The sequence below is a fragment of the Gardnerella sp. DNF00354 genome, from assembly GCF_049262755.1.
GTDB lineage: Bacteria > Actinomycetota > Actinomycetes > Actinomycetales > Bifidobacteriaceae > Bifidobacterium > Bifidobacterium vaginale.
In genome coordinates this window covers 230,687-1,153,432 of the sequence record NZ_CP058402.1, presented here as the reverse complement: position 1 = coordinate 1,153,432, position 922,746 = coordinate 230,687, and the positions used below count along the sequence as shown (strand labels likewise).

Annotated in this window: 698 protein-coding genes, 33 tRNA genes, 3 rRNA genes, 2 other RNA genes, 7 pseudogenes, 1 CRISPR repeat array and 7 riboswitches (2 of these 751 only partly in view); of the genes and pseudogenes, 257 read left to right on the top strand and 486 right to left on the bottom strand. The window is 41.3% G+C overall.

Going from position 1 to position 922,746, the window contains the following annotated elements; genetic code table 11:
• The 32 genes from whiA to leuS form a co-directional block, all read right to left on the bottom strand.
• Positions 1–26, bottom strand: the 5' portion of a protein-coding gene (gene whiA, locus HXT24_RS04585; protein ID WP_004111755.1) for a DNA-binding protein WhiA. Its footprint begins 913 nt before the window's first position; only the first 26 of its 939 coding nucleotides appear in the window; it begins with the start codon at positions 24–26; its stop codon lies off the left edge, out of view.
• 175 nt (positions 27–201) lie between these two features.
• Positions 202–1,101, bottom strand: coding sequence for an RNase adapter RapZ (rapZ, locus tag HXT24_RS04580; protein WP_116437149.1), 900 nt, complete (start codon positions 1,099–1,101; stop codon positions 202–204).
• Positions 1,098–2,222, bottom strand: coding sequence for a shikimate dehydrogenase (locus HXT24_RS04575; RefSeq protein WP_422119247.1), 1,125 nt, complete (start codon positions 2,220–2,222; stop codon positions 1,098–1,100). The genes rapZ and HXT24_RS04575 overlap by 4 nt, the downstream gene beginning before the upstream one ends.
• Positions 2,223–2,268: 46 nt before the next feature.
• Positions 2,269–4,713 carry a primosomal protein N' gene (locus HXT24_RS04570; protein WP_422119246.1) on the bottom strand — a complete coding sequence of 815 codons (2,445 nt, stop codon included), beginning with the start codon at positions 4,711–4,713 and terminating at the stop codon, positions 2,269–2,271.
• A gap of 25 nt (positions 4,714–4,738) precedes the next feature.
• Positions 4,739–5,965: a methionine adenosyltransferase gene (gene metK / locus HXT24_RS04565; RefSeq protein WP_422119245.1), complete on the bottom strand. Its 1,227-nt coding sequence runs from the start codon at positions 5,963–5,965 to the stop codon at positions 4,739–4,741.
• Positions 5,966–6,078: 113 nt separating this feature from the next.
• On the bottom strand, positions 6,079–6,363 hold the full coding sequence (gene rpoZ, locus HXT24_RS04560) for a DNA-directed RNA polymerase subunit omega (protein WP_004111763.1): 285 nt from the start codon (positions 6,361–6,363) through the stop codon (positions 6,079–6,081).
• Positions 6,364–6,472: 109 nt separating this feature from the next.
• Entirely contained in the window at positions 6,473–7,090 is a 618-nt protein-coding gene (gene gmk / locus HXT24_RS04555; protein ID WP_004111764.1) for a guanylate kinase, read from the bottom strand.
• Positions 7,091–7,112: 22 nt separating this feature from the next.
• Complete coding sequence (gene pyrF, locus HXT24_RS04550) at positions 7,113–8,012, bottom strand: orotidine-5'-phosphate decarboxylase (protein ID WP_004115188.1); 900 nt, start codon at positions 8,010–8,012, stop codon at positions 7,113–7,115.
• A gap of 3 nt (positions 8,013–8,015) precedes the next feature.
• On the bottom strand, positions 8,016–11,411 hold the full coding sequence (gene carB, locus HXT24_RS04545) for a carbamoyl-phosphate synthase large subunit (protein WP_065189662.1): 3,396 nt from the start codon (positions 11,409–11,411) through the stop codon (positions 8,016–8,018).
• Between the two features lie 29 nt (positions 11,412–11,440).
• Positions 11,441–12,655, bottom strand: coding sequence for a glutamine-hydrolyzing carbamoyl-phosphate synthase small subunit (gene carA / locus HXT24_RS04540; RefSeq protein WP_014554606.1), 1,215 nt, complete (start codon positions 12,653–12,655; stop codon positions 11,441–11,443).
• A 176-nt stretch (positions 12,656–12,831) separates the two neighbouring features.
• Positions 12,832–13,362 (bottom strand): transcription antitermination factor NusB, encoded by a 531-nt coding sequence (gene nusB / locus HXT24_RS04535; protein WP_004111768.1) that lies wholly within the window; start codon positions 13,360–13,362, stop codon positions 12,832–12,834.
• Positions 13,363–13,525: 163 nt separating this feature from the next.
• On the bottom strand, positions 13,526–14,089 hold the full coding sequence (gene efp, locus HXT24_RS04530; protein ID WP_004115197.1) for an elongation factor P: 564 nt from the start codon (positions 14,087–14,089) through the stop codon (positions 13,526–13,528).
• Positions 14,090–14,224: 135 nt separating this feature from the next.
• The gene (locus HXT24_RS04525) at positions 14,225–15,169 is read right to left on the bottom strand and encodes a hypothetical protein (protein ID WP_422119244.1); all 945 of its coding nucleotides are present in this window, start codon (positions 15,167–15,169) and stop codon (positions 14,225–14,227) included.
• 127 nt (positions 15,170–15,296) lie between these two features.
• Positions 15,297–15,989 (bottom strand): orotate phosphoribosyltransferase, encoded by a 693-nt coding sequence (gene pyrE / locus HXT24_RS04520; RefSeq protein WP_004115202.1) that lies wholly within the window; start codon positions 15,987–15,989, stop codon positions 15,297–15,299.
• A gap of 62 nt (positions 15,990–16,051) precedes the next feature.
• Positions 16,052–17,047: a dihydroorotate dehydrogenase gene (locus HXT24_RS04515; protein ID WP_174191084.1), complete on the bottom strand. Its 996-nt coding sequence runs from the start codon at positions 17,045–17,047 to the stop codon at positions 16,052–16,054.
• Positions 17,048–17,053: 6 nt separating this feature from the next.
• The gene (locus HXT24_RS04510) at positions 17,054–17,962 is read right to left on the bottom strand and encodes a dihydroorotate dehydrogenase electron transfer subunit (protein ID WP_415685416.1); all 909 of its coding nucleotides are present in this window, start codon (positions 17,960–17,962) and stop codon (positions 17,054–17,056) included.
• A gap of 188 nt (positions 17,963–18,150) precedes the next feature.
• Positions 18,151–19,185 (bottom strand): orotidine-5'-phosphate decarboxylase, encoded by a 1,035-nt coding sequence (gene pyrF, locus HXT24_RS04505; protein ID WP_410312537.1) that lies wholly within the window; start codon positions 19,183–19,185, stop codon positions 18,151–18,153.
• An 84-nt stretch (positions 19,186–19,269) separates the two neighbouring features.
• Positions 19,270–20,682 carry a dihydroorotase gene (locus HXT24_RS04500; RefSeq protein ID WP_422119243.1) on the bottom strand — a complete coding sequence of 471 codons (1,413 nt, stop codon included), beginning with the start codon at positions 20,680–20,682 and terminating at the stop codon, positions 19,270–19,272.
• An 87-nt stretch (positions 20,683–20,769) separates the two neighbouring features.
• Complete coding sequence (gene pyrB / locus HXT24_RS04495) at positions 20,770–21,999, bottom strand: aspartate carbamoyltransferase (RefSeq protein ID WP_116692111.1); 1,230 nt, start codon at positions 21,997–21,999, stop codon at positions 20,770–20,772.
• Positions 22,000–22,110: 111 nt separating this feature from the next.
• Positions 22,111–25,383 carry a bifunctional [glutamine synthetase] adenylyltransferase/[glutamine synthetase]-adenylyl-L-tyrosine phosphorylase gene (locus HXT24_RS04490; protein ID WP_422119606.1) on the bottom strand — a complete coding sequence of 1,091 codons (3,273 nt, stop codon included), beginning with the start codon at positions 25,381–25,383 and terminating at the stop codon, positions 22,111–22,113.
• Between the two features lie 49 nt (positions 25,384–25,432).
• The gene (gene metF / locus HXT24_RS04485; RefSeq protein ID WP_004111779.1) at positions 25,433–26,287 is read right to left on the bottom strand and encodes a methylenetetrahydrofolate reductase [NAD(P)H]; all 855 of its coding nucleotides are present in this window, start codon (positions 26,285–26,287) and stop codon (positions 25,433–25,435) included.
• Entirely contained in the window at positions 26,284–28,629 is a 2,346-nt protein-coding gene (gene metE / locus HXT24_RS04480) for a 5-methyltetrahydropteroyltriglutamate--homocysteine S-methyltransferase (protein ID WP_422119242.1), read from the bottom strand. The genes metF and metE overlap by 4 nt, the downstream gene beginning before the upstream one ends.
• Before the next feature lie 176 nt (positions 28,630–28,805).
• Positions 28,806–29,363: a SixA phosphatase family protein gene (locus HXT24_RS04475; RefSeq protein ID WP_004117220.1), complete on the bottom strand. Its 558-nt coding sequence runs from the start codon at positions 29,361–29,363 to the stop codon at positions 28,806–28,808.
• A gap of 21 nt (positions 29,364–29,384) precedes the next feature.
• Positions 29,385–30,485 (bottom strand): tRNA (adenine-N1)-methyltransferase, encoded by a 1,101-nt coding sequence (locus HXT24_RS04470; protein ID WP_004111782.1) that lies wholly within the window; start codon positions 30,483–30,485, stop codon positions 29,385–29,387.
• A 36-nt stretch (positions 30,486–30,521) separates the two neighbouring features.
• The gene (tsaD, locus tag HXT24_RS04465; protein ID WP_013399577.1) at positions 30,522–31,586 is read right to left on the bottom strand and encodes a tRNA (adenosine(37)-N6)-threonylcarbamoyltransferase complex transferase subunit TsaD; all 1,065 of its coding nucleotides are present in this window, start codon (positions 31,584–31,586) and stop codon (positions 30,522–30,524) included.
• Complete coding sequence (gene rimI, locus HXT24_RS04460; protein WP_422119241.1) at positions 31,567–32,169, bottom strand: ribosomal protein S18-alanine N-acetyltransferase; 603 nt, start codon at positions 32,167–32,169, stop codon at positions 31,567–31,569. The genes tsaD and rimI overlap by 20 nt, the downstream gene beginning before the upstream one ends.
• A gap of 20 nt (positions 32,170–32,189) precedes the next feature.
• Complete coding sequence (gene tsaB, locus HXT24_RS04455; protein WP_422119240.1) at positions 32,190–32,984, bottom strand: tRNA (adenosine(37)-N6)-threonylcarbamoyltransferase complex dimerization subunit type 1 TsaB; 795 nt, start codon at positions 32,982–32,984, stop codon at positions 32,190–32,192.
• 38 nt (positions 32,985–33,022) lie between these two features.
• Entirely contained in the window at positions 33,023–33,592 is a 570-nt protein-coding gene (tsaE, locus tag HXT24_RS04450; protein ID WP_422119239.1) for a tRNA (adenosine(37)-N6)-threonylcarbamoyltransferase complex ATPase subunit type 1 TsaE, read from the bottom strand.
• A gap of 64 nt (positions 33,593–33,656) precedes the next feature.
• Positions 33,657–34,628: a DNA polymerase III subunit delta gene (gene holA / locus HXT24_RS04445; protein WP_422119238.1), complete on the bottom strand. Its 972-nt coding sequence runs from the start codon at positions 34,626–34,628 to the stop codon at positions 33,657–33,659.
• A 126-nt stretch (positions 34,629–34,754) separates the two neighbouring features.
• A complete protein-coding gene (locus tag HXT24_RS04440; RefSeq protein ID WP_422119237.1) occupies positions 34,755–36,578 on the bottom strand; it encodes a ComEC/Rec2 family competence protein in 1,824 nt (607 codons plus the stop codon).
• A 26-nt stretch (positions 36,579–36,604) separates the two neighbouring features.
• Positions 36,605–37,396, bottom strand: a complete 792-nt coding sequence (locus HXT24_RS04435) for a ComEA family DNA-binding protein (protein WP_422119236.1) — start codon at positions 37,394–37,396, stop codon at positions 36,605–36,607.
• A gap of 150 nt (positions 37,397–37,546) precedes the next feature.
• Positions 37,547–40,531, bottom strand: coding sequence for a leucine--tRNA ligase (gene leuS / locus HXT24_RS04430; protein WP_422119235.1), 2,985 nt, complete (start codon positions 40,529–40,531; stop codon positions 37,547–37,549).
• Positions 40,532–40,736: 205 nt separating this feature from the next.
• Here leuS and HXT24_RS04425 point away from each other — a divergent pair, with 205 nt between their 5' ends.
• The 3 genes from HXT24_RS04425 (at position 40,737) to HXT24_RS04415 (ending at position 43,863) form a co-directional block, all read left to right on the top strand.
• Positions 40,737–41,165 carry a hypothetical protein gene (locus HXT24_RS04425; RefSeq protein WP_020761039.1) on the top strand — a complete coding sequence of 143 codons (429 nt, stop codon included), beginning with the start codon at positions 40,737–40,739 and terminating at the stop codon, positions 41,163–41,165.
• An 82-nt stretch (positions 41,166–41,247) separates the two neighbouring features.
• On the top strand, positions 41,248–42,054 hold the full coding sequence (locus HXT24_RS04420) for a fructosamine kinase family protein (protein WP_415685405.1): 807 nt from the start codon (positions 41,248–41,250) through the stop codon (positions 42,052–42,054).
• 87 nt (positions 42,055–42,141) lie between these two features.
• Positions 42,142–43,863: a hypothetical protein gene (locus HXT24_RS04415; RefSeq protein ID WP_422119234.1), complete on the top strand. Its 1,722-nt coding sequence runs from the start codon at positions 42,142–42,144 to the stop codon at positions 43,861–43,863.
• Positions 43,864–43,869: 6 nt separating this feature from the next.
• Here the strand turns inward: HXT24_RS04415 and HXT24_RS04410 are convergent, their stop codons facing one another.
• Together HXT24_RS04410 and HXT24_RS04405 are read right to left on the bottom strand one after the other, a co-directional pair.
• Complete coding sequence (locus HXT24_RS04410) at positions 43,870–45,684, bottom strand: AMP-dependent synthetase/ligase (protein WP_116692124.1); 1,815 nt, start codon at positions 45,682–45,684, stop codon at positions 43,870–43,872.
• A 94-nt stretch (positions 45,685–45,778) separates the two neighbouring features.
• Complete coding sequence (locus HXT24_RS04405) at positions 45,779–46,540, bottom strand: M23 family metallopeptidase (RefSeq protein ID WP_116692125.1); 762 nt, start codon at positions 46,538–46,540, stop codon at positions 45,779–45,781.
• Positions 46,541–46,816: 276 nt separating this feature from the next.
• Between HXT24_RS04405 and HXT24_RS04400 the strand changes: the two genes are divergently transcribed.
• Both HXT24_RS04400 and HXT24_RS04395 read left to right on the top strand, forming a co-directional pair.
• A tRNA-Asn gene (locus HXT24_RS04400) sits at positions 46,817–46,892 on the top strand.
• A 210-nt stretch (positions 46,893–47,102) separates the two neighbouring features.
• Positions 47,103–48,095 carry a hypothetical protein gene (locus HXT24_RS04395; protein WP_020761044.1) on the top strand — a complete coding sequence of 331 codons (993 nt, stop codon included), beginning with the start codon at positions 47,103–47,105 and terminating at the stop codon, positions 48,093–48,095.
• Positions 48,096–48,164: 69 nt separating this feature from the next.
• On the opposite strand, the gene HXT24_RS04390 is transcribed toward HXT24_RS04395, so the two are convergent.
• From HXT24_RS04390 to eno, 8 genes are all read right to left on the bottom strand, one after another.
• Positions 48,165–49,613, bottom strand: a complete 1,449-nt coding sequence (locus HXT24_RS04390; RefSeq protein WP_032812259.1) for an amino acid permease — start codon at positions 49,611–49,613, stop codon at positions 48,165–48,167.
• Between the two features lie 51 nt (positions 49,614–49,664).
• A riboswitch (Lysine riboswitch) is annotated at positions 49,665–49,856 on the bottom strand.
• Between the two features lie 71 nt (positions 49,857–49,927).
• The gene (locus HXT24_RS04385; RefSeq protein ID WP_410312522.1) at positions 49,928–50,683 is read right to left on the bottom strand and encodes a trimeric intracellular cation channel family protein; all 756 of its coding nucleotides are present in this window, start codon (positions 50,681–50,683) and stop codon (positions 49,928–49,930) included.
• Between the two features lie 181 nt (positions 50,684–50,864).
• Complete coding sequence (locus HXT24_RS04380; RefSeq protein ID WP_422119233.1) at positions 50,865–52,034, bottom strand: branched-chain amino acid aminotransferase; 1,170 nt, start codon at positions 52,032–52,034, stop codon at positions 50,865–50,867.
• 211 nt (positions 52,035–52,245) lie between these two features.
• Positions 52,246–52,329: transfer RNA gene (locus HXT24_RS04375), tRNA-Leu, on the bottom strand.
• A 41-nt stretch (positions 52,330–52,370) separates the two neighbouring features.
• A complete protein-coding gene (locus HXT24_RS04370; RefSeq protein ID WP_422119232.1) occupies positions 52,371–53,999 on the bottom strand; it encodes a DUF501 domain-containing protein in 1,629 nt (542 codons plus the stop codon).
• Positions 54,000–54,059: 60 nt separating this feature from the next.
• A complete protein-coding gene (locus tag HXT24_RS04365; protein WP_116437154.1) occupies positions 54,060–54,680 on the bottom strand; it encodes an FtsB family cell division protein in 621 nt (206 codons plus the stop codon).
• A gap of 182 nt (positions 54,681–54,862) precedes the next feature.
• Entirely contained in the window at positions 54,863–55,777 is a 915-nt protein-coding gene (locus tag HXT24_RS04360) for an L-lactate dehydrogenase (protein ID WP_004111821.1), read from the bottom strand.
• A 221-nt stretch (positions 55,778–55,998) separates the two neighbouring features.
• Positions 55,999–57,294: a phosphopyruvate hydratase gene (gene eno / locus HXT24_RS04355; RefSeq protein ID WP_004121502.1), complete on the bottom strand. Its 1,296-nt coding sequence runs from the start codon at positions 57,292–57,294 to the stop codon at positions 55,999–56,001.
• 148 nt (positions 57,295–57,442) lie between these two features.
• A riboswitch (TPP riboswitch) is annotated at positions 57,443–57,545 on the top strand.
• Between eno and HXT24_RS04350 the strand changes: the two genes are divergently transcribed.
• The 3 genes from HXT24_RS04350 (at position 57,536) to HXT24_RS04340 (ending at position 60,324) form a co-directional block, all read left to right on the top strand.
• A complete protein-coding gene (locus tag HXT24_RS04350; protein WP_415681166.1) occupies positions 57,536–58,333 on the top strand; it encodes an ABC transporter permease in 798 nt (265 codons plus the stop codon). It overlaps the preceding riboswitch by 10 nt.
• Before the next feature lie 187 nt (positions 58,334–58,520).
• On the top strand, positions 58,521–59,525 hold the full coding sequence (locus tag HXT24_RS04345) for an ABC transporter substrate-binding protein (RefSeq protein WP_415681167.1): 1,005 nt from the start codon (positions 58,521–58,523) through the stop codon (positions 59,523–59,525).
• A gap of 58 nt (positions 59,526–59,583) precedes the next feature.
• Positions 59,584–60,324 carry an ABC transporter ATP-binding protein gene (locus HXT24_RS04340; RefSeq protein WP_422119231.1) on the top strand — a complete coding sequence of 247 codons (741 nt, stop codon included), beginning with the start codon at positions 59,584–59,586 and terminating at the stop codon, positions 60,322–60,324.
• A 33-nt stretch (positions 60,325–60,357) separates the two neighbouring features.
• Here the strand turns inward: HXT24_RS04340 and mfd are convergent, their stop codons facing one another.
• The 3 genes from mfd to HXT24_RS04325 all read right to left on the bottom strand — a co-directional run bounded on the left by mfd (position 60,358) and on the right by HXT24_RS04325 (position 65,766).
• The gene (gene mfd / locus HXT24_RS04335) at positions 60,358–63,960 is read right to left on the bottom strand and encodes a transcription-repair coupling factor (protein WP_422119230.1); all 3,603 of its coding nucleotides are present in this window, start codon (positions 63,958–63,960) and stop codon (positions 60,358–60,360) included.
• The gene (gene pth / locus HXT24_RS04330) at positions 63,950–64,549 is read right to left on the bottom strand and encodes an aminoacyl-tRNA hydrolase (RefSeq protein ID WP_004111835.1); all 600 of its coding nucleotides are present in this window, start codon (positions 64,547–64,549) and stop codon (positions 63,950–63,952) included. The genes mfd and pth overlap by 11 nt, the downstream gene beginning before the upstream one ends.
• A gap of 164 nt (positions 64,550–64,713) precedes the next feature.
• Positions 64,714–65,766, bottom strand: a complete 1,053-nt coding sequence (locus tag HXT24_RS04325; protein ID WP_016811592.1) for an ABC transporter substrate-binding protein — start codon at positions 65,764–65,766, stop codon at positions 64,714–64,716.
• Positions 65,767–66,082: 316 nt separating this feature from the next.
• Here HXT24_RS04325 and HXT24_RS04320 point away from each other — a divergent pair, with 316 nt between their 5' ends.
• The gene (locus HXT24_RS04320; RefSeq protein ID WP_004121512.1) at positions 66,083–66,874 is read left to right on the top strand and encodes an ABC transporter permease; all 792 of its coding nucleotides are present in this window, start codon (positions 66,083–66,085) and stop codon (positions 66,872–66,874) included.
• Positions 66,875–66,960: 86 nt separating this feature from the next.
• Here the strand turns inward: HXT24_RS04320 and HXT24_RS04315 are convergent, their stop codons facing one another.
• From HXT24_RS04315 to HXT24_RS04305, 3 genes are all read right to left on the bottom strand, one after another.
• Positions 66,961–70,599: a UPF0182 family protein gene (locus HXT24_RS04315; RefSeq protein WP_422119229.1), complete on the bottom strand. Its 3,639-nt coding sequence runs from the start codon at positions 70,597–70,599 to the stop codon at positions 66,961–66,963.
• Between the two features lie 148 nt (positions 70,600–70,747).
• Positions 70,748–72,037: a uracil-xanthine permease family protein gene (locus tag HXT24_RS04310; RefSeq protein ID WP_004121515.1), complete on the bottom strand. Its 1,290-nt coding sequence runs from the start codon at positions 72,035–72,037 to the stop codon at positions 70,748–70,750.
• A 347-nt stretch (positions 72,038–72,384) separates the two neighbouring features.
• Positions 72,385–72,753, bottom strand: coding sequence for a DUF488 domain-containing protein (locus HXT24_RS04305; RefSeq protein ID WP_415703452.1), 369 nt, complete (start codon positions 72,751–72,753; stop codon positions 72,385–72,387).
• 239 nt (positions 72,754–72,992) lie between these two features.
• Here HXT24_RS04305 and HXT24_RS04300 point away from each other — a divergent pair, with 239 nt between their 5' ends.
• Positions 72,993–74,054, top strand: a complete 1,062-nt coding sequence (locus HXT24_RS04300) for a YeiH family protein (RefSeq protein WP_410309135.1) — start codon at positions 72,993–72,995, stop codon at positions 74,052–74,054.
• An 83-nt stretch (positions 74,055–74,137) separates the two neighbouring features.
• Here the strand turns inward: HXT24_RS04300 and HXT24_RS04295 are convergent, their stop codons facing one another.
• The 4 genes from HXT24_RS04295 to HXT24_RS04280 all read right to left on the bottom strand — a co-directional run bounded on the left by HXT24_RS04295 (position 74,138) and on the right by HXT24_RS04280 (position 78,487).
• On the bottom strand, positions 74,138–74,893 hold the full coding sequence (locus HXT24_RS04295) for a L,D-transpeptidase (RefSeq protein WP_415703451.1): 756 nt from the start codon (positions 74,891–74,893) through the stop codon (positions 74,138–74,140).
• Positions 74,894–75,006: 113 nt separating this feature from the next.
• Complete coding sequence (ychF, locus tag HXT24_RS04290; RefSeq protein WP_004111854.1) at positions 75,007–76,095, bottom strand: redox-regulated ATPase YchF; 1,089 nt, start codon at positions 76,093–76,095, stop codon at positions 75,007–75,009.
• A 57-nt stretch (positions 76,096–76,152) separates the two neighbouring features.
• Positions 76,153–76,956: a pyrroline-5-carboxylate reductase gene (gene proC / locus HXT24_RS04285; protein WP_415703450.1), complete on the bottom strand. Its 804-nt coding sequence runs from the start codon at positions 76,954–76,956 to the stop codon at positions 76,153–76,155.
• Between the two features lie 151 nt (positions 76,957–77,107).
• Complete coding sequence (locus HXT24_RS04280; RefSeq protein ID WP_415703449.1) at positions 77,108–78,487, bottom strand: alpha/beta fold hydrolase; 1,380 nt, start codon at positions 78,485–78,487, stop codon at positions 77,108–77,110.
• A 129-nt stretch (positions 78,488–78,616) separates the two neighbouring features.
• On the opposite strand from HXT24_RS04280, the gene HXT24_RS04275 reads away from it, so the two are divergent.
• Both HXT24_RS04275 and HXT24_RS04270 read left to right on the top strand, forming a co-directional pair.
• Complete coding sequence (locus tag HXT24_RS04275) at positions 78,617–81,145, top strand: sensor histidine kinase (protein WP_415703448.1); 2,529 nt, start codon at positions 78,617–78,619, stop codon at positions 81,143–81,145.
• 9 nt (positions 81,146–81,154) lie between these two features.
• Positions 81,155–81,859 carry a response regulator gene (locus tag HXT24_RS04270; protein WP_415703447.1) on the top strand — a complete coding sequence of 235 codons (705 nt, stop codon included), beginning with the start codon at positions 81,155–81,157 and terminating at the stop codon, positions 81,857–81,859.
• Positions 81,860–82,015: 156 nt separating this feature from the next.
• Here the strand turns inward: HXT24_RS04270 and HXT24_RS04265 are convergent, their stop codons facing one another.
• From HXT24_RS04265 to HXT24_RS04255, 3 genes are all read right to left on the bottom strand, one after another.
• A complete protein-coding gene (locus HXT24_RS04265) occupies positions 82,016–83,527 on the bottom strand; it encodes a conjugal transfer protein (protein WP_422119228.1) in 1,512 nt (503 codons plus the stop codon).
• Between the two features lie 371 nt (positions 83,528–83,898).
• Positions 83,899–86,592 carry an ABC transporter permease gene (locus HXT24_RS04260; RefSeq protein WP_422119227.1) on the bottom strand — a complete coding sequence of 898 codons (2,694 nt, stop codon included), beginning with the start codon at positions 86,590–86,592 and terminating at the stop codon, positions 83,899–83,901.
• A gap of 17 nt (positions 86,593–86,609) precedes the next feature.
• Entirely contained in the window at positions 86,610–87,437 is an 828-nt protein-coding gene (locus HXT24_RS04255; protein WP_415681177.1) for an ABC transporter ATP-binding protein, read from the bottom strand.
• Positions 87,438–88,018: 581 nt separating this feature from the next.
• Between HXT24_RS04255 and fucO the strand changes: the two genes are divergently transcribed.
• A complete protein-coding gene (gene fucO, locus HXT24_RS04250) occupies positions 88,019–89,170 on the top strand; it encodes a lactaldehyde reductase (protein ID WP_415681178.1) in 1,152 nt (383 codons plus the stop codon).
• Between the two features lie 134 nt (positions 89,171–89,304).
• Here fucO and HXT24_RS04245 read toward each other — a convergent pair whose 3' ends face one another.
• Positions 89,305–90,348: a LacI family DNA-binding transcriptional regulator gene (locus tag HXT24_RS04245; RefSeq protein ID WP_415703443.1), complete on the bottom strand. Its 1,044-nt coding sequence runs from the start codon at positions 90,346–90,348 to the stop codon at positions 89,305–89,307.
• A gap of 496 nt (positions 90,349–90,844) precedes the next feature.
• Here HXT24_RS04245 and HXT24_RS04240 point away from each other — a divergent pair, with 496 nt between their 5' ends.
• The 5 genes from HXT24_RS04240 (at position 90,845) to HXT24_RS04220 (ending at position 96,419) form a co-directional block, all read left to right on the top strand.
• Positions 90,845–92,128, top strand: coding sequence for an enolase C-terminal domain-like protein (locus tag HXT24_RS04240; RefSeq protein ID WP_004111883.1), 1,284 nt, complete (start codon positions 90,845–90,847; stop codon positions 92,126–92,128).
• A 135-nt stretch (positions 92,129–92,263) separates the two neighbouring features.
• Complete coding sequence (locus HXT24_RS04235) at positions 92,264–93,055, top strand: SDR family oxidoreductase (RefSeq protein WP_004121557.1); 792 nt, start codon at positions 92,264–92,266, stop codon at positions 93,053–93,055.
• A gap of 168 nt (positions 93,056–93,223) precedes the next feature.
• A complete protein-coding gene (locus HXT24_RS04230; RefSeq protein ID WP_004121560.1) occupies positions 93,224–94,510 on the top strand; it encodes an MFS transporter in 1,287 nt (428 codons plus the stop codon).
• 66 nt (positions 94,511–94,576) lie between these two features.
• Positions 94,577–95,350, top strand: coding sequence for an amidohydrolase family protein (locus tag HXT24_RS04225; protein WP_004121563.1), 774 nt, complete (start codon positions 94,577–94,579; stop codon positions 95,348–95,350).
• Between the two features lie 154 nt (positions 95,351–95,504).
• Entirely contained in the window at positions 95,505–96,419 is a 915-nt protein-coding gene (locus HXT24_RS04220) for a dihydrodipicolinate synthase family protein (RefSeq protein WP_422119226.1), read from the top strand.
• 119 nt (positions 96,420–96,538) lie between these two features.
• On the opposite strand, the gene thrS is transcribed toward HXT24_RS04220, so the two are convergent.
• The 5 genes from thrS to HXT24_RS04195 all read right to left on the bottom strand — a co-directional run bounded on the left by thrS (position 96,539) and on the right by HXT24_RS04195 (position 102,608).
• Positions 96,539–98,569, bottom strand: a complete 2,031-nt coding sequence (thrS, locus tag HXT24_RS04215; RefSeq protein WP_103013143.1) for a threonine--tRNA ligase — start codon at positions 98,567–98,569, stop codon at positions 96,539–96,541.
• Positions 98,570–98,713: 144 nt separating this feature from the next.
• On the bottom strand, positions 98,714–99,613 hold the full coding sequence (locus HXT24_RS04210; protein ID WP_004111893.1) for a metal ABC transporter permease: 900 nt from the start codon (positions 99,611–99,613) through the stop codon (positions 98,714–98,716).
• A 2-nt stretch (positions 99,614–99,615) separates the two neighbouring features.
• Positions 99,616–100,548 (bottom strand): metal ABC transporter permease, encoded by a 933-nt coding sequence (locus HXT24_RS04205; RefSeq protein ID WP_246979127.1) that lies wholly within the window; start codon positions 100,546–100,548, stop codon positions 99,616–99,618.
• A complete protein-coding gene (locus tag HXT24_RS04200) occupies positions 100,538–101,329 on the bottom strand; it encodes a metal ABC transporter ATP-binding protein (protein ID WP_116692159.1) in 792 nt (263 codons plus the stop codon). The genes HXT24_RS04205 and HXT24_RS04200 overlap by 11 nt, the downstream gene beginning before the upstream one ends.
• Positions 101,330–101,423: 94 nt before the next feature.
• The gene (locus HXT24_RS04195; RefSeq protein WP_020761066.1) at positions 101,424–102,608 is read right to left on the bottom strand and encodes a metal ABC transporter solute-binding protein, Zn/Mn family; all 1,185 of its coding nucleotides are present in this window, start codon (positions 102,606–102,608) and stop codon (positions 101,424–101,426) included.
• A 341-nt stretch (positions 102,609–102,949) separates the two neighbouring features.
• On the opposite strand from HXT24_RS04195, the gene HXT24_RS04190 reads away from it, so the two are divergent.
• From HXT24_RS04190 to HXT24_RS04180, 3 genes are all read left to right on the top strand, one after another.
• A complete protein-coding gene (locus HXT24_RS04190; protein ID WP_020761067.1) occupies positions 102,950–103,993 on the top strand; it encodes an ADP-dependent NAD(P)H-hydrate dehydratase in 1,044 nt (347 codons plus the stop codon).
• Positions 103,993–104,706 carry an HAD family hydrolase gene (locus HXT24_RS04185; RefSeq protein ID WP_422119225.1) on the top strand — a complete coding sequence of 238 codons (714 nt, stop codon included), beginning with the start codon at positions 103,993–103,995 and terminating at the stop codon, positions 104,704–104,706. The genes HXT24_RS04190 and HXT24_RS04185 overlap by 1 nt, the downstream gene beginning before the upstream one ends.
• A 106-nt stretch (positions 104,707–104,812) precedes the next feature.
• Positions 104,813–105,745 (top strand): LysR family transcriptional regulator, encoded by a 933-nt coding sequence (locus HXT24_RS04180; RefSeq protein WP_004115343.1) that lies wholly within the window; start codon positions 104,813–104,815, stop codon positions 105,743–105,745.
• Between the two features lie 284 nt (positions 105,746–106,029).
• On the opposite strand, the gene HXT24_RS04175 is transcribed toward HXT24_RS04180, so the two are convergent.
• The 4 genes from HXT24_RS04175 to HXT24_RS04160 all read right to left on the bottom strand — a co-directional run bounded on the left by HXT24_RS04175 (position 106,030) and on the right by HXT24_RS04160 (position 106,418).
• Positions 106,030–106,102, bottom strand: a tRNA-Val gene (locus HXT24_RS04175).
• A 40-nt stretch (positions 106,103–106,142) separates the two neighbouring features.
• Positions 106,143–106,214, bottom strand: a tRNA-Val gene (locus HXT24_RS04170).
• A 32-nt stretch (positions 106,215–106,246) separates the two neighbouring features.
• A tRNA-Cys gene (locus HXT24_RS04165) sits at positions 106,247–106,317 on the bottom strand.
• A gap of 28 nt (positions 106,318–106,345) precedes the next feature.
• Positions 106,346–106,418, bottom strand: a tRNA-Gly gene (locus HXT24_RS04160).
• A 163-nt stretch (positions 106,419–106,581) separates the two neighbouring features.
• On the opposite strand from HXT24_RS04160, the gene HXT24_RS04155 reads away from it, so the two are divergent.
• The 4 genes from HXT24_RS04155 (at position 106,582) to HXT24_RS04140 (ending at position 108,762) form a co-directional block, all read left to right on the top strand.
• On the top strand, positions 106,582–106,872 hold the full coding sequence (locus tag HXT24_RS04155; RefSeq protein ID WP_422119224.1) for a hypothetical protein: 291 nt from the start codon (positions 106,582–106,584) through the stop codon (positions 106,870–106,872).
• Positions 106,873–106,969: 97 nt separating this feature from the next.
• Positions 106,970–107,137: a hypothetical protein gene (locus HXT24_RS04150; RefSeq protein ID WP_422119613.1), complete on the top strand. Its 168-nt coding sequence runs from the start codon at positions 106,970–106,972 to the stop codon at positions 107,135–107,137.
• Between the two features lie 10 nt (positions 107,138–107,147).
• On the top strand, positions 107,148–107,456 hold the full coding sequence (locus HXT24_RS04145) for a hypothetical protein (protein WP_422119223.1): 309 nt from the start codon (positions 107,148–107,150) through the stop codon (positions 107,454–107,456).
• 175 nt (positions 107,457–107,631) lie between these two features.
• Positions 107,632–108,762: an IS256-like element ISGva2 family transposase gene (locus HXT24_RS04140; protein ID WP_029600594.1), complete on the top strand. Its 1,131-nt coding sequence runs from the start codon at positions 107,632–107,634 to the stop codon at positions 108,760–108,762.
• 334 nt (positions 108,763–109,096) lie between these two features.
• A CRISPR array of direct repeats spans positions 109,097–109,673; the repeat unit is 28 nt; unit sequence GGATCACCCCCGCGTATGCGGGAAAGAC.
• 107 nt (positions 109,674–109,780) lie between these two features.
• Here HXT24_RS04140 and cas2e read toward each other — a convergent pair.
• The 10 genes from cas2e to HXT24_RS04090 form a co-directional block, all read right to left on the bottom strand.
• Positions 109,781–110,860 (bottom strand): type I-E CRISPR-associated endoribonuclease Cas2e, encoded by a 1,080-nt coding sequence (gene cas2e / locus HXT24_RS04135; RefSeq protein ID WP_422119222.1) that lies wholly within the window; start codon positions 110,858–110,860, stop codon positions 109,781–109,783.
• A gap of 1 nt (position 110,861) precedes the next feature.
• A complete protein-coding gene (gene cas1e, locus HXT24_RS04130) occupies positions 110,862–111,803 on the bottom strand; it encodes a type I-E CRISPR-associated endonuclease Cas1e (protein ID WP_422119221.1) in 942 nt (313 codons plus the stop codon).
• A 25-nt stretch (positions 111,804–111,828) separates the two neighbouring features.
• The gene (gene cas6e / locus HXT24_RS04125) at positions 111,829–112,476 is read right to left on the bottom strand and encodes a type I-E CRISPR-associated protein Cas6/Cse3/CasE (protein WP_020761302.1); all 648 of its coding nucleotides are present in this window, start codon (positions 112,474–112,476) and stop codon (positions 111,829–111,831) included.
• Positions 112,477–113,352 carry a type I-E CRISPR-associated protein Cas5/CasD gene (gene cas5e, locus HXT24_RS04120; RefSeq protein WP_020761303.1) on the bottom strand — a complete coding sequence of 292 codons (876 nt, stop codon included), beginning with the start codon at positions 113,350–113,352 and terminating at the stop codon, positions 112,477–112,479.
• Between the two features lie 58 nt (positions 113,353–113,410).
• On the bottom strand, positions 113,411–114,499 hold the full coding sequence (gene cas7e / locus HXT24_RS04115; protein WP_422119220.1) for a type I-E CRISPR-associated protein Cas7/Cse4/CasC: 1,089 nt from the start codon (positions 114,497–114,499) through the stop codon (positions 113,411–113,413).
• Between the two features lie 88 nt (positions 114,500–114,587).
• Positions 114,588–115,208 carry a type I-E CRISPR-associated protein Cse2/CasB gene (gene casB, locus HXT24_RS04110; RefSeq protein ID WP_032836563.1) on the bottom strand — a complete coding sequence of 207 codons (621 nt, stop codon included), beginning with the start codon at positions 115,206–115,208 and terminating at the stop codon, positions 114,588–114,590.
• Between the two features lie 23 nt (positions 115,209–115,231).
• Positions 115,232–116,893, bottom strand: a complete 1,662-nt coding sequence (gene casA / locus HXT24_RS04105; protein WP_020761306.1) for a type I-E CRISPR-associated protein Cse1/CasA — start codon at positions 116,891–116,893, stop codon at positions 115,232–115,234.
• A complete protein-coding gene (gene cas3 / locus HXT24_RS04100) occupies positions 116,880–119,735 on the bottom strand; it encodes a CRISPR-associated helicase Cas3' (RefSeq protein ID WP_422119219.1) in 2,856 nt (951 codons plus the stop codon). Before cas3 ends, casA begins: the two co-directional genes overlap by 14 nt.
• 876 nt (positions 119,736–120,611) lie before the next feature.
• Positions 120,612–120,908 carry a hypothetical protein gene (locus HXT24_RS04095; protein ID WP_422119218.1) on the bottom strand — a complete coding sequence of 99 codons (297 nt, stop codon included), beginning with the start codon at positions 120,906–120,908 and terminating at the stop codon, positions 120,612–120,614.
• A gap of 141 nt (positions 120,909–121,049) precedes the next feature.
• Entirely contained in the window at positions 121,050–121,337 is a 288-nt protein-coding gene (locus HXT24_RS04090) for a hypothetical protein (RefSeq protein WP_422119217.1), read from the bottom strand.
• A gap of 870 nt (positions 121,338–122,207) precedes the next feature.
• Here HXT24_RS04090 and HXT24_RS04085 point away from each other — a divergent pair.
• Positions 122,208–124,388 (top strand): DNA/RNA helicase domain-containing protein, encoded by a 2,181-nt coding sequence (locus tag HXT24_RS04085; protein ID WP_422119216.1) that lies wholly within the window; start codon positions 122,208–122,210, stop codon positions 124,386–124,388.
• 126 nt (positions 124,389–124,514) lie between these two features.
• Here HXT24_RS04085 and HXT24_RS04080 read toward each other — a convergent pair whose 3' ends face one another.
• From HXT24_RS04080 to HXT24_RS04055, 6 genes are all read right to left on the bottom strand, one after another.
• Positions 124,515–127,004, bottom strand: a complete 2,490-nt coding sequence (locus HXT24_RS04080; protein WP_004112655.1) for an ATP-dependent Clp protease ATP-binding subunit — start codon at positions 127,002–127,004, stop codon at positions 124,515–124,517.
• A gap of 83 nt (positions 127,005–127,087) precedes the next feature.
• Complete coding sequence (locus HXT24_RS04075; RefSeq protein ID WP_422119215.1) at positions 127,088–128,338, bottom strand: DUF3027 domain-containing protein; 1,251 nt, start codon at positions 128,336–128,338, stop codon at positions 127,088–127,090.
• Positions 128,339–128,356: 18 nt separating this feature from the next.
• The gene (locus tag HXT24_RS04070) at positions 128,357–128,746 is read right to left on the bottom strand and encodes a cold-shock protein (protein WP_004112652.1); all 390 of its coding nucleotides are present in this window, start codon (positions 128,744–128,746) and stop codon (positions 128,357–128,359) included.
• 189 nt (positions 128,747–128,935) lie between these two features.
• Positions 128,936–130,969, bottom strand: a complete 2,034-nt coding sequence (locus tag HXT24_RS04065) for a sensor histidine kinase (protein WP_422119214.1) — start codon at positions 130,967–130,969, stop codon at positions 128,936–128,938.
• A gap of 2 nt (positions 130,970–130,971) precedes the next feature.
• Positions 130,972–131,712, bottom strand: coding sequence for a response regulator transcription factor (locus HXT24_RS04060; protein WP_032836567.1), 741 nt, complete (start codon positions 131,710–131,712; stop codon positions 130,972–130,974).
• 60 nt (positions 131,713–131,772) lie between these two features.
• Positions 131,773–132,507: a hypothetical protein gene (locus HXT24_RS04055; protein ID WP_004112647.1), complete on the bottom strand. Its 735-nt coding sequence runs from the start codon at positions 132,505–132,507 to the stop codon at positions 131,773–131,775.
• 170 nt (positions 132,508–132,677) lie between these two features.
• Here HXT24_RS04055 and HXT24_RS04050 point away from each other — a divergent pair, with 170 nt between their 5' ends.
• The gene (locus HXT24_RS04050; protein ID WP_004121657.1) at positions 132,678–132,971 is read left to right on the top strand and encodes a WXG100 family type VII secretion target; all 294 of its coding nucleotides are present in this window, start codon (positions 132,678–132,680) and stop codon (positions 132,969–132,971) included.
• Positions 132,972–133,089: 118 nt separating this feature from the next.
• Here the strand turns inward: HXT24_RS04050 and groL are convergent, their stop codons facing one another.
• Positions 133,090–134,715 carry a chaperonin GroEL gene (groL, locus tag HXT24_RS04045; RefSeq protein ID WP_004115364.1) on the bottom strand — a complete coding sequence of 542 codons (1,626 nt, stop codon included), beginning with the start codon at positions 134,713–134,715 and terminating at the stop codon, positions 133,090–133,092.
• A 273-nt stretch (positions 134,716–134,988) separates the two neighbouring features.
• The gene (locus tag HXT24_RS04040; RefSeq protein ID WP_020761320.1) at positions 134,989–135,672 is read right to left on the bottom strand and encodes a LytR C-terminal domain-containing protein; all 684 of its coding nucleotides are present in this window, start codon (positions 135,670–135,672) and stop codon (positions 134,989–134,991) included.
• A gap of 146 nt (positions 135,673–135,818) precedes the next feature.
• Between HXT24_RS04040 and HXT24_RS04035 the strand changes: the two genes are divergently transcribed.
• From HXT24_RS04035 to HXT24_RS03975, 13 genes are all read left to right on the top strand, one after another.
• Positions 135,819–136,529: a uracil-DNA glycosylase gene (locus tag HXT24_RS04035; RefSeq protein ID WP_004118032.1), complete on the top strand. Its 711-nt coding sequence runs from the start codon at positions 135,819–135,821 to the stop codon at positions 136,527–136,529.
• Between the two features lie 61 nt (positions 136,530–136,590).
• Positions 136,591–137,745 carry an AAA family ATPase gene (locus HXT24_RS04030; RefSeq protein WP_422119213.1) on the top strand — a complete coding sequence of 385 codons (1,155 nt, stop codon included), beginning with the start codon at positions 136,591–136,593 and terminating at the stop codon, positions 137,743–137,745.
• Positions 137,742–138,776, top strand: coding sequence for a DUF58 domain-containing protein (locus HXT24_RS04025; RefSeq protein ID WP_422119212.1), 1,035 nt, complete (start codon positions 137,742–137,744; stop codon positions 138,774–138,776). Before HXT24_RS04030 ends, HXT24_RS04025 begins: the two co-directional genes overlap by 4 nt.
• A 12-nt stretch (positions 138,777–138,788) precedes the next feature.
• Positions 138,789–139,322 (top strand): hypothetical protein, encoded by a 534-nt coding sequence (locus tag HXT24_RS04020; protein ID WP_020761322.1) that lies wholly within the window; start codon positions 138,789–138,791, stop codon positions 139,320–139,322.
• Entirely contained in the window at positions 139,319–140,509 is a 1,191-nt protein-coding gene (locus HXT24_RS04015) for a vWA domain-containing protein (RefSeq protein WP_032836568.1), read from the top strand. The genes HXT24_RS04020 and HXT24_RS04015 overlap by 4 nt, the downstream gene beginning before the upstream one ends.
• Complete coding sequence (locus tag HXT24_RS04010; protein ID WP_014554650.1) at positions 140,506–141,543, top strand: vWA domain-containing protein; 1,038 nt, start codon at positions 140,506–140,508, stop codon at positions 141,541–141,543. Before HXT24_RS04015 ends, HXT24_RS04010 begins: the two co-directional genes overlap by 4 nt.
• A complete protein-coding gene (locus HXT24_RS04005; RefSeq protein WP_014554651.1) occupies positions 141,540–142,154 on the top strand; it encodes a DUF6466 family protein in 615 nt (204 codons plus the stop codon). Before HXT24_RS04010 ends, HXT24_RS04005 begins: the two co-directional genes overlap by 4 nt.
• Positions 142,155–142,274: 120 nt before the next feature.
• Entirely contained in the window at positions 142,275–142,475 is a 201-nt protein-coding gene (locus tag HXT24_RS04000) for a hypothetical protein (RefSeq protein ID WP_422114188.1), read from the top strand.
• Between the two features lie 7 nt (positions 142,476–142,482).
• Entirely contained in the window at positions 142,483–144,153 is a 1,671-nt protein-coding gene (locus tag HXT24_RS03995) for an alpha/beta hydrolase (protein ID WP_422119211.1), read from the top strand.
• 69 nt (positions 144,154–144,222) lie between these two features.
• On the top strand, positions 144,223–145,665 hold the full coding sequence (gene purB, locus HXT24_RS03990) for an adenylosuccinate lyase (protein WP_422119210.1): 1,443 nt from the start codon (positions 144,223–144,225) through the stop codon (positions 145,663–145,665).
• A gap of 28 nt (positions 145,666–145,693) precedes the next feature.
• Positions 145,694–148,129 (top strand): lysylphosphatidylglycerol synthase transmembrane domain-containing protein, encoded by a 2,436-nt coding sequence (locus HXT24_RS03985; protein WP_116692182.1) that lies wholly within the window; start codon positions 145,694–145,696, stop codon positions 148,127–148,129.
• 289 nt (positions 148,130–148,418) lie between these two features.
• The gene (locus HXT24_RS03980) at positions 148,419–148,700 is read left to right on the top strand and encodes an HU family DNA-binding protein (RefSeq protein WP_004112617.1); all 282 of its coding nucleotides are present in this window, start codon (positions 148,419–148,421) and stop codon (positions 148,698–148,700) included.
• 271 nt (positions 148,701–148,971) lie between these two features.
• Complete coding sequence (locus tag HXT24_RS03975) at positions 148,972–150,102, top strand: IS256-like element ISGva2 family transposase (RefSeq protein WP_029600594.1); 1,131 nt, start codon at positions 148,972–148,974, stop codon at positions 150,100–150,102.
• A gap of 152 nt (positions 150,103–150,254) precedes the next feature.
• On the opposite strand, the gene HXT24_RS03970 is transcribed toward HXT24_RS03975, so the two are convergent.
• The 10 genes from HXT24_RS03970 to HXT24_RS03925 all read right to left on the bottom strand — a co-directional run bounded on the left by HXT24_RS03970 (position 150,255) and on the right by HXT24_RS03925 (position 162,125).
• Positions 150,255–150,328, bottom strand: a tRNA-Arg gene (locus tag HXT24_RS03970).
• A 139-nt stretch (positions 150,329–150,467) separates the two neighbouring features.
• Positions 150,468–151,136, bottom strand: coding sequence for an ATP-dependent Clp protease proteolytic subunit (locus HXT24_RS03965; RefSeq protein WP_004121692.1), 669 nt, complete (start codon positions 151,134–151,136; stop codon positions 150,468–150,470).
• A gap of 6 nt (positions 151,137–151,142) precedes the next feature.
• On the bottom strand, positions 151,143–151,754 hold the full coding sequence (locus HXT24_RS03960) for an ATP-dependent Clp protease proteolytic subunit (protein WP_004125107.1): 612 nt from the start codon (positions 151,752–151,754) through the stop codon (positions 151,143–151,145).
• A gap of 35 nt (positions 151,755–151,789) precedes the next feature.
• On the bottom strand, positions 151,790–153,238 hold the full coding sequence (locus HXT24_RS03955; RefSeq protein WP_422119209.1) for a chloride channel protein: 1,449 nt from the start codon (positions 153,236–153,238) through the stop codon (positions 151,790–151,792).
• 115 nt (positions 153,239–153,353) lie between these two features.
• Complete coding sequence (gene tig / locus HXT24_RS03950; protein ID WP_422119208.1) at positions 153,354–154,712, bottom strand: trigger factor; 1,359 nt, start codon at positions 154,710–154,712, stop codon at positions 153,354–153,356.
• Positions 154,713–154,764: 52 nt separating this feature from the next.
• The gene (locus tag HXT24_RS03945) at positions 154,765–156,120 is read right to left on the bottom strand and encodes an HRDC domain-containing protein (RefSeq protein WP_422119207.1); all 1,356 of its coding nucleotides are present in this window, start codon (positions 156,118–156,120) and stop codon (positions 154,765–154,767) included.
• Positions 156,121–156,300: 180 nt separating this feature from the next.
• Complete coding sequence (locus HXT24_RS03940) at positions 156,301–156,681, bottom strand: hypothetical protein (RefSeq protein WP_004121704.1); 381 nt, start codon at positions 156,679–156,681, stop codon at positions 156,301–156,303.
• Between the two features lie 124 nt (positions 156,682–156,805).
• Positions 156,806–157,687: a pyruvate formate-lyase-activating protein gene (gene pflA, locus HXT24_RS03935; RefSeq protein WP_004112608.1), complete on the bottom strand. Its 882-nt coding sequence runs from the start codon at positions 157,685–157,687 to the stop codon at positions 156,806–156,808.
• Positions 157,688–157,810: 123 nt separating this feature from the next.
• The gene (gene pflB, locus HXT24_RS03930) at positions 157,811–160,186 is read right to left on the bottom strand and encodes a formate C-acetyltransferase (RefSeq protein WP_422119206.1); all 2,376 of its coding nucleotides are present in this window, start codon (positions 160,184–160,186) and stop codon (positions 157,811–157,813) included.
• Between the two features lie 241 nt (positions 160,187–160,427).
• Positions 160,428–162,125, bottom strand: a complete 1,698-nt coding sequence (locus tag HXT24_RS03925) for an NAD+ synthase (protein WP_422119205.1) — start codon at positions 162,123–162,125, stop codon at positions 160,428–160,430.
• Between the two features lie 316 nt (positions 162,126–162,441).
• Here HXT24_RS03925 and HXT24_RS03920 point away from each other — a divergent pair, with 316 nt between their 5' ends.
• The 5 genes from HXT24_RS03920 (at position 162,442) to HXT24_RS03900 (ending at position 168,516) form a co-directional block, all read left to right on the top strand.
• Positions 162,442–163,290, top strand: coding sequence for a MetQ/NlpA family ABC transporter substrate-binding protein (locus HXT24_RS03920; protein ID WP_004125099.1), 849 nt, complete (start codon positions 162,442–162,444; stop codon positions 163,288–163,290).
• Positions 163,291–163,394: 104 nt separating this feature from the next.
• Positions 163,395–164,219 (top strand): methionine ABC transporter ATP-binding protein, encoded by an 825-nt coding sequence (locus HXT24_RS03915; RefSeq protein ID WP_004125098.1) that lies wholly within the window; start codon positions 163,395–163,397, stop codon positions 164,217–164,219.
• Between the two features lie 2 nt (positions 164,220–164,221).
• A complete protein-coding gene (locus HXT24_RS03910; protein WP_419397764.1) occupies positions 164,222–164,905 on the top strand; it encodes a methionine ABC transporter permease in 684 nt (227 codons plus the stop codon).
• 174 nt (positions 164,906–165,079) lie between these two features.
• A riboswitch (TPP riboswitch) is annotated at positions 165,080–165,187 on the top strand.
• On the top strand, positions 165,184–167,829 hold the full coding sequence (thiC, locus tag HXT24_RS03905; protein WP_410310554.1) for a phosphomethylpyrimidine synthase ThiC: 2,646 nt from the start codon (positions 165,184–165,186) through the stop codon (positions 167,827–167,829). Its footprint overlaps the riboswitch before it by 4 nt.
• Positions 167,830–167,976: 147 nt before the next feature.
• Positions 167,977–168,516, top strand: coding sequence for a peptidylprolyl isomerase (locus HXT24_RS03900; RefSeq protein ID WP_020760232.1), 540 nt, complete (start codon positions 167,977–167,979; stop codon positions 168,514–168,516).
• Between the two features lie 103 nt (positions 168,517–168,619).
• Here HXT24_RS03900 and HXT24_RS03895 read toward each other — a convergent pair whose 3' ends face one another.
• The 3 genes from HXT24_RS03895 to HXT24_RS03885 form a co-directional block, all read right to left on the bottom strand.
• Entirely contained in the window at positions 168,620–170,959 is a 2,340-nt protein-coding gene (locus tag HXT24_RS03895) for a RelA/SpoT family protein (RefSeq protein ID WP_116438015.1), read from the bottom strand.
• Between the two features lie 139 nt (positions 170,960–171,098).
• Complete coding sequence (gene dut, locus HXT24_RS03890) at positions 171,099–171,596, bottom strand: dUTP diphosphatase (RefSeq protein ID WP_020761335.1); 498 nt, start codon at positions 171,594–171,596, stop codon at positions 171,099–171,101.
• A complete protein-coding gene (locus tag HXT24_RS03885; protein WP_020761336.1) occupies positions 171,596–171,889 on the bottom strand; it encodes a DUF4193 domain-containing protein in 294 nt (97 codons plus the stop codon). The genes dut and HXT24_RS03885 overlap by 1 nt, the downstream gene beginning before the upstream one ends.
• Before the next feature lie 205 nt (positions 171,890–172,094).
• On the opposite strand from HXT24_RS03885, the gene sepH reads away from it, so the two are divergent.
• On the top strand, positions 172,095–173,426 hold the full coding sequence (gene sepH, locus HXT24_RS03880; RefSeq protein ID WP_422119204.1) for a septation protein SepH: 1,332 nt from the start codon (positions 172,095–172,097) through the stop codon (positions 173,424–173,426).
• A gap of 11 nt (positions 173,427–173,437) precedes the next feature.
• Here the strand turns inward: sepH and HXT24_RS03875 are convergent, their stop codons facing one another.
• On the bottom strand, positions 173,438–174,631 hold the full coding sequence (locus tag HXT24_RS03875) for an alkaline phosphatase family protein (protein ID WP_422119203.1): 1,194 nt from the start codon (positions 174,629–174,631) through the stop codon (positions 173,438–173,440).
• A 157-nt stretch (positions 174,632–174,788) separates the two neighbouring features.
• On the opposite strand from HXT24_RS03875, the gene HXT24_RS03870 reads away from it, so the two are divergent.
• Positions 174,789–177,476 (top strand): DNA gyrase/topoisomerase IV subunit A, encoded by a 2,688-nt coding sequence (locus tag HXT24_RS03870; RefSeq protein ID WP_422119202.1) that lies wholly within the window; start codon positions 174,789–174,791, stop codon positions 177,474–177,476.
• A 123-nt stretch (positions 177,477–177,599) separates the two neighbouring features.
• Here the strand turns inward: HXT24_RS03870 and HXT24_RS03865 are convergent, their stop codons facing one another.
• Together HXT24_RS03865 and HXT24_RS03860 are read right to left on the bottom strand one after the other, a co-directional pair.
• Complete coding sequence (locus tag HXT24_RS03865; protein WP_422119201.1) at positions 177,600–178,778, bottom strand: MFS transporter; 1,179 nt, start codon at positions 178,776–178,778, stop codon at positions 177,600–177,602.
• Positions 178,771–178,947 carry a hypothetical protein gene (locus tag HXT24_RS03860; protein WP_004112568.1) on the bottom strand — a complete coding sequence of 59 codons (177 nt, stop codon included), beginning with the start codon at positions 178,945–178,947 and terminating at the stop codon, positions 178,771–178,773. Before HXT24_RS03860 ends, HXT24_RS03865 begins: the two co-directional genes overlap by 8 nt.
• A gap of 342 nt (positions 178,948–179,289) precedes the next feature.
• Between HXT24_RS03860 and HXT24_RS03855 the strand changes: the two genes are divergently transcribed.
• Entirely contained in the window at positions 179,290–180,399 is a 1,110-nt protein-coding gene (locus HXT24_RS03855) for a type II TA system antitoxin MqsA family protein (RefSeq protein WP_422119200.1), read from the top strand.
• A gap of 143 nt (positions 180,400–180,542) precedes the next feature.
• Here the strand turns inward: HXT24_RS03855 and HXT24_RS03850 are convergent, their stop codons facing one another.
• The 13 genes and pseudogenes from HXT24_RS03850 to HXT24_RS03790 all read right to left on the bottom strand — a co-directional run bounded on the left by HXT24_RS03850 (position 180,543) and on the right by HXT24_RS03790 (position 196,294).
• Positions 180,543–182,999, bottom strand: a complete 2,457-nt coding sequence (locus tag HXT24_RS03850) for a cell surface protein (RefSeq protein ID WP_415681345.1) — start codon at positions 182,997–182,999, stop codon at positions 180,543–180,545.
• Positions 183,000–183,119: 120 nt separating this feature from the next.
• Positions 183,120–183,347 (bottom strand): DUF3791 domain-containing protein, encoded by a 228-nt coding sequence (locus HXT24_RS03845; RefSeq protein ID WP_415681344.1) that lies wholly within the window; start codon positions 183,345–183,347, stop codon positions 183,120–183,122.
• Positions 183,348–183,353: 6 nt separating this feature from the next.
• On the bottom strand, positions 183,354–183,848 hold the full coding sequence (locus tag HXT24_RS03840; RefSeq protein WP_004125069.1) for a DUF3990 domain-containing protein: 495 nt from the start codon (positions 183,846–183,848) through the stop codon (positions 183,354–183,356).
• The gene (locus tag HXT24_RS03835) at positions 183,845–184,087 is read right to left on the bottom strand and encodes a DUF3791 domain-containing protein (protein ID WP_019261981.1); all 243 of its coding nucleotides are present in this window, start codon (positions 184,085–184,087) and stop codon (positions 183,845–183,847) included. Before HXT24_RS03835 ends, HXT24_RS03840 begins: the two co-directional genes overlap by 4 nt.
• A 208-nt stretch (positions 184,088–184,295) precedes the next feature.
• Entirely contained in the window at positions 184,296–186,089 is a 1,794-nt protein-coding gene (locus HXT24_RS03830; protein WP_422119199.1) for an InlB B-repeat-containing protein, read from the bottom strand.
• Between the two features lie 130 nt (positions 186,090–186,219).
• A pseudogene (locus HXT24_RS03825) lies at positions 186,220–187,062 on the bottom strand (IS3 family transposase); the annotation flags it as partial.
• A gap of 5 nt (positions 187,063–187,067) precedes the next feature.
• On the bottom strand, positions 187,068–187,619 hold the full coding sequence (locus tag HXT24_RS03820; RefSeq protein ID WP_422119198.1) for a transposase: 552 nt from the start codon (positions 187,617–187,619) through the stop codon (positions 187,068–187,070).
• 45 nt (positions 187,620–187,664) lie between these two features.
• Complete coding sequence (locus tag HXT24_RS03815; protein ID WP_422119197.1) at positions 187,665–188,552, bottom strand: hypothetical protein; 888 nt, start codon at positions 188,550–188,552, stop codon at positions 187,665–187,667.
• 35 nt (positions 188,553–188,587) lie between these two features.
• The gene (locus tag HXT24_RS03810; protein ID WP_415681341.1) at positions 188,588–188,767 is read right to left on the bottom strand and encodes a primosome assembly protein PriA; all 180 of its coding nucleotides are present in this window, start codon (positions 188,765–188,767) and stop codon (positions 188,588–188,590) included.
• Between the two features lie 245 nt (positions 188,768–189,012).
• Positions 189,013–191,219, bottom strand: a pseudogene (locus tag HXT24_RS03805) (InlB B-repeat-containing protein).
• Between the two features lie 220 nt (positions 191,220–191,439).
• Positions 191,440–193,800, bottom strand: coding sequence for a DNA gyrase/topoisomerase IV subunit B (locus tag HXT24_RS03800; RefSeq protein WP_116692191.1), 2,361 nt, complete (start codon positions 193,798–193,800; stop codon positions 191,440–191,442).
• A gap of 108 nt (positions 193,801–193,908) precedes the next feature.
• The gene (locus tag HXT24_RS03795; protein ID WP_019261983.1) at positions 193,909–195,213 is read right to left on the bottom strand and encodes an RNA polymerase sigma factor; all 1,305 of its coding nucleotides are present in this window, start codon (positions 195,211–195,213) and stop codon (positions 193,909–193,911) included.
• Positions 195,214–195,343: 130 nt separating this feature from the next.
• Complete coding sequence (locus tag HXT24_RS03790) at positions 195,344–196,294, bottom strand: hypothetical protein (protein WP_410311610.1); 951 nt, start codon at positions 196,292–196,294, stop codon at positions 195,344–195,346.
• A gap of 178 nt (positions 196,295–196,472) precedes the next feature.
• Here HXT24_RS03790 and HXT24_RS03785 point away from each other — a divergent pair, with 178 nt between their 5' ends.
• Both HXT24_RS03785 and HXT24_RS03780 read left to right on the top strand, forming a co-directional pair.
• Entirely contained in the window at positions 196,473–197,555 is a 1,083-nt protein-coding gene (locus HXT24_RS03785; RefSeq protein WP_032812374.1) for a polyprenyl synthetase family protein, read from the top strand.
• 90 nt (positions 197,556–197,645) lie between these two features.
• Complete coding sequence (locus HXT24_RS03780; RefSeq protein ID WP_016814173.1) at positions 197,646–199,967, top strand: Stk1 family PASTA domain-containing Ser/Thr kinase; 2,322 nt, start codon at positions 197,646–197,648, stop codon at positions 199,965–199,967.
• Between the two features lie 132 nt (positions 199,968–200,099).
• Here HXT24_RS03780 and HXT24_RS03775 read toward each other — a convergent pair whose 3' ends face one another.
• Positions 200,100–200,789: a lysophospholipid acyltransferase family protein gene (locus HXT24_RS03775; RefSeq protein ID WP_004112549.1), complete on the bottom strand. Its 690-nt coding sequence runs from the start codon at positions 200,787–200,789 to the stop codon at positions 200,100–200,102.
• Between the two features lie 76 nt (positions 200,790–200,865).
• Between HXT24_RS03775 and HXT24_RS03770 the strand changes: the two genes are divergently transcribed.
• A complete protein-coding gene (locus tag HXT24_RS03770) occupies positions 200,866–201,408 on the top strand; it encodes a hypothetical protein (RefSeq protein ID WP_016814170.1) in 543 nt (180 codons plus the stop codon).
• 72 nt (positions 201,409–201,480) lie between these two features.
• Here the strand turns inward: HXT24_RS03770 and secA are convergent, their stop codons facing one another.
• Together secA and hpf are read right to left on the bottom strand one after the other, a co-directional pair.
• The gene (gene secA / locus HXT24_RS03765; RefSeq protein ID WP_415686185.1) at positions 201,481–204,279 is read right to left on the bottom strand and encodes a preprotein translocase subunit SecA; all 2,799 of its coding nucleotides are present in this window, start codon (positions 204,277–204,279) and stop codon (positions 201,481–201,483) included.
• Positions 204,280–204,494: 215 nt separating this feature from the next.
• A complete protein-coding gene (gene hpf / locus HXT24_RS03760; RefSeq protein ID WP_004125011.1) occupies positions 204,495–205,169 on the bottom strand; it encodes a ribosome hibernation-promoting factor, HPF/YfiA family in 675 nt (224 codons plus the stop codon).
• Between the two features lie 160 nt (positions 205,170–205,329).
• On the opposite strand from hpf, the gene rnpB reads away from it, so the two are divergent.
• An RNA gene (gene rnpB, locus HXT24_RS03755) (RNase P RNA component class A) lies at positions 205,330–205,702 on the top strand.
• On the opposite strand, the gene HXT24_RS03750 is transcribed toward rnpB, so the two are convergent.
• From HXT24_RS03750 to miaA, 15 genes are all read right to left on the bottom strand, one after another.
• Positions 205,701–206,399: an HAD family hydrolase gene (locus HXT24_RS03750; protein WP_016814167.1), complete on the bottom strand. Its 699-nt coding sequence runs from the start codon at positions 206,397–206,399 to the stop codon at positions 205,701–205,703. The genes rnpB and HXT24_RS03750 overlap by 2 nt on opposite strands.
• 64 nt (positions 206,400–206,463) lie before the next feature.
• Entirely contained in the window at positions 206,464–208,242 is a 1,779-nt protein-coding gene (recN, locus tag HXT24_RS03745; RefSeq protein WP_422119196.1) for a DNA repair protein RecN, read from the bottom strand.
• A 9-nt stretch (positions 208,243–208,251) separates the two neighbouring features.
• Positions 208,252–209,280: an NAD kinase gene (locus HXT24_RS03740; RefSeq protein ID WP_410312218.1), complete on the bottom strand. Its 1,029-nt coding sequence runs from the start codon at positions 209,278–209,280 to the stop codon at positions 208,252–208,254.
• 108 nt (positions 209,281–209,388) lie between these two features.
• A complete protein-coding gene (locus HXT24_RS03735) occupies positions 209,389–210,168 on the bottom strand; it encodes a TlyA family RNA methyltransferase (protein ID WP_020761808.1) in 780 nt (259 codons plus the stop codon).
• A gap of 38 nt (positions 210,169–210,206) precedes the next feature.
• Positions 210,207–211,304, bottom strand: coding sequence for an HAD-IIA family hydrolase (locus HXT24_RS03730; RefSeq protein ID WP_020761807.1), 1,098 nt, complete (start codon positions 211,302–211,304; stop codon positions 210,207–210,209).
• Positions 211,305–211,402: 98 nt separating this feature from the next.
• Positions 211,403–212,965 carry a hypothetical protein gene (locus HXT24_RS03725; RefSeq protein WP_422119605.1) on the bottom strand — a complete coding sequence of 521 codons (1,563 nt, stop codon included), beginning with the start codon at positions 212,963–212,965 and terminating at the stop codon, positions 211,403–211,405.
• An 84-nt stretch (positions 212,966–213,049) separates the two neighbouring features.
• Positions 213,050–214,369, bottom strand: coding sequence for a tyrosine--tRNA ligase (tyrS, locus tag HXT24_RS03720; protein ID WP_014554673.1), 1,320 nt, complete (start codon positions 214,367–214,369; stop codon positions 213,050–213,052).
• A 66-nt stretch (positions 214,370–214,435) separates the two neighbouring features.
• The gene (gene argH / locus HXT24_RS03715) at positions 214,436–215,941 is read right to left on the bottom strand and encodes an argininosuccinate lyase (RefSeq protein ID WP_410311604.1); all 1,506 of its coding nucleotides are present in this window, start codon (positions 215,939–215,941) and stop codon (positions 214,436–214,438) included.
• Positions 215,942–215,971: 30 nt separating this feature from the next.
• Positions 215,972–217,186 (bottom strand): argininosuccinate synthase, encoded by a 1,215-nt coding sequence (locus tag HXT24_RS03710; protein ID WP_410311603.1) that lies wholly within the window; start codon positions 217,184–217,186, stop codon positions 215,972–215,974.
• 287 nt (positions 217,187–217,473) lie between these two features.
• The gene (locus HXT24_RS03705) at positions 217,474–218,097 is read right to left on the bottom strand and encodes an arginine repressor (protein ID WP_004121816.1); all 624 of its coding nucleotides are present in this window, start codon (positions 218,095–218,097) and stop codon (positions 217,474–217,476) included.
• Positions 218,098–218,291: 194 nt separating this feature from the next.
• Complete coding sequence (pheT, locus tag HXT24_RS03700) at positions 218,292–220,916, bottom strand: phenylalanine--tRNA ligase subunit beta (protein ID WP_422119195.1); 2,625 nt, start codon at positions 220,914–220,916, stop codon at positions 218,292–218,294.
• Between the two features lie 5 nt (positions 220,917–220,921).
• Entirely contained in the window at positions 220,922–221,989 is a 1,068-nt protein-coding gene (gene pheS / locus HXT24_RS03695) for a phenylalanine--tRNA ligase subunit alpha (RefSeq protein ID WP_004121821.1), read from the bottom strand.
• Positions 221,990–222,049: 60 nt separating this feature from the next.
• The gene (locus HXT24_RS03690) at positions 222,050–223,015 is read right to left on the bottom strand and encodes a TrmH family RNA methyltransferase (RefSeq protein WP_004137863.1); all 966 of its coding nucleotides are present in this window, start codon (positions 223,013–223,015) and stop codon (positions 222,050–222,052) included.
• 84 nt (positions 223,016–223,099) lie between these two features.
• Positions 223,100–224,101: a cation diffusion facilitator family transporter gene (locus HXT24_RS03685; RefSeq protein WP_116692197.1), complete on the bottom strand. Its 1,002-nt coding sequence runs from the start codon at positions 224,099–224,101 to the stop codon at positions 223,100–223,102.
• 151 nt (positions 224,102–224,252) lie between these two features.
• Positions 224,253–225,242, bottom strand: a complete 990-nt coding sequence (gene miaA, locus HXT24_RS03680; protein ID WP_116692198.1) for a tRNA (adenosine(37)-N6)-dimethylallyltransferase MiaA — start codon at positions 225,240–225,242, stop codon at positions 224,253–224,255.
• 370 nt (positions 225,243–225,612) lie between these two features.
• On the opposite strand from miaA, the gene HXT24_RS03675 reads away from it, so the two are divergent.
• Positions 225,613–226,359 carry a Panacea domain-containing protein gene (locus HXT24_RS03675; protein WP_116692199.1) on the top strand — a complete coding sequence of 249 codons (747 nt, stop codon included), beginning with the start codon at positions 225,613–225,615 and terminating at the stop codon, positions 226,357–226,359.
• A 238-nt stretch (positions 226,360–226,597) separates the two neighbouring features.
• Here HXT24_RS03675 and ssrA read toward each other — a convergent pair.
• The 3 genes from ssrA to guaA form a co-directional block, all read right to left on the bottom strand.
• Positions 226,598–226,994: a transfer-messenger RNA gene (gene ssrA / locus HXT24_RS03670) on the bottom strand.
• A 134-nt stretch (positions 226,995–227,128) separates the two neighbouring features.
• Positions 227,129–228,811, bottom strand: a complete 1,683-nt coding sequence (locus tag HXT24_RS03665) for an alpha-amylase (RefSeq protein WP_410311601.1) — start codon at positions 228,809–228,811, stop codon at positions 227,129–227,131.
• A gap of 90 nt (positions 228,812–228,901) precedes the next feature.
• Positions 228,902–230,464 (bottom strand): glutamine-hydrolyzing GMP synthase, encoded by a 1,563-nt coding sequence (gene guaA / locus HXT24_RS03660; protein ID WP_013399520.1) that lies wholly within the window; start codon positions 230,462–230,464, stop codon positions 228,902–228,904.
• Positions 230,465–230,879: 415 nt separating this feature from the next.
• Here guaA and HXT24_RS03655 point away from each other — a divergent pair, with 415 nt between their 5' ends.
• The 3 genes from HXT24_RS03655 to HXT24_RS03645 all read left to right on the top strand — a co-directional run bounded on the left by HXT24_RS03655 (position 230,880) and on the right by HXT24_RS03645 (position 236,654).
• On the top strand, positions 230,880–233,357 hold the full coding sequence (locus HXT24_RS03655; RefSeq protein ID WP_004112522.1) for a phosphoketolase: 2,478 nt from the start codon (positions 230,880–230,882) through the stop codon (positions 233,355–233,357).
• 269 nt (positions 233,358–233,626) lie between these two features.
• Entirely contained in the window at positions 233,627–235,285 is a 1,659-nt protein-coding gene (pta, locus tag HXT24_RS03650; protein WP_410311600.1) for a phosphate acetyltransferase, read from the top strand.
• Positions 235,286–235,424: 139 nt separating this feature from the next.
• The gene (locus HXT24_RS03645; protein WP_004121844.1) at positions 235,425–236,654 is read left to right on the top strand and encodes an acetate/propionate family kinase; all 1,230 of its coding nucleotides are present in this window, start codon (positions 235,425–235,427) and stop codon (positions 236,652–236,654) included.
• Between the two features lie 105 nt (positions 236,655–236,759).
• Here HXT24_RS03645 and aroA read toward each other — a convergent pair whose 3' ends face one another.
• The 5 genes from aroA to HXT24_RS03620 form a co-directional block, all read right to left on the bottom strand.
• Positions 236,760–238,136 (bottom strand): 3-phosphoshikimate 1-carboxyvinyltransferase, encoded by a 1,377-nt coding sequence (aroA, locus tag HXT24_RS03640; RefSeq protein WP_422119604.1) that lies wholly within the window; start codon positions 238,134–238,136, stop codon positions 236,760–236,762.
• Between the two features lie 62 nt (positions 238,137–238,198).
• Positions 238,199–239,092, bottom strand: a complete 894-nt coding sequence (locus HXT24_RS03635; protein WP_004112518.1) for an energy-coupling factor transporter transmembrane component T family protein — start codon at positions 239,090–239,092, stop codon at positions 238,199–238,201.
• 2 nt (positions 239,093–239,094) lie between these two features.
• Positions 239,095–240,672: an ABC transporter ATP-binding protein gene (locus HXT24_RS03630; RefSeq protein ID WP_422119194.1), complete on the bottom strand. Its 1,578-nt coding sequence runs from the start codon at positions 240,670–240,672 to the stop codon at positions 239,095–239,097.
• 197 nt (positions 240,673–240,869) lie between these two features.
• Positions 240,870–241,472, bottom strand: coding sequence for an ECF transporter S component (locus tag HXT24_RS03625; protein WP_004112516.1), 603 nt, complete (start codon positions 241,470–241,472; stop codon positions 240,870–240,872).
• Between the two features lie 340 nt (positions 241,473–241,812).
• A tRNA-Pro gene (locus HXT24_RS03620) sits at positions 241,813–241,886 on the bottom strand.
• 134 nt (positions 241,887–242,020) lie between these two features.
• Here HXT24_RS03620 and HXT24_RS03615 point away from each other — a divergent pair.
• Positions 242,021–243,118, top strand: coding sequence for a hypothetical protein (locus tag HXT24_RS03615; RefSeq protein ID WP_004121854.1), 1,098 nt, complete (start codon positions 242,021–242,023; stop codon positions 243,116–243,118).
• A gap of 72 nt (positions 243,119–243,190) precedes the next feature.
• Here HXT24_RS03615 and glgX read toward each other — a convergent pair whose 3' ends face one another.
• Positions 243,191–245,329 (bottom strand): glycogen debranching protein GlgX, encoded by a 2,139-nt coding sequence (gene glgX, locus HXT24_RS03610; RefSeq protein WP_004118272.1) that lies wholly within the window; start codon positions 245,327–245,329, stop codon positions 243,191–243,193.
• Between the two features lie 232 nt (positions 245,330–245,561).
• Between glgX and HXT24_RS03605 the strand changes: the two genes are divergently transcribed.
• The 5 genes from HXT24_RS03605 (at position 245,562) to HXT24_RS03585 (ending at position 251,393) form a co-directional block, all read left to right on the top strand.
• On the top strand, positions 245,562–246,023 hold the full coding sequence (locus HXT24_RS03605) for a YraN family protein (protein ID WP_019262010.1): 462 nt from the start codon (positions 245,562–245,564) through the stop codon (positions 246,021–246,023).
• Entirely contained in the window at positions 246,023–247,708 is a 1,686-nt protein-coding gene (locus HXT24_RS03600) for a YifB family Mg chelatase-like AAA ATPase (RefSeq protein WP_422119193.1), read from the top strand. Before HXT24_RS03605 ends, HXT24_RS03600 begins: the two co-directional genes overlap by 1 nt.
• Positions 247,705–249,219, top strand: a complete 1,515-nt coding sequence (gene dprA / locus HXT24_RS03595; RefSeq protein WP_422119192.1) for a DNA-processing protein DprA — start codon at positions 247,705–247,707, stop codon at positions 249,217–249,219. The genes HXT24_RS03600 and dprA overlap by 4 nt, the downstream gene beginning before the upstream one ends.
• Positions 249,220–249,248: 29 nt before the next feature.
• Positions 249,249–251,240, top strand: a complete 1,992-nt coding sequence (locus HXT24_RS03590) for an FAD-binding protein (RefSeq protein ID WP_422119191.1) — start codon at positions 249,249–249,251, stop codon at positions 251,238–251,240.
• A gap of 66 nt (positions 251,241–251,306) precedes the next feature.
• Positions 251,307–251,393: transfer RNA gene (locus HXT24_RS03585), tRNA-Leu, on the top strand.
• 82 nt (positions 251,394–251,475) lie between these two features.
• Here HXT24_RS03585 and HXT24_RS03580 read toward each other — a convergent pair.
• The 9 genes from HXT24_RS03580 to HXT24_RS03540 all read right to left on the bottom strand — a co-directional run bounded on the left by HXT24_RS03580 (position 251,476) and on the right by HXT24_RS03540 (position 262,243).
• The gene (locus HXT24_RS03580) at positions 251,476–252,333 is read right to left on the bottom strand and encodes a Nif3-like dinuclear metal center hexameric protein (protein WP_101886377.1); all 858 of its coding nucleotides are present in this window, start codon (positions 252,331–252,333) and stop codon (positions 251,476–251,478) included.
• 69 nt (positions 252,334–252,402) lie between these two features.
• A complete protein-coding gene (polA, locus tag HXT24_RS03575) occupies positions 252,403–255,504 on the bottom strand; it encodes a DNA polymerase I (RefSeq protein ID WP_410311592.1) in 3,102 nt (1,033 codons plus the stop codon).
• A gap of 122 nt (positions 255,505–255,626) precedes the next feature.
• Positions 255,627–256,415 carry an ANTAR domain-containing response regulator gene (locus HXT24_RS03570; RefSeq protein ID WP_415681319.1) on the bottom strand — a complete coding sequence of 263 codons (789 nt, stop codon included), beginning with the start codon at positions 256,413–256,415 and terminating at the stop codon, positions 255,627–255,629.
• 227 nt (positions 256,416–256,642) lie between these two features.
• Positions 256,643–257,725, bottom strand: coding sequence for a 1,4-dihydroxy-2-naphthoate octaprenyltransferase (gene menA, locus HXT24_RS03565; protein WP_422119190.1), 1,083 nt, complete (start codon positions 257,723–257,725; stop codon positions 256,643–256,645).
• A 57-nt stretch (positions 257,726–257,782) separates the two neighbouring features.
• Complete coding sequence (locus HXT24_RS03560; protein WP_004112504.1) at positions 257,783–258,556, bottom strand: energy-coupling factor transporter transmembrane component T family protein; 774 nt, start codon at positions 258,554–258,556, stop codon at positions 257,783–257,785.
• Positions 258,557–258,574: 18 nt separating this feature from the next.
• The gene (locus HXT24_RS03555) at positions 258,575–260,392 is read right to left on the bottom strand and encodes an ABC transporter ATP-binding protein (RefSeq protein WP_422119189.1); all 1,818 of its coding nucleotides are present in this window, start codon (positions 260,390–260,392) and stop codon (positions 258,575–258,577) included.
• A gap of 122 nt (positions 260,393–260,514) precedes the next feature.
• A complete protein-coding gene (locus HXT24_RS03550; protein ID WP_004115564.1) occupies positions 260,515–261,096 on the bottom strand; it encodes a tryptophan transporter in 582 nt (193 codons plus the stop codon).
• 121 nt (positions 261,097–261,217) lie between these two features.
• A complete protein-coding gene (locus HXT24_RS03545; protein ID WP_019262020.1) occupies positions 261,218–261,844 on the bottom strand; it encodes a hypothetical protein in 627 nt (208 codons plus the stop codon).
• A 189-nt stretch (positions 261,845–262,033) separates the two neighbouring features.
• Complete coding sequence (locus HXT24_RS03540) at positions 262,034–262,243, bottom strand: hypothetical protein (protein ID WP_013399513.1); 210 nt, start codon at positions 262,241–262,243, stop codon at positions 262,034–262,036.
• 161 nt (positions 262,244–262,404) lie between these two features.
• Positions 262,405–262,497, top strand: a riboswitch (TPP riboswitch).
• Here HXT24_RS03540 and thiM (HXT24_RS03535) point away from each other — a divergent pair.
• On the top strand, positions 262,485–264,014 hold the full coding sequence (thiM, locus tag HXT24_RS03535) for a hydroxyethylthiazole kinase (RefSeq protein ID WP_422119188.1): 1,530 nt from the start codon (positions 262,485–262,487) through the stop codon (positions 264,012–264,014). It overlaps the preceding riboswitch by 13 nt.
• Positions 264,015–264,093: 79 nt before the next feature.
• Positions 264,094–264,166 (top strand) — tRNA-Arg (locus HXT24_RS03530).
• A gap of 15 nt (positions 264,167–264,181) precedes the next feature.
• Here HXT24_RS03530 and HXT24_RS03525 read toward each other — a convergent pair.
• On the bottom strand, positions 264,182–266,794 hold the full coding sequence (locus tag HXT24_RS03525; RefSeq protein WP_410312956.1) for an ATP-binding cassette domain-containing protein: 2,613 nt from the start codon (positions 266,792–266,794) through the stop codon (positions 264,182–264,184).
• A 467-nt stretch (positions 266,795–267,261) separates the two neighbouring features.
• The gene (locus HXT24_RS03520; protein ID WP_422119187.1) at positions 267,262–268,629 is read right to left on the bottom strand and encodes a dipeptidase; all 1,368 of its coding nucleotides are present in this window, start codon (positions 268,627–268,629) and stop codon (positions 267,262–267,264) included.
• A 116-nt stretch (positions 268,630–268,745) separates the two neighbouring features.
• On the opposite strand from HXT24_RS03520, the gene HXT24_RS03515 reads away from it, so the two are divergent.
• Positions 268,746–269,402, top strand: coding sequence for a DUF3043 domain-containing protein (locus tag HXT24_RS03515; protein WP_422119186.1), 657 nt, complete (start codon positions 268,746–268,748; stop codon positions 269,400–269,402).
• A 127-nt stretch (positions 269,403–269,529) separates the two neighbouring features.
• Complete coding sequence (locus HXT24_RS03510; protein WP_101891869.1) at positions 269,530–270,315, top strand: DUF4191 domain-containing protein; 786 nt, start codon at positions 269,530–269,532, stop codon at positions 270,313–270,315.
• 107 nt (positions 270,316–270,422) lie between these two features.
• On the opposite strand, the gene HXT24_RS03505 is transcribed toward HXT24_RS03510, so the two are convergent.
• The 3 genes from HXT24_RS03505 to HXT24_RS03495 are packed head-to-tail and all read right to left on the bottom strand — an operon-like array spanning position 270,423 to position 272,530.
• Positions 270,423–270,968 carry a low molecular weight protein-tyrosine-phosphatase gene (locus HXT24_RS03505; protein ID WP_004112487.1) on the bottom strand — a complete coding sequence of 182 codons (546 nt, stop codon included), beginning with the start codon at positions 270,966–270,968 and terminating at the stop codon, positions 270,423–270,425.
• An 18-nt stretch (positions 270,969–270,986) separates the two neighbouring features.
• Complete coding sequence (locus HXT24_RS03500; protein ID WP_415686167.1) at positions 270,987–271,610, bottom strand: dihydrofolate reductase; 624 nt, start codon at positions 271,608–271,610, stop codon at positions 270,987–270,989.
• Positions 271,611–271,657: 47 nt separating this feature from the next.
• Positions 271,658–272,530, bottom strand: coding sequence for a thymidylate synthase (locus HXT24_RS03495; protein WP_019262028.1), 873 nt, complete (start codon positions 272,528–272,530; stop codon positions 271,658–271,660).
• A gap of 194 nt (positions 272,531–272,724) precedes the next feature.
• Between HXT24_RS03495 and HXT24_RS03490 the strand changes: the two genes are divergently transcribed.
• Complete coding sequence (locus HXT24_RS03490; RefSeq protein WP_004116790.1) at positions 272,725–273,144, top strand: OsmC family protein; 420 nt, start codon at positions 272,725–272,727, stop codon at positions 273,142–273,144.
• A 91-nt stretch (positions 273,145–273,235) separates the two neighbouring features.
• On the top strand, positions 273,236–274,474 hold the full coding sequence (locus HXT24_RS03485; RefSeq protein WP_422119185.1) for a glycosyltransferase: 1,239 nt from the start codon (positions 273,236–273,238) through the stop codon (positions 274,472–274,474).
• 144 nt (positions 274,475–274,618) lie between these two features.
• Here HXT24_RS03485 and HXT24_RS03480 read toward each other — a convergent pair whose 3' ends face one another.
• From HXT24_RS03480 to HXT24_RS03470, 3 genes are all read right to left on the bottom strand, one after another.
• A complete protein-coding gene (locus tag HXT24_RS03480; protein WP_422119184.1) occupies positions 274,619–275,662 on the bottom strand; it encodes a universal stress protein in 1,044 nt (347 codons plus the stop codon).
• 212 nt (positions 275,663–275,874) lie between these two features.
• Complete coding sequence (locus HXT24_RS03475; RefSeq protein WP_019262029.1) at positions 275,875–276,630, bottom strand: C40 family peptidase; 756 nt, start codon at positions 276,628–276,630, stop codon at positions 275,875–275,877.
• Between the two features lie 161 nt (positions 276,631–276,791).
• The gene (locus tag HXT24_RS03470) at positions 276,792–277,796 is read right to left on the bottom strand and encodes a CHAP domain-containing protein (protein ID WP_019262030.1); all 1,005 of its coding nucleotides are present in this window, start codon (positions 277,794–277,796) and stop codon (positions 276,792–276,794) included.
• Between the two features lie 198 nt (positions 277,797–277,994).
• Between HXT24_RS03470 and HXT24_RS03465 the strand changes: the two genes are divergently transcribed.
• A complete protein-coding gene (locus HXT24_RS03465; protein ID WP_029600549.1) occupies positions 277,995–278,249 on the top strand; it encodes a hypothetical protein in 255 nt (84 codons plus the stop codon).
• A 23-nt stretch (positions 278,250–278,272) separates the two neighbouring features.
• Here HXT24_RS03465 and HXT24_RS03460 read toward each other — a convergent pair whose 3' ends face one another.
• On the bottom strand, positions 278,273–279,700 hold the full coding sequence (locus HXT24_RS03460; RefSeq protein WP_422119183.1) for a sensor histidine kinase: 1,428 nt from the start codon (positions 279,698–279,700) through the stop codon (positions 278,273–278,275).
• A gap of 167 nt (positions 279,701–279,867) precedes the next feature.
• On the opposite strand from HXT24_RS03460, the gene phoU reads away from it, so the two are divergent.
• Entirely contained in the window at positions 279,868–280,548 is a 681-nt protein-coding gene (phoU, locus tag HXT24_RS03455; RefSeq protein WP_029600550.1) for a phosphate signaling complex protein PhoU, read from the top strand.
• 145 nt (positions 280,549–280,693) lie between these two features.
• Here the strand turns inward: phoU and HXT24_RS03450 are convergent, their stop codons facing one another.
• Both HXT24_RS03450 and lysS read right to left on the bottom strand, forming a co-directional pair.
• Positions 280,694–281,434, bottom strand: coding sequence for a phosphoglyceromutase (locus tag HXT24_RS03450; protein ID WP_004112459.1), 741 nt, complete (start codon positions 281,432–281,434; stop codon positions 280,694–280,696).
• A 129-nt stretch (positions 281,435–281,563) separates the two neighbouring features.
• Positions 281,564–283,237 (bottom strand): lysine--tRNA ligase, encoded by a 1,674-nt coding sequence (gene lysS, locus HXT24_RS03445; RefSeq protein ID WP_422119182.1) that lies wholly within the window; start codon positions 283,235–283,237, stop codon positions 281,564–281,566.
• A gap of 448 nt (positions 283,238–283,685) precedes the next feature.
• Between lysS and HXT24_RS03440 the strand changes: the two genes are divergently transcribed.
• From HXT24_RS03440 to HXT24_RS03430, 3 genes and pseudogenes are all read left to right on the top strand, one after another.
• A tRNA-Pro gene (locus tag HXT24_RS03440) sits at positions 283,686–283,759 on the top strand.
• Between the two features lie 113 nt (positions 283,760–283,872).
• Positions 283,873–285,950: pseudogene (locus tag HXT24_RS03435) on the top strand (DUF4037 domain-containing protein).
• Positions 285,950–286,597 (top strand): DUF4125 family protein, encoded by a 648-nt coding sequence (locus HXT24_RS03430; RefSeq protein WP_422119181.1) that lies wholly within the window; start codon positions 285,950–285,952, stop codon positions 286,595–286,597. Before HXT24_RS03435 ends, HXT24_RS03430 begins: the two are co-directional and overlap by 1 nt.
• 116 nt (positions 286,598–286,713) lie before the next feature.
• Here the strand turns inward: HXT24_RS03430 and HXT24_RS03425 are convergent, their stop codons facing one another.
• From HXT24_RS03425 to hflX, 8 genes are all read right to left on the bottom strand, one after another.
• Positions 286,714–287,652, bottom strand: a complete 939-nt coding sequence (locus tag HXT24_RS03425) for a nucleotidyl transferase AbiEii/AbiGii toxin family protein (protein WP_004122125.1) — start codon at positions 287,650–287,652, stop codon at positions 286,714–286,716.
• On the bottom strand, positions 287,645–288,271 hold the full coding sequence (locus HXT24_RS03420) for a type IV toxin-antitoxin system AbiEi family antitoxin domain-containing protein (protein WP_019262037.1): 627 nt from the start codon (positions 288,269–288,271) through the stop codon (positions 287,645–287,647). Before HXT24_RS03420 ends, HXT24_RS03425 begins: the two co-directional genes overlap by 8 nt.
• A 280-nt stretch (positions 288,272–288,551) precedes the next feature.
• On the bottom strand, positions 288,552–289,214 hold the full coding sequence (locus HXT24_RS03415; RefSeq protein ID WP_410312283.1) for an HAD family hydrolase: 663 nt from the start codon (positions 289,212–289,214) through the stop codon (positions 288,552–288,554).
• A 13-nt stretch (positions 289,215–289,227) separates the two neighbouring features.
• The gene (locus tag HXT24_RS03410; protein WP_019261424.1) at positions 289,228–289,668 is read right to left on the bottom strand and encodes a metal-sulfur cluster assembly factor; all 441 of its coding nucleotides are present in this window, start codon (positions 289,666–289,668) and stop codon (positions 289,228–289,230) included.
• A 53-nt stretch (positions 289,669–289,721) separates the two neighbouring features.
• A complete protein-coding gene (gene sufU, locus HXT24_RS03405; RefSeq protein WP_422119180.1) occupies positions 289,722–290,369 on the bottom strand; it encodes a Fe-S cluster assembly sulfur transfer protein SufU in 648 nt (215 codons plus the stop codon).
• Positions 290,370–290,435: 66 nt separating this feature from the next.
• Positions 290,436–291,782: a SufS family cysteine desulfurase gene (locus tag HXT24_RS03400; protein ID WP_422119179.1), complete on the bottom strand. Its 1,347-nt coding sequence runs from the start codon at positions 291,780–291,782 to the stop codon at positions 290,436–290,438.
• A 158-nt stretch (positions 291,783–291,940) separates the two neighbouring features.
• A complete protein-coding gene (locus HXT24_RS03395) occupies positions 291,941–292,903 on the bottom strand; it encodes an L-lactate dehydrogenase (RefSeq protein WP_004112440.1) in 963 nt (320 codons plus the stop codon).
• Positions 292,904–293,036: 133 nt separating this feature from the next.
• A complete protein-coding gene (gene hflX / locus HXT24_RS03390) occupies positions 293,037–294,506 on the bottom strand; it encodes a GTPase HflX (protein ID WP_415703298.1) in 1,470 nt (489 codons plus the stop codon).
• 169 nt (positions 294,507–294,675) lie between these two features.
• On the opposite strand from hflX, the gene HXT24_RS03385 reads away from it, so the two are divergent.
• A complete protein-coding gene (locus tag HXT24_RS03385) occupies positions 294,676–295,377 on the top strand; it encodes a class I SAM-dependent methyltransferase (RefSeq protein ID WP_422119178.1) in 702 nt (233 codons plus the stop codon).
• Positions 295,378–295,405: 28 nt separating this feature from the next.
• On the top strand, positions 295,406–299,473 hold the full coding sequence (gene hrpA / locus HXT24_RS03380; RefSeq protein ID WP_422119177.1) for an ATP-dependent RNA helicase HrpA: 4,068 nt from the start codon (positions 295,406–295,408) through the stop codon (positions 299,471–299,473).
• A 117-nt stretch (positions 299,474–299,590) separates the two neighbouring features.
• Here hrpA and HXT24_RS03375 read toward each other — a convergent pair whose 3' ends face one another.
• The 13 genes from HXT24_RS03375 to HXT24_RS03315 form a co-directional block, all read right to left on the bottom strand.
• Positions 299,591–300,994: an MFS transporter gene (locus tag HXT24_RS03375; RefSeq protein WP_004112416.1), complete on the bottom strand. Its 1,404-nt coding sequence runs from the start codon at positions 300,992–300,994 to the stop codon at positions 299,591–299,593.
• A gap of 110 nt (positions 300,995–301,104) precedes the next feature.
• Positions 301,105–302,061, bottom strand: a complete 957-nt coding sequence (locus HXT24_RS03370; RefSeq protein ID WP_422119176.1) for a nucleoside hydrolase — start codon at positions 302,059–302,061, stop codon at positions 301,105–301,107.
• Positions 302,062–302,460: 399 nt separating this feature from the next.
• The gene (glnA, locus tag HXT24_RS03365; protein ID WP_004112411.1) at positions 302,461–303,798 is read right to left on the bottom strand and encodes a type I glutamate--ammonia ligase; all 1,338 of its coding nucleotides are present in this window, start codon (positions 303,796–303,798) and stop codon (positions 302,461–302,463) included.
• A gap of 153 nt (positions 303,799–303,951) precedes the next feature.
• Complete coding sequence (locus tag HXT24_RS03360; protein WP_019261428.1) at positions 303,952–304,647, bottom strand: hypothetical protein; 696 nt, start codon at positions 304,645–304,647, stop codon at positions 303,952–303,954.
• A 61-nt stretch (positions 304,648–304,708) separates the two neighbouring features.
• Entirely contained in the window at positions 304,709–308,260 is a 3,552-nt protein-coding gene (gene dnaE, locus HXT24_RS03355; RefSeq protein WP_004137938.1) for a DNA polymerase III subunit alpha, read from the bottom strand.
• Positions 308,261–308,312: 52 nt separating this feature from the next.
• Positions 308,313–309,245, bottom strand: a complete 933-nt coding sequence (locus HXT24_RS03350) for an RluA family pseudouridine synthase (RefSeq protein ID WP_422119175.1) — start codon at positions 309,243–309,245, stop codon at positions 308,313–308,315.
• Entirely contained in the window at positions 309,238–309,732 is a 495-nt protein-coding gene (locus HXT24_RS03345; protein ID WP_116692235.1) for a signal peptidase II, read from the bottom strand. The genes HXT24_RS03350 and HXT24_RS03345 overlap by 8 nt, the downstream gene beginning before the upstream one ends.
• Positions 309,733–309,780: 48 nt before the next feature.
• Positions 309,781–311,097 carry a DivIVA domain-containing protein gene (locus tag HXT24_RS03340; protein ID WP_004116826.1) on the bottom strand — a complete coding sequence of 439 codons (1,317 nt, stop codon included), beginning with the start codon at positions 311,095–311,097 and terminating at the stop codon, positions 309,781–309,783.
• Between the two features lie 173 nt (positions 311,098–311,270).
• Positions 311,271–311,567 carry a YggT family protein gene (locus HXT24_RS03335; RefSeq protein ID WP_422119174.1) on the bottom strand — a complete coding sequence of 99 codons (297 nt, stop codon included), beginning with the start codon at positions 311,565–311,567 and terminating at the stop codon, positions 311,271–311,273.
• Positions 311,568–311,752: 185 nt separating this feature from the next.
• Positions 311,753–312,223: a cell division protein SepF gene (locus HXT24_RS03330; RefSeq protein ID WP_422119173.1), complete on the bottom strand. Its 471-nt coding sequence runs from the start codon at positions 312,221–312,223 to the stop codon at positions 311,753–311,755.
• Between the two features lie 24 nt (positions 312,224–312,247).
• Entirely contained in the window at positions 312,248–313,450 is a 1,203-nt protein-coding gene (gene ftsZ / locus HXT24_RS03325; protein ID WP_004124823.1) for a cell division protein FtsZ, read from the bottom strand.
• 226 nt (positions 313,451–313,676) lie between these two features.
• Entirely contained in the window at positions 313,677–314,831 is a 1,155-nt protein-coding gene (gene dusB / locus HXT24_RS03320; RefSeq protein WP_422119172.1) for a tRNA dihydrouridine synthase DusB, read from the bottom strand.
• 69 nt (positions 314,832–314,900) lie between these two features.
• Positions 314,901–316,421, bottom strand: coding sequence for a glycine--tRNA ligase (locus HXT24_RS03315; RefSeq protein WP_422119171.1), 1,521 nt, complete (start codon positions 316,419–316,421; stop codon positions 314,901–314,903).
• 170 nt (positions 316,422–316,591) lie between these two features.
• Between HXT24_RS03315 and HXT24_RS03310 the strand changes: the two genes are divergently transcribed.
• Entirely contained in the window at positions 316,592–316,981 is a 390-nt protein-coding gene (locus HXT24_RS03310; RefSeq protein WP_422119170.1) for an MTH1187 family thiamine-binding protein, read from the top strand.
• 27 nt (positions 316,982–317,008) lie between these two features.
• Here the strand turns inward: HXT24_RS03310 and HXT24_RS03305 are convergent, their stop codons facing one another.
• The 6 genes from HXT24_RS03305 to HXT24_RS03280 form a co-directional block, all read right to left on the bottom strand.
• Positions 317,009–317,803, bottom strand: coding sequence for an isoprenyl transferase (locus HXT24_RS03305; RefSeq protein ID WP_004112377.1), 795 nt, complete (start codon positions 317,801–317,803; stop codon positions 317,009–317,011).
• Between the two features lie 104 nt (positions 317,804–317,907).
• Complete coding sequence (locus HXT24_RS03300; protein WP_422119169.1) at positions 317,908–319,137, bottom strand: phosphotransferase enzyme family protein; 1,230 nt, start codon at positions 319,135–319,137, stop codon at positions 317,908–317,910.
• Positions 319,138–319,278: 141 nt separating this feature from the next.
• Positions 319,279–320,202 (bottom strand): ABC transporter substrate-binding protein, encoded by a 924-nt coding sequence (locus HXT24_RS03295; protein WP_422119168.1) that lies wholly within the window; start codon positions 320,200–320,202, stop codon positions 319,279–319,281.
• A 178-nt stretch (positions 320,203–320,380) separates the two neighbouring features.
• Positions 320,381–321,001, bottom strand: a complete 621-nt coding sequence (locus HXT24_RS03290) for an ECF transporter S component (protein WP_004112368.1) — start codon at positions 320,999–321,001, stop codon at positions 320,381–320,383.
• Positions 321,002–321,036: 35 nt separating this feature from the next.
• Positions 321,037–321,139, bottom strand: a riboswitch (TPP riboswitch).
• 110 nt (positions 321,140–321,249) lie between these two features.
• Positions 321,250–321,984, bottom strand: coding sequence for a DNA repair protein RecO (gene recO, locus HXT24_RS03285; RefSeq protein WP_004115648.1), 735 nt, complete (start codon positions 321,982–321,984; stop codon positions 321,250–321,252).
• A 46-nt stretch (positions 321,985–322,030) separates the two neighbouring features.
• Positions 322,031–323,557, bottom strand: a complete 1,527-nt coding sequence (locus HXT24_RS03280; RefSeq protein WP_422119167.1) for a DivIVA domain-containing protein — start codon at positions 323,555–323,557, stop codon at positions 322,031–322,033.
• A 148-nt stretch (positions 323,558–323,705) separates the two neighbouring features.
• Here HXT24_RS03280 and HXT24_RS03275 point away from each other — a divergent pair.
• A tRNA-Val gene (locus HXT24_RS03275) sits at positions 323,706–323,779 on the top strand.
• Positions 323,780–324,345: 566 nt separating this feature from the next.
• On the opposite strand, the gene HXT24_RS03270 is transcribed toward HXT24_RS03275, so the two are convergent.
• The 4 genes from HXT24_RS03270 to HXT24_RS03255 all read right to left on the bottom strand — a co-directional run bounded on the left by HXT24_RS03270 (position 324,346) and on the right by HXT24_RS03255 (position 334,406).
• Positions 324,346–325,482 (bottom strand): class C sortase, encoded by a 1,137-nt coding sequence (locus HXT24_RS03270; RefSeq protein WP_422119166.1) that lies wholly within the window; start codon positions 325,480–325,482, stop codon positions 324,346–324,348.
• Between the two features lie 451 nt (positions 325,483–325,933).
• Complete coding sequence (locus HXT24_RS03265) at positions 325,934–327,652, bottom strand: SpaH/EbpB family LPXTG-anchored major pilin (RefSeq protein WP_422119165.1); 1,719 nt, start codon at positions 327,650–327,652, stop codon at positions 325,934–325,936.
• 262 nt (positions 327,653–327,914) lie between these two features.
• Positions 327,915–332,969, bottom strand: a complete 5,055-nt coding sequence (locus tag HXT24_RS03260) for a Rib/alpha-like domain-containing protein (protein WP_422119164.1) — start codon at positions 332,967–332,969, stop codon at positions 327,915–327,917.
• A 513-nt stretch (positions 332,970–333,482) separates the two neighbouring features.
• Positions 333,483–334,406: a PDZ domain-containing protein gene (locus HXT24_RS03255; protein ID WP_422119163.1), complete on the bottom strand. Its 924-nt coding sequence runs from the start codon at positions 334,404–334,406 to the stop codon at positions 333,483–333,485.
• A gap of 219 nt (positions 334,407–334,625) precedes the next feature.
• Here HXT24_RS03255 and HXT24_RS03250 point away from each other — a divergent pair, with 219 nt between their 5' ends.
• A complete protein-coding gene (locus HXT24_RS03250; protein WP_422119162.1) occupies positions 334,626–336,452 on the top strand; it encodes a zinc-dependent metalloprotease in 1,827 nt (608 codons plus the stop codon).
• A 135-nt stretch (positions 336,453–336,587) separates the two neighbouring features.
• Here HXT24_RS03250 and HXT24_RS03245 read toward each other — a convergent pair whose 3' ends face one another.
• Positions 336,588–338,171 carry an ATP-dependent helicase gene (locus HXT24_RS03245; protein ID WP_422119161.1) on the bottom strand — a complete coding sequence of 528 codons (1,584 nt, stop codon included), beginning with the start codon at positions 338,169–338,171 and terminating at the stop codon, positions 336,588–336,590.
• Positions 338,172–338,322: 151 nt separating this feature from the next.
• Here HXT24_RS03245 and HXT24_RS03240 point away from each other — a divergent pair, with 151 nt between their 5' ends.
• Positions 338,323–339,867 carry a phosphotransferase gene (locus tag HXT24_RS03240; protein ID WP_422119160.1) on the top strand — a complete coding sequence of 515 codons (1,545 nt, stop codon included), beginning with the start codon at positions 338,323–338,325 and terminating at the stop codon, positions 339,865–339,867.
• Positions 339,868–339,966: 99 nt separating this feature from the next.
• Complete coding sequence (locus tag HXT24_RS03235; protein ID WP_004112344.1) at positions 339,967–340,191, top strand: DUF3107 domain-containing protein; 225 nt, start codon at positions 339,967–339,969, stop codon at positions 340,189–340,191.
• An 8-nt stretch (positions 340,192–340,199) separates the two neighbouring features.
• On the opposite strand, the gene HXT24_RS03230 is transcribed toward HXT24_RS03235, so the two are convergent.
• Positions 340,200–341,087 (bottom strand): PHP domain-containing protein, encoded by an 888-nt coding sequence (locus HXT24_RS03230; RefSeq protein ID WP_004122250.1) that lies wholly within the window; start codon positions 341,085–341,087, stop codon positions 340,200–340,202.
• A gap of 81 nt (positions 341,088–341,168) precedes the next feature.
• On the opposite strand from HXT24_RS03230, the gene HXT24_RS03225 reads away from it, so the two are divergent.
• The gene (locus HXT24_RS03225) at positions 341,169–341,894 is read left to right on the top strand and encodes a vitamin K epoxide reductase family protein (RefSeq protein WP_422119597.1); all 726 of its coding nucleotides are present in this window, start codon (positions 341,169–341,171) and stop codon (positions 341,892–341,894) included.
• A 56-nt stretch (positions 341,895–341,950) separates the two neighbouring features.
• Here the strand turns inward: HXT24_RS03225 and murI are convergent, their stop codons facing one another.
• The 5 genes from murI to HXT24_RS03200 form a co-directional block, all read right to left on the bottom strand.
• On the bottom strand, positions 341,951–342,733 hold the full coding sequence (murI, locus tag HXT24_RS03220) for a glutamate racemase (RefSeq protein WP_415683963.1): 783 nt from the start codon (positions 342,731–342,733) through the stop codon (positions 341,951–341,953).
• A 50-nt stretch (positions 342,734–342,783) separates the two neighbouring features.
• Entirely contained in the window at positions 342,784–344,409 is a 1,626-nt protein-coding gene (locus HXT24_RS03215; protein WP_422119596.1) for an ATP-binding cassette domain-containing protein, read from the bottom strand.
• 16 nt (positions 344,410–344,425) lie between these two features.
• Complete coding sequence (locus HXT24_RS03210) at positions 344,426–346,165, bottom strand: ABC transporter substrate-binding protein (RefSeq protein ID WP_422119595.1); 1,740 nt, start codon at positions 346,163–346,165, stop codon at positions 344,426–344,428.
• 142 nt (positions 346,166–346,307) lie between these two features.
• On the bottom strand, positions 346,308–347,315 hold the full coding sequence (locus HXT24_RS03205) for an ABC transporter permease (protein ID WP_004124746.1): 1,008 nt from the start codon (positions 347,313–347,315) through the stop codon (positions 346,308–346,310).
• A complete protein-coding gene (locus HXT24_RS03200) occupies positions 347,312–348,199 on the bottom strand; it encodes an ABC transporter permease (RefSeq protein WP_422119603.1) in 888 nt (295 codons plus the stop codon). The genes HXT24_RS03205 and HXT24_RS03200 overlap by 4 nt, the downstream gene beginning before the upstream one ends.
• A 286-nt stretch (positions 348,200–348,485) precedes the next feature.
• On the opposite strand from HXT24_RS03200, the gene HXT24_RS03195 reads away from it, so the two are divergent.
• Complete coding sequence (locus tag HXT24_RS03195; RefSeq protein ID WP_004124743.1) at positions 348,486–348,761, top strand: BrnT family toxin; 276 nt, start codon at positions 348,486–348,488, stop codon at positions 348,759–348,761.
• Positions 348,739–348,942, top strand: coding sequence for a hypothetical protein (locus HXT24_RS03190; RefSeq protein WP_004124740.1), 204 nt, complete (start codon positions 348,739–348,741; stop codon positions 348,940–348,942). Before HXT24_RS03195 ends, HXT24_RS03190 begins: the two co-directional genes overlap by 23 nt.
• Before the next feature lie 105 nt (positions 348,943–349,047).
• On the opposite strand, the pseudogene ileS reads toward HXT24_RS03190, so the two are convergent.
• The 6 genes and pseudogenes from ileS to xseA form a co-directional block, all read right to left on the bottom strand.
• A pseudogene (gene ileS / locus HXT24_RS03185) lies at positions 349,048–352,457 on the bottom strand (mupirocin-resistant isoleucine--tRNA ligase).
• 263 nt (positions 352,458–352,720) lie between these two features.
• Complete coding sequence (locus HXT24_RS03180; protein ID WP_004124725.1) at positions 352,721–353,026, bottom strand: type II toxin-antitoxin system YafQ family toxin; 306 nt, start codon at positions 353,024–353,026, stop codon at positions 352,721–352,723.
• Positions 353,023–353,325, bottom strand: coding sequence for a type II toxin-antitoxin system RelB/DinJ family antitoxin (locus HXT24_RS03175; protein WP_032836992.1), 303 nt, complete (start codon positions 353,323–353,325; stop codon positions 353,023–353,025). The genes HXT24_RS03180 and HXT24_RS03175 overlap by 4 nt, the downstream gene beginning before the upstream one ends.
• Before the next feature lie 82 nt (positions 353,326–353,407).
• Positions 353,408–353,480 (bottom strand) — tRNA-Arg (locus tag HXT24_RS03170).
• A 49-nt stretch (positions 353,481–353,529) separates the two neighbouring features.
• Positions 353,530–353,838 (bottom strand): exodeoxyribonuclease VII small subunit, encoded by a 309-nt coding sequence (locus tag HXT24_RS03165; protein WP_004112318.1) that lies wholly within the window; start codon positions 353,836–353,838, stop codon positions 353,530–353,532.
• An 86-nt stretch (positions 353,839–353,924) separates the two neighbouring features.
• Complete coding sequence (gene xseA, locus HXT24_RS03160; RefSeq protein ID WP_422119594.1) at positions 353,925–355,271, bottom strand: exodeoxyribonuclease VII large subunit; 1,347 nt, start codon at positions 355,269–355,271, stop codon at positions 353,925–353,927.
• A 146-nt stretch (positions 355,272–355,417) separates the two neighbouring features.
• Between xseA and HXT24_RS03155 the strand changes: the two genes are divergently transcribed.
• A tRNA-Lys gene (locus HXT24_RS03155) sits at positions 355,418–355,491 on the top strand.
• A 338-nt stretch (positions 355,492–355,829) separates the two neighbouring features.
• Here HXT24_RS03155 and tuf read toward each other — a convergent pair.
• The 16 genes from tuf to mraZ form a co-directional block, all read right to left on the bottom strand.
• Positions 355,830–357,029 carry an elongation factor Tu gene (tuf, locus tag HXT24_RS03150; RefSeq protein ID WP_004112314.1) on the bottom strand — a complete coding sequence of 400 codons (1,200 nt, stop codon included), beginning with the start codon at positions 357,027–357,029 and terminating at the stop codon, positions 355,830–355,832.
• 170 nt (positions 357,030–357,199) lie between these two features.
• Positions 357,200–359,329, bottom strand: a complete 2,130-nt coding sequence (gene fusA / locus HXT24_RS03145; protein WP_004112311.1) for an elongation factor G — start codon at positions 359,327–359,329, stop codon at positions 357,200–357,202.
• Positions 359,330–359,371: 42 nt separating this feature from the next.
• A complete protein-coding gene (rpsG, locus tag HXT24_RS03140; RefSeq protein WP_004112309.1) occupies positions 359,372–359,842 on the bottom strand; it encodes a 30S ribosomal protein S7 in 471 nt (156 codons plus the stop codon).
• 3 nt (positions 359,843–359,845) lie between these two features.
• Positions 359,846–360,217, bottom strand: coding sequence for a 30S ribosomal protein S12 (rpsL, locus tag HXT24_RS03135; RefSeq protein ID WP_003813881.1), 372 nt, complete (start codon positions 360,215–360,217; stop codon positions 359,846–359,848).
• Positions 360,218–360,496: 279 nt separating this feature from the next.
• A complete protein-coding gene (locus HXT24_RS03130) occupies positions 360,497–361,630 on the bottom strand; it encodes a cell division protein FtsQ/DivIB (protein ID WP_020761691.1) in 1,134 nt (377 codons plus the stop codon).
• A gap of 64 nt (positions 361,631–361,694) precedes the next feature.
• Positions 361,695–363,206 (bottom strand): UDP-N-acetylmuramate--L-alanine ligase, encoded by a 1,512-nt coding sequence (gene murC, locus HXT24_RS03125; protein ID WP_422119593.1) that lies wholly within the window; start codon positions 363,204–363,206, stop codon positions 361,695–361,697.
• Between the two features lie 2 nt (positions 363,207–363,208).
• The gene (locus HXT24_RS03120) at positions 363,209–364,435 is read right to left on the bottom strand and encodes a UDP-N-acetylglucosamine--N-acetylmuramyl-(pentapeptide) pyrophosphoryl-undecaprenol N-acetylglucosamine transferase (RefSeq protein WP_020761693.1); all 1,227 of its coding nucleotides are present in this window, start codon (positions 364,433–364,435) and stop codon (positions 363,209–363,211) included.
• A gap of 132 nt (positions 364,436–364,567) precedes the next feature.
• The gene (locus HXT24_RS03115; RefSeq protein WP_019261452.1) at positions 364,568–365,896 is read right to left on the bottom strand and encodes an FtsW/RodA/SpoVE family cell cycle protein; all 1,329 of its coding nucleotides are present in this window, start codon (positions 365,894–365,896) and stop codon (positions 364,568–364,570) included.
• On the bottom strand, positions 365,883–367,460 hold the full coding sequence (murD, locus tag HXT24_RS03110) for a UDP-N-acetylmuramoyl-L-alanine--D-glutamate ligase (RefSeq protein WP_019261453.1): 1,578 nt from the start codon (positions 367,458–367,460) through the stop codon (positions 365,883–365,885). Before murD ends, HXT24_RS03115 begins: the two co-directional genes overlap by 14 nt.
• Positions 367,461–367,537: 77 nt before the next feature.
• Positions 367,538–368,641 (bottom strand): phospho-N-acetylmuramoyl-pentapeptide-transferase, encoded by a 1,104-nt coding sequence (mraY, locus tag HXT24_RS03105; protein ID WP_004116897.1) that lies wholly within the window; start codon positions 368,639–368,641, stop codon positions 367,538–367,540.
• Positions 368,638–370,368 carry a UDP-N-acetylmuramoyl-tripeptide--D-alanyl-D-alanine ligase gene (locus HXT24_RS03100; RefSeq protein ID WP_180946762.1) on the bottom strand — a complete coding sequence of 577 codons (1,731 nt, stop codon included), beginning with the start codon at positions 370,366–370,368 and terminating at the stop codon, positions 368,638–368,640. Before HXT24_RS03100 ends, mraY begins: the two co-directional genes overlap by 4 nt.
• A gap of 93 nt (positions 370,369–370,461) precedes the next feature.
• Positions 370,462–371,715, bottom strand: coding sequence for a UDP-N-acetylmuramyl peptide synthase (locus HXT24_RS03095; protein WP_101888599.1), 1,254 nt, complete (start codon positions 371,713–371,715; stop codon positions 370,462–370,464).
• A 28-nt stretch (positions 371,716–371,743) separates the two neighbouring features.
• Entirely contained in the window at positions 371,744–373,837 is a 2,094-nt protein-coding gene (locus tag HXT24_RS03090) for a peptidoglycan D,D-transpeptidase FtsI family protein (protein ID WP_004112286.1), read from the bottom strand.
• Positions 373,837–374,469, bottom strand: coding sequence for a hypothetical protein (locus HXT24_RS03085; protein ID WP_004112281.1), 633 nt, complete (start codon positions 374,467–374,469; stop codon positions 373,837–373,839). The genes HXT24_RS03090 and HXT24_RS03085 overlap by 1 nt, the downstream gene beginning before the upstream one ends.
• Positions 374,469–375,530, bottom strand: a complete 1,062-nt coding sequence (rsmH, locus tag HXT24_RS03080; protein ID WP_004122310.1) for a 16S rRNA (cytosine(1402)-N(4))-methyltransferase RsmH — start codon at positions 375,528–375,530, stop codon at positions 374,469–374,471. Before rsmH ends, HXT24_RS03085 begins: the two co-directional genes overlap by 1 nt.
• Positions 375,531–375,541: 11 nt before the next feature.
• The gene (gene mraZ, locus HXT24_RS03075; protein WP_004122312.1) at positions 375,542–376,315 is read right to left on the bottom strand and encodes a division/cell wall cluster transcriptional repressor MraZ; all 774 of its coding nucleotides are present in this window, start codon (positions 376,313–376,315) and stop codon (positions 375,542–375,544) included.
• 229 nt (positions 376,316–376,544) lie between these two features.
• Between mraZ and HXT24_RS03070 the strand changes: the two genes are divergently transcribed.
• Complete coding sequence (locus HXT24_RS03070) at positions 376,545–378,821, top strand: HelD family protein (RefSeq protein WP_016821300.1); 2,277 nt, start codon at positions 376,545–376,547, stop codon at positions 378,819–378,821.
• 74 nt (positions 378,822–378,895) lie between these two features.
• On the opposite strand, the gene nrdR is transcribed toward HXT24_RS03070, so the two are convergent.
• The 3 genes from nrdR to HXT24_RS03055 are packed head-to-tail and all read right to left on the bottom strand — an operon-like array spanning position 378,896 to position 380,004.
• The gene (gene nrdR, locus HXT24_RS03065) at positions 378,896–379,345 is read right to left on the bottom strand and encodes a transcriptional regulator NrdR (RefSeq protein WP_004116911.1); all 450 of its coding nucleotides are present in this window, start codon (positions 379,343–379,345) and stop codon (positions 378,896–378,898) included.
• A 53-nt stretch (positions 379,346–379,398) separates the two neighbouring features.
• Entirely contained in the window at positions 379,399–379,590 is a 192-nt protein-coding gene (locus HXT24_RS03060) for a hypothetical protein (RefSeq protein WP_032812494.1), read from the bottom strand.
• Between the two features lie 45 nt (positions 379,591–379,635).
• Entirely contained in the window at positions 379,636–380,004 is a 369-nt protein-coding gene (locus HXT24_RS03055; protein ID WP_016821296.1) for a LysM peptidoglycan-binding domain-containing protein, read from the bottom strand.
• A gap of 171 nt (positions 380,005–380,175) precedes the next feature.
• Between HXT24_RS03055 and lexA the strand changes: the two genes are divergently transcribed.
• Entirely contained in the window at positions 380,176–380,895 is a 720-nt protein-coding gene (lexA, locus tag HXT24_RS03050) for a transcriptional repressor LexA (RefSeq protein ID WP_004112267.1), read from the top strand.
• A 161-nt stretch (positions 380,896–381,056) separates the two neighbouring features.
• On the opposite strand, the gene HXT24_RS03045 is transcribed toward lexA, so the two are convergent.
• The 7 genes from HXT24_RS03045 to HXT24_RS03015 all read right to left on the bottom strand — a co-directional run bounded on the left by HXT24_RS03045 (position 381,057) and on the right by HXT24_RS03015 (position 390,309).
• Positions 381,057–381,536, bottom strand: a complete 480-nt coding sequence (locus HXT24_RS03045; RefSeq protein WP_004112265.1) for a GreA/GreB family elongation factor — start codon at positions 381,534–381,536, stop codon at positions 381,057–381,059.
• 66 nt (positions 381,537–381,602) lie between these two features.
• Positions 381,603–382,010 (bottom strand): FKBP-type peptidyl-prolyl cis-trans isomerase, encoded by a 408-nt coding sequence (locus tag HXT24_RS03040; RefSeq protein WP_004112263.1) that lies wholly within the window; start codon positions 382,008–382,010, stop codon positions 381,603–381,605.
• Positions 382,011–382,245: 235 nt separating this feature from the next.
• Positions 382,246–383,748: an L-serine ammonia-lyase gene (locus HXT24_RS03035; RefSeq protein ID WP_004122340.1), complete on the bottom strand. Its 1,503-nt coding sequence runs from the start codon at positions 383,746–383,748 to the stop codon at positions 382,246–382,248.
• A 144-nt stretch (positions 383,749–383,892) separates the two neighbouring features.
• Entirely contained in the window at positions 383,893–386,703 is a 2,811-nt protein-coding gene (locus HXT24_RS03030) for an HAD-IC family P-type ATPase (protein WP_422119592.1), read from the bottom strand.
• On the bottom strand, positions 386,690–387,424 hold the full coding sequence (locus HXT24_RS03025; RefSeq protein ID WP_116692269.1) for a hypothetical protein: 735 nt from the start codon (positions 387,422–387,424) through the stop codon (positions 386,690–386,692). The genes HXT24_RS03030 and HXT24_RS03025 overlap by 14 nt, the downstream gene beginning before the upstream one ends.
• A gap of 46 nt (positions 387,425–387,470) precedes the next feature.
• Complete coding sequence (locus HXT24_RS03020; RefSeq protein ID WP_422119591.1) at positions 387,471–388,583, bottom strand: LacI family DNA-binding transcriptional regulator; 1,113 nt, start codon at positions 388,581–388,583, stop codon at positions 387,471–387,473.
• Positions 388,584–388,677: 94 nt separating this feature from the next.
• A complete protein-coding gene (locus HXT24_RS03015) occupies positions 388,678–390,309 on the bottom strand; it encodes a glycoside hydrolase family 31 protein (protein WP_422119590.1) in 1,632 nt (543 codons plus the stop codon).
• Between the two features lie 311 nt (positions 390,310–390,620).
• On the opposite strand from HXT24_RS03015, the gene HXT24_RS03010 reads away from it, so the two are divergent.
• The 8 genes and pseudogenes from HXT24_RS03010 (at position 390,621) to HXT24_RS02975 (ending at position 400,445) form a co-directional block, all read left to right on the top strand.
• The gene (locus HXT24_RS03010) at positions 390,621–391,874 is read left to right on the top strand and encodes an ABC transporter substrate-binding protein (RefSeq protein ID WP_019261463.1); all 1,254 of its coding nucleotides are present in this window, start codon (positions 390,621–390,623) and stop codon (positions 391,872–391,874) included.
• 143 nt (positions 391,875–392,017) lie between these two features.
• The gene (locus tag HXT24_RS03005; RefSeq protein ID WP_422114104.1) at positions 392,018–392,962 is read left to right on the top strand and encodes a carbohydrate ABC transporter permease; all 945 of its coding nucleotides are present in this window, start codon (positions 392,018–392,020) and stop codon (positions 392,960–392,962) included.
• On the top strand, positions 392,962–393,792 hold the full coding sequence (locus HXT24_RS03000; protein WP_004115716.1) for a carbohydrate ABC transporter permease: 831 nt from the start codon (positions 392,962–392,964) through the stop codon (positions 393,790–393,792). The genes HXT24_RS03005 and HXT24_RS03000 overlap by 1 nt, the downstream gene beginning before the upstream one ends.
• A 106-nt stretch (positions 393,793–393,898) precedes the next feature.
• A complete protein-coding gene (locus HXT24_RS02995) occupies positions 393,899–395,890 on the top strand; it encodes a family 16 glycosylhydrolase (RefSeq protein ID WP_422119589.1) in 1,992 nt (663 codons plus the stop codon).
• A 272-nt stretch (positions 395,891–396,162) separates the two neighbouring features.
• Positions 396,163–396,714: a transposase gene (locus tag HXT24_RS02990; RefSeq protein WP_422119407.1), complete on the top strand. Its 552-nt coding sequence runs from the start codon at positions 396,163–396,165 to the stop codon at positions 396,712–396,714.
• Between the two features lie 5 nt (positions 396,715–396,719).
• Positions 396,720–397,562: pseudogene (locus HXT24_RS02985) on the top strand (IS3 family transposase); the annotation flags it as partial.
• A 416-nt stretch (positions 397,563–397,978) separates the two neighbouring features.
• On the top strand, positions 397,979–398,986 hold the full coding sequence (locus tag HXT24_RS02980; RefSeq protein WP_020761227.1) for a DUF3644 domain-containing protein: 1,008 nt from the start codon (positions 397,979–397,981) through the stop codon (positions 398,984–398,986).
• 328 nt (positions 398,987–399,314) lie between these two features.
• The gene (locus tag HXT24_RS02975) at positions 399,315–400,445 is read left to right on the top strand and encodes an IS256-like element ISGva2 family transposase (RefSeq protein WP_422119588.1); all 1,131 of its coding nucleotides are present in this window, start codon (positions 399,315–399,317) and stop codon (positions 400,443–400,445) included.
• A gap of 342 nt (positions 400,446–400,787) precedes the next feature.
• Here HXT24_RS02975 and HXT24_RS02970 read toward each other — a convergent pair whose 3' ends face one another.
• From HXT24_RS02970 to HXT24_RS02955, 4 genes are all read right to left on the bottom strand, one after another.
• Complete coding sequence (locus HXT24_RS02970; protein WP_422119587.1) at positions 400,788–402,176, bottom strand: hypothetical protein; 1,389 nt, start codon at positions 402,174–402,176, stop codon at positions 400,788–400,790.
• 547 nt (positions 402,177–402,723) lie between these two features.
• Positions 402,724–403,512, bottom strand: a complete 789-nt coding sequence (locus tag HXT24_RS02965) for a zeta toxin family protein (RefSeq protein ID WP_165847584.1) — start codon at positions 403,510–403,512, stop codon at positions 402,724–402,726.
• A 39-nt stretch (positions 403,513–403,551) separates the two neighbouring features.
• Positions 403,552–404,025, bottom strand: a complete 474-nt coding sequence (locus tag HXT24_RS02960) for a helix-turn-helix transcriptional regulator (protein ID WP_116692690.1) — start codon at positions 404,023–404,025, stop codon at positions 403,552–403,554.
• A gap of 513 nt (positions 404,026–404,538) precedes the next feature.
• A complete protein-coding gene (locus HXT24_RS02955; protein WP_422119586.1) occupies positions 404,539–405,798 on the bottom strand; it encodes a hypothetical protein in 1,260 nt (419 codons plus the stop codon).
• 736 nt (positions 405,799–406,534) lie between these two features.
• Here HXT24_RS02955 and galE point away from each other — a divergent pair.
• The gene (gene galE / locus HXT24_RS02950; RefSeq protein ID WP_004113007.1) at positions 406,535–407,545 is read left to right on the top strand and encodes a UDP-glucose 4-epimerase GalE; all 1,011 of its coding nucleotides are present in this window, start codon (positions 406,535–406,537) and stop codon (positions 407,543–407,545) included.
• A 155-nt stretch (positions 407,546–407,700) separates the two neighbouring features.
• Here the strand turns inward: galE and HXT24_RS02945 are convergent, their stop codons facing one another.
• The 4 genes from HXT24_RS02945 to HXT24_RS02930 are packed head-to-tail and all read right to left on the bottom strand — an operon-like array spanning position 407,701 to position 412,005.
• Positions 407,701–408,813, bottom strand: a complete 1,113-nt coding sequence (locus HXT24_RS02945; RefSeq protein ID WP_020761758.1) for an ROK family transcriptional regulator — start codon at positions 408,811–408,813, stop codon at positions 407,701–407,703.
• Between the two features lie 47 nt (positions 408,814–408,860).
• A complete protein-coding gene (locus HXT24_RS02940) occupies positions 408,861–409,718 on the bottom strand; it encodes a carbohydrate ABC transporter permease (protein WP_004113011.1) in 858 nt (285 codons plus the stop codon).
• On the bottom strand, positions 409,715–410,668 hold the full coding sequence (locus tag HXT24_RS02935; protein WP_020760554.1) for a carbohydrate ABC transporter permease: 954 nt from the start codon (positions 410,666–410,668) through the stop codon (positions 409,715–409,717). The genes HXT24_RS02940 and HXT24_RS02935 overlap by 4 nt, the downstream gene beginning before the upstream one ends.
• Positions 410,665–412,005 carry an extracellular solute-binding protein gene (locus HXT24_RS02930; protein WP_016828786.1) on the bottom strand — a complete coding sequence of 447 codons (1,341 nt, stop codon included), beginning with the start codon at positions 412,003–412,005 and terminating at the stop codon, positions 410,665–410,667. Before HXT24_RS02930 ends, HXT24_RS02935 begins: the two co-directional genes overlap by 4 nt.
• Positions 412,006–412,351: 346 nt before the next feature.
• Between HXT24_RS02930 and HXT24_RS02925 the strand changes: the two genes are divergently transcribed.
• Positions 412,352–413,668 (top strand): PTS sugar transporter subunit IIC, encoded by a 1,317-nt coding sequence (locus tag HXT24_RS02925; RefSeq protein ID WP_004124648.1) that lies wholly within the window; start codon positions 412,352–412,354, stop codon positions 413,666–413,668.
• Positions 413,669–413,673: 5 nt separating this feature from the next.
• The gene (locus HXT24_RS02920) at positions 413,674–415,575 is read left to right on the top strand and encodes a DUF4838 domain-containing protein (RefSeq protein ID WP_422119585.1); all 1,902 of its coding nucleotides are present in this window, start codon (positions 413,674–413,676) and stop codon (positions 415,573–415,575) included.
• Between the two features lie 203 nt (positions 415,576–415,778).
• On the opposite strand, the gene galK is transcribed toward HXT24_RS02920, so the two are convergent.
• Together galK and galT are read right to left on the bottom strand one after the other, a co-directional pair.
• A complete protein-coding gene (galK, locus tag HXT24_RS02915) occupies positions 415,779–417,056 on the bottom strand; it encodes a galactokinase (protein ID WP_353582604.1) in 1,278 nt (425 codons plus the stop codon).
• Positions 417,057–417,138: 82 nt separating this feature from the next.
• Complete coding sequence (gene galT / locus HXT24_RS02910; protein WP_422119602.1) at positions 417,139–418,479, bottom strand: galactose-1-phosphate uridylyltransferase; 1,341 nt, start codon at positions 418,477–418,479, stop codon at positions 417,139–417,141.
• 332 nt (positions 418,480–418,811) lie between these two features.
• Between galT and HXT24_RS02905 the strand changes: the two genes are divergently transcribed.
• Positions 418,812–419,582: an exonuclease domain-containing protein gene (locus HXT24_RS02905; protein ID WP_422119584.1), complete on the top strand. Its 771-nt coding sequence runs from the start codon at positions 418,812–418,814 to the stop codon at positions 419,580–419,582.
• 21 nt (positions 419,583–419,603) lie between these two features.
• The gene (locus tag HXT24_RS02900) at positions 419,604–421,397 is read left to right on the top strand and encodes a UDP-N-acetylmuramoyl-L-alanyl-D-glutamate--2,6-diaminopimelate ligase (RefSeq protein ID WP_422119583.1); all 1,794 of its coding nucleotides are present in this window, start codon (positions 419,604–419,606) and stop codon (positions 421,395–421,397) included.
• A gap of 18 nt (positions 421,398–421,415) precedes the next feature.
• On the opposite strand, the gene HXT24_RS02895 is transcribed toward HXT24_RS02900, so the two are convergent.
• A complete protein-coding gene (locus tag HXT24_RS02895) occupies positions 421,416–422,870 on the bottom strand; it encodes a bifunctional folylpolyglutamate synthase/dihydrofolate synthase (RefSeq protein WP_285085234.1) in 1,455 nt (484 codons plus the stop codon).
• A gap of 517 nt (positions 422,871–423,387) precedes the next feature.
• Here HXT24_RS02895 and HXT24_RS02890 point away from each other — a divergent pair.
• Positions 423,388–424,086: an ECF transporter S component gene (locus HXT24_RS02890; RefSeq protein WP_415683925.1), complete on the top strand. Its 699-nt coding sequence runs from the start codon at positions 423,388–423,390 to the stop codon at positions 424,084–424,086.
• 156 nt (positions 424,087–424,242) lie between these two features.
• Positions 424,243–424,319: transfer RNA gene (locus tag HXT24_RS02885), tRNA-Ile, on the top strand.
• Between the two features lie 103 nt (positions 424,320–424,422).
• On the opposite strand, the gene HXT24_RS02880 is transcribed toward HXT24_RS02885, so the two are convergent.
• The 5 genes from HXT24_RS02880 to HXT24_RS02860 all read right to left on the bottom strand — a co-directional run bounded on the left by HXT24_RS02880 (position 424,423) and on the right by HXT24_RS02860 (position 432,185).
• Positions 424,423–425,319 (bottom strand): carbohydrate kinase family protein, encoded by an 897-nt coding sequence (locus HXT24_RS02880; RefSeq protein ID WP_004124626.1) that lies wholly within the window; start codon positions 425,317–425,319, stop codon positions 424,423–424,425.
• A gap of 248 nt (positions 425,320–425,567) precedes the next feature.
• Positions 425,568–427,148 (bottom strand): aminopeptidase P family protein, encoded by a 1,581-nt coding sequence (locus HXT24_RS02875; protein WP_422119601.1) that lies wholly within the window; start codon positions 427,146–427,148, stop codon positions 425,568–425,570.
• 117 nt (positions 427,149–427,265) lie between these two features.
• A complete protein-coding gene (pepN, locus tag HXT24_RS02870) occupies positions 427,266–429,878 on the bottom strand; it encodes an aminopeptidase N (RefSeq protein ID WP_422119582.1) in 2,613 nt (870 codons plus the stop codon).
• A 36-nt stretch (positions 429,879–429,914) separates the two neighbouring features.
• Complete coding sequence (locus HXT24_RS02865) at positions 429,915–431,894, bottom strand: ribonuclease J (protein ID WP_020761868.1); 1,980 nt, start codon at positions 431,892–431,894, stop codon at positions 429,915–429,917.
• A 147-nt stretch (positions 431,895–432,041) separates the two neighbouring features.
• Positions 432,042–432,185: a hypothetical protein gene (locus tag HXT24_RS02860; RefSeq protein ID WP_004113042.1), complete on the bottom strand. Its 144-nt coding sequence runs from the start codon at positions 432,183–432,185 to the stop codon at positions 432,042–432,044.
• A gap of 837 nt (positions 432,186–433,022) precedes the next feature.
• On the opposite strand from HXT24_RS02860, the gene HXT24_RS02855 reads away from it, so the two are divergent.
• Together HXT24_RS02855 and HXT24_RS02850 are read left to right on the top strand one after the other, a co-directional pair.
• The gene (locus tag HXT24_RS02855) at positions 433,023–434,420 is read left to right on the top strand and encodes an MFS transporter (protein ID WP_422119581.1); all 1,398 of its coding nucleotides are present in this window, start codon (positions 433,023–433,025) and stop codon (positions 434,418–434,420) included.
• 175 nt (positions 434,421–434,595) lie between these two features.
• Positions 434,596–439,044, top strand: coding sequence for a Tat pathway signal sequence domain protein (locus HXT24_RS02850; RefSeq protein WP_422119580.1), 4,449 nt, complete (start codon positions 434,596–434,598; stop codon positions 439,042–439,044).
• A 239-nt stretch (positions 439,045–439,283) separates the two neighbouring features.
• On the opposite strand, the gene HXT24_RS02845 is transcribed toward HXT24_RS02850, so the two are convergent.
• The 7 genes from HXT24_RS02845 to HXT24_RS02815 all read right to left on the bottom strand — a co-directional run bounded on the left by HXT24_RS02845 (position 439,284) and on the right by HXT24_RS02815 (position 461,547).
• Positions 439,284–439,964 carry a GNAT family N-acetyltransferase gene (locus tag HXT24_RS02845; RefSeq protein WP_422119579.1) on the bottom strand — a complete coding sequence of 227 codons (681 nt, stop codon included), beginning with the start codon at positions 439,962–439,964 and terminating at the stop codon, positions 439,284–439,286.
• A gap of 86 nt (positions 439,965–440,050) precedes the next feature.
• A complete protein-coding gene (locus tag HXT24_RS02840; RefSeq protein WP_422119578.1) occupies positions 440,051–444,250 on the bottom strand; it encodes a UvrD-helicase domain-containing protein in 4,200 nt (1,399 codons plus the stop codon).
• Positions 444,243–449,144 (bottom strand): PD-(D/E)XK nuclease family protein, encoded by a 4,902-nt coding sequence (locus tag HXT24_RS02835; protein WP_422119577.1) that lies wholly within the window; start codon positions 449,142–449,144, stop codon positions 444,243–444,245. The genes HXT24_RS02840 and HXT24_RS02835 overlap by 8 nt, the downstream gene beginning before the upstream one ends.
• Positions 449,145–449,283: 139 nt before the next feature.
• Positions 449,284–450,072 carry a hypothetical protein gene (locus HXT24_RS02830; RefSeq protein ID WP_422119576.1) on the bottom strand — a complete coding sequence of 263 codons (789 nt, stop codon included), beginning with the start codon at positions 450,070–450,072 and terminating at the stop codon, positions 449,284–449,286.
• Positions 450,073–450,184: 112 nt separating this feature from the next.
• The gene (locus HXT24_RS02825) at positions 450,185–458,155 is read right to left on the bottom strand and encodes a cell wall-binding protein (protein WP_422119575.1); all 7,971 of its coding nucleotides are present in this window, start codon (positions 458,153–458,155) and stop codon (positions 450,185–450,187) included.
• A 189-nt stretch (positions 458,156–458,344) separates the two neighbouring features.
• Complete coding sequence (locus HXT24_RS02820) at positions 458,345–459,514, bottom strand: class C sortase (RefSeq protein WP_422119574.1); 1,170 nt, start codon at positions 459,512–459,514, stop codon at positions 458,345–458,347.
• 194 nt (positions 459,515–459,708) lie between these two features.
• Positions 459,709–461,547 (bottom strand): SpaH/EbpB family LPXTG-anchored major pilin, encoded by a 1,839-nt coding sequence (locus HXT24_RS02815; RefSeq protein WP_422119573.1) that lies wholly within the window; start codon positions 461,545–461,547, stop codon positions 459,709–459,711.
• A gap of 699 nt (positions 461,548–462,246) precedes the next feature.
• On the opposite strand from HXT24_RS02815, the gene HXT24_RS02810 reads away from it, so the two are divergent.
• Positions 462,247–463,692 (top strand): ATP-binding protein, encoded by a 1,446-nt coding sequence (locus tag HXT24_RS02810; RefSeq protein WP_422119572.1) that lies wholly within the window; start codon positions 462,247–462,249, stop codon positions 463,690–463,692.
• Between the two features lie 261 nt (positions 463,693–463,953).
• Here the strand turns inward: HXT24_RS02810 and HXT24_RS02805 are convergent, their stop codons facing one another.
• The 5 genes from HXT24_RS02805 to HXT24_RS02785 form a co-directional block, all read right to left on the bottom strand.
• Positions 463,954–467,973, bottom strand: coding sequence for a DNA-directed RNA polymerase subunit beta' (locus HXT24_RS02805; RefSeq protein ID WP_004122660.1), 4,020 nt, complete (start codon positions 467,971–467,973; stop codon positions 463,954–463,956).
• An 87-nt stretch (positions 467,974–468,060) separates the two neighbouring features.
• On the bottom strand, positions 468,061–471,627 hold the full coding sequence (gene rpoB, locus HXT24_RS02800; RefSeq protein ID WP_116692289.1) for a DNA-directed RNA polymerase subunit beta: 3,567 nt from the start codon (positions 471,625–471,627) through the stop codon (positions 468,061–468,063).
• Positions 471,628–471,826: 199 nt separating this feature from the next.
• A complete protein-coding gene (locus HXT24_RS02795; RefSeq protein ID WP_422114080.1) occupies positions 471,827–472,552 on the bottom strand; it encodes a peptide ABC transporter permease in 726 nt (241 codons plus the stop codon).
• Positions 472,553–472,629: 77 nt separating this feature from the next.
• Positions 472,630–473,283: a tRNA (cytidine(34)-2'-O)-methyltransferase gene (locus tag HXT24_RS02790; RefSeq protein WP_225622766.1), complete on the bottom strand. Its 654-nt coding sequence runs from the start codon at positions 473,281–473,283 to the stop codon at positions 472,630–472,632.
• 56 nt (positions 473,284–473,339) lie between these two features.
• Positions 473,340–474,287 carry a DMT family transporter gene (locus HXT24_RS02785; protein ID WP_020761977.1) on the bottom strand — a complete coding sequence of 316 codons (948 nt, stop codon included), beginning with the start codon at positions 474,285–474,287 and terminating at the stop codon, positions 473,340–473,342.
• 679 nt (positions 474,288–474,966) lie between these two features.
• Between HXT24_RS02785 and HXT24_RS02780 the strand changes: the two genes are divergently transcribed.
• Positions 474,967–475,051 (top strand) — tRNA-Ser (locus HXT24_RS02780).
• Positions 475,052–475,151: 100 nt separating this feature from the next.
• On the opposite strand, the gene HXT24_RS02775 is transcribed toward HXT24_RS02780, so the two are convergent.
• From HXT24_RS02775 to pgi, 9 genes are all read right to left on the bottom strand, one after another.
• Complete coding sequence (locus HXT24_RS02775) at positions 475,152–475,889, bottom strand: HNH endonuclease family protein (protein ID WP_410312132.1); 738 nt, start codon at positions 475,887–475,889, stop codon at positions 475,152–475,154.
• Positions 475,873–478,473: an ABC transporter ATP-binding protein gene (locus tag HXT24_RS02770; protein WP_422114079.1), complete on the bottom strand. Its 2,601-nt coding sequence runs from the start codon at positions 478,471–478,473 to the stop codon at positions 475,873–475,875. Before HXT24_RS02770 ends, HXT24_RS02775 begins: the two co-directional genes overlap by 17 nt.
• A 260-nt stretch (positions 478,474–478,733) precedes the next feature.
• Complete coding sequence (locus tag HXT24_RS02765) at positions 478,734–479,417, bottom strand: ribonuclease HII (RefSeq protein WP_020761877.1); 684 nt, start codon at positions 479,415–479,417, stop codon at positions 478,734–478,736.
• A gap of 39 nt (positions 479,418–479,456) precedes the next feature.
• On the bottom strand, positions 479,457–480,311 hold the full coding sequence (gene lepB / locus HXT24_RS02760) for a signal peptidase I (RefSeq protein ID WP_004114465.1): 855 nt from the start codon (positions 480,309–480,311) through the stop codon (positions 479,457–479,459).
• A 38-nt stretch (positions 480,312–480,349) separates the two neighbouring features.
• Complete coding sequence (gene rplS / locus HXT24_RS02755; protein ID WP_004114457.1) at positions 480,350–480,718, bottom strand: 50S ribosomal protein L19; 369 nt, start codon at positions 480,716–480,718, stop codon at positions 480,350–480,352.
• A 253-nt stretch (positions 480,719–480,971) separates the two neighbouring features.
• Positions 480,972–482,522, bottom strand: coding sequence for a nitrate/sulfonate/bicarbonate ABC transporter ATP-binding protein (locus tag HXT24_RS02750; RefSeq protein WP_422114078.1), 1,551 nt, complete (start codon positions 482,520–482,522; stop codon positions 480,972–480,974).
• A 144-nt stretch (positions 482,523–482,666) separates the two neighbouring features.
• Positions 482,667–484,415, bottom strand: a complete 1,749-nt coding sequence (locus tag HXT24_RS02745) for an ABC transporter permease (protein WP_416451246.1) — start codon at positions 484,413–484,415, stop codon at positions 482,667–482,669.
• A 137-nt stretch (positions 484,416–484,552) separates the two neighbouring features.
• Positions 484,553–484,765, bottom strand: a complete 213-nt coding sequence (locus tag HXT24_RS02740; protein WP_226913173.1) for a hypothetical protein — start codon at positions 484,763–484,765, stop codon at positions 484,553–484,555.
• Positions 484,766–484,878: 113 nt separating this feature from the next.
• Positions 484,879–485,039: riboswitch (M-box (ykoK) riboswitch) on the bottom strand.
• Positions 485,040–485,203: 164 nt separating this feature from the next.
• Positions 485,204–486,898 (bottom strand): glucose-6-phosphate isomerase, encoded by a 1,695-nt coding sequence (gene pgi / locus HXT24_RS02735; RefSeq protein ID WP_004114451.1) that lies wholly within the window; start codon positions 486,896–486,898, stop codon positions 485,204–485,206.
• Positions 486,899–487,213: 315 nt separating this feature from the next.
• On the opposite strand from pgi, the gene HXT24_RS02730 reads away from it, so the two are divergent.
• A tRNA-Thr gene (locus tag HXT24_RS02730) sits at positions 487,214–487,286 on the top strand.
• Positions 487,287–487,323: 37 nt separating this feature from the next.
• A tRNA-Leu gene (locus HXT24_RS02725) sits at positions 487,324–487,404 on the top strand.
• An 86-nt stretch (positions 487,405–487,490) separates the two neighbouring features.
• On the opposite strand, the gene HXT24_RS02720 is transcribed toward HXT24_RS02725, so the two are convergent.
• The 6 genes from HXT24_RS02720 to HXT24_RS02695 form a co-directional block, all read right to left on the bottom strand.
• Positions 487,491–489,410: a glycoside hydrolase family 25 protein gene (locus tag HXT24_RS02720; protein WP_422119571.1), complete on the bottom strand. Its 1,920-nt coding sequence runs from the start codon at positions 489,408–489,410 to the stop codon at positions 487,491–487,493.
• A gap of 175 nt (positions 489,411–489,585) precedes the next feature.
• Positions 489,586–489,659, bottom strand: a tRNA-Gly gene (locus tag HXT24_RS02715).
• 198 nt (positions 489,660–489,857) lie between these two features.
• Positions 489,858–490,376 (bottom strand): holo-ACP synthase, encoded by a 519-nt coding sequence (locus tag HXT24_RS02710; RefSeq protein WP_422119570.1) that lies wholly within the window; start codon positions 490,374–490,376, stop codon positions 489,858–489,860.
• Positions 490,377–490,812: 436 nt separating this feature from the next.
• On the bottom strand, positions 490,813–500,493 hold the full coding sequence (locus HXT24_RS02705) for a fatty acid synthase subunit beta domain-containing protein (RefSeq protein ID WP_422119569.1): 9,681 nt from the start codon (positions 500,491–500,493) through the stop codon (positions 490,813–490,815).
• Positions 500,494–500,664: 171 nt separating this feature from the next.
• Positions 500,665–502,317, bottom strand: a complete 1,653-nt coding sequence (locus tag HXT24_RS02700; RefSeq protein ID WP_422119568.1) for an acyl-CoA carboxylase subunit beta — start codon at positions 502,315–502,317, stop codon at positions 500,665–500,667.
• The gene (locus tag HXT24_RS02695) at positions 502,314–504,161 is read right to left on the bottom strand and encodes a biotin carboxylase N-terminal domain-containing protein (protein WP_422119567.1); all 1,848 of its coding nucleotides are present in this window, start codon (positions 504,159–504,161) and stop codon (positions 502,314–502,316) included. Before HXT24_RS02695 ends, HXT24_RS02700 begins: the two co-directional genes overlap by 4 nt.
• A gap of 150 nt (positions 504,162–504,311) precedes the next feature.
• On the opposite strand from HXT24_RS02695, the gene HXT24_RS02690 reads away from it, so the two are divergent.
• Positions 504,312–504,989: a biotin transporter BioY gene (locus HXT24_RS02690; RefSeq protein ID WP_422119566.1), complete on the top strand. Its 678-nt coding sequence runs from the start codon at positions 504,312–504,314 to the stop codon at positions 504,987–504,989.
• 490 nt (positions 504,990–505,479) lie between these two features.
• Here the strand turns inward: HXT24_RS02690 and HXT24_RS02685 are convergent, their stop codons facing one another.
• From HXT24_RS02685 to HXT24_RS02650, 8 genes are all read right to left on the bottom strand, one after another.
• The gene (locus tag HXT24_RS02685) at positions 505,480–506,808 is read right to left on the bottom strand and encodes an ABC transporter substrate-binding protein (RefSeq protein ID WP_064623451.1); all 1,329 of its coding nucleotides are present in this window, start codon (positions 506,806–506,808) and stop codon (positions 505,480–505,482) included.
• Positions 506,809–506,922: 114 nt separating this feature from the next.
• Positions 506,923–509,058 carry a glycoside hydrolase family 43 protein gene (locus HXT24_RS02680; RefSeq protein ID WP_422119565.1) on the bottom strand — a complete coding sequence of 712 codons (2,136 nt, stop codon included), beginning with the start codon at positions 509,056–509,058 and terminating at the stop codon, positions 506,923–506,925.
• A gap of 22 nt (positions 509,059–509,080) precedes the next feature.
• Positions 509,081–509,851 (bottom strand): carbohydrate ABC transporter permease, encoded by a 771-nt coding sequence (locus HXT24_RS02675; protein WP_225622792.1) that lies wholly within the window; start codon positions 509,849–509,851, stop codon positions 509,081–509,083.
• A gap of 49 nt (positions 509,852–509,900) precedes the next feature.
• A complete protein-coding gene (locus HXT24_RS02670; protein WP_422119564.1) occupies positions 509,901–510,884 on the bottom strand; it encodes a carbohydrate ABC transporter permease in 984 nt (327 codons plus the stop codon).
• Between the two features lie 296 nt (positions 510,885–511,180).
• On the bottom strand, positions 511,181–512,209 hold the full coding sequence (locus tag HXT24_RS02665) for a LacI family DNA-binding transcriptional regulator (RefSeq protein WP_422119563.1): 1,029 nt from the start codon (positions 512,207–512,209) through the stop codon (positions 511,181–511,183).
• Positions 512,210–512,618: 409 nt separating this feature from the next.
• On the bottom strand, positions 512,619–513,641 hold the full coding sequence (locus HXT24_RS02660) for a linear amide C-N hydrolase (protein ID WP_020761534.1): 1,023 nt from the start codon (positions 513,639–513,641) through the stop codon (positions 512,619–512,621).
• A gap of 46 nt (positions 513,642–513,687) precedes the next feature.
• Positions 513,688–514,659, bottom strand: coding sequence for a DMT family transporter (locus HXT24_RS02655; protein WP_020761535.1), 972 nt, complete (start codon positions 514,657–514,659; stop codon positions 513,688–513,690).
• Positions 514,660–514,724: 65 nt separating this feature from the next.
• Positions 514,725–515,468: a glutamine amidotransferase gene (locus HXT24_RS02650; protein WP_004114439.1), complete on the bottom strand. Its 744-nt coding sequence runs from the start codon at positions 515,466–515,468 to the stop codon at positions 514,725–514,727.
• A 275-nt stretch (positions 515,469–515,743) separates the two neighbouring features.
• Here HXT24_RS02650 and HXT24_RS02645 point away from each other — a divergent pair, with 275 nt between their 5' ends.
• Positions 515,744–516,730, top strand: coding sequence for a LacI family DNA-binding transcriptional regulator (locus HXT24_RS02645; protein ID WP_116692303.1), 987 nt, complete (start codon positions 515,744–515,746; stop codon positions 516,728–516,730).
• A gap of 484 nt (positions 516,731–517,214) precedes the next feature.
• Here HXT24_RS02645 and HXT24_RS02640 read toward each other — a convergent pair whose 3' ends face one another.
• The 46 genes from HXT24_RS02640 to HXT24_RS02415 all read right to left on the bottom strand — a co-directional run bounded on the left by HXT24_RS02640 (position 517,215) and on the right by HXT24_RS02415 (position 554,743).
• Positions 517,215–518,207: a hypothetical protein gene (locus HXT24_RS02640; RefSeq protein WP_422119562.1), complete on the bottom strand. Its 993-nt coding sequence runs from the start codon at positions 518,205–518,207 to the stop codon at positions 517,215–517,217.
• 170 nt (positions 518,208–518,377) lie between these two features.
• Positions 518,378–519,790 carry a hypothetical protein gene (locus HXT24_RS02635; RefSeq protein ID WP_422119561.1) on the bottom strand — a complete coding sequence of 471 codons (1,413 nt, stop codon included), beginning with the start codon at positions 519,788–519,790 and terminating at the stop codon, positions 518,378–518,380.
• A 680-nt stretch (positions 519,791–520,470) separates the two neighbouring features.
• Positions 520,471–521,118 (bottom strand): hypothetical protein, encoded by a 648-nt coding sequence (locus HXT24_RS02630; protein ID WP_422119560.1) that lies wholly within the window; start codon positions 521,116–521,118, stop codon positions 520,471–520,473.
• A gap of 399 nt (positions 521,119–521,517) precedes the next feature.
• The gene (locus HXT24_RS02625; protein WP_422119559.1) at positions 521,518–522,948 is read right to left on the bottom strand and encodes a hypothetical protein; all 1,431 of its coding nucleotides are present in this window, start codon (positions 522,946–522,948) and stop codon (positions 521,518–521,520) included.
• Between the two features lie 680 nt (positions 522,949–523,628).
• Positions 523,629–523,714 (bottom strand) — tRNA-Ser (locus HXT24_RS02620).
• A 99-nt stretch (positions 523,715–523,813) separates the two neighbouring features.
• On the bottom strand, positions 523,814–524,746 hold the full coding sequence (gene truA, locus HXT24_RS02615) for a tRNA pseudouridine(38-40) synthase TruA (RefSeq protein WP_416451155.1): 933 nt from the start codon (positions 524,744–524,746) through the stop codon (positions 523,814–523,816).
• A gap of 38 nt (positions 524,747–524,784) precedes the next feature.
• Positions 524,785–526,101, bottom strand: a complete 1,317-nt coding sequence (locus HXT24_RS02610; RefSeq protein WP_422119558.1) for an Mbeg1-like protein — start codon at positions 526,099–526,101, stop codon at positions 524,785–524,787.
• 150 nt (positions 526,102–526,251) lie between these two features.
• Positions 526,252–526,686 (bottom strand): 50S ribosomal protein L17, encoded by a 435-nt coding sequence (gene rplQ, locus HXT24_RS02605; protein ID WP_004114389.1) that lies wholly within the window; start codon positions 526,684–526,686, stop codon positions 526,252–526,254.
• Positions 526,687–526,765: 79 nt separating this feature from the next.
• Positions 526,766–527,761, bottom strand: coding sequence for a DNA-directed RNA polymerase subunit alpha (locus HXT24_RS02600; protein WP_004114387.1), 996 nt, complete (start codon positions 527,759–527,761; stop codon positions 526,766–526,768).
• Positions 527,762–527,840: 79 nt separating this feature from the next.
• Positions 527,841–528,239 (bottom strand): 30S ribosomal protein S11, encoded by a 399-nt coding sequence (gene rpsK, locus HXT24_RS02595; protein WP_004105468.1) that lies wholly within the window; start codon positions 528,237–528,239, stop codon positions 527,841–527,843.
• Positions 528,240–528,322: 83 nt separating this feature from the next.
• Positions 528,323–528,700, bottom strand: coding sequence for a 30S ribosomal protein S13 (gene rpsM, locus HXT24_RS02590; RefSeq protein ID WP_004105472.1), 378 nt, complete (start codon positions 528,698–528,700; stop codon positions 528,323–528,325).
• A gap of 132 nt (positions 528,701–528,832) precedes the next feature.
• Entirely contained in the window at positions 528,833–528,946 is a 114-nt protein-coding gene (gene rpmJ / locus HXT24_RS02585; protein ID WP_003842636.1) for a 50S ribosomal protein L36, read from the bottom strand.
• A 21-nt stretch (positions 528,947–528,967) separates the two neighbouring features.
• Entirely contained in the window at positions 528,968–529,186 is a 219-nt protein-coding gene (gene infA, locus HXT24_RS02580; protein WP_004105485.1) for a translation initiation factor IF-1, read from the bottom strand.
• A gap of 148 nt (positions 529,187–529,334) precedes the next feature.
• Positions 529,335–529,895, bottom strand: a complete 561-nt coding sequence (locus HXT24_RS02575) for an adenylate kinase (RefSeq protein WP_004114385.1) — start codon at positions 529,893–529,895, stop codon at positions 529,335–529,337.
• A 63-nt stretch (positions 529,896–529,958) separates the two neighbouring features.
• Positions 529,959–531,299, bottom strand: a complete 1,341-nt coding sequence (secY, locus tag HXT24_RS02570; protein WP_004116039.1) for a preprotein translocase subunit SecY — start codon at positions 531,297–531,299, stop codon at positions 529,959–529,961.
• Positions 531,300–531,501: 202 nt separating this feature from the next.
• Positions 531,502–531,957 (bottom strand): 50S ribosomal protein L15, encoded by a 456-nt coding sequence (rplO, locus tag HXT24_RS02565; RefSeq protein WP_422119557.1) that lies wholly within the window; start codon positions 531,955–531,957, stop codon positions 531,502–531,504.
• Between the two features lie 2 nt (positions 531,958–531,959).
• Positions 531,960–532,142 (bottom strand): 50S ribosomal protein L30, encoded by a 183-nt coding sequence (gene rpmD, locus HXT24_RS02560; protein ID WP_004114379.1) that lies wholly within the window; start codon positions 532,140–532,142, stop codon positions 531,960–531,962.
• A complete protein-coding gene (gene rpsE, locus HXT24_RS02555) occupies positions 532,142–532,870 on the bottom strand; it encodes a 30S ribosomal protein S5 (protein WP_004114377.1) in 729 nt (242 codons plus the stop codon). Before rpsE ends, rpmD begins: the two co-directional genes overlap by 1 nt.
• Positions 532,867–533,238 carry a 50S ribosomal protein L18 gene (gene rplR / locus HXT24_RS02550; protein WP_004114376.1) on the bottom strand — a complete coding sequence of 124 codons (372 nt, stop codon included), beginning with the start codon at positions 533,236–533,238 and terminating at the stop codon, positions 532,867–532,869. Before rplR ends, rpsE begins: the two co-directional genes overlap by 4 nt.
• Before the next feature lies 1 nt (position 533,239).
• Positions 533,240–533,779 carry a 50S ribosomal protein L6 gene (gene rplF, locus HXT24_RS02545; protein ID WP_004114374.1) on the bottom strand — a complete coding sequence of 180 codons (540 nt, stop codon included), beginning with the start codon at positions 533,777–533,779 and terminating at the stop codon, positions 533,240–533,242.
• A gap of 16 nt (positions 533,780–533,795) precedes the next feature.
• Positions 533,796–534,194 carry a 30S ribosomal protein S8 gene (gene rpsH, locus HXT24_RS02540; RefSeq protein ID WP_004114372.1) on the bottom strand — a complete coding sequence of 133 codons (399 nt, stop codon included), beginning with the start codon at positions 534,192–534,194 and terminating at the stop codon, positions 533,796–533,798.
• A gap of 82 nt (positions 534,195–534,276) precedes the next feature.
• Entirely contained in the window at positions 534,277–534,462 is a 186-nt protein-coding gene (locus tag HXT24_RS02535; RefSeq protein WP_004114370.1) for a type Z 30S ribosomal protein S14, read from the bottom strand.
• 1 nt (position 534,463) lies between these two features.
• Positions 534,464–535,036 (bottom strand): 50S ribosomal protein L5, encoded by a 573-nt coding sequence (gene rplE / locus HXT24_RS02530; protein WP_004114368.1) that lies wholly within the window; start codon positions 535,034–535,036, stop codon positions 534,464–534,466.
• On the bottom strand, positions 535,033–535,368 hold the full coding sequence (gene rplX / locus HXT24_RS02525; RefSeq protein ID WP_004114367.1) for a 50S ribosomal protein L24: 336 nt from the start codon (positions 535,366–535,368) through the stop codon (positions 535,033–535,035). The genes rplE and rplX overlap by 4 nt, the downstream gene beginning before the upstream one ends.
• Position 535,369: 1 nt before the next feature.
• Positions 535,370–535,738, bottom strand: coding sequence for a 50S ribosomal protein L14 (rplN, locus tag HXT24_RS02520; RefSeq protein ID WP_004114366.1), 369 nt, complete (start codon positions 535,736–535,738; stop codon positions 535,370–535,372).
• 90 nt (positions 535,739–535,828) lie between these two features.
• Complete coding sequence (rpsQ, locus tag HXT24_RS02515) at positions 535,829–536,095, bottom strand: 30S ribosomal protein S17 (RefSeq protein WP_004114365.1); 267 nt, start codon at positions 536,093–536,095, stop codon at positions 535,829–535,831.
• 2 nt (positions 536,096–536,097) lie between these two features.
• Positions 536,098–536,349, bottom strand: coding sequence for a 50S ribosomal protein L29 (gene rpmC / locus HXT24_RS02510; protein WP_004105502.1), 252 nt, complete (start codon positions 536,347–536,349; stop codon positions 536,098–536,100).
• Positions 536,349–536,768 carry a 50S ribosomal protein L16 gene (gene rplP / locus HXT24_RS02505; protein WP_004114362.1) on the bottom strand — a complete coding sequence of 140 codons (420 nt, stop codon included), beginning with the start codon at positions 536,766–536,768 and terminating at the stop codon, positions 536,349–536,351. Before rplP ends, rpmC begins: the two co-directional genes overlap by 1 nt.
• 4 nt (positions 536,769–536,772) lie before the next feature.
• Complete coding sequence (rpsC, locus tag HXT24_RS02500; protein WP_004114360.1) at positions 536,773–537,588, bottom strand: 30S ribosomal protein S3; 816 nt, start codon at positions 537,586–537,588, stop codon at positions 536,773–536,775.
• Positions 537,589–537,590: 2 nt separating this feature from the next.
• Entirely contained in the window at positions 537,591–537,950 is a 360-nt protein-coding gene (gene rplV / locus HXT24_RS02495; protein ID WP_004114358.1) for a 50S ribosomal protein L22, read from the bottom strand.
• Positions 537,951–537,966: 16 nt separating this feature from the next.
• The gene (rpsS, locus tag HXT24_RS02490; protein ID WP_004114357.1) at positions 537,967–538,245 is read right to left on the bottom strand and encodes a 30S ribosomal protein S19; all 279 of its coding nucleotides are present in this window, start codon (positions 538,243–538,245) and stop codon (positions 537,967–537,969) included.
• Positions 538,246–538,260: 15 nt separating this feature from the next.
• Positions 538,261–539,091: a 50S ribosomal protein L2 gene (gene rplB, locus HXT24_RS02485; RefSeq protein WP_004114355.1), complete on the bottom strand. Its 831-nt coding sequence runs from the start codon at positions 539,089–539,091 to the stop codon at positions 538,261–538,263.
• A 34-nt stretch (positions 539,092–539,125) separates the two neighbouring features.
• Complete coding sequence (gene rplW / locus HXT24_RS02480) at positions 539,126–539,422, bottom strand: 50S ribosomal protein L23 (RefSeq protein WP_004114354.1); 297 nt, start codon at positions 539,420–539,422, stop codon at positions 539,126–539,128.
• Positions 539,423–539,427: 5 nt separating this feature from the next.
• Positions 539,428–540,093 (bottom strand): 50S ribosomal protein L4, encoded by a 666-nt coding sequence (gene rplD, locus HXT24_RS02475; RefSeq protein ID WP_004114353.1) that lies wholly within the window; start codon positions 540,091–540,093, stop codon positions 539,428–539,430.
• 5 nt (positions 540,094–540,098) lie between these two features.
• On the bottom strand, positions 540,099–540,749 hold the full coding sequence (gene rplC, locus HXT24_RS02470; protein WP_004116043.1) for a 50S ribosomal protein L3: 651 nt from the start codon (positions 540,747–540,749) through the stop codon (positions 540,099–540,101).
• A gap of 15 nt (positions 540,750–540,764) precedes the next feature.
• Complete coding sequence (gene rpsJ, locus HXT24_RS02465) at positions 540,765–541,073, bottom strand: 30S ribosomal protein S10 (protein ID WP_003808013.1); 309 nt, start codon at positions 541,071–541,073, stop codon at positions 540,765–540,767.
• A gap of 342 nt (positions 541,074–541,415) precedes the next feature.
• Positions 541,416–544,121, bottom strand: a complete 2,706-nt coding sequence (gene adhE / locus HXT24_RS02460; protein ID WP_162860822.1) for a bifunctional acetaldehyde-CoA/alcohol dehydrogenase — start codon at positions 544,119–544,121, stop codon at positions 541,416–541,418.
• Between the two features lie 372 nt (positions 544,122–544,493).
• Complete coding sequence (gene rpsI, locus HXT24_RS02455) at positions 544,494–544,982, bottom strand: 30S ribosomal protein S9 (RefSeq protein WP_004114350.1); 489 nt, start codon at positions 544,980–544,982, stop codon at positions 544,494–544,496.
• Between the two features lie 20 nt (positions 544,983–545,002).
• Positions 545,003–545,452, bottom strand: coding sequence for a 50S ribosomal protein L13 (gene rplM / locus HXT24_RS02450; protein ID WP_004114349.1), 450 nt, complete (start codon positions 545,450–545,452; stop codon positions 545,003–545,005).
• A 266-nt stretch (positions 545,453–545,718) separates the two neighbouring features.
• On the bottom strand, positions 545,719–547,887 hold the full coding sequence (malQ, locus tag HXT24_RS02445; protein ID WP_004116056.1) for a 4-alpha-glucanotransferase: 2,169 nt from the start codon (positions 547,885–547,887) through the stop codon (positions 545,719–545,721).
• A gap of 109 nt (positions 547,888–547,996) precedes the next feature.
• Entirely contained in the window at positions 547,997–548,665 is a 669-nt protein-coding gene (locus tag HXT24_RS02440; protein WP_353582564.1) for an AbrB family transcriptional regulator, read from the bottom strand.
• Between the two features lie 94 nt (positions 548,666–548,759).
• On the bottom strand, positions 548,760–549,401 hold the full coding sequence (locus HXT24_RS02435) for an IMPACT family protein (RefSeq protein WP_422119556.1): 642 nt from the start codon (positions 549,399–549,401) through the stop codon (positions 548,760–548,762).
• 78 nt (positions 549,402–549,479) lie between these two features.
• Positions 549,480–549,773, bottom strand: coding sequence for a metal-sensitive transcriptional regulator (locus HXT24_RS02430; RefSeq protein ID WP_004114342.1), 294 nt, complete (start codon positions 549,771–549,773; stop codon positions 549,480–549,482).
• A gap of 180 nt (positions 549,774–549,953) precedes the next feature.
• Positions 549,954–553,277, bottom strand: a complete 3,324-nt coding sequence (locus HXT24_RS02425; protein ID WP_422119555.1) for a hypothetical protein — start codon at positions 553,275–553,277, stop codon at positions 549,954–549,956.
• Positions 553,278–553,598: 321 nt separating this feature from the next.
• Positions 553,599–553,685, bottom strand: a tRNA-Ser gene (locus HXT24_RS02420).
• A gap of 119 nt (positions 553,686–553,804) precedes the next feature.
• On the bottom strand, positions 553,805–554,743 hold the full coding sequence (locus HXT24_RS02415; protein ID WP_004114330.1) for an EamA family transporter: 939 nt from the start codon (positions 554,741–554,743) through the stop codon (positions 553,805–553,807).
• Positions 554,744–554,855: 112 nt separating this feature from the next.
• On the opposite strand from HXT24_RS02415, the gene dinB reads away from it, so the two are divergent.
• The gene (gene dinB, locus HXT24_RS02410; RefSeq protein WP_422119554.1) at positions 554,856–556,190 is read left to right on the top strand and encodes a DNA polymerase IV; all 1,335 of its coding nucleotides are present in this window, start codon (positions 554,856–554,858) and stop codon (positions 556,188–556,190) included.
• Here dinB and fdxA read toward each other — a convergent pair.
• From fdxA to HXT24_RS02360, 10 genes are all read right to left on the bottom strand, one after another.
• Entirely contained in the window at positions 556,187–556,507 is a 321-nt protein-coding gene (gene fdxA, locus HXT24_RS02405; protein ID WP_004114327.1) for a ferredoxin, read from the bottom strand. The two genes, dinB and fdxA, sit on opposite strands and share 4 nt — an antisense overlap.
• Positions 556,508–556,659: 152 nt before the next feature.
• A complete protein-coding gene (locus HXT24_RS02400) occupies positions 556,660–558,291 on the bottom strand; it encodes an APC family permease (protein WP_004124285.1) in 1,632 nt (543 codons plus the stop codon).
• Positions 558,292–558,504: 213 nt separating this feature from the next.
• Complete coding sequence (locus tag HXT24_RS02395) at positions 558,505–559,788, bottom strand: FAD-binding protein (RefSeq protein ID WP_422119553.1); 1,284 nt, start codon at positions 559,786–559,788, stop codon at positions 558,505–558,507.
• Between the two features lie 88 nt (positions 559,789–559,876).
• The gene (rpmG, locus tag HXT24_RS02390; RefSeq protein WP_004114322.1) at positions 559,877–560,047 is read right to left on the bottom strand and encodes a 50S ribosomal protein L33; all 171 of its coding nucleotides are present in this window, start codon (positions 560,045–560,047) and stop codon (positions 559,877–559,879) included.
• 50 nt (positions 560,048–560,097) lie between these two features.
• Positions 560,098–560,171 (bottom strand) — tRNA-Met (locus tag HXT24_RS02385).
• Positions 560,172–560,175: 4 nt separating this feature from the next.
• Positions 560,176–560,247 (bottom strand) — tRNA-Thr (locus HXT24_RS02380).
• Position 560,248: 1 nt separating this feature from the next.
• Positions 560,249–560,330: transfer RNA gene (locus tag HXT24_RS02375), tRNA-Tyr, on the bottom strand.
• Between the two features lie 128 nt (positions 560,331–560,458).
• Complete coding sequence (gene hisC, locus HXT24_RS02370) at positions 560,459–561,553, bottom strand: histidinol-phosphate transaminase (protein WP_422119552.1); 1,095 nt, start codon at positions 561,551–561,553, stop codon at positions 560,459–560,461.
• Positions 561,554–561,701: 148 nt separating this feature from the next.
• Positions 561,702–561,995 (bottom strand): co-chaperone GroES, encoded by a 294-nt coding sequence (gene groES / locus HXT24_RS02365; RefSeq protein ID WP_004114319.1) that lies wholly within the window; start codon positions 561,993–561,995, stop codon positions 561,702–561,704.
• Between the two features lie 192 nt (positions 561,996–562,187).
• Positions 562,188–563,231 carry a hypothetical protein gene (locus HXT24_RS02360; protein ID WP_422119600.1) on the bottom strand — a complete coding sequence of 348 codons (1,044 nt, stop codon included), beginning with the start codon at positions 563,229–563,231 and terminating at the stop codon, positions 562,188–562,190.
• Between the two features lie 240 nt (positions 563,232–563,471).
• Here HXT24_RS02360 and HXT24_RS02355 point away from each other — a divergent pair, with 240 nt between their 5' ends.
• Together HXT24_RS02355 and HXT24_RS02350 are read left to right on the top strand one after the other, a co-directional pair.
• A complete protein-coding gene (locus HXT24_RS02355) occupies positions 563,472–563,648 on the top strand; it encodes an FmdB family zinc ribbon protein (RefSeq protein ID WP_004114314.1) in 177 nt (58 codons plus the stop codon).
• A 171-nt stretch (positions 563,649–563,819) separates the two neighbouring features.
• Entirely contained in the window at positions 563,820–564,491 is a 672-nt protein-coding gene (locus HXT24_RS02350) for a hypothetical protein (protein ID WP_422119551.1), read from the top strand.
• A gap of 7 nt (positions 564,492–564,498) precedes the next feature.
• Here HXT24_RS02350 and HXT24_RS02345 read toward each other — a convergent pair whose 3' ends face one another.
• From HXT24_RS02345 to HXT24_RS02305, 9 genes are all read right to left on the bottom strand, one after another.
• Positions 564,499–564,702: a hypothetical protein gene (locus HXT24_RS02345; RefSeq protein ID WP_004114310.1), complete on the bottom strand. Its 204-nt coding sequence runs from the start codon at positions 564,700–564,702 to the stop codon at positions 564,499–564,501.
• Positions 564,703–564,729: 27 nt separating this feature from the next.
• Positions 564,730–568,548, bottom strand: a complete 3,819-nt coding sequence (locus HXT24_RS02340) for a helicase (protein WP_422119550.1) — start codon at positions 568,546–568,548, stop codon at positions 564,730–564,732.
• A gap of 18 nt (positions 568,549–568,566) precedes the next feature.
• Positions 568,567–570,039: an FHA domain-containing protein gene (locus HXT24_RS02335; RefSeq protein ID WP_422119549.1), complete on the bottom strand. Its 1,473-nt coding sequence runs from the start codon at positions 570,037–570,039 to the stop codon at positions 568,567–568,569.
• 363 nt (positions 570,040–570,402) lie between these two features.
• Positions 570,403–570,474: transfer RNA gene (locus HXT24_RS02330), tRNA-Gln, on the bottom strand.
• Between the two features lie 40 nt (positions 570,475–570,514).
• A tRNA-Glu gene (locus HXT24_RS02325) sits at positions 570,515–570,587 on the bottom strand.
• Positions 570,588–570,772: 185 nt separating this feature from the next.
• Positions 570,773–572,335, bottom strand: a complete 1,563-nt coding sequence (gene gltX, locus HXT24_RS02320) for a glutamate--tRNA ligase (RefSeq protein ID WP_422119548.1) — start codon at positions 572,333–572,335, stop codon at positions 570,773–570,775.
• Between the two features lie 27 nt (positions 572,336–572,362).
• A complete protein-coding gene (locus HXT24_RS02315) occupies positions 572,363–573,310 on the bottom strand; it encodes a hypothetical protein (protein WP_415686011.1) in 948 nt (315 codons plus the stop codon).
• Positions 573,311–573,403: 93 nt separating this feature from the next.
• Entirely contained in the window at positions 573,404–574,036 is a 633-nt protein-coding gene (locus tag HXT24_RS02310) for a histidine phosphatase family protein (protein WP_422114206.1), read from the bottom strand.
• 23 nt (positions 574,037–574,059) lie between these two features.
• Positions 574,060–574,569: a GtrA family protein gene (locus HXT24_RS02305; protein WP_165847556.1), complete on the bottom strand. Its 510-nt coding sequence runs from the start codon at positions 574,567–574,569 to the stop codon at positions 574,060–574,062.
• Positions 574,570–574,685: 116 nt separating this feature from the next.
• On the opposite strand from HXT24_RS02305, the gene HXT24_RS02300 reads away from it, so the two are divergent.
• The gene (locus HXT24_RS02300) at positions 574,686–575,033 is read left to right on the top strand and encodes a phenylpyruvate tautomerase MIF-related protein (RefSeq protein WP_101886618.1); all 348 of its coding nucleotides are present in this window, start codon (positions 574,686–574,688) and stop codon (positions 575,031–575,033) included.
• A gap of 121 nt (positions 575,034–575,154) precedes the next feature.
• Here the strand turns inward: HXT24_RS02300 and brnQ are convergent, their stop codons facing one another.
• The 6 genes from brnQ to HXT24_RS02270 all read right to left on the bottom strand — a co-directional run bounded on the left by brnQ (position 575,155) and on the right by HXT24_RS02270 (position 584,954).
• Complete coding sequence (brnQ, locus tag HXT24_RS02295; protein ID WP_116692324.1) at positions 575,155–576,669, bottom strand: branched-chain amino acid transport system II carrier protein; 1,515 nt, start codon at positions 576,667–576,669, stop codon at positions 575,155–575,157.
• A 216-nt stretch (positions 576,670–576,885) separates the two neighbouring features.
• Complete coding sequence (argS, locus tag HXT24_RS02290; RefSeq protein WP_422119547.1) at positions 576,886–578,682, bottom strand: arginine--tRNA ligase; 1,797 nt, start codon at positions 578,680–578,682, stop codon at positions 576,886–576,888.
• A gap of 106 nt (positions 578,683–578,788) precedes the next feature.
• Positions 578,789–581,551 carry a valine--tRNA ligase gene (gene valS / locus HXT24_RS02285; protein WP_422119546.1) on the bottom strand — a complete coding sequence of 921 codons (2,763 nt, stop codon included), beginning with the start codon at positions 581,549–581,551 and terminating at the stop codon, positions 578,789–578,791.
• 132 nt (positions 581,552–581,683) lie between these two features.
• On the bottom strand, positions 581,684–583,231 hold the full coding sequence (locus HXT24_RS02280; RefSeq protein WP_422119599.1) for an ABC transporter substrate-binding protein: 1,548 nt from the start codon (positions 583,229–583,231) through the stop codon (positions 581,684–581,686).
• 216 nt (positions 583,232–583,447) lie between these two features.
• Positions 583,448–584,149 (bottom strand): endonuclease III, encoded by a 702-nt coding sequence (gene nth / locus HXT24_RS02275; RefSeq protein WP_422114052.1) that lies wholly within the window; start codon positions 584,147–584,149, stop codon positions 583,448–583,450.
• Positions 584,150–584,180: 31 nt separating this feature from the next.
• A complete protein-coding gene (locus tag HXT24_RS02270; protein WP_004114288.1) occupies positions 584,181–584,954 on the bottom strand; it encodes a response regulator transcription factor in 774 nt (257 codons plus the stop codon).
• 189 nt (positions 584,955–585,143) lie between these two features.
• Between HXT24_RS02270 and HXT24_RS02265 the strand changes: the two genes are divergently transcribed.
• Positions 585,144–585,869 carry a hypothetical protein gene (locus HXT24_RS02265; protein WP_004122799.1) on the top strand — a complete coding sequence of 242 codons (726 nt, stop codon included), beginning with the start codon at positions 585,144–585,146 and terminating at the stop codon, positions 585,867–585,869.
• A 100-nt stretch (positions 585,870–585,969) separates the two neighbouring features.
• Here HXT24_RS02265 and HXT24_RS02260 read toward each other — a convergent pair whose 3' ends face one another.
• Positions 585,970–586,464 carry an inorganic diphosphatase gene (locus HXT24_RS02260; protein ID WP_004105658.1) on the bottom strand — a complete coding sequence of 165 codons (495 nt, stop codon included), beginning with the start codon at positions 586,462–586,464 and terminating at the stop codon, positions 585,970–585,972.
• 440 nt (positions 586,465–586,904) lie between these two features.
• Between HXT24_RS02260 and HXT24_RS02255 the strand changes: the two genes are divergently transcribed.
• The 4 genes from HXT24_RS02255 to pgl all read left to right on the top strand — a co-directional run bounded on the left by HXT24_RS02255 (position 586,905) and on the right by pgl (position 592,810).
• A complete protein-coding gene (locus HXT24_RS02255) occupies positions 586,905–589,328 on the top strand; it encodes an acyltransferase family protein (RefSeq protein WP_422119545.1) in 2,424 nt (807 codons plus the stop codon).
• A gap of 96 nt (positions 589,329–589,424) precedes the next feature.
• The gene (zwf, locus tag HXT24_RS02250) at positions 589,425–591,005 is read left to right on the top strand and encodes a glucose-6-phosphate dehydrogenase (RefSeq protein ID WP_422119544.1); all 1,581 of its coding nucleotides are present in this window, start codon (positions 589,425–589,427) and stop codon (positions 591,003–591,005) included.
• Positions 591,002–591,955, top strand: a complete 954-nt coding sequence (locus tag HXT24_RS02245) for a glucose-6-phosphate dehydrogenase assembly protein OpcA (RefSeq protein ID WP_422119543.1) — start codon at positions 591,002–591,004, stop codon at positions 591,953–591,955. Before zwf ends, HXT24_RS02245 begins: the two co-directional genes overlap by 4 nt.
• A 33-nt stretch (positions 591,956–591,988) precedes the next feature.
• Positions 591,989–592,810, top strand: a complete 822-nt coding sequence (pgl, locus tag HXT24_RS02240; RefSeq protein ID WP_422119542.1) for a 6-phosphogluconolactonase — start codon at positions 591,989–591,991, stop codon at positions 592,808–592,810.
• 279 nt (positions 592,811–593,089) lie between these two features.
• Here pgl and gndA read toward each other — a convergent pair whose 3' ends face one another.
• Positions 593,090–594,544, bottom strand: a complete 1,455-nt coding sequence (gene gndA / locus HXT24_RS02235; RefSeq protein WP_422119541.1) for an NADP-dependent phosphogluconate dehydrogenase — start codon at positions 594,542–594,544, stop codon at positions 593,090–593,092.
• Between the two features lie 431 nt (positions 594,545–594,975).
• Between gndA and HXT24_RS02230 the strand changes: the two genes are divergently transcribed.
• The 8 genes from HXT24_RS02230 (at position 594,976) to HXT24_RS02195 (ending at position 601,610) form a co-directional block, all read left to right on the top strand.
• The gene (locus tag HXT24_RS02230) at positions 594,976–595,227 is read left to right on the top strand and encodes a glutaredoxin family protein (RefSeq protein WP_004114274.1); all 252 of its coding nucleotides are present in this window, start codon (positions 594,976–594,978) and stop codon (positions 595,225–595,227) included.
• Between the two features lie 66 nt (positions 595,228–595,293).
• Positions 595,294–595,788: a class Ib ribonucleoside-diphosphate reductase assembly flavoprotein NrdI gene (gene nrdI / locus HXT24_RS02225; protein WP_019261928.1), complete on the top strand. Its 495-nt coding sequence runs from the start codon at positions 595,294–595,296 to the stop codon at positions 595,786–595,788.
• A gap of 87 nt (positions 595,789–595,875) precedes the next feature.
• A complete protein-coding gene (gene nrdE, locus HXT24_RS02220) occupies positions 595,876–598,098 on the top strand; it encodes a class 1b ribonucleoside-diphosphate reductase subunit alpha (protein ID WP_422119540.1) in 2,223 nt (740 codons plus the stop codon).
• 82 nt (positions 598,099–598,180) lie between these two features.
• Positions 598,181–599,290, top strand: a complete 1,110-nt coding sequence (gene nrdF / locus HXT24_RS02215; protein ID WP_422119539.1) for a class 1b ribonucleoside-diphosphate reductase subunit beta — start codon at positions 598,181–598,183, stop codon at positions 599,288–599,290.
• A gap of 261 nt (positions 599,291–599,551) precedes the next feature.
• Positions 599,552–600,142 carry a type IV toxin-antitoxin system AbiEi family antitoxin domain-containing protein gene (locus HXT24_RS02210; protein WP_004124360.1) on the top strand — a complete coding sequence of 197 codons (591 nt, stop codon included), beginning with the start codon at positions 599,552–599,554 and terminating at the stop codon, positions 600,140–600,142.
• 219 nt (positions 600,143–600,361) lie between these two features.
• A complete protein-coding gene (locus HXT24_RS02205) occupies positions 600,362–600,985 on the top strand; it encodes a nucleotidyl transferase AbiEii/AbiGii toxin family protein (protein WP_422119538.1) in 624 nt (207 codons plus the stop codon).
• A gap of 161 nt (positions 600,986–601,146) precedes the next feature.
• Positions 601,147–601,440, top strand: coding sequence for a DUF2089 family protein (locus tag HXT24_RS02200; protein WP_016635756.1), 294 nt, complete (start codon positions 601,147–601,149; stop codon positions 601,438–601,440).
• Complete coding sequence (locus tag HXT24_RS02195; protein ID WP_004110365.1) at positions 601,437–601,610, top strand: hypothetical protein; 174 nt, start codon at positions 601,437–601,439, stop codon at positions 601,608–601,610. The genes HXT24_RS02200 and HXT24_RS02195 overlap by 4 nt, the downstream gene beginning before the upstream one ends.
• A 94-nt stretch (positions 601,611–601,704) precedes the next feature.
• Here the strand turns inward: HXT24_RS02195 and HXT24_RS02190 are convergent, their stop codons facing one another.
• The 8 genes from HXT24_RS02190 to HXT24_RS02155 form a co-directional block, all read right to left on the bottom strand.
• Complete coding sequence (locus HXT24_RS02190) at positions 601,705–602,376, bottom strand: ABC transporter ATP-binding protein (RefSeq protein WP_422114043.1); 672 nt, start codon at positions 602,374–602,376, stop codon at positions 601,705–601,707.
• Positions 602,377–602,382: 6 nt separating this feature from the next.
• Positions 602,383–604,581 carry a hypothetical protein gene (locus tag HXT24_RS02185; RefSeq protein WP_422119537.1) on the bottom strand — a complete coding sequence of 733 codons (2,199 nt, stop codon included), beginning with the start codon at positions 604,579–604,581 and terminating at the stop codon, positions 602,383–602,385.
• Positions 604,582–604,997: 416 nt separating this feature from the next.
• Complete coding sequence (locus HXT24_RS02180; protein ID WP_422119536.1) at positions 604,998–606,449, bottom strand: ATP-binding protein; 1,452 nt, start codon at positions 606,447–606,449, stop codon at positions 604,998–605,000.
• Between the two features lie 332 nt (positions 606,450–606,781).
• Positions 606,782–607,954 (bottom strand): exodeoxyribonuclease V, encoded by a 1,173-nt coding sequence (locus HXT24_RS02175; protein ID WP_422119535.1) that lies wholly within the window; start codon positions 607,952–607,954, stop codon positions 606,782–606,784.
• A 34-nt stretch (positions 607,955–607,988) separates the two neighbouring features.
• Positions 607,989–608,642, bottom strand: coding sequence for a response regulator transcription factor (locus HXT24_RS02170; protein WP_014554329.1), 654 nt, complete (start codon positions 608,640–608,642; stop codon positions 607,989–607,991).
• A gap of 34 nt (positions 608,643–608,676) precedes the next feature.
• On the bottom strand, positions 608,677–609,138 hold the full coding sequence (locus HXT24_RS02165; RefSeq protein ID WP_014554328.1) for a hypothetical protein: 462 nt from the start codon (positions 609,136–609,138) through the stop codon (positions 608,677–608,679).
• Between the two features lie 281 nt (positions 609,139–609,419).
• Positions 609,420–610,652, bottom strand: a complete 1,233-nt coding sequence (locus tag HXT24_RS02160; RefSeq protein WP_422119534.1) for a histidine kinase — start codon at positions 610,650–610,652, stop codon at positions 609,420–609,422.
• Positions 610,646–611,386: a response regulator transcription factor gene (locus tag HXT24_RS02155; RefSeq protein ID WP_422114038.1), complete on the bottom strand. Its 741-nt coding sequence runs from the start codon at positions 611,384–611,386 to the stop codon at positions 610,646–610,648. Before HXT24_RS02155 ends, HXT24_RS02160 begins: the two co-directional genes overlap by 7 nt.
• Before the next feature lie 193 nt (positions 611,387–611,579).
• Here HXT24_RS02155 and HXT24_RS02150 point away from each other — a divergent pair, with 193 nt between their 5' ends.
• The gene (locus tag HXT24_RS02150; RefSeq protein ID WP_410312655.1) at positions 611,580–612,083 is read left to right on the top strand and encodes a hypothetical protein; all 504 of its coding nucleotides are present in this window, start codon (positions 611,580–611,582) and stop codon (positions 612,081–612,083) included.
• Between the two features lie 26 nt (positions 612,084–612,109).
• Here the strand turns inward: HXT24_RS02150 and HXT24_RS02145 are convergent, their stop codons facing one another.
• Positions 612,110–612,457: a hypothetical protein gene (locus HXT24_RS02145; RefSeq protein ID WP_004131572.1), complete on the bottom strand. Its 348-nt coding sequence runs from the start codon at positions 612,455–612,457 to the stop codon at positions 612,110–612,112.
• A 259-nt stretch (positions 612,458–612,716) separates the two neighbouring features.
• On the opposite strand from HXT24_RS02145, the gene HXT24_RS02140 reads away from it, so the two are divergent.
• On the top strand, positions 612,717–612,953 hold the full coding sequence (locus HXT24_RS02140; RefSeq protein ID WP_165847558.1) for a hypothetical protein: 237 nt from the start codon (positions 612,717–612,719) through the stop codon (positions 612,951–612,953).
• Positions 612,954–612,965: 12 nt separating this feature from the next.
• Here the strand turns inward: HXT24_RS02140 and HXT24_RS02135 are convergent, their stop codons facing one another.
• The 11 genes from HXT24_RS02135 to HXT24_RS02085 all read right to left on the bottom strand — a co-directional run bounded on the left by HXT24_RS02135 (position 612,966) and on the right by HXT24_RS02085 (position 624,051).
• On the bottom strand, positions 612,966–613,589 hold the full coding sequence (locus tag HXT24_RS02135) for an FMN-binding protein (RefSeq protein ID WP_422114037.1): 624 nt from the start codon (positions 613,587–613,589) through the stop codon (positions 612,966–612,968).
• 40 nt (positions 613,590–613,629) lie between these two features.
• On the bottom strand, positions 613,630–614,475 hold the full coding sequence (locus tag HXT24_RS02130) for an ABC transporter ATP-binding protein (RefSeq protein WP_419397469.1): 846 nt from the start codon (positions 614,473–614,475) through the stop codon (positions 613,630–613,632).
• Between the two features lie 75 nt (positions 614,476–614,550).
• Complete coding sequence (locus HXT24_RS02125) at positions 614,551–615,828, bottom strand: ABC transporter permease (RefSeq protein ID WP_422114036.1); 1,278 nt, start codon at positions 615,826–615,828, stop codon at positions 614,551–614,553.
• Positions 615,818–617,179 carry an ABC transporter permease gene (locus tag HXT24_RS02120; protein WP_422114035.1) on the bottom strand — a complete coding sequence of 454 codons (1,362 nt, stop codon included), beginning with the start codon at positions 617,177–617,179 and terminating at the stop codon, positions 615,818–615,820. Before HXT24_RS02120 ends, HXT24_RS02125 begins: the two co-directional genes overlap by 11 nt.
• Before the next feature lie 12 nt (positions 617,180–617,191).
• On the bottom strand, positions 617,192–618,463 hold the full coding sequence (locus tag HXT24_RS02115; RefSeq protein WP_422114034.1) for a Fe-S-containing protein: 1,272 nt from the start codon (positions 618,461–618,463) through the stop codon (positions 617,192–617,194).
• 110 nt (positions 618,464–618,573) lie between these two features.
• Positions 618,574–619,206: an iron transporter gene (locus HXT24_RS02110; protein WP_116692348.1), complete on the bottom strand. Its 633-nt coding sequence runs from the start codon at positions 619,204–619,206 to the stop codon at positions 618,574–618,576.
• Between the two features lie 72 nt (positions 619,207–619,278).
• Positions 619,279–621,015 (bottom strand): FTR1 family iron permease, encoded by a 1,737-nt coding sequence (locus HXT24_RS02105; RefSeq protein WP_422119533.1) that lies wholly within the window; start codon positions 621,013–621,015, stop codon positions 619,279–619,281.
• A gap of 246 nt (positions 621,016–621,261) precedes the next feature.
• Positions 621,262–621,489: a hypothetical protein gene (locus tag HXT24_RS02100; RefSeq protein WP_422119532.1), complete on the bottom strand. Its 228-nt coding sequence runs from the start codon at positions 621,487–621,489 to the stop codon at positions 621,262–621,264.
• Between the two features lie 297 nt (positions 621,490–621,786).
• Positions 621,787–622,551 (bottom strand): ABC transporter permease, encoded by a 765-nt coding sequence (locus HXT24_RS02095; protein WP_422119531.1) that lies wholly within the window; start codon positions 622,549–622,551, stop codon positions 621,787–621,789.
• Positions 622,552–622,564: 13 nt separating this feature from the next.
• Positions 622,565–623,290: an ABC transporter permease gene (locus tag HXT24_RS02090; protein ID WP_422119530.1), complete on the bottom strand. Its 726-nt coding sequence runs from the start codon at positions 623,288–623,290 to the stop codon at positions 622,565–622,567.
• Complete coding sequence (locus tag HXT24_RS02085) at positions 623,287–624,051, bottom strand: ABC transporter ATP-binding protein (protein WP_422119529.1); 765 nt, start codon at positions 624,049–624,051, stop codon at positions 623,287–623,289. Before HXT24_RS02085 ends, HXT24_RS02090 begins: the two co-directional genes overlap by 4 nt.
• Before the next feature lie 139 nt (positions 624,052–624,190).
• Between HXT24_RS02085 and HXT24_RS02080 the strand changes: the two genes are divergently transcribed.
• Both HXT24_RS02080 and HXT24_RS02075 read left to right on the top strand, forming a co-directional pair.
• Positions 624,191–624,892: a response regulator transcription factor gene (locus HXT24_RS02080; protein WP_032837054.1), complete on the top strand. Its 702-nt coding sequence runs from the start codon at positions 624,191–624,193 to the stop codon at positions 624,890–624,892.
• A 6-nt stretch (positions 624,893–624,898) separates the two neighbouring features.
• A complete protein-coding gene (locus tag HXT24_RS02075) occupies positions 624,899–626,308 on the top strand; it encodes a sensor histidine kinase (protein ID WP_422119528.1) in 1,410 nt (469 codons plus the stop codon).
• Positions 626,309–626,615: 307 nt separating this feature from the next.
• On the opposite strand, the gene HXT24_RS02070 is transcribed toward HXT24_RS02075, so the two are convergent.
• The 4 genes from HXT24_RS02070 to HXT24_RS02055 form a co-directional block, all read right to left on the bottom strand.
• Positions 626,616–627,659, bottom strand: coding sequence for an FAD:protein FMN transferase (locus HXT24_RS02070; RefSeq protein WP_422119598.1), 1,044 nt, complete (start codon positions 627,657–627,659; stop codon positions 626,616–626,618).
• Positions 627,660–627,973: 314 nt separating this feature from the next.
• On the bottom strand, positions 627,974–628,174 hold the full coding sequence (locus HXT24_RS02065; RefSeq protein WP_285067733.1) for a hypothetical protein: 201 nt from the start codon (positions 628,172–628,174) through the stop codon (positions 627,974–627,976).
• 133 nt (positions 628,175–628,307) lie between these two features.
• On the bottom strand, positions 628,308–629,027 hold the full coding sequence (locus HXT24_RS02060) for a Fic/DOC family protein (RefSeq protein ID WP_020761765.1): 720 nt from the start codon (positions 629,025–629,027) through the stop codon (positions 628,308–628,310).
• A 20-nt stretch (positions 629,028–629,047) separates the two neighbouring features.
• The gene (locus HXT24_RS02055; RefSeq protein WP_246906082.1) at positions 629,048–629,233 is read right to left on the bottom strand and encodes an antitoxin VbhA family protein; all 186 of its coding nucleotides are present in this window, start codon (positions 629,231–629,233) and stop codon (positions 629,048–629,050) included.
• Positions 629,234–629,610: 377 nt separating this feature from the next.
• Between HXT24_RS02055 and HXT24_RS02050 the strand changes: the two genes are divergently transcribed.
• Entirely contained in the window at positions 629,611–630,894 is a 1,284-nt protein-coding gene (locus HXT24_RS02050) for an ATP-binding protein (protein ID WP_020761766.1), read from the top strand.
• 153 nt (positions 630,895–631,047) lie between these two features.
• Here the strand turns inward: HXT24_RS02050 and HXT24_RS02045 are convergent, their stop codons facing one another.
• From HXT24_RS02045 to atpB, 9 genes are all read right to left on the bottom strand, one after another.
• Positions 631,048–633,021 (bottom strand): hypothetical protein, encoded by a 1,974-nt coding sequence (locus tag HXT24_RS02045; RefSeq protein ID WP_422119527.1) that lies wholly within the window; start codon positions 633,019–633,021, stop codon positions 631,048–631,050.
• Positions 633,022–633,313: 292 nt separating this feature from the next.
• Positions 633,314–633,628, bottom strand: coding sequence for a F0F1 ATP synthase subunit epsilon (locus HXT24_RS02040; protein WP_285067910.1), 315 nt, complete (start codon positions 633,626–633,628; stop codon positions 633,314–633,316).
• A 2-nt stretch (positions 633,629–633,630) separates the two neighbouring features.
• Complete coding sequence (gene atpD, locus HXT24_RS02035; RefSeq protein ID WP_004116286.1) at positions 633,631–635,118, bottom strand: F0F1 ATP synthase subunit beta; 1,488 nt, start codon at positions 635,116–635,118, stop codon at positions 633,631–633,633.
• A gap of 6 nt (positions 635,119–635,124) precedes the next feature.
• Positions 635,125–636,129, bottom strand: a complete 1,005-nt coding sequence (locus HXT24_RS02030; RefSeq protein WP_009993535.1) for a F0F1 ATP synthase subunit gamma — start codon at positions 636,127–636,129, stop codon at positions 635,125–635,127.
• Positions 636,130–636,132: 3 nt separating this feature from the next.
• Complete coding sequence (gene atpA, locus HXT24_RS02025) at positions 636,133–637,794, bottom strand: F0F1 ATP synthase subunit alpha (RefSeq protein WP_285067913.1); 1,662 nt, start codon at positions 637,792–637,794, stop codon at positions 636,133–636,135.
• Positions 637,795–637,811: 17 nt separating this feature from the next.
• On the bottom strand, positions 637,812–638,393 hold the full coding sequence (locus tag HXT24_RS02020) for a F0F1 ATP synthase subunit delta (RefSeq protein WP_004114200.1): 582 nt from the start codon (positions 638,391–638,393) through the stop codon (positions 637,812–637,814).
• A 75-nt stretch (positions 638,394–638,468) separates the two neighbouring features.
• Entirely contained in the window at positions 638,469–639,011 is a 543-nt protein-coding gene (locus tag HXT24_RS02015; RefSeq protein ID WP_004120482.1) for a F0F1 ATP synthase subunit B, read from the bottom strand.
• A gap of 64 nt (positions 639,012–639,075) precedes the next feature.
• Entirely contained in the window at positions 639,076–639,309 is a 234-nt protein-coding gene (atpE, locus tag HXT24_RS02010) for an ATP synthase F0 subunit C (protein ID WP_004114197.1), read from the bottom strand.
• A 91-nt stretch (positions 639,310–639,400) separates the two neighbouring features.
• The gene (gene atpB, locus HXT24_RS02005; RefSeq protein ID WP_422119526.1) at positions 639,401–640,255 is read right to left on the bottom strand and encodes a F0F1 ATP synthase subunit A; all 855 of its coding nucleotides are present in this window, start codon (positions 640,253–640,255) and stop codon (positions 639,401–639,403) included.
• Positions 640,256–640,682: 427 nt separating this feature from the next.
• Here atpB and HXT24_RS02000 point away from each other — a divergent pair.
• A tRNA-Met gene (locus HXT24_RS02000) sits at positions 640,683–640,756 on the top strand.
• Here HXT24_RS02000 and HXT24_RS01995 read toward each other — a convergent pair.
• A complete protein-coding gene (locus tag HXT24_RS01995; protein WP_226988350.1) occupies positions 640,716–640,961 on the bottom strand; it encodes a helix-turn-helix domain-containing protein in 246 nt (81 codons plus the stop codon). The two genes, HXT24_RS02000 and HXT24_RS01995, sit on opposite strands and share 41 nt — an antisense overlap.
• A 166-nt stretch (positions 640,962–641,127) precedes the next feature.
• Between HXT24_RS01995 and HXT24_RS01990 the strand changes: the two genes are divergently transcribed.
• From HXT24_RS01990 to HXT24_RS01935, 12 genes are all read left to right on the top strand, one after another.
• The gene (locus tag HXT24_RS01990; protein ID WP_014554304.1) at positions 641,128–641,961 is read left to right on the top strand and encodes a tyrosine-type recombinase/integrase; all 834 of its coding nucleotides are present in this window, start codon (positions 641,128–641,130) and stop codon (positions 641,959–641,961) included.
• A 198-nt stretch (positions 641,962–642,159) separates the two neighbouring features.
• Positions 642,160–643,218, top strand: a complete 1,059-nt coding sequence (locus HXT24_RS01985; protein WP_422119525.1) for a hypothetical protein — start codon at positions 642,160–642,162, stop codon at positions 643,216–643,218.
• Between the two features lie 185 nt (positions 643,219–643,403).
• Positions 643,404–646,805 (top strand): LPXTG cell wall anchor domain-containing protein, encoded by a 3,402-nt coding sequence (locus HXT24_RS01980; protein ID WP_422119524.1) that lies wholly within the window; start codon positions 643,404–643,406, stop codon positions 646,803–646,805.
• 145 nt (positions 646,806–646,950) lie between these two features.
• Positions 646,951–647,280: a hypothetical protein gene (locus HXT24_RS01975; protein WP_009993955.1), complete on the top strand. Its 330-nt coding sequence runs from the start codon at positions 646,951–646,953 to the stop codon at positions 647,278–647,280.
• A gap of 390 nt (positions 647,281–647,670) precedes the next feature.
• On the top strand, positions 647,671–648,159 hold the full coding sequence (locus HXT24_RS01970; RefSeq protein WP_422119523.1) for a hypothetical protein: 489 nt from the start codon (positions 647,671–647,673) through the stop codon (positions 648,157–648,159).
• Complete coding sequence (locus HXT24_RS01965; RefSeq protein ID WP_009993952.1) at positions 648,143–649,435, top strand: MFS transporter; 1,293 nt, start codon at positions 648,143–648,145, stop codon at positions 649,433–649,435. The genes HXT24_RS01970 and HXT24_RS01965 overlap by 17 nt, the downstream gene beginning before the upstream one ends.
• Before the next feature lie 608 nt (positions 649,436–650,043).
• Positions 650,044–650,592 (top strand): hypothetical protein, encoded by a 549-nt coding sequence (locus tag HXT24_RS01960; RefSeq protein ID WP_230454556.1) that lies wholly within the window; start codon positions 650,044–650,046, stop codon positions 650,590–650,592.
• Between the two features lie 1,763 nt (positions 650,593–652,355).
• Positions 652,356–652,688, top strand: coding sequence for a hypothetical protein (locus tag HXT24_RS01955; RefSeq protein WP_009994572.1), 333 nt, complete (start codon positions 652,356–652,358; stop codon positions 652,686–652,688).
• A gap of 11 nt (positions 652,689–652,699) precedes the next feature.
• Positions 652,700–653,167 carry a single-stranded DNA-binding protein gene (locus HXT24_RS01950; RefSeq protein WP_013399328.1) on the top strand — a complete coding sequence of 156 codons (468 nt, stop codon included), beginning with the start codon at positions 652,700–652,702 and terminating at the stop codon, positions 653,165–653,167.
• Positions 653,168–653,282: 115 nt separating this feature from the next.
• Positions 653,283–653,594, top strand: coding sequence for a type II toxin-antitoxin system RelE/ParE family toxin (locus HXT24_RS01945; protein WP_009994575.1), 312 nt, complete (start codon positions 653,283–653,285; stop codon positions 653,592–653,594).
• Positions 653,588–653,944, top strand: coding sequence for an addiction module antidote protein (locus HXT24_RS01940; protein WP_009994576.1), 357 nt, complete (start codon positions 653,588–653,590; stop codon positions 653,942–653,944). Before HXT24_RS01945 ends, HXT24_RS01940 begins: the two co-directional genes overlap by 7 nt.
• 497 nt (positions 653,945–654,441) lie before the next feature.
• Complete coding sequence (locus HXT24_RS01935; RefSeq protein ID WP_009994577.1) at positions 654,442–655,002, top strand: hypothetical protein; 561 nt, start codon at positions 654,442–654,444, stop codon at positions 655,000–655,002.
• Positions 655,003–655,088: 86 nt separating this feature from the next.
• Here HXT24_RS01935 and HXT24_RS01930 read toward each other — a convergent pair whose 3' ends face one another.
• From HXT24_RS01930 to HXT24_RS01915, 4 genes are all read right to left on the bottom strand, one after another.
• Entirely contained in the window at positions 655,089–656,219 is a 1,131-nt protein-coding gene (locus HXT24_RS01930) for an IS256-like element ISGva2 family transposase (RefSeq protein ID WP_029600594.1), read from the bottom strand.
• Positions 656,220–656,420: 201 nt separating this feature from the next.
• The gene (locus HXT24_RS01925; RefSeq protein ID WP_422119522.1) at positions 656,421–657,452 is read right to left on the bottom strand and encodes a tetratricopeptide repeat protein; all 1,032 of its coding nucleotides are present in this window, start codon (positions 657,450–657,452) and stop codon (positions 656,421–656,423) included.
• 66 nt (positions 657,453–657,518) lie between these two features.
• Entirely contained in the window at positions 657,519–658,544 is a 1,026-nt protein-coding gene (locus HXT24_RS01920; RefSeq protein ID WP_422119521.1) for a hypothetical protein, read from the bottom strand.
• Between the two features lie 15 nt (positions 658,545–658,559).
• The gene (locus HXT24_RS01915) at positions 658,560–660,368 is read right to left on the bottom strand and encodes a hypothetical protein (protein WP_422119520.1); all 1,809 of its coding nucleotides are present in this window, start codon (positions 660,366–660,368) and stop codon (positions 658,560–658,562) included.
• Between the two features lie 249 nt (positions 660,369–660,617).
• Between HXT24_RS01915 and HXT24_RS01910 the strand changes: the two genes are divergently transcribed.
• Entirely contained in the window at positions 660,618–661,613 is a 996-nt protein-coding gene (locus HXT24_RS01910; RefSeq protein WP_032836970.1) for an FKBP-type peptidyl-prolyl cis-trans isomerase, read from the top strand.
• Between the two features lie 162 nt (positions 661,614–661,775).
• Here the strand turns inward: HXT24_RS01910 and nucS are convergent, their stop codons facing one another.
• The 31 genes from nucS to gatC all read right to left on the bottom strand — a co-directional run bounded on the left by nucS (position 661,776) and on the right by gatC (position 694,376).
• Positions 661,776–662,564 carry an endonuclease NucS gene (gene nucS / locus HXT24_RS01905; RefSeq protein ID WP_248898551.1) on the bottom strand — a complete coding sequence of 263 codons (789 nt, stop codon included), beginning with the start codon at positions 662,562–662,564 and terminating at the stop codon, positions 661,776–661,778.
• A 42-nt stretch (positions 662,565–662,606) separates the two neighbouring features.
• Positions 662,607–664,079, bottom strand: coding sequence for an amino acid permease (locus HXT24_RS01900; RefSeq protein WP_020761859.1), 1,473 nt, complete (start codon positions 664,077–664,079; stop codon positions 662,607–662,609).
• Positions 664,080–664,157: 78 nt separating this feature from the next.
• Complete coding sequence (locus tag HXT24_RS01895; RefSeq protein ID WP_422119519.1) at positions 664,158–666,932, bottom strand: FtsX-like permease family protein; 2,775 nt, start codon at positions 666,930–666,932, stop codon at positions 664,158–664,160.
• Positions 666,933–666,953: 21 nt separating this feature from the next.
• Positions 666,954–667,655: an ABC transporter ATP-binding protein gene (locus HXT24_RS01890; RefSeq protein ID WP_004114181.1), complete on the bottom strand. Its 702-nt coding sequence runs from the start codon at positions 667,653–667,655 to the stop codon at positions 666,954–666,956.
• Between the two features lie 79 nt (positions 667,656–667,734).
• Positions 667,735–668,355: a DUF5701 family protein gene (locus HXT24_RS01885; RefSeq protein ID WP_004114180.1), complete on the bottom strand. Its 621-nt coding sequence runs from the start codon at positions 668,353–668,355 to the stop codon at positions 667,735–667,737.
• 51 nt (positions 668,356–668,406) lie between these two features.
• Entirely contained in the window at positions 668,407–669,474 is a 1,068-nt protein-coding gene (locus HXT24_RS01880; protein ID WP_422119518.1) for an aspartate-semialdehyde dehydrogenase, read from the bottom strand.
• An 88-nt stretch (positions 669,475–669,562) separates the two neighbouring features.
• Positions 669,563–670,144, bottom strand: a complete 582-nt coding sequence (locus tag HXT24_RS01875) for an ACT domain-containing protein (protein WP_019261694.1) — start codon at positions 670,142–670,144, stop codon at positions 669,563–669,565.
• A 70-nt stretch (positions 670,145–670,214) separates the two neighbouring features.
• On the bottom strand, positions 670,215–670,979 hold the full coding sequence (locus tag HXT24_RS01870; RefSeq protein ID WP_004116323.1) for an aspartate kinase: 765 nt from the start codon (positions 670,977–670,979) through the stop codon (positions 670,215–670,217).
• A 202-nt stretch (positions 670,980–671,181) separates the two neighbouring features.
• The gene (gene recR / locus HXT24_RS01865) at positions 671,182–671,790 is read right to left on the bottom strand and encodes a recombination mediator RecR (protein ID WP_004114171.1); all 609 of its coding nucleotides are present in this window, start codon (positions 671,788–671,790) and stop codon (positions 671,182–671,184) included.
• Positions 671,791–671,796: 6 nt separating this feature from the next.
• Positions 671,797–674,139 (bottom strand): DNA polymerase III subunit gamma/tau, encoded by a 2,343-nt coding sequence (dnaX, locus tag HXT24_RS01860; RefSeq protein WP_422119517.1) that lies wholly within the window; start codon positions 674,137–674,139, stop codon positions 671,797–671,799.
• Between the two features lie 154 nt (positions 674,140–674,293).
• The gene (locus tag HXT24_RS01855; protein ID WP_048730759.1) at positions 674,294–674,704 is read right to left on the bottom strand and encodes an Rv3654c family TadE-like protein; all 411 of its coding nucleotides are present in this window, start codon (positions 674,702–674,704) and stop codon (positions 674,294–674,296) included.
• Positions 674,701–675,105, bottom strand: coding sequence for a TadE/TadG family type IV pilus assembly protein (locus HXT24_RS01850; protein WP_004573653.1), 405 nt, complete (start codon positions 675,103–675,105; stop codon positions 674,701–674,703). The genes HXT24_RS01855 and HXT24_RS01850 overlap by 4 nt, the downstream gene beginning before the upstream one ends.
• A gap of 158 nt (positions 675,106–675,263) precedes the next feature.
• Positions 675,264–675,539, bottom strand: coding sequence for a DUF4244 domain-containing protein (locus HXT24_RS01845; protein ID WP_162860819.1), 276 nt, complete (start codon positions 675,537–675,539; stop codon positions 675,264–675,266).
• A gap of 102 nt (positions 675,540–675,641) precedes the next feature.
• Positions 675,642–676,259, bottom strand: coding sequence for a type II secretion system F family protein (locus HXT24_RS01840; protein ID WP_116692366.1), 618 nt, complete (start codon positions 676,257–676,259; stop codon positions 675,642–675,644).
• A 30-nt stretch (positions 676,260–676,289) separates the two neighbouring features.
• Entirely contained in the window at positions 676,290–676,928 is a 639-nt protein-coding gene (locus HXT24_RS01835) for a type II secretion system F family protein (RefSeq protein WP_020761851.1), read from the bottom strand.
• A gap of 28 nt (positions 676,929–676,956) precedes the next feature.
• Positions 676,957–678,015, bottom strand: a complete 1,059-nt coding sequence (locus tag HXT24_RS01830; RefSeq protein ID WP_004573647.1) for a CpaF family protein — start codon at positions 678,013–678,015, stop codon at positions 676,957–676,959.
• Complete coding sequence (locus HXT24_RS01825) at positions 677,996–679,177, bottom strand: hypothetical protein (RefSeq protein WP_032840653.1); 1,182 nt, start codon at positions 679,175–679,177, stop codon at positions 677,996–677,998. Before HXT24_RS01825 ends, HXT24_RS01830 begins: the two co-directional genes overlap by 20 nt.
• A gap of 117 nt (positions 679,178–679,294) precedes the next feature.
• On the bottom strand, positions 679,295–680,653 hold the full coding sequence (locus HXT24_RS01820) for a ClC family H(+)/Cl(-) exchange transporter (RefSeq protein WP_422119516.1): 1,359 nt from the start codon (positions 680,651–680,653) through the stop codon (positions 679,295–679,297).
• A 131-nt stretch (positions 680,654–680,784) separates the two neighbouring features.
• A complete protein-coding gene (locus HXT24_RS01815; RefSeq protein WP_004573644.1) occupies positions 680,785–681,204 on the bottom strand; it encodes a fluoride efflux transporter FluC in 420 nt (139 codons plus the stop codon).
• Positions 681,201–681,758: a fluoride efflux transporter FluC gene (locus HXT24_RS01810; RefSeq protein WP_410312676.1), complete on the bottom strand. Its 558-nt coding sequence runs from the start codon at positions 681,756–681,758 to the stop codon at positions 681,201–681,203. Before HXT24_RS01810 ends, HXT24_RS01815 begins: the two co-directional genes overlap by 4 nt.
• A gap of 37 nt (positions 681,759–681,795) precedes the next feature.
• A complete protein-coding gene (locus tag HXT24_RS01805) occupies positions 681,796–683,097 on the bottom strand; it encodes an adenylosuccinate synthase (protein WP_353582517.1) in 1,302 nt (433 codons plus the stop codon).
• Between the two features lie 104 nt (positions 683,098–683,201).
• Entirely contained in the window at positions 683,202–684,254 is a 1,053-nt protein-coding gene (gene fbaA, locus HXT24_RS01800; protein ID WP_019261705.1) for a class II fructose-bisphosphate aldolase, read from the bottom strand.
• A 99-nt stretch (positions 684,255–684,353) separates the two neighbouring features.
• A complete protein-coding gene (locus tag HXT24_RS01795; protein WP_410312677.1) occupies positions 684,354–684,713 on the bottom strand; it encodes a chorismate mutase in 360 nt (119 codons plus the stop codon).
• Positions 684,714–684,720: 7 nt separating this feature from the next.
• Positions 684,721–685,218 carry an Lrp/AsnC family transcriptional regulator gene (locus HXT24_RS01790; protein ID WP_004114142.1) on the bottom strand — a complete coding sequence of 166 codons (498 nt, stop codon included), beginning with the start codon at positions 685,216–685,218 and terminating at the stop codon, positions 684,721–684,723.
• 432 nt (positions 685,219–685,650) lie between these two features.
• Positions 685,651–687,645: a transcription termination factor Rho gene (gene rho, locus HXT24_RS01785; RefSeq protein WP_422119515.1), complete on the bottom strand. Its 1,995-nt coding sequence runs from the start codon at positions 687,643–687,645 to the stop codon at positions 685,651–685,653.
• Between the two features lie 179 nt (positions 687,646–687,824).
• Positions 687,825–689,444 (bottom strand): NAD(P)/FAD-dependent oxidoreductase, encoded by a 1,620-nt coding sequence (locus HXT24_RS01780; protein WP_422119514.1) that lies wholly within the window; start codon positions 689,442–689,444, stop codon positions 687,825–687,827.
• 103 nt (positions 689,445–689,547) lie between these two features.
• A complete protein-coding gene (locus HXT24_RS01775; RefSeq protein ID WP_004105898.1) occupies positions 689,548–689,862 on the bottom strand; it encodes a DUF2469 domain-containing protein in 315 nt (104 codons plus the stop codon).
• A complete protein-coding gene (locus HXT24_RS01770; protein WP_422119513.1) occupies positions 689,859–690,782 on the bottom strand; it encodes a GNAT family N-acetyltransferase in 924 nt (307 codons plus the stop codon). The genes HXT24_RS01775 and HXT24_RS01770 overlap by 4 nt, the downstream gene beginning before the upstream one ends.
• A 221-nt stretch (positions 690,783–691,003) precedes the next feature.
• Positions 691,004–692,503, bottom strand: a complete 1,500-nt coding sequence (gene gatB, locus HXT24_RS01765) for an Asp-tRNA(Asn)/Glu-tRNA(Gln) amidotransferase subunit GatB (protein ID WP_004105892.1) — start codon at positions 692,501–692,503, stop codon at positions 691,004–691,006.
• A 32-nt stretch (positions 692,504–692,535) separates the two neighbouring features.
• A complete protein-coding gene (gatA, locus tag HXT24_RS01760; RefSeq protein WP_422119512.1) occupies positions 692,536–694,077 on the bottom strand; it encodes an Asp-tRNA(Asn)/Glu-tRNA(Gln) amidotransferase subunit GatA in 1,542 nt (513 codons plus the stop codon).
• A 2-nt stretch (positions 694,078–694,079) separates the two neighbouring features.
• Complete coding sequence (gatC, locus tag HXT24_RS01755; RefSeq protein WP_004114131.1) at positions 694,080–694,376, bottom strand: Asp-tRNA(Asn)/Glu-tRNA(Gln) amidotransferase subunit GatC; 297 nt, start codon at positions 694,374–694,376, stop codon at positions 694,080–694,082.
• 498 nt (positions 694,377–694,874) lie between these two features.
• On the opposite strand from gatC, the gene vly reads away from it, so the two are divergent.
• Positions 694,875–696,425 (top strand): cholesterol-dependent cytolysin vaginolysin, encoded by a 1,551-nt coding sequence (vly, locus tag HXT24_RS01750; protein ID WP_422119511.1) that lies wholly within the window; start codon positions 694,875–694,877, stop codon positions 696,423–696,425.
• 168 nt (positions 696,426–696,593) lie between these two features.
• Here vly and HXT24_RS01745 read toward each other — a convergent pair whose 3' ends face one another.
• The 6 genes from HXT24_RS01745 to clpB form a co-directional block, all read right to left on the bottom strand.
• Positions 696,594–697,583, bottom strand: coding sequence for an ABC transporter permease subunit (locus HXT24_RS01745; RefSeq protein WP_422119510.1), 990 nt, complete (start codon positions 697,581–697,583; stop codon positions 696,594–696,596).
• Positions 697,580–698,584 (bottom strand): ATP-binding cassette domain-containing protein, encoded by a 1,005-nt coding sequence (locus tag HXT24_RS01740; RefSeq protein WP_422119509.1) that lies wholly within the window; start codon positions 698,582–698,584, stop codon positions 697,580–697,582. Before HXT24_RS01740 ends, HXT24_RS01745 begins: the two co-directional genes overlap by 4 nt.
• A gap of 134 nt (positions 698,585–698,718) precedes the next feature.
• Positions 698,719–699,525, bottom strand: a complete 807-nt coding sequence (locus HXT24_RS01735; protein ID WP_116438129.1) for a TrmH family RNA methyltransferase — start codon at positions 699,523–699,525, stop codon at positions 698,719–698,721.
• Between the two features lie 57 nt (positions 699,526–699,582).
• Positions 699,583–700,431, bottom strand: a complete 849-nt coding sequence (locus HXT24_RS01730) for a hypothetical protein (protein WP_422119508.1) — start codon at positions 700,429–700,431, stop codon at positions 699,583–699,585.
• 58 nt (positions 700,432–700,489) lie between these two features.
• Entirely contained in the window at positions 700,490–701,830 is a 1,341-nt protein-coding gene (gene rmuC / locus HXT24_RS01725) for a DNA recombination protein RmuC (protein ID WP_422119507.1), read from the bottom strand.
• 279 nt (positions 701,831–702,109) lie between these two features.
• A complete protein-coding gene (clpB, locus tag HXT24_RS01720) occupies positions 702,110–704,704 on the bottom strand; it encodes an ATP-dependent chaperone ClpB (protein ID WP_422119506.1) in 2,595 nt (864 codons plus the stop codon).
• Between the two features lie 218 nt (positions 704,705–704,922).
• On the opposite strand from clpB, the gene HXT24_RS01715 reads away from it, so the two are divergent.
• Positions 704,923–705,738, top strand: a complete 816-nt coding sequence (locus HXT24_RS01715; protein WP_422119505.1) for a fumarylacetoacetate hydrolase family protein — start codon at positions 704,923–704,925, stop codon at positions 705,736–705,738.
• 25 nt (positions 705,739–705,763) lie between these two features.
• Here HXT24_RS01715 and HXT24_RS01710 read toward each other — a convergent pair whose 3' ends face one another.
• From HXT24_RS01710 to HXT24_RS01700, 3 genes are all read right to left on the bottom strand, one after another.
• Positions 705,764–706,564 (bottom strand): YggS family pyridoxal phosphate-dependent enzyme, encoded by an 801-nt coding sequence (locus HXT24_RS01710; protein ID WP_422119504.1) that lies wholly within the window; start codon positions 706,562–706,564, stop codon positions 705,764–705,766.
• Between the two features lie 34 nt (positions 706,565–706,598).
• Positions 706,599–707,648, bottom strand: coding sequence for a glutamyl-Q tRNA(Asp) synthetase (locus HXT24_RS01705; RefSeq protein WP_422119503.1), 1,050 nt, complete (start codon positions 707,646–707,648; stop codon positions 706,599–706,601).
• Between the two features lie 174 nt (positions 707,649–707,822).
• The gene (locus HXT24_RS01700) at positions 707,823–708,554 is read right to left on the bottom strand and encodes an MIP/aquaporin family protein (RefSeq protein WP_016828755.1); all 732 of its coding nucleotides are present in this window, start codon (positions 708,552–708,554) and stop codon (positions 707,823–707,825) included.
• A gap of 575 nt (positions 708,555–709,129) precedes the next feature.
• On the opposite strand from HXT24_RS01700, the gene HXT24_RS01695 reads away from it, so the two are divergent.
• The 4 genes from HXT24_RS01695 (at position 709,130) to upp (ending at position 714,457) form a co-directional block, all read left to right on the top strand.
• Positions 709,130–711,367 carry an RNA degradosome polyphosphate kinase gene (locus tag HXT24_RS01695; RefSeq protein ID WP_422119502.1) on the top strand — a complete coding sequence of 746 codons (2,238 nt, stop codon included), beginning with the start codon at positions 709,130–709,132 and terminating at the stop codon, positions 711,365–711,367.
• A 281-nt stretch (positions 711,368–711,648) separates the two neighbouring features.
• Positions 711,649–712,812: an NUDIX hydrolase gene (locus HXT24_RS01690; RefSeq protein ID WP_422119501.1), complete on the top strand. Its 1,164-nt coding sequence runs from the start codon at positions 711,649–711,651 to the stop codon at positions 712,810–712,812.
• Between the two features lie 46 nt (positions 712,813–712,858).
• Positions 712,859–713,521: a hypothetical protein gene (locus tag HXT24_RS01685; protein WP_016828750.1), complete on the top strand. Its 663-nt coding sequence runs from the start codon at positions 712,859–712,861 to the stop codon at positions 713,519–713,521.
• Positions 713,522–713,818: 297 nt separating this feature from the next.
• A complete protein-coding gene (gene upp, locus HXT24_RS01680; protein WP_004114100.1) occupies positions 713,819–714,457 on the top strand; it encodes a uracil phosphoribosyltransferase in 639 nt (212 codons plus the stop codon).
• A 152-nt stretch (positions 714,458–714,609) separates the two neighbouring features.
• On the opposite strand, the gene HXT24_RS01675 is transcribed toward upp, so the two are convergent.
• From HXT24_RS01675 to ftsY, 6 genes are all read right to left on the bottom strand, one after another.
• The gene (locus tag HXT24_RS01675; protein WP_422119500.1) at positions 714,610–715,416 is read right to left on the bottom strand and encodes a type 1 glutamine amidotransferase; all 807 of its coding nucleotides are present in this window, start codon (positions 715,414–715,416) and stop codon (positions 714,610–714,612) included.
• A gap of 16 nt (positions 715,417–715,432) precedes the next feature.
• On the bottom strand, positions 715,433–716,773 hold the full coding sequence (locus tag HXT24_RS01670; protein WP_410311986.1) for a MurT ligase domain-containing protein: 1,341 nt from the start codon (positions 716,771–716,773) through the stop codon (positions 715,433–715,435).
• Positions 716,774–716,838: 65 nt separating this feature from the next.
• A complete protein-coding gene (gene dnaB / locus HXT24_RS01665; protein ID WP_004116417.1) occupies positions 716,839–718,314 on the bottom strand; it encodes a replicative DNA helicase in 1,476 nt (491 codons plus the stop codon).
• Between the two features lie 143 nt (positions 718,315–718,457).
• Complete coding sequence (locus HXT24_RS01660) at positions 718,458–719,849, bottom strand: MATE family efflux transporter (protein ID WP_415686378.1); 1,392 nt, start codon at positions 719,847–719,849, stop codon at positions 718,458–718,460.
• 377 nt (positions 719,850–720,226) lie between these two features.
• Positions 720,227–722,050 (bottom strand): ammonium transporter, encoded by a 1,824-nt coding sequence (locus HXT24_RS01655; RefSeq protein WP_422114001.1) that lies wholly within the window; start codon positions 722,048–722,050, stop codon positions 720,227–720,229.
• 114 nt (positions 722,051–722,164) lie between these two features.
• Positions 722,165–723,286, bottom strand: a complete 1,122-nt coding sequence (gene ftsY / locus HXT24_RS01650; RefSeq protein ID WP_020761208.1) for a signal recognition particle-docking protein FtsY — start codon at positions 723,284–723,286, stop codon at positions 722,165–722,167.
• 151 nt (positions 723,287–723,437) lie between these two features.
• Between ftsY and HXT24_RS01645 the strand changes: the two genes are divergently transcribed.
• Together HXT24_RS01645 and HXT24_RS01640 are read left to right on the top strand one after the other, a co-directional pair.
• Positions 723,438–723,701, top strand: coding sequence for a glutaredoxin domain-containing protein (locus HXT24_RS01645; RefSeq protein WP_004114090.1), 264 nt, complete (start codon positions 723,438–723,440; stop codon positions 723,699–723,701).
• 99 nt (positions 723,702–723,800) lie between these two features.
• Positions 723,801–723,873 (top strand) — tRNA-Lys (locus HXT24_RS01640).
• A gap of 106 nt (positions 723,874–723,979) precedes the next feature.
• Here the strand turns inward: HXT24_RS01640 and HXT24_RS01635 are convergent.
• Positions 723,980–724,681: pseudogene (locus tag HXT24_RS01635) on the bottom strand (ROK family protein); the annotation flags it as partial.
• A gap of 742 nt (positions 724,682–725,423) precedes the next feature.
• On the opposite strand from HXT24_RS01635, the gene HXT24_RS01630 reads away from it, so the two are divergent.
• The 4 genes from HXT24_RS01630 to HXT24_RS01615 all read left to right on the top strand — a co-directional run bounded on the left by HXT24_RS01630 (position 725,424) and on the right by HXT24_RS01615 (position 732,001).
• Positions 725,424–726,743: an ABC transporter substrate-binding protein gene (locus HXT24_RS01630; protein ID WP_004114086.1), complete on the top strand. Its 1,320-nt coding sequence runs from the start codon at positions 725,424–725,426 to the stop codon at positions 726,741–726,743.
• 108 nt (positions 726,744–726,851) lie between these two features.
• Positions 726,852–727,784 (top strand): carbohydrate ABC transporter permease, encoded by a 933-nt coding sequence (locus HXT24_RS01625; RefSeq protein WP_004120282.1) that lies wholly within the window; start codon positions 726,852–726,854, stop codon positions 727,782–727,784.
• 43 nt (positions 727,785–727,827) lie between these two features.
• Positions 727,828–728,745 carry a carbohydrate ABC transporter permease gene (locus HXT24_RS01620; protein WP_004114082.1) on the top strand — a complete coding sequence of 306 codons (918 nt, stop codon included), beginning with the start codon at positions 727,828–727,830 and terminating at the stop codon, positions 728,743–728,745.
• A 103-nt stretch (positions 728,746–728,848) separates the two neighbouring features.
• On the top strand, positions 728,849–732,001 hold the full coding sequence (locus HXT24_RS01615) for a glycoside hydrolase family 2 TIM barrel-domain containing protein (RefSeq protein ID WP_422119499.1): 3,153 nt from the start codon (positions 728,849–728,851) through the stop codon (positions 731,999–732,001).
• A gap of 108 nt (positions 732,002–732,109) precedes the next feature.
• Here the strand turns inward: HXT24_RS01615 and HXT24_RS01610 are convergent, their stop codons facing one another.
• The 4 genes from HXT24_RS01610 to HXT24_RS01595 all read right to left on the bottom strand — a co-directional run bounded on the left by HXT24_RS01610 (position 732,110) and on the right by HXT24_RS01595 (position 737,104).
• Positions 732,110–733,537: an alpha-L-fucosidase gene (locus tag HXT24_RS01610; RefSeq protein WP_422119498.1), complete on the bottom strand. Its 1,428-nt coding sequence runs from the start codon at positions 733,535–733,537 to the stop codon at positions 732,110–732,112.
• Positions 733,538–733,762: 225 nt separating this feature from the next.
• Positions 733,763–734,209, bottom strand: coding sequence for an RbsD/FucU family protein (locus tag HXT24_RS01605; RefSeq protein WP_020761205.1), 447 nt, complete (start codon positions 734,207–734,209; stop codon positions 733,763–733,765).
• A gap of 158 nt (positions 734,210–734,367) precedes the next feature.
• A complete protein-coding gene (locus HXT24_RS01600; RefSeq protein WP_004114068.1) occupies positions 734,368–735,783 on the bottom strand; it encodes a DUF4032 domain-containing protein in 1,416 nt (471 codons plus the stop codon).
• Between the two features lie 193 nt (positions 735,784–735,976).
• Complete coding sequence (locus tag HXT24_RS01595; protein WP_004114066.1) at positions 735,977–737,104, bottom strand: ABC transporter ATP-binding protein; 1,128 nt, start codon at positions 737,102–737,104, stop codon at positions 735,977–735,979.
• A 353-nt stretch (positions 737,105–737,457) separates the two neighbouring features.
• On the opposite strand from HXT24_RS01595, the gene HXT24_RS01590 reads away from it, so the two are divergent.
• The 6 genes from HXT24_RS01590 (at position 737,458) to HXT24_RS01565 (ending at position 744,010) form a co-directional block, all read left to right on the top strand.
• The gene (locus HXT24_RS01590) at positions 737,458–739,179 is read left to right on the top strand and encodes a serine/threonine-protein kinase (protein ID WP_422119497.1); all 1,722 of its coding nucleotides are present in this window, start codon (positions 737,458–737,460) and stop codon (positions 739,177–739,179) included.
• Positions 739,180–739,278: 99 nt separating this feature from the next.
• Positions 739,279–740,220, top strand: a complete 942-nt coding sequence (locus tag HXT24_RS01585; RefSeq protein WP_004114060.1) for a DsbA family protein — start codon at positions 739,279–739,281, stop codon at positions 740,218–740,220.
• A gap of 106 nt (positions 740,221–740,326) precedes the next feature.
• A tRNA-Thr gene (locus HXT24_RS01580) sits at positions 740,327–740,400 on the top strand.
• 424 nt (positions 740,401–740,824) lie between these two features.
• Positions 740,825–742,351 (top strand): G5 domain-containing protein, encoded by a 1,527-nt coding sequence (locus HXT24_RS01575; protein ID WP_415686372.1) that lies wholly within the window; start codon positions 740,825–740,827, stop codon positions 742,349–742,351.
• Positions 742,352–742,354: 3 nt separating this feature from the next.
• The gene (gene rsmA / locus HXT24_RS01570) at positions 742,355–743,245 is read left to right on the top strand and encodes a 16S rRNA (adenine(1518)-N(6)/adenine(1519)-N(6))-dimethyltransferase RsmA (protein WP_422119496.1); all 891 of its coding nucleotides are present in this window, start codon (positions 742,355–742,357) and stop codon (positions 743,243–743,245) included.
• A gap of 141 nt (positions 743,246–743,386) precedes the next feature.
• Positions 743,387–744,010, top strand: coding sequence for a LytR C-terminal domain-containing protein (locus HXT24_RS01565; RefSeq protein ID WP_004574421.1), 624 nt, complete (start codon positions 743,387–743,389; stop codon positions 744,008–744,010).
• An 83-nt stretch (positions 744,011–744,093) separates the two neighbouring features.
• Here HXT24_RS01565 and HXT24_RS01560 read toward each other — a convergent pair whose 3' ends face one another.
• Positions 744,094–745,563, bottom strand: coding sequence for a CCA tRNA nucleotidyltransferase (locus HXT24_RS01560; protein ID WP_004114050.1), 1,470 nt, complete (start codon positions 745,561–745,563; stop codon positions 744,094–744,096).
• 42 nt (positions 745,564–745,605) lie between these two features.
• On the opposite strand from HXT24_RS01560, the gene HXT24_RS01555 reads away from it, so the two are divergent.
• From HXT24_RS01555 to trxB, 5 genes are all read left to right on the top strand, one after another.
• Positions 745,606–746,370 carry an NUDIX domain-containing protein gene (locus tag HXT24_RS01555; protein ID WP_004114048.1) on the top strand — a complete coding sequence of 255 codons (765 nt, stop codon included), beginning with the start codon at positions 745,606–745,608 and terminating at the stop codon, positions 746,368–746,370.
• Entirely contained in the window at positions 746,363–748,786 is a 2,424-nt protein-coding gene (locus HXT24_RS01550) for a DUF6049 family protein (RefSeq protein WP_422119495.1), read from the top strand. The genes HXT24_RS01555 and HXT24_RS01550 overlap by 8 nt, the downstream gene beginning before the upstream one ends.
• A complete protein-coding gene (gene murJ / locus HXT24_RS01545) occupies positions 748,783–750,570 on the top strand; it encodes a murein biosynthesis integral membrane protein MurJ (RefSeq protein ID WP_422119494.1) in 1,788 nt (595 codons plus the stop codon). Before HXT24_RS01550 ends, murJ begins: the two co-directional genes overlap by 4 nt.
• 125 nt (positions 750,571–750,695) lie before the next feature.
• Positions 750,696–753,179, top strand: coding sequence for a kinase (locus HXT24_RS01540; protein ID WP_042904208.1), 2,484 nt, complete (start codon positions 750,696–750,698; stop codon positions 753,177–753,179).
• Positions 753,180–753,216: 37 nt separating this feature from the next.
• Positions 753,217–754,158: a thioredoxin-disulfide reductase gene (gene trxB / locus HXT24_RS01535; protein WP_422119493.1), complete on the top strand. Its 942-nt coding sequence runs from the start codon at positions 753,217–753,219 to the stop codon at positions 754,156–754,158.
• Between the two features lie 88 nt (positions 754,159–754,246).
• On the opposite strand, the gene HXT24_RS01530 is transcribed toward trxB, so the two are convergent.
• From HXT24_RS01530 to rpmH, 8 genes are all read right to left on the bottom strand, one after another.
• Positions 754,247–755,527 carry a ParB/RepB/Spo0J family partition protein gene (locus tag HXT24_RS01530; RefSeq protein ID WP_004574415.1) on the bottom strand — a complete coding sequence of 427 codons (1,281 nt, stop codon included), beginning with the start codon at positions 755,525–755,527 and terminating at the stop codon, positions 754,247–754,249.
• Positions 755,527–756,477, bottom strand: coding sequence for a ParA family protein (locus HXT24_RS01525; RefSeq protein WP_196218603.1), 951 nt, complete (start codon positions 756,475–756,477; stop codon positions 755,527–755,529). The genes HXT24_RS01530 and HXT24_RS01525 overlap by 1 nt, the downstream gene beginning before the upstream one ends.
• A 298-nt stretch (positions 756,478–756,775) precedes the next feature.
• Positions 756,776–757,486: a 16S rRNA (guanine(527)-N(7))-methyltransferase RsmG gene (rsmG, locus tag HXT24_RS01520; protein ID WP_004574413.1), complete on the bottom strand. Its 711-nt coding sequence runs from the start codon at positions 757,484–757,486 to the stop codon at positions 756,776–756,778.
• A gap of 116 nt (positions 757,487–757,602) precedes the next feature.
• Positions 757,603–758,160, bottom strand: a complete 558-nt coding sequence (locus HXT24_RS01515; RefSeq protein WP_004574412.1) for a protein jag — start codon at positions 758,158–758,160, stop codon at positions 757,603–757,605.
• A 106-nt stretch (positions 758,161–758,266) separates the two neighbouring features.
• Positions 758,267–759,274, bottom strand: coding sequence for a membrane protein insertase YidC (yidC, locus tag HXT24_RS01510; protein WP_004574411.1), 1,008 nt, complete (start codon positions 759,272–759,274; stop codon positions 758,267–758,269).
• Positions 759,274–759,594, bottom strand: a complete 321-nt coding sequence (gene yidD / locus HXT24_RS01505; protein ID WP_016827106.1) for a membrane protein insertion efficiency factor YidD — start codon at positions 759,592–759,594, stop codon at positions 759,274–759,276. Before yidD ends, yidC begins: the two co-directional genes overlap by 1 nt.
• Positions 759,595–759,600: 6 nt before the next feature.
• On the bottom strand, positions 759,601–760,128 hold the full coding sequence (gene rnpA, locus HXT24_RS01500; RefSeq protein ID WP_020761195.1) for a ribonuclease P protein component: 528 nt from the start codon (positions 760,126–760,128) through the stop codon (positions 759,601–759,603).
• Positions 760,129–760,148: 20 nt separating this feature from the next.
• Positions 760,149–760,283: a 50S ribosomal protein L34 gene (gene rpmH / locus HXT24_RS01495; protein WP_004114029.1), complete on the bottom strand. Its 135-nt coding sequence runs from the start codon at positions 760,281–760,283 to the stop codon at positions 760,149–760,151.
• Positions 760,284–760,691: 408 nt separating this feature from the next.
• Here rpmH and dnaA point away from each other — a divergent pair, with 408 nt between their 5' ends.
• The 7 genes from dnaA (at position 760,692) to HXT24_RS01460 (ending at position 771,052) form a co-directional block, all read left to right on the top strand.
• Positions 760,692–762,308 (top strand): chromosomal replication initiator protein DnaA, encoded by a 1,617-nt coding sequence (gene dnaA / locus HXT24_RS01490; RefSeq protein ID WP_422119492.1) that lies wholly within the window; start codon positions 760,692–760,694, stop codon positions 762,306–762,308.
• Between the two features lie 425 nt (positions 762,309–762,733).
• Complete coding sequence (gene dnaN / locus HXT24_RS01485) at positions 762,734–763,852, top strand: DNA polymerase III subunit beta (protein ID WP_004114027.1); 1,119 nt, start codon at positions 762,734–762,736, stop codon at positions 763,850–763,852.
• Between the two features lie 10 nt (positions 763,853–763,862).
• Positions 763,863–765,131, top strand: a complete 1,269-nt coding sequence (gene recF / locus HXT24_RS01480) for a DNA replication/repair protein RecF (protein WP_415690530.1) — start codon at positions 763,863–763,865, stop codon at positions 765,129–765,131.
• Between the two features lie 10 nt (positions 765,132–765,141).
• Positions 765,142–765,633 (top strand): DciA family protein, encoded by a 492-nt coding sequence (locus HXT24_RS01475; RefSeq protein WP_016827115.1) that lies wholly within the window; start codon positions 765,142–765,144, stop codon positions 765,631–765,633.
• 150 nt (positions 765,634–765,783) lie between these two features.
• The gene (gene gyrB / locus HXT24_RS01470; RefSeq protein ID WP_285064493.1) at positions 765,784–767,859 is read left to right on the top strand and encodes a DNA topoisomerase (ATP-hydrolyzing) subunit B; all 2,076 of its coding nucleotides are present in this window, start codon (positions 765,784–765,786) and stop codon (positions 767,857–767,859) included.
• A gap of 69 nt (positions 767,860–767,928) precedes the next feature.
• Entirely contained in the window at positions 767,929–770,568 is a 2,640-nt protein-coding gene (gyrA, locus tag HXT24_RS01465; RefSeq protein ID WP_422113991.1) for a DNA gyrase subunit A, read from the top strand.
• Positions 770,561–771,052 (top strand): DUF3566 domain-containing protein, encoded by a 492-nt coding sequence (locus HXT24_RS01460; protein WP_016827120.1) that lies wholly within the window; start codon positions 770,561–770,563, stop codon positions 771,050–771,052. The genes gyrA and HXT24_RS01460 overlap by 8 nt, the downstream gene beginning before the upstream one ends.
• A 91-nt stretch (positions 771,053–771,143) precedes the next feature.
• Here the strand turns inward: HXT24_RS01460 and mscL are convergent, their stop codons facing one another.
• Positions 771,144–771,551, bottom strand: coding sequence for a large conductance mechanosensitive channel protein MscL (mscL, locus tag HXT24_RS01455; RefSeq protein ID WP_020761010.1), 408 nt, complete (start codon positions 771,549–771,551; stop codon positions 771,144–771,146).
• A 13-nt stretch (positions 771,552–771,564) separates the two neighbouring features.
• Positions 771,565–772,245: a phosphatase PAP2 family protein gene (locus HXT24_RS01450; protein ID WP_415698493.1), complete on the bottom strand. Its 681-nt coding sequence runs from the start codon at positions 772,243–772,245 to the stop codon at positions 771,565–771,567.
• Positions 772,246–772,446: 201 nt separating this feature from the next.
• Here HXT24_RS01450 and HXT24_RS01445 point away from each other — a divergent pair, with 201 nt between their 5' ends.
• From HXT24_RS01445 to pknB, 7 genes are read left to right on the top strand one after another with little or no spacing between them, the layout of a single operon-like run.
• Entirely contained in the window at positions 772,447–773,139 is a 693-nt protein-coding gene (locus HXT24_RS01445) for an FhaA domain-containing protein (protein ID WP_004114015.1), read from the top strand.
• A 33-nt stretch (positions 773,140–773,172) separates the two neighbouring features.
• Positions 773,173–773,697: an FHA domain-containing protein FhaB/FipA gene (locus HXT24_RS01440; RefSeq protein WP_004114013.1), complete on the top strand. Its 525-nt coding sequence runs from the start codon at positions 773,173–773,175 to the stop codon at positions 773,695–773,697.
• Between the two features lie 4 nt (positions 773,698–773,701).
• The gene (locus tag HXT24_RS01435; protein ID WP_422119491.1) at positions 773,702–775,381 is read left to right on the top strand and encodes a PP2C family protein-serine/threonine phosphatase; all 1,680 of its coding nucleotides are present in this window, start codon (positions 773,702–773,704) and stop codon (positions 775,379–775,381) included.
• Positions 775,378–776,802 (top strand): FtsW/RodA/SpoVE family cell cycle protein, encoded by a 1,425-nt coding sequence (locus HXT24_RS01430; protein WP_016827129.1) that lies wholly within the window; start codon positions 775,378–775,380, stop codon positions 776,800–776,802. Before HXT24_RS01435 ends, HXT24_RS01430 begins: the two co-directional genes overlap by 4 nt.
• Positions 776,795–778,261 carry a peptidoglycan D,D-transpeptidase FtsI family protein gene (locus HXT24_RS01425; protein WP_014554248.1) on the top strand — a complete coding sequence of 489 codons (1,467 nt, stop codon included), beginning with the start codon at positions 776,795–776,797 and terminating at the stop codon, positions 778,259–778,261. The genes HXT24_RS01430 and HXT24_RS01425 overlap by 8 nt, the downstream gene beginning before the upstream one ends.
• Positions 778,258–779,223, top strand: coding sequence for a serine/threonine-protein kinase (locus HXT24_RS01420; protein ID WP_004114005.1), 966 nt, complete (start codon positions 778,258–778,260; stop codon positions 779,221–779,223). The genes HXT24_RS01425 and HXT24_RS01420 overlap by 4 nt, the downstream gene beginning before the upstream one ends.
• Positions 779,220–781,304 (top strand): Stk1 family PASTA domain-containing Ser/Thr kinase, encoded by a 2,085-nt coding sequence (pknB, locus tag HXT24_RS01415; protein WP_016827134.1) that lies wholly within the window; start codon positions 779,220–779,222, stop codon positions 781,302–781,304. The genes HXT24_RS01420 and pknB overlap by 4 nt, the downstream gene beginning before the upstream one ends.
• Before the next feature lie 237 nt (positions 781,305–781,541).
• Here pknB and HXT24_RS01410 read toward each other — a convergent pair whose 3' ends face one another.
• Together HXT24_RS01410 and HXT24_RS01405 are read right to left on the bottom strand one after the other, a co-directional pair.
• On the bottom strand, positions 781,542–782,657 hold the full coding sequence (locus tag HXT24_RS01410; RefSeq protein ID WP_016827136.1) for a class E sortase: 1,116 nt from the start codon (positions 782,655–782,657) through the stop codon (positions 781,542–781,544).
• Positions 782,658–782,666: 9 nt separating this feature from the next.
• Positions 782,667–783,464 carry a DUF881 domain-containing protein gene (locus HXT24_RS01405; RefSeq protein ID WP_016827138.1) on the bottom strand — a complete coding sequence of 266 codons (798 nt, stop codon included), beginning with the start codon at positions 783,462–783,464 and terminating at the stop codon, positions 782,667–782,669.
• A gap of 76 nt (positions 783,465–783,540) precedes the next feature.
• Here HXT24_RS01405 and crgA point away from each other — a divergent pair, with 76 nt between their 5' ends.
• Positions 783,541–783,942 carry a cell division protein CrgA gene (crgA, locus tag HXT24_RS01400; RefSeq protein ID WP_004113997.1) on the top strand — a complete coding sequence of 134 codons (402 nt, stop codon included), beginning with the start codon at positions 783,541–783,543 and terminating at the stop codon, positions 783,940–783,942.
• 63 nt (positions 783,943–784,005) lie between these two features.
• Here crgA and HXT24_RS01395 read toward each other — a convergent pair whose 3' ends face one another.
• Together HXT24_RS01395 and HXT24_RS01390 are read right to left on the bottom strand one after the other, a co-directional pair.
• Positions 784,006–785,313, bottom strand: a complete 1,308-nt coding sequence (locus tag HXT24_RS01395; protein WP_422119490.1) for a THUMP-like domain-containing protein — start codon at positions 785,311–785,313, stop codon at positions 784,006–784,008.
• A gap of 213 nt (positions 785,314–785,526) precedes the next feature.
• On the bottom strand, positions 785,527–786,228 hold the full coding sequence (locus HXT24_RS01390) for a rhomboid family intramembrane serine protease (protein WP_103013254.1): 702 nt from the start codon (positions 786,226–786,228) through the stop codon (positions 785,527–785,529).
• Between the two features lie 170 nt (positions 786,229–786,398).
• Here HXT24_RS01390 and HXT24_RS01385 point away from each other — a divergent pair, with 170 nt between their 5' ends.
• Positions 786,399–786,608 carry a hypothetical protein gene (locus HXT24_RS01385; protein WP_032812220.1) on the top strand — a complete coding sequence of 70 codons (210 nt, stop codon included), beginning with the start codon at positions 786,399–786,401 and terminating at the stop codon, positions 786,606–786,608.
• Positions 786,609–786,700: 92 nt separating this feature from the next.
• Here the strand turns inward: HXT24_RS01385 and HXT24_RS01380 are convergent, their stop codons facing one another.
• Together HXT24_RS01380 and HXT24_RS01375 are read right to left on the bottom strand one after the other, a co-directional pair.
• A complete protein-coding gene (locus HXT24_RS01380; protein WP_415690535.1) occupies positions 786,701–787,813 on the bottom strand; it encodes a hypothetical protein in 1,113 nt (370 codons plus the stop codon).
• 185 nt (positions 787,814–787,998) lie between these two features.
• Complete coding sequence (locus tag HXT24_RS01375) at positions 787,999–790,482, bottom strand: glycogen/starch/alpha-glucan phosphorylase (RefSeq protein WP_410311933.1); 2,484 nt, start codon at positions 790,480–790,482, stop codon at positions 787,999–788,001.
• 264 nt (positions 790,483–790,746) lie between these two features.
• On the opposite strand from HXT24_RS01375, the gene HXT24_RS01370 reads away from it, so the two are divergent.
• The gene (locus tag HXT24_RS01370) at positions 790,747–791,190 is read left to right on the top strand and encodes a sterol carrier family protein (RefSeq protein ID WP_415684289.1); all 444 of its coding nucleotides are present in this window, start codon (positions 790,747–790,749) and stop codon (positions 791,188–791,190) included.
• A gap of 55 nt (positions 791,191–791,245) precedes the next feature.
• Here HXT24_RS01370 and HXT24_RS01365 read toward each other — a convergent pair whose 3' ends face one another.
• A complete protein-coding gene (locus HXT24_RS01365; RefSeq protein ID WP_016824210.1) occupies positions 791,246–791,653 on the bottom strand; it encodes a DUF3073 domain-containing protein in 408 nt (135 codons plus the stop codon).
• A gap of 156 nt (positions 791,654–791,809) precedes the next feature.
• On the opposite strand from HXT24_RS01365, the gene trpS reads away from it, so the two are divergent.
• Positions 791,810–792,901, top strand: coding sequence for a tryptophan--tRNA ligase (trpS, locus tag HXT24_RS01360; protein ID WP_102990823.1), 1,092 nt, complete (start codon positions 791,810–791,812; stop codon positions 792,899–792,901).
• A 126-nt stretch (positions 792,902–793,027) separates the two neighbouring features.
• Here the strand turns inward: trpS and HXT24_RS01355 are convergent, their stop codons facing one another.
• Complete coding sequence (locus HXT24_RS01355) at positions 793,028–794,800, bottom strand: threonine/serine ThrE exporter family protein (RefSeq protein ID WP_422119489.1); 1,773 nt, start codon at positions 794,798–794,800, stop codon at positions 793,028–793,030.
• A 193-nt stretch (positions 794,801–794,993) separates the two neighbouring features.
• Between HXT24_RS01355 and HXT24_RS01350 the strand changes: the two genes are divergently transcribed.
• From HXT24_RS01350 to HXT24_RS01285, 14 genes are all read left to right on the top strand, one after another.
• Positions 794,994–797,750, top strand: a complete 2,757-nt coding sequence (locus HXT24_RS01350; protein ID WP_004113978.1) for a phosphoenolpyruvate carboxylase — start codon at positions 794,994–794,996, stop codon at positions 797,748–797,750.
• A 188-nt stretch (positions 797,751–797,938) separates the two neighbouring features.
• Complete coding sequence (locus tag HXT24_RS01345) at positions 797,939–798,598, top strand: carbonic anhydrase (protein ID WP_004120133.1); 660 nt, start codon at positions 797,939–797,941, stop codon at positions 798,596–798,598.
• Positions 798,592–799,695, top strand: coding sequence for a permease (locus HXT24_RS01340; RefSeq protein WP_422119488.1), 1,104 nt, complete (start codon positions 798,592–798,594; stop codon positions 799,693–799,695). Before HXT24_RS01345 ends, HXT24_RS01340 begins: the two co-directional genes overlap by 7 nt.
• Complete coding sequence (locus tag HXT24_RS01335; protein ID WP_004123992.1) at positions 799,692–800,522, top strand: TIGR03943 family putative permease subunit; 831 nt, start codon at positions 799,692–799,694, stop codon at positions 800,520–800,522. The genes HXT24_RS01340 and HXT24_RS01335 overlap by 4 nt, the downstream gene beginning before the upstream one ends.
• Before the next feature lie 69 nt (positions 800,523–800,591).
• Positions 800,592–801,893, top strand: coding sequence for a hemolysin family protein (locus HXT24_RS01330; protein WP_004113973.1), 1,302 nt, complete (start codon positions 800,592–800,594; stop codon positions 801,891–801,893).
• 50 nt (positions 801,894–801,943) lie between these two features.
• Positions 801,944–802,423 carry a Dps family protein gene (locus tag HXT24_RS01325; protein ID WP_174190960.1) on the top strand — a complete coding sequence of 160 codons (480 nt, stop codon included), beginning with the start codon at positions 801,944–801,946 and terminating at the stop codon, positions 802,421–802,423.
• Between the two features lie 97 nt (positions 802,424–802,520).
• Positions 802,521–802,594, top strand: a tRNA-Ile gene (locus HXT24_RS01320).
• A 32-nt stretch (positions 802,595–802,626) separates the two neighbouring features.
• Positions 802,627–802,699 (top strand) — tRNA-Ala (locus HXT24_RS01315).
• A gap of 272 nt (positions 802,700–802,971) precedes the next feature.
• The gene (locus tag HXT24_RS01310; protein WP_422119487.1) at positions 802,972–805,353 is read left to right on the top strand and encodes a heavy metal translocating P-type ATPase; all 2,382 of its coding nucleotides are present in this window, start codon (positions 802,972–802,974) and stop codon (positions 805,351–805,353) included.
• A 212-nt stretch (positions 805,354–805,565) separates the two neighbouring features.
• Complete coding sequence (locus HXT24_RS01305; RefSeq protein ID WP_422119486.1) at positions 805,566–807,047, top strand: FAD-dependent oxidoreductase; 1,482 nt, start codon at positions 805,566–805,568, stop codon at positions 807,045–807,047.
• Between the two features lie 175 nt (positions 807,048–807,222).
• Positions 807,223–808,296 (top strand): M48 family metalloprotease, encoded by a 1,074-nt coding sequence (locus HXT24_RS01300; RefSeq protein WP_422119485.1) that lies wholly within the window; start codon positions 807,223–807,225, stop codon positions 808,294–808,296.
• A 74-nt stretch (positions 808,297–808,370) separates the two neighbouring features.
• Positions 808,371–808,444: transfer RNA gene (locus HXT24_RS01295), tRNA-Gly, on the top strand.
• Positions 808,445–808,722: 278 nt separating this feature from the next.
• Positions 808,723–809,652: an Abi family protein gene (locus HXT24_RS01290; RefSeq protein WP_103013246.1), complete on the top strand. Its 930-nt coding sequence runs from the start codon at positions 808,723–808,725 to the stop codon at positions 809,650–809,652.
• 258 nt (positions 809,653–809,910) lie between these two features.
• Positions 809,911–810,222: a peptidase A8 gene (locus HXT24_RS01285; RefSeq protein WP_422119484.1), complete on the top strand. Its 312-nt coding sequence runs from the start codon at positions 809,911–809,913 to the stop codon at positions 810,220–810,222.
• A 329-nt stretch (positions 810,223–810,551) separates the two neighbouring features.
• Here HXT24_RS01285 and HXT24_RS01280 read toward each other — a convergent pair whose 3' ends face one another.
• Both HXT24_RS01280 and HXT24_RS01275 read right to left on the bottom strand, forming a co-directional pair.
• Entirely contained in the window at positions 810,552–811,442 is an 891-nt protein-coding gene (locus HXT24_RS01280; RefSeq protein WP_422119483.1) for a Fic family protein, read from the bottom strand.
• Between the two features lie 740 nt (positions 811,443–812,182).
• The gene (locus HXT24_RS01275) at positions 812,183–813,373 is read right to left on the bottom strand and encodes a lipase family protein (protein ID WP_422119482.1); all 1,191 of its coding nucleotides are present in this window, start codon (positions 813,371–813,373) and stop codon (positions 812,183–812,185) included.
• Between the two features lie 556 nt (positions 813,374–813,929).
• Between HXT24_RS01275 and HXT24_RS01270 the strand changes: the two genes are divergently transcribed.
• The 10 genes from HXT24_RS01270 to nagA all read left to right on the top strand — a co-directional run bounded on the left by HXT24_RS01270 (position 813,930) and on the right by nagA (position 825,918).
• Complete coding sequence (locus HXT24_RS01270; RefSeq protein WP_248912062.1) at positions 813,930–814,862, top strand: DUF4862 family protein; 933 nt, start codon at positions 813,930–813,932, stop codon at positions 814,860–814,862.
• A gap of 43 nt (positions 814,863–814,905) precedes the next feature.
• The gene (locus tag HXT24_RS01265; RefSeq protein ID WP_415698797.1) at positions 814,906–815,913 is read left to right on the top strand and encodes an ROK family protein; all 1,008 of its coding nucleotides are present in this window, start codon (positions 814,906–814,908) and stop codon (positions 815,911–815,913) included.
• A gap of 62 nt (positions 815,914–815,975) precedes the next feature.
• Positions 815,976–816,644, top strand: coding sequence for an N-acetylmannosamine-6-phosphate 2-epimerase (locus tag HXT24_RS01260; protein ID WP_004113937.1), 669 nt, complete (start codon positions 815,976–815,978; stop codon positions 816,642–816,644).
• A 290-nt stretch (positions 816,645–816,934) separates the two neighbouring features.
• The gene (locus HXT24_RS01255) at positions 816,935–818,500 is read left to right on the top strand and encodes an ABC transporter substrate-binding protein (RefSeq protein ID WP_410312370.1); all 1,566 of its coding nucleotides are present in this window, start codon (positions 816,935–816,937) and stop codon (positions 818,498–818,500) included.
• Positions 818,501–818,696: 196 nt separating this feature from the next.
• A complete protein-coding gene (locus tag HXT24_RS01250; protein ID WP_004113928.1) occupies positions 818,697–819,602 on the top strand; it encodes an ABC transporter permease in 906 nt (301 codons plus the stop codon).
• Between the two features lies 1 nt (position 819,603).
• Positions 819,604–821,628: a dipeptide/oligopeptide/nickel ABC transporter permease/ATP-binding protein gene (locus HXT24_RS01245; protein WP_020761192.1), complete on the top strand. Its 2,025-nt coding sequence runs from the start codon at positions 819,604–819,606 to the stop codon at positions 821,626–821,628.
• Entirely contained in the window at positions 821,625–822,485 is an 861-nt protein-coding gene (locus tag HXT24_RS01240; protein ID WP_004120109.1) for an ABC transporter ATP-binding protein, read from the top strand. The genes HXT24_RS01245 and HXT24_RS01240 overlap by 4 nt, the downstream gene beginning before the upstream one ends.
• Positions 822,486–822,639: 154 nt before the next feature.
• Positions 822,640–823,599 (top strand): dihydrodipicolinate synthase family protein, encoded by a 960-nt coding sequence (locus HXT24_RS01235; RefSeq protein WP_004113922.1) that lies wholly within the window; start codon positions 822,640–822,642, stop codon positions 823,597–823,599.
• A 171-nt stretch (positions 823,600–823,770) separates the two neighbouring features.
• On the top strand, positions 823,771–824,583 hold the full coding sequence (nagB, locus tag HXT24_RS01230) for a glucosamine-6-phosphate deaminase (RefSeq protein ID WP_415698795.1): 813 nt from the start codon (positions 823,771–823,773) through the stop codon (positions 824,581–824,583).
• A gap of 75 nt (positions 824,584–824,658) precedes the next feature.
• Complete coding sequence (gene nagA, locus HXT24_RS01225; protein ID WP_004573583.1) at positions 824,659–825,918, top strand: N-acetylglucosamine-6-phosphate deacetylase; 1,260 nt, start codon at positions 824,659–824,661, stop codon at positions 825,916–825,918.
• Positions 825,919–826,430: 512 nt separating this feature from the next.
• Here the strand turns inward: nagA and HXT24_RS01220 are convergent.
• The 4 genes from HXT24_RS01220 to tgt all read right to left on the bottom strand — a co-directional run bounded on the left by HXT24_RS01220 (position 826,431) and on the right by tgt (position 831,886).
• Positions 826,431–827,228: a FadR/GntR family transcriptional regulator gene (locus tag HXT24_RS01220; RefSeq protein ID WP_422119481.1), complete on the bottom strand. Its 798-nt coding sequence runs from the start codon at positions 827,226–827,228 to the stop codon at positions 826,431–826,433.
• A complete protein-coding gene (locus HXT24_RS01215; protein WP_422119480.1) occupies positions 827,212–829,917 on the bottom strand; it encodes an exo-alpha-sialidase in 2,706 nt (901 codons plus the stop codon). The genes HXT24_RS01220 and HXT24_RS01215 overlap by 17 nt, the downstream gene beginning before the upstream one ends.
• A gap of 169 nt (positions 829,918–830,086) precedes the next feature.
• Positions 830,087–830,169, bottom strand: a tRNA-Leu gene (locus HXT24_RS01210).
• A 379-nt stretch (positions 830,170–830,548) separates the two neighbouring features.
• A complete protein-coding gene (gene tgt, locus HXT24_RS01205; RefSeq protein ID WP_422119479.1) occupies positions 830,549–831,886 on the bottom strand; it encodes a tRNA guanosine(34) transglycosylase Tgt in 1,338 nt (445 codons plus the stop codon).
• Positions 831,887–832,227: 341 nt separating this feature from the next.
• On the opposite strand from tgt, the gene HXT24_RS01200 reads away from it, so the two are divergent.
• Together HXT24_RS01200 and HXT24_RS01195 are read left to right on the top strand one after the other, a co-directional pair.
• Positions 832,228–834,066, top strand: coding sequence for a S1C family serine protease (locus HXT24_RS01200; RefSeq protein WP_415686417.1), 1,839 nt, complete (start codon positions 832,228–832,230; stop codon positions 834,064–834,066).
• A 9-nt stretch (positions 834,067–834,075) separates the two neighbouring features.
• Entirely contained in the window at positions 834,076–834,786 is a 711-nt protein-coding gene (locus tag HXT24_RS01195) for a nitroreductase family protein (protein ID WP_422119478.1), read from the top strand.
• Between the two features lie 24 nt (positions 834,787–834,810).
• Here the strand turns inward: HXT24_RS01195 and HXT24_RS01190 are convergent, their stop codons facing one another.
• Both HXT24_RS01190 and rlmB read right to left on the bottom strand, forming a co-directional pair.
• Positions 834,811–836,520 carry an ABC transporter ATP-binding protein gene (locus HXT24_RS01190; RefSeq protein ID WP_422119477.1) on the bottom strand — a complete coding sequence of 570 codons (1,710 nt, stop codon included), beginning with the start codon at positions 836,518–836,520 and terminating at the stop codon, positions 834,811–834,813.
• A gap of 32 nt (positions 836,521–836,552) precedes the next feature.
• A complete protein-coding gene (gene rlmB, locus HXT24_RS01185) occupies positions 836,553–837,548 on the bottom strand; it encodes a 23S rRNA (guanosine(2251)-2'-O)-methyltransferase RlmB (RefSeq protein ID WP_174143110.1) in 996 nt (331 codons plus the stop codon).
• 213 nt (positions 837,549–837,761) lie between these two features.
• Here rlmB and HXT24_RS01180 point away from each other — a divergent pair, with 213 nt between their 5' ends.
• From HXT24_RS01180 to HXT24_RS01155, 6 genes are all read left to right on the top strand, one after another.
• The gene (locus HXT24_RS01180; RefSeq protein ID WP_422119476.1) at positions 837,762–840,719 is read left to right on the top strand and encodes a cation-translocating P-type ATPase; all 2,958 of its coding nucleotides are present in this window, start codon (positions 837,762–837,764) and stop codon (positions 840,717–840,719) included.
• An 88-nt stretch (positions 840,720–840,807) separates the two neighbouring features.
• Positions 840,808–841,389, top strand: coding sequence for a dCTP deaminase (dcd, locus tag HXT24_RS01175; RefSeq protein WP_014554278.1), 582 nt, complete (start codon positions 840,808–840,810; stop codon positions 841,387–841,389).
• Positions 841,390–841,712: 323 nt separating this feature from the next.
• Positions 841,713–842,534, top strand: coding sequence for an alpha/beta hydrolase (locus HXT24_RS01170; RefSeq protein WP_019261475.1), 822 nt, complete (start codon positions 841,713–841,715; stop codon positions 842,532–842,534).
• Between the two features lie 35 nt (positions 842,535–842,569).
• Positions 842,570–843,001: a nucleoside deaminase gene (locus tag HXT24_RS01165; RefSeq protein ID WP_422119475.1), complete on the top strand. Its 432-nt coding sequence runs from the start codon at positions 842,570–842,572 to the stop codon at positions 842,999–843,001.
• A 226-nt stretch (positions 843,002–843,227) separates the two neighbouring features.
• The gene (locus HXT24_RS01160) at positions 843,228–844,196 is read left to right on the top strand and encodes a ketopantoate reductase family protein (RefSeq protein WP_415698820.1); all 969 of its coding nucleotides are present in this window, start codon (positions 843,228–843,230) and stop codon (positions 844,194–844,196) included.
• A gap of 213 nt (positions 844,197–844,409) precedes the next feature.
• On the top strand, positions 844,410–846,362 hold the full coding sequence (locus HXT24_RS01155; RefSeq protein WP_422119474.1) for an alpha-glucosidase: 1,953 nt from the start codon (positions 844,410–844,412) through the stop codon (positions 846,360–846,362).
• A gap of 28 nt (positions 846,363–846,390) precedes the next feature.
• Here the strand turns inward: HXT24_RS01155 and HXT24_RS01150 are convergent, their stop codons facing one another.
• Positions 846,391–847,173 carry an SIR2 family NAD-dependent protein deacylase gene (locus HXT24_RS01150; RefSeq protein ID WP_020761133.1) on the bottom strand — a complete coding sequence of 261 codons (783 nt, stop codon included), beginning with the start codon at positions 847,171–847,173 and terminating at the stop codon, positions 846,391–846,393.
• A 38-nt stretch (positions 847,174–847,211) separates the two neighbouring features.
• On the opposite strand from HXT24_RS01150, the gene HXT24_RS01145 reads away from it, so the two are divergent.
• From HXT24_RS01145 to HXT24_RS01085, 13 genes and pseudogenes are all read left to right on the top strand, one after another.
• Complete coding sequence (locus HXT24_RS01145; protein ID WP_422119473.1) at positions 847,212–847,544, top strand: hypothetical protein; 333 nt, start codon at positions 847,212–847,214, stop codon at positions 847,542–847,544.
• 190 nt (positions 847,545–847,734) lie between these two features.
• A 16S ribosomal RNA gene (locus tag HXT24_RS01140) occupies positions 847,735–849,262 on the top strand.
• A gap of 30 nt (positions 849,263–849,292) precedes the next feature.
• Positions 849,293–849,589: a hypothetical protein gene (locus HXT24_RS01135; RefSeq protein WP_422119432.1), complete on the top strand. Its 297-nt coding sequence runs from the start codon at positions 849,293–849,295 to the stop codon at positions 849,587–849,589.
• A gap of 47 nt (positions 849,590–849,636) precedes the next feature.
• Positions 849,637–852,697 (top strand): 23S ribosomal RNA (locus tag HXT24_RS01130).
• A gap of 166 nt (positions 852,698–852,863) precedes the next feature.
• Positions 852,864–852,980: ribosomal RNA gene (rrf, locus tag HXT24_RS01125) — 5S ribosomal RNA — on the top strand.
• The 16S, 23S and 5S rRNA genes sit together here, the layout of an rRNA operon.
• Positions 852,981–853,200: 220 nt before the next feature.
• Positions 853,201–853,293, top strand: a riboswitch (TPP riboswitch).
• On the top strand, positions 853,281–854,798 hold the full coding sequence (thiM, locus tag HXT24_RS01120; protein ID WP_422119472.1) for a hydroxyethylthiazole kinase: 1,518 nt from the start codon (positions 853,281–853,283) through the stop codon (positions 854,796–854,798). Its footprint overlaps the riboswitch before it by 13 nt.
• Before the next feature lie 5 nt (positions 854,799–854,803).
• Positions 854,804–856,501, top strand: coding sequence for a bifunctional hydroxymethylpyrimidine kinase/phosphomethylpyrimidine kinase (locus HXT24_RS01115; protein ID WP_422119471.1), 1,698 nt, complete (start codon positions 854,804–854,806; stop codon positions 856,499–856,501).
• A gap of 74 nt (positions 856,502–856,575) precedes the next feature.
• A pseudogene (locus HXT24_RS01110) lies at positions 856,576–856,758 on the top strand (XRE family transcriptional regulator); the annotation flags it as partial.
• Positions 856,759–857,069: 311 nt separating this feature from the next.
• Positions 857,070–857,972: an efflux RND transporter periplasmic adaptor subunit gene (locus HXT24_RS01105; protein WP_422119470.1), complete on the top strand. Its 903-nt coding sequence runs from the start codon at positions 857,070–857,072 to the stop codon at positions 857,970–857,972.
• Complete coding sequence (locus tag HXT24_RS01100; RefSeq protein ID WP_422119469.1) at positions 857,969–858,679, top strand: ABC transporter ATP-binding protein; 711 nt, start codon at positions 857,969–857,971, stop codon at positions 858,677–858,679. The genes HXT24_RS01105 and HXT24_RS01100 overlap by 4 nt, the downstream gene beginning before the upstream one ends.
• Positions 858,663–859,874 (top strand): ABC transporter permease, encoded by a 1,212-nt coding sequence (locus HXT24_RS01095; RefSeq protein WP_422119468.1) that lies wholly within the window; start codon positions 858,663–858,665, stop codon positions 859,872–859,874. The genes HXT24_RS01100 and HXT24_RS01095 overlap by 17 nt, the downstream gene beginning before the upstream one ends.
• Positions 859,875–859,901: 27 nt before the next feature.
• Positions 859,902–860,426, top strand: coding sequence for a hypothetical protein (locus HXT24_RS01090; RefSeq protein ID WP_020761634.1), 525 nt, complete (start codon positions 859,902–859,904; stop codon positions 860,424–860,426).
• A 115-nt stretch (positions 860,427–860,541) separates the two neighbouring features.
• The gene (locus HXT24_RS01085; protein WP_415685973.1) at positions 860,542–860,943 is read left to right on the top strand and encodes an XRE family transcriptional regulator; all 402 of its coding nucleotides are present in this window, start codon (positions 860,542–860,544) and stop codon (positions 860,941–860,943) included.
• A 181-nt stretch (positions 860,944–861,124) separates the two neighbouring features.
• Here HXT24_RS01085 and HXT24_RS01080 read toward each other — a convergent pair whose 3' ends face one another.
• From HXT24_RS01080 to HXT24_RS01060, 5 genes are all read right to left on the bottom strand, one after another.
• The gene (locus tag HXT24_RS01080) at positions 861,125–861,496 is read right to left on the bottom strand and encodes a hypothetical protein (RefSeq protein ID WP_004112863.1); all 372 of its coding nucleotides are present in this window, start codon (positions 861,494–861,496) and stop codon (positions 861,125–861,127) included.
• A 161-nt stretch (positions 861,497–861,657) separates the two neighbouring features.
• Complete coding sequence (locus HXT24_RS01075; RefSeq protein WP_422119467.1) at positions 861,658–862,818, bottom strand: histidine kinase; 1,161 nt, start codon at positions 862,816–862,818, stop codon at positions 861,658–861,660.
• A complete protein-coding gene (locus HXT24_RS01070; RefSeq protein ID WP_004124174.1) occupies positions 862,815–863,486 on the bottom strand; it encodes a response regulator transcription factor in 672 nt (223 codons plus the stop codon). The genes HXT24_RS01075 and HXT24_RS01070 overlap by 4 nt, the downstream gene beginning before the upstream one ends.
• A gap of 256 nt (positions 863,487–863,742) precedes the next feature.
• Complete coding sequence (locus HXT24_RS01065; RefSeq protein WP_422119466.1) at positions 863,743–865,005, bottom strand: MFS transporter; 1,263 nt, start codon at positions 865,003–865,005, stop codon at positions 863,743–863,745.
• A 291-nt stretch (positions 865,006–865,296) separates the two neighbouring features.
• A complete protein-coding gene (locus tag HXT24_RS01060) occupies positions 865,297–866,727 on the bottom strand; it encodes an ATP-binding protein (RefSeq protein ID WP_422119465.1) in 1,431 nt (476 codons plus the stop codon).
• A 554-nt stretch (positions 866,728–867,281) separates the two neighbouring features.
• Between HXT24_RS01060 and HXT24_RS01055 the strand changes: the two genes are divergently transcribed.
• The 6 genes from HXT24_RS01055 (at position 867,282) to HXT24_RS01030 (ending at position 873,197) form a co-directional block, all read left to right on the top strand.
• Positions 867,282–867,407: a hypothetical protein gene (locus tag HXT24_RS01055; RefSeq protein ID WP_422119464.1), complete on the top strand. Its 126-nt coding sequence runs from the start codon at positions 867,282–867,284 to the stop codon at positions 867,405–867,407.
• Positions 867,408–867,614: 207 nt separating this feature from the next.
• On the top strand, positions 867,615–868,886 hold the full coding sequence (locus HXT24_RS01050; RefSeq protein WP_004138403.1) for an ABC transporter substrate-binding protein: 1,272 nt from the start codon (positions 867,615–867,617) through the stop codon (positions 868,884–868,886).
• An 84-nt stretch (positions 868,887–868,970) separates the two neighbouring features.
• Positions 868,971–869,876 (top strand): carbohydrate ABC transporter permease, encoded by a 906-nt coding sequence (locus tag HXT24_RS01045; protein ID WP_422119463.1) that lies wholly within the window; start codon positions 868,971–868,973, stop codon positions 869,874–869,876.
• Positions 869,876–870,697, top strand: coding sequence for a carbohydrate ABC transporter permease (locus HXT24_RS01040; protein WP_422119462.1), 822 nt, complete (start codon positions 869,876–869,878; stop codon positions 870,695–870,697). The genes HXT24_RS01045 and HXT24_RS01040 overlap by 1 nt, the downstream gene beginning before the upstream one ends.
• Before the next feature lie 32 nt (positions 870,698–870,729).
• Positions 870,730–872,109, top strand: a complete 1,380-nt coding sequence (locus HXT24_RS01035; RefSeq protein ID WP_422119461.1) for a glycoside hydrolase family 13 protein — start codon at positions 870,730–870,732, stop codon at positions 872,107–872,109.
• Between the two features lie 29 nt (positions 872,110–872,138).
• On the top strand, positions 872,139–873,197 hold the full coding sequence (locus HXT24_RS01030; RefSeq protein WP_048730994.1) for a LacI family DNA-binding transcriptional regulator: 1,059 nt from the start codon (positions 872,139–872,141) through the stop codon (positions 873,195–873,197).
• Between the two features lie 143 nt (positions 873,198–873,340).
• Here HXT24_RS01030 and HXT24_RS01025 read toward each other — a convergent pair whose 3' ends face one another.
• Positions 873,341–874,870 (bottom strand): aminotransferase class I/II-fold pyridoxal phosphate-dependent enzyme, encoded by a 1,530-nt coding sequence (locus HXT24_RS01025; protein WP_422119460.1) that lies wholly within the window; start codon positions 874,868–874,870, stop codon positions 873,341–873,343.
• Between the two features lie 482 nt (positions 874,871–875,352).
• Between HXT24_RS01025 and HXT24_RS01020 the strand changes: the two genes are divergently transcribed.
• Positions 875,353–875,619: a hypothetical protein gene (locus tag HXT24_RS01020; protein ID WP_004138399.1), complete on the top strand. Its 267-nt coding sequence runs from the start codon at positions 875,353–875,355 to the stop codon at positions 875,617–875,619.
• A gap of 47 nt (positions 875,620–875,666) precedes the next feature.
• On the opposite strand, the gene HXT24_RS01015 is transcribed toward HXT24_RS01020, so the two are convergent.
• Together HXT24_RS01015 and HXT24_RS01010 are read right to left on the bottom strand one after the other, a co-directional pair.
• Entirely contained in the window at positions 875,667–876,482 is an 816-nt protein-coding gene (locus HXT24_RS01015; RefSeq protein WP_422119459.1) for a nitroreductase family protein, read from the bottom strand.
• A gap of 73 nt (positions 876,483–876,555) precedes the next feature.
• The gene (locus HXT24_RS01010) at positions 876,556–877,053 is read right to left on the bottom strand and encodes a hypothetical protein (RefSeq protein ID WP_422119458.1); all 498 of its coding nucleotides are present in this window, start codon (positions 877,051–877,053) and stop codon (positions 876,556–876,558) included.
• A gap of 183 nt (positions 877,054–877,236) precedes the next feature.
• Here HXT24_RS01010 and HXT24_RS01005 point away from each other — a divergent pair, with 183 nt between their 5' ends.
• Positions 877,237–877,995, top strand: coding sequence for a histidine phosphatase family protein (locus tag HXT24_RS01005; protein ID WP_020761641.1), 759 nt, complete (start codon positions 877,237–877,239; stop codon positions 877,993–877,995).
• A 154-nt stretch (positions 877,996–878,149) separates the two neighbouring features.
• Entirely contained in the window at positions 878,150–879,493 is a 1,344-nt protein-coding gene (locus HXT24_RS01000) for an ABC transporter substrate-binding protein (RefSeq protein WP_004138370.1), read from the top strand.
• A 245-nt stretch (positions 879,494–879,738) separates the two neighbouring features.
• Here the strand turns inward: HXT24_RS01000 and HXT24_RS00995 are convergent, their stop codons facing one another.
• Positions 879,739–880,758, bottom strand: coding sequence for a LacI family DNA-binding transcriptional regulator (locus HXT24_RS00995; protein WP_410312604.1), 1,020 nt, complete (start codon positions 880,756–880,758; stop codon positions 879,739–879,741).
• A gap of 352 nt (positions 880,759–881,110) precedes the next feature.
• Here HXT24_RS00995 and HXT24_RS00990 point away from each other — a divergent pair, with 352 nt between their 5' ends.
• The 3 genes from HXT24_RS00990 to HXT24_RS00980 all read left to right on the top strand — a co-directional run bounded on the left by HXT24_RS00990 (position 881,111) and on the right by HXT24_RS00980 (position 883,606).
• Positions 881,111–881,965 carry a carbohydrate ABC transporter permease gene (locus tag HXT24_RS00990; RefSeq protein WP_016823999.1) on the top strand — a complete coding sequence of 285 codons (855 nt, stop codon included), beginning with the start codon at positions 881,111–881,113 and terminating at the stop codon, positions 881,963–881,965.
• The gene (locus tag HXT24_RS00985; protein WP_004124145.1) at positions 881,962–882,795 is read left to right on the top strand and encodes a carbohydrate ABC transporter permease; all 834 of its coding nucleotides are present in this window, start codon (positions 881,962–881,964) and stop codon (positions 882,793–882,795) included. Before HXT24_RS00990 ends, HXT24_RS00985 begins: the two co-directional genes overlap by 4 nt.
• A gap of 196 nt (positions 882,796–882,991) precedes the next feature.
• Positions 882,992–883,606 carry a DUF624 domain-containing protein gene (locus HXT24_RS00980; protein WP_422119457.1) on the top strand — a complete coding sequence of 205 codons (615 nt, stop codon included), beginning with the start codon at positions 882,992–882,994 and terminating at the stop codon, positions 883,604–883,606.
• Positions 883,607–883,937: 331 nt separating this feature from the next.
• On the opposite strand, the gene malQ (HXT24_RS00975) is transcribed toward HXT24_RS00980, so the two are convergent.
• The 6 genes from malQ (HXT24_RS00975) to HXT24_RS00950 all read right to left on the bottom strand — a co-directional run bounded on the left by malQ (HXT24_RS00975) (position 883,938) and on the right by HXT24_RS00950 (position 895,661).
• Positions 883,938–886,190, bottom strand: a complete 2,253-nt coding sequence (gene malQ / locus HXT24_RS00975) for a 4-alpha-glucanotransferase (protein ID WP_422119456.1) — start codon at positions 886,188–886,190, stop codon at positions 883,938–883,940.
• A gap of 271 nt (positions 886,191–886,461) precedes the next feature.
• Entirely contained in the window at positions 886,462–889,413 is a 2,952-nt protein-coding gene (locus tag HXT24_RS00970) for a hypothetical protein (RefSeq protein ID WP_422119455.1), read from the bottom strand.
• Between the two features lie 441 nt (positions 889,414–889,854).
• Complete coding sequence (gene pulA / locus HXT24_RS00965) at positions 889,855–891,846, bottom strand: type I pullulanase (protein ID WP_422119454.1); 1,992 nt, start codon at positions 891,844–891,846, stop codon at positions 889,855–889,857.
• A gap of 105 nt (positions 891,847–891,951) precedes the next feature.
• Complete coding sequence (locus tag HXT24_RS00960; RefSeq protein ID WP_004113786.1) at positions 891,952–892,872, bottom strand: sugar ABC transporter permease; 921 nt, start codon at positions 892,870–892,872, stop codon at positions 891,952–891,954.
• Positions 892,869–894,272 carry a carbohydrate ABC transporter permease gene (locus HXT24_RS00955; RefSeq protein WP_004113788.1) on the bottom strand — a complete coding sequence of 468 codons (1,404 nt, stop codon included), beginning with the start codon at positions 894,270–894,272 and terminating at the stop codon, positions 892,869–892,871. The genes HXT24_RS00960 and HXT24_RS00955 overlap by 4 nt, the downstream gene beginning before the upstream one ends.
• A gap of 159 nt (positions 894,273–894,431) precedes the next feature.
• A complete protein-coding gene (locus HXT24_RS00950) occupies positions 894,432–895,661 on the bottom strand; it encodes an extracellular solute-binding protein (RefSeq protein WP_019261224.1) in 1,230 nt (409 codons plus the stop codon).
• A 460-nt stretch (positions 895,662–896,121) separates the two neighbouring features.
• Between HXT24_RS00950 and HXT24_RS00945 the strand changes: the two genes are divergently transcribed.
• From HXT24_RS00945 to HXT24_RS00885, 13 genes are all read left to right on the top strand, one after another.
• Positions 896,122–897,822 carry an alpha-amylase family glycosyl hydrolase gene (locus HXT24_RS00945; protein WP_422119453.1) on the top strand — a complete coding sequence of 567 codons (1,701 nt, stop codon included), beginning with the start codon at positions 896,122–896,124 and terminating at the stop codon, positions 897,820–897,822.
• 125 nt (positions 897,823–897,947) lie between these two features.
• Complete coding sequence (locus HXT24_RS00940) at positions 897,948–898,721, top strand: TraX family protein (protein ID WP_422119452.1); 774 nt, start codon at positions 897,948–897,950, stop codon at positions 898,719–898,721.
• Positions 898,722–898,927: 206 nt separating this feature from the next.
• Entirely contained in the window at positions 898,928–901,702 is a 2,775-nt protein-coding gene (locus HXT24_RS00935; RefSeq protein WP_422119451.1) for a TIM-barrel domain-containing protein, read from the top strand.
• Positions 901,703–902,529: 827 nt separating this feature from the next.
• Positions 902,530–910,275, top strand: coding sequence for a peptidase (locus tag HXT24_RS00930; protein WP_422119450.1), 7,746 nt, complete (start codon positions 902,530–902,532; stop codon positions 910,273–910,275).
• 449 nt (positions 910,276–910,724) lie between these two features.
• A complete protein-coding gene (thiO, locus tag HXT24_RS00925; protein ID WP_004118154.1) occupies positions 910,725–911,795 on the top strand; it encodes a glycine oxidase ThiO in 1,071 nt (356 codons plus the stop codon).
• A gap of 54 nt (positions 911,796–911,849) precedes the next feature.
• Entirely contained in the window at positions 911,850–912,056 is a 207-nt protein-coding gene (gene thiS / locus HXT24_RS00920; RefSeq protein ID WP_004118156.1) for a sulfur carrier protein ThiS, read from the top strand.
• Between the two features lie 86 nt (positions 912,057–912,142).
• Positions 912,143–912,961, top strand: coding sequence for a thiazole synthase (locus HXT24_RS00915; protein WP_422119449.1), 819 nt, complete (start codon positions 912,143–912,145; stop codon positions 912,959–912,961).
• 48 nt (positions 912,962–913,009) lie between these two features.
• A complete protein-coding gene (locus tag HXT24_RS00910; RefSeq protein ID WP_422119448.1) occupies positions 913,010–913,738 on the top strand; it encodes a HesA/MoeB/ThiF family protein in 729 nt (242 codons plus the stop codon).
• Between the two features lie 197 nt (positions 913,739–913,935).
• The gene (dnaK, locus tag HXT24_RS00905; protein ID WP_422119447.1) at positions 913,936–915,834 is read left to right on the top strand and encodes a molecular chaperone DnaK; all 1,899 of its coding nucleotides are present in this window, start codon (positions 913,936–913,938) and stop codon (positions 915,832–915,834) included.
• Positions 915,834–916,604: a nucleotide exchange factor GrpE gene (gene grpE / locus HXT24_RS00900; RefSeq protein ID WP_422119446.1), complete on the top strand. Its 771-nt coding sequence runs from the start codon at positions 915,834–915,836 to the stop codon at positions 916,602–916,604. The genes dnaK and grpE overlap by 1 nt, the downstream gene beginning before the upstream one ends.
• 211 nt (positions 916,605–916,815) lie before the next feature.
• The gene (locus HXT24_RS00895; protein WP_422119445.1) at positions 916,816–917,850 is read left to right on the top strand and encodes a DnaJ C-terminal domain-containing protein; all 1,035 of its coding nucleotides are present in this window, start codon (positions 916,816–916,818) and stop codon (positions 917,848–917,850) included.
• A gap of 40 nt (positions 917,851–917,890) precedes the next feature.
• Positions 917,891–918,505 carry a heat shock protein transcriptional repressor HspR gene (locus tag HXT24_RS00890; protein WP_016827605.1) on the top strand — a complete coding sequence of 205 codons (615 nt, stop codon included), beginning with the start codon at positions 917,891–917,893 and terminating at the stop codon, positions 918,503–918,505.
• A 119-nt stretch (positions 918,506–918,624) separates the two neighbouring features.
• Positions 918,625–919,377 (top strand): HAD family hydrolase, encoded by a 753-nt coding sequence (locus HXT24_RS00885; RefSeq protein WP_422119444.1) that lies wholly within the window; start codon positions 918,625–918,627, stop codon positions 919,375–919,377.
• A 127-nt stretch (positions 919,378–919,504) separates the two neighbouring features.
• Here HXT24_RS00885 and HXT24_RS00880 read toward each other — a convergent pair whose 3' ends face one another.
• Positions 919,505–921,865 (bottom strand): transglycosylase domain-containing protein, encoded by a 2,361-nt coding sequence (locus tag HXT24_RS00880; protein WP_422119443.1) that lies wholly within the window; start codon positions 921,863–921,865, stop codon positions 919,505–919,507.
• Positions 921,866–921,999: 134 nt separating this feature from the next.
• Between HXT24_RS00880 and HXT24_RS00875 the strand changes: the two genes are divergently transcribed.
• Positions 922,000–922,746, top strand: partial view of an inositol-3-phosphate synthase gene (locus HXT24_RS00875; protein ID WP_004124088.1) — the 5' portion only. The gene runs 396 nt beyond the window's last position; only the first 747 of its 1,143 coding nucleotides appear in the window; it begins with the start codon at positions 922,000–922,002; the stop codon falls past the right edge of the window.

The following is a 922,746-nucleotide window of genomic DNA, read 5'->3' as shown; positions in this document are numbered from 1 at the left end:
TTCTTTACGTCGTCAAGAAGAGCCAAGGGAAACCTCCTATTTTGTTCTTCTTAGAGTATGCGTTGGGATTCATACAAGATGCCGTTGCACGATGTGCAAAACACCTACATGCTCGGCTTTCTGTGATACCCAATGACTTGGACATTTTACCTTTTTATAGTTCTGCTTTTTATATTACATAATCCTATAGGAGAAATTAAATCATGTTCTAGATCTCATCTCTCTAGCAGATACTGTAACCTGCAATCCTCTTAATTTTAGTCTTCTTGCAAGCTCTATGCTAATAGCTACAGACCTATGCTGACCCCCAGTGCATCCAACAGCAATTGTTACATAATGCTTATCTTCTTTTGCAAAACCATCAATTGCCGTAAGAAGAGCTTTTTCGTAAGAGTCTAAGAATTCTATTGCCGCTGGATTTTTAAGAACATAATCGCTAACTGCTTTATCTTTTCCAGTTAAATCCCTAAGCTCTGGAACCCAAAATGGATTGGGCAAAAATCGCATATCTGCCACAAAATCGGCGTCCATAGGCATTCCGTACTTGAACCCAAAACTAAAAATGTGAACAGATACTGTAGAAGATCCTTTTCCAAGCAACCCCTCATAAAGTTTAGTGGAAAGCTGATGAATACTAAGATTTGAAGTATCGATAATAATATCCGCGCAATCTTTAAGATGACCTAAAAGCTCACGCTCTTCCAAAATACCATCTATAAGTCTTCCTCCGCGCTGCAAAGGATGTGGCCTGCGCACTGACTCATATCTTTTAATGAGCACAGAATCAGATGCATCTAAAAATAGTATTCGAGTTTTTACGCCTAAATCATCTATATGACCCAAAACAGCAAATAAATCATCAAAATATCCGCGTGATCTTACATCAATAACTGCTGCAAGCTTATGAACTTTAGATCCAGAAGATGTCATCATGTCTACAAGAGGGATGAGTAACTTTGGAGGAAGATTATCAATAACATACCAGCCCATGTCTTCCAAAGCATTTGCTGCATGAGATCTGCCAGCGCCGCTCATGCCAGTAATGAGCATTACTTCAAAATCGCTTGCCACCTGCGAGAATTCACTATTTTCAGTGCTCATAACGCCTCCTGCAATGCTTTTTCCATGCAACTTCTTATGTAATCGTAATCTGTAGCCTTGTCAGATTGGTATTTGTTTGTGCAAGAATCATCACTTGGATCATCACTTGAATGCCTATATTCAAAAGTCATGAGTTTTACTTGATCTAGTGCTTGATATAAAAGCATTTCTTCTCCACCAATACCCATGCCATATTTTCTCCAAACTTTAAGTATCTGGCTTGGTCGAGGATCATATACAACGTCTAGCAAAGCTCCTAAATGTTTTATTGACTTTTCCTTGCAATATTCACACAAAGCGAGCGCTAATCCGTCTGCTATATGAGCTGGAACAGTGCTTATAACAATATCTGCGTTTACAATTGCTTCAATTGCATCCAACGAAGAAATAGATTCTAGAATGTGAGATTTATCACATTTTTCTATATCTTGTGATATTTTTATAAATTCAGGATCAATAGTAGGGAATTCTATACCGCAAACAGGCTCGTAGTCACGTTTGTCTTTAAAATTCAAGTTAGATGGCTCTATTCTTCTGCTATTTGGAAAATCCGAGTCATATTTATCTACTAAATCGTTAAATCTACTAACGCCTTTAACAGTTTTACCATCGCTTTGCAATCTTGCAACAACACTAACTTTACTCAATTTTGAACCTTGAGCAATTTCTATTAAAGCTGCCATTGCAGAAGACGCAGTGTTTCCGCTGCCAATAATAACCGCACTTTTAGCGTTTAATATTTGAGACTTTAAAGAGTGTATTAACGCCATTACAATACCATTTACATCTGTGTTACAAAGCTCAATCGTCTCAGGATTTTCTAAGCATGGCTTTTTACTAAACACAGCAGTATTTGCAACACCAAGCGTTTTAGACCAATAATCGCAAGCTACACCTAGGCTCATAATTGTTTTTTTAAGTGGCATTGTAAGGCTTAAGCCTTTCCAAGAATCGTCAAGATTTGCAATAAAATCTTTTAAGTCTTCCTCGCTAACTTTTTCTTTACCATAATGCCAATTATTTAAGCCCAATGCCTTATATGCAGCATTGTGTAGAACTGGAGATAGAGAGTGCGATATGGGATTCCCCAAAACCGCGCAATTGTAGCATTTTTCAACCATTTTAACCTCTTTATTTATAAGTCTTTATTAATAAGTTTATGCGATTTTACAAATCCTTAGGATCCACACTAAATTTTAATTCACCATTTTTTCGCATTGCAAAATGCTTTGCACATTCTTTTTTCAAACGATTAACTAATTCATCTCTATACTCTAATGGCACTCTTACAACTGCTTTAACTCTGTCGTTTAACTCTTCAAAGCGTTGAGAATTTTGCTCGTGCAATGTTGAAGGAGGCTTCATTGGAACAATTCCAAGTAAAGGTGGAAGATATTCGGATTCATCAGAATCATCGTTAGATTCACTATTTTTAGTTTCGACTTTTAACATTGGAAGATTACTAGAACTATCTAAATCACCATTTTTGCTTACGACTTTTGTAATATCTTCGCTTACATCTACACTCATTGCGCCAATCGCATTAAGCGTATCTACTACAGCCTGCCTAAAACCCCATATTCTTGCGACACATACAGTTGGCGGAAGAAGTGCTTCACTTCTTTCTTGCAACTCTTGTTTAGAAAGAATTGATGAATCCCATTCTTCCAAAGATTTAGCGAGAATATCGTAAGTTTCACCCAAAATAAGAACGCTTCCACCTCTGTTTTTTGACGCACACATTGAAGCTGCTTTCATCCAAGCATTCAAAGTGTCTATTCGAGAATCTAAACCAGTGTTGTAAAGACTCGTCCACGCGTCTAAAATCGCAACAAGACCATATTCTCCGCAAGAATTTTTAGATGAGCTTAAAACTCGAGGTTCTGCTCCTAAAGTACAAATGACAATCATCGGCTTCTGGTCAATCCACTCTATAACGCCACTTTTCTGCTTCGCGGAAGATATAACAATTGGAACATCATTGAAAATCTTAAATATTTCCTTGGCGGTAAAATTGACGCCAACACGAATAGCCTCGATAAAGTTAGATCCACTAGAACAATTCGAGCACTTCCAGCCAATCGCAGCACTTCCACACCATGCGCATTTAGGAGCAGAACCATCTATAGGTAAGTCAAGAGGACCTGTACAGCGCTTACAACGAGCCATACTATGGCATTTTTTGCATGCAGCACGCTGAACAGTATCGTCTTGTGCTGTAACAAGTAAAACAGGCAGATTTGCGTCTAAAGTTTGTCTAATCGACGCTAGTGCAGTATACGGTATTCTAGATCCTGCACTCGGGTCATTTATCTTATTAAGGTTATCAGAATTAAGTAAACGAACCCATGGGCAAGCATTACTAACAATAGTATTAAATGGTTTAATTTCAACTAAAGGTCCACTTACTTTTGCAGCAAGATTTTTTCCTTTTAATTCGTTTTGGCTTATTACGCTTCTAGCAAAAGACATTGTTATGAAAACGCCATTATGATTTTGTGCGCGCAATCGCATAACGCCTCTAGCTTGAGCGTAAGGCATCATACCATCTGCGTACTGATATGCGCCATCTTCTACAATCACAAAAAGCGCTTGCGACTCAACTGGTGCATACATTGCAGATCTTGTTCCTAAAACACATGGAACAATTCCTTTTTCTATAGCTCTCCATGCTCTATACCTGTCTGCTGGAGAATCATATGCGCAAAGACGAGCAACATCTCCACTTAAAGTTCCACTTGGATTCTGCGATTTTTTATAAGGTTTAAGACCATAAACCATAAGGGCACGCATAGCATCGTTTACTTCGCGAATTGTAGGAAGAACAACAGCAACTTGACGACCAGCTCTTATTGCAGTTACAATAATCCACGCTAAATCCTGAGCCCATCTCATTGCTCCTGGTAAGGCATCTATAAGAAAAGCTTTGCAATTATTCTTATAATTATTCGAAGGCGAACTATTTTCATGATGCAAATAATACGGTTTCTGAACATCTTCTAAGGATTGTTTAAGAAGATTCGCATTATGGTAGGATGCAATCATACGAGCATCTGTTGTTTTTCTAAGATTCTCACTTCCATCGTATTGAGATATCGCGCAAGTATCATTAGACCTAAAATTTTTTTGTAATTCATTAATCCATTTTACTCTTTTAGATAAATGAATATCGTCCAGCAAATTTTCTTTATCTACACCAGCAATTCTTCTAGGTAAAGCAAGTCTAATAATATTAGCTCTTGTTCCACCATAAGCATCAGCTATTGAAGAAATATCTTCCATAAAAGATTTAGAAACTACTTCCCCTATTGGAATAATTTTTTCAATAAACTTTAATGAAGATACTGGTGTTTTGCTTGATTCACTCCTACTCCAAATAATTCCATTTACGCGTCTAGCACCAAATTTGACGCGGACCATACACCCTGGCTTAGCGTAATCATCCTGATCTTTGCTAACAATGTAATCGAAAGTTTTACCGAGATGAGATGCTTGAACATCCAGCACAATATGAGCAATAGGGCAATTATCAGCTTGACTCTGGGTTGAATCACTCTTCTTACGCCTACGTGGTTTGCGCGCTAAACCATCAAGTGAAGGCTGCTCAAGCATTAGCACATCCTTTTAAATCCTCAAATCAATTTTTTAAAGATTTTACCTCATTCTTAATCTGATCAACACGATTAAGTCTTTCCCAAGGAAAATCAACATCTGTTCTTCCAAAATGTCCATAAGCAGAAGTTTTCGAGTAGATTGGTCGAAGCAGATCAAGCTCGTCGATAATTGCTGCTGGGCGTAAATCAAAGACTTTTCGAACAATCTTAGAAATATCTGAACGAGTAATTCCATTAGCTTCTGTTCCAAAAGTTTCTACATTTACGCTAACAGGTTCTGCAATTCCAATCGCATATGCAACTTGTACCTCTATTTTATGGGCTAAACCTGCGGCAACAAGATTCTTAGCAACCCAACGCGCAGCATAGGCTGCAGAACGATCCACTTTACTAGGGTCTTTGCCAGAAAAAGCTCCACCACCATGATGAGCAGCCCCTCCATAAGTGTCTACAATAATTTTTCTGCCTGTTAAACCAGAATCTGCTGCAGGACCACCCAAAACAAAAGATCCAGTTGGATTTACAAGCATTCTGTAATCATTATGATTTACGTTTTTCCCTAACACTTTGTTAAGAACAGGCTCTACAACGTTTTGAACAAGTTGATTTCTAAGCCAATCATGACTCACATCTGGGTCATGCTGTGTTGAAATAAGAACAGTATCTAAACGAACAGGGTTCCCACATTCATCATATTCGATTGTAACCTGTGTTTTACCGTCTGGTCTAAGTTTAGATACAATTCCACATTTTCGCACGTAGGATAGGCGCTGGGCAAGCTGATGAGCCAGATATATTGGAAGGGGCATATAAGTGTCTGTCTCATCGCTAGCATATCCAAACATAACGCCTTGATCGCCTGCGCCTTGGCTTTTATAACGATCTTCTTTAGACGCAATACTTTCGGATTCTAAATCTAATCTAGAAACACCTTGATTTATCTCCGCGCTTTGCTCAGTTAAAGATACCATTACTCCACATGAATCAGCATCCAATCCAACAGTTGAACTGTTGTATCCTACTTCGCGTACAACTTTTCTAACAATGCCTGGTATGTCGGTGTATACTTCTCCCCTAACTTCCCCGAAGACTACAAATTGTCCTACGCATGCACAAACTTCAACAGCAACATGCGCATGAGAATCTTGACGAAGCATATCATCTAGAATCGCATCTGCAATCTGATCACAAAGCTTATCAGGATGACCTTCTGTAACAGATTCTGCAGAAATAAGTTTAGCTTCCGACATAACTCCCCTTTAATTAAAAAATTAAAACTTATGCACTAAAACCAATAACAGCCGCATATCCAATACCAACAAGCATAGGATAATACGGCTGCAATTAAAAATGTAAAGAAAACTTAATTTCCCTCATTCATATCATCTTCACCAAGATTCTCCACCAGCAAACCTTTATTAATTTCTCGGAATGCTATAGAAAGAGGCTTCTCTTGGTTTCTATAATCAACAAGAGGACCGACGTTCTGCAACAATCCTTCGTTGAGCTGAGTGAAATAAGAATTAATCTGCCGTGCTCGTTTTGCGGCAAACAAGGCAAGCGCATACTTGGAATCCGCATGCTGCATCAAATCATCAATAGGCGGATTTGCAAGTCCCGTAGGTGTTGGCTTAGTGCCCAATGCCATAATGTTCTCCATATTCTATGGTGCCACAATAGTTTCCAAGTAGACTATTGTAAGCTATTGCAAGGATATTTAGGAATTACTCATTTAGATTAATCTAAATTAATTTAAATTAATCTAAATCGTATTCTTTAGCTATTATCTTCCAAAGTTCATCTGCAGCGCGCTGAGCATCGTCATTAACAATCACAAAATCAAACTCGCTAGACGCAGCCATTTCTACTTTAGCGGTTTGCAAACGCTTAGCCTGCTGCTCAGGAGTTTCAGTACCTCTACCAATAAGTCTACGCTTAAGCTCCTCAAAGCTAGGAGGGGCAATAAATACGTATACGACTTCTAAACCTAATCTAGAAGCTTCCTGCTTAACTCTCCTAGCTCCCTGAAGATCAATTTCTAAAAGAGTTGGAACGTTTTGAGCAAGATGATCTAAAACAGGCTGAATTAAAGTGCCATAATGTGCCATTCCATGAACAAGAGCAGTCTCCAGAAACTCTCCGTTCCTCTTCCTGCGCTCAAACTCTTCTTCATCAATGAACCAATAATGAATTCCATTAAACTCATCATAACGAGGTTTTCTGGTAGTCGCAGAAACAGAAAGCCAAATATTAGGATGTTTTTCGCGCAATACTCCCTCAACAGTGCCCTTACCAGCTGCAGTAGGACCAGTAAGAACAATCAAACGCCTTTTAGTAGCGACTGGCATACTCTGTGTATCGTTTAAACTAACCATATTTGACTCTCTTAGATAATTTTTATGAATCCATTAAAGCTTGACGAATATCCCAAGCTATTCGTTCAGTTGCAGTAGATAATGCACCAATATCTGGACCATGGGAAGCAATAGACCTAGAAACTGTTACTAAAACATTTCCATGCGTACCAGCAAAAACCGTTTTCAAATCGTTAGCTTCCGCTCCCTGCCAACCGTAACCTGGAGAAAGAATAGGACCAGTAAAACTCGTTAAATCGATTCCACCGCCATTCATCCAATCTCCAATAGTGGCTCCAACAATTAAACCAACCGAACCCATGCCCTTTGTATTGTTGTTAAAAATTTGCGCAGTTTGAGCAATACCATGAGCAACAGTTGTGCCGCGGTAGGAACCAGTCTGACGAATAGCAGTTTGCAAGCTAGCGCCTTCGCGATTAGACGTTAGCGAAGCAATGAACACTCCCTTGCCATTATTAAGAGCCTCATTAATCAACCCACCCATTGACCTAGCTCCGTAATACGGAAGAAGTGTAATAGCATCAGTAAGAAGAGGCGCATCTGGCTTAAAGTATGCGTCAGCAAGCGCAGAGATTGTTGTAGACAATCCACCATGACCGCAATCAACAATAGTAATTACGTCCATTTGTCTTGCAGCATACAGCACTCGTTCGAGCGCCGCGAACCCCTTAGACCCGTAACGCTCGAACATGCTCGACTGGAATTTTACGGCAGCAGCTCTGCCGTTCATGGCCTGAAGCATACGCATGGAGAACAATTCTGCTCCTTGAGCATCCATCTTGTATCCCCAATTAAGCAGCATCTTGCGGTGCGGATCTATGCCAACGCATAATGGACCGTATTTTGCCATAGCGTTTTTTAGACGCAATCCAAAATCGGATCTTTGCGCCTGCAATTCCTGCTCTCGTATGCTTTCGGTCATGTATTAAGCCCGACTTTCTTCGTTTTCTGCCTTTTCGATTGCAAACAGTTGCTTGGCATGCTCCTGGATGCTCATCACCTGGTAATCGTTGTTCTTAACAGCTTCTATAGCCATAAGAACTGGTGCAAACTCCGTAATTGTAGTGAATTGCGGAAGGTCTGCTGCAACAGCAGCTGCACGAATAGCATAACCATCCGTACGTGACCCTCTGGAATTCGGCGTGTTCAACACCATATCAATCTTACCATTCTCAATCAGCTCAACCACGTTTTTGCCGATTCTTTCATGCGAAGGCTCAGCATTTCGCACATCCTTCGCCGTGTCGCCAAGGCTAGAAAGCTTATCAACAATAACGGAATCAATGCCGTAGCGTCTAAGAACAGATGCTGTACCTTCGGTGGCCCAAATAGTAAATCCAAGCTCTACTAGGCGCACTGCAAGTAGCGGCAATTGCCTTTTATCTGCATCACTTACAGACACAAACACATTGCCGCTTGTAGGCAAACCGCCCTTGTACGCTGCAAGCTGGCTCTTAGCAAAAGCATGTGGGAAGTCGCGGTCAAAGCCCATAACTTCTCCAGTAGAGCGCATCTCTGGTCCGAGCAAAATATCGACTGTGCGACCAACAGGCGTGCGGAAACGTTTGAAAGGTAAGACGGAAGCTTTAATAGCAACTTGCTGGCCTGGGTGAATATCTCCACCATCTCCCTTAGGAAGAAGAAGACCGCGCTTTCGCTGCTGTGCGATTGTTTCTCCAGACATAATTCGAGCAGCAGCTTTAGCAAGAGCAACTCCCGTAGCTTTAGACGCAAACGGAACAGTACGAGATGCTCGAGGATTCGCCTCAATTACGTACAAGGTGTTTGCCATAAAAGCGTATTGCACATTAATAAGACCACGAACTGAGCACCCGCGAGCAATCGAAAGCGTGCCCTCGCGAAGTCTACGAATTTGATCGTCGGAAAGCGTGCTTGGAGGAAGAGTACAAGCAGCGTCACCAGAGTGTACGCCAGCTTCCTCAACATGCTCCATAATTCCGCCAATATAAAGCTCGTTGCCGTCGTAAAGTGCGTCAACATCAATCTCAATAGCGTCCTGAAGGAACTTATCAATCAAAAGCGGCGAAGGCAAACGACCAGAAACAACAGTGTCTGCTTGAGCTTCCTGTAAAGCACGATCCACATATTTTGCAAGCTGAGCATCATCGTACACGATTTCCATTCCTCGACCGCCAAGCACATAACTTGGTCGCACAAGAACAGGGTAACCAATTGCGTGTGCAGCATCCTTAGCCTCTTCAAGACTTAATGCAGTGCCGTAGCGCGGAGCATTCATGCCTTCTTGACGAAGAACCTCACCGAAAAGCTCACGATTTTCTGCCAAATCAATAGCCTCAGGCGTAGTGCCCAAAATTGGAACTCCTGCAGCTTTAAGGCGCGCTGCAAGCGAAAGTGGCGTCTGACCACCGAGTTGCACAATAACACCTTTAACTGGACCAAGCTTCTTTTCTGCTTGATAAATTTCGAGCACGTCTTCAAAAGTAAGCGGCTCAAAGTAAAGGCGATCCGACATATCGTAGTCTGTAGAAACTGTTTCAGGATTGCAATTGACCATGATTGTGTCGTAATCCTTACCCAGCTCTTGCACAGCATGAACGCAAGTGTAGTCAAACTCAATACCCTGACCTATTCTGTTTGGACCAGAGCCAAGAATGATTACAGCTTCACGATCGCGTGGCTTAAGCTCGCTTTCGTCAGCGTAGCAAGAATAGTAGTAAGGTGTTACAGCGTCAAACTCGGCAGCGCAAGTGTCAACCGTTTTGTAAACAGGATGCAATCCATACGCCCAACGCAGCTCACGAACCATGTTTTCGCCTTCGTCGCCAAGATTACGCAAATGCGCAATTTGAACATCCGAAAGACCAGCAAGCTTAGCATTCTTTAACACTTTTGGCGTCAAATTTTCTGCTTCACGAACCTCTAAAGCTGTTTTATTGATTAACGAAAGCTGCTCAACAAACCATGGGTCTATCTTTGTTGCGTCAAAAATCTGCTCAGGCGTAGCCCCACCCCAGAGCGCGCGCTGAATTTGCAAGTAGCGGTGCTCGGTTGGAGTATGAATTTCTTCAAGAAGCTTAGCAACTTCTTCTTTACTTGGGCGCTCGCCGTCCCAATTAAAGCAAGCGTGACGTTTATCGATTGATCGCATTGCTTTTCCAAGAGATTCCTGGAAATTTCCAGCCAAAGCCATTGCTTCGCCGACTGACTTCATAGAAGTTGTAAGCGTAGTGTCTGCTCCAGGGAACTTTTCAAAAGCAAAGCGCGGAATCTTAGTTACCACATAGTCAATCGTTGGCTCAAAGCTTGCAGGAGTTGAACGCGTAATATCGTTTTGAATTTCGTCCAAAGTGTATCCGAGGGCAAGTTTTGTAGCGATTTTTGCAATCGGGAAACCAGTTGCTTTAGATGCTAGCGCAGAAGAACGCGAAACTCGCGGATTCATTTCGATTACGATAATGCGACCAGTTCGAGGATTGATTGCAAACTGAATATTGCATCCGCCAGTGTCAACGCCAACACCTCGAATAATCGCGATGCCAATATCGCGCATCTTTTGATACTCGCGATCTGTTAGCGTAAAGCATGGAGCAACTGTAATCGAGTCGCCTGTGTGAACGCCTACAGGATCAACATTTTCGATTGGGCACACAACAACAACATTGTCTTTGGAATCTCGCATAAGCTCAAGCTCAAATTCCTTCCAACCTTCAATGCCTTCTTCAATAAGCACTTCGTTTGTTGGAGAATAGTGAATGCCTGCTCCTGCAATGCGGTGTAATTCTTCCTGATTGTGAGCAATTCCAGAGCCTAAACCTCCCATTGTGAAGCTTGGACGCACAACAACTGGGTACCCTAGTGTTTCAACAATTTTGTCTACTTCTTCAATTGAGTGAGCAATAAAGGATTTTGCGCTTTCTGCCCCAGCTTTTTCAACAACTTTTTTGAAAAGCTCACGGTCTTCTCCGCGGTCGATTGCCTCAAGAGATGCACCAATAAGCTCTACATTATACTTTTCTAAGATTCCTGCACGACCCAAGTCCATTGCGGCATTAAGAGCAGTTTGACCACCTAATGTTGGAAGAAGCGCATCTGGCTTCTCTTTAGCAATAATGCGCTCCAAAATTGCCGTGTCTATTGGCTCAATATATGTTGCGTCTGCAAGCTCTGGGTCCGTCATAATAGTAGCAGGATTAGAGTTTACAAGAATTACGCGGATTCCTTCTTCGTGAAGGACTCGGCAAGCTTGCGTTCCAGAGTAGTCGAATTCTGCAGCCTGACCAATTACGATTGGACCAGAACCAATAACCATTACGGATTTAATATCAGCACGTTTTGGCATTATAAATTCCTTTTATCCCTTTATACCTACTATTTTTCGCTTTTATTCTTGTGATTTTGCATAAGTTCTACAAAGCGGTTAAACAAGTACGATGCATCATGAGGTCCTGCGGCTGCTTCTGGATGATATTGCACAGAAAAAGCTGGAATATCAAGGCATTGCAAGCCTTCTACAACATTGTCGTTAAGATCTACATGAGACACTATTACGCGACCAAAATGGCCATTTTCGTAAGGCGATTGGATAGTCTCACCAATAGGAGCGTCTACAGCAAATCCGTGATTATGAGCCGTAACTTCCACTTTTCCAGTAGTCACGTCTTTTACAGGCTGATTTATGCCACGATGACCAAACTTAAGCTTGTACGTTCCAAACCCAAGCGCGCGACCTAAAAGCTGGTTTCCAAAGCATATTCCAAAGAATGGGTATCCTGCGTCTAACACGTTACGCAATAATTCCACTTCTCGATTTGCTTGAGCAGGATCACCTGGTCCATTCGAGAAGAACACGCCATCTGCGTTAAGTGCTTGAAGTGACTCAAAGCTTATTGAGGAGCTTACAACGTGTACACGGCATCCGCGCTGTGCCAAACGATGTGGAGTCATGGCTTTTATACCAAAGTCTACAGCTACAACAGTGTAAAGAGGCTCCTTGCCTTCGTAATCTCCACAAGGCTCAATCGTATAAGCTTCTTGCGTGCTAACTTCGTCAGTTAGTCGCAAGCCTTGCATTTGAGGAGTTTGTTTAATCTCATTCACAAAAGACGCAACTGTGCGAATTGCTCCAGTAGATTTGTCTATCAGTGCTTCATTAGAAAAAATGCCGGCACGCATAACGCCAACTGAGCGTAAATGTCGTACCAGCATTCTCGTATCAATACCACTGATTCCTACTATTCCTTGTTTTTCTAAATCATCTTCCAAGGAACCAGTGGATCTCCAATTGCTAACAATAGGGCTTGGAGCTTTTACCACGTATCCTGCAACCCATATTTTTGAAGATTCTGGGTCTTCATTGTTAATTCCCGTATTTCCTATGTGTGGGAACGTTTGAACAACTATTTGTTGATCATAACTTGGATCAGTAAGCGTTTCTTGGTAACCAGTCATTCCTGTAGAGAACACGATTTCAGCGCGCGTAGAACCTTTTGCGCCAAATGGTTTACCAACGTAAACTTGTCCGTCTTCCAATACTAATACTGCATCATCAGTGCCGAATCCGGCGAAGGTGTCGTTATAGCCCACCTTAACCCCCTTATGGCTTTAGGTTATTCGTGGCAAGTCTACTCAGATTGGCGGACGGCGACGCGCCGATAATAGCTATCAACAATTTCTTAATGCAAATTATTATTACGAATTCATAATAAAAAAAAAATCCGCTTAACGCTACTGCACTAAACGGATTATACGCAATTTTAAATTCACTCAACAGAATCAGTATTAAATTCATTAGAAGATTGTTCAACATCTGAAGAATCAGCTGCTTCAGTTTCATTAACTTCTCCAGCAGTATCTTCCGCAGATGCCTCACCATTAAACTTTGCTAAGCAAGCTTCTTTGTCTGCCATAATCGCGCTTAACAAGCCATGAATAAACGCAATAGCATCATCATCACTATACATTTTTGCGAGAGAAATAGCCTCATCGATAGCTACCTTATCTGGCACTTCGTCGTTTAAGAGAATCTCCCATACGGCTATTCGCAAAATATTACGATCAATCACAGCCATTCTTCCGACTTTCCAGCCAGTAGAATAACGATTCAATGTCTTATCAATCCTATTTCTACGTTCACCAACTCCTCGAATAATATCAACAGCATAATCTGGAAGAGGAGTTTGCGCACCTGGCTCCTTCAAACGTTCTTCAAGCAAAGAAAGAATATTTTGATTCTTTTCATCTGCTTCATACAGCGTATTCAAAGCCCTTTTGCGAGCGGTGGAACGTGCCATAGTATCGTCTTTCTATCAAACTACATAGTCTTATAGATCATTAAAGTCTACAAGAATTAAACTTACATCAATATATATCAAATATTGCACAAAATAGCTATTGCAAAATAAAACGACTCAGCAACAAGAATCGCCGCCGAGTCGCTTTATACAAAAAATTTAATTAGTTTTCACGACCAAGGTAAGATCCGTCACGAGTGTCAACCTTCACCTTTTCGCCTTCGCCAACAAATAGTGGAACCTGAATCTCAGCACCAGTTTCAACAGTTGCAGGCTTTGTGCCAGCGTTAGAACGGTTACCTTGCAAACCAGGTTCAGTGTGAGTGATGGTCAAAATTACAGAAGCTGGAAGTTCAACGCTCAAAGGAGTGCCGTCATGGAAACTTACAATGCAATCAGTGCCTTCAAGCAAATACTTGCTTTGTTCACCAACTAAGTCCTTAGGAATATAAACCTGATCATAAGTGTTCATATCCATAAAGACGAAGTTATCGCCATCTTCATAAGAGTACTGCAACGTGCGATTATCAACGGTCTCGAACTCCATTTTCATGCCGGCGTTAAAAGTCTTGTCGACAATCTTGCCCGAGAGCACGTTCTTAATGGTGGTACGCACAAAAGCAGGACCTTTACCTGGCTTAACATGCTGGAACTTGATGACGGTCCAAAGCTGACCTTCAAGGTTCAAAACCGATCCATTTTTAATATCATTGGTAGTCTGTGCCACGAGTTATCCGTTTCTTTCGTTAATTAAAGCTGCAATTTACGCAGCTAAGAAATAAACCTTGCCTATTATGCCACAAAGCGTCAACTAATTAAAATAACAACTAAAATAACAACACGCATTTAACGCGATTATTCGTCACTCTTGATCGTTTTGTTCCGACGACTCTGAGTTTTGACTACGACCCATTGGGATATAGCCACCTTGATCATCCTGAGGATGTGGAGCATCAAAAGGATACCCATTGCCATCTCTACTTAAAAATCTATCGCTCACTTTTTTAATTCTATCTTCATACTGGCTTATAACAGCTTTTATTTTTTGATAAGACTGTCTTAACTCTTGATAATTATTGCTGCTTTTAGCAAGAGCATTACCAGCATCATTAATAGCATTTTCTAGACTTTTAGAAGCAATAGCTACAATAGGCAAATCCTTCGCTTTTTCTACAAGCTCTTTAGCTTTTTTAACAAGATTTAACAATTGATCACCAAAAGCAGTTCTGCTTGTTTTTAAAAGATTATCAGAAGATTTTTTAAGCGAATCCGCATCTTTATTCAAAGTATCCAACTGGTTGGAAAGCTTATTTTCAACTGATGGGGAATCGTAAGAACTGTCTCCAACTGGACAATCTGAAATATCATTTTTCAAATCATCATTGGCATAATTTAAGGAAGATTGAAAATCGTCAACAGCATCCTTAACTGAATCAAAATCAGCATCAAAATCGGAAGATTTTATTTCAGAAGCATCATGCACGTTTTGGCTTGAAATGATTTTTTTAAGATTGGCTTTAGCTGAAAGAACTTGTGTACGCAACTGCACGCACTTTTTAGATGGCTCGCCCGCGTTTATATTACTCTTAGAACTATTCGCAAACAAAGACAACCATATTCCGATAACAATTGCCACTGCAGTAAGTGAAATAGATATAATCACTGCAATAGCTTTCTTATCGCTTAATAATGATCTGTTTGAATCATTACTAGACCGATCAAAAATGACATCTTGCTCATACTCAGGCGGATTATTAAATGAAGCTATATCATTCAAATCCTGATATTCGTTATTGTCCTCTTTCATAATCCGCCATTCCTGTTTAACAAACCTATGTATGAATAAAATAGCAAGAACACAACTCATACATGACTTATATAATTGCTTGATTATATAGGTCTATAATTGTATAAGTCTATATTGCACAGACAATTTACGCACCATATTCTCGCAAATAATTTTCAGCTCGAGCAGCTAAATTCTCATCCATAACAGCGCTTCCGTCATTATTAGTAAGTTTTTGTGCTGCAGCAAAAATTTCACGCACGTTAGCAATTGGCAACACTGGGAATCCAAACTCCTGCTCTACTGCTTTTACTGCAGAAAGCTCACTATCTTTCGTGCGTTCCATTCTGTCTACTGCCAAAATCAAGCCTACAACTTGCACATTTGCTTCCGCTTTAAGCTTTGGCAAAGTTTCGCGAACTGCGGTTCCAGCGGTCATCACGTCGTCAACTAACAGAACTTTCATGCCGTCTTTTAACGGTTTTCCAACCATAATTCCGCCGTCGCCATGGTCCTTTCGCTCTTTGCGATCGAAAGTAAAACCAACAGGCATATTGTGATTATTCGTCAAAGCCATTGCCGTAGAAACTGCAAGCGGAATGCCCTTATAAGCAGGACCAAAAACAGTATCAATATCTTGCGGAAGTTTGCCATCTTCAATTGCTGCAACAACGCGCTGAGCGTAATATGCTCCTAAGCTCGCGATTTTCATTCCGTCGTCAAAAGCTCCAGCGTTAATAAAATAAGGTGATTGACGACCAGATTTTAGCGTAAAGTCACCAAATTTAAGTGCGCCTGAATCAAGCAAAAACTTTGTAAAACGTTCGTCTAATTCTGCCATAATTAGCTCTCTTTCTTAAAATAATTTTGAATACTTTCCAAATACTTTCTAAATACTTAATTTCAGCGCCAAGTCTTTCCTTCAGCAAGTAAAGACGCAAGCTTTGGACGCGAATCGAGCAAATCGTCAAGCTCGCGAGCAATGCGAATAGGAGCAGTAGGATCCACCAAAGCAGCAGCACCAACTTCTACAGCATTCGCGCCAGCATACAAGTATTCCAAAGCTTTTTCGCCAGAATCAATGCCACCAATGCCAATAATTGGAATATCTGGCATAGCTTGGCGAACTCTCCACACAAACCCAAGTCCAATTGGGAAAATAGCAGGACCGGAAACACCGCCAGTACGGTTTGCAATAATCGGCTCGCCTGTCCGAATATCAATTCGCAAACCAACAAGCGTATTAATCATGCTTAAAGCATCCGCTCCAGCATCAACTGCAGCTTTGCAAATCGAGACTATATCAGTAACGTTTGGAGTCATTTTTACAATCATTGGTTTATCTGTCATTGCGCGAAGTCGCTTAATTAAGCGGTGCAATGCCACTGGATCCGTGCCAACGCTCATTCCGCCGTGAGTCACGTTTGGGCAACTTACGTTAATTTCAAGCATGTCTGCAGAAGAATCTGCAAGCTTTTCAACAACTTGAGCATAATCGTCATCACTGTGGCCAGCAACATTTGTGATTACAAGCGCTCCAAGCTTTTTTAACTTTGGAAGCTCGTCTACTAAATAGTGGTCAACTCCAGGATTTTGCAAACCAACAGCATTCACCATTCCAGAAGGCGATTCTGCAGTGCGCGGAGCAGGATTTCCTTGCCAAGGAACAGGTGAAACACCTTTTGTGCAAATTGCACCAAGCTGACTCACGTCGTAAAAGTGAGCGCAAGCCGCAAGCTGAAACGTGCCAGACGCTGTTCCAACCATGTTTTTCCATTCAACACCAGCAACTTTAGTTGAGTGCTTCCAAACGTGGCTTGTGTCAAATCCAAGAGTTGATGCATTATTTTGCGCGCTATTTTGCGTATTTTCCAAAGCTTTATTCATTTCGTTACTCATATCTTTTTACTCCCAGCCTAATCTTTCGCTGTCAAACACTGGACCCTCGTTACAAACTTTAAGTCTGCCTTCTAAAGTATCTACAACGCAAGCAACACAAGTTCCATATCCGCATCCCATTCTTGCTTCTAGGCTTAATTGACATTTAACATTACGCTCATGCGCCCAATGAGCTACAGCCTTCATCATTGGCATAGGGCCGCAAGAAAGAACAACAATAGGCAAATCGCCATTAAAATCAAAATGATTTTCTTGCTCGAGTTCATTAAGCAAAGTAATAACAGTTCCTTGCGCGTTGCTAATGCTATAAACATTATCAACGTATTCTTTCATAAATGAGTCAGCAAAATGATTATCGCGATATCCAAGAACCGCAGTCACTTTGCAATTCTTGTTTTTTGCAATCGCCTGTGCAGCACAGATCAAAGGAGGAACACCCAATCCCCCGCTTACAAGAACATAGTGCGCTGGCTTAGAAATATCAAAGCCTAGTCCTAATGGTCCTAAAGCGTCAACGGTATCTCCTGCTTTAAGCTGCGCAAACTCGGCAGTGCCCTTACCAATCACAGCAAAAATAAGAGTAAAAGTATCTCCATCAACGCTTGCAACACCAAATGGTCGAGGAAGCATAGTTGTAGAATCTGGAGAATATAAATTAACAAATTGCGCAGGAGTGGCAGTTTTAGCAATAGCATCATCGCGCAAAACTAAGCGATACACACCTTCATCAAGCTTTTGATTATCAAGAACTTCTATAGCACGGCGACCTAAAAGACGAGTGTATTTTAAATCATCAGCGTGCAAACTTTTTGCACTAAAAGAATCTGCGCCCGAAGAATCATAAGCGTCTTCACGTAACGTAAATATGGCGTTTCTCAAAGATTTTCGAGTTTGAATAAACATGCCATCACTCATCTAGTTTTACCCTACCTTATGTAGTCATATCGTTGCGTAATTTAGTTATCTTTAGCTATTTTTAGTTTTAGTTATATTTAGTTATACATGCATAATTGTTTTTACACGCGCATATTCACAATTTTGACACAATGACTTTGAAACATTTCCGAATTGTGATTCGCTTTGCATTAACACTAACACACGATTTATTTATATACTGCTTGTCTTAAATCATCCCTCATGTTTAAAGCAGATTTGCGAGCAGAATCAGATACAATCTCAAGAATATTATTAAGAGAAAGAGAAGACTTGTTTTTAACATAATCTTGCGATTTTCGCCAAGAACCGATAATTCCGCGAGAAGAATTCACTATTGCACCTCGACCATTTTCATCAAACATTCCAGAAACATCTTGTGCCGTTCCACCTTGTGCGCCATAACCTGGAACAAGGAAGAAAGTGTGCGGCATAATCTCGCGCAAACGCTTACCTTCTTCTGGATGAGTTGCTCCCACTACTGCTCCTACTCGCGAATACCCTCTAGTCCCAATATTTGATTCACCCCATTTTTCTATCAAACCTGCCATATGCTCATAAACTGGTTTGCCATCTTCAACAACAAGTTCTTGAAGCTCTTTGCTAGAAGGATTAGATGTGCGTAGAAGAACAAAAATATTTTTATTACGCGCTACTGCCTCATCTATAAATGGCTTAACACCATCTGAACCCATATACGGGTTTACAGTAAGCGAATCCTCGTGCCACACATCTTTTGTACTAGCGCTTTTAAGAAGATTAACTAAAGATTCGTTAAAATCGTAAGAATCATCTTTAAAATACGAATCAAGATCAGCAAATCCTCGCAAATGTGCTGCATACTGAGCTGCCGTAGAACCAATATCGCCTCGTTTTGCGTCACCAATAACAAATAACCCACGTGATTTTGCATAATCACAAGTCATAGCATAAGTGTCTATTCCAGCTGAACCAAGCGCCTCATACATTGCAATTTGCGGCTTAACAGCTGGAACAATGTCATAAATCGCATCAATAATCGCACGATTAAACTCAAAGTACGATGCAGCAAGCAAGGTTGGCAAAGCTTCTTCGCTTTCTACTTCTTGCAAAACTTCATCAGATAATCCACTTAAAATTTGCGCAGGCAAAATCCCAGGCTTTGGATCTAATCCAACAACAGTAGGGTTTTGCTTCGCTGCTATTTCTTCTATCAGTTCGTCCATATTGTTCCTCTACTAGCCGCAAACTATTTTTTAGTTTTTAGTATTTGTCTTTACTTATAAAACACGACTTATAAAATACACAAATTACATACGAGAAAAGGCGATTTCTGAGCCAACAATAGTAGCCACTGGTCTCCCCTGTAACTGCCATCCTTCAAATGGAGTATTACGAGCCTTTGAATGGAATGAATTCGCATCAACGCTCCATTTTTCACGCATATTAATAAGCACTAAATCAATATTTTCTGGATGTTCAGTTTCACTTAATTTTAATGTTCGTCTCACGGCACAACGCGAAGACACGTTAAGCAAAGCTGCAACATCTGTAGGTCTTCTACTCATAAATTGCATAGGATTAATCGACATAAGTTCAATTAAGTGCTTATCATCCGTATATCCTGCGTCAACAAGAACTTTACGGCACACACCATAAGCACATTCCAAACCAATAATCCCATTTGGAGTATTAGCAAAATCGCCAGCTTTATCACCTGTTGCGTGAGGAGCATGATCTGTGGCAATCATATCTATAGTACCATCTGCAATAGCAGCAAGAGTTGCCTGTCGATCCGCTTTAGATCTTAGTGGTGGATTCATCTTTGCCATTGACCCATACTTAAGCACATCCTCATCGCAAAGAGCAACGTAATGTGGGGCTGTTTCGCAAGTAATCGGCAAACCTTCCTTCTTGGCTTTGCGAATAGCTTCAAAAGCGGCAGCCGTACTAACATGCTGGAAGTGCATATGAACACCTGTTTTGCGAACTGCTTCTATATCCCTATTAACAATCGCAAGCTCCGTAGACGCAGGAATTCCGCCAACGCCCAGAATTTTAGCAACTGGTCCTTCGTTGACCGAACCAGAATCATGGTGCTCACAATGCTCAAGAAGCGGCAATCCTGTTTCTTTCGCCATCTTAAGAACATCTAGCAAAATCGAATCTGTAACAGCAGAACCATCATCACTTATGGCAGTAATTGGATGCTTTTTCATAGGCGAAGTTTTTTGATTATCATCAACACCATGAACATATTTTTTCCAAAGTTCAATATTGCTTGGTTTTAACCCTTGCCTACTTATTGAAGCACAAACACTTAAATCGTAGTGGACTGGCAATTTTACGCCATAAATACACCCGTATCTTTGCAAAAAATCTATAACGTTTTCTACATCAAAAGGAGCATCATTCCAAGGCTCACCGTCAACAGCTGGAATTGTGTTTGGCATAATCAACACATTCGTATATCCTCCAGCAGCCGCAGCATTGCCACCAGTCATCATTGTTTCTTTATCAGTTTGACCAGGATCCCTAAAATGCACGTGTGGGTCTGCAAAACCAGGAGCAACAATCCAATCGCTTGCATCAATTTCCCCGTAAATTCGGGCATTTTGCTCAATTAAAGCGTCTTGTCTAACGCCATCTACAACCAAATCGATTCGCTCGCCAGTATCCCAAACGGCAATATTTCGCAAGGTTAACATGCGTGAGTCGTTCATATTGCTCCTAGTTTTGCTTATTTCTATTTTTTATTCAGTTTTATTTTTAATTTTGAATTATATTATTTACGTATATTCTACTTGGATTCACTGCAATTCTTCATCACAATACAAGCAATGATACTCATGTCTATCTGACTCAGCTTTATAGAATCTACGCTTAAGAGTCAACTCACTATTTGTTATGCAACGAGAGTTAGGACATATAAGATTTTCTGGAGCATTCTCGTCAGATATGTGAACGCGAGGATTAGCCAACGAAATTCCATGAGCATCGTAAGCTTCCAACTCATCTTTAGGAACATTGACAAAATCAGTCGGTTCATATCCTGGAAGATCATCTCCAAGAACAGAGCTTTCTAATGCCATTCGCATAAGCATGCCATTCTTAACCTGTTCAAAATATGCCGCACGAGAATCGTCATCAACATCAACAGCAATTTCGTTAATTCTAGGAAGTGGATGAAGCACTGGCATATAAGATTTTGCTTTTTGCAATTTTTCTTCTGTCAAAATGTAAGTGTCGCGAAGTCGCAAGTATTGCTCGCGATCTGTAAAACGCTCTTCTTGCACGCGAGTCATGTAAAGAACGTCTAGACTTCCAATAACTTCCATCAAATTGCGCGTTTCTTCGTAAGAGCACGAAGGTGTATCATTAATGCGGTCGATTACGTACTGAGGAGTTTTAAGCTCATCTGGGCTAATTAGCACAAAGTGAACGTTTCCAAAGCGGCATAAAGTTTCAATAAGCGAGTGAACAGTGCGGCCGTATGTTAAATCTCCACATAAACCAACTGTTAAATTATTCAGCCTGCCAAATCGTGCAAGAATTGTAGCTAAATCTGCAAGAGTTTGAGTAGGGTGCATATGACCACCATCTCCTGCGTTAACAACAGGAACACTTCCTGCATGCGACGCCACAAATGCAGCACCTTCTTTAGGATGACGCATAGCTACAACATCTACATAATTTGACACCACTTTTAAAGTGTCGCTAACCGTTTCGCCTTTGCTTGCACTAGAAAGCTGAGCGCCTGCAAAACCAATCACCTTTCCACCTAAGCGAAGCATTGCTGTTTCAAAGCTTAGTCGCGTTCTCGTGCTCGGCTCATAAAAAAGAGTGGCCAACACTCTGCCATCGCAAGTGTGGGCCACTTCTTTTCTGTGCTCGTCAATATATCGGGCTTTGTCTAAAAGCATTCGTATTTGCGCAGTGGAAATATCGTCTAAAGTAACAACGCTTTTGTTTGCTAACGATTGAGCAATTGCGCAACGAGAAAAAACTTGATTAGAAGAATCAGAAAATACATTCGTCATAATAGAACCGCTTACCTTTCGCTAGTTGGCAAACGACCGCGACCACACGCGACCTTGTAGATTGTACACGATTTGTCAGACTTAGCGACACAATAAAAATGTTTCTAAATATTAGCGACAGTAGAAAATACGAGACATGACTTCGCGGCATTGACGCATAACAGCCATTAAATCGTTTTCAAAAACGCGACCCTGGTTTGGATCGTACCCAAGATAAGTGGCGATTCCACCCAAAGAATAAGAGTCTGTTGGGATAACATCCGCGCGCTCCAAGGAACCAGACCACAAGAAGTTCGCATTTCGCACTGCAGAACACATATGCCAGCATTTTTCTAGCACATTTGCGTCTTCATCTTCAATCAAATTCAATTCTTTAAGCGCTTTCAACGCTTGCATTGTGCCAACTACGCGCAAAGACTCGTGTTTCCCAGCATATTGCAATTGCAAAAGCTGAACAGTCCACTCAACATCGCTTAAACCACCGCGACCAAGCTTCAAATGTCTGTCTCTACTAACGCCTCTTGGTAAGCGTTCTGCTTCCATACGCGCTTTAAGCTTACGAATTTCCGCCAATTGAGATTCGCTAAGAGGATCTGGTGAATATCGCAAGTCGTTTACTACTCCGCTTAACAAATCATCTGCCAAATCTTTCGACCCTGCAGCAAAACGTGCGCGCAAAAGTGCTTGATTTTCCCACGTACTAGCCCACTTTTGGTAATAATGCTCACACGATTCTAGAGAACGCACAAGCGGACCATCTTTACCTTCTGGTCGCAAATCTAAATCGACCATGATTTTTGGTTCTAAAGTAAGAGGACCTTGCAGAATATTGCGCAATATGTCTACAGTAGTCTGCGCGAAACGGTGAGCAAGATCAGATACGGAATCATATTCAATCTTGCAATCATCATCATTCGCCGTCGGCTTATAAACAACCATCATATCCGCATCCGAGCAGAAGTTAACTTCCCTTCCGCCATAACGTCCTAGTGCAATAATGGCAATCGAAGCTTTGCTCTCATCTAAGCCCATTTTTAAAGACGCATCTTTCATAGACCATTGCAGAGCAGCATCAAGTACAGCATCAAACACATCACTCATCGCTTGCATCGAAGTATCATCGTCGATAATCCCGCACATCCAAGCAAGAGCTACTCGCTCAATTTCTTGCCTTCTTAAAGCGCGCAAAAATTGTGCAAAATCCGCAATACTGCTTGAATATCTTGCCACCATTGCTCGCGTTTGCATATCTAGACTTTCTCTGCCTCTAGGTGTAAGAGCCGAATCGTCTCCAAGCCAAGTTATTGACTGTATAGACTTCATCATTGCATCGCCTAAATAACGCGAATCAGACAAAACATGACAAAGCCTGCGAGCCGCACTAGGAGAATCACGCAAAAACCCTAAATACGTGTTTTTTCCACCAAAACGCTCGGAAAGTCTCCTGAAAACAAGCAAACCCATGTCGGGATTTTGCCCTTCTCCAAGCCATTTCAACACTGCTGGGAGCAAAATTCTGTGGATTTTAGCAGCACGTGAAAGTCCATCAGTAAGCGCTTCAACATGCATTTGTGCAGCTTTTGCATCAGCAAAACCGATTGATGCAAAGCGAGCGCGAGCAGCTTCTGCAGACAACACAATAGGATCCGCATCCGTTTGCGCATTGATTGGCAGCATTGGACGGTAGTAAATATCTTTATGCAAGTGCCTAATTTCTCGGCGCGCTTTGTCGAATCGTGCAACAAGCTCTTCTGGCTTAAGTCTAACAGTTCTAGCAAGACGCCTGATTTGTTCGTTATTGTTAAGCTCTTCCGCACTAATGCTTCTAGCGCGATCTAATCCACCATTTCCTTGGGCACCTAAATCTGGGAATAAATGAGTGCGTTGCATACTCCACATTTGCTGGCGATGTTCAAGAACACGCTCAAAACGGTAGTGTTCTGCCAAAATTGCAGCTTGCGACCTAGAAACGTATCCTCCAGCAGATAGTGCGTTAAGCGCGCCTAGAGTATCTCTAACTCGCAAAGACTTATCTTCACTTCCGTGCACAAGCTGCAGCATTTGAACTGTAAACTCAACATCTCGCAATCCTCCGCGCCCAAGCTTCATGTCTAAATCTCGCTGAGACACAGGGATCAAAGACTCTACTCGCTGTCGCATATGTTGGCAATCTGCAACAAAGTGTTCTCTACCAGACGCTTTCCAAATAAGCGAATCTGCCATTTGTCTATAATCTTTACCAAGCTGCGCATCTCCTGCAGCTGGCCTCGACTTCAGTAATGCTTGAAACTCCCAGCTACTTGCCCACTTTTCGTAGTATTCGCGATGTGATTCCAATCTCCTAACAAGAGGTCCATCTTTGCCTTCTGGTCTTAGCGCTGTATCAATTTGCCATAATGGTGGCTCCGCACAACCCATAACAACCGATTGACACACTTTTTGCAAAACAAGTGCAATAGAAGACCCAACTCGCAAAGCTTCATCTTGTTTAACGCCATTAGTTGGTTCTACTACATATATTAAGTCAATGTCTGAAACGTAGTTTATTTCTTGCGCTCCCAATTTTCCCATTGCTATTATTGCAAACCTGCAGCAACAAGATCCAGAAATTTGCCCGCGCGCAATCGCAAGCGCAGCTTCAAGAGCCGCATCCGCGGCATCCGAAAGTTTACGACTTATGTCTGGCTGTAATTCTACAGGGTCTGCGCTCGCCAAATCATATGCCATAATTGCGGCAATATGCTGACGATATCTCGCTCTAAGCACACAAACAGCTTGTGCAAAAGGCATAGAACTTATTGGAACAGTGCACGAATTGCAATTCTTTGCGTCATCTTTTTCTTCGTTTACTACTGTTGCACTATAAGATTGAATAGCTTGAAGTAAATCCGAAACACGTTCTTCTAAAGTCATGTGTAGTAAGTGATTTGGGTCATTTGCTGCAGCGTTTATTAAATCGGTGTGCGTTCTCATTAGCATCGCAAATGATTTAGATGCTCCAAGAACTTGCATTAAAGACGCAAGTGGGCTTGTTATTAATGAATTATTCGAGTTCTCCGCAATATTTTCAACAGTTTTTTTCTGAGATTGATATATATCTTTAAACGCTAAAATTGCGTAATCTGGATCTTCTACTCTATTTATGCTTTCTAAGATTTTGAGCACATTAATTGAGTTATTCTCACAATTTTTGCAAATATCTTCTATGGTTTTACGAGCAGATTCTGGACGAGCAAATCCAGCTTTAACTAGAGTTCTGTATGATAAGTCAGTTTCTTTAGCAAAACTTAAATTAAAATCCGCATGCTGTTTTAAATCAGTGCCTAAATTATGATCTAGATCGCTATTACTGCTTTTTTGACTGCTCATAACGCCACTGTACATTGTGGTGCAGTACAACATGATCCTTGCACTGCACCACAAATCTACAAATTTACACTATCTTAGTAAAAAGTGGCTTAACGTTTGACCAAATGCTTCTGGTAACGCCAGGACGATTCATTGTGTACAAGTGTATTCCATCTACGCCTTCCGCAACTAAATCGTTAATCTGTTGAGACGCAAATATGCTTCCAGCGTCTTGCAAGACTTCTGGGTTACTTCCCCATCGCTCAATCATTGCTAAAACTGGCTCACTTATTTTAGAAGAGCACATTTTTGTCATTCGCTTAACTTGATTAGCGTTTACAACAGGCATAACTCCAGCTTCAATTGGAACGTTAATGCCAGCTTTTCTAGCTAAATCCCTAAAGTGCAAAAAGTCATCATTATTGTAAAAAAGTTGCGAAATCAAGTGAGTTACTCCAGCATCAACTTTTCGCTTTAGATTATCGATGTCTTCTTGCAAAGTAGCAGCTTCTGGATGTTTTTCTGGGTAGCATGCACCCAAAATAGGCAAATCTGGGCGCTTTGAGTGAATATATGATACTAAATCGCTTGCGTGATTAAATACTCCAGCAGCATTCTGATTTTCAATAACGTCTCCGCGCAAAGCTAAAACGCCACTAACGCCTGCTTTATCAAACATATCTAGAGCTTCGTCAACATCGTCATAATCCAAGTATCTTGCTGTTAAGTGAGCAACAGTTTTAATGCCATACTCCGATCGAATAGTGTTGGCTATTCTAGCAGTAGCAGTTCGATCTGAAGATTTTCCAGTTCCATAAGTTACAGATATAAAATCTGGATCCAATCCCCTTAAGCCATCTAAAGTGTCGTAAATCGTACCTATTGGAGATGTTCTTTTAGGCGGAAACACCTCTAGCGAAAACTTTGGTTTGTACGTCATTTTAGACTACCGCCCAATTCGCTTCTAACTTTTTTAGCTGCCGAAACAAGATTTTGCAAGCTAACCCAAGTTTCTGCATTTCCGCGAGTTTTCAAGCCACAATCTGGATTAATCCACAGCTTGTCTGCTGGCATTTTGTTCAAAATCTCGTGAATCCTGTTAACAATCTCATCTTCGCTAGGAACGCGAGGAGAGTGAATGTCATAAACACCAGGGCCAGCTTCTGTTTCAAAGTTCGCGTTATGAATAGCGTCCAAAACAACTAGATCTCCGCGCGAAGCTTCAAACGATATCACGTCCGCATCCATTGCATCAATGTCTCGAATAATGTCGTTGAATTCCGAATAGCACATATGAGTGTGGATTTGCGTAGTAGCAGCTACAGCAGAGTGCACAAGACGGAAAGCTGCAATCGCCCAGTCCAAATACTTCTTATGCCAATCCGAACGTCTAAGCGGAAGCTTTTCTCGTAGCGCTGCCTCATCGATTTGAATTACGCGAATTCCAGCACGCTCCAAGTCCAAGACTTCATCTCGAATAGCAAGAGCAAGCTGCTGAGTTTGCTCTTCGTGCGTAATATCTTCGCGAGGCCAAGACCAGTTAAGAATCGTAACAGGCCCCGTTAGCATGCCTTTCATGACATGGTTTGTGCGGCTTTGAGCATACGCACTCCACTCTACTGTGATTGGCTGCGCTCTAGAAACGTCGCTCCAAACGATTGGAGGCTTTACGCATCGAGTTCCATAAGACTGCACCCAAGCGTTTTTTGTAAACTTAAATCCGTGCAAATGCTGGCCGAAATATTCAACCATGTCGTTTCGCTCAAATTCGCCATGCACAAGAACGTCTAAGCCAATGCGCTCTTGGTGTTCTATGCACTCGTCTATTTGCTTGGCAATAAACGCGTTGTATTCTTCTTTGCTAATTTCGCCTTTTCTATAAAGCGCTCGAATCGATCTTATTTCTTTTGTTTGAGGGAAGGATCCGATAGTTGTTGTAGGCAAATCAGGCAATCCTAATGCTTCTTTTTGTAATTTTTGACGCTCCGCGCGAGATGGCTTTCGCTCAAAATCTTCTGGCTTAAGACTTGCGATTCGCGCTTTAACATTTTCGTCTACTTTTACTCTAGACCCATCGAATAATGCCTGATTTTGCGCTAATTCCTCGCTATTTTTAAGCTCATCATCATTCAAAACGCAAAGCTTAGCGATTTCGCTTACTTCCTTCAACTTTTCTACAGCAAACGCAAAATGCTTTAATACTTCTTCGCCAAGCTCTTCTCCATCCGTACTAAATGGAACATGCAAAAGCGAGCATGCAGTGGAAACAGCTATGCGATTAGTAACATTTTTTTGCAAAGCATCTAGCAAGCCAAGGCTTTGCGCGTAATCATTTTTCCAAATGTTTCTGCCGTTTACAACTCCTGCAAAAATAGTTGTTTTCTCGTTTACTCCATATTTTTGCAAAGCTTCAAGGTTTTCTTCTTTGCCTTCTACAAAATCTAAGCCAATTGCATCAAATGCCAAATCGTTTAGTGTATTGTACGAGTCTAAAATATTGCCAAAATACGTGTTAAGCAAAATTTTAACGTTGTTTGCGTTTTCAGCATTCTCCGCACTTTCAAGTCTGCTTTGAAGAATCGGCTCATATAAATCGCTAAAGATCTTTAAATCGCCATCTTCTTTATCTAAGCACAAGTATGGTTCGTCGAATTGCAACCATTTTGCTCCAAGACTTGCAAATCGTTTTACAATACTGCAATACGCGTTTGCTAATGCTTCAATCGTCTCTTTGTTTGCTTCTAATTCTTGTGCTTGCGGGGTGCGCGCTAGTTTTAAGAAGGTGTATGGTCCAATCAACACTGGTTTTGTTTCAATTCCGAGTGCTTTTGCTTCCTTGAACTCGTCGAATGGTTTTGTGCCAGCTAAATGCAAATCTTGCGGATTTTCTACTTCTGGAACAATGTAGTGGTAGTTGGTTGTGAACCACTTTTTCATTGGAAGCGCTGTTACGTCTCCGCGTTCACCTTGATATCCGCGTGCGATTGCAAAAAGCGTATCTTCTGCATTTTCAAACTCTAGATTCTTGTACCGTTCTGGCACTGCACCAAGCAGGATTGCTGTGTCTAGCATTTGATCGTAATAGCTAAAATCATTACTTGGTATAAGTTCTATTCCAGATTCTGCTTGGATTTTCCAATGCTTTTTGCGCAAATCTTTTGCAACTTGTCTTACTTCTTCTAGAGTTGCGTCTTTTTTCCAATAGCGTTCAATAACTTTTTTAAGCTCGCGATTTGCGCCGATTCGTGGGAATCCCTGTACGGACGTAAGAACAGTATGCATATATCCTCCAAATAATTAACAACCTGATTCAGCCTAGCAAACATTTGGCTTAATGAGGTCATTAGCTATTTTGGGGTGTCGTTATAACCTAAACTTATATGCAGATTTATGCAGATGATTCGTGTGGATTTTATGCAAATTTTATAAGGATTTTATGCAAATTTATGCGTATTTTACTATTCAAAATCCTTTGGGGTTATAATTCCCAACGCTTTAGCTCCTCGCAAACCGCAGGATGCAAAAGGTACGTCGGATACTAAAACAATAATCGAAGCATTAGCTAATCCGAGTCGCATTGTTCCTAATATATCAGGATCTGAATCTGGAGAAGAGAGCCATTGCGCAGCCATCGACATTGTTGGCTCATGACCAATAATCATTGTTATTCTAGAATCGCTTCTAATCGCACAAAGCTCATCCATTACAGACTGCATTCCGCCATCATATAAGCTTTTTCTTGACGCTACTATTGGAGAATCTCCGAACTTTTTAAGCATTTTGTGCATCGTTTGTTCGGTGCGATTTGCGCTTGAACAAATAATGTAGTCTGGAACAAGCTTTAAAGATTGCAAGCCTTTTGCCATGATTTTTGCTTGTTTTAAACCTTTATCGCTAAGGTCCCTCCCCCAATCGTCTCCCATTGTTGGCGGCTGTGCTTTTGCGTGGCGCATTAGTAGCAGCACATATTTTGCGTGCTTTACTTTTTTAACGATTTTTTTGATTGACGCCGCCATTTTAATCTCCTCAGTCTTCAGTTAAGCCTTATCAGGCTTTGGATTTGAGTTAGGTAATTGTGCGATTTGCAAATCTAAATCTCTAAGGACTTTTCTAAGCTTTCTATCGGATATATCTCTAAGAGACAAGTCTTCTAACTGTTCTGCGCGCTCTTCGGGAGTTAAGTCATCAATATCGCTAACAGTATCTTTTGTAGCACGATCGCGCTTTTTTAACGCATTAAATCCTTGCGCCATTGCGCGCGAAATAACCAGAAAACCAGTATGACCTATCATTGCGTGATCTGGTCTAACTGCTAAATCTTGTGCTTTCCAAGTTCTTTCTAACGTTTCTTGAATCTCTGGCTCCGTCCAAACTCCCGAAGCTCGCAAACTTTGTGCCATTCTAGACATTTGCGTTGTGGTTGTTACGTACGCAACTAATACGCCGCCTGGAGCAATAACTCTATAAGCTTGTTCAAGCCTGTTCCAAGGGTCAAGCATATCTAGCATAATGCGATCAAAATAGCCTTCTGGAAGAGACTTTGCTACTGAGTCAAAATCTCCAGTTAAAAGATTCCACCATTCTGGTTTTTCGCCATAGTAAATTGTTGCGTTTAGTTGCGCGATTCTAGCAAAATCAGGCCTAAGCTCTATTGTTGTAAGCTCACCACTTTGACCAACAGCGTCTAAAAGACTTAAGCTCATTGCGCCAGAGCCTGCTCCCGACTCTAAAACGCGCATTCCAGAGCGAATATCTCCTAAAGAAATCACTTGTGCAATATCTTTTGGATACATGATTTGAGCGCCTCTTGGCATAGATAAAACGTAATCCGCCAATCGCGGACGCATAACTACATAATCCCATCCGCCTATTGCGCGTGCTGCCATCCATGGCTTGTTTGATTCTTTAGATGCGTCAAGTTGCTTATTACTACGCTCAAAATCACGTTTTGTGCTAACTGTTGTTACTACAACGCCTTGAGTTTTGCCAATAACATCGTCGTGCAAAATAATGCCGTGTTCGGTTTGTGTAACTCCGCCTTTAGTAAGCTGTGCTGTGATTCGCTTGCCTTTTCTATCGGTGAATTGGATTTTTTCACCAACTTGCAAAACTCCTCTACGTGCATAGCTTTCGTACACAAAACACCTCGCTTATCTTCAGAACAACTTTTACTATTATAAGCTAACGGTTGTAAGTGGCATTGCTGAATCGATTGCAAAATCTGGAGCAGACGGACGAACGCCTGCTTCCACCAAATTCACACCAAGCATTGCCACCATTGCTCCGTTATCAGTGCAAAGCTTAAGCTCTGGCAAACGAACTTCAATTCCATGCTCTTTGCCTTGCTCTAAAAGATGTTCTCTAAGTTGCGAGTTTGCAGAGAATCCGCCACCAATCAACAAAGTTTTTGAACCGTATTGCTCGCAGCCCATCATAGCTTTGCGAGAAAGAACATCCGCAACAGAGTTTGCTAAAGATGCGCAAACGTCGTCAACTGGTATTTCTAAGCCTTGTGCTTGGCGAGCTTCTACCCAGCGCGCAACAGCTGTTTTGACACCCGAAAAACTAAAGTCGTAAGGATGCTCTTTGCCAGAACGACCTTGCGTAAGTCCTTGCGGAACTTTTAACGTATTTGGATTTCCAAGACGCCCATGCCTATCAATATGCGGACCTCCTGGGTAAGGGAATCCAAGCAATCTAGCTACTTTATCAAAGCATTCGCCAGCTGCATCATCTAATGTTGTTCCAACAACATCTATACTGCGCGCAATGTTATTAACATGCAAAAGAGAAGTGTGACCTCCCGAAACTATAAGCGCTAGAACGTCTTTAGGCACATCGCCGAATTGCAATTGCGTTACTGCAATGTGTCCAATAACGTGGTTTATTCCATAAATCGGCTTTTTTGCTGCACTTGCTAGTGCTTTAGCGCCCGAAACACCAACAGCTAAGCATCCTGCTAATCCCGGACCTGCACTTACTGCTATAGCGTCAATATCGCTTAAATCCATATTTGCATCTGCTAATGCTTTTGAAACAACTGGCACGAATGCTTCTGCATGCGCGCGCGATGCGATTTCTGGTATAACACCGCCATATCGTGCGTGTTCTTGCATAGAGGACGCTACAACGTTAGAAACTAATGTTCTTCCTTTAACGATTGCGGCTGCTGTTTCATCGCAAGTTGATTCAATGCCTAAAACTATTGGCTCGCTTGTTTTATTCATTGTTTCGCTCATTATTATCCTCACTTTTAGCGCTGTTATAAGCTTCGCTAGATTCTTCTAAATTTTCTAAATCGTCTAAGTCGTCTATTTGTGCGCACATTGTATATGCGTCTATTCCTTCTGGCATATAGTATCTTTTTCTTAATCCCATTTTTGTAAAACCGAATTTTTCATACAGTTTTAATGCTGGATTATTGTTTACTTTAACCTCTAAAAGCATTCGTTTTGCGCCTATTGATTTTGCATTTTCAATCATAGTTTTTAGAAGATTGCTTGCAATTCCTCGCTTTTGACATTCTTTTGCAACGCCTATTGTCATTATTTGAGCGTCGTCGCCATCAAACCAAAATCCCGCATACCCAGCTACCGTATTTGTGTTTAGATCAACATCTGCATAATACGCGCGCATTGGTGCTTGTAACTCTTGCAAAATCATGTTCTTGTTCCAGCATCCTGGTCCAAACAAGTCTGCTTCGATTTTTGCAATTTGAGAAACTATTGCTTCATATTTTGCATAATCAATTTTCTCTATTGCACAGCTTTGACTATTTGATGCACAAGCTGGATATTTTGAGCGAGTTATGTCTACAATCATATGTGTACTTCGCTTGAATCCTATTTTTCCGCCACTTTTGTAGCAGCGCCAGATCCCAAAACGTGCTTCAACGGGTTTGGAACAGATACGTCTGGTCTTCTTAAATAAAGCGGTTCAATAACGTCTTTTTGACTTGCACACAACTTAAATATCTCTAATCCTTTTACGCCTAAATCAAGAGCGCTCACTTCGGTAATTAAGCATATATTCTCGATTTTCTTCCAATCTTCAGCGTATTTTTTAACACCATGGCCTGCAACGCAAACGCAATAATCGCAAATATTATTTGATTCAAAATATTGATTTACTCTATCAACAATATTTGCAGGATAATCAATATCCATTTTTATTACTTCGCAACCACTATCGTCGTATAAACTCATATAAACTTGGCGTCTTCTAGCGTCATTTAGCGAAAGAACATACGTGTGTTTAGCTACGCAAGATTCATTATTTTCGACTATTTCGCTATTAGAGATAACGCCATTTTTAAGAGATTCTTCAAAAGCTCCAGAACGAATCATTAAACTTTGTGGAAGCAAGCTGTTGCATCCTAGAATCTTTGCATTATTCGCAAAAGCAATCGCCTTAGCAGCAACTAGTCCAGCTCGTAAACCAGTAAAAGGAGCAGGGCCTACTCCAACTACAATCTCGTCTATTTGATTAAGCTCTAGTCCAGCATTTTTTACTGCAAAATCAATGTTTACTTGCAACTTTTCAACATGTGTACGCGAATCCGTTTCCACTATTGGCTTATAACCTACAACTCCAACTGTTGAACCGTATGACGTATCTATAATCAGCGTATTGCTCATTTTTGTTCCTTAAATTGACTAACCAATTTAGCTTACTCTTAATCAAGAATTTTTAAGCGATCGCACCAGTCTCCTCCGACTGGAACAAGCGTTACAACGCGCTTGCCTTCACTTGTAAACTCATTCGACTCACTTTTATCAATTGGTCTATCAATATGAATTTCAAGACGAACATCAGCAAGAACACCAGCCATCTGTTCTCCCCACTCCATAAGCACAACACTTCCCTCTCCTGGTTCTTCCAATGCTTCGTCTAAACCTAAAGATTCAAGCTCATCTAAAAGCCTAGAAACAGTGTCTTGCCCTGGAGCATAATCTTTTCCACCAAGCCTATAAGCATCTACATGAATAAGATTCGCAACTTTTCCATCAGAAAATGTGCCTTTTAGCTCTCTAGCAATAGTAAAAGTCGGGGAAACTATAGGATCTTTTATTCCCAAGCCCTGTCCAAAACCTTGCGCGAACGTTGTTTTTCCAGCGCCAAGTGGACCAGAAAGCAAAATAACATCTGTTTCATGCACTATTTTTGCAATAGTTTTTCCAAGATCTCGCATACACGAATCAGTTGGAATTACGAGCTTTTTGATATTATGATTTTCCAAAATCACACACTTTCATATTAGACTTTTAACGCTCTATGTGTTAACACTTTATGCTTTTAAAATTTTCACATTAACGCCCACGACAAGCAATCATGCTAATGCATTTTTCTAAAGCGTAATCAGCATCACTTGTTCCGCCTTTGCATTGCTCATCTGCCCACGCTAAACATTTAAAACACTTACGAATCCCATCATCATTCCATCCACCTAAATCTCTCATAGTCATTTTTAACGCCCAAGGGTTAACTTTTGCTTGAGCATTAGAAATTTCCCCGTTTTTAACAGCTATAGCCTTTGTAATTATTCGCATTTTTGCAGCCAAAGCCCCAATCAATGCTATAGCATCAACGCCTTGTAAAATCGCTCTTCTTGATGCAAGAATAGCTTGAGCATAGTTACCTTCTGCAGCTTTATCTGCTACAAAAAATCCAGTTACTTGCGGATCTGATATTAAATATTGGTCAACTATTTTTAGTGTGATTGGGTTATCTTCAAAATCAAAGCACAATTGAGAACAAAGAGCAGCTAATTGATCGGTTTTCCCACCTAAGACTTCTGTTATGCGTCCAGCTGCTGCAGGCTCTATACTACGATTTTTCCTTTCAAAAAGACTTAGCACAAAATTCAATCTTGCATCATCTTTTTTAAGATCTGGAACAGTTATTTTACTTGCTCCAGCTTTTTCAAGTTTTGTAACAATTGACTTTCCTTTAACACCTCCTTCGTGGCGCGCAATAACCCAACAATCATTGTTATTAGATTTAGATTCTCTAGTACAAAACCCTATTATTGCTTCGACTAAATCTTCATTAGCTTGTTCAAGATTATTAATAACAACAATTGTTCCACTAGAAAAAAGTGATGGACCTGTAGCAGTTATAAAAGCATATTTATCGGCATTTAATGCGTCTAAATTTATAACATCTGCATCTGGGTAGGAGCCTAATATGCGAGTTTTTAAGTCGCGCGCGTTTAAATCATTTAAATACGCATCACCGCCAACCACAACTGTAAATGGCGCAAATTTTTTTAACGCTTGCATACGTACTCCTTAAGAATATTTATATTCTCACGATTTAACTAACGCGACTATCCTTGTTTTTATTTAATCCGCTTAATTTTGCACGCCTATTAATTGTACAAACTATATAAAACTTAAAACACTTAATCATTCAAAAAGTTTTGTTGAATCATTTATAAGCTGCTTAAAACGATTTGACTTAACTTGTAAAAATATCCTTAAACTATTATATGATTCACTTTTTCTAAAATATTTATTTATGATAAGTGCTAATAAAAAGATAGCGAATTCAGCGCACGCGATTAGCCACGCACCTAAAGATCCATTAATCCAAGGTATTGTTCCAATTTGTAAATCTCCCAAATACCATGCGCAATTTGCCATAATGTTTGTTCCAAAAGATGAAATTGTGGCAAAAATCAGAGAAATAGAATAACTCCAATTAGCGCATATAAGCGAAAGCAGACCAAATATTGTTGCAAAATCAACAAAAGGAGCAACAATTAAATTTGCTATAACAGATATAAAAGATACTTGTGGCTGCATTAATATTTGTACAGGAAGCGTAAAACACTGTGCACACAACGTTATGCTTAATGCGCTTGCAAGACTAAACGGCACATATCTTAAAAAGATTCTTCTTAAAGGCATTCCACAAACAATTATTCCAAAAGTTGCGCAAACAGAAAGAGCAAACGAATAATCCCATGCATATTTTGGACAAATAAAAAGAACACTTATAACAGTTATACTTAAGGCACTAGCAGACTGGTATTGTCTAGAAAACATTAATGCTCCAGCAGAAATTAAACCCATTATAAGCGCTCTAAGAACAGATGCCGACGGATACACAATACACGATAAAAAAATATGACCACAAGCTTCAAATATTGCGCTCACTACTCTTGACAAAAGCAAAAAAGCACATGTCTTACGAATAACGCAAGATAAAAGCAAAAAATGTCCTCCAGAAACCGCCATAAGGTGCATTATTCCAGCTATTTTGAATCTTTGTTTCATAGTGTTCGCATAAGTGCTATCGATACTATCTTTTCGTAAATCTTCTACATCACTTAAATGCTCTTGCCCCAAAAGTCCTACAGTAAGACCAGGAACAAGCATTTGACCCTGTTCATCTAAAGAACTAGTCACATTGTAAAATTCTTTCCACAATGTATTTAGTAATGTCTTAAAAAGATTAGCTTTTTCAATAACTTCTACTTTATATAATTTCGTTTTATCTGTTTTGTTTGCTTTAGGAACTTGAATTTCTATCGCATGAGAGTCAAATTTTGAAATCGAAATTTTTCCAAAACTACTTATCTTGTATCCGTAGTTCATTATTTTGCAATCTGGATTAAAAGCGTAAAGTTTAGCAGACACAAAGCTTTTACTCCTACTAATAACTTTTTCTTTATCCATAATTTCAATCTGTTTTACATTCACGTTTAATACGCAATCCCCCTTAAAGGATTGCGATACTCTTGGAGGAGACGTTATATCCATAAGCAATCTGATGGATTGAACATCGTTTTTTCTATTAAATTTATATTCTGTATCACTTTGCTTTAGATCTTTAATAGCATTAAAAACAGGGTCCATATGTTCTATGTTTAGAATAATTGAACACATTATAAAAGCTGCTAGAAACGCACAAAGACTTGTTAAAAAAGCATGCTTGTATCCTATTATTTTTAATTTTTTAATTAACTCATAAAACTTTAATTTTATGCGACTTTTGTAATCAGTTGTATTCTTTAAGCGGCACGTAAAAATGCAATTTCCCATTGAAAAAATAGTATAAAAGCACAAAAGAGCAAATGATAATATTGCGATTATCATACAGAAAAAATCTTGTTGTGAATCAACTATAAATCGAGCGAATAAGCAACCAAACCATACGCTAAACGCAATAGGAACAAGCCTAAAATCCTTGTTTCCATTTTCAAGATCCCAATATAATTCTTTCATTTTCCAACCTTAAAAATCACATAATTTTACCCAACGCAGGTCGCTGATTTAAGTTTTAAAAAAGTCTTTTGCCCAATTCCTTTAACTTGCATAAGATCTTCAACCCGCTTAAAAACACGCAACTTTTTACGCATATCTAATATTCTTTGAGCCATTTTTGGCCCTATACTTTTTAGAGTTTGTAATTCTTCCAACCCTGCTGTGTTTATATTTATGCAACCGCTTTTATCTTTGTTGACACTATTATTTTTGCTTATATCATTTTCATTAATTTTGTGCGTGCTATCACTAAAATCTTCATTTTTATTTTTAACAGTTAAATCTTTAGTCTCATTTGTATGTAAGTCTTTTTTAGAATCCTCTTTAGAATCATTGCTATATTCATCATCATCTTTATTATTTGATTCAAATTTTTTACTTAAAGATTTAACTTTAGATTCTCTCTGTGCTTGATAAGAATAAATCTTGTTATAAGTTCTAGATTGACATATGAGCATGGTTAAACTTGATGCTAAGAATACTACGAGAATTAGCATAATAGACAAAGCATGTACTGGTTTTATTCGTAATCTAACGAGATTTCTTGTTTCAAAATTATTTCGTTTATTAAGATTATCAATATTTGAAGCAGAATCTTTTGAGCTTATGCAAAAATCAGCAAGCTGATAATCTATAGAATTGTTTTTCTCTTGTGCCAATATGCGATTTTTAGAATCATCATTCAAAGTATTTTGCAAATAATTTGAATTTTCATAATTATTATTTAAAGCATCAATAGCTGCAAATCTTTCTAGAACGTTACTATTGTTTTTGTTCATTTTAACCACCTCCTTCGTTTCAGCCTATTTATCTTTGATTGTTAAATAAAAAAAAAGATGCTTACCTCCACTATTAAATGAAGATAAGCATCTTTCAAGTAAAATTAACCAATGTGGTTAAAGGCTATTTTACCTAGAAAACATTGAGTTTCAGCTTTCATCTGGCACAATAGACACAATCTTTGGTGCTTTCACGATCACCTTGCGCGGCTTCTTTCCACCCAATCGATCAGCTACGGCCTCTAAAGCAAGCTTTTCAAGCTCACTAGCATCAATATTCGGGTCAACTTCAAGCTTTGCGCGAACCTTGCCCTTGATTTGCACAACAGCTGTAACAGTATCCGCACCAACGTAGCGAGAATCTTCAACTGGCCAATTTGCGTGAGCAATCGACTTAGCATGTCCAAGCTTGCTCCACATTTCTTCACAAATATGCGGTGCAATTGGAGAAAGCATAAGAACAAGCGGCTCAACTGCTGCGCGAGGCACGTGAGGCAGAGACGTTAAGTGATTATTCAACACAATCAGCTTAGCAATCGCAGTGTTTGGACGCATTGCTTCCATTTCTACAGTTACTTCTGCAATCGTGTTGTTAAGAAGCTTTAGCGTCTTTTCGTCCAAAGCATCTTCTGTTACTACGCAAGCGCCAGTTTCTTCGTTTACAACGTTACGCCACAAGCGTTGCAAGAATCGCATGCCTCCAACAACGTTACGTGTATTCCATGGGCGAGATTCAGAAAGTGGCCCCATGCTCATTTCATACAAGCGGAACGTGTCTGCACCGTAGTTTTCGTACATGTAGTCTGGAGTCACAATATTCTTTAGGCTCTTGCCCATCTTTCCAAACTCGCGATTCACGGTTTCGCCATGCCAAGTAAATGTTGGCTCACCAGCGCCGTTATTAGCGCCTTCCTCAACCTCATCAGCTGGCACGTACTGCCCGCGCTCATCCGTGTAAGCGTAAGCCTGGATCATACCCTGGTTAAACAAGCGATGGAAAGGCTCAGCAGAATCAACGTAACCCAAGTCGTAAAGCGCCTTATGCCAGAAGCGCGAGTAAAGCAAGTGCAAAACTGCATGCTCTACGCCTCCAACATAAAGGTCAACGCCTCCAGAAACATGTTCCTTGCCTGGTCGATTCGTACCCATCCAATAGTCGTATTCGTCGCTGTCAACCATATGCTCAGCGTCGTTTGGATCCAAGTAACGCATGTAATACCAGCATGAACCAGCCCAGTTTGGCATAGTGTTGGTGTCGCGATAGTAGGTTTTTACGCCGTCGCCAAGGTCGAGCTGAACTTTTACCCAATCCTCGTTTCGGCTCAAAGGTGCTTCAGGCTCAGAATTTGCATCGTCTGGAGCGTAAGTCTTTGGCTGATAATCTGGAACGTCTGGCAATGCAATTGGAAGCTCAGAATCTGGAACCAAGTGAGCAACACCATTCTCGTCGTAAACAATTGGGAAAGGCTCTCCCCAGTAGCGCTGCCTAGAGAACAGCCAATCGCGAAGTCTGTAAGAAACTCTACCAACGCCTACGCCTGCTGCTTCAAGCCAAGTTGTCACTTTTTTAATAGCTTCATCTACGCGCAAACCGTTAATAGATAAAGCGTCACCGAGCTTATAAGTATGCTCCACAGAAGAGTTAATAACAATTCCATCGTGAGAAACAAACGGAGCTTTGCCATCATAATCTTCTAACTTTTCGTCAGAATCAGGCAAAGGCTTAACAGTGTAAATTACAGGCAAGCCGAAAGCTTTAGCAAAATCATAATCGCGCTGATCGCCGCCAGGAACTGCCATAATTGCGCCCGTTCCGTAGCCCATAAGCACATAATCTGCAACAAACAGTGGAAGTTTTGCTCCAGTTACAGGATTAATTGCGTAAAGACCAGTAAACAAGCCAGTTTTTGCACCAGCATCTTCCGTACGATCTTTAGCGGTTTTAGCACGAGCTTGAGCCTGATACTCTGCCAATCCTTCCTTAAGACTTGCGTAGCCACCCTTCCAGCTTTCTGGAACGCTAGCTTCCCACGCTTCTGGAACGTGCTCAAGAATCGGGTGATCTACAGAAACAACAGCAAAAGTTGTACCAAAAAGCGTATCTGGACGAGTAGTGTATACTTCCAAAACGCGCGTTTCACCATCTGCACATTCAACTTCAAAATGCACGGAAGCACCGTGAGATTCGCCAATCCAGTTTCGCTGCATAAGCTTAACTTTTTCTGGCCAATCAATAGTATCCAAATCTTCAACCAAGCGATGAGCATAAGCTGTAATTCGCATGGACCACTGACGAAGATTGCGCTGGAATACTGGGAAGTTTCCGCGCTCAGATTTACCTTCTGCAGTAACTTCCTCGTTTGCGAGCACAGTTCCCAATCCTGGACACCAATTTACAGGAGACTTAGAAATGTAAGCAATGCGGAAGTCATTCAACACATCCGCTTGCTCTACTTTATTGAGTTCTTCCCACTTTTTGTCAGCAAAACCATGAATTTCGCGCTTTGCGCTCTTAAACTCATCAACTAACTCAGCAATTGGTCGAGCAGAACCTTTACCGCCATCTTTGCGTACAAAATCAGGGTCATACCAAGCGTCATAAAGCTTCGAGAAAATCCATTGAGTCCAACGAACGTAGTTTGTATCAATAGTTGCAAAAGATCTACGATCGTCAAAGCTCAATCCCATGCGATGCAACTGCCTGCGCATATTCGCAATATTTGCCTCAGTAGTAATGCGAGGATGCTGACCTGTTTGAACAGCGTACTGTTCTGCAGGAAGTCCAAAAGCGTCGTAGCCCATCGCGTGAAGAACATTCTCACCCTTCATACGGTGATATCGGCTCACAACATCCGTTGCCAAATATCCAAGAGGATGTCCAACATGCAAGCCCTTTCCAGAAGGATAAGGGAACATGTCCATTGCAAAGAAAGAAGGACGGCCACAAGCCAATCTGCCTTCGCCATCCTTCAAATCGCCCTTAACATTAGCAGCCCAGAACGTGCCCTGCTCGTCCCAAGTCTTTTGCCAGCGCTGCTCAATATATTGTGCGAGCTGCGCATTGTAACGAAAAGCTGGCTCAGCAATAGTAGCTTTATTGTCAGCTGTTGAATACTGTTGATCGTTGTCTTCCATAAACAAGCACTATAGCGACTCATATCGTCAATTTGCAACACTTTTTACAACTTTTAATCATATTTTATTGTGTTTTTTGAAAGTTTTAATGCACAATTCACAAAATACTCTTATTTAGCGTTTTTCATAAAAATCATTACTACAATTGTTTTAAACGTTCAACATAAGATTTTATTAAAAATAATGTGATTTAACGAGGTTAGTTATGAAGGTATCAAAGAACACACTTTTATTAATCGCATGTATTGTATGGTGTTTTGCTGGATTCAACATTCTTAGGATTGGTATTATTGCATACTCAAACTTTCTATCTCCTATTAATTTCGCTTTATCTTTAGCTGTTTTTGTAATATTCCAAGTGTTTATTTTTGGAAAACTCGTTAAAAAGCACGTGACTAGAATCAACGAATACAAAGAAAACAAGCAATTTTTCCTTAAATTCTTTGACGTTAAATCTTTTATAATCATGGCTTTTATGATGACTTTTGGAATTGTTCTTCGTGCAACAAATATAGCTCCAGAACAATTTATAGCCGTATTTTATACGGGATTAGGTTCTGCTCTTACTCTAGCAGGATTGCTTTTTGGGTATCAATTTGCTAAAACATTTTGCCCAGTTAAAAGCCAAAAATAAAGAATCAGACACAAAAATAGTTATTGTGCAAAGTCTTAAGTAAAATAATGTGATTGGTATAAATATAAGTGCAGGGGTTGCTATGAGTAATAACGTGTATAAAAAGAGTAGATCATACGCACCAGAACGATTCTTCGAATGCGAAGGTCGTGGCCTTAACTGGCTTCGAGAAGCTTACGACTATGGCGGGCCTAAAGTAGCTAAAGTTTTTGATTGGGGAAAAGACTACCTAAATATTGAGCGCATTGAAACTACGAGCCCCACTCCTTTAGCAGCGTTTGAATTTGGTGCATCTTTGGCTCATATGCACGATTTTGGTGCAAAATATTTTGGGGAGCCACCTGCAAATTATGATGGCACATGCTACTTTGGACCATTAAGTGACCCCGTAAAAATGGATTGTGGTACTTGGAGTAATGTTATTGACTATTTGGCAGAAGGCAGACTTTTGCCGATGGTAAACCTTGGTATTTCTAGAGGAAGCCTTACAAAAAGCGATTTAGATCTTACAAATAAAGTTATTGATGCTCTGCCAGATTTGCTTGGAAAAGCCGCTGAAGATAAACCAGCGCGAGTCCATGGAGACTTGTGGAGTGGAAATGTGCTTTGGACTAAAAGCGAAGATGGCGAACACACAGAAGCTGTTTTAATTGATCCAGCAGCTCACGGAGGTCATCGTGAGGAAGACTTAGCAATGCTGCAACTGTTTGGGATCAGCTATTTTAAGCAGATTTTAGATGGCTATCAATCTGTTCATCCACTAAAATCTGGTTTTGAAAATCGCATGACAATTTGGCAACTCTACCCTATTGCTGGACATTGCGTCTTCTTTGGTGGAGGCTACGTTAGCGAATACCGCGATATGTGCTTTGACTTACTCAACCGTTAAATCACATATAGATAATACATAAAGAATATAAAGAATTAATAATACAAGTAAATTCTATAACTAAAATATTTACGAAAGGTTATAAATATGGTTCGCGTGTGGAAACACTTTTTAAGCAAAGCTATTGCTGCTATAACAGTATTTAGCATGATGCTTTTTGCTGTTTGTGCATGCGGAACCACTACCCAAAACACAGCATCTAATTCTATTAAGACTCGCGTAAATCATGGTAGCGTTATTATTTTTACGCCATCAGACGGTCTTAATCTAAGTAGGAAAACTCCTTTAAGTACGTGGGACAATCTTGTACCAGAGATTATTAAATCGCTAAAAAAACAAGGATTTTCAGAAAATTCTATTACTACTAAATCGTCCAGCAGCTTATACGATCAAAGTCAAGATATTCAAGATTACGTTGTAAGCATGATTACATCTCTAAAAACAAAAAATTCTTCTAAAAATAAAAACAATAAAACAAGTATCAGAGATATTCATAGCAGCGTAAAAAAGCAACTTTCTAATACGACTATTGTTGTTGCTCCTTGGAGTAATAAAAACGGTAATAATAATTATGGTGATTACGTAACTCAACCCACAACACCTAAAGAGCAACTAAAAGAAGAAGATCTAAAATCACAAGAGGAAGCAGAAAATAGACTTACATCGTCATTAGATTTGGCTAAAAAAGCTGGCATGCATGTCGTTATGTTATCTAGGCTTACTAGAGATTTTAAACCAGATGCATTATTCAAACTTTCTTCTGCTCAGAGCATTGGAGAAATTCAAGCGTATACTCTTGTGCAAAAATTAGCATTAAATCAAGCTTCTAAAGATAATCCAAAAAGCGTAGAAGTACTTTTGCCTTGCCACAACCAAAAACAAGATGTTCATGTGCATGTTGGAGTAAATACTCATGGTAATTCAGATTCTGATAATTCAAGTTCCAAACTTCAAGAATTTGATGATGAATTTGCGCGACTTGCTTTTGCTGGAATCTGGAAAATTCTAAAACCTTATTTCGCATCTGGATTAATGATTTCACCTTCTGGAAAACTCAATAAGAATTCAACGGAAAACGACTGGGAAAATGCTGCTTTCGACGCAGATAATTCTGACTCTGTTAAGGCAGAACTTAATTCGAGATTAGTAATAAAGAATGATAACGGAACAACTTCCACAAAACACGTAGATGGCATTATTGCTTTAGATGATCAAATTGTTATGCAAGTAGAAAAGGCTCTTGAAGACCTTGGATATAAGGGAAGCTCTGCAGATATTAACCCTTCCTTTACTCTTCCAGATATAATCGGAAGCTTTATAGGAAAACGAAATTTGACTAAGAAAAAGGTTCCAACGCCTGCTTCTACTGCGAAAAATAATGAATCACAAAAATCTGGCACAAAAAATAATGATTTGAATTCATCTGAATCAAATAAAGAGAATAAAAATACTGAAGATTCTGAGCTTAAAGATTCAGCGAATGAATTGTTAAACGACTCAAAATGGCCTGTTATTACTGGCTACGGCGCTTACAAAGATGCCTTACCAAATCTTGTAAATGGAAAGCAATGGATGACTTCTATCGAAAACATTCAGAAAATCTCTACTGATGTTGCTCAAGAATGTAGTTCACTAAATGTTAATGGAAAATTATCTCAACTCGAAGATATTTCTATTTTTGTAAATAACAGTGGATCAGAAAAAGATATACCTGTAATAACAGAACCAATTCTCGCTGTAAGCGCAACTAATCTTAAAGCTCTTTTGATTGACCCTGGATACGTAACTCTTGCAGATGCAGGACTGTAAAGTACGTTATTTTCTTGGTCTTGGAGCATAAATCTTATTTTCAATAAGATCGTTATAACGTTCTATAACCGCATTGCGCTTTGCTTTAAGGCTTGGTGTAACTAAACCATTTTCTTGAGTAAAAGCATCTGGAACAATCTCAAATTTTCTAATTGACTCTGCTCTAGAAACATTAGAATTTGCTTTAACTATGCTTTGTTCTACGGAACTTATGACGATTGAATTTTTTCTTGCCTCTTCCAGCGAGCGCACTGGGCTTGCTCCTCGAGATTTCAGCCAAGAATTCACTTCTGCAAGATCTAACGCAATAATCGCAGAGATAAAAGGTTTTCTGTCTCCAATAACAACGCATTGAGAAATAATTGAAGAAGTCATAACTGATGCTTCGAGTATGCTAGGTGAAACGTTTTTCCCGCCAGCTGTTATTATCAGATCTTTTTTGCGACCAGTAATTTTTACAAAACCGTCGGAATCTAAAGATCCGAAGTCTCCTGTATGCAACCATCCATTTACTATTTGTTTTTCAGTTATCTCTGGATGATTATGATACCCTTTGCAAACAGCGGGACTTTTAATACAAAGCTCTCCCTCATCATCTATTGCTACAGACACTCCCTGCACTGGCAAACCAACTGTTCCGATTTTATAGCCTTTCGTTGGATTTACCATTGACGGAGCACATGTTTCTGTCATTCCGTACCCTTCGAGAATTGGCAATCCCATGCCATTGAAGAAATGCGAAATCGATTTGTCTAATGGTGCTCCTCCTGAAACACCATATTCAACGTCTCCTCCAAAAACTTGCAAAATTGAGTTGTAAACGAGCTTTTTACATAAGGAGTGGCTTATAGCTAACATTGGCGAAATCATTCTCCCCGATTGTTGAGCTTTTGACCATTCTTTTGCCACTTTTACGCTTTGAGCAAATATAAATCCTTTTACTCCTCTACCAGCTTTTTGAGAGGCAGCATTGTAGATTTTTTCAAATATTCTAGGTACACCAAGTATGAAAGTTGGTTTAAAACTTTTAAAATCACTTAGTATTGTTTTAAGGTTGCTTGACAATCCAAGTGTTACATTTCCCGCAAAGCAGAAGAACTGCATAAATCTTGCAAATACATGTGCTAAAGGAAGGAATAAAAGGAGTCTTGGTTTGCCTTTTAATGCTATATCTGGCATGGAAAGCATTCCAGATTTTGCTATAAACACAAAATTTCCGTGCGAAAGTTCTATACCTTTCGGGTCTCCTGTAGATCCAGATGTGTAAACGATTGTAGCTAGATCATCGCCTTTAACAGCTTTTTCTCTTTCATAAAACTCTGAGTCTGTAACTGTTTTTCCATACTCAATTAGCGCATCTATTGCGTCTCTGCTTAATACATAGACATCGTTAAGGCTTGGACATGACTTCTTTGATATTTCCACAGTTTCACGCATATTTTCATCTTCAACAAAAATCATGCTTACTCTAGAATCGTTAATAATATTTTCTATTTGCACTGCAGAACTTGTTTCATAAATTGGCACTGTTAACGCGCCTATAGACATTATTGCCATATCAAGCACAGTCCACTGCCATGAAGTATGCGCTATTATCGATATAGTATCTCCCGGCATCACACCGTGTGCTATGAATCCTTTTGCTACCGATATAACCAAATCTTTAAAGTCTTTAGCACTGTAGGAATTCCATTTCCCGTCGCGTCCTACATACTCAACCAATGAATCGTTCGGCTTACGTTCTACGCGACTTTCAAGAAGCGAAAAAATGTTTGCATTGTAATCAATTTTCTCATCGAGATTACGAGAATACTTTTGCATATTCGCTCCCTAATATGTTTAAGAAAATCTTATGTAATAATCTTAGGTCAATGTCTTAAGCCCAAGACTCTTATTACACTATACGACACGCATTTTACAGACTATTTTTTTCTTCTTTTGTCTCTTCTTTGGGCTTTAAAATTATTCGTTTTTTCGCTACCATTTTCCTTGGATTTGCATAAGTCCTGTCTCTTCGTTTTAAACCCCATTGAATACACAAATTGTCACAATGATCTGATCCAACTGTTACGTAACCAAAAAATTGACCTTTTCTAACAACTGTTCCAACTGGTAAATCCGTATATGCTGGCTCAAATGTGGAAGACAAAACTCCATGTTTAATTGTTACAACAGATTTTCCAGCCACAAGTCCAGCAAAATTTATTATTCCATCTGATGGAGCATATAGCTCAGTTCCTTCCTCTGCTTGCAAATCAACTCCTCTATGACCTGCGAGCCATGGTTTTGCTGGAGCATCAAAATCTTTAATAATGTTTACATTTTTTACTGGCCATACCATCCTTGATTTACAATTTGTAGTTTCTTTTAGTGTTGAAGCTGTTGAAACTTGACTAACTGTATTCGCGACTATTTTTTGATTTTTACCTACAAAAGATTTTTCTATGCAACCAGCGTCAAATGGAGACACACTATAATCAGTTTGATTCGATTGCAAATATTCATACTCAATACTTTTGTTTATTGTAGGATTTATGCAACTATGAATAATCAACATGATTACAATCAGAATCATAAAAATCAGTATTTTAACAAATTGTGATTTTTGTTTTAATATAAATTTTTTGACTTTTAAGATTCTGGGCTTAATCATTTTTAAATCAAATATTTTTCTCATGATATTTTATTTTTCTCCTTTCATAAATCAAATTTGTTTTATTCTTCAACAGCAAAAATCTGCATTATTTAAAGGTTTTCGCTTATATTTGAAAGTTTTTCACAAAATTCTTTTTTTAGGAACACTTTTTTATCAATGTGGTTAAAGCATGCAAATCATTGGTATTCCAACGATTACGAGTTTTCGACACGCCCAAACACGCTATATTTGCATATCATAAAATTCCGTGTAATATAAATGTCTTGTGCACGGCACACAGCCAAGCACAGAGGATATTCCTGCGTAGCTCAGTTGGCAGAGCGTTCGACTGTTAATCGAATGGTCGCTGGTTCAAGCCCAGCCGCAGGAGCCAAGAAAACCACCAGCAAGTCTGGTGGTTTTTTTTGTTTTGAATTTATTTGAATACTGTATTCTAATGAATCGCAAATGATATTGCTTGTCCTGCAAATCATCAAAAATGCTACAAACTACAAGGGTCACGTACTTAGTTTGGCGTAAACTATAAGTGTTGTTTTGCAAAAAGCAATTCTTGGCGAAGATTGATAAAAACAGAGGATGATACATGTTAGAAAACATCTCCGAAGCCACGAATAATGGCCATAAAAAGAAGATGATAATTCTCATTGCTGGCGTCATTGTATTAGCTTTAGTATTAGGCGTTGGTGGTATTTGCTGGAGCATTCAGCACTCATCTCGTATGAAAGAAGCTAGAAGACAGTGCGAAATTAAGGTTGCACAAGTTAGCAAAGCAAGCAAGTCATGGAAAAAACTTACTAAAAATTCTCTTCTTATCTCTTTTGCTCAAGATAACTCAGAAAATGGCAAATTACTTGCTAAGCTTTTGAAGCAGCGTTTGCCAGAAACGGTTGTATGCAATGCTAATTCTCCAGAAGAGTTAGGCTCTCAGGGAGCTCAAGCTATAGCTGCAACTCAATGGTATTCTGACAATGCTCAGCGTATTCGTGGAGTGACTTCTGCAATGATTGATAAGCTTTCTGCAGCATCTACAGATACTACAGCTAATGCGCAGGAAAAGCAGAAGGCTGAAGAAAGTCAGAAGGAACTGCAGAAGATCACCGCTCCTGTTATTCGTATAGCTCCTAAGGTAAAGCGTAAGCCGAATATTATTATTCAAAATATTCCTCCTACTCAAGAAGAAAAAGTTCAAGCAGATAACGCCATGCAGAAAAAGATTGAAGAAGCAAAGCGTCAAGCTGACGAACAAGCTGCTAAAGCTAAAGCAAAGGCAAAGTCTGACGCAGAAAAGAGACGCTTAGAATTAGAAAGAAGAAAGCGAATTAGGGATGCTGCCGAAAACCTACAGAAGCAGCTAGAAGAACAGGCTAGGAAGCAAGCTGAAGAGGAAAAGAAGAAACAGGAGCAAACTCCTCCTACGCCTCCAACTCCTCCTGCGCCTCCACAAACTAATACTACTGGCGGTAATGGCAGCACTACTGGCGGCTCTACGCCATCACAAAGCGGTACTGGATCACAAGGCTCTAGTAGCCAAGGCAACGCAGGTAATAATAACCAAAATGGCGACGGAAACAAATAATAAACTCTGTTAATTCAATATAAAAAAAATGCGCTCAGCAAATCACTGAGCGCATTTTTTATATTCTAATCACTTTGTTAAATCAACTTGATCTAACGGAATAACCTTAGTGTGGTACTTAATCTTGTATCCAACATAAAGCACAATGAACAGCGGCACAGACATATAAGTTATGCCGATTGCTTGCCAATTAAGCGTGTGGAATGATTCAAGATCTTGACCAACAATAACCAAAATGCACAATACAAGGGCCACAATAGGACCGAATGGATACCACTTAGCTTTATAAACAAGATCGTCCAAAGACTTTCCTTGAGCAATATACGCTTTGCGGAACCTGTAGTGCGCAGCTGCGATTCCTGCCCATGCAATAAATCCAGTCAAACCACTTGCAGCAACTAAGAACATGTAAATTTGAGTTCCAAAAATACTCATCAAGAATGTTAAAAGAGCTACAACAAACGTTGCAACCAAAGATTGCATTGGAACACCTCTTCTATCTACGTTTCCAAACATCTTTGGAGCGTGATTATCTTTTGCGAGGGCGTAAAGCATTCTAGTAGAAGCATACATTCCAGAGTTTGCTGCCGAAATAACAGATGTAAGCACAACTGCATTCATGATTGTTGCTGCAATCGCCAATCCTGCGCGCTGGAACACAAGAGTGAATGGGCTTATAGAGATATCGCTAGCTTCCGATCCAAGCAAACTTGGGCTTGTGTATGGAATGATGCATGCGATTACAAAGATTGCAAGAATGTAGAACAAAACAATACGCCAGAACACTTGCTTTACAGCCTTTGGAATGCTCTTATCTGGTGTTGCAGATTCACCTGCTGTAATGCCAATAAGCTCTGTTCCCTGGAACGAGAATCCAGCAATAGCAAACGCACCTAAAACAGCTGGGATTCCGCCAGCAAATGGAGCATTCTTATGAGTAAAGTTGCTTAACAATGGTGCTTTTCCGCCTAAAATTCCAACAATCGTAAGCAAACCAATAGCAAGGAATATAATAACTGTTACAACTTTAATAATCGAAAGCCAGTACTCTGTTTCTCCAAAGCACTTAACCGTAAGAATGTTAATCAAAAGAATAATAACAAGAACCGTTAGCGAAAATACCCATATTGGCACCTTAGGAAGCCAATATTGCAAAACGATTGCTGCAGTGCTTATATCTACAGCAACCGTGATTGCCCAGTTAAACCAATAATTCCAACCCATTGCAAATCCTAAAGCTGGATCAATAAACTTTCCAGAATAAGATGCAAAAGACCCACTAATTGGCATATATGTTGCCATCTCGCCTAGAGATGTCATAAGAAAATAAACCATGATGCCGATTGCAGCATACGCTAGAAGCGCGCCACCAGGGCCTGCCATGTGGATTGTTGCGCCACTAGCTACAAATAAGCCTGTTCCGATGCTTCCACCCAAAGCAATCATGGAAATATGGCGTGTTTTTAAACCGCGATGCACGGTTTGAGATTCAGTATTTGATGAACTGTCGTTATTCATTGTTTCCTCCTTTTGACAATATTCAAACAGAGGCAAACAAGCAACAGTATGCATGTCGATAGCACTCCGCAGCAAATTGCCAAAATTGCTGCGACAGTCCTTGGCTTATTAAGCCAAGTCCCAGCTTGTAAGCTAGAAAGAATAACCTACAAACTTCGGCGCTCTCCCCTTTTGCAAATCACTTAACGCCTCTTTCTGGCTAATGATTGCTACTCTTGTTGAGCGCGACCTCTGGTCGATGTGTTTCATTATTGAGATAGGCAAAGACAAAGTATAGACACTAATCGATATTTATTCAGATTAGACGAGATTTTCTATTTATTTTGATTATTTTTTTCTGCATTTTTCATAGATTTATCGGAAATTTTACGATTATATGTGTTATGTCTACGATATTTACTTATTTTTATTGGCGATTTGCGGTTCATTGCACCAAAAAGCGTTAAATCAAACTTTACCGACATTAACCGCATAGTTACTACGAGCACAACAATGAGCGTGTCTAAAATCATTTCTGTAATAACATCAAAACACCCTGCACGTTGGGCTTTTACAACAAATACTGTTAAAACACACCCAATGCCAGCAGGAAACGCATACCAATGCTTATCTCGCACAATTACAGGAACTTGATTCAAAACCATATCTCGAATTAAACCACCACCAAGAGCTGTAGCCATACCCAAAAACACGGATGCCATTCCAGACATGTGAAAATCCAAGCCTTTAGCGGTACCATTTACAGCAAAAAGCCCCAATGCTAAAGCGTCAAGAGTTAACATAAGCCATTTCCACTCATCAATTTCTAGATGAGCGAAAGCAACAATAACACCCGAAGCAAGACCAGTAAAAACAAATCCCCTATCCGCAATGCCAACTGGCGGCAAAGCTCCAAGCAGAACGTCTCTAACAATTCCGCCACCCAATGCTGTAAGCCATGACGTTGTGATTATTGCAAAGATATCATAATTCTTGCGAATAGCCCACATTCCGCCAACCATTCCGCAGCAACCCATAGCAATGTATTCAACAACAAGGAAGAAAACGTTATCTCCTAAAGCCCCTTCCACAATATTTCCTTTCCAAGGTTAGTTAAACACTTAAAAAACAAAATCCGCCTAATAAGCCTATAACCAATTAAGCATACAATTAGCGCGCCACCTCTTATAAGATATAAAAAATGACGCGCCAAATACTAAAAACTCTAACGGCTTTAAAACGACTTTTAAATAGCTCTTAAACAGCTTTTAACTAGTCGCACACCTTCCACATCCAGTTGTGAGTATCTTCAACATCTCCAAGCTGAATACCAAGCAATTCATCGCGCAAAGCCTGAGTCAACTCACCAACTCCACCATCAGCAACCTTAAGATCAAAGTCATCTGACTTAAAGCGACCAATAGGCGTAATAATCGCAGCAGTTCCGCAGGCAAAGACTTCAGTGACCTCACCAGAGCGGATATCGTCAAGCAATCCCTGAAGTGGAATCATAGTTTCAACAACCTTATGACCCGCTTCTTCTGCAAGCTGAATAATAGAACGACGTGTAACACCTGGAAGAATGCTACCAGTAAGAGATGGAGTTTCCAAATGACCATCCTTGTGCAAAATAAACACGTTCATTCCGCCAAGCTCTTCCAAATAGGTCTTAGTTGCTGCATCAACGAAGCAAACCTGTTCGCAACCGTGTTCAATACCCTTGTATTCACCGAGCAAGGAAGCCGCATAATTTCCACCACACTTAGCAAAACCAGTACCACCAGGGCCAGTGCGGAACCACTGATCTTCAACCCAAATACTAACTGGCTTCAAGCCACCTTTAAAATATGGTCCCGACGGAGAAGCAATAACACAATATTCAACCTCATGAGCTTCTCGCACACCTAGGAACGGCTCGGAAGCAAACATGAACGGACGCATATAAAGAGTATATTCGCGTCGGCTTGGAACCCACTCTTTATCTCGCTTAACTAAGGCTGCAACAGATCCAATAAAATCGTCGATAGAAAGATCTGGCAAATACAAACGCTTAGCAGAATTCTGGAATCGTGCCGCATTAATATCTGGACGGAAAAGCCAAATGGATTCATCAGTTCGCTTATAGGCCTTCAAACCTTCAAAGCATTCTTGGGCATAATGCAACACAGAAGCACCTGGATCCATTTTTAATGGCCCATAAGGCTCAACACGTCTATCCGACCAGCCTTCTCCCTTGGTCCAAGACATATGGACCATATTGTCGGAGAAAATCTGACCAAAAGCAGGCTTATCAATCAGCTCTGCTCGCTTTGCATCCGAAACAGGATTATCGTTAGGCAAAACAGTAAAATTGCCAGCCAGTTTGTTCAACAGATCAGAATCACTATGATCGTAAGAATCATAGGCATTTTTAAAGTCTGGAGCAACCTCTAAATCAGCCATTATGTCTCTTTTCCTAATTTGCGATATTACTTGTATTTTTATTATTGCTTTTATTGCAATTAATGGTATAGATTAGTACGATTCTCGATTAACGCAAGACTGTAAACAGATATTTTTATAGAAAAAAGACTAATTAAACCAAAATTCTTACGAATTGCAACAAAAAATTAACATTAAATACGTAAAAAATAAACTCGCAGCGTAACATTTGTGCCTCTGGTGGGACTCGAACCCACAAGCCCGTAAGGGCGTCAGATTTTAAGTCTGATGCGTATGCCAATTCCGCCACGGAGGCAACAGACAATTATTATGCCATATAATACAATTAAAAACAACTCAGCGTGTGGCGAGAATTCTACGACCCAAATCTAACGTGATTCCATCTAGTAAACCATGCTCACTAGCAACAAAAGTATCTAGAACTCCACCATGGTCTTCATATGCAGCTTTTGCAAGTCGTTCAAGCACACGACTCAACACAACTGCACCTCCACCAACAACATCAATCCTTCCAGGATGAATAGTGGCATAAGTACGCCTACGTTCTCTTGTCATGTGCAAGAACCTGTCATTAACCGTATATGCCTGATCCAACGCGATTTTTACTCCATCAACAGCCTTATGGTCATAATGCTTTAATCCAATAGCAAGGGCTGCCATAGTTGTAACAGTGCCAGAAACACCAATAATCGTGCGAGCTTTACCAGCGTTAACATGCTTAAAAGCTTCATCTATATTCTTGTCAATATCTTTTATAGCACAAGAAATTTCTTCTTCTGTTGGAGGGTCTGTATGCAAGTGTCTCTCAGTCATTCTAACGGAACCAATATTCATTGAATACGCGGAATCCACTTTATCTTCCGCAATATTCACACCGTCTCCACCAAGAACAATCTCAGTAGACCCACCACCTAAATCGACAACAACATAAGGGGCTTGCAAATCTTTTCTAGAAACCACACTTGTTGCTCCCAAAAAGCTCAAAGCAGCTTCTTCTGTTCCGCTAATAACTTCAGGGCGTACGCCAAGCTCATCAAACATCATCTGTTCAAAAATGTCTCTATTTAGCGCATCCCTAGTTGCAGATGTTGCTACAAAACGAATAGCATCTATTTTGTGTTCGCTAAGCACTTTTGCAAATTCTTTGGCAGCAGATTTAACTCTCTGCAAAGCATCTTCAGCAAACATATGCGTTTCGTCGATTCCCTGACCAAGTCTTACAACTCTAAGCATTCTAGGAACAACATCGCGCATACCATTAGCATTAACTTTTGCAATTTTTAATCTAATCGAATTCGTACCACAGTCAATTGCAGCTACGCAAACCGATTTATTAGTTCCAATGATTGTATTGGTGCTAAAAGATTTTGTATTTAATAATTTCTCAGTCTCAATTTCATCAGCATCATCACTCCAAGGAGTAGTGCACTTACAAACATTAGGATCAAATTCATTTTTTACCTTGCTTAACACCATATCGCCAATAGGATTCACACCTTTGCCCATTACAAGACTTTGCGCAAGCAAGGCGTGCAAACACTTAACACGAACAGGCATACCCCCAGCACTCATATCTTTAATATGTTCTTCACTATCTTCTAATCGAATAGCTAATTCGTGACGAAACTCTAAATAGTATTTATGTGCCTGCTCATATTTTTTAACAATATCATTGTCATTATTCAATAAATTGTTGCATTCCTTCATAAAACCTTGTGCTTCAAGATGCGAAGCCGCTTTAACCGCTTCTGGACTTGTTAAGTAGCATGTAGTTGGAAAAGGAGTTCCATCTTCTAAGCATGGCCTTGTAATAACAGCAAGAGGACGTCCACAAGAGCATCTAGCTCCAACTGCAACCATTCCCCTAGGGAATCTTCCCAATTGACGTTTAACAATGTCTTTATCTGCATCACTTGCAGGGTTCTCCAACAAACTATCCACTAAGGATTGTATATTCAAATCCATGTTTTTAACTCCCCTATGCATTTGCATGATTTTAAAATAAAGTACTTTAATATTTTCTTACTACTGTCTACTTGTATTACTCTGTTTCTTATCTGTAGATTTTGACGATTTATTTTTCTGATGTTTATTTTGCTGGCGACTTTTATCCATTTTATTATGCTTAGAAGTCTTATCCTTATTAGAATCGTTAACGTCATCGTCTTGAGATTTCATACTCATATCATCTGGCTTATCTGCTTTATGAAGAGAATAGAACAAATCACTATACCAAGGAAGAGCTTTTCTTTCCTCATACTCTGATTCATCTTTATTAAATGATTCTGGCACAACTCCTGTAACAGCTTCTGGGTGTTCAACTCTAACAGCCTGCTCTCCAGGGAATATGAATCCTAGCCTATCCCTAGCTTGTGCAGTAACATACGCTTTATCTTTCCAGCGATCAATATTATTATCCAACTCCTGTTTTTTGTCTTTTAGAGCAGCCTCATCTCTTTGCAAAGCGTGTAATTCAGCCAAGCTTAACGCATAATTTCGAATTGTTGAAACAAATTCTATAGAACAAAGAAACGCCACTACTATCATAAAAACAAATACGAACGAACCAGAAAACAGCCTTTTTTTCTTTGGCTGATTTGATTCATCAACTGTACTTGTTGCCGTGCGGCGATTTCTCAAAACCATACCTCTAAGTTACTTTAAATATTCGACGTGTAAATACACCTTATATTTACTTTTAGTCTAAAAAATCATTATTACACAATATGAATAACATACACGCTAAAATACAAAAATTGTGACCAGCTATCCACATAGGAGCTGGTCACAAAATCATACTCAAAATTCTTTAAAACTTAGATTTCCAACTATTCCATTTGAGCCTTGCTCAAAATCGTATCTGCAGAATGCTGCAACTTTTGCAACTCTTCTTCAGTCAAATCAAGCTTGCACTGCTCAATAATGCCATCTCGACCAACAATCGCTGGATAAGAAAGATAAGAATGATATTCTTCACGATAATTGGATACAGGCATCTGTTCTCTAGAATCCGTCATTACAGCATTCACTAAACGAACAGCTGCTGCAGCAATACCGTAGTTGGTATATTTCTTTCCATAGAACACGGTGAAACCGCCTTCGCGAGTTTCATCATCAACAGCATCCAAGTCAATGTTCTTTTCCTCAGCAAGATCAGTAATTGGCTGCTCTAACACTTTTACCGTAGACCATGCAACGAACTGTGAATCGCCGTGCTCGCCTAAACTATAACCCTTAACTGCCTTAGGATGAACTCCGAAGAACTTTCCCACAGCACGATGCAAACGGGCAGAATCAAGAAGAGTGCCAGTACCAATAACTCTTTCGTATGGAAGTCCAGTAGCTTCCTTGTAGAGCTGGCAAATAGCATCACAAGGATTAGTGATATCTATCAAAACGCCATGGAATCCAGAAGCTTTAATTTTTGCACCAACTTCTGCAACCTCTTTACGGTTATACTTAAGCTCCGCAAAACGATCTGGATGAGGAACATCCAAAAGTTTTATATGACCCAAGGCGCTTACGATTACTTCTACGTCTTTTAATGCTTCATAATCATTTACTGTAATATTAACGTTAAAAGGCACATTATCCATTGAATCTTCAAAATCAAGAGCATCAGCCTTAACTTTTGCTTCATTTGAATCATAAAGATACAAATCGTCAACGTGACCACCAATAATGAGCTGATGGGCTACTGCAGCACCAACATTACCCATGCCTATAACAGCGACTTTTCTCATATGAAACATCTCCTTCTGTTTTTAGTTTTTCATAAAAATAGCACTATTTTGGAGATAATGAAAGTAATTTTAGAAAAATTTTTTTAAAATTTTAAGAAATCATTGAAAATATACAAAAACGGTCAGCCGCATTTTATTGCGACTGACCGAAAATAAACTTCAGCTCAAAGCTTAAAAAGCTTAAACAAGTCTTATGAAGAACTTATAAAAGCCCTAGTATATTACTTCATATACTTCTTGCAAGCCTTGAATGCGCTGTAACCAGCGTACTGAGCGGTAGAGCCAAGCTCTTCCTCAATCTCAAGCAAGCGGTTGTACTTAGCGATACGCTCACCACGAGCAGGAGCACCAGTCTTAATCTGACCAGTGTTCTTAGCAACAGCAAGATCAGAAATGGTTGTATCTGGGGTTTCACCAGAGCGGTGGGAAACCATAGAAGTAAAGCCATTCTTGGTTGCAAGCTCAATAGCGTCGAGGGTTTCGGTAACGGAACCAATCTGGTTCAACTTTACGAGCAAGGAATTAGCTGCTCCAAGCTCAATACCCTTAGCCAAACGCTTTGGATTGGTGACGAGCAAGTCATCGCCAACGAACTGCAAACGATCACCAAGACGCTTGGTGATTGCTGCCCAATCATCCCAGCCTTCTTCCTGGAATGGATCTTCGATGGAAACGATTGGATACTCGTTGATGAGCTTCTCGTAGTAATCAAGCATGTAAGCAGAATCACGCTCTTCGCCGTCGAAACGATACTTGCCAGTTTCCTTGTTGTAGAACTCAGAAGAAGCAACGTCGAGGGAAATACCAATCTGCTTGCCTGGCTCGTAACCTGCAGCTTCGATTGCATCCATGATGTACTTCAAGGAATCTTCGTTGGACTTCATCTTTGGAGCGAAGCCACCTTCGTCACCAAGACCAGTAGCCAAGCCTTCCTTCTTCAAAACGTTCTTTAAGGTGTGATAAACCTCAACACCAGCGCGCAAAGCATCGCTGTAAGTTGCGAAACCGTATGGAGAAATCATGTATTCCTGAATATCAGTTGCAAAATCAGCGTGAGCGCCACCGTTCATGATGTTCATGTTTGGAACTGGAAGAATATGTCCGTTAGTTCCGCCGATGTAACGATACAATGGAAGCTCTGCAGATTCAGCAGCTGCATAAAGAGCAGCAAGAGAAACGCCAAGAATAGCATTTGCGCCAAGCTTACCCTTGTTTGGAGTGCCATCAAGCTCAATCATGGTTTCATCAAGAGCACGCTGGTCAGAGGCATCCATGCCAATAACCTTTGGAGCAATTACTTCATTAACAGCCTTAACTGCTTCCAAAGTACCCTTGCCCTGATAACGGGACTTGTCGCCATCACGACGCTCCCAAGCCTCAGCCTCACCAGTCGAAGCACCAGAAGGCACTAAGCCAATGCCCTGAGCGCCATCTTCGGTCTCCAAATAAACCTGAACGGTAGGATTTCCACGAGAATCCAAAATTTCGCGTGCATATACGCTTTCAATAGCTGCCACAACTACTCCTTATTCATTTTGTTGGTTGTGTAACATATTCAAGATTAATGCGTTTTATGGACGTTATTTCGTAGCGTAAGTCGTTAAAGATACAAGCCTATATAATCTAAGCGTTTCGCGATTTGTCCATGCCTTTATATGATAATAACAAACTGACACGGGGTGCAATTATTTAATTGTAATTGCTGAGATTATACCCGTCGAACCTGATATAGCTAAAACTATCGAAGGGAATGTCGTTATGAATAACCTTTTTAGCGCGATTGCAAAACTGCATCGTAAAGCTTTTATTTCTTTAAAAGCTTGGTTTTCTACTATAGCGATTCTTTTTTTATGGTTTTTAACAACCTTAACTCCTGCCGAAAATCGCGCTTTGCCATCTCCAAGCGAGGTAATAAAAGCATTTGTTGACTTAAACAACGAAGGAATATTACTACCGTCTCTTGCAATAAGCATATTTAGAGTTGTAGCTGGTCTTCTTTTAGGAATTGCTTTTGCTTTGCCATCTGGAATCATTTCTGGCGGAAGCAAAATAGGAGAATCAGTAATAAATAAACCAAGTCATATGCTCAGATCCATACCATTCCCAGCATTAGCGCCTTTATTGATCATTTTTCTCGGTGTGGACGAAATGATGAAAATAATGCTTATAGCGCTTGGCGTTTTTGGACCAATGTATGTCAATATTCGAGATGGAGTAAGGAACATTGACCCTAAACTAATAGAACTTGCAAAGGCTTATAACGTTAAAAAATCGACTGTTTTTACAACAATTTTTATGCGAGGAACACTAGCTAATTTTATGACAGGATTGCGATTTTCAATTTCCGTAGCATGGGTTGCTTTAGTTACTTGTGAAACAGTTAATTCTTCAATAGGAATCGGATATATTCTTTCTAGAGCTCAACAATTCTTTAGACCAGATCAAATGATGGCATGCATTATTTTATATGCGATTGCAGGACTTGGATCAGAAGTTACTGCAAACATATTCGAATATTGGCTTATGCCAGAACGCAGAGTAAATAGAGAATCTTAACAAAGAGTTGATTTTAGAAATTCACGTAAATAAAGAATTTATAAAATCCTCTGTGAATTTTAAAGATACTTTTAACGATACTTTTAAAAATAAGTCAATTTTTATAAAAATTTAATCAACAAAATTTAACCAACAACCAAATAAACCAAATAAGAAAAACACAAAATGAAAGTAGAGGAGCCAAATCATGGCTAATTTCAAAATACAAATTGCTAGCAAACGCTCTATTGCAGCAGTATGCGCTTTTTGCGCAACTATCGCTCTCGCATCTTGCGGCGGAGTTCAAAAACCTGCAAATAACTCCCAATCTTCTAGCAAAGATACGGGAATAATGAGGGTTGCTTATCTTTCTACAGCAAACTATTTAACAACGTTAAAAAATGAAAAATTCCTTCAGGAAGAATTTGGAAAAGCAAAAGTCACCTATACTGGACCATACACTCCAGTTGATGGTCTTACCGCAGTTATGAGCGGAAGCGCTGATGCAACAACTACTGGAACTGGACGATTTATTGATTTGATTGCAGAAGGTCAACCTTGGGTTGCATTTGCGCTCGAATATTACAATGGTGATTCTCAAGGAATCGTTGCATCCGCAAAAAGCGGCGTAAAAACACTAAAAGACTTATATGGAAAGAAAGTTGCTATCATTCACAACGGTGACACCGGCGATTACATGCTTCACCGCGCATTCGATAAAAGCGGCTTAGACGTTTCTAAAGTGCATAAAGTAGAGATGAGTCCTAAGAACTTCCAAGCAGCATTTACATCTGGACAGATTGATGCAATTTCCTCATTCGATCAGAATCTTGCTGCAGCGATGACAACTCCTGGGTCAAAATTACTTGTTAACGCTAAAAAGTATGGCAACATGAATGTTACCATTCACATTGTTTCTAGAAAATTTGCTAAGAAACATCCTGAACTCGTTAAAAAAATGTATAACGCTCTTGTTCGCGAAGCTAATAAGTCGCATAAAGAAAAGAATGTTATCGGGAATGCTTATAAGCAACTTGGAGCAAGCGATACAATCATTAAGCAGATTGAAAAATTCGATAATCCAACAATTAAGCCAATCGATAAGAAAGGCTTAGAAATGATGAAGGTTCAGGCAAAAGAATACGTAAAATATGGTTTAATTAAGCAAGCTCCAACAAACTTGGATGATTCCGTAATGGATTGCAGCAAATAACCTAAACCTTTAAAATACGATAAATAATTTTCAAAATCAAAACACAGTAGGAGTTAATATGAACATTCAAAACAATGGAAATAATGCTGATAATGGCAACAATTCCTACTGTGTTTCTTTAACACATATCGAAGTAGCGTTTGACGACACTTATAAGGTTTTGAAAGATATTAATTTAAACATTAAGCAAGGCGAGTTTGTCTCTCTTATTGGCAGATCAGGTTGCGGAAAAACAACTCTTCTTAAAGTAATATCTGGTTTACTAAAACCTACAAGCGGCAGTATAAACGTTACAGATATGCAGGCTATAGGATTCCAAGATGCAAGATTAATCCCATGGCTAAAAATTGGTGAAAATGTTGTTTTTGGTCTTTCGGACAGTAAAAACAATCTTAAAAAACTTGCAAATAATGCTCTTAGCAAAATGCAATTAGAAGAATACGCCGATAAATGGCCTTCTCAACTTTCTGGCGGTCAAGCTCAACGCGTCTCTTTAGCTAGAGCATTAGTAAGAAACCCAGAGCTATTGCTTTTAGACGAACCTTTCGGCGCATTAGATGCTTTAACAAGACTAGACATGCAAGATCTTCTAGCTAAGCTAAGAACACAAAACGGCTGGAGCTCAATCATGGTTACTCACGATATTGCGGAAGCCGTAAGATTATCAGATCGTATTCTAATGCTTCAAAATGGCGTAATATCAAGGCAATGGAATATCGATAGAAGCAGTGTTGATTCGCAAGGAAGACCTACAAATCATGTTTCTATTGAAGATGATTTAAGACTTGCCTTAAAGTGACATGTCTACTATTTAAAACTCACCGATTAATTTTTACCAATCAATGTCTTCTAAAAGTTGTTTAGTCCATTCGACTATCTCTTTTTCACTCATAGACGACGAATCTCCTAGAACAGACGCAAAAGGAGATGGAAAAATCATTGTGTGAGTTACAGGCTTAAACTGTGCTCCCTTGTAAATCCTACTCAAACGCATCCAAACAGATTGAGCTGGATCTACGCCAATAACGCGCACAGTTTTACCTTGCATGCTTATTTGATTAACACCCATTTGTTTAGCTTTAAAACGCAATCTTGCAACATCAAATAATGTTTGTAAGGATTTAGGAGGATTCCCATATCTATCGCTTAACTCATTGAAAATCTCTTTTAAGTCTTCATCATTCTGAGCTTCAGCAAGCTTCCTATAAGCTTCCAAACGTAATTTATCTGAATCAATATAAGATACTGGAATTGAGGCTTCTATTGGCAAATCAATAGAAACAGATATGGACTCTTTATGATCTGGTTCCTTATATTTTTCAACAGCTTCAGATACCATCCGAACATATAAATCGAATCCGACTCCTTCAATATGTCCACTCTGAGCATCGCCAAGCAAATTGCCAGTTCCGCGCAATTCCAAATCCTTCATAGCAACATCAAAACCAGAGCCAAGAGCAGTATATTGAGCGATTGTTGCAAGCCTGTCGTGAGCCTGCTGAGTCATAGGTTTAGTAGGATCGTACAAAAAGTACGCGTATGCGCGCTCACGACCTCTGCCAACTCGTCCTCGTAATTGATGAAGCTGGCTTAAGCCGAATCTGTCAGCGTGATCTACAATAAGCGTATTTGCATTAGAAATATCTAATCCTGTTTCAATAATCGTAGTGCAAACAAGAACATCAATATCCCTATGCCAAAAATCACGAATAATAGTGTCAAGTTGCTTCTCACCCATTTTTCCGTGTGCAATCGCCACTCGAGCATCTGGCACAAGTTTTTGAATATTAGAGGCAATTTTACTAATATCTTCTACTCGATTATGCACGTAAAATACCTGTCCTCCACGCAATAATTCACGTTTCACACAGGCTGCAACTTGTGCATCTTCATATGCTCCAACATAAGTCAAGACTGGTAAACGATCTTCTGGAGGCGTAGCAAGCGTAGACATTTCACGAATACCCGTAACAGCCATTTCAAGCGTTCGAGGAATAGGCGTTGCAGAAAGGCTAAGCACATCTACGTTTGTGCGCAAAGCTTTCAAAGTCTCCTTGTGCTCAACACCAAAACGTTGTTCTTCGTCTATAATCACTAATCCTAAATCTTTAAATTTTATATTTGGGTTTAAAAGTTTATGAGTTCCAACAACAACATCTACTTGTCCAGATTCTATTCCTTGCATTGTAGCGTCTATTTCTTTTGCACTCTGGAATCTGCTCATTGCAGCAACTGTTACAGGAAAGCCAGAAAAACGGTTAGTGAAAGTCTCGTAATGCTGCTGAACCAAAAGAGTGGTTGGCGCCAGAACAACTACTTGTTTACCGTCTTGAACAGCTTTAAATGCAGCTCGAACAGCAATCTCCGTTTTGCCAAACCCAACATCTCCGCAAATCAACCTATCCATTGGAATTGGCTTCTGCATATCTTGTTTAACTTCGTCAATAGTAGTAAGCTGATCTGGCGTTTCTTGATACGGAAACGCATCTTCCAGCTCTTTTTGCCACGGAGTGTCAGAGCTGAAGGCAAAACCTTTAGTAGATGCTCTGGCTGAATATAATTTGATTAAATCTTCTGCAACTTCTTGAACATGCTTTTTAGCTTTTGCCTTTGTAGCAGCCCAATCTGATCCTCCAAGTTTGTTTAACTTTGGAATTTCAGCCCCAATATATTTGCTAACCAAGTCGAGTTGATCGGTTGGAATAAAAAGCTTGTCAGCAGGCGCATTACGTTTACTTGGCGCGTATTCAATTTCCAAGTATTCACGAGTAGCTTCTCCACTTGAAGTTTTTATATTTCGCTGCCTCATGCCTATAAATTTGCCGATTCCATGCTGATCATGAACAACAAAATCGCCTGGTTTAAGATCTAGAAGGTCTATTGATTTTCGTCTTCTCCTAGGGGTTTTAAGCGCGCTTGCAGAAGATGTTTTTCCAGTCAAATCTCTTTCTGTAAGAATAGCGATTTTACTTTGTTCATCTATGAAACCGTCCACTATTTGCGATTGAATCGGTATAAAATCAAAAATTCCAGTTGATTGTATTGCGCGACTTAGTCTTGATAAGGTTCCATATGCGGATGCAATTATGTAAACTTTAAATCCGTTTTCTATAAGACCAGATATTCCACTAGAAATCTTTTCATTGTCTCCTCTAAATTCTTGAGGAGATTTAATGCTCAATTCTAGACGGCTATTTTTTACAATTTTATTTTCGCCAGATTCTTTAAAATCGACGGTTGCTGGCGACTTATCAGATCCGAAACTCGTTAAATTTATTACCTGATGATTCTTATTTTCTAAGCTTGCTAAAGTTTCATCAAAATCAAGAAAACTCGCCTGATCGAATGTGATTGGAGCACCTGCTCCTCTACCAGATGCAGCTACATGCCAACTTGCTGCCAAAAATTCATTAGCAGTTCTACTTAAATCTTGAGCTGCGCGCCTACATTTTTCTGGGTCAGAAATCAATATTATAGAATCTTTTGGAAGCAGATTTTCTACTGGTTCCATTTTATCAACTAATGCTGGAAGCAGAGACTCCATACCTTCTACTGGTATTGCATTCGATATGGATTCCAACATGTCGTCAGCATTTTGAATTTTACCAATCAAAGATTTTGCACGATTTTGAATATCTTTTGTAAGCTGTAATTCTCTACAAGCAGTAGCCCAAATACTATTAATATTCTCACCGTATGTGCGTTGATCAGATGCGTGAAACTGCTTAATCGTGTCGATTTCGTCTCCAAAAAATTCGATTCTAACAGGATGATTCATCGTTGGAGAAAAAACATCTATTATTCCACCTCTAACCGCAAATTCTCCACGATTCATAACCAACTCAACGCGATTATAAGAGTTTTCAACAAGACGTTTTACAGCAGAATCTATAGGAACTTCTTTACCACATTCAAAAACAAGAGGCTCTACGTCTGAAATATTTTCAACAACTGGCTGAATAATAGAACGAACTGGCATAACAAGCACACGAATTGGGCTAAACATTCTATTCTTGCCACTTTGAGGATGTTTTAATCTTCTAAAAACCGACATTCTACTTGCCACAGTGTCTGCTCTAGGAGAAAGACGCTCATGAGGAAGAGTCTCCCAAGCCTCTAGTTCGGCAATATCCTGAGGATCTCCGTCATACCAATCTCGTATTGAAGAAACAGCATCACTAGCATCTCTACCAGATGGAGTAATTAGAACAACAGGACTACTCTTTGATATTGCAGCGGCTATAGCAGGTCTAGAACCTAAAGGAGATGCAACAGTAAGCGGATTTGGAAAATCTAGCACGTTAGAAACTAAAGATTTAAACGCTTCGTTTTTATCTAAAATATCTTTAAGTATATTTTCAAAAGAAACGTTAGAATTTATAAAATCTTTAGAATCTGACATATTGTTAGCAAAAAAATCAGATTTATTTGCCATTGAAATGCTCCTGAGTGGCGCTAAGTCCGCGGAAGATCACACTTTCTACTGCATCAGCGCCATCTGCCAAAAAATTAGGGAGTTCAGATTTTTGCGCACCAGCAAAACCGCCCAAAACCCAATTAACAGTATTATCATGAGCGTGCGCTCCGCGCTGAGCATGCCCCACACCCATTCTCACACGAGCATATTGCGGAGTTCCAAGGCTGCGATCAATAGAACGAATACCATTATGACCTCCAGCAGAACCGCCAGATTTTACTTTAATACGACCAAAATCCAAATCCATATCGTCATGAATAATCACAATATGGTCAGTTTCAATCTGATAATACGAGCTTATTGACGAAACAGCAGCACCAGAATCATTCATAAATGTGAGCGGCTTAGCGAGGAAAAACTTCGCCGACTTACCGTCTAAATTCATTACTCCCTTGCCTAATTTTGACAAGCCCTTATGGTCGGAAAAAGATATTGACCAACGCTCACTTAGCACGTCTGCAACCATAAATCCCATATTATGACGTGTACCTTCATACTTCGATCCAGGATTTCCAAGTCCCACAATCAGCCAAAAATCCGATGCCATAGCGCACACTCCAACTCATAAACTCAACAACGAAATGGGCGTACCGATTGAATACTACTTAAATACGTAGACTCTCGATACGCCCTCATATACTGCGCACTATTCTACCAATAAGGCGGTCATTGTTTAAATAATGCGGTTATTGTTTAAAACTTTAGCAAAAACTACTTTAAGAATTCGTCGGTGGATAATTCTTTAGCTTGAGGAGTTTTATGAGTTACTTTACCTTTTGCATCAGTGTAAGCTCCTCCTTGGCTTAAGAAGTCAAAGTAGTCTTGAGCACCTTTAACATCACTTGTACCAAACACAAACTTGCCACTTTTAATATCTGCATGGTTTCCCCAATACTGCCCATCGACGATCAGTTTCATGCTGCGTTTAACAAATTTTGGATTAAGATTTGCGTCTTTCGCTTCTTTAACCAAAATGTCAGATGCTTCATCTGGGTGCGAATACGCGTATTCATACCCACGCTTTGCAGCTTTAACGAATGCGCGAACAAGCTTAGGATCACGTTTAATTGTTCGCTTATTAGTAATAATACCAATCGTATCTGGCTGACCAGGAACTCCATAATCTCTAGACCTAAAACAACGAAGCTTAGGACCGAACATATCTGCTTGAACACCTTCCCAAGTGCCATAGAATCCGCCAAAATCAGCTTTACCAGATTCAAGAGTACGGAAAGTTGAGGTTCCAACAGTAACTTTATCGAATTTACCCTTGCCGCCATCATGCTGAATCATTCTGTTAATTACAACATCACTTTCTGCAGCACCAAAAGACGCATAAGTTTTTCCATCAAAATCTTTAGGAGAATGAATCTTATTGTTTTTAGCAAGAGCACACCAGATAGCACTTGGTTTTTGCTGCACTTGCATAACCTGCTCAAGATTAGCTCCCTTTGTAGAAGTATCAGCAACATTAGTTAATGTAGTAAGAGCAAAATCAGCTGCACCACTATCTACAGCATGTTCAGAACCAGTTGGAGCAACAGCAAGCATATCTACATCTAATCCTGCATCCTTAAACCAACCTTTATGCTTTGCAACATAGATACCAATATGATTAGTATCTGGTGCCCAAAAAAGCATAAAAGATACTTTACGAAGATTCGAGTTTTGATTATTACCCTCAAATCCACATGCAGAAAGAGATAATGCACAAAATGCAGAAAGAATAAACGCAAGACTACGCTTTAAAACACGCATATTCATGAGTTCCCTACTTTGTTTTTACTTACCATTTTCTGGGAAATGCAGCACAGACTTGGCAGAAAACGGTATCAAGGGCCTAGCCCGCGCCGTTCAATGCCCCCTATCAAGCTCTAAGAGTTTGACTAGGTTTGCCACACATTGACTCACGAAACATTTTGATTATGCACGATTCAATCGACAAATTAGTAATCATGTTACAAACATAAGATTCTGATAGAATACACGTGCTATTCTTATTTCTGAATTTATGCGATTGGGGCAGCAATCGCTATTTTTATGTCACTATTTTAATATTCAAGAAAAGGATTGAAAATAAATGACGCAATCGCGTTTAAAGACTACGCTTGCAAAGTGTCTGCCAACTGTAATATCAATAGCAATTGTGCTGATTCTATGGCAATTTGCTTGCCAATACTATAAGATATCGCCAAATCTTATTCCTGCACCAACTTCTATTGCGCAAGACACAATTGAATCATTCCCTACTCTATTGCCTGCTGCACTAATAACAACTCAAGAAACAGTTATTGGCTTTGCATTAGCAATAATATGCGGAATTCTTCTGGGCGTATTTTTCCACGTTTCTAAGCTAGTTAAGTCTGCTTTATTCCCATTACTGTGCGCGGCTCAAACTATGCCTTTAATTTCCATTGCACCAATTTTCTTGATTTGGTTTGGATTTGAAATGTCTGGGAAAATAGTAATAGTAATGATTTTTAGCATGTTTCCTATTGCTGTTCAAACTGTTCGAGGATTAGACGCAGTTCCTAGTTTTTATACCGATGTTGCATTAACTTGTGGAGCTAATGCAACTTGGACTTTGTGGCATGTTAAGTTGCGCGTAGCAGCTAGGCAAATTTTTGGAGGAATTAAAATTAGCGCAGCATATGTTTTAGGAACAGCTGCTACAGCAGAATATTTAGGAGCTAGAAACGGCTTGGGCATTTGGCTTCAATCCGCATATAACTCTTTTAGAACTCCACTTATTTTTTCAGCAACTATAGCAATAATAATTCTTACAGCTCTTCTAATGCTTGTTATAAATGCAGCCGAAAAACTTCTTCTAGGTCCTGTGGAAGACGATGAAGATCCAGATAATCAACTGTAAAACTGAGATATAAAATTAATGCCGAGCATAATGTAATCGATTATGTTCGGCATTAATTTTTATTGTTCCAAAACTGTCTTCTAATTCTACTTAACAGCTTCTTCACTCATTGCATCATTAATAGCATCGCTAAGCTCTTTTTGAGCCTTTCCATATGCTTGCCAATTCCCTGATCTCATTGCAGAATCAGAATCCTTCAATGCTTGAGCTGCTCGTTTAAGTGCAATCCTAGCTTTTTCACTAATAGAATTAGATTTTGCAGGTGCATTTGCACTATTTTTAGCATCGCCCTTATTGGAATTATTTGCATTATTTTTATTGGAGACATTTTCATTTGAGCCAGAATTATTAGAAGCATCGCCAGCGTTTGCGCCAGAGTTTCCTCCAAACACTTGGTTTAATGCTTCATCCAAAGTGTCAGCAAACCCAACTTGGTCTCCAAAAGCAACAAGCACCTTCTTGAGCAAAGGATAACTTGTAGATCCGCTAGATTGTACATAAACAGGCTCTACGTAAACTAATCCTCCACCAAGTGGCAATGTAAGCAAGTTTCCACGCTTAACTTTAGTTGAACCAGATTCAAGCAAATTCAACTCTTTAGAAACATTTGCATTAGCGTTGAAATTGTTTTGCGCTTGACCAGGACCTGGAACATTGGAAACTTTAGGCAACTCTTGAAGTCTTAGTTTGCCATAATTTTCGCTTACTTTTCCAGCAACATTTCCAGCATCGGAATTTACCGACAAGAATCCAGTTAGGATTTCTCGAGTGATTTTTCCAGCAGGAATGTATGTGGAAACAAGCGAGAATACTGGCTTGTTGGCCCCTCTGGTTTGCAAAGTCAAATAGTATGGAGGCTGCAAAATATCTTCTCGTTGAAGACTTTGAGATTCAGTAGGATCAACTGGAGTCTGCCAGAAGTCTTCTCCCGAGAAGAACTGGCTTGCACTATCAACATGATACTTCGCTAGCAAATGCCTTTGCACTTTGAACAAGCTTTCTGGGTATCTAATATGACTCATCAAATCGCCAGAAATCTTAGAAATATCGTGATAATGACCTGGGAATATTGATCTCCAAGCTTTAATCACAGGGTCTTTTTTATCCCACACATATAAGTCAACTGAACCGTCGTATGCATCAACAGTAGCTTTAACTGAATTGCGAATATAGTTTGCTCGCTGATTCGTTAAGCCTTTAATCGAACGAGATGTTGTTGTTGTAGAATCTTGAGTCACCTGCCCAAAATCAGTCATCTGCGAATATGGGTAGGAGTCGGACGTTGTATATCCGTCAACAATCCACTTAACTCGTCCGTCAACAACCGCTGGGTAAACGCGCCCATCTAAAGTCAAGTACGGAGCGACTTTAGAAACGCGAGTCTTAGGGTCGCGATCATACAAGATTTGAGAATCAGAAGTAACTCTATCCGAGAATAAGATTTGATCTGACTCAAAACGAATAGCATGCAGCAACTTAGAGAAGAAGTTTCCTACACTTGGTCCACCATTTCCCTTAAACGTTGTTAAAGCACCATTTGAACCAGTTGGATAATCAAATTCCCAAGGAGCAGAGCCTTTTGGAGAACCAACAATCGAATACTTTGGAGCGTTTGGAGAGAAGTAGATACGCGGCTCATACTTCTTCAACTTTGTAAGCTTTCCTTGAGTTGGAATTCCATACTCCATAAATTGCGGCTGACCGTCTGCAGTAACCTTATTTCCGTAAGCTGCAACAATGCCATAGCCGTGCGTATAAACAGTGTGGTCATTAACCCAATTTCGATTATCGTTTCCAGCTAAATCAAGCTCTCTTGCAGCAATAACCGTGTCTTGGCTCACGCCATCAATGTCGTACTTATCTACAGAAAGAGTATCTGCAAAAGTGTAGTATTGCTTAGATTGCTGCAATTGGCGGAATGTTGGAGAAGTTACTTGAGGGTCTAAAAGCCTGATTTGTGCAGTAGACTCCGCTTCTTTTGCAAGCGCTCCCGACTTTCCTTCCGAAGTAGCGTTATACGATTCTTTTTTAACATTATTTAAGCCATACGCAAACTTAGTTGCATCTATATTTCGCTGAATATAAGTAGCTTCTAATTCTTGAGCATTAGGCGCTACCTTAAAACGTTGCAAAAGAGCAGGCCAAGCAAAAGACAACACCATAGCGCATACAACTAAAGACGCAACAGCTATAGCAGGCGTGCGCCAAGCTTTAACAGCTACAACAAAACGCGTGCCAATTTTTACATTCCCATTAAGAGCATGAGATTTTAGCAACCACGCTGTTATAACAATTCCAACAATTAGTGTTATTACAGCCATTGCAATGCTGGAAGGAACACCAGCATTCATATCTGTGTAAGATCCGCCAGTAATCTTAGAACCATCCAAATTTACAATCGCAAACACATCTAAGATTTGCAAAATAGACCAGAAAATAACAACTAGCATAAACCATGCAGAAATTTGACGCCTTGCGCTTTTAGTTATGCTAAAAATGCCTTTGCCGCCTACAGGAAGCGTAATCCTTACAGCTCCCATCAAAGCGTTTGTTATAACGCTAAATAGCAAAGAAACACCAAGAAGAACAATAAACGCTCTTGTAAAAAGTCGCAAGCCTGGCAAAGTAAACACGTAAAAACCGTTATCAAATCCAAATTGTGGATCTTTAATACCAAACGATTGGTAATTAAACATAAGCAAAATTTGCACCCAATGACTATAGAATTGCATTCCAAACACAGCACCTACAATCAAAGACACAATTCCTGCAACATGCATTGCAAGCTTAGAGCTTATTCCCTTTTTAGTGTCTAAAATATTGCCTTTTTCTTTAACATATACGCCATCTTCGCTTCCAGGGCGTTTTTTAATCGCAATATATGCAGACAAATACCCGAACGCAGCCATAAGCAGAGCGTACAAAGCCCAAACGCCGATTTTAGCGGCTAGTTGAATCCAGATTACGCTCTCGAATCCAAGTTGCGCATACCACATGCAATCTGTAATAAAAGTAGAAAAACCAAAAATAATTGAGCATATAAACGCTATTGCGACTACTATCGCAACAATAATCCAACGCCATTTTCTTGATTTTCCAACAAACTTATTTACATCAAAATCTATTCTCATATAGCGATTATTCTCCTTACTATTTGAGCTTTTATTATCGCTTTTATTGCTTTCACTATTATCGCTAATATTGCTAGTATTGCTTTCGCTATTTTCGCTATCTTTGCTAGCATCGCTATTTTTTGGCGAATCGCCTTCGTCTTCTAGTTTTTTCTTAGCTTCTAATAGATCACTAAAAATGTCACCGAGGTCATCATCGTCAGTATAATAGTCTGCCCAATCTTTTATTTTTTTTGTAAACTTTGAAAAATTCTTGTCTTTGTTTTTACTATTAGACTCATCTTTAGACTCATCTTTAGACTCATCTTTAGACTCATCTTTAGACTCATCTTTAGCAACAACATTTGCAACAACATTTGCATTGCTATTATCTTCATCAATGCTTTCGATAACTACATCTTGATCGCTGAAATCATCCGTAGAAGTATCGGACGAAGTATCGGCAAAATCATTATTTTGATTGCTCTTTTTCTTTCCATCGCTTGAATAATCAGAACGCTTATGCACTTTAGTGTTTTTAGGTTTTCTAGCCATATACGCGCCAAAAGCAGCCCATGCAACGCCAATGATTATTTCTATGATGACTTTCAACATAAGGTTAATAGTACTATACTAATTATTCCTAATCTACTTGTTGTGTTTGTTGTGTTTGTTGTGTAATCAAAAATAATTACAAAAAAACGCGCTCGCAAAGTAGCGAACGCGCCTAATTTGATTAAATTAAATCATATAAGCATTTAAGCTAGGCAACATCTGGATCGTCTTTAGCGATTGTTCCAGTGAGCTTTCCAATTGCTTTCATTACGTGGTAAACAACCAACACAACAACAGTGCCGATTGCAATACCATTGAACTGAATTCCAGAAACAGCAAATTGGAAGTTAGCAATACCTATAATCATAACGATTGCAGCAATCATAATGTTAACTGGCTTATCGAAGTTCACTTTGTTTTCTACCCAAATGCGCACGCCAATCATGCCAATCATGCCGTAAAGCAAAGTGGTTACACCACCCAAAACGCCTGCTGGAATGGAGTTTACAATTGCACCAAACTTTGGGCAAAGGCTTAACACGAATGCAAAGAATGCAGCGCACCAATAAGCGGCAGTAGAATACACTTTTGTTGCAGCCATAACGCCAATGTTTTCGCCATAAGTTGTAGTACCGCAACCGCCAAAGCAACCAGCTATTGCAGTGCCTAAGCCGTCTGCAAACAAAGCTGTACCAATCTTGGAATCGTAGTCGCGGCCAGTCATTTGAGCTACAGACTTAACGTGACCAACGTTTTCTGCAATAAGAACGAGCACAACTGGCAAGAACATAAGCAAAACAGAGAAGTCAACTTGCGGAGTGTGGAACTTAGGGAAGCCAATCCAAGCTGCTTGCTCAATCTTGCTAAAGTCAACTTGACCCTGGAAGCATGCATACGCGTAGCCAACAAGAACACCAAGCAAGATGTTCAATCGTCCAAGAAGACCGCGGAAAATCACTGCAATAAGCATAACTGCAACCAGAGTTACCAAAGCGGTGTCTGGAGCCTTTTGGAAGTTGCCCCAAACAGCTGGGCCCAAGTTAAAGCCGATGATTGCAACTATTGCACCGTTAACAACAGGAGGCATAATAATGTCAATCCACTTTGCTCCTGCAAAATGCACAAGCACACCGATTAAAGCAAGAAGCAAACCAGTGCACATAATGCCAAAGCTTGCTACAGCAATGCCCTTATGTGCTGCAGTTACAGCCATAACAGGCGCTATAAGACCAAAAGAGCTTCCTAAATAACTAGGAAGCTTATTTGCGTTGATAAGTAAGAACAGTGCCGTGGAAAGAGCCGTGAACATTAAAGTAGTAGACGGATCAAAGCCAGTAAGAATTGGCACTAAGAATGTTGCGCCAAACATAGCAATAACATGCTGAGCGCCAATACCAGCAGTACGAGTCCAAGTTAAACGCTCATCTGGCTCTACTACTTCTCCTGGCTTCAAAGTTTTTCCGTCACCATGAAGCTGCCATGTAAACAACGATTTCATCGTTTTCTCCTTGCATAAAACAAGTTTATATATACGTTTGTGATTGAAAAACAACCACCAAAACAAGCGCCAGCTTAAAAAAAAAAAAACAAGCACTACTCGAGCGCAGGTTTGGCAGCTTCCGCAGAGGTCGCCATCAACCGCCGCCCCTTAGCCAAGTGGACATTCTAATGTACTAATCATAAAGTGTCGAGGCAATTTTAAAAATAACAAACTTACATGTTATTTTCATTGAAATATCAAGGAAAATCGGTGTGTCGAAAACAGATAAAACACAACTAATTATTGCTAATAAAAGTTTATACTTATAAACTTTTGCTTATGGATTAGATCTACTTATTACAATCTTAATTTTGTAAAACATTTTGAATATAATCTTTTAACACAATTGCATGATTTATACGCGTATCTTTCGCTCCATATAAAAATGTTACTTTTTTATTTTTTCTACATATATCTACTATTTGGTTTACACAATCTTGATTCTCGTCTAGCTCTTCAACATAGCGATTAGAAAATTCTTTGAAGCGCTCAGGCTTATGACTAAACCATTTTCGCAAATCACTTGATGGAGCAATATCTTTACACCACAAATCAAGATTTGCCTTTTCTTTACTTATGCCTCTAGGCCACAATCTATCTACTAATATTCGCAAGCCATCATGTTCATCAAATGATTCATAAACACGTTTAATTTGAATATTAATATTGCACATAATTACCTCTTTAACTACATACAATGATTACACAATTATGATTTTTTTCAACACGATTTAATTAAGAACAATATGAATTGAACTAATACAAAACTACGATAGATTTTTATCGAATATGTTTTATTATGTGATTTTTATTTTTAGCGTGTTGCTTGTAATCAAGCCGAAATGCACATAAATGTTTAAATTTTTTGAATTTTTGTTCTCTTTTGTCCGATTATGGGAGAATAATTAGCTAAATGGTTAATTTCTTTGATACTTGGAAAAAGAAAATCTGCACCATCAACATGGCCCTTATAGCAGTGTTGACTCTTCTAGCTTCCTTAATTGGTAGCTGGCTCAAGCAGTTCCCAGGCTTAAGCCTTTTGGGAGCACTTATTATTGCGTTGCTTATTGGTATGGCTCTGCAGCTGCCTTTGCACGTATACAAGTTGAATAATGATTCTAGAAGAGCTGGAGTTAAATCTTCTGCTGGTCTAATTGCAAATAAGCTTCTTCGCCTAGGTATTATTTTGCTAGGCTTTAAGCTAAATTTGCACGTTCTATTCACTCAAGGTTTAAAGTGCCTACCAATCGCAGCTGTACTCGTTGCTGTTATGGTTTGCGTTACTTATAACATTGCAAAACTTCTTAAAGTAAGTCCTCAGCTTGCAATGCTAACAGCAGGTGGAACAAGCATTTGCGGAGCGGCAGCCGTTATGGGTCTTTCTGGCTCCATGCCTGTACCTCCACAAGAAGAGGATGAAAAAGAACAAAACGAAGTTATGGCTGTTGCAACAGTTGCAATAATGGGCACGATTTACGCTTTGGCAGAAATCTTTATTCTTCCCAACTTTGGAATGACTAAGCAGCAACTTGGAATTGCTGCCGGAGCGTCCCTTCACGAAATTGCACACGCTGTTGCAGCAGGCGGAGCTTTTGGAAGCATTGACATTGCAACAATCATGAAGCTTACTCGAGTTCTTATGCTTGTTCCTACATCAATCTTTATTGCAATTTGGTGGAATGCTCGTCACAGCCAAGTAGAAGATAACGGAAAGCGCAAAATCAACTTCCCATGGTTTATGCTCGGTTTTATTGCAGCATCCGTTATTGGTACATATGTGCCTTTTGTTTCGTCTTACGCATCCCTCCTTGTTGACGCAGGATACGTATTCCTAGGAATGGCAATGGCTGCTCTTGGAATCAACGTAAACTTTAGAGTTATATTTAAGCAAGGAAAAGCAGCATTCTTGGCAAGCTTCTTAGCTTCTATAGTTCTAGTTGTGTTAGCCTGTGGTGCAAGTATTTTGTTCTTCTAATAGAACAGTCATCATAAAAGAAACAAGAGGATTCCTTCAGGGGAATCCTCTTTGCATATATAATCAATGAATATTAAAGTCAGTTATTCAATGTGTACAGAAGTTCCATCTGGAATATACGAATAGAACCACTTAGAGTCAGGCACACTTAACCGAACACATCCATGAGACGCAGGAACACCCAGCTTTTGAGCCTCTGGAACAATATAATCACCAAAATTAAACCTAGTTGGCACAGAGTGGAACAAATATTCGGAACCTATAAAGCCAACCCAGTAGTCGCCACCCATCTTTTCTCTATCATTATAAAAATGGTCACCTCGTGCACCAATTTTATAATCACCTTTAGGAGTTGATTCATCCATTCCAGCACTAACAATCATCGTATAAACAAGATTATTATTCGCATAAATATAAACACGTTGTTTTTTAAGATTTACTTTTACGTGTAAATGATTTGCATCAACCCCAGAAAGATTCGGATACTGACCTCCCGTAGGAATTTTCCATAAATCAGAAGATTTAATTAATGGATTATCTAAAGACTTATTTGAGTAATCTATCTTTGTTTTAGATTTTTTATTACTTTTATTACTCTTATTGTTTTTGCGTTTTGAATAATAAGATTTTGTGTTATTAGAGATTCTATTATTTACTTCTTCAATTACGTGAGATACCTGAAAACCAACAAAGCTGAAAAAGATTAAAATAACTAAAACAGTAGAAACGCGCTTATAGAAAATTTTGCGATTTTCTGGAGATTTTAAGTTAATAATATATTTCACTAATCGCGCAATAAGTGACCTTAGAACGCTTTTTAAAGCACAAAATATATTCATAAAATCTCCATAATAAACAAGATAAAAGGCGCTACCTTGATACTATACTACAGTACCTAAGCAGCGCCGTTACACATTAATATGATTATTGTTTAGACGAATTGTTTAGACAATCACACATTAAACTTAAATTCAACAATATCTCCGTCTTGCATAACATAATCGCGTCCTTCAAGACGAAGCTTTCCTTCTTCCTTGATTTTTGCCATTGAGCCTTGAGCCTCAACAAAATCATCGTAAGAAACAACTTCTGCTTTAATAAATCCACGCTCAAAATCAGTGTGGATAACGCCTGCAGCTTGCGGAGCTGTCCAACCCTTATGAATTTGCCATGCATGAACTTCTTTAACGCCAGCCGTCAAATAGGTTTGAAGCCCTAGAATATCAAATCCGACTCGAGCAAGCTGATCCAATCCAGATTCTTGCAAGCCCGCATCAGCCAACATTTCTCGAGCATCTTCTTCATCAAGCTCAGTAAGCTCCGACTCAAATTGCGCATTCAAGAAAATAGCCTTTGCTGGAGCTACAGATGCCGCCAGCTTAGACTTCAAAGAGTCATCCGAAAGCTCCGAATCGTCAACGTTAAACACGTAAATAAAAGGCTTAGCAGTAAGCAAATGCAAATCGTAAACGTCGTCTTTATTAATCAACTTCTCATTATGAGCCTGATCAATCGTCTTACCAGATTCAAGAATTTCCTTAGCCTTATTTACAGCATTTACGTATTCTTGAGTAACTTTTTTGCCACGTAAATCTTTTTCTAACTTCGGCAAAGCATTCTCGATTGTTTGCAAATCCGCAAGAATAAGCTCCGTGTTGATTGTATCAATATCGTCTGCTGGATCTACCTTGCCATTAACGTGAACAATGTCATCATCATTAAATGCGCGAACAACTTCACAAATTGCATCTGCTTCACGAATATTAGCAAGGAATTTGTTTCCCAAACCTTCACCTTCGCTAGCACCCTTAACAATTCCTGCAATATCAACGAATGTAACGGTTGCTGGAACTATTTTCTCGGTTTTAACAAGCTTCGCTAAAACAGGCAAACGTTTATCTGGCAAAGGCACAATACCTGTATTCGGTTCGATTGTTGCAAACGGATAATTTTCCGCTAAAACGTTATTTCTTGTTAGAGCATTAAACATAGTCGATTTACCAACGTTAGGTAAACCTACGATTCCAATTGTTAAAGACATAATTACCTACTTTAGACCAGCTAGAGGAATTGACGACTCCACTATACTCGTATTGTTTTATTTTTGTTGAATTGCATCAACAGCGCTGATAACATCTCCCCTAAAACCACAGGATTCGAGCTTTGCAACACCTCGAATCGTAGTGCCGCCAGGAGAACATACAGCGTCTTTCATAACGCCTGGATGAATGCGAGTATCCATATACAGAGCACCTACTCCCTCAATCATCTTTGCAGCCAAACGATATGCGCAATCTCGCTTTAGACCGTACTTTACTCCAGCATCCGCTAAAGCTTCCATGTACATAGCTGTAAAAGCTGGAGCGCAGCTAGAAACACACATTGCAATATTCATGTGCTCGCTATCTACTCGTTCAACTAAAGATATAGGCTCAAAAATCGCGTTAAAAGCTTCTAGTTGACTATCTGTTAGCGTATTTTCATTTTCTGCTAAAGTGACTCCTTGGCAAACTGCGATTGGCGTGTTTGGAATAATGCATTGCACGTGAACATCTTTTCCAAGTAGATTCTGGTAATGCTTAATAGTCCAGCCTGCTGCAACGGATATAATTGCTATTTTTCTATCCACAATAGTTTTTACGATAGGCTGCAGAACTTCTTCAATCTGATTTGGTTTTACAGCCAGAATTAAAATATCACTAGCATCGCAAACTTCACACGCACTTTTTAAAGCTTTTACACCAAATTTGCTCGTAGTATTAACAAGTTTTTCAAAGTGGGCTGCACATGCAACCATATCTTTTCCTTGCAAAACATTAGCGCGAATCAGACCTTGTGCAATCGCTTGAGCCATGTTTCCAAAGCCAATAAATCCAACGGTTCCAATTGAGTTAGAACTCATTAACCAATCTCCCTAATAAGTAAACAATAAACTAAATACTAACTTTCTATTAAGCATCTAATCGTTTGTACATACAACTTGTATATCTAATCATTTGTTAGGTACTTTAATCAAAAGTTACTTATCACTTATATAACTTAGATTACTTATATCACTTATATATAGACTCTAAATCTCCACGATTTTTTGCTTCTTCTAACAAATGACGGAACACAAAGTCTCCATGAACACCATCATGCTCAAACTCGTTAGTAGTCCAATAATGAGAGTTAGAAATATGAGACAAAGTGTCTAGCTGAAGACCAGAATCAACATACAAGTCATCGAAATAAACCGCTGCTTGCAAAGGAACTTCATTATTTGCAAGTTGATCTAAATCGTAAATCTTGCCAAATTGCATATCGTTCATCATGCAATCAACAGCTGGCAAGAAAGGCTGCAAAGCTTTTTGCTGATCAAACATCCACGGGAACACAGCTTCGCCAGTAAACAAAAGAGGACGCGCGCTGCCAGCAAACTCTGGCATTGTTTCTCGAACTTGCTGAGCTGCCCAACGAATTGGATGATCTAATTCACCATCTGCATAAATGAACTCTTGTAATGGCCAATATAGCGGACTAGAAGACGTTGCATCCATAACACCGTAAAGAAATTCATCGCTTAAATAACCGTCTGCCGTTCCGCCACCATGCTTAAACGCCTTAAGAGAGCCATCTCCATCCGAAAAAGCTGAGTCAATCAACCAATGAACTCTTTCAAAGCTTGGTTTCATACCAAAAGATGATCCAAGAGTCTGGAATCGCTCAACCGTAAGCTTTTCACCATTAGGCAAGAAAACATCTCCTTGAGAAATCCTATCTGCAATAGCAGCAGCGCGCGCAACATCCTGCGGATAACGCTCGTAGAATTGCTCAGTTTTTCTAGCCATACGCGGGAACGTGTGCTCGTAAACTTCTAGAGCATTAGCTGGAACATGAGGAATACCGCCCGTTGTAAAGCTTGCAAGCAAACCCTGCGGGAAAAGAGACAAATACGTAAGTGTTAAGAATCCGCCATAGCTTTGACCCAAAGAAACCCACGGCTTTGCGTTAAACTCAGTTAGGCGCAAATGCTCAAAATCGCGAATAATAGAATCAGCCAGGAAACGCTTCAAATACCAGGCTTGTCGTTCAACACTTACACCGTCGTCTGCCATGCGCTTAATCGTAGAAGCATCTACCCTAGAAGAGCGCCCAACACCACGCTGGTCTGGAAGAACAACACGAAAATGCTTAATTGCCTCTTGAATCCAACCATCGCTAGACGGCGAAAGCGGACGAGGGCACTGACCACCTGGACCCCCTTGCAAAAACACTAGCAAAGGCAAATCGTCATGTACATGTTCTGGAGCACAAATAACTCTGCAAAATAGGCGAATCGTCTCCCCTTTAATAGAATCGCCTGGAGTGTTTTGCTCCCAGTCTAAAGGAACATCAATTGCGCGATCTTCTACATACAATCCCGGTACGTAATATTTTGCTAGTAGTGCCATCTGAACATTCCTTTCCGCACTCGCATGCAACGTTGCAATAACAAATCACATACAAAAAATACACACTCTTATGTAAATCATACTAAAGTTCGATTGTTCTATAAAGTGCCGTGTACTAGCCTAGTAGTTATGAAAATATCTCACACGTTTAACAGAGCTATACAACGCTTACGCACTGAGCTTACGCTAAACGATATATTGTGGGGCATTATTCCACTTATTCTTTTTACATCTTCAAGCAATCGGTATACTATAAACAATGTTGACGGATTCTTGACGCAAAGTTCGCTAATTACAACCTTGCTTATAAATATTGTTGTTGCATCATTACTTTCAGTACGAAGAGTATGGCCCGAACACACAGCTGTTATTTTTATTGTTGCATGCATTTTGCAAGTAATATTTGGCCCTACTCAACTTTTTGCTGATTTCTTTGGTTTTGTGCTGCTTGTTAATGCTATTGCTCGCGGAAATCCAGAACATTCAAAAGCTTTTGTTATTACAGCTTACGTAGCAACCGTATTATTTTGCGCAATAATATCGTGGAATATTGTAATGGGACCAATATATGGCATCAATCATTCAAAAGCTAGTTATACTTGCAGCGTAAAAAATATAAATAGCAGCAACATAAGAAACTGCTTTTCAAATGTACTTAATTTTGCAATTCCTACCATAATTTTTGCAATTATTATTACCACTATTACGGTTATTATTGGCTACTGGCAACGAACACACGTACATACGATTCAACTTTTACAAGATCACAATAATGCTATTCGCGCGTACCGAAAAAAAGCTCAGCATATTGCTATTACTGCAGAGCGTGCAAGAATCGCTAGGGATATGCACGATATTGTTGCTCATACGCTTTCTATTATTATTGTTCAAGCAGACGGTGGCCGTTATGCCGCAACACAAGATATTTCGCTTGCTAAAAAAACAATGCATATTATTAAAAACGAAGCTGAGCGCGCCGTTCACAACATGCGACGCTTGCTAGAAGCTTTAACAGACGCTCCATCTGGTCAATTGGATTTTAATCACATACCTTCGCTTATTGAGCAAGCAAAAATAGCATCTCCTAATAACATTTTTTGGCATACTGTTGATGGCATAAATTCTTCTAATAAACTCAATAAAGATGCACAAATCGCGGCCTACCGCGTTGTTCAGGAATCACTTACTAATATTCGAAAGCACGCAGGAAACGGTATTAAAATAAACATTCACGAACAGTGGAACGAACAAGGAGTAACACTAAAAATCACAAACGAAGTACACAAGCTTGAAACTAATCAAGCACAAAATAGCATTGCGCCACATAAAAACGGTTATGGCTTAATTGGCATGAAAGAGCGAATTGAGAATCTTCACGGAACGCTTGATTATGGAATACAAAACGATGGAACATTTAGTGTTGTTGCTTTTATTCCATATTCTTACAACACGGATCAATCAAACACTACTGCTTCTTTATTAAATAGTATTTCTAACGTTACTTATAAGAATGCAAAAGTTAATAATCAATCAGCAGCGCAAGAAAAACCTGAAAATGCAAGCAATCAAACATCATCAGAAGTGTTGCAAGGAGCAAATACTTCACGAAATAGGATTGAGAAAGTATCACAATGGTTTGAAAAACATTGGCTTATTGGAGACATTATTTATGCTTCACCTTGGGTTGTTATGATGCTTTTTCTGCCAACTTGCGATTTTATGGTTGGAAATGGAATGCATTCACAATATTCCAGCTCACTTTTAGTACAAATACTTTATAGAGTATTTACTCTTACAACCATGGTGCCATTCATGTTTCGCAGAAAATCTCCAACTATGTGCGCAATTGTTGCAGCAGTATTTTCTGCAATACAGCTTATATGCTTGCCGAATATTTTATTCGCTAATTTCTTTATACCAGCCATTGTTTATGCTGCTGTGCTCTATGGCAAAAAGCACGCATGGCAGTGGGTTAGTGCTGTAGTACTCGCCGAATCTGCTATTTTTGCTGTAAAAATTGGTGTTGCATCAAGAAATATTCCGCAAAATGAAACTCCAATACGATTTTTTACTTCTAATGCGTACACAACTAATTTTTATGACATTATGCAAATGGCATCCGTAGGATTAATTTTTGGTTTTATAGTTGCATTAATTTGTTTTGCTGCCATTGCATTTGCTTATTCCCGCAGAAATGATGACAATAATTTGTTGATTCTAAAAGCACGCAAAACAGAACTAGAGCAAGAGCAAAAACAGCTAGAAGTACTTGCAGCAAATGCCGAAAGGCAGCGTATTAGCGCAAACATTCAGCAAAAAGTTGCAGTTACATTGCATAAAGTAATTGATGCTGCAAATAGTGGAATCAATATGCTAAATGAATACGAAAAATCAAATAGCAATGCAGAAAATTCAGAGTCAAAAAATCTTAAGCAATCACAAGAACAAAGTGAAGCAATTAGTAAAGCTTTCAAAAACATTGGAGATGAAGGTCGCTCAGCACTTAGATATATGAGAAAACTACTCGGAATTTTGCGAGAAACGGGTTCAAGTGTTAATTCATCAAACAATAGTGCAAATATAGCTAAGATTGCGGTTCGCCCTGCTCCTTCTCTTGATGAACAAATTCAACACAGACTTGCCAACAAGCACGCATAAATTGATAGTATGGAAAATATGGAAAACAATGAAGTAATTAGAGTCGCTATAGCAGACGATCAGGAGCTTGTGCGCGCAGGATTTGCTATGGTAATCAACTCGCAAAAAGATATGCAAGTTGTTGCTCAAGCTTCAAATGGCAATGAAATTGTAGAAGTTGCGTCGAAAGAGCATCCAGATGTTATTTTGATGGATGTGCGCATGCCGTTAATGGATGGATTGGAAGCTACGCGCAAAATTTTGCAAAAAGAAGATAATAGCAATACGCGTATTATTATTTTAACAACTTTTGATTTAGACGAATATGTTATGGCTGCAATTCATACGGGCGCATCGGGATTTTTGCTTAAAGATACGGAGCCAGAAACATTGCTTAATTCGATACGAACGGTGTATCAAGGAAACGCAATTATTGCTCCGACTGCTACGAAGCGTTTGATTGAGTCAATGATTTCTAAGCCTACCGATGAAGAAAAAGCAAAAGAAGAAATTGCAACTAAAAACGAGAAAAATTCTTGCCTAAATGATTTAACAGATCGCGAGCGCGAAGTTCTTGTAGAAATTGCTCACGGACTGTCTAACCAAGAGATTGCTAATAAACTGTTTATTAGCTTGCCAACAGTTAAAACGCATGTTGCTCATATTTTGGGAAAAATCAAAGCAAGAGACAGAGTTCAAGCTGTTGTGTTCGCTTACGAAAATGGTCTTGTTTAATTATTCTTATAAAACAATGCGGCTGCAAAATTAATCTATTCTTCATTGAACGATCGAATTGCAACCGCATTTTAATTTTTTTATATTATTTGTGCTATTTATATTCGCATTAAGCTATTTTAGCTATCTGTATTTGATTATCCGCAATCCTAAGTTTTATTTAGAAAAGCGAATTTTGCCACCGCGACTCATATAAATACCTGCAGCTGCAGAACCACCTATTGCCATTGTTCCTACAACAGCGCCAGCAATTACAAGATTATTGTTGTTCGATGGTGCTTTTGAGTTATCGCTTTTAGCTTCAGATAACTTATTGGTTTCGTCAACAGTTTTGGAATCTTCTTTTACCTCTTCACTTTCTGCATTTTCGTCTTTTTTATCTTCTTCATTATTTTGAGAATCGCTTTTTTCGCTACTAGAAGCGTTATTTGCTTCGGATTCTGCTGGATGAGATACTGGCGATGCTGGCTGCGCTGCAGCTGGTGCAGCAGATGCAGAATGTGTAACAGGTGCAACCGGTGCAGCAGGTGTGCTCACATTTGCGGAAGCAGCAGAAACAGCAGGAACAGCTGACGCGGGAGAAACAGTAGATGCATTTTGTGAGTTTTCAACAGAAACCGCAGGAGTTTCCTTGGATGTAGCATTCTGTGGAACAACTTTTGGTTCAGAAACTGGAGCAAATGGTGTTACAGAGGATTCTGCTGGGCGTGCTGCTACAGATGAAGAAGTAGTCGATTCAGCTTCAACACTCTTCGCTTTAGATTTCTTAGATTCTAATGATTCTACTTGCGAAGATCTATATTCAGAAGATGCAAATTTATTATCTGAAGACCGCGAATCAACTTTAGAATCCTTCGGCTGAGTCTGCACAGAATCTTTTTCTTGTACAGCTTTTTCTTCAGTAACTTTAGTCTCTGGAGATTTTACTTCTGGAATGGACTTCTCAACTTCTTCCTTCGACTTAGTCGAGTCATTTGGTGTATCAACTGTAGCATCTGACTCTGTACGTGGAGCTGGTGCAGGAGAATCAGGCTTAATTGTTTCTTCTTGAGCCTTATTTTCTTCCTTATCAAGCTCATCAATATTTACGCCAAGTGATTTTAGTTGTTCATTTACACTTGAAATTTGACCTTCTGTATTTTTAACATATCGACCATATTCTTCTTTTTTATTCTCTTCGACTTTTAATTTCTCAGTATCTTCTGTAAGAGTTTTTTCTATGGTCTTACGCTGAATGTCAAGCTTTTCTTTTTCTTGAATTAGTCTATTAAACTCTTTTTCAGACTCAGAATCATCTTTTCCGTTTAAAGCATCTATTTCTTTATCTATTTCATCTATTTGTGTTGTTCGTTGACCTGATTCTTTTATTGCATTATCTACTAATTCTTTAAATTTATTATACTCAGATTCTGCTTTCTTTAAATCTTTATTATACTTTTTAAGATTTTCTTTATACTGCTTACGACTAGCAAGTAAATCTTCCTTCGTAGCAGGAGGTTGATTGGAACCACCCAAATCTAATTGTCCAAGTGACTTGAAATCAGAATCAGATGCTTGTGTTACATCACTATTTACAGCATCACTAGCCCACGCTGGCATTGGGCTTTGCATTAATAACAACACGATTCCTGCAATCACTGCGGCAGATTTTTTATTGACCGTTACCATATTCTTCTACTCCTTGCTCGTAGCGGCCTCATATTTAATTTATGCTTATGTCAGCAGTCAACCAAAGAGCATAACAGAGAAATAAATAAGATTCCAACGTCAAATAATCGAAAAATTTTTCGATTAACTTGTTATAACAAATATTTAATACTTAATTTTTTCGATTTTCCCGATAAAAAATATTAATCAATATTAATAATATCTAAACAATTGTATTTTATGCATAAAATTTATTTATTTTTTGATGTACATCACATTATTTTTTCTGCGTGTCGCACGTTATGTAGAAAAAAATAATGCTGATGCACAACTACACCAGCATTATTTCTGTTTTTATAATTAATTTAATATATGTTATAACAACATACAGTTTATTCTTCTGCGAGCGCAACCACTGGCGAAGACTTCACTGCTCTACGAGCTGGAAGCACGCTGGAAAGAAGAGCTGCAAGTAAAGCGATTAGAGCAAGAACCGCGTAAATAGTCCAATCAATTACAAACGGAACTTTGCCAATTGCGCTAAACACCATGTAGGATCCAATCCATCCAAACGCTGTTCCAACAATCAAGCCAGAAACAGTGCTTGTTAGGGAAATCAACGTTGCTTCCAACGCAAGAGACCTTCTAACCTGTCCCCTTGTCATGCCTATAGCGCGCAAAGTTGCAGATTCTTTAGTGCGCTCAATAACAGACAAGCTTAATGTGTTTGCGACGCCTATTAAAGCAATCACAACAGCTACTGCTATTAAGCCAACAAGCAACATCATCATTATGTCGATAGCACTCTCCCACTGCGCTCGTTGGAACACGCTTCCAGCAGCCATAACCTCCGCATAGCTAGATGTAATATTTCTAATATTTTTAACAATATCTACAAGATTAGCTTTGCTAGAGTCTACCGAAATGAGCAGAATATGCGTTGTAGGCTTAAGGTAGTTATTGAAGTAAGATTTGCTAACAAAAGCAGTATTCCTTGAATATATATTAACATTTCTATACTTCTTAAACTGAACTTGCTTTACAGTAATGCTCTTATCGTTATTACTTGGGTCTGTATTCATGCCAGTAAATGGCGTAATATTATTACTGTCTGTTTCACCAGAACTGTACTTTTCTACGTAAGCTTGCAGATTAAGGTTTCCTTTTTTAAGCTCAAAAGGTTCTCCACCTTCTTCATTAAACTTAGGCAAAAGCACAGAATCTTTGTTTATATTAACGCCATCAAGATTTGTGTGCATTACATTTTTAAGTTGATCTATATTATCAACTCCAGCTGCCATAGCATACTCAGTTTTGCCCTTAGCATTCTTAAAAGTCATAGGAACTGCAGGAAGCAACTCAGTATGCTTTATTCCACTAATCTTTGAAATATCGGCAGCTAGAGATTCATCAACATTCTTGCCTTGAATAATAATGTCAACACTGTAACGGTCATCAACAACACCTTTAAGAGTTGCTTTACCACATATTGCGCCCGTTACTACTGTAGAAACAAGCGTTACGCCAATAAGCAAAGCTGTTCCAGTTGCTGCAACTCTTCTAGGATTTCTTTGCACGTTTGCGTTAGCAACTTTAGAAGCTGGCCCACAAAGTGCCATGATTGCTCCAGTTGCTTTCATAGCAAACGGCATCCAGAATATGGCTGTCATAATAATGCCAATGAACACAAGCGCACAACCAAACATTGCTCCAAGCAAAGTCATCCAAGAGTCAGAACCTGCAGTAGGAGACTTCCCCGCAATCATGCTTGCCAAAGAAGTAGCACTTAAAGCAGTAGCTAAAATACCTACAACAATAAACAGAACGCCAAAAACAGCGCGAATAATGCTTGCACGCTTATCTTTAATCAAATCCATTGGTCGCAGAGCTTCCATAGGCGTTACTTTTGTAGCAGATCGAGCAGCACTCATAGATGCAAGAACTGTTACAATCGCGCCAATTGCTATTGGCCAGACAACCGCTGGAAGCGAAACAATCAAAGGAATCTTAGACAATGGGCCAGAATTAATATTCACGTTACTAATTGCGCCCATAAATCCTATTGCGCAAAGCACGCCAACAGCCGCAGAAATAACTCCAAGTATTGCAGCTTCAAGCAAAACTGCAGCATAAAGCTGATGAGATTGTGCGCCAATTACGCGTAAAAGTGCAAGAGTGCGTCTGCGTTGAGCAACCAAAACTTGGAATGTGTTTGCTATAACAAGCGAAGAAACCAGCAACGCTAGAATACCAAAAGATAGCAAAAACATGGTTACAAAATTAGTGCCGTTGGACACACTTCGAACAGCTCTTACACCAACTTCGTGCCTAGACATAAGAGAGAATCTCGAAGGAAGCAAAGAGTTAATCTTAGGAGATAAATCGTTTATTTTAGATTCATCAATACTCATATATACTTTGCTTTGCACAACTTGATTGTCAAAATTCTTAAGATTTTCGAGTTTTGCACAAAAATCGTTCGTTATGCCACCAAGATACGTGCCGCGATTTGAAAATGGTATTTGAGAATGCTCTCCATCGTCTACAAGACCAACCACACGAACATCGTACGATTTTTCTTTATCTCCGCCAGTGTCATCTACTTTAACCAAGGTTATAGTATCGCCAATATTTGCATGTATTGATTTAGCAATACTTTTAATAAGCGTGATTTCACCTATTTTTTGCGGATCTCTACCTTCTGTTGATTTATACACAGGAAGATTTCCATACAAACCACTAGACCAAGCAATACTCGTAACTGATTTATCACCTTTTTCTACTCTTACAAGCGCAGTCGCATCATCAATACGAATGCCATTAACACCAGGCATCTTCGATATTTCGTCTAAATGAAGATCTTTATAATGAATTTTACTACTCGGAAAACTGTTAGGATTCTTAAATGATATTGCATAATTTGCGCTACCGAATTCATCTGTTGCGTTGCGAACCATCAAGTCGTCAACACTATTTACAAAAAGCAAAGTAGCGCTCATAAACATGCTGCCTATAAGAATTGCAATTCCAGAGGCGATTAGCATGCGCACGCTTTTACGCATAAGTTTTAGTGCGATTTTCCACATTCTAACTTCACCACCTTTTATTGCAATTGGGCAGGCTGATTATTAATACCAGCCTCGCTGCGTTCCATAAGCATCTTGCTCATTCCTTCTGCAGTAGGATTTTGCACGTCTTCAACGATTTGACCATCTGCAAACACGATTGCTCTATCTGCATAAGACGCTGCAACAGCGTCGTGAGTAACCATAATCACAGTTTGACCAAGTTCCGTTACAGACTTCTTCAAAAAATGCAAAACTTCCAAGCTGGAAGCAGAGTCAAGATTTCCAGTAGGCTCATCTGCAAAAACTACGGAAGGCTTAGAGATTAAAGCTCGAGCAATTGCAACGCGTTGGCGCTGACCACCAGAAAGCTCAGCAGGCCTATGCTTTAAGCGATCTTGCAAGCCAAGAGTATTAACCAAAGTATTAAACCATTGCTTATCTGGCTTTTTGCCTGCCAAAGTAAGAGGCATAAGAATATTTTGCTCAGCGCTAAACATTGGAAGAAGATTAAAACTTTGGAAAATAAATCCAACCATTTCGCGGCGCATAAGCGTAAGCTGATTATCGCTCATTCCCGTAATATCTAAACCATCAACCAAAACCTTTCCAGAATTAACGCTGTCAAGACCAGCTAAAGAATGCATTAAAGTTGACTTTCCAGAACCAGAAGGACCCATAATCGCCGTAAACTTGCCGCGCTCAAAACTTACGCTAACGTCTCGCAAAGCGTGAACAATGCCTGCGCCCTTGCCAAAATCTTTAACAACGTGCAAAGCTGCAACCGCAGTCTCACCAATCAAACCTTCTTGAGCGGAATAATTCATTTGCGTAAAACGCGTATCTTCACTATTTTCAACACTCATCTTGCACCTCACATACTTCTGTGATTACCTTACAATTAAAATTTACGTGATTAAAAACGCATTCTCTATAGTGCGTAGGGCTGATATTTTCATTGGAATAATAGGAATTTTGATATTAAATTTTGATAGAAAAATGCTCTTATATAAAATCGTCATACTTTAGTATGAGAGCCAGTATGATAGGCTTAAATTCACAGGCGTAATATCGCAGACCTAAATTTGCATTCCAATTTGCATTCCAATTTGCATTCCAAATAGATTATTTAATTCAAAATAAATCAATTAGATAACTACAACACTAATCAATCAAAGAATTTTTCTTAACATAATTAATATTTTTCTTTCAACATATTCATTGCAAATCACGTGCTCTAATTTTTATAAATGTGCTTATTTATATCTAAAATAAATAAAAATGCATAAAATTAGTTAGTTTATGTTCATTTTAATTGCTTATTTGTTAAGTTTAGTAATAAAAAGCTTATTTAATACACTCGCCAAATGTCATGCAATATTGTAAAATATTAATCGACTACCAAAATTTGGCATGAGCCAACAAGAAACTCAAAGGAGATTTTCGCATGGTCTATAGAATGATTTTCAATCAGACTGCTTACTTTGGTCGCGGAGCAATCAAAGAGATTCCAAACGCTGCTAAAGCACACGGCTTTAAAAAAGCATTTGTAGTAACAGATCCTGTTCTTGTAAAAACTGGAACCGTTAAAAAAGTTACAGACGTTCTAGAATCAGCTGGTCTTCCATACGAAGTATTCGACAATGTAAAGCCAAATCCACCTGTTGAATGCATTCAAGACGGTGTAGAAAAGTTCAAGGTATCTGGCGCAGACTTCCTTATTGGACTCGGCGGCGGCTCTCCACAAGATACATGCAAAGGCATTGGAATTATTGTAGCAAACCCAGAGTTTAGCGATGTTCTTTCTCTTGAAGGCGTTGCAGATACAAAGAATCCTTCTGTTCCAATCTTTGGCGTGCCTACAACAGCAGGAACCGCATCCGAAACAACAATCAACTATGTTGTTACCGATACTGCAAAGCTTCGTAAATTCGTTGCAGTAGACCCTCACGATATTCCAATCGTTGCATTCGTAGACCCAGACTTAACTGATTCCATGCCACGCTCGCTTAAAGTTGCAACTGGTTTGGACGCACTCACCCACGCAATCGAAGGTTTCATTACACCAGGTGCATGGAGCCTTTCGGATTGCCTGTCTTTGCAAACAATTCGCATGATTGCACAAAACCTTGCAAAGAGCGCAGACGGAGATGTTCCAGCAGGCGAACAAATGGCTTACGCAAGCTACATAACTGGCATGGCATACTCCAATGTTGGTTTGGGCTTGGTTCACGGCATGGCACACCCACTCGGTGGTCGCCTTGGCGTTGCTCATGGCGTTGCAAACGGAATTTTGCTTGCTCCTGTTATGGAATACAACAAGGATTACACTGGCGAAAAGTATCGCGATATTGCTGCAGCATTCGACGTTCCAAACGCATACACAGATGACCTCGAAACCGTGCGCAATGCTGCTGTAAAGGCAGTTCACGACTTAACTGTTAAGCTTGGAAATCCTACTAAGATTAGCGAGGTTGGAGCTAGTGAGGCAGATATTGAAGGCTTAAGCCACGACGCTTTGGCAGATGTTTGCACTCCAGGAAACCCACGCAAGGCAACTTTGGAAGACATTCGCAAGATTTACACAAGCTTGATGTAGTCTTCTAAAATAATAAATAAATACGCAATATTTGTGGACGCAACTTATCTTGATTTAGGCTGCGTCCACATTTATTTGATTTATGTCATAAGCCATAAATCATAAGTCAAATTCTATATCTAATAACTCTTCTATCAATAGACAACAGTCTGAGTACTTTCTCGAATAACAATATGCGCAGGAAGAACCAGTTGATTCTCAATCTCCTTACCTTCCCTAATCTCAAGAATCATTCTAATAGCATTCTTTGCTATTGAATCAAAAGGCTGATTAACAGTTGTTAAAGATGGCATCAAATACTGTGCAGGATACACGTCATCAAACCCAGCTACAGAAAGCTCAGATCCTAACTTAATACCGCGCTCGCGAGCAGCGCGATACACATTTACAGCTGTAATATCGTTGCAAGCAAAAATAGCAGTAGGACGCTTTTCCTCAGGCAAATCCAAAATCTTACAAGCCATTTCATAGCCACGTTCAGGAAGATAATCCCCCTCTTTAACCAAATCTTTATCAATCGTCAAGCCAGACTGCTCCATTGCAGCATTATAGCCAGCAAATCGGGCTACACCAGATTGAACATTAAGAGGACCAGTTATAACGCCTATTCTCTTATGCCCCAGATTAATCAGATGTTTTGTAAGCTCATAAGCTCCTGTCCAATTATCGATTGAAATCGTGTGATCTTCCCCATTAGAAAGAGACACGGGATCAATTATAATCAACGGAATATTTCGCATACGCAAAAATTCCTTATCTTTCTGAGTAAGATCAGACATTTGAGATATAACACCAAGAGGATTTCTATCTACAATTCCACGCAAACACTCATCACGTTTCTTACCATTATCGGTTTGAGCGACTGTAAGAGCTAATCCTTCTCTTTGCGCCCAACGAGATGCGTAAGTAATCATCTCAATCGTGCCATTATTTGCCACATAATCTACTAATAATTCAATTGTCGGAGATACCTTAGTGCTTACAAGAGAATACTCGCGACCACTTTTTAAAAGAACTTCTTCTACTTTTTTGCGAGTCTCATCTGAAACGCCAGTTCTACCGTTAATAACCTTCGAAATTGTAGAAGGCGATACCCCCGCCTTTTTAGCCAACTCCGTTATGCGAGGTTTTGAAGATTCATTTTCAGCAATGCTAGTTGCGTGACTACGAGTTGGCATATGCACTCTCCTAATTCCTATATTCCTATGCTCATATGCTTATAAGTCGCAAAATTTTCTTAAGTCGCAAACAAATGCAGAGAAAATTTCTTACTTAATTTTGCATTAATTCTCAGCAATGCGAAAATTCAAAAAATAGAAAAACCGCATTATTGCCTGACATATCAAGCCTAATAGAAATAATATCATATGTTATTTCGCTACAGACTATGCAAAGTCGCGAAATTTTCTTATGACACGCCGAATAATCAGAATTTAACAGATAACATCGATGCCAAAAGTATTCATTTTTTAACAGTTATAAAAGATAAAAGCTCAATTTTTCAATATTCTTAAAATCCGAAATATGACATTTATCACAAAACGTGAGATTAGGAAAAATTCGCAAAAAATTATTTACGAAAATTTCCTAACGATTAGAACATTTTTCTATTATTTTGTTATAAAATATAGGAGTAGGTCACAACGATCTTAAAGCAAAGGAGCACAAATCGTTATGAGTACAATTACATCAGTAAAAACCTATGATTTTAGATTCCCTACGTCGCAAACGCTTTCTGGGTCCGACGCAATGAACAAAGATCCAGATTATTCATCCGCATACGTAGAAATCAAAACAAGCCTAGACGATGGCATTAAAGGTGTTGGATTTGTATTTACGATTGGCCGCGGCAACGATGTTGTTTGCGCAGCAATCGACTCCATGTCTCAAGTGCTTATTGGCAGAAACGTAGAAGAATTACTAGACAACATGCGACTTGCATGGGATCTTTTCGTTCACGACTCACAACTTCGCTGGCTAGGTCCTGAAAAAGGCGTAGAGCACATGGCAATTGGCGCGATTTTAAGCGCGTTGTGGGATATTAAAGCAAAGAGAGCTGGAAAGCCTTTGTGGCGCTTGCTTGCCGAGATGGATCCAAAGGAATTAGTTTCTACCCTTGACTTCCGCTATATGACCGACGCCTTACGTCCAGAAGAAGCAATCGAATTCTTGCAAGATGGCCAAAAAGGCAAGGAAGAGCGAATTGCAGACTTGCTTGTAAATGGCTACCCAGGATACTCCACTGCCGCAGGCTGGCTCGGTTACAGCGATGAGAAAATGGTTGCAATCGCTAAGGAAGAATCGCAAGTTAAAGGCTTTAAGCAAATTAAGCTTAAGGTTGGTCAAAATGTAGACGACGATTTAAGAAGACTCGCACTCGCTCGCGAAGCAATCGGACCAAATGTTCGCCTTGCAGTAGACGCAAACCAAGTGTGGGATGTTCCAACAGCAATTACTTGGATTAATCGCTTCCACGACTTCGACTTAGCTTGGGTAGAAGAACCAACAAGCCCAGACGATGTTATTGGACACGCAACAATCGCCCGCGCAATCAACCCAATACCAGTTGCAACTGGCGAGCAAATGCAAAGCAGAATCATGTTTAAGCAATACTTGCAGGCAAACGCATTTGGAATCATGCAAATAGACGCAACTCGAGTTGCAGGTCCACAAGAAGTTGTTCTCGAATACTTGCTTGCTCGTAAGTTTAACAAGCCAGTTTGCCCACACGCAGGTGGCGTTGGATTGTGCGAAGCCGTATGCCACTTTGCAATGTTTGATTATGTTGCAGTTTCTGGAACAAAGGAGGGTCGCATGATTGAATATGTAGACAATCAGCACGAGCACTTTGTACATCCAACACAAATCAAGAATGGCAATTACGTTGCACCAACTGCCCCAGGTAATGGCACTGAGATGACGCTGGAAACAGCCGAAAAGTACCTTTATCGCGGCTAAAAATAATAAAAAAAAAACAAGTGGCTAGTCGCATAGTGATTAACGGTTAGCCACTTGTAAAAAAATAAATCATAAAATTTTATAATTTAAAAATTAACTAAAAGCAAACCACATCATTTAACAAAGGAGTTCATTATGGATTTGCATTTGGAAGGCAAGGTTTTCATCGTAACAGGTGGATTCAAGGGAATTGGTAAGGGCATTACGCTTCAGCTTGCACAAGAAGGCGCAATTCCAGTAGTTATCAACCGAGCGGACGCTGCAGAAGAAACATTCCGCAAGGATATTGAGCAATACACAAAGAATTACGATGTTTACATTCTCGACTTGAACGACACGGACGAGATTGCCCCAATTGTTGAAGAAACATACAAGAAGTACGGTCATATTGACGGTATTGTGAACAACGCTGGCGTTAATGATAACAAGGATTTGGAGTCCACTTCTTGGCGCGATTTCGAGAAGTCGATTCACGGAAACCTCACTCACTACTACGAGACTGTTCATGCTGCTGTAAAGTACTTGAAGGAAAGCCACGGAGCTGTTGTGAATATTTCTTCTAAGACTGCTCTAACTGGTCAGGGTAAGACTAGTGCATACGCTGCTGCAAAGGGCGGAATCTTAGGTTTGACTCGTGAATGGGCTGCAGCTCTTGTTCATGATCGCGTGCGCGTAAACGCAATTGTTGTTTCTGAATGCTGGACTCCACTATACGCCGATTGGATCAAGACATTTGGCGACGAAGCTGCCCAGCAGGCTCGCTTGAAGGTTATTACCGACAAGATTCCTCTGGAAAATCGCATGACTACCACGGAAGAAATTGGCAACGAAGCTGCATTCCTGCTTTCGGATCGCTCTTCGCACACCACAGGTCAGTGGGTGTTCATCGATGGTGGCTACGTGCATCTTGATCGCGCTTTGTCTTAAGTTCTAAACTTCAGCTTTAAGATTTAAAGATCTAGTGCAATAAATCACCTGTTTAATGGTGCGTAATCTGAATTAATACGCTTACGCACCATTAGCACAACAATATTAAAAAAATTCCATAAGTATTCTATAGACTATTCTCAAAATTATTCTCACATTGGAGTGACGATGATTACAAACGAGAACGACAACGCGGTCGTTAACAATAACAAAAGTAGCTCAAAAGCTATGATTGCCATTGTATTGGTAACATCCTTGTTCTTTGTATGGGGCTTGACCATGAATTTGGTCAATGCACTGAATTCACCATTTGGCAATTATCTTGAACTGAATAACACTCAAAAAGCATTGCTGCAGGTAGCATATTTTGGCGCATACTTTGTTATGGCAATTCCTGCAGGCTTAATCGCAAAGCGTTTTGGATACAAGGGCGGCGTTATAAGCGGTCTTGCACTCTTTGCTCTTGGCGCATTTGCAGTAATCCCTGCTACAGCTACAGCAAGCTACGCAATGTTCCTAGTTGCAATGTTTGTTATAGCGTTGGGCGCAGCAACTTTGGAAACGAATTGCAACCCTTACATTACTAAGCTTGGCGACGAGAAGGGCGAATCCTTTAGAATCAACATGGCACAGAGCTTCAACGGAGTTGGAAACATTGTTGGACCTCTTATTCTTGGTCAAATTTTAGGCAAGACTGTTGCAAAGAATGAGCCAGGCTTCGACGTTGCTAAGCTAAAGTTCCTTGGCGATACTCGCTTGATTTACATTGTTATTGGCATTGTTCTTATTGCGATTATTGCAATCTTCTTCTGCTTCAAGCTCCCTACTCCTCCAGGAGACGTTGAGGCAGACCAAGAAAGCAAGGGTGATTCTTCCTTCATTCATCTTATGAGCAAGCCATACTTTACTCTTGGAATTATTGCAGAGTTCATCTTTATTGGACTTCAGGTTGCTGGAATGGCAATGTTCTCCGACTTTGCTTTAAAGCATTGGGGTACTGGAATCACCACTGGTGTTGCTGCCTCTATGCTTGCAATCGTTTCCTTAATGTTTACGATTGGCCGCTTTATTACAACTCCTTTGATGGCAAAGTTTGATGGTGGAAAGATTCTTGGATTGTACATGACTTTGAGCGCAGTGCTTATGTTTGTGGCATTCCTTGGACTTGGTCAGATTTCTGTAATCGCCTACATTGTAGCGTACTTGTTCATCTCTATCGGCTTCCCAACAATCTTCTCTCTTACTCTTAAGGGAATTCATGGAGCAGCAGCAAAGACTGGTTCTTCTGCACTCGTTATGAGCATTGTTGGCGCTGCAATCATTCCGTTAGTTTTCGGTTTGGTACAAGATTTTGCTGGAATCGAAGCTGCCGTATTGCTCACCGTTCCAGGCTTCTTGTATGTTGCTTGGTACGCTCTTTGGGGCTCCAAGATTGGTCTTGTGGAAGCTAAGTAATTCGCGAATAACTACAAAGTCTTTATTTGAAAGTCTTTAGAAAGACTTTAGAAAGGAAAATTTATTATGTCTCAACTTCGTATTTTAGATTCCCATTTTCATATTTGGGATCCAACAAAGCAAGTCTTACCTTGGCTTGATGGTTTAGACAAATTAAACCACACTTTTACTCTAGAGCAGCTGGAAAAAGAGTATGCAGATTTGGGCGTTGACTTCCTCGGTGGCGTATACGTTGAGGTTGATGCTGCAGACCACGAGCTAGAAGATAGGCTTATTGGCGAAAATCCTAATCCAAAGATTCTGGCTAAAATGCTTAGGGTTACATTGGATCCATTTATGCGCGTGCCAATTCACGCAACTGGCATTCGCGAACCTCTTCACATTCCAAGCGAACCACGCGGACGCTGCCTAGAGCCTTCATTTATTGGTGGTCTTAAGGCAATGGCAAAGAAAGGCATGCCTTTTGAGCTTTGCAATCGTGGCGAAGAGCTTGGAGACATGGCTAAAGCTTTTGAGCAAGTTCCAGAAGTGACTGTTGTTCTAAACCATTTGGGCAATGTTCCAGGATTAGACGATGATTCTTGCAATGCTTTGCGTGCGTTTGCAAAGCTTCCACACAGCTATATTAAGATTTCTGGAGATAATCCAGTAAATCCAGATATTGTTAAGTTTGTACGCGACACGTTTAGCCCTGATCGCCTACTCTTTAGCTCCAATTGGCCAGTTGTTAAGTTGAATTCTTCACTTAAGCAGCATCTTGACTTAATGGTTGAACTTTTCGGCGACGACGAAGATTTCTTCATGAATAATGCAAAGAAGGCGTATGGTATTAAACTGTAATTAATTAAGTTATTTGAATAATCGATTTGAATAATCGATTTGAATAATCATTGCTTATGGGGTGTAAGATTTTGCCAGTTAAAGTCTTATACCCCATAATTCAATACATAGAATAATTAAATACACAAAATAATTAAATAAAAGGACGAATTTTATGACTACTTCTAATGGTGCAGAGCTCGATTTGCATGCTTTTAAAGGCGTTTTTTGCCCATCAATAACTGTAAGCAAAGATGATGGAAGCATTGACTACGACTTATGGGCAAAGTACTTAGACCATCTGATTGATGCTGGGATTAATGGCATATTGATTTTTGGCAGCATTGGCGAGTTTTATGCATATCCGCTTAGCATAAAAAAGGAAGCTGCTAAGTTTGCTATTGAACACGTTAATCACAGAGTTCCAGTTCTTATAGGAGTTGGAAACACGAATCTTAACGAAGTGCTTGACTTTACTAAGTTTGCGGAAAGTTGCGGAGCAGATGCTGTTGTAGCCGTGTCTCCATACTACTTTGGACCAACTGCACCAACCGCAGAACGCTACTTTGGTGCAATTGCTAACGCAACTAGCTTGCCTGTTATTCTATACAACTTCCCTGCTAGAACTGGCAGCGATTTAACACCAAGCTTAGTTGCAAGTCTTGCTGAAAAATACCCGAATATTGTTGGTATTAAAGATACGGTAGATACTATAAGCCATACTCGCGCAATGATTGAAGCCACTAGACGCGTAAACCCAGATTTCGTTGTTTTCTCTGGCTTTGATGAGTATTACACTCCTAACAGGATTGCTGGAGGAAATGGCGTGATTTGTGGACTTACTAATGTAGAGCCAGAGACTTTTGCATCTTTGCATAAAGCGTATGAGGCTGGCGATTTTGCGCATCTTATTGAATGTGCTAAAAGAATCAGCCATTTGATGGCAGTTTACAACACTACCGACTTGTTTATTTCTGCTATTAAAGCTGCTGTAAATCTTAAGGGATTGCCTATTAGTACGCTTGTTCGCGAGCCTGCAAGTCAAGTTAATAGCGATCAAATCGAAGCAATTCGTGCGCTGCTTAAGTAGTAGTCTGCTTACGCAATAAATCAAGAATAAAAGGAATAAACCCGCACAACGTTAAGAAGTGCGGGTTTGTTTTGTATTGACTTACGTTGATTTATGCTACGTAAGTTGCATCGCGGATGCTACTTTGTGTAACGCTCAAAATCTTCTGCAGTATTCACTTGAACGCGCTGCTTAATAATGGACAAAATCCACTCTTTAGCTTGCGAGGTAGGAACGCCATTCAATTGGCTACCATCGCGGAAGCGGAAGCTCACAGCATTGTTGTTCACATCCTCTTCGCCAGCAATCAAAGTGAAAGGCACCTTAGACTTAGAAGCGTTACGAATCTTCTTGCCAAAGCGATCGTCGGAGCTGTCCATTTCGCAACGAACCATATTCTCTTCCAAATCGCTAATAAACTTTTGCAAGTGCGGAGCAAACTCGTCTGCAACAGGAACGCCAGTCACCTGAACTGGAGCCAACCATGCTGGGAATGCGCCTGCATAATGCTCAAGCAAAATAGCGAAGAAACGCTCAATAGAACCGAAGAGTGCGCGGTGAATCATAACCGGGCGCTGGTGGCTACCATCAGCTGCAATGTACTCCAACTTAAAGCGCTCAGGCAAGTTGAAGTCGAGCTGAATAGTAGAAACCTGCCAAGTGCGGCCGATTGCATCGCGAGCTTGCACAGAAATCTTCGGGCCGTAGAATGCAGCTCCACCTGGATCGTCCACGAGTTCCAAACCAGACTCTTTAGCAACCTCTGCCAAAGTGTTAGTTGCTTCTTCCCAAATCTCGTCGGAACCAACGAACTTGTGCTCATCCTTAGTGGAAAGCTCCAAGTAGAAGTCGTTCAAACCGAAGTCTTTAAGAAGACCAAGCACAAAGTTAAGCAAGCTCTTTAGCTCATCGCGCATCTGCTCGCGAGTGCAGTAAATATGCGAATCATCCTGAGTCAATCCGCGAACGCGAGTTAAGCCATGAACAACGCCAGACTTTTCGTAGCGATACACAGTACCAAACTCAAACAATCGCAAAGGAAGTTCGCGGTACGAACGCTGGCGAGACTTGAAGATCAAATTATGCATTGGGCAGTTCATTGGCTTCAAGTAGTAGTCAGCACCTTGACGAGTTACGTTACCGTTTTCGTCGCGCTCTTCGTCAAGCTTCATTGGAGGATACATGCCATCCTTGTACCACTGCAAATGGCCAGAAGTCTCATACAAGCCGCCCTTAGTAATATGCGGAGTTTGTACGAAGCTGTAGTGATGCTTTCTGTGCTGCTCACGCGAATAATCTTCCATCGCGTTAATAATCGCAGCGCCCTTTGGATGGAACACTGCTAAGCCTGGACCAATCTCGTCTGGGAATGAGAACAAATCCATTTCTTGGCCAAGCTTACGATGATCGCGCTTAGCAGCTTCTTCCATGCGAGTTGTATACGCTTTAAGCTCTTCCTTGCTAGGCCAAGCAGTGCCATAAATGCGCTGAAGCATAGGATTATGCTCCGAACCGCGCCAGTAAGCTGCAGCAACACGCTCAAGCTTAAAAGCCTTAATATAGCGCGTATTTGGCAAATGAGGTCCACGGCACAAATCACTCCAGACCTTATTGCCTTCGCGATCCAAATTGTCGTACATGCTAAGCTCATGCTTGCTGATTTCGCCAGCAGCAGCCGGATCAAGAGCCGCTTCCTTATCTCCAATCAACTCCAACTTATAAGGTTGATTTGCTTCTTCTTCGCGCGCTTCATCCTCTGTTACAACGCGGCGGCGGAAGCTTTGAGACTCTTTAATAATGCGCTGCATATGCTTTTCGATTTGCTTCAAATCGTCTGGCGTAAATGGAGTATCAACATCGAAATCATAGTAGAAGCCGTCTTTAATTACAGGACCTACGCCCAACTTTGCGTCTGGTCGAATTTCTTGAACAGCTTGAGCCATCACGTGTGTAGCGGAATGACGCATGATTGCGATGCCATCTTCACTATCAAGTGCTACTGATTCCACGGTATCGCCGTTATGAAGAGACGTGTACAAATCACGCAACTCGCCATTTAAACGCACGGCAATAATATTCTTATCTTCCGCGAAAAGTTCAACGCCAGTGAAGCTTGCATCCACCTCCTTGCGCTCATTGTTTACTGTGATGGAGATGGTATTTTCAGCCATAATTGTCCTTTTCTATCGGGGTCTTGCGTTACTAATGTGCAGACCTGGACTTGTGTGGCGTCGATAAACTTACGCGATTAAAACATAAATAAAACGCGCAAAAAACGACGTCAATCGCGCGCATTTTTCACGCGCAATTCTCTGTTACTCTAGAACAACAGAGCGACTTTTTAACAATGATTTTTTGCAAAAACCAGAATAAATCTCATGTATTTTCAAAAAGATGCTTTCACTAAGCTTTACAACTAAATAGAAGCAGCCAGCGCAAATCGCGATAGTTCCTCCAGCAGAAAGTCTTAAAATCACAGCTAAGGCAAGTCCTAAAAGCGCTATAAAAATAGAAGACAATACGCAAGCAAACACAAATTTGTTAATGGAACGCATCCTGCTCTTTAGTGCTGCTGCAGGAGCTGCGATTAAAGATACCGAAACAACAGTTCCAACAGCTGGAATAATTACCGAAACCGTAATGATTATTAGCGCAAGAACAATTCCTTGCATTAATCCGCTTCTGCCTCCTAAAGCTTTGTAATTAGTGGAGTCAAAAGAGCAATGAATCAAATTAGCACTATTAAAACTCCACAATCCTAGTGCGAGAGCGAATGCAATAATCGCAAAAATCACGTCTGCAGGAGTGCAATTAAGCAAAGATCCTGTTAAAAAACCCTCAATTCGCAATGGAAGAGGAGCAAACCACTTGTTTAAAAAGTAGCCGCTTGCAAAACCAACAGTAAGAGTTATTCCAGCAGATGCTTGAGAAGATATGCCCTTTAGTTTAGAAAGCACATGCATCATAAAAGACAAAACAATACAAGCCAAAGCAGCGCCAATAAAAAGACCAATAGACAAAACGTTTTGGTCAATCGTATAAACAGATGTAACTACAACTCCAATAACAGCTCCTGGAAAAGCAGCGTGAGTTATAGACTCGGTGAAGAAAATACGCTGATTGAGCAAAGCCAAGGATCCAACAAAACCGCATAATGCTCCAACAGCGATTGCCTCTACAATCGGAAGAGCGATAATTTGCCAAATACTTACCATTATTATTTTCCACCACACTCTATTGCGCTAGACTTTTTCTTTTTAGAAAACACTAGTGCGTATGTAACTCTGTATAAGAATCTTAAAATCAAAACGACTACGAACATTGCGCAAATACTTAGTGCCACTGCAGCTTGCGGAGAAACTGGATGATCAAGTTCCAAGTTCATAGCGTACATGCCTAATAAAACGCCAAAAATACCAACCGCAACGCCAACAAACGCCATACGCCCAACAGTGCGAGAAACTAATCTTGCGCTAGCTCCAGGAATAACAAGGTATCCAATAACAAGAAGTACGCCAACAGCCGAAGATGCAGAAACTACAACAGACGCAATTGCAACGTTTAGCACAATATCTACAAGTAAAGTATTAACACCCATTAAAGGAGCACTAGCGCGGTCAAACGCAACAACAATTTGCTTCTTCCAAGTTAGAACAAGTAATGCGATTGCAAATAAACAAATAAGCATTGCTTGAGTCATTCTATCGTCTGTAACATCTAGCAAACGTCCAAACATAAGTGCTTCAAGCTGACCAGACATATCTCCCTTTTTAAGAGATATTACGATTCCAAGCGCAAAAAATGTTGTTAAAACTGTTGCAATTATTGACTCGTTGATTTTTTGAGACCTAGATGCCCACACAAGAGCGGCGACCAAAAAAATTGCGCAAATCGAAGCTCCTGGAATGATTTGCCCAATTCCACCATATAACGCTCCGACTACGATTCCAGGAAAAATCCCGTGAACCAAAGCCTCCGCATTAAACTCGGCGCATCTTAAGTTAACAAACACGCCAACTATTCCGCTAGCAATCGCAAGAACAATAAGAAGACAGAAAGGTCTGAAAATGTAGGGAGCGGACGCAATAAAGTCAAATCCTGGTATTGGCTCGAGGATTTTGCGCAAAGACTCAACCAATTCAGCTAGCATTGGATTCGTCTCCTAAAGCAGAATCTAGCGAATCATTTGACGAAGCATTTAACGAATCATCTTTGTTTGCTAATTGATTCAAAGTAATACCCGCACTTGCAGCTGGCATACTTCCACCATAAGCCAAAGATATGTTTTCTTTAGTCATGACTTTTCTAAGAGGCCCAAAAGCTACTTGACGACCAGCCAAAAGCAAGGCTTTTTCGCAAATCGCGTCCGCGATTACCAAGTCGTGAGTAGAAACAACAAACGAAATCCCATCTTCTTTTGCGGACTTCATAATATTGAGCAGTTCTTTTCGATTCGGCTCGTCTAATCCGTTAAAAGGCTCGTCTAAAAGAATTAACGTAGGGCGCGCAACAATAGCTCTAGCAAGCAATATTCGCTGGCGCTGACCTCCAGAAAGATCACCAAATCGCACATCTGCTCTATTTAGCAAACCAACATGATTAAGAGCGTCCTCAACAGATTTTTTCTGGCTTTTTTTAAGCAAACCGAGGAATCCAGTTTGTCTGCTTAAGCCCATTGCTACAACCTGACGAGCGGTGATTGGAAAAGTCAAATCCAAATCAACTTGTTGAGGAACGTAGCCTATAGAAACCGTTTTTGGCATTGTTAAGCTTCCATGGCTTACTCGCACAATACCAATAATCGCCTGCAAAAACGTTGTTTTTCCAGAACCATTAGGTCCTATTAAAGCTAAAGCCTCTCCAGCTTCTACACTTCCGTTAAGCCCAGTCACAACAGTTTTATAACCATATGCTAGGTCGCAATCTTTCATTGCTAGGACGCTCTTATTCACTATAAATTAACCTTCTTGTAACTACTTTTGTAGTGATTTATTATTTTCAGCTACTTATATAGCCACCTATTAACTACTTTTTCAAAGCAGTTTTTACAGATTCTGGAAGGTCTGGAACTTTGCCATCCCAAGCCTTAACAAGAGTCTGAACATTGTGGACAATGGAACCAATATAGGTCTCGCCAGCAGAGCCAACAGGACCAAGGGAATCGCCATAAAGCGCATCGTCGCCAATAATCGCCTTTACTCCTGCAGCAGCAGCCACAGCCTTAATAGACTTTGAATTGTTGGAATTTTCGGCAAAGATTGCTACGGCACCAGACTTTTTAACAGCTTCTGCAGCCTCCTTAATATGGTCTGCAGTTGCATCCTGCTGACTGTTGAAGTCAGAAAGAGCTGCGCCAATAAACTTAACATTGTAGTCGCGTGAGAAGTATCCGAATGCGTCGTGCGAAGTAAACAGAACGCGATGTTCCTGCGGTACGCTGTTCAAAGCACTAGTTGCCCAAGAGTCCAAATCAGTAAGAGACTTAACGAACTTTTCAACATGCTCATCGAAGATTGACTTGCTTTCTGGAAGAGCTTTGCCAAGGAAGTTACCAATATTCTTGACTTGAATCATAGTATTCTTGGTGCTAGTCCAAATATGTGGATCATACTGGAATTCTGGCTCTTTCTCGCCTTCTTCTGGTGGGAATGGCCATTTTTCAGCATGAACCTTTTCAACACCGCGGTCAATCTTGTAAGGAAGATTCTTTTCTTTAGCAGCTTCTGCCTTTGAATCCTTGATTTCGTCTGCGGTAAGAATGCCCGAAGTTACACCCATTGTGCCCTTAAATCCAGTAGCTTTTACAGCCTGATCTAAGAAGTGCTCAAGATCTACTCCAGAAACAAGCATTAAATCTGCTTTAGAAAGCGCTTTGGATTGCGCTGGAGTCATCTCATGCTCGTGTGCAGACGCGTTTGGAGCGAGTAAGCATGTAAGGTTGATTGTTGACTTTGCTTTGTCTTGAGGCGCGCCAATCACAGACTTTTTGCCTTGAGAATCGGTTTTATTAAGGCTTAATCCAGATTTTGCATCTGCAGTGGATGCGATTTGAGTTACATAATCGCAGATTTGAGTGGTGGTTGCAACTACGTTTACTTGATTACCGTTAGTCTTTTGATCTGCTGTCTTAGCTGTTGATCCACATGCGCACAAGCCAACAGTTAGCAAAGCGGCGGTGGCTGCGGTGGCAAAAATTCGTGCAGTTTTCACTATTTTCCTTTCCGGAATCTATGAATTCACATTATTGCAAGTCTTGTAATCTGTTTAAAAAGCGTTTTCACTTTCTCCATTATTTTTAATTAGGAAAGATTATCGTTAGCAATAACGTTTAAAAGCATAGAAAAAATATGATGGATGGTCAATGAAATTTTGAAAATTTATTATATTTTTTCAAAAGTGGCGTGTCGCAAATTTTTTGTCTGATATAATTGCGATTTTTCTTGCGTTATATAAATAAATGGTGTATATAGCGAATGCAATGTTACAAATAACAAAACCACAAATAACAATCCCACAAATAACAATCCCAGATATTAACTACAATCGTAAGCATGAGTGAACTTCTAAACATAGAAGCAAAAGATGTAAGCAAATGTCTAAAAAAGCCTAAGCCTTTTTACAATAAATACTCTCGTGGGGTTCTGGGATTAGTCACAGGTTCTAATGAGTATCCTGGAGCTGCAATATTAAGCGCGAGTGCTGCGTCACACGCAAATATTGGAATGGTTCGTTATGCCGGTCCTCTTCGTGCACAAAACTTAGTATTACAAACATCTCCAGAAGTAGTAGCCTCGGAACAATTAACTGGAAAAATCGACGCTATAACAGTTGGATCTGGAATACCAGATGCGGATCATTGCAATACTGAAGCTAGCGCAAATCAAAGAAAATACATTGCGAGCATTCTTGCGCAATATGCGAAAGAAAATAATAATTCGAAAGAACAATCAATAAGTCAAAAAGATAATCTTCCACCAATATGCGTAGATGCTGGAGCGTTAGATTTACTGCCAAAACAGGTTTGCACAAAAGTAGTTCTCACTCCACACGCAGGAGAATTAAGCTCACTTTTTACTAGATACGACTTGAATATAAGCGCACAACAAATATCTAGCAATCCAACACACTACGCTCAAAAAGCAGCCGATCTTACTGGAGCAACTGTGCTAGTTAAAGGCGCAACAACAGCAGTTGCATCACCATCAGAACTACACTCTCCCATTTATATTGCAAAATGCGCTCCATCTTGGCTCGCAACCGCAGGTTCAGGAGATGTACTGGCAGGAATTCTAGGAGCATTATTAGCGCAACGCGAAAGAAAAGAAAATAATAAAAATTGTGCAGAAAATTATGCAGAAAACTACGCGAATTACGCAGAAAACGAAAACTATGCTTTTATTGCAGCGAGCGCAGCTGTAATCCACGGAATTTCAGCATCATTAGCATCTAAAATCAACAGCGAAAACAATTACACTCAATTGGCGCAAGACATAGTGGAATCAAATGATGATTCAACTTCAGATCACCCAATTGTAGCAAGCGATATTATTAATGCGCTGCCTTACATTATTGGTCTTTTAATGAATCTTAATTAGTGAAAGAAGAAAAAATGAAAAACACAAATATCAACACAAATATCAACACAAATATCAACACAAATGAAAATGTAGAATCTGTTGAAATTCACGACGTAATGTTTGATTATTGCAAGGTCTTACTCGAGTGGAATTGTAGGAATTGTTTACAAAAACAGTTCCCAGATTTGGTAGACACGATTTGCCCTAATGGCACTTTTGGAAAAGACGATTTGGCTGGATTCTATGAGTTTGAAGACCGCATGGACGGCGGCGAACTACTAAAAGACCTTTTGCCAGAATATGAGAGGCGCTTTGGCAAGGAGCTTAGTAACGCTTTTCAATGGTATTGCGCACACTATGACCAAGTTCTTACGCAAATGATGCCTGGAATGGTTGATTTATTGCACGATTTACGCAAAGCTGGCTACGGAGTTTGGGGATTGACTAACTGGTCTAAAGAAACTTTCCCACTCGCATTGCGTAAATTCCCAGAACTTTCTACTCTTTTACAAGGTACGGTTATTTCTGGCGTTGAAAAATTGCATAAGCCACAGCCCGAGATTTTTGAGCTTGCTATGAACAGATTTGGATTGAAACCGCAAACAACTGTTTTCTTCGACGATAAGCCAGTAAATATTGATGGCGCGCATAATGTTGGTATGCATGGGTTTGTTTTTACTACTACCGAACAAGCTCGCAAAGATTTAGCATCGCTGGGCGTTAGATTATAAGCACTAAGCCAAAGTCGCAAGATTATAGGCGTTAGTTTATAGTTGTTATAGTTGTAATAGTTGGAAATAGTCAAGTATAAATCCCAAAATCGGAAGGCTCTTAATAATGACGCTGCTGCAATTAAAGTACATTGTGAAAATCGTAGAGTGCGGATCTATGAACGAAGCTTCGCATGAACTTTATGTTTCACAACCAGCGTTAAGCTCTTCCGTAAAAGAATTGGAACGAGAGCTTGGAATTGAGATTTTTACAAGGTCTTCTCAAGGAATTGCATTAACTGTTGACGGAGCTGAGTTTTTAACATACGCACGACAAGTTTTAGACCAGGCAGATTTGCTTGAAGAGCGATACAACAGCACTAAGCCTAGAAAACAGCTTTGCAGCGTTGCAACTCAGCACTACATGTTTGCTGTTGAGGCTTTTGTAGACATGATTCGCAGCATTGATTCTAACGAGTACGAGTTTTCACTAAGGGAGACGCGTACAAAAAATATTATTAATCAAGTGACTTCAATGCGCGCAGACCTTGGTTTGCTTTATCTTTCCGACTACAACAAAGACGTTATTGGAAAGATGCTTCGAGAAAAGCATCTTGAATTCCATCCACTTTTCCGCGCTAAATTGCATGTGTTTATTTCTAGAAACAATCCACTTGCGGGTCATAAAAAACTCACTTTGGAGGATTTGCGACCATATCCGTTTATTCAGTATGAGCAGGGTGAGGATGGTAGCTTCTTCTTTACGGAGGAAGCGGTATGGCCTCAACATCCGCCTAAAAAGATTAATGTTACTGATCGCGCAACCATTTTGAACTTTATTATTGGTCTTAATGGTTTTACGATTTGCACTGGAATCGACAATGGCGACTTGAATAACGAGAAAATCGTGACCATTCCGCTGGATTGCGAAGAAACCATGCTTGTTGGGTGGATTAAGAATGAGCGCACGAATCTTTCTCCTGCAGCAATTGCGTATCTTTCTCAACTCGAATCTGTGTTAATTAAACACGGATATCAAGTAATAAGTAGAGCTAAATAGTAGAACTGAGCAGCGTGATTAAGCAGCGTGATTAAGCAGCGTGATTAAGCAGCGTAACCGAACAGCGTAACTGCGAGATTTTGGGAATTACACTATTCAGCACCGTTACACTATCAAATACTATTTTGTGCATAACTCAAAAATAGTGTTTAATTTTGATGCTACGCTTATTCTTAAATCAACCTATACGCAAAAAATGTATTAACAAAATGCTGACTAATACCGAGGAATATCAGTAGATACAAAAAATGCGGTATATCATACCGCGAAACTGAACAATATTGTGGGTGATATAGGAATCGAACCTATGACCCCTTCCGTGTGAAGGAAGTGCGCTAGCCGCTGCGCCAATCACCCAAAATTTTTTTAATTATGCGTGAAAGGCAATCCTTTCGAGTGGGCGATACAAGGTTCGAACTTGTGACCCCTTCCGTGTCAGGGAAGTGCGCTACCACTGCGCCAACCGCCCAGGTTGTTTTATTAAGCTAACCCGCTTAATCGAGGTGGGTACGAGAGTCGAACTCATCTATACGGCTTTGCAGGCCGCTGCCTAACCGCTTGGCTAACCCACCGTAAGGTCGAATAACTCACCGGACCTAGAGCGGACAACGGGACTCGAACCCGCGGTCTCAACCTTGGCAAGGTTGCGCTTTACCAACTAAGCTATGTCCGCAATGCTCTCACACTGACCACCGCCAGCCCGAAGCACGAGTAACTACTATACCCGAAATATTCTCAAATGCAAGCTTTGCGTCTTTTGGCGTGTCGCTTGGCGTGCTCAAGAAGTTTGTATAGTATTCGAGATTTATATATTGTGTTTTGCGCCAATTATTAAAGTGCTCACGTTTTATTACGGTCGCTACGAAACACGCGTTGGAAGTCATACGATTCGCCAGTACTTGGTGATTACTAGGAAAAAGCAGAAAGCAGGCACGCTCACAATTGCGAATTCTCCACTCCCAGACGCGTTGGCAGGCATTGTGCAAGAAGCACCATTGTGGAATTATGAAACAATTCGCATGTATGCTGCTAACCGTTCTCGTAACCCTATCGTTTTGCCTAATAGTGCATCTGACGCGGCTGAGCTTATTCGACTGCTCGTTGCTGAAGGCACTGCTAGACTGTGAGCAAGAAGAGTCATGGTGTTATGCTGGGGTTATGGGCAAAAAACGGGGGTTCCAACCAATACTGCTGGCTAGAACCCCTAGCCCTTAGTCTTTCCACATGATTATGAGTAAAACAAGAGTATTAGGCATTATTTCAGCCATCTGCGCTATTACAGCGGCAACAAACGTTGTTCTACAAGTGCCATTTGCTGGCATTGGATTCACTCTAGCTGCTGGTATTGCTGGACTGTCTGCTGGTTTAACGGGTAGTAGTAAAGAAAAATAAGGAGCATATTATGCTAGATGAGAACGGTCAAACAGTACTCGTATCACTGCATGATATTGCGCGTCTTCTTGGCGTCGGCTACGAGTCTATGCGCCAGTATTTGGTGCACTCTAGGCGTGCAGCCTTAGATGGTCAAGATGCGAGTAGCCTCCGCGGTCTGATCCCACTACCAACGCACTCAGTTGGTGCGCTAACAGCAAAGCCTGCGTGGGATTATGACATTATACGTGATTGGGCTGCGCGCCGCCCGCATCGCCCTGTAGAGATGCCGTCATCATGGCAAGCGCTGCAAGAGGCGGTTAGTAAAGCAGGGTTATAGGCCAAAAAGTGTGTAAGAAATCATGTCTCACGCATTGCAATACAAGCGTTTTGCGGTAATCGAATCTGTTTTCTGCACATTCGCCACCCGGACAAAAAGTGTGTAAAAAATCAGCTCATAACCCTTATGGCAGTAGGGCTCGTTGTATATCGAATGTGGGTTATTCTTCATTTGTATGAATAACCCACTATGCAATAACTGTCATCATAAAATGAGCAAGAATGGTCACACCAATGCTGGCACTACTAGATACCGTTGTACTAACTGTGGGGCTTCTAAAAGTAGAGCGTATGATAAACAATCAAACGATTTAACAGTTAGTTTAAATTGGCTTTTATCTAATAAGACTCAGGATAAGTATTCATACGATTTCTCAGCCCGTACCTTAAGACGTAAGAATAAGCTTTTATGGGACTTATGGCCGCAAGTACCATTCGTGGATGAAGTTTATGATTACATTCATGTTGATGGTATTCATTTAGGACGTAAATCTGTAGTATTAATCGCTTACTCTGGGAAACATGTTTTAGGCTGGTATGTGGCTCGTAGTGAGAATAGTCGCGCGTGGGGTTATCTCATGCAGCGTATTGCGGAACCGCTAGTAGTAGTTTGTGATGGTTCTGGTGGTATTCGTAAAGCAGTAAAAACATATTGGCCTAATACGAAAATACAACGTTGCTTGTTCCATATAGGTCTTAACATTAAAGCTTTAACTGGAGTTAATCCTCGTCTTACTCCTGGTAAGCAATTACTATCATTAGCTAACATTGTTTCTGACATAAAAACAGAAAATCAAGCTCGTCATTGGCTTATTTCTTACAATAATTGGGTGAATACTTGGAGTGATTTTCTTAAAGAGAAAAGCAAGTATTGTGATGGTAGTATTGCTGATACTCATCAAAGACTAGTTCGTGCTAAATCAATGATTGATAGGCGTATTCATGAGGGTTATATGTTTACTTTTCTTAGCCCTCCAGAAGATTGCACTCATCCTATTCCACCAACTAATAATGCTATTGAATCAATGAATAGTAGAATTCGCGCTATGCTACGTAATCATCGTGGATTAAGCTTGTTAAAACGTATACACGCTATATGCTGGTGGTGTTATTTAAACACGAGTAAGCCAAGAGATAAGTCTTGGATAGTCACTCATTCTTTTACTAGTAAACGTATAGAACAACTCTATAGGCAAGCTTGGGAGCGTTCTAATCAAGGATTATCTGAAGTATTTGGAATACCAGCAAGATATGGTACTGGTGTTGATTGGAATGAGTTCCATAAGAGTCGTGAATACTACCAGTAATTATCAAAAAGCTAAGCTGATTACTTCTATTTCCAGAATATTCATCAGCTTAGCCTTACACACTTTTTGGCCTATAACCCGTAAAGCAGCTAAAGCAGAGTCAAACAATCAACAGTAAAAATAAGGGGTAGGCAAGTTTTTATTTGCCTACCCTATTGCAAAAACAATCAGCGCGCGCGATATAATACGCCGCGTAGCATTTTAACCACCACTTGTGCGTACGCTATCATACCCACCATTAGACTACTACAACCACACTTGCCGCACATGTAGGTTTTATCCAGCGTATGCGGGAAAGACTGGAAGCAGTCTTGCATCCTGATAGCGTATCGCAGTATCACCCCCGCGTATGCGGGAAAGACAAATGGTCTCGGCATTAAACCGCTACTTATAAGGGATCACCCCCGCGTATGCGGGAAAGACTTAACGCAATGAAAGACGCGAATGCCATGTATAGGATCACCCCCGCGTATGCAGGAAAGACCTGTTTCACCTTTCATCTGAATCTCCCATAAGGGGATCACCCCCGCGTATGCGGGAAAGACCGGCCGTATTCAAAACGTTTCGACGCAATACGAGGATCACCCCCGCGTATGCGGGAAAGACTTCTGCCATGACTATTTGAAAGTAAATGACACGGGATCACCCCCGCGTATGCGGGAAAGACGCCAATACTTCACAAGGAATACGAGTGTAATAGGGATCACCCCCGCGTATGCGGGAAAGACCGCCATTCGACGACTCGCACAACATAATTCATGGGATCACCCCCGCGTATGCGGGAAAGACCGATCAATGCTATTAATCGCGCAAGCGTGAACAGGATCACCCCCGCGTATGCGGGAAAGACGCAGTTCAGGTGTGTCGTTTGGTGTGTCGTCACGGATCACCCCCGCGTATGCGGGAAAGACACTTAAAAATCCCAATAAAATGACCATTTCTATAACATGAACAGTCAAATCTCATTTACTTTTCAGATTCAACATATCACAGAGCGTAGTACAACAGTATGCTATTTTTATGAAATAAATTTTAGCAATCCTTTCAAATTAAAAACAAGATGCGCTGTTAGTCTAGCATCCAGAAGAGCTCTATGTGGAACAGATTCAGCAATGTTGTATTCGTGCAGCACTGTTTTTAATTGGTAGTTTTTTAAAAATTTCTTTTCTTTCTTTACAAAACGAGAAATATCAATAACTTTATTAACAGAAAAAGCACTGCTGAGTTTCTCATCTAATGAGAATAAAGCCGAATTAAGAAATCCAATATCAAACGATACGTTATATCCTAATAATGGTAATTTTCCCACAAAATCAATAAATTCTCTTAATGCTAAATCTAATCTGACACCATAAGATTCAAGCATGTTGGATGTAATACAAGTTAGCTCAATAATTTCATTAGGAATAAAATTATTTTTGTTAAAATTACTAACGCTATCGCAATTAATATTTATTAATTTCTGGAATTCTTCAATTTTCCCATCAATGAACTTAACGGCTCCGATTTCGATAATTTTATCAACTTTGCTATTTAAACCTGTAGTTTCGCAATCTATTACAACAAAATTCTTACTTGTTTTACCAATAAAATCTTTCCAGTAATCTGTACAAGTTATTTTTTCATTATTTATAGCAAAGTCTGAAGTTCGAGAAACATTATCATAACTTAGATAACTAATATTTTCATTTGTAAGATTATTTTTAATTTTATTAGAAGTAGTATTAATACTTTTATGACTAACATTTGAAAATTTCCTTGCGTTATGAAAATGCGCTGCATCGCTAAATCCATGTTTAATATCGTTTTCTAATGTATCAACTGTTGGAATACGTACCAGAGGTAATCCATCCGAATAAACCACCTCACGATGCGAATGAATAGTTTTAAAATCGTAGCCAATTTCATTTCTGGAAGAAAAGCTCATTGTTACAGCACCATTTCCAACACTGTCTTCTATGCGCCTCCATAATTCTTCTCGAACTCGACTATTAAAATTGCCGACGTAAACGCCTGTAGCTATTTCTTGCATCCACTTGGTTAAATCACCTCTTAAAGATAGTGGACAGTTAGTCATCGTAATCACAGTTAACGGCATATCAATTCACCTCACTGTAATTTATTCCAGAATCTACTAGAAGTTCCTTATCGTCCCAAAGATGTATTACATCAACAGTAATTTGCTCGTCAATTGGTATTTCAAGAAGATTTTGTATATCATTAACAATACGAGACATTATGTTGCAATTTGCGAAGCAATCGCGCATCTTCAAACGCATTAACTGTTCAATGTCATCATCGGATTCATACTTAGAAGCAATTTCAAAAGACGCAGGAATAGTTAATTCAGCTTTATATAAGTCTGCAATATCGTATACGAGAGAAAGATCATGTCCAGTATGTACGAAACCTAATCCAGGTGCTAAACCTAAAGCAGATATTATGCTATGCACTAAACCGTATAAGCATACGTTACCTACAGACAATGCTTGATTAACAACAGTGCCACTTTCAAAATCGTCGATTTTATAATCGCGACCATTCCATTGGACATTGTATTTGTTAGACATTTCCCTATATACATGTCTAACACGAGCGCCCTCTCGACCTCGCAATTGTTGCATAGTATATGACGATACGTTTTCGTTAGGGAAACGCATTTGATACATTTTTCTCGCAACGCTCAGTCTAGACCTATTATTAGTAACAAGTTTTGCTTGTTTTTCCAACAATCTTGAACTTCTTGACAATGCTCTACCATGAGCATAATTTCGAACCCCATGCTCGCCAACCCAAACTATGCTTGCACCAACATCTCCAAGTAATTCCATAGCTCTATGAGTAATCTCAGTGCCAGGGCCTAAAAGTAAAACGCCAATCATTGCAGCAGGAACTCTTATAGTTCCATTTGCATCAAAGACTGTAACAGCACTATCAAGACAATTAATTTTCGCATGCTCTACGTATATAAAACTCACTCTGTCGCTTATACGTGGAAGCTCTGGTATTTCAGCTTTTTTGGCACCGAATTTCTTTTTCATACTGTTACAGCCTTTAATCATTTATTTAATTACCTAAAGGAATTACTGTCATCATTCCAAAGCCATACGCTTTCTTTTTGCCAATTCCTTCTAGCAGTGTTTTACGCATGATGTCTACATCGCTAATTGTTAAAATACCTTGATAAACAACTTTACTTAATCGAATAGGTTTTTCTGACTTGGTAAATAAGCTATATCCGCGTTCAACAATAGCAAATTCATTTTTGTTCAACGAAAAACCTAATTTTTGTGCGCGATTAAGCAAAAAATTCATCTGCTGATCATAAGTAACATGTGGCACTACCCTACCTCTAGTAGTGCGAGTTTCATCAGTATCAGAAATAGAAACAATAGGGTTAAGCGTCACACGAAATTGCATTCTCATGCCATTCATTAGTGAGCCTAAAAACTTATCATAAGTTTTACTTGACGCTGTTCCGGAAACACCATACATCTCTAAACGTTGCAAATCTGGTTCAGAATCACTCACTATAAGCAGGTAATGCTTTCCATGCAAAACATCAACTCTCCATAGTTTTCGGCTTCTTTCATGATTTTCCCATTCGTCAGGGAAACTTTGCTCAACCCAATTATGGAAAGCTCCTACAGATTTAAGATCTCTCAATGATGAGGGCTTTTTATAATCAATTTCAACTCTGCTTAAATAAGACATTTAAGACTCCAATCCAGAAAAAGCATCATGCACAGCAATAAAAGCTCCAATAGATTTCACATGCTTACTATCTGATGAAATACCTTCCGAATCCGAATTATCGTGGAGAATTCTCTTAATAGGTATCTCCATTTTTGACTCGTAACGGAATCCGAATTTTCTTTCCTTGTTAGAGAAAGAATTAACGAAATCCTTGCGCAATCTGCGAACTGATCCCTGAATTTTATAAGTACTAGTACCGTCTTTAACTAATTCTGCTGCAGCTTTATCTACTAAATCAGAATCAGCGTATAAGGATATAAATACTTCATTGTATGATTCATTAGAAGACTCTGCTGTTTCAGATAGTCTAGAAGTATTAAATCTTTTTTCAGACCACTTGTTTGCAAGCCACTCATGCGTTAATAGAGCCTGAATTACTCCACAATCTTCTACTCCTAGGATAAAGTCAGCAGTAGGAGGCAATGATCTTCTGCCTAAACTAGATTGAAAATATGGTGAGCGCAACGCGTCGTTAATACTGTAAATAAGTTGCTCATTATCGGATCCTATTGCAACTAGGAATATGGCATCTTCTAGATAGTAACGATTTGTAACGTAATTCTTTTCAAAATCACCGTTAGGCTTATATTTTGCAGCAATATGATAATCTCTAAGCAAATTTCCTTGCTGATCTATTCGTACTGCAAAATCTAAATCATTAAGCTTTGCAATCTCTTCATCACAATCTGCACTTCTTCTATATCCAAAAGCTGCAGCAATCATACCTATTACCGCACTTTTAGATGGATAGTAATCCGTATGACGAGTCTCAAAATGTGAATCTGTACCCCATGATTGCAGCGGTCCAGAAAACTTCAGTAATAAACTTTTCATAAGCTTCCTAACTCTTAAACACTAAATATCAACTAATAAGTGTTATTTATTAAGGAATTTACTGAAGAAATTCGGAGACTTTAGAAGAAAAGTCATCCAATAATTGCTGCATATTTTGCTCTTCCACTCCTAATTTAATTCCCTCATTTAAAGAATCCATTGTTACATAGAATGATGCAAGTGGCTTATGGACGAATTTTTGAACTTTCTCGTATTCTTGAGATAGCTTATCTATAGACTTTGAAACATATCCATCACTAGATTTTACTGGATCTTCAAATGCACTAACTAAGTTCACTGGCCTGTCATCTCTTAAAGTTACCACCAGCATTTGCGGCAAAGTTTGATTCGCAAAAGTATTTGCTTTTCCAGTAGGCATAGCATTAGCGAAAGCTTCAATAAAAAGCTTAAGAGCATTAATTGTAGATTCTTTGTTATCACTCAACTGATGACTAAATTCATGTACTGCAACATTTGCATAACGATACAGCGTTGAAGAATTATATTCTATTGTGCCCAGCATTCCAGCTCCAGCATTATCATCCGCAGATAAATCATCTACAGCAGTATAGTAATCAAATTCAGTTCGAATAGCATGAGTGGAAATTGCGTGAGCAACTTGAGAAGAAGCATCTTCATTAAGAGATCGATTGTCTGCAAGCATGCGACCGAATAGCGCAATATCAATAGGTGGATTATCTTTCAAAATTTCTTCCAGCTGCTTCTTATCCTTAATATTGTTGACTGCTGCTTGCGCTAGAGAATTCGCTTGATTTTCACCTAAGAAAAATAGAACATTTACTACAGGAGTTATTTTACCCTTATCTGTTTTAGTTTTAATACCAGCATTATTTAACGTTTTTTTTGCTAAATCTAATGCTTCTTGTTCAGATAATTCTGGTTTTAATGCAATAATTTTATCTGCAACGTACTTAACAATGTTTTTACTTCGTATTCCAACATTGGAATCTCCGCTGTGCTCTTTGAAATATTCACGCATTGAATGCTTCCAACATTGAGAGCTTACTCTAGCTCTAGTTACACCACCATATTGAGCAGTTTTCGGGCTTCCTGCATCATCACGATTAATATTGCATGGTGGAACAGTTTGTATTGCTTGAATATCTAAGAACAAATGAGCGTTCATTGTTTTGCCTTTCTAAATTTTAGTTAATTGTTTAATAACGTTGTTTTTGAAATATGTAATTTTTAAAATATGTGATGTTGCTAAAAAGTTATTGCTGCTTGCTTAAGCGATAATATTCTTGTGCCCAGGAAAGTCTTATTTTTTCTGAATCTTCAAACTGAAGCAAATACAAATCGCGTGCTAGTTTAGAATAATCAATCGCTTGTTGATTTTCTTTTGTTCTGCTTTTTAGCAATCGGATTAATTGACGAAGATAGTAGTAAAAACTCTCATAATTGCTTGCAGTAATCATAACACTAAAACGTCTATCCATCGCCCCACGTACACCTTCATCGCTTCTCAGTGCTCTTAAAGCTGTTCCCATATTGTTATAAGATTTTTCATTTTCTGAATCTTCAGATTTGTTCAGATCTTTATAACTTGATTTTTCTACACCACCTTGCTCGTACAATGCGTATATTTGCAAAGTGTTTATAACAGCTTGCATTTGATAGCTCACTTCACCATATTTATTGATGAAGCTTTCCGGAACATTGCTTAATATCCATGGCCATATTTCTACAGACTGACTTAATGGCTTACCAATTGTGTGGCGAAGTTGAGCAAGCATAGCTCTATTTGACGAAGCATCTGCAATTTCTATAAATTGCTTGATAATTTTGCTAACAGCATTAGATACTTCAACAGATTTGCTTTGATTTTCAGCCATAATAGCCTCCTTTCTCATGTATTTTATTTTTCTGATAATTTTTTCAATCGACTAGTAAAAATGCTGTAAGCTATAACTATATTTTTTGCAGGACTTTTTTTACTTTTTTCGCCAACAAGACCTGTAAAATCACGTAATGTAGCATTTTTTAACATGACTTCTGCCTCATTTATGAGTATGTTATACAAAGTATTTCTCCACTGAGTGCAACGCTCATTCTTGGAATCGTTTGGCCTAATATTTGCTAACCATTCTCTAAACGGTTGATCGACTAAGAAATAAGCATGACTAACATACTTAGCAGCATATTTAGTTGTATCATCTTTATTTCTATTGCGTATTTCACATATATCGAGAAGAAATTGCCTGTAAATAAAATCTATGGCAGATTTTGTATACTCAACTTCTTTATTAATTCTGCGTACCCAACCGTCGTTGGTATTATCAGTAAAAACTACCTCATGAAAATGCAAATTATCATATATTTCATCAATAGGAATATCAGATGAACTATTATCACCTTTCATGCTTATAGCGTGTAACGAAATAAAAGAACCCACAATATCTTTACTAATTTTGTTTAACCATTCCATAATTCCTGGTTTGTGATTTTTTACGCTTTCATCATCTGATTCTTGCGATGTAAGTAACCCGAACGACCTCCACATAGATTCTTCTGCACTATGCTTCCTTGGTATATAGGTATCCTCGACTTTATTTTTTTTGTTGTGCAACCAAACTGTCATTGGCTCAATAAATGCATCTTCATTATTTAGCTTTAGAAGAATTACCGTATAAATAGATATTCCTTTATCCATCCTAATACTAGGATTTATATATATTGCTCTACTCCAACGAGTGTAAAGCTGAGAAATATTGTCAATAAATGTGTCATAAAACGAATTTTCAATATTTTCCGCTCCAGAATACTCCCAACACGGTTTTTGCCTCTTCTCAGGAGATTGCACATCGCCAACAAGCACGCAGTTGAGCATAAGAGTTTCAAATAGATTTTCCCCTTCTATGTAAATACCACCAAGATCAAAAAGCCATCCTTTAGAAGAATCATATTTTTCACTACCAAATTTAGTTTTATCTGGAACACTGGAATATGCTTGAAAAGCGATAAGCCATCTAGCTAATTGTGATTCATTAAGAATAGATTTATTTTCACCGCATTTTGGAGAAAATATAGCTACTTTATTTTTACTTTCAGAAATTAAGCGATTAATATTTTTGCCCAATAATTCAGTAGGATTTTTATGACTAAGCTTTTTGCTATAAATATCCTGTTTAGGTACTTGGAAAAATGGATACTTGTCATCAAAAAGATAGAAACGATCATGCCATTGTTCTAAATATTTGAAAACTGCGTCTGGAAACTTTTTTGAATTCCAAACTTCGCGCCAAATATTCATTGTTTCTTTATTGAAATCGTATTCATCATCTTCAGCTGAATCAAATTCACGAGAATTTCCCTGAATATCGTACCTAGAAAAAACAGTATGAAGAACAGCAAGCAAAATGCGAAGCAATGCAAAATCCTGTGTTTTCATATCTCCTGCAAGAGCCTTATATTCAGATGCATGCTTAAACACATCTGTAATTGATACGAGTTTATTGTGGCCTTTTTTGTCTACAATGACGGAAATCCAAGGCTCATCCAATAAATTAAATCTGCTCACCTTTTGATTCCTTTCTATCTTCTTCCGAACTCTTAATACATACAATACCACTTTTTTCAGAATATAGAACTCTATATTTTGAAATCATGCAACTATTATTTTCATCAAACAGAAGTACTAAAGAACCTCGCAACCAAGGATGATTATTCCAGTTTTGGAACTGTTCTTGCTTGCGTATTTTTTCTAACTCTTTAATTATTTCTTCAACGCGATTACTGTTCGACACAAACATCCAAGGCAGTCTTACTGTTTCTTGAGCAAGATTCATTGCAACTTCTGAATCATCGATATTTTGCGATATATCTTCACAATCATGGAAAGTTCCATAGCCCAATCCAACTTTTTTCACAGCAATAACTTCTATAGATTCACCGCTATTACGAACTTGGGCACATGCAAATTCATCAGATTCATTTGTAATTGAACTATACAATAATCCAACAATAGACTTTTCGCCAACTCTTGTCACAGGATTTTCAACGCGATACTTTTTAGCTTTAGCTTCATTACTATTTCTTAATGAATCATGTTCTCTTTTTGCAGAAACGTACGCATATCTCAAATCTCCCTGTAACTCTAAAGGATTATCTCCATAAACTATTTGCACTAATCGAGAAATATCTTGAGGCATGTTTATAACATCTGGCAAATAATATTGAGTTCTCATAAGTAAATATTTGCTGTAAATAGACTCTGAAGCTTTCTCAAATTCATAACGATCACTGGTTCCCAACACATATAAAATTGGTTTTTTAAGAAAATCCGGGCGTTCTATCGTATGCCTGTGTAATCTACCAGCACGTTGAAGTAATAAATCTATAGGAGCAAGATCAGTAAACAAAACATCAAAATCAATATCAAGCGACTGCTCTAATACCTGCGTACCGATAATTATTGCACGAGCAGGTCTATGAGCATTCTTTCCAATCATATTGCAAATTTGTTGTTCTTTTCTAACTCTATCTGTAGCAATAAATTGCGAATGAATAACTATAACTTCTTCGTCAGTAAACTCACCAACGCATGCATTATAAATTTCCTGAGATCTTTTAACAGTGTTTACTATAATCCCAGCAATACCGCCATTATTTAACAAAGATTTAAGCTCATTAACAAGTGATTCATGTAAGTTATCGTCTGTTATTTTTCTTACAGAAACAGATTTATTCTCACTAGTATCATTTTCAATAAATTTTTGTTTTACACAGTTTTTATCACTGTACGTAATTAAAGGATAATTATTTGTTTCAAAATCAACATTAGATTTATCACATTCTCTCCAATTAAACCCAAACAATCCACACATATAGGCTTTTATAAGTTCTTTTCTACGCTTAGCAGGTAAAGTGGCGGAAAGTAACACAACAGGAACGCCGTATGCTGCCATCCAAGTAAGAGATTCTTCAAGATACTTATTCATATAAGCGTCATAAGCGTGTACTTCGTCAATAATTACAACTTTTTTACTTAATCCCAAATGACGAAGCATAAGATGTTTTTGCTTTAACGAAGCTAACAAAAATTGGTCTACTGTACCAACCACAAAGTCATCCAACATTGCGGTTTTTCGTCCAGTAAACCAATCATTAAGTATTACTCCATTATTATTTACATCATTACTATTAGAAGTACTTTCACAACCATCATTCATATTTTGCATTCCATGCGGCAAATGCGCATAATCTGCATTCAGTTCAGCTTTACCATGAACTAAACGTAAACCAATTTCACCCTGAAAATCACGATTCACGCTTTTAATCCAATCCTCAACTCGCTTAAACATTCCGTTAGAAGTTGCTTGAGTAGGAAGACCGAAGAATACTCCGCTTCTTCCGGTTAGATTTGCTAATTGCTCAGCAGCAATTAAAGAGGCTTCTGTTTTCCCCGATCCCATTGCAGATTCAAGAATAAAAATTCCAGGCTCTTTAGACTGAGAAATAGCATCGCACAACGCTATCTGAATATTATTTGGCAAGAAACCAAAACGATGTTTGTATACTTGCGAAACATTTTTACAACAATTTAATGATTCCCATACGTCTTTAGAACCATGCTGCAACCACTTTTCCCAACCTTTTCTATATCTTTCTTCCTGATTTTCAATCAAATCTTTCTCTATTGAAATAAGAGGAAAATAGTGTTCATTACTAGCAATCCAATCAGCCATAATTACTAATCCACACAATAAAACTTGTGCTGGCTCACTTATTTCAGGAAGATCATCTACATTAGAAAAATCATTTCTTTCTAAAGCCCAATCCAAAATATCATTCTGCAATTTTTTCCATAATTTACTATTCTCACTTTCAGTTTCACTTTGATAATAATGGTCAGGATACGCAGATTCGTTACTTTCACAAACAGAATCATTATCTAAAGGTTTACCATGATGAGCTCCAACGATTGCACAAATTCCTTCAGGAACTCCAGCATTAGAAAGAATAGCTTGACCAGTTATAGTGTGATGGCTACTCGAGCGACCCTTTGCATTTTTAATAAAATAATCAATATTTGTAAAACCAACAGTAGCTAACTTATCTTTTAACGCAATATCTAAATCTTCTGAAGGTGAAGACGATTTGCGAAACTGAAAAACGGGAGTAGCTTTACCAATATCATGTATGCATCCTAAAAATTGAGATAATTTTTTTGCATCAACATGTTTACTTAATGAGGATTCAATCAATTTTCGCTGACCATCACTAAGCCAATGATCCCATAATTGGCCAATAACATTTCCAGTATCTTCAAGGTGTTGAGCAAGAGGAAGCCATTGCATAGTACCATTAACTTCTCTCTTTTTACCCCATAATTCAGAATTAACAACGTAATTACAACTCATGATTACCGTCTTCCAATTTTTCCTAATCCACAATGATTATTAAATAATGGTAAATATACTCTCAATAAAAGCTTTAAGAAAGATTGTGTTGAACATTTATTTACTAAAAATTAGTTGAGCTTCAAATACACAATGCAATCTGAAGCTCAACCATTGTACCCCGCTTATGCGGGAAAAACTATATATCGCAAAACATAGAAGGATCACCCCCGCGCATGCGGGAAACTCTATCAAAAGCGATTATACATCAACAGCATTGTTATTGTGATTCCTCGTTATTGTGATTCCTTAATCTAGATCTTCTGCGTATCCAGTTATGTCAGTTTGTAGAACAAATACTAGCTTACTGAGAGCAATATATAACCTTACGCAAGTCAAGAAGATGTAGGTGTTTAACGCGTAAGAAGAGTATCATTCACAAAAAATAGACATAACGCAAGTGTATAAAAATTGTTGCGTTAATGAAACAGCTTTGATACATGCTTATTGCGTATGATAAATCTAGCTAAACAATAACAAAAATATGGGTGATCCTTGCATATAAGGAAGGTGCTCATATGATAGAATCGAATTGAGAGCTGGGGCTCCCCCTTACCCTTGACCCTTCACTGGGTAGGTTTGGGGAATGACCAGCTCTTTTGTAATAGTCAATTTTCCCGTTTTCTATTATGCAAACGCAATTTAGCTTCATATTTTCTCTAGATAAACGTTTTTGAACAATAGTATTTATTGAATCCTTTGGTACATTGAAATATTTTAAAAAATAACGCTATAATGAAAGCAACGCGAGGGCCTCGCAGCTGCCGTTTACGTCAGATTGTTAGTCGAGGGGATCCCTCGCAATTTTCATTATAAGTATATTTTTTAATATACGATTTATTCATCTTCGTCGTAATCTGCAGAATGTTGACGACGTGGAATCCCTAGTTTATCTACCATTTCGTTATATAAATCAAGATAGTCATCGTCAATAAGATTGTATGCTTCAATAATAAGTTTGCGAGGAGTATTTTGGTGTTCCCATGCAAAGCTTAAGTAATCTGCTAACGCTTCATAAGGCTCTCCTGCGCATGTAGCATTACTAACAGCTTCTTTGCAAAGTTTATCCATGTATGGCTCAGCATAAGGCCGGAGTTTCTCAGCCATATCATAATAAATTTTCTGCATGTTCATCAGCTTCTCCCTCCTCTCTTATTTTCTGCAACTGGGAACAAGGCATTAACGCGCATACTTTTAATTGCTTACCACCTTTTGCAAGGTGGCTAAAATCTGATAATTGTTGATTTATTGTTGATTTAATATAAAAATTATTTTTTATTCATCTGGTGAATGAACTTTACGCGGTACACCTAAATCGTCTGCTATATCGTCATAGACATCTCCACATTCATAAGGATCTAGCAAATTATAGGCTTCGATTAACAATTCTTTAGGCGCGCTCTTGTGCATCCATGCTTCTACTAAATAAATATCAATTGCAACTGACGGTTCTCCTGCTCCAATAGCATCATTAGCAAATGCTTTTCCAACTTCACTCATATACGGCTCAGCATAGGAACGAAGTTTTTCAGCCATGTCATAACAAATTTTCATCATGTCCATCAGCTTTTCACCCCTCTATTATTTTCCACAACTAGGAACGCGGTGTTATCACGCCATTTTTTCTTTTTCGATAAATGCACTTTTAGGATTACATCATCGTTGCATGAAAAACTTAAAAACGTGTGGTACTCCTCAGACTAATGTTCCAGTCTTGAAAGCTGGTTGCCGAGGGCCACACGTTGGTTATATCGTATCACAATATTTATAGTATCACCTCTGCGTATGAGGGAAAGACTGTGAATACTTTCATCAGGATAACCGAAAGCAGGTATCTCCTCTGCGTATGAGGGAAAGACTATAGTGGATTGTGAATCCCGGACACTTCGGCTGTTCGGGACTCTTTATTTGCTTAGTGCGCTTTAAGGATTACCACTGCGTATTATGGAAAGACTCATATGGATAGAATCGAAGCAAAAGCTAGGGCTCCTCTTACCCCTTCATCTCGTAATGAGTTGATTTGAGGGTATGACTAGCTTTCGCATATTCCAACTGTTTTATATTCTTTAGTGATTCATGTGTTATAAGCCAAAAAATAAAGGAGCCCGCGCAACGCCTAAGGCGAGTAAATCAACCGACGGAATGAAACCGACTTTCAACGCAGGAAGACTCCTATAAAGGATATTAGTAAATATTGCATTATTACACAACATTAATCTTGTTTGTATACCAAATCTAATTTACAAAGTTAGTGTGAAGATGTATCAAAATTGTTGCGTTAAGGAAATAGCTTTGATACGCGGATTAAATTTTCATAATCGAAAATTTATAATATTAAGTTAAAAATATTCAATTCAAAAACATTTGTAAATTTGTCACTATTAGTAGTTTTTATTAATAGAATATTTCTTATCAAATAGCTATCATTAAATCATGATGAAAGCTATTGTTCCCCCTAAGTCCATAATTGTTAATCTACCTTATAAAGTTTTCAAAGATAATGAATTAGAACATAGCATTAATGAAAATCTAAAGTATAAAAGAAGTGATCTTGATAACCAAACTATTCAAGTTTTGAAGCATTACTTGCTGAAATTTCCAACTGTTTATATTGTTCATAAAAAAGAATATGAGAGATATACGGTTTATGTTGGTGAAACTAATAATATTGAGGAGAGAACAAAACAACATCTGAATGCTGATACCAAAATCAGAGATGATTGGGAAAAACTATCTGAAGGCGAAGTAAAACAATATATTATTGCTAATGAACATTTTAATAAATCACTTACTTTAGATGTTGAAAACCGCTTCATGCAGTACTTGTTAAGTGTTGATTCAATTAATGAAGTTACTAATCGCAGAACCAATCCTCAGGGTGAATATTATCCAGAAGAAGAGTTCGAACGTATTTTTTCTGGAATATGGGTTCAGCTTCATGACATGGATCCAGATTTATTTCCAGAGGAAGGAATTATTCGCGACTCAGCTTTATTCAAGGCGTCACCATTTCATAAATTGACTTCTGAACAGAAGACTATTGAAAGAAAAGTTATAGATATCGTTAATGAAGCTTTAAAATCAAAAAATAAGTGTGACTCTGATTCGTCTACGCTTATTTTGCTAGAAGGTGATGCTGGTACTGGAAAAACAGTTTTACTTAGTGATTTGTTCTATAAAATTTGTAACAAGCTAAGCAAAATAAAAAATCAATTACGCCAGTACAGTTATGATAGTGTTGAAGAAGAAAACGAAGAAGATTCTGATTATGAATATAAACAATTTTCAACTATTAATAATAGGAAAACTGCTTGCATAATTGTAAATCATAAAGAACAAGTGAATGTATACAATCAAATAGCAACAAAATTACGTTTGCAAAAAAATAATGATGAACTTGTTATGCTACCTTCTCAGTTTATTAATCGTTTTAGCGAGCAAACCGAACAAGGTCGTGGTATTATTGACAGACCAAAGCGTTGCTGTGATATAGCTCTTATTGATGAAGCTCACTTGCTGAATACACAGGCTAATCAGGCTTACTCTGGTTCAAATATGTTGTCTGATATCTTATGTAGGTCTCGAGTTGTTATTGCAGCTTTTGATCCTAATCAAATTTTACAAAGTAACCAACGGTGGAATTCAGAAGACTTAGAAAAATTATTGGGTACATATTGCAAGGATAAGAAGTCTTTTGGTAATAGTGCTAATGATTGTGGAGCATTATCCCTAAATGATTCAATAAGTGTGAATGTCCGTCGTTTTATTCTTGAAAATCAGATGCGTATGAGAGCTAATAAAAATGTTCTCGAATGGATTAAAAATTTTATATACAATGGTTGTATTGGCACTCTTCCAGTATGTAGTAATTCTGAAATAAAAAATGCAGATTCGAATACTGCAGATAAACCTTTTGATTTCAAGGTATTTGATTCACCTATTAAACTGTTTAAGGCTATCAAATCTAAATCTGAAGAAAAAGCTTCTGGGTGCGATGGGCACGGATTATCACGTATTGTTGCAACATACGATTGGGAGTATAAGAACAATAAGAATAATCCTACTGCTGTAAATGGTACTTGGAATGTAGATTTACATTGTGATAGTAATGGACAATGGTATATGGGACTTGGAGAATATGCTGATGCTAGTAGTTCCGAGTTAGAAATTTTGGAAAGAGAAGGGAAAATTTTTAGCCATCCATGGAATTATCAATTGCCATCGTTAGATAGCTCGAAGCATTCACGTTCAATAAAGGAAACAAAAAAATCATGGGCAGAACAGCCTCATACTATAAATGAGATTGGATCTACATTTACCGTTCAAGGATTTGATTTAAATTATGCTGGGGTAATAATTGGACCTTCAGTGCAGTATCGTAATGGTAAAGTTGTTTTTTGCCCAGAAAATAGTAGAAACGATAAAGCAACTAATAAAAGGCACACTAAAGATTTATCAGCAAAAAAGAAAATTACGTTAGACTATTCAATTGATAATCTTAAAAATGAGCTTAACGTGTTATTAAAACGAGGAGTTAATGGACTCTACATTTTTGCTGTAGATACGGAATTAGAAAAAGCATTATTAGATGCTCAGCGTAATTCATTTATCTGAATAATACAGTATCGGAATAACATATTTTATTTATCGGAACAATAGTGATTTATAAAACTCAAAAATCCCGATGAGATTTACACACCGGGATTTTCGTTATTTAGAACTCAACATCAAGACTCAAAATCAAGACTCAACATCAAACTTTATGCCGCGGAAAATAAACTCCCCCAGCAAACCTTCGCCTTCCGCATCAACTTCAACGCGCTCGCCATCTGTTAAGTCGCCAAGCAAAATCTTCTCACTTATGGCATCCTCAATATCGCGCTGAATAACTCTGCGCAACGGTCTTGCTCCAAGAAGAGGATCAAAGCCCTTTTGCGCAAGAAGATTCTTAGCTGCATCTGTAAGCTCCAAAGTCATATGACGTTCAAACAGACGGTCATTCAAACGCTTAACGTCCAAATCAACAATCTGACGAACCTCTGGCTCAGTAAGCTGACGGAACACAATCGTATCATCCAAACGGTTTAGGAACTCTGGACGGAACTGACGCTTCAATTCCGAATTAACCTGATCCTTCATCCTCTGGTAAGATGCATCCGCATTATTACCAAGACTAAAACCAGTATTCGCTGACTTAGCAATATCACGAGTACCAAGATTTGTAGTCAAGATAATAATCGTGTTCTTAAAATCAACTTTTCTTCCTTGGCCATCTGTTAAATGACCGTCGTCTAACACTTGCAAAAGCGTGTTGAAAATATCTGGATGAGCCTTTTCAATTTCGTCAAAAAGCACCACCGAGAATGGCTTTCTACGAACCTTCTCTGTAAGCTCGCCACCCTCCTCGTAACCAACATATCCTGGAGGAGCACCGAAAAGACGAGAAGCCGCATACTTTTCTGCAAACTCCGACATATCAACACGAATCAAAGCATCATCATCGTCGAACAGGAATTGAGCCAAGGTTTTAGCAAGCTCTGTCTTACCAACTCCCGTAGGACCAGCGAAAATAAACGATCCAGAAGGACGCTTTGGATCTTTCAGTCCTACTCGTGCACGACGAATAGAACGAGAAAGTGCAGAAACAGCCTCATCTTGACCAATAATACGCTTATGAAGCTCCGCTTCCATACCGAGCAACTTTTTGGATTCCGCTTGAGTTAGCTTAACAACAGGAATACCAGTTGTATTAGAAACAACAGATGCAATAACATCCTCGTCTACAACCATATTCACATTAGACTCGCCCTCACGCCAAGCCTGCTCTTTATTCTTACGTTCTTCCTCAAGCTTTTCCTGCTCATCTCGCAAGTCGGCAGCCTTCTCAAAGTCCTGATTCTTGATAGCTTCATCTTTCTTTTCTGAAAGTTTAGAAATCTTAGAATCAAGTTCCTTAAGCTCTGGTGGCTCTGTCAATCGCTTAATACGTAGGCGAGCTCCAGCTTCATCAATAAGATCAATCGCCTTATCTGGCAAATTCCTATCTTGAATATAGCGAGCAGACATTTCGGCTGCAGACTGCAAAGCAGCATCCGTAATGGTTACGTGATGATGATTCTCGTAGCGTGCACGCAAACCTTTTAGAATCTCAATTGTCTCTGCAATAGAAGGCTCTTGAACTTGAATAGGCTGGAATCTTCGTTCCAAAGCCGCATCCTTTTCAATATACTTTCTATACTCATCGGTAGTTGTGGCACCAATCGTCTGTAGCTCACCACGCGCAAGCATAGGTTTAAGCATGTCAGAAGCACCCAAAGCACCATCTGCAGAACCAGCACCAACAATAGTATGAATCTCATCAATAAATAGAACTATATCTCCACGAGTCTTAATTTCTTTAAGCACCTTCTTTAAGCGCTCTTCAAAATCGCCACGATAACGAGATCCAGCAACCATCGAACCCAAGTCAAGAGAATAAACCTGCTTGCCCTTTAACGTTTCTGGAACATCTCCAGCAACAATCTTTTGCGCAAGACCTTCCACAACAGCTGTTTTACCAACACCAGGTTCACCTATAAGAACAGGATTATTCTTAGTTCTGCGAGAAAGAACAACCATAACGCGCTCAATCTCTTTTGAACGACCAATAACAGGATCAAGCTTCCCTTGCTCAGCTTCTGTAGTAAGATTCCTTCCGAACTGATCTAGCAGCGCAGAACCAGACTGATTCCTTTTATCCTGCACTCCTCCCGCATTAGCCAGATCACCTTTCTGACCGTCTTCTGGTAATCCAGAATTTCCTCGAATCAAATCCATTGCAGTGCTACGAAGATCTCCTAAATCGACCTCCATCTTAATAAGCACCTGCGTTCCAACACCTTCGCCTTCTCTAATAAGACCTAAGAGAATATGCTCGGTACCAATATAGCTGTGCCCCAATTGCAATGCTTCACGCAAACTAAGCTCAAGCACTTGTTTAGCATGCGGAGTAAAAGGTATGTGTCCACTAGGCGAGACAGTACCAGTGCCAATCATTTCTTTTATTTGTTTACGAGTATTGTCTAATTCTACGCCTTTGGCGTTTAAAGCTTTTGCTGCTATTCCTTCGCCTTCTCTAATAAGACCTAAGAGAATATGCTCGGTACCAATATAGTTATGCTGAAGAGAGCGCGCTTCTTCCTGAGCTAGCACAATCACACGCCGAGCGCGGTCAGTGAACCGTTCAAACATAATTGCCTTCCGTTCTTATCCTTCGTTCTATGGTAACGAGTTGCCATGACTCTAACACTATTTTTAGTGTTACTCATTTAGTGTTACTCATTGGTTAATGACGACTTATTTAAATCTTCAGAATTGTCTGCAGAATCCGAGTCATCGCCAGATTCTGCATAATCTGCGCTATCTGCATCATCCGAAACATCACTCTTATCAACATCATCAGAATTATCAGTGCTATCTGCAAAATCTTCTGATTCAATATCTTCATTAGCTTTATTATCTTTATTATTACTTCTATCAATTGAATCAATTTCTGCAGAATCGCTATTTTCGCTATTTTCGCTATTTTCACTGAACTCGTCAGACTCATCCTCAATTATCAACCTGCGATGTCTTTTACGATTTTCCTTACTATCTTCAATCGCTTCTTCGATAAGCTCTACATCTGCTCTCTCGTCTCTAGGAGCTTGAGGAGCTATCTCAATATGATAATCGTCATAAGCTGGAGCCGATTGAATCCAAAGTTGTGATGGCTCTGGTGGCTCTATTTCGGAATGCTCTCCACACCCGTGATCTAATGCCACCACTCTCCCATCGTCTGGGCTCCACATATTTGCGCAAACTCCAAACATGTTTCCTAAGCTACCAGCTAACGGAATCATAAATCCGCAGGATGAACACGCTTTACCATCCGCAATTTTAGTAGAAAGCGATTTAGGACCATGTTGTCCCGAATACCATCGCTTCGCCGTTTGAGCTATTGCCTCAGCAGTCATAACCCTTTTACGAGTTAATCTAAAAGTCTCAACTGCTTCTTCAAAATCTTCTTGAGATTCTTTAGACTCATTATCTTCTTTAGATTCATTATTTTGCTCTGTTTCGCCATCCTGTTCGGTTGCTGGCGACTTTTCCGATTCAGAGCATTCAGTTTCTACAGAATCTTCAGAAACATTTGCTTTAGATTTTTTATAATCTAAATCTTCTGGATTAACTCCAGATTCAAGCCTTTCATCATCTTCGGCTGTACCAATAGAGTCCATAACCGAAAGATCCGTTGGCTTAAGTCTATCTTTCCAAGGAATCCAAGGTGGAGGTAGTAAAGAATCCTCAGTTGGGGCAAGAGTTGACTCATTAACTGTCCAACGATCAACATCAGCATCGTGGTACAGCGTTACTGACCACTGCCAACCTTCATACCCAGGCATATTGCAAACAAATCTAAAATCGGTAACATCACTACCAAGATCTGTAGCACTTACGAAATCTCCAACAGCGTTTTCACGCTCTGAAGTTTCCACAGCAATACTATATGCAAGCTCCTGAGGATTAATTACTTCATCTGCCATAAAAAATCCTGTTAAATATCAGTCCTGCACGTCAAAATTGTCTGCTACAGCACGCAACAAATGCGCAAGTTTCTTACTCTCAGCAGTAGACGGATAATGACGACGTCGTAAACCATTGCCTGCAGAATCCAAAAGCTTAATAAGGTCTTCTACTATTGCAGCCATATCTTCAGCTTTTGGTCTTGTGGCTTTTACCAGCGAAGGCGCAGAAGCCACAACAGTGAGACCCATTGCCTGTGGCCCTTTACGACCTTCAACAACAGAGAATTCAACACGCGTACCTTTACGCAGCTCTTTCACTGATTCTGGCAGCGCAGAAGATGGTAAGAATACATCTTTGCCATCCTCATCGCATATAAAGCCATATCCTTTTTTAGAATCGTACCAACGAACACGCCCGTTGGGCATAACACACCTCACTCGAATTCATTAAATTCTATGCGAATCATCATATTCTACTATAATCCACATAACATTCACTCGGCTCACGCTTTATCAATTGTAGCGCATGAATCCCGAACAATCTAAAACAAAAACTATAAGCAATAAATTATCCGAAAAAACATGTCAAAACAAGCAAAATTATAAATAAAATAATTAATAATTTAAACTATTATCGATTTTTACAATATTATTATCGGCAACCTTGCTAGAAGTATCTGTATTCTTAGCCTTCTTATTATTCTCATCGTCAAATATCACATTCGGCAACACAACCGTAAGAGTTAAACCATGAGGCTTAGATTCAGATGATTCGCTTCCTGCCATTGTATCATCAATAAGCTGATCGCTGCTGGTCCTAGATGCACAAGACGTAGTAGCACATATAAAACCACGATGAGCTTTAACAACAGACTGAGCAATAGACATACCTAAGCCAGTACCACCCTTTTCTCTAGCACGAGATGGATCTGCAATATAGAATCGCTCAAATATGTGAGATAAAGATTCTTCAGGTACGCCAGGCCCATGATCTACCACGCGAATAACTACAAATGAGCTGCCTGTTCCAGTAGATTGGCTCACTTCCGCAGCTTCCAAAAAGTCTTTCAATGAACGAGATACAGATCCCATTTTTTGAAGAGCTTCAGGAGTAATAGAAGCCTTGAGAACACCCATACCTATCTCTACTGGAGAATCGCTTGGAGTATATCGATGAATGTTTCCAACAATATTTGTAAGAACTTGTCGCAATCTAGCTCCGTCACCCTTTAAAGTGACTTTAGGTAACTCACCTGGAGTAAAAATAAACTTTCTATCAAGACTGCAATTTGTTGGCTTAGAGCAATTCATCAACTTCCAGTCATCAGCTAAATGCAAAGTGCCTTGCTGAATAACTCGAACTGGATCTAACGCTCTCAAATCATTTGCCGCATCAGAAAGAATAGGAGTTACTTTAACTGTCTGAGAAACATTTATTCCTCTACCCTCGTCAAATCGCGCCAGCGAAAGCAAATCTTCTACAAGTTCCGTCATTCTTTCACTAGAAGCCTTAATATGAGCAATAGAATCATCAGCTTTTTCTTGCTGACCAGGCACACCTCTCCACATGTAATACAATTCAGCGTATCCATGAATAGCAGCTAATGGAGTACGGAGTTCATGACTTGCATCAGAAACAAATTGTTTCATTTTCTCAGTCATTGCTTCCTGGTCGTTAAATCCTTGTTCAATCTTAGAAAGCATAGAGTTCAACGAAGCAGCTAAAGATCCAACCTCCGTGTTTTCTGGGGCGGAAGGTACTCGCCTACTTAAATCTCCAGAAGCAATCTTCGACGCAGTTTTTTCTATTCTCTTTAGTGGAACAAGAGTAGATTGAATAATAAGAGCGGCTAAAACAGCACCAAGAAGGATAACTGTTATACTAACCATCACACAATAGCGTGTAAGCGTATTAACAGTATCTAATTGGTCACTTAAAGAAAGAGCTATATAAACATAACCTCTAACATGCATTTCGGAATTATATCCGCTTCGCTGACCCCATGTAAGAACAAGAACTCGCCAAGGAGATTCCGCAGCTTTTGCAGTTGTTTCATCAATGCTTTTTACATCTCCATGCACTCGCGCTGGAGCAGTAAAAGGCCTACGTCTTACAACAACATTATTAATTTCGCCATCTTCTGGAAGAGTTGGCATAGAAACAACATCACCTTTAAGTTTTGGAATCAAAGGTGTAGTAATAATCTTGTTATTAGTGTCTCTAATCTGCAAGAAATAATCATTAGGACCTGCAGCCTGTTCTCCAGAATCCTTACTACGAAGTAAATCTATATTGTCGTAAATGAGCTGAGCCTGATCTGTAAGCTGAGCATCGGTTTTATCCAACAGATAACTGCCAACTAATTGCCTAATAGAAAGAGAAATACAAAATGCAGCAATTGTAAGAACAACCAAAGTACACGCCACCAAACGAGTACTCAACGGTATAGCATCAATATGCCTCCGCAACCATTTGGACTTAGATTTATTCTTGGTTTTTTTAGGATTATCACCAGAATAAGTCACCAATTCGGCTTTAACATTTCGATCAGCACTAACTTCGGACTGATTTAATCCGCTGTTATCAGAACCAGATGTTTTGGAACCATTATTGTAAAGCGAACCATCCACAGATTTGCTCTCACGCATAATCAGGCTTGACCTGCTTTCGGAACGCGAATCATATAGCCAATACCACGCTTTGTTTCAATAAGAGGAACAACCTTCTTTAAGCTTCCATCCTCATTTTTAATTTCAATACCATCGATCTTTTTACGAAGATAAGAAATATAGGATTCTACGATTGCCGCATCTCCACCCCAATCATATTGCCAAACATGATTGAGAATCTGACTCTTAGACAATACTCTACCTTCATTGTCCATCAAATAATGAAGCAGCTTATACTCCGTAGGACTTAATTCAATTGGAACACCAGATCTGGAAACATCATGCGAATCCTCATTAATTTCCAAATCAGCAACGCGCACAACAGGAGTATCTTCATCTGGATCTTGAGTTCTACGCAATATTGCACGAATTCTCGCAACTACTTCTTCTAGACTAAAAGGCTTTGTAACATAATCGTCGCCACCAACAGTAAGACCCATAATCTTATCCTGAGTGTCGTCTCTAGCAGTAAGGAATAACACAGGAACAGCAATACCATTCTGGCGAATTCGCCTTGTAACCGTAAATCCGTCTATATCTGGGAGCATAACGTCCATAACAATAAGATCTGGATGTACACGCTCAATAACATCAATAGCTTCTGAACCAGAAGCTGCTGTTTCTACATCAAATCCTGCAAAGTGTAGCGATGCTACCAAAAGCTCACGAATTGAAGGTTCGTCATCGACCACAACAATAGATGCTTCTACATTCTTACCCATACTGATTAGCATCACTTATAAAACTGAATGTTTCCTGAGTGTTTCCTGAAAAAAATCGATTTATTTACGCGCCGCATGGCGTCTCTTAGCTCTTCTCAACCCTAGTGATACTTGTTTTAGAATATAGTTTCTTCTCCACAAAATAAGTGCAACAAGAACAAACAAAGCAACAATAATAACAACCATAACGATTGTTGAAACTACACTTGTTCTGGAAGTTACAGAAGTTTTCTTAGACCGAGCAATCTGCTTCATAAGCATGATTGCAGATTGAGACCAATCAGCACCTTGAGAACTAATAAGAGGACGATACGCCGCATCAGAAAGCAAATCCACGGTTGTTTTTCTTTTAAGCCATTCATCAGAATTAGATGAAACTGCCACTACAAGCTTTCCATCATGAGTAGCAACAGCAAGAAGAACAGTATTACGATCTGGATTAGTGCTTGTAAGTAAATCGCTAGCCCATTTTGACGGATTTTTATTTCCAGTAAAATTAGATAAATAAAGTAATTTAACCGATACACCTGTTTGTTTTTTGGTTATTGAAATCATATCTGAAACTTTTGTAACAGAATCTCCAAGAAGATTTTCTGTATCCGTAATAGAATCCGTTGCCACAATACCCAAATTTTTAGTGCTTTTATTCTGAGAATCCGCTTTTGATAATCCATCATTAGCAAAAGCTGTTGTTGGAAACAAAACACTTTCGCTCAAAAATACAATAATTACAAAAGCAGATAAGCCTTTAACCACATTGATAAAAAAATCTTTTATAAACTTTCTAGACGGCATATATTCATAATACCGTGTTTTTAGATTACAAGAAACAAGCGCAAAATAGAGCAATTTATGCAAAACAAAAGTTAAAAAAATAAATTTAATTTATACAAAAGATAAGTTTGCACGGCAAAAACTAAATGAATAACCATAAGAAAATTAACTACACTAAATGAGGAGAAAAAATGACACAATTTAGAGTTGATTCAGAACAAATTCAGCAATCTGCTGCAGCAGTTGCATCTTCGATTAATGCGATTCGAGACGCCACAAATGGAATGTACGCAAATCTCCAACAATTGCAAAGTGTATGGACTGGTCCTGCAGCTACACAATTTGCATCAACAGCTGGGCAATGGCGTGCAGCACACCAGCAAATGGAACAATCATTGCAATCCATTCAACTCGCTATGCAAAATGCTTCTAACATTTACATGGATACAGAAGCGCAAGCTACATCTTTGTTTGCAATGGGATAAACAAAATAATTAAACAATAGAATAAATAAAAAACGTGAGCGATGACTTGTATTTTATAACAACTCACCGCTCACATATAACAACTAGCTAAAAGCTAAGCAATACGTCTAACTTTTATTTAGTAGCCCATCTCTGCGCCAGCCTGTGGTGCAGCAGCTGGCTTCTCAGGCTTATTAGCAACCACAGCTTCTGTAGTTAAGAACAAGCCAGCGATAGAAGCAGCATTCTGTAGAGCAGAACGAGTTACCTTAACTGGGTCGGTAACGCCTGCAGCCAACAAATCTTCATAAGTATTAGTTGCAGCATTGAAGCCTTCGCCTTCTGGAAGCTCACGGACCTTGTTGAGTACAACGTCTCCAGAAACGCCGGAATTCTGAGCAATCTGCTTGATTGGAGCTTCTACAGCACGGAACACAATTGCAGCACCCGTGGCTTCTTCTCCACTAAGAGCAACAATATCAGCAGACTTCTCAACCTTAGCGGCAGCCTGAACCAAAGCTACACCACCGCCTGGAAGCAAACCTTCCTCAATTGCAGCCTTAGCATTACGAACTGCATCTTCAATGCGATGCTTACGTTCCTTAGCCTCAACTTCCGTAGCAGCACCAACCTTAATAACAGCAACGCCGCCAGCGAGCTTAGCAAGACGCTCCTGAAGCTTTTCGCGATCGTAATCGGAATCAGTGTTCTCAATTTCGGCGCGAATCTGAGCAACACGAGCCTCAACATCTTCCTTAGAGCCAGCGCCAGAAACGATAGTTGTTTCATCCTTAGAAACAATAACCTTTGCAGCATGGCCAAACACAGAAGCGTCGATAGAATCAAGCTTCAAACCAAGGTCATCAGAAACAACCTGAGCACCAGTCAAAATAGCCATATCCTGAAGCATTGCCTTACGGCGATCGCCAAATCCTGGAGCCTTTACTGCAACAGTGTTGAAAGTGCCACGAATCTTGTTAAGAACAAGAGTTGGTAATGCTTCGCCATCAACATCTTCAGCAATAATAAGCAATGGCTTACCAGACTTCATAACAAGTTCAGCAACATGAACAATGTCCTGCTGGCTAGAAACCTTGCCAGAAGTGAGCAAAATGTATGGGTCTTCAAGAACAGCAGTCTGATCTTCTGCATTAGTGACGAAGTAAGGGGAAATATAACCCTTATCAAAACGCATACCTTCAGTGAAGTCCAAATCAAGACCAAACTTGTTGTTGTCTTCAACGGTAACAACACCGTCTTGACCAACCTTATCCAAAGCTTCAGCAATCTTTTCGCCAACTTCAGGATCTGCTGCAGAAATAGTTGCAGTAGCTGCAATCTGATCCTTGGTTTCAACATCCTTAGCAGATGCGAGAAGTTCCTTAACAATTGCTTCTGAAGCCTTTTCAATTCCGCGACGAAGAGCGATTGGGTTGCTACCAGCAACAACGTTCTTTAAGCCTTCGTGCACCAAAGACTGAGCCAACACGGTAGCTGTTGTAGTGCCGTCACCTGCAACGTCGTCAGTCTTCTTAGCAACTTCCTTTACCAATTCGGCGCCAATACGCTCGTATGGATCTTCAAGATCGATCTCCTTAGCGATTGAAACGCCATCATTAGTGATGGTTGGGGCGCCGTAAGACTTATCAAGAACAACGTTACGACCCTTTGGACCAAGAGTCACCTTTACTGTATTTGCAAGCTTATCAAGACCAGCAAGCATACCCTGACGGGCATCTTCTTCATAGGCAATAATCTTTGCCATTATTCCTCCACATAACTTAACTATGGAACACTCACTCAAACCGTCGAAATCTAACCAACCGTCAGCTGTTGATTAAACCTGCAACATTAGAGTGCTAAATGAAGATTAGCACTCTAAGTGCCCGAGTGCCAACTATATTCAAAAATATATAGAAAAAATCTATAAGCAAAATCAAAAATAGCCAAGCAAAAAGCCACTCTAGATAACTTTCTACTCGACTATTTAAGAAATTATTTATTATTGAAATTTATTGCAAAATGAGTAAATCGCAATTTACTTGCACAAAACAACAACTATTGTGGTAGTTATTTCACTAGTTGCCTCAACGTTGCTAATACCCAAAGTTTTAGCAACATCTTGTGCAGCAGCACGATTTTCATCTCCCTTGTACCAAACAACAGAATCCGAAGGAACATTACCTTTAGGATTTGCAGCTTCTACATTTGCATAACCAGCTTGCTTAAGCTTTTCAGCTTCTTGAGCTGCATGACCCTGAATTTTAGTTGCATTAACAACTTTTACTTGAACTGCCTTGTTAATATCTGCTGTCGAAGAGTCATTGTTAGCATTAGAGTCTTTAGAAGAATTCTTATCTTCTTTATCTTGCTTTTTATCTGACTTATCTGTTTCTTCTGGATCCTTATCCTCGTCTGAATCATCGCCATCAGCTTTGTCAGATTTACTCTTGCTCTCATCAATTTTGCCATTTTTATTGCCATTAGAAGACTTGGAAATTGCTGAATTATTTGCACTCCAAGGCATACGAATATTGTTGATTTCTCCAGACATAACCGCCCATGCCAGAAGACCCAACACAACAGCGACAACTAGCACAACAACATATGGGAACAATACAGCATACCACGCGCGATTTCCACGATGTACTCCAACAGGACCTTCTGGTGGATTATCGAAATCATCAGTCGTGAATGACACGTTCTGGCTATTGTTCGCCATAATTGTATCCCTTCCAAAAAATCATTAAAACAGTATGGAATACATACTAGCGAATGCCTCGCACAAAACATAAGATAAATGGAAATATAAAAAATTATTATTATTTGCTGCACATATTTGTCATTTATGTTTTAAAGTTATTAACCATGGAGATTAAACAGCGAAAGTCTTTACACGATTTAATAGACCCAGATTGGGCAGACGCTCTTGAACCAGTAGAACCACAAGTTCACAAAATGGGAGACTTTTTAAGAGATGAACTATCTAACGGGAGGCGATTCCTGCCAGAAAGTCACAATATTCTCAGAGCTTTTACAATACCTTTTAAAGAAATAAAGGTTCTTATTGTTGGTCAAGACCCATATCCTACTCCAGGTCATCCTGTAGGACTTAGTTTCTGCGTTGCTCCAAACGTTAAACCATTACCTAAAAGTCTTATTAATATTTATAAAGAATTAGTTAGTGATTTAAATGTACCAATGCCAAAGAATGGTGACTTAACACCGTGGACTCAAAAAGGCGTTATGCTACTAAACAGGTGCCTTAGCGTTGAAGTAGGTAGACCTAATAGTCATCAGGGAAAGGGCTGGGAAGAAATTACCGATGCAGCTATTACCGCATTGAATAACCGTGTAGATAATAACGGCAAGCATATTCCTCTGGTTGCAATTTTGTGGGGAAGAAATGCTCAAAGTCTTGCTCCTCTTCTTACAAACGCAATCATTATTCAATCCCCTCACCCAAGTCCTCTTTCTGCCTCTAGAGGATTCTTTGGTTCTCGTCCATTTTCAAGAGCAAACCAAGCTTTAATATCGTTAGGATCAACACCAATAGATTGGACTCTCCCTAGCGAATAGTAAAGATTATTTAAAGTAGTAAAATCATCTAAAGTAGTAAACATCAGTTAGAATGAAACGCATGGCATTATTCCCTCCACAACCAAGCAAACAAAACGATAACGCTAATACTGGCGTATTTAATCTTCCTCCACAACCACGTGCAGTTACACCTAACAATACAATGGTCAGCAATACAATAGCTAATCAAATTGTTGACTCTATAAATCAACCAGTATCTGCTGGTGTTTCTAATGAAGATATTAAACGAGCTCAACAGATCGCTGATATTCTTCGTTCTAGGTTTGCACAAACACTTGTTGGACAGGATTCTCTCAGAGAATCACTTATTTTAACTCTTGCTGCTGGAGGACATATTCTTATTGAGTCCGTTCCTGGACTGGCTAAAACCACAGCGGCTCAGACTCTTGCTACAGCAATGTCTGGAAGTTTCAAAAGAGTGCAATGCACCCCTGATTTAATGCCAGCAGATTTGGTTGGAACACAAGTTTTTGACTTCGCTTCTCAAAGATTCACAACACAAATTGGACCTATTCACGCTAACGTAATTCTTCTAGATGAAATTAATCGTTCTAACGCAAAAACACAATCCGCTATGCTTGAAGCAATGGCAGAAGGCGCCACAACTATTGGTGGAGAACGCATTAATCTTCCTCAGCCTTTTATGGTTATCGCTACACAAAACCCTATTGAAGAAGAAGGAACTTTTAATCTTCCAGAAGCACAAATGGATCGCTTTATGATTAAAGCAATTATGTCGTATCCTTCCTTCAACGAAGAAGTTAGTATGCTGAAGCTTTTAACCAATAGAAGTAGTGACGTTTTCAATCCAGAATCTTTAAATAATCAAAAGATTACCCTTCAGGATGTCACTTTCTTAAGATCGGCAACTCGCAGAGTACATGTTTCGGAAGCAGTTATGAAGTATGCAGTAGATATTGTTGCAACTTCTAGAGGAGAAGGTAGTCACCCTCTTAAAACTATTTCTTCTCTAGTTAGAATGGGCGCAAGCCCTAGAGCTTCTATCGCGTTAATCCGTATCGGTCAAGCACAGGCTCTTCTTGCTGGAAGAGATTACGTAATACCGGAAGACGTTAAAAAGTTTGCTCATGATGTTCTTAGACACAGGATTCTTCTTACTTTTGAAGCTTTAGCTGATTCTATTACAAGTGATCAGATTATTGACGCAATAGTGAAAACGGTTCCTGCACCATGATCTTTGCAAATCCGTTTTTTACAAGAATGTTAAAATCTTTTACAAAATCTGATTTTGTGGTACAAGATACTAAAAGAAGCTTATTAGTTTCAAATTCTGCTAAAAAGATTAGGCGAAAGATTGAAGAATTAGATAATCGTCTGAATTTACCTGTAGCCAAAAAATCGTTGGGCGTTTTTGAAGGAGAGCATCCGTCCAATCATAACTTTGGAAATGGTGATTTAGTTGACATTCACTCATGGCAGCCTGGTGATGAAGCTAGAATGATGAACTGGAAAGCTAGCGCTAGACTTGGCGAGCCAATGGTCTCTTCTAGAGAAAGAAACTGTTCTTCTAAGACTTGGATTCTTATAGATTCTAGCGCAAACATGAATGCTTCATGTTCTTGTAATGGACTTAACGAGTATTTGTACGAGGCAGCTTCTAATTCAGCGTGTTTCTTTGCGTCTTTAAGTATAAAACGTAACGATTCATTAAACTGCGTTTTATTTGACGGTGACGATATTATAAAGATTCCTTCATCTAGGAATCTTCCTGATTTTGAACGTAATTTGGATAAAAATATATATAAAACACGTAAAAAACTTAGAGATACAAATACGATCATAAATTTTGCTAATTCAATTAATCAATCACGCGGATTAATAGTAATTATCACGGATGAATATGCAATTTCGTCAAAACATTTTGATGATTTGCAAAAAATTTCAAGACTACACTCATTGATCGTGGTAACAATATGTCCAATTAATCCATTTAATTCATATAAAGTCACGCCAATAATTGACGGTACAACAATGCGAGAAATTCCAGCATTCTTAAAAGATGATTCTTGCGCTAAAGAAGTTAATACACATAGAGCTTTTGTCAATAACGCATTGCACGAAATTCTAAATAACACGGGATCATCGCTTATACGCGGTTCTTCTAGTGAACAAATATTCCATTCTTCGACGAAATTTATATCGAAAGCTACCTTACAGAGTATGTTTTCTGGCGCTAAAAGCAATAAAGATTTACGCTTGAGTTAGTGGGGTAAGTCGATGAGTATTCTTGATGTTAATAAAATTCTAAACGATGATTCAATGCTATTTGCATTTATTGGCTTAAGTCTAATAATCGCATGCGCTGCTTTCGTAGTTCTATATGCTGCAATTTATAAAATGAACACTAAAGGGGATTCTAAGCAAAAAGTTAAAAATGCTGCTCATACATTGAATGCCAATAAGCAAGAATGGCGTAAAAAGATTGATTTAGTGGTAAGCCAATATCATGAAAATAAAATTGAGAAAGATCAGGCTTTTGCAAAATTAGCGCAAATAGCTAGACAATATGTTTCCATAATGAGTGGCGAAAATATTAAATCGCATACACTTGGAGAAATCAGTTCACTTAGAAAATCTTGGAAAAACACTCATGGAGCAGATCTTTTAAGACAAACAATCGCAGCATTATATCCTCCTGAATTTGCAGATAGCACATATAATAATCAAGCTAAAAATACAGATGTGGATCAAGGTGCAAGATGGGTTCTTATTCTGCTAGAAAGTTGGAAAACAAAGGAGAATAAAAGATGACATTCTCCACATTATCATTCTCAACATTATGTAACTGCCAAATATATAATTATTCAACACTCGTTTCATCTATTTTCTCTATGCGACTTAAATGGCCAATAGTCCTATTTTTTGGTGTTTTAGCAAGCGTAATAATTCTTATAACTGTATTAGTGATTAGCGAGGTTAAACGACACAGCTTAAAGAATCATTCGTACAATTCAAAAAACATTTTAGAATCAAGCTTTTTGAGAACATTTACTTTAGACGAGGATTTGCAAGGAAGTTTATGTGCTAGAAAATGGAGACTATGGAATATTCTTCGTAAATTCTCTTTTATAATGCTTATCCTAGCTCTTATATGCACTACAATTCTCAGCTCTAGACCTTCAAGAGTTTTAAACGCAAACGAACAATCAAGCTCTAGAGATATTGTTTTATGCTTAGATGTTTCTGGATCTACTCTGCCGTATGATTTGGAAGTTATTAACGCTTATTTGAAATTTGTTGAGCATTTTCAAGGCGAGCGCATTGGTTTGAGTATTTTTAATTCAACTTCTAGAACTGTTTTTCCTCTTACAGACGATTATTCACTTGTTAAAAAACAGTTGCAATATGCCTCTAAGCTGTTGGATGGAGTTCAAACACAAGACAAAATCGACAATATGCAACAAAAGCAGTATCAGCAGATTTCCACGTGGCTTGATGGTACGCAAAACCGAAAAGAAGCAACATCGTTAATTGGCGACGGTCTTGTTAGTTGCGCTGCAATGATTCCTGGAGTTGTATATGGTTCTTCTAGCAACTCCCAAAAACCTCATAATCGTCTTAATCGTAGTGCATCTATTGTTTTAGCTACAGATAATGTTGTTTCTGGAAAACCAGTTTACTCTCTTAAGCAAGCTTTAGATTTAACAAAGCGAGCTAATATTCAAGTCGATGGATTGTATTCTGGATCTACTCAAAGCGAAAATGAGAACACTACTAATCAGATGCGTGAACTTATTGAAAAAAATGGTGGCATTTTCTTAACTCAGCATAATTCTGATTCTGTTTTAGCTTTGGTACGTAAAATTGAACAGCAGCACACAATTATGCAAAAGGACTCTACACAATCAGCGTTAAGCGATGATCCTAGTATTGTAACAATATTTGCGGTTATTTTTGTAACTCTCTGGCTTATTTCAGCGAGAAGGATAAAACGATGAAAATATCTTTTAGTTGGATTTCGCTAGTTGCTATTGCGATTCTTGGCATTTTGGCATTATATGAAATTTTCCCAATTAATCGCAAAAACCTTAGTTCGGACGAGACAATTTATATGAGGGTTAGAAGAGTGTTAATATGCGTTCTTCTGGCTATTTGTGCATTATGCCCTTGTGTTATGAAAAGCACCTTGCAACGCTCTCTTAATGCTACAAATGTTATATTTGTTTTAGATGTTACTGGCTCTATGAATGTTAATGATTCTAAGGATTTAAACAACAACACAACCACTAGGTTTAATTCTGCAAAACAAATAATAAAACAAATTACAAATAATTACATAAACGCAAGTTTTACTGCTATTAGATTTGGAGCGTCTTCTAGTGTTGATGTTCCACTTACGCCAGATTCTAATGCAATTGAAAATTGGGTTGATACTATCAACACTGAACCTGTTGGAGTTTCAAATGGAACTAGTTTGGATGCTCCCCTAGATAAAACTCTTCTTGAAGCTAAGGCAATTCATGACGCTCATCCGCAAGACGTTACAGTTTTATATTTAATAAGCGATGGAGAAGAAACAACTTCTAGAAAGCGTAGAACATTCTCATCTCTACGCGGATACGTGAATCATGCTTATGTTATTGGCGTAGGTTCTAAAAATGGCGGGAAAATCCCAAATACCACCACTAAGCTAAATGATTTAGATGATATAAATTCTACAGATTCTTCTACAAAACAATCTGGTAAATGGATTATTGACCCATCTACTGGAAAACCTGGAATATCTAAGATGGATCCGCAGAATCTTAAGAATATAGCTGATGAGATTAGTGGAAAATATGTTGACTCTAGCAAAAATCACTCTATTGGATTAGAAGCAAAAAATATTCTTTCTAAACAATGGAGACAGAACAATACTGTTAAGCCGAGACTTAGACCTGAGCCAATCGTTTGGCCTTTTGCTATTCTTGCAAGCATATTGATTCTTTGGGAATTATCATGCTGGATTACAAAATCAAGGAAGCTTATATGATTAGCAGAATCACACCTAAGTCACTCCTAAGATTTTCTCTTGTTACTTTATCTTCTATTGTTATAGCCTTATGCGCTATATCAGCTTATTTGTCTATTACTAATCTTAAAGCAGAATCAACGTATAACTCTGCCACAAAATCACTAATAAATAATATAAAAGCGTCAAAAAAAGTTGATGCAGATAGAGAAATATTGCTCGTATCTCAAAAACAGGTTGATGATCAATTTAGCGAAGCAAAATCGCCATACACTATTCTTTTACCTCATATAAAAAATAGTATTGAGCACAACGCACTAATATCTAAAAGACTTACTAGATTCTTACAAAAACAAATTGATGAAGATAAAAAGAATACTGATTCTAGTACACAATCCAACTATAATGACCGAAACCAAAAAAATAATTTGCAGGACAAATCTGGGAATTCTAGTTTAAGCGATTCTCAAAAAAAGAAGGTCGAAGACTTATTAAAACAAAACAATCAAAAAGATCAAGACCAGAATCAAATAAACCAATCCGAAAAAGATTACAGCAATAATGATTCAAATAGTAAGTCCGGAAAAACAAAGTCTTCTAAACAAGAAGATTCAAGTAACAAGCCGTGGTAAAGGTAATAAAAAAAAATATCTAATAGAATATAAACCCTTATATTTCAATATTTTGGAACCTTTAACCACATTAAAAGATTTTTCGTGACTATTTAAAAAATATTGTGTGTAATACTTTGTATGCATACATTTAATAATTATTACTGGCTGATAACAAGAACAGAACAATGTTCTAACAGCGTGCTTGGCGAAGCACATTCAAATACTCTTAAAGATTGGCATGGAAAAGCCGCAAACGCGTTCAATGAAGAAATGTTTAATGTTGCCAAAAAAGCATGCGAAATTAGCTCTATTAACTCAAAAATCAACTTATGGAGGTGAATTTTTAATGCCTTGGAGAGTTAAATCAACAATAACAGGTGGGAAAACCATTAGCGTAGCTGATGCTAGCGAATACAAAACAAAATCCGCAAAATTACAAGAACTATCCAACGATTTCCACTCGTTAAGCACAAGCTGGATGCAAGCTGCGATGCAGATTGAAAGCCAAAAATCGTCTGTTTTCTCTGAAAATAACAAAAATTTTAATGGTTATTTTAACGACGATTCTTTACAACCGCTATTGGATCCTGCAGAATGCAGAATAAAATCAAGCCAATGTGAATCGTTATCAAATAAACTTGATGAATTATCTTCTCTAATAATCAGAGCAAATAATCTATATGCTAACGCAGAATACAAAAATAGAGAAAACTTAGATAATCTTGTATCGATTGGTACAAGTATCTTTCCTATTACAGCAGTACCATTCTTTGCAAGCGTAGGATTTAGCATACTTTTAGATATGACTCAAAAAAGCGGTATGAAAAACTTTTCTAAATGGAGTCATGAAACTGCACCAATTCAACAAGGCTTTATTAGAGGCTTTTCTAAGCATTTTCTAATAAACCCCGTAACAGGAATCCCTATTCGTCTTTTTTCTAGTATTCAAGAAAAGAACGATGTAGAACATTCAAAAGCACCAGTTTCCACTTTTGCAAGCGCATTAAGCTTGTTTAGCGCAAAAATCAACGATGCAAAACAAGGAAATAATCTTAAAGTAACAAAAATTAGATTACCTCACAGAGAATATTCGAAAATATTGCATTACAGAGGAAGTAATATTAGTCAAGCTCTTGCAAATCTAACAGATCTTTCAAATGGAAACCTTGGCGTAAAGCCGCCTAAAATAAACGCAGATGCAGCAACAATAGCAATACAACGATTTAAGAAAAAAGACGGTAGCATATCTTGGCTTGTTACAATACCTGGAACAGATGGCAAACCAAAATCTCCTTTTGGATGGCCACAAAACGCAGAAGTTATGAGTAGTTCTAAAAACGTAAGACAAAATGCAGACAGCACAAGAATGGTTATAGAAGCCATGAGAAAAAGCGGAATTAAAGCAAAAGACTCAGTTATTCTTGTTGGACATTCACAAGGAGGAATTGTAGCTGCAAGCATAGCTAGCGATTACTCAAAACAATACAACATAAAACACATAGTAACTGCTGGATCTCCAATAGCAAACCATCCAATACCAAATAAAACTTGGGTCACAAGCATAGAAATGGAAGACGAACTAGTTCCTACCTTAGATGGCGCATCTAATCCAAATAGAAATAATTGGGTTACAATACATGGAACTGCAAAGAAAAGCGCTACTGCCCACAATGGCACAATCGCCCCTAAAACAGCTCATAATGCAATATACAATTCACTTGTTGTAAATGGAATAAAATCGCAAAACAAAAATAAAGAAAATAGTAAGAAAAACAATAAACAATACAGAACTAAAAGTTATAAGAATGAAAAACTTTTTGAAAAAGATGGAATCTTAGTAAAAAATGTACCAGAAGAAGGAACGCTCACACATGATTTGAATTATCATAAAGCAGCTTATGAAGACGCTCATCAACTTGGATCTAAAGAGATACGAATGCAAGAAGAGCATTTTAGAAAAACACTAGGTGACGAATTAGAAGAAACAACACTATGGCAAGGAATTATGAGCCATTAACTATGCGCCATTAACTAATAACCGCTCAAAACACCTAGTAGTTTCATGCCATGCTGTAACCTTTAAAGTATGAAGCTTACTGATATTTGCCCTGCTATTGCTTTGACTCCGCTAGACGGAAGATACCACAATCAAACTGTTGATCTTGTAGAATTTCTAAGCGAACCAGCCTTAAACCGCGAGCGCATGCGCGTAGAGGTTGAATGGATGATCCTTTTAGCAAACGGATACAAGGGAAACGGATTCAAAACCATTGTAGACGGCGTAAATCCTTTAATAGATGAAGAATGCGATTATTTGCGTGCAATTCCAGAAAATTTTGGAGCAGAAGGAATAAAACGCCATGCAGCTCACGAAGCTATAACACATCACGACGTTAAAGCTGTTGAATACTACATTGACGACGAGTTAGACAAAGCAGAGCAAGTATTAGGGCATAAAACCCAGCTTAGCAATCTTAAAACATTAGTTCATTTTGCATGCACGAGTGAAGATATAAACAATCTTTCTATAGCGAGGTGCGTAAAAAATGCGGTTGAAAACGTATACACGCCAAATTTGAAAGCTATTGTTGATTACTTAACTCAAAAAGCACAAGAGTATAGAGATATGCCAATGCTATCTCTCACTCACGGTCAGCCTGCCACTCCTACAACTTTAGGTAAAGAGCTTGCAGTGTTTGTTTACAGGCTAAATCGCCAGCTAAAACACCTTAGCTGCCAAGAATATCTTGGAAAAATAAACGGTGCTACTGGAACTTTTGGCGCTCACCTTGCAGCTTTCCCTAATGTCGATTGGCTTAGCGTTTCTAAAGAATTTGTAGAAAATAGAATGGGTCTTTGTTTCAATCCTCTTACAACGCAAATCGAAAGCCACGATTGGCAAGCAGAGCTTTATAGCACAGTAAGTCACATTAATCATATTCTTCACAATCTTGCTGTAGACGTGTGGATGTACATTTCTCGCGGAGTTTTTGTACAAGTTCCAGTTAAAGGAGCTACAGGATCTTCCACAATGCCTCACAAAGTGAATCCTATTCGATTCGAAAACGCGGAAGCAAATCTTGAGATTTCTTGCGCACTTTTCGATACCCTTTGCGCAACACTTACCGAGAGCCGTTGGCAGCGAGACTTAACAGATTCAACTACTCAACGAAACGTTGGTTCCGCATTCGGTTATGCTCTTCTTGCTTTAAACAATCTTCTTGGCGGCCTAAAGTCGATTCATCCAAACACGCAAATGATGAGCGAAGAGCTTAACAGCAACTGGGAAGTTCTTGGAGAACCAATCCAAACTGCTATGAGAGCTCAAGAAATTGCTGGCGTAGAAGGAATGGAACGCCCATATGAGCAGGTTAAAGAATTAATGCGCGGTCATAGTATTTCTAGACAAGATGTTGAAGAGTTTATATCTTCTAGAAACTTTGATACAGAAACAGCAAATAGGTTGAAAGCTCTTACACCAGAATCTTATACTGGTATTGCATCTAGGCTGGTTGATTTTATTCGATAATTTTATTTAATAAATAAACGGTGTGGTTATGCAATCGCAAGTAGAAGAAAATTTGGTTATTAATGACACGAGGCCTAAATTAGTTCGTAATTGGGCTGATTTGATTTACGCGATTATATCTATTGCACTAGGAACTGCGGTTGTACTGTTTACAATGTGTTTTTCTGGCACAACCGCAGGCGTAGAGCACGATGCAAAAAATGCTGGAAAAATTATTGTGTGGATTGTAACTGGATTACCATCTTCTCTTTTCCAGCAAGCAATTACAATCGCCATAGTAGCTAGCGTAGTAATTTCTATGATTAACGCAAGACGTTGGATTGACACAACGATATCTACACTAACCTTGCTATTAACATATCCTCTCGTATGGTATATTTCTTATCTTCTCACTGCTTTAAATAATGCTCCACTATTTACATCATTTAACTCAATTTCCAGCAGTCACGGTACTGAATTATTGCCAGACATATACGCGGTAATAGTTGCTTTTTTAACCGTTAGTGGACCTAGACGAGATAGTAAAGTCGTAAGAATATCTTGGCAAGCATTAATAATTGCTTCACCTATACTAATAGTCACATCATGGCATTCACTAACAGGTGTTTTAACATCTTGGTGTATTGGTCGCGCTATAGGTACAATAATCAGATTTATTAAAGGCACTCGCAGCAAAGGTGCTTGGGGAAAAGATATAGTTGACGCATTAGAAAATATTGGAATTACTCATCTTGTTCAATTAAACAGACGTACACTAACTACAGACCATACTGGTGTTCTGAAATCTAGCCTTGATGACGATCTGATTGAAAATTCAAGGCTATACGATGCGATTGATATTCATGGAACAAGATACGTAATTTCGGTTCTAGATAATCAGGTTCACTTGCCAGGATATCTAAATCAGCTATGGCAATGGATTAAGCTAATAGATATACCAGTTAGACGAGATCGTTCTGCAAGACACTCCATACATCATCATCTTTCAATGCTTCTTGTTCTTAGGAGCTTGCACTTAGCTACAGCAAACGTTTATGGAGTAACAGATTGTGGAAAATCTTCAATAATGGTATTCCACACCGATAATGTACTTGTGCCATGCAATTTAAACACACTTACAATTAAAGATGCGGAAAGACTTATGCGCTACCTCGATATTGCAAACAATCGAGGAATAACACATAGAAGAATAAGCCCAGAAACACTTGCAAGGCTAGAAGATGGAACTCCAGTTATTGCAGGATGGCAAAATGGCGATGTGGCTAGCGACGACACCAATGTTGCTTTAGACAAAGTACAACTTTTATCAATAATCGCAACATGCATTGATACAAGTAGCGCTATAGAAGCTGCTATGAATACTTGGGGCGCAGATAAACTAGCTCAAATAATGCCTTTTATGCAAAAAGCTGCTATTCCTTCATCAACTAGAGCATTAACGTCTTGGAATAAGAAATTGTTTGAAGAACTTAAAACTAAGCTAGGTGAAAAGGTATGTGAGCACACAGATGACGAAGATTATGATACAGTGCGATTAGCCCGTTTTAATATTAGATTCTTCGTTACGCTAATTCTTATTGTTGCAGCTCTGGCTGCTATTGCAACACAGTGGCATCCTCAAGAAATTGTATCTGCTCTTAAACGCGCGGATACATTAATGGTTCTATTATGCTTTGCGTTCAGCTTGCTAGCTTGGGTAGGTTCTGCGATTACAGTTGGATCTTTTATGGACGATTCACGCCCTTCTGCTGGCGTTCTGTTTACATCACAAGCTGCTTCTGGGTTTACAGCTGTTTCCATGCCAGCTGGCGTAGGACCAGCCTTTGTGAACATGCAAATTATAAAAAAGAATGGGTATTCGGCTGCTCAAGCCACAGCCATTACAAGTGCAGTTTGGCTTTTACAAGCACTTGTTACAGCTTTAGTTATGTTCTGCGTAGGCATTTTTACTGGTAAAAATGTGCTTTCTGGAATGATTCCTACACACATGCTCATAACAGTAATAGGAATAGTAACGCTAATCATATGCACTTTTATGATTATTACACCTATTCGAAAATTTATACGTAAAAGATATCTTCCTATTCTTTCAGATTATGGTAAACAGATTAAAGAGCTAATAAGTAGCCCTAAACAGCTCATTAAAGGCACTGTAGGCGGTCTTATTCTTGTTTTTGCAACAGGACTGGGATATTGGGTAGCTCTTCTTGCTTTCGGCTACTATGCAAACCCTTGGGAAACAGTGCTACTGTTCCTAGTTGCCAATACTGCTGGTTCCGCTGTTCCTACACCAGGTGGATTGGGAGCTGTTGAAGCTTCACTTACTTTTGCTTTTACCTCAGTTGGAATTCATCCAACTATCGCATTATCTGCTACCCTACTTTACAGACTCATGTTCTACTGGCTAAGAATACCAATAGGCGCTTTTGCTATGAAAAGTCTTAGTAACCGCGGATTAGTTTAGACCATGTAATATATGCTTAAAAAGCTAGACAGCTTAGTATGGTCTACTTAAAATCTTGAAAACAAACTCTCTTATTTATATAAGATTATTTAGTTGATAATAGTATAAATAATCCTATATAAGGCATTTCTACGATTTTAAAGTATTTTATCAAGCAAAAAATCTAAAAAATCGTAAAAAAATCTCGGAAAAACGGCGAAAAACCGCGCATTTGTAGGGAAAATGTATTAATATCTATGAGTGAAAGTGGTCTTTGGAAGAGAAGGCCCCTAACACAAAGGATGCTTGTATGGCATACAACAAGTCTGATCTCGTTTCGAAGATCGCTCAGAAGTCCAACCTTACCAAGGCACAGGCCGAGGCCGCTGTCAACGCATTCCAGGATGTGTTCGTTGAGGCTTTGCAGTCTGGTGAAGGCTTGAAGCTCACTGGTCTGTTCTCCGCTGAGCGTGTAAAGCGCGCTGAGCGCACTGGCCGCAACCCACGCACTGGCGAAACCATTAAGATTCCTGCATCTTACGGTGTTAGAATCTCCGCTGGTTCTTTGCTCAAGAAGGCAGTTACTGAGTAGGTTTAAACGATAAGCGTAAGACTTACAAGCAAACGAGGAACGCTCCCAATGTTGGATTTGTTCCTCGTTTTTTTATACCTAATATGAGGGTTATAGGCCAAAAAGTGTGTAAGAAATCATGTCTCACGCATTGCAATACAAGCGTTTTGCGGTAATCGAATCTGTTTTCTGCACATTCGCCACCCGGACAAAAAGTGTGTAAAAAATCAGCTCATAACCCTTATGGCAGTAGGGCTCGTTGTATATCGAATGTGGGTTATTCTTCATTTGTATGAATAACCCACTATGCAATAACTGTCATCATAAAATGAGCAAGAATGGTCACACCAATGCTGGCACTACTAGATACCGTTGTACTAACTGTGGGGCTTCTAAAAGTAGAGCGTATGATAAACAATCAAACGATTTAACAGTTAGTTTAAATTGGCTTTTATCTAATAAGACTCAGGATAAGTATTCATACGATTTCTCAGCCCGTACCTTAAGACGTAAGAATAAGCTTTTATGGGACTTATGGCCGCAAGTACCATTCGTGGATGAAGTTTATGATTACATTCATGTTGATGGTATTCATTTAGGACGTAAATCTGTAGTATTAATCGCTTACTCTGGGAAACATGTTTTAGGCTGGTACGTGGCTCGTAGTGAGAATAGTCGCGCGTGGGGTTATCTCATGCAGCGTATTGCGGAACCGCTAGTAGTAGTTTGTGATGGTTCTGGTGGTATTCGTAAAGCAGTAAAAACATATTGGCCTAATACGAAAATACAACGTTGCTTGTTCCATATAGGTCTTAACATTAAAGCTTTAACTGGAGTTAATCCTCGTCTTACTCCTGGTAAGCAATTACTATCATTAGCTAACATTGTTTCTGACATAAAAACAGAAAATCAAGCTCGTCATTGGCTTATTTCTTACAATAATTGGGTGAATACTTGGAGTGATTTTCTTAAAGAGAAAAGCAAGTATTGTGATGGTAGTATTGCTGATACTCATCAAAGACTAGTTCGTGCTAAATCAATGATTGATAGGCGTATTCATGAGGGTTATATGTTTACTTTTCTTAGCCCTCCAGAAGATTGCACTCATCCTATTCCACCAACTAATAATGCTATTGAATCAATGAATAGTAGAATTCGCGCTATGCTACGTAATCATCGTGGATTAAGCTTGTTAAAACGTATACACGCTATATGCTGGTGGTGTTATTTAAACACGAGTAAGCCAAGAGATAAGTCTTGGATAGTCACTCATTCTTTTACTAGTAAACGTATAGAACAACTCTATAGGCAAGCTTGGGAGCGTTCTAATCAAGGATTATCTGAAGTATTTGGAATACCAGCAAGATATGGTACTGGTGTTGATTGGAATGAGTTCCATAAGAGTCGTGAATACTACCAGTAATTATCAAAAAGCTAAGCTGATTACTTCTATTTCCAGAATATTCATCAGCTTAGCCTTACACACTTTTTGGCCTATAACCCTAATATGATTTAGTATGCGTTAAACGGAAAACAGAATAAAAAAAAACGCGGTGAAAATCACCGCGCCACCTGTGCGCCAGACAGGATTCGAACCTGCAACCTTCTGATCCGTAGTCAGATGCTCTAATCCGTTGGGCTACTGGCGCATGTTTCCGAAGCCTTAGGAAATCGTTCCCTTGTTTTCGGCAACTTGACTAATATACAACCATATTCACAAAAACACAACCCCTGGCGTGTCGCCAGGGGTTGCAGCTAAAACATAAAAATCTAAAAAGTAAAAACTACTTAAGATCTATGTTCAAGAACTTCATCTACCATACCGTATTCTTTAGCCTGAGGAGCTGTAAGAATCGTATCCACTTCAATATCTTTACGAATACGCTCAATATCCTGACCAGTATGCTTTGCAAGAGTGGATTCCAACCATTCACGCAAACGCAACATTTCCTTAGCCTGAAGCTCTATCTCAGTAGCCTTACCAAAATCCTGACCCATAGCAGGCTGATGAATAAGAACACGAGCATTTGGCAGAATCATACGCTTACCAGCAGCACCAGCTGCAAGCAAAATCGCAGCAGCCGAAGCAGCTTGCCCTAAGCACACCGTTTGAACATCTGGCTTAATATACTGCATAGTGTCGTAAATTGCCGTCATAGCTGTCATAGAACCGCCTGGAGAGTTAATGTACATCATTACATCCCTGTTTGGATCCATGCTTTCTAGAACCAAAAGCTGAGCCATAATGTCATCAGCGGAAGTGTCATCAACTTGCACACCCATGAAAATAATACGATCTTCAAAAAGCTTAGTGTAAGGATCTTGAGTCTTCATACCATAAGGAGTCTGCTCGCCAAATTGAGGCAAAACATAACGATTCGTAAACACACCACTGGTCTGACCAAATCCACCCAAGCGCTGGGCGCGTGCAACAAACTTTGCTTCTTCACTTGCCATATAAAATCACTCCTCCCCACGCATAGAAGCTGGAGTGGTGACAATCTTATCCACAAAACCATACTCCAAAGCCTGCTGCGCAGTAAACCAATGATCATACTCATTGTCACGGTAAATTTCTTCAACTGTATGACCAGTCTGCTGCGCAGTAAGCTCAGAAAGAGTCTTCTTCATATCCATAATTAACTCAGCATTAATACGCACATCAGTTGCAGTACCGCCAACGCCACCAGAAGGCTGGTGCATAAGAACACGTGCATGAGATGTAATAAAACGCTTACCAGGGGTACCAGAGCTTAGTAAGAACTGACCCATAGAAGCAGCCATTCCTACAGCAATAGTAGCCACATCTGGCTCAATAAGCTGCATAGTATCATAAATCGCCATTCCAGCGGTAATAGAACCTCCAGGCGAATTAATATAAAGCCAAATATCTTTTTTAGGATCTTGCGCAGCTAGCATAAGCATCTGAGCACAGATGATATTAGCATTTTCATCCTTGACTTCAGAACCAAGCCAAATAATACGATCCTTTAAAAGTTGATTAAAAATCGAATCCGTTGGATTTTGTGGCTCCCCTTCTTGCATAGCGGGAGAAGCCGTAAACAGCTCAGTCACCTTATCTCCTTACAAACATTTTGAATACATCTAGACTATCGTGTGCGCGTGACCGCAAAACAAAAATGCGAAATAAAGCGCTCAACACAATTAGCTACGCAATTAGACACAATCACCGCCAATAGCATAAGACAAATTAACGCAAACGGTGCATTTACTAATTCAGCAACTAGAAGCCACGCCATAATCGGAGCTTTTCTAGAAGACGCAAGTAAAGAAGCAGCGCCAATAATAGATACAGAAATTGCGGAAACTTGCGAAATATCAAAAACTTGCAAAAAACCAGACGTTGAAAAAATAGCGTATAAAATCACACCAAAGCAAGCGCCAGTCGAAATACTCGGCTGCAAAACGCCTCCAGAGGCACCGTAACGCAAAACCAGCAAAGTCGCAAGCATTTTCATCATTGCAAGAAGCAACAAAATAATCATAATACGCGAATTTTCTGCCAGATACGGAAAGCTAGATACAGAAAACGCAAGCTGAGAAAGCGACCTACCATTTCCCATAATATGTGGGAACCAGCAAGCTGCAATACCAATAACTAAGCCAGCCACAGGCATAAAACACAGCATTTGTAGGCCGCGCAAAGCATGAGTTCTACACCAAATAATACCCAAGCGAAAAACGTAACCAACTAAGCCGCACACAGCGCCAACAACAACAGCAAAAACGCAGATTTGCCAAGAAATCACGCAAGAAAATTGCGGAATATTGTAGTATCTAGAATGATGCAATAAAAATTCAGCAACAAACGTAGCGACATAATTCATAACAAGAGCAAAAGGCAAGCAATGCAAACGCTCCGAGCGCGCAATATTTTTAAGTGAATTAACTATTACAGAACCATTTTCTCTATTTAGCCACGCATAAAAACCAAAACCTTGAGTTTTACTAAGCAAACCTAACGAAAGCACAGTGCCAGCTAAAGGCGCATGATACACTGCAGCCAAACCAGCACCTGCAGCAGATGCAACAAGTATGCGCTGAGTTTTAGCAGACACATGAAAAATACGGCTGTAGCGCTGAGCAATCATTGCAGCTAATTCTCGCGGAGCTACTTCCCTTCCAATTGAAATTCCAGAACCAACAATGCCGATTTGCAGCAAAACATGTGCAATAGTAGAAAAAATTGGCATTTTACTTCCGCTAACAGCTTGCGGAATGGTAACAATTCTAGGAGGACTCTCCCTTTTTCTCAACAAATACCAAGCTAGTGCAGCAACAGTCATAGCAATTGTGCAAGATAGCACGTAGCGATACCAAGGAAGAGATGAAAATACAGTATTTTTAGCAGATTCAATTGAGCCAAAGGCAAGGTATTGTACTGCATAAAGAATAAACGTAAGAACTGTTGCACCTAAGCCGATAAGAATGCCAAGAACAATAGAGGCTGCAGCAAAACGCGCTACTCGAATTGCAAAACTAAGTAACCTGCCAAATTTGCAACGAGCTTCAGGCTTCGTTTCAGCACTACTATTCATAGCGTCTCACAATTCTTAAAATTTTTCCATTAAATAGTTAATTAAAATATAAGTAAGACCCAGCGGAGTTAAGCTCCACTAGGTCTTAGATTAAAATCTAATAGAAGATACTAACTTACTTTTCAGAGGTAAGCTCATCAGCTACTGCAGCAGCAGCGGAAGCAGCCTTAACACTTTCGTCTTCTGGCTCTTCTTCTTCAGTTAAGAAAGCACTCAAATCTATAGCCTCTCCACCAGCAACGAACTTCACAGCACGCATACCAGCAAGCAAGCCCTTAGAACGAGCAACTTCCTGAACAGCAGAACCAAGCTGACCATTGCGAACAATAGCGTTAATAAACTGGCTTGGATCCATACCATACTGCTGAGCAACAGAAACTAAGAAGTTAGTTACATCTGCCTGAGATACAGAAATATCAAGGTTTTCTGCCAAAGCGTCGAGAACCATTTGGTCACGAAGCTCCTTTTCTGCAGCCTTCTCAGCTTCTTCCTTCTGCTCTTTAGTAGCCTTTTCAGGATCTGGAGTCATACCCTTAAGATGTTCAGCAACAGCCTTTTCTTTAACACCCTTTGGTACAGGAATCTCAACCTCTTCCTGAAGCTTAGCAATAAAGGCATCGCGAGCCATAGTAGCCTGACGACCCTCATTTGCCTGCTCGCAAGACTTACGAACATCAGCTTTAAGCTCTTCGAAAGTATCAAACTCAGAAGCTTCCTGAGCGAAGTCATCATTAAGCTCTGGCAATTCCTGAGTCTTAACAGAGTTAACCTTCACCTTAACCTGAGCCTTCTTGCCCTGGTTCTTTCCAGCTTCGAGAGTACCTTCAAAAGTGGTTTCTTCGCCAGCAGAAAGACCTTCCAAAGCTTCATCCAAACCATCAAGCATGGTGTTGGAACCAAGCTCATAGCTCACGCCATTCTGAGAATCAGCAACCTCATCGTCAAGTCGAGCTTCCAAATCAATGTTAGCAAAATCACCCTTCTTAGCTGGGCGATCAACACCAACAAGAGTACCGAAGCGCTGACGCAAAGCCTCAAGACGAGCATTAACATCTTCGTCTGTAACTTCTGGCTTTTCTACTTCGATTTCCATACCTTTGAACTTGTTAAGCTTGAACTCTGGACGACGCTCAACAGTTGCAACAAACTTAAGCTTAACTTCATCTTTAGCGGATTCTGGAACTTCCTGAACATCAAATTCTGGCTGATCCATTGGGCGAATCTTCTTTTCTTCCAAAGCCTTAGAATAAAGCTCTGGAACAGCAGAATTTACAGCTTCACCGGCAACAGCTCCGAAGCCAACTCGCTGATCTACAATCTTGCCTGGTACGTGTCCCTTACGGAAACCTGGCACATTGATTTGCTTTGCGATCTCTTTACGAGCCTGATCCATAAATGGCTCAAAATCTTCGAGATCTGCGGTAATGGTGAGCTTAACCTTAGTTGGCTCAAGATTCCTGACGCTGATTTTCACGCTTCATGCTCCTGAAATTACGTTTTCTAGCTTCTGCCATATGGCACAACCGTTACATAATAGCGCGAGTTACGGACTCAGCGATTAAATCGCTTTGCCACATTCTTGCACCTTGTTCATCTAAAAACTCTTTAACATTAATATGCTCAACATCATCTTGCCAGCAAAGATTACGTATGATTTGCGGTTTAATAATGATTTCCGTAGGCGTATGCGTATCTTCCGCAATTTTGATTAAAGACTGCTTGACATTTTGTAAACGCTCATATCTTTTTGGATGATGTTCACGCCAATACTTCATAGAACGCGGAGCCGCTTGTGACTCTTGAACATCTTGCGCATTTTTTGCAATTAAACTTGATTCGTTTGGGCAATCACAGTCACCTTCATCATTAGAGGATTGCGTATAGTCAATAATTGCAACTTCCCCACTTTTAGCGCGACTAATCGCGTCTTCTATAACGACTTTCCACACATTTGGCTTGATTTTGCGCTGAATTGGAGCATAGCGTTCAAACATCTTGTCTTGTTCGCTGCCCGTGTGAATCCTAACGCGTTCGTTAAGAATGCGAATCGAGCGAAACTCCCTAGAATTACTTGGTTTTCGCTTGCCTGCTTCAATAATCGCAGCATCCGAAAGCAATAGAGTTGGCGCAATATCGTATTGACGAGCAAGCTCATCTCGCTTTTGCCACAGCTCTTTTGCAATCATTAAGCCGATTTTATCGTGCATAAGAACATTTATATGAGATATTCTAAGCCAAGGATTTGGGTGAGGAGCCTTCTTTTGTGCGCCTTTACTTAATAAGTGTGCAAACTCTTGATTTGCCCATAAAAGCTTGCCCTGCTTTTTAAGTTCCGCACGCATTACTTCTTCTAATTCGATTAGCAATTCAACGTCTAAAGCCGCGTAATTTCGCCAATCTCTAGGAAGTGGGCGGTAAGACCAATCCGCTGCAGAATGTTCTTTTGCAAGAGTAAGACCCAAATAATATTCAGTTACAGAGCTTAAACCAAATCGCTTTCTTCCAAGTAATTTAGCCGCAATCTCGGTATCGAATAAAGCAAGAGGGCGCAAACCGATATCAAAAAATCCTGGCAAATCTTGCATTGAATCGTGAATAATCCAAGGCGCATCTCCTACAGCCTTGTTAAATTCATTCCAATCAGCTCCAAGTTTTGTAAGTTCTATTGGATCCAGTAACCCGATTCCTGCACCTTTGCGTTTAAACTGAATCAGCCAATCTTCATGACCATATCTAAAACCGGAAGCTCGCTCGGCATCTGCAGCTAAAGGACCTGAGCCTGCTGCCAACAAGCTACAATATTCTTTATATGATTCAAGCGTATCAATGACTTCTGGAACTCCTTCTCTAGGCTCTTTTAAAAGCTTTGGTTCCTTATTCAAGAACGCCTCCCGATTGTACGCTTTAGCCAAATTCTTACGTTTTTGCATCTTACTTTGCAATTCTTTGCAAAATATCCGTAAAAAATATTTAAGCCGTGTTATAGATTATGCATCTTTTAACACGGCTTCAACTTTCGCACACAACTACGACTAATCAAAAATAAGTAATCAATCAAATAATCAATCTGCTTTATTGTTTGCTATTTCGTCATTTATGCGCTTAACAAGCCTAGTTTTAAGGAATCTAGTAAGAGTAAATGCGACTGCCGAAGCTAAAACTGTTGGAACAACGTAGCCAGCATGTAAACCTAAATCCGAGAACTTGGATATTGAAAAAGTAACAAGTTCTATAACAAAAGTTATCGCAATAGATATTATTGGCACTTCAATAAGAAGTTTCTCATCAAACGATGCAACAATGTTTATTGGCAACAAAATTATTGGCAAAATAACGAAAACAGTAAGCGCTGTAGCAAAACCAAACTGATCGTTACACCGCACAAAAATAGCTAACGCTAATGTAAAAGCTAATGCAATCCAACAACCTATTCTGCGCTTCATTGCGTATCCTTTCTCTAAAAAGGGTGTTTGTAAAATTGTAACAAACTTTTAAAAAAAAAAAACAAGGAAATACGCAAAATTTTCCTAAATCACAATTACAGCTTTGATGCAATCTAAACGCAGTCTAATACACAACAAAACCGTGGTCTTTGAACTGGTTTACAACGCGCTCTTTAAGTGCTCTAGAAGGCCCTTTTTGATTCTCAAGAGGGTACGGAATCCTAAGCTCATGCCACTTTGGACGGCCTAGCTGATGGAATCCAAGCACGTCAATATGCTCAACAGCATCACCAAACGAATCGCAAATCTCAGCAACTTTTTCAACGTTTTCTTCACTGTCTGTAAGACCTGGAACAAGCACAAAACGTACCCAAATCTTCTTACCAGCCTTCGCCAAGCGCTGACCAAAGTCAATAGTTGGCTGAAGCAAGCCGCCAGTTACTTTTTTATACGTTTCTTCAATACCAGATTTAACGTCTAGCAAGCAGAGGTCAATGTCGTCAATCATTTCGTCTGTATAATTGCGATTCAAAAAGCCCGAAGTATCTAAGCAAGTATGCACGCCCATTTCTTTTGCAGCACGAAACACTCTAGATACAAAAGCTGGTTGCATCATGGATTCGCCGCCAGAAAATGTGATTCCGCCGCCTGTTGCCTTAAAAAGACTTTGATAACGGTCAACTTTTTTAATCATTGCATCTAAGTAGACTGGCTTGCCGTCGCGCATTTTCCAGGTATCAGGATTTTGGCAATATTGACAACGAAGTGGGCAGCCACTCATAAACACTGTCATGCGAGTGCCAGGGCCATCAACAGAAGTGTTAATATCCCACGAATGCACAAACCCAATATCGCCAGTTTTAAGAGCAACTAAGCGGTCTTTTCTGTCTAATCCAATTGGAGATTCAAAACCAGAAAGACCACCCATTAAAGTTTGTCGGGCATACTCTTTTGACTCCTTTAACATGTGCTGAGTCGTGGTACGAAATGCTGTGTTTTCAACCATCTATATGCCCTCCTATAACCGTCTTTGGTTTAATTTATTCGATTTTAAAAACTACGTTTATTTTAAAAGCCGCCAGGAGCAAAACCTGCTCACTCCCGGCGGCACCTCATAAATCAATCAGACTCAGTCAGTAACCGAACCCTGGTGGAATGTACGAGAAATAACGTCGAGCTGCTGCTCCTTAGTGAGCTTTACGAAGTTCACTGCGTAGCCAGAAACTCGAACCGTAAGGTGTGGATACTTTTCTGGGTGCTCAACAGCGTCTTCAAGCTGTTCCTTGCGCAAAACGTTGATGTTTGCGTGGTACAAGCCGTGACCGTTGCCAGCGTCCAAAATACCAACCAAATTCGTTATACGCTCGTCTTCATCTCTTCCCAAACCATCTGGAGTAATGGTGTTGGTCAAAGAAATACCATCGAGAGCATCGTCATAGTCAATCTTGCCAACGGAGAACATGGATGGAAGCATACCGTGAGAATCCATACCATTTTCTGGGTTTGCACCTGGTGCGTAAGGAGTACCCTTCTTGTGTCCAGATGGGAAGGAACCAGTGTTCTTGCCGTACTCAACATTAGAAGTAATAGTCAAGATGGACTGAGTTGGAACAGCATTACGGTACACAGGCAAACGCTTTATCTGACCCATAACAGTGCTTACAACCCACTTTGCCAAGTCATCAGCACGATCGTCATCGTTACCATAGATTGGGAACTCACCAACCGTCTTGTAGCCAACGATTAAGTCGTCGTCTGCGCCTTCGATGTACTCGTACTCATGACCTTCAGTGGTCTTAGCATCCTTGTTGTAGATTGGGTAAACCTTTGCATACTTCAAAGCAGCCAAGGAATCTGCAGCAATAGACAAGCCAGACATACCGCAGCCGAGTGTACGATAGACTTCCCTATCGTGCAAAGCCATCTCAATGGACTCGTACGCGTACTTATCATGCATGTAGTGGATGATGTTCAAAGCCTCAATGTAGGTTTCGGAAAGCCATTCCAAAGCCTTCTCGTAATTGGCCTTAACCTTCTCGTAGTCAAGAGTTCCGTCGGCTTCTGGCTTGATTGGGTCAATAACACCCTTATCAATAACCTGCATGCCAGTCATTTCATCGCGGCCACCGTTGATAGCGTAGAGCAAAGCCTTTGCGGAGTTAACGCGAGCAGCGAAGAACTGCATTTGCTTACCAACGCGCATTGGGGAAACGCAGCAAGCAATAGCAGCGTCATCGCCCCAGTGCTCACGAATATCTTTATCGGACTCGTACTGAATTGCAGAAGTGTCGATAGAGATTTGTGCGCAGAAACGCTTGTAGGCTTCTGGAAGCTTTGGATCCCAGAAAATAGTGATGTTTGGCTCAGGACCTGGCCCAAGATGCTCAAGAGTCAAAGTGTTGAGCAAACGGAACGAAGTCTTAGTAACAAAGGTGCGACCATCATCGCTGAAGCCAGCATCGGACCAAGTTGCCCAGTATGGATCTCCAGAGAAGATTGCGTCGTAATCCTTAGTACGCAAGAAGCGCACAATACGAAGCTTCATAACCAAAGCATCAATGATTTCCTGAGCATCGGTTTCGTTGATTAAGCCAGCCTTCAAATCACGCTCAAAGTAGCAATCGAAGAATGCGGAAACACGGCCGAAGCTCATTGCAGCGCCATCCTGGCTCTTAACAGAAGCAAGATAGCCCATGTAAGTCCACTGAACAGCTTCCTTAGCGGTTTGAGCTGGACGGCTCAAATCCAAGCCATACTCGTTACCCAAGTTAATAAGCTGCTTCAAAGCCTTAATCTGCTCATCATGCTCTTCGCGGAAGCGAATCCAATGCTCAATCTCGGTCTCAGTGAAGTCGTTGCGGTATGGAATCGAATCCTTATCGCGCTTCTTGAACTCAATAAGCATGTTTACGCCGTAAAGAGCCACGCGACGATAATCACCGATAATACGACCACGACCATAAGCGTCTGGCAAACCAGTCAAAATCTTGTTGTGACGAGCAATCTTAATATTCTTGGTGTAAACACCAAACACGCCATCGTTATGAGTCTTGCGATAAACGGTGAAAATCTTCTTAATTTCTGGATCTACTTCCTTGCCGGCTTCCTTAATAGCCTGCTCAACCATTCGCCAACCACCATTTGGCATCATAGCACGCTTGCAAGGTTCGTCAGTTTGCAAACCAACGATTACGTTATCTACTTCTGGGCTTTCAATGTAGCCTGCTGGCATTGCATCGATACCTGCTGGAATATGGGTTTCAACGTCGTATACACGGCGCTCGCGCTCAACTGCCAAGTAGTTGTCGTCGAGGTACTTCCACATATGCTTCGTTTTTTCGGTAGCGTCTGCCAAGAACGTCTCATCACCCTCGTATGGGGTGTAATTCTTTAGGATAAAGTCACGAACGTCAATATCTTTTTCCCAATTGCCGCTTGTAAAACCATCCCACGCTTTTGCACGAAGATCCTCTTCGCTGAGAACGGATGCATCCACTGATGCCATATTTGACTCCTTTCGTATCCACGACGCTTCTTCACGTCGCCTTCTCTACTATGTTAGAGCAACGTTCAAACAGTACACGTCGATTTTTGGCATTTTTAACGTGAGTTACCTCACATTTTACTGTTTTTTAGCTTATTTTTAGTAAAAAACGCTAGTTTGAATACTCAAACTAGCGTATATGCAATATGTAGTTAATCAACGGATGCTTGCGACTTTTCCCAAGACGTATCCAAGATTTCGTCTACTCTCTAAACGCGGTTGTTACTGGAATTCGCCTATCTCTTCCAAACGCAATCGCACTAACTTTTGGACCTAACGGATACTGCCTACGCTTCCATTCTGCGCGGTCTACAAGCCTAATAACCGTATCAACTGTGCGCTCATCAAAACCGTCTGCAAGCAAATCTGCGCGACCGTGAGCAAGTTCAATATGAGCTTCCAACACTTTATCTAGCAAATCGTATTCTGGCAAAGAATCAGAATCCTTTTGCCCTGGTCTTAGCTCTGCGCTTGGAGGCTTAACAATCGAGTTTACAGGTATAAGAATGCCATCTTTTGGAGCATTTTCTTTAGGAAAATCTTCACTTCCTGCAATAGGCAACATTCCAAGACCTACGCCATTTTTAGCAGCACGATTTCGCCATTTAGAAAGCGCCCAAACACGAGTCTTAAACAAATCTTTAATAGGAGCATACCCTCCTACCGCATCTCCATAAATCGTAGAATAACCGCATGCAAGCTCCGACTTATTGCCAGTAGCTAAAGCCAGCAAACCTTTTGAATTAGAGTACGCCATAACAATCACACCTCTAACTCGTGCTTGCAAATTTTCTGCAGCAATGCCTTGCAAATCAAGCTGATTTTGGAACGATTTAAAAAGTGGCTCAATAGGCTGAACATCGTAATGCGCTCCAAGTCGCTGCGCTAAATCGCAAGCATCGTCTTTAGAACCAAGCGAAGAATACATGCTTGGCATTGAAATTCCCCAAACGTTTTGCCCACCGCAAGCATCTGCTGCCATAGTTGCAACTAGCGCAGAGTCGATTCCGCCAGAAAGTCCTAAGCAAACACCCTTAAAGCCGTTTTTACGCATATAATCTCTAAGTCCCAATACACATGCACAATAAACTTCTTCGTCTGGGTCTAATTTTTGAGCAATTGTTGAGCACTTTTGTGCATCTAAATCTGTATCAAAATCAACAAAACTTAAGTCTTGATCAAACATTTTAGAACGCTCAATCAAAGACCCATCTGCGTTTACTACAAAGCTGCCGCCATCAAAAACAAGATCATCTTGAGCACCAACTTGATTTACGTAAACAAGAGGAGCATTAACCTCTTTTGCACGCTTTTGCGCAAGCTTTAAGCGGATATCCGTTTTGCCTTCTTCGTACGGAGAACCGTTGATTGTTACTAAAACATCAATCCCCTCTTTAGAAAGACGCGCAACCGGGCCGCCATCTTGCCAAATATCTTCGCAAATAGCAAATCCTAATTTTGTGCCTTTAACGTTTAGAATTCCGCAATCATTTCCAGACGAGAAAATTCTAAATTCGTCAAAAACGCCATAATTTGGCAAGAAATGCTTGTCATAAACAAGCTCCACTTTTCCGTCATGAATAACAAGCAAGCGATTTCTTGGCTTACCTAACTCATCGTCTACACCGACTGTTCCAACTACAACGTATAAGTCACCTAATCTGCTATCTTTCAAGCTTTTAGCAAGACTATAGGCAGCTTCGTTAGCTGCTTTTCTAAATGTCGCACGCAAAGCAAGGTCTTCGATTGGATACCCTGTTAGTGTCATTTCTGGAAACACAACAATATCGGCGTTACCACTACTTGCATCTTTGCAAAATCGCAATATTTCATCCGTATTTTTGCTTATGTTTCCAACGCAAGTGTCAATTTGAGCTAAAGCTAAACGCAAAGAAGTCATGTTTTTATTATAAGCCATGTTACGTAAGGCGCATTGCATAAGTCATATTGCATAAGTCATATTGCAATAAAAGCGTCCACTAAACAGAGAAATCGCAAAACGCCAATCATAAAAAAAATCACGAAAAACAAAAAATCAATAGCAAATATAAAAAATTAATTGTCACCTATCTGCCTGATTTCATTAGTATTACTAACTCGTCATAAATTATACAAATAGAAAATAGGTAGCGAAGAGGCTACAAAATCGCATATATTGATATTCCGTTGCTAAGAAACGAAAAATTATTAACACATTAAAGGACAAGGGGAAAAATATGAAAATCACAAAAAAGAACACAAAGATTATTGCCGCTTTTACCGCACTAACTGCAATTTTAGGACTGTCTCTAAGCGCATGCGGATCTTCTGCAAATGGAGCAACCAAGGACGATAAAGTGATTAAGGTTGCAGCTTCCCCAACTCCTCACAGCGATATTTTGAACAAAGTAGTTAAGCCGATTTTGCAAAAGCAGGGTTATAAGTTGGTTGTTAAAGAATTTACTGACTACGTGCAACCAAATACTGCTGTAGAAGAAGGCGAAGCAGACGCAAACTACCATCAGCATTTGCCATACTTAGATAACTTCAATAAAGAAAGAGGAACGCATATTATTTCTATTGCTGGAATCCACTTTGAACCATTTGGACTTTACCCAGGAAAGACTAAGACAATTAAAGACTTAAAAGATGGCGCAACAGTTGCGGTTCCTAGCGACCCAACCAACGAAGCTCGCGCACTTCTTCTTTTGCAAGACGCAGGCCTTCTTAAGCTAAAGAATCCAAAGGATGTTAACGCAACAAAGAAAGATATTGTTTCCAACCCAAAGAATCTAAAGTTTAAGGAAATAGACGCCGCTTTGGTTCCAACAGTTGTTAAAGACGTTGATTTAGCTGCTCTAAACGGAAACTACGCTATTCAAGCTGGATTTAACCCAACTAAAGATCCTCTTACAAGCGAAAAAGTTGGAGGCGTAGCTGCTAAAACATACGAAAACATTATTGCTGTTAAGAAGGGATCCGAAAAGCTTGCTAAAATCAAGGCTCTTGTAAAAGCGTTAAAAACAGATACGGTTCGTGATTTTATAAAGAAAAACTACAATGGCGCTGTTTTGCCAGTTTTCTAAGATGATTACAGTGTTCTAACCATAAACAAGTATGAGACATGTGCCTCACAAAAGCATAGAGGCACGTGCCTCATGTTTGTTTTTCAAAATCAGTGAGAGATAATATGATTCAAATTGAGCATCTTTATAAAACTTACTCAAGTGGTAAGCAATCGCATGAAGCACTTAACGATATTAATTTAACTATTGAATCAGGCGAAGTGTTTGGTATTTTGGGATCTTCTGGAGCTGGAAAATCATCATTAGTCAGATGCATGAACTTGTTAGAACGTCCAACATCTGGAAGAGTGATAATAGACGGAAAAGATATTACGGACGCAAAAAATAGAGATTTGTCTAAAATAAGATCGAATATTGGAATGATTTTCCAAAACTTTAGTCTTTTCCAACAAAGAACTGTATTACAAAATGTGACTTTCCCTTTGGAAATAAACAACACTCCTAAAGAAAAAAGAGAAGAACGAGCAAAGTATTTACTTGATTTAGTTGGATTAAAAGATTTAGCAAACCGCTACCCTGTTCAGCTTTCTGGCGGACAACAGCAAAGAGTTGCAATAGCGAGAGCACTTGCTAATAATCCTTCTATAATGCTTTGTGACGAAGCAACAAGCGCCTTGGATTCAACAACTACAGCACAAATACTTGACTTGCTTAGAAGAATCAACCGAGATCTTAACGTAACACTGGTTATTATTACTCACTCGTTAGCAGTAGCAAGAAATATTTGCGATAGGGTTGCTATGATTGACGGCGGAAAAATCGTAGAAATCGGTGACACTTCAACACTTTTCAAAAATCCTCAAAGCAATATTTTAAAAACGCTTATTGCAGACGAACATGTTGAAAACCATAGGGGAACTAAATCCAATAATAGTAATTCCGAAAATGGAATAACCACTAATAGCGCAACAAATAATGGGGTGAAATAAAAATGCAAGAAAATATTTCACAATTTATAGACGAATATGGAGAACTACTCATTGAAGGCACAAGAGATACAATATCTATGACTTCAATATCTACACTATTCGCATACGTAATAGGATTACCAATAGGAGTTCTTCTTATAACAAGCGCAAAACAAGGAATACGCCCTAATTCATGTTTGAATGCGGTTTTAGGTTGGATTGTAAATATTGTTCGCTCAATACCGTTTATAATCCTACTCGTTGCAATAATTCCACTCACTAGGCTTATTGTTGGAACGTCTTTGGGCGTTTCTGGTGCTATTGTTCCTCTTGTTCTAACAGCTGCACCATTCGTAGCACGAATTGTTGAACAATCTCTCGCAGAAGTTGATGGAAGTCTTATAGAAGCTGCACAAAGTTTTGGTGCAAGCAATACGCAAATAGTATTCAAAGTATTGCTTTTTGAAAGCTTGCCTTCATTAATTCGTGGAGCGGCATTGACTTTCATTACACTTTTTGGATTCTCTGCAATGGCTGGAACCGTTGGCGCAGGCGGTCTAGGAGATATTGCAATTCGCTACGGATATCAGCGTTACCAATACGATGTTATGAGTGTTGCTGTTATTTTCTGTATTCTTCTTGTGCAAGTAGTACAAACTGTTGGAGATTTAATATCCAATAAAATCAACCATCATGAACGTCGATAATATTCAATAATAAAAGTAACAAATAAAAAAAGTCACAAATAAAATCCTAGTAGCGTAAGATACAGTAAAATCTATTAATCGCTTCTAGGATTTTCTATTTATCAAATGATCAACCATTCAACATGCCTACGATTTATTAAAAAGCTACCAAATAATGTAGAATGTCTGAGTCACAACATTTTGCAGGGGTGCTTTCTTTTTAAAGAAGGCTGAGATAGGTGAAAAACCTGACCCTTCGAACCTGTTAGTTAATACAACGTAGGGAGCAACGATTAAGTATGACCTCAAACTATCCATACGCATCAATGCGTGACCAGTTCAACCTAAACACATGCTTTATTGCAGATCCTAAACTATGCAAAAGTCGCGCACTCACGGATATAGTTGACGACTCTTTACGCGCAGGATCAACATTTATAAGGCTTAATTGTGCGGATGAAAGCGCAAAAGAAATCACATCAATCGCACGAGATATTGCACAAATCATAGAAGATAACGATAAATGTGATTCCGTAACTTTTGTAATAGACGGAAGAGTTGATGTTGTCTGGCAGGCAAGAAATCAAGGAATTAAAGTCGATGGAGTTCATCTTGCGCAAAGCGACATGGAACCTAAAGAAGCACGAGCACTTTTGGGAGAAGACGCAATAATAGGCTTGTCCGTAGAAACAGAAAGTCTTGTTAAGGTTATTAATGAACTTCCTGATGGCTGCATTGATTATATTTGTGTAACGGCAATGCGTAATCCAGAAGATGGTTGCGAAAACATTACTCCAACTTATGAATTAGAACCAAATCACACTATTTTAGATGGAGCAAAGATTAATACTATTTGCTCAGCAAGCGATTTTCCAGTACTTGTTGGAGGAAGAACATCTTTAGAAGATGTTGACATGATTGCTCGCAGTAAGGCTGCAGGATTGTTTGTATCTGAAGCATTGTACGCAAGCGAAACACCAGAATCCACTATGAGTGAATTCGTGGAACGCTTTACGCACATTCGCGGCAATCAAAAGCACGGTTATGCAAAACGCGTTATAGTTCAGGAAAAAGCTGATGAGAAAGCTAGCAATACGCCAAAGTTCATTAATGCTAAAGAAGCAAAAGATGCTGCAAAATTAGCAAAGCAACAGCGCGTTGATATTGCTTCTCGCGGATGTACTCAGAGGGACAAAGCTCATATTCGTAAAACTACTCCAGTTCACTTTGAATATGAATATGGTTCTTACGATTTGGAAGTTCCTTATACAGAAATTAAGCTTTCTGATACTCCAGGCGTTGGCCCTAACCCACCATTTAAGGATTACAACACAGAGGGACCTAAGTGCGATCCTAAGGAAGGCTTGGCTCCTCTTCGTCTTGATTGGATTAGAGATCGTGGCGATGTTGTTGAATATGAAGGTCGTAGTCGAAATCTTCAAGATGACGGCAAGCGAGCTATTAAGCGCGGTAAAGCTTCAAAAGAGTGGCGTGGTCGCACTCATAAGCCAATGAAGGCTGCAGATCATCCTATTACTCAAATGTGGTACGCGCGTCATGGAATTATCACTCCAGAAATGCAGTATGTTGCAACTCGCGAAAATTGCGATGTGGAACTTGTTCGCTCTGAAGTTGCAGCTGGTCGCGCTGTGATTCCTTGCAATATCAACCACCCTGAAGCAGAACCTATGATTATTGGTTCTCGCTTCCTAACTAAGCTCAACGCAAACATGGGTAATTCTGCTGTCACATCCTCTATTGACGAAGAAGTAGAAAAACTTACGTGGGCTACTAAGTGGGGCGCGGATACCGTTATGGATCTTTCTACCGGTAACGATATTCACACAACTCGCGAGTGGATTTTGCGTAACTCCCCTGTTCCGATTGGTACCGTGCCAATGTATCAAGCTTTGGAAAAAGTTGAGGATGATGCTTCTAAGCTCAGCTGGGAGCTTTTCCGGGACACTGTTATTGAACAGTGCGAGCAAGGCGTTGACTACATGACTATTCACGCAGGCGTACTTCTTCGCTACGTGCCTCTTACTGCAAACCGCGTAACTGGTATTGTTTCTCGAGGCGGATCCATTATGGCTGAATGGTGCTTGCAACACCATCAAGAAAGCTTCTTATACACTCACTTCGAAGAATTATGTGAGATTTTCGCCAAATACGATGTTGCATTCTCTTTGGGAGATGGTTTACGACCAGGAAGCTTGGCTGATGCAAACGATGCTGCTCAGCTTTCCGAGCTTATGACGCTTGGTGAACTTACTAAGATTGCTTGGCAACACGATGTTCAGGTTATGATTGAAGGACCAGGACACGTACCATTTGATACGGTACGCATGAATATTGAAATGGAGAAAGCAATTTGCCAGGATGCTCCATTCTATACTCTTGGTCCTTTAACAACCGATACTGCACCAGGATATGATCACATTACTTCCGCTATCGGCGGCGTTGAAATCGCTCGTTATGGTACGGCAATGCTTTGCTACGTCACTCCTAAAGAGCATTTAGGACTTCCTAATAAGGATGACGTTAAACAAGGTGTTATTGCTTATAAAATTGCTTGTCACGCTGCGGATCTTGCTAAGCATCATCCGCATGCCATGGATAGAGATAACGCTATAAGCAAGGCTCGTTTCGAGTTTCGCTGGCTGGATCAGTTTAATTTAAGCTACGATCCAGATACCGCTATTGCTTTCCATGACGAAACGCTTCCAGCAGAGCCAGCAAAAATGGCTCACTTCTGTTCCATGTGTGGACCAAAATTCTGCTCAATGGCTATTTCGCAGAATATTCGCAAGCGTTTCGGTGGCGCAGCTCAACAAGAACAACTTGTTGAAGAAGCCCGCAGTCAGGCTATTGCCGAGGGTATGAAAGAGATGAGTAAAAAGTTCCAGGAATCTGGTTCAACGTTGTATCAAAGCGCTAAAGCGTAGAGTATCTATGTTTTAAAGCTTTGATATTACGAAAATAAGGCGAGTTTGAGTAGGATTAATCTTGCATTAACTCGCCTTATTTTTTATTTGCAACAGTTTTATTTGCAACAGTTTTGAACAGTCTTTAATATATGGGAAAATCGCATTATGACACTTATCAATATGCATACGTCCGAAGGCGATATAAAGATTAATCTTTTTGACGATAAAGCGCCTATTACAGTAAAAAATTTCGTTGACTTGGCAACTGGTTCAAAAGAGTGGATGAATCCTTTTACGGGAGAAAAATCCAGCGAACCATTCTATGACGGCTTAACATTCCATCGTATTATCAAAGACTTTATGATTCAAGGCGGATGCCCTCTCGGAAACGGAATGGGTGGTCCTGGCTACGAATTTGATGATGAGATTGACCCATCTTTAAAGTTTGATAAACCATATCTTCTTGCAATGGCAAATGCTGGAAAACAGCGCGGACGAGACGGACGCTTACATGGCACGAATGGATCTCAGTTCTTTATAACTACCGTACCAACTCCTTGGCTTGATGGCCATCACACTATTTTTGGAGAAGTAGTAGATGATGAATCTAAAGCTGTTGTAGATAAGCTCGAATCTGTTCCAACAGACAGGTCTGATGCCCCACTAGAGCCAGTTGGAATTATATCTATTGAGGTTATTAAGTAATAACATTAACTAAAATAAAGCATAAATAATATAAAATTGCAATAATAAAACTTCCAGCCAAAACATTATTTGACTGGAAGTTTTATTGTTTAGGTTTTATTGTTTAGTCGCGTTCCATTTTTCTAAGTCGCGGTTCCGCACTATCTTTTGCGCCCGTAATTCTATAAACGTCAAAAACGCCATCAATTTTACGAATTGCAGCAAGAAGAGTGTTCAAATGCTGAGGATCTGCCATTTCAAACGTAAATTGACTTGTAGCAACGCGATCATCTCCAGTAGCAATAGTTCCCGAAAGAATGTTTACACCATGATCCGAAAGAACTCGCGTAACATCCGAAAGCAAATGCTGACGATCCAAAGCTTCTACTTGAACTTTAACAAGGAACAAGCCTTTATCGCTAGTCCATTGAACAGGAATAACACGCTCTGACTGTGACTTTTGCAGATCAATCATATTCTGGCAATCCGTTCTATGAACAGAAACACCCTGATTTCTAGTTATAAAACCAACAATGTCATCTCCAGGAACAGGCATGCAACAGCGAGCAAGTTTAACCCACACATCTCCAACGCCCTTTACGGAAACACCAAGAACACCATTAGATTTGCGATTACGCTCAACTCTCCTAAGCGGAAGTGCTTCTTCCTGAGCTTCTTCAGCTACTTCTTCACTACCAGCATCTTTAACAAGACGAGAAATAACGTTTTGAGTGGAAACTTGACCTTCGCCAATTGCAGCGTAAACAGCTTCTACGTTAGCAGTTATATTAAGCTCTTCTGCAACACCTATTAACGCTTGTGGAGTAAGTAAAGTAGATAAAGGCAAGTTACGTTTACGCATAGCTCGCGTAAGCTCGTCTTTACCCTCTTCAATCGCCTCCGAACGGCGTTCCTTGCTAAACCATTGACGAATCTTATTTCTAGCTCTAGGGCTTTTTACAAAGCTGAGCCAATCTCTGGAAGGTCCAGCAGTATCAGACTTCGATGTAAGAACTTCTACAGTGTCTCCGTTGTTGAGCTTTGTATCAAGCGGCACAAGCTTTCCATTTACGCGAGCGCCCATCATTCTGTGACCAACTTCTGTATGCACAGAATAAGCAAAGTCAACTGGAGTTGCATCTTGCGGAAGAGCAACAATACTTCCTTTTGGAGTAAACACGTAGACTTCCGAGGCTCCAAGATCTTGCTTTAAGGAACCCAAGAATTCGTCGGAATCTGGCGTTTCGCTGGTCCAATCTGCAAGCTGCTGAATCCACTTTAAGTTATCTAATTCGCTAAGCTCTTTGTTTTCTTCTTGCTCGCGCTTAACATCACCTTTATCTGGCTTACTTAAAGCGCGACCAGCTTGTCCGTTTGCCTTATACTTCCAGTGAGCAGCGATACCAAATTCAGCACGCCTATGCATGTCCCATGTGCGAATCTGAATCTCCACAGGCTTTCCACCAGGACCTACAACAGTAGTGTGCAAGCTTTGGTACATATTTAGCTTAGGCGTTGCTATATAGTCCTTAAAACGTCCAGGAACAGGGCTCCAGCGCGCATGCACAGCACCAAGAGCCGCATAACAGTCTCGAATAGAATCAACGATTATTCGCACACCTACAAGATCGTAAATATTTTCAAAATCATGACCGCGAACAATCATCTTTTGATAGATTGAAAAATAATCTTTTGGACGCCCCTTAACAGAAGCTTTTACATGTTGCTGGTTTAAATCTTCATTGATTTCTTCTAGAATTTGACGCAAGTAGACTTCTCGCTGGCCAGCTCTTCGAGCAACTAAAACTACTATTTCGTTATAAATTTTTGGATATAAAACTTTAAAGCTTAGCTCTTCAAGCTCTGTTTTAATTGCGTTCATACCGAGTCGATTTGCAAGAGGAGCGTAAACATCTAGAGTTTCACGAGCCTTTTTATGCGAGCTAGATGGCTTAACGTATCTCCATGTACGAGCGTTATGCAAACGATCTGCAAGTTTTACTACCAACACTCGCACATCTCGGCTCATTGCAACAACCATTTTTCTGATTGTTTCTGCCTGAGCGCTTTCTCCATATTCCATTTTTGATATTTTTGTAACACCGTCAACTAATCCTGCAACAGTATCACCAAAATCAGCCCTACACTCTTCTAGCGTGTAATCCGTATCTTCAACAGTATCGTGTAATAATCCTGCAGCAACAACTATAGGACCCATTCCTAGGTCAGCTAAAATCTGAGCAACAGCAAGAGGATGAATAATATATGGTTCGCCTGATTTACGCCTTTGACCAGTATGCTGTTTTACGGCTCTAGCATAAGCTTTGTGCAATATCTCCATATTCTCATCGGGATGATGCCACCTACACATTCGCAATATTGGGCACAATGGGTCTCGCATATCTTCGCTAATTTCACATCCGAGCATGTTAGCTCCCTTAATGTCGTCTTGATTTTCACCCATCGAATATCACCTCCCGATTTATAGTTACTATCCTACATTGTAAAACAAGCTAAATCATACAATAATCTACATGTCTAATATTAAATACAATAAATCCGACTCAGTCTAATAAACTTAGCTCTGGCCGGATTTATGTAATTTATTGCACTCCAGTAGATCCAAATCCTTTTGTAGATCTATCTGATCCTGGAAGCTGATTTGCCTCAATAAAATTAGCTTCAACATAACGCTGAATAACTAGTTGAGCTATACGATCTCCACGATGGAACTGCACAGTATTGTTCGGATCCATATTTATCAACGGAACCTTAATTTCACCGCGATACCCAGCATCAACGGTTCCTGGCGCGTTAAGAACTGTAACACCTTGTTTTACAGCGAGACCAGAACGCGGATGAACTAGAGCAACGTATCCAGCTGGCAAAGCTATAGCAACACCAGTTGGAACCAGAGCACGTTCAAATGGGCGCAAAGTCACATCTTGCGTAGTTCGTAAATCCGCCCCAGCATCTCCAGCATGAGCGTAAGAAATATGTTCCATAGCAGGCTGATTACTATCAGTATTGTCTAAATTATCTAAATACTTGATAAGAACTTCTACCTGTTCTGGACCAGTGTAGGTCTCGTCATAAGACATTAGGCTGCGCACTCCTTGCAAACTGGCTGACCGTCTTGAGACATTTGCGCAAGCTGACTACGATGCTTTACGAGGAAACACTCTGAGCAAATAAATTCATCACCCTGCATTGGTATTACTGTAACAGACGCGTCTTCATTACTTAAATCTGCACCTGGCAACTCGTAATCTTCTGCAATAGCATTCTCATCATCGTCTATATCGTTAGAAGAGCTTTGTGAACCCTTACTCAACGCTTCCAATGACTCCTCGTCTTCGTCTTTACTACGAGGAGAATCATAATCCTGTGCCATTATGGTCCTTTCGTTTTTAAAACTACTTACTAAATCTACTTTTATACTTTTAGCTATCTAATAAAAGCTACCTACGCGCATAGCATACATGAAAGCTACCCCGCATAGAATACTCGCTTTTTTATTCATAGAAAATGGCAAAGAAGGCAGACTATGGACTAAAGTATGTTATAAGTAGCGTTAAAAGCGAGGAAAGTGGTGCACAATGCTTGAAAATCCGCCAAAAGAGGCGAGTTTCGATCATGTGGATAATAATGGCGATTTAATTTTTATTTTTGAAAACACGCCGTTAAAAATTCATGTTGACGACACGCTGGAGCACGCGATTGCCGAATCAAAAAAACTAACAAATGTTGATGGCGATAATCAAAACACAGTTAATTCTATTGGTAAATCTGATGATTCGCCAACTGCTACCACGGCAACACTACCTATATCTCAGATACAAGCACTGATACGTGCTGGCGTCGATCCAGAACATGTTGCAAAGCGATATAACGTAAGCGAATCTCAAGTTAAAAGATTCTCTAGTGGCGTTGAAACAGAAAAACAGTATGCTATTGAGCAATTCTTAACAGTTCCAGCTCCAAAACAAAGCAATATGAGAACTATTTCAGATTTGATCGAACGAACTCTCGCAAAAGCACACATTGGAATGGAAACTGTAAAATGGCGTGCCACAAGACGCGGACTTGAACCATGGCTTATAACAGCAGAGTTCAACACTGCTACTCGAACAATAAAAGCAGAGTGGACTTGGAATATGCACGACAACTCTATTACGTGCGCAAACCCTTCATCTAAATTGTTGCTTGGCGAAGAAGTCATGAACAATGATTCTTCTTCTAAAAAATCACAATTTGGAGGAGCTTATAGAGACACAGTAAGCATAAACTTCCCATTCGCAAATGATGAGCTTCCAGGAAATTCGATTCGTTCTGCAAGAATAGAACGTGCTGTGAGTCAGTGGGAATCAAGGAATAGCGTTAATCTTGCAAATGTTGCTATTCAAACAGAGGCTGCACAAAAAGAACAAAACAGCAACAATACGAATAATTCTTTAGATGGTTATACAGAAAATCCAATTCTAAGCGATTTGGTATCAAACTCTACTCCATCTAACAATCCAGATAATACAGAACAGTCTTCTGCAAACGTAAAAAACATAGAAGCCGCAGAAACTGCTGCAAATATTGCAAACTCTTCTTCTAATTCTGGAATCTATAAGTCTAAAGAAAATTCAGAAAATGAAGATAGTAGCGAAAATGCGAGCGAAAACATTTCACAAGATAATTCTAGTGAAAATGCGGTAGTCGATTCTTCCAATTCTGCTTCTGCAAAAAGCAAATATGCAAATTCTAAATCCAACACTTTTGGATCAGATTCTGAAGATGCGCATGTTCAAGCAGATAAAACAGTTGCTATAAAAACTCCAAAAACTGAACCAAAACAGCATATGAACGAGCATACTAAGGCTAAGAAGAGCACGAGAGCTGCTGTTCCTAGTTGGGATGAGATTCTTTTTGGAGAGGCTTAATTTATCATAAATCAAGCTATATCAACTAAGCATGGAATATCCATTTCCATGTGACTCATAGAGCCATGAACGCTTGGTAAGTTCATGGCTTTTTCTGTTTCTATCCTGGAATCCACTATAGTTACAGATGACTTTGCTTGAACAAGAACATCACCTATGACGCTTAATGCTAACGGGCTGACTTTCCCAAAAACACCATCTTTAACAGCTTGCTCTTTAGTTCTAACACGCGCTTTATCTTGCAAAACGTTAGACCATCTTAACGCAATGTCATCTGGATTTTCGCCATCTTCCGCGTAAAGCATAACAGACCTAGGCTCACCCCCAACAAGCTTAACTCCTTTAGTAAGACGACTATCTTTTGCAATATCTATTTTCAAATCTGGATTTGATTCAATCATTCCATGGTCTGCAGTAATAACAATCAAAGTGCCTTTTTGACAATTCTTTTTTAAAAGACTCAGTTGCGCGTCTATCTGCTCAAAAACTGAAACCCAATTCTCAGATTTCCAACCGTAATTGTGACCAACTTTATCAATATCTCTAAGGTACAAATATGTTAAACCAGGCGTTTTAGTACTATTGGCAGCATTCATAATTCGCGCTCTAGCAGTTGTTCCACTTATGAATTTAGCTCCCCTAAAAGCTGCTTGAGTTAGAGGAGAATCCTCAAATTTTGAAAGACTTACATGATTCGCTCTAACACCTAAATTAGAAAGCGACTCAAATATTGTAGGCTGGCGTTGCAAATCTAATGGATCTGGAGCATCCCTAAATTGGATTAATTGAGATAATGCACCCGTTTTAGGATTTTTTTGCGTGTATCCCGTCATTGCAGTAAGACCAGGGCATGTTCCTGTGCCAAAAGTTGCCATTGCTGCAACCGTAGTACTCGGAATACAAGTCTTTATTGGACGCTTATTTGCGCAATCGTTAAGAAGATAGCGCAAATAAGGAGCATGACCTTTTCTAATAGCAAGATTCCAATAGCCAAGTCCGTCTACAAGCACAACAACAGCACTCTGTGACTTCGGAAATCCAAGACTAATGCGCGCAGTATCAGGATCATTATAAACAGCTGTACTAATCGAAGCATCAATCGAAGAGCTTACTGCTGGAAGAATCGCAGACAAACGAAGATCGGAGTTACACGAATCATCAACAAAATTCAGCAAATCATCCACAGACGGAATCTCAATACTCATAAGCAACATTGTAGTCAAAACACAAACTATACAAAATCATGAATAATGCATAACAGACTATAAGTAAAATAAGCATAGAATAAGCATTTAACAAAGTTTTTGTGCACATAAATTGGTATTATAAAGGCTTGTAAATCACTTCAAGGAGTTCAAAACCATGCCTTCACGCAGCAAATCAGCAAAACAAACCTTCGACCCTAGAAAGGTTAAGGAAAACATTGTTGAAACGCCGCTTAACGAAGAAATGAGCAAATCGTTCCTCGAATACGCATACTCGGTGATTTACGCGCGCGCATTGCCAGACGCTAGAGACGGAATGAAGCCTGTACAGCGCAGAATCGTGTATCAAATGGGAAACATGAACCTTACCCCAGAACACGCATACATGAAGTCTGCTCGCGTTGTAGGCGAAGTTATGGGAAAACTGCATCCGCATGGAGATTCCGCAATTTACGAGGCAATGGTGCGTTTGGCTCAGCCATTTTCTCTTAGACTCCCCCTGGTTGACGGTCATGGAAACTTTGGTTCCTTAGATGATGGTCCTGCAGCATCTAGGTACACGGAAGCGCGACTAGCTCAAGCAGCACTTGGAATGAATGCAGATATAAACGAAGATACTGTTGACTTTGCTCCAAACTATGACAATAAGCTAAAAGAACCAACTGTTCTGCCTGCAGCTATACCAAACTTGCTTGTAAACGGAGCTTCTGGAATCGCAGTTGGAATGGCCACAAATATGGCTACTCACAATCTTGGCGAAGTCGTAGCTGCAGCGAAATACGTTATGAAGCATACAAATGCTACCCTAGACGATTTAATGCAAATAGTTCCAGGTCCAGACTGGCCAAGCGGAGGCATAATTATTGGGCGAAGTGGAATCCGCGAAGCGTACGAAACTGGAAGAGGCGCTTTTACAACTAGATCGAAAACGCATATTGAAAACGTTACAGCGCGCAAAAAGGCGATTATTGTTACCGAATTACCATTTATGGTTGGCCCGGAGCGAGTGCTCGAACGCATATCTCAAGGCATAAAAGCGCGCAAACTAGACGGAATATCTGGAGCAATCGACTTAACAGATAGGCACAATGGAACGCGAATCGTAATAGAAATAAAAACAGGATTTGATCCAAACGCTGTTCTTGCGCAACTTTTTAAGCACACTCCGCTGCAAGAAAGCTTTACGATTAATAACGTTGCACTAGTTGATGGAAGACCTCACACAATGGGGCTTCGCGAGCTTCTAGACGTGTGGATTGCGCACAGAAGAACCGTTATTAGAAGGCGCAGCGAATTTAGACTAAGCAAAGCCAAAGAGAGATTGCACCTTGTAGAAGGCTTGCTTCTTGCAATGCTGGACATTGACGAAGTAATACAAGTAATTAGGTCTTCCGAAGACGCAGAAACCGCTAAATCAAAGCTTATTAGCGTATTTGATTTAGACGAGATTCAAGCGCAATACATTCTTGACTTAAGACTTAGAAGACTTACAAAAATGAGTCGAATCGAGCTAGAAAGCGAAAAAAACGACTTATTGCAAAAAATAGATGAACTTAACGAGATTCTAAGCTCCGCAAGCCAGCTAGACAAAGTTGTGATTTCAGAAATGGATTACGCTGTAAAACAGTGGGATACTCCGCGCAGAACAATTCTTTTAGACGAACAAGAAGACGGCAGCTTTACGCCTGTTTGTACTAAAAACAGTAAAGAAGTTAATCCTGATTCAGCTATGGACGCAGTTATTGCAGCAAATCAATTGACAAATGCCCAGGCAGATGTTGCAGCAGCCGCAAGCGCCGCTCGTAAGTCTGGAGACACTGACGCAACCTCAGCAGCTTTGCAATTAAGCGACGAACCGTGTGCCGTAGCTTTAAGCACATCTGGTCTTATAGCAAGAACTAGTGTTGAAACATTTAATAGATGGCAAGCACATTCTTCAAATATCTTTGACACTCCATGCTTAAACGTGTTTACTACTACTACGCGAGCAACATACGCTTTAATAACATCCGCAGGGCGATTAGTAATAGCGCATGTTGCAGACTTGCCACTTTTAAATCAAGGAGATGAAAACGTTTCGGAATCTCTTTCCAATGGTGTTAAAGCAAGTGAATTATTAACTTCTACTCAAAGCACAGACCCAATTAGAGGAGAGAAAGTCGTAGCTGCTATTGCATTAAGCGATTCTGATTCTAAAACTCCTATATCTTCTAAAACTCCTCTTGCAATAGGAACAAAGAATGGCGTCGTAAAACGATGGAATTTTGAATCGCCAACAACAATGGATTCTTGGAGCATTATTGACTTAAAAGACAATGATTCAGTTATTAATGCAGCGCTTGCTAATGATGAAGATAGGCTTGTGTTTATAAGCAGCGATTCTTCTCTTCTTACATTCGACGCAAAACAAGTTAGACCTCAGGGGCGAAACTCTGCTGGAATGGCAGGAATTAGGCTTAATGAAGGATGCACTGTTTCTGCTTTTGCTGTAGTTGCTAAAAATGATGTTGAATGGAATTACGAAGAGGGCGAAAATGGTCTATTTTCTGCTTCTGGAAGCGTAGTGTTCACTCTTGCTGGAGATAGCGATGCGCTTGCTGGAACAGAAAACGGAGCTGCAAAGATTACGCCGCTAGAAATGTATCCTACAAAGGGGCGCGGCACAGGAGGCGTGCGATCGCAGCGATTCCTTAAAGGGCAAAACACAATTTTGGCAGCATACGTTGGCAATTATCCGCTTTACGCAACTACACAACGTGGAGCAAACGTAGAGCTGCCTAAGCCAGATATGCGAAGAGATGCTTCTGGAACCGAGCTGGTTTCCCCTATTGCGCATATTGGGTAGATACGTTGTGTAGTTAAGTTGTGTAGTTACGCCATTCATGCAATTATTTCTATAGATGCTATAAGTTGCGATTTTCGTAACTAGTTTTTGCGAGCATGCTTGGAAGCGTTATTGAGCGCTTTTCTAGCTCCTGCAAGTCCGAAGCAATTGCATATGCATAAACGACATTATAGATAGCAAAATAATCAAATATGCTGGAAGCAAAGACATAGACACGTTTTGACCAATAAATCCAAAAATTGCAGGCATCAACATTGATCCAATATACGCGCTAGCCATTTGCATGCCAACAATCGCTTGCGATTTATCAGCTCCAAAATAATGCGGTGTAGAGTGAATAACACATGGATAAATAGGCGCACACCCTAAACCAATAATCACAAATCCTGCAACTAATGCTATATGATTTGGCAATGGCAATAACAACACAAGAATACCTAGAATCATCACTAGTTGTCCAAGACGAATCATGTTTTCGTCATTAAAACGCATTGTTAAAAATCCGCTTATAAATCGTCCTGCTGTAATACCAACATAAAATAAACTTGCCCATCCCGCTGCAACAACACGGCTAACGGACCCATACAAAACCATGTAACTACTAGCCCATAATCCTGCAGTCTGTTCAATAGCACAGTAGCAGAAGAACATTATAAGAATATTTTTAGCTCCAGGAATGCGCAAAACTTCCGCAAAAGATAGCGTTTTAGAATATTCTTTAGATATCTGAATAGATTTCTGTAATTTATGAGCTGTACGATTATTCCACAATGGCAAACTTATAAACAATATTACAGTTAATATCACTTGAACAATCGCAATATACTGATATCCTGCGGACCATCCCAATCCGTGAGAAAGCGCAAAACCCATAACGTAAGGTCCAGCTGAAGCTCCAATACCCCACATGCAGTGAAGCCAGCTCATATGACGGCTTTCGTAGTGCACAGCAACATAGTTATTAAGAGCAGCGTCTACCCCTCCAGCACCTAGCCCGTACGGGATTGCTAACAAAATAAGCACAATATAATTCGGAGCAAAAGAAAAACCCAACAATGCCAATGCAGTTAAAGCAACAGACACAAACGTAACTTTGCCTGCACCAAAACGCTTAGTCATCCTGTCACTCAGTAGAGCAGAAACAATAGTTCCTGCAGAAATAACCATTGATATTCCGCCAGCCCAAGAAATTTGCGCGCCAATATCGTGACTCATAGTCGGCCAAGCAGATCCCAAAAGAGCATCAGGCAAACCCAAACTGATAAATGCTAGATAAATAATTGCAAGAAGAAGATTAATCATATTCACATATTAATTCATTAAACGAGTTATAAGTTTTTGTATTAGGATCATATTTCATTTGCTCAGCTTCTTCAAGTGCAGCAAGCGTATCAGAATTGGGAATATTATATTTCTTGCAAAGAGCACAATCTGTTGTAGAGAGATCAAAAATAGCATCTAAATCAGTCATGCAACACTCCTACTGCAAATATGTGTTACTAGGAAAGACAAAAATTAGCAACAATAAAAATGATACAATATTCAACAGCATAAGCAATACTGTAAGTGACCAAATGAGTTCAACGTCTTATTTAAACTAAATAAAAGTTTCAAATTTACATTTTATTGAAGATAATCTTAAAGGATAAAAACAAGCCAAACACATTAATAAGGCTAATAAATTTTATTCTAGAATGCTTAGAAATTATTTATGCATCAATAGATGCATTTTTCTTGATAAATGCACCTATTTTTTGTATCATAAAACAAATCGTAAATTATAATAATAAACTTTAGAAATGAACTTAAATAAATGAATAAAGATAAGACATTTTGTGAAGAATGCAGGAATGACGTTGAGTACTCAACAAAATCCGTTCCAATGACTGCATCTATCAAAGGAAAACAATATTCCTACACTGGCACAGAAGCACACTGCAAAGAATGCGGCTCTGCTGTATATGTACCCGAAATTATTGACGCGAATCTTCGAGCATTGTATGACGAGTATCGTAAAGAAAACAATATTATTCCGCTTGACAAAATCAACGAAATACCTGCTAAATACTCAATAGGCAAGCGTCCACTTTCACTGCTTCTCGGTTGGGGTGAACAAACGTTTTCTAGATTTGCAGACGGAGACATTCCTTCAAAACAATATTCTGATATTTTGCTACGCATTTATAATGATCCGGAATATTACTTGCAATTATTAATCAGCAATAAGGATAATCTGAAATCTGCAATTAGTTACGAAAAAAGTTATAAAGCAACACAAAAACTAATACGCGAATTACAAAATAACTTTGCAAACAATAACTTTGATGGCAATAAGTCGAGTGACAAAATAAACAATGTAATACAATACTTGCTTATAAAGTGTGAGGATATAACTACCCTAGCCTTGCAAAAATCCTTATACTACATTCAAGGTTTTTATTTCGCTTTTTATAAATCATTCATATTTACCGATGATTGTCAAGCATGGATTCATGGACCTGTATATAAAGACGTCTATTTGCGTTATAAAGACTACACTTTTACTCCAATAGATTCACCAACAACAGAAATATCAGGGATTAAATCATTAGAAAAATTACCGAATAACAAATACACTCAAAAAAGTGATATCACACAACTCACAGCAGAACTAACAACTACACTATCAGCTACAGAAAAAGCAGTATGCGATAGCGTTATCGATAATCTTTGCTGCTACAGCGGTAAAGAACTTGAACGATTCACACATCATGAGGAGCCTTGGATACTTACTCGCGGCAATCTAAAAACTAATGATTCATCAAATAAAATAATCAGCAAAAAGATAATTGGCGAATACTTCACAAAAATAAAAGAAAAATACAATATGATAAATCCAGATGATATTCGCCAGTATGCGAAAGATATGTTTGCCAGTAAATAAAACACAACAGAAACAAAACACAATAAAATCAAATTCCCCCTGCAAACAACCATACAAGTTACACAACAGGGGGAATTCTTGAATCACAATATCAACACAACATAACTAGATTCTTACATAAAATCAACCTACTACATGCATATTTAATGCTTGCCGCGAGACTTGAACATAGACAAACCAAAGCCAGCAAATAAAGACACAAATAAAGCACTTATAGACATAACCAGTGAAACACCAGTATCAGGCAAATGCTTAGCAGGAGCCTTAGCATTATAAGCTTCACCAGCATCAACAGACTTAAGACGCTGCTCAACAGAATGCTCCACTGGCTTATCCGAAGAATGAACAGGATTCAACACAGGCTGCTCAACAACAGAATACTCTGGATTCTCAGGAACAATCTCAGGAAGAGGAATCCACGAATCATCAGGCACATAAGGAACGTCAGGAACGTCAGGAACTGGTATTGGCTCAGGTTCAGGAGTCACATCTGGCTCAGGCTCAGGAGTTGGCTTAGGATTGGGCGTAGGCTCCGATTCTGGCCCTGGAACAGGCTTCGGCTCAGGAGTCGGCGTTGGTGTTGGTGCAGGAGTTGGTGTTGGTGCAGGAGTTGGAGATGGCGTAGGAACAGGAGGAGTTGGCTTCTTCTTCAATACAAAAGTAATAAATTGTAGAGCAGTAGTCTTTCCAGTTTGAAGTCCGATATTAATATCTGCACTAGTTTTGGAATCCTGTTTATTTGAATCTACAACCCACTCGTACCCTTCAGGCGCTTTAACATTTGGCTTTACTGTATATTTTCCAGGTAACAAATACACAGCACCGTTAGATAAGTAGCCAGTAAAACTTTTAAGAAAAGTAGTACTAGACGATTTCATCATAGTAACTAAAGCTTCTTTGTTGCTTGTAGTAACATCACCACTCGTAGCAGCAAATTCATTGCCAATTTTCGCATTACCAGAATCTAAAAGCTCGTACTTTGCATTTGATTCAAATGTTCCATCAGACTTCTTATATTTAACGACCAACTGAGTAGGAATTGCTCTAAAAGTAACATAATAGTGTTTACGTGTAAGACGCTTAACAGGCTTGCCATCCTTCATTTCATAAGCAAAGGAAAGATAGTGATTACCAGGATCTTCCTTAGTATCATTATCGTTCGCAAACTCATGATTCTTGTTCTGAGGCTTATCAATGTCATTATCCCAATACACGTATCCTGGAATATTCTTACCAGTAAGATCAGTAAGTGTAGGACGCTTCGCATATTTTATACCTGGATCTTTATCAAAAGACAAAATAGATGTCTTACCGTCACCACTATCTGTTCGATAGAAGGCTGCTTTATCAGTTATTACAGCAGAAGTACCAGAAATATCCGTCAATCCCGCAATTTCGTAAAATGGAACTGACGATATTAGAGTACCCTTCTTTTTGTCTTCATCAGTTAAAGATGGATGAGTGTCAGAATTTCCTCGTTGCTTTAACTTACCGTCTTTATCTACCCCATTTGGATTCTTAGCTCTATATTGCAAATCATCCACAAAATGGAACTGCGCATCTGCTGCAGAAAAATAACGATTATAACTTGTATTGCACCCAGCATTATGACAATAAACATACACAAATTTAAATTTTTCAAAATTAAACTTATACTTGTACGTGAGTTTTAAATATAAGTAATTTTTGAAAGAATATTCAGAGCGAATATCAATAGACTTTTTACAATTCTTTGCAACAGTATAACCATTTAATTCAAAATCAACTGGTTCAGCAGAAGCTGTAATTGTTTGTTTAGAACCAGCATAAATACTACCATCTTTTGAGATAGATCCATTTACAGACACACCCTGAGATGAAGTAATCTGTGATTCATTTTTACCAGAAACATAATCATTTTTATATACTTTGTAAACAATATATTCTCCATCAACATTCTTTAAGAATCTATTTTTAACAAGCTCACTTTTGGGATTAGGATTATCTGAAGTGGCAGCAGGCTTAAAATAAATTTTTTCTACAGAAGTTTCTTTATTCTTAAACGCTTTTTCAATCTCGTCATTTGAAATTACATCTGGGAATGGATTTGTGATTTTTTTAGTATTATTCACATAAGTATACTTAATTTGGTCATCATCTTCACCAGTCTTTTTGTAATTAGCAGCAGTATCAAAAACAGGCGTTCCCTCATGAACGCTTCTATCTTCACCAATAGATTGAGAAACATTTTGCGTCTTTGCATTGCCATCAAGTGAATTGTTCTTAAGAATACTGCCAGTAGACGCAGTAAGTACAGTGTTATGAATATTTTCACTAGTAGTTTCAGAATACTTACTATTTTGCGCAAGTTTTGTAGGTTTTGAAGTTTTCGATGACTTCTCAAGTTCTGTAGATTCTGTAGATTTTACAGAAGCGCTATCTAGATACCCCCCCCCATCGGCGGAATTAAAACTTACAGCACCTAAATTCTGTGTAACATTGGCAGAAGCAACAGTAGAAGATTCAGAAGCATTCGCAGTCTGTGATACACAAAAAGCACAAGCAGCCGTAGCAATACTCATCATAGTTGTAGTCAATATAAGACCAGTTCTCTTATTCATTTACCCTCTTAAAAAATAGATAACGAGATAATGTAAAAACGTATACACATTGTACGCTTTATAGTCGAAATACTAATGCAAGCATGATATATCACGCAATCGTTTAATTTATTACAAAAGTCATGCATTAACACACATTTTAGAATTATGCATCTCATCAAGCAGATCTTGAACTAAATATCCGTCGCTCATGCAATGCATATCAGAAATACCATTACGCATCAAATCATAAGTGACGGAATGGTAAAACACGTCAAGCGCATGCTCATAACTCAACCCAGCACGCTCAGCTAGCAAACTTACAACCCTAGCATACTTCTTTTGCAACAAAATAGGATTCGCCTTCAAAATCCATCACTCCCCTAAAAACTTACTATTTACACACTCGCTTTTTATGTATGTAAGACACAAATCAATAGCTTTTTGACTTCTAAAACAAATTTGGTTATTGGGCTTCTCATACTTTAGCCTACCCAAAGCTTCAGTTTTAGTAATTAAATTATCAAAAAACAATTCAAGAGTGTTATAAACTTTATCGTTCGCAACACCGCCAATTACCACGTCAAAACTACTCGTATCATTTCCAGAACGAGCATTAAGTATGAAATTAAGCCATTCTTCAGAATATGAATCAAACTTAAGAACAGATAATTCACTAAGCGCATCATCGTCAAAATTATAAGAAGAAACGAAAGCATCTTTGTCTTTGCTAATAAATTTCTTCGCCCAATTATCAGCCTGACTGCGTATTGATGTAACGTAAAATCCTGCGCCAAAATCAACATTGTTACGCGAATGTAATACATCTGGAAATTCCACAGGCATAAAAGAACCGTGATAAACAATCATACTTTTACACCTTTTTCGCGCATAAAGGAAATAATGTCATTTGTAATATACTCTTTGCCTTGAGTATGCAAAACATCATAAGATGGAACAATATAAGACATAAGAATATTACTTTTCTTAGTCAAAGCATCATACGTATCGCGAGGGTTTTGATTAAGCTTCTTAGCAACATTTTCAATACAAAATATTGCAAAATCAAGCTTATCTTTGTCAAAGACTTCTTGCTTACTACCAATCATAAACCCTCCTTTTTAAGATAAAGCACAATAGAACACTGACTTACAAAGTAATAATTCTTAAAACAAACCTTTAATACAGTTTACATCAAAAATCGCATATAGAATAAGGCTTCTGACTTTATGTTATAAAACATTTACTCAGAAGCCTTATTCCAATATTTTTTAATTCTTATACGCGTTTATACGCGATTATATGCGATATTTGCGTTTAATGCTTGCGGCGAGACTTGAACATAGACAAACCAAAACCAGCAAACAACGACACAAACAAAGCACTTATAGACATAACCAGTGAAACACCAGTATCAGGCAAATGCTTAGCAGGAGCCTTAGCATTATAAGCCTCACCAGCATCAACAGCCTTAAAACGCTGCTCAACAGAATACTCCACCAGCTTATCCGAAGAATGAACAGGATCCAACACAGGCTGCTCAACAACAGAATACTCTGGATTCTCAGGAACAATCTCAGGAAGAGGAATCCACGAATCATCAGGCACATAAGAAACATCAGGAACGTCAGGAACTGGTATTGGCTCAGGTTCAGGAGTCACATCTGGCTCTGGCTTAGGCGTAGGCTTAGGCTTCGATTCCGGCTCTGGCTCAGGAATCGGCGTTGGTGTTGGCTCTGGTTTCGGCTCAGGTTCAGGCTCAGGAATCGGAGTAGGTTCAGGAGTTGGTTTCTTAACAACTGTAACAGTAGCAGTCTTAGTTACACTTGCCTTCCCTTTATCAGATAAAGTAAATGTCACTTTATAAACGCCAGGCTTTGTATTATCAAAACCACCATTATTAGTAATCTTAACCTCATTTTTTAGGTCTCCATCTTCAGGATCTGTAGCAGAGACAACAAGACTATTTAAATTAAGAGAATCACCAACGGTAATGGTCTTATCCTGCAATGTAAGAGTTGGAGCAACATTCATAACGGTCGCATTTAAATCATAAATAGCATAGACTGTTATATCACTTTTTATTGTAGTTTTTTCAGTAAATATTCCGCTTCTATCCTTACCTGTAGAGTCTGCATTCCACTCTTTAAAAGTGTAACCTTTCTTAGAAGGATTCTTAGGCATAGACTGATCAGTTAATTCATCTCCACTAATAGATAGACCTTGCTGAACTTTCACAGTAGCATACGGTTTCTTGTCACCATCATTTATAAATTTGACGGTAGCAATCTTTCTTCTCAACACAAAAGTAACAACTTTTTGAGTAGAAACATTATCATCTTTGTGCACTGCAATATTAACATTCGCACTAGTTGGAGCACTATTAATATCTGATGAATCAACAACCCACTCATAGTTTGTAGGCGCTTCAGCAGCAGACTTTACGATGTAGTTTCCAGGAGACAAATAAGCAAAACCATTGGAAAGATAACCAGCAGCTTCACTAAGCAAAGCCGTATTTTTATTTGTTATCATTGATTGTAATGCGTTTAACTCTGGAGCTGCGCTAGAGTCAGATGACTTGAAATCACCCGCAATTTGCTTATCGCCAACGTAAAGTTCAAATGGTTTACCACTCTCAATCTTGTTTTGCAAATCTTTGTATTGCACAACAAGCTGAGTAGGAATCGGTCTAAAAGTCACATAATAATGCTTGACTGTTAACTGGTTATCATCCTTATCGCGAGCGATACCGTAATCGTAGTTGCCAAAATTTTCAGTATTATCCTTGGTAAATTTGCCTCCATTAGGAGTATCAATATCGTTACTGTAATAAAGATAACCAGGGATGTTAGTGTTTTTAAGCTCTTCCATAGTTGGGCGCTTAATAGAATCTTTCTTGGGATCGCCTTCGTAGCTTAGAAGAGGCGTATACATATTTCTGACAACCTGATTATTACCAAACCTAACTTCGGAAATATTTTTCATGTCAGACAAATCGGATAAATCCAACTTGGTAAACGGTTTAGTAGAGAACCTATCAGTTTCACTAGAACTACGTTGTGGAAGCTCATCATTCCCTTTAATGTTTGCTGCCTTGCGATATTGCAAGTCATCAACAAAATGAAATTGCGCGCCACATTCGGGTAAAAAGGCAACATATCCAAAAATTCCAGATGAGTCTTCATGATTAAATCCTGATATGTACCCCTTTTTCTGGACACATATCCCTCTTACTTAATCATATCGCCCGCGTGGATGCTTCCCTGTATTTAACAGGAGGCATCCACCCAGTCTTCTTCTGAATCCTCTCATTATTGTAATAATAAATATATTCTTTTAACGCTCTAGCAAACTCAGTAAACGAAGCAAACTCATGCTCATGCCCGTAATACATCTCGTTCTTAAGCCTACCAAAAAACGATTCCATAATCCCATTATCATAACAATTACCTTTACGACTCATAGACTGAATAATCCCATGTTCCTTCAAAACACTCCTAAAATAAGCATGCCTATACTGCCAACCCTGATCAGAATGAAACACAAGCCCTTCAACCATTCGGAAACGTTTAAAAGCCTTATCTAACATGCGTTTTACCTGACCTAAATTAGGGTGCAACGATAAATCATAAGCAATAATCTCATTCGTATGCATATCAAGTATTGGCGAAAGATAACACTTACCCCACTGGAAAGTAAACTGTGAAACATCAGTAGTCCACTTCTGTAAAGGAGCAGTAGTAGTAAAATCACGGTTAATAACATTAGCTGCGACTCTACCAACCTCACCCAAGTATGAATGATATTTTTCCTTTGGACGTTTCCCAACCAGTCGCATGATGTGCATTAAACGTTGAACACGCTTGTGATTAACGTTAATCCCACGGTTTACTAGCTCACCATATACTCTTCTAACACCATACCTGCCCTTATGGTGAGTAAATATTTCTTGAATAATACTCATTAAGGTTTTATTGCGTAGTTCTACCACATTTATTTTGCTTAACTCGAAATAGTAAGTAGACTTCGACATTCTTATAGCATGAAGAAGATGTTTCAGCTTATATCCTTGACAAACGAGTTCTTTTACTGATTCTGCTTTTTCGCCTTGAGTAGAGCAGCTTTCTTTGCCCTCCTCAAGGCATCTAGTTTTTTTAGTATTGCATTTTCTGCTTTAAGATACTCGTTTTTTTCACGAAGAAACTTAAGTTCTTCACGCTCGCTCACGGTTAAAGGCTGGGAATTTTTTGTGTTTTTACGACTCATACAAGGCTCTTTTACTGGTTTTTTACGAGTATGTTTTACTAAACCACTATAACCTTCCGTTTCATATATTTGTACCCATCTTCTTACTTGACCTTCCAGTAACCCGTTCTTAATTGCTACCTGTCTCATACTGCTCCCAGAGAGAACTTGATTAACCAAGCAAAGCTCTTCCTTGGGATCCCAATACCGATGTTTTTTAACACGTGGTTTAAGTACTTCAAGCCCTTTAGCTTCTACTAAACGCGACCAGTATGAGACAATACCGCGGAAATTATTTCTACTAATAGTATTAGGTGTTGGTAATTCTAGGTTTTGACGGTATAGTTCAACACACTTCTTTTTGAACTCGTAACTATATTTACTAGTTGGCATTAAATACCCCTTTTTTCACTAACAGTCCAGAAAAAGGGGTACATATCATCCTTCATAGCCAAAAATAGCTTCATGAGTGTTGTCACCCTCCATAACAACATGAATAAACGTTTGGTTCTTTCTCATATAAACTTTGATATTAGTCTTTTCAGCCAAATTGGATCCAACAAGCTTCCCATTTACCTCGAGCCTGTATGAGATCTTATTGTCGGGAGCTTTATTAAAGTCAAAATCTGCTGATCCATCTGGATTTTTTAGCTCGCGGGATGATCTGTATGGATAAAATTGACCATCGGCAGTATATACACTATCTTTATCAACCCGCGGGAAAAATATGAATGTATCAACTCTTCCAAGCCTGCCATTATATGTATTGATAGTCTCATTAATACTTCTAGTATCGCCAGATGCTTGACCATTCTCTACAGAAAATTTCTTGCCATAAGGCGTATAAAAAATCTTTTGAATAGAAGGCAGAGGTCTAACAGATTTCGTTTTGTCCTGCAACTCTTTAACCTCGGCCGGTGTAATTACATTAGGGAACGGATTTTTTATATCCTTATCATTACTAAAATCATATACGCCACTTCCATCAGGCTTAACTTCGCTTTGCTTATCGACATTAGCAGGCGACTCTACTACCGCCCTATCATATTTTGCTGCTTTAACTGATCTTTGTGTACTTACTTCATCGTTTTTTGGTTTATCCGCATCAGTAAGATCACTTCTTTTATTAGCTTTGTTATCGGCAACAGAACCACTATAGTCAGAGGAAGATGTCAACCTAGTTTCACCACTAGAAGGATCCGCATTATCAAAGTTAGATTCATGACCTTCAGAATCAGACTTCTGTTTTCTAATAATTTCTTGTGACTGTTTAGAAGCATGTGACTGCGCCAAATCGCGCGACTTTGCAGATATATCATTCTGCACATTTTCTTGTGATTTTACAGATTTTTGTGACTTTGCTAAATCACCAAGGAAAGCCCCCCCCCATTAGAAAAATCAGCACTAGTTACATTCTGCTTCACATCTGATGCAGAATTATTTTCAGCTGCATTCGCAGTTTGAGCAATGCAAAAAGCACAAGCAGCTGTAGCAATACTCATCATCGTCGTTGACAACACGATTGCAGTTTTTTTATTCATTTTCGCCTCTTCACTAAAAACTCATAAAATTACATAAATTGTACAAACAACCATTAAGCAAAGCTTAAATCCACAAAACTTATAAACACTTTTAATTATACAATAAAGATAAACATTAAATATAAGTAGATGCACACAATATTTGTTTGAAATCAGATAAGACGATAGCAACGAATTTCCCCCTGATATATAAAACATCAGAGGGAAATTATCAGCATTCGCTCAAAACATTCATAAATACAATACTAATTTTTGCGTTTAGTTATTCCAGCAAGCAAACTAGAAAAACCAGCGAAAAGGGATACGATTGAAATTGCAAATGTTGAAGTTGCTGAAACACCAGTATCAGGCAAATGCTTAGCAGGAGCCTTAGCATTATAAGCTTCACCAGCATCAACAGCCTTAAAACGCTGCTCAACAGAATGCTCCACTGGCTTATCTACAGGACGAACAGGATTCAACACAGGCTGCTCAACAACAGAATACTCTGGATTCTCAGGAACAATCTCAGGAACAGGAATCCACGAATCATCAGGCACATAAGGAACGTCAGGAACTGGTGTTGGCTCAGGCTCAGGAGTCACATCTGGCTCAGGCTTAGGCGTAGGCTTCGATTCCGGCTCTGGCTCAGGAGTCGGCGTTGGAACAGGAGATGGCTTAGGCTCTGGAATAGGAGTCGGTGCAGGAGTCGGAGACGGAGATGGCGTAGGTGCAGGCGCAGGCTTAACCTTATCCTTAAATTGCGCGTACACTGTCATATTGCTCTTTACAACCGTGTCTTTAGTGAAGGCGTCGCCTTTACCATCTTTCTGAGTGTTCCAACCTGCAAAGTCTTTATTAGCTTGCGTCGGATCAGCCGGCATGGACTCACTTGTCCATTCGTCTCCATCGATCGACTTGTTCTCTTGCACTTTTACTTCTGCAAGCTGGGTGTCGCCATTCATAAATGTAACTTTATAACCCGATTCCACCCACTTTGGAAATACAACAAACGTATGGTTAGTAGAGCAATATTGAGTTCCTAGTTTACTGCCAAACGTATTAACGCCCTTGTTGTCTCGTATGAGGGCAAACAAATACGGATAGTCAATATATGGTTTCGTTCCAAAGGGCGAATATGCAACCGTTGTACTGTTTATTACCTTTTTATCGTCGTCGCTCATACGATCAAATGACGTATATGGCCCACCGTTTGATTTTTGAGCAACATAGAACTGCCAACCATCAAACTTATAGCCCGCTTTCACAGGATTCGTTGAAGGGAACTGAATTTTATTATCTTTTACACGCAGACGCGCAAAAATATTGTCATCATTATACGTGAAATTCCAGTTACCATCTGATCGATAGCTTCCATCACCCTTTTTTGGCTGCTCATACGAGAAGCACTTGTCTGCCACAGACTCATCTTTGGCATAGACGATTTCCAGGACATTCAGGCGGAAATATTTGTTTTGATACGTTTTATTAGACCCTTTAGACGGATTCCACTTAAAGTGGTATATCTCGCCTTTAAATTCGTTTCCCTCATTGGCTGAAACATTATTATACGTCACATAATACGGGCTTGGAATTGTGCTATTTACTACGGATACTTCATATGTATGAGTTGAATCATAACTACCCAAGCTTTTTGTTGCGCTCGTAGCAGTGTTAGGATCATAGGTGCCAGCGGTTGTTGCTACTATTTTATTATCAGTTGTATCTTTTATCTGAAACTCTATATTCTTAAAAGCATTTTTTACATCTTGTCTTGATGAGTCTAGTGTAGAACCAAAATCCCAACTACCAAAATTTAATTGGCCAAAATCGCTATCACTTTTAACAAATGCGTTTTTGCCGCCTGCATATTCCTCATTCATAGTTTCCCAGCATAAACTCACCTTAAGTTCAGTTGTTTGTGTTTGAGGTTTCTGTGATTGATTGGGATCTGGCTTACCACTAGCGAAAAGCGCTTGATTAAAAATTGTTGGAGAAACTGAGTCATCATTAACTTTAGACTTTGAATCAATATTTAATTCAGTCTTTGTATCAGTATTTACAACAGAATCTGCATTAGATTTAGCAGTAGTCTCAATTACAGAATTTACATTAGTATTTGCAGAAAGCTTGATACTAGACTTTACATCACTCTTAGTCTCAAGCTTGGATTCAGAGTTTATATCAGACTTCGTATCAATATTTGTACCAGAATTTGGTTTCACATTCTCTTCAGATTTTGCATTATTTTTTTCAGAAGAATCAGAAGACTTTATTACACTCTTATCAGAAGTATCGGTTTTTTGAGAAGTGCTATTTACAACTGGGGGGGGGTAGTAACTTTTGCAGTGGAAGTGCCAGAATCCACGTAAGTATCAGCAGCATTCGCAGTTTGAGCAATGCAAAAAGCGCAAGCAGCTGTAGCAATACTCATCATCGTAGTCGATAATAAAATCACAGTTTTCTTGTTCATTTTTCCCTCTTATAAAACAAATTCTAAGAAAATCAGCAAATGCAAAATCTCAGACTCACTTCCACTATTGAAGCAAACCTGCATTCGCAATTATATCATAAAATCATTATAACTTAACTAAATGTCATAATGTAATTACAATTCAAAATTTGTCATACACATCATGCAATGCGCAGAAAATTACAAATATTAAGTAACTTAACGCACAAGTAAAACAAAATCAGGTATCGATTTTGGAACGATCAAAGTCGTCAGCGTTATCAACAATAAACTGCTTGCGCGGAGGAACATCATCACCCATAAGCAAATCGAATACTTCGCTCGCCTGCTGAGCATCTTCCATACGAATCCTTCTTAGCATTCGCGTTCTAGGGTCCATAGTGGTGTCTGCAAGCTGATCCGCATCCATCTCACCCAAGCCCTTGTAGCGCTGAATATCGCTGTTAAAATCAATGCCCTTAGTTTGCAAATCATCAAGCTTTCCAGCCAATTCGTCGTCTGAGTAAGTGTAAATGTACTCACCTTTGCGCTTTCCAGCGAGCGCAATTCTGTGAAGAGGCGGCACAGCAGCATAAACATGCCCGTGCTCAATAAGCGGACGCATATAACGGTAGAACAGCGTTAGCAACAAAATACGGATGTGCGCGCCGTCAACATCTGCATCTGTCATCATAACAATCTTGTTATAACGCGCTTGAGAAATATCAAAACTTGCGCCCGATCCTGCTCCAACAACTTGAATAATTGCAGCGCACTCTTTGTTGGATAACATTTGCGCAAGACTTGCTTTTTGCACGTTCAAAATCTTACCGCGTATTGGCAAAAGTGCCTGGAAAGCAGAATTTCGAGCAGCTTTTGCCGTACCAAGTGCAGAATCACCCTCGACGATGAAAAGTTCTGCAACATCGTCATTTCCAGGCTGGCAATCAGAAAGTTTTGGTGGCATTGAAGCAGACTCAAGTGCATTCTTTCTACGAGTAACTTCCTTAGTTTTACGCGCTTGAATACGCGCATGCATTTCGGAAACGATTTTCTCTAAAACTCTGGCAGATTGCTCTTTGAATCCTCGCTTGGACCCGCTAATCATCTCCCCAAATTGAGAGTCAGTCATTTTTGTAACGATTGGCTTAACTTGAGCAGTTCCAAGAACATCCTTAGTTTGACCTTGGAATTGAGGTTCAGCAATGCGAACTGTTACAACAGCAACCATTCCAGCTAGAATATCGTCTCGCTCAATCTTAGTGTTTGAATCTTTAAGATTTACTTTTAGCTTGCGAGCATTATCTTCAACAGCTTTACGAATTTGCTTAGTCAATCCTTGCAAGAATCCGTCTACGTGCATGCCTCCGCCAGGAGTTTCAACAACGTTTACGAAACTAATAATCGTTGAATCGTATCCGTTTACCCAACGCATCGCAATGTCAACGCCACATTTACGCGTCACTTGCTGAGCATGTAAATCTCCAGCAGAATCAACAGCTTGTGTCTCCTCTACATACGTATCTTCGCCAGAAATACGCCAAATATCTGAGACTGCTTGACCCTTTGAAAGAAAATCAACGAAATCTTTTACTCCGCCGTTATGCAAAAATTCAACCACTCGAGGATGATGCTTATTTTGCAATTCTCTAGAAGACTCACTATTTGCAACAGATTGCGCAGTGGTTTCTTCTGATTCGCCATCAGATTCAGATTCTTCTGATTCATATTCAGATTGATTTAGCTCATTAGCTTCATTATCTACGGTTGCTGGCGATTCATCCTTAAAAGCCAAATCATCTGTTAAATCACTAGTATTAGCATTCGCATCATCACTAGCGCTAACATCAATCTCTTGAATATCGCTAAATTCGCCTTCTGGCACATGCTCGTCAATAACAGTAATGCGCAAGCCTGGAACCAAAAAACTAGTTTGACGAACTCGATCAATCAACTGTTCATAACTAAAGCGAGCTGTTGAATTAAAAATCTCAGGATCAGCCCAATAGCGAACTCGAGTACCTGTAGTTTTTGGAGAAACAGTACCAATAATTTCAAGCTCAGTAGGCTTGTTCTTGCGTGTGCGCTTAAACGGAGAAGCTGGAGACGGATTTGCTGGATCTGCGTCACTATAAACACCAGGATGCCCCTGATGGAAAGCCATGTGATGCGTTTTACCATCTCTATCAACTTCAACATCCAGTCGCAAGCTTAAAGCGTTTACAACAGAAGATCCAACACCATGCAAACCACCTGCAGCATTGTACGAAGCATTACCAAACTTAGCTCCAGCGTGAAGCTTAGTTAAAACAACTTCAACACCTGTAAGTTTTGTTTTAGGCTCTACATCTACTGGAATGCCACGTCCATTATCTGCAACTTCAATAGAACCATCGTCGTGAAGAGTGACAATAATATGGTCACAAGCCCCAGCCAAAGCCTCATCAACAGCATTATCAATGATTTCCCAAAGGCAATGCATTAAACCTTGACTATCAGTGGTGCCAATATACATGCCTGGGCGCTTTCGTACAGCATCCAAGCCTTCAAGCACAGTCAAACTGTCGGCATCATACTGTTCTCGATCTTTATTAGAGACCACTTCTACCCCTTGTACAACACGAATATTAAGCAACCACTAAGCAATAAGTGTCGCATCCCTGCTAAACAAAGCAACAATACGACACTTTACTTGTTAATTATTCTAAAATCACTGATCTAAGAAGTCACGCAAAGTTTGCGATCTAGAAGGATGGCGCAACTTAGACATTGTCTTAGACTCAATCTGACGAATACGCTCACGAGTAACACCATAGACTCGACCAATATCGTCTAAAGTCTTTGGCTGACCATCTTCCAAACCGTAGCGCATTTTAATAACGCCAGCTTCCCTAGGAGACAAAGTTTCAAGAACTTGTCTAAATTGTTCCTGAAGAAGCGAGAATGCTACAGCGTCCGATGGAGCGATTGCGTCAGTATCTTCAATCAAATCGCCAAACTCAGAATCACCATCTTCGCCCAAAGGAGTGTGCAAAGAAATTGGCTCACGACCATACTTCTGTACTTCTTGCACCTTTTCAACAGGCATATCAAGCTCGCGTGCAAGCTCATCTGGCGTAGGTTCGCGACCCAAATCTTGAAGCATCTGGCGCTGAACTCTAGAAAGCTTATTAATAACTTCAACCATATGCACTGGAACTCGAATAGTACGAGCCTGATCTGCCATAGCACGAGTAATAGCCTGGCGAATCCACCAAGTAGCATAGGTTGAGAACTTAAAGCCCTTCTTCCAATCGAACTTTTCTACTGCTCGAATTAAACCGAGATTACCTTCCTGAATCAAATCAAGGAAAAGCATGCCTCTACCTGTATAACGCTTTGCAAGAGAAACCACAAGACGCAAGTTTGCTTCAAGAAGATGATCTTTAGCTTTCTTACCGTCTGCTGCAGCCCACTTAAGCTCACGCTTACGCTTAAACTCCATTTGGTCAATTTGCGTATCAAGCAAATGCTGAGCATACAAACCAGCCTCAATACGCTCTGACAAATCAACTTCCTGCTCTGCGTTAAGCAGGCTCACACGACCAATCTGCTTTAAATAATCCTTAACAGGATCCGCTGTAGCACCAGTGGCGATTACTCGACGCTTAGGATTTCCAGAAGGCGTAAGATTATCGTCGTCATCATCATCTCGAACAATAAAAGCACCTTTTGCTTGTGGAACTTGTGGCGCTTCTTCTTTATTATCGTCAGAATCTTCGGAATCTTCATCATCTGGAATGTCATCCAGATTATTCATATCGTCAACGTCATCTAAATTGTCAACATCGTCTACATCAAGATCATCATGGATTTCATCAAAATCTTCTAAATCCATGTGTTCTTCATCTGGATCCATGTCTGCATCAACGTCAACATCTACATCTTGATCATCAACATCTTCTGACATTTTAAATTCCTGATTTTCTTCCTTGCCCATCTTGGAATCGACAATAGATGTATCTTCGCTCGCCAAACTTTTCCTCCTGTAGATTCCCTGCTATGCGCAAAGTAATCCGCCATATTAAGGCATTCACCATACCTTGCTATGCCCTTTAAAGGCATCTCACTATACCACAAAGGCATAGTTATGGCAAGGGCAACTTTTACTTAAGAAGTAAATCATCTTCTAAGGACGATTTTTTCTGCTTCCCTACTTGCGGCGTGGCGAATTTTCTACACCATGCTGGCTCAACATGACTTTTGTATGCATTATCCACAATCATAGCCATAGAACAATCAGGATCGATTTCTAGCGCCATTGAAACGTATCTTTCAACATCTCCTAGCTTAAACCACCAGCTTATATAAGACATTAATGCGTAAACTTGTACTTTTAATTTAGGATTATTATCTACAACATAAGTCATAGCTTTTAGCAAGTTAACAACGTCTAGCGCTTTACAAATATCAGGCAACTCATATTCTTCGTTAAATTTTTCTTCTAGAAAATCTCTTAATTCCTTAGATCTTTCTTTTTCTCGTGGAGCTAAAGCTAGCACGAGCAGATCATTTATGTTGTAATACTCGCCTTTACTGTCTAGTAAAGACACAAGAAGAGTATCTCGAACATTAATGTTATTTAGCATTGCAATCGGCAACATTATTAAGTCATAACCCACAATATTGCCGTCTTTTTTAGAAACCATGTTATGCCAGTTTCGTATAGATTGTGTAACAAAAATATCATAACTTGAAAATACAGCTTCCTCTTTTTTAACATTCAAATTTTTGCTCATATAATCTATGCCTATGTATTTTTCAAAAAGATCTGGCGTTAAATCTCTAAGACATTTAATCCAATAATCTTCATAATTATGATGTTTGTTAATATAATCTTTAGGAATATCTAAAACTGTCATACATTCTTTTGGAACATTACTGATATTCACTTTTTCTATACTATTTCCAGCAACACAAGTCATAGCAAAGTACTCTTCAGATATTCCGCAAAACATACCTGCAGCATATAAATTTGTTAATTCTTTCAAAGTTGAATATTCATGATCATTATCTTCAAAAACTTGCTTGTTTTCCAATTCACTTTTTATTTGCATAATTCCTCCTTATTTTGTTGTGTTTTTATACTGTTTTTAACTTGGTAATAAGAGTTTTGCAGCAGAAACAAATTAGTGCAATAAAAATAACGCAATGTGGTTAAAGGCTATAAAATCCTAGAAAATACTAGAAAAATACTCATTTTGTAATGTCTAAGGCATGTGGATAACTCTTAATATGAGTTTAGATTCGCAAAAGTCATGTATAGAGACGCGTATAAGCGAATTAATTTATGACCAATTTAATTCTTTAGCTTGTAAAAACCTTATTTCCAGTTGTGATAAAACACTTAAAGATGTAGTAAAACAAGCAATTTCTTCTAGTGAAGGCGGCAAAAGACTCAGAGCTTACTTAGCTTTAGAAGCTTTCGATGCAGTACGCGGTAACTGCTCTAAAGACACTGCATATTGCGCAATGCTGGATGTTGCATGCGCTTTAGAAGTTTTTCAAACTGCAGCACTTGTACATGACGATATAATCGACGAATCGGCTTTAAGACGAGGAAGACCAAGCGCATATTGCGCATTGAGCAAAGCATGCAATAGCAAGCATATCGGCATTGGACTTGGATTAATGCTTGGAGATATTTTAGCAACTCAAAGCTTTGACATAACTAGAAAAGCATGTACTAATTTGCGCAATCCTCAAGAAGTTTTAGGCGAGTTTGCAAATATGCAAAGAAATGTTGGTATTGGTCAAGTTTTAGATCTTTCCATAGAAATGATGAGCCTTAAAAATCCAAAGAAACTAGCAGAATCCTCAATAAATGTTTTTCGTTGGAAAACTGCAAGTTATACAACTATAGCTCCACTTGCGCTCGGATTTTTATCTGCTGGACTTAATAAAAATTACGCTATTAAGTTGGCGAATGATATTGGTGAACCATTGGGAATTGCTTTTCAGATTGCAGATGATCTTATTGATATTGTTTCAGATTCTGCTCACACTGGAAAGCCTATTGGAGGCGATATTCGAGAAGGTAAACGCACTGTCCTTTTGGCTGATGCACTAGATCTTTCTTCAAGCGAAGATCGTCTATTTTTGATAGATGCTTATAACTCTAATAATCGCAATGAAGATGATGTTAATAGGATTATTAACATTTTCAATCAGAGTGGTGCTATAAGTAAGTCTAAAAAGCGCATTCACAATCTTTGGGTTGAATCGCAAGAAAAAATAGATAACAGTACATTATCTGAATTTGGAAAATCCATATTGAACGAGGTTTCTAGCAAATTCATTCCTAAAGAATGGCAGTAAAATCACTGATATACTAAATATTTAGTGGATACTGTATTGCCTGTACACTTTTAGGTAGTTGGTTTAATACGCGTATAAGGGATTTACTACATGAGTGAAGTTCAAGCGCAACCAGGAATGTGTATTGAGAATCGCTATCGCATAATGCGGAAGATAGCAGAAGGCGGCATGGCTACCGTTTATCAAGCGCAAGATGAGCGTCTTAATCGCCCAGTTGCGCTTAAAATCATGCATACTCAACTAGCTCAAGGAATACATAGAGAGCAATTTATTGCAAGATTTAGGCGTGAAGCTACATCTGCTGCTGCAATAGCGAATCCTCATATTGTTCAGGTTTACGATACTGGCGAATTTGAAGGGCTTGACTACTTGGTGATGGAATATGTTCATGGAGTAAATCTTAGATACGAAATGAACAAATATGGCACATTTAGCCTAAAAGACACTCTTCGAGTTCTCGCGGAAACTTTAGATGGTCTTGCATCCGCACACCTTGCTGGTGTTGTACACAGAGATATTAAACCAGAAAATATTCTTATTAACGACCGCGGTCACGTGCAAATAACTGATTTTGGTCTTGCTCGTGCTATATCGCAAGCTACACTTTCTTCTACTGGTCTTCTTCTTGGAACCGCCGCATACCTAGCTCCAGAAATGATTGAAAAGAATCTTGCCACTCCTCAAGGAGACTTATACTCTGCTGGAATGATGGCTTGGGAAATGCTTGCTGGGCGTGTTCCCTTTAGCGCAGATAATCCTGTTACGCTTGTTTTTAAGCATGTTCATGAAGACACTCCATCTATAAAAACAATTTGTAGCGATATCAACTCTTCTATAGCTGATTTTCTTGCATCTATTACTGCTCGAGAAATGGAAAAAAGACCGAGTGACGCTTCTAAAGCACTTAGTATACTTAGACAAATTTGCGCTAATATGCCTAAAGAAGATTGGCAATATAAGTTTAATCCAAATTACGATAATGAAGATCAACTTTTAAATACGACTTTAGACGCAATCAAAACTGAAAATAGAATGTCTGATTCAGATAAATTCGATAAAAGAAATTACTCTAACATACCTCTTCCTCCTAATGCGAGCGATGCGAATAATGCTGATAAAGTTAATAAAGAGAATGTAAATCAGAGTAGTTCTAATCCTAACAATATTGGAAATGAGGTATTGTCTAAAACTAAAGACATTGACAAAACAACTGATATTGACAAAACAGCTGATATTGATGCGACTATGACAATAGTTCAAAAAAACAGTAACAGTGATTTTAACTATTCCAATAGTCAAAATTCTTCAAACAGTGTGAATCAACTTGAAGATTTTAATGATAGCAATATGCTAACTATTGCTATGCGTGCGCCTCAATTTAATAAGAATGATTTAAGCACTGACGGTAAAAGTCAAAACTCTAATCATAAAAAATTACACAATAAAGTTGTTATTATAGCTGTTAGCAGCGCGGCAGTTATTGCAGCAGCAATCGCATTTGGTTCTTACTGGTATTATCTAGGACCTGGAAGCTACTGGTCTTTGCCGAAACCAAATACGCAGTCATGCAAAACACAAGAAGCTTGCAAAATCACAAATATTCCATGGTTTGATTACGAGCAAACTCTTAAAATATCCAATATTCCTTATTCTGTTCAAAAAGAATTTAGCGATAATATACCTTCTGGAAACATTATTTCCACTAATCCTGATTTCAGTGGCGGTCATGTATCTAAACACGGAAATAATAAAGTTCATGTTATTGTGTCAAAAGGAATACGACAATCTACAATTCCTGAAGATATTATCGATCCAACATCAACAACTGGTAAGAATCCTATAAAAGCTTTACGCAAGGCTGGTTTTACTTCTATTAATCACAAAGAAAGCAACGACGTTTATTCATTAGATGTTCCTAAAGGCTGTGTTGTAGAAATTTCTCCAACACCAGGAATGCAAATGAATCACAATAAGAACATTACTGTTGTATTATCTAAAGGTCCTATGCCTGTTTCTATGCCAGATGTTGTTAACCGAACAAAAGAAGATGCGGATAAAGCATTTAACGACGCAAAACTTGTTCCAACATACAGTGAAGAGTTCAATGATACCGTTGAAAAAGGCAAAATTATTAGCACATCTGTAGAAAAAGGAGCGCAACTTCATTGGGGAGATAAACTCAATGTCGTTGTTTCTAAAGGTCCAAGAACTGTTACTATGCCAGATGTTCGCAATAAAAATGCTAACGACGCTCGAAAAGCTCTTGAAGCCCTAGGACTAAAAGTAAATGTTTCCGCTCCGCTTGGAGACTTTATGCACACGGTAAGATTCCAGTCTGTAGCTCCTGGTACACAAGTTCGTGTTCTTGATGAAAGCGGAAACCCAACAGTTGTTACATTAACCGTTATTTGATTTATACAAATAACGTAGGTAATGCTACACACACATTGTATGAAATGTTGTATGAAATGTTGTGAGTTATGTTGTAGGTTGTTTGAATCAAAATATTTTACTCAAATAATCTACAACAAACAATTTACCAGCTTATTTCGCTGATTCTGCCATAATACGCTTTTTAACGGTTTGAGCATATTCGTCAACATATTCTTGACCGCTCATTTTTTGAATTGTCTTGGTTACTCTATCGGTAAGCTCACGAAGAATATCGTGCGTAATATCTTCTGGATTCATTTTTTCAACTTCAATAGGCTCGCCATAAATAGCCTTTGTATAGCCCTTTGCAGGCATAACCTGACCATGCCTTTGCAATTCCCTAGTACCAATAATCGCAACCGGAATAATCGGGCATCCTGTTTCTAAAGCTAAGCGAGCGGCACCAGTATGTCCCTTATATAATCTTCCATCAGGACTTCTAGTTCCTTCAATATGAATTCCAAAAAGCTGTCCATTTTCTAATATCGCACGAGCATGATTCAATGCCCCAAGAGATTTAGAACCTCCAGAACGATCTACTGGGAATACGCCAACGGACGTAAACCACCATTTTTTAAAGCGACCCTTTAATCCTTTGCCTTCAAAATACTCGGCTTTACCCATAAAATGAATCATCCTAGGGCATGTGAGAGGCAAAAGTGCATCGTCAATCACAGCAAGATGATTTGCGGCAATAATAGCCCCACCTTTTTTAGGAATGTTGTTAACGCCTTGAGCAGTAGGATTAATCCGTAAACGCGCAATAAATCCAAACCCCTTTACGAAGAACCAATACAACATTCTAAAAACCCCTTCTAGCAAGAGTTACTAAAAGCGAATCATTACGCAATCAAGCAGACTTGCTACAGTATAATTTATGACTCCTTCTAAGAATACCAACTCCCCTCACCCTGAGGACAAAAACTCAAACAACAATAATGATGATTCTTTTGTCGATAATTCTTTTAATGAGAATTGGTCTGATTTTATTAGAGATCATGCAGAAGATTTTAAAGAAATAGAGAAATCTAAAAGTGCGAAAATCTTTAAAAAACGTATTAGTCAGGCGACAAAACCACTTACTAAAATAGCGTCATACAATAATGCTGGTCCAAGAGATAACGTTAAGACCAGTTGGTTAGATGTTGATGAAACAATGGATTCTTACGGAGACGATTTTGTTCCACCAAACCCACATTTTAAGAATATTTCTATTACCCTCATAGTTTTATGGACTATTCTTATTCTGGGCATTTTGGGCGTAATTCTGAGCGTCTTAGTGCCATATTTCGCAGCATACTCAGGTACTATAAGCGCTTTTCTGTTTCTTGTTGGATCTGCAGGCTTACTTATGAGTAGAAAGAAAAATTATACTTCTAGTGAAGATTACAACGACTACGGAAAAGGCGCACGAGTTTAAGTGCATTTATACAAAAGAATGAGGCTGATGTTAAAGCACCAGCCTCATTTTTTAAAGATTACAACTTAAAATTTAATCTTCGTTTAAACTAAAATTATTTTGATCCTCATTCTGACCATGGCATAACTTGTACTTTCTGCCAGAGCCACATGGGCACTCATCATTCTTGTTCGTTCCTGGGAACGTACGACCATCAGCCCAAGGAGTCTTCCATTCTTCAACCTTTGGACGCTTACTCAATGGCACTTCACCATCAGCATGGCTCATAGGAGCAGGACCAACGATTCCAGAATGCTCATCTTCTTCTTGTTCTGCTTGCTCAATATCGGCATCAACATAAGAATCATCTTGGTTTTCAGTTTCCGCAACAATCTGCTCGAGATTCATACGGAACAGAAGCTGAATAGACTCTTCCTTAATTGCCTCAATCATTGAGTTATACATCTGGAAGCCTTCGCGCTGATATTCAACCAGAGGGTCACGCTGACCCATACCGCGCAAACCAATACCATCCTTCAAATAATCCATCTCATAAAGATGTTCACGCCACTTGCGATCAAGAACAGCAAGAACAACTCTACGCTCAAACTGGCGCAAGTTATCAGAACCCATTCTTTCTTCAAACACAGCGTAAATAGTAGTAACGCCATCTACTATAGTGTCTCGCAAAGCTTCAACAGCTTTTTCTCCCTTAAGAGACTCAATTTGCAAGCGCAGCTGATCCCAATCCAAAATAATTGGCATAACAGCATTAACAGCGTCTTTAAGACCTTCCCAATCCCAGTTCTTTGGCTTATCAGAACCGTTCATAGCTCCACGAACATAGCTATCGGCAGTATCTTTAATAAACTTCAAGATATCTTCATGAATATCTTCACCTTTAAGAACAGTCTGACGTTCTGAATAAATAACAGTACGCTGCTTATTCATAACGTCATCGTACTTCAAAACGTTCTTACGCATTTCAAAGTTACGAGCCTCAACAGTCTTTTGAGCCGTACGAACGCCATTAGAAACATACTTGGATTCAATCGGCTCACCTTCTGGCAAACCTTTAGCCATAACGCGCGCAACAAGCTGAGTGTTGAACAAACGCATTAAATCGTCTTCCAAGCTCAAGTAGAAACGAGATTCACCAGGATCTCCCTGACGACCAGAACGACCTCTAAGCTGATTGTCAATACGACGAGATTCGTGACGCTCAGTGCCAAGAACATACAAGCCACCAAGCTTCTTAACCTCTTCATGTTCGTCTTTAACTTGCTCTTTGACTTCTGCCAAAACTCCTGGCCAACGCTTCTCATACTCTTCTGGAGTATCGTCTGGAGAATAACCTTCTGCCTTAAGCTTTGCATCTGCAAGGAACTCAACGTTTCCACCAAGCATAATATCTGTACCACGACCTGCCATGTTTGTAGCAACAGTCACAGCACCCTTACGACCAGCAACAGCAACAACAGCTGCTTCCTTAGCATTCTGCTTAGCATTCAATACCTGATGAGGTATACGAGCAACATCCAAAAGTGAAGAAACAATCTCAGAGGATTCAACCGATGCCGTACCAAGCAAAACAGGCTGACCCTTTGCATGACGCTGAGCAACATCTCGAACAATAGCAGCAAGCTTTTCTTTCTTAGTACGGAAGATTAAATCATCCTTATCCATACGAATAACTGGACGATTAGAAGGAATTGGAAGAACACCAAGCTTATATGTTCCCATAAACTCTGCGGCTTCCGTTTCTGCAGTACCAGTCATACCAGAAAGCTTGTCGTACATACGGAAGTAGTTTTGCAAAGTAATAGTTGCAAAAGTCTGATTTTCCGCCTTTACTTCGACATTCTCCTTGGCTTCAATCGCTTGATGCAAACCATCGCTGTAACGACGACCTGGAAGAACTCGACCAGTATGCTCGTCAACAATAAGAACTTCGCCATTAGTAACAACGTAATCGCGATCAAGAAGGAATAATTCCTTAGCTTTCAAAGCATTATTCAAGTATCCAATTAAAGCAGTGTTACTTGGCTCATAAAGATTCTCTATACCTAAGTAATCTTCAATCTTTGCAATACCTGAATCTAAAATACCAGCAGTCTTACGCTTCTCATCAATCTTGTAGTCAACATCGCGATCAAGCTTTAGAACAAGCTTTGCAAACTCGCGATACCAACGCGTAACATCACCTTCGGCAGGTCCCGAGATAATAAGTGGCGTACGAGCCTCATCGATAAGAATGGAATCAACCTCATCGACTATTGCGTAATGGTGACCACGCTGAACAAGATCACTCTTTTCCCAAGCCATGTTGTCACGCAAATAGTCGAAACCAAACTCGTTATTAGTTCCATAAGTAATATCTGCGTTGTATTGCTTCCTACGCTCTGGAGGCTGCTGATCCGTAATAATGCATCCAACACTCATACCGAGGAACCTGTAAATACGCCCCATAAGCTCGCTCTGATAGCTAGCAAGATAGTCGTTAACGGTAACAACATGAACGCCTTTACCTTCCAAAGCATTTAAATAGCTAGGCAATGTTGCAACAAGTGTTTTACCTTCACCAGTCTTCATTTCTGCAATATTGCCCCAATGCAATGCTGCACCACCCATGAGCTGAACGTCAAAATGACGCTGACCAAGAGTACGCCTTGAAACCTCTCTTACTGTAGCAAATGCTTCTGGCATTAAATCATCAAGTTTTGCACCATTGTCTAACTTCTGCTTGAATTTTGCCGTTTGCCCTTTAAGCTCTTCATCGGAAAGCGCAGAAATCTCATCTTCTAGCGCATTCACAGCCTTTGCAACATTCTCAAGGCGCTTCAATTGACGGCCTTCACCCATGCGCAAGGCTTTATCGACGATATCTACCACGTTTAGCTCCCTTAGGTCGTGTCTATTATTCGGCTAGCCAATATAGACGTAAACTGTGCCTATATTACGCGACGGCTACGATTTTTGCAGCTAGCGAGTCCAAAACAACGCATAAAATGCCCGCCTAGCTAATTACTAGACGGGCATTAAACTCATATGAGTTATTTTATTTACTTTATTTACCCTTATTCTTCTATTGTTTCTTTACTGTTTTATTACTTCTTTTTAGAAACGTTTTCTGGAGTATCAATTTCAAACACACCATAACTCCATCCATGCCTACGATACACAACCGAAGGTCTCATTGTTTCCTTATTTACGAACAGGAAGAAATCATGACCAATAAGTTCCATTTCATACAACGCTTCGTCAATGCTCATTGGCTCAGCAATATGAAGCTTGCGACGAATCACAATAGGAGTATCTCCAACACTCACCTCTACTGATTCACCAGGACCCAAGTCGGAAGCAACCGCAGCATCTGCACTATTCGTTCCATCAACTTGAACAACTTCTTCAACAGTTGTTTCAACTTCTGGCTCTACAACACCCAAGTCAACTGGAACCATTTGCTCATATCCACGACGATGGTCCTTACGACGATCGCGAGTACGACGCAAACGAAGCGTCAACTTATCGAGAGCCATATCCAATGCACTGTATTGGTCTGTGCTAGATGCCTCTGCGCGAATAACCGTACTTCCTGCAACTACAGTAATTTCAACTCTCTTTGCAGTATCTGCCTGCCTTGGATTGCCCTCAGTGTTAAGCACAATCTGAATGCGCTGCGCATCTGGAGCAATGGCGGTCACACGATTCATCTTGCTTTCCACAACGTCACGGAATCTTTGCTTAATCTGCGTATGACGTCCGGTGATGACGATTTCCATGCGAACCTCCTTATGAGTAATCCGAGATAAAACTCGACTTGTATACACGTCAACGGCACCAGCGCCGCTGATACGTCCATTATATCCGCTAAAAGCCGCCATTTTCTAGCGAGTCGCAAAATATGCGCAAAATTAAGACGTCTGCTATAATTGGGAAGGTTGAGGTTTCACGATGACCGCGGCTGCAATGTTCATTCGGAGTAGCTGAGGAACTTCCGGGCTCCGTAGAGCACAATGGCGGATAACGTCCGCCCAGGGCAACCTGAGAGATAGCGCAACAGAGAATAGACCGCCTAAACTTTTGTTTAGGTAAGGGTGAAACGGCGGTGTAAGAGACCACCGGGCTTCTGGTAACAGTTAGCCGCATGGCAAGCCTCATTGGGAGCAAGGTCAAGCAGAAGGTGTTTAAGGGCTGCTCGCCTAAGTCTTCGGGTAGACTGCTAGAGTTTGGCGGTAACGTCAAATCGAGATGGATGGTCATCCGTGTGCATATTTGCACGCGACAAAACCCGGGGTATGTGAAACCTCAACTTAATTTTGATTTTCACTTAGTTTTTTGCATAACACTTTTGGAGCGAAATCAAAATCACAAAAAACTGTACAACAATTATTAAATTCTGGATTTAAATCACTATTATCTAAATCCGCTACCCCACAAGTTTTCATTCCAGCCAAACGAGCCGACTTTAAAGCTATAGCTGAATCCTCAAAAACAGTGCAATACTCTGGTTTTACACCTATTCTATTGGACAAATCTAAATAAGTTTGAGGACTATTTTTCCCATCTGATTGTAAATCTTCACCAAAAATCATCAAATCAAAATATTGCCATAATTCTGTTCGCTTTAAAGATGCTTCGCATAAAGATTTAGAAAGAGTAGTCATAAGAACTAATTTTGCACCTGTTTTATGCAAATAATCAACGTAATTTTTAGCGCCTTTTCTAAGAAGCAGTTGATTAGAATAAGCTTCATTAGCCATATCATTCCATTCCTGCATTAAATCTTCGGGAGAATCCGTAAAACCAAAACGTGCAATAACATAATCAGCCACTTCTCGAGGAGTCATTGTTGCAGTGGAATCAGCAAAATCAGCAGGCACTTTAATACCGCGTTTAGCAAAACTCTTTTCGTCTATATCATCCCAAACATGTAAAGAGTCAAGCAAAGTACCATCAAAATCAAAAATTGCTGCACAATTTGAATTATCAACTAACACATTTTCGCTCATATTATTAATCCTGATATTAATCCTGTTTTATAAAAATTACTTTGAATTAGATTCAGATTTTAGATTAAATTTTGCTTGTTTTTAACAATTCTCTAGCATGCTCTAAAGAAGCTTGCGACTGACTTCCAGAAAGCATTCTAGCTATTTCCTGCTCACGCTGTGAATCATCCAACTTAGTAACAGTAGTATCTACGACTAATGAAGAGTCAAAATCATTAGAAGAATCGCCAGAAACCGATGAATCACTAAAACTTTTTCTAACCACAAATTGAACATCAGCAAAAGAAGCAACTTGAGCCAAATGCGTTACAACAATCACCTGAGAACTTTTAGCAAGTTGAGCTAAGCGTTTGCCTAATTCCACTGCTGCAACTCCTCCAACTCCCGCATCAACCTCGTCGAAAATAAAAGTCATAGAATGAGAGTCGCTGTTATTGAATTTTGCCGCAACCAACTCCATAGCTAACATAAGTCTACTTAACTCTCCACCTGAAGCACTGCTACCCATTGGCAAATAATCAGACGACGGGAAAGGCTTAAAAAGAAACTCAACATTGTCTAAACCATGAGAATCTAAGTCAACTACTCCAGTTTCATCTACTTTACGCCTATTAACTTTGATTAAAAGCTGAGCATCTTGCATAGCCAAAGATTCAAGCTCTTTACTAACTTCAAAACTAAACTTTTCTGCTGCACTTTTGCGCAAATCATAAAGTTTATCTGCTAAATTTTTGGCATTAGAATAATACTTATCACAAGCTTTTTTAGCGCGATCAATAGCCTCAGGTGAATCATCCAAATCTTCAAGCTCAAATTGCGCCTTTTTAGCCCACTCTAAAACATCGTCGATCTGTGGACCCCATCTGCGTGTTAAATCGCTTAAATCGTGAATACGATTGTTAATAGCGTCTAAATCTTCCTGACTCTCATCAACATCTAATTGCTGAGCGAGCTGCATAACAATGTCGGAAATTTGGGAAGAAATATCGTCAAGTTGATTTGCAATCGCGCTATAATCTCCATCAACTCGAATCGAGCGAATTGCCTTAGATGCATTGTCAACCAAATGTAATGCGTCAACGGAATCTATTGCGCCGTAGTCAATTTGACTTGCGTCTAACGAAGAAATTGCTTCGCTAATAGCTCCAACGATTTGAGCAGCGTTTTCTATGCGGTCTCTTTTAGCTTTAAGCTCTTCATCTTCATTCCGTTTTGGATCGATTTGGCGAATTTTTTCTAGCGATTCTCGCAAATAATCTGCACGCTGCCTAGAAGAAGATTCTTGATTTATAAGCCTGTTATAAGATTCAACAGCATCCTGCCATTCTTTAAATGCCACAGAATATTCTTGTAATTCTTTTGAATCACAAGAAATTGAGTCCAAGAACTCACGCTGTTTTGCACTTGTTGCTATACGCAACTGATCACTTTGCCCATGAATTGTTATTGTTTGCGAACAAATTTTATCCAGCAAAGTCTTAGGAACAGAACAACCAGATACTACCGCCCTAGACCTACCGGATTTAGGAACGGTACGAGATACATAAACATCTATTTTAGAATCATCGCTTTCAGATTCTTCAACATCTATCCCAGATTCTTGCAAAAGATTAGAAACAATTCCTGACTTTGGAACAGAAAAAACTCCTTGCGCCCATGATTCTGACGCAAAAGATGTAATTCTAGAAGAATCAGCTTTTCCTCCAGATATAAGTCTTATAGCGCTTAGAAGCATAGATTTTCCAGCACCTGTTTCTCCTGTAATAGCAGTCATTCCATATGATGGAGCAATAACCGCGTGAGAGATTGGTCCTAAATTACGAATTTCTAATTCTTCAAGCAAGGATGCCCCCTACGAGTTTAAGCTATTAGGGTTATGGTAGTTATTTGAGACATTTGGAACATCTTCATAATTCCTATCGGTTTCATTATGCAGATTAGCCTCATATTCCTTAGGTTTGGAAGACTTTTTACGACGATTTTCGCGCCAACCAACTACAGGCAAATCAAACTTAGTAACTAATCTTTGCGTAAATGGAACACCAGAAAGACGCGCTAAAAACAGCTCATCCTTGGACTGACGAATTTGAATCCTAGAGCCTTGCGGTAAAGCCCTTTGACGCCTACCATCACAACAAATCCAACCACCAGAAGCTGAATCTTCCAAAATATCAATAGTAAAAGTTGAACCTGCTCCGATAATCAATGGTCTAGAAAAAAGCGCGTGTGCAGCCAAAGGAACCAGTTGCAAAGCCTCAACGTTTGGCCACATGATTGGACCTCCTGCCGAAAATGCGTAAGCTGTGGATCCAGTAGGAGTAGAAACAATAACACCATCGCAGCCAAAAGACGACATTTCAACATTATCAACGCGAATCGAAAGCTCCACCATTCTACCGCGATCTGCCCTATCTAAAGTAATATCGTTAAGCGCCCAATCACTTAAAGGCTCACTCGCTCCAGGAAGCCAAACGTCTACATGAGCTTCCATTCTATGCTCTAAAAAGTAATCTTTTTGAGCAATTCTTCTAATAGCCTCATCTATTTGGAAGCTTTCAAATTCCGCCAAAAATCCAACATGACCAAGATTTATACCTATGATTGGAACAGGAGTGCAATGCACCAATTCTGCAGCTTGAAGCATTGTGCCATCTCCACCAAGCACAACAACAATCTCTGTGTTTTCATCAATAACATGTGCTGTTTTTTGCGCAAAATCAGATACGGCAGCACTATGAAACACATCTACATGAAAACCAGCACTACTAAGCTGCGTGGTAACTTGATCTACAACGGCACTGTGACTATCAAGACGCGCATGCGTAACTACCAGAGCGCGACGAGCATAAGAAGCATCATCATCTACTAAAAGTTCTGGCATAACACAGCCCCTTTGTGGTTTTGCAAATAACAATAAATATTGTAATTGTTGCACTACATATTGCGCATTGTACTACTTATGTAAAAAATATTTATCAAATAATTATTTTTAACTATTAAATCGCGCATAAAGAAGATATTCAATATTTCCATGAGTTCCTTCTATAGGAGATTCATGAGTTGCAACAACTTTTAAACCACTATTTTTAGCGCATTCTTTAATATTTTCTAATGCTTTAAGTCTTAGGTCTTTATCTGTTACAATTCCGCCTTTTCCAAGATTTCCTTTACCAACTTCAAATTGTGGCTTTACAAGAAGAACAATATTCGCGTTGTTTTGCGCAATACGCGCGATTACTGGAATAACAAAAGTAAGAGATATAAAAGAAACATCTGAGACTATAAGATTAGGCTTGTAAGGCAAATCCTCTAAATAAACATCGCGAATATTGACTCCACTCATTTCGATAACGCGCGGATTGCTTGCGATCTTTGGGTGCAATTGGCCGTGTCCAACGTCTAAAGCAATAACGCGATTAACGCCATTTTGTAACAAATAATCGCAAAAACCGCCAGTTGAAGCACCAATATCTAGCGCTTTAGTATTTGAATAAACTTTTAATCCTAAATCTTCAAATAAAGAGAACGCACCTTCTAATTTGAGTGCTCCTCTAGAAACATATTTAAGACAAGAATTTTCTTTTTTTGATTCATCAAAACTTATTTCTTGCGCTTTTTCCACTAAAAATGATGATTTATAAACAATTCGATTATCTACTTTTACTAACCCAGACTTAATTAAACGCTGAGCTGTAGTTCTACTTTTCACTAATCCGCGATTTACAAGTTCACAATCTAATCGCTGAACTAAATCATCTCCGTCAGACATTGAAAAATCCTCATATACACATATGCAAACTCATATATTCATAAAGAAAACTCTGGAAGAATGTAGTCTTCAAGTGATTTTCCACTGTCTATTAAGCTCCAAGTGAGCGCACAAGCAGCACGCAAAGCGTTGCAATCATTAGGATTGTTTACTTCAATAGAATTACAAACAATTTGTGCTCTAGAAATTCCGCATACAAATGTAACGTCGTCAACACGCTTTGGAGACTCATGAGCCTCGTTTAGTCCTCTTAAATCCTTAGAAACAAAGCTTGGTCGCAAGTGTTTTGGAGCCTCAAGCAACATGTGTGGATTGGTGACACCAGTAAGCACTAGAAGAGACTCATATCCCCCTCTGGTACCTGCTTCGATGTCTGTATCCAATCGGTCTCCTACGGCTAGCGAGCGCGAAATACTTATTACAGGATTCCCAAACTCATCTTTTTCTGCATATTCTTTAACATCTTCATCATTGTGATTTGCATTTGCAGCAACCAACAATCTCGCTTCGTCATACATTGCGCACTCGGGTTTTCCAGCAGAAGCAATAGGCTCAACTCCAGTTGCATTTACTACAGCTTGAATCATAGAACCGCATCCAGGAGCTATACCAAATTCACGTGGAATTGTTAAATCGCGATTAGTAACAAAATACTTAGCTCCATGCTCTACTGCGAAAGCGACTTGTGCCATTTCTTGCCAAGTCATTTGCGGATACCAGCCTTGGATAACAGCTTTTGGATTGTCTTTACAAGACCTTACTGGATTAAGACCAGCACTACGAACCTCTTGTACGAGATGATCGGCTCCAAGCACTAAAACATTAGAATTACTCGGAACGTAGCGAGCAACCATTCTTGCTGCAACAACAGAAGAAGTTATAATCTGCCACGGCTCTACTTTTAAGCCGAAACTTTCTAGTTGACTTGCTACAACTTCTTGAAAACGAGAAGAATTATTAGTCGTATATTCAATAAACATGCCATTTTTTTGAGCATTTTCAATTGATTCAGCAGCATATTCAACGGATTTTCCGCCTCTATACACTACGCCGTCTAAGTCAAGCAAAGCTAAGCGAAAATTCTTGCTTAACGCAGATTTACTATTTGAAAAATTCGTTCGTTCATCAAGTTGCATAGAATATCCCCGCATGATTTTAAAAATATCGAAGTAGCAAACGCCCGGCTTACTATACTCTCATAATACAGAAGCCGGGCTTAGAAAATATGGTTGTACTATTCCTCTTCAGACTTAACTGCACTCATCTCTATAGTTTCAGTATTGTCTGCGATTTGTGAATCTTCGTATGAATCATCCGAATCATCCGAATCGTCTGAATCATCTGAATCATCTGAATCATCTTCCAAATCATCATCTGGAGCAAATTGCGCATCATCTTCACTAATGCCAACTTCGTCCATAATCGCATCATTAAGATGTTCCAAATCGTAGTCAATCACAACATCTTCTGGATTTTCTTCGTCTTCAATATCTGCGTATTGCTCTTCTAAGCGGTCAAGCAAAGAGTCAAGCTCAATAGCCTCATCACTTCGCCCAGCCTCCTCTAGGAAGTACTGTTCCGCCTGAACTGCACGCATTCTATACTCGCCAGGCAAACCCTTAGACCTACCCATTGCGTGAACAAGCTCAATAGCCTTATCTGAATGGTTTGTATCTGCCAAAACACCTGCGTACACAAGGAACATTTCTGCCTTGACTTCGCCAGTAACCCTTCTAGCTTCATCCGACATGCAGATTTCCAAAGCCTTATCAAGGTTGCCCATACCGCGCTCGCAATCGGCAATAAATGGAAGATAATCCATGTAGCCATTCATTCGCATAGCTGTTCTAAACTCGCGCGCAGCAAGCTTGTAATCACCCTGACGGTATGCAATAAATCCTAATGTTTCGCGCGAAAAATCAATACGCGATGCCTGCTTTGCAGCCCACTTTGCATGTTCCAATGCAAGCTCTGGATCTTCTTCTTGCAAAGCATAAGCTGCGAGAATATGCAAACCAATATTTTCAGAATGTTCCTTAGAAAGACCGCGCAAACGCTCACGAGATTCTTTAGAAAGCATGGAATACTCTAAGCCCTTAGGCATCTTAGGTTCGCCTGGACGCCTATCAGTATAAGGGTTTTGAGATGGGTAAGAAACAGTTCCATCCGAGTTTCTACGAGGACCATTTTCAAAGCGGAAAGACGACTTTGAATCGCGCTTTCTAGAATCATTCTTCTTAAAATCACCCTTGCGGAAGCCACCGCGATTATCTTCAAAGCGGCGATCATTGCGCTCGCCACGATTATCACGATCAAACTTCTTGTACCTTGGATTGCCATTTTCTTCCGACTTGACATCAAAACCACGATTTCTGCGAGTTTCGTGATTATCTTTTCTATCGAATCTACGATCACTGCGGTTATCACGATCATCACGGTTGAACCTATGATCATTATCACGATGGTTAAACCTACGATCGTTATCCTTCTTAAAACCGCTCTTATTGAATCCACCTTTGTGGAATCCATTGCGTCTTAAACCTTCTGAACTACCAGAATCACGCTCAAAATCGTCACGACGACCGTTCTTATGATCATCATATCTGCGATCATTGTGCTCAAATCTACGTTCGCCATCACGGTGATTAAACTTTCTGCCACCATCTTTGTGGAATCCACCCTTATGGAATCCGCCACGATGCTCGCCGTTTCCACCATTTTTACCGCCATTTTGACGGCTAAAATGGCCACGATTACCAAACGACTTACCACTACGCGATCCGCGTTCTTCGCCCATTATTGGCATACCTTTCAAATTCTAAAAATATAAAATTATACTAAAAATCTAATATTAAAAACAAATCAAACACGCTTAAAAAAACTAAGCACGCTCAACAGCGCCAATAGCCTTCTTGCCCCTACGAATCAAAGCAAAACGACCATGTAAGAATGAATTATCATTCAAAATGTCATCGACACTGTCTACTCGATTATTGTTAACGTACAAACCACCGGCTTCAATAGCACGACGAGCTTCAGAAATTGTGCGGAACAATCCAGCAGCAACAGCAGCCTCAACAACGCGATCACCACTATTTGCTTTAGCAAATTCTAAACTACCATCCTGCGCCTTAACCTTAACACCATCCAAGGCAGCTTCAAGAGTTTGCTCATCAATAGCGTCTAAATCCCCCTTACCAAACAATGCCGAAGAAGCAGCAATAGCCTGATTCGTAACATCTTCACCATGAACAAAGCTCGTAACTTCCCAAGCGAGAACACGCTGAGCTTCACGACTTCCTGGGTCTTCTTGAATTTGCTTTTCCAAGCGCTCAATCTCACTCTTAGGCAAGAACGTAAAAGCTTTAAGAAGCTTAACAACTTCATCGTCTGGCTGATTAAACCAGAATTGATAGAAGCGATAAGGGCTAAGCATTGTAGGATCAAGCCACATTGCGTTACCCTCAGACTTGCCAAACTTACGACCTTGATTATCCGTAATAATCGGGCTTGTAAACACGTGCACAGAAGCTCCGCGAACCTTACGAATCAAGTCCATGCCAGAAGTCAAATTACCCCACTGATCCGAACCGCCAAGCTGCAAAGTAACATTGTAATTATCAAACAAGTACAAGAAGTCGTTTCCTTGCAAAACCTGATAGCTGAACTCAGCAAAAGAAATGCCTTCGTCGGAGTTTAAGCGGCGAGCCACAATATCCTTAGAAAGCATTGTGCCAACACGGAAATTCTTACCAACATCACGCAAAAAGTCAATAGCAGACATCTTAGAAACCCAGTCGTAATTGCTAACAAAACGAACAGGATTCTCTCCATCAAGAGGCAAAATTCTGCCAATCTGCTTGCGTAAGCGCTCTGCCCAACCAGCCACAATATCTTTAGAATTAAGCGTACGTTCGCCGCTTTGACGAGGGTCACCAATCAAACCAGTAGCACCACCAACTAACGCAATAGGATGATGACCTGCAGCTTGCAAGTGACGCATATTAATAAGCTGAACAAGATTACCAATATGCAATGAAGCAGCAGTAGGATCGTAACCGCAATAATACGTTAATGGTTCTCCGTCAAGCGCTTGAGCAAGCTGCTGCTCATCAGTAGATTGTGAAATTAATCCACGCCACTTTAGCTCTTCAAACAAGGAAGCAAATCCAGCTTCCTTGTAATTCCTGACCTGAGCCATTCGTATCTCCTTATTATTGCCAAAACTTACCTAGGCATCGGGCGCTAAAAGCGCAATCCAAGCCTTTCAATTTTGGCAGCACAGGGCGACACTCTTATAAGCAGTTCCATCACTTACAGATTCAGAAAATTTCTTATACTCATCAATCGCAAGCTGAGCTTGAGTAATTTGTTCTTTTACGCGAACAAAAGCCGTTCCACCTTTTCCACATCTAGAAGCTACTGATCCATCACTAGAAAGAACAAGTTTAAGATTCTCAATATCGGCTCGATCTACAAAATCATTCAGAATATTAGCAAAATCATCATCACTTAAAACGTCTAAATCCCCTCCAAGTTCTTCAGCACGTTTTACGCATAATCCTGATAACTTATGCGCATTTCTAAATGGAACACCTTGTTTTACAAGCCATTCTGCAATATCTGTAGCTAAGGCAAAACCAGTAGCAGACTGTTCACGCAACCTAGCAATATTAAATTGCATTGTTCTAACCATCCCTGCGAATGCTGGAAGCAGAACTTCTAGAGTGTCAATTTGGTCAAAAACTGCCTCTTTATCTTCTTGCAAATCTCTTGCATAAGCAGTAGGAAGACCTTTAAGAGTGGCCATTAATCCAGTTAAATCTCCGATTAATCGTCCTGCTTTACCTCTAGCAAGCTCCGCAATATCTGGATTCTTCTTTTGAGGCATAATAGAAGATCCAGTAGAATAAGCATCGTCTAAAGTTACGAATGCAAATTCTTGAGTATTCCATATAATAATCTCTTCGCTTAAGCGAGAAATATCAACGCCAATCATGGCTGCAATAAATGAAAACTCCGCAACAATATCTCTACTTGCTGTAGCATCAATAGAATTCGCGCAAACAGCAGAAAAACCAAGTTCTTTAGAAACTTCTTCGGGATCTAGCCCAAGAGTGTTGCCAGCCAATGCCCCTGCTCCGTATGGGCTTTCGTTTGCGCGCAAATCCCAATCCGCAAGGCGATTGACATCTCGCAAAAGCGGCCAAACATGAGCCATTAGCTGGTGTGCAAGCAAAATAGGTTGAGCATGCTGCATGTGAGTACGACCAGGCATTACAGAATCTTTTGCAGCTAAAGATTGAGCAACTAAAGCATTACAAACATCTAACACGAGAGTAGCTAACGAGCGAGCGTGTCTGCGCAAAAACATGCGTATTAAAGCTGCAATTTGATCGTTTCTAGAGCGTCCAGCTCTAAGCTTTCCTCCAAGTTCGCTTCCTGCAATCTCAAGCAAACCGCGCTCTAATGCAGTTGCCTCATCCTCGTCTTCTTCAATTGGCGTAAAAGTGCCATTATCCACGCGATTTTGCAACTCGTCTAGAGCTTTTTGAAGATCCTCGTATTCTTGATTTGTTAATAAACCTGCACGATGCAACGCATGCGCATGAGCGCGAGAGCCTGCAATATCGTCATCCGCTAATCGCCAGTCAAATTGAGTTGATTTGCTAAGCTTTGCAAGCTCTGCGGAAGGTCCTGAACTAAAACGTCCGCCCCATAAGGCTATTGGATGATTAGTATTGGTATTTGCATTGGCATTTGCATCGTGCATAGTTATATTCTTCTTTCTGCTTTCCTCTTGTTAGTTGTTCTTTGCAACGCGCATATCTCGAGCCGCTGCAACCTTGCTAGACAATCCGTAGATTTCAATAAATCCGTTGGAAGCGCGCTGGTCGAAAGTATCGGAAGAATCGTAAGTAGCCAAGTTAAAGTCATACAAAGACTCATCCGACTTTCTGCCTGTTACAACAGCCTTTCCAGCGTATAAAGTCATGCGAATATCGCCAGAAACATGCTCTTGCGTTTCGTTTATGAACGCGTTCAAAGAACGCACAACTGGCGAGAACCACTGGCCGTCATACACAAATTCCGCCCACTTTTTATCGAGAGCACGCTTAAGCCTATGCTGTTCACGCTCCAAGCAGCAATTCTCAAGCTCTTGATGAGCCGTAATCAAAGCTTGCGCGCCTGGAACTTCGTACAATTCGCGAGACTTAATGCCAACTAAACGATCTTCAATAATGTCGATTCTGCCGATTCCTTGTGCCCCAGCTCTCTTGTTCATTTCTTCGATTGCTTGCAATGGAGTTACGCTATGACCGTCAATTGCAACTGGAATACCTTTTTCAAACGTGATTGTAACTTCGTCTGGAGTTGTAGCTTCCAAAGGATTCTTTGTGTAAGAGTAGCATTCTTCGGTTGGAGCATTCCACGGATCTTCCAAGAAGCCTGTTTCAATAGCCCTTCCCCAAACATTTTGGTCTATAGAATATGGGCTTTTCTTGCTTTGAGTAATCGGAAGCTTGTGCTCGTTTGCAAAAGCGATTTCCACATCGCGAGTAAGCGACAAATCGCGAATTGGGCTAATTGCCTTTAAATCTGGATCCAAAGACTGAATTGCAACTTCAAAACGAACCTGATCGTTTCCTTTGCCAGTGCAACCATGTGCAATCGTATCTGCGTCGAATTCGTGCGCTGCGTGAACCAAGTGACGAGTAATAAGCGGCCTAGAAAGCGCGGAAACTAAAGGATACACGTCTTCGTACATTGCATTTGTTTTTAATGCGAGCATGCAATAGTTATCCGCAAATTCTTCACGAGCATCAACTACATACGATTCAACAGCACCACAAGCCAAAGCGCGATTTTTAATGACTTCGAGCGCTTCTCCACCTTGACCAACGTTTAGTGACACAGCTACAACGTCTTGACCTGTTTGTTCTTTAAGGTACGGAATAGCTACAGATGTATCGAGGCCACCCGAATACGCTAATACAATACGTTTCTTACTAGTCATAGTGACCTCCCAAGGTCATATATTGAATAAATAAACAATATATAGTATATTATACAACCATAGATAAAATCTCAACACGCTTAGAAATACAACGCTTTTATCATATTTTGAAAAATAATATTTAAAAAAATAAGACAATAGGAATAATACTTATGCAATTGATTATACTATAACAAAGTGCAAAAATCACAACGCTGTGGTCTTTGCAGCAAGTATTATAAATTCAACATCCATCGATGCATATTAGACACAAATATAACTATAAAATGAATAAACTATATACAAAATCACCTAGATGCAACTGAAAGCATCCAATTAGCTCTATCTTCTGCTTCTTCGTTAGAAACACAAACCATAAGCACTGTATCATCGCCAGCAACCGAACCTAAAATACCTTTTAAAGGCTGCCTATCAATAACACTTGCAACATATTGAGCAGCGCCCGAAGGAGTGTGAATCACAACAATATTATTAGCAAATCCAACTTCTGTAATAAGACCAGAAAGAGTTCTTGCAACTTGCTGATCGATCCTAACTGTGTCCATTGCGTGACGATTACCAGTTCCATCTCCTAGAACATAAGCAATTCTGCCGTCTGTAAGACGAATTTTAACAGCATTTATTTCATCCAAATCTCTACTCAAAGTTGCTTGAGTAACCTCAAAACCATGACGGGCCAAAACTTTAGCAAGCTGAGACTGTGAAGTAATAACCTCACTTAAAAGCGCCTGTTCAATCGCATTTAAACGTGCAGCTTTAGTCGTAGGACGCTGCTTTCCAGCGGATTCAATAGAACCAAAATCGTCATTAACATCAAAAGCATCGTCAAAATTATTATCTTCATTCACATAACTATGATTAAGCGCATCATCGCCACTAAAATTATTTGACTTCCTATTAGACTCAACCATAATTGGCAATACCTTTCTAAAGAGCACTCCAATCTAATATACATGAATACATAAATATATTCATGAATATATACATTTTAACAAAGCCATAAATACTATTTTATTTACTAAAAAATACGGCTGAACAACCAGATAATACTAATCATTCAGCCGTATCAATTTAAAAAACGCGACTCTGTAACTTATACTCGAACTTATACTCGCAATGTTGCATGCAATTTTTGAGCAGACTTTGTAATAGCCTCTCGAACCGCTTCCATATCATCGCTAGAAAGCGTTCTATCAGCAGCCCTAAATGTTACAGAATAAGCAAGAGATCTTAGCCCTTCTCCAAGTTGTTCGCCTTCATAAACATCGAACAACTCTACAGACTCAAGCAAATCACCAGAAGCTTTAACAATAGCTTCCTTTAAATCGTGAGCAGTCAAAGAAGAAGGAGCAACAAACGCAAAGTCCTGCTTAACAGGAGGGAATGTAGAAACAGGTTTTGCCTGAACAGGCTTAACTTGCATAGCATCAAACAATGCGCTCAAATCAAGCTCGAATGCTGCAGAGTGCTTTGGCAAACCCAAATTCTCATCAACCTGAGGATGAAGCTCTCCAACAATACCAATTTCAACATCGTCGGCACCATCAACAGGAATATACACCTTCGCGGTACGACCTGGATGCCAAGAAGCAGGAACATCATCAGAATTAATCTGACGAACGTCAAAAGCAACGCCGATTCGCTTTCCTAAACGATTAACAGCTTCTACAGCATCACTCCAATCAACTTCTCTATGAGTTCCAAGCCAACCTGTTTCTTCAGCATTACCAGTTAAAAGAGCTGCAACATGCAAAGGCTGCTCAGGCAAACCTGCATCCAACGCAGCAAGCTGAGCATCCGTAGGACGAACCGAACCAGGCAAAGCAGGAATAGCTGGAGCATTAGGATCCGCAAAATACACGTGACCAAGCTCATAAAGCGAAACATCACTCAAGCCACGACGAATATTTCTACGAACCGTTCCAGCTAAAGTGGTAAGAACATTCCTGCGAAGCCAAGGACGATCGCCAGCCAAAGGATTTGCGATCTTTACGCTGACTTTAGCAACAGAATCAACGTCTTCACGGAAAGCTTTAAAATCTTCCTGACCAACAAACGGGTAGCTCAAAGATTCAATCAAGCCCATTTCAGCAAGTTCATATGCAATAGCTCTACGAGTTGCTTGATCTTGCGTTAAACCAGTTTTGCCAGTAACAGGAACAGCTGGAACCTTAACAGGAATCTCATCGTAGCCAACCAAGCGCGCGATTTCTTCGACCAAATCGCATGGATCATTTAAGTCTGGGCGCCAAGTTGGAGGCAAAACAGAGAACGATCCGTTTCCGCCGCCAGCAACAGAGCAACCAATATCCGTAAGAATATCGCTAATACGATTCAAATCAATGCTTAAGCCAGAAACACGCTCTACTTCGCTAGCTTTGAAAACAATAACACTTCTATCAACAGTATTGTTTACGTCTGTAGGCGTATTAGAAGGCTCCCCAGAACCAAAATTGCTGAGCATTGTAACAGCCATTTGCGCAGCTGATGGCTGCAAAGCAGTATCAACGCCACGCTCAAACCTGCGAGATGCCTCGGTTGGAAGCTTATGTCTACGAGCTGTACGTGCAATAGAAACGGGGTCAAAGTGTGCAGCTTCAACAAGAATATTCTTCGTTTCGCTAGTTACTTCTCCATACATTCCGCCCATTACGCCAGCAAGTCCAAGAACACGCGAACCGTGATTTCCCTTTGGAGAATCGCAAATAAGCAAGTCCTCAACGTTAAGCTCTCTGTCTTTGCCATCTAAAGTTGTTAAATGCTCTCCAGCTTTAGCGCGGCGAACAACAATAGGACCTTCAATCTTATCTAAATCATAAGCGTGAAGAGGCTGACCTAAGTCGAGCATTACGTAATTTGTAACGTCTACTGCAAGAGATATACCACGCATTCCAGCACGAGTTAAACGCCTACGCATCCAATTAGGGCTAGAAGAATCTGGATTAAAGTTTCTAACAACGCGAGCGTAGTAACGGTCGCATCCAACAACACCATGAATAGGATTATTATCTTCAATACTAACTTCTATATCTTTAGAAGCTCCATCAGACATAGAAACTACTTGATCAGCTTGATTATTAAGTTCAATTACTGGATCAGTGTAAGTTGCACCAGTTGAATGGTGATATTCGCGCGCAACACCCCTGTACGAGAACGCGTATCCACGATCAGGAGTGATGTTAATTTCCAGCAAAGGCTTGTTTAAGTGAAGAAGCGACATTGCGTCGTCTCCAGGTTTCAAAGCATCATATTCAGCTTTAGAGAAACCGTATTCGCGAAGCAAAATAATGCCATCGTGGCTATCTCCCAACCCAAGCTCGCGTTCGGATGCGCACATTCCGTTAGAAATGTGGCCGTAAGTTTTGCGAGGCTCAATCTTAAAATCGCCAGGCAAAACTGCCCCAGGAAGAGTTACAACAACTTTTTCTCCCGCAGCCATGTTTGGAGCACCGCAGATAATACCACGAGGAACCTTATTACCATTTTCGTCTACCTCGTTGTATTTATCTCCAACATCAACATGGCACCAATTAATAATTTTGCCATTTTTTTGCGGCTCAGGAGTAGCATCAACAACGTATCCTACAACAATAGGACCTGTAACTTGAGAGTCGTGAATCTCTTCTTCTTCCAAGCCAACTCGCACCAAATCTTTAGCAAGCTGCTCGTAAGTCAAACCTTCTGGCACTTCAACATGATCTTTAAGCCAGTCAATATCTACCATTGGCATGAGTACTACTCTCCCATCACAAACTGTTCACTGAAGCGCTTATCGCCTTCAACCAAATCGTGCATATCGTTAATATCGTGACGAAGCAGCAAAGTGCGCTCCAAGCCAACACCGAAAGCAAATCCCGTATAAACATCTGGGTCTAAGCCTGCAGACTTAAGAACGTTCGGGTTAACCATTCCGCATCCGCCCCATTCAATCCAACCTGGGCCACCCTTCTTATCTGGGAACCAAAGATCCAACTCCGCACTAGGCTCCGTGAACGGGAAGTAGCTTGGGCGCAAACGGCTTTTTGCATCTGGGCCAAACATCGCAACAGCAAGGCGATCAAGAACACCCTTTAAATCAGCCATGCTCAAATGTTTATCTACTGCCAAAGCTTCGCACTGGTGGAAGACTGGCGTATGAGTTGCATCAAGCTCATCAGTACGGAATACTCGGCCTGGGGACGCAATATACAGAGGTACTCCTCGCTCAATTAACGCACGAACCTGATCGGAAGAAGTTTGCGTACGCAAAACCATGTTAGATCCAACAAATCCTGCAGCATCCTTTGCCTGATTACCTTGCACATAAAAAGTATCTTGCATTTGGCGAGCAGGATGATCTGGACCAAAGTTCAACGCGTCAAAATCGAACCACTCTGTTTCTACCTCTGGTCCTGCAGAAATCTGCCAACCCATAGACACAAAGAAGTCTTCAAAGTCTTCAATAATACGCGCAATCGGATGGCGAGCGCCAAGCGGCTTACGATTTATTGGCAAGGTCATATCGACTGTTTCTTTTTGAAGCATATTAGCTTCTTCAATAGCCTTAATACGCTCTTGGGCTGCTGCAAATTCACGACCAAAATCAGCGCGTAAAGCCGACATTATCTTGCCAGCTTCTTTCTTTTCTTCTACTTGAAGACTTCCAATAGACTTGCTGGCAAGGGTCATTGCAGACTGAGCTCCTGCATACTTAGTTTTTGCCGCTTTCAACTCTTCCATTGTTTTAGCGGCTTGAACACAAGCTATACCCTCTTTTACTACCTTTGTAATTGCCTTCGCGTCGAACGGCTTACTACTTGCCACAGCACCCTTCCTATCCGTGTTATGTGTACTTTTGTGAAGCATTCAAAAAACGTCTCAAATCTACATTTTTCGCTCATGACTAGACATAGCCAAGCCCATTAGCATTACTGCAGCGCTGGTTGCCAAGTTCATTGATTCTGCTTTTCCGTAAATAGGTATTACCGATATTTCGTCTACTTTATTTAATATTTCTTCTGGCAATCCTCTGGCTTCGTTTCCAAATAATATTGCATTAGATCCTTCGTTATATCCTTTATTTAAATCATCACTTAGTGGTTTTAGAAGATTTGCAAAAGACTTTGGTTTTTTATTTTCCGTTCCATAAATATCAGCTGCAATAACCCTTATTTTTAATGACTTTATCCAATCAAACCAATCATCCTCACTCATTGTCACTACTGGCAAATGGAATAATGAGCCTGCAGTAGAACGAACAAGCTTTGAATTAAAACGATTCACGCAATCGTCAACAAAAACAACGGCACTACAACCAGCTACATCTGCAACGCGAATAATAGCACCAGCGTTGCCAGGGTCTCTTACCTGCCAGCAGGCTGCAATCAATATAGGATCATAAGCAAAACCAGACTTATATTTGCTTTCTACCCCAATACTATTAAATTCTTTTATAAATTCTTTATCTAAAATAGTAGAATCACAAACGGCAACAATCCCTTGACAATCCGTACTGATCTTATGCATAACTTCTGCTGTTGCAGGGTGCACATAGCACTGATTTTTTAAGGATTCGTCAACAATTTTGCTTATCGTTTCTAAAGATCCATTTTGCAAAATGCCATTTTTAAGATTTTTAAAAGAATTGACATCAATGTAGTCACTATTAACAGCATCTTGCAAAACGTAAATGTCTAAAATAGATTTATGCGCGTACCTTACCGCTTCCCTAACGCTTTGCGGGCCTTCAACTAAAAAGCGCCCATCCACTCGCGATTTTGCGCGACTTATTGCACAAATGCGCTTAACGCGATCGCTATGCGCGTTGTCTATTAACTCTTTTAACGGCATAATATCACTCTACTTTACATGTATTTACATTTACATGTATTTACAACACGCGTAACTGTTGCAATACAAAACTACTCAACGAAACTACTCATGATGTTCCGACGAACTTTGAGTGGTATATCCTTCAGGTTCTAGTTGGAATGTGGTGTGCGAAACAGAAACTGGAAAATGCTCACGCAAACAATCTTGAAGCTGGCTTAAAATATCAGCACACTGATCCATTGTTAAATCGCGCTCTACAACAACATGTGCCATAAAAATAGGCATTCCTGTAGAAACAGTACTTGCATGCAAATCGTGAACAGCAAGAACATGAGGAACGTGTTCAAGATGATCGCGAACTTTTTCTATATCCAATCCTTCTGGCGTTTGCTCAAGCAAAACTTTTACAGCATTTTTAAGCAAATGTAACGCTCTAGGAATCATCAAAATTGCAATAATCCCGCCAGCTAAAGCATCAAATCCATTCCAACTAGTACTCATCATTACTACAGCAGACACTACAACAGCAACGGATCCCAAAGCATCGTTCATTACTTCTAAAAAGGCTGCTCGCATATTCATGTTGTCTTTAGATTGAGAAACAAGAATTACAAGAGAAGCAAGATTTGCAAGCAAACCAAGAATACCAAAGAAAAGAAGCTGATTTACATCATGTATTCCATTATGATTTACACCAAAAAGACGCATACAAGATTCCACAATCGCATAAATGCCAACAAAAAGTAGAACAAGAGCACCAGCAGCAGCAGTAATTACCTCTAGCCTAGCCCAACCCCAAGTGCGCTTTGCATTAGGTCTTTTGCGCATCAAAATCGCAGTAACCGTAGATGCAGCTAAAACAGAAATATCTGTTAACATATGTCCTGCGTCAATTAACAAAGAAAGTGAATTTGTTAAAACAGATCCAATTACTTCTGCCAAGAATACAATAGACGTTAAAGTCAAAGTGATAGTTAGCTTATGCTGATGCGCGTGACTTGCGCTAATAGCATCTTGCAAAGAAGCGGCATTAGTTCCAGAAGTACTTAAATCATTCTTCTCTAAGATTTCACTGGAAGAGTTTGACAAATGATGATTATTCACACAAATCTCCTATGTTCATACAAATAAGTATCTCGATATCGTTTCTCAATATCATTCCCAATATGCCTTATACGCAATGAACCCCAGCCTAAGCTAGGGTTCACGCATAAACATCTAAAGATTAATTATCTAAAAACTTATTCTATTATTACTATTCGACAATTAACGCACCGAGATGATGGGAAGTTGATTCGGCAATCAAATCATCTTTAAAATCGCCATTATCAGCAGCATTAATTATCTTCATTGAGGCATCAACCACATCTGGCTGCAAAGCATTAACCCAATGAATACGCGAATCTCTTCCAAACCAACCCATTTGTTTTCTAGCAAGACGTTTAGTTTTCTGAGCAATATCAGCAAAAGCATCATCTTCGCTGCATAAGCCATCTAAATAGTCCATTATTTGCTTGTATCCCAAAGCTCTACTCGCAGTAACACCAAGCTTTGAGCGAATCTCTTTAACTTCGTTTACAAAACCCTGCTCGCGCATCATTTTTGTGCGAAGCTCCACTCGCGCATCTAAATCTTCTCTGTTTAAGTCCAATCCTATTTGCACACAATCAATCAAATACTTGTATTTTGGCAGAGTAGCAGAATACGGCTTCCCTGTTAATTCAATAACTTCTAGAGCGCGAATTGTTCTGCGCGAATTTCTTGAATCCATATTTTTAGCCGCCACAGGGTCCAGTTTTTGTAACTCTTCAAAAAGAGCCATTGCTCCTTGCGACTTTTCACGATCTTCCAAAGCTTTACGAATATTAGGGTCTGTACCTGGAAAAGTTATATCATCTACAGCCGCACGAGCATATAATCCAGAGCCTCCAACAAGAATTGGGCGAATACCTTTTTCTTGCAAATCGCGTATGCATTGCCTAGCAAGCGTTTGAAATTTTGCAACGCTCATGGATTCTTCTGGATCAATAATATCTATTAAATGATGCTTAATCTCGCTTTGCTCTTCTTTAGTGGCTTTTGCTGTACCAATATCCATATAACGGTACATTTGATATGCGTCTGCGTTTATAATCTCCGCTTTTACACCACGTTCAGCAAATTTCTTTGCAATTGCAATACCAAGACTCGTTTTGCCAGATGCTGTTGGACCTACAATCGAAATCACTTTCGGCGGTTTGCACACAATGCGCTCCTAATAATCATATTAAACGAACTAAAATCAACCTTAAAGAAGAATCTTTTCTACAAATTTACACAATCAAACATACATAAAAGTCAATAAAAGTAGTAAGAGATTTTGCTTCAACACCAAAGCAATAGTTGATTACCACACTGTATTACAATCCCCATTGAGCACGACACGCGCTATTGTTGATGTGTTTTATTTTATATGGTACCGTTTTCGCTAACTTAAAACCGAATGATTTTTATTGTTTACACGTGTTCGTGCATTTTACAACTAAAATTATTCGTTCAACGTGATTTATAAAAGGATTCTATTTGGTTTTACGTTAATCATTTTGTTGTCTTTTCTGCACCGATGGAGAATAGATATGATTACTATTTCTCATGTAGCATATGCGATTTTAAAACGTTATGGGAAAATGAATATTAATCGCTTACAATTACTTTCTTACTATTGCCAAGCTTATAACCTAGCATCCACTAATTCTCCTTTGTTCTATAACAATTTTCAGGCTTGGCGCAACGGTCCAGTATGCCTAGATTTATTTAAAATGCACAGAATTAATGATGTTTTTATAGAATGTAAAGATATTGTTCTAGGACCTTATGAACTTAAAAATCATCTTACTTATTCTAATTTACTCACTATCTATAACGTTTGCGACGCCTTAATTGATTTTAGTATTGAAGAACTAGAAAATCGCGCCCGCAGTGAGATGCCATGGATTGATGCACGCAGAGGGATATTACCAAATAAGGATAATGAAGTAGAAATATCTAAGAAAATTATTCATGATTATTACGTAAAACATCCAGTAATTAATACGAATTCACGAACAACACGAAGCAAAAAATTTAGAAAAGATGATGAAGAACTACAAAAAGACATACAAGATATAATTTCTGAACAAATTGAAAAATTTAATCAATATAATCAAGATGAAAAAGTTAGAAGAATAAGACGGGCTGAAAAAATTTTAAGAGAAAAATTAAGCATATTGAATGGGCTTAAAAATAATAAAATTTATTTTGATGAAAACATTGTTCGTATTACAGCACGACATTTTGTTGACTACATAAACAATGATATTAATGATAAAAATAAAAATAAATAAGTGGTATAGGTCAAAACATACGGCGCAAATAAGTATGCATAGGAAAATCAAAAAGCTCTAGATCTTATACCTAGAGCTTTTGCTCTGATTATTTCCGTTTGTTGTATGTGCTATATCACATATCGTACATACTTGTGTGCAAGCGGTAAACAACGCCCACTGTTTTATACTAAAGGCATTGAAAACATTGGATTTTACTACAAAAAACGCCACTGTGTGAGCAGTGGCGTTATTGTATTTGTGGAGTCGCGGGGAATTGAACCCCGGTCCGGAAACCGTACCCTCGGTCTTCTACGTGCGTAGCCTGCTGGCCATTCGGCAGTTTTTCTGCCCCCATGTTATCGCAGACAATTCATGGCGAGCATATCTACAGTAAAAGTCCCTGAACTACCCTGCAGCTCGGCAATTCAAGCAAGTCTTCTAATGACGTTTAGCACCACTCCGAAGACGTGAGTGGGTAAACGGAGCAGCTGCTCGCTGGTTAATCCTGGCGCGAAGCTCAGGCAGCAAGAGCGAACTCAGTGCGATTAGATTTAGCACTTATTCTTTTGCGAAAGGACGTTTACGAGTGGACTTTCGCATTCTCGGCACGCTTCCCCGCGGCGAACAGATCACCGTCGAAACCGATCGACCCCTTTTGATTTATCAAACTATCAATTAGATACTGGCATAAAGCCAGAATAATCATTATAAATAAACGTTTTAACAGAGTCAACCTGTTTTAGGCTATTGATTTATTTCAGACTAATCCAAAGACTAATCCAATAAATCACTTACCTTTAGTCTCACCTGTTTTAACACCATCACTATTGCCTTTGGCAAGCTTCTTCGATTTTTCAACAAATCTTCTATTAACAACAAACGTACAAATTGACGCAACAAACACGCAAATAAATATTGTAACGTTTCTAGCTCTAGCATTTCCAAGACTTTTTACAGCATTAACATGAAGAGCAACAGCAGATTCCGCATCAACAGTGGTCTTTACTTTTCCGCCACTAACGCTCACAGTTTTAGTGCAATCTTTAGACTCATAAACATTGCAATATTCACCATCTGGCAAGTCAGTCTTATAACTCACTTTTTGCGGCTCTTCCGTATTGTTAATCGCAAGGAAACCCTTGTTTCCTCGGCTAAATGCAACGTTATTATCGTCATCATCTTGCCAATTAGTAACCTTAGTGCCTCTAACAGCGTTGTAGAACCCAATCATTCCGCGAATCGAAGTTAGCCTTTGCGTGCACTGCCACTTAGAATCCTTTGCACAACTCACATCAGGAATCGAAGTTTGCGTAGCTCCAGGTGCTCCCTCATCTCGTTTTGTAAACTCATAACCAGAAAACACATTTGGAGTTCCATATGGATACGCCAACATAAACGCGTTTGCAAGCTCGTATTTTTTACCATCTTTATACGTCAAAACTCTGCTTGCATTATCTCGCTCAGTATCCCAATTTGTAACGAAAATCGCAGCTTTTTTGCTTGGAATCAACTTATCTGTGATATGTTTAAGATTCTCAATAGACCCATAAAAATAGTTTCTAAGCCTATAAGAGTATTCAAATTCATTCACTTCACCAGTTTGCAAATATTGGTCTGGCTGAATTCTAGGGTCTTGCTCAGAAAACCCTATTGTTTCTTGCATCCACCAAATCTTATCTGGTGTTGTTCCAGCAGCATCCGCAGCCGCAGCTTTTATAGCCTTTACATCTTGCGGAGACATGTGTTTTGCTGCATCAACTCTAAACCCAGCCACTCCAAGCTTTAGCATATGCGCAAAGTACTCTCCCAAAGTTTTTTGCACATGAGGATTAGAAGTGTCTAAATCCAACAGTCCAACAAGTCGATGCGTCCAAACGATTTCTGCTTTTCGATACGTGTTGATATTTTCTGTTGACTTATGAAAATCGTCTTTTGTATATCCTGCATCTGGGAACGATTGATTTGCAGCATCATACTTGCTTCCACCAACGCCAACAGTGTCTTTGTTTGCAAAACCAGTTGTGTGGTTTATTACCGCATCTGCAATAATTCCAACACCCGAAGCTTTGCACGTTGTAATCATCTTTTTAAACTCGTCTTCTGTGCCAAGTTTTGAATTTAGCTTATAGCTTACAGGTTGATAGCTTGTCCACCATTGGTCACCTTTAATATGATCTTGCGGAGGTGATACTTGTACATATTTTACGCCTTCTGGGCCGTACGTTTTTTTGCATTCCTTAGCTATACTTCTCCAATTTTGTTGGAACGCTGTTACGATTACACCTTTTTGTGTAGTTTTTTGAGATGATTTTACGCCCTCATCTGCAATCGCTGGGCTGCTTGCGACTACTGCTACCGCCAAAATCGTAGCGACGCAAGATGTTATAGCCGCAACTCTTGCCAACACAAACTTTAACTTTACAAGCGCCTTTTTATTGAAGCTCGTAAATACTTCTATGCCGTGGATCATCGTTGTTCCTTTCTGCAAGAATTGCGGCTTTGCTTTGTTCTTACTTCACTCCTTATATATAGGACTATATTAGGACTATATTAGGCTCATCTATTCCCATTCGATTGTGGCAGGCGGCTTAGATGTAACGTCTAACACAACGCGATTAATCTGGCGACATTCGTTTGTGATTCGAGTAGAAATCTTTGCCAATACATCGTAAGGAACTCGCGACCAATCAGCAGTCATAGCGTCTTCCGAACTTACTGGTCGAAGCACGATTGGAGAACCGTATGTGCGCTCGTCTCCTTGAACTCCAACAGAGTGAACATCTGCCAAAAGAACAACTGGGCATTGCCAAATATCTCGATCTAATCCAGCTGCCGAAAGCTCTTCGCGCGCAATCGCGTCTGCTTCTCTAAGCACAGCTAAACGCTCGCGAGTAATCTCGCCAACAATGCGAATTCCCAATCCTGGCCCTGGGAACGGCTGACGCCACACAATAGCGTCTGGAAGCCCAAGCTCCGTACCAATTGCGCGAACTTCATCCTTAAACAAAGTACGCAAAGGCTCAATAAGCTTAAACTTTAAGTCCTTTGGTAAGCCGCCAACATTGTGATGCGACTTAATATTTGCAGCACCGTCTCCGCCGCCAGACTCAACAACATCTGGGTAAAGCGTGCCTTGTACAAGGAACTTAACTTCTGCTCCAGATTTTCCAGCTTCTTCAATAACTTGACGTTGTGCTTTTTCAAATGTGCGAATAAACTTTTCGCCAATAATCTTGCGCTTGCGTTCTGGCTCGCTCACGCCTTTAAGCGCATCTAAAAAGTCATCTTCTGCATCTACTGCAATAAGCTTGATTCCAGTTGCCTCAACGAAATCGTGCTTAACTTGCTCAACTTCGCCTTTACGAAGAAGGCCATGGTCTACAAAAACGCAAGTGAGCTGATCTCCGATTGCTTTATGTACCAGTGCTGCTGCAACGGCGGAATCGACTCCTCCAGAAAGTCCGCAAATAACTTGTGCATCTCCGACTTCAGCGCGAATCTTTGCAACCTGATCTTCTATAATATTCGAAGGATTCCAATCATTTTCCAATCCTGCGCACTCGTGCAAAAATGTGGAAATAAGCTTTTGACCTAAAGGCGTATGCTTGACTTCTGGATGCCATTGCACTCCGTAAAGCTTGCGGCTTTTGTCTTGCATAGCTGCAACTGGAGCGCCTTGAGTGTGGGCAAGCACCTCGAATCCTTCTGGCACGCTCTTAACTGCCACTCCGTGACTCATCCAAGTATTTTGATCTAATGGAGAATTAGCAAGCAATCCTTCTGCTTCATCAATAGTTGCATGCGTTTTCCCATACTCACCCAGTGCAGCTTTGTCTACGACTCCGCCAAGCTCATGAGCCATAACTTGGAATCCGTAGCAAATTCCGAGCACTGGAACTCCTGCTTCAAAAATCTTTGTGTCAATTTTTGGCGCTCCTGGTTCATAAACGGAAGCAGGCCCGCCAGAGAGAATTATGGCTTTTGGATCTTTTGCCAGCATTTCTTCTACTGGCATAGAGTGTGGAACAAGCTCCGAATAAACGTTTGCTTCCCTCACTCTTCTAGCGATTAGCTGGGCATATTGGGCACCGAAGTCAACTACAAGTACCGGACCTTTTGCCATGATTCTCCTTATTTACACGCTTCTTATATATTCCTTATTTATCACTTTATTTTTTGCAAATGTTTTAAAGGTGATATTTAAGGCTGATTCAATTCATACTAATGGCGCTTTGCGACGTTGCAGCGCTTCGAAACGCCGTGACTTATCTAGTTTTAAAACCAATCAAGCTTTATATAGCAATAAAGTGAACATAAAACATAACATAAATGATAATTTTAAGAAAATTTTTGCGAACACTTTAACACATTTTTTCAACAAAATCGCACGTAGTGAGTAATCAAACGCACAAAAGTCAAAAGCTGTTACTATACTGAGAATGATGGAAAAAGAGGCTAATACATTCGTTTTTCAGCCTCTATAACCAAATGGTAATGATTAAAATTGCACTGAAAAGTGCTTGAGTACAGGAGTACACATGACGAGTCCTGTTATTGGCACCCCTTGGAAGAAGCTAAATGCTCCAGTTTCTGAGGCGGCCATCGAAGGCGTAGACAAGTATTGGCGCGTAGCAAACTATCTCGCAATCGGTCAGATTTATCTTCGCAGCAACCCTCTAATGAAGGAGCCATTTACTCGCGAAGATGTTAAGCATCGTCTGGTAGGTCACTGGGGCACTACTCCAGGCCTTAACTTCCTTATTGGACACATCAACCGCTTTATCGCTGATCACCAGCAGAATACTGTAATCATCATGGGTCCAGGCCACGGCGGCCCAGCTGGTACTGCTCAGTCCTACCTCGACGGCACATACACTGAATATTATCCAAAGATCACTAAGGACGAAGCTGGCTTACAGAAGTTCTTCCGTCAGTTCTCTTACCCAGGCGGTATTCCTTCTCACTTCGCTCCTGAAACACCAGGTTCCATCCACGAAGGTGGTGAGCTTGGTTATGCACTTTCTCACGCTTACGGCGCTGTTATGAACAACCCAAGCTTGTTCGTTCCAGCAATCGTCGGCGATGGCGAAGCTGAAACTGGTCCTTTGGCCACTGGTTGGCAGTCCAACAAGCTTGTGAACCCACGTACCGACGGTATCGTGCTTCCAATCTTGCACTTGAACGGTTATAAGATTGCTAACCCAACTATTCTTTCCCGTATTTCTGATGAAGAGCTTCATGAGTTCTTCCACGGCATGGGTTACGAACCATACGAGTTCGTTGCTGGCTTCGACGATGAGGATCATCTTTCCATCCACCGTCGCTTCGCTGACATGTTCGAAACCATCTTCGATGAGATTTGCGATATTAAGGCTGAAGCTCAGACTAACGATGTAACTCGTCCTTACTACCCAATGATCATCTTCCGCACTCCAAAGGGTTGGACCTGCCCGAAGTTCATCGACGGCAAGAAGACCGAAGGCTCTTGGCGTGCACACCAGGTGCCACTGGCATCTGCACGCGATACCGAAGCTCACTTCGAGGTTTTGAAGAACTGGATGAAGTCCTACAAGCCTGAAGAGCTCTTCGATGAAAAGGGTGCTGTTAAGGAAGACGTTCTTTCCTTCATGCCAAAGGGCGAACTCCGTATTGGTGAAAATCCAAACGCCAACGGTGGTCGTATTCGTGAAGATTTGAAGCTTCCAAAGCTTGAGGATTACGAAGTCAAGGAAGTTAAGGAATTCGGTCACGGCTGGGGTCAGCTCGAAGCTACCCGTCGTCTTGGTGTCTACACTCGCGACATCATTAAGAACAACCCAGATTCCTTCCGTATCTTCGGCCCAGATGAGACCGCTTCCAACCGTTTGCAGGCTGCTTACGAGGTAACCAACAAGCAGTGGGATGCTGGCTACCTTTCTGGCTTAGTCGATGAGCACATGGCTGTTACCGGTCAGGTCACCGAGCAGCTTTCCGAGCATCAGATGGAAGGCTTCCTCGAGGGCTACTTGCTCACTGGTCGTCACGGCATCTGGAGCTCTTATGAGTCCTTCGTACACGTCATCGATTCCATGTTGAACCAGCACGCAAAGTGGCTTGAAGCTACCGTTCGTGAGATCCCATGGCGTAAGCCAATCTCCTCTGTGAACTTGTTGGTATCCTCTCACGTGTGGCGTCAGGATCACAACGGCTTCTCGCACCAGGATCCAGGCGTAACTTCCGTGCTCTTGAACAAGACCTTCAACAACGATCATGTAATCGGCATCTACTTCCCAGTAGATTCCAACATGTTGCTTGCTGTTGCTGAAAAGGCTTACAAGTCCACCAACATGATTAACGCCATCTTCGCTGGTAAGCAGCCAGCTGCTACTTGGTTGACTCTCGACGAAGCTCGCGAAGAGCTCGAGAAGGGTGCTGCTGAGTGGAAGTGGGCTTCCAACGCTAAGAACAATGACGAAGTTCAGGTTGTTCTCGCTGGTGTTGGCGATGTTCCACAGCAGGAATTGATGGCAGCTGCCGACAAGTTGAACAAGCTTGGCGTTAAGTTCAAGGTTGTTAACGTTGTTGACTTGCTCAAGTTGCAGTCCGCTAAGGAAAACAACGAAGCTTTGACTGACGAAGAGTTCACTGATCTCTTCACTGCTGACAAGCCAGTCCTCTTCGCTTATCACTCCTACGCACATGACGTTCGCGGCTTGATTTACGATCGTCCAAACCACGACAACTTCAACGTTCATGGCTACAAGGAGCAGGGCTCCACCACCACGCCATACGATATGGTTCGCGTGAACGACATGGATCGTTACGAGCTTACTGCTGAAGCATTGCGCATGGTTGACGCCGCTAAGTATGCCGACGAAATCAAGAAGCTCGAGGACTTCCGCCTCGAAGCCTTCCAGTATGCAGTCGACAAGGGTCTTGATCACCCAGACTACACCGATTGGGTATGGCCAGGCGTTAAGACCGACAAGCCAGGCGCTGTCACCGCTACCGCTGCAACCGCTGGCGATAACGAGTAGTTTTAAGCTATCAATACTAAAATTGCTTAGCTGATTTTTAGGGAGTCAATCGAAAGGTTGGCTCCCTAAAAAATTAATAAAAAATATGCAAAAAATTAAAAAATCAGCTTGTTGTTCCGCAAATAGCTCTAAAATAACTAGAGGATTCTTCGTTTGATATGTAAATTTTTCAACGTTGAAATACGAAGAATAGTAAAACGAAAATGCAATGCAAAACGAAAATGCAATGCAAAATAGAATAAACACAGACGCATCAAAGGAGAAAAGTCGTGTCGTTAGTTAACGTAACTATTATCAGCGCAGATTGCGCACAAAGTCGCAATGTCGTAGCACTAGGAGTTACAAAGGCTCTTTCAAGTCATTATCCAACAACTGTTTTTAGACCATCCGCAAAGCATGATGACGCGTTTACAAGCGAATTAATAGCATCAAGCAATACAAAACCGACTCTAGAACAAGTAATCGCAGCATGCCCATGCGCAGTTCGTAAAAACAAAGATACACTAAGAGGAGACATTGTAGCTCACTTCAACGAGCTGATTAGCGTGACGAACGCTCAAGGATGCGTTATCGTAGCAAGCGATTCTACTTCTGTATTTGATCCAGATTTATTCCGATTTGATGCAAGTGTGGCAGCTGACTTAGCTTCTCCAGTGTTCCTAAGCATTTGCGCAGAAGGCAGAGATAGCAAGCAAATCTTGCAAACAATCGAAGCACAATGTGCAAGCGTTAGCAAAGAATACACAAAAGTGTTCGGCGTATTTGTAACTGATTGCAAAGAAGACTTAGCAAAAGAAGTAAAAGAAAACTACGCTCAAAACAATAATGGCACTCCACTTTGGACTTTGCCTTCTATAAGCGAATCAGAATCAGATAAATTCAACGATTATGTAGCAGATGAAGAGATTATTAGCGCTTTGAAACAGCCATTTAATGCACCTACTACCCCGTACGCCTTCCAATACAGCTTGCTTGGAAAAGCTAAAGCAAATAAGAAAACAATTGTGCTTCCAGAAGGCGAAGAAGACCGCATTCTAAAAGCAGCTGACTATTTGCTAGAACGAGACATTGTAAACCTTATTATTGTTGGAGAACGCGAATCTATTCTTGCAAGAGGACAAGAGCTTGGATTAGAGTCTCTTAGCAAAGCAAGCTTCCAATCTATGAGCGACGAAGAGGTTCTTAGCAAAATGATTAGCAAGCTTTGCGAATTGCGCGCAAAGAAAGGCATGACCGAAGAACAAGCTAGAGAACAGCTTAAAGACGCAAGCTACTTTGGCACAATGCTAGTGGTACTTGGATTAGCAGACGGACTTGTTTCTGGCTCTGTTAACTCAACAGCAAATACTGTGCGCCCTGCTCTTCAAGTTATTAAAACTAAGCCTGGATCTAAGCTTGTTTCTGGCGCATTCATTATGTGCTTTAAGGATCATGTAGCAGTATTTGCTGATTGCGCTATTAATCTGAACCCAGACGCTGAACAATTGGCTGACATTGCTCTTCAATCTGCACAAACCGCTAAAGCTTTCGGATTAGATCCTAAAGTTGGAATGCTATCTTACTCCACTCTTGGATCTGGAAAAGGCCCAGACGTTGATTTAGTTGAGGAAGCTACAAGGCTTGTGAAAGAAAAAGACCCAGATTTGAAAGTTGTTGGATCTATTCAATTTGACGCTGCATGGTCTGAAACTGTTGCTGCGTCCAAAGCTAAAGGAAATGATGTAGCAGGTCACGTAAATGTGTTTGTGTTCCCAGATTTATGCGCTGGAAACATTGGATATAAAGCTGTTCAGCGTTCTAGCGGCGCTTTAGCTGTTGGACCAATTCTACAAGGATTAAACAAACCTGTTAACGACTTGTCTAGAGGAGCGTTGGTTCAAGATATTATTAACACTGTTGCTCTTACGGCATTGGAAGCACAATTCTAATAATAAATAACAAATTTAACAAATAGGTAAGTTCCTGCAGAGATTCTGACTAATAAAACCTACTCATTGTAGGAACTTACCTGTACACTTAAACGTGGCAATTTACTAGCCTTATCAACACTTTATGGAGGATTCCCTCATGGCAAAAACCGTTCTTGTTATCAATTCTGGTTCTAGCTCGATTAAGTACCAGCTCGTCGATTTGGAAAGCGGCGAAGGTATTGCGTCTGGTATCGTAGAAAAAATTGGCGAACCAGTTGACGGACACTACAAGCACGTATTCAATGGCGAAAAGCATGAGTTTGACGAGCCAGTGCACGATCACGAGCAAGGCTTAAAGCGCGTACTCGGCTTCTTCGAGGAATATGGTCCAAATCTTTCCAAGTCTGGAATCGTAGCTGTTGGACACCGCGTTGTTCAGGGTGGCTTAACATTCCCTAAGCCTGCATTAGTAAACAAAAAGACCATTAATAAGGTGAAGGATTTGGCTGTTTTGGCTCCACTTCACAACGGCCCTGAGGCTGTTGGCGCTGAAGTCATGACTGAACTTTTGCCAGATGTTCCACAGATTATGGTGTTCGATTCTTCGTTCTTCCACGATTTGCCACAAGTTGCTGCAACTTACGCATTGAACAAAGATATTGCAAACCAGTACCACATTCGTCGCTATGGCGCTCACGGCACTTCTCACGAATACATTGGCTCTGTAGTTCCAAGCGTTGTTGGAAAGCCTGCAGAAGGCTTAAAGCAGATTGTTTTGCACATTGGCAATGGCGCTTCTGCTTCTGCTCAGATTTCTGGAAAGCCAGTTGAAACTTCTATGGGCTTGACGCCTCTCGAAGGTTTAATGATGGGCGGCCGCACTGGAGATATTGACCCAGCAGTGGTATTCCACCTTATTCGCAACGCTCACATGAACGTGGATGAGCTTGATACGCTCTTTAACAAGCGTTCTGGCATGATGGGCATGACTGGACACGGCGATTTGCGAGATATTCACAAGCTAATCGCAGAAGGCGACGAAGACGCTAAGCTTGCTCTCGGCGTGTACGTTCACCGCATTGTTGGCTACATTGGCAACTACACAGCTCAAATGGGCGGCGTGGACGTAATCACATTCACCGCTGGCGTTGGCGAAAACGACGAGATTGTTCGCGCTCTTGTGTGCGAAAAGCTTGCTCCATTCGGCGTTAAGCTCGATAAAGAAAAGAACTTGGTTCGTTCTAAGGAGCCACGCGTTATTTCCACTCCAGATAGCTCTGTGATTATTGCTGTAATCCCAACTAACGAAGAGTTGGCAATCGCTCGAAAGTCTGCACAAATTGCAGAAGATGGAGTCGATTCTTACGGCAACAAGTTTGAACGCTAAATCGTAGTGTAAAACAACTTAACGTAAAAACGTAACACATAAATAATCCCGGGTTAAAAAACTCGGGATTATTTGTTATTTAAGCATATTATTTAAGCTCACTATTTAAGCACACTCTTTAAGCATGTTATTCCACATTGTTGGAAAATCAGGAAGCGTTTTGCGCGTAGTGGCAATATTTTTTACACTTATATTAGATATACGAAGCCCTAACATTGATGCAAAAGTTGCCATGCGATGATCCGCATAAGTCTCCATCACTTCCCCATGCATATTTTTACTAGGAATAATACGAATTCCATCTTCTAGCTCTTCTGCGCCTATTCCAACGCGTTTTAATTCCGTAACTATTGCACTCAAGCGATTCGTTTCGTGTCCTCTTAGATGCGCAATACCGTGCAACTCGCTTACATCGTCTGCAAACGCAAGAATCGCAGCAATACTTGGCGCCACCTCGCCAGCAGCAGCCAAATCAAGCGACTTAATAGCACGAATTTTGCCACTTCCAGTTACGCACAACGTTGAAGAATCTGCGCTAGAATGCTCAAAAACAATTTTTGCGCCCATTTGCTCAAGAATCCCAGGCAACAATCCCCCAGGCTGAGTCGTTTTAAGCGGCCAATTAGGTATTTTAACGCATCCGCCAGCAATCAACGCTGCTCCAATAAAAGGCGCTGCGTTAGAAAGATCTGGTTCTACAACAACTTCATGTGGCAAAGTCAAATCATGTTCTTTAACACGCCATACTCCGCTTTCTGGCATATCTACCGCTCCGCCAGCTTTGCGCACATCTTCCATTGTCATTTGAATATGCGGCATACTAGGCAATTTGCTTCCAATATGCTCGATTTGTAGTCCTCCTGGAACGCGAGATGCAATCAGCAGAAGCGCAGATATAAATTGAGACGACGACGAAGAGTCAATGCGAATAACGCGATTATTGCAAGAATTTTGCGCGTCATTTATACCATATGATTCAAGATTTTTGGGCGGTATAACGCTAAATGGTAAGAAACCGACTTTTCCATGATATACGATTTTTGCGCCCAACTGTTCCAATCCATCTAGAACAGGCTTCATTGGACGAGCATACGCTTGCTCATCTCCATCAAATTTCACACAATTATTCGCAAACAGCGCTAAAGCCGTTACAAAACGCATAACCGTTCCAGCTAAGCCGCAATTAACAACCACACAATCATCTACACTAAAAACGCCATTTTTGGGCGGAATAACGCAAATTGTTGTACCATCGCAGCTTAGCGAATCGCATTTAACTCCAAATACGCTTAGAGCGTTAATCATAAGTTCTGTATCTCTTGATCGTAACAATCCCTTTAGAACAACTGGTTTTTTACCTAGAGCTGCCAAAATCAAATAACGATTAGACAATGATTTGCTTCCAGGAATATTCACTGTTGCATTCAAAGGCATATTGCACGATGGAGCTTGCCAAACATCATCATGATTATAAGGATTCATTATTTCGCTCATATTATGAATACTATCTATAAATATGTACTCATTGTAATTTTCACAATGCCTTACATATGAATAAACGCATTATGCCAATATCCTGTTTGTATTGAAGCATATAAAGCAATAGCAGGAACAGCAATGCAAATTACATAAAATATCCAATCGTATGCTGTTAACTTCGATTTTCGTGCTGGAACACGTTTAATACTACTTCCAAAAGCCCTAGCTTCCATAGCTGTAGCAAGTTTCGTACCTCTGCGAATAGATAACACGAGCAAACCAAAAGATTGCGAAAGCATGCGCTGTAACGCTTTACCATCCGATATACCACGAGACCTGCGAGCTAAACCAAAAGCACGCCAATCATTTTGCAATAGACTAAACATTCTCAATCCGGCTAATGCTCCGTACACAAATCGTGGAGAAAAATGCAAAATCTGCACTAAGCCGTCTGCTAAATCAGTTGGATCTAATCCAATAGCTAATATAACGCCTGGAACTGCTACAGATGCAACACGAACAAACGTACAAATTGCCAAATACAATGATCCTTGGCTTATATGCATCCAGCCAAACTTAAATATATCATCTCCAGAACTTTGGCCATATAAAAGCACAGATATAAAGCTACCCGAAGCAGCAATCCAAACTGGCCAAGTATGGCGTAAAACATACCAAGGAGTTACTCCAGCAATTGCAAATAACAGTATATCTAAACCAAATGCAATAGAAGCAGAAACAATATCTAATGTAACAAACATAGGCAAGCAAAGTAATAACGCTCCAATAAAACGACTTATTGGATTAAGCTTACGAATAAACCAAGAAGGCGAAACTAGTCGTTCACTTTCTAAACGTTTAGAAGACGCTGTTACATCAATATGCGAAACTTTTAATAAACTTTCAAAGTCTTTAACTTTAATACTAGACGATTCTTCTGCACTACTAGTTTTATTCACTTCTACTCATTCCCTTCGCTATAGTTATGAGCGGACTCTACGATTTTTTCGTACTCAACTCTTATTACTCTGGCATCTAAAGACTTTACAAGCTCATCATCGTGAGTAACAACAATCACTGCTGAGCCACTATCGCGGATTTGCGCAATAAGTTTTACCATTGCTGTCCAAGTTTTAAAATCTTGTCCAAAAGTAGGCTCATCCATAATAACAACACGCGGAGCAGCAGCTAAAAGCGTAGCTACAGAAAGTCTACGTTTTTCTCCTCCAGATAATGTATAAGGATTAGCAAGAGCAAAACGCTTCAAATCCATACGTTCAAGCATGCTATCGGCAATATCGTAAGATTCCTTTTCGCTTTTTCCTTGCTTTTTAGGCCCTACAGCAACTTCATCTCTTACAGAAGATGTTATGAATTGATGTTCTGGCTCCTGAAACACCATGCCAACTCGCACTAATAATTCTTGACTTTTCCAAGTAAAAAGATTATTTTTACGTCGTTTTGGCACATACTTTTCCATCATGCACACACTGCCAGCAATTGGTTTTAACAAGCCTGCAAGCGTTAACGCTAGCGTAGTTTTACCAGCACCATTAGGTCCCATTAAAGCCGTTACTTCGCCAAAACGAAAAGCTACATTAACATGTTCCGCTAGTGGCAGAGTTCTTCCAAAAGAGCAATCATTCGTATAGAGCGCAACAGATTCTTCCGTATCTTTGATTTCGTCTTTGATCTCATCATCGCAATGTTTAGGAGCAAAAGATTTAACTGTTCTTCCTGGAACCCAAGCACCACCTTTTGCAAGCATATCGCCATATTTTTCAAAAACATCCTCAGGTTTGCCGTCTGCAATAACGCATCCTACATTTGAATCATTATTATTTTCGTTTTTTCCAATAACAATAACTCTATCAATCAAATCCAGCCACACATCAATATGATGTTCAACTACAATCATTGTAGAACCTGTTTTTTTAAGAATATTCGCTACAGCATCATGCACTTGCTGAACACCTTCAGGATCAAGATTAGCTGTAGGCTCATCTAAAAGCAGCAATCCAGGATGCATTGCAAGCACTCCTGCTAAAGCAAGACGTTGCCTTTGGCCTCCAGATAAAGATTGTGTTGAGCGTCTAAGACCCTGACTTCCTTGAGTAATATTGTCTAAACCAACAGCTTTTAGCGAAAGCTTTACGCGATTCCAAGTCTCTTCGCTGTTAACTCCAAGATTCTCACTTCCAAAAGCTACATCGTCGCCTACTCTTTCAAGAATGATTTGTGAATCTGGATCTTGCATAACAAGTCCAACTTTTCCGCGAGCATCCCTAGCATGAACACCACCGACTAGAAGGCTACCTTCTTCCATGCCTTCTGTTTCATCGCCTAAAACACCTGCTAAACCAGCCATAAACGTGCTTTTTCCAGCGCCAGAAGCACCTAAAAGCAACACATGTTCACCAGGCTTAATATCAATATTTACATTCCTCAACACAAAATCTTTGCGAGTAGCGTGTCTCCAACCCCAGTCTTTAGCAACTACGCTAGCTGGAGTCCATTCAGTTTTATTCACAAATTGCATACAAACAAACTTTCATTGCATAGCAAAATTTTCATTGCATAGCAAAATCTAAAATATAAAAATTGCATAACACAATTTCAAAAATATAAAGTAAAACAAATATAAAATATAAGCATCATACGAGTAAACTATCGTGTTTTGTACTTTTTACACAAAACACGATAGTTTACAAGCTGCAATGAGTATTTAGATATAACTCACACTAATGCTTGAGGACGGCCTGATTCAAAACGATCAAGCACGCCCGTTGCAGCTAATGCTTTTTGAACAAACCACACTACAACGCCTGCAACAATAAAACCAGAAATAATAGAAGTAATTAGATTTGCAACAATATACTGAGTGCTCCAGCCTTGACCGCCGCTAACCCAATTATAAATAAAGCAAGCTACGCCTGCTAACGATCCAGATATTGCAGTGGAAAGCAAATTCCATGTTTTATACATAAAGAAAATGAATGCAAGTTCAGCGCCAACACCTTGAATAATGCCGACGATTAACGATCCGCCAACACCCCATTGATTTCCTAACATAAGTTCCACAAAAGCAGCAAGAGTTTCAGCAAACAATGCAGCACCAGGCTTACGCACGATTATTGCAGCTAAAGGTCCAGCAAAAAGCCAAAAACCATTAGATAAACCTTCAGCACCAGGCAACAGGCTTGCAAAAAGATTAGTAGGAGCTGCGCACACAATATCCCAAGCCCAGAATAATACGCCAGATGCAACAGCGATAATAGCAGCTATGACGATATCAAGAATACGCCAGCGATTAGAATGTTCCATTGAAACATTAGTCATAATAAGTGCCTTTCTTCAATATTGAAAGATTTGGGCACGGGAAAAGAGCGACATCCGTTGCTAACATTACTTAGCACACGTTCAATCGGTCGAAGCTTTCGCTTCCTCTCAGCCAGAAACGGCTCCCGAGTCAAATATTTATAATCACAATGTAAGAATCCAACGCAAATAATGCATCAAAAACTCACCTTTACAAGAATACACATAGAGTACTTTTTTGTATAGTAAGTGTTGAAAATGCAAATACGCAATTTTGTATAAGTATATAAGTACACAACTACGTACACAGTTTGATTAAAAATTACACAAAAACAAGCAAATACAAGCAAATACAAAAAAGTCGGGGTGACAGGATTCGAACCTGCGACATCCTGCTCCCAAAGCAGGCGCGCTACCAAACTGCGCTACACCCCGAGGCTTCCAAGCTGACTACCAGCTCCAAGCACAATCAACTACAATAGCGCACATCGCAGACAAACGCAAATTTGCAACACGCGCGATAGAATATAAATAGCATTGAAAATAGGCGATAGATTTTAGAGGTTAGCATGGGGCGTTTTCAGCGTGCAGAGGCGGCTGGATTAATAGCTTTTTTAGCTTGTGCAATATTCAGCATAGTCGTAATGTCTGTATACATGAAAACTATGCCAGCGATTTGGCAAGTTACGCAACGATTATTTACGGTAGCATCTGGAATAGTGGCTATTTGCAGCATGTGTACTTTTGTAGTCGGATATTTAAGAACACACAAAGAAATACTTAAAAAGAATTGGCTGCAAATTGCAAAACATGCTTTTGAAATAATCGCATTATCTACGATTTATGGCGCAACAATGCTGCTTATGTCTTTTGCTCTGCTTTCTATAATCAATAGCATTATTGGAAGAAGCGCAGTAAACAGTTATCTTCCTGTACTTTGTTGTGCTTTAAGTGGAATTGTTGGATACGCAACTCTGGTTCAAGCGGAACTCTTAGAGGCGAAAACCGTTGCATCACTGCTACCACTATTTGTGATTTCTGGTGCAGCAACAGCTGGATTGACATCCGACGACCCGTATTGGTACAACAATAACTTCTCTCAACTAGGAGATAAAACAACATTTGCTGCAAGCATGTTTAATGCTACGCTGATTTTAGCTGGAATATGCATTATTATTACAAGCTACTTTGCTATAACAGAGTTCGTTGCCACTCAGAAAGAAATTTTGCAACATAAAGACGCTAATATTACAAAACACTTTAAAACTAGAACCACCATTATGGCTACATTACTAATTTTGGGGGGAATTGCGTTTATTGGCATAGGAACATTTAGATACACTCCTCACCCAGTTATACATGATTTATGTGCAAGAGGTGTTACTGGTCTTATTTGTACTATGCTTATTTGCCTTCCTTGGCTTGCTCCTAGACTTTCTAAAACATTCTACGTAGCTTCAGATTTAGCAGTAGTCCTTACCGCATGGGTTGGAAACCAATGGGTACATGGTCATAACACATTAACTAACGTAGAAGCATTATCTTGTTTACTCTTTTTAGGATGGATAATAGTATTTTCAAGACAGGTTGCCGCAATGCAAAGCGACCGTTTGCAAATTAAAATAAATGAACATTCTAAAAACAATATTAAATATGATATAGGTTAATCAATAAAAAAGTTGAGGCTTAGAATCTAGTTTTTAGAATCTAAGCCTCAATTAGTTTTAGTATAAATATTTTTATGCGAGATTATTTTCTTCTTGATTTTCACTCATAAGCAGAAGGAAACTTCGCGATTGAGCAACAATATTGAATCCTGATTCATAATGCAATTGCGGTCCTTTTGGATTATGAGTGTCCACAACAAGAGTCCACTTTTCACCATAATTCTTATCTGGCAAAGTAAATGTTATAGGCTCATAATGCGCATTGAAAATAAGAAGGAAGTCATTATCCACCATCCTGCTTCCATACCAATCGGTTTCTGGAATATCTGAACCATTCAAATAAATCATTACCGAAAGAGCATGCGTATTACTCCATGCCTCCATATCCATAACAGAACCAGTATGATCAAACCATTCTACTTGTGGAATCTCTGAAACATCATCCCCTGGTTCTCGACCAGTAAAGAATCTACGCCTGTGAAGAACAGGATGATCTAGTCTTAAATGAATAAGCTTAGAAACAAAATCAAACATATCTTTTTGTGTGGAATTAAAATCCCAATTAATCCAAGAAATAGCGTTATCTTGGCAATATGCGTTGTTGTTTCCATTTTGAGTACGCATAATCTCGTCACCAGCGCAAATCATAGGAATGCCCTGGCTCATCAACAAAGTTGAGAACAGGTTTCGCATTTGACGTTGACGAAGTTCGTTAACATCGTGAATATTAGTAGGACCTTCTACTCCACAATTCCACGAACGATTATCGTTAGCACCGTCGTTATTGCCTTCTTTATTCGCTTCATTATGCTTTTCGTTATAGCTCACCAAATCGTTCATAGTAAAACCATCGTGAGCGGTAATAAAGTTTACAGAAGCTACAGGCTTACGACCATTTTGCTCATATAAATCGGAGCTTCCCATAAGTCGGCTTGCAAACTCAGGCAAAGTCGAAGGCTGCGAGCGCCAAAAATCGCGTACGCAATCTCGGTAGCGACCATTCCACTCGGACCAGCTTGGAGGGAATCCTCCAACTTGATATCCTCCTACGCCAATATCCCAAGGCTCTGCAATAAGCTTTACACTAGAAATAATAGGGTCTTGCTCAATAATGTCGAAGAATGCAGAAAGCTTATCTACTTCTTGGAATTGACGAGCAAGCGTTGCTGCCAAGTCAAATCGGAATCCGTCTACGTGCATTTCAGTTACCCAATAGCGCAAGCTGTCTGTGATTAGTCGCAACGCTTTAGGAGAACGCATAAGAAGCGAATTTCCAGTACCAGTAGTATCGAAATAATGTCTCTGATCGTTATCTACAAGACGATAGTATGCGCGATTGTCGATTCCGCGGAAGCTTAAGGTTGGACCTCTATCGTTTCCTTCAGCAGTATGGTTGTAAACAACGTCTAGAATAACTTCCATTCCTGCAGCATGGTACGCCTTAACCATTGCCTTGAATTCGTTAACTTGCTCGCCGCGTTGTCCAGAACTCGAGTACGAATTCTGAGGAGCAAAGAATCCAATGGTGTTATATCCCCAATAATTGCTTAATCCCTTATTTTGCAAGAAAGAATCATTTACAAACTGGTGGATAGGCATAAGCTCAATAGCAGTAATACCAAGCTTTTTTAAGTAAGATATTACACTTGGATGAGCTAAACCTGCGTATGTTCCACGAATTTCTGGAGGAACATTACGATTTAAATTCGTCATTCCTCTAACATGAGCCTCGTAAATCACGCTATCGTGGTACGGAATCATTGGATGCTGGTCGTTACCCCAATCAAAATATGGGTTAATAACAGCTGCTTTCATAGTGTGATCTGCAGAATCCAAAGTGTTCATTGCGGCTAAATCATCTGGATTAGCAAACCAATACGAAAATAGGCTTTCGTCACCGTCAATATTGCCTTCTATTGCCTTTGCATAAGGATCCAAAAGAAGTTTGTTTGGATTACACCATAATCCATGATTTGGATCATACGGTCCATGCACACGATAACCGTATCTCTGCCCTGGCTGTATTCCAGATATGTAAGTATGCCAAACGTAAGAATTCTGCTCAGTCATATCGATGCGAGTCTCATTGTCTTGCTCATCGAACAAGCATAGCTCAACATGCTTTGCCACCTCAGAGAACAATGCGAAGTTCACGCCTGCACCGTCGTAGGTAGCACCAAGCGGATACATAGAACCTGGTCTAATTTGCATAATTCAAGTATTGCATATATTTATATAGTTTTCATTAATACTGTAGGCGATTCTTTATAAAAGATGAAAAAGATTTGAAAATAATCATAATTAACGCATAATAAAAAAAAAATATGAATTGTATTTATGTGCTAATTCCCCTTTAAAACCAACGCAACACGCCAAAAACATCCTTTAACCACATTGATTGAAAAATCTGGTAATTCGTTTTTAGTGTTGATGAAATAGCAATATGACATATAAACAAAACGAATATTGCACGGATGGCGTGGGATTAAAAGAAGAAATTTTAAATCGCATAGCAGAAATTGAAGTAGAACTATGCGATTTTTCAATCCCTAATAAAACAATAGGAAATCTTGGAGAAGAATACGCATCTCTAAAACTAATTCTTAAAAATTGGATTCTATTAGACCGAAATTGGCATAGTCGTTTTGGAGAGCTTGATGTTGTGATGATGGATCCGTTTGGAAGAATTGTATTCATAGAAGTAAAAACGAGACGAAGCGTAAGATTTGGAACTCCACTAGAAGCAGTAACAAACGAAAAATGCTTAAAAACACATAAAGCTGGATTTAAGTGGTTAGACGAGCACAACTTTTTTAAACATAGAAAAATACGATTCGACGTTGTATCAATACTAATTTCAAAAGATAAAAATATTCAACTACATCACATTTTAGGAGCATTCTAATGGTTATTGGAAACGCATTATCTGTAGGATTACTGGGTTTGAAAGCCTTTACAATACAATTACAGGCATTCATATCTAGTGGATTGCCAGGATTCTCTATTATTGGTCTTCCTGACACCTCTTTAAGCGAGGCGAGAGAACGAGTTAAATCAGCATATACATCTTTACGCTGCGAATGGCCAGAAACAAGGTTAACAGTGAATCTTTCACCTGCATCTATGCCAAAAAGTGGAGCATCTTACGATCTTGCAATTGCAGCAAGCATACTTAGTGCTAGAGGAATTATTCCACTCAACGAGCTAGAAAATACGATTATTTTAGGAGAACTTAACTTAGATGGGTCAGTTCTACCAATTCAAGGCATGCTACCAATTTGTTTATATGCCAAGCAAAAAAATATTACAAAAATGATTATTCCCTACGAAAATCTTTCAGAAGCCAAGCTGATAAATGGAATTGAAGTAATTGGGATTAAACACATTTTAGATTTGGTAGACGGACTAAACGGGAAATTAGAAAACAAGGCTAGACCGATTGCCGAAAAGAACAGAGAACGAGCATTAAAAGCAATTAACCCTTATGATCATCTTCATATTAAAGAAATCGATAATACAAGACGCTATTTCAAATCAGCGCTTAACGATAATACGACTTCAAACATGAATAATACGGATAATGTTGATCCAATAAAAAGCGCCAATCCGCTAGGAGAAATCGGTGATATGTCGGAAGTATTAGGGCAAGAACACACAAAGTGGGCATTGCAAGTAGCTGCAGCTGGCGGACACCACGTTATGATGATTGGACCTCCAGGATCTGGTAAAACTATGCTGGCATCTAGAATGCCAAGCATCATGTGTCCACTAAACGAGCAAGAACAGCTTGAAGTGGCATCTATTAGGTCACTTTGCGGAACACTACCATACTATGGAATAACAGATGTTCCGCCTTTTGAGGCACCTCATCATACATCTTCTGCAGCATCTCTTATAGGAGGAGGCGCAGGTCTAGCCAAGCCTGGAATAATAACTCGTGCGCATTGTGGAGTTTTGTTTATGGATGAAGCTCCAGAATTCTCACCAAGAGTTTTGCAAACTCTTAGAGAACCATTGGAATCTGGTCATATAGCTGTTTCGAGATCTAAAGGAACAACACTATATCCTGCTAAATTTCAACTTGTTATCGCAGCAAATCCATGCCCATGCGGATACGCCTATGGCAATGGCGAACGATGCACATGCAAAGAGAAGGAACGAATACGTTATTTTTCTAGACTTTCTGGACCAATTCTAGACAGGATTGATATTCAAATGGATGTTCCACCTGTAGAAAAAATTATTACTTCAAAAGCGCAATCAGAACATGGATCTAGTCAAATGTCAGAAAAAATTCTAACTAGTGCAATGATGCGAGAAAACGTAAAAAACGCAAGGCTGGTTGCTCAAAATCGTTTTAGAAAACTCGGATGGAGTTGTAACGCTCAAGCGTCTGGAACATGGCTTAGAAAATACACATCTAAATACGCTATTGAGTTGATTAATAAATCACTTGAAAACCACAAGTTGAGTTTACGCGGAGCAGATAGAGCTTTAAGGCTTGCATGGACTTTAGCTGATCTTTATGGGCACACTTCTCCAGATTTAACTGACATGGCTCAGGCAATTAGTTTAAGGACCAGAATATGAACAATATTAGTAGCATAAATGGCAACAACAATACTTACAGAATAGATAACGATACTTTATCGCGCGCAATACTCACATTTTGTATTGATGGCGCAGATGCAATAATGTACACACTTGTAATAGGGTCAGTAAACACTGGCAGTATTGTGGAAGCACTTCACCTTATTTGCGAATCTATAAGTGAATCTATTGGTAAAACAAAAAACAAGCAGCTAGAATTAGATCTGCAAAATAGCTGCTGTCAAGATGATTTTTACATAGACGGATCTTTAGAAAACCAGACTAAACCGAATTTAGATGATTTAGAAAATAATGGAAAAATTCTTAACATTATAAAAAATCACTCAAAAGTTTCTGTTTTAGAAGAATATTTTCTGAAAGGTCTTAAAATATGGGGAAGCAATAATGCTGACAATAAAATTGCTATTAACAATTTTGATATATTACACAGATCCATTAAAAAATGGTGTTTAAGACTAAAACAATTGCCTTCTTGGGATTCAAATCAACTTAAAAGATGGTTTAGTTCTAACGGAACGCAATGGATTATCTCACCAAAAAGTAAATATTGGCCAAAACAGCTACAAGATTTAGCAACCCAATGCCAAGTAGCTCCCCCATTGTGTTTGTGGGGAATTGGAGATCCCAACGCGCTTATTCAATGTAAGCAGCCACTTGCAATTGTTGGCTCTAGAGGTTGCAATGACTACGGATACGAGCTTAGCTTTACATTCGCTAAATCGTGCGCTAAAAAGGGGCACACAGTTATTTCTGGCGGAGCTTATGGTATTGACGCTGCAGCTCATTGGGGAACCTTGGATGCTTTAGACTCTCATGTAGCAAATGTTAATCCTGTTGGCAAAACAATTGTTGTTTTTGCTGGAGGTTTGAACAAAATGGGACCTTCAAGCAATGCTCAACTTTTTGATGCGATTCTTTCTAGCGGCGGAGCATGTATTAGTGAACTATGCCCAGACACTACTCCTGTTGCACGTAGATTCTTACTCAGAAATCGCCTTATTGCGGCTATTGCTAGCAAGGTAATAGTATCTCAAGCACGATTACGATCTGGAGCTTTAAACACAGCAAACTGGGCGAATAGATTAAATCGCGAGATTTATTCTGTTCCAGGAGATGTAACATCACCGAGTAATGCTGGATGCAATATGCTTATTCACGATGGAAAAGCTATGATGATATGTTCACAAAATGATATAGATAGTATCTATCCTAATTCCCACCATTATTTGCCACACTCTTTAAGCAATAACAATATTATTCCAAATACGTGTAATGATTTTCAAAGAATTATATTGAAAGCAATTCAAGAGTGTAAGAGCAAAAAAATATGCGCAAACATTGATAATATACACGCAATCATGCTTCATACAAACTCAAATAATGATTTTTCAATATCTAAGATTTCTGGAGAAATAGCAATTCTTGAATTAAATGGAATAGTCAAAAACCAAAATGGTGTTTTTAGTTTAAATAGGAAAAATCTTAAATAAAAAGCAGAAAATATGAGAAAATAAATGTTATGCAGTCAAACTTGAGTCAGCAAAAAGAAAATACTACTACAGTTAAAGAAAAAACTGTGCAAATACAAGTAGAGCAATCATCATACGATGTTGTGATTATCGGCGCAGGAGCAGCAGGACTTTCTGCAGCACTGGGATTAGTGAAATCTGAAGAATATAAAACGCTAAAATCTCAAGGAAAACAGCCTAAAATATTAGTGATTTGCAAGCTTCAAGCGTTAAGGTCTCATACAGGTTCTGCCGAAGGTGGAATCGCAGCATCATTAGGAAACATAGAAAAAGATTGCTGGCAATGGCACTATTACGACACCGTTCACGGTGGAGACTGGTTAAGCGATCAAGACGCAGCAAAAATGCTAGCAAAAGAAGCTAGAGATACAGTTATTGAACTAGAACACTTTGGAGTTGCCTTTTCTAGAACAGAAGATGGTCATATTAATCAAAGATTTTTTGGTGGGCATACTGCCGACTTCGGTCAGCAGCCAATTAGACGAGCTGCGTACGCTGCAGACAGAATTGGACACCAAATTCTATACAGCCTATGGCAAAAATGCATAGAGGAAAATATTAAAATTGAAGAAGATATTTATGTAACAGACCTTGCTATAAACCACAAATCTAATAGCGTAGAGGGCATAATCGCACTAAACGAAAAAAGTGGAAAAGTAGAAAAAATATGTGCAAGAAATGTTCTTATAGCAACTGGTGGAGCTGGAAGACTATTTTCAACAACATCTAATTCCTGGGATTTAACTGGGGACGGAATGTCTTTAGCACTAAACGCAGGATTGCAACTAGAAGACATAGAGTTCATACAATTCCATCCGACTGGTCTAGCTCATACTGGAATATTGCTTTCGGAAGCAGCTCGAGGAGAAGGCGGAGTTCTTAGGAATTGCAAGAATGAAGCATTTATGAAAAACTACGATGATACGCATGCGGATTTAGCTCCAAGAGATGTAGTAAGCAGGTCGATTGTATCAGAGATAGATGCTTTAAGAGGCGTTGGAGATACTACTAGCAACATTGATAGAAAAGATTGCGTATGGCTAGATATGACTCATATAGAAAAGCAACATATGCTGAGCGCTCTTCCACAGGTTGTAGAAACTATTGAAAAATACGCTCATCTTGATCCATCAAAAGATCTTATACCTATTAGACCTACAGCGCATTACACGATGGGGGGAATACCCATATCGCTTAACGGGCAAGTTTATAAACTAGTTAATAATAAAAAACAGAGAATAATCGGATTATATGCTGCAGGAGAATGCGCATGCTCGGGAGTACATGGAGCTAATCGCCTTGGCGGAAACTCTCTTCTTGATGCATGCCTGTTCGGAAAACTAGCTGGTAAGTCTATTGCAAAAGAATTAAAAGAACAAAGTCAGGAGAAAAGTCAGGAAAAACACGAAGAGCATATAGTAGATACATCAAGAAATGTGTACAATAGCACTTCTAATACTTTTGAAAATCTAGACAAATTATCAGAAAATCGTGTACAAGAGATAATCGGTCTTATTCAAAATACAAGCACATCTAGCAACACAACAAACCCATATAATCTACTAGAAAAACTAGAAAATATTATGGAAAATGCTGCAGCGGTTAGGTGCAGTGAAAATACCCTTAAAGATGCTTTGCAAAAAATCGATACGATTATTATTCCGCAAGCTAAAATTCTTGTTTTACATTCACAAAATCTTGTTTTTAATCAAGAACTAATCGCTATTTGGGAATTACAAAACATGATTACGCTTGCAAAATCGGTTCTGCAAGCATCACTTGCAAGACATGAATCTCGTGGAGCATTCACAAGATTGGACTATCCAAAACGTAATAACAATCAAAATCCACAACATTCTATAGTGGATTCAAACGGCGAAGTACAAAATATTCCAGTAATAATTGTCGATTTTGACCCAAACAAGCCTATTAATCATCAAAATAAGGATGAAATTAACAAAATTATGACAAAAATAGATTAATTTTCAACACGCCGAAGCAAAGAGTTAAAAAAGATGTTATAGTTCTATCTGTTGTCTAAAACACCCGTCCGGGTGGCGGAATGGTAGACGCGCTAGCTTGAGGTGCTAGTGCCTATTTGTACAGGCGTGCGGGTTCAAGTCCCGCTCCGGACACGGAATGAAGTCTTGCTGAGAAATCAGCAAGACTTTTCTGTTTTTTCATATTCATATCCGCTAATCGCGCTGATCAATCACTCTAATTAATCACATAATTCCAAGGGTCAAAAGCTCTACCAATCCAAGAAATATCCAATGATTCACCAAAATTCTTGTATATAGAATCATGAACATCTTGCACAGCATACTTAAACCACAACGACTCAATGGCACTATGAGGAGTGTTTATAAGCATGGGCTTAATAATATTAGAGTTTGCTAATTTCGCTTCATACACAGCCTGCTCGTACGCGTCCGTTGCAGGATGATGCCTTAAATCACTTGTTACATACACATCTGCTCCGCAAGCGCGAACTTCATCAAATAAAGAATCACCTGAACCTGGAAGAACAGCTATTTTGCTAACCATAGCATTAATATCTCCACACACTTGAATGCCTAGATTAGTAGTAGGCAAAGCGTTAAAAACGCGCATAGCAAACTCTTTAAGCGTGATTTTTTGCTCAAGCACTCCAACTCTGCCAAGACCAAGAGAAAGGTCATGATTACTTGCTGGAATAAGAGGATGCAAATCTTTAAGACCAAAAGCATTAGCTGCAGCATCCGCCACTCCCCTAAAAGCCGCGTCCGCATTAGTGTGACCAACCCACAATCCACAACGATTTTCAATAAGCGTCTGAACTATTTTTCCTCGAACAGAAAAACCAGAAACTTCATGAACTGACCTAAAGAATAAAGGATGATGAGAAACAATCAAATTAGCACCCATTTTGCATGATTCTTCAACAGCTTCTAAAGTTGGATCAGATAAACAAACTATCTTATTCACATTATCCATAGGATTTCCAACAATTAGTCCAGGATTATCCCAAGATTCAGCAAGATTTAGAGGATACAAGTCTTCTAAAACCCTAACAACATCAACTAAAGTTGCCATATTCCACACCTTTACAATAAACCTACAATAAACCTACAGCGGGCTTTACAATAATTCTCACAGATAAAATCAGTGAGCAGCAAGCTGCCAGTCAGCTCCCAATCCAGTAGACACGTTAAGCGGAACGTCTAACTCAACAGTATGTTCCATAGCGCCTTTAACAATATTTTCTACGATATCTGCTTCGCCATGTGCTATTTCGAGAACAAGTTCATCGTGTATTTGCAAAATCACACGACTTTTTACTTTAGCTTCGCGCAAATCCTTATCTACTTGAATCATTGCAAGCTTCATAATATCTGCAGCACTTCCTTGAATAGGAGCATTTAAAGCTGCTCGCTCTGCAGCCTCACGAGATGCTCTATTCGTGGAATTTAGCTTAGGAAAATACCTTCTACGACCAAACATCGTTTGAGTATATCCAAGCTTTCTAGCTTTATCTACTAAAGACTCCAAATAATCATGCACGCCACCAAAGGTGTCGAAATACTTTTCTTTAAGAACTTCTGCAGCAGCAGGACTAATAGAAAGCTGTTTTGCTAAACCATAAGTACTAAGCCCATACGCCAATCCGTAACTCATTGCTTTAACATGCGATCTCTGATCCGGGCTAACTTGTTCAACTGGAATCTTATAAACCAAGCTTGCTACAAACTTATGAAAATCAACACCAGACTTAAAAGCTTTAATAAGTGTTTCATCTGCAGAAGCATGAGCCATAATTCTAAGCTCTACTTGAGAATAATCACAACTCATAAGCTGATCGTATTGATTTCCTGGAATAAAAGCAGCTCTAATTTCCCTACCGACCACATTCCTATTCGGTATATTTTGCAAATTTGGGTCCGAAGAACTTAAACGCCCAGTAGCTGCAATAGTTTGTTCAAAAGTGGTATGAATCCTGCCATCTTCATATCTTGCAGAATCAATAAGACTCTGTACAATCTGCTTTAACTTGTTTGTCTCACGATGTTTTAGCAAAGCCCCTAAGAATTGACTAGCTTTTTCATCTGGATCAATTTTTGCATATAATTCTTGCAATGCTTCTGCATTAGTAGTATAAGATCCACTTTTCGTTCTTCTTGTAGGCTTTAAACCCATATCCTCAAATAGCAATTGTTGAAGCTGCTTAGGACTTTGCAAATTTATCGGCTTGTTTGCTACATCCAAAGCCATTTTTTGTGCAAATTGAGCTTCTGCCGCAAAATTATCTCTCATAGATACGAGCCTGTTCATATCTACGGCAGCACCTGCATCTTCCATGCCTCTTAAGACCCTAGAAACAGGCATTTCTACATCGACCATTAAGCCTGTTTGTTTACGTTCATCTAGTTTTATAGCATATTGCTTTGCCAACAATCTTATTGTTACAGCAGTTTCCAAAATACGCTTTTCTTGCTTTTTACGCTTATCCTCTTCTTGATTTAACTCTTCAGGATTATCACTATCTTCTAAAACAAAATCAAGCTCTCCTTGTGCAGGCTCTTCATTAGATTTTTCATTTTCTACATGAATATTTAGAACATGTTCCGCCATATCTTCAATATTTTCATTGCGAAAATCTGGTTCTATCAAATAAGATGCTAAACGAGTGTCAAGTAATGGATTAAAAGAGTAATTATTATCTACAATTTTCAGCGATTTAAGAAGAGCTATATGTTTTTTGTAGTCATGCAAAACAATTGAAGATTCATACATTTTTATGAAATCTTTTAGCTTGTGACAGATTTTATTACAATCTTCGCTAGAATCCCCATTAAGAACATCAGAATATACAATTGCAGCATTATTTTGCGATAGCATTACTAGCACATCTGCATAAATACCAAACTGACTGCTATTATTTGGTTTTTGCAATGCATATATAACTAGTTCTTTGTGATCTTTAATAGTTTTTGCACACTCTAAATCATTTCTTATAAGATTTAAAGAAGGTTTTTCTTGAGAATCAAGTAATTCAAACAAATCTACGGTTGCTTTAGATTTATATTCCGTATTCTCTTTAACTAATTCTGACGATCCCTTTGACTCACTTTTCTCAATGCATGGTGAAACGAGATTAATCCAATTATCTAAATCAGATTCTGAATAAATTTTATGAATATTTATTTTATCTACTATAGTTTTGAAATCCTCTAAATCATCTGAATTATCAGACTCTGTAGAATTAACATCACTGCCAGCATGAGTGCTTCCAGCAGAAATCATCATCTTAATGTTCTCTTCTAAAAGCTCTTTGCTTCCACGCGTAAATTCTTTTAAAATCTTCCTTCTACTGCGAGTACCAAACTCGAGTCTTTCAAACAATTCGCCAACTGACGCGGCATCAACATTTCCAAATTCAAGATCATTAATGCTAACACCAAGATCTAAATCTTTAACAAGAGTATTTACTTTCTTATTTAGACGAATCTGATCTATGCTCTCTCGCAAAGACTCACCCTTTTTGCCAGTCACCTGATCCGCGTGTTCTATAATGCCTTCTAATCCACCGAATTGATTAATCCACTTTGCTGCATAACCATCGCCTACGCCAGGAACACCTGGAATATTATCGGAAGTTTCTCCTCTAAGCGCTGCTAAATCTGAATATTGCTGAGGCGTAACATTATATTTTTCAATAATCGCATCAGTATCCATTTGTTTTAAATCTTTAAAATGCCTGCCTGGATACAAAACATTTATATATTCATCAATAAGTTGGAACGCATCACGATCTCCAGAAAGAACAAGAGTCTTATATTTAGCTTTAGCGCCCATTGTGGCTAAGGTTGCAATAATATCGTCGCCTTCGTAACCCTGTTTTGTAATATATTTAACACCTAATGCATTGAGTAATTCTTGTATAACAGGAAGTTGAGCTAGAAGCTCTTCTGGTGCAGCTTCTCGAGTTCCTTTATATTGCGGCAAAAGTTTATTCCTAAAAGTTCCGCCTTTAACGTCAAAAGCAACAGCAAGCTTATCTGGTTTTTCTTTTTCAATAACCTGAGAAAGCATTGTTGAAAAACCCCATATTGCATTGGTTGCAAAACCAGATTTTGTTGAAAAATTATCCGCAGATATTGCGTAAAAAGCACGAAACGCAAGTGAGTGGCCATCTACCACCAACAACGTTCCATTTTCATCCTCATCATTCAAAGAATCCTCGTTTGCAACGATGCTGGCATTCACTTAACTACCCACCTGCGTTCTCGTAAAATAAATTTTTTATGAAATTATTTGCCATAGCTGGCACAACCATTAATTGTAACAACTACAAAATATTGTTTTTAAATAATGCTTTGAAATACTGTTTACGCTTCTGCAGATGGTTTTTCTTCACCATACTTAGCAATAATAGCCAAAGCAAGACGCTTCTTTGGAATACGCTGATCCATAGAAGTTTTTTGAATCCAGCGGAAAGCACCCTGTTCCGAGAATCCAGCCTTGTCCATAAGCAAACCTTTTGCCCTGTCTACAAGCTTACGCTCTTCAAGAGTATCTTCAGCCTTCTTAAGCTTCTCTTCTGCTTTACGAAGCTGATCTTGCGCATCCTGTAGCTTATTTTCAGTACGCTCAACACTATCCAATAAATCGTTAATTTCACTAAACCTACCCATAGCTACTTCTAGAGCAGGTAAAAGTTTTGACTCCTCATACGGCTTGGTAACATAAGCCATAGCACCGGCGCCAGTAGCTCTCTTAACTAAATCAGATTGAGAAAAAGCAGTGAGCATAACAACTGGAGCAATATTCTCGTCACAAATAGTGGCAGCCGCTTGAATACCATCTACTACTGGCATCTTAACGTCCATGCAAACAACATCTGGACGGAATTGACGAGTAAGATTAACCGCTTCTTCTCCATTAGCTGCTTGTCCTACAACCTTGTAGCCATTATCTTCCAACATTGCTACAAGATCCATACGGTTCACTGCCTCGTCTTCTGCAACTACAACAGTTTTTTCAGCATTTTCTTTTTTGCTTTCACTGTTATCATCGTCTTTTTTAGGACTAGACAACTCAGCCGCATCTCGCAACTCATCATCGGTAAGCACAACTGGCGACTTCCCCATCTCTTCATCGCTGGTTACAGCAGACATTTTACAACCTCATTTCCTTACCCTAAAACACAAGGCAACAGCGCTATGTATTCCACTAACACACATTTTGCACACTCTAATACACGCCAGCTTTGCGGTCATTGCGTGAACCAGCATCATGCATATTCATTGCACAAACACTAAAAGCACACCGTGCGCGTTGCCATACGATTTTACTAGTACGCATGTATAAAACACATTATAAACCGCTTTTTAATGCGGTAAAGCTAGCATGCAAATATTGACAATACAAAAGTCGAAGCACCAAGCATTGCTAAAGATACGCATATTGGAAAAGCATTAGCATAATTCCCACATATAACCGCATATGCTAGCGAATACGCTTTTTTAATAAACATGTAGGTAATCAATAATAACAAAATGCAGCAAACAATAAACACACCCTGATTAGACAAGAAGCAATTTATTCTAAAAGCATTTTTATTCAATCTGGCTACATTCCAAATTATTGTCATAAACTTAGCAAAAAATATATTAAGAAAAACATAAACACACTGCAGAAGCGTAAACATAATTACAACAGAAACGAATATAATTCGCCCTATATTCTCCCCAACAATTGACATTGCTGTAAATTTTGCGTGTTTTGTATCACTTTCTATATCTCTTAAATTGTTAATCATCATAAGACAAGCAGAGAATCCGCCTGGAATAATGGACAATAACACACAAAACACAATTTGTGGAATGCTTGCCGTTGTTATTGATTCTTTAGGAAAACCACTTCCAAAACTAAGAGCACACAATGTTCCTAAAAAAGCAACAGGTCCAAAGAACAAGAACGCACTAAATTCTCCCCAACCACGGTAACCGTAAGGATGCGATCCTCCTGCATAAAACCACGCTCCCATAAGACAAACTAGTCCAAGAAGAATAAATATCCAAATTCCACTTCTAACAGTAATGATTAACCCAAAAACACATGATACTAAGGCAGATATGCAAACAGCATACAAAACTGATTTTGGTTTAATACCAGCGTCTGCAAGTCTCCAAGACACATCACACAATGTTTTATCGCCTAAATCTCTATTAGATCTTTGATCATCTAATCCTCGCAAACCATCACAATAATCATTCGCATAGTTCACTGAAATCTGCATAAAAGCAGCAACACCTATACACAATAGTGATTGAATAACAAAATTTTCAATATTATAAGGTTTTACAAGTATTTGACCACTGAATAAATATCTTGCAAAAATCGAAATCGCCATAATAACTGGCACTATTCCGATTGGAAGAGTATAAAGTCTTGCACCTTTAAGCCAAACCTTTAAATTATTCATCAAAAATCGCCTAGATTCTAGAATTTTTTAACTTATTCTAGATTAGTTTAGACTATTTTAAATAATTTGTGGAGCTAATATAGACACAACTATAGGCAAAGCAATCATAATCGCAGATATTACAATAAGAACAAGCCCACGCCATCCAAAAGTGTACTTTTTATAAGATGACTTACGAGTGCGCAAATAGAATCCACGTTCTTCCGCAGCCAAAGCACAACTATCGGCTTTACGAACAGACAAAACCAAAAGAGGCACAATCAAAGGCATCATCAGCTTAATCTTTTTAAAAGGATTCTTAGTATCGAACTCCACTCCTCTTGCCATTTGAGCTTCAGTAATCTGAGACATTTCGTACGCAAAAATAGGAACAAAACGCACAGCTGTAGTAATCGTAAAAACATAGCAGTAAGGAACATGTAGATATTGAACAACAGCATTAGCTAAATCGTTCAATTTTGTAATGCTAAGAACGCTAACAAGAGGCAAAGCAAAACAGAATAGTCTCAAAGATGCCCTTGCAGCAACAGAAATTCCTCTTGATGTAAACCACAAGAACATATAATTTCCACCCTGAGCAATAATCGTTTGCAAAAAGAACATTACAACGCCGAGAATAAGCATTGCGCGCACAAGAGGAAACAGAGTTTTAAGAATCCCAGCCATAGCCATAGCAACAAGAATCAATACTGCAATAGTTACAAGAACGCTAAATTGTTGAGCTATAAAAGCAGACACAACAACGCTTATAGCTAATATAAGTTTTGCAATAGGATTTGCCTTGTGCAAGAAAGTTGAACCAGCATTATAAGTAAGAATCTTAGTTTGCATAAAAATCACCCATTTGTTTTACAAATTGCAACTCTTTTTAAGAGCATTAACCAACATATCTCTCTTATACAATCCTTTACACTTAGCAAAACCATTTTTAACTAAGCCCTGAGATACAGCGCACAAAAGAGGAGCACATAAAGCAGCTTCATCGCAAATACTCTTATTCTCAAACACATGGCTTATGCTTCCGTCTTCAAGAATATGTCCATCGTTTACTACAATTAAACGCGTTGCAAAATCAAGAACAACTTCCATATCGTGGCAAACCATTATTACGCAACAACCATGGTCTCTAAGGTCTTCTACAACTTGCATGATTCTCAAGCATTCCATGTAATCCAGTCCGCAAGTAGGTTCATCTAATACAAGAATCTTAGGTTTAGTTACAACAGTTGCAGCCAAAGCAACCATCTGACGCTGACCTCTAGAAAGCATAAAAGGGCTAGCATTAGGATCTAAATTAAGCTTTTCAATCACTTGCATAGCATGATCATTAGCTTCTTTAACAGACTCACCTAAAAGAATGCAACTAAACGCTACTTCTTCTAAAATAGTATCTTTACAAAGCTGACGATCTGGATTCTGGAAAAGAGTTGAAACATAGTGAGCAATTTGGCTTATTTTCATGTTGCTAGTATTTTTGCCATCAATAAAAATACTTCCACTACTTGGCTTAAGCAAACCGTTTATTATCTTAGTAACAGTTGTTTTTCCAGCGCCATTTCTTCCAACAAGAGTTACAAGCTCCCCAGGATAAGCGTCAAAAGACACTTTTTCTAAAGCACTAACACCACTCGGATATGAAAAACTAACATTTTGCAAAGAAAGACATGGCGAAGAATTTTGTGCTAAGTTTTGCGATTCATTGGAAAAGTCGAAAGCAACCGCACGCTTATCTTCATCGCATTCACTATGTGAATCATCATGTGAAACTAAAGAATTTCCACTATTAATCGTATTAACAATAGTATTTACTGTATCTTCTACAGACACAGGCAAATCGCTTTTAGAGCAAACACTCTCACGCTGTAAATCATTAACCAAATGCGTAGTGCGCGGATAATTTATTCCAATAGAATAAAGCAAATCCATATTTTTCAACGCTTGTCCAACAGGCAAATCCAGTGATAAAGTGCCATTAGAAAGCACAACCAAACGCTTACAATACTCGCTTAAAAGCGCCACTTTCTGCTCAATTACAACAACCGTTATTCCAAAATTCTTATTCAAATCTTTAAGAATCGAAAAAATCATTTTAGAAGAAACAGGGTCTAAAGCGCACGTAGGCTCATCTAACACCATAACTTTAGGTTTTAGCGCAAGAATAGCAGCAATCGCAACTTTCTGCTTTTGACCTCCAGAAAGAGTGTCTAAATCGCGGTTGCGCAAATCACTAATGCCAACAATTTGTAAAGCTTCATCGATTCGATTCGGTATTTCATTGTGCGCAACACCAAAGTTTTCTAGACCAAAAAGAATCTCATCTTCTACGTTTGCAGCCACCATTTGCGCATCAATATCTTGGATAACTGATCCAATTAAGCAGGCTATATTAGTTAAAGCAAGATTTTTAGTTTCTTGACCTGCAATCTTAACGATTCCAGAAAGTTCTCCAGAATAATGATGAGGAATAGCACCAGAGAAAATAGAGGCAAGAGTTGTTTTACCAGATCCAGATGGTCCAATAATTCCAACAAATTCGCCAGCTTCAATACTAAGGCTTATATTGTTCAAGGCAAAAGTGGAATCTTGTGCCTTTGCAGAGTCTAAAGAATCATCCTTATTATGATTCAAATATTTAAAAGATACTTCCCTAAGCTCAAGCAAAGACACAACAATTCCTAACTCTTAAAAATCCAACAATACTATAAACATTACTTATTGATTATTCTCTGGATTATATTCTCTGACGATTATATGACTTATTGAATATTATCCAACACAAATTCAAATACTTACTTGTGTAGAACGAGTCGAATTGGAGTGTAAAGAACTTCAACAACAACAGCATTAAACACAGCAGTACCCAAAATGATTGGAAGCATAACAAGAATCGTCTTAGGAGAATGAAGAACAAAGAAAGATGCAGTAGATGCAAATATTAAACCAGAAACAACTGTAGTTATAAAAGTTGCTATAAGTGGGAAAATACTGAACTTTCTAGCAGCATCCTTAGGGAAAACGCGGACATAAGCCATAATCATCAAAGTCATAACAATTGCTGCTGGAATATCACAAACATAATTAAGACCAGGAATAGATGCGTTAAATTGCATTAAAGTTGCAGCCAAAGCACCAATAATCGCACCCTGAATAACATTTGGACGAACCAGCAAAATCGCAAGGCAGAATGATGCGATTAAGAAGTTTGGTTTAATATTTCCAATTGAAAGTGCTTTTGCAACTGTAAAGTCAAGAATACATCCTGCTGCAAAAAGAACAGCAACCAACACCAAAGACGTAATATCTAAAGCGTGCTTTTTAATACTTACAGCATTAAGCATATTACCTTCATGTTCGTTAATTTCCTGATTCATAATCTTCTCCTTTAAGTTGCGATAATCAAGTTTTAATTATCGACTTTTGGTATTTATATATGTTTTGATATTTATCTATATTGATTTAAATTAATTTGTTTAATTATTTTTCAATTCTGATTTACTTGTGTAAAACGAGTCGAATTGGAGTGTAAAGAACCTCAACAACAACAGCATTAAACACAGCAGTACCCAAAATGATTGGAAGCATAACAAGAACAGTGTTTGGAGAGTGAAGAATAAAGAAAGATGCGATTGTTGCAAAAATCATTCCAGAAATAACAGTTGCAATAAAGGCAGAAATGAATGGGAAAACACTGAACTTTCTAGCGGCATCCTTAGGAAAAGCCTTTAAATAACCCATCAACATCAAAGTCATAATAATTGCTGCTGGAATATCGCAAGCGTATTCAAGACCAGGAATTGAAGTGTTAAATTGAATTAAAGTCGCAGCCAAAGCACCAATAATCGCACCCTGAATAACATTTGGACGAACCAATAAAATAGCAAGGCAGAATGATGCGATTACAAATTCTGGCTGAATATTTCCGATCGAAAGCGCTTTTGCAACTGTAAAGTCAAGAATACATCCTGCTGCAAAAAGAACAGCCACCAACACCAAAGACGTAATATCTAAAGCATGCTTTTTAACATTTACACCTTTAAGTAAATCCGCAGCCTGATTAACACTAGATTCAGCAGAAGTAAATGAGGTTTCCTGCTTGGTTTCATTAATTTCCTGAGCCATGATTTTCTCCTTTTATGTAGATTTTTATGTTGATTGTTTTAAACAATTTTTTAATTGTTTTTTATGTTTATAGATTTGTTTTAGACGTAAAATTAATCCAAATAGATTTGGCTTTCTGGAGATATAAAAAAGACCTCCAGGTTTACCCTAGAGGTCTTTTACAAGCCTAAACAAGCAGCTTCTAAAACTTTAGAGTAAACTACGCCAAAGAGAAGTCTGCCACCACCACATACGAGCAGCATCAAAAGTATCGCGAGCTTGAGCATTCATGTTACGCATGATAGCCGCCTCCTTAATACTTAGCTGCAAAGCTAAACGCTTAATGTGGTCAATCACAAATCCAAAATCGTAAATCGTAAAATTTACGATATCTGTTTGTGTTGTGTTTGATGCTAACACTATAAAAGTACAAATGCAAACAAAAATAAAAAATTAATGGAAAAATTTTATAAAATCTAAAACAATAATCTTCAATCATCCCCGAAATTTCAAGCGAAACAACGCAAAACGCGCGAAATAAAATATTACATAGCCAAACGTCATACACAAACGATATAGTCAAATTCGGTTCGGGGTGCGTAAAAACGCTGAGATTACACCCGTTAAACCTGATCTAGGTAGTGCTAGCGAAGGGAAAATCATGGAAGAATTAAACGAATCAAATGCAAATATAGATACAAGTTTTAGCGTTCGCGCAAGAAGACGAATGTTTCTAAATGACGTTAGATCATGCATAGAAAGAGTGAGAGCAAAGAAGCCACTAACTCATTGCATAACAAACAATATTGTTCAAGAAATAACAGCAAATGTACTACTTTCCGCAGGAGCTACGCCAATAATGGTGTGCGACCCAGATGAAGCAGCAGGCATTGCAAAAATAGCGTCAGGCGTTCTAGTAAATGTTGGAACATTCGAAGAGATAAAAGGCAAAGCCATACGCAAAGCAATAGAAACTTGCGAAGAAACACAAACTCCTTGGGTACTAGATCCAGTTGGAGTTGGAGTAGACGAATTAAACACTAGAACAAAATTTGTAAGAGAAATAGTAAAACGAAACCCAACAGTAATACGAGCGAACGCAAGCGAAATATTAGCTTTAGCTGGGCAAAACAGTCAGATGAAAGGCGTAGATGCGCAAGATCCAGTAAACTCCGCGCTAGAAGCAGCCAAAAAACTGGCAAAAGAATACGGATCTGTAATATCAATATCTGGAGAAAAAGACGCGGTATACGGTCACGGATGCCTAGTGCGAATAACTGGCGGACACAAGGCTATGACAAAAGTTGTAGGAACTGGGTGCGCTCTTGGATCATTAGTGGCGGCATATGTGGGTGCAAACCCAGAGCGCCCAGTGGCAGCAACAGTGGCTGCACACGTGCACGCTGCAGCAGCTGGAACGTTTGCAGCAAGACAAACAACCGCACCAGGAACATTCAAAACACTGTGGATCGACGCATTGCAAACATTAAGTGTAAACAACATGTTTGAACTAACAAACATTGAGTTCAGCATAGAACCAACAGATTGGACGCTTTACCTAGTCACAGATCCACGAATGGGAAACCGTAGCGAAGAACAAGTTGCAGTAGAATCCATAGATGGCGGAGTGACAGTAGTTCAATTGCGAGATAAATACTCCAACGATACTGAAATATCAAAAAAAGCCATAAAGTTACGCAAAACACTTATAAAAGCAAAACATGGAGATATACCGATTTTCATAGACGATCACGTTGACACCGCAGCAAAACTGGGATTCAACCTGCATATTGGTCAAAAAGACACGCCTTTCGTTACAGCACGTAAATCCATGCCAGCCGAATGGATGATTGGACTTTCTTGCGCAAGAGTAGACCTAATGGAAAAAGCATATAAAGAGTGCAAAGAGAACGATACTCCACTTCCTGATGTTATAGGAATCGGAGCTGCATTTGCCACAAATACTAAGGCGCATGATGTTCCTCCTCTTGGAATTGAAGGCGTAAATGAAGTAGCAAACGTAGCACACAGCATGGGTGTAAAAACTCTAGCGATTGGTGGAATTCACGAAAACACCGTTTTCCCAATCAAAGACCTAAGTATTGACGGAGTATGCACTGTATCTGCGCTCATGTGCGCTGAAGATCCTAAAAAAGTAGCAAGCGACCTTAAAAGCGTAATAACTCGCTAAAGTATGCATTAAAGTCACAAAAATTGGCTAATAGCGTATACTTTCAATCCCTAGCAACGTGTATACTTTCACAAGTTGCGGGCTTGTAGCTCAGTGGATAGAGCGTCTGCCTCCGGAGCAGAAGGTCGTGAGTTCGAATCTCATCAAGCCCACATTTTGTGTTAGTATTAATTTCCTCCAAGAAGAGCAAAAGTACCGTAGTATACAGCAGCGATTAAAGCTATAGCAGGAATAATTAAGCACCCAATCATAAACACATGATCGCGTTTATTCACATGGCTTATACGTGCATGAGATCTTGGGTTTTCTCCGCCAAATCCACGCGCTTCCATAGCCGTAGCCAAAGTTGTAGATCTTCGAATAGACAGCACCAAAAGAGCAAAAGCTTGAGGCATAAAAGCCTTAATCTTACTATCATCGCCAAGTCCGCGAGAACGCCTAGATGCGCTGAGAGCAGCCCAATCATCTTGAAGGACGCTAAACAATCGCATACCAGCTAATCCACCGTAAACAAACCTATCTGGCAATTTCATAACTTGACTAAAGGCATCAGCTAAATCAGTTGCATCAATGCCAATAACAGTAACAATAGCTGGAACACCGATAGCTAAAATTCTGATGAATGTTGCAATTGCAAGAGTTGTGGAATGATCACTTACATGAATAATTCCCCAATCAAACCATGTTGCTCCACCTGATTTACCATACAACCACACTGCTAATGCAGATCCAGGAGCACCAACCCATACAGGCCAAGAAAGTTTAATAACTCGCCAAGGGTTCATTTTAACAACCCAAAGAATCACAAACTCCAAAACCAAAGCTATTGTTGCAGAAAGCCAGTCGAGAGTAAACAAAAGCGGAACCGAAAGTAGGAAAGCTCCAAGCATCCTATACACAGGATTCAAAGATGCCAAGAATGGAGAATAACTTGATGCGCGAGCTGCCTCATCACGATGGTTCACATCGCTAACTTCTATTCGAGATATATTCGTTGCATCTGTTGACGAAGATAATGCTAAAGATTCTTGTGAATTATCTACATTTTCAGACTCATAAGATTCGTTATTAGTGGAATCCACATTAGTTTTAAGTTCCACTAAACGCGCTCCAAGTGCATCTACTAACTCTCTATCATGAGTAACAACAATAACACTAACGCCATCTGCGCGAAGGCTTGCAATGAGTTTTATAATTTGTAACCAAGTTTTACGATCCTGTCCAAAAGTCGGTTCATCTAAAATTAAAACTCTTGGAGCTGCAGCCAAAGATGCGGCAACAGTAAGTCTACGCTTTTCACCTCCAGATAAAGTGTATGGGTTTGCGTTAGCATATCTAGATAGGCGGAATCTATCTAATAAAGACTCTGCTTTAGTTTTAGCGTCTTCTTCACTCATTCCAGTTCTAATAGGACCTAGCATAACTTCTTCAAGAACAGTTCCACACGCAAACTGATGTTCTGGATTCTGGAAAACGTATGAAATTCTTTTAGCAAGATCAGTAGACTTCCACTTCATAGGATCGGTGCCGCCTGCACCTTCGCAAAGATCCTCACTAGCTACAACCTGACCTTCTAAAGCAGGAATTAATCCTGCCAAAGTTAGAGATAAAGTGGATTTTCCAGCACCGTTTGCTCCAACTAATGCTGTGATTTGTCCAGAATTAAATTTCAAATTTATATTTTTTGCTATTGGAGTACTCGTATGACTAATCGCAAGGTTTTCTGTTGATAGAACTACTCTTCCATCACCTTTTGCTGGATCGCAATCTGGTTCACCTTCAACATAAATCCTACCAATTTTGCAATCTTGCGGATCTTTATACTTGTCAGGAAGCCAAATCCCAAGGTTTTCAAAATCAAGATCGCTTCTACTGAACACTTCGTCTGGAGTTCCATCTGCAACAATAACTGTTTGCGCAAACTCGTCTCGCGCAATATCATCATCGTGAACATAATTATTTTCTTCAGTATTGTTCACAGAATTATCAAGACCAAGAACCACTACTCTATCAATCAAATCAATCCAAGGCTGCGCATGATGTTCTACAAGAACCATTGTTGCATTGGTATCGTCTAAAACTTTACCAACAGCTTTTACAATCTGATTAACACCATCTGGATCTAGATTCGCAGTAGGCTCATCTAAAAGAAGCACGCTTGGCTTCATAGCCAATGCTCCAGCCAATGCCAGACGCTGCATTTGACCACCACTTAAATGGGCGGTAGAACGGTGTAACTGTAATCCTTCTAAACCTACTTCTTCAAGACTTTTATTAACAAGATCCCATATTTCTTTACGAGGAACATTCATATTTTCAGGGCCAAAGGCGACGTTATCTCCTAAACGCTGAAAAATAGCTTGAGCTTCTGGATCTTGTAACACTAATCCCACTCGCCCACGCGCTTTATGAACTGGTAAATCATCTACGAATACTGAGCCTTCGCTTACACCGCCATCTTCATCTTCTACTAAAACATTCTTCTTCGAATCAGGCTTTGAATTATTTGAGCTAGATTTAACAATATCACTACCAATCAGCCCAGCAGCACCTTCAAGAATTGTGGATTTGCCTATGCCCGATGCACCAAGCAACAAAACTCTTTGCCCTGCTTCAATTGTTAGGTTCAACCCGCGTACAGCAAAATGTTTGCGAGAAGCATGACGATAACCCCAATTATCAAAACGTAGCTGAGCATTGCAGCTAGCCGATGGAAGGAATGTTTCGGCATCCTGCGTATTAGTTTTGTTCAAAACTGGCGTTTCAAATGCATCAGGCATAGCAAAATCCTTTATGGCAATGATTTTTATTTAATTATTTTCTATATATTTTTTAATTTTTTCTTTTAGAATAATTTAGATCTGCTACGGACTTTTTAACGACCTAAAAATCCTAAAAATGTCTTTATTACAAACACGTTTTTGACTTATCCTAATAAACAAAACGTCATATCAGTGAATTACGTCGCTGATTGCATTGCAATAAAACATTTTCTTTCGACATAGATATGTGCCTTACCGTTCTTCCACTACGACTTATGCGCTGGCTTAAATCGTAGGTCACCATTAAGGCACGGGAAAAACAGATCTCCGTGCGCCAGCATTACCTGGATTCACGTTCAAGCGGTTTCTCTCAGCTTTACAAATTAATGCAAAGCACCCGTGTCGTGTGAAGATTTTACGTCATTGCGTAGACTCGTATACAAACGCTCAAATTTTATATAGCGATTGTATACGAGTTGTTAAGTTTACTTAGCTAGACGATCTAAAAGCAAAGCTTCAGTTACAATATTCGATTTCAAACCAGAAAGAGAAATCGACTCGTTAGGACTATGCGCATTAGACTTTGGATCTTCTGGTCCAGTAACCAAAACCTGAGCTTTAGGGAAAATTCGTTGCAATTCTGGAATAAATGGAATCGAACCACCTTCGCCCTTGTTAATAGGATCCACGCCAAAAGCATCCTTCATAGATGCGAGCGCATCTTTAGTTGCAATTGCATTTGGATCCATAGCCCAACCCATGCCATTATCTAAAGGCTCTACAGTAACCTCTGCCCCAAATGGTGCATTAGATACTAAGAAGTCACTCAATGCTTTTTGCGCTTCTTCTGGACGCTGGCAAGGCGCAGTTCTAAGCGAAAGTCGCAAGCGCGTTTCGTGAGCAATCACATTAAAGCTTTCCTCTACTGGATGAGCATCCATACCAATAACAGTCAAGCTAGGCTTAGTCCACATACGAGCAGCAAGGGAACCAGTACCAGCAAGCTTGTAAGAATCCACTACTGAAGAATCTGCGCGAACTTGAGCCTCATCCAAATCACGTTGCAAACCGCCAACAGGCTCTTGCGATTCAATTCCAGGAACAGCCAAATCACCTTCCTTGTTATAAAGAGAAGCAATAAGCATTGAAGCAAGCGTGTATGCGTCTAAAATTGGTCCGCCAAACTGTCCAGAATGAACCTGATGTCCAAGAACCTTCACTTTAACGTCTACAGTAGTGTTTCCGCGCAAGCTAGTAGTAAGACTTGGAACATCCGCAGACCAATTTCCAGAGTCGGCAACAATAATAACGTCTGATTCAAACTCATCTTTATGAGCTTCGATGAATGGAATGAAACTTGGAGAGCCCATTTCCTCTTCACCTTCAATAAATACCTTAATATTTACGCCTAAATCTTCGCTTAAAGCGCGCAAAGCACCGTAGTGAATTGCAATTCCGCCGCCATCATCAGCACTACCGCGGCCATACAAGCGACCATCTACTTCAGTTCCTTTGAAAGGATCAGTATTCCATTCGCTTGCATCTGGAACAGGCTGAACATCGTGATGAGCGTAAAGCAAAACAGTTGGAGCGCTAGGATCCACAATACGAGATCCAACTACTTCAAAAGCTCCAGGAGTACCATCCGGATTCTGAGACTGCTCAACGCGAGCATCTACACCCACTTCGCGCAAAACTTCAGCCACATACTCAGCCGAAGCACGCATATGATCTCCAGTAATGCCTTTAGCAGAAACAGCTCCTAAAGAGATCTTCTTATTTAATACGCTAATAACGTCTTCCCAAGCGTTTTGCACGCGCGAGCGCACATCAGCAACCTCTAAACCAGCCATAAGTCCTCCAAAAAACAGTAGATTAGTAAAAACATTAGTTGAATTACTACTATCAGACTATTCATAACCAACGAAATTGCTCATAACGCGTCTAGTCTGTTGGGTAATCTGCAAACATGACATGGAATCCATTCGTAAAAAAATCTGCTGATAATGGTGCACAAAATGGCAATCAATCAGCGACTAATGAAAATAGTGAAAATAAAATAGAAAATAAGGCAAAGACTCGCACAAAAAACGCTCCAACGCCGAAGCAAAACGAAGCTACAGCGCAGAATCTTAGACCGTTAGTTCCAACGGATAGAAAAGCAAGCGCAAAGGCTGCGCGAGCCAGATTGCGCGAAAAAGAAAATGCTCAATACGATGCGATGAAAAATGGAGACTTAGCTCATATGCCAAAGTCGGAGCAGCTTCCATGGAGAGTTTATATTAGAGATTATGTAGATGCGCGTTTCAATATTGGCGAATTTTTTGTGCCGTTTGCAATCGTTATTATGCTCTGCATATTCTTAACTCAAAACTTCTTATCCACTAAGTATATTGCTCTATATTTTGCTCTTGCGATTGTTCTTTACGCATATCTTTTTGCTGCAATTATTGACGTTATAATAATGTGGCGTAAGCTTCGTAAAGAGCTTGTTAAACGATACGGCGAAGTTTCTGTTGGCAAAAGCTCTAGATCTGCTATGTATGCTTGCAGTCGAGCAATACAAATGCGCAGATGGAGACTCCCAAAGCCAAGTACACCAAAGCGCGGTAATTGGCCTAAATAAATCGCTAGTATACTAACAAAGCTATGATTTATAGCATAAGCGTGTTTAGGGTATGATTACTAAGCAATAAAGCAACAAAATACAAAGCAATAAAACGCTAATATTATGTATTAGGGGATAAACGCAAATGGCAAACGATAAACCAAAAGGCATTAAGAAGCCAGGCATGATTTCACAAATTATGCGTATCTACAAGTACACGCATACAGACGATAAGCAGCTTCCACTTTGGCTTGGCTTAGCTTTTGTAGCTCCTGTTGTGCTGTGCATTGTAGCTGGTGTTATTCTTAGATGGTCCATTTTGACTTGGATCATGATGGTAATAACAGCACTTATGCTGGGTCTTTTACTGTTTACTGTTGTTCTCACTAAACGCGCAGATAAGGTTGGCTATGCAAGACTAGAAGGAAAGCCTGGAGCTGCGGCTGGCATTGTATCTGCTATTAACAAAGGCGGATTTACTTTCCCTCAACAACCAGTGTGGGTTGATCCTCGCACAAAAGATGCTATTTGGCGAGGAACTGGTTTTAACGGAATCTTCCTTGTTGGCGAAGGTAACTATGAGCGTTTAAGCCAAGCTATGAATCGCCAAGAGCACGCGATTAAAAGTGTTACAGCAGGATCTAATATTCCTGTTTACCGCATTTGCGTCGGTAATGGTGAAAATCAAGTTAAACTTAGGGATTTAAGAAGTAAGGTTTTAAAAGCTAAAACTTTAATGCCTACAAATCACAAGTTTGCTTTGTTTAAGATGATTCACCCTAATCGTCGCTTCTTCCTCACTAAAACTGAGCTTGCAATTTTGAATGATCGTTTGCGTACGCTACAGGGCAAATCTGGGTTCGGTATTCCAAAAGGAATTGACCCAACTCATGCTCCTCGAGTAAGTCGCAGAGCTTTAAGAGGAAAATAAATCGTAGGTTTTATTTAAATAAAAGGCATAAAAATAAACCAGACGTTCCAATTGGTTCGTCTGGTTTTAATATATTTTAAGCGACTTTATATGACTTTACGCAATTATTATTCGCGCGTTATCTGCGACTCTACCCAATCCACAATGTAAGGAGCACACTCCTCCACTTGGTCCATTGCAATCTCAAACTCTTTAGGACCTCCGTACCATGGGTCCGCCAAATCCAAAACAGCTTCGCGACCAACTTGTGGCTTTTCTAAAGACGGATCAAAAGACCTATACATGTGAACAAGACTACGCTTTTGTGGCGGAATAATCCTGAGCAAAGATTGCATATGCGAAGCCGTCATTGGAAGAAAAAGATTCGTCTCTTCTATTTCATCTCGCTCAATCCTATGCGCAAAATGGCTTAACGGCAAAGAATAACCCCTACTTTTAAGCTCTCTTTGCGCACGTCTATCAATCGGATTTCCGTATTCTTCGTCACTTACGCCGCATGATTTTACAGCAACAACATCGCTTAATCCTCTAAGCTTAAACTCGTTACGCAAAACAATTTCTGCCATTGGCGATCTGCAAATATTCCCTGTACAAACCGTCATAACAACATACGGATGCTTAGCATCTACGTGAATTTTGTTTAAAGATTCCATACATATCCTTAATCTAGCTTATTTTTTAGCTTTAATTGGCTTATATACCATAAACTTATATTTTGCATCGAATTGTTTTGCACCAACTTTTATAGGCGATTCCTGCCAATCACCATCACGTGCAACTTTCCACAATCCATCATCTACAAGTTTTTGAATGTTAGGAGCAAACGTATCCGCTTCTACTCTAGTGTCAATTTGAGTTACATAGGCAGCATCAACAATTTGCGACTCAATCACTTCTCTAAAAATTGCTCCGCCACCAATAATCCAAACTGCGCTACCATCTTTAGGCAAATCTGAAGAATCTACATGCTCAATAGGATTATCTTCAATCCATTTTTTTGCGTAACACATTGCTTCTTCAATGCTTGTAAAACTTTTTGCACCATCTGGATTAAAATCTGGATTCCTAGAAACAACAATATTTTCTCGCCCAGGAAGAGGACGGAACTTTTCTGGCATAGAATCCCAAGTTCCCCTACCCATTATTACTGGGCAAGAAATTGTCATGGCCTTAAAATAGCGCAAATCTGGGGAAAGCCTCCAAGGCATACCGCCATTTACACCCATTGCGCCTAGGCGGCCTTCCAAATCGTATGCTTGCCCCCAAATTAAACGCACAGGAATATCGTTTGCCATAAAACTCCTAGTAAAAACTCAAACTAATAAGCAACTAATAAATAAAATCACACAGCTACAGGAGCTTTAATCGTAGGATGATGCTTATAATCAACAACCTTAAAATCGCTATAGTCGTAGCTAAAAATTGAATCAGCTTTACGAATCTCAAGCTGCGGATACGGGTACGGCTCACGCGAAAGCTGCTCAAGCACTTGCTCTACGTGATTATCGTAAATATGGCAATCGCCACCAGTCCACACGAACTCTCCTGGTTCCAATCCTGCTTGCTGAGCCATCATCATTGTTAAAAGCGAGTAAGAAGCAATGTTGAATGGCACGCCGAGGAACATATCGCAAGAACGCTGGTAAAGCTGGCAAGAAAGCTTGCCGTCAGCAACATAGAACTGGAAAAGCGAGTGACAAGGCGGCAAAGCCATATTCTCTACTTCTGCAGGATTCCACGCGCTAACAATCATTCGACGAGAATCTGGATGATTTTTAATAAGATCCATAACGTTCGCAATCTGGTCGATTGTGCGATTAGGATTTTCTTGCGTAGGCGCTGGCCAGCTACGCCACTGAACGCCGTAAACAGGACCTAAATCGCCATTTTCATCTGCCCACTCATCCCAAATATGCACGCCATTTTCTTGCAACCAGCGCACATTACTAGAACCTTTAAGGAACCAAAGAAGCTCGTACGCAAGTCCCTTAAAGAACACTGTTTTTGTGGTTATAAGCGGAAAACTCTTGCTTAAGTCAAATCGAATTTGTTGACCAAAAAGAGATATTGTTCCAGTACCAGTGCGATCCGATTTTAAAGTACCTTCCATAAGTATTTTTCTAACCAAATCCTCATAAGGTGTAGGAATATCGGAAGTAGGTTTCTGTGGTATGCGAGAGCGGATATCCGCAAGTTCTTCTTGAGTTAAAGCCATGAGATTATTTTATCATTAGCTAAATTCAACACCACCAAAAGTAAATATAAGAAATATAAGAACAAGAATCAAACTGAAATCAAAGCATGCTAGTTATAATAGGTTTGTCTTAAAAAATAAAAGTTAAAAACAAATAGACATAAGCACAAACATAATCACAATGTGTGAATGTATAAAAATGCAAAGGAGCAAAAATGACTAGAAGAATATGGGTTGAACGTTTAGAAGACGGGTCTTGGCAAGCACAAAGTGATGATGGTGCAACACTAAAATTTGGTAAAGGAGAAGGACAATTTTCACCTGTGGAACTAATGCAAATAGCTCTAGCTGGTTGCACAGCTTTAAGCAGCCAATACGCTGTTGAACATGCGCTCGGAGAAGGAAAAGGCGCTCGAGTTCTTGTAAATGGAACTTATGATCCAGAAGAAGGAACTTACTTAAGATTCCAAGAGGATGTAACAGTTGATGCTACAAGCGCGAAACCTGCTTTAAACGATGAAAATGCAAAAGAACTAAAAGAACGCATGGAAAGACATATCAACAAGGGTTGCACAGTTAAGCACACTCTTGAACGCGGCGCGCAAGTGCGTGTAACAGTAAATGTAAGACACTAAAAACGCTAAAAATCACAATTTGTGGCGCAATAACTTACACAATGCTACACTTTTAACGTTGTTAGAGCTATTTATGTAACTGGAGGAAACTTTGAAAATCGCGATTTTTACAGAAACATATCCACCATACATAAATGGCGTAGCAACACAATCATACATGCTTAAAAAAATGTACGAGGAACTTGGACACGAGGTTCTTGTTGTTACGGTTGGATCCGAAAGACAGCGAAAAACTAAGCTTGTAGACGGAGTTGTATACGTTCCAGGAATACTTCTTAAAAAGCTATACAAGTATAGAGTTGCAATTCCGATTGGAAACATGCGCAAAAAATTCCCTATCAACTTTAAACCAGATGTTATTCATATACAAAATGAGTTTGGTATTGGTGAAATAGGTCTAGAAGTTGCTAAAAAAGAACATGTTCCTGTTATTTATACTCTTCATACAGAGTACGATAAGTTCCTGTTTTATATTGGTCTAAAGCATTTTACAGAGTTTTCTAGGAATATTTCAGCAAAATATTTTACGCGATTTTCTAAAAATGCAACAATTATTACTAGTATGTCCGCTAAGGCTCAAGCTTATATTGATCGTCAAAAAGTCGATAAAAAAGTTGTTGTTCTTAGCAATGCAGTTGAATATAAAAAGTTCTTGCCTACACCAGAGCGAATTGCTTTTAGAAAAGAATTCCGTAAAAAATACGGTATTGCTGATTCCACGAAACTCTTCGTTTTTGTTGGAAGAATCGGAGCAGAAAAGAATATCTCTGAGCTTATTGACAACTTTATGTATTGCGATTTTCCACGCGAATTAGCTAGACTCGTTGTTATTGGCGGAGGGCCTGATTTAGAAGACTTGCGTAAGAAAGTAACTAGCAAAGGATTTGAAGATAGAATCTACCTACTAGGCCCTATTGAACACACGCAGATCCCTAAGTATTTGCACGCTATGGACTACTACACTACCGCTTCCCTATCGGAAATGCATTCACTTTCTATGCTTGAAGCCATGGCATCTGGATTATTTGCTCTCGTAAAGCACGATATTCCTAATGAGAATCAGATTATTAGTGGCAAAAATGGTTATCAGTGGGATTCTAAAGAAGACTTTAAACAAGTGTTTAGCCGCGTTCTTAACATGAGTGAAGAAGAGCAAGCACAACTAAAAGCAAATGTTCTTGAATACTCAAAGAACAATGACTTTAAAAAGCAAGCTCAAGAGCTAATTAAAATTTATAAACTTGCTATTGAAATGAACAATAACGAACTTGCTAAAAAACGCGCTGCTCGAGAGGCAAGACGCGCACGATTTTTACTTAAAAACAAGTAAAAATCAAACTTAAACAAATAAAAAGCACATAGTATATGCGTATATGCCTATTAGGCTAGCTTTGCAACAAAATAGCGTCCAAAACACTGTTTTAGTGCTCTGGACGCTATTTTCTACTACAAGCTACTTCTCTACTACAAACTACTAGTGAAGCGGATCAATAGTTTGCTCGATTTCTTTAGCAGCTTCAACACCAGCTTTTGGAACATCAACTGTATGAACGCCACTTATAGAATCAATAGCACTAGTATCGTTACTTACCTTAGACTGCTGTGCTACTTGAGCAGCACTTAACTCCACATACTTACGTGGAACCACATACACTGGTCTAGAAGAATGCTGCAACAAACCTTGGCTAATAGAACCAAGAAGCAATCCTGTAAAACCACCACGTCCTCGTGAACCCACAACAACCAAATCATTGTTTAAGCTCGCTTGAGTCAAAGCGTTTACAGCAGAACCTGGAACTACAGAACGATGAATCTTTAGATTTGGCAAACGCTGCAAAATAGGCTTTACTCTCTCATCAAGATCTTCCATATAAGATCCCATAACAGCAGTGTCACCTTCTGCACCCTGAACGCTAGGAACAGCAGAAATCACATCTAATTGTGCGTTCCAACTATCAGCCAAATCTGCAGCAATCTCAAGAGCTTTTAATCCCCACTTAGACTCGTCGGAGCCAACAGCAATATTAGAAATCTTATTATTCAAATGAATTCGTTGACCATCATCATCTGTATATGGAACAACAACGATTGGGCAATAAGCGTAGGCTGGAAGCGAAGAACTTGTCGTACCAAGCAAACGCTCAGCCAATCCACCTTTACCTCGGTTACCAATAACAATAAGCTGATAGTTCCTAGAAAGCTCTACAAACACAGAAGAAGGATCGCCAGTAACGATTAACGTTGTTGCATCCACACCCTGTTCTAAAGCTACAGCTTTTGCTTTAGAAAGAATCTCCTGAGCGTCTTGATGAGCAACATTATCATCGCCAATCGCAGTATAAGTCGCATCAAAAGATACAGCTGCATAACTAGGTAAAGAATATGCACAAACTATTTGAAGCTGTAATCCAGCATGCTTAGCATAATTAGATGCCCACCATACAGCCTTATAGCTCGCATGAGAACCATCAACACCTACAAGAACAGCTTTTTCTTGTGTAATAACACCTTGTGCCATCTAGATCCTCCTAGCATCGCGCGATTTTTTATTTTCTTAAATACTTTAAATACTAGAATAGCGCGTTTAAGGTAGTCGCGTCTATCGCGACACAACAAACCTAAGGATTAATGGCAAAATTAATTAAAAATAACCTAAAAACGTATCAAAACTACTAACAAAAACTAAAAGTGGTATCCATAAAATCATGAATACCACTCAAAATCAAATTGTCAGAAGATTCTACGAATAGAATAAGATCCCGAAAAAACGTATCTAATAGGATCATACTGAGTTCCAGCATACTGAGAATTAATAACCATTCCATTGCCAACATAAATAGATGCATGAGTGCCATTGGCAATTATGTCACCAGGCTGGGCCTGAGCTAAACTCGGAACAGCCGTACCTACAGTGGCCTGAGCTCCAGAAGTTCGAGGTAAAGAAATACCCATATTGGCAAAAACGTACTGCACAAAACCAGAGCAATCCCAGCCAGCAGGAGTTGTACCACCAGAACGATAAGGCACTTTACCTAAAAACTGAGCCGCAAAATTAAGCATCGCCGAAACAGACTGATTATCTGGAGGAGCAACAAAGTACGTCATAGGTCCAACGCCATTACGCGCTCCAGAACGGCTTGCAGCAGCGTCGAAGCCATCAGCAGAATTATTCTGTGCCTGTTGTTGCTGGCGAGCCTGTTCAAGCGCAAGTTCAGCAGCACTCTTAGTCTGCGGAACATTCAAAGACTCAATACCACCCCAATGAGAATTAGCATCAACATCGGTAGAAGTGGATTCTGTAAACAAATCACGCTTAACATCAGTAATCTTAGGGAAAGAACGTGTAGATGTAACTGCTGATTCTTCAGCAGAAGCGGAAGCACAAGCAAGCGGAATCATAGCAGCTACAAGCGCTGCAGATACAAAACCTGCAAATACAGAAGAAAAAATCTTATCTCGCTTAATCATCATTAGCGATGTTAGCATGTTAATACTACAAACTAAGACCACAAACAAAATTTGCACGCACTATTTACAGCACAACAATGCACACCTACACGCATAACAGCCAGAATAGACTAGAAAACCGCAAAACGTAGTAACAGATATCAATATTAAAATGTCAAAATATTAAAATGCCAAATAATCTAGTAATGGATAAATTCAAAAGCTGAAGTTTCATTCGGATTTACAACCCTAGAGAAGGTCCTACCGTGAAGCTCCGCACTAGACTCAGATGTTTCAATAGAACCATCAGGATTAATTTTTTCAACAACAGCAACATGACCATAAGTACGATTAACGCCAGCCTGACCGCGACCAAACACCATAATATCGCCAACATGACGAGGCGTACGATCTACCCAATATCCAAGTTTTCGAGCAGTCAAAGCCCACATCCAGCCGTCTCCCATATTGGAACCAACAGGAAGACCAAGCTGATGCCTACGAACATAAACCCACCAAGTGCACTGGCTAAACTCATACGCATTCCCAGAATCGCCAGAACTATGATTTGGATTAAATCCAGCAGGCAAAGAATTAACGTCTGAATCCATTAAAATAGCAACCTGCGGATTATTCGCAGAAGACTTAGACATTTCAGAAACTTTAAAATCTGAATTAGAACCTAAATCCCACTTAGATTCATGAGACGATCTAGTAGAGAAAGCGTTTAAATCAGCTTCGAGACCAGCAACAGCACTGCTGAACTTCAAATATTTATCAGCACGATCTAACTTTTCACGCTGACTAGAACGAGAAGCAGCTTGATCATTAGAATCATTGGAAAAATTAATCTCAGAAGCATATTGCTTTGAAGCAAAAGAACCCAAACCATCAGTCTTGCTCAAAGCCATAGACGTCAATGCGGCACCAACTATAGCTACTAAAGACGTAGAAACAATAATACAATTCTTACGTTCTCTAGATTCGCGAGCTAAACGAATCTCACGACGAGTACGAGGAGCAGAAGACATTTGCAAACTCTGAGCCACAGATTCGCTCAAACCCACAACTGCACCATTATTCGCACAAACCGCTTCGGCAGAACGCTCAGAAGTAGCACTGGAAGTATGAGAAGACGAAAAAAGCATAAAAGGCGAAACAAAACGCCCCTTTGCTTTCTTAGCACCATGTGCACCATGTCTCATAAAAAACCACTCCCGAATTGTTAAAGTATCACGTCAAAACGGCACCTACAAAGCTCAAGATTACAACGTGGTGCGGATGTGATAAAAATGGTGTCGAAAAAGAAAATAGTAAAATTTAAACGTATATCATAAACGTACATCATCAAAAAATATAACCAAAAATTGATATTAGACATCACTAGATGTATGGTTAATCATATGAAGCTAGCACCGATTATTAACCCAGATGCACGCAAAGAGACACCAAAGCCATTGCGCGTAGACCTGTGCAAAGCATTTATGGTTGGAACATTTCTATGGCTTATAGCATCAATAATCACTGTTGTGCTCGCAATCTTACACTTTCTACTATGGTTTTTTGCTATAGTTTGCCTTAGCGGATTCGTAATAGGTATTTTGCTTTTAATCTGGGAACACTTTGACCGTTGGGATTATAGAAGACTAGGAAAGTAAAACGCTTAATACGATTAAGCGAACTATTTTACATCCGATTTTGCAAGCGGAATCGCAAAATTAACCGTAGTGCCCTGCCCTGGTCTACTCCACAATGTAATGCTACCGTGATGAGTAAGAGCCACGTGCTTAGCAATAGCAAGACCCAAACCAACACCATCCTGACTGCCGTCGTTCTGGTTATCCGAACGATAAAAACGCTCGAAAATACGAGGCTGATCACGCAACGCAATACCAGAGCCACAATCAACAACACGAATCACTGCAAACTGAGAGTCATCAGACTTTAACGCTGAAATCGCCACACTGCTATTTGCTGAAGAATAGATAATGGCATTCTCAACAAGTTTACGCACAGCAGCGCTGATTTGTGAAAAACTTCCTAGAACACTAAGCGAAGAATCAGACTTAACACAAAGACGCACATTTCGACTCAAAGCAAGATCTGAAACTTGATTCTGAACATCTTTTAACACGCTCAAGACGTTCACAGCACTCGCCTTAGACACATCTATAGGCTTCTGAGCACTCATAAGAAGCAGAAGATCTTCCAGCATATGTTCCAGGCGTTTAGAAGACCTCTGAGCTTTTAAAGACACTTCCTTAACACGATTAAGAGTAACATTATTATCCTGCAAAAATTCTGTAAGACTAGAAATCATTCGAGTAGAGCTAATAAGTTGTTGAGAAACATTACTTATAAAATCATCTCTAGTCTGCTCAAAACGATGCGCAGCACTAGTGTCATTTAAAATAACAACAACCTTGCCTGCTCCAACACTTCCAATAGTAACATTAAGCCAATTAGGTCTAGAAACTGTGGAAGCATCAGACGATTTATCAGTTTTATTCGAAGAAAAGTCGCCAGCAACCGTAGCTGATTTTAATAACACAGCACTGTCACCAGCAAAATTACCATTAAAATCAGAGCCTTCACCAATAGTTATATACCGCTCAGGAGTAAAAGTAACTAAATCAAAACTCTCAAAACCGCCAGACTCGCGCACCCTATTTACAGAATCCAAAACTCTCGGTTGAACAATAGAATCATCAACAACAACACCAAGCGTATAACTATCAGAACTAGCTCGTAAAACATCATTATCAGCATCGATAACAATAGTCGCAGCAGACAGCATAGATAAAATCGCACACGCATCTGAACTTATATCATCTGAATTATTATCAACTGAATATTCATCATCTTCATCATCACTAAAACTACGTTTACCTAAAATTTTTAAGATCTTCTTAAAGCTACTACGAAAAATCCTACGCAAACCACCTGCTATAGGATTTACAACAGAACTAAAAAACGGTCTAAAAACACTACGAAATATTGGAAAAAGCGAATCAACAACAAACATAACAATTACGATTGCAACACAAAGCGCAATCAAAGCAAAAACAACAAACACCATTAAAGGCGAATATGGCGAATCTTGAAGCATACTCTTAAAGAATACTCTAACGCGCTCACATTTAAGCGACTAATACAGCGACTAATACATTTAACGCACGTGCGCACAGTAGTCTATACTTGATTAGGGCAATCTAAACAAACGCGAATATGCTCCAAACGCAATTGAGCGCGATTGAACGCAAGAAAGGACGCACCATGCGAGTGATTTTCAACGAAGAGATGAAGGCAGTTGCATTAAACATTGAACGCATGGCAGAGCTTGTTGCAAAAGCCATGAACGATGCTGGAAATGCTTTATTAAATGCTGATTTAGAATCTGCACAAGCAGTTATAGACAATGATACTCAACTAGATTCACTAGAAAATAGCGTTATAGATCAATGCTTAACATTGCTAGCTAGACAAAATCCTGTAGCAACAGATTTGCGAGAAGTAGTAGCAACCATGCGTTTGGCTGCGACTTTTGAGCGCATGGGAGATTTAACAAGTCACGTTGCGCAAATCGCAAGAAGAAATTGGCCTGATTGCGCAATACCAAGTCAAGCAAAAGAAACTGTTGAAAAAATGGTTGACTTTTTGCATGTTCTTGCAGGTCAATTAACAGACATGCTTTCAAATAGAGACGTTAATGTAGCAGATGCAATTATTCACGGCGACGACGTAATGGATAAGTTACACGAACACATTTTTGCGCTTGTAGAAGGCGAAGATTGGAACGGCACTAGAAAACAATTGATTGACTTGGTGCTTCTAAGCAGATTCATGGAGAGAATCGGCGATCATTCAGTTGCTGCAGCAAGGCAAGTTGTATTTATTGTTTCTGGATTTGACCCAACTAAGAAGCCAGAACCAGATAAAGACACGGTTGTGGCATAAATACGGTTGTGGCACAGAACACGATTTTTGAATAGAAACCTAAAAAGTAGCTTGTAAAATAAAAGTAGGCTTGCAATTAATTTTGCAAACCTACTTTTTATTTAAGTTAATTTAAGATAATTAAGCTAACTTAAGCTAATCAAACTCACTTCTGACCTTGAGCAGCCACGGCGGCAGCACCGGCAGCAGCAGCTTCTGGATCCAAATACTCACCGCGAGGCTTGATTGGCTTGAAGTTCTCATCCAACTCGTAAAGAAGCGGAATAGCTGTTGGAATGTTCACCTTGGAAATCTCTTCTTCGCTCAAGTTGTCAAGCATCTTAACGATTGCGCGCAAGCTGTTGCCGTGAGCCGCAATCATCACAGTCTTGCCAGACTTAAGCTCTGGAATAATATCGGACTCCCAGTAAGGAGTTACGCGAGTCACAACGTTCGCCAAAGCTTCAGTTTCTGGAACTGGATCGCCTGCGTAACGAGGATCATTCGTCTGAGAATACTCATCGTTTGGATCAATCTCAGGAGGTGGAGTTGCGTAAGAACGACGCCAAATCATGAACTTCTCATCGCCATATTCCTGACGAATCTCAGACTTGTTCTTACCTTGCAAAGCACCGTAATGACGCTCGTTTAAACGCCAGCTACGACGAACTGGAATCCACAAGCGGTCGGCTGCATCAAGCGCGTAATTCGCGGTGTTGATAGCACGACGAAGCAAAGAAGTGAACACGATGTCTGGAAGAACATTCTTCTCTTTAAGAAGCTCGCCACCATGCTTAGCTTCCTCGACACCCTGCTCAGTCAGCGGTACATCAACCCAACCAGTGAACTGATTGGTCTTATTCCATGCGCTCTGACCATGTCGGAGCAATACTAATTTATATGTCATAATTACCTAGTCTATTCGTTTCGTACGACTACTTGCATAAAAGTAAGCAAACACGAAAAATTTAATAGAAAAAGCCGATGAATGTTTAAACAACATCCAACGGCTTTACAATCTACTAAAATCTATCAGTTAGCGAAGAGGCTTTACGAGTGGGAAGGTAATCGTCTCACGAATGGTTGCGCCCGTAAGCGCAATCAGCAAGCGGTCAATACCCATTCCCATGCCGCCAGCAGGAGGCATACCGACGCCGAGAGCCTCAATGAAGTCCTCGTCAATATCCATTGCCTCAACATCTCCAGCCAAAGCATCCTTAGCTTGAGCCACAAAGCGCTCGCGCTGCACAACTGGGTCGTTAAGCTCGGAGTAGCCGGTTGCAAGCTCAAAGCCACGCACATACAAATCCCACTTTTCAACCATTCCTGGCTTAGTGCGGTGACCCTTAACAAGTGGGCTGGTTTCCACTGGGAAGTCGCGCACAAACGTTGGCTCATAAAGCTTATCCTCGTAGAAGTGCTCCCACAAGTGCTCAACCAACTTGCCGTGATTCTCCACTTCGTCGCGCTCAACGCCAAGCTTGTCTGCGATTGCGCCCAAATGATCAACAGAAGTTTCTGGCGTAATCTCCTCACCCAAAGCCTCAGAAAGCGAGCCGTACATGGTAATCTGCTTCCACTCGCCGCCAAAATCATACTCTTCGCCGTTAAGCAAAGTCACCTTAGTGGAGCCAAAAGCGTCGACAGCAGCCTTTTGAATCAGCTCTTTAGTAAGAGCTCCAATCGTATCGTAAGTGCCATAAGCTTGGTAAGCTTCGAGCATTGTAAACTCTGGAGCGTGAGTTGCATCCACGCCTTCGTTTCTAAAATCACGGTTGATTTCAAACACGCGATCAATGCCACCAACCAAGCAGCGCTTAAGGAAAAGCTCTGGAGCAATACGCAAATAAAGATCAATGTCGAAAGCGTTCATATGAGTTGTAAACGGACGAGCAGCAGCGCCGCCGTGAACCGTTTGCAACATTGGCGTTTCAACTTCCAAGAAGTCGTGGCTGTCGAAAGTGCGGCGAAGAGAAGCTACAGCATGAGAACGCCTGCGAACCATATCGCGAATCTTCTCGTCCGCAATCATGCCAATATAAGGCTTACGCGTACGAGTATCGTCGCTTAATTCCTTATGCAAAGCTGGAAGTGGCTGCAAAGCCTTAGCTGCAATTGCCCACTCAGTTGCGAATACGGAAAGCTCGCCAGTCTTAGAAGAAATCACGCGACCGCGAACATACAAATGGTCGCCCAAATCAACCATCTGTTTAAAGCTCTTAATAGATTCTTCGCCAATTTCCTTCTTGGAAACCATCGCCTGAATCGTAGTGCCGTCACCAGCAGAAAGCTTAACGAAGCACAAACCACCAGCATTACGCAAGAAAAGCACGCGACCTGCAATACCGACCTCGGTATCAGTTTCCTCGCCAGCTTCAAGCTTGCCATCAAAATCAGCACGAACCTTTTCGATAGTATCCGTAACATTAAGATGCACTGGGTATGGCTGCACACCCTCCTTAAGCATCATCGCACGCTTAGCAACGCGCATCTGCACCTGCTCTGGGTGTGCAAGAGGACCAAACTCTTTATTGCTTGGATCAATTGCTTCGTCAAGAGTAGCACCATCATTTACGCGCTTAGCAATAGCCTCATCTTGAGCGAGCAGCATCTCAGCATGCTCAACGGTGTCAATTTCATTGGCGTTATCTGTTACGTCATTTTCTGCGGCGTTTTGTGCGGCAGACATTGCAGTATTCGTGTCAGTCATAAACGCCAATTGTAGCTACTAGGGAATACAGGTAAGCGAGTCGCAAATGCATTTTATTGTGTTACTAGATCGATTACGCTAATCATTTTTGCAACAAATATACATTTTTATAGAAATATTTATATTTTTCTGTTTTCGAAAGAAAAATACATTTACAGTAAAACTTTTTATTATTTTATTAAGATATACAAAATTATTTACGAAAAGTTACATCATTTTGCAAATATTGCGGAGACCATGCAACCAAAAAAGAATACAAGTGAATTTTTAATAAAATCTCAAAAGAATTTATTTGACAGCGACACACACTGTTAATTTGTAGCAAGTTCACGCTATTATAACCACGTTGTCGGAGTGTTGCATGCGCGATTACATCATGTAGCTGCGTCATGTATTCGTAAGATGGATTCACGATGAGCAATCTCTATTGAGTTCGCACAATCGACATCGGGCTGTAGCGCAGTTTGGTAGCGCGCTTCGTTCGGGACGAAGAGGCCGCGGGTTCAAATCCCACCAGCCCGACTTTTGATTTTTTGCACAATCGCGCATATTACAACGCTCGTATAAACAAATAATTCGCTATGATTGAGTAGTGAGCAAAACGGAATTTAATCGCAAAAAGCAAGGTGGCTTAAATGATAAAAGCAGATCAATTATATAAAGAGCTTGACAATATGTTTGCAAGCCACGCAAGCGCGCAAGAAATCGAAAAATACCTGCTAAATGCGCTAAACCAATCGCAAGAAGAAGCACTCAAAGAAACACAAAATAAAGAATCTAAAGAAAAAGCAAATTGCGCATACGATAAATCACAAGAATCAAACGCTCAAGCATTGCAACTATCTGTGTTAAACGAGTTGATGGGATTTTATAGGTCTAGAGGAGAACACGCAAAAAACAAGCCAATCATTGACAATGCGCTAGATTTGGCAAAAAAGATGGATTTAGCAGGCAGCGAAGCTGGCACAACCACTTTGATTAACGCCGCTACTAGCCTACGAGCCGCGGGCAGCTATGAGCGCGCAGCAGAAATATATTCTCAAGCTATTAAAGAATCATCGAAAACACTAAAACCAAACGATAGAAAACTCGCTGCCCTTCACAACAATCTTTCAATGCTTTACAGCGAAACAGGCAACACAAGCGAAGCAATTAATGAACTTAATATTGCGCTTGAAATATTGCAAAAATCGAGTATCGATCCTTCAACAGACATAGATATAGCAGCAACTCACACGAATCTTGCGCTTGCGATTTTGCAAGAGTGTTCGCAGCCTAGCGAAAGCACGAATAGCAAATCTGATAGTCTTAACTCTGCTTTTGAACACGCACAAATGAGTTTAAAAATATACAAAGATGGAAACAACCAAAATCAACCACATTACGCATCTGCTTTAGCTGGATATGCGCAAGTTCAATACGCACGAAAAGAGTATTCCGACGCTGTAAAAGCATACAGCGAAGCTCTAGATTTAATAGCACAATGTTACGGAAAGGATAGCGAGTCATATGCTATAACGTTGGAGAATCTGCAGCAAGCACAGGATGCAGAAGAAAAATTTACGGCGAAAAGCGCGGCAAATACAATTCAATGCGATTCGGAAAAATCGCCAGCAACCGCCCAATTGCAGCCAGAGTCAAATAAAACCATAAAATCAATCAAAACTGTAAAAACAGAAGATAATCCAAAAATAAAAAACGGCATGCAACTTGCAAAATCATATTGGCAAACTTACGGAAAGCCGTTACTTGATCAGCCAAAATTTGCGAAATACAAAAACCGCATAGCTGCAGGATTAGTTGGTCACGGATCGGAATGCTACGGATTTGACGACGAGATTTCGCGCGATCACGATTTTGGCCCAGGATTCTGCATGTGGCTTACAGATGAAGACTATGCGAAAATTGGCGATGATTTGCAAGCAGCTTACGATTCTCTTCCGCAAGAATACGCTGGATTTGGCTCTCGCGAAGAAACTCCACGCGCTAAATCATGCGAAGAAAGCAAGCGAGTTGGAGTATTTAGCATAAGCGAATTTTTGAAAACATAACGGGATTTGCTACTGCACCAAGCAAAAACGAGCCGCATTTATGGCTTTCGTTAAGCGAGCCAACACTTGCTGCAGCTACGAACGGCCAAATTTTTGCAGACCCACTTGGAGAATTTAGCAAAACGCGTCAAAGTTTTAAACTCATGCCAGACGATGTGCGAATCTCACTAATATCCAGAAGACTCGGCATGATGGCTCAAGCAGGTCAATACAATGTTCCACGAATGCTAGCGCGAAAAGACGGAGCTGCAGCATGGCTTTCTATAAACGAGTTTGTGCGCGCAACCGCTTCAATCGTATTTTTGCTAAATAACCCAATAAGTGCAGGATATTTGCCATATTATAAGTGGCAATTTGCAGCTTTACGCAAGCTCAGCGCGCGAATGGCGTCTAGGCTTTCAAACGTGTGTAATAAACTTGAATCGCTTATGCGACTAAGTTCCGCAGCATGCTTTGGTGGAAGCGGATTTGGCGAAGGCGGAAAAGGAAGCAGTGAAGCCGAATCTAAAATAAACGAAATCATTCAAAACGTGTGCAACGAAGTAGTAAAAGAGCTTAAATATCAAGGCTTAAGCAATTGCGGCGAAACGTTTTTAGAATGGCAGCGCCCGTATGTTGAAGCGCATATTAATTCGCGCACAACGTGCTTAAGGAGCTTATGATGTGCGATTCATTATCAAATCCAAAAACGCAAAATCCAAAAACGCAAAATCTTGCAGAAGAAATTACAAAACTAGAATGGCAGCAATTCCAGCTTACGCAAAACGAAGGCGGGCGCGCGAATTGCCAGGAAGATTGGCAAACGTTCCACATTATGCGCATGAGTCAATTTTTAACTTGGCCTCTGGATTTGCAAGAGTCTTATAAGAAAGATCTTGAGCGCGCTGACAGCAATGGCAGAAATTTGATAACAGAAAAATATGCGCGAATGATGGAGTCTACTGCGCCGGAAATTTTTGAACGCACAATTAAGCCTTATATTAAGCCGATTTCAGAACCTAGAAAAAGTGCGCAGGAGCAGATTATTTTAACTCAAGTCGAGTGGGCTGCGGATTTTCGCGAGCGCTACCCTCATTTAGGTCTTGCGATGCGCGTTCTAAAAACAAGCGAAGATACAGAAGAAAACACGTCTTTTGAAACATATTTGCGAGGAGAACTAAGCACGTATTCTGACGATACTTTCGCTAAATACCAGCGTTTTGTAAATAACTTGCGCGCGGAAAATCTAAATCTTACGCAAATGATTATTACGAATACTGTGCATATGTATGGCTACGATTCGCTCGAATCCGCAGAATGCGCACACTAAATCGCAAACGTTTTATCTTTGTTAAATAGTAAACACTTATTAAAAAAACTTGCTTTTGTGCGTTATATTTTAATAAATAGCGCACAAAAACAAGTTACAAAATCAAAGCTAAAAACCTAATCAAGCATAAGATTTATTAGTTTTGAGATAGCGGAAATAACATCTTCAAAATTTACACTTTTCGCATACTGATGCTTCTTAGCATATCTATTCCATCTATCGATTACAGCACTATCGCATGAGATGCATTCAAGTATTTCACATGCTTTTACTTTTGAAAAATACGTATTTCTATGCTTGCAAGTAAGTGACATAGCAATTTTTAATACACTAAAATCAATACTTTCATTAATTTGATTCACAAACTCACAATCGGCTAAATACGCAATAGCAACTCCACTATTCCCGCTATTAGACGCATTCAGTGAATTCATAATTGCGTAAATATCGTAAAAGTCTTTGCTTCTTGTATTACTCTCCGCCTTAGAAAGAATAGTTTGCAATTTTTCAGCCAATACTGATTCAAGTGGATACATTTGCAAATCTATATCATCTCCAAGAACAGTAGAATATTTTCCCACTTTAACTTCTGGATACATTGGATCTCCAGTAGCTATATCAACCGAAAAAGGAAACCTAATTTTATCTAAATGACCGATTATATGAAAACGATATCCACCATATTCATCTTCAGGTCTAATAGAATCAATAGAATCGTTGATTTCAAACCACACACCATCATGGTTTTCATCATAAGCTGTAACACTTTTAATAATATTAAATAAATAAGAATCCTCCATTTTTAAACCATTAATCAAAAAATCAATATCTTGGGTTGATCTATTATCAATTCCAAGCACAAAGCTCAGAAGCATTCCGCCTTTCAAGACGAAATTATTTTTATACTCACTTTTTGCAAGCAACTTCAAAAACTCATCAAAGAAATATCTACTTAACAAAGTGTTGTAATCTAAGCTAAGTTCTTGCGACTTGTTACGCAAACGCTGCGTAACACTATCTCTAATTGCAATACTTTTATTACTACTGTTATTCATCGAGAATCTCCAAAATATCGTCAACTTGCCGAAGAATACCAAATTTTTTGGCATATTCGCGCAATCTATGTACATTTTTCTTAGGATTTCTCACATACGCACGCAAAGCCTTAACAAATATCTCTGAATCCTGACGCCTACGATTCCTAACCAAATCGCAGATAGTGCGCTCCATATCATAAACCATCACATAATTACCAATAACCGTACGCACTTGAGTGATACCAATTTTATACCATTCTTTTTTAATTTGATGCACTTCAACATCATTTTTTATGCGCCACGTGTTATATCCCTGACATACCGTAACTTCGTTTATAAACGGCATGCGATCTGTAAGATTATGCAAATACAAGGCAGTTTGGTAAGAACATATGCAAGCTTTATTACGAAGCTGGAAAAAATAAAGTTCATCATAATTATTTGAATTGCTATCGAGATACACGCCGCGCGCAACTCTTTCCAAATCATTATTTTTGACCATGCTAGTTAGATACCAAGAGTCAATTCCTGCGGAAGAAACTTCTTTTGCCGTGATAATACCGTTATTTTTCTTAACAATTCTTTTAATTTCACTAATATTTGTTCTCTTTTTATCCGACTTTACTTTCACCGTCACATACCAACCTATTAAAGAATTATCAATTTATAGATAATAAACGCTTATAAAAAACTTGCTTTTGTGCTTTATTATTATATAAATAACGCACAATTGCAAGTAAATACAGCTAAAAAGTTGCATATAGGTGATTATTTATGACTGAAAAACGTAAAAAATAACAAATGTTTATAAGTCAAGTATTGACAGTGTTGGCAAACATTGACAAACATTGACAAATTCAGATAACTATTGATAAATATTTACAAATGTTGAGGCAACTATAGCGTGAATAGTTTTATTACAGCATGAATAATTTTGTAGATGCACACTCAATTCTTTGTGCAGTTTTTAAACTACGCAAATCATATTCAACAAAAACAGTAGAAGATGCGCTCAAACCATTTTTGCTCAAAAAATCTCTATAAATCATAATATTCGGCTTGCGCAAATGAGATTCGTAAGATGCACTAACGCCATTTATCTCGCCAAGTATTGGGCAAGTTGTGCGCGCGCAATCAACCCACTCTTGTGAAGCATTTCCCAGCGCCCAAACGCGCACACCTTTTGCAGTTAGATCGCGAGCAACAGCCGCAAAACGCTCTCGCTCCCCTAAAAATCCGTGTGAAAAATTCTCAAAATACAAGCGATAAAGCCAAGTTACGGCAGGACCATGATGCTCGCCAAACGATTCAAGCGCACACTCAATGCCCCATCCTGCTTCACGCAAAGCCTCGTGAAACTCAAAACCCCATTCTGGCTCATAGCTAAACAGCACCTCGCCAATATAATCTGGGTAATGCGATTCCAACGTGCGGCGCGCATCCCAATCAACAAGAAGATGCAAGTCAAAAACAACATCTGTTATGCCGTTTTCAATAATTTTTTGCACGCATAAATCGCAATAATCACCACTATTCTTGCAATCATTGTGATTAGGCGAAAAATCTTCTGTGCAAATCATTACAAATCCTAAATTATTCAGTTGGCGAAATTCCGCCGGCATAGGACGACATTCCAGCACCAGCACCAATTCCAGCACCAAAACTAGCAGGCAAATTGTTCAAATTATAGCCAAGCGCCTCAAGCTGCGCGCGCCCATCTTCCGTAATATTTTCAACGCTCCAACGCGGTTTCCAAGTCCAATCAATACGAAATTCATCAACTAATCCAACAAGCGCACTCGCGCATTCGTCTTCAATCAAATCTGTAAGAGGACAAGCAGGCGTTGTAAGCGTCATCGTAATAATCGCGCGTCCAAGCTCATCAATTTCAATCCCGTAAACTAAACCTAAATCAACTACGTCAATTCCAAGCTCTGGGTCTACAACATCATGCAAAGCATCTTGAATATCTTCCTCAGTTACGCGACCGATGCTATTTACGTCGATTTGAGATTGAGCTTGATTTTCTGCCATAATATTCCTTATTTTTAGTGTTACACTGCGATTTTATAAAGCCACATACGATTTTATATAGCCTCAATAGCCTTTGCAATACCGTCTTTTAAGCCTTCCCATGCAAGCAATGCGCACTTTATTCGCATTGGATATTTAGAAACGCCTTGAAAAACCATTGCATCTTCCAACTCATCTTCGTCTTGCTCGCTTTTTAATCCCACTCCCCTAGATTCCATAAGCTTGTGAAAAAGCGCGGCTAATCGCAAGGCATCCGCAACAGTTTTTCCCTCAACCAAATCAACCATAATCGAAAGACTAGCTTGCGAAATTGAGCAACCATGGCCATCCCACTTAATACTTTTAACAAGCGCATTGCTTGAATTGTCAACGTTTTTAGCGAGTTCCACATGCATCGTAACCTCATCTCCACAAGTTGGGTTAAATTGATGAGATTTTCCTAATGCGTAATTTTTATTAGCTTCTACAGCACAATTTTCATGATGATTTGTAATTGTTATATTAGAATTGTTTTTTAACTCATTGGTTGCTGGCGACTTATCCGAAGCCTCCTCAACTTTCTCTTCCTGCTCTTCTGCTTTAGAAAGACTTTCTGTGTTTGAAAAATGTGTTTTTCCGTGCGGATTTCTAGCAGCATCTAAAATCACTTCTTGATACATGCTTTCTAAGCCGCTACCGTCGTCAACACTCATATCAAACATATGCTCTCCTTATTTGTTATTAAACAGTATTTTATTTGAATTCTATTTGAATTTTATTTGACAATACTATGCACCAAAGTATGCGCGAACATGGGAAACAGCTTCCACAAGCACGCGGACTTCTTCGATTGTGTTATAAACTCCAACAGACGCGCGATTCGAAGCGTACACGCCAAAATGGCGATGAATCGGCTGAGCACAATGATGTCCAACGCGAATCGCAATTCCTTGCGCATCCAAAAACTGGCCAACATCGTGCGGATGCACGCCTTCAACTTCAAAAGAAACCGTTGCAATACGGTTGTTTAAATCAAGCGGCCCAAGCACGCGAACACCTGGAACATCCTGCAATTTCAACAATTCTGCAGCAAGTTCCTGCTCATGCTCTGCAACTCGGTTCATGCCCAACTCGCGAAGCCAATCCGCAGCCACTCCTGCAGCAACCATTTGCGCAACTGGCTGAGTTCCCGCCTCAAAACGGTAAGGCGCATCCATATATTGCGCTGGCTTGTTAAGCCACGCAAGCTCCACCATAGATCCACCAAAATTGGATGGCGGAAGAGCGTTCAAAAGATTGCGGCGTCCATACAAGAACCCAACACCCGTAGGGCCATACATTTTATGCGCGCTAAATGCTGCAAAATCAACATCTAGCGCGTGAAAATCAACTGGAATATGCGGAACAGACTGGCACGCGTCAAGAACAAAAATTGCACCAACCTCATGCGCACGCTTGCAAATCGGCGAAACGTCCGTAATAGCGCCAGTAACATTGCTAATATGCGTAACTGCAACGATTTTCGTGCGCTCGTCAACAATCGTGCTCAAATAATCCGCGTCTGCACGCACGCGACCATCTTCACTTACTTCAATCCATCGAAGCTCTGCACCCGATCGAATCGCAAGCTCTTGGAATGGCAATAAAACGGAATGATGGTCTGCGCGAGAAACAACGATATTATCTCCCTCATTAATCACAAAATGCTGGCGCAAAGTTAAGTTATCTTCCGCAAAACCAGTGCGATTTAATCTAGCGTTAATCGTGGCATTTCCAATAGAAGTGGCAAGAATATTTAGAGCGCCAGTAGCACCAGGCGTAACAATAATCTCTTCGTTTCCTTCTTCACTACAAGCACCAACGAGTTTTGCAACTTTTGCACGCGCTTCTTCAAAGGCAACTGTCGAAAGCGCCGCCAACTCGTGCGCCCCCCTATGCACGCCAGCATTAATAGTCTTATAAAATTCGCTCTCTGCACCGATTACAACCTGCGGCTTTTGAGCAGTAGCTGCAGAATCTAAGTAAATCAAGGGTTTTGAATGTACTTTGCGACTTAAAATTGGAAATTGAGATCTCAAATCTTCAAACTTGTGCATTAACACAGTATCTGTCTCAAGATTTTTATGATTAAACATTCAAAATCCCCTTTTAAGCAAATTTATACAACCTATACAATCAAATTTTATAAATCTTATTCATAATTTAAAAGTCGCTCCCCCAAAACAAAGATTGAAGGAACGACTTTCAAAATTTAAATTTTAATAATTAGCGTTTTATGAACAGCTAATATTAATTAGAATCCAAACTCTGCAGCAGCCTGACGAAGAGTTTCCGCAGAACGCTTCAAAGCAGCAAGCTCGCGATCCGAAACTGGAGTGTTCAAGCGAGAGTTTACGCCATTACGGTTCAACAAAGTTGGAACGGACATGCAGACGTCTGAGATTCCATGGAAATCGTCAAGAAGAGAAGATACTGGCAAAATGCGGTTAGTATCGCGAAGAACGGCTTCAACAATATCAACACCAGACATAGCGATAGCGTAGTTTGTAGCGCCCTTACCGTTAATAATCTTGTAAGCTGCGTTCTTAACTTCTTGATGAATCTCTTCGCGCTTAGCTTCATCCAATGGCTCATGACCTGGAAGAGCGTTCCACTCGCACATTGGAACACCACCAATAGTTGCAGAAGCCCAAAGAGGAACTTCGGAATCGCCATGTTCGCCAGCAATATAAGCGTGAACATTCTTAACATTCACACCAGTTTGCTGCGCAATAAGGAAGCGCAAACGTGCAGAATCAAGGTTTGTACCAGATCCAAACATTTGATTAGCAGGAAGACCAGAAAGCTTCATAGAAACATGCGTAACAACATCCACAGGATTTGTAATAAGCATGTAGATAGCATTTGGAGCGACCTTTACAACATTAGGAATAATCGACTTCATAATGTTGATGGTTGCACCTGCAAGCTCCAAGCGAGTCTGACCAGGCTTTTGACGAGCACCAGCAGTAATAACAACCATGTCTGCGTCACGGCAGATTTCAACGTCATCTGAGCCATCAATAGAAACGGCTGGATAGAAGCTAGAACCATGCTGCATATCGAGCACTTCCGCTTCAACACGTTCCTTAGCGATATCCTCAAGCACAATTTCACGAGCAACACCGCGCTGAGCTGCAGCAAACGCAAGCGTGGAACCTACTGCACCAGCACCAATAATCGCAAGCTTAGTTGGCTTAACCTGAGAACTCACCATTAGAAAAACCCCTTTTCCACAAACCGAGTCGACCCTTATAACTTATAAATAGAAAAATACAAGGGCTGCTCTCACATTAAGAGCTATATGTGTATAAACAGTTTTTACTTTAATCACACCACCGGAATTTTGTTTAAAGTGCAATTTGCATAAGTTTTGCAGCCAAAGAATCGCCAACAAAAGCATCTAATTCTACACCAGAATCCTTATATTCCGCCGATTTTACAATACCGTTTTCCCTAACTCTAGATAGCAAAGATCCAGAATAATCACTATAAGGCAATGTAACTTTAACATGAACATGTGGTGAAGGTAACAAATTTTCTATACGCGTTCTTAAACGGTCAATATTTGTTCCACTTGCAGCAGACACAATTAAAGAATCAGGATACAACGATTGCAAGCGTAAACGCATTGGTTCTTGCATAACATCCGACTTATTAAAAGCAATAATTTGCGCTATATCTTCCACACCGTCAATTTGAGCTAAAACCTCGTTAACTGCCTCAATTTGAGAAACAGGATCTGGGTGAGAACCGTCAACAACGTGCAAAATTACATCTGCATTACCAACTTCTTCCAAAGTTGATTTAAACGCTTCTACTAGCTGAGTCGGCAGCCTTCGAACAAAGCCAACCGTGTCTACAAGCGTATAAGCGCGACCATCTCTAGTTAAAGATTTTCGAACAGCAGTATCCAAAGTTGCAAAAAGCGCGTTTTCTACAAGTTCTTTAGATCCTGTAAGTCTGTTTATAATCGAAGATTTTCCAGCATTTGTATACCCCACTACTGCAACAGTTGGAATATCTTGACGACGCCTAGATCCGCGCTTTGTCTCGCGAGTTGGTGCCATTAGTGCAATGTCGTGACGCAATTTTGAAATTCGATTCCTAATTGCGCGCCTATCCATTTCGATTTTTGTTTCGCCAGGACCTCTAGAGCCTATTCCTGCGTCTCCTGCAGCGCGACCACCAGCCTGCCTAGAAAGAGCAGCACCCCAACCTCTAAGTCGCGGAAGCATGTATTGAAGCTGAGCAAGCTCAACTTGTGCCTTTCCTTCCCTGCTTGTTGCATGCTGAGCGAAAATGTCTAGAATAACAGCCGTTCTGTCTACAACCTTGACTTTAGTGGCATCTTCCAAAGCTCTTCTCTGGCTTGGTGGAAGATCGTCGTCTACCACAATCGTATCCGCATCATTTTGCGCCACAACCGCTGCAAGTTCACGCGCTTTTCCAGAACCAACATACGTTGCTGCATCTGGTCTGTATCTTTGCTGCAACATGCCGTCGCACACTACTGCGCCAGCTGTTTTAGCAAGCGCCGCCAACTCTCTAAGGGACTCTTCTGCTTGGCTTAAAGTTCCGCGAGCGCTAGACCATACTCCTACTAAAACAACGCGCTCTAGTCTTAGTTTTCTGTATTCTACTTCGGTTACGTCTTGTAATTCTCCAAGACCCGCAACTCGTTTTAAGGCGTTTCTTGATTCGCGCTCTTGCCAAGCTTCATCGTTACTCTCTAGGCTTGATCCAGTGTTTGTGGAATCTAGTAGTACTTCGGAATGTCCTGAAAGAACGTCTTTATGCTCATTTTTATGCTCAGGCATACTATTATCACCACTCGCCAAATTGCTGTTTGCTAAAGTACCTACCAAAACTATGCCCTTTGCTATTTTGCTTTAACTACTAACGTTAAATCCCCTGTTAATACACGATTTACAACGTTTGTTTTATTATTGTGAATCTAGAAGACATAATTTTTAACGCAACACTAAAATGGCTATTAACACTTTTAATAAAACTAAAAAGACAAGCAGCATTAATGCTACTAAAACAAACAAAAATACTAAAGAAGCTAAAACTGGCGGCGAACAGTATTTTTCCGCTAACCCAAACTCTTTAGACTTAAGACGAACTTTGCATGTTGATTTGCGCGGTCACGAGGTTAGCGTGCAGGTTTCTAATGGAGTTTTTAGCTCTTCTAAACTTGATTTAGGCACTGCAGTTCTACTTAAACACGCTCCACAGCCTCCAGAAAATGGGCGATTTTTCGACATCGGTTGCGGATGGGGTGCTATTAGTTTGGCTTTAGGTTTTGAATCCCCTAATGCGCAAATTTATGCTGTAGATGTTAATGAACGTGCTCTAGATCTTACTGATATTAATGCCAAGAATGCTGGATTAAACAACATTCACACTTATCTTGTAGAAGATGCATTAAAAGAAGATGCGCTAAAAGACATTGATCTTATTTGGTCTAATCCTCCAATCCGCGTTGGAAAAGACGTTTTGCACAATATTTTGCTCACATGGCTTCCTCGCCTAAAAGTTGGTGGAGCTGCTTATTTAGTTGTTCAAAAAAATCTTGGCTCCGATTCCTTAATCACTTGGCTTTCTAAAACTCTTGGGGAAGATTTTAGCGTTGAAAAATACGCAAGCTCTAAGGGATACAGGATTATAGAAGTCTTAAGAAAATAAGATTTAGCAAAATTTAACAGGATTGAATATGAACTTTGACTATCCTAGTGAACTGCCGATTTGTGCTGCACACGACCAGATTATTGAAGCCATTAAAGAGTCGCAGGTTATAATCGTATCTGGTCAAACTGGTTCTGGCAAAACCACTCAAATCCCAAAAATGGCTTTGGAACTTGGCAGAGGTGGTCGCGGAAAGCAAATTGTTCACACACAACCTCGACGACTTGCTGCACGCACAGTTGCCGAACGAATCGCAAGCGAAATGGGTGTTAAGCTTGGCGAAGAAATCGGCTACCAGGTGCGTTTTAACGACGAAAGCTCATCTAAAACAAAGCTTCGCATAGTTACGGATGGTATTCTACTCGCTCAAATTCAACGCGATCCACTTCTTACGCGCTATGACACTATTATCATTGATGAAGCTCACGAGCGTAGCCTAAATATTGATTTTTTGCTTGGATATTTAACAACTCTTTTGCCAAAGCGCAAAGACTTAAAACTTATTATCACTTCTGCAACAATAGATTCTGCAAAATTTAAAGACCATTTTGAGCAAGCGCTGCACATTAAAGTTCCTGTTATAGAGGTTTCGGGGCGAACATACCCCGTGCGCGTACTTTACGAGCCGCTTGGAAGCGCGCCTTCACTTATGAGGCACGTTCCAGGTTTTGCCGATATTGCTATGGATGATGAAAGCGTTGCGCAAAGCCAAAGTCTTTCGGAAAGCGGCGATATTTGCGACGAAGACATTGCTTCTGCTGTAACTCGCGCATGTGCTCAACTTGTGATTCATTCAAACCACACTCAAGGCGCGCGCGATATTATGGTTTTTGCTTCTGGCGAGCGCGATATTCGCGAGTTTGAAGCATCGTTGCGTTCTTATTTCGGTGCGCGTGCAAGCGACATGAATCGTAGTGACGCCATTGAGATTGTTCCACTTTTTGCACGTCTTTCTTCTAAAGACCAGCATCGCGTTTTTGAACACCACACGCATCAGCGCATTGTAATCGCCACTAATGTTGCAGAAACTTCTCTTACAGTGCCTTCGATTCGCTACGTTGTGGACCCTGGTTTTGCTAGAATTTCGAGATATTCTAAGTCTGCTAAAGTTCAGCGTCTTCCTATAGAACCTATTTCTCAAGCAAGTGCAGATCAGCGCTCTGGTCGTTGTGGGCGAATTGCAGATGGCATTGCTATTCGCTTGTATTCTAGGGAAGATTACGAAACTCGCCCGCGCTTTACCGACCCTGAGATTTTACGCACTTCACTTGGCGCTGTTGTTTTACACATGCTCTCTGTTGGCGTTGCTAAAACTGGCGAAGATATAACGAATTTTGGATTCATTGATCCTCCAGATATTAAGGCTGTAAGCGACGGCTTTAACGAGCTTAGTGAACTTGGTGCAATAAGCAGAAAATCAGGCTTCATCACTTTAACTCATATTGGACGCGAGCTTTCTAAACTACCGATTGACATTCGCCTTGGACGCATGATTATTGAAGCTGCGCGTAAAACCACTCCTAATACTCTTGCTGCTGTTCTGGTAATTGTGGCGTTTTTGAGTTTGCAAGATCCTCGCGAACGTCCGGAAGATAAACGCGATGAAGCAGATAGATTACACAATCGTTATGCAGACGAGTTAAGTGACTTTTTAACGGCATTGAATATTTGGGATCGCATATTCCAAGCGGATGGCGAAATAAGCAATAACGCGCTAAGGCGACTTTGCAAAGAGGAATTTTTCCACTTTTTACGCTTAAAACAGTGGAAAGATTTAGTTAATCAGCTTAAAGATCTATGCAAAGAACTTCATTATAATGTTGGCGAAGCATTGCCACTTAAGCGCGCACCTTTGCAAATCCGCCAATTACCAAATAATCAGCAAGCTGCTCACAGTCTTTGCTGCACTTGGGATTATCAAGGAATCCACGCTTCTATGCTTTCTGGCTTGCTTTCTATGATTGGCATGCAAGTTATTCGCGAGCCTAAAGCTTCGGATTTTGCAGGTCTTCGCGGAACAGCCAAAATTCGCGCTATTAAGCGCGCTCAAAAAATGGCAAAAAACGATTATCAGGGTGCTAGAAGCACAAGGTTTGCAATCTTTCCAGCTTCATCTGTTTCTAAAACAACTCCTTCTTGGATTATGTGTACGGAATTAGTTGAAACTTCTAGACTTTGGGCAAGGTATTGCGCGCAAATCGACCCTGCTTGGGCAGAGTCTTTAGCTAAGAATCTTACTCGCGTAACATATTCAGATGCTCATTGGAGCGCAAGCAAAGGTGCGGCAATCGCCCAATCGAAGGTGCTTTTGTACGGCTTGCCTATTGTGCAAAATCGCACTGTTCAATGGTCTAAAATCAACCCTTACGAATCTCGAATGTTAATGATTCGTCAAGGCTTAGTCGAAGGAAACGTTCAACAGCGTTTTCCATTCAACGATTTTATCTCCTCAAATATTAACATTTTAAACGATGCCGATAATCAAACAAATCGCACTAGACAGGCAAGCGAAACTGTAAACGACGAGGATTTGTTTACTTTTTACGATAATAAACTTCCTCAAGAAGCTACGACTATTGCAGATTTAGCTAAATGGTGGAAAAATTACAGGCTCCGAGACCCGCATTTTCTTGATTTTAACCCAGATTGTGTTGAGCGCTTGCAATACACAAATGACACTGATTTGGCAGACTATCCAGATACTTGGCATACGATTGGAACAGACGGTCAGAAAATCAACTTGCGTTTAAGCTACATTTATGATCCGCATGATCCTTTAGATGGTGTAACTGTGCACGTTCCACTTCATGCACTTTTGCGACTTAAGCCTCAAGAGTTTACTTGGAATGTGCCAGGCTTATTAGACGAGCTTATTATTGGCATGATTAAGTCTCTTCCTAAGACTTTGCGAGTACAATTCGTTCCAGCTCCAGATACTGCTCGTAAAATCCGTGAGTGGATAGATGACAATTATGACTATCTTCCAGGAATAAACGAAAATCCACAAGAAGATTTTATTTGGCAAGATTTTAGCGAAGTCTTTACTAAAGCTGCGATTAGTGTTGTTGGAGCACAAATCCACCCAGAAGTTTTAAGCGATGAACAGTTGCAACGGCTATCTCCTTATTTGCGCATAACTTTTAGCGTTGAGCAGAAGAAAGCTAATCAAAATAAATCAAACAATTCCCATAATCAAAGCAAAAAGCGCATTAAGCCTACTGTTTTAGGAACAGATAAATCGCTAATAAGTCTTCAGCATCGCTTTGCAAAATCAGCTCAAGAGTGTGCATTAAATGTTGTTAATAGCAAAGCAATTAAAGCTGCACAAGCTGGAAATGTTGTTGAGAGAGCAGATTTGTTACACAAGTCTGGTGCAACTAATCTTTCTAGATCTCAAATGGTTTGGCAGGGCGCGCTCAATATGCTTATTTTAGATGATAAACGTATTACATCTAGATGGCTCGGAAGTGAGGCTCTGATACTTGCTTCTGCACCTTATAAGTCTTCTAAAGATTTGGCTCAAGATTTGCAAATGGCAGCTATTAAGCGACTTATACCAGATACACAAAAAATTACTAACGATGTTGAGCTTAAAGAAGCTGTTGGAAATATTGCCGAAGTATACGAAGACACAGTTTATGGTATTGCGCACGATGTGATTGCTATTTTGAAGCGTTTTGCTAAAGTTAGCACTGCTGTTGGCGGCAAAGCCGACTTGCCAATGCTTAGCGTTCTTCAATCGATTAGAGAACACGCAGCCTCACTTGTTTTTCCTGGATTTATTGCAAAAGCAGATTCTAGCGCACTTAGTTCAATAGAACGCTACTTGCATGCTGATTTAATTAGACTTGATAAAGCTAAAACAAATAAGGATAGAGATGTACGATGGGCTTGGCAAGCAGATGAAGCTCATAAGCTTGTGCTAGAAGCTCAAAATAGAGCAGAAAGCTTGCCTGCTGGACCTAATAGAGATGAGGCTCAAGAAAAAGCTCAAAAACTAAAGTGGATGTGTGAAGAATTCTACGTTTCTCTTTGGGCACAAGAACTTGGAACAGCATACCCGATCAGTATTCAGCGTATGAAAAAACTATGTTAGCGTAAAAACTATGTTAGCGTAAAAATGCGCGGCATAAGACTACAAAAAGTGGCCACTATCCACGCAGCCAAAGATGACTGCAAGATAGTGACCACTAATATATTGGGTAAAGATTAATTACTCTTTAACCATAACGCTACGAACTATGTAAACCACCAAACCTATGAAGGCTACAATAGCGCCCATCATAAGCAAGTTTGAGTATCCTGCAGCTAATCCTTGAATATTCGCAAAAGAGAATCCTTTGAACAGATTCCCAGCAAAGAATCCGCTGAAAATAGAAATACCAATAGAAGCTGTAACATTCATAACCAAATCGTTCATACCGCAGCCACGACCAGACTCTTCAACAGGCAATGCGCTAAGAACAGTAGAAACGATTGGCGAATACATAAGTCCGCACCCAGCGTAGTAAACGCATGCGCACAGTGTTAATGTAAGGAACCCAGAATTGATGAATACAGCAGCACCAACCCATCCAAGAATCATAAGAACAGCAGCTGTAATAATACCAGCTTTACGTCCAATGAAACCGATGATTGTTCCAGAGCAAGTGCCAAACACTGCTGCTACGACGAATGCCCATACAAGGTAAGAAGAAACCTGAGAAGTATCCATCTTGTATAAAGCACCGCCAATTACATTGTAAATTGGAGGCATGCAATAGTTAGTAAAGTAGAAGATGAATATCAAAACAATTCCCGAAAGCCAACGCTTATTCTTAAAGAATGCAGGAGTCACAAACGGGTTCTTTGCCTTCATAATGTATCCAGCGAACACAACAAACAGCACGATGGATCCAAGTAACAATCCCCAAACTTTGTAAGAGAAGAACAAAGTCAACAATGTCACAGCAATACCGAATATGGTAAAGCCAAGTTTATCAATCTTTCCACCAATACCATTCTTAGTCGGTAAGCATTTAACGAGTACTGGCAAGAACAGAATGGTAATCGCAGGAATAAGGAACAAATATTGCCAAGCAATAGAGCTAAGAGCACCAGCAGCAAATACGCCGATAGAAGCAGAAAGCTGATATGCGGCAGTAAAGAGTCCAAAGAAAATAACTTTCAAATCATTGCGCAAATACTTAGTTGCAATAACAAGGAAGGAAGAACCTGCTACCTGTTCACCAGCAGTTTGCATAATGCGAGCAATAATAACAGTCCACAAATTTGGAGTAAAGAAGAAGTTTGCAATAAAACCAAACAAGGAACCAACAAACAGTGTTACAAGACCGATTGTTATAAGTCTGCGAAGAGAAACAAAGTCACCTAGAGAACCGTATATAAAGCACACGATACCTAGAACAATAATTGGCAAGCTTGTAATAAGCGAAGCTTGATCAGGGGCACCAACAGCCTTGCCAATCTGGTCGAATACAAGATTAAATCCCTGCAAACATAATGTTCCAAGAATAAAGGTTATAAGCAACAAAATCAGCGAGTAAATCGCCACTTTGTCGCGGGTTTTTGGATCCTCGTATGGATCTACCGCAGTAGATTTTGCAATTTCAGTCATAATAATCCGATCAATAAATATTTTTAATTTTTACATTTACGCATAAAGCATGTTGTGCAACAAGAAGCGTAGAAGGTCGCAAAATGTTGCACAACGCAAACAACATGATCTCAGCCAGCGATTTTTGCCAAGCCAGAAATACGCGTCATAAACTCGTTCAAGAATCGTGGAACGTCTACGCCAACAGCAACTTGCATTGTCTTAACAGGGTCATTCAAGCGCGTAACATCACCGATAGTACGACCGCGAGTTGGACCTTCCACATCAACCTGCATGTTAATTGGAAGCGTTGTAACAAGCGTTGGATCAACTGCAACAGCAACAGCCAAAGGATCATGCAAACCACATCCACCAAGGTGCGGAGCAGTTGTTTCATAAGCTTTGATGTAAAAATCAGTCATATCTGCAAGGAACTTGCCAGACTTGGTGTTAAGATCACGCCATTGCTTTGTCTCCTTGTAAGTAAGCAAAGTCTGTAAGGTAACATCCAAACCAATCATTGTCACTGGAGCACCAGAACGGAATAAAATATCTGCAGCATCTGGATCTTGGGAAATATTCGCCTCAGTCCAAGCGTTTACGTTTCCATGAATGGTGAGTGCTCCACCCATCAAAACAATCTTTCCGATTTCGTCTTTGATTTCTGGAGCTTTCTTCAATGCAGCAGCAATATTGGTCATTGGACCGGTTGGAACATACACTAAGTCCTTGCCATATTTCTTTACGGAATCAATAATGAAATCAACAGCGGATTCATCTTCTGCTTTGCGAGGAGAATCTGGAATTTCAACATCGCCAATTCCATTGTCACCATGAATAAAAGCAGATATTGGAAGCACTTCAAACGAATCTTTTGTGCTTGCGTGTGAAAGACCTTTATAAACTTTTACTTCTGGATGCCCAAGTAAATCTGTAATTGCAAGCGCGTTACGAACACCTTGCTCCATTAAAACATTACCGTATGTGCCAGTTATGCCAATAAGCTCCATTTCAGGGCTTCCAAGAGCATAAGATATAGCGAGAGTATCGTCAACACCAGTATCAAGATCAAGAATTAGCTTCTTCACTTGAGTTACCTTCCTTCTTATATTTAGGCATGGCTTACAGTCGTTGTAAATCATGGGTGTAATTGAATATCTAACTTGATATTTAAGTATCACCAATTTAAAAATTTTATTATTATAATCTCGAAAAGCAATGGCATATCTAAATAGAAGCAAGAAGGCATAATGTTGCTTTAATTGTTAATATTCACGAATTTTGTTATAAAATGTTATAATTTTCAACAAACGTTAATATATATAAACATATGTTTAGATTATAGCTGTGAGCTCAGCCACAAACTAAACATATGAATACAAAAAATTAAAACGCGTGTCAACAATCACAAATAATAACATTTGAAAAATATTCAAAAATATTCAAAAATTTAGATTTGACACGCGCGAAAGCAATGCAAAAGAAAACTAAAGTCTAGGCAAATACTTCTGCAATTCAAAAGGAGTGACCTGACGACGATACTCTTCCCATTCCTGATGCTTATTACGCAAGAAATACTCAAAAGCATGCTCACCAAGTACGCTAGCCACAAAATCAGACTTCTCCATAATCTTCAAAGCCTCATCCAAAGACTCAGGAAGTGGCTGAATGCCCATAGCCTGACGCTCAGCATCCGTAAGCTCCCAAACGTCGTCGCTCGTAGGCTCACATAAAATCATCTGCTTTTCAATACCATCTAAGCCAGCAGCCAACAAAACAGAGTATGCAAGATACGGATTCGCCACAGGGTCGAGCGCGCGAAACTCCATACGGCAAGAATTACCTTTGCCTGGCTTATATTGAGGCACACGCAAAAGCGCAGAACGGTTACTATGACCCCAGCAAACATAGCTAGGAGCCTCAGCTCCACCCCACAAGCGCTTATAAGAGTTCACATACTGATCGGTAACAGCGCAAATTTCCGCAGCATGATGCAAAATGCCAGCCGCAAATTGGCGCGCAATAAGCGACATATTAAACTCTTGCCCAGCCTCGTAGAAAGCGTTGGAATCTCCTTCAAACAAGCTTAAATGCGTGTGCATACCAGAACCAGGCTGATCCGTTAAAGGCTTAGGCATAAAGCTCGCATACATTCCGCGCTCAAGAGAAATCTCCTTAACAACAGTGCGGAAAGTCATAATGTTATCTGCAGTAGTAAGAGCGTCTGCATATCTTAAATCAATCTCGTTTTGACCAGGGCCGCCTTCGTGGTGAGAATACTCAACAGAAATACCCATCTGTTCAAGCATGCTCACAGCACTACGACGAAAGTCCATTGCCGAACTTCTTGGAACGTGGTCGAAATACCCACCTTCATCAATAGGAACAGGTGCTTTAGACCAATCGTCTTGCGTTTCAAATAAGTAAAACTCAATTTCTGGATGAACGTAAAAAGTAAAGCCTTTTTCTTTAGCTTTTGCGAGCGCAGTTTTAAGAACATGACGAGGGTCTCCAAGAGACGGCTCCCCGTCTGGCGTTAGAACGTCGCAAAACATGCGTGCCGTACCCTCTGGGCCGCCATGCCATGGCAAAAGTTGGAAAGTCGAAGGATCTGGCTTAACAATCATGTCGTCTTCTAAAACGCGAGTCATGCCTTCAATCGCAGACCCGTCAAAGCCAATACCCTCTTCAAACGCAGCTTCAAGCTCTGCTGGAGCAATAGCAACCGATTTAAGGGTTCCAAGTACATCCGTGAACCATAGTCTAATAAAACGGACATCACGCTCTTCAACCGTACGCAAAGCGAACTCTTGTTGTCTATCCATATCTACAGTCCAATCAGTATTCAAGTCTTATATTTTTCAACATGTTTTTAGAACAAAACGCAATGACTATATTATCTCTTATATTTAGTTTTTATTTAGAAATATAGCAATGAATTTACTTACTTTTAATTTAGCGTATTTGCAAGATTAAGCTCACATTTTTTTGCCATATTTATAAAAAATCTCTTTAGCTTGCTCATCACTTAAATCATCCGTATAAGTAACCTCAATCCCAGACTCTTTAAGATCTTCAACTGTCGCATAACAAATCATAAGATCTTCCACACATCTAGCAGACATGGTAAGAACCATGGGAGGAATAGCATCCTGTACTTCTTTTTTATATTCGTAGACTTTTGCATCAATTTTATTAGCTCGATTCACCATTAAAATCGCTGGAATACCGCGAAAATACTCTGTGAATCGTTTAACAGATTTTTCTGGATTATCCTCGTCTAAATCGCATAAAACGGCGACTCCACCGTTCTCGTCACTAAAACATTTAGCTCTAATACCAGCCATTTTACAAAAAGCAGCAAGAAGTTCCCCTGGTTCCATAACAGTTAGAAACAGAGCACACTTGGCTTTTTTACCCAGCAAACCTTCCAAATCTTCCTCAAAGTTTGCTTGCTCAATCTTATTTACAACATCATCGACAGAATCATGTTTTTGCTCTTCGCTAAATTCTTTTTCAAATCCAAGTAACGCATCTTCAAGCTCTTTATCAGTAAAAGATGTGCGAACTTCTTTCGACTCTTTGGAATTAGAAGAATTATTGGAATTTTTCCCATTATTCGCAAAGTTTTTGTCGCTACTATCTTCACTCAAACCTTCATGATCTGCACACATTTTGTACCCCTAACTTATTAAACAGCTAGTTAACGCCACTTAAAAATACTTTAAGCATAATCTACGCGCTTGGCAAACAATTAGGACCAAACAATATTTTGATCTCTGCAAAAAGTGACGTATCTCGCTTAACTCTAAATCTATCTCCAAAGGATAACACTTTTGCGCATCCTCTAGAATCAATCAAAGCAAGATTCATTTCGCAACAACCAGGATGTCTTGTAACAATATTTTCAAGCTCTTTTATACGTGACTTTTCTAATGCTTGCAAAGGAAGAACAATTGTAACAGGCTGAGCATCTTCCGCCTCTAAGCTTGGAACTTCAAACTCAGTTGCTCTTAAAGACACTGTTTCGTCTCGAACCTCTACCTGTCCCCTAATTCTCACAACTTGATCAATCGCAAGTTCTGCAGCAGATGACTCATAGACCTTACCAAAGAACATGCATTGTATTGAACTTTCCATGTCTTCAATAGTTACAATCGCCCAAGCATTACCTTTTTTAGATACTCGCCTGTCTACGCTAGTCACAAGGCCTGCAAGAGTTACCTGCTGATTTTCGCCCATAGTTTTAGCGCGATTTAAAAGCTGAGCAATCGACATTTCCCTAAGACCAGCCAACACAGCAGAAAGACCACTCAAAGGATGATCCGAAACGTAAAGCCCAAGCATTTCTCGCTCAAAGTTTAGCTTCGTTTTTTTATCCCATTCTTCAACATCTGGAATGTTGATTTGAGCATCTCCAAGATCACTATCGGAATCATCAAGATCAGCAAAAAGATCAAACTGACCGCCCGCCTGTCTGCGCTTAATAGAAATAACAGAGTCAATTAGTGGTTCACAAATTTCAAAAATAGCTCTTCTACAAGGATTAATTGAATCGAAAGCACCAGATTTAATAAGAGATTCAACAAGTCTACGATTCAAAGCGGCAAAAGATACACGGTTTACAAAATCCTTAAAATCAATAAACTTTCCGCGCTCGCTTTCCCTTTCGCTAATAATATCGTTAACGGCTTTATCACCAACATTCCTAACAGCTCCAAGTCCAAAACGAACTACATCTCCAACTGCAGAATATTCAAGAACAGACTCGTTAATATCTGGCTGCAAAACACGAATACCCATGCGTCGTGCTTCACCCAAGTAAAGCGCTGTCTTATCCTTATTCGTGCGCTCGTTCTGCAATAATGCAGCCATAAACTCCACGGGATAATGCGTTTTCAAATACGCAGTCCAATAAGAAATCAAACCGTATGCGGCTGAATGAGCCTTGTTAAACGCGTAACCAGAAAAAGGAACCAGAACATCCCACACAGCTTGAGCAGCTTCTTCTGAATAACCATGTTCTTTCATGCCTTTAAAGAACGGGATTTTTTCTTTAGCCAACACTTCTGGCTTCTTTTTACCCATTGCTCGACGCAAAACATCTGCTTTACCAAGGCTATACCCAGCTAAAATACGCGCAGCTGACTGCACCTGCTCCTGGTAAACAATCAAACCATATGTTTCGCCAAGAACATCTTTTAGAGGCTCAGCAACTTCAGGATGAATAGGTGTGATCTCTTGCAAACCATTCTTACGCTTAGCGTAGTTAGTGTGAGAATCCATATCCATAGGGCCTGGTCTATAAAGTGCAATCAAAGCCGATATATCGTTAAAGTTATCTGGCTTAAGTGTGCGCAGAAGAGCGCGCATACCGTCGGAATCAAGCTGGAAGACTCCTAAAGTGTCTCCCCTAGCAAGAAGCTGATATGTTTCCTTATCGTCAAGCGGAATTTTAGTGTAATCAATAGGCTCTTTACCATTATGCTCAACATTTTTAAGCGTATCCCTAATAACTGTTAAGTTGGAAAGACCCAAAAAGTCCATTTTCACTAAGCCCAACGTTTCGCAAGTATGATACTCAAACGTTGTTGTTATTGTTCCATCAGTACGCTCCAAAAGAGGCGAAGTATCAGTAATCGGCTCCGAGCCCATGATTGTTGCGCAAGCGTGAACACCAGTTTGGCGAATCAAACCTTCAATACCTTTTGCTTCTTCAGTAATTCGCTTCGTATCTGGATCAGTGTCATACATTTCGCGAAACTCGCGCGCCTCCGCGTATCTCTTTGATTTTTCATCAAAAATATCGTGGAAACTCATATCTTTTCCGTTTTTTGGAGGAGGCAGAATTTTTGTAATTTTTTCTCCAACTGAAAATTCGTAGCCCATTATTCGAGCTGAATCCTTCAATGCTTGCTTTGTTTTAATCGTTCCATAAATCACGCATTGAGCTACTTTATCTCTACCGTATTTTTCACCAACGTATTCCAAAACTTTGGCTCTACCATCTGGGTCAAAGTCAACATCAATATCTGGTAAAGATACTCGCTCTGGGTTTAGGAATCGTTCAAAAATCAGACCATGCTTCATTGGGTCAAGCTCAGTAATTCCCATAGCATACGCAACCATTGCGCCTGCTGCAGAACCACGTCCAGGACCAACCATAACACCATGTGCTTTTGCCCAATTTATGTAGTCTGCAACAACTAGGAAGTATCCGCAGAACTGCATTTGACATATAACACCACACTCGTAGTCTGCTTGTTTTAAGACTTCCATAGGAACATTGTTGTTATATCTACGCTCTAATCCTTCTTCAACTTTTTTAAGGAATAGCGAAGTCTCATCCCAACCTTCAGGGCAATCAAATTGCGGCATAAAAGCGCCATCTTCACCATCGTCGAACATAACGTTACAACGACGGGCAATTTCTAGCGTATTGTCACAAGCCTCTGGAAACTCTTTAAACAATTCACGCATCTGCTCGGCAGATTTTAAATAGTATCCAGAGCCATCAAACTTAAAACGGTCTGGATCATCCAAGCGCGAGCCTGAATTAATGCATAGCATTGCATCTTGCGCTTCACGATCTTCTTCGTGCACGTAATGCAAATCGTTTGTAGCAAGAAGAGGCGCATTAAGACGCTTAGCAATCTCAAGCAAATCTTTAGTAACGCGCGTTTCGATAGAAAGCCCATGATTCATTAATTCTATAAAGAAATTATCGCGCCCAAAAATATCCTGAAACTCGCCTGCAGCGCGTAAAGCCTCATCAAATTGACCTAAACGAAGACGCGTTTGAATAATTCCAGATGGGCATCCAGAAGACGCTATAACCCCTTTAGAATACCTTGATAACACATCTTTATCCATTCGAGGGTATCGCATTACGCGACCTTCTAAATTAGCTATAGAAGACGCTTTTAGTAGATTTGTTAAGCCTTCATCATTTTCAGCCCACATTGTCATGTGCGTAATCAAACCGCCGCCAGAAACATCGTCGCTTCTTTGCGCTTCAGTTCCCCAATGCACTCTGCTCTTGTCTTGTCTGGCTGTTTCAGGGGTCACATAAGCTTCGATTCCAATAATCGGCTTAATTCCAGCTTTTACAGCAGTACTCCACATTTCGTATGCACCATGCATATTTCCGTGGTCTGTAATAGCCACAGCTGGCATACCTAATTCTTTTGCACGTGCAACTAGGTCTGGTATCTTCGAAGCACCATCCAAAAGCGAATAATGTGTGTGATTATGTAAGTGTACGAAGTTTGTTTCCAACCTAGCCATAGTGGCTATTCTATAGATGCAATATGACCTGTTTTACTAAATAACTCTACTTTTACAATTCTTGTATGGCGTGTAAAGCGTGTTGCAAATCTAACGGATACTTCGATTCAACTTTAATAAGTTCTCCCGTTCGAGGATGCTTAAATTTTAAACTCATTGCATGAAGCCACTGTCTAGAAAGCCCTAATTTTTCACTTAATTGAGGATTTGCGCCATACATAGGATCGCCCACTACCGGATGTCCTATTGACGAAAAATGCACACGAATTTGGTGTGTTCTGCCAGTTTCCAGATTGACTTTCACTAAAGTCGCTCCCTTAAAACGCTCTATAACATCCCAATGCGTAATTGCAGGCTTACCTGATTTAGTTATTGTAAAACGAAAATCTGAAACTTTTGCTCGCCCAATTGGTGCATCAATTGTAGCTTTATTTTGTTTAAGATTTCCTTGGACTAAAGCGTGATATATTTTCTTCACACTATGATTTGCGAACTGTTTTTTCATTTCTTCATACGCAAAATCTGTTTTGCAAACCAGCATTAATCCGCTTGTTCCAACGTCTAATCGGCTTACGATTCCTTTTCGTGATTCATCGCACACGGTTGTTTTTATTTCAACACCGCTTGCCTCTAGACATTCTGGCACTGTTGGGCCATCCCAGCCTTTTGCTGAATGCGCTGCGACTCCAACAGGCTTATCTACTACAACAATATCTTCATCGTTATAAACTATTGGAATATCGCATATAGTGGATTTGCTAGTTGACTTTTCTTTTTGATCCTCAACTTCCTCTTGATTTATAACAATCACATCTCCATCTTGCAAAGTTGAGGATTTTTGTGATTTTTTATCTAAGATTTTTGCTTTGCCACTATCGATTAGCGATATTGCGTTTGCACGCGATACTCCCATAAGGTTCGACAAGCATACGTCGAACCTGCATCCAGAAAATTGACTCGTAACCGTAAAACGAATATCACTCATCATCGCGCTCTATAAGAGGAATCCCAATCAAAATAAGGCATATAACTGCGATTCCTGCAAACATAAGCTCAATATCTGCAACATTCCCAACGGACCATCCGTAGTTTATAAAATCTACGACTTTTCCGTTCAAAAAGCCCTGAGCATATTGCGCTCTATCAATAAGATTTCCAAAAGCTCCAGCAAAAGCTAAAGCAAGCGCAATAGTCCAATATAAGGATTTTGTGTGCTTAATAACAGCAGTCATAGCACCGCAAGCAGCGCAAGCTAACACGCTAATAACCCAAGTAAAAGAAGAGCCTAAGCCAAAAGATGCTCCAGGATTCCTAACAAGAGTAAAAGAGAGCAAGTGTGGAAGAATCTCAATGTTTTTTCCACCACTAAGCGCTGCTAAAGCCCAAACTTTTGTTACTCGGTCTAAAACCACGCCAATAAAAGCAATCAGTGCAAAAACGGCTGCGCGATTACGCAGCCGTTCTACACGCACATCACAATGCGTCAATGTATTTTTCCAATCTAACTGGATTTAGTATAACTACTTTTGATCCTGTTGATCCTGATTTTCCATAGAACTGTAAGTGTTCTCATCGGAAACCTGAGCAACAAGCTGACCAAGGAAGTCAGTCAAGCGAGTACGATACTCAGTTTCAAACTGCTTGAGGCTTTGAATGTTTCCTTCAATAACCTTAGTCTGCTTTTCAAGATTCTCACGCACCTGGCGAGCGTAAGCATCTGCAGCAGTACGAGTAGTGGAATCATAATCCGCTGCTCTATGCTGAACTTCAGACTCATATTGATCAGCCTGATCGTGAGTTTGCTTAGAATAATCATCAGCAGCCTGACGAACCTTACCAGAATAAGCATCTGCCTCGTTGTGAGCGCGAGCTGCATAAGCGTCTGCGTCGCTACGAGTACGAACAGAGTAATCATCCGCATCCCCGCGAGTCTGCTTATTGTATTCATCAGCTTCGCTACGAGTACGATTAGAATAATCGTCTGCCTTAGTAACGATCTCGTTGTATCGAGCTTGGCTTTCTTCGACTATCTGATTTGCCTTAGCCTTGCCCTTATCTACATACTGATCGTGCAATTGCATTGCAAGAGTCAACATTGCTGTAGCGCGTTCTGGCTCAGAACCGCCCACTTCTGCACCAGCACCTGCAATCTTTTGCAAGCTACCTGTTTCCGTGCTTGGCTCCATCTTAGCAACCTGCTCACGAAGCTGCTCTTCGCGCTTATGAGATTCTTCAAGTTGACGAGACAAATCCTGAACCTTTGCATTTTCCTGCTGTGTTACAACAAGTTGTTGACGGACTTCTTCCAATTCACGACCCAAATTCTCGCTACTTGCTCTAAAGTCATCGCGTTCGCGAGTAACGTTTTCAAGCTCTTCATGGACTTTCTTATCAGCGTCTGCCTTAGCATTATCAGCATTTGCAGCTTGTGCTGTGAGCTGATCTACTTGAGCACCTAAACCATCCAGCTGCTCTTTGAGCTGCTGATTCTGCTCGCTCAATGCACGATTATTTTCTTCAGCTTCCTTAAGCTTTGCTGCAAGATCATTGTCATTCTTGTTCGCACTGCTGGATGCTTCACGTAAATCATTATTTTCTTTTGTTAAAGATTCAACTTGCTTTGTCAAATCAGAAATCTTATTGTTCAAGCTAGCAACATCGGCGCCAAGAGACTGCGTGGAAGCTCCAAGCCCCTGCACTGCCTGCTGACCAAGTGCTTCTATTGTTTCTGTAACCTGATCCAAAAAGTCATCAACTTCGTCAACATCATAGCCTCCCTTGAATCGAACGATTTGGAAGGTATGCTCGCGAATGTCTTTAGGCGTTAACAGAGCCATAATGCATTACACCTCACTTTTGGGCGCGCAGCCCTTTTGATATATCTATTCGATGCTATCACGTCTATAGAAAAAATTGTGTAAAAAGCGATTATTTTTTTACGAAATCTACCAATATTTTTCTAAATTAATAACTATCGTGTCGCTTCATTAAAAATTGTGATTAATAAGCATCAGTAAAGCATATTCAAAAACATTTGTAAAACTAGTAACAAAAAGTACACTACCATAAAACTCACATCTAAACTTATGCTACCTAATCTTGCTGGTGGTATAAATTTTCGCGCAAATCTTAAAAGTGGTTCTGTCATAAAATATATGATTTGAGTGAATTTTTGCAAAATCGCATTTGGCTTAAAAGAATGGAATATAAACGGAATCCAATCTAAAACTGCGCGAATAAACAGTATTACTAGATAAGCGTTTATGAAAATATTCAAAATTAGTATTAAGCGTATTACAAGATCCATTAAGCTTTTCCTTTAAACTATTTTCAATAATTTTACACAATAGCTAAGTTAATCGTAAACCAAAATATAAGTACAGGATAAGTATAAATTTAAGGCAGATACCTAAAAGATATCTGCCTTAAATACAAGCTAAGCGTAGCAATCTAATGTTCGGTCGCTGGCGACTAGTCTCATGTTATTTAGCTTTAGGAGAATAAGTCGCGAGCAGATCCGCCATTAGGAGCATCTTCAACTTTTATATTTACTTGAGAAGGGCTTAAAAGGAAGACTCTAGGAGTTACTCTTTCTATAGATCCGCGAACACCAAACACAACGCCAGCAGAAAAATCAACTATGCGATATGCAACGGATTCGCTAACACCCGTAAGATTCAAGACTACTGGTGTTCCATCTCTTAAAGCTCTTCCAACTAATTGCGCATCCTCATAAGATTTTGGATGAATCGTAGTAATGCGACTCATACGACCTACATTAGATCGAGTAGAAGCACCATTACCAGATTGTGATGCAGCATCACCATTATGAAGGCTCATAGGAGCAACGCTGTGGTCGTTGTCAAACGAAGTATCCTGTGTCTGAGAATCAACGAAATCATCGTCGTCCTGAACATCACTCATGCCTACATAAGACATCATGTTCTTCATAAAACCAGCCATTAAGATGCCCTCCCCTAGTTATGCTTAACGCAGAAAATCAGGAATATCCAGCTCGTCTGGTTCGTCTTGAGGCTTCACTTGAGTAGCCTGTGTTTGATATTGCTTAACTGAATCAACAGAATCAAACATAGAAGAAACAGGTTCCGCGGTTTCAACAGTGTCCACAGGCTTAGAAGGAGCAGTAGTAGTGGAATGAGCTGGAGCCACAGGATCGACTCCTGCCTGCATATCTACGAAAGCACCTGCTTTGCTGTCTTCAGACTTAGGATGAGAATCGAAACCAGCTGCAATAACAGTAACACGAACCTCGTCTCCATAAGAATCGTCCAAAGAAAGACCCCAAATAATCTGCGCTTCTGGATGTATTGCCTTACGAACAAGCTCTGTTGCAGCACTTGCTTCTTGAAGCTTCAAATCACTTGGACCAGCAATATTGATCAAAGCACCATGAGCACCTTCAATGCTTTCTTCAAGCAATGGAGAGCTAATAGCGATTTCTGCAGCTTGCGTAGCTCTGTCTTCACCCTTCGCTGCACCAATACCAAATAGCGCAGTTCCTGCACCGCGAAGAACAGCGGTAACATCAGAGAAATCAACATGAATATAAGAATTCATGGTAATCAAATCTGTAATACCCTGAACACCTGCAAGCAATGCGGTATCTGCAGTCTTAAAAGCTTCAATAATTCCGATGGTTCGATCTGAAATTTCCAACAAACGATCGTTTGGAATCACAATCAAAGCGTCAACTTCTTTACGAAGATTCTCAATACCAAGTTTTGCTGATGCAGCACGCTGAGGTCCTTCAAAACCGAATGGACGCGTAACTACTGCGATTGTCAAAGCACCTTGCTGGTGTGCGGCGCGCGCAACAATAGGGCTTGCACCCGTACCAGTTCCACCGCCTTCTCCGCAGGTTACGAACACCATATCGGCGCCCTTTAATGCTTCTTCAATGTCAGATTGATGATCTTGAGCAGCCTTAGCGCCTTTTTCTGGGTCAGCACCTGCTCCTAATCCTCGACTCGAAGCGTCAGATAATGAAATCTTCACGTCAGCATCAGAACGCAACAAATCCTTGGCATCAGTGTTAATAGCCACAAATTCTACGTTCTGCAAACCCTCGGTGATCATTCGGTTGACGGCGTTACCACCGGCTCCACCGACGCCGACTACCTTGATTATGGTTTTGTCGTTGAAATTGTCAGTCTGGGCAATCTCGCTCACCGTTGTCTCCTGTCACTCACACGCACGTTTACGCATTACTTTAGCGCAAAACGCTCGATAATGGCGACGTTTTATGAATAAAAACTGAAAAAATGTCACCGATTCGATAATACACCGTGCTATACGCAAATCATTAATGCGTTTTATTAACAAAAGTTTAAAATATTAATTAATAGTTTATATTATGTTTTGTATACTCAAAAACCCTAGAAAACACTAGTAAAACCTAGTAACTTGCATCCATCGGATCATCGCCAAACAACTCCTCACGCTCACTATGAGAAGTTATTCGAGAATCCAACCACCCATATGGCAAATGAACTTTTTTCGCAAAACGAACTCGCCCACGCGGCGTGTCTAAAACTTGCTCAGGAAGCTTTAGTGAAGAATCTAACGCATCAACATTACGCTGAACATCCTCAATAGACTCACATTCCATAAAACTCTTACGAGTTCCACCTCCAACAGGGAAACCCTTTAAATACCAAGCAATATGCTTGCGCAAGTCATGAACAGCCATTCGCTCGTCGCCATCATAAAAATCGACTAAAAGCTCCAGATGTCTTAAAATCACCTTGCAAACTTGCCCAAGACTTGGATTAACGCGATTATCGCTACCATTGCAAGCAGAACGAATATCAGCAAAAATCCAAGGACGCCCCTGGCATCCACGCCCAATAGCAACGCCTGCGCATCCTGTTTCTTTAAACATTGCAAGAGCGTCATCCGCACCCCAAATATCGCCATTACCAAAAACAGGAATATCCAAAGCATCTACAAGCTCAGCAATACGGCTCCAATCAGAATGACCACCATAATATTCTGCAGTGGTACGCGCGTGCAAAGTTACAGCAGCACATCCTTCTTCTTGCGCAATATGACCAGCTTGCATAAAAGTCTCGTGATTTTCGTCAATACCAACGCGGAATTTAGCTGTAACAGGAATTCCTGCTGGATCACAAACAGAAACAACACGATGCAAAATCTCTTGAAGCAAATCTGTTTTCCAAGGAAGAGCAGAACCGCCGCCGCGCCTTGTAACTTTAGGAACTGGGCATCCAAAGTTTAAGTCAACGTGATCCGCCATGTTCTCATCAACAACAATTCGAGCAGCAAGCTCTACAATAGAAGGATCTACTCCGTAAAGTTGCAAAGAACGCACTTTTTCGTTAGGCGCAAAACGGCATAAGCGCAAGGCTTTAGGATTCCTTGCAACTAATGCGCGAGCTGTAATCATTTCTGCTACGTAAAGCCCATCCGGACCATATTCACGGCAAATCACTCGAAAAGGCCAGTTAGTAATACCAGCCATTGGAGATAAAACAACAGGAGTTGCAATATGAATTTTCCCTAAATCTACTGGTTTAATAGAAAAATCCATATTGCTTTAACTCCATTCACTTTAATATATTTTGTTTTCGTTTATTAGCGATTTTTCACTATACGCGTATTAATACAATCCGCCAGCCTGAGCAATCTTTACAGGCTGCGATTCATCAACACCGTTTTCTTTAGAAACATCCACACCACCGTCTGCAGCGCGAGTACCAACAATCTCTACAGGACCTTGCGGATACTTAACACGCTTTTCGTTAATGCGGCTTGCTACGTAATCCGCAACCTTGTCTAAGGAAACGCGCTCTTGTTGCATAGTGTCGCGCTCGCGGATTGTTACAGCATGATCTTCCAAAGTATCAAAATCAACTGTTACGCACAAAGGAGTACCAATTTCGTCCTCACGACGGTAGCGGCGACCAATAGCACCAGCCTCATCATAATCAATAACCCAATCATACTGGCGAAGATCTGCAGCCAGATCTTGAGCAACAGCTTGCAATTCTGGCTTCTTGCTCAATGGCAAAACAGCAGCCTTAACAGGAGCCAAGCGAGGGTCAAGTCTAAGAACAGTACGCTTATCAACTCCGCCCTTAGTGTTTGGAGCTTCGTCAACGTCGTAAGCATCAACCAAGAATGCCATAAGCGAACGCGTAAGGCCAGCAGCAGGCTCAATAACGTAAGGCACATACTTTTCGCCAGTAGCCTGATTGAAATAGCTCAAATCCTCGCCAGAATGCTTAGCGTGAGCAGACAAATCGTAGTCGGTACGGTTTGCAATACCTTCAAGCTCTCCCCAATCCGATCCTTGGAAGCCGAATTTGTATTCAATATCTACAGTGCGCTTGGAATAATGGCTTAACTTCTCTTTAGGATGCTCATACATACGCAAATTTTCAGGCTTTACGCCCAAATCGACATACCAATTTACGCGAGTATCAATCCAATATTGATGCCAAGCTTCGTCTGTTCCAGGCTCTACGAAGAACTCCATTTCCATCTGCTCAAACTCGCGAGTGCGGAAGATGAAGTTTCCAGGAGTGATTTCATTACGGAAAGACTTACCAATATTCGCAATGCCAAATGGTGGCTTTTGGCGTGTAGCAGTCATAACGTTCTTAAAGTCAACAAAAATGCCTTGAGCTGTTTCTGGGCGCAAGTAGTGCAAGCTGTTTTCGTCTTCAACTGGTCCTAAATGCGTGCGAAGCATCATGTTGAAATCGCGAGGCTCCGTCCAGTTTCCGCGAGTGCCGCAATCTGGGCAAGCAATATCTTTCAAGCCATTTTCTGGCATTTTGTCGCCGTGCTTTTCGGCATAAGATTCTTCGAGCTTATCTGCACGATGACGCTTATGGCAATTCAAGCACTCAATCAAAGGATCATTGAACACAGAAACGTGACCAGACGCAACCCAAACTTGGGAAGGCAAAATAACAGAAGTATCCACTCCAACAACATCGCCACGCGTAGTGACCATATAACGCCACCATTCGCGCTTAATATTGTCTTTTAACGCAACGCCCAAAGGACCATAATCCCAAGCAGAACGCGTACCACCATAAATCTCGCCAGCTGGGAACACAAATCCTCGACGCTTAGCCAAGGATACGACTTCATCAAGCTTTGAAACAGCCACAATACACCTTTTTCGTAAATCTAGAAAATTTGGGTGAAAACGGTGTTTATTATAGAAAAACCCTGTGACGCTAAAGCAACATATATAAGCATCATATATAAGCTAAACGAATACAATAAAGTGTAAGCATAATTTTGCAACACATATTTTTCACTTTGAGAGGATTTAAAATGAGCGAAAACACTGATAACAATACTTGCGATAACTGCGATACTTGCGATACTTGCGATAACAAGAATTGCCACAAAACTAATACAGTTGCAGCATTGTGCATTGCTCCTAGCGGAGTTGGCGAAGAACTTAGCGAATATGTAGCGGATTGCGTTAAAGTGATTCGTGATTCTGGCTTAAAAAACGAAACGAACGCAATGTTTACAAACATCGAAGGCGAATTCGACGACGTTATGCGCGTTGTAAAAGACGCAACTATGGTTCTTGTTGAAAAAGGCTATCGCACAGGCGTTATTTTAAAGTTAGACATTCGCCCTGGTTTTAACGATCAAATCGACGCAAAAGCTGCTCTTGTAGACAAGATTCTCGAAGAACGCGAAAACAAGTAAGCTTAAGTATTTAAGCGTTTAGGCAGTTTAAGCGTTTTTTACGCCACCAAACCTGCGGTCGCGATGCGCATAACGGTCAATTGACCTCCAAAGCGCTTCGCGACCATAATCTGGGAAAAGTTCTGGCACAAAATCAAGCTCCGCATAAGACGCTTGCCAAGGCAGAAAGTTGCTAGTGCGTTGCTCTCCCGAAGTGCGAATCACAAGATCGCAATCTGGAATATCTGGGTTATACAAGTGTTCAGCAATCATCTTCTCACTAATGCGATCGCCCTTAATTTTGCCGCTTTTAACTTCTCTAGCAATTGCCGCGCAAGCGTCTGCGATTTCCGCGCGACCACCATAGTTTAAGCAAAAAACAACGTCAATCGTAGTGTTATTTTTCGTTATCTCTTGAGCTTTTTCCAACTCGTCAATAACAGACTTCCACAATTTCGGACGTCTTCCAGCCCATCGCACGCGCACTCCCCACTCGTTCATTTGCGCAACCCTGCGGTGAATAATATCTCTAGAAAATCCCATCAAAAAATGCACTTCTTGAGGAGATCTCTTCCAATTTTCCGTAGAAAACGTGTACAAACTCAAGTAGCGAACACCTGCTTCTATTGCTCCTGCAATAGTGTCAAAAACCACTGGCTCCGCCGCTTTATGCCCTTCGGTACGAATCATTCCGCGCTCTTTAGCCCATCTGCCATTGCCATCCATAATCACACCTACATGGCGAGGAACTTTACCTTTAGGAAAATCTGGCACGCGGCTAGGATCACTAAATGGAGCTGCTGGAATATTTAACGAAGTGTAATCAACGTTTTCAAAACTCATAGTTAAAATCTAACAACCCCATTGAACGAATACTTAAACCCGTTTTGCAAAGCTTAATAAAAGCCTGCAAAATCAGATAAAAAATCCGCCAAAATCCTCTATATTTATATTTCTCGCAAAATCTCTATTAAAGCGTTTAAATATTGCTCTCCGTAGCAAGATTTGTACCATCTAGCATGTTCTAAGAATCCAGTATCGTAACCCCAAATTTTAAAGTCGTAAGATCCATTTGACTTTAAATAATAGTCTACAAATTCTACGCATTGTTCGATTTGACTTACAGATAAAACAAGCGGAAGCAACTCTTTTTCAACATCTGTTAATGGCCGAACGCTAGCATATCCTTGCAAAATTGACTTAACTAAATCCGTTCTAAATGAATCTTTTTTGCCATTCGCAATATCTACCCACTGAATTGTGTTGCGTTCTAAAGTCATTGCTAAATCGTAGATTGCTGTGTTTCTATACGCCATTCCAAAGTCAAATACTGCGCTTGGAGCACTACCTTCCCACATAAAATTAGATATATGCGGATCTCCATGAGTCCACTGCTTTTTTAGATTCGCGTACCCCAAATCGTAAATTTTTTTGCATGTTGGAGCAAATTCGCTTAAATCTTTTACAAAATCACGATTCTGCTCTTTTAAGAATTTCGCTAAATCAGGCCTATTTTTTAACCAAACTTCGGCATCACTTTGCACGTCTTCGCTTGCACAAAGACTAAATCTTGATTGAAAAGCGTTGATTTCCTTAGGATTTGGCTCGTCAAAACTTTGTGAAGCTAAGGCGATTTTTGCCATCATTGCTCCAAGATTTTTGGCTTCTTCGCACGTTTTAGGCGGATCCCAAGTGTACGCGTCTTTGTATCGGTCTTCTCCACTAGCTTTTAAAGTAACTTCGTAAGCGCAATCGCCTATTACAAGAAGAGTGCCGTCTACGTAAATGTCGCCACAAGTATCGCCAGCAGTATTCTTTTCTAAACCTAAAGACTCGCTATTTTTATTAAAATACAAGTACTTTGGCGTGCTTATTTTGTTTTTTAAAAGATGCTCAGCAAAACGATGATACGGCCTAATTGTGCTAGCTTGCCTCACTTTTGTGCTGCATCTTTTAATATAAACGTCCAAACTTTTAGATTGCTTTGATGAATCATCTTTGTAATGCGCGCGAACCAATGAACCTGCAGCCATCGGGCGCAAACTATGGCTTAAAACGCAATCAGCTTCTAGCGGCTCCTCTAAAAGAGAACACACCATATTTGCCTCATCTAAATCAACATTTGCCCATCTTTGAGCAACAATATCTAGCTGAGGGTCGTTGCTTTCGTTTTCCATATTCGCTCCAATTTACAGATATTTGACTACAGGCTCATTGTTTTTCGAGCATTTTTTTGCAGAATTATTTGACGCCAACTAGCTCATGCGCGGCTGCTGGCGACTTTGCTTATGCAAAATTAACGATTGCAAAACTAACGATTATTCTGGCAAATACTCGTTTGTTACGCACCCATTTTCTAGGCTGTTTAGCGCGCAATCAAGAGGCACGCTTAAGTGGCCATTTTCACTCATCCAACGAGTGTAGTTTTCCACCAAAGCCATGTCTGCCGTACCCCAGCGACCATTCTTGTCGTACCAAGATGGAATCACTTCGTCTAGCGAGGCACGCAAAGCCTCTGGGCTAATATGGCAAAGAGCATTCTGCAAAGCATCAACGCCAGCCTGAGGGTCTTTTCCTGCCATCTCATAGCCCTTAACTGTTGCACTTGCAAAGTTGCGTATTAATTGCGGATTCCGCTCAATCATCTCTTGGCGAGCGCAAACATAGTAAGAATGATGCGGTGCTACGCCAATAGAATCGAATGGAAGAACAACAACTTGGTCAAATGGAAGCGAACCCTGGTATGGCTCCCACCAAGCTACGTTAATAAATGCATCGCACATTCCGCGTTCTACGGCTCGAATGTCTGGCTCCCATGGGCCTGGGTCGATTGTAATCAGCTTGCTAAAATCGCCGCCGTCGGCAGCAACAGCCTGCTGAAGCTCCGTATACAAGCGCTTAACACCCATAGGGATTACTACGCGCTTTCCTTCTAGATCTTTAAATCGCGTAATGCCCGTGTTTTTATTTGTTATGATTCCGCCAATTTGCGATTGATTCATTACAGCAAACGACGTCAGCTTATTTGCACCATTTTGATGAGCCAAAAGCTGGTTTAAACGAACAAGAGCTATATCTACTTCTCCACGCTCCAAGCATGCTGGAACATCGCCGCGCTCTGTATCTGTGCTTGTAAACTCTACATCTAATCCGTATTGTGCATACAATCCGCGCTTTCTTGCAAGATACATACCTGCGTGATTCGTCCATGGATGCACATATTCAAGACGTACTCTTAGCATATTAACTCCTTTGTTTTATAGTGATTTGTGATTTTATTATTTGTGATTTTATTTTGACTTTTATTTGCGACTTAACTTGCGATTTAACTTGCGACTTTACAAAAATGGGCGAGGTAATTAATCCCCGCCCACAAATCAAATTTATAAGTTGATTTTACTTGTAATCTTACCCGTAGAATCAGGCGCGCACTTCTTTGCCAGAAGCAAAGCGGCTCAATGCGCCAGTGGCAGCAATACCCTTATACAAGTACCACATCAAAACGCCACCGATTACAGCACCAGAAATCATGCTGCAAATAGTGTGAATCACCATGAATGAACCAAAGATTGGAACACCTGCATAGTAGAACGGGTAGGTTGAAACGATTCCACCCAAACCAGCTAATGCGCCAGAAAGTGCGCTTAAGCCAACATTCCACTTGCGATACATGAAGAACAAGAATGCAAATTCAGCGAACAAGCCCTGAACAAATCCAGGAAGAACGGTACCGATACCGCCCCAGTGGCTTCCAACAGTCAACTCAACCATTGCAGCAATAAACTCACCGAACAATGCTGCACCTGGCTTGCGAACCATAATAGCAGCCAAAGGACCAGCAAAATAGAACAAACCGTAGTACAATGCGCTGACGCCTGGAACTGGAATAAGCTTAAGAGCAGCAGAAATAGGCTCGCTAATCAAACCGATACCCCAGAAGATAATACCAGAAGCTACAGCTACAACAACCGTGAGCGTAATATCAGCTACATTCCATCGCAAAGATGGACGCACGGTTTCTTCTTCAACAGATGCACCCATTAGGGTCTCCTTTCATTATCAGTTATCAAACAAAGGCGACCCTGCAGAAAACTCCGTACGTCGGCATTAACCGAATCACGTTAAACGGTTAGACAGTAATCTTCTCAGCTCTTTGAAAGAGCACCCGTGTCTGATATCAATCATTATTGCATCAGACAGCGAGGACAATTATTATAAAATTCAAACAAAAAATTAACAAAAACGCTCACTAAAACGCTAAAGCAAGACGCTAAAAAAGCTATATTAAATCACATATTATTTTCTAATAAATGCATTGATTTAATTGGACGCTCAAGATAATATTCACACCACTGCTCAACGCATCTATACGTTAAATAATCAATATCTGTTCCGTCTATATTCTTCCAATCGCCATTAATCAAAGAAATCATTTGAAAACGTGCTAAATCATTGCACTTAATTGACTGCAAATCATGATCTTTAGAACACATAACTCCTCCAGAACAAGAGGAAAAATATGATAAATCATCTTTAGTTGCACAAACTACGCATTCATTAAGCATAGGAGACCAGCCGGCTAGTTTTAACGCTCTTAAAACATATGAGAATCCAATTGAATCAGCACTATGCAATCCCCTAGAAAGAGCAGATAAGGCTGCAACAAGCAGATTGTATTGCATACAAGAATCCTGATACTGTGCAGAAGACGAAACCAAATCATCTGCGATTTCCGCAATCATGCTAGCGCGACTATACAAATCATAATCAGCACAAATACTCTCAGCATAAGCAGAAACTAAAACTGCTTGAGAAACAACATCAAAAGTTCTTCCAGTAGCAAAAAGTGCATTCACACGCATAAAAGGTTCTAAACGCGCCCCAAAACGAGATTTTATTTTCCTAACACCTTTTGCAACAGCACGAATCTTACCATGCTTTTTAGTAAGCATAACTACAATTCTATCCGCTTCCCCTAAAGGAAAAGTTTTAAGAACTACAGCCTCATCGTTATACAACGGCATGAAAATCAAAAACTCTTAATCTGCTAATCCAAAGTATTTTTATAGATTAGTTGTGACTTGGATTCACAAAACCACCGAAATTAGATTCGCCAGTATCATCCAAATCATCTGAATCATTATTGCCAGCATTGTTAGCATTAAAATCTTCAGAAGAAGCATTAAAATGATTCATAACTGGGAATGAAAGATCTGGAATATCTAAATTGAGACTTTGCGACGGCTCAAATTTAGGAGATGCAAGAAGAGACAAATTCAAATCACCAACAGGGTTTGAAGCACTACTCTTTGAATCATTCTTATCATCATCTTTAGCATTAACAGCATTAGAATTAGCAGCATTAACATGATTCTGACTATAAGAATCTTGGCTAGGCGCAGCTGGAATAGCACTGTCTCTTGTATAAGTCTGCGGATAGGAATCTTTCGGAGCATACGATGGTGGGAACGTAGGAGGCATAACAGTAGACGCCTGAGACATCTCGTCATCAGTATCATCATTAGGCTCTATATTAGCAGAATGAGGCGTAAAAATAGCCCTATCCCCATGGTGCAAATCGTTAAGAGAAGCACCACTATTGTTATCAACACTGTTGTCTACAGGTGCGAAAATGCTTTGCCTATCTTGAGGCATATCTTCAACATGCTGTGCAGAACTATTATCACTACCTGCCACACGCTCAACGACTGGCACACTATCTGCACTAATATGATGCGAATCTACTTCATCAACTGTAGTTTTAGAAAAAATATCATTTGCAACAGGATTATCTGCTTCAACAATATTTTGAACAGGATTTACTACAGACGAATCCGCATTATGCTCAACAGGAATAGATGGAGGCATAGGATTTGCAGATTGCACAGGCTGTGGCATCGGCTGACTATATGCTGCGTTAACAGAAGATGCGGCAGCACCATTAGAATCAAAATCTAGGTACTTAGAAACACGATCGTAAGATTCAAGCCTACTAAGCAATCGTATGCAAGCGTTCAAATAATAATCCACTTGACGCTCATCGTATCCGTGTTTACCAGAACGCTGTGTAAACAACACGTTGGAAACAAACATTGCGTCAATGCCATCAAGATCGCTTGAAGTATTGCCCCACGTTGGCTTATATCCAAGAAGAATAGAAATCTTATCTAAGGTCTTATTAACAACATTATCGACCTGTTTTTTATCATACGAAGGCTTGCGTGATTGACCAGAATCAAAACGCATCTTGTAATCGCGCTGAGAATGATTAAGCAAAACACGGTATTCACTATCGGCTTGTGCTTTCCAAACGATTCTACCGCGATGAGAAATTTCGTATTCAGTTGTTTTATCTACAACAGCACGTTCCAACCTAGAAAGAGCCGCATCAACTTGAGGTATAGCGTATCCTTCATCTTCTAAATCGAAGGACACGTCTTGAATATCTTTTTGTGTAAGACGAATGTCGTCGGACTCATACAAAGAATGGGCACGCTCAAGAAAATCATTAACTTGCTCTACGCTGTAACCCTTCTTGCGCTTACCTACGCGCTCAATACCAGAAGAATTACGCGCAGTATCGGGTTTACTTGCCATAAACAATAGACCTCCTGAACATATCATTATTGAATATACTCTACGCGATTGTTAAGACGCTTCAAAACGCAAAACGCAAGCGCTAAAAGACACACGCAAATCGCGAATCACGCATCTAGTACACACCATACTGTATCTTGTTTCAAGCGGGCGATTAGCTCAGCTGGCTAGAGCGCCACCTTTACACGGTGGATGTCGGGGGTTCGAGTCCCTCATCGCCCACTTTCCGCTTTTCTTGATTAGCGTATCTCTCGCGTGTTTGTTTATTTTTTCCCGCGTTTGTTTACGTATTTGCTCAAAAAGGGAACAAATGCGGGAATACCTATGCCTCTTACTTCTTGCGTAACTCAATCTCGCCGCGGCTATTAGTGATTTTTGTTAGATTTGCATCATTGATGAGACAAATGTAACGAATCTAGGGCAAAAACCGTTAGATTTGCATCATCCGCGAGACATTTGTAACACTTTTTGACCAAAAAACGTTACAAATGCATCATGAGTGAGACAAATATAACAAATCGTTATGGAGTGTGATAGAATTATTTCACCTGTGTGGGTTGCTCCTACACGTGATTTCATTGAGCTCTTGTTCATTTAGGACAAGAGCTCAGTTGTTTTTATTCACATTCTGAGGCGCGAATCGACGATTTCGAGATTAGATCAAACTCCCGAGTTTGTTTATTTCTGCCCGAGTTTGTTGTCATATTTGCTCAAATGATAAACAAACACGAGCGCGACGACCTGACTGAACACTCAAAGCGTGACGCGCGAAGACATGTCGCCGCTCGTCACTTTGCGCGTAACTTAATCTCGCCGCGTCCAACCCACAGTATGTGTTTGCCGCGAATATCCCACTTGCGCCGCTTCTTACCAGCAACCACAGCGATCATCATGGCAAGAATCGCCGCCGAGAATATCATCGCTATAACAAACAGCGTCATCCAGAGCGGCCACTGCACATGGTCCTCTGGCGCCGCAACCGGGTCAGGCAGCACACGATACCCAGTTACCAAAAGCCTATGCGAGTTCACACCATACGGCGTACACGTAAGCAAAGTCGCTAAATCGCGCCCCTTCTCGCGCTGAAGCAAACTTATATCATGCGGATCCACCACATTTATGCGAAACACCTTGTATCGCAATGTCTCACCTTGCACGTCAAGATAAAAGTAGTCACCCTTTTTAAGGTCGGTTAGCGAGTCGAACATGGTTGCATTCGCCAAACCAGTATGCGCCGTAATCACAGTATGCCTGTTTTTGCCGCCCACTGGCAAATCCGTGCCGTACAAGTGTCCCGCGCCTCGCGCCAGCGTCTCTTCTTTTGTACCGTGGTAAATCGGCAGCTTTACGCCAATCTTCGGTATCTTTACAATGCCAATAATGCCCATCGGCTCCTCAAGCGCTTTAAGATAACGCTTGTATCCAGGCGTGTTAGTTATGTCTTCCTGACCGTCGCCGCCGTACGGGTCTCGCGTGAGCATATCTTTGCGCGTTGCGTTGTAGCGTTTCGCAGCGCGAATGTGTGCGCGTCGCACATCTCCAGCCTGATCGTGATTATATTTATCGTACGCAGTGGAAATCTCCTTAGAAACGTGATTATTCCACAGCGTTGAGCACACAGGGTAGCTAAAGCACAGAATGCCTGCAAGAACCAGCGCAATCGGCTCTAGAATGCGCATCAGTGTGCTTTTCTTTTTAGTTATTTTTTTAGTTTTAAGTGTATTTTGGTTTATATTTTTGCTTGAGTTGGATCGTGGAGTTTGCTCTTCGGTTGCTTGCGATTCTTCCTCTAGCAAATCACTCGCACCAGCCACACTGCTCGTGCCAGCCACACTGGAGGTACGCTTCGCCTTATTCTTAAACAATTTAGCAACCGCGCGCTCGCTCAACGAGTGGCACCAATTGCTAATATCGGCTAGCTTCATAACTCCTCCAAGCTCAAGCTATTGAATTAAATAACTCCGCACTTTGTACCACATTCGGTCTAAATCAGGTACAAAAAGCGGAAAATAATGCGCGCATATTCCACCTACTTGGTGTTGCGCGAGGTTTGAGTATTTCTCTCCTCGCAAGTCCCGTCGCTACGCTCCTCTTTTATTGCTCGTATAGAAATACATCAAACCTTCTGGATATCTGGAACTTTTGCGTAGCTTTCATCACCGAGATTCTCGATTTTTCTTGCTACTTCAGCGAATCACCATCAAAGATGCTGAGGTTCGCTTCATCCGCTGCAAAAAATCTCGAATCTCTACCTCACTTGCGCTCCGACCTGCCTTTTCGCTTAAAGCGTAGCGAGCAAACGCACTACATAGGATTGAGTCTAGGGCAAAAACCCTAGACTCAATCGTTTATGATTTGCTAATCAAACTGAGCAAATCACGCAGCCTGCTCTTCTTCCTTCTTGCGATTCTTAAGGAATACGAACATACCAGAGCCAACAAGACCGAGGCCAATAAGCGCAAAGATAATCACGCCAGCAGCACCAGTCTTTGGAAGGTTAAAGAGCCAGCTCTTACCGTCATTGCCTGAATCTGGAAGGTTCTCGACAGTAATAGTCTCCTCAGCCTTATTTTCATCAACCTTAATAGGATGAACATTAGGGTTACGAATGTATCCAGCTGGAGCAACAGTTTCCACTGCATAGAACTCTTCACCACGCTTAACGGAATAAGCTTCAGTTAAGCCAGTAGCTTCAGCAGTTGTCTTCTCAGCAAAGCCAGTAGAAGATGGAGTTACACAAGCGGCATCATACGCGGTCTTATCATCACCAGTGCTTGCACTAGTTTTACCAGACTTAATCGTATCGGTGCACTTCTGAGCAGCATCCTTAGAAGCGAACAACCTAAACTTTGCATCTTTCAAAGGAGAATTATCCTTAGAAGAAACCTTCTTGATTTTGAATGTAGCGAAATCTACCTTTGGATTATCTTTAGTCTTAACTTCGCTTGGAGTTGTTCCGGTATCATGAGATGGCACAATACCACCCTCGTTGGTAACAGAGTTCGTAGCAAGTGTAGTCGTAGCAGCAAGTTTGAACGTCAACTCAACAGTTACCTTTGCAGCCTTGCCAACACTTGCATTTGCGGCAGCTGCGAGCTTTTTACGACCCTCATCAGTGAACGTGATTTCAATCTTCTTCTTACCACCAGCAACGTCAGTAGGTGTTCCAACTGTGTAATCTGTGTTTGGTGTAAGATCAGCGCTTCCTGCCTTAACCTTCTTTACAACATTATCATAGCTTTCAAAGTACTTATCTGGCGCAAGATCGAAGACACTATAGCCCTTGAATTCATCTGCAACACGATCTGAATCAGTAGCCTTAGCCTTAACCTTATCGAGGTCTGCAGTAATGGTGTAGGAAATTTCATCTCCAGCACCTACAGTCTTCGTTGTATCCTTAGTCTTCTTAACGCTATCAGCGATATTAACGTTCTTAGGATCAACGAACGGAGCATAGTTGTACTTGGTCTCTTTATTGCTACCAGTAGTAATCTGCTGAATCATTGGCAAAGTCATATAGAATGGCCTAGTCTCCGCAGCAGAATAACCTTCAGGAGCCTTGGTTTCCTGAACCTGATACAAACCAAGTGGAAGATCCTTAAACCTTAAAACACCACTATCGTTTGTATTGCCACTTAATTTACCATTTGTACCAAATGCATCATCAGTTACTACGACACCAGTTTTGTTCGTATTAAGATCAGCAGCCGCCTTAGCAACATCTACCCAAGAGTCATACTTGGTCAAATCAAGGTCTTTGCTGTTGACAGACTTAACCTTCTTAATAGTAAATTCAGCATCCTTAACAGGAGTTTCCTTCTTCTGGTTACCATCACCATCGGTTTCAGACTTCCACTTGTAGATGGTGATTGAGCCAGATTTTGGAGCATCAGTCATCCATGGAGCTGATTTGTAGTCACCAGCTTGCGAATCTGTGTTCAAACCAGTTGTACCCTTTGCCACGGTTTTATCAACACTTGGAGTAGTATCAGCCCAAGCGGAGCTGCCAGCAACCACGGCGCCAGCAACGCACAGCGTGCCAGCCATCGCGAGCGAGGCCACCGCGGCCACGCACTGCTTTGTTATCTTATTCATAATTTCTCCTTGTTTGTTTTGTTCTTGCGAACACTTTGAGAGATATATGTTATGTTTTGTGTTGCGCACGGTCGGCGGAGTCATCGCAAAGCCGCATGAACTCTGTCGGCGGCTACGATTTGCGCCGCGCGCAGCAAGATTAAATCCGAACCATGCTTCGGCATAATTGTCGTTACTATGTAACGTCACTATGTAACGCGTAATACCGTTGCCAGCACATGGAACGTTGATACTGCAGTTTTTAAGCTGCAGAAAATTTTCATCAGCATCGCCACCTTTCGCTACGTCGCCTTAAAGCGCAAAGCTTTTTGGCAGTTTTGCAGATAAAATCTTTAATCAGTGTCTTACGCAGCAACGCCTCAAGCATCGCGCGCCCCCACTTGGTCTGATCAAGGAAGAACCCAGCCGCCATAGCGCCCGTGCCAATCACGCACACCACGCTCAGCAGCATATTCCAGTTCACGCAATCTTCCCCGCCCGTCTTCGGCAGCTTAAATGGCTCTACAACATGCACCTTAAACGATATACGCTCCCAATCAATATGTGCCTTAACGCTAGAGAAATCAATACTATTCATATTGTTGGCTGTATAAGCACCATTCTCAATAAGATTGCTAGTGGATGCGGTATTAAAAATCCTCAGAGCTGCTGGCTTCAAAGCAAATGCTATGCAATCATAATCGCCAGTTTTTGCTGGAGCACCTACGATTTTTTCTTCTCTACGCGCAACAGCATTTTCTATGCTTCCATCTGCGGTGCCGTTGTGAGTAAAACCATACAAAACATGATTTGCACTGCACTCGCCGTTTTCTCGGCACTTTCTTTGCTGTTCATCGTTAGCAAAGTTCCATTTAGCAGACCCCTCACCATAATTGTTATCTAAATGAATATTCAGCGTACTATTAAGACCGCGGCTCCACTTGTTTTCGCCAGATTTAGTGCACATCATGCGCAAACTAATTTCACTCTTATCTTTAACACTCCACGCTTGCACAAATGGATTTCTAAGAAGATTTAATCCATTCATTACGTATAGAGAATTGTAATAGTTAAGAGGACTATCAGTATCTTCTGACTTGCGCAATGTCATATGCAAATCATTTCCAGGATTGACCAAGCCAGTAACTTTAACCTTCGCATACACCGGCTTGCCCTGATTTCCAGAATCCTCATCTTCCGACGTTGAACCATCAGGGTAATGAACAATAACTGGCGTTACGTAATCTGTAGCACTAATGGTTACATCTGGATGGAATGTCACTTCGCCAGAAGTATTATGACTATCAGGCTTACTACCTTTCTGCTTCGCCATAAAAGACCAATTAAGAGGATCTTTACTGTCTGTAGCTTTACCATACTTCTTAATCTCAAACCAAGTGCCATCAGGCAAATCCGCAGGATGATCAGAATCACCCTTCACGTCATCCTGATCATCGGTAGCACCGTTAGATCCCTTAACGCTCTTAGGCTTTGCAGCTACTACTTTGTTACCAGCCTTAACACTCACATCCACATACTTCGGATTATATAAGTGAGCTTTAGATAGAATGTGTATTGGTATTACACGATACTCGTAGTCAACACCTTTAACAGCAAAATTCTTGTCATCAAGCTTCCATTGGAATCCATCAAGAGGATCAGTGTCACTTGGTTTTGCTTTTTTATTTTTATCTGGATTAATTGACTTAATAGCATCATCAAAACTAGATAATAATTTGCTTCCCTGCTTAATCGCGTAAACTACGCACTCGTAGTCGCCGGATTTGTTAGCCTTGCCAGTAAGAGAGGCACGCGTACGCTCAGTCGTATCACGGGAATTACCATTAGTCACATAATCGTCATACAAAAGCTTTGCGTCGCACTGTTTTTTATCCCCATAGCACTTATGCTGCTTTTGAGGATCTTCCTGATGATCCCAAATCTTTGGCTTCTCCATAGTAATGCCAGCAATACCATTAAAAGTGTATTCAGACGTAGTATCTTCATTATCCTTGTGAATAATCTTATGGCATATTGTTCTAAGCTCGATTTTGCCAGACTTATGTGTAGACCATAAGTTAAGACGGCGAGGATGACTATTGTTGAGAGAATCGCCCTTATTAATCGTAATAGTCTTATCATCCCAATTACCACTGTTAAAATTGTTCGTTACATCAAAATGTAAATCGCCAGGTTTAAAGTCGTGTGGTACAACGTTTACTTTCGCATACACTGGGTTACCATTATTACCAGAATCTGGGTCTCGCGAAGATGAACCATCTGGGTAATGAACAACTACTGGAGCATTATCACTCCTATTAGTGCTAATCCACCTATGAGGATGGAAAGTCACATTACCAAACTTGCCTTTAGGGCTCTTAGCTGTTTTCTTACCGCTTTCACTCTTTACATTATCGTCATCATTTTCAAAGAAAGCATAGTTAAGAGGTTTAGCTCCATTAGGCTTTCCATTCTTCGTGTACTGCTTAAACTCGAACCAAGTACCGTCTGGCAAAGGCTCATTGTCTTTCACATCATCCTGATTATTCTTTGCACCATTAGCATTCTTAAAACTCTTTGGCAGACCAGAAGTCCCCTCTTCTCCAGCCTGTAGCTTTTTAATATCTTCATACTTTGGGTTGTAGTAATGAGACATAGAGTTTACTTCAAAATTAAAATCTTTATGCGTAACCGTAGGAAGATTCTGCGTAAAAGAGGAATAGACACTTGCTGCGCCAAGAGACGTAACAGCACCATCAAGATTAGCAGCAAAATCAGCGCTTCTATCCTTACGCAACGCGTATACTCTACAACCAAACTTGCCATTTTCGCTTGGAGTGCCACTTATAGCAGCACGTGAACGCTCAGTAGTACTACTAGATTCCCAACTATAAATATATTTATTAAATTGGCAACTACTCCCATTTTTACCAGCGTTTTTGCACTTATTATCATCATCTGTACTGGCGTGAGTGAATTTGAAAGTTTCACCAAGAGATAAACCATTGAAATTATTCTTTTGCGGCTTCAAAAATGTAAAATCACTCTTTTTTCCACCATTCTTTTTGTAACAAATAGCGCGAAAATCAATTTGTCCGACTCCCTTGTTACTCCACGAATCTAGCATAACTTGTGGGTCTATAGGAACAGTTCTAGCAAACTTTAATACTTCATTTGAGCCAAGCGGATTGTATGTAGGTCCGCCATCGTACTTTTGAAGATTATCTGGCTTAGTCCACTTATGAAAATCTAAGTGTAAGTCTTGATTTGTAAGAGAAAGTTTCTTCACTTCAACTGGAGCGTATACAACGTTTTTATCAAGATCTTTTTTATCAAACGTCTTGCTTTTAAAATCAACACTTTTATCAACGTTTCCAGCATCTTCATCTTCGGAAGACGATCCATCTGGGTAAGTTACAACAACAGAAGTTTTATTTTTTTCTCCGTTTTCTGCATAGCCTGGAGTGAAATACACTCTACCTGCTGTTCCTTTATTTCCAGACGTAATTTTTTCATCATCTTTTTTAATTTCAGACCAAGATAATTTGTTACCAGGAGTAATCTTCTGATTATCTTTTCCTTTATAATTCTTGCTCTCATAGTATTTACGTATTTTAAAAGTAGTACCGTTAGGCAGGTCTCCACTTTTAATAAACTCGTAATTCTTCTTGCTGGGATCCTTAACACTTTTAGGAGGATTGCTAATACCAGTCGATGTAGGTTCCACATCCTTCAAAGTCTCGTAATGTGGATTGTAAATGGACGCTTGCGAAACGACCTTTATTTTAGTATCGTGAGTAAATTCTTTTGCATTTTTATGTTTACAGTTATATGACCCAGAATTAGGGTATGAGATTTTTGTGTGGAATGTAATAGTCTTATTTCTATCCTCTTTTCTAGGATTATACGTTAAGTGACCTGTATTAGGATCAATATAGACATAGCCTTCAGAAATATCATTAGGAGAATTTGCAATTTTAATAGTATTATCCGAAATACCAGTAATAGAATATTTTATTCCAAGATCAGAAGGCAAATCAGTGGACGTACGACCATCATATACAAAGCTACCTTCGGAACTATTACCTTTCCAATGACCTGTTTTAATATAAGGCTTCTCAGTTATTTTACGACCATACGTAGTAATTGGAACATTATCCTTACCATAATCTTTGAGCATAGATTCATCAAATTGAGGATAAAGTATATCGTCAGGAGACTTAGGATTCATATTATGATGATGCTCAACAGAGTCAGGAATACCATCACCATCAGTATCAAATGGGCCAGAAACAACAAAACGAGTCTTAAGCTCTTTAGCTGAAATCCAGCCAGCAGCAAATGTAAGCAATAACGGATTTTGATTGCGATCAACTATTGCACTAATAGTCCAACGATGACTAATAGTAGAATCATCTTTCTCTTGAGAAATAAAGACTCGAGAAAACTTATTTTCTCTTTTCCACGCATAAACCTCACACATGTCATAATCATTTGCGTATTTGCCTTCAACACCAGCGCCTACGCCTTCAACTTTAGAGCCTGTGCCTGGACCAAGAGACTTAGCCCAGTCATGCCCTTCAAAGTTACTATCCCCTTTGTAGTAAGTCCAGCGCGATTTGCCTAAATCACCCATAACAAAATTTGCATAATCACCAGGATGATTACCAGGAAATTCTTTAGAAGATCGCGCCTTCTTCCAATCAAAATTCGAGACACCACCCCAAGTTTTTCGCACAGTAACCTCGCGATATATTGTAATCGATGAATCCTCAATTCCAGAAGGAAGCCAAGCATACAAAGTTGGTTGACCGCCATAAGCCGAGCCTTCAGAAGGTTGATTACCTTCAGGAAACTGATTCTGAGAAGCGGATTTCGCACCGATACCCTGGGAATTGAAAGTTACTGTCCAAGTTATCTTTTTTCTAGTTTCGCCATTATAATTTACATCTTCTATTGTTGGATATGGCATATTAATTTGATTTACAGCGTCACCAACCCACGAACCATTTGACGTCACATAACCATTGCCAGCATAATCCCACCAAACCTGTGCCGCATTCGCCTTATTCACCGGCGGCACGATGAGCATGGTTACTATGGTGGCGGCGGATACGAGCATTGCGAAGATCGCGCGGCGAAGAGTGTGAGATGGGCGTGCTGTGCGAGTGGTGGTGCTTTCGGCTACGTTGCTGGAAGTTACTGCGGTACTGGAGGTACTAGCAGTGCTGGAAGTAAGAACGGCTGCATCGCGCTCGCTGGTCTTATGCCAAGCCAAAGCGCGCGACGCAAGACGATCCACGCGTGATGCGAATCCACGGAACTTTGCTGGTAACATTTTCTCGCCTTCCTAATCCTCAACTGCCGCACAAGCCGCAGTATATCTCAAATTCCAACTCTCTAAATGTTAAACTTCAAACACTCAGCCTGCATACGATGCCGATGTACGGCAAATCAAAAACCTTGCTCACTCGCTACTACGAATGCAACTAACGAGGTCAAGCACAGGTAGCCGGTATAACATACCTGTATTCCATATATGCAGGCACGGTTGCCCAAAAAGCCTCTAACATTTATACCCCCCCCCCCATAGGAAAATTCAAGGAAAATTTACACATTTTTTAATATTCGTAAAAATTCCTAGATTCTATAAAGATCACCATAAAATACGTTAAAAATATATTGAAAACTTTATATTTTTCGCTTTTTTAGCATCGAAATTATCACACTCGGCGTGTCTTAAAACACAATATGCAGCACTTTGCATAATAAAACATACTAGATATAGGATTTTCAATAATAGAGATAAAGAGTCAAAGAGTTAAAGAGATAAAAAATGATGCAAAATCTTCTACATCTTCGCATTACACGTTTTAAAAGACTTTATACTTTTACCAGCCTTAATTTTCTCCAACGCTTTATACGCATCATCTAAAGTCTTAACGCTTACTACGTTTAAACCTTGCGGAATATTGCCAACCACCTCATCGCAATTGCTATTTGGCGCTAGAAACCATCTTGCACCATCTCTTTTAGCAGATATCATCTTTAAACGAATTCCGCCGATTGCTCCAACTTTCCCATTATTATCAATGGTTCCCGTGCCTGCTATTGTTTTGCCGCCAGCCAAATCTACGCCAGTTAGCTTGTTTAAAATACCCAAAGCATACATCATTCCTGCAGAAGGACCGCCAATATCGTCTATATGCATCTTAACTTTTACGTTTTTTATATTCACATTAAGATGTTTCTTCGCATAATCCAAAGCCGCCACTTGCGCAGAAGATTGCGAGGAAGTCATCTGCTTATTTGTTTCTTTTTTATAATCACTTGCATTTTGATTTACAGGTACTAACACCTCACGCGGCAAAATCTGCTTTTTTGAATCAAACCAAGATAAAACAGCATAAATATTTGGAATCTCATACCCTGGCACTCCAGACGTATTTACTGTGACTAAAAGCAATTTGCCACTTTTTGAATGCGATTTTAAACCCGAAGCATCTAAAGCAGCTTTTTTATTAGGATTATCTACGTTTATCACATATTTTCCAGAAGATTTTCCTAAAACGTCTTGAGTTGGTCCTGGCTCTTCAACAACATATGCGCTAGGAAGAAAAAGCACAATAATCGCAAGAATACCAATAATTAGTCCAATAAAATACTGCACGGATTTTGAAGAAAAATATTTAACAAAATAATTAAAAACCCTACTCATAAAACTTATAACAGTCATACATCCATTGTTAAAAACAGCAAATATCTTATTAGTCATAAGAAATAATTCTATACTCAAGCCATACGCATAACGGAATTAGGATTCATTTAAAATATTAAATTAAAAAAGTTACTTAAATTATTGATTTATTGAATGAAAATTGCCGTATATCAGGTAGAATCTGTAATAAGCTGCAAAAAGTCACGCTAATAGATGAATACGAAATAACGTAGAAAATATTAGATGACTTTTAACTAAGACTGTAAGGACTTAACTATGAGCGAAGAAGAAATTCACCAGTGGCTCGTCGACTGCTTTGGTTCTGAACAAGGCGAAAGAGCATGGCACAACTTTGAGAATCTTCCTTTTGACATACGCGAACACATCAAGGAAAGGTGTGGAATTGGAGGACTTCCAACACCAGGCGAAGTTCACGCCATGATGCAAGCTTTTTCTACAGGAGGGTTAAACAATCCTCTTGAAATGAGAGTGACACTCGAAGACGGTCCAATAAATAAAAAGCTTGCACAATCTATCGCTATTCAAAGATCAACAAGCGATGGAGGAACCGTAAACGCTGAAGTTGCGGACTGTGCCAGAAGAGCACTTAGCCAAGCAAACTTGTGGCTAGACACAAGTTGCAACTTAAATCCTGCGCCAGGAACACCAGATATTCTTTCTAGATCTGATTGGATTGAAGGAACAATAGATTCGTGGGTTAAGTTTGCAAACCCTGTTGCAAAATCTGTGGGAGAGGCTTTTACAAGCGTAATATCCGCAAAATTCGGCGATTCGCAAGATACAGAAGTAGATGGCATATACGATGGAATCATGCCAATTCCTATGCCAGATGAGGTAAAACAACCTGACCAGTTTATGAGATTGCTCGGAAATACATCTTTTGCGATGCAACTAGGATACGCTGCTGGAGCATTATCTCACGATGTTCATGGAAGCTTCGATCAAGGTATAGCACTACTTAACAATCCAGCTGGAGGTCTTATTCCATACAATTGCATAGATTATGCAAAAACCTGGGGATTAGACGTAACAGAAGTTATGAATTATCTTGCCTTACGCGAACTTGCACACGCTCGCTTGTTTGCGTCTGTACCATGGCTTATGCCACGTTTTGAAGCTCTGATTATAAAGTATGCAGATGGTATTTCTATTGACTTAGATGCTGTAGAAGACCAGCTTAGAGATATTCAAGAAATGGATCCAGAAGCTGTTTCTGGAGCGGTAGATATTTCTAAAGTTGCAGATACAGAAACAGAGGGTCAAAAACAGGCTCTTAGAGGACTGGAAACACTTCTTGCTCTTACAGAAGGCTGGGTCGATTGCGTTATTTGGCGTGCTGGAATGGCACATATTCCACACATCGATCAACTTAGAGAGATGATGAGACGCGAGCGCGCTGCAGGTGGACCTTCGGAAATAACTTTTGAATCCCTTATCGGATTGAGATTAAGACCGCGCAGAATGCGAGAAGCTGCAGCATTATGGGATTCGATCACAAGCGAAAAAGGCATTGAGGAGCGAGACTCTATGTGGAATCATCCTGATCTTTTGCCTGATTTACCAGAGTCTCAGGATGAGGAAAGCGCAAGTGATAAAAAAACGAATACTACAGATGAAAATAGCACAGATAATAATAAGCAAATAGATTCTGCAGATTCTAAAAACAAAGATGAGGCAAGCAAATCCTATGAGGCTGATTCTACAGATAATGAAGAGTCGTCAGCTTCTAAGATTGATAACGACGAGTCTGAACATGAAAATTCTTATGAAAATAAGAAAAATGATAATGTTGAGGCTAATTCTGAAATTAATCCTGAGTCTAATTCTGAATCGGAAACTGAAACAAATAAAAAGTCAAAAGAATCAAGCATGAATATGCCTAATTTAGAAGACTTCAAGAATAGTGAAGATTTAGAAAAGAAACTCAAAGATGTGAATTGGGACGATGAATTAAGCAAATTGTTAGCATCTGATGACACGTCTGACGACGAATCTGATGACGCAAACAACAATGCTGACGAAGATTCAGATAACGGTGAAACTGATTCTGATTCAAATCCCGATTCAGATATAAATAAATAATAAGTGAATAATAAATGAATAATAATAAATAACAATAAATAAATAACAAATGAATAACAACTAAATAATAAATGAATAGAAATAATAAAACAGAGCGGAAAAACTTGCGATTTTCTTAGAATTATTTTAAACAAATTATTCTAAGAAATGACTTACAGTTCTTTGCATACCACTTCCATAATCCTTGCAAAGAGCGTAAGAAATATGCAAGGTTTTTTCCGCTCTTGTTATTGCAACATACATAAGTCTGCGTTCTTCTTCATCCTCATCTTCACTTCTACTAACAGAAGACCCAAAAGGAAGAAGACCTTCAGAACAACCAACCAAAAAAACGTGTTTAAACTCCAAACCTTTAGACGCGTGAATTGTAGATATAGTTACAGGAAGTAAAGATTTCTTAATTAAATCAACATGCTTCTTTTCGGAAACATTATCTACAAACTTATTATCTGTATCAGCAAAGGATAAGTCGCCAGCAACCGACGAATTGGAATTGCTTACTTCTGTATTATCTATATTATTATCAAGCACATCAGGTTGAAGACCAGCATCTTTTTTAACAGAAAAATGTAAGCCCAAGCTACCTAATGTTCTACAAAACATATTCTGCTGAACATTAGTGCGCGTAAGAATAGCAAAATCCGTAGGAAGCGCATCCCCCGATTTAACAGCTTTAGAAATCTGCTGAGCAACAGAAAGAGCCTCATCATAATCAGTATTATAAATACTTTTTGAAACGCGAGCGCCACCCTTAATATTCGATTTTAATTTTAAATAATCACGCCTACACGCAGATTGTGAAAGAACACGATTAGCAAGACCAACAATACGTTCTGTAGACCTATAATCCGTATTCAAACTAATATCCGCGTAGATTGGTGCAAATTCGTTTGGAAACTCAAGTAAATCGTAACTACTAGCGCCAGCAAAAGAATAGATGGTTTGTGCAGGATCTCCAACAACGCAAATATTGCGGTTATCGCCCAACCATAGTACAAGAAGCTCATGTTGCAATGGCGAAACATCCTGATATTCATCAACAGTAACCCAACCTATTAAACTACGAATCTGTTTAGCAGCATTAGGGAAAGATCTTAAAATATGACAGGTTAAAAGGAGCAAATCGTTAAAATCAATAAGATTACGCGTATTTTTTTCAATCTCGTACGCTTTATAAACTTCTACGAATTGTTTAACATCTAAGCCCGCAGGGAGTTCTCTATGAACGCAAGCATATGCTTTCGCATAATCATCTGGTGCAATAAGCGAAACTTTCGCCCAATCAATTTCTGAAATAATATCTCTTATTTGCACAGACGTCATATTTGCAAGATCTGTGTAATGAATCAATGCTTGCTCTGTAACTTCTTTAGGATCATCCATTATTCTTGGAAAAGGAGCTGAGCACACCGAATCCCATACCCTACGTAAATGTTTTAATGCTGCAGAATGAAAAGTTGCAACAGTTGCATTATTAACACCTAATTTTTTAAGACGTTCTTGCATTTCTTTAGCAGCCTTTACAGAGAAAGTCACCGCTAAAACGCGATTTTCATCCCATTCTCCTTTAGCACACGCATACGCTATTCTGCGTGTAATAGTGCGAGTTTTACCAGCACCAGCGCACGCCACAATGCGAACAGGACCATTTAACGCCATGGCTGCTGCACGCTGTGAATCATCTAAATCATTCAATAATGACTCTGGAGAAGAAATCATATTTCTATTGTTACAGCAAACAAAGAGAAAATAAAAGATTAAAACACAAATGTGGTTAAAGGTTATTTGACTATATCTCGCTGCTTTGTATTACTGTTGAACTGTGACACAGATAAGCAGATTCAAGTTGGTAGCGCTGGCCTCATCGGTCATGCCAGAAGTACAATTCGCCGGAACCCGCCAAAGTGAGCAGGCAAACGCCACCGATGCCGCTGCGGGAATATCTCATGCCGTTATTCAAGACGTTTCTGGTAACCTTTATGACATTTTTGTAAGCTCCGAGGAAAAAGGGCAAAAACGCTTACACGACAGAGCGAGAGCAGCATGGGTGCTGCAAAAAACCAAAGGACTTGCAGCTCTTGGATTTGCACACGAAGAAATGCTTAAGTTTGTTCCTGGCTCTCTTTCAAACCAGAACAATCAAAATACGCAAAATACAAAAACTGCGCAATCTGCACGATCTGCACAATCTGCTCAAGAAAATAACCAATCTGATTCAAACAGCTTATATGGCGAAAGACTTGGACAGGCAGATTTTAATAATCCAACAGTATTGATTTGCCCACATTTAAACGGAAGCGCTAGAGAATTAAGCCTTCTTACAACAGACGATTGCGTAAACGCTGGCACAGCCATGGGCGCGATTCACCGACTAAGTCCAGCATTTTTAACAAAAGGCGGCTACCCGACTTTTACTACTGGTCAGATTCGGGCACAATTAACATCTTGGATTAAAAGGCTACGTCAAGCTGGTCACATTCCTACTGAAATCACCGATAACTGGTCCAGAGTGCTTGAAACCGATGGATTGTGGGCATTTGACACTTGCCCTGTTCACGGCGGTTTTAAAGATGGAGATTTTCTATTTTCTGGATCTACGATTACTGCAATAACCAATTGGCAGAGCATGCAAATCAACGATCCTGCGCGAGATTTAGCGTGGATTTTTGCAAAACTTAATGAACAGCATAGGAATGCACTTCTTAGCGCTTACGGAAGAATGCTTGGAGCCAGATTAGACAGCATGATTATGCTTCGCGCAAACCTATGGCTTCAAATGGAACAGGTTGGCGACTTCGTTCAAGCTTTGCAGCGTGCAGATACAACTGGAATAATGCGCTTTAAAGCACAAGTAGAACGTCTTGCTCACGAGCTTACGCGTATAAACAATTCTAGAAACGCAAACGCTAATCAAAACAACAATTCAAGCACAAATCCTGCGTCTTCTCTAACAGTAGGAGATATAGTTAAAGACGATACTATTGAATCTTCTGATGCCACAAATGAGAGCAATATAAGTGCTAAAAGTCAGACAATTGCTTTAAACAGCAATAACGACAGCACGAGTGAAAACCCTACAAAAGTGAACTATTCAAATTCACAAGCGCAAGAAGATTCTTACAAAGAGTCTGATAATACGAATGCTACTAAAACTACATCTGTTGCTGATAATCTAGAAACACAAGTTATAAATAGCATTATCAATAACGCCGATAATAGTAACAAGAATAGTGACGGAAGCGTCGAAAGCAAGATCGAGAGCAATAACAGCATCGAAAGCAAAGATAACAATGTAGAAAATACTGGCGAAAATAATAATGAAGATTTAGATAAGCCAGCAACTATTATTATCCCAATGCTAAAAGATGCAGATCAAGCTATTAAAGATGCTAAAGACAAACTGAGTAATTCGTAAATGCTAAATATTAGATGCTAAATATTAAGTAAAATCAAAGAAACCAAGTATTAAAAGTATTAAGGTATTAAAAGTATCAAAAGTATTAAAGGAAACAAAATGAAGGTAACAATCGGAGTTAAACACGTAAACGACACTATCAGCTTTGAATCAGAACAAAGCGAAGAAGACGTGCAGAATATTATAACCAATGCAATCAAAGACGAAAAATTAATCACCATTACAGATAAAAATAACAGGAAAATTGTTGTACCTAGCAACTCTTTTGCCTATGCAATAATCGGAGATACCCCAACACACACTGTTGGTTTCAACGCATTGTAATTACAAAACTAGCGATTTAGGATTTTACTCACTACTTCGTCGCTAGTTGTTTCTTCACCAAGACTATTTGGTTTCCCGCTTCCGTGCCAATCAGAGCCGCCAGTAACAAGCAAATTCAAGTCTTTTGCTAATCCAAATAGTCTTTGTCTTTGCGTTAAAGAATTACCACGATGATACACTTCTAAACCATCGAGACCTAAACTAGCGTAATAAGCAATTTGAGAGTCTGAAAGAATAACAGGATTCCTACTATAATCCGCAGGATGTGCAATAACGCTCACTCCCCCAGCATGTTTAATGACTTTAATAACTTCATCAACGCTGGGAGAAGGCGTAGGAATGTAATAAGGTCCATGAGGCGCTACTGGCCCTGCAAAAGCCTGAGATCTTGTTTCAAAAACACCTGCAGCAACCAATGCATCGGCAATATGCGGTCTGCCAATAGTAGTCAGATTCCCTTTACCTGCTTGATCAAGAACATCTTGCCAAGTAATCGGAAAATCGTGCGACATAAGCTCCACCATTTTACGCGTACGATTTAAACGACGTTTCCTTGTTAAATCAAACATTTCAATAATGCACTCGTCGTTTGGATTATAACGATAAGCAAGCATATGAACAGATATATTACCTTCTACAGATGTGATTTCGGATCCAAAAATAACTGGAAAATCCGCAATCTTAGCAGCTTCTTTAAAATCACTCCAACCAGCAGTAGTATCGTGATCTGTAATAGCCACACCTTTAAGACCAATAGTTTTAGCTTCATTTACCAAATCTTCTGGCGACTTTGTACCATCGGAATAAAAGGTATGACAATGCAAATCCCAACCAGAATTATTCTCATCAGGGTTTGCAAAAAAATCAATATCAGCGCTAGTGCTAGTTACAGTCATACAATTATCGTAAACTGTGGCATGTAACGTTTATCTTATAAACGATTAATCCCTACATTATTAGCGTTTACAGGAGTACTTATGGATAGCTGTAATTCACAAACAGAACTCACTAATATAAATGAGCTATCTAAAACGGAAAACGATGTAGACGGAAAAACACTTTGCGAAACAAACTCATTAAAAGGCTGGAGACATTCTGCTACTTGGGTTTACGCTATTATGCTAGTTACTTCTGCAATAGCCCTTCTAACATCTCTAATATTATCTTCTGAGACTTTAGCTCTTGCGCGCACACCGCACAAAGCGCTTGGATGCGATATAAACACTCTCGTATCATGCTCTAAAGTAGCTCAAACATGGCAAGCAGAATTCATACGATTTGGCGAGCTAAGCTTCCCTAACGCCTTCTTTGGAATAGCAGCCGAAAGCGTATTTGTAACACTTGCTGTAATTGGAATAGCAAAAGTAAAACTTCCAAAATGGCTAGCGATATTTAGTTGGGTAGGCGGATTATGCGCACTCTTGTACGCGTATTGGCTGTTTTCTCAATCAATGTTCGTAATACAAGTTCTTTGCCCATGGTGCTTAGTACTAATGTTTTGCACTACTCTACAGTTCATGTCACTTAGCCATGCAACAGTTAGCGCGCAAGGAATTGGATTAAAAAATAAAATTCTAAACGCGTACTACAGAATTAACTACGATTTAATCGTAGACTCACTATGGATATTCGTAATCGTGCTATTAATTTTAAGCAAATACGGTCATGCTATATTTAGTTGGATCAAAATCTCATACAACTAAATTCATCACATATTTCATCACATATTTATAAGCTGCAATTTAAATTAAAGTTATAATCAGCAGTCACTATTAAGCAGAGATTGCGATAGCTTAGCAATACGATCGCTTGAATCGGAGTTAGTGAGCACAACACTCCCCTCGTCATCTTTATCCGCAAGAAGATTCATTGAATCTAACACGCTTTTAAGATGATGAATAGTGCCAGCATTACCATCTACAATCTTCACGCAATCAGGCAGAAACTCGCGAAAATAACTTTTATAAAACACAAAATGAGTACAACCTAAAACAACTGAATCAATATTGTTTAAATCATAAGAATCAAAATACTTATGCAAAGCACTCATAACAATATTTTTATTGCCTAAATCACCATTTTCCACAATTTCTACCAAATCTGGACAAGGCCTAGAAAAAATTTGGTGATCTTGCGTAAAACGATTCATAAGTTCCGCAAACTTGCGCTCTTTAAGCGTTAAAGGAGTAGCCGCAACGATCACGCGCTGAGGCTTGCCGCCACCTAAATCGCAAGCAAGCTTAAGAGCAGGCTCCATGCCAATAATCGGCATACTATAATGCTCACGCAAATCTTTAACAGCAGCAGAAGTGGCAGTATTGCAAGCAATCACAATAGCTTTAACATTAAGACTTGCAAAATGCTCAACAATCTTAAAACTAAGTTCACGCACTTCTTGCGGAGTTTTTATGCCATAAGGCGCGTTTGCAGAGTCGCCAAAGTATATAATGCGCTCATTTGGCATTGCTTCTCGAAGCTCACGAACTACAGAAATGCCACCAAGCCCTGAGTCAAACACACCAATTGGAGCGCATGAAGTCATAAAAACCTCCTAATAGACTCTTATTATGTTACTTTTTAGCACAAACATAATCATTGCAAAACAGCATCAATAAGACTGCGCGTGTATGGATTTTTAGGTAAACGCAATACATCTTTAACGCTTCCCTGCTCAACAATCCTTCCGCCTTTTATAACACTAACTTGGCTAGCAATGCGGCTTACTAAAGCCAAATCATGCGTTATAAACAAGCACGAAAAGTTGTACTGCTTTTGCAAGCTACTTAAAAGATTTAGGATTTTCAGGCAATGATTTGCATCTAACGCCGAAGTTGGCTCATCTGCAATAATCAAAGAAGGACGATTTATTAACGCTCGCGCAATGCCAACTCGCTGTTTTTGGCCGCCAGAAAGCTCGTGCGGGAACCTGTTTATTAAGCTTAATGGCAAATGCACTTGATTAAGAACAAGCTCCACGCGCTTTTTGCGCTCTTCTTCACTAAGACTTTTATTGACAATAAGAGGCTCAGCAATGCTCCAACCTACAGTTTTTAAAGGATTTAGCGCCGAGCCAGAATCTTGAAAAATGAACCCAATATTGCTTAAAATCTTGCGATTTGCGCGCTTTTTGCAATCGGAGTATAAATTAAGACCCTCTATGCTTATGCTGCCAGATTCTGGCTTAAGCTGACCAGAAATAAGCTTTGCAATCGTTGTTTTTCCAGCACCAGATTCACCAACCAGCGCATGCGTTTTCCCCCTTAAAATATTAAGGTTCAAATCACTTATTGCGTATTTAGAAGAGTTGAAAATTTTAGAATACTTAGCATATTTAGCAGAAACATTTTGAATGTTTACGCAAAAATCGCCAGCCTCCGAATTAGTTGATTCGCTAGCTAAATTACTAATATCAAAATCAACAATAGAGTCTAAAAGAGAGCGCGTATAGCTGTTTTTAGGATTAGAAAACACATCTTTAACTAGCCCACTTTCAACAATACTGCCACTGTTCATAACATAAACTGTGTTTGCAACAGCCTTAACAACGCTCATATTATGCGTAATAATCAAAACCGCAATATTATGCTTTTTAGCTAAATCGCGCAAAAGCTGCAAAATCTTACGCTGAGTTGTAACATCCAAAGCTGTTGTAGGCTCGTCTGCAATAAGCAAAGAAGGTCGATTAATAATTGCCATTGCAATCATTGCGCGCTGAAGCTGCCCTCCAGAAAGTTCGTGCGGATAAGACCTATAAACGCGATTTACATCCTTTAGGCCAACCTCGCTAAGGGAATCAAGAACTCGCGATTTTTTAGCGCGAGCGCTCGTCTTGCCAAACTTTTCGGGATGATATTTTAATGACTCTTCAATTTGCTTGCCAATACGCATAACTGGATTAAATGCGGTAGATGGCTCTTGGAATACCATTGAAATAAGCCCCGAACGAATATAAGAATACGAAGCATTATTGCTTAGTAAATCCAAACTGTCATTAGCGCTTGTATTAATAACCGCTTTGCCAGAAACACTAAAATCGCCTGGAAGAAGACCCATTAACGCCAACGAAGTTAAGGACTTTCCCGAACCAGATTCGCCAACCAGCGCACTAATTTTGCCCGCATATAAGTTTAAATATACGTTATGCGTAATCTGATTTTTGCCAATCGCAATAGACAAGTTACTAACGCTAAGCACTGGGTTTTCGCGATTTTCCAACATTTTCTTAAATCCTTTTCTAGTTTCTAAGCGAAACTCGCGCATAGTTTGGATAAGCCGGGAAAGACCAAACAAAGAAGTTTTCCACATTGCTTCCGTGAATATAAGTGTTCTTAGAGTAAATAAGCGGAACGATTGGAGAATCGCGCATAATCTCTTTATCAACCTGCTGCCAAAGCAAATCTGCACGCGACTTATCTATAACGCCAACAGCTTGGCGAATCAAGGAATCCACTTTTGGATTCGAATAGCGAGATATATTCCAATTGCCGCCGCCTATTTGCGAAGAGTCAAAAAGCGGGCCAATATTTGCATACGCAGAAGGAAAATCAGGCTGCCATTTAGACAAAGCTAAATCGTAGTCGCCAGAATCGCCAGTAATCATATCGGTAAAAATCTGCGAATCCACAGTTCGTATAGAAACATCAATTCCAACGCGCTTTAAGCTTGCTTGAATAGAAGATGCCACTTGCGCCTGATCTGGGCGAGCAATAAGACTAAACTTTAGTTTAGATTTACCCGATTCCTTCAATAATTGTTTAGCCTTTTCTACGTCCCCACGCGGATTTGCAGAATAGAGATTATAGACTTTGCGCTCGCTTACGCCTGGAGTAATAAGCGTTGTTGCAAAACCGCCAGCAACCGCACCGCCCTTTGCTCGCTGATACGACTGCTTATCTACAGCGTACTGAATCGCCTTTCGGATCTTAACATCTTTAATACGGCGATTGTTCATGGCCAAATATTCCAACGCTCCGTCACCGCTTGTAACTAAAAGATTGCTCGACTTGTAGCTTGCTTTAGCTTGTGCGCGCTGAGCTGGAGGCACAAAATCTGCAAGAATAGCATTGTCTGCGCCAGAATTGCCTTGAATCATAGATTGGGCAGCAACAGAAGGATCAACACCAAGCTTCCAAATTATCTTGTCTGGGTAATTAGCTCGAATTGAATCCGCGCTGGAATCCCAATTAGTGTTTCTAACCATAACAATTTGCTTGCCAACTTCGTTTTCAACAATTTTGTACGGTCCAGAAGCAACTGGGCTTTTACCATAATCCTGCGCATTCCCAGAATTTAACGGAACGGGAGAAAAGGCCGCCAAAGACGCAACCCAAGGCCAATTAGCAAAAGCAGCATTTAGTTTAAAAATGATTGTTTGATTGTCTGGAGTTTCAATCGAATCCAAAGATTTGCCACTAAACGGACCGGCATAGTCTTTAGCGCCTTCCAAAAGCGCTTTGTGGTAACCGAATCCGCCTGTAAGCGAGTTTGCAAAAGAACGCTCAAGACCATATTTAATATCTTTAGACGTTATTGGGCTTCCATCCTGGTATTTAATGCCTTTTTTAAGAGTGTACTTCCAAGTTTTTCCGCCGTCTAAAGCAGTTCCCGTATCTGTTGCTAAATCGGCAACAACACGCGTTTTGCCACTTGGCGTTACTTTCCACGTTGTTAAAGCGCGGAAAACTAGGCTATTAGAGGTTATTGGCAAACCCTGACTTCTTGCAGGATCAAAATCCATTTTTGATTCAGAGCTTAGAATCGTAAGCGTTCCGCCCTTTTTTGGATTGCTATTAAGCACAGAAGCATTTGGTAGTCTTCTTTGTAGGTTTTGACCACTTTGCACAGCAGATCCGCAAGCAGAAAATGCATAAACCAGCGAAAACACTAGAATTACAGCAATTGCTCTTAATGTATTTAGAGCAAAACCGCGATTAAATTTTTTGATGATTTGATAATAATTTTGTGTATTTTGCATGATTTTTCCTTAATTTTTTATAAAGTTATAAAGTTATTAAAAATTTTTATTATTGTGATTTAAAGAAGACTTTAGTAGCGACTTTAGTTGCAACCTTAATGGCGATTTTGTTGGCGATTTTAATCGCTCACTAATCACCACTTTAAAGGGCGACTTTAGCCGCTCTAGGATCAAGCAAACAATAACAGACGTCAACAATAAGATTTGCAATTATTACAAGAGCGGCCGAAAACAGCGTAACTCCAACCAAAACTTGCAAATCAAAAGTCTTAACAGCGTCTAAAAGAAGCGAACCCAACCCGTGCATAGAGAACACACGCTCAGTTATAACCGCTCCACCAAGAAGACCGCCAAGATCTAAACCAAACATTGTAAATATTGGTAAAATCGCATTTCGCAAAGCATGATTTACTACAACATGTGAATCGGGCATGCCCTTTGCTCTTGCAGTTCGCACATAATCTTTACCAAATTCCCTAATCATTGTAGAACGAGTAATGCGCGCATAAAAAGCGCCATTTATCAACGCTAAAACAATCCAAGCGAGTAGCAGATGCCAAGCCCAGTCAAAAGGATTAGCAAAGAAGCTAACATATCCACCCGTAGGAAAAACGGGAATGTAAACCGCAAAAGCAATAATCGCCAGCAAACCAATTAAGTAGGTAGGAGACGAAATACCAATCGAAGATATTGCTACAATTAAGCGGTCAATCCACGAATCACGCTTAACCGCTTGCAAAACGCCTGCAAATACGCCAATTATCATCCACAAAACAGCAGCGCCAATGGCGATTGATGCTGTAACTGGAAAACGACTAAAAATCAAACCAGTAACAGGCTCATTAAGCGCAAAAGACCATCCTAAGCAAGGAGCCGCGCAAACAATTGCGCTGGCAGATGCAGAATCGCCAAAAGTACGACCAACAAAAATACCCTGCAAATAGTTAAAAAGCTGACTATACCAAGGCAAATCAGTTCCCATAAACGCAGAAACTTGTGCTAAACGCTCAGGCGTGCAAGGTTTGCCGCACATAAGCTGAGCAGGATTTGTTGGAGTCATAAAGAAAATCAAAAACATTGCCATTGCAATAACAGCAATAACAGCCAAAGCGCTTGCAACGCGCCTAATAATGTAAAGAAAAACGCTCATGCTGCTATCTCCATTTTTGAAGAAAGCCAATCGCCCAGCATATTAAACCCGAGCGCAAGCAGTGACAAAGATAAACCTGGGAATATTAAATACCACGGGTCTACCAATGCCCACTGCACTGCGTCGGATATTGAGCGTCCCCACGAAGGCGAAGGCGGATTCATGCCAACGCCAAGAAATGAAAGTGCCGCTTCGAGTGCAATACGGCCTGGTATAGAAAGTGTTGTATTAACAATGATTATTGGAAGCATGTTTGGCAAAATCTGATTGCGCAAAACATGAAAAGCACTAGCGCCCATAACTCTAGAAGCCACAGCAAAATGGCGATTTTTAAGGCTAAGTGTTTCGCCGCGAACCAATCGCGCCATACTAGGCCAACCAAAAAAGCCGATTACAAGAGTTAAAAGAAGCGGACGCGGGAAAGTTTGAGGCACAATCGCAGAAAGCGCAATCGCAAAGATTAGGAACGGAAACCCAAAGAACACGTCCATAATGCGAGAAATTGCAAAATCAACAAAACCACCAAAATAACCAGCAATAACGCCAATTACAACGCCTAAAGCAACGGAGATCGCAGTAGAAGCTAAGCCAATTCCAAGAGAGATTCTTGAGCCGTGAGAGATGATTGCAAATAAGTCAATTCCGCGCAATGGCGTTACGCCAAACCAATGTTTTGAGCTTATTCCGCCTATGCCTGTAGGCAACGAAGAATCCGATAAAACATCGGGATTTTCGCTATATGGATCATTACCTGTAATAAGAGTAAAAAGGTCGGCAAAAATCGCCAATAAAACAAACAGTGATATTATTGCAATTCCAACAATTGCGGTAACACTTGATAAGTCGCGCTTACTACGCGAATAAAATACACCGCCCCTTTTCATCGCCACTCATTTCGTTACCTGCACTTTCGTATTGCAATTTTTCTATAAAACTAACAAATACAAACATGAATAAATTTGTATTATTGTCATAACGAATTTATAGGAAGGTGTGGAAGTGAGAAAAATCGGAGTGTCGCATTGCTTCTATATAACCTCTAACCACAATGCGTAAAAAATCTAGGAAAGCTAACTTAAATCACTTACGATACCTAATACAAAACAACAACCATTAAAAATAGTTTCAATTGATGCTATTTTACGTTAAAATAAACGATAGAAGGTGAGTATGAATTTTGAGTACGATCCTGCAAAAAGCTTAAAAAATTTAGCTAAACACGGTATCAGTTTCAAAAGAGCCCAAATACTATGGAACAATGAAACAACTGAAATTAAATCCAAAAATTCAGGCAATGATGACTCTCGCTACTTAGTTTTTGGAAAGATAGACAGCAAACATTGGACTGCAGTAATAACAAAAAGAAATAATCGAATTCGTATTATTTCTGTAAGAAGATCGCGCAAAAAGGAGGAACAATATTATGAAAAACACAACAAAAAATAAAGAAATAAGCGGAAAAGAAATTGATAGAAAATTCGATAACGGTGAAGACGTACTTGAATACTTTGATTTAGAACATCCAATTATAGAGAACCACTCGAACGAACAAAAGCACGTCACTTTTATTATGCCTGAATGGATATTGAGAATAATGAGATTATTTAGAGTAGCTACAACGCGGTAGTCAAATAAAACTAGAAATAAAACTAGAAATAAAACAAAACGTGCCGACGTATGAATCATACAACGGCACGTTTTTTTGTTTAGTTAATTAGCTGTTAGCTGTGTTTTACGCACGCTTAACAGTTACGCTAAGCTCAGTTGCGCTAGAATCAGCCTCAGTAACTTCTAAGCTTGTAGCAAGAGTTTCGTTGGCAATCAAATCACGGAACTGCTCAACTTTAGCAACGTCCGAAGCAGGCACGCTCAAAGTCAAAGCGATTCGGTCGCTAATATCCAAACCGTTCTCCTTGCGCGCATCCTGAACAGCACGAATAGCATCGCGAGCGTAACCTTCAGCAAGCAAATCAGCTGTCAAAGCAGTGTCAAGCATAACGAAACCGCCAGTTGGCATTGCAGAAGAAGCCGTATTCGCAGCCGCTTGAGCATCCGAAGATTCAACGCGATTCACAAGTTCATATTCGCCTTGTTCAAGCGCAACTTCGCCGTTTGGAGTCATAACAACAGGAGCGCCAGACTCGTCAACTCGCCAATCACCACTCTTCGAAGCCTTAATAGCAAACTGAACTTGCTTACCCAAACGAGGACCAGCCGCACGTGCGTTCACCTTAAGCTCGTGAACAATCTTCAAACCATGGCTGCTAGCGTCTTCCAAAGTGCAGAATGTAACATTCTTCACGTTAAGCTCGCGCTCAAGCACCTGCTCGTAAGGCTCTACAGCAGCAGTATTTTCTGCCACAACCGTCAAGTTTGCCAACGGCTGGCGCACACGCAACTGTTCCGCCTTACGCAACGAAAGCGTAGAAGACACAACCTCGCGAACCTTATCCATAGCAGCAACCAAAGCATCGTCGTGCGCAAGAACAGCACCAAGCTCAGTCACTTCGCCAGCCTTAGGATTCTTCTCGCCATCCGAAAGCATTTGCGGCTCAACCAAATAAGGCCAATCAGCCAAATGCACGGATTCGCCGCCGGTAAGACCACGCCACACAGCCTCCGCTTCCATAGGAGCAAGAGGAGAAATCGTGCGCATAAATACTTCCAACACAGTATAAAGCGTGTTGAAAGCAGTCTCGTCTTCATTCCAGAATCGGTCGCGGCTGCCGCGAATATACCAATTCGTAAGCACGTCAATAAAATCGCTTACTGCTGCGCAAGCATCGCTAATCGCAAACTCGTTCAAGCATTTTTCTACGCGCTCAACAAGCAAACGCGTGCGAGCAAGCAAATAACGATCCATGTTGCAAAGTCCTGCAACCTCATCCGCGCGAAGCCTGCGAGCATCGTAACCCTTACCACCGTTTGCAGCGTTCGCATACAGCGTAAAGAAGTAATACGAGCTCCAAACTGGAAGCATAACCTGACGAACTGTATCCCTAATGCCGTCTGCAGTCACAATCAAATTGCCACCGCGCAAAATTGGCGAAGACATAAGGAACCAGCGCATAGCATCTGAACCGTACTCGTTGAAAACACCGTTCACATCTGGGTAATTGCGCAAATGCTTACTCATCTTCTGACCGTCGGAACCAAGCACAATGCCATGGCAAATCACATTCTTAAAAGCTGGACGGTCGAATAGAGCCGTGGCCATAATGTGAAGCGTGTAGAACCATCCGCGAGTCTGACCAATATATTCAACTATGTAATCGCATGGGAAGTGCTCTTCGAAGAAGTCCTTATTTTCAAACGGATAATGGAACTGCGCGAAAGGCATAGAACCAGACTCAAACCAGCAGTCGAGAACATCCGTAATACGGTGCATTTGCGACTTTCCAGTAGGATCGTCTGGATTTGGACGAGTAAGGCGATCGATATACGGGCGGTGCATATTCACATTGCCGTTGTCATCGCGAGGATAATCGCCAAAATCAGCCTTAAGCTCATCCAACGAACCGTAAACGTCTACGCGAGGATACTTTGGATCGTCACTCACCCACACTGGAATTGGCGAGCCCAGAAGCGATTACGGCTAATAGACCAGTCGCGCGCGTTAGAAAGCCACTTACCAAACTGGCCGTCCTTAACATTTCCAGGAATCCAATTAATCTCCTGATTAAGCTCAAGCAAGCGCTTCTTAATCTTCGTAACAGATACAAACCAGCTAGAAACAGGCTTATAAATAAGCGGAGTTGCGCAACGCCAGCAGTGAGGATAGCTGTGCACGTAGCTTTTTTCTTGGAATAGCAACGCGCGCTGATCTTCCGGCATTTGAGCAAGAGGACCGTCTCCTGCACGCAAGTTGCGCAAAATTGGCAAGTTGGCGTCAAAAACGTACAAGCCTTCGTAATCTGGGCAGTCGCTTGTAAACTTGCAGCCTGCGTCGAGCACGTCAACGCTGCGAATTTCGTGCGCGTTAAGCGTGTTCATATCGTCCTCACCGTAAGGAGCCTGGTGAACGAGGCCGGTACCTTCAGCGGTGTCAACATAATCTGCTGTGAAAATCGTAAAAGCGTTAGGACCAGGAGTGCCACCCTCTGCGAGCGCAGATTCGCTTGCGAAGTAAGGGAATACTGGGTAGTAGCGCCAGCCAGCCATCTCAGCGCCCTTAAGTTCGCGCACAACCTCATAGTTTTCGCCAAGTTCCTTAGTGTAGGAACCAAGCAAAGGCTTACCAATGTAGAACTTTTTGCCAGCGAACTTGCCTTCAGTTGGGCGAACTTCCACGTAATCAATATCTGCGCCGACTACGATTGCGAAGTTGGTTGGAACTGTCCAAGGAGTAGTGGTCCAGAATACTGCGTAAGCATCGTCTTCGTCGCGAAGCTTAACAGCCACGGAAACGGTAGTATCCTGACGATTCTGGTACACGTCCGCATCCATGCGAAGCTCGTGGGCACTAAGTGGAGTTTGGTCCTTTGGGCAGTACGGAAGCACGCGGTAACCCTTGTAAGCCAAGCCCTTATCGTAAAGCTGCTTAAATGCCCACATTACGGATTCCATATATGGAATGTTCAGTGTCTTGTAGCCGCGCTCGAAATCAACCCAGCGCGCCTGACGATGTACGTAGTTTTGCCACTCGTTCGTGTACTTCAAAACGCTAGCACGGCAAGCATCGTTGAACTTCGCGATGCCCATTTTTTCGATTTGCTCAACCGACTCGATGCCGAGTTCCTTCTGCGCTTCCAACTCTGCTGGAAGGCCGTGAGTGTCCCAACCAAAAACGCGGTTTACTTTGCGGCCGCGCATAGTCTGATAGCGCGGAACCACGTCTTTTGCATAGCCTGTGAGAAGGTGGCCGTAGTGAGGAAGACCGTTTGCGAATGGAGGGCCGTCGAAGAACACAAACTCGTTCTGGCTTCCTTTTCCGGACGGGCGATATTCGATTGACTTGCGGAAAGTGTTGTTTGCATCCCAGTACTGGAGAACTGATTCTTCAAGCTTTGGGAAAGAAGGATTTGGTGCAACTTGCGCGCCGGCGTTTTCTTGCGTTGATGCAGTTACATTTGCTTTCGGATATACGTGACTTGCAGACGTATTTGCGCACGCGCTAGTTGCTGGATTAGTGGATTCGCTCACTGTGCTCTCCTCGCTCAACAGGGTGAATATTTCCCTGCGAGGACGACAGTTATTGCCGCGGTACCACCTCGCTTGCTACAAGATGCTTACGCAACTCTTGCAGCCTCTCGTGTTTGGCTATACGGGCCAACCCCGTCGGTTCTAATAAGCGAGAATCTTACGAATCCTCGCCGTTCTTCCGAAAACTCCCCGCCGATAACGGATCATCGCTTAAGTTAGAAACAATCTAACACTATCCCCTAACATTGTGAACTTTCAAAATCTCATTTATGCCCATTATGAAATAAATTATTATGAGATCCTATGCGAACAAACCTAATAACAGGAATATTATATCGGTAATTATAAATGAGAATTACATCAAATTTTCCTTCTTGCAAATGCAATTCCCAATATCCGCTGTACATACCACGAGGATGGCTCAATTGGTGAGGATTGTAAGATTCAGGAACTTCTTCAAATTCATAAATACTGTCAATTAAGTCCTCTAATTCGTGTTTAATTGATGGATTCTCTCGAAGCAACTTCCGTAAATCTGCTTGAAATTGAGTATCAAAAATAATTTTCATGACATATTATCCAAAAATGCTTTAGCTTCATTAGCATTGCTAAAAACAATGCCGTCTTCAGAAATTTTGCCATCTATAATTTGATTAGCGTGATTCATAGCTTTAAGCGTTGCTTCGTTGGGAACAGACGTAACGAGCGACGGACTAATAGGTAGAGCTTGTTCACGTACTGCCTGCTTAAGAAACATGTTTAAAGCAGTAGACATATCAAGACCTAAAGCATCAAATAAGGCTTCTGCATCTTGCTTAGTTTTCTCATCTGTTCTGAAATTAATTCTTGCGACCGCTGAAACAACCATAAAAAACACCATCCATTGTCATAATTACATACAATATATGTCTATTATACACACGCATGACACTTGCAATAAATAAGAAAAGTGCCCCGGATCAGAATCGAACTGACGACACCCACTTTAGGAGAGTGGTGCTCTATCCACTGAGCTACCGAGGCAACAAATGGCAATTATACACTATAGCGTGGTTTACACGCTATAACATGCTCAAGATTCAAGATTTGATTGCGTTCCAGCGGTTGCAGCCGTAGCAGACTGCTCCGCTTGAGCCGCGTCCAACTTAGCGCGAACCGATGCAAGCAAGCCCTGCGCACGCTTTGCTAGCGCTTCTCCAAGCTCCCATTGATGCATAGACTGATCCAAAGTCAAGCCGCCAGCCTCAAGTGCTTTAACAGCTTGCACAAGCTTTTCGCGCGCCTCTTCGTAAGGCATTGCGTTAATCGCAGCTCTCTCTTCGCTACTAAGCGTGCTAATAGCATCAACTTTTGCACCTGCGTCTTTTGTTTCGTCGCTCATAATTATCCTTTTCTAATTTTTTATTTAAGATTTTTTTATTTAAGATTTTTGCGTTTTTATTTTTAAGATATTTAGATTTTACAACTTTACGACTTTTCTACAGAAGTAACGCTAGCTGTAATCAAGCCACTTTTAAGAGTAACAGTTATATCATCTCCAGTTTTTACACGACTAGAATCATCGAGTACTTTCCCACCGCTAATTTGCACAACTGCGTAACCTCGATTAAGCGTTGATTGCGGACTAAGAGCCGTAATACTGGCATGTGCTTTTTCAACAGTCAAACTAGCGTCGTCAAGCAGCCGCACCAAACCATGCCTCATGCGTTCAACAGCCTGCTGCACAAACAACTCATGCGGCTCCAGCATAGTGCTCGGTCTAGTAAGGCTAGGACGGTTCGCGTAGCCTTCAACAAGTCGAATCTCATTATCAACTCGCGCAGAAATCCTCATGCGCGCGTGTTGCAAAGCGTTATCAATCAACTGCCATTGCTCGTTAATATCTGGAACAACGCGCTTTGCTGCGTCTGTAGGCGTAGAAGCTCGCATATCTGCAGCCAAATCAATAAGCGTCCAATCATCTTCGTGACCAATCGCAGAAACAATCGGAGTTACGCAAGCAGCCGTAGCGCGAACCACGCCCTCGTCCGAAAATCCAATCAAATCTTCAAAACTACCGCCGCCGCGCGCAACAATAATCACATCAACCTCTGGATCGGCATCTAGCTGCTTAATGGCCGCAATAACGTCCGCTGGGCATTGCACGCCCTGAACATGCGCGTGAACCACCTTAAAACGCGTTACAGGCCAGCGCAAATTCACGTTTGTAATAACATCGCCCTCGGCGCGAGCTTGAGGCGCACACACTAGTCCAATGCACTTTGGGAACTCAGGCAGAGGCACCTTGTTTTCTGCGTCGAACAAGCCTTCGCCTTTAAGCTTTTTGCGCAACTCATCTATTTGCGCTTTTAAGTCGCCAGCGCCAACACGTCTAATTTCGTCTGCAACAAAGCTCAATCGCGTTGCTTTTACCCAAATATCCGCCTTGCCGTGAACTACTACTCTATCGCCCTGCCGCAAATCTTTCGCTTGCTGAACAAACTTGCTAAAGCCCATTATGGAGATTGAAATGTCTTCGCTACTGTCTCTGAGCGTTATGTAGCCAGACGTAGACCTTCTCATGTTGATTTCAACAATCTGACCTTCTACCCAAGCTGCCGGCCACTTTTCTACAGCACCATGGAACTTTTGGCTTATAATGCTTACCGGCCAAGGATTTTCGGCAGTTGTCTCGCTTGCGCGCAAAGGTAGCGTGCGAGTGGCACTACTATTTTGACTGTCATAGCTATTTTGACTAACTTCATTTTGACTAACGTTGTCATTGTGAGGATAGCCAGAATCTTGATTGAAAAGCGTCATATTTAGCAAAGACATACACTAAGTTTCTTTTAGAAGATGGACAACAAGCGTTTAAAATATGCACAACAAACGCCGAAAAAATACGCAAAACACGACACGCCGTGACTTGCAAATAAAGTGATTCTGAGTATAGTTATTACTCGGCTCAAGAAATGACCAACGCCCCTTTAGCTCAGTTGGTTAGAGCAGCTGACTCTTAATCAGCGTGTCCAGGGTTCGAATCCCTGAGGGGGCACTCTTTGAAAACCCAAGCTTTATGGCTTGGGTTTTTTCGTATTTAGATTTTTCATTATTCACATATGATTTATATACGATTTATCCCAATATTCCAACAAAAGACTGAATCTCAGACACACTTTCGTCATTTGCACAATAACATTTAAAACACAATGTTGTGATAATTTTTGTGATAACTATAAAAAAGTAAAAATTCAAAATACACCAAACGACACACCAAACGACACACCAAACGATCTATGTGTAATTCTTCAACAGAAAATACAAAAAGACCCCACGAGTTTCCTCATGGGGTCTTTTCTAAGACTTAACTAATATCTTCAGTTAGAAAAAATACTAGGCAAGAATCTTGGTCACACGACCAGAACCAACGGTACGGCCACCTTCACGAACTGCGAAGGTCAAGCCCTCTTCCATTGCGATAGCCTGGATCAACTCAACAGTGAAGGTTGCGTGATCGCCTGGCTGAACCATTTCGATGCCGTCTGGCAAGGTGATAACGCCAGTAACATCGGTGGTACGGAAGTAGAACTGTGGACGGTAGTTGGAGAAGAATGGCGAGTGACGGCCACCTTCGTCCTTGGTCAAGACGTAAACTTCGCCTTCGAACTTGGTGTGTGGTGTCACAGAACCTGGAGCAGCCACAACCTGACCACGCTCAACGTCGGTACGGTTGATACCACGAAGAAGAAGACCAGTGTTATCGCCAGCCTCTGCCTCATCCATCTGCTTGTGGAAGGTCTCGATAGAGGTGACGGTGGTGGTCTGGGTATCGCGCAAACCAACGATCTCAACTGGGGTGTTGATTGGGAGCTTACCACGCTCAACACGACCAGTGACAACGGTACCACGACCGGAGATGGTGAACACATCTTCGATTGGCATCAAGAATGGCTTGTCAAGATCGTGAGTTGGGGTTGGGATGTACTCGTCAACAGCCTTCATGAGTTCCTTGACGGTCTCTACCCACTTGTCGTGGTCTGGAGCGTCATCATGCAAAGCGCCGTAAGCGGAAGTACGGATGACTGGGCAATCGCGATCGAAGCCGTTTTCTTCGAGGAGGTCACGAACCTCTTCTTCAACGAGATCGATAAGCTCTTCGTCGTCAACCATATCGCACTTGTTCAAAGCAACAAGAATTTTTGGAACGCCGACCTGCTTAGCAAGCAAGACGTGTTCACGGGTCTGAGCCATTGGGCCGTCGGTAGCAGCAACCACGAGGATTGCGCCATCCATCTGAGCGGCACCAGTGATCATGTTCTTAACGTAATCAGCGTGGCCTGGGGCGTCCACGTGAGCATAGTGGCGTGCAGCCGTCTGATACTCGATGTGGGCGATGTTAATGGTAATGCCGCGCTCCTTCTCTTCTGGAGCGGCGTCGATCTGATCGAAGTCATACTGAGGGTTCAGATCTGGATATTCGCCATGAAGCACCTTAGAAATAGCCGCGGTCAAGGTAGTCTTACCGTGATCAACGTGACCGATGGTACCAATGTTAACATGCGGCTTAGTACGCTCGTACTTTTCCTTTGCCATGTGTTTGTCCTCCTGGACGTCTCGTAGTTTGCTTCACAACCTTATGTGAAGCCTCTCGCTACATATTTACTGGGTTTCTGGGTTAGGTGCCACTTCGGTGCCAGAACCCAGTCAACGTACGAAATTCTAGCGTTGACTAGGGACACAAAACACCGAAGTAGCGTGCGCTTTTACTCGCCGCGCTGGGCTTTAATAATCTCGTCCGAAACAGCCTTTGGAACTTCCGCGTAAGAGTCCATCTGCATGGTGAACATTGCACGTCCCTGAGTCTTGGAACGAAGATCACCAATGTAGCCGAACATCTCGCTCAGTGGAACCTTAGCGTCAATAACCTTAACGCCAGTAGCGTCGGTCATAGACTGAATGTTTCCACGACGGGAGTTCAAATCGCCCATAACGTCGCCCATGTACTCTTCTGGAGTACGAACTTCCACTGCCATAATTGGCTCGAGGATTACTGGGTGAGCCTTAGGAGCAGCTTCCTTGAAGCACATGGAACCTGCAATCTTGAAGGCCATTTCCGAAGAATCAACGTCGTGAGTCTGACCGTCGGTAACGGTTGCTTTAACGCCAACCACTGGGAAGCCTGCCAAAACGCCAGATTCCATAGCTTCCTGCACACCTGCGTCGATGGAAGGAATGAATTCCTTAGTAATGTGGCCGCCAGTGACCTCGTTAACAAACTGATAGACTTCGCCAGATTCTGGATCGATTGGCTCGAAGTTCATCAAAACCTTTGCGAACTGACCAGAACCACCAGTCTGCTTCTTGTGGGTGTATTCCTGGTTCATAACAGCCTTACGAATGGTTTCACGATAAGCAACCTGTGGCTTACCAACATTCGCTTCGACCTTGAACTCGCGGCGCATACGATCCACAATAATGTCGAGCTGAAGCTCGCCCATACCAGAAATCAAAGTCTGACCAGACTCTTCATCGGTCTTAACCTGGAAGGTAGGATCCTCATCAGAAAGCTTAGCCAAAGCCAAGCTCATCTTTTCCTGATCTGCCTTCGTCTTTGGCTCCACAGCAACCTCGATAACAGGATCTGGGAAGGTCATGGATTCCAAAGAAATTGGGTTCTTTTCGTCGCACAAAGTATCACCAGTGCTGACATTCTTCAAACCGACAAAGGTGTAAATGTTTCCAGCTTCTGCAGAATCTACAGGATTTTCCTTATCTGCGTGCATCTGGAAGATCTTACCAACACGCTCCTTCTTGGACTTGGTGGAATCGTACACAGAATCGCCTGGCTTAACTTCACCAGAATACACGCGCACGAACACAAGCTTTCCATAGAATGGATGGGTTGAAATCTTGAACACCAAAGCTGCAAATGGATCGGTGTTTACTGGCTTACGATCAATTTCAACAGATTCGTCGCTTGGATCAAAGCCCTTAATAGATGGAACGTCTTCTGGGCTTGGAAGGAAGTCAACAACAGCATCCAGCATTGGCTGAACGCCCTTATCCTTGAATGCAGAACCGCAAGTTACTGGGAAGGCTTCGCGAGCAATAGTAAGCTTGCGAATACCAGCGCGCATTTCTTCTTCAGAAAGCTCTCCAGATTCGAGGTACTTCTCAAGCAACTCTTCGTCAGCTTCTGCAACCTGATCCATAAGCTCGGCACGATATTCTTCTGCACGCTCCTGCAAGTCTGCAGGAATGTCAACGGTGTCGTAGTGGGCACCCATATCGTCCTTAACGTCATTCCAGACGTAAGCCTTCATACGAATCAAGTCAACAACACCAAGGAAGTCGTTTTCAGCACCGATTGGAAGCTGAATAACGAGAGGCTTAGCGCCAAGCTTTTCCTTAATGGTCTTAACAGAATAGTAGAAATCTGCGCCAAGCTTATCCATCTTGTTGATGAAGCAAATACGTGGAACACTATACTTATCAGCCTGACGCCAAACGGTTTCAGACTGAGGCTCCACGCCTTCCTTACCATCAAACACTGCAACAGCACCGTCGAGAACACGCAAAGAACGCTCAACCTCTGCGGTAAAGTCAACGTGTCCTGGTGTATCGATGATGTTGATCTGGTAGCGATCGTCAGTGTCATGAGTCTGACGCTGCCAGAAGCAAGTGGTTGCAGCAGACTGAATAGTAATACCGCGTTCCTGCTCCTGTGCCATGAAGTCCATGGTGGATGCGCCATCGTGAGTTTCACCGATCTTGTAATTCTTACCAGTGTAGTAAAGAATACGCTCGGTGGTAGTAGTCTTACCAGCATCGATGTGCGCCATGATGCCGATGTTACGAACCATATTCAGGTCGTTAAGCACATCTTGTGCCATATTATTATCCTTAGCTCTTTAAGATACCGATTATCTTGTGGATTACCAGCGATAGTGAGCAAAAGCCTTGTTTGCTTCTGCCATCTTGTGGGTATCCTCGCGGCGCTTTACAGAAGCACCCAAGCCATTGGAGGCATCGAGAATTTCGTTAGCCAAACGCTCAGCCATAGTCTTCTCACGACGAAGGCGGGAGAAGTCGGTAAGCCAGCGCAAGGACAAAGTGTTTGCACGAGCAGGCTTAACTTCGACTGGCACCTGGTAGGTTGCACCACCGACGCGGCGGGAACGAACCTCAAGGCTTGGACGAATGTTATCGAGAGCGCGCTTCAAAACAGAAACTGGCTCCTGCTCGGTCTTTGCCTTCACCTGCTCAAGAGCAGTGTAGACGATGTTTTCTGCGATGGACTTCTTGCCATCGAGAAGAATTTTGTTAATCAACTGAGCCACGACGGTCGAGCCGTAGATTGGATCAGGAAGCAGCTGATGCTTTTTTGCAGGTCCTTTACGTGACATGTTTTACTTCGCCTTCTTTGCTCCATACAGGGAACGACCCTGCTTGCGGTCCTTAACACCCTGGGTATCGAGAGCACCACGCACGATGTGGTAACGCACACCTGGGAGATCCTTCACACGGCCACCGCGCACGAGCACAATGGAGTGCTCCTGCAAGTTATGACCTTCGCCTGGAATATAGGCGGTTACTTCAATACCCGAGCTGAGGCGCACACGAGCAACCTTACGAAGCGCAGAGTTTGGCTTCTTAGGAGTGGTGGTGTACACACGAGTGCACACGCCACGACGCAACGGGCTACCTTTCAAGGCCAAAGTCTTTGACTTCTTAGGCTTGGCCTGACGTCCCTTACGGACGAGTTGTTCAATCGTAGGCAACTTAAGTTCTCCGATTCATTGTTATCTTCTATTTGGTGAAAACCGCCACACTGCAGCACACCTTAAACCATGAATCGGTTAAAAGAGTAAAAGCCACAGTCCACCGGCCCGATGGCCCTCATGCCTCCAGCCACGCATTACTGCGCGCTATCCCTGGCACTTGGGATATCCCAACGAGAACACCTATAACATAAGGCGCACCGTTGGCACACACGAATTACTATTATACATCCTTGCTTGACAATTAAAATACGCTTAAATAAGATCCGCTTAAACGAACTACTTTAAAATAGGTCTCGCAGGAGCAGAAACATCAAGACGTTGCCTGTTTCCAATTTTGCTAGGATCATTGATAATCACGTCTACAATCGCCTTTTTAAGATCTAAATCTGAAGAATCACCCCAAACAATTACACGATGAATTTCTACATTAGAAACAGTGGAAGAAATCTCAGTTTCAACAGAATCCTGAGTTCTGGCACTAACTCGCATTACATGTGAACGAAAATCTTCAGACAAAGAACTTACAATTTTCAACGCCTCACGTACAGCCTTACTGCTCAAACTCTTGTGAACGTCTGTAACTTCAATAACTGGAATGCCTGTAGTAGGAACATTTTCAACTGCATTAAGAACTCTACCTTTAACGTCAACAGCTGTTAATTTTTCACTACCGTGAGATTTAAGCATCGCAGCAGGCTTTTGCGCCCTAACCGTTATTTGCAATCCTTGAGGGAATTTTTTTGAAACCTTAGCTTCTGTAACACCAGGTATGTTATTAAGTTGCTCAATTATTTCTTGAGATGACACTAAAAACAGCGATTTATTTACCTGATTAGATGCAATAGACGAAATTTTTTGCTCACTAACCCATTCGTTAGAGCCAAGAATACTAATATTTTCAGACTTAAGTCTAAATATAGGAGAAAAGAATAGAACCCAACATAGCAATGTTATAGATGCAATTATCAGAAAACTATAGAGTAATCTCAACAGAATCGTACGTAAACTAGCGAACTTTTTTTCTTTTTCTCTAGCACTGAAATCTATAACTTTAGGCCTAGAAACAATACCCAATGGTCCAGCGGTTGAACGCAAAGTCTGTTTTACAAAATCAACTACAGAAAGTCTCCTAGCATCTACAAAAGTGTTTTTAGAAGCATTATTTTTTGTAGATTCACCCGATACAGAAAACTCTGCAGTTACAGAAGACGCAGAAGATTTAGATGCAGTTGTAGGCACGGAAGATGTAACAAACTCAATAGAACTATCAGATGTAGTTAAATTCGATTTTGCTGTTCTACCTTTTTTGCGCAATGATTTTTTAGAAATCAGGTTACGATTTTCCGCATCGTTTCCAGTCGTACTAGATACAGTACGACCTTCAGACTTGCTAAAAATCACACGCCCCATACACTACCTCTTAAATCAGCTTACGACTTTTATCTGCTTTAAAGTTTTATAAACTCTTATAAACTCACAAACTTTTGGAACTCAATGCTTCAAGCATAACAGATGTCATAGCTGTGATACTTCCTGCTCCAACAGTAAACAGCACATCGCCATTTTTTGCTCGATTAGCCAATTTTAGAGCACCTTCACGCATATCTTCCACTGCCTCGATATTAGACGTAATATCATCTTTCCTAGCTACATCAACAATAGTTGACGCGTGAATATCTGGGAAATCTTCCTGTTTTTCTCTAGCTGGGAAAATTCCAGTGACGATCACGTCATCTGCAAGAGATAATGCAGATGCAAATTCGTGCGCAAAAGAGCGAGTTCTAGAAAACAGATGCGGCTGGAAAAGAACACGAATACTAGCATTCGGATATCTTCTTCTTGCAGCGCGCAAAAGAGCATCTATCTCCGTAGGATGATGCGCGTAATCGTCTACAACCGTTACTCCATTAACACACCCACGAATATCGAATCGCCTAGAAGCCCCACGGAAACTAGAAGCACCATCTGCCGCATCTTTAGAGCTCATGCCTAAAAGCATCGCAGCAATAATAGCAGCACATGCGTTCCTAGCATTATGCAATCCTGGAATTATAAGATTAACGTCTATAAAATCGCCATTAAATTCAATAACAAACGATTCACTTCCGCTACCCGTTTTTTCACTTTCATGCTCAATAAAAGCAAATTTTACAAAACTTTTCACTCGATCATTCAGCAAAGAAACATTATCTTTATTACTTGCGTAAACGATTGTTTTTTTAAGAGAATCATCGCCTAAATCATCTAAAACGGCACGAGCGCCATCATCATCTGCACAAATCACAATATGCCCAAGAGCATGGCTTAAATGTTCAACAAAAGCCGAGCGATAATTTTGCGCATTCCCATAATGATCCAAATGATCCGCTTCAACATTTGTAACAATTGCAATATACGGATTATATTTTTCAAAGCTGCCGTCGGATTCATCCGCCTCCGCAACCATAACGTTCCCGCTGCCAGCATGCCCTCCGTCTATTTCACCACCATCTTGTGCTTGAATAGATCCACCAATCGCATAACTCGGGTCTGCTAGATCACCTTTACCACAAACTCGCAAAATATGTGCTAAAAGTGAGCTTGTTGTAGTTTTGCCATGCGCTCCAGCAACAGTTACTCCCCTTTTAGCACTTAAAAGCAATGATAAGATGTCGCTTCTGTGTACAAGTTTCACACCATTTTGATAAGCAGCAATAATTTCAGGATTACTCGGCTTAATCGCGCTAGAATACACAAGAATATCTGAATTTTTTACATGACTTGCACTTTGACCTATTTTTACATTTATTCCAAGTTCTTCTAAGCGTCTTGTGTGGTCATTTTCTTGACAATCACATCCACTTACTTCTACCCCTTCTTCGTGTAGCATTTCTGCCAAAACGCTCATTCCAGCTCCGCCTATTCCAATAAAGTGAACAGAGCCTAACGAAGATATAGTCTGGTCTGCTTCAAATGCTGAGCGCATAGGATTCATATTAATATCCATAATTATCTTCTGCTTTCTTTTGCAATATCAAGAATATATTTTGCCATTACGCTTGCAGCATCACGAATGCCATATTTCCAAGATTTTTCACGCATTTGTTCAAGACGATTTGTATTGTCAAGCAATTTCAACACATTGTCACGAATCCAGTCAACAGTAAAATCAGAATCGCTAACCATAATCGCTCCTCCTGCATCCACAACAGGCTGTGCGTTAAAACGCTGCTCACCATTACCAATCGGTAGAGGAACGTAAATTGCAGGAAGACCAATAGCAGATATTTCTGCAACAGTACCAGCGCCAGACCTACAAATCACCAAATCTGCACAGGCAAAAGCCCAGTCGATCCTCTCCAAATATTCACAAATATGATAATCACCTAAACCTGCATGCTCTGGCTTAACGTCGTTTATTTGATTAAGACCAGCCACTCGCGCAACATTATCTTTAACTTCTTTAGACTTTCCAGAACCCGTAAGATGAACTATTTGAGCGCACTTAAGCAAATCGCCAGCAGCAATAGAAACAGAATCGTTCAAGCTTTTAGCACCTAAAGACCCACCTGTAACAAGTACAATAGGTCTACTTGGGTCTAATCCAAGCCTTTTAGCACCTTCTACCCTAGCTAAATCAGAATCTTGTGTAATTTGTGCGCATAAATCAGATATCGCTTTTCTAAGAGGCAAACCGACTCGTAACGCTTTTGTGCACGAACCTAATTTTGAGCACAAACCAGTGCCATCATAAACACAACCAATCATGTTAGCCCAACGCGCACCAAGTTTATTTGCCATTCCAGCACGAGCATTCTGCTCATGAATAACAATAGGCAATCTCATGCTGTGCGCTTGCGAATAAACAGGAGCAGAAGCATAACCACCAAAACCAACAACAACATCAGCGCGTCTTTTTTTCAGTATTTCACGAACCTTATTCTTTTCACGAACCCATTTAAAAGGAAACTTAAACATGTATAAATTAGGTTTTCTCGGAAAAGGAACTTTCTCAATAACATCAAGCGGTAAACCAGCTTGTGGAACAAGAGTTTTTTCTAATCCAACATTAGTTCCAATAACACTAATTTTTACAGATTCATCTAAATCTTTTAATGCGCTAGCTACAGAAAGAAGAGGATTAACATGACCTGCTGTTCCGCCCCCTGCTAGAACAACATGCAAAGAATCTTCATCGAAATTATCGACAGAGGAATCAGAGTTCACATCTTCCATATAAACCACCTACATTCAAGCTAGAGTGAATCTAAAATAAATTTAAATCAATCTAAAACCACTAATTATAATAATTTCTAACCTAATCTAAAACTTTAATCTAAGACTAAACAATTAGACAATAACTAGACTTTAACGTTTATTGTCATCCTCACTAGAAACTGACTTAATACTGCTATTAACACTAGGCTTAATATAAGGGTTACTTCTAATAAAACAGTCCGCAACACCAATACTCAACAAGCACATAACTAAAGACGAACCACCAGCAGAAATAAACGGCATAGGAACACCCATAACAGGAAGAACTTGAACCACAACCAATATGTTTATTAAACCCTGACCTACAATCCATGTAGCAATACTTATAAGAGATATCGAAACAAACTTACTATGAGATTGCAATGCGGAAGTTAACAAACACCATCCAATAACGATATAAAGAAGAATCACACAAGACGCTACAAAGAATCCCATTTCTTCGCCGATAATCGCAAAAATAAAATCATTATGAGCATAAGGTAGATAATTCCATTTTTCTCGAGAATTACCTATGCCAACACCCATAAGACCACCAGAAGCCATAGCATATTGCGCATGAATAGCTTGGAAGCACACGCCTTTTATAGACTTAGCATCACAACCATGGATAGTCGCAAGAATACGCCTCATACGATTTTGACTAGTAACAACCAACAATAAAACAGCTGCAGATGCAGATATAAGAGCGACAACAAGCCACTTTGTAGGGAATCCTCCTATATAAAATGCGACTACGGCTATAAGAAGAATAATCAACGCAGTACCAAGATCTTTACCAGCAACAACAAGAAGCAATGAAACTCCAAGAGCCGCTACAGACGGAATGTATGCGCGCATTTGAACACGCTCATAAGCTTTCTTAGCCAATATAAGAGCCATAGGAAGCCAAATACATATAGCTAACTTGGTTATTTCTGCAGGCTGCATTGTAAAAGGACCTATTTTAATCCAGCTAGCATTACCATTAACCTCATGTCTGATTCCTGGCACAAAAGTCAAAAATTGCATAAAAACAGATATTGCGTAAATAACAATAATCTTACTTTTATAGAAATCGACTGGAAGACGAGAAAAAATCAAATAACCAATAAATCCAATAATGCAATAAATCAATTGACTTATTCCAGAACCCCAAGGACCTGCTCCATAAGTAATCATAGTCACTGAGGAACTTGAAAAAACCATAAATAAGCCGAAAACGGAAAGCATTGCAACAGATATTCTTAAACCATACAAACACCATAATGGGTTAAATATGCTACGAATACCAACGTATTGTTTAAAAGCATGACTGTTTTCATTAAAAGTTTCATACGCTCTTGACGATTTAGTAGAACGCTGTTTTTTACTAGAAGAAAACAATCGCAAAGGCTTTTTATTAGCATTGTTAGTATTAGATTTTTTGCTATTCACGTTCATGACTATTAACCCATCGCTCAGATTCTTTAGCAAAACGAGATCCGCGATCCGCATAAGACACAAACTGATCCATTGATGCACACGCTGGAGCCAACAACACAACATCTCCTTGTTTTGCATAGCATCCAGCAGCATCAACTGCTGTAGAAATAACTTTTTGACCTAGAGAAGAATCTGGGCTAATAGTCTTATCGTTTTCCACTTTTTTAAGAACAGAATCATCCGCATAATCAAAAGACTCACAACCTGTTCCATCTGGAGAAACAATAGTTACTGGAATATCTTTTCCATTAGCATTAAGAGCCTCTATAATCGGTTTTTGATCTACACCAATCACAACAGCAGCCTTTATAATACTTCTATTATCTTTAACTAGATCTTCAAAACAACCGCCTTTTGCAAGCCCCCCAGCGATCCAAATTACAGATTTTTTACCAAAACTAGAAATAGATGCTGCTGCAGCGTGAGCGTTAGTAGCCTTTGAATCATCTACAAAACGAATCGAGTGTTCAGGAAGATTATCGTTAGCATTTAAAGTTGCAACAGTTTGAATCCTGTGACCTCCTGGAGCAAAGTTACACAAAGCTTTTACAGCATTTTCAACATCTGGATTCAACCCTAATGTAAGAGCTAAAGCAGTCAAAGCATCTGCAAGAAGATGAGGATATACGCTTCCATCTGGTTCGCATAAATGCTTAAGATCCCTTAGCTCCACTAATTTAACTGGATCTCCAACTTTTCCGCCAGCAACACCACTCTTATCTACAATCCAACCATTTTCAACACCTATTTCTCCAGATTCTGGAGGTTCAAGTGTAAAGCCAATTTTCTTACAACCATCTTCTACTTGAGCGTTACTTGCAAGTTCACTTACTCTAGGATCCTGAGCATTATAAACAAGAGCCTTTTTAACCCCATTAAAAACTTTAGACTTGTCTTTTGCGTAAGCTTCAATCCCACCGTGCCAATCTAAATGATCCGCAGCAATATTAGTAATAGCTGCACAATCTAATCTCATCGAATTAGTAAAATGAAGCTGGAAAGAGCTTAATTCTACACACAAAACATCATGCTCTGATTCCATAGCAGCGTGAGAAACCGATTTTCCAATATTTCCTACTGCAGGAGCATCAAAACCACAAGCAGTTAGCATTTCGGAAGTCATCTCTGTAGTGGAAGTTTTTCCATTCGTGCCAGTGATTCCAACCCAAGGTGCAGGATTATTGGTTTTATCTGAGTTTACACGAACAAGCCAAGCAAGCTCCACTTCACTAATAACTGGAATATTACGCTTCTGCGCTTCTAGAATAAAAGGTGTACGAGGATTAAAAACAGGAGATGTTACAACAGCATCTATATTATCCCAATCAATCTTGGAAAAATCGTGTACCTGAGCCTCTTCCTTACGCTCATCTGCAGTAATCGCTGTAGCACCAACGGATTTAAGCACTTCTACAGCACCAATGCCAGAAACACCAAGACCCGCCACAAGAACATTATTGAATGGGAACTTCTTGTGGAACGACAATTCCCTAAGCAAACAATCTTCTGCAACGCTGCTCATACTATTTAACCCTCACCAATTACCAAGTAGATACTCAATTACTAAGTCAATGCTAATCGTTAAGTCAGAACTAATCGTTAAATCAGTAACCCAGAATGACCAGCCCAATCCGCATAAAACATCATCAATGCAGACAGTACAAACATAAGCTCAATCATCCAAAAACGGACAACGACTTTACCTTCTGCCCAGCCAACAAGCTCAAAATGATGGTGTATAGGAGCCATTTTAAACACTCGCTTATGCGTAAGCTTAAAACATCCAACCTGAATTACATCACTACATGCTTCTATAACAAATAATCCGCCCAAAATAACAGCTAAGAACTCTGTATGAGTAGCTATAGAAAGAGCAGCAAAAAGACCACCTAATGCCAATGATCCTGTATCTCCCATAAATACCTGAGCAGGATTTGAGTTGTACCACAAGAATCCAAAGCAGGCAACAGCTGCACAAACAGCAATAATAGTCAAATCAAGAGGGTCAGATACTGCGTACGAGAAACCAAAATGACCGCCACCTTTAACGTGGTAACTTTCCCAAAACGCAATCATAGCGTAACCAGCAAAAGCAATCATTGAAGAGCCAGAAGCTAAACCATCTAAACCATCTGTAAGATTTACAGCATTAGACCAAGCCGCCATCAAGAAGTTAACCCAAATAATAAAAACCACAATTCCTACGACTTGCCCAAACATTGAAAAATCAAGGAATGGTTTTTCAATAAAGCTCATACCAGCCTGAGCACTAGCAATACCAGACTGAGTTGGTAGCATTAGAGCCAAAAGTGCGTAAATGCTTGCAAAAATAATTTGACCAACCAGCTTTGCACGAACCGAAAGACCAAGATTCTGTTTTTTACGAACTTTTGCAAAGTCATCAATGAACCCAAGAAAACCCATAGAAAGCATTGCAAAAAGCACAAGAACCGCAGACCAGGATGGAGTACGTCCAACAGAGAAATATCTGTAAAGAGCAGAAGCAGCCCAACCAACTACAACAGCAAGGTTTATAACAACACCTCCCATTGTAGGAGTTCCACGTTTAACTAAATGAGATTGTGGACCGTCCTGACGAATGTACTGACCGTAATTTAAACGGTGTACTAAGCGGATTAAAAGCGGCGTACCGACAATAGTAACAATCAGCGATACCACAATTCCCACGATAAGCGCAATCACAGGTTAACCTCCGTATGTTCATTAAGACTCTCATTAAGTTTAGACCAGCGTTCAGCTAACACGCTCAAGCCTGAAGCATGAGACCCCTTCAATAACACAACACTACTCGAATGCGCGGCCACAAGGTTCCACACAACGTTATCCGCCTCAGTGCAATCATGGACAAAATATACGCCATTTTCAACATCAAGGCTCTTATTCTGCCAATTATCTTTAGCACCTTTATAAATGCAACCAGCTAGTTCATCTAATTTTTTATCAAACTTAGAACCAACAGCTATTAGTGCATCAATATTATGCTTTGCAACATATTCGCCTATTGATTCATGCATATTATTCTCATTAGAACCAAGCTCTAACATAGATCCAAGAACTGCTATTCTAAAAATATTATTCTTTTTACTTGTTAGATCTTCTTCAGCATTAACGTTTAAATCATGTAAGTCATGATTTTCATAAGAACACAATCCATCAATTCCAGCCTTCATGGAATCAGGGTTTGCATTGAATGAATCGTCAATAAGCGTAAAAACATTATTATTGTTAGAAATTTTAGAAAGCTGCATTCTATGCGGACTAATATGCGAAACTTCATGCAAAACTTTAGCAATACTATCAAGATTCATTCCAAAATATCTTGCCACATTAGAAGCAGCCATTGCATTCATAACATTATGCTGTCCCTGTATAGCAAGATGGACTCTAACTGAGTTTTTAGACTTATCCTCATTCTTCTCATTAAGAACAAATTCTGCACAACCCATTTCATCTAATGAAATATCACTTGCAGACAATTGGTAATTGCCATTGTTAGATGCGTCAAAATCACCTTCCATATTGCTGTTTTTACCAAACCAACGCAATTTATCTTGATCAGCTAAAGAACGCATTGCAGATACTCGAAAATCATCAGCATTTAAAATTGCTATTCCGTGTGCAACAAGACCTCTAACAATCTCACTTTTTGCCTGAGCAATTCTTTCTACAGAACCAAACTCACCTAAATGCGCAACACCCACCTTCAATACAACAGCTAAATCAGGAGGAGCTATTGTGGTTAGTTTTGCGATTTCGCCAACATGATTTGCTCCCATTTCTGCAATAAGGAATCTCGTGTTTTCATTTACTTGCAAAGATGTTAACGGCAAACCAATTTCATTATTAAAAGATCCAATTGGTGCAACAGTGTTACCGAGCGTTGAAAGAAGAGCCTTGAGCATATCTTTTGTAGTGGTTTTTCCTACTGAACCAGTTATGCCGATAATACTAAATGGTGTATTTAACGCGCGGCGACGCTCAAGATTGTGTTTTGCTAAAAGTCCAAGAGCTTCAACCGAATTTTCAACAACTATTTGAGCAATTTTACTATTATTAGACTCATCTAACTTTACAAAATGCTCCACTATTGCAATTTTTGCACCAAGTTCTGCAGCTTTTTGAACAAAATCATGACCATCAACACGATCGCCTGGTATTGCTACAAATATGGAAGAATCCACAACTTTACGAGAATCACTTGTTGCATAAATAACAACATCATTATCTGAAATAACAACATCATTATTTGTTATGCAAAATTTCTCAGAAGTAACACTGTGGTTTTCTTTTACTAAACAACCACCTATAAAAAGTCTGCCATTAACCGCAGCAGCTACTTCCTTAACACTCATAGGCATCATACGCATATTATTGGTCGTTGTATTATTGCCCAAAGTCTTATTTTGCATCATAACCTCGTTATTTTCCCAACATTGGTTTCATTTGCTTTGCAACAAATCTATTAATCATCAACACGTTTCTGAACACTACTTTAATTAACACTACTTTAATTCATGAGACACTCGTAACGCGCTTTTAATAGTTCCTCTTCTAACTCCAGCTGCAAGAACCATCGCTATTGAAAGAGAAAGATGTTTGTGAACATCCTTACCACCAATCTGATCTGCTAAAGCAGCTAACTCATCTGATTCACGAGAACGCATAACGCAATAAGATCTTTCATGACTTACAAACCCATAACGTTGTTGAAGAGTATAAAAACTTATTACTGGTCGCGCGGACTTCATACTTTCTTCATCTATAGCGGAATCATCATTTTGATTTTTGATAAAACTATTGTCGTAATGTTTATCAGATTTATTAGCAGAAGTTCTAGAAGAAGAAATATCAGATACACTATCGGATTCACTATGAGATTCACTATCGGAATTAAGTGATTCGACTTTTTGCTGCGATTTTGAATTCTGATTTGATGTAGTATCAGAATCATACTTCTTTTTATTATCTGAATGATTATCTGCATTATCATCTGCATGATTTGCATGATTTGCATGATTTGCATGACTATCAAATTTTGAAGTATTAGAGTAAGGATCAGAATAAGAAGAGTCGCTTGCATATAAGTCAAGGCTTCCAGCCATTGCTAAAGCATTATTGCTTTCAACTCCAAGAACATCAACGTTAACAGACTGCAATGCATCTTTACTAAGAGTTGCAGAATTTAATGCTATTACAACAGCTGCAGCGCCATCTTCTACACACACAGACAAGTTATGCTGTATATCAATTATTCCCATAGGATACTCTAAATCTAGCTCTCTTTGAAGAGAGCTAGACCCAGCTGCACTAATAATACCGACTGGATTGCCGAGCATATGAAGAAAATCAGCCAAACGTATAACATTTGCATAAATCTCATCATCACTATCTCCTGCAACTGCAAAAGTTGCTATAAAAGATGACGGATCGCAATTAACATCACAAGCTAGCTTACCGAGAGTTATTGGATTATTAGAAGATACCAGCAGAGGAATGCCTACACTCATTGCTTCAGATCTAAACTCTGGAGGAACCATTGCAGCATAGGCTCCAGCATCTCTAGCAGCCTCTAATTGTCTCTTATCTACTCGAGATGAAGGAACAAAAAGACAACCTGGTTTAACACTTCTAACATCACAAGCTAATGATGTAATAGTCACACCAGATGCAAAGGAAGGAATTACCTCAAAACCATACTGTTCAGCAGCAAAACCAAGCGTCACTCTGGTTCTGGAAAATTCATCAACAGCATTCATACTCGCACTCGCCCTTATTTGTTGTATATCACCATTCTACAGCAATAGGGTTGCTACGAGGAGTAGAAACTGGAACATCATACTTTTGCATCAAGAATTCTCCAATTGCTTTCAAAAGAGGTGCTGCTGCAACAACGCCGAAAGTTCCCTGAGGATTACTTAATGCCACTGTAATAGCAAATCGTGGATTATCCACAGGAATTACTCCAGCACAATCTGCAACGATAGAACTTAATCCTCCACCGAATCCCGCTACTTCTGCAGTACCACTCTTAGCAGCAACACGGTATCCATTAATTGATATAAAGTTCTTGTAAGATTCCGCTGTGCTTTCCATAGCATTCAACATTTGCGATGCTACATGTTCATCCAAAACGCGAGTTGCCTGAGGTCTCTTGTGCTCTGAGACACGTCCATGAGGATCTATTACAGATTTGATTATTGACTGTTGGAGCCTTACACCCTTGTTCGCAATAGTCGCAATAGCATTAGTAATTTGTAAAGCGTTAGTGGCATAACCCTGACCAAACAAAACAGTGTTTTGCTTACGACCATCCCATGCTTGTACGCTTGGAAGAAGACCAGGAGATTCACCTTGTAAACCTAAACCAGTATATTGCCCAATTCCAAACTTAGACAAAAACTCATAACGCTTGTTATTAGGATATTTTTCGCCAGCTAAAATCATGCCAACATTAGAAGATTCCTTTAAAATTCCAGCTAATGTTAAACGTTCGATACCATGACTGTGAGAATCATGGAAAACCTGACCTTGTTTGTCTATTGTACCTGGAACTGAGAATTTGTCGCTGAGTTGACGCGCACCAGATTGAACCATTCCAGCCATGGCAAACACTTTGCCTATAGAACCTGGCTCAAAGATCTGGCTAACTGCTTTAGAAACAGATGCTCTGGCAGCTGAAGAACCAGCTTTAATATCGTCAGTATCTTCTAACGCAAGAATCTCACCAGTGCGAATATCCTGAACAACAGCAATTCCCCATCCAGCTTTGTACTGCTTCATTCCGTCGAGAAGAACTTTTTTAACGTACCAATCTACATCGCTGTCAATGGTTAACTTTATGTCATTACCATTTACAGCGTCTTTATATTCGCTAACAGTACCAGGAATTTTCTCATTTCCAACATTGTTTCCCTGATACTTTTGATATCCATCTGTACCAGTTAAAACTTTATCTTGCGAAAGCTCTAATCCAGATTCACCTATTTCGCCTCTTCTACCCTTTGCCTCTGGTCTAGAGCTTTCTTCGGCATCTTTGACAGAACCAATTAGGGCACCCAAAATAGGACCACTTGAATACACTCGTTCACTACTGTTTTCTGCATAAACACAACCAGAAAGGTTGAGTTTGTCAATTGCACGCTTAACAGAAGGCTTCACATTCCTCTTGATAACTGCGTAACGACCCAATCCAGAAATCTTTCCGCCGATTTCAACAGAGCTCATATGAAGAATTGGAGCTAAAAGACGTGCCACCGCCACGGCACCAGTACCTTCAACATCCTTACCATTAATCGAATGACAATTACCAGCAGTTTGTTTTGTGCAAGGAGTAGGTTTAAACGCCTGCGCATTCATAGGATCAGCAATTATATTGTATCTTTCAACACTTTGAGCAAGAACTGAACCGTTTGTATCTAAAATACGACCTCTTCTAGCAAGAATTGGTTTTGTCCTAATACGTTCTGCTTGAGCCGCCTGAGCAGTAGAACGAGCATTAATAAGCTGTATAAAACTAAGTTTTACTATTGCACATGTTGCAACAAACGCAAAAATAATTGCAACAATTACGCACTTCTTTGCAAAAACTGTGCTATTCATCGCAGCAGTCTTATTAGCAGCAGACCGATTATAGGATCCGTAAGCCTCATAAGAATTCGCATTGTATGTGCTGGCCTTTTTAAACCTTGTAAATTGCGATTTTCTTTTAATCAGCTTCAGTAAGCTAAAAACGCGACTAATACCATCTTTTAGAGACTTACTGGTTTTTGAAAATCCACTGGAATTGCTTGTTCTATTAACTTTGTCTTTAATAGAATTAACAACTCCATTAACTTTGCCTGAATATTTGGCGAAACGTTGCTTGATTTGGCGGCTCATCAATGTTTCTCCTTATCCTTTGGTTTTTGTTGTTTAGATTGTTGTTTAGATTGTTGTGAATCATGCGCCTGCTGTTTGGGCTGCGACTTTTGATTCTTAGAACTAGCCTGTGTTTGAGCTTTCTTAGCATCAAGCATTGCTTTTTCAGCTTTCTTTTTATTTGCATAATCGCTTAAATCAACGGTTATTGCACCTTGCTGCGGAACCATTCCCATCGTTTGCGCTTTTGCTGGAAGATCCGCCTCTAAAGTATCTAATTTTGTTTGCGCTGTTTCTACATCTTGACGAAGCCTAGAAATACTCGATTGTGTAGCAGCCTGTTCAAAAGATATTTCTGCCATTTTTGTGCGCAACAATAGAGATGTTGTAGGAGTGATTACTAAGAACAAAACAACGATAATCACATTAAAAAGAGGCGCTTTACGAGTATTGCTCCACTCTATAACCTTATGCAAGCGGTTCATTACTGTGTAAGATCTGCGGTCTGATGCGCTAAATACCAATGGAAGGGATTTTAGAACACGATTTTTCCTTGAATCTCCAACAACTTTTTCTTTTACACGACCTGCAGGAGCTGCTGTTGCAGTAACAGTAGACAATCCAGGAGCACGGTTTTTTAATGGTTTAATCATTAGAACCTACCCCCTTTTTTATGTGCAAATCGTATAGTCGAAGAATTAGATGATTCTTCAATACCTCTAGAAATAGATTCAAATTCCTTAATCCAACGTTCTGGAATATCTCGAATCAGTTCCACTGCACGCAAGCGAACAGACGAAGACCTAGTATTATTTGCTATTTCTTCCTTAGATGCTTTTACAGCTCCTCTAGTTAGCGCCTTAAAGAAAGGCTGTGCATCTGCTGGAACAATAGGCATATTCGCTGGAACATCTACTTCTAAGCCATTGTTCATGAATCTTTTAACCGCAATATCTTCTAGCGAATGATAAGATTCAACAACAATCCTGCCACCTTGATTTAAACGCAGAGCCAACTTTGGTAGTGTCCTAGCAAGTTTGTCTAATTCTCCATTAACCTCAATGCGAAGAGCTTGGAAAACTCTCTTAGCTGGGTTTCCTGGAGCACGATGAGAACGAGGAATGACGTTATCAACTAATTCAACCAGCTGACCAGATGTGGTAATCGGAGTCTCTTCACGAACTTGAACAATTTTGCGAGCTATTGGACCAGAAAAACGCTCTTGACCATATTCTCGGAAAATATTCGCAAGCTTATGCGAATCATAAGTCGCGAGAATAGTCGCAGCTGTTATGCTTTGTGTAGTGTCCATCCTCATATCTAATGCAGTGTTGTGAGAATATGAGAATCCTCTATCTTCTTCGTCTATTTGCAAGCTAGAAAGTCCCAAATCCATAAATGCTGCATCAATATGGTAGATTGCTAAATCTTCAAGAACTTTGTCGACTTCATCAAATGCTGCATGTACTGGAATAAAACGTTCGTCTAATCCTTCTTCACGCATTCTTTTCGTAGCTAGCTCAAGAGCTTCGCCATCTCTATCTATGCCTACAAGCGTTGCAAGAGGAGCCGCTTTAAGAAAAGCTGTTGCATGACCAGCAAGACCCAGCGTGCAATCCACAACAACAGAATTCTTGTGGTTTAACGCTGGAGATACTAGATTTACACAATCGTCGAGCAATACTGGTGCGTGTATTGTAGATAAGTCCTTCATCGGATCACCTTTCATTGGATCACCGCCGGAAGAACATCATCTGCAATATCTGCATAATCTTGCTCACGATCTGCAAGGTATTCGTTCCAAGCAGACTTATTCCATATTTCTGCGCGAGTGCCAACACCAATTACAACAATCTCGTCTCCAAGATTTGCGTAATCTCTTAACATTGGTGGAACTACTATGCGTCCCTGCTTATCTGGTTCTTGATCTACAGCGCCAGAAAGAAACACTCGCAAATAGTCTCTTGCAGACTTATTGCTCATAGATGTGCGCTGAATCTGCGTTGTAATACGTTGAAACTCTTGCATTGGCAGTACGTATACGCAACGTTCCTGACCGCGCGCCATAACAAAACCATTCCCTAATTGAGATCTAAATTTCGCTGGTAAAGCTACACGACCTTTTCCATCAATTTTTGGAGCATATGTACCAAGAAGAATTGGGGTTTGATTCTGTTGCTGATTCTGATTGCTTATGCCATTACCACGAGAATCTTCATTATTCGGTAAAGGAGTGGAATTAAAAGCCGAATATGGAGCCTGGCTAATGGGTTGCGCAAAAGGAATCTGCTGCATTGGCGGAATCTGCTGTGGCTGATACATCTGTGGCATCACATAATAAGGCTGAGCGTACGCTTGAGGATTTTGCATTGGCATATGCATTTCCTGAGCATTAGCTTGAGCAATATTTTGTGAATCACTGTCAGAGAGATTTTGAGCATGCATAAAGGAGGAATTGGCTTTATTCTGCGCATTATCATCCGCATTATTACGAGCCATAACTCCACCTCCTTTTCAACATGCAATATGCCACTTGCACATCGTTCACCATTTTACCCCATTCCTCACCAAAAATCCCCACTTTTTATAAAAAAATAATATTTTTTTTCATAAAAGTGCCACTTTATGCATTCGTCGCAAAAACTTTCTTAGAAAATACCGTGTATAAGCCTCGAGATATACTTAAACGCCTAGTTTTTAGCTCAACATTTAAGAAGAACGGACACAAATGTCTACGTACTCCTCACAACTTAGCGAAGAACAACAAGCAGTTGATTGCGCTTACGGACGCTTAGATGACTTGCGCTCTACGGTTCGTACAAGACTTGACGCTGTACGAGCTGCAGGATCACACGGGTCGCCTACTCAGCGCACCGAACGTGATTCATTTGCAACAATGTATGAGGATCGGTTAACTCAACTTAGAGCCGTAGAAGACAGGCTTGTGTTTGGAAGACTTGACGATCGCGAAGGAACAAGACACTACATAGGTAGGATTGGTCTACTCAGTGAAAATCACGATCCTATTCTTACAGATTGGCGAGCAGAAGCTGCGCGACCATTCTATGAGGCGACGCCACGTCACCATGGAAACATCGTTATGCGTAGGCATATAACTCTTAAATTCCGCGAGGTTGTTGGAGTTGAAGACGAGATTCTTGATATTCATGCAGACGAGGTAAACAAGGCTTCTAAGCAGGGAACTCTAACAGGCGAAGGTGCTTTACTAGCTTCACTAGGTTCTCGTAGAACTGGAAAAATGACGGATATTGTTGCAACTATTCAAGCTGAACAAGACCGCATTATTCGCGCTCCTCTTGACCATACTATTGTTGTACAAGGTGGACCTGGTACTGGCAAAACCGCAGTAGCATTGCACAGGGCAGCATATCTTCTTTATACACATCGTAGAAAACTTGAAAAATCAGGCGTTCTGATTGTAGGACCAAGCTCGGCATTCTTAAGATATATAGATCAAGTTTTGCCTTCTTTGGGTGAAACTGGTGTTGTAAGTAGAACAATTTCTGATTTGATCCCAAATGTTCATGCTGTTGCAGAAGATACTCCACATGCGGCAAAGCTTAAGGGAATGTATCGCATGAAAAACGTTATTCAGAACGCTGTTTGTGCAAGAATACGTGTTCCTAAAGATTTACCAACGCTACGCATAAACGGGTTTGCTGTGCAACTCAAAAAAGAGGATATTGAGCTTGCACAATCAGATGCTCAACGAACACACCAACCTCATAATCAGGCTCGCAAAACCTTCGTAAAGTCAGTTATAAGTTCACTTAGAAATAGATACCTAGAACAGTTAGATTACACTCCTTCGCAGTCTGAAATATCCGATATTACATCGCAGCTTCGTATGGAAGAGAAACTTAAGATTACTTTGAATCTTGCTTGGCTCCCTATGACTGCCACGTGGCTTATTGACCAGCTGTTTTCTAAACCTGAACAACTTCGCATATATGCTCCTTGGTTAAGTGAAGACGATATTTGTGTATTAACTAGACCAAAAGGTAGTCCTCTAACTCGCTCTGATATACCGCTTCTTGATGAGGCTATGGAGCTTCTAGGCGCAGATCCAAAAGTTGAGGCACAAAATGCTGCAAATGCTCGCAAAAAGCTCGAAGAGCAGCAATACGCTTCTGAAACACTTGCTCAAAATGGCATTGGAAATGGAATTGTTACCGCAGATATGCTCATAGAGAACATTCAAGGTGACGATACAAGCATGGTAGCCAATCTTGCTGCGTCAGATAGAGAGTGGACTTATGGTCATGTGGTTGTAGATGAAGCTCAAGAGCTTACAGCAATGGATTGGCGAATGCTAATCCGTCGCTGCCCTTCTAGATCATTTACAATCGTTGGTGATGTTGCTCAAACATCCGCTTTAGGTGGAACGCATCATTGGCAAAAGAATATGAGCTCACTGTTTGGAGATGCAAACTGGGATCTTTACGAGTTGACCATTAATTATCGTAACCCTAAAGAAGTTTCAGATGCTGCAGGAAAAGTGGCAAACAACTCTGGATTGTACATTTCCACAGTTAATGCTGTACGATCTGTTCCTGATTCTCTTGTTACCCATACACTTAAGCATCAAGATGAACTAGATAGAACACTTTCAAAATATTGCATTGATTTGTTTAAAGAATTCGTATCAGAAGATGGAAGTGGTCGCGTAGCGATAATAGTTCCTAATGAACTATTAGACCATACTGATAAAATCGTTAAAGATACTCTTCGTAAAAATCTTTCCGATAAAGAATACAATCGTATACTTCAACAGAATTCAGACGATAGTCAGATTAGCGTTTGCACGCCTGAAGACGTTAAAGGATTAGAATACGATGCCGTAATTCTGATACAACCTTCTAAAATAGAACAAGAGGCAGCATCTATGCTTACAGCAGCAGCAAATCTGTACGTTGCTATGACAAGACCAACACAGCGATTAGTCATCTTGCGCACACAAGATGATGCTGATTTTTCAAAATAAACACAAAAACACTAAACCCGAATAACCTAGTACATTGTTTGACCTATTGAAATATATGGGTCAAACAAGAAGGGTTATTGCTTACTCTTTTTAAGATCCTCAATGGCTTGTTCAAAATCTTTCAAGCCAGCGAAGTTCTGATATACACTAGCAAAACGAAGATAAGCTACTTCATCCAGTTCTCGCAATGGTTTCAATATTGCTTTTCCAACTTCTTCAGATGTAACCTGCGCTAATCCGCGAGCACGCAAATCAGCTTCAACTTCCATTCCCAACGTCTTTAAAGCTTCAGAGTCTATAGGTCTACCCTGGCAAGCTTTTCCTACACCAGCAACCACCTTTGCTCGGTCGAATGGCTCAATTGAACCAGATCGTTTCATAACGAGCAGCTGAGTAGTTTCAACTGTCGTAAAGCGGTTGCCACACATCTGGCATTCACGTCTGCGACGAATCGAATATCCATCTTCACTAATTCGCGTATCGATAACCTTAGTATCGGAATTCTTACAAAAAGGACAATGCATACATCTAGCATACTAAAAATTATTAAAATATGTTATATATGCTTTAATATTTGTTATATAAATAAATCGATTTTTTCATATTTTTGTCCATATTCTTGATAAATTTTACCAATAAATACCTGAATTGATGGATATAAAACCATATCTGCAACTACTCGTACCCTTGTTTCATATATCGACGAAGACATAAATACAACATTGTTATAATCTTCATCATACGAGTCACATTCGCAAGTCCAATCCATATAAACCTCCATATTTTAACTATCGAATAAAATTATCTACATTGATTAATCGTCTATAAACGGCACTTTTATAGACTGACCTATTTCTAAATCTGCTGAATCTAAATTATTAATTTGCATGAGATAATCTACAGAATCAGAAATATTACCGTCTTTGTTTGTTATAGTTTTTGCATAACTCCATAAAGTATCTCCAGGACGAACAGTGTATGTTACAAAAGATTTTGACACTGCAGAAACTGCTGGCTTTGGAGTAAAAATAATCCACGCAAAACACACTAAAGCAACAAAAACAATAAATCTAATAAAAGATTTACTATGCTTATTTCGCTTTAAACAGGTTTTATCTACGCAAGTACCGTTGTTCGCAAACTGACTATATAAAGCACCAGTTGCTTTTGATCTCTTATACATAATTACCCTTTCTCACAAATTTAAATCAATATAAATCCGTATGAACATTTGTTCTATCGAACAGGTGTATCAATCTTGACACATCTGTTCTAAAGATGCAACGGCGTGTCGAACATATGTTTGATTTTTTTGCGAGTTTGTCATAGAATAAAATCATCGAAAGGAGACCCCATGAATATCAACACAAACGAGATTAGTGATTCCGCGGCGCACAACACAGAACCGCTAACAGATCGTCAGCGCAAAATCATGGATGCCATACAAAATTGCCTTGAAGAACATGGATTTCCTCCATCATTTAGAGAAATAGGCGAAGCTGTAGGCTTAAGAAGTCCTTCTTCCGTAAAACATCAATTGCGAGCCTTAGAAATGAAAGGACTAATAAGAATAAGCGCCAATAAAGGGCGTGCCATTGAGGTTATTGGAGATTTCTTAAAGAAAAATAAGGAGAAAGCTCATACACTGATTACAAAATCAGCAGTAGACGTAAGCATATACAACAACGACTCATTGATTCACTCACACGACGTACCACTTGTTGGGAGAATTGCAGCTGGAACACCTATAACAGCAGAGCAACACGTTGAAGATGTTATGAGATTGCCAGAAAGACTTACTGGAAGCGGAAATCTATTTATGCTAGAAGTGCATGGAGATTCAATGATCGATGCAGCAATCTGCGATGGAGATTACGTTGTTGTACGAGAACAAAATGAAGCAACAAATGGAGATATAGTTGCCGCACTTCTAGATAATGAGGCTACTGTAAAAACGTTTAGAAAAGACAATGGTCACGTCTGGCTTATGCCACACAATCCAGCGTATTCACCTATCGATGGATCACACGCAAAAATAATGGGTAAAGTTGTTACTATCTTAAGAAAAATTTAACGTTTTAAGCAGAACTAGAACTAAATTTCTAGCAAACGCAAAACATTACAAACACTCTCTCAATATGTAAAACAAACAACAAAAATCGCTGTGATTAGCAGCTATAAGAGCTTTAAAATCACAGCGATTAAAAAATGAACTTTCCTGTCACATAAAATTTATTATGCAAGAGGATGAGAATCCTTGATAGTTACAGAAATCTCACGACCATTTGGAGCAGAATAGCTAACAGTATCACCTGCTTTAGCGCCCATTATTGCAGCACCAATTGGAGATTCTGGACTAATAACATCGTAATCTGTAGCAACAGCAATATCGCGAGATCCAAGTACATAAGTCATTTCTCGGCCAGCAAGCTCCAAAGTTACAAGAGAACCATTTCCAACACTGCCAGCTTCTGGAGCCTCGAGAATCTTAGCATTACGAAGCTTAACAATAAGCTCGTTAATACGACCCTCATTCTTGCCCTGCTCCTCACGAGCAGCCTGATAACCGCCATTTTCAGACAAATCACCCTCAGCTCGCGCAGCAGCAATACGTTCAGTAATTTCATCACGATACTCGCCTTCGCGATGAGCCAATTCTTCCTTGAGCTTATCGTAAGCTTCCTTAGTCAACAAAATCGTTTTTTCTTCAGCCATTTTGTAATCTCCTTAATAAAGAACAAAGAATAAAACAGCAAATTAAAAATCAATCACACGCAATATTCATCGCGTAGAAATAATATCGATCACAAACACAAGAGTGTCTGAACCACCAATTCCAGCCTGAGGAACTCCACGAGAACCATAACCATACTCAGGCGGAATAGAAACAAGAAGCCTAGAGCCAACATTATGACCTGGAACAGTACGATCCCACCCCTGAATCACCTGACCAACGCCAATGCCAAAACTTGCTGGCCTATGACGATCAAAGCTAGAATCAAACGGCTTATCCGCGCCCCAAACAACACCATGATAATTAACAGTCACAGTATCTCCAGCGCGAACTAAAGGACCATTACCTTCTACTAACTCAACAACCTTAAGCCCCGCTGGCGGCTCAGACGCTGGGAACGTCACCGTTGGCGTAGTACCAAATTCCGCAACTACTTCTGGCATATCCTGTGCCATATTGCCCTCCTTTATAACCTTTTCCAATCCCTTACAGCCATATGTAAATGCTTAAAACATTTGCAAAAATCAACTAATGTTTAATAGCATTATCCAAAAACTTCGAACATTATAACAGTTCTGTAATCTTATAGCGTGATTTAGATTAGCACTCAACCGCTACCTATGCCAATAATATACAGTTAAATCCTAATCTAAATCCTAATCTAATCCAAAACTTAATTTAGGATTCAATCTAACATTCAACAACGTTTACGGCGAGTCCACCTTTAGATGTTTCCCTGTACTTAGACATCATATCTTGACCAGTTTCCTTCATTGTTTTAATCGCATTATCAAGGCTAACAATATGCGAACCATCACCTAGCAGAGCAATTCTTACAGCATTAATCGCCGTATTAGCAGCCATAGCATTGCGCTCAATGCAAGGAATCTGCACCAAACCGCCAACAGGATCACAAGTCAAACCAAGATGATGCTCAATACCAATTTCCGCAGCATTTTCAACCTGTTCAGGAGTGCCGCCAAGCACCTCACATAATCCAGCAGCAGCCATAGAACACGCGGAACCAACTTCTCCCTGGCATCCAACTTCTGCACCAGAAATAGAAGCATTGCGTTTAAACAGGTATCCAACAGCGCCAGAAGCAAGAAGGAATCTTACAATTCCATCTTCACTAGCACTATCTACAAACCGCCAATAATATTGCAAAACAGCTGGAATAATTCCGGCAGAACCATTAGTAGGAGCCGTAACAATACGACCACCACCAGCATTCTCCTCACTAACAGCAAGTGCAAAAAGATTAACCCACGCAGAATCGGAGCTTTCTAAAGCTGAATCAGCCCTGCGATGATTCTGACGAAGCATATCTGAATTAGCGGCAAGACGAGCATACATATTGGGAGCACGCCTAGGAACATCAAGTCCTCCAGGGAGAATCTCCTGTTTAGAATTACAACCATTTTCCACACACTTGCTCATAACCTTCCACACATGTAGCAAATAGGAGCGAACGTAATGCGCATCCCCCTCATGCAAAGCAAGCTCATTTTGCCAAACAATATCACTTATATTCTTATGTTCTTTTTTGCAAATTGAAATAAGCTCTTTACAAGTCGAGAAAGGATAAGGAACAGTTGAATCATTGGAAGAATTTACGGAAGAATCGCCAGCCGCCGTAGAATCGCCATTTACAGAATCATTTGTCGAGTCAGACTTAGAATCATCAACATTATTCGCATCATCTAAAACGCGATCATGCAACCCAACCATTGCATCATTCGCGTTACCTTTGCGAATAAAACCACCTCCAATTGAATACCAAACTTGCTCGTCAACAGTGTTACCTTGAGAATCAAAAGCCACAAACCTCATGCCATTAGGGTGTGCAACCATGCGCTTCCACTTTTCAAAAATCACATCTGAATCGTAATCAAATTCAATAGTATGACTATGAGCAAGAGTCAAAGTACCAGTTTTCTTACAATATTCGCGAATAGTCATCATGTGTTCTGTATCAACATCGTCAGGTAAATTACCCTCCAAGCCTGCAACAGAAGCACGATCCGTGCCATGGCCCAAACCTGTAAGAGACAAAGAACCGTACAATGTAACATGAACTCGCGCAACATTATTAAGCTTTCCGCTTTCCTTCAACGAGGTAACAAAAGCATTCGCAGCGCGCATAGGACCAACAGTGTGAGAAGAACTAGGTCCTACACCAATCGAAAACATTTCTAAAATACTGAACACATATACATTGTAAGCATAATTTCAAAGGCACGACACGCAGCGATTCGATATACGTTGCGTTCAACATAAAAATAAAATGCACACAAAGCCCAAAAACCAACTAAAGTTGATAAAAGTTTATAAAAGCTAATCAGCGTCTTCATCCATAGAAATATCGGCAGCGGAAATATCCGAAGAATGACTGTTGTCTAACCAACTTACGATTAGTCTGCTAAATAAGTGTAAAAGCATCCACACAACAAAAGCAAACATTACTGCACAAATCATAACAAACATATCGTTTCCATTAGTTGGAATGTGCAAATCAAAGAAATGAGCGACAAACGGTATAAACGCGCCCACAACACCAGCCAGCGCAAAGCACAACACCATTATTCCGCGCCAAGAAAAAATAGGTTTAGAAACAGTAGCTAAAACCACTACACCAAGCGCAAAAACAACAACCGCACAAATACTACGAGTCACACCCAAAGACTTGGCTGCACCAACAATGAGCTTGGAAGCACTCACACCAGACGCATCTAAACCACGCGCCAACATCATAGGAGCAAAAACAGCCGTAACCAGCACAGATATAGCAACAGCCACACCATTAGGAAGCGCAAAACGCACAACACGATGCAAAAACCCTGGAATATAACGCCTTGAATTAGGAGCCAAAGCCAGCAAAAACGCTGGAATACCAATTGTTAACGAGCCAATATAAGTTATGTGACGAGGCAAATACGGGAAGTGAAGACCAAGAAGAACAACACCAGCCGAAATAAGTGCAGAATACACAGTTTTAACAAGGAACAATCCTGCAACACGCTCCATATTTGCCATAACCTGACGACCCCTAGCAACCACGTCTGGAAGATGCGAAAAACGCGAATCAACAAGCACAACTTGAGCCACAGCCTTAGCTGCAGGAGCAGCATTCCCCATAGCTACACCCAAATCCGCTTCTTTAAGCGCAAGAGTATCGTTAACACCATCGCCAGTCATAGCAACAACATGACCCTTAGCATGCAGAGCCTGAACAATCGCCTTCTTTTGATCTGGCAAAACACGACCAAGAACATCAACATTCTCGAGCACCTGGGAAAGCTGATTAACATCTTTAGGAAGATTCCTAGCATCCATAGCAATAGGCTTAGAATCGCCGGTTAATCCAACTTTTTCCGCCACTGCAGCAACTGTTATAGGATTATCGCCAGAAATAACACGGCATCTAACTCCCTGCTTCCTAAACCATGCGAGCGTTTGTCTAGCATCCGAACGAATTTTCTCCGAACAACGAACCAAGGCAACAGGACGCGCATTAGAAGAAATAGTAGGAGAATCAGAAAAAGTAGAATCACATGAATCGCTGTCATCTAAAGCAAGGAGAAGCACACGCTCACCTTTTTGAGCATATTCATTTACGCGATGCAAAATACGATCAAACTGCTCATGCGAGCGCATATTAGAATAGTTAGAATCAGAATTGCCGTCAGAACAATCACGAAACTCACGAAACTCACGAATCGCACTAACCAAAACTTCTGGAGCACCCATGTACCAAGTTTCAAAACTACCATCTTTATGCTTGTAATTAATAGCACTCCATTTTCTAGAAGACGAGAACGGAAGACGATTATTTATTACGCAACCAGAGTAGACACCCTGATTTTCAACGTTTTTATCATTAAGACCTTTGCTAAAAGTATCTTTACTACCAAGACCTTCCATAATTGCTATACCAGTAGCATTTGGATTTTCTTCATTAGACAAATCAAATAAAGCTTGATTTACAAAACCGCGCAAACCATCATTCAAGTCGAAAGCATCCGCACTGCTCTGCTTTACAACATCACTTAAATTGTCATCAAGCAAATCCACGCCTACAAATGCGATTCCACCATCCGTAATAGTGCCAGTTTTATCCAAATTCAAACAATCCACTCGCGCCAAAGTTTCCACAGATTCTAGCTCTTGTATCAGAGTCTTCTTTCGAGCGAGGCGCATAGCAGCAACAGCAAAATTAAGCGAAGTTAAAAGCACAAGACCTTCTGGAATCATGCCGACAACACCAGCGACAGCAGAAACCACAGCACTACGCCAATGGCCAGTTTGCCACGCAAGCGCAAAACCACCAACCTTACTAATCTGAGACCATACAAGCAAGACGCAAAGAGGCACAACAACAATCGTCATCCACTTTAAAATCGTGTTAATTCCACGGCTCAAATCCGAAATTGTTTTAGTGTAAACCTTTGCTTGAGCAGCCAATTTAGCAGCATAACTGTTGCCACCCACAGCCGTAACACGAGTCAAAGCAACACCAGAAACAGCGGTAGAGCCAGAATATACGCGATCCTCTGCAGCCTTACGTACAGTTGCAGATTCGCCCGTAAGCATTGACTCATCCATCTCCAAACCCCAAGATTCAAGCACTTGCACGTCTGCAGGAACCTGGTCTCCAGCACGAACCCATAACAAATCACCAAGCACAATATCGCAATGGTTTATAAAAACGTTCTTTCCGCCTCGTCGCACAATCGATCGCGAAGCCACAAGAATCGAAAGCCTATCAAGCGTGTGTTTTGCACGCAACTCAGTAACAACGCCAATACCAGTGTTAATCAAAATAACAAAACCAAAAACGGCATCTTTCCAAGATCCAGTAGCGAGAACAACCACCATTGCTACAAAGATAATCGCATTAAAAAGTGTAAACACGTTTGCGCGCACAATAGAAAGCACAGACCTAGATGTTCGATTAGTCGTAATGTTAACGTCGCCATTTTCCACAGCATAAGAAACTTCATCTGCATTTAAACCAGATTCGTTAACTTCTGGCAAATCAGGCAAATCAGACATGTCACTTATGTCACGCAAATTATCCAAATCACGCATCTGCAGCCTCCGAGAAGTCTCTGGCAAATCTTTCTTAATTACGCTAGTTCTTGTCATTTATAATCACATCCCTGCTGTGAGGCGTATTATCTATTAACGATTGAACGATTTTTAGAAGAGATGAATGTTGAATTTTTCCCGATTTATCTACATTCGACTTATTATCCCTATTAAACTCAAACAAAGCTTGATTGTCTAAATCCTTGAAAATATACAATTTTGCAGCGTACAAAGTTGAATCCTTCGGAGGATTTTTAGGATTCACAAGAGCTACTGGTATTCCAGCAAAACGAGCATATTTAAGCGCATCAATCCAAGATTCACGAGCCTTTAAATCTACATGCGCTCCACCAGCATTGCTTTTAACACCTAAATCTGTAGAATCTGAAGCATCAATATTGATGTTGTTAATCAATATCATAGAAACAGGCTGCTCGGAAGCAGACTTAATCGCATCCCTTGCAGCCTCATTAGCGTTCTTAACATCCGACACAGAAGCATAAGCTGCGCTCAAACCAGATTTTTCGCATAAATGAAGGAGTTTGGAATCAAGAGATGCGGATTTTGACCCAACTATAAGTAGCTTGATATCTTCTACGTCAATGCCATCGTGAACTATGTCGTCTGCCTTACCCGTATCCCCAACCGCGTGATTCTTAGGCTCACACCCACTCAAAGACGCTACCGCCAATAGAGAAATCGACGCAGCTGCACATAAACATATCACGCGTTTAAGTTTATTCATAAGCACGTGCTTTGTTTTGCGCATAAGAGACATAAGACTTTTATATCACAAATTGCATATGAAATACTTAAAAGGCGTATTACCATGATGTAACAGTCGTTGCTCTCCTATGTATATTAGATGGAGCCACAAGTATCTCACGATTAGTGCAATTAGGAATAATCTTATTTTGTTTAAATTCAGAATGCTGTTGATTGGATTCACTATCTAGTCTCTGAAGTACTAGTTGAATCGCAGTCTTTGCAACTTTTCTTGGAACAGTTGAAATATTAGTAATAGGCGTTGGGAAACTCTCTGCATAATCATCAGAACAATGTACAATAACCGATAAATCTTTCCCAGGCTGAATATTTCGTTCTTTCAAATACCATAACAACCACTGAGCTACACTAGGCTGACGAACAATAATACCAAGCCTATCATCTTTGTACTTCAATAATCTGTCAGCGCATTCAACAAAACCTGTCCAGTCTGGAGATTTTCTTGGGACTATAGAATACGGAATATTAAGCTTTTCACATTCTTGACGTATAGCCATATGGAACTCGTGAATAAAGAACATGTTTTCAGGCTCTTCAAAGTCTATAGAGTACGGGTTACTCACAGGCTCCCCTATTACAGCAATATGATGATGATTTGTCTCATATAGTTCATCAACTGCCATACGTCCTGCAATACGAGCATCTAAATCTACGACATCCAAGCCCTGAGCATTCCTAGGTCTTCCAATTAGCACTGTTGGCTGAGTCAATTGGCAAACTACTGGTATACGAGGATCATTAGTCTCAATATCCATAAGGATAAAAGCATCACAAAGTGTCTTATTAGCTAATCTTTGTATACTCTTTGAATCATGTGCAGTTGTGTTAAGAATAACATCATATCCATGTTCTTCAGCATAACGAACTATGGTATCTATGTAAGGAGTAGTTTCATTTGCATCTTTATCGCTACACATCTCTGCAAATAGTGCAATAATGTTCGTCTTAGATGTTCGAAGAATGCGAGCGCCAGCGTTAGGATGATAGTTAAGTGTGCGCATTGCATTGAGTACACGGTTACGTGTTTCAGGAGCAATCCCGTTTTTATCATTAATAACAAACGAAACAGTTGTTTGCGAAACTCCGGCTAAAGTCGCTACATCTTTACTTGTAGGAGCTTTGTAGGCAAAACCGTCTTGTGAAATTCTCATTGCATTACAACCTATCGCTAAGCAATTACAACCTTTGTACTACTTGCCATCAATCCCAAAATATACAGAATATATACTATATACAAAATATACTCTACATTTTTTTTGTGAATATTGGAATTCGATCCAACGGCGTATCAACAATGATAGTAGTTGGTCCATTAAAAATAATTTTATCATCACTTTCCCAACTTCCATCAGGAATATAAACAGAACGCTGTTTTTGATATTTATTAAGAGCTGGAGCCACTATAATCCTGTCTCCAAGTAAGAATTGATCAATTATATCTTCACAATGATCGTAGTGGTAAGACATTGGTCGTACTATTGGCTCACCAGTATTAGCAGCATTTAATGCAAACTTTTGTATCGTCGGCAAATATGCTTCTCTTGTTCTTATAGCACAAATTAGAGCTTTCATATGCTCTTTATCTAAAACACGGTGAGGTAAAGTAGAGAATTGCATCATAGGACATAATGCTGCAATCTGTGCATACCGAATAAAGAAATCTTGATCTATACTATTAGCATTTTGCATAGATTCAATTTCGCCTCCACCAATCATATCTGGACATGTGAATGCGTGACCAATAAGACCTTGAGCTATTATTTCTGGAATAAGCGATTGTAGACCTTCAACCCCCCACGATTGTGGCTTATCTCGTAAGCGCTGCACTAAAGGCTGACCACCCATTTTCCAACATGCTCTAAACTCGTTGTAAGAGTAGCGCAACCCGAATTTCGCCCATCGCTCACAAAATTCTGCAGACGTCATTGATTCGTATGAAATGTCATCGTTATGACACTCATAAAAATCACCACCATCGAATTTAAACCCATCAACACCTATTTGTCTAAGAGCATCAAGCTTCTCTTCTAACCAAGAGATTGCTTTTGGATGCGACAAATCAAGAACAGCACTCAATCCGTTCCACCATCGTCGTATTGCTGTTTCCCCATTTACATTTCTCAATAAAAGATTTTCTTTTTCCAAATAACGGAAATTTTCAGAATCAGGACTAATGAAAGGCACGAGCCAAAGCATTATACGAAAGCCTTGTTCGTGCAATGAGTCAATCATTTTACGAGGTTTTGGAAAACGCGAAATATCAAATGTCCAATCACCATAATCAGGTGACCATTTGTCATCAATCATAATGATTCCAGATGGCATTCCTGATTCAAGAATCTGACGCGCATAATTTTCTACTTTATCTTGTGTTGGAGCATAAGGCATTTCGATCCAAGTATTATATTGTGGCTTATCAATAAGATCTGCAGGTATACTTCTATCGCTTGGTGGAAAATATTTATTGCAAGCATACTTATAAGCATCAGATAATTTATCCCCGACTTTGTTAAAAGTTAATGAAGAAGAGTGTTTTATCGATAGAGTTCTATCTTCAAATGTAAATTTGAAAGGTTCTTTGCACCATACATATCGTCCACACGTAGATATTAATAGTGGAGAAGATTGATTTGAAGCTTCAGGAACTTCTCTTAGTTTTTGAGTCCATTCAGACAAATCTCTTGTAAATAGTTGTTTTCCAAACGGCTCATATATTCCATCAATTACTGTTCCACCCCACCAGCGCTCACCTTCGAGCAGTTTAATTGTGGTTACAAATTTATCAGCTATGTTTGAAGCCATGTTTGAAACTACATTTGTTTTTGTTGTCTCTGCTGTATTTAGCACATCCGTTGTGCGACTAATTTCCACGTTCATCTTGCATCCTAAAAAAATATTATCTGTATACATTCAATTATTACTAATACGTATTATTACTATAATATTAATGATGGATATTGTCTAATATATATAAAATATTCTTTATACATACAAATTCATCTTGATTATTAATAACGAAATACCTTAATAAATCACTATTTTTAAGCTTGTTATATATCTTTTTAAAAACACATATAACTATATTTAAGTTGCATTTTTATAAGATATGTGCCATACTGTACCTATCAGTACTAATACGTATTGAAAAGATGGTAAAAAATTTGCTATCACAAAGAAAGGAAATCACAATGAGGTGTGGGTTTCGAAATTTAAAGCGCACGGCGGTGGCACTGGCGACACTCGCCACAGTGCTATTACCATTGGGCGCATGTGGCAATGGAAATTCTGCTGGAAAAGTATCTATTTCGTTTTATTCTTACTTCAAGAAAAATCAGATAGGCAATGTAATTTCAGCATTTCAAAAAGCACATCCAAATATTAAGATTGATGCGCAATATGGTCAGAATTCAACGCAATACATCCAAACTCTGCAAACTCGACTAGCTGGCGGCACTCCTCCGACGATTTTCAATTTAACAATGGATAACCGCACTGACATAATGCAATCTGGTCAAGCTCTGGATATTTCAGGATCAAAATTCTTCTCTGGAATTGATGAATCAAACTTCAAGCTATTCCAACATAACGGTAAAACATATGGCATGCCAGTTTCTGCTTGGGTTGGTGCGATGTTTTACAATAAAGATATTTTGAAGCAGGCTGGATACACTGAATTTCCTAAAACATGGGACGACTTTATTACGATGGGTAAGAAGATTAATGATTCTGGTAAAGTCGCTTTCTTGGAAGATTTTAACACTCAACCATCTGGCACATTCGAGGCATTATTGGCAAGTAAATATGCTTCTGACAAAAATGATAAGCAAGACGAAGTAATCTGGAACGGATCTTCAACATTTAGTAAAGAGTGGACTCCAGCATTGAGCGAATGGGCTAAAGCTATAGACGCGAAAGTCATTCCTCATAAGAGCATTGGCTTAACAGCAGATCAGGTAAAGCAAGAATTTGTCACTGGAAATCTTGCAGTTATGCGTTCTGGTCCTTGGGATTTGGCAGATGTTAAGGCCTCTGGAATTAATTTTGGTGTTGCTCCTATGCCTTCTTATCAGAAGGGAGAGCAGTGGATTAATGGTGGCCCTGACCAAGGATTCGCTATTGCAGCTAAAGCATCTAAAGCTCAGCAAGAAGCAGCAAAAACATTCTTAGCATATTTGAACAGCAAGGATGGTCTTAAGACGTTCACAACAAATGCTGGAACTTTGTCATTATCTGATAAGTATCGCGCAGATCCTCCTGCTGAACTTGCCGGAGTTATTAAAGATTATTTCCAAAATAACAAATTCTACTGGGTGAACTTCTCCAAGTCTCCTAGCGCAATGATGACAGAGATGGCATCTCGTCAACAAGAGCTAGTTCAAGGAAAAATCACTCCAAAAGAATTCACTAAGTTGTTAGACGATAAATGGAATTCGATGAAATAGTATAAGCAGAATGGGTTGCACTCTGAAATTTTAAATCAGTAAAATCTGTTACAGAGTGCAACCCGTTTTCATTGACGAGAGTAATTTGCATCTGTAATCCTGTTAGCAATAGCAGATTTGTAGATCATAGAGGGGGCATTACTATGAGGTGTTCACCAAACAATAACAGCAATTCTGAGCAAATAAGACGTAAGTTTTCTGTATCTTCAGCTGCCTTTAAAGATAATTTAACTTCATTTTGGTTCCTATTGCCAATAGTGGTTATTTTTATTGTGTTAACTTTAATTCCTTTAATGCAATCAATTTTTTACTCATTTACTGATTTCAATGGCTACGATTTAAATTTTCACTTCATCGGCTTGCAAAAGTATCAACAAGTCTTTTCTGACACATCATTACTTTCAGCATTAATTTTTACATTGATGTATTCATTCATCGTTACCATCGTAGTTACATGTCTGGCAATTCCTCTAGCCGTTGTTTTAAATCAAGCAATGATTGGTAGGAGTTTTTTGCGATCATTATTCTTCTTCCTAGGAGTACCAGCACAAGCGGTAATTGGTCTAATTTGGCAATACATTTTTTCTCCTTTAGATTCTGGAGTCGCCAATCAAGTTTTACACACATTTGGTTTACCTTCTATTCAATGGCTTTCTCAAGATAACTGGGCACGTTTTTGCGTAATGTTCGTAGCAGTATGGATGCAAGTTGGATGGCATGCTACTTTATACATCGCATGGCTTCAGGCAATTCCAGCAGATCTCTATGAACAAGCGAGAGTAGATGGTGCGAATGGTTTACAGCGATTCGTTCATATAACTTTGCCACAGTTAATTCCAGGAATGGTTGTTTCAACATTTTTATTGATGACAACTGCTTTGAAAATATACGACTTACCATACACATTGACCGCTGGAGGTCCTGGTCATTCCACAAATACCATAACTCAAGCGATAATTATGCGCGGCATGGGACAATCTGACGTTGGTTTAGCATCAGCATTATCTACATTATTCACGATTGCTTGCGTAATTGTTATTGCAATCCAAATGAAGGTATCAAGCACAGTTGCAAGGAGATTCCAATAATGAATAAGCGTCACAAAATCGTATCTCAAACAGTTCGAACTATAGTTGTTTGGACAATTGCTCTAATATGCGCTGTCCCCCTGTACTACGTTGTAATTAGTTCATTCAAAACACCTATCGACATGATTAAACACCCATTGCAGCTACCAACACAATGGTTATGGAATAATTACATAGATGCGTTTGCAGATGGAACAATCATTCAAGCATTTATAAACACAATTATTGTGACTGCTGTTGCTGTTATTTTGCAAGTATTAATCGGATCACTTGCAGCTTATGGTGTAGTACAGAAAAAATCTCTTTTTACTATGATTATTGGGTCAATCCTAATGATTACATTTGCAATACCAGTACAAGCGACTTTATTGCCTTTATACCGCATGGAATCTTCAATAGGTTTAACAGATACTCTTACAGGTCTTGTAGCGCTATATATGGGTAGCTGCGTCTTTTGCTATTTTCTTATTGTTGGCTATATGAAAGCTCTTCCACAAGAATTATTTGAAGCAGCAAAAATTGATGGCGCAGGACCATTCCGAATATATTGGACTATAGTTCTGCCTCTTATACGTCCAATTATTGTAGCCGTAGTTGTTTTCCAAACAATGGGCACTTGGAATGACTTTCTTTTACCAAGCGTGTTCTTATCATCAACAGACAAACAGACTGTTGTCTTACAGGTTTACAATGCTGTACAACAATTTACAACAAACTGGCCTTTGTTCATGGCAACGACTGTATTAGCTTTGATTCCAGTGTTTATTTTCTTCTGCTTCTGCCAGAAGTGGATAGTTTCTGGTCTTTTAGCTGGATCAGTAAAGGGCTAAATATTTATAGCTAAATGTTTTTACATAATTAGGATAATCAATGAAGATAATCAATTTTAATAAAAAGTGCATGTGCATATTTTCTGCTATATGTATAAGTACATGTGTGGTACAAAGTAACTGGTTTTCGGTGGCAAACAGTCTAGAAATCAATTCTAAGCATAGCCGTACATTTGAGAATAGAGACACTGATAAAGCCAAGACAAATATTCCTGTTCGTTTCATGATTGACGACAACGTAATAAAAACATTACAAGTCGATTTTGATGGCAAAGATTATACGATCTATGACAGTAATCTGCCAGAAAATCCTATTAGGAAAGGTAAAGATTTTCTAGGCTGGTTTTGGCGAATAAAAAGCTCAGGAAATGAATATAAGGCAATCTTCCCATTTAAATTATCTCTAATTCCTGAGACTCTTCATTCTGAACTAAGCAATGGCGTCACATTTTACGCAAAATTTGGTAAGAATATACCAGGTAATCAACTACAAAAACAAGGCTATCGTTTGATTTTTCATGATGAATTTAATGAAAATAATTTGGATACAAAATATTGGGTAAATAAATATCTATCTTCATGGAGCACTACTTCGCAAAATGCGAGTAACTATCTAGTTAATAATGGACATCTGCAATTACAGATTAATCAAAATTCTCAACCATGGTGTCCAGAATTTGATGGGCAAACTATTGTTAGCGGTATTTCTACTGGTAATCGCAATAGCTTACACAATTGGACAGGAAAAAACATCGTTCGCAATCCAGACAAAACAGAGCTAACTCATATTAATCAATATGGCTATTACGAGATGAGAATGAAAGGTCAACCTGGTTCTGCTAGACATAGCGCATGGTGGCTCTTAGGATTTGAAGATACTCCAGAGCAAAGTGCTGAAATTGATATCATGGAAGTACAAGGCAGGGATAATCATAAGGTTCCACCAAATCTACATTCTTGGAGAGATAAAATTGCTTTTCCTCATTTTACTGGATTGAGATCGTATTACGACAAAAATAAGAGTTTCAATGATGAATATCATGTATATGGTTTTGATTGGCAAAAAGGTACAGGAACACGCTCTGGATACCCAGATCGTATCGTTTTTTATGTAGATGGTAATGAATACGCTAAAGTATCAGTAAATATTGACTATCCTATGATTCAGCTTTTGTCTTTATACGAAAAACGATCAGGAGGTTGGACAGGGTCATGGCAATGGGAGCCTTATCCTAATACCATGGATATAGATTATGTTCGAGTTTACAAAAAGTTGCCTAAAAATCAACATAATTTGTCCTCCGATCAATTACATATTGTTAGCATTATTGCTGAAAACCCAATTGTTGGTAATAAAGATATAAATACAAAATCTTATGACATTAATGGTGATGGTATTAAGGATTATTATGAAAAGAACATATTAGGCACAAAATCATATGTACGCGTTAATTGGAGTGATGGAATAGAAACTCAAGAACCAGTAACATGGGATCCAATAACAGAAGATGATATTTCAAAATTACGTAGCGGTAAAACAGTAATGAAACGTGGGATTGTAAATATTGTTTCTTTGCAGAAGCATAGCAGTCATGTAACCCACATGGTTATCACGCCTGAATTTTCAGCAAACAACATGAAACGATATAGTTCTAATGGACTTGTTCCTGTAGAACCTCATGCTATAGATAATCTTTTTAATGGGGAGATCACCAATAGATATAAAACTGGAGTATTCGACTTTAATCCTTCTCATTTAAAGCAAGAAAAGATATCAATTAATTATAAATTTGATAAATGTAGATCAATATCTGGCATAGAGTTCTACGCTAACTACGGTAATGATCAGGCAATTAAAAAATTTAAGCTTTCCACATCTAAAGATGGAATAAATTGGGAAAATATAAAAGATGGACAAAAAGATATGATTTTTACTATTCCTTGGAAAACTTCTCAAGTCCATATAGAACGCCAATATATAAAAATCCCTGCAGCTATTCTAAAGAATTCTTTTAAATACTATCGTATTATTCCTGTAGATATCGGAAATACTTGGCATCATATGGCTATGAGTGAAATACATTTTGTTTCTAAATAAATAGCAGCAACAAAAATAACCTCTAATAATCACATAACACATTCTTAGTACATATGCATGTTACTACTCTGTAGTGTTTTTGTTTTCAAAACTACGCATTTTGGGAACAAAAACACTACAACGTCATATATATCACATATTTCAATTCGAAGCCATAAAGCTCGCAAGTTACAGCACGCTCACGTAATCGTAACCCTATTCTCACATTTGTTCCCTTTTTGAGCTGATATGTACCCCTTTTTCTGGACTGTTAGTGAAAAAAGGGGTATTTAATGCCAACTAGTAAATATAGTTACGAGTTCAAAAAGAAGTGTGTTGAACTATACCGTCAAAACCTAGAATTACCAACACCTAATACTATTAGTAGAAATAATTTCCGCGGTATTGTCTCATACTGGTCGCGTCTAGTAGAAGCTAAAGGGTTTGAAGTACTTAAACCACGTGTTAAAAAACATCGGTATTGGGATCCCAAGGAAGAGCTTTGCTTGGTTAATCAAGTTCTCTCTGGGAGCAGTATGAGACAGGTAGCAATTAAGAACGGGTTACTGGAAGGTCAAGTAAGAAGATGGGTACAAATATATGAAACGGAAGGTTATAGTGGTTTAGTAAAACATACTCGTAAAAAACCAGTAAAAGAGCCTTGTATGAGTCGTAAAAACACAAAAAATTCCCAGCCTTTAACCGTGAGCGAGCGTGAAGAGCTTAAGTTTCTTCGTGAAGAAAACGAGTATATTAAAGCGGAGAATGCAATACTAAAAAAACTAGATGCCTTGAGGAGGGCAAAGAAAGCTGCTCTACTCAAGGCGAAAAAGCAGAATCAGTAAAAGAACTCGTTAAACAGGGATATAAGCTGAAACATCTTCTTCATGCTATAAGAATGTCGAAGTCTACTTACTATTTCGAGTTAAGCAAAATAAATGTGGTAGAACTACGCAATAAAACCTTAATGAGTATTATTCAAGAAATATTTACTCACCATAAAGGCAGGTATGGTGTTAGAAGAGTATATGGTGAGCTAGTAAACCTTGGGTTTAGGGTTAATCATAAGCGTGTTCAACGTTTAATGCGTGTTATGCGACTGGCTGGTAAGCGTCCGAAGGAGAAGTATCATTCATACTTGGGTGAGGTTGGTAGAGTCGCAGCTAATATTATTAACCGTGATTTTACTACTACTGCTCCTTTACAGAAGTGGACTACTGATGTTTCACAGTTTACTTTCCAGTGGGGTAAGTGTTATCTTTCGCCAATACTTGATATGCATACGAATGAGATTATTGCTTATGATTTATCGTTGCACCCTAATTTAGGTCAGGTAAAACGCATGTTAGATAAGGCTTTTAAACGTTTCCGAATGGTTGAAGGGCTTGTGTTTCATTCTGATCAGGGTTGGCAGTATAGGCATGCTTATTTTAGGAGTGTTTTGAAGGAACATGGGATTATTCAGTCTATGAGTCGTAAAGGTAATTGTTATGATAATGGGATTATGGAATCGTTTTTTGGTAGGCTTAAGAACGAGATGTATTACGGGCATGAGCATGAGTATGCTTCGTTTACTGAGTTTGCTAGAGCGTTAAAAGAATATATTTATTATTACAATAATGAGAGGATTCAGAAGAAGACTGGGTGGATGCCTCCTGTTAAATACAGGGAAGCATCCACGCGAGCGATATGATTAAGTAAAAGGGATATGTGTCCAGAAAAAGGGGTACATATCAAGCAAATACAGCAACAAACACGGGCAAAAATACACAAACGCAGGCAAAAGGAACAATATCGAGCGCAACAACCTGTTTTCGCGCTTAAAGCGCATCGCGCGAAGACAATTCGGAGCACTGAGCAGCTCAAACGTAAAGTCCAGTGGAATTTGCATTTAATAGCCGTTAATGCTTTATTTTTCTAAGAGTTTCATAGCATAGCGTTTTAACGTCAATGCACCCAATATCGTCTTATACTACGTTTTTATAGCAAATATTAGTTACATTCTTATATTTTACATAGCTAACTAAAGCGTATCATATTATCTCAAACATGGAAGATTATTGATATGTCATATTGCTGTAAGCTTTATTCCAATGTAGACTAACTCACATGTATATCAATGAAGAAACTACAAAACATACTTGCGAGCAACTTTTAGAGAAATCACAAGAATCGTTTATTCTGGCAATAGAAATATTTAACAAGCCGACAATAAAATACCGTGTAGAAGGCTGTGCCTTCTTTTTGTGCAATGCCTGGGAACTTATGCTTAAATCTGCAATTATTAAGAAATCAGGATATTCAGCAATATTTTATCCCCATAAAACAAATAGAACGCTTTCTCTTGAAGATTGTGTTAAAAAAGTAATGACCAATGAAAAAGACCCAGTACGTAAAAATATTGAAACATTATGCGAGTTACGTAACACTAGTACTCATTTTATAGTTTCAGAATACGAAATACCTTATACTCCAATATTTCAAGCAAGCATTCAAAATTTTGACGAACGATTGCGCAAATATCATGGTATAGAAATTAGCGATAAGATTCCTGATAATTATTTAGTTCTTTCTACTCGCAAAACTGATTTAGACGAAGAAACAATCCGAGCACGATATTACCCAGAAACAGCAGAAAGACTACTTAAACTTCAAGCAGACATTAATACCATATCTAACCAACAAACAACTCCTAAATATGCTGCAGTATTCAGAACTGAATTTGTTATTTCAAAACAATCTGGCATCCCTATACAGATTGATAATTCATCCACTACTAAAGCAAAAATAGTAAAGGAAATAAAACCTACTGATAAATATTCTTGTAGAATGAGCGACGTTATTAGTATGGTAAACGGGCAACTTAGAAAAAGAAATATAGAACTATTCAACTCTGATAACTCTACGATAGCTTTTAATAAATATCATTTTGGGTTATTTTGTAAAGTCTATAACTTAAAAGCAGACAAGAAATATACATACGATAGATCATTAAAGACAGAAAAGAATCATTATTATGTATATTCACAGATGGTTGTTGAATTTATTGTAGAAATTATCGCAAAAAATCCAGAACACATCATTGAGCAATTAAAGAATAAGTCAAAAAAATTATGAGGCCACCCCAGGAGCAAAGGAATTCTCACCTAAAAAAAGATTTACTCCCATTCGGGAACCCAGCTTTCATCCACCTAAGTAGCCTCGTAAAGACTAATCTACATTGCGCATAAGACTTTACTTATCCCAATCATCGCTGCGATGACATTATTGTAAGATAAACCTTTCCATACAATGCACGAAAGTATAACATTCAACGTGATATTATTGATAGTATTAAAGAAACGCAATAAGGGGTTATAGGCCAAAAAGTGTGTAAAAAATCAGCTCATAACCCTTATGGCAGTAGGGCTCGTTGTATATCGAATGTGGGTTATTCTTCATTTGTATGAATAACCCACTATGCAATAACTGTCATCATAAAATGAGCAAGAATGGTCACACCAATGCTGGCACTACTAGATACCGTTGTACTAACTGTGGGGCTTCTAAAAGTAGAGCGTATGATAAACAATCAAACGATTTAACAGTTAGTTTAAATTGGCTTTTATCTAATAAGACTCAGGATAAGTATTCATACGATTTCTCAGCCCGTACCTTAAGACGTAAGAATAAGCTTTTATGGGACTTATGGCCGCAAGTACCATTCGTGGATGAAGTTTATGATTACATTCATGTTGATGGTATTCATTTAGGACGTAAATCTGTAGTATTAATCGCTTACTCTGGGAAACATGTTTTAGGCTGGTACGTGGCTCGTAGTGAGAATAGTCGCGCGTGGGGTTATCTCATGCAGCGTATTGCGGAACCGCTAGTAGTAGTTTGTGATGGTTCTGGTGGTATTCGTAAAGCAGTAAAAACATATTGGCCTAATACGAAAATACAACTTTGCTTGTTCCATATAGGTCTTAACATTAAAGCTTTAACTGGAGTTAATCCTCGTCTTACTCCTGGTAAGCAATTACTATCATTAGCTAACATTGTTTCTGACATAAAAACAGAAAATCAAGCTCGTCATTGGCTTATTTCTTACAATAATTGGGTGAATACTTGGAGTGATTTTCTTAAAGAGAAAAGCAAGTATTGTGATGGTAGTATTGCTGATACTCATCAAAGACTAGTTCGTGCTAAATCAATGATTGATAGGCGTATTCATGAGGGTTATATGTTTACTTTTCTTAGCCCTCCAGAAGATTGCACTCATCCTATTCCACCAACTAATAATGCTATTGAATCAATGAATAGTAGAATTCGCGCTATGCTACGTAATCATCGTGGATTAAGCTTGTTAAAACGTATATACGCTATATGCTGGTGGTATTATTTAAACACGAGTAAGCCAAGAGATAAGTCTTGGATAATCAATCATTCTTTTACTAGTAAACGTATAGAACAACTCTATAGGCAAGCTTGGGAGCGTTCTAATCAAGGATTATCTGAAGTATTTGGAATACCAGCAAGATATGGTACTGGCGTTGATTGGAATGAGTTCCATAAGAGTCGTGAATACTACCAGTAATTATCAAAAAGCTAAGCTGATTACTTCTATTTCCAGAATACTCATCAGCTTAGCCTTACACACTTTTTGGCCTATAACCCCATAAGAAACAAAAAACAAAAAGGGCTTGTTAGAAGTAATCTAACAAACCCTTAAAACCAGAAGGAAGAATCCCGTCCCTAGCGGGAAACAACCAACCAGCAACAAGCATCAAGCACAATCAAACAGCAGCCCAAACTCCACATGGTAAGAAAAGGAAATTTTCGGCAAACCACACGAAAACCCGAGCTACTATTTGAAAGCTTGTGATACGCGCGAAGCAAAACAACACGCGTATCACACGCTCAACGCAAGCCTTTTAACTTAGTGACGCATCTTGCGAACAGCAGCACCCATACCAGCAAGCATAGAAGCAGCCAAAGCAGTCAAAGCAACACCAACACCAGCATTACCAAGCTTCTCGCCAGCCTTATGGCCATTACCACCCTTGGTGCCCATACCAGCAAGCTCACCCTTAGCAGCAGCGGCACCAGCCTTACCAGCGGCGGCGGCTGGAGCAGCAGCCTTAGCAGCCTCAGCCTTCTGAACAGCCTTCTGAGCAGCAGCACCAAACTTACCAGCCAAAGCATCAGCATAAATCTTCTGAGCCTGAGCAAGCTGTGGGAAAGCAGGAGACAATGGGTCAATAGCAGTCACAGAAGGAAGCAAAGCAGGATTCACACCAAGCTTGATTGCAGCATTGTAAGCCTCATCATAAGCATCCTTAGCAGCATTGTAAGCAGCCTGAGCAGCCAAATCAGCAGTCTTAGCATCATTGAAATCAGCTAAAGCCTTGTTGAAAGCAGTAGTAGTACGAACTACATGAGCATCAGCACGAGCAACAGCCTCTTTCAAGCTCTTCAACTTAGCAGAATCATTCACGCCAGAAGCCTCAAAATCAGACAAATTCTGAGCAGCAACAGCCTTATCATGCTCAGCAGCATCAAGCTCAGCCTTAGCAGCAGTCAAAGTAGCAGCAGCCTTAGCATAAGCTTCCTTCTTCTCAGCGAAGTTGTGCTCAGCAGCATCAACATCTACCTTCTTAGCAAGAACATTCTTAATAGCCTCAGTCTTAGAACCTGGCTGAGCTGGGGTAACAGGTGGATTCTGTGGACCAGGCTGTGGAGCTGGAGCAGCCTTGCACTGAGCCTTATCGAGATCAGCCTGAGCAGAAGTTAACTTAGTCTTAGCTTCAGTAAGCGCATCATTAGCAGCCTCAAGCTCATCAGAAGCAGTATTACGTGCAGCCTGAACATCAGCTACACCATTATACTTAGCCTGATCAGTAGCATCCTTACCTTCGATTGCCTTGTAAGCATCCTTCAAACCCTTAGCAAGAGCCTCAGCAGCAGCATCCTTAGCCTTCTTCAAATCCTCTTTTTGATCATCGGAATACTTGGCTTTATCAGTAGTAGTAGCAAGAGTGTACTTTGCAGCAGCTTCTTCACTATCCTTGTTAAGCTTCTTCACAGCAGTATACTGAGCAGCAGCAGCATTAACCTTAGCCTGTGCTTTCCTGACATTAGCAGCAGCAGTATGTTCAGCAGCAGTAGCCTCATCAACTTTAGTCTGTGCAGCATCGACCTTAGTCTGGTCAACCTTGCAGGTTTCCTGCTTTGGGCCTTCAGCAGCGAATGCTGGGGTTGCCATTGCGAAGCCGGCAAGCAAAGTAGCGCCAGCAGCGAAAGCGGCGATAGCCTTCTTATTCATCATTTTAATTTCCTTTCTTCTTCTCCTCTGCGTTAGGGGCGCAGAGAAAAATTTGCTCCACAATCCACAACACATGGATAGTGGTTTAAACACCAGCCAAAACTAGGAGCAGCTAGCGTTTGCTTATTAACATACCCCCCCCCGTTTAAAAAAGTCAAGAGGCAACCACACAAAACAAACAGAAAAAAATAATGTTACACACAAACTAATCCACAATAAAAACTATTTCCACCATAATATTTGTGGATTAACACTAATAAAACCGTAAAAACACATTGTTTCAAGGTTTTTAAAGAATTTTCCCAGACTTTTCTCAGGAAACTATTTAGACAAGAACACTAACACTATAAAACCATTGAAAAATCAACATTCCACACACATCACATACGCAACACGCCGACACCACGCTACAATACAATCGCGCACAACTAGATTCCCGCATTTGTTCCCTTTTTGAGCAAAATAGAAACAAACGCGGGCAAAAATACACAAACACTACAAAATAACCACTAGCGCAAATCAACCACACTAATGCAAGCTTCTGCAAATCCTACAAATTTTTATCTATCAACTTGTCTAATTCCTTCAACCTATCCTTAGCGTGACAAATCAACTTCTTCTCATCAATAGTTTTCTTGCCAAAAAGTACTTCCTTAAGAACACTAGCTGCTGTAATATTTGGACTATTTTTATACGAATCAGAATCATATATACATTTTTCGTCTCGCTTGTAAATCTGAATCCTGTCAAATATTTTCGATTTTTCTAATTTCAACAAGTTATCTACTATATTATTCACAATATTGTCGTGATGATCCTTAGGAGTTGCCCTAGCACTTTTAGGATCTTCCAAATACATTTCCCTGTAGCGAATCAGCGTACTGATCCATGACAATTCAGGTTTTGTTGCGATGACAGCAAGAGAAACACGGTAACCACGATCTATCAACATTTTCGCAGTACTGCTAGGAACTTCAACACTGCGCAAAGTACCTTCAATTATGAGATTATATTTTTTAGAACTTAACTCATCAATTAAGCTTCTCACCATTTTTGCTGAAAAAGCACTCGTATATTTAACACTTTCTTTACCGTATTTATCAAGCAACTCGCAATAATAAGGATGTTGAGTCCTATAGCTATCAGCATCAAGGATTATTATGTTACCGTTAAATTCTTTTTGTTTTATTACATGAATGGTCGTTTTACCAGCACCACTTTGTCCACCCAGTAAAACCGCCTTAGGATGCAAATCTGCATGCTTATACATTTGTAAAGAACGTAAATTTCTTAACAAACAGTGAGTAAAATACTCTTCGCTAAAATCTTCTATAACCATAGCAAAATCACACTTACCCATATTTTTTCTATACGATTGTTAACTATTTTTATTGCAACTTACGTATTCAAGCAAGCGTTCTATGCCATCTAAATATCCGATATAACGATTTATATCTTCAAAATTTGTAGATGTATAAATCTTTGTATTAATTACATCTGATAAATCATCACTAATTGCAATCCATGCATTAGAAGAATCATCAAATTGTATATTCATACTATCCTCGTATTTATATAAACGAGCCAGTAAAAGTGCGCCACGCTCCTTTAAAACTTCAATCTTCATATTCAAATCGTATTTATCAGATGCAGATAATTCTTTTTCATGTACGATATCAAAAAGAGAAACCTTGAATTTATTACAAATCTTATCTATTAACCTAGTTGAAATAGCACTTGTACCATTTTCGTATCGCACAATGCTATTACGAGATACTCCTAATGCTTCAGCTAACTCTTGTTGAGTTAATTTTTTTGAGCGACGTAGTGCTCGAATATTCACAGAAACCATATATACGCCCTTTTATAAAAAATCTGCAATAACAATTAATTCAAAATTAAGATTTAAGCTTTATTTATGATATAAGCATATAACAAAAAACATTTAGGCACCAATTTTGGTGCAAATTCTTTACAAAATTTTTAAACTCTCACAACACATACAAAAATATTAAATTGCTCAATAATTGAAAATAAAAGATTTAAAGAAAACAAAAAGGCTCGGAGAGTTGACGCCCCTAGTAGCATCTATCTCCAAGCCCTTAATAATCACAGCACTATTACTGTCCCTAGCAAAAACAGCACTGCTAATTACCCTCAACAGTCAACTAACAAAACCAGCATCACCAGAATCCACTGCGAAAAAAGGAAATTAAGCAAAACAGTAAAAACCAGTAATACAATCCTGTAAGAAAACTTGTGACAGAAATCAAAGAAAACTACCACAGTTGAGAGCAAAATCATAGAAGTGAGCGCACTGAAAAATACGCAGCACGCTCACCGATAACACTTACGTGCTTTTAGTTTAGTGACGCATCTTGCGAACAGCAGCACCCATACCAGCAAGCATAGAAGCAGCCAAAGCAGTCAAAGCAACACCAACACCAGCATTACCAAGCTGCTCGCCAGCCTTGCCCTTACCATGGCCACCCTTGGCACCCATACCAGCAAGCTCACCCTTAGCAGCAGCAGCGGCACCAGCCTTACCAGCAGCAGCAGCGGCAGCACCGTTTGCAGCAGCTGGAGCATTCTTACCAGCCTCAGCCTTAGCCTTAGCCTCAGCAGTCTGAACAGCCTTCTGAGCAGCAGCACCAAACTTACCACTCAAAGCATCATCATAAATCTTCTTAGCCTCAGAAAGCTCTGGGAAAGCATCAGAAGCTGGATCTACAAGCGTGATCTTTGGAAGAAGATCAGGATTCACATCCAACTCAACAGCATGATTATAAGCAGCCTTGTAAGCCTCAACAGCCTTATTATAAGCACCCTGAGCCTTATCATTAGCTTCCTGAGCTTCTCCGTAAGCTTTGCTCTTGGCAGCAAGAACAATATCATTAACTCGCTTCACATGAGCCACAGCACGATTGTAAGCAGTCACAAGACGCTCAAGCTTTGCATCATCCTTAACACCAGAAGCCTTGAAATCTTCCACAGCAGCCAAAGCAGCATCCAACTTAGCCTGAGCTTCCGCAAGCTCAGCCTTAGCAGCCTTCAACTTCTTAGCAGCATCAACAAAAGCTTCATGAGTATGAGCGAAATCATTCTCAGCCTGATCAACCTTCTGCTTAGCAGTATAAACATCAGCAATAGCCTTCTTCTGCTTCTCCGCCAAAGTTGGCTCTACTGGATCTGGAACAGCATTTGCTTCAGCAGCCTTAGCAGCAAGATACGCAGCCAAAAGACCATTTACCTTTTGAGTCTGCTCATCAAAAGCCTTCTTAGAAGTCACATGATTATTATAAGCAGTTACATAATTCTGAACCTTCTCATACAGTTCATGTGAGACTTCAGATGCATCAGCATTATTCTGCAACAAACCAGTAGCCAAAACTGTAACAGTATAATGTTCAGCCTCAGAATCCTTTGCAGGAGCTGCTGAAACAGTCATACCTTTAAGAACAGCATCAGCCTTAGTGTAAGCTTCGTAAGCTGCAGCAGTCTTAGCCTTAGCAACACTCACATAAAGTACTGGAGTCTCTTCAGCCATTGCTGGGGTTGCCATTGCGAAGCCGGCAAGCAAAGTTGCGCCAGCAGCGAAAGCGGCGATAGCCTTCTTATTCATCATTTTAATTTCCTTTCTTCTTCTCCTCCACGTAAAACACGCGAAGAGAAATTTTAAACATCCAACAACATTTCCGAAACATTGTGGATAACCACCATCTAGAGCATCTAGCTAGCAGCTGTTATTAACATACCCCCCCCCCGTTTAAAAAAGTCAAGAGGCAACCACACAAAACAAACAGAAAAAAATAATGTTACACACAAACTAATCCACAATAAAAACTATTTTCACCATAATATTTGTGGATTAACACTAATAAAACCGTAAAAACACATTGTTTCAAGGTTTTTAAAGAATTTTCCCAGACTTTTCTCAGGAAACTACTCAGACAAGAACACTAACACTATAAAACCATTGAAAAATCAACATTCCACACACATCACACACGCAACACGCCGACACTGCACCAACACAACATCAACGTCAAACCAACACCACGCTACAATACAATCGCACACACCTAGATTCACACATGCTTCTAAAAATTTGCTGTAAAAGTACAAATTCTCGAGCAAGTGTTGTATACTAAAATCACAAAAGATAACATATATGAGCAAAAATGAACACAGAACTGATGGAAAATGTGCGTATCACAATCTGTATGTTTTTCAATCTTTCTATTTCAGCTTTTGCTTTATATGATGATTTTTTGCCTTATATATAGCGACCTTATACAACAAGTTCGTATAACAAATCTTATGCAATACTTTTGCGTAAAACATGCAAGAAAGGCTTCAAAATGACAGTCCTTGTAACAGGTGGATGCGGGTACATTGGCGCACACGTTGTTCACGCACTACATCAAGCCAAGCAAAACGTCGTCGTAGTGGATGACCTTAGCTATGGCAAACCAACTCGCATCGAAGGCGCGCGACTTTATGGAATGGATATATCTTCTCCAGACGCTGGTGCGCGACTTGCACAAATCATGAAGGATGAAAATGTTGACTCCGTTATTCACTTTGCAGCGCGCAAGCAGGTCGGGGAATCTGTAGAAAAGCCTCTTTGGTACTATCAGCAGAATATAAACGGCATGCTTAATGTTTTAGAAGCTATGCGACAAAGTGGAGCAAAAAAACTCGTGTTCTCGTCTAGTGCTGCAACATACGGCGAGCCTCCTGTAGAGGTTGTTCCAGAAGACGTTGTGCCAATGCTTCCAATTAACCCATATGGTCAAACAAAGCTCTTCGGCGAATGGATGGCACGAGCATGTGAAAAACCATACGGCATTCGCTTCTGCGCCCTACGCTACTTTAACGTTGCAGGCTGCGGACCTGTTGAGCTAGAAGATCCAGCTATACTGAACCTTATTCCTATGCTTCTTGAACGTTTACAGAAAGGCAAAGCGCCTGCAATTTTTGGCAGCGACTACCCTACTCCAGACGGCACTTGCATTCGCGACTACATTCATGTTTCCGATCTTGCAGATGCACACATTGCTGCATTATCATACTTGGATCGCGACGAGCGCAAGTACGATGCGTTTAACGTTGGTACCGGAAAAGGCACATCAGTGCGCCAGATTGTTGAAGAGATTCGCAAAGTTACGAAATTGCCATTTAAAGAGGCAATTCTAGATCGTAGAGCTGGCGACCCACCTCAGCTAATTGGCAGCCCGAAGCGAATCAACGAAGAAATGGGATGGCATGCAAAATACAACGTGCAAGACATAGTTGAATCTGCATGGAAAGCTTGGCAAGCAAATCCAGAACATCATATTGACGTTGATACTTGGAAGCAGCAAGACTAAAACAAAATACATAAACAAAGATACATAAACAAAATAGCTCCTTCGTAAAACGCAACATATGAATCTAAATCGCAACATATGTTTATAAACGAAGGAGCTATTTACATTATTATTTATAATTATTTAAATTTGCATTATTGCCAACCAGCCAGTAATTAACAAAGTTCGCTTCGCATAACAGCTACACTTTCTCCAAGCAATGACGCATCTTGTTTTAATGCTGGGAATCGCACTCTTACAGCCCCAAATAGTTTGCTATCAATCCTGCTGTTAATCGCAAACTGCATATTAGCAATAAAAGTATCGTTAATAATACTGCTATCACCATTTACTACCACATCTTCAATACCATTCATAGCTATAGGAATGGCTAAGATCTTACCCAAAGAAGTTCCAGCCTGAGTAATAATCCTATCTTTTTCCGATGGAGCATCCGCAATACGCTGTTGCAAACGCGGAATCGATATAAGCGTTTCCAAACATCCTCGTTTACCACAACGACATAAAAGACCATCTTCGTCAACAACAACATGTCCAATTTCGCCTGCAGTAAATTTTCCGCCGTCAACAATCTTATTGGAAATCAGCGTTCCTGCACCAACACCACGAGCGATTTGTATGTATATTAAATTACTCGATCCATTAGCAAGTTGTTTTTCTCCCAAGGCTGCAGCATTAGCATTATTATCAACACGAACTGGAACATTAAATATTTTTCGCAAATCATCCGCCAGTGTAACATTTTTCCAACCTAGATGAGGTGCTGACAGAATTTTCCCTTCATCGTCAATAACTCCAGGAGATGAGATACCAATTCCCAATAGTGGTGCCGTAGTCTTTTTACGCAAATCAACGATTAAAGACACAATATCATCTACAGAAAGCTTGTCATCTAAACGAATCGGAGTTTGGATACGCTCTATAACCTTTCCAACAAGATTTGTTATAGCTCCAACAATCGTATTCTCTCCAGCAATGTCAACAACTATTATTTGCCTAGAATTCTCGCATAAATGCAATAAAACTGCAGGCTTACCAGGGCACGTTGCAGACTTTGTTTTGCCTTCTTTTACAAGACCGTCGGAAATCAAGGATTCTACCACTGCGGATGCAGACGATTTAGATATACCAGTTAATTTTGCCACATCAGATCTCGAAAGAATATAATTTGAGTAAAGAAGATTTAAAACATTACAACGATTCTTCTTACGAATATCTTCTGGCGTAAATGAGATCAATCTATTACGCGAATCATCAGAGTCTTTCATTCTTTGTTTCTCCTAAGATTCCCACACTAGGTAATTATTTATTTTCATCATTTTATTGCGCCTTGCATAGAACCAAACGTAAGACCATGTTGAATAATCAAGAAGAAAACAATCACTGGTACAGAGAAAATCAGAGATGCAGCCATCTGAGCACCAACATCAACTCCTGAAGGTGTAGCAAATGACGCCAACCATACAGGAAGAGTGTATTTTTCTTGAGTTTTCATAAAAGTATACGCGATTAAATAATCATTCCATGCGTGAATACAAGCAAATACTGATGTTGCTATAATCCCTGGAGCTGCAAGCGGAAATGTAATCCTCCACAAAATTTGCCATTCACTAGCACCTTCAACGCGAGCTGATTCAAAAATAGACATTGGCATAGCTAAGAAAAATCCTCGCAAATTCCAAATTGCCACTGGAAGCACAGCAGTAACATAAGCTAAAACTAAACCAACGTAAGTATCAAGCATTCCAAAACGATTGAAAACAATGAATTGTGGTATAAGAATTGCTGTTGCTGGAATCATTTGCACAACAATCACAGCAGCCATAATAAGCTTTCTGCCAGCAAACGCGTGCATAGTTAAAGCAGCACAAGCCAAAAACGCTACAATAACCGCAATAACTACACTCAACACTGTTACCAACAGACTATTGCAAGCATATGAAAGCATTGAATCAGAAGAAAAAGCATCATGCATATGTTCAAACGACCAGTGACTCGGTAACAAAGTTGGCTTGGATTGTAGAACTTCGTTTCGAGGTGAAAATGCCGTAACACACATCCAATACACGGGGAAAATCCATACAATAATAAACACAAAAGCAAGCAACGTGTTAATAATTTTATTCAATGTAACACGCCTACGAAGCAAATCCAATAAGGTAACTATCTTCATAGCTCATCACCATTCTTTAGAAGTCGTCGAATATAGTAAACCGTGGCAAAAAAGAGTATCAGAGTAGTTACCACGCTTATTGCAGAGCCTTGTCCAATAGAAAAATTAATAAATGCTTTCTTATATGTAAAAACTCCAACGGTTGCAGTAGATTCACGAGGACCACCCTGAGTAAGTAACCATATTTGATTAAATACGTTGAAATCCCATATGCAAGAAAGTATGGTTATAGCCGTTAATTGTGGAGCCAACATAGGTACTGTAATTTGCCAATATATACGCGTTTTTGAAGCTCCGTCAACTGCCGCAGCCTCAGCATATTCAGGAGCAATCTGCTTTTGTGCAGCATATAAGGTAATAGCAATATATGGAACAGCCTGCCATACGATTATTAATCCAATACAGCAAAAAGCTAAATTCGTGTTACTAGTCCACGAAAGATTGCGAATATTGCCAAAAATTTTTAACTGAGTTAACAGCCAACCTACTACTCCATAACCAGGTTGAAACATCCATTTAAACACTAATGCAGCAGCAACATTAGGCATTGCCCATGCAGCTACAAGAACAATGGACATAATCACCCTTACTACTGCAGATTGTTTAAACATGGTTTGCGCAACCCACATCCCTATGAGCACGCTAGTAATAACGAGAAATGCAGCAAAAGCAATTGTGATTCCTAGAGAATAGTAGAATCCTTTGTCTGCAAAAAGAGTTAAATATTGCTGAATACCAACGAACTCGAATTCTCCAGTGAACAACGATCTAGCATTAAAATTGCTAAGAGATGCTACAACAAGCATAAGTAGAGGCAAAATAACCAACACTATAAGTAATATGCAAGCTGGAAGTAGCATTAGAGCTGGAACTATTTTACTAGCACTTTTACTAGCAGATTTACTAGCAGATTTACTACTATAATTTTTGCTAACTTTTAGGAGCCTCATAAGTCACCACCAACCTGATTATGAGAGAAAATCTCTTGTGCATGGTCATGAAATACGCGTGCTGCTTGCAAAACAGATTTTGCAGACATAGCAGATGAAGCGAATAATTCTTTGAGAGAACCATCTGCTTCGATAGTTGACCATCCAGGAGCTGCAGGAGTTGATTGAGATACTCTAGCTGTTTCGAAGAATCCTTTTTGCACCTCGTCTAAATCGCGAGAATGTAAATATTCATCCAACAAGTCAATACTATTAGGAAGCCAACCATCGTGTTCCACGATCCACTTACGCTGAATTAAAGGGCTTGCAGCAATGCGTATCCATTTTAATGCCAACGCAACGTTGCTACTTCTAGACGGTATTGCCCAGTCTGAACCAGCAAGAACAGAAGGTTGTATACCCTTACCCTTTACGCTTGGCATTGGAAATGTGGCAAAATCTTTTCTAGAAAGAGATGGATTAATTGAGATTGCCTTTGTAACAGCTGCACTATTTGTCAATACTGCTGAAGCTTTTTGTTGAGCTAGTATTTGCGCTTGATCAGGATTATTTATTTCTGCAGATCTTGATGCTTCTGTTGAAAACGCGTTTTGAAAATCTGCCCATTTTTTAAGTCCTTGTAAGGTTTTCTTACTTATTGCGGACGAATGCCATTGCATTCCATTGAATGAAGCTAAGCTTCCACCACAATCCCAAACAAATTGCATTCCAGCAAACCAATTTTGTCCTGGAAGATACATTGCACTAAAATCCGCTTCATTTTTGTGAGCTTGTTTTATTGTGTTAAGTGCAGAAATCAGCTGAGTAAAAGTTGTTGGCTGATTTGTTATTCCAGCTGAAGACCATATGCGTTTGTTGTAAATAACAACTCTAGATGCTGCAAATGCTGGGACAGCATACAGCTTATCTTTATAAATAGCTGGCTCTCGTAATCCTTTAAGCCAACGTTTACCTTGTGAAAGCATTTTTTCGTGTTCTGTTATATCTAGTAATCCTCCACTTGCTGCAAAATCCGCTATTTTTGTATTACCAATATCAACAACATCTGGCGGACGAGATGTAGATAATGCAGTTGTAAGTTTTGTAGAAATACCGTCCCAGGGCTGAACTTGTACATGTACTCGCACGCCTGTTTGTGCTTCAAACTGTTTGTTGATTGCGTTAAGTGTTTCTTTTGTAAAATCGTCTTGCATAACCCACACTGTTATGCCATTTTTGGATGAGGATTGGGAAGATACGCTGCTTGTTGGCGCTCCTATAGAGCATCCACTAAGCATTATTGCCATTGCTAGCGTAATAACCGCATAAGCAGTACACTTTCCGTATATTCGTCTCATGCGCGCTCCTTGAAAACATATTTGGCTTCGCACCATTGCTTAAGCCGTATTACTATTCTACACCTTCATAAGTACGATTTCCGCACTTATTAAATTTTGTAAAATACATGCAAAAAATGAATCAAATAGTTTATAAGACAAAGAGCGACACGCTCATAACCGTTGGAATTAAAACGATTCGACGACAAAGTTTGATTTTTGATAATTTAAATGCGATGATAGATATACTTTATTTTTTAACCAATAATTAGAAAGTAAAGCGAACTAAATATGTTCAGTGAAGAACCCTATACATAACATAAGCCAAACAAAAAGTTCATTGATGAACAACAAACAAAGGATAAAAATGGCTAGAAATACAATGATGGATTTTTTGTCCAATAAACTTGCGCCGTTTGGCGAAAAAGTCGCAGCACAACGGCATTTGAAAGCATTGCGTGAAGGCGTGCTTATGGCAATGCCTCTTGTACTTATTGGTTCCATTTTCACATTAATTGGAAGCTTCCCTATTGAAGCGTGGACCAAATGGCTTCACACACACGGCGAATTAGATGCTTTACTTAGCACTATGGCAAACAATTCCTTTGGATTAATCGGTCTAGCAACCGCATTTGGAATTTCATACAGACTTGCAGAATCATACAAAACAGACGGACCTTCTGCAGGAGTTCTTGCAATCGGCGCATTCCTTCTCGTAACTCCACCAATCGCAAGTAAAGAAGGAGCAAACGGCATTCCTTACGGACTTATTGGCGGAAAAGGTTTATTTACAGCAATTGTTATAGCCTTCATAACCGCAGAAATATATCGCCAGTTTATTCAACGTAAATTCACAATTAAAATGCCAAAAAGCGTTCCAGAAGCTGTTGGACATTCGTTTGCAGCACTCGTGCCAGGAACAGTAATAATTGTTCTATTTGCAATAGTGACAAAAGTTTTGCAAGTAACAGGAATTGGCAGCCTCAATAATCTTCTCGCTATTATAGTTGGAACTCCATTAGCTCTTATTGGTGCAACACTTCCAGGAACATTCGTTGCCGTACTCCTCAACTCCGTATTCTGGTTCTGCGGCGTAAACGGCGGTCAAGTTGTTGGTTCTGTTATGAACCCAATCTGGCTTCAGCAAGCCGACGCCAATCGTATTGCTTTGCAAGCTGGCCACGCGCTTCCTAACATCATCACTGCACCGTTCATGGATTTGTTCGTGTACATGGGTGGCGGCGGAGCAACAATCGGTCTTGCGCTCTGCCTTCTCTTCTTCTCAAGGAGCCGCGAATACAAAACATTGGGTCGCATTTCAGGCATACCAGCATTGTTCAACATCAACACTGCTATCCTCTTCAGCTTCCCAACCGTTCTCAATCCTATTATGATCTTCCCATTCATCTTTACGCCTATCATCAATGCTGTAGTAACATACGGCGCTATGGCAATAGGATTAGTTCCTTACACCACTGGTGTCGCACTACCATGGACGACTCCACCAATCATCGGCGGATTCCTTGCTACAGGAAGCTGGCAAGGTGCTGTATTACAAGCACTGCTTGTAGTACTATCCTTTATAATCTACTTCCCATTCTTCAAGGCAGCAGACGCAGCTCATTCTAAGGCTGAAAAGGATTTAATGGATAGCAAGAACAGCGCTACTTCTAAGGAGGATTAATTAACATGTTGTCTAAGACACTATATGTTCAAGCTAATCCTAATACTAGTGAATTTATTTACAATGAGATGGAACGCCTCTGCAAAAGAATGTTTGGCATGAAAATAACGCCTGCAAGCACACTAGAAGAGGCAGATTTCAAGCTTTTATCCGACGAGCAGAAGCAACGTGCGAATCTAAAAGATGCTTTTAGCTTGAAAGTAACTAGCGCAAAAATCTCAATTCACACTAATACAGATGTAGCACTACTAATTGCCGTTTACAGGTTTGCTTACGAGTTCGGAGCAAGATTCCTAAGACCAGGAAGAAGCAACGAAATACTACCTTCTCTTAGCGAAGAAGACTTTGAAAAGGCAAATATTCAACTTGATGAAACGGCAAGTTTTGCTCATAGAGGTGTATGCATCGAAGGAGCCGACAAGATTGAGAACATAGTCGATTTCATTGATTGGCTTCCTAAAATTGGCATGAATAGCTTCTTTATACAATTTGAAAACCCTTACCCATTCCTCAAACGTTGGTATGAGCACGAGTTTAATCCATATCAAGAGAAAGAGCCATTCAGCATTGATATTGCGCAACAAATGAGTGATTCTGTTGATGAAGCAATGCAAAAGCGCGGTATTGTTCAGCATAGAGTTGGACACGGTTGGACTGGTGAAGTTCTAGGATACTCCTCAAAATATGGCTGGGAGTCAGGCGTTAGTCTTCCAGAAGACAAGAAACCACTAGTAGCCGAAATTGCAGGGAAACGAGAACTGTTTAACGGCGCTCCAATATTAACGAGTCTGGATTTTGCAAATCCAGAAGTAACTAAGCAACTTGTTGATATTGTTGTATCGTATGCTCAAGAACATTCAGACGTAGATTATCTGCACGTATGGCTTTCTGACGCTTGCAACAATATTTGTGAATGTGAAGAATGCAAAAAGACATTCCCTTCCGATCAGTACGTTGATTTTCTTAACGCACTTGACAAAAAACTTACGGAAAAAGGTTTGGATACTCATATTTGCTTCTTGCTTTACCACGAATTACTGTTTGCGCCAGAGCATGCGAAAATTGCTAATCCAGAACGTTTTACCATGATGTTTGCGCCAATTAGTAGAACGTTTGAAAAAAGTTACGCAGACGTTGACTACAAGAATGGTATTCCACAAACTGAAGCCTATAATCGCAACAATACAGTTATGCCGAACTCGCTAGAAGAAAATCTAAGCTACCTGTTTTCTTGGAAAAAAGCCTTCCAAGGAGATGGATTTGTGTACGATTATCCACTCGGACGAGCACATTATGGCGATTTAGGATACATGGCTATAAGTTCAACTATTTACCGCGATATTGCACATCTTAGTAAGTTAGGATTAGATGGCTACATTTCTTGCCAAGAGCTTCGAGCAGGATTCCCACATAATTTCCCTAATTATGTTATGGGATCCATGCTGTGGAACAATACGCGCACTTACGATGATATAAAGCAAGAATACTTTGCATCACTGTATGGCAATAGTTGGAAAACTGCTGTAGATTGGCTGCAAACCGTTTCTTACCTTTCTTCATGCGATTATTTCAACGCCATTGGTGAAAGAATTAATCTAAAGCAAAGTGAACAGTTCAATGCCATTGCTTGCCTAGCGGACTCAATGGTAACGACTATTTCTAAACAAATAAGTAATGAAACTGGACACATTGCTGACGAATGGTTGCTTCTCTCTTGGCATCGTGAATACGTTAAGAAACTTTCCCAAGCATTGCGAGAAATTTCTTGCGGACACAACGAACAAGCCCAACAATATTGGTACGAATTCCTTGATTTTATTAGAAGGGAAGAAAACAATATTCAACCGAATCTTGATGTTTACAGAGTAATCGAAGTAGCTAAAAACTACGCTGGATTCAAGCTTTAATCAAAAATAATCCAAAAGATCAATAAATTACCATTAAGAAGTGCCTTTGATCGTTTCTACAGGTTGAAAAACAAGTAGAGACTTTCAAAGGCACATTTTGTTTATATATTATTTGTTTATACGTTATATGCTATTTATGCACAATATTTATACACAATCCTTAAGGCGATACTACTTAAGGCATACACCATTTAATGCAGATACTACAAAATTCGCTCACCACTTGATGACGGTACAGCCGAAAGAGCGCGCGGAGCAGCAAAACCACGTTTTGCAAACTCATCAGCAATAGCCTGAGCAATCGGCTTAGCCCTATTAGTATCAACTAAAGCAATAATGGAGCCACCAAATCCGCCGCCAGTCATGCGAGCGCCATAAGCTCCCTCATTGCGAGCCACATCAACAGCAGTATCGAGTTCTGGAACAGTAACCTCATAATCATCTCTTAATGAATTATGTGACTGGTTCATCAATTCTCCCGCAAGAGTAATGTCTGTTTTATGGAAAGCCTCAACAAACTCTCGAACGCGATTTATTTCCGTAACAACATGACGCACTCTTCTCATCATTGTTTCGCCACCAAGCTTCTGCACTCGATTAAGAGTATCTTGTAAAGTCTGCTGTAAATCCCCACTATTAGAAATAGAATCAGCAACAGCACGCAAAGATGACACATTAAGCGCTTGAGCAGCCTCTTGACACATCATTCGACGAGCAGCATATTGACCATCATTAAGCTGATGAGGAGCGCAAGTATCTACAACCAGTAGTTCTAGATTATTCGCCGCCAAATCAAACGGCTGCTGGCTCACGCTTTGTAATGGCGTCAAATCTTTCTTGCAGTCCAACAGAAGCGCATTGCCCTCAACACATCGCAAAGAAGCATTTTGATCCAAGCCTCCAGTTGAAGCTCCAGCCATTTCATTCTCTGCCATAATCGCCGCATGAATAAGCTGCACACGCCCAACATCCGAATCCGATAATCCTAAGTCAAATGCATCACTTAAAGCGAGCGCAATAGAACATGTCATTGCTGCAGAAGAACTTAAGCCTGATCCAAGCGGAACGCATGAAACAAACGCAGCATCAAAACCACGTACCTTTAAGTAGCCTGCTTTACGCAATGCCCACGCTACCCCAATAGCGTATGCCGCCCAACCTTTTACATCTCCAGCATGTAGATGATCAAGATCCGCTTGTTCGATTGACATAGGGTTAACGCTTGAAACTACTCTAACTTTTGTGTCTCTTCTAGGATGCAACGCAACAAAAGTGCGATGCGGAAGAGCGATAGGCAAGCATAATCCTTCGTTATAATCCGTGTGTTCACCAATAATGTTTACTCGTCCAGGACTTGCCCACACTCCACCATTATCTTGCAAACGCATTCTGCAATATTCGCCAAAAGTCTCGCTGAATAGTGATGTTGCTTGTCTAGCACCATCATCATTCTTCACTGCTTCAATAAATGATACTGGCATAATAGCACTCCTTTGTACTCACAAATCATAATAACATTTAATATTACTAATATAATTAATAACATTAGCCTAACTAGTCTAACTAGTCTAAATCAACCGCACCGAGTTCATGGAATCGTTGTGCAATAAGTTCTGGCGTAGTATCTGAAACCCACGCAGCCATACCAGACTCAGATCCAGCCAAATACTTGATTTTGTTAACATCTCTGCGGAATGAGAAGAATTGCAAATTAAGACGATAATTTTCACGACGAGGGTCATGCAATGGGGCTTGATGCCATGCTGCAATATATGGAAGATCCATTCCCAATCCATCTCCCTTATCGAAGAATGCGTTTCCGCGACGCAATAATGTTGAATACATTTGTGCCAAATCCCAACGCTCTTGGTCATCAAGCTGATCCAAAGAAAGAACATCTCTAACTGGAGCAACATGCGCCTCTAGAGGCCAGCGCGCTGCAGCTGGAACATATGCCACCCAACTGTGATTTCTCATTACAATGCGCGAAGCATTATCAATCTCCGAAAGCATTAAATCTTTCAACAAATTACTGCCAGTGCGTTCAAAATAAGCTTGAGTATGTCGCAATTCTTGCTCAAGTCTAGGCGCAATAAACGGATAAGAATAAACCTGACCATGAGGATGAGCTAAAGTAACGCCAATTTCTGCACCATGATTTTCAAATGGGAATATTTGTTCAATTCCATCAATCTGGCTAATTTCAGCCGTTCTAAAAGCCCACGCCTCTACTACAGTTCGCAAACGAGATACTGGCAATTGAGCCGGTAACATATTTTCGTCTGGTCCGAAGCAAATCACTTCACAACGCCCAGCTGCAGGAGCCTGTTTCCATAGTGGATTGCCATTAAGATAATGAGGTTCACGGCTTACACCAGGAACTTGAACCATGGATGGAAAACGATTTTCAAAAACCACAACATCGTAATCAGTGTCTGGAACTTCCCCATCTTGATATGCAGAACCAGGTTTGCGAGCGGCAAGCGGATTGCCCTTAGTAAGCGCTCCAGGGCCAGCAGTGATTGGTCTATTCATGCGCGCTGTAGACATAGGAATCCAGTCTCCAGTAAGAGGATCTTGACGCATTTGCGGAGCTGCATACTGCACTTCATTACCATCCGCATCAATATGCGAGGCAAACCTATACGCTAATTTTCGAGGATCTTTCAATTCGCGCGTTTTAAGACCGCTAACATAATCTGGACTATCATCAAGATAGAAAAAGTCACGACCGTCAGACAATTTCGTTGCAGTAATGCGAATATGATTACGAGCATACTCTCCTGGCTTATATGACTTATAAGAATTATAAGAATTATAAGAATTATAAGAATATTCGCCATTATTATTATCAGCAGCATTCTGATGATTTTGAGCGTTGTTAAGTCCGTCATTGATGTCCATGTTCATATACACCTTTGTCCTCTTGATTTTGAATCTTTTGCTATTTTGTTATTTTGTATTTATTATTTTGTTTCTTTGCTTTTGCAAAGGTAAATCCACAACGACTCCTAAACAAAAAGCACATCTCAACTCTCAGAAAATGTTACTTTTTGTAACATAACGAGCGTTCTTGATGCTATTCTATCATATAATTGTGTACTTTGAGGGCATTTTATTACATATTTTGCAAAAATTCGCACTAAATAACTCATAGACGCAACATTACAAAAAATAACAATCCACCATTTACTAACACAAACTCAGGGTCTGCAGCGCATTCTACGATTAAGACTATGCCAAACAACATTAACGAGCTTATGGAAGCGCTAAACGAGACACAGCAGCAAAGCGAAAAAACGCCACTCAGCAAATCCTTCCTGCTCGGTTTCGACACAGAAACAACGGGCGCAATTCTCGGCGAAGACTCCATTTGTTCAGCAACTCTTGTGCTCAGAAACCCACAAAATAAGACTCACAATGACGTGATAGCAACTTGGCTAATAAACCCGCACAAGCCAATTAATCCAAAAGCAAGCCAAGTCAACGGATTTACGGACGAGTTCCTACAAGAAAACGGTGGGGAACCGACGGCGGAAATCGAAGCATTGGCTGCGGCGGTAAGCCTCGCGCAGAGCAAAAATATTCCACTGCTTGCATACAACGCTCCTTTCGACGTTGAAATGCTAAGGCATGATTTAAAAAAATGGGATTTAACAAGCCTGAACAATCGCCCGAATAGCACAATCAACGATGGAGAAATTCTTGTAGTAGACCCATTAGTTATAGACCGCGCTGTTTCTAAGCGCACAGGCAAGCGAACACTTACGCATACAACACAATTCTACGGCGTAGAGCCAATCGGAGACTTTCACGACGCAACAGCAGACACTGTAGCCGCAGTAGACTTGATTAAGCCTATAAGCGAATTGCATGAAGATGTTGCAAATCTTGAATTATGCGATTTAATGACATGGCAACGCAAAGCGTATACAAAGTGGAAAAACAGCTTCGACGAATGGCTAAAATCCAAAGGAAAACCAGCTAGCAGCGGAAACTGGCTATAATTCAAAATCAAGAGGAACAAAATGAGCGAAAAAACAAATCTTCATCTAAACATGCTAGACGCAAGCACAATTTTAAAAAATTACAGACTTCTACGAGAAATTATCCAAAAACTCACACAGACTAATACTGAACACTCAGACGAACAAAACAACTGCATAGAAAACAACATAGAAAACAACGATTTCGTGCATATTCGCAACGAAATCTGGTCTATGAACGCGGACGATTTTAAAAACTACAAAAAAACATACAACCACATAACATACGATTCACGAGATATTAAGAAAAACACTCTTCTGTTCATTAAAGGCAATTTTAAGCCAGAATATCTTAAAGACGCTGATAAAAATGGCTTAACTACATACGTTGCCGAGCAAAGTTACGCGGATTACACCAATGCAGTAGGACTTATAGTAACAGACGTTCGTAAAGCAATGAGCTTGCTTTCATCAGAATTCTTTGGAAACCCACAAGAAAGACTTAGAGTTATTGGAATTACGGGAACAAAAGGAAAAACAACAACAGCTTACTTCACTCATGCAATTTTAAACGAACATTCTGAAGGCAAAGCAGCCCTATTCTCCTCCGTTGACAATTGCTTAGATGGAAAAACATATGTTGAATCTAATTTGACTACACCAGAAAGCCTAGACGCATTCCGCATGATGAGCCAAGCCGTAAAAAACGGTATGAAATACCTAGTCATGGAAGTTTCATCACAAGCATACAAAGTAGAGCGAGTATACGGACTACACTTTAATGTGGCAGCATTCCTAAACATAAGCCCAGACCACATAAGCCCAATAGAACACCCAACTTTTGAAGACTACCTGTATTGCAAACGCCAAATCGTAAAAAACACTGACGCGCTTATACTCAATGCAGACTGCGCTCACGCAGACTTAATACTCCAAGACGCACAAAACGAATACGTGGACGTCACAACATTTTCAAGAGTACGAAAAGAAGAAATGGGCGAAAACATCTGCAACTGCCCAGCATGCAGCGATCATTCAGACATTCACCCTTACGAAAAAAGCGAAAAATACCCAGAACTTATTTGGACAAAATATGTAGCAATGCCAGTTTCATCAGACGCGCAAGAACATTATGTTGCTGTTTTAGACAACGAAAGCAAGAAAAACAAAAAACAATTCGTACCTAATTACACAACTATAGACAAATTCAATCTAAAAATCGCAGGCGACTTTAACTACGAAAACGCCACTGCAGCAATCGCAATAGCAAACGCATTAGGCATAAATGAAAACACAGATCAAAAAGCCCTACATGCTATAGAAAACGTTCAAATATCGGGGCGAATGGAAGTCTTTAAAGACACAAAATCCAATACAGTTGCCATAGTAGATTACGCACACAACTACATTTCCACAAAATCTGTTGTCGACTTCGTATACGACAAATACGGTAACAATGATCTTAGAATCACGCTTGTAACAGGATCCACGGGAGACAAAGCCGTTGACAGAAGAAAAGAAATAGTTCAAGCTGCACAAGATCGAATCAACCAATTTGTGTTCACTCAAGAAGACACAAATGTCGAAGACGAAATGGATATTTGCAAATACATGCAATCTTGCGTAACCAATCCAAACGTTGAATCGCGAATTATTATAAACAGAGCTGAAGCTATTGAATACAGTGTTGAAGAAGCAAGAAAAGATGCTAGAGAGAACAACAGACTCAACATAATACTTGCTATCGGAAAGGGCGACGAACGCTGGATAAAGGTGCACAACAAGCATGTTCCTTACGAGGGAGATTCGTTTATTATTAAACGCTTATTTAGCTAAGCACCTCTTTAGCTAAAGTCAATTCGCAATGTTTGGATGAATATTAGCGCGCTGATCCTTAGGCTTCTTCAAGTCTGGATTAACGCGCTCAATAAGCATAGTTCTAGCGTCGCCAGCTGTAACAAAACTGCCGCAAATCAACACTCCATGTCCGTATCCAACTCCAAGCTCATCGTCTTCGTCAACAAGATTCACAGCTTCTTGAATAGCGTCTGGAAGATCGTCAACGCGAATCACTCGATCTCTGCCAAATACGTTAACCGCAATCTTCTCCAAATCTTCTGGATCCATAACGCGATCACGCCAAGAGTTACGAGTCACAATAATCTTCGTTAAAATCGGCTCAAGAACACCCAAGTATTCTTCAACTTGCTTATCTGCCATCATTGCCACAACACCAATAAGCTGCTCAAAATTATAATTCTCCTCGATTGTTTTACGAAGCGACTCAGCAGCATTAACATTGTGGCCGCCGTCAATAATAATTGTCGGAGAAGTGCGCACCTGCTCAATGCGACCAGGAACCTTAACTTGGCTCAAAGCCTCGGCAACCAAATCGCCATCCAAAGCGCCATTTACAGGCAGAACAACCTCCGCAGCAGCAAGCGCCGCAAGCGCATTATGCGCCTGATGCACACCAAACTTGTCAATCGGCACATCTTCATAAGTGCCATTAGGCGTGCGCAAAGTGGCAACTTGACCGCCAACAGCTGGAGTGCGCGAAATAACCTCTAGCTCGCCACTGCCGTCACTAAAGTCGCGTAAAAGCTTGGCATTATTGCGATTTGCCACCTCTTGAATAATCGGCAAAACTTGCGATTCGTGTGGCTGCGGCCCCAAAATCACAGTGCAATTTGGCTTAATAATGCCCGCTTTTGTGCGCGCAATCTCTTCAACCGTGTTTCCAAGCCATTGCATGTGATCCATGTCTACAGGACCAATAATCGCAGCATCAGCATTCATAACATTAGTGGCGTCCCATTCGCCACCCATGCCAACTTCCATCACGGCAACATCCACAGGAGCATCGGCAAAAGCCCAAATCGCCATAGCTGTAAGCACTTCAAAAAAGCTCATGCGCGGCTTACCATCAGCGTCCATACGAGCGTCAACCATGTCTATAATGTCTTTCATTTGATCATACACGTCAACGAAATGGTCGTCGCTAATTTCCTCGCCATCAATCATGATTCGCTCATTTACGCGTTGCAAATGCGGCGAAGTGTAAAGACCTGTGCGCAAACCGTACGCGCGGCAAATCGCCTCCGCCATTCGAGCCGTGGATCCCTTGCCATTGGTGCCAGTAATGTGAATTACGTGCATCGATTGCTCTGGATGTCCCAAAATATCAAGTATTAGGCGCATTCTGTCTAAATCAAGATTCGTCTTATTATGTTCTGGAGCGCGTCGCATGATATCACGCTCAACATCAATAATGCGCTCGCCGTTACTATTTGGATGTTCCATAGACATTTTGTTTGCACTCCCCCTGATTTAACTCTCGCCATACGCTGTGTTCGTTATATGCGACATTCTTATGCTCATTTTTCCAACTATCTAGATTAGTAACTGTAGTGTTTTTGTTCCTGCTTTACGGCGTGTCGAAGTAGAAATGCACTACAGATTCGTTATATTTGTCTCGCTCACGAGACATATGTAACAGTTTTTGGCTGTTTTTGTTATATTTGCATCATTGATGAGACATTTGTAACGTTTTTTGGCTCAAATTCGTTAGATTTGTCTCGCTCACGAGACATTTGCAACGCGAGCGATATTCCTTGCTTGGCGTCGCGTAAGCGACTTTATAACGCGTTATAAATTTCTGCAATAGTAAAAAATGTTACAAATTATACAAAAAATTATTCAAAAAGGCGTGTTAGTGGAAACTAAATGGTAGAGTACTCGATGTCGTTTCCGCCCAGGCTGCGTAGGTCAAGAGACGATTTTAAAGAAATTACAATACGCAGCGTCTAGTAGTTAAGGGACTCTTATGAGTGATATTTTCAATAATGAATCAAATAATGAATCAAATTACACGCAATCCAGCACGCCTATAACAGACAAGGCTCAGAATCAAGAAGAAGTTACGCCTACAATAATTAGCAGTCTTCGCTGGCGAGTGGCAGATATATCACTTGGAGCTGCTTTAGCTGCTTTGTTTGGTGTAATCTACTGGGGCTTTACTATTGTGTTCTTCTCCCAGATTTCACCTATTTTGCGAACGATTTTACCTGGTTTTGGAAGCATTTTGCATGGCGTTTGGTACATGTCTGGTCCTCTTGCTCTTCTTTTAATTCGTAAGCCTGGTGCTGCGATTTATGTTAATGTTCTTGGTGCTGTATTCGAAAATATTCTTGGTCAACAATTCTCCGCATTTATGGTTTTAGCTTCTGCTGCTTTGCAAGCCGTGTTTAGTGAAATTCCTTTTGCGATTGCCAAATATAAGAAGTATAACCTTACATTAAGCGTTATTGCTGGTGGTCTTACAGCTATTGAATATGGTATTTATTTAATGTTCGTAATCTACCAAGGTAAGTCTGTAAATTATCTAACAATTCACATGATTTGTGAGATTATAAGTGGTCTTGTGATTGCTGGAATTGTTCCTTGGATTTTGTTCGTTGCAGTTCGTAAGACTGGAGCTTTGAGTAATTTCGCTTCTGGAAGAGGACAATCTACAGTAGCATAATTATTCGAGCTAAAACAGCTGGCGACTAAAATAGCGACTAGACTAGCGAGCACATAAGTATGCATTGCAATACGAATTGTATATGAATAGTGTTGCATAGCGTGTTAAACGTTTATGGGTGTGTGCTAATCTAGTCGTTGCTGACTTTGTTAGCGTGGGGCTTTAGCTCAGTCGGTTAGAGCAGCGGACTCATAATCCGCCGGTCCAGGGTTCAAGCCCCTGAGGCCCCACCAGATAATCGCCTTAATGGCGTATAAAAAAGCTTCAACTCGTTTGATTCTAGGAATTACCTAATTCATCTTACAAGTTGAAGCTTTTTGTTTATATTATTACAGACTACAGTCCTGCTTTAGAAAGATAGTCTGGGATTTCGCTCGGGTACTCTGGCCATGCTCCTGCTTGAGTGCAAACGTACGCAGCAGTGTTGATTGCAGCACGATGCGCGTCTTTAAGCGAATCGCCAGCCAAAATCCTTGCAGTAAAAGTACCAGAGAACGAATCGCCAGCACCAACCGTGTCGTTAACTTCCACATGAGGGGTCGGATATGTGGAGCTTTCTCCCGTCTTAGTAAAGATTGTGCTAAAAGTAGATCCGCCAGTCAAAATCACATAATCCAAGCCATAGCGCGCCTGGAACCATTTGCAAGCCTCATTGTCTGAAGTTTCGCGAATATTGAACATGTCTCTAAGAAGAAGCAGCTCAGAATCGTTAAGCTTAAAAACAGTAGCTTCTTTAAGAAGAGCATCAATCAAATCTTTTGAATAATGATCGCTACGAATGTTAATGTCAAAGAACTTCATAGCTCCTGGCTTAGCGTGCTTTAAAAGCTGCAAAACAGTGTCGTGCGTTTCTTGCGATCTTAAGCTAAGAGTACCAAAGCAAATCGCGTCTGCCTTGCTAACAAGATCCACAAGTTCTCGCGTATAAACAATATGGTCCCACGCAATGTTTCGCACAATCGTGTATTCTGGAATGCCATTTTTAAGTTCCACATCTACTGTGCTAGTTGGCCAAGCATTGCGCTGAATAACATGCTTAATCCCTGCTTTTTTAACTTCTTCAACAAGTTCATCACCGAGAGAATCTTCTCCAACCGCACTAATAACATAGCTTTCTGCTCCATTGCATTGCGCGTGATACGCAAAGTTGGCTGGAGCACCTCCAACTCGTTTTCCTTGTGGGAGCAAATCCCACAGTAGTTCTCCAAGCGAAAGAACGATTGGCTTAGTCATTATATTCCTTTCAAGAGCATCAATGATTTTGGCTACAACTTGTTGATTCAACATTTTTACCCGCAGCACGCCGATAATAAAATAATGTTGTTATAACAAAGCGATATAACAACATTATTGCGTTAAGATTAGATAAATTTGGTCTTTAGGATTTTGAACTTTAAAACTCAACGGTTAGTTGCCACTTTTCCGCCGAAATTATAAGAAAAGTGGCACTAATCGCATAGAAAAAGTCGCCCTATTGCACGTTACTTTGCCGCGCGCTGAGCCATCCAAGCCTCTACATCATCAATCTGCTTAGGAATATCGATAGAAAGCCATTCAGGGCCATTCTCCGTCATCAAAACATCGTCTTCAATGCGGATTCCGATTCCGCGCATTTCTGGCGGAAGCATAAGATCATTGGCAGCAAAGTACAAGCCAGGCTCGATTGTGAAAATCATTCCTGGAGTAATCTTCGCACCCTGATATGCCTCGTAGCGAGCTTGAGCGCAATCGTGAACATCCAAACCCAAGTGGTGAGCAACACCACACGCATGCCAACGACGATGCTGCTGACCTTGCGGCGAAAGCGATTCTTCAACGCTAACCTTTAGAATGCCCCACTCATGCAAATGCTCTGCAAGCACGCGCATGCAAGCGTGGTGAATATCGCTGTAAGTGGCGCCTGGCTTAGCCGCCTCAAAACCAGCTTGCTGAGCGTCGAGAACGCACTGGTAAAGCTTCTTTTGCAAATCTGTAAACTTGCCGTTTGTTGGGAAAGTTCGCGTAATATCTGCCGTGTAAAGGCTGTTGACTTCTACGCCTGCATCAATAAGCAAAAGTTCGCCGCTAGAAACCACGCCCGTGTTGCGCATCCAATGCAAAATTGGAGCGTGCTTTCCAGAAGCAACAATCGTATCGTAGCCAACCTCGTTGCCGACTTCTCGAGCAACGGAGTTAAAAGCGCCTTCAATCATGCGCTCAGAATGCTCTTTGCCTAAAGCTTGAGGTAAACGCGTAAGCATGCGATCAAAGCCTAACTTTGTAGCAGCAACAGCTTTGCGCATTTCGCCAATCTCGTAAGCGTCTTTAAGCATACGAGCTTCGGCTGCTACTTCATGCAACTTATCGTCTGCAGCAATATTTGCATCTTCGTCGCTAAATCCGCTCGCTTCTCTTAAAGCATCTACACGCGCTGTTAAATCAGCATCCGCTTCTCGCACAATTCGCACGCGCACGCTTTCGGCAGAGCTATTATCGTCGCTAACGTTTTTTGCAAGCGCGTCGTCAAGCTCGGCAATATCGCGCGTATCGATACCAGTCATAGCCTTAAGCTCTTTAAGTCCTGCGCGAGGACCAACCCAGTATTCACCGTAGTGCGGGTCTTTGTAGAACGCATCAGTGCTATTGTCTGCGCGAGGAGCCACAAAAAGCTGCGGAACGTGAGTTTTGCCAGCTGCTTCCTCGTCACTACCTGCTTGCACCGGCTCAAGCACAAGCACAGCGCCAGCTTCGTAATCCTGACCCAAGCCAGTGTAGTATGCGAAAGTTGTGTCTGGTCTAAAAGCGTAGTCGCAATCGTTATTGCGTACTTTTGGCTGACCTGCTGGGATAACAAGGCGCTCGCCTGGGAATCTCTTGCCAAGCGCTTCTAGACGCGCTGGCGTGTACTTTGAGGACTCAAGCGGTTCGATTTGTGGCTCTTGGTTATCCCAGCCACTAGTCATAAACTCTTTAAAGGAATCGCTGTTTGGGCGCAAAGATCGATTGTTTACGCGGTCTTGCGCTTTCTGCGTACCATCCGCGTTTAGTTGCTCACCATGTATTGTTGGCGTTGATTGATGCATATCTTCTGCCATCTTGCGACTCCTTGAATTAATCTTTAATCAACTTAGATTCAATCTACATCTTCTTATTTTCTTATTAGGAATGTACATTGAAAATCGCTATTTGATTACGCAAAACTAAAGCGAAGCGTTGTAATGCTGCACCTTAAGCGTGCGGCGAGAAGAATCAAGCTTGCCGAGCACCATACGACGCAAAGCCTGATCCGCATCCTTATGCTCATCAAGCCAGCGCTGTCCGCGCTCAACTAATTCGTCTACATCCGCATAATTTGGATACAAGCCTTCAATCAAAGCTTCAGCCATGTGGAATGTGCGATTCTTCCAAATCCACTCAACTTCAGCAAAGTAGCGCTCGACATAAGGCTTAACCAAATCGCCTTTAGCTGTGCTAGCAAAGCCAGCAACCACAGCGCCCATCTGCATATTAGTCAAATCGAGATTACGCAAAGCCTGTTCGAAAGCCCAATCCTTAGCTTCTACAGTTGATCGAGCCGCACGAGCTTGATATGCGTATTCGCGATTCTCGGTAGTATCGCGCTTAGCGAGTTCCGCATCAATTCCAGCTTCGTCCAAAGCATTCACGCCTGCGAGCGCAATAAGAATACTCCAGCGCAAGTCGTTGTCGATTTCCAAGCCTTCCAAACTCACGGAACCGTCAAGTAATCCGTTAGCTACGCGCACAAACTCAGCATCTCCAACTTCGCCGTAGCCAAGATAAGCCTTTAGCAACTGGAATTGCTCGTCGGAACCTGCAGAAGCTGCCAAAGCCAACTGCCAAAGTTCGTGAGCTACATGTTTTGCGACTTCTGCTTGACGCTCAGGCACCACGTAGTGGCTTGCAGTTACTTTCACTTGACCAAGAGCATAGCGGAAAGTAGTTGATTCTCGCTCAGTTGCCAAGGCCTTAAGGCTAAGTTCTACAAAGCGCTCTGCTGGGAATTCTGCGTCGCGAGTCATATCCCACAATGCGAGCCAAATAAGCGAGCGAGTCAAAGAATCCTTAAAGCGGTAGAGATTTTCGGCAGCAAACTCAAGCGACTTTTCGTCAAAACGCAACTTTGTGTACGTTAAATCGTCGTCGTTTACGAGAATAAGCGCTGGCATTTTTTCGCCGCGCGCTTCAACAATTTCCGTAACTTCGCCGTCTACGTCAAGTTCGATTCGCTTTGTGCGCTTAATTTCGCCAGTTACTTCATCTACATTGTAGAATCCAACAGCCAAACGATGTGCGCGAAGAACAGGATGCTCAACTGGCGCGCTCTGACGCAAACGCAAGGAAGCAATAGTGCCGTCGCTAGCTTCTTCGACTTCGGTAGAAATCGTGTTAATTCCAGCTTTTTCAAGCCACTGAGCACTCCAAGCCTTAAGATCGCGTCCGCTTGTAAGCTCCAACTCGTGCAACAAATCAGCCAAAGTTGCGTTGCTGTATGCATGCTTGCTCAAGTAATTGTGGATTCCTTCAAAGAACTTTTCGCGACCAACGTACGCTACGAGTTGCTTTAATACTGAAGCGCCCTTTGCGTAGGTGATGCCGTCGAAGTTAACGGAAGTGTCGTTCAAATCGTTGATTGGAGCCACGATTGGGTGGGTTGTTGGAAGCTGATCTTGATTAAGCGCCCAGCTTTTTTCACCAGAATTAAAAGTGCTCCAAGCGTCATGCCATTCTGTTGCTTCAGCAGTCGCAAGCGTAGAAGTGAATTCTGCGAAGGATTCGTTAAGCCACAAATCATTCCACCACTTCATTGTTACGTAGTCGCCAAACCACATGTGCGCAAGCTCGTGCAAAACTGTTACAACACGACGCTCAGCATATGCGTCCGTGACCTTGGATTCAAACACGTACTGGTCGCGAATTGTAACCATACCAATGTTTTCCATAGCTCCAGCGTTATATTCTGGCACATAAATCTGATCGTACTTTGCGTACGGATATGGCACTCCCCAAGTCTTAGCGTAGAAAGCAAAACCTTTCTTCGTAATATCGAACAAGTAGTCAACATCTTTTGCAAAAGCGTCTTTAAGTGCCTGACGGCAATACATTGCCATTGGCACTACGCGACCGTCTTCGTTGTTGTAAGTCGTATGCCATTGCGCGTAAGGTCCTGCGCAAATAGCAGTTAAGTAGGAGCTCATTTTTGGAGTTGACTCAAACACCCAGCGCTTCATACCTTCTACAGCGCCATTTTCCAAAGTGCCTGCTTCAGTTTCGCGGCCTTCCAGCGCAGTTTCGCTCTTAACTGGCATGTTGGAAGTCACAATCCAGCTTTCTGGAGCATCCACGCTAAAATCAAAAACCGCCTTCAAATCTGGCTGGTCAAACACTGCGTAAACGCGGCGAGCATCCGGCACCTCGAACTGAGTGTACAAATACACGTTGCCGTCGGAAGGATCCACGCTTCTGTGCAAGCCTTCGCCCGTGTTGGAATACTGGCAGTTTGCTACAACTTCTACGGTATTATGCTCAAGCAGATTTGCTAGCTCAATTCGGCTATCTGCAAAGACCTTAGAAACATCAAGAGATGCGCCATTGAGCACAACGGATTCAACGCTGTTTGCAATCAAATCGAGGAAGCTTGTTCCACCAGCTTTTGCATCAAACTCAATCTTTGTGTGCGACTTAAAATCGCGGCCGCCCTTGCCTAAATCAAGCGCAACATCGTAGTGAATTGGCATTTGAATTGCGCTAAAACGTTCCGCAGCTTCTACGCGAGTAAGATTTGCTCCTGGCATATTTACCTTCCTTTTTATATTTCCTTTATATTTTCCTTATTCTTGATTATTTTCTGAAATATTTGCTACTACTGGCACAATCATTGGCTTCCTACGCAACGCACGTGCAATCCAACTTCCAAGCGTTCTTCGCATAATCTGCTGAAGCTTATACGTGTCTTTCTCGCCATGCATCATAGCGTCTTGAAGCTGGAAAACAATCTGACTACGAATCTTTTCAAAATCAGACTCGTCTTCTGCAACAGCATTCAAGTAGATTTTTGGACCAGCTACAACATCTGCGCTATCTGTGTTTACCACTACAAAGCTAGACACAAATCCTTCTGTGCCAAGAATCCTGCGCTTTTCCAGCTCTTCGTCTGTAAGCTCGCCAACGGAATCGCCATCAACATACACGTATCCGCATGGCACAGATCCAACAACGGCGGCGTTTCCGTGGTACAAGTCCACAACATCTCCATCTTCTGCCAAAACAACATTTTTAGGATCCACGCCTGTTTTAACAGCAATCGAACCGTTTGCCACAAGATGCCTGTGTTCGCCGTGAATTGGCATAGCGCATTTTGGCTTAACAATGTTGTACAAGTAGAGCAACTCACCCTCATTGCAATGACCAGAAACATGAATCGCAGCATTATCTTTGTTGATTACGCGAGCGCCCATTTGTACAAGCTTATTGATTACTTTGTAAACTTCATGCTCGTTTCCTGGGATTAGTGAGCTTGCAAGAATTACGGTATCAAGTTCATTAACTGTAATATCTTTGTGTATTCCGTCTGCGATTCGCCCAAGAGCTGCCATTGGTTCGCCTTGAGATCCTGTGCACATATACACAAGCTTGTCGTCTTGAATATCTTTTGCTTGCTTTAAATCTACAACAGTATTTTCTGGAATATGCAAGTAGCCGAGATCTGCCGCAATAGACATATTTCTAACCATTGAGCGCCCAACGAACACAACTTTTCGACCATACTTGTGTGCAGCGTCTACGACTTGCTGAACGCGGTGAACATGGCTAGAGAAGCTTGCGACGATTATTTTGCGAGTGGCTTCCGCAAACGCGCGATCCAAAGCTGGTCCAATAGTGGTTTCTGGCTTAACGAATCCTGGAACCTCGGCATTTGTGGAATCCGCCATTAATAAGTCAATTCCCTGTTCGCCAAGCTTTCCGAATTCAACTAAATCAGTAAGCCTATGGTCTAGTGGAAGCTGATCTAGCTTTATATCTCCCGTATCAATAAGCGTTCCTGCTGGCGTTTTTACACACACTGCAAGAGCGTCTGGAATGGAGTGTGTTACGCTAATAAACTCCAAATTAAAAGGACCTATTTTTAGCTTGTCTCTGCCTTCTACATGAATCATTTTTGGGTTGATTCTGTGTTCTGCACATTTTGCTTCAACAAAAGCGAGTGTTAATTTAGATCCGATTAGAGGAATGTCTGGACGCATTTTAAGCAAATATGGCACGCCACCAATATGGTCTTCATGTCCGTGCGTAAGTACCAGAGCATCTACTTTATCTAACCTGTTTTGAATGTAGTGAAAATCTGGCAAAATCAGGTCTACGCCCGGCTGCTCTTCTTCTGGGAAAAGCACTCCGCAGTCTATAAGTAGAATATGACCGTTGTATTCTATAACGTTCATATTTCTTCCGATTTCGCCCAATCCGCCAAGCGGAACAATTCTCATTGACCCCTTGCGATATTTTGGCGGAGCGATTAACGCACCTTCGCGCTGATCGTTTACCACTGGTGGAAGCGCGTTTTTAACTATTTTAGAACTTTTAGAACTTTGCGTATTTTTGATTTTTTTGCTTGCTTTCAAAGATTCGATATTGTTATCGTTAATCTTGTTATCGCTTGTTTTATTGCTTTTTTTACTTGTATTAGTTGTTTTTTCTTTTTTCACAGTTTTATTTGACTTTTTATTCGTTATTTTTGAAGGTTGGGAGGTTTTTACAGAGTCTACAATTTCTGCAAGAATCTCATCCGTCAATTGCGTCGTTGTCTTACTCATCTAATCCATTGTAGCGTTACGCCTCAACGGATTAACACTTAAAAATATGAAGCAAATCGCTTTGAGTTTGTCGTAAATAACCTATAAAGCTAAAGCTAAAGTCAAAATGTTAAAACGTGTGTTGAAACGTATGTTAAAGCGTAAACTCTAATGCTTACCGTATTTTTTCCAAATCTTGATTCCGATTCCGATTAGTACTACAACGATTGCGAAAATCATTGAACCTAAAATTGCGGAGCCTGATTGAATGTCAGCAAATCCTGCTGCTGCGAATAAATCTGAACCAAACATTACACACCTTCTAAAATTCTTGTTTCTTGTTTCCTGTTTTGTTAAAAAACCTATTGTTCCTAATTCTACAATACTTTTTTGCAAAAGATAATCGTAAAAAATAATCGTACAACTATAAGCGCATTACAAGATTACGTAGGTTACACCAAGTGAAGTAGAGATTCGAGATTTTTCGCAGCGAAAGAGGCGTATCGCTCGCGCGTTACAGCGCGCTCACGTCTTCGCTTGCGTTGAAAGCACACTGTGCTTTCAACTTTGAGCAAGCTCAGCGAATCGAAGTGCATTCGCGCGCTACGCTTTAAGCGCTCATGCAAGTCGATTCGCAGTCCTCCGATGGTGACTCGCCGAGAGAGCAAGAAAAATCGAGAATCTCGGTGATAAAAACCACGCAAAAGTTCTAGATATTCAGAAGGTTTGATGTATTTCTCTACGAGCAATAAATAGCGCCATCCTAAAGCCTTAGAATATTAACGTTCATAAGCTATACGTAAAAGTGCTTCGCTCGCGCGGATTAGCCGCGCTCACGTCTTCGCAGCGCAGAAGCAGTGCTTCTGCCTCGAGCTGCTCAGCGCACCAAATTGCCTTCGCGCGCTACGCTTTAAGCGCTCCGGCAGGTTGGCGCGCCTGCGAGGAGAGAAATACGCAAACCTCGCGCAACAACAAATAGAGAATATCGTTAGCGCGGCCTAAGCGCTCAGGCAGGTCGGAGCGCGTACATTTTCGGGAAAAACAAAACAACATCTGCAAACTTTTACACCATAATGTAGACTAGAAAGATACTCAAAAATCAACTATTTTAAACACGTTAAGCGCGTACAAATTTTAAGGGAAGTGAATATGTCATCGAAATCGGCGCAGCAAAAGTCTTCGCCTATGTCAAATTATGCACGATTGTTCTCTTTTGAAGGAACACGAGCATTTTGCATATCTGGAGCAATAGCAAGGCTGCCTATTTCGATGATGGGTTTAGGAATCGTTCTTGCACTAAACCACATTTACAACAATTGGACTATTGCAGGCACTATGAGTGCTGCATACGTGCTATCGCAAGCAGCCGTAACGCCATTATATGCAAAGCTTTTTGATAGATTTGGTCAAAGAAAAGTTGGAACACTCGCTCTAAGCGCGCAAGTTGTAGCTATGCTATCTTTTGCTATTGCAACGCTAATACATGTACCTTTGCCAATACTTTTTGTGCTTGCAATCTTAATGGGCGTTACGCAATTTGCGTTCGGCGCGCTTGTTAGAACGCGCTGGGCATACACACTTAAAAGTCAAAGCGACGATACATTACTAAACGTTGCATATGCGCTTGAATCTGGAATTGACGAGATTGTGTTTATTTTCGGACCAATTCTTGCAGCATGGCTTGCCACTAGCGTTCACCCTGTATCTCAACTTTTTGTGCCAGTTTTAGCAAGCGGACTAGGCGGAGCGTGGTTCTTGTCACTTAAAAACACGCAGCCGGCGGTTATTAAAATCGTGCAAGTAGAAAGCGCGCCTAAATACGACGAAGACGTACAAAATGCAATAAGCGAACAAAACGAAGACATACAGAATACGCAAAACGCACAAAACGTACATAAAAGCAACAACGCAACAAAACTTATCGACAGGCTTTCGCTTAAACAACTCAAAAACAAAAATCGTAAGAAGAAGCCTAAAAACGTTCTTCTTTACCGCGGAATCATACCACTTGTTGTTATGTTCCTTGTTTTTAATATGAGTTTTAGCGCTTTTGACGTATCTGTTACTGCAGCAATGCGCGCGCAAGGATTAGACAAATTAATCGGCTTGCAACTTGCGCTGTTTGCATGTGGATCTCTAGTTGGAGCTGTTATTTTTGGTTCGCACAAATTCCGCGGATCTAATTGGTCTCATCTAATCGTGTTTTTAAGCCTTCTTACTATTGGCTTTATTCTTATGAACATTAACTTAGATAGACTTGTGCTTCTAAGCATTTTTGAGCTTTTAAGCGGACTATGCGTTTCGCCAATTTTTGCAACTGGAAATCTTATTGTTAAAGACACGATTCCAGAGCATTCGCTTACCGAAGGATTATCTTGGCTGCCAACGGCATCTGCAATCGGAGCTTCTCTTGGATCAATGGTTGCAGGATTTGCGATTGACGCATGGAGCTCGCATGGCGGAATGATGGTTCCGTGGATTTCTACGCTTGTTGCAATTCCAATCGCGTCAATTGGGTGGATTATTGTAACGCGCAAACGCAGTTAATACGCGAGTATTTAATCCATAGGTATTTGATAAAATCACATTGAAAACTTGATACCCCCCCCCCGGTAGAAAATATGTTTTCCAAAACAAGAAGAACAGCAAGCAATTGCTCAAAATCTTGTTCAAAAACACGAAAACTAACGATTTCCTATTATCAAATATGAGGAGAGGTTTTATGAATGCTAAAATCGCAGCAGCTATATCTTTAGGCGCAAGTTCACTAGCATTATTCGCAATGGCAAATGTGGCAAATGCTGATGTTATAAATCAAAACTCAGACAATGAAAATGTTGAAATTAATGCCAATCATGAGAATCCTAATCCACAGGAAGCTAAAGCAAATGAACTCGCAAGAGAAGCTGAAAAGCTTAATCTAGAGACCAAAACAGAAGTAGACAAAGCTGATGAAGCTGTTAAAAACGCAAATAGCAATCTTGTAAAAGTAAATGAAAAAGTAGAAGAGGCATCCAAAAAAGCATCCGAAGCTACAGAAGCGAAGAAGCAAGCAGAGAAAGATGCAGAAGATGCAAAGCAGCAAGATGCAGATGCTCAAGAAAAAGTAGATGCAGCTCAAAAGAAAGTTGACGAAGCCGAAAAAATTAAAGAAAATGCGCGCTTAGCGGCAAGTAACGCCGAAAATGCAAAGAAGCAAGCAGAAAACACTAAGGCACAAGCTATAGATGCAAAGAAGCAAGCAGAAACACAACTTGAACAAAATCAAAACGAACTACAAAACGCCCAAAAAACGGTAGATGAAGCAAAAACAAATCGAGATGCAGAAAACAAGAATTTAAAAGCAGCTGAAGAAAATCTTGAAAAAGAAAAATCATCTTATGCTTCTCTAGTTGAAAGCGCAAAATCTCTTGAAAATGCAAAGAAGCAAGCAGATAACGATCTTAAAGACAAAGAAACAGAATTAGAAGAAAAACAAGCACAGTTAGAGCAACTTAAAAAGTCTGATTCTGCTTTAAACAATACGGATTTGGAAAAAGTAAAACAAATTGCTGAAGAAAAAGAATCCGTTTATAAGCAAGCTCAAGAAAAAGTAACAAAAATTAAAGAAACGCTTGCTACAAATAACCAGAAAATTGGCAAAACAAGTAAAGAACTAGAATCTAAAGAAGAAGAACTAGAAAAAATCAAAGATTACAAAAAGCTAGTTGAGTCTTACAAAAACTTAGACAATCTTAGAGGAAAAGCAGATGCAGCAGGAAAAGTCTACGATTCTGAAAGCAAAAATGATTCTAATACAGAAAATTCATTAGAGAAAAAGTCTGACTTCTACAAGTTCTTGCAATATGTGATTGACAGTGAAAAAGCTAAGGAAAATAATAAAAACAAAGATCTTATTGCAGACGCTGAGCGCGCTCAGAAAATTCTTAAAGGCGAATCATATGTGATTCCAAGGCAAGAATTCCAAGATGGATTGTATAAAGAAGCACAAACAATAGAAGCTCCAACGTGGTATGAAGATATTGTAAAACCTGGGCTTGGTAGAGTTGGCAGCGCTGACTCTCTGCAAAACATGAAGGAAGCCGCTGAATATTACGATGCTTTAAACGAGTACAGAAAAAACGATAACAACGCGTTGCAAATTGTAAACGTGCGTTTAAGCTTGATTGCCGAAAGCATTGTGCATTCCTTCTACTCGGCTGCTATTAATAATCATGCAGTAAACCATGAAAAGTATGATAACGCTAGTGTTATGGACACTACACCGTACAAAACTGCAGAAAATCTTGCTTGGGGTGATTACGACGGCCATAAAAATGGTCGAATGAAGTATTCAGATAACGATTGCAAAGTTCTAGACGATGGTAAAACTTCATGCTCAAAGCGACTTAAAACGCAAAGCACAGAACCTAAGCCTACAGATAACAAGTCGAATGCTTTAGACGGCTGGTATACGATTGAAAAGAATCGCTATGAAGAGGCTAGAGATAAAGGAATCTTCTATACATTCAAAGGCGATACAAAGATTGAAAACAAGCTTTCTGAAGCTGGCAAGAAATTCCTTAAGGACAATCAATATGATTTTGGAATGAAATTAAGCCAAAAACCAAACACAAGGTTATTCGAAAAAAATGACGAAAATGGCAAGCTAACTAATTTATTTAGTCTTTCCGTAGGTCATTACACTACTTTTGCTAGAAAAGATATAAGCGCTGGCGGTTTCGCAGAAGGCGATTTATTCATTCAAGAAATGCCTAGGATTCCTGGCGGCAAGCAAGAAACCGTTACAAAAAACGAAGATGTTGCTGTGTGGCACGGAAGCGACGAATCTTCGATTAGCATTGCCGAATACAAGAAGCTTCTTAGTAATTATGAGAATAGTCTAAAGCAAGAAAAATCTGCTGGAAGCGCATCTGAAAATACAGATGAAATCGCTAAATTGCAAAAGTTGAATGCTGAAGCAAATAAAGCAAATGCAAATTTGTTTGAAGCTAAGTACAATCTTAGAAAAGTACAATACGATTTGAACTTGCCAGACAAAAAGAGCGCTAAGGGGCTAAAGGAACAAGAATTAGAACGTGTAAAAGCCGAGAAAGAAAAAGCAAATAGTGAAGCTAAAAAATATGGCGACCCTAGCAAAGACTGGGGAAGAAAAGAAAATGCAGCTATTGCAAAAAAGCTTGCTCAGCAATGGCAAACAAAGTACACGCATCTAGATGGAAAGGTTACAACTCTTAGTAGCTCAATCGATGCTGCGAATACTAAGAACTCAGCAAATAAAACTGTCTTGGATGCTTTTACAAGTGCTGCATACGATTTTGACAATGCTAAGAAAGAGTTAAAAGAATCTCAAGAGAAACTAGAAAAGCTCACTATTGAAGCAAATAAATACGAGAACGATTATAAAGATGCAAGCAAAAATGTAGAAGAAGCCAAGAAACAATCTAAGTTAACTGGTGAAGAAAAGCAAGCTAAAATCAGCGAGTTTGAAGAATCCGTAAGGAATCTCGAATCTGCTAAAAAAGCTTTACAAATCAAAGCTAATGATGCTGCTACTAAATTGGCAGAAGCCAACGAGAAGGTCACGAAACAAGATGCAGCTGTTGGTAATGCCACTCAGGTGCTTGATTCTGCTCGTAGCAAAGTTAGCGAAACAGAAAAACAGTTAAATCTTGCAAACAAATCTAAGGAAGAAGCTGAACAGAAAGTTACGCAAGCTCAAAGCCAAGTTAACAAAGCACAGAAGCAAATTGAAGATGCAAGACAACAAATTGATTCTGCTAGCGAAAAAGTTACAGAAGCTCAAAAGCAAATTCAAGATGCTGAACAGCAGGTAGCTACAGCAACCGAAGTTAAGAATCAAGCTGATGCTACTAAGTCTAATACAGCTAAGCTAGTATCTGATGCTGCTGCTAAAGCCGCTCAAGCTAAGCAAAAAGCTGATGAAGCAAAGTCTGCTATTGAACAAGCACAACGCATTACAAAAGAAGCTCAAAGCCAATTTGAATCAGCAAAGCAAAAGGCTGAAAATGTTAAGACGCAAGTTTTGCAAGCGAAGCAAAAAGTTGCTGAATTGCATGAGAAAGTTAAGACGCTTTTGGCTGGAGCTAAAAATAATGTAATTGAAAGGTACAATGCTACTTTTGCTGCTGTAAGTCAAAACTTCGATAATCTCGAGAATACGTTTGTTCTTCGTTTTACAACGCTTGATACAGTGGAACAGTCTCTTAATAAATCTACTAGTACTTTAGATAAGACTTTAAAGGAAGTAAATTCGCTGGTGACTTCAGATAATGAGAATAATGGTGATGGTGGTAATGGTGGTAATGATGGATCTCCAACAGTGCCGCCAGAAAATATTCCAACAGATCCGCCAGCAGATCAGTCGCATGATGCAAGTACAGATTTAACTCCTGCTCCTACCCCATCTGTACCTACCCCATCTGTGCCTACTCCATCTGCTCCTACCCCATCTAAAGAAGTAGAATCAAGCAACGCTAATCAGAATACTGGTTCAACTAGCGCAACGCAAAATAACACTAGCAACAACACGAGTTCTAGCGAATCCTTCGAAAACTACTACAACCAGTATCTTGCAGGATACGCAAACAACTTGTTCGGAAATGAGCAACTCGGATTCCACGCTGCTATTCCAGCTGCACAATCGCAGAGTGCAAACGGCGCTAACGGAGCTAACGGTGCAAATGCTCAAAACGCTCAAAACGCTAATGGCGTTGCAGCAAATAATGTTGCAGGCGCAGCACACGCTAACACTCTTAGCGCAAGCAGCGCTAACCGCATAGCAGCTGCTCTTGCAAGTGGCGCTAAAGCTGCAGTCAAGGATCTTGCTAAGGATCTTGCTAAGGATCTTGCTAAAGCACAAGATGCTGCTAAGGATTCTGCTGCTAAGAGCGAGTCCAAGCAGGATAATGCAAAGAACGATGCAAAGGATTCTGCAAAGAGCGAATCTAAGAGCGAATCAAAGGATGATTCCAAGAGTGAATCTAAGGAAGATTCCAAGAGCGCTCAGGCATCGGGCGGCGCACAAAACGGAGCGCAAAGCGCATCCAACAGCACTACGATTAAGATTGTTGCAGCTATAGCGACTGTTGTTGCTGGAATCGCAGCAATCGGAGGCGGCACTTACTTTGCTCGTCATCGTCGCGCATGACGACCTGCCTGAGCGCTTAGACCGCACTAACGACACGATTTGTTTTCCGCATTTTGTACGTGATTTGGGTCAAATTTGGTACAAAGTGCGGAAGTTTATGTAGTGCGTTTGTACCACGACACACCGTATTTTAGGTACAAACGCACTACATGATTACACCAAGTAAGTGGAATATGCGCGTATTATTTCCGCATTTTGTACGTGATTTAGGTTGATTTTGGTACAAAAAGCGGAAATAATCATCGCGATTGATGCGTGCGTCTGGTGCGGTTTACAAACGGCTCGCCCGAGTATATGTACAAGTCCTCAACAAGATCTTTTACGCGATCCGCATACTTTTCGTGATCTTTTTTAGCCCAGGTAGCATCTCGCCTAAGCCCGTGATAATCGTAGAAACTAACATCGCAAGCCGTATCTGTGTGCAAAAAGTAGCGATTCACTCCGCGGCTACGCAAATGTTGCATTGTGCGCTTCCACAATCCGCCGCCGACTCCGTGCCCGCGAGCGTCTGGAGAAACAATAAAAAGCTCCAACTCTGCTTGCGTTAAGTCGTTAATATGGCTCATCGCCTCTAACTTGCGCTCAATCTGTCCCATGCCAATCGCAGAGTCCAACGCTTTTGCGTGCAAAGAATCGCCTTTGCTAGACATCTTTGCTTCTTGCTCTTCCAGCATCTTCTGAACTTGCTTAAACAGCACTTTATCTCCGTACACGCGCGCAAGCAAAAGTCCCATAAATTTGCCGTTTATTGTTGCAACAGTTCCAAACGTGGAAGGCTCCAAATAGTGCAGCACAAAGCGCCTAGAAAGATTGCGCGAAGCGTCTTCTCCAACAGCATGCGCGATTCCCCATGTGCGCTCGTATTCTTCTACGATTGCGTCAATGTCGTTAATTTTAACTGGACGAAACTCAACCGTCATTTTGTCCTTCTTTTACTTTTACTAACTTTACTTTTACTAACTTAAATCGGCTATGTACTACTTTTAGATTATCAAAAAAGTTGATTTTAAAAAGACGCTTCACTCAAAATTTCGTCGCGCGTTTTACACAATGCGTGAATCTCGCGATTTTCCGCACGCGCCTCACTAACGTAGTAAAGAGTGGCGTCAATGCATCTTAAATCAACGTTTGTAGCGCGCGCAAGCAGCATCCTATACCAGTCGAGCTGCTCAAGTTTTAGGCGAATATCTTCCGCGCTTTTTGGCCGCTTTCCCGTCTTCCAGTCAACGATTGTGTAGAGTTTTGTAGTATCGCTAGCGTCTAATCCTCCTGCAAAAACAGCATCCAAAGTACCGTTGATGATTCTATTTGCAAATTCCGTATTATCGATTTGCATTAAAATCGGCATTTCTGCAGCTAGCGGCACTCGTTTTGCCCAACGCGATTCTATAAGCCGTTGCTTCCATTGATCTAATGCGCAACTTTGCGAATCTGAATCTTTGCAACTTTGATTAAAATCATCTATAACTTTTTGTCTGTTTTCAGGCGTTTTTTCTAACGATATTCCATGTTTTACAATGTTTTTCCACTCGTAGCATTCACAAGATTTGCTCGGTGTTGCTGAGTCTACAAACTGTTGTGCCCAAGCGTGGAATTTTGTGCCTAGGTTTGCATCTATTGAAGGAATGGACGGGATTGGTCTAATGCAAGCCAATAGATTGTTGTAAACGCTTGTTTTTGCATTTTGTGCAATTTTGCTTATTTTTTGCAACGATGTTACGTTTAGTCTTGATCCGCTAGATATTTTATTCACTTTTTCGGCTAATTCTTCTAGCGAATAGTCGCAGTCATTTTGTGATGTTAAGTCCGCGTCTTGTATGAAGATTTTTGCCTTGTAGAGCAACGATTTAGGGTTTGTGTTTATGGATGAATCGTATACGGATTCTAAATCAGAATCGCAGTTTTCTACGAGTTTTGCGGATTCTATTAAGGATTTTTCTATAGTACTACTCAATGTGCAAGGCCATTTAAGTGTTGGCTCTAAACTTGATGAGTCAGGCTGAGGCGCGATTTTGCTAAATTCTGCAGCAAATTCCTGAGCATCGTCTCCAGCTATAAAGCCGAAAACATCCTGATTTGAAACATCCTGATTTAGGCCATTTTGACTTAAATCATATTCTTCATATTCTTCAGATTCTTTCGATTCTGTTTTATTTTCCTCATCTGAATCACAGCGTTGGACTTCGATAGCTCCATTGAGATTTTTAATAGCATTTATTGATTCGTTAAGAAACACTGACGCACTGCGCTTTCTGCCACTTTGAGCGCTATCTCCAGATGTAGCTGAGCCAGTTAAAAGAGCAGCGAACTTTGCGCGCGTAAGAGCAACATACATAAGGTGACGCTCATCCATGTGAAGCTGAATTCCGCGCTCCTCACTTTGCGTAAATGGCATAGAATCAACGTTTTGCTGGGATTTATACGCGTTATACACGCGGCGCGTTTCTTCACTCAAAAAATCGCCACAATCCGAAGAGCCACAATCCACTTCTTTAACAGCCTCCGCAAAATCGCACAAAGCTTTGATTCTATCTGGCTTAATCTCGTCAAAAATCTTTTGCACACTATCTAAACTTTGCATTGCTTTTTCTGGGTGCATTGCCTCCGCGCGCGTGACTGTATGCGGAAAATGCGGCAAAATGTTGGCATCCACGCGCAATGCGCAAGGCACGCTTGCACCAAACTCAATCGGTATGCGAGCGCTAGCCTGCCCATTATCATCAACTTTTAGCGAATCTCCTTGATTACTTGGAAAAGCGCCCTCATTTAGACCAACTACAGCAACAGCAGGCCATTGCAAACCTTTGGATTGGTGAACTGTCATTAGCACGACTTGCGCTGGTTCTGTTTGAGCCGAAGATGAAACAGAGGATCCTGACTGAGAATCAAGATTTTTTGCTGAGTCAATCCAGCTTATTAGTCCGCGCAAACTTACGTCCTGCCACTCGCCCATTTCCTGAATATATGTTTCTACAATTGCATTTAGCGAATCTAACACACTACGCATGTCGTCCAGCATGATTTGGTTGCTAAAATCCTTGTATTTTAAGGCAGACCCCACTGCTGTATCTATGTCTACATTAAGAGCTTGAACAGCGGCTTGCATTACGTTTGTTAGCGAGTTTCTTTGTATGCCTTCTACATTATGTAGGATTTTACTAAGTCTTTTTACTGCATCAAACCCTCCAATGCTAAGTTTTTGCTGCATTTGATTAACCCACTGGTCGTTTTTTGTGGAAAAATCACGCATTATTAGGTCTGCTAAATAAACTCCGCCATAAATATTTATGACTTGCCCAGATATTTCCCCACTATTCGCCTTGTTTCTAAGATTGCGCACGGCAGAATCCCACTGACTTTTAGGAAGATCTGCTTCTAATAATCCTGCCGACGAGTAAATGTTGTAAAGATATTCCGTGTTTGCGCTATTTGCGATTGCAGCTAATGCCCCCAAATCGTCGGTAGATAGCGCAAAACGAGGTGTGGCTAGAAGTCGCATAAGTGAGTTTGAGTCGCTGTGATCTTGCACTACTTTTAGAAGGCTTAACACATCTTTAACTGCTGGCTTTTCGATTAACGATGAGTATCCTACTATGCTTGTTCTTATACCTGCTGATTCTAATTTTTCAGCATATTTTGGCATATTTGCTTTACTTCTAAAAAGAATTGCAAGTTGCGGCTCAAGCGGATTTTCGCCATATTTTTCAACGATTTTCTTAGCAAATCGCACTACTGCGTCGATTTCTTCTGCCTGAGATGGCATAAATAGCGCTGCAATCGTGCCATTTGACGCATCCTCTTTTGGCTTTAAAGTTTCTACTTGCACTTCGCGATCGTCAATGCTGCTAAATCTACGACTTGCGTTTTGCGTTGAATTATCGCCATTTTCTCCGCGCATCGGCTCAGTTAGTGCGTTTGCAACTTTTAGTATAAAAAGCGAGTTTCTGCGTGTAACAGTTAGCGAATATTTGTTTTGTTCGTTTATATTAAAGTCTTGTTCAAATTTGCAGAAAGCTCCTGTAGACGCTCCTCTAAACGAGTAGATTGCTTGGAATGGGTCTCCTACTGCCATAACGTGTGTACGCTTTGACGCCGCAAAATCGCCATCATTATCGCCACCATTCTCCGCATCATTCTCCGTATGAAACAGCGTATTTATAAGCATTGCTTGCGTTGTAGAAGTATCTTGGTATTCGTCTAAAAGAACTTGAGAATATTGATTCCTGTATTGCGCACAAATCGAAGGAAAATGTGTTACTAAATAGTAGGCTGCGATTGTAAAATCGCTAAATTGTGCCATGTTTACGCGCTTTTTTTCAGCGTCAAATTGCAAAACAAGATCTAACAGTATGTCTCTTTTTACACATGAGTTGTATAGGTTCACGCAGAGTTGCAAGCATGAATCATCCCAATATTTTTCGTATTTTTTACACGCTTGTTTAAATTTTTCTGAAGATGTTTTTGTAACGTCTTCCGCACTCATTCCAGCAGTTTTTTTGACTTTTTTGTATTTTGGTATTGCTGGTGATTTAGCAGGTAATGGCGATTCGACTCTCTTGTTTCCTATGACATTTTTTAAGTGTTCTGCAAACTCGTTATTCCACTCTCGTATTTTTTGTACTACTTGAGGCACACTGGAACAAGTGTTTCCTTGCGCATCTACACCTATCATTGAGCATGATATTTCAGCACAAAGTTTCATAACATCTGAACATAACGTGTCAAAATCATATAATTTGTTTAAATTTTTATTGTGATTTTGTGGATTATCTAAATATTTTCCGATTATACTTTTTATGATTTCCATCGCGCCAGCATCGCTTAATGGCATGGTGTTTTGGTTGAATCCAACCAAAAGCCCGTATCTTCTTACGATTGATTGAAAGAACGCGTCGTACGTCATAACTTCTGGCTTTAAGAATGACTTTGCGCCATTTGCACCGCTTGCACTCACCTCTGCAGAAACGCGACTTAGCAATTCCGCAGCCGCCTTATTTGTAAAGGTTAATCCCAATATGGATTCTGGCGGAACTTTGCTTTTAATTAAATGTATTACGCGGCGAGTCATAGTGTATGTTTTGCCGCTGCCAGCTCCAGCAACTATTAGAACGTCCTGATTAATCGGCGCTTCTATAACGTTTTTTTGCTCTAAACTTGGAGCACTATTAGGCGTGGATTTTACGGCGTTAACGTTGTTATTATTCATTTTTACCTTCAATCATTTCGTAAACCGTGTCCACTTTTTCCGCACACGCAGGGCAAACATCTAAACATCTGCAATGATTTTTATGGTCTGCTTTTGGCTCAACAACAAAACTGGTTGACTTAACAGCAGAAGCAGCAAAGAATACTCGAGATATCATCATAAGAGACCATTTTGTTCTCATAGGCAGGTTTACAAAATCCGACCACGCATTCCGGCTCACACCGTCCGCAGGATTTTGCGCATCAATATCTGGAAGCTCGTAAAGACGATTATCATCCGCATACCTGTATCGACTTATCAGTCCTTTAGTGCTCAACGCGCCATCTTCGTCAAACAACGAAGGCTGACAAATGTTTTCTGCAACACCATTATCTTGCGCAGGAGAATCTTTGTATACAACGTGAAACAGCGCACTTCGCGCGATTTTTGTATGCTTAAATTTAAGCAATTGTTTAACGTCTTCAACGTTTTCGTTACAAAACACAATCCCAAGCTGATAGCAGATAAGTTGTAAATCGTTAAACACCTGCTGCGTTTTAGGAACTTTTCCTGTTTTATAGTCGATTAAGCGAATTTGTTCCGTATTGTCATTTAACTTTCTAATTTCCATGCGGTCAATTCGACCCTGAATCCTCACTCGCAAATCGCTAGACGCGCCATTTTGCCATCCGCCTACTAAGAATCCCATTATTGAATAAAGATCTTCCAAGCTTGTTTTTGTTTTAGACGCACGATTATAGGCGTTTAAAATATCGTCGAATCCAAAAGTGGCATTTATATTGCACTCGCAATAGGCATGTTCAAGATTCCCCAAATCGACGTCTGCAATTGTAGGTTTTGCAGACTTCGACTTTTCTAACGCTGGTAAAATATCAGTAACCACACCGTCTTCATCTTTTTTCGCCATAATCGGGTAGTTTGATCCAGTTAAAGAACCTACAAAATATTGAGCAATCGTATAAAGCGCTCGTCGAACATTTAAATCATTTTTTATAAAACGATATCGGTCTTTTACGTCTGAAATATTGGAATCGCTTGGGCAAATCGAATAATAATGCTCAATCATAGTGTTTGCAACATCTTCAATAGCCTTTTTTTGTAAGGCGCTTATAGATTCAAACGAAAAATCAAAGTCAGGCAATTCGCTAACTTTGTCATTTTTAATCGCAGCAAACTCTTGCAATTGTGGATATTTTTCGCGTAAATACTCGTTGTCTAAATGCTCATCTTGACTTGCCCATCTAGCAGTTTCATGAATAAGCGTGCCGAATTGTGCTGCCGTTCCTCCACGTGTAGGACCTGCAAATTTTCGCTCTAAAAGACAACAGACTGGACATGACCAAAGACTATCCACCATTGATGGAGATAGTGTGACTAAGTTTGATTTTGATTCGTTTTCAATAGATTTCTCTTCGGTCTTAGAACCGTAATTTTTACGAATAAAATCCCAATTTTCTGGATTTGCCGAATCCACTCCATTATTTTTCAAAAGATTCAACGCTGTTAAAGCATCTTTAACAGTAGGATTTCCGTCTAAGTTGTGACTATTTTCTGACTCATATATTGCACGCGCTACTTGTGTTCGCGCCGAAGCAACAAGCCCTCTAGGATCCGCATCCATTACAGCAAAATCTTCACAGAAATCAGTGTATTCACTACTTCCATCCGCATTACGCCAATATATTTCTGGCAAATAGTAGTAGAGAAAATCAGAAGGAACACAATCATCACTATTAACCGCGCTTACAAATAGATGACGGTTGGCGCGCGTAATCGCCATTAAAAAGCTTCGCTGCTCTCCAGTAAAAATCGCTTGTCTATCGTTTACGCAAATTCCAGTAGGATTAGCATATTCATCTAATAATGATGAATTTTTAGAATTATTAGATTTAAAGTTTGCTGAACCGAAAATCCTATTATTTAACACCATGTTTACTAGAGTTTCTGACCCAAACATTGTGCTTCGAGCCGCAGTATTTGGCCAGACTCGCTGCTGTACGGCTGGAATCCACACATAATCCCAGCGAGAACCAACCGAGCCAGACGGAGTTGTGAGCGTTACAGAATCAGGAACAGGAGCAACACTGGCAAGAGAATCAGCTTCAATTTCCATTTGACGAACTTGATCAATAAACTGTGTGATTGTTGGTGCCGCTGCAGAATAGTCGCCAGCAACCGACGAATTGTAATAATCCGCACGCGAATCTATGTAATTAAACGAATTAGCATACTCAAATAATCGCATAGCAGCATCTAGTCTATCGTTTGCAAGACGACCTTCATCGTTGTTTTTAAGCGCTTGAATCTGCCACTTTTTAGCGCAATTACAAAGATTCCACGCCTGCCCAAGTATGTAACTAGCCTCGTTTGTTTCACTATTTTGAATTTTTGCTAAATCTTGTTTTAAAATCTTAGACAGTTTAGACGTGATTTTAAAAACGCGCATTAAAGTACGAAGATGAACACTGTTTGGGCGCATTTTTTGCAAAACAGAAAAAATTTCTGTAGTTTGATCAGATTGAGTTTGGTTAGCTGGTGACTTATCTAATAAATCAGAATCGCAGGAATCAACACTAAAATCATCACAATCCATTGATTTATCAATAGCACAACTATCAATAAGCGCTTTAATTATCAGAAGGTAGCAGGAATCAACACTAAATCGCGTGGAATTAGGGTTTGGATTTGAATCAAAAATACGATTGTCGAAGCTAAAATTAGCATCCAAACCATCATTCTTATAATCAGTCTTATTTAAAAGCTGATTTTGCAGTAAATCCCACTGTCTTATAAGAACGCTAAGAGGGGAATTTTCCTTAGATTTAACCATGTCACTAAGAGAGACAATGGAACGCATAAGCGCTTCTACAGCACTTAAATCAGCACAATTATAATTATCTGAATCTATCAGAGGACTATCCATTATGGTTTTTATGCGACTTTTCACAAAACGCGCAATCGAAGAAATAGTGCGAGTTCCTAAAGATACGTCTTTAGCTAAATTATCCACGCTATTTTGGCTAAATTGCGCCAATTCAATAAGCGCAAACAGTGCTTTTATAAACGGCTCTTCCCTGAGAGCGCGAGTAACGGACGAGTATCGCACAGGAACACCATCTTTGCGAAGTCGCTCGCCGAAAGCACGAACAGTAGCATTATCGTGAGCAATCACAGCCATATTTTTCCACGGGATTTTGTGATCTAAGTGAGCGCGTTTTATTTGCCAAATAACACAATCCATTTCTTCGCGCGCAGTACGATACAAGTCGCCAGAAACCGAAGAATTTCCTGTTTCTTGCGAATTTGATTCGATTTTTTCTATAGGAAAAGCACCTTTAACATTTGCCATCTTCCAAGCCCTGCGGGCGATAGGCGTTGGCGTTGGCATAAGCGAAGGGATTGAAAGCGAAACCCTGGATGAAAAAAGACTCAGTGGAATTGAGCGACTATTTTGTTTTAGCAAATCTGAAGTATTTGAAGAATCTACATAGTCATTGGGATCATTGGGATCATTGTAAGACTCAGCTACACCGTCAATCCTGTAGTCACAAATTTTAAGTACCGCTGCTTGCATAATACCATGCTGAGCAGCTTCAACCACATAATCTGGGTATGATCCACGGAAGGATTGCACAGATTCGTCTGGGTTTGCCGTTAAAACAATACGAACGCCCAAACTAGATAGAGACTCAAGAAATGCAAGTCCAGCAAGTGTTACATCATGAAAATCATCTACTACCAAAAGACGTGGAAGTGAACATTTAAGCGCAAATAATTCTTTAGAAAAATCTTTTGAAGAGTCAGCTGAATAGTCGCAAGCAACCGAAGATTCTTCTGTATTATCATCATATAAACTCTTAAAAATCTCATTCAAAATTTGAACACCGTTAGCCAAAAGTTTAGAAGAATCTAATCTAAAAGCATTTGGATATTTTTTCCGCACACAATCCGCATACTGACTACGAAGTGCAAAAGCCAAATTCCATTGCACACGCAAACGATTAGCAATGCTAGAAGATTGCAAATCCGCCTGCAAAGTTGCAAGCAAATCGGAACTAGAGCCAGATTGCAAATGCGACTGAAAATTAAGGCTATTTAATATTTGCAACTCTGCAGATTCGCTCACAATACCCATTTCGTCTAACCGAGCGAGCATATCGCGAAGTTGATGAATGAAAGCACTATTTATTGGCAAATCCTGAGTATTTTGAGCATTATAAGAATTATGCGCATTATGTGCATTCCGATAATCTATAGAGTCGAACGAATCCATAAGATTATCACTGTTTTGCAACTGCGATATTACGTAAATCCAAGAATCATGTGATTTATAATCACCATCTTGCAAAGATTTAGAATACTCTCCAGAAAAATAATCGTTAAAAAGCGAGCAGATTTTGCAATCACCGCTATCGCCTTGCAAAACATGATTAACATGCATTCGCACTATTTCGCGAAGAATCGCATCTTGTTCAGCGCCGTTAAGCAATTTAGGAGAGGGCATTCCAAAAAGCTTATTTCGTGCGGAAATCAGGCTGAATGCAAAAGCGGAAAGAGTGCCAACTGGACGAGACTGGTATGAAACACCAAGATTGCTTATTACGTAGTTAGACATGCGTGCGGCAGTTGCACGATTCTGGGCTGCGGCGATAGCAAAATCAGTGCGAATCGCATGTTTGAGTAAAAGCTGTACGGCTTCATCGTATTTAGAGTCCTGCGTATTCTTCCAATTAGCTCGCAAACCGCATAGAAGAGCGTTTAGAGCGAAACTTGACTTTCCAGAATTTGGAGCGCCAAACACCAACAAAACATTGGTGTGGCGTTCGCTGGCGTTTTTAAGACTGCCATCAAGCAACGATTGAACAGCATCTAGCGCAGAATCTTCCGTACACATAAACACAATTCTATCAACTGGCTTGCGTTTGTATGTAACCTCGTAGTGCGATTGTACCAAAAAATGCCCAAATTAGATACAATCGCACTACATAAGTAGCGCAATGCAGGTCGTCGTTAGCGCGGATTAGTCGCGCTAACTATTGTTGATTAGAGAGTCGCTTAGCGCGAGCGTTTTTAATCGCAAGAAATGCTATTCCAATGCCAATAAAAATCAGCGTAAAAATGGCAAGCAAATAAACAACACCCACTCCAAGCGTTGTGGAATTAAACGTGTTTGGCGCAAAACCAAACCATCCTGCAGGCGCTTTGTAGTTCAAAAAGTTGTACGGCGCTGCCATAGCATGCTCTCCCCATCGCACGCCAGCAAACTCGCTTAAGCACACAGCGTACGCAACGTAAGTGAGCGGCGGAATCGTAGCAAAATAAACGTGTGCGCGGCTGGACTTGTACTTGTAATCAAAAAGAACAAAGTCAAAAATTGCGAGCAACGGCGTTATAAAATGCACGCATAAGCTTGAGCACCCATTGTTCATGTACGCGCCAACAAACCCGAGTTTGTTTGTAGGAGCCAAAAAGCACAGGTACAGCGTAAAAGTGACGGCGATTGAAATCGTCATCATAAATTTAAAAATGTACCATGCGTTTGGCTTTGAATCTACCCAGCTGCCAGTGCGTTCAGCCTTCTCACCCTGCACACTTTGCACACCCTGCTCATCGCTTTTAGATTTAAGCACACTTCGCGTGTCTAAAATCAGCGAGCCAAGCAGAGCCTCGCAAATCATCAAGTTAGAAAGATTCGTAAAATACGTTAGTGCCATTGAATCCCAAGACATTGCCATTCCGTAAATGGACGAAACTATTGCAATAATTCGAATCATGGTTCTTGTAACGTAATCTTTGCGCGCCAAGACTAGTGTTTCGCTCATTCTTATCTCGCTTTCAAATAATTTTTAACTCTCATCTATGTTCTTCAATGTTTTACATAAATAAGATTTACTATACTTGACTCCGATCTAGGAATAGCAAAACGTGCAAAATTTAATGGCGATTTTTGTAGATAATGCCAAACAATCTGCCGCAGCGCAACGATTCTGACGAAGCGTTGCAATGCTTGCTGTATGTTAGCTCGCCACTAAATCCGTTTCCGCTAAGCACAGACGCCAACCATCCGCGCCTACCGAATGCGCCCGACGCGATGAAGAGTGCCATTAATATGCCGAACAAGAAGGTATACGTAATAGCAGCGTTTCCACCAGTAAACGGCAGTGGAACTGGCAACACATTAATGCCAGTAATCTTTATGTAGCCGATGATTGGAGCTTTTTCTTTACTCTCATCATAGCCAACGCTCTCATTTTCTGACTGATCTTTTGTCTGCGCGTATACTGCGTAAACAGCCGTATTGCCATGAGTAACAAGCATCTGCTGCAATTTGTCAGTGTCTACACTTGCGTTGCCGTTGATATCGCGCTTCAAAATAGATGTGCAATCATCCTGCTGAGGCTTATTATTGTTCATCCAACGCACGCATACTTGAAGATTCTTCTCAACTACGTCTCGAGAATCAAAATCATCGCTAGCATCTACTAACAATTCTTTGCCATTCACTTTGCCGTTATTATCTGGATTACCCGTGAAAGTGAACTTAATATCGTTAGCAGTAACCTCGTAAGGCTTACTCATAGTCGATTCCTGAAGCGAACCTATAGATTCAGCTTTAGGCTTTATTACATCAATCGGCACTACGTATACTGGTAGAATTGACTGCGCTCCAGCAATATCACTAAAGTCAGATTTTGCTTCATAGCCGTATGTGCCTTGCAGACTTTCCCTAGCATAACGGTTTGAAAGTGAAAGCACATAGTGCGAAGAGTTTGAGGAATTATTAACGTATTTTATGCCGTCAAGACCACCAAGAACTTTATCTAGAGTGAATTTAGACGAATTTACATCACTCGTTCCCCACTGTGGTATATCAGCTGATTTCGGCGTCATCTTGTTATATTGATCGTTTCCCAAAACACTAGCATCCATACCATTATTTGAATTACGAACTGAAACGCTATTACCACCGCCATAATAACCATTTGCAGTAACCAAGTCAGGAGCGTTAGTAAACTCACCATTCAGCGTAAAGAAACCAGGACGATTGAAACCATTCTTACCCTGTTCAGCAGAAGCTTTATCTGTACCATTAACAACACGCAAAGATGGCTGGATCTTAGCAAAAGCATCTTCAGCTTTCTTTAACTCGTTACCAGATTTGCCATTTGTTGCTTCTTCCAATTTTACTGGCATAAGCTTTAACGCATTCTGCAAATCACCTAAACCTATTTGACCTTTGCTACTCGCGTTATAGCGGTACACAAGCGATTGATGACCAGGCTTGCCAACCAGCTCAAATCCCGGGTCGTTAGAACGCTCACCAATATATGGCTTCTTTTCATCCCAAGTAACCTTGTAGTCAGCATCATCCTTACCAACACTTCGCAACCTAGCGAATCGCGTTACGATATTATATCTTGGTTCCGGCGTTACATTTCGCCTACGCCATCCGCGCAAAAGAATAAACGAATCCTGCTCATTGCCTGCGTTAGAGTAATTGTTGCGCTTATCCGCCTGCTCACTAGGAGCAACATACTCCCCGCGCTTCCAAGCAACTTCTGACTGGTTTGCAGAAAGTGTATCATCCTCATCCACGCTTATAAGACTGTCAGCATCTCCAAAACCAAGCCATTTGCCTCCTGCATTTCCGTTGCGCAATACATGATTCACAGCACGCTTCTCGGAGTCATTTAGCAGCAATGGATGCACTTGTACGACTTTCTTATTGACTACGACTGGGAAGAATACGCAATCTGAAGGCGAACTCCAATCTTTTGGTGCTTTTGTTTCAGGCCTACACACGTTACTACGTTGCGCAACCATTGAGTCAGCAGATAGCACGTTACGCATGTCTTCTTCTTTTGCTTTTAACACATTTGACTCATTGCCACCTGTTTGAGCGCTATCTACAGAACTACTTGCATGATCTGGATTCTCACTACCGCCTGATTGAGATGAGTTGTTGTTATTCGATAACTCATCCAAATTTCCTGACTTAACGCCAGGCATATCTGACCAAGGTCCGTAAGATCCTGCGCGATTCCTTGCGCGCATTACGCTTCCAGGAGCCAGGAATCCAGCATTAAATATTATTGCAGAATTATTCTTTCCTTCGTCTTTAGAATTCAACACAACGCCTTGAGGCAGAGTATAACCTCCGCAGACTTGCCAATTATCTGTTGACTTAGCTCTGCATAATGCTAATGCTTCACTCGTATCAGTATCGCTTGCAGAAGCAGCATTATTACTACTCAAGTTATCATGCGAACCCAAGCTAGACATTAGACTATTACTAGATTGTAAACTAGCAAGTTTTGCTTTTTCTGCACGAGTGAAATACACTACGAGTCGAGTCGCATTTTCCCCTGCAACAACAGACACAGCATTGTAGTACTTATCCGCAACAGCTCCTTCCCAATCATGGAGCCACACGCCAGATTTTGATGAATCACCATAATGATGACCATCATATGCACGCACAATTGGAGCTTTAGCTACAGTCCAACTGAACTTGAATTTGCCTACTACTGCTTCGTCACTCTTATTTCCAGAGTCGTCAGTTACTTGAGCAATCATCTTGAAAGTTGGTGACTTTGTAGCATCATTCCCACGCCATTTTTCTATAAATCCGCGCAACAGTTCCTTGTTGATATTGCCATCTGTAACAAACCTTACGCGAGGAGCTTTTTTAGTTTTTGGATCTTTTACGCCTTCTGCTTCAATGTCTATGCTCAGCGTGTTCTTCAAAGCTTCGCTTACATGCGTATTAGGATTTGCCACATTGAAATCATCATCCAGTGCAAGCAAATCGACTACGTTGAACAAGCCCGACTGCTTTGTAATATCAGTCTTGTTCATATCAATAGTCGTAGCAGTTCCGCAAGAATCAGCCTTTTCTTTAGTAGGATTGCACTCGCCCAGAAGCTTCTTATTAGCATCTTTAGGATCTTTTACTGAAATCCACGGCTTGTTCTTGTCTACTGGCACGAACCACACGTTAATTACATTTGGCGTTTTATTATTATCACCTTCGCCTCTAGCTTCTAATTCTCTCCACGGATTACCGTTGAAAATATAGAGCTGAGTGCGCATTGGCGTTTTTTGACCATTCCTAAGAATTGCAGATCCTAAGTTTGCGCCTGAAGCTTGCTGATTGTAATCTTCTCCACCAGGAATAACGTAACCTTGCGGCTGCAAGAAACTGTTTTTATCAGTAATACCATTAGTATTTATACCGAGTCCACCACCAAGACTGTCTTGTCTTACTAAGTCAACAACGTTTACCCATTCTCCGCGCGAGCCATTCGCTAATTTACGAGCGTAGCCAATGCCATCACCACGCTTAGGCATACTGTTGTATCCACCCCACAGATTTTCTATAGCTGTTTTATTAGTAGCATCAGCATCATTAGTGTTCAACGGGTAAAGTGATGGCTGTATTTGGTTTCCAAGCCGTCTAGTTTTCTTTGTGCCTTTAAATAAGCTTAAAGCATCATTTGTATTGAAATCACGACCTTGGTTGATGTTGAATCTGTACACTAAAAATTGTGTACTATTTTCATCACGACCATACCACATGAAACCATCGTCACTGTCACGACCCTTTATTTTTCCACTGTATGACCAATCATAATCTCTACGAATATCAACAAATCGCGTGATTTTCTTCTGCTTTGGATCAAGCACAGTTTCCTGCTTTTGATCATCTTGAGCGTCAGTGCCTGTGCCAGTTGCTTTTACTACTTTAAAAGTTTTTTCTGAACCAGACTTATTTTGACCAGTATTTTTAGTGTCAGGAGTTACTGAAAGACAGATTTTATACTGCTTTGTGTCGTTTGTGCAAGAATACTTATCGCTTTTGCCACCAAGATCTTTAGTTTCATCTTTCGACCAACCAATTTCATCTTTTCGGTAATCGAACAAACGCGGATTCTTCTGCTTAATTCTCTCTATTAAACCCTGTTTTTCAGAAGGATTCAGCTCATAAGGGTTCACTTGAACCATGCCATCGTCTGGCCATTTCATTTCAAGCGGAAGCGGCTGAGAAACTGCGTGTTTCTTAGTCTCAATCGTGCCGAACTTATCTCCTACACCAACATAAATTCTTGAACCGATTTCTGCTAAGTTTTCTGGAATGGTAATTTCTAACGAACCGTTGTTTTCCTTGAAATCAATACCAGTACCCTGAGGAAGTTTAGTGAAATATTGCTTATTATTTTCGTTAATGAAATTGACCCACTTACTATTAGCATTTTCACGATTCAGCATTATTCCTTGGCAACCATCAGAGCGAGCATTACATGTATTGATAATATTTGTTGTAGTTCCATCTTTTTCTTCAAAAGGCTTAGTTTTTCCACGCCCCCAAATTCGCACTGCCAACATTTTCACTGATGTAGCGCTTTTAGAAAGCGTCACTTTACCAACATACTTACCATCATTCTGCTTTTGCCAGCGCACGTTAGGAACAATAAAATTACCATCAATAATATTCAACTTCACAGTTTTTTGAACATTATTTCCAGCATCATCCCAAGCGTGGAATGTAAACTCTTTAGACGGAACATCATTACGTCCAGCCGGAGAACCATTAGGATCATTTATAGTAACATAACCGGATTGATCTTTAAGAGTATCAGCACACGCTGTTTTACCGCAAGCTTGTTTACTCTGATCATATTTACTAAAGCTGCCAGACCATTTTTTACTAGCTTCCAAAACATCTGTGCTATTAGTATTAGGCACATTCTCCTTAGTACCCATATGCACATGCATATCGTCATGACCTGTTACCAAGAATCTAACACGGCTACCAACAGATACGTTCAATCCACCTTCAGGAACAGACTGAGGCTCACCACCGTCAACACTCACTTTCACGTCTATAGTCGGCTTCTCAGCATCAACATGCGTGAACACGAGTGGCAAAACATCCTTAGACTCATCCCAGTATGTAATCTTCGCATACTTAGCTAATACGTACACTGGCTTTACTTCTGGCTGCATACCAGACTGCATCATAATACGATTGTCGTTATGAGGATTAGTTGGAGTTGCGTATTCTTCTTTTACTGGCTTTGAGAAGTCTGCTTTCGCAAGGTTCGCATAATGCGCTTTCTCAGAGTCAGTCAACGCTTGGTCAACAGATTTACCTTTAGGCGCATCATAAAGTTTCCAAATAAAACGCTTAGTATCGTTTAATGGCCTAGATTGACACTCTTGACCGTCTTTATTTTTTTCAGCAGATTTATCTGCAGCTTTATCATCATCGCCTTTGCAAGGGTCTACTACGTTTACTACAGGAACTTTTACAGCAACTTTTGTTTCCGCATCTTGCAAAGTGTCTGACTTTTTATCATTACCTGTTTTATCAGTCCATTCAACGCTATAAATTGCGCGATCTTTAATAGCGTTGCTTGCGCCGGATCCGCCTTCACCATAGCTATCATTGAGTGGATATTCTAAGCCATGATTATCACCAGGAATTTTGCCATCTTTAATAGAACCGTAGTAAACAGAGTCCACTCCATCTGCATAATTAGCATAGTTTTCAATATTCTTCTGAGTATGAGCATCAGGTATGTATATGCGCGGATTTAGCGCAATAGCAAAATCATAAATTCCAAGTTTGCTATCAAGGTATTTCACATAATTTTCTGCTTTACCTAAACTTGTTTTAGGAGAACGATACTTAGCTTTATCATTCCATTCTTCAGTCTGCAAAGGTCTAAACACATCCGCTTGACCAATAATGTCATACTTAAAAGGCATGCTCGAGCCCATTTGAAGTTTATCGTTCCAATACTTTACTGTCATCTGGTGAGAGCCGAAAGAAGAATCCTGAGTATTAATATTAGTGTTTGGATCTAATGGGATTCTCCACCAACGGTTTCCTCTCGCATACTTATTATCTGCGGAATTGTATTTTGGAGAAAGTGAAATCTGACCCTTTGCCCACACTTGACCTGTGCACTGAGATTCGTCAGCTTTATCGCACACTCTTTGCTGTGAAGGGTAGAAAAGTAAGCTTGTAACACCAATATTATTAGTATGAGCTAATAATTGACCATTATTGCTTGTTAAAGGTCCTAAATGAGTACCGCGAAGGAACTGGAAATGCGGGACTCGCATATCAACTAGATTTGGTATACCGTACCACTGTTGGTACAAAGTCGTGTATTCGTAATCAGTATGGCCCTTACCACCGCGCCACTGAAAGAGTGAATATGGTTTAGCACGACCATATGGATCAGAACGACCATATCGAGTTGTTGGACTACTCCACTTATCACCATAATAAGTTCCTGCACCATAATACGATGTGCTCAAAGATCCATATTTTCCATTATCTGAAGTCGTATAATGAATATGGTAACTATAAGGTGATGTTTTATTATCTTCAATTTTATTAGTCAACGTAAATATTTTTGATTTTTCTGGACTATCTGGTCCGCGCATTTCAAGATACAAATGATCAATCAAATCAATATACGTTTGGTTGAATCGCTGTCTACCATCCGGAGGAAGACGAGTACCAGTAAGATGTTCTCCATCGCTTGGGAAACCATAGTTAGTACTGTGATAGCAATCAAAGCCATAACCAGTATGGCATAAGCCAAGGCCTCTATTTTTATTTTCATTCTTGCTTTGAGTTCCGCCATTATAAACAGCTGCATCACTAATAACACCCTCATTTTTAAGGCGATACCAAGCTTTATCAAGAGTTTCAGTATTATTAAGTGGAATTCTTTGAACACCTTTATCAAGGCAAAAACCGTTAGGATTAACCCAATCTTTTGAACAAGTGCGCTTATTTGCATCAAAATGCATGCGCTCTACATACTGATCGTACTGACCGTTACTTGCATCGAGCTTCTGATCTTTAGGAACAACGAAATATGTTAAAGCATTAGCAGCACCATGAATACGCGCACCCATGTTGACGAGCACATCCCAGATGTAGCCTTTGCCATCGCGTTTAGGAGTACGCTTTATAAAAATGTAATCGTGAACATCATCAAGCTGATTAAAAGCCAAAGGATCAACACCGTTTCTGCCTGCATCATACGGCAAATTACGAAGACGTTTTTGTAAATACGTTCCACGCGGATACGGAGTAAAGTTTGGATCATTTTCAGTGTAACGACCTTGAGGACTAGCAAAATTGCTATATACAGTACTCCAAGGATTTTGTCCGCGTTCCATATCAGCACCATTAGATGCGCGATGCCCCATTTCATCGCCGTCATCAGTAATGCATTCGGAACGTGCGTATTGTCTATAACAACCTGGGCGGAACTCCATTTTGCTATTGCGATTACTATCACGATTATTGTTGCTTGAGCGATTACCACTGCTAGCACGATCAGTATTGACAAAAGCACCGTCCGCTCCGCTTTGCGAAGCCATACCTTTGGCAGCGCTCATCATAGCACTGTCAATAAGTCCTTTGACAGGCCCATCACCCTTAGCAGCACTGTTGGGAAGATTATTATTTACACCATTTTGCAGCTTTGCAAACGCATTGTTTTGTCCATCGACAAAAACTGGAGGTTGCGATGGCGCAGAAATATCGGCATTATCGGCACTATTACTGGCATTAGGATTATTAGCAGCATTAGATTTATTAGCAGCATTAGGCTTATCTGCAGATTTAGCTTTATCGCCAGAATTATCAGCCTTTTTACCAGCCTTACCAGAATCAGCAGCCTTACCAGAATCATTAGAGTTAGCTACAGTCTCAGCAGTGCCACTGTCAGCAGCTACAGCAGTGTTTGCAGTTAGGCACATCGGCAGCCACATAGCCACCGAAATCAGGAAAATAAGAACAGCCTTAGCCGCCTGCTGAGCTAAACGCCCTATCCAGACGACAACACTTAGCAAAATCGTCCAAATACTTCTCATTGTTCCACCTAAACTCTCGTATGCCAATTTCCACATGCCAATTAACGTATTATTTCTAAAATCTTAAATTTTGACTTTTTCAACGCATCAGCTTTTTCAACGCATCAGCTTTTTTAACGCATAAAATTGCTGAACGTATAAACTTTTTCAACGCATCAACTTATTAAACGCATAAACTTATTTAACGTATCAACTTTTCAGTTTTTTAAGCTTTGAAGCCTTCGGACGCTTGCCCTGCGCAAAACCATCAATAATCGACTCAAAGGATTCCTGACTAATCCTTCTCGCTTCTTCGGAATCCCTATACATCTGCTTGTTTTGGTCGCCATAAATGCTAAGCCAAAGAGCATTGTTCGTCTGGTCATCACCATTGCGATCACTATGGTCATCACTATGGCCATCACCATTATTTCGATCATCGCCGTTCTGCTTATCGTTTTTCTTCTTTTTCTTCTTAACAATCGGCAGACCAGCCCAGTAAATGTAGCCTCCAACCACACTCAGGCTTGCAATGCTCCCAACAATCCACCACGGGAATCTCGGAACATCCGGCTTTTTACCAAGCAAAGACTTGTCCGCAGCAGGAGTCGGTACTACTCGCTCCCCCGTCACCAAGATTCTCTGTGTGTTGATTCCAAGCGGTGTGCAAGTAATCAGAGTCACAAGATCCTTGCCTGGCACTGCAGCAATCTTCTTTGTTTCGTCTGGGTTTACAACAATTTTTTCTATCACCTTGTAAGTGAGAATCTCGTCAAAAACCTCGATTGTAAAAGAATCGCCCTTATCTATCTCATCCAGTCTCGTAAACATTTCCGCACTAGCCAAACCACGATGACCAGTAATCACGGAACGAGTTCCTAATCCTCCAACTGGTAGAGAAGTACCGCGCAAATGCCCAAGTCCCTTAAGCAGAGTATCGTCCTGCGTACCGTGATACACAGGCAAATCTAGGTCAATTTTCTTAATGCGAAGGCGAGCCATAAGACCATCGTCATTCGCTTTCAACTGATCCCAATAGTTTTGACTAACGTCCGACGTTTCGCCATGGGATGTTGGAATATTCGTATTCGCCTCATATATTGCGCCTACGGATAGCTTGCGATTGTATTCGCGGGCGCGAGCAAGCTGCTCATGCGGAGCCGGAACAGCATGCGTGATTAGCTTAGCGTATTCCGCAGCTACTTCCGACATGTGATATTGGCTTAGCCACATTGCTGCATGTGGGTATAACAGTGAGGCGAACGATGCGGTTAATAGAAGCGCTGGAACGATAGAAGATTTAGAAAACCTCCACTTTCGCTTATCGCGTTTCTTATGCTTAACCGCAACGTGTCGATTTAAGAATAAAAACCTAAGCATTTGTTGCTTTGCGATTGGACTTGAAACTGGACTTGTGATTTTATTTGCGACTTGATCTGCGACTTGATTTTCGGTTTTGTAAGCCAACGCGAGTATTCGCGAATCCGCGCAATTCACTCACTTGAATACGCAAACACTCGCATACAGCTTAAATCACAAAATAATCACAAAATAATCACAAAACCAAGTAAGCCTTACGCTTCTTCTTGTTCCTTGCGACGACGAGTGATGATGTAGAACAACGTGCCGCCCAAGCCAACAATGCCGAATGCAGTGAGCAATACCAAGCCGCGAGCACCAGTCATTGGCAATGCAGTGAGAATCTTGCTCATTGGAGTAGACTTCGCATCTTTAACAGTATTCACGTTTGCTGTATTCGCAGTTCCTGCAGTATCTTCTACGAGGTCATAGCAAGTTGGAGTAGTTATAGCATCGTAACCTGCTGGAGCTTCAGTTTCCACTATGCAATATGTCTTGTTCGTGGTCTTTTTATCGCTTTCTTTTCTTACGAACAACTTTACAGAGTCAACACCGTTTTCATTGTCTACTTTCTTTGTTTCCAAAGAACTTCCGACCTTTTTACTAGTAATAGCAGCGTTATTAGTCCCTGCGAAATTGTAAGTTTCACCATTCTTTGTGACAGACTTTACATCAGATTTCTTTTTACCATCAGTAATTTCGTACACATCGAACTTTGCACCGTTCAAACGCTTCTGGTTATCATTGTCTTCCTTTATGACCTTCAATGTGCCGTAATAAGAGGTATCTGATGGTGCGGTATCGCATCCCTTACCAGGGTTATCAGGATTACAAGGATTATCTTTGTCACCAGTCTTGTTGTTATCAGCCCAAGTGTTGGCGATGTTCTTCACGTTTTTCACATCTTTGCCAACTTTTGTCACAACATCAGCCTCGAGCTTAACAATCTGCTTAGCGTCCTTAGCAGCAGAATAGAAAGTATAAGCTTCTGCTAAACCACCTGTAGTAGCAGTATTAGTTAATTCGACTGTAAGCACTTTTCCATTAGAATCAGAAGGATCTGTAACTGTGTAATGAGTATCTTTTGTAAGAGGCTTTGTATTATCAGCTCCTTCAACGGCTGCACCAGTTTCAGAGTTGTACTTCACAAGCTTAACATTCTTAACTTCATCAAAAGTCAAGTCTTTAGACATCTTATCGTTAAAGCCGATAGCCTTGTATGCTTCACCTTCAGCTGGTGCTGGAAGTGGAATAGCGACCTTCCAAGTGATACGAGTACCATCTTTAGTATTGGCATCTTTATCAGCAACTACATCCATACGAGATATGTCACTAGCTGTCTTTGTTGGAAGCAAGTTCGTTGTATCATTCTTTGGATACACGTGAACGTCGTAAATCCAGGTCTTAGTTGTTGAATTTGCCAATGGCAAAGTTACGAAGAACGGATCTACGCGACCAGTAACCGTAACATGTTTTCCATCAATAATTGCACCATCGGTATTGGTTTCTTTAACTACGTAAAGAGACATACCCAAGGTTGAGACTGAAACTTCTCCAGAATCATCAGCGGTGCTAGCAGTCTTTGTAAACTTTACAAGACCTTGAGAATTAGTTGTGCCCTTACCGATTTCAGCAATAGAAAACACATGGCTTTGATTTGTATCATCATTACCAGTCTTTACAAGGTCAGAAGGTGTTTTAGCTTTATCAGTAATTGATGTAATCTGCTTCCATCCATCTGGCTTTGCTAAATCGATATCCTTTCCGTCTTTTTGAACCTTGTAAAGCGTAAACTCAACGCCCTTAACTGGCTTCTTATCTTTAACAGCAGTACTCTGATCAGATCCATCAGATCTAGTAGAAGTTGCAGGACCCTGATACTTGTGAATAGACAAAGAAACTGGCGTATCTTTAGTAATGTTTCCAGTGTCAGCACCATTAGCAGCACCAGGGTCTGCAAATGCAACAGAGCCAGCAATACAGCATGTTCCAAGCGTGCATACCGCCGCCAAAACAGCAACGGTGCGCTTCAGCGAATTCGTATTTAAACGCATGTTCCCTCTCTTCTTTAGAGTACATCTCGTTATGAGAATTTTGTGTTTAGAAAGAATCGCCCATGTGATTAGACTCTTCCGCAAAAATCGCATAAATATTGCGAATTATAGATTCCTCTCACCGGGCTTCTAGGCGCACTAAAGCTGTGCGCCAAACCTTCATTTACTAAATCAGACTAGCATTTTGTGGTATGAAAATCACCTAAAAATCAACTAACAAAAGATTACTAAAATAAGCTTTTAATACCCCCCCCCCCGGTATTGTTGAAATATCAGGGTTTTCTCAGCTTAGCAAGTGATAAAATTGTTAAAAAATTTTTCCGAATTTTTGCTAAAATCACACCTCGGCGTGTCGAATAAATCGCATCGTTATCCCTCGCGCGTATTGCTGCACTCACTTCTTCGCTTGCGTTGAAAGCACACCGTGCTTTCAACTTTGAGCAAGCTCAGCGCTCCGAATTGCCTTTTCGCGCTACGCTCTAAGCGAAAAGGCAGGTCGTCGCGCACGTTTGTTTTTCCCTTTTTCAGCAAATATGACTACAAACACGGGCAAAAATACACAAACACAAGCGAATCAAGTCAAATCGCATTTTATAGCAAAATGTCGATTCTGCAATAAATCATCAAAATAAAATTGTCGATTCTGCAAAAATTTGCTAAAATAAAATAATCGATTTTGCAAAGAATGGCGGAATTACAATGATTTATAACCTTAATCAATCAACATCCAGCACAACATACACTGAGCGCAAATTTCCACGCAAAATCTATTCGCACATTCTCAATTGGAAAAACTCTTCTAACGGGAAAACAGCACTGCTCATAGAAGGACCACGTCGCGTAGGAAAATCCACTATTGTAAAAGAGTTTGCGCAAAATGAGTACGAAAGCTACATCCTGGTGGATTTTTACACAGCATCTCCAGAAGTAAAACAACTATTCGAAGATCTTTCAGATTTAAACTACATCTTCTTGCAACTCCAGCTTACATATAAAACAAGCCTCAAGGAACGCAAGTCGTGCATTATTTTTGATGAAGTTCAACTCTGCCCAAAAGCGCGCCAAGCAATTAAAGCCCTAGTCAACGACGGAAGATACGACTACATAGAAACGGGCTCACTAATTTCAATCCACAAAAACGTTAAAAATATTCTTATTCCAAGCGAAGAACGCAAACTAAAAATGCATCCTATGGATTATGAGGAATTTAAGTGGGCACTTGGCGACAATACAACCATTCCGCTTCTAAAAAAACTCTACGATTCTAAAAAACCAATCGGTCAAGCAGCATGCAGAAAAATGCTAAGAGATTTTAGACTTTATATGCTCGTTGGAGGAATGCCACAAGCTGTTGAAAGCTATATTGAAACCAACGATTTTAGTGTTGTAGATAGAGTAAAACGCGATATTCTTTCACTTTACGAAGATGATTTTAGAAAAATAGACCCTACTGGTAAAATATCCGCAATTTTTGATTCCATTCCAGCTCAGCTCATGTCTAACACTTCCCGTTACCATGTTTCGAGCGTTCTTGCTGGCAACAGAGCAAATACTGTTCTTGAACAACTAGCTCAACTAGAAGATTCTGGAACTGTGCTAATCTCCCACCATACTAACGATCCTAATTCTGGAATGGCTCAACACAAAGATTTATCTAAGTTCAAACTCTTTCTTGCAGATACTGGTTTGTTTGTTACGTTAGCATTTAAAGACAAGTCTTTTACAAGCAATGACATTTATATGCGATTGTTAAACGATAAGTTGCAAGTAAATCTAGGTTATGTATACGAAAATATTGTTGCTCAAACTTTGAGCACTCATGGACACGAATTGTATTATCACACTTTTATGGACGGCGACGCGCGATTAATCGCGGACGATACTAATGTTGAGATTGACAATCACGATAATCGCCACAGCAAGTGCAACAATCGCAACTATGAAGTAGATTTCTTGATTGCTGATAAGAACAAGATTGTGCCGATTGAAGTAAAGAGCTCAGGTTATAAAACGCATGCTTCACTTGATGCTTTCGCGCGTAAGTTTTCCTCGCGAATTGTACGGGAAATATTGATTTATACGAAAGACTACCAACATAATGGAATGCTGGAATACATTCCAATAGTAATGACTGAGTTCTTGTGATTTGCTCACGTCTTCGCTTGCGTTGAAAGCACACCGTGCTTTCAACTTTGAGCAAGCTCAGCGCTCCGAATTGCCTTCGCGCGCTACGCTCTAAGCGCTCAGGCAGGTCGTCGCGCACAAAACAAAAAGCCGCTGCAAGATGTGTAAAACAACTTGCAACGGCTAATTCAATTCAGACTAGCAAAATCAAACCTAGAAATTTAAGCAAATCACTCATAAATAATATAGATAGCCTAAAATCTCCAGTCATACCTAGTCTGATTAGTTAAGGTCATCGTCATAATCACCCTGACCACCCTGATCATCAAGGAAGTCATCTGGATTAAATTCATCCCCAAGCTGCATGTCGCCAAAATCAATGTTCGAGAAATCAACATCTCCCATGTTGCTCTCGCCAAAGTTTGACGGAGTGCCATTTGCTCCACCCAAACCAAGGTTTGGATAAACAGCATCACGCACCTCTGGATCTGCAAAGACATCCGCATTACGATAACGCGCCAAACCAGTACCAGCTGGGATGAGCTTACCAATAATAACGTTCTCCTTCAAGCCCTTAAGATCATCTTCCTTCTGGCTCAAAGCAGCTTCAGTAAGCACGCGTGTAGTCTCCTGGAAGGATGCGGCAGAAAGCCAAGAATCTGTAGCCAAAGAAGCCTTTGTGATACCCATAAGCTCTGGACGACCAGCAGCAGGCTTACCACCATTCTTAACAGCCTCAAGATTTGCTTCACGGAACTTAGCCTGATCCACAAGTTCGCCTGGAAGAAGGTTCGTGTCTCCAGAATCAATCACCGTAATGCGGCGAAGCATCTGGTGCACAATAACCTCAATATGCTTATCGTGAATATCAACGCCCTGAGAACGGTACACGTTGTGCACTTCTTCCACAATGTTCACCTGAGCAGCACGAGGACCAAGAATTCGCAGAATCTTCTTAGGATCCACAGAACCTTCAATCAACTGCGTACCAACCTCAACGTGGTCTCCATCCTTAACAAGCATTGGAGCACGACGAGTTACTGGGTAAACGATTGGCTCAACCGTAGTATCGTCTGGAGTCAAAGTCACCTGACGACCATGGTCAGTATCCTCAACCTTCACAACACCTGGGAACTCAGCAATTGGAGCCTCGCCCTTAGGTGTACGAGCCTCGAAAAGCTCGGTAACACGAGGAAGACCCTGCGTAATATCGCTTGCGGAAGCAACGCCACCAGAGTGGAAGGAACGAAGCGTAAGCTGCGTACCAGGCTCACCAATGGACTGTGCTGCAACAATACCAACAGCCTCGCCAACATCAACAAGAGAGCTTGTAGCCAAAGACCAACCGTAGCACTTTGCGCAAACGCCACGCTTAGACTCGCAAGTAAGCACAGAACGAGCCTTAACTTCTTCGACACCATGCGCAACCAAGTCACGCAAAACATCCATAGAAAGCGCGTCACCACACTTAGCCAAAACGGTTGTACCGTCTGCTGGATCAAGCACGTCTGCAGCAAGCAAGCGCGAGTATGGACCACCATCAGCAGCCTTAACAAGCGTCAAATTGCCATTTTCGTCGCGGTCCGCAATCTTCATCATAAGACCACGCTTTGTGCCGCAATCTTCCTCACGAACAATAACTTCCTGAGAAACGTCCACAAGACGACGAGTCAAGTAACCAGATTCTGCAGTACGAAGTGCGGTATCAGCCAAGCCCTTACGCGCACCGTGCTGGGAGATGAAGTACTCCAACACAGAAAGACCATCACGGTAGTTTGACTTAACAGGACGAGGAATAATCTCACCCTTAGGGTTTGCCACTAAGCCTCGCATACCAGCAATCTGACGAATCTGCATCCAGTTACCGCGTGCACCAGACTGAACCATGATGTTCACGTTGTTATCATCATGGAAGTTCTCGCGCATAGCATCTGCAACCTTATCGGTGCATTCAGTCCACAAGTTAATCAACTCTTGACGACGCTCTTCATCTGTAAGAAGACCCATATCGTACTGGGAGTTAATCTTTGCAGCCTGATTCTCGTAGTCTTGCGCAATAGCCTCACGATTTGGAGGAAGCACAATATCAGAGAATGCCATTGTAACGCCAGACCAAGGTGCTCGAGTAAAGCCAAGATCCTTCAAAGCATCAAGGGATGCGGCTACCTGAGCAGTGGAATAACGTGTAGCAATATCGTCAACAATCTTGGAGAGAACACCCTTTGGAACCTGCTGGTTTACAAACGGATAGTCCTCTGGAAGAGTGCCGTTAAACAACACGCGACCGTAGGATGTGGCGAACAATACAGTTCCATCCTTAAAGCGCTCTTCGTGAACAACATCTGGGCTGCCTGGCTCTGGATCTACGACCTTAAGTTCTCCTGGCTCCCAATCCTTTGGTAGCACAAAGTCCTCTGGCACGCGGATTAATACCTTTGCCTGCATGTCAATCTCATGCTTGTCGAGTGCCATTTGAGCCTCTGCAAGCGAAGAGAAGATTCTGCCTTGACCCTTTGCACCGTCTATTACTGTAGACAAGTAGTACAAGCCCAAAATCATATCCTGAGATGGCATGGTAACAGTGTGACCATCTGCTGGCTTCAAGATATTGTCAGATGCCATCATCAAGCTGCGAGCTTCTGCTTGAGCTTCGGCGGAAAGTGGCAAATGCACTGCCATCTGGTCACCATCGAAGTCGGCGTTGAATGCGGCGCAAGCAAGTGGTGGAAGGTGAATTGCTTTACCTTCAACCAGAATTGGCTCGAATGCCTGAATACCCAAACGGTGAAGTGTAGGAGCACGGTTAAGAAGCACAGGATGTTCAGAAATAACTTCCTCAAGCACGCCCCAAACCTCGGAATCTCCGCGATCTACAAGACGCTTTGCGCTCTTCATATTCTGAGCAAAGCCCTGATCCACCAAACGCTTAATAACGAATGGCTTAAACAGCTCCAACGCCATTGGCTTAGGCAAACCACACTGATGCATGCGAAGGCTTGGACCAACAACGATTACGGAACGACCAGAATAATCAACTCGCTTACCGAGCAAGTTCTGGCGGAATCGACCCTGCTTACCTTTAAGCATATCGGAAAGCGACTTTAGTGGCCTATTAGATGCACCAGTTACTGGGCGACCACGACGACCGTTGTCGAAGAGTGAATCAACTGCTTCCTGAAGCATGCGCTTTTCGTTGTTAAGCATGATTTCAGGAGCACCAAGTTCAATCAACCTCTTCAAACGATTGTTACGGTTGATTACTCGACGGTACAAGTCGTTCAAATCAGATGTTGCAAAGCGTCCACCATCGAGCTGAACCATTGGTCGCAAATCTGGTGGGATTACTGGAATAACGTCCAAAACCATTGCTTCTGGCTTGTTTCCAGTTGTCAAGAACGCGTTCACAACTTTGAGTCGCTTCAAAGCGCGCGCTTTGCGCTGACCAGTACCATTGTCGATTTCTTCGCGAAGTTCTACGGCAGCAGACTTAAGGTCGAAGTCCTGCAAGCGCTTCTTGATTGCTTCAGCACCCATGCAGCCTTCAAAATAGTCACCGTAGCGGTCTTCCATTTCTCGCCAAAGGTCAACATCGCCTTCCATGTCTCCTGCGCGCAAGCCCTTGAAGCGATCGAAAACTGCGTTCAAACGCTGAATCTGCTCATCGTAGCGAGTACGAATAGCAGCCATTTCTCGCTCTGCTCCAGCGCGCAATTTAGACTTTGCGTTGCCTTTTGCTTCGCCTGATTCTTCCAGCTCGTGCAGGTCTTCTTCTACCTTCTTTGCGCGAGCTTCAATCTCATTGTCGCGGCGCTTACGAAGATTGCCGATTTCCGTATCGAACTCGTCTTGTAAGTCTGGAAGATCTTGGTGACGCTGCTCTTCATCTACCTTAGTAACCATGTAGGCTGCAAAGTAAATAACCTTTTCCAAGTCTTTTGGAGCAATATCAAGCAGGTAACCCAAGCGGCTTGGCACACCCTTGAAGAACCAAATGTGTGTTACAGGAGCCGCAAGCTCAATATGACCCATGCGTTCGCGGCGAACGCGGCTGCGTGTAACTTCCACGCCGCATCGCTCGCACACGATTCCCTTAAAGCGCACGCGCTTATACTTGCCGCACGCGCACTCCCAGTCGCGAGTAGGACCGAAAATCTGCTCACCGAACAGACCATCCTTCTCTGGTTTAAGGGTACGGTAATTAATGGTTTCTGGCTTCTTAACCTCGCCGTGGCTCCAGCTACGGATGTCGTCGGCAGTGGCCAGTCCAATCCTCAGTTTGTCAAATGCGTTGACGTCCAGCACTATTATCGTCCTGTCTCATGAAATTGTTTTTCTAAGTTTCTTAAAGTGATTAGTGATTAGTGATTAAGTTATTTCTAATCACTGGTATCACTGGTATTCAGGTTCTTGAATAACTTGATCTTCCTTGGCGGACGAATCTGGTCGCGCACCAATGTTGAAGCCCAAATCTTCAGAAGACGACACCGGATCATCATCCTCATCCTTCATGTCAATTGCCACTCCTTCGGAGTTAAGCACCTCAACATTCAAGGAGAGCGACTGCATTTCCTTGAGCAACACCTTGAAGGACTCAGGAATACCAGCTGGTGGAAGGTTATCGCCCTTGACAATAGCGCCATACACGCGCACGCGACCGTCAACGTCATCAGACTTTGTGGTCATCATTTCATGCAATGTGTAAGCAGCGCCATAAGCCTCAAGCGCCCACACTTCCATTTCGCCGAAGCGCTGGCCGCCGAACTGCGCCTTACCACCCAACGGCTGCTGGGTAATCATAGAGTAAGGACCAGTGGAACGAGCGTGAATCTTATCATCAACCAAGTGATGCAGCTTCAAGATGTACATGTAACCAACAGAAATTGGCTTAGGGAATGGCTCACCAGTGCGGCCGTCAAACAATGTTGCCTTACCGTCGGAACCAACAAGCTTATTGCCATCGCGGTCTGCAAGCGTAGTGCTCAAAAGACCCTTCAAGGTTTCTGGGCGCACGCCGTCGAACACTGGAGTTGCAACAGGAGTGCATGGATCGCCGTGCTCAGCGCCTTCTGGCACATACTTCTTCCAAGCAGCCTCAAGGTCTGGATCCAAATTAATATCCCAGCCTGCGTGAGCAATCCAACCCAAGTGAAGCTCGAGCACCTGACCCAAGTTCATTCGAGAAGGCACGCCCAACGGGTTAAGCATAATGTCTACTGGAGTACCATCAGCCAAGAATGGCATATCCTCTTCTGGCAAAATGCGGGAAATAACACCCTTGTTGCCGTGGCGACCAGAAAGCTTATCGCCCTGCGTAATCTTACGATGCTGAGCAATGTAAACGCGAATCATCTGGTTTACGCCATTTGGAAGCTCATCGCCATCGTCTTCAGCGTCTTCACGAGTGATTTCCTTAACAGCAATCACAGTACCAGTTTCGCCGTGTGGCACGCGCAAAGAAGTGTCTCGAACTTCACGGCTCTTTTCGCCAAAGATTGCACGAAGCAAGCGCTCTTCTGGAGTAAGCTCAGTCTCGCCCTTAGGCGTTACCTTACCAACCAAAATGTCGCCAGCTTCAACCTCGGCACCAATGCGAATAATACCGCGCTCGTCGAGGTTTGCAATAGCGTCTTCACCAACGTTTGGAAGGTCGCGAGTAATCTCTTCGGCACCAAGCTTGGTTTCGCGCGCGTCAATCTCGTACTCCTCAATGTGAATCGAAGAAAGCGTATCGTCTTGCACGAGTCGCTGAGAGATAATCACAGCATCCTCATAGTTGTAGCCGTTCCAAGGCATAAACGCAACGAGAAGATTCTTGCCGAGTGCAAGCTCGCCCTTGTCTGTTGCAGGACCATCAGCCAAAACAGTTCCTGCTTCCACGCGCTCGCCATCTTTAATAAGCGGCACCTGGTTGTAGCAGGTAGTCTGGTTGGAACGCTGGAACTTGGAAAGCTTGTAGCTAGATTGAGTTCCGTCATCGTTCATAACGCGAATAATATCTGCAGAAACGTAGGTTACAACGCCTGGCTTTTCGGAAAGAATCACGTCTCCAGAATCAACTGCAGCACGCCATTCGGAACCCGTACCAACAAGTGGACGCTCCGACTTAATAAGCGGCACAGCCTGACGCTGCATGTTAGTACCCATCAAAGCACGGTGGCCTTCATCGTGCTCCAAGAATGGAATCAAGCTTGCGCCAAGAGAAACCATCTGTCGTGGGGAAACATCCATGTAGTCAACAGTGCTTACAGGCACATCGACTGCCTCTTCTTCGTCCACGCGAGCAAGTGCCTGAGTGCCAACAAAGTTGCCATTTTCATCGAGTTCCTGATTTGCCTGAGCAATAACGTGCTCGGCTTCGCGATCTGCAGTCATATATTCGACTTCGTTAGTCACATGACCATTAACAACCTTACGATAAGGTGTTTCAATAAAGCCGAATGGGTTGATGCGACCAAAGGTAGCAAGCGAACCGATAAGACCGATGTTTGGACCTTCTGGGGATTCGATTGGGCACATACGACCAAAGTGGGATGGGTGCACGTCTCGAACTTCCATAGATGCGCGGTCTCTAGAAAGACCACCAGGACCAAGAGCCGAAAGACGACGCTTGTTTGTAACGCCTGCCAAAGGATTGTTCTGATCCATAAACTGGCTAAGCTGAGAAGTTCCGAAGAACTCCTTAATAGTAGCGTTAACTGGTCGAATATTAATCAACGACTGTGGTGTAATCGCCTCAGCATCTTGCGTGGTCATGCGCTCGCGCACAACGCGCTCCATACGGCTTAAGCCAGTACGAATCTGATTCTGTACAAGCTCGCCAACCTGACGGATTCGACGGTTTCCAAAGTGATCAATATCGTCCACGTCTACACGCAATTGCACATCTTCGCCATCACGCTTGCCTGGGAAGGTCTTTTCGCCCGAGTGCAAAGTAACCAAATACTTGATTGTGGCGATAATGTCTTCGCGATTCAAGCTGCGATCGTTGTAATCCGCTTCCAAACCAAGCTTGCGATTGATCTTATAGCGACCAACGCGCGCCAAATCGTAGCGCTTTGTGTTGAAGTAGAAGGATTCGAGCAAATTGCGACCCGCGTCTGGAGTTGCGGTATCTGCTGGGCGAATCTTGCGATACAAGTCTGTAAGAGCATCATTTTGAGTGTCGATTGGCTCTTTTTCTAGAGCATCGAGAACAAGAGGATACCCTTGGAATGCCTCGGCAATTTCTGGCTTAGTCATGCCAATTGCCATCAAGAACACTATTGCAGACTGCTTACGCTTGCGATCTACGCGCACGCCAAGAACATCGCGCTTATCAATCTCAAACTCAAGCCACGCTCCGCGACTTGGAATGATTTTTGCGCCAAAAACGTCTTTGTCGGAAGTGCGATCTTGCGTGCGGTCAAAATACACGCCTGGGGAACGCACAAGCTGGGACACAATTACGCGCTCAGTGCCGCCAATAATGAATGTTCCGTGTGGTGTTTGCAGCGGGAAATCACCCATAAACACAGTCTGGCTCTTAATCTCGCCAGTTTCGCCGTTTTCAAACTCTGCGTTTACATACAAAGGAGCGGAATATGTGTAATCCTTCTCTTTGCACTCAAGCACAGTGTGACGTGGCTCTTCAAAATATGGATCCGAGAATGTGAGGCTCATTGTCTCAGCAAAATTCTCGATTGGAGAAATCTCTTGGAACACTTCTTCTAGACCAGAGACATGAGGCACAGTGTGAGTGCCATTTGCCTCATCTTCTTCGACGCGCTTCTTCCAACGCTCGGAGCCGATCAGCCAGTCAAAGCTGTCGGTTTGCACACCGAGGAGGTATGGCACATCGATTGGCTCACAAATGGAGCCGAAATTCACACGATCCGACGCTTTATGCAATTTAATGCTGTGCTCGTCGGCACGCGCGATGACTTTGGTGGTGTTCGTCGTAGCTTGTTCAGCAGCCAATGGACGTTCCTTTATCGCTAGCTAGTTTTCTTAATCCTTGGGAGCTTTAGAAAATCGCAGCAAACGCGCTTAAAATCAATGATTTTGGGTTTGCGGGCGCCTTCTTCGGTTCCTTGAGTATGCCCGCTATATGACACACCTTGTACAAAGAAACGATTTTACCCCTTCGCTTCGACTTTTTGCGCCATTTGTGCATCTGCTAGCGAACAGAAATAACCACGGGATTGCTTTGTAATCCTGACACATCTTTATGCTCAATTTGTGCAATATACGTTCCGCGCGAAACTTTAGGCAAGTCGGCGTCATCTAAGCAATCCTTGCCAGTAGGCGTTCCGACTGTAGCATCCGTGCTCCACACGATTTTTTTCTCGTACGAATCACCTTTTGCCATTAACAAAGGCTTGAGTGGAATTTCGCACACATCTGATCTCCATTGCGGATCTATTTTCTGCTGCTTTTCTTGCTTTTCTCTAGATTTATCGGATTTATCAGACTTATCAGACTTATCAGCACTTACGCTGTCTCCAATTGTCAACACCATTCTGCCATCCGACGCATCTATTCTGCAGGAATCGTCTCCTTCATGAACTATGCGAGCAGTAAATTCTACGCTTCCTCCCATCGGTACAGATTGCGATGCTGAGGTTAATTCAATACGAACGTCTTTCGCACTACATTTTTTTATGATTCCAACAGGCCTTGGATCTGGCACAAGTTGTTTAGATAGAGTAACGTCTGAATGTTTGCTTATAGCACTTCCAATTGCAGATATGCCTTTAAAAATGCTAATTATGCAAAAGATACAAAACACTAAAACAGCCAGCAGCCCCACGCAAACTACGATTCGGCGACGAATGTACATGCGACGGCGCGCAGCACTAATCTTCCGCTTCGGTTTACGTTTTAACACAGGCATAGTCACCATTGTAATGCATGAGTAGTTTTAAGACTATTTTTGACTATAGGCTATTTTGCTATTTTCTATAAGCTATTTTCTGTAGACTATTTTCCGCCCTCAAATCCAAGCTGACGCCACGCTTCATAGATTGCGATTGATGCGCAATTCGTAAGATTTAAGCTTCTAAGCGAAGGACGCATTGGCAAGCGAACCTGTTCCGCAACATGCGGACCTGCCATAATATCCATTGGGTCTGGAATATCTCCTGGCTCCGGTCCAAAAAGCAGAATATCATTCGGCTTATACTCAATATCTGTGTAAAGTTTTGTAGCATTTGCAGTAAACGCAATTATGCGAGAATTTGGCATTGATTCCACAAGGTTTTCAAAATTCGGGTGCATAACAACGTGTGCCATATCGTGATAATCAAGACCCGCACGGCGAAGCTTTGTGTCTTGAAGATTAAATCCAAGCGGCTCCACAAGATGCAAAATGGTGCCCGTTACCGCGCAAAGACGAATCGCAGAGCCTGTGTTTCCTGGGATTCTAGGCGAATAGAAGCACAAGTGCGGGGTCTGAGTTTGCGCAGTGCTTGCATCTTGCGCGCTTAGCATGGCGTCCATAACGCTGATTGGATTTCCGTGCGCGTCTGTTACAAGCTCGTCCGGGCCGTAATTTGACTTTCTGTAGCCATACTCATACATCTGCTCTACACGATTGACTGGGTTTTGTGCGTCTTGATTTTGTGCGTCTTGCATACTTTTATCTTCTTTACTTTTATCTTCTTTACTTGTGACTTGCATACTCGTAATAATCACCTCAATAAAATCATCATAATAAAAATAAGCGCGAATCCTGCAAAATCAGCCCACGAGAACACAGCTCCCGTAAACACAACAGCCGTGATTGCCGCCATAACAGGCTCGCTCGCCCCCAAAAGCGTTCCGCGCACAGATCCAACTCGCATAACGCCAGCCAAAAACATCCAATATGCGCCAAAAGTTCCGCCAACGATTGTAAAAGTAAACAGCAAATACGCGCGCAAATCCAAAGGAGGCATTGTTTGCCATGGTCGCACAAATGGCAGCATAATAAGACCTGCAATAATAAACGTAATTCCGTTTACAGTAAGATTTCCCCATTTTGCAATCAATTTAACTGGCATAATCGCAAGAGCCGCCGTACTTGCAGCATCTGCTAATCCCCACAAAAGTCCCATCAGCGGCAGCGAAAGCGAGCTAAAATTGCCTCCCGTTGCCATAAGCGCAGTTCCTGCAAATGCAAGCAAAACACCAATGTTTTCGAGCAAAGTCGGAGTTCTTTTTGACCGCAAACACACATAAACAAGCACAAAAAGCAGATTCAGGCTTTGCAAAACAGTAGCCGTGCCAGAGTTAGTCCAGTCAATTGTAAAAAGATACGCCACTTGCGTTAAAAGCACGCACACAATACCTGTTACGACTAGCATTGGCCATGATTTTTTTGTGCTTAATGCACCAACGAGTTGCTTGCGATTAACTATTGACGCAACGATTACAAAAAGCACGCCTGCAGCAAGCTGACGAACGCACGCGATTTGCAACGGACTCACAAGGTATTGCGACATTAGAATCTTAGAAACAGTAGCATTTGTGCCCCAAAGCGCGCCACCAAGAATCGTTAAGATTATGCCAATCATCATTGTGCGCGGACTATGATCCACCGCAGGATTTGGCTTTTTAGGCTTTATTTTTTGGATATTCTTTACAAAACCAACATCCATGCTAAACACCTTCTAAACTTAAATCCTGTATTTGCTAATAATCCTGTAGTTTTGCGCATCTGTAGTAAGTCGCAAGTCGCAAATCTAGCAAATCGCTTACTACATATGGAAAATCTACACTATCACATAATCAACAACACGCACATAATCAACAACACGCACATAATCAACAACACGCAATTGCAAGGATTGCATGTGCAATAAATCTATTGAGGTGATTTGAGAATCGCAAAAACGTTAGAAATGTCGCTCGCGCGTTACGGCGCGCTATTCCTCACGGCTATTAGTAGCCGTTCGGCTGATTTGGCGCATAAAGTCCACTGGACTTTATGCCTTTAAGCCAAATCACGCTTTGAAGGAGCTTGAAATGCGTTATGCAATTTCAAGCTCAGTCAAAGCGCTTTACTTGCGTTGAAAGCACACCGTGCTTTCAACCTGAGCAAGCTCAGCGCTCCGAATTGGAAAATCGTTAGCGCGGTCTAAGCGCGCTAACGTCTTCGCCGCACGTAAAGTCCACTGGACTTTACGTTTGAGCGGCTCAGCGAATCGAGGTGATTTCTCGCGCATTATGCAGCTCGAAATCGTCGATTCGCGCCACGCGCGACTTTGCATTATCCTCAGTTTATGTTATCTTATTTAAGTTGTCTTTCGTTATGCTGTTTAGCACAATGATTGATGTGGAGAATTCGCCTAGTGGTCTATGGCGCACGCTTGGAAAGCGTGTTGGTGTAACAGCCTCACGAGTTCGAATCTCGTATTCTCCGCGCTTAGGGGTTCTAGCCAGTATGAGTGGTTGGAACCCTTTTTATATATTTGCCTATGCATCAAAATATATGAACATACACAAGCAGCTTAGCGTCGAACTCAACTGTTAGGCAATTTCTGCGCAGAACAACCATGCAAAATTGAAGCCATGCTACGTTTTTCCGCACTAGTAACGCTAAGATCGTACTTATACTTAACAGCAATCTGCCTAGCTACATAATCGCATCTAAAGGATTTATTAGATGGCAGCCAATAAGCCGCAGAAGCAGATCCTTTTTCTTGGTTCGCTGCTCCTTGAACAGCAAGAAGATTAAGCATATCGTTACCAAACTTAAGCCTCTTGGCATGACTCCATTTCCAGGCTCCTGATTGCCAAGCGTTTTCTAGTGCTACAACATGGTCGATTTGAACAAGAGCACTAGTTTTTCTTCCTCGAACAAAATTAATATTTAAACCTGTATAAGGATCGTGCAAAAGCCCTGATGCTACTTTGCAAGAACCAGAATACTTAAAACGAACCTGTTTTAAATCGCGAGCAAGAACATCTTCTCTAACATCACAACCATTTTTATCAACATCTGTAGTCCTGTATCCAAAGACACTCCTGTTGTATCCAGACGGATGTGATTTAGCGACTTTTAGCTTATTAAGAAGAGCAGCAGCATCTCCATCAGCAGCGTATTCACCAGTAATTTCGCCAACATCATGATTGATCTTTGGCAAAACAAGCCCAATAACAATGCCTATAAGAATAGCCAAAGAAATAAGCCATATAAAAGAGGTTATCCTTTTAGATATAGGATTACTTGAATAATGCGTATTACGATCGTACTGCATGATTTATGTCTACAACCCAAGGGATACGCCTAATAACAACGTCTAGAACTTGTTGAATAAGGCTAATGAGCACAATAATTGCCATAACTGCGTAAACAACATTCCATTGTGGATTCTTAGTGACAATTGGGTGAATAGTGTTAGAAACAAGCATTATTGCGTTCGCAATACCTATAAGAGCAACAGACATAAGAATTGCCTGCATTCTTCCCACTTTACGAGATAATCGCACTCGCTGTTGTGAAAGCTTACGCATTGAATCAACAACACGCTTAACACAATGCTCGCCCTGTCGGAAAGCTAGAACCTCATCAATACCAAGTTCTACATCATCAACTTCAAGCTCCACCATCTTTTGCTCTGAATGAACTTTTTTAATAAAACTGCGGAGTCTAAGTCTAAATAATCCTGGAATTATAAACACTATTAGAGCACAAATCACAACAGCAAAAATAGCAATTTGAATATCAAAGTAACATAACAAAACGATTGCTGGAATAATCGACAAAACCATTCCAACACTCATGCTTAAACCTGCCTTGTGCAAATGCGCATGATGAAGATCCACACCAGCAAAAGATGTTACTAATGTTATGCATCTTAAACATGCGCATACGCTTACGATAAGCACGTATTCTTGCATAGCAAGTCCAAAAAGCGGTCGATTAGCGATAGCGAACATTGCTGCAAAAGTGCAAACAGGTATCAATACTGCGCAAACTATATTGATTGCTGTAGAGAATGCTGAAAGAATCGCAAAAAACGCCTTTTTCAGCGAAGATATAGTTGATTTACTTTCATGAGATAAATCTTTCAATAAGCCTTCGTGTTTTGCATTATTAAAATTCTTATTAGAGTTTTTATCAAAACTTTTAGCATATTCGTCTACTTTATTAGCTTTATCAACGCTACCATCTGCGAAATTTTCGGCATAAGAGCTAATAGAACTAGAACTGGTGTAATGCGAATTATGATATACACTAACGTTAACCAAATTGTCCGCTTTAGAAACGTAGTTATCGTCTGGCAAAAATACAAGAATCGTAGCTTTTTTAGCAACATGACGCAAAATATCACATAAATTCTTAGCTTCATCAGAACTAATATCGCTTGAAGAATAGTCGAAAATATACACTGGAGTTCTACGAATAAGCGCACGAGCCATAATAATTCGTCGGAAAATATCTTGCTTATTTTCAACCTGAATATTGTCTACACGCAAATCTAATCCGTTATAATCCGCATAAACAACACCATCTACATGAGCAGTACGCAATGCTTGCCACATAGATGTAGTAGTAGCATTAGACGATGCCATGAGCAGATTCTCTCGCAAAGTGGCTGAAAACAGATGACTATTTGAACGAACAATAGTAACAAGATCTGCAATAGCACCAGGATTTTCATTATTTAGTGAAACATAAGTTGAGTTTCCAGAAATATCACCAAAATCAGATACTACAAAAGGCGATTCAACATCTACTTCAGAAAAACCATATCTATCGCTGTAAGATAGCGCAACATCTGATTTATCGCTAAAAACTACGCCATTCAAAACATTATTAGTAAATAATTCGTAGTATTCCTTTGGCATCACATTCAATTTTCCACTTGAAATATTAAAGGATGCACGCAAAGGTTTATTATTTTCAGTGAAATTGCATCGCACATGAAGAGAAACATTATTAGCTCCATCTGGGATGCTCAGTGACTTTTTATTATCTGAGAAATCTATGGAATCTGCAGAAGCAGAAGATTCTACAGAGTCTAAATTAGAAGAATGAACTTTACTAGAAGCAACACTTTTAAACAAGTTACTAATGTTATTCAAACCTAAAACAGCCCGATTTTTAATATGCATACAGTTAGCAACTCTACGTATTGGATCTACGCTTAGCATAAGAAGTGGCAAAGTTAGCATTGCAGCAGGAAGACCAACAGATTTAACAGAAAGAAGCCAAACTGTAGAAATAATTGCCACACCAGTCATTAAATACGTTAAAAATACGCATAAACAGCGCCACAAAACGCGAACATCTGCAAGAGCAGATACAAGTGCCAAAGTAGAAAAAATTGACGCAAAAACGCAAATAGTGGCAACATAAGAGTTTATTGAAAACATTGCAACACTAACCGCAAAAGGCATAGGAAAAGCAGCAATGATCTGCGGCAAAAGTAAACCAGACCAACGTTGAACCCACTCAACATCATCGTTCACGCAAATAGAAGAATACCCCTTAGACCATTTTTTAGAGGAGCTCAAAGAAAGCATAGAACGCAACATTTTTGGTCTAAGTTTCATAGATACGCGAGTTCCAATTTCGGTAGAAATAGTACAAGACTGATGGAACGCAATATATTTTACGATAAGTATTCCAACAAGAGAAATAAGATAAGACGTCAATTCAACAGAGCTTAACAAGGATTTGCCAGTATATTTTGCAGGAATAAGCACTGGCGAAAGAATTCCAACACAAACATACACAAAACCAATATTCGCAAGAGAAGATATAGCAAGACATGCCGCTCTTAAAACAACCAAGTGCTTAACACCTGGAACAAAAGCGAAGAAACGACCAATCATTTAACTATCCTTTTCTTTTCCATAGTCCATAGAAAACTCTTTTAAATTCCAAAAATACTTTCACGCACTGCAAAGTAAACACACGATACCCTGCAGATTGAATCTACAAATTCGAGTAGCTCGCACTGTTAAAATCAGCTTTAAATCTCTTAAAAACGCTATCTAAACACTCTCTACAAACACATACCCACGCACTAGCTCACTACCCCTTTAGCATTCAAGATTACGCTGAGCATCAGGCATCAACACGCCGAAGAACTTTAGCTTAAATGCCAACTAATACGATGCAAATCACTAGGACCATACTCTAAAATCGCAGCTCTATGCGATTTAGAACCATAACCCTTGTTATGTGCCCAATCATAAATTTTATATTTAGGATCATCAGACAAGCTTGTCATAAGAGAATCTCGAGTCACCTTTGCGATCACAGAAGCTGCAGAAACACTAGCACACTTCTGATCAGCCTTAACTAAAGTGTGAACTTTAACAGGAAAATCCATACTAGGCGCATCAAAAGTTCCAGAAACCTTACCAATATAATTAAATGGTCCATCTAAAATCGCTGCAATATGAGCATTTTCAAGCTTATATCTCATACTGTTTTGCACATCTGAAATTGCACGAATCGCGGCAACACCAAGAGCATAACTTATTCCCCACTCGTCAATCTCGCGATTTGTACAAGAACCAACAGCAAAAGCATCGCACCAATTTTCAAGAGGCTCCAATAATCCTTCACGCTTGTGAGCGTTAATAAGCTTGGAATCAGCTAATCCATCAGGAAAATAACCAGAATTAATTTTATCGGCACCAAAAAGCGCAGCACCAACCATAACAGGGCCAGCTAAACTACCACGTCCAACCTCATCTAATCCAATAACCCAATCGAAGCCACTTTTTAAAAGGTCTTGCTCAAAGTTAAAAGACGGAACAGCAGCCAAAATCTCCCCAAATCTAATATCTACGCACGTTTAAAAGAACTACTTAGCATCTGACTTATTTCTTACATCATCAAACGCATCGCTATGATTTTCAAAAATACCCATACGGTTCAAAGGCCAAAAACGCATAAATGCCACGCCTTCAACCTTAGAAATAGGTACCAAACCATCGTCACCATCATTCTTATGATACCTAGAATCCGCCGAGTTAGCGCGATTATCTCCTAGAACAAATACATGACCAGGTTTAACCTTCACCTTAAACGGGAAGGAACTAGGACTTACACCTGGTTTAATATAAGCAGATTCAAGCACAGGAACACCGTTAACAAGAATTGGGTCACCATCGCCCTTACATTCAACGGTATCCCCAGGCAATCCAATTAGACGCTTTATAAGATCTTTACCAGACACAATTCCGCCGCGACTATTTTCACCTTGAAGCCAATTAGCAGGATCTTCAAAAACAACAATATCTCCACGATTTAGCGGAAACAGTCGAGGAGTGAGCTTAGACGTAACAACATAATCGCCAATATGAATTGTGTCTAGCATAGAGCCAGACGGAATAAAATATACGCCGAGGATAAAAACACGAAGAAAAATAACAACAAGAATAGGCACAAGATACCATGCAACAAGCTCTTTCCAAGATGTTTTAAAAAGCTTGCGAGTACGAACCTTGGACTGAGATTTAGAGGAATCATAATCACTATCTTGATATCCAGAAATATGATTCCCTTTTATTTTTCCATGCCTAGCACGTTTAGCACTGAAGCCAGAAGTTAGACTTGGTCTTTCTTCTGGCTCCGGTGGAACTGGAGAAGGATTTAAGCCGTGACCTGCCACATTAACAATGTGACCATCGCTATTTTGCAAGTCTTCGGCAGACATATTAATCCTTAACGTTAAATCCTTAACCTTAAATAAATTTACTTAGCAGCGCTGTTGTCACGACGCTCGGCAATACGAGCAGCCTTACCACGCAAAGCGCGCAAGTAGTAAAGCTTAGCGCGACGAACGCGACCACTACGAACCAGCTTGATAGAATCGATAGCTGGGGAATGAAGTGGGAAGCGACGCTCAACACCAGTGCCGAAGCTCACCTTACGTACAACGAAAGTCTCGCGAACGCCAGCACCCTTACGAGCGATAACAACGCCAGTAAAGGTCTGAATACGAGTGTTGTTGCCTTCCTGAATCTTAACGTTAACGTCAACAGTATCTCCAGGACGGAAAGCTGGGATTTCCTCAGCAGACTTAAGATGCTTAGCATCAAATGCTTCTACAGCATTCACCATGATAATTCCTCCTCGCCGCCGCATATCGACGTAAGCTACATCAAAGCAAGTTAGTCTAATTTTAACTTTTTCAACTTTACTTTGAATAATCCTTCCCAAAAAGTTTGCTTTTCAGGGCTTCCATCTGCCAAAACTTTAAAAAAGCAGGCTAGACTATTGATAAGTCGACTATGCGGCATCGCCTTATCGAAAGCATACAAAACACAAATTTATGCTCAATAATGGACATTATTGAGCATTATTTCGCACTATTTCAGCGCGCAACTCCATTAAGCGGCGCCGTCTCAACAGTACGGGTTAATTCGTCATCATCGGCATCGTAGTCAAAAAGCTCGCCATAACGACCCCAGCTAATCGCAATATCAAATTGCTGACGAGCCAAGGCGTCCGTATGCTTGCTGCGAAGCAAATCCAAAATCAACTCGCCACGAAGCTTGCCATTGCGGTTTCGGCTCAAAGCCTGATCAATTGCATGAACAAGAGGAGCATGCTCAATTGCAAGACGCGCAAACACCTGCTTGCTGTGCAAAATGTCGGCATTATGCCATTCTTGACCTGCTGGCGTAATAGTAATATGACCATTTTCTGCTGTAAGCAAATTAAGCATTGTTCCAGCATCTACAAGTGGGAACAAATCATCGATTTCAAACGACAAATCCGCAGCCAAATCAGCCAAATCAATGCCATCTGGCTCTTCCGAAATAACGTCTAGCAAACCTGCCATTCCTCCTGGCGTTGCGTTCGGCAGCAAGTGCACAGCAACAGGCTCAGGCTTCGGCTCACCCGCATCCGCCTGCTCTTCGTTTTGCTTAGCTTCTGCCTCCGCGTCGTGATGCTTTTGAATAAGCATGTCGGCGATTGCAGCAGCCTCTGTTTCTTCCGCATCCGTCTGTTCCACAGGTTGAGAATCGCTATCTGCACCAGACAAGTCGCCAGCAACCGTTGTATCAGTATTATCTGGCTCAGATTCACCCTCTGGCATAGAACCAGTCAAAATCGCATAAAGATTATCAACCATCGCCTCAAATTCAGCACTATGCTTGTCTCTCGGGCGAGGCAAATCAACTTGCACGTCTGCAATCAAATGCCCAGGATGAGATCCCAAAACCACCACGCGATCTGCCATTTGCACAGCTTCTTCAATATTGTGCGTAACTATTACAACAGACTTGATATCACGCTCTTCACTAGACCAAAGCTTAAGAACTTCCTGACGAAGATTTTCTGCTGTAAGAACGTCAAGCGCAGAAAATGGCTCGTCCATAAACAGAGCATCTGGGCGCAAAACCAGTGCGCGCGCAATACCTACGCGCTGACGCATGCCGCCAGAAAGCTCCTTTGGATACGCTGTTTCGAAGCCGTCCAAACCAATAGCATCGATTGCAGCTAACGCAAGCTCCGTGCGCTTTTCTTTGTTAACGCCTCTAGCGCGCAAACCAAGCTCCACATTGTCTTGAACTGTAAGCCATGGCATAAGTGCGAAGGTTTGGAAAACGATTGCCACCCCTGGGTTTGGACCAGTAAGCTCGCGACCGCGATACGTTACAGTTCCCTCTGTTGGCTGAATTAAGCCTGCCATTGTTCGCAAGAAGGTTGATTTTCCAGCGCCAGAACGCCCTAGAATTGCAACGATTTCGCCTTCACGCAACGTAAACGATATATCGTGAAGTACGTGCTGAGTAGTTCCACTATCCGATGTGAAACTTTGAGTTATGTGTTTTGCGTCGATGATATCGCTTGTAACTGAAGATTGCGCAGCCAAATTCTGCGCAGCCTTTTCCGCGGTTTTGTTCAAAGTGTTCATAATATTTGCCAATCTGTTTTGTAAAGTTAAAAAGTTTATAAACTTAAAAAGTTTAATTTTCCGTAGTTTATTTGATTTATTCGATTGATTAGTCGATTAATTAGTCGATTGATTAGTCGATTAATTAGTCGATTAATTATTTGATTAATTCAAAACAAATCTTTTTGCCGAATACCTTTGCAAAGGCGTCCAGAACAGTCGATTACTTAACACCACTATTAAGCTCATAACCGTTACTCCCACAAGCGTTTTTACAGAATCACCAACGGTTGTTGCATTCGTAATATACGCGCCCAAACCCTGAGTTGCCATGTGATTCTTGCCGTATTCTACAATCTCTGACACAATCGAAGCGTTCCAAGCACCGCCAGCAGCAGTAATTCCGCCAGTGCACCAAGATCCAAAAATCGCAGGCAAAACAAGAGTTTTCCACTTGAGCACACGATTTAATCTAAAGCTTCTTGTCATTTCTCTTAAATCATCTGGAATCGCGCTAGCGCCTGCAATAACGTTAAACAAAATGTACCATTGCGTGCCAAGCGCCATCAAAATAATGCTTCCCCATCCAAGGTCAATATGCCAAGCCATAAACCACATCATTGCAAATGGGAACACAAAGTTTGCTGGGAAGCTAGCCAAGATTTGCACAACAGGTTGCATAATTCGCGAAATCTTAGGATTCATGCCAATATATACGCCTACTGGAACCCAAATCAGCGAGCTCACAAAAATCAACACAGCTACGCGAGCAAAAGTCAAAGCTCCTAACGCTCCAGCTGTAGCGAACTCCTGCAAACCTGTGCGAGTTGCTACAAAGTAAAGCATTTGAGCAGCAAGCCCCAAAATCAGCACAGCCATAACAATGTTGAAAACCAAGTCGCCAAGTTTACGCTGTGATGCTTTACGCGGCCACTGTGAACCTGTGCGTCCGAATGGTCGTGTAATAATTTCAAGCCATTCGCGAATCGGAGAAAACAGCTTGCTAATAACTTCGTCGGCATGCGAATGACGAATAAGTGTCAAAACAGCACTCTTTCGTTCTTCGTCGGATGCGCTTTGAGTTATGCGGAATCGCTCTGCCCAGGCGGTAAGCGGCTTCCAAAGGAAGAAGTCAATCGCTAGCACAACAACAATCATGGATAAAATAGCCCACCAAATGTTTCCAAGCTTGTTTTCTGCTGCAGATTGCGCCACAAAACTACCAACTCCAGGCAGCGCGTAAGTGTGATTGTTTACGGAAATCATTTCGGAAGCAGTAAGGAAGAACCATCCGCCGCCAACGCTCATCATGCAATTCCAAAGCAGCGGAATCATTGCGTTTGGCATATCCAGCACCCAGAATCGCTGCCAATGCGTAAGTTGCAAGCTGCGCACTGCCTCGTCTAGCTCTTTTGGCTCGCTTAAAAGCGAACGGTGGAACGAGAAAGTCATATTCCAAGCCTGGCTTGTAAAAATCGCAAAAATCGAAGCGGCTTCAACGCCCATCATCGATCCTGGGAAAATCACCAGCCAAATCGTTACTGTAGCCGAAAGGAAGCCAAGAATTGGAACGGATTGCAAAATGTCTAGCAACGGAATAAGAACCTTGCCTAGTCGGCGGCTGCGCGCTGCAAGCGATCCGTAAATAATGGTAAAAATCAGCGATGCTATAAGCGCAAGCATCATACGAAACACGGATCTAAGCGTGTAGTAAGGCAAATTAATAAGGTCAGTTGAAACTGCAGAAGGTATTCCTTTAGGTCCAATCGGCTGGTTAATGCGCTGCAAAAGGAAAGCGCTTACTCCAAAAAGCGCGATTATACCAACGCACACAATAATGTCGGACCAAAAACGAGTGTTTTCGTCTACTTGCGTACTAGCACCGTTTTTTCCAGATGTTGTAAATATTGTCATGATAAGTCCTCTGGGAACGCGTATTTTTACACGCGTTTGCCGCTTATCACCACTATTTTTTGCGTTTATCTTAAATTTTGCTTAGAATTTTAGACTTTATTTTAGAAGCGCTTATTTAGCGCGCGGTTGCTGGCGACTTATCCCAACAAATCAAATAAAATAAAATCTTTAATCGCAAAACCTGTAATCGCAAACATTTTGGCGGTGACTGCCGGTTTTTTATATTCATCTTTTGTATATTCAGGGGGAACGTCCGTACTACTACTAATACTGTCTGAATCGTCACTAACGGCATTAACTGTATTAGCACTTTGATTACAACTGGTACTACTGCTACTGTCATGTTTCACGGCAATCACCTCCTCTAGCTTGTGCGCGCCAACGCAAAACCGTATCATCGTATCATCATTGAACCGGACGGCAAGCAAGAAGACATAAGGTGATTTTTAAATCAAAAGAAATCAACCTTAATCTTGTCGTTCAAGCTTCAGCTTCGCAGGGCGGTGGTGTTGCATTAGTCGAAGCCTTGAAATCGACAACGACTGTTGACCAACTTGCAGTGTCTCCACTGTGTTGCGGCAGCAACCCGTATCCCCGTGGTAGCCTTACCTACCGACCGTGCTCATTATAAATTATCACTGCTCTTGTGTCAACCTATTTTTGAATCGAAGTGCATTCGCGCGCTACGCTCTAAGCGCTCATGCAAGTCGATTCGCAAAAAGCCTCTTGAAGATTTAATCAACAAGAGGCTTTAAATCAACAATCAAATAAGATTGCTACACACTCACTTACTTGCGATGAGCGCGATAGAAGCGAATCAAGCTCTGGGTAGAAGCATCCTGAGCTGCCAAAGCATCGTCATCCTTAGAGATTGCAGGAGTAATCTGCTTTGCAAGCTGCTTGCCAAGCTCCACACCCCACTGATCGTAGGAATCCAAGCCCCAAACAGTGCCTTCAACGAAGGTGATGTGCTCGTAGAGAGCAATCAACTCGCCCAAGCTAAATGGGGTCAAAGCTTCGCCAAAGATAGAAGTGGTTGGACGGTTGCCGCTAAATACGCGAGCTGGAACAATCTCTTCTGGAGTGCCTTCAGCGCGAACTTCGTCAGCAGTCTTGCCGAAAGCAAGAGCCTTAGTCTGTGCAAGATAGTTGCCCAAGAAGAGCTCGTGCACATCCTGATCGCCATCCTTAGTAGGATTTGGCGTGTTCACGAAAGCAATGAAGTCAGCTGGAATAAGCTGAGTGCCCTGGTGAATCAACTGGTAGAAAGCGTGCTGGCCGTTGGTGCCTGGCTCGCCCCAGAAGATTTCGCCGGTTTCGCTTGTTACAGGAGTGCCGTCCCAGCGCACAGACTTACCGTTGGATTCCATGGTGAGCTGCTGCAAATAAGCTGGGAAGCGGTGCAAGTACTGATCGTATGGAAGAACAGCGTGGGAAGCAACCTTGTAGAAGTTGCGGTACCAAACGTTGAGCATACCGAGAAGCACAACAACATTCTTCTCGAATGGAGTCTCAGCAAAGTAGGTATCGATTGCGTGGAAGCCCTTCAAGAACTCTTCGAAGCGCTCTGGTCCGAGAACTACAGCCAAAGAAGTGCCAACAGCGGAATCCACGGAGTAGCGACCGCCAACCCAGTTCCAGAAGCCAAAGGCGTTGGTTGGGTTAATGCCGAACTCTTCAACCTTCTCAAGGTTGGTGGAAACAGCCACGAAGTGCTTAGCAACAGCTTCAGCCTTCTTTGCGTCACTGCCGTCAATAGCACCGCTCTCCTGAAGCTTGTTAAGCAACCAGGTACGAGCGGTACGAGCGTTGGTCAAAGTTTCCAAAGTAGTGAAGGTCTTGGAGACAATGATGAAAAGCGTGGTTTCTGGATCCAAATCCTTGGTCTTTTCTGCCATATCATTTGGATCAATGTTAGAAACGTAGCGAGCGCTAATTCCAGCGTCAGCGTATGGCTTCAAGGCTTCGTAAACCATGACTGGACCCAAATCAGAACCGCCGATACCAATGTTTACAACGGTCTTGATGTTCTTGCCAGTAACGCCCTTCCAAGCGCCGGAGCGAACTTCGTTAGCAAAATCGTAAATGCGACCCAACACTTCACGCACGTCGGCAACGGTATCCTGACCGTCTACCATGAACTTGCCAGCATCTTCGGCTGGACGACGCAAAGCGGTGTGCAATACTGCACGATCTTCGGTGTTGTTAATGTGCACGCCAGTGTACATCGCCTTAGTGCGCTCATCAAGCTTAACTGCCTTTGCGAGGTCGGCGAAAAGCTTAAGCGTTTCTGGCTTAATCAAATTCTTAGAAAGATCGAAGTGGAGGTCTCCAGCTTCGAAGCTCAACTTATCCACGCGATTTGCATCCTGAGCAAACCACTTCTTCAGGCTCACGCCTTCGGACTGCAATTCATCATAGTGCTTCTGCAAAGCAGCCCATTCAGGTGTTTTAACGGCGTCAACTGGTGGATTGATGGCCATTTCTTGGTCCTTTCATCTTGAATGAAGTGACGTGATGCCTTGTTTTATCAATCTTTAGGCACACTCGAACACGTTTCAATCACAATAATCATCGAGAATCATAGTGAACTATAAAGTAAACACGTGTAAATGCGCGCAAAGTGGAACTTGTGCATCACTATCTTCCAATTGCCAAGATACTCACAAAAGCGGACAGAAATACACTTTGACTAGAACACATGCGAACATTTGCGGCGCGTCATGCTAGACAAATTGCAAATATTAATATATAGTATTTGATTTGTGCGCGAGTCGCGAATGCTTCTCGGGCAAATTGCCACTTTAGCTCAGTCGGTAGAGCGTCTCACTCGTAATGAGAAGGTCGACAGTTCGATTCTGTCAAGTGGCTCTTAAAGTTTCTTTTTCGCTTGTTTTAGGCGATTTAAGCGCGAGTGGCGAAATGGTAGACGCGCAGGATTTAGGTTCCTGTGTCTTACGACATGTGGGTTCAAGTCCCATCTCGCGCACAAAAATGGACCAGATGCTATTGCACCTGGTCCATTTTTTCTCTTAAACGAAACAAACAGAGAAAATATTAACTCTTAGTCTAAAACTACACTCCAAAAGCATAAGTCTTAGTATCTTTAAGTGTACCATTAGATGTATATGCTTCAAAATGTGTCCAATAAATTCCAGGCTTAGGACTCCACAAAGCCCACGGACCCTTAAATTGGCTCACCCATTGTTTGGCGTTATAGTCATATATTTTGATAATCGTGTAACCATTAGGATTATTTGTAGTAGCACCTAGTAAAACATTGCTACCACGCCAAGCCGCATAAGTGCCAGAAATCACGGTATCACCTGTAAAAACAGGAGCCGGTGCATTTTGAATCTCATAATGGAAAGCAATTGTTTTGTTACCCAAAGGCTTCTTAGTGAACGAATCACGAACATCACAGTGAAGCCAATAATCACCGTTGCTTGTCACCCAAGAAGCCCAATTGCTAACAGACCAGTCAGAAATAGTCTTCCACTGCTTATTAAGCAAATCGTAAGCAAGCCAGCGATATTCCATATGATTGTAAATACTACTACTTGCTGCGGCACCTACAGCTATATCATCACTGCGAATAATCCACGTAAAATCGATGTGAGCGCGGCTTGTAGCCGTAGTTGGCCTAGTACCAAATGCATTTAAATCAACATTACCTTGAATTCCAGATACAGAACCGCTAGAAGTGTACTGCCAGCCACCTAATGGTGTTGTAATGTTAAAAAGCGTACTGGCACCATAGCTAGCAACCCAGCTTGTACGATCGTGAATATATTGGGAATTAAGCGGACCGTTTAAATAATTAGCATAAGAATAAACACCTAGATTAGTGTATCCAGCAGAAGCAAGCTGGTTCCACCACGATGCAACAATATTCTGATAAACGTATGGATCAGTAGGTGGTTGATGCCCTGCCCACTCCCATCTTTCCAAATCATAGTAAACAGGGTATGAAAGGTCACTTGGATTAACGCCAGCACCTTGCAAAAGCCTTGCCACATCAGCACCTTCGGAAGCGCCATCAGAAGGCGTTTCAGCGTAGGAATAAACATAAACTCCAAAAGGAATACCTAAACGCTTGCATTCGTTAATATTTCGCACAGCATACTTGTCGTAACCATTATCCCAACCGTAGCTGATGCGAATTATCGCGCCTTCTACTCCAGCGGCTTTAGCAGCAGCCCAATCAATTTCGTGCTGATGTTCAGAAACATCTATAACACCCCTAGCGTTATAAGCAAACATGTTTCCGTTGCCATCAAAGAATGATTGAGAACCATTGTAATCTTCCCATTCCACACCATAATTTGTTACAGGCAAATAGGCTTTGCGAACAACACCATCAGTTGTTGTGGCTGTTTTAGAAGACAATATTGTTGAATCTTTTGCTTTAGCAGAAGATTTAGACTCGTCTGGAATAGGCTGATTTGAGCTTATTAGACGAACTTTGGAAGGATTGGTGGAATTCGTAGTATTGGCAGAATTTGTAGGATTGTAGCGCCTAATTGCTTTTCGCAAATCTCCAACAGTAATAGGCGTAAAACGTCTTCCATCGCTCTTAGCAAGAGGATCTGGCTGCTTGTCTTTAGTGCCAATAATTTTAGGATCAGTAACAATATCGCCAGTTTTAAGAGATTTCAAATGACCAGTAGATGTAAGAGCATATTTTGAAGAAACTACTTCGTCACTATTTTTAAATGACGACGCCACTTTTGAAGGCAACTTAAAATCAGGATTATTGGCATCACCATAGGCAAAACCATTCAAACGATTATCTTCAGCAGAATTACTATTTCCATTATCTGCACTTTTTATTGCATTATTTTTGGCACTTCTTAATGAACTTCTTGATGAACTAGAAGCAGAGCCTTCAAAAACACTACGTCCTTCAACATTAATAGATGGAGAAACGTTCATAACAAATGCAGCAGCAACAGAAACTAAACTTGCAATTACACGTACAATAATTTGTCCCACAACTCCTCCAGAGATATGCTTTTACGTGTTTTTACCTCATACAACCATAGCAATATGCGCAAACAGTAAAGAAACAAGTTGCGAATCATATAGAATAACGAAAAACACAAAAATAACTAGAACTAATCACGCTACATTTAGCACAATCGGAATCAAAGAAATCACAGAAATCAAGTGGAGCGGATGACGGGAATCGGACCCGCGTCATCAGTTTGGAAGACTGATACTCTACCATTGAGCTACATCCGCAATATGCAAATTTTGCAAGCTATTAGTTACCATGCAAAACAGCAACTCGATTAATTATACAGACTGTTTAGACCTAAAGCAACTTTCGACACTCGCGCTAAATTGTGCAATTCTCGGAAAATTTGCGCATTTAGTGCACATTGAATACACATTCATGCGTAAAATTCGCTGCATGCTCGCATGATTAAGGTTTTATGATTAAGACTCGCGTAACTCTAAAACAACAAACGCAAGTGCAATAGCAGAAGAATTTTGCACTAAGCCATCGTGGCTTAAAGACACATGCCAATTAGGGTGATCTACGCAATTTACACCATTAACGCTTACATTAGCGCTGGCGGATTCATGCGGATTAGTCGCCTCTGGCGCGTGCAACGACTCTAGAAGCTTTTGATTAACGTCTTCACTAAGTCGAACGCTTGGGCATCCACGAGAATCGTCTAAAATCTCAATGCTTGCCCAAGGAGTGTTGTCTAATGTGTAAGGATATTGCAAACCAAGAGTGCTCATCGCTTCGCACCACGCTTTTATAACCGCCTCTTTACCAGCCCAGCGAGCCGCAACATGAATCACCTCAGCGTCGTTTTTTAAGTGTGCTCGCATGGCGCACTGCCTAAGCTCACGCGTAGAAAATAGCGAGCGCCACCCATTGCCATCTTGCATTTGCTGCGCAAAATCCGCAACATTAACAACATCGCAACCAATGCCTGCAATCATTGAACTCACTTCCTAACTACTCTAGAGCGCAGTACAAGGTTACGCCAAGCAATGTAGAGATTCGAGATTTTTCGCAGCGAAAGAGGCGTTTCGTTCGCGCGGTCTAAGCGCGCGAACGTCTTCGCCGCGCAGAAGCAGTGCTTCTGCTTTGAGCGGCTCAGCGAATCGAAGTGCATTCGCGCGCTACGCTTTAAGCGCTCATGCAAGTCGATTCGCAGTCCTCCGATGGTGACTCGCCGAGAGAGCAAGAAAAATCGAGAATCTCGGTGATAAAAACCACGCAAAAGTTCTAGATATCCAGAAGGTTTGATGTATTTCTATACGAGCAATAAAAGAGGAGCGTAGCGACGGGACTTGCGAGGAGAGAAATACTCAAACCTCGCGCAACACCAAGTAGGAAACCGCGCTACGCTCTAAACGCAAAATCGTCGATTCGTCAGCAATAGTAGCCGCTGGCATCTAGACGAGCGTCTGGGTTTAGCAGCATAGCTTTTTCTGCCTCATGCCCATCGTAGCGCGAACCATCTGGCATACGCGTACCGTCTTTAAGCAAACGGCGATTTTCCACAGGCTCAAACAGTTGCACATGACCCATCATGCCCTCTTGCAGACGTCGCTGACCTGCAGCCAAGCGCGCATTCGCCTTGGCTCGCCATTCGTTAAGCGCATCCGCACCAGCGCTAGCTGCCACAGAAGCCTCAAACGCACCAGGATGCACAAGAGCCACAAATCCGCTAACATGCCCAAATCCAAGCGATGTAGCCAGAGCCGCTTTAACCATGCCAACTCGCATTGGGTTTCGCAACCACACCATATGATCATCATGCGCGAGCTTAGGATCCACACAATCAAGCGACATATTCCCAGGAATCACACCACTTCTAAACAGCTGCGTTAAACCGTTGATTTGGAATATGCACGCACCGCCCTTTGCGTGTCCAGTAAGCGTCTTTTGGCTGATTACAAACAGCGGATTTCCGCTTGTGCGCCCAATAGCATGAGCCAAAGTATTGTGCAGTTCGGATTCGTTCGGATCGTTTGCGTTCGTAGACGTATCGTGCTTAGAAACCACAGCAATATCGTCTGGTGTAACTCCAAGCGCCGCCAAATCGTGCACAAGCTTGGATTCGCGCCCACCCATTCCTGCAGCTAGCGCACCCAATCCTGGAGCTGGAATCGAAGTGTGCACACCATCTGCATAAGAGTGAATAAATCCAACTACGCCAGCAACAGGCAAACCGAGTTTAAGCGCAATATCTCCTCGCGTAACGAGAATCGTGCCGCCGCCTTGTGATTCCAAGAATCCTCCGCGTCTGCGATCGTTTGCTCGTGAGAAGAATCGTGGATTTATGCCCTTTGCATACATTTCTTCACTGTTTGCAGTTGCGTTCATGTTGCCGAAACCAACCACGGACTCAACGCCAATATCATCAATCGCGCCCGTTACAACAAAGTCTGCTTTGCCGAGAGCAATCTTATCGACGCCTTCTTCAAGCGAAACTGCAGCAGTGGCGCATGCTGAAACTGGCTGAATCATGTTTCCGTAGCCGCCAATATATGTTTGCATTACGTGCGCTGCAACAACATTTGGCAATGCTTCTTGCAATACGTCTGTAGGGATTTCGTGGTTTAGGAAGCGATCTAGATACAGTTTTCGCATAGACGTCATTCCGCCAAATCCCGTGCCTTGAGTCGATGCTACAAGGGACGGATGCACGGCTTGCAAAATTTCCGAAGGCGTGAAACCAGCGGAAATGTAGGCGTCTACGGTTGTTACGATATTCCACAAAGCAATCGGGTCTACACTTCCCACCATCGAAGCTGGAATTCCCCACTTTAATGGGTCGAAGCCTTTAGGGAATTGTCCTCCAACAGTTCGGGTCATGGCTGCGCGCCTTGGTACGCGTATCATTGAGCCAGTTTTGCGCGTAACGGTCCATTCTCCCGATTCAGCATCTTGCATAATCGTAGTGTGTTCTTCATCTAGCGCCACGTATTCGCGAGCAATCGTTTCTGTTGGCACACTGAAGCTCACGTCGTGGTCAAGGAAGATTTCGGCTTCTTCTTCGTTTGCTCCGTCTTTGTAGTCGCCACCCATGCCAGTTTCGAATGGTCGAATACCAGAACGTGCAACTACCTCATCGCGATACTTTTCTGCAATATCTTCTTCTGGCACAAGCGTGCCGTCCGCATCATACCATCCTGGTTTTGGCGAGTCTTGCCAGGTTAGCAAGCCCATGTTCCAAGCCAATTCCAATACTGCTCCTGCAGAAATATCAACGGAACCGTCTTCTTGTATTCCAAGTTCTGCTTCGAATCGTGTTCGCCCAGATCCCCATGGTCCAAGTTCTCCAACAGATACTATTACAATCTGGTTTTCTGGCCGCGCTGTAACGTTCTTCCAATCCGCTAGATTTACGTGAGGTTGTTGCAAAGCGTATGGTGTTGGAAGTGCTTTGTTTGTTATTTTTATAGAAGACTTTGCGTTTGGATATGACTCGTCTAAAGCTTGCGACTTTTGAGCGCTAGTTTGGGATAAGTCGTAAGCCTCCGCGCGTTCTTGATCCGCAAGTGCTTCTGCGCGAAGCGCGTTCAAATCAAGAGCATCCTTACCTAATCCTCCTGTAAAATCAACGTCCAAAGGTGCGATTGCAGCCTGTTCGCGCGCTTTACGAGTGCACAAATCTAGCAAACGGTTTGCCATTTGTTGAGTTGAATACGTTGTTATGTCGTGTTTTTCTACGACTTTAACAAGCGGATCATTGCCTCCCATCAAACCTGTGCCACGCACCCAACCGATTTTTGGATGTGCAAAAGTCACGCGATTTGACCATACGCTTTCGGCATGTGCACGGTTCACAATCGCATCGAATGCGCTCTTGACTTCGCCGTAAGCGCCGTCGCCGCCGAACATACCGCGGTTTGGAGAGCCAGGTAACACAACGTGCATACGATGTTGCACATCTGTATCTGCTCCGATTTGCGCGAATCCTGCGATTGCACGCTCCACACCCCATAGCATTAGGCGAGACTGAGATTCGAAAAGCGCACCAGAATCAGCCAAAGTGCCGTGAACTGGAGGTGCTGCAAACGGGAAGAACATGCTTGGCTCATAAGCTGGCTTCAAAATGGTGGTTGTTGCGCCGCTGACTTTCTTTGAAACTGTGCCAACCCACTTTACTAGAGCATCTACATCTCGGTAGCTAGATAAGTTTGCTGGCACAAGCCATAATTTAGCTCCCATAACAGCGTTTTCACGATACGCTTTTTTCGCCCATGCTTTAACGCTTGGCTTAAAACTGTGAGATGTTGCTATAACTGTTGCTCCACCTCTTAGTAAACCGCAGACGACTGCTGCAGCAATTGAATTTGGTGCAACGCCTGTTACAACCGCAACATCTGATGCGAAGCGATTTGAGAAAATAGGACGAGAATCAAGGTTTTCGCTATTGACTTCTTTAGTATCTTTAGGAAGATCATTAATATCTGTTAATGCATCTTTAGATATGCGCTTGAATACGCAACTCAAATCATCAAGTCCGGTTGCTTGCGACTTTTGAGCGAACCATAATGCTTCTTCAGCAATAGTTTTGCCCGTACCAACAAAACAACCAAAATTGTTGATTTCAGATAAACCAGGATTTGAACCAGTATTTGAACCAGTATTTGAACCAAACCCCTGATTAGCCTTATTCGCGTAGTATATTCTAGCCAAATCTTCGCGAGCGCTAGCCCAGCGATCATCGAATAGAATCGCCTTTCGCTCATCGAATCGAGGCTCCACTTGCTTTGGCCAATCCGCTCCAAGCTCAGCTTCTACAGCTGCAACAACAGCCGCATTTTCGTCGCTCTCAGCTTCTGCTTTAGGAGCTTCAACACCAAGCTTTGCTAACACGAATTTAGCAGTAGCAGCCAAAACGCCGTCAGCACCAACAACCTTCTGCGCAAACTCGTCTAAGGCTGCAGAATCAACTACTGCGCCGCCTGCTGTGCCTGCGGAACCTGGTTGAGCGAGAGCAATTCCGTGTTCTTTAGCAACCTGATTAATAGCAGAATCGATCAAATCTTGTGCTGCCGAAGTATTCTTTGCTGGCTCTGTAGAAAGTTGCGCCAAGTCACCTCCGCGTACGCTTGCTCCTTCTCGCGTTTGCAAAATAAGAGCAGCCAAAACGTGTGCTCGCCAGCCTTCACCTAGCTGCCATACTTGTTCAATTCTCTTATCTATTTGAGTAGGCTTAAATCCAGCTGCGCCGAAGAGTGCGCGCAAGCGTTCTCTCACAACGTCTGAAAGAACCGCTCCAAAAGCTTTATAACGCGGAGCAACAGAATCCACTAACTTGTTTAGCGCGCTCATCGGAGCTTCTGCAGCACCATCTACGCTTGCCACTCCCAGCTCGGAGCTTATGTCCATTAAAAGCTGGTTTCGCCTAGAGGATACGCCATTTGTTAGCGTGTCTGTGGTGTCTGCGTCTCCGATTTGGTCGGCGCGAATTTTTGCACTGTAAGCTATAAGTGTTTTTATAGCATCAGACGCTTTAAACTCAATATCTGCCACAGACCCAGATTGCACATTTTGCACATTTTGTTGCACATTTTGCACAGAATTATCTGCATTTATTTGAGTAGATGCTGCACTTGCTGTGGCGGCTGCTTGCGATTTTTCCGCGTTAGTTTGGGATAAGTCGCCAGCAACCGTTGCTTCTGCAACCACAGGTTCTTCATCTTCAAAAACTTCTGGCACAAGCGAATCCGTGTCTGTCATATAAACACGACCCTCGTCTCTACCAACGTTATAAACGGTAACTTTCTGTCCGCTAAACTGTGGCATAGAAAGCGTTTTTGCTCCAAGATTTGCCAAAGTTGGTGCGTTTCCTAAACCAACCTCAACATATTCTTCTACGCCTAATCCACCGCATGCAGCGCTTTCAAACATAAGCGCCTGCGTTTCAATCCAACGAACAGGGGACGCAAACTGCCAGGAAAGAAGCTCCGTAAGAAGCAACCTGCCGAGTTTTTGCTCATCAGCTGCATAAGAATCCCAAATTTCGTCATTTTCTAGCGCAGCCTTAATACGTTCTGAAGGAACAACGTCTAGAATCTTTTGCGCAAATTCGCGCGTAAACTCAAACGGGCATGCAACCAAGTTTGGTATATAACGATCAACCAGCACAGAGTAGTCAATATGTGCTGGAAGCAGAGAATCCAGCTTATCGCGAAACTCTGGCACACCTTTTCTAAGCAGCTTGGAATGGAAAGGCACGTCGATTCCTGGCACAAGCATAAATGGAGGCTTACCGCCATACTCTTTAGCTCGCTTGGCAGAATCTTGAGCCAAAGCTTTCAAACCTTTTATTGTGCCTGCTATTGCGTATTGTTGACCTGCCAAATTGTAGTTTACAATCTGCAAGAATTCGCCAGTTTGCTTAGAGATTCCTTCAACATACGCGTTTACACCATCATCGTCCACACCGAACTGGTTTGGACGCAAAGCGCCCATTCGATAGTTGGATCGGCCTTGCGCATCTCGCTCAATCAAGTGATGCATTGTAGATCCGCGGTGGAACACGAGTTCCAACACGGTTTCTAGCGGAATAATTTGAGCGAAAGAGCTTAGCGCATTGTATTCGCCAAGCGAGTGACCAGCAAAATACGCAGGCCAAATATCGCATCCAGCTTCTCTTAAGCGAGCGGTTTGTGCAAAAGCAACAGTAGCGAGCGCAACTTGAGTAAATTGCGTTAAGTTGAGCAATCCTTCTGGATGACGATATGTTACGCCATTTGCTGTTAATTCCTTAGGATTATCTCGCACTACAGCAAGAATTGAGAATCCTAGTTTTTCGCGAGTAAGCTTGTCTGCGCGCTCCCAAGTTTCGCGCACAGCTGGCGATTTGGCGCGCTCATCCAATGACATTCCTTGTTTTTGAATACCTTGTCCTGGGTATACGAATGCTGCTCGCGGCGCGCGTGTAAGTGCGCTCGCTTTAGAAACTATTTGCCCGTTTACTCGGCATGTGACTTCTAGCGCTAGCCCTCCGCGGCGTACTTTCCCTACGCGTTCTACGGTAATTTCTACCTCGTCGTTAAGCTGCACCATGCCGTACATGTTGTACGTCCAGCCAACAAGATCATAGTGTGCGCCTTTTTCGTCCAATGCTTGAGCAACATGCTGAGCTGCTGCTGAAAGCCACATTCCGTGTACTAGAGGTGCGGAAAGTCCAGAGATTGCGGCTCCTCTTTTGGATGTGTGTATTGGGTTAAAGTCACCTGATGTGCGCGCAAAAGCTGTCATGTCTTTAGGTGCGCGAATTACGACGCGTCTAAGCGCTCGTCTAGGCGTGTTGTCTACGCTAAATCCGTGTAATTCTGCCGCATCTCCGTATTCTGGAGCAGACTTTGGTAGTGCTGCACTGTAGCTTCGCCCACGAATCGCGAATCGTTCTGTTTCGTGCGCGATTTTTGTTCCGTCTTGCGCATTGTGAATTATGTGTATTGTCACTACTCGCCCAGAAGCTGATTCGGCGTAATCTTCTGCCCAACCAGTGAGGTTTATGCGTGTTCCAACATATTTTTGCAGGTCGTCTGTAGATACATCTAGTTCTATTAGGTGGTCTAAATGTACTGCGTTGAGTAGTCCTTCAATTACTGGGTATCCGTCTACCATTACGGATCCTAGTGCTGAGTATATTGTTGGCCATGCTGGACCTACTAGCGCGTCTGGCACGATTCTTGATGCTTGTAAACCTTCTGGTAGGCGTCCAGCTGTAGCGGATTCGTGGTCGATTCCTAGGTTTCTAGAAAGCGTGTATGCTGATTTAACCACGCCAAACGGCATTTCGCAGGCTGTTTCACATGTTGTTTCACAGGCTGATTTGTTAGCTTTTCTACAAGCTATTTCTTTTTTAACTTGTTCGCACGCTTCTTGGCTTGCGTCTACTTTTGGCATTTCACTTAAAACATCTCCAGTAATCGCAGTATTTCCAATGCCTGCAGTTGCTGCCAACATGTTATAAACGTGTTTTGGTAGTCGCTCGCGGTCTACTACTGGTATGCTTCCAGCACGCTTTGCGTCTACAATAAGCGGAATTACTATATCTCTAACAGCATGATTTTTGCCGCTATTTTTGCCACTATTCTTTACGCTATTCTTGATACCGTTTTCATTGTCGGCTTCATGCTCATCCCAGAACGTGTCTAGTTTAATGTCTAGATCAAGCTTAATTACGCTATTTTCTTCACTTATTACGGTTATAACATAGTTTTCACTATTATTTTGCGTTTTATAAGCAGGATTATTGGTTACGTGACCAATCCAAGAAATATTCGGACATGAGCGCACATATTCTTCAATATTTTGCGCACAATCTATTTGGCTAAATGCGTTTTGATTAAAGCCCAGAGGCAAGTCGCAAGCAGCCGAACGATTTATAACCGCAGCCTCAAATCTTCCTAAAATATCCGCGATTGGCTCATCCATTGTGGTTATGCCTGCAACAGAAATAGGTCCTGGAATTACTCGCACAGCATCCGCAGAATAGCGCGAATCTTCCGACTGCCAAAGCTGATCCTGACCCCACCAGCGAAGAAGATCATTGTCAATTACTGGCACAAATGGCATTGGCTTAGGATATTCACGCACCAAGGTTGGGAACCACGCAGCATCCATTGGAACAACGTTCATCGTGCTCGCATTAGGAAAAACTTGCACAAGAGAATCGAGAGCAGACTGAGGATTTTCAGCAACCTGCTTAATATCTGGCAAAATCGAAGTAAATTCGCCAGAATCTTGGCTTATTAAACGCGCTTCAATTCTCTGCAACAAATGCAGGTAGCGATCCGCGTAAGTAGGATCTGCCCAAGGATAGCTTAAATCAAGGAATCGCTGCGCAAACTGGGTATATGTCATATTTTCAACATCGCCAAAATATGGCTTTGCTGTAGAGTTAAGCGCAGCAATAACCTCGTCTTTACGTAACTCAAGCTCTTCTGGATGCTTCATCATATGCACAAGAAGACGACCACAGCGTGCAGACGCGTTTTCAATCTCGTAAATATCCGCGTGCAAATGGCTTAAACCGCTTGTTACTCCGCCAACAACCTTTCCAGAAGGCACCCAGCGCTCGCCAATAGGAGCAAATGGATCTTCACTTGCGCCAAGACCTTCCACACATGCATCATTTGCTTCTGTAATTCCAGGCGTCTCCACCAACATGCGCTTAACTTGCGCGCTTGTGTGCGCTTCTTTTGCTGTCATTGCGGCAGTGCCGATCATCACAGCATCTACAGGCATATTTGGCAAACCGTATTTATTGGACCATTCGCCACTAATGTAATCGGCAGCTCGCGAAGGAGTGCCGATTCCGCCACCTGCTACAAGCACCAAATTATTGCATTCGCGCACTTGAGCATAAGTGCTAATCAGCAAATCGTCTAGCGACTCCCAAGAGTGGTGGCCGCCTGCAGATCCGCCTTCTACTTGCGCAATAATTGTTGCTGGCTTAACAGCTTTTGCAATGCGAACTACTTGGCGAATCTGCTCTACTGTTCCTGGCTTAAAAGCAACATATGGGAATCCGTCGGCTTGAAGAGTTTTAACAAGTTCCTTCGCTTCGTCTAACTCTGGGATTCCTGCAGATACAACAACGCCGTCGATTGGCGCTCCAGAAGCACGCTTTTTTGGAACTATACGTTTGCTACCAAATTGTAAATTCCACAAATAGCGGTCCATAAACATGGCGTTGAATTCTACGGTTGCTCCTTCTTGCAATTGCTTGCTCAAAGAATCCATGTGCCTGTCGAATACTTCTTCTGTTACTTGTCCACCGCCTGCAAGTTCTGCCCAATATCCTGCGTTGGCTGCGGCGGCTACAATTTCTGGGTCTACTGTGGTTGGAGTCATGCCAGCAAGAAGCACAGGAGCTTTGCCCGTTAGCTTGCTGAATTTTGTTACAACTTTCTTTCCAGCTGGAGTGTCAATTACTCGCGGCGCAAAATCCGCCCAGCAGCCGGTACGCAATAATTCAGCTTCTGCAGCGCTAGTTGTGCTTGCTTTTGCGCGCGCGTTCATTGTTCCAACTTCTACTACGCCAGCTCCACTTCCTTGTAGTAGCACGTTTGTTAACTTGCCAAGCACTTCTCCTGGACCCATGTCTAGTACGTATAACTCTCGCGCATTCACGTTATTTAAAACTTTTGCTATTTGCTTCGCCCAATCTACTGGCTCTACTAGCACAGCGTTTGCAAGCTTTAGTGCAAGTTCAGCATCTAATCCAGCGTCCTTTGCCCAGGCTTCGACTTGCTCTACAGCAGGTTTCATGATTGGAGAATGGAATGGCACTGTAACATCTAAATACTCTGCAATTGGCGCAAAAACAGATCCGCCTCGTTCCTTCATTTCGCGCATTTTTTTGGAGCGCTGCGACTCTTTCTGTGCCTGATTTTGCACGGCTTCCATGTCTTCTGGATATCCTGATAGCACAATGTGATTTCGCGAGTTTTTAACTGCGATTGATATAACGCCTCTGGTTCTTTCTACTCGCTTAATCAAGGCTTTTGCCTGTTCAAACGTAACGCCTTTTAGCGATAGCATTGGTGTTTTTTCGCCGTTTCCACTGATTTCTAACATTCGCGCTTCGCGGTCTGCTGCTGCTCCGATTATGTATGCGATTGCTATAAGTTCAGCTATTTGGTTTTGCGCGTTTTGCCATAACCCTGCTTTTATACGAGCTTCTACTATTTTTGCGGCTATTATGCCTTGAGAGTGTCCAAGGCTTGCAATTGGCTTGTTTACTTCAAAGTTGTAGCCTAAGTTTGTTAGGTCTCTTACGCTTGCGAGCTGAGCAAGTGTGATTCCTGGTACGCTTAATTGTGCGCTGGCTGTGTTGATTTTAGGATTTTCTAAAGCATCGAATACGTTTATGTCACTTCCAGCATTTGCTAATAACTGTGGATATATGTTTGATAGTAAAGTTTTTGCTAATTTGTTATATTCGCGTAATTCTTTATTTAATTCTGCATCGTTTTGTGTTTCTTTTAAGGCTTGCACCCATGGTGTGGCTTGTCCTGCGAAGGTAAGAATGTGTGGTGTTTGTGCGAGCTGGTCAAATAAGTATGTTGTCATTTTATTTTCCTTTGTTCGTGGGTTTAAGTTTTATTTTTAAAATTTATTTGTGTTTTTTGGATTATTTGTGTTTTTTGTATTTATTTATCTTTGGTCGCTTTATGCGCGGTTGCTGGCGACTTTTGAGTGTTTTCCAAATAATTCCCGAATTATTCCCAAATTATTCCCAAATCACATTGGCTGGTTTCCATGATGCTTCCCCGTTCTCGAAACACGTTTTTTACTTCTTAAAATCTTCAAAGAATTAGCAATAACATCTCTTGTTTGCTCTGGATCTATCATTGCGTCAATCTGGCCAGTTTCCAGCGAAAGATTCGCGTTTACAGTGGTATTTTCGTAATCTTCAACAAGCTTTTTTCTTAAAGCGTCAACATCTTGACCGCGCTCTTTTGCTTTTTGCAAATCCTTGCGATGAATAATGTTTACAGCTCCTTGAGCACCCAAAACCGCTATCTGGCTGGTAGGCCAAGCGTAGTTAAAGTCTGCGCCCATAGACTTTGAGCCCATTACAATGTATGCTCCACCAAAAGCCTTGCGTAAAATCACAGTAACAAGCGGAACTTGCGCGTTTGCGTATGCGTAAATCACTTTTGCTCCCCTGCGAATAATGCCCGCGTGCTCCTGATCCGACCCTGGCTTGTATCCAGGAGTGTCTACAAGAGTTACAACAGGAAGATTAAACGCGTCGCACAATCGCACAAATCGCGCTACTTTTTCGGAAGAATTAACGTCTAGAATTCCAGCATTGACTTTAGGCTGATTTGCCACTATTCCAACAGGATGACCTTCTATGCAAGCAAAACCGACTACTGCTGATGCTGCGTAAAGCTCTTGAACTTGCACAAATTCGCCATAATCTACGATTGCGCGAATAACGTCTAAAACGTCGTACGGCTGGCGATCATTGCTCGGAACAATAGTGGCAAGCTGCTTAGCGGTTTCTCTGTCTGCGCGCGTGGCAGCGTATGCGAATGTTGGCGGATTTTGATTGCAATTTTGCGGCAAATAAGCCAAGATTGTGCGCGCATAGTCAATGGCGTCTGCCTCGTCTTCGCCCAAATAGTGAGCAACGCCCGAAGTGGAGTTATGCACATATCCACCGCCTAAATCGTCCATGCTAATTGACTCGCCTGTGGCAGCCTTAACAACATCTGGACCAGTTACAAACATGTTGGAGTGTTCGCGAGTCATGATTATAAAATCCGTAAGAGCAGGGCAATAAACTGCGCCACCAGCACAAGGTCCTAAAATCAAGGAGATTTGCGGAATTAAACCGCTTGCTTCACAAGTTTTTTTGAAGATTCTGCCATATTGCGTAAGCGCGTTAACGCCTTCTTGAATGCGAGCGCCGCCCGAGTCGATTAGCGCAACAACTGGAACTGCAAGCTGCAACGCCATGTCTAGAAGATGGCAAATTTTCTGGCCTTCAGCGCGTCCAAGCGTGCCGCCACGAACGGAAAAATCCTGAGCATAAACTGCCACTTTTTTGCCGTACACTTCGCCAAAGCCAGTGATCACAGCGCATCCTGCAACATCGTTATTTATGTCTCCGCCATTAAAGCGGCCGATTTCTTCAAACGTTCCCGTATCAAAAAGCAAATCCAAACGCTCTCTTGCCGTAGATTTTCCCTTTGCATGCTGGCGCTCTAAAGCATTCTGTTCAGCGTCTCTAGCAAGGCGAGCCGCGTGTTCTACGGCTGCTTTTCCACGCTGAGGCTGCGTAGGCTGCGCATTTTGCATAGTTTGTGCGTCTTTACTAACTTGCGCAGCATCTTTATTAACATCTTTTGCAACTTGTGTAGCATCTTTAGTAAGCGCACTCATTTTGCACTACCGCCTTTAGTCACGTCAATTGTTACAAGCTTTTCGCCTGCTTCTACACCATCTCCAGGCCCTACAAAAATGCCAGTAACTACGCCAGCTGCAGGTGCATAAACGTAGTTTTCCATTTTCATGGATTCAAGAACAGCAAGTAAATCGCCTTTGGCTACGCTCTGACCTTCCGCAACGTTTACGCGCGTAATCACAGCTTGCATTGGAGCAGAAATCACGCCAGGAGCGTCCTTTGGAGTTTCCGACTTGTGAGTGTCTCCTCTTAATCCTCGTCCTCTAAGAGGCTGCGATGCGCGAACCGTGCTTCTAACTCGTGCAGAGCCAGTAAGATTGTCTACAATATCTTGCGGAATCGTAAGTTTTACGCGCTTATTGTCTACTTCTATTACAAAAGACTCCATTTTAGTTGTCTTATTTTGCGCGTCTTCACCAGACTTATTGGAATCCAAAGAAGCAGGCTGTCCACCATTTGCCGCTGCAGCAGTGCGGTTCAAATACTTGCGTTCAAGCCATTTTGTAGAAATATCAAAATCGTGATCTTGCGCTGTAAAATCTGGGTCGTTAAAAATTTGCTCAAAAAGCTTAGCAGGAGTAGGCACTCCCTCGATGCAAAGCTCCTTAAGCGCGCGTCTTACTCGAGCAATTGCCGCATCGCGATTTTGAGCCGTAACAATAAGCTTGCCCATCATGGAGTCGAATTTTGGAGACACGCTATCTCCAACTTCTACGCCAGAATCCACACGAATTCCAGGACCAGATGGCCACTCTATTTTTGTTATCGTGCCTGCACTAGGCGTAAGATTCGTGGCTGGGTCTTCCGAAGTGATTCTAAGCTCAAAGCTATGCCCGCGCGAAGGATGATTTTGCGTAAGCTCACCGCCGTCAGCAATCGTAAGCTGTTCGCGCACAAGATCTAGTCCGCTAACTTCCTCACTAACTGTATGCTCCACTTGCAATCGTGGGTTCACTTCCAAGAAGTAAACTTTGTGTTGAGATGTCACCATATATTCACACGTGCCCAAACCAACGTAGTCAACAGCTTCAAATAGGTTACGAGAATATCGGTGAAGCTGCGCGTTCTCGTCATCGGTAAGGAATGGCGCTGGTGCTTCCTCAACCAACTTTTGGTTTCGGCGTTGCACCGAGCAGTCGCGCGTGGAATATATGGTGAAGTTTCCATGCGAATCGCGGCCAACTTGTGTTTCCACGTGGCGCGCCTTGTCTATAAAACGCTCAATAAAGTACTCGTCAAGGTCGCCGCCTTGCAAAGCGTCGTGGTTCATGTAGAATCCGCGAAGCTCGTCATCGTTGTGCACAACGGTTATTCCGCGGCCGCCGCCGCCATCTGTGCGCTTCATCATAACTGGATAGCCGTGTGTTTGCGCAAAAGTCAACAATTCTCGAATGTCTTTTACAGGCTCCGATATGCCTGGTACGGGCGGCACTTTAGCGCGAGTTGCCACGCGCCGAGCGGTTATTTTATCCCCTAAATCAATAAGCGCTTCTGGCTTCGGGCCAATCCACACAGCGCCAGCATCAATCACCTTTTGCGCAAAACTCGCTACTTCCGATAAAAATCCGTAGCCTGGGTGCACAGCATCCGCTCCGCTTTTATGCAAAATGTCTATAATCGCGTCTTCGTTTAAATAAGTGTCTCTGTACGTGTCTCCAGAAAGCGCGTACGCTTCGCTTGCCATCTCAACATACTGTGCTTGACGGTCGGATGCCGCATAAATAGCTACAGTTTGTATTCCCATTTCTTGAGCAGTGCGAATCACTCTAAGCGCGATTTCGCCGCGATTTGCCACAAGTATTTTTTTGATATTCGTAACCATACGTTACAAGTTATAGGAAATTTGGCTTATAGTATCCGTGAATTTGAACAAAACATTATGCGATTTTTTGTAAACTTCTCCAACGCGCAGCGCTCGATTTTTGTCTAATCTTTGATTCAGCAACGAAAAACAATACGAAAGAAGGATATCGTGGCTAATTTTGAATCTAACTCTAGTGCAAACTCTGGCGCAAGCTCTAGTGCAAGCTCTAGCGCAGTTGCATCTAAGGCTTTTGACGTTAATCGTTTGGCTATTCCGTTTGCTAAGGCATTTTTGTTTACTGTTCTTATTAGCGCTGCAACTATGGCTGGCGCATTGCCAATTCCTGGAACTCCTGTTCCTGTGACTTTGCAAACTTTGGTTTTGGCTTTGGCTGGTCTTACTTTGACTTGGCGTCAGGCTGTTAGCTCTGTGCTTATGTACCTTGCGATTGGTGCTGCTGGAATGCCAGTGTTTGCAGGCGGAAAGAGCGGCGTTGTGGCTTTTGCAGGCCCTAGCGTTGGATTCCTTGTTGGATTCGTGTTCGGTGTGGCTGCGATTGCGCTCGTAAAGTCTGCGCTCGAAGGCGTTGTTAATGCCGCTATGCCAGAGGATTCTGTTGCTAAGAAATTTGCACGATTTGGCGCGTATTTTGCAGCATCCGTTGTTGGTTCTCTTGTGATTTACGCATTCGGATTTGTAGGTCAATCGCTTATGATGCATTTGCCTGTTTTGGCAATCGCCGTGGCTTCTACTGGCTTTATTGTTGGCGATATTATTAAGGCTGCAATCGCTAGCGCTGCTTGCGCAGGATTGTATGGCGCGTTTAAACGCAATCACAATGCGTGATTAAGTGCATTGCATGATGCATGATGCGTTATGCGTGATTCGTAACGCGCTATTCGTTATGCGTGATTCGTAATGCGTTAACTATTCTAAGACCGCAGTCTCGTCGCTGCGGTCTTTTTTGTTCTAAACGCTAATCGCGCAATCCCTCCTCCCGCGTTTGTTCCTTTTTTAAGCAAATATGACTACAAACGCGTGCAAAAATAAACGATACTTAATACGACGCATACCCTAACTATTCATATGCTATAGGAAAATTCATCGATTTTGTAGAAACTAGATAATAGTACCTATTATGCTTTCTTGAACTATTTTATCTCAGGTACGGCTATACGTACAAATGCCAAAATAGATATTATGCAATGAACAACATATCTTTCAATATGCGTATTGCCAACTACTTCATATTTATTTCAAAACATGTAAGGCGCCACATTGCATATGCATGAAAGCGCCTTACAATTTGAAAATATATATAAAATGAAATCAGAATTTAACGACTAACACTCTCACTTACTGTCTGAATTGCTTTCAACGCAGATTCTACAGTAGCGTCTCCTGTATAGATTTTCTGCATTTGCACTGCAATTTCATCATTAATCTCCTGATAAGCTAACTTTCGCGCAAGTTTTGAGCGAGCCTGACCTTCAGTGACAAGATCAATAGAAATCTTAGCCGATTGTGTCGCATCATCTGGAATTTTGACCTTCATGTCTTTATCTACTGGAGCGCCTTGCAAAGTGTTAATCCACTCCTGTTGCCCATCGCCAATAGTCATAAACTCAATGAATTTCATTGCAGCTTCCTTCTTTTTGGAGTCTTTGTTAACACACAAACCGAAGTCAACGCCAGTAGTAGAACCAGAATTTTTATTCCCTATTGCAGGAAATTCAATCATACCTAATTCATCTTTCTCAATTGCAGTTCCCTTAGTCTCTTCATTTGGTAAAACAGCAGAAACATGCCAAGAACCTGTAGGGAAAAATGCGGTTTTACGAGCATAGAAGTAATTATCACGAGCATCTGGATATGTGGATGTTCCTACAGCACCATCTTGGAACAATCCATCAGCTATCATCTTTTTCCAAGCCTTCATGGTTTTAACAAAAGTTTTGTCAGTGAAAGATTTCTTTCCAGCTGCTGCAGAATATATGTCACCCTCTCCATACTGATTTGACAGCCATACAAAAATGTCATCAAGATGCCACCCATCTTTAGCACCAAGAGCAAGAGGCATTAATCCTTTGGATGTAAGAATTTTATTTGTTTCCAAAAGTTCATTGTATGAATGAGGAACCTTAACACCATTCTCGTCAAGAAGAGTTTTATTGTATAAAATATACTCAGATCCAGACGTGATTGTAGGCATTGCAACCATTTTTCCGCTCATATTGGTTGTTTGTTCAACAGCCCCTTTAGAAACTTTAGAATCCCATTCTGGCATGTACTTGTTAGCGAGCTTTTTCATATCCGCAGCAAAACGACCATATTGTTCAACAGTAGACCCAGCCTGTACTCCGAATATATCTGGGCCATCGCCTCCTGCCATAGCTGTTTGTAGTTTTTTCTGATAATCAGACATTTCAGAGGTACGCCACCACTTGATTTTAATATTCGGATATTTCTTATTAAAAACAGAATAAATTCTCTTCCATTGAGCATCAGTAGGCTGCCATGTCCAAAATGTCAAAGTGATAGGCTTATCAGTTGTTCCTAACCCCTCATCAGATTTACTAGCAGAACTTGAACCGCATCCAGCAAAGAGTCCAATTGACATGGCAACTGCTCCTAAAGCTGCAATAATCTTATTCTTTTTAAACATAGTATTCTCCTTGTTTTATTAGCGTCTTTCATCAACGCAATAGTTTTCACTTCTTTGTGATATCTACTTAACCCTGACAAATTGCCAAGATTATAGTGCAATTTATTCAGTTTTTCACACTCCTTTCTCCACGTGTTCTACGGATTTATCAACTGAAATACCTAATGAGGTACGAGTATATCCAGTTATGGAAGCTTCACTAAGGGTAATATCTACTACTTTGTTTCCAATAAATGGCAAGCGCCAACTATGATTACGCACATGAACAAAAAGCATCCTATCAGAAGCAGCAAGGCGCACAGTCCTCAATACTCGTCCTCTAATATCTCTTCTTGCATCATCTTGCAAGTTCAATCTCGACGGTTCTTCACAAGCTATAATAGATTTTCCATCACGCAATAAATCAATACAATTCATACATACCACTAAGCTGTATTTGCCTATATTAATTACTGACTCCGAGCGATCATTAGTAAGCGCAAAGTCTATTACACAACGGTTACCATTAAGCAAATTGCGTAATCTCATTCGCGATGAAGTAACATTAAACGGTTCCACCTCATTGCTTGTAAGACGAAAACGATCGACAACATTAATCTCGTTCACAATATTGCATAGAGACTTTCCCCATAAATTAACATGATTTACAGCAGAGAAAGACGAAATTGCAGAATCATTATCTTTTACAATTACACCACAAAATCCTTGTTCTGAGCTAATATCACTTATCGTCGCTACATATCGACCATCAAGGCGAGCTTCCAAAATTCCGTATTCACGTGATACAACTAGCTCATGCCAATAAGATAAATTTATGTCAGAAGGCAATATAGTATTTATCTGTCTAACTATTCCAGATACACTATCTATCACTTGCAAACAATGCAATCCAACATCAACCAGAACGTAAGTGTAATTATTGTTATCAAAATAACGAGGGATTAAGCCAAATCTAGATCCTAACGGACCATTACCACCCTTCACCCACAAACTAATAGTTAACGTTGAAGAAATAAGAGGAGAAATTGCCGAAAAACCATCACGATCATAAGAAGATATAGAAGGTTGTCCATCAATTTCCAGAACATGTGCAGAACCAGATATTATATTCCAATCCGATGGAATTCCATCAGTAAAATCAGTGCATACATCAGCAGATAAAGGAGCATCACATACGCAATTTGAAGGTCCAGTAGTATCGAGCAATCCCTCTGAATAGTATAGAGGATCTATACGCATAACACGTTTCTCAGTACCATCATGCAATTCATCTGAAGCATCACGACCATGATAAACCACCCAATCATCAACCCCATTTGGTGCTTTTACTATAGAGTTATGACCAGTACCTTCAACTTTATCAGAACGTATAATAAGTGGATCAAAATGACCATTATTACATTGCTTTACCCATGAAAGCTTGTCTATATGCCTATCAGAAGGAACCTTAGGTAATGTAGCAACTGAATACCCAACAAAATAATCTTCATGCTCATAAGCATTGGCAGAATAGGTGATAAAACCTTTGTCTCGGAAAGTAAAGTATGTAGCACCTTCTACAGTATGCCAATCTCTCCCATCTCCAAAACGATTACGAGCAAAAATTTCTTCATCCATTGTAGGTAAAATTAATGGCTTCGGAGATCCTTCTCGCTTGTATGGGCTTACCATTCTGTCAATCATCACAGAAGTACCAGGTCGTAAATTAGATAAACCACATGCCTGATTATCCGCATACAGCATGTATAACTGATTATCATCTCCAACAACAACCTGTGAATCAATAGCGAATGTATCAAACAGTTCAGCTTTCTTTTCAAATGGACCAAGAGGATTTTTACTTACAGCAACACGCATAATTTCTGTATGAGTATCATTTTCACACTGTGGCATATTTGAAAAATACATATAAAAAATACCATTAATCAAAATTACAGAAGGTGCCCAAAAATTCTTTCTATTATTTTCTGTGTAACAATAACCATGTGATACCCAACGAACCATGTCTGTAGATGTTGAAACTAAAACACCATTTTTGTCAGTAGCATAGCAATAGTACAAATTACGATATCGAATCACAAATGGATCAGGAGCAGTATGTTTTTCACCATCAGAATACTGAACTGGATTACTATAGTGTTTTTCAGTCAACAACATGTTTAAACAAAAATCGGAATTGCACTCATTATGCAATGCACTTGAATTCACATTATTGCTAACATCAACGCATCCTACGTTTAATGAACCCATAGTATTACTCCTATACATTTGCTTAGTTCTTTACTGCTCCAGCAGTAATACCAGACTGAAGCCATTTTTGACTAATCATGTAAACAATTACTGACGGTATTGTCATAAGAATCAATGCAGCATATTCTTGTGAAATCATCTCTGGAGTTTGACTTCTTGTTTCCATAAAATATGTTGATGCCAGAGTGACAGTGTACTTACTTTCATCTCGTATAAGTAACAGAGGAATTAAATACTCATTCCAGCTATATACAAATGTTAGAACTCCAGTAGTAGCGACCATAGGCGTGGAAATTGGTATAAGTATGCGTGAATAAATACTCCAAGTAGAACAACCATCTACTCTCGCGGCTTCAATGATTTCGTTAGGTATACAATCAAAATAATTTTTCCATAGCAAAAGCATTTGCAAAGCATTAAATGCAACAAGTGGAATAATCATACCAATATACGTATTGATCAGTCCAAAAGTTTTTATTGTGAAGAATAATGGCATTGTTACCGAAGCAATTGGAACAGCCATGCAAGCGAGCATTAATATATAAATAACTTTTCTTCCGGTGAATTTCATTTTTGAAAAAGCAAAACCCGCAAGCGATGTTATAAATACAACTATTACGACAGTAGATATAGATATGAGGAATGAATTAAATACTACTTTGAAATAATGTACATTTTCATTAGTTATTACTGACTCATAACTTTTAAAACCGTTGAAGTTAAGAGATTTAGATATTGCAGTAGCTATTGGAAAAAGCCAAATCAAAAGAAAGAATACAAGTACAACATACATAATAGCGGTCGTGCTTACTTTACGTTTCATTGTAATATCCTTTCCTTAATCATCTGTTAGATCGATCATTAATAACAACTTGAATTATTGATAGAACAACAGAAATAATCAGAATCATTACTCCAATAGATGCAGAGAGACCCCCATTAAACTGTTGAACACCTGTCTTATATAGGTAAGTGTTTAGGAATTCAGTAGAACGGCTAGGACCTCCACCAGTGGTTTGAATAACAATATCAAAAGTTTTAAGAGAACCCACAATGCCTAAAAGAATCAAAGTGTTAGTAGTTCCAGAAAGATTTGGAATAGTTATTCTAAAAAGAGTATTCCAAAAACCACATCCATCGATTTTAGCTGCCTCGTAAATATCATCAGGAATTGACATAAGACCTGCGTAATAAATAATCATTGAAAAGCCCATCCACTCAAATATATTGATAGCGCATATAGAATAAAGTGCTATACGTGGATTACCCAACCAACTTTGCGATAAGAAACCAAGATGTAGAAAACGCAATGCTTCATTAATAGCACCTACATTAGTATCCATAATTATTCGAAAAATAGCAGCAATAATAACAGGAGCCATCGCAATCGGCATAAAGAAAACTGCTTTAAATAAACTAGATCCTCGTAAACGTTCCTTGAGAATAACAGCAAGAAGCAGACCAAGTGCAGCCTGGATGAACACAGTAACTACCATAAATATTATATTGTTTTTTAACGCTATCCAGAAAATAGAATTTGGAACAAGCAACTTAATATAGTTTTTTAAACCAATAAAGTCCATCTCCTTTGAAATACCATCCCAGTCAGTGAATGAAGTTGCAATTGTAAAACCTATGCAATAATAGATAAAGAAACCTGAAAGGATAACCAATGGAGCTATGAATAAGTATGGACGAATCTTAGTTTTCCAAGAGCCAATATTATTCCCACTATTTTTCATAATCATTTTAGACAAGTCATTACGATGAACAGCAGTATCATCTATAGAGCCTTTAGTCGTGCAGTTTTCCATTGCTGACATCATGAGAAACCTCCGTTGGTGTTCAGTAAATTTCTGTATCGTTTCAGATTTATTGAACAAAAACTCGCAATAATTAATGAAAAAGCAATCAATAAGAGCAAAACATCTACAGCAACAAACTTACTACTTCAAATATCTTACCCATATAGCCGTTTTCATATCTTATCTCTGAAACGATTCAGTTTTTATTTACCTATTTTAAGTATAGGATAATTCAAAATTTTGTCAATACATAATAAATAATATTGAAAATGAATTATTGAAATATATAATATAACTCTCTACTACAGATACACGCGTTAAATACTTGGAGAAGATTTACGGCACACAAGACAACAATCAACATCAATACGCTGTCGAGGAAAACGTCCACCTGATATAACTTGATCTACGATGGATTTAACTGACAATTTAGCAATCTGCTTACGACATGGGTTTACACTTGTCAAAGACGGAATTGTGTACTTTGCCTCATCTATATCATCAAAACCAACTACACGAACACTTTCAGGAATACTCACTCGCATCTCACGCAACTGACTCACTACGCCCAGTGCTAATAAATCATTCAAAGCAAAAATACCATCTGGCCTTATTCCTTGTGAATACATATCACGTACAGCTTTTGCACCTTCTTCACTAGTCCAATCACCACATTCACGAATCATTAACGGATCAAATGCTATTCCATGATCAGCCAAGGCCATCATATATCCCTTAGTACGCATTGAACGCGAAGATGGTATAACTTCATCTAGCGTTCCACCCACTACTGCTATAGTACGACATCCTGAATTTATAAGGTGATTAGTAGCCTCCATAGCACCAGAATCATTGGCTATTACCACATGCGGGGCTGGGGCATTAAAAATACGCTCACCCAATATCACCAAAGGATAGTTGCCTTTAAGCTCATCAACATCAATCGATGTCATGCATGTTGGGCTCAGTATTAATCCATCTGTCATATTACGTGACATAGCTTTGATTGAGCTAATTTCATGCTCACGATCATTTCCAGTAGATTCGACTATTATTCGATAACCATACTCTCGAGCGGCTTTAATTATTTCCTCGGCCAATTCAGCAAAATATATCTGCGTAAGATCTGGTATTGATAATGAAATCAATCCTGTATGACCACGACGTAAATTACGAGCTTGCTGATTAGCAGAATAGTCCAACTCTTCAATTGCATTCTGAATCTTTTGTTTCGTTGTAGACTTCATAAACGGATAGTCATTAAGATAATTAGACACTGTGGCCATAGACACATTAGCAAGTTTGGCAACGTCGCGTAAAGTTGATCTGCGTGATTCAGCAGACATAATATATTTCCTTAAATAATCGTTTTATATAATATGAAATTAAAGTTCTGAATGGTTTTAGAAGTAAGTGTAAATCATACCTAAGATTTACAGGATAATCTAAATTTAAAATAAATAAAATATAACGTATTAATTTGTTTATGCATTACTTAATTAAAGAAAAATGGGCATATAAAGTTGTTGCGTATAAAGAACTACAATTCGACTACAAAACCAAGAACACTTCCCCGCATTTGTTTATCAAACCACCATATCCGACAACAAACACGGGCAAAAATAAACAAACGCGGGCTAGCGTGATCAACAAAAACACAATTATATTAAAAACTTAAATTAATACGACAATACAAGGGTGCGCATGCTATGCATATTTGTTACGCAAAAGCATGCACACCCAACTTATTTCTAATTACAATTCTTCTTCAAATGGTTCATATGTCTGTTTCAAAACAAAATCAAAATATCTTACATGACCCCATTCGTCAGGATTACCAAAATGTAATACTTTCAAATTGTGATTATCATACGAAAATGCGTATAAATCTTTATTACTTATATCGTATGCAGACGTATATTGAGTCCATGGAACCAACATCTCATCATCTACCGATATTCGTAGAACTCCCTTAGGGGTGTTCTCCATTGACAACAATTGAAATACTTCATTAATCGCATTCTCGTCATCAACTGGCATAGACATTAATTTTGCATAAGCTGCTCTCAAAAATCGACTTTCTGGTTTATAGTCGCTAGGTATATCGAGTAATCCACTTATGTTCTCATCCAATCCTACATTATTCACAGCTTCATTGTTGTCATAAAGATATTTGCGATTGGTGGAACGTTCAAGATGAGCCTTCAAATTATTAAGATGCCAGTCAAAGGTCGGAGCATTTGTAAATACACCAACTGTATTTTCAAATATTTTAAAACCATTAGAAATAGAAGGTTCTACAACTATAGATCTCCCTGTTTCGTCGGAAAAAACAGCATGTTGCGGAACAGACATCCCCATCATTGGACCAGGTTCATTAACTATTCCTAAATCCGAATTGAGTGAATTAATGATCTCATCGAGAGAACGATACTGAGTTAATATCCATGTAACTAATTCTTCTCCACGAAGCGCAATTTTATTAGAATCATCAATTTCTTTCTTACTCACATATCGGAAGAAGTGATCGAAATAGAAAGACCCACCGCATATTCCGTATTCATTTATTCCATCTAAAATAACAGGGTTCTTATGCACATCTTTAGCCCAAGCAACACCCATTACTGCACATTTAGTAATAAATGGTGTATAGGTTGATTCTATAGATGTACCAGACGGTATCTTCATACCAGCATATTCAAACTCTTGTTCAAAATCTTGGGTTCTTCCCCAATATGAATTTCCTTGTTTGCTTCTTATTCCAATTCCAGTACACATTGTTATTACTCCTTTATAATAACTAACTGAAAATAAAAACTTTTTATCAATTGACTTGTGAGACTAATTCATCCTGATCATTACGAGCAGAAGGTATTGCAGCTATAACAGCACCTACTAGTGCTACAACTGTTCCAATAAGTGTAATAACGTATACTTTTGCACCTAACGCTGGAACAAGCCAGTCGATCAACACAGACCCAAGTAATTGTCCAGCCGTCGAAGCTAGTCCTAGAAGAAGTAGACCTAATCCTCTCACCAATAAAGCCATTAATGCTATAGACAATAATCCAAGCGGACCACCTAAGTACATCCACCAAGTCAATGGAAGATGGAAAGAAGTCTGACCTGTAGCGATTCTAACAATAAGAGCAATTGCTAGTACGGAAAAACCTACTATAAAGTTCCAAGTTATAGAAACTAACATAGAACCAGTTTCATTAGCCACTGCCGAATTACCAGCAGGTTGCCATCCCGCTAAAAGACCAGCAGCAAATGGTAGAACAGCTAGAAATACAACTGACGGAGCATGCCAGCTTGGTGAAACAACCATAATAGTTGCAACAATTGCAAGAATTGCACCAGATATACGAGGTAAATTAAACGGTTGCTTTGTATCTACACCTATTCCAAATCTATCACATAATAATCCAGACAAAACCATTCCGCAGATTAAAGTTGTCTGGAATGTTGCAACACCAAGTACGGACGCAGATGCTCCTTCAGAAAAAACAACCATAGCTCCACATAATCCAGCTAGCCAACTCCACCAAGGTATATTATTAGAGCGAATTTTCGAAGGAATTGAAGCAAATTGTTGTCTTGTAGACGCTCGAGAGAGAATTATGATAAACATAACAACAAGTCCCGAACCGAATGACACTACTGCGCAAGCATTGCCATCAGCTAATTCTTTTCCCAATTGTCCATTCACAGCAGATTGCATTGGAGAAAGCATACCAGCCAATACCGTTCCAATGAACAATAAAGGAACCATATAACGTTGTTTATTATTCATAATGATTATCTCCTTTCATATAATTCTTCACTCTTATAGTGAATAATAATTTTAATTTGCAATTATTAAATTTCTTTAGAAAGCCACTTAACACAATTAGAAAATAGTTGACCATATCCACTCCATTGCATAAACGCTTCCGGAGCCCAATGAGGAGCTATATCTGATGCAAAAGCAATACTTCTGCCTTTATCTACCTCATTAACAATAAGCAAAGGATTATCATCAACTTTCATGAGAATATTAGAACTTTCTTTAGCTAAAAGCTTTTGATATCCAAGAAGAATTGGAATAGGACTCAAATCATTCACAATTGGATGATTGGATACTATTTTAGGAATTACACCTTGAGGTTTTTCAGCTCTATCATCAAATGGACTTATTTCAACAGGAAGCACATCTTCAATAGATGTACCATGATAATGAGCTTTACCTTCAAATCCAGCAAAGGAAAGATATCCGCCTGCCATCATCAGTCCATGGCCTTCACGAACCCATTTAGCTAATAAATCTAAACGATTTACGCATCTTTTTCCTTCACCAAATACCCTATTAGGTAGTAAAAATGAATTACTTCCTATATCTGAAAGTATCACAACATCGTATTTGTTTAATTCATCCATTGTCCATGGAAAGTTTTCTGGAACATCATGAGCTTTTAGATGTGTAACATCGTGACCAAACTTTCTAAGAGCATCAAGAAATTCCACGCAACCAATTTCTAATTTAGTGGATGTGAATTCATCAAAACCTTTATATTCTGTAGTGGATGAAATCCAAGATTCTCCAGCTAGTAAAACTTTTGTCATATAAACAGCTCCTTTGCTTTTAATGAATAAAAACATCTCTACTTTGTAAATCTCACACATTAAGGATGTTCTTATAAAAAATAATAAATCTTTTGCGCAAATAAAACAAACACAAAAAACGCTAAAAATATGGGCTAAAAGGGCTTCATTGCTAGAATACTATAATATTTTTGCGCAAATTTTTCTATTGTAAAAGTTTTTGCGCAATAGTAGCATTAACAGTATTAAATTACTTATTAAACTATTGCTTTTTCAATAAAACTTATGGAGTCTATATGTCAATTGTTCAAGTGGCTAGAAGAGCAAATGTATCTACATCTACCGTATCGAGATATTTGCATGGTACGTTAAACGTAGAAGACTCTACAGCACAAAGAATTGACGAGGCTGCACATTTCTATAAATACACAACTAAAATAAACTCAAAGACAACTTACAAAGCACTGGCGCTTGTTATTCCTGGATTAAATAACCCATTCTATAGTGAACTATGTCAACAACTATCCATGGCAGCAGATGGTTTAGGATATGCATTAAATATTAAAATATCGCAAGGAAATCCAATAAAAGAAAGAAATATTGTTGAATCCATAATTAAAGAGCAAAAGTATATTGGACTTATATACGCTGGATTAAATAACAATAATATAGCTTTGCGTAAAGTAATACCTTCTGGAATGAATGCCGTTCTAATAGATGAGCAAATGAATGATGAAAAATTATCTAATATATCAACAGTAACTGTTGACAATTACTCTGGAGCATACCAAGCTGTCTGTTATTTACTTTCTCTGGGACATAAGAGAATAGCCTACGTGTCAGGACCAGATGGATTAAGCACAACCTCAGACAGAAAACATGGCTATTTATCCGCTTTATCAAATAGCAAAATATTATACGATGATTCTTTAATATTTTCTGGTCCATATACTGAGGAATTTGGAGAAAGTATATTCCCATACATAGTAAGTAACCCAGATCCACCAACCGCAATATTCTGTAGCTCAGATATTTCAGCACTAGGGTTACTTGGAGCAGCTGAAAGATATGGATTAAAGATACCAGATGATTTATCTGTAATAGGCTGCGATGGAATTCATATTGGCAAATGGGCGCATCCTAGCTTAACAACATTGCAGCAACCATTTGAAGCTATTGCTAAATCTACTTTAGAATTAATAAGTTTTAATGGAGAAACAAAACATATTCAATTACCATTAACGTTAACTATTAGAAATTCTACTTGCAGAATAAAAAATTAAATCATCTGAAATATACGTTTGTTACAAGCTCTCGTAAAAACAGTAATTCATATTGATACCCACGAAAATATTGGAAATAAGATCATATACAACGGCTCATTCGACTACAAAACCAAGAACACTTCCCCGAGTTTGTTCCCAAAATCGCCAAATACGACTACAAACACGAGCAAAAATAAACGAACGTGGGCTAGCGTAATCAACAACGTAAATTTAAAACAAAGGATTACGAGTATAGTACTCTTTCAAAGAACTATATGCACTTCTCTTTTAATATAAGAGATTATATTGCGTCCGCTAAAACAACCACTTTCTATTAGAACACATGCTTAAAATAAGCAATGTAAATTTAATTTATAAATCTACATTGCTTATTCTGTATGCGCACTATGTCTTATGCACACTTCGTCATGTCTTATTAACAATAAGACATGACTCATGATTGTTCAGAGTAACAACACATAAATACAGTATTAGCATTGCACTATTTTACATTCTTGCGCTTTTTAAACTTACAGATGTATCTATGGTTTCGGTAAGTATGAACTTCATGCTTAATACTTTTTTCATAATCTAGATGTTTTTCTATAAATTTCTTTATTGATTTTTTACACATGAAAAATATTAGGCATGTTATAGCGTAAAAAATTAGAAAAATAATTATTAAAAATAATCCATTCCATGCACATGAATGAATATCAACATCTTTTAAAAAGTTTTTATTTTTTCCATCATAATAATTTTTATATAAGAAATTTAGGCATACCATTGATAAAACAATCAACACTTGAGATAGAAGAATCAATACCTTAACTTTAATTAATTTATATTTATTTTCTTCTGTGCTTTTTATATTTAATCTAAATATTTTCCTAGCCAAAACACTCAAATTTTCAAAGCTAACTAAAACTGTAAAAAGTCCCGTTAAGACGGTAGTGAAGCAAGAAATATAATTATTGAATATTCCTCTACTACTAAAAATAATCCCTAGAATTATAGGCAAAAGGGATATCGGCATTATATATTTTGTATTTTCTTTCAAAACAAGTTGAAAAGATCTATATATAAAAAAACATGTTACTGCAAAATAAATGGCAACAACTAATATAGCAAGAACACATTTCAAAATAGGAATACATTTGATGCTACTATTCAATATACTTACATAAGTATTGGAATATGTATACATACTAAAAAATATATACGTGAGAAAACTAATTATAAAACCAATTATATAGTGCTTTCCTAAGAATAAATTTATAATAAAAGCCACTGTTAATGATATGATTGTAGCACACTCGCAAACAGAAAGATCAGAAAAACAAGCCGCTACTATCACAGCACAAAAAATTATAGCGGACACAATACTTACTGCTTTGCGTTCCTTAAAATAATCGGTAATTTTCTTAATAATATTCTTATACAAATCATTCTTATTAGACAAATATGAAGTATCGTTTACGGTTTTATTACACATAGGCAACATCGCCTCGATTCAATGAGTAATTTATTTAGATACGAAAATGGGGGCCGAGAGAACCCAGCCCCCAAGTGATTTAGCGGAACTAAACCACTGAAAGTTGCAACTTACTCAGCTCTACTGCAAGAGCATACGCTCTTAGTTTAGTAAAGCCAAGTAGGTAGTGCTTAGTGACGCATCTTGCGAACAGCAGCACCCATACCAGCAAGCATAGAAGCAGCCAAAGCAGTCAAAGCAACACCAACACCAGCATTACCAAGCTTCTCGCCAGCCTTATGGCCATTGCCACCCTTGGTAGCAAGCTCACCCTTAGCAGCGGCAGCGCCAGCCTTACCAGCAGCAGCTGGAGCATTCTTACCAGCCTCAGCCTTAGCCTTAGCCTCAGCCTTCTGAACAGCCTTCTGAGCAGCAGCACCGAACTTACCAGCCAAAGCATCAGCATAAATCTTCTGAGCCTGAGCAAGCTGTGGGAAAGCAGGAGACAATGGGTCAATAGCAGTCACAGAAGGAAGCAAAGCAGGATTCACACCAAGCTTGATAGCAGCATTGTAAGCCTCATCATAAGCATCCTTAGCAGCCTTATAAGCAGCCTTAGCAGCCAAATCAGCAGTCTTAGCATCATTGAAATCAACCAAAGCCTTGTTGAAAGCAGTAGTAGTACGAACTACATGAGCTTCAGCACGAGCAACAGCCTCTTTCAAGCTCTGCAACTTAGCAGAATCATTCACGCCAGAAGCCTCAAAATCAGACAAATTCTGAGCAGCAACAGCCTTATCATGCTCAGCAGCATCAAGCTCAGCCTTAGCAGCAGCCAAAGTAGCAGCAGCCTTAGTGTAAGCTTCATTCTTCTCAGCGAAGTTGTGCTCAGCAGCATCAACATCTACCTTCTTAGCAAGAACATTCTTAATAGCCTCAGTCTTAGAACCTGGCTGAGCTGGGGTAACAGGTGGATTCTGTGGGCCTGGCTGTGGAGCTGGAGCTGGGGTGCACTGAAGCTTGCCAAGCTTATAATTAGCAAAGTTCAAATCATACTCAGCATGCTCAGCAGCAGTCTTAGCAGTAGTCACAGCATCCTTAGTAGCTTGCTTAACCTCAAGTTCCTTAAGCTTGCCATTATACTCGCTAGTCTTATCAGTCACCTCAGTATCAGTTACATTTGCTTCACTCAACTTGGTGTTTTTGTTAGCCTTCTGAATTGCTTCCTTAAGAGCATCTGCAGCGTGAGCAGTCTTTGCCTGAGCATCAGCAAGTTTGGAACCAGTCAAACCAACTTCGGCAGCCTTATCAGCCTTGTAAGTACCGTAAGCAGTCTTGTAAGCATCAACTAAAGCCTTGGCAGCATCATACTTACCCTGCTCAACCTTAAGAGCATTTTCTGCAACAACAACATTGGCATCAGCCAAAGCCTTAGCTTCCTTAGCAGCAGCAACAGCATCCTGAGCAGCCTTAAGAGCCTTCTCATCAACCTTGCAGGTTTCCTGCTTTGGAGCGGTCTCAGCGAAAGCTGGGGCGGCGAATGCCATACCGGAGAGGAGGGTGGCGCCAGCAGCGAAAGCGGCGATAGCCTTCTTATTCATCATTTTAATTTCCTTTCTTCTTCTCCTCCGTGCTAGGAACACGAAAAAGAATTTGCCTTATGCGGTTTCCCGCGTAGCACCAGTTGAACTAGGGATTCACTGGTTGCTGATTCAAAAGATACAACATGCTTTAACAAAAATCAACCAAAACATTCAGCTTACATTCAGGTTTGTTTTGAAGTTTTTCTGAAAATACACAATAATATACCCAATAAAACGTAAAAATTACGACTAATCATATTTAAAAACAGAAAAATATCCAAGACACGCCGTATATAGACTTTTTTTAAGATTCTTTCAGGTTTTTTTAAGGTTTGCATTTAATTGGCGTGTCGTCTGCCACGAGCCTATGTCAAACACTTAGATTCATGAACATTTAAATTGTTAAAATTGTTAGCGCTAATCACAGATGTACATTGACAATAAATGTATAGACAATTTATATTAGGACGATTATATTAGAACAAACGCTTTTTTGAAAACCGAATGATACTAATTATTAATCTTCTCAAATAAATCACCATGAGACTAACTGAAATTCCGGCGAAAACTCGAATTTTATATACATTTTGACGATCAGCACAATCTAACTGAAACACTTTTTATTCTATTTCAGTATTATATTAGTAGTAAACATCAGGCAGAATCTGTTTTACAAGATACAATTAATGTCAATAGCATTGTTATTCATTATCAACATTGTTGAAAGAATTTTTCTTTCGAATACTACAAAACGAATTTATTGGTGCAATAAATATATAAAGCGGCGCGAAAATAAAAGCCATACAAAATATAACTACAATGTTGAAAATTTCATTCAAAATTCTGCTACGGACAGATTGCGTATTTGAGCTATGGCGAACACGTTTAACGATGATAGAAATAATAACAAGCGATAATAAAACAGGAAGTACCCAATTACGAATATTTCCTACTTTGCCTTTTGAAAAATCCATAAAAAGACATATTCCAGCAATGAAAACAAACATTGCATTGGGAAGTGGATTCCCTATTGAAGATGCAAAAATAATAAATAAATGACATGCAGAAATAAAAACAACAATAGCAATAAAGCCAAAAGTAATAATTTCAATAGCAATATCATTTGATCCATATATTGATTTATACGTTAAATCTAACTTGTTAGCTAAGCTCTTTAGACCAAAAAATTTGATAGCAGTAGATACGTTAGAAATTCCACTAGATCCTTTAGAAAATATACAAAATGATTCCGCGAGTATATATACAGAGATAATTATATTAACTAAGGAGCTAAAATTGATTTTTAAGCTTTTAAAGATTTTAGAAGTTAAATCAACGCTCATTGTCATACAAACAACCTAAACAATTAATTGTACAAGTTTTTACACATGTAAAACTCAACCGACATATTAAAATTATAGTGCATTTGTGACAAAAGATGCTATTTTTTACGCACATATTTAATTATTCGCCACAACACAACTAACTAGTTTATGTAAACACGTTAAAAACAAAAAATGCTTTCGGTTTTGAAAGCCCCTAGTAGCAAACAAAACCGAAAGCAACAACACTCAACACCCAAAACCCAACAAGCTAAACGAATCAACACTGGGAAGAAAAGAAAAACAATAGCAAACCAATGTTAAAACAATAAAACCAAAGAGAATCGGGAATAAACCAGTGTGATGCTTCCCTACAAAACACCACACTAGTCGTTGAGCGCAAACCTTAAATAAGGCAGCAAATGCTTAGTGACGCATCTTGCGAACAGCAGCACCCATACCAGCAAGCATAGAAGCAGCCAAAGCAGTCAAAGCAACACCAACACCAGCATTACCAAGCTTCTCGCCAGCCTTATGACCATTGCCACCCTTGGTAGCAAGCTCACCCTTAGCAGCAGCGGCACCAGCCTTACCAGCAGCAGCGGCTGGAGCAGCAGCCTGAGCCTTAGCCTCAGCCTTAGCTTCAACCTTCTTAGCCTCAGCCTTAGCAGCAGCAGGAGCAGCAGGGAAATCAGTAGAAACTGGGTTCAAAGTGTTAGGATCAGCAAAGCCCTTAACAGCAGAAGCCTCAACCTCAACAGCCTTATTATAAGCAGCACGATAATTCACAAGAGCAGCATTATAAGCAGCAGCAGCAAGCAAAGCCTTACCACTCTTCTCGCCGAAATCCTTCTCAGCATTGGCATACTCATGAGTCCTATAAGCATTAGCCCTAGACTGAGCAGCCTTCAAATCAATAACAGCAGCCTTGTAAGCATCAGTATCAGTCTTACCAGCCACGCGAAGAGCCTCTTCACGATCAGCAGCAGACTTCACCTGAGCATCCAAAGCAGCCATCTGAGTCTTAGCAGCCTCAAAATCAGCCTTAGACTTAACAAACTTATCCTGAGCATCCTTATTAGTAGCATCAGCCTCAGCCAACACAACCTGAGTACGCATCAATTCAGCAGAAGCAGCAGACTTAGTTGGATCAGCAGTCTGAACAGGCTTGGTGTGATCTGGGGTAGTCTGATCTGGCTTAGTTGAATCTGGCTTAGTCTGATCAGGCTTGGTCTGATCAGGCTTGGTCTCACCACCTGGATTCACACCACGCAAAGCGTTCAAATAACGCTGATTAGCTTCAACCTGAGCCTTAGCAGCAGCAACAGCCTCAGTCTGAGCTGTAACTTTAGCATCGGCAGCATCAAGAGCAGCCTTCAAAGCTTCAGCTTTCTTCTCAAGAGTCTTACCGTCAGCATCTGTATCCTTAAGCTTCTGTTCAGCCTCAGTCTGAGCCTTAACCAAGTTAGTGTGTTCTTCAGACTTATTATATTCTTCAGTAGCCTTAGCCTTATCGAAATCCTTATCGTTAACATGCTTTCCAAGATAAGCATTCAAGCCATCTTCTACTGCCTTCTTAGCAGCTTCTGCAGCCTTCTTAGCAGCATCAAACTTGGTTTTAGCATTCTCATAAGCAGTCTTAGTTGCAGCTTGGGCGCTTTGAAGCTTGACCAAACTTAGCTCTGCAGTTCTCACAGCACGCTGGCTGTCACGAAGAGTCTTGTTAGCCTCATGGATTGCTACAGCATCAGCAAGAGCATCACCTTTAGCACCAGCGAATGCTGGGGTTGCCATTGCGAAGCCAGCAAGCAAAGTAGCGCCAGCAGCGAAAGCAGCGATAGCCTTCTTATTCATCATTTTAATTTCCTTTCTTCTTCTCCTCCGTGCAGGTACACGAAGAAAAATTCTAAACATCCAACAACATTCAAAACATTGTGGATAACCACCATCTAGAGCATCTAGCTAGCAGCTGTTATTAACATACCCCCCCCCGTTTAAAAAAGTCAAGAGGCAACCACACAAAACAAACAGAAAAAAATAATGTTACACACAAACTAATCCACAATAAAAACTATTTTCACCATAATATTTGTTGATTAACACTAATAAAACCGTAAAAACACATTGTTTCAAGGTTTTTAAAGAATTTTCCCAGACTTTTCTCAGGAAACTACTCAGACAAGAACACTAACACTATAAAACCATTGAAAAATCAACATTCCACACACATAACACACGCAACACGCCGACACCACGCCGACACAACATCAACGTCAAACCAACATCAAACCAACACCACACGAAATGCCACGCTACAAGAAATCGCGCACAACTAGATTCCCGCATTTGTTCCCTTTTTTAGCAAATCTGACTACAAACACGGGATAAAAGAAACGAAAGCAAGAACATTTTCCCGAGATTGTTTACGTATTTGGCGATTTTGGAAACAATATCGGGCAAAAGAAACAAACGCATGCAAAAATACACAAACGCGAACAAAAAAAGGGCTTCTAGCCAATCGCTAGAAACCCTACTTGCGGATGAAGCGAGATTTGAACTCGCGGAGGGTGTAACCCTCACACGCTTTCGAGGCGTGCTCCTTAGACCGCTCGGACATTCATCCATTTTGCGCAAACTGCAAAACGCAGAAAGAAACGCAACTTTTCAATTGTAAACCAACCCTAGAATATACACAAATTTGTGTTGATAATTTTGCGAACAATCAATCAAGTTCTTCAAGAGTTCGGCGAGCGCGAATCGCATTAGCCCTAACTTCAAGTTGATCTTTCGGAGGATATTCAACATATTCCAAAGTCAAACCATTAGCCGCAATAGGACCAGTAGAGCCTTCTCGAATCGGATTTTCAATCTTATCCTTAAACCAGTCAACAGAACGCTTACCGCAACCAACTTGTACACAAGCCTGAACAAGAGAACGAACCATATTATGTGCAAACGCATCAGCAACAATAGTAAACTCAATCAAACCATGCTCAATAGGTGGAATATTGCCAGTTGATCTAGAAGCAATAGACGAACCAACAGGCGCGCAACCATCCAAACAAACGCGATTCCAAACCGCTTTTTTAACGCAGCGAATCGTAGTTCCACCAGGATTTGGACGAGCAAAAGACCCAAAATCATGCAAACCAACAATCATCTGTGCTGCCTGATTCATAGAATTGACGTCTAAATCGTAATCAATTTGCAACACAAAACCACGCATACGCGGATCCAAATTCTCGCGATTTGCCGCATCACTAATCCTATACACGTATGTGCGATCAAGCGCAGAAAAACGAGCATCAAAACCGCTTGGCGCAATGCTTACACTGTGAATCGAAATATCTTTAGGCAAAACCCCACGAAGCCTATATTCTAAAGCTTTTACAGGCGTCAAATTTGTGTGACCAACACAATTTTGTAAAATATCATCTTCTACATCTAAATGACAAACCTGATAAGAAGCATGAACACCAGTATCCGTGCGCCCAGCAACTGTTAGTCGAAGCGGAAAACAAGAATCGCCATCATGTACACGCAAAACTTTATATAAAGCGTCTTCCAAAGTGCCTTGCACTGTTCTTAAATTCGGCTGCCTAGCCCAACCGTAAAAATCACCGCCATCATAAGCTAAATCTAAACGAAGACGCATTCAAAACCTTTCCAAACAGACTTACAAACAGACTTCCACTAATTTTTCTTATCTGAACCGCCAGCGAGCGCAAAAGCACTCATAACGCTACGAATCAACTCATATGTTTTTGAATCCATATGCATTGCAATCTTCAATAATGCAGGAACAACCTCCGACCAATGCGAAGACATCTCGTCGAAATTCGAGTACCCTAAACTGCTAAACATGCTGTAAACACTATCAATTCTGCGTTTTCGCTCTTCAAATGGCAAACTCATCATCCACTCGTTTGCAGCTTTAGAAACTGCTAGAGCGCGCGGAGTTACACAATCGCAGTAGTCAAAATCACCATCTTTAACTTGCCAATATATGCCAAGATGTTGCATTAATCCAATTGAATCGGCAGCTGTAACTTTATACGGCACGCCCGTATCCATGATCAATCCGATAAAAGCAGATTGTGGAACGACTTTTTCAATCCTGGAAACAACGCGGGAAAAAACTTTTGGATCAACAACATCCGAACCAAAACTAGGACCGTCCATTGAATAAATCTTACTGACAAGGTCACCAAGTTGTTGATTTTCTGCATCCAAACGCATAGTCGCGTACGCAGCCATATTTCCGCCTTTTGAATGACCCACAACAAATATTTTAGGATTATCACTTAAATCGCAATCATTGTTATTTTCTAGATCGCTATTCTTATTATCGCTATTTTCTAGATCGACCTTATCCAGATCGATATTCTTAAAATCACTCTTCTTATTAAACAAATTCGCAAAATAATCACCAACACTGCTAAAAATCCCACGAATACCGCCACTTTTGCAAGAATCTTTACACACGCGCCTAGATATAGAAAGCAAATATTCTGCAGCAGACTCTTGAGCTGGAACTGGGCAGCGAAAAGCCATATTAAAATCTTCCTTCCACCCAACAAGAGTGTTATCAGTCCCCCTGAAAGCAACAACAAAACATCTATAGCCAACACAATCAGTCAAATCAAAAGTAACTGCAGCAAACTGCTGCTCACACGAATCATCAACCTTCGACTCATCAAAACGCTCAAGAACCTCGCCGACTCGCATTCCCCTATAACGCGGACTAGCTGCAACAGCGAGAAGAAGACTCTTCCGAAAATCATCAACTTTAGCTGAACCAGAGCTAAACATTGAAGAAAAATCCTCACCGCGAAGCAATTCGCACAAAGGAACAGTATTCAGATTATCCGAGTCATCATCGTATTTTGGAATAGAATCAGGCATGCAAACATACGCCAACTCGCATAAAATAAGCGAATCTACGGCGTTGAATTTTCTATCTTTAAAGTTAGTAAAATCGTTATTCACTAAATCGAGAATATTTGACATAGTTCAATAATAATTGATACCAGATATAGAAAAGATATGTCAGATATAGAAAAACGGGCTGGAGATATCTCCAACCCGTTTAATAAACCTTTATACTTGCGATTAATCGCAAAAGATTTACTTACCGATGCATCAAGATGCTAATCTAAACTACTCGGCTGCTTCTTCTTTAGCAGCAACTTTAGCAGCAGACTCAGCTTCCTTAACGACAGCCTTCTTTGGGCTTACTGGCTCAACAACAAGCTCAATAATAGCTTGTGGAGCAGTATCACCACGACGAGGAGCCATCTTAACGATGCGGGTATAGCCACCTTCACGCTGCTTCATCTGCTCAGCAATCTGAGTGAAAAGCATGTGAACAACGGACTTATTGCGAATCACGCGCAACACACGGCGGCGTGAATGCAAGTCGCCACGCTTAGCGAATGTTATCAAACGCTCAGCAAGTGGACGAAGACGCTTTGCCTTTGGCAAAGTAGTCACAATACGACCGTGCTGGAAGAGGCTAGTAGCCATGTTGGCCAGCATCAGGCGCTCATGCGCTGGGCTAGAAGCCAGACGAGGCCCTTGTTTCGGTGTAGGCATTATTACTCCTTATTGTCGCAGAATTCAGGTGGGCAAAAACCCGAACATCCAAAAACCACGACGATTGGCGGTGGACTGTTTACTCGTCTTCTGGCGAGAAGAACGTGCCACCTTCGAGATTATTGGCGTCAAAGCCAAGCGGCGAGGCCTTAAGAGACAATCCCATAGACTGCAATTTCTCTTTAACCTCATCGATGGATTTCATGCCGAAATTACGAATATCGAGCAAATCCTGCTCAGTGTGTACTACCAGCTCACCAACAGTGTGGATTCCCTCACGCTTCAAGCAGTTGTAGCTGCGCTGCGTAAGATTCAAATCCTCAATCGGAGTAGCCATCTGAGAATCAACTTCTCCCATGACTGGAGCTGGACCAACTTCAACACCTTCTGCATCGACGTTAAGCTCACGGCAAAGACCGAAAAGCTCAACCAAAGTCGAACCAGCAGATGCAACTGCATCGCGTGGTGTAATAGCTGGCTTAGTTTCCACATCCAGGATGAGCTTATCGAAGTCCGTGCGCTGTTCCACGCGGGTAGCTTCGACCTTATAGCTCACCTTCAAAACTGGTGAGTAGATCGAATCCACTGGAATGCGACCGATTTCGCTGTTTTCCTGCTTGTTCATCTGAGCAGGTACATAGCCACGACCGCGCTCCACGGTGAACTCAATTTCAAGCTCACCATCTTCAGCAAGTGTAGCGATATGCATCTCTGGATTGGCAATAGTGACGCCAGCAGGAGGAGTAATATCTCCAGCTGTTGCTTCACCCTTGCCGCTCTTGCGAAGATACATCACTACTGGCTCGTCATACTCACTTGTAAGTACGATACCCTTAATGTTCAGCAGGATTTCAGTGACATCCTCTTCAACACCTGGCAGAGTCGTGAACTCATGGAGAGCACCAGAAATGCGTACCGAAGTTACGGCAGCACCTGGAATGGAGCTCAATAGGGTACGACGCAGCGAATTGCCGAGCGTGTATCCGAAACCTGGTTCCAACGGCTCAATTGTAAAGCGAGAACGCTGGGGATTCAGTGATTCCTCGGTAAGTGTTGGACGCTGTGCGATAAGCACTTTTGTATCCTTTCAGCTTCTGGTCGGTGGTGCACTCGCCGCCCATAAGCGGGTTGGATGGATGGATTCGTAAGAGTGCTCAGACGCGGCGACGCTTTGGTGGGCGAACGCCGTTATGCGCTTGTGGGGTGACGTCGGTAATAGAACCGACTTCAAGACCCGCGGACTGAAGGGAACGGATAGCGGTTTCACGACCGGAACCTGGACCCTTAACAAACACGTCGACCTTCTTCAGGCCATGTTCCATTGCCTTACGAGCAGCAGACTCAGCAGCCATACCTGCAGCGTAAGGAGTCGACTTGCGGGAACCCTTAAAGCCGACATCGCCACCGGAAGCCCAAGAAAGGACTGCACCCGATGGATCGGTGATGGAAATAATCGTGTTATTGAATGTTGATTTAATATGCGCCTGCCCAACCGGTACCGACTTGCGGTCCCGGCGACGCGGCTTGCGCGAGGCTTGCTTTGCAGCTGCCATTGACCCTCGTTTCCTAATGACGAATTAGTTGGTATGTCTAGGCGATGAGAATTAACTCGTGGCCTAGAGCCGACCACCGACTACTATCTGGTGGCCTTCTTCTTCCCGGCGACAGTACGCTTCGGACCCTTACGAGTACGAGCATTAGTCTTAGTACGCTGACCACGCACAGGAAGACCCTTGCGATGACGCTGGCCTTGATAGCAGTTGATCTGAATCTTACGACGAATGTCTGCATCGATTTCACGACGCAAATCGCCTTCAATCTTATAATTAGCTTCAAGATAATCACGCAAAGTGATTAACTGTTCATCCGTAAGATCCTTGACGCGGGTATCCGGATTAACACCGGTCGCGGCAAGCGTTTCCTTAGCGCGAGTACGGCCTACACCAAAAATGTAGGTGAGGGCAATCTCAATGCGCTTCTCATTGGGAATATCTACTCCGGCAAGACGTGCCATTGTAATTCCTTTACTATTACGCAGGTCGTGCACCAAGTCTCCCGCAATCCTGCGGCCTGGGCCTGCGCACCCAGGGTTCAGCTTTAGCTGCGACTTAGCGCCTTATCCTTTATCTTCGCGGTGGGGATCCACTCAGCCCTGACGCTGCTTATGACGTGGGTTGATGCAAATCACCATGACGCGACCGTGACGGCGGATCACGCGGCAATTTTCGCAGATCCTCTTCACGCTAGGGCTGACCTTCATGGTTTTCCTTTGCTTGTACCTTTACTTATAGCGGTACGTAATACGACCACGGTTCAAATCATAAGGGCTCATCTCCAGCACAACACGATCTTGAGGAAGAATACGAATATAATTCTTACGCATCTTTCCAGAAATCGTAGCCAGTACAATGTGCTCGTTCTCAAGCTGAACGCGAAACATCGCGTTTGGCAGTGCTTCAACTACCGTGCCTTCGACTTCAATCACACCGTCTTTTGCCATGAGCCTCGTTCCGTTCCTTGGACGTACTACTTCACGTATCCGAAGACACGCCAATCTTCTATGATACAGTAAATGCGCCCAATACAACACTCGGCGTGTCGCAAAAGGCGCATTATAAATACGAGAAAATCTAAATTTTAAATAAATCTCATACCAAAGACTCAACTATGCGATTGTTGATTTCAGCAATATCGCCAACACCATCAACCTCAACAAGCTGACCACGGCTTTCATAAATATCAAGAAGAGGAGCAGTTTCCTTCTCGTAAGTTTCCAAACGAGTAGCAATCACCTCAGGAGTATCATCTGAACGACCCTGCTCAATTGCACGCTTCTTCATACGCTCAAGCAAAACCTCACGCTCCGCTTCAAGAGCAACAACGTGATCCAAAGGAGTACCAAGCTCCTCAAGCATAAGATCCAAAGCCTTAACCTGAGACGCATTACGTGGATATCCATCAAGAATCCAGCCATTCTTAGCATCATCCTGAGCAAGACGATCCTTAACAATGCTATTTGTCAATTCATCTGGAACAAGCTCACCCTTATCAAGATAACCCTGAACCTTCTTACCAAGCTCCGTTTGATTCTTCAAGTTGTAACGGAAAATATCGCCAGTAGAAATAGCAGGAATCCCATAATGCTCTGCAAGCAAAGCAGCCTGAGTGCCCTTACCAACGCCTTGTGGTCCCATAATTAGCAATCGCATATTAATCTCCTTGTTTCTTTATGCTCCATCGCAAATCTTAACAACAAAACTTATCTAGTAATACTATTTAGCAACTTGTTTACTATCGTTATGATCAAACAAGAATCCAGCATACTGGAACTGCTCGGTCTGAGCCTTGGCTTGACGCAAAGTATCCAAACCAACACCTGCGATAATAAGAATCGTAGTACCACCAAATGGAAGCTTCATATTAAGGTGCAAAGACATAATCAAAACTGTTGGAATCAACGCTACGAATAGCAAATAGACAGCACCAACAGTGTTTAATCTATTCATAACATAGCTAAGATAGCGACTTGTAGCACTACCAGCACGAATACCTGGAATAAAACCGCCGTATTCCTTCATGTTATCTGCAGTTTCATCTGGATTAAAAGTAATCTCAGTGTAGAAGAAGCAGAAGAACACAATCATAACTGTGTACAAGGCTATGTACCACACAGAAGTAGAGTTTGCTAAATTGGCATTAATCCAACGCACCCAATCCTTACGACTATCACCAAACTGAGCAAGAAGAGTTGGAATAGCAAGAATCGAGGATGCGAAAATTGGTGGGATAACACCACTCATATTGACCTTAAGAGGCAAGTATGTGGAAGAACCGCCATACATCTTACGACCAATCATTCGGCGCGTATACTGTACAGGAATTCTACGCTGAGCAAGCTCCACGAAATCAACAAAAATAAGAATTACAAGCAGAACGCCACCGACAATAGAGAACTTGGTCCAATCGCCATTAGTACCATTGGTTCCCCAACCAATTTCCCACAGCTTTGGAAGGAAGCCAGAGCAGATAGACATGAAGATTAACACTGACATGCCCTGACCAATACCCTTATCCGTAATAAGTTCTGCCATCCACATGATCAAACCAGTGCCACCAGTCATAATCAAAACCATAACCAGTAAGCTCCACATAGAGCCATCTGGAATAACCTGACCACACTGATAATTAAATAGTGCACCAGAACGTGCAGTAACCAAAATAGTTGTGGACTGCAAAATTGCCAAGCCAATAGTCAAATAACGAGTGTACTGAGTAAGCTTTGTTTCTCCAGACTGACCTTCCTTGTGAAGAGCCTCAAAACGAGGAATCACAACCCTAAGCAGCTGAATAACAATAGACGCCGTAATATAAGGCATAACGCCCAATGCAAAAATAGACAGCTGCAAAAGCGAACCACCAGAGAACAGGTTCACCAAACCAATAAAGTTTTCACTAGAAGAGGCAAGCTTTGCTGTGCAAGCACGTATAACTTTGTAATCAACGCCAGGAATCGGAATAAAGGAACCAATTCTGTAGATGATAATCATTGCGAAGACGAAGAGGATCTTATTCCTCAACTCCTTCGTCCTGAAGGCCTGGATTAACGTTTTCACCTGGGTCTTCCTCCCTTTTTTGCGCTACGATCTAGGCGCAACAGTAAAAAAACAAACTCTGAGGCAATAGTTTATATCACGGTGCATACCGATACAGTCATTCCGTGAGTTTAGGCAATAAAAAATAATCCCTCCAGCCAAAACTAGAGGGATTATTAAACAGTCAAATCACTGCGTTAATTAGCATTATCAGCTGAGTACATTACTCTTCGCTAACAGAGCCACCAGCAGCTTCAATCTTGGCCTTAGCAGATGCAGAAGCTTTAACTCCCTTAAGAGTCAAAGCAACCTTAAGATCGCCATCGCCCAAAACCTTAACTGGGTAACCATCACGCACAGCGCCCTTAACTACCAAATCAGCAACAGTAACTTCGCCACCATTTTGGAAGAGCTCTTCGAGGGCTGCAACATTAACAACCTGGAACTCTTTCTTGAATGGGCTCTTAAAGCCACGAAGCTTAGGCAAACGCATGTAAAGTGGAAGCTGGCCGCCTTCAAAGCCTGGACGAACTTGGTAACGCTTCTTCGTACCCTTATCGCCACGACCCGAAGTCTTACCCTTAGAGCCTTCACCACGACCCACGCGAATGCGATCCTTCTTAGCTCCTGGAGCTGGACGCAACGTGTGCATGTGCAACATTGGTTCTTCATTAGCCATAATCAGTCAACCTCCTCAACGCTCAGCAAGTGGCGAACGGCCATAACCAAGCCACGATTGACTGGATTGTCCTCGCGAACAACGCTCTGGCCAATCTTGTGAAGACCGAGAGTTTGAACGTTCGCGCGCTGACGCTCGGTGGAATGAACCAAACCGTGCACCAGAGTGATCTTCAAGTTAGCCATCACTCACCATCCTTTGCTTGGGCAGCCTTAGCAGCCTGAGCTTCTTCACGAGCCTTGCGAGCTTCGGCAATGCCTGCAGCGCGCTCACGAAGCAATGCGTCTGGTGCAACTTCCTCGAGGGAAAGTCCACGACGAGCGCAAATCTCCTCTGGCTCTTCAAGCTTCTTCAAAGCATCCACAGTAGCGCGAACCACGTTAACAGCGGTTGCAGAGCCCATGGACTTGGTGAGGATATCGGTAATGCCAGCGCACTCCATAACAGCACGCACAGCGCCACCAGCAATTACACCAGTACCTGGAGCAGCTGGACGAAGCAAAACTGTGCCAGCAGCATCGTGACCCAACACAGGGTGGGTTACGGTACCACGAATACGTGGAACAGTGAACATATGCTTCTTAGCATCAAGCTGACCCTTAGCGATAGCTGCTGGAACTTCGCGAGACTTACCGTAGCCAACACCAACAGTGCCCTTACCGTCGCCAACAACAACAAGTGCTGCAAAGCTAAAGGTACGACCACCCTTGTGAGTCTTGGAAACACGGTTAATAGTAACTACGCGATCCAGAAGCTCTTCGCCGCGGTTTTCTTCACGACGGTTACGACGCTCTCCGCGCTTGCCTTCGCCCTTAGAGCGACGGGAACGGCGATCGTCAGTACGCTCCTCGGCGGATGCCTGAGTGTTCTGAGTTTCTTCAGCCACTTGGGTTTCCTTTTCGTTATCGCTCACAGTGCTAGACCTCCCTGACGGGCGCCTTCAGCTACTGCTGCGACGCGACCATGATACTTATTACCGCCACGATCGAAGATTACAGCGGTAATACCCGCTTCCTTCGCCTTGGCAGCGATTAACTCGCCAACCTTGGTAGCAGCTTCAGTCTTCGTACCAGTAAAACCAGCGAAGTCAGAAGTCAAGGTGGAAGCGCTTACAAGGGTAAGACCCTTAGTGTCATCCACAATCTGAGCAACCATGTGACGGTTAGAACGAGAAACTACCAAACGTGGGCGCTCTGGAGTGCCAGAAATGCGCTTACGAAGACGGGCGTGACGACGCAAACGCGCGACTTTGGTACCCTTACCGAAAATCTTAACGCTCATATCACTTACCAGCCTTTCCAGCCTTGCGCAAAATACGCTCATCGCTGTACTTAATGCCCTTACCCTTATAAGGTTCTGGAGCACGCAGCTTGCGAATGTTAGCGGCAGCCTGACCAACGGCCTGCTTGTCAGTACCCTTGACGATTACCTGATTTGCGTTTGGCAATTCAAACTCAATACCCTCAGGTGGCTGAACGGTAATAGTGTGAGAATATCCGAGTGAGAACTCAATGCCCTTACCCTTCATCACAGCACGATAACCAGTTCCAACAATGTCCAAAGTCTTGGTGTAGCCTTCATGCACACCCTTAACCATGGACGCTACGATTGCACGAGCCAAACCGTGCTTTGCACGAGTTGGACGCAAATCATCAGCTGGGGTTAAAACGATCTTGCCATCAGCAACTTCAGCGGTAATACCTTCTGGAATTACATAGGAATCAGAACCCTTAGCGCCCTTAGCACTAAAGGACTGACCTTCAATCTTTACTTCCACGCCTGCAGGAATGTCGACGGGGAGCTTACCAATATGCGATGCCATTTTCAGCTCTCCTTTCTCACCATACGTAGGCGACGATTTCGCCGCCAATGCCTCTGTCGAGGCATTCCTTCTGAGTCAACAATCCCGAGCTGGTCGAGATAATAGCGATACCGAGACCACCAAGAGGCATAGGCAAAGAATCAGACTTTGCGTAACGACGCAAGCCTGGCTTAGAAATGCGCTTGATGCCCTGGATGGAACGCTGACCATTGGAGCCATACTTTAATGTGACTTCCAAAGTCTGTCCAACCTTGGCTTCCTTAGCAGCAAAGTCTTTAATATAGCCTTCACGCTTCAGAATCTCGGCGATATTCGCCTTGAACTTGGAGTACGGCATTTCCACGGTATCGTGCTTTGCCGCGCTCGCATTACGCAGACGTGTCAACATGTCTGCGATAGGATCTGTCATTGTCATGTTGGGCTAACGCCCTTTCTCGCCGTGGTTTCCACCGCCTGTTTTAGTTATTCTTAAAGCAGTGGACCTTCAGCGTCGATATTTACCAACTGGACTTCGTAACACCCGGCAACTCACCGCGATGTGCCTTTTCACGAAGGCATACACGGCACAGACCGAACTTGCGATACACGGAGTGAGGACGACCACAAACCTGGCAACGCGTATAAGCGCGCACCTTGAACTTCGGCTTAGCGGCCGCCTTGTTTTTCAGAGCGGTTTTTGCCATATCAGTTCTCCTTGAATGGGAAACCGAGGTGCTTAAGTAGCGACTTCGCTTCCACATCGTCCTTGGTGGTGGTCACCACGGTGATGTCCATACCACGCTGATGATCAATCGAATCAGGATCAATCTCGTGGAACATTGACTGCTCCGTAAGACCAAAGTTATAGTTACCCTGACCGTCGAACTGGTTGCCATTAATACCACGGAAATCGCGGATACGTGGCAAAGCCAGAGTGAGCAAACGATCCAAGAATTCCCACATACGATCACCACGAAGAGTTACGTAAGCGCCAATAGCCTGACCTTCGCGCAAATGGAACTGCGCAACAGACTTCTTAGCCTTAGTAACCTTTGGCTTCTGACCAGTGATCAAAGTGAGATCCTTAATCGCACCTTCAATAAGCTTGGAATCGCGAGCTGCAGCGCCAACGCCCATAGAGACGACGACCTTCTGCAAACGAGCCACCTGCATAGGATTAGTGTGGCCAAATTCCTTTTCCAAAGCTGGAACGATTTGATCATTGTATTGCTGCTTTAAGCGCGGAGTTGCCGGCGCCTCAACTGTAGTATCGGTCATGCCAGCTCCTTTCCGGACTTCTTAGCTACACGCACGCGCACGGTCTTTACTTTGCCGTCGCGAGCTTCTTGCTTAACAATCACGCCCACGCGGGTTGGCTGCTTTGTCTCTGGGTCAATCACCATAACGTTAGAACGGTGAATTGGAGCCTCAACAGAGACGATGCCTGCCTGCTGACCCTGCTGGGTAGCACGCACATGCTTCTTAACAACCTGAACACCCTCGACGATCAAACGGTCTTCGGCGAGTACACGAAGTACTTTGCCTTCCTTACCGCGATCCTTGCCGCGGATAACCTTTACCTGGTCGCCGGACTTAATCTTGGCTACCATCTCAGATCACCTCCGGGGCGAGGGACACAATCTTCATGAAGCGCTTATCACGCAATTCACGACCGACTGGTCCAAAGATACGAGTGCCCTTTGGTTCACGGCCAGAGCCGAGAATAACAGCGGCGTTCTCGTCGAACTTAATATAGGAACCATCAACACGACGATGTTCCTTGACAGTACGGACGACGACAGCCTTAACTACGTCGCCTTTCTTGACCGACCCGCCAGGAATAGCATCCTTAACGGAGGCGACGATGATGTCGCCGATGCCGGCATAGCGTCGCTTCGATCCACCGAGCACGCGGATGGCAAGCAATTCCTTAGCACCCGTGTTGTCGGCGACATGAAGCCGCGTTTCCTGCTGAATCATTGATTCTCCTTAGTCGAGCTGGTTCTCCCCGCTCACCCGTACCTACTAAACAACAGGCACAGGTGAAGCGCGGAGCCTTGCTGAACTTGTTTACTTGGCGCGCTCGATAATCGAGTCGAGACGCCAACGCTTGGTCTTGCTCAAAGGCCGAGTTTCCATGATACTCACGAGATCGCCAATATGCGCCTCATTGTGTTCATCATGTGCCTTGACCTTGCGTGTGGAGCGGACGACTTTACCGTAAAGTGGGTGTGTCGAACGCTGCTCCAGCTCCACGGCAATTGTCTTGTCCATGGCCTCGGACACGACGTAGCCGCGACGAACCTTGCGGAAGTTGCGCTCTTGGTTCTCAGCCATGCTTACTTCTCCTTGACCTCAGTGGCGCCAGGCTCTTGGCTGATGCCGAGTTCACGCTCACGCAGGATAGTATACATCCTGGCTATGTCGTGCTTGACCGCCTTGAGGCGAGCGCTGTTTTCGAGTTGACCAGTTGCTGCCTGGAAGCGCAAGTTAAAAAGCTCTTCCTTAGACTTCTTTAAGAAGCCTTCGATTTCAGCATTAGTCTTCTCGTTTAAATTCTTGATGGTGTAGTCTGCAGTTCCGACTGGCATCAGATGTCACCGCCTTCACGCGCAATAACACGGCATTTCATTGGGAGCTTGTCGATAGCGCGGCGCAAAGCCTCGCGAGCGACGTCCTCAGAAACACCACCGATCTCGAACATTACACGACCTGGATGGATGTTAGCAATCCAGAATTCTGGAGCGCCTTTACCGGAACCCATTCGTGCACCAAGCGGGTGCTTGGTTAATGGACGATCAGGGAAAACCGTAATCCACACGCGACCACCACGCTTAATATAGCGGGTCATTGCGATACGGGCTGCCTCGATCTGACGGTTAGTGATGTACGCCGGAGCCAGCGCCTGAATACCGAAATCGCCGAAAGCGATAGCGGTTCCACCCTTAGACATGCCGCTACGGGTAGGACGGTGCTGCTTGCGATATTTAGTCCTTTTTGGGATAAGCATCTGCTCACTCCTTCGTTTCCGTTGCGGCAGGAGCTTCAGCAGCTGCAGCTTCAGCTGGCTTCTCAGCCTGTGCTTCGGCAGCCTTCTGCTGGTTGGCAGAGCGTGCGCCACGACGTGGACGACGATCGCCACGGCGACCTTCACGCTTACCCTGCTGGGCCTGCTGCTCTTCGAACTCACGCTCGGTCATATCACCCTTATAAATCCATACCTTTACGCCGATACGGCCGTAGGTAGTCTTAGCTTCAAAGAAGCCGTAATCAATAAGGGCACGCAGGGTCTGCAGTGGAACGCGACCCTCACGATAGAACTCAGAACGGCTCATTTCGGCGCCACCAAGACGACCAGAGAGCTTAATACGGATACCCTTTGCACCTGCGCGCATTGCATCCTGCTGTGCTTTACGCATAGCGCGACGGAATGTAACGCGATTGGTTAACTGTTCCGCAATTCCCTGAGCAACCAATTGAGCGTCAAGTGCAGCATTCTTCACTTCGAAAATGTTGAGCTGTACTTGCTTACCAGTGAGCTTCTCAAGCTTTGCACGAACACGCTCGGCTTCTGCGCCACGACGACCGATAATAATACCTGGACGAGCGGTGTGAATATCAACACGAACGCGGTCACGAGTACGCTCGATAACGATGCGGGACACGCCTGCACGTTCGAGGTCATGGCTCATTTCCTTGCGAATCTTGTCATCCTCAAGGACGAAGTCACGGTAACGCTCGCCGGCTTTAGTAGAATCAGAGAACCACCTAGAGCGATGATTCTCGGTAATGCCCAGGCGATAGCCGAAAGGATTGATCTTCTGACCCATCTTTAGCGATCCCCTTCCTTAAGCGAGACGATAACAGTGATATGGCTTGTGCGCTTGTTAATGCGCGCAGCGCGACCTTGTGCACGAGCGCGGAAACGCTTAAGCGTTACACCCTCATCCACATAGGTTTCCTTGATGACCAAGTCTTGCTCACGGAATGGTTCTCCAGCCTTTTCAGCCTTAACGCGAGCGTTAGCGATCGCGCTTTCAAGAACCTTACGCACTGGTAAAGATGCGTCCTGAGGAGCAAACTTCAAAATGGTAATAGCTTCGCTTGCACGCTTGCCTCGGATGAGGTCGACCATGCGGCGAGCCTTGCGCGGCGTCACACGTACGTGACGAGCGATTGCTTTAGCTTCCATGTGTCCTAACTCTCCTTTAGCGGCGTGCTTTCTTGTCGTCCTTCACATGACCCTTGAAGGTCTTGGTTGGGGCGAATTCACCGAGCTTATGACCAACCATTGCTTCGGTAACAAATACCGGCACATGCTTGCGGCCATCGTGTACGGCAAAGGTGTGTCCAATGAAATCAGGAGTGATCATCGAACGACGCGACCACGTCTTGATGACGTTATGCGTGCCCTTGTCGTTTTGTTCGTCGACTTTCTTCTGTAAGTGGGCGTCGACGAAAGGGCCCTTCTTGATGCTACGAGTCATCTGTTCGACACTCCCTTACTTGCGGTTCTTACCATTCGGACGACGACGAACAATCATCTTGTTCGAAGCCTTCTTCGGACGGCGGGTACGAACCTCGCCCTTGCCCCATGGAGAAACAGGTGGTTTACCACCACGGGTACGACCACCATGAGGGTGATCAACAGGGTTCATAGATTCGCCTCGGGTGATTGGCCTGCGACCAAGCCAACGAGCACGACCTGCCTTACCAAGCTCGATATTAGCGTGGTCAGAGTTGCCAACCTCGCCGATTGTAGCGCGGCAACGAGCGTCCACGTTACGAATTTCGCCAGATGGCATACGCAACTGAGCGTAAGCGCCATCCTTAGCTACGAGCTGAACGGCAGCACCTGCGGAGCGTGCAATCTTTGCGCCACCAAGTGGACGAAGCTCGATTGCGTGCACCACGGTACCAGTTGGGATGTTCTTAAGAGGCAAGTTGTTGCCTGGCTTAATATCAGCCTGGGCGCCAGTCTCAATAACATCTCCCTGGGAAATGCCTTCAGGAGCGATAATGTAGCGCTTCTCACCATCTGCATAATGCAACAATGCGATGCGAGCGGAACGATTAGGGTCATACTCAATATGAGCAACCTTTGCTGGCACGCCATCCTTGTCCCAACGCTTAAAATCGATGAGACGATACTGACGCTTGTGTCCGCCGCCGCGATGGCGGGAAGTCATGCGACCGTAAGAGTTACGACCGCCAGTTTTGCTGAGTTTGCGTACCAACGACTTTTCAGGAGTGGAACGCGTAATCTCGGAGAAGTCCGAAACGGATGCGTTACGACGTCCTGCAGTCGTAGGCTTATAAACGCGGATAGCCATAATGTAGTATTCCTTTACTTTTCTCGGCTAGCCTTCAGTTACCAAAGATATCGATTGTCTGGCCCTGTGCCACGGTGACAATAGCACGCTTCTGATTCACACGACGACCGAAGCCGGTGCGAGAGCGCTTAAGCTTGCCAGCGCGATTCAAGGTGTTAACATTCGTTACCTTGACTTTGAAGATTTCTTCGATAGCCTGCTTGATCTGAACCTTGTTAGCATTTGGAGCTACCACGAAGGTGTACTGACCACGATCGGAAGCTGCATAGCTTTTTTCAGAAACAACTGGCTTTAAAATGATGTCATGTGCTGGGTTATGGACTGCGACCATTTAAATCAGGCCTCCTTAACTTCAGGCTCGGTCTTAGCTGCAACGAAGGCTTCGAAACCTTCCTTGGAGAAGACTACGTACTGAGCGGTGATGACATCGTAGGTGTTGAGCTGATCAGCGAAGATCACATGCACCGTTGGAATGTTACGAACAGACATCCACTCATTGATGTTTTCACGAGAGAGAACAACAGTGGTGAACTGATCCTTAGTTACTGGTGTAAGTGCTGCAACTGCTGCTTTGGTGGATGGAACATCCTTAATACCAAAGTCCACAACTGCAATGCGACCAGCATTTGCACGATCCGAAAGAGCATAACGAAGAGCAGCTGCCTTCATCTTCTTTGGAGTACGCTGATCATACTTGCGAGGAACTGGACCATGTACAACGCCACCATGCACCCACTGTGGAGCACGAATGGAGCCTTGACGAGCACGTCCGGTGCCCTTCTGCTTCCATGGCTTCTTACCGCCGCCAGATACATTAGCGCGATTCTTAACCGCGTGAGTACCCTGTCGAGCAGCAGCAAGCTGAGCAATAACGACCTGATGAACCAATGGACCGTGAGCCAAAACGTCTTCGTTGGAGATGCCGAAAATCTCAGCAGGAGCTTCAACAGTTCCGTTTGCATTGCCCTTGGTGTCAGTTACGTTCAGAGTTACGTTTGCCATTTAAATCAGGCTCCCTTCACTGCCGAACGGACGAGAACGATAGCACCTTTAGGTCCTGGAATAGCACCCTTAATAGCTAAAATACCGTTCTCAACATCCGAAGAAACGATTGTGAGGTTGAGCGCAGTAGAAGTCACATGACCCATGCGACCAGCCATACGCTTGCCCTTCAAAATGCGGCTTGGAGTTGCACATGCGCCCACAGAACCTGGACGACGTTCATTCTTGTGCGAGCCGTGAGTACGACGGTAAGACTTGAAGCCCCAACGCTTGATTGTGCCAGCAAAGCCTTTACCCTTTGTAGTACCCGTTACGTCGACTTCGGCACCTTCAGCAAACACTTCAGCGGTCAATTCCTGACCTGGCTTGTAATCTGCTGCATTTTCAGTGCGCACCTCAGCGAGGTGACGACGAGGAGTCACGCCAGCCTTTGCAAAGTGACCAGCCAATGGCTTGGTAACCTTGGTAGGATCAATCTGGCCATAACCGAGCTGTACGGCGCAATAACCGTCAGTTTCTTCGGTCTTAACAGCGGTAACTACGTTAGTAGCAACCTCAACCAGAGTTACGGGGACAAAAAGGCCGTTTTCATCCCAAACCTGGCTCATGCCCAGCTTACGGCCGAGCAAAGCAGTGCGATTCTTATTTTGCGACATTATTTACCCCCCTTCCTACAGCTTAATCTCGATATTTACATCCGCAGGCAGGTCAATGTGCATCAAAGAATCCACAGCCTTTGGCGTTGGATCAACGATGTCAATGAGGCGCTTATGAGTGCGCATCTCGAAATGCTCGCGAGAATCCTTATATTTGTGAGGAGAACGGATAACAACAAACACGTTCTTCTCGGTCGGCAGAGGAACCGGACCCACTACTGTGGCGCCCGCGTTCGTCACCGTCTCGACGATTTTCTTCGCCGATTGGTCGATGACCTCATGGTCATAGGACTTAAGCCTGATGCGGATTTTCTGTCCCGCCATTGCCGTCCGCCCTTTCTAGCGATTCGTTTACTGTTTACCAACCTGTATCAAAGGGCACCGGGAGAATAGACACTAAAGGTCATTCCACATCAGTGCGCAGCCTACAAAAATCAACAAAAATTGCGATTTCTGTTTCTGCGCTCGCTTTTTTGAATTACAATATGCGAGCCTTAAAAACAGGCAACTAAGTAATTAAACCATCAACCTTGGATTAACAAAAATCGGGCGTGTCGGCTATTTTCCAACGAAAAATGGCAGAAACTACAGCTAGTGCAGCCTCTGCCATTTGCAACTAAATATACAATAATTATTCAATAATTATCTAAATAGTCACCTAGATAATCACTTAGATTCGCGCTCCAAACGCATACGATGTCCTTCTTCTTGGGAAACACCATAATACGCTGCAATCGCAATATCCTTCATATCTTCGATTTGAGGAATACGAGGATTTGCAGGAGCGCACTGATCTTCGTAAGCACGCATGCCAATCTGATCCAACAAAGACCAATAGTATTCTTCATCCACACCGCATGCCTTAAACGAAGCATCCATACTAAGAAGATTATCTCGATAATTTTCAACAGCACGCGCCAAATTCTCAACGCCCTCTTGAGGAGTTTTACCAGGATCTATGCCAAGATTCTTTGCAATCTGCTGGTATCGCTCTGGAGCGATGTAGCGATTGTACTTTGGCCAGCTTGTAGGCTCTTGTGGAATTTGACCATTGTAGCGAATCACATAAGGCAGCAAAATTGCATTCGTGTGGCCGTGCGCAACATGGCACAAAGCTCCGATTGTATGCGCCATTGCGTGGCACATACCAAGGAACGCCGAACCAAACGCCATTCCAGCCATAGTAGCCGCATTATGCATTTTTTCTTGAGCTTGAATCTTGCGCTCCGAATCATTGGAATTCACAGAATCGTTAAGATTATCCCAAATCAACTTTGCTGCATGCAATGCCATTGCGTCCGTAAAGTCGTTAGCATAAACAGAAGCAAAAGCTTCCATAGAGTGCGTCAAAGCGTCAAAACCAGAATCGCAAGCCAAGCGACGAGGCTGTGTGCGTGCCAAAACTGGATCCACGATTGCCACCGAAGGTGTAATTGCGTAGTCAGTAATCGGGTACTTGTAGCCAGTCTTATGATCTGTAATAACTGCAAACGGAGTAACTTCCGATCCTGTTCCAGAAGACGTTGGCACACAAATCAAGCAAGCCTTTTTACCAAGAGGCGGAATCTTAAACGCGCGCTTACGGATATCGAAGAACTTTTCGCGCAAATCTGCGAAGGAAATTTCTGGGTGCTCGTAAAGAAGCCACATAATTTTTGCAGCATCCATAGGAGATCCGCCGCCAACAGCAATAATCGTATCTGGCTGGAACTCTTCGCGCATCATTTCGGCGCCGCGCTCAACAGTTTCAACGCTTGGCTCTGGCTCAACGTAGTCAATAATCCTAAACGTTACGCGATTGTCTCTAGCGCGAAGCTGATCAATCACCTTGTCTATAATTCCAAGCTGCTCCATAACTTTATCGCACACAATAACTGCGCGCTCAATGCCATACATGTCTCGCAAATAGCGAACAGCATTCGGCTCAAAATACGTTTTGGCCGGAATCTTGAACCACTGCATATTGTTATTCCTTCGCGCTATGCGCTTTATATTAATAAGATTTACTGCTTGAACATTTCCAGAAACAGAGTTTCCACCATAAGAACCACAGCCCAAAGTGAGAGAAGGTGCGATTGCGTTGTAGATGTCACCAACACCACCCAAGGACCCTGGGGAGTTCCAAATGATTCGGCAAGCGTGCATGCGGCTGCCATATTCGCGAGCAAGCTGCTGATTATTAGTGTGAATCACAGCAGTGTGACCAGCTCCGTGAACAAGCATCTTCTCGCACATTTCAAAGCCTTGTTCCTTATTTTCAGCGCGAAGCAAAGCATGAACAGGAGCCAACTTTTCCATTGTTAGAGGCTCCATCTCGCCAACTTCCTTGCACTCGGCAATAAGTATCACAGCATCTTCTGGAATCTCAAACCCAGCTTCATGCGCAATATATTGAGGAGATTTTCCTGGAACAACTGAATTAAGCTTAGGAGTTTGACCTGAATACGAAGTGCAACCAAACATATACTGTTCAAGTTTCGCTTTTTCATCAGCATTAACGAAATATGCTTTTCTGCGCTTCAATTCCTTTAACAATGGCTCATACACGTCTTTATGCGCAATAATCGCCTGCTCTGTTGCGCAAATCATGCCGTAATCAAAATGCTTTGAAAGCACCAAATCGTTTGCAGCGCGCACAACATCTACATCCGCATCAACATATGCTGGAGCGTTTCCTGCACCAACGCCAAGTGCTGGCTTGCCCGAAGAATAAGCAGCCTTAACCATTCCAGGACCGCCTGTTGCAAGAATTGTTGCAACATCTGGGTGCTTCATTAAAGCTCCCGTAGCTTCGATTGATGGATGCTCAATCCACTGAATGCAATTTTCAGGCGCGCCTGCTTCTATCGCTGCATCGCGCACAACTCTTGCCGCTTCTGCGGAGCATTTTTGAGCGAATGGATGGAAGCCAAAAATAATTGGGCAACGAGTTTTAAGAGCAATTAGCGATTTAAAAATAGCTGTAGATGTTGGGTTTGTGACTGGAGTCACGCCTGCTACTATGCCAACTGGCTCAGCGATTTCATCGATTCCAAGAACATCATCTTCGCGAATAATGCCTACTGTGCGCTGGCCTGCAAGATAATGGGTAATATGCTCGCATGCAAAAATGTTTTTTGTGGCTTTATCTTCAACTAATCCTCTGCCTGTTTCTTCAACAGCCATTTTTGCTAATACTAAATGCTTGTTTAACGCTGCAATAGACGCTTTTGCTACGATTCTGTCTACTTGCTCCTGATTTAATTTTTCAAACTCTTCTAAAGCAACCTTTGCTTTTTTAGCTAATTCATCTACCTCTCGTTTGGCTGCTAATGCGGCTTGCTCTTTTTCATCAAGCACTGTTTCTTGCGCCTTTTCTTGCGCCTGCGCCATTTGGTCCTCCTCGATCATTCATATATTTTTATATTTACATTTCATATGCAGACATTTACATGAAGAATCTTCTTTATAAACACATCTTAAATGTCTAACAATGTGATACAGTTCACAATCTACTTGATTTACTGTACTATTTTGGATTTGCAGCGAGTTGCGCTATTTATGAGCGAGGTTTATCCTCTAATGTTCGTTATTTGTTATTATTTGTGACTATTTATGTGCGATTATCCTCTAAATTTTCTAGAATGTTAGATTTAATGATTACTTATAAACGATTAATAACATTTAGAACATTCAACCGCATTAGATACAAAAATGGCTTCCAGCAAAAGCCAGAAGCCATTGAAAATATAAATTCTTCGCAGCTCAACGCTTTGAGAACTGAGGTGCACGACGTGCCTTGTGCAAACCAGCCTTCTTGCGCTCCACAACGCGAGCGTCGCGAGTCAAGAAGCCAGCCTTCTTCAAGGAAGCACGGTTTGCATCACGGTCAATAGCATTCAAAGCACGAGCAACACCCAAACGGATTGCACCTGCCTGACCAGTGGTGCCGCCACCGTCTACCAAGACGACAACGTCGAACTTACCTTCAAGCTTCAAAAGCACAAATGGGGAATTAACTTCACGCTGCAATAAGCGAGATGGGAAGTATTCCTCAAGAGCGCGACCATTAATAGTCCACTTGCCAGTGCCTGGAATCAAACGAACGCGAGCAACGGCTTCCTTACGACGACCAGTGCCATAGCCTGGAGCAACGGCAGAAGTACCAGTGCCTGCGCCAGCGTTTGTCTCAGTTGTATAGCTAGTCAGTTCTTCTTCATTCTCAAGAACCGCGGAGTTGTTGTTATCTACCATAATCATATTCTCCTTACGATTCACTTAGCCTGCTGAGAGACCTGAGAGATCTCGAAGACCTGTGGTTTTTGCGAAATATGAGGATGCTCAGCACCAGTGAACACACGAAGGCGATCAAGCTGAACCTTAGCAAGACGATTCTTTGGAAGCATTCCCCTCACAGCGGAAACGATGATGCGCTTTGGATTCTTCTCCAAAAGCTCAGCATAGCTATCGCGACGAAGTCCACCTGGACGACCAGAGTGAGAATACAATTCCTTGCTCAACTTATTGCCAGTTAAAGCAATCTTATCTGCATTAATGATAATGACGTGATTGCCAGAATCAGCATGAGGAGCAAATGTTGGCTTATTCTTACCACGCAGCAAAATGGCTACCTGGGAAGCCAAACGACCAAGCACCACATCAGTGGCGTCGATAATATACCAGTCATGAGTTAAATCTGCTGGTTTCGGTGTGAAAGTCTTCACAATCGTACCTTTTCTCTATTGTGTTTCGAGCTTTATATCCTCTTGGTTTATAGGAGATATGCTGCTCATAATCCGTGGGCTCCCTGAAAGTCCTCGATGGCGAGTGGGAAAAGCGCTTTGAAGGACCCCTTAGGGAAACACAACAATCTGCAAGTATATCGCCATATGACGACTATTTGCAAGTTTCTATTTTACATACAATGCGGACTGCAACGCTCGCGAATATCAACAAACGCTACAGCCCGCAATTAATCACGCATCTAGAACTACTTATTCATGATTTGCGCTAAAGACTTAACTCTAGGCAAGTCAAATAAGTTGTCTAAAAGAACAGGATTACAATTAGCATCAGCCAAAGGAATACGCCAATTTGGATATTCATCATTGGTACCAGGCTGATTTTGAGCACGATGCTCACCCGTTGCATCAACAATGGATGCAGCAAGCAGCTTGGAAGGAGCAGCTTTAAGTGCTCGATATAATGCTTCTACAATCTCTTGCTCATGCTCAGATTCATTTTCTAGAGCCTTCTTGTCTAAGAAACCTCCAGAAACAAGCATTTTCAGCATCGCATTATGCTCTTTAACAGCACCAGCGCGGAATTCTTCTACGGATCCCGAAAGAAGATTCAAACGCTCGCGAATATTAACGTGCTCGTAGTTTAAGTATCCTGCAGCAGGTGGCAAATCGTGAGTATTTACAGAAGCAAGCGTCATTTCGCGCCACTTCTTAGGCTCGCGGAATGCACCATCCCTCTGTTCAAACCACTCAACCGTGCATCCAAGAACCTTATTCTTAGCCAAAACTTCCAAAGTTTCAGCTGGCACAACACCAAGGTCTTCTCCAACTACAACACCATTTGCGCGCGTGGCTTCAATCGCAAGAATGCCAAGCATAACGTCTGCATCATAGTAAACGTAAGCTCCATCACCTGGAGTAGATCCTTCTGGAATCCACCATAAGCGGAAAAGCCCAAGAATATGGTCAATTCGCACAGCACCAGCAGACGCAAACATTCCGTGAACCATATCTTTGTACACTTTAAATCCAGTGCGCTCAAGCTCGAATGGATTAAGCGGAGGCTGAGACCAGTTTTGACCCTGCTGATTGAAGTAATCAGGAGGCGCACCTACGCAAGCACCATTGGCAAATCGCTCTGGATTCCACCAAACCTCGGAGCCTGCAGGATGCACGCCAACAGCCATATCCGACATAATGCCAATGCGCATACCCGCATTTTTAGCTGCAACTTGAGCATCATGCAATTGCGTAAACGCAATCCACTCAAGCCAACGATAAAACTCTAGAGTATCTGGGAATTGTTTACATAAAGCGCTAATCTCATCGGAATCTTTAGTAAGATGCTTCTCCCAGCAGTCTTCCCCCTTAGGAGCACCCCACTTATCGTAGCAAAGGCACCAAGTTGCATAAGATTCAAGACGCTCACCCATGTCCTGCTTAAATGCTTCAAATTCTTCGGAGCGTTCAGCAGAAAGTCCAGACTTAAAAATAATCCACAAAGCATGCATTTTTACTCGCCACATGGAGTCTCGATCAACAATTTGAGCATCATTATTAAGAGGCTCTACTTCGTTATGAAGATCGTCAACAGTCTTACGATCCTTATCATTAAGCGAATCATATTCTGGAATTATTTCTGGGCGAATATAGGTTACATTAACCATTCCTCTTGCGACTGGCAAATAAGGAGACGGTGTTAATGGTGCAACTGGTTCACCTGCATGCAATGGGTTTACAAGCACAAAATCTGCACCTGTTTTTTTCTTTGATTGCACAAGAAGATCAGCTAAATCTGCGTAATCACCAACACCCCAAGACTTAGAAGAACGAATGGAATAAAGCTGAGCCATCCATCCCCAAATCTGCTTTCCATCTTTTTCAAGCTTTTCTAGAGTATCAATGCTTTCCGGAGCACTAATAAGTGACGCCTCTTCTACTCGATCCGCGACGCTTATTCGTAAAGTGTGATACCCCATAGGCACGTCTGCTGGAATTGTCAACAAAGAGCTTGCCACAAAAGTGCCATTAACAGGGAACGCAACATCATCTTTGCATGGAGAAATCTGCAAGTCACCTTGGTACTGTTCTCCATCTTCCAATATCAAAGTTGCTGTAGGATACTCCAAAATACCTGTGTTGATTATAACAGTGTCTTCTTTACCAACTGTATGCAACACCGTTGGAGCAACTAAACGTGTATGACGTTCCAAAAGAATCTTCTGCATTGATTCTTCAATCGCTTTATCAGTACTTGCATCTACGCACAGAGAGCGCAATACTTTTACAAGCACGTTATCAGCAATCTGATGTTCTATTCCATCCGATCCAACGAATTTGGAGCGTACTCCCATTAACTCAGCCAAACGCCTTAATGGGCTTGTTTGCTGAGTACTTTCTTCATTTTTATTGTTCATAGTTTCCATCGTAGTATATATGTGAGTTTTTTATGCAAACGTATGCAATTATTGTTTAATTTAATTTTACACTCAAGACTTATCTAAATTTTTTTATTTATTTAAAACTTTATTTATTTAAAACTTCTAATGCGGCAGAGGAAACATCTGGGTCTTTGTCTTTTGACAAAGCCATCAATGTTGGCTGCGACACACCAGGATTAAGCGCCACTGCTCTTCTTACCATTGCGGAAAGTACTGGCGAATCCTTACTTTCTTCACCTACACCAAGTGAGGCTAAGTAATCTAATGTTTTTGACCCAACGCCTTCGGTTTGAGCACCCTCGAGACGCATTTTCCATGATGTCTGCGGATTGCACAACGCAGCATCTCTAACTTCTCCGCAAGAATCTTTAGTAAGTCTTCCTACTAGCCAATTTTTAGCATTACGATTTTTAGCAACAGCTAAACGAACATTATCAGATTTGTCTTGTGAAAGTTTAACCAAAATATTAGGGAATGGCATCACTGTTGCGAGATGAATACGATCTTCTTCTGGAGTATTTATGTTCCCTGCTACAGCTTCTAGTAATGCCGTAGCCCTAGAAAATTCTGCTTGATCTGCTCTATCTGGGAGTTCTTTTACAGCAAATTCGTGAAGCTCTTTAGAATTACTGGAGTGGCGTAAACGCTCATAAATAGATGTCAAAGGCTCATAAATTTCATGAGAATCGTCATGAGAATTACTACGCGAATCATCATTGTGTTCAAGATTATTTTGATCTTGTATATCACTCATAATCTACTCACCAACCTTTTAGCTACCAATATCCAATATAATGTATCAGTTTTACGCCACAAATTCTAAAACAGACAAGGTGAGAAAAACTTTATCAGGAAATCCTACTGTAAACACCACATGATTTAGGAATTACTATAGCTGAAAATGTATTTTTTACTGATTCTAAAAATCTGTCTGACTCTTCAAAAGGAACACAAACCTTTAAATCTACAGAAATTCCGTATTCTTCATCCATAATTTCTGCGTTATGTTTTAGCAATAAGCGTTTAAACATTCTTAGCTGAGTATATTCGACTTTGCAAGAAAAACAATTACATTCTATGATATCTGCCATTTTGCTCGACTGTATAGCGCCAGCTGCTGCATGTGAATAAGCGCGCATCAACCCACCAGAGCCAAGCAAAATCCCACCAAAATAACGCGTAACTGTTACAACTGTATCTGTAAGATTAGAAGCCCTTACAACATCTAGAATAGGCTTCCCAGCAGTACCTGAAGGCTCTCCGTCGTCACTCATGCGCTCACACAGTCTGCCATTATTGTCTCCGCACACAGCAGCATAAGCCACGTGCCGCGCCTTAGGATGTTTTAGCCTAATAGACTCTACAAAATCTATTGCTTCTTCAAGAGTTGTTATATGGCAAGCATCTGAAATAAATTCAGACTTCTTTTCCACGAAAGCAAAGTGCGCAGGATTTTCGCATAAATCAGTTACGGTTCGCATATTATTCATACTTAATATTCAAATCGTTTTCAATTCAAACAGTTTAAACGCTATCGATAAATCATACGAAACCGTTAGAATCACAAATCACGATTTATCGTATCTCATTAAATGATCTACAACATCAACGAGTTCGGCAACTTTCTTGTCTGTAACTTTTTGATCTGAAGCATTTTGCGCCGCCTCTAAAGCTTTTGAGATTTCCTGATGAGCAACTATAAGAGCAACAGCTCTAAGAGCTGCAGTAGAAGCAGAAAGCTGCATAAGAATATTTGTATAATCTTCTCCCTTTTCGATCATATTCTCAACAGCATGAACCTGTCCACATACCCTATGTAGACGAACCAACATTTTTTCTTTATCTATGTTGTAGTCGCTCATATAAAACCTCGTAGTATAAACAGCACTTCTTACATATTGTCTATATCAAAATTGTGCGTTGTATAGTATGCATGCATAAACTACGCCACATCAATAAACTATATCTATAGAAAACGATATCTACAGAATAAATTATGCATATTATACAACGCAACAATTTTATTTGTATTTAATATTTTGTTAATATACAACGCGATATATATTTTTTCCCAAAACTATAGAACCAGCAATAAGTAATACTGCCATAGAAAGCATCAAGACACTCTCAATTTTTATACCAGCATTAAATAAAGATGTGGCACTTACAACACCTGCACGAGCATGCCTGCGCTTATTCCTTTTTGTATTTGTATACTCTGATTGGCTTTCTGCAAGAGACTCAGATCCTAAATCAGATGCTTCTTTTTTAGATTTATCATCATTCTGTTCATCAGTATTTAGGCTGGAAACCGCTGCAGAAGCTGTTCTCTTTGTTGTGCGACCATCTTTTTTATCACTATTCGTATTGACTTTATGCCCAGTTACGCTACTACCAGAATCTTTCTTAGATGACTTATCTGCTTTATCACTGTGAACATTTTTGCTACTCAAATTCTCATTATCGGCGTTTTGTGTATTCTCTGCATTCACAGATTTATCTGATTTACCAGCACTACCAGCGTTTCTTGCATTATCTGATTTACCTGCATTATCTGATTTACCTGATTTACCTGCGTTTGTTTTATCTACTACGCCAGCATTATTTTCTTTATCACTTTTATCGACTTTGTTACTTTCATTATTCTTTTGCGAAGAACCGTTTACATTTGTATTATCACTATTAACAGCAGAATGAGAATCAGAACCACTCTGAGAACTATCTACATTAATATTGCTATTTTGTTTACCTTCAACATCACCAGTTTGCTGATGTTGTTTTTGCGAACCAGCATTTTGGCCACCTTGATTCTGCGCAGTTTGGGTACTATTGCCTTGACTTTGTGTATTTTGATTAGTATTTGGCTGCATATTTGGCTGCGTATCTGACTGAGTATCTTGTTTATTATTTTGTTGCGCACCTTGATCATGAGAGTCTTGCTTGTTGACGATATTGTCTACAACAGCGCCTCCAGCAGACGTTTTTGGATCTATCTCATTCTTAGTGACTTCACCAGATTCTTCTACTTTATTATCATTGTTGTTTACTTTATTATCATTGTTATTCGTAGATACGTTATCACTTTTATTACCACCATTCGGCTTTACGTCACCATTCGGCTTACCACTACTAGGCTTATCACCACCATCTGGCTTATCTCCACTTGGTTTCGCATCACCACTCGGCTTACTTTCACCGCTCGGCTTTAAATCACCGCTCGGCTTATCACCATTTGGCTTAACGTCACCGCTCGGCTTCGCATCACCACTTGGCTTACTTTCACCACTTGGCTTGGAATCACTATTCGGCTTATTTTCACCATTTGGCTTATTTCCACCACTTGGCTTTACATCTCCACTCGGCTTATTACCACCATCTGGCTTATTACCATTCGGCTTATCACCACTTGGCTTGGAATCACCAGTATTACCTGCAGAATTATTATTTACTGTTTTATGCTCTTCTTTTTCTTGAGTAAATCTGCTTCTACTGTCTTCATCGTTATATGCCGTTTTAAACGCTTCTGCTCTAGAAGATCCAGGGAAATCATATACAAATACATATAATCCAGATTTTCCAGTATTACCAGCATTTACGTTCACAATGCTGGCTAATTTTTCTACTTTCTCTTCCGCTGAGGAATTTTCTTTGTATTTCAACATAATTTTTCCGTCAGCAAGTGTATATGTACCATTTCGCAATGGAACTTCCCACTCTCCAACCTTACTGTGATTGGAATCTTCATTAGGTTCTGCATCTAATTTTTCATCTAAATTAGCATTCCACCAAAGTCGAACTTTCATCTTTGCATCGCTGCTAAAACCGTAGTCTTTACTGCCATTAAACTTTCCGTAGTCTTTTGGCACACCACTAACAACTATTGTGTCTGATACATTATTTGAATCTTTATTCTTAGTATCTTTTATATGCTTTATGCTTATTTTTGCTTTATGTGCCGATGTAGATTTAGTTTTACCAAATCCTTCGATGAAATCAGTAGCTACAAAACCTTTAACATCATCTTCTTGTTCATCTTTAGAAATAGTCCAAACCCATGTTCCAAATAGTCCAGCGTCCTCATTAGTAACCTTATATTGTGCAGAATTTTTGAGGTTTTCTGGATTCATGTCACCATTTGTTATATGAGCTATTGCTTTAACTTCTTCACCTAATTTGTTAAAGTAAACATCACTTGCAGCTACTTGTCTAATAGTAGAATCAGCGCGCAAATTCTTTATATAATTTGATACATTGTCACCTGCTGCTCGTTCTTTTAGAATGCTGTCATATGAACCGACAAAGTAATATCCACGTGCGCGAATCTTCTTATTTTCTATCCACGGATTTTTATCTTCATGCTTAACACCGATTTTAACCTTATCTTCAACCGAATCACCTAGTTTTAGCTCATTAACGTCTGATTTTGAAGTAACAGTTGGGTAGAATTCTCTATGAACATCAACCGACACTGAACCATCAAAATCATATTTCACAGTAGATTGCGATAATCTAAGCAAATAACAACCATGTTCTGTATTTTGTTTCTCTAAGTTCGGGAGATAATACTCGCCTTTAATATTAACTTTTCCTTCTCCATTTGCGATCCATTTAAAATCATCTGCATAGTCTTCGCTTGTAGATATAACACCATTTCGTTCTTTTGTTTTTTCTTTATTGCCATAATAAGAATTATCTTGGAATACAACATTATTATTCGATGCTGTTATTTTGAATTTAACACCATCTTTTCTGTCATATCTTGTTCTAGTAATACCTTCTGCTTTTACCTTTATTTCACCAACATCACTTCCATACCAACTTTCATCTTTGAATAAAACCTTTGTAGGAATTTTGCCAGCAGCTTCTTCCCAAAGTTCATTAGCTTTAGCAGCTATTTCACTAAAATCCTTAGTACTGAACGAACGCCTTTTAGCATCCTCCCATTTAGATTTATCAGAATCAAAATGCTCATGCATAGCATAGGCAATTGCTACTTTATCTCTATACTGGTTTTCACGATTGCTGAGCTTTATCATCATTGCAGCGATCGCAACTTCACGATTATTTATTACAGGATTCCAAGAAGTATCCGCATAAAGACTATTCCCAGCATAAGTATCAACGCAATACGTGTCCCTATCGTCTACTGCAGATAATCTCTGATAATTACTCACAACTCCACAACCAGTAATTGTGTTTGAATACGTAGGAATCGTATCGAATGCATATGCTCCGCTAATTACACCGTTACCAACCACAATGGAAATTGAAGCAGCTAGTGCTGTAAATAATGAGAAAAGTCTTACGCGCTTACTTCTCATACTTCTCAGCAGGATTGGCGGTTTTTTATCACTATGTTTTCCCATAAAAAACTCCTTAACATTGTTTTCAATTAATGTAACCAACATTTTGCTAGTCACGATGAGCTACAAGAACACTCATGGGTCTAACTATGGTTTAAGGAATTTCATATGTAAATAAAAATCTATCAATGTGGTTAAAGCCTATTTTAAAGGCAACTTATCCACAGAGTTATCCACAATAATTGCGGTTGCTTGCGACTATTCAATGGAGAACAGGGGTTATAGCCCAAAATATCTCAAGGGAAAAATTGTAATTACGGGAATCTACACAAAACGCAAAAAGCTCTAAATCATTGAAAAATCAACGATTTAGAGCTAAAACCGCGGAGTCAGAGAGATTCGAACTCTCGAGCCGCTTACACGACTAACACCTTAGCAGGGTGCCCCTATCGGCCACTCAGGCATGACTCCACTTTGTAGCTATTCAAGATAGCAACAGATTCAGACTATATCACCTCTTGAGGACGTGCACAATGCTTCAGCGACACACCAAACACGCAAAAGTGGATTGAATAGCCAAACAGCAAGATTTATGCAGGATTATGGTCTCCCGAAAATGTAATCGCAACAGCCAACATAACTAGAGCCATTCCACAAACATCAATCCAAGTTGGCACTTCTCCAAATCCCATTCCAACAACTGCCGCAATAGCAGGATATAAAGCCTGCATAACAGAATATCTTGCCGAAGACACGCGCTTTAAAAGAACCTGATCCAACAGCGTAGGAATAAAAGATGCGCATATCGCAATAACAACCATCAAAGCTAAAAGCTTTATAGAACCGCCAGACTGTGCAGCCCAAGTAGCTCCTGGCTTAGGGTATATAACATGAGAAATCGCAGGAACCGCAAGTACGCTAGACTGCAACAACCATCCAATTAAAATAGCTACACTAACTCTGTCTATAGCATTAGAACCTCTAGCCAACATTCGCCCAGAGACAATATACATTCCCCACATGGATCCGCCAATAAGAATTGCAACTAATCCAACAAGAAAATGCGGACTTTCATTAGAACCCATAGAAGCGCTTGCAAGAAGCACGATTCCACACGCGGCAATAACTATACCAATGCGCTCACGCCACGTTTTACCTGTTATAACAGCAACCATAAGCGGTCCTACAAACTCGATAGTAACTGCGACCCCCACAGCCATGCAACTAATAGCTAAATAAAACATGGTATTCATAAGAACAACGGAAATTCCTACTGCAACAACAATTAACCATTCTTTTAACGTTTTAGGCAAAGAATTGTGCGCGCGTTTTTTGTGCGAAAAAGGTCTTCTCCAAGCAAGCAAAAACAAAGTCATAAATCCAACGCGATACCACACAGAATACAACGGATCGAGCTGACTAAACGCGACTTTCGCTATTGATGTTGCTAAATAAACCATCGCCGCTTCTACAACAACAATAAGCAAAACAGGCATGCGATTTAGCGCGTTCACTATGATTTGTTTCATACAGCATACCCTACACGGCAGTAGTTATATTTGCATATTTTGACTATATTTTTCGTAAAATTTATTACGACACACTATAGATAAAATCGAACGTTTGTTCTACTATAAATCCATGAGCACAGCACCGCGAGTTACAGCAGCTAAACGCGACTGGGGGCATGACACGTCTGGCTGCACAATACTTCATATCGATATGGATGCGTTTTACGCATCACTCGAGGCGGCGCGTAATCCTAGGTTACTTGGTAAACCTGTGATTATTGGTACAGGTTCGCGCTCCGTAGTTTCGGCAGCCAGCTACGAGGCACGTAAGTATGGCGTGAATTCAGCTATGCCTACAGCGCGAGCACGAAGCTTGTGCCCTAATGGCATTTTCTTGCCGGTAGATATGCCATACTACGTTTCCATTTCATCTAGGATTTTTAAGGAGGTTTTTTCAAAAATCACAGATAGGGTTGAACGAGTCTCTGTAGACGAATGTTATATGGATGTTAACTCCGCACTTTTACGCTGGCATTCGCCTATTGTTATAGGCGAATGGATACGAAGCGAAGTCGCGCGTAAGTTTCATATCACCTGCTCAGTGGGAATAGCATCCAATAAATTAATAGCAAAAATGGCATCAACAAATGCAAAGCCAAATGGAATGCTGGTTGTCCCCCAGAACCGCAACGCTGACTTTGTGTCAATAATGCCATTACGAGCAATACCAGGAATTGGACCAGCTCTGGCAAAAAAGCTAGCAGCATGGGGAATAAATAGTATAGAAACACTAAGAAATATAGATGAAAAGACTCTGGAACGAATTGCCGGCTCTAAGATTGTTGCACAAATGCTTTATAACACTTCGCGCGGAATCGATAATCGGCAAGTCATGCCCCATGTTCCAGAAAAATCCATCGGTACAGAACAAACTCTCAATTCTGACACCACGGATATTGCAGCAGTGAAAAACCTGATCAGGCACTGCTGCAATGACGTGGCGCAAGAACTACGCAAACGCAATATGGCAACCAAAACTGTCACGTTAAAGCTACGATTCAGTGATTTGCACTATGTTACTAGATCTAAAACGTTAAGAAACGCAACGGATTCTTCCCATGAATTATATAAGCACGTTGACGCATTGTTAATGCACGCAAACCCTATAGTACACAATCATAAATTAGGCGGAAATAATATTTGCTTATTAAGCCCAGTTAGACTGGCAGGAGTAAGCGCCAGCAATCTTGTAAAATGCAGCGAAACGTTCATTCAACCAACTATTAATGACATTCTTGAAGAAAGCAAAAGAGAAACCGCAATAAACAACGATACATACAAAAATCCAACACCAATTAGAGAAAACGCAGTAAAAAATACTTATGCACGAATAAGTCACGCAGAACATGTTTTAGATGCTGTAAGAGAAAAATATGGAAACAATGCGGCGCAACTAGGTATTTAAGCATCTCTTTTAGGAAGAGCAGCTACACGATCTTCATCCCAGCCAGATGGACCAGCTTCTTGCGCTCCACCTAAATCACCAAGTTTGTTAAAGTACTCTACTGCAGCGTCTTTATACCATTCCCATTCTTCTGGAACATCGTCCTCGTAGAAAATGGCTTCTACAGGACAAGCTGGTTCACAAGCACCACAATCAACGCATTCATTAGGGTTTATGTAAAGCGTGCGATCGCCTTCGTAAATGCAATCAACAGGGCACTCGTCAACACACGCTTTATCTTTAACGTCAACGCATGGCTCTGCAATAACATAAGGCATAACAAACGCACACTTTCACACTCAAAAATAAACTAACTCTTCTATTATAGTTCACGTTACGAGTGCAAAACGCATTGAGTCGGCATACGTAATCGCATACCGACTCAATACAGTTAAATTAATATATCTAATTAATATATCAAAGGCAAAGCTTACTGAGCAGCCTCTTGAGAAGACCCAACGGCCGCCTCTTGAGCAGCTTCAGCTCGCGCTTGGTCTTCCGACTCGCCTTCCGCAACTTTTTCGGCGGCAGCAGCATCTTGTGTAAACAAGGTTTCTACTGGAACACCAAGCTTCTTAGCTTTACGAAGTTGCCTTCCAAGCAAAGAATTGCGGTAGGAATATCCGAAGTACACAGTAAAGCCGATTGCAAGCCAAATCGCAAAACGAATCCATGTAAGCACGGAAAGGTTTAGCATAAGCCAGAATGTAGAAAGCGCAGCGAAAATAGGTAAAACTGGATTCCATGGAACCATAAAGGATCGATGCAAATCTGGTCTACGCATACGCATAATTGGAACACCAGCAGAAACGAGCAAGAATGCAGAAAGCGTACCGATATTCACCATATCAGAAAGAATTCCAATATCTAATGTAGAAGCGATTATAGCAACTACAATGCCAGAAACAATCTGAATACGTGCAGGAATACCGCGTTTGCTAACCTTAGAGAAGCTACGAGGAAGAAGACCATCGCGGCTCACAGCAAACACGATACGCGTAAGACCAAGAAGAAGAACCATAACAACAGTTGTTAAGCCGATTACAATGCCAAGAGAAATAATCTTTGCTGCCCAAGTTGCGCCTACAAGCTCAAAGCTTGTAGAAAGCGAAGGAGCCTCTTGCTTAGCCAAATCCTTGTACGAAACCATGCCAGTTGTAACAACAGCAACAAGAATGTAAAGAACAGTCACAATCAAAAGACCAAGACCAATGCCTTTAGGAATGTTCTTGTGTGGGTCCTTAGTTTCTTCTGCCGTAGTTGCAACAACGTCGAATCCAATAAATGCAAAGAACACAAGTGCTGCGCCAGAAAGAATACCAGTAACGCCGTAAACAGCTGGCTGCATGCCAGTAAGCCACTGCCAAAGCGGCTGGCTCATTGTGCCAGAAACGTGGATTCCCTTAACGCTAGCAACATCTGTTGCAGGTGGAACGAATGGAGTGAAGTTAGAAGCCTTAATGTAGAAGAATCCAACAACAACAACGAACAGAACAATACCAATCTTCAAGATTGTTAAAGCGCCATCAAAACGAGCAGAAAGCTTTGTTCCAACAACAAGCATAATCGTAAAGAATGCAACGATAACTACTGGAGCAAGATCGAAAGTAAAATTACCTAGCTTTACCGAAGTAGATACGTTAAGACCAAACAAGTGCATTAAATCGTTAAGATAAACGCCCCAATATTTGGCTATAACGGATCCTGCCATAAGCATTTCCAGAATCATATCCCAACCAATAATCCAAGCAATAAGCTCGCCTACTGTGGTATACGTAAAGGTGTATGCAGAACCAGCAACAGGAATCATCGAAGCAAACTCCGCGTAGCACATTGCAGCCGTTCCGCAAACAATACCAGCGATGATAAAGCTAATAATAACTGCAGGACCTGCGTGGAACGCTGCAGCCTGAGCACCAACGGAGAAGATGCCAGCACCAACCGCCACAGCTACTCCCATAACTGCCAAATCCCATGCATTTAACGTACGCTTAAGATGGCGATCACCATCCATTGTTTCTGCAATAGTCTGTTCAACAGACTTTTTTCTCCATATTTGCATAATCCAACCTTCTCTAAAACTACGTCTAAAACATTCCATATAAGGGTATATATGTTATTAATCGCAAAAAATACAGTTCAACACACATTAAGTGCAATCAAACAATAATTTTTACGATATTAAAAGAGCATAGTACTGTGTTCAGCGGAAAATCACAACACAAATCGCGATTTATTATGTTAAATTATGCTAAATTTGTGTTAACAACTTACATTAACAATCTAAGTTAATGCCGATTAGAACAGGCTCTGGAACAAGTTTTACGCCAAAAGAATCATAAACACCATCTATGATTTTGCGCGCTAAATCAACAATATCTTTGCATTTTGCATTATTGCGATTGGTCAATGCCAAAGTATGCAAAGAAGACAACCCAGCCTCACTTTTTATACCATTGTTTTGTGTAAGCCTAAATCCTTTATAGAATCCAGAATGATCTATCAGCCATGCTGCAGAGGTCTTGACACCCTTAGATCCATCTGTCAAAGTGGCGTCAAATCGCGGAGCGTCTTCTGGGAGCAAATCTGCCTGAGATTCTGTCAAAATCGGATTCATAAAGAAACTTCCACAACTATGACGATCGGCATACTTAGAATCGCCGTCTAACAAATCTCCACAAACATAGTCTTCATTTTGAAGACTAACCGCAGACTCAACACCGCTTTCGCTTTTTGCGTAGCACATCCACTTATTTGCGTAGCGCATAGCATCTTCAAGCATGCCCTTAGACGCTCTAACGCGCAAAACTTCGCGACGAATCTTAGATGTTTCCATCCTATCGCCAACTTGCACGCCAAGCGCGTGAGCAAGCTGAGAATGTGCCACAATCCCCGTTTTTGAATGCTTTAAGCAAAAAGTAACAGATAAAACAACGTATCTAGGCGTTGGGAAGAAGCAATCGGCAGCAACACCAGGCGCCTTATACATGCTTTTTTTAAGAACAGACGTGCGGTATCCAAACTTAAGATCCGCAAGATTCATATAAAAAGTTGTTTTATCTTTACGATCCCAAACCTCTACACATTCAACGCTTTGCGCCACTTCCGCACCATATGCGCCAATGTTTTGCACAACAGATGCTCCAACAGTTCCAGGAATACCAGATAGCGCTTCTACGCCTTCTAAGCCAAGCTGAATCGTATGCGATACAAAATCATCCCAATTGCATCCTGCTTCTGCACTAACGTGAACTAAACAATCTCCACTATCCTTATCAACGCCATCTTCGCTAGGAGCCGCCTCATCTAAAACACAAATTTCACGCCGAGCATCGCGCACAACAACTCCGTTAAACAACTCGTCGCTAACGAGCATGTTAGATCCACCACCAATAACACACAATGGCAATCCCGCACAATCGGCATCTTCTACAGCTTCAATAACAGCCACCCTGCTATTAGGCTCTACAAAACGAGCAATACTACCCCCAACCCCAATTGTTGTAAGGTCTGCGAAAGTTGGATTATCAGATTTCGATAAGGATGATTGCATACTCATATGCCTAATCCTAACAGCACTAAATAACAAAAAACCCCGCAAAACGCGGGGTAAATAAAGCTACAAAACTTCGCCGAAGCTCACTCGCTTAGCGAGTCTCGCGATGGAGAGTATGCTTGCCGCAACGTGGGCAGAACTTGCTCAACTCGAGACGATCAGGCGTATTACGACGATTCTTCGTCGTGATGTAATTACGCTCCTTGCACTCCGTGCATGCAAGCGTAATGCCTGGACGGATGTCTGCGCTCTTACTTGCCATTTCGTTCACCTCTAGAATGTTGTGTGTTGACCAACTCCTGCTGGCCATTGTAGCGAGGAAGAGACTCGAACTCTTGACCTTACGATTATGAGTCGTACGCTCTAGCCAGCTGAGCTACCCCGCCAGAGAGCCTCGAGTGAGAATCGGACTCACGACCTCTTCCTTACCAAGGAAGTGCTCTACCACTGAGCTATCGAGGCGTGGCGGGTAGTGGATTTGAACCACTGAAGCACGAAGCAACTGATTTACAGTCAGTCCCATTTGGCCGCTCTGGTAACCCGCCAATGTTTCCGAACGGAGAAGAATATCTCCAAACGGCAACTTTGTTATTTTGCCACGAACGCGAGACTAATGCAAGATTAAGACACGCCGAAAGGCAAAAACCGCATCTAAATGCAGTCAAAAATATGATTATTTAAGCAAAAAACCATCTTTCTTTAAAGACTCGCATATTTTAAGAACACGGTCATTTGCTTCGGTTTCCGCAATTGTTATGCGAATACCTTCTCCAGCAAAAGCTCGCACAGAAAGACCTGCATCAACAAAACGCTGATTAGCTCGCTCTGTGTCTTCACCAAACGGCATCCAGAAGAAGTTTGCATACGGCTCGGCAATATTCCACCCTTGTTCACGCAAACCGCTTACAACGCGATTACGCTCCTTAACAAGCGCATCTACGCGATTGTGCATCTCTACAAGCGCTTGAGGTTCCAAAGAGGCAATGGCAGCCACTTGTGCAATTTGGCTTACTCCAAACGGAACAGCCACTTTTCTCATGCCGTCTACAACATCTGCAGCGCCAATAGCGTATCCAATGCGTAAGCCAGCTAAACCGTATGCCTTAGAGAATGTTTGAGCAACAACAACGTTTGGATATTCGCGGTAAAGTTGCATGCCATCTGCCGTGCCTTTTGCGTTGTTAAATTGCACATACGCTTCGTCAATAAGCACCAAAACGTCGCTTGGTACAGCATCCAAAACCTTTCTAGCATCCTCATCAGAAAGTTGCGCGGATGTAGGATTGTTTGGATTGTTCAAAATAACAAGACGCGTGCGCTCATTAATTGCATCAATCATTGCGTCCACATCGTGCGATCCATCTGCGCGATTAGGAATTTTAACGCTTGTAGCGCCAGCACCCGTAACAATAATTGGATATGCCTCAAAGCTTCTCCAAGGGTATATAACTTCGTCTCCAGGACCCGCGACTAAGTCTACGAGCTGCGTAATAACCTCCGTGGAGCCGCAGCCAAGCACAACTTCATCAGGAGTAACGCTAAACTTTTTAGCTAACTCTTCTACAACTTCTGTTCCACGCATATTTGGGTAACGATTAATAACATCTAATGCGCGACTAGAAATGGCGTTTTTCACACTTTCTAACGGCTCAAATGGGTTTTCGTTGCTCGAAATCTTATATGCGCGAATGCCGTCTAATGCGGGCGCTGGTTTGCCTTGCTTGTAATTTGGCAAACTATCTAAAATACTGCGGTGTTTGTAATCCATGATTTTATAATAGTCGCGTCTTAAACAAATTAAGCAAAAACGCTGAAAACAGCGGCGAACCGTTATTTTCAGCGTTAAATAGATTCAAATATTATTTGATTAATTACAAGCGATTAACAAAGCAATCAACCAAACAATTAATCAAAAATCAGCCAAGGATTGCAAGAACGTCACGAGACGAAACAATTAAATAATCTTCGCCTTCGTAATGAACTTCTGTGCCGCCATACTTGGAGTAAAGAACCTTGTCTCCAACTTTAACGTCCATAGGAATGCGCTCACCCTTGTCGTCGCGACGACCTGGTCCAACAGCCAATACTTCGCCCTGTTGTGGCTTTTCCTTAGCGTTATCTGGAATATACAAGCCAGAAGCAGTTTGAGTTTCTGCCTGAGCTTGCTTAACAATAATCTTATCTTCCAACGGTGTGAGCTTAATCGACACTGTCGCCACCTCTTTCTTAAGAGAAATGTAACTATTCGCACAAATAATATTGACGAGGCTGACGATCACGTCAAAACTATCGCGCACTGTGACTTATAATAGCGCGTTTTTAGCACTCTACCAACTAGAGTGCTAAAATTTTGGAAAATTTTTTAAAAATATGTGTATTTTAATCTACTTTTAAACTTATTTTCATGCAGTGCGACGAGCTAAAACATCTCGCAAATCAGCTTTTCCTAATGAATCTTCAGTACTAACTGGTGGTTCCACATTATTATCGGAAGCTTCTTTAGTAGAAAGCGGTTTTTTAGCTGAAATTGCCTTAGCAACCTGCTTAGTGGACTTTATTTCCAAGCTTAACGGACCATTATTCTTGTCATTTGAAGAATATTCTGTAGAATCAGACCCAAACGAGAAAGATATTAAATCTTGATGAGATTCAGACGAATCAGACGCGCCAGAAGAATAAGATACATCAGGCAAAGACGATGACTGATTACCAGCAGATACATAATCATTAGCATTCTGCGAATTGACGCGTTCTAAAGCCATACTAATTTCACGCTGCTGCATAACAGAAGTTTCTGTATTGTCTTGAGTGTTCGACGAATATTGTGTAACAGAACCTGATGAATAATTTTGATACTCTTCTTCATGAGCTACAACAGAATTGACAATTGCGTCAAAAACTGGTTCCACAATAGATTCACCAGATTCGCCATAACCTTTTTTACCATAGTTTTGCGGCACTCCAGCAGATTTGTTATAAGCAGCAACGCGCGCTTCCCAATCTCGCGCATGCTTTGCCGCAATAGAACCAAAGTAAAGAACTGCTGAAACCATAGCGAATGGTATAAGAGCGAACCAAGCAGAATATAATCCAGACAAACCAGCTACAAGAACCACAAGTGTCAAGAAAACAAGCGAAAAAACCAAAACACGGCGACGACGAACCGCAGCGCGACGAAGAGCACGAATACGAGCAACATGTTGCGGAGTAAAATTATCTCTTAACACCTTTGACTTATTGCTCTTATTTTTAGTGTTCTTATTTTTATCCGATCGCTTCTCTGACGGTTGCATTCCAACCCCTTTCGCCATCGCACCACTACACTCATGGAACAGCGAAGCACTACGCTCATCCACAATATGCAGCGAAGGTGAATACCTATCTTCGCTGTGTTCCAACATTGACTTCATGCTGTTAACAGTGCGCTTAGGCAACCAACCAAACATTAAGGCTATGATGATGATTAATACAATTAACGCACTCACCGATTCATAACCCATACGTATAAATATAAAGTGCGTTACGGATGTGAAGAGCCAAAACCAATTCGGCGTGTCGCAATTATAGGAATTATTACATTAAATTTTTACAAATTACTGCATCTTTTTGCATATATTTTAAGTCATCTTTCATGCGGTGCGGGAATGAGCTAGGATATGTGATGGAAATAAAGATCGGAGGAACCGTTGCCTACTTATCATTACCGTTGCAAGCAATGTGGATATGATTTTTCGGAATATCAATCGTTTGAAGATGACCCAATTACAGTGTGTCCAAAATGCGGAAAACCAGAACTTCGTAAGGTGTTTTCTGCGCCACCAATCAATTTTAAAGGTAGCGGATTTTATCGCACTGATAAATAATTTTTCAAGCAGGTACAAACAATTTGTGGAAATGTGCATAAACAATTTCGCTTATTAGCAAATTTGTGGAAAAGTGCATAAAAATCGTCTGATTTACAATAGAAAATAACCTTTAACCACATTGACAAAAATATCTTGTAGAAGCATCACCTTTTATTAGATGATGCTTCTATGAGCATGATATCAATATTAAAAAACACATCTAGCACGCATGATGCGCACGAAAATCAAGTGCCAGTCATGCTTTTAAAACGCAGGCAGAAAGCACTTTTGTTAAATGCGCTTACCGTATTTTTTATTAGCGTTGCAACACTTATTGCAATAAATATGATTACGAGCTGTCAAGAAACGCAAATCATACCTGTAGCAATTAGAGATATATCTAAAGGCACCCTTATTAAACAAGATGATTTGTCTTATGTTAACGTGCCCAAAAACAGTGTTTTTAATCATGTTATTAATAAAGATTTGATCAAAAATGCTATTATCGCAACCTGCAATATCAAATATGGTATGCCTATTTTTACTAGTCAGATTACGCAACAAGCAAAAATTCCACCAGGATTCACAACGATTTCAATAAAACTGGCAAGCAACAACCAAGATTTAAACATTGGCGAAAATATTTCGATAGCATTTAGCAAAGTTTCAAGAGGAGACAACAACGAGAATGACATTGTTCAAGAAAATAAAAACATTTCTTTTATCCACGACGTAATAGTAGTCAAGGCAGGTAATTCATCTCAAAACGCGTTACTAGCCATGCCTGCAGAGTCTGCGTTACAGATAATAAATACACAATCTATTATTCCAAACCTTGCGGTTATTGCAATACGAGGATAAAACAGCTTTACCTACCACGTTCACTAAAAACTGCCCAATGAGGAGGAAGCTCTCCAAGAATACGATTATCGTCATCTTTAGAGCGCTGGTCTAAAGTCTGAAAATCCGAAGGCTCCAGCTTAACGCCATCAGCATCAAAAAGCTCAGAGCCTTTACGAACTACTCGATTATGCGTTCTAGAACATCTGCGATTGGGATTATAGTCACTCACTTATAGTCACTCACCTATCACAGCTCACTAATCTTCACCGTAAAGCTCGCCTATTCGAGAAACGACCCGCTCAACCTCTTTTTCAGGATTTACGAATGCTCCAACGCTCCAAACATTCATAACAGACCAGCCAAGATACTCTAAATCTTGAGCAAACATGCGATGACGTTCACGCGTTGATTCTATATTCATAAATCTCATATCATCCGTTAAAACAGCAAGAGCAAAAGGCTTATCTGGCAAACCAACAACAAGAGGAATACTGTGTTCCTTACCAAATCCGTAATTCACCGCTACGCACAATCCGCGAGCGCGAATACGATCCGCCAAATCAGTAAACAAAACATTATTAAAACTGTCTACTGAAGAATCAAAAGCCTCCGCACGCGCACCTGCAGCTTCTGCCTTATCTTCTGCCTTATCTTGATCATATTCAGGTTTTGCTTCATCAAAATCAGTTGGATTTACTGGACTATCATCCAACTGCTCAGCCCAAATAAGCAATTCTTTAAGCAGCTTAGGACCATCCTGATGCAAACGTTCATCTTCCATATCACTAGATTTAAACGCGCAAACAATATCTAAATTCCTACGAGCTAATGCTAACGAATCAAGAAGTATGCCCTTACCGCCTTCTTCTTCCAAAACACCAAATTGTTGCAAAAGCCTACCGTGAGAAGTTTTTGCATAGCATAAGGAAAGAATAACATCCGTAGCGGCAGCACCAACAGACTCACTAGCATCTACAAGACGAACATGGCGAAGGAATCTATTCATATTTTCATCTTTAATAGCAAGAGCCTTAAGCTCCGCTCCTAAACGATTCCTAAACACACTCGTAAGAGTTACAACTGCAAGAACATAGCTGGAAGGAACTACCGTGAAAGTCGTAGCACGCTGTTTTATCAAGGAAACAACTTCGTCAATTTCCCTCTGACTGCTCTCAATCAAACCAGTAGACATAACAGGAACACCAGAAGCCTCAACTTGGTGAAGCTTAACTTTACCTTGCATTCTATCTACAGGAACATCGTGACGAAGCGAACCATAACCATGATTTTCAAGGAAATTGGCAAGACGAAGAGAACGCCTAGTAGCACGAGATTTAACATGTACAGAAGGCAAAACACTAATCAAATCGTTAACACTCTGCGAACTTACCGTATTCTTATGAGCAATGACCACAACTTGGCGTGCACGAGCGAGAATGCTAAGAAGCTCAATATTGCTCAAATGCTCAACAGAATCAAGGATCACAATGTCTACAATCGGCTTAAATTCAGTCATCATAGTCAAAGTAGAAGGCATAGCAACCATAATTGGCTTAGCAGCAAGAAGAAGATCTGCATGAGAATTCATCAATTTGGTAAAAGTCACGCCAGAACTATTACTTGCCAGAGTTGTGTGAAGCTGATTAGCTTCCTGAGACCTAGAGAAAAGTAGTTCACACAAACGTTTTAGAGTCTCTTGTTGAACCATAGGTCCCACAGAACGCACATGCTCAGTATCTACCTGAACAAAACGGTCAGAAGCATCTTGCATAGCCGAACCATCTTGGTTAGAAATAATCGCGGAAGAATTAACGATATCTTCAAAAACCGTAGTCCACCAAGCCAAGTGAAGCTCACCATCTAACGCAGAACCAGTAACATTACGCCTACGCAAATCGCAAACAAGGTCTTCTAAACCAACACCGCGTAAATCGCGCTCAATCACACACCTACCAGGTAAAGTATCTAAGGAAGCACGATCGTCATGTAAAGCCTGTAAACGCTCATCAAGTTTAGTAAACTCAACATTTTCAAGATCAGCACCCAAACGCGTGGTGGAAAGAACAGCATCAAGAGCTACAAGATTACGATCCAAAAGCTCCTGAGTACTAACAATCTCATCTAACTTAGGCGGTAACACAGGCCACCCCCCATGAGGAACAAAAGTACGCCACTGAGCAGCTTGCTGAGCAACAATCTTCAAAGCCTCATGAAGATCATCTACTTTAGCTCCTACACGCAAAAGACTACGCGCTTCTTTAATATGACGTCTACGTTCCCAGAAGCCCATTACTGTACCTTCACGCTTGCGAACAGCTTTAGGCTTACTCGCTTCAATCATCGCGCTAAGATCACGTTCAAAAATATCTGCTTGGAAAACATCTAAAACTCGGCGAAGATTCTTTAACACCGTAACCTGTCTACCCCATTCGCGTGCGGTAGCAGGAACAGGGAAACCGCAGTTTTGAACAGTTGATTTAACATGTTCGCGTGCTGCAGGAAGAAGCTTTAGTAGAACATCTACAACGCGCTGATATACAGCAACAGCCTCATTCTCATTGAACAAAGACGCGCCAAACCACGGGGTATCTTCAGGCTTTATCGTAAATTCTCCAAGCTCATCTGCTTGATGTAATTTTTGCGCCCATTCATCTAAATGACCAGAAAGCGATCTTGCAGCAGCAACATCTAGTCTTACATGAGTACAAGGATGAGTAGGCAACATTGCAATAGCAGCAAGATTTTGCATTGTCTGATACGCTGATACACCCCAACGCTCATCTACTCCGTGCAAGTCTCCCAAATAACGATTTAAACGAGTTTTAACACCAACTAACTCGTCACAAACCTGCTCAAAACGGCTAGAAGCAACGCTTTGACGCGCCCCAACTGCAGCTATGAGCTGAGAATCCACATGTTTCGCAAGGTGAGAATCCGAAACGTCTAGCGCAAGCGAAGAAATCTCATTCGCACTAAGAGCATGACGGAATCGACGCTGTTGTTCCATAACATTTGGAACATATAAAATGGACTTTCCAGCAAGAACACAGCGTGAAGAAATTGCAGCCGCGATAGAAGCAGAATCAGATCCAGCATCCACGTCTAGCGCCAGAGAAACGCCATTAGCAGCTAAACCAGATGCATAACGTACAACATTATCTACATCACCGACTTCATATTCACCATGAGGGTCTACGTCTAGTGGAGAATACTCTTGCCTATCATTTGCTGCCAACTCTTTAAGCGCACGCTCATCGCCAGCAACCGCATCAATCATAGTGTTTCCAACATTCCCAACTTTAAGCGCCTGCAAAATCTGAGCGCTTTCAGCCAAAAATCTGGATCCCGAATCAGTAAAACATCCAAGAACAATATCTCGTTCAATATCAAAATCTGGGAACACGCTGCGAGCAGATGCACAAATTGCATCAAAAACAGCTGACGTTTCTGGTGTTCCGCTTTCATAGTTTGCGCCGTCAAAAAGCGCATCTTCACTAAGATTCACGCCTCTCTCTTGCAATCTAAGAACAAGAGCATGGTTTAAGCGCACATTGCCAGAAAAGTAGATTGTTGCGTATGTTTCATCCTTGCCAGAGTCTCGAATAACTCGCACTGGGTATGTTAAAACTGGCACATGATTACCGCTCCACGATGCCACTCCAACAACAAGCGAAAGCTCCGAAACACCATTTTCGTGCGCCTTATTATCTCTATCTTCAAAAACCCTGTCTAGTCTGCGCCCTGCTGCGCGCAACATTCCAGAATCGCGGAATAACGCCTGAAGAGTTACTTTTCCACTCGCAAAAAGTTGCGCTATCCCAGATGGGTGAGCATGCGTTAATTCTAATTGTGCGGAAAGTTTCGTTATGTCTTCAAGCGGCGAAGGCGCAAGCTGTGACTTGTATTGTTCACGCCAAGAGTTTATTCGCCTTAACTTTTCATCTCGCGAAGCTGTAGCCTGCGCACTTTCATGCTTTATTTGCACATTCTGCTCGTAAGCTTCTTGATAATTTTGTTCACTCGCATTATGTGCTTGATTTACTTGGCTTATAAAATCATTCTGTTCGCCGCTCATACTACTAAACTCCCCTGTTTATAAACCTACTGCGTTGCGATAAGCGTTATACCCGCTATTTTGCGCTAAAGCTTCATCTACGTCTGCATTGCCTTGAGCTGAAAGCCAAGCGTATAAATCGTCATAAAGACCTGTATTCATGGCTAAAAATGGAAGTAATTCTTGATATTTTGCTATCTCAAACTGCTTAGAGAAATCAGTGGTTTTCTGAGCTTCTTCCGAAGTGAATCCACCTGCTTGTACAATTTCTTTATGCGCATTGAATTCTCCATTTGACACTTTTTCGAACACAGACCCTGGTTCAAAAGCTGGAGTGTATTGCGAATCTTCTTGAATATTGACTGAATTGGATTGAATGAATTGTTCATGATTTAGTTGAATTTGAGGTTCATCTTGCAATGAATCGTCGGTTGCTTGCGACTCATCTTCTGCCCCATCTTGTAATTCATTCTCATCTTGATAATTGATTTGAATTTCTGCTATCTCTTCTTGTTCAGTATTCTGATCTTGCGTTGTATGATCCTCGTTTTCAACATCTACATTTTGTGAGTATTGAATATTAGAATCGTCTTGAACATCGTGAGAATCAAAAGAATCATTTGCAACAACACTGTTGTCAGAAATAGCAGCGTTACCTGCAACAGCACTGTTATCCACAATATTATCTGGATTTACAGTTTCATCACTATTAGTTTTGTCACTACTAGCTTGTGCTGCATTAACTTGTGATGCATTAGCTTGTGCTGCATTAGCTTGTGCTGCATCATCAAAAAGATTACGAGGTTCTGCAGCAGACTCAAAATCTTCACGCACAACAGGAAGAACAACCTGACTAGCAATCACGGGATCGCTTTGTTTTACAGGATTTACTGAGATATCAGCCTTGCTTGCACTATAAACATCATCAGCTTTACCGGCGGCATTTAATTTGGACTGATTATCCCACACTAAATTAGGGTGTGAAACAGATTGTGCACGGAAAACGCCTGTTGGCTCTCCAGCACGAATATCAAGAATATCATCGACCGACAAATCCGAAGCATCTGGCTCTTTAATGGAACCGTCAGCAGCATAAGAGAACAAGTCACGAACAGGCTCCGCACTATTTTCAGCCAAAGGAACTGGCTCTTCTATACGCACAAAGTCAATTGGCACATCTCCAAATTGCATGCGAACAATGCTATCTGGCATATGAAAATCAACATCTGGATCTAATCGCAGCAAATCGCCGCTTTCGTTTACAAGATAAGTTCCGTTTGTAGAATGCAAATCTCGAATAGTCGCCACGCCACTTGTGTCTACTATAAGAAGCGCATGCCTTTTAGACATTGAGCGCTTATTGTCTACAATGTCTACACGCATAAAACCGTCTTCGCGCAAAGGTCGTATAGGCTTTCTGCCGATCTCCACAGACTGACCCGCTCCAACGCGCGCCTGCTCGACACCACCTACTGTAATCATCCAACGCTGCAAGGTTTGTCGACTTCCCACGGAACCTGCTCCCTTCAAAAAACACACTACATACTATTGTGTCATGCTTTGTGTATATTGCGCGAATCGACAACTCCGAGCTGCATAATGCGCGAGATCACCCCGATTCGCTGGTCTATTAGAGCAGAAGCAATAGCTTGCGTTATATTTGTAGCTCACATGATGCGTTTGTAACGTTTTTACCGCAGAAAACGTTACAAACATCTCATCAATGATACAAATGTAACTAAAATCAGCCAAAAAACGTTACAAATGCCTCACACGCGATACAAATATAACAAACAAGAAAAGTACGAGCAATGTAAGCTATATCTTTTATCTTTGAAATACAAAAAAGCCCTCGTAAAATACGAGGGTTATTCGCTGGGGTACCTGGACTCGAACCAAGAATGGATGAACCAGAATCACCTGTGTTGCCAATTACACCATACCCCAATTGGCAGGCTTCGCGGCTCTTGGAACCGTTCCGTCTTTGTACCCCCGACCGGATTTGAACCGGTGTTGGCGCCGTGAGAGGGCGTAGTCCTAGGCCGCTAGACGACGGGGGCTTCATTTATCTGCTACGCCTCTAGACGCAACAAATGTCGACTTTACAACATAACAGCTCAATACGCAACCGCGGCGTGTCGAAAATATACTAAAACGCATAAAAAACAAAAAAGCGGAAATGCAGAATTACACTACATTCCCGCTTTATACAAAATCTACTTAAGATTTAAAAGCTATTTGCGATTTACAAATGCTCACGCAATCCAGTCAAACGAGCCAAAGTCACGTCTTTACCGACGATTTCCATGGACTCAAAAAGCGGAGGCGAAACTCTGCGACCAGAAAGAGCCACTCGCACAGGGCCAAATGCCAATCGCGGCTTGTATCCAGCTTCTTCAACAAGCTTCTTGTTCAAAAGCTCGTGCAAAGAATCCGTATGCCAATCAGAAGCATCAACACTTTGCAAAGCAGCGAGCGCAGCGTCAAGCACATCACCAGCAGATTCCTTAAGCTGCTTACGAGCGTCGTCATCTGGCTCAATGTAGCCATCTTCGCTCAACAAACTGCCAACCATTCCAGCAACTTCACCAAGCAAACGCACGCGAGGCTGAACAAGAGGAGCAGCAGCGGTGAGCACTTCACGCTCACGGTCAGTTAACGCATCCCAAGAATCCGCGCTAACTACGCCATCCTTATGCAAATAAGGCACAGAACGGTTCAAAAAATCTTGCGTATCAAGCATGCGAATATGCTCAGCGTTAATGGAAATTGCTTTGTCTAAGTCGAAGTGTGCAGGGTTTGCTTTAACGTCTCGCACATCAAACTTTTCAATCATCTCGTCCATAGTGAACACGTCGCGATCAGGCGCAATCGACCATCCAAGCAAAGCCAAGTAGTTCAGCAAGCCTTCTGGAATAAAGCCGTTATCTCTATGCAAGAACAAGTTGGACTCAGGGTCTCTCTTAGAAAGCTTCTTCTTGCCTTCGCCCATAACGTAAGGCATATGTCCGTAAAGCGGAGTTTCCTTCGCAATACCCATTTCCATAAGGTAACGGTAAAGCACAATCTGACGAGGCGTGGAGCTAAGAATATCCTCACCGCGCAAAACCACGTTTACATCCATTAATGCGTCGTCAACAGGGTTCGTAAGCGTGTAAAGTGGATCTCCATTCGGGCGCACAATCACATAATCTGGGACAGATCCAGCTTTAAAAGTGATTTCACCACGAATTAAATCGTTAAAAGTAATGTCTTCATTTGGCATCTTCAAGCGAAGTGCAGGCTTGCGACCTTCATCGCGGAAAGCTTGCTTCTGTTCCTCAGTAAGGTTGCGATCGTAACCATCATAGCCAAATTCAGCTGGCCGCCCTGCAGCAATATTGCGCTCTTTAATCTCTTCTGGAGTAGAGAAGGATTCGTAAGCATATCCTGCTTCAAAAAGCTTTTTCGCTACATCCTTATAAATTTCCATACGCTGAGACTGGCGGTAAGGGCCATTTTCTCCGCCAACATCAATGCCTTCGTCCCAATCAATATTGAGCCAACGAAGAGCCTCAATAATCTGCTGGTAGCTTTCCTCGCTATCTCGCTCATTATCTGTATCTTCAATGCGGAAAAGCAATTTGCCGTGAGTATGGCGAGCTTCCGCCCAGTTAAACAGCGCTGTACGAACCATGCCAACGTGAGGCGTGCCGGTTGGCGAAGGGCAAAAACGCACACGAACATTCTTTGGAAGTTCAGGCTTTGTGGATTTTGTTGCATTATTAGCAACTTCTTGAGTTTCCTCTGTATCAGTCATAGGTTCCATTGTGCCGCGCGTTACGGACGTGCCTATCTAGTCAAGCGCTTGCGTTGATTCCTTATTACCTTCCACATGCGCAAACTTTGCGGCCAATGCTTCTCTGGACTTTCTATCGTCTTCTTCTTTTGCAAGCTTCTTAGCCTCTTCTGGGTCCCAAAGAACATCTTCCTTATGCTTTAACCATTCGCGCTCAAGCAATGGGGCTGCAATTTCAAGTAGCGTGCTCATACTATTTTCGCCATTTTCGCCATTTTCGCTAGCTTTACCACTTTTTACGCAATCAACAAGCTCACGCCACTGATTATCCTTAAACATCATTCGCGGAACTCCCGCACACTCACACACTTCGTTAATATATAGGAATATAGGCAAAGTTTCGTAAATGTTGCTTGTTTTTTCAATAAGACTTTTAAGAATAGACAGTATTGCTGTAATTTTTTGCGATTCTACAGAATTAAGTCCGCAAAAACCACACTCTTGTTTTGCGCATCTAAACGCATCTTGCAAGCTATCAACGCTCCAATTACCTGCAACGCTTAAAGAATCCGCAGCACCGTTGATTGCGTTAACATCATTAGAAAGATTTGATTCAAGCTTGTTAAAAATAGCGCTAACATCATTCGTGTTATTTTCTAGCTCTTCTTGCGCTTCGCTGTAGTCTGGTTCGTAGCATAAATCCATATCATCGTAAGCGTTTGCAGCAGCCAAAAGCGCGTCAACTATCTCTTGAGGGCGTCCTGGAATTTCGTCTGCACCTTCATACACAAACTCTGCATCTGGAACAGTAACGTCTAAATCTGTAATAATTCGAGCAATAGTGCGAATCGCCCTAACCTCAAGATTTTCAGCATATTTTGCGTCATTATCTAAATGGCGAGCTTCGCTTAAAGGCCACAATTTAGTTAAATCCGCGGCCGACTTTGCAGCAGACTCAAGCAGACTCAAAGCCTGTGAATCCAGCTTTTCTACAGAATCACCCATAATAACGCTCCTTCGCATTAAACTTTAAAAAACACGATTTCTACGCATCTTTCATGCATATTTTTAAGTCTACTGCTTATTATTCCACACGTTCTACTGCACACGCGCCGCAGGATCCACATATGTGATGGAAAGCACATTCATATTTTCGCAATCATATGTAATTGACGTAATTGACGCCAAAGCCGTTTTGCGTAAAAGCATATTGTGCTCCGCATGACCCGTTTCTAGCAAATGACGGTAAGACCATATTGGCGATTCGTGCGTTACAGCTACGATTTGTTCACCTGGGTGATTTTTCACTTGTTCGCGCGCAAAATCGCCAACGCGTGCTGCGATGCTTTTGTAGGATTCTCCCCAACTTGGCTTCCACAAGTTAGATACAAGCTTCCAATTGTTGTTTTTCCACAAAGCGCCTTCGCCATAGCCGATTCGTTTTCCTCGAAAATTGTTTTCCGCTTCGATTAAACGATCGTCTAAAATAATCGGTCCGATTTGCAAAGCGTTTGCGATTTGTTGCGCCGTTTCTTGCGTGCGCTCCAAAGGAGACGAGTAAATCGCGCTAATTGTGCGCATTTGTGGAACAGTCGCAATGTATTTTGCTGTAGCGCAAGCCATTTTTAAGCCGCGATTAGATAAGTGAAATCCCGGAAGCCTCTCGTAAAGCACGTGATTTGGATTTTCCACTTCCCCGTGGCGCACAAAATGAATAGTCGTAGCTTGCATATTCTCTAAACCTACTTCCAAACCTACTTCCAGCCTTTTGGAGTGTGACTTAACGACCATTCGCCCAACTTGTGAGCAAAAGTATTGTCTTTAGCGGAATCATAATCAGGTTTTTGCGACTTTGTGTCATCTAAAAGCCATTTTCTAATAACAAAATTCCACACAGCTACAACAACTGTTGCAATAAGCTTGCCAATGTTTGTGCGAAGCATGTAAATTGCAGTACCACGCAAAGTTTGTGCCATTCCAAGCGTGCTAAGCCAAATAATCGCATCGTTAATAAGCAAACCAATAACTGCAGAAATAACAAAAATCAGCAATTCCATCCAACGAGCCATGTCTTCGCGGTGTTTAAACACGTACTTCATGCTGGCAATGTAGTTAAAAATAAGAGAGATTATAAAAGATATTGTTCCAGCAACAACGTTATTAAAATGTACAAGAAGCAACAGATTCAACAACGCTACGTCAATAATCAGCGCAATAATGCCTACGATTCCAAACTTAACAACCTGTTCAATAAGTTTTTTCATACATTCAATTAAACACGCGGAGGCTAACAATTCACTATAATTATTGCGTAACGCAAGTTGCGTGATACAAGTTTATAAAACTCAGCAAATTCATAAAACTTAGCAAAGGAGCGATTATGCCAGTTATTCACACTCACGTTTCTGTAAGCACTACACCTGCTCAGCGAGATGCCTTAAAAGCAGCGTACGGCAAGGCAATTAGCGCAGTTCCAGGCAAAAGCGAGCATTGGCTTATGTGCCCATTTGAAGACAATATGCCGATTTATTTTGCAGGAGACAATTCCAAGCCTGCAGCATACGTTGAAGTGAACGTCTTTGGCTCTAGCGTGCCTGGTTCGGCTTGGGAAAAGTTAACTGAGCAAATTATGGCAGCGCTAAATCGCGAGCTTGGAATTCCACAAGACCGCACTTACATTCGTTACACTGCAACAACTGACTGGGGTTGGAACGGCGGCAACTTCTAGTCGCAACTCGCAAGCCTAAACTATCAACTCGCAATAATCGCCATATAGCAACTCATATGAGCAGCAATATGGCGATTATTTATTATTACAACTATCTATACAAATAAATATGAATTAGTCACTAGGATTGATTGCCAAAATTAGGCTCGTCAAGCTCAGAGCTGCTTGAAGAATAATCATCGCTACTAGCAACACTGCCTTCAAGATCTGGGCCAGAAGCTGCACGAGCTACCTCTTCCATACCTTTGTTGTCACATAAAACCATGCGAACATAGCCAACAACAAATCCAACAACAGCTGGGCAAACCCAAGCCATGCCAAATTCCGAGAACGGCAGCCAGTTTTGAGCAACAATCAACATATCGTTCATATGCAATGCGTCGCGCAAAGCTGTTGGCAAACTATTCAAAAAGTCATATACAGCTGCAACACCAGTAAAACCAAGTGTCCAAGCATACACAACTTTGGAATTTCCAAAAAGTCGACCGCACAAAGCTAAAAGAATCAGTACGATTGACAGCGGATACAAGAACATTAATACTGGAACCGCATATTCGATGATTGCGCTCAAACCAAAGTTTGCAAGACCAAACGAAACAAGCGTAATCAATACAGACCAAACGCGGTAGCTAGGACCCTTAGGGAATAGCTTAGAGAAAGTTTCCGAACAGCTTACGATTAAGCCAACCGCAGTCTTTAAGCATGCAAGCGTTACAGTTGCAGCAAGCACGAATAAGCCAACGTTTCCAAGATGATAGCGTGCAACTTGCGCCAAAGTTACGCCACCATTTTCTGCAGGTGGGAACAGCGCGCGGCTACGCACACCAACAACAACAATTGCAACGTAAATCAACGCCATAAGCAAACAGCTAAAGAATCCAGAGCGAGCAGTATTTACTGCCACATCTTTAGGATCTTTTACACCAAACTGGCGAATGGTGCTAACAACCACAATTCCAAATGCCAAGCTAGCTAAAGCATCCATTGTGTTGTAGCCATCTAAGAATCCTGTAAAGAATGACTTATTAACGTAATTTCCTATAGGAGCAGCATCTGAAGAAGCGCCGCTTATAGGAGAAAATAGTGCTGTAAATACCAAAACAGCTAGGAACACAAGGAAGATTGGCGTAAGAACTTTACCAACCCACGTAAGTATGCCGCTTGGCTTCATAGCAAAGAAGAATGCGAGCGCAAAGAACACTACAGAGAACAAGAACAAGTACAATTGACCGTTCCCGTCTTGCGGAACAACTCGCTCCAATCCAACAGTGTATGAAGTTGTTGCACAGCGCGGAATTGCGAAGAACGGGCCGATTGTTAAATAAAGAACGCACGTAAAGAACATGCCGTATTTTTTGCTAGCCTTGCTAGAAAGCTCAAAAAGACCGTTTGCGCGACTCATTGCAAGAGCTGTAACGCCTAACAATGGCAAACCAACGCCAGTAACAATAAATCCGATTGCTGCAGGAGCAGAATTGTTTCCTGCGTTAGCACCAAGGAATACTGGGAATATAAGGTTTCCAGCGCCAAAGAACATGCCAAACAACATGACCGCCACGTATGCGGACTCAATAATTGTCAAGTTCCTTTTTTTCGGGGCACTGTCTGTGCTGACACTTTGTGTTGTGACGCTCATGCTACACCTCCTATATGGTGAAAAATTGTTTAAGCATATTATTTAACGCATTGAATAACAAAACTGAAACCGAAAAATAATATTAGGGGGTATATTAATAAATCACATGTACTTAATCGACAAAAATTTGCAATTTCGCGCGTGTCTACTAGTCAAAAATAAAAGGACGCTAGCGTAAAAACTAACGTCCTAAATAAAAAAAGCAAATGCACTAAATCACATCTTGTCTGGAGCAGAAACTCCAAGCAAATCAAGTCCAGATGCAATAACTGTGCGAACAGCCTCGTTAAGCTTTAAGCGCGCTGCAGCGCGTGCTGGCTCTGGGCACTTTGCAATGCGCTGAGCTTCGCGCTCTGCTTCTGGCAAACGATTTTCTGGGTCGCTCAATTCCATTGGCACTACGCGCTCAAGGTTGTACCACTTGTGGTAGCTTGCAGCCAAATCTTCAAGATAATGCGCAACTCTGTGTGGAGCACGCAAATCGCCAGCTTGTGCAAGAGCTGCAGGCCATTGCGCCAAAGCAGCCAGCACTTCGCCATCTGCCTCGGTATTAAGCAAGCTTAAATCGGCTCCATCTGCACTAATTCCAGCATCCGCAGCATTACGAGCCACATTGCAGCTGCGTGCGTGAGCGTATTGCACGTAATACACAGGATTATCGTTGCTGTGAGAAGCAAGCAAATCCAAATCAATATCAACGCTTGTGTTGTAGTCGGTGCGCGCAAGCGAGTAGCGAGAAGCATCAACGCCAATTGCATCAACTAAATCGTCGATCGTAATAACGTTTCCAGCACGCTTACTCATGCGCACAGGCTTACCATCTTTCATAACGTTTACCATCTGACCAATAAGAATCTGCATGTTTTCGCCTGGCTCATCCCCAAAAGCCGCGCACATTGCCATCATTCTGCCAATGTAGCCGTGATGATCCGCGCCGAGCATGTAAATCGCTACGTCCGCAGGATTCTGTTCGCGATGGCGTTTGTTACGATAGTATGCAATATCTGCAGCAAAGTAAGCGTAATTGCCGTCAGACTTAATAATTACGCGATCCTTATCGTCGCCATGCTTGGTGGATTCAAACCAAGTTGCGCCATCTTTTTCAAAGATGTCTCCGCGAGAACGCAAATCTGCAATAGCGCGCTCAACTTCGCCATCCTCGTACAAGCTGTTTTCGTGGAACCACACGTCGAAGCCAACGCGAAAATCGCGCATTGACTTGCGAATTTCCGCAAACATCATTGGCACTGCGCGCTTGCGGAACTCTTCTCGCTGCTCGGAATCGCCTTCACCAAGAGGCAAACCTTCTTCGTCTTTTCCAAGATCAATTCGCGGCAATGAGAGAACATCAACGCCGTCTGCTTGCGCTTCTTTTATAACAGCATCCGCGATTTCGTTAATATACGCGCCTTTGTAGCCGTCTGCAGGTGTTTCTTCACCGTGAGCTGCAGCAACTAAAGACTTTGCAAAACGGTTGATTTGCTCGCCATGATCGTTGAAGTAGTATTCGCGCACAACTTTTGCGCCGTTCGCTTCCAAAACTCGAGCCATGGAATCGCCAACTGCAGCCCAGCGAGTTCCACCAATATGGATTGGGCCAGTTGGGTTTGCGGAAACAAACTCAAGGTTTAGGGTTTTCCCGCCCAAGTGCGCATTCTTACCAAAATCCGCGCCATGTTTTAATACTTTATCAACAACAGCCGCGGCAGACGCAGAATCAAGTGTTATGTTAATAAAGCCAGGGCCTGCCACTTCTACGCGCGCAATACCTTCTGCTTCTTGCAAACGCTCGGCAAAAAGTTCAGCTAAATCGTGAGGCTTCATACCAGCTTTTTTAGCGAGCTGCATAGCAACGTTCGTAGCCCAATCGCCGTGTGCGCGATCTTTTGGTCGCATCACCGCAAGTTTTTCGGCAGAAGGAATCAAATCTTCTGTTAGACTGCCAGCTTTACCGCTTGCTACTAAATCTTTAGCAATTTTTTCAATTAATTCACTTAAGCTTTCTGGATTCATGGTTTACAGTCTAGCGTTACCGCGCGATGCTTAGTATTTACAATACATAAAAAGCGCTGGAGTCAAAGATTGACTTACAGCGCTTTTGTTTTGCAATTACTTGCGACTACTTCTTTTTTGCAGGAGCTTCACCGAGTTCGCTTTGAGCAACAGAAACGTTTACGTTAGTTGCATCAGATTCCGCAGATTCAGATTCAGAATCAGAAGAATCTCCAGCATCCGCAGCCTTAACAGCGTTAAGCTTTACTTCTCCAGTAACGCGACCCGCTTCCGCAACGTCATCCAAAGTCTCCTCAACAGCCTTGTAAGCATTTTCTGCAACGTTCAAAGTCACTTGCAAAATAGGAGTCTTCATAGAAACTTTTGCTTCAGACTTAATCTTGCGCAAAGCAGCCAAAGCTTCACCCGCGTAAGCCAAAGTATCCGCAGAAACACCGTTTGCAGCAGCCTCATACGCCTTAGCGCATGGCCAGCTAGCGCGATGCACAGAGCCTTCGCCTTCGTGCATCCAGCTCCACACTTCTTCAGTAGCGTAAGGCAAGTAAGGAGCAAGCAAGCGAGCCAAAGCGTCGAGCGCAAGACCAAGAGTTGTGCGAGCAGACTTTACAGCAGCTTCACTTGGAGTGCGTCCAGTGGATTCTGCAGTACCATAAGCACGATTCTTTGCAAGCTCAATGTAATCGTCGCAGAACTCCCAGAAGAAGGTTTCGATTGCTTCCAAAGCCTTGGAATGCTCGTAAGATTCAAGCGCATCAGTTGCTGTACGAATAACGGATGCGAGCTTTGCCATAACAGAGCGATCCAAAACTTCCGTAACGTCTGCAAAATCCCAATCCGCACTAGCAGGCTCAAGAACCTGATGTTCCTCGTCTTCTCGGCCAATCGCGAGCGCAAACTTAGTAGCATTCAAAAGCTTAATCGCAAGGCGGCGGCCAATCTTCATCTGACCTTCGTCATAAGTTGCATCCAAGCCAAGTTTTGCAGAAGTTGCCCAGTAGCGCACAGCATCCGCACCAAACTCTTCAATTGGCTTATTTGGCACAACCACGTTGCCCTTAGATTTAGACATCTTCTTGTGGTCTGGGTCCAAGATCCAGCCAGAAAGCGCAGCATGCTTCCAAGGCAAGCAGCCGTTTTCAAGATGCGCGCGGTCAACCGTGCTAAACAGCCAAGTACGAATAATATCCTGGCCTTGTGGACGCAAATCCATTGGGAAAGTAGCCTTAAACAAAGCTTGATTTTCCTCACCTGGCTCTTCCCAACGAGTCACGATTTGTGGAGTTAAGGAGGATGTTGCCCAAGTGTCCATAATGTCTTGCTCAGCAGTAAAGCCGTTTGGCTGATCTCGCTGAGATTCGTCGAATCCTTCTGGAACGTCAATAGTTGGGTCGATTGGCAAACGATCTTCGCTAGGCGTCAAAGGATGCTCGTAATCCACTTCCCCATTTTCGTTTACTGGGTACCATAATGGGAATGGCACGCCGAAGAAGCGTTGGCGAGAAATAAGCCAGTCGCCATTCAAGCCGTGAACCCAATTCTCGTAGCGCACGCGCATAAAGTCTGGGTGGAAGTTAAGTTCTTTGCCGCGCTCAATAAGCTCAGCGTTCAACTTTTCGTCCGTGCCGCCGTTCTTTAAATACCATTGGCGAGAAGTGACGATTTCCAAAGGCTTATCGCCCTTTTCGTAGAAGTTCGTCATACGCTTTGTTGGCTTTGGTTCGCCTTCCATATCTCCAGCTGCTTGCAAAGCTTCAACAACTTCCTTGCGAGCGGAGAACGTGGTTTTGCCGGCAATTTTCTCGAACATTTCGCGGCCAGACTCGTCCGTAATCCAATCAGGAGTCGTCATTACAATGCGGCCGTTACGCTGAATAATTGGTCGAGTTGGCAAACTCAAGTCGCGCCACCACTCAACGTCTGTTACGTCACCGAAAGTGCAGCACATTGCAATGCCAGCACCCTTGTCCATTTGAGCTGCAGGATGCGCCAAAATCGGAACCTTCACCTTAAACAGCGGCGAGTAAACTTCCTTGCCAAAATACTCCTTGTAACGCTCATCGTCTGGATGCGCGATCAAAGAAGTGCATGCAGCAAGCAATTCTGGGCGCGTAGTCTCAATATAAATTGGCGTACCATCTTCAAAACGGAACGCAATCTTATGGTAGAAACCAGGGTACTCGCGCGCTTCAAGCTCTGCTTGCGCAACTGCAGTCTGGAATGTAACATCCCACAAGCCTGGAGCGTCTTTCTGATAAGCCTCTCCACGAGCAAGATTGCGCAAGAATGCTTTTTGTGCAACTCGGCGAGGCTGCTCGCCAATAGTGTGATAAGTTTGCGACCAGTCTACAGAAAGACCAAGCCTGCGCCACAAAGCTTCAAAAAGCTTCTCATCTTGAGAAGTCAAGCGCTCGCAAAGCTCAATAAAGTTCTGTCTGCTTACAGGAACCTGATCTTTTGCCTCAATCTTCTTGCCTTCTGTGCCTTCAAAAGGCGGCTTAAAATCAGGATCATATTTAAGCGAAGTATCTACGCGCACGCCGTAATAGTTTTGCACGCGGCGCTCTGTTGGCAAGCCGTTATCGTCCCAACCCATTGGGTAGAACACATCAAAGCCTTGCATGCGCTTATATCGCGCAATCACATCCGTATGCGTGTAAGAAAATACGTGACCAACGTGCAAGTGGCCGCTAACTGTTGGAGGCGGCGTATCGATTGAATACACGGCCTTGCGGTCGCGAGAATTGTGGAATTCGTAAGTCTTAGCTTCATCCCAATTACTACGCCATTTGTCTTCAAGACCATCAACACCAACCTTATTAGGCAATGGTGTTAAATGTGCGTGTTTTACTGTGTTATCCTGTTCACTCATGAACTGAATATTAGAAACTCAGCGCGACAACGTCAATATTTTTACAAATATTTGTAAAAATTATTCAAATCAACGGTTGCTGGCGACTAATCCCAAACCACACGCACTTATATTCCTGAAATAATCTTGGATTTATTTTACGTTTACGTCGTGCAATGGCAAAAGCTGATCAGTCATGTTTGTAGGATATCCGCTAACATTAGATTTAGCTACCACAATGCTCTTTCGCGCATACATCCAGTCCGAAACAGCGTAGTTATTCAACTCTCTAGCATACTGTTTGATATTTGACTCATATCCTTCTGCATTTGTTGATTTCATTGCCTGTGCAAAATATTTCTGAGACTCATGATCTTGGAACAAATAAGTAGACTTTGTATCTGCATACGCTCCAGAATCCAAAGTGTGATTCATCCATGTGAGTGCTAAGTCATATTTACCATCATGAATTCGCTGTTTCATAGTGTTCTCATCTACTTCTTCGACATTCACACGGAAACCGCCAGTAGCGTTTAACTGAGAACCAAGCGCATTACCAATATTACTCATTCCAAGAGGTACGAGGAATGTAATTTTACCAAGGTAGGCAGCAGAGAAATATGAGAATAGAGATCGAGCTTTTTGAGGATCGTGTGGATAAGTTCCGCTTAAATCCTCGTATCCTGGCGACAATGGGGAAATTGGTCCGCGCACAATTTGACCACCAAATGGATCAGCCGATAAAACAGTGTTTACATCCATTGCGTAACTGCTTGCTCTACGAACGTGCTGATCGCAGAAAATAGACGATATTCCAGTGTTATAAGCAATCATTCGTATTCTAGTGCTCTGGCCTTCAACAAGTTGAGTATTTGGCATTGACGCCATACGTTTGTTTTCATTGCCATCAAGAGGAACAGCCATTTGAATATCGCCATTCTGCATGGCATTTGCTAAAGATGTATCGTCATTAAAGTATTTAAGAGTTATGCTAGCGCAGCCAGATGCTGTACCCCAATATTTGTCGTTTCTCACAAGAACAAGGTCTGAACCTTTACTATAACCGTTAACTTTAAAAGGTCCTGTTCCCATAGCGTCTGAAGCGTAGTTTAATGAAGCGCGAGTGTCATATACAATTCCAGCTCTACCTGCTAATCTTCGCAGCAGTAATGGATCTGGCATTTTTAATGAAATGTTTAGAATATCAGGTCCTGAGTTAGATACGCTTGTAATATTCGTCAACTTTTCATAGCCTGGATAGCTTTTTGTAATACCTTGCTGAAGTGATTGCAGTACGGAGCCAGAGTCCATTACGTCTCCATTTGCAAACTTCACGCCTGAACGAATCCTAAACTTATAATTCAAACCGTCGGAAGATACGCTCCAAGACTGAGCAAGACCTGGTTTTAAAGCATTATTGCCGTCTCGTTTAATAAGCGTTTCATAAACGTTTTCAATGAGAGCTTGTTGCAGTGAATCACTGTCGTCAGTCCTAATATCTAAGGATGCTGGGGCTGTACGCAAGCCTATTTTTAAAACTGAGCTTGATGCAGGAACAATACTTTCTGGAATTATTGATCTTCCATCTAAAAATCGCCATCCACCCCATGCGGCAACGGACATAATGGCAATTAAGACTATAAAAATAACCCATGAGGACACGCCTTTTTTAGCTTTTTTTGCATAACGTGCTTTTCTCATATGTGATCCAGATGAGTATCTTTCAAATTCAGACATAGCCAACAGTGTATATCATCAATTGAATCATACGTAGAATTTATGCAAAAAATAATCTAAAAATACCCTAAAAAGATTCTAAAAGTTAATTATATGAGATATTAGAAAAATCCGTTACGACAACCACAACGCAGCTACGACAAAATCCACGACAAAACCTACAACATAGCTACAACATAGCTACAACGAAACAGATGGGCACAGAAATCTTAGAGGGCAGTCAGCACAATGCGGATTCCTAGCTGTACATATTTTTCTACCATGAAGAATAAGGCGGTGAGACAAATTAGTCCATTCTTCTGGCGGAAAATAAGATGTAATTTCACGCTCAACTTTTACAGGATCCGACTTAGCAATTTCCCAATCGCTTCTCCATCTAAGCCTTGATGTTACACGCATAACATGGGTATCTACTGGAAACCCTGGGATACCAAAAGCATTGCCCAATACAACGTTTGCTGTTTTTCTTCCTACACCTGGAAGTTTTGTAAGATCATCCATATTATTTGGAACTACACCATTGAAATCGTCCATAAGTTTTTGCGAAAGCTCTATAATATGCTGCGCTTTTACTCTATAAAATCCAAGTTGATGGATGATCTCTTGTACCTTATATATTGGTGCGCGCGCTAAATCTTTTGGCGTAGGATAAGTTCTAAAAAGTTGCTCCGTTACAATATTTACACGTCTATCAGTGGTTTGTGCGCTAAGAACAGTGGCTATTAGTAGTTCAAATGGATTTGTAAAATTTAATGCACACTTTGGATTCGGTATTTCTTCGCATAAAATCCTATACTCTTCACTCATCCTAGCGATTTTTTTAGATTTTCTAGAATTGGAAGATGATTCTTGACTACTATTCACGTTTTGTAATTTAACCAATATAATAAACCACTAATCCGCTACAGGAATTCTAGTCGGAAGCCGCCGACGAATCATTATTATCAGAATCTGTAGAATCTACAACTTCATCCTGAGACTCTAAAGGATCGAAACGATACCCAACATTCCTAACCGTTCCAATAACATGCTCATATTCAACGCCTAATTTCGCGCGTAACCTACGAATGTGAACATCCACTGTACGAGTTCCACCGTAATAATCGTAACCCCAAACCTCTTGAAGTAAGTGAGCACGAGTGAATACTCGCCTAGGATGCTGAACAAAGTATTTAAGAAGCTCAAATTCTTTATACGCTAAATCAATAGGCTTTCCGTGCAAGCTAACCGTGTAACTCTGCGTATCTACGACTAAATCCCCAGAGCACATTTGACCGCTACTGTTAATTTCCACGCTACCAGAATCAGCTACATGTTCTTTAGAAGTAGATTCAGCCGACCCACCTCGTTGAGAAGCTAGTCTAAGTCTACCTTCTACTTCGGCTGGAGAAGCTGTTGTCAGCATAACATCACTAACGCCCCAAGATGCATTAACAACCGTGAATCCGCCTTCTGTAAGAATTAAGATAACAGACATTGTTAAATTAGAAGCACGAACAATAGAGCATAAAGATTTCGCCAAAGACAAATCTTCTCTAGCATCTACAAGAAGAATAGTGTTTTCTGGCATCTTAAGCATACTAGACGGTTCCATTGGGAGCACTCGCACTCTATGCGAAAGTAGAGTCAAAGATGGCAAAACTTTTGCAGGCGCGGCACAAGAGGTCATCAATGTAATATCCGTCATATTGATACCTCCAGAACGCATAGAATTGAATAACAAATTCAAAATCAAGCTGTTAAAAGAGAATTGTAATCCATACTTAAGATACTTAATAAGAATCGAAGCATGCAAGTGTACGCTTACATATAAAATAAGTTAATACGGCTAAACAATTTATTAAAATTATCTTATAAAACGCGATAGGAGCGTAATATGAGCAACGATAACATCGCACATAATGCAATGCATAATCACATTACGATTGTTGTAACTCAATTCGTTGCTATAGCTCTTTTAGCAATTGCAGCCATTCTGCCAATAGCCACAGCAAAAGCCGTTATAACCGTTTGCGTGATTATTCTTCTTGCTCTAGTTACTTTCTGGCCACTACAAGGTTCTACAGCAGATAAAGCTATTCCGCTTTTTGCCGGAATCGCATCTATGTGGTGCGCGGCATTAGCTTTAAAAGGTTGGCTTCCTAGCAGCGTAATAGATAATACAGAAGTTAGTATGGATAAGTTCATTGCAGCTATTCACCCATATGAACGTTGGGCTGTGAGCTTTGCTCTAATTCTTGTTGCTGCAACTTTTGTTAGCTTTGGTCGTCAAATGCTTAGGGAAGAGAGATCTAATCTGGTAAGAAATATTTCACATTCTCTTACCGCAAGTATCGCTTGTGCAGCTCTTCCAGGATGGCTTTTTTTGCCTTCGATTATTCGTTTCACATTCTCCGTGCGTATTCTAGAACTTGGCGTACTGGTAGCAGTATTGGGTTTGCTTGCCGTAATTGTTCTAGCTGGGCTTTCTCATCTTTGGGTTAAAGATGCAAAATACAATACTGACATGCTTTTGCCACAAGTTGGTACTGCTTTGATTCCCGTGATGATGGGCGGAATGGTTGTTTACGCAACTGGTTTAGGAATGCTACTAATAGCTTAAATTTTTTAGAATAAAAAAAGTGTCTAACACATAAAAATGTGTTAGACACTAGCAAACACGTTTCTAAAACGCTCGGAAGATTCGCGACTAATCTCGAAAACTACTTTTCGCTTTCTTCAAGACGCTTGCGAGCTGCGACAATTTCCTTTTCAGCCTGCTCAACTCCAGCCCAGAAGTCACCAGGAAGAACTTCCTTACCTGGCTCCAAAGCCTTGTACTGCTCGAAGAAGTGCTTGATTTCAGCCTTGTGATACTCATTCACGTCATCAATATCCTTGATGTCGTCGAAACGAACATCTGCTGGAACGCACAAAACCTTATCGTCTCCGCCAGCTTCGTCAACCATGTGGTACAAGCCAACAGCGCGGCACTCAACAACGCATCCTGGGAACACAGAGTTTGGAATCATAACAAGAGCATCGAGTGGATCGCCATCTTCGCCCAAAGTTCCATCAATGTAACCGTAATCATCTGGATAACCCATAGCTGTGAAAAGGGTACGATCCAAGAAAACACGACCAGTTTCGTGATCAACTTCATACTTATTCTTGGATCCGCGTGGGATTTCTACCACAACATTGAATGTTTCTGCCATGTTTACTCCTTAATGCGTAAAATAATGCGTAAAACACACTGTTTATCAATCTAACGTTTATACACCTAAATTAGACTGTTCAGTCTAACTCTAGCGCGCAGCAAAGAGCACGTAAAACGCGTTGTATAACATTGGCATTTTAGCAAACAAAAGTCGAAAGCAACCGCACTAAAAAATAGCAGAGAAAAATCTTAATAAAAACGAATAATTACCTTGAAAAATATTTAAATCCGTATTAAAAAATTTCATAAAACTTGCAAAAAACATAAGAAAAATCAAGGAAAAACTAGGGAAAAACTAAGACACGCTATAACTAACTACAGTGTCTTAATACGTAGATAATATGACTACGTTTTGGGCGATGTTAGTCATAAAACAATTCATACCCACATCATGCCCACAACCAAAATTAAACCACGTATTAGCAAGTTGCAGGCAAAATGACAGAGATAAACAACGCAGCTAACACTACAAGCAAACGCAACGCTGCAATAGATGGCATGCGTGCTATTGCTGTTATTGCGATTGTAGCGTTCCACCTACGTCCAATAGTACTTCCAGGAGGATTCTTGGGAGTAACAATGTTTCTTGTTATGGCTGGATACTTCAGCACTGTATCTCTGCTAAAAATGTTTGAAACATCAAATGCACAAAAGTCGCCAGCAACCAGCGAACAAACCAAAACACCGGCAAAGTCTAAAATATTCGCCTACTTAAAATATTTGTTTAAACGCGTAAAACGAATTTGGCCGTCTACTATAGGGATTATTGCTCTGAGCGCCCCACTAATGTGGCTATTTTCACCAAGTCTTTTAACAAAACTGCAATCTGACGCACTAACAGGCGCTAGCTTTACAAGCAATATGGCGTATATTTTGCGAAAAGTATCTTACTTTGAACAATCAGGACTACCATCCCCAATAAAACACCTTTGGTATTTGGGACTTATTATGCAAATCTTTGTATTCTGGCCGATTATACTATGGGTGATTCTTAAAATTGTGCACTCTAAATTTGTAAGAATGTGCGTTACTGCGATTCTTATGCTTGCATGCTCATTGGCAAACCTAGCAATTACGCTTTTTTATGGAGATGGTCAAACCATTGCTCGCGTGTATTACTCTATTGACACTCGAGCTGGAGAATTCTTAATTGGTGCGTTACTCGCAATGTATTTCACATGGTTTAGTGAACGTTCTATTCTCAAAATTATTGCAGATGCTTGTAAATATATTGTTGGAAACAAAAGCAAAAAAACACAAATCGAAAAAATAGAGGATTCATCAGAGATAGAAGCGCAAAATACACAAAATACGCAAAATAAAAGCCAATCCTCAGAAGCCTCGATACCAGACGATTTACGAGCAGGATTGCAAGTAAACATGATGGAATCTGATAAAGATGGCGAACCCGATGAATCTAATAATGAAATTGCTGGGGAAAAGTGGCAACAAACCAACGAATCAGAAAACACTGATAAAGTAAAAACTGATCTAAAAAATAAATCAGAATCTGGTAAATTCGCAAAAATAGCAAAAACTCTTCAAAAACCTCTAAGCACACTACAAAAATCGATTATAGGATTGGCTGCGTTAATTTTTATTCTATGGTGCTTAGTGAAAGAAGACGGTTCAAAAACCTGGATTGTTTACGGCGGATACACGATATTCGCAATAGTTTGCGCGATTTTAATGTGGTCCTGCCTACAGAAAAATAGTATTTGCACTAAAATACTTGAAATTGCTCCACTGAAATATATAGGTCTAAGATCTTTTGCGATTTACATAGTCCACTTCCCTATTCTAGAAATACTAAACCCTGCTACAAGAACCACACAGATAACTCTTTGGGAACAGGCAGGGCAATGCGTAATAGTTATTATTGCAGCAGAGGTTTTTTACAGAATATTCGAGATGCCTCTTGCAAATAAGCATATAACCTTTAGTATTAGCCAGAAAGACGATATTATCTCGGACAATATCGACGCGAAAAACCCTGATTTATCTTCAGATACTTTAAACGTTAAAAGTAAGAATATAAGATTGCCGTTTGTTTTAAGAAGAACGGTAATAGTGATTTGTGCAATAGTTGGACTAGCAATAATTGCAGCGCCAGTTAACTGGAATAGTATTGCGCAAGCGCGAGCTATACAATTAAGACCAGAATTAAACGCGCAAGACGCGAATACTCAAAACAAAACTGCACAAGAAAAAACTGCACAAGAAAAAAATTCCGCTAATACGAAGAAAAAAACAGGCGGAAAGCGCGAGAACATAGAAAAACAAACGCTTCCAACAAAACCATCTGACCATAGGATTCTCAACCCGATTGCAGAAAAAGTGCCAGAAAACATAAATACAAAACCGTGGAAAATAGACTCAAAACGCAATGTTTGCACTGCAGACATAACAATGGTTGGAGATTCCGTAACAGAAGGCGCAAAACCATACCTTATGCAAGCATTACCAAACGCTTGGATTGACGGAAAAGTGAGCAGACAAATATTCCACGGAGCGGAAGATTATCAGCAAGATTTAGTTGGGAAACACCCTGGAAGCGTTGTAATCTATGAGCTTGGAACAAACGGACCTCCTAGAGACGAATCTGTTTTGCAAAATATGGTAAATGTTACAGGCGGCAAACCAGTGTATTTTGTAACAACCCGTGTTCCACAGCCTTGGCAAGACGAAACAAACGCAAGACTGCGCGCTTTTGCAGCGAAACGCAAAAACGTTGGAATAATAGACTGGTATGGTTTAAGCGCAGGACACTCCGAATTCTTAACAGACGATGGAATACATTTGACTCCTATTGGAGGTCCACAATACGCGCAAATGATAAGACTAGCCGTGTGCGGAGGATGATTTACTGGTAAATCTTAGTGATAATCATGGTAAGTCCTGCGCAAATTTTGGTAAGTCCTGCGCAGCAAATCAAGTCGAAACATTACGATGGTATACATGACTGAATTAAGAACCACAATATGCTCGACTGCGCATAGCGAAGAAACAACAGCTTGGAAAAATCCGCTACGCGATCCACGAGACTTGCGTTTGGCTCGTATTGCAGGACCATGTAGTTTAGTAATATTCGGAATTACTGGCGATTTAGCGCGCAAAAAACTTATGCCAGCCGTATACGATTTGGCAAATCGAGGGCTTTTGCCACCTGGATTCGGTTTAACGGGCTTCGCAAGACGCGACTGGACAGATGAACATTTTGTAAACTTTGTGCGTGAAAATATTCAACAACATTGCCGCACACCATTTCGTGAATCAACATGGATTAACCTTGCTAAAGGCATACGTTTTGTTCGCGGAACATTCGACGACGCAAGCGCATTTGAGCGCTTAAGCAAAACAGTAAGCGAATTAGACAGAGATCGCGGAACTCGCGGAAATCACGCGTTTTACATGTCGGTTCCGCCTTCTAGCTTCCCTGTTGTGGCGCAGCAGTTAGCAGCATCAGGGCTTTCACATTCCTCCGAAAACGCGTGGAGACGAGTGATAATAGAAAAACCTTTTGGTCACGATTTAACAAGCGCACAAGAGTTGGATCGCGTAGTTTCCGAAGTTTTTGACCCTAATTCTGTATTCCGCATAGACCACTATTTAGGCAAAGAAACTGTGCAAAATTTGCTAGCTTTTCGTTTTGCAAATGCAATGTATGAGCCGATTTGGAACGCTAATTATGTTGATCACGTGCAGATTACTATGGCAGAAGACATTGGCATAGGCGGCAGAGCTGGATATTATGATGGGATTGGAGCAGCCAGAGATGTTATTCAAAATCATCTGCTGCAACTAATGGCTCTTACTGCTATGGAAGAGCCAGTAAGTTTTAGTGCTAGTGACTTGACGGCTGAAAAAACGAAAGTTTTATCCGCAATCCGACTACCTCAAAACTTGGCTTCTAATACTGCGCGAGGACAATACGCAGAAGGATGGCAAGGATCGTATAAGGCTATTGGATATTTACAAGAGCAAGGCATAGATCCTAAAAGCACTACGGAAACATACGCTGCCGTGCGTTTAGATGTAGACACTCGTCGCTGGGCTGGAGTGCCATTCTACTTGCGCACTGGCAAGCGCTTAGGCAAGCGCGTTACAGAGATTGCTGTGATTTTTAAGCGCGCTCCACACTTGCCTTTTGAGTCCACTGCTGTGCGCGAACTTGGTAGTAATGCGATTGTGATTCGTGTGCAGCCAGATGAAGGCGTGACAATGCGGTTTGGGGCAAAAGTGCCAGGCGGAACATCTATGGAAGTTCGCGATGTTTCTATGGACTTTAGTTATGGAAGATCTTTTACAGAAAACTCTCCAGAAGCCTACGAGCGCCTTATTCTAGACGTTTTACTTGGCGAGCCACCGCTTTTCCCAACTACACAAGAAGTTGATTTAAGTTGGAAAATTTTAGATCCTATTGAAGATTTTTGGAGTTCGCTTGGCACACAACCTCAGCCATACCGTGCTGGAACGTGGGGTCCAGCGGAAGCTGACGCTATGCTTGCTCGCGATAATCGCCATTGGAGGCTGCCATGATTATTAATCTTCCTGATACTAATACAAGCAAAATCTCTGCGAAAATCGACGAGCTTCACGAAGAGCGTGGAGAATCTGCAACTGGACGCGTGCTCACTCTTCTTATTGACACCACTCTTAACGATTTGGAAAATGCACTGGGAGCAGCAAATTCGGCTAGTCGAGAGCATCCTTGCCGAGTTATTGCCATTGTTCGAGAATCACAAGTCAATACAGCAGATTCACAAAGCGAAGAAATGCCAAACTTAGACGCGCAAGTGCGTTTTGGTGCAGATGCTGGAGCTGGGGAAATCATTATTCTCTACCCTCATAATGGCTTAGTTCGACATCCAGATACGCTTGTTATTCCTCTGCTTGTCCCAGATGCGCCAATTGTTGCGTGGTGGCCTACAAATGCACCAGAAAATCCTGCTAAGGACTTACTTGGAGCTATGGCAAGTAGCAGAATCACTGATGCTCAAAATGCGGACAATACTCTTGAAACTGTGAAAAATTTGCGCAAAAACTGGTCTTCTAAAGATGTTGATCTTTCTTGGACTCGTCTTACTCCTTGGCGTGCAATGCTAGCTTCTATGCTTGACCAGCCTCCGCATTTACCTGTTATTAATGCTAAGGTTAGCGGTCCAAAGCATTATGTTCCGATGCATTTGCTCGCACAATGGCTAAAAATATCGCTTAATGTTCCTGTTGAAATTGTTGAAGATTCAAGCGCGCATGCGATTACGGAAGTAAGTCTTAAAAGACAAGATGGCGAGCTTTCTTTGACTCGTCCTTCTGGAGAAGAACAAGCAATGATAAGCCTTCCAGGACAAGCAACACAGCCAATTGCAATGCCAATTAGATCTTTAGAAGATTGCTTGAGTGAGGAATTGCGTAGAATCGATCCAGATGAAATCTATGCTCAACTTGTTCACGCAGATTGTTGCACAATGCAAGATAACGAACTTTAATACAACGGGTAAAAAATAATAAAAGGATTCATTATGGCTGAAGATTTTAGATTTGCACACAACGCAACAGTGTACGGCTACGATAATCAAGATATTCTAGCTTCTGTTGCTGCGCAAAAACTTGTGACTTTGATTATGCAATGGCAAAACAATGTTGAAAATCTTAATAAGCCATTCCATCTTTTGCTAACAGGTGGAACAGATTCTATTCGCATGTTTCAAATGTTAGCTAGCAACCCATTGCTTCCAGCAATCAACTGGTCCAATGTTCATATTTGGTGGGCAGATGAACGTTTTGTAGCTTATAACAGCGACGATCGCAATGCGCGCAAGGCTCGCGAGTTACTTCTTAACATGCTTAGCGATCACAAAGTTTTGCAGGAGTCTCATATTCACGAAATGCCTGCAGATGAGCGCAATGCACAAGAAATTTCGAGTGCTAGCGACGCTGAAAATGATGCGATTTTAGACGCTTCAGCACGCGATTACGAAGAAGAAATTATAGGATTACTAGGCAAAGAGCCTGTGTTTGATTTGGCGATTCTTGGCATGGGACCAGACGCGCATATGGCTTCACTTTTCCCAGGATTACCACAGATTCATAATCGCGAGCGCATAGTTCTAGGCGTAAATCACTCCCCTAAGCAGCCGCCAATGAGATTAACTCTTAGCGCACCCGTGCTAGCTCATAGCCGCCGCACTTGGTTCTTAACGGCTGGCGAGAAAAAAGGAAAAGCTTTAATGAACGCGCTTTCTTCGGATAATAACCCAGATTATCCTGCGTCTTTTGCCAACGGCACGGAAGAAATAGCATGGCTAACCACCGCAGAAACTTTGCACGCCGCAATTCAGTAATCTGCATAATATTCAATCAACTAAAAGTTAAATCAACATAGACGGGTGGCGCGTTTGGGAAAATCCGCTTGGCAAAACATGGCGCATTTGCGAAAAACAGCCCCTAAAAACATGGCGCATTTGGGAAAATTTTCATAAAACCATTGAAACATCAAGGAAATCAATCAATTTAAGAATATTAGTAAAATTCAGCAATAAAATATGCTAAAAAAGAGTAGAATAGAGTACATGCCTCTGCATAATAATGCAAAGGCATGTTAGTTATAAATATTATTTGATTTAATCTTGCTTTACTTCTGGGCGATTAGGCTCTGCCCACAAAGTGTGGAATACTCCTGGCTCGTCAATACGACCGTAAGTGTGAGCGCCGAAGAAATCGCGCTGAGCCTGAATAAGCGAAGCTGGCAAACGCTTGGAACGCAAGCCATCGTAGTATGCAAGCAAGCTAGAGAATGCTGGCACAGGAACCCCGTGCTCAACTGCGCGCGCAATAACACGGCGCCAAGCAGCTTGCGACTTTTCAATAGCATCCTTAAAGTACGGAGCAAAAAGCAAGGAAACACTTGCCTGCCCAGATTCAAAAGCCTCGGAAACGCGGTTTAAGAATTGTGCACGAATAATGCATCCGCCTCGCCAAATGCGAGCAACAGCAGCCTGGTCAATCTTCCAATCATGCTCAATTGCAGCAGCTGCAATCTCGTCGAATCCCTGAGCGTAAGAAACGATCTTAGAAGCGTACAAAGCTTGGCGAATATCCTCAATAAACGCCTTGCGCTCAGAATCGCTAAAATCAAAATGCATATCTGGACCAGTCAAACATTGGCTTTCGGCAGCTTCACGCAAAGCAACTTGGCTTGAGAGTCCGCGAGCAAACACAGCTTCAGCAATACCAGTAACTGGTATTCCGAGAGAAAGCGCAGACTGCACAGTCCAAGTACCCGTGCCCTTCATACCAGCGTGATCCACCATCATCTCAACCAAAGGCTTACCAGTCTTAGCATCCTTCTGTCGCAAAACATCCGCCGTAATCTCAATCAAATAAGAATCAAGCTCGCCCTTATTCCACTCGCTAAACACATCTGCAATGTCTTCAGACTTCATACCCAAGCCGCGAAGCATTAAATCGTAGCTTTCGGCAATAAGTTGCATATCTGAGTACTCAATGCCGTTGTGAACCATCTTCACAAAGTGTCCAGCACCATCAGTGCCAATATGGGTTACGCAAGGCTCACCTTCTGCAACAGCTGCAATCGACTTTAAAATAGGGCCAAGAGTCTTCCAAGACTCCTCCGTGCCACCTGGCATCATAGAAGGACCGCACAAAGCGCCTTCTTCGCCACCAGAAACACCGCAACCAACGTAGTGAAGACCGCGCGCGCGAATGTTACGCTCTCTGCGAATTGTGTCTTCAAAGTAGGAGTTTCCGCCGTCAACAATAATATCTCCTGGCTCCATAGCGTTTGCAAGCTCTTCAATAACAGCGTCTGTAGGAGCACCAGCTTTTACCATAATGATTGCAGTGCGTGGACGCTTAAGCGAAGCCACAAATTCTTCAACAGTTTTAGCAGGAACGAAAGCACCTTCACTGCCGTGCTCATTCATTAAAGTTTCGGTGCGCGAATAATGACGATTGTAAACAGCAACTGTATTACCGTGATGTGCAAGATTTCTCGCTAAATTCGACCCCATAGCCGCTAAACCAACAACGCCAATATTTGCCTGGGCTTCCGTCATAATGACACCTCTATCTTTTAATATTTATAACCGTAATATTTATAACCGTTTTATTATTTTATGATTGCTTTATTTTTAACACTTAACCAATCAAAACACACTTTTTTAAGTTTATCTACCTATATGCACAAGCGTCATTCATACGATCACAAAGCCTACGACATAGCCCACGCGTTAATGGCAATTTTGTGATAAAGATTACATTTTTACTTTTATTAGTCGCTATTAAAAAAACATAAATACCGCTTAAATCTTATAGACACGCGTGATAGCCAAAATTTGGACACACTAAATATAGGGATTAGACATACAACACGCCACTATAAATAGTGTTAAGTGGTAGTAGACTGTTAAATCGTGCCAAAAAGCACAAACTTAAATAATCATAAAGAAAAAAGACTTAGAATACACTCAACGAAGGGAGAAGAACCGTGACTATTACAGTTTTCACCAAGCCACATTGCCCACAGTGCGATGCTACAAAGCGTCAATTCACTAAGCTAGGCGTGAATTTTGAAACAGTAGACTTAACTCAAAGCCCTTCTACTTTAGACCAGTTGCGCGCAGCAGGATATCGCCAAGCGCCAGTGGTGATTACTCCAAACTCGTCATGGAGCGGATACCGCCCAGATTTGATTGCCCAAATCGCAAGTCAACTAGAAGACGAAAATAAAAACGATTAAAGCAATCAAGAATCAAGAATAAACAATCAACAATCAAAATAATCAAAGCAATCAAGAAGCATAAAAATGTGTGATCAAGAAAATATGTCACAACCAAGCGAGCCAGAAGCGCGCGCACAAGGCGAATCAATCGGAGCTGTAGTCTATTTTTCTTCCGTCTCCGAAAACACACTACGATTCGTAAAAAATTGCGATTTTCCAAGCAACAATGTGAACGTATATCGCATACCGCTTCGACCAAAAGAGCCAGAATTGCACGTGCGCGAGCCATACGTTTTGATTGTACCGACTTACGGCGGCGGAAATATTTCTAAAGCAATACCAATGCAAGTGCGCAAATTCCTAAACAATCGCGAAAATCGTTCGTTTATTCGCGGCGTAATATCTTCTGGAAATACGAATTTTGGAGATGCATATTGCGCTGCAGGCGGTCAAATCGCTGGAAAATGCGCAATCCCAAATATGTATTCGTTTGAACTTACAGGAACTGCAGAAGATATAGAAAAAGTAGCGCAGGGAATACCAAGATTTTTACGGCAATTAAAAGAAACAGAAAAATAGAAGAAACGAAATAAACAAAATCAACAAAATCAACAAAAAACAGCGTTTGAAAAGCAAAACTAACGCACGAGGAAAGGAATAAACACCATGAATAGCACGGATCCGATGAGCGAATCCACTTCGCTTAATCTTGATCACACTGACGACACCAACACTGCTAGCAGCACAGCAGAGCGCATTCGCAACAGCCGCGACTACCACGTTCTTAACGCTATGCTCGGTCTTTTCGACCCAGAAAAAGGTATTCAGTTTGATAAAGATCAGGAAGCAGAAAAGCTTTACGTTTCGGGTTACGTGCAAGAACACAGCATGAAGTTTGCTTCAACTCATGAGCGCTTGAACTATTTGATTAGCAACTACTACTACAACGGAAACGTGTTCGGCAAGTATAGCAGCGAGTTTCTAGATAAGTTCTACGAGCACGCAGAAGCTGCTCACCACACTTTTGGCACATTCTTGGGTGCTTTTAAGTTCTACACTTCTTACGCTTTAAAGACTTTCGACGGCAAGCAATATTTGGAAAACTTCGCTCAGCGCGCAGCAGCCGTAGCTTTGGAACTTGCAGATGGCGATGAAAAAGCAGCGCTCAACTATTTGGACGAGATGCTTGCAGGCCGATTCCAGCCAGCCACTCCAACGTTCTTGAATCTTGGTAAAGCTCAGCGCGGAGAGGCTGTGAGCTGCTTCCTCGTGCGTTTGGAAGATAATATGGAGTCTATTGCACGCGGAATTAACTCTGCTTTGCAGCTTTCTAAGCGCGGCGGCGGCGTTGCTCTGCTTCTTACGAATTTGCGCGAGCTTGGAGCTCCTATTAAGCGCATCGAAAATCAGTCGAGTGGCGTTGTGCCTGTTATGAAGCTTTTGGAAGATTCATTCTCTTATGCTAATCAGCTTGGCGCTCGTCAGGGCGCTGGTGCCGTGTATATTAGCGCTCACCACCCAGATATTATGCGTTTCCTTGACACTAAGCGCGAGAACGCAGACGAGAAGATTCGTATTAAGTCGCTTTCTTTGGGTGTTGTGATTCCAGATATTACTTTTGAGCTTGCTAAGCGTAAGGAAAAGATGGCTTTGTTTAGCCCTTACGACGTTGAGCGTGAGTACGGAAAGCCTTTTGCAGACATCTCCGTTACCGAGCATTACGATGAGATGGTTGCAAATCCTCGTATTCACAAGAAGTACATTGACGCTCGCGAATTCTTTATGACTCTTGCGGAAATTCAATTTGAGTCTGGCTACCCTTACATTTTGTTTGAGGATACTGTGAATCGCACGAATCCTATTGAGGGCCGCATTACTATGAGCAACTTGTGCTCCGAGATTTTGCAAACTCAAGAAGCAAGCACTTATAACGCTGACTTGTCTTATAGCCACGTTGGTCGCGATATTTCTTGCAATCTTGGCTCTCTTAATATTGCTAAGGCGATGGACGGCGACTTGGGTACAAGCGTTGATTTGGCTGTGCGCGCGCTCACTTCTGTATCCGAGCACACTTCGATCGATTCTGTGCCTTCGATTCGTCGCGGAAACGCAGAGGGCCATGCTATTGGCTTGGGTCAAATGAATTTGCACGGTTTCCTTGCTAGAGAGCACATGCAGTACGGAAGCGAGGAAGCTCTTGATTTTACAGACATGTACTTTATGACTGTTGCTTACCACGCTTATAAGGCTTCTCACGCTTTGGCTGTAGAGCGTGGGGCTGCTTTTGCAAGCTTTAAGACAAGCGCTTACGCTAAGCCTGCAGGAAAAGGCAACTACTTCGATAAGTACACTGATGGCAGCCGCTCGCTTGAGCCGCGCACACAAAAGGTTCGCGATTTGTTTGCTCGTTTTAACGTTGCGATTCCAACCGTTTCGGACTGGGAGAAGTTGCGCGACGAGATTTTGCGCGACGGCATTTACAACGAGTATTTGCAAGCTGTTCCTCCAACTGGTTCCATCTCGTACATTAACCATTCCACGAGTTCGATTCACCCGATTGCTTCTCGCATTGAGATTCGCAAAGAGGGTAAAGTTGGACGCGTCTACTACCCTGCCGCTTACATGACGAATGACAATATGCAGTACTTTAAGGATGCTTACGAGATTGGTTGGAAGGCGATTATTGACACTTACGCTGAAGCAACTCAGCATGTGGATCAGGGATTGTCTCTTACTTTGTTCTTCCCAGACACTACGACTACTCGCGATTTGAACAAAGCTCAGATTTACGCGTGGCGTAAGGGCATTAAGACTCTTTACTACATTCGTATTCGCCAGAAAGCTTTGGAAGGTACGGAAATCGAGGGTTGCGTAAGCTGCACGCTGTAAACCTTATGGTTGTAAATCTTCCACAAATTAAATCAAAAACTTAAAAATTTTATAAAACGTAAACACAGAATCAGGAGTAATTATGACAGAACTCGATCCAACTGCGCTCGATCCAACAGCACTAGACCCTACAGCATTGCGCAGTAGCTTAGATAAGCCTTTCGGCACGAACCGCGTAATCGCAGACGATGCTATGATGGCAGCTTCCATCACACCAGCTCAGTATCGTTACCATCACGGTTCGCGCGTGCGCCCAGTTAATTGGAATAATATTGTTGACGACAAAGATTTGGATGTTTGGAATCGTCTTATTGCTAACTTCTGGCTTCCAGAAAAAGTGCCACTGAGCAACGATATTCCTTCTTGGCGTTCCCTCACCGATCTTGAGCGCAAGACCACTACTCGCGTTTTTACAGGCTTGACTTTGCTTGATACCAGCCAGGCAACTATTGGTGAGCTTTGCCAGATTGAGCACGCGCGCACGGAGCACGAGCAGGCTATTTACACGAATATTGCTTTTATGCAGTCGATTCACGCTCGCTCCTACTCCTCTATTTTCTCCACTCTTTGCTCTAGCGAAGAAATTGATGAGGCTTACCGTTGGGCTGTTGGTAACGACGTTTTGCAGCAGCGCGTTACCACCGTGCTTTGCGAGTACGAGAGCGAAGATCCACTTAAGCGCAAGATTGCTGCAACTATGCTTTCTTCGCTTCTTCTTTACGCGGGCTTCTACCTTCCGCTTTATTTTGCTTCTCGCGGAAAGATGATGAACACTGCAGATATGATTCGCTTGATTTTGCGAGATAAGGCAATTCACGGCTACTATTCTGGCTACAAGTTCCAGCGCGGTTTGGAACTTAGAAGCGAGAACGATAAGAAGAATCTTGAAAAGTTCACTATGAACTTGCTTGATACTTTGTACGATTTGGAAGTTGAGTATTCTGGTCAGATTTATGAAGGATTTGACTTCCACGATGACGTTTTTGATTTCGTTCGTTACAACGCTAACAAAGCTTTGATGAACCTTGGCTACCCTGCTAAGTACAGCGAAGAAGAAACCCACGTAAGCCCAGAAATTCTCGCAGCTCTTTCTCCTGCAGCCGACGAAAATCATGACTTCTTCTCTGGCTCTGGTTCCAGCTACATTATGGGCAAGTCTGTTGAAACCGATGACGACGATTGGGACTTCTAGTCGCTAGTCGCTTTACTAATTAATTAGGTTGCTTATGTACTTTCATAAGCAACCTTTTTTATTTAATTATTTAAGAATATTTCCGTTTTGGAACTATTTTTAAATATCCGCGTACTTACTGAGTTATCGTGGCAGTTTTTGCTAATTTTGCATTTTTTGCCATGATAACTTGTTAAAAAATATGACGTCTGCAATTCTTGTTGCTTTTACACTACAAAAAAGATAAAATATTAGTATGAAAGCAACAGAAGTGAGGCTATTATGTCGAACAAAGAGATGCTCCTTGACTATTTAGATAACCATCATGGAATAATTACATACAAAGATTGTAAAACATTAAATATTCCAACTATATATTTAACTCGTTTGAAAAACGAAGGTGTTCTTAATCGAATTGAAAGGGGAATTTTTCTCTCTTCCAATGGTGATTATGACGAATATTACTTCTTTCAATATCGTTATCCACAAGCTGTATTCTCTTATGTTTCAGCTCTTTATCTTCAAGGTTTTACAGATGAAATTCCACAACATTTTGAAGTAAGCGTTCCTAGAGGATATCGTTTTAATAATCCACCATCAAATTTAACTATTCATTGGGTCTCAAAATTGTATAGCAAATTAGGCATTACTACAACGATTACCACAATGGGGAATAAAGTACGTGTTTATGATTTTGAACGCATTATTTGTGATTTTATAATAAACAGAAACAGTATTGATTCTGAACTCTTTGTTAAAACTCTTCAAGCTTACAGTAGGTATAACGGGAAAGATCTTATAAAGCTTCATGAGTATGCAACAAAAATGAATATATCCAATAAAGTCAAGCAAACACTGGAAGTGCTACTGTGAATAAGGCAAAATTAACAGCATTGTGTCATAAAATGTCCGCAAAGACTGGTTTAACATTTAATTCTGTTATGATTTATTATTTTCTTGAAATTATTTTGAAAAAATTAAGTCAAAGTAATTATTCAGATCACTATGTTTTCAAAGGTGGATTCCTTCTGTCAAACATAAATAGGTATCAATTCGCGCAGTACGGTAGATATTGACTTTCAGTTTCATAAAATGGAGCTTTCAAAAGAAAAAGTTAAAAAACAACTAACAGAAGTTTTTGCAAATTCAAAAGATGATATAAGTTTTTCCATTCAGTCTATTACAGCCATTAAAGAAAGCGATGATTATGGAGGATATCGCGCAACAATTTTGTGCGAGTTGGAAAATATTAAACAAGTTGTTCATTTGGATATTGCTACTGGCGATGTTGTTACACCACAGCCAATAAATTACTACTATAAAGCTATTTTTACCGATGAAACATTCCCAATTATTGCATATAACGTTGAAAGCATATTAGCAGAAAAGCTTCAGACTATTTATTCACGCAATTTTTTAAATAGTCGTAGTAAAGATTTTTATGATATTTTCATTCTTTTAAAATTAAAAAAGGATGATATTGATTTTTCGCAATTAGAGATAGCTTGCCAGAGAACTTTCTTATATCGTGAAACAGAACTAGATTTTAATAAGATAATTAAGCTTCTAGAATCCTTCAAAACTGATTATACGCAAAATCAACAGTGGCAAAATTATTCGAAAAAATATAGTTATACAAAAGGAATAACATTTTCAAACGTACTTGATGAGACTATAAACTTACTGAACATTCTTAGTGCTAAGCAAAATGACTAAATTTGTATACATTGGCGACAAGACGGCAATTTTGGCGACATAAAAATGTCGCTTTGTGCCATATCTCTCATGTTTATTCTTGACAAACTCATACAGCGACTTTAATATTTTTAATAAAAGTTTAATTTAATTAAAGTTTATAGGCTGAAGAAAAGGGTGATATGGATCATATTCCAAGATGGATGGCTAATCTCACAGACGAAGACATGTCGTTTATAAAGAACTTTGTATTATCGTCTGGATCGTTAAAAGAAATGTCGCAAATGTATCAAGTCTCTTACCCAACGATGAGAATCAGGCTTAACAGGCTCATTGAAAAAATTCGAATAAGCGACAATGAACCAGAAGACCCGTTCGTTCTTTTAGTAAAGAGTCTTGCTATTGACGATAAATACGATGTTGACACAGCTCGAACACTCATAAACGAATATAGAAAAAGAAAGGATAAATCATGAGCTATGCATTATTTGGTCCGATAATTGACATTCTTATCGCACTTGCTATATGTGCTTTAGTGTTCTTTATTGCAAGAAGTCTTATTCGATATGCGCATTCTCTTAAGAAAGATGATAAGTCATCTAAGCAGTCTGCAGAAGATAAAAGAATTGCGTTACAGGACTTATAAAACACAAAACCGAGTTATCGTGGCAGTTTTTGCTAGATTTGCGAATTTTGCCACGATAACCCGAAATTTAACGAAGAGAAGAGAAGCAATGCAACTACCGAGCTAACGCCTCAATATGCAACACACGATCACATCGCTGAGCAATCAAAGGATCATGTGTCACTACAAGCAATGTCTTGTTATATTCTTTATTCATCGCTTGCAATTGCGCAAACACTTTATCAGCAAGATCTCTATCAAGTGAACCCGTCGGCTCATCTGCCAAAATCAACGAGCCAGGTTTCAGCATTGCACGAGCAATCGCAACTCGCTGCTGTTCGCCACCAGAAAGCACAGCAATACGGTCATTTTTAGCATACTCAATATTGAGTTCAGCAAGAACTGCATCAATCATTTGGTGTTTAACAGACTTTGACTCTTTATTATATGCCATCGCAATCCACAAATTATCAAATACAGTTCGATTATTGAGCAATGCAAACGATTGAAATAAATAGCTAATATGATAACGACGTAACTTAGTAGCAGCAACAGAATTAATAGCTGGAAGTTCTTTGCCAGCAATCTTTATTTCACCTTTATCATAGGTTTCAAGCATGCCGAGAATGTTTAGAATAGTGGATTTTCCAGAGCCGGAAGCCCCCATGATTGCTAACGATTCTCCTTGTTTCACACTAAAACTAAGATTATTTAAAACCAGTCGATTTCCATATGATTTATAAAGATTGCGTACACTTATTAAAGGTTCAATACTGTTATTTTGCATTATCGACTACTCCTTTACCATAGAAGTAATGTGTTTATTACTCAAATAATATGTTTGTATCGTTAATAATATGAGTTCAATAATTGCCGAAATCAGCACATATATCATGCCAGAACGAGTCCGTTCAATCGAAGCAATAACAAAAAGTACTCCTTGAACGAGTCCCACAAGCAAGAATGGCATAGAGAATATGCGTAATAGCGAAAAACCAAGCAATCGTTTCACTGCAATACTTTCTTGATAGCATGCTGCAAACATAGCAATAATCGCTATAAGCAATATCAACATAAGCAGAGTAATAAGCAGAATTACACTACCAAACAATTGCAACGTCTGCATAATCGTCTTTTGATAGCCTGCAATGCATTCTCCTACTTGTAAGAATTGAAGATGATTATCATCAAGATGATACCGTGCAGTATAAGCGTCGCTCAGATATCGGGCTGCTGCTTGATCATTCAATTTAATGTAGCTATTGTCAAGGCCGCCAGCAAGTAATGATTCACTTTCAGACGCATTCAAATTATCACTCGTCGCATAAAAAATAATAGGATCTTTTACCATAACCTTATGATGAATATCTGTAGACCAGTTAAACCACTCACGAGAAGGATGATACGTGCGGAATGCGAATTGTGGATGCGCAGTAAACTTGGTCGAAACATCAGTAGACGTTAAGTTGTCTGACTCTTGAAGCCACCGCCTCATCGAAGTCTGCTCTTGAGGATTATACGTGTCGGGAATGAAGTAGATGCGCACACCCTGACGAGCAAGGTTTTTGACCTCGTTATCTACAGTAAACCCTTGATCTTGCAAGTACTTAGGCGACGCCACAAACGACCAGAATGGCTTAGAAGGTACATGCTTATATACGCTACCATTGCGCCAATCTTGTAGTATATCCGCATCAAAGAAACTTGTGTAAATAAGCCTTACTCCTGGCTTATCCTCAATAGAACGATACCATGCAAAAGCATCTTTGGCATACTGCGTCGATTGACCAGATACCGAAGCACCATCTTGCCCTACGAGGTGGTGATACATAATTCTCTGGTTTAATACAGGATGCCACATACGAGCAACTTCCACACTTTTCGTCAACTCGCCTATTGGCCCATCTATGCTATGCACACCTTCTAATACGCATGTTGATGCAATAGCATAAACGAGTGCAAGAGCAATAAGCATACCGCGTTTGGTGATACGATTACGAATTGCATCTACTGGTTTCACAGAAATAATCATCAAAATAACTAATGCACTGAGAAGCAACACAACTGCAATAACTGGCAACGCTATAATCAGCGCCTGCATTAACAATTGAATATTCCATATAAATCCGTGAGTAAATAAACTCATCACGATACAAACAAGAGGATATACGGCGAGTGCTGAAACAAGTATCGGCATAAGATGACGCAAAGCAAACGATGAACGCGACCAACCCAGCAACAAGTAGCTTCCCAATGTTCTATACGAAAGATACCCATCAGCGATTATCGTAATGCCAAGAAGCAACACTGTTACAATGCAGACAATAATAAAAGTAAGTTGATTAAAACTATTGGATCGTGCTATTCCAGATTTTCCACGTTGAAAATCTTGGTAGGTTGTACCAGCGATGCGAGCAGCTTGAGTAACTAATGCATGGTAGTCTCGATTGGAAAGTCCCACAATCCTGTAATCACCAAGCTTTGTTTTACTATTGTTGACGAGGGCATCTAATTGACGAACAACTAAACGCGAACCCTCAATGGAAATAGTGGGCAGATCAGCAAGCATATCTGCTTTTGCCATATCAAGTCCAAGCGTTTTGCTACTTTCGCTGTGCAATAATTGCGTAAAGGCATGCGATGTCAGAATCGGCGTTCCGAGATACGACAAAGTAAGCAAATCTTCTTTGCCTCGAGGATTGCCAAATATGCCAAGCTCAAAACCATCTACACCAGCGTCACTCGCTGCCAAGCGCATATCATTACGAACCACAAAAGCATTATGCTGAGCAACAGTCTTCTTGAGTAATGCATAAATTTGATCAGCTTTGTCTTCTGTCACACCGCGTAATGAAAAAAGGCGACTCGTTTGTGGATATATAGCAATACAATCACCCAAGGAGTCGTTCATTTTTGTCAAACCTAACAGCGATGCAAATAATGCAAGCAGAAGAACAAGTGCGCATGACAATGAACGCAATAATCGAGACATCGCATACCCCTATAATAAGTTATTCATACATACAGATTATTTGCAATCCCAATATGCAGTAGCACATGGAACCAATGCCATGGAAACTGCTAGTACTACTGTCGATACAATACGTGAAATTTTCTTCATCGTAAACCTCCAACTTATTTGTCGGGGGGGGGGCAATGTGCCTCCCACTAACATGATAGATTTACTTGTTTGTTGCGTCAACAAGAAATGTTAAGGATGCGTTTTAATCGAGTATTTGGACGAAGCTTTGCACAGAAGATGCAAGTAAGCGGTTAATCTGTGATGCAAAATTCTGTTTCGTTGCTATTTTATACGCGTTATCGTGGCAAAATTGCAAATCTAGCAAAAACTGCCACGATAACGCGTGATTTCGGCTGCGCGATATGGTCGTAACTATTGTCGCGTAATCAGTTAAAAAACATTGTTTGTGCGTCAACAAAGTTGATGCTTGTTTTAGCATGACGAGGATTGTAAGAAGTTGGATACTTTGTAAACAGCATAAATATTTTCTTATAATCGCTATTTTTTGCATTCTCAACTAAAGTTGCGCGCTGCAACAACTTGCTCACCGATTCGGCTTCGTTAAGATTATTACGCCACTTACATTCTGCAATAAGAAGCTGCTTGTTAATATCGTCTTCTGCAACAATATCAATATCGGTTTGCTCACGAGCAATAGGATCAGAACCCCACCATTTACCTAACTTAGTTGGTAAAAAGTCCATTCCTCCAACTTTGCATTGGCGCACAATCCACTGTTCGCACATTTTCTCAAACTGTTGACCTACAAAAGTACTAAACGCTTCATGCTCGCCGCCAAGAATGCTACTTGCGGCAGCGTGTGAAAGTCCGCGTTCGATCAATCCTTTATTAGGCGCTACAAACCTATACCAATACGCAAAAAATGGGTCACAAATCTGCCATAATCCTTTTTTGCAATGAAGTGGATTCATGCCAAATGGAATATTTCTTTCAATTAATCCAAGTCCTTCTAGTGTTTTCAAATACACGTTCACTGATGTAGCTGGCAATCCAATGCGATCCGATATTAAAGTCGGAGTATTGCATCCTGTAGCAAGGGCATTTAGCACACTATTGTATGTTGAAGGATCACGCAATTCTTGACGCATGAGCATGTCTGGTTCAGCGTACAAAATTCCCGAAATGTTAAAGCATAATTGCTCAAGATTTTCCGCAAACGAAGACTTATTATCTAACTGCTCTATATAGTATGGTGTTCCTCCAAGGGATGCAAAATAGTTGATTTTATCTTCCCAAGTAGCATTATTTGGCATAAGCTCAGATGCTTCAAAAAGATTAAATGGTTGCAAGCGAATCTGTGCGGTACGTCTTCCATAAAGCGGACTCTTTTTGCCAAGCACTTCACTTTCCATGAATCCTTCGTTACTGCCGCACAAAATAAGAGTCATGTTCGCGTTTTTAAATTTATGATCTATTGCGACTTGGAATGTTGACGCTAAGGATTTATCTGCTTGAGCTGCGTACGGAAATTCGTCGAAAACTAGAATAAGTGGAGATTTAGGAGCATTCTGGTCTACGGCGTTAGATTGTTGCGCAACAAAATCGAGAGCGTCGTTCCAATTATTAAACGATCCTGTAGTTGACGGTAGATTGAAGAAGTCGTACACAACGCGCGAAAAATCACGCAAATTCTCGATATTAGTTTGCTCGCGAGCAGTAAAAAGTATTGCGTGCTTATTTTTACAGAATTGTGAAATAAGCGAAGTTTTTCCTATCCGTCTTCGACCATAAACTATTGCCATCTGGAACGAGTGTTTGCTGTTCTCATATAATTTTTCAAGTACTTGTAACTCGTCTTGTCTGCCAACAAAAACCATATTCCACCTGCCGTTACGCCAATAATTGCAATATTTTTCAGCGCATCTTATTACTGCCGAATATACGCTCTATTTAATATAATCGCGATTATTATAATCGTAATTATAATAATTTAAATTATATTATTTTGCAATATAATCAACGCAATCACGCGTTATCATGGCAAAAAATGCAAAATTAGCAAAAACTGCCACGATAACTCTTATAACATAGCAACGAAACACCATTCTGCATCGCAGATTAACTTCTTATTTGCGTTTGCTGCGCAAAGGCGCGTCCAAATACTCGATTAAATCGCAAGAAAGCACAATAATTTATTTTTGCACAATGGCTATTTCTCTACATGAAGCGGAACGTGTACATTAATAATCCACGAATCGTCATCTTCAATAACTTTAAAAGTTCCGCCAACTCGTTCCGCAAGCATCTTATGAAAACGCAGTCCATATCCTAATTGCAAGTTAGCAAGAATACCGCGTTGCGCACTATTTATACACGTAATATGACATTCATGGTCATTAAGCATTACATTCATAGCATATTCTTTAGGTTTTGCAGCATGCTTTTTTACGTTTGCGAGTAGTTCTCGGCAAATATATTCAATTTGAGCACATTCTTCAAAAGGCAAACGCATTGATCGAGAATCTTCAGCAGTTAAATCACTACTCAAGTCAATGGAACCAATATAGCCAAGCTTTTCAAATGACTTTTGTTCACAGTCAAATAAAACACGTAAGCCTGTGCAAAAATCTTTATAACATGTAGTAGATTGCATAACATCACCAGTGCTTGCAGTTGTAGCATTGTCAAGAAAAGAAATGATATTGCGTGCTTTATGAATAGTTGTAGTAGCACATTGAAGAATCTCTCGTGAATTTTCATGCTCTTGGTCATGAGTCGTTTGAGGTTCAATAGATTGTTGGGCCATCATCATAATACTGGAAAGCTCATTAGTTACTTCATCGTGCATGCGAATTGCCGCAATAGTGGCATATTTTTGAAAAACGTTGTAACGTTGCGCAAATAACTGTTCCTGTTGCTGGTGAATAGTAGAAATATAGTATTTTACGATTGCGCTAGAAATAAGAGTGATAAGAAGCCACCACCCCAACACATAAGCGTTTTGAAAATCGCAGATAATAAAGAACCATGAAGAAACTCCGCAAGAAGCAAGCACGGTGTACCAAGGTTGAGTAATTACAGCAATTGCCAAACAAATCAATATGGTAAGCATCATAGATGAATAGTTGATATTGGGTGCAACAATTACCAACGGCATCCAAATGAGCACAATAAAAGATGCTTTACGTGGCCATATTGCAATGCATAAGCAGATTACAATCCATACTATTTCAACTGTAATTGCATGCCAATTAGAGTAGTAATGAAGATTATTATAGGAACAAATTTCAAGAATCAAAGTACAACTTATGATTGCACCAATTCCAATTTTCTGCCAAGCATCATGCGGCAAAAAATTGATCATACGCGTTAATAATTTCATAACTACCTACTTTTACACATTAATTTCTTACACGTTATATGTCATGCGAGTATTTTGCGAGCGCAGCAAGCGCCTGCATGCGACTTTTAACTTGAAGTTTTCCATAAATACGCCGTAAATGCGTGTTGACTGTTGAAACTTTCACATTAAGCTGATCTGCAATCTCTTTCGTAGAAAATCCCTGTTTGCACAAGCGCATAATTTCCGATTCTTGAGGAGACAAAACTGAAGTCTTCGGAAGTTGAGAAATCATATTAAATGATTCTTGCGGAGTGTGAAAATAGTCAATATATTGTGGCAATTCTGGACACCCGTAGCTTGTTGCGCGCGATTGGATAGCTGCAACTACGTCTGATAAATTGTCTTTATGTATTAACGCTTGACCACCCGACTTAGCAACTTGCAATACGTATTCATCTAACATGTAGGAAGTAATGCCAATTAAAACAATATTGCTATTGCGCTCGCGAATTGCTTTAATTACATCAACGCCACTCATTTCTCTCATTGACATATCTACTAAAAGTATGTCAGGAGTATTTTCTGTAATGCAACGATGAATAGCTTGTTTTGCAGAAGAACACATCCATGCACAAACAAAATTTTCAGGCAAACGACTTTTTAGAAGAAGTTGCATATATCGCAATACAAGCGTGTCATTATCAACAATTGCGTAAGTGGTGTTCATACAATATATGGTATCTTGTTTTGGAATCCGATTATCAAGAGATGTGCGATTGTATTGTTTTTCTCAAATTATCAAGATTGTACACATTAAAGTGCCATACGCTAGCACTTTCCGTTGGTACACCCCATTCTTCAGTTTTGCCATTTGCAGTAAAACGAATTATTTGAGTTGTTGGCTTATTTATAACTTCAAAATTAGTGAGTTGATTCCACGCAATACGACGAAGATGCTTATTGTCTAATTTAGCTAGATTACCCGAGCCTAAAATGACATTCGGATTAACAATAATAAACTCATTATTAGTGGCAGCAATAATACGCGCATTAACGCCTTGCGCTACATAGAATAATTTAGGTAACAAAAATAGTTTGATTAAATCTTTCCACCAAGGGTCGTATTTCATTGTAAATACATACGTCTTATCAACTGAAAGATTGTGATCTTTAAAGTACTTAACAATATCCTCTTCTCGTATACCGCGCAAAGGATTAGTCATAATAAGCACCTCCTCGTGATTCTTGTTTTGTAAATTATCAACATACTAACGTGCAGATTTTATCTACACAAATAGGCGTACCTATTTTTAACGATAGTGCTTTTAGAAAACTTTTAAAAAAAAACTTTTACTATTAGCAGTTTGTATGTTTCCAACAATCAATATTTAAGAATATTTCCGTTTTGGAATTATTTTTAAATAGAGGCGTACTTATGGAGTTATCGTGGCAGATTCTGTTAGATTTGCAGTTTTTGCCACGATAACGCATGATTTGAGTGATGTTAGTTTAGCGGAATAACAACATTGACCAGCCAAGTATCATCATCTTTTTGCGCGTTTAAAGATCCGCCTAAGCGTTCCACAGATTTTTTATGAAACAGTAGCCCTTTGCCAAAAACAAGCCTTTCGCCAAACTTGTTCAACATTGAAATCGAATTCATGCACATTATTTTGCATTCGCGCTCATCAACCATAACATTCATAGAAAAATCAACGCTAGTATTGCAATGCTTACGAATATTAGTAAGCAACTCGCTGCACATGCGAATAGCACATTGAGCCTTTTCAGTACTAATAGTTGCAGATGCAGTAAAATCACCACTCCCCGAACTTTTATCAAGCACTGTTAGAGAGCCATAGTACCCAAGCTGCTCACAAATCTTACGTTCAGCCTGTAAGCGCGCGCGAATATTGCATAGAAAATCAGCCAAAGTCATGCAATTATTACCATTAGAACCATAAATAAACTGCGTGCCAGCAATACTAGCAATATTTGAATCTAAAGAATCATCATACTTATGCTCAGCTTGCTCAAGTAGATTAATAACAAGTCGCGTTTTAGAAAGCGCATTACGAGAATGCTCAACAATCTGCTCTAGCGACTCTTTTGTATGATCACTTTTCTCGGCATACAAAGCATCAGTCGCAAGCAATGTAATATCCGTAATCTCATTGTTCACATCGTCGTGCAATTGCAACGCAACAGACGCAATATAAGACTGGAACTCACTGCGTACAATATCCATTTTTGCGCGATTATTTTCTTCCAACATGTTCAAATACTTGCGCAAAACGTAACCGCAAATCATGGAAATAAGAATAAAACAAGGAAAAGTAAGCGGAATGTACGCCATTTTTGCAAAGTACATAATATTCAGCGAAACTATGTACGCACAAAGCAAATACTTCCACGAATCGTAAAAGCCTGCAACAAACATGCTAGCGATCAATGAAAAAAGAAAGCAAGTTGCATTTACGCCTGGTACTGCTAACGTTACGCAATACAAAATCGGAGTTACGAGGGATATTTGACGTGAAAAAGCAATCAAAAGAAATATTGCAAACATCCAAACGTATTGGCACACAGATTGCTGCGGGTTATGCCACAAACCAGCTGTATTGCAAGATTGCACATCCATTGACACTACAAGAATCGCCAATATTATGAATAAAGTTCGCTGAATTTTCCAGCTTCTAACCAACTCAATAACGCGCGAAAATGTTTTCATTAACATGCGCTATCCGTTTCTTGCAAAAAATTCTGATGATTCTGCGGCGAATCATTAAAATATTGCATATTGCTATTTTGCTCACGATTTTGCATTGCAGCAAATGCGGATATTGCTTGCACTCGGTTAGAAACATGCAATTTTTTGTAAATTCTATGAATATGCGTGTTAATAGTGTTTGGCATAAGACCAAGTTGAGCCGCAATCTGATTCGTTGTGTAGCCTTTAGCGAGCAGATCCATAATTTTTAGTTCTTGAGGCGGCAAAACGCTACGCAATCTTGATTTAGAAAGCCTAATAAAAGATTCTTGCGGTGTAGCAAAATCGTAAGCAACGTCTTTAACACAACGGCAGCCATACACCTGCTGATTATTACAATATTGCAAAGCTTCTGCTAGACCTTTGAAATTGTCTTTAGCAACCATCGCTTGCCCGCCAACTTGCGAAACCATCGAAGCGTAGGATCTACAATCGTAAGAAGTCATGCCAATTAAAATAATGCTGTTGTTTTTCTCGCGAATTGCGCGTATTACGTCTACTCCAGACATGTCTTTCATTGACATATCTATCAGAATATAATCTGGAGTAGTTTTTGCTACTTGGCAATATTTCAAAGCTTGCACGCCTGATTTTACGCACCATTTGCACGCGTACTCGCTTGGCAAAAGCTTGCTGAGCACGTTTCGCATAACCGCTAAAACTAATGGGTCGTTATCTACTATTGCATACGTTTTTTGCATAATGGCTTTCTTGCAATCTTATGCTACTTTTCTTATATTCTACTTTATAAGCATGCGCAAAGTAGAGCAAATCGTGTAGTAATAAATGATTACAAGTAATGCATGTAAATCAAATGTGATTATAATAAGTAACAATATGTGACTTTTGGTTGCGTTGAAAATTCATTTTCAATAATGATTGCAGCAGGATTATATGACAAAACGACTAGTAGTATTGCACTCCGCAGAAGTAGCTGCGATGGCGTTCGCCTCAGCAGCTGCTTTTATGCGTAGCTTTGACCTTTTCGCTTTGTGGCTTGTTCTAGGACTTCTTTCTGTTGCAATGTATTCTTGTGCATATTTTTTCTTGCTCAACAGCGTTATTAAAGCAAAAAATGCGTATATAGAAAATAATATATCTAAGTTTAGCGGCGCGGGCGCTAACAGCATAAGTAGTGATGTTGAGAATACAGAGAACAACAAAGATTACATAATTACTCTTGAGCGAGAGCGCAAAAAAGTCGAATCACAAAATAAGCAAATAATCAACAATTACTCAAATAATTTAATAAATATTATTTCATGCTTTATTTGTGGGCTTATTCACGTTCCTTGGATTTATTACTACGGAATTGCAAATGGCGTTTTAACATTGGTGATTTTGTGGCGAGTAATAAAGCGCCCACAAGGTCACCCTATTGATGAAAGCGATTTTTAAAGATTTAAGACTTTAAGGATTTAAGCTTATTGCTGATCTTCCATTGAAAGATTTAATCCTTTTGCAGCATTGCGAAAATATTCTATGTGATCGCCATAACCGTCTGCAATAATAGCATCCTCTTTTACAACAAAAGAGCCATTTTCTAGCACAATATATTTTGTAAAGAATTCTTCTAATTGCTTAGCTAATTCATCAATTTCATCTTGTGAAAGCTCTTCGCTACTATTTTCCGCAAAGTTATCTTCCTGCTTTTGAATTTGATTAATGCTATTTTCACTAACATTTCCTATTTTGTTTACGTTATCTTCCGGCTGCCAAGAGTTTATGCCAAAATCACTCATGCTTACACTACCCATATTTGCGCTACTCATGTTTGTATCTCCTTGTATTTGTAACATATTCACAACTTATATTCGCAACACATATTTTCAATATATTTGTGCGTTGCTTTAAGTCTAATTACAAACATTTTCCGCGCAATATTGAGTACTGAGTTTTGAGTACATCGTATTGCTCGAGGGATTGCAACATTTATACTAGAAATACAAAACGCATACGAACGATAAGCAATGTACATGAATTAGCTATAATGCTCACAAACAAAACAGCAAATTGGAAGGGAAACAACTCATGAGCAAGGACTATATAAAACTTATTAAAGAAACGCTTATTTGGATTCTTAAGTGGGCAATATTTACAGTAGTCGAATTCCTTATTTTGTGCGTTGCGCTTATATCTTGTAATCATGATTTTGTACAGTTCATGCACGAATACAGTAATGCTATTATTCCATTTATGGCATCACTCGGAGTCATGATGGCAACAATGATTCGCAACGAAGGCACTATTTTTGAAGTCAAAGATTAAGGTAGTTCAAGATTATTTTGCGGATTGAATTGAAGCCTCTTGGCGAGCAACGTCAAGCGCTTTGTTGAAGGCATCACTAGTCCAACTTGCTCCAGCAACAACCGAAATATGCAAATCTTTTAACGGTTTTCCAACGATTTTTCCTGGAATAGCCTCACTGAAAGCGCTCATGTGTTTTTTGGAGATTGGCGTAAACGGATGAGACGTTATTTGCACACTGCTAATATTTCCATTTGCAACGCTTAAATTCACGTCAATGCTATCTTCTGCAACTGGCCCATACTTAGCTTTGATTTTGTAATCGCCATCTTTGTAATTGCCAGTGTCTGTTTTAGGCGAATTTTGCTGATTTTGCTGATTTTGTGAATCCTCACTTTGTGCAGAAGCGTGCGATTGTTGAGCGCCAGAATCGTAAGACTTCGAAGCATTGCCACTATCGTTTTCGCTTTGACCAGAGTTTCCTGCAAACTCATCATTCATTGGAACAGCGCTCGGCTCACCGCAAGATGCAAGAAAAGCACTTGAGCTAGCCAAAACCGCAATCGCAGCAACCGTTTTTGCAATTTTTTTAGACTTCAAATCATCACGCAAATTGTTGCAGTGTGAAACATTGTGAAACATATTGTCTAAAATCATAAGTCATCGCCTTTAAATCTTAAATTAAAACTATACGCAACTAATCATTTAAATTCGCTAATTTAGGCGACTTAGTAGGCTCATGATTTTGCAAAGATTGCGCAACGCTTTCATCAACATGTGCACTCGTAAACGCAGGCTTGCCACCAATCGCCTCGTACTCTTTGCGCGCAACCTCATTATTCCAACGCTCCCCAACAAGCACACCGTGGTTGAGCATAATTTCACGATCCGCGCATTGAGCAACCAAAGAATCGTGCGTTACAACAATAATCGTAGTGCCCTGGGAATGAAGCTGCTTAAACAAGTCGAGTACAATCTGCTCATTCTTTTCGTCCAAATTACCAGTCGGCTCGTCCGCAAGAAGTAACTTCGGGCAGTTAATAAGAGCACGCGCAACGCACACGCGCTGCTGCTCACCGCCAGAAAGCTGGCTTGGTAAATGATGCGCACGGTCCTTTAATCCCACGCGTTCCAAGGCTTCCATTGCTTGCGATTCATCTACAACTGAATGATAGTATTGCGCAACCATCACGTTTTCTACGGCTGTTAAATGTGGCACAAGATAAAACTTTTGAAACACAAGACCGATTACGTTTTTGCGAACGTCTGCAAGCTGGCCCGCGTTCAAATCCTCGAGTTTGCGGCCTTGCAAAGCAACAGAGCCTTTAGACGGCGAATCCATGCACCCAATAATGTTCATTAGCGTAGTTTTGCCAGAGCCGCTCGAGCCAACAATCGAAAGCCACTCGCCTTGCGGCACAGTAAGCGACAAATCGTCAACAGCGCGAAGAGAGCCGTAAATCTTGGAAACGTGGTCCAAAGTCAACAGCATTTCTGGCTTGGAATCTGTATTTTCCTGCCTATTTTCTACATTCTCTGCCATATTAAATCCTTAACTAAAATCCTTAACTAAACACTCTAAAAACATTCTAAAATCATTCTAAAATCACTATAAAAGCTATTCTTCTCGAAGCACAATCGCAGGGTCGATTTTTGAAGCGCGCAAAACAGGCGGCAAAGCAGCAACGCAAGACGCTGCAACGCTAAACACAATAGAAAACGCCACCAGCCACCAATTCACGCTCAAATCTCGCGCAAACACCATTGACGCAAGCAATCGCGCAAATCCATACCCTACCGCCGTACCAGCGATTCCACCAATAAAGCCATAAAGCCCAGATTCTGCAGTGAACTCAATGCCAATGCTTTTAGCGCTCGCACCCAAAGCTTTGCGCAAGCCAATCTCGTTTCGGCGCTGCTGCACAATCGAAGAAATCGTAGTGCTTACGCCAACCATCATCAACGCAAGAACAACCAGCGAAACAATCCAAAATAGGCTGCGAAGCATAGCAATAATGCCAGTATCTGCCGCTGTAACTTTAGTAACTTGTTGCGCACGAACACGCATAGAAGTCATATCGTTAATGCTGCGCACAACAGCATCTACGTTCGGCGCAGAAGACGAGTAAGCAATCACGTCCGCACCGCGCTTAACGCCTGTAAGCACACGCAAATCCGCGTTAGTTGCGTAAAGCATGGAATCTTCGGCGTCTCCTGTATCTAAAATGCCGCAAACGCGGAAAGTTGTGCCGTGAGTATCCATAATATCTGTGGAAACTCTGCCTTCAACAAGCTTTTTTGAGGAAGATTTATCTGTTTGATTACCTTCTTGATTACCTTGCGATTTTTGCGCGGGCTTGTGCGAATCTGGGGAATTATCGCCAGCGCGATACGCGATTGCAATGCGCGAACCAATCTTCAAGCCCATAGCCGAAGCAACATCTCGCCCAACCATAATGTTGCCGCTGCTAGGCCAAGCGCCGTCCACGTTCCAATGCTTATTAAGCGACTTAACAGCGGAAACATCCACTCCAGCAAGCACGTACGGAGCCGCATTAATGCGCACATTTTCGTAACGGTAGGTAGCATATCGCATAGCACCTTTTGCAAGAACCATGTCGTTAGTGTGCAAAACCATTGCGCGATCAATGCCATTTTTCCACTCGCCTGCAAGCGGTGTCACAATAATATTCGCTCCGTACGTGCGCATTTCGTCACTCATTTGTTGAGGAACAACAATGCAGATTGCAGCCAAGCAAAATAGCGTAGCGGCACCAACAAGAGTGGCAACTACTGCCATAAGCGCACGCGACTTTCGGCGAAAAACCGCGCCAAAAAGCATAGTTGCAAACATTGCGCTATTAGAAGTCATACCCGAACCAGATTTAACGCCCATGAAGCACCTCCGCAGGACGCACATGCAAAATAGAGCGAATAGAAGAGCCAGCGGCAGCAAGAACAGTAATCGCAAGAAGCACAAACACCAGCACAAACACCATTGGTCGAAGCGAAATCGCAGAACCAAACACGCTAAATCCAATCACTTGCGCAACGCCAAAGCCTGCAATCATGCCAATAATCGCACCAACGCACGCAATAACCGCTGTTTCCATAAGCATTAGCCGAGCAACAGCGCCATCGCGCGCACCCAGCGCCTTGAGCAGCGCAAGCTCCCCCGAGCGCTCCGAAATCGCAGCCGCCATAAGATTTGCAACCGCAACAGCTGCCGCAACCAAGCTAAGCGCCGTCATAAGCACCATCACAGCGCGCGTCTTGTTAAGCACGCTACCTTGCATAGCCGAAACTTGCCGTACTTGCTTTGCAACAGCTCCTGGAATCACTTCTTCAATTTGGTAAGTAATCGAGCTAGGGTAAGCTGTGCAATACCAAGTCTCCCACTCTTCTTGGCTAAGAGCCGCTGGATTCTTCGCCGCTTTACGCGCTAAATCGTTTTCTGGCGTAGTCAATGCTTTAACTTCAATCGCCTCAACCATATTTGGCTTGTTTGCAAGACGCTGTGCCTGGCTGGAATCCGCGTAAATCGCGTTGTTATCGCTATCTCCAGAATCGTAGATGCCAACAATTTTAAGTGAGATTTGCCTGCTAGAACGATCTAGTTTTATTCGCTGACCAACTTTTAGATTATGACTTTTAGCAAGATTTGTGCCAACAGCGGCCTCGTGCTTAAAATCGCGCGGGAATCTGCCTTCAAGCATCTTCCACCAAGACCTCATTCCTTGCACACCAACAACTGTTGTCTCTCCAGAAGCGAGCGCAAGCTTGCGATTAAACCACGTGCCAACAATCGGGACTACTGAATTAGCAGAATTAGCAGATTCAGCAGAAGAATTTGCTTTAAGATTTGCGTAAATCGTTAGTTTTGGTGCAAAATTCGTTATGTTAAACGCCCAAAAAATCATTTTGATTTTTGCAGCATCTGATTCCTTCAAAAAAGCGGTAGATTCTTGACTTTCAGCATCCGCCAAAGTTTGCAAAGTTTGCGAATTACTATAGCCTGACTTTGTGCGAGACGCATACAAGTCGTTCACAACAGCATTCGACTTAGGCTGAACAATAATATTGGATCCGTAAGAGCTAAGCTCCGCGTTAATTTTGTCTCCAACATCGTAAACAACACTAAGCATTGCAACGCTTACACACGCACTCAAGCACACAACAATCGCTATAAGAACTCGCTTTTTAATCTGCCTTGCAAGAGATCGCGCAACCATTCGAATCATAAACATTTGCAAGCACTCCTACTTAAAGTGCGAGCTAAGCACGTCTAAATCGGCTGTGTGAATGGTAATTTTTCCGCCACCAGCCTTGTATGGGAATGGAATCGGGTTGCATCCGCCCTTAAAACCAATAGTCGCCAAATTTATTGCAACATCGCATTTTCGGCATATTATCTTGCCGTCTTTTTCGTAGTAGCCTGCGTCTCCGCAATTTTCGCAAGCGTCCAAGCCCACGCCATACGCTCCACCATTTTTCTTGATTATTATAAAGCGCATAACAGTGCCATCTTTAGCTTTGTATTGGAATCGATGCAAGTGACCATCGCTAATTTGCACAAAGTTGATTGTTGCTACGCCATCATGCAACTCGTACGGTTCTGGCGGCGTAAGCGTTGGCTTAATATTCATAACAGATACGCCAACTGTAAGCGTAAGTATTACTACGATTGCAGCCATTAGCGCTGCGAGCGCGGACCTTCTAGACTTGCGCTTAAACGCTCGCTTTGCGCGGATTTGTGCAGAATTTTCTCCAACTACAGGCGTCTTAAAACCAATTACAAGAGAGGCGAATGCAGGAATCAAAAACACGCAAATTTGCGCCATAATCATAAGCGGAGCGTTGTTTATAAGCCAAACAAGAATGCTAAACGAAAAATCGTCTATATACAGCAAAATACTTCCTTGCATAATTTGCAGCAGGGATGTTAAATGCTGAATTAGTAAGATTATTAAGCTTAGAATAATTGCGATTCTAAAGGCGCCAATACTCGCGGTTGTGCGCAAAGATCGCACCATAAGACTTATGCAAATCGCAGCAGCCGCGCCAAGAATAAACCCTAGCGCGCGAAGAAGCATATCGGAAGTAAACGGAGGCGTGCTGGAGTCAACGAAAATCGTAAGCTGCAAAATCACGTCTGGAAGCGCGTAAAACACTGTAAACGCTAGGCAAAGCGCGCCAATTGCATTACTTATGTGCAAAGGCAGCGGATTTTTGCGCCATTTTGCAACCGTTTTGCCAGATGCGCCAACACAAGCGATTGTGGCAACGTCTAGCGGAACTGCAATGCAGAGCGCTGGAAGATTCACAAAATTGCGCTGATTAATCACCACGCTTGCGCGCAAAAATGCAAAAACAAGCGCCGCAACTGTTCCAAAAATCAAGCCGAAAAGTCGCCAGCGAGAGCTGATTGGCTTATCTCGCCCCTCGCCAACGCTTAGCGTGGCGCTTAATCCCATTGTAACCAGCGCAAGAGGGAGCAGCCCTGGAAGTACTGTAACGAACAGCCTGAGCATGTCTCCCTCCTTTGCTGTTTACATGATTTTTTGTTTTTTATTTATGCATTATTTATGCATTATGCATTATTTATTTGTTGTTTTTATTCGCAAAAACTACCACTGCAAAACTACCACTGACGTGGAGTGTACTTCCAATCGTCAAATGTAGCGGTAATTGGCTCAGTCCAGAATCGGCCAGTCACGCCCGTAGCAGGATCTACGTGAAGCATCCAACCCTTCTTTTCTGGCGATTCAACAGAAAGCACTAACTTGTAGTTTCCAGCCTTATCGAGCTTAACATTTGCGCCGTAGTGTGGGCCGTCGGAAGCGTTCATTTGCATAAACGTTCCCTTTACAACGGCTTCACCACTCGACTTATCAATAATTTGATAATTCACAGTCAAATCTGGAATAAACTCGCCCTTGCCGTAGCCAAGCTTTGTACCTTCCTTGTTTGCGTGAATATCTGCCTCAAGGTGGAAGCTTGCCTCGCTTGCCTTTAAGCCCATGCCTGCTGGAACCATGTCAACTGGCTGGAAGTACACGGCGCCAATCGTAAGCGGGCCAATGTTCTGGTCTTGGTTAGGTCCAACTGGAACCTCTTCAAAGCCCTTGTCTCCGCCCTTATCGTCGGCCTTCTGCTCAGATGCTTGTGGCTTTGCAGCAGATTTTGCCGCGTTTCCGTTTGCACCGCAACCAGTGAGTGTTAGCATTCCTGCCAGCGCTAAGGCTGCAATTGCCATCATCTTTTTGTTCTTCATATCTAACCTTTTCTGTTAGTTAATTATTTGTTTATTATTGCTTGATTTTTAGTTTTGATTTTTAGTTTTGACTTATCCGCGAACGGTTGCTTGCGACTTGTGTGTGCGCAAAATAGACACGCATAGCAGTGCAATAACCACGATTGCAGCTACGACTTGCGCCGAAATCGTTTCAACGTACGGATAGAATCCAAGCCAATCGTTAGTTGGCAAGCCTTGAATATAAACTCCAGCGAGCGCATCACCCTCTATGAGCGCGTGCACACCTCCGCCAGCAAAAATCACCACTAGGATACACATTAGAGCGCTGGTTCCTGTAAAGAATGGGCGAATTGGTATGCGAACGGATGCGAAGCGAATTAGCAGGAAGATTACAACCAAAACAGCGGCTGCGGATACAAATCCGCCCCAGATCATGGAGTCTGCTCCACTTGATACGGCAAAAATCGCCTGGTAGAAGATTACAGTTTCTGCACCTTCGCGAAACACTGCTAAGAAGCTTAGCAGCGCTAGAGAAATCAGGCTTCCTTTAGAAACTGCTGCCGTCGTTTGGTTGCGAATATACTCGTTCCAAGCTTGCACAGAAGATCTTGAAATCATCCAATTGCTTGTGTACAGCAGCATAAGCATTGCAAACAGAGCTACAACACCTTCAGTGATTTCTTGCTGCGGACCAGAACCGTTAAACAACAATCCAAATAGCGCAGCAACAATGAGCGAAGCTATGATTCCTGCAACAAGCCCCATGTAAATGTACTTAACCATGCTCTTGTGCCCAGATTTAATCAAATACGCGATTATTGCAGCCACAACCAGCAGCGCTTCCAACCCTTCGCGCAACAAGATTATAAAAGCCTGACCAAAGGAGCTTGTTATAAATTGCATAAACGGATTGGAGTTAGATGCCGCTCCGCCGTCTAGTTTTGCCGCATCTTCAATAAGCATTGACTTAAGATCGGTCACGAACTTTTTTGTTTGCTCAAATGTTTTGCCATTGTTCATAGCCTGCCTGCACTCTTTGAACTGGTATTCAACAGTGCTTACTCGGCTGCCGCTTATTGCGTTCATAACGTTCTTCTCAAAACCGAGCTTTTCGTAATATTGGTAGTAGGCTTCGTTGACTAAATCAACAGCTTTGGCAACTTCTTGCTTGTTTCCTTTTGCTGCTTTATATGTTGATGCAGATTTGTCGAGTATAACATTCATTTCTCGCGCAACTTGGCTCCAAGTTCTGCCATTTCGCCCGAGATTTTTCTTTTTTGCTGCATCGAGCTTTTTACGCTCTTTTGCGATTTGCGCGCGCAACTTGGCTGCGTAAACATTCGGCTTATCTAGCTGAGTGTTTGCATCGAGTTGAGAAGCGGTTTGCGCAATATCTCTTTCCAGAGTAGATGCCACTTCACTAATCTGTGCGCTTTGATTTTGTTGATATACCAAAGTTTGCAGTTGCTGGAACTGGTCACTTTGCGACTGCACCTTATCTTGACCAATTGTGTCTCGAACAACGGTTATGAAGTTTGATGCTACGTATACCGAGTTGTATGCAGCTTGGAATCTGGTTGCAGCGCCTGCCATGTTTGCACTATTGTATTCGTCTTTACCTTGTTCTATTTGGCTTGTAACTGCTGAAGAAACTTCTGACCAACTGTTGTAAGTTTTGTCAGCGTCAGTTGCGTAGGCTATGGTTGGCTCGCCAACTAATCCTACTAATCCGACTACTCCCATTGCACAACTTATTAAAATGCATATTGATAACAAAAATGCCGATGCGCTCGCAACTTTCTGGCGCGCTTTTGCACACTCGCGCATAATGTCTCCATATCTCCTTTGGCTCTATCCCCCCATTGAGCGCACACAATTTTTCTATTTTCGTTTAGTTTTAATCGTTCAAATTTTTTGGCGGCTTTTGCACGGTTTGTATTTCCGTTTTTATTCTGTTTAAAGTCGCTTCGCAAGTAACCCCATGAACATAATATCGATATATCAAGTAGATTGATATAGTTAGACGCAAAAAACACGCAAATATTACAAAAATGATATTGATAATGATAATTATCAATCTTTTTGCGAATCGTATTGAGAAAAGCCAATAAGCCCAACAAACTCATTAAACATGTTTCTCATACTTTCTACAATGCGACTTTTCTTTTCAGCGCGCGCAATCGCCGCAGCGCCATTGCTATAATCCGCAAGCTCTCGAAGCTCTTTTTCGTTAAGCTGCGCAATAAACCCTTCAATAAGCTTCTTTTTACTACGCAACTGCGGACTAGCGTCAATCGCCACCCTAATAGAAGCAAGAACATTTTTATCTCTGATTTATGTTGGCGTTTGTTGTGCGTGTGGGGGTTTTGAGTGTTGAATGTGTTGCTTTCGGTTTTGTTTGCTACTAGGGGCATTCAAAACCGAAAGCTTTTTTGTTTGTTTTTGTTCTATTTGTTTCCATACTGCGTTTTGAGCTTTTTGAACGTTTTACGCGTTTTGTGTATAGCTAAAACCTTATATGCGATTTTGCAAGTCACATCTGCATTTGTTATTTCGTTTCATTTGTTATCTCACTGCATTGTTATTTAGTACCCCTTGTTATCTCATCTCTTTTTTGCCAAATTGTGTTATTGCAATCAAAAATACAAACACAGATATTGCAATTGCACATGGCAAAAATGGTATAAGATTAAATCCGTTTCCTAATCCTGTTGATGTAACTGCATGTAGAGAGCGGGAAACCATATATCCGCTGTAACAATAAGGATAAACTATCCAAAGTGGAGTATTTGCTATTAATACGCCAGGAATTACAAGAAGTATATTTAATCCAACGGATAACATTGACTTTTCAAAAAGCACAGTAATCGCCCACATGACTATTACGCTTGGAATCATAGTCAAAAACAGATCTAAACACCATTTTAGTAGATAAATAATTGGGAGCGTTTCTGTAACTCCTGTGCTACTGGTTGCAAACAATCCTGCTATAACGAATACAGCAAAAAATACGACCATTTCCATAAGCAAATAAAATAGCAGTACGCAAAATTTTGCAGCAGAAATCGCGTATCTGCTAACAGGCAGTGCCAGCATTTTTAGTATTCCGTTATTGCTTGTTTCTCGTCCTGCAATCATCACGCAAATAACAATCATACTAAGCGGAAGCAGATAATATGAGTAGACTAATGCGCTTTGAATAAACATAGCAGCCCATGCGTGTGTATATTCTGGAGTGAAGTAGCTATGAAGGCTTGCTACACCAGATCCAACCACAAGTAATGGCGCAATAAAAATCAAAGGAATAATTTTACTACGCTTTACTTTCTTAAATTCGATTCTAAAAAGTTCAAAAAATCTCATTTTCATAATTTCCTTATTCATAGTGCAGGTTCTTAGCCGCCCACAATCCAGAACATAAAAACAGAAGTGTTTCAACTATGGATACGATTACGACCGTAGTATTAGGTTGCGCGCTCATGGCAACTGCTGGTTTTAACATAACGATAAAAGGTGATGCCATAAAAAGCACAATGTCTGAAGAAGCCAATGCCATGCCGTTTAAAAATCCTGCTACACCAATTCCAAGCGTTACCCACATGTTTTCAAATCGTGATGATACAAAAATCATAAAGGACAATACAGGCATTGACGTAATAAATGAATATGCAGCAAAAGATATAAGAGTACTTACATTAAACGTGCCTTGTGGCAAATCTGTTACACCGATTTTTGCAAGTGCTAAATTTTGTATGCAAATAGCGATTAGTAATAGAACAGTCAGCAGCATAAATTTGCATAGGTACATAGCAGGAACACTCATAGGCAGCATATGCATCTTTTTTACTGCATTTCCCTTAAATTCCATGTTGTAGATAATGCATGCGGCGACTATTATGCCGAACATGTTTAACACTATAATCATGCCGTAAAGCTGTGTAAGAAGAATATCCATAGGAGCTAAAGGCAGATTTAATAATGTATTTTTTCGTACAATAAAATTCACAAAAGCGTACGCTGCTCCCATAACGCCAATAGCAATCATAAGAGCTATAAAACCAGTTCTCTTGCATTTTTTTAGTTCGATTACAAGCGTTTTCATAGTCTTGCACTCTGCTTCCTGATCTTATTGTCTTCATCAATCATGGATAGGAACATATCTTCCAAATTGTCGGAAGCAAAACCAGATCGTAATGCATGCTGTCGTAGTTCATCTAAACTACCTTCAAATAACAAGTGTCCGTGATTAAGTATTCCAATATCATCTGCAATAAGCTCAATTTCGGATAGCATATGAGAAGAAATAAGAATCGTGCAATCGTAAAGATCTGGCAGCGACTTAATCAGATTTCGGATTTCGTGTATGCCAGATGGATCGAGTCCATTTGTTGGCTCATCTAAAATCAAAATAGGTGGCCTACCAAGCAATGCTCCAGCAAGACCAAGCCTTTGCTTCATGCCAAGCGAATATTTTTTTGCAAGACGGTCTCCAAACTCAGAAAGACCCACTAATTCTAATGCGTCATCAACTGCACTCTTAGGTAGTTCTAAAATGCGACGTATAATGTCAAGATTTTCTCTACCTGTTAGATTTGCATAGAAAGATGGTGATTCAATAAACGAGCCTATTTCTTTCAAAATAGGTATGCGGTCGGCAGGAAACTGCTTTCCGTCGATTGTAAATACACCTTTTGTCGGAGCCGTAAGCCCTAGGAGCATTTTCATTGTTGTAGATTTTCCAGCTCCATTTGGCCCAAGAAAGCCGTAAATGCTACCTTTGCGAATATGAAGTGAAACATCATTAACAGCAATAAATGACTTATATTTTTTTGTTAAATGTTCTGTTGTAACAATATTGTTCATGGCAATATCTCCTTTCAGGATTTATGATATTGCGTCAACCTTTCTACAACATTCTCTTCACCTTACATCTACCTTACATTTTTATGCGAGGTCAAAAAATGAATATTCACATGGCATAATATATGTTAGGGGGTTCTCCATGAATCTGAATGATTATTTATTGAACAAGCATCTGTTGCTTGTTGACGATGAGCAGGAACTTCTAGATATGGTTGTGTCCATATTAAACGAATACGGTTTTTATAATATAACGACTGCAAAAAGTATAAAAGATGCAGTAGAGGCAACACAAAAATTACGTCCAGAATTAGCAATCCTTGATGTTATGCTCCCCGACGGTAATGGGTTTGAGCTAATGAAGCAGATAAAACAATATAGTGATTGTCCTATTTTATTCCTTACTGCTTGCGGTGAAGATGAAGATAAGTTTAAAGGATTTGACTTAGGAGCAGACGATTATATTGTAAAGCCGTTTCTTCCAAAAGAGCTAACGTTTCGCATTATGGCAATTTTAAGACGAAGCTACAAGAGCGAAAATCCCATTGTTAAACTGAAAAATAGTCAGATTGATTTTTCCTCTGCCCAAGTAATAAAAAATAACGAACATATTCAACTCACAGCCAAAGAATATGATTTACTTTCTGCACTTTATAGAAATGCTGGATGCATTGTAACAATTGACGCGTTATGTGAAGCTACATGGGGAGCTAATCCTTTTGGATATGAAAATTCTTTAATGGCACATATACGTCGTATCAGAGAAAAAATAGAACTCAATCCATCGCAGCCTGTTTCTTTAATAACAGTTAAAGGCTTAGGATATAAGCTGATTGTGGAGTAAAGCAGAATGAAAAGCATACCAAAACTAATACAACGCTTCATAAGTATTTTTCTACTAAGCTCTGTGCTTATAGTATTAATGAATATTATTGCGTTTATTGTACTTATAGGAACTTACGCACCCGATAAAGAGATGTCTCCTTATAGCATAGCCAAAGAGACGGGAGAAGCATTACAATTATCCGCAAGTGGGGATTATGCATTATCAAAAAATATGTCTTCCAAATTGACAAATTCTGGCGCATGGGCAATTTTGATTGATAATAATACGTTGAAAGTCGTATGGAAAACAGAAAATGTCCCTGCAGGTATTCCAAACAACTATACTTTGTCTGATATAGCTAATTTGAGCGTTGGTTACATTGATGGTTATCCAACTTACACTGGCAAAAATAAGGATGGAGTTGTTGTAGTCGGATTTCCGCACAACAGCTTTTGGAAACATACGCGACCAAGTTGGAACTACAGTTTAATCTCAAATTTTCCGCAGATTGTTTTAAGCGTATTATTTATCAACATTTTGCTGATTCTTGGAATTTATTTAATAGCTAATATAAAACTACTAAAATCAATTAATCCGATTACAAAAGGGATACAACGTTTATCTAGTGGAGAAAGCGTGCATATTCCAGAAACAGGAGCGCTTTCAGAAATTTCATCTAATATAAATTCTGCTTCCGATATTTTGCAAATACAAAAAGAACAATTGAGGAAAAGAGAGACTGCAAGAGCGAATTGGATAGCTGGGGTTTCGCATGATATTCGTACGCCGTTATCTATGGTTATGGGATATGCGGGACAGTTAGAAAATTCTCTCCATATTTTGGAAGAAGATCGTAAAAAAGCAACGATGATTATTAAGCAAAGTGTCAGAATGAAAAATTTGATTAATGACCTTAATCTGGCTTCAAAACTTGAATACAATATGCAACCAATTATGAAAAAAGAAGAAAATGTTGTTGCTGTTGTTAGGCAAGTTGTTGTGGATTTTATGAATATGGGTATGCAAGATGAGTTTTCGATTAAATGGGAAACGGACGCAGAATTGACTGTTTACAATATTAATGTAGACAAAGATTTATTAAAACGAGCAATATCTAATCTTATTCAGAACAGCATATCTCATAATGAAAATGGGTGTACGATTTATGTATCCGTTGCTGCAAATAATAATAATTGTATTATTTGTGTTGAAGATAACGGTATAGGTGTTTCAGATGAAAAAATCGAAAAGCTTAATCATGCACCGCACTATATGATTTGCGATACAAGTACTGCAGAGCAACGGCATGGTTTGGGTTTGCTGATTGTTCAGCAGATTATTGGCGCTCATAATGGAACAGTTGATATAAGTAGAAGCAAATACGGTGGGTTTAAGGTTGAGTTAACAGTGCCAAGTAAAAAATGTAGGTCATAGGTCTTTTGGACTATAACCCAAATATACAGTATTTATTAGTTGTCTTTTTTGTACACTACCAGAAATAATTAAGCCGCTATCTCTAAGATGTTGCATTAAAGAATCAACTGTTTTATAAGACATTACACACAATCTCCTTCTATGCAATTTTTTACTTTACAGTAAAATTTATTTTACAATTTTACTATGCACGTTTGAAAGTGGAAGCTGATCGCAACGCTACCGCATTGCTTGCGTCTAGCTTCGATTTCTGCAGGCAAGATAGCTCACATAGTCATTATTGGGCATTAGTCCGCATTAGTCATCATTATTCAGCAAAAAAGTGCGCTGGGAATGCACGCGTTTTGCGAAGCGTTTTATTAGGCAGCATTACAGCAAACTCAGCACTGGTGGTTTGCACGATTTTTTGCAAATCGCTTTCTTGCGATACAAACAATGCAGTTGCGAGCGCATCGGCATAAGCTGTTGGAAAATCGCAAGTTTTGCTAGGCACATACGCCCAGCTTGCGCATAAATCGCAAGCAGGAATGCCATCAAGCGCATTAATCAAGTGAGTCGCAATTAAATTAGATTCAAAGCCACTTGCATCTTTGCCTAAATAACTTGCGTCTTTTACTTTCCAACGCCTTCTTGCGCTAGACGACGCACACAACGCTCCGCTTGCGATTGATGCCACTGCAACTGCTTGAGTTGTGTCAAACGGATTTTCCAGAGCAACTTTTATTTGATTATTCTCTTCGCTAAAACAAGCGCGCATATCTCCGCCAGCGTTAACCAAAAAATCAAAATCCGCAGGCGAATCGCTATTCGAAGGCGAATCTCCACTAAGCTCCTCTTTAATAATCTGCGTTACAAGATCTACAAAATAACCTTTACCCGCTGCACCAAAATCAAGCTGCACTGGCTGATTCGTGTGAAGCGTTACGCTGCCGCAATCTCGCGAAATATTCCCCCACGTAACTGGCAAAGCGCGGCGATAATTAGCCCAACTGTCACTATCATCACTCGCGCTAGCTGCCGACTCTGGAACGAATTGCACAGAATTGTTGTAGCCAAGTGCAAGCAAATCCGCGCCAACACACGCATCAAAAGCTCCGCGAGTGGCAGCGTAAAACTCGCTATAAAGCGTAAAAAGTGGCCCAGCCCATTCTGGAAACTCAAAATCGCCGCCATCAGCCGCACAAGCCATGCGCGAAACAAGCGAATCTGCACGAAAGCGCGAGAGAGTGTGCTCATACTCTTCAACAAAAGCGCGAATCCGCTTCTGCACGCGCTGTGGAAGCGGCTTGCTGCTAGAGATAATAATCCCCGTTCCAAGCGCGCGCTCAAACGCAACAACGTTCCTAAACATCATTTGACTCACTCCCAACATCAAACACTCTATCAATCATCAAAAACCACAACAATATCCCCCAAAAGCCACAAAATAGCAAAATGTCGTCATAGTTTACAGAAAGCCATGTTCTATACCTACATTTTGGCAAAATGAAGGCATAGCGTACAAAAAATACTCATCTATACCGACATTTTGGCAAAAACGCACTATAGAAATATCGGTAGCGTCGGCGACATCAACATCACGCCACTCGTTTCGGCGTAGCACGATTTACGCACTTTAATACCTACTTACATAACACCTAATTAAAAAGAAACCAATCAGCAACGCTACTTAAGCAACCAATCAACAATGTTTTCAGCGCGAATGCCGTCGTAATCGTCATCTAGAGCCTTACTCAAAGTTATAACCAGCTTATCGTAATTATTACGAATCTTACGAAGTGGCTTCAACTCGCGCTCGCGCACAGACTCATCCATCATGCTTTCAGTTACTTTAATATAAAGCTTTTCGGAAGCAGAAGTCGACAAAATCCACTTTTTACAAGTTTAAGTCATACATAACCTAAACTTTTATTTTTCCTAAGTTTAGGTTATCGATAACTCAAACTTTGGATTTTTAGAAGTTTAGATTACACACTATAGCAATATGCAAGCGCTACATTCAAGCTATGCCGTAACGCGTTTTATATGCCACGTAATCCTTATCTTGCAAGATACTAGCCACATTCGGCGCGTATTCGTATTCTTCTTCAACAAGATGAGCAAACTGCTGCTGAGCTAAAAGCTCAACATTCAATGGCTTTGTAATAATGCGAAACATGTCTTCAAGAAGCTTAGTATCGTTAGCATCTTTAGCCCGAATCGAAGCCTTGTCGTTAACGCGCTGAGTTATTAATCCCCAATCAAAATGGTACCCAGCATCTCGCGCAACAATATCCCAAAAAACGCGCTGCGTTCTACCATTGCCCTCACGAAATGGGTGCAAAACATTAAAATTATTGTAATTTACGCTTAGCTTACTAATAAACTCATCAATAGATAAACCTTGCAATAAATTATCATTTTTAAGCGTTTGCTCACAGTAGCGAATACCAACACCCATGTATTCAAGCGGATGAAACGGCTCGCCACCACCTTTAGTCATGTCTATAGTGCGAATCTGACCAGCCCAATCGTAAACATCTTGAAAAAGATAATGATGAATCCACTGCAATTGCTTAACAGTTCCTTCTGCATGCGGCAAGTTTTCGTACAAAATAGAGCATCTTGTAAGAACAGCATCGTTCTCATATTTATCTAATTCAATCTGATTATCTATATTAGATTTGTTCTTTAATACCCTTGTGTGAGGAATAAGATATGGGTCAAAAACTGTTTCCACGTCGCACACAACCCAATAACTTAATCCGTTACGCTATATCTAGAACGCATTCTAGCAACAAATTCGTCACTGGTTATAAAACCTTTAGCATATTGATTTGCGTCATAAAGAAACTCTTTTGAAGGAGAATTGCCTTCAAGTCTGCCTGAAGCTATTGCAAGACCCAAATTTTCTTGACGTTTACGTTGCGTTTCTTTATCAATCATTTCTACTTCCTACCAGCACCCTCTCTCAAATCAAAAACAACTACGCACTATTTTACTATTCGCAATGCATTTATGTGCAATAAACAGAACGCAATCGAAAAACGCATTAAACAGAATACAAAAGGGCCTTCGAGTGTTAACGCAAACAGAAGTCGCAACAAAATCCACTTTTTACAAGTTTAAGTCATTCATAACCTAAACTTTGGATTTTACACAATACGGTTCACTTTCAAAATTTAAAAAATATTACAGTTTTGAAAGTGAAAATGATATAATACTTTCAAAAGTAAAATAAAATTAAAGTTTTGAAAGTAGAAATACGTGTTTGCTTTCAAAAGTGAAAAATACTACGATTTTGAATACAAAAGGTGATTGCAATGAAACTCATTGAGAGAACAGATTACTTAAATCGCCTAAAGCGACTTAAAGGCACTCCAGATATAAAAATCATTACTGGCATTCGACGCAGTGGAAAATCGGAGTTGTTGCGAGCTTATAGCAAATATTTAGAAAACACTTATAGCAATCAAAATAGCAAACTTTACGCATCAGCCAAACACGCACAGCAGCCAAACAAGCTACAACAGCAAAACAACTCAAACAATCAAGAACTTAACATAATCAGCATTGACTTCAATAACCTAAATTATGAAAATTTGAAAAATTACAAAAGCCTTTTTGCATACGTTGAAAGCCGTTACATACCCGAGGCGTACAACGTTCTTATGATTGACGAAGTGCAATTATGCCCAAAATTTGAGCTTGCGATTAACAGCCTTCACAATAGCAATAAATACGATATTTACTTAACGGGATCTAATGCATTCTTGCTTAGCTCGGATCTTGCAACACTGTTTAGCGGAAGATTCATTGAAATACCAGTATTCCCGTTTAGTTTTGCAGAATATTGCGAATACTTTGAAGTAAAAAACAACTTTAACAATGCATTGCAAAAGTATTTACAACACGGCGGACTTGCAGGATCATACGTTTACGCTAACCAAGACGATGCGCAAGCGTACATAAAAAACGTGTATACAACTCTTGTTAAACGCGATTTAGTAGACAAATACGCAATATCGGAAGTGTCACTTCTTGACTCAATATGCGAATTTCTAATGGATAATATTGCAAATCTAACAACCGCAAACAATGTAAGCTCAATACTTAAGAAGAATCATATTGAAACAACGCACATAACAGTTGGCAATTATCTAAAATATTTATGCAATGCATTCATGTTTTATAAAGTAAAACGTTACGATATTCGCGGTAAAAAATATTTAGAAACAAACGAAAAATACTATTTAGCAGACACCGCGCTACGCTACGCAATTCTAGGAACACGCAACATGGATTACGGTAGAGCGTACGAGAATATTGTGGCACTTGAGCTTATGCGAAGAGGATACGCGATTTATGTTGGTAAACTTTACCAAAAAGAAGTAGATTTTGTGGCAATAAAAGCGAGCGAAAAGTTTTATATTCAAGTTTCAGACAACATTAGTGACAATGCAACGTTAGAGCGCGAACTTTCGCCACTAAAAGCAATAAAAGATGCTTACACTAAAATCCTACTTGCAAACACTCGCCATGATTCCTACGACATTGAAGGAATACGCGTAATAGACATAGCACAATGGCTACTTAACGCAAACTAAGTTAAATAGCAGAACGCAGCAAACAGAACGCAATCGAAAAACGCATTAAACAGAATACAAAAGGGCCTTCGAGTGTGAACGCAAGCAAACAAACAAGAAAACAAGCAAGCGAACACAAACGAAAGCCCTAAAACACTAGCGCATCAAGCAAAACTAAATACGCACCTTACGCAAACGCAAGGTAAAACCAGCAGCAACAAACGCAACAACAGCGAACACAGCCAACGCCACACTCGAACCTGTAACAGGCAAAGCGTTCACATTAGAAGCAGCAGTAGTCACGTTAGTCTTAACAGCATTATTCGCAACAGTAATATCCGTCCAAGCAAGCTGATTGCCCTGCTCGTCCACAAGAACAACCGTATGCTTACCAGAATAATCAGCAGGGAACTGAGCATCAAAATAAGGAACACCATCAGCACCAAGCTTAACAGTCACAAAATCACTACCATCCACGCCACGCAAAAGCTTAGGAGTAGAATAAATGAACGCGTAAGCACGCACAGAACCCTTATTTTTCAACTCCTCATTAAACTTAGCGTTATCAACATGAACAGTAACCCTGTTAGATGCGCCAGCCTTAGCAACATTATTATTGCCAACGGTAATCTTGCCCTTAACTTCTGGCTTAAGATCATTAACGCTCTTAGGAGCAGCAGGAACTACAGCTTTAGTTTGAGATGGCTTTTCAGAAGACTCAGGTTTTGCAGAAGACTCAGTCTTAGCTAATCCATGCTCAGCAGAAGAATCTTGAGTAGCATTGGAATCGGAAGCGGAAGGAGCAGATGGAGCTTTTTCTGCAGGATTATCTGCAGGCTTATCTGCAGGCTTATCACCAGGCTTATCTGCAGGCTTATCTTCCGACTTATCTGGGAGAACATCACCAGAAGCTCCTGGGGTCTGAGCCTTTTCAGACTCACTCTTCTTAATCTTTTCCGCTTCTGCAAGAAGATTCTTTAAAAGATCCAAATTAGACTTCTTAGAATCGCGAATTATTTTAGCGGTAAAACGCAGTCCTTTTTCTTCTGCCTGCTTAGCTAAATCTTCCTTTTCTTCATTATATTCTTTAACAGACTTCTTAAGAGCTGCAGAAATCTTATTATTTAATTTCAAAGCAGCAGCACCAGCTTTGTTTGCCTCAGCGGCGCTCAAATCACCAAAAGGCTTATTGGCAAAACTCTTTATATCTTTTAGGAACTCTGCAGCAGCATCATACTCATCTCTAGTGGGCGTAAACATACCGCCATTAATAAGCTGTGCTAATTCAACAGCATTAGCATAAGGCTTTTCTTGCGCGTTGCGATGTTCCTGCGCTTCTTTCTTAAATAATTCAAGCTGAGAAGGAGTTGCACTTTTGCCACTTTCCTTTAACGCCTTCTGAAAATCTTCCTCCGATATGCCAAGATCTGCCATACTTTTAACAAGAGTATCTGTAATTGTTTTTTGAGCTTCATTAAGCAAGGCACGAGCGCCATTAAGAGTCGCAGCTTTGCTCATAAGAGTAGCAGTAAAGTTGAAACCTTTAGCCTTTGCCTGCTTAATTAAGTCTTCCTTAGCATACTTTTCTGCTTCGTTAAGCAAATTTTCCAAAAGAGCTAAAGAACTGTAATTAGACTCTTTAATCTTGTTAGCAACTAAAGTAAGACCCTCATCTTTAGCTTTTTTAACTAAAGCAGCTTTGCCATCAGCATATGCCCTTTGAGCAGCTTTGCGTTTATCTTTACTACCGTAGAAAATTTGACTAGCCGACTGGAAGTTGCTAGCTTCACGCATCTGCTTAGCAAGATCATGCAAACCAATAATGTCAAGATGCATAGCACGATATTTAACAATCTTGCTATTTACGTAGTTAAGAACAGCATCATTCCCACTATCGTTATTACGACCAGTAACCTTCGACTCGTTTTTGTTTACATAATCTAAAATCTCATCAATTTCACTTTTAAAAAGACCAGTACCGTTCACGCGTTTTTTAAGTGTATCTAGAGGAGAGAGTTCAGCAGATTCTCCACCGCTATTCGCTTGCGCTGGAGTCGCACTACTAGCCAACGCTGGCATTGCAAACGCAATTCCCGAAACAAAAGTCGCTACCGCTGCAAATGCGGCAATCGCTTTTTTACTTAACATACTTTTCCTTTCCCTCCCACAACGAATAATCGTGCGAAGAGCCTATTTGCTAAAAAGCACAGCATAATAAGTGATTCAATTTAGGCTTAAATTAAATCATTACAAAGTATACAGATACCCTACCCCCCTAATGTATTGTTATAACCTTTTCAGACCAAATAAACAGAAATAAAACAGATCAAACGCTAAAACAGATAAAACACAAATAAAACAAAAGCAGGAGTCGCGATAAATAATCGCAAACTCCTGCAATATATGAAATTTAGGCCTTATAAAACCGTAAGAGTTAGGCTTAAATCACTTTTGCATTAGGCAACACATTGCCGTCCTTATCAACGTTACAACTGTGCTCAACAGCAATAGTAATATTGTCTGAGTCAACAGAAAAGAATCCGTCAGTCACCTTAAAAACATGACGAACGCCATTCAAATCGTCAACCTTTACAAATCCGTGATCAATCAACGCAAGCACAGCCTCATGCCCAGGAAGAATACCCATTGTGCCATTCACAGAAGGAATAACCACAAACTTGGCATCGCCTTCCCAAACAGGATGCCTGGCTGCAACCACACTAACGTGCAGCGTTTTCACTTGCTTTTCTGCCATAATCACGCACCAAACTCTTGCTTCATATCGTGCCAACGACGCTCAAGATCGTCGATGCCACCAATGCCAGAGAACGCCTGCTCAGGAATCTCATCGTAAGTACCATTGCAAATTCGCGTAAACGCCTCAATGGTCTCATCGGCTGGAACATAAGAACCTGGACGACCAGTGAACTTTTCAGCCACATAGAAGTTCTGACCAAGGAATTGCTCAATCTTACGAGCACGGCTCACAGTGGTCTTATCTTCCTCACCAAGCTCATCAATACCAATCAAAGCGATGATGTCCTGAAGCTCCTTATTACGCTGCAAAATAGCCTTCACACGATTAGCGCAATCGTAATGAGCCTGACCAACATAACGCGGATCAAGAATTCGCGAAGTAGAAGTCAAAGGATCCACAGCTGGATAAATACCCTTAGCCGCAATATCACGAGAAAGCTCAGTAGTAGCGTCCAAGTGCGTAAAGGTTGTTGCAGGTGCAGGATCGGTGTAATCATCTGCAGGCACGTAAATAGCCTGAAGCGACGTAATAGAATGACCGCGCGTAGAAGTAATGCGCTCCTGCAACGCACCCATTTCATCCGCCAAGTTTGGCTGATAACCAACTGCAGAAGGCATACGACCAAGCAACGTGGAAACCTCAGAACCCGCCTGAGTAAAGCGGAAGATGTTGTCGATAAACAGCAACACATCCTGATTCTGAACATCACGGAAATACTCAGCCATAGTCAAAGCAGTAAGAGGCACACGAAGACGAGTCCCAGGAGGCTCATCCATCTGGCCAAAGACAAGCGCTGTTTTCTCCAAAACGCCAGCCTCGGCCATTTCGCCAATCAAATCGTTACCCTCACGAGTACGTTCGCCAACGCCAGCAAACACAGACACACCACCGTGATTCTGTGCAACGCGCTGAATCATCTCCTGAATCAACACGGTTTTACCAACGCCTGCGCCGCCGAACAGACCAATCTTTCCGCCCTGAACGTAAGGCGTAAGCAAATCGATAACCTTAATACCCGTTTCAAACATTTGAGTCTTAGACTCAAGCTGATCGAAAGCAGGTGGGTTGCGGTGAATTGGCCACCTTTCGGTCACCTCAATGTTCTCGCCTGGCTTAGCGTTCAAAATGTTACCAGTTACGTCAAAAACGTGACCTTTTGTAACATCTCCAACAGGCACAGAAATTGGTCCACCAGTGTCTCTAACTAAAGCGCCACGGACCAAGCCGTCCGTAGGCTTTAAAGCCACTGCACGCACAGTGGAATCACCAAGATGCTGCTCAACTTCCAATGTAATCTCGTGAACAGTATCTCCCTCCGTGTTTCCAACGGTGTTGATATCCACTTTGAGAGCATTGTAAATATCTGGCAGATAGCCGACTGGGAATTCAACGTCAATCACGGAACCCTGAACACGGGTTACGCGACCAGCCGTTGGATCGGCTTCCTTTGCATCTTCTGGAGGTGCTGTGGTCTGATCTTCAGCCATATGCTCCTATTCCTCCTCATTATTCAGCGCGTCAGCGCTGCCGATAATCTCGGTAAGTTCTTGTGTGATGGAAGCCTGGCGAGAAGCATTAAGCTTTCTTGTCAAATCCTCCACCAAATTGCGGGCGTTATCTGTAGCCGTATGCATAGCATTCTGTCGACTAGCTGTTTCGGAAGCAGCAGAAGTAAGCAAGCATTCGTGTATACGCGATTGAATATACTTTGGCAAAACCGCATCCAACACTTCACCTGGACTTGGCTCAAAGCAATATTCCACAGCGTCCGGATTGCTGCGGCTAACCGCTTCTTCTCGAGCCGAAACCGCACCCGTAGACGAAAGCGAAGCCGAAGGACCAGAAGCTGCCTCGTAATCTGGACGATGCATGGCAAACTCTTCGCCGTCCTTTAAAGGAACCAGCTCAACTGGAAGCATGCGCAGCGTACGAACCTTCTGCCTCACCATGTTTATAAACTCGGTGAATACAATGTAAAGTTCCGAAACTCCTCCATCTTCTTCTGGAGTCATATACGCATCCATTAAAGTATCGGAAATTCTCTCCGCAATAGTCACATCAGGATGATCAGTAGACCCTTCCCAAGTGCCTGCAACATCGCGATTACGATACTTGTAATAGGTTGCGCCACGGCGACCATACACGTACAGCTCAGCGTGCTTTCCTTCCGCATCCAACTTTGCGAGCAACGCCTCGGTTTCTCGAATAATCGATGATGTAAACGCGCCAGCCATGCCACGATCAGAAGTCAACGCCAACACGGCTACGCGATTACCCGAACGCTCTTTACCAAAAATAGGATGCTTAATATTCGCTTCATGATGAGCTACCAACGCCTGCACGGCATCGAAAATTGCGTCGCTATAAGGCTTAGCATTTAGAGCGATATCACGCGCTTTTGCTATATGAGAAGACGCAATCATTTCCTGAGCCTTAAAGATTTTACCTAAAGACTGTGTGGAAATAATTCTCGATTTCAATGCAAGTTGGGAGGACATACGCTACTTCCCCTCAGATTCACGATTATCCGACTTCGGCTTTGCAACAAGCTGCTCTTTTTCAACTGGAGCAGGGTTTTCAGCTGGAGGCAGAGAATCCTTAACAATCAAAGGCTTACCTGCAGAAGTCTTAAACATCCTACGGAAGTCGTCAATTGCAGCATCAAGCTTCGATTCTGTTTCTTTAGTGAAATCTTCAGTATCGCGAATCACTTGCAAAATGTCGGTTCCCTTATCGAGATAATCCAATAATTCGCTTTCAAAACGCAAAACATCTTTTACAGGAATGTCGTCTAACTTTCCGTGTGTACCAGCCCACACAGAAACAACCTCTTGCTCCATGGAACGAGGCGAGAACTGCTTCTGCTTAAGCAACTCGGTTAAACGAGCGCCACGAGTGAGCTGAGCTTTGGAAGCTGCATCCAAATCGGAAGCGAACATTGCAAAGGATTCCAAAGACTTGTAACGAGCCAGCGAAATCTTAAGCATGCCAGAGACCTTCTTCAAAGCCTTAGCCTGAGCTGCGCCACCAACACGAGACACGGAAATACCAACATCGACTGCTGGACGCTGACCTGCGTTGAACAAATCGGACTGCAAGAAGATCTGACCATCGGTAATAGAAATCACGTTGGTTGGAATGTATGCAGAAACGTCGTTTGCTTTAGTTTCAATAATTGGCAAGCCAGTCATTGAGCCGCCGCCCATATCGTCGGAAAGCTTTGCGCATCTTTCTAGCAGACGAGAATGAAGATAGAACACATCGCCTGGATATGCTTCACGCCCAGGTGGGCGACGAAGAAGCAAAGAAATCGAACGATATGCTTCTGCTTGCTTAGACAAGTCGTCGAAAACAATCAAAACGTGCTTGCCGTTGTACATCCAATGCTGACCGATTGCAGAACCAGTATAAGGTGCAATGTACTTAAAACCTGCAGAATCCGAAGCTGGGCTTGCAACGATTGTTGTGTACTTCATAGCGCCTGCTTCTTCGAGGCTTTGACGTACAGCAGCGATTGTTGAACCCTTTTGTCCGATTGCTACGTAAATGCAACGGACTTGCTTCTTTGGATCTCCACTTTCCCAGTTTGTGCGCTGGTTAATAATCGTATCGATTGCGATTGCTGTTTTACCAGTTTGACGGTCGCCAATAATCAACTGACGCTGACCGCGGCCAATTGGTGTCATTGCGTCAATTGCCTTTAAACCAGTAGACAAAGGCTCGTCCACAGGGTGACGATGGATCACGTCTGGAGCCTGGGCTTCAAGAATACGACGCTCCTTGCACTCGATTGCACCTAGACCGTCGATTGGATTACCCAATGGGTCTACAGTACGACCAAGATAGGCGTCTCCCACTGGCACCGATAACACTTCGCCAGTGCGGTAAACTTCCTGCCCTTCTTCAATGCCCGTAAAATCGCCTAGAATAACCACGCCGATTTCGTGAGCATCAAGGTTAAACGCTAAGCCAAGGGTGTCGTTTTCGAAGGTGAGCAGCTCGTTTGCCATGCAGCCAGATAATCCAGCTACGTGCGCAATGCCGTCACCAGCCGTAACAACATAACCAACTTCTTGCGTTGGCATGTCTGACGGCTTATACGAGTCAACGAACCCGTCAAGCGCCTTGCGTATAAGGGCGGGATCAATAGATAGTTCCGCCATAATTCTCCTTATTTAACTTATTTCACTGCCTGTGTCCAAGCACCATTTCGCGCAGAACGTTGCAACTGCTTAAGCTGCATCAACATTGTGCGGTCTGTTACTTGATCGCCAATACGTATACGCATTCCACCAAGCACGTTTGGATCCACAATTGGGTTTATGTAGGCACGATGACCCAACTTGTTGCTGTAAATCTCAATCAAACGCTTGATTTGCTTATCCGTAAGAGGCTGAGCGGTTGTAACAGTAACCAAAGTTTCGCCTGCTTCGCGCTCAAAACCAGACCACGCGCCTCCAAAGCTGCCCGTTTTACCGCTTTCGGCGCCGCCATGCCAAGTACCTACAAGATAGTGCATAATGCGCAGTACAACAGGATGCGCCTTACCTCCAATAAGCTCGTCAATCAGTCGTGACTTATCTTCCGAAGACCTATTTGGATCGGTAATAGCGTCAGAAAGCTCTGGATACTTTTCCAATGTATCCATCATTGTCGAAAGCTCATCAGATATGCGCTGAGCTTCGTCATGAGCATCTGAAATGGCTTGCGCAAGCGAAGAGCGTGATAAGTTTTCGCTTACTCGCGATGCCTTTTCTGGCATCCTTACCTCCTCATTCATGCAAAACTTAAGTAGTAATTAAGCAATACTAAAAAATCGTTTTAGCTACTCTTTTAACTACTTGTTTTGACCCGAACTCTTAACGTCTCCCACTTCATCAATAACATGATCAATGATTTTGGAGCCTACGGTATCGTCATCTAGCTTAGACGCAAGAATCTTTCCAGCTAATGCTGCAGCGAGTACCGATACCTCTCCTTGGAGGCTAGTCATGGCGTGCTTATGCTGAGCCTCAATGGAATGCTGAGCTTCGCTAATGATTTTCGCAGCGTCCTTTTCGGCACGCTGTCTTGCTTCATCAACAATCTTGGAAGCTTGTGCACGAGCCTGTTCGCGAGTTTTTGCGGCATCTGCTTGAGCTTGTGCAAGTTCTTCTTCCATCTGGCTCTTTAACTCATCAGCTTCACGCTGCGCGTTTGCTGCTTTAGCCATTCCGCCTTCGATTTTTTCTGCACGCTCATCGAGAATTGCCTGGAATTTAGGCATAACGAACTTGTAGAAAAACGCTGCAAGAATTACCAAAACAACTAACGACCACACTACGTCGTAAGGCTCAGGCAAGAACAATGCCAAACCATTACTCTCAGATGAATGTGCCATGGCTTGTCCTTTCTATTCTTTCAACACTTTTATATTTGTGCTGGAACGAGTTGTTTCGTTCGGTTCATTTTCCCATAATGTAGGCAACGAATCCGAGCAAGCCCAGAACCTCGATGAATGCCAAGCCAACGAACATGAACAGCTGAATACGGTTTCCGACTTCTGGCTGACGTGCAGTGGACTCCATAGCTTTAGCAACAACGATTGCCATGCCAAGTGCAGGAGAGATTGTTGCCACAGCAAAGCCAAGAATGCTCAGGTTACCGATCAGTCCTGCTAGAGCGATGATGTTATTCATTGGTTTCCTTTCTGTTAAAACAGTAACCAGTATAAACCCATAAGATGTGTAAAATCTGACTTATTTGTTTGCTTTAATTAGTCTTACCTATTTACGCAATAGCAACAGCAGATTTTTCTTCTTCCTCTGGGTAACTTTCCGAAATGTAGACGGATGCAAGCACGGTAAAGATAAATGCCTGCAATCCTGCTACCATAATTTCGAATAGGGTAAACAGAATGCCACCAAGCAGCCATAATGCACCGCCGAAGGCAAGGAGTTTATTGCTGGAATCCACCACAAAGAAGTTGGTGAATACTAAGCAAGTGGCCACCAGCAAATGGCCAGCAATCATATTCGCAAACAAACGGATTGTAAGCGAAAGTGGTCGCACAATTATTAATTCTATGAGCTGCAATGGCGAAAGAATAAAGTAAATCGGCCATGGCACGCCCGCTGGGAATAATGCTTCACGGAAGAATCGCAAAAAACCTTTTTCGCGTATGCCAGCAATAAGATATTGGCATACAACCCATAAAGCAAATACAAGCGGACCAGCAATGGTTGCGGTTGCAGCCATATTCAATCCTGGAATCACGGAACAAAGATTAAAGAAGAAAATTGTTATGAACAATGTAGACATCATTGGCACGTAACGCTTGCCGCGTTCTTCGCCAATCATCTCGTACACAATGTTGTATCGTACAAAGTCCATTAGGATTTCTAGCACGCTTTGGAATCTACCTGGAACAACCTTTGCACGAGCAGCACCAATTCCAAAAACGATCATAACGATCACTGCCATAAGCACACGCACTAAAATAATGCGGTTCATTGCAAATGGTGTGCCTTGGAACAAAATCTCCGGAGGTAAAAACTCATCAATCTTAGGCAACTCTGGACTTTCTGAAGCTAGCAATACTGCCGAATTCACAGTGCCAGCTAAGACTCCGATAGCTCCACTCATCAGCTCCTCCTTATAAGGCGTCGTTTATATCGCTACTCACGTCTGGTTAATACCAATCCATCAAAAGCTAAGTTGTATAAACAGCAAATCCTGAAAATCTATTCGTTGGCGTGCGTACGAAACGAAAATACATCTCTAAAAAGCTGATTCTACTCTTGGTTCGTACATTTAAGTCATATCGTTGATTAATAACGAGTTTTGCACTTATAACAGAATTAGCAAGTCGATAGCCAATTGTTTATTGTACTCCACTTCTGTTTAGAATTAAACTATTTTTAGATTTATTTGTTGTATTTATTTTGCACAAAAATTACACAAATCTTCGGTTGCTGGCGACTAACAACACAAAAAGCAAATAGAAACACGCCGAGAACTTGACAAATCGCAATTTGCACCTATCGTAGATAGAGCTGCTAAAAGTAGCCGACGCGGGGTGGAGCAGCTCGGTAGCTCGCTGGGCTCATAACCCAGAGGTCCATGGTTCAAATCCATGCCCCGCTACGAATAAGGTCGTAGGTTCTACTTTTAAGAATTCTGCGGCCTTTTCTATTTCCGGAACACGCCATGGAGTGGCTTCATTTAATCTCATATTGACCGACGGTCGTGTCATATCTAATACTTCCGCCAATTCATTTTGCGTACGTCTTTGACCCGCCAAAAGCATACGAATATTCATTGTCACAATCTGATTCAATGTCAAATCCATTATCATTCATCTTTCTTTCCTAAAACCAACTAGCCTTTTCATCCTATCGGTTAGTTACATATATAGTATATCACATATTATGTATTTGTAAAAAAAAACGGACTTGAAACCGTGTAACGAAACAATACGTAAAATCTTTTCTCTACGTATTCTAGTCTATGTTTTTATGTTAAAAATCAAAAGAAAACTACTCCCTAATAGTTGGGAAACATATGTTACACATTGGCTGGAATATCTTGAAGCAAGTGGATATACAGAAGATACGATTAGATGCCGCTACTACAAAATCAGTCGGCTTGCACGCCTACTTAATCAGCCACCAGAAGATATTACAGGACAACAACTTGTTGAGCTTTTTGCACACCAAGACTGGAAACGAGAAACGCGCAAAGGTTATTCTTCAACAATACGCTCGTTTTACTCATACATGATTGAAGAAGAAATTATTGATGTCAATCCAACAGTAAAGTTACCTAAAATTCGTAAAGAATACGCAATACCTCATCCATGTCCTGATTACATCATTCGTGGTGCTTTAGCCCGAGTTAGAGGTAACAAGGAGTATGAAGCCATGCTCAGGCTCGGGGCAGAATGTGGATTACGACGTAGTGAGATAGCACAAGTATCTTCATCCGATATTATGATGCTTAATACTCATCCCCAGCTTCTTGTACACGGTAAAGGACGCAAAGAACGCACTGTCCCCATCGCGCCAGATCTCGCACAAATCATCGCCAACAAGCATGGATACATGTTTCCTGGCAGATGGACCGGTCACGTCGAAGCATCCTATATTGCGCATCACATCTCTCAGCTTCTTGGTAACGGATACTCCACACATAGTCTCAGACATCGATATGCCACTAAGGCATATGAAAGTACACACGACCTTCTCTTAGTATCTAAACTCCTTGGCCACGCTAGTGTAGAAACCACTCAAATATATATCAGTCTCACATTCCCTGATAGCAGTGCCATTACAGAAGCTGTTCGCCTCTAAAACAAGACAATATGAGGGGAGCACACGAGCATATTGACTTTATATCAAAAAGTTGCCAATCGTATTCTCACTACTATGTATAAAGCAAAAGTTATCGAGATTAGGAAAGAAAAATTAGAACGACACTAAGTATGTATATATCTTTCACCTGAATATTTACGTATAGTAAAAACATAGATAGAAAGACGAAGGATAATTATGGCTAATATGGATAAAAATCAGATTATTAAACAAGAAACCGAGATTACGAGACTAGATGCTATTTCTGGTCGCGGTGACCAGAAGCCAGGGAGCAAGAAGAAGCGTAAGCTTATCATCATTGCTACTGCGGTTGTTGTAGTTATAGCTTTGCTGGTTGCGAGTATGCTGGGTGTGAAGTCTTTAAGAGATTCCAAGACTCAAGCGTGCATCCAGGCAAACAGTGCGTACGCCAAAGCGTGGGCACAGTACGAGAAGACACGCCAGGATGCTGATGAAACTGCTAAGACTGTGACTAGTGTGGAGCAGGTTGCAAACGCTAAAACCTACACCACATTCACAGCCCAGCATGCTAAGAGTAAAAAGGTAAGTAAGGCGCAGTCTTTGAATTGTGCTATCTCCTACACTCAGGCTTTCAACGCGACCATGTCTAGTCTTGATAAGACTACAGCACAGCTTAATAAGACCACTAAGGCTCTGAAAAACTCAGTCGTTCAGGTCACAAAGTCGAAGAATGTGAAGGATCTTGAAAATGCTAAGAATATGGTGAAGGCGAAGCTTGATGAGATGAATAATCTGCTCTCCTCATCAGACGGTCAAGTGGCTGATAATGCTACTCGTGATAACCTGCAAAACCAGATAAACACGCTTACCGCAGCGTTGAATGATAAGAAAGAAACCGTCGAGTCTTTGACTAAGGCTCTTGAGCCAGTCCAAGGCGCAATCGACAGTGTAAACGCAAGTATACAAGCGAAGCAGCAGGCAGACGCTGCCGCAGCGGCTGCGGCGCAAGCAGCTCCGCAGGCTCGTTCCCAGTCTGCGGCTCGTACTAGCTCGGGAGCTCCTCGTTCAAGTACTCGTGGTGGGTCTTCTTATAGTGCGCCAGCACAGAATAAGAATTCGGGTGCGGTCGACTGGGATAAATACCTTGCTGACGGGAAAGCATATAATGAATTACATAGAACACCTAATCAATGTCGATATATCTATCGCTGTGGCACTGGATGGAATACCGATGGAACACCAGATGGTGACGGTGATGTAACTAATAGCAAATAGTTTCCATCTTTACTCATTTTCCCTTTACATAGTGGTTGGTTTTAGACGACTTCTAAAACCAACCATTTTTATCAATACCAAATTTTTATTGATATAAAATAAAATTTTTTCATTTTCTCATTACTGAATGTGAAACTTTTTGGTTTCGCATTTCATAATAAGCAATTTGAAAAAGGGAGACTTTTATGTCGCTTTTCGCTAAGCATAAAAGTATGAGAGACAAGATCCGACAAGGTTCACATCGCGCTCTTGCTGGTATCGTTGTCGCATCAACAATGTTGACAGGATCCGCATTTGCCGCTGGCGGTGCCGGATGGACAGGTGGAAACACTGGCGGATCTGGCACATATAAATCGAATACATTCTGGGTTACCGATGATAACCTAGGTTCCGCATCAGATAATGAAGCAGTGGTGCGCGCTATCCAATCAGAAGGTGTAGCCATCGGTAGCTCTGCTACCCGCGAAGCAGCAGCTAGAGCGCAAATTAACGCTGCATTATCCAAGGCTCGCGGTGATTGTGAAACAGAGTATACTGCGCGAGGTGGCACTGGTTCGGCAGACTGCCGCATCTGGGGTGTAGGCTTCACCGCAACAACAGCAGGACCAGGAATCACAAAACCGGAATATAACAATACTTCTAGCGCGCAAGCAACTGGCGCTCAATGGTTATCAGCATGGAACAACGAAACACAGAACGGTACCAGAAAATATAATCAGGGCGGTAGCGAATACACAGTGTTTGATGATATTGATTCAGCTAATACACTCGCTTCATTCGCTGCTCAGGGTATGAGTACGCCAAATACTGATTTGATTGTTATCGTTCTTGCAAAAGACCAGCCTAAACTGTGGGACTTTACCCCTGATAAGTCCTGGGTAAAATACTCTAACGGCAAATGGGCAACCGTTATTGATGCGAAGCATACCAACACCACCGGTGCAGACACCCAAACCATCCTTGATGGTGACAAGCTCGGCTCTGTGGTTAACGGTAGCTTGGGCGAGAACCTGGGAGATAGCCTCGACACATTCACCCTGTCTGATGATTACACGGCTGCTGACTATTTGTGGGATCCAGATATGAGTGATGTGCATGTGTATGCTGCTCCAATCCCTGAGGCATCAACTACCGTCTCCTCAGTCGATGACATCATCACTAAGGGTACTGACGTGACAAGCCAGTTCACTATCCAACAGGCTGGCACGACCATTACTGCTACCATGACCAGTCAAGCTCTTGCTGCTGCACGTAGTCTTGCTACCCCTATGCAATACACGCTGCTTATCGGAGGCAAGGCGAATTATGCAAATGGTAAGGGTGCAGCCCAGGTACGCGCTGACGCAGGCAAAAAAGCTACGGATGAAGTCGAGTTTTGTGCTGATCCAACCACAGGCGCAGCCCTCAATTCTCATGGTTTGAAGAATAAAGGCTCAGAGTCTGCCGCGGGCAAGACAAAGACTACGAACGAACCATACGTGTGTGGTTACGTTCCACCAGTAGCAAAGGCAGTCATATCTGAGGCCTCTCAGGGTGGTGACCAGGACGATATTAATGGTAAGAGTGTCATGCCAGGACAGAAGCTGGAATACGAACTCACTAGCGAACCAACCATTCCAAACAACCTGAGTTATGCTATCGAGTCTGTTGCATTCACTGACACGTATGACCAGTATCTTGAGCTTGACAAGCAGACTATCGAGCTGCGTGACCTTGAAACCGGTCGCACCATCAGTAAGAAGAACTACACGCTTACTGCAGATACCGAGAAGCATGAGTTTACTATCGAACTCAACAAGGATTACGTGACAGCGAATATGACCGCGGGATCTAAGCATCGTTTCCAGGTTCGTTTCGAAGGCACGGTATCCAAGAACGCTCCAACAGACCATAGTGTGGATAATCAGTGGGGTTTGAAACTCAACAATAGTTTGACCTCGTCTAACGTGGTATCGAATAAGCCGGTAGAGCCAAAGCCTGAAAAGAAGGATGAAACCAAGACTGGTATCAATATTGATGGCAAGACCGCATACGTAGGAGACGATATTTACTACCGTCTCACTTTAAGCGCAGCCACGTTGAAGGACACTGCGTATAAGGTTCACCGTCTCGGCATGATCGATGACTATGATGATGAGTACTTGCAGCTCAATGACAAGAATATCGAAATCCTAGACGCAGCCGGTAAGGACGTCACCAACAAGTTCAATATCCAGGTTAAGGATGGTGTCGTCTACGTGTTCGCTAAGACCGTAGACACGGAGTATCTCGGAGATATTCTTCCAGGGGATCCACAACCAACAGATTTAAAGGCCTACGCTGGCAAGGTATTGGATGTGACAAAGGATCCTGCAATCGACCAGTCTCTCCTTGGTCAGGATTACACCATCGTGCTTCCTATGACAGTCAAGCAGGTCAAGGACGGGTATGTAGTGAAGAACACTGCCACCCAGATTACAAACGATCGCAAGGATGTAACGAACACGGTAACTAACCCGTTAAAGGTTATTAACCCGAAGAAGGATGTGACTGTTAAGGTTAATGGCGAAAGTGCGAATGGTAAGAGTATTTATAAGGATCATCAGTTCTTGTATCGTCTCGATAGCTCCAAGATCGCTGGTAACCGTGCCTACAAGCAGATCAAGAATTGGCGCATCGTGGATGATTATGATGAAAAGTTTGACAAGCTAACCGGCCAGTGGGCAGTCTATGTCAACAACGACATTAAGCTCGCTGACGGCACTGTGATCTCCAAGGGTAGCCGTATCGACGGTAGCGGTGTTGATGCCGGATATTTCACTTTCACCGAGGCTAATGGTGCGTTTACTGTAGAGGCAACACAACAGTTCCTTGATATTGCATCTGCTATGGATAGTGACTTGTCCTGGACAGCGTACGTGCAAATGACCCGTTTGGGCGTAAGCGATCGCGTAGAAAACACGTTCGTGGAAACCATGAATGATGTTGAACGCGAATCCAATATGGTGTGGACCAAGACCCCAGACCAGACCCCTGCTATTAAACTCATCAAGTACGACGCAGCATCTGGTCTTGAAGCGGGAGACCGTAACACACCAAGCGAAGCCTTGAAGTCTACCAAGAACGGCACCAAGATTGTGTTCCGTATCATCAACACCGGTAAAGTCAACCTGACCAAGATCACGTTAGATGATAAGACTATCGCAGGCTCCGGTACGGTAACTAATCTGGAGTATCCAGCAAACTGGTCTAACCTGGTATTAAAGCCTGGCGAATACGTAGAAGTCAAGGGCACGTTGACTGGTATGAACACGATGAATCATACCGACCGTGGTCACACGACTGGTACACCTATCGTGCCATGCGCATCCCATAACGATCACCCATTCGACCCAAACGGTGGAGATAATGGTAATGGTGGTAATACGGGTGTGTGCTATGACACTCCAGTCGAAGATTCTGATGATTGGAACGGTGTTACTGCTGCACCATTGGCTCAGACTGGTAGCGCGGTCGTGTCTATCGCTATCGCTGCTCTTGCAGCCCTGGGCGCAGGAGCAAGCATCATGATCACTAAGCGTAACAAGGAAAATGCTCGTAAGCATTAACCCGTAAACACGCTTAGTATTAACTGGCGAGGGGTCGCACATGCACACGGGACTATCTCCGTGCAATGGTGTGGCCCCTCACTCTATATTTTCTTCTTCCTCTATTGATTTCTTATTAATCTTTCACACGTAACGGTTCATACTCATGAGTAGAAAAGACACAGCCTTTACCCCTAGTCAACGTGCTTATCTCAACAGTCTTCCAGCTATCAAACACGCGACAGCCACACGAATCTACTACACAAGCCAATTCCACAAAGACGCTGTCCAGCAATACGATAACGGTGTCAGACCGTCTGTTATTTTTGCACAGGCTGGAATGCCGTCCACCCTCATCGGGCGCAAAAGGATTGAACGCTGCATCAACAGGCGGGAAAACACCGACTACACACAGTCCGGCATGCCAGAACAAGTACACAAGCAAGTCAGCATATTCCTCGACCAGATGGCGAGCAGAGTTGAGGGTTTTGATTGAAGCCAAGCGTTACACCTTATCCACCAATTCCACAGAAAGAATCCTGACATACGAATAGCCGGACTCTGCCAAACAGTAGGGATATCAGAAAACACGTACTACGAGCTGAGACTGGTAAATAGTTAAGGTCTAATAATGTACTACTAATTTTTATATAAAATTATTCCACAATAAGAGACATACTTGGAAAGAATGCGAATCCTGTATTAGGATTATTTGTATCTTCATAGATGAAGATGCAAATAAGATACAGCATTGTTCTTATGAAAGGAGGCAAAGATGAACAAGAATAGCAAGCGCGGCGGAATCAACCCACGACCTCGACCATATCCTCATATGATTTAGGCATAATTTATCCGCACATATTCACACCAAAGGTTAATAATGAACATGACTTCGTACGAAGAAATGTTTGATGAGTATGTGAAATCAAGTGCAGCATATTGCGCTTCTCTATTTGAAGCAACAGAATATTTTTTCAAAGCAAATGCTGAACTTGAAGCCACTATCGTCAGTACAAACACAGCGAAAACATCCACCATCCATTCAATACAAGAATATTTCGAGACATGTAAAATATCGCTTATTAAAACAATTGATTTGCTACGGACATTCCAAGAAATACATACGACTATCCCTGGAGAGCAAGTAGAAGTCGATTTCGCACAACAATACTTCTATATAAAGAAAACATTATCTTGCGTCGAGCAGATTATTCAACTCTTTAGCACAGTGCGTGATGACAAGAACCTACAGCAACAGATTTGGGATAACGACGACTTTACAACATACTTCACTACTAGTGCCGATAGCATCTCTCAAGCAATAATTTGGCAATGTAATTTAGCGAAACGAGCAAACCTTGACGAATCTATTTAAACCTTACCGCGGATATCTGCGTTTAGCAGCTAGTGATTTTCTTTCTAACTATGCAACTACACTAGCCTCAACTACTATTCAATTATGGCTATTGAACTCACTTTTTATCGGTTTTCAGCAGTCAAGCCATTATTTATCGCTTTACCTCACCCTCACTGCAATAAGTGAATTAGTAGCAGGCCTTTTCTCAGGAGCACTAGCTGAGCATGTAGGAATTTTCAGGACAACAGTTGCTGCATGCTTAGCAAGAATGATTGCGGGATTATGTATTATCGCAATTGTATCGGTATCCTTCTCAACCCCATCTGCTAACAAGTTGCTCCTATTTTGGTGTGTTTGTATACTTGTAATGGTTACGACAGCATGTGATACTTTCTATTTTCCTGCTATTACTTCCTTTGTTAATCGTGTAACAAAAAATGATGATCTTATTAATGTTCTTTCACTTCTTCGCTTTACAAGCCTCATGGGTACATTAGTAGGACCAGCAGTTGCAGGTTTTGCGAGTAGTAAATATTTATACATTCCAATTCTATTTACAGAAACTATCGCATTAGCAGGAATAATAATTTTTATTTATTTTATTTACAAGCATGCAGTTAGAACCGGAATTTATACTTCAGACGTCGCAGATGAAAATCCAGAATATTCTCAAGGCTTTTTGGCAACTTGGGCTAGGGGAATGGCAACATTTGTAAAAAACCAAACGTACAGGACTTTAGCTCCATTTGCAATACTCGAAGCTATCGCATCTACTGGCATAAGCTTTGCTGGAGTCCTCTTATTCTCAATGGTTCTACATAGTGCAGAAGGATATGGCTGGTATTTAAGCGCAATGTCACTTGGGTATGCCCTCAGCTATCTCATCGCGCCAAAAGTGTCCAGCAAAATGTCCTTCTCTATGCTACTCACTCTTTCACATATACTAGTGACTCTTTCTATAATAGGACTGGCATTAGCGCCTAACGCTATAGCAGCAGTCGTGTTTGGTTTCCTTTTTGCTTTCTTCCAAGGAGTAGTAAATCCACCATTCCAAACAGTATTTATTCATGCAGTAGATGATAATCTCGTTGGACAGGTAATGTCTGTATTCATCTCAGTTGTTGCCGCTATAGGAGCAGTAAGCTATCCGCTATGGGATTACGCTTATTCCCACATGACCATTCCATCTCTACATGCAGAGTCAGGAATAATTGTCATAGCTGCTCTTATCCACTTTATACTGGTGCTTATCTGCATATTCGATAAGCGATTGCGTTCAATTAAAGCAGAATAAGATGCAATAAATATTGTAAATACGAGCACAACTACAAGCTGCGCTGTGAAAGTTCACTACAGAAGTTTCACAGCGCAGCTTATTTTTAAATTAGAACGCTTTCAATTCAGACATCTAAGTTAACCGAGTGAACCATACTTTATCTGTCATAGAGTGTTCATTTGTGCCGTGAGCAAATAGCACCAACATCTATATCTAGGATATTTATAACTGATGTCCCGTCTGTAAATTCTTTTGACTAACATCATGAGAATTAAAAGAAATATCAGCACCATACCCGGATCCACTAAAAAGTCTGGGCGGCTATTGTCTCCACGAGTTTCACTCGTGGAGACTGTACTGTTGTGGCGCAGCAAGAATGCTGCCACCGGTCGCCGCCCCCACTTTCTCGTGTTGGTAGCCCAGAGGCTAGCACACCCAGTCCAAAGACCACACGCCAGCCTTGTCACGCCACCCAACAAGCTCACCCCTGCCAGCCCATTCCACAACATGTTCCACGGGCTGACCGGAGTCGAGCCTGGAGCGTCGCACAAGGACTGGGAGTGTTCTTGTGGGTTTACGGGTGTGCCTGCCCTGGAACTACCAACACACAAGGAAAGGATAAAAAAATGGTTACCATCAACAGCGACCACACGGTCACACTCCTAATAGGAGAGGTAGAAGCTCTCGTAGCATTCCACAACTACCTAGCAGGCTTTACCACGAAAGGATTGGACGAGAACACACTACGCTACGGTATCCAAGCATTAAGCAGTCTCCTCATCGTGCGTGACATGTTCCTTATTGATAGTTTCCATGGCTGCACCATGCAAGACTTCCTCGATAACGTTGAGCACCCATTCGCTGAGAAAACTGTCCACTATGTGCGTTCAAGCCTCGACCTGGTTTTTAGAGATGACAATTTCACCCTCGACACACGGCGCATCCATCGTGCAATAGCACTGCTGACCACCATGCTGGAACTTAAAGGATTAAGTCAGAGGGAAACTGTCACAGTCTATGGCACACTGTCATACTTGTATTGGCTGAAAAATGACACGACAAACGCTCGTATCACAGCCCAGAAAGCACTCACGATAGACGAGAAGTACGGGCTTGCACGCATCACTACTACAGCGCTCCTTCACCACATCACACCCCACTGGTGCCAGAAGTAAGCAGAGGGTTTGCTGGCAGAAAAAGAAGCGCAACTTTTTCTGCCAGCCCCTGGTGGCTTATCGCAGCCACCCTCCCGCGCGGGGCGCGTCTTACCACTAGGGCATGCCCTGAACAAAATTCCATAAATTTTAGGGCATTACCCCCAGGAGCAAGCCGCGCTATTACCACGCGAGAAGGGTGGCTACTATGCTTCCATAAGTTCACACAAAGATGTGTGAACCAGCCGCCACCAGCAGAACAAAGAATCTGCCACCACTATCATGGCGGCAGACCCATTATCATCGCATGGAACACCTGCGGTGTACTCTCATTTTTTGCTTTTTATGACGTGTTCTTGACACTTCCCACTCTAAAAAACGGGTCACTTCCGCCAACTTCCCCGCGTCCTCCACTCGCGTTACGGACACGCGCGAAGCTAGGGCCCGCAAGGGGTTGGCTCCAGCGCATTCCGTTTTTGTCCCTTCCAGTGTTCAACAACACGAACGAAAAATAATCACACCAGGGTTTTTATATAAAACCAAACCATAAGAAAAATCATATACAAGTAGAAATGAAAACAAGAATGAAAATTAACAGCAAGCCAGTCACCGGCACAAGCTTCGCATACGACGGATGCCACAAAATCTACATCTGCGAAAACACACAAGATGAGCAAGACGCGCAAAAAACCGGATACACCATCCACCCCATAAGCGAGCTTGAAAACACATACGAAAACTCGTGCGACCTACGCTTCATCCACAACTGGACACTCGATAAAGACTATGTCTCCCAACTAGAGCCCGCCTTATTCCAAGAATAACCAAAACTACAACAAAGAAAGGTCTTTTATGCTCATTCGTATACTCGCAGCATTCATCCTAATAAATGCACTTATTGCATACAGCGGTCTTGTAACCTACATGGCACATCTCATGCAAGAGAGCGCGAACAAGACACATACGCCAAAAACACGATGGCAAAAACTCACACTCGCACTAATTTTTACCAGTGTGACCGTCTGCGTACTCGTAGAAACACTATCAGACAACCAGACTATACGAACGATTACTCTCGCAGCCTTTGCATTTCTTATCGGCAACTTTTCAGGTGGCATGTATCAAAAAATCAAAACGAGCAACGAAAAGAAAGAACAAGAATGAGTGAACAAGAACGTAAAGTCCGTCTCGTCATCCGTATCACCCACACCATCGATATGAATGACAGTAACGGGTGGACACCACAATTAAGCTTCATCAAAACAAGAGAATCTTAAAAGGAGAATTATCATGGAGTTTACACTAGACAACGGGCAGCGTGACCTTCTATGGCTCGTCTTAGCACCCGCTGCCCCTGCCTTATGCTCACAAATAGGCCACGGCATGCCACAGTGGGCAATCATACTCGCAAGTATCATCTCATGCTGGATCCTCCTTGCTACAGCATACACAGAAACAAATAGATTATGGAAAGACAGCAGTCGAGTACGCAATTGCCAACACCAGACAATTATTCGCGCATGGACAGTACTCTTAAGCGTTCTCGCAGTAACCATAACCCTCGTACTGGCAGCAGCGCTTTATAACAGTTTTCTCCCTACAAACACGCAAACCTTTATTATCTTTAGCTCAATCAGTGTCATCGGTATGATGGCATTCTTTGCCCACTACTACTTCTACCAAGCCTGGATACCAGAAAAACGGGTATCCCTCAAAGAAATAGCAGCCACACACGGAATAGAACCATACACCAGTAACCACAATAAGACGAAAGAAGACTTGCAATGAGTGAACAAGAACGTAAAGTCCGCCTCGTCATCCGTATCACCCACACCGTAGACATGAATGACAGTAACGGGTGGACACCACAATTAAGCTTCATCAAAACCAGTATCCTCACCCCAGAAAAAGCGAAAAACATCGCGGCAATCCTGAACCGTCTTGAAGCATTCCGCGCATCCAAACTCGGAAACACGCAAGGCGTCCTGTGGATCATCAACGCGACCGACACATACGATCTGGACCGTATCACAAGCCAATTCGGACTCGATGAGCTCAAAAACCTACCCGAAGTCTTAAACCCAGTCACAGAAATAAGCCTCAACAACCTCAACTAAAAAGGAGAACAATGATGAAAACGACCATCGCTCAAACTATCGAAGGAAACCTCACCGACAATCACACCTACTTCCCGCCAGCAGACCGTAAACGCGCTATGCTCCAATTGACCATCGCATCACAAAACAGACGCCAGGAAAATGGGCAGTGGGTCGACGGACCAGCAGACTTCATCCAGGTAAAAATATTCGGTAGGTCTGCGGAAATCCTCGAAACCCTATGGAACAATGGGCAACTGGGTAAAGGCATGCCCGTCATTGCGATAGGCCGGTTCGATCCACGCCCATCCGCATGGATAGGCAAAGACGGCAAAGCCCACGCCCAAGTCAGTTTTAATGCTGAAAACCTTACAACCAATATCGCACTGCTCGCTATGCGGCAAAACCGCGACACCACACCTGTAGCTGCTCCAGAACAACCAGCCTCATCAGAGGACGATTGGATGACTGGTTACGACCCAGGTGATATGCCATTCTAAAGGCTGTAGTTTAAGTTAAAGAGTGCGGGTCTCTCTACCTAGAAGAAAGGTAGAGAGACCCGCGCTCTTATTGCTTCAGATTGACAAACTGTAAGAAATATCTTACAATTGATGTGTGAGAATAATAGAAACAGAAGAATTTACAAAATGGCTAGAAAAGCTTAAAAATAGACGAGCTCAACTAGCTATCGGCTCTCGACTCTTCCAGTGGAAAAATGAGAGCATGGTTTTCGGAGACGTTAAAACCATACATGGCGAACTCAAAGAAGCACGATTCCATATCGATGCAGGGTATCGCGTGTATTTCGCCCAAAAACAAGACAAGATAGTTCTCCTTGTCTTTGGTGGAGACAAATCCACACAAGACAAGGATATCAAGAAAGCAGACGCTCTCCTTAAAGACATGAAAGAAGCAGGACAATGGTAAAGACACGAGAATTCGATATTCAAAACTATCTAACCGACCCAGAATCTATCATTTATTTCCTTAATGCGGCATTAGAAGCTAACGATGCGCACTTCTTTACTCAAGCACTAGGCGAAGTAGCAAAATCTGAGGGAATGACAAAGCTTGCGCAGCGTTCCGGAATTCCACGCGAAAGCTTGTATCAAATCCTTTCCGGCAAAGGCAACCCACGTTTAGATACTCTTATGCGTGTTCTTGACAATCTCGGGTTTAGTCTCTCACTACGTCCACTAGAGGAAAACGAAGAGGAAACATCCAAAGATCACAAGAACAAAGAAGGCATAGTATATAAAGAACCTGCATACGCGTAAACACCCTCTAAGGGACCAAAAATCGGGTGGTTGGCTTGTCCTTTGATAGAAAACCAACCACCACCAAAATGGAAATGGTCGACATTACCGCACGTGAGATCGACCATTACTCATATATTCCTGACCTATATATCATGTGGGGCTAATGCCAACCCTTAAAGGGTTGTCTGTATGACACGGGTGCAGCAAAGATGCTGCACCCCGGCCGCCCCACATGAGCTTTGTGCGTGCCAGCGCCAAGACAAGCACACACCCACCACAATCCACACACACCACCCCGATAAGGATTCTTGCAGTTCGCGCCAGACACCATCGTTTTTCAGGCTCCCCATGCCTGCAAAAATTGCAGACAGGGAAGCCTTTCCACGGGTGTGGGCGCGCCCCACAAGAACCCATATCATTTTTAGAGGGGTGGCGGAGTGTCTTATGGCAACGGGTTGTGTGCTGCTTAACGCTTGTCACGCACACAGTGACACACATAAGAAAGGACAATTATTATGGGACACTCCAGCATTCTCTACTCGTTCACCAGTGAAAAAGACGCTATCGAAGCACTCAAAAAATATGCCAGCTACGACAACCTCATCGCCACTTTTCTCCAGTCGGTCGATCCCCTTACCCTCGAAAAAGACATAGCCGATGAAGCTGACTATGTTGACTTCATCGACACATGGAACAATCCACGCGATATCGTCGACTTGGAAATACAGTACATGCCATACACGCTTACCAGTAAGAATGACGGTATCGTTCACCTACACGCTGATAGTGAAAAGATGAATAGTCTTGCACATGAAGCTGCGGAAACATTCCACCACGCTGCACGAATCGTAACCGATTACGGGTACATGCCACACTACGGTGCGCACAGTGAGCTAGACAGGCATGTCATGCGTGACTACCGTCGTCTTACACAACCGTATGCGACTACTCGTATTATCATCATGAACCCGTCAAACTTATCATGGACAGTCCTTGAAAGTAGCCTTGACTATCTCGACCCTCACTATCGTGACCTGTACATCATGACTACAGTAACCGGCGACTACCACATCTAAACGCACGGGTTATAGGCCAAAAAGTGTGTAAGGCTAAGCTGATGAATATTCTGGAAATAGAAGTAATCAGCTTAGCTTTTTGATAATTACTGGTAGTATTCACGACTCTTATGGAACTCATTCCAATCAACACCAGTACCATATCTTGCTGGTATTCCAAATACTTCAGATAATCCTTGATTAGAACGCTCCCAAGCTTGCCTATAGAGTTGTTCTATACGTTTACTAGTAAAAGAATGAGTGACTATCCAAGACTTATCTCTTGGCTTACTCGTGTTTAAATAACACCACCAGCATATAGCGTGTATACGTTTTAACAAGCTTAATCCACGATGATTACGTAGCATAGCGCGAATTCTACTATTCATTGATTCAATAGCATTATTAGTTGGTGGAATAGGATGAGTGCAATCTTCTGGAGGGCTAAGAAAAGTAAACATATAACCCTCATGAATACGCCTATCAATCATTGATTTAGCACGAACTAGTCTTTGATGAGTATCAGCAATACTACCATCACAATACTTGCTTTTCTCTTTAAGAAAATCACTCCAAGTATTCACCCAATTATTGTAAGAAATAAGCCAATGACGAGCTTGATTTTCTGTTTTTATGTCAGAAACAATGTTAGCTAATGATAGTAATTGCTTACCAGGAGTAAGACGAGGATTAACTCCAGTTAAAGCTTTAATGTTAAGACCTATATGGAACAAGCAACGTTGTATTTTCGTATTAGGCCAATATGTTTTTACTGCTTTACGAATACCACCAGAACCATCACAAACTACTACTAGCGGTTCCGCAATACGCTGCATGAGATAACCCCACGCGCGACTATTCTCACTACGAGCCACGTACCAGCCTAAAACATGTTTCCCAGAGTAAGCGATTAATACTACAGATTTACGTCCTAAATGAATACCATCAACATGAATGTAATCATAAACTTCATCCACGAATGGTACTTGCGGCCATAAGTCCCATAAAAGCTTATTCTTACGTCTTAAGGTACGGGCTGAGAAATCGTATGAATACTTATCCTGAGTCTTATTAGATAAAAGCCAATTTAAACTAACTGTTAAATCGTTTGATTGTTTATCATACGCTCTACTTTTAGAAGCCCCACAGTTAGTACAACGGTATCTAGTAGTGCCAGCATTGGTGTGACCATTCTTGCTCATTTTATGATGACAGTTATTGCATAGTGGGTTATTCATACAAATGAAGAATAACCCACATTCGATATACAACGAGCCCTACTGCCATAAGGGTTATGAGCTGATTTTTTACACACTTTTTGTCCGGGTGGCGAATGTGCAGAAAACAGATTCGATTACCGCAAAACGCTTGTATTGCAATGCGTGAGACATGATTTCTTACACACTTTTTGGCCTATAACCCGTCTTTTGCGTGGTATATCAGTACAGGAGAATTCCTAAGCGACGACGCGCACGGTTCAAACGCTCATCTCCAGCTGGAAGCATCGCAAAATACTCAAGCATACGTTCTTTGATCACATCTGCACTATCACGATGACCAGCAAGAAAATCAAGAAGCCTACTAAAAGCATCTTCAATATGACCATCAATCATATCTACATCTGCTACAGCAAGCTGAGCGGAAGCATCACTAGGATTATCACCAGCAGCCTTACGAACTGCATCAACATTTGTATTAGTATTCCTGCCAAGAAGCAATGCTTTAGCGCGTTCGCGAGATGCCAAAGAATCATTCGGGTTAGCCTGCAATACTTTTTCATACTCACTTGCTGCTAAAGCATAATCGCCATTCATAGCCGCCTCATGAGCAATTTTATGTTCTGGCGGAACGTCAGAAGAGTCGCCAGCAACCGCAGAATCATCACCTACACCAACACCTGACGCATCCGTAGAATCACCTGCAGAATCACCTGAATCAACATAAGGAGCCATCCCAGCTACACCAGATTTTTCCGCAACTTTAACCAGCTGAGGCAGAATATCATTACAAATCTGCTGCAACTCATCTGCACTAGGCAATCCCTGGCAAATAGGCATTGGTCTGCCTCCAACCAATCCATATACAGCTGGAAGCTGCTGTGCACGTAAAGCTTGAGCAATTGATGGGCTTTCATCCGCATCAATACGAGCAAGCTGCATTCTGCCATCTAACGCAGTAATAGAATCCGCAAGTTTTTGTGCTAAATCGTAAGAAGTTTCATCGCTTTTTTGCCATACAAGCAAAATAATTGGAAAACTTACAGAGGTCTGAACCATCGCCTGAAAAGTTTGTTCATTAACATCAATCACATATCCCCCAGCAGGCGGCATCTTAGACTGAGGTTTTCCTGACTTTTCAGCCGCTTCTCGTTTTGCAAGAGCTTCTGCTTTGCGCTTTACACCTTCCAAGTCCACTGCTCCAGCCAGAGAGAATCCGCCTGGGTTCATACCCATCGATTGTGAATCAACCATAATTTCCTCTTTTGCTTATATTGCTTACAACTTTGCTTACATTTCTTATATTGCTTATACAACTGCTTACAGGGCTTCTACCTTTATAGGCTGACGCTCCGCTCCCACAGGAACAATCTGCGCATTAGAGCCAGCTGGTGGAACAACCATTGCTACAACATTTACGTAAGTTACACGCATTGTAGAAGTAGCTTTAGCATTTCCAAACAGAGCTTTCTCCTCGTCAGACGCTGGTCTTGATTCTCGACCTTCTCCAGCTCTCCTAGTCCACACGGAGTCAATACGCGCAACCACTAAATCACTACCATCGCTTGCGCGCATAACGCTAATCTGATTTGGAACTGAAGCAAAAACCTGTTCCTGAGAACCTTTGTTTCGCTCCATTCCTGCTTGAACAGTCTTAGATAATTCTGCTAATTTTGCGCGCAAATAATCACTAGCAAAACTCTTTGCAAATTTACTAGATTCTCCTTGCTGCAGAACATCAGCATAAGCCGCTGCTGCCGCATGAGGAGTCATAACAAGACCAGAATCATTTGCTTTACCCATTGAAGCGCCGATTGAAGAAACAGGGAATTTTGGCAGACGCACACCAGGGAACAGTCTTGCAACTGCCCACAATTTATAGTTTGAGCGTGCCCTATCCTGACGGATCACCAACAATCGCTTAGACTGCTGGTCTTTTGTTGTAGTAGTAATCGTCATCAAATCACGAGGCCAGTTTGCATTCGTAGGCACAATAGTCTGAGCAACTTCACGAGGAATTGTTGTTTTTGGATCCAATTTTCCTGTTTTAGCCGCAATAGCAAGCTCACTAGTTCGCACAAGCATTGCAGGACCACTCATATAGACATCAAGATTACTAGAATTCTTCTCTTCATTCGCGCGCTCTAGAGACCTCAAAACTCTTAAACGTATATCTTTTTCTCTAATAGACGTTACGTTTGGAAGTTCCTTTGTGCTATGCCCCTCAGCGGCTTTAGGAACTTGACCATCGCAAGCGCTAAGAGCAAAACACATAATTAGCGTCATTATTGTAGCGAATGTAAATCTTACATAATATTTGATTTTATGCGCATAAAACATAGTCATACTTACTTTCCACACTCACTTTTGCTCATTTCCACGCGCATTATTTTTACGCTTACGATTCTGGTTATAGTTTGAATTCGTGTTGCCACCAGCGTTTCTGTTATTTGCATTATTTTCGCCGCTATTTCTATTACGATTATCTAATTCGCTAGATCGACGATTTTTGCCATATTTTTGCCCGCGCTGACTATGCTGATTATTCTGACTATTCTTACGCTGGTCTCGATGATTACTCGAATCACGATGATTTCCTTGATCTCGCGACTTGCTGCGATTATTTGACTTTTCATTGCTTGAGTCGCAAGCCTCCGCGGATTTACTACGATTATCTCTATATTTGCGATTCTCTACATCTCTGCTACTAGAACGACCATCTTGATTGTCATGCGAATCACGATTTCTTCTACCATATCTACTATTGCGATTGCCGCAATTGTTATGACTCGACTTTCTAGAATTATTATTGCTACTATTTCCAGAATGTTCCTTTGAAGATTGCTTTTTATTAGAATCATCATTCAAAGAATCTTTGGAATCACGGATAGCATCATCGTCATCTTTAAAAGAATCAGAGGAAGATTTATCAGAAGAAACATCAGAAACTTCTAAAACAGTAGACGAATCGCTATTATTCTTGGAAACATCCGAAACTGATTCGCTAGCAAAACGAGCAAAATAAGACTGCAAATCTTCTTTAGAAATCACAGCAGTTTCATCCAAAGATGGAGTTGGAGAAGAATTTAAACCAGACTTTACGTTTACAGACAAATCCACGGTTGCTTGCGACTTTGCAACACGAGTTTTTGAATGAGCACCATGACGAGCATGAGAAGCTGAAGAACCTTTATGCCTTGACGTTTTATCTTTAGCAAAACTGCCAAAAATACTAGCCATTGTGCCAGCAAAAGCATCTGAGAATTTAACTTCTTCGTCTCTGGAGACACTTTCTACAGTAATAAGACCACTTCTACTAGCCACCAAACGCTTATTACGCCTGCGATGTGGAGCCATAGCGAACACAGAAGCAGAAAGGACACAAAGCAGAACAAACAGTGCTCCAACAAAATACAAAGGAGTTGCAAAATCTGGAAGATTGTGTCTACGCCAACGAAACTCTACGAATGCTTCAGGAGAATTTTTACCTAAGTCAATAATCAGCACGCGTCGAGAAATCCTTGCACGCAATGCGGATGAAACTTTTTGATGATTCGACTGGCTATTTTCTTGATTTGCTTGATTTGCTTGATTTACAGCATTGCCACTGCTCAAATCTCCAGGAACAATGTTCTCAGATTGTTCAAAATCTTCCGCATTAACAAACAATTTAGCCAAACCCATTTGGCAAGTCGCATTAGTCCACAAATCTGAATCTTTAAAATCTACATCTTTAGAAGCCTTAGAATCAGAGTTATTCGCGGAATCTACAGAATTTTTGTTATTCAAATCTGACTTTGCAGAATCATCAGCCTTCATAGGGACAGTAGAAAGATTCTCCCAATCTTGCAAACCAGTTATTCTCTGTACAGAGTAGCCACGAGTCCACCCACGAACATCTTTAGCCAAACCAACTGCTACACAAATCGGCTTACGAGTATTAAGAGCCGCAACACTAATTTTTACGCGGTAATCCACAAGATTTAAAACACCTGGATCCGTAACAATGTATCTTGAACCATACACGTTTGTATGAGCCGAAACAATAGAGTTTGGCCTCCAAACTGTGGCATTAAGAACACCAAGAACAATACTAAGCACAGCAAGCAACCCAAAAATAGGTGCCACGATTCCTCGCATAAACTTAGCTCGTTTTGTAGGTCGTTGCATCAAACCTCTTTCTGCATCCTAATCAGCAATAAATCATGCATTATGCTTGTAATCAGAGCATGAATTCTTTTTGATATTCGCCTTAATAATCGTCATATCGTATTTGCTCCTATCTATTCTACAATCTTTCATAATCTTTTATAATTAATTGATTGTTATATTTATTAATCTTTTACAATTCTTCGTAATATTTAAATATATTTTGCTACTGAATAATTAAAATCAGACTCAAGCGATAGTCTTAAACCTATGAGAAAAACCAGAATATACACAATCAAATCTTTTGCAATACGCGCAATTAGCACAATTAGCGCTGCAGCCTTGTGCTTTACAATGGCATCTTGCAGCGGGAATAGCACGAATGATAACGGAATGGCAGACCCAGCCGCAAATGCTGCTGGAATGCAAGTTTTAGGCGGCGTTAAGGCTAGTGGAACTTTAGGCAAACAACCAAAGGTCGATATAACTACTCCTATAGACGTAAAGCCAAATTCTTACGCCATTTTGCAAAACGGAAACGGTGCTAAAATCCAAGAAAATAGTCGCGTATGCGCTAATGGCATCGTGTACAATGCTAAAAACGGCAAAGAGCTTATGAACACATGGAAGCAAGGCAAACCAGATTGCTCAATCGTTGTTAAAAAAGGCGTTACGAGTAAACCTTATTATGCACTGTTTAAGGGAAGAAAAATTAATTCCACGATTGCATTTGGTGTGCCTGCAAATCCGCAAACTAAGCAAGATGCGTACGTAATGGTGTTAACTCTTGTTTCTTCAATGAAATCTCTTGAACGCGCAACAGGCAATAAAGTTAAGGATATCCCTGAAAATCTGCCGAAAGTAACTCTGAGTAAATCTGGAGAACCATCGTTAGATAAGAATAACTACGTACCAGATGGAAAGTTGGTTTCTCAAACTTTGATTGAAGGAACTGGCAAAGAGGTGACCAAAGAAAGCACTGTAACCGCTCATTACACTGGATGGACTACCGATAAAGACGGCAAATTGCATCAATTTGATTCGTCATGGAAGCGCGGCACGCCTGCAGACTTCTCTCTTGCAGGTCAAGTGATTCCAGGATGGACTAAAGGCTTAGCTGGAAAGAAAGTCGGATCTCAAGTTCTTTTGGTAATTCCTCCAGAAGATGGCTATGGCAAAGAAGATAAGAAGGATGCACAAGGAAATGTAACAATTCCTGCAAATTCAACGCTTTACTTTGTTGTAGATATTCTCTATGCTTCCTGATCTATTAATCTCTTAATGATTAATTCTCTTAGTGATTAATTCTCTTAGTGATTAATTACCAATCAAATCATGCCGCGCTTGAATAAATCTTGCGCGGCATTTTTATACGTAAATTTACGTAAATTTCGTAATAAATTACAGATAAAGCAAAAAATCGCTAAGCTAAAACAGGCGAAGATCGTTAGACTCAACACCGCGCATTTCATCGTAATCGAGGATTAAGCAAGTAAAGCCACGATCCTCAGCCAAAACTCGCGCTTGCGGGCTAATAGTCTGCGCAGCAAAAATACCTCGAACTGGTTTAAGCAACGGGTCTCGATTCAACAACTCACAGTAACGAGTAAGCTGTTCAACACCATCGATACCACCGTGTCGCTTAATCTCAATAGCAACATGGACACCGTTTGAATCCTGCGCCATAATATCCACGGGGCCAATAGCAGTAGGATATTCTCGGCGAACCAACGTAGCACCATCGCCAATACGCTCAATTTGCTCAGCTAAGTAGCGCTGCAAATGGTCTTCTACACCATCTTTAACAAGACCTGGGTCTGTGCCTAAATCATACGAAGAATCGCTATAAACGTGTTGCAGAACAATGCGAAGCAGGTCATTGCCCTTTTTTGCAGCAATTTTTAAAACAGTTCCATCGCTAAAAACGCGCGAAAAGTCGAAAGCATCCGTGCTACAAGCGCCGACAGCACCATCTGAAGAAACAGAACTCGAATCGTCGTCTTCACAGGAACAATCGTTATCTTTAGAAACATTTCCATCAATAACGCGCATAGTACAAGGAGCAACCATCCAATTAAGTGGCTTATAGGACCCTAACTCTGAAAAAATCAGTACACTACCATCAGCCTTAATAAGCAACACGCGCTTAGCCGATGGAAGACTTGCATTAAGCCTACCCGTATATTCTGCACTACAATCCGCAACAATAATTCGCACACAAAAAGCGTAGCATAAATCGCGTAACTACTTGCACAAAAACTACCTACCCAGAGCCGCCGCTAAATCGCGATTCTGCCAGCGCTGGTGCAGCGCGCAATAGCCTCCAAAAAGCAAGAGCCAAATAATGCCGCCAATTGCCGATCCGCGAGTGTCTTCGCTAATAAACAGCGTTATGTACACAAACACAAAGAATGCAATCGTTAGCGAATTAAGCAGCTTATAATGCGGCATAACAAAACCATCTGGCATAAAATCAGCAGAAGCGCGGTACTTTCTGTGCGTAACCATAATCAAAATGTAAATCATGATTATTACTGCCGAAGACGCAGAAGCAAACACAATAAACGCGCCATGCACTCCAGGAATTGAGTTAATAATCGGAGAGAACAGGATTAGCGCAGCAGAAAAAATGATTGCTCGTGCAGGAACTTTAGTGCGCGAAACTTTGCGCAAATGTGAAAGAACAGGAGAATTAGATTCTAGCGCAATTTGATACATATGCCTTCCTGCAGAATAAAGTAGCGAATTAAGCGCAGAAGATGCTGCCGTAATAACCACAAAGAACACAAGCGCCGAAGCCCAATGAAGCCCCGCATATTGGAAAACCATTATAAACGGAGACATATAAACGCCTTTAGAATCGGTAGCTTTAAATTGTTGCCAAGGAACAATTAGCATGATTGAAGCAAGCGCTCCAACGTAGAAAATCAAGATTCGCATAATAATCTCGTTGATTGCCTTTGGCAAAACTTGGCGAGGATTCTTAGTTTCCGAAACTGTAACGCCTACAAACTCAATAAGCTGGTATGCGTAGAACACCATTTGGAAACTCATCAAAAATGCCAACCATCCATTTGGCATAAGCGAGAAGTTGTTGAAAATATTGTCAAAGCCTGCGTGGCCTGCAGGATTTGCAACGCCGCTAATTTGTGTTGCAGGGTAATGGTAGCCAATAATAACCATAACTGCAGCAGTTGCAATAAGAGCCACAATCAACGTGATTTTAATCATTGAGAACCAAAACTCTGTTTCGCCAAATAGCTTAACAGCAACCAGATTTATGCACACTAAAGCAGCCAAAAACGCTATTTCTATGAGCCATTTCCAGCTGCTAACGTCTATGCCAAAAGTTTGGAAGAAAGTAACGCAATACGTGCTTACAGCCGTAATCTCACTCATGCCAATAAGCACAAGCACTATCCAATACGACCATCCTGCAAAATCGCCCCAGCCTTTGCCCAAGTATTTAGTAATAAAACTAATAAATGTATGCTGGTTTGGATCCTTGTACATAAGTTCGCCAATGCCGCGCATAAGCAAAAACATGATTAAGCCAACAATTATGTACACAAGCATAATGCTTGGACCCGTAAGACTAATGGATTTGCCAGAACCTAAGAATAGTCCCGTGCCGATTGTTCCGCCTATAGCAATGAATTGCACGTGTCTTTTTGTAAGGCTGCGCTCCATCTTGTTAGTGTGACCATTGTTAGTTTGGCCAATATCACTCATTGCTATAACTCCATTCTTTTAGGCGTGAGCTTTCAATTTTATAAGAACCCGTAAATATTTGAATTTCATTATTCAACTTTATTCAACACTTTTAAGCGAACTAACAGGGTCAATGCGGTCTAACGCGGGATTAGTTGACCATTGAACAATTAAAGCAAAGATCAGCGTTGCAAAGCCAGCAATAACATAGCTTAATGGAGACACTTCAACCTCAAAATACAGAGAAGGCATGCGCAAAGCATTTGTTAACAAGCCTGCAACCAATCTTCCAAGAGGCAAACCAACAAGAATACCAATTACAGTAAGAGTAAGCATCTCCTTATGCACGTAAGCATGAACTTCTCTACGATAAAAGCCAAGAACCTTTAAAGTTGCCATCTCTCGCGCACGTTCCGAAATATTAGTGCTTGCCAATGTAAACAGCACAGCTAACGCCAAACCTGCTGCAAGAGTCACTATAAGCGCAACCACAGCATTCATTAAATCAAAGCTAAACGAATGTTTCATGCGCGTAATGTTCATAACAGCTAACACGCCATCCCTATCTGCCACATGGTCTGCGTAACGCATTCTTGCATCATCGTCTCCACGAAGACGCATAATTAGCGCATTATTCTTAACATTTTTCCCATTTTTAAAACCGAATATTCTTTCATAGCAGCGAGAAGTCATATAGATATTTGAACCAATAAGATTACGCACGATTGCACGCAACTTCACTTTTGCGCGCTTAAAACTGGAGTTTGTTATTGTAATATAGTTTCCGCTCGCAATTCCCAACGACGATGCTGCACTCTGTGAAAGAAGCGGACCATCATCATTAAGTGAAATATTTTGCAAATTATTGTTAACATCTTGTAGACGAACCATATTAGACAAAGCTGCGGCATCTTTAACAACTACGATTTGTACGCTTTCAGAATCTTCAACGATTTTATTATGCGAATTGTTATTGGAATTGCTATTAGATTTACCATTATCTGCATCGCTTTTTGCGATTTCTCCAGAGCTAATGTAGGCAGGCAAAATGGTATCAACAAGATTGCTGGATTTATCTTTTTGCACACTTTTCTTCATATTTTGAAATGCATCTGGAGCGGAAATAGAAATCATATCGTAGCGGTAAATGCCGTCATATTGGCGGATTCCAAGAGTTGCTACAGTATCGTTTAATGCTAAAGCACACACGATTAATGCAGTGCAACCAGCTACACCGCCAATTGTCATAAATAGTCTGCCTTTAAAACGAGCCAGATTCCTTATAGATACTTTGTTGAGGAAACTTAGACGATTCCAGATAAAAGGTAAATGTTCAAGAAGCACGCGAGCGCCAGCTTTTGGAGATTTTGGACGCAATAATGCCGATGGTACTTGCCTTGTCTCCCTCCAGCTTACGATTATTGTGCATATTGCAACTGGTATTACAAACGCGAGTACACAAATCGAACCATAAAGCCAGTCGTATCGTAAAACAACTCCTGGTACTGTGTACAATCCGCGCAAAATCTTAAGTAGTAAAGATGGAATTGCTAAGAATCCTAGAATATCGCCGATTCCGCCGCCTACTAGACAGGCAAAAATCGCAAAGAAAGCGTGCCTTGTTATTGCTGCGCAACGTCCATAACCTAAGCTTAAGTACGTTCCAATTAGTCCTCGTTCTTCTTCTACCATTCTTGCCATGGCTGTTAGGCTCATCATCATTGCCACTACAAGAAAAAGCACTGGGAAAGCGTATCCAAGAGATTGAATCGAGGCAACATCAGAACGCAAGCGAGTATAGCTTCCGTTTGATATGCGAGCAAAAATATGCCATCTTGCTTGAGGAACATGCTTTTGCACTTCTGGCTTAATTTTTGCGTAAATTTGTGCGCGAGCCTTAGCTAAAACCGAGTCGGGAGCGTTTTTAAGCATTGGCATATTGGCTATAGTTTGATCTACTTGTTGATTAGTCTGGTCTTTTATAACTTGATTTGTGCGCGCCTCTTGGCAATCACTCTGCACACTGTCTTTAATTTGGTTTGAAGCATTTGCCACAATTGCGCGATACTTTTGCGAAAAATCGTTAACGCGTCGAGCCTCATTTAGGCGCACATATATAGCTGTGTATGGAAGATTATTTGTGCTTTCGCTAATCGCATAGGTAAAAATAGGGTAGCGTGATATTACGGAATTGCGGAAAGCTTTTGATTGATACCCGTTTGGATTATCCAAATCGTTTACGTCTAACACACTTCCTGTGATTAGAAGCTTATATTTTTGATTTTGAATCGGTTGATTAGACGAATTAGATTGATTAGCGACTTGTTGCATACTCAAAAACAGTGTGCTACCAATTCGCAATCCGCTATCGTGCAAAAATCGTTCAGTTACCACAGCTTGACGATTGTTTGTTGGCATATTGCCACGCATCAAATGCAGACGATTCAGTTTTTTAACATTGTGATTATATTGCACAACGTTCATTGCATAAGACAAATTAGCATTATTCGAAGGATGAGCAGTAGCTTTAAACGACTTTTCCGCCTCTGCTTCACTAACAAATGGCAATTTTTTGATTGCTTTAACATCTTTGTCAGTCAAACCAAGCGTAGAAACAATTTGTAGGTCGTAAGCTTTGAGTTTAGAGTAAGTGTCATCTGCTCCAAGAAGCATATCGTTACAGCCTGCATAAATGCCAGTCATAACAGCAACGCCAAGCATTGCTATAACTGCTAGTATGCAAAAACGACGCCATTCGTGAAACCACATTCTAATAGCACTAATAAAAACCATTGGAAAAATAGAGCGTGAGCGCTTATTACGAATCGCATCTTTGCGCTTGATTTTCTTAGATTTTACAGTTTCGCTACTCACTACAAACCACCACTCTACAAATCACCATTCAATATCTGCAATTGCCGTAGGATTTTCTTGTACTGTTTCGCTCACGACTTTTCCAGAATGGAATCTCACAACTTTATGAGCCATAGGAGCAATAGCAGCATTATGAGTAATAATAAGAACCGTCATTCCTTCTTTTTGGCAAATATCTTGCAATAATTGCAAAACAGCTTTTCCGGTTTCATAATCTAACGCACCCGTAGGCTCATCGCATAAAAGCAACTTAGGCTTTTTAGCAAGTGCGCGCGCAATAGAAACTCGCTGCTGTTCGCCTCCAGAAAGTTGCGCTGGGAAATTATTAAGTCTTTTTTCCAAACCTACGTCAATAAGTGTTTGAGCTGGATCAAAATGATCTGAGCAAATTTGTGAAGCAAGCTCCACGTTTTCTAACGCCGTCAAGTTTGGAACAAGATTATAGAATTGAAAAACAAAACCAATATCTTCTCTTCGATACTTTACAAGCCCACGACCATTTAGCTTTGTAATATTTAAATCACCAACAGTTACGCTACCGCTTGTTGCCGTATCCATACCGCCTAAAATATTCAATGCTGTAGTTTTACCTGCGCCCGAAGCCCCTAGTATTACGGTGAGCTTACCGCGTTCGGCTGTAAAACTAGCATCATCTAGAGCGCGCACAACACTTGATCCAGATGGATACTCTTTTACAACATGATCAAAAGTTATGTATGCCACAATACACCTTGCTTACTTACTACCTAATGACGCTTTTTCTATTAACTTCTTAATTTATTAGATTAATATTTAATACTCTTCATTGGAATAGAGATACACCACGACGTGCTGTACAATATGCGTTGCCAAGCCAAGTATGCCTTGAATTTGGCCATACAGCTCCAAGACGAGGAGCGCCTTGACTCATCCAAATACTCGGCACTCTTCCATCGGAACTTTTAGACCCAAGAAGATTAAAACCATTTTTTATTTCAAGCCAATCTGGATGCTGAGTAACAACCGCCAATCCTTCTTCTAAAGTCAAAGGAAGACGCTCGTCTGAATCTATAAGTTTTCTGGCAACATCTGGCTCACGATTCAAATACGATGTACCTGTATGAGGGTCTAATGCCAAGTAAAACGGACCTTCTGGAGGCTCAAAACCATCTTGTGGCAGGAAACTAGCTATATCTCTAGGCGGCATTGTTGTAAAACCAGCCATACGATCAATACTCGTCCTAGAAATTAAGGATTCTGGCGAAACTAGCTCACGAGTAGGCACAAGAAGAATATTAGTACCCAAATCGCTTTGATCAAGAGCGCGAATAAGCGGCAAAGCTAAAGCACGAAACGATGCAGCACTCATATCTGCAACATCTGGGTAGCCAAGAGCAACAATACGATCAAGCTGCTTTTGTATTTCTTGCGAAGCTATAGACATAATTACATTTTACGTAAAATTTTTTATAATAGCGAATTCGCGCAGGTCTAATCAATCCACAAAGTGTCGTTTTTTAGCTACGATTTCCGCCAATTGCACAGCATTAAGAGCAGCGCCTTTACGAAGATTGTCATTTGTAATAAACATTGCCAATCCACGCTTTCCATCAACCGCTTGATCTTGGCGAATACGCCCAACATAGCTCGCGGATTTTCCTGCAGCAAGCTGAGGAGTAGGAATATCATCTAGCGCAACGCCAGCGGCTGATTTTAGCACTTCGCGAGCCATATCTGGAGTTACATCGCGCTCAAATTCAGCATTAATGCTCATTCCGTGACCTGTAAAAACGCCTACGCGCACGCATGTGCAACTTGCTGCGAGCTTTGGCAGATGCAGAATCTTACGACTTTCGTTGCGAAGCTTTTGCTCCTCGTCGGTTTCTTGCGACCCATCCTCAACAATCGCACCAATGAATGGCACAACGTTGAATGCGATTGTGCGCGCAACTTTTGTTGGTTGCGGAAAATCAACAGCATTCCCATCAAACACAAGCTTATCCGCGCCCTGATCTAAGGCAGCTTGCGCTTCGTTCATAAGCTGCAACGCTCCAGCTCTGCCAGCTCCAGAAACCGCTTGATAAGAAGATACAATAAGTCGCTTTAAGCAAAAAGCATCAGAAAGCGGCTTTAAAACAGGCATGCACGCCATTGTTGTGCAATTAGGGTTGGCAACAATCCCACGCGGAATATCATTTAAATCTTCTGGATTTACTTCTGCAACTACAAGAGGCACATCGTTATGCATACGCCATTGAGAAGAATTATCTATTACTATTGCACCCGCATCTGCAAATCGCGGTGCCCACACTTTGGATGTTCCGCCGCCTGCGGAGAAAATCGCAATGTCAATTCCACTTAAATCTGCTTTTTCTACATCTTCTACAACAACATCTTTGCTGCGATATTTCAAAACAGTTCCAGCGGAGTGTGCGGAAGCCAAAAATCGCAAGTTTTTAATTGGAAAATCGCGCTCGTCTAATACGCGGCGCATAACCATTCCAACTTGGCCAGTGGCGCCTAAAACCGCAAGGTTTACGCCTTTGTTGCTTATAATTGCCATTTTGTCTCCCTTATTTTGCGTGTTTTTGCGATTTTCTTTGATTTTTGAGATTATTTAAGCGTGATTTTTGCGTAATTTTTTCGCGCGATTAGCGTCCGCTTCCTCCATAAACAACAGCTTCGACTTTGCTTGCGTCTAATCCGTAGGCTGTGTGAAGCGCACGAACCGCTTCGTCAAGCTGTTTTACTGGGACAATCGCTGCAATACGAATTTCTGATGTAGAAATCATAAGAATATTAATACCGTGATCGCTTAGCGCTGTAAAGAAGGTTGCTGCGAGACCAGAATAGGTTTTCATTCCAACGCCAACAACTGCGACTTTGCCAACAGAAGGGTCCACATCCATAGACGTAAATTGCAATTCGCCGCGCGCGCCCTGCAATACCTTGCACACAGCGTCTAGGGACGAGCTTGGTGCCGTAAGCGATATGTCAGCCGTTTCGGTGGATGCGCTTGCCTGAGCAATCATGTCGATATTAACGTCTGCAGCAGCAAGAGTTGTAAACACTTTTGCAGCATTTCCAGGCTTATCTGGAACGCCTCGAAGAGTAATCATAGATTCGCTTCTATCGTGTGCAACGCCAGAAATCACAGGGGTCTCTGGGCCTAAGTCTGGGAATAAATCGCCCATTGTGGAGCGAATGTCTACATTTGCTATTTTATTTGCCATTTTTGCCGCCTTATGTCTATTGCCTATGCGTTCTGTCTGTTGTTATGCTTGTGTCTTCTTTAATAAATAATTAGCTTAAATTCGGCAAGCTCTTTGGATTTACTCCACTCGGCACAATTAAGGTTCCGTTTCTGTGCGAAAACGAGCTGCGAACATGAAGAGGCATACTGAATCTTTGTGCGTATTCAACGCATCTCAAAGCTAACACTCGAGATCCGCAAGATGACATCTCAAGCATTGAATCATAATCGATAACAGGAATTCGCTTTGCGGTTGGAACAATTCGAGGATCTGCCGTAAATACGCCATCAACATCTGTGTAAATCTCGCAAACATCTGCTCCAAGAGCAACAGCAAGCGCCACTGCCGAAGTGTCTGATCCGCCTCTACCAAGCGTTGTGTCGTCACCAATCTCGCTGATTCCTTGGAATCCTGCAACAATAGCAACACTGCCTTTTTTAAGCGCATGCTGAACACGATCTGGCTTAACAGCGCGAATATGAGCTGCTCCAAATTGCGCGTCTGTCATAAATCCAGCTTGAGAACCAGTAAAAGAGTATGCGTGCGAGCCTTGAGCATGAATAGCCATTGCTAGAAGACTCATGGAAATACGCTCTCCTGCAGTCATAAGCATATCCATCTCTCTAGCAGGAGGATGCGCATTTACACTCATTGCTTGGTCAATCAAGTCGTCTGTGGTATCTCCCATAGCGGAAACGACAACAGCAACATCGTTACCAGCAGCTTTTGTATCAAGAATCCTTTTGGCTACACGCTGAATTGCGTCCGTATCTTCTACGGACGATCCACCGTATTTCTGCACTATAAGAGCCACTGTAACCCCTTATGTTCAGCCGTCACTATTATCTAAAGCACGCTAATGCAATAAGAATTAATCCAAATAAGACTAATCTAAAATTAGACTACCAACTGTGCTCTATTTATTTTTAGTTTTAGAAATATTATGAGTGGCGCATATACAACAAGCGGTTGCTTGCGACTTATCAAACGCGTTTGCTGATGAATTCACAAATCTTCTATACTTCTTGTCTTCCTGCAAATGCGCGACCAAGAGTTATCTCGTCTGCATACTCTAAGTCTCCACCAACTGGCAATCCGCTTGCAAGTCGCGTAATACTTATGTCAAGCGGCTCAAGCAAACGTGCTAAATAAGTTACTGTAGCTTCTCCTTCAATATTTGGGTCAAGCGCTAAAATGACTTCTTTTACTTGCGCGTCTTTTAAGCGCTCAAGTAGTTGCGTTATTTTTAAGTCTGCAGGTCCAATGTTTGCCATTGGATTAATGGCACCGCCCAAAACGTGGTAAACGCCAGCGTATTCGTGAGTTCTCTCAATGCTCATAATGTCTTTTGGCTCTTCTACAACGCATATTTTTGTGTGATCTCTTCGCGGATCTTGGCAAATAACACAAGGACTTTGCTCGCAAACATTTCCGCAAATTTCACAAAATCGCACATTCTCGCGCAAGTCACTGATTGCGTCAATTAAATCCTGCGTTTGTACATCAGATGATGAAAGTATATAGAATGCAATTCGCTGCGCGCCTTTTGGTCCTATTCCTGGAAGCTTAGAGAACGCATCAATAACTCTGCCTATTGCACCGTCATACGATGACACGTTATGCACTTTTACTTACTCCTCTTGCTTTCGCTTATGCAATCCTGCATTTTTAGGATTTTTTGGATCACTTGCAGCGAATTCTTTTACAGATTTCACCTCAAACATCTTCTCTAAATCATCTATGCTCAAATTGGTTGCCGACTCTAACGATTCGTCCTGCATTGAACATTCGTCTTCTTGCGCGCCGTTTACACCATCAGAGATTCGTGCTTTTGACTCATTATCTGCCTGTGATTCTGAATTTGCGCGCTGAAGATTTTGCTGGCTTATCTTCGACTTTTGCCCCCATTGCTGCGCGTTTGATGCAGCGTTATCTGCGTTTTCTGAATCGTTTACTACTTCAGCATTAAAATCTGCATTCTGTAATGCAGCAATCGCATCTCCCATTGGAGCAGATCCCATACCTGCCCATGCGTCATCTTTCTCAATATCTAAATCTAAAGCACTTTCTGAAATTGCAGAACCAGATAAGTCGCTAGCCTCCGCACTAGCACTTAAATCGTCACTAGAGCCAGCATCATCGCTACTGGAATTCGAATTATTTGAATTTGAATCAGAACTTTTCTCGATTATTTTTCCGAATCCTTTTACGATTCCAGCTTTTCGCATAAGCAAGTCTCGCTTAACTTGTGCTAGTCGTTGCGGAGTCATTCTTGCAACAGACTCCACTTTTTCGCCGTTTGCAGCTACTAAATCTGGCGCTATTGCAACGTTTTTTCCAAATGCGTCTTTTACTTTGTTCATAACCACAACTGGCACTTTTTTACCATCGTAAGGTTCTGTTGTGCAAATCGCGAGCGCAAAAGCATGTTGGCTTATAGGCTGGTCAAAAGTTAATACAAGCCTTCTTTTTGCTGCATTTCCATCGTCTAATCTAACTTTTGGAACGCGATCTCTCTCTACGTATTCACGAACATCGTCTGGCAGATTTTTAACCAGATTATCCCAAGTTTCGTCCACGTCAAGCTCTTGTGTTGTCTGTCTTTCAACGTTTGCAGTTGACCAATTCGCTTGCGTGTTATTGTTGATTTCAGATTTATCATCAAGAATTACCGAAGGATTTTCAGCAATTTTTACTGTATTAACTGGATTTACTGGATTTACTGGATTAACAGGATTAACAGGATTAACTGGATTTACAGCAGAATTTGAACCAATAAAATGCCTTGCAGAAGATGCGGGATGCGAGGAGGACTTTGCAAGAGATTGATTAGTGGCTTTAGAAAATGGTTCCTGCGCAGTAGTACCAGATTGCATATCAGCAAGAAGTCTAGCCATAAGAATCTCAAGATTCATTCTAGGAGAAACCGCATTTGCCATTCCAGCAAAAGCATTATTGACGATTTCTGCCATTTTGGACAAGCTTCGCAAAGTTAGCTGACTTGATTGTCGTTGCAAATCTTGCATGTCTTCTGGCGATAAATCGCCTAACAAGTTTTTAGCACAATTTGGACCAGCAGAAACCAAAAGCAACAAATCACGCAATCGTCCGAGAAGATCTTCCACAAACTTACGAGTGTCAAATCCTCCGACTACCACTTTTTGTACAACTTCATATAATTTTGCACCGTCTTTTTCAATAAGAGCATCAATAACATCTGCAATAAGATTAGAAGGCGTAAAACCAAGCAAAGCAACTGCTGAATCTAACGAGATAACACCATTATCTGAACCAATCATAAGCTGATCTAAAACAGATAATGTGTCTCGCATGGATCCGCCGCCAGCGCGCATAGCAAGCCGCAAAACGCCCTTTTGCGCTTGAATACCTTCCTTTTTGCAAATGTCTTGCAAATACGGTCCCATTACTTCTGGAGGAACAAGTCTAAACGGATAATGGTGGGTTCTAGAACGTATAGTTCCAATCACCTTATCTGGTTCAGTAGTGGCAAAAATAAACATAACATGCTCAGGTGGCTCTTCCACAATCTTCAGCAAAGCATTGAATCCTTGCGGAGTTACCATATGCGCTTCATCAAGAATAAAAATCTTATATCGATCGCGCGCTGGAGCGAAACCTGCACGTTCGCGTAATTCTCTAGCATCGTCAACACCATTGTGGCTTGCAGCATCTATTTCTACAACGTCTATTGAACCTGATCCGCCTGTTGCAAGATCTTTACAGCTTTGGCATTTTCCGCATGGTTTAGAAGTAGGACCCTCTTTGCAGTTAATACAACGAGCAAGAATACGCGCAGAGCTTGTTTTTCCACAACCGCGTGGACCCGAAAATAGGTAGGCGTGCGTTATTTTGCCTTGATCTAGCGCTCTCATAAGAGGAACGGTAACTTGATTCTGTCCTATCACTCCTTCAAACGTGTCTGGACGATACCTTCGATACAATGCAAGTGCCATAACTATAACCTACCGTCACCTGAATATTAGCTCAACTCTACTTGAGCAAAGTTTCTGTTCTATTCTAAACATTTAGACATTAACATGCTAATCGCCTATTAACATGCTACATTATGACCAATCGCACGAATATTTGATATTTTCCACACACTTATTAGTCACAATCTATTAAACCAGCTCTAGCCGTTACATTTATCTTATTAACCATAGGAAGTCGTAAAGGCACACTTAGACTGATTAATACATCATCATCTTTTTCAACACAAGATTCTATTTTCCCATTATTTGCCTTTGCTGTGCGCTCTGCAACTTGACATGCATCATCTTGCATATTTCTCATAGCGACTGCACCTGATATAGCCGATGCATTTGCAAGAGCGTAAGCTCGGTGTTTTTGCACCAAAATTGACCCTAAAGTCGCACAAACAACAAGCATAGAGCAGATTGCTATTACCAATCCTATGCCTAGCATAGTTCCAGAACCACAATCTGCTCTACGCAAATGTTTAAAACTGTAATATTGCGTATTTAAAATGCTTAATCGCTTACATATTTTTTGACTCATATTAAAACCTGGCTAATGCGAGCTTCCACAGACAATGGCAATACTTTTAAAGGGTCTGGCACAACTGGGCAGCTTACAACAATATCTGCCATATTCCCAACATATTTGACTTTTACAGAACTATTAACTCCAGATACTTTAGATACTATATTTTGCGCATCTTTAGAATTGTGGTGCGAAGCAACATAGTATGCTACTTGACCTGCTGCATCATGGCAATTCATTGTATTTACTACTGATTTACCAACAAAAAATAACGTTAAAGCAAGTACCACAACTGCAGGAAGAATAATCGCAAATTCTGCGGTAACAGCCCCAGAATCTTTTGAATTATTTATCTTATGACAATTATTCTTAGTCGTTCTCTTATCTAAAATGTTCAAAAATACATGATTCTCCATTTTGTCTCGTTTCTTTTCGCATTAGTTAAAATCCCACAACAAATCACATAAACATCACGGTCAAAAAACTTTATAAATATTTCATATCACGTTTTTTAAAGTATGTTTTAAGTTTCACGCAATGTTTCACAGTTTTACAAATGATTATTTACTTAAAGCTAACTAACATGTAGAGCTTTTGTAACAAGATCACTGATAGCCGTACGAACAGCATCTGATTTGGCAATAGCAATAAGCGCTGTAGCAAAAGCTGTGGCAGCTATAAGAACAACAGCATATTCTGCCGTAACAGCCCCATCATCACACTGCTTTAAATCTTTGCTCAAACGATTCTGCATGTTATTACATGCTTGTTCAGCTTTAATTAATCCTTCATTCATTCGCATTGAACACATGCAATACCATGTTGACAATGCAGCAGTAATTGATCTCATAATCACTCACCGTTACCTTTCTTTTTGTTATTTTTATTGTTATTTTTCTTTTATTTATGTACCCAATATTGGGATACAAATTTTTTATTTTTTAGATTGCGATTAATACATAAATGCAGATACTGTCGGCAAAATTCCGACGAAAATAAACGCTGGCAGAAAACATAACCCAACAGGCAGAAGCAGACGAACAGAAAGCCTAGAGCTTTCTTTTCTTGCCACGTTTCGCATAGATTGCTCATAATTTTGTAAAATCGCTATGAGTACAGGAACTGGAGAACTTCCACAACTCCATGACTCTCTAAGTGACTGTCTAAGCCACATACTTAACACAAAAGACGCAGATGGATTTTTATCTTTTTTATCGAAGCACACATAAGGAGCACTCCAAGCTTCTATCCAAGTATCTCCAGAAAGTAGTGCTTTAGAAACATTCCTTAGCCAAATCCCTTTTCCTCCAGGAATAGATGACCCAACAGCGTCAAGCGCTCTAGTAATTGCGACTCCACTTTTTAAAGCAACTATCATCATTTGCAAACCCAAAATTGGATCTATATCTTCAACTTTGTTACACCTAAAATCGTAATTGTCTCTCATAGAAATCGCAGGTTTACAAGCGCGCTCATAGCACGGGTTAAGAATCATCTGTCTAGTAAAAAATTTGCATAACGTAACTATATAAGCTACTAAAATAATCCAAACGATAATTGCCTTAAACATTTTCCACGATCCTTAATAACCATTAACTCATTAATCGACATTAGAAACAGCACTCAGCATTGCTTTTTTAGATGACTTCATGATCCATGTAACCCATAAAAGACCGATTACATAAAACAATAAGCCAATACCTAAGAGTGCGTATCCTCTAGAACTTGTAAAAATCATCAATATTGGATTTACACCCAACAATTGTCCAGTAAGAAGAGCCAAAAATGGTAGAGCAGTTAGCAATCTAATAGTTGCTTTAGGCATTGCAAAAACTTCTGAGCTTAAATCATTAACCCTCTTATTGGCATGATAAGAGTCAGAAACAGCTTGAACGCAATCAGTCATAGAGCATCCTATAGAACTGCTCAATTCGTATACAGACATAAGCGATTGTGCAACCTTGCGCATGTCTTTTCTAACTTTACTTCTTTGGCGAGCGCTAAGATTTTTAATCCTATTAGAACAGCGAGAATCAATCCATTTGAACACCGATTCAACGTTTATAACTTGGAAATAGCTTTCGCTGTTATTGCTGTTGTAATTGTTATTGCCATTATCGGTCTCTTCAATAAGTCCATTGCGATTCTCATTATTGCTGTCTCCTCTTATAATCGATTCAAAAGAAGCACCAGAACGCAAAGAAGCCACAAGAGCAGCTAGTGATTCTTCAATACCCATTTTCAAAATCCTTTACTGTCTTTATCAATTACAGAAACAACCCTGTATCCAACGGTAAATGCCATTTAATGGCAAAATTTTTCCAAGCAGACGTTGCCTCTATCTGAGCAGAAAAATTACTATCCTTAGAATTAACGCAATTTTTCAATCTTAAAATTGGAACACCTTCTAACGCGCCAGAATCCGTAGAACGCAATACTCCAAGTTCTTTTACAATTCGCATACCATTTACTCTTTCTACATGTATAACAACATCAAAAGCATCCGCAGCAAGAGAACATAGAGCAGAAGGTTCCAGTCCTGCAAGAAGCCCTAAAGACATTAATCTGGCTGGCACCTTTTGAACTTTATCAGCATGCAAAGTTGTCATTCCACCTTTATGACCACATGTAAAAACGCGCAATAAATCAGCTATTTCTTGACCTCTGCACTCACCTAAAATAATTCTGTCTGGTCTCATCCTCAAAGTTGCCTTTACAAGATCCGACAAACCAACGCTGCCTACTCCTTCAACGTTTGCTTCTCTTGTAGCTAAAGACACATGATCCTTAGATAATGAACCTAATTCTCTTGTTTCTTCAACAGTCACTATTCTGTCTTTTTCATCACAAGAAGCTAAAAGAGACTTCATTAACGTTGTTTTACCAGAGCCAGTGCTTCCCGTAATCAAAATATTCGCACGTTGAGTTACCAATAAATAAAGTATTCTAGATAATTCAATAGGAAACATTCCTCTACTACTTAACTCTGTTAAACAATAGCGTTTTAAAGCGGGAAAACGAATCGAAATAGCAGCACCACTTAAAACTATTGGAGCAATAAGAGCGTGTACTCGCACTCCTACTGGGCTAGAAGCATCTGCAATCGGGCATGAATCATCTAATCTTTTGCCTAATTGTGCACAAAGCCAAACTGCATATTCTCGCAAAATCATAGGATTATCAAATGGAATTCTTGGATTGTACTCTTGCAACCCAAAACCTTTATCTACCCAAACGTGACCTGTGTCTGTAACAACAATATCTGTTGTTTGAGGATCATCTGCAAGCTCTTGCAGAATGCCAAAATCAATATCTTCTAAAACCATGCTTACCCCTTGATATTTTTGAGAATCTTTCAGATTCATATGATTGTGAATTTGATTGTTTATATTGTTGTTCAGATTGTTTTCCAGATATTTTCAAAGAGGAATTAGAGGAGTCTCCAAGCAACCATGTTGTTATTTTTTCTATTGGAATTTTGGCGGATTTTGGAATATCTCTTATACCGTAACCAGATATTATGTCTTCGTACATTTTAGGATCGTGACCAATTGGGCCTTCTACATCGCAAAGCAAATAATCACAAGCTTCATTAACATTTACAGGGCAAAACCTTTTAGAAAGACCACGCGGATTTAATCCTGCGACAATAGAAGTTTGTTTTCTAGAGTAATCTTTATGGTCAGATTCTAGGCTTCGCCAATATGCGCGCAATCTGGCAAGACCAAGAACACTAAGCTCTGCAGCAAATATGGTTGGAACTTGCGCCAAAGTTGGAAGATTCTTTAAAAGCCTTCTTGCTGAAAAACCAGATCCAATATCAACAATTACTACATCACAAGCATTGGAAAGACCTCTAATAGCAGCTTCAATAACCCATGGCTTAGGCTCTTCACCTTTCCAAGGAGCGTAAGCCAAAATATCAACGTTATTCCAGTGCAGAAGTTCACAACGCAATACATATCCGTCTAATCGTCCTAAAGGAGCTTGAACCTCTTGCAATCTTCTACCCTCGTCCTGCTCCAATCCCAACAAAACATCTAATCCGCCGTTAGAAATATCTGCGTCGATTAGTGCAACAACATATTTTTTACTAGATATATGACTTGCCAGAAGAGCAAGAGTAGTGCTTAAACCAACTCCATCATTTGCCGATGAACCGATTACAACATTTTTTGGAAAAGGCTTTAGCGAATAGTTCAAGCTACCAATATTTTCTTGAACACTATGATTATCGAATGCATCAAAATCGCTACGAACTGAAGTAGAAGATACACCAGTCGCGTAATCTACATGATTTGTGTAATCTAAATGATCCACATGATTCGTATGATTCAAAGATGCGATAACAGTCGAATCTTCCAACTTATTACTATCAGATGTACTTTTGCGCATACTTTTTATCGCACTCGCCTGAGGCGGGTACGTTTCTATAATGCGCGGAACGCAAGAAGGAGCATCGTAATTATCAATAGTCATATTGTCCATGTGGCTATTGAATCGCATACTAAACCATTAGGCAATACTATTTAAACAATGTGGTTAAAGGATCAATAAACGTTGCAATTCCGCCAAAAAGTTATCCACATTGCTGTTTTTGTTGTACTAGCGTACAAGTTTTGGATTAGAAGCCATATATCTTTCCAGAAGTTCACCATAGATTGGCTTTGTGCGCAAAATATCGGATACAAGAAGCGCAATAAAAGCAGATGCAGCAACTGGAAGAGTGTGAATCATTGTTCCCGACATTTCTACAGTTAGCAAAATCGAAGTGAGCGGAGCTTTTACAGAAGCCGAAAGCGTGCCAGCCATAACGCACACTGTAAAAATCGGCATTAGTTTTGCGTCAATGCCAAGAAGCGGAATGCTTATTATTGCGCGAGAAGCAACGCCGCCTGCAAGAGCGCCGACAGCAAGAATTGGCATAAAAATTCCGCCAGGCGCGCCACATCCAAAGCTTGTAGAAGTAAATAGCATTTTTGCAACAAACAGAATGCACAGAAGCGCTATGCTTACTTTGCCATATTCAGAGAGCTTAACAAGATTCGAGCCTCCGCCAAGAACATCTGGCAAATACAAGCCAACAGGAATTGCTATTAAACATGCTACAGATACAGGAGCCCATTTTGGCAAATATTTATACAGCGTTTGCAAGCCAAGCAAGAATCTGTTCATTAAAGAGCCAATAAGTCCTGCAAAAATGCCAAGTGGAATCAACCAAAAATGAAGTGCCATTGGCAAGTCTGGAATTCTTCCAAAGTCTAAAACAGGTCGGAGTCCAAAGCACGTTTGAGATACAAAATCAGCGCAAATAGATGCAGCAGCGGCTCCCATAAGAACTGTAGAAGACAATCCGTGTTGAACTTCTTCCATAGCAAACATAAGCCCAGAAAGTGGAGCACTAAACGCTGCAGATAATCCAGCTGCAGCTCCAGCAGTTACAACATAATGCTCTTGAGTATCGTTTTTATTGCCTTTTCTAAAGATGCGAGACATCATTTGCGCGCCGCAAGCTCCGATTTGAATCGAAGGGCCTTCGCGCCCAAGAGACAAACCAAATAGCGAACCCAACAATCCGCCTACAAATCGAACGGGCAAAATAGTGTTCCAACACATTTTTAGCCCGCGCTGAACGTATCCAACAACTTGTGGAATGCCACTTCCAGATGCCATGCTTTCTTTGCGACTCATCCAGCCAATAAAAAGCCCAGCAACAATCGCAAAAACAACGCAAGGCACAATCCAAAGCATGTTTTGCAATATTTGCGCATACATCCATCGCGCAAAATCGGTTCCGTACTCAATTCCAAGTCTGTAAGTTGCTACAAGCGCACCAGAAACAAGACCAACAACTACGCCCGCAAGAACCATCTTCCATCTAAGATGCTTAAGCGTTTTAAGAACGCGATCAGAAAAGTCGCGCAAAAAATCGCGTATAAAACCGCCTACGTTCTTTAAAGTCACAATAAACCTATTCTTAAATCAAATCGCAAACAAATACACAAAGCATTTTAACATTTTAATAACACAATAAACGTTAATTAATAAAATACGTTAATTAATAAATAAAATACGTCAATTAATAAAATTAAAAACTAAGACTTTAGAAGTAAAAACATTACAAAACACGGTCCAGCGTATGCAATAAATGCGCATAAGAATGGCACTATTAGCTCGCTAACAAAAAGCCATAGTCCAAGCTTGATTTTCTTTAGCTTAAACAGGCTTACGACTTCTAAGATTGCGGTTGAAAACGTTGAAAATCCGCCTAAAAATCCCAATGCGCAAGTGTAAACAATAGTCGAAGCAAAAGTTAAATCGTATATAATCGAAGAACTTAAAAATACAACTAAGCCCATTATAAAAGACGCAAAAGCGTTGATTAGCAGCGTTGCGATTGGAAAATCGCGCTTATAAACGCGCGCAATTGCGTCAGATATTGCACAACGAAGAACAGCACCAAGTCCAGCGAAAACAACAGGCAGCCAAAAAAGAACGTATGCGTAGAACATCATTTTGCACCGCCCCTGTTAGCGTCTATTTTATTGATGATGTTTGCATCACCAGCATTTTTTACGCTGCCATTGCCTTTAAAAGCAAAAATTTTATCTCCAATTAGACTCCCAACAAGCACTGCTAAAACGCCAAGAACCATAGACAACGCCATAATGGCAATCACTTCTACAATGTTCATTGCAGTAAATGCGGAATGCGCGCCCTCAAAAGCAAAAGTAGACATTGTTGAAAGTCCGCCGCAAAATCCTGTGCAAAAACCGTATTTTATTAAGTCTTTGTTCTTGCTGCGCAATCTTTGTGCAACAAGCGAACTCACTAAAGCAAGAATAAAACATGCCAAGATGTTAGACAAAAGAGTTGCAAAAGTAAAGCGGCTAAAAAGCATAGAATATCCCGAGTCCCAATGCATGCCGTACGTAAAACCACCTATTTCACTACGCACAAAAGCGCCAAGCAATCCACCAATAAACACAACAAAATATGTTTTTGCACCAAGTGATTTACGCTTGAGCGCGTTATGCGAATTGGGGCGATTACTACTTGGAATACTCATAGTTTTTAGCCGCCTTAAATCGCTATTTAAATAGCCACTAGTCAATCAGCGAATGAACGCTAATAATGTGGTCGCGCTGAGGACCAGTACCAATTGCCGAAATGCGGCACTTGGAAAGTTCTTCTAAGCGCTTTACATAGCTTTGAGTATTTGCTGGCAATTCTTCAAACTTGTGAATTTGAGAAATATCCTCACTCCAGCCTGGAAGCATCTCGTAAACTGGCTTAGCGCTAGCAAACAGAGACTGATCTACTGGCATTTCGTTCACTCTCTCAACGCTTCCGTCAGCCAAAGTTACATCGTAAGCTACGCAAACTGGAATTTCTTTTAAACCAGTCAAAACATCTAACTTGGTAAGAACAATATCAGTTAAGCCATTTACGCGAGTAGCATAGCGGCTTACAACGGAATCAAACCATCCGCATCGGCGAGGGCGACCAGTAGTTACGCCATATTCGTGACCCTGCTCACGCAGCCAATCGCCACTTTCATCCAAAAGTTCTGTAGGGAATGGACCTTCACCAACACGAGTGATATAGGCTTTAGCAACTCCAATCACTCGCGTAATACGAGTTGGACCAACGCCAGTTCCCGTGCAAGCACCTCCTGCAGTAGGATTTGAGGATGTTACAAATGGGTAAGTTCCATGATCGACATCCAGCATAGTTGCCTGACCGCCTTCAAAAAGCACGGTTTTGCCATTTTCCATAGCCTGATTCAGTATAAGCGAAGTATCTGCAACATAAGGCTTCAAACGCTTTCCAAGCTCCACAAGCTGTGCTGTAACATCATCAATATCTATTGGATGCTGGTTGTAAAGTTTAACTAACATTTGATTCTTTTGATGCAAGCTAGCTTCAACCTTATCCCTCAAATGTTCTGCATTAAATAAATCATGCACACGAATACCAACGCGATTAATCTTATCTGCATAAGTCGGGCCAATTCCGCGACCTGTTGTACCAATCTTGTGCTTGCCTAGGAACCTCTCCGTAACCTTGTCAATTACGCGATGATAAGGTGTAATCACATGCGCAGACTCGCTCACTTTCAAACGAGAGCAATCAACACCTCTAGATTCAAGTGCGTCAATCTCCTCAAACAGAACTTCTGGGTCTATAACAACACCATTACCAATAACAGGAGTTACATTAGGGCTGATTATACCGCTAGGAAGTAAATGCAAAGCGTAAGACTCGTTTCCCACAACAACAGTATGTCCAGCGTTATTACCGCCATTAAATCTTGCGACAATATCTACCTTAGAACCAATTAAATCAGTCGCTTTGCCTTTACCTTCGTCACCCCATTGAGCGCCAATAAGCACAATTCCAGGCATGCTGAACCTCCATTTTTGGGCTAACGTTGCCCAAATAAACACAATTCCTACGTGTTAAGACTAGCGCAAAGCCAATACCGAATTTAATTTGCAACTTGATGAACTTATAAGGCTTTACCAGCAGAGCCAAGCTGTACACAGGCTTCAACAACACGCTGAGCCATTGCTTTTTCTGCCTCTTTGCCCCAAGACCTTGGGTCGTAGAGTTTTTTGGCTCCAACTTCTCCATCGATTTTAAGAACAGAATCATAGTTTCGGAACATGTGATCTGCTATTGCTCGAGTAAACGCATATTGCGTGTCTGTATCGATGTTCATTTTTACTACGCCGTAGCTTACAGCTTGCGCAATTTCTTCGGGAGTAGATCCAGAACCTCCATGGAATACCAATAAGAATGGTTTTGTTGGCACACCAAACTTGCGATTACATAAATCAAGCTTGTACTTGTTGTATACAGCGCTTTGAATGTTGTCTAGCAACTGTGGTCGCAGCTTAACAACACCAGGCTTGTATGCACCATGCACATTGCCGAACGTAAAAGCAGCCATATATCTTCCGCTCTCTGCCAAACCTAATCGTTCAACTACTCGCATAGCGTCCTGCGGCGTTGAGTATAGTTTTTCATCAATGTCTGCTCTATGACCGTCTTCTTCGCCTCCCACGGCCCCAATTTCAATCTCTAACACCGTATGAGCCTTCGCCGACGCCTCAAGCAATTCTTCCGCAACGTCTAAATTGTGTTCAAGCTTAACTGTGGATCCGTCCCACATATGCGATTGAAATATTGGCTCTTTGCCATGCGCAACTTGATCTGCCTCATAAGCTAAAAGTGGCTTAATCCAATCATCTAAATAGCTTTCTGCACAATGATCCGTATGTAAGGCAACGGTAATATTTGGATATTGCGCTGCTACTTGATGCGCAAATTGAGCAAACGCTAGCGAACCGACAACACGATTATTTACACACTGCCCCGAAAAATACGCGGAGCCCCCAACGGATACTTGAATAATTCCGTCGCTTTGCGCTTCTGCAAATCCTTGTAGTGCAGCATTTAAAGTCTGCGTGCTAGTAACATTAATTGCAGGGTAGGCGTATCCACCTTTGCTGGCGGCATCAAGCATTTGCGCGTAACGTTCAACGGTTGCAATAGTCATATTTTTATTATGACTCTAAGCGCGCATATTTTTTTAGATTTTGCTAGATTTTTTACTAAATTTGACTAGATTTTTGATTAGATTTGTGGCTATTTTTAACTATTTCTGGCTATCTTTTATTTCTTGATGGCGCTTTTTTGCAGCAGCTACAACAAAATGTAAATATTCGAGCGCGATTTCTTCTTTTAATCCAGATTCTTCAGCAATTTTTTTAAGTCGATTTGCTTGGCGATTTTCTCTAGATTTATCTTCCGCAGCAAGATTTGCGCGAGCTTTTATTTCTCCGACTTTTTCCGTAACTTTAAAGCGCTCTGCAAGAAGTGAAACAACTGCATTGTCAATATTGTCAATCGATTGACGCAACGCAAAAATCTCGCTTATTGAATCGTTACAATCATTGCAACTCGGTTCAATCTGATGCTTGCGCGCGTCAACCGATTCTTTAGGAAATTCACACATATTACTTCTAGTCGAAATAAGTCTGCAAAACCATAGTTGTTTCTGTGCTAACTGGCACAATCCTATGAATCGTGTTAATTAGCTCTTCTAGCTTGCTAGGTGTAGCAACACGAACTACGAGCATAAAACTTGGGCTTCCAGTGATAGAATAGCAGGCTTCAATACCTTCAATATCTTTCAACTTGGCTGGAACAGATGCTTCTTGCTCAAAGTCAAGAGGTGTTACAGCAACAAATGCGCTTACTGGCAAGCCTCTGCGCTCATAGTCAATCAAGGCACGGTAACCAGTGATAATTCCTCTGCGCTCAAGCTTTTGTACTCTAGATTGTACGGCAGAAACCGATAATCCAGATGCTTTAGCTAGTCTGGTTAATGTTGCACGACCATCATGTTCAAGAATATCTACAATAATCGCATCTGTAGAATCTATAGGAGCAACTGTGCTCACATTAGCGTTCAAGCCAGAAGGAATATTATTTTCAATCTTATGAGAGTTTCCTGTCATACGACCTCCATCCTCATACAGCGCATCTTCCTGAATACTGTTGTAGATTTCAGATTGCGCTACCCTGCAGTCTATTCAATCGTATCGTATTTTTTAACGAAAAAGAACAAAATTATATAAAAAATCACGGTTTTTCACATTAAATATCAAATGTTTATGGGAATAAACTTTTGACAAGTAATTATAATTATTTAATTTTCATTATTTACATATGCATAATCAATAGTAAAAATTACCAATAATAGTGTATTTTATAAGAAATTAATTATATATAAACGTATATTTTTTTATTTTAAAACACAAAATAAGCTTGTAATAAAAACAGTATTAAAAAATAAACAATAAAAATTACCCCTCGATTGATCAAACCAAGGGGTAATTAAAGTGTATTTTTTAAAGTTATATTTATAAAATTACACGAACATAACCTACTTAAGCAGCGGTTGCTGGAGACCCGCCATTTGTAGAGTTATTCGCTTGCTGCACAATCGCTGCGAGAAAATCGCGATTCGACGCAGTTTTCTTTAAGCGTGGCACCAAAGTCTGATAAGCCTGCTCTGGCTCAAGTCCGCCAAATAGTCGCCTCAAGCGATAAATAATAGGCAATTCTTGAGCAGGAGTAATCAACTCTTCGCGGCGCGTGCCAGAAGAATTAATATCCACTGCTGGGAACAAGCGCTTATCTGCCAAATCGCGACTCAAGCGAAGCTCCATGTTTCCAGTGCCCTTAAACTCTTCGAAAATAACTTCATCCATCTTTGAACCAGTTTCCACCAAAGCGGAAGAAATAATAGTCAAAGAACCGCCATTTTCAATGTTTCGCGCGGCACCAAAGAACTTCTTAGGAGGGTAAAGCGCCTGAGCATCCACGCCACCAGAAAGAATACGACCAGATGCAGGAGCAGCAATATTGTATGCACGAGCAAGACGAGTCATAGAATCAAGAAGAACAACAACATCTTGGCCAAGCTCTACAAGCCTCTTAGCACGCTCAATCGCAAGCTCCGCAACAGTAGTGTGGTCTGATGCTGGACGGTCAAATGTAGAAGAAATAACCTCACCCTGAACAGTGCGCTCCATGTCGGTAACTTCTTCTGGACGCTCGTCTACAAGAACAACCATCAAATGCACTTCTGGATTATTAACAGCAATCGCGTTCGCAATATTTTGCAAAGTGATTGTTTTACCAGCCTTAGGAGGCGAAACAATCAAACCACGCTGACCCTTACCAATAGGAGCCACAAGGTCAATGATTCTGCCAAGCATACGATTTGGCGTAGTCTCCTGCTTTAAGCGCTCTTGCGGATACAAAGGCGTGAGCTTAGCAAATTGCGGACGATTCTGAGCATCTTCTACGCTCATGCCATTAATGCTGTCAACGCTTTGCAAAGGAACAAATTTTTGGCGCTGATTCCTACGATCACCTTCGCGAGGAGCACGAATAGAACCTTGAACCGCATCTCCCTTGCGCAAACCATACTTTTTGATTTGGCTCATAGAAACGTAAACATCATTTGGACCAGGCAAATATCCAGAAGTGCGCACAAACGCATAAGATTCAAGCACATCTACAATACCAGCAACTGGAACAAGCTCTTCTTTTGGTTCCTCTCTACGAGAAGCTGATTCACGAGACTCGTGGTCTTCACGAATATCATTGCGATCAGAGCGTTCATTCCTCGTAGGGCGATCTTCACGCTCTAAATGATCAGAGCGATCCGAGCGGGAATCGTAATCATCTCTATCGCGTCCACGGCCACGCATACGGCGTTGATACCTGTCATTCCTATCTGAATGTGTATCATAATCGTCATCACCATTAGAACGCGAAGCTCCGCGTTGCCTGCGAGATTCAGAATCACGATTTGCGTTAGAATCAGAAGACTTTTCACTTGGCAAAGTAGCAAGAATCTGATCTAGATCATCTTCCGTATCATTTGCATCATCCGAGTTATTTCCGCGATAATTATCTTTAAAATCAGACTGACGACGACGCTGAGATTGATTATCACGCGTAAACTCACGACGACGCCTAGACTTACTGCTTCTATTTGAATCAACAGAATCATCAGAATCAGAAGATTCAACAGAATCAGGCAAGCCGAGATTTTCTAACAAATCCTCATCGGCAGACTTGCGAGCAGACTCACCACTATCGTCATCAAAATTGCGGCGCGACCTAAAAGATGAAGATGAATCGTATTTAGACTCATCCTCATCATTAAGCGACGAACGACTATCCCTAACAATGCTTTTAGGAACATGTACGCTAACTCCTGCTGGCGCATCCCCACCATTGCGCGCAGCGGTAAGCGTAGCGATCAAATCTGGCTTACGCATTGTAGACGTACCGCGCAGGCCCATTTGCTTCGCAAGATCCTTAAGCTCAGAAAGCTTCATATCATCAAGATTTTGGCTTGTTGCCACAGTTATACCTTTCCCTAACCCCAAGAAACAAACTACTTGGAGCTTTACATGGAAGATTTCGGAAAAATCCGTTGTGAATACAACGATAAGCACATAACAATGTGACTTAATCGCTGATAAATGTATGCTACTACACTCATGCGACTCACAACAACACGGCGTGGCAAAAAGAAAAAACGCTACTTCTTTTCGTGATATGACTTTTCTGTATTAACAGACCAAACATTATCTTTAGACTGTTTTCCACTGTTAATATTAGACACGGCTTCAATAGCAGTAGCCATAGAATGATCCTGGTTATTGTAACGATGCTGACCATTTCTACCAACACAATACAAGTTACCAAAACCATCCAAATACTTAACAAGCTCAGGCATCTGAGCATAAGTATCGAAGTAAGCTGGATAAGCCTTTGGAACACGCTCGCGATGCGCATCCAAAACATCATCTTCGCCATCAATAACCTGCATACGAGTAAGCTCATCAATCGCAGATTTACGAGCCTCTTCATCGCTCATATTCCAGAAATCATCGCCCTCATCGCAGAAGTATTCAAGACCAATCCACACAGTGTTGTCAACATCCTTAACGAGATATGGGCTCCAGTTGTTAAAGATTTGCAAACGACCAACTTTGTATCCTGGATCCTGCACATAAATCCAGCAATCAGGCACAATAGGAGGGTTACCTAACGTTGGAATATCAGTCGTATTACGCAAACGCATACGCTTAACAAGAAGTCCAACAGTTACGAAATCACGGTAAGGCAAGCCTTTAGCAACTCGTTGTAATTCGGATGGAACCTGCACAGACTCATTTCCTTCGGCGCCATGCTCAATAGCTGCAACCAAATCTTTTATTGGCATAGAAGAAATAAACTGATCCGCATGAAGTTCTTGCTGCAAACCATCTTGATTTTCAACGACAACACTAGAAATTTTACCGTCGCACTGTTTAATAGCAACAACTTTTGCATCTGTTAAAACAGTGGCGCCATTTTCACGGCAACGGCGTTCAACAGTCTCCCAAAGCTGACCAGGACCAAGCTTAGGGTACCAGAATTCTTCAATCAGTGAAGTTTCAACTTCCTTCTGACCCGCCTTACTCTTAGGCATAAGTTTTGAAACGGCATTCTTCAAAACTTCAACAATGCTTAAACCCTTAACTCGCTGAGCACCCCAATCTGCAGAAATCTGGCTTGGATGCCTACCCCAAAGCTTCTCGGTATAGCCCTCGAAGAACATTGAATAAAGTTTCTTACCGAAACGGTTAATGTAAAAGTTCTCAAGATTAGTTTCTGGCAACTTGTGAATCATAGACCAAAGGTAGCTAAAACCAACCTTCATAGTAAGAACAAAGCCCATAGAGCGCAAAGTAGACGCAGAAAGAGAGATAGGGTAGTCGAAGAAATGATGATTCCAGAAGATTCTAGAAACGCGATGACGCTTAAGCATAACCTCATCTTCAACTTCAGGATCTGGGCCGCCATCCTCTAAATCGTGATGTCTGCCAAGTTTTTTGTCGTCGTAAGAAGGAGCGCCTTGAAGTGGCAGCATATCTCGCCACCATTGCATAATTCGATCATCTTTAGAGAAGAATCGGTGACCGCCAATATCCATGCGGTTTCCGTTGTATTTTACAGTGCGAGAAATTCCGCCAAACTCTTTAGATGCTTCAAGAACAGTTACATCGTAGCGGCTAGCTCCGCCATCTTTTACAAGCTCCCATGCAGCCGTCAACCCTGCCGGACCGCCACCAATAATCACTACAGATTGTTTCTGGGATTGTGTATCAGTCAATTTTCCTCCATACCTAAAAGACGCTTTATAAAGTCAAAATCGCAAAACTGCAAGCACGTATCTATATTAAAATCTAAACATAAGCTTTACTAGCATACTCTTATCATGCGATAGATTCTGGAATATCGATATCTGTTTTCTGCACTTCTTCCACATTTACGTCTTTAAACGTAACAATACGAACGTTTTTCACAAACCGCGAAGGGCGGTAAACGTCCCACACCCAAGCGTCTGTTAATTGCACGTCAAAATACACATCTTGACCTGCAGAACGCACGTTAAAATCCACCTTGTTTGCCAAATAGAATCGTCGCTCAGTTTCTACAACATACGTAAAAAGCTTAATAACGTCACGATACTCCTTGTACAACGCAAGCTCGGCGTCAGTTTCGTAATTGTCGAGATCTTCAGCGCTCATCGCTTCCCTTCCGCATTATTGCCATTAGTGTTACGCTTACGACCGCGTCCTATAATACGCCACCATGCACGTTTAGAAGAATCTTCTTTGACTGTAGCCGCATTATACGGCCACGATTCGTCGGAATTATCTTTGCTAACAGGTATTGCAATTGAATGCTCATGCGCACTTAGCGCTTCACAAACACCAGGATTATCTTCAATAACGTGCAGACCAAAAGCGTCTAAAGAACGAATGGCATCATACTCATCTACGAGAGTGTCCATAACAACAAAATCTTGATATTTTTGATTTTGTGAATCCCACAAAGCATCTCTAGCTGTTCCAGTTTTTACAAAACCAAGAGACTGATAAACAGAAAGAGAACGCGTATTCGCTGCTGGAACACCAACCCAAATCCTATGCAATGCTAAACCAACTGTGTCTGGAGCAAAACCATACGTCATAACTCTAGGCATTGCATCTCTAGAATACCCACGACCCCTATAATCGCGTCCTAGAATCACCTGAATTCTAGCGGATTTAGACCAACCATCAATGTCGATCAAAAAAATCATTCCAATAATATCGCCATTGGTATTTTTAGCATCATCAATAAGATCTGGCACAATTGACCATGCGATTGTTGGGCGCGATTGAGCATCTCCAACAACCCCAGCATAATCAGACATACTTTTATCATTATTGCCCAAAGACCACTGCACAGAACGCTCAACCCACGCATGAACCATAGCACGTTCAGATTGTGAATCCTTGCCAGTTATAACAGCCGCACCATCAAAAGCATGTAATGAATCCATCCTCTCTAAATCTTCGATGGTTGCTTGCCTAAGGCGCGCCATCTCGCCGCGTATTGACGGAATTACAATACTTTCTGGTAACTCTCGAGAGTTTGTAGAGTCAGCATTGACTTCCTGCATATTCACCTGTTTCCTGTACCTAATTGATCTTGCGTTACAAAAAGTTCTACAAAAAGCATAAGCAAAATACAAATGCGTAAGCAACTACAATATAAGATTACACTTTTTGCACTCTACACAATGCTATAAAACACAAGGTTAAAACGCAAAGCATAAAATGCAAAAAGTGCATCTATAAACTATTCTTTTCTAGCTAAATTTTAATCTAACTAAAATTTAAATCAGCCTTTAATCTTTGCCATCACGATCTTAGTAACAGCCTTAGCATCAGCCTGACCTTTAGTCGCACGCATAACAGCGCCAATAATTGCGCCCATCGGCTTCATATTTCCAGCCTTAAGCTTTTCTGCAACTTCAGGATCAGCAGCAAGAGCAGCGTCAACAGCAGCTTCCAAAGCGCCGTCGTCGTTCATAACCTTGAATCCGTGCTTCTTAACAACTTCATCAGGCTTACCTTCGCCAGCCAAAACGCATGCAACAGTTTGCTTAGCGAGCTTATCGTTAAGATTGCCGTCTGCAATTAGCTTTTCAACTTCAGCCACATCTTGCGGAGTAATAGGCAACTCTTCCAAAGTCACGCCACGAGTGTTAGCTTCGCGAGCAAGCTCACCAAGCCACCACTTCTTAGCACCAGCAGCACTTGCACCAGCCTTAACGGTTTCTTCAACCAAATCAAGAGCATCCGCGTTCAGAATATCGCGCATTTCAAGATCGCTAATACCCCATTCGCTTTGCAAACGATTACGGCGCTCGCGAGGCATTTCCGGCATCTCGGCCTTCATGCGCTCAATATGCTCTTTAGTTATATGAAGCATAACCAAATCAGGATCTGGGAAGTAGCGATAATCGTCAGCATCCGACTTCACACGACCGCCAGCAGTAGTCTGAGTTGCCTCATCCCAGTGACGAGTTTCCTGCAAAATCTCGCCACCTTCGCTCAAAATAGCAGCCTGACGACGAATCTCATATTGCAGCGTCTTTTCAATACCGCGGAATGTGTTCACATTCTTAGTTTCGGAACGCGTACCAAATGGATCGGTTGGCTTTCTGCGAAGCGAAACGTTCACGTCAGCACGCATATTGCCCTGCTCCATACGAGCGTGGGAGATGTTGAGAGCGCGAACAATATCGCGAATAGCGCGCATATAAGCACCAGCAATTTCTGGAGCGCGACTACCTGCACCTTCGATTGGCTTAGTTACAATCTCGATTAAAGGCACGCCTGCGCGATTGTAATCAACCAAAGAATGATTTGCGCCTTCAATACGACCGTCAGCGCCACCAACGTGAGTATTCTTACCAGCGTCATCCTCAATGTGAGCACGCTCAATCGGCACGCGGAACACTGTGCCATCTTCAAGCTCAACATCCAAGTAACCGTTGCCATTAGTAGGCTTATCATACTGGGAAATCTGATAATCACGAGGCATATCTGGGTAGAAGTAGTTCTTACGAGCGAACTGGCTCCACTCAGCAATCTCGCAATGCAACGCCAAACCGAGTTTAATAGCGTAATCAACTGCAGTCTTGTTTACAACTGGCAAAGAGCCTGGCAAACCAAGGCTTACAGGAGTTAGCTGAGTATTTGGCTCGCCACCAAAAGATACTTCTGCTGGGCAGAACAGCTTTGTGCGCGTGCAAAGCTCAACGTGAGTTTCCAAACCGAATACTGGGTCAAACTGCTCCACAGCATCGGCATATTTCATAAGTTTTTCAGCCATGAGAATCCTTCTTACTTAAGCTTTACTTCACTTTACTTAGCCAATGAATCGAGCCAACCAGCTTTAAGCGACTTCCAGATTGGGCCGCTCCACTTTTCTTCGAGCGCTGCTTCCAACGCTGCTGCAGGCTTGTACATCTTTTCATCATGGCATTGCGGAGCAATAATCTGAATACCAACAGGCAAACCATCGTCACTTAAGCCAGCTGGGAGGCTCAAAGCTGGAACGCCAGCCATGTTTGCAGGAATCGTAGCAATATCGTTCATGTACATGGAGAGTGGATCATTCATCTTCTCGCCAAACTTAAATGCCGTTGTAGGGCTTGTTGGGGAAACAAGAACATCTACCTTATTAAACGCTTCTTCAAAGTCGCGAATAATAAGCGTACGAACTTTTTGTGCAGAGCCATACCAAGCATCGTAGTAGCCAGCGGAAAGTGCGTAAGTGCCAAGAATAATACGGCGCTTTACTTCGTCGCCAAAGCCAGCTTCGCGAGTTGCAGCCATCATGTTTGCTGCAGTCTGAGGCTTGTCTGCTGTCGGCATTACGCGCAAACCGTAGCGCATACCGTCGTAGCGAGCCAAGTTGGAGCTAACTTCGGAAGGCATGATTATGTAGTATGCAGATAGCGAGTAAGGGAAGTGAGGGCAGGAGACTTCTGTTACTTCTGCGCCCATATCTTTAAGCAATTGCACAGCTTCATTAAAGCGTGCTTCAACGCCTGGCTGGAATCCGTCGCCGCTAAGCTCTTTAACTAAACCAACCTTTACGCCCTTCAAATCACGGCGAGCACCCTCGCGCGCAGCCTGAGCCATTGGAGGAACAGGAGCAGGAATCGAAGTGGAATCGCGCTTATCGTTGCCACCAATGATTTCTTGCAAAAGTGCAGAGTCAAGAACGCTGCGAGAAACAGGGCCAATCTGGTCAAGCGAACTTGCCATGGCGATTGCGCCAAAACGGCTGACTCCGCCGTAAGTTGGCTTTGCGCCAACAGTACCAGTTAAAGCGCCTGGCTGGCGAATAGAGCCGCCAGTATCTGTACCCAAAGCAATAGGAGCCTCGAATGCAGCAACTGCAGCTGCAGAACCGCCGCCAGAACCGCCAGGAACGCGCTCAGTATCCCAAGGGTTGCAAGTGGTTTGGTAAGCGGAATGCTCGGTAGAAGAACCTTGAGCAAACTCATCTAGATTAGTCTTGCCAAGAATTGGCATGCCAGCTGCCTTGAGCTTTTCAATAACAGTAGCATCGTAAGGTGGAACCCAGCCTTCAAGAATCTTAGATGCTGCAGTAGTAGGAATGCCCTTAGTAACAATCATGTCTTTAATGGCAATTGGAACGCCTGCAAGCTCAGGTAAGCCTTCGGCTTCGCCATTAGCATTCTTTTTATCAAAAGCATCTGCTTGTTCAAGTGCAACATCTGCAGAAACATGCAAGAATGCTTTGATTTCTGGCTCGGCTGCTTCGATTACTGCCAAGTGAGCTTCAACAAGCTCGCGGCTAGAAACTTCTTTAGCTTTTACAGCTTTTGCCATATCGGCAGCAGAAAGCTTTACTAAATCTTGAGTATTAGTCATGTTTATTCCTCCCCCAAAATTCGAGGTGCTACAAACATGCCAGACTCACTTCTAGGAGCGCCAGAAAGCGCTTCTTCTTGAGTCAATGGCGTAGCAGGCTCGTCTGGGCGCAAATACGCTTCAAGAGGTACTGGATTTGCAGTAGGTGGCACATCTTCGCCAGCAACTTCCTGCACTTTGTTAATAGATTCTGCAATGACGTTTAATTCGCCTTGCAAGCGACTGATTTCTTCGTCGCTAAGCGCAATCTGGGATAGAACGCCCAGATGCTCAATTTCTTCGCGTGTGAATGTTGGCATAACCTCAACTATATGTGTGATGCGTGACCTTCTTATAGAAGAAAAAAGCAATATTGATAAAAGATTTACACACGTTACTGTAGAAATATTTTCCCAATTTTAGAACATGATTGTCGATCCATATTTTCTAGGGAAAATTATGTGTAATATTAAAAAAATTTTATTAGTGAGACAATAAGCGAAATAACAATTATTATCACATACAGTTTTCATAAAATTAACGAGTATAAAATAGTGAAGACGAGGGTCTATGCATGTCAACACGCCATGAAATGGAAATAATTCAATAAAAGAATGTTGGCATTCCAACCTTCTTCATACGTTTATTTGCAGAATAAAAAAATTTGTTTTATTTCACTATCCCAGAAATAAAAAAGCATGTAATAATTAAATGCTATGAGATATTAAGCTAATGCAGCGAAGCATTCCATGCATAGAAGCAAATAAGTTACGGTATCTCATAAAAAATAACATAAAATATAAAATTGAAGGACACATATGAATAACACAAAGTTCTACCGTAATGCAGCAATGTTGCTCCTCGCGGGCGCAACTATTATTCCACAATGCTTAGCAGCACCAGCAATGGCCGCTCCTGCAGCTAAGGATTCTGAGCCAACCGCATCTTGCGCAGCCAAGAAGGACTCGTTGAATAATTATTTGTGGGATTTGCAATACGATAAAACAAACATTCTCGCCCGTCATGGCGAAACCATTGACAACAAATTCTCTAGCGATAGCTTCAACAAGGGCGATGAATTCGTTGTTGTTGAGCATCAGAAGAAGAACATCACAAATACAACTTCAAACTTGTCGGTTACTTCCGCCAACGATGATCGCGTATACCCAGGTGCTCTTTTCCGCGCTGACCAGAATTTGATGGACAATATGCCAAGCCTGATTTCCGCAAACCGCGCTCCAATCACGTTGAGCGTTGATTTGCCAGGCTTCCACGGCGGCGAAAGTGCTGTAACTGTTCAGCGCCCAACCAAGAGCTCTGTAACTTCCACAGTGAACGGCTTAGTTTCCAAGTGGAATGCACAGTACGCTGCAAGCCATCATGTTGCAGCTCGCATGCAGTACGATTCTGCAAGCGCACAAAGCATGAACCAGCTCAAGGCAAAGTTTGGTGCTGATTTCGCCAAGATTGGCGTTCCGCTGAAGATTGATTTCGACGCTGTGCACAAGGGCGAAAAGCAGACTCAAATTGTGAACTTCAAGCAGACCTACTACACCGTAAGTGTTGATGCTCCAGATAGCCCAGCTGACTTCTTCGCACCATGCACTACGCCAGAAAGCTTGAAGAACCGTGGCGTTGACAACAAGCGCCCACCAGTTTACGTGTCAAACGTAGCTTATGGTCGCTCAATGTACGTAAAGTTCGACACCCGCAGCAAGAGCACCGATTTCCAGGCTGCTGTTGAAGCTGCAATCAAGGGTGTTGAAATCAAGCCAAATACCGAGTTCCACCGCATTTTGCAGAACACTTCTGTAACTGCTGTAATTCTCGGCGGCAGCGCAAACGGTGCAGCCAAGGTTATTACCGGCAACGTCGACACGTTGAAGGCTTTGATTCAAGAAGGCGCAAATTTGAGCACCTCCAGCCCAGCAGTTCCAATTGCTTACACCACTTCCTTCGTCAAGGATAACGAAGTAGCAACTTTGCAAACCAATAGCGATTACGTTGAAACCAAGGTTTCTTCCTACCGCGACGGCTACTTGACTTTGGATCACCGTGGAGCTTACGTAGCTCGCTACTACATCTACTGGGATGAGTACGGCACCGAAATTGACGGCACTCCTTACGTGCGTTCTCGCGCTTGGGAAGGCAATGGCAAGTATCGTACAGCTCACTTCAACACCACTATTCAGTTCAAGGGCAATGTGCGTAACCTCCGCATCAAGCTTGTTGAGAAGACCGGCTTGGCTTGGGAACCATGGCGTACAGTATATGACCGTTCCGATTTGCCACTGGTTCGCCAGCGCACAATCAAGAACTGGGGCACCACCTTGTGGCCACGAGTTGCTGAAACTGTGAAGAACGACTGATGCTTCCTATAATTTAATAAGATAATTTAATTTATAATTAAAGATAAATGAATACAAAAAAGGGCTTTATCTTGTAGCCAGTTACGAGATAAAGCCCTTATTTTATTTGTATTATCTGGGTTATTTATTTTATTTGCAATTTTATTTGCGAAATATTATTTAGATATTTTAAATATCGCGATGCTTTTCAATAACGTGGCCAATTGCATACATAACTACACCCCAAGCAAGAACCACTAAACCGGACTGCCACCATGTGAAAACATATGCGTTTGGTGGAAGTTGCAGGCCAGAATTAGCGGAGGCTCCTAAGAATTGGCTTACAGCACTGCCTGGCAAAATCTGAATAAGTATTGAAGTCCACTTCGCAAAATTGCTTGCAAGCATAATAATGCTAACAATGGTCTGCAGAATCACCACGGCTCCAATAACGCACATAATTCCGCCAGCAGTTGACTTGCAAATCATGCCAAAACCGTAGGCCATTGCTGACACAACAACCATAATTGCAGGAGAGCCAAGGAACAGAGTAAGCGGCAATTTCCACACGTTGCTTCCCGATAATCCGGAAATGTTATCTCCCATAAAAGCTAATTCTGCAGCAGCTAAAGAAACTGCCATTGCAATAAGTTGGGCTACAAAAACATAGATTGCAACCGCAATAAACTTAGCCGTAAAGAACATACCCCTTTTAGGTACAGCAGTAAGAGAAGCCTGAATCGAAGTTGTAGAATGCTCCGCGGTTACAGCAAGCACTGCAAAAATTGCCAAAACAATCAAAGATACAGAAGCAAAGCTAATAACTAAGTGGAAAATGCTATCTTGAGATGCAATAAGGCTACTTTTATTGCTCGGCCCAACAGTAATTGCAGCGCTTGATTTGCCTTGATTTGCTCCATTCTTAATGTCAACTTTAGACATTGCTTTTTGCACAATCGCTATAATAAAGCTAAAGATTACTGGCAAAACAATTGTTAATGCCATGCACCACCATGTTGACGCAAGTCCGCGCAACTTAACAATCTCGGATTTAAGCGTGTGCATAAATGTTAGACGCAAGTGCTGAGCGTTCATGCTGCGACCTGTTTTATACGCGTTAGACTGATGTGCGTTAGATTCAGAAGATTGCACTTGTTGATTTGCTACTTGCTCACTCATTTTGCACTCTCCTCACTATTAGATTGCTCTACGTTTTGTTCACTCGGCTTCGAGCCGCTGCTAGGAACAGCCTTCGTTACATACTGCTCTTGACCGTGTGTAAGAGCCAAATATGCTTCCTCAAGTGACGCGTGCTCGTAATTAAGCTGATATACCAAAATTTGATTATCCGCAATTGCTCGCGCAATCTGGCTTAGTTCGCAATCTGTTATTCTAAAAAGTTCGCCTTCTTGAACGTCTTGAGGTGTGCGATTATCTGGCAAAATCTTGCACTCAGGATGATTTTGAGCAAGCACTTGCTTTAATTTTTCGCCTTCTGGAGTTACAAGTCGCACAGCGTGCTGCGAATGTGCATCAACAAAATCCTGCACTGTTGTGCGCTCCAAAATTTCGCCATGCGCAATGATAACCAAGTTATCTGCAGTGAGCGCAACTTCGCTCATTAAGTGCGAACTAAGTAGTATTGCGCGGCCTTCGCTTGCGTAATACTTGCATAATTCGCGAACCCACTTAACGCCTTCTGGGTCTAAGCCGTTAATCGGCTCGTCCAAAATAAGATTGTGTGGATCTGCTAAAAGAGCCGCCGCAATGGAAAGACGCTGGCTCATACCAAGCGAGAAAGATCCTGCTTTGCGGGTTTTAACACTTGATAATCCAGTAATATCAATCACTTCGTCAACGCGCTTTTTTGATATTCCGTGAGTTAAAGCCAATGAATACAGGTGGTTGTAAGCCGTACGGCCCCTGTGAGCAGACTTTGCGTCAAGAACTGCTCCAACTTCCGTCATTGGAGAGGCAATTTTTGCGTAAGGTTTGCCGTCAATAAGAGAAGTGCCACTATTGGCATGAATAAGATTTAACGCACAACGCATGGTGGTAGATTTACCAGCGCCGTTAGGGCCCAAAAAGCCAGTGACTTTACCGTCTTCGGCGACGAAAGAAACGTCGTTAAGCGCTGTTTTTTCGCCAAAACGCTTTGTAATATGTTGGAATTCTAACATAACTTAACAATATCACAAATAAAAAAAAAATATAGATTAAATGTAAGCGTTTATAAGTACAGGCTATTGCGTTTTGATTAATATTTTTGTTGAAATTTTGCTGCTGAAATTTTAATTAAGATTTTAATTAAGATTCAGCAATTTGGTGCTGCATGTTGCGCAATCCACGCGTGCATGGAAACAGCTGCGGCTGCTCCTGCGTTTAGTGAGCGAACAGAGCCGAATTGCGAAATATAAACAACGTCATCCGCCATTTCTAGCGCTTTTTTAGAAAGACCTGGACCTTCTGCGCCAAAAAGCATAAGGCAACGTTTAGGGAACTTGTAGTTTTCCATAGCAACAGCGCCTGGAATAATATCGAGCGCTATAACGCGCGCGTTTTTAGCGTCTTGTTCCTTGATATTTGCGATTTTTTCGGCTTCTTTATTGCCATCTGCTTGTGCTTTAAGCAAAAGTTGATGCGCTTCTTCTGCTTCTTTAAGCATATCTTCGCGCCAATTAGTCACTAGAGTTTCAATCGTAGGGCAACACTCAACGTATTGGTATAGCTCAGTCATTAACGAGCCTTTACGATTCCATTTATGAGGCCCTACAATATACACTTTTTTCGCTGTAAATGCGTTTGCAGTGCGAACCATAGAGCCTATGTTGAAATCGTGAGTCCAATTTTCTACAGCTACTTCAAACTCGTGACGGCCTTTAGAATCGAGATCCGCTTTTATGGCTTCTACTTTCCAGTATCGGTAGCGGTCTAGTACGTTACGCTGGTCGCCTTCGTCTAGTAATTCAGTGCTAAACCGCGCATCGTAATTTGGCGATTCTGGATTATCTGGACGAGGCTCACCTGGATGTTCTTCTTCCCATGGGCCAACTCCTATAGGTCGGAATTCTGGCTCATCGGAAGCTTTTGCAGCCAAAGTAATTGGATTCGGTTCGTGCATGTGTGAGTTTTGCTCCGTTTAATACTTTTGCTTAGTATTGGCAGCTAGTATTTGCAATTAGTCTTGGCAGCCGTCTGTTGCGCAATCTCCTGTGCAACCTGACTTGCAGTGTCCACCGCAGCAGTTGTCTTCGCAGCATGGCTCAGTGCAACCGTCATGAGTACAATCACCAGTGCACTCTACTTTACAATGGCCACCGCAGCAATTATCTTCGCAGCAAGGCTCAGTGCAACCGTCATGAGCGCAATCTCCCGTGCATTTAACCTCGCAATGACCGCCACAGCAGTTGTCGTTGCAGCAATCTTCATGTTCTGCATCTGCACGTAATTCCTCTTCACCGAAAGCTTGAACAAATGCCATTTTAGTACTCTCCTCACTTATTGGATTTACTAATTGAAGATGCCTCGTGCCTTGTTCGTCGGCGTCAACACCACCAATTAATGCAACTATAGCAAGAATTTGCGCGCCTTGCTGATTAACAATGCCAAAATCAAGACTTAATTCATTGCCGTGTCGTAAAGTCACAAGCGAAGAAGTTTGAACATACGATTTTTCAGAAAGCCAAGAATCAAGCAACAATACTCGCTTGCCTTTAACTGACGGACCTTTTGTTGCAGGAAAAACAAAATCCATAACAAAGCCGTCAAGCGCAATTCCTTTACGTTCTGCAGCATGAATAAGCGCAAAAACCATTGGCACTGCAGCAGCAGTTAACGCACCAACTGCGTCAACATCGCGTTCTAACGAATACCCAGCTTTCTCAATTGCGTCAAAAAGAATATCGCCAACTAACTTAGAGCCGCGCTGATCAAAAGTAACAGAAAACAGTTCGCTAAATGGTTTCGCACTCATATCCGCACAAAGCATACGTTTAAGCTCAGCGCGTTCCTCTTGTAATTCTGCCATTTTTGCACTCCTTAGCGTTTAGAGTTGTTCAATTTTTGATGCTTTAATGTTTTTATGCTTAACGATCTTCTACTGATACTTCCGGAGCGCTCAGCTCTTTAACATCAGCTTTATCAGAATCTATAAGATCTATTGAAGCAATAACTTTACTTTGATCTAACTTCTGAAGTTTACGCGCTGTTACCAACACTCGCGACTCAAGCGAGGAAGCAAACTTATTGTAAGCTGCAACTGTTCTTGCCAAAGATACGCCAAGTTTTGAAGCATTTTCTCCAAGAACCGCAAAACGATCGTACAATTCTCGAGATAAATCGAAAAGTTCTTTTGCATCATCTGTAAGACTTTGCTGCTGCCATGCGTACGCAACAGACTTAAGCACAGCCCACAAAGTAACTGGTGAAGTGAGGGCTACTTTTTGCGCAAAAGCATCATCCATAAGCGTTGGATCCGCTTCAAGAGCCGCCTGCAGCAATGCTTCGTTTGGAATAAATGCAACTACAAAGTCTGGTGCTGTTTCAAAAGCCTGCCAATATGCTTTAGCTCCTAATACTCTAACGTGTTCTCGCAAAGCCTTAGCATGCGCTTTTAGAAGCTCGCTCCTTCTAGCTAATTCTTCGTCGCTTGCGTTATCTGGGATTTCGCAAGCGCGCTGATAATCCGCATACGGAACTTTTGCATCAACTGGAATTGTTTTGCCTCCTGGCAGATGCACAACCATATCTGGTCTCTGCTGCTCGCTATTTACTCCAGTTACAACAACTTGCGTATCAAAATCAACATGCTCAAGCAAGCCTGCAGATTCAACAATATTCTTTAGTTGAGCCTCGCCCCAAGCTCCGCGAACCTTATTATTTCGCAATGCTGCAGAAAGCGAACTTGTTTCGCGGTCAAGCCTTGTTTGCTGCTCACTTAAGCCTTTAAGCTGAGTGCTCAGCACACCCATTTCTTGCTTACGCCCTTCTTCAATCTGAGAAACTTTATTCTTCAATGCTTCGAGATTGTCTTTTACTGGAGCAAGCGCTTCCAAGACTTTACCTTGCTCTTTCAAAGTTTTTTCACGATTTAATCGTTCGCGTTCTTCTCGCTCTGCACGCAATTGTTCTTCGCGATTCACTCGCAATTGTTCTGCTTGCTGCGCTTTTAACAGCTCAGACTCCACAAATTTCAATCGTTCAGCAAGCTGCTCTGCTTGTGTGCGATACCGTATAGCCTGATTGCCATTTTCCTGCGCTTGAGCGCGCGCTTGCTCGTACTGCGAGCGCAATTCGCTAAATTCGCGTTGACTTACGCCATTAACTCCTTGCATTCCAGAGTTGCGCTTAACAATAGCCAACACAACAATGGCGGTGATTACAATAGCAACCACCATTAAAACAAGCATCACAATATTATCGAACATACGTTCTATTAAACACTATTGAGTTGACTTTTGAAATATAATTAGACGCGTCTTTTAAGCGCGTTCAAAATAAAGCAATAATACTATCAATAATGAAACGCTATCAGCAATAACTCGAAAAATTAAGGGGGAAATCCACCTTTTTATTACAAGTTAATTCTACAAATATTTTTTATTCAGATACAAAAATAGCGTGCTGTCTACTGGAAAATAATCCAATAAACAGCACGCTTTGTTTTATTTGGCTACATGATTTGACTACATTAAATAATGCATAGATTACGCAATCTTGAGAGTTACATGGTCGTCGCTCTCTGCACAATCCGCAACTACGCGAGCGCCATCATGCACCTTGCCGGAAAGCAGCAATCGCGCAAGTTGATCGCCAATTTCTGTCTGAACCAATCTACGCAACGGACGAGCACCGTAAACTGGATCATAGCCATGCTCCGCAAGCCAAGCGCGAGCAGAATCGCTCACATCCAAGCTAATTCGGCGGTCACTCAAGCGTGCAGCTACTTGACGAACTTGAATATCCACAATTCCACCAAGCTCTTCGCGAGTAAGCGGATGGAACATAACAAGCTCATCCAAACGGTTGATGAACTCTGGCTTAAACTCAGCGTGAACAGCGTTCATAACAGCCTTACGCTTAGCTGCATCATCCAAGCCTTCTTGCACAAGGAATTGCGAACCCAAGTTTGATGTCATAATCAAAATCGTATTCGTAAAATCAACCGTTCTACCTTGTCCGTCAGTCAAACGACCATCATCCAAAACCTGCAACAAAACGTCGAATACTTCCGGATGCGCCTTCTCAACTTCGTCAAAAAGCACTACAGAATACGGACGTCTACGCACGGCTTCAGTAAGCTGGCCTCCTTCCTCATAGCCAATGTAACCAGGAGCAGCACCGATTAGACGCGAAACAGAAGCCTTTTCCATGTACTCGCTCATATCAATGCGAACCATTGCACGCTCGTCGTCAAACAAAAAGTCGGCAAGAGCCTTAGCAAGCTCCGTCTTACCAACGCCAGTAGGACCCAAGAATAGGAACGAACCAGTTGGGCGATTCGGGTCTGCAATTCCAGCACGGCTTCTGCGCACAGCATCCGCTATAGCGCGGATTGCTTCGCTTTGGCCAACAACGCGCTTAGAAAGCTCCTTTTCCATGTTGAGCAGCTTCTCATTTTCGCCTTGCATTAAGCGACCAACAGGAATGCCAGTCCATTCGCTAACGACTCCTGCAATAGAATCGGCATCAACCTGGTCTGGGACCATCGGCTCTTTCGCTTCACTCTTAGCGTTAGCAGCCTCAGACTCCGCTTCTTCCAAAGCTTTTTGAATGCTTGGAATTTCGCCATACAAAATACGGCTTGCTTGCTCCAAATTGCCTTCACGCGTGAATTTGTCGGCTTCTACGCGCTTAGCATCGAGTTGCGCTCGCAAATCACCAACCTTGTTGTGACCAGCCTTTTCCGCATCCCAACGCGCTTTCAATCCAGTAAGCTTTTCGCGCGAGTTAGCTAATTCTTCCTGCAACTTTTCTAAGCGTTCGCGTGCAGCAGCATCTTCCGCCTTCTTTAATTGCATTTCTTCCATTTCAAGACGCGTAACTTTGCGCTGCAATTCGTCGATTTCTTCTGGCTGAGAATCAAGCTCCATGCGCAAGTGAGCTGCCGCTTCATCCACCAAATCAATCGCCTTATCTGGAAGCTGTCTGCCAGTAATATAGCGGTTTGAAAGCGTTGCTGCAGCTACGATTGCATCGTCACTAATAGTCACCTTGTGGTGTGCTTCGTAACGTTGCTTAAGTCCGCGCAAAATCGTCACCGTATCTTCAACAGAAGGCTCGCCAACAAACACTTGCTGGAATCTGCGTTCAAGCGCCGAATCTTTTTCAATATGCTCACGATACTCGTTAAGCGTAGTTGCACCAACCAAGCGCAGCTCACCGCGCGCAAGCATTGGCTTAAGCATATTGCCAGCATCCATTGAACCTTCTGCAGATCCTGCGCCAACAACAGTGTGAATTTCGTCAATAAACGTAATAATTTGACCGTCTGATTGTTGGATTTCCTTCAACACTGCCTTTAAGCGTTCCTCGAACTCGCCGCGATACTTCGAACCTGCAACCATCGAAGCCAAGTCGAGGCTTATAAGACGCTTGTTTTGCAAAGTCGTAGGCACATCTCCTGCCACAATTCGCTGAGCCAATCCTTCTACAACTGCCGTTTTTCCAACGCCTGGCTCGCCAATTAGCACAGGATTGTTCTTGGTTCTGCGAGAAAGAATCTGAATCACGCGGCGAATCTCCTGATCTCGCCCAATCACAGGGTCAAGCTTTCCTTCGCGAGCGCGTGCAGTCATATCAACCGAATATTTTTCGAGCGCTTTGTAGTTGCCTTCCGCGTCTGGACTCGTAACTTTCGCGCCTCCGCGCACAGTTGGCACAGCCTTGCGCAACGCGTCTGCAGAAACATTGTGCTTTTTGAAAATATCCACAACAGCATTCGGCGCGCTTGCAACTATGCCAATAAGCATGTGCTCAGTAGAAACGTATTCGTCTCCCATTGTGCGCATTTCTTTTTCTGCCTGGCTTAAGGCAGCCAAAAGCTGACGGCTTGCGTCTGGCTTAGTTGTAGTTGAGCCAGTAGATGAAGGCAATGCCACTAATGCGTTGCGAATTTCAGCGCCGATTTGTTGCGCATCTGCCCCTGCCTGTGCAATAAGCGCGCGCACTACGCCTTGCTCTTGGCGAAGTAAGGCATCTGCCAAATGTAACGTATCTACTTGCGCATTGCCAGCCGCCGCCGAGCTTTGCACAGCATCGCTTAATGCATCTTGCGCTAAGGTTGTAAACTTCTGTTCCATATTTACCCCCATTTGCACCGCTATCTAGCGGATTTTAGGTGATTTGCGTGCACTTTTTGCGATTGCACTCAAACCACATTCTGTCAATTTCTAAAACTTGAGTCTACTACACTCAAGTTTTGTTTTCAAGATGTTTGTGGCGTTTTCTTATACAACGGTTGCTTGCGACTTTTCCTAAGTATTTTCCTAAGTATTAAATATGTCGTAATCTTAAAAATATGAGAATTGCACGTTTTTCCTATAATGAAGTTCCGCAGTACGCTTTCGTTCAAAAAGATGAAGCAGACGGCAAGGATTATTTAGTAGCGCTAGAAGGTCACCCACTAAGCCCTCAAGGAGTTAAGCCAACAGGCAAGCGCTACGAGTTAGATGCCGACGGCGTGCGTCTGCTTGCACCAGTGATTCCTTCAAAAGTCTACGGATTGGCAAAAAACTACGATACGCGTTCTACTGAAGAGCGCGCATCTTCTGCTGCGTCTTCAAGTCATACGGCAGCAGATATGGTGATTTTTACAAAGCCTAGCACATCTGTAATAGGACCTGACGATCCAATTGTTATTCCTGCTTTTTCAAACGATATGAATTTTGAGCCAGAAGTGGCTGTTGTTATGGGCAAAATCGCCAAGAATGTGTCGGTCGATAAGGCAATGGACTACGTTTTTGGCTTTACATGTGTAAACGACGTAACTTTACGTGATTGCGCAGGCAGCGATCCAATGTTTACGCGCGCAAAAGGATTCGACACTTCTTGCCCACTTGGTCCATGGATTACAACCGAGCTAAATTGGCGAGACGCGCATATATCCTTTACGCTTAATGGCAAAGATGTGCCAGAGGCGAACGGCACTACAGCGCGATTGATTCACAGCATCCCAGAGCAAATTGCTGCGATTTCAAGCTTCTCAACACTTCTTCCAGGAGATGTTATTTTGACTGGAACGCCGTATCCTGCAGGAACTTTGCACGCTGGCAATGAAGCGATTGTGCATGTAGATGGCATTGGTTCGCTGCGTAATGTGATTATGCATGCGTAATTAAAATCATCAATTTGACTTAAAACTACACAAATGCGCGTGGGCCAAAGATTGCCGAACCGATTCGAACCATAGTAGAGCCTTCGGCAATCGCCCACGCAAAATCGCCGGACATTCCCATCGAAAGCTCTAGTTTTGCAGAGTTTTCATCATGATCTTGCGCAAGTTGTTCACTCACACAATCTCTAATTTCTCGCAATTTTGCGAAACCGCTTCTCACTATTTTTTCATCATCCACGCGCGCTCCGAGCGTCATAAATCCGTGCAAATTAAGCGCAGGCAGGCTAGATATAGCGAGAGATTCGTCAATCGCACGTTCCGGCACACATCCGGATTTTGTAGATTCTCCCGAAACATTCACTTCCAACATAACGTCTGTGCAAAGTCCCAAATTTTGCGCGCGAGCAGATATTTTTTGCGCAAGTTCAATGCCGTCAACCGACTGAATACCATTTGCAAGCGGTAAAACTTTGTTTATTTTATTGCTTTGCATCTGACCGATTAAGTAGAGCGGAATTTTTCCATTTACGCCAACGCTTAAATTTTCGCGCGCAGCTTCCTTGCGTAAAATCTCGGCTTTTGCGACAATTTCTTGCGGTCGATTTTCCCCAATTACTCGCACTCCAGCACGAAGCGCTGCCATAATTTCGCCAACATCTCGCGTTTTAGTTGCAGCAAGCAGCGTAACAGACTCAGCTTTTCGACCATAATGCGATTCGGCTTGAGCAATGGCGTCTTGCACACTGTGCACACCGTCGGCAATTTGACGCGCACGAACACAATCGACCCCAGTATTCGCTAAATCTTTTTGCGTCATGTATGCCATTTATTGCCCCAATCTATCATTCTAAATACATAGTTTAGTCGAGGAAGGGCACGGATTTGTCTGCTAGGTTTGCGCGAACAGAATCCCACGGCGTTTCGTCGCTTTCAAACAAAGCGAGCGCATCAGCAGCACTCATATCTACTGGGCGGGTTTGCCCAGGGTTCTTGTATCCCAAAAGATACATACAATAGCCAATCATGCGCTCGGCGCTCCAGCCAGATTCTCGAAGCGCGCCAACATCTAAAGAATGCTTACTTTTTGCGAGTCGCTCGCCTTGAGCGTTATCAATCAGCGGCAAATGCGCAAATTGCGGACGCGCATAATGTACGCCGCGAGCCACAAAAAATCCCGATTTTTCAAGCAATTCACCAATCCAAATTTGAAGTGCAGCAGAACGAAGCAAATCGCGTCCGCGCACAATATCATTTACTCCCGAAAGCACATCGTCAACAACAACAGCAAGCTGGTAAGAAAAAACGCCATCCGCGCGACGAATCACCATATCCCCCAAGTCGCGATTAATATTAAAAGATTGCGCACCAAAAATCGCGTCTTCAAAATCAATATTTGCCTCCCTCGAATCAGCCGAAGGAACAGCAAGCCGCAAAGAATGTTGTTGATTATTTTGCAAACGCTTTTCGATTTGCGCCAAGCCTTGCGCATTTTTGCGAAGATTTCTGCACGTACCTGGGTAGCGTATAAAGCCGTCGCCTTCTTGCGGCGCTGCAATCGCTCGAATATCGGAACGCGAGCAAAAACACGGGTAAATCAGGGAATTCCCGTCTCCGTCTTGCAAAGATTCTAACACATCAAGAGCTTCTTGGTAAATTGCATTGCGATTATGCTGATAAGTCGGCTCACCAACCCAATCAAGCCCAGCCCACTTCAAATCGTCAATCACTCGCGCGCTTGCATCCTTCGGCATTCGCGCAATATCGAGATCTTCCAGGCGCAAAATCATGCTTCCACCTTGCGACTTTGCAGAAAGCCAAGCAGCCAACATTGCTACCATATTGCCAATATGCATACGCCCAGAAGGAGTCGGCGCAAAACGACCAATTGCAATAGGTGACTTAGAAAACATGATTTCGTCTTTCTAATATCTTTCTTAAAATCTTTCTTAAAATCTTTCTTAATAAGCACAAGTTTGCAAAGCATAAACTTGCAAAATAAAAAGCGCGTAACGCATTCATACTAGCATCACGCGCTTCTTACAACCGCAATTAATCACAATCAATAACAGTTAAAAGCAACTGTTTTATGCAAATAGCGACTTAAACATAAGCACGCCCAAAATTGCGCCAGCAGTAGGGGCTACGACTGGAATCCACGCCTCGCCCCAACGAGAAGAACCCTTGTGCGGAATAGGCAAAATGGCGTGGAGCAAACGTGGCATAAGGTCTCGAGCAGGATTCAAAGCAGGACCAGTCGGACCACCCATAGAAGTCACCAATCCCCAAACAACAAAGCCGACTACGATTGATGCTCCAGCCAAATTCTTCTCTCCCCAAGGAGAAGTAAGGCAGCAAAGCGCAGCCAAAACAAGCACGAGCGTACCAAAGAATTCGTTTAGGAAGTAGTTAAGCTTGTTATTGTAAGCATCCGTAGTGCAGAACGTGCCAAGAATAGCCTCTGGCTCTTCGGTTTCGTTGTAATGTGGCAAATAAGTTACGTACACAATAAGCTGACCGACCAATGCGCCCAAAAGCTGAGCCACAATATACGGAAGTACGTTTGCCCAAGGGAACATTCCGCAAACAGCTTGCGCAATTGTCATAGCAGGATTTATGTGCGCGCCAGAAATTCCACCGAACATTAGCACTGGGAACATAACGCCAAAACCATAGCCCATAGCAATGTTTAGCCAGCCTGCGTGATGACCTTTAGTGTTTTTAAGTTCAACATTGGCAACGGCTCCATTGCCAAAAATCATAAGAATGGCAGTTCCAATAAACTCGGCTGCCAACATTACTGTAAATGAATGTTGCATGGTCCTTCGATCCTTCTTAATTGTTTTGCTGCTTTTGCTTTTGTACCACATCTCATTTTCAAAGAAGCTAAGAAAATGAATCCAGCAATTATTATTCCAACAATTATTCTTTGATAGTTTCCCCTATGAACACGACACTGCGAGTAAATATCAAATAGTCATATATCAAAAGAGGCCCGCCACACTGGCGAGCCTCTTACTTACAAAAACAATCTTCAGCGGTTCTATCTGCACAACATCCTCGTTGCAACGGTAAAGTCTTATGTATCCGTCCAACGTAATTGGAATCTAACATCCATACATTTTCTGTGGTCTACCGCTCTTTTAATTTGTTCTCGTGATTCTTATTATTACTGTTTTTTGTTCTTTAGTAAAGTACAAAACCATCTTTGTTCACATATTGTAATTAGTGTTCATTCGAACATAAAAAATAGATGGTTTTGCATCATTTTGTGAATATGCAATGGTTGTCATGTTCAGATGCGTTCACATATTGCAATTATCGGCGTGTCGAGCACGCGCAGCTGCCGACACTCAGTCGCGCACATCCCTTACAGCGCATACAATTACGGAGTATGGTACAAATTTTTGACGCTCCCTCAAAGGCGATTCTGCGCGGTCAAATTGCAGAGCACATCGCCGAAGACGAAAAGGCAGAAAAGCGTGAAGCTCGTGAGGGCGAGCTACCGTTGCCAAAAGATCGCTTCTTTGACCGCGAGCTTAGCTGGTTAAAGTTCAATCGTCGCGTGCTTGAGCTAGCGCAAAATACTGATTTACCACTTCTTGAGCGCGCTAATTTTGCAGCCATCTTTGCTTCCAACCTAGACGAGTTCTTTATGGTTCGAGTTGCAGGCTTAAAGCGCCGAATTGACTCTGGAATTGCAGTAACCGCTGCAAGTGGGCTTAGCCCGCGTCAGCAGTTGCGCGCGATTAGCGAGGTTACGCATCGTCGTCAAGATGAGCATGCGCATTATGTTATTGACCACATTTTGCCAGAGCTTGCTAAGCAGCGCATTGTTATGCTCAGTTGGGACAAGCTTACGCAATCCGAAAAAGATAGACTTTCAGACTATTATCGCAGGCAGGTTTTCCCAGTATTAACGCCACTTGCAGTGGATCCTGCACACCCGTTCCCATATATTTCTGGCAAGTCTATTAACTTGGCTGTTATTGTAGAAAATCCAAATTCTGGAAAATCGCATTTTGCTCGCGTAAAGATTCCAGATAATTTGAATCGTCTTGTTCCAGTTGACGATTTAACCGACGAAGAGGGTCGCGAAGAGCGCTACGGCTTTATTCCTATGGAAAAGTTGATTGCAGCACATTTGGAATCGCTTTTCCCAGGCATGATTATTAAAGAAGCGCGATCTTTCCGCGTTACGCGTAACGAAGATATTGACGTTGAGGAAGACGATGCAGAAAACTTGCTTAACGCTATGGAAAAGGAGCTTTTGCGTCGTCGTTTTGGACCGCCTATTCGTCTTGAGATTTCCGACGAAGCTAGCCCATTCTTGTCGCAGCTGCTGGCTAATCAGTTGCGTGTAAGCCCAGAAGAAGTCTATCGTTTGCCTTCGCCGCTAGATATGACGGTTCTTTTTGAGTTGCAGGCGCTGGATCGCCCAGATTTGAAGTATCGTCCGTTTATTCCTACTACAAATCGCCAGATTGCAGAAGTTGAAACTAGCCATGCGCAAGATATTTTCGCTTCGATTCGTGAGCATGATATTTTGCTTCATCACCCTTACGATTCGTTCTCTACTTCTGTTCAAGCGTTCTTGGCGCAGGCGGCGGCAGATCCAAAGGTGCTTGCAATTAAGCAAACGCTGTACCGCACGTCTAGCAATTCGCCAATTATTGACGCTCTTGTTGACGCAGCACACGCTGGCAAGCAGGTGCTTGCGCTTGTTGAGATTAAAGCGCGATTCGACGAGGACGCTAACATCGCTTGGGCGCGCAAGCTTGAGCGCGCAGGCGTTCACGTTGTTTACGGCATTGTTGGATTGAAGACGCATTGCAAGCTTTCGCTTGTGGTTCGTCAAGAAGCCGAAGGATTGCGCCGCTATTGCCACGTTGGTACCGGCAACTATAACCCTAAGACGGCTCGCCTTTACACAGATTTGGGCTTGCTTACTTGCGATCCTGTAGTTGGTCAAGATTTGACTCGCCTGTTTAATCAGCTTTCGGGTTACGCTCCAAAGTCTAGTTTCCATCGCTTGCTTGTGGCTCCTCGCACAGTTCGAACGGGCATTATTGAGCGAATTCGCAGGGAAGAGGCAGCGGCTCTTGCTGGAAAAGAAGCGTGGATTAAGATTAAAGTCAATTCTGTTGTTGACGAAAAGACGATTGACGCTTTGTACCGCGCGGCTCAAGCTGGAGTAAAGATTGACATTGTTGAGCGTGGAATTTGCTCGCTAAAGCCTGGCATTGAAGGATTGAGCGAGAATATTCGAGTTCGCTCTATTCTTGGCAGATTCCTTGAGCACAGCCGAATCTATGCTTTTGCTAATTCTTGCGGTCCGCAAATTGGCGATGGTCCTGCAAGTGGCCCAGAAGTGTGGATTGGCTCGGCCGATTTGATGCATCGAAATCTTGATAGGCGCGTTGAAACGCTGGTTCGCATAAGCGCTCCAGACCAGGTGGAAGCGTTGATTCAGTACATTGATTTGCAAATGGCTGATTCAACAGTTTCTTGGTGGATGGATGGAGATGGCACATACACGCTACATTCTCGCGATTCCGAAGGTCGCCCTCTAGTCGATAGCCAGGAATATCTAATTCATACTCACACACGCAAACCTCGAGGTGTGAACTGATCGCGAGTAACTAATAAACGATAGACAAAGAGCCAGATTCAGCAATATGATTCTGGCTCTTGTTGTATTTATTGCTCCTTCTAATCTGACTAAATCTCAAGCGTTCCCGCAATAGCCGAACTCTTCTACAGCACAATTTGCCAGTTTTAGTAATTTTGGGTTATATAACAAAAATATCTGGCTTACTCAGAACGCGTGCATCACAGTCATGACTGTGCACAAAATATAAAACATTATGGAACAACTAAAAGTTGCGAAGGAAAACCGCTAAAATAGTGAATATGAGTGTAGTAACGACGCGATACGTTGAGGCTGCTGGCGGAATTATTTATCGCAAGCGAAATACAATAGACAGCTCAAACACAAGTGACTTGAAAAAAACAAGCAATCAAGCGGACACGATAAGCGACGACGATTTTGAGCTTTGCCTAGTCTACCGTCCTAAATATGACGATTGGAGCTGGCCAAAAGGAAAGAATGAGCCAAAAGAATCGCATCGCCATACAGCTGTGCGCGAAGTTGGAGAAGAAACAGGCTACGCAGTCACACTCGGACCTCACATTGCACAAATAGAATATCCGCTTGAAAACGAAGGCAAAAAATCAATCTCAAAAAGCGGTGCGAAAAACAGTTCACAAAACAACAATAAAACAGAAGTAGTTAAGCGAATTCACTACTGGATGATGCGCGAAATAGACGAGAATGCCGCAATGAAGCGACTACCAGCATTTGGTCCAATAAAACCAGCAAAACCTACTGAAATTGGCAATGTTATATGGCTTACTCCTTCTAAAGCTCGCAAAAAACTCACACACGATAGCGATAGAAAAGTTTTAGATGCTTTTCTTGAAAAGCTACACGCTGGTCAAACTGAATATAAGACATTGATACTAGTACGACATGGAAAAGCTGAATCACGTAAATCATGGCAAGGCAGCGAAGCAACTCGTCCAATCACTCCTCTTGGATCTGCAGCATCCTACGCTCTAGGTCGTGAGCTTGCTTGCTATGCTCCAAATCGAATTGTCTCGTCACCCTGGAAACGTTGCGTAGAAACTGTTGCAACTTTTGCACACGATTCTTCTCTTTATATAGAACAGATTGCGGAACTTACTGAAGATCATCATGAGAATAAACCAAAATCTACATTATCTGTTCTTATAAGTGAAATACAAAATCTTGATTGCAACGCACAAAATACACAAAGCACACAAAACACAGAAGCAAATATTAACAATTCAACAGTTATGTGTTTGCATCGCCCTATTATCGGCACTTTCTTTGACTATTTGCGAGGAATCACAAAACCGCGAGCACATAAACGTATACTTAGCCAAAAATCTCCATACATGCCTACTGGTAGCGCAATAGTTTTGCATATTAGCAATACTTCTAAAGGCGCTCGCGTTATTGATATTGAAAAGGTGTTACCAATTGTCTACTAGCCTTAATTCACAATCGAGTTCTATCCATTCGAGCAGATCTGCTTTTATGCCAAGTCCAATAGGTGCAAGTCGCCCAAGCCGACCTGCACAAATGGATCCTGCAATGCTCGCGCAAATTGAAGGCGGCACAGATCCACAAATTGTAAACGAAATCAGCCACACTTCAGCGGCCGTTCTGCTTAACCGCGTGCATAAAACACAATCTCCAGAGATTGTGGAACGCGTACTGAATTTGGTTGAGAATGAGGGTATTGAGGTCATCGCAGACTTGTGGAGTCAAGCGCAACCTGATTCGCTCCCTGGAATGCTTTTTAGGCTATATTTGCTTCGGGAGTCTTTGCGTAAGCAGCGAGAAGCATATGCAGAGTATTGGAATCTTGGAGAACCTTCTGCAACTAGCGCTTCCGCAATTACTGGAATTGACGAATCTCCTACAGGAGATGATATTGCGCGACTCGCGGATTCTATTCTTTCTGGTGCTTTTACGGGCGATTTTGCTGTTGCTCTATATCGAGCTTCTGCGTTTACTGCGATTATTTCGTGCGGAATGCGTTCTTACGCGAAAAAATTAACACAGAAGATGAACGATTCCAAAAGAGATGATTCACAGCGTCTTGCTAGCGTTTTGCACAAATCCGCAAACATGCATGCACTTTCCTTATGCTTCGCTAATGGAGCTAAATTGTGGAGACTTGGAAAACTCGATTAGTTTATTTGTTATCACACTGCGTTTATTTGTTATGCCATAGCGCGGCGCGCTGAAATCTAAAAGCATGTATACTCGGGAAGTGACGCTGGCTTGTGTTTAAGCCCCGGGCTCCATTTTTTGCCGCTGCGAGCGGCGTTTGCGCCGACAGGCGCTTTCGCAAGTCAGCGTTTTTAAGTATGTTTTAATTTTCCAGCAATTCACAAAATTCAACCTTCATTAACACTTGTTTATATTTTTTCTAAATAGTCACGGCACGCCGATAGCTTAACATGCCGCGCTTGCACTAATCTAGAAGGTATGGATCTTCATGTTTTACATCATCCGCTGGTGGACCACAAGCTCACCGTTTTGCGTGATAAAAATACACCTTCTAATATTTTCCGCGAGTTAGTTTCCGAATTGGTAACTCTCGAAGCATACGAAGCAACCCGCAATTTGGAAGTTAGCGATCGAGAGATTGAAACTCCTATTTGCAAGATGACTGGCAAGCATTTGAACCGCCCACGCCCAATGGTTGTGCCAGTTTTGCGCGCAGGTTTGGGTATGCTTGACGGCATGACTCGCCTTCTTCCAACCGCTGAGGTTGGATTCCTTGGCATGAAGCGCGACGAGCAGACTCTCGACATCGTCACTTATGCTAACCGTTTGCCAGAAGATTTGACTGGTCGCCAGTGCTTCTTGCTTGACCCAATGCTTGCCACTGGTGGCACTCTTATTGCTGCTACGCACTATTTGGCTGAGCGCGGCGCTAAGGATGTTACTGCTATTAACATTTTGGCAGCGCCAGAAGGCTTAGAACGCTTGGAGAAGGAAATTGATCCTTCTATTGACTTTAAGGTTGTTGTTTGCGCCGTTGATGAGCACTTGAACGACAAGGCTTATATCGTTCCTGGTCTTGGCGATGCTGGCGATCGCTTGTATGGTTTAATTGACTAATACACTCACCAAATCAAGCGAAAGCTAGAATATAAAAACTAGAATCAAAAACTACAAAAAGCCTGCTGATTTGCAACACTTTGCAATTTTCAGCAGGCTTTTGTATTCAGGCTTTTGTATTTAGAGCCGACAAGTTTTAGAATTTGCAAGTTTTACCGCGGACGAGTTACTGCCACTTCGCGAGCGCGATCTGCCAATTCGTCCAATTTTTCAAGCTCCGCGCGCTGAGCATTAGTCTGCTTTGGCGCAAATTCTCCGTAACGATTTTGCGCAGCTGTACGAATTAAAAAGTCAGACAAACGCGGATTTTTTGGCAAAACTGATCCGTGCATATAAGTGCCGATAACGTTGTATTTGCGCGCACCTTCCGTATGATCTTCGCCGTTATTTCCGCAATTTTCGCCATCAACCGAGCCGAGTGGCTGCGTACCACTCTCCAAACTTGTGCGACCAGAATGGTTCTCGTATCCCACAATATCTCCAAAATCGCGGCTATGCTCAACAAGATTCCCAATCATGCGCACGTCTTGACCAACCGTATGCTCTCCGAGTATGCCTATGCCTTTAAGCTTTTGGCCTTCAATAGTCTCAAAGTACTCTCCAAAAAGCTGGTAAAGACCGCAAATCATAAGCATTGGAACGCCATTTTTTGCAAGCTCACGAATCGCGTCCGCGCGCGCAAATAAATCATCCGTAACTCTACTTTGACCATGATCTTGACCACCGCCGCCAAGAATCATATCTACTCGCTCTGGCCAATCATCGCCAACGTTGTACTCGTGCAACACGGGCTTGTAACCATACAATTCCGCTCGACGCATAATCGTAAGCACATTGCCATAGTCACCGTAAATATTCATGTCTTTCGGGTACAGCGACACAATATCTAATACACGATTTTCGGCTTTATTAGTAGCATTCGCTTGACTAATATAATTAACATCACTCATATCATTCATGATGACTACTTTCTTGCTACTTTCCAACTCCAACGTCTTTAACGCTTGCGATTTGCCCCAACGTAGATCGCACGCGAAGCATAGCAGTGTATGTGCAATATATGCGCTTAGCATTTTTAGCATCACTACTAAAATCACCATTTACAAAAGCTTTAACGTCTTCTTCTAAATCAGTGTTCACATTTCTAGAGGCAACTTTGTCGTATTGTAAACGCAAAGCCATATCCCACGCGCGCGTGCCAGAAACACAAGTGACTCCAGTGCCACTAAAGCATGTAAAATCAACGTCCCACAGCCAGCTCATGTCTCGCCCATCCGCGTATTCGTCACAAATCGCAATCATTGTGTCATGATTTGCAGGCTTATCCGAAGCGAGCGCAAGTCTAAATCCAATAGGATTTTTCACTAGAACAAGCTCCACAGGAGCGCCGTTAACTTCGATTACTTCGCCTCGACCAAATGCTGGCGTTACGCGAGAAATAGCTTCCATAAGCGCATCGTCGTCGAATTTTGCGAGTGTTGCATCTTTCTTAGCAGCATCTGCCAAAATAGCGCGCACAATCGTAGACGCAGCAGCTGCGTTAAAAACGTTATACACGCCTCGCAACTTAACGCTAGTAGTTTTTCTATGCCCATCAATCAAAAAATCGGCTTTATTATCTGCAACTTTTGCCAAAACAACATCTGCATGCGGAAGGTTACGCGAATCGCCATTAAAATCGCCACCCAAATCACTATGCAAATCACTATGCAAATCGTCGTCAGTTGGAAACATGCTTCTTAGCGATTCATCCAAACCGAAATATTTTACCTTACAAGACGGCAAAACATCTTTAGAAAGCGCAGAAATTCGCGGATCTTCGCGATTTAACACAACTACTCGCTTAGTTGCGTGCGCAACATTGCTCAACAATTTAGCTGTAGTGTCAATCTCACCAAATCTATCTAACTGATCTCGCATAACGTTTAAAAGCAGAGAATATTGCGGCTTTATTTGATTTACAAAATGCACCGCGTAAGCTTCATCAAGCTCTAAAACAGCTATATCCGCATCTAACTTTGTGCCAAAAACAGGCATTTCTTGCACCAATGCTGCTACAACTCCGCGTGTGAAATTCGATCCCGTAGGATTTGTAAACACGCGCAATCCAGCATCTCTAAGCATAGACGCAACCATGCGAGTTGTAGTTGTTTTACCGTTAGTTCCAGAAATTAACACAACTCCGTAAGGCAAACTCCCCAGCGTTCTAGCCAAAAACCCAGGGTCTAGTGTTTCCACAACTTTGCCTGGTAAAGCACTTCCTCCGTGGTTTGTCGCGCGCGAAATCATCCTAACCAGTTTCCCTACAGCTGGCATTATGAATCCAAAACAACAGCGTTTTACCACTTTATTTTTGACGATCATCAATCCCCCTATTAACTCTACTGCTGATATGCCTGAGACTGATGCGAATCATAACCTTGAGCATCATTGCCTTGCGAATATGATTGCGGCTGGTATCCTTGCGGCATATCTTTAAATTTAGACGTTGCTCCAAGAAAAGCTAAATTGAACGTTTCTGTAGGGCCATTACGATGCTTTGCCATAATAATGTCTGCTTCGCCTGGACGATCTTCTTTGTTGTAAAAATCAGGTCTATGCACAAGAAACACAACGTCAGCATCCTGTTCAATAGATCCCGATTCGCGCAAATCTGAAAGCTGAGGCTTTTTATCGTTTCGCATTTCTGGTCCGCGGTTTAGCTGGCTTAGCGCAACAACTGGCACTTCTAGCTCTTTTGCTAAAAGCTTTAATGCACGCGAAAACTCCGAGACCTCTTGCTGCCTCGATTCAACTTTCTTTCCAGAAGTCATAAGTTGCAAATAGTCGATTACAACCAATTTTAGATCGTTCGTTTGCTTTAGTCTCCTGCATTTTGCGCGAATTTCCATAAGACTCATATTTGGGCTATCGTCTATAAAAAGCGGAGCGTCTTTCATTTTTGACCAAAACGCATTTAGCTTAGTCCATCTATCTGTTGTAATGTCTTCTGAAGTCCCGCGATGCATTGCCGTCATTGGAATATCCGTTTCGGCTGCAATTATTCTTTGAGCAAGCTCTAATTTGTTCATTTCTAGCGAGAACACAATTGTTGTCATATTGTGATGCAACGCTGCAGAACGCGCAAAGTCGATCCCAAGAGTTGACTTTCCCATTGCAGGCCTACCAGCTACGACTACCATTTGCCCTGGTTGCAAGCCTTGCGTCATGTCGTCAATATCTCTAAATCCTGTTGGAACGCCTTTTTCAATCTCGTTACTTTGCAACTTGTCTAATTGTTCGAGAGCATCTTGAACAACAGGACCAATAGCGGAATAATCCTGGTGAACTTTGCCAGAACTCATCTCGTAAACTTCGGATTGTGCGAGATTTACAACGTCTTCTGCTTGATCTCCCGTGGCAGAATACCCCATTTGCGCAATCTTTGTTCCAGCAGCAATCACATTTCTCAAAATCGCATTTTTGTGTACAATATCCGCGTAATATAACGCGTTTGCAGCTGTTGGAACTGATGCAACTAGACTATGCAGGTAGTCTGCTCCACCAATTTTCTCCAGATTTTCGTCTTTTAGAAGCTCGTTTGCGACTAAAACAACGTCTACTGGTTGTGAACCAGAAAATAAGCTTATAATCGCGTCGTAAATTGTTTGGTGTTTTGGCACATAAAAATCTGCTGTTTCTAGGATTTGCGAAACTTCGCCAATGGCATCTTTGCTCATTAGCATTCCGCCTAAAACTGCCATTTCCGCGTCTTCGTCGTGAGGCGGAACCTTGTCAAACAAAATACTGTTATATGATGCGTTGCCTGACTGGTTTGCGTCATTTCTACTTGACTTCCACATATCATTACCTGCCATAGAATCGAGTATAAACGCCTGCACGGAGCACACTAACAAAAGTTGATATAAACCAACACAAGCCGCGAGTTGAATATTTTACATATTTGTATACTTCACATACTCACATACTCACATACTCACATACTCACATACTCACATACTTACAGACTTGCAGACTTCATCCAATCATCTGTTTTAACCCTATGAGAATTTCCTAAAGCTCTTCCACCAATGTATACAAGGTTCAGAGCCACCCACAATAACACGGTTCTAATTATGTCAGTAGAGCCAAAAGCTATATTTACAAAGCACATTGCACTAATCGCAACAAGGTATACAACAGCTGTAATCGAACACGATTTAGCAAGATACTTGTGGTCTCCAGCTCCGATTAGCACTCCGTCTAAGGCCCACATAAATCCAGATAACGGCAAGAAAATTCCAAGAATCGTCATTCCTATTGAAACTAAGAGTTGTATTTCTACGTTTGGGCTAAATAACGGTGATAGTAGCCATCCTGCAAATATCATTAAAATTCCAACGATTACGCTACTTAATGCGCCTACTTGTGCGCATATTTTTGTGATTATGTTAGCGCGTTTTAATAATCCAGCTCCAAGCGCAGAGGCGACTATTGTTTGAGCAGCAATCCCTATAGCGTCTAATATGTTCATAACAAAATTCCAGCAAGAATTTGCAACTTGGTATGCGGCTAAAGTATTTGTTCCAAGACGAGCAGCCGCTGCAACAGTTGCCACCATGCACGCGCGCAACGCCAATGTGCGTATAAACAGCGGAATACCACTTCCAGCGCTTTTAAGTATGCTATGCGCTTGCGGACGCAAACGTGCTTTTTCGCGAGCTGCCCAAAAAATCGCTGGAAGCGTTAAAACAATACCCATATACCATTGCGCTATCATTGTTGCTATTCCAGATCCAAAAATGCCAAGATTCATTCCAAACACAAATAGAATATCTAAAATAGCGTTTAGCACAGCTCCACTTATTGCAGCAAAAAGTGTGATTTTTACTTTGCTAAGTCCTCTGAATATGCCATTTGCCGCATAAATTAGTAGCATCGCAGGCAATCCTGGCATAACAGTTTGAGTGTAAGTAATCGCGTTTTTAAGCGTATCTCCACTTGCTCCAAAACTTTGACAAAGCGGGCGTGCAAACACCATTAAAACAAGCGTTAAAACAACACCTAACCCAAGAGCCAACCATAGACCGTCCATTCCAACGCTTAGTCCTTGACGATTTTTCCCAGCACCCAGCAGCCTTGCAACTTGGCTTGTGGTGTTGTACGCCAAAAACAGGCATAGTCCCGTTGTTGTTAAAAGCACGGTTGATCCTATTGAAAGCCCTGCAAGTTGCGTTTTACCTAAATGACCTACTATTGCGGTGTCTATTAAAACAAACGCTGGCTCTGCAATAAGCTGTCCAAATGTAGGAATAGCTAGAGAAAATATATGCTTCAGTAAATCTTTTTTGTTTATAGCAGATTCTTTATCTTCTTGTCTATTGGTAGCTGCGTTACTCTTGGCTATTGTCATAATGCACTATTGTACTGTCGAAAAAACTTATTAGATTAAGTATTTAATAAAACTATTATTTTTATTACTTTTATTATTTTTTATTACTTATTACATTACTTTTCTAAATCTGATATTCGGCTGCTTGCGACTTTTCCTTTCCTATTTCGCTATCATAAATATTTGCCAATTGCAAATCAAAATTGTTTTTGGAAAAGTTATCCGCAGGATATCCACAATGTTATCCCCCATTTGTGTATAACTTTTTGAGATACACACAGCAACACGCCTAAAATGTGGATAACTCAAAGTTTTTATCCACATCACTTAGTCCGTGTGTGTCATAATCTTGAGATATTCACACCAATGGGGGATTATTTTACATAAACTTTGATATTTTATTGCTTCTTTTGAGATTTCTTAGAATTACTTCTAGATTTATCTGACTTATTTTCCACAGAACTAGAATCAGATTCTTCTGAATTTTCTGACTCTTCTACATCTTTTTCAGTTTCAATCTTCTCTTCGCTCAATTCAACTTCGTCTTGCGATTGAGTAGAAACATTATCATCAGAATGAGCTGAATTATCGCCAGCAACCGCTGAATCACTATCTGAATCTACAGAATCACCATCTGCATCTACAACTGATTCATCAACAGAAATAGCTACTGGAGTAAGAACTGCCACTTGGGTTTTCCCTTCTTCAGAATCAGCAACTTCTACAACAGCTCCAGCTCTAGCTTGAGCAATACTAGAAAAGTCATATGCGCGCTCACCCTGATCTGCCAAATCAACACCCTTACGCTCTTTAGCTTCCGATATTCTCCAACCAAAAAGCTTCTCTAAACCAAATGCAACTAAAGCAGTAACTGCACCGGAATAAAGAACAGTGATTACAAGTAAACAAATCTGCGCGATAAGCTGATGCCAGTCACCAACGCAAAACAGTCCGCTACTATCAGCAAACAATCCCACTGCAAAAATACCGATAAGAGCAGCGATGCCGTTCACGCTCACAACATGAAGCGCTCCATCATAACGCGCAAAAGTCTTAGAATGCGTTGCAAGGCATGTAACGACACCAACAATAACTCCTAATACCATTGCCCATAAAGGCGCAATCACATCTGCAGCGGCAGAACTAGCAGCCAAACCCGCCATAATTCCAGACGCGGCGCCAACAGCAGTAAAACAACCTGAACGCAAACGCTCCGTAACACCCCAAGCAAGCATAGAAGCAGATGCTGTAATAGTGGATGAAACCCAAGCATATCCAGCAACTCCAGGAAGACCTACAGAAGATCCAATCATTAAGCCAAGCCAGCCAAACCAAATAATAAAAATTCCTAGAACAACAAACGGTACATTATGCGGATGGCGTTTTAGAACATTTACAGAATTATCAGCAACATCACTAACAGCTTCAACAGAACCATTAGAATCTTCTGCCTTAGAAGATGATGAACCTGTATTAGCCTCTAATTTACTAAATCTCGCAACGTCAGCCCACAATGCACGAACCAAATTTCCCTTATGCTCAGAATTATTACTACTGTTACCTTGAACAGTAGAGGATTTGGTATGAAGCACAAATCGCTTTAACGGGAAGTGCGCATGACCACCAATAATTAGCACGATTGCAAGCGCAGAAACTGCTGCAGTCAGATGCAACAACGATCCTCCAGCAAAATCATGTACTTGAATTCCTAGAGCTTGTGATATTGCGCCATTAGGAGAAAGCAATCCCCCTCCGCAAACCATATGCGCTAGAGGAGCAAATACTAAAGTGACCCATACCGCCACGAATATAAGCCAAATTGCGTATTTTACGCGTCCAGCCAACGCACCAGTAATAAGAGCAACTGCTACGACAGCGCACGCTAATCTAAAGGCTGCTGGAATACCTCCGCCCGACAAGCCTGTGTTTGCGTCCATAGAAGTAAAAATTCCATGATCTGCAACCATTGAATCACGTAGAAGCAAACCACTCACAGGATCGCCCACAACGCCGCCAATCATGTCTTTCCCAGCGAAAGCCATTGACCATCCCCATAGCGTCCAAACTATGGTTGTTACCGCAATAGCTCCAGCAGAAAGCATCATCATGTTGACCATAGATGTTGCTCGTTCGCGACCGCCATAAAATAGAGCAATCCCTGGCGTAATTATAAACACTAAAGCAGCGGCCAATAATGCCCATTGCGGATCCATTGCGGTCATCTTTCACCTCACAATACACAACCCTCGGCGGTTATGTCTTCAATATTCTATTTTATATGTTCTTTTATATTCTACTCAACTGGCGCTGCGTGATTAATAACTAATTACGATAGATTAATCCAATATTCCATCCACAAAACTTTCTGGATCGAATGGAGCTAGATCGTCTGGACCTTCTCCCAATCCGACAAGCTTCACAGGAACGCCTAGCTCTTTTTGAACAGAAACCACGATACCGCCTTTCGCGGAACCGTCTAACTTAGTTAAAACCACACCTGTAATTCCAATTGCCTCAGCAAAAACTTTTGCCTGGACCATGCCATTTTGACCAGTTGTAGCATCAAGAACCAAAAGGACTTCATCTACAGGAACAGTTTTTTCAATAACTCGGCGAATTTTGCCAAGCTCGTCCATAAGATTTGCCTTATTTTGCAGCCTTCCAGCCGTGTCTACAATCAAAACATCTGAATTGGATTCCTTAGCTTTGGCGGCACCGTCAAATGCTACAGAAGCTGGATCTGCACCGTCTTTTTCGGATCGAACAATTTTAACACCTACAGCATTTGCCCAAGTTTCAAGCTGGTCGGCAGCTGCAGCGCGGAAAGTATCTGCTGCAGCTAATATTACAGAACGATTTTTAGAAACCATTAGTCGCGCAAGCTTTCCAGCAGTAGTGGTTTTACCAGTGCCATTTACACCAACCATCATGATTACACTTGGCTTATGAGCTTTAGAAGAATCCGCATTTAGGCTTCTATCTGTTTTGGCACCAACGATATCCAGCAATTTTGCACGAAGTATTTCACGTACATCTTGTGCGCTTGCTGTTCCAGAAATCCTAGCATCTTTTCTAAGTGATTCAACCAATTCATCACTTGCCTGTGCTCCAACGTCTGCCATTAAAAGCGTATCTTCTACATCTTGCCAATCGTCTTCACTAAGATTATCTTTGCTCAATATATTGAACAGAGCACGGCCAAAAGGATTCGCACTATTAGCAAGTTTAGAGCGCAATCTTGTAACTCGAGAGGAAACATTTTCAGGCGCAGATTGCTCAACATTACTATCACTTTTAGCTACGCTAGGCAGTGGATCATCTTTGCTAGTAGGTATTAAAGGACCTCGCGACTTACTGATAATTCTCAGCACAACTGCCGCAGTCACTAAAAGCACTGCTAAAACAACTGTGCCAACAGTGGACCATATAATCAAATCTAAATCCATAACTATATTCATATAATAAAGACTATGAAATTAAAGGGACAGTTAATTAGAATGCAACAAAGACTGTTGCTACAGTAAGCAAAAAACGCGTAAATATTAGCATTTTAATACAATACTTTTGTAAGTTAATTTTGTAATCAGAAATTGAATTGGGGTATTGCGTATGGAAAACTCGCCATTGATTGATGTTTATGGAGCAGATTGGTGTGGCGATTGCATCAGAGCTAAAGCTGCGCTTAATAAGTTTAATGCTGCTTTTACTTGGCATAACATTGAATCTGAAGAAGGCGCCGAACAAAAGGCTATTGATATTAGTGGGCAGAAGCATATTCCTGTCGTTACTTTTAGCGATGGAAGTTTTATGGTTGAGCCGACTGCAACTCAGATTAAAGAAAAACTTGAAGAATTAGGACAGATCAATTTGTGATTTTTGCCTGCAATTTTGCAGCAACTTGCCACAAAACACACGCTACATGTAGCCATAAGTTGGATTAGTCTACAAAATGTAGTATACTTGGCATTTGTTGCCCCTTTAGCTCAATTGGCAGAGCAGAGTCCTTTTAAGTCTTGGGTTGTGGGTTCGAGTCCCACAGGGGGCACTTTTTTATACTCATTTGCATTTCGAAGCACTGCCTGTACAACAGCGATGCTCTCACCACGTAAAACTATGTCACTACCGCAAGAACATTGCTGTACACGAATAGAATGGTTTTGTAGTGTTGAGGCGGCTTCGGCATTAATTGCATATTCCGTTGCACCTAAAAATATATCGTCAACAATATCTTTTGAACCGTATACAAAAATATCATCTAAATCAAGTAAGCTAACCGACGGAGCAAGCACATGTCCAAGTGAACGACCTGCTTCCTGTAGTATTGTTGTTCTGTCTAAAGGATTCTCATTAATTCTTCTTCGTAAGTTAGCTGCAGATATAAAAGTCTCTAAACAACCACGCTTACCACACGTGCATTGTGGACCATCTGGATCAACAACTACGTGACCGATTTCACCTGCAGCATGATGAATACCCAAAACGAGCGAATCATCGATTAACAATGCTGCGCCTACGCCAACAGCGATTTGAACAAAAATGCCAGTTGCTCTGCCAGTCCCACAAAAACGTTCACCAATCAAAGCACTATTCGCGTCATTATCTACTGCACAAAACTTACCAAAATGTTGTTGAAACATCTTACGTAAAGGTACATTCTTCCACCCAAAATTCGCAGTTTCAACTACTACACCATCTTCATCAACAATGCCTGGGACAGCAACACCAAAACCAAGTATGTGCGAGGCACCATCAAGTAGTGACTCAGCTAAAGCAATTACAGTTTCAGGCGTAACAGCAGTAATTTTATCAAAGGATTTTTCAACCCTAGTTACAATTTCACCGCGTAAATTCATAACAGCAGCTTGCAACAAAAATGGCATTGATAAGTCCAGAACAATCACATTCCAATATTGATCATCTACACTTACTAAAGTGCCTTTTTTACCAGGTCGCGTTGGTTGTTCATATCCATTTTCCATCAGAAAGTGTTTATCTAACATGTCAGACACGACTTCGCATGCAGCAACTCGCGATAATCCGGTTTTCCTGCCAATTTGTGCTCTAGACATAGGACATGATGAAAAAATTTGTCCAAAAACCATCATGCGATTATTGATTCGTACATCAGCGGGTTCATGTTTTTTAGTAACTGTCATAGAAGGTGATAGAAAGCAAGACAGGGCATTATCATCAGTTGTTCCAAACATGACACTCCTCAAGTATAGGGCTGTTGCAGCATACTGAAAGTAAGTACTACATCGTACCATCCCACCAATAGGCCAAATCATCAGGAAAATTGTTATCAGCACATGTACTCACAACAAAATTTCACAATAAACTATATTGTACTCTCTCAACCATTGTAGCCATCTGTAACGCATACGCGCTAGGCATAACTACCATAATTACCATAATTCTTAACAATGATTTCATCCCAATATACACACAAGTGTTTGTATATTTCTTGGCCTTTACAACAAATAAATAATTTGTTAAGATAGTTAACATTGAATGTTCCAACGACATAGATGCCGCCGGCAATCAATACACAACTCGTCAAAGTCGACAAGTAAAGCTTCAAAGAAAGGAAGCGCCATGCATAGTGGAAAGAAAATTATTGGCATCATTGCAGCAGCGAGCGCCGCTCTACTATCGCTTGCTGGATGCGGTAACACCAATAACTCGAGTTCATCAGCGCAAGTTGATACTAAAACACCTGTTAACCTCACTGTGTGGACTGGTAATACAACACCAACAAAAGCAGCAGCAGCAATATTTGAAAAGAAATATCCAAACGTAAAAATTAAAGTAGAAACTGTAACAGACGCTTATCAGGCTCTGGATACAGCCATTCAAGCTGGATCGGGAATTCCAGACGTTATGGAATTTGAGTACTTGACGGTTCCTTATTTCGCAATTCAAAATAAACTTGTAGATTTAAGCACTCTTGGCGCAAATAATGATAAAGGCACATTTGTGAAAGGCGCATGGCAGGACATCAGCTTCAACAATAAGCCATACGCAATTCCAATGGATTACGGCCCAAGCGTCATGTTCTACAATAAGGCAATATTAGAAAAAGCAGGAGTAAGCAAAGTACCAGAAACTTGGGAAGAATATTACCAAGCAGCTAAGAAAGTAAAAGCACTCGGAGACAAGTACTACATAACAAATGACGCAAGTGATATCTTCACATTGCTATCCCTTGTATGGCAAGCTGGAGGGCATCCATTTAAGGTTAACGGAACCACTGCTCACATTAACGTAAAAGATCCAAAGATGCAGGAAGCTGTATCTTACTATCAGAAGATGATTCAGGAAGGCTTGATTGCAACTAATATCAAAACTTGGTCCGATGATTGGAACAGAGCTTTAAACGATGGAACTATTGCCACACAAATCATAGGAGGATGGTTCACCTCTAGCATTAAAGATCGCGCTCCGAAACAAGCTGGAAACTTCCGCGTTGCCCCTATGCCTCAATGGAAAGCGGGCGAACAGTTGAGCGCAGAAAACGGCGGCTCTGGCTTTGCTATTCCAGCGAAAGCAAAGAATCATCAATGGGCTTGGAAATTCTTACACTTCCTTGCCTACGATAAGGAAGGCGTAAAAGCACGCGTTGATGCTGGAGTATTCCCTCCAAATGTTTCCGTACTTAAGAATAACGAATTCCTCTCTTCTACTGACCCTTACTTCGGAGACCAGAAGTACCGTGAACCTATTGCTGATTCAGCTCAAAAAGTAGGAGAAGGATGGCAGTACCTTCCGTTCATGGAAAAAGTGCGTGATCTATATGGCGACAATATGGATTATGCAAAGGTGGCCAAAGGCGAATCACTTCAAACGCAGCTAGAAAACTGGGCTAAGCTGTGCATTGACTATGGAAACAAGCAGGGCTTCACAGTAAGCAAATAATGTTTACTCATAGTAGCAAATAAACTCATTACCATTTTAAGGTGCTGTTGGTGCTACAACACCAGCAGCACCTATTTAACTGAAAAATTTTTACATTGGGGGAAAGCAATGATATTGAACACTTCTAAAAATAAACGAGCGAATTTAACACGGCAACGCAATGGCATTAAACGCGAAGGAGCTGCTGGTTGGATGTTCGTGCTTCCATTTTTGCTTCTCTTTACCTTCGTGTTTATTATTCCACTTGTATACTCGATGTACATTAGTTTCTTTGGACACCAATTAATTGGCGGAACTGTGTTTGTCGGCGCAAAAAACTATCTCGAACTTTTGAAAGATCCATTATTGTGGCAGGGTATTGCACGCGTTCTCATATTTACAGCAATCCAAGTCCCTCTAATGTTGATAATTTCGATTTGCCTAGCTCTTGCTATCGACTCGAAACGTCTATATGGCACAAACTGGTGCAGAATCTCAATATTCATCCCATATGCTGTTCCTGGTGTTATCTCCACATTAATGTGGGGGTTCATCCTAGGAACCAGATATGGTCTGTTTAAGAATTTTAATGAGATATCTCATACTGATATAAATCCATTTTCTCCTTCATTTATCATGATTTCTATCGGAGTAATGATTAGCTGGGCTGCTATTGGATATAACATGCTCATCTTCTATTCTTCATTAAAGGCTATTTCACCAGATCTCTACGAAGCTGCTGTAATTGACGGCGCAAGCTATCGCCAAATAGATCGTTATATCAAGCTTCCAGAGATTAGAGGCTCACTGGCTATAACTACTATCTTCTCAATAATAGGTAGTGTACAGCTTTTCAACGAGCCGCAAATTTTGTCAAAAATGGTTGGAGGCACTGGCATTACAACCAGTTGGACACCAAACTTATACATTTACAATCTAGCTTTTGGTGACTCTTCACAGGGATATGCTGCTGCAGCAGCATTGATTATGGCAATTATTGTCATTGTAGTTACATTTACGATTCAAATTCGCAATATGCGCAAAAATGTCACCGCTGACTAACCATAGACGAAATATGCAACGAAGCATCCAAAAGGAAGAACAAATGATTAATACAACAAAATCATCAAATAATCAGGCAGCTATGCCTCCACTCACGAGGTTCTACACTGTTGAACATCCAAAGAAGAGTCCAATGATGACATTCTGGGTGTATCTATATCTCTTATATGCCCTCGTTCCATTTGTTTGGCTATTCATAAATGCTACAAAAACTAAGGCTGATTTTGCTTCTACATTCGGTCTATCATTTGGATCCTCATTCGCTCTATGGGACAATATAGTAGAGGTATTTACATATAACAATGGCATTTTCGCACGATGGATTCTAAATACGGTCCTATACACAATAATTGGCACTATCATTTCTGTATTGTTTGCAACTATGGGAGGATATGCTCTAGCAAAACTCAATTTTAAAGGCAAACACTTTATTTTGCTAACCATCTTAGGATCTATGGCAATTCCAGGAGTACTGCTTGTAGTTCCACAGTTCTTGATTTTCTCGCAACTTGGTTTAACAAACACTCCTTGGGCTGTAATAATCCCATCTCTACTAAACCCATTTGGTCTATATTTAATGTGGACATTCTCAGGGCAAAGTGTTCCAACTTCTCTTATAGAAGCAGCACGTATCGATGGCGCTGGCGAAGGACGCATTTTCTTCCAGGTGGCATTACCACTTATGAAGCCATCATTAGTAACAGTGTCATTGTTCGCATTTGTTTCTATTTGGTACAATTACTTCCTTCCATTGATAATGCTGAAAGACTCTAAATGGTATCCATTGGCATTAGGACTTGCACAGTGGAATGCTCAAGGAAATGAAGGCGGCAATATGCCTATTATTCCAAACCTAGTCATTACCGCATCTTTGCTAGTCGTATTCCCACTGATTCTGCTCTTCTTGGCATTGCAACGCTACTGGCAATCAGGCTTAGCAATTGGAGCGACAAAAGGGTAACCCGCTAAATCTGCTTTTATTGCTTCTGACAGTTTTATGCTGTCAGAAGCATAATTAATCTATACGTATTCTTAACTTTTACTAACACGATTTGGAGCATGTAATGGCTAGGCCATCTATTTATAATGACAATACTTGTTGGGATGAGCCAACATATACTTGCATATCTTCCAACTATGCAAAAACTGATTGGATAACAAATCCTCAGGTTTTTGCCGTTAACACTATTCCAGCGCATTCACATCATCATTACACAATAAATGACACCACCCCAATACAGTCACTTAATGGAACGTGGAAAGTAAAGCTACTTTCTTCCCACGTATTCAACCCTGAAAACTTAGATGAACATATTAAAAATTACGAAGATTCTTCATATCGAACAATCTCAGTTCCATCACACTTACAGATGAATGGTCTATTAAAACCGCAATACGTTAATGTTCAGTACCCTTGGGATGGTCATGAGGACGTTCAAGCACCAAATGTTCCTTCCTTAAATCACGTGGCAATTTATAAGAAACATTTTGTTTTACAAAATAATCTTAAACAGATTTTGAACGAAGAAGGTAAAGCTACTATTACCTTCCATGGAGCACAAACAGCTATTTATGTATGGATTAACGGAAAGTTTGTTGGATATAGTGAAGACTCTTTTACGCCGAGTGAATTTGATATTACTCAATTTTTAAAAGATTCTGAAAATAGTATTGTTGTAGCGTGCTACGAATTTTCTAGCGCATCATGGCTAGAGGATCAAGATTATTGGAGACTACACGGCATTTTCCGTTCCGTTGAACTGTGTGCACATCCTTCCACCCATGTATCAAATCTTCATGTTGATGCAGATTATAGCAATGATACAAATACTGGGAAACTCGCATTCAGAGCAAACATAGAAGGAGACAATTTAACGGATATTACACTGCACACTTACATCACAAATCATAAATACAGCAACGATAAATTCACAAATAATAATGATATTTTGTGGGACTGCACGCTACCTGCACAAACGATTACTGAACTAAAACAGACTACTATTACTAAAGCACTACCTTGGAGTGCTGAATACCCTGCGCTATACGACTTACATATTGATGTTGTAAGCAAAGAATCAAATATTATTGAACATGTAGTGCAGCCGATTGGTTTTAGACATTTTGATATTGAAAACGGCATAATGAGATTAAACGGAAAACGCATTATTTTCAAAGGCGTAAACCGTCATGAATTTAATTGCGACAGAGGCCGAGCAATCACATATGATGACATGGTTTCCGATGTGCTTTTTTGTAAGCAACACAATATAAACGCTGTACGAACTTCTCACTATCCTAATCAAGATGCTTGGTACGATTTATGCGACGAATATGGGCTATATATTATTGACGAGACTAATTTAGAGACCCATGGAACGTGGTCAGATGGGCGCGGAAACATAACTCCAGAATGCGCTATTCCTGGAAGTAGAGACGAATGGCGTGCCGCGTGCGTAAATCGCGTCGATAACATGATTCAACGCGATTACAATCACCCATGTGTGCTGATTTGGTCTCTCGGAAACGAATCCTTTGGTGGAGACGTATTTCGTTCTATGTATCATCATGCTCATGCTCTAGATGCACATCGCCCAGTGCATTACGAAGGGCAGACTATGGATAAGTCTTGGCGCGATACTAGCGACATTGAAACACGCATGTATGCTCACGCAGATGAAATAGAAAAATACGTGTCAAACAACCCAGATAAACCTTATATATCTTGCGAATACATGCATGCTATGGGAAATTCATTGGGAAACATGAACGAGTATGTTGCTCTTGAAAAGTATCCACATTACCAAGGTGGTTTTATTTGGGATTTCATCGATCAGGCAATAAAACAAACCCTACCAGACGGAAGCACGCATTTGGCATATGGTGGCGACTTTGATGATCGACCTACCGATTATGAATTCTGTGGCAACGGTCTATTATTCGCAGATAGAAAACCAAGTCCTAAGGCCATTGAGGCTAAACAACAATATGCAAATATAAGACTATATCCAAACGAAAATGGTGTTCGCATAGAAAACCATCAGCTTTTCACGAATACTGAAAATTACGTATTCTTGGCAAAATTACGCGTTGACGGCAAAATTATGTGGTCTCAACCATATACGTGTAATGTGGAACCTGAAAATGATTTTGAAATGACCATAGAGTGGCCATTAGAACAGTATCAAAGCAGTGGGGAAGAAATTACTTTTGAAGTTTCGTGCACGCTTGCAAAATCTACACGTTGGGCACAAAAAGGATACGAATTATCGTTCGGACAATACACAATATTAACTAAAAATTCAGAATCACAAGCTAAGCAAATATCAAATGCACGATTACATAAAGATGGCACTGTTACTATTGGACGCTGGAACGCAGGAACACGTAACTCTTCAATCGAAACGCTTTTTTCATATTCACAATGCGGGCTTATTTCATACCGTCTTGGCGAACGAGAATTTGTGATTAAACGTCCTTTGATCACTACATTCCGAGCACTAACAGACAATGACCGCGGTTGCAAGCATGGTTTTGAGCGTGCTCAATGGGCTGTAGCAGGTAAATATGCTAAATGCGTAGATCAAACAGCTGAGAAGCTCGACGACAATACGCTACAAATTGTATACAAATATGAACTTGCTAACGCAGACCATACAACAGTGAATTTAACATATGTGTCTAAAACATCAGGAGATTTACACATTGAACTAAATTATGTTCCTTCTGGAAAAGATTTACCTTCCATTCCAGCATTTGGATTGGAATGGATGCTACCAATAGAATACAGCAACCTTGAATTCTACGGTATTGGTCCTGTTGAAACATATGCAGACCGCACCAGTGCGGGACGTTTAGGGATTTGGAAAACAAATGCTTTTGACGATTTTATGCCATATCTTGTCCCACAAGAAACTGGCAATCATGAAAAAGTAAGATGGGCAAACGTAACAGACGATTCTGGACATGGCATGCGTATTCAGCGACATAATAGTACTAGCAACTTCTGCATAAGTTTACTTCCATACAGCAGCACTATGATAGAGGAAGCACAACATATAAGTGATTTAGGCGACTCAAAGCATATGTTCTTGCGAATTCTTGCAGCACAAATGGGAGTCGGCGGCGATGATTCGTGGGGCTCGCCTGTGCATCCCGAATATCATTTGCCTGCCAATAAACCATATTCTCTAAATGTGGATTTGCAATTATTCTAACCCCCCCCCTCCTATAGCTAATACCGCTGATATAGTTACAAGAAAGTTTCTATGTCAGCGGTATTTTATTGCTATTGAAATAAATTTATATCAGAGTTTTCTTTTCTACTACTCGTCTTGTGCAACTAGTGGATAGCATGATTGAAGAGCTACATATTGACGAATACTAGTTATTCTCACAGTTAACGATACTGCACAAATCGCGTCAAAACGTAGAATTTTGCGATATCCTATGGCATGAACATCTGAAACATGATGATTTACTCCACATTCATCAACAACGTGAATTTCAGCTGTTTCAACGTGTTGTCCTTTACTAATATCTTCTTCAATAACTAAGCCATCAATATAAGTAGGTTCAGTAAATACCATACGAAAATCAATCGGCTTAGAAGATGACAATGCCGTACCCTGTTTTCTGTCAACCAAGTACTTTGGATTTCCTTCATATGTATTAGGACTTAAAACTTGTATTGATAATGCTTCATGATCTCGTAATTCGCGCCCATGGAATTTACGAATCTTATCGCCCAATTCTTTTAAAATTTTAACATCAGAATCTGCTAACAAACCATGACGCGTCGGTGGCACATTCAACAAAAGTGTTGAGTTACCCCCTACAGATTTACACCATATATCAAATAATTCATCAGAACTGCGAACATTATTATCCTCATTATCGTGATGGAACCAACCTTTGCGAATAGAGGTATCAACTTCTGCTGGATACCAAGCAAAATCGCCTTCGTAGTGTGCAAGCGCCTTACGAGACCCTAAATCTTCATCAGTAGACGCAAATTTGCGAGAGAACTTACCATCATCTGATTGTTGTGATTTTGAAGAGGTTAATTCAGCACTACGTAATTCTGTAGGTAATACGCTCCACTCATTAGAGCGCGTATGACCAGCTTCATTGCCGCACCAACGCACATCTGGACCGCAAACACTGATAACAGCATCTGGCTGCAGCGCCCGGACTGTATTATAGATTCGTTGCCAGTCATAAGTTTGCGTTTTACCATTCTCACCCTCGCCGCAAGCACCATCAAGCCATACGGAAAAAATAGGACCATAGTGCGTTAGCAATTCAACAAGTTGATTAATATAAAAATCGTTGTAAACTTTGCCAGTGCCATATGATGATTCTGTACGATCCCATGGTGAAAGGTATACGCCAAATTTCATATTATGTCGATAAGCTGATTCACTAACTTCGCGCACAATATCTCCTTTTCCATTTTTATATGGAGAGGACGCAATGGTATGCTTGGTGTACTTTGAAGGCCACAAGCAAAAACCATCATGATGCTTGCAAGTTAGAATCACGCCGGTCATACCTGCCGATTGTAGAGCATCAAGCCACTGGTCAACATCTAAATTATCTGGATTGAATATCTTCGGATCTTCGTGACCAAGCCCCCATTCACGATCTGTCATAGTATTCATTCCAAAATGAATAAAACCATACATTTCCATGCGCTGCCAAGAAATTTGACGTGCTGTAGGCCTTACATTTGCTAAATAATCCTCATTCATGCTGCCACCCTGCTTTAGTGATCAATGCAACTTCACATCGAACAATCAATTGTTTACTATATTAACAAAAAACAAGGATGTGCGCCAGAAAAACATTCCCATATAACACAACTAAAAACACTGCAGCGCAAAATAAGAAATTACAAAAATCTTATTTACAACGATGCAGTGTTAAAAAATACTCTAATCAGAATCTCTGGTGGGGTTTATTGGTATAAGGGTTATTTATTCTCCAGCGAAAACCACACCTTTTCGAAGCATAATATTCGCATATTGAGCACGTTCACCAGTAGCAACCACACAATACGCATTCTTCGCTTCATCATAAAATGCAAAACGCTCCAAGGCTCCTATGGTATTAGCGCCACGCTTATCAAAACCAGAAATAATATCTTCATAGTCTTTCCAAATTGGAGTTTCACAAGGATCCCCTGGAACAACTTCCATAAGAGTAACTGGCTTAGATGTGTACTGGTCAAGAGGCATAAGCTTCAATATCGCTTTTAGCAATTCTGAAGTACCATGACCATCACAACGAACAACAATTGCATCTTTTCCTACCGATTCGGTTGGAAAATTTCCATCTGCCAAAACCAAAACGTCTCCATGTCCCATTTCGCAAAGTACTTTCAATAATTCTGGCGATATAATGGGATCAATGCCCTTTAACATAGAAATCTCCTTTGATTTACACAATAACTATTTCCGTTAGTTGACAATCATTGGCAACTAACAGGTTGAATAATATCACACGATATTAATAAAAAATTCCATAATTATAGCAAAATATTCTTTGCTGATTAAAGAAAAATATGAACTAACTAGTGAATTCAACTAGCCCAAACACTAGCGTCTTGGTCATCTTCATCAATATCGCGAGTCATAGGCGACGAAGTGGAATACGTGTATTCATCGTCTACCACACCAGAATCAGCATCCGCATTAATCGCGGCCAAAACACGCTTGTCCATCTTATATTGCGGCAAAACGTTCTTAATATAGCTTGTTACAGCGTCTTGCATAGAAACATCATGCCCAACGCGTTCCGCCATAAACCAACGATGATCTAATACTTCATGGAAGAACTGTGCAGGTTGGATTTGCGATCTAAACTCAGCAGGAATCATGCGTACCGTAGGCTCAAACACCTCACGCATCCAATCAGTAGCAACAATCTCCAACTCTTCGCCCTGGCGCCACGTAGACGTACGATAAGCATCTAAATCATTAAGAAGCCTACGAGCCTGATTCTCCTGAACATCAAGACCAGTCAAACGAAGTAGCTTACGTGAAGCATAACCAGCATCCACAACTCGTGGGCGAACCAACACTCTTCGCCCATCCACAGAAGTCTTCATTTCCAACTCGTCAACATAAAAACCAAGCTCATTAAGCCTATTGACTCGTCTTTCAATACGCCACATTTCGTCTGGGCTAAATTTGTCCACATCTGTAAGCGTGCTCCAAAGAGAATGATAACGGTCGACGAGCCTATCTCCAATGCTAATCTCATCAACCTCACCAGGCAAAAGTTGACCAGAACTTAAATCCATTAGTTCGCCAATTATGTTTGTGCGAGCTAAATCAATATCGTATTCACGCTGACCTTCTGTAAGGCTTCCATGCAAATCACCTGTTTCAGCATCAACTAGAAATGCTGTAAAAGCGTCCGCGTCTCTTAAAAATAGAACGTTAGAAAGAGAAACATCTCCCCAATAGAATCCCGAAAGATGCAGACGAACCATAAGCACAGCAAGCGCATCAATCAAACGCTCTGCAGTATCAGGTCTTAAGGTACGAGCAAACAGAGCGCGATATGGAAGAGAGAATTTAAGATGACGAGTTACCAGCATTGCCTCAAGCGGTTCACCGTTCTTATCTTTTCTACCAGCTACAACCGCTATAGGAGTAACGGTTGGAAGCTCCAATTTGCGCAAACGCCTTAAAAGCTCATATTCTCGTTCAGCAACTTGACGAGTAATTTCCTTCATTGCATACACTTCGTCACCTACGTGCACAAAGCGCACAACGTGCCTAGAGATACCGCGCGGCAAGTTTACAAAAAGATTCGTAGGCCATTGAGATAATGGAAGCTCCCACGGAAGCATAAACATTTGAGGATTAGAGCTTGCAGCAGTAATCTTCAAAGCTTGAGGCTCTGCAGAAGATACAGTTTCATCCTGCGCAGATACTGATGTTGCTTGCATAGCACGTGGATCCAATAAAGGAGTATCGTTCCATTCCATAAACTTTAATCTACCCGTTAAGTTCGAACGCCAATAATTGAATAATAAATCGCAATCAAATTATAACTAATCGCATTATAACTAATCGTAAATAATTCAAACGATGCGAAAACGGGGCTCGCGTAGCGAACCCCGCCATACCCTTATACAGAAATCTTGGGCACTTTATACAAAGTACCCAAGAAAACAGCAATTAGTTCAAACGCAGCTCTGTAGAAGGTGCAAACAGGTGCATCTTGGATGGATCAATCTTGATCTTTACAGTGTCACCGACCTTTGGAAGCGCACGTGGGTTCACGCGAATCGTTGTGAGCTTGTTCTGGTCGCTCATCATTGTAGACGCTTCTTCTGGAGAACCATCAGTGATGATGTTTCCGTAAATATAACCGTCAGAGCCAAGATCTTCCACGTTCACAACCTTCAAGGAGAAGGCATTTGGATCATCAGAAGTTGCCAAGCTTGCATCTTCTGGACGGAAGCCGACAATAATCTGACCCTTATCTTCTTCAGTAAGCTTATCAACAGCTTCTGCTGGAAGAGTGATGGAATCTTCGCCAATCTGAGCCTTGCCATCAACAACAGGATGCTGGTTGATGTTCATAGATGGGGAGCCAATGAAGCCTGCAACGAAGACGTTCGCTGGACGATCATAAAGCTCGGTAGGAGCACCAACCTGCTGCAAAACACCAAGCTTGATTACAGCAATACGATCACCCATTGTCAAAGCTTCAGTCTGATCGTGGGTCACGTAAAGGGTAGTGACGCCGAGCTGACGCTGCAATGCTGCAATCTGTGTACGAGTCTGTACACGAAGCTTTGCATCAAGGTTGGAAAGAGGCTCATCCATGAGGAAGACTTTTGGTTCACGAACAATTGCACGACCCATTGCCACGCGCTGACGCTGACCACCAGAAAGTGCCTTAGGCTTACGATCCAAGTACTCAGTCAAATCCAAAACCTCAGCAGCCTTTTCAACGCGCTTGCGGATTTCTTCCTTACTTACGCCTGCAATCTTAAGAGCAAATCCCATATTGTCTGCAACAGTCATATGTGGATACAATGCGTAGTTCTGGAACACCATTGCAATATCGCGATCCTTTGGCTGCATTGTAGTAACATCTTGACCACCAATAAGAATGCGACCTTTGTTAACCTCTTCCAAACCAGCCAACATTCTCAATGTAGTTGACTTACCGCAACCAGATGGACCAACGAGTACAAGGAACTCGCCATCCTTAATAGTCATGTTCAAATCATCAACCGATGGCTTATCATTGCCAGGGTAGATACGGGTGACATGATCAAATACAACTTCTGCCATGATATTTTCCTTTCATCGGCAGGTACGTGCCGAACGATCCGTTGTGAAGGGTGTGCACTCAAGACCCCAAGTCCTACATCGGCGGCGTCAATCGTCCACATTTACTTACATGGTTCATTGAAGGTTCTCTTCGTTGAGCCATGCTCCAATATATCATGTTTATTTAGTAAAAACAGCAAAATTACAGTATTTTCTAGCATTTCGGCGTGTCGAACAGATAAATCACATATAAACAATGTTTAACAAACACGCATTAATATGCATTAAATATATAAACATTTGTTTATAAAATTTTGTATAAATTTTCCACTGGAACGCATAATTGGCATACTCTCCCATTACCATAATGCATTATGGAAGATGTGAGCATATTTGATTTGCGTTCTGGTCAAAACATTGGCGGATACACGCTAATTGAACGCTTAGGCGGAGGCGCTATGGGGTCTGTCTGGCGCGTTCACGATGATGGTGGCCAACTTTACGCAATGAAAATTCTGCGCGCATCTATGTTAGAAGATCAAAGTGAAGATTTAGATTCATTAGAAAACACTAATCCTCAAGAACAAGCAAGACTTAGACTTAAACGAGAAGCTCTAGCTTTACAAAAAATTCATCACGAAGGCGTGTGCTCAATAGTAGATATGGAGCTTGATGCTTCCATAGCCTTTATAGTTACAGAGCTAATTGATGGGCACAATCTTAAAGAAGATGTCGCTATTAATGGTCCATATGTCGCAGACGATTTAGAACGACTCGCTCATAAGCTAATCGATGCAGTAAAAGCTGTTCATAACGCTGGAATAATACACAGAGACATTAAGCCTACAAACGTTATGATTTCTACAACAGGACCAGTTTTGGTTGATTTTGGTATATCTATGGGTCAGGGCGAATCACATGTAACACGCACTGGTTTAGTTATGGGCACCCCTGGTTTTATTGCTCCAGAAATCATTGAAGGATCAGATTCTGACGAGATTACGGATTGGTGGAGTGTCGCTGCAGTTCTTGCTTTTGCTGCAACAGGAAAGCCTGTTTTTGGAACAAAACCAATAATGGCGGTTTTGGAAAGGGCAGCTTCAGGAAACGCTAATCTTAATGGACTCCCTATAAATACTATGCGTGCATTTAGATCTGCATTGAGTCCTAAAAGAAGCGAACGCTGTACTCCCGAACAACTTGAACAAGCTATTTGCCAAGATGCATTAAATCCTATGGCTTTACAGGAATCTAATTACCCTTTTGACCATACGTCTGATGGGTTAACTGTACCTAATCAGCTAACACAAACTCGGATTATGCCAGAAAATCCTAGAAAAATGTGGGTTTCTGAAGATACTAAAAGAAGTGATTTTACAACAACTGTTAATACAACACGTTTTAATACAGATTCTGATGACTCTACAAAAATTGTTGATAGACAAAATTTCAATCGACAAGATGTTGATGAGCAGAATAATGTTTATCAAGATGAACAGGAATACGAGAATAAGCAAGAATACGCAAAAAATTCTGAACAGGGTAACATACATCCTAAAATAAGCAAATACATGTTTCGCGGAACATTTTCTTTAATAATATTTGCAATACTTTCCTCATCTATTTCAGTATTCTCTATTATTGACGCACTGTCTGCAAACATTATTCTTATGCTTGTTACAGCCACAATAGGATACAATGTTTGCGCGCAATTACGCAGACAATCCGCAAATGATTCGACCGGTGGAAAAGATTGGCTAATAAGAATCGGGAGCATACCTTGGCATTTTGTACGAGCGTCTATTTACACGATACCTAGATTAGTCACAATGATAATTACAGGTGTTATTGGCGCATACATCTACCCGCTTATGATTCATGCGACTCCACAATTAATTAAATTCAAAATATGGTTTATTACCATACATTTTCCAACTTACTCTCCAGAGGTTTTCTCTCAAACATCAATTGGATATCTTATTGGTTTTATAGCAGGATGGATTATTGCTTTTATTTTAGGGAAAACTAAGATCTTCAGAATCGGGGCAGGAGCAATTCTCGGAGCGGGAAAAATCTCAAACGAGCAAGAAATATAGACAGTTGATACCGTCAACTAGACTATTCTGCAGATATTTTTATTCCACGAGAACATCACCAAATTTGCTTGTACAGAAACCTGTGCAGAAAGGAACAACATGCCAAACATTAATCAAAACAGCATGCAGAATCACAATGGTAAGGATCTTAAAGACAAAAAGGCTAAAGAGTTACGCCAGCAAACTATTGTTGGAATCGTTGTTGTGGTTATTTTACTTGGCATGATTGCTGCGATTGGCATTACGGCTCTTAATGCAAACAATATGGAAAATCAAAAGAAAATTGAGCAGGCTCAACAAGCAAGACGCGCTGTTAAAAAACTTACGACTAACCAAAAGCCTAAGTACGCTAACAACGAGGGCGGAATTTTAATCAGCAAAAACGGGTATGGAACAACAGTTGAGAATGCTCCAACCATTGCAGTTTATGCTGATCCACTATGCCCTGGGTGCGGTAATTTTAATCGCGATTCCGATCAAATGCTTATTGCCATGATGAAGGCTGGTCAGATTAACCTTGAGATTCACCCAATGTCATTCTTAGATCGAATTTCTAGCGACCACTATTCAACACGTGTAACTGGCGCAATCGCATACATTTCGTCTAACGACGACAATCCTTTGCATTTGCTTCAATTTATTAACAACATTTTTGCTGAAGATTTCCAGCCAGAAGAAGGCGATGATTATAAACCTGTAAGCAATGAAAAGCTTATTGAACAGGCAGTTAAGGCTGGAGTTAGCAAAGAGGTAGCAAGTAAAGCGTTTGATAGGAATTATCTCGCTTGGCAAGATGCTATTAATTCCGATACTCCAAATCGTAAAGCTTTGTGGAATGTTAGCGGACAAAATAAGGGAGCTATGACAACTCCAACAACTACTATCAACGGGAAACTTCTTGATATGGTTGAAGTTAGCAAGAAGAAGCTTAGTACACCAGATGCCATTCTTAAGTCTATTGGGTTAGACAAATCTAAGGTTGGAGTTGAAGGTGTTATGCCAAAAATAACTGACAAAGATCAGCCAAATCCTATTGACTAGTTCTTGTTGATTAGTGTTTCAGCGCAAACAAGTTGCATTTTGGCATTGGGTGCTGGTACACTAATCAATGTTTTGCGCGCAAGCTAGTTATTGCACGCAGAGACGTGCCTCCTTAGCTCAGATGGCCAGAGCGGCCGCCTTGTAAGCGGCAGGTCGCCGGTTCGATCCCGGCAGGAGGCTCTGTTTTATTCTTCTACGTGTTAAAATACGATCGTTAATAGTGTTAAGTTGAAGGCTTTTGGCAATTTTAGTAAAATTTGCGTTAAAGGGTTAGAATTAAAGCAAATACGTTTATAGATTTGTCGTATGATAATTTATAAAAAGTAAGACTTATTCATCATAAAACATAAAATAAAAACTTACAAAAGATTTGCATTGTAGACTTTGCTTGAGTAAGTTCTCGGAAATCTTCCCCCAACTCAGGATTTCCGAGTAAGAGGGTGGAGCGTCCCCCAACCAGCTCCTCCTCTATGGGGGCGGGAACAATCCCCTTCTCTCCCGCCCCCACTTTTATGATAGATTTCAACAACATTTAGAAGCTTTTAGCTCAGTTGCGAGCATTATATATAATTAAAGTTCAGTTTTACTTTGGAAGTGAGGTTGAATGGCACGCAGATGGACGCCTCAGAGGTTTGTTGTAATGAGAAGAATACGCATCCTTGTATGCGTTTTGGCTCTTATTATTTCAAGCACTGGGATTTTTACTCTTTCTGCGCGCAAATCTGTAGCTCTAATTGTCAATGGTAAAACAAGAATTGTCACAACCTATGCGTCTACTGCACAAAGACTTCTGCAGGAACAAAAAATACCTGTTAAAACGCATGATCAAGTTATTAGTACTTCGGGAGAAATTCTTGCAGATCACACAACTGTAACCGTTAGGAGCGCTTACCAAACTTCTGTAACAGTAGATGGCATAACAATACCATTTTGGACTGTTGCAACCAGCGTAGATCAACTAATTGGATTCTTCCAAGCAAATGCAGATCATGCTGCAAAAATCACAGTAAATTTGCAGAATATTTACGACAAACTCACTGGAGGATTGTCTATTAACAAAAAAGGACCTGTAGAGGTTATTTGCGATGGCAAATCTAGGATAGCGCCAGATGGAACACTTCCAGCAAGTTCTATTCTCGATTCTCTAGGAATCGTTTTGGGAAAAGAAGATAGAGTTACCGTAAGCGAAAATGGATCACAAACCGTATTACGCATTCTTCGCGTAACTCATGGAAAAGAATCTAGAAATGTCATCGTTCCTTTTAACACTAGAACGATAAATGATCCAAATTTGCCATCTGGAGTGAGAGTTGTTAGACAATCTGGAATAAATGGCGAGCGAACAGATTTATACAATGTGACTTATGTTGATGGTAAAGCAGAAAGCTCTGTATTAATAAAACAAAACGTGATTACTCCTGCAACAGATCAGATTGTTGCTGTAGGTAGCAAACCTAATCCTCAAGCCCCTAAGCAGAATAAGCAAAGTAGTAACAACACTAACGGAAAGACTTCACAAAAACCTTCTAGCAATACTAATTTGAATAAAACTAACACTAAACAAGAAACAAAACCACAAGAATCTAAAAAACCTTCTCAAAATAGTCAATCCCAACAAAGTGTGCAAAATTCTCAAAACCAGAACAATAGTAATTCACAAAATCAGCTTCAATCTAATGCGAATAATCAGCAAAATCCTTCTTCCTCTTCTCAAACACAAGCACCTGCAGCATCACAGCCAGCATCACAAACGCCAGCTCCCGCTCCTTCAGCCCCACCAGCACCTGCTCCACCAGACAACAATCCCAATGGCATGGTTCACGCCACTCCTGAGCAAGCAAAGCTATATGCTCAAGCTGCATGTGCTCAAATTGGTTGGACTGGTGCAATGTGGGAAGATCTTGTTAAATTATGGACAAGAGAATCTCATTGGCGTTGGAACGCAGAAAATAAAAGCTCTGGCGCATACGGAATACCACAATCTCTTCCAGCAAACAAAATGGCGAGCGCGGGAGCAAATTGGCACGAAGATGCATCAATACAAATAACGTGGGGAATTAATTACATTAAAAGCAAATACGGGAATCCTAGCGAAGCATGGAAGCATTCAGAAAAGTTTAGATGGTATTAAAGTTTGGATGGTATTAAATTGACAGAAAATAATATTAGTGAGCAAGAAGGCTCTCTTCTTGGAGCCGCTGACATTCGTAGGATTGCAGCAGAAGAGGGTATTACTCCTACTAAAAAATTCGGTCAAAATTTCGTTATTGACCCTGGTACGGTTAAGAAAATCGTTACTGCGTCAAAAATTAATTCAAACGATTTTGTTATGGAAGTAGGCCCTGGTCTTGGCTCTCTTACACTTGCGATTCTTCAAGCTGGCGCAAATCTTACGGCTGTAGAAATAGATCCTCCGCTTGCTAAACGTTTGCCGAGTACCGTTAAAGAATTTATGCCTAACGCCTTAGAACGATTTAATGTGATTCTTAAAGACGCGCTCGAATTAAACGCTCAAGACGTTCCCAATTTAGCAAATGCACAACACTTTACTCTTGTTGCTAATCTTCCTTATAACGTTGCAACCCCTATTATTCTTACACTTCTTGAAAAGTTTAATAATCTTACAAGTTTCCTTGTAATGGTTCAAAAAGAGGTGGCAGATCGCCTCTGCGCTCAACCAGGCACAAAAACATATGGAACTCCAAGTGTAAAGTTGGCTTGGTATGGCGAATCTCAAAAAGCTGGTTTAATTGGTAGAAATGTATTCTGGCCTGCTCCAAATGTTGATTCTGCTCTCGTTTATTTTGAAAGAAACAACGCGATAAGAGAAGATGAGCAAGAGCGAGAAAAAGTGTTTAAAATTATTGACGCAGCGTTCCAACAGAGAAGAAAAACACTGCATTCTGCTCTTAAAGGCATTATTTCTAATGAATCGTACGATATTGCCGAAATAGACCCAACTAGGCGTGGAGAGACCCTTACATGCGCAGAATTCTTGGCTCTTTATAAAGCTTCGCAGATATGAATTATTTTTAAAAACACAGTCATACATAGTAAGTAAAATTGCTAGTATTGTTTTGTGCATAAAACATTATGATTTATGCATAATTGCAAGTCTCGTACAATAAGATACGCAACAGAAACATAGTACAGATCGGAAGTTAGCATGACGCAATTTTACGACGAGCGACTGGCGCGCAGAGAGTTCATGTACCAAAAGAAACGATTTGTACTTACTACTGTTGGAATTTGTGTTGGAGCAGCGTTTCTTCTTGCTGTTCTAGTGCAATGCCATGTATTTGGTATTGCTGCCCCTAAAACTCCAGAAATCGACCCAAATTATGGAGTTCAAGCACCTTGCCCTACAAAGAATAAAGATGAGAATAAGGCTACTTATATCGATAATCGTGCTGTTCCTATTCGAGTACTAAACGGAACAAAATTCCGTGGATTCGCAAGAGCGGTAGGAGAAGGACTACGAAACCGCGGTTTTAACCTGATTGAAGTTGGAAATAGCGAAAAAAGTGTAAAACGCACAACAATCTACTTTGGTAAGCAATCAATTAATGAAGCTTATACTTTAGCTGCTAACTTTAAAGACGCTATTTTGCGAATGGACGATAGGCAAGATAAGCTAATTGACGTGGTTTTAGGCGCAACATTCAACAATCTTAAACCTAAGACTGATGTTCCTGCAGCAGGTGCAACAATAGTTGAAATAAAAGGATGCGCTGATTTTAACTCTATGAAAAATCTTCCAAAATCCGCAAATCATAATCCAGTTCAATAAGTTTTATTCAACAACATGATGCCAAATAAAGCAAAATAAAGTTAGAATAATAAAACTTTACTTATTTAAGCTACTTATTTAAGCTACTTATTTAAGCTGGAATACCATTTCTTTAATTCCTCAACAGCAATATCGTGATCTACTGGACCGTTATCAAGGCGATAATCCAGCATATGCTTATATGCTTTACCAACAATAGGACCAGGTTTCAAATCAAGCAATTGCATAATCTCATTGCCATCTAGGTCTGGACGAATCGCGTTAAAATCTTCCTGCTTTTTAAGCTCTTTAACTCGCTCTTCCATCTCATCCATAGCCTGCTCAAACATCAGCGATTTACGCTTGTTCTGCGTAGTTGCATCAGCGCGGGTTAGACGATTTAATCTCTCATACAAGTGTCCTGAATCCTTAACATATCTGCGTACAGCAGAATCAGTCCAAGGCTCGTCAACATATCCATGGAATCGCAAATGCAGATTCACAAGCTCGCTTACATCATCAATAATATGATGATCAAAATGAAGAGCTTTCATGCGTTTGCGAGTCATTTTAGCTCCAACAACATCATGATGGTGGAAACTTACTTTTCCGCCTTCTTCAAATTTTCTGGTGCGAGGTTTGCCAATATCATGTAAAAGAGCAGCAAGTCTCAAAGTCAAATCGGGTCTAGGAACCGCGCCTTCGTTATCTGTTTCTAATGCTATTGCTCGTTCAAGAACCATCATTGTATGCTCAAAAACATCCTTATGCCTGTGATGTTCGTCAATTTCTAAGCGCAATGCAGGAATTTCTGGCAAAACCCTATCTGCAATACCAGACTCGACCATAGCTTCAATACCAGCACGAGGATTAGCAGAAAGCAGCATTTTTGTTATTTCATCGCGTACGCGCTCTGCAGAAACAATATCCAACCTAGAAACCATATCTAAAATAGCTTCTGCAGTATTTGCTTCAATAGTGAAACCAAGTTGAGCAACAAAACGAACAGCACGCATCATTCTTAAAGGATCATCGTCAAAAGATTGACGAGGATCTACTGGAGTACGCAGAATACCTTTTGCTAAATCATTCGCTCCACCGAATGGATCTACAAATTCCAAATCTGGAACACGCAAAGCCATTGCGTTCACAGTAAAATCACGCCTAGAAAGATCACCTTCCAAAGTATCGCCATATTTTACTTCTGGCTTCCTAGAATCTGGCTCATAGTCATCACATCGGTATGTTGTTATCTCGACTTTTACTTCTGTTCCGTCTTTTCTGCGACGCACAGCTCCAAGCGTGCCAAATTTTCGACCCATATCCCAAAAGCCATCGTGCCCCCAACTCCTAAGAATATGCTCAAATTCTTCTGGTTTGGCAGAAGTGCAAAAATCAAGATCGTGCGACGTTCTATGCAACAACATGTCTCGTACAGGACCGCCTACAAGAGCCAGCTCATAATTATGTTTAGCGAATAATCTACCCAACTCCATGGCTTCAGGCCAAACTTCAAAGTTCACAGACACGCTTGGAAACACCCTTTCAACAAAAATCAAACTATATTCCAGCATACCGTTACCCCAATGCACAGCGGATTGAGTAAGGTGGAGTGTATGGTTACCCCAGCAGACTTAAGACGCATGCTCGCCAGAGCCTCGGATAATCATGCCCAAAATACGCCAGATATTCGAGTTACACCACTTGATATCGCTAGAATGAAAAGCAAAATACAGCCTCAACAGGCAGAAGAAGACGAGTCGATTTTCGTTGATATTTCAAGCTTTTCGAGCGATTATCACGTTGAAAATATTCATGTTGATATAACGGAATCTCGCCAACAAATAACATCATTAGAGGCACCTTCTCCAGCTTTAATGCCTCAGAGGAGAGTTAACGACGGTCCTAAAACTTTTGCCTCTTTAGATGCTCAAGACTTACCTATTGTGAGAGAATATTCCGCTGGAGGACTAGTTTTTGACACCCTCGGGCGTGTCGCGATTATAGCTCGTCATTCAAGAAGTGGACATATGGAATGGTGCTTGCCGAAGGGTCATATAGAAAAAGGCGAAACTCCTCAGCAAACAGCTGTTAGGGAAATTCATGAGGAAACTGGAATTCTTGGAGAAGTAGTGGATTCTATTGCTACTATTGACTACTGGTTTACTGGAACAAGTCAACGTGTGCATAAGCTAGTTCATCATTTTGCTTTGAAATATGTTAGTGGAGAACTATCTGTTCTTGGAGATCCAGACCATGAGGCAGAAGATGCAATTTGGGTGGATTTCAAAGAGCTTAATGATGTTTTAAGCTATCCTAATGAACGCAAGATAGCGTGGATGTACGCTAAAAAGGCAAATAGGCGGTCTAATCGTGATTAATGTGATTGATTTTGCAAACAACCAATTACGGGAGTTACAAAAAGTCACTAATAAAATCGCCCGTAAAATGTTTTATTTTAAAAATCCTATTCAATTTTGTTTTAAATTTAGTATTACTTTAATTCTAGTAGTGATTTCGCTTGTTATTACACCGCTTTATTGTGTTTCAAATACAGCTTTTGCTTACGAAGCATCGCAGAATACAAGCCATTCATCTAATGTCAATCAAGCTTCTGTAAAATATTACGAATCTTATAATTCCAAAGCTAAGGGCATTTCTTTACAAATAGTTAAATCAACTTCAATTCTTACAGACAAAAGCGGATACCATATAACCATTTTGGTTAAAAATACTGGTTCTCAAGATTTTCCAGATGGAAAAATTCAGGTTGCATTTAACCCTTGGTATACGTTTATGTCTAGGACTGATTTGCAAAAATGGAGTCAAGCCGAGTCCAGAATCCCTACTCCTCAGCTAATTGGCGAAGTTAGCGTTCCAGCGCTTGCTTGTGGCAAATCTTATAACGCGCAAATTGATGTTGACGCAAACAGCCCTAATCTTTCTAACATCCTTTATTGGGGACCAAAGCCTCTTTCTGTAACGTATTCTTCATCGGATTTTAAACATTATTCTTCTGTAAAATCGTTTGTAACACGAGCAAATATTGGCGTTAGAAACGTACAAACACCTCCGATTAATGTCACATTGCTTATTCCTATAGTCGCTAAAGCATCTGACTGGCGTTATGAAATTAACAAGCAGAATATTTCTCCTTCGATGAATATTCCACCTAGCGAATCTAATATTGTTTCTAAAGAGGAACCTAAAGCAGATACTAAAAAAGAAAATTCGGGCAAAACTAACACAAAAACGGTTGCTGGCGACTCTTCCCAAGTAAGCAAAGATTTAAACCAATTTAAAGACAATAGAAAAATAAGGTTAAGTAAAAAGAGCATAAAGCATATTGCTTCTTTGATATCTCTTGCACAAAAGCATCCTCGATTACAAACGATAGCAGATTTAAATACTCTTAAATCTTCTGGAATTAGCTTCACTCCTTCTGCATTTATGCAAAATAACGGTTTTGATATAAGTAAATATGCTGAAACAAGTAATTCTTCTTGCTACCAATCATCTGGGATTGACGCTGAGTCTTGGAGTGAAGAATCGTCAATTCCAAAAGATCATACAGGTAAAGCGCAAAAATTCGAGTCATACGCTTTTCAAACAGGCGGAAAATGGACCTTAAAGGCACTAGAACAGGCTAAAAGCAATGGCTATAAGACCGTTGTGGCAACAAACGGATTTGATGCTTTAGCGCACCGTTTTGCAGTTAAGAATGGCGTGTATGACGTTCAAACTTCTTTTGGAAACGTAAAAGTGCTTTCCTCGCAAGAAACTCTTAGTGATTTGGCAAACGAAAAACCAACAAGTAGTAAGTCAACTGGCGAAAACACTAATGCTGGCAAACTAAACAGGATTATTGCTCAAAGCGCGTTTTATCAGATGGAACAACCTTATTCTTCAAGACACTTGCTTATAACATTCCACCAAGATACGCCATCTTCTTATATCGATTCTGTTATAAGCAATTTGGAAAAATCTCCGTGGATTTCCCTGCTAGATTTAAGATCTTTATCTAACGCAAAATCTTTTTCTAAAGAATATCTTGGGTACAATCCAGTTCCTAAAGATAGTGCGATATCAAACGAATCTATAATCAATAGAAAGTCAATTCTAAATCAACTATCTTCAGATAGAGAAAACATTAAACAGTTCATAAGTAATATTCTTGACCACGGTGAATTAAATAATCATCACGTTAATGAGTCAGATGTTCAATCTCTTGCAAAACAAAACGCAAAACTGAAAATTAACCAGAACAGCAATATTTGGAGTAAGAATCTTCTTAAACTTTTTGATGCTATGGCTCAACGAGAAGTAAATGATAGTAGACCAAATAATGTTGATTCTAAAGGCACTCATAATCTATCCAAAATTTTAATTTCTGGAATACATATTATTCCCCCAAAAGATGTAACGCTTGTAAGCGAAACAGCAACAATGCCGATTACAATCAGCAATACTAATCCATACCCTGTTAGCGTATATCTTACTTCTTACACTAATTCAATGGAGATAGTAACTCCTAGAAAAACTCCAGTTAAGATTGCTGCAAATAGTGAAACACAAATTATTCTGCCACTTAGATCTACAACTTCTAGTAAAGCTAGAGCAATTTTCGGACTAGAAGATAGAAGCCATCGCGCTTTCTACAATCATAAAGAAACAATGATTACAAGCACGCTGCAAATCAGCGATAAAAGCGGTACGATTATTATAATATTTGCCTTCGCGCTTGGAATTTTGGGGCTTTGGAGGCAGTTCCACCGTAAAAAGGATCCAGACGAATGAATTCAGTAGGCCGCAACTCAATCATAATGGCAAGCGGCACGGCAGCCTCAAGAATAACTGGTCAGGTTAGAACTATATTACTTGCTGCAGCCCTTGGTACTACAGGTCTAGCAGCTAATGCATATCAGGCTGGGTCCATGATCCCTCAGCTTATTTACACTCTTGTGTCTGGTGGCATTTTCAATGCTGTTTTAGTCCCACAAATCGTTAAAACTCTGGAAAAACAAGATGCAAAAGATAGGTTAAATAAGCTTATAACCTTTGCGATTATTCTGCTTTTAGGCGTAACCGCTTTAATGGCAATTGCCACACCTGTTTTAACATGGCTCTATGTTGGATCAAACCAATCCATGATTGCTCTTACTAACGCTTTTACGTTATGGTGTATGCCTCAAATATTTTTCTATGGACTTTACACCGTGCTCGGTCAAGTTTTAGCCGCAAAAGGCAAGTTTGCAATGTATGCTTGGAGTTCCGTTGCAGCAAATATCGTCAGTTGCGTGGGCTTCGGCGTTTTTATTGCAATTTTTGGCAGAGCAAGCAGGCAGCCAGTAGGCTTCTGGAACAACACTACTATGCTTCTTACTGCAGGATTTTGGACTTTGGGTGTTGCAGCTCAGGCGCTTGTTTTATTTATTCCTCTTAGAAAAATCGGATTAAAATACAAACCAAGTTTCGGCATTAGCGGCATTGGTTTGCGTTCAATGGGCCCTGTTGCAGCATGGAGTTTTGCAATAGTGGCTGTTAGTCAGCTTTCTACAATGGCAACTACTCACATAACTACAAGCGCTCCTTCTGTAGCAGAAAAAACGTTAGGGTTAAGTCAATTTGATGTTGCTGGAAATGCTACTTTTCAAAACGCATACACAATGTTTATTCTTCCTTATTCGCTTATTGCCGTATCGGTTGCTACCGCTGTTTTTCCTAAAATTTCTAGATCAATAACAAACCATGACTTATCAACAGTTCGTGTAGATTTAAGCTCTTGTCTTAGAAATGTAAGCATTTTAATGTGCTTTTTTAGTGTTGCTTTTATTGTGATTCCAATGCCTATATCTTTGGCTCTTTTACCTTCAATCAGCATAAAAGAAGCGTATCTTATGGCAAATCCGCTTATGATGCTTTCGCTTGGATTGCCTTTATCTAGCGCGTATTTGATTATTCAACGCACATTCTACGCTTTTGAAGATGGCAAACATCCGTTTATGTTTTGTGCAGCACAATTATTTGTGGAACTTATTATTGTATTTTCTTGCATACAATTCCTTCCGCCAAACTATTGGGTTACCGCTTTAGCTGCAGCCGCATCTTTTAGTTATATTCTCACTTTTCCTTCGCTTGTTAAAATGATTAGATCTCGTTTTAACAACGATTTAGACGATAAGCAGCTTGTTATTACGCATCTAAAGGTGCTTGCAGCTTCTATAGTATCTATTCTTGTTGGAATTTTGTTTAGAGAATTTATTTACAAATGGATTTCTTTAGATTCACCAAACCTCCATGGCGTTAGTCGTTGGTTGCTTGCGATTTTTGTTTGTGCAATTATCACCATTATTTTGGCGATTATTTACATATCTATCTTGTTACTTTTAAGAACGAGTGAACTGGCAGGTCTTATTAATCCAATTCTTAGAAGAATTGGTGTAAAACTGCCATTTTTGTTGAATCTTGAAAACATCAATAAAAGCAAGTTAAATAATAAACAGACTAATCATAGTGAAAATAATAAGAATGCACATACTAGGATTATTAGATCGAAAATAAATCAACACAGTGAGCGATAATTAAATCAAGATAATTAAATGCAGTAACTCAGGGCGTTTCACTAGATTCTACAGTTACAATAATTTGTGGGATTTATTATGTAACGCATTATTATTCATTACTCATGTAGGAAGACGGGGAGTAGATGAAACCTCAGTTGGGAGATATTATACTTGATCGCTACGCTTTAGTATCACCTTTGCGCGAAGAAGCGGGTCTTCAAGCATGGCATGCTAGCGATCGTATACTTGCTCGCGATTGTCAGCTTTTTATAGTACGTGATTCTCGTTTTCTTCCAGAAGTCAACACTATATCTTCTACTCTTGCTCTGTCTAGAATACGCAAATTTACGCCAGTTTTGAAGCTTCATCATATAGATGATGTCGCGATTATTATAACCGAGCTGGATTCTGGAGTAACTTTAAGCGATTATATGAAGCTACATAGTTCAACACTTAGCTATGAAGCAATACGTTCCATAGTTGCAGAAACAGCTAATGCGCTTAGTAAACTGTTAGCAGATGGAATAACACACTATGCTATTTCTACGAATACTGTAAGGCTTACTGATTCTGGAGTAGAACTGGCAGATGCTCCGATAAGCCCTCTTTTAAAAGATGTGACTATTGAAGATGAAAAGCCAAAAAAGTCAGAAGAAGATGGGGAGTCTGCTGTAGAGTCTGCCGACGAAGGTTCAGGTAACGATTTTAACCATCCTAAAGCTCAAAATAAGAGCATAGAAAATATTGCTACGCATCAACTTTCAGCATTGCTATATGCTCTACTAACTAGAACAAATTACACTCAGAATAATTCTGTATTTAATCTTTCTAGGCTTACAGATGGAGTGCCTAGTGAATTTTCTATGATTTGTAGAAGAGGGCTTTCTTCTACAGAAGATTCCAATATTATACCTATGGCATCAATAGGAGAGCTATTAGCATTACTTGGATCTTATACTCCTGTTAGAAAACTTTCTGATAAAGATATTATTTTTGATAAAACTACAAGTAAAGCCTCCGTTCAAAATGCGTTATTGCTTCCAGAAGACGATAAAAATCTTCTTGATTTTCCAGAAGGATTAGCCCAAAATGAGGACTTGCTCGAAAATAAATTATCAGAACAGGAGTCCAATAACAGTCTTGAAGACGTTGAGAAACTAGATGATAGTAAACAGGGTAAATCCAATAAAAATGCTGGTTTTACAGGCGGATTTTCTGCAGCAGGAGCTGGTTTAAAAAATGCTGGAAGAACTATAGGAGCATTAAGCGCTCTTCTTAAAAGAAACAATAAGAACGATTTAGATAATAATTCAGATTCTTCTACAGAAACTGACTCTACTGGAACAGATTATGACTTCCATGATATTGCTGCCGCAGAAATGGCTAATATTTTAGCACCTACGGAACTTGATGCAGATGATTCTATATTCCACAACCTATCTTCCACATACACAAGTTTTCCTAGTTATTCAGAAAGCAAGTCTTCTGATGCGCTAAATAATGAAGAAGCAGAAAAATATAACAATATAGAAAACGAATCAGATTCTAAAAACGATTATTCACAAAAAGATAATTTAGCTTCCCCATTAATGCCTAGAAGATTTGATTTTGAAGACCTTCTCACAGATAACACTAAACACACTGAGCTGATGTCTAGACCACAAAGTTTACCTTTGGAAGCAGAATCAACAGGTAGGGTTCCAGTTGTAGATAGTAATGGGCGTTTTATTGCTCCTGGAGAAGAATCTGCACGCGCTTTGCGTGAAGAAGAGTTGGAAAATGGTGATTATGAAGATTATGATGGCGGTTCTTTAAAGTCATCTTATTCTTCAATGCCTCCTAGTTTCCAGCCTCATGAGCGTCAGGAATCTCTGGAGTCCAAAAAGAATTCTGGGCAGAATGGCGTGGATATAGCAGACGCAAAAATTTTTGGCGGTATTTCAACGAAGGTTCTTGCAATCAGTGTTGTTGCAATATTGGTTGTAGTGGTATTCGCATTATCTTTGCATAGTCTTTTTAATTCTCATGATGCTCCTTCTAGTTTTACAAAATCTAACTCGTGGGATTCTCAAAGCGTAGAAAATGTTCCTTTTGGAAGTCAAGGTGTTCTTCCAGAAGATAAAAGTGATTCGTCTAAGAATAAAGCAAAATCTGATTCCAATGCTGTTTCTAAGGCTGATACAAACGCAAAGAAAGACAAATCAAATAAAGAAAACAAATCAAATAAAAGTAAGCATAAAAAACTTAATAAGAGTAAGAAGGTAAAGCAGGTTCCAAAACCTAAAATGCCTACTAACACTACGCCTTATCCTATAGATGTACAACAATTCTTGGATTACACGGCTAACCAGAGAGGTTATGGCTATTACATGCATTTGGCTCAACCTCAAGAAGCATATCGTTTTGTTGTTTCAATTCGTTCTTCTGGAGGACATGGCTATTTGATTGCGAATTCTAAAAATGATCCTAGTGCTGGAGATAAAGTTGCTGATTTTACCTTTGATGCCAGTGGTGTAACAGATGTAAAGTTCAAAAAACCTATTACGGCACAAGACTTCATTTTGTGGGTTCCAGAGGACTCTATGCCTCAAAACAGTCTATACATTAATTACGTAAAAATTTACTAAATTTTATTAAGATTATTGAGAATATTAGGAATATTTTATGGAAAAACTAAACAAAAAAGTAATAATTATTGGCTCTGGCCCTGCGGGTTATACTGCGGCATTGTATTTAGCACGCGCAGGCTACACTCCTTTGGTCATTGCTGGAGCATTAACTCCTGGTGGACAACTCATGAACACTACAGAGGTTGAAAATTATCCAGGATTTGTAGATGGAATACTTGGACCAGATTTAATGGAAGCTATGCAAAAGCAAGCAGAAAAATTTGGAGCACAAATTATATTAAACGATGTTGTGTCTGTAGATTTTAAGGACGATTTGAAGACAGTTACAACAGACGATGGAGAAACTTATACAGCAAATGCAGTAATCATTTCTACAGGCTCGCAAGTGCGAAAATTGGGGGTTCCTGGAGAGCAAGAATACTCTGGACGAGGTGTTTCATATTGTGCAACTTGTGATGGATTCTTCTTTAGAGGAAAACCAATCGTTGTAGTTGGCGGAGGCGATTCAGCTTTTGAAGAGGCATTGTTCCTAACTAGATTTGGTTCTTCTGTAACATTGATTCATAGGCGCGATTCATTCCGTGCTTCTAAAATCATGATTGATAGAGCTCGCAAAAATGAGAAGATTAAATTTGTTTTAAACTCTGTTGTTCAATCAATAAATGGTTCCAACGAAGACGCTCAGTCTGTAACGGTAAAAAATGTTGTAACAGGAGAAACTCAAGATATTGAAGCATCTGGTATTTTCGTTGCTATTGGTCATCTACCATCAACCTCATTCTTAAATAACTCTATAGCTCTTAACGCAGATGGAACTATTTCAGTACAGGGTGCGTCTACTAAAACGTCTATTCCTGGTGTTTTTGCCGCAGGAGATGTGGTAGACAGCGTTTATAGACAGGCAATATCTGCAGCGGGAATGGGCTGCCGCGCTGCTCTTGATGCTCAAGCTTATTTAAATGATTTAAGCGAATAATAAATTATGTTCCACGTGAAACAAGAAGCCCAGAATTACTTTTAAAGTAATTCTGGGCTTTTCAGTTTATATCGCTAATCTTATATCGCTAATCTTTTTTGTTTACTAAAATGTCAAAAATCCTCTGCATTTCTTCTGGAGATGAAAATACAATTTCGATTCTTCCATGGTTTTCTGTGCCCTTAATTGCAACTTTTGTAGAGAATATATTCTCAAGTTGTTTTCGAATAGGCGAATGAGCCCACTTATTGTTTCTTTGAACCCTATTTCTCTTAGAAGACTCATCACTATTGTCCACTTTAATAGACACAATCTCTTCAGTACTTCTAACAGATAAGCCTTCTGCAATTATTCGTTTTGCCAATGATTCCATTTCTTCAGGTGTAGGCAAAGCAAGAAGTGCGCGAGCATGACCTGCAGAAAGCACACCAGATGCAACATGTTTTTGCACGCTAGCTGGAAGATTTAACAGACGTAAAGTATTTGCTATTTGTGGACGAGATTTAGACACAGATTTTGAAAGTTGAACCTGTGTTAATCCAAAATCATCAATCATCTGAGCATACGCTGCAGCTTCTTCTAAAGGATTTAAAGCAACTCTGTGCAAATTCTCCAAAAGAGCATCTCTAAGCATATTCTCATCAGAAGTTGTTCTAACAATTGCTGGGACTTTTTTAAGACCAGCTAATTGAGTTGCTCTCCATCTGCGCTCACCCATTATTAATTCGTAATGAGCATTATGCGTATCATCTTGATCTACGTTATTAATTTTTCGCACAACAATAGGCTGCAAAACTCCAACTTCTTTGATTGATGCAGCTAATTCTTGAAGCTCTTCTTCATCAAAAATCGTACGCGGTTGGTGAGCATTTGGAACAATATCAGTTGGATCTAAATATTCTAAATAACCACCTTCAACTGGTTTTAATTCTTTATTTTCTGCGTTGTGTTCTTCGTCAATTGTTTTATTAGAAATTTTCTTTTCTTCAATTTTTTGTTTTGAAGACACAAACGTTTTAGATGCAGAGTCACCAAAGAAAAAGTCAATTGGTCTAGTTACATCGTCAATTGATGGCATAGAAGATCGCTTTGACGAATGCTTGTTTTTATTAGTAATCGGAGGCACTGTTTCACGTGAAACGGTGGCTTTTTGAACATTATTTTGACCTTCATGTGGAGAAATTGCTTTATCAATACTAGGAACCTTAGTTTCACGTGAAACATCGTTAAAAACATCTTTTTGTATTAATGTTTCATGTGAAACATTTTCATTATTTTTTGCCTCAGCATTAACAAGAGCGTTTTCCCCAGGTAGTGCAGGAAATAGTGCCCCTAATCCTTTGCCTAAACGAGATTTAGTTGTACTCATTATGCATTACCCTCTCTTTTAGCGTCAATCACAGCTAAAATAGCATCAGACTTATTTGCTATCTCTAACGCAGCTTCTCTATACGACACTGCTCCAGTTCCATGTGGATCATAAGTTATAACACTTTGATTAAAACTTGGTGCTTCTGGTATTTTGACAGTTCTTGGAATGGTAGTATTTAAAACAATATTTGGATAATGGTTTTTAACTTCTTGGAATACTTCTCTACCAAGAAGAGTTCGTTTATCAAACATCGTTACTAACATTGTTGAAACAACCAACGTAGGATTGTAATGTTGTTGCACTAAGCCAATTGTTCTAATGAGTTGTCCTAATCCTTCTAGTGCATAATATTCAGCTTGGATTGGTATTAGCATTTCATGAGCAGCGCACATTGCATTAATTACTAAAAGACCTAGAGATGGTGGACAATCAATAAACACATAATCGTAGTGCTCATTATTATTATCGAGAAACTCATTAACTGCATTTTTAAGAAGATTATTTCGATCTTCCATCTGCGCAACTTCTAGTTCTGCTCCACTTAAATCAATAGAAGCAGGAACAACATCAAGTCCTTCAATATCTGGGCAAGTTTTCTTTACTTCAGCAATAGTTTTTCTTCCCTCGATAACATCATAAACAGAAGGATCTGATGATGAATGAGGTATATTCATAGCTGTGGAAGCATTACCTTGAGGGTCCATGTCAATCAACAAAACTTTTGAACCACCAATAGCCATAGCTGCAGATAAATTTACAGCCGAACTGGTTTTGCCAACACCACCCTTTTGATTAGCAACAGCGATAAATCTCGTTTCTTTAGGCTTAGGAAAAACTACCCCATCAATGGCATGAAATCGGCTTGATATATTAGCCAATTCACTACCTAAGGAAGATCCAGAATCTCCAAAAATACGCTTAATTGTATCTTCAGCTGACTCCACCATAACTTCATCCACCCCCGACCACCTATGGGAAAATTACCATAATTCAACTAATTTAAACCTTAGTATTTTCAAGTTTCGTTTCTTCTATGGACATAAAACACAGCAAAAAGAGCACAAGTTTCACGTGAAACACGTGCTAAATATAAAAGAAAATAACGAAAAATAGAAAATAAAGTAAACGATTTTATATGTATTTTATACAAATATTTTTACATAAAAATATTTGTTTCACGTAAAACATTTGAAGATTAAAGTTTCACGTGAAACGAATTATTTTATATGTAATTAATAATATGAATTATGCTTTGTCAACTAATACAACGGTTGTAGATTGAAGACCATTTGCAACAGGAGCATCAACAACCCTAGGATTTACACCCTTAGCCTTTTTGATCATTTTTGCGGCTTTCTCAATTTCAGCCTGTGCAGATTTCCCCTTTAACGCAATCAGTTGACCATGTGTATTTAATAGAGGGATAGTCCACCCTGCTAGTTTTGTCATAGGCGCTACAGCTCTACAAGTTACAACGTCAAACGGTGATATATCATGAGATTTTATTTTTTCAATAATTTCATCTGATCTTCCGTGAAAAATAGTGACATTGTCTAATCCCATGAGTTCTACACATTCTTTCAACCAAAGAACGCGTCTTTCCATAGGTTCAATTAATGTTACATCACAATCAGGCAAACATGCTGCTATAACAATACCAGGAAATCCGCCACCACTTCCTACATCTGCTATAGATTTTTTCTTAGAATTTTTAATAGCATCCTTAATAAAAGGGACAACAGCTGCGGAATTTAGTATATGCCTTTCCCAGAGAATACTCATATCTCTAGGTCCAACTAATCCTCTCAGCAAGCCCTCTTTTTGAAGTTTCACGTGAAACATCTTACATTTATCTAGAGCATCACCTAGAACTTCGCTTAGCAATGGCGAATTTTCTAATTCATCAATTGTTTCTTGAGTATTATCTTTATTATCTATATTTAAATTTTCTTCCATACTTCCCCGCACTTATCAAATAAAAAGTAACACAATAAAACATTTTTTGTTTTATTGTGTTACTTTTATAGTGTCTCAACAGCCTCATGCAATCATAAAAATTGCAAAACCTTAAATCAGTCTTCTATATACTCTTCATCAACATCAGCAGCTATATCATCAAGATCTTCATCTTCAACTGCACTTACAGGCATATAAACAGTTACATAACGATGTGGTTCTTCTCCATGAGACCTAGAACGCAGGCCCTCGTCTCGCACAGTGTCATGAATGACTTTACGTTCAAATGAATTCATCGGCTTCAATTCAACTGGATCCCCAGTCTCACGAACCTCATCAACAGCATCCAAAGCAATATCACGCAAATGCTGACGCTTACGCTTAAGGAATCCATCAACATCAACAATTAAATGAGATCTCTCACCAGTTTTTTGTTGAATAGCTAATCGGCTAAGCTGCTGCAATGCGTCAACAACTTCTCCATCCCTACCAATCAAATGCTTAATATCGGAATCATCATCCGCAACAATCTGAATCATCGGTCTATTGTTACGAACACCCATTTCAATATCGCCCTCGTAATCAGCAATATCTAGAAGTCCTTCTAAGTAATCGGCAGCTATATCAGCTTCCTCATTGAGCTGGTCAATGCTTCTAGTTTCGTCTTGCGCCATTTACATACTCCTTAATTGCAATAAATGTCAAGAATCACAATTCTGTCTACAAGTGTAACTGAAGATAAATCCAAAATTACATACTTGCTTATTCACATATTTTTATCTATTTATTTTTTCGCTTACGTGTAGGCTGCTTGCGCTGGAACCCTTCGGCTTCTCTGCGCTTAGCAACTTCTCGAGCTTGTTGAAGCTTTTCTTCTTCAATAGATGGCAATCCTTCACGTTTACGGCGTTCGGATTCATTCTTATAATCTCGCTTTTCTTTTTCCTCAGCTGCAGGAGAGCCAGGAGTTGGGAAGGCGTACACCTGCCAAATAGAGCGAAGCATATTCATAATGTTGTTTACAAGCCAATAAACAAGCATTGCAAATGGAAGAGCAAATGCAGAGAAAACGTAGATTAATGGGAATCCCCACATCATAAGTTTTTGCATAGTATACTGGGGACCCTGCTTCGATTCTGGCGGAAGATTCTTACGAATATTGTTAAATTGCATGTACCACATTGCAGCACACATCAATATAACAAAGATTACAATAACAACTTTTCCGCCCGCTTGAACCGTCATAAACGTGTCGGAAACACCAACGCCAAACACATGAGTTTTAACAAATTGCTGTGCTGTAGCAATATCAAAAGCGCCAAGAGGAGCATGCTTGCCTCTAGCAATAAATGGTATAACGGAAAGCGTGTACCAAATACTCATAAACGCTGGACCTTGAATCATCATTGGCAGGCAGCTTCCTGCAGGATTTGCGTTGTTTTCTTGATACAGCTTCATCATTTCTCGCTGCATGGCTTCTTTGCTAGCAGGATCGCTTTTACCCTTATACTTTTGCTGAATTTTCTTCATTTTAGGAGCGATTGCTTGCATATTGCGCATACCTTTAATGCTTTTTATAAAGGCAGGGAATATGCACGCATGCACAACAAGCACAAGGAAAACGATTGAAAGTACCCAAGAGAATCCAATTTCATTCATCCCAATAAGAACAAATAGCTTGTGGAAAAGTGACATTACTTGAGTCATAAGCCATTCAACTGGCGTAAGGATTTTATAAAACCATCCCCAAATTCCGTTATCAAGTAAGAAATGATCTTGATTAAACATTAGTTATCCTTGTCTTCGTCAGCCAAGGGAGTTAACCGTGGCTCTTCATGCGCTTTAGACCAGGCGCAACGATAAAAAATTGAATATTTTCGTGGTACGTCGTCAATACTGCAGCTAGTCCATGGTCTACAGCGCAACAGACGTAAAACGGCTAGAATACCACCCTTAAACGCCCCATAGCGGCTAACGGCTTCTATAGCGTATCTTGAGCACGTTGGATAATAACGACAGCAAGCAGGTCTTTTGGCAGAAATCACGCGTTGATACCAGCGAATCGCTTTTATAATCAAATTCGCTACAACACTATTTCTACCGCTCATGACTTATCACTGATCCTGCGAGCCTGCTTTACTATCACTATCTTCGCTAGTTTTTAGGCACATAGTTTGCATGAATTGATTTTGATCTTGAAGATTTTTGGCTATTTTGCCGAAAATCTTTTTGATTTGCTCATTCAACGAATCAAACGAAGATTGTGCAGCAGTAGGTTTTGCACGCAATACTACATCGCAACCATATGGAAGCAACGACTCGTGCTCTTTTGCTATTACCCTAAAACGTCGTTTTACCTTATTTCGAATAACAGCTTTTCCAACTGATTTAGATACAGCAAGACCCAACCTTAAAGCAACATCATTTTTTTGAGGTTGCTTTAAGGTATCACAAAATGCCGCGGGAGTGTTTTCAAAACCCGTGGCAATATCATCTGGACTTACTTTCCTGTCTTCGTTAAGCGCGTCTAACACGGTCACACATCCACGCATATCATAATGCGCGACGATATCCCGTGAACACACTTTGCGTCGTTTTTTGAGCACCGCAACAAAATCGCGATGGCTTTTCAGCCTATCCATGCTTTACGACGCGTCCCAGCTCAGGCAGAAAGTGTCTTGCGGCCCTTGGCACGACGACGGTTAATCACTGCGCGACCAGCACGCGTACGCATGCGAACGCGGAAGCCGTGCTTCATGTGACGACGACGGTTGTTAGGCTGGAATGTCCTCTTCATAACTAACGCTCCTGTATTTAGCCATGCAAAAGCATGGCTCCGTATGAGTCAAGCTATACCAAATTACTATCACCCCTCACCAAGAGCTAAAATTTTATTAATTATCGTGTTTTAAATAAGTCTTTTAGAATAATTCTTATTCTCTAAATAACTTTATAAATCTATTAAAAAACGTAAATAATTCGTCTTAAAATCGTTGGAAAATGTGGATTACTAAGTTTTACATTATCCACAAATTACACACATGTTATTAACATACAAGTATTTTCAACACGCTAGGCTGTGGATAACTTCTTAGGGTCGGAGTAAACATATTCTACTAGCACTCTTTTCACACATAAACGTGTATTAAAAAATACACTGAGTTGCTAATGCGAAAAGAAAATTACTTTTGATTGGGGGTGTAACATGTCTGAAGCCTTTGAGGATCCTAGTGCTCAAGCTGCCATAGTATGGTCTAATACTCTCGCCGTGTTGCGCCATAATGCACTTCTAAGCAATCGGGATAAAAGTTGGTTTGAGAGTGTAAAACCTGAAGCTATTTTTGGAACAACAATTGTTTTATGCGTTTCTAATATTGAAACTCAGCAAGCTCTGCAAAACGAACTTAGTTCTGCTCTGCTAACTTCTTTGAAAATTTGTACTGGAAAAGACATGTTTCCAGCATTTAAAATTATCCAAAATAGTGAAAAAGAGAATAACAATACTTTACAAAATGTAAGTAATACTTCAAAAACTTCTCAATCGCTAGATAATACTACAAATAATAATTCTGATTCGTCAGATTCTTCTGATTCTTCTGATTCTTCTGATTCTAAAAAAGTTGAATCTTTTTTGGACGATTCTTATGATTCAATTCCTGTACAGAAAGATTTTGATTACGCAACTGGTTTGAAAACCATGCAAAATACAAATCTCAATGTGCAATCTATTAATCAAAAGCAGACAAATATACCTGCATCAGTTAATAGAGATCCAACAACTCATTTGAATACTTATGCCACTTTTGACACGTTTGTTCCTGGCGATTCCAATCGTTTTGCTCGCACAGTAGCATTGGCAGTTGCAGAAGGCTCAGGACGCGATTTTAATCCTTTGTGTATTTACGGTGGATCTGGTCTTGGCAAAACACATTTGCTTAACGCAATTGGAAATTATGCGCTTGTTAAAGATTCTTCCCTTAAAGTTCGATATATTACAAGCGAAGAGTTTACTAATGAATTTATTGAGGCTTTACAAAATACAAGTCAAAATCAAGGTCAGATTGCTAACTTTAATAGAAGATACCGCGAAGTTGACGTTCTACTAATCGATGATATTCAATTTTTAGGTGGTAAAGAAGCAACTCTTGAACAATTTTTCCACACTTTTAACGCTTTATATCAGGCTAATAAAAGAATCGTAATAGCTTCTGATGTTGCTCCTAAAAATCTTAGAGGATTTGAATCTAGACTTATTTCTAGATTTGAATCTGGTTTAACAGTAGATATTAAACCGCCTGATTTAGAAACTCGTATTGCTATTTTACGAATGATGGCTTCTATGAATGGGTCCAATGTTCCTAGTGATGTTTTGGATCTTATTGCGGAACGTTTTACTGAAAATATTCGCGAACTTGAAGGCGCTTTAACTCGTGTTACAGCGGTTGCTTCTCTTAGTAACCAACCAGTTAGTAAGGCTTTAGCTGAGCAAGCTTTACAGGACTTTTTTGCATCCGATATTGAAGTTAGACCAACAGATATCATCGGTCAGGTTGCTCAATATTTCCATATGACTTTTGATGAGATGGTTGGAAGATCAAGAACTAAAAATGTTGCTTTAGCTCGTCAAATTGCAATGTATTTAGCTAGAGAAATGACTAGCATGAGCTTGGTTGATATTGGAGAAGTTTTTGGTGGTAGAGATCATACCACTGTTATGCATGCTTATACCAGAATTAGTGGCGAAATGCAGGAAAAACAAGAAATTTATAACTATGTTATGGAATTGACTGTTCGTTTGAAACAAAATCCTTCCAAAAAATAGAGTTTTGCACAAGTTTATTCATAATTTGTTTATTAAAGTAAATAAAGTTATCCACATAGTTAGTAACAAATGTGGGCAAAAGCTGCGGATAACTGGTGGAAAACGCCGTTTAAAAAGTGAATAAAATGTTTTTAACTACGATAAAAATGTTAATAAGCTAAAAACTAGAAAATTATGTGGATAACTTCAGCATTTATGCACATACTTCTCTTTGTGTTATCAACATTTTTAAATTGTGGATAAAGGCTCTAAATCAGTAGTTCTTTAACTTTATCCACATGTTAACAACCTTTATTACTTTTACTATTTTATTTTTATCTAATATTCATACTTAATTACTTACTCAACTAACTTTCATAAAATATGATTTTTAATTGGCAGCATGATATAGAATAAAACACAGATTTAAACAGAAATGAGGAAAAATGAAAGTTGAAGTTAATTCCGCTTCTTTTGCTGATGCAGTAGCTTGGACAACTAGAGTTATAGATTCTAGACCAGCTAATCCTATTCTTGCAGGACTAAAACTAGAAGCAAAAGATGGAATTCTTCAACTTTCTGCTTTTAACTATCAACTCTCTAGCAGGCATCATGTTGAAGCTGGAATAGATGAGCAGGGTAGTGTACTCGTATTAGGTAAATTGATGGCAGATATAACTAAATCTTTACCATCAGAAAAAACCTATTTATCCTCTAATGAAACTACTCTTACTATTTCTTCTGGAAAATCAACTTTCACACTCCAACTAATGCCTGAAGGAGAATATCCTGATTTACCACAAATTCCTGAAAAACTTGGTCAGGTAGATGCTCCTACTTTTGTTCAGGCAGTAGTACAAGCTTCTGTGGCTGTTTCAAGAGAAGAAGATAGACCTGTTTTGACTGGAATTCATGCTCATTTTGAAGATGATTCTGTTACTTTCACTGCTACAGACAGATATCGCCTTGCAAGATCAACTTTTAAGTGGACACCAGAACATTCTGACATAAATACTTCTACTCTAATCAAAGGAAGCATTCTTAGAGATATTTCTCGATCAATAGATGAACATCAAAATGTTATTGTAAACCTAAACGATAAAGAACCATCTATTCTTGGTTTTGAAAATTCTGGTAGAGTAAGTACTTCTCAACTAATTGATGGAGAATTTCCTTCTGTAGATCGACTTTTTGTTGATGAATATCCTATTCATGCAATTATTAATCGAACAATGCTTATTAATGCTATTAAGCGAGTTGCACTTGTTGCAGAAAAAGATGCTCCTATTTACATGTCTTTCTCTGGGGATGAATTAACTTTAAGTGCTGGAAATGATTCAGAATCTCAAGCAAAAGAACTTATAGATATAGACATGGACGGTCAAGATATTATAGTTGCTTTTAATCCTAATTATTTAATTGAAGGTTTAAGCGCTATAAGCGAGCCATTTGTTCATGCAAAAATCACATCTGCAGTTAAGCCTGTTGAATTTAATGGTCAGCAGGAAGCTGATGGCGATGAGTCTATGAATTACAGATATCTTGTTGTTCCAATGCATCCTTAAAGATAAATAAATGTATGTTTCAAGACTTGTACTAGATCATTTTCGTTCTTGGAGTAGTTGTGTATTAGACTTTTCTCCAAAAATTAATGTTCTATTTGGCTCAAATGGTTTAGGTAAAACTAATATTGTTGAAGCTATAGAAGTTATATCTACTGGAACAAGTCATAGAATATCATCTTTGATGCCACTGATAGAGTGCAATAACAGTTGTGCTACCATACGACTTAATACTAAAAATTTTGATAATAATGATTTAGATGAAACTACATATGAGCTTACGATTAATTCAAAAGGAGCTAACAGAGCAAGAATTAATAGTGGAAAATCATTGTATATGAAGGACATAATTGGATTAGTTAAATCCATTTCTTTCACTCCAAGAGATCAAAATTTGATTTTTTCAGATCCTAATATTCGTAGGACTTTCATAGATCAAGCTGGAGCACTATTAATACCAAATTATTTACAAGTTTTACAAGAATATAATCATATTGCAAAACAACGTGCATATCTTCTTAAAAGTCTATCTAATAATAATTTAGCTAGTTCAACAAATGGATATAATCCTATATCAGATTTGGAAATATGGACGGGTAAATTCATTGAATCAGGAATAATTCTTACAAAAAATCGAAAAAAAATAATAAATTTATTAAATGAAATTTTTCCTAAAATAGTGGATAAACTTTCCCGATCTTCTAATTTTGCTTCGATACAATATAATCCGTCTTTTGAAGAGTTAGAAGTTGAATCAAAAGAAGATTATTTTCCGCAAACGGCTATAAGCGAGCATTTTCAACGAATTTATGCTGGGGAAGTTGCTAGAGGATACAACCTAATAGGTCCTCATAGAGATGATTTTACAATATTAATAAATAATCATCCTGCAAAAGAATTTGCTTCTAATGGTGAAGCATGGACTCTAGCATTAGCTTTAAAAATGGCTTTATTTAAGACTTTAGAAGAAAAAAATAATCAAAAACCAATAGTTATTTTGGATGATGTTTTTTCACAATTGGATGAATCTAGAAGAAAACAAATTTTAGAGTTTGCAAAAGAACAAGAACAAGTTTTTATTACAGTTGCATCCTTAAGTGATATACCAAAAGATGAGAATCTTTCAGAAGAATCATTTATTGATATATCTAAAATAGTAGAAAAAAATAATAATCAAGATGAAAATTTCTTTAATAATAATCTTGACTCTAATCATAAAGATCTACTAAAAGATATTATTAATAATCGAAAAAATAATATCGAGAATAATTCTAATAGTTAAGGGGAAAATAATGAAAATTCCCGTAAATAAATTATTAAAATTAGACACTAGAAAGCTTCCTGAGATTGTTTTTTCTCCTATAGAAAAAAGGGGAGAAAAGAAAACAATAAACGAGCAAAACGCTTATAAAGCTTGGGAAAGTTTTGGAAAACCTGGTAGGGATCCACAAAATCTGTATTCGTTGCTAGGTAATTTTGCTAATAAAAAACATTGGAATGAGCCGCTTGCTATAGCAAGAATGCGAGAAGATTGGTGGAAAATAGTTGGTAAAAGTGCATCTTTAAATTGTTATATAGATCAAATAAAAGACGGTATTTTAATAGTTAGAACAAAATCAAACGTTTGGTATACACAACTTAGCTACTGCAAACCTATGCTTGAGAAAAAAATATTTGAATATTCAAAAAATATTAATATTAAAGAAGTCAAAATAGTTGGTCCAACATCATTTGGTTTAAGTAAAAAATCAAATAATAATAGGTTTATTATTAAGAATCATTAATAAAGCCTCTTACTAAAGAGCGGTCATTATGTGTGTGTAGAATGTCATGTAATGTAGTTAAATCGCTAGAAACCCCTTTTTTGTGCTTTCTAGCGTGTATCGACCTCGTAAATGCCTCATGGCATGAGGTAATGCGGGAAGGGATCTAAAGTGTTAAACACTGAAGATAATTCAATGGAAAATTCTATTGAAGAACATAAACTCGATGACGCTCAGCTTGATGATTCACTTTCTCCTGAACATTATGATGCTAGCGATCTTCGCGTTCTCGAAGGATTAGAAGCAGTTCGAATCAGACCAGGTATGTACATTGGTTCAACTGGTCCAAGAGGCTTACACCACCTTGTATACGAGATTGTAGATAATTCGGTTGATGAGGCTTTGGCTGGTTATGCTTCTCACATTGAAGTGACAATATTGCCAGACAATGCAATAAAAGTTGTAGATGATGGTAGAGGCATTCCAGTTGACGAAGTACCAGGAGAAGGCGTTTCTGGTGTTGAAACGGTTATGACTAAGCTTCACGCTGGTGGAAAGTTTGGCGGCGGCGGATACGCAGTTTCTGGTGGTTTGCATGGCGTTGGTATATCCGTTGTTAACGCACTTTCTACACGCGTAGAAATTGAAGTTCGTCGTCAAGGGTTCCATTGGACTCAAACGTATGTAGATCAGCATCCAACAGCACCATTGGAAAAAGGAAAGCCAATGGAAGAAGGTGAATCTACTGGTACATCCGTAACATTCTGGCCAGATGGTGCTATTTTTGAAACAACTACATACGATTTTGAAACTTTGCGATCTAGATTCCAGCAGATGGCTTTCTTAAACAAAGGATTGAAGATCTCTTTAACTGATTTGCGCAAGCCTGATGAAGCAGGGGACGAAGTCACAGGAGAAAATGAATCAACTAGTGAAGAAAAGCATCAAAGCGTTAGCTACAAGTATGATCATGGAATCAAAGATTACGTTGACTATTTGGTTAAATCTCGAAAAGCTGTTCCTGTAGAGCCAGATGTTATTGATTTTGAGGCTGAAGATCTTGAAATTGGTATTTCTGCCGAAATTGCTATGCAATGGACTGTTGCATATTCGGAAGCAGTTCACACTTTTGCTAACACGATTTCTACTACAGAAGGCGGTACTCACGAAGAAGGCTTCCGAGCTGCACTTACATCTCTTGTAAATCGTTATGCTCGAGAAAAGAATATATTAAAAGAAAAAGATACTAATCTTTCTGGTGACGATGTTCGAGAAGGCTTAACAGCAGTTGTTTCAGTAAAGCTTACAACTCCACAGTTTGAAGGTCAGACTAAAACCAAGCTTGGCAATTCTGAAGCTAAAACCTTTGTTCAGCGAGTAATGACTGAAAAGCTTGGAGATTGGTTCGACGCTCATCCAAGTGAAGCAAAGAACATTATTCAAAAAGCAATTGAAGCTTCTCGTGCGCGTATTGCAGCTAAGAAAGCTCGCGAAAATACGCGTAGAAAGTCAATCTTTGAAACTGCTGGAATGCCAGATAAATTGAAGGATTGCCAGTCTAATAATCCAGAAGAATGCGAGCTGTTTATAGTTGAGGGTGATTCCGCAGGTGGCTCCGCAATTCAAGGACGAGATCCTATTACTCAAGCGATTTTGCCTTTGCGCGGTAAGATTTTGAATACTGAGCGCGCTTCAATTGATCGAATGATGAAGTCGGAAACTATTGAATCCTTAATAACTGCTGTTGGAGGCGGTTATGGTGAAGACTTCGATTTAAGTAAGGTTCGATATCACAAAGTCATTATTATGGCTGATGCTGATGTTGACGGCGCTCATATTGCTACATTGAATTTAACACTGTTCTTCCGCTATATGCGTCCAATGATTACAGCAGGATACGTTTATGTTGCTATGCCGCCTCTTTACCGTTTGAAGTGGAGCAAGGGAGCACATGACTTTGTTTATACCGATGCTGAGCGTGATCGAGTTCTTGCAGAAGGTAAAGCTGCAGGCAGACAACTTCCTAAAGGCGAAGGTATTCAGCGATACAAGGGCTTGGGTGAGATGAGCTATCAGGAGCTGTGGGAAACAACGATGGACCCTGAACACAGAATCTTAAAGCAAATTCATATTGAAGATGCTGCTCGAGCTGATGAGACATTCTCAATGCTTATGGGAGACGAAGTGGAACCTCGTAGGCTCTTTATTCAACGTAATGCTCATGATGCAAGATTTATTGATGCTTAAAAATAGTTAATAAATCAACGTAAAAATAAAGCAAAATAAACTTTAAAATATAAATAAGAAGGAATAGCAGTGGTAGACGAAATAAACGCCGCTAATGATGGTGAATATAGAGATCAGTTGCCTGATGGGTCTATGGAACCACAAAGTCCGCAAGAATCAGATAATACTGATTACGGCTTAATGAAAGGTGCTCGCGTAAAGCACATGGATTTGCAGCAGGAAATGCGCGAATCATATCTTGCTTATGCACTTTCTGTTATTGTTGAGCGCGCTTTACCAGATGTTCGAGATGGCTTAAAACCAGTGCATCGTCGTGTTATTTACGCTATGTATGATGGCGGCTATAGGCCAGATAGAGGGTACAACAAGTGCTCTCGCGTTGTTGGCGACGTTATGGGTAAGTATCACCCTCATGGTGATTCTGCTATCTATGACACTTTGGTTCGTATGGCTCAGTCTTGGTCAATGCGCTATATGCTTGTTGATGGCCAAGGAAACTTTGGTTCCCCAGGTGACGATCCTGCAGCAGCAATGCGTTATACGGAATGCCGTATGGCTCCTCTTGCTATGGAAATGGTTCGAGATATTGACAAAGATACTGTTGATTTCTTGCCAAACTACGATGGTAAAACTCAAGAGCCAACAGTTTTGCCAGCTCGTTTCCCGAATCTTTTAGTTAATGGTTCTGCTGGTATTGCTGTTGGTATGGCAACAAATATTCCACCTCATAATATGCGTGAGGTTGCCGATGGTGTACATTGGGCTTTGGATCACCCAGATGCTAGTAATTCTGAGCTTCTTGAAGCTTTAATTCAGAGAATTAAAGGACCTGATTTCCCTACTGGAGCAACGATCTTAGGTCACAAGGGAATTGAGCAAGCTTACCGTACAGGCCGCGGATTAATTACAATGCGAGCAGTAGTTAATACCGAGGAAATTAAGGGACGTATGTGCTTGGTTGTCACCGAGCTTCCATACCAAGTTAATCCTGATCGCTTAGCTGCTTCTATTAGGGAAGCTGTGCGAGATGGAAAGATTCAAGGCATTGCAGATATGCGCGATGAAACGTCTGGCCGTACTGGTCAGCGTTTAGTGCTTGTTCTTAAAAGAGATGCTGTTCCAAAAGTTGTTTTGAACAACTTGTATAAGCATTCGCAGCTTCAGCAAACTTTCGGCGCTAACATGCTTGCTTTGGTTGATGGTGTGCCGCGCACTTTGAGTTTAGACGCGTTTATTCGTCATTGGGTAAGTCATCAGCTTGAAGTTATTGATAGGCGTACACGCTACTTAAAGCGTGAGGCAGAAGAGCGAGATCATATTTTGCAAGGCTATTTGAAAGCTTTGGATATGATCGATGAAGTTGTGGCTTTAATCAGATCTTCTAAAGATGTTGATTCTGCTCGTACTGGTTTGATGAATTTGCTTGATGTTGATGATGTTCAAGCAGATGCTATTCTTGCAATGCAACTTCGTAGACTTGCAGCTTTGGAACGTCAAAAGATTCTTGACGAGCATGAAGAATTAATGCGCAAGATTGAAGATTACAACGATATTCTTGCAAGCCCAGAGCGCCAGCGCAAAATTGTTGGCGATGAGCTTGATGAAATTGTTGCTAAGTATGGTGATGAGCGCAGAACTAAGATTCTTCCATTCTCGGGAGAAATGAATGTTGAAGATCTTATTGCAGAAGAAAACGTTGTTGTTACAGTAACTCGTGCAGGCTATATTAAGCGCACAAAAGCAGACGAGTATCGTGCTCAGCACCGCGGAGGCAAAGGCATTAAGGGTGCAAAGCTTCGTGAAGATGATGTTGTAGATCACTTCTTCCTAACATCTACTCACAATTGGTTGTTGTTCTTTACTAATCGCGGACGCGTTTATCGCATTAAAGCATATGAGCTTCCAGAAGGATCAAGAGATTCTAAAGGACAGCATGTTGCTAATTTGCTTCAATTTACTCCTGGAGAAACAATTCAAGCAGTGTTATCAATTCCAAATTATGATGTAGCGAAGTATTTGGTTTTGGCAACTCGTTCTGGAAAAGTTAAGAAAACTGCTTTACAAGAATATGATTCTCCACGTCAAGGTGGTTTGATTGCTGTTCGACTAATGACTAATGAAGAAACAGGCGAACCTGCTGATGAGCTTATTGGTGCAGCTTTGTGCAATTCAGAAGATGACATTATTCTTGTTTCTAAGCTTGGAATGAGCTTGAAGTTTAAAGCAGATGATGAGCAGCTTCGACCAATGGGCCGCCAAACTGCAGGCGTTCAAGGCATGCGATTTAGAGAAGGCGACGAATTACTTGATATGGATGTTGTATCTGTAGAAACAAGTAAAGATCTTCTCGTTGTTACTAATGAAGGTTTTGCTAAGAGAACCGCTATTGAAGAGTATCGTTTGCAAGGAAGAAACGGATATGGTGTTAAAGCTGTTCAACTTGCAGAAGGTCGCGGTTCTTTGGTTGGTGCCTTGATCGTTGAAGAAACAGATCAAGTAATGGCAATTATGAAGTCTGGTAAGGTAATTCGCTCTGATGTTAACGAAGTTAAGCGCACTGGTAGAACAACTCAGGGTGTGACTTTAGCTAAGCCAGATAAGGGTGACGAAATCATCTCTATAGCTCGTAATGAGGAAAGAGATGATGAAAGTGAAAATAAGAATGAAGAAGTAGAAGAAAATACTAGCAGAAGGAACTTAGATGAGTGAGGATTTTGAAACGTCCAATAGCAAAGTTAATGGCGAACCTAACACTAATTCTCCAAGAACAATTGGTGGAACAGCTAGTTTTGAATCTAATGGTTATACCAAGAGAAAAACTAGTCAGCCGCGTGCTAGAAGAATGAGTCTTTCCTTAGTTAGGGTAGATGCGTGGTCTGTTGCAAAAGTTACTTTTCTTCTTAGCGTAGCTGGAGGAATAATTCAAGTAATTGCAGCAGGATTAGTTTGGCTATTTCTAAACATGGTTGGTGTTTTTGATCAAGTAACTCAGATTGTTTCATCAACAGGTTTGGATAGCAACGGTTTTAATCTTGCTGACGTATTCTCTCTTCCAACAATTTTAAGTGCTGTAACAATTCTTTCTGTTGTGGAAATAGTTATTTTAACACTACTTTCTGCAATTGGTGCTTTGTTATATAACGTTGTTGGTTCATTAGTTGGTGGAATACATTTAACTCTTGGTGATGATTAAAATAAGTGATTTAAAATAAAATAATCAAAAATTCCCCCGTTGGTTTTATTTAGACTAGCGGGGGAATTTTTAAATTAAAATCAAAGTATTTTTACTTAGAAACAGAATCTCTAATATCTTCCAATACTTTAATCATTTTTTCTTCACGTTCCTTGCGTTTTTCTTCATCTGTTTTTTCTTTTTCAAGATTCAAGAAATTAACACTCATTTCTCTCAATTTGTTAATAGGTAAAACAATGAAAAAGTAAACAGCTGTAGCAATAATAAGGAAGTTTAATACAGATCCAATAACAGCACCAAATGAAATAGTTGCACCATTTATTGTTATTGTTAGAACACCATCTAAATCTGGTTTTCCACAAATTATTGCTATAAGAGGATTAATAATATTTTTAACTATTGAATTAACAACTGCTGTAACAGCACCGCCCATAACAACACCGACTGCCATGTCGATAACGCTGCCACGAGCAATAAATTTTTTAAAACCATTAAACATTGTTTATTTACCTTTATCTTTTTAATATTTTTCTATTAATAAAACTACTGTTTTTAAAGAAATCAAGATTATACATAACTAATATCGGATACATTATTGCAGAAGTTATAACGTCAGTAGGGAAGTGAGCTGCAACAACAAGTCTAGAAAGGGCTACAATTACAACAACAACAATGCTTATTATTAAGCCAATTTTTAGCAATGATTTATTAGATACATAGAGAATCATAAGACTCATAGCGCAAATCGCAACAGCTGCTGCAGTATGACCACTTGGAAAACTTGGATCTGGTGGAAGTTTAACCTTTACTCCAATAAAAGGTCTAGGTCTATGAACTATGAATTTAATTGCAAAAATATAAACCATAGGCAAAAGAGAAATAACAAGTTGAGTAAGAGTTATACGCCAATTTCTTTTAAGAAAGTAAGAAATAATGCATAAAATAAAAAGTATAACTATGCAACATTTTGTAGAAAAAATTATTGCGAGAATCTTTGAAATAGACATCATGAAAGATGGGGAATAATTGTGGAAAAATGCAACGATGCCTGTTTCTAAAGATCTTTCCTCACTCATAACAAGCAGCCCCTTACCAATGCAAGGGATTAGAATGGCAAGAAGTAAAACAATAGAAGACTTTTTATTATTTACTATTTTTTGCCAAAAGTCATAAAACTGATTTTTTTGATTCATAGTTAAAGATTACACTTAGAAATATATATGATAAATATGTATTATGAGTATACGTGTTTATTTATTTAAATGGATGATTTGATGGATGATTTTGTAATATAAAAGAATATTGATTAAAACAAGTATTAATATACGAATGTAATAAGTTGAACACCGTACGAGGTGACGAGTAATATGAGGAAAAGATAGAAAGGGTTTACAATGAGCATGCTTGACCGACTTGAGAAGAGCGTTGAAGGTGCAATGAACGGGGTCTTCGCAAAATTCGGCTCTAAAGACTTGCAGCCTGTTGATCTTTCCAGTGCATTAGAGCGAGAGATTGATAATCAATCTATGCCAATTGATCGCGATCGTACAGTTGCTCCGAATGAATATCACTTTAAACTTAGTACGCCAGATTTTGATCAGCTTGGTAGTGAAGCTTTAGCTAACGAGCTTGCAGATAATCTTACACAATATGCAAAAAGCCAGCATTATGCATTTGTTGGGCCTGTTGCAGTTATTTTTGAAGAAGACACAGATCTTGCTAAAGGTAATTTCAATTTGATTTCTGACTCTGTTCCAGGAAATGCTGTTCCTGTAACAACTCAAGAGCAGTCAGAAAATCATCCAATGCTTGAAATTAATGGAAATAGATATTTGTTAACAAAGGATCGCACTATATTAGGCAGAGGATCTGGCTGCGATATTGTTATTGACGATCCTGGTATTTCTCGTCGACATCTTGGAATAGATATTACGCCTGATGGTGTTATTGCTAGAGATCTTGGTTCTACTAATGGAACTTATGTTGAAGGACATCAAACTCCAGCAGCAACACTTTTAGATGGAAATACTATAACTATCGGACGTACTCGTATTTTCTATTGGGCTTCATCACAAGATCAGGAGTAATAGACGAATATATAAAGAGATACGAGTACGCGCATGATATTAACCGAGTTAACTTTTGCTATACTTAAGTACAGTTTCTTAGTACTTTTGTGGGTATTCGTGTGGTTTGCTGTTCGTTCTCTTCGTAGAGATATTGAGATTTTTAGTCCTAAAAAGTCTCGTTCTTTTAAGAATAAGTATCGTCGTAAGCCAAGTAATTCAAGTAGTGAAAATAATCAAAATAATATAGTTTCTAGGAATGAAGAATCTAATAAACTTTCAGAAAATCCTACTTTACTTGTTATTATTGATGGTCCTTTGGCTGGATCATCCTTCCCTCTTGAACCATCTGGTGTAACTCTTGGAAGATCAGCAAACAATACTGTAGTTTTAAATGACGAATTTGTATCGTCTCATCATGCTCGTGTTTACTTTAATCAATCTGTAAAATCTTGGGTACTCGAAGATTTGGGCAGTACTAATGGAACTATGATTGGTCATAATAGAGTTAATGAACCAGTCGTTTTGCAACCACGCACTTCTGTGCGAATTGGCGCAACAATGTTTGAATTGAGGTGATTATATGACACAATTAGATTCAGACATTGATAGTAGAAATTCCGATACTGTATATAATTCTTTAAATAATAAAAACACTAATCGAGATAAAGAAAATAATTTTAATAAAGCTTCATTTATTGATAAAGCGTTGTTTATGTATTCCACGGCTGTTAGTGATGTTGGTACAGTTCGTAGTAATAATCAAGACTCAGCGTTCGCAGGAGAGCGTTTAGCATCTATTTGTGACGGTATGGGTGGCCATGCTGGTGGAGATACGGCGTCCACTATTGCAATAAGATCTTTAGCTCATATTGAGCAGGATTCAAGACCAAATGATGTAAAAGCTGTTTCTTCTATGATGGAAACGTCAATTATGGCAGCTCACGACGCGATTGTTGGAAAAGCTAAGCGTGAAAGACGTCTTGCTGGCATGGGAACGACAGTAACAGCTGTTTCTTTAGTAAACGGATACTGGGTTCTTGCACATTTAGGTGATTCTAGAGCCTACTTGTTGCGAGATAATCATCTTATAAGAATGACTTGTGACCATAGTTATGTTCAACATTTAATTGATACTGGTCATATTACTCCAGAAGAAGCAAGAAATCATCCACAACGCAATGTTGTTATGCGAGTATTGGGTGATTTTGATATTGATCCACGCCCAGATATGGCAATTCGATTAGCTCATCCTTCAGATCGCTGGTTGCTTTGTTCAGATGGAGTATGTGGAGTATTAGAAGATTCCACTATTCAAGAAGTTATGAGCAGTGTATCTAATCAAGAAGAATGTGCTCAAAAACTTGTTTCAATGGCTCTTAAAGCTGGAAGTACTGATAATGCCACAGCTGTTATTGCAGATGCGACTTTGGCATTAGACGCAGATGCTTTTGATTTACCTCACCAAACACCATTGATTGGCGGTGCTGCAAGTAAGGATTTGGAATCGATAGCAGATATTGTTAATAAAGCAGTATCTTCCACACCAGTGTTGCGAGAAGGTAAAAATTCGCCTGCTCAAAGAGCCGCTGCTCTTATACAAGATGGTGAAAAGTCGAGTGAAAAAGATGTTGAAAAAGTTGAAACAACTCGTTTAGTTCAGCCTTCTCACTTAAGAAATGAAGAAGAACTTAGGTCTACAGATACAAATGAGATTCCTATTGTAAAAAAGAAGAATGGAAGAATCTCAACTGATCCTAGAGATCCAGATGTTGCTAGAGCTGTAAAAAGAGAACAAGCTGAAGCGCATAAAGCAAATAGGATTAGAAAAAGATGGATGAGAATAGGAGTTGCTTTCGCAATACTTGTAATATGCGCTATTGTTGCTTCTGGGGCATATCTTGTATATTCGTGGACTCAAAAGCAGTATTACATTGGTAAAGGTAACGATAGAGTAGTTATTTACCAAGGTGTTCCTACAAATATTTTTGGTTTAGAACTTTCTCATCAGATCGAAGAAACAGATATTAGAGTAAAAAAACTAGATAAATCTTGGCAAGATCAACTCGATGAAGGAATAAGTTTTAGCAGTCTTAAAGAAGCTAGAGGACACGCAAAATTAATAAGACGTGAAATGCGTGCTAGAGAAATTGAAAAACACAGTAATAAACAAAAAAGTACTAAATCTAGTTTAGACGATAAAGATGGCAATAATAGTGGAGTTGTAAATTCAGACTCTGATTCAGGGGGTAAAACCTCATGAATATGTTGAGTATTAGAATTAAACAAATTTCTCTACTTCTGTTCTCCATAATTATATCTTCATTGGCATTTTTGCAGATGTTTTTGAGGATTAACGGATATATTCCAGCAGATTATATTGGAATGCTTACTTTTACAACAGCCTTATACTTGGTTCTATGGGGAGTTTTAATAGTAAAAAAACCTTATTGTAGTCAAGTTATATTGCCATGTATGCTTCTGCTTACAACTATCGGCACAGTAATGATTGCTAGGATAGATAAACAGCACAATACAGATATTGCTATGAAACAGCTCATATGGGTTTGTGTTGCTCTTGTTTTGTCAATAATTTTTGTGCTTGTTCTTGAAGATTACAGAATACTTAGACGTTTCTCGTATGTAAGCATGATAATAGGTCTTATATTGTTACTATCTCCAATGCTTCCTATAGTTGGTAAGGAAATTGGCGGAGCAAGAATATGGATCGGTTTTGGTAACCACACTCTTCAACCTGGAGAATTTGCAAAGTTATTCTTAGCATTCTTCTTTGCAGCATATTTGTTTGACCATAGAGACAGGCTTGCTGTTGGCGGAAAAAAGATTTTAGGTGTGCATCTTCCGCGATTTAAAGACATGGGTCCTATTGCACTTGTTTGGGCTGCATCAATGTGCGTTCTTGTCGTACAACATGATTTAGGAACATCTTTAATGTTCTTCGCAATGTTTGTTTCTATGTTGTATGTTGCTACAGGCAGAAAAGGTTGGCTTGCAATTGGATTTATAGCGTTCATGATTGGATGCTTTGTAGCTGTTAAATTATTTGCTCACGTGCAGTATAGAGTAGATGCTTGGCTTAATCCGTATGACCCAGTTATTTACAATAGATTCCCAGGTGGTTCTGCTCAGATTGTTACAGGATTATTTGGATTGGCAGCTGGTGGTGTTACAGGAACAGGATTAGGGCAAGGTCACCCATCTTTGACACCTCTTGCTAATTCTGATTTTATTTACGCTTCAGTGGGTGAAGAATTAGGATTGACTGGGTTGTTCATAGTATTAATGCTTTACTTGATTATTATTGCTTCGGGTATGATAACGGCAATGAAAATCAAGGATGGTTTTGGAAAACTCCTTGCATCTGGTTTAGTTTTTACAATGGCTTTCCAAGTTTTTACTGTTGTTGGAGGTATTACTCTTGTAATTCCTTTAACTGGTTTAACAATGCCATATATGGCTGCTGGAGGATCATCATTAGTGGCAAATTATTTGCTTGCTGCTATTTTGATTGTTATCTCTAATGCTGCAAATAAGCCTGAAACTGCTGTTATGTCTGATACTTTCCAATACGAAGCTTTAGCTGCATTAAGAGAACGAGAACTTAGGGAGAGAGAAAATAAAGCCTCTGATCTTAAAGAAGATGGAGGTGAAAGTTATGAATAAATGTTTAAAAGAGCTTTTTACTGCAGTAATAATATTATTCGTAATACTTTGTGTTTCTAGTACTTACATAACTTCTATAAAATCAAACGAGTTAAATTCAGACCCTAGAAATAGACGAGCACTATACCATGAATTTGGGTCTCCTAGAGGAGCAATACTTGCGTCTGATGGAACAGTATTAGCAAAATCTGATCCATCTAAAGATGCTTTTGTTTATCAGCGCTCATATTTCAATGGTGAAGTTTATGCTCCGATTACAGGATATTATTCAATAAGTCAAAGAGCTGATAGAGGAATAGAAGCGTCAAGGAATGAGCTTTTAAGTGGACAGTCAGATGCTTTATTCCTTCAAAAGTTTAAGTCATTGTTTACTGGAGCAGAAAATAGGGGTGCTTCAATAGAAACATCTATTAACACTAAGCTTCAGACTCTTGCATATAATCTACTAAAAAATAAAGAAGGCGCTTTAGTTGCTATAGAGCCAAAAACTGGACGAATACTAGCAATGGTTAGCACTCCAAGTTACAATCCTTCTCTTCTTGCTTCTCACAATGTTTCTTCTGTAAATAGGTCTTACAAGGATCTTATATCTAATATTTATAATCCGATGCTTAATCGTTCCATTTCTGAACTGTATGCGCCGGGATCTACTTTAAAAACACTTATTGCTGCTGCGGCGTTAGAATCTGGAAAATATGATTTAAATACTCAGATTCCAGCTGGATCAAGCTACACTCTTCCTGGAACTCGAACGCATTTAACAAATGTTGTTGTTCCTGCAAATGGAGTTAACGGACAAATATCATTTGAAGATGCTTTAGCTTATTCTTCAAATACTGCTTTTGCACAGTTAGGAATATCGTTAGGGTCTGACGCAATAATAAAGCAAGCTAAGAAATTTGGATTCTTTAGTTCGTTTACTTTAGATGGATCAGATTCAACTGGTTTCCCTATGAGAGTAGTAACATCATTACTTTCTACTAAACCATCTCAAGATAAATTAGCTCTAGAATCTATAGGTCAAGGAGATGCAAAGATTACTACGCTTCAAAATGCTATGATTGCGTCGGCTATAGCTAATAATGGAACTCTTATGAAACCAACTTTGGTTGATTGCGTAAGATCTAGTGATTTGTCTGTTATATCGCAAACAAGTCCTACTGTTATGAGCCAAGCTATTAGTGCACAGACAGCTGCAAAACTTAATAGTATGATGCAAAGTGTAGTAGTTAAAGAAAATTCAAATCTTTCTCTACCAAATATTCATGTTGCAGCAAAAACTGGAACAGCGCAGATTGGTGTAAAAAATCAGTCTGCAAATGGGTGGGTAATTGGATTTGCCCCAGCAGAAGACCCTAAAATAGCTATAGCAGTAGTAGTTCATAATGCGAACACATATGGAACTTATACTGCAGGACCTATTATGAAACAGGTGATGAAGGAGGCTCTTAAGCAATGAAACTTGTTGAAGGACAGTTAGTTCATCATCGATATAGGTTAGATAGGCGTCTTGCACAAGGCGGTATGGGCGAAGTATGGAAAGGTTTTGACATACAGCTTGGCAGAATTGTAGCAATTAAAGCTCTTAGAACAGACACTAACAATGTTGAAGCTAAATTGCGTAGACTTCGCGCAGAAGCACATAATTCAGCCAATTTAGCGCATCCTAATATTGCGGCATTATTTGATTATTATGAGCATGATGGTATTGGCTTCCTGATTATGGAGTATGTGCCTAGTAAATCTTTAGCAGATTTGTATCATAAAGAAAAAACTGTGGAACCAACTCGTTTGCTTCCTATTCTTATTCAAACAGCTAGAGGTCTTTTTGTAGCTCATTCTCACGGTGTTATACACAGAGACGTTAAACCAGCAAACATTATGGTTTCTGATACTGGAAGTGTAAAAATAACAGATTTTGGTGTTTCTTATTCTAGTGATCAAGAACAAATAACTCAGGATGGAATGGTAGTAGGAACGGCTCAATATATTTCTCCAGAACAAGCTCAAGGAGAACAAGCTACTGCTCAATCTGACATATATTCTCTCGGAGTTGTTGCTTACGAAGGACTTTGTGGACACAGACCATTTACTGGAGCTACGCCTGTAGATATTGCAGCAGCTCATGTTAACGATCCTGTTCCACCTCTTCCAGATAGTGTTGATATCCAATTAAGACAGTTTGTAATGTCAATGCTTTCTAAAAATCCAAAAGACAGACCTAAAGATGCTCTAGTAGTGTCAAAAGTTCTTTCAAAAATAGAAAGAAGACTTTTAGATCAACAAACAGCATTTAATAATAAAAACTCAATACCTTCTTCCGCTGTTCAGCGTCCTGCTCGTAGCGTGAGAAGTGTTCCAAAAACTCAAGTGAATATTATTAACATTTTAAACAATAACAACCGCAAGGAGCAGCAATGAGTAACACAATGCCTACCTCATTAGCGAATGGACGGTACCAATTAGGTGAATTAATTGGTCGTGGCGGAATGGCCGAGGTGAGAATCGCAGAAGATAAACGTCTTGGTCGTACTGTTGCGGTTAAAATTATGCGTTCTGATCTGGCAAATGATGAGATTTTCTTATCTAGATTCCGCAGAGAAGCACATTCAATTGCTCAGATGAACAATCCTAACATAGTTAATATTTATGATTCTGGAGAAGAATCTGTAGAAGATGACAATGGTGTAGAAGAGCATCTGCCATATCTTGTTATGGAATATGTTAAGGGTAAAACTTTACGCGATATTCTTAAAATGAATGGTGCTTTGAGTCAAAGAGACTCTGAGCAGGTTATGCTAGGAGTTCTTAATGCTCTTGAGTATTCGCACAGAATGGGTGTGATTCATAGGGATATTAAGCCTGGAAATATTATGATTTCCGAGCAGGGCATTGTTAAAGTTATGGATTTTGGAATCGCTAGGGCATTGGACGATTCTGCAACAACAATGACACAATCACAGGGTGTGGTTGGAACTGCTCAATACTTGTCTCCTGAACAGGCTCGTGGAGAACAAGTAGATATGAGATCTGATTTATATTCTGCTGGCTGTGTTTTATATGAGATGCTAACTGGTAGACCTCCTTTTACAGGTGATTCAGCTGTTGCAATTGCGTATCAGCATGTGTCTGAGGTCGCGACGCCATTAAGTACGCTTGTTCCTGGTCTTCCTGTTATGTGGGATAAGATTTGTGCCAAAGCAATGGCGAAGGACCGCCAGAATAGGTATGCAACTGCCGCAGAATTTAAAAATGACATATTGGCTTTTATGAATGGTGGTGTTCCTGTTGCTGCAGCATTTAATCCTCTGACGGATTTGGCTAATATGCGTGCTAGAAAGCAGGCTGAGCAGAATGCTGCAACACAAGCAATGAACAATGCTGATACCGCATCAACTCAAAGCTTTGGTGCTATTACAGGTCAATTTGAGCCTTATACTCAAAATACTGGTTATAACACTAGAGCAGCGCAGCTTGCAGCTAATAGAGCAAAAAGAAGCAAGAGAATTGTTATTACTTCCGTTATATCTGCTGTAGTTTGTGCAATTGTTGTTGTTGGAATTTTATTTGTTTTGAATCGCAGTAAACTTGCTGGAGAAGTTGTAGTTCCTACATTTACAGAAACAACAACGCAGGATGCCGCTCGCGAAAAGTTGCGAGCTCTTGGTCTTATCCCAGATATTTTGGAAGATGATAAATCTTCTCAACCAGAAGGAACTTTTACAAAGCAGCTTCCTAAAGGTGGAGCTAAAGTTTCTTCAGGATCTAGAGTAAGCGTATGGTTCTCTGTAGGTCCACAGTCTACTAAGGTTCCAGATGTTACTGGTAAATCGCAAGATGTAGCACGTAAAGCTCTTGAACGTGCTGGATTTAAGATATCTAATGTTCGTGTAGAAGATAGCACAGAAGTTAAGAAGAATCATGTTACTCGTACAGATCCTTCTGCAGATTCGTTTGCAGATAAGGGGTCTATGGTTACCTTATACATTTCTTCTGGTCTTACAAAGATTCCTGATGGTTTAGTTGGACAATCTAAGGATGTTGTAACAAGCGAATTGCAAAATCTTGGTTTTACTGTAAATGTTGTTGAGGAAGAATCTGATACTGCATCTGAAGGAACTGTGACCAAGATGAACCCGTCTTCTGGTGCTGCAGTAAAGCCTCATAGCTCTGTAACAGTATATGTTTCTAAAGGAAAGCCTAAAGTTGAAGTTCCTCGTTTGGCTGTTGGCACTGTAACTTTCAAGCAGGCTAAACAAGTATTGGAAGCAAAAGGCTTTAAGGTTGTTGCATCTGATGCATCAGCTAAAGATGATGACATAGTTACTGGAATGTCTGAAAAAGAAGGAGCAAAGATTGACAAAGGTTCAACAATCACTTTGACTGTGAAATCTGCTACTCCTTCGCCAGATACTACAAAGCCAGGTACTGGATTAGATTTGAATAAACCTTCTACTGAAGACCCATCTACATCTACTACAACAACAGATACAGGTTTGTAAAAAGCAAAGCATAAAGCCAGTAAGTTTAATAAGCTTACTGGCTTTTTTATTAATTAAGTGCATATGTTAATTAAGTGCATACTTATTGTCTACGTGTTTTATTTAGTTTTTGCATATAAACCAAGAGTAGATTGTTTAATCTTATACAAATTGTTTAATCTTATACAACAAAAATCAGGGTTAAGAAATTGTCCTAACCCTGATTTTTGTTATCTATTAATCTTATCTACTTGCCATTTAGTAAGGCGTTGCTGTATATGCTGACATCTCTCTTAAGAATGGTATATTTGCCGAAACAAACGGGTATACCCATTGCATAAGTATCATCATGCATATTAGGTAGATAATTAAGGAGAGAATTAATCTCACTGGAAGAATTCCAGGCTGTAGCCTCATAAGTCCGCCAAAGATGCTGAATTCAGGCTTTGGCTTTAGACCTGCTTTAATCTCGCGTCTTAACGGCCACTGCCATGCAATAGCTCCAGCAGCAAAAATAATCAGATATACTACTAGTGCGCCAATCATAAGTGGAACAAGCGAATCAAGGTGAGAAACCAAAGATTGTTGCTCGTTATTAACAAACTTAACTTTTCCGTTTTCATCTAAAGTAGAAAGCTCTTTTGGAATACCGTCAGAAACTTTAGCCCAATAGTCAAGCTCTCCAAAGCTAACAAAGCGGAACTTAGGCGTAGAGAACTTAGGCTCGCATGTAATAATCGTAATCATGCGTTTCTTTGGATCTTTACTATGGTTTATTGGATCTGGGTCAAGAACCTCAACCTGTTCTGGTCTAACAATCTTGTGAGTAATGTATTTGTAAACGAACCAATAATCTTTAGTTCGAAGAATAATAGGATCTCCCTTTTGGAACCTATCAACATCCGCAAGAGGCTGACCATAACCATTTCGGTGACCAATAATTGTAATGTTTCCAATTTCTCCAGGCAACTCAGTTTTAGGATAATGACCTAATCCTCGACGATTAAGTATCTCCATATCTACACCTTCAATAACATTACGTTCCCATTGATCACCGAAGCGTGGAATATAGATTCGCGCTAGAAGATCTCCGTGTTTGACGCCTTGTAATTTAGGAGGATTGTCTACTTGAGGAAGAGCAATTTTTGTTTTAGGACCAGCAGCAGGGTTTGTCCAAGAAACAGATTGACGTGTTTCAACTTGTATATGTTCAGCTTGTGCGCCCGTCCACCACATTTGCCAGACAATATACAGTGCACAAATAACAGCGAAAGAAATAAGAAGTTCTCCTACAACACCAACTGCTTGCCAGATAATACTGGTTTTGCCGTGTTTAGTTTCGCTACGTTCGTGCATATTGTTAGAACGCTTCATGTTACTCCTTTATTGCCTGTTGGAATGGTGTTGTGGCGAAATATTACTACTAATAAAATCGGCATCTTTTGGAACCGAAGCATATCGTAGTGGCTGTAAAAGTGCAGAAGATTCTGCGAATTTTAGATTACTCTTTTTTTCCACTTTCCATCCCAACCCAAAACCGCTGACATAGTCTTTATATGTTCGAATTGCTGGAGAATCATCCAGCGCATCTACCATGTCTTCGATTGAGCCAATAGCAGATATTCTATACGGTGGCGAGTACTGATGACCTTGTAGCATAAGCACATTTCCGATGCAAACAACAGCAGAATTGAATAGTATGCGTTGGTCTTGGATTGTTATTGCCTCTGCTCCGCCCTTCCAAAGGGCATTTACCACCGCTTCTATGTCTTGTTGGTGTATTACGTAGTCATTTATGTTTGCGGAGCTTCCAGACCCGTTTACGGCTGTTTTCCACAGTGGTGAATCGTTTAGTGTAACACTAATTCCAGGTCCCTGTATTGCTGGGAGTATTGTGCTAGCACCAGTATCGTCGGAAGAATCTGCATCATTTGTATTATTCGTTAAAGTTTTGTTTAGAAGATTTACCTGTGAATCCAGCTCTTTAACATCTTCTCTTAAGCTTTTTGCTCTTTGAGAATTTCTTTCTACCATCTGACCAGTGTCTGATGTAACAAACGCTGTACGATTAATACGCAAGTTAGTAATAAATAAATATCCTGTAAAAGAGATAGCTAATGCCACAGCAATGCTTCCCAACAGCGATTTTTTAGCGCTGTGTTTACCTGTTTGTCTAGCCATAGCATCCAGTCTTCTTATTGCGTTCGAGTGTAACTATTATTATAGCGTGTAGCCGATTGATTGGAGAGTTACTGTTATGGCTGACGAAGAATTAAACACATTGAATGCTGCTTCATCTGCCGATGCTGGCGAAGCAAAGGAATCTTCTAAAGAAGATTTGTATGGCGTGCCTATGGAGCAGGTTGAAGCTGTGCTGAATGCGACTGCGGACAAAGATTCTTTGTCTCCGCAGATACAGCGAATGATGAAGCGTCAAGAAGAAAATACTCGTAGAGTTGAAGAGTCAATTAAAGGAACAAAGGCTAATGCTGGTTGGTTTGTTCCGCTTTTCTGCACGCTTATGATTGTTGGTTTGTTCTGGGCAGTTGTTTACTACCTGAATCCTTCTCTACCAATTCCTGGAATTGGAGCATTTAATCTTTTGATTGCAGCATGCTTGGTTATGGCTGGATTCTTAATGACAATGTGCTGGAGATAAAAAGTTAATAGAACTTTTTAAATCTTGATTAATGGCTGCGTGCATGAGTGCGCAGCCATTAATTTATTTATTGTATATTATCTGTTTATCTGTTACTTTACTTGCTCTAATAATTACGTGCTGGTTTTTACTATCCGTAGTAGCCAGAATCCTAGTTGTACCACCATCTTTTAATTTAAGTTTTTTCTTCAAATCATTAACACTCATTGGAAAATTGTACGTGGCTATATTCGCATACTCTAAGTCTGAAATAATTTGCTTGATTTCTTTTTTATTCATGCTGCAGACTTCTTCTATTTTCCAAATTTTTCCAGGAAAATCAGAGTTACAATTTTCAGAAATAAAAATGTGGCTGTTTCTTGCGATTTGATAAACACCATATTTTTGTATTAAAAGATTGAAGCATCCAGCTTTCATAATAGATGCGTTTGGCTCATAAACATATTTAGCTAAATTTCTCCAATTTTCCATAACATTTGTGGCGATATTTGAAATCTCGTAAGATTCTTCAACCTTGTGTAAAGACGAATCATATTTGGCGCAAAAAACAGTAATATTTTCATTGTTAACGCAATGAATCTCAATAATGTTATGTAAATTTGCATCCAATACTAAAAGTAATTCTTTGCATTCATTGTTGTGAGAAATTATGTGTACCTGACTAACGTTTCCGTCAAAATCACATATAGCTTTTCTCCAATCAAGCATTGGGGATAGTTTTATAATCACAAATTTTGAAGCATCTAGCATCTGTGATTTTAGTTTTATAACATTCGGAGTGCAATCTTCTATAGCGTATGTTCTAGATCCTTTTTTGTCGCGTCTTGCAGGATCAATGTAAATAAGGGTAGCTGAATTTAAGTTATTTAATACTTCAGAGCTTGTGCAATTTACGCAATGAACATTTTTTAATCCCATTACAATCATATTGTGCTGGCTGATAGCAGATAATTCTTCTTGTTTTTCTGCGCAAATAGATTCACTGAATTCTTTGCTCATTATTGCGCAATCTACGCCAAATCCGCCGGTTAAATCAATTAGTGTAGTTTTAGACTTGTTTAAGTTATTATCTTTTATAAGATTATGAACTATCTGCGCCTTATATTGCGCGGTTGCTTGCGATGAACATTGTTCCATCGAAATGTGAGCTGGATATATTACTTGTTTATTCATATACCAATTAGGCAGTTTTGTTTTTGCAATCTGTTTTCCGCTTATTTGATTAACGGCAAATAAAACATTGATTTTGGGATTGTTAGATGCTTTTAAAGCAGCATCTTTAGGGTTAGCATCTTGATTTTCCTTAATAAAATCAAGTGTTTCTTGGCTTTGTGGATCTAGATGTTTTGGATGATTGAATTTAGATTGCATAATTTTATTTCTTATTAAGATTGGAGAAAATCACAATTTATAAAAAATGTGGATAACTTTTATGCACTTGTTAACAGGTTTTAAAAGACTGAGTTATCAACGTTTGTGTACAACATTGTGGATAACTTAAGTAGATATTCCCATGTTATACCCAAGTTATCCACTTTTGTGTCCACAATTGTGGAGAACTACATACGTGTAATTTAAAGTTGATTAGCATATGCAGAACATGCAAATAGATAGGAGCACAATAAGAATTAGTAAAGAATATATAGCAAAACGTTCATTAAAAGATGCTTTTTTAAGAATGGGATTATTTACTCCAAGCAAAGTAGCCAAAATTGTTCCAGTGATAAGACCACCAACATGAGCCTGCCAAGCAATATTTGGAATAATAATAGGCATAGCTAGAGTTAAAGCAATCCATATCAAAGTTCCTCGAGTATTTTCACCGAGTCTCCATTGAGCTACAAGAAGTGCCCCTATAAGCCCCATAATTGCACCTGATGCGCCATAAGCCGACAAGAACCAGTTTCCTGTAATTCTGCAGTAAAGTAGGGTTGCAACGCATCCTCCTAGTCCTGAAATGGCATATAGGAAGAAGAACTTCCACCTGCCAAAGAATTTCTCTAATTCTATTCCGAGAGAATATAAGCAGAGCATGTTGAAAAATATGTGGCTAAATCCAGGAGAATGAACAAACATAGATGTAAACCAAGTCCAAATAGATTTTTTAATCAAAAATGGAGAAAATGCTGTATTCTCAATAAGTACTTGATACAAGTTTGGCGAAAAAGTATGAAGAATAATTTCAATAAGCCAAACAAACACACAAATATAAATGAGTGAATATGTAGCGCTTTTGCAATTAATCTTAAAACGCCTAATAATATTTTTTACATCAAAATTGTTCATAAAATAACATTATCTAATCGCATACACAAAGTTTAAATATTTGTAACCAATCTATATGATAAAAAAGATGCGAGTATTGAAAAAAATCACTATGATAGTGAGTACGCGAGTGAAACTCGATATAAATTGTTGACTTGGACGAGCAGGTCAGCTTGACGAAAGGAGCCATCATGGAGAACAGGTCCTCTGGCGGTTGGAAGTTCTTTGCACTGCTCTTTGGAGCACTGCTCGCAGGTATTGCAGCATTGTATGTATACAAGCAGCATAATCCTGATTATGATCCATGGGAGCAGCCATGGGAGAACAGCTCTTCACCAATCGATTTAGGTGCTGAAAAAGAAGATAAAGACGCAGAAGCTGATAAACCAGTAGAAGCTTAATAGCTTAACTGTTTATAAAAACGAGTGGCGGTAGATTTCTCTGAGAACCTGCCGCCACTCGTTTTTTATTTTGTGTTTTATCTAAATATTTTTTAGAACCACGAAGAACGAGGACGAGTGTTCTGCTCGATTCCTCTTGTATTGTCTGCAATCTCCCTTGTGTTGTTAGCAATTGCGCTCGTGTTGTTAGCAATTGCGCTTGTATTGCCTGCAATAATAAAGCCATTAACACATTGTATAGTTTGAAGGACGTTAGAAATCTTCTGTAGCTTAATCATCTCTTCTTGATTCTCAAGCATTGTCTTCTGATTATCGACCATAGCATTTAGCTTTTGCCTCATATCCATTTGATTATTAAGAACTTGGTTATGATATTGATCTCGCTTGTATGCAGTAATCATTTCTTTGACTGTATCTGCCTCGTGATTCTTAACTAGAGAAATAAAATATTCAACAGAATCTAAAACATAGTAATCATTTGGATACCACGAAGAAGTTTCTGCAAGCATACGCTCTTTAATGTCATTCATTTCTTTGTATAATGCATTACGACGCTCGTCAACCATGTTATTGTGTTGAACAATCTGATTATTCTTCTCTTTAATTTGTGCATTTAATTCAGAAACACGTTTTTCTTCTTTATTGTTATCGCGATTAATTTTTTTATTATATTTTTTAACAATAATCGCAGCCACAATAGCCGCAACAATAAATGCAATAACATTAATAGCAGCATAAATTACAAACGATCCAACATTGTTGGCTTTAGCTGAAAAATTATAAGCATTCCACAGTCCATTAAGCCAAGCTAATATAAGCAGAATAAGTAAGACTCTTCCTATATTTAACATTGTTTTGCTATTCTTTGCTTTTCCAACGGCAAATACAGCTGTTATAACTACGCAAAAAATAAGTCCGTTAATATTGCCACTTAATGCAGTAATAACTCCGAATACGATGCTAAAGGCTATACCAGCCATAAAAAGACCATAATCAGATTTTTCTTTAGCGCTGTCTGTTCTGATAAGTTTTTTAAGAATAAGTTGCTGTTCAGATAGTAATTGTCGTTTTTCTTTTTCTGATTGCATAAACAAGCTAAGTTTTTCATTAAACTTTTGTATATAATCCCTTACGGAATATAATCCGTTTAATAATTCGGCACCTTCTGGGAGCAAACTATGCTGCATGTTTTCTTCTACAGACATATTTTTCCTTAATCTTAGATTAATGAGAACGTATATTTACCGCGTTATATTGTATGACTTTAAGATTACAAGTAACACGTTTTATAAAATATTGAAGAATATATAAACATACAAAAAGAGCAGCGGAAAAATATTCCCACTGCTCTTTTCTTTATCTAATAGCTACTACAATTAGCGCCTTTTGCTTATTCAGCAGTTGGAAGAGCGCCAGTGTGCCAAATGCGATCGAGGTAATCTTCGATAGAGCGATCAGAAGAGAAGTAACCAGAGTTGGCTACGTTCAAAACTGCCATGCGAGCCCACTTCATAGGATCGCGGTAAGTTTCCTCAATTTGAGCTTGAATATCCATGTAAGAGCTGAAGTCAGCCATTGCCATGAAGTAATCATGGGTAAGCCAATCGTTAACGAGTGGCTCATAAACGCTCTTGTCGCCATTGGAGAATGTGCCGTCAGCAACCATGTCTACAGCAGTCTTCAATCGAGGATCAGACTCGTAGTACTTGCGGGAGCCGCCGTGATCGTAGCCTTCAGCGTAGAGCTTCTCAACCTCGTCAACAGTCATGCCAAAGAGGAAGAAGTTCTCAGCGCCAACGCGTTCACGAATCTCAACGTTTGCACCGTCGAGAGTACCAACAGTCAAAGCACCGTTCAAAGCGAACTTCATGTTACCAGTGCCGCTTGCTTCCTTACCGGCCTGAGAAATCTGCTCATCCAAATCGGTGGCAGGAATCAAGTTCATAGCAAGTTCAATGTTGTAGTTCTCTGGGAAGAATACTGCAAGCTTGCCCTTGCATGCTGGATCGTTGTTTACAACGCGAGCAACATTGTTAATGAGCTGAATCGTAAGCTTTGCCATAGCATAGCCTGGAGCGGACTTAGCGCCGAAGAACACGGTGCGTGGAAGCATCTTGTCTACGTCGATTGTGCCATTCTTGATTCCAGCGTATGTGGAGATAACCTGGAGGATCTTCATGGACTGGCGCTTGTACTCGTGCAAACGCTTAACAATGGTGTTAAACATAGTGTCTGGGTTGATTTCAAAGCCATACTTGTGCTTTGCAAAATCAACAAAGGCAAGCTTGTTCTGCTTCTTAACTTCAGCAAACTTCTTAACGAATGCTGGATCGTCAGCCAATGGCTTCAAACCTTCAAGAAGCTCCAAATCACCCTGCCATGCGTCAGTACCCAAGCCCTCAGTAATAAGAGCAGACATGCGTGGGTTGCTCAAGCGCACGAAGCGACGAGGAGTTACGCCGTTAGTAACGTTCTTGAACTTATCTGGGTAAACGTTGGAGAAGTCCTTCAAAGTGACATCCTTCAACAACTCAGAGTGAAGCTCAGCAACACCGTTAACATAAGAACCACCGTAGGTAGCCAAGTAAGCCATGCGAACTACAGCACCTTCGCCATTTTCGTCGGCGTCGGTAGCGATACGCATGCGCTCAACCTGATCCTCAGCAACGCCTTTACCGCGAAGCTCATTGCGGAACTGCTCGCTAATGCCTTGAATAATCTCAAGGTGGCGTGGCAAAAGTTCGCCAATAAGCTTGGCTGGCCAAACTTCCAAAGCTTCTGGAAGAAGCGTGTGGCAAGTGTAGTTGAAGGTCTTGGTGGTGATACCCCAAGCGGTGTTCCAATCGTAGCCGTACTCGTCCATAAGAACGCGCATAAGCTCTGGAATACCGATAACTGGGTGAGTATCGTTCAACTGGAAGTTGATCTTGCTTGGGAAGGTGGTGAGATCCGGCTTATCCTGACCTGGATAGAATACGCGGATAGCATCATGAATAGAAGCAGCTACGAAGAAGTACTGCTGCTCAAGACGCAAAGCCTTGCCTTCTGGAGTGGAATCTTCTGGGTAAAGAATCTTAGAAATGTTTTCTGCTGCAACCTGTGGCTTAACAGCATCCAAGTACTCAGACTTGTTGAAGGTGAGCAAATCAAATTCGTCGTAAGACTTTGCAGTCCACAGGCGAAGAGTGTTTACGCGACCAGAGTTGTATCCTGGAACCATGTAATCAACTGGAACTGCGCGAACAGACCAAGCTGGTTTCCAAACGCGCTTACCGTTTTCTTCAACAACTTCGCCGCCGAAGTTAACGCGCTGATCTCGACCGTAATCGATGTGACCCCATGGCTCTTCGTTGCTAAGCCAGTAATCAGGGGTTTCTACCTGCTTACCATCTTCGTCGAAGCGCTGCTTAAAAATTCCGTAACGATACTGGATGCCGTAGCCAAATGCTGGCACGCCGATAGAGGCGAGCGAATCGATGAAGCAGGCTGCGAGACGACCCAAACCGCCGTTACCTAAACCTGGCTCATACTCAGCATCGATAACAGCTTTTGGATCGAAACCAAGCTTAGTTACAGCCTTGTTGAACTGGTCGGTAAGACCAGCGTTAAGCAAAGCGTTCTCAAGCTGCTTGCCCATCAAGAACTCTGCGCTCAAATAGCCCACAGCCTTGGTGTTGCCGTTAATCATGTCATGCTGGGTCTGCATCCAAGAGTCCATCAAGTGACGACGGACCGCGGTAGCAGCGGCAACATACACATCAGCCGTAGTGGCCTGTTCTGGCGTGACACCTTGAGTGTACTTCAGATGTTCTTGAAGTTCTTTGGCAAATGTCGCCGCAGTTGTCTTGGCTTTCGGCGCGACGTGTTTAGTCATATTTGACTCCTTGTGCCGTTTGTTATATTTACTGAAATGTGCGAATCTCAACCCTTGATTGTTTTGGTTGGAGTCACGCCAAATTGTGTTGTTCACAAGAAGGTTCGTGACAATGCACACGTTTTCATTGTTGATGATATCACAACCCCAAACACTTATTAAGAATTATTCACAATATGACTTTTATTAAACTTTTATCAGACTTTGATAAAACGCTACCAAAATCACAAACAATAGTCATGTAATTCATGAGATAATTCAAATATGACGGTTATAAGAGAAAAAGATATAAATCGCGCTAAAGAATCATTTAAATTATGGGAGAATAAGGCGAAGGCATATGTGAAATCTTTGCAAGATAAGGAAAATTTCACATGTATTAACAGCAAAACTCTTGAAGTTAGTAGAGATGATGAAGCAATGGCTGTTAGGTATTCTCTTTATGTCTTGGAATCAATAGCGCCTGGATTTGCTGTAGAGGTAAGAGTAGCGCCCTGGGGAGCTGTAAAAATCCTAGAAGGTCCACAATCAGATCCACACAATCTAACGCCGCCTGATGTTATAGAACTTGATCCAGATGTTTGGTTGCGGCTTTCCTGTGGAATAACAAAATGGAATTACGAGCAGCAAATTGGCAACATAAGTGCAATTGGAGAGCGAGATAACCTAAGCAATCTGCTGCCCGAACTCACAAAATCTCTTGCATGAGAATAATTTAATTCAACAATTTAATTCAACAATTACTTGTTTATTATTTTTTAAATTACTTCTTATGCATAAAATTCGGCATAGGCATAGGAATATGGTGGTGGACCGTGCCAGAATTGCCGGACGATTTATCTTTATTGGCTGCAGACGCAGCTGCTTCAGCAGCCCACTTAGCGTAATCGTCTAAATCGTCATCGTTGCAAGGAACAGAATCGCACGAGTCTTGCTCTTCATTAGCGTCTTTAGAATCGCTATCATTAGCAAAATCAGACGAATCTTCTTCCTTATCAAGATAATCTTTAGATTCATCATAATTATCAGATTCAAACGGATCGAAGGATCCCTGACCAGGCTCGTGAGTATTAAGCTCCTTAGCAAGCTCGTCATAATCCGTATCGGTCGTCAGGTATTTGAGCTTACGGGCAATTTTCTGTTGCTTTGCCTTCTGTCGTCCGCGGCCCATCTGACCCCCTCTAATTTACCGAAACAATCAATTCATCACACAAGAGCGTACCACTGTGCCGCAACCGAGTATATTGTCTGAGTGGACTTTTACGATAAAAGCCATATTTTTAGGCTTAAAAATCGCAAGAAAAATCGCGTGCGTAAGGAGTTAGAAATGTCAGAAGAAGCACAAGTTACGGCTGCTGGAAATGAAATAAGTGCAAGCTTTGTAGCAGCTCAAAAACGTTCAGACGCAACGCTTGAGAAGCTAAAAGCAAATCCTAGCTCCTTTACAATGCTTACAGGAGATAGACCGACAGGAAGACTTCATTTAGGACACTACTTCGGTTCGATACGTGAGCGTGTCGCAATGCAAAATCTTGGCGTAAACACAAACGTGATTATTGCAGACTATCAGGTGATTACAGATAGAGACACTGTTGAACACGTAGAAGATAATGTACTAAATCTTGTTCTTGATTATATGGCTGCTGGAATTGATCCTAAGAAAACAATGATTTTTACACACTCCGCTGTTCCTGCCGAAAATCAGCTTATGCTGCCATTTTTGTCTTTAGTTACAGAAGCAGAATTGCATAGAAATCCTACTGTTAAAGCCGAAATGGAGGCTTCGGGTCATGCTTTAACAGGACTTTTGCTTACGTACCCAGTGCATCAAGCTTGCGATATTCTGTTTTGCAAAGCAAATGTTGTGCCAATTGGAAAAGATAATTTGCCACACATTGAGATTACGCGCACGATTGCTCGCAGGTTTAATGAGAGATATGCAAAGAAGAATCCTGTTTTCCCAGAGCCAGCTGCGATTCTTTCGGATACGCCAGAAATCCCAGGATTAGACGGACGCAAAATGAGCAAGTCTTACGGAAACTCGATTATGCTAGGCGCAACCGCAGAAGAAACAGCGAAGCTGATTAAGAAAAGTCCGACTGATTCTGAGCGTCGAATTACATTCGATCCAGTAGCTCGCCCACAGGTTTCTGCGCTTTTGACTACCGCTGGATTGGTTACAGGCAGAGATCCAAAAGATATTGCGCAAGAAATTGGTGACGCAGGTGCAGGAGCGCTAAAAGCGTATGTTATTGAATCTGTAAACAACTTCCTTGCTCCACACCGCGAGCGTCGTGCGGAATTGGCAAAAGATATGGACGCTGTGAGAGATATTTTGCACGATGGAAATGCACGAGCTGCTGCGATTGCGCAAGAAACACTTGAGCAAGTGCGAGAAGCAATGAATATGAAGTATTGATTAGCAATGTTGATTAGCGATAATTAAATCTGATTAATTCTTGCTTGATTGCATATAAATAAAACGCCCAGTAGTCGCTGGGCGTTTTTGTTTAGGTTTACACTATTTTGTTTATTTTCGATATGACTAAATGTCGTATCGCCAGCTTTTATCTGTTATAACTCGCGCAACAGCAAGTCCTAATGGCAAGCAAATAATCACCATAAAAGCGCGGAAAGTCCAATCCAAAGCAGGAAGAGTATTAAACTGACCAAGATAAAACATTGCACGATACATATAAAGTCCAGGAACCATAATCACAATAGATGGAACAGTAAGACCAATACGCGGATAGCCCAAATATTGAGGCGCCCAACCCCTATGAACTACAGATCGCCAAGCAGAAGCCAAAAGACCAGCAAGCAAAGCGCCAGTAAATGCTGCGATTTCTGCAGCAATACCAAAATCAGCCATAGTTAAGCGCAAAGTATCGGTAATCGCGCCGATTATTCCAGCAACGAAACACATTCTTTGAGGAGAATTAAACAGAACAGAGAATCCCCACACGCCTGCAAACGCTGTAATCATTCTAAGAACAGCATTAAGCCAAGGATTTAAGCCCAGTGGAGTAAAGCCTTGGGGATTAAGTTGAACAAGGCTTGCAACCATCCAGCCAGCAAGAGTACCCATTAGAATAATCGCCATTGTGTAGCAAAGTCGCTGAATGCCAGAAGGAAAATCAATTTTAGCAATATCCAAGCCGCCTGTAATAAGAGGAAAACCTGGAATTACAAACAAAACAGAGCCAATATAAGCTGTATTGTGGTGCAAAGCAGCAGGATCAAAACATCCAACAAGTCGAAGAGAAGCAATGCAACTCAAAGCGCCAACAGCAACAGCAATAAACGTTACAACAAATTGGTTTAGATGATGCATAAACATGCGTCTTCTAACATAATGACCAATGCCAGCTCCAATAAAAGCACCAAGCATATCGTAAGCGCCGCCGCCGAGCAAAAATGCGAAGGATGCGCATGCCACGGCAGACGCAAGACCCGCAAACCAAGGCTTATAAAGAGGCTTACGATTTTTAATTAAATCGAGACGGTCGTGAACTTGACGAACAGTAAGCGGCGCGGAAAAGTCGCCAGCATTATTTGGATTATTGGAATTATGCGGATTGTTTTTAAGATCTAAATTCAAATTATTTTGGCTATTTTGAACATTTTTGACATTTTGAACGTGAGAAAAATGCTCAGCATACGTTCTTTCTGGTTGAAGCGCAAAAATTCCACGAGGTTTTTCTTTGCGAATCGCCTCTTGAATTGCCATTTTTTCTTCGACTTTTGCAGCGTGCTCCTCCGACTGCTTAGCTGTTTGAACAATCGCATTCTCATTGCTGCTAGCTTGAAGAGTGTCCACCAACTCCTTAGAAACAGCCGCCTTTGAATGGTATAAGGAATCGTTTCCAAGTTTAACGTTAAACCAATCTGCAAAATGTTCGAGAAGCCAAATTCTCTCCGTATTTACGCCAGTAGTAGGAAGATCAACAACTTCGGTAATGCGCTCATGCTTATCTGTGCAAGTAGCTTCAATATCGGTTAAATTAACGTCGGCACGAACATTTACACCCATAGGTTCGCCAATTCTATGCATAAGCTCGCGAACGCGGTAGCTTCCAGTTCCTGCACCTAAACCTAAAGCGCCAACTCGAATAATAATGCTGGATTTTGCGGCAATCCCAGCTTCCGCAACTGGTTTATCCCAATCGCGCTCAACATCTTCCATATCTAGCGGAATCGCGTGCGTTTGGAATCTTCCAGAAGGTTTTCCTACTATATGACCAGTCGGAAGTATTTGTGGAGTATTGCCTATATTACTGTTTGAATTACTATCAGCGTTATTCTCTTCTATGCTCACAATTTTTAGTATACGCAGCGCGTAGCCTATAAGAAATTTATAGAAAAAATCAGTCCTAAGGTCGGTTCACAATTATTTTGGAATCTCGCTGGGAACAAAGGCTGTGGGCTTGCAACTTTTGACCTAAATAACCGCGGAGGAGCCGCGGAAGTCAAACGACCAAGCAACCTTATGACTAGCACAAGGAGGTCTGATGACAACTCAAAATCAACAGGTGACTCCAGCAGACGCAACAATAGTTACGTCTGGACTAGGACGAAAAGGACCTGAAGAGCGCGAACTGCCAGCATCGCTTAAGCAAGACATGGATTTATGCTTACATATTCTGCGCGATGTATTAGGCGAATTTGATGAAAAACTTTTAACAGTATTTGACGAAGTGCGATTAAACGCAGTAGACGCAAGCGCAGCACACTTCGCACAAATGGTTGATGCACAAGGAACAGAAGACGACGGGCTAAACAAAGCTGTAGAAAAAATCAACGGCATGGATTTGCCAGATATGCAGCTTCTTGCGCGTGCGTTTGCTACATACTTCCACTTAGCAAACCTTTGTGAAGAAAACTACAGGGTCTCCGTGCTGCACCAACGCGAATGCGAAGTAGAAGAATCTAATCCCGTAGACCCAGTTAACGAGCTAACATGCGCATACCACAAGTTGCTCACGGAAATGAGCCCTGCGCAAGCTAAGGAACTGCTAAATAAGCTTGAATTCCATCCAGTTTTCACAGCGCATCCAACAGAAGCAAGACGAAAAGCTGTAGCTGGTAAAATCCGCAGAATATCAAAGCTTCTAAGCAAACACAATAGGCTAGGAGGATCAGACAAGCGCGAAAACTACAGGCGTCTATACAACGAGATAGACGCATTGCTCCGCACCTCGCCTATTGCTCTTAAAAAACCAACACCAGTTGAAGAAGCAGACACAATACTCGATATATTCGACGCAACATTATTCAACACAATTCCGTTGGTTTATCGCAGATTTGACGATTGGCTTTTGGGCAAAAAAGCTGGATTAGTGCCACCGCGCTGCCCAGCATTCTTCCACCCAGGAAGTTGGATTGGATCCGATAGAGACGGAAATCCAAACGTTACAGCAAAGGTAAGTAGGCAGGTTGCGAGTAAGTTTAGCAACCACGTTTTGAAAGCGCTGGAAGAACGCACGCGCGAAGTTGGCAAATGCCTGACTATGGAAACACGCACAACGCCTCCAAGCGTTGAGCTGCTGGAACTTTGGAATCGCCAGAGGGAAATGAGCGAGCAGCTCACTGAAAACGCGTCCGACGTATCTAACAGCGAGCCGCATAGAGCCGTTATGCTTGTGATGGCAGACCGACTACACCACACGATTAGCCGCAATACAGATTTGATGTATCATTCTTGCGAAGAGTTCATTGAAGATTTGCGGATAGTGCAACGTTCGCTTGCTGAGGCTGGAGATGCTCGAGCAGCATATGGACCATTGCAGGATTTGATCTGGCAGGCGCAAACCTTTGGATTCCACATGGTGGAGATGGAGTTTCGTCAGCATTCGCTCGTGCATTCGCGCGCATTGGAAGATATTCGTGAGCATGGATTACACGGGGAGCGTGGCCCTCTGCAACCGATGACTCGTGAAGTTCTTGACACTTTCCGCGCTTTGGGAGCGATTCAAAAGCGAAATGGAATGCGAGCGGCTCGCCGTTACATTATTTCCTTCGCAAAGTCTGCTCAGCATGTTCGCGATGTATTTGAGCTTAATCGCCTTGCGTTCGCGCATCCACAGGATGCTCCAACAATTGACGTAATACCACTTTTTGAGCAGCTAGAAGATTTGCAGAATTCGGTTAATGTTCTTGAGGAAATCATTAAGATTCCAGAAGTTCAGGCTAGACTGAAGGCTACTGGTCGCAAGATGGAAGTTATGCTCGGCTACTCCGATTCTTCCAAAGACGCAGGTCCTACTTCTGCAACACTTGCATTACATTCTGCTCAAGAACGTATTGCACAGTGGGCTAAAGATCATGACATTGATTTGACACTGTTCCACGGCAGAGGAGGAGCTGTTGGACGAGGCGGTGGTCCTGCAAACCGTGCTGTTCTTGCTCAACCAGTTGGTTCAGTAAATTGCCGATTTAAGCTTACTGAACAAGGTGAGGTTATTTTTGCTCGCTACGGAAACCCAATTCTTGCCATTCGTCACTTGGAATCAGTAGCTGCAGCAACTTTGCTTCAATCTGCTCCAAGCGTTGAGAAAACCAACACAGAGATGACGCACAAGTATGCGGATATGGCTCAAAAGCTTGATGTTGCAGCGCATAATCGTTTTATTGATTTGCTTCAAACAGATGACTTTACGCCTTGGTTCTCAACCGTTACTCCGCTTAGTGAGATTGGTTTGCTTCCAATCGGATCTCGCCCTGCAAAGCGCGGTCTTGGTGCAAAGTCTTTGGACGATTTGCGCACAATTCCATGGGTGTTCTCTTGGGCACAAGCTCGAATCAACTTGGCAGCGTGGTACGGCTTGGGTACAGCTTGCGAAAAGTTTGGCGACTTGGAAACTCTGCGCAGAGCTTACGAAGAATGGCCGCTGTTTAGTACTTTTATTGACAATATTGAGATGTCTTTGGCTAAAACAGATGAGCGAATTGCTCGCATGTATCTAAGCCTTGGAGATCGCGAAGATTTAAGCGATAAAGTGCTTTCGGAAATGCAGCTTACGCGCAAGTGGGTTTTGCAAATTGTTGGTGACAAGTGGCCGCTGCAACATCGTCATGTGCTTGGCCAGGCAATTCGCGTGCGCTCGCCTTACGTGGACGCGCTTTCTGTAATTCAGTCACTTGCTTTGCATAAGCTTCGCAACAAGGTGGATAAGGAAGAATTGAGCGAAAGCCAGCAGGCAGAGTTCATCTACCTGATTCTCTGCACTGTTTCTGGTGTTGCTGCAGGCTTGCAAAATACTGGATGATTTTAATAAATTACTAAATCAAGAAGGCTCTCGTATTTGCGAATTGCAATACGGGAGCTTTTTTGATAATAGGCTTATATTCTTAAACAAAATTCTTATTTACTACGAAAGATACAATATATTCTAAGTCAAAAATTTTAAACTTTAAGCAACTGAAAATATTGCCAATGCCAGTGTAGGAGGTAATAATGCAAGAAGAAGTCAGCGAAGATTTTGCTAATGAAGATTCAGTTTTAGCTACATCGGTATTAAGCGCAATGCTTGCAGGGAATCGCAAATTTGCAGACGGCAATTCAGCGCATGCAGGCGTAAATTCAGAATCGCGCATGAAACTTATTGACGGTCAGCACCCTGGAGCTGTTGTGCTTTCGTGCGCAGATTCGCGAGTTGCTCCAGAATTTATATTCGACGCCGGTTTGGGCGATATTTTTTCTGTTCGCACAGCTGGAGAAGTGTTGGATGATGCCGTAATAGCTTCGCTAGAATACGCTGTAAGTGATTTGGGAGTAAAAGTGTTGGTTGTGCTTGGGCATGAGCATTGCGGCGCCGTACAGGCTGTTTTGCCGAACGTGCAAAAGCTGGTTTCTGAATACGGCGAAGATAAAACAAGCGAAATAATTGAGTCGAGCGAGTCAATATTGCTGCGTTCTTTAGGACCTGCTGTGCTCGCAGGTGTTGAGGAAAATTTAGATACAGATGATATTGAACGTATTCACGTGTCTAATATTTTGGCTGAAATTTGCGAAAAATCACAAATAATTCGCGAAGCTGTTTTCAAAGACGCTTTGATGCTTGTTGGAGCAAGGTATCGAATGAGTGACGGCTTGGTGGAAGTGTTGTCATGCTAAAAACAGAAACTGAAGCAAAAACAACGAGCCAAGTAGAAAAAGCAAGTAAAGCAAGTAAAGCAAAACAAGCAAATTCTGCAAACTATCTTTTTTTGATTGCAGGAGTGCCTTTTGTAGCTCTTATTATTGCCATGGTCCCTGCGTTGCAAGCGCGCAACCCTTGGATGCCTGTAAACACTGTTATTAGGGGTGTTGCTGGGCTGCTTTTGCAAGCTGTTCCTTTTACGCTAATTGGCGTGCTTGTTTCTGCTGCTGTAGAAACGTGGATTACGGCAGATTTTATTGAAAAACACGCTCCAAAATCTATTGCAAATGGGTTTTTAGCTGCAATTCTTGCTGGAGTCTGTGTGCCAGTATGTGATTGTGTTGTTGTTCCAACGTTTTCTCGTCTTGTTGCGCGAAAGCTGCCATTGCCTTGTGCTGTAACGTTTTTGTGCGCTGTGCCAGTGGTAAATCCTGTTTCTATTTGGGCTACTTGGTACGCATTTGCGGACGTTCCAGCAGTTGCTGTGACTCGAGTGGCTTTGGGTGTTGGTGTGGCTCTTTTAGTGGGTGTTAGTTTTGTGATTTTTCCTGTAAAATCACAAGTTTTAAGGGAAAAATTTTTTATAAAATCATGTGGCTCAACATGTGATTCATGTGATTTTGACAATAATGATGGGCCTTTAATAAGTTTTAAAGATCATTTAAAAATTTATGCTCATCACGTCTATGCGGATTTTATGCGATTAATGCCAATAATATTGTTTGGAACAACTGTAGCTTCGATTATTCGCGTTTGGCTTGGCGCAGATCCTGCATCAAAAATAAACACAACAACAGTTTTTGTGGCGATTCCAGCAATGATGCTAATAGCATACGCAAGCTCCTTATGTTCAAGCTCCGACGCAGTAATTGCGCGCTCTTTGGCTGCTTCTCTTCCAATGAGTTCAGTAATTGTTTTTCTGCTTTTTGGGCCAATGCTAGATATTAAAAATACTCTTATGCTTATTGAAGATTTTAAAGGGAAATTTGTGATACGTCTAACAGCAACTATTGTTGTTATTTGCTTACTCGCAGCGCTTCTTGTTCACCTTGCATGGGGTGTGATGCTATGAGTAGTGTAAATGTTGTATGCAATGTTGATTGTAATAATGCAGATTGCAAGCAAACTAAGCATAAAATTACTTTTGCTCAGATTGCGCAATCGTTGTGTTTGATTTGCTTTTCAGCCACACTAATGTGGAGCGCATTAAGCGGATGCTACACAATCCTTACCACTCCGCGCGCATTCGTATACCTTATTTTTGCTGCGATTTTGCTTTTTGTTTTGGGAATTTGCTCGCTTTTTGGTATTATTCCAGTTTTTGCAAAAGATTCTAAACGCATTCTTGTTTCCCTAATAATTCCAATGCTCGTGATTTTAATTCCACTTCAAATGTCAAAATCAGCATTAGATCAAGGTTTTACAAAGTCTGCAGGTTTTGACGAGTACGCCTCTGGGCGCGCAATAGCAATCGCGTCTAATCGTAAAAATAATAAAAAAACTTTAAGAGGACTAGACGTAGCTAATAAAAAAATTATTATTTCAGACGATGATTTTGGAAATTGGTATGACGAAATTGACCATAATTTAGAGAAATACCAGGGATATGAAATTGTGGTAAAAGGTTTTATAAGTCGAGAAAACACGCTTTCTAAAAATCAGGTTCGCATATCTAGACAATTTATGTCTTGCTGCATTCTAGATATGTCTCCGTTTGGGTTTGTTGCAGATTTTTCTAAAAACTTACGATTTAAAAATCACCAATGGGTGATTGTAAAAGCTAATATCTCACTTGGGAATATTGGTGTTAGTGGATATTCACACAAAGGTGTGGTTCTTAAAGTTGAATCCATTAAAGAGATAAGTAAAGCTCCATCCGGTTATTTTTATAGAACCTGATTGTGTATATTATTCCGATATTAAGCACAAAGCTTTTTATATATGTTAAATTCAACTAAGATAGCAAGTATGTCGTTGGGTTTTAACATTGCACTCATTGTTGTGTTCCTTTTGTTTGGTTCCATATTTGCAGCAACCGAACTTGCGCTTGTTAATTTGCGATCGTCGCAATTAGACCGCATGGAAACGCAGGATGCTCGTGGGAAAAGAGTTGCAAAAATAGCTCGAGATCCAAACACTTTTCTTTCCACTCTTCAAATCGGAGTTACGCTTTCGGGATTTCTTTCGGCGTCTTTTGGTGAATCTGCAATCGCGCCTCATATTGTGCCAATTGTAAAGTCTTGGGGAGTTCCAGATCATGTTGCTGGACCATTAACGACTATTGTTTTAACGCTTATAATATCGTATTTTTCAATAGTAATTTCTGAACTTGTGCCAAAGAGAATAGCAATGCAGCGCTCTGAGCAAATCGCTCGAGCAGTTGTTCCAGCAGTAGATATATTCTCCAAAATATGCAAGCCGTTAATATGGTTGATCGCTAAGAACACCAATGGTTTTGTGAGACTTCTTGGATTCGATCCAAACGAAAAGGAAAGTGAAGTTTCCGACGAAGAGCTACGTGTTTTAGTTAACTCGAATAAAAAGCTTAGCCAAGATGAGCGAACAATTTTAGACGATGTTTTTGATGCTTCTGAAACGATTGTTGCCGAAGTTATGCGTCCTCGTGCAGACGTTGAGTTTTTGGATGGCTCTTTAAGTCTTGAAGAAGCTGCTGCAAAAATTAGAGAATTGCCATATTCTAGATATCCTGTAACAGGCAAAGATTTTGACGATGTTATTGGATTTGTGCATGTACGTGATTTGTTAGATGTTAGAGATCCTAATGCTAAAACAGTTGCAGATGTAACTCGAGAAGGAATAAGTCTTCCTGGAACGTCTAAATTGCTTCCAAGCTTGGAGCTGCTTAGAAAACGCGGAATACATCTTGCTGTTGTTATTGACGAGTATGGCGGAACGGATGGCATCGTAACTCTTGAAGACATGACCGAAGAATTGGTTGGAGATATCAGAGATGAATACGATTTGCCAGACGAGTCAGATTTGAAGCGTGACAGTAAAGCTACTGTGTTTGTAAACGGGGTTGCTACGGTTGACGGTGGAATGACTATAGAAGATTTCGCAGATGTGACTGGAATTGAGCTAGAGGATGGACCTTATGAAACTGTTGCAGGCTATTTCCTTGCTCACACTGGCTCAATGGGCAAGGTTGGAGCTATTTTGCACGATGCGGATGGCTACGATATGACAGTTACGGAGGTTGATGGGCGTAGAATAGCTACGATTGAAGTCAGAAAAACCGAAGTAAATTAAAGATTTGAATAAAATTAAACAAAAATAAACAAAAAATGGAGGATACTAATATGGCTTTAACTCATATTGTTCCAGGTCTTGACGAATCAGCTAGTGAGAAAGCAATCGATATTTTGCAGAATCGCTTAAGTCACGAGCAGGAAGCTGCTTTAATTTTAAAGCATGCACATTGGAATGTTACGGGTCCAGACTTTATTGCAGTTCATGAAATGCTTGATCCTCAGGTTGCAGAAGTTTTAGCTCAAGCCGATGAAACAGCTGAGCGAATTGCAACGCTTGGTGGATCCCCACTTGGTCGCGCAGATGATGTTGTAGCTTCGCGCACTTGGAAGCGTTTTGCTCTTAGTGGTAGAAAGTCCACCAAAGAGTATTTGCAAGCATTAATTGAGTATTACAACGATATGATTGCAGATGATCGTAAGGCAATTTCTCAGCTTGATAATCTCGATATTGTTAGCTCAAACATTATTCAAGACCATGTTCAGCAGCTTGAAAAGTTCCAGTGGTTTATGCGCAGTCATTTAGAGTAATTTTGTAGAATAATTTTGCGACACGCTTAGATTTGCTATTTGACATTTTTGTTTCATGTGCTAATCTAACTACTTGTATGTTTTCGACATACAAGTTGGGCCCGTAGCTCAGGTGGTTAGAGCGCATCCCTGATAAGGATGAGGTCGGAGGTTCAAGTCCTCCCGGGCCCACGAAATTGAGCATTTTGTTCTTTTTCTCCAATGGGGCTATGGCGCAGCTGGTAGCGCATCTGCTTTGCAAGCAGAGGGTCAGGAGTTCGAGTCTCCTTAGCTCCACAAACAGGGTTTCTAGCCAATCGCTAGAAACCTTTTTCATATATTCGTATTATCGTCTTCTTTCGTGTGTTTCTTGTTCTTGCGCGCATTTTGTTATATGAGAATGTTTCTCATCAAGGTGTTTTGCTAAACTGAACACCAATAAATGAATATAGATATCTTTACGCCGTGTATTGCGCATGCTTAAGTGGATGCTCAATGGGTTAACAAGGCGTGAAATCGTGTGTTAGCAGCGTTTATCGCAGTTAGCCTGATCAGCGTAAGGAAAGTGTATGCGTAAACTTTTATCGTATTGCCGTCGTGCTCCTCAATTAGTAATAGTTTTAGTTTTGTTTCCGTTTATTGCGGCGTTTTATTCTAGCAATCTGACTTTTATACTCGATTTTTGCAAAGTTATAAGCAAGACGTTTACTTTCCTACTTTCGTTAATAAATTTTGATTTTAATGTGCAAATAAGCCTTACAATCGGGCAAAGTATAATAACATGTTTAGTTTTATACACATGTGTTAAGTCGCTTTTAAGTATGATTGATGATTTGGCGCATGGCACACTTGGAATTGACTTGCTTGCGTTTGTTGCATTGCTTGCAACGCTTTGTATAGGCGAATTTTGGGCAAGTTATTTGATTGTTGTAATGGTGTTTACAGGCGAAGCAATCGAAGACTTTGCGCAAGATGCAGCGCAAAAAAATCTGTCGCTTTTAGTAAACGCATCTCCTCAAACCGCACATTTAATGACACTTCCTGGAATAGTGTGCGGTGAATCTTGTGAGCAATGTGCTCTGCTTGATCATAGTCATTTTAGAAAAGTCAGCGATGAATCTTCGCTAGAGGCATTGCAAGAACATAAAGATTTTACTAGTTGTGAATCGTGTAAAAAATGTAACAATAACTCTAAAGAATGCCCAATATTGCAAGAGGTAAAGTCTTCTAGCCAATTGCAAAGATACAAAACAGTTCCAGTTGAAGATCTAAAAATCGGCAATGTAATAGTTGTTCTTCCAGGAGAAACAGTTCCTGTAGACGGTGAGCTTTTAAGCGGTTCTGCTGTTCTAGACACAAGCGCAATAAATGGCGAGTCGCTTCCGCGCGAAGTGTTTGCTGGCGCGCAAGTGTTGTCTGGATGCGTAAATGGTGGCGTTGTGTTGATTATGCGCGTAACTAAGTTATCGCAAAATTCGCAATACCAAAAAATCATGAAGTTGGTGGAATCTGCAAGATCTTCTAAAGCTGCAGTAGTGCGATTTGCTGATATGCTTTCTGTGCCTTTTACTGTGCTTTCATTTGTGATTGCAGGCGTTGCTTGGGCTACATCTGGTCAGGCTTTAAGATTTGCGCAAGTTTTGGTGCTAGCTACTCCTTGCCCGCTCTTGATAGCTGTTCCAGTGGCGTTTATGGCAGGAACAGGAAGACTTGCAAAACTTGGTATTGTGGTAAAAAGCCAAGATGTTTTAGAGCAGCTAAGCCGAGTAACAGATGTGTTCTTTGACAAAACGGGAACGCTTACTGTTAAGCAACCTCAGGTTGTTAGAGTGGATTTAGCGAATCATCAAGATAGCGAAAATCAGGAAAATCAAGAAAATAGTGGGTTGCAAAATAGGATACTAATGTTTGCTGGTGTTCTGGAAACATACTCACAGCACATTCTTGCAGGAGGAATTGCAAAAGCTGGATCGGATCTTTGGCAAAACATGCATCCATCTGCCGTTCCGCAACTTCCAAGCGTGCGTGAATACCCAGTTATAAGCGGTGTTAAAGAAACTGCTGGTCAAGGTATATGTGCAAGTGTGGATGGCGTAAACGTTAGAGTAGGTCGCAAAAAATACGTTTTGCAGGCGTCAGCTGGCAATCCCGAGGATGAGTCGCAAGCAACCGAAGATAAAGCCAAACGTGCAAATGTAGAAAATGTAGAAAATATATTAAAAATAGAAAGCAATTTTGAAGAGCTTTCTGCCGACGAAATGGCAACATACGTTTCTTTTGATGGCAAACTTGTTGGGCGAATTGTTCTAAAAGACGTGCCTAGAGAAAATGCAAAATCGACTATTCAAAAGCTAAAGGAGCTTGGTGTTCGTTCAATAAGCATGCTCACGGGAGACGGTTTGCAGGCTGCTCAAACAATAGCAAAAAGCGTTGGTATTGAGCGAGTAAAGGCTAATTTGCTGCCACAAGACAAGCTTGAGTGCGTAAAACAGCACTATAAGAATACGGATAGTGTTAATGCGGATAATAAGTATTCGGAAGGTAGCACAAGCTTACTGAGCACGGATGCTTTCGACTTTTCTGTCGGAAAAACACAAAAATGTAGCATAACGATGATGGTTGGAGATGGCGTAAATGATGCTCCAGTTTTGGCTGCAGCAAACATTGGAGTGGCTTTGACGGATGGAACGGATACAGCGGCTTCGGAGTGCGCGCAAGTTGTGATTATGAACAACAACATTTATGCTGTAGCAAACGCTGTAAGTGTTGCAAAACACACGAAGCGTGTTATGGTTCAAGCTGTTATGTTGGGAATTGGATTAGCTGTTATAAGCATGATTGCGGCGGCTTTTGGGCTGATTCCTGCGGTTCTTGGAGCTATGATGCAAGAGATGATTGATGTTGTGTCAATTTTATGGGCGCTTACAGCGTTGAAAGGAAAGCGTGCGTAAGAGTAAATGTGCATATGTGCATAAGTCACAAGTTACAAGCATGCATAAGCAAAAATGTATATAAGTGACAATATTCACTTTGGTCTTTTCTTGAATGAGTCAAGGCGCTAGTCTAAGTAGTGGAGCATTTAAGGAAGCGACTTATAAAACAGTTTACAAAAGAGTTCAAAAATGCTTAAGAATGCTTGAAATACTCAATATGGGGAAATTTTATGGAAACGAATTATAATGCGGATGCGAGCGAATTGCGAATCGCAGTTATTGGCGCGGGGCCTGCTGGAATATACTCGTCAGATATTTTTCTTCGTCAGCTTAAAAAATTGGGTGACGAAATGGGATTAGGTACGAGCGCTAGAATCGATTTATTTGAAAAACTACCAGTTCCATTCGGGCTGGTTCGATATGGAGTTGCGCCAGACCATCCGAGCATAAAATTCATTGCAGATGCTTTGGCTAAAACGCTTGATAATCCAAATATTCACTTGTATGCGAATGTTGAATTTGGCAAAGATATTACGCTAGAAGATTTGTTGCCGCGCTATGACGCAATTTTGTTTGCTACGGGCGCTGTAGAAGATAAGCCGCTTAATATTCCAGGCTCCTCATTGTGTGGCGTGTATGGCGCTGCAAAATTTGTGGAATGGTACGACGGATATCCTACCAGTGAGCGCACGTGGCCGCTTGATGCAAGCGAAGTGGCTGTTATCGGTGGTGGAAACGTTGCTATGGATGTTGCGCGCGAGCTTTTGCGAGATGCGGATTATCTCCGCGAGCACACGGATATTTCCGACGACGTTTACAATGGTTTGCTTAAAAACCAGGCTAAAACATTGCACTTGTTTATTCGACGAGGCGTTGCTCAAGCTAAATTCTCCGTGCAAGAATTGCGCGAGATGGAAAAGCTTCCTGGCGTGCAAATAGTTGTAAATGAAAACGATTTTGACTTGGATGACGAAACGATTGATGTTGCTGGAAAAGACAAATTGACCCGTCAAATGGTAGAAGAGCTTTTTGCTATACGCGATTTGAGCGAAGATATGGAAGATAGTGGAAACGTTGATTTTGAAGGCAATCCTGCAAATCGACGCTATATTATTCACTTCAATTCTGATCCAGTTGAAATTCTGGGAGAAGATGGGCGAGTGCGCGCTATTCGAGTAGAGCGTACAGTTACAAGCGCGGACGGAAAAATGACTCGTACTGGAGAGTTTGAAGAATACCCTGTTCAAGCGGTTTACCATGCGATTGGATATAAGCCTGCTAAGGTTTCTGGCGTTGCTTACGATGAGAACAAAACTCTTCTTGCGAATAAAGATGGTCGCATATTAACTGATCCAGATGGTGATGTTGTGCGTCCACGCTTGTATGCAACTGGCTGGGCGAAGCGAGGACCTGTTGGATTAATTGGTTCTACAAAGTCAGACGCTTTGCAAATAGTGGCAAATATGTTGGAAGACTTAGCAAAAAGCTCGCTCGAAGAATGTGAATCCGCACTTCCTGGCAGATTGGCAATAGATAGAGAGCATAAATCTATTGAAAATCTTCTCGCTTCCAGAGGCGTGGATGTAGTTGATTTTGATGGGTGGAAAAGAGTTGACGATTTTGAAGTTGAATCTGGTATGGCAGAAAATCGCGCTCGCAAAAAAGTTGTATCTAAGCAAATGCTTATAGATATAGCAAATCATCAACAATAGTTTGTTAATTTTTAGTGGTCGCTTACGTTATGCACATTTGCAAAACGTAAGCGACCACTTGTTAACAGATTATAAATCTTAAATACACTAATTAGCATTAATCTTAAACATATTAATTATAAATATACAGTTTTCATTCAGCAAAATTACAGTTCCGATTATTAGAATCGTAAACATGTTCAGCAATATAGGAATGCGATGCCGCAATTATCTGAAAACAGCAGCACTGTTCTCAGTAATCTGGTTGATTCTTGCCTTAATTTGGGCTTCCTGTGGATTGCGCTTACCTATGCTGATTTGGTTTGTAGTTTTAGGAATAATTCTCAGTGTGTGCGCGTATTGGCTTTCTGGCAAGCTCGCAATTCGCATGGTGAATGCTATAGAAGTCAGTGAAGATGAAGAGCCAATCTTGTATGGTATTGTTCGCGAGATTTCTGCGAGAATCGAAAGACCGATGCCGCATCTTTACGTTGCTCCAATGGATAGTCCTAATGTTTTTGCAATTGGTCGCAGTGAAAGACATGCTGTTATTTGTTGTACGCGTGGACTCTTAAACATTCTGAACGAGCGTGAGTTGCGTGGAGTTGTAAGTCATGAGTTGATTCATATTTATAATCATGATATTTTGAATTCCACTATTGCTTCAGCTATTGCGACAATTATGACTTATGTTGGCTATGTTCTTACGTATTCCAAAAAGAAGCATACTGCTGATAGTGAGTTTGCTGTTAGATCAGAATCTTCTAAAAGCCGTTGCCCAGTGTTAAAGATTGTTGGTCAAATTTTAAATGTGATTTTTGTGCCAGTTGGAGCATTAATGATTAAGCTGGCGGTTTCTAGAAGCCGCGAATTTGACGCAGATAAAAGCGCTGGAATGCTTACGGGAGATCCTGCAGCTTTGGCTTCTGCTCTAAATAAAATTTCTTACGGTGCAAAAATACATGAGATGAGTAGAGTCGCTGGATTGCAGGCAATGTCTTCGCTGATGATTGTAAATCCATTTGAAGATGATAAATCGAAATTATTGAAGATGTTTTCTAATCAGTCAGCTGTTAAAGAGCGAGTTAACTTCTTGAGACTAATGGCTAAGTCGCAAGAGGATAATGCTGAGTATTCTGGGTATGCGGAAATGTCTTATGAAAATGAAGCTGCTGCAAGATCAGATGAATTTGATAAGTCTGAATCTGTATTCAACATCCGATATGGGAGAAGATTCCCTAGTGGAGTTGTAGCCGTAAGCGGAGCATGATATCCTTATATGGTTTGTTGTCTAGATTGATTAATCGAGTCATTTGAAGGTATTAATCGCCAGCAGCCGAACATGCGGACATAGTTCATCGGTAGAATGGAAGCTTCCCAAGCTTCAGAGGCGGGTTCGATTCCCGTTGTCCGCTCCACCGTGATGTATAAGTGGAATATGAGGGCGTATACGCTGATGCATCATGCTCATACCAACAGTTCAGACCTCTAGTCGTGTGAGTAGGAGGGCTGGATTTCTTGAGAATTGATTCCCAACCACATTCGTAGGTATTGTGTCTGCTGAGTATTTTCTCACATGTCGACAGGTTTTATAAGCACTTGACTGGTACGCGTGTTATCATAGTAAACAACAAGACCAGTTCCGCTACCCACTTCGGTGGGAGTCCAGGGCTGGTCCTTTTCGTCGGGAGGAGTTGTGACCAGTAAACCGATTAAGCCTTATAAAAGTTATACTGATCAGGTAGCTCTTTTATGCTCACGTGGCATGGAGATTAAAAATGTTGCACAGGCGACTCACGTGCTTGCGACACGTAACTACTACCGACTTTCGGGGTACTGGTATTCGGCACGCATTATTGATTTTGCTTCTGGTAAACCCACAGATAATTTTCAACCTGGTACATCTTTGGATTTATGTACTGAATTGTATGAGTTTGATGCTCGGCTTCGAAGTGCCGTGTTTACAACCATTGCACCTATAGAACTAGCTTTGCGCGCTCTTTTGGGTTATCACTTGGGGAAAATAGATCCGCTTGTGCATATGGACGTTAATAAGCTTAATGCTGTCGCTCGTACAACTGACCGAAAGAATCCGCATAAAACCCAATATGAAGTGTGGTTTTCCAAATATACAGAAGCTGTGAGGAACTCACAAGAAGACTTTGTAGCTCATCATCGTGATAGATATGACGGTCAACTACCAGTGTGGGTTGCAGTTGAAATCATGGACTGGGGTATGCTTTCTCACCTGTATAGGTTTAGTCCACACAAGGTTCGTAATGAGATTGCGTATTTGTGTGAGATGACGGCTCCGCAGCTGGAATCAACACTGAAATCCTTGAATATACTGCGTAATCTTTCTGCTCATCATGCTCGGCTCTTTAATCGTGGTTTTGATATCAAGCCGAAACCTATAAATCATGAGCTTATGAAGCCAGTAAACACTCTTACGCACAGGTTATTTGGGCAGATAAGTATTATTCAATTTCTTCACATCCAATTAGGACTAGAAGGCAATAATCTTTTAGCCAATACCCTTGAAACATTTCCTCACAATAAGATTATCCCTTTCGAACGAACGGGGGCACCTGATCATTGGCGGGATTTACCTCTTTGGGCTAACTAGATTATACTGTTATATTTCAGTTTACATGTCCGCTTTCACTTAAACCTAATTACACATATCTCAGTGAAATATAAGCACATATTCGCTGAAATATCACACAGTTTTCGCTTGTTCTTATGTTTTAAAAGTACTCTAAATGTGAAAATAATGTGTAAAATTCTGTAATTTTTTTTTAATATTGACACGAAAATCTTAGTTAAATTAAAATTATATTGAATCCGCTATGGAAGAGGATTTAATTGGGCAGGAGGTTTTTTTATGTTAGATATGTTGTTTGCACTTGTTGCTGTTGCATCAATGTTAATAGGCTTGGTTCTATCTGTAATGCTTTGGGTTAAAAGCAGCAAATCAGTTAAAGAATTGTATAAAAACGCATATGCGTATGCAATTATTGATGTTGTATTAGGCGTATTGTCGTATATTTCTTATGCTGCAACTATCAATTCCGTAGATGTTGATGTGCGTGAATTCTACACAAATTATTTCACGGCGCCATTGATTGTTCTTGCTGTTCTTGTTGTAAGTATTGCTGCTATAACCATATTTAAGAGTAAAAAGATAGCTATGTAGCATAACTAGATTAAACAGTTTATTAAATAATAGCCTTCTGAGTTTAATTAAGATTCAGAAGGCTATGTTTGTTATATGTTGTGTTTGGTTTGATTGTGATTTGTTGATTTCAGTCTGAATTCTGTGTGTGATATTTAGACAAAAAATATGTTTTTTGTGTATACAAGTTTTATAATCGCGCGCTTGCAACGCAATGCATTTGAGTTATAGGTCAAACAGAATCTGTGACCAAGTCGGAGATTCAACCACAGTACTGTCAATAATTCAGTCAACTATCTGAGAGAATAACAGTAAAGACGATTGCGCGTAGCTTTAATTAAAAATGATCATTACTCTAAAATAGACAAATACAAATCAAGTCTTTGATTTAAATATCTTGCAAACAAGTTTGCCATGGCAGACACGTTATGCTTTGCGTGATACTCATCAAAAGCTTCATAATATTTCAAGCGATCAGTAAATTTTATATCTATTGGTGGGTACCCTGCTTTCATCAACTCCAAATTGACCAGCAGTCTTCCTGTTCTTCCATTTCCATCAATAAAAGGATGAATGCTTTCGAATTCTATATGAAAACGAGCAAGTTTAGTAACAATATCTTCATCGCTGTTTTTGTATTTTTTCAATAATTCTTCCATTTTTGAAGCGATTAAATATGGTTGTGGTGGCTCATGTGTAGATCCCATAATTCGAACGGGAACTCTTCTATAAACGCCTCTATCTTCTCTCTTGTTAGCTAAAACTAAATAATGTATGTCTTTTATAACTTTTTCATTTATCTGCTTATTTTCGCTAACAAGCTGCTTTACGTAATCAAAGGCTTCTTTGTGTCCAATAACTTCTAGGTGCTCTTTTAATGATTTTTGATCAACAGTAAGCCCTCTAAGAACCATGTCTGTTTCGCGCAGTGTTAAAGTATTTCCCTCAATTGCATTTGAGTTATATGTATATTCTATTAGAAATTCTTCATTAAGTCTTTCTAATTCTCCTTCAGTTAGGGGTCTTCTTTTTTTAAGAGTTTCTAATTTAGTTTTTATGATTGGAATTAGCGATTCACTAATTTTATATCTTCCGTCGGTCGGCTTTGATGCGTCATGCGGTATTTTCCAGGATCTTCCTTCCCGATATGCTCCTGGAATTTTCCCTTCGGAGCATAGAATTCTTACTCTTCTATCTGATATGCCCCATTTTTCAGCAGCTTGCTTTACTGTTATATACATAAAATACCCTTAATCATTGTTGCATTTTATTATATTTTAACGTTTTATCGGAATAATATAAACAGTATCGGAATAACATATTTAATTTATCGGAACAATAGTGATTGATAAAATCAGTAACGTGAAGCTGCGTTAAATATTGGGATATCTTTGTTTAGAATGATTTTGCAAATAAAGAATAATCACATTTGATACGCTATGCGCCTTACTGCAACAAGGGCTATGAGTTTATTTTTACACACTTTTGGCGCTTCGGACCCTTGATTTCAGTCTGAAGTGTGTGTGATATTTATACAAAAGATGTATAAATCGTAGTTTTTGTACATTGGATGTATAAAAAATTGTACATTTAATGTACAAAAAATACGTTTTTTGTGTATACAAGTTCTTATAAGCACGCTGTGGGAATGCGATGCGTTTGAGTGAATATTGCATAAGTTTTATATTGAAGAAAGTTTTAGTCTGGTCTTATCTGGATGCTGGAATACTAGACAATAGTTCAACTCGCCCGAGTCTTCTCGGTGTGGGGGTGATTTTCTTTCTCCACTAGGATGTTCTTGTGCCAGATAAAATCTTTGTGAAATAACCCAGAATAGTTGGATTAATCAACATAAAAAGCACTGACTTATTTATGCGTTAATACACATTTTGTAAGTCAGCGCTTAGTTTATTGTTAGTAAATTACACGAACCAGTTGCCTATTGCTAATTACAAATCACTAATTAACAATTAGCGATAAATTAGAACGTGCGAACATTGTAGAAATTATTAAGCTCTTCCATCCAACGCCCAGTACCAGATATATCTCCTCTAGTTCCTACGGTAAACCCTGGGAAATTGTTCATTCGTGGCTCAAAGTAGCTTCGAGAGCCATGCCCTTCTGCAGAATTGCCAACACTTATAGCTCCTGCAAAATTGCCGACAGAACGAATAACTCTGTCGTTGTCTACTTTGTAATGAACAGCATAACCTTCGCGAGTCAGACGATTCCCTGTGTTTGCTGCAGTGCGAAGCCAACGGTTGAAGATATTTCCCCAAATTTGAGGAGCGTTGAAAGTGTAGATTTTCTTAAGCCAAGAATATCCTTTACCGTCTGCACGAATCAAAGCTCGTTGAGCCAAATAGCCTCCAAGAGAATGACCAGTAATATATAGATTATTTACAGTGTGTTCTCTGCCATAACGCTCAATAAGCTGTTCAACATCGTAAGCCTGATCTGGATTATGACCCACAGCTATTGCAAAATCATCGTCATAATCATTGAATTGAGAAGTTCCACGAATTGCAAGAACTTGAACAGTTCCTTGCTCTAAGAACGGATATGGACTTACGTTTTCAAACAAGACAGCGTCAAAACCACCCCTCTTGTGGTAGGTTTCTTTAACTTTCCAGAATGGAGCTATCTCATTGTGCATAAGACGATACTCATTGCGGTTCTTATAAATGTCATGAAGTGGTTTAGTGTAATCAAGAACCTTGTTTATATAACTATCATCGCGATAAGAAAGTTCAGAAAATAGCGTCATATCTCGTGGGCTTATATCCCATCTGCGAGGATTGCTGTCTTGATTATCTGGAATGCCATCGCCATCAGTGTCATTCATCATAGGGTGAGAATTGTACCCATAATAAGTTTTACCGTCTTTAGTATAAGTGTAGATTTCTTGCCTATTAGTTAAGCCGTCGCCATCTAAATCAGCATTTGGGTCGAGAGGCGTTTTGTGATACAAAGCCATGTCTAAAGCTCCAGGAAGCTCCAGCTTTATATCTCCATTTGAAATCTGTTTAGCTGTTTCCTGTGTAAGAGGAGTATGTTTTTCCGTAATCTGCTCGTTTTGAGTATACGCCATCGCTGGTGTAGTAATACTTAACATGCTTAGCATAAGACACAGGCTTGCAGATAAGCCTATTAGTTTGAAGCTTTTCTTCATGACTCCTCCTACTTTTGTCATCTATGTTGGGAATTAACCCGAATTAACTCGTTTTGGGAATTAATCCTTTTTTATTATCTCGCTAGCGCGTTTTACGCTTAAAGCTACAAATAGCAAGTTGTGTAATCTGCACCTTCGCTTAATTACAATTACAGTAACGCTTAATTTTCCTCAATAACTCTCTGCAATCAACTTTGACGATATGAGTTCGATTAAGAAAATCCTAGATGCTGCTAAGTGTTCTTATATGCTCAAATCCGCGCTTGCATTGATATAGCTTATACAGCCATGCTACATCATTAATCAATTAAATACATCATTAATTAGCATAAAATAGGTGAAAATTGTTGTGTTAATGACATTATGACTTTATGACATTAAGCTGTTTTAGTTTGAAAACAATTTAGTCGCAAGTACAAAGATTTATCAGACGTCTGACGAATTGTAGTGTGATTGGTGTAATCTACGAATCAAAAGACGAATCAAAAGATAAGTCAAAATACAAGTCTAAAGATAAGTCAAAAGATAAATCAGCGACGATTTCAAGGAGGATATCATGCTGAAAGCTAAATTTGTTGTAGGCGCATACGCATCGTTACCAAAAACTCGCGAAGATCAAGAAAAATACTACGATTTGTTAGGTAAACAAAGCTGGATTGCTGGAACAGAGATCCCGTACCCAGGAGATTTGGCAGATTCACAAAATCGCACGTGGCTAGCGTCGGCAATACCAGCGCATTGGCATGCTAACACTATAACCGCAATACCTGGGACAATGAGGCACATAAACTTTGACCCAGATCCAGAATTTGGACTAGCAAGCCCAAGCGAAGAGGGCAGACATCGTGCGCTCGCATTCTTTAAGGATATTCGCGAAGCCATAGCTGATGTTGCAGATAAACGAGATAGTTGTGATATATCGCACGTGGAAATACACACAGCGCCAACTCGAATAGCACAAGCAGACGCAATGAAAAAGTCGTTGGAAGAACTAGCACAACTAGATTGGTGTGGGGCAAAACTGGTTATAGAACACTGCGATCGATATATCGAAGGACAGAATCCGGAAAAAGGATTCCTACCTCTAGAAGAAGAGATTCAAATTGCTAAAAATGCTGGGGTTGGAATCACAATAAACTGGGGAAGAAGCGTCGTAGAAGAGCGAAATGCTCAAGCTGCTATAGAACATGTGCGCGAAGCAAGGCAAGCAGGAGTATTGCAGGGATTAATGTTTTCGGGAGCTGGACCAGAAGCAACGCAATACGGATATGAGTGGATTGATGGTCATTTGCCAATGAACCCAGATGAGCCAACGTCATTAATGACGTCTAAAGAAATTCAAGAAACTACTCGCGAGGCGCTAAAAGACAATTACGCAATCGACTATTTGGGTGCAAAAGTGTGTGTTCCTCAAGACGCTAGCGTTGAAGAGCGCTTGGGATACCTATCGCGTATTCATGACGCTGTGAGTGCTGCGCAGGGTGAGTGAATAGGTAAAGTCTTAAACGCAAGAAAGAAAACGGAAATTACTTATGAATGAAACAAAAGATTCTCGCTCTACATATCTTGCTTTTGACATAGGTGGAACAAAAATCGCCTACGGATTGGTGACTTTTCCAGATTCTAATATTCATAATATTCGCCAAGAAAGTGCAGATTACGTTTCTCCAACAGTGCAAGAGCATGGTTCAATGCCAACAGAAGCTGCAGAAGGTGGAGAAAATATAAAGAATCGCCTAGTGGAAAAAGCGTCGCAAATCATAGAAGAAGCGCAGAAAAATGGCAAAACCATTAGCGGAATTGGAATAGCGGCTGCGGGAGTGCCAAATAGCAAAACTGGCGAAATTGTAGCTGCTACAGACATTCTGCCAGGTTGGCGAGGGCAGCGAATTTATGACGCATTTAAGAGCGTAACTGACTTGCCAGTTTATATGATTGGCGATGTTGGTGGACATGGTTTAGGCGAAGCAATTTACGGCGCGGGTCGCGGAAAGTCGATTGTATTTTCTGTTGGCATAGGCACTGGAATTGGTGGGGCGATTATTATAAACGGCAAGCTGTTTACAGGAGCGCACGGAGTTGCTGGGCATGCGGGTCACGTTGTTAGTGACTTGGGAGTAGGTTTTGACTGCTCTTGCGGAGCACATGCGGGCCACATTGAGCCAGTGGCTTCGGGAACGGGGCTTGCCACTCTTTACAATAGCAATCTTCCACAAGGCGTCGAGCTTGCGCAAAACGGCTATGAGGTTTGTGTGCGCGCAAATTCTGGGCAGGATGCGCACGCCAAAGAAACGCTTGCTAGAAGCGGCAAGGCTTTGGGAGAGTGTGTAGCTGGAATGGCGAATCTTATAGATCCAGATGTGATTGTGTTTTCTGGGTCTGTTGTAGAAGCTGGCGATATTTGGTGGAATGCTATGCGAAGCGGATTTGAAGATTCTGCTTTGACATTGATTAAGAATACGCCAATTTTAAAGGGTCAACTCGGAGGATCTGCTCCTTTGATTGGTGCTGCTTGGGCTGTTCACTCAAATCGCGTTTAATCGCGTTTTATTGCGCTTAATTTTGTTTAGTTTAGTCATATTTTGAAAAAGGAGGAATCTATATGAATCCTGTGATTGAAAAAATCAAGGGCGGTCTAGTGGTTAGCTGCCAAGCTTATCCTGGAGAGCCGCTAAGACACCCAGAAACAATGGCACAAATGGCAATGGCTGCCGTAGAAGGCGGAGCTGTTGGCATTAGATGCCAAGGATTGTCGGATATTTCAGCGATTAAAGGGCAGGTAGATGTGCCTGTAATCGGAATCTGGAAAGACGGTCATGAAGGAGTTTATATTACGCCAACTTTGCGCCATGCACGCTGCTGTGCTGCTGCTGGGGCAGATATTATTGCGATCGATGCTACGGATAGACCGCGTCCAGATGGTTTGACTTACGAGCAAACTGTTCGCGCTTTGCATGACGAAGGCATAGTGGTTATGGCTGATTGCGGCAACTTTGACGACGCTAAGCGCGCGGCGGATTGTGGAACAGATATTATATCTACCACTTTGGCTGGCACTTCTCCTGGAAGGCCAAAGACTGATGGTCCTGATTTTGAGCTTTTAGGTCAGATTTTGCAAGCTTTCCCAAACTATCCGATTATTTGCGAAGGTCGTATCCACACTCCTGATCAGTTGCATAAGGTTATGCAAATGGGAGCTTGGGCTGCGGTGGTTGGAACTGCAATTACACATCCAACGTCGATTACGCGCTGGTTTGCGGCAAAGTTGTAAGCGGTGCATTGTAGGCGGATTGGTCGCCAGTAACCGTACTGGATAAAGTAAACAAATAAATAAAAGTATTGATTATATGTGTGTTGATTTTGTGCGATTTTGTGCTAATTTAATGACTTCAAAAATTAAATCAAAATTTTCACAAATTCGACACACGTATAACTTGACATCAGACATCAGACCTCTTATGTTTAAAGTAACGCGAAAATAACGCACGCGCTATAATTTAAAACGTTTTCGCATTCGAGGATGAAATGCGGAGAAAACAAACTCAATGGTGAGGAGAAAATATGGCACGAATTAACTCAAAGCTAACCGCGGTAATCGCCGCAGGTGTAGCCGCATTGATGATGCTTTCTGGCTGTGGTGGAGCAAAATCCCACAAGGCAGCAAAAGCAAAGACTGCTGTTAAAGATACGATCACAGCTCAAGTTGCATACGCAAGCCGCGACTTTGCGCCATCAACAACCTCTGGCGCGTTGCCAATGGCAGCAAACTGGCACGTTACAGAGCCACTTTACGCTCTTGATTACAGCAACTTTAAGGTTTTCAACGCTCTTGCAAAAGGTGAGCCAAAGAAGATTTCCGACACCGAATATGAGGTAACAATTCGCGATGCTGCAAAGTTCTCGGACGGAACCGAAGTGACAGCGGGAGACGTTGTATCTTCCTTCAAGCGCACAACTGCAAAAGGCAGCCTTTACATCTCTATGCTCGACTTTATTGATTCGGTTGAAGCAAAAGATAATCGTCACGTAATCTTTAAGCTAAAGAAAGCATTCCCACTGTTCAAGCAGCGTCTTGCTTTAATCCAGATTGTTCCAACTGCAAAGTCTGATGCAGATCTTAAGAATATGCCAATCGGCTCTGGTCCGTGGAAGTACGTTTCGATTACCGATAACCAAGTAAAGTTTGAACGCAATGATCTTTACAACGGCAAGTACAAGGCACAAACCAAGAATATGGTTTGGAACGTAACCGTTGACGATACTGCTCGCGTAACCGCAATGCAAGGCGGTAAGACAGACGTAATGGAAATGGTTCCAGCGCAAGCATTCAACACTTTGAAGGCATCTGGTTCCGAGCTTAAGACCGCACAGGGCTTCACTCTTCCATTTGTTATGTTCAACACAAAGCAGAAGCCATTTGACGATAAGCGAGTTCGCCAAGCAGCTCTCTACGCGATTGATGTAAACAAGCTCATCTCTAACCAAATGAGCGGCCAAGGCGAGCCAGCAACAAGCTTCTTGCCAAAGAACTACGCAAACTACCACAAGGCAAAGAACGTTTACACCAAGAACATTGCTAAGGCAAAGAGCTTGCTTAAGGAAGCTGGCGTAAGCGGTCCACTAAAGTTCACTCTTTACACAACAGACCACACTTGGATTACTCAGCTTGCTCCACAAATCAAGAACGATCTTGCGGAGATTGGTATGGATGTAGAAATCAAGTCCATGAAGTCTTCTGCTCTCTACCCACAGATTACTGACCGTGACGATGCAAACTACTCCATGGTTTTGGCCCCAGGCGACCCATCCGTGTTCGGCAACGATCCAGACTTGCTTATGAGCTGGTGGTATGGTGACAATGCTTGGACTCGTCAGCGCACGTTCTGGAAGAACTCCGAAGGATACGCAAAGCTCCACAAGCTTATGGACGAAGCTCTTGAAGCGTCCAAGCCAGCAGATCGCCAGAAGTATTGGAACCAGTGCTTCGATTTAATTAGCGACGAAGTTCCTCTGTACCCACTCTTCCATCGTAAGACTACGACTGCTGTAAAGAAGGGCGCATTGGCTGAGTGGAACGCAATCGGCTCCACTGGCATCAACCTTGTAAAAGCAAAGCTAACAAAGTAGGTGCAAGTCAAAGTAACAAACTTCATTTTCCCTAACCTCTAACCGCAAAACCGGCCCAACTGTTTACCTTTCTCGCCTTTGTGCAGATGGGCCGGTTTTGTTATGCCTTAATAACAAATTTCTTCAATGGATGTGTGGATGTCTTATGAGTAATTTTCTTAGACTTTTAGGTAGGCGATTAATCGCACTGCCATTCATGGCATTCGGTGTTACGTTCCTCGTATTCTTCCTTATGTCATTTTCAAAATATGATCCAGCAGTTGCAGCATTAGGTGAAAACTCGTCGCCAGCAGCTCTGGCAGCCTTCCGCCACGAAATGGGCTACGATAGGCCATGGTGGGAGCAGTTTGGGTCCTACATAGTTGGACTCTTCCAAGGAAACATGGGTGTTTATGGCGTAAACAAGGATTCTGTAGCTCAACGAGTGGCGGATGCCTTCCCTATCACCTTGCAATTAACCTTCATTGGTTTGTTGATCGCAATAATCTTTGCAGTAATCTTTGGCGTTTTTGCAGCGCTTTACCGCGATACTTGGGTTGACCAAACAGTTCGCGTGCTTTCGATTATTGCAATCGCAACCCCATCCTTCTGGCTCGGCGTTCTTTTGATTTACGTCTTGCAAATCAAGCTCGCATGGCTCCCAGGATCTGGCGATTTTGTGCCGTTCTTTGAAGATCCAGAAGCTTACATCGCTAGAATGGCAATGCCTTGCTTTGCATTAGGTCTTCCAGTAGCAGGTCAGCTTACGCGAATCATACGAACCTCGATGGTAGAAGAATTGGATAAGGATTATGTGCGAACTGCAATCGGCGCAGGTATTCCAAAGAGTGTGGTGGTTGCTAGAAACGTGTTCCGCAACGCTCTGATTACACCAATCACGACTCTTGGTATGAAGATTGGTTACCTTATGGGTGGTGCAATCGTTATCGAAGTTATTTTTGCACTCCCAGGAATGGGCACTGCAATGTTCGACGGCATTAATGGCAACCAACCAATGCTTGTTCAAGGTGTTGTTTTGGTTGTTGCAATTGCATTCATCTTCATAAACATTATTGTTGATTTGCTTTACGTGTTAATCAACCCAAGAATTAGGACGGTGTGACATGCTATTCGGAAAGAATCAGGTAGTAGATGCCGCATCTAAGCCAGGCATCAAATTTAACAGATTTAAAAGCATGAGCTTAGGTTCTAAAATATCGCTTATTGTGATTGCAATACTGGCATTCTGCGCAGTATTCGCGCGATTCCTAGCTCCATGCGACCCAGTAAAGATTACGCAAAACTATCAGCCGCCAACAGGAGCGCACTGGTTTGGCACCGACAACCTTGGTAGAGACGTGTTCTCGCGCGTTATGTACGGCGCTCGCTACTCGCTCGTAATCGGCTTGTCGTCTGTTATCTTTGCTTTGATAATGGGCTCAATAATCGGCGCAATCGCAGCTGTAAGCCGCACTTGGATATCTGAGCTTATAATGCGATTGATTGATATAGTAATGTCAATCCCAGGAATAGCATTAGCGGCTGTGTGCCTTGCAATTCTTGGACAATCCATGATTGGTATCATCATTTCCATTGGTGTGCTTTACGTTCCACAAATCGCAAGAATTGTGCGAGCAAACATAATAAGTGAATATGGAAAAGACTACGTTCGTGCAGTAATCGTTTCTGGCGCTCGCGCACCTTGGATTTTACTCAAGCACGTAACACGTAATATTGCAGCTCCAGTTATGGTGTTCACAACGCTTTCTGTTGCAGACGCAATCGTGTTCGAAGCTTCTCTTAGCTTCATCAACGCTGGTATTCCAGAGCCAACGCCAACATGGGGCAACATTTTGTCTTCTGCTAAAGCAGGCGTTATCTTCGGATACTGGTGGCAGGCATTGTTCCCAGGCTTAGCAATCATGATTACCGTTTTGTGCCTTAACATTCTTTCTGAGGGCATTACGGATGCAATGGTTGCAGCTCCAACCGCTCCAGTGGCTAAGAGTGCTGCAGATGCGGATGCGGCTCGCAAGGAAGATAGGATTCTCACCGACCCAGTGGCAGCTTACAAGGAGCAGCACGACGCTTTGGTTGAGTCTTTGGCAAAGCTTCGCGAGGCTGAGTTAAAGCGCACGGATCGCTTGCAGCCAACGTCTACTGAGCCTCCAGTTATTGAGGTTAAAGACTTGTGCATTCAGTTCCCACGTTACGGCAGCGTAAATGTTGTAGACCACTTGAGCTTCTCTGTTCGTCCAGGCGAAACAATGGGCTTGGTTGGTGAATCTGGTTGCGGTAAGTCAATCACTTCGCTTGCGATTATGGGCTTGCTTGATCCAAAAGCTAAGATTAGCGGACAAATCCTGTTTAATGGCAAGGATCTTGTAAAGCTTAGCCCAAAGGAGCACAATGCTTTGCGCGGTCACGAAATTGCAATGGTTTACCAAGACGCGTTGTCTTCCTTAAACCCATCAATGCTTATTAAAGCGCAGATGAAGCAGCTAACTTCTAGAGGTGGAACTCGTAGCGCCGAAGAGTTGTTGGAGCTTGTAGGCTTGGATCCAAAGCGCACGCTTGAATCCTACCCACATGAGCTTTCTGGTGGTCAGCGTCAGCGCGTGTTGATTGCAATGGCACTTACGCGAGATCCAAAGTTGATAATCGCAGATGAGCCAACAACCGCTTTGGATGTTACTGTTCAAAAGCAAGTAATCGACCTTCTTAACGAATTGCGCGAAAAGCTTGGATTCGCAATGGTGTTTGTAAGCCACGATTTGGCTCTTGTTGCAAAGGTTGCACACTCGATTACCGTAATGTACGCAGGTCAGGTTGTTGAGCAAGGCTCCACCAAGGAGATCCTCACTGATCCGCATCACGAGTACACGCGCGGCTTGCTTGGCTCCGTAACCTCCATTGAGGCTGGCGCTCCAAGATTGCATCAGGTTCCAGGAACTGTTCCAAGCCCATCCGACTTCCCTAAGGGAGATCGATTCGCACCGCGTTCTTCTCATCCAGATCAAGGACTTGATGTGCGCCCAATAATGAAGCGTATTCCAGGAACATGGCACTTCTATGCTGCGCCTCCAGATCCTGAAACGGATGCACCTTCCGCAATTTTGACCAACTCCGATCAAGGAGATGTGCGATGAACATGAATGTTAATGACGCAAACAAAAATCAAAGCGAAAATGGCGATGTTCCAATCATCGAGTTGCGCGACGCCGAAGTGGTGTTCACTACTCGAGCAGGATCTGGCTTATTCCACAAGAACAAGATTACAGCCGTAAACAAGGTGAATCTTAAGCTTATGCCAGGCAAGACGATTGGTATTGTCGGCGAATCTGGTTGCGGAAAGTCTACTACTGCAAACATTATGTGCGGTCTTCAGCAAGTTACAAGCGGCAAGGTTTTGTTTAAAGGTCAAGACGTTACGCATAGAACTGCAAAAGAACGCATGGATATTGGACGCGTGGTTTCCGTTGTGTTCCAGGATCCAGCAATGGCTTTGAATGCGCGCATGAGTGTGATTGACCAGTTGATTGATCCGCTTGTTGTGCACAAGATTGGAAGCAAAGCTGAGCGCGATGCTAGAGCCAAGGAGCTAATCCGAATGGTTGGTTTGCCTCACTCTGTTCTTGGCGCTTTGCCAGGTCAGCTTTCTGGCGGCCAGCGTCAGCGCGTGGCAATCGCTCGTGCTCTTTCGCTTAATCCAGATGCAATAATCGCAGATGAGCCAACTTCCGCTTTGGATGTTTCTGTGCGTGCTCAGATTTTGAATCTTCTTTCCGACTTAAAGAAGAAGCTGAATCTTTCAATGGTGTTTATTAGCCACGATATTCAAACAATTCGATACATATCCGACGAGGTTGTTGTTATGAATCACGGAACAATTGTTGAGCGCGGCGAAACTCACCAGGTGATTAACAATCCGCAAGATGAGTACACAAAGATTTTGATGGGCGCGGCGCCTTCGCTTTTGCATCCAACGGAAGAAGAGTGCAAGTAGCGTGAGCAAGCACTAGTCGCTAGCTTAAATGCGTGGGCGGTCTGTTAAGACCTTGCAGTAAATCCATGCAGGCCGCCTATTAATTCCAAAATCTAAAGTCATAAGTCATAAATCATAAATCATAAATCATAAAAAATACGAAAGAAGTTTAATCATGGCAGAAAAATTCCACGGCGTTATTCCACCAGTAGTTACGCCATTAACGGCAGACGGCGAAGTAGACGTTGTTAGCTTTGAGCGTTCGCTTAACCGAATGATTGAGGCAGGCGTAGACGGCTTGTTTACGCTTGGATCTTCTGGCGAAGTTGCGTTTAGCACAGATAAGCGCCGTCGTGAAATCATTGAAACCGTAATGCGCATTGTTGACGGCCGCGTGCCAGTGTTGGTTGGGTGCATCGATACGGAAACAAACCGCGTTATTGAGCATGCAAAGGAAGCTAAGGAGCTCGGAGCGGCTGCAATCGTTGCAACAGCGCCATTCTACGCACTCGGCGGCATGGCAGAAGTTGAGCGCCACTTCCGTCTTATTCACGAAGCTGTTCCAGATTTGCCACTGTTCGCTTACGATATTCCAGTTTGCGTGCACACAAAGCTTCCAGGTGCTTTGCTTGTAAAGCTTGGTAAAGATGGCGTACTTGCAGGCGTTAAGGATTCTTCCAACGACGACGTTTCGTTCAGGTTCCTTGTAGACGACAACAATAAGGCTGGTCACCCATTGACTTTGCTTACGGGTCAAGAGGTTGTTGTTGACGGCGCATACATGGCTGGCGCAGACGGTTCTGTTCCAGGACTTGCAAACGTTGAGGCCACTGGATACGTGCGCATGTGGAAGGCTGCTCAGGCTGGCGATTGGGCAACGGTTAAGAAGGAGCAGGATTGGCTTGCTGCTTTGATGCGAATCGTTACTGTTCCTAGCGGAGTGGCAGGCTTCGGCGCTGGCGTTGGAGCATTTAAGACCGCAATGGCGTTGCTTGGCGTGTTTGACACAAATCAGATGCCAGATCCAGTTTGCCCACTTAAGGGAGAAAATGTTGAAGCCGTGGCTCGCGTTCTTAAGGAAGTTGGCTTGACTTTGGCAAAGACCCCAGAAGAAGTAAGCGATTCTACTAAGTGAGTATTTTTATCAGATAATTTAAGCAAATAATTTAAACAAAATCGTTTATTCATGGTGCATAGTAAATAAATGGTATTGCGGCGTACGCTTAAACGTATGCCGCAATGCTAATATTTGCTTGGAGTATTTGCAGAATCAAAAATCACCAAAGCTTTAAAGGAGAAGCTAAAGATGGCTGAAGTTATTATTGTAAAAGATCAGGATGAGGCAGGCGAGCTATACGCCGAATCTGTTGTAGATTTGATTAGTCGCAAGCCAGATGCAGTACTAGGGTTGGCAACAGGATCAAGCCCATTAAAAGCCTACGAGCATCTTGCAAAGCTTGTAAAAGACAAGAATGTTGACGTAAGTCGCGTGCGTGGATTTGCGCTTGACGAATACATTGGATTGCCATTAGAGCACGAACAGTCTTACCACAGCACAATTCGCAGAACCGTAACCGATTTAATCGGCCTAAACCCAGATTTAGTGCACGTTCCAGGAGATGTTCTTAATGGAGCGCCATTAAGCGAAGGTGATAAGATTGCGCACGCTGGAGTAGACTACGACGCTGCTATTGCTGCCGCTGGTGGGATTGACGTGCAAATCTTGGGAATCGGCTCCGACGGTCACGTTGGATTCAACGAGCCAGGATCTTCTCTTGCATCTGGTACTCGCGTTAAAACACTAACCGAGCAGACTCGCGTAGACAACCGCAGATTCTTTGACGGTGATATTAACCAAGTTCCAACTCACTGCATAACACAAGGAATTGGAACGATTTTGCGCGCTAAGCATCTTGTTCTTCTTGCGTTTGGTGAAAATAAGGCAGATGCGGTAGCTGCAACAGTAGAAGGTGGAGTAAGCTCGCTATGCCCAGCTTCTGCGCTTCAAATGCATCCTCATGCAACAGTGATTATAGATGAGGCTGCTGCAAGCAAACTTAAGCTTGCTGACTACTATCGTTGGGTGTATGCAAATAAGCCATCTTGGCAGGGGATCTGATACACAAGTCTGAAATTTAAGATAATAAATTTAAGATAATAAGATATCAAATAAGCACAAGCATAGGTGAATGAAATGTCAAAAGATGTGTATTTAGATGCCGTAAAGAAGATTGATGATTCACTAAAATCAAACGAAGAGCGCAATTTTGTAGTGCGCAACGTGAACGTTGTGGATGCTAGAGGAATTGTACCTAATTCGTGGATTTTGGTTAGTGACGGCGTAATTCTAGAGACTGGCATTTTAGACGAAGACCTTGCTTTAGCTATTAGCACTCGCGGCTTAAGCGCATCTGATTTAAGTGTTGTGGATGGGTGTGGCTGTTTTGCTACGCCAGGGTATATTGATCTGCACGCTCATGGAGCCTGGGAGCATTCGTTTGACGATGGTGCTGAAGGTATTGCTATAGCGCGCGCGTATCACATGCTTCATGGAACAACTAGGCAAGTTCTTAGCTTGATTACAAACCCTCTTGACGTAATGCAAGAGAATTTGCGTACTGTTAAGCGTGTTATGCAAACGCGCCCAGATGTGCTTGGGTCGCATTTAGAGGGTCCGTTCTTGGCGTTGTCTAGAAAAGGCGCGCACGACCCTAATTGCCTAGTGGACCCTACTCCCGAGCGCGTTGAGGCGTTGCTCGAGGCAGCGGATGGAACTTTGCGCCAGATTACTTTGGCTCCAGAGCGAGAACACGGCATGGAAGCGATTAAGCGTTTTGTAGAAGCTGGCGTGATCCCAGCAGTGGGGCATTGTGATGCAGATTATAAAACCGCGCGCGCGGCTTTTAATGCTGGCTCTACGCTTATGACTCACATGTTTAACGCCATGAACGGCATTCATCACCGTAAGCCAGGTCCAATCCCTGCAGCCTTGGAAGATTCACGCGTAACTATTGAGCTTATTAACGATGGTTTCCACGTTGAAAACCCAGTTTTGAGAATGGCTTTTGATGCTGCTCCTAATCGCATTGCGTTTGTAACAGATGCTATGGCGGCAACAGGTTGCGCGGATGGTGCTTACAAGCTTGGCGCTCTAGACGTTACGGTTACGGGCGGCCATGCAAGGCTTGTTTCTAATGGTGCTATTGCGGGATCTACCCTGATTTTGGAAGTGGCAGTTGAACGCGCTGTTAAGGAACTTGGCATTGGTTTGCCGGCAGCTATTGCGGCTGCAACTCTTATTCCTGCACGCGCACTTGGAGTAGATAAGCCGAATGCTATAACTAGCGCTCCTTTGGGCTTAGTTGAAAAGGGGTACGCAGCCGATTTGCTTTTGCTTAATCCAGGAACTTTGGCAGTTGAGCACGTTTGGTGCGACGGTCATAAAATTTCGTAACGTAAATCGTATCGTTGCGATTAATCGTGATGCTGTAGTACTCAGGCATCACCATTGAAGATGAAAGAACCGCTCCCTAAACTAGAGCGGTTCTTTCATCTTATGCACACCAAGCTAGGTAGAGATTCGAGATTTTTCGCAGCGAATGAAGCGAACCTCAGCATCTTTGATGGTGATTCGCTGAAGTAGCAAGAAAAATCGAGAATCTCAGCGATTAAGCAATACGCAATTGTTCAAGAATGTAAGAGGGCTGGGTGATTCTTGGTCGAACAGTATAAGAGCGGCAGCCGATACCAAATAATCCAAATGATCAACCACTACAAATAAACTTCAACCCAAAAACGAAATCAAAGCCAAATCGGAACAACCGCAACTCTAGACTACACGTAATAGGCAGAGCGTTGTGAGACAAGAAACACCCAGCCCTCGCGCAACGCTAAATAGGAAAATCGCGCAACACCAAGCTAAGTCACAGCGCTCATGCAAGTCGATTCGTAAGAAAATTATGCGATTTAGTGCTTATGCAGTCTATTAAGCAAAATCGACTGAATTGGCTCGTAATGGTCGTTTACCGCCTGTCTATATCCATCTGCGTCTCCCGCAATGGCCGTTTTTAGCATAAGCTCGTGCGCTCTAGCGGTTTTTTCAAGCTCGTCCGAAACTTCCAATCCCAATTGTGGCAAAACCGCCATATGCACAAGCCACAAGCATCGCACGAATTGCTCTGCAATCGTATTGTTTACCGCGCGCAAAATACCAGTGTGGAAAGCAATGTCTTGTTCCAAGAACGTTTTTCCAGCATGTGCTTCTTTAGTCATTATTTCCGAAAGCGCCTCCAATTCTGGATGCTGCGTTCCTTTAAGTGACTCAACCACCTTATCCGCGCATCCAAGGTCTAGGAATTTTCGCATTTCTACAACATCGCTTAAATCTTCAAAATTCTTATTAATGGATATTAAGGAGCGAAAAGCGAGTGTTTCCACCATTGGATCAAGCGATAATGAGCCAACAAACATGCCTTTTCCTTGCTTAACTTCCACAATATTAAGCGCTTCCAGCTTGCGAATCGCCTCGCGCACCGATGACCTTGATGCACCAATCAAGTTGCAAAGCATTGGTTCTGTTGGCAGCATATCTTTTGGCTGCAAGCGTTCTCTTAATATGAGCGACCTGATTGCATCCATTGTTTCATCGCAGCGTTTTCTAGCTGTGATTGGAGCGGAGTTTGAGTTTGAGCTTGCCTGTAAGAAGGATAAACGATCTAGTGTTGTCATCTCGTCGTCTTCATGGCTGCTAAATGTCTCTTCCATGTTGGCTCCTTTCAGTTCGCGTAAGGCTTCCTTCTTCTAAATCTTTCATTTTTTCACTTGTGTTTATTTTATTTTTTATACAATCTAAGTCTGTATTGTTTAAACTTTTTGCATTGCTTTTAAAATCTATTTGTAAATTATCCTGCTTCCAAAGATTGGAATCTATTGCTGTTATATAAATTCCAGTAGTCTCTCTTTCCCACAGTAGTTGCAAAGTTCGTTTATTGCTAGAGCTAAGGCATTGATAAACGTGGTGGAATGGGTTTATGCACACGCTTTTTGCCCACGTTTTTCCGCCGTCGTAGCTAAATCGCACAACTCCGCGGCCGCGATACGGCATCATTTGGCTTGCGTTTGCAAACGCTATACAGTCTGCGTTGTCTGCATTTTCGCTGTTAAAACAGGTTGCGCTCGGCTGGCTGAATATCTCTGGCAAACTTGTGTCAAAAATTAGCTCGCTCCAAGTTTCTCCGCAATCATGACTAATGGCTTTGCCTACACATCCCGAGCGATTTTGATTGCGGAAGAAAGCCAGAATATCGCCATTTTTGCGCTCAACAAACACGGTTTCGGAGCTTGTTGCATCGTCGTCTTGCATTGTTACAGGATCTACGATTTTTCCGTTGATCGATCGCCCTTCGTTAATCATTTTGCCTCGGCTCCATGTTTTGCCGTCGTCGTCCGAAATAAGTGCTCCCGAAGAATAGTGCGATTTGCTTTGGCCGCTGCAATAGAATGGCACGAGTATTCTGCCGTAATGTTTCTCGTTTTGTCTAATAACTATTCCGTTCCCTGGGCATACTCCAGCGAAGCTCATCCATGGCTCCTTAACCATGTGGTCGATTAAGCGTGGCGCACTCCATGTTTTGCCGTCGTCGTCCGAGTAGATTTGAGCTATATAACACGTTTTTTCGGCAAATAATGGCTGACTTTCGCTTGCAATTTCTTGCGATTTCCATATGTTCCACGTGGAACTGTCGCAAGTTTGATTACTGTGCGAGTTATTGCGTGAGTCATTGTGCGAATCGCTATTTTTTATACTTCCGTCTGGGAAAACTAGCCACTTTGTTGCGCATTCTTTTTCGCTAGAATCGCATGGCAATTTTACGGCCGCGCTTCCATCCATTGCTGCAGAGTAGTGTATGCCAAAGCGATCTTCCAGCTTGATTCTTCCGCACGCGTCCATGCCTACAGAGGTTTTGCAATTTGTTAACCCAATTCCGCTAGGATTAAGGTCTATTAATAAGTTAATTCTTTCGCTTTTTCCCGCTGGATCTAAAATGGGGCAGGAGTCGATTGCGCTCGCGCCCAGTTTTCCAAGGTTTTTGCCAGGCATGTTGATTACGGTTTGCAAAGGACCCCACGTTTTTCCGCCATCTGTGGATCTGCGAATCACAAAGTTTATGTGGTTTGGAGCGTCGTTTGAAACGCTTGTTCGCTGGTCTGCTCCTGCGATTAGCGTTCCCATGTGCGTTTTTACAAGAGACGGTATTCTGTAGCTGCGAGAGCCCGCATATCCCGTGTCGAATAATGCAGTTGTTACAAGTGGCTTTACTCTTGATATTCTTTGGATTTGGCCTTCGGTTAGTGCGCTAAAGTAGATTCCGCCTGTTCTGGCTTCTCCCATTAACCGCACTCCGCGCAAGTCTTCGCCTATACTCACTGCGTTTAATTCTGGTATGTTTGCAAACCAGAATTGTCCTATGTTGTGCGACTGGCTGTATCCGTCTACGTAAATGTCGGTTGCTCCGCGACTTGCGCGAATAATTAAGTCGTGCCATTCGCCGTCGTCAACGCTTGCGGCTGCTTCGATTACGCTTTTTACACACGTTTCGCTGTCGATTAGCGTGATTTTTATGCCTTCTTGTCCTGCGTACACGCTTATTTTTTCGCTAGATTCTAGATTAGTGTTTGCTCCAACAGTTCCAGCAGCAAAAAGAACTCCATGTTGGCCAGGGCCTCGCAATCTAAATTGAATGTGCAAAGTTCCGCTCGCTTTGCAAGATACGCGTTTTATGTCTCTTGCGCAAATCGTAGGTCCTGCAAACCATATGTCTGGCTGTGCTTGAGTGGACGAATTTGCAATTTCTTCTGGATTCGGCAAGTGACTTGAGTGATAAAAATCGTAGATTCGCGAAGATTCTGCCTGCTCTGCACGCACTTCGGCTGCTTTTGCGCTCACTCTTTGCGGCCCAAGATTTGTTGCGCTCGCAAAGCATTGGTATCCGTCTAAATAGAATCGGCTTCCAAAACTTCCGTACGTTATTGCAAAATCGTGTTCGCGTCCGTTGCCTATGTTTACGGCGTCTTCCATGTGTAGCGCAATTTCTTTCGCACCGTTTGCGTCGGCGCTATCTTCTAAAAGATTTTGTGCACTAAGCAGGGGAGCGTCTTCTTTAATACTTATTTTTATTATTGGAGTTGTGTGCTCTTGTTGTGCAGAAGCTTCCGACTTTTGCGCGGGCTTAATATCTAATAAATCACAATCCGAATTTGCTACAAATTTGAATCCTATTATTCCTTCGTTTTGATTTATTCCATCGTTTTTATCTTTGCGATTGAGGCATGATGCGTTTTCGCTAGATGGCGTAATTTTTATTGTGGCATGGCTGAATCGCGTCTGCTTCGAACCCTCGATATACGCGATATCTTCAATAAGGCTCGTCGTCTTCGTTGAACGGCGTTCCATTTTTAGTCCTCCATGACCAGAAAATTAAAACCACTATGTTTTAACACGTCTGACGTCTTACGACATCTACTTATTTAGTCTATCACATATTTTTAAGCAAACGCGCAACTGTTGTAAGATGATGTCACAAAATAAAAAAGAACGTTGAAAAATCAACGTTCTTAAAGAGTGCGAACGGCGGGACTTGAACCCGCACGAGTATACACTCACTGCCACCTGAAGACAGCGCGTCTACCATTCCGCCACGTTCGCATACAGACCACAAAACTACCATATTTGCAGTCGTTTAGCAAATATACACCTAGTGTGTTGGCGCAAATTATACGCAATCGATTAGATAGCGCTGCCAAGTAATGTAGAGATTCGAGATTTTTCGCACTGAATGAGATGTATCGCTCGCGCGGATTAGCCGCGCTCACGCCTTCGCTTGCGTTGAAAGCACACTGTGCTTTCAACCTTAAGCAAGCTCAGTGAATCGAAGTGCATTCGCACGCTACGCTATTCCTCACGGCTATTAGTAGCCGTTCGGCTGATTTGGCGCATAAAGTCCACTGGACTTTATGCCTTAAGCCAAATCACGCTTTGAAGGAGCTTGAAATGCGTTATGCAATTTCAAGCTCAGTCAAAGCGCTCATGCAAGTCGATTCGCGCGCGACCCATTTTCGTAGTAGTGCGCAAGCGACTCGTCGCGGAAGTCTTCAAAATATCCGCCGTCAATCGATTCACGAATATCGTCTAGAAGTTTAACAAAAAATCGCTCGTTGTGAATCGTAGCAAGCGTGTATCCGTTCATCTCTTTAGCGCGCAGCAAATGGCTAACATACATGCGCGAATAATGCGTGCAAGTGTAGCAATCGCATACAGCTTCAAGCGGACCCTGATCGTGCTTAAATTCGGCGCGCTTTACGTTGTAGCGTCCGTGGCGAGTAAAAATCGCGCCGTTTCTGCCGCATCGCGCAGGCGCCACGCAATCAAACGTATCGCCGCCGTTTTCTACGCAAGCAAAAATGTCGTCTACAGCAGCAATTCCAAGCACATGTCGAGGGCGATTTTCTGGCATAGCATCGCAAATCCAAGCGCAAGTGTCTCCAATAATGCGCTTTTCAATTGCTCCACCAATTCCGACGCCATCAAAGTCGAGCGAAGCAATCTGCTCTGCCGCGTGCCTACGCAAATCCTCGTAATTCGCTCCCTGAACTACTCCATACAGCGCCTGATATGGCTTTCCTAATCGCGCCTCGGTTAGTCGCTTGTGTTCGGCAACACAACGCTTAGCCCATCGGAATGTGCGCTCAACGGATTCCTCCTGGTAGCGGCGAGTGTTCATAAGAGTTGTAAGCTCATCGAAAGCAAACATAATATCTGCGCCAAGCTTGTGTTGAATACCCATCGAGATTTCTGCGCTAAATCGGTGAATTGAGCCGTTTAGAGGGGACTTAAACGTTACGCCATCCTCGTCAACGAATGCCATGCGCTCTTTACCTTCTGCAATAACATCGTCGGACTTCATGCCTGTAACGTCCATTGCAAGAGTTTTCTTAAAACCAGCGCCAAGCGAAAGCACTTGGAATCCGCCAGAATCCGTAAAAGTTGGGCCATCCCAATTCATAAACTTTGCAAGACCGCCAGCTTCGTCTAAAATGTCTTCACCAGGGCGCTCATATAAGTGGAATGCGTTAGAAAGCATGCATTGGCCGCCCAAGTCTTTTATTGACTCTGGCAGCACGGCCTTCATTGCCGCTTGAGTTGCAACAGGCACAAAAGCAGGCGTATGAATATCCCCGTGAGGCGTGCGAATCACGCCTGTACGCCCGTATCTAGCTCCATCTTTTCCCTTGCCGTCCGCCGTATTTTCCAAACGCGTTTTTGTTGTAAACGAGAATTCTCTGCGATCTCCAGGCTTACCAGGCTCTGCTCCGCGTGGGTGTTCAATAAGATTAGTCATACCTTTTACTCTATTAGAAGGCATGACGATACGCGCATAAGTTGTGGCATTGTACGCGGAAAAGTCGTAAGCAACCGTTCGTTAAATTTTACGTGTTTATGTATTTTCTATAAAAACCGCTAGCTAATTTTACGGTATTCATACGGTAACTATATGGTATTTATACGGCATTATATGGCTAAATATTCAGGTAATTTTAAGAGCAAAACGTTTAACTCATATTGTAAGAAAATTAAATCTTAGATTTTAACTTACGCTTTATTTGCGTGTAGAAAGATTAAAGCGCGTAAAAATCTCATATTAACTTGTATGAATGCGTGTAATCAGATTAGAGTATGTTGTGTTAAAAGATTTAAGGAGGATTAATGGCTGACGATATTTATGATTCTAAGGCCTATGATTCTAGTGAAGTGCAATCTGAGCAGTCTTCACAAGGACAGTCACAGACGGAGGAGACTAAGCAGACTGGTCAGGGTGAACCTCAGATTTATCGTCCTGCTCCGGAATATGGTGCATATGGTCCTGTTAATACTGGCGACGGAAGTGATGAAAATAATTCTGCAAACTCTTCGGTTGCTGGCGACTCTACTGCTAATGATGGTGAAGAATCGCCAAGAAACACAGTTAACGGAGATTATGCGCGTTCGGATGACAATTTGGATAATCCATTCTTGCCTTATAGTGATCCCTATAGCGGCAATATTAAAAATTCTAGATTTGGGAATCCTTATGATTTGAGTGATGATGCTGCTGATGGCGATGCTGGCGATGGCGATGCTGGCGATAATCAGGATGATGCAGTTCATGGCGAAGTACAGGTCATAAATCAAGGTTCAAATCAGAATCCAAATCAGGGTCCACATGTAGTGTACAAAAAGCGTGGCGCTAGAAAAGAGTCCAGAGAAAACTCAAATATAACAGTGGCGATTGTATCGTCAATTATTTCTGCAGTGGTATGCGTTGTTGTAATGTCATTCGCTATTACTCAAGGACTAATTTCTATTCCAGGTTCGGGAACGCTTGCAGATGTAGGCACACAATCATCTTCAAAAGGAACAGCAGTAGTAAAAGGTGGTCAATCTCCAGATTGGCGTTCGGTTGCTAAAAACGTTTCTGGCGGCGTTGTGTCTATTCAGGCGCGCAATGACAAGAATATGAGCAAAGGCTCTGGGGCAATAATCGACAAGCAAGGTCATGTTGTTACAAACAATCACGTTATTGCTGGAATGCAACAGTTGCAAGTAACGCTATCTAATGGCCAGATTTACAAGGCAAAGCTTGTTGGAACCGATAAAACTACCGATTTGGCTGTGCTTAAAGTAGACGGTTTACCAAGTAACGTAAAGCCAGTTGAATTTGCTAATTCTGATGCGCTTGCTGTTGGAGAACCTGTGATGGCAATTGGAAATCCTCTTGGTTACGACGATACTGCTACAACAGGCATTGTTTCCGCGCTTAATCGCCCAGTTTCCGTTATGGATGATCAAAGTCGTTCGGAAATCGTAACAAATGCTGTGCAAATTGACGCTGCAATCAATCCTGGTAATTCTGGCGGACCAACTTTTGATGCTGCTGGAAAAGTAATCGGTATTAATTCTTCTATTGCCGCAACTTCTGCTAGAGGCGGCACAGCAGGGTCTATTGGAATTGGATTTGCTATTCCATCCAATCTTGTTAAGCGCGTAGTAAACGAGATTATTAAGAATGGCTCTGTAAAACACGTTGCTCTTGGAATTATGGTTAAAAGCGTGAACGTAACGCAAAATAACATTACGCGCGGCGGCGCTCAAGTGGCGTCTGTAACTCCTGGCGCTCCTGCAGCAAAAGGCGGAATGCGTGCTGGAGATACAATCGTGGCGTTTAATGGAAAGCCTGTGACAAGCAATTATTCGCTTTTGGGATTTGTGCGCGCTACCGCTTTGGGAGATAAGGCAACAATAACAGTTGTTCGTGGTAACGGAACTGTCAATCTAACAGTCAAGTTTAACCAAGAAGAAGCTGCTGTTAATGGCGCAACTCGTCAAGACCCTCGATCCTTGAGGAAGCGCGGAAGTAAAAAGCCTGATTCTTCCGATAAGAAGAGCCAGAACAACAATGGAGGCGATTCTTCAGATGGAGATGATGATCCTTTGGATCAGCTCCCTCGAGGCGGAGACGACGATTCCGACGATGGTGGCATTTTTGACCCATTCGGTTTCTGGTAAACTGATAGTATGACTTACAAAGATTTTGGCCAACTTGCATTGGAGCGGTTTTCTGCACGCGACTTTTTGAATAAGCCGATTGAGCAAAACGTTTTAGAGTCAATATTGCACACTGCTTCTCTTGCGCCAAGCTGGAGCAACACAAGAGCTTACGCGCTTGCGATTGCGCAAGGTGGCAAAAAAGATCGCATTGTAAAAGCTTATTTAGATAAGTGCAATGCAATGCTTAAAGCCAAAGATAAGAGTTTGAGCGAATCTGAGCGCGCTCAGTTTGCTCAAGAGTCAGCGCCTAATGGCGACGTTCCTGTTGCAAAGCCGTACCCCGACGATCTAAAACAGCGAAGCGCTAAACTCGGTCTAGCGTTATATTCGCATTTAGGAATCGAAAGGCACGATTTTGCAGCCAGGAACGCCCATACGCGCAGAAATTTCGAAGCTTTTGGAGCACCCGTTATTGGCTTTGTTTTAGCTAGACGCGACTTTATGCCATTTGCTGCGATGGATGCAGGTCTTATGCTACAAACGCTGTTTCTTGCTGCTAAAGATTTAGGCGTTGACTCTTGTCCGCTTGGAGTTTTGGCGACCTGGCGAGATCCGCTAGACGTGGAGTTTGACGTTCCAGAAAACATGGAGCTTTTAACTGGATTTGCGCTTGGGTATGCTAGCGATTCGCACACAAACGAGTTTAGAGCAGAGCATCCAAAGATTGAGCTGCTTTAGTGATTGCGAAACAATCGTTTTTGCTTATTTTATATGCGCTTTGCGCTCGTAAATAGTAGACGTGCTTTCATAAACCCAAGCTTTCCAAGACGTTTTAACGTTGGAAACAGCGTGCGCATTGTAATGCGAAATGTTGTAGTTTAAAGCCAAGAAGTAGTACCACGGCTGGCTGGATTCGCTAACAAAAAATTCTGGCTCGCCCTTTGCAGCACAATCCGTCAACTCTTGTGCTTGCTGGCTTGCAGTAGGGCTTTCATTCGTTATAAAAGTCTTGTTTTCGTAAGCGCAATCTATAAGATTTTTAGAAAAATAAGGGTTTGCGCCTATTAAAAGCCACGAATATTGGTGAGTGTCGTTTTCTTCGTGAGAAATAACTTTTCCACTTTCGTCAACCTGCTCGTCGTTATGGAGCCAAGATGCTACAAAACGCTTATTTTGCAAGTGATTACTAGATATGTATTGTGCTACAGATCTAGAAGGCGAATAGTCAAACAGAATGTCGTTTACGCAAGCAAACGCGTTCCAAATTAGGCTTGGTGCAAGGATTATTGATATTAGTAGGTTGATTTTAAAAGCTTTGTTTTTTATAAATCTGAATTTAGTAGGGGCGACTTTAACAAAAATCGCAGGAATATCTTTTGTACTAAGCGGCTCTTTTATGTGACTAATCCAAAGCACACTAAGCAAAAACACAAATATTAGACCTGCGTGGTGAAGCGTAAAATAGCGAACAGCTACGATTGTAAGGACAAGATAAGGGATTACAAGAGCTGTAAGGAGTTTTCTGCGCTTGGCGATTCTAATGGCAAACGCCCAAATCGCAAGGCTAAACAGCGTGCATATTGCAATTGGCAAAAAGTCAAAAGGCATTCTTCGCATTGAAATATCGCCATAAAAGCTTGTAAACATGCTTTCGGAAGGCATTACGAATATAAAAGCGAAGCATTTTGCAATTGTTGAATTGCCATCAATCGTTGCGCGAGTGGCGAATGCGTTTTTTGCTGGCCATGCAAGAGCAAGGTTTGCAGCGCCAAAAATGGCGATTAATCCCCAAGATATAAGTCGCGCCAAATTTGATGCGATTGTTGCTTTAATCGCGTGAAGAATGGAGCTAAAATTAAGAGTTTTGTTAATATTCTTGCTAAAAACTCGCCAAATCCAAGCAATTGTAAAGCCTGCAGCAAATGCAATCCCATACACGCTAAGCAAGCACATAAACATAAGACTAATCGCAAGTTTCCAAGCGCTAGAAGTTTTAGAATCCGCACTATTCCAATAATGTGCCGCTACTAGCAAGCTTAAGCAAAGCAAAGCGTATGGTCGCGATGTAACACCGTATTGGAAGCAAGCAAAATAAGTAAACGGAATAAGAAAAGTTGCAAGGCTGCTTGCGCTTTTAAAAGGCGACTTAAAAATAAGCCACGCACCCAGTAGGCTTGCGCAAACCAGTTGAATGCCCTTAATTCCAAACTCGTATGGAACGCCATTTTTGGCTGCAATCGCAAGCAAAAGATTCCAAAAAGGAGGGTGACCCTCGTAATGGGGTCTAACGCTAATAATGTCTGTAAGCGACGAATCGCGCGCAATCAGCCAGCTTTGAGCTTCGTCAAACCAAGGTTCGTGGAAACACATTACGATTGCAATAATCGCAATGTATAAAACAAAAGCTAATAATAAAGCCAATGTGCGCGCGTTATGTGAATCTTGTAAATTGCGTGGCTTAAAAATCCGCATGAGTGTTAACTCTTAATTCGCAATGCTAATTACTAATTTTGATTTAAAGCGGCAAGCCTACGCGCATTAGCAACAGCATACAAGCTGATTCCAGCTGCAACGGATGCGTTAAGCGATTCGACAGCGCTAGAAATTGGGATTCCAGCAATAGCATCGCAAGCTTCACGCGTTAGGCGACTCATGCCCTTGCCTTCGCTTCCAAGAACTACAACAAGCGGATCGGTTTCAAAACCAGTTTCGCCAACAAGCTTGTCGCCGCCACCGTCAAGACCAATCGCATACCATCCGCGCTCGCGCAAACCTTGAATCGCCTTGTTTAAATTCACAACTCTAGCAACAGGCAAATGTGCTGCAGCGCCCGCAGAAACCTTCCAAGCGGCAGCTGTAACAGATGCGCTCCTGCGCTCTGGCAAAATTACGCCATTTGCGCCAAAAGCGGCTGCGGATCGGATAACAGCACCAAGATTTTGTGGATCGGTAACTCCGTCTAGCGCTATAAACAATGGGCGCGCGTTAATGCGAGCGGATGCAGAATCCGCTGCTTCCATAGCGCGAGACTTCTTTTCTGCGCGATCAACAAGCTCTTGCAGCGAATAATATTGATAAGGCTGCACCTTTAATATAATGCCTTGATGATTGGTGCTGTGAGCAATGCGATCCATCTCCAGGCGATCCGCTTCCAAAAGTCGCAAGCCTTGCATGCCAGCAAGCTTAACGATTTCGCGCGTGCGATCGTCATGCTCAATGCGATTTGCAACATAAAGCTGCGTGCTAGGAACGCCTACGCGCAAAGCTTCAAGAGCTGCATTTCGCCCAATTACCAACTCGTCGCTATCTGTGCCCAACTTATCTACTCTTCGTCTAGCTGCCAAACGCGGATCTGCAAACGTGCGCTTAATCGCAGCCTTTTTAGCGAAATAAGCCTTATGATACACGCGGTCCTCTGCTTTAGGAGTAGGTCCCTTGCCGCGCAATGCATTACGATGTTTTCCACCCGACCCCTTGGTCGGTCCTTTTTTCATAGCCATATTCCTATTTTCACATGCCCCCGAGGCATTGACGATGCTTTGGCGCTGCATTAGCGAGGCATTAGTATTTGGCGCTTTATGTGGCATAATAGAACGGTACTTAATTATTGTTATTGCAATAATCCACAACCGCGCAATAATCAAGATTTTGAGTCAACTTTGCGTAAAAATTTTGATTATTGACTACTCCGCGGCGCTCCCAAGGGGGAAAATATGGTTGATCAAAGCGATCAATCCAAAGATCCGTCATTACAAGACGTGCAAAATGTTGCAAATTCGCTTAATGTAAACGTTTCTACGGGTTTAAGTAGTGATGAGGCGGCTAAAAGGCTCGCGCAATTTGGCTCGAACGTTTTAGCTAGCGCTCCTAAAACACCAGCGTGGAAGAGGTTCCTCGAACAGTTTAAAGATCCGCTTGTTTACTTGCTTATAGCGGCTACTATTATTTCCGCAATCGCATGGTTTGTTGAGCGCGCACAACATGGTGGTGAAAGTGGCGGCGAAGTTCTGCCGTTTGACTCAATAGTTATAATCGTGATTCTTATAGCAAACGCAGTTTTGGGCTATATTCAAGAGTCGCGTGCGCAAGAAGCGGTTGAGGCGCTGGCAAAAATGAGCGCTCCGCAAACGTCTGTTCTTAGAGATGGGCGAGTTATGCGCATAGATACGGCAGATGTTGTGCCTGGAGATATTTTGGTTCTTGGCGAAGGCGATGCTGTTTCTGCAGATGCAAGGCTTATTGCAGCCGCTTCTTTGCGCGTTGCGGAAGCAAGCCTTACGGGAGAATCTGTTGCTGTTAGCAAGCGTCCAGAAACTCTAGCTTCGCCAAAATCTTTGGCAGACCGCACAAACATGGTGTTTAATGGCACTGCCGTAACGCAGGGTACTGGTCGCGCAATCGTCACGTCTACTGGCATGAAAACTCAGGTTGGAAAAATCGCGGATATGCTTTCTAGTGCGCAAGAAGAAGCCACTCCTCTCGAGAAGGAGATGGTTCGCGTATCTAAGGTTCTTGGAATCGCAGTGTGTATTATTGCAGCCGTTGTGCTTGCGTCTATGTGGGCGCTTGAAGGGTTCCGCACTATTGAAGATGTTATAGATTCTTTGCTTCTTTCGGTATCTCTTGCTGTTGCTGCTGTTCCAGAAGGCTTGGCTGCTATTTTAACGGTTGTTCTTGCGCTTGGCGTGCAGCGCATGGTAAAGCATCATGCTGTTGTTAAAAAGCTTTCGTCTGTAGAAACGCTTGGCTCCGCATCTGTTATTTGCTCCGACAAAACGGGTACTTTAACTCGAAACGAGATGACTGTTGAGCGTGTTATAACGCCTAGTGGCCAGGTGCAGCTTACGGGTAGCGGATATAAGCCAGAGGGACGAATGGTTTTGCTTGATTCTTTAGATGCGGATTTGGCGGTTCCTCCAGCTCTAGCAACAGAGGTGATTGGCGCGCTCGGATCTGGGTATTTAGCAAACGATGGCGATTTGCACCATAATGAATCGTCTGACGCATGGCAGCCAGTTGGCGATCCTACCGAGGTTTCGCTTATTGTTGCGGCGCGCAAAACCAAGGCGGACAAGCGTTATGCGCATCTTAGTCGCGTTGCGGAAGTGCCGTTTACTTCTGAGCGCAAACGCATGTCTGTTGTTGTTAAAGACGGGTCGGATTCTGGAAATCTTATTGTTTGCGCTAAAGGCGCTCCAGATGTTTTGCTTTCTTATTGCACGCGAATCGCAGTTGCTGGCGCTGTTCGTCCTCTTACAGACGGAGATCGCGAAGAAATTCTTGCAAACGTGGAAAAGCTATCTGGAGAAGCGTATCGCACTCTTGCAATGGCGTATAGGCCGCTTGGCGTAGATAGTTTAGCTAAAGTTGACGGCATGGTTTCTAACGCTGCCGGCCAAATCGCAGACGTTGCTGAACAAAGTGATGTTTTGGAGTCTGATTTGATTTGGAACGGCATGGTTGCGATTATTGATCCTCCTAGAATCGAAGTTCGAGATAGCGTTGCTCAAGCACATCGTGCTGGAATCCGAACTGTTATGATTACTGGCGATCATCCGCTTACTGCTGCTCGAATCGCTCGCGACCTTGGCATTATCGGAAAAGATGAGCATGCGCTTACTGGCGATGAGCTTGACGAGTTGCTTTCGCGCAACGACGATAATATTGCTTTTGATGAAGCTATAAGTAAAACTAGCGTGTACGCGCGCGTTGCTCCAGAACACAAGCTTGCGATTGTTTCCTCGCTTCAAAGGCAAGGCAATATTGTTGCTATGACTGGTGATGGCGTAAACGATGCTCCTGCTGTAAAGTCGGCAGATATTGGTGTTGCAATGGGCATTACGGGTACGGAAGTCACAAAGGAATCTGCCAAGATGATTTTGGCTGACGATAACTTCTCTACAATTGTTGCAGCCGTGCGTGAAGGTCGCGGAATTTTCGACAATATTCGTAAATTCTTGCGATACTTGCTTAGCTCCAACGTTGGCGAAGTGTTTACCGTTTTTGGTGGCGTAGTGTTTGCTGGCGCTTTGGGAATTACGCAGCCAAATTCTGTTGGCGTAACTTTGCCTTTGCTGGCAACTCAGCTTTTGTGGATTAATCTGCTTACGGACGCGGCTCCTGCGCTCGCAATGGGTGTTGATCCGCAAACTGACGATGTTATGAATAGGAAGCCGCGAAGACTTACAGATAGCGTTATCGATAAGCCAATGTGGGGAGACATTGTGTTTATTGGTGTGATCATGGCAGCTATAACGCTGATTGGCATGGATATGCATTTGGCTGGCGGATTGTTTACAGACCGCTCCACAACTGTTTTAACTCATGCAGCTCAAATGACTCACGCGCGCACAATGGGCTTCACTATTCTTGTGTTTGCGCAAATGCTTAATGCTTTGGCTTCTCGCTCTCATTTGCAAAGCGTGTTTGTTGGCTTGTTTGCAAATCGTTGGCTTTGGGGCGCAATCGCAGTTTCTGTAGTGTTGCAGCTTGCTGTAATTTATATACCATTCCTTAATGGTCCGTTTGGCACAGTTCCACTCGACTTTATGGAGTGGGTTGAATGCCTTGGGCTTTCAATGGTTGTGCTTATTGCTTCGGAGCTAAGAAAGTGCGTTTTGCGATTTATTGCTAAGCGCAAAGCTGCTTCCTCTGCTGCGATTTCTGCCTAATATTTTCGACTGCGGCACGCGCTACACTTGGCGTATCAGTGTTTAAGTGTTTGTTTTACGAAGTTTTATCGCAAGGAGATTTGACGTTATGCTGTTGTCTGATCGCGACATCCTCAAAGCTCATGACGAGGGTCATATTGATTTGACCCCATGGACCCCACAAATGGTGCAGCCTGCGTCGATTGATGTGCGGCTCGACCGATTCTTCCGATTGTTCAATAATCACGCTTACACCTACGTGGATCCTGCAGAAAATCAGGGGGAGTTGACTGAGCAGTTTGCGGTTGCCCCTGATGAACCTTGGATTTTGCATCCTGGCGAGTTTGCGCTTGGATCCACTTGGGAGTATGTGAAGTTGGATTCCACAATTGCTGCGCGCTTAGAAGGCAAAAGTTCGCTTGGCCGTCTTGGAATTTTAACTCATTCCACGGCTGGCTTTATTGACCCAGGTTTTGAAGGCCACATTACTTTGGAGCTTTCAAATGTTAGTACTTTGCCAGTTAAATTGTGGCCAGGCATGAAGATTGGCCAGATGTGCTTCTTCAAGCTGAGTTCTCCTTGCGAAAATCCTTACGGGTCTTCTGTTAATGGATCTCACTATCAAGGTCAGCGTGGTCCAACACCATCTAGGTCTTATGAGAACTTCTATCGCGCGAATTTGGAAGATTAAATTTATAAGATTAGAGTTGAAAATCTAGATTTGAAAGTCTAAATTTGTAAGATTAGCAACTAATATCAAGAAAAATCAGGGGAAAAGTAGTAAACTTTCAGGAACTTATCAGCTAACGTACTAGCAGCACTAAGGATTATGTGTTTTCATAATATTAGTGAAAAACTTAAAAAGTAATTCACGAAAGCTTATTCATATTTTTTCCTTTAATTTAAACCCCGACTTAAACGGTCGGGGTTAAATTTTTATGTAGCGTTTACGCTTAGCGCAGTGTTCGGGTTACAAGGGTTATAAATGCCAAAGCTGTGCCGTATGCTGTAGATATGACTAATCATAACGGTGTGATCTCAGATGAGTTCGACAACGGCGAGTTTGACAATAACGACAATAATGGTGATTTTGGCAGCGAAGACAGTGCTGCAAGCGCTTCAAATGGTCTCCATGCTGGTCGCGAATCTAGCGTTGTTCCAGGACGTTTCGGCGAAGATTTGCATGTAAGCGCTGCTAAGTATTCTCGCGGAGAAGCGTCGGCTTACGCTACAAGACCTCTTCTTTTGCTTCTGCACGGGTGGGGTTCCAATGAGGATGATTTGCTTGATTTGCTGCGCGTTGTTGCCCCTTATAATGATGCGATTTCTTTGCGCGCTCCGCTTCGATTAGATCAAGGCGCTTACAGCTGGTTCCATGATGCTGTTCCTCAGGGAGATGACTTAGATCGAGATATGTATGCTGCAGCTGCTGCAATTGACGAGTGGGTTGCTGCGAACGTTCCTGAAGATCGCGCTGTTGTGCCATTTGGTTTTTCGCAGGGTGCGGCTCTTGCTGTTCATATTCTCAGGCTTAACCCTGAACGTTATCGTGCAGCTGTTGCGCTTTCTGGCTTTGTAGCTCCTAATATTGCCAAGGATATTTCTCTTAATGATGATGTTCTTGCTGATCTTAATACGCCTGTTTTCTTTGGTTATGGTTTGGATGATGCTGTTATTGCTCCTTACGAGTTTTCGGCGGCTGCAGCTTGGCTTGAGGAACATACGTGGTTGGAAGAGAAGCGTTACCGCGGACTTGATCATGCCGTTCATATGGAAGAACTTGGCGATATTCGCTCTTGGTTTGCTTTGCACAATATTTCTTCGGGGCTAATGTGACTTTCAATGCGTGCGGCTATGGCTATACGTCGCTCATGCAAGAGGCATTGCGACTAGCTAAGTCTGCTCAAGCTTGCGGAGAAGTTCCAGTTGGCGCTGTTGTTGTAGACGGCTCTGGGGTGATTATTGGGCGCGGCTCTAATCTTCGCGAGCGAGACGCGGATCCTCTTTCTCATGCAGAAATTCTTGCGATTAGGCAGGCGGCAGCATCTTGCAAGTCTTGGAATCTTAGTGATTGCACGCTTGTTGTTACTTTGGAGCCTTGCCCTATGTGCGCTGGGGCGATTTTACAAACACATATAAAGCGTGTTGTTTTTGGCGCATGGGATTCAAAACTTGGCGCATGTGGATCTGTTTGGGATATTTTGCGAGATCCTCATGTTGGCTCGCATCCGCAAGTTTTTGGTTCTGTTTGTGAATCGGAGTGCGTGCAATTATTGCGTAATTTTTTCGAAAATCATAGATAAAACTGAATAATTTTTTAATTAGAAACGCCGCAAAGATGTAATTAGAAAAATTTTGACATTCTCAAAAAACTGTGTAATATGCTATAAAAACCAAAAAGCAGTTGGCTGATTTTAGTCACTACAATCAGCCTTACTGCTTTTTACTATATTTACAGTCGCTTCGACGAATTTCCATGTATGTATGAATTTCGCCTAAGTACATTTTTACCTAAAAGGAGGTGTCACTATGAGTGGCATGAAATATGCAATGATCGGTTCTGGAGCTATGGGGTATCGCTATGGCGTTTTGTTGCAGGAAACGGCTGGCATTCATGTTGATTTCATTGATGCCTGGGATGAAAATGTGAATAAAGTTCGCGAGCAAGGCGGCGTAATGGTGAGCCGAGATCATGAAAATCGTCATCTTGTGCCAATCAATATGTATACCCCTGAGGATTATGACGGCGATCCAGATGTGTGGATTGTGTTTATGAAGCAGATGCAGCTTGCGGAGATGTTGGAGCGATGCAAGCATTTGTTTAATGATCATCAAGTTGTTTTTGCTGCAATGAATGGTTGGGGTCATTTTGAGAAGCTTCAGCAATATTTCTCGGATGATCGTATTTACGGTGGTACTGCAATGATTGCAACCGTGCTGAATGGCCCGGGCGACGTTGATTTTATTGGTAAAGTCGGCGTTGGTACGATGAATATGTGCGCGTTGAATGAGCAGGTGAGTGATGTTGAGCTTGCTATGCGAGATGATTTTAAAGCTGCTGGCTTGAATCCTACTATTACGGAAGATTTCAAGGGTACTTGCATGGCGAAGGTAGTTTTTAATTCCGTAGTTAACACTTTGTGCACAATGTATCAGATTCAGATGGGTCAGTTTATTTCTTACCCAGGGGCTATGGATATGGCTCGCCAACTTATTGACGAGGCGTACGACGTGTGCGATCGTGCAGGAATCCGTATGGTTAATACGCGTCAGCAGGAGTTGGAGGCTATTGATTACGTGAGCCGAGTGGCAAATCCTTTGCACTATCCTTCTATGTATCAAGATATGAGTCGTGGACGAAAAACAGAGGTTGATTATATCAATGGTTATATTGCGAAGCTTGGTCGCGAAAATGATTACGTGTGCCGCACTCATGAGTTCTTAACGCACGGAGTTCATTTGGCGGAACTAGCGTTTAAATTGCATAATCAGCAATGATTTGGAGAGCATTCTACAATTCGTACAATGAATGAGAAGGAGACGCGGCTCATGGTTTTTACCATGGGTCGCTTTTTATTATCCGCGCGTAACATCTAGTATGCTGATAAAATTTAGAGTCTAAAATCATAAATACTATTAAATAAATAAAATTATTTGTAATAAATAAAACTGTAATAAAAATACTTATTAACGTAAATTAATGGGGATTAAATGACTACTTTTGACAAAGCGAACTTGCCAGAATCCGTGCGCACAAATGGGGCTACACCAAACCCTTGGTGGGCAAATGCAGTTGTGTATCAGATTTATCCGCGAAGCTTCCAAGATACTAACGGAGACGGTATTGGCGATTTGAAGGGCATTACTTCGCGTCTTGATTATTTGGCTGATTTAGGTGTTGACGTGCTTTGGCTTAGTCCTGTTTACAAGTCTCCGCAAGACGATAACGGCTACGATATTTCCGATTATCAAGATATTGATCCGCTTTTTGGCACCCTAGAAGATATGGATGAGCTTTTGGCACAAGCGCACAAGCGCGGTCTTAAAGTTGTGATGGATTTGGTAGTAAATCACACTTCCGACGAGCACGCTTGGTTCCAGGCTTCAAGAGATGCTTCTAGCGATTACGCAGACTGGTATTGGTGGAGGCCAGCGCGCAAAGGTTGCGTTCCTGGGGAGCCAGGTGCTGAGCCAAATAAGTGGGGTTCGTATTTTGGCGGTTCCGCGTGGACTTACGATCCAAAGCGCGGCGAATATTACTTCCACCAGTATTCGCCAAAGCAGCCAGATTTGAATTGGGAAAATCCTGCGGTTCGCGCTGCCGTGTACAAGATGATGAATTGGTGGATGGATCGCGGTATTGACGGCTTCCGTATGGATGTGATTACGCAAATTTCTAAGCGCGTAGATAGCGAAGGGCGTTTACCTGGAGAATACGGTTCGCAGATCGAGGATGCGCCAGCTGGCGACGACGGCTATTCTTCGCCGTATTTCTTCTGCTCCGATGGTCCTCGTTTAGACGAGTTTTTGCGCGAGATGCGCGAGGCGGTTTTCAAGGGTCGCGAAGGTTTCTTAACTGTTGGCGAGGCTCCTGGAATTTCCGCGCATCGAAACACTTATATTACAAATCCTGCTAATGGCGAGCTAGACATGCTCTTCTTGTTCGATCAAGTTAATGTTGATTGCGCAAATGGCACTAAGTGGAATCCTATTCCTCTTAAGTTGACGGCATTAAAGCGCGCAATGGCGGATCAGCAGCAGGCAGTTAGCGAGGCTGGTTGGGCGAGCCTGTTCTTTAATAATCACGATCAGCCGCGTGCGCTTTCTCGCTGGGGTAGTGAGGCTAGCGATGAGATGCGCGTGCTTTCCGCTAAGGCGATTGCAATGCTTCTTCATATGCATCGCGGTACTCCGTACGTGTATCAGGGTGAAGAAATTGGCATGACAAACGCGCACTTTACGAGTCTCGAGCAGTATCGCGATTTGGAAGCGTTGAACATGTTTAAGCAGCGCGTAGAAGAAGCGCATATTCAGTCGGCTGAGTCGATGATGGATGCGCTCGCAAAGCGCGGTCGCGATAATTCTCGAACGCCTATGCAATGGAATGCGTCTAAATATGCGGGATTCATGCCTTTTAATGTTCCGTCGCAAAATAATGCACAGCCGTGGATTAGCGTGAATCCTAATTATGTAGATATTAACGCGGCTGAGCAAATGGAAGATTCGGATTCTGTTTATTCGTTCTACAAGCGTTTGATTGAGTTGCGTCATTTGCAGCCTGTTGTTTCGGCTGGTTCTTGGAATTTGATTGATGCGGATGATGAGTGTGTTTACGCGTTTATTAGGAAGGTTGAGCAGACTTGTGAGAATAGTAAGGCAGATGTGGCAGATGAGGCAGGTCTTGAGAATGGTGTGCGTTCTTCAAGCGCTGTTGCTGGCGATTCTTCCTCTGTCTCGATAAAGAAGCTGCTCGTAATGGTAAATATGACGGATTCGTCTGTGGCAATACCTGCTCAAAGTGCCGAATTGTTGCGTAATATCGCCTCTAATGGCGTATTGTATGATGATGTGATGATTTCTACCTACAGCGCGGATCATGCTCTTAAATCACTTAAAAATGGCACGCTTGCGCCTTGGGAGGGAATCGCTGTTAGCTTGCAATAATTATTTTGAAATAGTCACTTTGTAATAGTCACTTTGCAATAGTTTCGTCTACTAACTTTGGCAGAGCTTTCGCAATATCTTCGCGTATTATGCGCTCTGCCAAATAATCGTATTGCGTAGCACCCAGGTTCATTATTGTAATCGGCACTCCTGCGCGAGCGGCTAGCGGCACAAGGCTTGCAGCTGGGAATACTTCTAGCGTGGAGCCAATAACCCACAACTCGCTTGCGTGCATAATCGCCTGCGCGCTGCGTTCCATTGCGCCTTCGGGAAGTGCTTCTCCAAAATATACAACGTCTGTTTTTATAAGACCGTTGCAAGGCATGTTTCCGTGGTATGGCAGCGCGCGCCTGCAATGTGGGTCTGGGTGTGCGTCTAAGTCGCGCATAATGTCTGCTGTATTGTAGCTAGCGTGGCAGCTCATGCAATGCGATGTTCCAATGCTTCCGTGCAAGTTCACTACAATATCTGGGCTGTTTCCAGCTTTTTCGTGAAGCGCATCAAAGTTTTGAGTGGCGATTAAGTCCAGCATCCCAGCTTTCTCAAGTTTTACTAGCGATTTGTGTGCTGTTCCTGGCTGAGCGTTCCAAACTGGCGACTCTTTTTGCCAGCGCCAAGAGTACACGCGTTCTTCTTCGCTGCTTAAAAACGCGTCAATGTCGTAGACGCTCATTTGCTCTGGGTGTTTAGTCCAAACTCCATCTGGGCCTCGAAAGTCTGGAATGCCAGCGCTTGTAGATATTCCGGCGCCTGTTAGAGCCACAATGTGATTGTGTGAGTTGTTCTTGCTGTTTTTCTCGCTATTTCTCATATACCTATATATAGCACGCGAACGCATAGCACGTACACATGTTGTATGCATATATTTTGTTTGCGTTGTGTATTTTGATTATTTTGCTCGATTGCTCTGCGCGACACTCCCGGGTTTTGTGTTTTTTATGGTTTTTTGTTTGTTTTTTGGGTTGTTTTTGGTTTTGTGTTGGTGGTTGTGGTGGTTTGTTGTGGTTTTTTGCGTGTTTTCGACACGCCGATGTTTTGGCTTGTTTTCAATGGTTTTGTGGTGTTTGTTTGGTGTTGGTTTGCGTTTTGGTGGGGTTTGGTGTAAGTTTATCTCTTGCTGCTCAGCGCGGCTGGTTCTCCTCGGTTGAGGTTGATGAGCCGGCTGGTGTGGTGGTGGTTTGAGAACTCAAGAGCGTGTCTGTACTACTTATTAGTTAATTATTGCCAGTTCATTGTCAGCCTCACAGATTGTGGGGTGCCTGAGAGATGGTTAAATGATGGTGAGGTTTTTTGTTGGGATGTTCTTTCCTTAAAGAATGTCTCGTCTTTTTCTTTTATATTGGAGCCTTTTGTTGGCTCTTCATTGAAGTTTTTCGTGGAGGGTTCGATTCTGGCTCAGGATGAACGCTGGCGGCGTGCTTAACACATGCAAGTCGAACGGGATCTGACCAGCTTGCTGGTTGGTGAGAGTGGCGAACGGGTGAGTAATGCGTGACCAACCTGCCCCATGCTCCAGAATAGCTCTTGGAAACGGGTGGTAATGCTGGATGCTCCAACTTGACGCATGTCTTGTTGGGAAAGTGTTTAGTGGCATGGGATGGGGTCGCGTCCTATCAGCTTGTAGGCGGGGTAATGGCCCACCTAGGCTTCGACGGGTAGCCGGCCTGAGAGGGCGGACGGCCACATTGGGACTGAGATACGGCCCAGACTCCTACGGGAGGCAGCAGTGGGGAATATTGCGCAATGGGGGGAACCCTGACGCAGCGACGCCGCGTGCGGGATGAAGGCCTTCGGGTTGTAAACCGCTTTTGATTGGGAGCAAGCCTTTTGGGTGAGTGTACCTTTCGAATAAGCGCCGGCTAACTACGTGCCAGCAGCCGCGGTAATACGTAGGGCGCAAGCGTTATCCGGAATTATTGGGCGTAAAGAGCTTGTAGGCGGTTCGTCGCGTCTGGTGTGAAAGCCCATCGCTTAACGGTGGGTTTGCGCCGGGTACGGGCGGGCTAGAGTGCAGTAGGGGAGACTGGAATTCTCGGTGTAACGGTGGAATGTGTAGATATCGGGAAGAACACCAATGGCGAAGGCAGGTCTCTGGGCTGTTACTGACGCTGAGAAGCGAAAGCGTGGGGAGCGAACAGGATTAGATACCCTGGTAGTCCACGCCGTAAACGGTGGACGCTGGATGTGGGGCCCATTCCACGGGTTCTGTGTCGGAGCTAACGCGTTAAGCGTCCCGCCTGGGGAGTACGGCCGCAAGGCTAAAACTCAAAGAAATTGACGGGGGCCCGCACAAGCGGCGGAGCATGCGGATTAATTCGATGCAACGCGAAGAACCTTACCTGGGCTTGACATGTGCCTGACGACTGCAGAGATGTGGTTTCCTTTCGGGGCAGGTTCACAGGTGGTGCATGGTCGTCGTCAGCTCGTGTCGTGAGATGTTGGGTTAAGTCCCGCAACGAGCGCAACCCTCGCCCTGTGTTGCCAGCGGGTTATGCCGGGAACTCACGGGGGACCGCCGGGGTTAACTCGGAGGAAGGTGGGGATGACGTCAGATCATCATGCCCCTTACGTCCAGGGCTTCACGCATGCTACAATGGCCAGTACAACGGGTTGCTTCATGGTGACATGGTGCTAATCCCTTAAAACTGGTCTCAGTTCGGATCGTAGTCTGCAACTCGACTACGTGAAGGCGGAGTCGCTAGTAATCGCGAATCAGCAACGTCGCGGTGAATGCGTTCCCGGGCCTTGTACACACCGCCCGTCAAGTCATGAAAGTGGGCAGCACCCGAAGCCGGTGGCCTAACCCTTTTGGGATGGAGCCGTCTAAGGTGAGGCTCGTGATTGGGACTAAGTCGTAACAAGGTAGCCGTACCGGAAGGTGCGGCTGGATCACCTCCTTTCTACGGAGTTTTTGTGCACGCTCGGATTGAGTGTGGTTACTGGTGTGGAAAACAATAGTTAATGTTTTAGATGAGTTTGTTGGGCATGCTTTTGGGTTCCCGGATTGCCACCCCCCTTTTTTTGGGGTTGCGGTCCTGGCCCTTGGATTACAGGTTGAGGCTTTTTGGTTTTTGGCTTGTGTTCTTGGTGTTTGGTGGTTTGAGAACTGGATAGTGGACGCGAGTAAGAATAGTGAGACTGTTTTTTGGTTTTGCTTGTTTTTACTTTTATCAATTTCAACCGGCTCCATTTTGGTGGAGTCGCTTGATCGTTTTGTGATCGTTTAGTGTGATGATTTATTGTCTAGAGAGTTAAGCGATAGGCTTTTTACTGGTGTATCACTGGTAAGGGCGTATGGTGGATGCCTTGGTAGACAGGACCGATGAAGGACGTGACGGGCTGCGATATGCCTCGGGGAGCTGCCGAGTGGGCTTTGATCCGAGGATTTCCGAATGGGGAGACCCGGCCACTGTTATGGGTGGTCACCACAGTTTTTGTGGGGGGGTACGCAGGGAAGTGAAACATCTCAGTACCTGCAGGAAAGGATACTCCGTGAGTAGTGGCGAGCGAAAGCGGATCAGGCTAAACCGAGTACGTGTGATAATCGTCAGGTGTTGCGTATTCGGGGTCGTGGGATTGACTGTTCAGCCTCTGACGGGGTTGAGAAGAGTGATAAAATGTCGTGTTATGTGAATGGGATTGAATTCCCAGCCGTAGAGGGTGATGGCCCCGTAGCAGGTTGCGCGATGTCTTTTTATGTTTATTCCCAAGTAGCGCGGGCCTCGTGGAATCCCGCGTGAATCTGCCCAGACCGTTGGGTAAGCCTAAGTATTCCTGTCTGACCGATAGTGTACTAGTACCGTGAGGGAAAGGTGAAAAGCACCCCGGGAGGGGAGTGAAATAGTTCCTGAAACCGTGCGCTTACAATCCGTCGGAGCCTTCTTTGTGGGGTGACGGCGTGCCTATCGAAAAATGAGTCTGCGAGTCAGTGGTATGTGGCGAGGCTAACCCGGGTGGGGGAGCCGTAGCGAAAGCGAGTTTTAAAAGGCGTTTTAGTCGCATGTCCTGGACCCGAAGCGGGATGATCTAGCCCTGAGCAGGTTGAAGCGCGGGTAAGACCGTGTGGAGGACCGAACCCACCTAGGTTGAAAACTGGGGGGATGACTTGGGGTTAGGGGTGAAAGGCCAATCAAATTCCGTGATAGCTGGTTCTCTCCGAAATGCATTTAGGTGCAGCGTCATGTTATTGCTTACAGGGGGTAGAGCTACTGGATGCTTGCGGGCCCATACCGGGTACTAATAGCAGCCAAACTCCGAATACCTGTTAGGTTTATCATGGCAGTGAGTCGGCGGGGGATAAGCTCCGTCGTCAAAAGGGAAACAGCCCTGATCGTCGTCTAAGGTCCCGAAGCGCGTGCTAAGTGGGAAAGGATGTGGAGTCGCATAGACAGCCAGGAGGTTGGCTCAGAAGCAGCCATCCTTGAAAGAGTGCGTAACAGCTCACTGGTCTAGTGGTTCCGCGCCGACAATGTAGCGGGGCTTAAGCACGCCACCGAAGACGCGGCTGCATGATTTAGTTCATGTGGGGTAGGAGAGCGTCCTGTATGGGGTGAAGCGGCAGTGTGAACTTGTCGTGGACTTTACGGGAGTGAGAATGCAGACATGAGTAGCGAGAGACAGGTGTGAATCCTGTCCGCTGAATGACTAAGGGTTCCGGGGCCACGTTCGTCGTCCCCGGGTGAGTCGAGTCCTAAGGCGAGGCCGACAGGCGTAGTCGAATGGATGAACGGGTTGATATTCCCGTACCGGTGTTACACCGTTCGAACTGAATCTGAGAGTACTAACCTTCGTTATTCTGGTTGATTATCTTTCGGGGTTTTCTTCTGGTTTAGTGTTGGGACTGTATCGGTAGTAGGTTAGCGTGGGAGTGACGCGGGTAGGTAGCCGGCTGCGGAGGTGGTTTTCCGTGGCTAAGCGTGTGGGCTGTCCTCTAGGTAAATCCGGGGGATGTTAAGCTGAGGCGTGATGGGTAGGCTGTAAGGCTGATTCCGGTGATCCTGCTTGCCGAGAAAAGCTTCAACGTGAGGTGTGATTCCGCTCGTACCCTAAACCGACACTGGTGGTCTGGTAGAGTATACCGAAGCGATCGGGCGAATCCTGGCCAAGGAACTCGGCAAATTACTCCCGTGCCTTCGGCATAAGGGAGACCCCTGATGGTGATGTTTTTTACAAGCGGAGCTGTTGGGGGTGGCACAAGCTAGGGGGTAGCGACTGTTTACCAAAAACACAGGAGCGTGCGAAGGCGTAAGCCGCTGTATACGCTCTGACGCCTGCCCGGTGCCGGAAGGTTAAGAGGATCCGTTAGCTTCGGTGAAGCGGTGAATTTAAGCCCCGGTAAACGGCGGTGGTAACTATAACCATCCTAAGGTAGCGAAATTCCTTGTCGGGTAAGTTCCGACCTGCACGAATGGCGTAACGACTTCCCCACTGTCTCGGCCAGGAGCCCGGCGAAATTGCAGTACGAGTAAAGATGCTCGTTAAGCGCAGAAGGACGAAAAGACCCCGGGACCTTTACTATACCTTGGTATTGTCGTTAGGTGTGGATCGTGTAGCATAGGCGGGAGGCTGTGAAGCGTGGGCGCTAGCTTGCGTGGAGTCGATCAGTGAAATACCGCTCTTTCCATATCTGGCGTCTAACCTCGACACGTTATCCGTGTTAGGGACAGTGCCTGGCGGGTAGTTTAACTGGGGCGGTTGCCTCCTAAAGAGTAACGGAGGCGCTCAATGGTCCGCTCAGCCCGGTTGGCAATCGGGTGTTGAGTGTAATCGCACAAGCGGGCTTGACTGTGAGACTGACGGGTCGAGCAGGGACGAAAGTCGGAGATAGTGATCCGGTGCCGGCGTACGGACGTGGCATCGCTCAACGGATAAAAGGTACCCCGGGGATAACAGGCTGATCATTCCCAAGAGTCCATATCGACGGGATGGTTTGGCACCTCGATGTCGGCTCGTCGCATCCTGGGGCTGGAGCAGGTCCCAAGGGTTCGGCTGTTCGCCGATTAAAGCGGCACGCGAGCTGGGTTCAGAACGTCGTGAGACAGTTTGGTCTCTATCCTCTGCGCTCGTTGGAATGTTGAGGAGACCTGCCCATAGTACGAGAGGACCTGGGTGGACGAACCTCTGGTATGCCGGTCGTCACGCCAGTGGCGCTGCCGGTTAGCTACGTTTGGAAGGGATAACCGCTGAAAGCATCTAAGCGGGAAGCCTGCTCCAAGATTAGCATTCCTTGCACTTTGTGTGTGAGCCCCCATGTAGAACACGTGGTTGATAGGCTGGATGTGGAAGCCCTGTAAGGGGTGGAGCTGACCAGTACTAATGGGCGATTGTGATACTACTTGTATTGCTTATCGTTTAATTCTCTTAGATAGTATGGAGTGTTAGACGATCATGATTATGGTTGAGTTGTTGATTTTGATGATTGTTTTTCTGTTGCTCGCGTTCATGTCCGGTTCCCAAACCGCCAATTTGCCGCTCGCTTATAGTGAGTGTATAATCTAGTTTTGCGGTGGTCATGGCTCAGGTGAGACGCCCGGTCCCATTCCGAACCCGGAAGCTAAGGCCTGACACGGTGAGGGTACTGCACTCGATAGGGTGTGGGAGACTAGCACGCTGCCGCATTATTCTTTCTAGCGGGAACGATTGTTCCCCGCTTTTTTATTATTTAAAACAGGTCGTCGCGCGGTCTACTCGCGCGAACGTCTTCGCTTGCGTTGAAAGCACGGTGTGCTTTCAACTTTGAGCAAGCTCAGCGCTCCGAATTACCTTTTCGCGCTACGCTTTAAGCGAAAAGGTAGGTCGTCGCGCGCGTAAATAACGTCATAACGAACATATATAGTCAAACATAGGTTCGGGGTGCGCATAAGCGCTGAGATTATACCCGTTGAACCTGATCTAGTTAGTACTAGCGAAGGGAAAATCATGACTACTGTGTCGTGCTCTAAAAATAGTGAATTCTCAACTAATGCTCGTTGCAAGCAATTCATGCAAGATGTGCGAGAATGCATTGAAACTTTACGCGCAAAAAATCCGCTAACACATTGCGTAACGAATAATGTTGTTCAAGAAATAACAGCAAACGTTCTGCTAGCTGCTGGAGCATCGCCAGCAATGGTCGTAGATGCAGAAGAAGCTGAAGTATTTGCTCAAATCGCATCTGGTGTATTAGTAAACATTGGAACGTACAGGCCAGTAGACAAAGAATCTATGGATGCTGCGATTCGCGGAGCTGTAAAAGCACACACTCCATGGGTTCTTGACCCAGTTGCAGTTGGCGGTTTAGCTCCACGCACGCAATACGCGCGCGAAATTGTTAAAAGTCATCCTGCTGTAATTCGCGCCAACGCTTCCGAAATCTTAGGCTTAGCTGGAGAAGAAAGCGGCGGTAAAGGCGTAGACGCTGGAGACTCGGTTGATTCGGCAGTTGCAGCTGCTAAGAAGCTAGTTAAACTCTACGGCTCGGTAGTGGCTATTTCTGGCGAAAAAGACGCTATTTATGGTCATGGATGCTCGGCACGAGTTTCTGGCGGCCACGAAATAATGACGAAAGTAGTCGGCACGGGCTGCTCTCTTGGCGCATTGGTGGCAGCATACGTTGGAGCAAATCGAAATCGACCTTTTACAGCAACAGTTGCCGCGCACGTACACGCTGCTGCAGCAGGAACTTGGGCAGCGCAACGTTCAACATTGCCAGGGTCATTTAGAAAATTATGGATGGATGCGCTTATGGATTTGAGCGCAGACGAGATGCTGAAACTAGCGAATATTGAATTTGAACTCGATCCTGTCGATTGGTCTTTATACTTTATAACAGACCCAAAGATGAGTGATCGAGCCGAAGAAGATATTGCAGTTGATTGCGTTAAAGGCGGAGCAAGCGTAGTTCAATTGCGCGATAAGTACGCAAATAGCGAAACTTTTAACAATAAAGCTCAAAGCCTGCGAGACAAAATGCTTGCTAATGGTTGCGGAGACGTGCCGATTTTTGTTGACGATCGTATAGATTGCGCTAAAAGCTTAGGGTTCAACTTGCATGTTGGTCAAACAGATACGCCTTATATTGAAGCGCGTAAGTCTATTCCTGCAGAGTGGATGGTTGGACTTTCTATAGAAAAGTTAGAACAGTTAGATTACGTTTATAACGAATGTGCTAAAGAAAATGTGGCATTGCCTGATGTTATTGGAATAGGCCCAATTTGGCCTACTGCCACTAAGCCAGACGCTGCTCCTGCTTTAGGCGTTGAAGGAGTAGAAAAGATTGCTAAACGCGCTAAAGAACTCGGCATTAGCACGCTCGGAATTGGTGGAGTTAATGAAAATACCGTGTTTCCTATTAAAAGCACTTCAATAGATGGTTTATGCGTAGTATCTGCTCTAATGCTTGCGCAAAATCCTTGCGAAGAAGCACACAAATTACGCGATGCTATTACAAAGGAATAAAAATAATGAATAATCAATTTTCGCAAACTCAAGCACCTTTGCAATCAATTTCTCAATTATATGATTCAAGCCTAAGGCCATCTTCCTTGCCATCTTTAGAAGAGCCAATTATTCCGCGAGTGCTAAGCATTGCTGGAACTGATCCAACAGGCGGAGCTGGAATTCAAGCTGATCTAAAATCAATCACAGCATCTCATGGATTCGCAATGTGTGTAACAACTAATTTGGTTGCTCAAAACACTTGCGGTGTGCGCGAAGTTTACACTCCTCCAACCGACTTTTTGCAAGCGCAACTAGAAGCAGTATTTGATGACGTAACTATTGATGCTGTAAAAATCGGCATGCTTGGAGACAAATCATATATTAGCCTAGTTCAAGATTGGCTTAAGAATCATCCTGTTCCTGTTGTTGTGTTAGACCCAGTGATGGTAGCAACTTCGGGAGATAGGTTGCTTGAAAAGTCTGCAGAAGATGCAATGCGTGAGTTTGCGCCTCTTGCGGATGTTATTACGCCAAACATACCTGAACTCGCAGTATTATGCGATAAACAGCCTGCATCTAATTTTGAAGAAGCTTATGCTCAAGCAAGCGAGTGGAGTGCAAAAAACAATACTATTGTTATTGTTAAAGGCGGTCACTTAACAAGCGAAGATGCTGGTAATACTGTTGTGTTCCCAGATGGTCACAGAGTGCACGTTCCTTGCCCTAGAGTTGATACAACAACAACGCATGGCACTGGCTGCTCGCTATCTTCCTCGCTCGCTACGCGCATAGGATTAGCGTTGCGAGAAGGCAAGAAGCTAAGCGATTACAGTACAGTAGCGGATGCTCTAGCATGGTCGTCAAGATGGCTTAATGAGGCTATTGCTTGCGGTAAAGATTTGCATGTTGGCAAAGGCCATGGGCCTGTGAATCATGCGGCTCGTAATTATCGTTTGGAATTGGATTCTTCGTCAACTCCATGGGAGCATATGCAAACTAATGGATTAGACGGATTAACTCCACAAAGCGTAGTCGTAAAAGCTCATAGCAAGGCTAGAAAGCCAAACGTGGAGCCTTGTGGTCCTTGGACTCAAGCTTTATGGGATGCTAGTGCAGATGTTGATAACAACATTATGAAAATGCCATTTATTAAGGCTTTAGGTAATGGAACGCTTGACTCCGACTTGTTTGCTTTCTACATAAGTCAAGATTCCGAATACTTGAAGCGTTACTCGCGCGCGCTAGCTGCTGTTGGAGCTAAAACGCCAGATAATGAGGCTAGAGTGCATTGGGCTACGGGCGCAGCTATGTGTATAGAAGCAGAATCGCAGTTGCACAGAGATTGGCTTGGAAGCAGAAATATAAGCATTGATGCGCCTTGCTCGCCAGTAACGTTAGCTTACGTAAATCACTTACTTGCTTCTACAATGGCAGAAGACTATGTGATTGGAGCTGCGTCTCTATTGCCATGCTATTGGCTTTATGAAGAAGTGGGGCAAATTTTAGTCAAAAATAATACTCCTGAAAACCCATATTATGATTGGATTTCAATGTATTCTTCTCATGATTTTGAGTCAGGAGTAAGAATGGCAGTTAAATTTGTTGAGAGAGCTTTTGAAGAAGCTGGACCAAAGGCTCGAATTCTTGCTGCTCAAGCATATATGACTTCGTGCATTTACGAGTATGAATTCTTTAATCAGGCTCATAGAGCATTGAGGTAGATGGTTTGATAGCTTGATAACTTGATAGCGCTGATGCGTTGACTTCGTCTTTATTAACAAAATCTAGAAGATTTGAAGATGAGTCAAAGCGTCAGCGCATGCTAGATGCAAAATCTGCAGCTATAAAAACTCAAGAAGAAGCATCTATGCTTATGCGTGAAACAGTTCGTATACTAAGGAATCAGGGATTGACGGTTCGTGATGTTGCAGAGCTTACAGGGGTTACTCCGCAGCGAATAAGTTCGCTAAAAGCTTAGTGATTCAAAGCAATGTGGTTGAGGCTATGCGCAAGTAAGTCGCTCAGTAGTGTATAAACTCTATGCAAAATAAATCATTCTCTGGTATTATGCAAGCTCCAAGAATCATAAATAAAATCATCATTTAGTGTGATGCAAACTCTTTACGGCGATTATAGGCTATTAAGCAAAAGCTGAAATCCTCAATAAAGTGTCAATCATAAAAGCATTAATTGTAGCATTATCAAGCACTTTATTTTGGATCAGTTTGAGAGGCTTGTTTCGACGCATACTATGTGTCTACGAGTTTGGCGAGTAAGGAGATTTGTGTTATGCGTAAGTTTACGAAAGTACTCTTGCTTGCTGCTCTGCCAGTGTGTTTGCTTACTGCATGCTCTGGTAGAGCAGTTGATAATAGTCAACAGCAGGCATCACATGATTCAGTTCCACTTGTTTCAGTCAAAAAACAGCCTTTAACACAAGTTGTGTCGGGTAAAGCAGCAATAGAACAATCATCTACCTTTGTTATCACTGCTGTAAGTAGAGGGAATTTTTCTCCATCGGTAAAAGCAGGAAGTGCTGTAAAAGCTGGAAGTGTTCTAGGCTACAATGCTGGTAACAAAATTATTGCTCCCGTAGACGCTAAAGTTGTGTCAGTAGCTGAATCATCTGCGGACGTGCCTAAATCTTTCCCACTATTCACTCTTAAATATGAAGGTTTTTCAATAAGCCTTAATGCAAAAGCTTTACTTCGTTCTGCGGATATTGCAGATGTTAAAGGTCGCTTCCAAGTTGAAGACGGTGTTGGACCAACCAATTGTTTGCAAATAGTACAAAGCGGTGGAACTTCTACCGATATTGCAGCCTCAGGTAGTAGCAAGAATGATAGCGCTGATTCGACTCAAACAGATGAGTCGAGTTCGCAAAATGCACCCAGTGTATCGTCAAAAGTTTTAACGTGTTTAATAGATAAAAGCGCAGAAGTAGAATCAGGTCAAAATGCGACGCTTGTTTTTAATGGCAAGCATAAACAATCAGTTCTAACACTGCCCGTTAGCGCGGTTGCTGGAAGAGTTCAAAAAGGCTTAGTCTCATACAAGAAAGGCGATAATTGGGAGCATAAAGAAGTTGGTCTTGGAATCAGTGACGGCGCTAATATTGAAATTACGTCTGGCTTGCATGAGGGGGATGTCGTAGCAGGTGTTTCTCCTGATCTCATTCCAGGAGTGCAATGATTATGGAGAACAATCCTGTTCCACTGGTTGAACTACAAGATGTGTCAGCGCGTGTAAAACTAGGCAATGGCGAATGGCTTACCACTGTCAACTCTGTTTCTATGCTACTTAATCAAGGTGAAACATACGCGGTAGTTGGCAGGTCTGGATCTGGCAAAACGAGTCTTATTTCTATTATTGGATTTTTGAATAAAAATTTTACTGGAAAATACTATTATTCTGGCAAGTCAATCCAAAAGTGTAGTGATAGTACAGTATCGCATATGCGCGCTCGAAATATTGGTTTTGTTTTTCAAAACTATTCTCTCATTAAGCATTTAAGTATTAGAGAAAATGTTGAGTTACCGCTTTTATACGCAGGACTACAACAAAGCAAGCAGACAAGAAGAAAAACGATAGAAGAAGCATTATGTGATGTTGGATTGCAAGATAAACTAAACGAATACCCTGGAAGGCTATCAGGCGGTGAACAGCAGAGAGTTGCGATAGCGCGTGCTCTCGTCACTAATCCCGAATTACTTATTTGCGATGAGCCAACTGGTGCGCTCGATAGTAGTACGGGAGAAAAAGTGCTTCAAGTGTTGCATGATCGTGTTCAAGAATCTGGAACAACATTACTATTAGTCACTCATGATATGAAAGTGGCTCGTTCTTGCTCTCACATTTTTACTATGGAAGGCGGTGTTCTTTATGATCATGCTGCTTAAAGATTTGCGCCTGTCTCCTATGAGATCCTTCCTCACAGGTTTTTCAATGTTTATCGGCATCATTGCCGTTATTGCGTCAGTGCTTATCGGCACGGTTGGTAAGGACTATCTTATTGCAACTAACGAACAGCTAAACGGTCGTAGACCAACATACGAGATTACTTTTTCAGCACAAAATTTTGACGAATATTCAGTATTTAACAAATTCTTAAATCGCATTGAATCCGCAAACCGTAACGCTAACGTTATGCTACAACCAAACACTGGACTACTGTTTAGCGCTTCTATGCCAGCCTCGAATAGCGTAAAAATAAGCAAAGAAGATAAGACCAGCAATCTTCAATATGTTGACGCTGTTTACACTACGGCAGGATACAACAAAGTTTATAACTTACCTATTGTAAGTGGAAGATGGTTTAGTAATAGCGCTAAAAGCAACGCATTAGAAATGGTAGTAAACCAATCTGCTAGCAAAAGATACAAGATTGGTGAAGTAGCATTTATTACTTCTCGCAAAACAACACAAATGAGTTCTATAAGGATTGTTGGAGTTGTGAACGATGGCGTAGACTCAGCGAAAGTATACGTGAATATTCTAGGATTATTACGTTATGCTCCAACTCTTTGGGAATATTCTGGAAAAGAAGCTCAAGGCTCAATCTACTGGTTGAATAAAGAAAATCGTTCTCAAAAATCAATTAAATCTTATGTTTCAGATGCTCTTTACGACTGTTGTGGTGGGCAAGTAAACGAAATTAGAAGACATGATAATAGTGATGATTACGAGAATGTTATAACAGTATTGCAATTAAGTTTTGCTATCGTAGCAGCATTATTGCTTTTTGTTTCCGCGCTAGGTTTAATCAATATTGGTTTAGCATCGTTGGAGCAGCGCACGCATGAACTGCTTATACGCAGAGCCTTGGGTGCTACTAGATGGTCGATTGCTTCACTCGTGTTAGGCAGTGCGATTATTTTAGCGCTGATAGTTTCGATTGCTGCTGTCGCTGTTTCTTTTGGCCTTGTGTCTATAGCATCAAGTTTTTGGGATGCAGCAAGCCCAGTTAGTCCGCCAGTTTACCCATATGAAGCCGCTATTGGAGCTGTTATTGCGGCTTTTATTACAGCGCTTGCTGGAAGTGTGGTGCCGGCAATAAAAGCATCACGTTTACAACCAGCATTAGCATTGCGTTAATTTTCAAAAAATAAGAAAGAAGGAATAATGAATAATCATACTATTGGTAAAGCAACTCTTATTGTTGGTGTGCTTAGTGCGCTTCTTATGTTTAATGCGTGTGGAGGAATAGGCAACAATAATGCGAGTGGTGTGGGTGGTGCGCGCTCGCAAAATAGTTCGCCGAGAGAGACTGTTGATTTTGCTCATATAGAGAAGGAATATCAGGAATCTGTGGCAAAGCTTAGTTGGCCTGAAAAATATAAAGCTCCTGCAAACTTGGTTGGAGAAGAAAAAGACGGTCAGTTCCAGAGTGGATATGGTGATACGCAAGCATCTAATTATTATCAGTGTGCTTGGGAGCGGCAATGGTTAGACACGTATGCTAGTGATGAACAAGCGGCAAGTAAAGCTTTGCATGAGCTTGAAAAAGTGCCTAGTATGCCGTTTATGGGTCCAGACCGTTGTGATGATGCAACGCGAAACTTTTTCAAAGAGCACATGCGTAAAGCAAAACTAGGAGATCCGTCAGGATTCCAACAGGATGTGCAAACTAATTGTCCTGTGATGTAATTGCATTTATAGCTTTATTGTGCTGATTTTGTATGCAATGCCTATTTATTGAATTGATAAATAGGCATATACTTATATGTTTGAAGCGAAAAGAGTTGGAGAAAAGACTTAATCAATGAGTGCTACTGAGCATGATAATGCAACGACTTGTTTACAAATGGTGACCGCTATAGCTCGCAGATGCGATGGCTGGTGGGTTATAGAAGTGTCAGAAATACCAGGATTATTTACTCAAGTACGTAGGCTTGATCAGGTTGCAGCAATGGTAAAAGACGCTGCTGCAACTTTAAATGTTGAAGTCAATGGCGTGAAAGTAACTCCGAAACTTAGTGAGCAAGATGAGCTTATGCTTCAGCGCATGCTAGATGCAAAATCTGCAGCTATAAAAACTCAAGAAGAAGCGTCTATGCTTATGCGTGAAACGGTTCACCTACTAAGGAATCAGGGATTGACGGTTCGTGATGTTGCAGAGCTTACTGGGGTTACTCCGCAGCGAATAAGTTCGCTTAAAGCTTAGTAACTTAATGCGATATGGTTGAGATTATGTGCAAATAAATTGTTCAGTAACGTATAAACTCTATGCAAAATAAATCATTAACAGATAAATAGTCAAAGGCCAAGCCGTAGGATACATGGCTACAGCTTGACCTTTGAAAATTGTGATATGTTTTTATATTAAAATTCGCAGTCTAATGCTTTTACTTATTTTTGGCTATGCCAAGAGCTTTTGAACTTTCATCCTTATCAAGGCCTATAAATAGAAGCACAATTATACCAATAATCAGCGGAACATAACCGTATCCAGATCCGTGGATTATGCCGAATATTTCCATAAGCCCATTTGCTATTACAGCTAGTGAGGATACGATAAAATATAGTTGCGCGCACCACGGTTTTTTAATGAGAAACATGGTTGCAAGGCCAAATAATCCAGCGATAATTTGAGGCACTCCCCATAGATAATCATTACGCATTACAATCAGCGCAATTCCGCTAGCAAGAAATACACCATTGGCTATTGTCCAAAATACGGATGGAATTTGTGCTTTTGTATCTTCTAAATTACTCATATTCTTCTCTTTCTAATACAAGAAAATAATTGTGTATATCAAACCTTTACAACTTATAAATTAATGGCGTGCTAAAAGGTAAACAATATCTTGTCTAGGAAAACCTTTACAAATAATTACTATCTAAAACTGCTTAAGATTCATTAATCTTTTAAACTGAATCAGTAAGCCATACTATCTATACAGTTATGTTCATTTTTGAAAGGAATAACTGCATTACATTCCCAATACTTACCAAAGGCTCGAAAATAGAGTGAACCGCCTAAATGCTTTATGGTATCGCGATGAAGCAGAAGTCCTTTTTGAGATACTGAGCGAATTGCATCTTTACTTTTCCCGCCCAAAAATCGAACATTGAACTGTTTTATAACAATTTGTTTTTCGCGTATCGAAATTCTGATGTAATAAACTAAAGAAGCATATTTTCGCATGTTCAAATATAGCTCTTCGATTAATTCAATAACTTCACAGATGATTTCATCTCTAATGTCTTCAGGAATATCGTTACTAGATATATTGCATATGGATCTTCCTTTTAATCCACATGATTCATTGATTGAATCGTTCATTTGTAGCGTATCTTCAATGCGCTGAATGAACTCGCTTCGAGCATCATGCTTAGCAGTATTTCCACGTAGAATGTCGATAATATTATGACCTTCTTCAAAAGCCTGATCTGCCAAATCATTTATTTCTTCAATAGCTTCTCGTTGCTTTTTAGAAATAGACTTGTCAAGTAATGCTATTTTACTTTGTAGTGCAATATCTGCAATCTTATTAGTTAATTTATCGTGCATTCGCACAGCCAAATTAAGATTATTAATTGTTTGCTTGTCTTTTTCATAAAGAACCATTTTTTGGTGATAAATGCGCAAAATAATACCAGTGCAAACGCAAAATATATTTATTAAAAGGTAAGCAATAAGATACTTGAAAGACAAAGTTGATAGGTATCGGTATGCAACGTAGTGTAATGCATCTAGTACTAAGAATAAAGGTAGTGTAAATTGAATCGGATATAAATATGAAATAAAAACAAATGATATGATGAGCCCGAAAGTTACTGGTGGAAGATTCAGACTAGGAATAACAAGAATGCTGAGGTGCACAAAAATATAGCACATGCTCATAAAATGCGGGAGCAAGCAAAGGAACAGATTCATAGCAGCAAGAATCATGTAAACTATAACAAGTTGTATTGTGCTATTGTCGCTATTTGAGTAAATATATGCATCCATTGCGCTCGACAAACATCCCAATAGTAAAAATGTTTTATTGTCAATAAGCTTTTCTCGCAAACGACGCATTAAGAAAATAATCATTGTGTATCATTTCCTAAATATTCATCATGCAGCCATGTGGTAATAAGTTGTGAACGATTCGTCACATTCAACTTTTTGAACACGCGACGAAGGATAGTTTCCACAGTACAAGTTTCAACAAATAAACGTTTAGCGATTTGCGCATTGGTCATGCCTTTACTGCACAACTTTACAATTTCAGTCTCATGATCCGTTAAAGCAAGGCGTCCCTTTTTTGGCTTATTTTGCAAACGTTGAAATGCTGTCATCGTGTCGTCAAAATGAATATCACCTATTATTTGCGGCTTGAACGCTCCCTGGATAATACTGCTGAGCATGGCGCAAATAGTTTCTGGGTGGTTTTTCCCAACAATGCCTTGCGCGCCTGCTGCCGATGCTTTTAATGCATAATCGTTGATAGGAAATGAAGTTATAGCAATTATTATTGGGAATGAATGTCTTCTTCGCAATTCGTATAATATTTTAATTCCCGAGACCCCAGACATATACATGTCAATTAGCAGCACGTCTGGGCATTGATTTTGACAAAACTGAATTGCTTGATCGGCACATGTTGACAACCAGCAAATATTGCAGGACGGAACAACCTGTTCAATATATGTTTTTAGGCCGTGTAGACAAAAACAATCATCGTCGACAATGCCAACAGTAATATGCTTTGCTATCATACTGCTCCTTTAGAAAAGCATTATTTAAGTAATAATAGTACTTGAATTTGTATGATGAATATCTTGTCTAGGAAAACCCTTACAAAGGGAATCTTATAAAGGTAGGCGCTGAGAGCTTATGGGGGTTACTCCGCAGCGAATAAGTTCGCTCAAATCTTAGTAACTTAATGCAATATGGTTGAGGCTTGGCGATGATGAGTGAAGAATGCCATGTGCATTTGTATGGCTTTATTGCGTTTTTGCACTAAATAGCTTGTTATATGCTTCTTTTTACCCATGTTGATGGTGTCCAATAATCTTTGGTAAGCATTGATGGGTATGTTCGTCTACGAGTTTGAATAATCCATAAGGCTATACCTGTTGAAACAAGTATTACGCCAGCTGCAATCATTATGAATAATGATGAATTTAGATTTCCCCATGCTAGTACGCTTGCATACCCCACGATAATGCCGCATTGCTCCATAATAGAAGTAAAAGTAGTAGTAGCGCCGAGAATGCGTGTTGGTATGCCGTCGAGAAGAGCTGTTTGCCCATAGACAATAGTGGCGTCAAAAATAATACCTGCAATGAAAGCAGAGCAAAGAAAAAGAGCAATCCAATTATTAAGTGCGAAAATAAGTAAAGGAATAGAAAGGAATCCAGGTAATAAAATAGAGTATAAAATCTCATAATGTAGCACAATATATTTGCATAATAGCGAACCTACAATCATGCCAATGTTAAATATGCTGACTATTGAACCCCACGTGGATGCCGAATGAAAAAGCGTGAGACAATGGTGTGCTCCCATTAGTCTGAATGCAGCAAGCCATGATCCAGATTGTAATGCTGATACTACTCCTAAGACTATTAACCATGGTGTAGATTTCATATAGTGTAGAGAAGCTGCAAAACCAGCAGTTTTATTGCTTCCTGTTTTCGTATTGTTTGCGCTATTTTGTGCTTGCTGGTTTAGATTAACTAACAGTAGAGGTAGCGCCGCTAATATCATCACAATAGCAATGCTCGTAAAGAAAATGAGCGGATTACATATATCAACAAATATGCCAGTAATCGCTGGTGCAGCAAGCCTGCTGAGATTAATCCACATACGCATGCTTGCTAAAAATTTGGTTTTTTCGCCAGTTGGTACGCTATATGCCATTAATACTTTTTGATTAGGCGAAGAAAATGCAGTAAAGAATCCGAATATTATGCCGAGTAGTGTAACCATAATAGCAATAAGATTATGCTGTGCTACTAAAGCGAAACCGTATCCAGTACACAACAAGGCAAAACAAAACGTTAGCGCTATAAACAATCTAGTTGGTGGATATTTATCTGCAATAATGCCGCCAAGCGGTGCTGCTATGCAGGTCATAAGTGCTACGGACACTGCGTTAAGCGCTGCGTGAGATAAGTCGACATGTATTAAAAGATATAGACTTACGCCAAATCTACAGCTTGTTATAAGAAAAGCATTAAGCGATAAAACGGCAATAATAAGAGTCGTGCGAATTCGTGCCGCAGCGTTCATTTCCTTCTCTTTTTTTTTCTTTCATGTTATGGATGTCTTTCATATTCTGAATGATATATGCCTCTTGATATACACCTTTTTCTGGACTGTGAGTGAGATGAGTGTTTTTTGCTGTGTTTGTTACTGTGTTTTACTCTTAACTACTCTTAACTACTCTTAACTGTGCTGAGCCTTACTATTGTATAGCTTTGTTGGGTTTTTGCTGTGTTTGTTACTGTGTTTTACTCCGAACTACTCCGAAGTACTCCGAAATACCCTTAACTACTCTTAACTGTTTGCTTTGTGCTTAATCTAATCTTTTATGCGCGCATAATATTGCTTAGGGTCACGTTTTGAGTTGCCATGCCATACAAGGGCTTGTTTGCTAGCAAGCCCCTGTAATATTTTTCTGGCGGTAGTGTCGCTCATATTAATAAGATTTGCAGCTGTTTTTACGGTAACTCGATCATTGCTATATGAATATGCGAGAATTTTTCGCTCATTCGCATTGAACTCGCCATTATTTAGTTTTTCCTCTAACTCATTTATATGATCGTCCATACGCATTTGACGCGAAGCATAGTTATTTTCTAACGTCAGCAATAAAGAGTAAGGATTTGGCTGGCTGTATTGAGGATCATTGAGATAAAATTCCGCCATTTCCTCATAAATTCTATTAATTCCTTCATTGAGTTCTCGAACCCAGCCGAAGTTAACTAACGCGCGAGCAATACGAGGATTCCTAGCGTATCGCGTATGCCGCATATTCTCTAATGTTACAATATCTGGCAAGGAACCAGGACTGAATATCTCGAATCGATCGTCAAACATGCTGACGCGAATGTAATCGCCTCTTAATGAATAATCGCGATGTGCTACGGCGTTAACAATTCCTTCAAACCAGGCAAATTCTGGATATTCTGGTACGACTTTGAATCTTCCATCGTTTCCAAGATATTCAAATTCGCGCAATTGCGCTCGTATAGCTGTTTGTGATTGGCGAATAATTGTTGGAATCGGTCCGTCAAAGGTTTGATCTTTAACAATATTCATTCGTGCGCCAGTCTCACGGTGGGTTCCTTCATATCGCAAGAATCTCAGACGAGCTTGTGGGAAATAATAGCTTGGATTTTTGCCAAACATTAGAATTGATGCGGTAGTTAGTTGACCTTGATGCATAAATCCGCGAGCTTCTAATACTTGCTGATTGGGTAAATGTTCGCAATTAAGTTGTTTTTTATATTCATTCAACAGTTGTTCATCAAGATCTGCCAGGTTAGCATCTGGAATTAGATTATCCTCGAATAATCTTTCACCTTTAGCATACTCTAATTGCTTAATTTGAGAGTAATTTTGTTTGACGCTTTTATCTCCAATTCTTAAATAAACTTCTTCACTTCGATTTTTAATAAGTCTATTCTTTGAACAATCGATATGAATGATAAATAATGCATTTTTGCCATCTTCGGATTCATAGTCTAACTTACTGTAATCGATTGAAGGCTGACCAATGATATCTTGTTGGATTGCTAGTTCGTATTCGTCTAAAGAATGTGCCTCCGTATAATTTGTGCCAGATAATTTGCCATTATCCTCGATGCCTATGGCTAATGTGCCTCCGTCTGCGTTGGCAAAGGCAATGACGTGTTTTAGTATATCTTTAGGCTTTATGCGAGCACTTTTACGATCAAAATACTGACCTTCTTTCAGGTCTTTAATCTCTTCAATCTTGCACTCTTCCATTGTTCCGCCTTAAATATCGAAGCATTACTGCGCGATTTTTATACGAATAATTCTTGTGATTACTATATCAAAAGAAGGATATAGAGAGTGTTATTCTTTCAAGGATTTGACTGGAATGCCATATGAGTAAATTAAGAGTATTTATAGCGCGCTATTAAGTACATTGTTGTTTTACTCCGAAACACCCTTAACTACTCCGAACTACTCCGAAGTGTGCTGAGCCCTACTCTCGTATAGCTTTGTTGGGTTTTCTTTGTGTTTATTGCGGTGTTTTACTCCGAAATACTCCGAAATACCCTTAACTACTCCGAAATGTATTTACTTTTGCGCTTTGTTGTTTGTACTGTGACTTGTAGTGCTGCGGTTTGCAAACAAGATATATAACTACTGGCGATAGTAGGAGAGGAAGCTGGAGAGTTTGCCCATTGCATCGCGAAGCGTTTGCAAGCGTGGCAAGTAGATAACGTGTAATTATTTTAAGGGATTGACGTCTGTTTAACAATGTAGTAAATTGATTTACAAGAGTTTAGCATTGCAGTTCAAAGGAGACTGAAATGGAAAGAATACCTAAAGGTAAAAAGTTCCAATTTAAGTCATTGCTTGATGACAAACAGTGGGTATCTAAAGATAATGTCTTCGGAGTTGGAGGGGAGGAGGTAGAAACAAGCGTGCATTTTTGATTTGGTGTCTGTGTGAACATGACATGTAGATTTATATGAGCCAGTGTTTGCGGCAATTAAAAAACTGTTTGCTTGTTATGTAGTCATACAACAAAGAATAAAAAAATTACTAGTTTGTTTTCTGATGCTTTAGAGAATAGTTCGTCACTCATTTTCTAAATGCAAAATGAGTGCAAGTTAACATATGCAGATAAAAAGAAGGTTACAATGAAGAAACTTACAAAAATATGTGCATTAATCGGTGCTGCTGCAATGATTATTAGCGCAGGTGCGTGTGGTAGTGCAAAATCATCCGACGCTAATGGCTCAACACAGCTTACCATTTGGCATTATTGGGATGGCGCTAATGCCGATACCTTTGATGCAATGGTGAAGGATTTTAATGCTTCGCATAAAAATATTAAGATTAAGACTGCGAGCGTCCCGAACTCTGATTTTATGACGAAGCTTCGTGCATCCGCTTCGTCGAAGAGCTTGCCAGATATTTCTATAAGTGATTTGGTATGGGTGCCACAGATTGCAAAAATGGGCAATTTGACTGATCTTTCTAAGGTTATCAGCTCGAAAACGCTCGATGATGTGACTCCTGCATTGATTGACTATGGTCATATTGACGGCAAACAAGTTTCTGTGCCAGTTACTGCCAATAATCTTGCGTACATGTACAACAAGGACGTTTATAAAGAAGCTGGGTTAGATCCTAACAAACCACCACAAACATGGGATGAGTTGAAGAAAGTTGCAAAGACGATCAAGGAAAAGACTGGCAAGCCAGGGTATGATTTGCTTACTCAAGCAGGAGATAACGGAGAAGGTTTAACTTGGAACTTCCAGGTCAACTTGTGGCAAGCTGGCGGCGAATTCTTGACGAAGGATAATTCTAAGGCTGCATTCAATACGCCAGAAGGCAAGAAGGCTATGAACTTCTGGATGGATCTTATAAAGAGCGGAGTGAGCCCATATGCTAAGTGGGGCGAATTTGAAAAGGGCAAGGGTGGTTCTGCTCAGGAAGGTAGCTGGATGGTTGGCATCTGGGCGCCAGATCCACCATTTGATTTCGGTGTAGCGAAAGCTCCTCATCCAAAGGATGGCAAGGAAGCGACTAATCTCGGTGGTGAACAAGCAATCGTCTTCCATAATTCTGACGCTCGTGCCAAGGCTGCTGGCGAATTCTTGAACTGGTTCTTGCAGCCAGAACAGGTGATCAAGTGGTCGCAAAAGACTGGCATGCTTCCTGTAACGAAGAGTGTTGCAAAGTCTGATAAGTATTTGGATTGGGTTAAGAAGGAACAGCCTCGTTTAATTCCGTTTGTGGAACAAATGGAGATTGCTCATACACGTCCAAATACGCCATTGTATCCAAAGATTTCCTTTGAATTTGCAAAGGCTGTGGAGAAGGCTTTCGCTGGAGAGCAGAGTGTTGACGAAGCGCTTGCGAATGCTGAAAAGGCAGTGAACGACGTGATTGCCAAAGGCTGATTGCATAAATACTGCGCCGATAGCTGGGTTAAAGGCAATGAAGTTGACTCAGCTATCGGGGTTCTTTGCATCAAGGAGTATGTAATGAAAAAACGTCATTTTCTCAAGTCTGCGCACAGGAACTACCAGAAAGATCAAGTAATATGTGCTGCGGTATTCTTGTTGCCAGCAGTGCTTATTATTGGTGGTTTCGTGCTGTACCCTGTGTTGTCTGCTGTATATATTTCACTAACATCGTGGGATGGATTCTCTCCAGAGAAGAAATTTATTGGCTTGGGAAACTATGTTCGTCTTTTCCAAGATCCTGAGTTTTTCAACAGCTTAATGGTAACGGTTATTTATGCTGCTGGTGTATGTGTATTAAGTGTGCTGACTGGATTGTTGCTCGCGCTTTTGCTTGATGCGCCTATACGAGGTAGGAGTATTTATCGTAGTATTTACTTCCTTCCAGTGGTTACATCTTCTGTGGCTGCAGCCATTGTGTGGAAATATATGCTCGATCCTTCTGGATTCGTGAACAGTGTGTTGATGAAATTCAATATACACGGACCAGATTGGTTACAAAATCGCTGGCTTGCGCTTATTGCATTAATTCTTTTGACCGTGTGGAAAAATATTGGTTTTAACGCTATTTTGTATTTAACTGCGTTACAAGCATTGCCAAAAAGCGTGTATGAAGCGGCTGCATTAGATGGAGCTACTGGGTGGCAAAAATTATGGAAGATTACTTTCCCATTGCTATCTCCAATGACGTTTTTTGTAGTAGTTCAGGCATTAGTAACGAGCTTCCAATCCTTCGACCTTGCATACATGCTCACTGGTGGCGGTCCTCGCGGAGGCACGGAAGTGCTTGGCATGATGATGTATCGTGATGCGTTCAAGCTCGGTGATTTTGGCTATGGAACAGCAATAGCGTTCATTACTCTTGCGCTAGTGCTAGGCGTGACGATGATTCAATGGAAAGTTTCTGGAGCACAAGGAGAAGAATAATGAAGTCATCATTATGGTCGCGTTTGGCGCGTCATGCGATTCTGATTTTAGGTTCAGCAACAGTAATCATTCCATTTTTGTGGATGTTCACTACTTCTTTGCAAATGCGTGCTGAAACATACACGAATACTTCAATTTTTCCTACATCATGGCATTGGGAAAACTATATTCACGCTTGGCAAGCGGCGCCGTTTGCGCAATATTATTGGAATACGCTATTGATGACGGTAGGAATTGTTGTAGGACATTTAATATTGGATGCCTTTGCCGCCTACGCTTTTGCGCGATTAGAATTTCCTTTGAAGAAAACAATATTCATTCTGCTGCTTTCTGCATTGATGATTCCTAATTTTGTGATTGTTATTCCGTCTTATGAGATAGTCGCTAATTTGGGATGGGTCGATACGCTGTATGCTTTGATTGTTCCTAGACTTGCAGATGTGTTTGGCATTATTTTACTTCGCCAATATTTTGCAACAATTCCTCGAGAGCTTGATGAGGCAGCGCGCATTGACGGTTGTGGCAGGTTTGGAATATTCTTCAAAGTAATCGTTCCATTGTCGTCCCCAGCGTTTGCGACGCTTGGTATTTTTAGTTTTCTCTTTGCGTGGAATGATTTTCTTTGGCCATTATTGGTTACGAATACGGATGAAACTCGTACAATTCAGATTGGTTTAGCATCTTTCGTAGGGCGTTACGGAACCTCTTGGAATTATTTGATGGCAGGAACTTTGACTGCAACAATACCAAGTATTATTGTGTTCCTTTTCTTCCAACGTGCGCTTGTTAGAGGAATTGCCAATACTGGTATGAAAGATTAGAAATTGTAGAAATATTAAGGATGGGGTTTATTATGTCTATACCACAGTGGTTGCCTGATGCAAGATTTTATCAGATTTTTCCTGATCGTTTCTATCGTTGTGAAGGCTACGGTATGCTAACTGAAGGTCATGTGCCGCTTGATCCATGGGATGCTGAGCCTACGCGTGAGAATTTCTTAGGTGGTAATATTGCTGGAATTACAGAAAAACTTGATTATATTCATGATTTAGGTTGCAACGCGCTCTATTTGAATCCAATTTTTTCTGCTGCAACAAATCATCGTTATGACGCAAACGATTATTTTAAAATCGATCCACTTTTAGGAACTCTTGAAGATTTCCATACATTGGTAGATGAAGCGCATAAGCGGAATATACGTATAGTACTAGATGCAGTTTTAAATCATTGTGGTAAAACTCATTGGATGTTTCAAGATGTTGTTAAAAATGAAGAGAATTCAGAATATGTTAATTATTTTTCAGTGAAAAACTTTCCAGTTAAGTCATTGCCTGTGCCTAATTATAAAACCTGTTCTGGTTGTGAATATCTACCGAAGTGGAATGTGTTTAATCCAAAGGTGCGTGAGCATCATTTTAATGTTGCGAAATATTGGATTGATCAAGGTATCGACGGTTATCGTCTTGATGTTCCATATTTTATTTATCCAGAATTTTGGCAGGATTTTAGGCAAGTTGTTAAATCAAAAAATTCAGAATTATGTTTGATAGCTGAAGAATGGAGAGACCCTGCTCAATGGTTGCAAGGAGACACTACCGATAGCACAATGAATTATACTCTGCGTGATTTAGTTTTAGGTTTTACTGCAACAAAGCGATTCAATGCATACGATTTTGTTAACGGTATTAACCGTCTGCAGGAGCGCATACCGTATGGATATCACCATGGGATGATGAATTTGTTGGGTAGTCACGATACTGAGCGTGTTTTAACTGCGCATCAAAATAATACTGAGGATTGCATAACTGCCTACTGTTGCATGTTTGCCTGCGAAGGTGCTCCGATGATTTATTACGGTGATGAACTTGGTATGGTTGGCGATAATGATCCTGGGTGCCGTTCTGGTATGCAGTGGGATAGTCTTGATACAAATGCTGAAATATTCCGTACAATTGTTCAATTAAATGCATTGCGGCGTGATCATATTGCGTTGCGGAGGGGTACGCAAAGTTGTTACGCTGTTGATGGAGATACTGTCATTATTTCGCGAGAGCATAAGGAAGAATCTCTTTTGATGATTATTTCACGTAGTAATTTATTAGAGTATAATTCATCGAAGCTACCTCAACAATTGCAAAATCATAATTGGCGAATTATAAATGGTGTAACTGTTGGAGATAGTTGGCGCCCTAATAAAGATAGTTCTATGATCGTATTGCAGGCTCAACAGTAAAAATAATGTAGAAGTAAGAAGTGTGAAGCATGGGAAAGAAAATTACAATGCAGGATATTGCTGATGCAGCGCGTGTCTCTAAATCTGCTGTCTCCTTTGCGTATAATACTCCTGATCGCTTATCGTCAGAAACTGTAGAACACATATTTTCAGTTGCAAAGGAACTAGGATATGTGCGTAATCCTGTTGCTTATATGCTGAGAACTCAAAAGACAAATAGTTTGGGATTGTTACTACCGCAGCAATTAGGTCGAGTGCTAGAAAATCCATACTATTCGGAATTTATTCAGGGTATTGGGCAAATCTGTGAGCGAGAGGGATTGACGCTTCTTTTAGTGCCTCCACTTCGTAATTCTATGTTAAAAGCAATTCCTTATGCTGCAGTTGACGGTTTTATAGTAACTGGTTTAGAAGAAGATCGTGGTGAAGTTGAAGCTCTTATGCAGCAAGGAAAGCCATTTGTGATTGTTGACAGTGAAGTACATAGCCAGGCTCCGAGTATCAATATTGATGAGTCGCGCGCTATGAAAGAATTAACTGAGCATCTTATTTCATTGGGTCATCGCAATTTTGTGGTGATTTCTCCAGAATCAGGCAATGATGATGGGTATCTTTCTTGGCATGGAACAATTCGTCGCCGTATTGATGGTGTGGTTTCTGCTTTAGAAGAGAATGGAATAGCTCCACTGGTCGATAAGAAAAATGTTATTGAAGTGCCATGTACTCGTACTGGAGGAGAAGAAGCTTTTGCACAAATAAAACAAAATAATTCTGTATTACCAACTGCATTCATCTGTTTTAGTGATGTTATTGCGTTTGGAGTAATGGATGCTGCTAGACAGTCTGGTTTGCAAATCCCACGCGATATTTCTGTTACAGGATTTGATGATATAGATGAGTCTGCATGTAGTAATCCACCGTTGACAACAGTTAAACAACCTGTCACAACTAAAGGACGTTTAGCTGCTGAATATATAGTAGAGACTTTGAATGCTGGGTATGAACGAGCATCATCCCGTCACGTATGCCTACCTATTACTGTGCTGCTGCGTGAGTCAATTGGCCCAGCAGCATCTATAAGAGAATAGGCTGCGTAGTAAATACTTGATTCCTTCCTCCTATGAAAAATATAGTGCCACGTTAAGTTTTTTTAGCGTGGCACTATATGCATAATTTCTTGAATAGGGTCAGAATTAATCGTAATTTTTTGTTTATGCAAAAATTATGATTTCTACTGGCGATAGTAGGAGAGGAAGCTGGAGAGTTTGCCCATTGCATCGCGAAGCGTTTGCAAGCGTGGCAAGTAGACTACGCGGAAGTAACCTGGAGTCTGCCAATTAAAGCCTTTTCCGTGCACAATCAGCAACTTCTGATCGCGCAGCAAATCAAGCGCAAACTGTTCGTCGTCGTGAATGTTGTATCGACTTGGATCGAGCTTTACAAACATGTAGAAAGCAGCGTCTGGTCGTTCAACGCTTACGCCATCCATCTCTTGAAGCGCGTTATAGCAATACTCGCGCTGCTCATACACGCGTCCGCCTGGCTCCAAATACTTCTCAACGCTCTGGTATCCACCCAAAGCAGTCTGAATAATCGACTGTGCAGGAACGTTCGAGCACAAGCGCATATTAGACAGCATATTAAGACCCATAATGTAGTCGCGAGCCTTGGACTTATCTCCAGAAAGGCTCATCCAGCCGATGCGGAAGCCTGCAATCATATGCGACTTAGAAAGTCCGCTAAAAGTTACGCAGAACACGTCTGGAGCAAGAGAAGCAATCGAAACATGTTTTTTGCCGTCCATAACAAGACGGTCGTAAATCTCGTCCGCAAAAATAATCAGATTAAACTCGCGCGCAATCCTAACAATCTCTTCCAAAACTTCGCGACTATACAGCACGCCCGTAGGATTATTCGGGTTAATAATCACGATTGCTTTAGTGCGAGGCGTGATTTTAGAGCGAATATCGGCAATATCTGGGTACCAATGCGACTTTTCGTCACACATGTAGTGCACAGGAGTGCCGCCAGCCAAGCTCGCGCACGCAGTCCACAGAGGATAGTCTGGGCTTGGTATAAGAATCTCGTCGCCGCAATCAAGCAGCGCTTGCATAGAAAGGTTAATCAGCTCTGAAACACCGTTTCCAGTGTAAATATCTTCCATTTGCACGCCTGGAATGCCCTTAAGTTGATCGTATTGCATAATCGCCTTGCGTGCGGAGAAAAGTCCGCGGCTATCCGAGTAGCCTTCGCAGTCAATAAGCTGCTGTTGCATGTCGTAAATCACTTCGTCTGGAGCGCGGAATCCAAAAGGCGCAGGATTTCCAATGTTGAGCTTTAAAATATGCGTTCCGTTTGCTTCCATGCGGTTTGCTTCTTCTACAACAGGGCCTCGAACGTCGTAGAGCACGTGCTCAAGTTTGGTGGATTTGTTGAAGTTTCTATGTTTGAGTGTTTCGGAAAGCTCTTCCTCTGTTAATTGGCGATTTTCCTCGTGCTGCTCGCTGCAATCTAATTGCGACTTTTGCGCGGTTTTCGCGCAAGAATGCCCACCTTTGATTCCGTAGTCGCTAATTTCAAGAATTTGTGCAAGCATATCTCGCACGTCTTTGCGAGGTTCAGTTTTGCCGCTTAAATACTGGCTTAACTGGCTTTTGCCAAGCTTATGGCCGCTTTTTGCTGCAAGCTCGATTACATCAATCTGCTTGTATCCCTTGATTTTCATGGCCTTTTTAAGGTCGTTTGCAAAATTCTGTGCCATAATCCGTCTTTCTTTATGCCATCTTATAGAAGCTCATAAAATCAGCATTCTTAAATTGAACAAACTTATAACAAAGTTCAAAATAGAAGCTATAAATTGAACTTTGAGGCGATTAAAAGACAATTTTACGCATAAAAAAGCATTTTGCAAGCCTAGAATTGAATTTATTTTGAATTTTGACCAAATTCTGGCTGAGTAATAATTAAGAATTGAACTAAAAAGACATTAAATTGAACTTATTTTGATTTGCTGGAATACGATTTTGCGCAAGCCTCAATCTTGTAGTGTGTTTGTAGCACTGCTCGAACGGGTAATCCGCGATAGCACTACTCCCGCGTTTGTCTTCCGAATTGGCTATTACGACAACAAATGCGGGAAGAAGCTGCTGACGTTGTGCCAAAAATGGGTCAAATTTTATATATTTTTGGTACATTTTTGATATATTTTCCACAAATAATTGCGCAGTTTGTTGCGGTGATACTATGGGTTACATGTATTTCTTTACTCCGCGCAGATGTGAATCTACCCAAAAAATAATGTATGCCAATAAAGGGCAGGCTCTTATGGCAGCGGATAAAAGCCTTAGAGAGCGCGGAGCAAGATTATGGGTTTATAAATGCGATTATTGCGGAAGTTGGCATTTAACGCATTCAAATCCTGCAATTCGTAAGTATTGCGATATGCGATCGCGGTTTGAAACAACCAAACCTAAGTCTAGAAAACGCGGATATAAGCCGCGTCTTCGTTAAATAATTAACGCTAAATAATTAACACTAAAAATCAGCAAATCAGTAAATCAGTACTTAAAAGTAAATCCTTGCGCGTTAAGCTGCGATTCGCAACTATGGTTTTTGGCGCCAGAATCTACAGCAAGCTTTGCGATTTGTGCGCTGAAAGCATCCACTGGCCTATCTGCATTACGTAAATCGTAGTATTTATGCACTCTTTCATCGAATTCTGCAAGTTTTTCAAGCAAAACATCATCGCTGCCAGGGTATTCATTTTCAAAGAATTGCATGCTTGAATCCATGCGCGGCTTTAACTCTGGGCTTTGGTCTGGCTTGCCAATCGCAAGCCCAAGTACTGGATACGTGTATTTTGGCAACTTCAAAAGTTCAATTAAATCTGGAATATTATTCAAAATTGAACCAAGAATTACGCAACCGAGTCCAAGCGATTCTGCTGCTGTTTCCATAGCGTGCAATGCAAGAATTGCGTCATTTTGCGACTGCGAGAATCTGTAGCCTGTTTTAAGCGTAAAGTCGCCTCCGTCTGAATCAATGCCATTTTTGCGCGCTATAGCAGCATTTCTGTGCTGATCAATAATAAAAACATACAAAAGTGGCGCTGTGGCTATATAAGTTTGATTTCCAAGTTCGGAAAGCTTTTGTTTAAGATTTTTGCTAGTGATTTTAATAGCCGACCAATCGTTTAAAAACTGACTACAAGCTGCGCGCTGTGCTGCTGCTTCCAACGTTTTTACAATATTTTCGCTAATTGGCTCGTTTTTAAAAGCGCGTATAGATCTGCGATTAAGAAGCGTCTGAATTGTTTTATTTTCTTCAATCTGTTTATCGTTATTTTGATCGTTATTTTGCTGCAGCTCTGTCATTTTATTTCCTTAAAATTATGCTACTTAAAAATATTTATGCTATTTAGACTACTTAAAATACTTGTTTTTCTTGTTATTTTCTGCGACTTTGCCTTTTCTTAATTGCAGATAGTACCGCGCGATTTGTGTATCTACCTGCAACTGTTGTTAAGATTGCGCTAAAAATCGCAAGCCCGATGTTCATGAGCAAAGAATCTTCTTGTTTATTTTGCGCGATTTTGTGCATTTTATTGTTTTTTACGTAATGCTTCCATACGATTTCTGCGACTTTACCTACGACCATTGTAACAATTGCAGGAATTGCAGATTTTGCAATCATATCTAACAAAGTGTCAGGATTTTTAAGTCTTTTTTGTCTTAATGCAATAGCTTTATCGTTAACCTTGTTTAAACGCTTAATTGTAAGATTTGAAGCGCTGCGGGTTGCGCTGTGAGACGCATTATGAGTCGCACAATAATCTGCATGTGCGTTGGAAGATTCGGTATAAAATTGACCAGAAAAGTCTTGTCGTGAATTGTGCTGCGAATCATTCCGTGAATCATATCGTGAATCATTTTGGGTTAACGTCATATTTTTATGTTAATGGTAGCGAAATACCAATTAGTAATTGACATGTAAAAGTGTTATAAAAGTGTTATAAAAGCGAGCGAATATGGCAGTGGAGCCAGTTTGTAAGTAATGGGTTTAGATTTGCGCTAAGGCACCAAGCGTAGATTTTTGACTTGTTGGCGGTGCTTAAGGTGGAGTGGATTTATGCTGAACAGTATTGACGTTGACGTTAATGGTGGTTCATTTGGCGGAGATTCGTACGAGATTCAAGATGTTCCAGCAACTTGTGGCGGAGCTCCCGAGGGTAGACTTGTTCTTTTGCGTCACGGACAAACTGTTTGGAGCGAATCAGGTCAGCATACAGGTAGAACGGATATACCGCTTACTCAAATTGGTTGTTCGCAAGCAGTTTATGCTGGTGAGCGCATTCGACAAGCATTTCCTAAGGGTTTTGATGCGGATTGCCAGTTTGTAAGCCCTCTTGTTCGTGCTCGTCAAACAGCTCAACTGGCGGGTTTTACGTATTGCACGCCGTTAGAATACGCAGCTGAATGGGATTATGGGTGTGCAGAAGGGCGAACTAGAAAAGATGTCTCCGCGTTAAGCGGAGTAGAATCATGGGATGTTTGGCGAGATGGTCCTAAGGCTCTTCCAGAGTTTATGTCGGATTCTTGTGAAGAGTCTCTTCCGAGTGGTGAAACGGTGAAAGTCGTACGCTGCAATGGGGAAAGTCTGCAGGATGTTTCTGATCGAACGCAAAAAATAATCGACTCTGTTTTGCCAAAGCTTAAAAGCGGCAAGGATGTGATTATTGTTGCACACGCGCATGTTCTTAGAATTTTAGCTATGAGGTGGTTAGGCGTTGATGCGTCTCAAGCGCGGTTGCTGCGACTAGACACTGCTCATTACAGCGCTCTTGGAACTTATAAGGGAGATCGTGTAATCGTTCGCTGGAATTGTTGATTTGTGATTGTTGCAGATTATTCGACACGCCATCATATCAACACTGCTATCGTTTGCAATATTTTTGCATTTGAGGCATAATAAAAATTGTCGAAAAGGGCACCTAGGGGTGCGGCGGCTCATAGTAGGGTCGACGGCATAGGAGAAAGGTTCGATGATGAATCGTACAATTAAGTCAACAATTGCGCTTGTAGCTTGCTCCGCGATGGCATTCGGTGCGCTCGCTGCATGTGGTTCCAGCTCTTCGGATTCTTCCGACAAGGGTAAGGTTTACTTCCTTAACTTCAAGCCAGAATCTGCTGATCAGTGGAAGGAAGTTGCTAAGGAATATACCAAGAAGACTGGTATTCCTGTAAAGGTCCAGAACGCTGCTTCTGGTACATATGAGCAGTCTCTTAAGAGTGAAATCAGCAAGGGTGATGAAGCCCCTACACTCTTCCAGGTGAATGGTCCTGTTGGATATGCGTCTTGGAAGGATTACACTGCAGATCTTAAGGATACCGAGCTTTACAAGCAGCTTCAGAACAAGGATATTGCTCTTAAGGATGGAGACAAGGTTGTTGGTGTTCCATACGCAATGGAAACTTACGGCTTGATTTACAACAAGTCTTTGTTAAAGAAGTACACTGAGCTTAAGGATGCAAAGGTAAAGTCTGCTGAAGAGATTAACTCCTTCGACAAGCTTAAGGCTGTTGCTGATGACATTCAGGCTCGTAAGGGTGAACTTGGTGTTGATGGTGCTTTCACTTCTGCTGGCTTCGATTCCAGCTCTGATTGGCGCTTTAAGACTCACCTTGCAAACATTCCTCTGTACTATGAGTTCAAGGCAGACAAGGTAACTAAGCAGCCAGCAAAGATCAAGGGCACGTTCCTTGATGGCTACAAGAAGATCTTTGATCTTTACATTACTGATTCCACCACTCCTGCAACTCAGCTCAGCTCTAAGACTGGCGAGGATGCAAACTCTGAGTTCTCGCTTGGCAAGGCTGTGTTCTATCAGAATGGTACTTGGGCTTGGACTGATTTGCAGAAGGCTGGTATGAAGGCTGAAGACCTTGGCATGCTCCCAATCTACATTGGTGCTAAGGGTGAAGAAAAGCAAGGCTTGGCTACTGGTTCCGAGAATTATTGGTGCATTAACGATAAGACTTCGGATGCAAACAAGAAGGCAACTAAGGACTTCTTGAAGTGGGTTCTTACCTCTGATTACGGCAAGGAAGCTATGTCTAAGAAGATGGGCTTCACCACTCCATTCAAGAGCTTTGCTGATATGAAGTCTGAGAATCCTTTGACTGCTGCTGCTGTTGAAGATGCTCAGTCTGGTAAGACTCCTGTAAGCTGGAACTTCACTATGATGCCATCTGACAACTGGAAGAACGATCTTGGCTCCGCTTTGCTTGAGTATGCTCAGGGCACTGGCAAGTGGGATAAGGTTAAGAGCGCCTTCGTTGACAATTGGGCTAAGGAAGTTGCTCAGACTCACGAAGATCAGGATTAATCTGAATATTGATTATTCGGCTTAAACTTGATTACAAATTAAAGTCATAATTTAAGAACATAATTTAAAATGATAATTTAAGATTGGGCTGTTGATGTAATTGCATTAGCACAGTGCATTAATAGCCTACTAAAAGAGCTTCAGGCCTTATCGGTTTGAAGCTCTTTTGTTTGAATTTAGTCTGATATCTAATAGTCTGATATCTAAATAGTATTTTTAAGATTGCATTTAAGATGGTACTTGAATTAAGCTACGTCAAGTTGAGATGTACTCGAGCGCACAATTAGCTGTGCTGGAATCGTAATGTATCTGCGACTTTCATCTAAATAATCTCCATTAATTAAAGATAAAGTCATTTTTGCAATATCTACGGCCATGCTTACAGGGTCTTGTCTAATAGTTGTAAGTCCTGTTTCTCTAGCGTAGAAGCTGTCGTCAAAACCGATAATTGAAAGATCACCTGGAGTATTGTATCCACTTCTAGAAAGCTGGAACATTAAAGGTATTGCTATTCCGTCTTCTTGGCATGCAATTGCAGTAGGCATGCTACTGTTACTTAAAAGCGATGAAACTATTGAACTTATACGGTCTAAACCTTCTGGAGCTACGATTTCGGTAGGTGTAATATTGTTAATCTTGCATTCGTCAATAAACGAATGATAACGTTGTAAAACGCTGAAATGCAGGGAAACATCGCGATTTGTGCGAATATAAGCTATGTTTTTATGACCTAATCCAATAAGGTGGCGAGCCATAAGCCTCGCTCCTTGATCGTCGTCAATATTAATTGTTGCGTCAAAATCGCAGTCCATAGGATATAAGCAGTTTATGCCTAAAACCGGTACGCCAGTTGCCTTTAATGAAGCAACTTCCGACTTATTTACGTCAAATGAGCAAACTATTACAGCATCCGCATTTCTTCGAGTTGGTAGCATATCAAAGAATTCTGCGCGCTCTTGGCTGCTTGATATTTGGAAAATTGATAGATCGTAGCCTGCTGGGTGAAGAACCTGATTCAATCCTTGTATTATGGATGCGCTAAACCACAGACGAATGCTGTCGCTCATTAGTAGTGCAACTCTTAGAGTTCTACCAGATTTTAAAGCGGCTGCAGAACGAGATATTGAGAAGTTTAGTTTTTCTGCAATAGCCAACACTTTGTTGCGAGTTATTGCGGAAACTAAGTCTGGTCGTGTAAATGAGCGTGAAACAGTAGATACTGATACGTGAGCTTCGTTGGCAACATCTTGAATATTAGCCGGCATGTGAACTCCTTTATTCGCACAACATCAATATCTTCATCAATATTTTTTTATTAATGTCTTCATTAATATCACTCAAACATCTTCAACGATAGTATATGAGAAGCTCATACATCAATGCTCATTGCGCCCCCTATACACAAACGTTTGCAATAAAAATAATGATAGCAGATTTTGCTGCAAAATCGCCAAAAATAGGGATTTTCTTCACATTTGATTTTATTTTCATCGCGTAACGACATGCAAAAAAATGACAACGTTTGACATTGCTGTTGCATGTAGTAATATAAAAGTATTGGTTCGGGCGTCGACGCTCGTACAAGCGTCGTACTCAAGGAGGAGAAAGTGACGAGTCATGATTAATATGAGTGGAAAAGCAATACGCAAATGGTGGGCGTTGTTCGCTCTACCAACGTTTGCCGCATTTGTAATTGGTTTCTTGGTGCCATTTGTAATGGGCGTGTATCTTAGCTTTACTAAGTTCCACACTGTTACTGACGGAAAGTTTGTTGGAATACGCAATTATCGCAAGGCTTTGCGCGACCCACACTTCCTTCATTCGTTAATATTTACAACGGCTTTTACGGTTGTAACAACAATTGTTATTAATGTTATTGCATTTGCAATCGCTTACATGCTTACAAAAAAGTTCAAAGGCTCCAACCTATTCCGTACGGTATTCTTTATGCCGAATTTGATTGGTGGCATTGTTTTGGGCTACGTTTGGCAGGTAGTGCTTAATGGTATTTTGGGCTACTTTGGCCGCGCTATTACGTATTCTGCAACATACGGCTTCTGGGGCATGGTTCTTTTGATATGCTGGCAGCAAATCGGCTACATGATGATTATTTACATTGCTGGCTTGCAAGCGCTTCCAGGAGACGTTATTGAGGCTGCTGCCGTTGATGGCGCAACCCCAATGCAAACGCTGTTTAAGATTACGATTCCGCTTATGATGCCGTCCATTACAGTGTGCACATTCTTGACTGTTACAAACGGATTCAAGCTATTCGATCAGAACTTGGCGTTGACCAATGGTGCTCCTTCTAGAAAGTCGGAGATGCTTGCATTAAACATCTTCAACACTTTCTATGGAAGAATTAATGGCGAAGGTGTTGGCCAGGCTAAGGCAGTTATATTCTTCATTATTGTTGCCGTTATTGCCTTGCTTCAGAACAAGTTGGCAACTTCTAAGGAGGTGGCAGCATGAACGAGAAGACTAAGCATCCTGCGCTTTGGACCACGCTTTTTGCTGTAGTGAGTTTGCTGTGGATTTTCCCAATCGCGATAGTGTTTATAAACTCCTTTAAGTCAAAGGTGTATATTGCTAGCGAGCCATTTTCACTTACTCCAAAGTCGTTTATTGGCTTTGATAATTACGTTCTTGGCGTTAATCGCACGAATTTGTTGATGAGCTTCTGGTGGACAATTGTTGTAACTATTGGCGCTGTAGTTCTGATTCTTTTGTGCACTTCGATGTGCGCATGGTGGATTGTGCGAGTAAACAATTGGGCTGCAAAGTCGCTTTACGTGTTGTTCTTGTTCAACATGATTGTGCCATTCCAAATGGTTATGTTCACGCTTTCCAACATCACTACAAAGCTTGGATTGAACACCCCTTGGGGCTTGTGGATTATCTACCTTGGATTTGGTGCAGGTTTGGCTGTGTTTATTTTTACAGGCGTTGTAAAGGGCATTCCTCAAGAATTGGAAGAGTCTGCAATGATTGATGGTGCTTCTGTGCCTCGCATATTCTTCCAGATTATTGTGCCGATTATGAGGCCTGCGATTATATCCGTTTCTATCTTGCAAACAATGTGGATTTGGAACGACTTCCTTCTTCCTTACCTAACTTTGGATTTGAACAAGTACAAGACGGTTTCTATTGCAGTTCAATATTTGAAGGGCGGCTATGGCTCTGTTGAAATGGGTGCCATGATGGGCTGCTTGGTTATGGCGATTGTTCCAATCATAGTATTCTACCTAATCTGCCAAAAGTACATAATTAAAGGTGTTATGGCAGGTGCGGTAAAGGGCTGAAGTCTTTTCTCCTTCTGGCTTTGGTGGCATGCATGATGGTGGTTGCAAGTGTTTGTAGCCACCATCATTTGTGTTTAAGCATCATTTGTGTTTAAGCATATCTTATAGTGTATTTTATAGTGTATTGTTATTTTAGATTTGTTTAGATCTACTTTAAATCTGTTTAGATTTGTTTAGATTTGCGGGAGTGGTTGTAATGATTTCTTTTGGAAGCCCCGATTCAAAGTTTGCACAAGGAATGGAATCGTTTGCAGACGCAGTATGGCTTACCATTTTAATGATTATTACCAGCATTCCGCTTATAACGATTGGCGCATCCATTACAGCTGCTCACGAAACAGCCAGAAGAATTGAACGTGGCGAGGCGCACACAACAGCAATCTACTTTAAGTCTTTTAAGAATAATTTTGTTAAGGCAACTATTATTTGGCTTATTTTAGGGCCGATTCTTGCGCTAATAATATGGTCTTGGATTTTCTTGCGACTTACTCCGCTTTTAATAATAAAATTTGCGATTAGCATTTTGTGGGTTTTGGTTGCTCAATGGGTGTTTGCGTTGCAAGCGCGCTTTGAAAACTCGATTGGCAGAACTTTAATTAACTCGCTGATTTTTGGCGTGAGCTACATTGCAACCACTTTTATGATGGTTTTGCTTGACTTTGTATTTTTTGCGCTTGTCTATTTGTCTTTAAAGTATTTTTTGCAGGGATTGCCATTGTTGATTTTGTTAGGATGGGGGTCTTTGATTATGCTCCACACTCCGCTGCTTGAACGCGTGTTTGCAAAATACGTTAAAACAAGTGGTAAGTGATTTGTGAATTGACATTAGTAACCCGAGAATTAGATGTAACCAAGTAATCGGGTATTCGGATAACTAGGTAATCGCGGGTAACTAGGTATCCGTGTATTCTGCAAAATAATTAATGAGGCGAACACCATCATGGATGCTCGCCTCATTTGGGACATCATTACAAGGTGCTTTAAATGTGCAACTATGCGCAAATCCTAACACCATGTCGGGGAGGGAAACAAGTTACTCTTAACAGATAACCATGCCCTTTCATTATACTCTAAATAGCTTTATTTATAAAGGTTTTCACCCTTTCTTTTTTGTTGTTTTTATTGTTATTTTGGCTTAAATTCTAATTATTTTTGCCGTTCATAACAGCTGCCATAGAAAGCACTCTAGGTGACTTAAACACTTCGTCGGTATGAACAACATTGCCATCTTTATCAGCAAGAGGAATACGCCAATTTGGATATTCTGTACTGGTTCCAGGCTGATTCTGCGAACGCTTTTCTCCAACTGCGTCAACGAGCGCCACTTGCAAAAGCAAAGATGGGGAAGTGCGCATAATCGCATGCATGGCCTCCACAATCTCTTGCACATGGTCTTCTACATGTTCGGCAGCATCCTTGCTAATCCATCCGCCTTCCAAAAGCATTTTCATCATGGCGTCTCGCTCGGCGCTAGCAGCCTTCTGGAAGCTTTCTACAGAATCGGTAAGCAAATGAAGCTCCTCGCGAAGCTTAACATGCTCAAAAGCAAGGTATCCAGCTGTAGGTGGCATGTCGTGAGTTGTAACAGATGCCAAAGCGTATTCGCGGTATGTAGAAGGGTTTGCAAATATAATCTGCTTCTTACCAGCCTTCTTAGCGGCTTTTTCTGCATCGTCGTTGTGAGTGAACCATTCAACAACAGTCCCAAGAATTCCGTGCGAGGCAAGAACCTTAGAAACATATGCTGGAACAGTGCCCAAATCTTCGCCAATCACCAATCCGCCTGCGCGAGTTGCCTCAATACTAAGAACAGCAAGCATAGCGTCCACGTTGTAGTACACGTAAGCACCGTTCTTAGCTCCTTGACCTCGCGGAATCCACCATAAGCGGAAAAGACCGAGCACGTGGTCAATGCGAACCGCGCCAGCATGCAAGAACACGTTGTGAACCATGTCTCGGTATGCAATGTAACCAGTTTCGTCTAGATAATTAGGGTCAAATGGAGGCTGACCCCAATCTTGACCTTGCTGGTTGTAGAAGTCTGGAGGTGCACCAACGCTAACGCCGTTAGCAAATCGTTCTGGGCTCCACCACACATCTGCGCCATAACCGTGAACACCAACAGCCATGTCTTGCATAAGACCAATCGCCATTCCAGCGGCTTTAGCTTCGGCATGGGCAGCTGCAACCTGCTCGTCTGCAATCCACTGCAGCCAGCGGTGGAACTCCAACAAATCAGCGTGCTCGCGCTTAAGCGCGTCAATCTGAGGAGTGCCCTTGCCAGTGGTATCAAACCAAAGGTTATCTCCCCAAGGAGCGCCCCAAACTTCAAAGGCTACGCACCAAGTCGCAAAAGCGTCTAAGTCTTCTCCAGAACGCGCCTTAAAGTCTGCGAAATCCTGCTCGCGTTCTGCGCTTCTAGGCTGCTCAAAAATCATCTTTAATGCTGGTAGTTTTGCACTCCAAGCAGCGTTAATATCCATAGGATTTGGATCGTTGTTTTGCGCTTCAACCGACTCGTGCAGAGCTTCCACTTGTTCTCTCTGGCTATCGCTTAATTGCGCGTATTCTGGAATATCCTGTGGGCGAATATAAGTTACGTTTAAGAATCTGCGCGACTCAGGCAAATAAGGCGAAGGCTCTAAAGGTGCCACTGGTGCGCAGGCGTGAATTGGGTTTATAAGCATAAAGTCGGCTTTGCCAATGCTACCCGCGTCTTTAAGAAGTCTACGCAAGTCGCCATAATCGCCAACTCCCCAAGATTCCTTTGATCGCACGGAATAGAGCTGAGTCATGTAGCCCCAGCGATGGCGTTCCTGAACGCTTTGCGGAAGAGGGATTCTTGCTGGAGCAGAAATCAGTGTAACCTGAGCATGCAAGGCACATTCGTCATCTACAGTTGCTTTCAGAGTGTGGTAACCCATTGGCAAATCTTCTGGAAGCTCCAGCAACAAATCGCCATCTTTGCTTGTCTTAAAGTTATTAAGAGGCTTATCAGGCGTATCCTCGTATTCTGTTCCGTCTTCTAAAGTCAGCGTTACATGAATCTTGCTTGGGTCGATTGCACTGCCGCCAGTATGCACAGGCACTATTGTTTTTGTGCCATTAAAGCATACAACGGTTGGTGGCAGAAGTTCGCTATCTCGCTTTTCTTGCACTAGTTTTAGTGAGTTTGCAATATTTTCCTCTGTATCTGCTTGCCAACCTAGTGCATCTAGCACGCCAACAAGAGCTTCATCGGTAATTTCCGTATAGTCGCCTAGTTGGTCGATGTAGAAAGTTGCAACTCCGCAGGCTTTTGCTAGCTGAATTAGTGGACGATTGAGTCGTTCTGCGCTTTCTTCTACGGGCACAGGCGTGGCAGCCTTTGTTTTGGCGTTGTCTGTTGTGCTCATGATGCTCCTTTGTTAATCAGTGGCACATGTAATCTCGTCGCATCGATGTTGGTTTGCAAACGATGTCGAAGAGTGCGATTTCTCAACACATCACTGGATTGAGGCACGCTCTAGCTAACCATTATATTAAGTATTGATATCGTTTGCAATATTGGCGATTTTAGTGGGATTTAACAAAAACCGCATTAACAAAAACCGCAGAAGGTTAAATACCAACTGCGGTTTTGTTATTTGTTATTTGCGATTATTTGCGCATGTTCACTACTTGCGACTACTTGCGACGGATGCGCATAAAGTGCCATCCTGCTCCGATTGCTGCGATTCCAGCAGTTATGCTGCCAGCAACAGCTGCGATTAGCGTTGTGTTGTTGCCAGCGGCGTGCTCACCGTTGTTTGCGCCAGATGCCTGAGCGCTCTTATCGCTGCTATTGTCTTCGCTCTTTGAGTCTTCGTTCTTGGAGTCTTCGGATTCCTTCTGATTTTCATCTTTTGCGGAATCGTTAGATGTGTTCTTGGACTCTTCGCTCTTTGTCGTGTTTGCGGAGCTTGCTGTAGGATCAGCAGGAGCAGCAGATGCAGGAGCTGCAGCAGATGCTGCAGCACGAGGCGTGCGTGCAGGAGTCTCTGCGGTTGCTTGCGACTTATCGGTAGCATTTTCTACGAGCTCTTCTGCAGCTTTTGCTGTATGCGCAGGCTCCGTTTGGTTCGCTGGAACAGCACTGTGCTTAGGGGCAGCCTGTGGTGCAGACTGTGGAGCAGAAGGAGCCGAAGCCTGTGGAGTGCTTGGTGCAGCGTTGTTCTGTGGCGCATTCTGCGGAGTGCTTGGAGCAGGAGCAGGAGCAGAAGGAGCTGCTTCTATAGAGCCTGCGCCTGGAGCAACACTCAAATTGCCACCGTCTTGCTGCGAGTTGCTTCCTGCAAAGTCTCCTCGAGAAGAGCTATTGCTATCTTGCGTGTTGTCCTCTGGCTTCGCGTTGTTTTCTGGCTTCACTCCGTTTTCTGGCTTCTGAACCTGTGGATTTGAAGCCGCTGGAGGTGCTGGAGGTGTAAGCGGAGCGTGCGTTTCTGGCACTGCAGGATTTTGTTGCTGATCCTGTGGATTCTCTCGTGGAGCCTGCGGAGCGTTCTGCGGAGCTTGATTCTTAGCCTTCGGTTTCAAAGCTTCCTCAGCCTTAGATAGCATATTATTAGATGAGTCAATCTTTGATATGCCAAAGTTCATTCTTTGAATTCGACCGCTTAAGCCTTGCTCAACTGTACCAAACGCAGAATCTGATCCAGCAAATCTTGCAGTGTATTCTATTTGGGCACTAGGTGGAAGATCTTTGATTGTATTTCTAATCTTTTCCTTAATTTCTTCAGCTTGTTTCTTTATATTAGCTATTTTTTCCTTTGTTTTATTTACTTTAGATATAACTTCTTGCGCTTGCGCTTTAGCTTTATTTAGCCTGTCTTTAGCTTCTGCAACAGCTTTCTTTGCTTCTTCAAGCTGCGTTTTAGTATTCTCTAAATCATTAGTTGCTCTTCGTAATGATTCATTAGAAGTTTCAATGTTTTCTTCAAATGTTTTTCTATTTTCTCTGGCTTCTTCAAGAGCATTAGTTTCTTTCTTAACTATTTTCTCAGCTTCTTCTGCTTTGCCTATTTCTTCCTGCAATTTGCGAGCAGATTTTTGAGCAGCATTAGTAAGTTCTTCTAACTTAGACTTAGCAGTGTTTAATGATTCTTCTGCTTCTTGCTTAGAACCTTCTAACACTTCTATAGTCTTCTTATACTCAGCTATTTCGGATTCTTTATCTGAAACTTCTTTAGCTAATTTTTCAGCCTTAGCATTCTTTTCGTTAGCAGCTTTTCGAGCAGCTTTTGCGTCATCAGAAACTTTTGTCAAAGAATCTTTCTCTGAGGTTAATCTTTCAATTTCAGAAGATAATTCGCTAATTCTTGCAGACTTGTCAGCTTCAGCAAGTTCCTTTTGAGCGGTTTCAGCTTCTCCTGCAAGTTGTTTTGCTTTTTGTTGTTTTTGTTCTGACTCTTGCTTTAGCGTGTTTGCTTCATCTTCTGCTTTAGTAATCTTTCCATTTAAATCATTTAGTTTTTCGGCATTGCCTTGTTTTCTAAGGTTCTCGGTCTTCTCAAGTTCGCTTCTTTCTGATTTAAGATTATCTATTTCAGCTTGTTTCTTTTTGTATTCATTCAGCTTTTGTTCTGCGATAAGGCTTGCTTCTTCAGCATCTTTCTTAGTTGAAGCAGCTTTTTCTTTTAACTGATTAATTTTGTTTTGATCATTAGCAGTATTAAGAGTTTCTAGATTTTCTTCTGCAGTTTTAATTTGCTTAGTAATGTTCTCAATCTTATTATCGACGCCTTCAGCAGCTGCTTCCTTTTGCTTTGCTTCTTTTTCAAGCTCTTCAGCTTCCGCCTTAGCGGATTCAGACTCTTGCTTTGCTTTCTTTAAGGCAGATTCAAGATCAGACTTTTTAGACTTCTCTTGCTCTAGAGCCTTTGAAGTCTCATTGAAATCTTTTTCCTCGTCTTTAACGACTTCATCTTGTTCGTCTTTTTTCTCTGAATTTATTTTATTTACTTCTTCAGCATTTTTCTTAGAAGCATCAGCTTCTGCCTTAACTCTTTTTGCCTCTTCTACGGCTTTAGTCTTAGATTCAATCTCTTTTTCGGCAATAGACTTCTGCTGTTTTGCTTCTTCTATATCTTTTTCAGCTTTTTTAATGCCTTCTTCAGCATTTTTCTTATTTGCTATAGTTTCAGTAACTTTTTTATTTGCAGTTTCTGCCTGAGTCTTAGCGTTTTCTACCTCTTGCTCTACTGCGTTAGCGTCATTATTTGTTTCACCAGAAGCTGTGCTTGCTTCAGTTGCTTTTTTTGCAAGTTCTTTAACCTGTTCATCTGCTTGTGCCTTAGCTTTCTGCTGATCCTCAGTTAGCGAGTCGTCGCCAGCTTTTGGTGTGGACACAGGTTTGCCAGCGTCGCCAGCAACAGGAGAATTAGCGGTTTGTGGTGTAGAGCTTTGCGGATCTATAGTTACAACATTGCTAACAGCATTAAAACCAGTGTCGGATATGCTTTCAACACGTGCTGCTGGATGATTGGACGTATCTGTTGTAGTCGCTTCGGCTGCGTTGGCTGCGTTGGCAATGCTTATGCTTCCAATAAGAGCCAAAGAGCTTGCGCCCAAAGAGATAGCGGCTGCAATTTTAGCGTTCATATTTACCTCATTCTTCAAATCATTTAGGTTTGGGGGGTGGGGATATTTGTTTAGTTATCAAGTTGTAAGATCAAAGCGCTGACTGTTTATTACGTTTTGCGTCTCTGTCTTGTTTCTGAACTTTCTACTTTTCTACTCTGCATATTTTTTCTACTCTGCATATACATAATAGGGGTATAAAGTATAAAAGTTATTCTAGCAGAATCACAGGAATAATTCGCTCACTTTGGCAAGTTATAAGGAACAATTAAGGAAATTACAAGGTTTTGCCTTGAAATATTAGTATTCGACTCAGTATTCGAAAATATTAGGTTATTTCCCAAAAATATTAATATTCAATCATAAGCCAAAAAATAATCCCGACTTTGTTCCCAAATCACAAGAATAAAGGAACAAAATCGGGATAAAATGCGAGCCGAGCGCGCTCAAGAACTCAAGCAATCAAGCGCGCTTGCGACTTAACACAACGAATGTACGCGGCGGCACATGAACCGCACGCTGAGAGCCATTATCGTCGCACAGCATAGAAACGCAGCTGCCAGAGTCGTGCCCCGTACACTTAGCAAAATACTCAGTGGAATCCAACACGCAGCGCCACGGGCTTGCAGATTTAGCAGGCAAATCAATTGTTGCAGACGCATCATTCATAGGGTTCACACACACAATCAAGTCGCTTCCAATCTGCTCCGCAAGAACAGTATTATCAGACGCAGTAAGCCTTGTGTGCTGAGCATCATAAAACTCCGCATTCTTAGCGCGAAGCGATATAAGCGCACTATACCACTCTACAAGCGGCTGGAATTGTTTAGTTCTAGACCAATCCAGCTGATTCATAAGCACACCGCGATTATAAGAATTATCGCAACCGTGCTTAGTGCGACCAAACTCTTCGCCGCCAAGCATAAATGGCATTCCAGCAGAACACAAAATTATGCCAGCACTAAGAATGTTAGCGTTAAAGATGTCTGCAACGCTGTTTGGATCGCTTGCGTCAAAATCGCAGCTAGACGCATTGTCACGCATAGAAATACACAGCTTATCCCACAAAGTCAAATCGTCGTGAGCAGAAACATACTGCACAATCTGACCAACGCTTTTACCAGCACAAGGCATACCACGCCAGCCATTAAACGCGTTTCGTACAGGATCTGCTGTCCAAAACTCATTGCCATTTACATAACCGCGGTCATGATGATCCATAACATTGCCCTTAAGCGTGTCGCGAGACTCATCGCTGAACCAGCCGATTCTAGAATCAAGGCAACCGCGCCCAGCTTTATCTCCCATAGGGCAATCATCAGATACAGCTGCAGCAGCCGCACCCCACGGCTCACCGTACATAAGAATATCTTTGCCGCCATCAAGCTTATCTAATTCGGCACGAATCATATTTAACGTTTCCGTATCCGTTAAGCCCATAAGGTCAAACCTAAAGCCATCCACATGGTAGCAGCGCGCCCAATGCAAAATAGACTCAATCATAAAACGCCTAAACATAGGATGATCGGAAGCCATCTCGTTACCGCAGCCAGAACCATTAGCAAAAGACCCATCAGACTTACGCCTGCAGAAATAGCCTGGGGCGACACTTTCAAACACATTCGACGCAGCCTCAAACATGTGATTATAAACAACATCCATAACTACGCGTATACCATTCTTATGCAAAGCGCCAATCATAGCCTTGCACTCGCGTATTCTTGCCGTACCGTCGTATGGATTGCTAGAGTAAGCACCCTCCGGCACATTGTACGCATGTGGATCGTAGCCCCAATTGTAAAGCGAATCCACGCTCTCACTGTTTTTGCGAGCAGACGAAATCGCAACCTCATCCACAGTTGCAAAATCGTAGATTGGCATTAGTTGAACGTGAGTTACGCCAAGTTTTTTAAGATAGTCGATTCCAGTAGGGAAGTGCTTATCGCCACCTAAAGTCGTATGCGAATCTGTAAAAGCAAGATACTGACCGCGGTGTTCTGGCTTAAATCCTCCATCAGGATTGCTGCTAAAGTCTTCAACATGCGTTTCCCAAACAACCGTGGCATGGCGCACAAACTCTGGCGACTTATCTTTGTGCCAGTCAGCTGGGCTAACGCGTTCCTCACTTACAACCATGCTGCGCTCGCCATTTACGCCACTAGCAACACCCCAAGGGTCACTTGTACGATTCACTTTTCCATCAGCAAAAGTCACCAGAAAGTCGTAATAAACGCCATCTAGCCTTTGCAATATTGAAGTTCTCCATGCGCCGTCGCGCAATGGCTTTAAATTACGTGTTTTGAACGGTTCGCTGTTGTTTCCTGTTTCAAAAAGTCTTAGCGTTACGCATGATGCGGTTGGCGCCCAAACTGTAAATGTTGTTGATTTTTCATTAAGCGAGCATCCAAGCTGACCCGAGTACACTGGCCATTGTGTTGAAGACGTGAACGTCATGTAATATATCCTTCTTTTAATTATTCAGAAGAAAATGAAGGCCGAAACGCTTTAAAACGCTCGGCCCCCATTTTCAATTAAACCCCACAATTGATGTAGAGGTTACTATCCCTTAACAGAGCCAGACATCGACTCTTCATAGAATCGCTGCATGACAATAAACAGGATTGCAATCGGAATGGAAACGCACACAGCTCCAGCGGAGAATCGTGCGAACCAGTGATTGATGTATTCTCTCTGCAACATCTGGTACAAGCCCAAAGCCACAGTGTAATTATCTTGAGTACGGGCAATAGTCTTAACCAAAACGAAGTCAAGCCATGGACCCAAGAAGCTAACAATAGCTTGGAACACAATCATAGGCTTGCATATTGGAAGAATAATCTTCCAGAACACTTGCCAAGTTGTGCATCCGTCCAAATAAGCGGCTTCATCCAAAGACTTTGGAATCGTGTCCATATATCCCTTCATAACGTAGAAGCCCATGCCGCTACCAGCAGAGTAAACGATTATAAGGGAAATAAGAACAACAGAACCATTCGTTAAGCCAAAAGCCTTCAAAATGAAGTAGATAGCGATAACTGCCATGATGCCTGGGAACATACCAAGAATCAAAGCAATGTTCATAAATGTCTTACGACCGCGGAAACGCAAACGAGACATGCAGAACGCTACTACAAGCACGAAGAACAGAGAGATAATGCACACGAAAATAGACACAATCAAGGTGTTCAAGAACATGCGTGGGAAGTCAAGAACTTCTCGCTCAGTAAACAGCTGAATGTAATTATTAAACGTGTACTTAGTTGGGAAGAACGTTGTCTGATATGGTGCAGTGTTCTGGTTAAAGCTTTCCAAGAACACCCAAACGATTGGCGCAAGCCAAATCACAGCCATAACAATCAGGAACAGATGAGCTACAATGTCTCCGAATATGCGGCGGATACGCTGATCGCGCCAGAATGGGACACTACGTACACTATGCACGGTCTGTTCGCCTTGCATAAGATCCTTCTTATTACTCACCGGAATCCCTCCTCATTCTTGTAGGAGCCAGAGTTGCGGTATGTTATCAAAGCAACAATCGCAAGCACAATGAATGTCATAATGCCGATTACCGCGCCCATGCTGTAGTTATCTTTATCAACCGTAAGCTTGTACAGCCAGGTGATGAGCAAATCAGTCTTACCTGCAGAAGAACCAATTGGTGTTGGCTCGCCGCCAGACAAGAGGTAAATAACGTTGAAGTTATTAACGTTTCCAGTGAAGGTGGTGATCAGGTATGGAGTCATAACAAAGAAGATGTATGGCATAGTAACATTCATGAAACGCTGCCACCAGCTTGCACCGTCAAGCTCTGCTGCTTCGTAAAGTTCAGCTGGAACGTTCTGCAAAATACCAGTGATCTGCATGATGGTGTAAGGAATACCAACCCAAAGGTTGATGAGAATAACCGTAACCCTTGCCCAAGTAGCATCCTGGAAGAACGGTAGTGGAGAATGAATCCAGCCAGAAGATATAAGAAGACGGTTAATAGCGCCATCTCTTTGCAACATGCTGTGCATAACAAGCAAAGACACAAACTGTGGGACAGCAATGGTCAAAGAGAAGCAGATACGCCACAAGCTCTTAAGACGAGTGGTGCGCCTGTTAATAATCATTGCCATAAACATGCCGAAGAAGAAGTTCAAGAATGTAGCGAAGAAAGCCCAAACAAGGGTCCAAATCAAAACATCAAAGAAGATTCCAGCATTAATGGTTCCAGTTGTATTTCCAAGAATCTTAAAGAAGTTGTTTAAACCAACCCAATGGAACAGCAGTGTGTGGTCGCGATCATAGTTTGTGAATGCCATCGAAATCATGAACACCAATGGCAAGACCGTGAACAAAACAATTCCAGCGGTTGGAAGAGTCATAAAACCAACGTGCGCATGGCGGTCGAGCAAAGACTCAACATCTTTAACAAAAGTGATAGGCTTTTCTCCGCGCGCTACAAAAGCCTGAGCTTTGTATGCGCTACGCAAAGACAAAGTAGCTAAATAAATTAAAACAACAATTGCTGCAATGCTCATAACGCCATACAGCAAAATTTCAACAGAATTATCTCCAGCCACATAGTGCCAGAAGCCGTTAATCTTTACTCTACCCTGCTTCTTAGTACCAAGAGTACCGAATTTTGGTAGATATTCAGCGCCAGTTGTGGCCAAGAAGGCAAGAACTCCAGCCTCGCATAGAATGAATACGAGACCTTTCACGTACTGTTTGCGAACGAAGTTACCAAAACCGAAGATAATTATCGAAACCCAAGACAGTACGTCTGCGTGCTTTGCAGCCTCCTGTAATGAGTATTGCGAAGGAGCAATGTATTCATCGGCAGCAGGTGCCTTCTTACGCTTCCCTCGCTTGGTGGATGTCGTGCCAGTCATGACATGCCTTTCGTAAAATTGTGGGGCTTTTTACAAGCAAAAGACGCCCCGCCCCGATTTTAAAATCCTTAGGGGAGCGGGGCGTCCTTGCCGTGTGTTCTCTAAATATTATTTTCTTTTAAAAGAATCTAAATTCAGAAAACAGTCGTAAGTTAATACTTACTTCTTGAGAGCTTCCTCGAAGCCCTTCTGGAAGTCTGCAACCTTTGCAGCAGCGTTACCATCATTGACTTCCTTGTTTGCCAATGCAGTACCGAAGGTCTTCATTGGATCCCAGAAGGCACCCATTTCTGGAACGGTTGGCTGCAAGACAGAAGTCTTAGCAATGGTGTTCATCTGAGCCACAGCGGCTGGGTTGTCCTTAACGAGATCAGCCAAAGACTTAGCAACTGGGATATCGCCGTGAAGCTTGTACATCTGCTCCTGGGATTCCTTAGAACCGAGGAATGCAGCGAACTTAGCGGCCATCTCTGGAGCCTTGGAGTTAGGGTTGTAAGCAACAGCCTTAGAACCAGCGAAGGACTTCATCTGATGTTCGCCATCTTCAGACTTGAACTTTGGAAGCTGAGCAGCAGCGTAGTTGTCGCCCAAAGCCTTCTTTACGTCGCCAGCATCCCAAGAGCCAGAGAAGTAAGCGTCAACAGTGTGGTTCTTAATGCCAGACAAGCCAGCACCGTCGCCATCCATTACGAAGTTCTTGTTCTGGATGAGCTTTGCAACATACTTAGTGATTTCGGCAGCCTTATCACCAATCTTGATGCCGGCCTTGCCATCGTTGCTCTTCTCGCCGAAGAGGGTCATGTTGCCATCGAGGTAGAAGCCTGGAAGGTACCAAGCGTTGCTGATATCGAAAGCAACCTTGCCCTTTTCGAGCATCTTATCGAGGGACTTAACGTCTTCGTCGGAGAACTTGGACTTATCGTAGTACATGAACCAAGTGTTGCCCATGTATGGAACGCCATAAAGCTTGCCATCCTGAGCGGTTACAGACTGGATGATGGTCTCATCGTTGTCTTCCTTAACCTGCTTAGCGGCATCATCGCTCAACTCGCCAATTGCGTTTGCCTTTACCAAGTCGCCGAGCTGATCGTTAGGGAACAGGTAAACATCGGCAGCAGCCTTAGCATCCTGCTTAACGGTCTTAGCAGCATCTGGTGGAGCAACAACAGCGTTCTTAAAAGTAACCTCTGGGTGATCCTTCTTGAAGGCTTTCTCCATAGCCTGAATCCAGCCGCCAGCCTTCTGATCTTCGGAAGAAGACCACACGGTGAGCTTTACTGGGTTTGCCTTGCTGCTGGAGCCAGCGTTGGTGCTAGAACCGCATGCAGCAAATCCAAACATTGTAGCGATTGCGAGGCCTGCGCCCAGCACTTTCTTCATATTCGTCATCCTTGACCTCCTATATCATGCCAGCTTGGCATGTTCTTTGGTGGCATAGTAACAGATTCCATGCGACGCAACATCGCGTTTTGCTGCGTTGAGCAGCGTCACATTTTTATTGAAATCCGTGTATAAGCAATGTGTAGTATACACGGATATAAAAGTGTTAGCAAATCATGTCGCAAGTGATTAGAAAAATTGTTTGTAAAGTGACTTTTTAGCTTTAGAAAATCGTATTTTATTCTGTAACTCAGTAAATTTAACGGAATTTTATTATTGATTGGTTAAGCTAATTGATGATTGCTAGCTACAAAGTGCGTCAATCTTTTCCGCTTTTTGTACGTGATTTGGGTTAAATGTGGTACAAAATGCGGAAACAAAAGCAAGAATGTTAATAGTAAAATAAAGTCGGACAAGTCAAAAGTTAATATACGCAAAAGTTAATATACGCCAACAAAACGGGGTAAACATGCAAAACGAACATGCACAATGGCTGCGCGACGCCGTGTTCTACGAAATCTATCCACAAAGCTTCTACGATTCAAACGGCGACGGAATCGGCGATATTCCAGGCATAATCGAAAAACTCGACTACGTAAAATCGCTTGGATGCAACGCAATCTGGTTAAATCCTTGCTACGATTCGCCATTTAAAGACGCGGGTTACGATGTGCGCGACTACAAAAAAGTGGCAGCGCGCTATGGCACAAACGAGGATTTACAGCAGCTTTTTAGCGAAGCGCACAATCGCGGAATGCACATTCTGCTAGACCTGGTTCCAGGGCACACAAGCGAAGAGCACGAGTGGTTTAAGCAAAGCTCGCGCGCGCAAGAAAACGAGTTTAGCAAGCGATATATATGGACAGACAGCGCGTTTAGCGGCTATTCCATGCCGTTTATTGGCGGCGAAAGCGAGCGAGATGCCACGTATATTCTTAACTTCTTTAAATGCCAGCCAGCGCTAAATTACGGCTTTGCGCATAGGGATCGCGCGTGGCAATCCGCGCCAGATTCCAAGGAGGCGGCGCAAACGCGTGCTGCAATGGTTGATGTTATGCGATTCTGGCTTGCGCTCGGTGCAGACGGATTCCGCGTAGACATGGCGGATTCGCTTGTAAAAAACGACGACAACAATGGCGAAGGAAGCCTTGGCAAAGACAACACGATTCGCGCATGGCAAGAAATGCTGGGTGCCGTAAAAGCCGAGTATCCACAGGCTGCTTTCGTTTCGGAGTGGGGCAGGCCGCGTCAGGCTCTTGCTGCTGAATTCGACATGGACTTCTATTTGAATTGGCGCTGGGATGGGCAGCCAAACGGTTACGCGCGCTTGGCTCGCGATGTGGATAATGCGCTAGACAGCAATCCTGAGCACGACCACAGCTACTTTAATGCGCGCGGCGGCGGCAGTATTTGCCCATTTTTAGACGATTATTGCCCACAGTATGAGGCCACTTGCAACGAGGGCTACTTTAGTTTTATAACGTGCAATCACGATACGCCGCGACTTGCTCCTCGATTAAGCGAGCGCGAAAGGCGGATTGCGTTTGGCATGATTCTTACAATGCCAGGTGTGCCGTTTGTGTATTACGGCGACGAAATCGGCATGAAATACCGCGATATTCCTACAAAAGAGGGTGGTTATGCGCGCACGGGCACGCGTACGCCAATGCAGTGGGATGATTCGAAGAATTTTGGATTCTCCACGGCCGCAAAGTCGAAGTTGTACTTGCCTGTTGAGGCTCGCGCGGATGGAAGGACTTGCGCAAATTCTCGCAAGCAGGCCGTGCAAAGTGGCGAAATTCCAACGGTTTTGGGGCAGGAGCAGGACTGCGATTCGCTGCTTAACTGGGTGCGCGCGCTGATTGCTTTGCGTCACAAGTGCGCGGCGTTGCACGCTGACGCCACTTGGCGAGTGCTGCACGCGCCTGTGGATGGTCGCAGTTTTGCGTATGAGCGATGCGCGGTTGAGTCGGATGGCGAATCCTCTGCAGAACGAATCATTGTGGTTATGAATCCTGGATTAAACGAGGAGACGATTGAGCTTAGCGCGCTTGCAGGGCTTACGCCAGAGGCGATTTTGCGGCCGCGGATTTCGATCGGAGCGGTTACTTGCGATTCTTCCGCGCTTAAACTCGGCGCGCAGTCCTTTGCTGCGTTCCGACTTGCATGAGCGCTTTGACCGCGCGAGCGATACGTCTCTTTCGCTGCGAAAAATCTCGAATCTCTACCTAACTTGATGTAATATACGTACTTATATACGCACTTAACGCAACGAGTGCTAGCAAGAGGTGAATTATGGACGCGCTAAAACCAAAGATCCGCGCAGACAAGAACATAAAAATGGGTATTACGCTCAAAAAGTTCAAGCTGCTCGGCGCTGTAATGATGATGCTCAGCGCATTTGGCACAACCGTGATTCCGCACCTTTTTGGTGGTCTTTCCAACTCCAACATGTGGAGCCTCACAGCTGCCGTAGTGTGCGAAGTTATAAGCTGGTCGGCTCTGCCGTGGTACGCGTGGCTGCTCGTTCGCGGATATCAAAACACGCATAACCTCAACCTTTACACGCTCCGACTTCTTGTGCTTGCGCTTATTTGCGAGGTTCCGTACGACTTTACAACCTTTGGCTGCGCTTTCGATATGCGCTCGCAAAATCCAGTGTTTGGGCTTGTTATTGCGCTTTTTGTGCTTTCGGGAATCGACATGGTTCGCGCGCGTTTTAAAGGCGTTCAAAAAGTGGCGTCAATCGCAGTGATCCTGGTTGCAGGAATATTGTGGAATCTTTTCGGCAAAGTCGGCTTTAGGCAGAATATTTTTTGGGGTGGAGCTTTACTTTTAGGATTTGTTCTTATTTTTAGATTCCTAGAAAACCACGAGATTCGCATGGAGCTGATTGCTGGCGCGTTTGGCGCTATGTCGCTTTTGGCGCCTGGAGTTGGCGTGGCTGTGCTGCACTATCGCAGTCCGTATGGCGACGGACCTAAGCAAACTAAGCAATTCCGCTGGCTTATGTATGCGTGGTATCCGCTGATGCTTGTAATCGCAAGCTTGTTCACGATTTTGCTTTAGGCGCTATCTTAAGTTTTTAGCTTTAAGTCTTTAGTTTTTAGTCCTTAATATATATATGTTTTAATTTTTATTTAGTCTTTAGAAGAGTGGCGTAATTTTTTCGCGCGGAAACTTCCGACTTTTGCGCGGCGCGTATCGTTTTGTAAATGCAAACGTTTGCTGTATGATTTTGGAAGATGCAACGCAGCAAAGCAAAGAGGCATAAGATGACTTTGAATCCACAAGACGCACACAATCCACAAGACGCACACATTTTTTACGATTACGCTAAAAATCCGCTGTCTAAAGCCAAAGAGTCGCAAGTTATAAGCGGCAAAAATTGGCGAATCACGTTAATCACGGATTCGCTTGTGCGCCTTGAGTGGAGCGAAAACGGCGAATTTGTAGACGCGCCTACGCAAACAGTTGTAAGGCGAAACTTTGAGGCTGGCACGCAGATTGCCGCGGAAAAATCGCAAGCAACCGAAGATGAGGCATCGCGCGCTTTTAATCCAAAATCTTCTAATCCAAAATATAGTGTAAAAAACTTAGAAAATGGCTGGATAGAAGTCGAAACCGAAAAACTGTTGATTTCGTACAACCAGCAGCCGTTTAGCAAAGAGGGCTTGAGCATTGTTGTGCGCGGAGTGCCAGGCTCGCAATTCAACACATGGCATTACGGCGACGAATGCCACGGCAATTTGCTTGGCACGGCGCGAACAGTGGACGAGGCGGATGGTGCCGTAAAGCTTGGAATGGGCGTAATATCTCGCGACGGGTGGGCCGTGTTAGACGATTCGCAATCGGCACAAATCGCGTACGCGGCTGCTGTTGATGGAAAAGAAAACCCATACGGGGCATGGGTGGAGCCGCGCGCAAAGGCGAATGGCAGCAGGCTCGAATCAAACTCTAAAGACTTATACTTCTTTGGCTACGGTCACAACTATATAGGCGCAATTCGCGACTTTTACAAGCTCACAGGCGCGCAGCCGCTTCTTCCGCGATTCGCGCTAAGCAACTGGTGGAGCAGGTACTACAGGTACAGTCAAGACGAATATTTGCAGCTGATGAGCCGATTTAAGCGCGAAGGCATACCGTTTTCTACTGCCGTAATCGACATGGATTGGCACGTAACGGATGTTGACCCAAAGTACGGTTCGGGATGGACTGGCTACACGTGGAACCGCGATTTGTTCCCAGACCATCGCGCGTTTTTGCGCCAACTTGCCAGCGAAGGGCTTACTGTAACGCTTAATTTGCATCCGCGAGACGGCGTGCGCGCGTTTGAAGAAGACTATGCTCAAGTTGCGCGCGATATGGGAATTGACCCTGCAAGCGGCAAGGCAGTTGAGTTTGACCTTACAAATCCGCGCTTTTTGCGAGCATACCTAAACATGCATCGGCGCATGGAGAACGAGGGCGTTGGGTTCTGGTGGATTGACTGGCAGCAGGGCGGAGTTACAAAGCAGGCTGGCTTGGATCCGCTTTGGATGCTTAACCACGTGCACTACCAGGATTCGGGGCGCGGCGGCGCGTGGCCGCTAACGTTCTCGCGCTACGCGGGGCCTGGATCGCACCGCTACCCAGTGGGATTTTCGGGAGATAGCGTAACAACGTGGGATTCGCTGGCTTTTCAAACTTACTTTACTTCTACGGCATCCAACATTGGCTACGGCTGGTGGAGCCACGATATTGGCGGACACATGCTTGGTGTGCGATGCGATGAGCTGGAGGCGCGCTGGTATGCGTTTGGCGCGTTTAGCCCGATTAATCGCCTTCACTCCAGCTGCTCGCCGTTTGCAGGCAAGGAGCCGTGGAACTTCCCTCGTGAAACTCGTGACGCGATGGTTAAAATGCTGCGACTTCGCGCGCAAATGCTGCCTTATTTATATACGATGAACTATCGCGCGGCGGTTTGCGGCAGGCCGATTGTAGAGCCAATGTATTGGCAATCGCCAGAAACGCTTGCAGCGTACGAGATGCCGAACGAGTACCGTTTTGGTAGCCAACTTGTTGTTGCGCCAATCGTTAGCAAGGGGTGCGCGCAAGTTGAGCGCGGGTGTACTGCCGTTTGGCTTCCAGAAGGCGATTGGTACGATTTCTTTGACGGAAGGCGCTACGTTTCGCGCGGCGGTGCTGGGCGCAGATTTGAGGTTTGGCGAGGAATCGACCGCGTGCCAGCGTTTGCGCGCGCTGGGGCTATTGTGCCAATGCAAGTTTTGCCAAGCGAAGCGGCTTGCGCAAGTAGCGAGCAGGCGGCGGAGCTTGTTAATAGCGTTGAAAATCCGCGATCTTTGCGCATTCTTGCATTCCCAGGGGATTGCGGCGAGTTTGTTATGTGCGAAGATAATGGTCGCTTTGAAGACGCGTGCGCTGGGAAAACTGCCGATACGCGCATGGAGCTTATTTGGCGAGACGGCAACGCGTCTACGCAATTTGTGATTAACGCTGCAACGGGTTGCGCTAGTGCCGTTTCTGCGCTGCCTTCCAAGCGCGATTGGAGCGTGGTGTTTAGAGGCGTGGCTTGCCCAGACTTTTCGCGCGTTCGCGTTTTTGTTGGGGAAAATCAGCTTGAATCTAAGGCTGTAGAAGTTTCATATGAAGGCGAAGAATCTACGCTAAGTCTTACTGTTTCTGTGCGCAACGTGCCTGTTGGCGATTGCGTGCGAGTGATTGTGGATGGCGGACTGTGCATTGCTCAAGACCCTAAGATTGGCGATTGCTACAGGCTGCTTTTACAAGCGCAAATGCCGTACCGTGGCAAGGAGATTGCTTTTGATGCGATTCGCCAGGCTGGTGGTAGTGCGAGTGCTATAAGTGAGCTTTGCGCGCTTGAATACACTAGCGAGAGCGAGTTTGAGCGCCATCAGCAAAGCGTTGACTTGACTAACGCGCATGCGCCGCAGCACCCAGAGGTTGCTAAGTGGGCGCAATGGAAGTGCACGCTGCCTGATTCGGTTAAGCGCGCGCTTGAGGAGATTTTACTTCGCAGCGCGCTGTAGCGCGCGAACGATATTCCCTTACTTGCTGTTGCGCGAGGTTTGATGTATTTCTCTCCTCGCAAGTCCCGTCGCTACGCTCCTCTTTTATTGCTCGTATAGAAATACATCAAACCTTCTGAATATCTGGAACAATTGCGTATAGCTTAAACACCGAGATTCTCGATTTTTCTTGCTACTTCGGCGAATCGCCATCGGAGGACTGCGGATCGACTTGCATGAGCGCTTAAAGCGTAGCGCGCGAATGCACTTCGATTCGCTGAGCTTGCTCAAAGTTGAAAGCACAGTGTGCTTTCAACGCAAGCGAAGACGTGAGCGCGCTGTAACGCGCGAGCGATACGCTTCATCCGCTGCAAAAAATCTCGAATCTCCACCTTACTTGATGCAGTCAGCGCGAGGGGTATTCCTGAATTTGTTTATCGAAACGCCAAATATGGGAACAAACGCGGGATAAAAGAGGAAAACTCACTGTATAGGGTCTAAAAATGTGATTTGTATCATATACAAATGTTTAGATAAGTGAGCTAAAAATGGCGGTTGACTCGCCAGAATCGCAAGAATTTTTGAAAAAAATATCTCGCAAAAACCCTTGAAATAAAAGGCTTGGGGGGGGGGGGTATGTACCCCCAAAAGCTATAAACATTTGTTAGTTGTCTTCAAAATTTTTTCTAAAATGTTATAATGATTTATCAAAGGGTGACTACATCATTATAGATGTACGCTATAAGACTTTGTAAATCTATTGTTAAAAACTATAGGGCTTTGAGAGCCGCGGTCGGTGCGCAAAGCAATATCAAGTAAATCGAATTAAACTCACGAAAGAGGAGAACATGACTACAAAATCTGGTAAACACGCCAACAAGACATCTGGTTCTGCAAAGGATAAGGCTGCAAAGGTTGTTGACATGCGTAAGGTGGCTGCTCTTTCGGCTGGAGCTGCTGGCGTGATTGCTGGCGCGGCGATTGCTTTTGGCGCAACTCCTGCAATGGCGGCGGATGCTACTTCTGCGTCTGTTAAGACGAATGATCCTGCAAAGGAGCAGAATTTAGTTGATGCTAATAAGGGTAATTCTAAGACTTCTGATGATTCTAAGGCTACTAAGAAGAATGAGGCTTCTAAGGATGAGACCACTAACAGTGAAGTGAAGAAAGAAGCTAAGAAGGAAGAATCTAAGGAAGCTAAGGAAGAACCTAAGAAGGAGCAGACTAAGCCAGCTGAGCAGGCTGTAGCAAAGACCGACGGTAATACTGATGTTACTAAGACTGAGGCTGGGTCGAAGGTTGAGAGCATTGCGTCTGTAGATAATCAAGATGCAAAACAGGATTCTGAAGAAACTGGCACTCCTGCGGGATCTGTTGTAAATAAGCGTACAAGGCGTTCGCTAGATGAAAAGAAGCAACCTGAGCCTACTAAGGATGCTCAGGCTGAAAATCAGGATCGTGCTGAAGGTGATTCAGCAAGTCAAGATCCTAATAAAATTAAGCCTGACACAACGGATACTACTAATACCAAGATTAATATTGACGAGAATAACGCTGGCACTATGCTGAATATGTATGGCTGGGGAAGCTCGGACAACACGTATAGCGTAAATGGTGAAACACACACGGTTACTTTCAATTTTTCAAAGCCAAAAGATGGTGGAACAATTACAGCTATTGCTATTTTCCCTGCTCAAAATAATGGTTTGACTAACGATAAGAGCAAGAGGGGTGCTGAATACTATTCTGGCGATCCTAAGATGCACCAGAGCTTCTCTGGTAACTATACGTTTAAGCCGAATGGTGATGGCTCTGCTACTCTTACGATGAGCGATCTTTTTAGGGATGGTAACCTTAATGGCGGCGCTGAGGCGTATGCTGCAAACCGTTCTATTTTTGTGTATGTAACTAAAGATGGTACTACAACTATTTATAAAACGAATGCATTCCGTGCAGCAACACTTGTGCCACCAAAAGCTTCTGGTTCAGTGGTACTTAAGTACAATCAGCCTCTTACAAAGGAGCAGATTCAAGCAGCAATTACTGCTGCAGCCAATGCTGAAACTACTCGTAAAGATAAGAAGTCTGTGAATGACCAGATTGTTGCAGCAAGTAAATCTAATGGTGTAAATACAACTGTCAACGGAAAATTAACGCAAGTCGCAGATACGCTTACTGACAAGATTAACGAAAAATCTGCAGATGCTTACGACGCAAAGCAGTTTGCGGCTATTAATAAGGAAACATCAGCTAAAGACGCAAAAAATAAGACGTATGTAGCTGGTGCGAAGACTCTTAACACCTATATGGTTACGGATTTGGGCTTTAAGTCGCAAGCTATTCCGCTTACGGTTGCGCGCTACGATGATCGCATTGATAAGCCGATTGTTGAAGATCCAACTAAGGTTTCGGCTGAAGTTAAGGAAGATATTAAGAAGAAGCTTGCAAAGATTAACGGCGTGTCTACCGATAAAATCACGTTTGATAATGATGGTAATGCTGTAATCCACTTCGACGGCGTGGATGCTGCGGACGCTCCTAAGATTAAGCTCAGCGACCTTGTGTTGAAGAAGCTTGAGGAAAAGGATATTTCTGTTCCTGCAGCCGATAAAGCAACTGTTATCTACAATCCACTCGCTTACTCTGATGCTGAGATTAAGAGCATTAAGAAGGCTATTTACGAAGCTAATAAAGACAAAACAGAGCTTGGATTAAGCGCTACCGACTACGAGAAGCAGATTTCGCTTTCGTATCTTACTGGCAATCTTACTGCGACTGGTGACTCTAATAAGGGCATCTCGAATGGTCAGGCGGAAAACATTATTACCGTTAAGATCAAGACCGATAAGGCTGTTGCCGAGTTTACTTCTGACGTAAAGGCGCACAAGCTCACGCGTTTGGCAGATATTCGCAAGGATTACAACGTTTCGTGGAAGCAAAATAAGATTGACGGTCGTGACAGTGATGAAGGTCTCTCATGGAGCGAAGATGGGAAGACAATCATTTACCGTTACGATCCAACGGCCGCGAAAGAGTTTGATACAAATAAGATTCTTGATTTGTTGAAAGCTACACCAAAGGATCCAAACTCTGGTTTGCGTGACCTCACGGGCAACGAGAAGCTTGATCACGAGGGCGTGGATGGAAAAGGCAAGAAGTCGCATGTGGGCTACGTGATTGACAAGAACGACCAACCTACCACTGAGTTGTCGCTTGGTAATATGGACGGCGCTTACTGGAAATATAGTCGTAATGTTGATAATTCTGGTGTGGACCTCGGCAATGAAGAGTCGAATGCAGGATCGTATTCCTGGGATAAAGACGCTAAGCCTGTAGTAGTTGCTGCTAAACAAGACAAGGTATATAAAGCGCGCCTGTTTGTTTTGCCGTATGGATTGACGATGTATAGAAATGTTTACATGGAAAACGGCAACCAACCTTGGAATACGCCTAAGGCGATTAACGTTATATTTGTGCCGCAGACGAATCATAAGATAAAGGATTTGAAGAAGTCTGTTGGCGAGCACGCGACAACTCAGGTTGATGGCAAGGATGTTCCTACTCAGCATGAGTACTACAATGCATCGGACGATAAGAAGGCTGCGTATGATGATGCGTTGAAGAAAGCTAATGATGCGTTGAAGGAAGCTGGTGATACGGAGGATTCCAAGCTGTCTGAAGAGCTTAAAGCACGTATCGATAACGCAACGATTAGGTTGGATAAGGCTCGCGAGGCTCTTGATGGTGCTAAGACTGACAAGAGCAAACTTGAGCAAGACATTAAAGATCAAGGTAATCCTAAGAAGGACAATACAGCTGCAAGCGGCACGTATGAAACTGATAAGTATAAGAATGTGACTGAGCCTTCCTTCTTGAAGGATGACGGAAAAACTCCTGATACTAAGAAGAATGAGGCTGCAAGCGCAGCTAAAACAGCTTATGATGAGGCACTTGCTGCAGCTGAGAAAGTAAACAAGGATGCCAACGCCACGCAAAAGGCTGTTGACGATGCTAAGGCTAAGCTTGATGCTGCGCGTAAGGAGCTTGATAAGTACAGCACCAACAAGGATAAGCTTAATGCTGCCATCGCTGAGCATGGTCAGGTGAAGACTGGCGATGCGTCTAAGCAAGGCGATGAGAAGCTCAAGACTGCAGACCCAGCCTATCAAAACGCAAATGATGATGAGCGCAAAGCATACGACGACGCTGTAAAGAAGGCAAACGAGCTTTCTAAGAATCCAAACGCTTCTCAAAAGGAAGTAAACGAGGCAATTACAGCTCTTGAGACTGCTAAGAAGGCTCTTGATGCTAAGGCAACAAACAAGACGAAGCTTGCTGTTGCTGTTCAGCAAACCTTCGATAATCCTGATCCAAATGATGCAACCAAGCAGAGTACCTTCTATAAGAATGCTCTTGGTAAGCAGACCAATGGATCAGAAGAAGAAAAGGCTAAGGCTGCTGCTGCTATTAAGGCATATGATGATGCTCTAAAGGAAGCTAAAAAACTACTTCTTGAAGATAAGGATGGCAAAGCAACTCAAGCTCAGGTTGATGCTGCAGTAAAAGCATTAAATGACGCTGAAGATAAGCTCCATGATGGTTATTCAACTAACAAGAACGATCTTACGAAAGCACTTGCAGACAATATCGATGGCTATTTGAAGCCAGCGTACTTCAATGCATTCGATAAGTCATTTGGTGCGGGTGCTGATGCTGAGGCTGCTAAGAAAGCATTCAAAGAGTACAACGATGCCTATCATGCGGCCAAGGCTCTGAAGGCAAAGTTTGCTAACACTGATCCAGCTCAGCAGCCAACTGACGAAGACTGCAAAAAAGCTAAAGAAGCTCTTGAAAAGGCTCGTCAAGTTATTGACACGTATGCAACTGATACGAAGAAGCTCTCGGCAGCATTCTGGAATGATCTAGCTATTCAAAATAGCCCTGCTTATAAAAATGCAAAAGCACTTGCTGTAAAGACGAATCCTACTAAGGATGAAAAAGCTCAAGTAGAAGCCGCTAAGAAGATCAAGCAGGCATATGATGATGCTGTTGCTAAGCTTCATAAAGCGTTTAGCAATACCCTCGATCAGGATAAAGATGCGCATGGCAATCCTTTCACTAAGATTCCTGATGCAAAGGGTAATCCGACTTCCAAGAATTATCTTGATGGCGTTCAGGCACACGCAAATGGTGAGCCGCTTGATAGAGATGTCACAAAGATTCTGACTGCAATGAACGACGCGGCTGACCAATTGAAACAGTTTGCGACAAAGACTGATAAGCTGCAGGAATCCATTAATAAGGATACGGATACGCAGAAAGATCCAGCGTACAAGAATGCTAGAGACCCGCATAAGCTGGGTACTGATGGCAAGGAAGATACTTCTGGATATGACGCCATCAAGGAGAAGGCTAAGGCTTACGACGATGCTTTGAAGGATGCTAAAGCCTTGATGATAAAGCCTGACGCAACGCAAGAGGATGTAAACGCAGCGCTTAAGAAGCTCGACGACGCTCGTAAAGCTCTTAACGACTACAAGACTAATGTTGACGAGCTGAAGAAGAACGTTGAAGCGCAAGGTAGTACAGATGGCCCTGCAGTTAAGGAAGGTACTGTTACTTCTGATGCGTATCGCAATGCCTCTGACCCTCACTTCATGAAGGAAGAGGGTGGCAAGCTTGTTCCTGATAAGGATAGGAACACTAATGCCGCTGCTGCCAAGAAGGCGTATGATGAAGCTTTGACAAAAGCTCAGGAGCTTTTGAAGAAGCATGGCGATAAAGATACGCCGCAAGACGCAAAGCCAACTCAAAAAGAAATCGACGCCGCGTTGACAACGCTTAACGAAAAGCGTCAAGCACTTGATGCCTACAAGACTGACACCACTAAGCTTGACGAGGAAGCGAAGAAGTCTACTGCAGACGGTGCTACCGTAGTCGATGCAGACTTTGAAGCTAAGCCAGAGTTCAAAAACGCTAAAGCTAAGACAAGTAACGGTGTGGAAAACACAGATGTTACTGCTTATAAGAAGGCGTTGAAGGATGCGCGTGGCTTACTTGCTAAGAAGGATTCTGCTACGCCTAGCGAACGCCCAACGCAGCAACAGATTAACGATGCGCTTGAGGCTTTGAAGAACGCCAAGAAGCAAATCACCGATAACTACAAGACGAATCTTGAGCCGTTGACTTCTGCTAAAGACTTTGCAGATGGTGACTTCAAGAAGACTCCTGAGTATCAAAATGCTGTTGCTAAGAAGGGTGCTGGTGACCAAGGTGCCACAGCTGCCTTGGGTACAGATGGTGGCGACACGGGCTTCGATAATGTTCTCAACCAAATCAAGCAGAAGCTTAATGATGATAACTGGAAGAAGACAGCAACTCAGAAGTCTGTAAACAACTTGCTAAAGAAGCTGCAAGAAGCTCAAGACAAGATTGCAAAGGATTATAAGACCGATGCAAAGCTTCTTGAAAACGAAGTCGGCGATAAGGACGCGCAAGGCAATGATGTAATACCTCCATTCGAGGCATCGGTTCCGTACAAGAACGCGCTTGCAAAGGCTGATACCGAAGAAGACAAAACTTCTGATACATCTGCCACCAAGAAGCTGGAAGATTACAACAAGAAGCTGAAGGCTGCGCAGGATCTTATCAACAAGGTGAATAACCCAGATCCAAACGCAAAGCCAGAAGATCGTCCAACGCAAGCGCAGGTAGACGCTGCTCTTAAGGCTTTGCAAGATGCTAAAAAGGCAATCGACGACAGCTTCGGTACTAAGATTGACGATTTGAAGACTGAAGCTGCGAAGTCTACTGCTGATACGCCAGATCCTACTGCTAAGCCAACTCCTGGGTCATTTGAGAGTACTACTGAGTATCAGAATGCGCTTGCTAAGAAGGCTGAAGATGGCAAGTCGGATAATGCTGACGTTACTGCTTATAAAGAAGCGTTGAAGAAAGCTAGGGCTTTGCTTGAAAAGTTCGATGCGAATGGTAAGCCAAAGCCTGGTGAAAAGGACATCCCATCTCAGAAGGAAGTTGACGAGGCTCTTAAGAATCTGAAGGAAATTAAGGATAAGATTACTAAGAACTACGTCACGAGTCCACATGACTTGCAACAAGAAGTTGATAAGTCGAAGGACGGCGATACTGATACCAGCACCGACGTGTTCGAGAACACTCCAGAGTTCAAGAATGCTCAGGCTAAGGGTGATGAAGCATCTAAGAAGGCTCTTGAAGACTATAACACGAAGCTAAAGGCTGCCAAGGATCTTCTCGCTGCCTTCGATCGCGCAACTGGTAAACCAGTAAAGCCTCTTCCAACAGGCATGGATAAGGCTCCAACCCAGCAGGAACTTGATGCTGCTCTAAAGGAACTTCAGGATGCTAAGAAGAAGATTACTGACGGCTACAAGACTGATTCTTCTAAGTTGAAGTCTGAAGCGGATGCTAATGACACCTTTACCAAGACTCCTGAGTATCAGAATGCTCAAGCTAAGGGTGACGACGCTTCTAAGCAAGCTCTTGAAGCCTACAAGAAGGCACTCGAAGACGCTAACAAGGTTCTTGGTGATAAGAATGCTACGCAGGCTCAGGTAGACGCGGCGCTCAAGAAGCTTCAGGATGCTAAGTCTAAGCTTTCTGATGGTTATAAGACTGATAAGTCTGATTTGACTGCTGAGGCTGGTAAGGATTCTGATTTCACTAAGACGCCTGAGTATCAGAATGCTGCTGGAAGCCCAGAGGCTGAGGCTTATAAGCGCGCATTGGATGAAGCTAATAGGATTCTTGGTGATAAGAATGCTACGCAGGCTGATGTTGATGCGGCTTTGAAGAAGCTCCAGGACGCTAAGAGTAAGCTTGTTGATTCTCATAAGACTGATAAGTCTGATTTGAACACTGAAGCTGGCAATGATCCTGATTTCCGTAAGTCGATTCCGTTCATTATTGGTAAGGCTGCTGATTTGGCAGAGTATCAGCAGGCGTTGAATGATGCGGATAGTGTGCTTAAGGATCCTAATGCTACACAAGCTCAGGTTGATCAGGCTCTTCGTAGGCTTCGTGATGCTAAGCAAAAGTTGATTGATTCTTATAACAGGCTTATTAATAGTGGCAGTGGTGTTGGTAGTGGTTCTGACCATGATTTTGGAACCGATACCGATGTTAATACTGGTGTTGGTGTTAACGATGTGAATAATACTAGTGTTAATAATGTCGCTGATAAGGGTGCTTTGCAGGCTGAGGTTGATGCGGCTCTTGGTGATGTTTCGGCTAATGCTAATGGTGTAGTGGCTGATTCTAACTTGGTGAGTGAGTTTAATGCGGCTTTGGATTATGCTCGTTCAGTGTTGGCGGACGCGAATGCTACTCAGGGGCAGGTTGATTCTGCTTTGGCTCGTTTGCGTGCTGCGCGTGCAGCTTTGCGTGCGGGAATGCTCGCGGCGCGTAACTCTGCTGGAATGAATCTCAAGCGTGGTGATGTGAGTGGTGTTAATACAGGTGCTAGCTCTTCGGTGTTTGCTGCTTTGGCTGCGGTGTTTGCTGGGCTCGGAGTGGCTGGTGCTGCGTCTAAGCGTAGGAGGCATTCGGCTCGTTAGTTTAATCTGTAGCAGTGTGTGATGCTGCTACGATTGGAGTAATGTAAATTAATGGCTTGGAGATAATCTCTTCAAGCCATTAATTGTTTGGTGTTGTAAAGAAGAAAACGACAAGTAACATTTTGAAGAACATTGCTAAGAACATACCAGTGAATTTAGTAATTTTTCACAAAAGTGTTAAAATCCGTAATTGTGACTTATGCAAAGCAAAATTGCAAATCACCCGTATGGGGACGTTTGCAGGATTGCACTATCGCGAATAATCGCCAGTAGTTGTGATTGCAAAAGTCAAAAAGAGAAAATAGTCTAAAAAATAATCTAAAAACAGTCTAAAAGGTTTGAAATTAACCAAAATAGACGAAACGCGGGAGCTTGTTCTATACAGGCTGAGAGGGCGAAAGCCGACCGTAAACCTGATGCGGGTAATGCCGCCGTAGGGAAGGAGTATTATGCGAAATATTCGTATTATTGGTGCAGGTATCATTGGTCTAGCAACAGCTTGGAGACTTACAGAAGCTGGCGTAAAAGTTAGCATAATTGATCCAGATCCAGTCTCTGGCGCTTCTCATCATGCTGCCGGCATGTTAGCTCCTACCGCAGAAATGCAATATCAGCAGGATGCTTTGTATCCACTCATGTTTGAGTCTGCAACTATGTATAAGGAATTGGTTGATTCGGTTGCAAAGTACACCGATAAGCCAACTGGCTACTTAGAGTGCGGATCTTACGTAATTGGCGGTGACGCTGCAGATAACGAGCACGTAAACGAGTTGCTAAACTTGCAGCACCGTTACGGACGTAGAGCTGAGCATATTTCTGTGAGTAAGCTTCGCGAAATTGAACCTGCGCTTTCACCGACGATTGCAGGTGCTGTAAGCGTTCCGGATGATCATCAGATTAATCCTCGTCAGTTTACTGCAGCAATGATTGATGCACTTGAAAAGCGTGGTGTTGTTATTGAGCGTCGCGCAAGCACTCCAGACGATTTGGGTCCAGACACGGTTTTGGCATCTGGTTTGGGTGCTAAGGAAATGCTTCCTCAGCTTAAGCTTCGCGCTGTGTGGGGCGATATGATTCGTATGACTATTCCAGAGCCTTTGCGCCCAATTTTGAGCTCTGTGGTTCGTGGATTTGTGCATGACCGCCCAGTGTATTTGGTGCCTCGCGCTAAGGAAACAGGCGAGCTTGTGCTCGGCGCTACTTCTCGCGAAGACGACCGCGATATTCCAAAGGTTGGCGGCGTGCTTGATTTGCTTCGTGATGCTGCAAGCGTACTTCCTGGCATTCAGGAATGCTCGATTACTGAGGTTACCGCTGGTGGACGCCCTGGAACTCCAGACGATTTACCATTCATCGGTATTGATCCTAAGACGCACACAACTATTTCTACCGGTTATTTCCGTCACGGCATTTTGCTCACAGCTTTGGGTTCTTCTTTGACTACAAAGCTTGTGCTTGAGCAAGAGTTGACTGAGAAGGAAAAGGGCTTCTTGGAAAGCTGCAATCCTGCTCGCTTCTAGTGACGCAAGTTTCTAGAAACGCAAGTTTTAATAGACGTTAATAAAGGTTGAATTATGCAAATCGTCGTCAATGGTGAAACCACTCAAGTGAAGGATAACTTGACTATTGCTCAACTTGTTGCACAACTCTACGGATCTGACTCTGGTTTTGGCATTGCGGTCGCCATTGGTGACGATGTGCTTAAGCGCGCCCAATGGGAATCAACCATCATCTGCGATGGGGATAAAATCGAAATTCTCAGCGCGGTTCAGGGCGGATGACCCTCAATAGGCGGCTGATCCCCAATAAGCGGTTGATTTCAAATAATTTGAGTATAGTTTCAAAAAATTTATATAAAAGGCTTAAAATGACGGAAAATATAGAAAATAATGAAGAAAATGTCGATACTTGGCAGCTTTGCGGTAAGACCTTACATTCAAGGCTTTTGCTTGGCACGGGCGGAATGACAAGCATTGACATTATGGAAAAGTCACTTGTTGCTTCAGGCGCGGAAGTAGCAACTGTTGCGTTGCGTCGTCACGCAAAAACTGGCGTTGATATTTACGGTATGTTGCAACGCCATAACATTAACGTTTTGCCAAATACTGCTGGTTGCAAAACTGCGCATGATGCTGTTCTTACAGCAAAAATGGCTCGTGAATCACTTGGAACTGATTGGATTAAGCTCGAAGTGATTGCAGACGACGATACTTTGCTCCCAGACACTCGCGAAGTTTTGCTTGCTGCCGAAAAGCTAGTTGAAGAAGGATTTAGCGTTCTTTGCTACACTAATGACGATCCGATTGTGGCTCGTCGCCTTGTGTCACTTGGTGTGAAGGCCGTTATGCCAGGGGGTGCTCCAATTGGAACTGGACTTGGTATTTTGAATCCTCGAAACATTGAGCTGATTGTTCAAGAAAGCAAAGAATCTGGCGTTCCTGTGATTTTGGATGCTGGCGTTGGCACTGCTTCCGATGTTGTGAAAGCTTTCGAAATCGGTTGCTCGGGCGTGCTTCTTGCAAGCGCTGTAACTCGCTGCCCAGATCCTGTAAAGATGGGTCGTGCAATGGCTGCTGCTGTAACTGCTGGTAAGCTTGCTCACGATGCTGGCCGTATTCCTAAGCGTGAGCATGCGCTCGCGTCTTCGCCTGTTGAAGGTCGCGCTTGGGCTGATTCTGTACTGTAAATTTCGGTACTGTAATTTTTCAGAATATTATTCGGCATATTATTCAGCATGACGATTAATAAGATTTATGACAACCTGCAGGAGCTTGAGGCGGAACGCACTTGCCGCCACTTGCTCCTGCCAGGCTTTACGCATGAACATCAGCAGTTACTTCGCGATGCTAAAATCTGCATGGTTGGGGCAGGTGGACTTGGTTCGCCGTGCTTGCTTTCGCTTGCTGCTGCAGGAGTTGGTGAAATCACGATTTGCGACGACGATGTTGTAGAGCTTTCTAATTTGCAAAGGCAGACTTTATACACTGTTGATCAGTGTGGCAAGTCGAAAGCGCAGCTTGCAGCTAAGCGCTTGCAGGCATTATCTCCAGGTTTAAAAATCAACCTTGTAAATAGATTTAATGAAGACAACGCAAAACAACTTGTAGAAAATCACGACTTAATAATTGATGGTTGTGATAATTTTGCTACGCGCTTTTTGATTGCGGATACTGCTTGGAGCGCTGGCACGCCAGAAGTTTATGGCTCAGTTCTTTATTATGAAGGTCAAGTAAGCGTTTTTGTGCCAGGAAAAGGACCTACTTTGCGTGACTTGTATGCTTGCCCTCCGCCTAAAGAAAAAGTGCCAAAATCGGCTGTATTAGGCGCAACTGCAGCTATTGTTGGCGCAATGATGGCAACTGAAGCAATCAAGATTATAACTGGTATAGGAAAGCCGCTTATTGGGGTTTTGGCGCGATATAACGCCATTGATAACTCGCTTCGACATTTTAGATTTGCGTGAACTTTGCTTAATGCAAAAGTTGAGTGTGGGAGTGTTAAGTTTTTACGAAACGCGCACCAAAATATTTGACTTTAATAACTTGAGTGTGTTAGACTCAAGTTTTGTAAAAAGAAAAAGTGGCTAGTCGCAAGGCTGGCTGCCAAGAATTTGAGTACATAGATTAAAAGGTACATAGATAAAGATAGCTAGGAGATATTATGGGACGCGCAGTAGGTATTGATTTAGGAACAACGAACTCCTGCATTGCAACACTAGAAGGCGGAAGCCCAACAGTTATTGTTAACGCTGAAGGTGCACGCACAACACCATCCGTGGTGGCATTCAGCAAGTCGGGCGAAATCTTGGTTGGCGAAGTTGCTAAGCGTCAGGCAGTTACAAACGTTGATCGCACGATTAGCTCTGTAAAGCGCCACATGGGCACTGATTGGTCTGTTGAAATCGACGGCAAGAAGTGGACTCCACAAGAGATTTCCGCACAGGTTTTAATGAAGTTGAAGCGCGATGCTGAAGCCTACCTTGGTGAGCCAGTAACCGATGCTGTTATTACATGCCCAGCTTACTTCAACGATGCACAGCGTCAGGCAACTAAGGATGCAGGTAAGATTGCAGGCTTGAACGTGCTGCGTATTATTAACGAACCAACTGCTGCAGCTTTGGCTTACGGCCTCGAAAAAGGCAAGGAAGACGAGCGCATTTTGGTGTTCGACTTGGGTGGCGGTACTTTCGATGTGTCCTTGCTCGAAATTGGTAAGGATGATGACGGATTCTCCACAATTCAGGTGCAGGCAACTAATGGCGATAACCACTTGGGTGGCGATGACTGGGATCAGAAGATTATCGACTGGCTTGTTGGCGAAGTTAAGAACAAGTACGGCGTTGATTTGAGCAAGGATAAGATTGCTTTGCAGCGCTTGAAGGAAGCTGCTGAGCAAGCAAAGAAGGAGCTTAGCTCTTCTACTTCTACCTCAATTTCTATGCAGTACTTGGCAATGACTCAAGACGGAACTCCAGTGCATTTGGATGAAACTTTGACTCGCGCTCACTTTGAGGAAATGACTTCCGACTTGCTCGGCCGCTGCCGTACGCCATTTAACAACGTGCTTTCCGACGCTGGCATCTCCGTAAGCCAGATTGATCACGTGGTGCTTGTTGGTGGTTCAACTCGTATGCCAGCCGTTAAGGATCTTGTAAAGGAGCTTACGGGCGGTAAGGAAGCGAATCAGTCCGTGAACCCAGATGAGGTTGTGGCTGTTGGTGCAGCCGTGCAGTCGGGCGTTATTAAGGGAGACCGCAAAGACGTTCTGCTTATTGATGTAACTCCACTTTCCTTGGGCATTGAAACCAAGGGTGGAATTATGACGAAGCTTATTGAGCGTAATACCGCAATCCCAACTAAGCGATCTGAAGTATTCTCTACTGCAGAAGACAATCAGCCATCCGTGTTGATTCAGGTATACCAGGGTGAACGTGAGTTTGCTCGCGATAACAAGCCTCTTGGTACTTTTGAGTTGACTGGTATTGCTCCAGCTCCTCGTGGCGTTCCTCAGATTGAAGTTACTTTCGACATTGATGCTAACGGCATTGTGCACGTTTCCGCTAAGGATAAGGGCACGGGCAAGGAACAGTCCATGACGATTACTGGCGGTTCTGGCTTGCCAAAGGACGAGATTGACCGCATGGTTAAGGAAGCTGAAGCTCACGAAGCTGAAGATAAGAAGCGTAAGGAAGAAGCGGATACTCGCAACCAGGCAGAATCCTTCGCTTACCAGACTGAAAAGCTTGTAAACGACAATAAGGATAAGCTTTCTGACGAAATCTCCAAGGAAGTTACCGAAAAGGTGAATGCTTTGAAGGAAGCTTTGAAGGGCGATGATATTGAGAAGATTAAGTCTGCTCAGAGCGAGCTTATGACTTCTGCTCAAAAGATTGGTCAGCAGCTTTACGCTCAGCAGGGTGCTGCTGGTGCTGCTGGTGCTGCTGGTGCTGCTGGTGCTGCATCTGACGCAAATGCTGACGCTGGATCTTCTGCAAAGGATGACGACGTGGTTGACGCCGAAGTGGTGGACGACGACAAGGACGATAAGGACAACAAGTAATGTCCGAGTTTAACGCCAACGACTACTTGAGCGGATTGGAAGATGTGCCTTCGGATGCTGGCGATTTGGAAGAATCGTCAAATCCAGCTGATTCTGCTAGTGCAGCCTCGTCTAATGAGCATGTGAATGCATCACAAAACGAAGCACAAGACGCAGCTGCTCATGAGGCAAAGCATTCGGCGACGCAAGATACGCCAACGCAAGATGTAGACGCTAATGCAAGTGCCGAACGTGGAAAGTCGCCAGCAACCGACGATGAAGCCAACGCTAGTAAGTCTCAAGAAAATAATGATTCTTCAGGCAAGCAAAGCAACGAAGAAGAAGATTCTTTAACACCGCTTGGCAAAGCCAAAAAAGAGGCGGCGGAGTATTTGGAAGCGTTGCAACGCGAGCGAGCAGAGTTCATAAACTTCCGCAACCGTGCTTCTAAAGAGCAAGATCGATTCCGTCAACATGGAATTATCGATGTTTTAACAGCTTTGCTACCTGCTTTAGATGATATTGATCGTATTCGTGAACATAGCGATATGGACGATTCATTTAAAGCCGTTGCCGCAAAGTTAGACAAAGCATTTGAGAAATTCGGCGTTGAAAAGTTCGGCGAAAAGGGCGAAGAATTTGACCCGACTAAGCACGATGCGATTCTGCATAAGCCAGATCCAGACGCTACAAAAGACACAGTAGATGTTGTTGTAGAAGCAGGATACAGGATTGGAGATCGAGTGATTCGCGCAGCTAGAGTGGTTGTTGCATCGCCAGCAAGCTCGTGAAACACGCTGTGAAACATTCGTATGGTTTGTATGTAGCGCAATAAAACGCAGTTACCGACTAGCGAAGAATCCCATAAAAACTTACTCGTGCTGGTTTAAAACGTTGAAAACACTGTTTAAAAACGCAAAACCAACACGAGTAGGTTTGTATTTAAGGTTTATATATATAAATGTTATGCCAATGTGCTCGAAACATAAGAAGGAGGCACAAATGGCTGAAAATGAATGGTTAGCCAAAGATTTCTACAAAGTGCTCGGTGTCTCCAAAGATGCCGACGAAGACACAATCACAAAAGCATACAGAAAACTAGCTAGAAAATATCATCCTGATTTAAACAAAACAAAAGAAGCGGAAGAAAAATTCAAAGACGTGTCCGAAGCGTATGACGTTTTGAAAGATAAACAAACACGTCAGCGTTACGATGCGATACGCCAATTTGGAGCGGGCGGAGCAAGATTCGCTGGAGGCTCTGGAGCAGGCGGATTCGACGCAAGTGGATTCAGTGATATATTCTCATCGATGTTCGGAGGCTCAAATGGGTCTCGCGTGCGATTCTCCACAAGCGGAGCTGGACCAGACATGGGAAACATATTCTCCATGTTTACGGGAGGTGCAGGAGCGCAATCTTCGCAAGGATTTGGAGGAAGTGGCTTTAATGGTGGCGCAGAATATGGTCAATATGGTCAATATGCTCCACAAAATTCGCCTGAACGCGGTGAAGACATTACAACTTCAATCAAACTAACATTTAAACAAGCGTTCAAAGGTGCTACGGTTTCGCTGCGATCGGGCGGAGAGTCGTTTAAAACTCATATTCCAGCAGGAGTAAAAGATGGGCAAAAAATCCGCTTAAAGTCCAAGGGCAAGCCAGGGAAGTTTGGTGGAGAAGCTGGAGATATGTACTTACAGGTGCAGGTAGAAAAAACCGATAATTTTTCTATACGCGGCTGTGATTTAGTGGCAAATCTTCCGCTTACACTAGATGAGGCTGTTCGCGGAGCAAAAGTCACGCTTAAAAACCTAGATGGTAAGCCAGTAGTGTTTAAAGTGCCAGCTGGAACATCTAGCGGTAGCGAAGTACGTGTAGAAGGCGAAGGCGTGCCAGGTAAAAATGGAGCCTTTGTAGGAATCGTACAAATACAAATACCAAAGCGATCGGGCATGATGATAAAGCGTGCTGCAAAAGAATTCAACAAGGCATGCGGAGAATCATATGAGCAAGAAGTGAACGATTTGCGAGCATAGCAACAAATCGCTTAACGCATGCGTGTAGAAAGGAAAAGTCATGGTTAGGTTGGAGCGCCAAACTAAAGCATTGTACGAAATGTGTGCAGTGGCGTTAGTGCGTGGAAGCGCAACTCTTGACGGCGCAGATGAAGTCGGCTTTAAAATCGACATGCCGATTTTTACAGTAAGCCACGTAGCCAACCTAACCGACACTCATCCACAAACACTAAGACAGTACGACAGGCTGCGCTTGATTATGCCACAGCGTACAGAAGGTGGAGCTAGAAGATACTCGCTTAGAGACATAGATAGGCTTGTGCAAACACAAAAACTAAGCCAAGAGGATGGAGTAAATCTTGCTGGAATAATGCGTATTTTGGCTTTGCAAGAAGAAAATCGCCAGCTTAAAAGACAAGTAAGACATTTGATTGAAGAAGCCAATTGCGCTGAACGAAATATTTTTACTGCGACTGTAGATGGGAATATTGTAGAAGTTCAAAGGTCACAAAGCGCAAAGGATTGGCGACGCGATATTCGTGTTCAACAGCGCGCATTGCCATCATCGTATAATAAACATTCTCACTCGCAAGATGATACTCAATACAACAATTGTGATTATGATGATTTAAACGACGATAAGTCTGTTGTTTTGTGGCGAGCATTCAGAATATAGCAATGTAGAAGTCTAACATTAGTTTAGATATTATTAAATACTAATCAAATGTTTAAATATAAAATGTAAATATAAAATATAAATATTGCATACGTAAAGCGACAAAACAAAGGGTATTAATGGCAATAAACACAACAGCAGCGCAAAACACCACAAATCACAAGCTTTCCGCAGTCTTTTGGGATATGGACGGCACGTTAATTGATTCGGAACCATATTGGCATGATGCTGAAATCCAAATCGCAAAAGAACATGGTGGCGAATGGAGCGAAGAATTAGCTTGGCAGTATTCCGGTGGATCTTTAAAAGACGTTGCTGAAGCCATGATTGCTCGCGGAACAAAAATGGGCGTTGAAGAAATCGGCAACGCGATGGTGGATTATGTAGCGCAAAAAGAGCAGATAGAGGTTCCATGGGTACCAGACGTTCTGAATCTTTTGCAAAAATTAGCGGATGCAGGAATCCCTTCGATTCTAGTGAGCAATTCACCAAGTCGACTTGTTGAAAACATTGTGAACCATGCGCCAAAAGGTGCGTTTGCAGGATACATTTGCGGAGACGATGGATATGCTACAAAGCCAAGTCCCGAGCCATATTTAGCAGCAGGGAAACTGCTTGGTATTAGCGCGCAAAACATGAAGTATTGCATCGCTATTGAAGATTCGTTTGCAGGGTTAAAGTCGGCTGCGGCTTCGGGGGCGACGACTCTTGCACAAACAGCGTACTCGAATCTAGACGTAAGTAACGGACCGCAATTCGCTGATATACATGGATACGAAGATGTTACGCCTCAAACGCTTGAGCGCTACATTATCGCGCGAATCGACGACTTCGAGCTGCATAATGCGCGAGAAGTCACCTCGATTCGCTGAGCCGCTTAAATGTAAAGTCCAGTGGACTTTACATGCGGCGAAGGAGCGAGCGCGGCTAATCCGCGCGAGCGTAGAAACACCCAGCCCTCGTGCAACAACAAGTAAAAAATGTACAAGATTGCGTAGCTTAATCGCCGCCAGCAGCGCCTTCTTGAGTATCTGATCCAGTGTATCCATATTGCGACCCTGCAGAACCAGACGCTCCAGACGAATCGCGTTCAGACTGACCAGACTGACCAGACTCTCCCGAACCAAGCCCAGATCCATAAGATCCTTCGGATGCGCGTGAAGAGTCGCCAGCAGCCGCGCCTGCAGAATCTGAAGGCTTATTTTCTGTCCTATCTACTTTATCCTTATTTTCCTTATAAGGCTCTTTATCGTCAGAAGCTCTATCCGAGTAGTCGTATTCCGAAGTACGCCTATTACCGCCAAGTCCCCACTTGCCATCTTCGCCACCAATTTTGCCGTTATCCTTAGCTTCTGGGAACTTCTCGGTAGGCATTCCAGTAAGCGCGTGACGCATATACTTTGTAAACAAGTGCGCAGAATACCCAACACCGCCTGGATAACCGCGGAAAGATGGAACAGGCTGAGGATTTCCTTGCGCATTCGGATACCATATAGCAAACACGGTTACAACACTAGGAGTAAAACCAACAAAGCTGCATGCAGTCTCATCGTTTGCAGTACCAGACTTTCCAGCTATAGGTTTGCCAACACCCCTAGCTTCTGTAGAAGTACCATATTGCACAACGCCTTGCAGAGCTTTAGTGGTAAGAGCCATGTCTGCTGGAGAAAACACTTGTCGTCCAGATGTTGGAGCTCTATAAAATTCTTTACCATCTGGATTCTTAACGCTAGCAACAATATGAATATCTGGTCTACGCCCCTGACTTGCTATAGTAGAATAGGCTCGCGCAATTTCGCTAACATGCACAGGGTCGTTACCCAACACTGTGAACGGATTTTCGCCATTAATCCTCTTAGGATCCAAGCCAGCCGTAACAGCAGTATGAGCCACAGCCCTACGCCCAAGCTTTTGCTGCAAAGACATAAACGGCGTGTTCACGGAGTTTGCTGTTGCTTTATAAAGGTTGATTGTTCCCCAATTAGTGTTTGCATAGTTGTTAACAGGCTTATCTATGCCTTCAAACTTTAGGTTAGAATTTCCATTAAACAGTGTATTAAGACTTGTTCCAGCCTGAATAGCACCGATTAAAGCGAATGGCTTCATGGTACTTCCAGGCTCATAAAGGGCTTGAGTAGCATTATTAAGCGGTTTAGAAAGATAATCATCTCCAGCATAAACGGATATGATTGACCCGTCTTTAGGATTTACACTCATTCCACCTACTTGCAACCCAGCTGGAGTGATTCCGCGACCACCCATAGCAGGGCTTGCCACACTAAACATTAAATCCTGCTTAGCTTTGTCGATTGTTGTAACAATACGATATCCGCCAGTATCAAGGTCTTCCTTTGTAAAAGCTCCGCTTTGAGTAAGCTCGCTGCGAACCATGTGAAGCAAATAACCTTGAGGTCCTGAATAAACGTTTTGCTTAGTCTGATTAATGGTTTGTGGCATTTTAGCGCTTTTATATTCTGCGTCAGTAATGTACTTGTCTTCACGCATAATCCTAAGAACGCGCTTGAATCGCATATTCGCTTCTTTAGGCATGATTGCAGGATCCCAGCTGCTTGGTGCAGGGATTATTCCAGCCAGCATTGCTGCTTGAGATAGTGTAAGATCCTTTGCTTCTACACCAAAGTACGCTTTTGCTGCCGCCTGAATTCCATACGCTCCGCGACCAAGATAAATAGTGTTCATATAGTTACATAGCACAGTGTTTTTATCTTGTGTTTGCGCGATTTTTAGAGCTAGAATCGCCTCATGAAGCTTGCCTAAATACGTTTTTGTTTCACCAAGATAGTAGCGTTCTGCATACTGTTGTGTTATTGTGGACCCGCCCCAGCGTCCTTTAGAAGTTACGTTGTGAATTATTGCGCGTCCAATTCCTTTAAAATCAATTCCACCGTCTTTGTAGAACGATCTGTTTTCGCTTGCGACTATCGCGTTGCCAACATATGGTTTTAGCGCAGAGCAACTTATGATTTCTCGATTTTGCTCCGCAAAACTACCGATTTCTGTTTTTCCGTCTGCGTAGTACACCTTGGTTTTGTCTGCCATTGCAATCTTATCTGGCTGCGGAATGTCGGTGTTCACATACATAACCGCAAATACGAGTGTGCCAAGGATTATTGGCGTAAAAATTATGATTAATGCCCAAAATAGGATTGGATGTTTTGTTCGCCACGTGTCGCGGATTCTTTTGTGTCTTCTTCCTTGACGCCTCTGCCTTGTTGCGCTTGGTCTGGCTGTTCCAGTTCTGGCGTTTGCGCGTCGTCTTTCCTCTGCAGAAGTCGCGCTTCTTACAGTGCGTCCTGTATTAGAAGAGTGCGAATTTTGTCCATTACTATTTGCAACCATATAATCCAAGTTAGCGCTTGGCGAGGAATTTTAATCATATGTAATATCATGTGTAATATTTGTAAAAGCTAGTATTATAAAAGTGTGTTAGTGCAGCATGATTATATGCTGCTGTTTTTGGGCAAGGAGTTTATATGAGTATCCGCGTTGCCATTGCCGGTGTTGGCAATTGTGCTTCGTCGTTGGTTCAAGGCGTTGAATACTACAAAAATGCCAATGATGGCGATAAAATTCCAGGATTAATGCATGCTGTTTTTGGGCAATATCGCGTGCGAGATATTGAGTTTGTAGCAGCTTTTGACGTTGACGCTTTAAAAGTTGGCCATGACTTAAGCGAGGCGATTTATGCTTCGCAAAACAACACGATTCGCTTTGCAGACGTGCCTAATCTTGGTGTTAAAGTGCAGCGTGGACCTACTTACGATGGTTTGGGCGACTATTATAAGCAGATGATTGACGAATCTGAAGAAGAACCTGTGGATGTTGCCGCGGTTTTGCGCGATTTGCATGTAGACGTGCTTGTGTCTTACTTGCCAGTAGGCTCCGAGCAGGCAGACAAGGCTTATGCTACGGCGGCTATGGAAGCTGGATGCGCGTTTGTAAACTGCCTTCCTGTTTTTATTGCTTCCGACCCAGTTTGGGCGCAAAAGTTCCGCGATGCAGGCGTTCCGATTATTGGCGACGATATTAAAAGCCAGGTTGGAGCTACGATTACGCACCGCGTTATGGCGCGACTTTTTGAAGATAGAGGAGTGCGTTTGGATCGCACTTACCAGTTGAATGTCGGCGGAAACATGGACTTTATGAACATGTTGCAGCGCTCTAGGCTTGAGTCGAAGAAGATTTCTAAGACTCGCGCAGTTACTTCGATTGTTCCGCAC

Excerpts from the sequence above, each read along its gene's own strand:
- rapZ (WP_116437149.1), bottom strand. The coding sequence starts at position 1,101 with ATGAGCACTGAAAATAGTGAATTCTCGCAGGTGGCAAGCGATTTTGAA.
- HXT24_RS04575 (WP_422119247.1), bottom strand. The coding sequence starts at position 2,222 with ATGGTTGAAAAATGCTACAATTGCGCGGTTTTGGGGAATCCCATATCG.
- HXT24_RS04570 (WP_422119246.1), bottom strand. The coding sequence starts at position 4,713 with ATGCTTGAGCAGCCTTCACTTGATGGTTTAGCGCGCAAACCACGTAGG.
- metK (WP_422119245.1), bottom strand. The coding sequence starts at position 5,965 with ATGTCGGAAGCTAAACTTATTTCTGCAGAATCTGTTACAGAAGGTCAT.
- rpoZ (WP_004111763.1), bottom strand. The coding sequence starts at position 6,363 with ATGGCATTGGGCACTAAGCCAACACCTACGGGACTTGCAAATCCGCCT.
- gmk (WP_004111764.1), bottom strand. The coding sequence starts at position 7,090 with ATGGTTAGTTTAAACGATACACAGAGTATGCCAGTCGCTACTAAAAGG.
- pyrF (WP_004115188.1), bottom strand. The coding sequence starts at position 8,012 with ATGACCGAAAGCATACGAGAGCAGGAATTGCAGGCGCAAAGATCCGAT.
- carB (WP_065189662.1), bottom strand. The coding sequence starts at position 11,411 with ATGCCAAAACGTGCTGATATTAAATCCGTAATGGTTATTGGTTCTGGT.
- nusB (WP_004111768.1), bottom strand. The coding sequence starts at position 13,362 with ATGGCACGTTCCACCGCTCGCAAAAGGGCTTTGAATACGCTGTATGAA.
- HXT24_RS04525 (WP_422119244.1), bottom strand. The coding sequence starts at position 15,169 with ATGAAAGAGGACAATAACGAATATCAGGATTTGAATGATATAGCTTCA.
- pyrE (WP_004115202.1), bottom strand. The coding sequence starts at position 15,989 with ATGGCAGAATTAGACGAACGTTTTACAAAGTTTTTGCTTGATTCAGGC.
- HXT24_RS04515 (WP_174191084.1), bottom strand. The coding sequence starts at position 17,047 with ATGAGTAACGAAATGAATAAAGCTTTGGAAAATACGCAAAATAGCGCG.
- HXT24_RS04510 (WP_415685416.1), bottom strand. The coding sequence starts at position 17,962 with ATGAGTGATGGCATGTTTATTCAAACTCGAAAATCTTTGAGAAACGCC.
- pyrF (WP_410312537.1), bottom strand. The coding sequence starts at position 19,185 with ATGGACGAACTGATAGAAGAAATAGCAGCGAAGCAAAACCCTACTGTT.
- HXT24_RS04500 (WP_422119243.1), bottom strand. The coding sequence starts at position 20,682 with ATGAACGACTCACGCATGTTAACCTTGCGAAATATTGCCGTTTGGGAT.
- pyrB (WP_116692111.1), bottom strand. The coding sequence starts at position 21,999 with ATGACGAATGTATTTTCTGATTCTTCTAATCAAGTTTTTTCTCGTTGC.
- HXT24_RS04490 (WP_422119606.1), bottom strand. The coding sequence starts at position 25,383 with ATGTACAGTGGCGTTATGAGCAGTCAAAAAAGCAGTAATAGCGATCTA.
- metF (WP_004111779.1), bottom strand. The coding sequence starts at position 26,287 with ATGACGTACAAACCAAAGTTTTCGCTAGAGGTGTTTCCGCCTAAAAGA.
- metE (WP_422119242.1), bottom strand. The coding sequence starts at position 28,629 with ATGCATACTGTTCTTACGTCCGTACAGGGATTCCCACGAATCGGCGCA.
- HXT24_RS04475 (WP_004117220.1), bottom strand. The coding sequence starts at position 29,363 with ATGGCGGCGTCAATCAAAAAAATCGTTAAAAAAGTAAAGCACGCAAAA.
- tsaD (WP_013399577.1), bottom strand. The coding sequence starts at position 31,586 with ATGAGCGAAACAATGAATAAAACAAGCGAGCCAATAGTTTTAGGCATT.
- rimI (WP_422119241.1), bottom strand. The coding sequence starts at position 32,169 with ATGATTGTAGACATAACTCGCTCAAAATATCCAGCTTGTGCATCAAAT.
- tsaB (WP_422119240.1), bottom strand. The coding sequence starts at position 32,984 with ATGAGCAATACGCTGATTATAGATACGTCATACGGTTCAACAGTTGGA.
- holA (WP_422119238.1), bottom strand. The coding sequence starts at position 34,628 with ATGCAAGCGTTAAAAAAATTTGCGCCATTTACAGTTGTGGTTGGCGGT.
- HXT24_RS04440 (WP_422119237.1), bottom strand. The coding sequence starts at position 36,578 with ATGAAAGAATTATATTGGGATCTTGAAAATGGAAACAAGGATTTTAGG.
- HXT24_RS04435 (WP_422119236.1), bottom strand. The coding sequence starts at position 37,396 with ATGAACAAAAACAATAGTAACGTTCTAGAAAGATTTGCAGCTATTGAT.
- leuS (WP_422119235.1), bottom strand. The coding sequence starts at position 40,531 with ATGGAAGACAACGATCAACAGTATTCAACAGCTGACAATAAAGCTACT.
- HXT24_RS04425 (WP_020761039.1), top strand. The coding sequence starts at position 40,737 with ATGAAGGTATCAAAGAACACACTTTTATTAATCGCATGTATTGTATGG.
- HXT24_RS04420 (WP_415685405.1), top strand. The coding sequence starts at position 41,248 with ATGAGTAATAACGTGTATAAAAAGAGTAGATCATACGCACCAGAACGA.
- HXT24_RS04415 (WP_422119234.1), top strand. The coding sequence starts at position 42,142 with ATGGTTCGCGTGTGGAAACACTTTTTAAGCAAAGCTATTGCTGCTATA.
- HXT24_RS04410 (WP_116692124.1), bottom strand. The coding sequence starts at position 45,684 with ATGCAAAAGTATTCTCGTAATCTCGATGAGAAAATTGATTACAATGCA.
- HXT24_RS04405 (WP_116692125.1), bottom strand. The coding sequence starts at position 46,540 with ATGAGAAAAATATTTGATTTAAAAATGATTAAGCCCAGAATCTTAAAA.
- HXT24_RS04395 (WP_020761044.1), top strand. The coding sequence starts at position 47,103 with ATGTTAGAAAACATCTCCGAAGCCACGAATAATGGCCATAAAAAGAAG.
- HXT24_RS04390 (WP_032812259.1), bottom strand. The coding sequence starts at position 49,613 with ATGAATAACGACAGTTCATCAAATACTGAATCTCAAACCGTGCATCGC.
- HXT24_RS04380 (WP_422119233.1), bottom strand. The coding sequence starts at position 52,034 with ATGGCTGATTTAGAGGTTGCTCCAGACTTTAAAAATGCCTATGATTCT.
- HXT24_RS04370 (WP_422119232.1), bottom strand. The coding sequence starts at position 53,999 with ATGGATTTGAATATACAATCCTTAGTGGATAGTTTGTTGGAGAACCCT.
- HXT24_RS04365 (WP_116437154.1), bottom strand. The coding sequence starts at position 54,680 with ATGGTTTTGAGAAATCGCCGCACGGCAACAAGTACAGTTGATGAATCA.
- HXT24_RS04360 (WP_004111821.1), bottom strand. The coding sequence starts at position 55,777 with ATGAGAAAAGTCGCTGTTATAGGCATGGGTAATGTTGGTGCTGCAGTA.
- HXT24_RS04350 (WP_415681166.1), top strand. The coding sequence starts at position 57,536 with ATGAATAACCTTTTTAGCGCGATTGCAAAACTGCATCGTAAAGCTTTT.
- HXT24_RS04345 (WP_415681167.1), top strand. The coding sequence starts at position 58,521 with ATGGCTAATTTCAAAATACAAATTGCTAGCAAACGCTCTATTGCAGCA.
- HXT24_RS04340 (WP_422119231.1), top strand. The coding sequence starts at position 59,584 with ATGAACATTCAAAACAATGGAAATAATGCTGATAATGGCAACAATTCC.
- mfd (WP_422119230.1), bottom strand. The coding sequence starts at position 63,960 with ATGGCAAATAAATCTGATTTTTTTGCTAACAATATGTCAGATTCTAAA.
- pth (WP_004111835.1), bottom strand. The coding sequence starts at position 64,549 with ATGGCATCGGATTTTTGGCTGATTGTGGGACTTGGAAATCCTGGATCG.
- HXT24_RS04325 (WP_016811592.1), bottom strand. The coding sequence starts at position 65,766 with ATGAATATGCGTGTTTTAAAGCGTAGTCTTGCGTTTATTCTTTCTGCA.
- HXT24_RS04320 (WP_004121512.1), top strand. The coding sequence starts at position 66,083 with ATGACGCAATCGCGTTTAAAGACTACGCTTGCAAAGTGTCTGCCAACT.
- HXT24_RS04315 (WP_422119229.1), bottom strand. The coding sequence starts at position 70,599 with ATGTTGAAAGTCATCATAGAAATAATCATTGGCGTTGCATGGGCTGCT.
- HXT24_RS04310 (WP_004121515.1), bottom strand. The coding sequence starts at position 72,037 with ATGAAATCGTTGTTTACATGGCAGCTTCATGGTGACGGAAAAACTTTG.
- HXT24_RS04305 (WP_415703452.1), bottom strand. The coding sequence starts at position 72,753 with ATGTGCAATATTAATATTCAAATTAAACGTGTTTATGAATCATTTGAT.
- HXT24_RS04300 (WP_410309135.1), top strand. The coding sequence starts at position 72,993 with ATGGTTAATTTCTTTGATACTTGGAAAAAGAAAATCTGCACCATCAAC.
- HXT24_RS04295 (WP_415703451.1), bottom strand. The coding sequence starts at position 74,893 with ATGAATATATTTTGTGCTTTAAAAAGCGTTCTAAGGTCACTTATTGCG.
- ychF (WP_004111854.1), bottom strand. The coding sequence starts at position 76,095 with ATGTCTTTAACAATTGGAATCGTAGGTTTACCTAACGTTGGTAAATCG.
- proC (WP_415703450.1), bottom strand. The coding sequence starts at position 76,956 with ATGAGTTCTAACTCAATTGGAACCGTTGGATTTATTGGCTTTGGAAAC.
- HXT24_RS04280 (WP_415703449.1), bottom strand. The coding sequence starts at position 78,487 with ATGGCACTACTAGCAAAATATTACGTACCGGGATTGTATGTAGAAGAT.
- HXT24_RS04275 (WP_415703448.1), top strand. The coding sequence starts at position 78,617 with ATGAAAATATCTCACACGTTTAACAGAGCTATACAACGCTTACGCACT.
- HXT24_RS04270 (WP_415703447.1), top strand. The coding sequence starts at position 81,155 with ATGGAAAATATGGAAAACAATGAAGTAATTAGAGTCGCTATAGCAGAC.
- HXT24_RS04265 (WP_422119228.1), bottom strand. The coding sequence starts at position 83,527 with ATGGTAACGGTCAATAAAAAATCTGCCGCAGTGATTGCAGGAATCGTG.
- HXT24_RS04260 (WP_422119227.1), bottom strand. The coding sequence starts at position 86,592 with ATGTGGAAAATCGCACTAAAACTTATGCGTAAAAGCGTGCGCATGCTA.
- HXT24_RS04255 (WP_415681177.1), bottom strand. The coding sequence starts at position 87,437 with ATGAGTGTTGAAAATAGTGAAGATACGCGTTTTACGCAAATGAATTAT.
- fucO (WP_415681178.1), top strand. The coding sequence starts at position 88,019 with ATGGTCTATAGAATGATTTTCAATCAGACTGCTTACTTTGGTCGCGGA.
- HXT24_RS04245 (WP_415703443.1), bottom strand. The coding sequence starts at position 90,348 with ATGCCAACTCGTAGTCACGCAACTAGCATTGCTGAAAATGAATCTTCA.
- HXT24_RS04240 (WP_004111883.1), top strand. The coding sequence starts at position 90,845 with ATGAGTACAATTACATCAGTAAAAACCTATGATTTTAGATTCCCTACG.
- HXT24_RS04235 (WP_004121557.1), top strand. The coding sequence starts at position 92,264 with ATGGATTTGCATTTGGAAGGCAAGGTTTTCATCGTAACAGGTGGATTC.
- HXT24_RS04230 (WP_004121560.1), top strand. The coding sequence starts at position 93,224 with ATGATTACAAACGAGAACGACAACGCGGTCGTTAACAATAACAAAAGT.
- HXT24_RS04225 (WP_004121563.1), top strand. The coding sequence starts at position 94,577 with ATGTCTCAACTTCGTATTTTAGATTCCCATTTTCATATTTGGGATCCA.
- HXT24_RS04220 (WP_422119226.1), top strand. The coding sequence starts at position 95,505 with ATGACTACTTCTAATGGTGCAGAGCTCGATTTGCATGCTTTTAAAGGC.
- thrS (WP_103013143.1), bottom strand. The coding sequence starts at position 98,569 with ATGGCTGAAAATACCATCTCCATCACAGTAAACAATGAGCGCAAGGAG.
- HXT24_RS04210 (WP_004111893.1), bottom strand. The coding sequence starts at position 99,613 with ATGGTAAGTATTTGGCAAATTATCGCTCTTCCGATTGTAGAGGCAATC.
- HXT24_RS04205 (WP_246979127.1), bottom strand. The coding sequence starts at position 100,548 with ATGCTAGCTGAATTGGTTGAGTCTTTGCGCAAAATCCTCGAGCCAATA.
- HXT24_RS04200 (WP_116692159.1), bottom strand. The coding sequence starts at position 101,329 with ATGAAAGATTGCGACCTAGCATATGGTTATAAAACTGTTGTGACTGGG.
- HXT24_RS04190 (WP_020761067.1), top strand. The coding sequence starts at position 102,950 with ATGAGTGAACTTCTAAACATAGAAGCAAAAGATGTAAGCAAATGTCTA.
- HXT24_RS04180 (WP_004115343.1), top strand. The coding sequence starts at position 104,813 with ATGACGCTGCTGCAATTAAAGTACATTGTGAAAATCGTAGAGTGCGGA.
- HXT24_RS04150 (WP_422119613.1), top strand. The coding sequence starts at position 106,970 with ATGATTATGAGTAAAACAAGAGTATTAGGCATTATTTCAGCCATCTGC.
- HXT24_RS04145 (WP_422119223.1), top strand. The coding sequence starts at position 107,148 with ATGCTAGATGAGAACGGTCAAACAGTACTCGTATCACTGCATGATATT.
- HXT24_RS04140 (WP_029600594.1), top strand. The coding sequence starts at position 107,632 with ATGAATAACCCACTATGCAATAACTGTCATCATAAAATGAGCAAGAAT.
- cas2e (WP_422119222.1), bottom strand. The coding sequence starts at position 110,860 with ATGCCGTTAACTGTGATTACGATGACTAACTGTCCACTATCTTTAAGA.
- cas1e (WP_422119221.1), bottom strand. The coding sequence starts at position 111,803 with ATGAAAAAGAAATTCGGTGCCAAAAAAGCTGAAATACCAGAGCTTCCA.
- cas6e (WP_020761302.1), bottom strand. The coding sequence starts at position 112,476 with ATGTCTTATTTAAGCAGAGTTGAAATTGATTATAAAAAGCCCTCATCA.
- cas5e (WP_020761303.1), bottom strand. The coding sequence starts at position 113,352 with ATGAAAAGTTTATTACTGAAGTTTTCTGGACCGCTGCAATCATGGGGT.
- cas7e (WP_422119220.1), bottom strand. The coding sequence starts at position 114,499 with ATGAACGCTCATTTGTTCTTAGATATTCAAGCAATACAAACTGTTCCA.
- casB (WP_032836563.1), bottom strand. The coding sequence starts at position 115,208 with ATGGCTGAAAATCAAAGCAAATCTGTTGAAGTATCTAATGCTGTTAGC.
- cas3 (WP_422119219.1), bottom strand. The coding sequence starts at position 119,735 with ATGAGTTGTAATTACGTTGTTAATTCTGAATTATGGGGTAAAAAGAGA.
- HXT24_RS04095 (WP_422119218.1), bottom strand. The coding sequence starts at position 120,908 with ATGAACATGCAGAAAATTTATTATGATATGGCTGAGAAACTCCGGCCT.
- HXT24_RS04090 (WP_422119217.1), bottom strand. The coding sequence starts at position 121,337 with ATGGACATGATGAAAATTTGTTATGACATGGCTGAAAAACTTCGTTCC.
- HXT24_RS04085 (WP_422119216.1), top strand. The coding sequence starts at position 122,208 with ATGATGAAAGCTATTGTTCCCCCTAAGTCCATAATTGTTAATCTACCT.
- HXT24_RS04080 (WP_004112655.1), bottom strand. The coding sequence starts at position 127,004 with ATGTTTGAACGGTTCACTGACCGCGCTCGGCGTGTGATTGTGCTAGCT.
- HXT24_RS04075 (WP_422119215.1), bottom strand. The coding sequence starts at position 128,338 with ATGGCAGATGAAGTAATTAATCCTCAGGAGCTTGCATATAGTATTGCT.
- HXT24_RS04070 (WP_004112652.1), bottom strand. The coding sequence starts at position 128,746 with ATGCCCAACGGGCGTGTTCGTTGGTACGATTCTAAAAAAGGATATGGC.
- HXT24_RS04065 (WP_422119214.1), bottom strand. The coding sequence starts at position 130,969 with ATGCGTGAGAGCAAATCTGTGGATGGTTCGCTTTACAATAATGGTTCC.
- HXT24_RS04060 (WP_032836567.1), bottom strand. The coding sequence starts at position 131,712 with ATGGGTAAGAATGTAGAAGCATCTATTGTTGTGGTCGATGACGAACCT.
- HXT24_RS04055 (WP_004112647.1), bottom strand. The coding sequence starts at position 132,507 with ATGCCGTCTAGAAAGTTTATAAAAGATTTTTTTATCAATGTGGTTAAA.
- HXT24_RS04050 (WP_004121657.1), top strand. The coding sequence starts at position 132,678 with ATGACACAATTTAGAGTTGATTCAGAACAAATTCAGCAATCTGCTGCA.
- groL (WP_004115364.1), bottom strand. The coding sequence starts at position 134,715 with ATGGCAAAGATTATTGCCTATGAAGAAGATGCCCGTCAGGGTATGCTT.
- HXT24_RS04040 (WP_020761320.1), bottom strand. The coding sequence starts at position 135,672 with ATGGCGAACAATAGCCAGAACGTGTCATTCACGACTGATGATTTCGAT.
- HXT24_RS04035 (WP_004118032.1), top strand. The coding sequence starts at position 135,819 with ATGGAGATTAAACAGCGAAAGTCTTTACACGATTTAATAGACCCAGAT.
- HXT24_RS04030 (WP_422119213.1), top strand. The coding sequence starts at position 136,591 with ATGGCATTATTCCCTCCACAACCAAGCAAACAAAACGATAACGCTAAT.
- HXT24_RS04025 (WP_422119212.1), top strand. The coding sequence starts at position 137,742 with ATGATCTTTGCAAATCCGTTTTTTACAAGAATGTTAAAATCTTTTACA.
- HXT24_RS04020 (WP_020761322.1), top strand. The coding sequence starts at position 138,789 with ATGAGTATTCTTGATGTTAATAAAATTCTAAACGATGATTCAATGCTA.
- HXT24_RS04015 (WP_032836568.1), top strand. The coding sequence starts at position 139,319 with ATGACATTCTCCACATTATCATTCTCAACATTATGTAACTGCCAAATA.
- HXT24_RS04010 (WP_014554650.1), top strand. The coding sequence starts at position 140,506 with ATGAAAATATCTTTTAGTTGGATTTCGCTAGTTGCTATTGCGATTCTT.
- HXT24_RS04005 (WP_014554651.1), top strand. The coding sequence starts at position 141,540 with ATGATTAGCAGAATCACACCTAAGTCACTCCTAAGATTTTCTCTTGTT.
- HXT24_RS04000 (WP_422114188.1), top strand. The coding sequence starts at position 142,275 with ATGCATACATTTAATAATTATTACTGGCTGATAACAAGAACAGAACAA.
- HXT24_RS03995 (WP_422119211.1), top strand. The coding sequence starts at position 142,483 with ATGCCTTGGAGAGTTAAATCAACAATAACAGGTGGGAAAACCATTAGC.
- purB (WP_422119210.1), top strand. The coding sequence starts at position 144,223 with ATGAAGCTTACTGATATTTGCCCTGCTATTGCTTTGACTCCGCTAGAC.
- HXT24_RS03985 (WP_116692182.1), top strand. The coding sequence starts at position 145,694 with ATGCAATCGCAAGTAGAAGAAAATTTGGTTATTAATGACACGAGGCCT.
- HXT24_RS03980 (WP_004112617.1), top strand. The coding sequence starts at position 148,419 with ATGGCATACAACAAGTCTGATCTCGTTTCGAAGATCGCTCAGAAGTCC.
- HXT24_RS03975 (WP_029600594.1), top strand. The coding sequence starts at position 148,972 with ATGAATAACCCACTATGCAATAACTGTCATCATAAAATGAGCAAGAAT.
- HXT24_RS03965 (WP_004121692.1), bottom strand. The coding sequence starts at position 151,136 with ATGGCAAGTGAAGAAGCAAAGTTTGTTGCACGCGCCCAGCGCTTGGGT.
- HXT24_RS03955 (WP_422119209.1), bottom strand. The coding sequence starts at position 153,238 with ATGAATAGTAGTGCTGAAACGAAGCCTGAAGCTCGTTGCAAATTTGGC.
- HXT24_RS03940 (WP_004121704.1), bottom strand. The coding sequence starts at position 156,681 with ATGAAGCGCAGAATAGGTTGTTGGATTGCATTAGCTTTTACATTAGCG.
- pflA (WP_004112608.1), bottom strand. The coding sequence starts at position 157,687 with ATGGTTGAAAACACAGCATTTCGTACCACGACTCAGCACATGTTAAAG.
- pflB (WP_422119206.1), bottom strand. The coding sequence starts at position 160,186 with ATGGCATCAGTGGATGCATCCGTTCTCAGCGAAGAGGATCTTCGTGCA.
- HXT24_RS03925 (WP_422119205.1), bottom strand. The coding sequence starts at position 162,125 with ATGACTTCTTTGCGTTTAGCTTTAGCTCAAATTGACACTTGCGTTGGA.
- HXT24_RS03920 (WP_004125099.1), top strand. The coding sequence starts at position 162,442 with ATGAAAATCACAAAAAAGAACACAAAGATTATTGCCGCTTTTACCGCA.
- HXT24_RS03915 (WP_004125098.1), top strand. The coding sequence starts at position 163,395 with ATGATTCAAATTGAGCATCTTTATAAAACTTACTCAAGTGGTAAGCAA.
- HXT24_RS03910 (WP_419397764.1), top strand. The coding sequence starts at position 164,222 with ATGCAAGAAAATATTTCACAATTTATAGACGAATATGGAGAACTACTC.
- thiC (WP_410310554.1), top strand. The coding sequence starts at position 165,184 with ATGACCTCAAACTATCCATACGCATCAATGCGTGACCAGTTCAACCTA.
- HXT24_RS03900 (WP_020760232.1), top strand. The coding sequence starts at position 167,977 with ATGACACTTATCAATATGCATACGTCCGAAGGCGATATAAAGATTAAT.
- HXT24_RS03895 (WP_116438015.1), bottom strand. The coding sequence starts at position 170,959 with ATGGGTGAAAATCAAGACGACATTAAGGGAGCTAACATGCTCGGATGT.
- dut (WP_020761335.1), bottom strand. The coding sequence starts at position 171,596 with ATGTCTTATGACGAGACCTACACTGGTCCAGAACAGGTAGAAGTTCTT.
- HXT24_RS03885 (WP_020761336.1), bottom strand. The coding sequence starts at position 171,889 with ATGGCACAGGATTATGATTCTCCTCGTAGTAAAGACGAAGACGAGGAG.
- sepH (WP_422119204.1), top strand. The coding sequence starts at position 172,095 with ATGCTTGAAAATCCGCCAAAAGAGGCGAGTTTCGATCATGTGGATAAT.
- HXT24_RS03875 (WP_422119203.1), bottom strand. The coding sequence starts at position 174,631 with ATGAGTATTGAGATTCCGTCTGTGGATGATTTGCTGAATTTTGTTGAT.
- HXT24_RS03870 (WP_422119202.1), top strand. The coding sequence starts at position 174,789 with ATGCCTTCACGCAGCAAATCAGCAAAACAAACCTTCGACCCTAGAAAG.
- HXT24_RS03865 (WP_422119201.1), bottom strand. The coding sequence starts at position 178,778 with ATGATTAATCTTCTTCTTGCAATTATTTATCTAGCATTTATCAGTTTG.
- HXT24_RS03860 (WP_004112568.1), bottom strand. The coding sequence starts at position 178,947 with ATGACTGATTTAGATGCTATTTTTGATCTCTCTACAACAGATTGTGCT.
- HXT24_RS03855 (WP_422119200.1), top strand. The coding sequence starts at position 179,290 with ATGAATAAAGATAAGACATTTTGTGAAGAATGCAGGAATGACGTTGAG.
- HXT24_RS03850 (WP_415681345.1), bottom strand. The coding sequence starts at position 182,999 with ATGAATAAGAGAACTGGTCTTATATTGACTACAACTATGATGAGTATT.
- HXT24_RS03840 (WP_004125069.1), bottom strand. The coding sequence starts at position 183,848 with ATGATTGTTTATCACGGTTCTTTTATGCCTGTGGAATTTCCAGATGTA.
- HXT24_RS03835 (WP_019261981.1), bottom strand. The coding sequence starts at position 184,087 with ATGATTGGTAGTAAGCAAGAAGTCTTTGACAAAGATAAGCTTGATTTT.
- HXT24_RS03820 (WP_422119198.1), bottom strand. The coding sequence starts at position 187,619 with ATGCCAACTAGTAAATATAGTTACGAGTTCAAAAAGAAGTGTGTTGAA.
- HXT24_RS03810 (WP_415681341.1), bottom strand. The coding sequence starts at position 188,767 with ATGAATAAAAAAACTGCAATCGTGTTGTCAACGACGATGATGAGTATT.
- HXT24_RS03790 (WP_410311610.1), bottom strand. The coding sequence starts at position 196,294 with ATGCAAATAAAAAGTGAATTGGAAAACAAGCAAGTTTTTGAAGATAAT.
- HXT24_RS03785 (WP_032812374.1), top strand. The coding sequence starts at position 196,473 with ATGAGTTTAGATTCGCAAAAGTCATGTATAGAGACGCGTATAAGCGAA.
- HXT24_RS03780 (WP_016814173.1), top strand. The coding sequence starts at position 197,646 with ATGAGTGAAGTTCAAGCGCAACCAGGAATGTGTATTGAGAATCGCTAT.
- HXT24_RS03775 (WP_004112549.1), bottom strand. The coding sequence starts at position 200,789 with ATGTTGTATTGGTTCTTCGTAAAGGGGTTTGGATTTATTGCGCGTTTA.
- HXT24_RS03770 (WP_016814170.1), top strand. The coding sequence starts at position 200,866 with ATGACTCCTTCTAAGAATACCAACTCCCCTCACCCTGAGGACAAAAAC.
- hpf (WP_004125011.1), bottom strand. The coding sequence starts at position 205,169 with ATGGAAATCGTCATCACCGGACGTCATACGCAGATTAAGCAAAGATTC.
- HXT24_RS03750 (WP_016814167.1), bottom strand. The coding sequence starts at position 206,399 with ATGAGCGAAAATGTGTTAGTTGATAATTCAAATTGTGCAGCAATTTTT.
- HXT24_RS03740 (WP_410312218.1), bottom strand. The coding sequence starts at position 209,280 with ATGCCAGAACTTTTAGTAGATGATGATGCTTCTTATGCTCGTCGCGCT.
- HXT24_RS03735 (WP_020761808.1), bottom strand. The coding sequence starts at position 210,168 with ATGTCTGACGGAGATGATTTAGTTCAGCGATTAGATTGTGAACTTGTA.
- HXT24_RS03730 (WP_020761807.1), bottom strand. The coding sequence starts at position 211,304 with ATGCAACTTGATGAACGAACGAATTTTTCAAATAGTAAATCTGCGTTA.
- HXT24_RS03725 (WP_422119605.1), bottom strand. The coding sequence starts at position 212,965 with ATGGGCGAAGAACGCGGATCGCGTAGTGGTAAGTCGTTTGGTAATCGT.
- tyrS (WP_014554673.1), bottom strand. The coding sequence starts at position 214,369 with ATGGCTCAGGTCAGGAATTACAAGGAAGCTGGATTTGCTTCCTTGTTT.
- argH (WP_410311604.1), bottom strand. The coding sequence starts at position 215,941 with ATGCACGATGCAAATGCCAATGCAAATACCAATACTAATCATCCAATA.
- HXT24_RS03710 (WP_410311603.1), bottom strand. The coding sequence starts at position 217,186 with ATGACTAGTAAGAAACGTATTGTATTAGCGTATTCGGGTGGCCTCGAT.
- HXT24_RS03705 (WP_004121816.1), bottom strand. The coding sequence starts at position 218,097 with ATGGTTGAGTCTAATAGGAAGTCAAATAATTTTAGTGGCGATGATGCG.
- pheT (WP_422119195.1), bottom strand. The coding sequence starts at position 220,916 with ATGCCAATGGTAGATATTGACTGGCTTAAAGATCATGTTGAAGTGCCA.
- HXT24_RS03690 (WP_004137863.1), bottom strand. The coding sequence starts at position 223,015 with ATGCCGTTAAAAGAGTTAATAGACAACGCGCATAGCGATCGCGTTAAG.
- HXT24_RS03675 (WP_116692199.1), top strand. The coding sequence starts at position 225,613 with ATGATTACTATTTCTCATGTAGCATATGCGATTTTAAAACGTTATGGG.
- HXT24_RS03665 (WP_410311601.1), bottom strand. The coding sequence starts at position 228,811 with ATGATCCACGGCATAGAAGTATTTACGAGCTTCAATAAAAAGGCGCTT.
- guaA (WP_013399520.1), bottom strand. The coding sequence starts at position 230,464 with ATGGCAAAAGGTCCGGTACTTGTAGTTGACTTCGGTGCCCAATATGCC.
- HXT24_RS03655 (WP_004112522.1), top strand. The coding sequence starts at position 230,880 with ATGACGAGTCCTGTTATTGGCACCCCTTGGAAGAAGCTAAATGCTCCA.
- HXT24_RS03645 (WP_004121844.1), top strand. The coding sequence starts at position 235,425 with ATGGCAAAAACCGTTCTTGTTATCAATTCTGGTTCTAGCTCGATTAAG.
- aroA (WP_422119604.1), bottom strand. The coding sequence starts at position 238,136 with ATGAATCCTTATAATCATGATGATGTTTGGCAAGCTCCATCGTGCAAT.
- HXT24_RS03630 (WP_422119194.1), bottom strand. The coding sequence starts at position 240,672 with ATGCAATTTGTGAATAAAACTGAATGGACTCCAGCTAGCGTAGTTGCT.
- HXT24_RS03625 (WP_004112516.1), bottom strand. The coding sequence starts at position 241,472 with ATGACTAATGTTTCAATGGAACATTCTAATCGCTGGCGTATTCTTGAT.
- HXT24_RS03615 (WP_004121854.1), top strand. The coding sequence starts at position 242,021 with ATGGGGCGTTTTCAGCGTGCAGAGGCGGCTGGATTAATAGCTTTTTTA.
- glgX (WP_004118272.1), bottom strand. The coding sequence starts at position 245,329 with ATGCAAATTAGACCAGGTTCTATGTATCCGCTTGGTGCTACCTACGAC.
- HXT24_RS03605 (WP_019262010.1), top strand. The coding sequence starts at position 245,562 with ATGACATATAAACAAAACGAATATTGCACGGATGGCGTGGGATTAAAA.
- HXT24_RS03600 (WP_422119193.1), top strand. The coding sequence starts at position 246,023 with ATGGTTATTGGAAACGCATTATCTGTAGGATTACTGGGTTTGAAAGCC.
- dprA (WP_422119192.1), top strand. The coding sequence starts at position 247,705 with ATGAACAATATTAGTAGCATAAATGGCAACAACAATACTTACAGAATA.
- HXT24_RS03590 (WP_422119191.1), top strand. The coding sequence starts at position 249,249 with ATGCAGTCAAACTTGAGTCAGCAAAAAGAAAATACTACTACAGTTAAA.
- HXT24_RS03580 (WP_101886377.1), bottom strand. The coding sequence starts at position 252,333 with ATGGCAACTTTAGTTGATGTTGTTAGGGTTTTAGAAGACTTGTATCCT.
- HXT24_RS03570 (WP_415681319.1), bottom strand. The coding sequence starts at position 256,415 with ATGTCTGCTGTAACCAGCGATGAAGAGATGGGGAAGTCGCCAGTTGTG.
- menA (WP_422119190.1), bottom strand. The coding sequence starts at position 257,725 with ATGAATAATTTAAAGGTTTGGCTTAAAGGTGCAAGACTTTATACTCTT.
- HXT24_RS03560 (WP_004112504.1), bottom strand. The coding sequence starts at position 258,556 with ATGCAAACTAAGATTCTTACTTATAATGCTGGTTCAACTTTCTTGCAC.
- HXT24_RS03550 (WP_004115564.1), bottom strand. The coding sequence starts at position 261,096 with ATGAATCAGGAAATTAACGAACATGAAGGTAATATGCTTAATGCTGTA.
- HXT24_RS03545 (WP_019262020.1), bottom strand. The coding sequence starts at position 261,844 with ATGGCTCAGGAAATTAATGAAACCAAGCAGGAAACCTCATTTACTTCT.
- thiM (WP_422119188.1), top strand. The coding sequence starts at position 262,485 with ATGGAAGAATTAAACGAATCAAATGCAAATATAGATACAAGTTTTAGC.
- HXT24_RS03525 (WP_410312956.1), bottom strand. The coding sequence starts at position 266,794 with ATGCCTGATGCATTTGAAACGCCAGTTTTGAACAAAACTAATACGCAG.
- HXT24_RS03520 (WP_422119187.1), bottom strand. The coding sequence starts at position 268,629 with ATGGCTGGTTTAGAGGTTGCTGATGTGCGCTCGCGCGTGCAAAACGCT.
- HXT24_RS03515 (WP_422119186.1), top strand. The coding sequence starts at position 268,746 with ATGACATGGAATCCATTCGTAAAAAAATCTGCTGATAATGGTGCACAA.
- HXT24_RS03510 (WP_101891869.1), top strand. The coding sequence starts at position 269,530 with ATGGCAAACGATAAACCAAAAGGCATTAAGAAGCCAGGCATGATTTCA.
- HXT24_RS03505 (WP_004112487.1), bottom strand. The coding sequence starts at position 270,968 with ATGGAATCTTTAAACAAAATTCACGTAGATGCTAAGCATCCGTATGTT.
- HXT24_RS03500 (WP_415686167.1), bottom strand. The coding sequence starts at position 271,610 with ATGGCAAACGATATTCCTGTGCGTTTAATTTGGGGGCAAGCATACGAT.
- HXT24_RS03495 (WP_019262028.1), bottom strand. The coding sequence starts at position 272,530 with ATGGCTTTAACTCAAGAAGAACTTGCGGATATCCGCTCTCGCATACCA.
- HXT24_RS03490 (WP_004116790.1), top strand. The coding sequence starts at position 272,725 with ATGACTAGAAGAATATGGGTTGAACGTTTAGAAGACGGGTCTTGGCAA.
- HXT24_RS03480 (WP_422119184.1), bottom strand. The coding sequence starts at position 275,662 with ATGGCACAAGGTGTTATTACACAAGAAAAAGCTGTTCTTGTAGGTGTT.
- HXT24_RS03475 (WP_019262029.1), bottom strand. The coding sequence starts at position 276,630 with ATGCTAACATCGCTAATGATGATTAAGCGAGATAAGATTTTTTCTTCT.
- HXT24_RS03470 (WP_019262030.1), bottom strand. The coding sequence starts at position 277,796 with ATGAGACATGGTGCACATGGTGCTAAGAAAGCAAAGGGGCGTTTTGTT.
- HXT24_RS03465 (WP_029600549.1), top strand. The coding sequence starts at position 277,995 with ATGAAGCTAGCACCGATTATTAACCCAGATGCACGCAAAGAGACACCA.
- HXT24_RS03460 (WP_422119183.1), bottom strand. The coding sequence starts at position 279,700 with ATGCTTCAAGATTCGCCATATTCGCCTTTAATGGTGTTTGTTGTTTTT.
- phoU (WP_029600550.1), top strand. The coding sequence starts at position 279,868 with ATGCGAGTGATTTTCAACGAAGAGATGAAGGCAGTTGCATTAAACATT.
- HXT24_RS03450 (WP_004112459.1), bottom strand. The coding sequence starts at position 281,434 with ATGACATATAAATTAGTATTGCTCCGACATGGTCAGAGCGCATGGAAT.
- lysS (WP_422119182.1), bottom strand. The coding sequence starts at position 283,237 with ATGACTGACACGAATACTGCAATGTCTGCCGCACAAAACGCCGCAGAA.
- HXT24_RS03430 (WP_422119181.1), top strand. The coding sequence starts at position 285,950 with ATGTGCGATTCATTATCAAATCCAAAAACGCAAAATCCAAAAACGCAA.
- HXT24_RS03425 (WP_004122125.1), bottom strand. The coding sequence starts at position 287,652 with ATGAATAACAGTAGTAATAAAAGTATTGCAATTAGAGATAGTGTTACG.
- HXT24_RS03415 (WP_410312283.1), bottom strand. The coding sequence starts at position 289,214 with ATGATTTGCACAGAAGATTTTTCGCCTAATCACAATGATTGCAAGAAT.
- HXT24_RS03410 (WP_019261424.1), bottom strand. The coding sequence starts at position 289,668 with ATGGCAGAAAATCAAGCTCAATCTCAAATCGACGTAAATAGCATCGGT.
- sufU (WP_422119180.1), bottom strand. The coding sequence starts at position 290,369 with ATGTTTGATATGAGTGTTGACGACGGTAGCGGCTTAGAAAGCATGTAT.
- HXT24_RS03400 (WP_422119179.1), bottom strand. The coding sequence starts at position 291,782 with ATGTTTAATCATAAAAATCTTGAGACAGATACTGTGTTAATGCACAAG.
- HXT24_RS03395 (WP_004112440.1), bottom strand. The coding sequence starts at position 292,903 with ATGGTGAGTTCTCAGGTTAAGCCAACTAAGCTTGCGATTATTGGTGCT.
- hflX (WP_415703298.1), bottom strand. The coding sequence starts at position 294,506 with ATGCCTGAGCATAAAAATGAGCATAAAGACGTTCTTTCAGGACATTCC.
- HXT24_RS03385 (WP_422119178.1), top strand. The coding sequence starts at position 294,676 with ATGGCTATTAACACTTTTAATAAAACTAAAAAGACAAGCAGCATTAAT.
- hrpA (WP_422119177.1), top strand. The coding sequence starts at position 295,406 with ATGAACTTTGACTATCCTAGTGAACTGCCGATTTGTGCTGCACACGAC.
- HXT24_RS03375 (WP_004112416.1), bottom strand. The coding sequence starts at position 300,994 with ATGACTGAAATTGCAAAATCTACTGCGGTAGATCCATACGAGGATCCA.
- glnA (WP_004112411.1), bottom strand. The coding sequence starts at position 303,798 with ATGGATAGACAACAAGAGTTCGCTTTGCGTACGGTTGAAGAGCGTGAT.
- HXT24_RS03360 (WP_019261428.1), bottom strand. The coding sequence starts at position 304,647 with ATGTGTGCAGATCATGAAGGTTTGAGTGAAGATAGTAGCGACAAAAAC.
- dnaE (WP_004137938.1), bottom strand. The coding sequence starts at position 308,260 with ATGGCTAGGTTGGAAACAAACTTCGTACACTTACATAATCACACACAT.
- HXT24_RS03350 (WP_422119175.1), bottom strand. The coding sequence starts at position 309,245 with ATGAGTGATATTCGTTTTACGGTTACGAGTCAATTTTCTGGATGCAGG.
- HXT24_RS03340 (WP_004116826.1), bottom strand. The coding sequence starts at position 311,097 with ATGGCTCTGTTAACGCCTAAAGACATTCGCGAGCATACCTTCCAAATC.
- HXT24_RS03335 (WP_422119174.1), bottom strand. The coding sequence starts at position 311,567 with ATGGATCTTGTAATACGCTTAATACTAATTTTGAATATTTTCATAAAC.
- HXT24_RS03330 (WP_422119173.1), bottom strand. The coding sequence starts at position 312,223 with ATGGCTGGTTTTATGAAGAACATGATGTCTTATGTAGGCATGAGTGAT.
- dusB (WP_422119172.1), bottom strand. The coding sequence starts at position 314,831 with ATGGATTTTTCTATTAAACCAGTAGATTTAGGGAAAATTCATATTGCA.
- HXT24_RS03310 (WP_422119170.1), top strand. The coding sequence starts at position 316,592 with ATGAGCGAAAACACTGATAACAATACTTGCGATAACTGCGATACTTGC.
- HXT24_RS03305 (WP_004112377.1), bottom strand. The coding sequence starts at position 317,803 with ATGAGTTTTGAAAACGTTGATTACACTTCGTTAAATATTCCAGCAGCT.
- HXT24_RS03300 (WP_422119169.1), bottom strand. The coding sequence starts at position 319,137 with ATGGAAAACGAAAGCAACGACCCTCAGCTAGATATTGTTGCTCAAAGA.
- HXT24_RS03295 (WP_422119168.1), bottom strand. The coding sequence starts at position 320,202 with ATGCTAAGAGTACGTCTTGAATATGTGCATCCATGGACGAATCACGCA.
- HXT24_RS03290 (WP_004112368.1), bottom strand. The coding sequence starts at position 321,001 with ATGGGTGCATCTGTTGAAGAAGAAACCGTGCGTCCATCTTTGCGATGG.
- recO (WP_004115648.1), bottom strand. The coding sequence starts at position 321,984 with ATGCCGTTGTATAACGATGAGGCTGTAGTTCTTAAAACTTTTCCTTTA.
- HXT24_RS03280 (WP_422119167.1), bottom strand. The coding sequence starts at position 323,557 with ATGGCAAGTAAACCCGATACTGCGCGTAATTCTTCTGGTATTGAGCGC.
- HXT24_RS03270 (WP_422119166.1), bottom strand. The coding sequence starts at position 325,482 with ATGAAGCTAGCCGATATTAGCAATTGGTGCCACTCGTTGAGCGAGCGC.
- HXT24_RS03265 (WP_422119165.1), bottom strand. The coding sequence starts at position 327,652 with ATGAATAAGATAACAAAGCAGTGCGTGGCCGCGGTGGCCTCGCTCGCG.
- HXT24_RS03260 (WP_422119164.1), bottom strand. The coding sequence starts at position 332,969 with ATGTTACCAGCAAAGTTCCGTGGATTCGCATCACGCGTGGATCGTCTT.
- HXT24_RS03255 (WP_422119163.1), bottom strand. The coding sequence starts at position 334,406 with ATGACTAATAAGATATTTGCTGTTTTTAACAATGGATGTATGACTGTT.
- HXT24_RS03250 (WP_422119162.1), top strand. The coding sequence starts at position 334,626 with ATGAGCGAAGAAGAAATTCACCAGTGGCTCGTCGACTGCTTTGGTTCT.
- HXT24_RS03245 (WP_422119161.1), bottom strand. The coding sequence starts at position 338,171 with ATGATTTCTTCTCCAGAGTCATTATTGAATGATTTAGATGATTCACAG.
- HXT24_RS03240 (WP_422119160.1), top strand. The coding sequence starts at position 338,323 with ATGCCAGAAGTACAATTCGCCGGAACCCGCCAAAGTGAGCAGGCAAAC.
- HXT24_RS03235 (WP_004112344.1), top strand. The coding sequence starts at position 339,967 with ATGAAGGTAACAATCGGAGTTAAACACGTAAACGACACTATCAGCTTT.
- HXT24_RS03230 (WP_004122250.1), bottom strand. The coding sequence starts at position 341,087 with ATGACTGTAACTAGCACTAGCGCTGATATTGATTTTTTTGCAAACCCT.
- HXT24_RS03225 (WP_422119597.1), top strand. The coding sequence starts at position 341,169 with ATGGATAGCTGTAATTCACAAACAGAACTCACTAATATAAATGAGCTA.
- murI (WP_415683963.1), bottom strand. The coding sequence starts at position 342,733 with ATGACTTCATGCGCTCCAATTGGTGTGTTTGACTCAGGGCTTGGTGGC.
- HXT24_RS03215 (WP_422119596.1), bottom strand. The coding sequence starts at position 344,409 with ATGTTGGAAAATCGCGAAAACCCAGTGCTTAGCGTTAGTAACTTGTCT.
- HXT24_RS03210 (WP_422119595.1), bottom strand. The coding sequence starts at position 346,165 with ATGCAAAATACACAAAATTATTATCAAATCATCAAAAAATTTAATCGC.
- HXT24_RS03205 (WP_004124746.1), bottom strand. The coding sequence starts at position 347,315 with ATGAGCGTTTTTCTTTACATTATTAGGCGCGTTGCAAGCGCTTTGGCT.
- HXT24_RS03200 (WP_422119603.1), bottom strand. The coding sequence starts at position 348,199 with ATGAAAAGGGGCGGTGTATTTTATTCGCGTAGTAAGCGCGACTTATCA.
- HXT24_RS03195 (WP_004124743.1), top strand. The coding sequence starts at position 348,486 with ATGAATTTTGAGTACGATCCTGCAAAAAGCTTAAAAAATTTAGCTAAA.
- HXT24_RS03190 (WP_004124740.1), top strand. The coding sequence starts at position 348,739 with ATGAAAAACACAACAAAAAATAAAGAAATAAGCGGAAAAGAAATTGAT.
- HXT24_RS03180 (WP_004124725.1), bottom strand. The coding sequence starts at position 353,026 with ATGAAAATTATTTTTGATACTCAATTTCAAGCAGATTTACGGAAGTTG.
- HXT24_RS03175 (WP_032836992.1), bottom strand. The coding sequence starts at position 353,325 with ATGGTTGTTTCAGCGGTCGCAAGAATTAATTTCAGAACAGATGAGAAA.
- HXT24_RS03165 (WP_004112318.1), bottom strand. The coding sequence starts at position 353,838 with ATGAGCGACGAAACAAAAGACGCAGGTGCAAAAGTTGATGCTATTAGC.
- xseA (WP_422119594.1), bottom strand. The coding sequence starts at position 355,271 with ATGTCTTTGCTAAATATGACGCTTTTCAATCAAGATTCTGGCTATCCT.
- tuf (WP_004112314.1), bottom strand. The coding sequence starts at position 357,029 with ATGGCAAAGGAAAAGTACGAGCGTACTAAGCCGCATGTTAACATTGGT.
- fusA (WP_004112311.1), bottom strand. The coding sequence starts at position 359,329 with ATGGCACAAGATGTGCTTAACGACCTGAATATGGTTCGTAACATCGGC.
- rpsG (WP_004112309.1), bottom strand. The coding sequence starts at position 359,842 with ATGTCACGTAAAGGACCTGCAAAAAAGCATCAGCTGCTTCCTGATCCA.
- HXT24_RS03130 (WP_020761691.1), bottom strand. The coding sequence starts at position 361,630 with ATGGGGCGTGTGATTTTTAGCAAGTCTGAAGGTCGTACTGTATCTAGT.
- murC (WP_422119593.1), bottom strand. The coding sequence starts at position 363,206 with ATGGATATTAATATGAATCCTATGCGCTCAGCATTTGAAGCAGACCAG.
- HXT24_RS03120 (WP_020761693.1), bottom strand. The coding sequence starts at position 364,435 with ATGGAAGATGTGAACTCTGATTCCTCTGTCGATAATTTCGATGAAGAT.
- HXT24_RS03115 (WP_019261452.1), bottom strand. The coding sequence starts at position 365,896 with ATGAACGTGAATAGCAAAAAATCTAATACTAACAATGCTAATAAAAAG.
- murD (WP_019261453.1), bottom strand. The coding sequence starts at position 367,460 with ATGAGCAGCGTTGCAGAAGATTGTTTGCTTAGGGAATTGTCGTTCCAC.
- HXT24_RS03100 (WP_180946762.1), bottom strand. The coding sequence starts at position 370,368 with ATGCAAAATAAGACTTTGGGCAATAATACAACGACCAATAATATGCGT.
- HXT24_RS03095 (WP_101888599.1), bottom strand. The coding sequence starts at position 371,715 with ATGAATGCTGTTGATGAATTTTCCAGAACCAGAGTGACGCTTGGTTTT.
- HXT24_RS03090 (WP_004112286.1), bottom strand. The coding sequence starts at position 373,837 with ATGAGCCGCCAAATCAAGCAACGTTTCGCCAAATATTCAGGCAAAGTT.
- HXT24_RS03085 (WP_004112281.1), bottom strand. The coding sequence starts at position 374,469 with ATGATTAAACCATTAAAAAACCGTGCTCCTGGATTGTCTACTGTTACT.
- rsmH (WP_004122310.1), bottom strand. The coding sequence starts at position 375,530 with ATGAAGGACTTATCTACAATACACGCACCAGTATTGCTCGACGATTGT.
- mraZ (WP_004122312.1), bottom strand. The coding sequence starts at position 376,315 with ATGGCTCGTAATAATGCGGATGATAATGCGCAGAATAAAGCCAATTCC.
- HXT24_RS03070 (WP_016821300.1), top strand. The coding sequence starts at position 376,545 with ATGTCTACGTACTCCTCACAACTTAGCGAAGAACAACAAGCAGTTGAT.
- nrdR (WP_004116911.1), bottom strand. The coding sequence starts at position 379,345 with ATGCATTGTCCTTTTTGTAAGAATTCCGATACTAAGGTTATCGATACG.
- HXT24_RS03060 (WP_032812494.1), bottom strand. The coding sequence starts at position 379,590 with ATGGATTGGACTTGCGAATGTGACTCGTATGATGAAGATTATAACAAT.
- HXT24_RS03055 (WP_016821296.1), bottom strand. The coding sequence starts at position 380,004 with ATGTATAAGAGATCAAAAGCAACTGGTGCTTTATATAGTCAGTTTGCG.
- lexA (WP_004112267.1), top strand. The coding sequence starts at position 380,176 with ATGAATATCAACACAAACGAGATTAGTGATTCCGCGGCGCACAACACA.
- HXT24_RS03045 (WP_004112265.1), bottom strand. The coding sequence starts at position 381,536 with ATGGCTGAAGAAAAAACGATTTTGTTGACTAAGGAAGCTTACGATAAG.
- HXT24_RS03040 (WP_004112263.1), bottom strand. The coding sequence starts at position 382,010 with ATGGCACAGGATATGCCAGAAGTAGTTGCGGAATTTGGTACTACGCCA.
- HXT24_RS03035 (WP_004122340.1), bottom strand. The coding sequence starts at position 383,748 with ATGTTTTCGATTGGTGTAGGACCTAGTTCTTCTCACACTGTTGGTCCT.
- HXT24_RS03030 (WP_422119592.1), bottom strand. The coding sequence starts at position 386,703 with ATGACAAGAACTAGCGTAATTAAGAAAGATTTGCCAGAGACTTCTCGG.
- HXT24_RS03025 (WP_116692269.1), bottom strand. The coding sequence starts at position 387,424 with ATGTCTCTTATGCGCAAAACAAAGCACGTGCTTATGAATAAACTTAAA.
- HXT24_RS03020 (WP_422119591.1), bottom strand. The coding sequence starts at position 388,583 with ATGAGAATTTCACAAGACGGTTTTGCCTACAAAGCTCCTACAAGTAAA.
- HXT24_RS03015 (WP_422119590.1), bottom strand. The coding sequence starts at position 390,309 with ATGAACGTGGAAATTAGTCGCACAACGGATGTGCTAAATACAGCAGAG.
- HXT24_RS03010 (WP_019261463.1), top strand. The coding sequence starts at position 390,621 with ATGAGGTGTGGGTTTCGAAATTTAAAGCGCACGGCGGTGGCACTGGCG.
- HXT24_RS03005 (WP_422114104.1), top strand. The coding sequence starts at position 392,018 with ATGAGGTGTTCACCAAACAATAACAGCAATTCTGAGCAAATAAGACGT.
- HXT24_RS03000 (WP_004115716.1), top strand. The coding sequence starts at position 392,962 with ATGAATAAGCGTCACAAAATCGTATCTCAAACAGTTCGAACTATAGTT.
- HXT24_RS02990 (WP_422119407.1), top strand. The coding sequence starts at position 396,163 with ATGCCAACTAGTAAATATAGTTACGAGTTCAAAAAGAAGTGTGTTGAA.
- HXT24_RS02980 (WP_020761227.1), top strand. The coding sequence starts at position 397,979 with ATGTATATCAATGAAGAAACTACAAAACATACTTGCGAGCAACTTTTA.
- HXT24_RS02975 (WP_422119588.1), top strand. The coding sequence starts at position 399,315 with ATGAATAACCCACTATGCAATAACTGTCATCATAAAATGAGCAAGAAT.
- HXT24_RS02970 (WP_422119587.1), bottom strand. The coding sequence starts at position 402,176 with ATGATGAATAAGAAGGCTATCGCCGCTTTCGCTGCTGGCGCTACTTTG.
- HXT24_RS02965 (WP_165847584.1), bottom strand. The coding sequence starts at position 403,512 with ATGGTTATAGAAGATTTTAGCGAAGAGTATTTTACTCACTGTTTGTTA.
- HXT24_RS02960 (WP_116692690.1), bottom strand. The coding sequence starts at position 404,025 with ATGGTTTCTGTGAATATTCGAGCACTACGTCGCTCAAAAAAATTAACT.
- HXT24_RS02955 (WP_422119586.1), bottom strand. The coding sequence starts at position 405,798 with ATGATGAATAAGAAGGCTATCGCCGCTTTCGCTGCTGGCGCAACTTTG.
- galE (WP_004113007.1), top strand. The coding sequence starts at position 406,535 with ATGACAGTCCTTGTAACAGGTGGATGCGGGTACATTGGCGCACACGTT.
- HXT24_RS02945 (WP_020761758.1), bottom strand. The coding sequence starts at position 408,813 with ATGAAAGACTCTGATGATTCGCGTAATAGATTGATCTCATTTACGCCA.
- HXT24_RS02940 (WP_004113011.1), bottom strand. The coding sequence starts at position 409,718 with ATGAAGATAGTTACCTTATTGGATTTGCTTCGTAGGCGTGTTACATTG.
- HXT24_RS02935 (WP_020760554.1), bottom strand. The coding sequence starts at position 410,668 with ATGAGGCTCCTAAAAGTTAGCAAAAATTATAGTAGTAAATCTGCTAGT.
- HXT24_RS02930 (WP_016828786.1), bottom strand. The coding sequence starts at position 412,005 with ATGAGACGAATATACGGAAAGTGTACTGCTTATGCGGTTATTACGCTA.
- HXT24_RS02925 (WP_004124648.1), top strand. The coding sequence starts at position 412,352 with ATGGCTAGAAATACAATGATGGATTTTTTGTCCAATAAACTTGCGCCG.
- HXT24_RS02920 (WP_422119585.1), top strand. The coding sequence starts at position 413,674 with ATGTTGTCTAAGACACTATATGTTCAAGCTAATCCTAATACTAGTGAA.
- galK (WP_353582604.1), bottom strand. The coding sequence starts at position 417,056 with ATGCCAGTATCATTTATTGAAGCAGTGAAGAATGATGATGGTGCTAGA.
- galT (WP_422119602.1), bottom strand. The coding sequence starts at position 418,479 with ATGGACATCAATGACGGACTTAACAACGCTCAAAATCATCAGAATGCT.
- HXT24_RS02905 (WP_422119584.1), top strand. The coding sequence starts at position 418,812 with ATGCCAAACAACATTAACGAGCTTATGGAAGCGCTAAACGAGACACAG.
- HXT24_RS02900 (WP_422119583.1), top strand. The coding sequence starts at position 419,604 with ATGAGCGAAAAAACAAATCTTCATCTAAACATGCTAGACGCAAGCACA.
- HXT24_RS02895 (WP_285085234.1), bottom strand. The coding sequence starts at position 422,870 with ATGTCTATGGAACATCCAAATAGTAACGGCGAGCGCATTATTGATGTT.
- HXT24_RS02890 (WP_415683925.1), top strand. The coding sequence starts at position 423,388 with ATGAGTGATATTTTCAATAATGAATCAAATAATGAATCAAATTACACG.
- HXT24_RS02880 (WP_004124626.1), bottom strand. The coding sequence starts at position 425,319 with ATGACTAAGCCAATCGTTCTTTCGCTTGGAGAACTACTGTGGGATTTG.
- HXT24_RS02875 (WP_422119601.1), bottom strand. The coding sequence starts at position 427,148 with ATGCATCAATCAACGCCAACAATACATGGTGAGCAACTAAACGCGGAT.
- pepN (WP_422119582.1), bottom strand. The coding sequence starts at position 429,878 with ATGCCAGGAGCAAATCTTACTCGCGTAGAAGCTGCGGAACGTTTTAGC.
- HXT24_RS02865 (WP_020761868.1), bottom strand. The coding sequence starts at position 431,894 with ATGAGTAAGACAACGACGCAATTGACGGATGAGATTCTTGCAGAAATT.
- HXT24_RS02860 (WP_004113042.1), bottom strand. The coding sequence starts at position 432,185 with ATGTTTGGTTCAGATTTATTCGCAGCAGCAGGATTTGCTGACATTCAA.
- HXT24_RS02855 (WP_422119581.1), top strand. The coding sequence starts at position 433,023 with ATGTCATCGAAATCGGCGCAGCAAAAGTCTTCGCCTATGTCAAATTAT.
- HXT24_RS02850 (WP_422119580.1), top strand. The coding sequence starts at position 434,596 with ATGAATGCTAAAATCGCAGCAGCTATATCTTTAGGCGCAAGTTCACTA.
- HXT24_RS02845 (WP_422119579.1), bottom strand. The coding sequence starts at position 439,964 with ATGACGGTTGAGTTTCGTCCAGTTAAAATTAACGACATTGACGCAATC.
- HXT24_RS02840 (WP_422119578.1), bottom strand. The coding sequence starts at position 444,250 with ATGAATAATAACAACGTTAACGCCGTAAAATCCACGCCTAATAGTGCT.
- HXT24_RS02835 (WP_422119577.1), bottom strand. The coding sequence starts at position 449,144 with ATGTGTACGGAAGATTCTGCGCTAGATGCTGTTCAATCGTTGCTTGAT.
- HXT24_RS02830 (WP_422119576.1), bottom strand. The coding sequence starts at position 450,072 with ATGAGCGAAACACTAGTCTTGGCGCGCAAAGATTACGTTACAAGAACC.
- HXT24_RS02825 (WP_422119575.1), bottom strand. The coding sequence starts at position 458,155 with ATGAGAAGTATTTGGACGATTTTGCTAAGTGTTGTCGTCTGGATAGGG.
- HXT24_RS02820 (WP_422119574.1), bottom strand. The coding sequence starts at position 459,514 with ATGCTTAGGTTTTTATTCTTAAATCGACACGTTGCGGTTAAGCATAAG.
- HXT24_RS02815 (WP_422119573.1), bottom strand. The coding sequence starts at position 461,547 with ATGCGTTTAAATACGAATTCGCTGAAGCGCACCGTTGCTGTTTTGGCG.
- HXT24_RS02810 (WP_422119572.1), top strand. The coding sequence starts at position 462,247 with ATGATTTATAACCTTAATCAATCAACATCCAGCACAACATACACTGAG.
- HXT24_RS02795 (WP_422114080.1), bottom strand. The coding sequence starts at position 472,552 with ATGGTGACTATGCCTGTGTTAAAACGTAAACCGAAGCGGAAGATTAGT.
- HXT24_RS02790 (WP_225622766.1), bottom strand. The coding sequence starts at position 473,283 with ATGCAAGACGCACAAAATCAAGACGCACAAAACCCAGTCAATCGTGTA.
- HXT24_RS02785 (WP_020761977.1), bottom strand. The coding sequence starts at position 474,287 with ATGGATGTTGGTTTTGTAAAGAATATCCAAAAAATAAAGCCTAAAAAG.
- HXT24_RS02775 (WP_410312132.1), bottom strand. The coding sequence starts at position 475,889 with ATGCAGTACGATCGTAATACGCATTATTCAAGTAATCCTATATCTAAA.
- HXT24_RS02770 (WP_422114079.1), bottom strand. The coding sequence starts at position 478,473 with ATGATTGGTCGTTTCTTCGCTTTTGTTCCAGGTGTTAAGCACTTGGTT.
- lepB (WP_004114465.1), bottom strand. The coding sequence starts at position 480,311 with ATGTCTGCCGAAGACTTGCAAAATAGCGATGGTCACATTGTTAATGTG.
- rplS (WP_004114457.1), bottom strand. The coding sequence starts at position 480,718 with ATGGTGAATGCTGTAGAAGCATTTGATGCTAAGCATCTTAAGTCTGCT.
- HXT24_RS02750 (WP_422114078.1), bottom strand. The coding sequence starts at position 482,522 with ATGAACACTTTGAACAAAACCGCGGAAAAGGCTGCGCAGAATTTGGCT.
- HXT24_RS02745 (WP_416451246.1), bottom strand. The coding sequence starts at position 484,415 with ATGACAATATTTACAACATCTGGAAAAAACGGTGCTAGTACGCAAGTA.
- pgi (WP_004114451.1), bottom strand. The coding sequence starts at position 486,898 with ATGGCCATCAATCCACCAGTTGACGCCGTTAAAACACCTGAATGGGCT.
- HXT24_RS02710 (WP_422119570.1), bottom strand. The coding sequence starts at position 490,376 with ATGATTGCAGGCATTGGTTGCGATGTTGTTAATGTTGCGGATTTTGCG.
- HXT24_RS02705 (WP_422119569.1), bottom strand. The coding sequence starts at position 500,493 with ATGACAACATACTTATTTGACCAGCTCGCACAAACACCACACATTCTT.
- HXT24_RS02700 (WP_422119568.1), bottom strand. The coding sequence starts at position 502,317 with ATGAGTGCGCTTACTAAAGATGCTACACAAGTTGCAAAAGATGTTAAT.
- HXT24_RS02695 (WP_422119567.1), bottom strand. The coding sequence starts at position 504,161 with ATGGTTACGAATATCAAAAAAATACTTGTGGCAAATCGCGGCGAAATC.
- HXT24_RS02685 (WP_064623451.1), bottom strand. The coding sequence starts at position 506,808 with ATGTTTAAAAAGAATAAGATTATTGCAGCTTTAGGAGCAGTTGCCATG.
- HXT24_RS02680 (WP_422119565.1), bottom strand. The coding sequence starts at position 509,058 with ATGGGTTCATTAAACGTAGGATGCGTTGATGTTAGCAATAATGTGAAT.
- HXT24_RS02675 (WP_225622792.1), bottom strand. The coding sequence starts at position 509,851 with ATGTATGTTGTACTTGTATTCTTTCTTTTGATTTGGCTTTTTCCAATA.
- HXT24_RS02670 (WP_422119564.1), bottom strand. The coding sequence starts at position 510,884 with ATGATGTCAGCAATGGAAAACTGCACGACTAAAGGCTCTATAGATGAT.
- HXT24_RS02665 (WP_422119563.1), bottom strand. The coding sequence starts at position 512,209 with ATGTCTGCTGAATCACGCAGATCAACTTTACGCGACGTTGCCAAACTT.
- HXT24_RS02660 (WP_020761534.1), bottom strand. The coding sequence starts at position 513,641 with ATGTGTACTGGAATTGGAATAAGAAGCAAACAAGGAAATTCATATTGG.
- HXT24_RS02655 (WP_020761535.1), bottom strand. The coding sequence starts at position 514,659 with ATGAATAATAAACAACGTTATATGGTTCCTTTATTGTTCATTGGAACG.
- HXT24_RS02650 (WP_004114439.1), bottom strand. The coding sequence starts at position 515,468 with ATGACAAAAGTTTTACTAGCTGGAGAATCTTGGATTTCATCCACTACA.
- HXT24_RS02645 (WP_116692303.1), top strand. The coding sequence starts at position 515,744 with ATGTCAATTGTTCAAGTGGCTAGAAGAGCAAATGTATCTACATCTACC.
- HXT24_RS02640 (WP_422119562.1), bottom strand. The coding sequence starts at position 518,207 with ATGTGTAATAAAACCGTAAACGATACTTCATATTTGTCTAATAAGAAT.
- HXT24_RS02635 (WP_422119561.1), bottom strand. The coding sequence starts at position 519,790 with ATGATGAATAAGAAGGCTATCGCCGCTTTCGCTGCTGGCGCCACCCTC.
- HXT24_RS02630 (WP_422119560.1), bottom strand. The coding sequence starts at position 521,118 with ATGACAATGAGCGTTGATTTAACTTCTAAAATCTTTAAAAGCTTAAAA.
- HXT24_RS02625 (WP_422119559.1), bottom strand. The coding sequence starts at position 522,948 with ATGATGAATAAGAAGGCTATCGCTGCTTTCGCTGCTGGCGCTACTTTG.
- truA (WP_416451155.1), bottom strand. The coding sequence starts at position 524,746 with ATGCGTCTTCGTTTAGATTTAGCTTATGATGGCGGTGATTTTTACGGT.
- HXT24_RS02610 (WP_422119558.1), bottom strand. The coding sequence starts at position 526,101 with ATGTCAAATATTCTCGATTTAGTGAATAACGATTTTACTAACTTTAAA.
- rplQ (WP_004114389.1), bottom strand. The coding sequence starts at position 526,686 with ATGCCTACACCGAAACAAGGGCCTCGTCTGGCTTCTAGCCCAGCGCAT.
- rpsK (WP_004105468.1), bottom strand. The coding sequence starts at position 528,239 with ATGGCAGCTGCAAAGCAAGCCTCGCGCAAGCCGCGTCGCCGGGACCGC.
- rpsM (WP_004105472.1), bottom strand. The coding sequence starts at position 528,700 with ATGGCACGTCTTGCCGGAGTAGATATTCCCAATGAGAAGCGCATTGAG.
- rpmJ (WP_003842636.1), bottom strand. The coding sequence starts at position 528,946 with ATGAAGGTCAGCCCTAGCGTGAAGAGGATCTGCGAAAATTGCCGCGTG.
- infA (WP_004105485.1), bottom strand. The coding sequence starts at position 529,186 with ATGGCAAAAGACGGTGTGATTGAAGTCGAAGGCACGGTAGTTGAAGCA.
- HXT24_RS02575 (WP_004114385.1), bottom strand. The coding sequence starts at position 529,895 with ATGCGATTGCTAATTATGGGACCACAAGGCGTTGGTAAGGGCACTCAG.
- rplO (WP_422119557.1), bottom strand. The coding sequence starts at position 531,957 with ATGGCTAATGAAGAACCAATGTTGCACATGCACACGTTGCGTCCAGCT.
- rpmD (WP_004114379.1), bottom strand. The coding sequence starts at position 532,142 with ATGGCTAACTTGAAGATCACTCTGGTGCACGGTTTGGTTCATTCCACC.
- rplR (WP_004114376.1), bottom strand. The coding sequence starts at position 533,238 with ATGAGCGTTAAGATTTTCGGTAAGGGTACCAAAGTCGCGCGTTTGCGT.
- rplF (WP_004114374.1), bottom strand. The coding sequence starts at position 533,779 with ATGGCATCGCATATTGGTAAGCTCCCCGTCGACATTCCTGCAGGCGTG.
- rpsH (WP_004114372.1), bottom strand. The coding sequence starts at position 534,194 with ATGACAATGACAGATCCTATCGCAGACATGTTGACACGTCTGCGTAAT.
- HXT24_RS02535 (WP_004114370.1), bottom strand. The coding sequence starts at position 534,462 with ATGGCAAAAACCGCTCTGAAAAACAAGGCGGCCGCTAAGCCGAAGTTC.
- rplE (WP_004114368.1), bottom strand. The coding sequence starts at position 535,036 with ATGACCGATACTACAGTTGAGGCGCCGGCAACTCCGCGCTTAAAGCAG.
- rplX (WP_004114367.1), bottom strand. The coding sequence starts at position 535,368 with ATGGTAGCCAAGATTAAGTCCGGCGACCAGGTAAAGGTTATCCGCGGC.
- rplN (WP_004114366.1), bottom strand. The coding sequence starts at position 535,738 with ATGATTCAGCAGGAAACGCGGCTTCATGTCGCCGACAACACGGGTGCT.
- rpsQ (WP_004114365.1), bottom strand. The coding sequence starts at position 536,095 with ATGGCTGAGAACCAAGAGCGCAACTTCCGCAAGGTTCGTCGCGGCTAC.
- rpmC (WP_004105502.1), bottom strand. The coding sequence starts at position 536,349 with ATGCCAGTCGGAACTGCAGACTACACCATCAAGAATTTAAACGAGAAG.
- rplP (WP_004114362.1), bottom strand. The coding sequence starts at position 536,768 with ATGCTTATCCCAAAAAGGACTAAATATCGCAAGCAGCACCGTCCTACC.
- rpsC (WP_004114360.1), bottom strand. The coding sequence starts at position 537,588 with ATGGGTCAGAAGATCAATCCTTTCGGCTATCGCCTGGGCATTACCGAG.
- rplV (WP_004114358.1), bottom strand. The coding sequence starts at position 537,950 with ATGGAAGCTAAAGCAATCGCTCGTCACGTACGTGTGACGCCGCGCAAG.
- rpsS (WP_004114357.1), bottom strand. The coding sequence starts at position 538,245 with ATGACTCGTAGCATCAAGAAGGGCCCTTTCGTCGACGCCCACTTACAG.
- rplB (WP_004114355.1), bottom strand. The coding sequence starts at position 539,091 with ATGGCTATCCGCGTTTATAAGCCTACGACTGCAGGACGTCGTAACGCA.
- rplW (WP_004114354.1), bottom strand. The coding sequence starts at position 539,422 with ATGGTCGCAGTCCATAACCCAGCACATGACATCATTTTAAAGCCAGTT.
- rplD (WP_004114353.1), bottom strand. The coding sequence starts at position 540,093 with ATGGCAAACGTAACTCTGAACGTAACTGACACCAAGGGCAATGCAAAC.
- rplC (WP_004116043.1), bottom strand. The coding sequence starts at position 540,749 with ATGTCGCAAAATAAGAATCGCACTGCTTTGCTCGGCCGTAAGCTGGGC.
- rpsJ (WP_003808013.1), bottom strand. The coding sequence starts at position 541,073 with ATGGCGGGACAGAAAATCCGCATCAGGCTTAAGTCCTATGACCATGAG.
- adhE (WP_162860822.1), bottom strand. The coding sequence starts at position 544,121 with ATGGCGCAGGCGCAAGAAAAGGCGCAAGAAACAGTGCTTGATGAAAAA.
- rpsI (WP_004114350.1), bottom strand. The coding sequence starts at position 544,982 with ATGGTAGATAACAACAACTCCGCGGTTCTTGAGAATGAAGAAGAACTG.
- malQ (WP_004116056.1), bottom strand. The coding sequence starts at position 547,887 with ATGAACAATAAAAATGAAGAAAGTACTCAGCAAACAAGCCCATTAAGG.
- HXT24_RS02440 (WP_353582564.1), bottom strand. The coding sequence starts at position 548,665 with ATGAGTGATATACAAGATCAAAATAATCTTGAACACAATGATGATTCG.
- HXT24_RS02435 (WP_422119556.1), bottom strand. The coding sequence starts at position 549,401 with ATGAATAATATGCGAACCGTAACTGATTTATGCGAAAATCCTGCGCAC.
- HXT24_RS02430 (WP_004114342.1), bottom strand. The coding sequence starts at position 549,773 with ATGAGCGACTACAACATAGATAAAGAAAAAATGTTGGTTCGTCTACAT.
- HXT24_RS02425 (WP_422119555.1), bottom strand. The coding sequence starts at position 553,277 with ATGGGAAAACATAGTGATAAAAAACCGCCAATCCTGCTGAGAAGTATG.
- HXT24_RS02415 (WP_004114330.1), bottom strand. The coding sequence starts at position 554,743 with ATGAAACAAATCATAGTGAACGCGCTAAATCGCATGCCTGTTTTGCTT.
- dinB (WP_422119554.1), top strand. The coding sequence starts at position 554,856 with ATGAGCACAGCACCGCGAGTTACAGCAGCTAAACGCGACTGGGGGCAT.
- fdxA (WP_004114327.1), bottom strand. The coding sequence starts at position 556,507 with ATGCCTTATGTTATTGCAGAGCCATGCGTTGACGTTAAAGATAAAGCG.
- HXT24_RS02400 (WP_004124285.1), bottom strand. The coding sequence starts at position 558,291 with ATGCAAATATGGAGAAAAAAGTCTGTTGAACAGACTATTGCAGAAACA.
- HXT24_RS02395 (WP_422119553.1), bottom strand. The coding sequence starts at position 559,788 with ATGAGTATGCAATCATCCTTATCGAAATCTGATAATCCAACTTTCGCA.
- rpmG (WP_004114322.1), bottom strand. The coding sequence starts at position 560,047 with ATGGCAAGTAAGAGCGCAGACATCCGTCCAGGCATTACGCTTGCATGC.
- hisC (WP_422119552.1), bottom strand. The coding sequence starts at position 561,553 with ATGGATTACAAACACCGCAGTATTTTAGATAGTTTGCCAAATTACAAG.
- HXT24_RS02360 (WP_422119600.1), bottom strand. The coding sequence starts at position 563,231 with ATGTTTGGTTGGTTGCCTAAGCGCACTGTTAACAGCATGAAGTCAATG.
- HXT24_RS02350 (WP_422119551.1), top strand. The coding sequence starts at position 563,820 with ATGAGCATGATATCAATATTAAAAAACACATCTAGCACGCATGATGCG.
- HXT24_RS02340 (WP_422119550.1), bottom strand. The coding sequence starts at position 568,548 with ATGAGCGGCGAACAGAATGATTTTATAAGCCAAGTAAATCAAGCACAT.
- gltX (WP_422119548.1), bottom strand. The coding sequence starts at position 572,335 with ATGGAACCTATGACTGATACAGAGGAAACTCAAGAAGTTGCTAATAAT.
- HXT24_RS02315 (WP_415686011.1), bottom strand. The coding sequence starts at position 573,310 with ATGGGTGATTCTGTAGAAAAGCTGGATTCACAGGCTTTGAGTCTGCTT.
- HXT24_RS02310 (WP_422114206.1), bottom strand. The coding sequence starts at position 574,036 with ATGCAAGCTACGACTATTCATTTTGTGCGCCACGGGGAAGTGGAAAAT.
- HXT24_RS02305 (WP_165847556.1), bottom strand. The coding sequence starts at position 574,569 with ATGAAAAAACTTATTGAACAGGTTGTTAAGTTTGGAATCGTAGGCATT.
- HXT24_RS02300 (WP_101886618.1), top strand. The coding sequence starts at position 574,686 with ATGCCAGTTATTCACACTCACGTTTCTGTAAGCACTACACCTGCTCAG.
- brnQ (WP_116692324.1), bottom strand. The coding sequence starts at position 576,669 with ATGAGCGTCACAACACAAAGTGTCAGCACAGACAGTGCCCCGAAAAAA.
- argS (WP_422119547.1), bottom strand. The coding sequence starts at position 578,682 with ATGAATCCAGAAAGCTTAAGTGAATTAATTGAAAAAATTGCTAAAGAT.
- valS (WP_422119546.1), bottom strand. The coding sequence starts at position 581,551 with ATGAGTGAACAGGATAACACAGTAAAACACGCACATTTAACACCATTG.
- HXT24_RS02280 (WP_422119599.1), bottom strand. The coding sequence starts at position 583,231 with ATGAGAAAAGCACGTTATGCAAAAAAAGCTAAAAAAGGCGTGTCCTCA.
- HXT24_RS02270 (WP_004114288.1), bottom strand. The coding sequence starts at position 584,954 with ATGACGGATATTACATTGATGACCTCTTGTGCCGCGCCTGCAAAAGTT.
- HXT24_RS02265 (WP_004122799.1), top strand. The coding sequence starts at position 585,144 with ATGAGCAACGATAACATCGCACATAATGCAATGCATAATCACATTACG.
- HXT24_RS02260 (WP_004105658.1), bottom strand. The coding sequence starts at position 586,464 with ATGGCAGAAACATTCAATGTTGTGGTAGAAATCCCACGCGGATCCAAG.
- HXT24_RS02255 (WP_422119545.1), top strand. The coding sequence starts at position 586,905 with ATGACAGAGATAAACAACGCAGCTAACACTACAAGCAAACGCAACGCT.
- zwf (WP_422119544.1), top strand. The coding sequence starts at position 589,425 with ATGACTGAATTAAGAACCACAATATGCTCGACTGCGCATAGCGAAGAA.
- HXT24_RS02245 (WP_422119543.1), top strand. The coding sequence starts at position 591,002 with ATGATTATTAATCTTCCTGATACTAATACAAGCAAAATCTCTGCGAAA.
- pgl (WP_422119542.1), top strand. The coding sequence starts at position 591,989 with ATGGCTGAAGATTTTAGATTTGCACACAACGCAACAGTGTACGGCTAC.
- gndA (WP_422119541.1), bottom strand. The coding sequence starts at position 594,544 with ATGACGGAAGCCCAGGCAAATATTGGCGTTGTTGGTTTAGCGGCTATG.
- nrdI (WP_019261928.1), top strand. The coding sequence starts at position 595,294 with ATGTGTGATCAAGAAAATATGTCACAACCAAGCGAGCCAGAAGCGCGC.
- nrdE (WP_422119540.1), top strand. The coding sequence starts at position 595,876 with ATGAATAGCACGGATCCGATGAGCGAATCCACTTCGCTTAATCTTGAT.
- nrdF (WP_422119539.1), top strand. The coding sequence starts at position 598,181 with ATGACAGAACTCGATCCAACTGCGCTCGATCCAACAGCACTAGACCCT.
- HXT24_RS02210 (WP_004124360.1), top strand. The coding sequence starts at position 599,552 with ATGTCGAACAAAGAGATGCTCCTTGACTATTTAGATAACCATCATGGA.
- HXT24_RS02205 (WP_422119538.1), top strand. The coding sequence starts at position 600,362 with ATGGAGCTTTCAAAAGAAAAAGTTAAAAAACAACTAACAGAAGTTTTT.
- HXT24_RS02200 (WP_016635756.1), top strand. The coding sequence starts at position 601,147 with ATGGATCATATTCCAAGATGGATGGCTAATCTCACAGACGAAGACATG.
- HXT24_RS02195 (WP_004110365.1), top strand. The coding sequence starts at position 601,437 with ATGAGCTATGCATTATTTGGTCCGATAATTGACATTCTTATCGCACTT.
- HXT24_RS02190 (WP_422114043.1), bottom strand. The coding sequence starts at position 602,376 with ATGCAAAATAACAGTATTGAACCTTTAATAAGTGTACGCAATCTTTAT.
- HXT24_RS02185 (WP_422119537.1), bottom strand. The coding sequence starts at position 604,581 with ATGTCTCGATTATTGCGTTCATTGTCATGCGCACTTGTTCTTCTGCTT.
- HXT24_RS02180 (WP_422119536.1), bottom strand. The coding sequence starts at position 606,449 with ATGGTTTTTGTTGGCAGACAAGACGAGTTACAAGTACTTGAAAAATTA.
- HXT24_RS02175 (WP_422119535.1), bottom strand. The coding sequence starts at position 607,954 with ATGAAATTATTAACGCGTATGATCAATTTTTTGCCGCATGATGCTTGG.
- HXT24_RS02170 (WP_014554329.1), bottom strand. The coding sequence starts at position 608,642 with ATGAACACCACTTACGCAATTGTTGATAATGACACGCTTGTATTGCGA.
- HXT24_RS02165 (WP_014554328.1), bottom strand. The coding sequence starts at position 609,138 with ATGACTAATCCTTTGCGCGGTATACGAGAAGAGGATATTGTTAAGTAC.
- HXT24_RS02160 (WP_422119534.1), bottom strand. The coding sequence starts at position 610,652 with ATGTTAATGAAAACATTTTCGCGCGTTATTGAGTTGGTTAGAAGCTGG.
- HXT24_RS02155 (WP_422114038.1), bottom strand. The coding sequence starts at position 611,386 with ATGCAAAAAACGTATGCAATAGTAGATAACGACCCATTAGTTTTAGCG.
- HXT24_RS02150 (WP_410312655.1), top strand. The coding sequence starts at position 611,580 with ATGACAAAACGACTAGTAGTATTGCACTCCGCAGAAGTAGCTGCGATG.
- HXT24_RS02145 (WP_004131572.1), bottom strand. The coding sequence starts at position 612,457 with ATGAGTAGCGCAAATATGGGTAGTGTAAGCATGAGTGATTTTGGCATA.
- HXT24_RS02140 (WP_165847558.1), top strand. The coding sequence starts at position 612,717 with ATGAGCAAGGACTATATAAAACTTATTAAAGAAACGCTTATTTGGATT.
- HXT24_RS02135 (WP_422114037.1), bottom strand. The coding sequence starts at position 613,589 with ATGATTTTAGACAATATGTTTCACAATGTTTCACACTGCAACAATTTG.
- HXT24_RS02130 (WP_419397469.1), bottom strand. The coding sequence starts at position 614,475 with ATGGCAGAGAATGTAGAAAATAGGCAGGAAAATACAGATTCCAAGCCA.
- HXT24_RS02125 (WP_422114036.1), bottom strand. The coding sequence starts at position 615,828 with ATGGGCGTTAAATCTGGTTCGGGTATGACTTCTAATAGCGCAATGTTT.
- HXT24_RS02120 (WP_422114035.1), bottom strand. The coding sequence starts at position 617,179 with ATGTTTATGATTCGAATGGTTGCGCGATCTCTTGCAAGGCAGATTAAA.
- HXT24_RS02115 (WP_422114034.1), bottom strand. The coding sequence starts at position 618,463 with ATGCTCAGGCTGTTCGTTACAGTACTTCCAGGGCTGCTCCCTCTTGCG.
- HXT24_RS02110 (WP_116692348.1), bottom strand. The coding sequence starts at position 619,206 with ATGAAGAACAAAAAGATGATGGCAATTGCAGCCTTAGCGCTGGCAGGA.
- HXT24_RS02105 (WP_422119533.1), bottom strand. The coding sequence starts at position 621,015 with ATGCGCGAGTGTGCAAAAGCGCGCCAGAAAGTTGCGAGCGCATCGGCA.
- HXT24_RS02095 (WP_422119531.1), bottom strand. The coding sequence starts at position 622,551 with ATGAGATTTTTTGAACTTTTTAGAATCGAATTTAAGAAAGTAAAGCGT.
- HXT24_RS02090 (WP_422119530.1), bottom strand. The coding sequence starts at position 623,290 with ATGAAAACGCTTGTAATCGAACTAAAAAAATGCAAGAGAACTGGTTTT.
- HXT24_RS02085 (WP_422119529.1), bottom strand. The coding sequence starts at position 624,051 with ATGAACAATATTGTTACAACAGAACATTTAACAAAAAAATATAAGTCA.
- HXT24_RS02080 (WP_032837054.1), top strand. The coding sequence starts at position 624,191 with ATGAATCTGAATGATTATTTATTGAACAAGCATCTGTTGCTTGTTGAC.
- HXT24_RS02075 (WP_422119528.1), top strand. The coding sequence starts at position 624,899 with ATGAAAAGCATACCAAAACTAATACAACGCTTCATAAGTATTTTTCTA.
- HXT24_RS02070 (WP_422119598.1), bottom strand. The coding sequence starts at position 627,659 with ATGTTTAGGAACGTTGTTGCGTTTGAGCGCGCGCTTGGAACGGGGATT.
- HXT24_RS02055 (WP_246906082.1), bottom strand. The coding sequence starts at position 629,233 with ATGATTGATAAAGAAACGCAACGTAAACGTCAAGAAAATTTGGGTCTT.
- HXT24_RS02050 (WP_020761766.1), top strand. The coding sequence starts at position 629,611 with ATGAAACTCATTGAGAGAACAGATTACTTAAATCGCCTAAAGCGACTT.
- HXT24_RS02045 (WP_422119527.1), bottom strand. The coding sequence starts at position 633,021 with ATGTTAAGTAAAAAAGCGATTGCCGCATTTGCAGCGGTAGCGACTTTT.
- HXT24_RS02040 (WP_285067910.1), bottom strand. The coding sequence starts at position 633,628 with ATGGCAGAAAAGCAAGTGAAAACGCTGCACGTTAGTGTGGTTGCAGCC.
- atpD (WP_004116286.1), bottom strand. The coding sequence starts at position 635,118 with ATGGCTGAAGATCAGACCACAGCACCTCCAGAAGATGCAAAGGAAGCC.
- HXT24_RS02030 (WP_009993535.1), bottom strand. The coding sequence starts at position 636,129 with ATGTCCTCCCAACTTGCATTGAAATCGAGAATTATTTCCACACAGTCT.
- atpA (WP_285067913.1), bottom strand. The coding sequence starts at position 637,794 with ATGGCGGAACTATCTATTGATCCCGCCCTTATACGCAAGGCGCTTGAC.
- HXT24_RS02020 (WP_004114200.1), bottom strand. The coding sequence starts at position 638,393 with ATGCCAGAAAAGGCATCGCGAGTAAGCGAAAACTTATCACGCTCTTCG.
- HXT24_RS02015 (WP_004120482.1), bottom strand. The coding sequence starts at position 639,011 with ATGGCACATTCATCTGAGAGTAATGGTTTGGCATTGTTCTTGCCTGAG.
- atpE (WP_004114197.1), bottom strand. The coding sequence starts at position 639,309 with ATGAATAACATCATCGCTCTAGCAGGACTGATCGGTAACCTGAGCATT.
- atpB (WP_422119526.1), bottom strand. The coding sequence starts at position 640,255 with ATGAGTGGAGCTATCGGAGTCTTAGCTGGCACTGTGAATTCGGCAGTA.
- HXT24_RS01995 (WP_226988350.1), bottom strand. The coding sequence starts at position 640,961 with ATGGATTTGACATTGAATCAGATTGTGACAATGAATATTCGTATGCTT.
- HXT24_RS01990 (WP_014554304.1), top strand. The coding sequence starts at position 641,128 with ATGTTAAAAATCAAAAGAAAACTACTCCCTAATAGTTGGGAAACATAT.
- HXT24_RS01985 (WP_422119525.1), top strand. The coding sequence starts at position 642,160 with ATGGCTAATATGGATAAAAATCAGATTATTAAACAAGAAACCGAGATT.
- HXT24_RS01980 (WP_422119524.1), top strand. The coding sequence starts at position 643,404 with ATGTCGCTTTTCGCTAAGCATAAAAGTATGAGAGACAAGATCCGACAA.
- HXT24_RS01975 (WP_009993955.1), top strand. The coding sequence starts at position 646,951 with ATGAGTAGAAAAGACACAGCCTTTACCCCTAGTCAACGTGCTTATCTC.
- HXT24_RS01970 (WP_422119523.1), top strand. The coding sequence starts at position 647,671 with ATGACTTCGTACGAAGAAATGTTTGATGAGTATGTGAAATCAAGTGCA.
- HXT24_RS01960 (WP_230454556.1), top strand. The coding sequence starts at position 650,044 with ATGGTTACCATCAACAGCGACCACACGGTCACACTCCTAATAGGAGAG.
- HXT24_RS01955 (WP_009994572.1), top strand. The coding sequence starts at position 652,356 with ATGAGTGAACAAGAACGTAAAGTCCGCCTCGTCATCCGTATCACCCAC.
- HXT24_RS01950 (WP_013399328.1), top strand. The coding sequence starts at position 652,700 with ATGATGAAAACGACCATCGCTCAAACTATCGAAGGAAACCTCACCGAC.
- HXT24_RS01940 (WP_009994576.1), top strand. The coding sequence starts at position 653,588 with ATGGTAAAGACACGAGAATTCGATATTCAAAACTATCTAACCGACCCA.
- HXT24_RS01935 (WP_009994577.1), top strand. The coding sequence starts at position 654,442 with ATGGGACACTCCAGCATTCTCTACTCGTTCACCAGTGAAAAAGACGCT.
- HXT24_RS01930 (WP_029600594.1), bottom strand. The coding sequence starts at position 656,219 with ATGAATAACCCACTATGCAATAACTGTCATCATAAAATGAGCAAGAAT.
- HXT24_RS01925 (WP_422119522.1), bottom strand. The coding sequence starts at position 657,452 with ATGGTTGATTCACAATCGATGGGTATGAACCCAGGCGGATTCTCTCTG.
- HXT24_RS01920 (WP_422119521.1), bottom strand. The coding sequence starts at position 658,544 with ATGACTATGTTTTATGCGCATAAAATCAAATATTATGTAAGATTTACA.
- HXT24_RS01915 (WP_422119520.1), bottom strand. The coding sequence starts at position 660,368 with ATGCAACGACCTACAAAACGAGCTAAGTTTATGCGAGGAATCGTGGCA.
- HXT24_RS01910 (WP_032836970.1), top strand. The coding sequence starts at position 660,618 with ATGAGAAAAACCAGAATATACACAATCAAATCTTTTGCAATACGCGCA.
- HXT24_RS01900 (WP_020761859.1), bottom strand. The coding sequence starts at position 664,079 with ATGAGTGATATTGGCCAAACTAACAATGGTCACACTAACAAGATGGAG.
- HXT24_RS01885 (WP_004114180.1), bottom strand. The coding sequence starts at position 668,355 with ATGTCTATAGCTTCGCAAGAAATACAAAAGCAGCTTGATCGTATTGTT.
- HXT24_RS01880 (WP_422119518.1), bottom strand. The coding sequence starts at position 669,474 with ATGGCAATTATAAGCAACAAAGGCGTAAACCTTGCGGTTTTAGGCGCC.
- HXT24_RS01875 (WP_019261694.1), bottom strand. The coding sequence starts at position 670,144 with ATGGCAAATAAAATAGCAAATGTAGACATTCGCTCCACAATGGGCGAT.
- dnaX (WP_422119517.1), bottom strand. The coding sequence starts at position 674,139 with ATGGCACTTGCATTGTATCGAAGGTATCGTCCAGACACGTTTGAAGGA.
- HXT24_RS01855 (WP_048730759.1), bottom strand. The coding sequence starts at position 674,704 with ATGAGTCAAAAAATATGTAAGCGATTAAGCATTTTAAATACGCAATAT.
- HXT24_RS01850 (WP_004573653.1), bottom strand. The coding sequence starts at position 675,105 with ATGGAGAATCATGTATTTTTGAACATTTTAGATAAGAGAACGACTAAG.
- HXT24_RS01845 (WP_162860819.1), bottom strand. The coding sequence starts at position 675,539 with ATGAGATCAATTACTGCTGCATTGTCAACATGGTATTGCATGTGTTCA.
- HXT24_RS01840 (WP_116692366.1), bottom strand. The coding sequence starts at position 676,259 with ATGTTTAAGGCAATTATCGTTTGGATTATTTTAGTAGCTTATATAGTT.
- HXT24_RS01835 (WP_020761851.1), bottom strand. The coding sequence starts at position 676,928 with ATGGGTATTGAAGAATCACTAGCTGCTCTTGTGGCTTCTTTGCGTTCT.
- HXT24_RS01830 (WP_004573647.1), bottom strand. The coding sequence starts at position 678,015 with ATGGTTTTAGAAGATATTGATTTTGGCATTCTGCAAGAGCTTGCAGAT.
- HXT24_RS01825 (WP_032840653.1), bottom strand. The coding sequence starts at position 679,177 with ATGGACAATATGACTATTGATAATTACGATGCTCCTTCTTGCGTTCCG.
- HXT24_RS01815 (WP_004573644.1), bottom strand. The coding sequence starts at position 681,204 with ATGATGTTCTACGCATACGTTCTTTTTTGGCTGCCTGTTGTTTTCGCT.
- HXT24_RS01810 (WP_410312676.1), bottom strand. The coding sequence starts at position 681,758 with ATGAGTATTCCAAGTAGTAATCGCCCCAATTCGCATAACGCGCTCAAG.
- HXT24_RS01805 (WP_353582517.1), bottom strand. The coding sequence starts at position 683,097 with ATGCCTGGAATTGTGCTTATTGGCGCTCAATGGGGTGACGAAGGTAAA.
- fbaA (WP_019261705.1), bottom strand. The coding sequence starts at position 684,254 with ATGACTATTGCAACCGTTGAACGTTACGCGCAAATGCTTGATGCCGCC.
- HXT24_RS01795 (WP_410312677.1), bottom strand. The coding sequence starts at position 684,713 with ATGTGTGAATTTCCTAAAGAATCGGTTGACGCGCGCAAGCATCAGATT.
- HXT24_RS01790 (WP_004114142.1), bottom strand. The coding sequence starts at position 685,218 with ATGACAGGAAACTCTCATAAGATTGAAAATAATATTCCTTCTGGCTTG.
- HXT24_RS01775 (WP_004105898.1), bottom strand. The coding sequence starts at position 689,862 with ATGAGCGCTGAAGATCTCGACAATTACGAAACTGACGCCGAGCTTGCG.
- HXT24_RS01770 (WP_422119513.1), bottom strand. The coding sequence starts at position 690,782 with ATGCAGGAAGTCAATGCTGACTCTACAAACTCTCGAGAGTTACCAGAA.
- gatB (WP_004105892.1), bottom strand. The coding sequence starts at position 692,503 with ATGGCTGAAAAACTTATGAAATATGCCGATGCTGTGGAGCAGTTTGAC.
- gatA (WP_422119512.1), bottom strand. The coding sequence starts at position 694,077 with ATGACTAATACTCAAGATTTAGTAAAGCTTTCTGCTGCCGATATGGCA.
- gatC (WP_004114131.1), bottom strand. The coding sequence starts at position 694,376 with ATGCCAACATTCACACGCGAAGAAATTGAGCATCTGGGCGTTCTATCC.
- vly (WP_422119511.1), top strand. The coding sequence starts at position 694,875 with ATGAATAACACAAAGTTCTACCGTAATGCAGCAATGTTGCTCCTCGCG.
- HXT24_RS01745 (WP_422119510.1), bottom strand. The coding sequence starts at position 697,583 with ATGAGTGAGCAAGTAGCAAATCAACAAGTGCAATCTTCTGAATCTAAC.
- HXT24_RS01740 (WP_422119509.1), bottom strand. The coding sequence starts at position 698,584 with ATGTTAGAATTCCAACATATTACAAAGCGTTTTGGCGAAAAAACAGCG.
- HXT24_RS01735 (WP_116438129.1), bottom strand. The coding sequence starts at position 699,525 with ATGCACGAACCGAATCCAATTACTTTGGCTGCAAAAGCTTCCGATGAG.
- HXT24_RS01730 (WP_422119508.1), bottom strand. The coding sequence starts at position 700,431 with ATGGCAGAATTACAAGAGGAACGCGCTGAGCTTAAACGTATGCTTTGT.
- rmuC (WP_422119507.1), bottom strand. The coding sequence starts at position 701,830 with ATGTTCGATAATATTGTGATGCTTGTTTTAATGGTGGTTGCTATTGTA.
- clpB (WP_422119506.1), bottom strand. The coding sequence starts at position 704,704 with ATGGAACAGAAGTTTACAACCTTAGCGCAAGATGCATTAAGCGATGCT.
- HXT24_RS01715 (WP_422119505.1), top strand. The coding sequence starts at position 704,923 with ATGAGAATTGCACGTTTTTCCTATAATGAAGTTCCGCAGTACGCTTTC.
- HXT24_RS01710 (WP_422119504.1), bottom strand. The coding sequence starts at position 706,564 with ATGGCATACATGACGCAAAAAGATTTAGCGAATACTGGGGTCGATTGT.
- HXT24_RS01705 (WP_422119503.1), bottom strand. The coding sequence starts at position 707,648 with ATGTTTTCTAAGTCACCTATTGCAATTGGTCGTTTTGCGCCGACTCCT.
- HXT24_RS01700 (WP_016828755.1), bottom strand. The coding sequence starts at position 708,554 with ATGCAACATTCATTTACAGTAATGTTGGCAGCCGAGTTTATTGGAACT.
- HXT24_RS01695 (WP_422119502.1), top strand. The coding sequence starts at position 709,130 with ATGGTACAAATTTTTGACGCTCCCTCAAAGGCGATTCTGCGCGGTCAA.
- HXT24_RS01690 (WP_422119501.1), top strand. The coding sequence starts at position 711,649 with ATGAGTGTAGTAACGACGCGATACGTTGAGGCTGCTGGCGGAATTATT.
- HXT24_RS01685 (WP_016828750.1), top strand. The coding sequence starts at position 712,859 with ATGCCAAGTCCAATAGGTGCAAGTCGCCCAAGCCGACCTGCACAAATG.
- upp (WP_004114100.1), top strand. The coding sequence starts at position 713,819 with ATGGATCTTCATGTTTTACATCATCCGCTGGTGGACCACAAGCTCACC.
- HXT24_RS01675 (WP_422119500.1), bottom strand. The coding sequence starts at position 715,416 with ATGAATGATATGAGTGATGTTAATTATATTAGTCAAGCGAATGCTACT.
- HXT24_RS01670 (WP_410311986.1), bottom strand. The coding sequence starts at position 716,773 with ATGCCAGCTGTAGGGAAACTGGTTAGGATGATTTCGCGCGCGACAAAC.
- dnaB (WP_004116417.1), bottom strand. The coding sequence starts at position 718,314 with ATGGCAGGTAATGATATGTGGAAGTCAAGTAGAAATGACGCAAACCAG.
- HXT24_RS01660 (WP_415686378.1), bottom strand. The coding sequence starts at position 719,849 with ATGACAATAGCCAAGAGTAACGCAGCTACCAATAGACAAGAAGATAAA.
- HXT24_RS01655 (WP_422114001.1), bottom strand. The coding sequence starts at position 722,050 with ATGACCGCAATGGATCCGCAATGGGCATTATTGGCCGCTGCTTTAGTG.
- ftsY (WP_020761208.1), bottom strand. The coding sequence starts at position 723,286 with ATGAATATAGTTATGGATTTAGATTTGATTATATGGTCCACTGTTGGC.
- HXT24_RS01645 (WP_004114090.1), top strand. The coding sequence starts at position 723,438 with ATGGAAAACTCGCCATTGATTGATGTTTATGGAGCAGATTGGTGTGGC.
- HXT24_RS01630 (WP_004114086.1), top strand. The coding sequence starts at position 725,424 with ATGCATAGTGGAAAGAAAATTATTGGCATCATTGCAGCAGCGAGCGCC.
- HXT24_RS01625 (WP_004120282.1), top strand. The coding sequence starts at position 726,852 with ATGATATTGAACACTTCTAAAAATAAACGAGCGAATTTAACACGGCAA.
- HXT24_RS01620 (WP_004114082.1), top strand. The coding sequence starts at position 727,828 with ATGATTAATACAACAAAATCATCAAATAATCAGGCAGCTATGCCTCCA.
- HXT24_RS01615 (WP_422119499.1), top strand. The coding sequence starts at position 728,849 with ATGGCTAGGCCATCTATTTATAATGACAATACTTGTTGGGATGAGCCA.
- HXT24_RS01610 (WP_422119498.1), bottom strand. The coding sequence starts at position 733,537 with ATGAATGAGGATTATTTAGCAAATGTAAGGCCTACAGCACGTCAAATT.
- HXT24_RS01605 (WP_020761205.1), bottom strand. The coding sequence starts at position 734,209 with ATGTTAAAGGGCATTGATCCCATTATATCGCCAGAATTATTGAAAGTA.
- HXT24_RS01600 (WP_004114068.1), bottom strand. The coding sequence starts at position 735,783 with ATGGAATGGAACGATACTCCTTTATTGGATCCACGTGCTATGCAAGCA.
- HXT24_RS01595 (WP_004114066.1), bottom strand. The coding sequence starts at position 737,104 with ATGGCAGAAGTTGTATTTGATCATGTCACCCGTATCTACCCTGGCAAT.
- HXT24_RS01590 (WP_422119497.1), top strand. The coding sequence starts at position 737,458 with ATGGAAGATGTGAGCATATTTGATTTGCGTTCTGGTCAAAACATTGGC.
- HXT24_RS01585 (WP_004114060.1), top strand. The coding sequence starts at position 739,279 with ATGCCAAACATTAATCAAAACAGCATGCAGAATCACAATGGTAAGGAT.
- HXT24_RS01575 (WP_415686372.1), top strand. The coding sequence starts at position 740,825 with ATGGCACGCAGATGGACGCCTCAGAGGTTTGTTGTAATGAGAAGAATA.
- HXT24_RS01565 (WP_004574421.1), top strand. The coding sequence starts at position 743,387 with ATGACGCAATTTTACGACGAGCGACTGGCGCGCAGAGAGTTCATGTAC.
- HXT24_RS01560 (WP_004114050.1), bottom strand. The coding sequence starts at position 745,563 with ATGCTGGAATATAGTTTGATTTTTGTTGAAAGGGTGTTTCCAAGCGTG.
- HXT24_RS01555 (WP_004114048.1), top strand. The coding sequence starts at position 745,606 with ATGGTTACCCCAGCAGACTTAAGACGCATGCTCGCCAGAGCCTCGGAT.
- murJ (WP_422119494.1), top strand. The coding sequence starts at position 748,783 with ATGAATTCAGTAGGCCGCAACTCAATCATAATGGCAAGCGGCACGGCA.
- HXT24_RS01540 (WP_042904208.1), top strand. The coding sequence starts at position 750,696 with ATGAAACCTCAGTTGGGAGATATTATACTTGATCGCTACGCTTTAGTA.
- trxB (WP_422119493.1), top strand. The coding sequence starts at position 753,217 with ATGGAAAAACTAAACAAAAAAGTAATAATTATTGGCTCTGGCCCTGCG.
- HXT24_RS01530 (WP_004574415.1), bottom strand. The coding sequence starts at position 755,527 with ATGAGTACAACTAAATCTCGTTTAGGCAAAGGATTAGGGGCACTATTT.
- HXT24_RS01525 (WP_196218603.1), bottom strand. The coding sequence starts at position 756,477 with ATGGTGGAGTCAGCTGAAGATACAATTAAGCGTATTTTTGGAGATTCT.
- rsmG (WP_004574413.1), bottom strand. The coding sequence starts at position 757,486 with ATGGAAGAAAATTTAAATATAGATAATAAAGATAATACTCAAGAAACA.
- HXT24_RS01515 (WP_004574412.1), bottom strand. The coding sequence starts at position 758,160 with ATGGCGCAAGACGAAACTAGAAGCATTGACCAGCTCAATGAGGAAGCT.
- yidC (WP_004574411.1), bottom strand. The coding sequence starts at position 759,274 with ATGTTTAATCAAGATCATTTCTTACTTGATAACGGAATTTGGGGATGG.
- yidD (WP_016827106.1), bottom strand. The coding sequence starts at position 759,594 with ATGAGCGGTAGAAATAGTGTTGTAGCGAATTTGATTATAAAAGCGATT.
- rnpA (WP_020761195.1), bottom strand. The coding sequence starts at position 760,128 with ATGGATAGGCTGAAAAGCCATCGCGATTTTGTTGCGGTGCTCAAAAAA.
- rpmH (WP_004114029.1), bottom strand. The coding sequence starts at position 760,283 with ATGAAGAGGACATTCCAGCCTAACAACCGTCGTCGTCACATGAAGCAC.
- dnaA (WP_422119492.1), top strand. The coding sequence starts at position 760,692 with ATGTCTGAAGCCTTTGAGGATCCTAGTGCTCAAGCTGCCATAGTATGG.
- dnaN (WP_004114027.1), top strand. The coding sequence starts at position 762,734 with ATGAAAGTTGAAGTTAATTCCGCTTCTTTTGCTGATGCAGTAGCTTGG.
- recF (WP_415690530.1), top strand. The coding sequence starts at position 763,863 with ATGTATGTTTCAAGACTTGTACTAGATCATTTTCGTTCTTGGAGTAGT.
- HXT24_RS01475 (WP_016827115.1), top strand. The coding sequence starts at position 765,142 with ATGAAAATTCCCGTAAATAAATTATTAAAATTAGACACTAGAAAGCTT.
- HXT24_RS01460 (WP_016827120.1), top strand. The coding sequence starts at position 770,561 with ATGAGTGAGGATTTTGAAACGTCCAATAGCAAAGTTAATGGCGAACCT.
- mscL (WP_020761010.1), bottom strand. The coding sequence starts at position 771,551 with ATGTTTAATGGTTTTAAAAAATTTATTGCTCGTGGCAGCGTTATCGAC.
- HXT24_RS01450 (WP_415698493.1), bottom strand. The coding sequence starts at position 772,245 with ATGAATCAAAAAAATCAGTTTTATGACTTTTGGCAAAAAATAGTAAAT.
- HXT24_RS01445 (WP_004114015.1), top strand. The coding sequence starts at position 772,447 with ATGAGCATGCTTGACCGACTTGAGAAGAGCGTTGAAGGTGCAATGAAC.
- HXT24_RS01440 (WP_004114013.1), top strand. The coding sequence starts at position 773,173 with ATGATATTAACCGAGTTAACTTTTGCTATACTTAAGTACAGTTTCTTA.
- HXT24_RS01435 (WP_422119491.1), top strand. The coding sequence starts at position 773,702 with ATGACACAATTAGATTCAGACATTGATAGTAGAAATTCCGATACTGTA.
- HXT24_RS01430 (WP_016827129.1), top strand. The coding sequence starts at position 775,378 with ATGAATATGTTGAGTATTAGAATTAAACAAATTTCTCTACTTCTGTTC.
- HXT24_RS01425 (WP_014554248.1), top strand. The coding sequence starts at position 776,795 with ATGAATAAATGTTTAAAAGAGCTTTTTACTGCAGTAATAATATTATTC.
- HXT24_RS01420 (WP_004114005.1), top strand. The coding sequence starts at position 778,258 with ATGAAACTTGTTGAAGGACAGTTAGTTCATCATCGATATAGGTTAGAT.
- pknB (WP_016827134.1), top strand. The coding sequence starts at position 779,220 with ATGAGTAACACAATGCCTACCTCATTAGCGAATGGACGGTACCAATTA.
- HXT24_RS01410 (WP_016827136.1), bottom strand. The coding sequence starts at position 782,657 with ATGAAGCGTTCTAACAATATGCACGAACGTAGCGAAACTAAACACGGC.
- HXT24_RS01405 (WP_016827138.1), bottom strand. The coding sequence starts at position 783,464 with ATGGCTAGACAAACAGGTAAACACAGCGCTAAAAAATCGCTGTTGGGA.
- crgA (WP_004113997.1), top strand. The coding sequence starts at position 783,541 with ATGGCTGACGAAGAATTAAACACATTGAATGCTGCTTCATCTGCCGAT.
- HXT24_RS01395 (WP_422119490.1), bottom strand. The coding sequence starts at position 785,313 with ATGCAATCTAAATTCAATCATCCAAAACATCTAGATCCACAAAGCCAA.
- HXT24_RS01390 (WP_103013254.1), bottom strand. The coding sequence starts at position 786,228 with ATGAACAATTTTGATGTAAAAAATATTATTAGGCGTTTTAAGATTAAT.
- HXT24_RS01385 (WP_032812220.1), top strand. The coding sequence starts at position 786,399 with ATGGAGAACAGGTCCTCTGGCGGTTGGAAGTTCTTTGCACTGCTCTTT.
- HXT24_RS01380 (WP_415690535.1), bottom strand. The coding sequence starts at position 787,813 with ATGTCTGTAGAAGAAAACATGCAGCATAGTTTGCTCCCAGAAGGTGCC.
- HXT24_RS01375 (WP_410311933.1), bottom strand. The coding sequence starts at position 790,482 with ATGACTAAACACGTCGCGCCGAAAGCCAAGACAACTGCGGCGACATTT.
- HXT24_RS01370 (WP_415684289.1), top strand. The coding sequence starts at position 790,747 with ATGACGGTTATAAGAGAAAAAGATATAAATCGCGCTAAAGAATCATTT.
- HXT24_RS01365 (WP_016824210.1), bottom strand. The coding sequence starts at position 791,653 with ATGGGCCGCGGACGACAGAAGGCAAAGCAACAGAAAATTGCCCGTAAG.
- trpS (WP_102990823.1), top strand. The coding sequence starts at position 791,810 with ATGTCAGAAGAAGCACAAGTTACGGCTGCTGGAAATGAAATAAGTGCA.
- HXT24_RS01350 (WP_004113978.1), top strand. The coding sequence starts at position 794,994 with ATGACAACTCAAAATCAACAGGTGACTCCAGCAGACGCAACAATAGTT.
- HXT24_RS01345 (WP_004120133.1), top strand. The coding sequence starts at position 797,939 with ATGCAAGAAGAAGTCAGCGAAGATTTTGCTAATGAAGATTCAGTTTTA.
- HXT24_RS01340 (WP_422119488.1), top strand. The coding sequence starts at position 798,592 with ATGCTAAAAACAGAAACTGAAGCAAAAACAACGAGCCAAGTAGAAAAA.
- HXT24_RS01335 (WP_004123992.1), top strand. The coding sequence starts at position 799,692 with ATGAGTAGTGTAAATGTTGTATGCAATGTTGATTGTAATAATGCAGAT.
- HXT24_RS01330 (WP_004113973.1), top strand. The coding sequence starts at position 800,592 with ATGTCGTTGGGTTTTAACATTGCACTCATTGTTGTGTTCCTTTTGTTT.
- HXT24_RS01325 (WP_174190960.1), top strand. The coding sequence starts at position 801,944 with ATGGCTTTAACTCATATTGTTCCAGGTCTTGACGAATCAGCTAGTGAG.
- HXT24_RS01310 (WP_422119487.1), top strand. The coding sequence starts at position 802,972 with ATGCGTAAACTTTTATCGTATTGCCGTCGTGCTCCTCAATTAGTAATA.
- HXT24_RS01305 (WP_422119486.1), top strand. The coding sequence starts at position 805,566 with ATGGAAACGAATTATAATGCGGATGCGAGCGAATTGCGAATCGCAGTT.
- HXT24_RS01300 (WP_422119485.1), top strand. The coding sequence starts at position 807,223 with ATGTTCAGCAATATAGGAATGCGATGCCGCAATTATCTGAAAACAGCA.
- HXT24_RS01285 (WP_422119484.1), top strand. The coding sequence starts at position 809,911 with ATGTTAGATATGTTGTTTGCACTTGTTGCTGTTGCATCAATGTTAATA.
- HXT24_RS01280 (WP_422119483.1), bottom strand. The coding sequence starts at position 811,442 with ATGTATATAACAGTAAAGCAAGCTGCTGAAAAATGGGGCATATCAGAT.
- HXT24_RS01275 (WP_422119482.1), bottom strand. The coding sequence starts at position 813,373 with ATGAAGAAAAGCTTCAAACTAATAGGCTTATCTGCAAGCCTGTGTCTT.
- HXT24_RS01270 (WP_248912062.1), top strand. The coding sequence starts at position 813,930 with ATGCTGAAAGCTAAATTTGTTGTAGGCGCATACGCATCGTTACCAAAA.
- HXT24_RS01265 (WP_415698797.1), top strand. The coding sequence starts at position 814,906 with ATGAATGAAACAAAAGATTCTCGCTCTACATATCTTGCTTTTGACATA.
- HXT24_RS01260 (WP_004113937.1), top strand. The coding sequence starts at position 815,976 with ATGAATCCTGTGATTGAAAAAATCAAGGGCGGTCTAGTGGTTAGCTGC.
- HXT24_RS01255 (WP_410312370.1), top strand. The coding sequence starts at position 816,935 with ATGGCACGAATTAACTCAAAGCTAACCGCGGTAATCGCCGCAGGTGTA.
- HXT24_RS01250 (WP_004113928.1), top strand. The coding sequence starts at position 818,697 with ATGGCATTCGGTGTTACGTTCCTCGTATTCTTCCTTATGTCATTTTCA.
- HXT24_RS01245 (WP_020761192.1), top strand. The coding sequence starts at position 819,604 with ATGCTATTCGGAAAGAATCAGGTAGTAGATGCCGCATCTAAGCCAGGC.
- HXT24_RS01240 (WP_004120109.1), top strand. The coding sequence starts at position 821,625 with ATGAACATGAATGTTAATGACGCAAACAAAAATCAAAGCGAAAATGGC.
- HXT24_RS01235 (WP_004113922.1), top strand. The coding sequence starts at position 822,640 with ATGGCAGAAAAATTCCACGGCGTTATTCCACCAGTAGTTACGCCATTA.
- nagB (WP_415698795.1), top strand. The coding sequence starts at position 823,771 with ATGGCTGAAGTTATTATTGTAAAAGATCAGGATGAGGCAGGCGAGCTA.
- nagA (WP_004573583.1), top strand. The coding sequence starts at position 824,659 with ATGTCAAAAGATGTGTATTTAGATGCCGTAAAGAAGATTGATGATTCA.
- HXT24_RS01220 (WP_422119481.1), bottom strand. The coding sequence starts at position 827,228 with ATGGAAGAGACATTTAGCAGCCATGAAGACGACGAGATGACAACACTA.
- HXT24_RS01215 (WP_422119480.1), bottom strand. The coding sequence starts at position 829,917 with ATGGAACGCCGTTCAACGAAGACGACGAGCCTTATTGAAGATATCGCG.
- tgt (WP_422119479.1), bottom strand. The coding sequence starts at position 831,886 with ATGCCTTCTAATAGAGTAAAAGGTATGACTAATCTTATTGAACACCCA.
- HXT24_RS01200 (WP_415686417.1), top strand. The coding sequence starts at position 832,228 with ATGGCTGACGATATTTATGATTCTAAGGCCTATGATTCTAGTGAAGTG.
- HXT24_RS01195 (WP_422119478.1), top strand. The coding sequence starts at position 834,076 with ATGACTTACAAAGATTTTGGCCAACTTGCATTGGAGCGGTTTTCTGCA.
- HXT24_RS01190 (WP_422119477.1), bottom strand. The coding sequence starts at position 836,520 with ATGCGGATTTTTAAGCCACGCAATTTACAAGATTCACATAACGCGCGC.
- rlmB (WP_174143110.1), bottom strand. The coding sequence starts at position 837,548 with ATGGCTATGAAAAAAGGACCGACCAAGGGGTCGGGTGGAAAACATCGT.
- HXT24_RS01180 (WP_422119476.1), top strand. The coding sequence starts at position 837,762 with ATGGTTGATCAAAGCGATCAATCCAAAGATCCGTCATTACAAGACGTG.
- dcd (WP_014554278.1), top strand. The coding sequence starts at position 840,808 with ATGCTGTTGTCTGATCGCGACATCCTCAAAGCTCATGACGAGGGTCAT.
- HXT24_RS01170 (WP_019261475.1), top strand. The coding sequence starts at position 841,713 with ATGACTAATCATAACGGTGTGATCTCAGATGAGTTCGACAACGGCGAG.
- HXT24_RS01165 (WP_422119475.1), top strand. The coding sequence starts at position 842,570 with ATGCAAGAGGCATTGCGACTAGCTAAGTCTGCTCAAGCTTGCGGAGAA.
- HXT24_RS01160 (WP_415698820.1), top strand. The coding sequence starts at position 843,228 with ATGAGTGGCATGAAATATGCAATGATCGGTTCTGGAGCTATGGGGTAT.
- HXT24_RS01155 (WP_422119474.1), top strand. The coding sequence starts at position 844,410 with ATGACTACTTTTGACAAAGCGAACTTGCCAGAATCCGTGCGCACAAAT.
- HXT24_RS01150 (WP_020761133.1), bottom strand. The coding sequence starts at position 847,173 with ATGAGAAATAGCGAGAAAAACAGCAAGAACAACTCACACAATCACATT.
- HXT24_RS01145 (WP_422119473.1), top strand. The coding sequence starts at position 847,212 with ATGTTGTATGCATATATTTTGTTTGCGTTGTGTATTTTGATTATTTTG.
- thiM (WP_422119472.1), top strand. The coding sequence starts at position 853,281 with ATGACTACTGTGTCGTGCTCTAAAAATAGTGAATTCTCAACTAATGCT.
- HXT24_RS01115 (WP_422119471.1), top strand. The coding sequence starts at position 854,804 with ATGAATAATCAATTTTCGCAAACTCAAGCACCTTTGCAATCAATTTCT.
- HXT24_RS01105 (WP_422119470.1), top strand. The coding sequence starts at position 857,070 with ATGCGTAAGTTTACGAAAGTACTCTTGCTTGCTGCTCTGCCAGTGTGT.
- HXT24_RS01100 (WP_422119469.1), top strand. The coding sequence starts at position 857,969 with ATGATTATGGAGAACAATCCTGTTCCACTGGTTGAACTACAAGATGTG.
- HXT24_RS01095 (WP_422119468.1), top strand. The coding sequence starts at position 858,663 with ATGATCATGCTGCTTAAAGATTTGCGCCTGTCTCCTATGAGATCCTTC.
- HXT24_RS01090 (WP_020761634.1), top strand. The coding sequence starts at position 859,902 with ATGAATAATCATACTATTGGTAAAGCAACTCTTATTGTTGGTGTGCTT.
- HXT24_RS01085 (WP_415685973.1), top strand. The coding sequence starts at position 860,542 with ATGAGTGCTACTGAGCATGATAATGCAACGACTTGTTTACAAATGGTG.
- HXT24_RS01080 (WP_004112863.1), bottom strand. The coding sequence starts at position 861,496 with ATGAGTAATTTAGAAGATACAAAAGCACAAATTCCATCCGTATTTTGG.
- HXT24_RS01075 (WP_422119467.1), bottom strand. The coding sequence starts at position 862,818 with ATGATTATTTTCTTAATGCGTCGTTTGCGAGAAAAGCTTATTGACAAT.
- HXT24_RS01070 (WP_004124174.1), bottom strand. The coding sequence starts at position 863,486 with ATGATAGCAAAGCATATTACTGTTGGCATTGTCGACGATGATTGTTTT.
- HXT24_RS01065 (WP_422119466.1), bottom strand. The coding sequence starts at position 865,005 with ATGAACGCTGCGGCACGAATTCGCACGACTCTTATTATTGCCGTTTTA.
- HXT24_RS01060 (WP_422119465.1), bottom strand. The coding sequence starts at position 866,727 with ATGGAAGAGTGCAAGATTGAAGAGATTAAAGACCTGAAAGAAGGTCAG.
- HXT24_RS01055 (WP_422119464.1), top strand. The coding sequence starts at position 867,282 with ATGGAAAGAATACCTAAAGGTAAAAAGTTCCAATTTAAGTCATTGCTT.
- HXT24_RS01050 (WP_004138403.1), top strand. The coding sequence starts at position 867,615 with ATGAAGAAACTTACAAAAATATGTGCATTAATCGGTGCTGCTGCAATG.
- HXT24_RS01045 (WP_422119463.1), top strand. The coding sequence starts at position 868,971 with ATGAAAAAACGTCATTTTCTCAAGTCTGCGCACAGGAACTACCAGAAA.
- HXT24_RS01040 (WP_422119462.1), top strand. The coding sequence starts at position 869,876 with ATGAAGTCATCATTATGGTCGCGTTTGGCGCGTCATGCGATTCTGATT.
- HXT24_RS01035 (WP_422119461.1), top strand. The coding sequence starts at position 870,730 with ATGTCTATACCACAGTGGTTGCCTGATGCAAGATTTTATCAGATTTTT.
- HXT24_RS01030 (WP_048730994.1), top strand. The coding sequence starts at position 872,139 with ATGGGAAAGAAAATTACAATGCAGGATATTGCTGATGCAGCGCGTGTC.
- HXT24_RS01025 (WP_422119460.1), bottom strand. The coding sequence starts at position 874,870 with ATGGCACAGAATTTTGCAAACGACCTTAAAAAGGCCATGAAAATCAAG.
- HXT24_RS01020 (WP_004138399.1), top strand. The coding sequence starts at position 875,353 with ATGGGTTACATGTATTTCTTTACTCCGCGCAGATGTGAATCTACCCAA.
- HXT24_RS01015 (WP_422119459.1), bottom strand. The coding sequence starts at position 876,482 with ATGACAGAGCTGCAGCAAAATAACGATCAAAATAACGATAAACAGATT.
- HXT24_RS01010 (WP_422119458.1), bottom strand. The coding sequence starts at position 877,053 with ATGACGTTAACCCAAAATGATTCACGATATGATTCACGGAATGATTCG.
- HXT24_RS01005 (WP_020761641.1), top strand. The coding sequence starts at position 877,237 with ATGCTGAACAGTATTGACGTTGACGTTAATGGTGGTTCATTTGGCGGA.
- HXT24_RS01000 (WP_004138370.1), top strand. The coding sequence starts at position 878,150 with ATGATGAATCGTACAATTAAGTCAACAATTGCGCTTGTAGCTTGCTCC.
- HXT24_RS00995 (WP_410312604.1), bottom strand. The coding sequence starts at position 880,758 with ATGCCGGCTAATATTCAAGATGTTGCCAACGAAGCTCACGTATCAGTA.
- HXT24_RS00990 (WP_016823999.1), top strand. The coding sequence starts at position 881,111 with ATGATTAATATGAGTGGAAAAGCAATACGCAAATGGTGGGCGTTGTTC.
- HXT24_RS00985 (WP_004124145.1), top strand. The coding sequence starts at position 881,962 with ATGAACGAGAAGACTAAGCATCCTGCGCTTTGGACCACGCTTTTTGCT.
- HXT24_RS00980 (WP_422119457.1), top strand. The coding sequence starts at position 882,992 with ATGATTTCTTTTGGAAGCCCCGATTCAAAGTTTGCACAAGGAATGGAA.
- malQ (WP_422119456.1), bottom strand. The coding sequence starts at position 886,190 with ATGAGCACAACAGACAACGCCAAAACAAAGGCTGCCACGCCTGTGCCC.
- HXT24_RS00970 (WP_422119455.1), bottom strand. The coding sequence starts at position 889,413 with ATGAACGCTAAAATTGCAGCCGCTATCTCTTTGGGCGCAAGCTCTTTG.
- pulA (WP_422119454.1), bottom strand. The coding sequence starts at position 891,846 with ATGACGTTCACGTCTTCAACACAATGGCCAGTGTACTCGGGTCAGCTT.
- HXT24_RS00955 (WP_004113788.1), bottom strand. The coding sequence starts at position 894,272 with ATGACTGGCACGACATCCACCAAGCGAGGGAAGCGTAAGAAGGCACCT.
- HXT24_RS00950 (WP_019261224.1), bottom strand. The coding sequence starts at position 895,661 with ATGACGAATATGAAGAAAGTGCTGGGCGCAGGCCTCGCAATCGCTACA.
- HXT24_RS00945 (WP_422119453.1), top strand. The coding sequence starts at position 896,122 with ATGCAAAACGAACATGCACAATGGCTGCGCGACGCCGTGTTCTACGAA.
- HXT24_RS00940 (WP_422119452.1), top strand. The coding sequence starts at position 897,948 with ATGGACGCGCTAAAACCAAAGATCCGCGCAGACAAGAACATAAAAATG.
- HXT24_RS00935 (WP_422119451.1), top strand. The coding sequence starts at position 898,928 with ATGACTTTGAATCCACAAGACGCACACAATCCACAAGACGCACACATT.
- HXT24_RS00930 (WP_422119450.1), top strand. The coding sequence starts at position 902,530 with ATGACTACAAAATCTGGTAAACACGCCAACAAGACATCTGGTTCTGCA.
- thiO (WP_004118154.1), top strand. The coding sequence starts at position 910,725 with ATGCGAAATATTCGTATTATTGGTGCAGGTATCATTGGTCTAGCAACA.
- thiS (WP_004118156.1), top strand. The coding sequence starts at position 911,850 with ATGCAAATCGTCGTCAATGGTGAAACCACTCAAGTGAAGGATAACTTG.
- HXT24_RS00915 (WP_422119449.1), top strand. The coding sequence starts at position 912,143 with ATGACGGAAAATATAGAAAATAATGAAGAAAATGTCGATACTTGGCAG.
- HXT24_RS00910 (WP_422119448.1), top strand. The coding sequence starts at position 913,010 with ATGACGATTAATAAGATTTATGACAACCTGCAGGAGCTTGAGGCGGAA.
- dnaK (WP_422119447.1), top strand. The coding sequence starts at position 913,936 with ATGGGACGCGCAGTAGGTATTGATTTAGGAACAACGAACTCCTGCATT.
- grpE (WP_422119446.1), top strand. The coding sequence starts at position 915,834 with ATGTCCGAGTTTAACGCCAACGACTACTTGAGCGGATTGGAAGATGTG.
- HXT24_RS00895 (WP_422119445.1), top strand. The coding sequence starts at position 916,816 with ATGGCTGAAAATGAATGGTTAGCCAAAGATTTCTACAAAGTGCTCGGT.
- HXT24_RS00890 (WP_016827605.1), top strand. The coding sequence starts at position 917,891 with ATGGTTAGGTTGGAGCGCCAAACTAAAGCATTGTACGAAATGTGTGCA.
- HXT24_RS00885 (WP_422119444.1), top strand. The coding sequence starts at position 918,625 with ATGGCAATAAACACAACAGCAGCGCAAAACACCACAAATCACAAGCTT.
- HXT24_RS00880 (WP_422119443.1), bottom strand. The coding sequence starts at position 921,865 with ATGGTTGCAAATAGTAATGGACAAAATTCGCACTCTTCTAATACAGGA.